Below are 922746 nucleotides of genomic sequence, written 5' to 3'. Positions count from 1 at the left end.
GATTTTGCCTGTCGGTAATCCACGCAGGCGGATACAAGCGCATAGATTCGTTCAAAACGGCATTGGTGTATGTCATTTTTTGAAGCTGCTCTATAATGTTTTCCGTCTGCGATTCGATCTCGATGATTTCGTCAAATACTTTTTGCTGTACTTCCGGGTTACTGCCTAAAAGATGAAGCGTAAACGTTAAAGCATTTGCAGTTGTTTCATGTCCTGCAATAAACAAAACTTTAATTTCATCAATTAACTGTTCCATCGACATGCTTTCACCAGTATCTTCATATCTGGTTTCCAAAAGCATATTCAATAAATCATTTAATTCTTCCTTTGAGGCTTTTCTTTCTTCAATGATCTCCCGAATAATTCTATTATTCTCTTCAGCCAGACTAAGATGTTTTTTAACCTGACCGCTTAATGAAAACCACCAAGCTTTGTGCGGCAATCTAATTTCTTTAATTAAAAAATGCTGAACTTCTTCAATGATAAACTTTATGCGATGAAATTTATTTTCTGCTGTTGAAAGCTGAAATAATGATTTGGCCACTACATTAAATGCAAGCTGGCTCATAACAGGAAAAATGTCAATAGATTTATCCTCTGTTAAATTATCTATTTCTGAACTAATTGTTTTATTCATATTTTCTACCAGCTGATTCATCTTTTGTTTATGAAAAGCCGGTTGAATAAGACGTCTTTGTTTCAGCCAAAAATCACCATCACTGGTTAAAAGTCCTTTTCCTAAATATTTAGAAAGGTATACGGATTGAAATTTAGACTTATGATAATTCTTTTGGTTTTTAACTAAAATATACTGTGCAACTTCATTATCCCTTGACAAGATTATATACTTTGAGAAACCGATTCTAATAGAAAAAGAGTCCCCAAACTTTTCAAAATATCTTTTATGAAACGGAATAGGATTTCTACGAACACCTTCGGCATCCTTAAAAAATCTGATTATTGATAATTTTTCAGGGTAAGTATATTTTACATGATTGGACATAACAATTAGAATAAACCTCCTTGAATATTAGTGTTTATCTTTCCTAAATGTTTATAAGCTTTATCTGTAACTTCACGTCCGCGCGGTGTACGCATAATAAATCCTTCCTGAATTAAAAAAGGCTCATAAACTTCCTCAATAGTTTCACTGCTTTCAGATACGGCTGTAGCCAAAGTCGAAAGACCTACCGGACCTCCCTTGAATTTATTGATAATAGTTAATAATATCTTATTGTCCATTTCATCAAGTCCATGGGCATCTACATTAAGAGCTTTTAATGCATATCTGGCAATTTCCAAATCTATAGTTCCGTTACCTTTTATCTGCGCAAAATCACGAACTCTTCGAAGCAAGGCATTTGCAATACGAGGAGTTCCACGGCTGCGGCCCGCTATTTCAATTGCTGCTTCAAGATCAATTGGCATTTTTAATATCCCTGCACTTCTCTCCACAATAGTGGTTAAAAGTTCTGTAGAATAATATTGTAAACGAGATGAAATTCCAAAACGCGCTCGCATTGGAGCTGTTAACAACCCCGAACGTGTAGTTGCACCAATTAAAGTAAAAGGATTTAAATTAATTTGTACTGTTCTTGCATTAGGCCCGGATTCAATCATGATATCAATCTTGAAATCTTCCATTGCCGAATAAAGATACTCTTCAACTATAGGGCTTAAACGATGAATTTCATCTATAAATAAAACATCTCTTTCGTCAAGATTTGTCAGTAAGCCTGCTAAATCTCCCGGTTTATCCAAAACAGGTCCCGAAGTAATTTTGATTCCCACCTCCAGCTCATTTGCCAGAATATTAGCCAGAGTAGTTTTCCCAAGTCCGGGAGGTCCATGAAACAAAGCATGATCAAGTGCCTCACCACGCTGATTCGCAGCAGCAACAAAAACTTTTAAGTTTTCTAAAACCTGGTCCTGACCGGCAAAATCATCAAATGACAGCGGACGCAATCTTTTTTCAAGATCTAATTCTTCTGGGTTATATCCTTTTGTAGTAGGATCTAGATTTTCATTCATCCTACAAAGATATAGAAACTAATTAGTTTTGTAAAATAGTAAAATGATCTTTGAAACTTTAACTAAACAAAAAAGACTGTCATTGCTGACAGTCTTTTGATATTTTTAGTGGTGTAAAACTTCTTCACCTTCTTTCATTGGTACATTTTGAGGAACAAAATCTACATCATGATTTGGGTTACTGTAGTCATACGGCCAACGATATACATGAGGAATTTCACCTGGCCAGTTTCCGTGAATGTGTTCAACTGGAGTAGTCCATTCTAATGTTGTAGATTTCCATGGGTTCTGAACTGCTTTTTTACCGTAGAAAATACTGCTAAAGAAGTTGTATAAGAATACCAATTGGAAAACTCCACCAACAAGAGCAAATGTTGTAATTAAAACATTCACATTTTGTAAATCATCAAATAATGGGAAGTTAGTGTTTGTATAATAACGTCTTGGTAAACCAGCTAATCCGATAAAGTGCATTGGGAAGAAAACTCCATAAGCACAAACTGCTGTTACCCAAAAGTGAATATAACCTAAGTTTTTGTTTAACATTCTTCCGTACATTTTTGGGAACCAGTGGTAAATACCAGCAAACATTCCGTAAAGTGCAGAGATACCCATTACTAAGTGAAAGTGAGCAATTACGAAGTAAGTATCGTGAACGTTAATATCTAAAGTACTATCTCCTAAAATAATTCCAGTTAAACCTCCAGTAATGAAAGTTGAAACCATTCCGATAGAGAATAACATTGCAGGGTTGAATTGCAGGTTACCTTTCCATAAAGTTGTAATCCAGTTAAATGCTTTTACAGCCGATGGAATTGCAATCAATAAAGTTGTAAAGGTAAATACAGATCCTAAGAAAGGATTCATACCAGAGATAAACATGTGGTGACCCCATACAATAGTAGATAAGAATGCAATTGCAAGAACTGACATAATCATCGCTCTATATCCAAAGATTGGTTTACGAGAGTTCGTAGCCATAATTTCAGATACAAGACCCATCGCTGGTAAAATTACGATATAAACCTCAGGGTGACCTAAGAACCAGAATAAGTGTTCAAATAATACTGGAGAACCGCCTTGGTAATGTAAAACCTCTCCTGCAATATAAATATCAGATAAGAAGAATGAAGTACCAAAACTTCTATCAAAAATCAATAATAAAGCAGCAGATAATAATACCGGGAAAGAAATAACCCCGATAATAGCTGTTACGAAAAATGTCCAGATTGTAAGTGGAAGTCTAGTCATAGACATCCCTTTAGTTCTCAAGTTAATAACAGTTACAATGTAGTTTAATGATCCCATTAAAGAAGATGCAATAAAGATAGCCATTGAAACTAACCATAAAGTCATACCAGTTCCAGATCCAGGGATCGCTTGAGGTAAAGCACTTAATGGAGGATAAATTGTCCAACCTGCAGAAGCTGGTCCAGCTTCAACAAATAAAGAAGATAACATTACTACAGCAGATAAGAAGAACAACCAGTATGAAATCATGTTCATAAATCCAGAAGCCATATCACGCGCTCCAATTTGAAGTGGAATAAGTAAGTTACTAAAAGTTCCACTCAAACCAGCTGTCAGTACAAAGAATACCATGATGGTCCCGTGAATTGTAACCAAAGCCAGATAAATATCATTGGCCATTACACCATCAGGTGCAAATTTATCTCCTAATAAAACATTGAATATTTTAAAAGACTCTTCTGGCCACGCTAATTGCATTCTGAAAAGCAAGGACATTGCAATACCAATTACTCCCATAACAATACCAGTAATCAAGTATTGTTTAGCAATCATTTTGTGATCAATACTAAAAATATATTTAGTAATGAACGTTTCTTTATGATGATGTTCGTGCTCGTGATCGTGTCCGTGATCGTGACCGTGCGCTTCTGCTGACATATATGTGTACTTTAAATTTTCTTAATAATATTATTTCATAGCTACTTTAGCTACAGCTGCTTTTACAGTATCTACAACCGCTTTTACTGTATCTTTAATTTTAGCAGTAGTATCTGCAGCACCTTCAACTCCTTCAGCTGGTTTTTCAGCAGCAGCTGCCGCTTTAATATCCTGAGCCAAAGTTGTTTTTTCGCTTAACCATTTTTTATATTCTTCCGGAGTATCAACCACAACTTTCATTTGCATGTTATAGTGCGAAGCTCCACAGATTTTATTACATAATAATAAATAATCAAATGTATAAGGATCCAAAGCTGTTCCACCTTTAGCAACTAACTCAACGCTTTTTTCAGCTCTAAGTTTGTTGATGTGTGCCACTTTTTCAACCATAAATGGTAACTCTCTGTATTCAGCAGTAGTATAAGTTGGAACGAATGCAAATTCAGTAACCATTCCAGGAACACAGTTCATCTGCGCTCTAAAGTGAGGCATGTAAGCTGAGTGCAAAACGTCTTGAGAACGCATTTTGAAATGTACTTTTTTACCTTTAGGGATATGCAATTCAGAAACTACAATATCATCTTGAGAGTTAGGATCTGACATATCAACTCCTAATGTATTTACTCCTTCGATTAAACGTACGTTAGCTTTTCCTAAAACATTATCATTTCCTGCATATCTTGCAGTCCATTTAAATTGTTGTGCGTATAATTCAATTTCAACTACATCTTCATCTTTGTCAACAAACATAATATTATTCCAGGCATACAATCCATAAAGGATTAAACATGCTAAAACAACAGATGGAATAATACTCCAAATTGCTTCTAATTTATTACTATCAGCAAAGAATAATGCCTTTCTGTCTTTATGTCCTCTGTTTTTAAAAGAAAACCAATATAATAAACCTTGTGTAATAACCTGAACAGTAAAAATTAAAACCCAAGTAATATTCATTAAATTATCTACTAAAAGTCCATGCTCAGAAGCAGGAGTATGAAGTGCCAAATTACCCCATTTTAGTAAACCATAAATAGTAAATATATAAATGAAAGCTAAAAAGCCAAACATAATATATCCCTGAATGTTATTGTCATTATCTGATGCAACTTGAGAATCGTCCGAAGAAGATCCTACTTGAGTAAGATCAAATATCTTGGTCAATTGCCACAATGCAACTGCTAATAAAACTAAAACTATAATTACCAACAAACTTGTCATCTGTTTACTTCTTTAAATATTAATAATGAAAATGTTTACTTTCTTCAATGAAAGGATTTCTTTTTGCAAGCAAAGGAGATTTAGTTAATGCAGTAAATACAACAAATATAAATAAACCTAAGAAGAAAAGAATAGAGGCAATTTCAGGAACTCCGATAAACCATTTGTCTCCAACTGTACCAGGCATAATCATATTAAAGAAATCAACATAATGACCTAATAATATTACAACACCAGCCATAACAACAACCCAGTTAAGACGTTTAAAGTCAGTATTGATTAATATTAATAATGGGAAAACAAAGTTCATAACTACTGCACCAAAGAAAGGCAGGTTATATAATTGAATTCTTGTTACAAAATATGTTACCTCTTCCGGGATGTTAGCATACCAGATTAACATGAATTGAGAGAACCATAAATAAGTCCAGAAAACACTAATACCAAACATGAATTTAGCTAAATCATGAATGTGGCTTGTATTTACATATTCTAAATATCCTTTAGATTTTAAGTAAATCGTTACTAATGCGATAGCAGTAATACCACTTACAAAGAAAGAAGCAAATACATACCATCCAAACAATGTACTGAACCAGTGAGGATCAAATGACATAATCCAGTCCCAAGACATAATTGACTCAGAAACAATAAAGAAAACTAAGAATCCAGCTGACAATTTAAAGTTCTTTTTGTAATATAGATCATCGTTAGCTTCGTCTTGAGCTAAACAATTTTTTCTTGAATAATGACGATATAAATTCCATCCTAGTAAAAAGATACCAGCTCTAACGATCCAAAAAGGAAAGTTCAAGTAACCAGCTTTACCAGCAATAATTGCATCGTAATTAGCGCTTTTAGGATCAGTTACTCCTTCACCTAACCATACAAAAATATGATTAAAATGTAATCCGCATAAAACTAAGATTATGAAGAAGATGATAGAACCTGCAGGCAAATAAGCCGTAATACCTTGCATAACTCTAAATAAAACCGGAGACCAACCTGCCTGAGCAACTTGTTGAATAGCGTAAAACGCTAATGTTCCCATAGAAAGCAGTAAAAAGAAAATACAAGCAACATATAATGCTGACCAAGGCTTATTTTGTAATTGGTGCAATACGTGAGTTAAATGTTCTTCATGTTCATCGGCAGCGCCTACTTTTGCGTGCTCCCCGCCTTTATGTTCTTCATGTGAAGCCTCTGCAGCTTCGTGATGTCCTGCATCTTTATGAGAAGCCTCTGCAGATTCCCCATGTGCAGAACCATGAGAACCATGAGCATCTGCAGCTAGTATTTTTTCAACTTCTTGAATATCTTTAGGTGCACTTAAAAAACCATACCCAATTCCTAATAGGCCAAGAACCATTAGGATGATAGAAAAAGTTTTTAATTTACTTGAAAATGTATACATATCTATTACGATCAGTTTGTTCAACAATTATAATTGGCTTTTTAGTTTTAGAACATAGTCAGCAACTAACCAACGTTCGTGGGCACTTAATTGATTTGCATGTGAACCCATTGCATTTAAACCATAAGTTTCTACGTGAAAAATACTTCCTTCAGTGATTTCTCTGTCTTTATAGCTAGGTACTCCAAGAAATTTTTCTCTTTCAACCAATTTACCTTTACCGTTACCAGTTGCACCATGGCAGCTGATACAGTAAATTTCGAAAAGCTCTTTCCCTTTTCCAGAATTTCTGTCTTCTTCAGTTAAAGGAGATTTTAAATTAGCTTTTGCCAATTCATAACCTGCAGTAGAGTTTTCATATTCGTAAGGTTCAAAACCTCTATTAATAGTTCCTTCAACAGGAAGCTGTCCTTCTTTTCCTCCCTTAAATACTTTTGCTTCTGCATAAGGCTCATACCCTACAGACTCATACATATTTGGGAAATACTGATAGTTTGGTGCCGAATTATTGTGGCAAGATGAAACTAAAATAGTTATACCAACTAAAAGTGTTATTTTATATATCCTTTTCATAGCTACAATTAATTCTTTTCAATTACTTTAACTTCAACAGCTCCTGTACCTTCGAAAAAAGAAACAAGTTCTGCTTCGTTATCGTTTACAGCAACTTCCATTAAGAAATGGTCATCTGTTGTTCTTACATCAGGATTCTCAGCTTGCTTAAATGGCCATAATCTACTTCTCATATAAAAAGTGATTACCATTAAGTGCGCAGCGAAAAATACAGTCATTTCAAACATAATTGGCACAAAAGATGGCATATTTTGAATGAAACTAAAACTTGGTTTTCCACCAATATCCTGAGGCCAGTCATGAATCATAATATAACTCATCATTGTTGTTGCAACAGAAATACCAACACATCCGTATAGGAAAGCACAAATTGCTAATCTTGTTGGTGCTAAGCCCATAGCTTTATCCAATCCGTGAACTGGGAATGGAGTAAAAACTTCTTCAATATGATGATGAGCAGCTTTGGTTTTCTTTACTGCATCCATCAAAATATCATCGTCATTATAAATGGCGTATATTACTTTATTACTCATGATGTGAATCTTTATTTGCTCTTTCTCTAATGTAATTATCTCCTGTTCCTTTCAAAATCGTTTTTACCTCTGCCTGAGCAATTACAGGGAATGTTCTAGAGTATAATAAAAACAATACGAAGAAGAAACCAATTGTTCCAATGAAAATTCCAATATCCACAAATGTTGGTGAGAACATTGTCCAAGAAGATGGAAGGTAATCTCTATGTAAAGAAGTAACAATAATTACGAATCTTTCAAACCACATTCCGATGTTTACAACGATCGAAATAATAAATGAAAACATGATACTTGTTCTTAATTTTTTGAACCACATAAATTGTGGAGAGAAAACGTTACAAGTCATCATCGACCAATATGCCCACCAGTAAGGTCCGGTAGCTCTGTTTAAGAATGCATATTGCTCATATTCTACACCTGAATACCAAGCTACGAATAACTCAGTGATGTAAGCAACACCAACGATCGAACCTGTAATCATGATAATGATGTTCATTAATTCGATATGTTGTAATGTAATGTATGCTTCAAGGTTAGAAACTTTTCTCATAACGATCAACAATGTGTTTACCATTGCAAATCCTGAGAATACCGCTCCAGCAACGAAGTATGGAGGGAAAATTGTTGTATGCCATCCTGGGATTACAGAAGTAGCAAAGTCCATAGATACAATCGTGTGTACAGAAAGTACAAGTGGTGTAGCTAAACCAGCTAATACCAAAGATACTTCTTCAAAACGCTGCCAGTCTTTAGCTCTTCCGCTCCATCCGAAACTTAGGATAGAATAAACTCTTTTATTAAATGGAGTTATAGCTCTATCACGAAGCATTGCAAAGTCAGGTAATAATCCAGTCCACCAGAAAACTAATGATACCGAAAGATAAGTTGAGATTGCGAATACGTCCCAAAGCAATGGTGAGTTAAAGTTTACCCATAAAGATCCAAATTGATTTGGAATAGGTAAAACCCAGTATGCTAACCATGGACGTCCCATGTGAATAATTGGAAATAAACCTGCTTGAACTACTGAGAAGATAGTCATGGCTTCTGCAGAACGGTTAATAGCCATTCTCCAACGTTGACGGAAAAGTAATAGTACTGCAGAAATCAAAGTTCCAGCGTGACCAATACCAACCCACCAAACGAAGTTAGTAATATCCCAAGCCCAACCAACTGTTTTATTTAATCCCCATGTTCCGATACCGGTAGATACGGTGTAAATTATACAGCCTAACCCCCAAAGGAAGGCTATTAATGCGATTGAAAATACAATCCACCATTGTTTGTTTGCAGGCCCTTCAACAGGTGCAGCTACATCTACAGTTACATCATGATATGATTTATCACCTATAACTAAAGGTTTTCTAATGGGTGCTTCGTAGTGAGACGACATAATCCTTTATATTGTTTCTTAATTAATAATTTTACTAAGTGTTTCTAACTTTTACGTGATAGAAAACATTTGGTTTTGTACCAACATGCTCTAATAAATGATACATTCTTTCGCTTTCTGCTAATTTAGCAACTTCGCTTTCTTTATCATTTACATCTCCAAATACCATAGCACCAGAAGAACAAGCTGCAGAACAAGCACAAGCATTGTTGAACTCATCTTTTGCAACTACTCTACCTTGACGTTTAGCCTCAAGAATTACAGCTTGAGTACTTTGGATACAGAATGAACATTTTTCCATAACTCCACGAGAACGAACGTTTACGTCTGGGTTTAATACCATACGACCTAAATCATCATTCATGTGATAATCGAATTCACTGTTTTTGTTGTACAAGAACCAGTTGAAACGACGAACTTTATATGGACAGTTGTTAGCACAGTAACGAGTACCAACACATCTGTTGTATGCCATGTGGTTTTGACCTTGACGACCGTGAGAAGTAGCAGCAACCGGACAAACTGTTTCACAAGGTGCGTGGTTACAGTGCTGACACATTACAGGCTGGAATGCCACTTGTGGGTTATCTCCAGGTTTTTCCATTTCATTAAATGTAGATAATGAACTAGACAAACCAGCAATACTTTCTTTTCTTTCGTTATCACCTTCAAAAGTGCTTTCAGAAGAATAGTATCTGTCAATACGCAACCAGTGCATATCACGGCTTCTTCTAACCTCTGCTTTACCAACAACTGGTACGTTGTTTTCAGCATGACAAGCAATAACACATGCACCACATCCTGTACAAGCATTCAAATCAATCGAAAGATTGAAGTGGTGTCCTGTTGAACGATCAAATGATTCCCATAAATCTACAGTAGTAGCTTCTACTTCCTGGTGATCTAAAGATACCATTGGCTGCTCGTTCCAATGTTTAGCATCCTGAGTATTGAAAATCTCTAAAGTAGTTTCTTTAATGATATCTCCTCTACCCATTAATGTTTTCTGTCCTTGAACACAAGCAAACTCATGTTCTCCATTTGCCTTAGCAATAGAAACAGTTTGAACACTATTAAAATTTTTATATAAAGCGTAAGCATTTAAACCTACCTGCATTTCTTCTTTTAAAGCCGCTTTACGACCGTAACCAACAGCTAAACCAACTGTACCAACAGCTTGTCCTGGCTGAACAATTACCGGAACATTTTCCAGTTTAGTTCCGTCAGCAGTAGTAATAGTAGCATAACTACCATTTAAACCACCATTTGCAACAATTTCGTTTGATAAATTGAATTTCTTAGCATCTGCATTAGAAACTGTAACATAGTTATCCCAAGAAACTCTCGTAATTGGATCTGGAAATTCTTGCAGCCAAGGGTTATTTGCGTGCTGTCCATCACCCATACCTGTTTTAGTATATAAAACTAATTCAAGTTCTCCGGCAGCTTTTGATCTTGAAAGTACATTTGCAGCACCAGCGAAATCATAAGAACCACCAGCTAAAGCAGTAGAACCAACAACAAAAACACCATCGTGTAAAACTTTATTCCAAGAAGAACCAGCAATTATACCAGCTGAATTTGCTTTTAAATAATCATAAAAACTTCCAGCAGTACCGTTTAAAGATAATAAAACGTCTTGAAATTGTTTTGTATTAAAGATTGGACGAATAGTTGGCTGTGTTAAACTATAAGTACCTTTTGTAATTTCTACATCTCCCCAAGATTCTAAGAAATGAGGTGCCGGAGCAGCGATTGTAGCTATAGAAGCAGTTTCATCTTCTTTTAAAGAGAAAGCAACTGATGTTTTAACTTTTTTCAATCCAGATACAAAAGAAGCTGAGTCAGCTAAAGTATAAACCGGATTAATTCCACTCATTATTAAAGTATGAACACTTCCTGCATTCATATCTTTTACTAATTGTGACACAACAGCATTAGAACCTTTTCTGATTTGTCTAGTTCCAGCAGTAGTAAATGCTTCACTAGCCAATGCCTGATTAATAGCCAAAACTAATAATTGTGCATTTTTATCTTCGATTCCAGATACTAAAATTCCTTTAGCGCCTGCTGCTTTTAACTGCTGAGCTGCTTTAACAACTTCCGCTTTAAATTTAGCATCTAAAGTAACCGGAACTGAAGCACCTACAACAATATTATATATTTGAACTAAAGCTTGTTTTTGATCTGCAGTTGTCATTGGAACACGCTTATCAGCTGCTGCTCCTGACAATGTCATATTTGATTCAAACTGAAAATGACGAGACATTTTTCCGTTTTGAGGAATACGTCCTTTTGCATATCCAGCATCATATCCGCCACCTTGCCAGTCTCCTAAGAAATCAGCACCAACAGAAACGATTAAAGAAGCTTTTGAAAAATCGTAATCTACTAAACCTCTTTCACCATAAACAGCTTCAAAAGCATCTAAAGCTTCAGATGAAGAAACCGCATCATAAACAACATGTTTAGCGTTTGGATTTTTAGCAATAAACTCACCTATTAATTTCTCAGTAGATGGACTTGCTAATGTATTTGTCAACAATACTACTTGACCTCCTTTTGCTTTTGCATCAGCCAAGCTTGATTTAATTTTTAAATCAACTGCTGACCAGCTGCTATTTTTTCCATCCAATTTAGGTTCTTTCAAACGCATACTATCGTATAATCCTAAGATAGATGCATGAATTCTAGCATTGGCTGAAAACTTAGCTCCAGAAATAGTATTGTTCTCAATTTTAATTGGACGGCCCTCACGAGTTTTTACCAAAAGGTTAGCAAAATCAAAACCATCAAAAACAGTAGTTGCATAATAATCTGCAACACCAGGAATGATTTGCTCCGGTTGTAATACATAAGGGATAGACTTGTGCACAGGACCTTCACAAGCAGCAAGTGTAACTGCCGCAGTACTAAATCCTACGTACTTTAAAAAGTCACGACGTGAAGTTCCAGAAGAAGCCAAAGCATCTGCATTTCCTAAGAATTCATCAGTAGGAATCTCTTCAACAAATTCGTTATTTCTAAGCGCCTCAACAATAGAACTATTTTCTAGTTCCTCAACACTTTTCCAGTATTTTTTGTTTGATGACATTGTATATAAATATTAAAATCTTAATAATTCGATTAATAGTGGCATTTACCGCATTCTAAACCTCCCATTTGCGCTGCAGTTAATTTCTCTACACCGTATTTTTTAGAAAGTTCAGCATGAATTTTGTCATAGTAAGCATTTCCTTCCATCTTAACATCAGTTTTTCTATGGCAATCAACACACCATCCCATTGTTAATTTAGAGTATTGCTTCATGATTTCAAATTCCTGCACTGGACCGTGACAAGTTTGACATTCAACTCCTGCAACAGAAACGTGTTGTGAGTGATTGAAATAAACAAAATCAGGAAGATTATGAATACGAACCCATTTTACTGGCTGTGTTTTTCCAGTATAAGCCTGTTTAGTCTTATCCCATCCAACAGCATCGTATAATTTTTGAATCTGAGCATCGTAAAACGCTTTGCTGTATTCAGCAGTAGCAGTAGTTTCAGCAACTTCAGAGATGTTTTTATGACAGTTCATACAAACATTTAAAGAAGGAATACCAGCAGTTTTACTTACACGTGCAGCAGAGTGACAATATTTACAATTGATCTCGTTATCTCCAGCGTGAATTTTGTGCGAATAGTGAATTGGCTGAATTGGCTCATAATTTTGATCAACACCTACTTGCATTAAGTATCCGTAAACAAAATAACCACTAGCCAAAAGCAAGAATATAGAAGTAACTAATACTAAAAATTGGTTTTTAGCAAAAGCTTTCCAGATAGGAGTTCTACCTTCTTTTGGAGCAACTACAATACCATTATTACTAGCTACTTTAGTTAATACTTTGTTCACCATGAACAACATAACTACTAAAATAGCCATTACAAGAGCAAGAGCCCCTAAAATAACATTATTAGAAATTCCACCACCGTCAACTTGAGTTCCCGGAGGAGTAGCAGGACCGCCTGCAGCTGCAGCCGGCTCAGCTTTTACTTCAGAAGTATAAGCGATAATATTATCAATATCACCTGTAGATAATTGAGGGAACGAAGTCATTACTGCCTTGTTGTTTTCCTCGAAAAGTTTAACAGCAACAGGATCTCCTGATTTAATCATATCAGAACTGTTGTGTACCCATTTGTAAATCCAAGCCATATCGTGCTTAGAGGCAACACCTCTTAAAGCAGGACCGGTTGATTTAGCATCTAATTTGTGACATGCAGCGCAATTTGCATTAAAAAGTTCTTTCCCTTTTACCGGATCACCACCTGATGTTGCAGCGGGCGCAGCAGCAGCTTCAGTCGCCGCAGGAGCTGCAGCAGGATCTTGAGCAAATGAAGTTAGGGAGAAAATTAACGTTAGCGATAAACTAAGTAATAATTTTCTTGAGATCGAATTATGGTTACCCACCTTTTTCATATAGTATAATAATTATCTACTAATTTTTGGTATGATTTTTTCTGTAATAAATCAGACTAAAATTAATACCTTCTTTTAAAACTTGCACAAAAATACGACTTATGAACTATTCTCAAAACCTTAAAATAGTCTTAAATATCAATTTATATCAATTCTAAATAATATTAAAATTTTACATACAAACTTTAAATAGTATTTTTGCATAAAAACCATCACATTATGAGAATTTTAACCTCGACAAAAAACGTTTTCTTAACATTAACAATGTTCACATTAGCATATAATATTGATGCTCAAAGTCAAAATTTAACACTGAATCAAGACCCTAAATTTGAGCAGTTATTGAACGAAAAACGTAAATTTAACACATCAATCAGTACAAACGATTCTTATAGAATTCAAATTTTCAGCGGCAAGAGCGATGAGGCAAAAAAGATATTATCTGACTTTAAGAGAGAATACACAAACATTGACGGCACAATAATTTTTAATACCCCGAATTACAAGGTTATTGTTGGAAATTTCAAATCAAGAATAGAAGCCGAAAGAAATTTAGCCGACATCAGAAAAAAATATAAAAGTGTTTTTTTACTAAAACCTGGAAAATAAGCAAATAACATCAAAAAAATAAAAAAAGCGAGATTAGTGTCTCGCTTTTTTTATTGAAAACATCGAAAACAATCAAAAAATAAAACTATCTAAACTAATACAATTCAGATTTAATAAATTTTGATACAATAAAAAACACATAAATATTATCCAATTACTCCTCAACTCCCCAGCTAAAACCAATTCAAAAATTCAGCAACTCTTGAAAAGAGGAAAAATCACAATCATATTAACAAACCTACAATCATAAAAAAAAGCCTCAATTACCATTGAGACTTTTTTACATATTATTCAGGGAAATTGCAATTCTTAGATTGTCTTTCTAAATAGAAACGCAACCACAATTAATTCACCACTTTAATTCCGTTTGCCAAAAACCTTACTTCTTCTTTTGGCATATTAATAGCATCTATTTCAGCTTTTGTCTTTTTAGCATCTTTAGCATAATGTTTCAGCTCATCAACAGAGGTCACTTTTCTTTCAGCACTACCTTCTAAAACGACATTTTTACCCTTTAATGCAGTTGGAACAAAAAAAGCATAATCTTTCATTTTTACAAAGAAAGAAGACCCATCGTCTGTTTTTATAGTTAACCAGCATCCTCTTTTTTTACAAACATCAGTCACTTCTCCTCTAACAGCAATATTATCTCTCTTTTTTACATCCTGCAATACACTCTCTAGCTTCTCAACAGAAATTGCATTATTAACTGAAGCAACCGAAACATTTTCTCCGTAAAAATCCCCTTCTATCGCATTACCAACAGGCGGTGATGGTTTTTCAACAGCTTCCTGTGAAAAAGACAACGAAGAAAAACTTATAAAAAGAAGAGCTGTATATATCGATAATCGTTTCATATTTGTATAATTATCCCCAAAAATAACATTAAAATCCCAAATAAAACAAACCTATTCAGAAGGATTAAACCCAACTTGGAGTATTTCTTTTTTAACCTGTTCTATATCCATAAGAAAAGCCCGATTATTAAAAAGACAATCAACTGTTGCCTTTCCCATAATTCTCCCCATCTCTACATCACTATGCCAATGCGCATTGCAAATTACACGACTTTCTCCAAAGTCATGTCCTCGCTGCAATATTGCTTCTTTATTATGAGGAAAAATTTCAATTAAAATTAATGACCACGCACTGCCAACCGCAGCATGACCAGATGGAAAAGAACCAACCTTTTTTAAAACTTCTTCCTGATCAGGCGTGCAGGTCTTTTTGTTATTAACAACAAACGGACGTACACGATTATAATAATTCTTTGCCGCATAGGTTGACAGCCCTGCATCTGTCATTACTCTACGCATAAAAGTATAAAATTTAGGTGTTTTTTGCTCATTAATTTCAATTCCTAATACCGCTTCAAAACATTTGGCGGCAGTAGGAAATGACAAATCTGCATCGCTGGCCGCTTTTAGAAAGCGAATCTTGTCATTAGACTCGACAGCTCTTTTTGCATATTCCAAATCAATTTCATAAGCCTGAGACGCAATCTCCGGAGGCGGTGACAGCGACGCCAAACTATTAGGCATTTCTTCTTCAGACAAATATCCATACAACAAACCCGGCATGACCGCTCTAAGCTCTTCAACTGTTGTAAATTTAGAAACAACATTATTACGCTTAAATTTTTTATAAACAAACGTATTAATAATCTGAATTATTTTTAATCCCATACCCAACTATTACCATTTACCTGTTTACCCTTAAAACCACAGTCAATCCATTAGGATATTTTTTTTAATCGAATAAACTTTACGCCGATCAGCTAAAGCTTTTAAAACTATTCAATATCAAAAAAAACCAAAACAAAGAAATAAATAATTCAGCAATCAAAATACATCTGTTTTTTACTATTATGTTTCATATTATAAATTGCAACATATTTGTTTTCAATTCTAAAATATACTAAACAAAAAAAAATCCCGATTGCTCGGGATTTTATATATTAAAACAGAATACTTTTATTTCAACTTCTTTTTGATTGCCACTTCGTGGTAAGCCTCAATAACATCATTCATTTCGATATCATTAAATCCTTTAATTTGAATACCACAATCGTAACCTTTACTAACTTCTTTAACATCGTCTTTGAAACGCTTTAAAGCAACTAGCTCACCTGTATGTACTACAACTCCATCTCTAATAACTCTAATTTTAGAGCTTCTTAAAATTTTACCATCAGTTACCATACAACCAGCGATAGAACCTACTTTAGAAATTTTGAAAATCTCACGAATTTCAGCAGTTCCTAAAATTTCTTCTTTCATTTCAGGAGCTAACATTCCTTCCATTGCATCTTTCAAGTCGTCGATCGCAGCGTAAATGATAGAGTAGTAACGGATATCAATTTCTTCTTTATCAGCAAGCTGTCTTGCATTTCCTGCAGGACGAACGTTAAATCCAATAATGATCGCATCAGATGCAGAAGCCAGCATAACATCTGTTTCTGTAATTGCTCCAACACCTTTATGGATGATATTAATTTGAATTTCTTCTGTCGAAAGTTTAGAGAATGAATCTGATAATGCTTCAACAGATCCATCAACGTCTCCTTTAAGAATAACATTTAATTCTTTAAACTGACCAAGAGCGATACGACGTCCAATTTCATCAAGTGTAATATGTCTTTGTGTACGTACAGATTGTTCACGCATTAATTGAGAACGTTTAGATGCAATTTGTTTTGCTTCTTTTTCATCTTCAAACACATTAAACTTATCACCTGCTGTAGCAGCACCGTCTAAACCTAAAACTGATACTGGAGTCGAAGGACCTGCTTCTAAAACAGTATGCCCTCTTTCATCATGCATCGCCTTAACTTTACCATGGTGTTTACCAGCTAACATATAATCTCCAATTTTTAAAGTTCCATGTTGAACTAAAATTGTAGAAACATATCCTTTTCCTTTATCTAAGAAAGCTTCAACTACAGTTCCTTGTGCCGCTTTATTAGGATTAGATTTTAAATCTAAAATCTCTGCTTCTAATAAAACTTTTTCAAGTAATTCTTTCACGCCTAATCCTGTTTTTGCAGAAATATCATGCGATTGAATTTTACCACCCCAGTCTTCAACAAGTAAATTCATACCTGCTAATCTTTCTTTAATCTTATCAGGGTTCGCATTTGGCTTATCCACTTTATTGATTGCAAATATAATTGGCACATTTGCCGCTTGTGCGTGGCTGATTGCCTCTTTAGTTTGCGGCATGATATCATCATCCGCTGCAATTACAATAATAGCGATATCTGTAACCTGAGCTCCACGTGCACGCATTGCGGTAAACGCCTCGTGACCCGGAGTATCCAAGAATGCTATTTTCTGACCATTATCAAGAGTTACTCCATAAGCTCCAATGTGCTGTGTAATACCTCCAGACTCACCAGCGATAACATTTTCTTTACGGATATAATCCAGTAAAGATGTTTTACCGTGGTCAACGTGTCCCATTACAGTTACAATTGGCGCTCTTGTTACTAAATCTTCTTCTTTATCTTCAACAACTTCAATCGCTTCTTCGATATCAACTGTTATAAATTCAACTTCATAACCAAACTCATCAGCAACGATTGTTAATGTTTCAGCATCTAAACGCTGATTCATCGTTACCATGATACCAAGAGACATACACGTTCCAATTACTTTAGTAATCGGCACATCCATCATGATAGCAATTTCACCTACAGTAACAAATTCTGTAACTTTAATAGTTTTACTTCCTTCGTCAAGAGCTCTTTGTTCATCATCAGATTTCTGACGGTGCGTTTCTCTTTTATCTCTTCTATATTTAGCAGCTTTTGATTTACCACCTTTCCCTTGAAGTTTTTCAAGAGTTTCTCTAATTTGGTTTTTTACTTCTTCTTCAGTAGGCTCTACTTTTGCCACAATTGCAGGACGGTTTCCTTTTACAAAACCTGGTCTTGCACTTCTGTTAGCATTAAAACCACCACCAGTATTTGGTGTAATTTTATTTGGATTTGGTGTTCCCGGCGCATTTCCTGTTGCAGGTTTTGGCGCACCCGGCGCACCAGGCTTAGGAGCAATTCTTTTACGCTTGTTTTTATTAGCGTTATTATTATTTCCAGCTCCAGGCGCTCCTGGTTTATTAGGAGTAATTTTTGGATCTTCTTTTTTCTTTTTAGGCTTGTTAAATTGAGATAAATCAATTGTTTGTCCTGTAAGAGTAGTTCCAGATAATTTTTGATATTGAGTAGTGATGGTTTCCTCAGCAGTTGCAGGATCAGTTGAAACAATTGGTTCCTGCGCTGTTTTAGAATTCTCAGCTTTAACTTCTTTTTTCTCTGTAATAATAGGTTTTTCTACCTTTTTCTCTTCAGAAACTACCGGAGCAACTGGCTCTGATGGTGTAATTTCTTTTTGAACAGGCTTTTCTGGTTGAGATGGAGTAACAGATTTAGGCTCTTCAGCTTTAACCGGCTCTTCCTGAGGAACAGCTGCAGGTTTCTTTGGATTTAAATCAATTTTACCAACTTGAACAGGCCCGGTTACAACAGCTCTCGCTTTAATGATCTCTTGTTGTTTCTGACGCTCTTCGTCTTGTCTGCGTTTGTCCTCAATTTCTTTCTCGCGCTCAACACGCAATGCTTCTTTTTCTTTTCTTTTCTCTTCTCCTACTTCTTTAGAAGCTTCCTTATTCCCCTTATCGCCCGCAAATTGGCTTTGCAGGATATTAAATTCACTATCAGAAATTTTAGCATTTGGATTTGCATCAATAGCAATTCCCTTATCTTTTAGATAATCAACAGCTCTTTCTAACGAGATATTTAATTCCCTTAAAACCTTGTTTATTCTTATTACTCTCTCTTCAGACATATAACCTTTTTATTATTACCTTTTTCGTTGTGTTGTTAGAGTAGATAACTAGCTATCAAACTCTTCTTTTAGTATTTTCATAACATCAAGAATTGTTTCCTCTTCTAAGTCTGTTCTTCTTACTAAATCTTCTACCTCTTGTTTTAAAATACTTCTAGCCGTATCTAAACCAATTTTTGCAAATTCTTCGATAACCCAGCCTTCGATTTCATCTGAAAACTCTGTTAATTCAACATCGTCGTCGTCTTCACCATTTGCAGTGTCACCTTCTCTGATTACATCTAATTCATAACCCGTTAACTGACCAGCCAATTTAATATTATGACCGCCTCTACCAATTGCTTTAGAAACTTCTTCCAACTTCAAGAAAACTTCAGCTCTTTTGTTTTCTTCGTCAATCTTGATAGAAGAAACTTTAGCAGGACTCAACGCTCTTGTTATAAACAACTGGATGTTGTTTGTGTAATTAATTACGTCGATATTTTCGTTTCCTAATTCACGAACAATTCCATGAATACGAGATCCTTTCATACCAACACACGCTCCAACCGGATCAATTCTATCATCATAAGAATCTACAGCAACTTTTGCTTTTTCTCCCGGGATACGAACTACATTTTTAACTGTAATCAAACCGTCGAATACTTCAGGGATTTCCTGTTCAAATAATTTTTCTAAAAACTTCTCAGAAGTTCTAGACATAATAATCTGTGGTTTGTTCCCTTTTAATTCAACACTTTCAATAATTCCACGAACATTATCTCCTTTACGGAAAAAGTCAGATGGAATTTGTTTTTCTTTTGGAAGCACAATTTCGTTTCCTTCATCGTCTACTAAGATAACAACTCTAGGTCGAACGTGATGCACTTCGGCAGTATATATATCACCAATAATATCTTTAAATTGCTTGTAAAGATTTGTATTATCGTGTTCGTGAATTTTAGATATTAAGTTTTGACGCAAAGCCAAAATAGCTCTTCTTCCTAAATCAATCAATTTTACCTCTTCAGAAACTTCTTCACCAATTTCAAAATCCGCCTCAATCATTCTTGCTTCAGTCAAAGTAATTTCTTCGTTCTCAAAATCAAGATCTTCATCAGCAACGATAACCCTTCTTCTCCATATCTCCATATCTCCTTTATCGGGATTTATAATGATATCGAAATTATCATCAGAACCGTATTTTTTCTTCAATGCATTTCTAAACACGTCCTCTAAAATTGCCATAAGCGTTACACGATCAATAAGTTTATTATCTTTAAACTCTGAGAATGAATCGATTAATGCTAAATTTTCCATGCGAATTCTTTAATTAAAATGTTACTGTAACAACTGCCTCTTTAATTTCTGTATAAGGTATTTGTTGTTCTTTTTGAACTGTTTCTTTTCCTTTTCCTACTTTTTTCGGTTCTCTTGCCTCCCAAGACAAAATTATAAAAACATCGTTAGCTTCTACTAATTCTGCTTCAATTTTTTCATTATTTGTAGTAACAATCAACGTTCTACCAATATTTTTCTTGTATTGTCTGATCAATTTTAAAGGAGAACCTACTCCAACCGATGCTACTTCAAGCGAAAAATCCTGCTCTTCACGATCCAGATTATTCTCGATTGCACGACTGATATCAATACAATCCTGAAGCGCAACCCCATTATCTCCGTCTAAACCAACACTAATTTTGAAAGAATCCGAAACAGCAAGATCAATCAAAAAGATCGATGGCTTTTCCAGAAGAGCTTCTGTAATTAATTCGTTTACTTTTTCCTTAAATGTCATAATTTTATAAAAAGAGGGGACACTTAGTCCCCTCATTATTTAGATTTTAATAAATAACGGTGCAAATATAGTGATTTTTTTATAAATCAAATAAATAGATTGCTGCAAAAATATTTCCTACCTTTATTATAGCAAAGATTAACTATTTTTCAACCCCCTTAACTCTAAAGTCATGAAACGAATTTTAGTACCTACTGATTTTTCAGAACACGCCGAACATGCGTTAAAAGCAGCCGCACAAATCGCCAAAAAGAACGGTTCTGAAATCATTATTCTACACATGCTCGAATTACCGCACCAGACAAATGACGCAATATTTGGCGGTGTAAGCATTCCTGAAACAATGCTTTTTATGCAAAAAGCAAACGAAATGCTGGACAAAATATCACAAAGCTCATTCTTAGAAGGAATTTCAATTACAGAGGTTGTAAAAATGGACAAACCAATTCACGGAATCACCCAAATAGGCAAAGAACAGGACATAGACTTAATTGTAATGGGTTCTCACGGATCTTCGGGCATTGAAGAATTACTAATTGGATCAAACACAGAAAAAGTTGTTAGAAACTCCGAAATTCCAGTACTGGTCATCAAAAAAGACGTTCCCGATTTTAAAGTTGAGAACATTGTTTTTGCATCAGACTTTACCGAAGAAACCAAAAAACCTTTTCAAAAACTTTTAAACTTCACAAAATTCTTTGATGCAAAAATTCATTTGGTTTCAATCTGCACTCCAAACAGCTTTAAACCTACACATACAGCCGAAAAAGCAATAAAAGATTTCGCAAGTGAATTTAACCTCAGTAATTATTCAACAAACATTTACAACGACACTAATATCGAAAAGGGAATTATCAATTTTTCAAACAGCATAAATGCAGATATTATTGGAATGTGCACTCACGGAAGAACCGGTTTTGCGCATTTTTTTAACGGAAGCATCAGCGAAGGCTTAGTCAATCATGCAGTAAGACCTATTGTAACGCTTAAAATCTAAAACTGCACCATATAAAACACAAATACATTACCTAAATTTACTCCATAAAAAAAGCCTCTCGATTGAGAGGCTTTTTATGTTGGTCTACTAGGACTCGAACCTAGAAAGACTGCACCAAAAACAGTTGTGTTACCATTACACCATAGACCAGCAGTGCTGTTAAGCGGGTGCAAAATTAAACCTTTATTTAATTTATGCAAATTTTTATGCAAACTTTTTTACATAAAAAAAAAGCCTCTCATTTCTGAGAGGCTTTTTATGTTGGTCTACTAGGACTCGAACCTAGAAAGACTGCACCAAAAACAGTTGTGTTACCATTACACCATAGACCAGCAGTGCTGTTAAGCGAGTGCAAATTTAAGGTTTTATTTAGTTTGCACAAACTTTTTAATCAAAAAAAATCATTTTTTTTGATTTTTTTTACTTTCAAACCACAAACATTCTCAAAAGCACCTTATAACCAACACATTAATCTTTAGAGATACTTTTATAGATTTTTTTGTTAATGCTCGTTTCTTTACATAAAAAAACATTTTCTTTGTAGGATTGAAAACATACAAAATTTTAATACCTAAATATGGCACAATTCAATTTCAATAAATGGAATACAATTATTGGTTGGTTTGCATTTGCAATCGCTTTAATTACTTACACACTAACTGTTGAACCTACAATGAGCTTTTGGGATTGTGGCGAGTACATTGCCACAGCAGCTAAACTTGAAGTTGGCCACCCTCCCGGAGCACCTTTATTCCAAATGATGGGCGCATTCTTTGCCATGTTTGCAATAGATGCCCAGCATGTAGCCGTAATGGTTAATATGATGTCTGTTTTCTCTAGCGCATTTACAATCTTATTTATGTTTTGGTCTTCTTCTATGATTTTAAAGAAAATTGTAGCTCGTTTTGCCGAAATTGACCAAAACAATTCAATCGTTATTTTAGGAAGTTCTTTTGTTGGAGCATTAGCTTATACTTTTTCTGACAGCTTTTGGTTTAATGCTGTCGAGGCAGAAGTTTATGCAATGGCTTCTCTTTTAATCGCATTACTTTTCTGGCTTGGTTTACGCTGGGAACAAGATATGGACAAACCAAAAGGAAACAAATGGTTATTAATCATTTCTCTGGTTGTGGGTCTTTCATTTGGAGTTCACTTTATGGCTTTATTGACCATTCCTTCAATTGGTTTTCTTTACTATTTTAAACATTACGAAAAAGTTACCATCAAAAACTTTCTTATTGCAAATGTTGTTGTAATTGGAATTTTGTTGTTTATCTTCAAATTACTGCTGCCTTTAACAATGGCTTTCTTCGGTAAAACCGAAATTTTCATGGTTAACAGCTTAGGATTACCATTTAATTCAGGAACTATTTTCGTGACTTTATTGCTGATTGCTTTTTTCTATTTCGGATTAAAATTCACCAAACAAAAAGGATTGATTTTTTACAATACCATCATTCTTTGTACCTTATTTATATTAATTGGTTTCTCTACCTGGATGATGCTTCCTGTTCGCGCAAATGCCAATACAGTAATTAATGAAAACAAACCATCAGATGCTGCCGAGGTTTTAGCCTACTACAATCGTGAACAATATGGTGTCAATCCTTTATTCTACGGCCCTCAATATACGGAAGTTTTTGCTGGTCTTGATGCTAAAACTCCGTATTTAGACAAGAAACCTAACTACGAAAGAGACGATAAAACTGGTAAATATATTATTACCAATAATTATAAAAACGCAGAACAAAACAGCGACGACAATCAAAAAGCAATTCTGCCAAGAATGTGGAGCACCGAAACAGGACACATTCAAAACTACATCAGCTTTACAAATCCGCCAAAATTCAAAATCAATCCTAATTATAATTACGAAGATGATTTAGGAAAATACGGAATCGATGCCAGCCAGTTAAGCGAAGAAGAATACAACAAAGCAATAGCACAGCTGCGCAACGAGGTTGAAAAAACAGTTTCTGAATTCAGACACGCTTTTGCTCAAAAACAAATTGACAACGAAGGTTATGTAAAATTCTTAAAAAGCTACGGCGAATATTTAATTATCGAAAAACCTACCACTGTTGATAATTTCAGTTTTATGTTCGAATACCAATTTGGATATATGTATTGGAGATATTTAATGTGGAATTTCGTTGGCCGCCAAAGTGATGTTCAGGGAAAATACGACAACTTAGACGGAAACTGGATCAGCGGAATCAAAGCCTTAGATTCACTTCATTTAGGTTCACAAGACAATTTACCATCTGATGTTTTAAACAACAAAGGAAGAAATGTTTACTTTTTCCTTCCGTTCATCTTAGGTTTAATTGGATTAATGTACCATGCCAACAAAGACCTTAAAAGCTTTTATGTGCTTTTAGCCTTATTTTTATTTACAGGAATTGCACTGAAAATTTACCTTAACGAGAGACCTTTTGAGCCTCGTGAAAGAGATTATGCTCTTGTAGGGTCATTTTATGTCTTTGCCATCTGGATTGGTTTTGGAGTTTATTCCTTATACGAAAGTCTTCAAAAATATATTGCTCCAAAAATTGCAGGACCAGCTATTATTGCAGTAAGTTTATTAGCTGCTCCGGTTTTAATGGCATCTCAAAACTGGGATGATCATGACAGATCTAACAGATATACAGCTGTTGCAATGGCAAAAGCATACCTGAGTTCATGCGACAAAGATGCTATTTTGTATACCATTGGAGACAACGACACGTTCCCGCTCTGGTATGCGCAGGAAATCGAACATTTTAGAACCGATGTTAAAATTGTAAACACAAGTCTGTTCATGACGGACTGGTATATCGATCAGATGAAAGCAAAATCATACGAATCTGATCCTCTGCCAATATCATTTACACACGATCAATATGTTGGGGATAAACTAGACTATGTAGCCCATATTCCGAAAATAGAAACACGTTGGAACATTAAAGATTTTATCGATTTTATTAAAAATCCAAAATCGACTGTAGGTTTACAAAACGGACAAACCATCCATTTTTATCCAACAAATAAAATCAGAGTTAACGTTGATAAAAACACCATTATCAAGAATAAAGTGGTAAACGCCAGATATAATGACTCAATTGTTCCTTATATGGATATTGACATTAAAGGAAGTGCTCTTTACAAAAACAGATTAATGATGCTTGACATCTTAGCTAATAACAATTGGAAACGTCCAATTTACTTTAGCGGCGGTGCTTTTGATGATGAAGATTATTTATGGCTGAAAGACTATCTGCAATTAGATGGTATGGTCTATAAATTAGTTCCTATTAAAAACACGCCTTCTAAAAATGGCGGACCAATGGATATGGGACAAATTGATGCCGATAAAATGTATAATATTGTAATGAAATGGGATTGGGGTAACAGCGAAAGCGAAAAAATCTACCACGATCCAGAAACAAGAAGAAACAGCATTACTTACCGTACTAACCTATCTCGTTTAATGAACGAGCTTATCGCTGAAGGTAAAATTGACAAAGCCAAAAATGTTATCAATCTGGCGATGACAAAAATGCCTGTAGATAAATTTGGATACTATTCATTAGTTGAACCATTTGCCGGTGGTTATTACAAAGTTGGAGAAACAGCTAAAGCCCATGATTTACTGAATAAGCTGGTTAACAAATACAAAGAAAACCTAAACTACTACAGTACATTAAGCGGTTCAGATCAAACTGATTTAGCAATTGATATTATTACAGATATTGAGCGTTACAGAAGCTTACTGCACGTTATGAAAGAAAACAACGACAAAGCTTTCTATGAAAAACACAAGACAACATTTAATACTTATGTAAATGTTTTTGAGCGTTTTGGACGCGAAAAGGAATAACATAATATACGAAAATTATATTGATTAAAAAAATGCAGTGCTTCTTGATAAAAAGCGCTGCATTTTTTATTTTTACGTATCATTAAATCCATTAAAATGAGTTTCTATTGGGTAAAAACTAATTCATTCATCAAAAAGGTGTTTTCTAAATATTGCTGGGACATTCCAAACAATGAAAAGAAAATATACTTAACCTTTGATGACGGCCCTACTCCAGAGATTACAGACTGGGTTTTATCCGAATTAAAAAAGTTTGATGCCAAAGCCACTTTCTTCTGCATTGGAAAAAACATTAAGGCAAATTTATCTTTATTTGAAAAATTAATCAGAGACGGCCACTCTATTGGAAACCACACCATGAACCATGTTAATGGCTGGAAAATACATACTAATGAGTATATCGAAAATGTAAATAATTGCGCAAAAGTTCTGGAAGAAGAAATAAATACCAATCGTTTATTATTTCGTCCGCCTTATGGAAAAATCAAAAAAGCGCAATCGAAAATTTTACGAAAACTAGGCTATAAGATAATTATGTGGGATGTTTTAAGCGCCGATTTCGACCAAAGTATAACTCCCGAAAAATGCCTTGAAAATGTTACTAAAAATGTAAAATCAGGAAGCGTAATTGTATTTCATGACAGTATAAAAGCATCACCAAATTTAAAATTCGCCCTGCCAAAAACACTGCATTTTTTAAAAGAAAACGGATATAAGTTTGATATTATCCATTAAAGAATCAGAATAATATCTTATTTCAGAAGTTTTTATACGTCGAATTGATCCTGAACAATTCCTATAAGAGTATTTGCATCAAGCTCTCCGGATTGTCTCCAGATCATTTGTCCTTCCTTGTAAATCATTAAAGTAGGAAGCCCTTTAATTCGTAAAGCTTCGGCTAGTTCTTGATTTTTATCAACATCAATTTTAATTACCTTAGCTTTATCGCCAAGTGCCGCCGCAACATCTTTTATTACCGGATGCATCAATACCGATGATTCGTTCCAATCTGTGTAGAAGTCAATTAACACTGGAACCTGAGCATTTATAAGTTCTCCAAATTTTGACATAAAACCAAAAATTTAATTCTTTTAATCTATTAAAAAGAGATAATTAATACAAATGTAGCATTTTTAACGAATTAAGCCACATTCTCGCCTTTTTTTAGTTCAATCACTGTGATTTCAGGCATAATCCCTACTCGTCCGGGATAAGCATGAAAACCAAATCCTCGGTTAACATAAACGTATCTTCCGGCTTCTTCGTATAATCCCGCCCATTGTTTGTAAATATACTGGGCAAGACTCCATTTAAAATAACCCGGAATCTCAATTCCAAACTGCATACCATGTGTATGGCCTGCTAAAGTTAAATGGAAGTTTTTAGGATGTTTTTTTACTTCATATTCCCAATGGCTTGGATCATGGCTCATTAAAACCTTAAAATCATCTTTATGAAGATTTTCCGAAGCTTTATTTAAATCTCCGGCTTTTTTAAAATTAGCTCCCCAGTTTTCAACACCAACTAAAGCAATTTTATCAGCTCCTTTTTGAATGTATTTATTTTCATTCAACATTAAATCGAAACCAATTTTACCATACAGACTTTTGATTTCGGCAAAATTCTCATCTTTTTCTTTTTCAGATGGCCATGTTACATATTCTCCGTAATCATGATTCCCCAGAACAGCAAATTTTCCGTATTTGTAATCTTTTATTCTATTAAAAGTTTCCAGCCAAGGATGCATTTCTTTTGCATGGGTATTTACAATATCTCCTGTAAACAAAATCATATCTGACTCCTGCTCGTTAATCAAATCAATCGCATAATTAATTTTTTCAGGATTATCAAAACTACCGCTGTGAACATCTGAAATCTGCGTTATTTTAAAACCATCAAATTCATCCGGAAGGTCAGGAAAATATATAGTTTGCTTAAATACTTTAAAATTATACTTTCCTTCAAAAATTCCGTAAATCAAAGACAAAAAAGGAACCGCAGCTAAACCTAAAGCAATCTGGCTGACAAACTTTCGCCTCTCCGGCATCATTTCTTTTCTCGGTGTATTATAAATAAAATAATTCAAGATACTTGCACCTATTCTAATAATATCTTCTCCAAACATTACTAAAGTAAGAACAATTTTTGGCACATAAACCAGCAGCATCAAGCCTGTAGTAAACATAAACTGTTTAGTCTGCCCTACGGAACGATCAACCTGAGAAAACGAATAGATAATAAAGAGAAGAATAAGCAGACTTACCACCTGATAAGTCACTAATACCCATCTAATTTTAATTAAAGTGCGAAAAGCTTGGTATGAATAGAACTCAATAAATAAAAAAAGAGCACATAGAATTACAAAACGAAGAATCATTATTTACAGTTTTAAGCAAAGTAACAAAGAAAGGAAATTTTATCGCTTTTTATTATCAAAAATTTAACTCAAAATAGTAAAAGCCGATAGATTTCTCTATCAGCTTTTACAGCCAAATTATTTAAAACCTTTAATCTACAACTAAGCCTATTACTAAACTTATATCGTGTTATTTTTGAGCTTTTGCCACTTCTGGCTTAGCTTCTGCTTTTTTAGCTTTTTTATCAGCTTTTTTCTCTTTTTTAGCTGCTTTTGCTTCTTTTGCCGGAGTTTCTTTTACTGGAGTTGTTTGAGCGCTTACCATTGCAGTTGTCCCTAGAACTGCCACTGCTAATAAAATTATTTTTTTCATGATAGTAGATTTTGATTATTATTTCATTATTTATACCTCAAAGATATAACCAGTAAATGAAGACAAAATGAAGATTTAAGTAGTCTGAAAAAATTAACTTTTAATTGTGTTTTGATGTCTCTGGAACCAGCAAAGTAAAAGTTGTGCCCTCACCTAGAACAGAATTAACTTTAATTTCAATATGATGAAAACCAGCAATACTTTTTGCAATAGCAAGCCCCAGCCCCTGCCCTTCCTGATCTGAGCTTACTCTTGCAAATCGGTTAAAAATATTTTCGATTTGAGATTCATTTAGACCAATACCGGAATCTGTGATTGAAATAAAATACTGATTATGCAAAAACCCATCAGAAATACTAATACTTCCATCTGGTTTATTATACTTAATAGCATTCGTAACCAAATTATAAATGAGAATATGAATTAAGGTTTTGTTTCCTGTAAAAGCAAAATCATGTTCCATTTTATTAATAAACTGAATTCCTTTGTCATCTATACGATCCTGAAGATCTTCGTGGAGGTCATTAATTATTTCCTGAAAATTGATTTTTTCATTTGCTTCGTATTGATTGTTCTCAATTCGCGAAATCAGCAATAAATTATTGATGATTTTTTTCAGCATATCTAATGTCTTTAATGACCCGGCAATTTTATCGACAGCATTATCATCGAGAGAATCATTTTGTAATAAGTTCTCCAATTTGTTTTTGAGCAAGGCAATTGGAGTAAGGAGTTCATGAGAAACATTTGAGATAAATTGCTTTTCTTTCTTAAAAAGTTCTGCAATACGATCCATCATTTGATTTAAACCTAAATCTAATTCTCTAAAATCCCTTGACTTTGAATTTATGGGCGTATGATCAAAAACTTCGGGCTCATTAACTCGTCTTATTTTTGTATCAATAATTTTATAAAAGGGCTTGAGCAAGTATTCAATATAAAAAGTATCTGCCAAAAAGGTAACCAGCAGAATAACAACCAAAACCACAATAATGAAGAGCTTAATAATAAAAGTAAGATCTTTTACTTCGCTTAAGCTGCTTCCTATTTCGAGCTGGTAATTTTCGTTTTCATAACTAAAATAATGATGCAGAATCCGGTATTCATTTTCCTCTCCTTCAATAATTCGGTATTCATTACTGAATGTTGTTCTTTTTTGATGTTTTTTGGCTGGCACTCTGGACAGAACCAAAAATTCGCTGTGAAGTGTCGAAAACTGTGAATAAGTCTCGGTTGAATCGTCTTCATTTTCGATAAAATCATTAATTTCCTGCTGATTTAAATGATCAATGAATTTCTTCTTCTTTTCAATTAATCCGTTATTGATATGTCTGTACACCACATTTTCAACCAAAATAGGAAGCATAAGCCACAAAACCAAAATTACCAACAATCTTGTCAGTGCATTAAATATGGCCAATTGATGTTTTATCTTCACAACAATCTATTTATTCATTAATACGATAACCTACATTACGAACGGTTTCAAACCAATCGATAGCAGTATGTTTGTCTAATTTTTTTCGAAGGTTTCGAACGTGTACATCAATAAAATTAGAGTCTGAATTGATCTCGAGAATATCGCCCCAAATATGCTCTGTTAACTGCAGTCTGGTTATGACACGATTTTTATTTAAAACCAGGTACTGAAAAATATCAAATTCTTTTTTGGTCAAACTCAGAGGCACTTCATTAAAACTAACTTTATAATCCTGAAGCTGCAATAAAAAACCATGAATACTTAAATTATTTAAAGTAAAGCCATGAATCCTGCGTATTACAGCAAACAATCTTGCTGCAAGTTCTGTCAATGCAAAAGGCTTAGTTAAATAATCATCGGCACCTAAGTGAAGCCCATTAATTCTATCATCTAATTCTCCCCGCGCTGTCAGCACAATTACCGCGATTTTCGACTTGGTTTTTCTAATGGTCTGCAAGACTTCAAAACCATCTCCGTCCGGCAAACCCAAATCAAGCAACATTACATCGTAATCATTACTCCCAAATTCCTCGAGAGCATCGGCACAATTATTTGCAATTTTACAAATATACCCCGCATTGCACAGAAAGTCATAAACTTCTACCGCAAGCTCTTTATTATCTTCAACAATCAAAACGTTCATAAACCAGGCATTTAAACGCAACTAAAATTAATCAATTATCAAAAGTCCTGTCGCGCATTATTAAAAAATTAACGAATAAAAAAAGCTGACAAATTTCTTCATCAGCTTTCTTCAATCGCATTCTTCATAATCATTATTCCTGTTTTGCCTTCGTTACAATGCTTCGAAAACAAAACGAGAGCAATTCTTATTTTTTCACGGTTGCAGCTTCTTCTTTTGGAGTTTCAGCTTTTGCTTTTTTTCCGGATTTATGGTTGTGATGTTTTGTTGCTTTTACCTCTTTTGCAGGCGCTGCCTGAGCTGGAGTTGTTTGAGCACTTACCATTGCAGTTGTTCCTAGAACTGCCACTGCTAATAAAATTAATTTTTTCATGACTTTAATTTTTTAAATTGATTAATTTTTATTCTAAATTATTTTTTTGCTTATTTTTTTGCTTATTTTTTTACTTTTGCTGTTTCCGCTTTTGAAGCTTCGCTTTTCTCTGATTTTACTTTTTTATCAGATTTGCTTTTTGGGTGTTTTGTTGCTTTTACTTCTTTTGCAGGATCTGTTTTACCATCTTTTGCAGGAAACGCATGAACCATTGCACTTGTTCCTAAAACTGCCACTAATAACATCAATAAATTTCTCATGATTTCTAAGATTTAAATTAAATACCTTTTATTTTACAGATCAAAATTACCTTCAGCACATGAAGACAAAATGAAGAAATCCCTGAATAAAAAATTTTAACTTGATATTAACGCTTTGTGTTCTTTTCTACCCACATAACCTATGCAAGTCCATTTAATTTAGCGATATTCAAGCAGACGCGCTCTGAACATCTCTACATTACAGCATCTCTACTGCATCTGTACTGCCAAAATGAACTTATATAACTTATATGGTAAAAAATTTCTTTTTTGATTAATTTTTGAGACCTCAATTGTTTATTTTTACAGACTAATAATTTTTATATGTCGACTCAAAAACGCCTTTTTCTTCTAGATGCTTATGCATTAATTTTTCGTGGTTATTATGCTTTTATAAAAAACCCGCGAATTAACTCAAAAGGAATGGATACATCTGCAATTATGGGTTTTATGAACTCACTTTTAGATGTAATTAAAAGAGAAAAACCAGATCATTTGGCCGTTGCTTTTGATAAAGGCGGAAGCCATGTAAGAACTGAAATGTTCGTAGATTATAAAGCTAACCGTGATGCTACTCCGGAAGCAATTAAAATCGCCGTGCCGTATATTCAGGAATTATTAAAAGCCATGCATATTCCTATTATAGAAATAGAAGGATGTGAGGCCGATGACTTAATAGGAACTATTGCCAAACAAGCCGAGAAGCAAAACTATAAGGTATATATGGTAACTCCTGACAAGGATTTTGCACAATTGGTTTCTGAAAATATCTTTATGTATAAACCTGCCCGAATGGGTAACGGAATCGAAATTTGGGGAATTCCAGAGGTTTTGGCAAAATTTGAAGTTGAGAGACCGGAACAGGTAATTGATTTTCTTGGAATGATGGGCGACGCTGTAGATAATATTCCGGGATTACCCGGAGTTGGTGAAGTTACAGCCAAAAAGTTCCTGAAAGAATTTGGAACAATGGAAAACCTTTTAGACAACACACATTTGCTAAAAGGAAAAATGAAAGAAAATATCGAAGCCAACAAAGACAAAGGAATTTTATCTAAAAAACTGGCAACGATTATCTGCGACTGTGATGTAGTTTTTAATGAAGACGATTACGAACTTTCGCGTCCGGATATCGAAAAAACAGATGCTATTTTTCAGGAATTGGAATTTAGAAGAATGGCAGAGCAGTTTGACAACTTGTTTAAAGTGGGCGGTGGAAATGAATTAGCCAATAACACTCCGGCTCAGGATGCCAAATTATACAAAAAACCACAGCCAAAAAACGAAGACCAGTTTGATCTTTTTGGCGGAGGCGGTACTACTCTTGATGAAAGTGCAGAAGCAGCAAGAAATTCATTTTATAATACCTTAGAAAATACTGAGCATTCGTACCAGACTATTCAGGGTGACTTAGGAATTAAATTGCTTTTACAAAATTTACAAAAACAAACTTCTGTATGTTTTGATACCGAAACTACAGGAATCGATGCCTTGCACGCAGAACTTGTGGGAATGTCTTTCTCATACGAAAAAGGAAAAGCATTTTATGTTCCGTTTCCGGAAAGTCAGGAAGAAGCAAAAGTTTTAATAGACAAATTTGTTCCGTTTTTCGAAAATGAAAACATCGAAAAAATTGGACAGAATTTAAAATACGATTTAAAAATCCTTGCTAATTACGGCGTTACTGTAAAAGGAAAACTTTTTGATACCATGATTGCGCATTATCTAATCAACCCGGATATGCGTCACAATATGGATATTTTAGCCGAAACCTATTTAAAATATTCTCCAAAATCAATCGAAACCTTAATTGGTAAAAAAGGAAAAAATCAGCTTTCTATGCGCGATGTTCCTCTAGAAGACATTAAAGAATATGCCGCCGAAGATGCTGATATTACATTGCAGCTAAAAGAAATCTTTACAACAGAATTAGATAAAACAGAAACTAAAAAGTTATTTGATGAAATCGAGATTCCGTTAGTAAGCGTTTTAGCAGCAATGGAAACAGAAGGAATTCGTTTAGATGTTGATTTCTTAAAACAAATGTCTACAGAGATAGATGTTGAAATCAAATCTTTAGAAGAAAAAATATACGAAACTGCCGGCGAGAAATTCAATCTTGCTTCTCCAAAACAATTGGGAGATATTTTATTTGACAAACTTAAAATTGGCGGTGCAAAGCAAAAGAAAACCAAAACCGGCCAATATGCCACCGGGGAAGAAGTTTTGACTTATTTAGCAAACGACAATCCAATTGTAAAACAAATTCTGGACTGGCGTCAAATGGTGAAATTACAAAGCACCTATATCTTAGCCCTGCCGGAACAAGTAGATAAAAAAACCTTACGCGTTCATACAGATTACATGCAGACAGTTGCCGCAACGGGACGTTTGAGCTCTAACAATCCAAATCTTCAAAATATTCCGATTCGTACAGAAAGAGGCCGACAAATTCGTAAAGCTTTCGTTGCCCGCGATGAAAACCATACTTTAATTTCTGCCGATTACTCGCAAATTGAATTAAGAATTATCGCTGCTTTAAGTGGTGAAGAAAATATGATTGCAGCTTTCCAAAATGGAGAAGATATTCACAGAGCTACAGCAGCAAAAGTTTTTGATGTTGCCTTAGAAGAAGTTTCTCGTGAACAAAGAAGTAATGCCAAAACAGTAAACTTCGGGATTATATATGGTGTTTCAGCTTTTGGATTAAGTAATCAAACTTCATTATCCCGCGGTGAAAGTGCAGCTTTGATTGATGCTTATTATAAAACATATCCAAGATTAAAATCCTATATTCAGGAACAGGTTGAATTTGCACGCGAAAACGGCTATGTACAAACCATCTCCGGACGTCGTCGTTATTTAAAAGATATCAATTCTGCCAATGCGGTTGTAAGAAGCGCAGCTGAGCGAAATGCCGTAAACGCCCCAATTCAGGGAAGCGCCGCCGATGTAATTAAAATTGCAATGATCAACATTCATAAAAAATTACAAGCCGAAAACTGGAAATCTAAAATGCTGCTTCAGGTTCATGATGAGCTTGTGTTCGATGTTCATAACGATGAGCTCGAAAAAATCCAGCCTATGATTAAACACGAAATGGAAAATGCTTTTAAAATGGCAGTTCCTTTAGAGGTTGAAATTGGAATGGGGAAAGATTGGTTAGAAGCGCATTAATTATTTTAGATTTCAGATTGTTGATTTTAGATTTCTCGAAGTATTTAAACCGAATATTAATTGCAATTTGTAATGACAAAAAGAACAATATGCGCTAAAATACTTTTCACTTTAATTATAATGGCGCTTCCAAAATTAGGTACAGCTCAAATAAATGATGAAAATATTAGATTAGAAGTTCTTCACAAAAATGTTATTGGAAAAGAATTCGTTTTCGGAAAATGGAATGACAAAGGGGGAACAGAAACACATCTAATGTACCTTGGAAGTGTTAAAACTGAAAAAGGAAAAACATATAAAATTATGAATTCAGTTTGGGTTTGGGGTTTATCCTGCAGAGCTACCAGCAGGATTTTAATATTTAATGGCAAAAATCAGTATTTGGGAAATTATGGTTTAACTACAGATGCTCAATTGCCAACGGAATTAAACAATGGAATTTTAATCTTCAGAAACCTTGATCCTGAATGCGATAAAAAATTAGTTTCTAAAATTAATTTTAAGAAAGGTTTACCCCAGGAATTCTTTAGAGAATGTAACAATAAATTTGGCGACTCTTTTATTTTCGATGGGGAAAATTAGACAAACAAAAAACCATCAGTTTTAGCTGATGGTTTTTTATTATTTATACTTTTCTAGTCGATTCTCTTTCTTTCAATTTTGTTTTAATCACGATTGTTTCGTAATCTGAAGTTTCACCTTCCGGCTCTTCTAATCTTTCGATTAGTTTTTTGGCAGCAACTTCTCCAATTTCAATTCCGTGCTGGCTAACCGTTGTTAAACTTGGCGACAAACGTCTTGAAGCTAAAATTCCATCGGCAAAACCAATTATCGAAATATCTTCAGGAACTTTATATCCTTTTTTCAAACTCACTCTTAAAGCGGCAACTGAATCATTTTCATCTAAAGCAAAAATAGCATCAATTTTGTGATCGAAAATTGAATCAATTTTAGCTTTCATATCATCTTCAGAATCGGTACGAAGAATGATTTTTTCGTTTACCGGAATATTATTGTCTTTTAAAGCCTTTAAATATCCATCGGCTCTTAGTTTTCCAACACTTAAATTATCTACAGAAGAAATTAAAGCGATATTTTTACAGCCCAAATTAATTAAATGCTGTGTTGAGTTCAAAGCAGAATCAAAATCATCTACCACCACTTTATCACAATCTACTTCATCTGCGATTCGGTCAAACATTACAATTGGAGTTCCGTCATTAATAATAGCAGAAAAATGATTGTAATCCTGAAGCTTTTGTGCTTCTTCAGAAACCGAAAGAATAAATCCGTCGATGGCTCCGTTGCTTAACATTTCAAGCGTATGAACTTCTTTTTCTAAAGATTCATTGGAAATACACGTAATTACATTATATCCTTTTTTATCTGCTACCTTTTCGATGCCGCTAAAAACCTTAGCAAAAAAGGAGTTCAATATATTAGGTATAATTACTCCAATAGTTTTGGTTTTACGATTTTTTAAATTCAGACCAATAACATTCGGCTTATAATTTTTGAGTTTGGCATACTCCTTAATCTTCACCTTCGTCTGCTCACTTATTTCCGGACTGTCGTTTAGTGCTTTAGACACTGTAGACACAGAAACACCTAGTTCCTTCGCAATTTGTTTTAGAGTTGCTTTAGCTTTCATCTAATAAAAGTTTATGTAATTAATACAAATATAGTAGAATTACCGAAAATAAAACAAAAAACAACTACCAGTATTTGAAATTATACGACCTATTCGAAATAATTCTAAAAAAGAATGATTTTTCTGAAACCGCTTGTCTAAAAATTTCGTTAATAAGCTTAATACAATGTTATTAACCTTAATAAAAACCTAGATTATGAAAAACGAAGTTAAAATCCATGAAGTTGACCCTTCATTGGATAGCAGAAGGAGCTTTCTTAAGCTCAGTGGACTAACATTAGTGACCGCAGGTTTGGTTTTAGCTGGATGCAGCAACAATGATGATGACGATAAAATGGAGGACAATTCCTTACCGGGTGTCAAAAATGGTGTTTTTGACTTAGGCTCGGGAGATTTTGGTGTGCTTACTTATGCCTATGCCTTAGAGCAGTTAGAAGCAGACTTTTATACTAAAGTTGTAAATGCATCTAATTTCAATACTGTATTTAATGATACTGAACGTCAAGTTCTAACAGATTTATACCATCATGAAGTAATTCATAGAGATTTTTTTAAAGCAGCTTTGACCGGAGCACTGCCAGATCCCGGCTCGCAATTACTTCCTTCTTTGGCCTTTAGTTATGGTTCTTTAAATTTTAACAGCCGTACCGAAGTTTTGGCTACCGCAAAAGCACTTGAAGATACAGGTGTTGCCGCTTATAATGGAGCCGGAAGATTAATAAAAAGTGCTGATTATTTATTATTAGCCGGAAAAATTGTCTCTGTAGAAGCCAGACACGCTTCTGCAATTCGAAGTTTAATTAATCCTCATTCAAAAGATTTTGCAGGCGATGACATCGTAAGCACTTCCAGCGGACTGGATGCAGCGAAAGATCCTTCTAAAATTCTGCCTGTAGCAGCCGGATTTATCACAACAAAATTCACAGCCAACTATTTACCTTAATCTAACTAGCTAAAACTTAGAAATTATGAATATCTTAAAATTTATAGAAACCTTTACTGATGACAGCTTAATGAAAAGCACTGGTTCAAGAAGAGACAGTTTTACACAGTTTGGAAATATCGGAAAAAATCTGGCGCTGGCATCAATCCCTTTCGGATTATCGGCTCTTACAGGTAAAGCATTTGCAAAAGACATTACAGCAACTCCAGCTACACCTATAGGCGCTTTGCAGTTTGCACTTACCTTAGAATATCTCGAAAACGAATTTTACGCCATGGCATTAGACTCTGGAGTTATACCAGCTTCTGAAAACGGCGGACGCGATTTAAAAGTTTTTCAACAAATTGCAGCACACGAATCAGATCACGTTGCTTTTTTAATTGCCGGATTGGGCGGAACAGCAAGTGCCAACTTTGTTCCAAAACCAACTTTTGACTTTACTGTTGGCGGCGCTTTTGATCCTTTTAATGATTACCCAACCTTTTTAGCATTAGCACAAGCCTTTGAAGACACAGGTGTTAGAGCTTATAAAGGACAAGCGGCAAATTTAATCTCTACACCCGATTTATTAACAGCTGCATTACAAATTCATTCTGTCGAAGCACGACATGCTTCTGAAGTTCGACGACTTCGCGGCTTAAAAGGATGGATCTCAAATGCCGAAAGAGGCACAGGTATGCCCGCAGCAACGCAGGCAGTTTATGATGGCGAAGGTGTTACCATGCAGGCAGGATTCAACACAGCAGCTGCATTTGGCGCAGCGGCAGGCTCTGAAGCTTATGATGAACCACTTACCACACAACAAGTGGTCGATATAGCCAATATTTTTATTGTTTAGACAAAAAATTATTTCAAATATTAAACCAGCTTCGCGTTATTGTAAAGCTGGTTTTTTTATGGTTTTAAAAATAAAAACTGAGGGCCTGATTTTCAGGATATAAAATATTCTTTTCAGGTATTTGGTTTTAAAATAATTAATTGTACTTTTGCATCCCCTTTATTGGGGATGGAATGTTTAATTAAAATAATATTATGGACGCATTAAGCTACAAGACAATTTCAGCTAGCAAAGCCACTGTAACTAAAGAGTGGATTGTTGTTGATGCAGAAGGTCATAACTTAGGACGTCTTGCTTCAAAGGTTGCGATGATCTTAAGAGGTAAGTACAAGCCAAGTTACACACCGCACGTTGACTGTGGAGATAACGTAATTGTTATCAACTCAGAAAAAATTAACCTTACAGGTACAAAAATGAATGACAAAATTTACATGCGTCATACAGGTTACCCAGGAGGACAAAGAACTTTAACTGCTAAAGTATTGCAATCTAAAAACCCTGCATTATTAGTAGAAAAAGCTGTAAAAGGAATGTTACCTAAAAACAAATTAGGAGCTGAACTTTTTAGAAATCTAAATGTTGTTGTAGGTGCTGAGCATACTCACGGAGCTCAAAAACCTAGAACTGTTAACCTAAATGATCTTAAGTAATGGGAGTTATTCACAAAATCGGTAGAAGAAAAACCGCTGTTGCACGTGTATACGTTTCTGAAGGAACAGGAACAATCACTGTAAACAAAAAAGAATTCGCAACTTACTTTCCAACTGCAACTTTACAATACAAAGTTTTACAACCATTGTCTATGACAGAAAACGTAAACAACTTTGATGTTAAAGTAAACGTTTACGGAGGTGGTACAACTGGTCAGGCAGAAGCTGTTAGAATGGCATTAGCACGTGTAATGTGTGAAGTTAATGCTGAAAACAGAGGAATCCTTAAACCAGAAGGTTTATTAACAAGAGACCCAAGAATGGTTGAACGTAAGAAATTCGGTCAGAAGAAAGCTCGTAAGAGATTCCAATTCTCTAAACGTTAATATTACCTGTCTTGTTCAAATGGGACAAGACATTATCAATTATTTATTGAAATTAAAAAACACAGTTATTGTTGCTCTCCTATCGAGGTAGGATATAGTTTAGCATCTAAATGGGTTGAGTCTTAAAGTCGAAAGTCTTAAAGTCAAATGCTTGAAGCCTAAAGCTTACAGCTTAGCGCCTAGAGCCAAAACACATTGCTAATCAACAGAACGTAAACTAGTACAAAAATGGCAAACAAAATAGAAGTAAAAGAATTACTAGAAGCAGGTGTTCACTTCGGACACATGACTAGAAAATGGGATCCAAACATGGCTCCTTACATTTATATGGAGCGTAATGGTATTCACATTATCAATCTATATAAAACTGCAGCTAAAATTGAAGAGGCTAACGAAGCTTTGAAAAAAATCGCTGCATCAGGTAGAAAAATTTTATTCGTAGCTACCAAAAAACAAGCAAAAGACATCGTTGCTGATAAAGCAAAAGCTGCAAACATGCCTTACATCACTGAAAGATGGCCAGGTGGAATGCTTACTAACTTCGTAACTATCAGAAAGGCAGTTAAAAAAATGTCTTCTATTGATAAAATGAAGAAAGATGGTACTTTCATGACGTTATCTAAAAAAGAGCGTTTGCAAGTTGATCGTCTACGTGCTAAATTAGAGAAAAACTTAGGTTCAATTGCTGATATGTCTAGACTACCTGCAGCATTGTTCGTAGTAGATATCAAAGCTGAACACATCGCAATAAAAGAAGCACAAAAATTAAACATTCCAGTTTTCGCAATGGTTGATACGAATTCTGACCCAAGAGAGGTTGATTACGTAATTCCTGCAAATGATGATGCTTCTAAATCAATTGACAAAATTTTATCTTTAGTAACTACTGCAGTAATCGAAGGTCTTTCTGACAGAGGTTCTGAAAAAGAAACTGAGGCTGCTGCTGAAGAAGCTGCTCCTGCTGTTGAGGCTGAAGCTGCTCCTGCAACTGAAGAATAAATCAAATTTTAAATTCCAAATTTTAAATTCCAAAATCCAAATACAAAATTAAAAACGTTATGTTGATAATTTATTAAAATTGGAGTTTGGGATTTAAAAGCTGGAATTTTTTACTTTTAACATTAAAAATTCAAAATATTATGTCAACAATTACTGCTGCAGACGTAAATAAATTAAGACAATCTACAGGTGCCGGAATGATGGACTGTAAAAAAGCTTTAGTTGAAGCTGAAGGAGATTTCGATAAAGCTATACAAATCCTTAGAGAAAAAGGACAAAAAGTTGCTGCTAACCGTTCTGACCGTGATTCTTCTGAAGGAGCTGCTGTTTCATTTATCAATGCAGACAACACTAAAGGAGCTATCATCACTTTAAACTGTGAAACTGACTTCGTAGGTAAAAATGAAGCTTTCGTAACTTTAGCTAAAGATTTAGTTGAAAAAGCTATCAACTTCTCTTCTAAAGAAGAATTTTTAGCTTCTGATTTCAACGGAATCACTGTTGCTGAAAAACTAATTGAGCAAACTGGTGTTATCGGTGAAAAAATCGAAATTGGTGGTTTCGAAATTTTAGAAGGTGCTTTCGTTGGATCTTATGTTCACGTTAACAAAATTGCTGCTTTAACAGCTATTTCTTCTCCAATCGCTAATGCTGAGACTTTAACAAAAGATATCTCTATGCAAGTTGCTTCTATGGGAGCTGATACTTTATCTTACAAAGATTTTGACCCTGCTTTTGTTGAATCTGAACTTGCTGCTCGTATTGCTGTAATCGAAAAAGATAATGAAGAAGCAAAACGTTTAGGAAAAACTTTAAAAAATGTTCCTAAATACATCTCTTTCTCTCAATTAACTCCTGAAGTTATCAAACAAGCTGAAGAAGATGCTAAAGCTGAATTAAAAGCTGAAGGTAAACCAGAACAAATCTGGGATAAAATTCTTCCAGGAAAAGTACAACGTTTCATTTCTGACAACACTACTTTAGACCAGGAAAAAGCTTTATTAGATCAAAACTTCATCAAAGATGATAGTAAAAAAGTAAGCGATTACGTTAAAGGATTCAACGTTGAGATCACAGGTTTCAAAAGAGTTACTTTAGGTTAATATATTATTTCAATATTTAAAAAGCCCGAATATTTATTTATTCGGGCTTTTTTATGCTCTTTATTTTTCAACAGGAAAATTCCTCGCACGCATCAACGCATCTGACTGCGGAGCATGTCCTCTGAAATTCTCATACATTTCCTCGTTATCAATAGTATTTCCAACACTTAAAACAACGTCATATAAACGTTTTGAAACCTTTTTATCAAAAGGCCCGTCTCCTTCCAGAAATGCTTCATAAGCATCTGCATTTATTACATCTGCCCATAAATAACTGTAATATCCCGCTGCATAACCATCACTTGAAAAAATATGTGCAAACTGCGGAATTCTATGACGCATTACAATTTCTGACGGCATACTAATTTCTTCTAAAACTTCTTTTTCAAATTTATGCGGATCGATTGTTTCGTTTGTTAAATGCAGTTTCATATCGACAAACGAACTCGAAATTGTTTCTACCGTTGCAAAACCTTCATTAAAATTTGCAGCATTACCTATTCTTTCTACTAAGGATTGAGGCAGCGGTTCATTTGTTTTATAATGAAGCGCAAACCTGTTTAACACTTCCGGCGTCGCCAGCCAATGCTCTAATAACTGCGAAGGAAACTCAACATAATCTCTTGCTACAGAAGTTCCGGACAAACTCGGATAAGTAACATTGGAGCACAAACCATGTAAAGCGTGCCCAAATTCATGAAATAAGGTTGTGGCATCATCCCAGGAAATTAAAACAGGATCATCAGCATTTCCTTTTATAAAATTGCAATTGTTAGATACGATTGGAAGCACGTTTCCAACTATTTTCTGCTGGTCACGGTGCGAGTTCATCCAGGCACCAGAACGCTTTCCAACGCGGGCATAAGGATCAAAATACCACAAGCCTATTGGCTGGCCTGTATTTTTATTATTTACTTCCCAGACACGAACATCAGAATGATAAACAGGAACATCAAATAATTGTTTGAAACCTAAATCAAACAATTCGCCTGCTGTCCAAAACATTCCTTCGCGTAAATTTTCTAACTGCAGATATTGTTTTATTTCATTTTGATCTAAATCATATTTTGCTTTACGAACTTTTTCTGCATAATAACGATAATCCCAAGGTTGGATCTTAAAATTTCCACCCTCCTGATTTACCATTTCCTGCATAGCCGACACATCCTTTTTGACTTTTTCAACTGCCGGTCTCCAGACAGATTCCATTAAATCTAAAGTTTTCTGAGGATCTTTTGCCATTTTATTTGACAAACTCCATTCTGCAAAATTCTTAAATCCTAATAGTCGAGCCTTTTTTGCTCGTAATTGCAAAATCGAAACAAGTGTTGCGTTGGTATTATTTGCATTCTCATTATCACCGCGTTTCACAAAAATATCAAACGCTTTTTCTCTTAAATCCCTGCGGTTTGAGAAAGTCAAAAACGGTTCAATGGAAGATCTGGTATTGCCAATACTGGCCAAAACATTCAAATTTCTTTCTTTAGCTTCGGCAATAGCAGCTTCTTTAAATTCTTTTGGCAGACCATCCAAATCATTTTCAGATTGTAACTCTAAAAACTGATTGTTTTCTTCAGCCAATAATTTTTGGCTGAAAAGCGTAAAAAGTCCAGCCAGTTCCTGATTAATTTTAGCAACTTCTTTTTTATCCTTTTCATTTAACTCTGCCCCCTCCCTAACAAAATCAGTGTAATAAAGCCAAAGTAAACGTTGTTGTTCCGCATTTAATTTTTTACTGCTTTCAGATTTATACAATTTATCAATTCTTGAAAACAATTTTTCATTTTGATATAATTTATCACTGATCTCCGCCAGTTTTGGCGACATTTCTGTATCGACAATATTAAATTGCGGAGTACTTAAATTAGATCTGTAAATTCCGTAAACAGCATGAATTCGCTCTAATTTATCGCCAGAAAGTTCTAAAGCCAAAATCGTGTTCTCAAATGTTGGTGTTTCGCTATTATTTGCAATAGCTTCAATCTCATCTAACTTTTCCTGAATCGCAAATTCAATTGCAGGCTTAAAATCTGAAATTTTATATTTTGTAAAATCCGGTACACCACCATATAGTCCCTGCCATTGTTGCAGCAACGGATTTTCGAAATCAGTTTCTTTTTTCATAATAAATAATAATTAGTTTCTGCGCCGATTATTTTCAAAAGACAAATAACGACAGCATTCCCAAAATTAACCAATCAAAAGCAAACATCAAATGAAGTCGATTTTAAAAATGAATGAATTTCTATGATTTAAAGAAATAGCTTAAATTTGAAACTCATTAACCAAAAATAGAATGTTTAAAACCAGAAAAGAAATTGTTTTTGTAATCCTGGCAGGAATATTTATAACGAATGCCGTTGTGGCTGAGCTTATTGGAGGAAAATTAATTCAAATTGGCCCTTTTGTAATGAGTATTGGAATTTTGCCCTGGCCGATTGTTTTTTTAACCACCGATTTAATTAATGAATATTTTGGCGAAAAAGGCGTAAAAAAACTTTCATTTATAACGGCTTGTTTAATTGCTTATGCTTTTCTAATTTTATTTATGGCCATTGTAATTCCGGCGGCAAAAGGAATCAGTCCCGTTAATGACGAACAATTCGAAGCCGTATTTGGCCAGAGTATGTGGATTATTTTTGGAAGTATAATTGCCTTTATGGTTTCTCAATTAATAGATGTAAGCGTTTTTTGGTTTTTTAGAAAACGAACAGGGCATAAAAAAATCTGGCTGAGAACCACAGGATCAACTGTAATTTCTCAATTATTTGACTCTTTTATTGTACTTGGAATAGCATTCTGGCTCCCGGGGAAAATCGATTTTGATACTTTTATATCTTCAGGATTAATTGGATATACTTTTAAACTAGCAATCGCAATTCTATTAACTCCTGCAATATATCTAGGACATCATTTAATTAAAAAATATTTAGAAAATGATCCTGTTAAGGAATAACTTGTGACCATGAACAGAAACACTACCATACTCTTATTTACAATATTTCACTTCTTTTTCAGCTGCGGAAACGATCCAAAACAACAGCCGAAAAAAGAAGTGGTTTATCCTGTAAATAAGTTAAAACCAGTTTCTGAAAAAATCATAAAAAAAGCTTCATTAGATACAGTCGCTGTTTCCAAAGAAATAAAAAAGAAGGCATCGGCCGGAAAAAACAGCTTTGCAGTAAAAGAAGAGATAGATACAAAACCACAAATTGAGAATGAGCATACTCTAACAGAAAATATTCTAGACACAAAAAATGAGGCTAACAAATCGTTAATGACTTTTGTTAACTTAAGAAAAATTCTCTCTCAAAGTAAAATTGGCCAGACGGTAACACAAAAGCAGTTAACGCAAAACTTTCAAATTCCGGAAGAAGCGGTAAAACTGGTAAAAAGCATTACCAAAATCGCCGAAGACGAAATAGCCGTAAAATGGCATTCGACCTGGTTTGTAGAAAAAGTATCTGACGCAAAATTTAGAGACGGATTAATGAAAATTAGGTTTAAAGCCAATAAACTCTATACTTCCGGCAATGCGATCGGCATTAAATACGACAAAAAAATCTATACTGATTTAATCATAATTGGACGTTCAGCCTATATTCCAACCGTAAAAGGTTACAGCTGGCAAATTGGAAAATAATGGAAAAAGAAAACATTATACGATGCGGCTGGTGTTCAGCAAGTGATTTATATAAAAAATATCATGATGAAGAATGGGGCGTTCCGGTTTACGACGATTCTTCTTTATTTGAATTTTTAATTCTGGAAACTTTTCAGGCCGGGTTAAGCTGGATCACCATTTTAAATAAAAGAGAGAATTTCAGAAATGCATTCGATCATTTTGATTATAAAAAAATCGCAAATTATTCTGAAGAAAAAATTAAAGAATTATTACAGAATACAGGAATAATACGCAATAAACTCAAAGTTAAATCGGCTGTTTCAAACGCTCAGGCATTTATGGAAGTTCAGAAAGAATTTGGAAGTTTTTCAGCTTACATCTGGAAATTTACCGATGGAAAACCTATTGATAATAATCCAAAAACTTTAAAAGATGTTCCCGCTACAACGCCTCTTTCTGATGCTATTAGCAAGGATTTAAAAAAACGAGGTTTCAAATTTGTAGGCTCAACCGTTATTTACGCTCACATGCAGGCAACCGGAATGGTCAACGACCATATCCAAGACTGCTGGACGAGAACTCAGTAATCAGTCACAGTTTTCAGTCGCAGTTTTCAGTTTTTTTACCCTTAAACTTGAAACCTGAAACTTTTAAACAAAAAATTACATATATTTGCTTCACACTTTAGGGGTGTCTACAACTTGTAGGCTGAGATTTTACCCTCTGAACCTGATCTAGTTCATACTAGCGTAGGGAAAAGTAAGATGACTTCTGCGCGCATTTCTATGCGTTTCTGTAGCCATTCCTAAAGTATAACTATATACTAAATTCAAGAGGAATGGAACTAAAAATCAATCAACAAACCAAACATTTCAATGCTGAATCGCTAAGCGTTCAATCATTGCTCGATCTCGAAATTCCGCACAAACAAAACGGAATCGCCATTGCTATAAACAATACTGTTGTTCCAAAATCTAATTGGAGCGAATTCTTCGTATCCGAAACCGACGAAATTCTAATTATTTCTGCAACCCAGGGCGGATAAATTGCGTCCCTACGGAAAAACAAACACAATCCAGATCAACTTTAAAATTGAAACCTGAAACAAAAAAACTTATGACAACAGAAGAACAAATATCCAGAACCCCGTTTCCAAATTCTAAAAAAGTATATATTAATGGAGAAATTCATCCGATAAAAGTAGCGATGCGCGAGATTCATCTCAGCGACACAAAACTTTCTAATGGTGGTATTGAGAAAAATCCGCCTGTAACAGTTTATGATACTTCTGGGCCGTATACTGATCCAAACGTTGAAATTGATATTAGAAAAGGACTGCCACGCTTACGCGAAAGCTGGATTCTGGACCGAAATGATGTTGAAATTTTAAGCGAAATCACATCCGATTACGGACAAACCCGACTGCGTGATGAAAGTCTCAATCATTTGCGTTTCGAATACTTGCATCAGCCAAAACGTGCCAAAAAAGGCGCAAACGTAACACAATTATATTACGCAAAGCAAGGCATTATTACTCCTGAAATGGAATATATCGCCATTCGCGAAAACCAACGTATTGAACTTTTAAACGAGCAGACAAAAGCAATGCAATGTCAGCACGGCGGTCATAGTTTTGGGGCCAATACGCCAAAAAGCAAAATCACTCCCGAATTTGTTCGTTCTGAAGTTGCCTGCGGAAGAGCTATTATCCCAAACAACATCAACCATCCGGAAAGCGAACCTATGATTGTGGGACGTAATTTCTTGGTTAAAATAAATGCCAATATTGGGAACAGCGCTGTGACTTCGAGCATTGAGGAAGAAGTTGAAAAAGCCGTTTGGGCTTGTCGCTGGGGAGCTGATACAATCATGGATTTATCTACCGGAAAAAACATTCACGAAACCAGAGAATGGATTATTCGTAATTCTCCAGTTCCAATTGGCACCGTTCCTATTTATCAGGCTTTGGAAAAAGTAAAAGGAATTGCCGAAGATTTAACCTGGGAAATTTTCCGTGATACCTTAATCGAACAGGCAGAACAAGGCGTTTCGTATTTCACGATTCACGCCGGAGTTTTACTTCGCTACATTCATTTAACCGCCAATCGTGTTACGGGAATCGTTTCGCGCGGAGGCTCAATTATGGCAAAATGGTGTTTGTTACATCACAAAGAAAACTTCTTGTACACTCATTTTGAAGAAATCTGTGAAATCATGAAGCAATACGATGTCGCTTTTTCTCTGGGAGATGGTTTACGTCCGGGTTCGATTGCAGACGCTAACGACGCTGCTCAATTTGCCGAGTTAGAAACCTTAGGCGAATTAACCAAAATTGCCTGGAAACATGACGTTCAGGTTTTTATTGAAGGCCCAGGACACGTGCCAATGCACATGATTAAGGAAAACATGGACAAACAATTAGAACATTGCCATGAAGCTCCATTTTATACTCTTGGCCCTTTAACCACAGATATCGCACCGGGTTACGATCATATTACCTCTGCAATTGGGGCAGCAATGATTGGCTGGTACGGATGCGCCATGTTGTGTTATGTAACACCAAAAGAACATCTTGGTCTGCCAAACAAAAAAGACGTAAAAGACGGTGTGATTACCTATAAAATTTCGGCACATGCCGCAGATTTGGCAAAAGGTCATCCGGGTGCGCAATACCGTGATAATGCTTTGAGTAAAGCTCGTTTCGAGTTCCGTTGGGAAGATCAGTTTAATCTGGCTTTAGATCCTGATACAGCAAGAGAATTTCATGACGAAACGCTTCCGGCAGATGGAGCAAAAGTGGCCCATTTCTGTTCGATGTGCGGACCAAAATTCTGCTCAATGAAAATATCTCAGGAAATCAGAGATGTTGCAGCAGCTGAAAAAGGAATGCAGGAGAAATCAGAAGAGTTTATTGAACAAGGGAAAGAAATTTATATATAGTGTGAAATGTGAATTGTAAAAAGTGAGATTTAAATGCAAAGACCTATGTTTTTAACTTTTTCAACTCTCACTTTTTACAAACAACATTTCACTTCTAACATCTCACAAAAATGATGATAATTACAAATCCTTCAGCAATTGCACATGAAATCAGCATTATTGATTCTTTATTTGAAGAAGGCTTGCCTTTGCTTCATATTCGGAAACCTGATTTTTCTGAATTGGAAATGGCACGACTCATTCATCAAATAAAACCAGAATTTAGAGATCAACTTGTTTTACACAATCATCATGCAATGGCTGAGGATTTTGGAATTTACCGATTACATTTTTCTGAAAAAAGTAGAAAAGAAGCTTTTGAATTTCCTGCAAGGTCAAAACCTTGTAGGTTTCATTCAACTTCAACACATTCTATCCAAGATTTTAACTCTTTAGAAAATGATTTCGATTACGCCTTTCTAAGCCCGGTTTTTAAAAGTATCTCTAAAGAAAATTACCACCCGAAAAGAGATCTTTTTGAAGAAATAAAATCACGGACAAATTTTAAAACAAAAGTGATCGCTTTGGGCGGCGTTACTTCTGAAAACATACATAACCCACTAAAAAATGGTTTTGACGATGCTGCGCTTTTAGGAGCTATTTGGAACAATGAAAACCCATTAAAAGAATTTAAATTATGTCAGAAAATCGTCCTTTCGCACTTACAATCGCAGGTTTAGATCCGTCCGGAGGCGCAGGTATTTTAGCTGATGTAAAGACATTTGAACAACATAAAATTGTTGGTTTTGCTATTGCTACGGCCAATACGATTCAGACCGAACATAAATTTTATGAAATCGAGTGGATGGATTTAAGTTTTGTTCTTCGATCAATTGAAACCCTTTTTCAAAGCTATAAAATTGATGCGGTAAAAATTGGGATTGTTCCATCAATACAGTATTTAAGGGAAATTGTTTCAACAATAAAACGAATTTCTCCTGAATCCAAGATCGTTTGGGATCCGGTTTTAAAATCGACAACGAAGTTTGAGTTTATGAATATTGAAAATCACCTGGAATTGAATAAAATTTTATCGCAAATTGATTTGATTACACCCAATTATAATGAAATTGAAATTTTATTTCCCGGGTTTGTTCCGAAAAAACTCTGGTTAAATGCGATTCCAACTACTATTTTATTAAAGGGAGGACATAATGAAACCGCAATTGGAACTGATCGTTTATTTCTAAAAAATGAAATTTTGGATTTGCTTCCAACTCAAAAAAAATGCTTCGAAAAACACGGTTCCGGCTGTGTACTTTCATCGGCAATTGCTTCAAATTTAGCCTTAAATCAAACTATAAAAGAAGCCTGCAAAAATGCTAAAATATATATCGAAAAATACCTGAGCTCAACATCAACTTTAATCGGATATCATTATGTATAATAAACTGCAATATATTTCTCAAGGAAACACAATCGAAGAACAATTGTACAATATTCATCAGGCTTTAGATGCAGGATGTGACTGGATACAAATGCGGTTTAAAAACCAAACTGAAAAAAACAGTTTTAAACTGGCAGAAGCAGTAAAACTTCTCTGCGAAGAATATCTCGCCGCATTTATCGTAAACGACAATCTGCATCTCGCACAGCAAATCAATGCCGACGGCGTTCATCTTGGCTTAACTGACATGAAAATTGACGAAGCAAGAGCCATTTTAGGAACCACAAAGATCATTGGCGGAACAGCTAATACTTTTGAAGACATTCAAAATCACGTAAAAAACAGCTGTGATTATATTGGTTTAGGTCCTTTTCGATTTACCAATACAAAAGAAAAGCTAAGTCCAATTTTGGGTTTGTCCGGATATTTTGAAATTCTTCAAAAACTGAAAAAGAACAAAATTGAGGTTCCCGTTTATGCCATTGGCGGGATCACATTGAAAGATGTAAGTCCGTTAATGGAAACTGGAATTTTCGGAATTGCGGTTTCTGGAATCATCACCGAAAGCACTGAAAAGAAAATACTCATTCAACAACTAAATGAAAAATTATATGCAAACGTCATTGTTTAATATTGGAGATAAAAGCTTCAAATCGCGTTTGTTTCTAGGAACAGGGAAATTTGGATCAAACAAAGAAATGGAAGAAGCGATTTTAGCTTCAGAAAGCGAATTGGTTACGGTTGCACTCAAACGCGTTGATCTCGAAACTGACACAGACGCAATTCTATCACATCTGCAGCATCCTAATATCAATTTATTGCCTAATACATCTGGTGCAAGAAATGCTAAAGAAGCCGTTTTTGCTGCACAATTAGCCCGCGAAGCTTTAGAAACAAATTGGGTAAAACTGGAAATTCATCCGGACCCAAAATACTTAATGCCGGATCCAATTGAGACTTTAAAAGCAACAGAAGAGCTGGCTAAACTTGGCCTTTTAGTACTGCCTTATATTCACGCCGATCCTGTTTTATGCAAACATTTGGAAAATGCAGGAACAACTGCCGTGATGCCATTAGGATCTCCAATAGGAAGCAACAAAGGTCTAAAAACCATTGATTTTTTAGAAATTATTATTGAACAAAGTACTGTTCCGGTTATTATTGATGCTGGAATTGGCGCTCCATCTGACGCTGCAAAAGCAATGGAAATTGGTGCCGATGCCGTTTTGGTAAATACTGCAATCGCTGTTGCAGGAAATCCAAAATTAATGGCCGAGGCTTTTAAAGAAGCGGTAATCGCCGGAAGAAAAGCCTTTGAAGCGAGAATTGCAAACCAGCAAAATTATGCTGCAGCGTCTAGCCCTTTGACTTCATTTTTATATGACTAAATAATTTAACCGCAAAGTTCGCAAAGAAAAGCGCTAAGAACGCAAAGCTTTGCGAACCTTGCGTAAATCTCCGCGTGCTTTGCGGTTAAAAAACTATGAACACATTCAAATCTATTTTTGAGCAATATAATTGGGATTCCATTCAATCCAAAATATATAAAACCACAGCAAAAGATGTCGAAAGAACTTTGGCAAAAACCAAATACAATCTCGATGATTTTTTGGTTTTGATCTCTCCTATTGCCCAGAATTATTTAGAAGAAATGGCCCAGAAATGCCATGAAATCACCAAGAAACGTTTCGGGAAAACGATTCAGATGTATGCCCCTTTATATTTGAGCAATGAATGCCAAAACATTTGCACCTATTGCGGATTTAGTTTAGACAATAAAATCAAAAGAAAAACTCTTTCGGATGCTGAAATAAAATTAGAAGTTGAAGCTTTAAAGAAAACGGGGTTCGATCATGTTTTATTGGTTACAGGCGAGGCAAATTATACCGTAAATATTAATTATTTCCTGAATGCAATTGCATTAATACGCGAACAATTTTCGATTATTTCTGTTGAAGTACAGCCGCTTTCTACAGAAGATTATGAGATTTTGCACAATGCGGGCGTTTATTCGGTTTTGGTATATCAGGAAACATATCATAAGGAGGTTTACAAAAAGTATCATACCAAAGGCAAAAAATCAAATTTTGACTATAGATTAGAAACTCCAGACCGAATTGGCACTGCCGGAATTCATAAAATTGGCTTAGGTGTTTTATTAGGTTTAGAAGACTGGCGGACAGATAGTTTTTTCAACGCTTTGCATTTAGATTATCTTCAAAAGAAATACTGGCAGACTAAATATTCCGTTTCGTTTCCCCGCCTCCGCCCTGCCGAAGGAATTATCGAACCCAATTTTATTATGGATGATAAAGACCTGACGCAATTAATCTGTGCTTATCGTTTGTGGAATGAAGATCTGGAAATTTCAATTTCGACACGAGAAAACGAGAAATTCAGAAATAATATAATCCCAATTGGTGTTACGAGCATGAGCGCAGGATCAAAAACGAATCCGGGTGGTTATGTGGTTGACCCACAGTCTTTAGAACAATTCGAAATCAGCGACGAACGCTCTGCTGATGAAATTGAAAGAATTATAAAAAACAAAGGTTATGAACCTGTTTGGAAAGATTGGGACAGAAGTTATATTTCAGATTTTAGAGTTTAGATTTCAGATTCTTTTGTTTGCTTTTCATCAATCTAAAATTAATTAAAATGAGCGTAATACAAGAATTTCTTCGTTACAACAGACAGACCATTCTTCCGGAAATTGGAGATGAGGGTCAGGAAAAATTAAAAAAAGCACGAGTTTTAGTAATTGGCGCAGGCGGTTTAGGCTGTCCGATTTTACAATATATTGCTACAGCCGGAGTTGGATTTATAGGTATTATGGATTTTGATACGATTGAAATTCACAATCTGCACAGACAGATTTTGTATACTGAAAATGAAATTGGCCGGCAAAAAGCGATTGCAGCAAAAGAGGTAGTTTCAAAATTAAATCCACTTATTGAAGTTGCTGCGATTACAGAAAAACTAACTGCCGAAAATGCATCAGAAATTATCCGTCAATATGATTTTATTGTCGATGGCTCAGATAATTTTTCGACTCGTTATTTAGTCAATGATACTTGTGTTAAGCTTAAAAAACCTTTGGTCTACGGAAGCATTTTGAGATTTGAAGGCCAAATCGCTGTTTTTAATCATAAAGGAAGCAAAAACCTCCGTGACCTCTTTCCCGAAATGCCGGATCCTAAAGATGTTCCGAATTGTAGTTTAAACGGGGTTTTAGGAACTCTTCCGGGAATTATAGGAAATATGATGGCGCACGAAACTTTAAAACTAATTTTAGAATTGCCTTCTTTAAAAAATGAACTTATAATTTTTAATACGCTGAACTGGAATTTTACTAAACTGAATTTCTAAAATACAAGTGCATCTCCAACATTGATAATTCCAGAATTCAGGCTTACGATATTGGTTCCGAATAGAACAGAGTTATCTACATTTCTATATTTGCTTAAAGTTTTTAGAGGTTCTTTTTTTAAACGCCCATTTTCGGGATCATTATTAACCATAATGCATCTTCCGCAAGGTTTTATGTTTTTAAACTGAACTTCCCCAATAGAAAAAGTTTTAAAATCATCTTCCTCATGAGGAATTCCGCTGCTTACTACAATATTAGGACGAAATCTTAAAATGGTGATCTTATCGTCTAACTTCTCATTTAAAAAATCCAGACTTTGTGTGCCGATTAACAAATAAGGATATCCATCGGCCAAACTTACGTTGAAAGTTTCTTTTAATCTGGAACTTTCGTGTTTGCGATCTCCATTTTTTATAATTTTAACCAGTTTACATTCAAAACCCAAATGCTGGCTGAACCATTTTGAAGTTTCGCGATTTACTTCAACCACTTCGCTTTTATCATCCCAGACATTTACTTTCAGCACACTCTCTAAATGCTCATTAATAGAAAATTCATGTTTTTTATCCTTAAAAGTTATACTGATTTTTCCATCTGAAATTTGCGGGTAAAACTGACTCATAATTCGATGTTCCCTTTGTGTGATCATTTGGTTTTCAGCATCAACCAACATCCATCTTCTGTCATTTTCAAATCCCATTTCCTGAGCAAATGCAGAATTACAGCTTATACCAGCCAGACTTTTTATTGGATAAATATAGATTTCCTTTACAACATGCACTGCGCTCATTTTATTTACTTTTTAAAATAGACATAAATTCATCACGGTCAATTTCGCGGCATCCCAAACTCTCCAAATGCGAATTATAAACCTGACAATCTAATAATTTGTAATTTTCTTTTTTTAAATAATTCACTAAAGATATAAAAGCAGTTTTTGAGGCATTAGAGACTTTAGAAAACATACTTTCACCACAAAAAACATGTCCTAAATCTATTCCGTATAAACCTCCTACTAAAACCTCATCCTGCCAAACCTCAACAGATTTTGCAATTCCTTCTGCATTTAATACACAATAGGCTTCGATCATTTGGTCAGAAATCCAGGTACCATTCTGACCGTCTCGTTTTATCTGCTGACAATTTAAAATTACCTCTTTAAAAGCGGTATTAAAAGTAACCGTAAACTGGTTTCGATTCAAAATATTACGCATGCTTTTAGACACAATTAGCTCATCTAAAAACAAAACCATTCGAGGATCCGGCGCCCACCAAAGTATAGGTTCGCCTTCATTAAACCAGGGAAAAATACCGCTTTTGTAAGCCAGCTTTAATCTTTCCGGGTTTAAATCGCCTCCAATTGCCAGAATGCCTTCTTCATCAGCTTCTGAAACTGGCGGGAAATATAAATCTTCGAGTAAATAATACATGTTTAATAATCAATTTTAAATGCCAATATAATTTGAAATTTCAATGTTGAAATTTCAAATTCCACAACTAAAGTTCAATCATTGTTGAGCTTCTCGTTTAGATTTCTGCTTCGTCGAAATGACAAAATTAGGTGTTGTCATTCATGTAAATAACATAAACTGAGAGTAAAAACAAAATTCCAAATTCCAAATTCAGGTAAATGAATTGGAATTTGGAATTTATTAATTTGAATTTTAAACTCTTAGAACGGTAAATCGTCTGGTTCGTCTTCGCTTACATTTGTTGCTGGAGCAAAAGCTTCTGCTGCAGGAACTGAAGGAGTTTGCGCAGGACCTTCTGGTGCCATTCTTTCGATTCTCCAACCTTGAATACTATTGAAATATCTAGTTTCTCCTTGTGGATTAACCCATTCTCTTCCTCTTAAATTGATAGAAACTTTTACTGCCTCTCCTTGTTTATAGCTGCTTAATAAATCGCATTTATCTTGTGTAAATTCGATTAAAATGTGCTGTGGATACTGCTCATCTGTAGTAACTACTAACTCTCTTTTTTTGAATGAAGCACTAACTTGCTGCTCAGGATTAACCACTTTTACTTTTCCTATAACTTCCATCTTCGTCTATAATTAATTATTGTTTCTTTTCTTATTTTTTAGCTAAAAGCACTTTCCAGGCTGACGAAATATCCTCTTTATTGAGATATTTTTTTGCTTCTAAGTGGATTTTTTCCTGATCATCTGAGCTTAAAACTCCTTTCACAGAAAAATTTTCTTTCACAAATATACTAACTTCTTCCTTTGTAGGCAAGGCTTCAATGTTGCCTAATTTTCCGAGGTCATTACCGTTAAACACAGGACTTTCCCTGATATAATTAGGAATTACATCTACCCCAACTCCTAAAGTTGTCAATGGTTTTTGCACTTCAAAAAGTCCTTGATTCGATCTTGAATACCAATTTGCCCCCAGTCTTGAAATCAAATCTATTTTATGCTGATCTATCGCTCCGCTTTCATCTAAAATCGATTCGTGAATGTGAATTTTTACTACTTCACACAAAATCAGATTCCCCGCCCCTCCTTCTGTTCCTAACGGAATAATCTGCGTAATCTTGCATTCAAACTGAACTGGAGATTCTTTTACGCGATAAGGTTTTACCAAATCTGAGGGTATTTGCGTTAAACCGGCTTTTATAAATTCGTTTACACCATCTCCGTATTCTGTACTTGCTAATGACGTTTGTTGTACGATATCGTAATTTACAACATTTATTACAACTTCTCGTGTTGCTTCGGCATTAATTAAGGTATGTTTTACGGTATTGTCCCTTACACGTCGCGAAGGTGAAAAAACTAAAATTGGCGGATTGGCACTAAACACATTAAAGAAACTAAAAGGCGACAAATTAGGAATTCCTTTTTCGCTGATTGTACTTGCAAAAGCAATTGGTCTCGGTCCAACAGCACTTTGTAAATAACCCTGCAGCTGTGCCGTAGGTATTTCTTTTGGATTGATGCTAATCATAATTTTTCTGGTTTAACCGAAACTCATTTTCGATCATACAAAAGTATAGAAATCGTTCAATTCAAGGAAATAGTTTTCGAATATAAAAACAAAAATCTTTTAAGGCCCCGCAAAATATAAAATGTGTTTATTTCGTTATATTTATACCTCAAAATTTAGTTTATGCGCTTTTCTGAAAGTAGAAATACAACTCGTTGGGTTATAATTTTCATTTCCTTTTTAATCATTTCACTGATTCTCTGGAACACTTATACATTTTTCCAAATATTCAAGAATGAGGAACGTTTAAAAATGAAACTTTTTGTGAATGCACAAATTACAATAGTGAATGCCGATGAAAATACTGATGTAGAACTTCCTCTTCAAATTTTCAGTAACAATACTTCAATTCCGGTTGTATTACTGCTTTATGACAAAGTGGTTAGTGCCAAGAATGTTCCTGATGAAATTCTTAATGACAAGAAAAAACGAAAAAACTTTTTAAATAAGCTGAAGAATGAAAACGAACCCATAACTTTTGAATATGCTCCAGGCAAATATCAAACATTGTATTATGGCAATTCTGCTTTACTTAACAAGCTTAAATACTATCCCGTAGCCTTATTACTTATCATTTTTTTGTGTGTTGCTTTGATTTATAATTTTTACAAAAGCACAAAAATGGCGACACAAAATAAATTATGGGCCGGAATGGCAAAAGAAACAGCACATCAAATTGGCACGCCTTTGTCTTCACTAATTGGATGGGTGGAAATTTTAAAAACCGAAGAAATCGATCAGTCGATAACATCCGAAATTGAAAAAGACGTCGAGCGTTTACAGACCATTACAGATCGTTTTTCTAAAATTGGTTCTGTTCCTGTTTTAGAACCGCATAACATTGTTGAGGAGACTTTAAATACTTACGAGTACTTACAATCTCGTTTTTCTAAACAAGTTACCTTTGAATATCTCGCTCCGGATAAACCTATTTTTGCTATGATTAACCCAACTCTTCACAGCTGGACGATTGAAAATTTGGTCAAAAATGCCATAGACGCTATGAGAGGAAAGGGAAATTTAGAACTTCAAATTGAACAAGATCTTCATCATGTAAAAATAAATGTGAAGGACTCTGGAAGTGGTATTTCAAAAAAACAATACAAAACTATTTTTGAACCCGGATTTACCACTAAAAAACGCGGCTGGGGACTGGGACTTTCTTTGACCAAGAGGATCGTTGAAGAATATCACAATGGAAACATTAAGGTTTTACATTCTGAAATTGGAAAAGGGACAACTTTTCAAATTAGTTATAAAACAATTGATCCTGCTTAAATTATACAATATAAAAAAACACCAACTCATATCCTGAATTGGTGTTTTTTTTATGACTTTGACTTCGCTCAGTCTGAAAGTATGATTAAAGATTTGCGTTAATATCTTTTGCTAAAGTCTCAAATTCTTCTTTAGAAAGTGATACTTTATTATGAAAACGCATTTCGTCCATTTCATTTAACGGAATCAAATGCACATGCGCATGAGGCACTTCTAAACCTACAACTGCCATTCCTACTCTTTTACAAGGAACTGTTTTTTCTAACGCAGCTGCAACTTTTTTGGAGAACTTCATTAATCCTAAATACGATTCTTCGTCCATATCAAAAATCTTGTCGATTTCTTTTTTTGGAATACAAAGCGTGTGTCCTTTAGCATTTGGATTTACATCCAGAAAAGCCAAATAGTTATCGTCTTCGGCAACTTTATAGGCTGGAATTTCTCCGTTTACTATTTTAGTGAATATAGACATGGTTTATTTCTTTAATCGTTTATTCGCCTAACCGATTAAAGAAATAAACGGTTAAACTTTCAAAAATATTAGTCTCTTGAAATTTCGAGAATTTCGAATTTTAAAACGCCGTTTGGCACTGTAATTTCAGCTACTTCACCAACAGATTTTCCTAGTAAGCCTTTCCCGATAGGAGACGTTACAGAAATTTTCCCTGTTTTTAAATCTGCTTCGCTTTCAGCAACAAGCGTATATTTCATTTCCATTCCGTTGCTTTGGTTTTTAATTTTCACATTAGAAAGCACCAAAACTTTCGAAACATCTAGTTGAGATTCATCAATTAATCTTGCATTAGAGTATACTTCTTCTAATTTAGCAATTCTCATTTCTAATAAACCCTGTGCTTCTTTTGCAGCATCATATTCGGCATTTTCAGATAAATCGCCTTTGTCTCTTGCCTCTGCTATATCTTGAGATGCCTTAGGACGCATTACACTTTTTAAATGCTCCAATTCATCTTTTAACTTTTTTAACCCCTCTGCGGTATAATAAGATACTTTACTCATAACTTCATCGTTTATATAAATAGAAAAAATCCCATCGGGACGGGATTTTGTATTACAAATATACTATTATTTTTTGTAGTACATAATTATATGTTAATCATATAAAAATCAAATCTAAATAAATTATTTTTGTTTCACTAATTCTTATCAAAATAATGAAAAAAATCTGTCTTTTAATTCTTTTTGTTTCGGTGCTCTTATCTTGCAGTGACAGCGAACGCAGTAATAAAAACCCTTATTTGCCAAATTACTCTGTTAATTTATCCATAGATATGAATCTGCCTGCTTATTCAAATCTTAAATTTGTCAGTAATGGAGTTATTGTTCCAAATAACGGAGCCAAAGGAATTATTATTTTTAATGCAGGAAGCGGTTACAATGCTTTTGACGCTGCCTGTCCTAATCAGGATGTAAATTCCTGTGTGGCCATGACTATTGATGGCATAAACGCGGTTTGTTCGTGTGATAAAACTTCTTACAGCTTGTTTACCGGCCTTGGCGGAAAAGATTATCCTTTAAAACAATATAAAGTACAAGTAAGCGGAACTGTGATTCACGTTTACAATTAAAAATAAAAAAGCCTGAAATTTAAATTTTTCAGGCTTTTTTGTTTTTTAGAATTTTAATGTCAATCCGGCCAGGAAATTAATTCCTGCTTGTGGATAATAGTAAGGATAAATATCCCACATGGCTCCGTTTGAAACATATTTTTTATCTAAAATATTATTTACCAAACCGGTTATCATAATTGATTTGAAGATTGTTTTTGGCTTAATTTCATAAGAAACATTCAAATCGTTTACAAAATAATCTGCCAGTTTAGCCGATGGCAATTCAATGTTGTTCATATATTGTTCGCCAACATATTTCTGCAACAACGAAATGTGTAAACTTTCAATTGGGCTGTAAACAATAATATTTCCAGCAATAACATTTGGAGAATAAGCAATATCTGTTGTTCCGTAGTACTGTCCTTCAACCGCTAAATCAACATTTTTATTACTGCTTAAAGTAAAGTTTGGTCTAAGAAGAAATTTTTCTGAAAGCTTTATTGTGGCATCAACTTCAAATCCTAAACGGTAACTTTTTTCAGTATTAGCACGAATTGGCGCTCCAACATCATCAAGTCTTCCGGTCAAAATCAACTGATCTTTATAGCCCATATAATAGAAGTTAGAATTCAACTGGAATTTCTCCGAATTAAATCTCCATCCTAATTCAAAATCATTTAATTTTTCCGGTTTTACGTTTCCGCCTTCGTAATCTGTTCTGTTGGGTTCACGATCTGCACGAGCGTATGAAAAATAAAGAGTATTTTTCTCGTTGATTTCGTAGTTTAAACCTGCTTTTGGATTGAAAAAATTAAAAGTATCATTTACAAGACCTGTTTCTTTTGAATTTGCTTTGTATTGTACTCGTCGATATTGCAAATCTCCATAGAAACTTAATTTTTCAGTAAACTGATAATTAGCTTTTGCAAAGATATTTCCATCTGTTTTTGTCGAATAATCATCATAATAATGATCTCCTAATTCTGACAGTGCTGAATTTCTTGCCCAGATTACTTTTCCGTAATGATCGCCTTCATATTTATTCCATCCTCCACCAAGAATAACATCCAGCTTTTCTTCTTTATATTTTACAGAAAAAGTAGTTCCGTAAAAATCATTATCTAACCATTTCTGACGAATCAAATCAGTCCCGGGAACTAATTCTCCCAAATCATTTTCAACCATTTTTGTAGGCTGAATTGGTCCGTAGCCTGCAATTGGTTCATCGTATTTATAGTTTTCATAATACCCTAATCCTTTTGTATAATGCAAAGCGAAATTACTGCTCCATTTATCAGACCATGATTCACTCCAATGCAGCTGATAATGATTTTGTTTGTAATTATCCGTTTCATTATCATAGAAATGAACATTTCCTGCTTCATCTTTGTACTTTCCTGCAGAATTATAAGTACGATTTGAATTTAAAGTTTCAGCATCAATTCCGTTCCAGGATTGATATGTTTCTTCTGTTCCTCCAAAAACCAAAGCTTTAATTAATGTCGTTTTTCCAACGTAAGTTCCCTGAAGGAAATAGGATTTTAAATCCGAGCTGGCACGATCTATATAACCATCAGATTTGATGGTAGACAAACGTCCTGCCAATTCAAAATGATCATTTAGCAGCCCTGTGCTAAATTTTACAGTGTTTTTATTTGAATTGAAACTTCCGTAAGAACTAGAAATTTCTCCGGTTGGTTTTGAAACATAACTATCTGTAAGCATGTTTAAACTCGCACCAAAAGCGGAAGATCCGTTTGTTGAAGTTCCAACGCCTCGCTGCAATTGCAGACTTTCTACAGAAGAAGCAAAATCAGGCATATTAACCCAGAAAGTTCCCTGGCTTTCGGCATCGTTGTACGGAATTCCGTTTATCGTTACATTTACTCTTGTTGCATCGCTTCCTCGGACTCTGATACCGGTATAACCTATTCCGCCTCCTGCATCAGAAGTTGTTACTACAGACGGCAGATAATTCATTAAAACAGGAATATCCTGTCCCAGGTTTCGGTATTTAATTTCCTTTTTATCCATATTACTAAACGTAACCGGAGTTTTAGTCGTAACACGAACAGCCGAAACCAACACATCATCAAGCTGATTGACTTTTGTTGAATCTTGTACTTGTCCAAAAGAGAATACGGTAAAGAAAATAGAAGATAGAATAAAGAAAATAGATTGGTTCAACTTAGAACCTTTGCAACTCTGCGCCTTTGTACCTTTGAAAGTACCTTTAAAAATAGTTTTCATTCGTAAAGAATTACGAATAAAAGGGGGAATTATTCTTTGTTAAATTAATAAATTGTTTCCCGACAAAGCATAGTTTATACGCCGTGATTTGTCGTTTTTTCCCTTAGCAACATTACTCGCTCAGGTTCTTTGGGTATGATCTCAGCTCGTTATTTAGAGCACCCCTTTGAGACAGTGCAAATGTAATGTTAAAAAACTAAACTCCAAAGAAAGAAATTCTAAATTACAAAGCTTATAAAGTGAGTATTAATCTATATTTGGTTTTCTGCGAGATTGCTTAATTTCAGAGATATTCTTTTTATCCTTAATTCGTTTTTTGATAACCGATTTTGGAATTTTAGTTGCTTTTCGAACTTTCGGGACATACAATCCTTTTGTGATTATTTCTAAAAATCGTTTTGTAACAATTTCTTTATTCTTAAGCTGGCTTCGATCCTCGTCGCAATTTAAAATCAAAATACTTTCTGTGGTCAATCTTGGAGCAATGTTGGTCAGTAAAAGAGATTTTTCTTCTTCCGTTAAAGCATGCGAAGCATGCAAGTCAAAAGACAAGACAACTTTTGACGAAACTTTATTCACGTTTTGTCCTCCCGCGCCACTGCTTCTTACGGCTTTAAAACTTAATTCTGATATGATTTTTTCGGTATCCATTATTGTGGCTGATGCGCCGGTTTTAATAAATCGTTCACTGTTTTCACCGGGTTAAAAGTAATTAACGGAACAGCAACAAAAACAGTTAACCAATTCGCCATTGAACCATTCCATAAACCAGGAAGTTCATAGCTTTTAACTGGTTTTCCTTCTACACTTTTCTCTACAATAAATCCCGATTTTTGATCTACAAATTGTTTTAGGTCAAATTTTTCGCCTTTGTAATTTTTAATTCCGCAGACTAAGTCAACTGGGTTAAAATGCGTTGCTTCTTCAAGAATTTCAATCTGTTTCTTATTAGTCAGATCAACCTGAGATGTTTCTACAATCTGCAGCGAAACTTCACCTTTTTCATTCATTACCCAAAATGGTCCTCCGCCGGGTTCTCCTTCATTACGAACCATTCCACAAACTCTGATTGGCCTGTCTAACAATTCTCTAATTTTAATCAGCTTATTTTCAAAAGTAAATTTATTAAAATCTTTAGTCATTTTAATATTCAGCTTTTGCATTAAAACATCAACAATAGTTGTAAGATCATTTTCATTTATCTCACCCTTTTCAATAGCGTTTAAATAGCCAAATACTTTTTGTTGCACTGCAATTAAAATGCCTCCTAAAGCTTTCTTGTATAGTGTAATTTTATCAATATGATTTTGAATTACATTATCTATATTTTTAATAAAAATAATATCTGAATCCAGATTATTAAGATTTTCAATTAAGGCACCATGACCGCCGGGTCTAAAAACCAAGTTACCATTTAGACTTCTGATGATCTTGTTTTTTGAATCAACATTGATAGAATCTGTACTTTTATTTTGATACGAATATCCAATATTGATTTTTACTCCAGATGGTTTTTCTATTTTTTCTCTAACTTCGTTTACTGCCGTTTCAAACAAATCCTGATGTATCTCTGAAACTGTAAAATGCAAATTTGAAACACCTTCGGAAGTCGCATAATGCACACATTCGTTTAAATGCTCTTCAATTGGATTAGCGATGTGCGTATTATTATATAAATGAAAAGGTAAAACTGCTTTTGGTTTATTTGCCGAATTATAATAGTCCTGCGATAATAGCAATTTTATAAAATAATAGTTTTTATAATCTCTTTCTAAAGTTTCGAAATCAGGATAAATTTCTTTTAACTTTTGATGAAGAATGTCAAAGAAGGGAAACTTCTCCATACCAACAATAAAGATCGCTAGTTCTTTATCGTTTTTTCTGTTCATATAAGCATTTATAGTTTCTTTTGTGATATCAAAATCATTTAGAAAAGCAGTTAAAAACTTGAACATTCTCGTTGCTGCACCAGAAGCCGGAACAAATTTTTTGATTTTCAATTTTTCTTTCTGACTATCAAAAAAGGCTGCTTTTTCTTCAAAATCCGTTTCAGATAAACTTAGAATTCCGTTATTAATTGTTGCCGGGCTGATTAAGCTGCTTTTTGCTATTCCGTATTTAAATATTTCTAATTGCTTCAGGATATTCTCAAAAGGGATACCGTGATTATAAATTTCAACAAAATCTTCGGATGATAATCCTTTTTCTTTTAAAGCTCCCAAAGCATCAATAATTGCTTTTGCTTTTCCTAAACGGCTTTCCTTATCACCTGAAAGAGTTATAAATGGTTTCTTAGTATCAATTAAGGCTTGTTTGAAAACAGAAAAGACCGTTTCTCTTCCTTCAGGTGTATCTCTAATATCATCTTTTTCCCAAGGAACATCAATATCCGTCAGGAAAAACAAGTCATAATCATGTTCCAGTGCCGCTTCATTCAAAAGCGGATCACAAAATCCATAATACACTTCAGAAAAAACTTTGGTTACCATCAAATTGGTATCGCAGAACAAGTATTTTTTGGCTTCGGCAAGTTTTTGGTTTTCTAATGCTGTTTGTCCGTAGGCAATGGGCATCATATCCTCAGCCGTGCAAATATGCTGATTTTCTTCCCATTTTTTCTGTAAATAATCTCGTGCAAATTCAGGAACCCATTCGGTTTCATAATAATCTGCAAGTTGTTTTGCTAAAGTTGTTTTACCCGTACTTTCAGGACCAAACAAAGCAATTTTTATGATTGTTGTTTTTTGCTGTCTAAGATTTTTCTCCATTCTAAATAAGCTGAAATAGCCAAAATTGTAAAAATTAAATACTGAAGTGACAGCATCCCTAGCCCGCGATAAGCATAAAGAGGCACTACAATAATATCACCGATAATCCAAAGTGTCCAGTTCTCGATTTTTTTTCTGGCCATGTACCACATTCCTGCAAAAAATATCCCAGACGATATCATATCGACATAATTGTCATTGTGTATTTCGTAATCGAAATATTTATAAATCCCGAAAACTACAAAAACAGTAATCAAAAATAATAATACACCAATTATTTTTTCATTAAAATTTGTTCGAGTAATTGGCAGATTATCTTCAACTGTTCCGCCTTTTGCCCAAACGTACCAGCCATAAATACTCATAATCGAGAAATATCCATTGATAATCATATCGCCAATATAACCCGCAACATATAACAGATAAACAGAAATTACCGTTGCAATTAATCCTGTTGGATAAACCCAAATATTTTCTTTTTTTGCAAGCCAGACACTTAAAATACCAAAAACAAATACCAAAAACTCCAGAGCAATATGCCATAACGGAGCATTTTTATAACTATCTAGAAAAAAGTCAATCATTTTGTGGTATTTAAGGCGGTTAGATTTTAATTATGAATCAAAAAAATGACTGTCATTTTCAAAAGCAGTTCCAATAACTACTAAATCTGCACCGGCATTATATGCTTTTTTAATTCCGTGCAAATCTACAATTCCTCCACCAACAATTACAGGAATTTCTATGTTTTGAGCAATTAACGATATCATTTCTAACGGAACCGGCTTTTTTGCTCCGCTTCCTGCTTCTAAATAAATCAATTTATTTCCCAGCATTTCGCCTGCTTGTGCAGTAGCGAGAGCCAGATCAAAATTTTCACGATTAAGGGGTTCCGTTTTACTAACGCGGGCAACCGCGGTTTCATTGCCGCTTTCGATCAAAATATATCCTGTTGAAATAACTTCCAGATTTGTCTTCTTCAAAATTGGAGCTGCCTGAACCTGATATTCTATCAAGTAATCCGGATTTCGACCAGATAATAAAGATAGAAACAAAATAGCATCGGCCTGCGGTGAAATCTGCGACGGATCGCCCGGAAAAATCAAAACCGGAAGATTTGTTTTTTGTTTTAACTGTGCAATTAAATCTTCTAAAATAGTGCTTTGAACAATGCTTCCGCCAACAAAAACGTGTGTTGCCGGAGATTGGTTTATTTTAAGTAATAAATGATCTAAGTGTTCCCAAACAATTTTATCAGGATCCAGAAGAATAGCCAATAGCTTTTGTCCATTTTTCTTGGCTTCTAGAATTTGTTTGTGAATCGTGAGTAATTTTTGCTCCATAATGGGCGTAAAAGTAAAAAGTTTTTAACGTAGAAGAACTATTTTGAATGAATTATATTTGTAAACTCTCTGTTAACAATCAAACAAAAACTAATTATGATTGAAGGTGAATTATTAGAAAAATATGGTGCAGTAAAAAAGTCTTTCGGCAAAAGTGAAATTATTTTTGAAGAAGGAAATATGCCGGCACACTATTATCAGGTAATTTCGGGAGAAATCAAAATGAGCAATTACAACGATGAGGGCCGAGAATTTATTCAGGGTATTTTTTATAAAGGCCAGTCCTTTGGAGAACCTCCTTTATTTTTAAACCAAAAGTATCCTGCCAATTCTATTGCAGTCGAAGACAGTGAAATTTTTCTGCTTCCGAAATTAAATTTCATGAAACTCCTGGAAGAAAATCCGGCAATCAGTATTAAAATAATCGAAAATCTGGCGCAGCGTTTGTATTATAAATCCGTAATGGCTGCGGAGATTTCTACACACGAACCGGAACACAGAGTTTTGAAACTAATAGATCACGGAATTGCATATTTTAACTTTAAAAAAGACACAAACGGATACCTCATCAATTTTACCAGACAGCAAATTGGTGATCTAACTGGTCTGCGGGTAGAAACTGTTATTCGAACGATAAAAGCTCTGGAAAAAAAAGGTGAATTAAGGATAATAAACAGGAAAGTATACAGATAAAAAAGTTCTCGTTTTATGATTTTAATCATAAAATGCATTAGTAAAGCGGTTGTAAATTTGTAGTGTAAAAATCTCAATATCATGACACTATACCAAACAACATTCGAAAATTTCAATAAAAACTATATGGGTTCTGCAGCAATGGCTGTAATTGGTCAAAGCTGTTTAGGCGGTGCTGCTGCCATGTATGTTTTAGCTAACGGAACTTCTATTCCTCAAATGATTCAGCTTGCCATCATAGTATTAGCTTGTATCTTTGTAAACACTTCAATTTTGGCACAAATGAAACACAAAATAGTTTTCAATCTTTTAATTCTTAGTACCTTTTTAAGTGTAGCATTTATTCTTTTAAACACCTTTATTCTGTGAAAAAACAAATAGAAAATAGAGCTGATATCACGTTTTTGGTAAATCAATTCTATGACAAAATAAGAGCCGATGCTGAAATCGGCTTTTATTTTAATAAAATGATAACCGACTGGGATGCACATTTGGAAAAACTAACTGATTTTTGGGAAACCAATCTGTTTGCAGTAAAAAAATACAAAGGAAATCCTCATGCGGTGCACAATGAAGTAGACTCTCATTTTGATGAAAAAATCACAGCAAACGAATTTGGAATCTGGCTAAACCACTGGGCGCAGACATTAGATGAACATTTTGAAGGCGAAAATGTCGAAATCTTAAAAAGACGAGCCAGAAAAATGAGTACTTTTTTGTACATGAGCATGTTTCAACATAGAAATAAAGAAAGCGAAGTTTAATCATTGTTCTGTCATTGCTTCGTTCCTCGCAATGACCAGACTAAAAAACTACTTCTCAAAAGCATACACCAAAGTAAACTTTCCTTCAAAATGATTGGACTGGATTTCTTCGTAATGCACATCAAAATCTTTTACCAAATCATCAAAATGAAGGCTTGCCTGAGTTTGGGTTTCATCTAAAGAAAAATCACTAACTCTGATATGGTCTTTAAAACTAATTCCTTTCTCATTTCTGATTTTAAAGATGGCTTCTTTAGCTCCCCAGATTACGGTAAGTTTTTTCACGTATTTCTCTAAAACATCAGGGTTTAAATATTCAAATTCAGTGTCGACAAATTTGTCCGCAATGCGGAGGATTTTTTCACGCTGTAATTCCATATCAATCCCTACCGTTTCATGACTTACAATTATCGCTGCAAAATGATACGAATGTGTAATTGAAATGTAGTGATGGCAATCAAAATAGGGTTTTCCAAATTCGTCATAATGGAGATCTTTATCTGTAAAACCCATTTCCTGAATCAGCATACGAACGCTCAAAAAAGCACGCTGATGCATTTGAGACTTCATTCCTTCCAGTCTCTTCTGTGTTTTTTCTTTCAATACAACTTTACTCAATAACTCTTCGAGAGATTCTGTTATTTCCCAAATTAAAATTTTAGTCGTTTCGTTGAAATGTATAGTCTGAAATAAAGGCATTCGTATTGTTAGTTATGGGTTGTTAGTTTTTAAACCATATTAAGTTATTTAAGAAGATATAACTGCCGGCTGAAAAACGCATTAGTAAATATAAGCAATTAGCAGCAAAGGTAATAGTTTCAGAATCTTTTTTAAATGAACTTATATCCGTTATATGGTTTAAAACGATTTATAAACTAACATTCTAGAGATTAAGAAATTAAAGATTTCACAAATCTGACAGAAATTAGTAAAATTCAAAAGCTATTCCTTAAATTTGCAAAAATTTTACAATACAAATATACTATAAATGAGTACAACGACTACGCCATATGTGGCTTTCAAAGTAAAAGACATTTCTCTTGCGGCTTGGGGAAGAAAAGAAATTGAATTAGCTGAAGCTGAAATGCCAGGTTTAATGGCGCTTCGTGCTGAATATAAAGACGAACAACCTCTTAAAGGTGCTCGTATCGCTGGATGTTTGCACATGACGATTCAAACTGCAGTTTTAATCGAAACTTTAATTGCTCTTGGTGCTGAGGTTACCTGGTCTTCTTGTAACATTTTCTCTACTCAGGATCAGGCTGCTGCTGCTATTGCTGCTGCCGGAATCCAGGTTTATGCTTGGAAAGGTCTTGACGAAGAATCATTTGACTGGTGTATTGAGCAGACTTTATTCTTTGGTGAAGACAGAAAACCATTGAACATGATCCTTGATGACGGTGGAGATTTAACTAACATGGTTATCGATCGTTTCCCGGAATTGGTTCCTGGAATTAAAGGTCTTTCTGAAGAAACTACAACTGGAGTTCACAGACTTTACGAAAGAGTAAAAGCTGGAACATTGCCAATGCCTGCTATCAACATTAACGACTCTGTTACTAAATCTAAATTTGATAACAAATACGGTTGTAAAGAATCTGCTGTAGATGCTGTACGTCGTGCAACTGACTTAATGTTAGCTGGAAAAAGAGTAATCGTTTGTGGATACGGTGACGTTGGAAAAGGAACTGCTGCTTCTTTCAGAGGTGCAGGATCTATTGTAACAGTTACTGAAATCGATCCAATTTGTGCTTTACAAGCTGCAATGGACGGTTATGAAGTTAAAAAATTAAACACTGTAATTGCGAATGCTGATATCATCATTACAACTACAGGAAACAAAGATATCGTTCTTGGAGAGCACTTCGAGCAAATGAAAGACAAAACTGTTGTTTGTAACATTGGTCACTTTGATAACGAAATTGATATGGCTTGGTTAAACAAAAACCACGGTGCATCTAAAATCGAAATCAAACCTCAGGTTGACAAATACAACATCAACGGAAAAGATATCATCATCTTGGCTGAAGGGCGTTTAGTAAACCTTGGTTGTGCTACAGGTCATCCAAGTTTTGTAATGAGTAACTCATTTACAAACCAGACTCTGGCTCAAATCGAATTATGGAACAACAGCGCAGCTTACAAAAACGAAGTTTACATGTTACCAAAACATTTAGATGAAAAAGTGGCTGCTTTACACTTAGCTAAATTAGGCGTTGAGTTAGAAACTTTACGTGACGATCAAGCAGCTTATATTGGTGTTCCGGTTGAAGGTCCATTCAAACCAGAATACTACAGATACTAAATTGATTTTAGATTTCTGTCCTGATAATTATCGGGATTAGATTTCTTTGATTATCTATATCAAACCCGACAGGCTTTTTAAAACCTGTCGGGTTTTCTTTTTAAAAACGAGAGACTTATTTCTGAATTAAAAAAAAGTTTTCTATAAAAAACATACTTTTTAAGAATAACTGCTTAATTTTAAGATTTAAAATAAGTTACTATTTCTCAACTACATAAATACTGTAATCTTGAAAAAAACATCTTATTTACTAGTCCTATTGTTTGTATTGTGTCTTCCGCACATTATGTTTTCTCAGGAAAAGAAACCCAAAGTCGTTTTGGTATTAAGTGGCGGCGGTGCAAAAGGAATTGCACATATCCCTCTTTTACAAAAATTGGATTCCCTTCACATTGTTCCGGATCTTATTGTTGGAAACAGTATGGGAAGTATTATAGGCGGTTTGTACGCAATGGGATATTCTGGTGACAGCATAGAAAAAATAACTAAAAACATCTATTGGGATAAACTCCTTGGCGGAGGACAATCACTGAGATCTGTGAGTGCAGAAGAAAAAAGGGAATTTCAAAGATATTTAGTTGGCATAGGAGTCAAAGATGGAAAACTTAACAGCGTTGGCTCTCTATTAAATGATCAAAATCTAAGAGAATACCTTTCTGAATTAACCTTTCCTGTATATAATGTTAAAGATTTCGACAGTCTACCTATCCCTTTCAGGGCAATGGCTACAGACTTAGTACAAGGCAAGGAAGTTATTTTAAGCAAAGGAAGTTTAGCTTATGCCATGAGAGCCAGTATGTCTCTGCCTGCTATCTTTAAACCCATGCCTTACGAAAAAACAGTATTAGTAGACGGAGGAGTATTAAACAATTTTCCTACCGATGTTGCCAAGCAAATGGGTGCTGACATTATTATTGGCAGTGATGTGGGAGGCGGAATGGAACATATTGATAAACTAAATAATCTTATGACGATACTTATGCAGACCAGCATGTTTCCGAGTAATATTAAGAATCCTGCAAATCGTGAACTTTGTACAATATTAGTCGATCATCTACCCAATTTGCGTTTCTCTACAGCAGATTTTGCAGATAGTAACGAAATTTACAAAGACGGTAAAATCGCAGCAAATCAAAATCTTCCAGCTCTAATTGCATTATCCGATAAACTAAAAGGATTTAGGCAGCGAATTCACAGATTGCCCGATATCCCGGACGAATTTGTCTTAGACACCATAGTATACAAAAAAATAAGCCCTGAAAATATGCCTTTGGTAGTTGGAAGGGCAAACCTCAAAACACATGTAAAATATACCACCAAAGATTTAATAGCCGGAATTAACAGAGCCATGGGTACAAATCTTTTTGATCAAATTACCTACAGCTACTTCATCAAAGACGGAGACAAATTAGGAATTACATTGTTCGGGTTTGAACGCGCCAAAAATCAGCTGAATACCTCCGTACATTATGACACTTACAGAGGTGTGGGAATAATTTTTAACTACACAGGACGAAATGTCCTTGCCGATGCATCTCGTCTTCTTTTAACCGTAGATATTGCCGAACAGCCAAAAGCAAGAATCAATTATCAGAAAAATTTTGGACAGCATAGAGAATGGTGGTGGATATCTGAAGCTTATGGAGCTTTTCTTCGTCAGGAAATTTATATAAACGGCAGAGCATCAGACAATGTACTTTACAATTCTTTTGAACTCAATAATGAAGTTAACAGAAATATAAATTCCCTGAAAAGCTATTTAGGCTTCGGATTAAACTATAATTATACTAATCTAAAACCAAAATATGATCGCGAATACAATCCTAATTCCATTTCAATAAGCAACTACAGCTTTAACAATATTGAACTCAACCTCCATTATTCTTACAATGATATGGATAAAGTTTTCTTTGCTGGAAACGGCACAATTATAAAATCAAATATCGCACGATCATTCCTTACGGATCTCAATATCTCTTTTACCGACCCAGATTTTACCCGTCTTTCGGGCTCAACAAATGGTTACACAAAATTTGGTTTGAGTTTTGAAAGGAGATTGCCCATAAAAAAGAAAATTACAGGAATCATAGGATTTGATTCTTATTTTATTTTCCAGGATAAACTTAAGCAAGACGACATTCCGTTTTCAGGATTTGGTTATGGCACACAATATTTCCTTGGTGGTATTATACCAAGTTCCGGCAGTAATCGTTTTTCATTTCCCGGACTGCATGAAGATGAACTCAATGTTATGCAATTTATGGGGCTTACCCTAGCGTCTCAAGTAAATATAATCGGAAAAATTTACGTTACTCCCCACTTCAAGATTGCAACTATTGGTTTTGATAGTTTTAACGAATATATAGACCATGCATTTAATCCAAAAGGAAATTGGGATGAAAATTTAGATCCCAGTCTGGTAATATCAGGAGGTGCGGCAATTTCCTATCAATCCATTTTAGGACCTATACACTTTGATACTTCATGGATCAATAATATCGACAAAGTAAGATTATTTTTCAGCGTAGGATTATCATTCAATCCTTAGCAAAACTCAATTAGATATAATCAGATTTTTCAGGCATAAAATCTAAACGCAAGAATCTAAAATTTTATTAGGGCGTGCCACCATCCTGATAAGAGGGCAAAATTACGGCACGCCTATAAGCCCTCTTATCAGGATGCTATCGGGCTATACGCACTGCTTCGGCAGTCAGCTTCTATCCCTCACGCATACGTAGACCAAGAACTTTAAATAGCAGCATATTAATTATGACTCCAGAAATTTTAAGTTTAAATTTGGGACTTCAGAACACAAAAAAATATGATCGAAAAAGTTTTATGTGACATACACGGTTCAAAAGAAATGACTTTCAGCTGTATTCACATTGCCATGGCAATAGACTCAAAAGAAAAAACAGGTTTCTTCTACTCAGAAGCCGAAGAAGATCTCCCACAAATTGCGTGGTGCGGTGCATGCGAACAATGGCTTCTTGATAATGGTGAAGAATGGACTGACGTTTTTCAGGCCAGAGCCGATTTTAAAATGCTATGCATTGACTGCTTTGACGAGGCAAAAAATAAGGAAGAAGAAATTCATATTCGATAAATAATTCCTTTCTGTTTCAAACAAAGCTTAACTTTGCAGAAAACGTAAACCATGAAGAATTTTTTATTTTTATTCGTTGCCATTATTTTTGAAATTATTGCTACTTCAGCATTAAAAAAATCACAGGAATTCACCAAACTACTGCCAAGCATTATTACTGTTATTGGGTATTGCGGTGCATTTTACTTTTTGAGTTTTGCTATCAGAACAATTCCTGTTGGTTTTGCTTATGCCATTTGGTCTGGAGTTGGTATTGTTTTAATTACGGCTATTGGTGCCATTTTCTTTAAAGAAATACCAGATTTACCAGCAATAATTGGATTGAGTTTAATTGTAATTGGCGTTGTTGTAATTAATGTTTTTTCTAAAACTACAGCACATTAAAATATAATTTATTCAAAATGAATTTCAGGAAAGCCACAGCTTCAGATTTAAACGAAATGCAGCAATTGTATATCGGAACCATACAATCTGTCTGCATAAGCGATTACAATAACGATCAAATAGCAGCCTGGATTTCCGGCGTAAAAAACACAGAACGATGGGTTGAAGTTATCAGGACACAATTTGTATTATTGGCAATCATCAAAGATCAAATCGCTGGTTTTGGCACTTTAAAAGATGATAATTATATTGATTTTTTCTACATTCATAAAGATTTTCAACGACAGGGAATTGCCGACAAACTTTTGACCGAATTAGAACTGGAAGCTCAAAAACAGCATTCAAAAATTATAACTTCGGATATCAGCATCACTGCAAAACCATTCTTCGAAAAGAAAGGATATGTTGTAAAAGCTGAGCAAAAAAATATCCGATTGAATATTGAACTGATTAATTACAAAATGGAAAAAGAACTTAAATAGTTTGTTTCAGGTTTCAAGTTTCAAGTTATGTTGAAACCTGAAACTTGAAACAAAACAAACAAAAACCTATTTCCGCAAGTTTCGGATTTTATACCCGCAAAAACCAATCGATCTTTGCCTTATAAAATTGAATGAAAATGAACACACAGGAAAACATTAACTATAATCGTATTGCAGATGCGATCGATTATATCAAAGCCAATTTTAAAGAACAGCCCAATCTTGATGAGGTTGCCGAAAAAGTGCATTTGAGTCCGTTTCACTTTCAGAGACTTTTCAGCGATTGGGCAGGCACAAGTCCGAAAAAATTTTTGCAATACACCAGTCTGGAACACGCTAAAAAGTTACTCAAAGAAAATCAGGCAACAATTTCTGAAACAGCTTTCGAGACGGGTCTTTCGGGCACAAGCCGATTACATGATTTATTTGTAAATATCGAAGGAATGACTCCGGCTGAATATAAAAACGGTGGCAAGAATCTAGAAATAAACTACAGTTTTGCCGAAAGTCCGTTTGGGAATATCATTGTCGCATCAACCCAAAAAGGTGTTTGTTTTATGGCTTTCGCCGAGGAGGAAACAACAGGATTTAATGATTTAAAAAACAAATTCCCAAATGCTGCTTTCATCCGAAAACTGGATTTATCGCAGCAAAATGCCCTTTTCATTTTCCAAAATGACTGGAGTAAATTATCAGAAATAAAACTGCATTTAAAAGGAACTAATTTTCAGCTGAAAGTCTGGGAAACTTTGCTTAAAATTCCGATGGGACAGCTTTCTACGTATGGTTCTATTGCCCGGCAAATTCAAAAGCCAAACGCTTCAAGAGCTGTTGGAACAGCAATTGGCAGTAATCCTGTTGCGTTTTTAATTCCGTGTCACCGTGTAATTCAATCTACCGGAATTTTTGGCGGATATATGTGGGGAAATACGCGAAAAACGGCAATTATAGGCTGGGAAGGCGCGCAGGTAAACCCATAAATAAATCCCAATATCATTTTTTCGTCGCGAAAGAAATCTCAACCTAAAATTTTTTATGCAAAATATACAATCTAAAATTGCTTCTCAGAATTGGGAAAGCATCACCGAATCTATGCACGAAAATGGCTTTGCTATTATTTCAAATATATTGAACAATGAACAATGTGAAGACTTAAAATTCGATTATGATAATCCTAATTTATATCGAAAAACAGTTGTAATGGAACGCTATCGATTTGGTTTGGGCGAATACAAATATTTTAATTATCCTTTACCAGATTTGATTCAGGACATTCGATCTTCGATTTATCCAAAATTAGCTCCAATTGCTAATGCGTGGATGAAAGCCCTAAATATCAATACTGTTTTTCCTGAAAAACACGAAGAATTATTAAAACAATGTTACGACAATAATCAGTTAAAAGCCACGGTTTTGATTCTTAAATACGGAAAAAACGGTTTCAATACCTTGCATCAGGATTTGTATGGTGATGTTTATTTTCCACTCCAAATTGTGCTTTTTCTTTCTGAACCTGACCAAGATTTTAACGGAGGTGAATTTGTACTAACACAGCAAACACCAAGAGCACAATCGAAAGCAATTGTATTGAAACCAAAAAAGGGAGATATTTTAGTTTTCACAACTAATTTCCGACCTATAAAAGGTACAAAAGGTTATTATCGCGTGAATATGAAACATGGTGTAAGCGAAGTTCATTCTGGAGAAAGATATACGCTGGGGATTATTTTTCATGATGCGTTAAGTTAAGGTTCAAAGTTGCGTACAGCGTTTTGAACCCCAGTATATCTGTACAATAATGCCAATCAAATTATGATGATTAGACACACTAAAATTTCAGATTCAAATCTGCGAAATAAAATTAAAAATGGCGAAATTTGTTTTGGCGGCAACCAAAAATTAAAAATCTACGGAACTCTCAAATGTGCTTCGGGAAAAAGAATGAAACGCGAAAACCGGGTTTTCTTTTCTTCTGAAAATGAAGCCAGACAAAATGGTTTCAGGCCTTGCGGACATTGCATGAAAACCGAATATAAAAACTGGAAAAATGGACTTATTTAATCCCGAAACTAACGAAACGACTAATCTTCTTCCAAAAGACGGAACCGTAAATTATTATGGCAAATTGTTTTCGAGAGAAGAATCCAATCGTTATTTGGATGTGTTTTTAAATACCATTGAATGGAAAAATGACGAAGCTATTATTTTCGGAAAACTAATTATTACCAAACGAAAAGTTGCCTGGTATGGAGATTCCGGTTTTGAATATACCTATTCTAATACCACAAAAAAAGCACTCCCATGGACAAAGGAACTTCTGGAATTAAAAACTATTATTGAGCAGGAAACAGGAGAAACTTTCAATTCTTGTCTGCTCAATTTATATCACTCCGGTGACGAAGGAATGGCCTGGCACAGCGATGCCGAAAAAGATTTAAAGAAGAACGGCGCCATAGGCTCAGTGAGTTTTGGTGCCGAAAGGAAATTTTCTTTCAAGCATAAAGATTCTAAAGAAACCGTTTCTTTAATCTTAGAACATGGAAGTTTATTGGTTATGAAAGACGAAACACAAACGCATTGGCTCCATCGGCTGCCTCCAACTAAAACAACATCAAAACCTAGAGTAAATTTGACTTTTAGAACTATTGTACGATAAGTTATTTCTTCTTTTTTGGAGCTACATTTTGATACGAAAGCAACAAAGCATCTTCAAACATTTCCGGTCTTACTTTTGAAAGTTCAACAATGGTCCAGCCTTGTTTCCCCCATTTATTCGGAATTGGATAAAAAATCATTTCACTCGAAGCGCAAAAAACAGATTGATCGATTTCATTTAACTTTAAAACCGCCCGATTATTTTTTTCGTCAAAAGTGGCAAAAATCTTTTTGTTAACGCGAAAAGAAGTTTTCTCGAAATGCGGTTCTTCGATTGCATTTTCAAACGATAAGGCTGTTTTTCTAAAGTTTTCAATTGAAACCATAATCGCTGTTTTTAAGTTAAACCTTAATTTACCACCCCTGATTCAATCCATTTTTAAGGACTTCCTCGTATTTTTCTTTATCGAAAGAATATAAGTTTGGAGCTTTGTGAGCTACATTGTTTTTCTTTTCGTCCAGCTTTGTCAGGATTCCGATGTTCGTTATTTTTCGAAGAAAATTTCTTCTGTCGAGTTTTTTGTCTAAAATAGTTTCGTACAATTTTTGAAGTTCGGGAATTGTGAACTTTTCCGGGAGTAAATTATAGCCAATCGGCATTAAATTTAGTTCTATTCTTAGTGTATTTAAGGCTTTATCGAGAATCTCTTTGTGATCTAAAATTAGTTCCGGAACTTCTTTATGATCAATCCATTCTATAATTTGCCCCTCGTTTCTGCGGGTAGGCAGAATTTTTAAAAAATCTACTAATGCATAATATCCAATTGTTACGAAACGCTGTGTAAGCCATTTTCCTTTTTCAGGACTGATATTTAGATATTCCAAAACTTCATTTCCGAAGTGATTATCATTACGTTTAATTTTTCCAAAGGTGGCAAATTGCCTTAAAAAAACACCTTCTACACCTGTTCTTTCGTTTAAAATGGTCACGGCTGCTGTATCAATATCCTGGTCTATCGGAATAAATCCGCCGGGTAATGACCATCTTTCGTTGTGAGGTACTTTTATTAGTAAAACTTTTAATTGATTATCATGAAAACCAAAAATCACACAATCGATGGAAAGTCCAGGCTGGTATTTTTCGTTATTTTCTATAATAAATTTCAGCATTAGGCTTTTTAATTAATACAATTTTACGTTCTAAAAGGCATGCAATTTACTTTATTTTTTAAAAACACCAGCAATATTAAATAATGCATGTCTTTTTAATAGTAAAAACAAAAAGTGTATAAATCACAATTTTAGTTAAAATTACAAAATGGTTTGAAAAAAATAAGTACATTGCGTCATAATAACACATTTGACCATCAAATTGTTAAAATTAAAATTTTAAGAAAGAAAAAGATTACAAATATCTAATTTTGAGTTTTCTTTTAAAACATGACAAGAAATTAGACATTAATGCAAAAGAGTATGGTTACCAATCCGTTAAAAAACATCAACCAAAAAATTAGAACTAAAATCTGGACTTCTTTCGGATTTGTTTCTAAAACGTATCTTTTAGAAGCTTCGTTAAAATACAGCGAAGAACAAGAAAGGATTTTCAACGAAATGATTGTTGAAACTGAGGTAAAGGATAAAAAAGCAAAACGCGAAGCTTTTGACAAAGCTTTATATGCCTCTTACAAAGGAATTGGCGCTATGGACTTTGTTCATACAGTCTTAAAATAATAGTATCTTACTGATTTGAACATTTTTATGTTCACTTAATCAATTTTTAAATATTAAAGTCTCTAAACTTCACTTTTTGGTGGAGTTTTTTTTATTGCAAAAATTATGCTTACTTTTAAAAATCAACCCCATAAATTTTGATAAAATTCTCTACATTTGTTTGAAATAAAAGTACGATTATACTTCATTAAAAGCCACAAAAACAATAATTTATTACAATGGAAAATACAATTCAAGCTGAAAATTATAAAATTCAAAAACCAGAAGATTGGGCAAGCGTTATCACTGACGATCAAATCATTGAACACATAAAAGAATCTGATTTCTCAGCTAAACAAGTTGAAGAAGGGAGAGATTACTGCTATTTTCTAGATAAGATATATTACACAAGTGATATTAAAAACAGTGAATATGCCTGTGTTGCTTACACACTGAACGAGCCTTCTAATCTTGAAAGTGCTTCTGTAATGGATGTTGTGGTTGAAGAAAACGAAACCTACATTATACATAGAATCAGTGTTTTGAGAGAAGGAGTTTTAGTTGATAAAATTCCGGATATGAAAATCAAAGTTCTGGACAGCGAAAACCAAAGCGAAGGCGGTATTTTGAGCAGTAATAAAAAAGTAAATATTACAATAAAAGATTTACGCCTTTATGATGTTTTAGTTATAGAAGATTCAAGGGTAAAAGTATTTACTGAGCGTGATTTTATGCGCAAGGAATTCCTAAAATATGTTTGGATTAGTCCAAATAATTATTGGGCATATGGTTCTTATAAATTTACTTTTATTAATGACCGCGAAAAAACAATTGCTTACAAAAAAACTTTTTTCAGAGATGAACAAGGCAATGTAATCGAACCGGAAATTAATTACTTAAAACAAGGTGAACGTTTTATAATCGACAAAGAAAATTTTATCAATTTTGTTGACTCCAACAGAGAAGTTGCTCCGTTTATAGATTTTGCTACAGACAGCAATTGGACAGATTTATCAAATTATATTTCGCCGCTGTATGAAGAAATTTATAATAAATCTTCACTGAAGGATTTTGCACCTAAACTAGTCGAAAAACTGGATGCCATTACAGACAAGGATGAGCAATTGCAATTTGCAATTGATTATGTTCAAAATCATGTTTATTATGTTTTTAACGCCGATGAGATGAACGGCCACAAGCCTCAGGAACCGGCCGTAACTTATGAAAACAAACAGGGTGACTGTAAAGCAAAATCTGTTTTACTAAAGGTAATTCTAGATTATATCAATATTAATTCTTCTGTTGTTTTAGTGAACTTTAATACAGATCATTACATTAAATATTATTTACCTTCGCTCCTTACTTTTAACCATGTTATTGTAAAAATTGATTATAAGGATCAAACCTATTTTATCGATGCTACAACCAGAGATGAATTTGGATTGATTGAAAATCGAGGGTTTATTTATTTTATGCATTATTTAGAAGTTAAACCAAACCAGCAGCTGCAGATTAAAAAACCACATACATTTTCTTATTATGGTATTAATGAAAAAGTAGATTTTACTGCTCAAAAGAATGTTGGACAGTTAAAACTTACTACAACGTATAAAGGAAACCGTGCAAACTATATGCGTAAGTATTTCAAAAACACCAATAAAAGAGAGATTATTGACAGCTGGAATAATTTCTTATTCTATACTTTGAATTATTCTAATGACAGAAACGGAACTGACATTAGAACAATTTTTAAAGATGCATCAATTGATATTGTAAGCGATGATAAAAAACTAAATGAATTTACCATTAACTACAATGCTTCAATTGAAGGCCCTTATTTTATAGATGCTCAAAAAAATCGCTTTTTAATGTACTTTGATAGAAATATTGTAAAAAATGGAGCAAGAGATTTTATGCATACAGACATTCCGTTTTGGCATAATTTTGACAATGAAAAATATGAAATAAATCTGCAGACAGATGAGCGAATAGATACCGAAGAAAAGTTTACTATTCAGGAAAGCACCATCAATAATCCTTATTTTGATTTTACAAGCCGTAAAAAAGTTACCAAAAATGGAGCTTCAATTTTTATTGATTTTAAACCTTTGACTAACTTGGAAATCCCTGGACAGGATTTCGAAAAATTCAGAACCGATCATCATACTATTGCAGATAGTAATTTTGGAATTGGTATTGATATTATCGAACAAGGTTTACTTAACCTACTGAAATTCAATTTCAAGAAACGTCTTAAATAAAATTTCTATTATAAAAAAAATGGGGCTTAAAGCCCCATTTTTTATGATTTACTAGTTTGCCAGTAACTCAAAATCTGATCTTAGTTTAATATCTGCTGATGAAGCTCCAATCATTACTTCAAAATCTCCTTGTTCAGCAATCCATTCTATTTTATCATTGTAGAATGAAAGCTTTTCTTTGTCGATTGTAAATTCGATTGTTTTAGATTCTCCTGCATTTAATTTTACTTTTTGGAAATCTCTTAATTCCAAAATCGGACGCACTACAGATCCGAATTTATCTTTTAAATATAACTGCACTACTTCTTCTCCAGCCACTTTTCCAACATTTGATAATTGGAATGAAACTTTAATAGTTTCGCTGCTTTTAATTTTTGTACTGGAAAGTTTCAAACCAGAATAGTCGAATTTAGTATAACTTAAACCATATCCGAAAGGAAATTTAGGCGAGTTTTTCAAATCGATATAAGCGGAAACATAATTTTTTGAATCTTCATCTTTTGCCGGTCTTCCGGTGCTGAAATGATTGTAGTAAATAGGAATTTGCCCTATTTCTCTCGGGAAAGTCATAGGTAATTTCCCTGATGGATTGTAATCTCCAAATAAAACATTTGCGATAGCATTTCCGGCCTCAGTTCCTAACCACCAAGTATAAACAATTGCAGGAACATTGTCAGCTGTCCAGTTGAAAACAAGAGGTCTTCCGGCATTAATTAAAACCACAACTGGTTTTCCTGTAGCCTGGATTGCTTTTACTAAATCTTCCTGAACACCCGGCAGATGAATGTCGCTTCTGCTTTTTGCTTCACCGCTCATATCGCGTCTTTCACCAATACTCAGGATTACAACATCAGCTTGTTGGGCAGTTGCCACAGCCTCAGCAAAACCATCTTTGCTGGTCCCTTCTATTTCACAGCCTTTTGCATAAAGCAATTTGGTGTTTTTGCCTACTTTATTCTGTAAACCATCCCATTGCGAAACGATCCATTTATTGTAATCTACTTCTGGAAGCTCAACAGACCAAAAGCCCATGTTTTCTTTGTATTCTTTTACCATCGGACCGATGAATGCAATCGTTTTGGTACTTTTGGAAATAGGTAAAACCTGATTTTCATTTTTCAATAAAACAATACTCTTTTGTGCCACCTCAAGAGCCGCTTTTCTGTGTTCCGGATTGTTCAACGCTTTTTCGGCTCTCTTTTCGTCAGAATACTTATAAGGATTATCAAATAAACCTAATTCGTATTTTTTGCGAAGAATACGTTTTACTGCATCATCAATTAAATCAACCGAAACTCTTCCTTCTTTTACTAATTGTGCTAGATTGTATCGGTAAGCATTACTTTCCATATCCATGTCGCTTCCGGCAGTAATGGCTGAATAAGCCGCTTCTTTAAGATCTTTTGAATATCCATGTGCTACCATTTCACCAATCGAACCCCAGTCAGAAACTACGAATCCCTGAAAGTTCCATTTTCCTTTTAAGATATCTCTTTGTAAATGCGCATTTCCTGTAGCCGGTATTCCGTTTACATCATTAAATGAATTCATAAATGTTGCAGCTCCGGCATCTAAAGCCGCTTTAAAAGGAGGCAGATAAGTTTCAAACAACATTCTTTCACTCATGTCAACCGAGTTATAGTCTCTTCCGCCAACTGCTGCTCCATAAGCAGCAAAGTGTTTTACGCAGGCCATAACCGAGTTCAAATCACCCAGTTTATTTCCCTGAAAGCCTTTTACTCTTGCGTATGCAATTTTAGATCCTAAATAAGTATCTTCTCCTGCTCCTTCCATAACACGGCCCCATCGCGGATCACGGCTAATATCTACCATTGGTGCAAATGTCCAGTGAATACCGCTCGCTGCCGCTTCTGTTGCTGCAACTCTCGCAGCTAATTCAATTGCCTGTAAATCCCAACTTGCCGCTTCGGCTAAAGGAAGCGGGAAAGTCGTTTTGTATCCGTGAATAACATCCTGACCAAACAACAACGGAATTTTAAGACGGGACTGCATTGCCAGTTCCTGATATTGTCTGGTATATTTTGTTCCGATGATGTTTAGCATCGAACCAATTAAGCCTGCTTTTATTTCTGCTTGTTTATTTGGATTAATCGTAATTGGCCCAGTTGCCGAATTATCGCCTGTATATTGATTAAGCTGCCCTATTTTTTCTTCAAGGGTCATCTTCTTCAATAAAGCATTTACTTTTTGATCGATTGTTTCCTGTTGCGCGGCCGCAAAAAACGTGACCATCAACAAGGCAAATGTGGTTAATTTTTTCATAGTTTAATTTTGATTACCAAACGTAAGTGGCCACTGCACCTGCGTTTAAGGTAGTTGAAATTTGTTTTTGATTGTATTTTATATTGAATGTTTCTGCTGCAGTTCCATCATTCTCTACTATTAGGACAGTTTGTCCAGATGGTGTTTTAAAAGCAACATTGTATAAATTGCCGCTAATATTGCTTCCAATTCTAACAGAACCTTCCGGAACAAATTTAGACGCATGACCAATAATGTAGTACCCTACTTCTCTTTTGATATTTTGAGCATGGTCTATCATTAAAGCGCCTTTACAAGTTGAGCATCCGCCTGGGGTAAATGGTTTGTAATATTCGTCATTTGCTAATCCCCAAGAAAGTGCATTTTTACTCCAGTTACGCATTGAACCAATTACAACATTCTTTACACTCCATTTCAAATCAGATTCGAAACTGCTTTTTGAGCCTGTGTATTGCTCTGTAAAATATAAATCTTTGTTTGGAAATGCATCATGAACAGTAGACAATGCGCTGATATCTCCTTCATATAAATGAAATGCTGAACCCGCTACAAAAGGATTCGCTTTTGCATCTTTTAAAATAGTCAAAGGATATTCCGGTTTGTTACAATTGTGGTCGTAAACTATAATTTTGGTCTTGATTTTGGCTTTCGCGAAAGCGGGACCCAAATTATTACCAATAAAATCTGCCTGTTGTTCTGCCGTCATGTACATACTTGGATTATTTCCCGGATGCAATGGTTCATTTTGTGGTGTAATCGCGTCAATAACAATTCCGTGCGATTTCATTGCTTCAATATATTTTAGAAAATACTCAGCATAAACCTGATAGTATTTAGGTTGTAAACTTCCTCCTTTTGAGCTTCCGTTATCCTTCATCCAAACCGGAGGCGACCACGGTGAACCCATAATTTTTATTTGCGGATTTATGGCTAAAATCTCTTTTAATAAAGGCACAACATCATTTAAATCCGGACCTAAATCAAATTTTTCCAGTTTTAAATCGGTTTGACCTTCTGGTAAATCATCATACGAAAAAACTTTCTCATTCAAATCTGAAGCTCCAATACTAATACGCAGGTAACTCAAACTAATTGCATCCTTTTTTCTGGAAAACAATTCCTGAAGCAGGGCTTCTTTTTTTGCTTTGTCCAGTTTTAAAATTGCCTGAGCACTTCCTCCGGTTAGCGAAAATCCAAAACCCTCTATGGTTTGAAATTTTTCAGAAGGATTTACTTCAATAGTCTGGTTTGAATTTGTTTCTGAACTAAACACTAAATCCTCTTGTTTTTTAAGTTTTGAAGATTCATCAGTAGTTGTAATCCAGGACGACGCTTTACCAGAATTGGTTACTACATTTTGTGAAGATCCGCATTTTATCTGCACTGCAATAAGAGGCAGTAAAAGCAGGATTTGAAGTTTTTTGTTGATGTTTTTCATTTTTTAATCTATTTCTATTAAAACAGGTAAATGATCCGATGGATATTTTAAATCTTTAGAATCACTTAGAACTGCATGTTTTTGAATTTTTAATCCACTGTTCTTTGAAACAAAAATATAATCAAGTAATAACGTTACCGGTTCGTTGTGTTTGAAATCGTTAAACGTTCCCGATGGCCCAAAAGGTTTTTCTTTTGAAACCTCTTTTGTATCATCCATTACTTTTTTAATTTCTGCAATTTGCTTTGTATCAGGCTCTGAATTGAAATCTCCCATTAAAAAAGCCGGATATTTCTTTGTATTCAATTCGCTTATTTTTTTCAAAACAAGCTGTACTCCTTTTACTCTCGCTTCTTCGCCCATGTGATCCAAATGAAGATTAAAAACCCAAAACGTTTTTTTAGTTTTTAAATCTTTAAAAAGTCCATAGGTACAAACTCTGTTACAGGCTGCGTCCCAACCTCTCGAAACCACATTTGGAGTTTCTGACAGCCAAAATGTATTAGACTGCTCTACCTTAAAGCGGTCCTTTTTATAATAAATCGTACACGCCTCGCCCGTTCCTCCTTCTTCTCTCCCTACTCCAAATTTGTTATAATTTGGCAGAGCTGATGCAATATCTGTTACTTGATTCGGCGTTGCTTCCTGAACCCCAAAAACATCCGGACTGTAAAATTGTATTTGAGAAGCAAAATAATCTTTTCGTTTTGGCCATGCATTTTCTCCATCAGAAGCAACATCTAAACGAATGTTGTAGGTCATGATTTTTAAATTTTGACCATAAAATGATCCGCTTACAAAAAGTAGGAATACTACTAAAATAATTTTGTTTATCTTTTTCATGTTTAAAAAATTTTAATCCGTAAAGCTAGTGTTTCTAAAGCCTTAAAGAAAAAAACTTATTTAAAAGTTATGTTAATTATGTGTATTAGAATAATCAATATTAAATATATCATCGCTGTTTACTTACAAATTATCAATTCAAAATTCTTACATAATTAATTCCGCATGAATTTTTATGCTATTTTTTAGAGTTCCCTTTTTTATTATCTGAAAAATCCAGATAATTCAAATTGAAACCTCCTTTTTCAAACACTGCTTTAATCTTGTTTTCTCCTGCATTCAATTCAACATCAGATAAAGTAATGGTTTTCCATTTTTCATTTCCTCCGGTTACGGGCAGTATTATTGTTTTGGATTTTGTTCCGTCTGCTGTTTGTAAATACAGTTTTCCTTCTAAATTCTCGCTTGAATAACGAATCGCGACATTGTATTTACCTTGTTTTTTAACCTGAGCAGTAAATTGAAGCCATTCTCCATCGTCAATAAAGGAAACCTGATAACCATTTGACCCGGCGTCTTTGCAAGGCAGAATATCGACACCATCATTGCGCATTGTGTTACCTTTATTCCAATCTTCAAATTTGTTCGTTTCTGATCTGTAATTCACAAAATCCATATCAGAATAAGCATATCCGTTTGTTCCTAAATCATAATGCGTTGCCGCAATTTTGCCAGGAATTAAGTGTTTTTTATATGCTTTTGTATCGTTGGTCTGTACTTGTCTAAACATGGCGTCGATTACATCCGGTTTAACGGTTACGTTTTCCATTTTGTAATTATCGGCCATTTTCATCAATGCTTTTTTCGAAAAATCGGCTGATGGCTTCTCTCCGCCGTCTTTCCAGTATTTCAATAAAATATCGTATTCCGGAATTTTGGTTACAGAAGTTACGCCGGCAATATTTTCGATTTTTTTCATTGGCCAAAAAGCCCATCCAATATTGTTGCTTTCTACTAAAGTCAAAACATCTTTAAACCAAACATTTGAGTTTTCGCCACTTTCACCTAACCAAATTGGCACATTATATTGATGTCTGTAATCCAGCATTTTCTGGATGGATTCCTTAGTATTATAACTCCAGTATTTATGAAAACTTAATGCCATGTTATCATCCCATAAAGGAAAAATACCATTGTAATTATTTCCCCAGCAGTTTCCTTCAATAAATATTAAGTGATTGGTATCGACTTCGCGGATTGCTTTGGTAACGGCAACCATTAAATCTCTTAAAGGGCCGTTTGAGTTTTCATCACAGCCATTTTTATTCGATCCGGTAAAGTTCCAGTTTGGTTCGTTGATAATATCGTAAGCTCCAATCCATTGGCTGTCTCTGTATCGAGAAGCCAGTTTTTTCCATAAAGCAATCATTTTTTTCTGATTGGCTTCGCTTTGCCATAATGAAGGTTTTGTGGTATCGTAGTCCGAAATTGCAACATCATTTCCTTGTCCGCCCGGAGCAGCGTGTAAATCTAAAATCAAATAAATTTTATTCGCTTCACACCATTTCAATAAATTATCGGTCATGGTGAAACCTTCTTCAGTCCAGGTTATTTCACCATTCTTTTCCTGCTCAATTGGCGGTGTATAAAGATTATAGTGCATAGGAAGACGAATTGAATTGAATCCCCATTTTGCAAGAGAATCTACATCGCGTTTTGTAATTCCGTTTGCTTTATAGGCAGCATAAAACTCTTTTGTTCCCTGCTCTCCAATTACGTCCTGAATTTTTTGTTTGATGACATACTGCGGACTCGCGAAAGGCTGGGTCTGCAGCATATATCCTTCCTGCACCATCCATCCGCCAAGACCTAAACCTCTCAAAATAATGTTCTTTCCGTTTCCATCAACGATCTTTTGTCCGTCTCTATGTAAAAATCCCTGTCCGAAAGAAGCAATCGAAATTAAAAGCTGTACTATTATCAGTATTTTTTTCATGCGAAAAGTAATTAATTTGATATTCTATTTCCATGTAAAAGTTCCAACAGCTCCAGCATCCAGTGTCGCTGCAACCCATTTTCCGTTGAATTTAATATTGAAGGTTTCAGCTGCGTTTCCGTCATTTTCGACAATCAATACTTTTGATCCTGATGGGGTTAAAAAAGCAACATTTTGCAGATTTCCGCTAATATTACTTGCAATTCTAAGAGAACCTGCCGGAACAAATTTTGAAGCATGGGCAATAATATAATAAGCTACGTTTCGCTGAAAATTATCGTTTGAAGTTATAGTTATTGCACCTTTGCATGTTGTACAACCACCTTGTGTATGAGGCTGAAAAGAAGCATTATTAGCCAAATTCCACTCTAATGCATTTTTGCTGTAATTTCTCATTGAACCAATAACAACATTTTTAAGATGCCATTTTAAGTCGCCGCCAAAGTCGCCGGTTGATGCTGTATATTGTTCTGTGAAATAGATATTTTTAGTTGGATATGCATTATACACATCAGAAAGTGCATTGATATTTCCTGCATATAAATGAAAAGCAGATCCGTCTACAAAAGGAAATGCATCAGTATCAGCCAAAATTGCTTTTGGATAATTGGGATTATCGCAGTTGTGATCATAAGCAATAATTTTGGTTGTGATATTGGCTGTCTTGAAAGCAGGACCTAAATTATTTTTTATAAAATTGGCCTGTTCTGCTGCGGACATATACATACTCGGATTATTTCCGTCATGTAAAGGCTCGTTTTGAGGTGTTACGGCATCTATTGTAATGCCTTGGGCTTTCATCTGCTGAATATATTTTACAAAATACTGCGCATAAACATCATAATATTGAGTGCTTAGTTTTCCTCCCACAAAGCTGTTTTTGTCTTTCATCCAAAGCGGCGCTGTCCAGGGTGTTGCTAAAACTAAAATTTTAGGATTAATTGCCAGAATTTCTTTTAACATGGCAATCAGATTTTTGTCTTTTTCTAAACTAAATTTAGCCAGATTCAAATCTGTTTCACCTGCTGCAAGATCATTATAGGTAAAAGTATCCGCACTTAAATCAGAAGCTCCAATACTGATTCGGATATAACTTACGCCTATCGAATTCTGGTCAGAGCCGAATAATTCCTGCAAAAGCGCCGTTCTTTTTGATGCATTTAACTGATTAATTACATCAACACTTCCACCGGTCAGGGTGTATCCAAAACCATCAATTGTCTGATATTTTTGCGAATCATTTACTTCAATATTTGCAAAAGTATTGCTCGTTGTTCCAAATGCTAAAGCTGAATTTTGTTTTGCCAATAAAACACTTTGATCTCCCTTTGTAAGCCAGAAATCAATATCGCTTTTAATTTCCGGATAAATTGGAGGCGGTCCAGGATCGGCGGCATCGTTTGAAGAAGAGCATTTGACTTGAGCAAATACTGCAATTGTAAAGAACAATGCCTTGATAGTATTTTTAAAATTACATTTCATTTTAGTAGTTTTTTAGGTCAGTAATTAGTACACAATAGTCTGCATAGCATGTGCCGGGATAGTTATAGTATTTTGCAAATCGTGGTTTATTATGTTATAAACAATCTCTTTTTCTGATTGGTTCATGACAACAGTAATAACTTTGCCATCAGAGTTTTTAAAAGAGGTGCTTATTAAGTTCTTATCGCTTACAGTCTGGATTATCCTTTTTGCATTAGGGCGAATGAATTTTGAAAAATGTCCAATGTAATAGTACATCGGGGTATAGATTAATTCGTCTTTTGTTGTATCTGCGTGAATGGGTGCGAAACAAAAATTACCTACATGGTTTGGTCCTCCGTTTTGATCCAGAAGAATGTTCCAGTCTGTCCAGCCCACAGTTCCGTTATTGAAATCGTTAATCATGTTAAGTCCATATCTTTCTGCATTTCCCCAGAACTGATATTTAGAAGCATCAAATTTTTCAATGCAGCCTTCTGTAAAAAGTAAATTTTTGTTTGGAAAATCTCTGTGTACTTCTCCAACTGATTCAAATTTTGGAGTTCCTCCGTTCCAGGTTTCGTACCAGTGAAATCCAATTCCCCATGCATATTTAGAAACTTCAGGGTCTGAAAAAACAAGATTGGCTCTTTTATTCAGCATATCGCCGCGGTTATGATCCCAGATGATAACGTTTTTAGTTCCAAGTCCTTCTTTTTCTAAAGTTGGTCCTAAAAAGTTTTTCAGAAAATCTCTTTCCGCCTCCGGAGTATAGATACACGATTCCCAACGTTGTTTTGCCATTGGCTCGTTTTGAATCGTTAATCCCCAAACCGGAATTCCCTCTTTTTCATATGCTCTGATAAACTTAACATAATAATTTGCCCATGACTGCGCAAACTCAGGCAACAAAACGCCGCCGTGCAAAATATCATTATTGTCTTTCATAAAAGCTGGGGGACTCCATGGACTGACAAATAAAGTTAGTTTTCCGCCGGCTGTTTCAATTGCACTTTTTATTAATGGAATTCGGTATTTTTTATCGTGATCGATACTAAAGGTTTTTAAATCTTTATCGCCTTCAGTAACATAAGTATAACTTTCACTGCTAAAATCACAGCTATGAATATTGGTTCTGGCCAAAGAATAGCCAATCCCTTTATTTTTATCGTAATAAGCTGTTAGAAATTCTTTTTGCTTTTTTGGAGATAGTCTGGCGAAAACTTCGGCACTTGCATCTGTAATGGCGCCGCCGATTCCCAGAAAAGTCTGATCTGTTTTTTCAGTATCTAAAGTAATAGAAACTGTTGATTTTGTTTGTTGTGAAGATGGTTCTGAAATAAAATTATCTGAAGATGATAATCTTAAATCAGTATTTTCGGCTGTAGTAAAAACCGTGATTTTTTTATTTGATCTGGATGCAGAAACAATGCTTCCATTTGCAGTTTTTGATGGCAGACAACTAACCTGCAAGATTAATATTGATACTAATAAGATTCTATGGATGGTTTTCATTGTTACGTCAAAAAACTTTATTTTAAATTAAAAAATGAGGGTTGATATAGATGATTGATAATCAACCCTCGATTAACTCAAAAAATATTAATAAACAAGTGTTTGAATAGCATGTGCAGGAATTTTGACAATTGTTTTTTCTGCGGCTATAATCAAATTGTAAGTCATCTCTTTATCTGTTTTATTCATTACGATAGTTGCCATTGTACCATCTGTATTTAAAAACGAAGTACTTAAAAGTCCGCTTCTACTTACTGCAGAACTAACTCTTACTGCATTTAGACGAATGAATTTTGAAAAATGTCCAATGTAATAATACGATGGTGTGTAGATTAACTGACCTGTTGCAGTATCAGCATGAATTGGTGCGAAACAAAAATTACCAACATGGTTAGGACCTCCGTTTTGATCTAAAAGAATATTCCAGTCTGTCCAGCCGGCAGTTCCGTTATTGAAATCGTTAATCATCGAAATTCCGTATCTCTCACCGTTGCCCCAAAACTGATATTTTGCAGCATCAAATTTCTCCACACAACCTTCTGTAAACAAAAGTTTTTTATCTGGATATGCTTCGTTTACTTTGGCAACGTTATCAAACATTGAATCACCGCCAGACCAGTTTTCGTACCAATGAAATCCCATTCCCCAAACATATTTTGAAGCTTCAGGGTCAGAGTAAATTACATTTGCTCTGTAATTCATTAAATCACGATTGTGATCCCAGGCAATAATTTTTACATCTCCCAGTTTTTCTTTTTTTAATGTTGGGCCCAGGAAGTTTTTAATAAAATCTCTTTCGGCTTCGGCAGTATAAATACAAGATTCCCAAGTTTGAACAGCCATTGGCTCATTTTGAGTTGATGTTCCCCAAATTGGAATACCTTCTTTTTGATATTCTTTTATAAACTTGACATAAAAATTTGCCCATGTCTGATAATATTCCGGCAATAATGTTCCGCCTTTTAGTACATTCCCGTTGCTTTTCATAAAAGCATTTGGAGACCAGGGCGCAACATAAGTTAATAATTTTCCTCCCGCTGTCTGGATGGCCTGCTTAATTAATGGAATACGAAATTGTCTGTCGTGATCAATAGAAAAAGTCTTTAAATCTTTATCTCCTTCCTGGATATAAGAATAGCTTCCACTGCTAAAATCAGAACTTTGAATCGTGGTTCTTAGCAAAGAATAGCCAATCCCTTTTTGTTTATCGTAATAGGCATTCAAGAATTCGCTTTGTTTTTCTTTTGAAAGTTTGGCAAAAATTTCGGCACTCGCATCGGTTATGGCACCGCCAATTCCCATAAAAGTCTGGAATTTTTTAGATGGCTCAACAAAAACAGAAATCTCAGTTTCAAGTGGCTGTTTTGAGGCTGAAAAGGATAAATTATCAGTTGCTGTTAATCGTAGATTAGAGTTTTCAGCTGTGGTATAAACCGTAATTTTCTTTCCTGCAGTAGTAAATTCCTTTTTTGCTTTTGTTTGTTGTGCTGCTGCCGTTATAGAAAACAAAAGGCACAGAAACTTTAAAGTATTTTTTTTCATTCTTTCCTTAATATTTAGTTTTAAATCGAAGTTTTTTCAGGAACTCCTTCCCTGACGGCCTAAGGATTTAAAAATAGCCCATACTCATACTGATTATGGGCTACTTACAACCAAACTTAAACTTAACTTAAACTTTATTTTTTCTCAGTTTTGCTTTCTTTTTACAAAACGTACAAAGAAATTTCTCTGAGATTTTTAGCACAGATTCAAGGCTCAATCCTATTTATGATGAAGCGAAACAACTGTATTAAAAAAACTATCTTTTCTTAGTGTAGTGCCTAATGCTGCTATCTGCATTAGGCATACACTATATTAATCTTTGGTATTTATTATTGGTAATTTGGATTTTGTTTCAATTTAGTACCATTAAGCTCTGTGTAAGGAATTGGGAAAATTTCATCTGTACCAGCATCAAATCCTCTATCAGATAATGCAGTTGCAGCATCTCCCCATCTAACTAAGTCAAAGAATCTATGTCCTTCACCAGCTAATTCCATTCTTCTTTCGTGTTTAATAGCTGCTAATGTTACAGGAACAGAAGGCAATCCAACTCTTGCTCTTACAGCATCAAGTAAAGCTTGTGCTCTTGGTCCTGATCCTAAAGCTTCTGCTTCCATTAGGTAAGTATCAGCAAGTCTGATAACATAAGAATTTTGTTTGTAATTCAACTCTTGATTACCACCGCCAGTACGAACGTCTGATTGTCTTGGAAGGTATTTATTCAGGAAGTAACCTGTATCCTGATAAGCTGGAATATAGTTTGCTTTCCCTGCTGCTTTTAAAGCTTTTAAATCATAAATAGTAGCTTCAAATCTTGGGTCATTCTTCATTGCATCATATAAACCTTGTGTCACCGGATTAAAAGCCCATCCTGAAGGAAGGTCAGCAGCATCAGAACCAGTTGGTCTGGAATATCCTCTAGGCCCAACCATTTGGTTTAGAGAGTTTCCTTCATCTTTACCTTGTCCCCAGAAACTCCAATCTGTGTTACCAGCACTACTGTGAGATACTTCTATAATAGATTCTGCATTAAATTTATTTGAAGTTACCCATAGGTCACTGAATTTAGGCAGTAATTTATTTCCATATTGATTAGCCACATTTACACCCGGCGTACCATTTACTTCCGCTAAAATTGCTGCTGCCTGAGGATTTTTTCCTTCATACAAGTACACTTTTCCAAGTAATGCCTGAGCAGCTCCTTTGTTAAATCTACCTGCTTCAGTACTTGTAACAACAGTATTTGGTAAAACAGGAATTGCCTCTAATAAATCTTTTTCTATTAATGCATAAATTACCTCTGGTTTAACCTGCTCCGGATTATAAATAGTCTGTGTAGTAAACGGTTCTAAAACCAAAGCAATGTTTTTGAACATTCTTACTAAATTAAAGTAGTAAAATGCACGAAGTGTTTTAGCTTCTGCAGCAAATCTTGCTCTTACAGCATCATCCATAGAAGCTGCCGGAAGTTTATTCAATAAAAGATTTGCTCTCGAAATACCTTGATAATGATCGTTCCAGAAACTTCCTGGAATACTAATTGAAGTAAGCGAGTGTGTTGAGAAATTTTGAATTCCGTTTCCATCTGTAGAACTACCGCCTCCAGCATAAAAATCATCTGAACCTGCATTTAGCATTGCTACTAAATTTTCAAAACCACCAGTGTTTTTTCTTAATGGATCATAAGTTCCAATTAGAGCAGCGTAGCATTGTTGTTCGTTAGAAAAGTAAGTGCTTGTATCAAATTTCCCCTTTGGATTAATGGTCACGAAATCTTCAGAACAAGATCCCAGAGCAGCCATTGCTACAGCAATATATATGTATTTATAATTTTTAGTTTTCATAATTCTTTAATTTTTTTAAAATTGAACGTTAGCTCCAAACAGGATAGATCTTGCTTGCGGATAAACTCCTTTATCTACACCAAAAACCTGACCTCCAATTTCCGGATCATATCCAGTGTATTTTGTAAAAGTCACTAAGTTTTCTCCAGTTAAGTAAAAACGAATTTTATCTGAACCAACTTTTGATGATAAGCTAGATGGAAGTGTGTATCCAACCTGAACAATTTTTAAACGAACGTAATTTCCATTTTCAAGATAAAAATCAGACATATTAGTGAAATTCTTATTTGGGTCATTAGCAGTCATTCTTGGATAGTCATTTGAAGTTCCTTCTCCATTCCAACGATCTAGTGCTTTTGTTTGGTAGTTAGCATTTAATACATCAAGTCTTCTTAAACCCTGGAAAATTTTACTTCCTGCTGATCCTTGGGCAAATGCCATGAAATCGAAATTTTTGTAATCTAAATTTAAAGTAAGACCAAAAGTATATTTAGGGATGTTAGTTCCTAAAAATTGTTTGTCATCATCTGTGATAGAACCATCACCGTTTGAATCAACCCAACGGAAATCTCCAGGTTTAGCATTTGGCTGAATTAAACCTCCGGAAGCATTTTTGTATGCCGCAACTTCTGCTGCATTTTGAAAAATACCTGCAGTTTTAAATCCGTAAAATTCATTAAATGAGTGACCAACCTGCGTTCTTGTTACAGGTCCCATAGATTGAAAAGTGGCATCTCCAACAATAAAGTTCGTAGATGATCCTACATAAGTAATTTCATTTTTCAAGTAAGCAAAGTTTGCATTTACACCTAAATTAAAATCCCCAAGTCTTTTCTTGTATCCTAATTCTACCTCAAAACCACTATTATCCATATCTGCAATATTAGCAGAAGGAGGATCAACAGCTCCTACATATCCAGGAATAACAACATCTCTTAAAATTCCTTTTGTTCTCTTTTTGTAGTAGTCAAGAGCAAGGTTAAAGTCATTAAAAAGTTTTGCATCAAGACCAAAAGTTGTTTGAGATGTTTCTTCCCATCCTAAATCAGCATTTGGCAAAGTAGAGTTTCCGTAACCAGTAGTAATTGTTCCTGAATTTCCAACAGAATAATTATATCCTCCAACAACTAAACCTCTGTATTTAAAATCGGCGATATTATCATTACCTACAACTCCGTAACCTCCACGTAGTTTTAAAGTATTAACTACATTGTTCTCTTTCCAGAATCCTTCTTTTGAAATTACCCATCCTAAAGAGAATGATGGGAAAACTCCCCATTTTTTATTTTCACCAAAACGAGTTGATCCATCACGACGAACGATTCCTGTAAAAAGATATTTTTCCATGTAATCGTAGTTGGCACGTAAAAACAACGAAGCTAATTTGTGTTGATCAAAATCACTTGCTCTGTTTACTCTGTCTGTTTGAGGAATATCAAAGTTAAAAGAAGCATCTCTGTAATTTGTAATTGGTAAACCATACATAGTTACTCCAATAGTCCCTCCAATGTTTTCAACATAAGCTCCTTGTCCAGCTAAAATATTTACATTATGATCTCCAAATTTATTAGAGTAAGTCAAAATGTTTTCAAGTGTCCAGGAAAGAGATTTATTATTGTCCTGGCTGTAATTGTTTCTATCCTCTTTCATGTTTGGATTTAAGAAGAAAACAGGTGTAAATCCTTGTTTTCCCCAATAAGCCAATTTACCACCAAGTGTAGTTCTAAATTTTAAGTGGCTAGTTATGTTAGCCTCCAAATAAGCGTTTCCAACAAAATCATCAGACCAGTCAAAACCACCTAATCTTGTTTGGATATAACCTAGAGGGTTAGTCATCTCTTGTTGTACATAAGACGAAATTCCGTAAGGATTTCCGTTAGCATCTCTAACCACATTTGGGTTAGTGTAGAAACCTGTATTAGTTACATTAGGATCCGTTTCAACCAAAGGAGTAAGCGGATCTAAGTTAATTGCAGAACTTAAAGGACCACCAAACTCACTATTTACGTTTCCAATACCTTTAGTTTTTTGGTGAGTGTAACCAAAAGTTTGTCCAAAAGTAAAGTAATCAGAAATTTTGTGCGTAGAGTTTAAACGGAAATTTTTCTTTGAATAGTTAGAAATATCTGTTGCTACAATACCCTCTTGATCTTGTATTCCAAAAGAAGCATAAAACGTAGATTTTTCTCCACCACCGCTAATACTTAATTCGTGTGTATATCTAAAAGCTGAATCATTAAATATTGCATCCTGCCAGTTAGTACCAGCACCCATTTTAGCAATGTCAGCAGGAAGGAATTTAACTGCCCCACCATCATTAACAGATCTTTCATTCATTAACGTAGCATACTGTTGAGAATTTAACATGTCTAATCTTTTCGCAGGAGCTGATGTTCCTAAGAAACCGTTATAATTCACAGAAATTTTTCCTGATTTTCCTTTTTTAGTTGTAACCAGAATAACCCCAGTTGCAGCACGAGTACCATAAATCGCAGCAGAAGCAGCATCTTTAAGAACCTCGATAGATTCGATATCACCTTGATTTATAAAACCAATTGCATTCGCATCTACAGCCACACCATCAACAACCCATAAAGGATCATTACCGCCTTCTCTAAAAGTAGTTATACCTCTAATACGAACCTTTGATGCCGCACCAGGCTGTCCAGAAGTCGCAGCCACAGATACACCTGCTGCACGTCCTTGTAAAGACTGTTCAACACGTCCGTTTGGTACTTTTTCAAGATCTGCTGCTTTTACGCTAGAGATAGCTCCTGTAACAACTGCTTTCTTTTGAGTTCCGTATCCAACTACTACAACCTCATTTAAGGTTTGTGATTCTGGCTTTAATTGAATTGAAATTTTTGTTCTTCCGTTTACAGCTTCATTAACTGTAGTATATCCTATAAAAGTAACTGTCAAAACTCCGTTTGAAGGTACTTGTATTTGGAATTTCCCATCAAAATCTGATGCGGTCGACTTTGTTGTACCTTTTAATACAACTGTTGCGCCCGGAACCGGCATTCCACTTTCATCGTTTATTATTCCATTTACTGTGGTATCCTGAGCCACAGCTATAACCGAGAATAACAAAGACGAAACACAAAAAATAAGTAATTTTGTTAATTTCATTTTTCTAAAAATTTTGGTTAATTAATTAGTAATTTGATGCAATAATAAAGTTAATTTTTTACTATCGACAACTAATTTTCACTACAAAAACACATCAAAGTAAAATTTTATACATTACAAAAACACATCATATTTTTTTTAAAACATTAATTTACAACAAATTAAATTTAAAATATAGGATGTTAGCAAAATGTTAATTGTAAAAATAAACACTACACTAATCTAAGTTTGCTTATTTTTATAAAAAAAACAGGTCGCTACATCGTGATAGTACTGAACAAACAGACCTTAAAACACTAAAAACAAACACTTTAACAATTAAAATCTATTGAAAATTAAAAAAACTATGAAATTGATAAAATCATATTTTTATACGACTTTTTTTATATTATTCACAATTAGCTTTTTTGCACAAGTAAAAAACATAGGACTTCCGGATGTAAGAAATTACAAGCGAAATGAATATAAGGGAGGAACTCAAAACTGGAATATCGGACAGGATAAAAATGGAAATCTATACTTTGCTAATAATAACGGTCTTTTACAATTTGATGGTTCTTCCTGGAAAAAATATCCACTGCCAAATTTAACCTCAGTACGATGTTTAAAAATTGGCGATTCCGGAAAAATCTTCGTTGGAGGTTATAATGAATTTGGATATTTCCAGCCAGACAATAAAGGAAAACTCAAATACACGTCTCTTGCTAAAAAAGTAGATAAAAACAAAATCAAAATAATTGACTTTATCTGGAAAATTCACGCAGTAGACAACCAGATCATTTTTCAATCATTTGCGAGAGCTTATATTTTCAAAAACAATACGTTAACTATTTTAAAAGCCCCAAAGCGTTTTCAATTCTCTTTTGTTGTAAATAACAGGCTTTACTTTCAGGACATTGAGCAGGGAATTTTAGAATACAAAAATGGCAAACTGTATGCTTTACCCAACACCAAAAGCCTCAACAGCACCGAGGTTTGGGCAATGTATTCTATAGGAAAAGGCAAGACCTTAATTGTAACCCTCGAAAAAGGATTATTTATATATGAAAACAATACAGTAACTCCCTGGAATACTGAAGCTAATAATTTTGTAAAGAAGAACAACTCATTGGGAGCTTCTGTAATCAACAATAAATTTATTGTTTTAAATTCTGTGTTAGACGGAATTATTATTTGTGATTTTAACGGGAAAATCATTCAGCACATCAACAGAAAGAAAGGTTTACAGAATAATACTGTTCTAACTTCATTTATTGATAATAAAAACAACTTATGGCTGGGATTAGACAATGGTATCGCTTACGTGAATCAAAGTTCACCATTTACTTATTTTGGCTTTAGCTACGATATTAGTACCGTCTATGCTTCTGTTATTCATCAGGGAAATTTGTACGTAGCAACTAACCAGGGTGTTTTTTACCATGCATGGAATAATAATTTTAAAGAAGATGTTTTTAAACTAGTAGAAGGAACGACAGCGCAGTCATGGAATGTACAAATAATAGACAACGAGTTAATCTGCGCCAATAACAGAGGGGCATTAGTTATAAACGGAGGAAGAGTTACTCGTATAATTGATTCAAAGGGATATTTTGGGTTTAAGAAAATACCTAATCATCCTGGGTTCTTTATAGGTTCAAATTATGATGGTTTTGCTGTTTTTCAAAAAACAGGTGCCGGACTAACTTTTAAAAACCAACTTTTGGGCTTCGATAAGTCATCAAACAGCTTTGAACTTGATCAGTCATATTTGTGGCTTAAAAAAGATGAATCTATTTACCGTATGACTTTGAGCGATGATTTATCTCGATTCTCAAGCATCAAAAAAATAGATCGTTTAACATCCAAATACAGGAACATAGGAAGCCTTCAGCAAATTGACGGAAAAGTTTATTTTCAAACTAATAATCATTTTTTCAGATATTCTACAGAACAAGAGCTGTTTTACGAAGACAAACATTTAAGCGATTTGTTCAAAAATATTCCTGTCATAAACGCATTATCCGAAGATAGCCAGTCAAATTTATGGTATGCTTTTGATGAATCTATCGGAGTACTTATGAAAGAGAAGAATAAGTACAAAAATATTGTGGCGCCATTTTCTAATTTAACAGGAAATCTGGTAAGCAATTATTTATCTGTAAATACCATCGACTCTAAAAATATTTTTATTGGATTAACTGATGGTTTGGCGCATTATGACCCGGAACTTCTTAATAATTTCACCACTAAGCCAAAAGCTTTTATCCGAAGCTTTTCATTTCCCGGCGACACGATTGTATTAGGAAATAACCAAAATAAAACTGAAAATATACGAGTTCCTTATTCATCAAATCATGTTCGGTTTACCTTTTCATCTCCAACTTATGAAAACCTCGAAAATGTCCAGTTTTCCTATCAATTAGAGCCATTTGATGAGAAATGGAGCAACTGGTCTACCATCTCAATAAAAGAGTACACAAACTTACGCGAGGGTGATTATACAATGAAAGTAAAAGTGAGAAACAGCTATGGTATACAATCAGAACCATCCATAATTTCTTTTACCATTTCGCCTCCATGGTACAGACATTTTCTGGCTTTTATGCTGTATTTTATATTACTTATTATCACCATTTATTTTATTTCGAATAGAATCAAAATGAAAATCAGAAAAAACAAGTACTACGAAACTATCGAACAAAGACGTTTATATCTTGAAAAAGAATCTAAAATCAGGCAAGAGCAGTATGATCTTGAAAAAGAAATTGAGAAACTAAAAAATGACAAATTGCAGATTAAAATCCTGGCAAAAGATAAAGAACTGGTTAATAATTCCCTTCAGGTTGTAAAGAAAAATAAAATCCTGAATGGAATCATTCATAAATTAAAAGAAATAGACATTGATGCATTAGACGACTCAACCAAATTTCAAGTCAGCAAACTTAATAAAAGCATTGTAAAAGAAGTTAACACTGATAAAAGCTGGAAAGATCTCGAAAAACACATCAAGAATGTGCATTTTGAATTTTTAAAGCGTTTAAAGGAAAAATACCCAACGATTTCACCACGCGAACTCGATTTGTCGACTTATCTCTTAATGAATATGTCCACAAAAGAAATCGCAGAAATCATGAATATTTCTGGCGGAGGCGTTGAGCTTGCCCGCTACAGGCTTAGAAAAAAGCTGGGATTAAATAAAAAAGAAAACCTGATTGGTTTTTTAATGAGCATTTAAAAAAAGATCCGACAAATGTCGGATCTTTTTTTATGAGATATATTCTAAAGTACGTTCCAGCGCCATTCCCCTGGATCCTTTTATTAAAATAGTATTGTCTTTAAAATGAATGGTTTTTAGGTAATCGGCAAACGCATCAAAAGTTTCAAAAAAATGAATATTTACATCTGAAACTTTATTCTCGTAAAAATATTTACCAATTAAATAACAAACCGATCTATCTTGATTTAATAGCGAATCTATAATTAATTTATGTTCCTTTTCGCTTTCATTTCCTAATTCAAACATATCACCTAAAATCATGATTTTGTTTTGATTTTCTAATTGTAAAAAATTAGTGATCGCCACAGCCATACTACTTGGATTTGCATTGTAAGCATCCAGAATGATCTGATTAGAACCTTTTTTCAATAATTGAGATCGATTGTTTTCAGGAATATAGTTTTCTATCGCCTGTTTTATTCCAGAATCTTCAACTTCAAAGTATTTTCCAATAGCCGCTGCAGCATTAATATTATTAGCATTATAAAGTCCTATCAAATGAGATTCTACTTTAAAATCATTGTATTCTACTATCACAAATGGGTTTGCCTGAATATCTTTAATTTTTAAATCTGCAGACTCTTTATTTATTCCAAAAGCAAACGATTTAATGTCTTTGGATTTTTCGATTTGTATAGGATCTTCCAGATTTACAAAAACCAATTTATCATTTGCTGCAAGATATTTATACATTTCACTTTTCCCTTCAATGACACCTTCTACTCCGCCAAAGCCTTCTAAATGTGCTTTTCCAAAATTAGTTATGTATCCATAATCCGGCTGGGCAATTTCGCATAAAAATTCAATTTCTTTTTTATGGTTTGCCCCCATTTCTACAATTCCTATTTCTGTTTCTTTTGTAAAAGACAAAAGAGTCAACGGAACCCCAATATGATTATTTAGGTTTCCAACCGTTGCTTTGGTTTTGAACTTTTTCGATAAAACTACATTTATAAGTTCTTTTGTAGTGGTTTTGCCATTGCTTCCCGTAAGAGCAACTATAGGTAATTGCAAATATTTACGATGAAATTTTGCCAGTTCCTGAAGTGTCTGCAAACTATTATCGACCAAAATAGTCCTTTCGTCAATAAAGTAAGATTCATTGTCAATAACAACAAATAATGCACCCAGATCAAGTGCTTGTTTTGCAAAAGTATTTGCATCAAAATTTTCGCCTTTTATAGCAAAAAACATAGAATCTTTTTCAATTTTTCTAGTATCAATTGAAACAGATTTGCATTGTAAAAACAATTTATGAATTTCCTGAATATTCATTTATTTTTCTTTTTTTAAGACTATAAAAATAGGAAAAAAGCAATAAAAAAATTCCAAATTCCGAACTGAATATTCAGTCATTGGAATTTGGAATTTTATTTAAGAATTTTCTAAACCTTAGTTTCTTGGTGATTTTCTTCTTTCGGTTTTAGCACCTACTCTAGACATTGCACATCTGAAACCAATATAATCAGTTGCCATATCTTGAGGGAAATATCTTCTTTGAGCTGGATCTAACCAATATGCTCTGTCTCTCCAAGAACCTCCTTTATAAACTCTTACTTTATCATCAATTAAAGTAGTACGTTTACTTGAGTTATCGTATTTTCTGATCATCTTACCTAAACTGTCTGTTGTTACATTATGTTTAGGAGAGTTGTACATTGCCTGATCTGCTTTAGATCCTGACTCAGAATCTCCAAAGTCAAAATATCTAGAAGATTGTTTATCACCATCTCTGTAGTTGATATTGTCACTTGTACTGAAGTTTTGTCTTAAGTAAGTCTCTTGCTCATCAACTGGAACCTGAGCAATTTCTCCCGGAAGATTTCTTGCTACAACTTTACCATTGCTTAAAGTATCGTATTTAATATTTGCAGTTGAAACGATTTCAATTTTACCGTCTTTACCAATTTTGTTTTTAGCATATTGATTTCCTCTGTAGTAGTTAAAATCATTTGCTTCATTATCAATAATAGGTCTGTAAACATCGGCAACCCATTCTGCAACGTTTCCTGCCATATCATATAAACCAAAATCATTTGCAGCATAGCTTTTTACAGCATTTGTGATATCTGCACCGTCATCTGACCATCCGGCAATTCCACCGTAATCACCATTTCCTTGTTTAAAGTTAGCCAATTGATCACCTTTGTTTTTACGCTTAGATGAACGAGTATAATCTCCAGACCAAGGATATTTCTTTTGTCCTTTGTAAATGTTGTATTCTCTTTGTCCAACATCTGCAGCAGCTGCATATTCCCATTCTGCTTCAGTAGGAAGTCTGTATTCTGGCAAGATTACTCCAGAAGAGCGTTGTGCGTACACGTTTTTCTCTTCAGGCACTACACCATCTTTTCCAGCTCTTGGTTTTCTTCCTGTTGGGTTTTTCTTCAATACTAATTCTTCATTTCCACCATAAGTAGTAGATGGAGAAGCTAAATAAGCTTCAGTATTAAATAAGCTTTCTGCACTTACATCTGCAGTTTTCGCTCCTTTTTTAAGATATCCGGCTTTTTCTAAAACAGCTTCGTTTACACGGTCTGTTCTCCATTTACTAAATTCAACTGCCTGAATCCAGTTAACACCTACTACAGGGTAGTTAGCATAAGAAGGATGTCTTAAGTAATTATTAGTCATCGTTTCGTTATATCCTAAACGATTTCTCCATACTAAAGTATCAGGAGATGCTCCTTCGTAAATATTTTTGTAATTTTCTTCTGTTGGAGGGAAAACTTTCTTCAGCCACTCCAGGTACTCTAAGTACATACCGTTAGTAACTTCAGTTTCATCCATGTAAAATGACTGAACGTGTTGTTGAGTTGGTGTGTTATTCCAATCATGCATAACATCATCCTGTACTTTACCCATAGTAAACGTACCTCCTTCAACAAAAACTAAACCAGGTCCAGCCTGTTGTTTTTTCCCTGCATTTCTAGCAGCTGTTCCATTCTGACTATCTACATCCCAGCCAGTTGCTCTAGAAGCGTGAGAGGAACTAGATTTTTTGCTACAACTAGCCGTGCCCAACATCAATACTATTGACATCATTAATTGCAAGACTACAATTTTGTTTACTTTCATACTCATTCTTAGGTGATAAATTTAGGTGCTGCAATATAATAATTAACATTTAATTAGCAACATCTGTTCTAATAATTTTATTTAGCTGTTTTTTACCAGAAAATAACCTATAGTTACGAACGCAAAAATATACTTTTTATTATTTACTGTAACATGAAATACTATATTTTTACTTACTAATTTTTTTTTGATTAAATTTCGTTTTTGAAACCAATGAAACAAGCCCTAATCTTATACTTTATTCTAATTCCAATTCTTTCATTTTCTCAGTCAAATGGGAGCTTCACGCTTGATTGGCAAAACAAAAAAGAGATAAATTACGGCGAGAGTAAAATCACAATTCCATACTTTTCAGGAAGTGCTTTTCGCTTCGACATTACAAAAAAAAACATAACATTACTGCTTAATCTAAATCAGCCAAACATTTCAAACAGCAGTTTAGCCGAAATAACCAGCATCAATTATGAAACAGTTTCAAGAGCTGATTTAGGAGACTTATCTATAGAAAACATCCCTGATAAACTTAATGAAACGTTAAAAATTATTAATTCGAGAGATCAAAAACAAGCATTTCTATTTCTTAACCCTATAATTAAAGAAGGAAACAGCTTTAAAAGAATCCGATCTTTTTCTTACGCTATACATAATAATTCAACTGCCAAAAACAGCAGTTCTTCCAGTTTTCAAAAATCAGCCGCGATTTCAAATTCTGTTTTAGCTTCGGGCGATTGGTATCGATTTTACGTAGAAAAATCAGGTGTTTATAAAATTACTAAGTCTTTTTTACAAAGCCTGGGATTCGACCCTTCCAAAGTTGATCCCAGAACAATAAAAATATATGGAAATGGCGGACGAATGCTGCCTCTTGCAAATAATGTGTATTATCCCGAAGATTTAGAAGAAAACGCCATTCAGGTTATTGGCGAAGGCGACGGTATTTTTAATAACGAAGATTATATCCTTTTTTATGGCGAAGGAATAGAAAATTGGGATGCCGAAAACCAGACAAACCTCAATCTTTACGATACAAAATCGTATTATTATGTGACAATTTCAGGAAACGAAGGAAAAAGAATTTCCAACCTGAATCAGCCTGCAGGAAACAGCACCTTACAGCTAAACACGTTTGATGACTATCAATTTCATGAAATCGACCAGACAAACATTGCTCATTTAGGCCGTCAATGGCTTGGAGAAGCTTTTGACATCAATCAGGAACAAGAATTTAGCTTCAGCTTCCCAAATCTTGACACTGCCGCTCCTGTAAAAATAGACTTAACCGCGGCTTCTGCTGCTTTTACAGCGACTTCCTTTGCAGTTTCGGCAAACGGGCAAAACATCGGAACGATTACTTTTAGCAGTATTATCCCAAATTCAGACACTAAATACTTCAGCGAAAAGCTTCCAAACAACACAACATTTACAGGAGCCGAAACCATAAAAATCAAACTTACCTATAATAATAATGGTGTCCCGGGTTCAAAAGGATACCTGGACTACATTAATCTTACTGCAAAAAGAAAACTTCTGGGAACCGGAAAACAATTTAAATTTCAATACGATTCAGCGGGTTCAACTGCCGGAATCGTAAATTATACTATTGGAAACGCCGCAGGTATTTCGCAGATTTGGGATATTACAGACCTATATAATATATCAAAAATCGAAAATGCAAATCAAGCCTCTTTTTCTTTTAAAGCAAGTTTAGGAGAAATCAGAAAATATATTGCTATTGATCCAACGGATTATTACAGTCCATTAAAAGAAAGTCAGTCAAAAGTACCCAATCAAAACTTAAAAGGAACACTTTTTAGAAACAATCAAAACAGTTTTCAGGATATTGATTATGTAATTGTAACTCCAAAATTTCTAATTTCCCAGGCCGAAAAATTAGCGGGTTTTCATCGCACTTACTCTAATTTAAACGTAAAGGTTATTTCACTGGAAAACATCTACCAGGAATTCTCTTCGGGAAAACAAGATGTCGCTGCAATACGAAACTGCATCAGATACATTTACAACAACGCATCTTCTCCAGAAAAAAGAATAAAATATTTAAATCTGTTTGGAGATGCTTCATTTGATTATAAAAACCGTATTTTAAACAATAATAATATTGTACCTATATATCAATCCCTAAAAAGTAATACTATAGGCGAAGCCTCATTTGCTTCTGACGACTTCTTCGGGCTTATGGATTCTAATGAAGGTGTTGTTGGTTTTCCGTTTGGAGGAATTGACATTGCAGTAGGAAGAATGTTAGTTTCAGACAATGCACAGGCACAAGAAATGGTCAATAAAGTTTTAGAATATCACGATACTAAATCATACGGAAATTGGAGAAATAATGTTGTTTTAATAAGTGACGATTCAGACAGAGCTTCTGACGCCTCCTTGCAAGTACGCCAAAATAATTTAGCCGATGTTATCGCCTCTGAAAAACCATTTTTTAATATTGACAAAATTCTTCTGGACGCTTATACACAAGAAGCTTCGGCAGGCGGATCACGATACCCCAAAGCAAGAAGTGATTTTTTTAATGCGTTCGAAAAAGGCGCCTTAGTCTTTAATTATTTAGGCCATGGAGGCGAAGATGGACTCGCAAGCGAACGAATTTGGGAGAAATCTGACGGACAAAATCTAAACAATCAGTACAAATACCCTTTATTTATCACAATTACCTGCGAATTTTCAAGATTTGATGATCCGTCAAGACCAACCGCCGGAGAATATGTTTTCTGGAACCCAAAAGGAGGCGCCATTTCCATGTTGACCACAATTCGTGAAATTGGCCAGCCTAATGCCGAAAACTTCAATGACGTTTTAAACAAAAATCTTCTCTCTTACGGTTCCAATCAATATAACAGCATCGCAGAATCGCTTCGAATTGCAAAAAACGAAACTCCAAGTTCCGCCAGCAATGTAGTAGTCTGCATTGGAGACCCTGCTTTAATGCTAGCAATTCCAAAACCACGCATTAATTTAACGAAAGTAAATGATATTGTGATTTCACAGTCAATTTCTGACTTTAAATCTTTGGCAAAAATGAAAATTACAGGTGAAATTACAGATGAAAACAACATCCTTTTAAGCAATTATAATGGTGAACTTGCAACAGCAATTTTCGACAAAATGATTACCTCCACAACATTAAATAATGATGGATATAGCCCTGCAATGTCATTTAAAACTCTTGGAGAAACCATATTTAGAGGGAATGCAACGGTAACCAACGGACAATTTGAATTTAGCTTTGTTGTACCAAGAGACATTCGTATACCTGTCGACAATGGCCGAATTAGTTTTTATTCGAAGAAAAACCAGACTTTAGAAAACCAGTCAGGCTTTAATACCGCAATTAAAATCGGAGGTATAAATGAAAATGCACCTCAGGACAATATAAGTCCGAAAGTTAAGTTATATATGAACGATGAAACTTTTGTATCCGGCGGAATTACAAATGCATCACCTTTTCTTTTAGCCTTTTTGGAGGACGAAAATGGTATAAATACAGCGAGCGGAATTGGGCATGATATTGTAGCTGTATTGGATGGTGATGTTAGTAATCCTTATATTTTGAATGACTATTATCAAACAAAATTAGATGATTATACAAATGGAAATTTACGTTTTCCGCTTCGAAATCTTTCTGCAGGATTACACACAATTAGTTTCACGGCATGGGATGTTTACAACAATCCTGTAACAAGCGAAATACAATTTGTTGTGGTAGGCGACGATGCATTAACACTAACACACGTTCTTAATTATCCAAATCCGTTTTCAACCTATACGCAATTTTGGTTTTCGCACAACAGGCCTTACGAACCTTTAGATGTTCAGGTTCAGGTCATGACAATTACAGGAAAAGTGGTTTGGACTAAAAATCAAACCATAACAACAGAAGGCTTTTTATCAAGAGAGATTACGTGGGACGGAAGGGATGATTTTGGAGACAGAATTGGAAAAGGAGTTTATATCTATAAACTCACAGTTAAATCTAATTTAACAAATAAAAAAGCAGAAAAATACGAAAAACTTGTCATTCTATAATCATTGTATATATTTGTAACCTAAATATCATTAAGCCCACAAATGAAAAAAATATCGCTTCTATTAATTTGCTTATTAATTACCACATTCGCAAAAGCCCAAGATATTGAGCGCCCTATTACCACTGGAGTACCCTTTTTATTAGTCGCAGCAGATGCGAGAGCAGCAGGTCTTGCAGACCAGGGTGTTGCAACTTCTTCAGATGTTTTTTCTCAACAATGGAATCCCGCGAAGTATGCTTTTGCAGAAGATGCACAAGGACTTTCTATCAGTTACACTCCTTATTTAACAGATCTTGCCAATGATATTTCACTTGGCCAGGTAACATATTATAACAAAATTAATGAGCGAAGCGCCTTTGCAGGTAGTTTTCGTTACTTTGGTTTTGGAGGAATTGAACTAAGACAAACAGGCGATCCTAACGAACCAACAAGGGAAGTAAACCCAAATGAACTCGCAATTGACGGATCATATTCATTAAAACTAAGCGAGACATTCTCGATGGCCGTTGCAGCACGTTTCATTAATTCAAATTTAAAAGTAGCAACTGAAGAAATTGATGCATCAGCCGCAAGTTCTTTTGCTGTAGATGTTGCCGGATTTTATCAATCAGAAGAAATTGCTTATTCAGATTTTAACGGAAGATGGAGAGCAGGTTTCAATATTCAAAATCTTGGCCCAAAAATCAGTTATGATAATGACGATTTAAGCGCCAACTTTTTACCAGCAAACTTAAGAGTTGGTGGGTGGTTTGATTTTATTTTTGACGAATACAATAAACTTGCCGTAAGTCTTGAATTTACTAAACTTTTAGTGCCAACTCCTCCAGGGCCTGGAACACCTTATGACGCTAATGGAGACGGCGACTTTACAGATCCGGGAGATATTTCTCAGGCTCAGGCAGACGCAGCGAATTATAAAAACTACAAAGACATTGGATGGGTATCCGGAATTTTTAAATCATTTGGAGATGCTCCAGGCGGATTTAGCGAAGAGCTAAAAGAGATTACTTACAGTGCCGCTGCAGAATATATGTATCAGGATGCCTTTGCAATGCGATTAGGTTATTACCACGAAAGCCCAATGAAAGGAGCAAAACAGTTCTTCTCTCTAGGAGCAGGATTTAAATACAGCATGATAAAAGTGGATGTTTCATACTTATTCTCAGCATCAAAAATGAAAAATCCTTTAGAAAATACACTTCGCTTTTCTTTAACCTTTAACTTTGGCGACAAATACGAAGTTTATTAAACAAAAAACATAAAATACAATTACAATCCAAATTTCTATTTTTTAGGAATTTGGATTTTTTTTCCTCAATATAAAATGAAAGAAATAAGCATTACATCATCCTTTACAATTTACGACAACATCGCTGAGCTTTCTCAGGACATTCAGGATTTAATGAATCAGGCGGTCGAAATTCGTAAAAAAGCTTACGCTCCCTACTCACAATTTAGAGTTGGAGCCGCTTTACTTCTTGATAATGGCAAAATAATCTTAGGATCAAATCAGGAAAACGCCGCATATCCATCAGGATTGTGCGCAGAAAGAACTGCCATTTTTTATGCCGGAAGCGCTTATCCCGAAGCTAAAATTTTAAAAATAGCAATTACCGCGGCTTCAGACACGAACCAAACTCAGGCTCCAATTCCGCCTTGCGGTTCTTGTCGTCAGTCAATTGCAGAATATGAAATCAAACAAGACACCCCTATAGAAATTTATTTTATGGGCGAAATTGGTGAAGTTTACAAATCGGCATCCCTAAAAAATCTGCTCCCTTTTATGTTTGATAAAAAGTTCTTGTAAAAAAAAGCCAAAAAAGACCTTTTAAATTTTAGTTCTTAATAGGAATGTCTTATTTTTGCATCCCGACCTTTCGGGCGCAAATTTGTGGGAGGAAACTATTTTGCGTTACAGGCAACAATTGATAACACAAACAACTTTAGCAAAAGAAAGAATTCAGATGAAAGAAGTTACAAAAGAGGTATATTTAAAGTGGTACGAAGACATGCTGCTTTGGAGAAAGTTTGAAGACAAACTTGCAGCATTATACATTCAACAAAAAGTTAGAGGTTTTTTACACCTATATAATGGTCAGGAAGCTGTACTAGCGGGCGCTTTGCACGCTATGGACCTGACTAAAGACAAAATGATTACTGCATACAGAAATCACGTTCAGCCAATTGGTATGGGAGTAGATCCTAGAAACGTAATGGCAGAACTCTTAGGAAAAGTGACCGGAACTTCTAAAGGCATGGGAGGTTCAATGCACATTTTCTCTAAAGAGCACCGTTTTTACGGAGGTCACGGAATCGTTGGTGGACAAATTCCGGTAGGAGCTGGTTTAGCTTTTGCTGATAAATATTTCAACACAGGCGGTGTTACTATGACTTACTTTGGTGACGGAGCTGCGAGACAAGGTTCTTTGCACGAAGCTTTCAACATGGCTATGTTATGGAAATTACCAGTTGTATTTATCGTTGAAAACAATGGATACGCAATGGGAACCTCTGTAGAAAGAACTGCAAATCACACTGACATCTGGAAATTAGGTTTAGGATATGAAATGCCTTGCGGACCTGTTGACGGTATGAACCCTGTAAAAGTTGCCGAAGCAATGCACGAAGCTATCGAAAGAGCACGTCGCGGCGATGGACCAACTTTCCTTGAAATGAAAACATACCGATACAGAGGACACTCTATGTCTGATGCTCAATTATACCGTTCTAAAGAAGAGGTTGAAGAGTACAAAAAAATTGACCCAATTACTCAGGTTTTAGATGTAATTAAGGATCAAAAATATGCTACAGATGAAGAAATTGAAGTAATCGACCAAAGAGTTAAAGACCTGGTTGAAGAATGTGCGAAATTCGCTGAAGAATCTCCATATCCAGACTTGCAACAATTATACGATGTAGTATACGCACAAGAAGACTATCCATTTACACCTCATAAACTATAATTAATTATGGCTATTAAAGTAACAATGCCTCGTTTGAGCGATACTATGACGGAAGGAACGGTAGCGACTTGGTTAAAAAAAGTAGGCGATAAAATCAGTGAAGGAGATATCCTTGCTGAAATTGAAACAGATAAAGCAACAATGGAGTTCGAATCTTTTAACGAAGGAACTCTTTTACATATCGGAATTCAGGCTGGAGAAACTGCTCCAGTTGATTCATTACTAGCAATCATCGGTAAAGAAGGAGAAGATATTTCTGCTCTTTTAGCTGGTGGTGACGCTCCTGCTAGTTCCGAAGCTTCGGAACCAAAAGCAGAAGCTAAAGCTGATGCACCTGTTGCAGAAGCAAAAACTGAAACTGCTGCTCCTGCAAAAGCTGCAACTGAATTACCAAAAGGTGTTGTAGTTGTAACTATGCCGCGTTTGAGCGATACAATGACAGAAGGTACAGTAGCGACCTGGTTGAAAAAAGTAGGCGACACTGTAGCTGAAGGAGATATTTTAGCAGAAATTGAAACAGACAAAGCTACAATGGAGTTTGAGTCTTTCAATGCCGGAACTTTATTATACATCGGAATTCAGGAAGGAAGCACTGCACCTGTTGACAGCTTATTAGCTATCATTGGACCTGCAGGAACTGATATTTCTGGAATTGCTGACAACTATACTTCCGGAGGCGCTGCAAGTGCTCCTGCTGCTGCAGAAGAAACAAAAACTGCTCCTGCTGCTGAAAAAACTGCAGAAGCAACTGCTGATACTTCATCAAACGGAGGAAGAATTTTGGCTTCACCTTTAGCTAAGAAAATCGCTTCTGACAAAGGAATCCAATTAAACCAGGTTAAAGGATCTGGTGAAAACGGACGTATCGTAAAAAGCGATATCGAAAACTTTACTCCAGCTGCACAAGCACAACCTGCCGCAAAAACTGCTGATGCAAAACAAGAAGCTTCTGCTCCTGCCGCACCAAAAGTATTTGTTCCTGCGGGAGAAGTTTACACAGAAGAGATCAAAAACTCTCAAATGCGTAAAATTATCGCAAAACGTCTTGCAGAATCTTTATTTACAGCTCCTCACTACAACTTAGTGATCGAAGTAAGCATGGACGAAGCTATGGGCGCAAGAGCAACTATCAATACAGTGCCTGATACAAAAGTATCTTTCAACGATATGGTAATTAAAGCTTGTGCTTTAGCATTGAAAAAACACCCAAAAATTAACTCTCAGTGGAAAGAAGATGCTATTATCATCAACCACCACGTTAACATTGGTGTTGCTGTAGCTGTTGAAGACGGACTAGTAGTTCCTGTATTGAAATTTACAGATGCTATGAGTTTATCTCAAATTGGCGCTTCAGTAAGAGATCTTGCCGGAAGAGCTAAAAACAAAAAATTAGGACCACAAGAAATGGAAGGAAGTACTTTTACAGTATCTAACCTTGGAATGTTTGGTATTACTGAATTCAATTCAATTATCAACCAGCCAAACTCTGCCATCCTTTCTGTAGGTGCAATTGTTGAGAAACCAGTAGTTAAAAACGGTCAAATCGTAGTTGGAAACACAATGATGTTATCATTAGCTTGTGACCACAGAACAATTGACGGTGCAACTGGCGCTCAGTTCTTACAAACATTAAAACAATACATCGAAAGCCCAGTTACAATGTTGGCATAATTTATATGTCAGCCTGGCCAACCAAAGGCTTCGAATGAAGGTTATATTTAATAAAATCCCGTTTTGTTTATTCAAAACGGGATTTTTTGTTTAATTTCCCTTCTCAAATTCAATACTTCATAAAATGAAAAAACTAATCTTTCTAATCTTATTTCTTACAGTTATTGCCTGCCAGAAAAAAGACCAAGCAGAAAAACCAACCAGTACTGCAGACGAGCACAGCTACTCTAAACCAGAACTTGCAGTAGTTAAACACCTTGATCTCGACATTAAAGTCGATTTTGACACACAGACAATTTCAGGAAAAGCATCCTGGACCATTGACAACATCAGTAAAGGAAATGAAATTATTTTTGATGAAAACACATTAAATATTACAAAAGTAACTTTAGGTGATGACGAAAAACAAACCAAATTTGAACTTGGAAAAGATGTTGAGTTTCACGGAAAACCACTTCATATTACAATTGAACCAAATACTACCAAAGTAAATATTTACTACAGCACCACTAAAGAAGCCGTGGCGCTGCAATGGCTTTCTCCTGCTCAAACTGCCGACAAAAAGAAACCTTTTGTTTTCTCTCAGGGAGAAAGTGTTTGGTCAAGAACGTGGATTCCATGCCAGGATTCGCCGGGAATTCGTTTTACATATAATGCAAAAGTTACCGTTCCTAAAGATTTATTAGCCGTAATGAGCGCCGTAAATCCGCAAAAGAAAAACGATACAGGAGTTTATACTTTTAAACAAGACAAAGCAATTCCATCTTACTTAATGGCAATTGCCGTTGGAGATATTGAATTCCAAGCAATTGACAATAGAACCGGAGTGTACGCAGAACCGTCAATGCTCAAAAAATCTGCCTGGGAATTTGCAGAACTTGGAAAAATGGTTGTAGCGGCCGAAAAACTGTACGGACCTTACCGTTGGGGACGCTACGATGTATTGGTTTTACCGCCAAGTTTTCCTTATGGCGGAATGGAAAACCCAAACCTAACATTCTTAACTCCAGGCGTTATCGCCGGCGATCGTTCACTAACTAGTTTATTAGCACACGAATTAGGCCACAGCTGGAGCGGTAATTTAGTAACAAATGCCACTTGGGATGATATTTGGCTAAACGAAGGCTTTACTACTTATGTAGAACACCGTATTGGCGAAGCTATTTTTGGAAAGAAAGAATTTGAAATGCAAAATGTTATCATCCGCAAAGAATTAATTGACAATGTAGCCGAATATGGAGACACAAGTCCTGACACAAGACTCAAAGTTTCTCTAACAGGAAGAAATCCTGATGACGGAATCAGCATGATTCCTTACGTAAAAGGGTATGCCTTTTTAAGAGTTATCGAAAACGCTGTGGGACGTGAAAAATTTGATGTTTTCATCAAAAATTATTTTGACGCCCATGCTTTCAAATCCATAACAACAGAAGATTTTATCAAATATTACAATGAAAATCTTATAAAAGGAGACAAGACTCTTGCTGATAAAATAAAAGCAGAAGACTGGATTTACAAACCAGGAATTCCATCCAATATTACCCCGGTAAGTTCTGCAGATTTTGATGCAATTGACAGTATCCAAAAAAGCTGGAGAGAAACCGGCGTAAAAGGTTTAAGTCAAAAAATTACATCAACCGCAGAAAAACAGCACTTTATAGATCATCTTCCAGATGATATTACAACAAAGGAAATGGAAGCAATTGACAATGAATTCAACTTTACAAAAGGCGGTAATTTTATCATAAAACGCCAATGGTTTGTTCAGGCAGTCATTCATAATTATAAACCAGCCTATCCTGCAATTGAACAATTCTTGATTGGAATCAGCAGAACAGGATCAGTAATGATGCTCTACAAAGAAATGGCCAAAACACCGGAAGGAAAAATCTGGGCAAAACAAGTCTTTGAAAAAGCTAAACCTGGGTATCACGCTACTACAATTCAAGCCGTTGAAGATCTGTTGAAATAGTTTACGATATTCCGTTTTCAGTCTCAGTCTCAGTATTCAGATTACATCTAACTGTTTACTGCGACTGAAAACTGCGACTGAAATAAAATCTAAAAAAAATCCCGATTACGAATGTAATCGGGATTTTTTTTAGCTTTTATTTTTAGCTTCAATCCATTTCGACATATACATAGTACTTCGGTACGCGTGATGCTGCAATAAATTCCCCATAAAATTATGAAGGCGATGACTTTCTGAATCTAACAACAAAGAATCAACTATCGGCATTAGCCTATCTGAATAATCACTTTTTTGATAACACTCATTAATAATCGAAATGCCATTTTTTTGAGCTTGTTTCCACAGATTTTCATCTTGATAAAGTACAGCTGCTTTTTTAGCAAATTCAAATACATCATCTTCTATAAATCCATTCCAAGGCAAATTGGAATGCATGGCTTCAGAACCAATTGTCGTAGTTACACTTGGCGTTCCGCATTGCATCGCTTCTAGTAATTTACCCTTCAAACCCGCTCCAAAACGAATTGGCGCCAAAACAACTCTTGCTTTCTCTACCACTTCATTAGCATCTTCTGCCCTGCCCTTTATATAAAATCCGCTTTTGGGCTGATGCAATTGCAATACTTTCTGTGAAGGATAAGCTCCATAAACTTCTAAAACAGCTTCCGGAAATTCCTTCCTGATCGAAGGCCAAATCGCCTCTTTTAAATATTGAACGGTATTCCAGTTAGGTTCATGAAGAAAATTTCCAATGAAAACAAAATTTCTGCGGTCTTGAAAAGAAGGAAGTTTCAAAAGATTTTCTTTAGACATTTTATCAACTAAAAAAGGAAGATAAAAAAGCAAATCGGTATTAATTCTAAAATGATCCGTTAGAACATTCATTTCAAATTCAGAAATAATCAAAGATAGATCACATCTCAAAATACTGGCAATTTCTCGTTTTGCCACTTCTTCGGAAAATAAATCTGTTATTTCAAATTTTCTATTTTCTTTAAAAGCTTTCTGTCTCGCTGTTCTTAAACAATGTAAATCTTCAGTATCTAAAATCCGGATCGCTTTTGGGCATTTTTCGGTTACGCGCCAACCAAACTGCTCTTCGATCATAAAACGATCAAATAAAACAATATCCGGATTTAATTCGGTTACAAAATCATCAAAACTGACAGCATTAAGTTCAATGCTTTTTTTTGCAACTCCCAACTCAGACAAATCAACCATAAAATCACTATCTAAAGCTGCACTGGCAAACGTAATTTCGAATCCGTTTTCTTTGAAGATAGAAATCAACTGCATCATTCTCCCGCCTGCCGCAGAAGAATTTGGCTCAGGCCAGACAAACCCAATTATAAGAAGTTTTTTTATCTGATTCATTGTATTTTATTTCAACTTACAAAATAATGCTTTTTTCAGCGCAATCACACCACATTTCCTGATTTTTAGTAATAAAAAACACTAATTTTGCAAGAACTAAAATGCTGGGAAATTATGTTAGGATTAAAATTAGCTACAGATCCTCGATGGGTAAATATCGTCGAGTCAAACATTGAAGAAATTTTAACTGATCATGCATGGTGCGAACAAAAAGCAGCTTCAAATGCAATCAGTATTGTTACCTATAATTCTGAATTAGAGGAATTAGTAACCGAAATGCTTGTAATTGCAAGAGAAGAACTGGAACACTTACAAATGGTTCACGACGTAATAAAAAAGCGCGGCCTTACTTTAGGACGCGAGCGAAAAGACCATTATGTAAATGAGCTTTTTAAATTCATGAAAAAAGACGGAAGCCGACGAGATGCTCTTTGCGATCGTTTATTGTTTTCAGCTATGATCGAAGCCAGAAGCTGTGAGCGTTTTAAAATACTTTCTGAGAACATTAAGGACGAAGAATTAGCCAAATTCTATCGCGATTTAATGATTTCTGAAGCTGGACATTACACTACTTTTTTAGGATTTGCGAGAAAATACCAAGACAATATTGACATCGATAAACGATGGAAGGAATGGATTGAATATGAAGGCTCTATTATTACCAACTACGGTAAAAAAGAAACTATTCACGGGTAATTCTACTCTTTTTTTGACTCTATATTTTATATTTAAACACCACAATTCGTTATGCAAAAAAGTAAATCCAGATCAGTCGTATTTAAGATTGCGAAGTATTTAGGGATAACTTTCGCCGTTATTTTAGGATTATTATTTTTAACGCCTATCGTTTTTGAGGATCAGATTAAAGAACAGATCAAAAAAACAGCCAACGAAAGATTAAGTGCAGAACTCAATTATTCTGATGTTTCTGTTTCGTTTTTTCGTCATTTTCCATCCCTGACCCTAACCTTAGATAATTTAAGTCTTAATGGTTCAGCGCCATACAAAAACGAAAAATTCATTACCGCAAAAGAGGTTTCTTTTGGGATAAATGTTGCCAGTTTAATTTTTAGCAAATCAGTAAAGATTGATCAGATTTATTTATCAGATTCATTTATAAACGTAAAAGTGAATCCAAATGGAGAAGCCAATTACAACATTTATAAATCTCAGGCAAAAGCCGCAGAAACCAAAGACAGTACTGATACTGCTTTAAAATTAGAAAGAATTGAAATCCTGAACAGTAAAATTATTTACGACGATCAGTCGACCAAAGTTCATTTTGATGCTCTTGGTTTTAATTATTTAGGAAAAGGTGATTTAAACAAAGCCGTTTTTGATTTATACTCAAAAGCCAAAATTGAAAAACTAAATATTGTTTATGAAGACGAACCTTATTTAATGAATAAAAAAGTCGACGCCGACTTAATTACAAAAGTAAATATCAATTCCTTATCGTTTTTCTTCCAACAGAACAACTTAAAAATCAATCAGCTTTTAGTCGATTTTAAAGGAAAATTTGACATCCTGAAAGATGGCTACAATATGGATTTTGTGATTAAATCTGACAACAGCGACTTATATGATGTATTTACGGCCTTCCCTCCAAAATATATTACATGGCTTTCTAAAGCAGAATTAAAAGGAAACACAAACCTTCTTTTAACTTTAAAAGGAAACTACATCACTTCACAAAATATGGCTCCTGATTTAAATCTCGATGTAAAAATTGACAATGGTTTTGTGAATTATAATAAAAGCGCCTTTCCTGTTTCTAATTTAAATTTAGATATTAAAACAAAGGTTCCTTCTTTAAATCCGGACCTTGTAACGGTTGACGCTAAAAACCTGTCGCTAAACATTAATAAAGATTATTTAAAATCTAAATTCTTTGTAAAAGGCGTAAACACCCCTGAAATAAATGCTGATTTTAAAGCAAAAATTGATCTCGAAAAACTAACAAAAGCACTTGGAATTCCAGACATAGAATTAAAAGGATCTTTGGCCGGAGATGTTCAGGCAAATGGTAAATTTGACCAGAAAAACAAGCTTTTTCCTGTTACCAAAGGAGTGCTTGATTTAGAAAATGGGTACGTAAAAACAAAATATTACCCAAATCCGATTACCAATATTACTGTAAAAACTAATATCGACAACCAAAAAGGAACTTTTGGCGATTTAAAAGTCAAACTAAAACCTGCTCAATTTACTTTTGAAGGAAAACCTGTTTTTGTAGAAGCTGACTTAAGTGATTTTAATGACTTAACATACGATATTAAAGCCAAAGGAGAACTGGATGTAAACCGAATCTATAAAGTATTTTCTCAAAAAGGACTGGACTTAGACGGCTTCATAAAAGCTGATCTGGTTTTGAAAGGAAGACAAAGCGACGCCGAAAAAGGCAATTACAGCAAATTACACAACAAAGGAACTCTGGAGTTAAGAAACATTGGAGTAGCATCAGAATATCTGCCTAAAAAATTCATAATTAAAGAAGGCATTTTCAAAATCAATCAGGATAAAATGTCGTTCAACAACTTCCTGGCTGCATACGGACAATCTGATTTTAAAATGAACGGTTATCTGCAGAATGTTTTCAACTATGCTACAACAAATACAGGCATTTTAAGAGGCTCTTTTAAAGTTTCTGCACGTTATATAAATGTAGATGAATTTATGTCGAATACATCTGCAGAAACATCTGTAACCGAAACGACAACCCAAAAAACAGAAACAAAGACAGAAACAAAACAAACAGGTGTTATCATTATCCCAACAAATCTAAATTTACAATTATTAGCCAATGCCCAAAAAGTAAATTTTGACAAACTGAATCTTCAGAATGCAACGGGTCATTTAACTATGAATAAAGGCAAATTAACAATGCAGAATACCGGCTTTGATTTAATTGGCTGCAAAGTAGTCATGAATGCTAACTATCAAGCCGTAACACCTCAAAAAGCCAATTTTGATTATACTATAAAAGCTTCCGATTTTGACATCAAAAGAGCATATAACGAAATTGAAGTTTTCAGAAAAATGGCAAGTGCTGCTGAAAAGGCACAAGGAATTGTTTCTTTGGATTACCAATTAAAAGGCCGTTTAAACGGAAATATGGAGCCTGTTTACCCATCGCTGGCCGGAGGCGGAACTCTTTCTGTAAAAGATGTAAAAGTTAGAGGCTTGAAAATGTTTACTGCTGTAAGCAAACAAACCAACTCCGAATCAATGAAAAATCCTGACCTTTCAAAAGTAGATATTAAAACTACTGTCAAAAATAATATTATAACTGTAGAACGCTTTAAATTTAAATTTGCAGGCTTTAGGCCAAGAATTGAAGGCACAACAAGCTTAGACGGAAAACTGAACTTAAAAATGCGCTTAGGACTCCCTCCGTTTGGCATATTCGGAATTCCGCTGACTGTTACAGGAACTCAAAACAGTCCTAAAGTAAAAGTAGGCCGCAAGACTGAAGATCTAGAAGAAACCAAGGATACTGAATAACACTTAACAATTCAAATTCTTATCCACTTAGCATAATCAAATAACCTTTGGCAAAGTTCACTCCTTTACCAAAGGTTTTTGCTTTTTACTTATATTTGATAAAAAGTTATATTCTGCAAAATTATGGCTGTTCCTGCAAATAAAGATGAATTGCAAATTGCAATCAAGACCAATTATAATAAACTCAAAAAAGACCTTTCAGACATTCCGGTTGAGCTGACCACAATTTTAAATCTGGAAGGCCATGCAAAGGGCACCATGATGAGCATCAACAATCTTCTTTCTTATCTAACAGGATGGGGAGAGCTGGTGCTAAAGTAGAATATTAAGAAAAACAACAACGAAGCGGTTGATTTCCCCGAAACAGGCTACAAGTGGAATGAACTGGGAAAATTGGCACAAAAGTTCTACAAAGACTATGAAAATAATGATTTCCAAACTTTATGCACTAAACTAGACGGCACAGTAAACAAGATCCTTTCTTTAATAGAACAAAAATCAAATGCTGAATTATACGGTGCTGCGTGGTACGAAAAATGGACACTTGGCAGAATGATACAATTTAATACCGCTTCTCCCTACAACAATGCCAGAGGAAGAATCCGCAAATGGAAAAAAGAAAACAATATTTAATCTAACTAATAAAAAGGAATTTAGAAATATACAAAATCCCTTTCCCAAGCAGCCATAGTAAGCCAGCTAAACCTAATAATTTCCACGCCCATGCCTTTCCTCTTTTCCAATCGGAGAAAAACGAACTTACTTCTAAATATTTTAGCATGATGTATATACTGGTTCCTATCAGGGAAAACCATATAATTTCATTTAAACGAACATGATAACTATATAAAAAAGCTGCCGCAAGAAAAAGAATAGTTACAAACTGCAAATAATAATAATTTCGATAATTATATCTAAAATTTATTTTTGAAGACAATATCAAGAATGACAATAACAATAAACCTGTCAAAGCTGTTATTACATTATAAAAAACAGCATTCCACTGACACACAAGTACAACGGTAATAAAAAGAGCTATAACCGTACAAGCCCCAAGAGATTTTATACTTCTCGCGCTATAATCACTTTGCCAAGGAAACAAAACTGGGCATAAATACTTCTCTAAAGAACGCCAAAACGGCAAAGCATAAACTGCTGCAATTCCCGATACCACGATCTCGTAATTATAAAAAACATCTGAAGGAACTTTATATAATATATACACTAAAGCCAATGTAACAATAGCAGCAGGCAGACATATTGTTTTTACAGTTTCCCACGGATCTTTTCCCCAAAATTTATTTTCTATTTCTAAAACATACTTTTTAACCCAATATACTTTGGTAAATATTGCTGTCGACTGACTCCACAATAAAAATAACCCCAAATGAATAATCACCGTTCTCAGCACAAATTCATCAATAATACAACCATAAATTACGCAGACTACCCCAATTAAAAACAACTCATAGGTTAATAAAACAGGCGAAAACAAAAATCTAAACAAAGGAGTCAGATTCTTAATCAAAACTTCAATCAACAAGCTCCAATATTTTTTAAACAAGGCAATAAGAGCACAAATGGCAATAAATGCCGACAAATAAAACATCCAGTTTGTAAGCAGTTGTGTCTGCATCCAAAATTGAATTGCGGCATCTTTCGGCGCGGAATAAACTATATGAGAATTTACGAAGACCTGTTTCGCCAATTCATCTCTCAGGGCATCATCCAATTGCGGAAAATGGTTTTTATTTTTAAGCCAAAATTGATCTGTACTAAAACCATTGTTTTTTAGAATCTCAAATTCATATAAAATATTTTTCTGCTTTTCATTTAGCGAACTCAAGTGCGTAGCAACACTGTCCGTAACTGTTTTTCCATAAACACTAACACAAGACAATACTATAAATAGGATTATTTTTTTCAACTTCTAAAATTTAAAGACAATTAACAAATGTAAGTTTTTAAAGAGAATAAGCATCAATTAGGAAAGCGTTAAAAATAAAAAAACCCGCTCTTTTCAGAACGGGTTTCTTATAATAATTTATCTAATGATTATGCTTCGAATGGAAGGATAGATACATAAGATTTGTTATCTCTTTTCTTTTGGAACTTAACAACTCCATCAACTTTTGCATGTAAAGTATGATCTTTACTGATGTAAACGTTTTCACCTGGATTATGTTTTGAACCTCTTTGTCTAACGATGATGTTTCCAGCAATAGCAGCTTGACCACCATAAATCTTAACGCCTAAACGTTTTGATTCTGATTCTCTACCATTCTTCGAACTACCGACACCTTTCTTGTGAGCCATGACGTATGAGTTTAAATATTGTTATTATTCTTTAGTAGCTTCTTTTTTTGCTTTTGGAGCTGCTTTTTTCGCTTTTGGAGCTTCTACTTCTTCAGTAGCTGCATCTTCTGCTACAACTGCTTTTTTAGCTGCTGCTTTTTTAGTTCCTCCTGCTGCAGTAATACCTTCAATTACAATTTGAGTAAGATATTGTCTGTGACCATTTCTTTTTTTGTATCCTTTTCTTCTTTTCTTTTTGAAAACGATAACTTTATCTCCTTTTAAGTGTTGTAACACTTTAGCTTCTACTGAAGCACCTTCTATAGCTGGGGCGCCTAAAGTTACATTTCCATTGTCATCTAATAAAAGAACTTTGTCAAAAGAAACTTTTGAACCTTCTTCATTAGCTAAACGGTGAACATAAACCTTTAAGTCTTTGCTTACTTTAAATTGTTGCCCTGCTATCTCTACGATTGCATACATACCAAATTGATTTATTGATTTTTAAGGTTGCAAATATACAACTAATAATTTACTGTGCAATCTCTTGTTCCAAAAATATTTATTTCCTTTTAAAGTCTGTATTTCAAGTACTTTTACAACAAACCAGTCTGCTAATCATACGTAAATTACTGTTAAATTTAAACCTGCTTCTTTGAAATTTAAAAAACCTCCATAAAAAAGGTTACTTTTGATGTAACTATGAACAATTCTTTACTACCAATATATTTATTAGGTATAAAATTTATTAATCTTTATGAAAAATTCAATAATGATGTTAAGTGCTGCACTAATGCTTGGCGGAGTAGCTCATGCTCAAAAGGTAGCTTTTGAAGAATACAATTTAGACAATGGCATGCATGTTATTCTACATAACGACCCATCGGCTCCGGTAGTTATTACTTCTGTGATGTATCACGTTGGCTCAAAAGACGAACGTCCTGACCGTACCGGTTTTGCGCATTTCTTCGAGCATTTGTTATTTGAAGGAACACAAAACATCAAGCGCGGCGAATGGATGAAAATTGTTACCGCAAACGGAGGTGTTAATAACGCCAATACATCTGACGACAGAACATATTACTACGAAGTTTTTCCATCAAACAATTTAGAACTTGGTTTATGGATGGAATCTGAAAGATTAATGCACCCAATCATTAATAAAATCGGGGTTGAAACGCAAAATGAGGTAGTAAAAGAAGAGAAGAGAATGCGTTACGATAATCAGCCTTACGGAAATATTCTTCCTGAAGTTAAAAAGAATATGTTCAAAAATCACCCGTATCGCTGGACAACTATCGGCTCCATGAAAGATCTGGATGCTGCAACCCTTGAAGAATTTCAGGCATTCAACAAAAAATTCTACACTCCCAACAATGCCGTTTTGGTCGTTGCCGGAGATTTTGATAAAACAAAAGCAAAAGAATGGGTTCAGAAATATTTTGGGCCAATTCCGAAAGGCGAAGTTGTAAAAAAACAAACTTTTACAGAAGAACCGATCACGCAGACAATTAAAGCAACTTACGAAGATCCAAACATTCAGATTCCAATGATTGTAGCTTCGTACAGAACGCCGTCTATGAAAACGAGAGACGCAAGAGTTTTAGATTTAATTTCGTCTTATTTGAGTGACGGAAAAAGCTCTAAGCTGTACAAAAAAATTGTAGACGACAAAAAAATGGCGCTTCAAATTGGCGCAGTCGGGTTTAGCCAGGAAGATTACGGAACCTATATTTTATACGGCTTACCAATGGCACCGCATACTACTGCAGATATCTTAAAAGAAATTGATGAGGAAATCGTAAAAATTCAAACCGATTTGATCTCTGAAAAAGATTACGAAAAATTACAAAACAAATTCGATAATAATTTTGTGAACGCCAACGCAACCGTTGAAGGAATTGCAGAAAACCTGGCTTCTTATTACTTACTGTATGGAGATGTAAATTTAATCAACACCGAAATTGATATTTACCATTCTATTACAAGAGAAGAAATTAGAGAAGTAGCCAAGAAATATTTAAATCCTAACCAACGCTTAATTTTAGACTACGTTCCTACCCCAAAATCTCAGAACTAAGAATTATCGAATCATGAAAAATATACATACTTTTTTAATCCTTTTATTCCTAACTGGAATTATGCAAGCACAAGATCGTCCACAGCCAAAACCAGGAAATCCACCGGTAGTAAACATAAAAAAACCACAAACATTTGTTCTAACAAATGGCATGAAGGTATTAGTTGTCGAAAACCATAAATTACCCAAAGTAAGTTTTACCCTTACGCTGGACAACGCACCTTTTACCGAAGGAAACAAAAAAGGGGTTGACGAATTAACCAGCAGTTTAATTGGCAACGGAACCAAAAAAACTTCAAAAGAAGCTTTTAACGAAGAAATTGACTTTTATGGAGCCAGCATAAACTTTACATCACAAGGCGCTTATGCAAGTTCACTTTCAAAATATTCAGGACGAGTTTTAGAACTTTTAGCCGAAGGAGCTTTACAGCCTAATTTTACTCAAACCGAATTTGACAAAGAAAAAGCAAAATTACTTGAAGGCCTTAAAGCCGATGAAAAAAGCGTTCCGGCAATTGCAAATCGCGTAGTTGACGTTCTGGCTTTTGGAAAAAACCATCCTTCTGGAGAATACCTTTCTGAAGAAACCGTAAAAAATGTTACACTTGCAGATGTTCAAAAAAACTACGACACTTATTTTGTTCCCGAAAATGCGTATTTAGTTATTATTGGAGACGTAAAATTTAAAGAAACAAAAACTGCAGTAGAAAAACTTTTCAGCGGATGGAAAAAACAAGCCGCACCAAAAAATACCTATCCAAATCCGGAAAATGCATCTAAACTTCAAATTGATTTTGTTGATGTTCCAAATGCGGTTCAATCTGAGATTTCTTTAGTAAATACAGTAAATTTAAAAATGAGTGATCCTGATTTTTTCCCTGCTGTAATTGCAAATCAAATTTTAGGCGGTGATTTCAACAGTTATTTAAACATGAACTTACGCGAACAGCACGCCTGGACATACGGAGCAAATTCAAGCATTGGGAGTGGAAAATACACAACAAAATTCAAAGCTTCATCTGCCGTTAGAAACGCTGTTACAGACAGTGCCGTTGTTCAATTTATAAAAGAAATTAAAAGAGTCCGCACTGAAAGAGTAGATCCAGAAGTACTGAGAAATGTAAAAGCAGGATATATTGGGCGTTTTGTAATGCAGGTCGAAAAACCACAAGCCGTTGCCCGATACGCTTTGAATATTGAAACAGAAAAACTTCCGGCTGACTTCTACGAAAAATACATACAAACAATCAACAATGTTACTCCAGACGATATTTATCGCGTAGCAAACAAATATTTCTTACTTGATAATATGCGAATTGTAGTAGTAGGAAAAGGTTCTGATGTAATTGCAGGTCTGGAAAAACTTCAAATCCCAATTTATTATTTTGATAAATACGGAAATCCGGTTGAAAAACCTGCCGTTAAAAAAGAAGCCCCAACAAACATTACAGCAAAAACTGTTTTTGAAAATTACATAAAAGCAATTGGCGGAGAAAAAGCTGTTACAGCCGTAAAAACACTTTACATGAACGGAACAACAACAGTTCCGCAAGCTCCGGGACCTTTGACTTTTTCTTCCAAATTAGATTCAAAAGGAAAAATGATGGTATCGCTTTCTATGGGAACCATGGATTTAATGAAACAGGTTGTAAACGACAAAGGTGCTTATATCGAACAACAAGGAAAACGCAAAAATCTTGAAGGCGAAGACCTTAAAGAAATGAAAGCAAATGCCGCACCTTTTGAAGAATTACAATTAGTAAAAAGAACAGACTTAAAAGTGGAAGGTATTGAACCAATTAACGGAAGCGATGCTTATGCTATAAAAGACGGCAGTACAACGCATTATTATGATGTAAAATCAGGATTGAAAGTTGCAAAATCTAAAGTTCGAGAACAAGGCGGAAAATCGGTTACACAAATCACCAATTTTAACGATTACAGAGAAGTAAAGGGCGTAAAAGTTCCTTTTAACCTGGTTCAAAATATCGGTTTTGAATTGGATATTAAAATGTCTGATATTAAAATTAATGAAGGAGTTTCGGATAAAGATTTTCTTTAGAAGATACTAAGGTTCTGAGTTGCTAAGTTGCTAAGATTTTAAGAGCTTTGTCAAAGTTTTAAACTTTGACAAAGCTTTTTTATTATACAAAACTCCTAGTTTTTTTGTCAGGCTGAGCGAAGTCGAAGCCCCGCTCCCATTGGCACACCTCTCGACTTCGCTACGGGTGGCAAGCTAATATGTGAGAACTATTTTTTATTTCTTCGCCGATAAATAAACTCCAATCAAAATAATGAAAGCACCAAAAAACTGAATTGGCGTAAGCATTTCATTATCTAATAATCCCCAGAAAAAAGCAACTATTGGGATTAAATACGTTACTGAAGTTGCAAAAACAGGAGATGAAATCTGAATTAATTTAAAGAACAAAACATTGGCAATTCCGGTTCCTAAAATTCCCAAAATCATAACAAATAGCACCGAATGCTGCGCTGCTTCGACATGTATTCTCTGCGAAAAATCAGTTGTACTTAAAATAATCAAAGCCGGAATAAGCAAAACCGCAAAGTTCCCAGTTGTGATGCTTAACGAATTTAAATCAGATAAATATTTCTTAATCAGATTGACATTTACAGCATAACAAAGTGTAGCAATAACAACCAAAATAACATAATAGTAATTCTGTCCCGGATGTGACGATGCTCCGCTTAAAACCAACAACAAACAGCCTATCAATCCAACAAAAACCCCTAAAACCTGTCGTTTTTGAAATTGGATTCCGAAAATAAGAATTCCTAAAATCAACGTATTTAAAGGCGTAAGCGAATTTAAAATCGCAACAATAGAGCTGTCAACTTCCGTTTCGGCGATTGCAAAAAGAAAAGCCGGCGTAAAAGTTCCGAAGAAAGAAGTTATGGCTACAAATTTCCATTGTTTGCGTGAGATTTTCTTTAAACTTCTAAACCCAACAATCAACAAAAAAAGCGCTGCAAAAATGATTCGGAAAGAACCAACCTGAATTGCGGTTAAACCAACCAATCCTCTTTTGATTAAAATAAAAGAACTTCCCCAAATTAAGGACAAGACCAGTAAGTAAGCCCACTTTAATTGTTTTGCATCCATATAAACTATTTTACTGCAAATTTGTACTATTTTTATGAACTGACCTCTCGTTTTTTATTAATTTTGCAAAGAACACAATTACTCAATTTAAAAAATCATATATAATGAAATTTACAAAGATAATAGCTTCATTAGCCATTGCTGGTTTGGTATTCGTTAGCTGCAAAAAAGAAGAAGATAAAAACCTTGCCAACATAAAACCCTTAGAAACAACTTCTAAAGAACATAAAGCAATTGCTGCTGAAAATGTGCAAACTGCAAGTTTTGAAATCGAAGGAATGACTTGTGCAATGGGATGCGCCAAAACAATCGAAAAAGAATTATCTAATTTAGACGGAGTTGAAAAAGCCGCAGTAGATTTCGACAAAAAAACGGCAACGGTTACTTTTGACAAAACAGTTCAAAATCCGGAATCTTTAACTAAAGTGGTTCAGGAAACGGGAGACGGAAAAACATATAAAGTTTCAAACTTCAAATCGTAAGTTTCTGCCTTACCAAAACAAAAACGGCGCTCAAATTTGAACGCCGTTTTTGTTTATTTCATTTATTTCTTATTTCCACTTCAAAGTTTCCATTAGCCGCTGCATATCATTTTTGATATAACTTGCCGCCGGCATAATAGAATCAAAATTAGGTTTTGCATAAAAATAAACCGATCCTGTTATGAAATGTCTCGTACTGTCGGTAACGTAAAACTGAGAATTTGTAGCTGCATTTCCGTCTACCTGATAAAACATTCCGTACACTTTTTTTTCAGGGTTCAAATACGGTTGTTCCAAAATATCATCGGCTTTAATCACGTGTTCGTAAGTTAGTTTTTGAGCATCTTTTAAAAGCTTTTCAATATTGCCGTTTACAGGCTTATACGTCAAATAAATTGTCGCTTTCATCTTAGGATAAGTAATCGCAAATCCGCACTCTTTTTCGCCTTTAATAATTGCATTTTCATTCATTTGAAAAGCAAAGGGACAGTTGTTTTCAAAATTGACATATTTCGCTTCGGGATAATCTAATCTAAGGAAACTTGCCGGTTTTGGCAGCACATCATCTTTACAGCTCACAACCGTTAATGCCAGCAAAATTAAAGCCACCGAAATTATTCTTTTAAACATTTATTCTATTGTTACTTTTATTTGTTTTACTCGTTTTTTGTCAACGGTTTCTATTGTAAAAACACAGTTTGCAAAAGCTACTTTTTGATCTTTTTTAGGGAAATTGCCCAAAATCTCCAGAATAAATCCGGCTAATGTTTCGGCTTCGCCTTTATGAGATTCAAAAACATCTTCATCAACATCTACGATTCTATAAAAATCTTTGAGGTTAATTTTTCCCTCAAAAAGAAAATTCTTTTCATCGATTTGAGAAAAATTCAAATTCTCGTCATCAAATTCATCGCTTATATCGCCTACTATTTCTTCGATTACATCTTCTAAAGAAACTAATCCGGAAGTCCCGCCGTATTCATCAACTACAATTGCCAAATGACTTTTCAGACTTTGAAAATCCTTTAATAGGTTGTCAAGTTTTTTATTCTCAGGAACAAAAAACGGTTCTCTTATTAAAGAAGCCCAGTCAAAATCATCTTTATCAATATGAGGCAGTAAATCCTTAACAAACAAAACACCTTCTATCTGGTCAATATTATCACGATAAACTGGAATTCTTGAAAATCCTTTTTCGATTATTTTAGGACAAATTGCCGAAAATGATTCTGATATTTCCAATGCAAAGATATCAATCCTTGGACTCATAACCTGCTTGGTATCGGTATTTCCAAAAGAAACAATTCCCTCTAATATTTTTTGTTCCTCTGTTGATGTTCCTTCAGAATCTGTTAATTCTAAAGCTTGTGACAGCTGATTTATAGAAAAATTATTCTTTTGTCTGCCTAATTTATTATGCAAATATAAAGTAACACTTCGCATAGGCAAACTTATTGGCGACAGTAATTTATCTAAAATTGAAATCGAGTAAGCAAAACGTTTAGCAAATTTTACATTGTTTCGGCTTGCGTAAACTTTAGGCAGCACTTCTCCAAACAGTAAAATTAAAAAAGTAACGAGAGCTACTTCTAAAACAAATTTTAAAACAACCGAATTAACGTTTGCAAAAATATTTCTTCCTATAAAAGAGAATAAAATTACAACTCCAATATTTAAAAAGTTATTGGCGACTAATAACGTTGCCAGGAGTTTCTTGGGTTTATCTAAAAGATCAGAAATAATTTTTCCTTTTGAAACGTTTTCCTGAAGAGTATCATCAATGTCTTTTTGAGACAAAGAAAAAAGTGCAACTTCGGCACCTGAAACAATTGCCGATAAAAACAGCAAAATAAATATTCCGACAAAACCAATTATTAAATTGATGTCTAAAGTGGTATTTATAAATAGACTGGGCTCTGGGTCCAAATTACATAAGATTAGTTAAACAATCAGAAAGGCAGATCATTTATAGGTAAGCCTTCGCTCGGTGCCTCAAAGTTAGTATTTTTTGTTGATTCCTGATCCTGATTAGGCCTATGATTTGCAGTTTCTTTTTTAGTAGTCAGAAAAGTAAACTCGGTAACCTGAATTTCGGTTGTATATTTTGTCGTACCGTCTTCTGCCTGCCATTGTCTTGATTTAATACGTCCTTCAACATATATCTTATCTCCTTTAGAAAGGTATTTTTCGCAAATTTCGGCTGCTTTATTACGCACAACCAGGTTGTGCCACTCTGTAGAGGTTATTTTTTCGTTGGTCGTTTTATTAATATAAACTTCATTTGTAGCCAGCTGAAAGCGGCCAATGCAGTTTCCTCCATCAAAATAATGCATTTTTACATCATCACCCAAATGACCAATAAGCATGACTTTATTTAATGTTCCATTCATAATTAATAGTGGTATTTCTACCAAAGATACATTTTTTTAGCAAATTATTTCCTGCTTTTCTATAAAATTATAAATAACAATTGGAAAAGGAAAAGTTTTTAATTGCTGAGGATTAATCCCATTTTCGATTACTTCTTTAATTTTAATTTTCCAAAACTGAATATGAAGATGTTGATGCGAAAGCTTATGAATAACGGTCGCTTCACTGCATTCTTCTATACCTAATATAGTATAAGAAGAAAACATATTATCTGACACAGCTTTTGAAACATAATTAAAATCTACAATTTCGCTCGTTTCCAAAAGAGGAAATTCATATAAATTATGCCATATGCCTTTTGCTGTTCTTTTTTGTATGGAAGTATTTCCCAGCGCATCTTCTAAAATCAAATAATTAAAAAATCGATTCGTAACTTTTACTTTTTTTGACTTTACAGGCAGAGCATCAACTTTCTTTTTCTGCAATGCAAGACAACTATCATTAAAAACACAAATCATGCAATTTGGATTTTTCGGTACGCATTGCAGTGCTCCAAACTCCATTATGGCCTGATTAAAAATCGCCGGATTATCTTTGGGCATTAACTCATAAGCCAGTTTAGTAAACTCTTTTTTTGTTGCCGGAAGCGCAATATCCGATTCTAAATCAAAATATCGCGAAAGCACGCGAAACACATTTCCGTCAACAACAGGAACAGCTTCATTATACGAGAAAGAAGCAATTGCAGCAGCCGTATACTCGCCCACCCCTTTTAAATTTAGCAGTTCCTGGAAAGATTGAGGAAAAGCACCTTTTAGATCAGCGGCTATATATTTAGCTGTTTGATGCAGATTTCTCGCACGAGAGTAATATCCAAGTCCCTGCCAGAGCTTCAAAACTTGTTCTTCAGATGCATTTGCTAAATCAAAAACTGTAGGAAATTCCTTTGTAAAAGCAAAAAAGTAAGGCATTCCTTGCGCAACTCTCGTTTGCTGAAGCATAATTTCTGAGAGCCAAATTTCGTACGGATTGGTCGTTTTTCGCCACGGAAGATCACGTTTGTTTTGTAAATACCATTTTATCAGTTTGTTATGAAAATCCATCGGCAAATCATTAAAATGCAAAAGTAAATGTTTATGTAATTAAAATTTAACGAATTAGCTTGATTAATTATTTTTTTAATTCCTATATTTGCAAACTCAAAAAAATAGTACACCATTTATAAAATAAAATAGGAAAGAAAATGACGAAAGCAGATATCGTAGCGAAAATTTCGGAAAAACTAGGTCTTGAAAAAGGAGATGTTCAAGCAACAGTAGAAACGTTCATGGAAGAAGTTAAAACTTCTTTAGAAACTGGAGACAATGTTTACCTAAGAGGTTTTGGTAGTTTTATTGTAAAAACTAGAGCTGAAAAAACTGGTAGAAACATCTCTAAAAACACTACAATTAAAATTCCAGCACACAACATCCCTGCTTTTAAACCTGCAAAAGTTTTTGTGGAAGGAGTAAAAACGAATAACGAAGCAAAATAATACTATTAATTAACATAAAATCTGACACGATATGCCAAGTGGTAAAAAAAGAAAGAGACATAAGGTAGCTACTCACAAACGTAAAAAAAGAGCGAGAGCTAACCGTCACAAAAAGAAAAAGTAGTTTTAAACTACTTTTTTCTTTTTAAACGTTCATTGAAATTGAAAATTAGTATTCAGTCATCAGTTTTTAGTCTTCAGTCTGCTGATTACTTAGAACTGCAAACTGCGAGCTGATTTTCCCCGGGTTCAATACCTGTTAAAATATTGTTTAATCCATCCTTGTAGAAGTTGATGGTTTTTGGTTTTTGGTTTTTGGTTTTCTTTACCAACAACTATCAACAAACGACCGACAACCTATTCACGGATAAAAATTTACAGTGTGAATAAAGAATTAATCATTAGATCTAGTTCTGAAGCCGTAGATTTTGCCTTATTAAAAGATGGAAAACTAATTGAATTGCACAAAGAAGAAGAGAAAAGCAACTTTCAGGTTGGTGATATTTTTATTGCCAAAATCAGAAAACCAGTTGCCGGACTAAATGCCGCTTTTGTAAATGTAGGCTTCGAAAAAGATGCCTTTTTACATTATCACGATTTAGGTCCAAACTTAGCTTCTCAGTTGAAATTCATAAAACTTGTAAGCGCAGGTAAAATAAAAGATTTCTCCCTAAAAACCTTTCAGTTTGAAAAAGAGATTGACAAAGATGGCATCATTACTGATATTTTAAGTGCCAATCAATCTGTTTTAGTTCAAGTAGTTAAAGAACCTATATCTACCAAGGGCCCAAGAATAAGTGCTGAGCTTTCTCTTGCCGGAAGATTTATCGTTCTAGTTCCTTTTTCTGACCGTGTTTCTATTTCTCAAAAAATAGAAGACAAAAAAGAAAAGGATCGTCTAAAAAAACTTGTTCTATCGATCAAACCTAAAGGATTTGGTGTTATTGTTCGTACAGTAGCCGAAGGCAAAAACGTAGCCGAATTAGAAAAAGATTTGCAGAACCTGCTTGGCAGATGGTCTGCAATGTGTAAAAAATTACCAACTGCTCATCATCCATCAAAAGTATTAGGAGAGCTTAACAGAGCTTCTTCGATATTAAGAGATGTTTTCAACGATACCTTCAGCGGTATTCAAATAGATGATGAAGAGTTGTACCATCAAACGAAGGAATATCTGCAAGAAATTGCACCTTCAAAACAATCGATTGTTAAGTTTTATCAATCAAATGACACTCCAATTTTTGAGAAATACAATATAGAGAGACAAATCAAAACTTCTTTTGGCAGAACCGTTTCTATGAGTAAAGGAGCTTACCTTATCATCGAACACACTGAAGCTCTTCACGTTATAGACGTAAACAGCGGCAACCGTTCGAATAAAGCAACTAACCAAGAAGACACCGCAATGGAAGTAAATATGATTGCCGCTGCAGAGATCGCAAGACAACTTCGTCTGCGTGATATGGGCGGAATAATCGTAGTTGATTTTATCGATATGTCTAATCCTGAAAACAGGAAAGTTTTGTTCGACTTCTTGCGAGAAGAAATGAGCGACGATAAAGCAAAGCATAAAATATTACCGCCAAGTAAATTTGGTTTAGTCCAGATTACAAGACAGCGAGTAAGACCAGAAGTTAATATAAAAACAAGAGAAGAAGATCCAAATAAAGTAAATGGTGAAATTGAAGCGCCAATATTAATAATTGACAAGATCACTTCTGATTTAGAAAGACTTTTAAAAACCCACAATAAAGTTGTGTTAAATACACATCCGTTTGTGGCTGCATACCTCAGCAAAGGTTTTCCATCATTACGTTCAAAATGGTTTTTTGAACATAAGAAATGGGTGAAAATCATACCTCGTGACGCTTACACGTACTTAGAATACCATTTCTATGATAAAAAAGGAAATGTTATTTCAGAATAAATTAAAAACCGCCCCGATGCATCGGGGCGGTTTTTTTATGCATCATTGTGAAAAACGAAGCAATCTCATTTTGGAATTTATTTTTATTTAGAAGCAATTTCCAGCTATCCGCTTGTATCTTTTCCTGACTAAAGAAGCCAGAAAAAGGATACCGCTACTATCTGGGCTAGGCATTCGTTTTCATAAGAAGCTTTTTCGTTTTTTCATTTTGACCGAAGGGAGAAATGGTAAAACTGCTCAGTATCTTTGTCAAAGTTTAAAACTTTGACAAAGATTATCTCAAATATTACCAAAGGGCTTCGACTTCGCTCAGCCTGACAAAAAATAAGAAACTACCCCATTTTTTGAATTTGGAATTTGGAATTTCAATAAATTTATTCCCTCACAATCTCAATCCTACGTCTTATTTCATTCCCCGAAGCATCTACAACTGTAATATAATGTATCCCTGCACTTGGCGAAATTGGAAGCTCATGAAATGTTTTTGTTGTTGCTTTATAAACATCGTCAACATACCAGAACAGCTCTTTATCTCTTTCAGAATACGCGACTTTTAAAATTACCGGCTGTATTTTGCTGTTAAAATCTTTTGTCAAATATATTTTACTGTTTGCTTTTGGGTAAATAAAATCCATTGTTGTGGTTTGCGTTCCCTCACAGCCCTCTTTAAACTGAGGCAAAGGCAGATATTCTATGTGCTGGCTTTTGTAATACCAAGCCATTACCGGAGGCAGAATAAACCAATTTTTAGTCACAATATTTTCGACATTTTCGCAGCTGCTGTTTACCTGAAACTGTTCTGTTTTATCTAAATGAATCGTTTTGTGATACGGACAAACCTTTGTTGATTTCCCTTTTTTAGAAACCCATTGTTTAATTTTCGGACAATTGTCTTTTGCTAAGTAACCGCTTAAACGGCAAACTTCAACTTCTGCCAGATCTTTATAAGGTGCATCAAACCATCTTTGTCTCGGCAGTAAATTAAAAACGTCGAATAAAATTGGCGCTGCGCTGGTAACTCCGGTTAAAGTAGGTCTTCCTTCTCCGGTTGCATTTCCAACCCAAATTCCAACTACATATCTGGAATTTGTTCCAATTGCCCAGGCATCTCTATTTCCAAAACTGGTTCCTGTTTTCCATGCAATTTTTAAAGAACTATCATAAAACTTCCAGGCTTCGTCTCCTTCCGGTCTATTCACCTCTTCCATTGCATTATAAGTTAACCAAATTGATCCGGCACCCAGAATGTTCTTCTGAGTGGTTTCTGATCCAAAATCAGGCTTAAAATCGTTCTTATAATTTAATTCTGTAAACTCATTTGTTCGATATTTATCCTGATGTTTAGAGTAGTAATTTAATGTTGAAGATAAATTAGCGTAGGTTCTGCATAAATCCCATAAATTACTTTCGGCTCCTCCTAAAATAAGCGACAATCCATAATGATCGGGCGTTTTATTAATGTTCTTTAATTTGAATTTCTGAAGTTCTTCATAAAACTTATTTACAGTAAATTCCTGAAGCATTAAGACTGCCGGAATATTCAAAGAACGCGACAGGGCTCTATGGGCCGGAACAGCGCCGTCAAAAGTTAAATTGAAGTTTTGAGGTGTATATCCGGAAATTTGTGTTGGAATATCGGACACTAAAGTATTAGGTAATAATTCGCCATCATCTAACATTGCACCATATAAAAGCGGTTTTAAAATACTTCCGGTACTTCTTGGAGCGTCAATAATATCAACATCTTTTTGATGGTCTTTATCTGTTGGAGCGTTCCCAACATAACTCATTACATTTCGATTCTGGACATCAATTACCAAAATAGCCAGATTATGCACTTCATTCTGTTTGTATTGATTGTAATAATATCTCGCAATTTGATTTACTCTGTTTTGCAACGCATAATCAATTGTGGTTTTTACTCTGGTTCCTTCTTCATTTTTGGCTGTTCTCTGCAGTAAATGAGGCGCAATCTGCGGCAGATCGTACGGCTTTTGAGGCAAAGGCTCTTCTACCGAAAGTTCATAAGTCTGCTTGTCAATTACTCCTTCTTTATGCAGTTTTAGCAAAAGCTGATTGCGTTTGTTCAGCAGTTTTATCTGATTTTTTCCCGGATAGATTAAACTTGGTGCATTGGGTAAAACCGCCAAAACCGCATTTTCTGCCCACGATAATTGATTGGACTGCACGCCAAAATAACGCCACGAAGCCATTTCCAGTCCCACGACATTTCCTCCAAATGGAGCATGAGCAGCATACATTTCGAGAATTTCATTTTTGGAATACCCTAACTCTAGTCTGGTCGCGAGAATAATTTCGATTATTTTTTCAAAATAGGTTCTGTTTTTTCCTTTTCGGGACAATCGAATAACCTGTTGGGTTAAAGTACTTCCTCCTCTCATCACTTTTCCGGCTTTTCTGTTTTGTTTAAAAGCATTTAGCATTGCACCGGGGTTAAATCCCGGATGTTTGTAGAAATACTCGTCTTCAAAGTAAACAATACATTTTTTAAATTTATCCGGAACGCTGTCCTGCGCAGGAAAACGCCATTGTCCGTCGCGGGCAATTTTAGCCCCGAGCAGTTCCCCTTCTTTACTTTCTATAACTGTTGAATAGGGTTCTTTGAATAAAGTTCGGGGTATCGAAAAATAGTAAATCAGCAAGAGCACAAATGCAATTGCTGATTTTATTTTATTTCTTTTTATCCAGTTTATAATGCGTTGGAAAAACGCTATAAGTTTATTTTTCAAAGTATTTAAAGGTTTAGTCCACGGATTGTACAGATGAAACGGGTTTTCGCAGAGTAATTTAAAAAGTATCTGTGTTAATCCGTTTCATCCGTACAATCCGTGGGCTATAAATTTATTTCACAACCTCAACCCAGAATCCTTTTGTTCTGGCTAAGAATGTATTATCGTACATCGCTTCGCATTGCAATCCAGGCAAATAATAGTTTCCTAAATACGATGCGTTAAGCAGAATTCGGAAAACTTTGGTTTCTCTGGCTTTCATTCCAAAATAGAAATTTGTCCTGTCATCGCGAATATCAATATAGTCGGCAATATTATTTACTGCATCTCCATAATCTGTGAAACGTGTGTTTACAATTTCAAATCCGGAAGGCAGAATCTGCGATAATGCCACGTTTTGAACACTTTCGCCTCTTTGATTTTTAATGGTAACTTCGGCGATAAATTCTGTTCCCTGACTAATTTTAGAAACATTGATCACACTTCCTTTTCTGTTTTTGAAAACGATACTAGCCGAAACATCCGTTTGAACTGCATTTTCCTGTCCGATTGGTAATATTCCTGTATTCAGGACACGAACGTAAATAGTGTTATTTTTGTTGTTTTTCAACGTAATACTATTACTTCCTGCCGAAACTGATAAACTACGATCTGCAATTGTTTTTTGCGTATTTATAGTTTCACCTTTACCGTTTTTACTAAACTGTATATTGATTCCTTTCGGGCCGTTACTTATCGCAAACTTCGACATCGAGTACAAACAATAAGCTGTTGTCTGTGTGCTCATCCATTGATTGGCCGACATCTCTTTTGCTAATTTTGAGGCCATAGTAAATGCTTTTTGTTTTTGTCCTAAAAGCAGCATGGTTTCCAGTGCCATTGCCCTGTTTCTTTCGCTTGAGCCGTAATAGTAATAACTGTATCCGTCTGAATCGCCATCAATACTTGTTTTCAAAAATAAACTTTGTCCTGCCGATTTTTGCCCAGCCAAAACATAAGCAGCTGCCAAACGAAGCATACTCTCATTCGAAATGCCTTTTGTTTCACGAAGTCTGTTCATGGCAGACAAATCAGCATTTCCTGCTAAAGCCAACGTATACAATCTATAAGCCTGAGCCAGATCGTTACCGTATTTTGGTTCAAAACGCCATTGTTTTGCTTCTTTTTGCTGATAAGACAGCCATTTTGATTTGAAATTAATTGGCAGCACATATCCTTTTTTCTCTGCTTCAATCAAGAAATGTCCAGCGTAAGAAGTTCCCCAATCGTCTGCAATAGCATTCCCCTGCCAGTAAGGCAATCCGCCGTTTGACAACTGGAAATTACCCAATCTCGCAATTCCGGCTGTGATATTCTTTTGAATAATTTCTTTGCGTTTAGCATCTATATCGGCAACATCGCTCAAGAATAACTGCGGGAAAACCGATGATGTCGTCTGCTCTACGCAACCATGCGGGTACTGAATTAAAAATTGCAGTCTTCCATTCAAATTCATCGATGGCATAGACGAAACTTCTAATCTCGCTTTATTACTTCCGGCCACTCCAAATGTTTTCCACGAAAGTGTTTTTGAGCTATTTGGAGATAAAACAAAATCAGTAAAAGTACTTGTTACCGGATTTGGATTCGTCATGTCAATTTCAACTTCATAAACTGATTTTTCACTTCCTGAAGTCGCAATGACCTGAACTTTTGCAATTCCGGTTGCTGCACCTACAACTAAATTAAAGTACGCCATTTTTTCATCTGGCTGTGCAAAACTCAGTTTTTGAACGGCACTTCCCGCTACTTTTAGTCCGTTGCTTGTTTTTATCTGAATCGAAACATTTTTAATTTTATTTTCGGTTGCAAAAACAGTCACCGGAAGTGTCACTTTTTCTGATGGTGAAATTTTTCTTGGTAATGAAGCTAAAACCATTAACGGGCTCTTAACCTGGGTTGCTTTTTCTACACTTCCATAAGCGCTTGTTGCGGCATCTCCGGCTACCACCATGGTTCTAACAGAACCAATATATTTTGGCAGTTTTAACTGATGTGATTTTGTTTGTCCTTTTTCTAATTTAAAAGGTCCATAATACAATACAACCGGTTTAAAACGATTGGCTTTTTTAGCTTTTCCGCCGCCTAAATCCTGATCTCCTCCAATACTGAAAATTTGATTTATTTTTCCACCATAAGCTCCAATTACATCATCATAAATATCCCATGTTTTTACTCCCAAAGCTTCACGAACGTAAAAACTGTCCCATGCATTTGGTGTTTTAAAACGTGTTAAATCTAAAAGTCCTTCATCGACAACCGCAATGGTATACGTCATTTCTCTTCCTGATTTTTCTCCCACTTTAACCGTAAATGGCTGTTCTGGTTTCAAGACATCCGGCATATTGATAGTTGGTGCCAAGATGGTATTTTTATCTACTACTTCAATTGGAACGATTCCGTACATACGAATTGGCGAATCGTTTTTAGTCGAGGCGTGAGGCTGCAGTAATGTGATATTAAAATAGACATTTGGCGCCATTGCACCTGTAATTGGCACTTCAACTTTTGTTTCTCCATTTTTAGTTTCCGCCCAAAGTGTCTGCACTACTCGCGATCCGTTTTCTATAGAAATTAAAGCGCGCCCTCCTTCACTTGAAGGGAAAGAAATATGTGCTTTTTCTCCAACTGCATAATTCTTTTTATCTGTAGAAAAAACCAGCATATTGGCTGTCGAAGCATCTCTGTTTCGTGTTTTTCCAGACCAAATTGGCCAGTCAATGTTTACAGTTAAAGCTGCTGCATGACCATCTTCCTGATCTGAAACCCTAATTAAATACCGTCCCCATTCTTCATCTGTTAAAGTAAATTGAATACTTGCTTTTCCGTTTGAATCTGTATTAACGACAAAAGTTTTATACGAAGTTGTTGCGTTTGATGAATTATAATTTGATAAATTATCGCTCGAAGAATCCCACCACCAGCGCCAGTCTACTTTAAACACTTTTACTTCTAAATTTCTAACTGCTTTTGGTCTTCCATTTTCATCAACCGTAAGAATATCAAAACGATTTGCTGCCCTGGTTTCCAGCATACTGTATTTATTAAGTTCAGGTGCTTTTATTCCAACATAGGTTTTGTACGGAGAATATGTTGTCGAAATAACATCTGTACTAAAATCTCCTCCTTCTTCATATACTTTTGTGATAAACGAAGCGCGAAGCATTCCCGGCGCCTGACCTTGAAGTCTTGGCTGAATATTTACAGATGCTTTTCCGCTTTCATTTAATTTTCCGGAGAAAACATTGATTTCTTCTGTACTAAACTGACGCACTAAATCATCAAAAGTATATTTTTCATATCCTTTAAATGTTGTGGTTTGCTGCGAAAATTTAGCCTGCATTTCTACATTCAGATTTTTCGCAATTGCGCCATGAAGCCACGTTACTTCCAGATTATCTGTATTTGGATAAGAAGATGAAAGTGTCTTTCTGGTAAAAGTATTTTTAATTTTTAAACGATTCGGCTTAATCGTTTCGATTTTAATACTCTTATAAAATTTAGCACCTCCAACACTCACCATTGCTTCCCAATTTCCTGTTGGAGCATCCTGACTTGTAGAAACTATAAATGCATAATGATTTAGATCATTTGCTTTTTGAACCGTTTGATAAACTGTTTTTCCGTTTGGATCGTTTAATCTAAATTTGATTGGATGAGATTTTGGAAGTTTATTGGAAGCATCATTTAAAATAAATGATAAATACAAATTATCTCCCGGACGCCAAACACCTCTTTCGCCATAAATAAAACCTTTTAAGCCTTTTTGCAGTGTCTCTCCGGCAACATCAAAATTACTGACAGATAGTGAAAGACCATCATCAAGTTTCACATATGTAGATTGATCGCCTAAAGTAACAATGGCAAAATAGGCAAATTTATCCAGCTGGAAAGAAGCAATTCCTTCACTGCTTGTTGCCTGCGATGCAATCTTTTGCTGTTGAAAATTGTACAAATCAACCCTTGCGTTTGATACCGGTTCTGTGGTAACGATATTATTTACCGCAAACAAATACGATTTATTTTCGCCTCTTTTTGCAATAACACCTAAATCAGAAGCCAGAATATTGGTCGCTATTTTGGCATTGTAATAATAAGAACCCGTACATGGGTCCTGGCTTTCTCTCCAGTCGTAATCATCATAATAATAATCGTCGTACGAATTCCCGCTGTAGTTTACATCATTTTCATCGACTTCTTCTTCCTCTGTTTCTTCTTGATCTCCGTCTGATGTTTCGCATTTATAAAGTGAATATTTCTTTTTATATTCAAATTCTACTCTGTAAATCGCTCCTGGTTCCGGCTTAATAATTTTAGATAAATCTAAAGCGTAAGTATTCCATTTGGTAAGATTTACAAGTGTGCTTTCTTTTAAATTCAGCGTAGTTTTAGCAATTGGCTGTGCTACTTTTTTAAGATTCTGAGCTCCGTTTAATTCGTTGTATTGAAGAAACTGCAGAATATTGTTTTTATAGATTTTATATACTTTTACATCGACCGCACTTAAATTTACGGCTTCGAAATTCAGTTTTAAATTGTTTGAACTTGGCAGAATAGTTCCATTTTTAACAAAACGAACATTTGGTTTTATCTGATCAAAAGAAATTTTCTCCGTATAATTAGATTCCATTTTTTTGCCATACTGGCTTTCAATTCCCTGAAAAACTTCCAGAAGTAATTCTCCTGTAATAACTTGTTCCGGTTCTTCGTCAGGAACAACTTCAACTATATCTTCAACCTGGGCAGTATCCACTACAACAGATGCAGAATCTACTGCAACTGCCGCAGAATCGACAGTTACAACAGCCTCTTCAACAACGGGCGCAGGCTGTTCCTTTTTAGCAGCAGCTTCATTTGTAAAATATACTTTTAATAAATTTCCTTGTGTAGAAAATTTCAAGTTATTGGTATTTTGAATTGAAACCAATCCGGCGAAATCCTGACCTTTTTCTAAAGGCTCAGAAAAATTAATCAGAACAGATTGATTGTTCCCATCCGGAACTTCTACTTTTACAATTTTGAATTCGTTTATACTCGTAACAGGAAAATCTATCTGCCCTTTTTGGTCGATATCAAAATCATTTCCGTCATATATAATCTCCAGATTTGATGCTTCAGAAAAGCGCTGAATACTGTCTATTATAAAACGGAATTCCTTACCAGAACCAGTAGTTTTCTCAAACTTAATTTTGAGATTATTTCCTTTTTGTTTAGCCTCAACGAGTTTTTGAGCAGTTTCAAGATCAATATTATCTGCTGTTTTCAAAACACAGTTTAAATATTGATATTCTTTGCTGTATGATTGAATATCACCGGTATTTATAGTAAAATCCTGCTTAACGGTTTTAACTGTAAAGTTAAATTTAGAAAGAGTTTCTTCTTTCTCTTTCGGAATCGCGGTCAGTTTATCCAGATTTAAAGTAACCTGATATTCTGTTCCTGCTTTTAGTTTTTTTTCTGGTATAAATGCAATTGTGTTGGTCGAAAGTGCCACGACTTTACCACTAACATTTGGTGAAATATCAAACAAGTCATCGTCTAATTCCTGATTGGGTTTCCAATCGTTTTTATCGAAAGCCAAAACCACGCGAATGTCAGAATCTGAAGAAACAATTCCCCCCGTAAAACTGGTTATATACTCTTTAAATAATGAAAAATCTGAATTGAAATCTGCCGCCGATTTTCTGCCGCAGGACTGAAAAATAAAAAACACAAAAAATACGAGACTTAATCCTTTTACTTTCACTTTTATCTGGAGTTAATGGTTAGCAAATTAGAATCTAATACGATTTACTGTTATAAGCGATAACAGCAAATTACAAATTAAATCACGATAAATGTAAAATATTTTCTTTATGGTTTAAGAAGAAAATTCGCTAATAATGATTATTTAACTTTTGTTGAAGTACAAAAGCTATTCCAGAAGCCATTTCCATAAAATCACTTAGAGTTCCTCTCCAAGTTTAGACAAGACCTCATCCATCTCAGTAAAATGTTCTTTAGAATTTGCGGCGTAAAACATTTGGCTGCCTCCCGTAATTATAATGATCTCATCATGATGGTTCCCATAAAATTTTATTCCCTCAAGCCATTGTTGAAATGACACCGTTTTGTCTGAGTAATTTTTGACAATAAAATCCAGGTCTTGTCGCTCTATTTCATAAAATGTATTACTGGGAAATTCCAGTGCAAACCCAGCCTGAAGAAAAGCCATTGCGGTAAAAAATTCGGTTAAGGTTTTGGTTTCCAAGCTCCATTCTTCCTGATCATAACTCATATAAACGGGCGGATTCGGAATCGATAAATCGTTTTTATGAATTCCCCAAACACAAGCGTGCTGATTTTCTGTATAAAAAATCAAATAGTCATTATGCTTATAATACTGAAAACGTTCCGGAATTATTAGAGAATCCTGCGTATGATTTAGACTTTCAATTTTACCCAATTCAGCATAATAATCAATGAAAACTTCTGGAAGAGATCCAAAAATATCTTTTACTACCTGCATTTCATTTTCAGCAAAACCATTAGGTTCAGTTATGCCAAAAAGCTGTTTTATTATTGAAAAGTCCGTCATGATATTTAGTGTTATTTACGTCTTTCCAGAAAAAAACGTTTCATAAGATCTGCTGCTTCATTGGCCATAACGCCAGAAACAACGGTAGTTTTAGGATGAAGTTTTGTTCCCATAACCATAAAACCGCGTTGTTCATCTCTTGCACCAAAAACAATTTTAGAAATCTGGCTCCAATACAATGCTCCGGCACACATCTGGCAGGGTTCAAGCGTAACATACAAAGTACAATCCTTCAAATATTTTCCGCCCAGAAAGTTTGCGGCGGCGGTTATCGACTGCATTTCGGCATGAGCTGTAACATCATTAAGCAATTCGGTTAAATTGTGACTGCTTGCAATTACTTTATCAGCCACAACAATTACAGCACCAACAGGAATTTCGCCTTTTTCGTAGGCCATTTCTGCTTCCTGTAAAGCTTTTTTCATGAAATACTCGTCGGTGAAAGGATTTATCATAATTGCAAAAATACATTTTTGAAATAATTTTTCTCTTGTTTAAAGAGAAAGAACAGATGAATATAATTTTTTAAATATCGTTTTTTACCGTTAAGTTCAGATCATAGGCTCGATTTCTGCCTTGCCCTTTTGGAATCAAAATATTCTTATCGGCCAAATCCTGTAAATCTCTTGTAGCAGTTGCTCTTGACGTTTTAGTAATCGAAATGTATTTTATTGCCGTCATTCCGCCCACAAATCCAGAAATACCATATTCAAACATTTTCAATATGGCTTTTGTTTGTCGTTCATTCATTTTATGTTTGAACTGATCTAAAAATCTGCTTTTATTTAATGTAAAAAGAACTATTTGTTTTGCCTTTTTTTGAGATTCTAAAATCAAATTGGAAAAATAAAGAATCCAATCTGTAATTTCGAGAGTTTGTTGTGCCTCTTTTAAAGATTGATAGTACTTTTTTTTGCTCTGTTCAATAGTACTTGAAATACTCATTAAAACAGGTCTGTTTAAAGATTCTGAGAGACATTTTTCAGCAATAGCTCTGCCAATTCTTCCGTTTCCATCTTCAAATGGATGAATACTTTCAAAATACAAATGAGAAATCGAAGTTTTAATTAAAGCTTTTTTTATATCAGTTGGTTTTACTTTGAAATCATTATACCATTGAATGAACTTTTTCATCTCGACAGGAACCTGGATAGATGGCGGTGCTTCAAAGTGAACTATTTCTTTTCCATAACTTCCTGAAATAATCTGCATAGGTTCTGTTCCTTTTCTATATTCCCCAGGATTTACATGTCTTGAATATTCCATTAAGCTATAATGCCATTGTTTTATAGACAATTCTGTCAATTTATCTGAATAAGAATTTCTAACCATTACCATTAATTTTCCAACTCCCTGAGCATTTTTATCTCTTATTTTACCAAAAGCATCCTCTATACCCATGTTCTTCTTAATGGAAGACATTATATCTTGTCTGCTGAAAAATTCTCCTTCAATCTCAGAAGTTTTGATTGCTTCTGAAATCATAAACTGTAAAATCGTTTCCTGCTGAATTTCAGCAGACAAAGAATTAACAAGTCCTTTTAGTTCACCTGTTTCTAATGCCAAATCGATACATAACGAGTCTATTACAGCGTCGTCATATTTAAAATTTTGCCACTCTGGTAATTGCCAATTGTATTTCATGAGGCATTTAAAAAAATTAATCGCCTCAAATATAGCGATTTTTTGAGGCAATTAATCCAAATAATTGCCTCATTTGACAAAATATTACCTGATAATGCTTTGATGTTTATTTTTTATTACATTTAAATCGTGATATTATAATATGGAAAGAAATTATAAAATAACTGCTCAAACACATTATTACAGATTATTTTTACCCGTCTTAATTACAGTTATCGGAACAATTCTATTCGGCTGTCAAAATAAAGAAGATAAAAATCTGAAAGTTAAAAATGGTCAAGCTGTAAAAGATACCATTAAAAAAAAGCAAATACTTTCTAAGGAAATTTCAATAGATAATAAAAACACCGACCACACTATTGTTCAAACATCATCTAAAATTAATCACGTCGAACTTAAAAATTCAACACCAATAATTGAAAAAGAAGTTACGGGCGGCAAAAATTCAAAGCCCGATAATGAAAAAAAAGAAGGCCTCTCGCTGCCAGCAAAATCTCCTTCAAATTCTAACGCTGAATTCCCAGGCGGTATTGACCAATTTCATAGCTTTTTTATGAAAGAATATAAAAAGCCTGAAAACGTAAATTATTGGAAACTCAATTTCACACTTGCATTTGCAGTCGAAAAAAATGGCTCAGTATCTTTTATTGAATGCTCCCCAGGAGTTGAAGAACCTTTGGAGAAAGAAATTATTAGAGTTTTAAGTTTATGTCCTAAATGGATGCCTGGCGAATCGAATGGAAAAAAAATCAGGATGCAATATTCTGTTCCTATTTTATTGAAATAAGACTCCGCAAGAAAATTAAATTTAAAACCGTAAATTTGCTTTTTACCTTACAATGAAAAGCAATTTACTCTCCAACATACAAAATCCCGCCGATTTACGTCTTCTAAAAGAAGAACAGCTTACTCAGGTTGCGCAGGAACTCCGCCAGTTTATTATTGATATTGTTTCTGTAAAAGAAGGGCATTTGGGAGCGAGTTTAGGCGTAATTGAATTGACAATTGCACTGCATTATGTTTTTAATACGCCCGAAGATTTATTGGTTTGGGATGTAGGCCATCAGGCTTATGGGCATAAAATCCTGACCGAAAGAAGAGAAATTTTCCATACCAACAGACAAATAGACGGAATTTCCGGTTTCCCAAAAAGAAGTGAAAGTGTTTATGATACTTTTGGCGTTGGGCATTCTTCAACTTCTATTTCGGCAGCACTCGGAATGGCGATTGCTTCTAACCTAAAAGGCGAATTTGAAAAACAGCACATTGCCATAATCGGCGATGCTTCAATTGCAAGCGGAATGGCATTTGAAGGCCTGAATCATGCCGGAGTAACCGATGCTAATTTGCTGGTTATTCTGAATGATAACGCTATCGGAATTGACCCCAGCGTTGGTGCTTTAAAAAAATATCTTACCGCTGTTAAGGAAGGAAAAAATCCGAAGAAAAATAACATGATCAAGTCTCTGAATTTCGATTATTCGGGTCCTGTTGACGGTCATGATCTTCCTAATTTAATAAAAGAATTAAACAGGTTAAAAAATATAAAAGGCCCAAAATTTCTTCATATTGTAACTACAAAAGGAAAAGGATTGCAACAGGCCGAAGAAAATCAGGTAAAATACCATGCCCCTGGTAAATTTGATGCTTCAACCGGAGAAATTCATTTAAAATCTGAAGAAAACCTGCCTCCGAAATTTCAGGATGTTTTTGGATTAACGGTTTTAGATTTAGCCAAAAAGAACGAAAAAATAATCGGAATTACGCCTGCAATGCCATCCGGAAGTTCTTTAAAATTTATGATGGATGAACTTCCGGATCGTGCCTTTGATGTTGGAATTGCAGAACAGCATGCGGTAACCCTTTCGGCCGGAATGGCAACGCAAGGCATGATGGTATATTGCACTATTTATTCTACCTTTTTACAGCGCGCCTATGATCAGGTTATTCATGACGTGGCTTTGCAAAATTTGCCTGTGATTTTTTGCCTGGACAGAGCGGGCTTAGTTGGTGAAGATGGCGCAACACACCACGGCGTTTTTGATATTGCTTATCTGCGCTGTATTCCAAATCTGATTATTTATGCGCCCATTAATGAAATTGCACTTCAAAATATTTTATATACCGCCCAATTAGGCCTGAATAATCCTATTGCAATTCGATATCCGAGAGGGCGCGGCTTCCTGCCTAACTGGGAAGTAGAAAATTTCGGACATTATGAAAAAGTTAAAATTGGCGAAGGAAATTGTCTAAAAAGCGGTACAAAAACAGCTGTTTTATCTACAGGAACAATTGGAAATAACGTAATTCAGGCTTTAGCCGAATGCGACAATGCAGAATCTATTGCCCATTATGACTTTCCATTTATTAAGCCACTGGATATCAATTTGTTAAATTCTATTTTTTCAACTTTTGAAAACATAATTACAATAGAAGAGGGTGCAAAAAATGGCGGTTTTGGAAGTGCTGTTTTAGAATTTGCGGCCTTAAATAATTATAAAAATAATATTGAAATTTTGGGTATTCCAGATACGTTTATTGAGCACGGAACCGTACCACAGCTGCAACAATTGTGTAAAATTGACGTTAAAAGTTTAATAAATCTTTTTTCTAACGGCACAAAATAATTATTTTGCGGCACCTAAAAAAAACTAAAATCAATGAAATTATTACGTTCCACCTTCTTGCTTTTGTTGCTTTTGTGTACGTCAAAGAATTTTGCACAACTTATACAAACAACATTAGACCCAAATCAACAGCCAAAACCACCTTCTAACTGGACTAAAAAAAACCAACTGGGTTTTGATATTTCTGAAATCGCATTTGTAAACTGGAGTGCCGGGGGAACAAGTTCTATTTCTGGTTTATTTAAGGGTGAATTTGCAAGAACTTATGTAAAAGGAAATCATAAATGGTTCAATGAGATGATTGTGAAATATGGTTTAAATAAACAAGATGGTACAGAACTTAGAAAAACAGATGACGCCCTTTTAATAAACTCAACATACGGATTTAGAAAAGATACGGTTTCAAATTGGTACTATTCGGCTAAGTTTAATTTCAATACCCAATTTACAAACGGTTACAATTATCCAAATCGCGATATTGCCATCTCTAAACCTTTTGCACCAGCTTATATCTTTCTGGGAGCCGGAGCTGAGAATTCAAATAAAAAGAAAAACAGAACTTTTTACTTCTCTCCTATTACATTAAAAACAACTTTAGTATTAGATCAATATCTAGCAAACCAAGGTTCTTTTGGTGTTAAAAAAGCAGTTTACGCACCGGATCCATTAGATCCAAACAATCAAATTTTGGTTCAGGAAGGTCAGAAAGTAAAAGCGGAATTTGGTATTCTTTTTACAGGATACATGAAAAACGAAATCTATAAAAACGTTTTCTACGAAAACAGATTAAGCTTATATACAGATTATTTAAACCGTTTTGGAAACGTCGATGTTGATTATGATACTCGTTTAGACCTTGTTGTAAATGCTTATGTAAAAGCAAATATTGGAGTTCATTTAGTATATGATGATGATATTAAAACCAAAAAAGATGTTGTTGACCCTTCTACCGGATCAACGTCTCAGGTTAACGACGGTCCAAGAGCTCAGTTAAGACAAGTTTTAGGAGTTGGTTTAGTTTATGCCTTTCAATAAAAAAAGGATACTCGTTTATAAAGAAACAGCCCGTAAAGTATTTTACGGGCTGTTTCTTTATGGTTACTCAGATTCTAATTCTTTTTTCTTCCCTGAATCATTTCGTATAACTCTAAGGCATTCCCATCTGTTAAAAGAGAAACATAATGGCAAATATGAAGCAGACGCTCGTATAAATTGCCTTTTTCTAAATGATGTTTTTCCGGAAGCATCTTCAAAATCAATTTATCGTAATTTGATGCCGTTCCTTCGTATTTGTTATTAAAGGCCGTGATAAACTTATCCAGCAATGTTTGAATGATTTGATAGCCTACAATTTCTTTCTCGATAACTTCGCGGCTTTGATAGATTTTTTCAACGCTTAAGTTGATAATATCATTCATTTGTGCTTTGTACTTGCTTTTGTCCGTTAAAGCGAAAGGAAAGTTCCCTGCCAGAATTGCTTCTTCATTTTCTATAAAAACATCAACAGCATCGTTAATTAGAGCACCAATTGCCAAAGCACGCAAATAACTAATTCTATCTTCTTTTGTTTCCAGCAATTTATATTTAGCAACACCAATATTGTCTTTTACAAGCTTAATTAAATATTCTAAAGCATAATCTTCAGATACTAATCCTAAATTTATTCCATCTTCAAAATCGATAATGGTGTAGCATATATCATCTGCCGCCTCCACTAAATAAGCTAAAGGATGTCTTTCAAAACCAATATCTCCATCCTCTTTATTGGCGATTAATCCCATATCAGCAGCCACTTCTTCAAAAAAAGCTTTGTCTGTCTGGAAGAAACCGTATTTTTTATCTGCAATATTATTAGTTGGCTTTTTTGGGAGACTTTCTTTTGGATATTTCATAAAAGCGCCCAAAGTAGCATATGAAATTCGAAGTCCTCCTTCGATCCCGGGACGGCTTGCCGTTAATACTGAAAATCCATTGGCATTTCCTTCAAAATCAATCAAATCCTGCCATTGTTTTGCCGTTAATTTATCTTTGAATTTTAATCCTTTTCCGGTAGAAAAATATTCTCCAATTGCTTTTTCTCCTGAATGTCCAAAAGGAGGATTCCCTATATCATGTGCCAATGATGCAGCGGCAACAATAGCCCCAAAATCATTCATGTGATAACCGTGAACTTCTTTTAAATCAGGGTATTTTTCGATGATTTTTTTTCCAACCAAACGTCCCAAAGATCTTCCCACAACAGAAGCTTCTAAGCTGTGTGTTAATCGGGTATGTACGAAATCTGTTTTAGAAAGCGGAATTACCTGGGTTTTATCCTGTAAAGATCGAAACGCGGCCGAAAAAATAATTCGGTCATAATCGACCTCAAAACCTAATCGTGTATCGTCTTGTTCTACACGTAATCTTTTGTTTGTATCGCCTTGACGTTTTAATGATAAAAGTTGTTCCCAGTTCATTTTTGTATTTTAGATTTCAGATTAACGATTTTAGATTGATGATCTAAAAGGTCAAAAATACATTTTATTTTAGGATTTCATTCCATCAAAATAGACTATCCCTGTATAATTTAAAGATAAACCATTGCGCAGTCAGATTATTATTTTAAAACACAATGCTTTATTTAAGAATTACATTTTTGAAGTATTTGTTAAAAATAGCCAATGCCTCTGCTTTACTTTCGGTTGTTGGCGCAGCAGTATCTTTAAGCGAATAGTTCATTTTAAGCAATTCCCATTTTTGGGATCCGAGTTGATGAAATGGAATAATTTCAACTCGTTCAACCGTTTTGTAAGATCTAAAATGCTGTCCCCATTCTTCCAGATATTGAGGCTGATCTGTCCAGCCAGGAACCAGAACATATCGCAGCCACATAGGTTTACCGGTAGATTCTCTATAAGCAGCAACCTCTAATGTATTTTTATTGGTTAAACCCGTTAATTGATGATGTATTTTGTCGTTGATGTGTTTTACATCCAGCAATAAAAGATCTGTATTGTCAAAAAGTTCTTGTGCCTGATGGTTGTTAAGTCTTCCGTTTGTATCGAGACAAGTATTGATTCCTTCTTCATGCAGACGCTTAAAAAAATGAATTAATTTATTTCTTTGAAGTAAAGGTTCTCCGCCAGAAACGGTAACACCGCCTGTTTTTCCAAAATAACTTTTTTGACGAATGGCTCTTTTTACCAGTTCTTCTATTTCCACTAAAGAACCTCCTTTAACATCAAGCGTATCTGGATTTTGGCAGTACAAACACCTAAACTGGCATCCCTGAACAAATACAACCATCCTGATACCTGGTCCGTCATGAGTTCCAAAAGTTTCAAGCGAATGTATTCTTAAATGATCCGGATCGTCAATATTTAGTTTGGCAGCGTCAATATCTTGTAATGGAAAATACATAGTTTTTTAATAAAATTAAATAAAAAATAGGCTGACTAATTCCAGCCAGCCTATTTAAACTTTTCATGGCCTGCTTACATAGCTTCATGAAAAGTACGCGCTATAACTTCGAGCTGATGTGCTCTCGATAATCTCACAAAATTAACGGCATAACCCGAAACTCTTATGGTTAACTGCGGATGATTTTCGGGATGATTATAAGCATCCTGAAGTGTTTCGCGATTTAATACATTTACATTTAAATGATGTGCCATTTGTTCGAAATAGCCATCCAGAACGTTTACTAAATTACTTACTTGTTCTTCTCTGGTGTCTCCTAACGATTTTGGAATCATCGAAAAAGTATTCGAAATACCATCCTGCGCATCGTTATAATCTAATTTTGCAACAGAATTTAAAGAAGCAATCGCACCACTCGAATCACGTCCGTGCATTGGATTTGCTCCCGGGGCAAAAGACTCACCGTCTTTACGTCCGTCAGGAGTAGCGCCTGTATTCGTTCCGTACATCACATTCGAAGTAATGGTTAATAATGAAAGCGTTGGTGTTGCATTTTTATACGCTTCATGTCTTCTAAGTTCATTAATAAAGAAAGAAGTTATTTCCTTAGCAATCGAGTCTACTCTGTCATCATCATTACCAAACTTAGGATAATCTCCTTCAATATTAAAATCTACCGTAAGTCCGTTTTCATCTCTTACAGGTCTTACCGTCGCATATTTTATCGCTGATAATGAATCGGCTATAATAGAAATTCCTGCTGCCCCATAAGCAATATCCACATGAGGATCTGAATCTATCAAGGCCATTTGAGCTCTTTCGTAATAATACTTATCGTGCATGTAATGAATAATATACATTGATTTGGCATATACTCGAGCCAGCTCTTTAAGAGCATTTTTAAACGCAATATTTACTACTTTATAATCTAATACTTCGTCGTTTATAAACGGAATATCTTTCATGATTAATGTACCGCCACGTTCTTCTCTTCCTCCGTTTAAAGCAATTAACAAAGACTTAGGCAGATTGGCACGTGCTCCAAAATGCTGAATTGATTTTCCAATTTCCTGATGAGAAACGCAGCAAGCGATTCCATAATCATCGGAACCTCTATTGGTTCTCATTAAATCGTCGTTTTCATATTGGATAGACGACGTATCGATTGAAACCTGTGCACAGAAATCTTTAAATCCCTGCGGAAGATCTTCTGACCATAAAACGGTTAAATTGGGTTCTGGAGATGCGCCTAAATTGTATAAGGTTTGAAGAAATCTAAATGAGGTTTTGGTAACTTTAGTTCTGCCATCGTTAAACATTCCTCCAATACATTCTGTTACCCAGGTTGGATCTCCTCCAAATATTTCATCATAAGCTCCGGGTCTTAAATGACGAACCATTCGAAGTTTCATCACAAATTGATCTACTAATTCCTGTGCTTCATCTTCTGAAATTAATCCTTCTTTCAGATCTCTTTCTATAAAAATATCAAGGAAAGAAGATACATTTCCTAATGACATTGCAGCCCCATCTTGTTCTTTAACCGCAGCCAAATAAGCAAAATAAACCCATTGTACGGCCTCTTTTGCATTTTGTGCCGGAAGCGAAATATCAAATCCATAGTCAGCGGCCATTATAAGCATATCCTGCAAAGCACTAATTTGAGACGAAATTTCTTCACGCAAACGAACTTTATGTTCACTCATTTCTCCTGTAACTTTAGCGTGATCTTCTCTTTTAAAAGCAATAAGCTGATTAACTCCGTATAAAGCCATGCGACGGAAATCACCAATAATACGTCCGCGGGCATAATTATCAGGCAAACCTGTCAGAATGTGTTTAGAGCGGTAATCTCTAATTTCTTTATCATAAGCGTCAAAAACCTTTTCGTTATGATTTTTAGCATAATTAAAAATGTCTAAAACTCGGTCTGACACTTTTAATCCTCTTTCCTTTACGGCAGATTCTACTAATTTAATGCCGCCAAAAGGTTTCATTGCACGCTTTAACAGCTGGTCAGTCTGCAAGCCTACAATAACTTCATCTTCTCTATTAATATAACCGGGTTGAAATGAATTTATGGTTGAGATAGTTGCTGTATCTATTGCGAGACATCCATTATTGGCGCGTTCTTTTAACAGTTCCGCTTTACAGATATTCCACAAGTTTGTAGTTTTTAGCGATGGCCCGGTTAAAAAAGAGGCATCTCCTTTATAAGGAGTAACATTTTTTAATACAAAGTCCTGAACATTTACTGTTGTTTCCCATTTTCCGGGCGTAAATACATTTTTTTTGACACTTGTTTCCATAACTCAAATTGGTTTTTATATAGATTTATTGTACTCAAATTTCGTCAAATACAATGTCTAAAAACATGATATTAATCAATAATCAAATGTTATTTTAAAAAAAATGCAATTATTCAAGTAAAATTATCTCCAGTATTGCGAAATAACAAAAATACCTTTCTAAAAATCACCTTTGATTCGCAGTAAAGACGTTTTATTTTTTCAAAACTCTAATGCTGTGCTGTGTTTAATTTCTCCCATTACAAAAATACTGTTCGTATTTCCTATATTTTCAATAGTCGATAATTTATTCATTACAAAATCCTGGTAACTTTCCATATCCTGAACCAGAATTTTCAGCATAAAATCATAATCACCCGCAATATTGTAGCATTCTATAATTTCCGGAAGCGCTACAATATCTTTTACAAAATTGCTTCCTACATTTTTGGCATGCTCTTTTAAACGGACATTACAAAAAACGGTCATGCCCCGATTCATTTTTTTTCTGTCGAGCAACGCCACATATTTCGTTATAAATCCATCTCGTTCTAGTCTTTTTATTCGTTCGTAAACAGGCGTAACGGTCAGGAATAATTTGCTGGCAAGGTCTTTTGTGTTGATATTTGAGTTCTCCTGAAGGTGTTTCAGGATAAGCAGATCGGTTTTATCTAGATTTTCCATAGTTTTTTTTACGGTTAAAGGTTCATTTAAAAGAATTTTACAGTAATAAAATCTTTAAAAACAGCATTTAAAAATACATTTTACTGAAATAAACCTCAAATATAAGTTATAAAATCTAATACAATAAATTTGTTCAGTAAAAAATACTGAAATCAAAATGAAAACAAATAATTTAGGTTATCCAAGAATCGGGAGCAACAGAGAATTAAAAAAAGCCAGCGAACTGTATTGGGCAGGAAAAATTTCTGCAGATGAACTTTTGGACGCGGGAAAAGAAATTAGAATTAGAAACTGGCATTTACAATCAGAAGCCGGGGTTGATTTAATTCCGTCTAACGATTTTTCTTTCTATGATCAGGTTTTAGATCTAACTTTAACTGTTGGTGCAATTCCGCAGCGTTATCATGACCTTGCCAAAACAAATTCGTCTCTGGATTTATATTTTGCAATGGCAAGAGGTGCCCAAAAAAACGGGCAGGATGTTGTAGCAATGGAAATGACAAAATGGTTCGATACCAACTATCATTATATTGTTCCTGAGTTTACGAAGAACCAAAAATTTGAATTGTTTTCTGAAAAAGTAATCCATGAATTTAAAGAAGCAAATGATTTAGGAATTGCAACAAAACCAGTTTTAATTGGCCCCATTTCTTATTTGCTTTTAGGAAAAGAAAAAGAAGAAGGTTTTCACCGAATTGATCTTATCGACAAATTACTTCCGGTTTACTTCGAAATTTTCGAAAAACTACAAGCAGAAAATGTGGAGTATATTCAATTAGACGAACCTTTCTTAGCTTTAAATTTAACAGACAAAGAAAGAAATACATTTACAGAAGTTTATAACGAAATCAACATTCGTTTCCCAAAAATTAAAATCATCCTGGCAAACTATTTTGATTGCTTCGGAGAAAATCTTCAAACCGCTTTGGCTTTGCCGGTTGACACTTTCCATTTAGATTTAGTTCGTTGTCCGTTACAATTAGACGATATTTTAGAATCAGGAAAACTGGCTTCGAATGTAAATCTTTCATTGGGAGTTGTTGACGGAAGAAATATCTGGAAAAATGATTTTAAAAAATCATTGGAATTAATTAAAAAAGCGACCGATGCCTTAGGCGAAAACAGAATTTTGGTAGCGCCCTCTTGTTCTTTAATTCACAGTCCGTGCGATTTGGATTTAGAAACAAACGATCAGACTCTTACGCCGGAAATTAAACAATGGCTGGCTTTCGCGAAGCAGAAAATAAACGAAATTGTACTTTTAAAACAATTCGCTTCAAACGAAATTGATACTGAAAATTCTGTTGATTATCAACGAAATGTAATCGCAAATGACAACCGTAAAACTTCAAAATTAATTCATAATAACGAAGTTAAAGCACGTGTTGCCGGTATTACAGCTGCCGATGACAAACGTAAAAGTACTTTTGCCACAAGAAGAAAAAGCCAGATCGAAGCTTTAAATCTGCCTTTATTCCCAACTACTACAATCGGATCTTTTCCTCAAACAGCCGAAGTAAGAAGCTGGAGAGCAAAATTCAAAAAAGGCGAATTAACGACAGAACAGTACAATGATTTAATCGAAAAAGAAACTGAAGCTACGATTCGTTTTCAGGAAGAAACCGGAATCGATGTCTTGGTTCACGGAGAATTCGAACGTAATGATATGGTGGAATACTTCGGCGAGCAATTATCCGGATTTACTTTTACAAAAAATGGCTGGGTTCAGAGTTACGGAAGCCGCTGTGTAAAACCTCCGGTTATTTACGGTGACGTTTCAAGACCAACTCCTATGACCGTAAAATGGTCAAAATATGCACAATCTTTAACTCCAAAATGGGTAAAAGGAATGCTTACTGGACCTGTAACTATTTTGCAATGGTCGTTTGTTCGTAACGATCAGCCTCGTTCTGAAACTTGTACACAAATTGCTCTGGCTATTCGTGATGAAGTTGTCGATTTAGAAAAAGCAGGAATCAAAATCATTCAAATCGATGAACCGGCAATTCGCGAAGGTTTGCCTTTGAGAAAAGAAGAATGGGCAAACTATCTTGACTGGGCTGTAAAAGCGTTTAGAATTTCGGCAAGCGGTGTAAACGATGATACGCAAATCCATACACATATGTGCTACAGTGAATTCAACGATATCATTCAAAACATTGCCGATATGGATGCCGATGTGATTACAATCGAATGTTCTCGTTCGCAAATGGAACTTCTAGATGCTTTTGCCAACTTTAAATATCCAAACGAAATTGGTCCCGGAGTTTACGATATTCACTCGCCTCGTGTGCCGTCAAGTACAGAAATGGTTCGTTTACTGGAAAAAGCTTCGGCTGTAATTCCGGTAGATCAATTATGGGTTAATCCTGACTGTGGTTTAAAAACACGTCATTGGGATGAAACCAAAAAAGCATTAATCGAAATGGTTGCAGCCGCTCAGGAAATGAGAACTGCAGTTGAAAACCCTGTAAGTTAACAGTTTTATTTAGATATATTTTTGTTTTTAATGCCTGCGGGTGAAGTCGGAAATTAGTTATGATTTAGTTTCGGTTTCACTTCGCAGGCATTCTTTTTTTGAAACAGCGAGTTTCTGTTTTCAAAACAAGATCGGGGCTAAACAACTATTTTAGTTTTCATAAAACCTTTATCAAAAAAAAAGCATCCGCCGGAGCGAATGCTTTTCTGAAATTGAATATAATCTAAGATTAGAAGTTTTTAGAAATTCCAATGTTAAATGTTTGACCGAAGTTAAAGTAGAATTTGTTAACATCTGGACCATTGTTGTCATAGCTTAATGTTTCGTATCCTAAACCACCAATACTAAAGTTCAAACCAAAACCTTTTTTCATGTTAATGAAAAGAGCAGGAGTTACACCAACATACATTCCATCTGCTTTAGATTTAGAAAAAGCGTTAGCAGGCCCGTATACTTTAGATTTAGCATTTTGGAAACCAGCGCCCATATCTGCAAAAACAGAAAAAGTCTCACTCAATGGCACTGAGTAACGAACAAAAGCTCCTAATTTGAAACCATTGTCTTTAATTTCTCTTGCACCGTTGTCATCTGTAGAAGAAGATACTGTAAATTCACCCCCAACAGTCCAGTTATCGTTAAATTGGTAACCAACTTTTGGAGAAAAGCTAAACTCATTTGTTTTTGTTTCGCTGAATTGGTATTCTTTCTTTTCAGACGTGTAACCGATGTTTCCACCAACTAAAATTGTTCCTTTTTGAGCGTTTGCGAAACTGCAGATAGCCAATGCAGCCATCACTAGAATTTTTTTCATAATTTGGGTATATTTTATTTTAGCATTCCTTTAACAATAACGATGCCGTGAATACTGGGGCTTTCATTTTTTTTATAATTATTTTAAGAGATGAATTTTTAGTAATAGACACTATTTCTGTTTACTTTTGTAACAAATAAAAAGTCATGTCGATAGAAGTAAACAGTATATCAAAAAGTTACGGAGAGCAAAAAGCTTTAAATGAAATTTCTTTTAAAATTGAGAAAGGAGAAATCGTAGGATTTCTTGGTCCAAACGGAGCCGGAAAATCTACCTTAATGAAAATTTTGACCACTTATTTACTTGCCGATAGTGGCTCAGCCCTTGTAAATGGTCACGATGTCATGACAAACCCAAAATTGGTTCAGCAATCGATAGGATATTTACCAGAGCATAATCCGCTGTATTTGGATTTGTATGTTCGTGAGTATTTGGCTTTTAATGCCGATGTTTATAAGGTGCCAAAATCAAGAATTGAAGAGGTAATTCAACTGACAGGACTGACACCGGAAAGCCATAAAAAGATCAGTCAGCTCTCGAAAGGATACCGCCAGCGTGTTGGACTTGCCAACGCCTTATTGCATAATCCGGATGTCTTGATTTTGGATGAGCCTACTACAGGACTGGACCCTAATCAGTTAATGGAAATTCGAAATGTAATTAAAAATGTGGGTAAAGATAAAACGGTTTTTTTATCAACTCACATCATGCAGGAAGTCGAAGCCATTTGCGATCGTGTCATAATTATTGACAAAGGACAAATCGTTGCCGATAATAAATTAGACCATTTGGTGGCCGCCAATAAAGAACAAGTAATCGAGGTAGAATTTGATTATCAGATAGAAGAGCAGCTTTTAGCAAAACTGGAAAACATCTCTTCATACAAAAATACGCATGACATGACATGGGAACTGACTTTTGTTACCGAAAAAGATATGCGCCCGGCAATTTTTGATTTTGCCAACGAAAATGGATTAAGAACTTTACAATTGAATCAAAAAAATAAAAACCTGGAAGCTGTTTTTAGAGAAATTACTAAGTAGCTTTTTTTAGTCTCAGTTTACAGTCTCAGTTTACAGTCTCAGTTTATAGTCTCAGTTTATAGTCTCAGTTTATAGTAAAACCAATTTATTCTAAGAATAAATTGGTTTTTGTTTTTATAAGAATTTCTTGTTTCTCATAATTCCACTTTTTTGCCCCAAGTCTTAATTACTCTCTATCAAACGATTGGCATCTTTTATGCAATTTTTAACTATTTTTATTTAGACTTGTTATAAATAGTGTTATATTTGCGAACACAAATCCCATAATACCACCAAAATGTCATCCTTATTTTATCATACAAAAATATTTTTCTTTTCAATTTTAAATCAAACTGAAAGCTTTCAAAAAAAACTTTCGGATAAAATTGAACAAATCGTTTTACAATAAAAAAATAAAGCCCATTTAAAAAATTAAAAGCCCAAAACGACATGAAAAATATTCTAACTTCAATTATGCTGGCATTTTCCGTATACTCCTATTCTCAAACCGAACAGGAAAATGACAGTATAGTTGAAACATCAATTAATGTTTTAGATGAAATTGTAATTACAAAAAAGAAAGTTTTATATACTCAAAAATCAGATCGTTTGGTTTTTAATGTCGAAAACAGCATTGTTTCTGAAGGCGGAACAGCATTAGACGTTTTATCACGTGCTCCTGGTGTAGTGGTTTCCCAGGATGGAGATTTATCTATTCGCGGACAGCAGGGAGTTGCCGTAATGATAAATGGTAAATTAACGCAGCTTTCGCAGAAAGAATTGGCCAATTATTTAAAATCGACTACCTCATCCAATATTAAACAAATTGAGGTTATTACCAATCCGTCGTCAAAATACGATGCAGCCGGAAAAGCCGGAATTATCAATATTATTCTAAAAAAACCTAGTACCTCAGGATTAAAAGGCACTGCTTTTACAAGTTATGGAAGAGGTCGAAAAAACAGAACCAATTCTGGAGTAAACCTAAGTTACAACAAAGACAAATTAGGCGTTTATGGTAATTACAGCTATACTTTTAGAGGAGAAGAAGAACGCAAAGAGTTCAATCAAACACAATATACAGATCAAACCCGTCAACAGATTTCGACAACAAACCATCAGACTTCCATTACGGACGAGCCTTTAACTTCAAATAATTTTAAAATTGGAACGCAATACGAAATTTCTCCAAAAACAAATATTGAAGTCTATGTCGATGCAAAAATCGGGCGATATGAAAACATAGCCGATGGTACAAATACATTATTAAACGCTATCAATCAGCCACAATTTGATGCCGTAACTTATAATGACAGTAAAGAAAAATGGTTTGATTACACGTATGCTCTCTCAGGAGTTCACAAGTTTAATACCGAAGGAAAAAATATGTCTTTTGATTTTGAATACGAAACTTCAAAATTCAGATCAAATCAATTTCAAAGTGCAAACGATATTACAAACGCAGCTGAAATTAATGACCGAAGAGGTTATATTCCGTCTCAATTAAGAGTTTTTACAGGAAAGGTTGATTTTACTAATCCGCTTAAAGAAAAACAATCTATTGAATGGGGATTTAAAGCAAGTTTAAAAAACAACGATAATCCATCTGTTTATGAGTATTACGCCAATAACCAATGGCAGATTGATCCTAATTCAACAAATCATTTTGAGTATAAAGAGCAAATTTATGCTGCGTATGCCAATTATAAATACCAGCTTGGCAATTTAAACATTCAGGGAGGCTTACGATCAGAATATACGGCGATTGATATTTTGCAAAAAACCTTAAATGAAGAACATCAGGATGATTATTTAAAATGGTTTCCTAGTCTTTCATTAAAATATGAATTTACGAGCAGTCATTCCGTTCATGCTTCTTACAGCAAACGAATCAACAGACCTAGCCAGTTCGATTTGAATCCGTTTCGTTTTTATGATGATTCGTTCAATTACTCGCAGGGAAATCCAAATTTAGTTCCTGAAATTACACATGCAGCAGAAATTGGATATGCATGGAAAAGCAATTTTATGGCTTCTTTATATTTCAATACAACTAAAGATGTTTTTACAGAAGTTTATGTTTACAATCCCGATAATAATACCACAATAACATCACAGATAAATGTATCGAAATCATACAACTATGGTGCAAACGTTACCAACACAGCCGAACTTACTAAATATTGGTCAGTAAATACCCTTTTGAATGTTTTCGAAAATAGATTTATGGGTAATGTACTTAATTCGACTACAATTGAACCTATTGTGACTTTAAATTTAAGCGTACAAAACTCGTTTACGATAACTGAAACCTTAAAAGCCGAAGCAAATGCACAATATCAGTCAAAATCAAATCTTGGTGTGTATCAAAGAGATGGATTCTTTGATTTGAGTATTGGAATTTCTAAACAGGTTTTGGCAAAAAAAGGAAATATCAAATTGAATGTTACTGATGTTTTTAATACGAATAACTTTTACATCAACTCTGTTGTTGCACAAACTGCTATAAACAAACGATATGACCTAGATAATCGTATCGCAACATTAGCCTTTACATATAGAATTTAAATCCCCTTGAACTTGTTTTTTTGTTTTTTATTTTTTTTTGAAAGAGAAGAGCCTGCTAATTAGACAGGCTCTTTTTATTTTGGGTTTAATAATCTAAATCGTCAAGCACTGCCTTCATCTCTTCAATAACAATTTTAATATCTTCTTCGGTTGTTCTCCAATTTACAAATGAAGCCCTAATTCCTTTGCGGTTTTGGTAAACGGTCGGTGTCATAAACACTTTTCCGGTATCATTTAATTTTGTCAAGAATTGCAATGTTTTATCCTGATTCTCCTCACCTTTTAAGGTAAAACAAACATTGTTTAAGCGAATTGGAGCCATAAGTTCAAAATCACCATTTTCGATTAGGGCATTCCCAAAATGAAGTGCCAGTAAAGTACTTTTCTCTATAATATCACAAAATCCTTCTTTGCCATAGGCTATCAAAGAAAACCAAACTGGCAAAGCTCGCAAACGGCGTGAGTTTTCCGGAAGCACATTTAAATAATTAAAGTTCTCCAGCGCATTTCCTAAATAAGGGGCGTTTGAGTTCTGAAATGTTTCAATCTGCAAGTTTAAGTGCTCTTTCTTTATCAAATAAAAAGCACTTTCATAAGGTACATTCAGCCATTTATGACAATCAATTGTGACACTGTCGGCATTTTCCCATCCTTTAACATAGTGTTTATACTTCTCCGAAACCGCGGCAAAACCTCCAAAAGCAGCATCAATGTGCCACCAGAAATTGTATTTTGCTTTTAGATTTAAAATCGCTTCAAAATCGTCAAAATCGGCTGTATTTACAGTTCCGGCGCTGGAAATTAAGATAAAAGGTTTCCCGTTTAATGCTTTGATTTTTTCTTCTAAATCATCAAGATCCAATGCTTCACGATTTCCTGCAATTGTATTGACAACAGTATAATTCTGACTTCCAATTCCTAACATCGATAATGATTTTATAGAAGAAGAATGCGGTGTCGCAGTTAAAATATTGATTGATTCAGAAATTCCGTTTTTAGCAAAATCTTTTCCAAACTGCTTTCCAAACCATTGTCTCGCTACTCCCAGACAAGTAAAGTTTGACATTGCTGCCCCAGTTACAAATCCACCCAAAAAAGAATCAGGAAGTTCCAGCAATTGCAATAACAAATTAATGGTTTCAAATTCGATTAATGCCGAATTTCCGCCTTGAGAGGTAACTGATTGCGTATTCTGATCATAAACCGATGCCAGCCAATCGCCAACAATAGAAGCTGGAGTTGAACCTCCGGTTACAAATCCCCAGTAACGCGGCCCTGGAGATGAAACCAACAAAGGCGCTAATCTTTCCTTAAACTCCTTTAATGCTTGTTCTGAACCTAAGCCTAATTCATTTAAATCCCGCTTCGGATCAATTTTATTTTTATTGGATGTTGGAATATTTTCCAAATTATTCAGAAAATTAATTCCCTGCTGTTTGGCTTTTTCTAAGATATTTTCGAAATCGTTTAGATCGTGCTGTAATATTGAATTCATATAATTTTTATTTGAATGAACTGCTAATTTTGCTTCACGCAGATAAAGCAGATTTAAATTTGGGAATTTGGGATTTGGTTTTAAAAACTTGGTTTTAAGCTACCACTTGGTTTTCTCAGAGAATCTCGAAACCATCATAGAACAAATTACGTCGCCGTTTGCGTTTAATAAAGTAGCAATTGGATCAACCAGAGTTCCTAAAATCATGGCAACCGGCAAAGCTTGTTCCATCGGGAAACCGTAAACCGTTATGGCAAGAATTTCGCCAATATAACCTCCATTCGGGATTCCGCCTTCAACAATAGAAACAATTACAGTAATGCCTAAAGCCAAAAGAATTGTCATAGGATCTGTAAAATCTTTCCCAAACATGGCAAATAAAAAAGTTATTTTTAAGATGGATGACATACTCGACCCGTCTTTGTGCAAAGGTGCTCCAAGCGGAATTACCAAATTACGAACATGTGCCGGGATTCCCATTTTTTCTGCAGCTTCAAGATTGGCAGGAATTGTCGCAATACTGCTGCAAGTTCCCACTGCGGTTAAAGAAGGGGTAATATTATTGCTCCAAAAAACTTTAAAAGCTCTCTTTCCACCCGCTGCAAGCGCATACAAACTAAAAAACACAAAGAAATAAAAGACACAGGCCGCATAATAAACTGCCATAGGTTTTGCATAAACTCCAAACAACTGCGGTCCGAAAATACCAACCTGATACGCAAAATACGCTCCCAAACCAATTGGGGCAAATTTCATTATGATGTTTAATAATTGTTTCATGACTTCGTTCCCGGAATCGAGAAAACCCTTAAAAGCGTTTCCTTTTTCGCCAGACTGCAATGTTGCAAATCCAATTAAAAAAGAAAAAATAATCAACGCAAGCATACTTTTTCTAGACAACAATTCGAAGAAATCATTTGCCGTCAAGAGTTTCGCAATTTGATCTCCAGCCGATCCTGATTCAATTTCTTCAAACGGAACTTTAGTTATCGCAATATCCTGATGAATAGGAAAAAGATATACAGCGCAAATCATTACAATGGCCGAAATAAGAAGCGTAGCCAGAAAAACCAATACCATAATAACAAACAGTTTTCCTAATTTTTCTGTCCTCTCCAAATTAGCAATTGAAGAACCTATTGTAAAAAAGATAAGCGGAATAATAGCTGTAAAAAGTAAGTTTAGAAAAATATCACCAATTGGTTTTATTACCAAAACTTTTTCACCAAATACCAATCCGAAAATACTTCCTATTATAATACCACCCAGAAGCAGAAGTATGCTGCTGTAATTCTGTAAAAAATTGATTTTTTTAACTTCCATAGTGATGTAAGGATTTAGAATTCGGCAATATAAACAAATATCTTAACACATAGAGACATAGAAAAGCTTTGTGTATAAAGGCATTTCATTTGCTTAAACAAACATAGCAAGGTGTGAAAAATGTATTTTTCGTTTTGTTCTTTTCAATTAAACTAAAAACCTATGTTTGTATGTGTTTAAGTTTTATTTCTCCAGAACAATAGTTGTAAAAGCCCTGTCAACTAATTCTCCTGTTTTGCTTTTTACTTTTTCTGTCTGCGTTTCTGTATAAACAATCGTAAAAGGTGTTTTCTCAATTAATTTCTGTGCTTTTTCGGTACTGTAAAGTTCAAATTCAAATTGAGTAAACGGAAGTTTCTTCATGAAATCTTCTTCGGCAAATGTTAGGCAGAAATTCCCATCTGGTTTTAGAACCCGGTAAATTTCTAAAAGTAATTTTTCCGGTTCCTGCCAAAAGTAAATTGTATTAACGGTAAATATTTTATCGAAATATTCGTCTTCAAACGGAATTTTATTTCCGTCATAAAGAGAAAAGAAAGCTTGTTTTTGAGAGACAAAATTTCTGTTAATCTGGCGCGCTTCCTGAAACATTAGTTCCGACATTTCCAGTCCGTAATATTTCAGATTTTCTGATTGTTCAAATAGAAATTCAAGATGTCCTGCGTTTCCATGTCCCAATTCCAGAATTTTATTTTCTTTGGAAATATTTAGATTTTGAATTGAATGACGAGTCATATTGATGTTCGTTTCGTTCATCATATTCCCCATCTCGATTCCTTTTTCTCCTGTTGGATTTTTTAGTTGAGAGGCTATGGCTTGTAGTTCTTCTTGTTTCATGATCTTTAAAGTTAAATTCCAATTTAAAAAAAATCCAAATTCTAAGACTGCCTTCTTAGTTCTCAACAACTTTGTCAAAGTGTAAAACTTTGACAAAGTTTGATTATGTATTATTAAAAAACCTGACTCGCGATCTGGCGGATATTCTCAGATTTTCCCATTGAATAATAATGTAAAAACGGAACTCCTGCTGCTTTTAATTCTAATGACTGTTGAATCGCCCATTCGATTCCAACTTGTTTAATTTCAGCATTGTTTTTGCATTTATCAACGGCATCAATTAAATCTTCCGGCAGATCAATTCTGAAAATCTGCGGCAAAATTTGTAAATGTCTCTGGACAGCGATTGGTTTTATCCCTGGAATAATCGGAATTGTAATTCCCATTTCTCTGGCTTTTGCTACAAAATTAAAATATTTAGCATTGTCAAAAAACATTTGTGTTACCACATAATCTGCTCCCGCATCTACTTTTTCTTTTAATCTCTTTAAATCCGACTGTAAAGATGGCGACTCTAAATGCTTTTCAGGATAACCTGCAACACCAATACAAAAATCGGCTTTATTGTCGATATCCATCACTTCATGCAGATATTTTCCGCAGTTTAAATCATTGATTTGTCTTACTAAATCAATCGCAAATTTATTTCCTCCTGCTTTAGGCACGAAAGATTGTTCATCTTTCATGGCGTCGCCTCGAAGTGCCATTACATTGTTGATCCCCAAATACTGACAATCAACGAGCATATATTCGGTTTCTTCCTGCGTGAAACCGCCACAAAGCAAATGTGGCACGGTATCTACATTGTATTTGTGCTTTATAGAAGCACAAATCCCCAGCGTTCCCGGACGCATACGAGTTAATTTTTTATCCAAAAGTCCGTTACCGCGATCAATGTAAATATATTCTTCACGAGAAGTTGTTACATCAATAAAAGGAGGTTTAAACTCCATCAGCGGATCGATATTATCGTATAATTCCTGAATGCTTTTCCCCTTTTGAGGCGGAATAATTTCAAATGAGAATAATGTTTTTCCTTTGGCGTTTTCTATATGCTCTGTTACTTTCATTTTTTTAATTATGGGTTATGATTCTGTTTTTGAATAGTTTGTGTAAAAAATCCGAAATCAAAAACTTAAATCAATCTTTTTATTTGTTTCACGTTTCAAGTTGCTGCAGCGAACTTGAAACATGAATCCTGAAACTAAAATAACTTTTCGTTAATCTGCTATATTAGGGTTCAACCATTTCATTGCATAATCAGTCGAAACACTGCGTCGTTTGGCATAATCTACGACCTGATCTTCTTTTATTTTTCCGAGTCCGAAATACCTGCTTTTTGGGTTTCCAAAATAGTACCCTGAAACAGATGAGGCCGGCCACATCGCCATGCTTTCCGTAAGTGTCACTCCAATTTGTTCAGCTACATTTAAAAGCTTCCAAATCGTTGGTTTTTCCAAGTGATCCGGACAAGCTGGATACCCCGGCGCAGGACGAATTCCTTTATAATTTTCTTTAATCAATTCTTCATTTGTTAGAGATTCATCCTGATCATAACCCCAAATTTCTTTACGCACTTTCTCGTGAAGATATTCGGCGAAAGCCTCAGCAAAACGATCGGCAAGCGCTTTTACCATGATCGAGTTATAATCGTCTAAAGCTGCTTCGTATTCTGCTGCCCATTCATCTACACCAAAACCTGTGGTTACGCAAAAAGCTCCCATGTAATCCGTTATACCGTTGTCTTTTGGCAGAATAAAATCGGCTAAAGCAATATTTGGAGCCCCTTTTGTTTTTTGCGACTGCTGGCGAAGCGTTAAGAATTTCTCCAACACTTTTCCGTTTTCATCACGCAATTCAATATCGTCGTCATCAACCTGATTGGCTGGGAAGATTCCGTAAATACCTTTTGCTTTTAATTTTTTCTCAGCCAAAATCACTTTTAGCATAGCCTGAGCATCATTAAACACAGATGTTGCTTGTTCGCCCACAACCTCATCAGTTAAAATTGCAGGATATTTTCCGTACAATTCCCAAGTTTGAAAAAATGGTGTCCAGTCGATATACGGAACTAAAACATCTAGTTCAATCTCGATGGTTTGTGCTCCAATTACTTTTGGTTTAGTCGGTGTATACTCAGACCAGTCCAATTGCAATTTATTTTTACGGGCATCTTCAATACTTAAAAAGTTCTTATCTCTGGAACGATTTAAGAATGTTTCTCTAAAAGAATCATATTCGGCACGAATATCGGCTGCATATATTTTTCGGTTATGATCTAACAGATTTCCTGCCACGGTAACAGCACGCGAAGCATCGTTTACGTGAATTACAGTTTCTCTGTACTGCGGCGCAATTTTCACGGCAGTATGCGCACGAGAAGTTGTTGCACCCCCAATCATAATCGGGATTTTAATATCTTGTTTATCTAATTCTTTGGCCAAATACACCATTTCGTCAAGCGAAGGTGTGATCAGTCCACTTAACCCGATGATATCAACATTATGTTCAATCGCCGCTGCAATAATTTTTTCGGGAGGCACCATAACACCAAGATCTACAATCTCGTAATTGTTACAAGCCAAAACTACCGAAACGATGTTTTTACCAATATCGTGAACGTCACCTTTTACAGTTGCCATCAGGATTTTTCCGTTTCCTTGTTTATCTCCGGCTTGCTTACTTGCTTCGATAAAAGGCAGTAAATAAGCTACTGCTTTTTTCATTACACGAGCCGATTTTACAACCTGCGGCAAGAACATTTTTCCGCTTCCGAATAAATCTCCAACCACGTTCATTCCCGTCATCAAATTAATTTCGATAACTTCGATTGGTTTTGTTGCTGCCAAACGAGCTTCTTCAACATCTTCTTCAATAAAAGCATCAATTCCTTTTACTAAAGAATGCGTAATACGTTCCTGGACCGTTCCGAAACGCCATTCCTGAACCACTTTTTCATCGCTTTTTGCTTCGCCTTTTACATTTTCTGCAAAATCCAAAAGTCGTTCTGTAGCATCGTCGCGTCTATCTAAAATTACGTCTTCAACGTGTTCTAATAAGTCTTTCGGAATATCATCATAAATCGTCAACATTTCGGGATTTACGATTCCCATCGTCATTCCGTTTTTAATCGCGTGGTACAAAAATACCGAGTGCATTGCTTCACGAACAGTATCGTTTCCTCTAAAAGAGAACGAAACGTTACTTACTCCACCGCTGATGTGCGCATGGGGCAGATTCTCGCGAACCCATTTTGTTCCTCTAAAAAAGTCCAAAGCGTTTAAGCGATGTTCTTCCATCCCGGTTGCAACCGGGAAAATATTCAAATCGAAAATAATATCCTGCGGAGGAAAATCTACTTTATTAACCAAAATATCATACGAACGCTGACAGATTTCAACCCTGCGGTCAAAATTATCGGCCTGACCAACTTCGTCAAAAGCCATGATAATCGCCGCGGCTCCGTAACGTTTGATTAATTTGGCGTGGTGAATAAAAGCTTCTTCACCTTCTTTTAACGAAATCGAGTTTACAACGCTTTTTCCTTGTACTACTTTAAGACCTGCTTCAATGATTTCCCACTTCGAACTGTCAATCATAATCGGCACTCTCGAAATATCCGGTTCTGCAGCAATTAAGTTTAGAAATTTAGTCATGGCATTTACGCCATCCAGCATTCCCTCATCCATATTAATATCGATGATCTGTGCTCCTCCTTCTACCTGTTGTCTTGCAATATCAAGTGCCTCGTCATATTTCTCTTCCTTGATTAACCTTAGGAATTTTCTTGAACCTGTTACATTCGTACGTTCTCCAATGTTTACAAAAACACTTTCCGGCGTAATAATCAACGGTTCTAATCCTGATAATACAAGGTCTCTTCTTTTTTCTGTCATTTTCTTTTTAAGTTACTAAGATTCTAAGATGCTTAGATTCTGAGTTTTTTTATTCTCTTTTGTTTCCTGCAAGGTTTTGAAAACTTTGTAGGTATTTATGTTTATTAATTTGGGCGTGTCCCTCCGGGTCGGGCTATCCGTTACAAGTCCTCGCACTTCCTTCGTCAGGCTGTGGGCTTTTCACTCCTATCCCTCACGCAAACTCTATTTCATCAGCCTTTTACCTATAATTTGTTCTTTTTGGAACATTTATTTCCATTTTGAATTTTCTATGTATTTGCATGTTACTCCAGCATCATATTTATAATATTTCACCTTTGTAAAACCTGCATTGACAAGTGAAATAGAATCTGGTTTTAATTCTTCTTTCAAAATGATATAGTGTCCTTTTTCGGGATTATCTAAATCATATTTTACTTTATAAAACTTATTTACAAGATTATAATCAACAATAGAAGCGCCTCCTAAAATCTTTTTTCCGCCAGAATAAAAACAATATCTTAAAAAATGAGATTTACCTGCTTGCTTAATTCTTAATGTAAGCCCTATTGTTTCTCCTTTAAATGTCTTTCTATATTTCTTATTTTCATTTCCTCTGTAATGTGAAAAAAGCATAAATGAAATAAGTACAACTAAAAAAACACTTGCCATGACATATCCAAGCTTATTATTGTGTTCCTCTGTCATTTTCTACTCAAGCATTGGCGCCACTCTTGGTTTATAATCTTTCGCAACCTCAGCCATTAATCGAATATGATCTGGCGTTGTTCCGCAACAGCCACCGATAATATTGATTAAATTATCATCTAAATATTCTTTGATGAAAGCCTGAGTTTGTTCCGGCGTTTCATCGTATTGTCCGAATGCATTTGGCAATCCCGCATTTGGGTGCGCCGACACATTAAAACTTGTATTATGCGCTAATGTTTTTAAATATGGTTTCAGCAAATCGGCTCCAAGAGCGCAATTGAATCCTACACTTAATAACGGAATATGTGAAACTGAAATCAAAAACGCTTCAACAGTCTGCCCAGAAAGTGTTCTTCCTGAAGCATCGGTAATCGTTCCTGAAACCATGATTGGAATATCTAGATTACGTTCTTCTTTTACTTCTTCAATTGCAAAAAGTGCTGCTTTAGCATTTAAGGTATCAAAAATCGTTTCTACTAAAAGTAAATCGCATCCCCCATCCATTAAGGCTTCTGCCTGTTGTTTGTAGGCAATTCTTAAATCGTCAAAGGTTACAGCTCTGTATCCTGGATCGTTTACATCCGGTGACATACTTGCTGTACGGTTTGTCGGGCCAATCGAACCAGCTACAAAACGTGGTTTATCCGGATTTTTTGCGGTAAATTCATCGGCTACTTGTCTTGCTATTTTTGCCGATTCGTAGTTTAACTCGTAAACCAAATCTTCCATGTGATAATCGGCCATACCAATTGTTGTTCCTGAAAAGGTATTGGTTTCTACGATGTCAGCACCTGCGTCAAAATAAGCTGCATGAACATCGCGGATAGCTTGTGGTTGTGTTAAGGATAATAAATCGTTGTTTCCCTTTAATGGATGCGGAAAATCTTTGAAACGTTCACCACGAAAATCTTCTTCCGAGAAATTATAGCGCTGCAACATCGTTCCCATTGCTCCGTCAAGGATTAGGATATTTTTTTTTATTGCTTCCTGAATTGTTATTGCCATCTTGTATTTGCCGCAAAGACGCTAAGGCGCCAAGCTTTTTTAATTATAATTTTGAAGGCTCTATTTAAACCCGACAGTCCCGAAGTCCCGGGATTGAAAACCTGTTGGGTTTAACCTTCTGTTTTTTTTCACATTAATTCCAAAAGTGCACTATTGGCTCATTAGCCCCGATTACTTTACTTAATTTCTATTTTCATAGGAGTTCAATGAACTCCGTTTGAAGTGGAAATTATTTTGCTTTTTTCTTTAAAAAGCAAAATGATTGCAACGAAAAGCGGGAACTATTGAAAGCAAAAATGCGCCAATGATTCGCTCCTGATACAGAATCTGTTTCAGTAAATATTGTATGTTGTCTGGAAAAGTTTTGAGAAATACGAGTAATGTATTTGTGTTATCTATCTTTAATACTGGAAAATGTCGTATAAAGTAGAATTTAGCACCTTCTTTATGGTAAAGGGTTGCTAAGGTTTCATTGGGTCTATCCCTCCGCCTTTCGTGATAACTGACAATAATTTTAAGAACAGTGCAAAGGTATGAAATAGCCTTTCGATTTGCAAATGTTTTTTTTCTAAGGTTCTGAGGTTCTAAGTCGCTAAGTTTTATATTTTTTATTGATTTGCTCCAGGAGAGTATAATGTTTATAGAAAAACAACAAGCACAACACAAAAGCTCCAGAGCTCCAGCGGAGCGAAATATATGTCGCTCCGCTGGAGCTCTTTTGCAAACGAATAATTTCTTTTCTATAAATATTTCATCCCTCCGGGATTCTTCATGTTAATAAAAAAAGCCCAAACAATAAGTTTGAGCTTTCTATATAAAACCTTAGAGCCTTAGCATCTTAGTTCCTCAGAATCTTAGTGACTTAGACGATTGCCTTCACAACCGCTTTTGGAGCTTCTTTACGAGTTCCGTCGAAACCGTCTACTCCAGAAACTGTTGTATATTTCAATACATATTTTTTACCTGGATTAATAATTCCGTATGCTGCCTGACACATTAAAGTTGCTTCATGGAAACCGCAAAGGATTAACTTTAATTTCCCCGGGTAAGTGTTGATATCTCCAATAGCGAAGATTCCCGGAATATTTGTTTGGTAATCTAATGCATTGTTTACTTTAATAGCATTTTTCTCGATTTCTAATCCCCAATCACCTATCGGACCTAATTTTGGTGTTAATCCGAAAAGTGGAATGAAATAGTCACAATCGATTTTACGGTGTGCTCCGTTTTCTTCGATATCTAATGACTCAACATGCTCAGCACCATTGATTCCGATTACTTCTGCAGGCGTAATTAATTTAATTTTTCCAGCTGATTTTAATTCCTGTACTTTTTCTACAGAATCTAAAGCGCCTCTAAATTCATTTCTTCTATGAATTAAAGTTACTTCTGAAGCTACATTTGCTAAGAAAATACTCCAGTCTAGTGCTGAATCTCCTCCTCCTGCAATAACAACTCTTTTATCTCTGAATTTTTCTGGATTTTTGATGAAGTATTTTACTCCTTTATCTTCATAAAACTCGATATCTTCAATAAGTGGTTTACGAGGCTCAAAACTTCCTAATCCTCCAGCTATCGCAATAACCGGTGAATGGAATTTAGTTCCTTTGTTTGAAGTTACAATAAATGTTCCGTCTTCTTGTTTTTCGATCGTTTCTGCACGCTCCCCTAAAGTAAAACCTGGCTCAAATTGTTTGATTTGCTCCATTAATCCATCAACTAAATCTCCGGCTAAAACTTCTGGGAATCCAGGAATATCATAAATTGGTTTTTTTGGATATAACTCTGATAGTTGTCCTCCTGCTTGTGGAAGAGCATCTAAAATGTGGCATTTTAATTTTAACAATCCTGCCTCGAAAACGGCAAATAAACCTGTTGGTCCTGCTCCAATTATAAGTATATCTGTTTTAATCATTATGTTGTTGTTTATAATCATTCTTAATAACGCAAAGAAACGAATAAATCCTTGTACTATCAATGATTTTTATCATTAATTTCTTTCCGAAACTTTTTTACTCTTTATTTTTTAATGAAGAGGTAATCTCATTCATTCTTTTAACCTTTTCTTCGAAATTACCTTTGAGCGTTTTTCGGTATTCATTCAGATTCTCAACCATTTGATTGATATCCTCTGGAATTACTTCTTCAAAAAACTCCCGAAGTCTTTTGGCTGTTGTCGGCGATTTTCCGTTAGTCGAAATGGCAATTTTCACATTTCCTTTTGTTACGATTCCGCCCAAATAATAATCACATAAATCTGGCGTATCGGCTATATTACAAATCAGGTAACGTTTTCTCGCTAAATCGTAAACCTTTTTATTCACTTTTAAATCGTTTGTACAGGCAATTACCATGTGACGCTTTTTAAGCATTTTCTTTTTAAACTTCGATTCCGTCAATTTAATTGAAGGATGCTTTTCGGCTAAAACTTTTATTTCTAAGTGAAAATCCTTTGCCACTACCTCAACATTTGCATTCGGACTCGACTTTAGCAAGAAAGAAAGCTTTTCCAGTCCTACATTTCCTCCGCCCACAATCAGGACATTTAAATTGTGGAGTTTTAGAAATATTGGATATAATTCGTTTTGTTCCATTTTAATTTATTTTCATCCAATCAAAATTAGATGATTTTTATTTTATCAAATTAAATTCAGCCTTTTTTAACCTAATAAATATAATTGCATGCCCCTATCGGGTTAATCCCGAAGCCTCGGGACGACGCTACAATATGGATCGTTCCTACGGAACATTTATTATCGGACGATTTCTTTTGATAGAAATTCTTCGTAAAACCCTTTTAATTTATTGCTTTCACGGACAACTTCTCCTAAAACAATAATGGCTGGCGAACCTAACTCTTTTTGTTTTACAACTTCTAAAATCGAATCGACTGTTCCTACACCAACTTTTTCTTCAGCAGTTGTTCCATTTTGGATGATGGCAACTGGTAAGTTTCCTTTATTCTCTTTTTGAAACAAATCAATTATTTGAGGCAATTTGTGCATTCCCATCAAGATCACAACGGTTGCAGAAGACTGCGCTGCCAAAGCTACATCTGCAGATAATTTTCTATCAGAAGTTGTTCCGGTAATCGCCCAAAAGCTTTCTGAAACGCCGCGTTTTGTAATTGAAATTCCCTGACTAGCTGGAACGGCAACGACAGATGAAATTCCGGGAACAACTATGGTTTCGATTCCGAAGCTTTCTGCAAAATCTACCTCTTCGCTTCCTCTTCCAAAAATAAACGGATCTCCGCCTTTTAATCGAACTACATTTCCGTAAGTCAATGCATTATCAACAATCAATTGATTAATTTGATCCTGCGTATAAGCATGATTTCCGATTCTTTTCCCAACAAAAATCCTGATTGCATTTTTTGGTGCATAATCCAGAATTTCTTCACTGGCCAAAGCATCATATAAAACTACATTTGCTTCAGCCAATGCTTTTACAGCTTTGAGCGTAAGTAAATCCGGATCACCAGGACCTGCACCAACTAAAGTTATTTTGGGTTTTATATTAAGCATTTGCTAATTCTTGTGCTCTGAATGTTTCGATTTTATCAAAGAAAACTACTGCCTGAGCAATGTAATCTTTAGCGAAAGCTTCAGATGGTTCGTTTTTATTGATTTGGTAAACCAAGTCTTTAAAAGTTGAGTTTAATTCGATTTTGTTGTTTTCGATAAAAACAGTGTCAAACAAATCAACGATTCCTGCGTGGTGATTTGTTTTTTGATTTTCTGCCAATAACAAAGCTTTTGCTCCGTTTACAAATCCTGCATAAGCATGATAGATTGCATCTGACCATTTTTTCTCGTCGAAAGATTCCTGAGCAAGGATCAATTTCTCTTTAGCTTCAAACAATAATGTCGCTACTAAATCGATCACAACACCGGCACATTCTCCAACTCCTACTGCTTTTACATAATTGTCTGCGTTACCCCAATCTACAAAATCAGCTTCAGTTAGATTGGTTACATCTGCGAAAGGTTTTAAGATTTCATAGAAATATTTCTCTCCTTTTGCATCGTAATAATTCAAGAATTTTTCTCCGTTTGCATTGGCATCAAAATCATTTAAGATTGTACGTAATGCGTCCGGTCCTCTACGGCTTGGAATTTTAATTACTTTATCGGCAAAACGTCCAACTCCATTTCCTAATCTTCCTCCGCCTAACAAAACCTGTAAAGCAGGCGCAACTAATTTCCCTGAATTGATTGACATTCCCTGAAATCCAATTGCAGACATATTGTGCTGTCCGCAGGCATTCATACAACCCGAAATTTTAATTTCAATTTCACGGTTATTTAAATACTGAGGATATTCGGCGGTTAAAACTCTTTCTAACTCTTCTGCAATACCGGTACTACTTGCAATCCCCAAATTACAAGTATCAGTACCCGGACATGCCGTAATATCTCCTGTAGAATTATATCCTAACTGAACGAAATCCAATTTGGCTAATTCCTGATAAAAGAAAGGTAAATTCTCTTCTTTTACGTGTCGTATTACAATATTTTGGCGCAATGAAAAGCGTAATTCATTTGCTGCGTAATTTTTAATTAAAGCGGCTAATAATCGTGCTTTATCGGTATAAAAATCTCCTAATAAAACTTTGATTCCAATGGCATAATAACCTTCTTGTTTCTGTTTGATTACATTCGATTTCTTCCAGGCTTCATAAGCCGCAGTATCTTCAATTGTAACTTGTGGAGCTTGCAATAATGGCTCAGTAATCGAGCCTTCAAAAGCTGTTGTATCTATTTCGTATGTTTCAAAAGCGATGGCTTTTTTCTCTTTTTCTACCAAATCAAGAAAAACATCTTTTCCGATTTCTTTGATTAAGAATTTCATACGCGCTTTCATTCTTTTGGCACGCTCGCCATATCTGTCGAAAATACGGATGATTCCTTCTGCTGTTGGAATGATTTCGTTTACAGGAACAAATTCCGAAAGTAATTCAGCATGTGCCGGCTGAGATCCTAAACCTCCTCCAAAAAGAATTTTAAAACCTTTTTGTCCGTCTTTGATTTTTGGAATAAATCCTAAATCGTGCAAATAACTCAAAGCGGTATCTTCGTCTGAAGAAGAAAACGAAATTTTGAATTTACGTCCCATTTCCTGACAAATTGGGTTTCTCAATAGATATTGAAACATCCCGTGCGCATAAGGCGAAACATCAAATGGTTCGTTTACGTCTACACCCGCTAATTCACTTCCTGTAATATTTCTAACGGTGTTTCCACAAGCTTCACGAAGTGTAATATCATCTTTAGCCAGATCTGCCCAAAGCTCAGGTGTTCTGTCTAGACTTACGTAGTGAATCTGGATATCCTGACGTGTTGTAATATGCAAACGTCCTGTAGAATATTCATCAGAAACCTGCGTGATACGCACTAATTGCTCACTGGTAACTTTACCATAAGGCAGTTTAATACGAATCATTTGTACGCCTTCCTGACGCTGTCCGTAGATTCCGCGCGCTAAACGAAGACTGCGAAAACGCTCATCATCAATTTTTCCTCCACGGAATAAATGAATCTTTTTTTCTAATTCGATAATCTCTCTTTGAACTACCGGATTTTCTATTTCTGTTCTAAAACTTTCCATTTCTTTTACGCTTTAGGCTTTAGGCTATACGCTTTAAGCTTTATTAACTTTGTGTTTTTTTTGCTTTAGGCATTAAGCAATAAGCTTTAAGCTCTTGCATACCTTTTTATACATCTTTTGCTAAAAGCTTATTGCCTATAGCTTAAAGCTTACAGCAGGTTTACCTAATAAATCCTACTCCTGCTGTTGTGTTTGTAGCTGTATCAATTAAGATAAAAGCTCCGTTTGATTTGTTTTCGTTGTATGAATCAAAGTATAACGGTTTACTTAATTTGATCGTTACTTCTCCAATTTCGTTGATTGCTAATTGTGAAGCTTCTGTTGTTCCTGAGTAATCTGTAGCAATCGTATTTTTAATGCTTTCTACTTTTGCTAAAACTCTGTTCGTATTGTGTTGTACTAAATATTTTGTTCCCGGAACCAGTTTTTTACTGTCCATCCAGCAAACTGTCGTAGTAATATCTTTTTCAATTTTTGGAAGTTCATCTGATTTTACAATCATGTCACCTCTCGTTACATTGATATCATTTTCTAATTCGATTGTAATTGAAGATCCTGCAACGGCCTCATCGAATGTTTTATCGAAAAAGTGAATTTTAGATACTTTTGATTCTGTTAAAGAAGGAAGAACCGTTACAGCATCTCCAACTTTAATTGAATTTCCGTATAATTTTCCTGCGTAACCTCTAAAATCGTGGTATTCTTCTGTTTTTGGACGAATAACGGTCTGAACCGGGAAACGCGCTTTTCCTGCTTCAAAAACATCTGAAGCATGCAACCCTTCTAAATGTTCTAAAACGGTTTGTCCATCGTACCAAGGCATATTTTCTGATTTATCCACTACGTTTCCACCGTTGATTGCGCTTAACGGAATATAACTTACGTTTTGTTCCTTAAAAGTGCTTTTTGCATTTAATGCCTGGAAATCAGCTTTTATTTTATTGAAAACTTCTTCAGAATAATCCACTAAGTCCATTTTATTAATGGCAACAATTACCTCTTTTACCCTCAATAAATTATTGATGAAGAAGTGACGGTATGTCTGCTCGATTACGCCTTTTCTGGCATCGATTAAAATGATTGAAACCTGAGAAGTCGAAGCTCCAGTAACCATGTTTCTTGTATATTCTACGTGCCCCGGAGTATCGGCAATAATGTAACTTTTCTTTGCAGTCGAAAAATAAATATGTGCAACGTCAATTGTAATTCCTTGTTCTCTTTCTGCTACCAAACCGTCTGTTGCCAAAGAAAAATCAAGATAATCGTATCCTTTTTGTCTGCTGCTTTTTTCGATTGCTTCTATTTTATCAGTTGTCAATGATTTTGTATCATACAATAATCTCCCGATCAAAGTACTTTTTCCGTCATCTACACTTCCTGCTGTTGCTATTTTTAAAACGTCCATTCTAATATTTTTGTTTCAGGTTTAAAGTTTCAGGTTTTGTTTGAAACTTATAATCCGTATGTTTTTTTGATTCTACTTTTTAATTATCAATTGTCAATTATTAATTATCCAATTAAAAATATCCCTGTTGTTTTCTCTTTTCCATTGCAGCTTCAGAACGTTTGTCATCTATTCTGGCTCCTCTTTCAGAAATGGTTGACGATCTGATTTCGCCTACCACTTCTTCGATTGTTGCGGCATAAGATTCAACTGCAGCTGTACAACTCATATCTCCAACGGTTCTGAAACGAACAATTCGTTCTTCGATTTGTTCGTCTTCTTCCTGATACACAAAAGGAGAATGCGACCAGATTAAACCGTCTCTCAAAAAAACTTTTCTTTTATGTGAAAAATAGATTGATGGAATTTCGATTTGTTCTTTTTCGATGTAACTCCAAACATCTAATTCTGTCCAATTTGAAATTGGAAAAACACGAACGTTTTGTCCGTTTTCGATTTTTCCATTTAAAATATCAAACAATTCAGGTCTTTGATTTTTTTCGTCCCATTGACCGAAATCATCACGAACAGAAAAAATACGTTCTTTAGCTCTTGCTTTTTCTTCATCACGACGAGCGCCACCAATACAAGCGTCAAACTTAAATTCTTCAATTGCATCTAAAAGTGTTGTAGTCTGTAAGCTGTTACGGCTTGAATATTTACCAGTTTCTTCAACCACTTTTCCTTCATCAATAGCATCCTGAACATTACGAACGATCAGCTCTAAACCTAATTCTTCTACCAATTTATCTCTGAAAGCAATTGTTTCAGGGAAATTGTGTCCCGTATCAACATGTAAAAGAGGAAACGGAATTTTAGCAGGGAAAAATGCTTTTTGTGCTAAACGTACTAACGTAATAGAATCTTTTCCTCCTGAGAAAAGTAAAACCGGTTTGTCAAACTGTGAAATTACTTCTCTGAAAATGTATATCGCTTCACTCTCTAAAGCGTTTGTTTTTAATACTGAACTCATTGTTTTTTTGTTTGATATTTTTGTTGTGAAAAATTTTGTTTCAGGTTTAAAGTTTCAAGTTTTTCGCCTGATCTAAAATCTCCACTCTTATTCTATTCTTTATGCTCTCTTCAACGGATAAAAAATCTATTATTTTCATCCACATATTCCCCGGATTAAAATCCGGCGCAACAAAATGAATCGTTCCTCCGGAACTTTAAATCTATTTTGTTGTCTCTAGCTTCTTTCTTCTATTACTCTTTCTTAGCGCTGTGCAGACCACACTCTTTATGGCTGGATTCCCACCACCATCTTCCGGCTCTGATATCCTCGCCCGGAAAAATAGCTCTCGTACAAGGTGCACATCCAATACTTACAAAACCTTGTTTGTGTAATGCATTTTGAGGTACATTATTCTCCTGCAGATGATTCTCGACTTCTTCTAAAGTCCATTTTAATAACGGATTGAATTTGATGATTTCGAAATTTCCGTCGTATTCAAACAAATTTAAATCTTGTCTGTTTTCTGACTGCTCGGCTCTTAAACCTGTAATCCACACTGAATTTCCTGCCAAAGCTTTTCGCAATGGAACTACTTTTCGAATAAAGCAGCATTCTTTTCTGTTTTCTACAGAATCGTAAAAGCTGTTTGGTCCTTTTGCTTTTAGTAAATTTTCTACAGCCGCTGCTTCCGGAAAAAAAACTTCAATAGGTCTTTTGTACTTTTTTAATGTTTTATGAAAAACGTCATAAGTTTCCTGAAATAATCTACCGGTGTCTAAAGTAAAAATGGTAATATCAGTATTACTTTTTGCAATAAAATCTGTAATTACCTGATCTTCCTGACCGAAAGACGTGGAAAAAATTACTTTTCCCGGAAATTTTTCTGCTAAAAAAACTAAGGTTTCGTTTAACGAAAAGTCTTTAGTTTTATCTAATAATTCTTGTACAATAATCGCACTCATAATCTCTTTCTCCCTATCTAAAGAATTATAATAATTTAGATAATGTTTTTAAACTCAATAATATAATTAGAACTCCCACTGCAACCATCATTGGTTTTCTTTTAAATTTATTTACCAGATAAGCTGCTAATGGAGCTGCTATTACTCCTCCTAAAATTAATCCTATGATCACCTGCCAGCCGTGAATACCGCCAAAAAGCATAAATGTTATACCACTTGCAAATGAAATCGCAAACTCAGCTGCATTTACAGAACCAATTGTATATCTCGGATTTCTTCCTCTTCCTAATAGTGTTGAAGTCACAATTGGACCCCAGCCACCGCCGCCAACAGAATCCATAAAACCTCCAAAAAGAGCTAAAACACCCAATTTTTTGGTTTTCTTTTTCACAATGCTTTTTTTCAGCGCTTTTTTGATAATAATAACCGCTAAAATAATCATGTAAACTGCAATAAATGGCTTAATTACATCTCCGTTAATAACATCAGACAATAAATAAGCTCCAATAATAGACCCCAAAACTCCTGGAATCAGTAAATGTTTTACCAGTTTTTTATTAATATTTCCAAAACGGTGATGAGAAAGTGCCGATGCTCCGGTTGTAAACATTTCAGAAACGTGAACCGCAGTACTGCTTACAACAGGCGGAACTCCGTAGGCCAATAAAAATGACGTTGAAGTGGCTCCATACCCCATTCCTAAAGTTCCGTCTACCAATTGAGCAAAAACTCCAATGGCAAAAAAGACTAAAAATTCCTGATTAAATCCTGCAATAAAGTTTTCTACAGAAAACTCCGCATAATGATTATAAATCAAAGTTGACAATAAACCTACTAATAAAACAACAGGAATTACAACCCAAAGTTTTTCTTTTATTGACGTATCCGACTTAAAGCCAGCACTATTTATTTTCAGTTCTTTTTCCATACCAGCGATTGAATTTGTTTTCAAAACCTATTACCCTATCGGGTTAATAGATTACTTTGCAAAAATACTACTTATTTATAATAATCAAAACAATATTTTAATTTTTTTAAAGTGCTAATTAGATATCCATTACATTCTAAAAGAGATATTTAAAACTTTAATAGGTTAATTTCACAAATAATAAGATTTTACAATGTATTTAAACAATATAAATGCAAAAAATATTTGCGTATTAAATAGATGTTTTAATCTCTACAAAATCTATAGGATAATTATAAAAATGTCGTATTTTAGCGCCAAATATTTTTTATGGATTTTCAGATTGGTCTTGTAATTGCGGGGTTAGCCGTTGGTTTTATTGTTGGATTAACAGGTGTTGGAGGTGGTTCTTTAATGACTCCTATTTTGTTATACTTTAATATTCCGCCAACAACCGCAGTAGGAACAGATCTGCTTTATGCCGCTTTTACTAAAGCCGGAGGCGTATTTGTACATAATAAAAAAGGAAACATCAACTGGAAAATTACGGGCTGGCTGACATTAGGAAGTGTTCCTGCCGCTTTACTGACTTTATGGATATTAAACAGTATTAAAACAGATATTGAAACCATTAATCACGTAATTAAATACAGTTTAGGATGGGCTTTATTATTTACATCAATTGCCATTATATTTAAAAAGAAACTCCTTGTCTTTTCTCAAAAACATGCAGGAGATAAATTTCACAGCGAAAGCACTACTCAAAATATGCTTACAATTGCAATTGGAGTTTTACTGGGCGCTACTGTAACCTTAACTTCTATTGGTGCCGGCGCTTTAGGAACCGTAACTTTGTTTTTCCTTTATCCACTTTTACCAACGCCTCGTTTGGTGGGAACTGAAATTGCACATGCTGTTCCTTTAACATTAGTTGCCGGAATTGGCCATGCATCTATGGGGAATTTAGATTTAGCGCTATTAGGACAATTATTACTAGGTTCACTTCCAGGAATTTATATCGGAAGCAGTTTAAGCGGAAAAGTACCCGATTTATTTCTAAGAAACGCCATAGCGGTAATGCTCTTTCTAGCCGGATATAAGCTGATTTTTTAAGACCATAAAAACAATGAAACAAAAAATGCCCATTTCAGGAATGTTGAAATGGGCATTTTTTGTTTTAAGTAATCTTTAAAAAGCAATATCTGCCAAAGAATTACTTTCTAATATTTTCAGTGTGTTATCTCTAACTTCGGTCATTAAGCGCCGTGCAGCACAGGTAGATTCGTCATCGCAGTCATCACATTTTTCATAGAAATTATGACTCGCACATGGCAGCAATGCAATTGGACCTTCGAGGATACGATAGACCTTAGCCATGCTGATATCTTTTGGATCTTTTATCAAATAATACCCGCCGCCTTTTCCTTTCTTGGCACCAAGAAATCCGGAATTACGAAGTAATAATAAAATACTTTCCAGAAATTTAATCGAAATATGTTCACTTTTGGCAATTTCGGCAATTTGTACAGGTTCGTTATTTTCTCTCCTGGCTAAATATGTAAGAGCTTTAATTCCGTATTTTGTTTTCTTTGAAAGCACTATCTATAGTTTTAGATTTTAGTCCCGATCCCGAAACCTCGGGACGGGAGCAGATTTTAGATTTTTCTAAAATATACAAACCGCATATTTTTCTGGAACAAAAATAAGCTTTTTAAACGAGAAAAATATCAGATTCAAATTTAAATTCTACCAAATTAGTATAGTTTAACTAATTTACTTCTTTAACGCCTATTAAGCTGAATTCCTCAAATGTTTTTTTCTCTTCTTCTAATCCTTTTTTACTAACAACATAGGTACCTGAAATTGAATCGTGCCAGCCTCTGGAACCTCCTAAAAAAGTAAAAGCATCAAAAGGAATTAAACGACATAAACTTCTTTTAAACGCAGTAGCAATTGTTGGTTTTTCTCCATTTTCATCGACCACAATAGTTCCGGTAATAAACTTTCCTATTGACCTTCCGAAGAATCCTTCCAGCAACGTATAATAAATTACAGATATAACTACAACAATAATATTCCAGCCTAAATCGCCTAAATTATCAACCCATACTCCAAGCTCAGTCATTCCAAACAAAGCAGTAAGAACACCAATTAAAATCCCGATTGCAATTAGGATAATTACAAAAAATATAAGATCAATAATATAATTTAAAAAACGTGCGCCGCTGGACGCTAATATTTTATCATCTAAAACGTAAGTAGAATTGCTCATGGTTAGGTTGTTATAATTATGAATAATTTTGATTCACTGCTCACAAAAATATATTTTTTACCGAAACAATTACCAAAAAGAATGACGATTTTTAACAGTAATAAATTTACAGTGAAAAATCGTCATTTAATATATCTAGAAAATAGATCCCGAAGCCATCAGGACTTAAGTCTAAAATTAAGCAAGTGCTTGTTTCAAGTCAGCGATTACATCTTCTACAGTTTCTAAACCTACAGAAACACGAACTAAACCTTGCGTGATTCCAACAGCCAATTGATCTGCCTCGGATAATTTACTGTGTGTTGTAGAAGCCGGATGCGTAACAATTGATCGTGTATCACCAATATTTGCTGATAATGAACAAAGTTTTATTGAATTCAGGAATTTTCTTCCTGCTTCGATTCCTCCTTTAATTTCAAAAGCAATAATATTTCCGCCCAATTTCATTTGTTTTTTGGCAATTTCATATTGTGGATGCGATTTCAGGAACGGATATTTCACACTGTTTACATTTGGATGGCTTTCTAAAAACTCAGCGACTTTTAAGGCATTTTCGCAGTGTCTCTCAACACGAATTGCCAAAGTCTCCAAACTTTTTGATAAAACCCAGGCATTAAATGGTGATAAAGCCGGACCTGTATTTCTTGAGAACAAATAAATTTGTCTGATTAAATCTTCACTTCCAACAGTCACTCCTCCTAGAACACGACCTTGTCCATCGATTAATTTTGTTGCTGAATGCACAACTAAATGCGCCCCAAATTTAATTGGCTGCTGTAAATACGGCGTTGCAAAACAGTTATCGATAATTAAAATCAGATTGTGCTTTTTAGCGATATCTCCCAACAATTGCAAATCAATAACGTCTACCCCGGGATTTGTAGGTGATTCTGCGTATAATATTTTGGTATTTGGCTTAATGAAACTCTCGATCGTTTCCGGTTTATTAATTTCAAAATAAGATGTTTCGATGTTCCATTTTGGAAAATAAGTCATGAACAAAGCATGCGTAGAACCAAAAACGCTGCTTGCAGAAACGATATGATCTCCTGCATTTAATAAAGCAGCAAATGTTGAATAAACCGCTGCCATTCCGGTTGCGAATGCATAACCTGCTTCAGCTCCTTCCATTTTGCAGATTTTCTCCACAAATTCAGTTGTATTTGGATTGCTGAAACGGCTGTAAATGTTTCTTTCTTTTTCTTCTGTAAAAGAAGCTCTCATATCTTCGGCATCTTCAAAAACAAAACTTGACGATAGGTACAAAGGCACCGAATGTTCTAAATACTGAGATCTTTCTAATTGTGTTCTTATGGCTTGTGTTTCAAAACCAAATTCTTCGTTATTCATTGTGTGTTTTTTGTTTTTTTGTTCAAAGTTCAGGTTTAAAGTTTTTTACATTCAGTAAAAACTTAAATCTTAACTAAAAACGAGTCAATTATTATAGTTAGTTTGAGCATTTTCTAATTCTCAAATTACCCAATTCTCAAATTGACTAATTAACTTTTTCTAATTCTGTGTTGTTTAAAACAACTTTGTAATTGATTGTAGCTGTTGGTTCAATTGTTTTAGAAACGGAGCAGTATTTCTCGAAAGAAAGCTGTGCAGCACGTTGTGCTTTTTCAGGATTAATATCACCTTCTAAGTAAAAAACTACATTGATTTCTTTAAAAGGTGTTGCTTCACCCACTTTTACACGTTCTCCCTCTACCTCAGCATTAAATGAAGTGATTTCCTGGCGTTGTTTCTTTAATATCGAAATCATATCAATAGCACTGCATCCTGCAACGCCCATTAATACAAGTTCCATTGGGCTTGCACCTAAATCGCTTCCGCCAAATTCAGCTCTGCTGTCAACGTCAACTACATGTCCGCGTTCATTTTTTAGTTTAAAATGAAATGCGTCATTTACTCTGTTCAAAGTTACTTTCATTGTGTTGTTATTTTTTTTGTTTTTTATTCTCAATCCAGTCATTTCTATCCCTAGACTTCGGGATCGAAATGACAAGCTAAGCTTAGTAAATCTAAAATCTGCTCCCGTCCCGAGGTTTCGGGATCGGGACTAAAATTCTAAAAATCTAAACTATCCTTTATCCGACAATCTCAAAATATCTCCAAAAACTCCTCTTGCCGTTACCGCAGAACCTGCACCGGCTCCCTGAATAACAATTGGACGATCTCCGTAAGATTCTGTGTAAATTTCAAAGAAAGAATCAGAACCTTTTAAGCCGCCTAGAGCCGTATCTGAAGGAACTGAAACTAATTTTACTTCCAAATTTCCTTTGTCATTTTGTAAATCACCAGACAATTCACCAATGTATCTTAATACATGATTTGGTTTTTGATCGGCTTTTATTTTATCGTAAATTGGGTCGAATTCTTGTAATTTCGTTAAGAAATCAGCAACATTCCCTTCACGTAAATGTTCCGGAATCAGGTTTTGAATTGAGATTTCTTCAAACTCATTCTGCAAATCTAATTCTCTTGCCAAAATCAATAATTTTCTTCCTACGTCGTTACCGCATAAATCCTCACGCGGATCTGGTTCTGTGTATCCATTATCAATTGCTTCTTTCAGAATTTCGCTGAATGGAACATCTTTTGCCGAGAAATTATTGAATAAATAACTCAGCGTTCCAGAGAAAACTCCTTTTATTTTGGTGATGTTTTCACCGGAAAGATGCAGTAATTTGATCGTGTCAATTAGTGGTAAACCTGCTCCAACATTGGTTTCGTATAAATAATTCTTTTGATTTTCTGTCAAAGCCTTTCTTAATTCCTTATAAAAACCATACGTTAAAGTATTCGCAACTTTATTTGAAGAAATCAAATCGAAACTGCTTTCTACAAGCGGAATATAATTTTCTACAAATGATGCACTTGCTGTATTATCAATCGCTATTAAGTTTTCTAAATGATACTCGTTTGCATAAGCGATAATGTCTTTTATTGTGTAAGGCTCACCTTTGCTTTCAATATCATTTTTCCAGCTTGAAGTTACGCCGTTTTTGTTTAAAAGCAATTTTTTAGAATTGGCAATCGCAAAAACATTCAGCTTAACATCTTTGCGCTTCTCAATTGCTGAAGCCGACTCTAAAATTTGATTAATCAAGGTTCCTCCTACTAATCCATGTCCAAAAATAGCAATGTTGATTTTTTTAGAAACTCCAAAAATCTCTCCGTGAATTACGTTTAAAGCTTTGTTTAATTCTTCTTTCTTCACAACTAAACTCACGTTTTTACCCGTAACCGTATTGTTGAATAAAATTGGAACTATTTTGTTTTTAATTAAAGCCGTATATGGTTTATGGAACGTACTTAAATCCTGTCCGATAATTGAAATTACAGACACATTATCTGTTACTGTAATCTGGTTTACATCTTTAGAATAAAAGTCATTTTCGAACTCTTTTTCTAATTCAACCATTGCCAGTGTTGCTTTGTCTTTTGCCACAACAAGACCAATTCCTCTTTCTGAAGAACCTTGCGAAATAATGCTTACGCTGATGTTGTGATCGCCCATTACTTTAAAAATTCGGGCATCGACTCCTGATTTTCCAAGTAATCCGCGTCCTTCAAGGTTTACCAATGAAACATTTTCTAAAACAGAAAGTGTTTTGATTCCTTCTTTAGCAGAATTTGAAGTAATTAATGTTCCGTGGTTTTCGTGATTGAATGTATTTAAAATTCGAAGCGGGATGTTTTTTTCTAACAACGGAATAATCGTTTTAGCGTGCAGAATTGTTGCTCCAAAATTGGCTAATTCATTTGCTTCGTTAAAAGACAAATACTCGATTTTTTTAGCATCGGCAACCAAATCAGGATTTGCCGTGTAGATTCCGTCAACGTGTGTAAAGTTTTGAAGTTCCTCAGCATCCAAATAATTAGCAATTAACGAAGCGGTGTAATTGCTTCCGTTTCTTCCTAAAGTTGTGGTGTCGTTGTTATTGTTTGAACCAATAAAACCAGTAACGATATTTACCGTTTCTCCGTTATGTAATTTGAAATAATTGATTACGTTTTTCTTAGATAATTGTTCTAATGGCTGAGCATCACCAAATTTCGAATCGGTTTTTAGTAATTCTCTTGTATCAACAAAATTGGCAGGAATTCCTTTTTCTACTAAAATTGAAGTCAATAATTTAGCCGAAAGCAATTCGCCTTTAGACAAAATCTGGTCTTTAATTTTATTGCTGTAATCACCAATTAAGCTTACTCCTTCAAAAAGTTTATCTAAAATATTAAATTCTTCAGATAAGTCAACTTGCGGAAAATCTGAAATCTGATAGGCTTTAAAACTTTCTAATAAAGGTTTATAATTACCGTTTTTAGCAGCAATTCTTAAAATATCTTCTAATTCATCTGTCGCATTTCCACGGGCAGAAACGACTACGGCAATTTTCTCGCCTTGATTTACTTTATCAGAAATGATTGAAACTACTTTGTTAAGTCCTTCTCCGTTTGATAATGATTTACCTCCAAATTTTAATATTTTCATTTTATTTTGCTATTGTTTCTGCCTTAAAAATATCGGCAAGTAAATGATCTAATTGTTTGTACTCGATTAAAAAAGCGTCATGTCCGTGAACCGAATCAATTTCGCTGTAAAAAACATTGTTTTTAAATTTCTTTAATTCATTGTAAGTTTCCAGATTTTCTTTTGGTGTAAAAAACAAATCTGAATTGATCGCCACGATATGAATCGCAGCATTTGTTTTGGAAATTAATGCTTCGAAATTCTCACTGTTTCTGGTAATGTCTATGGTTTTAAGCAACTGGTTCATCAATTTATACGATAATAACTGATAACGTTTCTGCAATTTTTTTCCGTGATGCGCGAGCCAGCTTTCGATATTAAAAATCAAAAGGTCCTGATTGATGGTGCGCTGAAATTTTTCTTTGAATGATTCCGGTGAACGGTAACACAACATGGCATGAATTCGTGCATCTTCAATTGGTTTTGAAGAATTGTTTAAAATCTGTTCCTGCAGATAGCAATTTGCAATCATCCAGTCAGTCGATTTCCAGTCGGTTGCAATCGGAATTAGGTTTTCGGTAATGTTTGGTTCTAATGCCAAAATTTCCCAGGCAATGCCTCCTCCAACAGAACCGCCAATTATGGCAAATACTTGTTGTATGTTTAAAGCTTTTAATCCTTTTATAAAAATTCTCGCAATATCTCTGGTTGTAAAATCCTGATAGTTTTCGATTATAAAAGAATCTGTTCCGTTTCCCGGAACATTAAATGCCAAAACCGTATACTTGCCGGTATCGATTGTTTTATCATCACCAATTAAATCACTCCACCAGCCGTTTTCGCCGGTAACCTCGGCATTTCCTGTTAAGGCATGATTAACCAAAACAATGGGTGCGGTATGCAAAGGCAGACCAGAAAGTGTAAAACTTAATGGTAACGATGGATATAGTGCACCACTTTCGGTGATGAAATCTTGAATTATGATGGGACTTGGTATATTTTCCAATTTCAAATCTTTTTAATTTTGATTTGTGTGGAAATATTAGAAAGAAAGTCTAGAGTTGAAACTAGAAAAATTCTTGTTGTTATCTTTCCACGTTGGGCGTGGTAGAATGCAGCACCTTCTTCGATTTAACGAAGGGTTGCTAAGGATTCATCGGGTCTAATCCCTCGTCCTTTCTTTATAACATTTCAATACATTTTTGAACTTAACGGTGCAAATTAACTACTAATTTCTTAAACTAACAAATTTTATCGAAACTGATTATTCAATTTCTTAAACATACTTCAATCAGAAACTATTGTACGCAAAAAATTACCGAACAAATTGCCCAGTAAAATTAAGCAGGTTTTAACCTAATTTATGAGTGCTTTTCAAGTTAGATGAAAAGGGTTTCATTTTCTTTTGAATACATCAAAAACAATAATGAATTTGGTGCTTTTTTCTCCGCTTTTTTATCTGTTTCGGTTATTCCGAAACTTGGATGAATCAACTCGTTAGTCGGCGGCGGGTTATTTCTTTCAATTTTGCTTCTGAAAAGTTTTTTTCTTAAGTAGTTAATTGTGCTCATGATGTTTAAGTTTATGTTAGTTATTTTTTAATCTTTATCTTTTCTTTAATTCTTTGTTATGCTAACCAAAAGGAATAAAAAAACCCTTTTGGATTTTAATACCAAAAGGGTCTAAGTTTTATAGAACTTATATATACTTTTAGTATCAACAGACGCGTACACAAATACGTGCGACATTAAACATCTTGTTCATCTGTAGGGACTTATTCATTTGCGATTTGACTGTTATTTTTAAAAAATCTTGCATTTAAATTTTCTTTATAAAGCTTTTTCGATTCTGATTAAAATCTAAAAGCATTCATTTATTTTAACAATTAGTTGTCTGTTTTTAACAGATCTTACTTGCCTTACAAATTTGCGACATTTTTTTTATTTCTGCAAACAATTTTTACACAAATAATCCTAAAAAACGTTAAAAAACAGTGTTTTATCGTTAAAAAACATCTTACAAAATTAAGATTTAGAACAAATAAAGTATAATCCTACAAAAAATAACTAACTTTCTGTTTCAATCTATCAAAGAACTTACTAATATTAGAAACACTTTTAGAGCCAGACAGCTTCTTTATTTTTTATTTTTTCTGCTACTTTCAAAATATCGGTTATTAAACCTCTTGAGATTGCCTGCTTACATGGTGAAGCACTCTGAATGACAATTGGAGTATTAGCATAAGATTGTGTATAGATTTCAAAAATGGAGTCAGAACCTTTTAACTGACCTATTGCCGAGGTTATGGGTTCTGAAACTAATTTTACTTCTAAAGTATTTTTCTCCACATCAAATTCTCCTATATATCGCAGGACATGATTGTCCTTCTGTGTTATTTTGGCAATCTTAAAAGACTTGTCTATGGCATCTCTATTCAGGATTCCGTTTTTCTCTAAATGTTCTTCTCCTATAAGCGGCTTGATTTTAATATCTGAGAATTCAAATTCTTTACCAATTTCACGAGTTAAAATCAACAATTTTCTTGCGGTATCATTTCCAGATAAATCTTCTTTAAAAGTAGAGCGCATTAAACCCAGCAGACTGGCATCTTTTAAAATGGATGAAAAAGAATTATCTTCTGACGAAAATCGATTAAAAACATAACTCAGGTTATCTGAAAATACGCCTCTTATTTTTGTTATTTTTTCACCGGAATAATATAAATCTCTTAAAGTCTGTAAAACCGGAAATCCTGTATCTACGGATGTCTCATACAAAAACTCTTTGTCGTATTTCTTAAGATTCTCTCGTAACTGTTTATACAGGTCTATTGGGAGTGTATTGGCTTTTTTATTTACAGCAACAATATTAAAGCCGTTTTCGATCAGGGTATTGTAATGTCCTATCAGTTCGTCACTTGCCGTTGCATCAACCGCAATAAGATTTTCGAATTCGTTTTCTTTTGCAAATTCAATAATATCTTCAACTCTAAAAGGAACCGCCAATTCTCTAAAATTGGTTTCCCAGGCATATCCCACGCCTTCTTTCTCGAAAAAGGCTACTGTAGAATTGGTAATGATAGGAAAATGAAAATCGACATTTTTACTTTGCAGAAAAAACTCCTGGCTTTCTATAATCTGATTGATTAAGGTGCTTCCTATATTTCCTATTCCAAATAGGATAATATTTATTTTAAGCTTTGACATAATTTTAATTTTTTAAAACACATCTAATTTTATTGAACCATATAAGTGATATAAGCTCATTTAAATCAGCGTTTATAATTTAGACTCTCCGTGTTTTGAGTTAAATACACTTATGGTGCGTCTCTACTAAATGAACTTATTTACTTGATATGGTAAAACTTTTATAGTCATTTTTATTTATAAAAAATCACCTCTAGCAGAACTCACGCTGCTAAAGGCAATTTTTCAAACAAAAAACAAAAAAACCTAATTTTTATTGATGCTGTACTGCGATTGTGTAACGCTTTCAAAAACTGCTTTTAAATCGGCAATTAAATCTTCAACATCTTCTATTCCAACAGAAAGTCGGACTAAATCTTTTGATACTCCAGTCGCTAATTGATCTTGTTCAGACAATTGCTGGTGTGTAGTACTTGCAGGGTGAATAATAAGCGATTTTGTATCGCCAATATTAGCCAGGAGTGAGAACAATTTTGTTTCGTCTACTACTTTTTTAGCTGCGTTAAAGCCTCCTTTTAGTCCAAAAGTGATAATTCCGCTTTGTCCTTGCGGAAGATATTCTTTGGCTAAGTCATAATATTTATTTGATTTTAGACCTGGGTAGTTTACCCAGACCACCTCATCTTGTTTCTCTAACCATTCAGCCAGAACCAAAGCATTTTCGCTGTGTTTTTTAATTCTGATTGGCAGCGTTTCTAATCCCTGGATAATCTGAAAAGCATTAAACGGACTCAAAGCTGCTCCAAAATCGCGCAATCCTTCGATTCTTGCTTTTGCAATAAAAGCGGCATTTCCTAAAGCTTCATGATATACTAATCCATGATATCCGGCAGAAGGTTCTGTAAATTCAGGGAATTTTCCGTTAGCCCAGTCAAAAGTTCCGGCATCGATAATAGCACCTCCTAACGAAGTTCCGTTTCCGGCAATATATTTTGTCAGTGAATGAATTACAATATCGGCACCATATTTAATTGGGTTTAATAAATAAGGTGTCGCAACTGTATTATCTACTATAAAGGGCACTTTAAATGCTTTGGCTTCTGCCGAAATTCTTTTTAGATCCAACACATCTAATTTTGGATTTCCCAAAGATTCTACAAAAAATGCTCTTGTATTTTCTTTTGCTGCTTTAGTAAAATTTTCAGGATTTGAAGGATCTACAAATGTGGTTGTAATTCCTAAACGCGGTAACGTTACACTTAATAAGTTATAAGTTCCGCCGTATAAACTATTTGATGCTACGATATGATCTCCGGCTCTTAGCAATGTCAATAAAGTTGTTGAAATTGCCGATGCTCCGGATGCTGTAACTACAGCTCCAATACCACCTTCGAGGGCTGCAAGCCGTTGTTCTAAAACATCATTTGTTGGGTTATTTAGTCTCGTGTAAATAAATCCTGCTTCGGCAAGACCAAATAAATTGGCCGCATGATCTGCATTATTAAATACGTATGATGATGTTTGATAAATTGGCACTGCTCTTGTTCCAGAGTTTTTGGTTACGTCGTGGCCTGCGTGTAATGCGTTTGTTGCAAATTTGTGTGTAGTACTCATGATGTTGATTTTTTAAATATTGTTAATACGATATATATTGATATGGATTTTTGAAATTGTAATTAAGTTTGAATTGATTTAAGCAAAAAAATCTTCTCCTTCTTCTTCAAGATCATACATTTGAAACAGTAATGATTTTTGACTTTTTATACGCTGTTCAGTGTTAATTCTTATAACTTCTCTTGCTATTTCTTCTGATTTAGTATTGCTTGCCTGAGAATCGTTTCTTAATAAATATTCGACTGCTATTGAATTTAATGTTTTCATGATTTTTAATTTAAGTGTTGAAATGAAAAAAGCCCTTTCGGATGGCTACCAAAAGGGCTTATAGTGTAACTATAACAAAGATTGTATCTTTTACTTTTGGCAACAGCAAGATTGGATGCACATTTGCATCATACTACAACACATCATATTTTTTCTTGCTATTGTTTTCATTTTACTTAAAATTTTATTCTTTTTTTAAACTCGACTAATTCGATAGAGTAAATGTAATATTTATTTATTTAACTGCCAAATAAAATTTTGATATTTAACATTAAAAATTTTACTAACCGCTAAAGCCGGTTAATTTAGCCACAGATTAAAGGATTACAATGATCTAAAAATCAATGCTAATTCGTTTAATCCTAATAATCTGTGGCAGCTCTTTTTAAAATTTAAAACTTAATCGGGCAAAACCAAATCTTCCGTTTAATCCAAACTGCGATACCGCTCTTGAATAAGCAAACTGATTTGCATTTGTTAAATCTGTACTTGGCGCCGGAGATAAAGTTGGAGTTGTATTGGTAAAAGCCGGAGTTGCCGGGTTATTTCTGTCCGGATAAACATCTCCTATATTATTAAATCCGATTGTTGCTCTGAAATGTTCGTTTATTTGATATCCTAAAGATAAATCGGTTACTAATTTTGCGCTGTATTCCGGATGTTCGTAAACTGAAGAGAATCCGTCTAAGTTTACATCTGTTGCTCCCGGATCTGTCACTTTTCCAAAATAGCTGTTTCTTAAATAAATATCTAATTTCTTGATACTGAAAGTGGTCATCAAATTCGCTTTTAATTTCGGAATTGCCTCTTCTAAATAAATGCGGCTTGATTCAGGGAAAAAAGAATATTTGAAAGGTTCTCCACCCGCATCAATAATAGACTGAGGTACATTTAAGTCTCCTACTCTTTTTGTTTCATTATAACTCAAAGCCAAATCGTTTCTTATAACGAAATCCTGAATCACATCATATTTTTGCGAGATTACCAAATCAATTCCTTTTGTTTCAGAGTCGATTCCGTTTGTCCAGAACGAGGCTCTCTCTACACCTTTTAAATCAAATGCTTGCTGAAACAATGTCAATGCATCTTTTTGTGTCTGCGATGTAGCTGCGTTTATCTGCGCATCTGTTGGTCTTGCATATTGTCCAGATAAAACAATTCTGTCGTTAATTCTTGTAAAATAAGCATCTGTTGCAATTGTAATATTCGCTTCCGGAATTTTAAATGTAAATCCGGTACTGATGCTTTTTGACTTTTCTGGTTTTAAGTTTTCTACTCCAATACTTTTCGCTGCCTGCGAATCATTTGTAAAGTAACCTACTTGGTATGGTGATCCGTTTATAAATTGAGTTGAACTTGATTCAAAATATTTCTGTTGTAATGATGGTGCTCTAAAACCTGTTTGTCCGGAGATTCTCCAATTAATATTATCTGTCAGTTTTAAAAGGGAAGCTAACTTAAATGTAACTGTACTTCCAAAATCTGAATAATTTTCATAGCGGGCTGCTCCATTTACCAGCCAGTTTTCGGTTGCATTCAATTCTAGGTCAATATATGCTGCACCGCTTTTTCTGTCTTTTTCTTTAGCGTCTGATGGCTGAAATCCAGAAAATCCCTGTGCTCCTGCTCCACGTTTATTTCCAAAGAAATCAGTAACAATTAAAGGTGAATTACTTGGCAGGATTCCGGAAACTAAAGCTCCGTTTACATCATACAATCCGTATGAAGCTTCCTCTCCTGCTTTTATCTGATAATTTTCGTATCTAAATTCTCCTCCAAAAGCAACGTTTAAACCAGATAAAACATCTAGCTTTTTACTAAAATCTAAATTGGTTGTACTTTGCAAAAATGAAACTTTTCCGGCATCAAAACTAGATGGAGAATTTGTTCCAAGAGTGGCATTACTAGTATTGTTTACATCATATTGAAAAGAGTTTGAGCCCAGATTTGTACTTAAATCGGTATCAAAGCCCAATACATTTGTTGTAACTCCAAGTGCTGCTGAGGCATCTAATATTGATGATTCTATTTCCGGTAAAAATCCGTTTTCATATACCTGAGTAAAAGTTCCTGAACCATTTGGGAGCCTGTTAAAAGCATACGATTTACCATTTCTATACGATAATCCTCCAAATGAATACAATGAAGTACTTTCTGTTAAAGGATATTTTGCATTATAATAAGCCTGCCCAGAAGCTAGTTCTGACTGGCCGACACTCATATTATAGTCGCTTCTCTGCTGTCCTCTATATGATAATTCGTTATTCGTTACATCAAAATTAAGCGCCGTCTGCATTTGTGCAATTGTAGTTGCAGATGCAATTGCGGTTTGCTGTGCCGTTGTAAAATAATTTACCTGCGGTGCATATTGCTGTAATGAACTGATGATTTGTGCTGAATTTGAAGTCGTATTAATATTACTGAAAAGTGAATTGATCGCAACTCCATTTTGAGCTGCTCTGTTTTCTACAGCATTATAGGCATTAAAAATTCCGTTATTTCTAATTCCTGCTCTGCTTGTTGCTTGTCTTGTAACGGCTGTACCGGTAATATTTAAGAAACTTCCAGGTTTTCCTAGCGAAGTTCCGTAATTTAAATCGACCTGTACAGTTTGTCCATCGGCTCCGCCTTCAAAATTATTAGATCCGGATGATAAATTAGTTCCGTACTGAATTCCTCCTGAAAGATATTTTGCATCCTTTTTCAGTACAATATTAATTACTCCGGCAATGGCATCAGAACCATATTGAGCTGCTGCACCATCTCTCAAAACTTCAATTCTTTCGATTGCAAAAGACGGAATCGCATTTAAATCAGTTCCTACAGATCCTCTTCCAGGCGATCCGTTTATATTTACTAAGGCACTTGTATGTCTTCTTTTTCCGTTTACTAAAATTAGAACCTGATCTGGCCCTAAACCTCTTAATTGTGCAGGATCTACGTGATCTGTAGCATCTGCGGTTGATGTTGCATTACTTGTAAATGAAGGCGCAACATAATTTAAAATTTGAGTCACACTCGTTTGCGGTGCTCCTTTTGTAATATCGGCAATATTAAAAACATCAACCGGAACCGGAACATCTGTTTTTACTCTATTCTTACTTCTAGACCCAATAATTGTAACTTCTGATAATTCATTATTTTTCAGGCTGTCCTGCTCTGTTTTATTTTCCTGAGCATAAATGCCTGAAAATGTAAGCAGGCCTAAAACAATTAGTACATTTTTTTTCATTGCTTTTAAGTGATTAATTAGTGGTTTTTGGCTTAAAAAAGATTTATAGTTTATTTCATTTTTGAACAAAAAAAAACCTCTGCGGTCTGCAGAGGTTCTATTTCTATTTTTATAAAAAATTACAATAGCGTCTCTGCGGATAACTCCGGCATCTTACAAGACATCATATTGTAAACTGTAAATTTCATTTTTCTTTAATTTTCTTGAGGCAAATGTGCGAACTATTTTTTAATCAGCCAAACAAAAACAAAAATATTTTCTATTACCCTATCAAATTAGTATGTTACTGTTAAATTTCTGCTATAAAAAATAAAAAAAGTTGAACTTTGATTTGCAAATCAAAATGGTTTTATACCTTTGCACGCGAATACAGAGGAAAAATTTGAACTGATTGCAACCTCTTCATAATGAAACGGTTCGTTATGAATGCTGAAAGATAGATTTCAGTAGTAAAAAATGCTAAAGCAGGAACTCTCCTTTAGCACTTTCAGCAATTACTTTTCCTCGCTTAATGTTAATTTAATAAATTATTATGGCTTATTTATTTACGTCAGAATCTGTTAGTGAAGGGCATCCAGACAAAGTTGCAGATCAAATTTCGGATGCTTTAATCGATAACTTTCTGGCATTTGATGCTGACTCAAAAGTAGCTTGCGAAACATTAGTTACTACAGGTCAGGTTATTTTAGCAGGTGAGGTAAAATCAAATACTTATCTTGATGTACAACAAATTGCGCGTGAGGTAATCCGTAAAATTGGATATACTAAAAGTGAATATATGTTTGAAGCGAATTCTTGTGGAATTCTTTCAGCAATTCATGAGCAGTCTGCAGACATTAATCAAGGTGTTGACAGAGCTAAGCCAGAAGAGCAAGGTGCCGGAGATCAAGGAATGATGTTTGGTTACGCTACAAACGAAACTGAAAACTTCATGCCATTGGCGCTTGATTTATCTCATAAATTATTACAAGAGTTAGCTATATTAAGACGTGAAAATAAGGAAATCACTTATCTGCGTCCTGATGCTAAATCGCAGGTAACTTTAGAGTACAGCGACGATAACAAACCAACTCGTATTGATGCTATTGTTATCTCTACACAACATGATGATTTTGATGAAGAAGCTTCAATGCTGGCTAAAATCAAAAAAGATATTATCGAAATTTTGATTCCAAGAATTATCGCTAAAAATCCAGAGCACGCTCATTTATTTAATGATAAAATCAATTACCATATTAACCCAACAGGAAAATTCGTTATTGGAGGACCTCACGGAGATACTGGTTTAACAGGAAGAAAAATCATCGTTGATACTTACGGTGGAAAAGGTGCTCACGGTGGTGGTGCATTCTCTGGAAAAGATCCAAGTAAAGTAGACAGAAGTGCGGCTTATGCTACACGTCATATCGCTAAAAACTTAGTGGCTGCAGGTGTTGCTGACGAAATCTTAGTTCAGGTTTCTTACGCTATTGGAGTTGCTGAGCCAATGGGAATTTTCATTGAAACTTACGGAACTTCTAAAGTAAACTTAACTAACGGTGAAATCGCTAAAAAAGTAGAAGCTATTTTTGATATGCGTCCTTACTTTATCGAGCAGCGTTTAAAATTAAGAAATCCTATTTACAGCGAAACTGCGGCTTACGGACACATGGGACGTAAACCGGAAACAGTAACTAAAACTTTTTCTGCTCCTGGAGGAAACGAAAAAACTGTTACGGTTGAGTTATTTACATGGGAAAAACTTGATTTTGTTGACCAGGTAAAAGCTGCATTTGGATTGTAATTTTTAAATCTAAATTCAACATATAAAATCGAGGCTGTCTAAAATTAGACAGCCTTTTTTATTTTTAGTAATTACCATTTTTTACGTTTTTATTTTATTTGGTTATCCCTTGCAATTTACCTTACTTTATACAAAATAACTGATTAAAAAAATGAGCAGACTTCCTTCGTTACAGAACGTGCTAAAGGCAACGCAGAAAACCATTCTGAGATTTCCTTTAGAAACTATTACAGCAATTTGCGGTACTATTTTCGCTATTTTAAATATTAGGCAAGATTATACCAATTACGATGACTTCTATTTAAAAGCTGTCATGAGCTGTTCCTTATGTCTGGTTTGGTTTGTTTCTGCCAGTTTATTTTTTGCAGCAAAACAGAAAAACAATATCATACGATTTGCAGTCAGCTTGATATTTAGTGTACCATTAATTGCTTTTGTATTTAATTTTGGAGAAAGAATATCAGATGCCGAAACGCAGCAGTTTTTTGTTCTCAACCTAGCTTTGCATTTACTGGTTTCTTTCGCTGGTTTTATTCCAAGAAACTACAATCAGGAAGAGTTTTGGGAATTCAATAAACAGCTTTTTTTACGAATTCTTACTTCAGGGCTGTACAGTATTGTGCTTTATACCGGTTTAGCTTTGGCAATTTTAGCAGTCGATCAATTGTTTAAAGTTGAATTTGACAGCAAAATCTACGGATATCTGTTCTTCATTATTGCAGGAATTTTTAATACTGTTTTCTTTTTAAGCGGTGTTCCTGAAACCAATAATAAAGAATTTCCACTTCAGTTAAATTATCCGAAAGGACTTAAAAATTTCACGCAGTTTATACTATTACCTCTTATCAGTATTTATTTGGTAATCTTAATATGTTACGAAGCTAAAATCCTTATTACGCTTTCGCTGCCAGTAGGCTGGGTTTCTTATCTGGTTTTGGCTTTTGCTATTATCGGAATCCTTTCTTTTTTACTGGTCCATCCTATTGCAAATGAAAGTGGTAATTTATGGATGCGAACATTCAACCGCTGGTTTTATTTTCTTTTGATTCCGCTTTTAGTACTGTTATTTTGGGCCATTTTATACCGAATTAATCTTTATGGATTTACGCATGAACGCTATTATGTTCTCTTATTATCAATATGGCTGGCAGTTGTTGTAGGTTATTTTCTAATTTCAAAACATCCAAAAATAAAATTCATTCCTATAAGTATGTGTTTGGCCGGATTGTTTTCGATTGTGGGGCCTCAAAGTGCTGATTCTGTTTCAAAATACAGTCAGTTATCCCGATTTGAAAACTTTATGCAAAAAACAGAAGGTAAAAAAGTAACTTTTGAACAAGAAAAGGAATTAAGCAGTATTGTGTTTTTTCTAGATAGAAATTACACTTTTGAAGTTTTGATTCCGTATGCACCTAAAAAATTAGGAGAGCTGTACAAAAAAGATAAAAATCCCGGACCTAGTGAGATTGTGAGAAGCCTAGGTTTTGAGTATCGATCTGAATATGAACAAAAGGAGAAAGAAAATGATTCTTTCAATTATTATTTTTATGAAAATGATAATAATGCTGTAGTTAACATTCATGGTTATGATTTCACATTTATTCTAAACCAGAACAATTCATTTGAATGCAGCAAATGCATTACTTTAGATAATGTAACGTATTCGATTAAATCAAAAACAACAGATTATGGTCAGGAATTAAAAATTAATGAAGATATAATTCCGCTTAAAATAAATGAATTTATCAATACAAATTCCAATTTTAGAAACGGTTATAATTCAGATACAAAAATTCAGCAAAGAATAGAAAATTCCAAATACATCATTTTAATTAATTATCTAAGTGCGAATGGCAAGATTGAAAACAACAAAAAAATTCCAAGAAATTACCAGATAAAAGTAATGGCAGCCATTAAAAAATAGAAAAATAAAACCCGACAAGATTTAAAATTTTGTCGGGTTTTGTTTTATTCTAATCTTTTAACTTTAGTAAGTTCCGTTTTGCATTTTTGCCAGCGTTTCTTTTATTTCACTTGCAGTTCCTTCTTCCACCTCCGGCGTTAAATATTTTACCGCTAAAGCCTGTGTTGCAACTGCTCTTTCTTTTTGGCCGTCTTTGTAATACAACTGAGCCAAAGTATCCAGATAATACGGATTGTTTTTAGTTATAATCAAACTATATTCAGACCAGCTTATGGCTGCTTTTATAAAGCTTGAATTTGCCGGTTTTAAAACTACTGTCCATGCTGCCGTATTACAAAGATTTGAATGATACTCTTTAAATGCATTCCATCCGTCATAAGAATAGCTGGAAGACGAATCTAAAGTAGAATATATTGCGTCTAATTTTTCAATTGGGCTTGTCGATGCTAAATTAGAATCAAAGTAGGTGCTGAATTCTCTTAAGAAAGTGGTATTTGAACCATCTTTATCTTCGTTTTGTTCCAAATACGCGAAATAATTTCGGTACGATTCAAAATTGCCTTTTCCTGATGCAATAATCTTTTTATACGTTGCATTGATTTTATCTTTGTTAATTTCTCCCGAAACACCTTCTTGAGATGCGTATGTATTGAGTTGAAATGCATTTGCAATTTCAGCTACTACATTCCCTACATTATGAATTTCTCCTTCTTTGCTATTAAAAGCTGCACGATTATTTTCTATTTCTTCAGAATGTTTTAATAAATAATCGATTGATAAGAAATCGGTATCGTTTAAAATTTTGTCCTCATTAAAAAGCTGTTTCGTAAAACCTTGGTTTTTGATTTCTTTTACTATTGTTTCAACCAAATACAGATCAGGTTTTGCGTCTTTTTGATGTGCTTCAATTAGTTTTTTCCAGGATTGAGCTACTGCTTTTCTGTCTAATGCTGTTTTGGCAAACACAAATTCAGTAGGATTGGTATCATCCACCACAAAATCCGAATCATAATCGTATGATGTTTCTAAAGCTGCCGCTTTATTAAAAGTTTTGATTAAGTCAGTATCTGATGCTTTTTTGTTTTTTAAGGTTTTATCAATAGAGACAAAAGCATCTGCGCGCAAAAGTTTTCGATAAAAATCTCCGTAGTAACTAAACTGATATTGTTTATCTGATAAATTGGATTTTGCTGCCGCTAATAAATCACCGTTTCCGTTTACTACAAATACACTTGGATCATTTGTTATTTTATTGTTTTTCAGCCATTTTTTATCATCGGCTCCAGCCAGATAATAATTAAAAACATCATATTGCGCATTGTACTTATCATACATATTATAGCCAATTTGTGTTTCCTGATCTTTAATAAAAGTATTAAAATCTGCTTGCGCCGAAGTATTTTTACTATCAACCAGCGTTACCAAAAATTTAGTACCTGCTTCTTTGGTTGCTGCAATTGCACTTTTTAGATTATTTTCGATTTTTAACTTGAAATCGTATTTTGTATAATTTGCATCTACCACATAATCTACAGTAGCAACGGCACTATCAACAGCAACGCCTGTTCCAAAATTGTCATCTAATAAAGTATTTTCTTTGCCCGGATAAGTCCACTTCGCAACAACCTTATTTTCTATAGGAGTTACTTTTGAAACCGTAACAACGGGAGCATTTTTTTCGTTTACAAATACAATTGGGCTTTTTCCTGATTTTTCAGAAACTATTAATTCATTTTTTTTACGATCCAAAAAACCTTCGATTTGTAAATTCCCTACAACATCAAAATCGTATTTTATTGTAATTTCTGAAACATCTTTTGGCAAAGCAAATTTTGAAATTTGACTATCTGCTTCATAACCTTCGTAAACTAGATACAAATAATCTGTACGATCAATTTCATAATCAAGATCTAAACTTTTCCATTCAGGATCTACTTTGTTTTTTATATCTGAAACTCGTTGATATTGAACTTCCTCAGTTCCTTTTTGAGTTCCGATATAAAAAGAATTATAAGAAGGATCTAAAAACTTAATTTTAACTTTTTTTGCTTTCTTATCATTTTTATACTCCAGGTCAAAAGAACTTTCTGCTTTTGAAGTTTGAGAAAACAATAGCGAATCTCCTTTAACCTTATATTCTCCTGTATAAAAAACTAATTCGTACTTATTATCGTCTAACAAGTTTAGTTTTATTTTCTGCCCTTTTGTATTAGAAATATAAGTTCCTTTTTCGATCGTTTTTGTTTGAGAAAAAGAAACAAAAACTACACAAAAACACAAAATGAAACTCCAGATGAAATTACGCATAATATAAAAATTTGGCTGTTAATATTAAGCGTAAAGATATTCGATTATTACCTAATAAACAGCCAAAATTTAAAATTTCACCATTTCTTACAGATTGTACTTCATTGAAAAGATAATATAGCGAGGCTGAACGGTATACTGGGAAACTCTTGTGGAGAATTGCGAGAAACTGTCGTCGTTAAGATAAGTTGTGTTTAACAAATTGGTTGCCGATACTTTATATTCCCATTTGCTGTTTTTCTTTTGGTAGATTAGGCTCGCACTCAAAAAATCATATTCATTATCAACTGTTTTGTCTCCATTATAATAATGGTAAAATTCATATTCTGAAACAAAAGAGAAACTATCTAAGAAATAATAATCTAATCTTGCAAATGGTTTATCCGTATAAAAAGTTGAACCGCTGTATTTATTCACTAAAAGATTATAGCCAAACTCAATATTCGGCAGGTTTTTATAATTTGTTGATGCTTTTACGGTATAGCTCTGCACAAAACTTTCTGTCGTTGCTGATTTTTCATTTTGAATATTATTGAATTTTGACCAATTGAAACTCGCATTTACAGAAGCTTTATAATTCTTTAAAAAAGAACGTCCATAATTTCCCATTCCTGAAAAAGTTTCATCAGCTAAATTTGAATTATAAGGCGATGAGGATTGGTTAATTCCATCAAAATTTGCTTCTGTTTTAATAGCATCTACTTTTTTAGTGTAGGTTGCATTGGCAAAAATATTCTCAAAATTAAACATATTGTATTTGAAATAACGAAGTGTATGAACTTGCGAAGTGGCATTTTCTAAAGTCCTGTTGCCACGGAATAAACTGCTGTAATCTGATAAAACAGAACCAGTAGCTAACTGATTAATATCGGTAAAATCGTTTGTCAGGGAGAAATTATAAGTTAAAGTTTCTGATTTTTTAATTTGATACAAGGCGAAAAAATCCGGCAGTATTTTGGTGAAATTTTGAGAAAAATTAGTTCCCTTCTGCATGTTTGTCATTTTATACGAATGGACACTTACACCCGGTGTCAGAGTAAATTTTCCAGTTAGAATTTTATAATGAAAAGCCGCAAAAGCATCATTAAAACTATAATTTACATCGTTATTATTTTGCGGATCATTCAGGTCATTTCTAGATCCGCTATCTAACATTTGAAAGATATGTGAATTAAAATTTTGGTACGAATATGTATTCCCTAATGTAATATTGATGTTGCTTTTTGGCGTTACCATATAATAGTAATCCAGTTTCGCATCGAGTTTATTGGTTTTTACAAAACGGTTCTGATTGTAATCATTTCGATCCTGCCCTAAAATATATCCTGGTAAATCCTTATCATCAAATGGAAGTGTATGCAGATTGGCATTATAAAACGGATTTTCATCCTGGTACAAATGCTGCATTTCAAAAGCAAAAATATTTTTATCACTTTGGGTATAATACAAGCTCAAATTTTGATTAACAGAAGTTGGATCTTGCTTTTTGTTTGTAAAAATGGTTTCTGTAGAAGTTTGATTACCCTCAATTGCTTCACGCAATAAATCAGTATCTTCTTCCTGTTTTGACAACTTGGTTAAAATGTCATAATCAAATTGAAATTTATCATTTGGCTTATAACTAGAACTTAGTTTAAAAAGTCCTAAGTTATTTTTTTGATGCGTTTCCTCATCTCTTTTCTGCTGATCTCCCGATTCTAAAATTGTAGTCTGTGATTTGTTTTCTAAATCGGTTTTTGAAGTCGAAAGAATTCCAAAGCCACTTATATTCCACGATTTTATTGGAGAATAAGAAAAATTAGTCGCGCCAAATTTGGTTTCAATTTCTTTCGCGCGATTGTTTCGAAGAACCGAAATTCCCAAATCATTTGATGAAACATTAAAATTACTGCCTCCTTTTTTCATCATGTTTTTAAATCCGCCTGTGAATTTAAAATAATCCTGTGCCGTTAACGGAAGTTCCCCAATATTATTAAAATTGGTAATTAAATTAATACTGTATTTAGGGCTGTAGTAAAACAATTTCGGATTAATGATATAACGGCTGTCGAGTTCTGCCACACCAATTCCGGCGGTTACATCTCCAAACCAAAAGTTCTTTTTACCTTCTTTCAGTTTAATGTTCATCGCGACATTATCCTGATCGTTTTCTAAACCTTTTAGAGCACTTACTTCGTTGTAATTTCTTAAAACCTGAACTTTGTCAATCGCATCGGCAGGAATATTTTTAACGCCGAGTTTGGTGTCGCCGTCAAAAAAATCTTTTCCTTCAACCATTAATTTGGTTACTTTTTTTCCTTCCACTTCAATTTCGCCATCGGCATTTACCTCAACTCCGGGCAGTTTTTTAAGAACATCCTCGAGTTTTTTTTCAGTTCCTGATTTAAAAGAATCGGCATTGTAAACAATGGTATCCCCTTTTATTGAAACCGGCATTTCCCGAACGATTTCAACACCTTCAAGTTCAATTCCGGTGCCATCTAAAACAATATTCTGAACCATATTTTCAGTTTTGGTCGCAACGGCAATTTCTTTAGATTTCATTCCTAAATAACTCACTTTCACTGTATACGAAGTATTTGGTTTTAAAGTAAGTTGAAATTTTCCTTTATCATTGGTAATTCCGTATGAATCCATTGCTTTTGTCGCATTATTGACCGCCATTATATTGGCCATTTCTAACGGATTTTTCTGCTCGTCCTGAATAAAACCATCAAAACGAACACTTTGCGAAAAGGAAATACAAGTAAAAAGTAAGGCGAATATAAAAAGTATCTTATGCATTATCAGAATATTGGAATTTAGACCCGAATGTTATTTAACAAACGAATCAATTTGAAATTTAGAATGTAATCCATTTTATCTTCCCATCATTGGAGGCGGTCCGCCGGCACGTCCTCGGTTCATTTCTCTAAATTCTTCCATTTTTTTAATCACCGTTTCGTCATATTCTTTTTGAGAAACTACTTTTCCTTTTTTAGAAGGTTTTATTTCGACCTTGTCTTTGGCATTCAAAATAATTTTAGAACATAAAATTGTCGTCTTTCCGTCGTTTACTTCCAAAATCAAACCAGGAAGCCCCCAATAATTCTCAGGCCCCTGATTAACCGGAATTTCCGGTGTATACCATGCTGTTACGATAATTTCTTTCGGAATTTCAAAATTGTCTTCAAAATTGGTTTTGGTATCTCCCGAAGTCTTTTTTGCTTCCTCTTTTTTATCGTCGTTATTTTTGGGTCTAAAATTTCTAAAATCAGTTTTACTGGCTTCTTTTACAGCCGTTGCTTTAAAACAATTGTACCCGCCAATTTGCTTGGTTTCCTGTTCCATCTTCCAATTTAATTTTGGCAGAGAATCTACAACCAGAAATTCTTTTCCCATAAATTCCTTATCCACCGTGTACGATTTACTTTTTACATCTTTATAAAAAGTGCCTCCGCCTCCCATAAAAGAATTCATCATAATACGCATACCGCCGCCCTGTTGTCCGGGAGTTTCGAGTTTTTCTTCTTCTTTATAAATAGAAGCCGTTTTATCAAAATTCAATACGAATGTTTTCTCGAGCATCTTTTTCATGCGCTCTTCCATTGTTTTTTGCATTTCCGGGGTTATGTCGCGGTTTCCGGCTCGCATTCCTTCAAATTTAGGAGCCTGAGTTTTAGATTCGTAAACCGCCATTCCCTGAAAATCTTTTTGTGCCTGTACCTGACTGAAAGCAAGTACTAGAAGTAAATATGATAGTTTTTTCATGTGTTTCTTATTTATATTGTAAAGTCTGGTAAAACTTACATTCAAATGTATTATTAATTTTAAAATACTGAAAATTAAATATATCAATCCTAAAATGAAATCGACAAAATAGGTTGTTTGTAAGACTATTAGAATTTAAAGAAGGCTAAAATAAACCAAATATATAGTTTTAAGTTTTTCTTTGATACAGTTTTTGTACTTTGGCCTATTGAAATTAGTAATTATGAGCAAACCAATGCGACAATTTTTATTACTGCTTTTTGTGGCGTGTTCGTCTTCTTATATTTTTGGGCAAAGCCAAAAAATAAATGCCGCTGTTGTTTCTAAATTTAAAGTCGATATTGATAATTTTATTGGTTTTGATGCTTTTGGATATGGTTATGACGTAAAAAACAATGTTTTTAGAAAGATTAAAGGAAACGAAATATTCGAATACAAAAATGTTTCTTTGGGAAATATCACCAAAATTGACATCCAGAATCCGCTTAAAATTGTTTTATTCTATGAAGATTTTAACAGCGTTGTTTTGTTAGACAATCAACTGAATAAAATGACCGAAATTAATTTTTCTCAAAATGCAATTCCGATAGTTGTAAGCGCTGTTGGAATGTCGACTCAAAATCAACTATGGATTTTTAATACTTTAAATCAGCAGATCGGATTGTTTGATTATTTAAAAAATGAATACAAAACCGTTTCCAATCCTTTTACAGAAAGCATAAAATATTACCAAACAGACTTTAATACTTTCTTTTGGATTGATAAAAAAAACAACTGGTTTTCGTGCGATATTTTTGGAAAAATATCCAATTTAGGAAATGTGCCTGATTTTGATAAAATTGAAATAATAAGTTCTCAAAAATACATTTTCGGCAAAGCTAATTCCTTGTTTTTTAGAGATATTAGCAAAGCCGATGCTACGCTGGATTCTGAAATTGAAATTTTAGAAAAAACGTTTGACAAATTCTATTACAAAGACCAAATTTTATCTATTTTTACAGGCAAAGAAATTGTAAATTATAAAATCGTAACACCGTAATGCACATAGCAATAGCAGGAAATATAGGCGCAGGAAAAACTACATTAACTAAATTATTAGCCAAACATTTTAAATGGGAACCCCATTATGAAGATGTGGTTGATAATCCTTACTTGGACGATTTTTACCATCAAATGGAACGCTGGTCGTTTAATTTACAAATATATTTCCTTAACAGCCGTTTTCGTCAGGTTTTACAAATTCGCGAAAGCGGTAAAAAAATTATTCAGGACAGAACGATTTATGAAGATGCGCATATTTTTGCTCCCAATTTATATTCGATGGGATTGATGACAAGCCGTGATTTCGAAAATTATACTTCTTTATTCGAATTAATGGAATCGCTGGTAAAAGCACCGGATTTATTGATTTATTTAAGAAGTTCAATTCCTAATTTGGTGGGGCAGATTCACAAACGCGGACGTGAATACGAAAATTCAATTTCTATTGATTATTTGAGCCGTTTGAACGAAAGATACGAAGCCTGGATCCAGACTTACACTAAAGGAAAATTATTAATAATTGACGTAGACAATATTAATTTTGTTGATAATCCGGAAGATTTAGGAGACATCATTAATAGAATTGATGCTGAGTTAAACGGATTGTTTTAAAACACAAATTGCACGAAATAAAAAATGCCTCTAAATAATTTTTAGAGGCATTTTCATTTCTAAGAAACTCTGTCAAAGTTTAAAACTTTGACAGAGTTGTTTTATTTAGCAGTCGCTGTACTGATTTTCGCTTCAACTTCTTCTTCTGTTCCTTCGTAAACTTCGGTGGTTGTTTTACCATTTTCAGTTTTTGTTACGGTTCCAATGGCTTTGCCGTTTTCATTTCTTAAATCAACACGAACTGATGTTTTATCATATTTAGTTACATCAAAACAATCCGTTTTTTGGTATTTTCCACTTGTATCAAAATGAGCTAAACATTTAGCTGTTTCTTCTGGAGAACAGCCTTTTTCTTTACACATTTTAATACATTCTTCTTTTGTCATTCCAGACATATCACCGCATTTAGAGATACCGCCGGCATGCATTTCTGTTTTAGTACAGCAAGATCCGTTTGCTGCAATATCTGACGAAGCATGTCCTTCACCTAAAATTGGTGCAATTACCAATCCAATCAAACAGGTCAGCTTAATTAATATGTTCATAGAAGGCCCGGATGTATCTTTAAACGGATCTCCAACTGTATCTCCGGTTACCGCCGCTTTATGGGCATCAGAACCTTTATACGTCATTTCGCCATTAATGACAACTCCGGCTTCAAAAGATTTTTTAGCGTTGTCCCAGGCTCCTCCTGCATTGTTTTGGAAAACTGCCCAAAGAACTCCTGAAACGGTAACTCCAGCCATATACCCTCCTAACATTTCAGCAATTAACTGATTGTTATCTGAGTAAACTAATTTGCCTAAAAGTACAATTGCAATTGGAAAACCAATCGTTAAAATTCCAGGAAGCATCATTTCTCGTAAAGCCGCTTTTGTAGAAATCTCAACACATTTTCCGTATTCTGGTTTTCCGGTTCCCTCCATAATTCCCGGAATTTCTTTAAACTGACGACGTACTTCGTAAACCATATCCATAGCAGCTTTTCCAACAGAATTCATTGCCAAAGCAGAGAAAACCACCGGAATCATACCGCCCACAAATAACATGGCTAAAACGGGTGCTTTAAAAATATTAATTCCGTCAATTCCTGTAAAGGTTACATAGGCTGCAAATAATGCTAATGAAGTTAAGGCTGCAGAAGCAATAGCAAAACCTTTTCCGGTTGCTGCAGTTGTGTTTCCAACAGAATCTAAAATATCTGTTCTTGTTCGAACTTCTTTTGGTAATTCACTCATTTCTGCGATTCCTCCCGCATTATCAGAGATTGGTCCAAAAGCATCAATTGCTAATTGCATAGCAGTAGTGGCCATCATGGCTGAAGCCGCCAAAGCAACTCCGTAAAATCCTGCTAATGCATAGGAAATCCAGATCGCGCCGGCAAATAATAAAACCGTTGGAAAAGTCGAAATCATTCCGGTTGCCAAACCTGCAATTACGTTTGTTCCGGCTCCTGTAGATGATTTTTGAACGATTGCCATAACTGGTTTTGTTCCTAATCCGGTATAATATTCTGTTACTGAAGAAATTGCACCACCCACAACTAAACCAACTAAAGTAGCATAGAAAACACGCATTGATGAAATTGCTTTCGATCCTTCGCCAAAAAAGCTCATCTGCATTGTTTCCGGCAGCATATATTGTACCAAAAAGAAACACGCAACGGCTGTTAGAACAATAGAAACCCAGTTTCCAATATTTAACGCTTTCTGTACTTGTGCTTCTTTTGCATTATCATCTGAGATTTTTACTAAAAGCGTTCCGATAATAGAAAATATAATTCCAAAACCGGCAATTGCCATTGGAAGTAAAATTGGACCAATTCCGCCGAAAGCATCATTGATAAAACCTCCCATATCTTTTATTACGTAGTTACCGAGAACCATAGCAGCTAAAACGGTTGCTACATAAGATCCGAATAAATCAGCTCCCATACCTGCAACATCTCCTACGTTATCTCCTACGTTATCTGCAATTGTTGCAGGATTACGCGGATCATCTTCCGGAATTCCGGCTTCTACTTTCCCTACTAAATCGGCTCCAACATCGGCTGCTTTTGTATAAATTCCGCCTCCAACTCTGGCAAACAAAGCAATAGATTCTGCACCAAGCGAAAATCCTGCTAACGTTTCTAAAACAACAGTCATTGTTTCTGTGTCTTTCCAGACACCCCCGGAAAATAAATTAAAGAAAATTATAAAAAAAGCTGTTAAACCCAATACAGCTAAACCTGCCACACCTAAACCCATTACGGTTCCGCCTCCAAAAGAGACTTTTAATGCCTGCGGTAAACTTGTACGAGCTGCCTGAGTAGTTCTTACGTTTGTTTTAGTTGCTATTTTCATACCAATATTTCCTGCATAAGCTGAAAATAATGCTCCATAAATGAATGCAATTACGATTAATAAATGTGTTTTTACGCCTGGAATAAAAGTAATTCCTGCCAAAGCTAAACTGGCAATAATTACAAAAATCGTTAATAGTTTATATTCGGCTTTTAAGAAAGCTAAGGCTCCTTCATAAATGTAATCTGAAATCTCTTTCATCTTACCATCTCCGGCATCTTGTTTTAAAACCCAACTCCTTTTTATTCCCATGAAAAGTAATCCTAAAACTGCCATGACAATGGGCAGGTAAATCATAATTGAATTCATAATATAGTAATGGTTTTGGTTAATAGTGAATAAACTAACTAAACGAATTTAAACAAAAAAGCAATACTCCTGACGGCAGTATTGCTTTTTTTATAATAGAATAAGGTTAAAATTATTTAATACTAAATAATCCAGCCGGTTTATTTTCAATATCATCAAAACGTTTTGTACACTCTACAATAATTGCATAAGCTTCGTTTACGTCTCCCCATCCTTCTACATCTACTTTTTTGTTTTCAAGGTCTTTGTAAACCTGGAAGAAATGTTCGATTTCTTTTACTAAGTGAGGATTAATATCTGAAAGATCTCCTAATGAATTCCAGATTGGATCTGAAACTGGTACACAAATGATTTTTTCGTCTGGTCCTTTGTCATCTGCCATGTGAAAAACACCAATTGGTTTTACTTCCATAACACATCCAGGAAAAGTTGGTTCGTTTACTAAAACCAATACATCAAGAGGGTCGCCGTCAAGAGCTAAAGTTTCCGGAATAAATCCGTAATCTGCAGGGTACATCATTGAAGAGAATAACATTCTGTCGAAACGCATTCTTTTAATTTCAAAATCGTACTCATATTTATTTCTGCTTCCTCTTGGTATTTCGATTAATACATCGAAAGTTGTTAGTTTGTCTGCGGTCATTTTTGTTTTTTATTATATCTATAATTTCGATTGCAAAAGTAACCAAACTATCCTTTTTTACAATAAAAAACTACATTAATCTACACACTTTTCTTTTAAATAACAGACAGTTAATATGTAATTTTCCTGTTTCGCTTATTTAGGTAATAATGCCAAAGCAAATATGTGGCATAAGATCGGTACGGACTCCATTGCCGGGCATGAATTTCCATTTCCTGTTTGTCATGAATATCAAGCAGTTCTTTGATTGTATTGACCACTGCAATATCACCTAACGGAATCAAATCTGGTTCCTGAAGGCAAAACATTAAATAAATATCAATAGTCCAGTTTCCAATACCTTTCAGCTTAATAAGATCTTCTCGAACCTCTTTTGCAGATTTTGATGCCAGACTTTCAATATCTAATTCTTTATTTAAAATTGCTTCGGCTAAAATCTTAATGTATTTTGTTTTCTGACGGCTTACTCCCAGATTTCGATATTCTTCGTCTGGCAAAACGGCCATCGTTTCAGGATTACAGGTTGTGAATGTTTTTATTTTTAAGAATGTAGCTTTCGCCGAGTCTATAGAAACCTGCTGTTCGAGAATCAACAATACCAAAGTTTCAAAACCCTGCGGACGCCTCGGAATTGGCGGTAATCCATACTTTTCAATTATCTCGCGAAATATTGGATTTTTATTGGTTAAAAAATCAATGGCTTCCTGCATGGTTTATCTTTTATAAGCAATCCAAAATTATAAAAAACGGAACCAATTCCTGCAAAGTTTTTTTAACGCACATTTAAACAGAAATTAAAAATCCGTTCTTATCTGCTTAAATCTGCGTGAAACAAAATATCTCGCATAAAAAAAGCCGCAAAGATTTAAAACTTTGCGACTCTGTAACTTTGAACCTTTGCAACTAAAACTATTAAAAGTAGAATCCGAAAGATCCTTTTATAGCAAATTTAGTAGCATCAGGCATATTTAAATAGCTTCCTCTCCAAGAAAAATCAAGACGGAAAACTTTGAAGATATTTCCAATTCCGGCGTTGTATTCCCAATACACATTTTCCGGTGCATTATATGGTAATCCCGATGCATTTATTTCGCGATTTGCTTTAGAAATGGTTCCATGAACCGCTCTAATACCAACAAATTCTCTCCAATTCAGCTTTCGCATAAACGGAACTCTGGCAAATAATCTTCCGCCAAAATCATGATTCCATTGCAGGGTTGTATATTGATCAGTAACAAACTCGTAGAAGTTTAAGTTACTAAACGTATTTTCAATTGTAAAATAAGTCTGGTTACCCGGAATTACACTCATTAATCCTAACGGAATTGTCCCGAATGTTTTTCCTGTTTCCAAAATAATATTTGATCTTCCTAAAGGACCAATGATAATTGGCTGTTTGTAGAAAACCTGAATTTTTTCATAAGCAAAATCGCTGTCTAAAACTCCTTTAAGACCATAACTAAAGTTTACAAAGAAATGACTGAAAGGACTGTCAACCAAATCTCTCTCTACTCCGTAACCAATAGTTTTTCGGTTTGGCATATACTCAAACTGAATATTGGCTTCAGATTGTTTTACATCGCTTTTAACCACACCCATAGGATTTGCTGCAGTTGGTAAAGTGGTGTAATAATCTAAACTAAACGTCTGAGATGCTGATTCTAATGTTCTGTATGAAAATCCTGCCTGAACAATAAAATTCTTTTTAGGCTCCATTTCGATAGAAACGTTACTCAAATTAATATTCGTTAGTTTTCCGTTACTTCCCGTTGTAAACAAAGCAGAAGAAGCAAAACTACGTCCTAAAATATCATTTGTTGTGGTTAAACTGGCTCCAATTTGTTCAATATCACGCCTGTTTCCTCCGGAAATAATAAGTCGGTTTTTCTTGTCGACCATCCACTTTCCAGAAACACCATATTTAAATTTACTATCGTCAAAGCCATAAGCTGTGTAAGCTTGTATACGCCAAGGATCATTTGGACCAAAATAGGTTCTTCCTCCTACCCTGAGCCTCAGCCCTTCGACTTCATTATATCCAAACGTTGAAAATATCGGCCCGAAATCGAAATTTTTAAATTCGACATAACCACTTCCTAAAATCGAGACGAGACTATATAACTGCTTGAATCGCTTGACGGTTTGCAGCGTATCGAGCATTTTATAAATACCTGCTTCATCCTTATTTAATTTCTCAAAACGATTTTCTTCCCAAAATTCAGGCGGTCGTTCATAAACAGCATTGTCTATAAAATTAACCTCTTCCTTATAGAATTTCTCCGGTTTCTGAATATTGAATTTATGATTACGATACAATGTCGTTCGTTTTCCATAAACTCCTTTTGATTTCTCTTTTTTATTTAAAGCAAAATCAGACATCATATAATCACGGGTCAGCAGAAATACCGAATCGTTTTCTACCTCAAATTCCTGTTCGATATAAATATCTTTTACCCAGTTAATATTGGCGCTTTTGGTAACACCCATATTAATTTTCTTAATAGCAAAAGTGGTATCGTTTACCCAAAAATCTCCCTTAAAGGTTAATTCGTTTTTACGTCTTGGGTAAAAAACAATATTATAACACCATTTTTTATCGACATAAGCACTGTCTTTCAACACATAGTTATAAACATCAATTCCGGTTTTGGAAAGCGGACTTGTAAAGCTTTTATCAAAAAACTTAAGGTGATTATCGTAAATATTATAATCCGAATAAAGATCTTTTACGAAAGCTAAAATCTGCTGATTTCCGTTGAAACCAGACATTTTGTTTCCGGTAAGATTTTCTTTTACTTTCTTTAATTTATTATCACCGTAAACATCATAAACAGATTCGTTAATAAAAATCGGCAGATACGTTTTTCCGGTAACATCTGAAGTATCAACATGATTAAAAACAAACTCCATTCCTTTAAAGAGTTTATTTTTCATAAAAGCACTATCAATTGTGTTCATGTCGAACTCAACTTTTTCGTACTTCTGCATTTGATATTGATTGAATTGGTAAAGTCCGTTTTTACGTTTTCTTTCCCATATTTTCCTCAAAATATCCAAAGCCGGATTGTTCTTTTTTGATGTTTTTCCGGTAAAAATTACAACTTCGTTTAACGCCTCTGGTTCGCTTAAAATGATTTTAAAATCATAATTTACCGCTTTTTCCAAAGGAACTTCTTTATCTGAAAATCCTGCTGACGAAACCAATAAAGCGGTATAAGTATTAGGAGATTCCAGATAAAAACGACCATCTTCGTTAGAAACAATTCCGGTGTTTGAACCTTTAAAAACAACATTTGCAAAAGGTATAGGCTGGTTAGACTTGTCCAAAACAATTCCACTCACTTTCGTTTGTGCAGTAACAATAGCCGCAAATGCGAATACAAAAAATAGGCTGAGTAAAATTATTCTTTTCATTGTCTGGGCAAAAAAAAACTTCATCAATTAACTATGAATGATGAAGTTTTGTGAGTATTTTAAATACGTATTATTTGTATAATACTTTTTTAACTGCTTTTACTACATCACCTGCATTTGGCAGCCAGTCTTTTAATAATACTGGAGAATAAGGTGCAGGAGTATCTGCAGTTGTAATACGTTGAATTGGCGCATCAAGGAAGTCGAAAGCTTGTTCTTGAACGATATAGGTAATTTCAGAAGAAATACTTGCAAATGGCCAGGCTTCTTCAAGAATTACTAAACGATTTGTTTTTTTAACAGATTTAAGAATCGCATCTTTATCCATAGGACGAACCGTTCTTAAGTCGATAATTTCACAAGAAATTCCTTCTTTAGCTAATTCATCTGCAGCGATAAAAGCTTCTTTAATGATTTTTCCAAAAGAAACGATCGTTACATCTGTTCCTTCACGTTTAATATCAGCAACTCCTAATGGAATCGTGTATTCTCCATCCGGCACTTCACCTTTATCGCCATACATTTGCTCAGATTCCATGAAAATTACAGGATCATTATCGCGAATTGCAGATTTTAAAAGTCCTTTAGCATCATAAGGAGTTGAAGGTACCACAACTTTAAGACCCGGAGTGTTTGCAAACCAGTTTTCTAAAGCCTGAGAGTGAGTTGCTCCTAATTGACCTGCAGAAGCAGTTGGCCCGCGAAAAACGATTGGCACATTAAATTGCCCTCCAGTCATTTGACGCATCTTAGCAGCATTATTTATAATTTGATCAATACCAACCAGACAGAAGTTAAATGTCATATATTCTACAATAGGACGATTTCCGTTCATAGCTGAACCTACTGCAATCCCTGTAAAACCAAGTTCAGCAATTGGAGTATCGATTACTCTTTTTTCACCAAACTCAGCAAGCATTCCTTTTGAAGCTTTGTATGCTCCATTGTATTCTGCAACTTCTTCGCCCATTAAATATATGGATTCATCGTGACGCATTTCTTCGCTCATCGCTTCACAAATGGCCTCTCTAAATTGTATTGTTCTCATATTTTATATTGTATGTTGAATTTTCTGAAGAGCAAAAATAAATATTTTAAATAACTTAAAAGCATAAATTGAATTTAAAATCGCATGAAGTTCGTTCTCTCTTTAGCTTTTAACTTTTTAAACTTAATTGTGACATTTACGAAATCGATATAATAGCCGTATAAATCACACTTAAATCTTGTAAAGCATTTTTTAGACAAACTTTTGCCTATTTGTTAATATTATCTCTTCGAAATTCTTTCATCAAAACGCAGAAAATCAAAAATTAGTATTTATCGATCCAAAAATAAAGTCTCTGGAGATTCTCAAATATTGCAAAATTCCTAACAATCAGCACAAATGATTCTTTTTTTATTTTTAGAAACCGATTAAAATCATGTAAAACCATACAATCTTCGAAATCGTAATAGTTTTAAAAAATATTATGCATGCATAGTATAATTATTCCAAATTAAATTCTAAATTTGTAAAAGCATATTATAAATTCAAAATATATACTTATGAAAATACTAGTTTGCATCAGCCATGTGCCTGATACTACTTCAAAAATTAACTTCTCCAATGGTGACTCAGAATTTGACACTAATGGTGTACAATATGTAATTAACCCTAATGACGAATTTGGATTGACTCGTGCAATCTGGTTTCAAGAGCAGCAAGGTGCAAATGTAACAGTTGTAAACGTTGGAGGTCCTGATACTGAACCAACATTGCGTAAAGCTTTGGCAATTGGTGCAAACGAAGCAATTCGTGTAAACGCAAACCCAACGGACGGATTTTTTGTTGCAAAACAATTGGCAGAAGTAATTAAAAACGGAGGTTACGATCTTGTAATTGCAGGAAAAGAATCTTTAGATTATAATGGAGGAATGGTTCCTGGAATGATCGCCGGTATTTTAGGCTCTAACTTCTTAAACTCTTGTACAGCAATAACTGTTGACGGGAATAATGTAAAAGCTGTTCGTGAAATTGACGGTGGAAAAGAAACTGTAAGCACGACTTTACCATTAATTATTGGCGGACAAAAAGGTCTTGTTGAAGAAAAAGATCTTCGTATCCCAAATATGAGAGGAATTATGACTGCAAGAACCAAAGCCTTAACTATTCTTGAGCCGGTTGACGCTCCTGTAAATACAAAAGCGGTAAAATTTGAAAAACCAGCTCCAAAATCAGCAGTAAAATTAGTTTCTCCTGATAATTTAGATGAATTAATCAATTTATTACACAACGAGGCTAAGGTGATTTAAGATATTTATTGATGAATTAAGATTAACGATTTTTGATTGCAGATTTAAAATCAAAAAATTAGTTAATCTAAAATCGTTAATCACAAATCTAAAATCGTTAATCACAAATCTAAAATCTAAAATTGTTATGTCAATATTAATATATGCAGAATCTGCAGAAGGAAAATTTAAAAAAGTAGCTTTCGAATTAGCTTCTTATGCAAAAAAAGTAGCCGAAAGTTTAGGAACAACCGTTACAGCTTTAACTATAAACATCAGCGACGTAAGCGAATTAGGCAAATACGGAGTTGATAAAGTTCTAAAAGTAAACAACGATAAATTAGCAGGTTTTACTGCTAAGGCTTACGGTGATGTGATCAAACAGGCAGCTGAAAAAGAAGGAACAAAAGTAGTTTTACTTTCTTCTACAACAGACAGTATTTATCTTTCATCATTGGTTGCAGTAGCTTTAAATGCCGGTTTCGCATCAAATGTTGTTGGATTACCAGTGAACACTTCGCCTTTCCAGGTAAAAAGAAATGCTTTCTCAAACAAAGCTTTCAACATTACTCAAATCGATACAGATGTAAAAGTTCTTGGATTAGCTAAAAACTCTTACGGAATTTTCGAAAGTGCAGGATCTGCGACTGAAGAAGATTTTAACCCAACAATTGGAGATAATGACTTTGGTGTAAAAGTAGATTCTGTTGAAAAAGTAAGCGGAAAAGTTTCTATCGCTGACGCAGATATCGTAGTTTCTGGCGGACGCGGCTTAAAAGGTCCTGAAAACTGGGGATTAATTGAAGATCTTGCTGCTGTTTTAGGCGCTGCAACTGCATGCTCTAAACCAGTTTCAGATTTAGGATGGAGACCTCACAGCGAGCACGTTGGACAAACAGGAAAACCAGTTGCAACAAACTTATACATTGCAGTAGGTATTTCCGGAGCTATCCAGCACATTGCCGGTATTAACTCATCTAAAGTAAAAGTAGTAATCAATAACGATCCTGAAGCGCCTTTCTTTAAAGTAGCTGACTACGGAATTGTGGGTGATGCTTTTGAAATTGTACCTAAATTAACAGAGAAATTAAAAGCTTTTAAAGCACAACATTCTTAATTCAAGAATTCTCTTTAAAAATATTGCTGCCTAAAAACAAGATATTGTATCTTTGTTTATAGGCAGCTTTTTTGTTCCATATTTTTTGATTAAAATTGCACTTTTATTTTCCAATCAGAAAAAGTATTAAAATGAGGCGCTAAGTGCCTTTTTTACAAACATATATGAGTCTAGTAAAACTATCTATAAAAGGAATTTCATACAGTCAAACTCAAAATGGTGCTTATGCCTTAATTTTGAACGAAGTTGACGGTGAAAGAAAATTACCTATCGTTATTGGTGCTTTTGAAGCCCAGTCGATCGCTATTGCCTTAGAAAAAGAAATAAAACCTCCTCGCCCTTTAACACACGATTTATTTAAAAATTTCGCCGAAAGATTTGATATAGTGGTAAAACAAGTTATCATTCATAAACTTGTTGATGGTGTTTTTTATTCTAGTTTAATCTGCGAAAGAGATAAAATCGAAGAAATTATCGATGCCAGAACTTCTGATGCCATTGCTTTGGCTCTGCGTTTTAATGCTCCGATTTTTACTTATAAAAATATTCTGGACAAAGCCGGAATTTATTTAAAATCGAATACTGCAGATTCTGATCAGGGTTCTCAGGAAATCGATGATGTACTTTCTAATCCGGAAACTTTTGGACACGAAGAAGAAAGCAATCAATCTGGCGACGTATATGCAAAACATAGCCTTCAGGAACTAAACGAGCTTTTAGATCAGGCCGTTTCTCAGGAAGATTACGAAAAAGCAGCAAAAATTAGAGACGAAATCTCGAAAAGATAATTTTAAGGCTGTATGCCATAAGTTTTAGGCTGTAAGCTTAAAGCGAAAAATATATAAAAACAAGTTTAAGCATTAGGAAAAAAAGCCTAAAGCTTAAAGCCTAAAGCTTAAAGCAATAATGAAGCAATACTTAGATTTAGTAAAACACGTTTTAGAAAACGGCTGTCAAAAAGGAGACCGAACTGGAACCGGAACCAAAAGTGTTTTTGGTTATCAAATGCGTTTTGATTTAAGTGAAGGTTTTCCAATGGTTACAACCAAAAAACTACATTTAAAATCCATTATTTACGAATTGCTTTGGTTTTTAAAAGGTGACACAAACGTAAAATATCTTCAGGAAAACGGAGTTAAAATCTGGGATGAATGGGCAGATTCTAATGGCGATTTAGGGCCGGTTTACGGGCATCAGTGGAGAAACTGGAACAGCGAAGAAATCGATCAGATTTCTGAATTAATCACAGAATTAAAAACGAATCCAAACAGCCGAAGAATGCTGGTTTCGGCATGGAATCCTTCGGTTTTGCCAGACACTAAAAAATCTTTTGAAGAAAATGTAGCCAATAATAAAGCGGCATTGCCTCCGTGCCATGCGTTTTTTCAATTTTATGTAGCAAGTCCAGATTTAGAAAAAGGAGAAACAAAAGGAAAATTATCCTGTCAATTGTACCAAAGAAGCGCCGATATATTTTTAGGAGTTCCTTTCAACATTGCATCTTATGCATTGCTCACCATGATGATTGCGCAAGTCTGTGATTTAGAACCAGGCGAATTCATTCACACTTTTGGTGATGCTCACATTTACAATAATCATTTTGAGCAATTGGAACTGCAATTAACACGCGAACCAAAACCATTACCAAAAATGATTTTAAATCCGGAGATTAAAAACATTTTTGATTTTGATTTTAATGACTTTACACTTTTAGACTACGATCCGCATCCTGCAATAAAAGGAAGTGTTGCAGTATAATTATAAAAAAATCCGCTTGAAATTATTTAAGCGGATTTTTTTATACAACTAATACACCATTTTCACTTCCGGCATAATCGTTCCATTTGTAAAAATCGGCTTCAGGGTCGTTAACATAAATACCGTCGATTACGTATTTAAATTCGTAAATCGCGTCTTTAACCAAATCATAAGTAGCTTTAAATGTTCCGTTTTTCAACTTGCTTAAAGCTCCTTCAGCTGCATCCCAGTTATTAAAATCTCCAACAACCGCTGCCGAATCAGCATCTTTGGCATCAATAGAAAATGTAACCTTAACCACTGGTTTCGTTTTAATAAATTGTTTCTTTAAAGACATAACTATTTAGTTTTTAGATTTATACCTCCTAAATTAAGTAAATTCCGTTAAACATTAGCTGCAGTCATAATCGATTTGCGATTATAGAAAAAACAGTTTGTTTTTTTAATAGAATCCATAATTTAAGGCCTCTAAAATTTTGTATTTCAAATTGAAAAGCCTTTTTGTAACAAATATTCTATACCCAAAATATTGTCTTTCAAAAATAAATTTTAACTTTATAATCTCATTTTTATCTTATGGAAAAAGAAGTGCACGAACAATATGAGTATGCCAGAAGACGATTAAGACAAAAAAAGGTTTTATATCTTCATTTTGTTCTTTTCCTGCTTGGAAGTTTATTTTTATTTATTGCCAATAGATTTTTTGGTTTTGGAGAAGGAACAACTCAAAACTGGTGTGTCTGGGGTATTACTATCTGGCTCTTTATTTTTATTTTACATTTCATAAAAGTGTACATAACAGACCGTTTTATGAATAAAAAATGGGAAAGAGAACAAATTGACAGACTTGTTGCGTTACAGCAAAAAAGAATAAGCCAATTAGAATCGAAAATAAACGAAGATACTGAGAATAAAATTTAGTTACAGCATACCATGATTATAATGATAGCGGCTGTTGCCGAAAACAATGCCCTGGGAAAAAACAATGAATTAGTATGGCACCTGCCAAATGATTTCAAAAGATTTAAATCCCTTACCACCAATCATCATATTATAATGGGGAGAAAAACTTTTGAAAGTTTTCCAAAGCCCTTACCAAACCGAACACATATTGTAATAACACGCCAAAAAGATTACAATCCGGAAGGATGTATTGTTGTAGACAGTATTGAAAAAGCTATTGCAGCCTGTCCAGAAAATGAAGATTCTTACATTATTGGCGGCGGCGAGATCTATAGTTTAGGTCTGCCGTATGCAGATATAATTGAACTTACTAAGGTACATCATACTTTTGATGCAGATGCTTTTTTTCCAAAATTCAGCAAAAGCGAATGGCAATTAGTCGAGTCCGAAGAAAATTTTAAAGATGAAAAGCATCTTTATGATTATACTTATGAAACTTACATTCGAAAATAAACAAAAAAAAACATCCTCTTTTGAAGGATGTTTTTTAAAATCGATTGATTTATCTTGACTCGCTCAAGAAATAGTTTTTGTAAAAATCACAAATGCCAAAGAAGCATTTGAAATAACTGAATAACATTAATGTTAAATTGAGACGAATCTCAAAAGACGCCTTTAATAACAAATACCACTAAGATATTAAAGGCAAGAAAATTAAAATTTCCAAAAACAAATTTAATCCTAAGAACGTACTTCGCACTTTTTAAAATAGTATTCCCCCAAGAACAACACTTTAAAAACTACTTACTTGAACAAATAATTGCCAGTGCAAAAAAAGCAACATTTGATTAAGTCAATTTGAATCTATCAACCTTTTAAAGTTTTTATCATTTTTTACTTCAACAAAGTTGTGCATAAAATCCCCATCACACAATACCCACTTTTAGTGATTTTTTTAAAATACCCACTTTTGGTGATGCCGAAAAAAAGCATCAACAGCTGATTTTGCTTGCTGCTTCAAAACATTTAATGACAATTTAAAAAACTCAATTACAGTTAATCTATATTGTTTATATTTGCGTAAATTATAATAATGTCTGAAAAAATAACCCCATATAAAGACTCTTCTTTAGGTAAAAAAGAGCAGGTTGCCCAAATGTTTGATAACATTTCTGGCAACTATGATAACTTGAATCGCGTGATTTCATTTGGTATTGATACTAAATGGAGAAAAAAAGTATTGAAAATAGTTTCTGATTCTAAACCTAAAATTATCCTTGATATTGCTACCGGTACAGGTGACCTTGCTATTCTAATGGCTCAAACAAAAGCTGAAAAAATAATTGGGCTTGATATTTCGGCTGGAATGCTTGAAGTTGGAAAAAAGAAAGTAGACGAAAAGAAACTATCGAATGTTATTGATTTAGTTTTGGGTGATTCTGAAAATATTCCTTTTGAAGACAATTACTTTGATGCCATTACGGTTGGTTTTGGAGTTCGAAACTTTGAAAATTTAGAAAAAGGTTTCGCTGAAATTTTACGCGTTTTAAAACCAAACGGAGTTTTCGTAATTCTGGAAACTTCTGTTCCGGATAAAACACCATATAAACAAGGATATAAATTTTACAGCAAAAATATACTTCCGGTTATTGGAAAATTGTTTTCAAAAGACAATTCAGCATACGGATATTTATCTGAATCTGCAGCTGCATTTCCTTATGGAGAAGCCTTAAACAATATTTTAAGAAAAACTGGGTTTATAGATGTTGTAGCAATGCCGCAAACTTTTGGTGTAGCAACCATTTATTCAGCATCTAAAAAATAGTATGAGAAAAATTGTAATCGTCATTTTATTATTAGTCTTAACGACAAAGGGATATTCTCAATTTGCTAAAAGCATGTTTAGCAAAGATCCTATTATAAACCTTGAAAACTGGCAGAAACAGCGCCTTTATTTTGGTTATTATTTAGGTTTTAACAGCTTCGACTTTAAATTCGATTACAAAACTCCTGTACAGGAAGATATTCAGGTAAAAAAAACAACCGGATTTAATGTTGGTGTTGTGGCTGATTTAAGACTGCAAGAGTACATTAATTTACGTTTTGAACCTGGTTTGTATTACACAAAACGTGATTTATATTTTCCGGGAGTTGGGAGCTTAGAAAAAGATTATTTAAGAGAAGTAAACAGTACTTATATTCACTTCCCTTTACTATTGAAATTTTCAGCACTGCGCACCGGAAACATTCGTCCGTATTTAGTTGGCGGTATGTCGACGACTTTAAATTTATCAAGTAATTCAAAATCTTCAGATGATAACTTCGAAGGAAAATTCAGGGTAAAACAATGGACAGCAGCCTATGAATTAGGTTTTGGAATTGATTTCTTTACAGAGTATTTTATTTTCTCACCTTCTGTAAGAGGAATGTTCGGTATTACTGATGAATTAATTCGCGATAAACCTATAAACGGCCCAAGTCCATGGACAGACAATATTGATTCTATGAAATCCAGAGCGATTTTAATAAATTTCACATTTCATTAAAACAAAATCTTAACTATTTCGTTTAAATTCACTAAGAATAATTGCTGTTGCTGTAGCTACATTTAAACTTTCGGTTTTTTGCAGCTCTCCAAATCTTGGAATTGTGAGTCGGCTGGTAACTGTTTTTTCAATTTCTGCCGAAATACCATTGGCTTCATTACCCATAATAATGATTCCGTTTTGAGGCAGATTAGATTGATAGATATTATCTCCGTCCATAAATGTTCCAAAAACAGGAAGTTTTGTCTGACTTATAAAAGCTTTAAGATCAGCATAATTTACGTTTACTCTGGCAATCGATCCCATTGTAGCCTGAACTACTTTTGGATTATAAATATCGACTGTTTCTTTAGAACACACTATTTGTCTGATGCCAAACCAGTCGCAAAGACGCATTATTGTTCCTAAATTTCCGGGATCGCGAATATCGTCTAAAGCCAGAATTAAGCCAGAATTAATAATTTGATTTTCAACAGGCATTTTAAAAACCGCCAGACAAGAATTTGGAGTTGTTAAAGCACTTATTTTTTTAAGTTCTTGTTCATTAATAAGAGTTCGTTTTGAAGATTGAACTTCTTCAAAATCATTTAACGTGGTGTATAAATGTTCTAATTCAAAATTGGATTGCAGCAATTCCTGAATTACTTTTACCCCCTCGGCAAAGAATAATTGATTTGCAAAACGCTGCTTTTTTTGATGTAAACCTGATATAAGCTTTATTTGGTTTTTACTAACCATAAAATAATGTACTTTTGAATTAAATATTAAAAAACACTTGAAAAATAATTCCACAAAAATAATAGCATTTATCCTAATAGCAATACTTATTTGCGCCTGTAATGCTGTAAAAAGAGTTCCGGATGGAAAAAACCTTCTTGTAAAAAATAATATTCTTGTAAATGGAAAGCCTACAAACGACGAAAACGCCTCCAACCAAATGTATCAAAAACCAAATGGTACACTTTTGGGCTACAAGCTTCGATTGAATTTATACAATCTGGCTAACTTAAATCCTGACTCAACTTATCAGGCAAAGTTTAAAAACCACCCTGGTTTATATGAGCGTCAGGCTAAATTTTTATCTGCAAAACAAGTAGACAGACTTGGACAGTCATTTTTATACAAAGGAATTCATGAATTCTTAAAAAGCACCGGAGAACCACCGGTAATAATCGACACATCAAAAACCAAAAAATCATTACTGCGTTTAAAATTCTACTATTTTAATAATGGATATTTTAATGTATCAACTGATTATACAATTGACAGCATCGCAAGAAAAAAAGCTCAGATAAATTACAATATTACAACCGGACCAGCTTATACGCTTGATACTATTAAAACCAAAATATCAACTCCTGCCCTTGATTCATTATATACAACAAACAATGAGCCGTCTTTTTTAAAATCAGGAAATCAATATAAAACTTCTGATTTTGAGGAAGAAAAAAACCGTTTGACTACTTATTTTAGAAACCACGGAGCCTATTTCTTCCAGCCGACTTATGTAACTTTTGACATTGATACCATTGGCAAAAAAAACAAGGCTGACGTAACTTTAATCATCAACAACAACAATATACAAGAAAGAGATTCCAGCAGAACAGAACCTTTTAAACTATACACTATCAGCGATGTAAACATTTACACTGATTATTCTCCAGCAAATGCAAAAAACAAAATCAGCGATAGTACAACATACAACAATTTCAATTTATACAGTTATAAAAAATTAAAATACAAGCCTCGCGCTATTACAGATGCGATTTTCATCAACAAGGGAAGTACTTTTTCGGATACGAGAACTACGCTTTCGTCTCGTTATTTAAACAATCTTAAAATCTTCAATTATCCTTCTATACAATACGAAGTAGACAAACGCGACTCGACTGCACAGTCTTTAATTGCTAATGTCTATTTAACACCACGAAAAAAATATAGTTTTGGAGCAACTTTGGATGTAACTCACTCTAATATTCAGGATTTTGGAATCGGGGCCAGTATTTCAGAAACCATTCGTAATGTTTTTAACAGAGCTGAAACATTAGAAATTTCAGCACGTGCTAATATTGGTTCGTCTAAGGACATGGCAAACCCTAACGACAACTTTTTTAACGTTTCGGAATATGGACTTGATTTAAAATTAAACTTCCCGAGAATTTTAATGCCATTTGGAACAGAGAAAATTATCCCTAAAAGAATGATTCCTTCCACAGCAATAGCGGCCGGTTTTTCAAAACAGCAAAATATTGGTTTGGATAAAGAAAACTTCACAGGAGGAATCTCTTATAACTGGTCTCCAAAAAGACACAATACTGTAAAATTTGATTTATTTAATGCTCAATATGTTCGAAATTTAAATCCGAATAATTATTTTAATGTTTATACATCTTCGTATAACGAATTAAACAATATTGCCAATACGTATAATGTTGATCCTTCAAATCTTGACAGCGACAATAATTTAACAATTCCTGACGGAGCTAACAATTTTACAAAAGAAGTATTAACAGGACAAACCGCTTTAACTCCGGGAACAGCAGAATACAAAGACGTAGAAAGTATTGAAGAAAGAAGGGTACGTTTAACTGAAAACGATTTTATATTAGCCTCAAGCTATACATTTACCAAAACCACTAAAAAAGATTTGGCCGATAATACCTTTTATCAGTTTAAAACAAAAATAGAATCAGCAGGAACTTTATTATCCGCTATTTCAAGCCTTTCAAATTTGCAAAAAAATGCAAACGGCAGTTATGAGATTTTTAATTTAGCTTATGCAGAATACATAAAAGGCGAATTTGATTATATCAAACATTGGGACTTTGGAAAAGAAAAAGTATTAGCCGTAAGAAGCTTTTTTGGAATCGCAATTCCATTTGGAAACTCAAATTACATTCCGTTTTCGCGAAGTTATTATTCTGGAGGATCGAATGACAACAGAGCGTGGCAGCCCTATTCACTTGGTCCAGGAAGCACAAATGCTTTAAACGATTTTAACGAGGCAAATATGAAAATTGCCCTTAGTGCCGAATTTCGTTTTAAAATCTTTGGGGATGTTAAAGGAGCTTTCTTTGCAGATGCCGGAAATATCTGGAATGTGCTCGATAATGTGATTGACGATAAGGCAAAATTCAACAACTTAAACGATTTAGATGAAATTGCTTTGGGTTCAGGATTTGGATTACGATACGATTTAAGCTTTTTTGTTATTCGTTTAGATTTAGGCTTCAAGACCTATAATCCGGCGCATCCAGAGGGAGACCGATGGTTTAAAGAATACAATTTTGGTCACTCGGTTTTAAATTTTGGGATAAATTATCCATTCTAATGCTAATTAATTCTTATTTTTGCAACCTAAAAACTAAAAACAACTATAAAAAAAATTACAATGGCACACAACATTAAACCGGGAGTAGCTACAGGAGATCAGGTTCAGGAGATTTTTAATTATGCGAAAGAAAAAGGATTTGCATTACCAGCAGTAAACGTTACTGGTTCTAGCACAATCAATGGAGTACTTGAAACTGCAGCAAAACTAAACGCGCCAGTTATTATTCAATTTTCAAACGGAGGAGCACAATTTAACGCTGGAAAAGGTTTATCTAACGCAGGCGAAAAAGCAGCAATCGCTGGTGGTATCGCTGGAGCAAAACACATCCACACATTAGCAGAAGCTTACGGTGCAACCGTAATTTTACATACTGACCACTGCGCAAAAAAATTATTGCCTTGGATTGATGGTTTATTAGATGCTTCTGAAAAACATTTTGCAGAAACAGGAAAACCATTATTTAGTTCTCACATGATCGATTTGTCTGAGGAGCCAATCGAAGAGAACATTGAAATCTGTAAAGAATATTTGGCTAGAATGAGTAAAATGGGAATGACATTAGAAATCGAACTTGGTATTACAGGTGGAGAAGAAGATGGCGTTGACAACTCAGACGTAGACAGCTCAAAATTATATACGCAGCCAGAAGAAGTAGCTTATGCTTACGAAGAATTATCTAAAGTAAGTCCTAAATTTACAATTGCTGCTGCTTTTGGAAACGTTCACGGTGTTTACAAACCAGGAAACGTAAAATTAACTCCAAAAATCTTAAAAAATTCTCAGGATTTCGTTCAAAACAAATTCAACACGGGCCACAACCCAGTAGATTTCGTTTTCCACGGAGGTTCAGGTTCTACACTTGAAGAAATCAGAGAAGGAATCAGCTACGGAGTTATCAAAATGAATATCGATACTGATTTACAGTTTGCATACACTGAAGGAATTCGTGATTATATGGTTAAAAACCTTGACTATTTGAAATCACAAATTGGTAACCCTGAAGGTGCTGATGCTCCAAACAAAAAATATTATGACCCAAGAAGATGGGTTCGTGAAAGCGAAGTAACATTCAACGCAAGACTTGAACAAGCTTTTGCAGATTTAAACAACGTTAACACGTTATAAAAAAGTATTCAGTTTACAGTTTTGAGTATTCAGTCTCTGAGTACTTAAAACTGAATACCACTGGACACTGAAATTTTTTATTACTGAACACTGAATACTAAAAAAATGGCTTGGTTTAAAAGACAAGAAAAAGGGATTACGACCGCGACAGAAGACAAGATGGACGTTCCGAAAGGATTGTGGTACAAATCTCCTACTGGAAAAATTATTGATGCAGACGAATTAGCGAGAAACTTATTTGTTAGCCCTGAAGATGATTTTCACGTTCGAATTGGAAGCGCAACCTATTTTGAAATTTTATTCGACAACAACGAATTTGTTGAGTTAGATAAAAACATGACATCAAAAGATCCTCTGCATTTTGTGGATACAAAAAAATATGCAGAACGATTAAAAGATGTAATGGAAAAAACTCATCTTAAAGACGCTGTACGTACGGGAGTAGGAAAATCTAAAGGAAAAGAACTTGTAATCTGCTGCATGGATTTCGCCTTTATTGGTGGTTCTATGGGAGCGGTTGTAGGCGAAAAAATCGCAAGAGGTATTGATCACGCGATCAAAAACAAACTTCCTTTTGTAATGATTTCTAAGTCTGGTGGAGCTCGTATGATGGAAGCTGCTTATTCTTTAATGCAATTAGCAAAAACGTCTGTAAAACTAGCTCAATTAGCTGAAGCTAAATTACCTTATATTTCTCTTTGTACAGACCCAACAACGGGTGGAACAACTGCATCTTACGCAATGTTAGGAGATATCAACATCTCTGAGCCGGGTGCTTTGATTGGTTTTGCTGGTCCGCGTGTTGTTCGTGACACTACAGGAAAAGATTTACCAGAAGGTTTCCAAACTGCTGAGTTTCTTTTAGAACACGGTTTCTTAGACTTTATCACGCCAAGAAAAGAATTAAAAGATAAGATCAACTTATATATCGATTTGATTCAGAATAATACAATTAGATAGTTTTTGAACTTCTAAAACATATAAAATCCCATTTGCTTCGGCTTATGGGATTTTTTTTTATTTCTCATTAGAATAAACTAAATCAGCCAGCTTTTTTCAAATCCTTTTTCAATTCTTTTTCAGCAATTTTAAAAGCCAACTTCTCACGCCAAACAGCATAACGTTCTCTAAAAACTATTTTTATAGCACTATCTACTGCTCCATGCATAAATAAACTCCAAACACTGGCCATTTTTCGGGTAATGGATGAATCCCAGGCGCGAAGACTTAGAGAAAAAGAACCATCAATATAACGCATCCAGTGCCACATTCCAGTGGGCATAAATAAAGTATCTCCGTGTTCCAGAAAAACTTCATAACCTTCTACACCTTTTAAAGCAGGAAATTTTTCGAAATCAGGATTAGCAACATCGTAATCTTCTAAGGCATAAGTTGTATTTGGAACACAGTAAAGTCTTTTTTTCCATTTATTATCAAATAGTATAATATGTTTTCGCCCTCCAAAATGAGTATGAAAAAGATGAGGCAAATCAATATCATAATGCAAAAATGTAACAGCCTGCGAGCCTCCAAAAAACATAGCAGGCATGCTTTCTATAAAACCACCCATTAATTCTTTGGGGATTTTTACATCGTTAATTAACTCAGGTCTGTGTTTAAAAAGATTAAAGAAGAAAATACGTAATTGTGTGGGTTCTCTTTTTATCAAATCAAGGTAGTCGCCAAACTTCATACTGGCAATAGAAGCATTAATTATTTTTGCAGGATCTGCTTTAGAATTATCAACTAACTTTACTTCAATATCTCCCGCAATCTGCTTAAAATAATCAGTAGACCATTTTTCTCTTGCAGGCCAGTCTTTTGTTAATCCTTTTATAATTAGAGGTTTTCTTTTATCTAAATAATTCTTTTTAAAATCATCTCTAGAAATAGATTCAACAGTATCAACGGTTTTTAGGATAAAGCTCATTTCTTTATTGATTTAAGTTAAATTGCATACTTGCCAAAATACTTAACTATTTCTAGTCATTGAACCATCACATAAAATAACTGCCTTTTACATTCCGGTACGGATTGCTTCAACAGGATCTAGATTTGCGGCCGAAATTGCAGGCAGAATTCCTGAAATTAATCCGATAAGTGCCGCTAAACCAGTTCCTAAGAGTATATTTCCCATACTCAAAACAAACTCAAAGTCAAGCACTTTCGTTAAAACTAAAGCAATTCCCCAAACCATTAACAATCCAATTATCCCTCCAATTACAGACAGAATTATGGCTTCAAACAAAAACTGAAACAAAATAAATCGGTTTTTAGCCCCTAATGATTTTTGAATCCCAATTAAGTTGGTTCTTTCTTTAACCGAAACGAACATAATATTCGCAATTCCGAAACCTCCGACTAAAAGAGAAAATCCGCTGATAATCCATCCTACAACATTCATTTGACCTAAAATACCATCTATAAAATCAGTAAAACCTGAAAGTACATTTATAAAGAAATTATCCATTTCTCCCGCTTTCATTCCACGAATCGCCCTTAGTTTTTGCGCGACTTCCGCTTTGTAGGCGTCCATATCTACACCTTTTGTCGGTTTTAAAACAATAACCGGAGTCATAGCATCGCTGTCGCCATACATTCGACGTAAAAAATTTGCCGGCAGATAAACAGATGTATCGTTGCTGTCTCCAAAAAAACCAGCCCCTTGTTTTACAATTACACCAATTACAGTAAAGCGCTGGCCGTAAAGACGTATGTTTTTTCCTATTGGATCGCTCGACCCAAAAAGCCCTTCGGCAATATCATATCCTAAAACAATAACGGCGGTTCCTGAATTCGACTCAGATTCATTGTAGAATCTTCCTTTATCAAAACTCAATCCGTCAATATCGACCATTTCGAACGAAGACGGAACAATATTTACATCGGCAACAGTTTTCGAATCGTATTTTAAAGTTTCATGATTTACAAAAAGCTGGTAACCCACCTGATTGGTATTATTCATAGAGTTTTTTAAACCTATGTATTCATCATATTTTACATTTGGAAATTGTTCTCTTTTCCATTGCGGAATTTCAGACGGTCCAAAGCAGTATTTCATTAAATAAATCGTATTTTTATCTAAGCTGCTCAAATCTTTAGAAATCTTTTTATCTAAAGAATCAACAGCGGCGAGGACGGCAATGATTGAAAAAATACCAATTGTAACACCAAGCAGCGACAATAAAGTACGTAATTTATTATTTCGTAAAGCGTTTATGGCAAAGCTCAGACTTTCTTTTAATAATCTTAGATAAAGAAGCATATAATAGTATTTTTCAATAAAGTAAAATTCAATATTTTAAAAACAAAAACCTAATAAAAGTTAACTTACTCATCAGTAGATTTTTTTAAGAGATTGTTACACTAAATCTTTTAAAATAATATATAAAAAAACTACTTTTGCAGTCTGAAAATCATAACTACACAATGAGCACAACTAAAAAAATACAATCAGCGTTAATATCTGTTTTTTCGAAAGATGGATTAGAGCCAATCGTTAGAAAATTACACGAGCAAAACGTAACACTTTACTCAACCGGAGGAACAGAAGAATTCATTAAAAACCTTGGAATTCCGGTAGTTCCGGTTGAAGATATTACTTCTTTCCCTGAAATTCTTGGCGGAAGAGTAAAAACATTACATCCGAAAATTTTTGGTGGAATCCTAAACCGTCAGGACAACGAAAGTGATGTACAACAAATGAAAGAATTTGATATTCCTCAAATTGATTTGGTAATTGTTGATTTGTATCCTTTTGAAAAAACTGTTGCTTCTGGTGCAAGCGAACAAGATATTATTGAAAAAATTGATATTGGCGGTATTTCACTAATTCGCGCTGGTGCAAAAAACTTCAAAGACACTGTAATTGTGGCTTCGGTTAACGAATACAGCTTACTTTTGGATTTGATTACAGAACAAAATGGTTCTACAACTCTTGAAAACAGAAGATTATTAGCAACGAAAGCGTTCCATGTTTCATCTCATTATGATGGTGCAATTTTCAATTACTTCAATACAGATGAAACTATCTACAAAGAAAGTATTGCTGATGGTCAAGTTTTAAGATATGGAGAAAACCCGCATCAAAAAGGTTTTTTCTTTGGAGATTTTGATGCTATGTTCAAAAAAGTTCACGGAAAAGAGCTATCGTACAATAACTTATTAGATGTAGATGCGGCTGTAAACTTAATAAATGAATTTAAGACAGACGGTCCAACATTTGCTATTTTGAAACATAATAACGCTTGTGGGTTAGCTTCAAGAAAAACAATCAGCGAAGCCTATTTAGCAGCTTTGGCTTGTGACCCAACATCTGCTTTTGGTGGAGTTTTAATTGCAAATACCAAAATTGACTTAGCAACAGCGCAGGAAATTAACAAATTATTCTGCGAAGTCGTAATCGCTCCAAGTTATGATGATGAAGCAATTACAGTTTTACAAGAAAAGAAAAACAGAATTATTTTAGTTCAAAATGAAGTTGAATTACCTTCAAGACAAGTTAGAACATGTCTTAATGGTTTGTTAATTCAGGACAGAAATAATATTACAGATAATAAAGAGCATTTAAAAACCGTTACAATTACAGAACCTACTGCTCAGGAGATCGAAGATTTGATCTTTGCTTCAAAAATTTGCAAGAATACAAAATCAAACACAATTGTATTTGCGAAAAACGGAACATTGATTTCTTCAGGTACAGGTCAGACTTCAAGAGTTGACGCTTTAGTACAAGCTGTTGACAAAGCAAAAGCTTTTGGATTTGATTTAACCGGTGCTTCGATGGCAAGTGATGCATTTTTCCCATTTCCGGATTGTGTAGAATTAGCTAAAAAAGCAGGAATAACAGCTGTAATTCAGCCTGGAGGTTCAATAAAAGACGAATTAAGTATAAATTATTGCAATGAAAATAATCTTGCAATGGTATTTACAGGAACTCGTCATTTTAAACATTAATTTGTTTAACTTTGTTCGATAAATAATTTATAACATTTTAAACCCCTAAAAAACTTATGGGATTTTTTGATTTCATGACCGAGGATATTGCGATAGACCTTGGAACCGCAAACACTTTAATCATACATAATGATAAAGTTGTTATTGATAGTCCGTCTATCGTTGCACGTGATAGAGTATCAGGCAAAATCATTGCTGTTGGCAAAGAAGCCAACATGATGCAAGGTAAAACGCATGAAAACATCAAGACCATAAGGCCTTTGAAAGATGGTGTAATTGCTGATTTTGATGCTTCGGAAAAAATGATCAATATGTTCATTAAAAGCATTCCTGCATTGAAAAAAAGAATGTTTACTCCAGCTTTACGCATGGTAGTTTGTATTCCTTCCGGTATTACTGAAGTGGAGATGAGAGCGGTAAAAGAATCTTGTGAAAGAGTAAACGGAAAAGAAGTTTATTTGATTCATGAGCCAATGGCAGCCGCAATTGGTATTGGTATCGATATCATGCAGCCAAAAGGAAACATGATTGTTGATATTGGAGGTGGTACAACAGAAATTGCAGTTATCGCATTAGGCGGAATCGTATGCGACAAATCTGTAAAAATTGCAGGTGACGTTTTCACAAATGATATCGTTTACTACATGCGTACACAACACAACCTTTTTGTGGGAGAAAGTACTGCTGAAAAAATAAAAATTCAAATTGGAGCGGCTATCGAAGATTTAGACGGACCGCCGGAAGATATGTCAGTTCAAGGTAGAGATTTACTTACTGGTAAACCAAAACAAGTAGATGTTTCTTACCGCGAGATCGCAAAAGCGTTAGACAAATCTATTCAGCGTATCGAGGATGCAGTAATGGAAACATTATCTCAAACCCCTCCCGAATTAGCTGCTGATATTTACAATACGGGTATCTATTTAGCAGGCGGAGGATCTATGTTAAGAGGTCTTGACAAACGTATTTCTCAAAAAACAGATTTACCTGTTTACATTGCCGAAGATCCATTAAGAGCAGTTGTTCGCGGTACAGGAATGGCTCTTAAAAACATTGCAAAATTTAAAAGTATCTTAATCAAATAAGATTCAAAAATAACAATCAATATACTTTTATAAGGGTCAATTTTTTAATATTTGACCCTTGTAAAGTTTGAAACCTTAAAGCATATCCTGAAACAAAATAACCAGACACGAAATGCAGCAAATTTTTAATTTCATTATAAGAAACAGTAATCGATTGCTGTTTTTGCTGCTTTTAGGTATTTCGTTGACTCTCACAATTCAATCGCATTCCTACCACAGAAGCAGAGTAATCAGTTCAGCTAACTTTTTAAGCGGAGGTGTTTATGAAAGAATTAATCGTGTAAACGAATATTTGAATTTAAGAACTGAAAATGATGAGCTTGTACTCGAAAACGCAAGGTTAAAAAGTCTTTTATTCAATAAAGAAGACACAACAAAAGCACCATTGCCAGATAGTATTAAAGGAGTAAAACCTGCTGATATTATTGTTTCGAAAGTCATCCATAATTCATACAATACACACGAAAACTTTATCACACTGAACTCCGGAAAAAACGAAGGGGTTAAGCCAGATATGGGCGTTATTAACAGTTTGGGGATCATTGGAGTTGTAGACAATACTTCGCCAAGATATTCTACTGTTGTGAGTATTTTGAATATGAAATCGCAGATTAATGCCAAATTAAAGAAAACAAATCACTTTGGATCTTTAACCTGGGACGGAAAAAGCACTGGATTTGTACAACTGGAAGATGTTCCTAGATTAGCATCTGTAAGAAAAGGAGATACTATTGTTACCGGAGGACAGTCTGTTATTTTCCCTGAAGGAATTAACATTGGTACAGTAGAAAACATATACAAAAAAGAAAATTCAAGTTTTTACGTAATAAGGGTAAAATTGTTTAACGACATGACAAACCTGGGTCACGTATATATTATCAAAAGTAAAGACAGGGAAGAACTTATTAATTTAGAAAAGAAAAGTAAGGAAAAAGATGAATAGCGCTTTATTAGTAAATATTTTTCGATTTATTATGTTGCTGTTAATTCAGGTTGTTATTTTTAACAACATGAATTTTTTAGGATACATAAGTCCTTTTCCGTACATCTTATATATTATTTTGTACCCTGTAAACAGTAACAGAGCGGGACTAATTATCTCCAGTTTTCTATTAGGATTAGTAATGGATATGTTTTGTAATTCTGGCGGAATCCATGCAACAGCCTGCGTAATTTTAGCTTACTACCGACCGTATATCTTTAAATTTTCATTTGGATTAAGTTATGAATATCAAACTATTAAACTGAATGAATCTTTAACTCCTGAGCGATTTTCGTTTATATTAGTTTCTGTTTTATTACATCATATTGTACTATTTACATTAGAAGCTTTTCAGTTTAAGTTTATAATAGATATTTTACTGCGAACACTGTTCAGCACCATTTTTACCATAATCACTTCCATTATAATAATTTATCTTATTAAGCCCAATAAACGATGAGAAAAGTTCTGCTGCCCTCTTTAATTATCATTGCAGCATCTTTGCTAGTGATGCGGATATTTTATCTGCAGATTATTGATGATTCGTTTAAATTGAAATCAGAAAACAATGCGATAAAAAAAGTCTACGACTATCCGGAACGTGGTTATATTTATGATCGAAATGGCAAACTATTAGTTGCTAATCAGGCATCATACGATATCATGGTTATCCCGAGAGAAATTGGAAAAGACCTTAATATCGAAGAATTTTGTGCGCTTCTAAACATTACCCGTGAGGATTATGAAAAAAGAATTGCAAAGGCAAAAGTATACAGCCCTAGATTACCATCTGTTTTCTTATCGCAGTTAAATAAAAATGAATTCGCTGCTTTTCAGGAAAAAATTAGAAAATACGAAGGTTTTTATTTTCAAAAACGTTCACTTCGTGATTATGAAGTAGATTATGGCGCTAATATTTTTGGTTTTATCACACAGGTTAACGAAAAATTAATAGAAAAAAATCCATATTACAATAGCGGGGATTTAATTGGACAACAAGGTGTAGAACAAAGTTATGAAGAAATTTTACGAGGAATAAAAGGTGTAAAATACATTCAGAAAGATAAATACAACCGAGAAATTGGTCCTTATAAAGAAGGAAAATACGACACGATCGCCGTAGCTGGAGAAGACATCAATATAACTATTGATGCCGAACTTCAAAAGTACGGTGAGGAACTGATGATCAACAAAAGAGGTGGTATCGTAGCTCTTGAGCCTAAAACAGGAGAAATCCTAGCATTAGTTACTGCACCTTCTTACGATCCCGGTATTATGGTTGGACGTCAAAAATCTAAAAATTACACGTTATTATATCGCGATTCTATAGCAAAACCATTATACGATAGAGGCCTTTTAGCGGAGTACCCTCCAGGTTCACCTTTTAAAATCCTGACCGGCTTAGTTGCGCTTCAAGAAGGAGTCGTAAATGAGCAAACAACTTTTATGTGCCATCACGGTTTTAGTTATGGAGGTGGTCGCTTTATGAAATGTCACGGTTTTGGGCCTCACCAACTGCACAACGGGATTTACAACTCTTGCAACACTTATTTCGGACAAGCTTACATGCTTACCATTAACAAGTATAAAGATCCGGGACAGGCTGTTGATGTTTGGAGCGGTCACGTAAAAAGTTTTGGATTAGGCCAATTTATGGGTTACGATTTACCTACTGGAAAAAGAGGTAACATTCCAACTTCTAAAACCTATAAGAGAATTTACCCTAATGGCGGATGGAGAAGCTCAACCATTGTATCAAATGCAATTGGTCAGGGAGAGGTTTTAATGACACCTATTCAGTTAGCTAATATGATGGCTACTGTCGCAAATCAGGGTTATTATTATACTCCTCACATCATTAAAAAAATTGAAGGAGAAAAAATAGACGAAAAGTTCACCACAAAGCACGTGACTACGATTGATCAAAAATATTTCCCGCCAGTTATCAGCGGACTGTTTGACGTTTACAACAAAGGTACAGCTTACAGTCTTAGAGTAGAAGGAATTGATATTTGTGGAAAGACAGGTACGGCAGAAAACTTTGCAAAAATCAATGGAAAGAGAACACAGCTAAAAGACCACTCGATATTTGTAGCCTTTGCACCAAAAGACAATCCAAAAATTGCCATTGCAGTAATGATTGAAAATGGTGGTTTTGGAGCAACAGTTGCAGGACCTATTGCAAGTTTGATGATCGAAAAATATTTAAGAAAGAAAATAACAAGAACTGATTTAGAAATTCGTGTTTTAAATAAAAGCTTAGCCAGCGAATATGCTAAATTAGGCGGAATGAATGAGGCAAGAGCGATCGAAACCACACCAAAAGATTCAGTATTAAAAGCTAAAATTGTTACTCCAAAAGCACCAATTACAGCTCCAAAAACAGAAGTTAAGAAAACAACAATAGACACTACTAAAAAGAACTAACAAGATTATTTCAAATGAAAAATCAAAGTGTAAAAAATAACATCGACTGGATAAGTGTCTTTATCTACATTGCGTTGGTAACATTAGGGTGGCTGAACATTTACTCTTCTTCGTTATTATCCACTGATGGAACATATCAAAAACAATTAATTTTTATTGGATGTACCATTCCACTAATTTTTGTTGTGCTTTTTGTTGATGGAAAGTTTTACGAAAAATACGCCAGTATAATCTTTGTCGTTTCGCTAGTATCTTTAGCCGGATTATTTTTATTCGGAAAAACTATTGCCGGTCAACGATGCTGGTATGCTATTGGAAGCTTTACCCTACAGCCTTCTGAGTTTGCAAAAGCCGCTACATCATTGGCATTAGCCAAATATTTAAGCGATACACAAATTAACCTTAAAGAAACCAATAGACAGTTACAAGCTTTGGCAATTGTATTTCTGCCGGTAATGCTTATTTTACCTCAGCCAGATCCGGGGAGTGCATTAATTTACAGCGTTTTTATTCTGGTTTTATTTAGAGAAGGACTTCCATCCTGGTATGTTTGGACAGGATTTATAACAATTTTATTGTTTGTACTAACTCTTATTTTAGAGCCATACGTAGTTATTTTAATTGCGCTGGGCGTTCTAATAATCATACACTTTAAAGGCCGTGCAGTTGACAGAAATGTTCTTTTAAGCGCAATTTTACTGGCATTAATTTCTGGTTTTGTCCTCTCTGTAGATTATGTTTTTGATAACGTTTTTAAGCAGCACCATAGAGATCGTTTCAATATTCTTTTAGGAAAAACAGTAGATATGAAAGGTATTGGTTATAATACCAATCAATCAGAAATTGCTATTGGATCTGGAGGATGGATTGGAAAAGGTTTTCTTGAAGGAACTCAAACTAAAGGAGGATTTGTTCCTGAACAACATACTGATTACATTTTTACAACCGTTGGTGAAGAATGGGGTTTCGCAGGTTCTTTGGTCGTTATTCTACTTTTTACCGGTTTGTTTTTAAGGGTAATTTATTTAGCCGAGAGGCAAAAAACTAAATTCAGCCGGGTTTACGGCTACTGCGTCGCCGGAATTTTATTCATACACTTCTTTGTAAACATTGCCATGGTTATTGGTATTTTCCCAACAATTGGGGTGCCTCTGCCCTTCTTTTCTTATGGAGGTTCAGGACTTTGGGGATTCACCATTTTATTGTTTATCTTCCTTAAAATGGATGCCAATAAAGTGAATGAATGGTAGATTAAATTCCAAATTTCGATCCAAATAATGCTCTGCATTGCATAGCAAATAATTAATACAAAGGCTTTAACTCAGATTTTTCACTAACTGAATTAAAGCTTTTTTTCTTTTTATATTTCCTTTTCATTCATCATTCATTACATTGACCGCATTTTCAACTGTTAAGTTCTGGTACATATCCAAGATATACCAATCTAAACCTCACAGTTAAAACCCTGCTTCCTACTATAAAAAATAGACAGATTTCATATTTGGAAAACAAGCATAAAAAAAGTCCGAAGTATAAACTTCGGACTTTTTTATTTTTTATCTTAATTATATTTTTTCGACTGGTTTCTTCTTCAAAAGTTTAACCAGAACAGGGAATGTAGATATTATAACAATTATAATAATGATATATTCAATGTGGTGCTTTAAATCAATCCCTTGTTTTAGGAACACTCCGTACAAATAATGTCCGGCAAATATTAAAATAAACGACCACAAGAAAGAACTCAAGATATTATAAAACATAAACTTCTTTTTATCCATAGAAACTATCCCCGCAATAATTGGCGCAAAAGTTCTAAAGATTGGCAGGAAACGAGCATAGATAATGGCTTTACCTCCGTATTTTTCAAAGAAATCTTTTGATTGTAAAAGGTATTTCTTTTTAAACCAAAATGTATCTTCTTTTTTAAACAAATAGTAACCACTTTTTGCTCCAAACCAGTAACCAGTCATATTACCCAAAACTCCCATAACTGCAACAGCTATAGAAAGTAAAAACACATTTAAAAAGTCACTTGGAATATAAACCACATTTTGAATTAGATCGCGGCTATAAATACCAGCTAAAAAAAGCAAACTATCTCCTGGTAGAAAAAAACCTGCAAAAAGTCCTGTTTCTGCAAAAACAATAAACAGAACAATAAACAGCCCAATTTGAAACCCTCCGATACTTAAAGTTATATAAAATTCAGGGTTTATTAACTGGGTCCAATCAAAATTACTCATAAATGAATTTGGTTATATTTATAAGTTCGTGAAATTAACAATAATTTGCCTTAACCACAATTAAATGCCATATTTTAAAGATAAATTAACTATTAAAAAAGCCCGAGTATAAACTCGGGCTTTAAAAATTATTTTTCTCTTTCGTACTTACAGCAAGAATGCAGGTTTTCATAATCAACATCAGTGGCTTTAACCTCCTTAGTATCATGTCCTGCTTTTGCAACCGCAGCATTCAAATCAGCTGTAGAAGACTTCTCTTCATTTAAAATTACAGCCAGTTGATGCGAGCTGATATCCCAGGTTGCAGTCTTTACACCCGGAACGCCGTACGCTGCTTTTTCAATACGTTTTTTACATTGTTCGCAATTACCGTTTACCTCGGTTGTATATTTTAAATTCTTGTTCTTTTTAGTTTGAGCCTGAGCTGAAAATCCTAAAAAAGTGATCATAGCGATTAAAATCAAATTTCTCATTTCGTCTATTATTTAGTTGTTATAAATTGTTATTGAATACTTATTTTATCTTAAATCGTAATCCTGCGTAATACATTTGTCCAAAAATCGGCGCATAAGCTACAGAAGCATCAAAATTTGGTCCGAAAGGATCATTTGCACCTAAAATTGCTTTTTGCTGTTTGTAGTTCCCAATGTTCTCTCCTCCCAGATATACTTCAAAAACAGATGAAAATACTCTTGTAACCTGAGCATTCATTACTGCATAGGAAGGTGAAAAATCAGGAAACTGATCTTCTGCCGGATTTGTGGCTGTATAAGGAAGCTGCTGTTTGCCTGACCAGTTAAAAGTAAAATCAAACTTCCATTGTTTGTCATTGTTCATCGTTGTTTCGTATTCTAAATTCCCAAGAAAACGATGTTTTGCTTGAAGCGGACGTTGGAATGTTCCTCTTAAATAATCCGTTTGAATGTCATAATATTTATAAGCTGTTCTTAAATTCAAATTATGAATTAACTCATAATTAAACTCAACCTGAAGGCTGTTTGCAAAAGAGTTTCCTTTTAAATTATAAAACAAAACATCCTGCGGACTCTGCATTATATCAACAACGGCCTGATTTTGAAAATCGGTTCTGTAGAAATCAAATCCCGCTTCGGCATTTTTATTGAAAATTCTAAACTTCTGCGAAAAGCTAATCCCATAATTCCAGGCAATTTCTGGATTTAAACCATAAATTTTTCCGTTATTATCTAAAATTGAAAATGTTCGTGAACTCGCAAAAAGCTGCTGGTTCTCTGCAAAAATATTAGCCGAACGTTTTCCTCTTCCGGCAGAAAAACGAATTACTCCATTTTTCCAGGGATTGTATCGCACATGAAGTCGAGGTGTAGCAAAAAAACCTAACCGATTGTGATTATCTACCCTTCCGCCTAAAATTATGCTGAAGTTATCTGTATTATCATAAGTATACTCAAAGAATGCTCCAACCGAATTATCGATTCGGCTGTAATCAGTAATATTCACAAATTCCTGATATTGATCGTAAGAAAAATTCAATCCAGTAGTAAACTTATGCATCGTATTGTTGATAATCGAATTGAAAATTAAATTCGAATAAAAACTATTCTGCTTAATATCATATTGATTTAAACCAAAATAAGAATCTTGTTTATGACTATTGAAAGCGTTCTGAAAACCAATACTCTGATAGGGCATATCTTTAAAAACATATCCTATTTTAGTCGAAACATCAAAACGTTCTGTATTGATTTCAGATCCCCAATGATTGGTTGTCCCGCGGTCACGGTCTTTATCAAAATCAACTTCACCGGTTTGTTTTTTATCATTCATATACCTGAAATTGATAAAACTTACCAAACCACTTTCCGGATCATAATATTGATAACGATTTAAAACATTGATTTGTTTCCCTAACGGATTGTCCAGAAAGCCATCATTGTTCATGTCATTTTTTGCCACACGTGCATTTCCGTGCACAAACAAACTTGTTGCCCACTTATCTGATATTCTTTTATTGAAATGGGTATTCAACTCAAATCTAGAGTCTGTAGAACCATACGCATTCAAAAAAAACGGAACGTCATTTAACGGCTTTAAAAGTTCAGTATTAATTTGTCCCGAAATACTTTCGTAACCGTTTATAACACTTCCGGCACCTTTAGTAATCTGAACACTTTCGATCCAGGTTCCCGGTGTAAAAGACAAACCATAAGCCTGAGAAGCTCCACGTACAGAAGGAATATTTTCTTCGGTAATCATTAAATACGGACTTGTTAAGCCCAGCATTTTAATTTGTTTGGTTCCCGTTAATGCATCTGAAAAATTCACATCTATTGATGGATTTGTTTCGAAGCTTTCGGCCAGATTACAACAAGCAGCTTTTAATAATTCTTTGCTTGTAATTAAAGATGTATTTGAAGTAAGCGTATACGATTTTTTAATTCCTTTTTGCTTTTTTGTAATTTTTACTTCCTCTAGATTTTCCTGTGAAAATGCAGAAACAGAGAGCAAAAACACCACAAAAAGCATGATATTTTTTTGCATAAAAAAAGATTTTAATGTTTTTAGAAATTTTTTGTTTAAAGTTTCTCAACTAAGAAACATTTAAACAACAAGGTACAAGCCATACAAAGAAGGCTTGATTCTAAAAAATTAAAATCAGGAGTAAAAAATATATTGATTATATAGTTTGAATAAAGGGGGCGCATTCGCATCAGAATAATACGAAATGATTTGATTGTTTTTGAAATTTGGAATTGACAAAAACGTAATTGGTTTGTATTCCTGAATTACTGCCGGAAATGCAAGCTGGAAAAAGAAAATTTTAAAAGTAGCATCATCTGATTTTTTTTCAAGATGAACTACCTTATCCTTACAGCAGGAAGATTTTTCCTCTTTAGTATCGCAGCATTTTTTTTCGGGTGATGCAGAAACAGAAGTATTTAAAGAAACAGAAGCTATTTCTCCGCCGCAATAATGCACATCAAAAGCAAACCCAATGTTGGAAACCAACAATAGGAACGCTAGAAATAATACTGTGCACTTTTTAGTCATACGGCAAAAATACCTAAATTGTCTCGAATAAAAATCTAATAAAATGTTATTTTTTTAAATTTTGAAACTGATAGTAAAATGCCGGAATAAATAAAAGCACAAATATGGGCTGAATTATAAATCTGCGTATATAGAAAAGAAGCCAGCTATTTTCAGGGAAATAACCAACGATTATAAAAAACACTGCAAATAGTATTAACGCAAAAAAAACATATAAGAAAATACTAAATTTTAAAACTCCCTTATCCCTAAACAGAACATAAATTAATGCGATTGATAAAACTGTATTTAAAACAAAACGAAAAACCAAATTATAAAAAAGCTTAAATAATTCAACTTTTGGCAATGGTAAATTATTAGCACTAGATTCGAAATATTCCAAAAACGGATCGTAGAAAAGTGTTTTTTCAAAAGCTCTTATTAGACCAAAACAGAAAACAATCAGCACTGAAATGAAAATTTTTCCTTTTTGCTCTTTTAATTTACTTAGCATACTTTGAGAATTTATTAACCCAAATAACCCATAAAAGAAAAACCGAACCATAAATAGCTAACGGAAACAAAACACCATGCAAAAAGTGTGATTTTTCAGGAAAATGAAATAGCAGAACCGTTAACAATGCAATTCGAATTACGTTTAGAATATAAATAAAGACGATCCCAAACAGAATATAAAGCAGTGTAACTTTCGGCTTTCCGGAAAAAGCAAGTACAAAAGAGACGAACAAAATCATAACGCTTACTGCATTACATCCTTCAACTATCCGAATAATATATTTATTATTAAACCAAACCTCTAGCCACGGTGAAGAAAAACTTTTCTGAACTTTAATATCATAATCAAACAACAAAAGTAATTGTTCAACATTACGACCCACCCAATTTGTAACTGCATCCACTTCATCAGCTCTCAAGCTATTTAGATAAAACTTATACGCAACGGTAAGTGCAATATAAGCAGTAAAAAAAGTACCTATAAAAAGTAAAAACGGCTTGAATTGGATTAGATATTTTCTCAACAGATTTTTTTTTCAAATTTATGTATTTTTTGAGTTTAGCTTTAAATACTTTTGTATAAAATTTTCAAATCATGACATTTCAAGAATTACAACCAAAAATAAGCGCTATAGTAGCTGAAAATAACAAAGTTAGAGACGAAAAACTATTAGCCATCTGCCAGCTTTTAAACGAAAATGTAGAATATTATAATTGGGTAGGATTTTATTTTGCAAACCACGAAAACAAAACACTTCATTTAGGACCTTATGTTGGTGCCGAAACAGATCATACTGTTATTCCTTTCGGAAAAGGGATCTGCGGTCAGGTTGCCGAAAGTAATGCTAATTTTGTAGTGCCGGATGTTAAAGCACAAGACAATTATATTGCCTGCAGCTTAACGGTAAAATCTGAAATCGTAGTACCATTATTTGTAAACGGAGTAAATATTGGTCAAATTGATATTGACAGCCATGTTATCGATCCTTTTACAGAAGCTGACGAAAGATTTTTGGAGTTTGTAAACCAAGAAGTTGCTAAACTATTCTAAAAGAACTATTTTTAATATAAAAAATAGGTCTAAATGTATAGAACCGTAATCCTCTTATTTCACCTTATCTTTTCAGTAAGCCTATTTGCGCAAATTAATGTAGTTTCAAAGAAAATTTTTCTGGACTCATTAAATCACGAGACTGTGCCCGAAAATTACAGTTACACCAGAGTAATTACAAATTATTCTCAAAAAAGCGTTCGTTATGTGGTAACTGATTTTTACAAAAACGGAAGAAAGAAAATGACAGGAACAACTTTAGACCGAGATGTTTTAAAAAAAGACGGAGAGTTTATTTACTATTATAAAAACGGAGCAAAAGAAGCTGTTGTAAATTATTCTGATGATCATAAATCGGGTAAGGAACTGAATTGGTACGAAAACCAAAGTAAAAAATCTGAAAAACAAAATTCGTGGGATCCCAAAACCAAAAAGGCCCAAACCTTGATTCTTAATTTTTGGGATGAAAATAAAAATCAAACTGTAATTGACGGTGAAGGAGAATATGAAGAAACCGATACGTTCATAACACAAAAAGGAACTATTAAATCCGGGCTGAAACAAGGTATCTGGCAAGGAACTGACCTTGCGCGTAAAATTACATTTACAGACAATTATGACAAAGGCATTTTAGTTTCAGGCACAAGCATAGACCAAAACAATGTAAAACTGTCTTATTCGTCTCTAAATGAAAAAGTAACAGGCAAAAAAGTCTCCAAATCACTAAAATAGAATTTCTTATCGTCTTATTTTTAGATTCTTTTATTTTTTTTTGATTTTTCTGTTTTTTTAATCTAATTTTGCACCCGTCTTACAAAAGTTGTATGACATACATAAAAATCATTAAATAATATTGGAATGTATTTAAGTAAAGAAAAGAAAGAAGAGATTTTCGCACAACACGGTGGTGCAACAAACACTGGAAGCGCAGAAGGTCAGATTGCATTGTTCACTTACAGAATCACTCACTTAACTGAACACTTGAAAAAAAATCGTCATGATTACAACACTGAGCGTTCTCTTGTACTATTAGTAGGTAAAAGAAGAGCTTTGTTGGATTACTTGAAAAAGAAAGAGATCAACAGATATCGTGAGATTATCAAAGTATTGAATATCAGAAAATAATCAATATAGAAAAGAGGTGCGAGAGTGCCTCTTTTTGTTTTTACATTACAAGCATTTTACAAGAAAAAAAGTTTGGTTTTTCATTGGGTTTTAGAAACAACAACTACACACACAACAACTACAACACAACTAAAACCCATTGTATAACCAATAAGGAAAAATTATGATTCCACAATTATTTGTAGAAAAAATCGATTTAGGTGATGGCAGAAGCATCACAATCGAGACAGGGCGTTTAGCAAAACAAGCAGATGGTTCTGTAGTAGTAAGAATGGGCGACACAATGATACTTGCAACAGCAGTTTCAGCTCGCACTTCTAACCCAGGCGTTGATTTTTTACCATTAACGGTAGATTACCGCGAAAAATTTGCAGCCGCTGGTCGTTTCCCTGGAGGTTTCTTTAAAAGAGAAGCACGTCCAAGCGACAGCGAAGTATTAACAATGAGATTAGTTGACCGTGTTTTACGTCCGCTTTTCCCAGACGATTACCACGCTGAAACACAAGTTATGATTCAATTAATGTCTCATGACGAAACTGTTATGCCAGACGCTCTAGCAGGTTTAGCAGCATCTGCAGCATTAGCTGTTTCTGATATACCTTTTTATAACTTAATTTCTGAAGTACGTGTTGCACGTATTGACGGAAAATTTGTTATCAACCCAAGTAGAGAAGAATTAGAAAAATCTGATATCGATATGATGATTGGAGCTTCTATGGATTCTGTTGCAATGGTTGAAGGTGAGATGAAAGAAATCTCAGAAGCAGAAATGGTAGAAGCTATCAAATTTGCTCACGAAGCTATTAAAGTTCAAATTGTTGCTCAACAAAAATTAAGAGCAGCGGTTGGTTCTCCAGAATACAGAACTTACGAAGGAGAAATCGAAGACGAAGCTGTTTACGCAAAAGTAAAAGCTGCTGCTTACGATAAATGTTATACAATTGCACAAGAAGCATCTGGAAAAAGCGAAAGAGGCGAGAAATTTGCTGCTGTAAAAGAAGAAGCAAAAGCTTTATTTACTGAAGAAGAATATGCTGAAAATGCAGATTTAGCTGGTTTAGTAGGGAAATATTTCTACAAAACAAATAAAGAAGCCGTTCGTAATGTGATCCTTGAAAAAGGAATTCGTTTAGACGGAAGAAAAACTACAGAAATCAGACCAATCTGGTGCGAAACAGATTACTTACCAAGAGTTCACGGTTCTTCTTTATTTACACGTGGAGAAACTCAGGCTTTGGCAACTGTAACTTTAGGAACCTCTAGAGAAGCTAACCAAATTGATTCTCCATCTGAACAAGGTGAAGAGAAATTCTACTTACACTATAACTTCCCTCCTTTCTCTACTGGTGAAGCAAAACCACTAAGAGGAACTTCAAGAAGAGAAGTTGGTCACGGTAACTTAGCTCAAAGAGCATTAAAAAATATGATTCCTGCAGATTGTCCTTATACAATTCGTGTTGTTTCTGAAGTTTTAGAATCTAACGGTTCTTCTTCTATGGCAACAGTTTGTGCCGGAACAATGGCGTTAATGGATGCTGGAGTTCAAATGGTAAAACCAGTTTCTGGAATTGCTATGGGATTAATTACTGACGGAGAAAAATTTGCTGTATTGTCAGACATTTTAGGTGATGAGGATCACTTAGGAGATATGGACTTTAAAGTAACTGGAACTGCTGACGGAATCACAGCTTGTCAAATGGATATCAAAATTGACGGATTACGTTATGATATCATGGAACAAGCTCTTAACCAAGCTCGTGACGGACGTATGCACATTTTAGGTAAATTAACTGAGACTATTGCAACTCCAAGAGCCGATGTAAAAGCACACGCACCAAAAATCATTACCAGAACTATTCCTGGAAACTTTATTGGAGCTTTAATTGGACCAGGTGGAAAAGTAATTCAGGAATTACAAAAAGCTACAGGAACAACTATTGTAATTAACGAAGTTGATGAGCAAGGTGTTATCGAAATTTTAGGTACAGATCCTGCTGGAATTGAAGCAGTATTAGCAAAAATTGCTTCTATTACTTTCAAACCACAGTTAGGAGAATCTTACGAAGTTAAAGTAATCAAAATGCTTGACTTTGGTGCTGTGGTAGAATATACTGCTGCTCCAGGAAATGAAGTATTGCTTCACGTATCTGAACTAGCGTGGGAACGTACTGAAAACGTTGCTGATGTAGTTAAAATGGGAGATGTATTCCAAGTAAAATACTTAGGAGTTGACCCTAAAACTAAAAAAGAAAAAGTGTCTAAAAAAGCACTTGTACCAAGACCTCCGCGCGAGGACAAAAAAGAGTAATCAGATCTTAGTTTACTAAAGGTTTATTCATAGAAAACCCCAGCTCATTTATTTGAATTGGGGTTTTTCGTTTTAAAAGCTTAATTATCCTAATTTAGGATTTCCCATTTTATGTAAATGTATAAAGTGAGAAAACATCATTTCAAACAATGTTTTATGATGGTATGGTTGCTTATACTCTTTTGTTGTTTCTTCAATTATTGCATTTATCTCGCTATAATTAGTGTGACAGATATTCGGGAAAAGATGATGAGCCGCGTGACAATTTGAGCCACCACTTAAAAATCTCGCCCAGCCCTTATTTGCATCCCAGTCACAACTTGTATGAAGTTGGTGAACAGCCCAGGTATGTTCCAGAAATTCCCCTTCGGGTTGAGGATAATCTGCTCCATCAAAAAAATGAGTTCCAACAAGCATAATTATAAATACCATAGATGTAAAACCACTTGCCGTTAGATAACTCAGTACAATGAAACTCCATGTAAAATCAGCATACAATAGAGGCACAAACAATACTAATGAAAAGTAAAATATCTTATATAAGATAAATCTAAAATACAGCTCCATTTTAGAAACACCTCTTTTCATCCAATCGTATTCATCTGAAAAAAGATATACCCAATCGCTCATAAAAACAGAATGCAATAAGGTGAACATGTATACAAAAGGCGCATAATAAGCCTGATACTTATGCTTGGGCTTCCATGGATGTGTTGGGCTTAACCTTAAAAAAGGATTTTTATCTATATCAATATCACTTCCTTCTACATTTGCATACAAATGATGTGAGCGAATATGTCTTAATCCCCAAAGCAAAGGATCAATTCCCACAGTAAGAAAACTAAAAAAATGCAATACCGAATTCGCCTTTTTATTCCTAAAAGCAGTGTTATGCGAAGCATCATGCCCAAAACTAAAACCTATTAACAATCCTGATAATTGAAAAATCACGTATAGTATCCAAAAACCAATTTTAGTAATAGAATCTGAGAAAAGGAGGTAATACGATAAGTAACAAGTTAGAGTCAAAAACAAACCTTTGTACCAAAATCTGGCATCTCCGTAAGAAACGTTTTTGCTATTCAGTTTTTCATGTACTCTTTGTTTTAAAGAAGAAAAAAATAGTTTTTCATCCTCTGATTTGCTAAAATATTTCGCCTTCATAAAAATATTATTTTAAAATTACAGGACAAACCTATTGCAATTATCACATATTAATTTGTGTAAATCAATAATAACAATTTGTATATTTGTGATTATCGCAAATTATGAAACATCAGGAATCCTTCTTAAAAGCAATTCGGAACAAAATTTCAAAATCAGTTTCCTTAATAGATGAAATCGCAGGGGTTTTAGAAATCAGTTATGATGCCTCTCATCGCCGCATATCCGGAAAAAGTAAATTCTCATTAGATGAAACTATTAAACTGGCCAGTCATTTCAGTATTTCATTGGATAATCTATATGTAAATAAAGAAAATGTAATTGTTGAAAAAACAATTGAAATCGAAACACTGAAAGATATGCTTCAGTATTTTAAAAGATCAGCAGAACATATTGAAATCTTAACAAAAAATCCTAAAACAACTTTATTTTATTCCGCTAAGGACATTCCTTTGTTTTATTTCATGGACGGAACTATTTTATCAAAATTTAAAGCTTTTGTCTGGCTGAATCTTTTAAATACAAATCAAAAAAAAATATCTTTTGAAAATTTTGTTATAAATGAATCTTTTACTGAGCATATGCACACATTAAAAAAAGCATACGAAAATACAACAGTGAATGAAATCTGGAACGACACCACTATAAACAGCAGCTTACAACAAATTCTATACTTTTACGAAGCTGGTCTGTTAAATCTAAAAAATGCTAACTTGCTTTGCAAAGATTTAAAGAGGATTGTAAATTTAATACAAGAAAGATCTAACAATCCAGAAAATAATTTTTCTCTCTTTTACAATGAATTGATATTATTAAATAATAATATGCTTATAGAAACCGAAGAAAAGTTAACAATGTTTGTTCCCTACACTCTTCTTGGTTATTTTATTACTGATAATGAAGACAGCTGCAAAAATGTTTATCGATTTTTTAAACAACAAATTATAAACTCAATACCCTTAGGCCAATCAGGAATTAAAGAGCAAAATCTTTTCTTTAATCGAGCCATTAGAAAAATAGATTATTATCTAGAGAAAATAAATTCGCAAGTTGATTTACTTTTTTAAGATAAAATTTTCAATCTGTACAGCTAATTTAAAACACAAGTTTGGTTTTTCACTTTTCACTATATGTCTTAATCTTAAGAGAATACATTATTTCATGAAGAAAATGTAAAAATTATAAAAAAAGAGGGCGAAACTTACATTTCTTTAAAGAAATGAAATATCTTTAACGTGCCAAAAATAAATTTATTAACCCTAAAAACCTTATTATGGAATCAACCGTTGATTTAACGCGTTATAAAGTTATTCAAAACACCAAAATTAACGCACAGGAATTCAAGTTTGTAGACTCAAAACACCTTCAGCATCCCTTACCTCCTCTTGTTTCAGTAGAAAGCTACATTAGTGCAGGCGGGCTTCCTACATTAAAAATCAGAGCTACTTTATACATAAATTCCGAATTTACTCAAAATCCTATCGTTTCAGTTCCTACACTAAAAGATACAACGCTTGAGATTTTTTTTGATTATGATTACACAGAAGAAACCCCTGAAACTTGCGATGTTTGGTATGTAGAAATAGATTATTACTCTACTGATGCAACTAAAGTAACTGAGGTTCTCTCTTACTTAAGAAATGTTGATCCTGAAACTTCTAGAGGTACTAAAACTGGGGTTGGAGACTAGTATATTATAAAATAGAAAATTATAAAAACATCATTTACTTTAATTAGAAAATGATGTTTTTAATTACATCATTAATACTTTAAAAAGTTATGGTTAAAATTAACTTTTCTATTTTACTATTACTTCTTTTAACACCTGCTCTCTTTTTTTCACAAAACCAAACTGTTAATAAGATTTTTAACATTGAAAGCAAAAAGAAAGCAATCCTCTTTAAAGAAGAAATACATTTTAATAAGGCGCAATATTATTTTCAGGAAAAGAATTGGGATTCGACTTTAGTATATTCCATGAAACACTTAAGTGTTAGTCGCAATAACGAATTAAATAACTATTGTCATTACTTTAGAGGTTTTAGTCTAAATGAGAAAAAATTATTTACAGAAGCAAAATCAGAATTAAAATTAATCTCAAAAAATTTTGTTTTTTACCCGTTAGTAAATAAAGTGCTGGGTGAAATTTCTTTACAATTAAAAGAATTTGAAAAAGCAATCGAATATTTTAATGCTGTAGAAAAGTTTCCTTCTTCAAATAAACAAGGTTTTAAAGTAAGCACCATTTATCAAAACATAGGAGTTTGTTATTTACATCTTAGTAAATTTACAAAAGCAGAAGAGTATCTTCTAAAAAGTAAAAAATTAGGAGAACAAGAAAAAGACAATGAAGCGCTTATTTATATTTATATGAATATTGCCAATTTGTACTATTTACAATATAAAGATGATAAAGCTATTCCTTATTTTAAAAAAGCTTATTTGTATTCTAAAAAAACGAAAAATTTTGATAAAAAAGAATCCACTGCATTTAATATGGCAATGGTAGAAGAAAACAAAGGAGATTTTAAAAAAGCTTTAGAATATAGAAAAGAAGCAGAGCAATGGAAAGACTCATTAAATAATCAAAATAAAATTTGGGCAGTTGCTGATTTTGAGAAAAAATTTGCTGTCGCTCAAAAACAAAAAGAAATCAAGGTATTACAAGTAGAAAACAAATTAAAAAACACACAGCGTAATATTTTCTTTTTCTCGGCAACGGGACTCTTATTAGTATTGACAGGAGGAATATATCTTTATGCTCAAAAAGTAAAAAATGGTAAAACGATCTTACGTCAAAAAAATAAACTTGACGAATTAAACGCTACAAAAGACCAATTATTTTCAATTGTAAGCCACGATTTACGTTCATCTGTAAATGCTCTAAAAACCAGTAACGCTAAATTATCTGCCACGCTTGAAACTAAAAACTACGACGAATTAAATCAGTTAATTATCCAGAACAGCGGTATCGCAAATGGCGCCTACAGCTTATTAGACAATTTATTGCACTGGGCATTGTTGCAGACAAAACAATTATATTTTCATAAAGAATCGATTCATTTATATTCTGTTATACAACAAATTGAATATAACTATAAGCCATTATTGCTAGACAAAGCTATTACGTTCGAAAATTTAGTTTCAAAAAGCATCTTTTTATTTGTGGACCTTGATTCACTAAAAATTGTATTTAGAAATTTATTAGATAATGCTATCAAATTTTCGAAAGAAAGTGGACAAATCACCTTTTCTGCAAATGAAATTGATTCTGATTTTTGTCAGGTTATAATTCAGGATAGTGGAATTGGAATGAGTCAAAACACGATTAAAGAACTGCTTCAAGAAGGAGAATTATTGGCAAAGAAAGGCAATTCAGAAATTATTGGAACCGGTTTGGGTTTACAATTGTGTAAACAGATGATTAAGAAAAACGGAGGGACATTTGAAATAGAAAGCGAACTTGATAAAGGAACAAAAATGATATTAACTTTCCCTAAAGCTAAATAAAATGGACAATATTAATGTTTTAATTATAGAAGACACTCCTGAACAAAGTGATGCTCTTGTAAAAGTATTGCTTCAAAATAATTATAACGTAGCGGGAGTTGCAAAAAATTTTACAGACGCATTGAAGTTATTTTATGAAACTCCTGTTGATGTAATAATTATAGACGTTTTTCTAGACGGAAAGCCAGACGGAATAACCTTTGCTGAATCGATAAATATAATACCGCAGGCATCAAAACCGTTTGTGTTTTTAACCAGCTCTCAGGATCGCCAGATTTTTGAAAGAGCAAAACTTACCAAGCCATTTAGTTTTTTAATGAAACCATTTAATGAACTGGAGATTTTGTACGCAATAGAAATGGCTGTCGAGAAATTTTACGAACAAACGAATGTTTTTCTCAGTGAAGAACAAAATACAGTTATCAGCAATGATTCATTATTCATTAAAAAGAAAAATTCTCTAAAAAAAGTGGCTTTAGAAGATATTCTTTACATTGAAGTCGAGGAGCGTTACTGCAACATTATTACCGAAAAAGAAAAATTTGTAATCTTAATTTCGCTTACCAAGATCAGCGAACTTCTGGATAAAAGCAAATTCATAAAAACACACCGCAACACCATTGTAAACACAAATAAAATAGAAGAAATATTTCTTACTGATAACCTTATCATATTAAAAGGAAATCATCGAATAAACCTAAGCGATACTTACAAGGACTTCATAAAAAATATTAATATTCTTTCCTAATAATAGAAATATTCATTTCAAAACAAAACATCCTCTTTAAAGCAAAGAGGATGTTTTGTTTTTTGAAAGAAAAATTTTAAAACGATAAACAATTCGCATATTTCATGACATAAAATAGAGCTTTCGTGACATTTTCACATTAGAAGCCCTAAATCGAATTTACTTTTACTTCACCTAAATCAAAATAGTATAGATGAAAACAGCCATAACAAAACAACCAGAAATGAAAATTTTGCCTTTTATCAAAAAAATAAAAAATAATCCCTGGATTGGTGTTGCGGTTTCTCTAGCTATTATTATTCCCAGTTTATATAAAATACTGGACGATGTTACCGTTTTAAGAATAGAATATTTTTTACTTGCTGTTTCTTTTCCGATATATATAAAATCGTTAAAAAAAATATTTGATCAAATTTTAGATAGTTCAGATGATCTTTACGATTAAACATTACCAAAGATAATTTTTGCCCGAAATTCTTTTTATGTGAAAGCCCTAATTCAAATTAATGAGTTAGGGTTTTATTTTTTTAGACCAATTCTTAAAATATTAAGCATATTCTGTAACAAATCTTTGAAAAGTATACTTATTACTACAATTTAACACAAATACATAAACTTTGTTATATTTTTTTTTAATACATTTGAGATCGACCAAAACAAATCATTTAAACCAGTTAATCCTTTGAAAAATCCTCAAAAAAAGGCTCTATATCTACTGATATTTAGCATGTTATTGAACGTTTCCTATTTATATTGCCAATCTAATGACAAACCCTCGTTGTATGATTATTTTGACAATGCTGTCGGAAAAGACAATTTAAGCATTAATAATGGAGTTCTTCACAGCGAACCATTTAGGCCAATTCCAAACAAAAACAGATACTATTTAAATGAATTTACCATAGGAGATATAGGCTTCGATGGTGAAATTTATTCAAATGTTAATCTCAAATATGACATTCTGGAAGATCAGGTCGTTTTTAAGCAAAAAGAACAAACAGACAATCTTGCCATTAATCTTGTAAAAGACAAAATTGATTTTTTCTTTATTAAGGGTAAAAAATTCGTTTACCTAAAATCTGAAACCATTAAGTATCCCAATATAGTAAATGGTATTTACGAAGAGAATTATATTGGACCTGATGTTTCGCTCTACATCAAACACAAGAAAACAAAAATAAAAGTATTACAATCTGACATTGTACACTATAACTTTATTTATAAAAATGATTATATCATTAAATACAACAATTTTTTCTATAAGGTCGATTCAAAAAAAGATGTAAAGGCAGTATTTCCGGCCTTTAAAAAAGAAATCAACAATTACTACCAAAATGAAAAAGAGTTAGAACGCACAGATAAAAATCAGTTTATGGAAAATCTAACAAAGCAAATTAATAGTTTTTTTAAAAAAAGTTCTAACTAAATGAAAAAAATTACTCTACTACTATTTTTATTAACCTTTCAGAACATTATTTATTCGCAGATTATTAGTGATAAAGTTTCTGTAGAATTTAAAAATGCTAATCTTAAAACTGCCATTCAAAACATAGAGCAAGCCTCCTATTTTAAGTTTTATTTTGACGAAAAATGGATGGAGTCTGACAGTACATCTATTACGAAACAATTTAAAGAAGTTCGAATAGCCGATATTCTTGAAGATATCTTTCAAAATACCAGCATTAATTATTTCGTCTCCGACAATAAAATTATATTAACTAACAATAGTATTATATATAATGAACTTCCGGATGATTACTTTGGTATTCCTTTGGAAAAGGATGAAAATGGCGCTCCAATAGTGCCTATATTTTATCAGCAGTATGACTCTTTAAAAAAGACAAATACACGAAATCCTAATAAAAATATAAGGGATATTATACTTATTGGGAAAGAATCTAAAAATCAAAAAAAGAAGATCTACACCCTTTCCGGATATATAAAAGGAGGAAAAAGCAGAGCGGGAATCGCCAATATAATGGTCAAAATTCCTAATACTGAATTTTCAACCGTAACTGATAAAGACGGGTTTTACAAACTACAGGTTCCGCCGGGAATCAGCACAGTAGAAACAGAAACATTTGCTTACGACAAAGTAACTAAAAAGATTATGGTGTTTAATGACGGAACATTAAACTTTAATCTAATTGACAATGTAAACCAGCTGGACGAAGTTTTAATTAAAACTGCCAAAAGTAAAAATGCAAAAGCGGCAATTACAGGCGTAACAACTATCGATGCCGAAGGAATTAAAAATGTACCTCTTGTTTTAGGAGAACGCGATATTCTAAAAGTTGCCTTAACACTTCCGGGGATAAAAACTGCAGGTGAAGGTTCTTCAGGATATAATGTTAGAGGTGGTAAAGAAGATCAAAATTTATTTTTACTGGATCATGCTGTTTTATATAATCCGTCGCACTTTTTTGGTTTTTTTACAGCATTAAATCCTTATACAACTAAAAAAGTCGATATTTATAAAGGAAGTATTCCTGCTGAATTTGGCGGAAGATTATCTTCTGTTTTCGATATTACATCAAAAACCGGTAATTTCAATAAATTTGAGGGTGAAGGCGGTATCGGGCCAGCAACAAGTAACATCATGATTTCTACTCCTATCGTTAAAGGAAAATCAAGTCTTGTTGCAGGAGGAAGAGCCAGCTACTCTGATTGGATTTTAAAAACTCTGGATGACGAAGATTTAAAAAATAGCCAGGCTTCTTTTTATGATATAATCTTAAAGTACAATCATAAATTTAATGCCAATAACGATATTGAAGCTACGGCTTATTACAGTCACGATAAATTCAGTGTATCATCAGACTCGTTATATAAATATAGTAACAGACTGGCAACATTAAAATGGAATCATACTTTTAATGAAAAGAACAAGGGTTCCTTAATTTTAACGAATAGTGAGTATCGATTTAATATTGATTATCAATCACCAAGTGTAAACTCATTCGATTTTGGATATAAAATTAATGATACGCAAGCGGCTCTTAAAATGAGTTACTTATACAGCGAAAAGCATAAAATTTCATACGGTATATCAAGTAAATTATATGGCATTAATCCAGGATATTTAAGACCCGAAAACCCGGAATCTACATTAATTCCTATAGAAATTGATAAAGAAAGAGGATTAGAATCTGCAGTTTATGTAGGAGATAATTTTAAAATTTCGGATAAACTTTTAATTGACTTTGGATTACGTTATTCCAGATTTTCCGCATTAGGGAAAGCTTCACAGCGCGTTTATGAACAAAACCTGCCAATTAGCGATGCAACTGTTGTAGAAACTAAAGAATACAAAAACAACGAAGTAATTAAAAGTTATGGAGGATTTGAACCAAGAATTGCAGCACGTTATTTCTTAACAGATGATTTTTCTGTGAGAGCAAGTTATGATAAAACATATCAGTACATCCACTTATTATCAAATAACACAACACAATCTCCAACGGATATCTGGAAACTTTCAGATTTAAATGTTAAGCCAGAAAGTGCACAGCAAGTTTCATTAGGCTTTTACAAAAATTTAAAAAACAATGAGTACGAATTAAGTCTGGAAGGTTATTACAAAAAATCTAATAACATTTTAGATTATAAAGTTGGTGCCGAATTATTATTAAACAAAAATATAGAAACGGAACTTTTACAAGGAGAAGGCAAAGCGTACGGAGTTGAGTTATTATTAAAAAAGACCGAGGGACGTCTTAACGGCTGGTTAGGCTATACCTATTCAAGATCGTTAATTAAACTTAACAGCCAGTTTAATGAAGAAAAAGTAAATGATGGAAAATTCTTTGCTTCTAACTTTGATAAACCTCACGATTTTAGTGCCGTATTAAATTACAGAATCACAAAACGATACAGCTTTTCAAGTAATTTTGTATACCAAACTGGTCGTCCTATCACATATCCTATTGGTACTTATGATTATGGAAATGCACAATATACAGTTTACAGTGATCGTAATAAATTTAGAATCCCGGATTATTACAGATTAGACATTGGTCTTAATATCGAAGGAAATCATAAAATAAAAAAATTAGCACATAGCTTTTGGAATATATCGGTTTATAATGTTTTAGGAAGAAACAACCCTTATTCTGTATTTTTTGTAACAGACAAAGGACAGATTAAAGCCTATAAAACATCTATATTCTCTATTCCGATTCCTAGTATAACTTATAATTTCAAGTTTTAATATCATGAAATATTTTCACAAAATATCACTTTTTCTAGTTCTTGCATTGGCATTAACCAGTTGTACAGAACAATATGTTTTTCAAAATACAGATTTTGAAAGCGCACTTGTTGTAGAAGGAACCATTACAAACGAATTAAAAAATCAAACTATTAGAGTTTCTCAGGTTTATCAGCTGGAAGAAACCGGTCCGAGATTTGAAAAAGGCGCTAATGTTTTTATAACTGACGATCAGGGTAATGAATATCAGTTTGAAGAAAAGGATACTGTGTATGCTTCTATAACTGCTTTTAGAGCGGAGCCAGGAAGAAAATACCAATTAAAGATTAAGACAAGAGAAGGAAAAAATTATACTTCTGACGAACAGGTTTTAACTACTGAAACTAAAATTGATAATGTCACCGCTACTGTTGAAAGTGTTAACGGCCAAAGAGGCGTACAAATAAATATAAATAGTTTTGATCCTGCCAATACTTCAAAGTATTACAGATATGAATATACTGAAACGTATAAGATCATAGCGCCGCTATGGTATTCTCAAGATGCTTTTGTGGTTTTTTCCCCTGCAGTCCCAGCAGATCCTGACAATGACTTTCCTGGATTACCTGCTAAGGAATCTATTGTTATCAAACCTAGAATTGGTGAAACTAAAACCTGCTTTTCGACCAAAAAATCGGACGATATATTATTAAATAACACAAATAGTCTTAGCGAAGACCGTGTACATTTCCCTATTCGCTTTATAAGTGATCAGAATTATATAATATCGCATCGTTACAGCATTTTTGTAAAACAATATGTTCAAAATTTAGCAGCATATACTTTCTACAAAACCATGAAAGATTTATCATCACAAGGAAGTGTTCTTTCACCAAAACAACCTGGCTTCTTCTACGGAAACATAAAATCTGTAGAAAACCCAACAGAAAAAGTTATCGGCTTTTTTGAAGTGTCTGCCGTTTCATCAGAAAGGATTTTCTTCAACTATGCAGATTTATTCCCTAACGAACCTCTTCCTCCTTATTATGAAAAAAACTGTAACATTAAAGATTTTATAGATTGTCAAGGACTTCCTCCATGCAGCGGGATACAATTGCGTTCAGCAATAAAAAGCAGAGAATTAGTACTACTATCTTTTGACGGAATAGATTCATACGGTATGGTAAAACCACCATGCGGTGACTGCACCTCTTTTTCATCTAACATTGTTCCTCCTTTTTGGGTAGATTAATCCTTTTTTAAATTATGAAACAATTTTCAATATATAATCCAGCCTTAATTTTGGACCGAACGAAACAACTTTTAATTTTAGTATTGCTGCTTGCTTTTTCTATGTCTTTTGCGCAAGGAAACAGCAATGCTGCAGTAACAACAGCATCACAGGAAACCATTTTCCTGCATTCTAATACAACAACTTTTCTAACCGGAGAAACTTTGTTCTATAAAGTATATTGTTTAAATCCACTTAATAATAAACCCAGCTTAATAAGCAAAATAGCTTACATTGAATTGGTTGACAATGAAAAAAAATCATTTCAAAAAAATAAAGTCTTTCTGGAAAAAGGAATTGGATCTGGTGATTATTTTATACCAACAACTTTAAAAACGGGTAATTATAAATTAATTGCTTATACAAAATGGATGTTGAATAACCCTGAATTACAAGCTTTTGAAATTGATATTTTTATTATAAATCCTTTTCAGACTCAGGAGCCAAACGATAATGTCACTTTTGATATTTCTCAAAAGCATAGCACCATCACTGCTCAAAATTCATCAAGTGCAATTCTTAACAATGAAAAAAGAATAGATTTTGAATTGGATAAAGAAAGCTATTATACGAGAGAAAAAGCCAGCTTAAAGATAAAATCGCTTACTGAATCGATCGAAAAGGGAAATTACTCTGTTTCTATTCGAAAAATCGATCAAATCCCTGCTTTAAGACAAACAACACCACAGGAATTTGCATATAAAACAGCAAACAATTATTCTAGTGATATCAAAAATTCATTTACTTATGTTCCTGAATTAAGATCTGAACTGATAACAGGTGCCATTATATCTAAAACTAATTCTGATGTAAACAATAAATCACTTTCACTTTCTTTACCTGGAAAAGAATATGTTTTAAAAATTGTAAAGACAAATGCTCAGGGAAAATTTGCATTTTTATTAGATCAATATCCTAATTTTTCTAGTGCAATAATACAAGTTCTGGATAAAAACCCTGATGAATATACCATTATATTAGATCCTCTTCCGCAATTTGACACATCAAAACTGCAGTTTTCATCTAAATTGAATTTAACACCAGATCTTAAAAAAGAAATTGAAGACCGTTCAACTGCGAGCCAGATACAAAATGCGTATTATCAAATAAAAAAAGACAGCTTAATGCAGGAAGCCGTTGTAAGTCCGTTTTTTAATAGTGTTGAAAAAACCTATGTACTTGATGACTATACTCGTTTCCCAACATTAAAAGAAAATGTAGTTGAAGTTATTGTAGAACTCTATTACAGACGAAATAATGGCAAATATGAGTTACGAGTTAGAAATGACCATAAAGATTTAGAATCTTATGGCCCTCCATTGATTATTGTGGATGGTCTTCAAATTCAAAATGCAAACGATCTTTTTGACTATAACATGGCCAATGTAAACAAAGTAAGTCTTATTTCAGAACCTTACGTATATGGTTCTGATTTATACGGCGGCCTTATAAGTTTTGAAACCAAAAACTATGATTTTGCCACAAATTATGTAAAAAAATATCTAAAAAGTACCGAAATCCAAAGGCCAAACCCAGAAAAAGTTTATTATACTCCAGAATATAATGCCGGAAATAATTTAAAAAGAATTCCTGATTACAGATATCAGTTATTATGGAAACCCAATTTATCTTTAGATAAAAAAGAAGATACCTTAACTTTCTTTACTTCAGATTTAAAAGGAGATTTTGAAGTTGTTCTTGAAGGTTTTACAGAAGATGGAAAACCAGTTTATGTTTCAAAAAACATCACCGTAAAATAGACATAGAACTCTATAAATCAAATATTTAATATTATTTTTTGATTATCCAACAAACACAAAAAGCCTTAACAAAATAAAATAGTTAAGGCTTTTTTCAAATAATTTAAAATATTTTTAAAATAGTTGTAACTTTTTTGATACATCGTACGTATAATAACTTGTACACTTAAAAATTGAGGAGACAAATAACATGAGACAACTTAAAATCACCAAGCAGGTAACCAATCGTGAAACTGCATCGTTAGATAAATATCTACAAGAAATCGGAAAAGTTGACCTAATTACCGCTGATGAAGAGGTAGAATTAGCACAAAGAATAAAGGCTGGTGATCAAAGAGCTTTAGAGAAATTAACAAAAGCCAACCTACGTTTCGTTGTATCGGTTGCTAAACAATATCAAAATCAAGGATTAACTCTTCCTGATTTAATTAATGAAGGAAACTTAGGTCTTATCAAAGCCGCACAGCGTTTTGATGAAACTCGTGGTTTCAAATTCATTTCTTATGCTGTATGGTGGATTCGTCAATCGATCCTTCAGGCTCTTGCAGAACAATCACGTATTGTTCGTTTACCATTAAACAAAATTGGTTCTATCAATAAAATCAACAAAATGTACGCTTTATTAGAGCAATCTAACGAGCGTCCGCCTTCTGCTGAAGAAATTGCAAAAGAACTTGACATGACTGTAAATGACGTAAAAGAGTCTATGAAAAACTCTGGTCGTCACTTATCAATGGATGCACCTCTTGTTGAAGGTGAAGATTCTAACCTATACGACGTTTTACGTTCTGGAGAATCTCCAAACCCGGACAGAGAGCTAATTCATGAATCATTACGTACTGAAATCGAGCGTTCATTAGAAACATTAACTCCAAGAGAGGCAGATGTAGTTCGTTTGTATTTTGGTCTTGGCGATCAACACCCAATGACTTTAGAAGAAATTGGAGAAACTTTCGACTTAACTCGTGAGCGTGTTCGTCAGATTAAAGAAAAAGCAATCCGTAGATTAAAACACACTTCCAGAAGTAAAATCCTTAAAACCTATTTAGGTTAATAAACCGTATAAATTGCAATATTTAATCCCGAAACATCGGGACTAAATTTCAACGTAAAATTGGGATTTGGAAATTTAAATTTGTAATTTTAAAGTAAACAACAGTTTGATTGACTGTTCGTTTTTTGATTGATGATTGAAACTCCGGCTGATTACCGGAGTTTTTTATTTTACTTGTTTTTTTAAGTGCAACGTTCGCAAGGTTTTTAGCCACCAATTTCACAGATTAAAATGATTAAAAATTTTCACGCAGATTTAGCAGATTCATTTTGCTGAATTTATTGCGAATACTTTAATCAGATCTGCACAATCTGCTTAATCTGAGTGAAAAAAACTTAGCGTACCTTGCGTAATTCTTTGCGCTCTTTGCGGTTAAAAAAATTATCTTTGTAAAAAAACAACACACTACAATGAAAAATACACTTATTGCTCCTTCAGTTCTTGCTGCAGATTTTGCAAATCTACAACGCGATGTCGAAATGATAAACAACAGTCAGGCTGACTGGTTTCATATTGATATTATGGATGGAGTTTTTGTTCCGAATATTTCTTTCGGAATGCCTGTTCTGGAAGCCATTTCAAAACATGCGAAAAAATATATTGATGTACATTTAATGATTATTGATCCGGATCGTTACGTTAAAACCTTTGCCGATTTAGGCGCTAATGGCTTAACTGTACATTATGAAGCTTGCACACATCTACACAGAACCCTTCAGGCTATTAAAGCAGAAGGAATGAAAGCCGGAGTGGCAATTAATCCTCATACTAATATTGATTTACTAGAAGATGTTATAAACGATATTGATCTAGTTTGTATTATGAGCGTGAACCCAGGTTTTGGCGGGCAATCTTTTATTGAAAACACTTACGATAAAATCAAAAGATTAAAAGCTTTAATTACGCGTAAAAACGCATCAACCCTTATTGAAATTGACGGTGGTGTGACCAACAAAAATGCAAAACAATTAGTAGAGGCCGGAGCCGATGTTTTAGTTGCAGGAAGCTTTGTTTTTAAAGCTGAAAATCCTACTCAAACCATAGCGGATTTAAAAGTCCTTACTGCTTTTTAAATTTTTTAAATTGGGAAAAAAGTCGATTCCTGTCATTTTTTCCAAAGTTTCGACAGGAACTACAAAATCATAAATAGACTTGTCACTGTCTTCATTTGGAACTAAAAAAGCAATGGCCTTATGTTCCTTTCCTGATTTGGCTAAAACAATTTTATAAAAATATTTAGGAACAGAAACTTTTTCTGTTCCTATTTTTTTATCAGAATCTTTTAAAACACCTCCTGTTACAACATAAATATCATTATACTTATCTGCCCAATAACGTGTTTTTTGTTCTATTCTATTCCAAATCCCGCTATTAAAATCATGTTTTTGAGGTGAAATATTAGAGGTATAAAAAGTATCATTATAAGCTTCCTCACTAAACTCCATATCGCCTGCTGGGCAAAGATGACCTTTGTCGTAACCCGATTTTTTATAGTTTCTCCAATCTGCAGAACCTGTAGTTACTTTTGGATCTTCAATAAAATAAGGGCGCTTATAGTTACTGTTTTTTAGATATTCTTTCTTTAATTCATAAGCAACCCACTCTGCCTGCTCAAATTTCTCATTATAGGAAAGTGTATAATATTTATGTTCTACAATTTGATTAGTAGTCGAAGTTGGCTGATAAGCAACCGAATACAATGACCCACCAGTAGTATTTTGATTTGAAACAAAAGAGTTTTGATCTTCTACTATTTCTTCTGTAACAGCTGTATTTTCTTTTTTACAAGAAAACAACACTAAACTAAGCAAACTGCAGACTAAAATGTTTTTCATAAATATTATTTTTATTTTTTAAACTAAAAAAAACGCTTCATAAGTAACTTAAGAAGCGTTTTAATAACAAATTAAATTTTGAAAATCTTTAAGATTTTACCAATTTATCCTTTTTCATTTTAGGAGAAACGCCAGCTTTTACATACGATTTAGATTGTAAATCATCTAAAACATTTAACGCTTCTTCTACATAAACATCTTTAGATAAAGCTTGATGCCAAGCATCTCTTTTTTCTTTTAATGTTGGATCGCTATTCATTTCAACTTCTTCATAAGGAAGTGATTTAAAGATCAAATTGTTTTTATAATCAGAAATTGGTTTATATTTTTTCCCTTCATTTTCAACTTGTTCCTGAGTTTGTTTAAAACTGTTAATGTTCAAGCTGTATGTGTTTTCTTTATTCTTAACGTCGATCCATTTTGCGTTATCTTCAATTAATTTAAATTGAGGACTTTGTGCAATTCTGTTTCTACTTTTCTCTATTGCTTTAGAAAAGTTTTCATTAGAAGTCCATGTGCTGTAATCAGCTGGGTCAATTTTATCCCATGGCATTGCATTGTCAATATCACGCTCACCCATTTTTAGGTAAGCATAACGATCCGGCATTACAACGTCACTGTGAACTCCTTCTAATTGTGTAGAACCACCATTGATTCTATAGAATTTTTGGCCCGTAATTTTCAAAGCACCTAAATCGCCATAATTTGCGTTACGAACAAATTGATTCAAATCAAGAACGTTTTGTACCGTTCCTTTACCATAGGTTTGTTTACTTCCAATGATAACACCGCGTTTGTAATCCTGAATTGCGGCAGCCAAAATTTCAGAAGCCGAAGCAGAGAAACTATTCACCATAATTACTAATGGTCCGTCCCACTCGATTTTTTTATCCTTGTCATATAAAACTTCTTTCTTTTTTCCGGCAGATTTTACCTGAACAATTGGTCCTTCTTCAATAAACAAACCGGCAATATCCACAACTGTAGAAAGAGATCCTCCGCCGTCATCACGAACATCAAGAACGATACCGTTAATGTTTTCTTTTTTCAGTCTCTCTACTTCAAGAGCGATATCTTTTCCGGCATCGCGGCCATCTTTATTTTCAAAATCGATGTAAAATTTAGGAAGATAAATAACTCCGTATTTCAATCCGTCTTTTTCAACGATACTAGATTTTGCGTAGGTTTCTTCAATTTCAACAACATCCCTAATGATAGAAATCACTTTGATGCTTCCGTCAACTTTTTTAACGGTAAGTTTAACTTCAGTTCCTTTATGGCCTTTAATTTTCTTTACAACATCATCCAGACGCATTCCAACCACATCAACCGGTTCTTCGTTTCCTTGAGCCACTTTTAGGATTAAATCTCCTGCCTCAAGCTGTTTTCCTTTCCAGGCTGGTCCGCCGGAAATTAATTCATCAATTTGAGTAAAGTCATTTTTCTTAGTTAATCTAGCCCCAATTCCTTCTAATTTTCCGCTGATATTTACATCAAAACGATCTTTTTCTTCTGGGGCGAAATAACTTGTATGCGGATCAAAACGAGCCATAATTGAATTCAAATAAACTGAGAACCAGTAATCTTTATTCAAATCTTTAATCACACTAAAGTTATCGTCTAAAGATTTCAAAGAACTCTCACGAGTTTCTTTCTCTAGAGTCTCAAAAGATTTTTCTTTATAAGCAGGATCTTTTTTCTTTTTTTCTTCTTCAATTTTTTGTTTTGTTACAAGCGAGGAAAGCGTAGACAGCTTAATTTGTTTTCTCCATCTTTCATTAATTTCAGTCAAATTTTTTGCATACGGAAGCTTCTCATAATCCGCATTAAAAGTTTCATCTGTAGTATAATTGAAAGGCTGTGCTAAAATAGTTTTATAACGTTTTTTGCTCTCTTCCATTCTTTTCATCAGCCTTGTATAAGTCAGGTTAAAGAATGTCAAATCTTTATTTAAAAACTGATCATCCAGCATCAGCTCATATTGCTTAAATTCATCAATATCAGACTGCAGGAAAAATCTCTTCGAAGGATCTAATGCTTCGATATAATCTTTAAAAATACCTTTTGAAAAATCGTCATTTATTTCAGCCGGACTGTAATGTCCTTTTTCAATAACAAAAGCCAGTAATTCTAAAAGTGTCTTGTCTTTATTTGGGTCCGGATCATCATTCTTGTCTGCATTTATCTTAAAAGCAAACAGGGTCAAAGACAAGCATAATACGGCTATAAGTATTTTATAATTTCTTTTCATAAACTTAATAATAGCATTCATCAAATTTTTTAATCTAAGTTACGGTAAAAACTATGCCAACATGCCAAGATCAGTATAATTTTTTGTTAAAGATATAAAAATGTTTGATGCCCAAAAATCTTCTCGAATTTAGTTTACAATTTTTATTTATTTGTTAGTATTCTACCAAAATCTGTTACTACATTTGCTCTAACAAGCTTTAATTTTGATAAATCAAAAATAAGAAACGCAACATGAAAGACGAAAAACCACTAATATTAGTAACCAATGACGATGGAATTCTTGCGCCGGGAATTAGGGCTTTAATAAGCGTTATGGAAACCATTGGCGATGTAGTTGTAGTGGCTCCAGACAAACCACAAAGTGCTATGGGCCATGCCATAACTATAAACAACACATTGTTTTTAGATAAAATTTCTAAAGACGATGACGCAATTACAGAATACAGCTGTTCCGGAACCCCGGTTGACTGTGTAAAACTGGCCGTGAATGAAATTTTAAAAAGAAAGCCAGACTTATGCGTTTCAGGAATTAATCATGGTACAAATTCCTCGATAAATGTAATCTACTCAGGAACAATGAGCGCAGCTGTCGAAGCCGGAATTGAAGGAATTCAGGCAATTGGATTTTCTCTTTTAGACTTTAACTGGAATGCTGATTTTGAACCTATTAAATCATTTGTCAAGAAAATAGCACTGGAGACGTTACAAAACAAGCTTCCACCAGGAGTTGTTTTAAATGTGAACTTTCCTAAATTGAAAGAAAAAGACATTAAAGGCATCAAAATCTGCCGTCAGGCAAAAGCGTATTATGCGCAGAAATTTGACAAGAGACAAACCCCTTTTGGAAAAGATTATTACTGGCTGACAGGTAAATTTACAAACGAAGATAATGGCGAAGACACCGATGAATGGGCACTTGAAAATGGATATATTTCAGTCGTTCCTGTTCAATTCGATTTAACTGCTCACCACACCATGCAGCAACTTAACACTTGGAAATTAAATGGATAAAAAAGATCTCATTATCGGATTTATTGTGGGTATTTTTACCTCACTTCTTGGAAGTTATCTGTTTATAACTTTTTTTACAAAGTTTGATATTTCTACCGGAATTCAAGCGCTTAGAAAAATGGGATATTTAGGAAAAGTAATTACCATTGGTACTATTTTAGATCTTGCCGTTTTTCTGCTTCTTCTAAAAAGGAATAAGGAAATGATGGCCCGAGGCGTGATTTTGGCCGTGATTGTTCTGGCAATTTCAACCATAATTATTTAAATCCTATCTTTGTGCTGCAATAAAAATTCGTTGACATGAAATATTACATAATAGCTGGCGAAGCTTCTGGCGATTTACACGGTTCAAATTTAATGAAAGCATTATATGAGGAAGACCCTCAGGCCGAGATTAGATTTTGGGGCGGCGATTTAATGCAGAAAGCCGGCGGAACATTGGTAAAGCATTATCGCGAATTGGCTTTTATGGGATTTGTTGAAGTGGTTTTTAATTTAAAAACGATTTTAAACAACATCAAATTCTGTAAAAAAGACATCTCAGAATTTAAACCCGATGTTTTAATTTTTATTGATTATCCAGGCTTTAATATGCGCATTGCAAAATGGGCCAAAGCACTCAATTACAGAACACATTATTATATTTCACCACAAATTTGGGCCTGGAAAGAAAATCGTATCAATGCTATCAAACAAGACGTTGACAGGATGTTTGTGATTTTGCCTTTTGAAAAAAGTTTTTATGAAGACAAACATCATTTTCCGGTAGATTTTGTTGGCCATCCGTTGATTGATGCCATTCAAAATCAGCCTGCATTTAACGAATCGGCTTTTAGAGCAGAACATAATTTGGGAGAAAAACCAATTATTGCCGTTTTGCCTGGAAGCCGTAAACAGGAAATTACAAAAATGTTAAGCGTAATGCTGAGTGTTGTAGATGATTTCCAGGATTATGAATTTGTTATTGCCGGGGCACCAAGCCAGGATTATGAATTTTATCAGCAGTTTATAAAAAACAAAAACATCGCATTTGTTTCGAATAAAACCTACGATTTATTGCGTTCCTCAACTGCCGCATTGGTTACTTCAGGAACAGCAACTTTAGAAACGGCACTTTTTAAAGTTCCAGAAGTAGTTTGCTACAAAGGAAGCGCGATCTCCTATCAAATTGCCAAAAGAATTATTACTTTAAAATATATTTCGCTTGTTAACTTAATCATGGATCAAGAAGTTGTTACTGAATTGATTCAAAGTGAATGCAATACAAAACGCATAAAAGAAGAATTAAACAAACTTCTTGAACCTTCTCATCGTGAAAAACTGCTGAAAAATTATGATATTTTAGAGCAAAAACTTGGTGGAGTTGGTGCAAGCAAAAAAACTGCAAAACTAATTGTTGCCGATTTAAAATCTTAAATAGCTTTTATTTTGAAAAAAATAGCCGTCTTCTTTCTTTTATCAATCGTGTTGGTTTCTTGTAAATCGACTTCGACTGCTGTGACCAAAAGCGAATCAAAAAAAGAAAACAGATCTCTGGTTAAAAATTTAATTGAAACCGCAACAGACAATATTGGTGTAAAATACAAAGCCGGAGGAACAACAAGAAGCGGTTTTGACTGTTCTGGCTTAGTTTATACAACTTTCGAATCTGAGAACATAAAACTCCCAAGAAGTTCTTACGAACAAGCCAAAATTGGAAAAGTAATTCCACTTAACGATGCAAAGAAAGGAGATTTGATTTTCTTTAAAACCAATAAAAGCAGGCAGATCAATCATGTTGGACTTATTACCGAAGTAAATTCAGATGAGATAAGATTTGTGCATTCTTCTACTTCAAAAGGTGTTATAATATCTTCTACAAAAGAAGCGTATTATAAAAACGCATTCGAACAGGTAAACAGAGTAATCGAATAAATAAAATATATTTATTTTCTTACAAATTTTTAATACTTTTAGGCCATGAAAGTATTAGATTTTCCTTTAATTAAAATTACGATTGGCTTTCTGTTCGGAATTTTAGTGTCTTATTATTATCAGCCTTCTTTAAAAATCTCACTCCTCCTTCTTGGGGTTTGCAGCTTTTTATTTTTTGCGTCTTATTTTCTTTCAAAGAGAAATAAAAACACCGCTGCTTTATTTGGAATCAGCAGTTATTTTATTTCAGTTACAATAGGAATATGCGTTTTGCTTTTTCATACTGATCGTTTTGATAAATCCAATTACACGCATTCAAAAACAGCTTTTGAAGAACCTCATTTCATCACATTCACCTTACGCGAGAAACTCAAAAGTAACAACTATAATGATCGCTATATTGCATTAGTAAATGCAATAGACAAAAAAAGACATTCAGGCAAAATTATTGTAAATATCCAAAAAGACAGCCTGAAAAATCCATTACTAATTGGAAATATAATTCGGGTTAACACCACTTTACAGCGAACCTCTTCGAGTAAAAATCCTAATCAGTTTGATTATGCCAAATACTTAGCAGACAAACAGATTTACGCACAATTGTATTGCAAAAAATCTGAAATCTAGATTAACAAAACAATCAAAAAAGACATTTGGTATTATTCTGGCCAGCTGCATTCGACTATTCTTAAAAATCTAGAAAAAGCAAATTTCAGCCAAGACGAAATGAATGTTGCCCTGGCTTTAATTTTAGGACAGCAGCAAGAAATAGCAGCCGATATTATAAAAGATTATCAATATTCCGGAGCTACACATGTTCTTTCGGTTTCAGGACTGCACGTGGGTTTTATTATGCTTTTTATAATGTTTGTTTTAAAACCAATTCCAAACCACCGAAAAGGTTCTGCCATAAAACTGGCTTCTATTTTAATTTCGCTGGCAGGTTTTGCCGTTATCTCAGGATTGTCGCCATCGGTTTTGCGTTCTGTTGTTATGTTTTCTTTTGTAGCAATTGGAAATCATTTACGCCGAAGCGGCAATATATACCATACTTTGTTGGTTTCTATTTTATTAATTCTTCTTTTTGAACCTTATTTCTTATTTGACGTTGGTTTTCAGCTGAGTTATTTAGCATTATTTTTTATTGTTTGGCTTCAGCCGATATTAAAAAAAATCTGGTCTCCAAGAAACAAAACCGCAATTAACATTTGGGACGCACTAACCGTTTCTTTTGCGGCGCAAATTGGCACTTTACCTTTATGTCTTTACTATTTCCATCAGTTTCCTGGATTATTTTTTGTCACCAATATTATAATCCTGCCCGTTTTATCCTTTATCATGATCGCCGGAATTATCGTGATGATTGTTGCGATCTTTACTAGTCCGCCTGTATTTTTGATTTTTCTTTTTGAAAAAAGCATTTTCATTTTAAATAAAATGATTCATTATGTCGCTTCATTTGAATCATTTGTTATCCAGGATATCAGCTTCAATTTCTATTACTTAATTACTCTTTATTTCGTAATTATAAGCATCGTTATATGGTTAAAAAAACCAACTTATAAAAAACTGATTATCGTTTTTACCTCTATAATTTTCTACCAGATTTCTTTAATTTATACTAAAAGAGAAATAGCAGAACAAAAAGAATTAATTGTTTATAACGTCAGAAAAAATAGTTTAATTTCTAAAAGAAACGGGCAAAGTATTACACTTTTTGCCCGGGATACTGCTAACAAAAACACTGCTTTCAATTCTTATTTAGTAGGTAATTTTGCGGTTCTAGATTATTCTTACCAAATTAAAAATGTGCTTTTTTTTAATGGAAATAAAATCTCTATTATTGACAGCACAGGCGTGTATCAAACCAAAATCCAGCCCGATGTTTTGGTCCTGACTCAATCTCCCAAAATAAATTTAGACAGACTTCTGTTTGAACTCCGGCCGAAAATTATTATTGCAGATGGTTCAAATTCTTATGCTCTTCAAAAAATATGGAAAATAACCTGCGAGAAAAAAAATATCCCTTTTCATGCCACTGCCGAAAAGGGATTTTATAGGTTAAATTAATCTTCTTCTATTCTGGATTTATGATCAAATTAGAATCTGCAATCCAGGCTTTTACACCATTAGAGTTATAAGACAATTTGCCTAATGTATTAAAACTCGTTTTTCCCTTTCGAATAGAACCGCTGGCAAAACAAACCTCTGGAATATTCTCAACTCCAAAAGCATTTTTTAACCTTATATTCTGTTCTCGCACTTCACTTTCTATGTTCGAGTCAGATAAATCAAGTTTTACCAGAATTACATTCTTACGAGACCATTTTTCAAAATCCGGCGTTTTAAATACCTCATTTTGTAAAGCTTCAGAGGCACCAGTCGCCGTAAATAAAATCAGTAAAGGTTTTCGCTGCTCATTACTAGCCGTAATTGCATCGGTCATATTCGTTTTCCATTCTAAATTTTGAGAACTCGCCAAAATTGTAACTAAAAAAAATAGTAAAATAAGTAGTTTTCGGGTCATAATTATTGGTTTTTGGTTGTGTTAATAAAACTAAATTAACACAAAAGCAATACCCAACAATCTACTTTAAAACAAATAGTTACAAAAAATAAGCATTAAAATGAAATTAATTATTTAAGGTTCAATATTTGAAAAAAACGAAAAATTAACCACACTAAAATATTAAATGTACAATACACATTTGATATTGTTTAAAAAAAATATCCCTTTCCTGCATAGCCGAAAAGGGATTCTACAAATTAAACTAAGAAACTTAATTTAAATTTATTACTCACTTGGATGCAGGATATTATTTGATTCTGCAATCCATGATTTTGCTCCTCCTGGTTTATAAGCAATTTTACCAAGAGCACTAAAAGTTGTTTTATTTTTTCTTACCGAAGCAACTGCGTAGCAAACTTCCGGAAGATCCTGAACTCCAAAGGCATTTTTTAATCTGATATTTTGTTCTTTATCACCATCAGAAGCTGTTGAGTCTGATAAATCCAGTTTTACCAGTATCACGTTATCACGCGACCAAACGGCAAAATCCGGGGTTTTAAAGATTTCATTTTGAAGATTTTCTGGTACACCTGAGGCAGTGAATAAAATTAACATTGGTTTTTTTTGTTCATTACTGATGGCTATTGCATCAGTCATACTTGTTCGCCATGCCAGAGTCTGAGCCTGCGCGAAAAATGAACCTAAAAAAAACAGTAGGACAAGTAATTTTTTAGTCATATTATATTGGTTTTGGTTAGTATAGCGCAACTAAATTAACACAATATTTTAATTATCCAAATTATATCAACTTAAAAAATACATTATATGTTTTTTTACTTATAATTTAATACATAAATAATAATTTCAATGATATTAAATGAAAATCTTTTCTTACTAAACAAAAAAACTCCTTACATTACTGTAAGGAGTTTAACATATAAAATATATTTTTAAATCTCTTTCTTTATGATTTTTTAGGATGAACAATTCCCTCAGCTACTGTCAGCCAAGCCGATGGTCCTCCGGCAACATAGCCTGTTTTTCCAAGTCCTTTAAAATTAATTTTTCCGTCTTTGGCTTCAGCACTTGTAAAGAACACTGTTGGAAATCCCTGAATTCCAAAAGCTTGCTGCAATTCATTATTTTGACTTTTAAGTTCCGGAGTCTGTGCAACACTTCTTGGATAATCTAATTCTACCAAAACAACATTATCAGCTGCCCATTTTTTGAATTCAGCTGTTTTTAAAACTTCATTTTGCAAACGAATACACCAGCCGCACCAATCGCTTCCTGTAAAAAACATTAACATTGGTTTTTGTTCTTTATTACTTATTGTAATTGCTTCTTTAACATCAGTATACCATTTTAGTTCTTGTGCCTGAACGACAAACGAACTAACCAGTAAGAAAGCCATCAAAAAAAATCTTTTCATAATGTATTATTTTCCACAAATTTAAACAAAAAATAAATTCATAAGCAGTTGTTATTTTACTTCCTGCATTAATTTTTTAATTAACGGAGTTGCAACAATCAAAACGACACCAGCAATCAAGGAATACAATGCTAATTGATAATATCCATCTGTATAAGCAATCAGTTTAGACATTAAAGTTGTTCCTGTATTAGCGTTAGACATTTCAGCTCCTAATTTTCCGGCGGCAAACTGTCCGAACGCACTCGATAAGAACCATAATCCCATCATCATCCCGAATAATCGTTTAGGAGATAATTTTGTAATTACAGACATTCCGATTGGCCCAATACACAATTCTCCAAGAGTATACAAAAGATATCCTAAAGCAAAGACATCTAGAGAACTTAATCCGTTTGCATCTACAAAAAATCTGGCACTGTAAAAAATAAAGAAACCTGCAGCCAGCAATATAAAAGACAAACCAAACTTGATAACTGTATTTGGCTCAATTTTTCGCTTGAACATAAATATCCACAGCAACCCAACTAGCGGACTAAAAATAATAACATAAAGTGAATTTATACTATTATTTACCACGTTTGGATCAATATTAAAAAACAACAATTTGTTAGTCAAATTATCTTTGGCAAACAAAGACAACGAACCTCCGGATTGCTCTGAAATAGCCATAAACATAAAGTATCCAAAAATAAATACAAATGCTGCCAAAAGTTTGCGCTGCTGCTTAGAATCTTTTATTTGTATCAACTCATATAAAAAATACCCTACTGCAGCAATTCCAATTGTGTACATGAAATATTCTGTAAAATCAGAGTTGATAACCATAATATACACTAATGGTATTACAACAAAAGAACCTACATAAACAGCTGTCTCGTAAAGATTACGTTTTTTAGGTGTATGATTTTCTAATGGAGAATTTCCAATTGGCGCTAAATGTTTTTTTGTTAAAAGGAAAGTCACAACTCCAATTATCATAACAATTGCCGCAGAAAGAAAACACAGACTCCACGAATAGTTCTTTCCTAAATAAATTGGTATCGCTCCACCAAGCATTCCTCCAATATTAATTCCCGCGTAAAACAGTCCGTAACCTGCATCTCGGCGTCCATCATTTTCATGATACAACTCCCCTACCATTGAAGATACATTCGGCTTAAAAAAACCTGTTCCAATAATAGAAAGTGTTATTCCGTAATAAAAGAAATCATGTGGTGAAGCCGCAATCAGCAAGTTCCCCAAAATCATTACAATTCCTCCAAAGAGAAGTGATTTCTTAAATCCTAAAATTTTATCTGCAAAAATTCCCCCAATAAATGTAAAAGCATAAACAAAAGCTTGAATTGCTCCATATTGAAGATTTGCTTTTCCTTCCAGCAGCCCTAACTGGTCTACCATAAAAAAAGCTAAAACACCACGCATTCCGTAGAAACAAAAACGCTCCCACATTTCAACCAAAAACAAGTACCACAATTGTTTTGGGTACTTGCCTTTAAAATTTTGAATTTCTTCTAAAGTTATTTTACTTTCCATATTATCTAACGCCATGCATCATTTTTTTCAAGAATGGAGTCAAAGCAAATAAGATAATTGCTGCAATACCTGTAAGAACTACAAATACCATAAAAAACTCATATAAATTGTGTATTTCGAATCCGGCAAAAAAGTGGTTGTGTGCACTAATTTGATGTTTTTCTAATAAAGACAACTGTTCTGCAGTTGGCACTATTTTGTTATCTAAAACTGCCTGAAGATCAATTCCCAGTTCTTTTGCTTTTTTAAATTTATCACCCGTTGCAGGCAAGATCGAACCTAAAGTTCCTCCTAAAGCATAACCAGAAGCATTAGACAAGAAAAATACTCCGTATAATAATGATGCGAAACGTTTTGGAGATAATTTACCTACCAACGACAAACCAATTGGAGATAAACACAACTCAGCACATGTATTTAAGAAATATAACAAGATAAGCCATTTTACTAATAACTGCCCTGAAGTTCCTATATAAGAAACCTGTGTAGCAATCATAAAGAAACTTATCGAAATAACTACTAATCCTACCGCTAATTTTACCGGAGAAATCGGCTCTTTGTCTTTCGCTCTTAAAGTATCCCAAAGTATACTGAAAGGCACTGCTAATATTACCACAAATAGACCGTTAAAGATCTGAACCATCGACGGAGGCATCTGCCATCCAAAGAAATTTCTATCTGTCTGGTTATCGGCAATAAATGTTAATGACGAACCTGCCTGCTCAAAAGCGGCCCAGAAGAAAATAATAAAGAACGAAACGATATAAATTACAATAATTCTGTCTCTTTCTATTTTAGTTAAAGAAGTATCTGAAATGATTAATCCGGCCAATGATAAACCACTTGAATAAATTAAAGTATAAATCAAATTCTGACCTACAACATAATGGAAAAATAATCCTAACCCAATAAATGCGATTCCTGCAATGGTTAAAGCTTTATTAGAAAAATTAGCTTTTTGTGCCTCTCCTTCTTCAAAATCAGAAGCATCGTTTTTAGATGGCAAACCTCCTAATGGTTTTCCTTCCGGAGATACCACGTATTTGTTTTTCAAAAAGTAAAAAAGAATTGTTCCTAATAACATTGCTACAGAAGCAGCCATGAATCCCCATCTAAAAGCGTGAATATCTCTAATACCGCCAGCATCTTTCACATCTCCTAACAATGGACAAATAGACTGGCCTAAGAAAGCCCCAATATTAATTCCCATATAGAAAATAGTAAAAGCACTATCTAATTTTGTTTTTTCTTGTTTAGGATATAAACTTCCAACCATACTGGAAATATTTGGTTTGAAGAATCCGTTACCAAAAACAATTACTCCCAATGCAGAGTACATGATGATTTTAGCTAAACTCAAATTAGACTCAAAAATACTTCCACTTGTAAACAACAGCATTTGTCCAATTGCCATTAATAAACCACCTAATAAGATACAATTTCTGTTTCCTAAAAAACGATCGGCGATGAACCCTCCCAACATTGGCGTCAGATAACAAAGTCCAAGGAAACCTCCATAAATTAAAGACGCTTCTTCTTCCTTCATCAATAATGAATTCACAAGAAATAAAGTTAATAAAGCTCGCATTCCATAAAAATTGAATCGCTCCCACATTTCTGTTCCAAACAATACCCAAAGCCCTTTTGGATGCGCAGTTTTTACTTGAGTTTCTTTCATATTATTCACTATTTATTTGATTTTGATAAAGTTATATTATAAATTTTCTTTGATAAAGTTAGTCATTTTATTATAAAGCTGAATTCTCGTTTTACCACCAAAAATACCGTGGTTTTTATCTGGATATATTTGAGAATCGAATTGCTTATTAGCCTGAATTAAGGCTTCCATCATTTGCATTGAGTTTTGAACGTGAACGTTGTCATCGCCAGAACCGTGAATCAATAAAAACTTACCTTTTAATTTATCAACGTGATTTATTGGAGAGTTTTGGTCGTAGCCGCTTGCATTTTCCTGAGGAGTCTGCATGTATCTTTCGGTGTAAACACTGTCATAAAATCTCCAGTTTGTAACCGGCGCAACAGCGATTGCCATTTTAAATACGTCATTTCCTTGAAAAATACAGTTAGAAGCCATAAAACCTCCATAACTCCATCCGAAAATTCCAATTCTTGAAGCATCAACATACGGATATGCGCCAATTACTTTTGCAGCATCGATTTGATCTTGTACTTCGTATTTTCCTAATTCTTTTTGAGTTACTTTTTTGAAATCAGCACCCTTAAAACCAGTTCCTCTTCCGTCAACACAAGCCACGATGTAACCTTGCTGCGTAAGAGAGGCAAACCAATAATCATCAGAATTATTCCAATCGTTATTTACCTGCTGCGATCCCGGACCAGAATATTGATACATGAAAACAGGATATTTTTTAGACGGATCAAAATCTTTCGGTTTTAAAATCCATGCATTCAGTTCGTTTCCTTTAGCTGTTTTTAGAACGAAAAATTCTTTAGCAGGAAGATTGTATATTTTTAATTTATCGGCAAGCTCCTGATTGTTTTCGATAACCTGAATTTCTTTTCCGGTTTTAGCCTCATTCAAAGTATAAGTAGTTGGCACTAAATTGCTAGAGAAAGTCGTAATAAAATATTGAAAGTTAGGACTGAAAGTCGCTGCACTTGTTCCAACTTTTGTTGTTAAACGGGTTTTGTTTTTTCCGTCTAAACCAATTCTGTAAATATCTCTGTTGATAGAACCATTTTCTGTAGACTGGTAGAAAATAGTTTTTGTTTTTTCATCTAAACCGTAGTACGAAACCACTTCCCAGTTTCCTTTTGTAACCTGATTTTTAAGTTTTCCGGTTTTATCATATAAATAAATATGATTGAAACCGTCTTTTTCACTTGTCCAGATAAAGCTGTTATCTTTTAAGAAAGTCAAATTATCTGTAACATCAACATAAGCTTTGTCTTTTTCATTTAAAACCACTTTTGCAGCCGCCGTAGTTCCGTCAACAAAAAGTAAATCAAGATTATCCTGATGGCGGTTTAAAACCTGAGCTGACAAGGTATTATTATCATTTGTCCACTGCATTCTTGCAATATAGAAGTCATTATAATTTCCTAAATCAACTTTTTTAGAAGCATTTCCTGTGACATCATAAATATGTAATGAAACTACCGAATTTTTCTCTCCTGCTTTAGGATATTTGAAAGTTTCGATTGTTGGATATAAATCCTTGTGAAACATTGACATAGAAAACTCAGGAACCTGACTTTCGTCAAAACGAATAAAAGCTAATTTTTTGCTGTCTTTACTCCAGTCAAATGCCCGTACAAAAGCAAATTCTTCTTCATAAACCCAGTCTGTAATACCATTTATAACCGCATTTTTCTTTCCATCTGTGGTAACTGCTGTAGATTTTTTTGAAGCTACATCGTAAACATATAAATTGTTCTCTTGTGCATAAGCGATTTTTGTTCCATCAGGAGAAAAAGTTGGCTCCTGAATTTGAAAATCGACCAGTTTTGTTAATGATTTTGAAGCAATATCGTATAAAAAATAATCTGCTGTAAAAGAGTGACGGAAGATTTGTTTAGAATTACAAGCAATTAAGATCTTTTTTTCTGCAGCATCAAAAGTATAGCTTTTAATTCCAACTGAAAGTTCTTTATGGTTTTTAGTATCAATAAGGTTCGACACTTTTTTTAGGGTTGCAAAATCGTATAAATCAATCTGCATACTTCTGCTTGCCTGGTCAACATTTAAAACTGTATATTGATTTGTATTTTTTAAGGATTGCAGCTCATCCATTCCTTTTGCGCGAAATGCCCCGCCATAAATATTTTCAACCGTTATTTTTTGCTGCCCAAAAACTGCCGCAACTATAAATAAAAGTACTACAGTAATTTTACTTGTATTCATTAGAATTATTTTAAATATAAAAAGAGCCCAATTTTAGTAAAAAAAATAAACATAATACACATTTTAAGTGTTAAATGTTAAAAAAAATAACGATTGCGTATTTTCATGTTCGAAATACATTGCAAACAAAACTCTTAAAATAGTATCTTTGCCGCAACATTATTATTTAATATATTGAGAATGAACAACGCTGTTGCCGGATTTTCTAAATTATCCAAAAAAGAAAAAATAAACTGGATCGCCAATGAATATTTTTCGACTCCCGAAGAGGCTTTAAATATTATAAGAAATTACTGGAATTCAGACGAAAAGCTTCAACAGCTGCATGATGAATTTATCGAAAATACGATTACCAATTTATATATTCCACTTGGAGTTGCCCCTAATTTTTTAATCAACGGAAAGTACAAAACGATTCCAATGGCAATTGAAGAAAGTTCAGTTGTGGCAGCAGCATCAAAAGCGGCAAAATTTTGGGCTGCGCGCGGCGGCTTTAAAGCAACCATAATTGATACCGAAAAAATTGGACAGGTTCATTTTACTTTTAATGGTGATGCCGAAAAATTACAATCCTTCTTTCAAGAGATAAAACCAAAATTTTTCTCTGACACACAAAGCATTACAAAAAACATGCAGGAACGTGGCGGCGGAATATTGGATATTCACTTAAAAGACAAACGAAATTTACTCGAAAATTACTATCAGCTTCATGCCACTTTTGAAACCAAAGACAGCATGGGCGCTAATTTTATCAATTCATGTCTGGAACAGTTTGCCACGACTTTAAAAGAAGAATTTCAGCATTCTGATTTATTTTCTGATGAAGACACTTTGACTGTAATAATGAGTATCTTATCAAATTATGTCCCCAACTGTCTTGTAAGAGCCGAGGTTTCATGTCCAATTGAAGATTTAGCTGAAAAACACATACAAAATCCGCAAGATTTTGCGGAGCGTTTTGTTCAGGCCGTTCAAATTGCCGAAATTGAACCTTTTAGAGCCGTAACACACAACAAAGGTATCATGAATGGTGTAGATGCCGTAGTCCTGGCAACAGGAAATGACTTTAGAGCTGTAGAGGCAGGAGTTCATGCTTACGCTTCAAAAAACGGTCAATATGCAAGTTTATCCCATGCAAAAATAGAAAACGGAATCTTTACATTCTGGCTGGAAATTCCACTGGCTTTAGGAACCGTGGGCGGATTGACTTCTTTGCACCCATTGGTAAAATTATGTCTGGAAATGCTGGAAAAACCGTCTGCAAAAGAATTAATGGAAATTACGGCAGTTGCAGGTTTGGCACAAAATTTTGCTGCCTTACGCTCTTTAACTACAACCGGAATTCAGGAAGGCCACATGAAAATGCACCTAAACAATATCATCAATCAATTTGAAGCCACAGATGAAGAGCGTCAGTTAATCAAAAGTCATTTCAAAAAAACGGCAGTAACCCACAGCGCTGTAGTAGAATTTATTGAAAGTTTAAGAAAATAATTAGAAGCTAATCCCGCTATTCGTTGCAATCTTTAGCTTTTTAAAGAAAAAAGCTAAAGGATTTCCACTTCTATCGGGGCTAAAAAATACGTATGGCAGCAAGTTTTTACAGTAACGGAAAATTATTAATTTCTGGAGAATATTTAGTTTTAGACGGTGCAGATGCATTTGCACTGCCAACAAAGTTTGGTCAGGATTTAATTGTTGAAAAGGGAGAAAACAATACAATCGATTGGAAAAGCTACGACTATGACAAACATCTTTGGTTTGAAGACAGCATTTCATTTGATGACGTTAAAACAAATCCGGCTTTTGAGGTCGAAACTGTAAAAACAACCCTGATTACCATTCTGCATGAAGCTTATATTTTAAATCCTGATTTTATTCAAAAATCAAAAGGATATAAAATTACAACAAACCTAACCTTTCCAAGAAAATGGGGATTAGGCACATCATCGACGTTGATTAACAATATTGCACAATGGACAAAAATTAATGCCTTCACGCTTCTTAAAAACAGCTTTGGTGGCAGCGGTTATGACATTGCCTGCGCTCAAAATAACACTCCCATTATATATAAGGTAGAAAACAACAGCGTTCAAGCAGTAGAATTCAACCCGGATTTTACTCAAAACATCTACTTTGTTTATCTAAATAAAAAACAAAATAGTAAAGCTGCAATACATGCTTACAATAGACACAAAGATCAAAACTTAAGCAAAAGTGTTATTGATAATAATAAAATCACAAATGAAATTTTGAATGCTAAAACGTTAAAACAGTTTGCTTATGCAGTCGAAAAACACGAAATTCATTTGAGTAATATTCTTGAAATCGAAACCATTAAAGAAATTGCTTTTCCTGATTTTAGCGGCACCATTAAAAGTCTAGGAGCCTGGGGAGGAGATTTTGTAATGGTAATTTCAAAAGAAAATCCAAGGGATTATTTTGTTTCAAAAGGATATGAAACAATTCTTTCTTATGATGAAATGATTTTGCAAGAATAATATTTTATCCCAAAGTAGAATCAGTAATTTACCTTTTGATCAGCCATGTGTTTTGCTTCTAAATGACGCACTTTTTCATTCTCCTGCTCATTAGATTCAATCAGTGTATTGTGTAAACGTTCGGCCATTTTTTCTATACTATTAGTAATAGAATCGTACACCAGTTCCATTCTGCGGTGTTTTTCTTCTTTTACAGCCCTTAAAACATCTTCAACAAAAACCTTATCGTACTTTTCAGCCACTGAGTCACGGGTATTAGTAAGCCTGATCACATAATCGTTACTCAAAATAGTAACTTTAAAATGCTGTTCTTCATTGCTTAAATAATATTTACCGCCTAATTCATCAACATTGATGTCAGTACTGCTAACTTTTAAAAGTTCCGTAATTATTCCAAAAATGTGATTTTCAATTTTAGAATACACTTTAGGTTTTCTTCTTAAAAAACTAAACATATAAAACATTAAATGCTTGAATATTAAAGTATTTTTTCATCATTTGCCCACAATCTTTATTTAACATTAATAGTTAAAATTTTACATTTGTTAAAATAAAAATTTCGACAAATTAACTGTAATAATTTGAAAATCACAAATTTTTGAGATTATATTTCCATAATTCCCATATAGTTAAGGAAATGACATACAATATTTACTACAAAACATTTAGTTAGTATTTAAACAAAGAAAACCCGAAACATTCAACTGAACGTTTCGGGTTTTTTATAATTTTATTTTACTAAAAACTAGTAGTTAAATTGCAATCTATTGTCTTCAATTTTAGCATTGTTTTTCAACGCTGGTAAAATTCTGTTTGCATCAGATGCACTTTGAGATTTTACTTTAGCAACATACTCAGCATGATTTGCAAGAGCAGGAGCTTTTACAGTACTGATATTTTTTACTACATAAACTCCAGTGTTTCCTTCAATTGGAGCAGAAAGTTTATTCGCAGCTAAAGCAAATGCATTACCTACCACTTTTGGCTCTTGTCCAACTCCTCCAGGTAAAACAGGATTTTCTAAAGTTACGTTTGCTGCTTGTTGTACAGCGACACCAGCACTTTTAGCAATAGCTTCAATACTTGAACCTGTCATTTTAGCTTTTAAAATTTCAGCTTTTTTCTTGTTTTTCAAGATTGGCTCAACATAAGGTCTTGCCATAGTAACAGAAACTAAACCAGATTTGTTTTCGCTTTTGTATTGAGCAATTACGTGACCAATATTAGCTAATTCAAAACGTTTTACATCTCCTGTATTTGTTTCTTTATCAAATGCCCATCTGATGATGTTTCTTTGGTTTCCTAATGGTCCGAATTGTTCGTCCATAGCTTTTGCAGATATAGGACCCGCAACTTTTAAACCTAATTCTTTTGCTGTAGCAGCAAAGTCTTTATCAGCAGCTTCCATTTCAAATTTAGTTGCCAATGTAAATACTTTATCAGAAGTAGCTTCAGATGGCTCAATTTTTTGAGCAATTGTAGCTAAACGAATTCCGTCTTGTTTATCTGTAACTTTGATAATGTGGAAACCGAAAGGAGTTTCTACTAAACCAATTTTTCCAATTGCATTACTGAATACAAAATCATTGAATGGTTTTACCATTTGGCCTTGACCAAAATATCCTAAATCACCACCTTGTTGTGCAGATGAATCATCAGAGCTTGTAAAAGCCAGCATCATGAAACTATCAGGATTTGCCTGAACCTGAGCCAGAATTTCTTCTGCTTTAGCTTTAGCTTCTTCTTTAGTTCTCTTTTCTTTTTGGTTTGGAGTTTGAGAACCTTCGTAACCAATTAAGATATGACTTGCTTTTGCATTCACACCAGCTTTAAATCCTAAAGATTTAGAGATAGCATAATATCTTCCATAAACATAAGGCCCGTAAATTGATCCTGCCGGTAAGCTGAATAATTTATCAGCATCTACTGCCGGAAGACTGTTTTTAGCCACATAAGTAGAATCGTAAGGAACATCAGAATTTGCATTTACAAATTCAGCAATGTTAGTTGCGTTTCTAAAACCTGGCAATGTATCGTTTTTCCCTGTTTTTGCATTGTAAACAACACTTCCAGATAGAAGAGCTGTCATTTTAGCTTTAATTTCAGCCTCATCTTCTTTTGAAGCTTTGTCTTCAACTAAAACGTATTGAATTTCACGAGTTGCATCCGCTTTGAATTTTTTCTCGTTTTTCTTCATATAATCTACGATATCTGAATCAGAAATTTTTACTTCACTATCTTTAATAGAAGAGTATAATGCTCCAGCGTAAGCAAAGTTTACTTTGTTAGCTTCCATTTCATATTTCAGCTTTCCTTCACTAGCAGTTGTGTAAAGTCCAGATTTTACTAAAGTATTGTAAATTTGAAATTTCGCATTTAATTCAGCATCTTTTTCTTTTTCAGAAATATATTGAGCTGCTTCAGGGTTTGCTTTGAAGTAGTCTTTAAATTTAACTACATCAAACATTCCTGCTGCGTTTAAAAACATAGGGTTTTTACCAATATTTGGATCTGATTTTAAAACTTCAAGTAAGTGTTTTTCACCAACTCTCAATCCTAATTTATCAAACTGAGTTGATAATAAAGCGATTGAAACTTCTTGATCCCAAACTCTGTTTGCAGCTTCAGTGGAAGTAATTCCTTGACCACTTTTTTCAAGATTACTAACTTTAACTCTAAAGTCTTCAAATGAAATATCTTTTCCATCGATGCTTCCTACATCTTTTGAACTTTGACCAAATGTTCCTCTAGTAAATAGATCTTGTATTATAAATGCAAATAATGCAAGTGCAATAACTCCTATCAATAAAGCGGAACGCTGTCTAATTTTTGCTAAAACTGCCATTTCTAATTATCGTTAATTTTATATTCAGTTTGCGAAAATACAATTATCTAGTTAATAACAATACAACTAGTGTTTTATTTTACACAATTTTTTTTAATTATTAAAAAATTTACTCTTTTATCGTCATTTTGACCAATTCAATTTTCTTATTTGACGCTTGTTCTATCTTGAAATGAAACCTGTCAATGACAATCTTATCGCCTTTTTGCGGAATTTCTTTGGTCGAATTTACAATAAAACCTCCTAACGTTCCGTACGAATCTTCTTCCGGAATCATAAGTTTATAGGTTTCGTTTAAATACTCAACATCTAATCGAGTAGAAAACAAATACTTACCATCTCCTAAATCCTGTTCTATCAATTCTTCGTCCAGATCGTGCTCGTCTTCAATTTCTCCAAAAAGCTCTTCAACAATGTCTTCGATAGTAATAATTCCCGAAGTACCTCCATATTCATCTAAAACCACGGCTACATTTTTTCGCTTTTTTATCAAAATATTCAAAGCATCTTTTATCAGGATAGTTTCCGGCACAAACTCAACGGTCATTAAAACCGATTTGATTGTTTTGGGCTTTTTAAACAAATCAAATGAATGCACATAACCCACAATGTCATCAAGCGAATTCTGGCTTACTACAATTTTAGAATATCCGGTTTCAACAAAAAGATCTTTTAAGTCTGAAACACTTTCAAACAAATCTATTGCAACAAGTTCTGTTCTCGGTGTCATGATATCGCGTGCCTTTACACCTGAAAATTCTAATGCATTTTGAAAAATCTGAATTTCAGAGTCGACTTCATCATCATCTTCAACAGAATTCATTTGTTCCGTAATATAGTTCCCAAGCTCGATTTTGCTAAAGTATAATTGTACCTGATCCCCTTCTGTTTTGAAAAATTTTCTTAAGATAAAATCAGATATCCAGATAAAAAATGTCGAGATATAATAAAAAAGCCTGTAAAACAGGTAAGCAGGAACTGCAAAAATCTTAATTAAGGAATTGGCGTAAATTTGAAAAAACACTTTTGGAAAAAATTCGGCTGTAATTAAAACTATAAAAGTTGAAATTAGAGTTTGAACCAAAATTGTCGTTAAATCTGAAAACTGAAATCCAAAACCAATTATCCATTTAAGGACAACATCTCCCATATAAAAGCCATAAATAACAAGCGCTACATTGTTTCCAATAAGCATTGATGCAATAAACTTTGAAGGGTTTTCGGTAAGTTTGGTTAAAATTTGAGACAGAAAATTATCTTGTTTTTTCTCAATTCCAAGATAAATTTTGTTTGAGGAAATAAAGGCAATTTCCATTCCTGAAAAAAAGGCTGATAGTATTAAACATAGTATTATAATACTAATTTCCATTTTTATTATTTTTTATTTCGGTCGTTATACTTATTAAGAAATCTTCTCCTGAAGAAAAACATAAAAATTGCCATTCCGGCAATAACAAAACTTAAAGGATAACCCTCGTTATTTTCATTTAACTTTACTACTCCATCGTAAATAAAGTAAACTGCAAATAAGATATAAACGTATTGTGTGTATTTTAAATAACCCATAATTATAATTCTTCGTCTGATTCAAACTCACCGCTTATTCGCTGCGAATTGATCACTTTAAAATCTTTACTAAAATCAATTCCCTGACCAAAAGAAACCCCCTTAGCATCTGTAAGTTTAAATTTCCTTTCGGTGTAGAACCACTCATTTTTTTGATCAAAAAACATTTGTTCGGTTTCTAAAACCTGTCCAGCTTCAGATGTTATCTTTACTTTTCCCTGCAAATCGATTATCTGCGTAGGTTTATATGAAACAGCATAGTTTGCTTTTATAAAAGTACGCTTTTGTTTTTTATCATATAAAGTAACATCAATTCCTTTTGGGAATTCTGTAAAAGGAAAATCGAGATTGGAATAATCCAGCATTTTTGGACTAATCAAAATTCCGGTTATTTTTCCTGAATCTGTATATTTAATATTTACAGTATCAGCATCACTTCCCGGAACAAACTCAGAGAAGTTAATTTTCTGAACTTCTTTAAAATTACTTTCGCATCCAAAAAACAGTGTCACAGCAATAACTGTGACAACGTTTATAATATATTTCTTTGGTAAATTCATTTGCCAAATGTAATAAATTGTAATGAGCTTATAAAAACATAAATTTTTATGTTTAGTTGAATTTACTCTTCACAAACCATTTGTCATTGAAAGAGAATCCTACACTAAAGTTTACATAGTTTTCCTGAACTAAGTTTGAAGATACCGTTCCTCTTTTACCAAATTCAACTCCAATATTCAAGTTTGAGAAATAGCCCGGAATTGGGATTCCCGCTCCTAAACTCATTCCTACATCATTTATCGATTCGTTGTTAACGATTAAACCAATTTTCTCATATTTTAAACCGGCACGATATGTCACTCTGCTTAAGTAGCTGGTAAACGAAGTGTAATTTGGAATATAATAACCTCCAACAGCATATTTAGCATATTTCTCGTATCGTACGTTTTGAGTTGAGTTGTAATAATTCGTCAGCTGACCTTCTCCCTGAAAAGCCAATGTAGTACCTACAAGCCATTTTCTTGCTTCACCAATACCTACGCCAATAGTTAATTTGCTTGGAAGTTTTAATTTTTGTGATTCAGGCGCATACGTGTAAGGATCCGGATCACCGCTCACTGTGATTTCTCTTGTGCTGTCTGAATTTAAATCACTTTTAAAAGCATAACTCAAACTGGTAAATAAATTTACTTTTTTGTAAAGTTTTGCCTCGTACATAGTACCAATATCAAAATTAACACCTGATAAAGTAGAAATATTTACTTCCTGAGTAGTATTTTGAACACCTGTAACAGCCTCTAAACTTGTTGTTGTAATTTTTCCGAAATTGTATTGTATATCCGCTCCAATATTCCAGTTTGGTTTAATTTTATAGGCTAAACCAAAATATACTTTATTTATACCTCCTTGTCCGCTTAACTGAGAGCTTACTGCTCCCTCAGTTGCAGTATTATCACTAAGAATTTTATATCCTACAGATGATAACGGAACTAATCCAAACGATGCTCCAAATTTACCAATTGGAATTCCAACTGCTAAATAATCGAAAGTTGTTCTTTGTGCTTTTGCAGATTCTACATCTGTTTTTAATGTGGAAGTTCCAAAAGTTGCTCCAACAGTAAAAGTAGTCTGAATCAAACTGGCATAACTTGATGGATTATCAATATTCAAGTGAATACTATCCTGCTCAACTGCAACGCCTGCCATAGATCTAAACTCTTGTGTACCTTTAAATTTTATATCACCAATTCCATAAAAAGAATAAGGAGATGCAGTACCTTGCTGAGCAAAAGAAACGAACGATATAAGCAAACAAGCGCCTATTATAATTTTTTTAATCATTTTCGATTTTATATTGAAATGTTTGGTTCAAACTCTCCAGAAGGAAATTTGAATTGGCAAATATGGTATTTTTTAATCGTTTAGCCAAAAAATCTGCATCACCTCCCGTTAAAATTATTATAAAATTTGAAAAGTTTGCGCGATATTCATCGATAAAACCGTCAATCTCATAGACGAAGCCATTTACAACACCAGAGTGAATCGCCTGTGCAGTTGAGTTCCCAATATAAGAGTCAGGTGTTTCAAAAGTCAGCAAAGGCAGTCTGGCCGTGTAATGATGCAGTGATTCGTAACGCAGCCTAAGTCCGGGAGAAATCGCTCCGCCCAGATAATTATCATTTTCGTCGATAAAATCGTAGGTTATGCAAGTTCCGGCATCTATTACTAATCTATTTTGCTTAGGAAACTGCAAAGTGGCTCCTGCCGCCAAAATCATACGGTCAATTCCTAATGTTTTTGGCGTTGCATATTTATTATGAAAAGGAAAAACATCTTCATGCGTAAAAAAATGAACGCTTAACTGCTTTTCGAAAGTCAAAAAAGATTGTTTTTCGATGTTTCCAACCGAAGCGACAACCAAATCTGAGCAATTTTGAAATTTTTCTAAAATTTTTTTAATTTTTTCTTCGAGCTGATTCTTTTCAAAAATGAAATTCTCCAGAACAGTACTTCCCTCAAAGACAGCTGCTTTAATTCTCGTGTTTCCAACATCAACAGTTAAAATCATTTTTACTTTTTTGTTTCTGCGAAGATACGAATAGATTTTTTTTAAAAAATGTTTTGGATAAACGGAAAATGATTCTATCTTTGCACCCGCATTGAGCACAAGACGGTACCTTAGCTCAGATGGTAGAGCAATGGACTGAAAATCCATGTGTCCCTGGTTCGATCCCTGGAGGTACCACCAAAACCCGAATAGCAATATTCGGGTTTTTTTTTAATATATTTTTTACAAATGCATTATTTATACATTCTGCAGTCTAAGTCTTCGCAAAAATTCTATATTGGAGAAACAAACAATATAGATGAGCGAATTTTAAAACATCAAAATCATTTCTATTCCAATTCTTTTACCAAAATTGCGGAAGATTGGGAAGTAGTTTTAACTTTCAACTGTAAGGATAAAAACGAAGCTAAATATCTTGAGAGTTTCATTAAAAGAATGAAAAGCAAAGTTTTTAATCATAAAATCATATCAGATCCGTCTATTTTAAAAGATATTTTATCTAAAAGAAAATTATAATGTGTCCCGGGTTCTCCCGAAGCCTCGGGACTGGAGGTACCACCAAAACCCGAATAGCAATATTCGGGTTTTTTGTTTTTAATACTTTCCTATAAAAAATCTAATCTCCGTTTTTTTTTACCGCAAAGAACACAAAGATTTACGCAAAGGCACACAAAGAAAAAAAAATAGCCCACAGATTAAACAGATTTTAAAAATCATTTTAATCTGTGTAATCTGTGGCTAAAAAAAGTTCGCAAGGCTTTATATTGATAAAGCTTTGCGAACTTTGCGTTTTGTGAAAGCACTGTTTTTATAAAAATCTTAGCGCTCTTTGCGGTTAAAAAACAAAAAACTATTGATGAAATACTGAAACCGCTGGGAAGTAATATCCTGAGAAACTTATCGTTCCTGTTTTAACACCGGATTCAGCATTAAATAAATATAGATTATTGATTGCGAAATTTTCACCAAATCCTTCATTTACTGTATTCACAACCAAAGTATTTTTCTTGCGATCGTATCCAATTCCTGCACCATATAAAATATTTGAGTTTGTCAATGTAATGAAAGGTGCTGTTAACGATCCTGCGGTACCATTATACTTATAAACTTCCTTACCTCCGCTCCAACTTCCATTTTTAGCTATAAAAACATCATTTCTAGCCGCTGTAATAGACCCCGGATGCCAAGCTCCCCAGCTTCCATTAGCTTGAAAACCTAACGGAATTTCTTTTACCTCAAGCGTATTTGAATCTATACTAATAAGATTTTTTCCTCCCGCTGCCCATACTTTTTTATCATCGGTAACTGCAAAGCCCAGAACCATACCAGAGATCGTTTTTTCTACCGCTAATGTTGAAGCATTAATGACAATAACTCCTTTTGAAGCTGACAATGCGAAAATGTAGCCTCCGGCTTTAACAATATCTCCTACCTGACCTGTAACGCCTTCGATTTGACCATTTAATGCCATTGTACTCAAATTAAGCTTAAATATTCCTTTACCAGAAGTTAATAATGCCTGATTTTCATCAACACCTACTACTGCACGCCAATCATTTCCTCCTTGAGCCGGGATTCTTTTTTCTTCTTTAAGCGAATATGCATCTGCCACGACAACAGGTCCGCCAACTTTAGAAACTAAAAACAGCTTTTTGTTAATGATCGTTCCGAACTCTAATGTTGACGATTCTGGTTTTAAATCTTTATCCGGATTTACTTTTACAAAAACACTGTCTTCTATTGCTTTTGTATCATATCTATAAAATCCTACTGTTCCTGTTCCGTGTCCAAACCAGCCTTCGTTGATCATGAAAAAACCGTTTTCATAAGCTCCATATGTATGAATATCGTATGTTAAAGAAACATTTCCACCACCATTTTTAGCCGTCATTGTAACTTTAAAATCTCCTCTTGTTTCTGGTTTAAATACATAAGTAGAATCAGATCCTACTACTTTTCCGTCTACTGCCCATTCAAAGGAAACATTATTTCTGTCTGCTAATTTTGAACTTAATTGCAGTGTTTTTCCAATGGTTAAAGTATCTTTTAACTGTTGTTCGCCTTTTATCACCGGAGGCGCTGTAAAATCATCATCATTATTACATGAAACTGTTAACATCATTAGAGAAGCAACTGCGAGTAACTGCTTGGAAAAAAATTGGTTTTTCATTATTAAATATTTAAAATTATATTACTTAAACCTTTAGCCGATATACAGTTTGCATTTAACAAAAGTTCTATAAAATAAACTTCTGTCTGCTTTTGTTTAAAAAAGCAAACATCTTGTACAACGATACGTTTTAATGATTTTTTTTAATGAAAAAACGGTATGAATCGAAAAGAAAAACTTCCAGCAGAAAATTGTTTTTACGATATCATATTTGCAGAAAAAAAATCTCATAAACTCTTTTTTGGCTTACGAGAATAGAATAACCAAACAATACTATTGTCACACAGAGTGAAAAAGTATTGGTTTTAATTCAAGCTTCAATCCCCGAAAGCTATTTATTACTATAAAAATGGCAGGTCTTCTGACTTGCTCCCTACACCCAGCCTTCCCTTTCAAAAAATGAAAAGTGACGTATTAAAGGGTTTCAGTTAATGAGCTTACAGCTGCGGGACAGTTTTGGAGTTACACCAAATTCCCTTTTAATGTCAATATTTATTCAATAATGACAACCATTTTCTGTTTTAAATTTTGAGCTGCAAAACTACTGCTTTCTTTCTTAAGAATGCAATACTTCTTTATTTTAAAGACTTTCTTCTCATTTTTAATCTCTACTTTTTTGAAATTATAAAGTACTGGGCAATCAAAGAAATGTAAAGTCAACAATTAAATTGTTTTTGTTAAAAAAGTATCAACTAAATAAAAAAATATCTTATATATTCGTAAAATCGTATTTTACATTTTTATTTATTATCAAAAACACAGAGCGTTTTATGAGCAAAACTTCTACTAAAGGCATTTGGAAAGTAATATCAGCCTCTTCTATGGGCACCATGATTGAATGGTATGACTTCTACATATTTGGGAGTTTAGCAGTCGTAATTTCAACCAAATTTTTCCCTAGCGACAATCCAACCGCAGCATTCTTATCGACTCTGGCCACTTTTGCTGCAGGGTTTGTAGTTCGCCCTTTTGGCGCTTTGTTCTTTGGAAGGCTTGGAGATATTATTGGCCGAAAATATACTTTCATGGCTACTTTATTATTAATGGGAGGTTCTACTTTTTTGATAGGATGTATTCCCAGTTATGAAACGATTGGTTTTATGGCACCCTTATTAGTTTTGATTTTGCGCTTACTGCAAGGACTCGCTCTTGGCGGTGAATATGGAGGCGCGGCTACATACGTGGCAGAACACGCTCCCGTTGGCCAAAAAGGATACTGGACATCCTGGATTCAGACCACGGCAACCGTGGGTTTGTTTATTTCTTTAATGGTAATTCTGGCTACTAAAAATGTGCTTTCGGCCGAAGCTTTTGATTCCTGGGGATGGCGCGTCCCTTTTTGGGTTTCTATTGTAATGGTTGGGGTTTCGTATTTAATTAGAAAAAATATGGACGAATCGCCTGTATTTGCAAAAGCAAAAAAAGAAGGAACGACAAGTACAAACCCGTTAAAAGAAAGTTTTGGAAATCGCTATAATTTAAAATTTGTGTTGCTGGCTCTGTTTGGGGCCACAATGGGGCAGGGAGTAGTTTGGTATACAGGACAATTCTATGCGATGAGTTTTATGAAAACGGTTATGAATATTGATTCTTCGCAAGTAGACAGTTTGCTCGGAATTGCATTATTAATAGGAACTCCTTTTTTTATTGTTTTTGGATGGCTGAGCGATAAAGTTGGCCGAAAATACATTATGATGTCCGGAATGCTGCTGGCTATTTTATTCTACAGACCTATATATAAGATGATGTATAACACAACTGATGTGAGCTATAAGACAGAAATTGTAGAGCAAACCTCTCAAAATGTTGAAAGAACCCAAAATAATGACATAATTACTACCATTTCAAAAACCTATACGGATGGAACTTCGTATATCGAAAAGAAAACAGATTTTGCTGATAAGAAAAAATCTCAAAGCAGTATTACTATAAATATCAATTCCGGAGACGAATGGACTTTAATTTTTTTAGTTTTCATTCAGGTTTTGTTTGTTACGATGGTGTATGGCCCAATTGCAGCATTTTTAGTTGAAATGTTTCCAACTAAAATCAGATACACCTCGATGTCACTTCCTTATCATGTTGGAAATGGTATTTTTGGAGGTTTACTGCCGGCGATTTCAACGTACTTTGTAACGCATTCAAAGGCCGCCGGAAAAACCGATTTTTATCTCGACGGACTTTGGTATCCTATTATTATCGCTTCGATCTGTTTTGTAATTGGAATGATTTATATAGACAATAAGAATAAAATTAATCATCTTTAATATTTAACAACATGAATACAATCAAACAGGCTTTAGGCATTTTATGGGTTATTTTAGCAGTTGCCGCTGCTTACTTTTGCGTGTTTGAATTTGGCTTACCTAAATTATTATCAGATCAGCAAGATGATTTAGTCTTTGGCATTATTATTCTTTTTATTCTAACACCGCTTATTGTTTTGGGTTTAGGAACATTTGGTTATTTTGCTCTAATTGGAGAGTACAACGATAAAAAGAAATAAACAAAAACAATAAACAACTAAACCAGAAAAGGGCTGTCTATTTTTCAATAGAACAGCCCTTTCACATTACTAACCAAACCAAATTTTTAATCTGTCAGCGATATATTTTCAGCCTTTATTTTTTGATGAACTTCATTACTTGGGTTTTGTCATTTTCATCTGAAGCTTTTACAATATATAACCCTGTTTGTAATTCGCTCACGCCAAATTGAAAATCAACATTTCCATTTGAAGCAAAACTTTTAACCAACTGCCCGGAAACTGAAAAAATCTGAACTTTTACAGCAGCCGTATTTAAAGTAAAATAGTTTGAAACGGGATTCGGATACAAATTCACTGTACTTCCTTTTTCAAAATCTTCAATCGCCAGATTTGCCGTTTTATTTCCATAAATTCTATATTCTCCCGGAGTTAAATTTATTGGAGCGTTTATATCCGTAACATTTATGGTCGTGTTATCCATTAAATTATACCAGGTTCCTGCGTAAGGAAAACCGGTTGCCACATTTTGAGCCGTAACATCAAAATTGGCCAGAATCAAAACATCTTTTAATTGTGCCGAAGTCAAACTTGCATTTGTTATTTTAATGTTTACTGTTAATGAATTAGCATTTGGAATTGTAGAAGTACCGGAAAAAACAGGTTCTGTTTTTTTAAGTGTAATCATTTTAGCCCAATCGTTATAAATTTTATTACGATTTGAATTTCCTAACCAATTATTTACCCATTGCGGCTGTGGTTTTGTGTCTAATTTACAATCTCCGCCAGCAGCATCTGAATCTGTATTTACTGAATTATCGTTACAAGTAAAAATAGAACTCTCCCATCCTAATTCTCCAAAATGCCAAATCATTTTTGGTCCCGGAATCAATAGCGAAACTGCTCCAATTGCAGACATTCTTGACAAAGCCGTATTTAATGTCTTTACATTATAAGTTCCATTTACAGCTCCGTATTGTACATTTTTATACATCAAACGTTCTTCGTCATGACTTTCGGCATAACCTATTAAACGATTTGCTGCAAAACCACGATTAGCGCTTGACATTTTCGAAATATTACTCTCTGTGGCATATCCCATTGAAAGCTGATTGTATTCTTTTGTCATTTTTCCCCACATCATGATTCCTTTGCTTGGTGTTTCAGAAATTTTATAATCTGCCCATTGTTTCTCTTCATTTTCAGTTCCTAAATGTTCAAAAATAGTATAATGTGAAGGATCTAAACTCCAGGAATAATCAGCATATTTCTTTAAAATATCCACTCTATCCTGCTGATATGCATTGGTACAAGCTTCATCAGAAGCCGTACAAGACTGTGTAAAACCTTTTGTTAAATCCCAGCGGAAACCATCAATTTTATATTCCTGAATCCATTGTTTAATTACACGTTCTACATAATATTGTGTTCTCGCCGATTGATGATTAAAATCTTCTCCTACGCTGTAAGTATGTTTTGCAACGGTATTAAAATATGGATTCTCTGCTGTTGGCGAACCAAAACCATCTCCGTCAGGATCATTCATCCACATTCTTACCATAGGATTTCTTCCAAAAGCGTGATTTAATGCCACATCCAAAATAACGGCAATTCCATTTTGATGACATATATCGATTAATTCTTTTAATTTATCTGATGTGCCATAAAATTTATCCAAAGCCATATGAAATGAGGTATTGTAACCCCAGCTTTCATTGCCTTCAAATTCCATTACCGGCATCAATTCGATCGCATTTATTTTAAGATTTTTAAAATAATCGATCTTATCAATTAAGCTTTGGTAATTTCTAGCCGCATCAAAATCACGGACTAAAACTTCATAAACCACTAATTTTTCTTTTTCTGGTTTTGTAAAATTTGTTACCTGCCAGTTGTATGGAGCCTGTCCTGTTTTAAGAACTGTTACTTCAAATTGCTGTCCTGCCGGATAAGCTGGCAGATTTGGATAAGAAGCTGAAGGAATTGACGGATCATCATAAGGAGATAAAACCAAAGTCGAATAAGGATCGGCAGTTTTTACCAAAGATGGAGAATTAGCAAGGGGTGTTGCATCTACAACCCAATATTGATACGTATTATTGAGTCCCGAAACTAATCCGTTTAATTCTAACCAAAATTTTCCCGAAGCCGGGTCTTTTTTCATGGCATACGCCGAAGTTGGCTGCCAATTGTTGAAACTTCCCGCAACGTACACAAAATCTTTTAAAGGTGCATCCAAAACCAAAGTTGCTTTTGAGAAATCAGCCGGGTTATAATTGATTCCATCAACTAAACCTGCAGGCATCGCTTCAGAAATTGTATTTGGATTTACTATAACCGAAAACTTTTTTACAATTGTCGTTGCGCCCTGAGTAACACTCAATTCGTAACTCTGATTATTTGTAATCCCTACATGAGAATAAGAATAGCTTGCGGTACTTGTGTTTGTATTAATAACGGTTCCGTTTGCTTTTAAAGAATAACTTGCTGTTCCGTTTGTATTAGTGGCCGTAATATTAAAATTAGACCCAGATGCTATAATTGAAGCACTGTTTTCTATTGGTGAGGTTAAAGAGACTTGAAATGAGCCTACTTCTACCAAAATATCTTGTGATTTTTTATCGCCATTTCCGTTTTTGGCTTTTACCAAAAAACCAATTTTTCCAATTCCTGTTGTATTGTAATAGATTGTTGGTGTAATTGTTTTGGTATAAGTATCGGTACCTGGGTTATAGGTAAACTTGCTCGCTTCACTTGAAGCATCCCAAGAACCATTATTTGGAGTTCCTTTTTGAGTAGTATCATTGGTATCAAAAGCCCAAGCCCACAGATACAAGGAATGATCTGTAATTCCCCACTTCCCCTCATCAATACTACCATTAATAGTAATTGTAATTGGTGTATTTTCTTCAAAAGTTGATGGATTTATTGAATAAGTAACGGTTTGAGTTTGAGCAAAAGACGTTACTGCCATCAATAAAAATATTGATAGTAAAGTTTTTTTCATAATGTTGTGGTTATTCGGTTAGTCAGCCTGATTAAAAAAGGGCTATCCTAGCAGATAGCCCTTTAATTATTTATGAAAATTTTTATTCCTGATTAGGAATCATTAAATAACTTCCATCTAAATCATTGAAATAAATTACATATTTAGATTTTGCTACTGGTATGTTTTCACCGTTTCCTCCACCTGAGAATGGAGTTGTTCCTCCCCATGACACATCCCAGGAATTATTTGCTCTAAATTTAGCATCTCCATCATTCAATTCTGCATTTTTTCCTGATAATGACCAGGCATGTTTGTCAAAATCTGATTTATCTAATGCAGTAGAAACATCCCAGCTGCCAGTGGCACTTCCTACAATACCCACTGTCTCATATGTTTTTGCTATAGCATCATCCTCATAAGCTTTTAAAGTATATTTCAGAGAAGTAGTATTGAACTCAAAAGCGTAATATCCATCTGCTGGAATTGTAAATTCTCCTGCATTATCTTTAATTTCAATAGAACTATCGCTAGCTCTGCCAAGTTGAGATGCCCAGCTTCCTTTTTCAGAAATCAATTTAAAATTACCTGCTTTAAAATATCCTACAAACTTGTACTTATTGGCTTCTTTTCCATCTCTGAACATTGGCTGGTGTTTGGTATCAACATTGTTATCCCATCCGCCAGCTACAGCTGCTCCAATTAAGTACCAATCTGTAAACTCATAAACAACTCTCCCCAAATAAGGAGTTACACTAATAGTGATCAATCCTTTAGAAAACTGCTGAACTGCTCCAGAAATATTAGATGAGATTTTCACATCATAGAAAGCTGCTTCTTCTGGTTTTCCACCAAGTTCTATTGCTGCCTGATTTAACTCCTTAACCAAGACCGATACCTCAGTTACACTCCCTGTAGTTACTTTAAGCGTTTTTGCTGCACTAAAGTCACCTCCTTTTTTATCAATTAACAACGTATAGTTTACTGCTACCGGACTAGTATATTTTGCCGCAGACCAAGTAAACTTAGCCGCTTCTTTAGCTGCATCATCTGCCTTTAATACAAATTCTTTTCCTGTTGCAGGTGCGGTAATTTCTGGTATAGAAACACCTTCAACAATTGGTCTTTCGTCAACAGCATCAGCATTACATGATACCGCCAATACACCAATAAATGCGATTAAAATTTTATATATATTTTTCATTTCACTGTTTTATATAAGGTGTTAATATCCTGGATTTTGCTTCAATGTTGGGTTTGCCTGAATGGTTTTAGCCGGAATTGGCATTAAATCTCTGAATGAAGATGTAGCAGTTCCGCTTTGAACACCACCTTTCCATTGCCAGATTTTATCTCCTCCTGTAAATTTCCCAAAACGAATTAAATCAGTTCTTCTGTGGCATTCCCAGTACAATTCTCTTCCTCTTTCTGCCAAGATAAAATCAAGTGTTAAATCCGCTGCAGTAATTGCAGGAGCATTAGCTCTCGTTCTAATTTGGTTAATATAACCTACAGCTGTACCTATGTTTCCTGATGCCGCCCCGCGCAAAGTTGCTTCTGCATACATTAAATAAGCATCTGTAAGTCTAAACATTGGGAAATCAGTATCTGGTATATCTGTTCTTTGAGCTGCTGAGCCATCTGAGTTTACGTTTGTAAACTTAGTCAATGCGTAACCATCCGTAAATGTTGATGTATTAGTAATATCTAATGCTTGCCCAGGAGTATAAGCGTATAATCTCTTATCTCCCCACACTTGTTGTTTACCTAAAGAAACCGGTGCATTAGTAAAACTAGTTGGAGCGGCAACTTCAACACCGTTTAAGGTAATTTTACCCGTTACAAGATTAAATAAATAAGTATTATTAGCATTGAACCCTGCGTCCTTTTCATTTTTATCGCTTGAATCAAAAGCCTGACCATCTTTATTAACTAAGATTCCTGTATTGTTTGCCAAGTTTTTGCTTTTTGTTTGATAAAAATCAAATGAACTTATTGGTGCACCAAAACTAGCTATAAATTCTTTGCGCGTTCTGATTCCCTGCCATCCGCCATCCATACCTTGTGCAGCAGCATCAATACTGCCTCCAATAGATGCATGTAAAATAAAACTCATTCCACCACCAGTTGCTCTAATAGCATTTCCATCACTGATAATTGGAAAAATAAATTCAGACTCAGCACCATTTCTGTCATTGTTAGCAGAAAATAAGTGACGATAAGGAACATTGGCAAATGTGTATCCTGAATTAATAATTTCAGTACATAACGTTGCTGCTTCATTATTTCTTTCTGTTCCTGTATATACTTTTGAGTTTAAATAAATCTGAGCCAATAAAAATTTAGCTGCAACTTTATCTATTCTTCCATATTCGTTTGATTTAGCAGCTTTAAGGCTGCTATCTAAATCTTTCAACTCAGACTCTACATACGCAAAAACTTCTGCTCTTGATTTTTGTTCCGGATAAAAGAATCCAACTGGGTCATTTTCTGTAGTAATTGGCACATTTCCAAATAAATCCATCAAGTTCACGTAAGAGAAAGCTCTTAAAAAACGTGCTTCAGCTCTAAAAGTAGCGATTTCAGCTTTTAGGTTTGCATCAACACCTCTGGCATTAAGTTTTTCCTCTGTAGTTTGTCTTAAAAATTCATTTGCAAGACTGATATGGTAAGAAGCTCTAGAATAAGTTCCGTATAAAAACTCATTAACAGGAGACCAAGTTTGTGTATTTAATGTTGGTAAAGTTCCATCTGCCCACGCAATAATTGCTTCATCAGTAGAAAATTCCTGAGTAACAAAAAGCAATCGTAAGTAACTGCTAAAATCGCCGCCCAAACCAGAAATATCTGGAGCTCCATCTCCATCATTACCCCCTACATATAAGCCGGCATATAATTTTGCTAATACTTGCTTATAAGATGTTGGGTCCTGAAAAAAGGTTTCAGATAAAAATTCATCATCATCCTTTGGTGTCACGTTCAAATCGTCAGTACACGAAGTCAACGTCATACTTAATCCTAGAATGAATAGGAAAAAATAAGATATATATTTAAATGATATTTTCATTTTGTATGTTTTAAAATTTTGTTTTTCAATGTACTATTTAGAAACTTGCATTTACTCCAAACAAGAAAGTTCTTGCTCTTGGGTAAACATTACCGTCAATTCCGTTAAATTTCTCCGGATCTAACCCATCATATTTTGTAAGTACAAAAACGTTCTGAACACCAGCTGAGAATCTTAAAGAAACATCTTTTAATACTGATTTATCTAAAGTATATCCAACTGTTACGTTATCCAGCTTAATAAAAGAAGCATCTTTTACATAGTAATTGGATAAATAACGTTGTGTTCCGTTATCTTCAAACTTAAAGCCTGTATTTAAATAATCTGAACTAACATTAGACAAATCATCATTTCTTCTTAAGGCAGCATCAGAATAACCTAAGTTAGAGTTCACATTATCAAAAATGTAATTACCTAAACTAGCTCTCCAGTTCATTGTAAAATCAAACTTTTTGTAGTTTAAAGTTGAAAATAAACCAAAAGTATAATCTGCTGTTGGTTTTTTATATCTATAACGATCTGAAGCATCTATTTTACCATCTCCATTTCTGTCTACATAAGCTCCTGCGATTGGTTTTTTATTAGCATCGTACAATTGCTCGTATACAAAGAATGAATTTGGAGCGTATCCTACTGTATTAATAAGAACTTTGTTTCCGTTTCCACCTTTAATGTTATCTCCTACTTCATATCCTTCAAAACCAGGAACTGTCTGACCTAAGTTTTCAATTTTTTGATCTAAGTAAGTAGCATTAACAGCTACATTCCAAGTTAAATTGTCATTTTTAACAATATCAGACTGAAGACTGAACTCAAGTCCTTTTGTTCTTAAATTACCAATATTATTAAAACCTTGGTTTCTTAAGTTAGCTCCGTCAGGAACCAAGACATCTGCTAATAAATCTGTTGATTTTTTATCAAAATAGTTAAGCGAACCTGTAATTCTGTCTTTTAAGAATCCAAAATCAAAACCTAAGTTCATCTCTGCTAACTCTTCCCATTTGATATTTGAATTATATCCTTCTGGTCTTGCTGTTCTGTAAACAACACCATTAAATACATATTGAGTATTAACTGTACCCAATGTTACTCTTCGTAAATAATCGTATTGAGCAGAAATATCCTGCTGCCCTGTTGTACCGTAACCAACTCTTAGTTTTAAACTAGAAAGTGTTTCGTTATCTTTTAAGAAAGACTCTTCAGCAACATTCCATGCAAAAGCACCTCCCATAAAGTTACCCCATCTGTTTTCTTCAGAAAAACGTGAAGTACCATCTCTTCTGTAATTTAAAGTCAGTAAGTATCTGCTGTCGTAACCTAAGTTTAAACGACCAAAGTAAGACTGTAAATTGATATCCGGATCAGTTATAACATCTTCATTTCTAGTAGCCTCAGGCTGTGTAAGTGCTCCTGATTGGTATTTTTCTTTTTGAAACAATTGATAGTTATAACCAGCTGTTGCATCAATCTTAAATTTACCTAAAGTTTTAGTATAATTCAAGTAAGTATTTAAGTTTTTATTCTGAAGATCATCAGTATAAGTATCGTAGTTTCCTAAATTCACATAATTTGGCGAAGTAAAAGCATTTGGCTGAAAACCTAAAATACTTTCTGTACTTTGTCTATTATAGCCACTGCTGTCAAATCTATCGATACCGGCTTCGGCTACGATTCTTAAATCTTCAAAGAAATGGAATCTATAGTCTACACTAATGTTACCCCATTTTCTTGTAGATTTAGATCTTTTATCTTCTTGATTTAATCTTGCAACAGGGTTTTTTGCAGGTAATAATGCAATGTTTCCATTAGCCTCTAACCATTCAAAATAACCTCCATAACGAGAACCTGCCTGATAAGGCGACTGAGTTGGGTCAAAACTAATAGCAGCACCAATAACTGCATCTTCATCTTGAAATTGATTTTTACTAAAAGATAAGTTTCCGCTAATATCAATTTTTAAGTGATTATCAAATAATACAGGGTTTAACGATATCGATGTCGTAGTTCTTTCAAAAGAAGTGTTTCTTAAGATTCCAGGATTATCAACATTACCTACAGATAAACGTACTGGCAATTTATTGAATAATGAACCGCTTACAGAGATATTATTGTTAGTAGTTAATGCTGTATGGAAAATTTCATCCTGCCAGTTAGTACTTGCAGTACCCATTGTTGCTTTTTGAGCAGCATTTCCTTTTGTATTTACCAATTCACGGAACTGATCAGCATTTAACACATCAACTGTATTTGCAACTGTGTTTATACCCACCTGAGAACTAAAGTTAACTTTTACGCCGCCTTTTGTTCCTTTTTTAGTAGTAATAACAATCACACCATTTGCCGCTCTAGATCCGTAAATCGCTGCCGCAGATGCATCTTTAAGAACCGTAAATGATTCGATATCATTAGGATCAATAGTAGACAAAATACTTGTCGCTCCACTTGGTACAGCATTACTTAACGGAAGTCCGTCTAAAATAATTAAAGGATCATTTGAAGCACTTAATGAAGATCCACCACGAATTCTAATATCTGCTTTAGCGCCAGGAGCTCCTCCTCCAACAACATTAACACCTGCAATACGGCCGCTAATTAAAGTTTCTGGAGTTACGTTGATCCCTTTGTTAAATTCTTTAGCAGAAATTTGAGATACAGATCCTGTTGCGTCTTTTTTCTTAACAGTTCCGTAACCTACTTGTACCACAACTTCTTTCAGCTGATTAGTATCTTCTTCTAAAGTTACGTTTAATGTTTTCTGACCAGTATAGTCAATTGTTTCGGTTTTGTATCCAATGAAAGAAACAACGATTTTACTGCCGTTTTTAACATTTGACAGCTGGTAACTTCCATCAAATCCTGTTGATGCACCGTTTGGAGCACCTTGTACATTTACGTTTACTCCCGGTATTGGCTGACCTGTTGCTTTATCGACAACAGTCCCATTTAGAGTGTTTTGAGCTAACACTGTAAACGGCAACAATAGGAATAAAAATAACAACTTTTTGTAAATTGTTTTCATACTTTTTGTTTAAATTAGTTTGAGTTTGTGATTGTTAGTTAAGTTTTTAATTTTACTTCGAATTTCAAAATTATGAATTTATTAACGTGCTCGACCTGAGACTATTTTTATTGAGTTACGAAAACGTGGTAGTGTTGAAAACTTTCTATATTTTGTAATCTTTTCAGTCAAAAAATGTCAAATCACAAAATAAAAGATACCTTTATTAATAATTAGATTTTTTTTAATAAAACCCATGAAACGCAAAATAACCCTAAAACAGATTGCAAAAGAACTTGACGTTTCTATTTCAACTGTCTCAAAATCACTTAGAAACAGTCTTGAAATTGGAGAAGAAACACGATTAAAAGTGCAGGCTTTTGCAAAGTTTTACAACTACAAACCCAACAATATTGCCCTTAGTTTAAAAAACCGAAAAACCAAAAGTATTGGCATTATCATTCCGGAAATTGTACATTATTTTTTCTCTACTGTAATCAACGGAATCGAGCAGGTTGCCAACGAAAACGGCTACAGTGTTGTCATTTGTTTATCTGATGATTCTTTTGATAAAGAAGTACTGAATATGGAAATGTTAGCCAACGGAAGTATCGATGGTTTTATCATGTCTCTTTCTAAAGAAACGCAGTTTAAAGGTGACTTTCACCACATCACCGAAGTTATCAATCAAGGGATGCCGGTGGTAATGTTCGACCGTGTAACCAATGATATTTTATGTGACAAAGTGATTATTGATGATAAAGCCGCTGCCTATGAAGCCGTTCAGAGTTTGATAGATAATGGAAGAAAAAAAATTGCTCTGGTTACAACTGTCGATTATGTAAGTGTTGGGAAATTAAGAACCGACGGCTACGAAAAAGCACTTTTAGACAACGGAATTCCATTCAACGAAGATTTAATCATCAAAATTGAAGATGTCGATACCTGCGAAATTACTATTTCACAGCTTTTACACGACAGAGCTTTTGATGCCGTTTTTGCAGTAAATGAGCTTTTTGCAGTAACAATTATTAAAACTGCATCAAAAATGGGATTAAAAGTTCCGGAAGATTTAGCCGTAATTGCTTTTACAGACGGAATCATCTCAAAATACTCGACTCCAAGTATTACAACCGTAAGCCAGAGCGGTGAAAAAATGGGAAATAAAGCCGCCAAAATGCTAATTGAAAGACTCGAAGCCGAACACGATGATGACGAAGAAGAAAACGAAAACTACACTACAGAAGTTATAGAAACACATTTAATAAAAAGAGAATCTACTGACTAATTTTCTTAAAATCAACACTTTCTAAAGCCATAAAAAATATTTATGGCTTTTTTGTTAGCATATATCTAAAAATAATTTATACTTTTACGGCCGTCAAGGCTTTTACTTTTACTTCGAAAAAAACAGTAAGTTTTGATAAGCAAAGCGCTTATCGTATAATTTTTCACAAATTACGATAATGGAAAAGCGTAAATTAAGTTTCTGGGAAATTTGGAACATGAGTTTCGGTTTCTTGGGAATACAAATGGGGTTTGCTCTACAAAACGCAAATGCCAGCAGAATTCTTCAAATTTTTGGTGCCGACGTACATGAACTTTCATGGTTCTGGATTATTGCTCCTCTTATGGGGTTAATAGTACAGCCAATCATTGGTCATTACAGCGATAAAACCTGGGGAAGATTCGGCAGACGAAAACCTTTTTTTCTTGTAGGTGCTATTTTAGCTTCGGTTGGATTAATCTTAATGCCGCAAGCTAATATTTTCATTTCCGTTTTACCTGCTTTATGGGTGGGAGCCGGAATGTTAATGATTATGGATGCATCTTTCAACATTGCCATGGAGCCGTTTCGCGCGCTTGTTGGTGATAATTTAAGAACAGACCAGCGTACTGCAGGATTTAGTATTCAAACTTCATTAATTGGTTTTGGAGCTGTTATTGGTTCAGCATTGCCTTATGTTTTAACAAAGTACTTTAACATTTCAAACAGTACCGTTCCCGGAAGTGTGCCTTTAAACCTTACTTTATCATTTATAATTGGTGCAGCGGTTTTAATTGGTTCCATCCTGGTAACCTTATTCACAACCAAAGAATACTCGCCAGAAGAGTTAGCAAAATTTGAAGATCCGCAAAATGAGGTGTTTTCTGATTCTGAGGAAAAATCAAAAATCACAGACATTTTTACTGATTTTGCAAAAATGCCAACTACAATGCGTCAGCTGAGCTGGGTACAGTTTTTCTCTTGGTTTGGATTATTTGGAATGTGGGTTTTTACCACTCCGGCAATCGCGCATCATATTTACGGACTGCCATTAGAAGACACGTCAAGCCAGCAATATCAAGACGCTGGTGATTGGGTTGGAATTTTATTTGGTGTTTACAATTTAGTTTCTGCCATTGTCGCTTTGTTTTTCTTACCGTACATCGCAAAAAAAATTGGCCGAAAATCAACTCACGCCGTTTCATTAATTATTGGCGGAGTTGGTTTAATATCCATTTATTTTATGCCAAATGAAGACTGGGTCGTGCTGCCAATGATTTTAATTGGAGTTGCATGGGCTAGTATTCTGGCAATGCCTTATGCGATTCTTGCAGGATCAATTGCCCCAAAAAAGATGGGAGTTTACATGGGAATCTTCAACTTCTTTGTTGTTATTCCTCAAATTGTAAACGCATTAATTGGCGGTCCAATTGTAAAATATCTTTACAATGGCGATGCAATTTATGCCTTAATTACCAGCGGAGTAAGTTTTTTAATTGCCGCTCTTTTAGTCTATAAAGTAAAAGATGTAGACGACACTATTCTAAAATCATAAAGAAGAATTCCTTTTAAAATGAACAAAAAAGCATTCATATTCGATCTCGATGGAGTAATCGTTGATACTGCTAAATACCACTTTTTGGCATGGCAGAAAATTGCACAATCTCTAAACATAAATTTTACGCATGAAGACAACGAACTTTTAAAAGGCGTAAGCCGTGTTCGTTCGTTAGACATTATACTTGGATTAGGCAATGTTGAGGCGTCTCAGGAAGACAAAGACAAATGGTTAATTCAAAAAAATGAAGATTATTTATCTTATTTAGTTGACATGGACGAAAGTGAGATTCTTCCTGGTGTTTTTAAAACACTGCAATTATTAAAAGATAAAAAACAAGGAATTGCATTGGGCTCTGCCAGTAAAAATGCAAGACCAATTTTAGAGAAAACCGGAATCATTTCGTATTTCGATGTTATTGTTGACGGAAACGATGTGACCAATGCAAAACCAGATCCGGAAGTTTTCTTAAAAGCAGCTCAATTATTACATATTGATCCAAAAGATTCAATCGTATTTGAAGATTCTGTTGCCGGAATTCAGGCAGCAAACATAGGCGGAATGGTAAGTGTAGGAATTGGTGAGGAAACAATTTTACATGAAGCTGACTATATTTTTAAAGATTTTACTTCAATAGAAGAATCCTTTATACAATCATTAATCACAAAATAAATCAATCAATCACTTAGAAGAAAAAAGGAATAGCAGCCTTTTTGATTCCTCAAAAAATCACTAAAAAAGAAGATGAACCAAGATTATATAAAACCAGATAATTGGTCAATTATAGAAGAAGGATTTGATGCCGAGAGAGTAAAATCGTCTGAAAGTCTCTTTAGTATCGGGAACGGTGCTATGGGGCAGCGCGCCAATTTTGAAGAAACATATTCGGCAGAAACTTTTCAGGGAAGTTACATTGCCGGAATTTATTATCCGGATAAAACAAAAGTGGGATGGTGGAAAAACGGTTACCCGAAGTATTTTGCCAAAGTATTAAACGCTCCAAACTGGATTGGAATTGACATCGAAATCAACGAAGAAAATCTGGATTTAAACACTTGTACCGAAGTTAGAAACTTCCGCAGAGAACTGAATATGAAAGAAGGATGGTACAATCGTTCTTTTGAAGCTGTTCTAAAAAACGGAACCGAAATTGCCGTAAACGTTCGTCGTTTTCTTTCATTAGATTTAGACGAAGCCGGAATCATTAAATATGATATTACGCCTTTAAATAAAGACGCAAAAATTGTTTACAAACCTTATGTTGATGCCGGTGTAACCAATGAAGATGCCAACTGGGAAGAAAAATTCTGGGAACCGCTTGAAGTTAAAAAAGGTACAAATGAAGCTTTTGTAACAGCGCAGACTTTTAAAACGCATTTTAAAGTTACGACTTTCATGCACAATACGATTTTGGCAAATGATGAAGATATTCATGTTTCGCCTTCTACAATCGATTCAACTGCAGACAAAGTTCAGTATACTTATGGAACCATTATCGCAAAAGGCCAAACCTCATCTATTCAGAAAATTGGAGGATATACGGTTTCTTTAAATCACGAAAACACTTTGGCAGCAGCCGAAAAAGTAATAAAAGCTGCGGTAAATTCAGGATATGATGCTTTGCTTCAAAATCAAGTTGAGGCTTGGGCAAAAATCTGGGAAATGTCAGATATTACAATCGAAGGCGATGTAAAAGCACAGCAGGGAATTCGTTTCAATATTTTCCAATTAAACCAAACCTATTCAGGAAAAGATTCTCGTTTGAATATCGGTCCAAAAGGTTTCACCGGAGAAAAATACGGCGGATCTACTTATTGGGACACTGAGGCGTATTGTATTCCGTTTTACATGGCTACAAAAGATCAGCAGGTTGCCAGAAACTTATTGACCTATCGTTTTAACCAATTAGATAAAGCAATTGAAAATGCTAAAGATAATCTAGGTTTCAAAAACGGTGCAGCCTTGTACCCAATGGTAACCATGAATGGTGAAGAATGCCACAACGAATGGGAAATCACACACGAAGAAATCCATAGAAACGGTGCAATTGCTTTTGCGATTTACAACTATTACCGTTATACCGGAGATTACTCTTATATTCCTGAAAAAGGTTTAGAAGTTTTAATCGGGATTGCGCGTTTCTGGCACCAGAGAGCTTCTTTCTCAAAAGAGAAAAATCAATATGTGATTTTGGGAGTTACAGGACCAAACGAATACGAAAACAACATCAACAATAATTTCTACACCAATTATATCGCAAAATGGTGTATTGATTTTGCTGCAGAACAAATTGCTAAAGTGGGTACAGAATATCCGGCAGATCACAAACGAATTCTTGAAAAAGTTAGCCTTTCGGCGAATGAAATTCAGGAATGGAAAAAAGTGGCCGATGATATGTATTTCCCAACATCCGAAGAACTTGGAATTTATTTGCAGCAAGACGGTTTCTTAGACAAAGATTTAGTTCCGGTAAAAGATTTAGATAAATCACAGCGTCCTATTAACCAAAAATGGTCTTGGGATCGCGTTTTACGTTCGCCATACATCAAACAAGCTGACGTTTTACAATGTTTCTATTTCTTCGAAGATCATTTTTCAAGAGAAGAATTAAAAAGAAACTTCGAATTTTATGAATCATTTACCGTTCATGAAAGTTCTCTTTCTCCTTGTGTACACTCGATTCAGGCTGCCGTTTTAGACAAAATGGATATGGCATATACTTTCTATTTAAGAACTTCTCGTCTGGATTTGGATGATTATAATAAAGAAGTGGAAGAAGGTTGTCACATCACGTCAATGGCTGGAACATGGATGAGTATTGTAGAAGGTTTTGGAGGAATGAGAGTGAAAAACGATCAATTGCATTTCTCTCCAAAAATCCCAAAAGAATGGAAAGGGTATTCTTTTAAAATTAATTTCAGAAACCAAATTTTAAAAGTAACTGTAAATCATAACGAAACAACATTTACTGTAGACGGCGATCAAGATTTAACAATTGTGGTTAACGGAAATCCTATAATTGCAAGTAAATTTGTACAAATAAATTAATTACATAAAACTTAAAAACATGAAAAACTTATTTTTCGCAAGTTTAATTTTGTTCGCGTTTAGCACAGTTGCAAAAGCGCAGCAGTTAAAATCACCCGAAGGAAAGTTCGTAATGGAATTTTCTCTTCAAAACGACGGAACTCCAACTTACAATTTAAAATACAAAAATAAAGAAGTTGTAAAAACCAGTAAATTAGGTCTTGAACTTAAAGATGATAAAAAATCTTTGTTAAACGATTTTACGGTTGTTGATACTAAAACTGCAACTTTTGATGAGACTTGGAAACCAGTTTGGGGAGAAGTAGATCATATCAGAAATCATTACAATGAATTGGCTGTAACTTTAAATCAAAAAGGAACAGACAGACAAATCGTAATTCGTTTCCGTTTATTCGATGATGGTTTAGGATTTAGATATGAATTCCCGGCACAAAAGAATCTTACTTACTTTACTATTAAAGAAGAAAGATCTCAATTTGCCATGACTGGAGATCATACTGCTTTCTGGATTCCGGGAGATTACGATACTCAGGAATACGATTATACAAAATCGAAATTATCTGAAATTAGAGGTTTGTCTCAAAAAGCATATACGGCAAACGTTTCTCAAAAATCATTTTCACCAACAGGAGTTCAGACTTCTTTGATGTTAAAAACAAAAGACGGAATCTACATCAATTTGCACGAAGCGGCTTTGATCAACTATTCTTGCATGCACTTGAATCTTGATGATAAAAACATGACTTTTACTTCTTGGTTAACGCCAGATGCAAAAGGAGACAAAGGCTATATGCAGGCACCAAGCCACTCTCCTTGGAGAACCATTATAGTAAGTGATAATGCTACAGAAATCTTAGCTTCAAAAATGACTTATAATTTAAATGATCCTTCAAAAATTGAGAATACATCTTGGATCAAACCTGTAAAATATATTGGGGTTTGGTGGGAAATGATTACAGGAAAAAGCTCTTGGTCATACACTAACGATTACCCGACAGTACAATTGGGAGTTACTGATTTCGCAAAAGCAAAACCAAACGGAACACACGGAGCAAACAATGCTAACGTAAAAAAATACATTGATTTTGCTGCGGCAAATGGTTTCGACGCTGTTTTAGTTGAAGGATGGAACGAAGGCTGGGAAGACTGGTTTGGACACTCTAAAGATTATGTTTTTGATTTCGTAACGCCTTATCCTGATTTTGACGTAAAAGCACTGCACGCGTATGCAAAATCTAAAGGTGTAGAAATTATCATGCACCACGAAACTTCTGGTTCTGTTCGTAACTACGAGCGCCACATTGATAAAGCCTACAAATTCATGAATGACAACGGATACACAGCTGTAAAAAGCGGATACGTAGGTGATATTTTACCTCGCGGTGAAAATCACTACAACCAATGGATTGTAAACCATTACCAATACGCAATCGAAAAAGCGGCTGATTACAAAATTATGGTGAACGCTCACGAAGCAGTTCGTCCAACAGGAATTGCAAGAACGTATCCAAACTTAATTGGAAACGAAGCTGCAAGAGGAACAGAATACCAAGCTTTTGGAGGTTCTAAACCAAATCACGTTACGGTTTTACCATTTACACGTTTAATTGGAGGTCCAATGGATTATACGCCTGGAATCTTCGAAATGGATATCAGCAAAATGAATCCTGAAAACACTTCTCATGTAAATAGTACCATTGCAAACCAATTGGCATTATATGTTACCATGTACAGTCCATTACAAATGGCAGCTGATACTCCGGAAAATTACAACCGTTTCCCGGATGCATTCCAATTCATTAAAGATGTAGCTGTAGACTGGTCAGAAAGTAAATATATCGAGGCTGAGCCTGGAGATTTTATCACCGTTGCACGTAAAGCAAAAGGAACAAATAACTGGTTCGTTGGAAACGTAAATGGAGAAACTTCTCGTACCTCAAACATCGATTTCAGCTTCCTTGAAAAAGGTAAAAAATACACCGCAACAATTTATGCTGATGCAAAAGATGCGCATTACAAAACAAATCCGCAGGCTTATACGATCAAGAAAATTGCTGTAACCAACAAATCAAAATTATCACAGCTTTCTGCTCCTGGAGGAGGATATGCGATAAGTATTATTGAAAACAAATAATTTAATTAATGATATAAGAAATGTAAGTCCATTTAAATAGAAACCTCCCCAGTTTTTGCCTTAAATGTTCTTACATTTCTTATATGGTTTAAATTCTACTCACTATGAACAGCCTAAAAATAAACCATCATATCTTTAGATTTATACTATTGGTTTTGTTGTTTTCCGCTTCCGCGAAAGCGCAAATCCAAAAAGTAGAACCGCCTTTCTGGTACGCAGGAATGAAAAATCCGGAACTGCAGATTATGTTCTACGGAAAAAACATTGCACAATACGAAGCTTCGGTTTCAAACAATGTGGCGATTAAAAACGTAGAAAAAACAGAGAACCCGAATTACCTTTTCGTAACCATTGATACGCAGAACTTAAAAGCTTCTGAATTGGTTTTCTCTTTCAAAAACAAAAATAAAGTCGCTTTTACTCAAAAATATGCTCTTAAAGAAAGAAGAGCCAATTCTGCCGACAGAAAAAGTTACGACGCATCAGACATGATTTACCTGATCATGCCGGATCGTTTTGCTAACGGAAATCCTAAAAACGACAGCGACGCTTCTTTAACTGAAAAAGGAAACCGTCAGGATCCAAGCGGGCGTCACGGTGGTGATATCGAAGGAATCATTAAAAACTTAGATTATATTTCGTCTCTTGGTGCAACTACAATATGGAGCACACCTTTATGCGAAGACAATGACAAACAGCATTCGTATCATACTTACGGTCAGTCTGATGTTTACAAAATCGATCCTCGTTACGGAACGAATGATGATTACGCTCGTCTTTCTGCAGAAATGCACAAAAAGAACATGAAACTGGTGATGGATTATGTTACGAATCACTGGGGAATCACACATTGGATGATGAAAGATATCCCAACTAAAACATGGTTCAATCAATTCGAGACTTTCACACAAACACACCACAGACGTGAAGTAATTACAGATATTCACGCTTCAAAAATAGATCAGGAAGTTTGTGTGGACGGCTGGTTTGTACCTTCTATGCCAGACTTGAATTTAAGAAATCCTTTAGTTGCAAAATACTTAACTCAAAACGCTATCTGGTGGATAGAATTTGCTAATCTTGACGGATTCAGAGTAGATACTTATAACTACTCTGACCAGACAGCAATGGCCAATTGGGCAAAATCGATTACCAATGAATATCCAAACTTTAATATTGTTGGAGAAATCTGGATGCACAATCAGGCAAATTTAGCGTATTGGCAAAAAGACAGTAAAATTGGAGCAATCGAAAATTACAATTCGAATCTGCCAAGTGTAATGGATTTTACGCTTCAAAGTCAGGTTACTTCTGCTTTTAATGAAGACGAACCAAGCTGGGACAACGGGTTGATTAAATTCTATAACAATTTTGCAATGGATTATTTATATCCAAATACGAATAACATTTTAGTTTTTGCCGAAAATCATGATACCGATCGTATGAATGATAAGTTCAAATACGATCTTCCAAAATACAAACTGGCGATGACTTTATTGGCTACAGTTCGTGGAATTCCGCAATTGTATTACGGTTCAGAAATTGGAATGGGCGGCGATAAAAGCAAAGGAGATGCCGATATTCGTCAGGATTTTCCAGGTGGCTGGGCTGGCGATAAAAACAACGCTCTGACTGCAGCAGAAAGAACGGCTGAACAGGCAAAATACTTTGATTTTACTTCGAAATTATTCAATTGGAGAAAATCAAATGAAGCGGTTCATTTCGGAAAAATGACACATTATATTCCAGAAAATAATACCTACGTTTATTTCAGATATACTGATGCTAAAACAGTAATGGTAGTTTTCAATAACAATGCAAAAGAGCAGGTTGTAAAAACAAATCGTTTCAAAGAAAACATCAAAAACTTTAAATCTGGAAAAGATGTTATTACAGGAAAAACATTTGATTTAAGTTCAGAAATTAAATTAGAACCAAAATCAGCAGTAGTTCTAGAATTAGAATAAATATTTTATTTAAACACATAGGGACATAGATTTTCTGTCTCGTGAAAAGGCGTTTCACTTTGTTTAAACAAACATAGCCTTCACAAACACACTACTATGTGTTAAAATGACTAATCATATATTTAAATCTTTTAAAGACAAAGAAAAGCTATGTTTCTATGTGTTTAAAATTTTATTGCCACAGATTACCAGATTATCACAGATTTAAAAAATCATTTTAATCTTGTAATCTGTGGCTGTTTTTTTTCAACACAATCCATCCTAAAATATTCTAAAATAATGAAAAAATACACTTTCCTTTTTTTATCTTTAGTATACTTAACAATGAGTTGTTCTGGCTCAAAATCAGTTTCAATGAATAAAGAAAATACTTCGAAGACACCTTTCGTTTGGGAGGGAGCAAATGTTTATTTTTTACTTACCGATCGTTTTTACAATGGAGACACTTCCAACGATGTTAATTTTAACCGAACCAAAACGCCGGGAAAATTACGCGGCTTTGAAGGAGGCGATATCATAGGAATTACCAAAAAAATTGAATCCGGATATTTTGATAAATTAGGAATAAACGCTATTTGGCTTACGCCGATTGTCGAACAGATTCACGATGGTGTTGACGAAGGAACTGGGCTTAGCTATGGCTTTCATGGTTATTGGGCAAAAGACTGGACAGCATTAGACCCTAACTTTGGAACCAAAGAAGATTTGGCTAATTTGGTAAAAAAAGCTCACGGACACGGAATCAGAATTGTTTTAGACGGCGTTATTAATCATACAGGGCCGGTAACTCCGGAAGATCCTGTGTGGCCTTCTGACTGGGTAAGAACAGGAGTTGTCTGCGACTACAAATCTTTTGAAAACACTACGATGTGTACTTTGGTGGAGAATCTTCCAGACGTAAAAACCGAAAGCAATCAGGAAGTTGAACTGCCTCCTTTTTTAATCGAAAAATGGAAGAAAGAAGGACGTTACGAAAAAGAAATTGCTTCGCTTGACGAATTTTTCAAAAGAACCGGTTATCCAAGAACTCCGAAATATTACATCATAAAATGGCTCACAGATTATATTCTCGAATTTGGAATTGATGGCTACAGAGGTGATACTGTAAAACATACCGATGAAAATGTCTGGGCCGACTTTAAAAAAGAATGTGATTATGCATTTGAAACCTGGAAAAAGCATCATCCGCTGGAAATTTTAGATCAAAATCCGTTTTACACCATTGCAGAGGTTTACGGTTATGGAATCAGCGGTGGACAGGATTATGATTTTGGAGACCGAAAAGTAAATTATTTTCAAAATGGATTTAACAGCATGATCAATTTTGAATTTAAATGGAATGCCGCTCAAAACGATTATGAGGGTTTATTTTCTAAATATTCAAATGCGTTGAACAATGACTTAAAAGGATATTCTGTCCTCAATTATATGTCTTCTCACGACGACGGAGATCCTTTTGATCGTAACAGAACTAAAACTATAGAATCAGGAACTAAATTATTACTTTCACCAGGAATGTCTCAGGTTTATTATGGAGACGAATCGGCAAGATCTTTAGTTGTTGAAGGAACTCAGGGCGATGCCACTCTTCGTTCGAATATGAATTGGGATGATATTCAAAATAATCCTGAAACTCAAAAGACGCTTTTACATTGGCAGAAACTTGGGCAGTTTAGAAGAAATCATCCGGCTGTTGGAGCTGGTGTTCATAAATTAATTAATCCGTATCCATATACTTTCTCAAGAACTTTTACCAAAGGCGCTTTTACAGATAAGGTAATCATGGGAGTAGATTTGCCAAAAGGCAGAAAAGAACTTCCTGTTGGCGACGTTTTCCCAAACGGAACAAAACTAAAAGACACTTATTCAAATCAAGAAGTTGATGTAATTGACGGAAAAGTAATTATAGAAAATGATTTTGATATTGTTTTACTAGAGATGATTTAACCGCAAAGGGCGCAAAGTTTTTTTAGCCACAGATTATTAGGATTGAAAGGTTTTTTAAAGATCTGCATTAATCCTAATAGTCTGTGGCTAACTTTTTTTACAAACCTTGTGGCCTTTGCGTAAAACTTTGCGACCTTTGCGGTTAAGAAAAAAACTGTAGAATGCTAAAAATAGCTCACAGAGGCGCCAAAGCCTACGAACCTGAAAATACTTTAAAAGCTTTTCAGAAAGCCTTAGAATTAAATTCAGACGGAATTGAACTTGATGTTCACTTAAGCGCTGACGAACAAATCATCGTAATCCATGACGAAACAATAGACAGAACCACTAATGGAAAAGGGATCGTGAATACTTTTTCTCTGTCTGACTTAAAATCATTTTTAATTGATGGAAAATGTCAAATTCCAACACTAAATGAAGTCTTTGATTTAGTTGATAAAAAATGCTTCATTAATATTGAATTAAAAGGTTTAGGAACTGCTGCGAAAGTTGTTGAGTTAATTGAACAATACATTTCAGAAAAAAACTGGAGTTATAATCATTTTATAATTTCAAGTTTTGATTGGAATATGCTGGAAGAAACATCAAACCTAAATCCGAATATTCCAATTGGTGTTTTAACAGAAGAAGATCTTGATACCGCTCTGGCTTTCGCCGAAAAAACAAAAGCAAAAGCCATCCATCCTGATTATCAGTTATTGAATAAAGAGAATGTTCAACAAATTCAAGAAAAAGGATTCTTAGTTTTATCTTGGACAGTAAACTCTGAAGAAGATATTCAAAAAGTAAAAAGTTATAAAGTAAACGGAATTATCTCTGATAATCCAGACAAAATATAAAGTTTAAGTTTTAGCCATAGATTACACAGATTAAAAGGATTTTTTCGCCACGAATTACACTAATTTTCACGAATTAATCTTTATTCAAATTTGTTCAATTAGCAAGAAATCTGTTTAAATCATTTTAATCTGTGGCAAGAGAAAAAATTAGTGCCAATTCGTGAAATTGCTTCGCCTGTTCGCTATCGCTCGAGTTGTGGCAAAAAAATAAAATATGATTAAAAATTTCGACATAATAATTGTTGGCGGAGGAGCTGCAGGTTTTTTTACTGCGATTAATATTGCAGAGAAAAATCCGAAACTAAAAATTGCCATTTTAGAAAGAGGAAAAGAAGTACTTTCTAAAGTGCGCGTTTCTGGAGGCGGACGATGCAATGTTACGCACGCCTGTTTTGAGCCTAACGAATTAGTAAAGTTTTATCCGCGAGGCGAAAAAGAACTTCGAGGTCCGTTTCATCAATTTTGTTCGGGAGATACCATCGAATGGTTCGAAAAACATGGCGTAGAATTAAAAATTGAAGAAGACGGCAGAATGTTTCCGGTTTCTAATTCATCTCAAACCATAATTGATTGTTTCTTAAAAGCAACCGAAAAATTAGGTATAAAAGTACTGACTGGACAAAGTGTGCAGTCGATCTTTAAAAAAGAGAATCACTGGAAAATTGATACACAAAGCGATAATTTCGCTGCCGAAAAATTAGTAATGGCAACAGGAAGCAATCCAAAAATTTGGGAGATGCTTCAGGAACACGGACACGCAATTGTAAGCCCCGTCCCTTCCCTATTTACTTTTAACATTAAAGATTCCAGAATTAAAGAATTACCGGGCGTTGCAGCCCAAGTTACCGTAAACGTAAAAGATACCAAACTAGAATCGACAGGACCTTTGTTAATTACGCATTGGGGAATGAGCGGCCCGGCAATCTTAAAACTTTCGGCTTGGGGCGCTCGCATTTTACACGATAAAAATTATCAGTTTACGATTTTCGTCAATTGGTTAAATGATGTTGATTTTGAAGATGCCGAAAAAACCTTAAAAGATCTAAAACAAGAACATGCTAAAAAAGCAGTTTCAAAAAAATCTCCCTTTGATTTTCCAAATCGTTTATGGGAAAGTCTGGTTTTGGCTTCTGGAATTGATGCAGAAACAAAATGGGCTGATTTATCTAAAAATCAATTGCAGAATTTAACGCTTCAACTTACAAAAGCCGAATTTAAGGTAAACGGAAAAAGCACTTTTAAAGAAGAATTTGTAACCGCGGGCGGTATCGATTTAAAAGAAATCAATTTTAAAACCATGGAAAGCAAAATTCACCAAAACCTTTATTTTGCCGGCGAAATTGTAAATATCGACGCTATTACAGGAGGTTTTAATTTTCAAAATGCATGGACAAGCGGCTTTATTTTGGCCAATAATATATAAATAGAATGAAATTTAAAGGAATTATTTTTGATTTAGACGGAACCTTAGTAAACTCATTGGAAGACATTTCAGACGCAATGAATACGGTACTTCAAGGTCTAAACTATCCAACTCATACTTACGAAACGTATCAATATTTTATAGGAAGCGGTTTGCGAAATTTGGTCAGCAAAGCTTTACCTGCTGCTAATAATAATGAAGAGCAAATTCAAATTTGTTTTGACTGCATGGTTAATGAATATCGCAAAGCTTGTACGCTCAAAACAAAACCCTATGACGGCATTTTAGAATTATTGAACAATCCGGCTTTAGGAAATATTAAAATGGCTGTTTTTTCGAATAAAGCAGACGAATTGACCAAAAAAATTGTTTCAGAAATATTTCCAGGGCATTTTGATGATGCAATTGGTTTAAGCACCGAAGCGCTAAAAAAACCAAATCCGTTTGAAGCTGTAGAAATTAGTAAAAAATGGAATTTAAAACCCGAAGAAATTCTTTTTGTAGGCGATTCTGATATTGATATGCAAACCGCAATAAACGCTAATATGTTTCCGGTTGGGGTTACATGGGGTTACAGAACTGAAGAAGAATTAAAAAACAGTGGCGCGAAATTGGTTGTCAATAGAGCTTCAGAATTAATTGAAATATTGTAATCGTGAATGCTGAATTACAAAAACAAATATTGTCGATTGCTTCGTTTTCTGAAAAAGAAATCGAAAAGATCGATTCTTGTTTTGAATATGAAAAATGTACGGCTAAAGAATTTCTTTTTTCCATGGGGAAAATCAGCAGCAAAATCTTTTTTATTGTCGAAGGTTTAGCTCGTGTTTACTACTTAAAAGACGGAAAAGAAATCACCACTTATTTAAGCTGCGACGAAGGTTTTATTGCTTCATATTCCAGTTTCATCAATCAATCTGTTTCTTTTGAGAACATACAATGCATCGAAGATTGTGAAGTCCTTTCGATCACTTTCGAAAAAATGCAATTTCTATATAACGAAGTCCCTAATTGGGAACGTGTTGGAAGAATTTTAGCGGAACAGAATTACCTTTGTATGGCAGACAGAGTTTTAAAACTTCAAATGATTCCTGCCAAAGAAAAATATCAAACTTTTTTAGCTTCGGCTCCAGCCAAAATAATTAAGCGGACACCTTTAATTTATATCGCTTCTTTTCTAGGAATTACTCCAGAATCACTGAGCAGAATCCGTCAGGATATTTCTTAACATTTATCAAGTGGATTGAAGAATCTAATTCGAATCTTTGTCAAAATAAAATTTGAAAAGATGAAGAATATTGCCAAAGACGTTTATCAAATCCCATTATTCCCAAGAAATGCCATCAACTGTTATTTAATTGAAGATGTTTTAATTGATGCAGGAATTAGAACATCTGCCAGTAAAATATTAAAATCAATTAAAGACAAACTCGTTACCCAACACGTATTAACGCACGCACACGCCGATCATCAGGGAAGCAGTAAAATAATCTGTGAAACTTTGAACATTCCTCTTTTATGCAGTCAAGCTGAAAAAGAATTTGCCGAAAACGGAAATGTAATTACAGAATACCCAAATCCAAATCATATTATTTCAAAATTTCAGAAGAATTTCTGGGCAGGAAAAGGTCATCCTGTTTCTAAAACCCTAAAAGAAGGAGATAAAATTGGCGAATTTATTGTTATAGAAACACCAGGACACTCAAGAGGTCATTTATCTTTTTTCAGAGAAAAAGACGGAATTTTGATTGTTGGAGATGTTATGACTAATATGAATCTGCTCACAACAAAAACCGGGTTACACGAGCCTCCTCATTTGTTCACAGCTGATAAAGAAACTAATAGAAAATCCATTCTGAAATTAGCTTCATTAAAACCAAAAATACTTTGTTTTGGCCACGGTCCAGTTTTATTTAATAATGGACAATTGGAGAAATTCACAAACTCTATCTTGTTTAATTAACAAGAATTTACAGATTCTGTAAGTTTTCATTAAGACAATTCTAATAATTTTACTTTCAACTAAATACCACCAGATGAAAGTAAAATTACTCACCACAATTTCTTTTTTCACTTATCAGTTAAGTATTTCTCAAACGGAAAAACTACTAAACGGAAAAGTCCTTTCGCAAAACGTTCCGCTTAATAAAGTAGAAGTGATTAATAAAACGGCCAAAACCAGCACGAGAACAAATGAACTTGGTGAGTTTTCTATTTTAGTAAAAGAGAGAGACAGTTTACTTTTCTTTTCAAAGGATTATTTTTTCAAAAGATTAAAAATTTCCCAAGAAAATATAGATCAAAATAATATTTCTGTAAATATGATTTTGAAACCGGAAGAACTGGATGAAATAGTGATTACCAATATTAAACTTCCTCATGTTGGTGCTGCAGACGAAAACTCTACCGTGATTTCAAAGCCGGCACTATCTAATCCTGGCGTTTACACCGGCGGCATTACCAATGGTGCTGATTTGCTGGCTATTTTTAGCTTATTTATGAAAAAAGATAAAAAAGCTAAGAAGATTAAATCCAAAGAATTAGATTTTAAAAAATTAGCGGAAGCGACTGTCCCGATGGATTTTTTTACAAATGATTTAAAATTAAAACCTGAAGAAAAAGATTTATTCCTTCAATTTTGCGATGCCGATCCTAAGGCCGAAATTTTAGTGCAGCAGAAAAATTTACTTTATACAATGGACTTTTTATATGCTAAAAATCGAGAATTTAAAAAACTAAATTCTGAAACCAAAAACTAAAATTTCCTCTATGAAAGTAAAATTACTTACTACTATTTCATTTCTGACTTATCAGCTAAGTACTTCACAAACAGAAAAAGTAATTCAGGGCAACGTCGTTTCTAACAAAGCTCCTCTTAATAAAGTCGAGGTTATCAATAAAACTGCCAAAATCAGTACAACTACCAATGAATTGGGAGAATTTTCGATTTTAGTAAAAGAGAAAGACAGTTTATTGTTTTTTGCAAAGAATTATTTATTTACTAGATTAAAAATCACCACCAAAGATATTGAGAACAACAATCTCTTCGTTAACATGATTCTAAAACCTGAAGAATTGAATGAAGTTATAATAAATAAGGTTGAATTTGATAAAGTTAAGATTAGTGCTGATGATGTTGCAAATGTATTAATCACTAAAAATGCCAAAGATTTATTCTGGAATACAGGAGTTAGTGATAATTCAATTAGAGAAGCGCTTCGAGTTTCATTCCCTTTAAAAGGTAAGAAGAAGAAAACAATTGAAGTTGCCGACGACCGTTTTAAGAAACTGGTTATTGCTGCTTGTCCTCCAGATTTCTTTCTAAAAAATTTAAAAATAAAACCTGAAGAAAAAGAGCTTTTTATTAATTTCTGCGACGCAGACCCCAAATCAAAAACACTTTTAGAAGATCCGAATGTTTTGGCTACAATGGATTTTTTATATGCTAAAAATAAAGAGTTTAAGAAGCTGAAATAGACTTTTTTAATTTCTTCCATTTTAAGAAAAATACAATTAAAGCGATCAGCAATACGATACTTACTATAGACAAAACTAGTACGCTTGTTTCGATCTGGTATAAGTAATCCGGATGAACAATATTTTTACTTTCTCGTAAATCTCTTAATTGAGCACCGTAAGTTCCTGCTTTTATGCGATAATAATCAAATCCGCTTTGCGCACTATTAATCATTCTCGCTACGATTAAATCTCCATCGTAGCCATAAACTCGGGCAGTTCTGTAAATCTGAAGTGCATTTTCGTTTTCTCCTTTTAATTCAGTAAGATTTGCCAGTTCAAAAAGCAGTATCGAAATAACTTTATCTTTTGGTTCTATAAATGACATTCGCTCATTTACCTGATAATAAATAGATTGAAGCAATTCGTCTATTTGAGTTTTAGACAATTTGGTTTGAGGTTCGCCTTTATTTCCAAAATTCGTATTAATTAAAAACTGACCAGAAATATCTTTTAAATTCTTGATTTTAGCTTCTAATATTTTTAAATGCAGCCATTCGGATCCATTGTGAGATTCAGGATTAATTTCAATAGATTTTTTAATTCAGGTATAGGCTTTTTGATTTTCGCCCATCAATTCATAAAGCGTTCCCATATTGGATGCTGTAGAATATCGATTAGGTTCCCTTTTTTCGATATTCAAATATAAATTTAAAGCTTCCTGATATTTCCCCAAGACTATTAAAAGATATCCTTTGTCTGATAAATAATCGAGATCATTTGTTTTTTTGTATAAACTATCAAGTTCAACTATTAATTTAGGGAAATCCCCAGAAAAAAAATGATGTCCAACAGGAACAAAGCCGTCATAATCTTGATACGCATAAGCTCCATTTTTAAGAATTTTCGATTCTCCATTCAAACAAGCAAACGTTTTAAAAGAAATTAAAACTAAAGCAATAACAAAAACCTTGAATTTATTCATAAAGTAATAAAATATTGATTAAACCTGGAACAAAGAAAAACCTGAAACCTGAAACTAAAAATCTATTTATTCAACCACCAAATACTGGCATTCAAAATCGTCGCAAACCCAACCCAGGCAAAATACGGAATCAATAAATATCCGGATATTTTATTGATTTTGATGAATTTTAAATACGTTTCATAAATCATCAGCCATAGAAGAATTATTTCTATTAAAGCCAAAAGCGGATTTTTTAATCCGAAAAATAAATAGGACCAAATGGCATTGAGCGTTAATTGAATCAAAAAGAAAAGAAGTGCTGTTTTTACCTTTTCGGTTTGTTCTTTTATTTTATCCCAAACTAAACCTGCTGCAATCGCCATAAAAATATAAAGCACTGTCCAAACCGGCATGAAAATCCAATTTGGCGGATTAAAAACAGGTTTTACAATCGTTGGATACCATGATTCTACACTTGGTCTTGTAACGGTGCTGGCAGAATATCCTACTGTTAAACAAATTACTAAAGCTATAGCGATTTTTATAAACTTATTCATGATATCAAATTTTGAATTCAAAAATATTCAAAAGAAAATTTAAACCATATACGTTCTATAAGTTCATTTGAGCAAAGCCCGCTTATAATATCTTACATAACTTATATGGTGAAAAAATTATCTATTATGGTGAAAAAACTATCTTTGCCAAAATTTATAATTCATGTTTACAACAGCTGATTTTATTCCAAATCCATATACTTCAACAATCGAAAACGGAAATTTTGAATGGAGCGCTCCCAGCAATATCGCATTAGTTAAATATTGGGGGAAAAAAGACAATCAGATTCCCGCAAATCCTTCGGTAAGTTTTACTTTAAACAATTGTAAAACGATTACAAAATTGGCTTTCTCAAAAAAAGGCAATAATGAAAATTTTTCTTTTGATTTACTTTTTGAAGGAAAACCAAAAGAAGATTTCAAACCAAAAATCCAGAAGTTTTTAGAAAGAGTTGAAGTTTATCTGCCTTTTTTAAAAGAATATCATTTTACGATTGATACACAAAATACATTTCCGCATAGTTCCGGAATTGCATCTTCGGCTTCAGGAATGGCGGCTTTGGCAATAAATTTTATGAGTTTGGAGAAATTGCTAAATCCTGAGATGACGGATGAATATTTTTATCAAAAAGCTTCATTTCTTGCCCGTTTAGGTTCAGGAAGTGCCTGCCGAAGTGTAAAAGGAAAAGTAGTTGTTTGGGGAAATCAAGCGAATATTCAAGAAAGTTCGGATTTATTTGGAGTTGAATTTCCTTATACCATTCATGAAAACTTCAAGAATTACCAGGACACTATTTTATTGGTTGACAAAGGCGAAAAACAAGTTTCGAGTACAGTTGGACATGATTTAATGCACAATCATCCGTACGCTGAAAGACGTTTTGCTCAGGCACACGAAAATTTAGATCAGTTAATCAAGATTTTTGAAAGCGGTAATTTAGAAGAATTTATCAAAGTTGTAGAAAGTGAAGCTTTAACTTTGCACGCCATGATGATGACATCCATGCCGTATTTTATTTTGATGAAACCAAATACGCTGCAAATTATAAATGCAATCTGGAAATTTAGACAAGAAACACAGATTCCAGTTTGTTTTACACTGGATGCCGGTGCAAATGTGCATGTACTTTATCCCGAAAACGTTAGCAATAAAGTATTGCAATTTATTCAGGAAGAATTAGTTGTATTTTGTCAGAATGGTCAGTACATTTGCGACAAAATTGGAGAAGGCGCTTTATTAGTTGATAATTAACAATTGTTAATTAATAATTGATTAATTTTATGGAGAGAAAGAACATTATTAAAGAAAAATCTTTTGCTTTTGCAATTGATGTTGTTAACCTTTATAAAGTTTTAGCTGAGAAAAGAGAATTTGTATTATCACGACAGATGTTACGTTCAGGCACATCCATTGGAGCGAATATCAGAGAAGCTGAACATGCGCAAAGCAAAGCAGATTTCATTCATAAATTATCTATTTCTTTAAAAGAGGCAAACGAGACTGAATATTGGTTAGATTTGCTGTATGAAACGAAATATCTATCTGATATAGATTTTTTAAATATTAAACCAAAAATAACAGAGCTTTTGCGATTACTAACAAGTATTGTAAAAACTTCAAAAAACACATAATTATCAATTGTTAATTATTCATTTTCAATTATGAAAGGACCCTTATTTTACTCAAAAATATTACTCTTTGGAGAATACGGAATTATCCGCGACTCTAAAGGACTTTCTATTCCTTATAATTTTTACAACGGTGCTTTAAAGAAGTCTGAAGAACCTTCTGCCGAAGCCGTTGCATCAAATAAAAGCTTAACAAGTTTTGCCTCTTACCTTGAAGTCTTACAGTCACAACAGCCGGAATTGGTTACTTTTGATTTAGAAACTTTAAAAAATGACGTAGCAACCGGAATGTATTTCGATTCCAGTATTCCTCAAGGATATGGTGTAGGAAGCAGCGGTGCTCTTGTAGCTGCGATCTATGATAAATATGCAACAAACAAAATCACGGTTTTAGAGAATTTAACACGCGAAAAACTACTACAATTAAAAAATATATTTGCTCAAATGGAAAGCTTTTTCCACGGAAAAAGTTCTGGTTTAGATCCGTTAAACAGCTATTTGAGTATCCCGATTTTAATTAATTCTAAAGATAATATTGAAGCAACCGGAATTCCGACTCAAAGTTTTGACGGAAAAGGCGCTGTGTTTTTATTAGATTCTGGAATTGTAGGCGAAACAGCACCAATGGTTAACATTTTTATGGAAAACCTAAAAGACAAAGGTTTTCGTACTATGCTTAAAAACCAATTCGTGAAATATACTGATGCTTGTGTAGAAAACTTTTTACATGGCGACATGAAATCTTTGTTTACCAATACTAAAAAGCTTTCTAAAGTTGTTTTAAATAACTTTAAACCAATGATCCCGGAGCAATTTCACGGAATCTGGCAGAACGGAATTGACACAAACGATTATTACCTAAAACTTTGTGGTTCTGGAGGCGGCGGTTATATCCTTGGTTTTACGGAAGATTTAAAAAAAGCAAAAGCTTCTCTAAAAGACTATAAACTAGAAGTTGTTTATCAATTCTAAGAACTCTTAAAAGCCGAAGTTATTTGAGTAGATTTTCATAAGTTTTCACCCTAAAAAGTTATTTATTATTATGAAAAGCATTTTAAAAATAATTAAAGCAACTTTTTTAGGAGGAATTTTATTTTTGGCACCTTTAGTCGTCTTACTGATTATTCTTGAAAAAGGCTACGGAATAATTCAAAAAGTAACTCTTCCGCTTGTCAATCACCTGCCCAGAGTGCATGTTTTAGGAATTGCAATTCAGGAACTTGTTGGAACCCTAATTTTAATTCTCATTTGTTTTACCGCAGGCATACTTGCCAGAACAGCCGGAGCAAAAAAAATGATTCAGAAATTAGAAAATGGCGTATTAAGCTTTGTTCCCGGATATTCTTTCATGAAGAACATGAATGAAAATATGATGGGATTTGAATCTAATGAAAATTTAAAAGTGATTCTTGTTCCTACAGATGCCGGCTGGCAATTTGCTTTTTTAATAGAACAAATCGACGAAAACAATTTTACTGTTTTTATTCCCGATGCCCCAAACCCATGGAGCGGTTCTGTTTGTTTTGTAGAAAAGAAAGACATTAGAGAAGTTGGAATTTCTCAAAAACAAGCTTTAGCCTGCATTCGTAAATTAGGTTATGGCTCTAAAGAATTGTTAAAAAACAAGCTCTAAATTTCAGGTTTAAAAAATATCCTTTAACTTCAAAATCTAATTTAATCCTAATCCACAATTTATAATCTATGTTAAGCAGACAACACAAACTTTTAGTAATGAAAATTGTTAGTTTGTTTTCTGTGGTACGCGGTTATAACATCCCGATTATTGTTTTGGCTCAGTATTTATCGGCGATTTTTATTCTGGCTCCGGAAAAAAGAGCTCTGGATATTCTGCTCGATTTTTATTTGTTTTTGATTGTATTTGCTTCAGCGGTTACAATTGCTTCGGGTTATATTATCAATAATTTTTACGACAGCCAGAAAGATTTAATTAACCGCCCTAATAAATCCATGCTGGACAGATTAGTGAGCCAGAAAACAAAACTGACTGTTTATTTCAGCCTTAATTTCCTGGCGGTTTTAATGGCGTCAATCGTTTCGTGGCGTGCTTTTTTATTTTTTTCGGCTTATATTTTCCTGATTTGGTTTTACTCTCATAAAATAAAGAAATACCCAATTGTAGGGAATTTAACTGCCGCATTTATGGCTGTAATTCCGTTTTTTGCCATTTTATTGTATTTCTACAATTCGATTTCATTTGAAGAAATTGAAAATCACAGAAGCCATTTTGCTGTAATTTCAGCGCATGCCATGTTTTTGTTTTTATTGCTTTTAATTCGGGAAATGATAAAGGATCTGGAGAATTTAAAAGGTGATCTGGCCAACGATTATCATACCATTCCAATTAAGTTTAATGAAAAAGTTTCGAAACAAATTATAACAGTTTTGACTTTTTTAACCATAATTCCGGTTTATATTTTGGTCAACATTTATGATGTTGGCTATATGGATATTTACTTTTATGTATGTTTCATTGTTTTACTTTTTTTCCTGCTTTATTTGTGGAGATCAAATTCTAAAGAACAGTTTTTATTACTGCATAATGTTTTAAAATTCCTGATCGTTTCAGGCGTTTTCTGCATCGTTTTGATTAACCCGAGTGTTTTGTGGCACGGACGTCAATTGATTTCTACGTTTTAGATTGTTTCATCGTTGCAGGCTTTTCTTTTTTGCAAATGTTTTCTTTGAGCAACTTTGTGAATAGCTAAATGCTAAAAAAGAAACCTATTGTTTGATTTTCTAGCCCCGATTAAAGTGAAAATCCTTTTATGGCGGGGTTCGCCATAAAAGATTGAAACGAAAAGCGGGAAACCATGCCTGAAAAAAAGCCAATTGTGATGCTTCAAATTATCTTAAATTTAAAAGCTATCAATCTAAGAACATTGAACTTAAGATTTATTAGCAGGAAAAAACTATCTTTGCACAAATTACAGAATTTATGAACAATAAGGAAGGCAATAATAAAAGAGGCGGATCGAGACCAAATAGTTCAAGATCAAACTCTAGCAAGCCAAAACCTCCTATGGCTAAACGCGCTCAAGGGCCAAAGAAAGTGAAACCTGCTGTTAAGGCTGCAGAAGAAGAAGCTGCGCAAAAACTTAAGAAACAGAATCAGGCACCAAAGAGACAAAAGGCTTCAGACGAAATTCGTTTGAACAAATACATCTCTAATTCTGGTGTTTGTTCTCGTCGTGATGCCGATATATATATTCAGTCTGGAAACGTGAAAGTAAATGGTGTTCCGGTAACTGAAATGGGTTATTTAGTAAAACTAAATGATGTTGTAAATTTTGACGGTGTTGTTTTGACTCCTGAAAAGAAAGAATACATCTTATTAAACAAACCAAAAAACTTTACTACTGCATTTGACGAAGGTCAGGAATATCGTAACGTTCTGGAGCTAGTTCGCGGTTCTACTAATGCAAAAATTGCTGCAGTTGGAAGAATGGACAAAAACACAACTGGATTGCTGCTCTTTACCAACGATACAGATATGATTCGTAAATTTACTTTACCAAATCAAAAATCGTCTAAAATTTACCAGGTTTCTTTAGATAAAAACCTGAAGTTTGAAGATTTAGAAAAAATAAGCAAAGGCTTAGTTCTTGACGGCCACCGTGTATTTGTTGAGGAAATAAGTTATATTGAGAAAGAAGCAAAAAGTGAAGTAGGCCTAAAACTTCGTTCATCTAATGTAAAAGTGGTTCGTGCTATTTTTGAACACTTTGACTATGATGTACTTCGTATTGACCGTGTTGCTTTTGCTGGTTTAACTAAGAAGAATCTTCCTAGAGGAAACTGGCGCTTTTTGACAGATCAAGAAGTTATCAATTTAAAAAACGCATAAAACGTTTCTTAATTGACTTAAATACTAATCCTGTTTTACTTTGTAAGGCGGGATTTTTTTTATTTTAGAAACTGAAAAAGTTGTGTCCGAAAAGAGTAAAGATTGATCTTCCGATGTTTTGATTTTTGTCTTCAACAGATTCGTAACATGAAAATCCGAGGATGATTTTAATTCCGGGCTGAATGCTGTTTAAAATGTCTCTTTTTTGTTCTTCTAAAAGTAGTTTTAGACTATCGAGTAATTGGATATTATTTTTAAGATAAGAGACTACAAGAAGTGCAGAGAAGTTAAGTATTTCGCGGGCTGTTTCGCTTTTGATGCCGACTTCGTTTGAAATCATTTCAGAAATTCGGCCTTTTTTATTGGTGAAGATTTCCTTAAGTATTGGATTTCCTTCTATGCGGTAACAGTCGTCGACTGATAAAATTCTGCCGGAAGTAAAATCGACTTCCTGGTAAAAACTTGAATTATCTTCAATTTGAGAAACAATTCCTTTGTAAAAACCAGATTCTTCTGCTTTGTTATAGAGACCCATTAAAACTGTACCTATCGAAACATCAATTCCCTTTATTAAGAGTGCATCATTTTCAAAATAAAACTTGTTTAGCTTTGAAACAACATTAGAAGAAATAAAACGTCTAAGCTCAATTTGTAGGTTTGGGGTCATACTCATAACTTATTAAATAATTATTTATACTCATTCAAAATAATCGACAAAGTGGGGCTTTTTATCGTTTATCAGGATAAAAATATAAAATATTTTAACATATCCAAAAAATAAGTTAAGAATTTAGTGAATAGATTATGAGGACTTTAACACAAAAAACGCTCAATACCAGTAAATATAACGCCTACGTAGGCAAAACGCAGTGATTTTTTTTTCTTAAAAAGTTCGAATTTTTCTTAAAAAAAATAAAAAATAAGAAAAAAGCTAAATATTTGTTACATAATTAAAACAATAAGTTTCGATATTCCCATGTTGTGTGGATAAAAATTCCCAAATAAATTATGCAGAACATAAAGTTTATAAAGCTCGAAGCAAGGAACCCTAGAAGAGATCCTGTCGCCGCTTTGAAAGCACGTTTATGATTAGTTGAATCGTAAATCATCTCCCCAATTAATGCTCCAACGAAAGGGCCAATGATAACTCCAAAAGGGATTGGAACCAAAATTCCCACGATCAAACCAATGTTCGTTCCCCAGACACCATAAGAACTTCCTCCAAATTTTTTAGTGCCTTTTGCCGGAATAACATAATCTAAAACAGTAATAATGATAGTAAGCAAAAGTGTTACTCCTAAAAGCCAGTAATTGTTTTCGACTGCTTTGGTTAAATATAAAAGCAATAAGCCAACCCAGCAAGAAGAAAGCCCCGGTAAAACAGGCAGAAAACTCCCAAATATCCCTACAACCATGCATATAAAACCTAATGTCACTAATAGTAAATCCATATATTTTTGTAATTTTGCACTTACATTTTTTATTTAAAATAAAAACAGAAATGCGTTGTTTTTCATCTTTAATTTTGTTCTTGATCTTGATTTCAACTGGAACTTCTGCATTTGCTCAAAGCAAAAAGATTTCAATTGACGATCAGCTTATACAAGACAGTATTTATAAAAGTACTAAGAAAAAGGTATTAAATTTCTCTTTGAAAGAATTTGACGCACTTTTCTTTGAGTTTTTTAATCGTAAAAATGACCCTAATATTGTTTTAACCAAAGCTGAATTTTATAATTATACTGTTCAAATTGCAGCATTTTCCAACAGGCTTGAAAAATTATATCCTGATCAAAAAGAAGTTGCGGCAGAGAATAAAGAAAAATGGCTTTCTGAAAGCTATGAAGATTATTTAGTTTATAAAGCTTCTCAAAAAAAATAATCGTATTTTTATATCATTAATTCATTTTCCAATTCAAAATCAAAATCTTGAGGTCTAATTTTTTCTATTTTTTAGTTTTTATATTTTTCAATTCTTGTCAATATTTTGAGAAGCAGGTTCCGTCTGAAAAAGAATTACTTCAAAAAGAACTAAAATCGATTAATTGGAAAGAAGTAGACGAATATCCTACTGTTGCCGACTGCGAAACCATAAGCGATAAAAAACAACGCCAAAAATGCTTTTTTGATGTGATGTCGCAGCTTATTCAGGAAAAACTGGATGTTGACAGTTTGTCTATTCTTTATCCGGATCTGGATACGATTCAGGTAAAAGTGACTGTTTTTCCTAATTCGAAAATGAAATTTGAACCCGAATTTCAAAAAGATTCAGTTGCTTATGACACGATTAGAATTGACAGCATTCTTCATGCTCGTTTAATCGATTTTCCTAAAGTAAACCCGGCTATAAAACGCGGCGTTCCCGTAAAAACGCAGTTTATTTTGCCTGTTATTATTAAAGCAAAAGACAAAAAATAGTTTTACTATTTCTTATTATCATATAATTTCTTAAAACTTGGAGTTTGGAATTTGAAAATTACATTTTAAATTTCCGGTCTTTCCATTCATAAGAACCAAACAAACTGTATAAAGCTACAGTTGAACTGAAAAACAGATATAGTAAACTGCTCAATAAAAGACTTTTAATTTTGGTATTAGTCAAAAAATGATTTGTTTTATAAAGCAAAACAAAATCTATTGCAAATTTCAAAAAAGCAAATACAACTAAAAAAGGATAACCAAAAATTCCGAAAAGAAATAAGAAAAAGGCAATAACAAAACTCAAATTCCCAAAGAAAACAATTAAGCCCAGATACTTTCCAAACTTACTCTTATACGAACTTGTTTTGGCCGCCCAGCGTACTCTTTGATAGAATAATGATTTCCAGTCTTCGGTTGGTTTTGTGAGAACAATTGCTTCCTTGGCTTTTAAATAATGAACTTCATTTGGAAATTTTTCGATTGCTTTTTGAAGCAAAAAAACATCATCGCCACTGGCAATTTTATCATTTCCATCAAAACCGTTTAGACTTTTAAACAATGATTTTGTGTACGCAAAATTAGCACCGTTGCACATAAATCCTTTGTTTAAACCAAAACTTCCAATTGTTGCACCTTGCAGACTTGTCAGATCTAATTGCTGAAAGTGATGCAGAAATGAGTTTTCGCACGCATAAGTAACTGCGCCGGCGAGCATAGAAACTTTGTTTTCCTGAATATAATTATCAAAAGTCAAAAGCCAGTTTTTGGACACTATACAATCTGCATCTGTGGTAATTACCCAATTGGTTTTTACGTGATGCATTGCGGTTGTTATGGCGTCTTTTTTGGGAGAATTTGAAACCCGAATATTATTTATTTGTGAAATGTGAAATGTGAAGTGTGAGACTTGAAACTTCTTTTTCGAATTATCATCGACTAAAATCACTTCAAATAAATCTGTTGGATAATTTAGATTTGAAAAGCTATGTAAAAGCTTCGGAAGATTTTCTTCTTCATTTCTAAACGGAACTATAATAGTAAAGCTGGTCTGCGGATTTAAATCTGTTTTTTGATATTGCTTCACTTTAAAAAAACCATAAATAAGCAAACCAATGTTTACAATATAAATGGTTAATATGATGAAGAAAGCAAAAATCATTCGGCAGTTTTTGTTTTAAAATTGAGTACAAAATAACTTCCTAAAACAACTGGCAGAACCACGTTTAGAAACCACATAAGTGTACTTATAAAAACTACAATCCATTCATTTACGCCCAGAATTCCGAAGAAGTAAATGGCGACACTGCCTTTTACCGCAAAATCTAAAAACTGAAAAGTAGGCAGTGATGAAGCCAGAAAATAAACCGATGTAACGGCAGACATTAAAACTAAATAAGGCAGATCAACATCAAAAGCGAGAAACAAAAAGTAATATTGATGCGAAAAAACCAAATATCTTAAAATACCCAAAAGAATATTTTTCTGATGAATTGCTTTTGGAATTTCGTTGATTTTATGAATCAGTTTTTCAATTGAATATCCTTTGATTTTGATCTTTTTAAGAGAAAATAAAACAATCAAAACGACAACAAATCCTCCAAACAAAATCGCAACCGCTTTAGATGTGATAACATTGTATTGTGCATTGAAATACAGCAAACCAAATATTCCAAAAATAACAGTCAAAATCATCTGGATTCCGTTGCAGATTAAGTTTAGGAAAACCACTTTTTTGGCATCAGATTTTGGATAATATAATGCTTTTCCAGCGTACTCTCCTACTCCGTTTGGCGTAAAAATTCCGGCAGTTAAAGCGGCTAAAACCTGTTTTGTGGCTTCGTAAACTGAAATTTCATGAATTAATTTGGCCAGATTCTGCCATTTTAAAATCTCAAAATAGCGATTCAAAACACTCAAAAGCAATATAAACGCAATACCCAAAACCGACTGATTTTTTCGGAACAAAACAATGAATTTATTCCAGTCGAGCTTATCGTTGTTAGCCAGCTGATTGTAGATAAAATAAAATGCGCCGCCAACAATCAAAAGTTTGACTAGAAGAACCAGGAATTGCTTAGCTTTGTGAGGAATTGAAATCATGCCGCAAAAGTAAAGCTATTTCACAAAGATTCGCTAAGCCCCACAGAGTTTCGCAAAGATTTTTTATAAATAGTAAGGTATTAAACTTTGTGAATCTTCGAGTTTCTTCGTGAATCTCTGTGTAATTACAAAAAATGACAAAAGAACGCATCATATTAGGTATTGACCCCGGAACCACAATTATGGGTTTTGGATTGATAAAAGTTATCAATAAAAAAATGGAATTTTTGCAGTTAAACGAATTGCAATTGTCCAAATACGACAATCATTATCAAAAACTAAAAATCATTTTTGAAAGAACCATCGAATTAATTGAAACGCATCATCCTGATGAAATTGCGATTGAAGCGCCTTTCTTTGGTAAAAACGTACAATCGATGCTGAAACTTGGGCGTGCACAAGGCGTTGCTATGGCTGCCGGACTTTCAAGAGATATTCCCATTACAGAATACGAACCAAAAAAGATAAAAATGGCCATAACCGGAAACGGAAATGCCAGTAAAGAACAGGTTGCTAAAATGCTCCAACAGCTTTTAGGCTTAAAAGAATTACCCAAAAACCTCGATTCAACCGATGGTTTGGCGGCTGCAGTTTGTCATTTCTTTAATTCAGGAAAAGTCGTAGCAGGAAAAAGTTATTCGGGATGGGATGCTTTTGTGAAACAAAATGAGGATAAAATTAGAAAATAGTTTACAGTCACAGTCACAGTTTACAGCTGAGACTGTGACCGAAAACTGAGACTGAAAACTAAAAATGAGCGGCATCTACATTCACATACCATTCTGCAAGCAGGCTTGCCATTATTGTGATTTTCATTTTTCAACTTCGATGAAAAAGAAAGACGAGATGGTTTTGGCTTTGGCCAAAGAAATTGCGATGCGTAAAATTGAAAGTGACAACGAAATCGAAACCATCTATTTTGGTGGCGGAACTCCTTCTGTTTTATCAAATGAAGAAATCAATTTTTTAATTTCAGAAGTTTATAAAAACTATAAAGTTGTAGAAAATCCGGAGATTACATTGGAAGCTAATCCAGATGATTTGTCTGCCGAGCGAATTTGGGAATTATCCAAAAGTCCGATTAACCGCTTAAGTATCGGGATTCAGTCTTTTTATGAAGAAGATTTGAAAATGATGAATCGCGCTCATAATTCGGCGGAAGCCATAAAATGTTTACAAGAAGCGACGAAGTATTTTGACAATATTTCGTTGGATTTGATTTACGGAATCCCGGGAATGAGTGATGAAATGTGGAAACAGAATATCGAAACAGCTTTGAGTTTTGGCATTCCGCATATTTCAAGTTATGCTTTGACGGTTGAACCGAGAACGGCTTTGAGCAAATTAATTCAAACAGGAAAAATTGCTGAACCACAAGACGAAGCAGCGTCAAGCCATTTCATGATTTTAGTCGACACGCTTCAAAAAAACGGCTTTATCCATTACGAACTATCCAATTTTGGAAAAGAAAACTATTTCTCCAAAAACAATTCGGCTTACTGGTTAGGTAAAAAATATATCGGAATTGGTCCTTCGGCGCATAGTTACGACGGCGAAAAACGAGGCTGGAATATTGCGAATAATTCGTTGTACTTAAAATCGATTCAGAACAACGAACTTCCTATAGAAACTGAAATCCTGACTATTTCTGACCGTTATAATGAATATATTATGACTGGATTGCGAACGATTTGGGGCGTTTCTTTAGACAGAATTGAAAATGAATTTGGTTTGGAATATTTGAATTATCTGAAAAAACAATCTCAAAAATTTTTAAACGACGATTTGCTTTCGATTGAAAACAACATTCTAAAACCAACTCCAAAAGGAAAATTTTTAACAGATGGAATTGCAAGTGATCTGTTTTATCTAAATTTGGAAGAATAAATTTGAACGATGATAAAACGGATGCAATCAACGCTGATAAATCCGTGAAATCTGCGTTAGAATATCCGTAAAATCCGTGTTCCATTATGCTAGCAATTCTCAACTACAAATATCAAATTGACTTATCAAAACCCATCGATATCTCGATTCCTTTAACCAATACAGACGAAAATCCAATTGCATGGTACATCGAAAAACCTGTTATTGAACCAGTAGTTTTTGGTGATTGGATAGGAAAAGTTTCGGAAGGAAAATCATCTACGAATTTTAATAATATTTTCTTCAATCCGCATGGACATGGAACGCACACAGAATGTCTGGGGCATATTACTAATGATTTTTACAGCATAAATCAATCACTTAAACAGTTTTTCTTTTTTGCAAAATTGATAACGGTTCAGCCTGAAAAAATGGGAGATGATTTTGTGATTACAAAAGAACTGCTTGAAAAAGCGTTGAGTGCTTCGACTTCGCTCAGCATGACAGGTGGTGAAAGCGCTTCTCCCGAAGCCTCGGGATCGCTCAGCGTGACAAAAGAAGCTTTAGTAATTCGAACACTTCCAAATCAAAAAGATAAAAAATCTCGAAAATATTCGAATACCAATCCGCCATATTTATCTGAAGATGCTGCGATTTTCATCCGCGAAAGCGAAATCCAGCATTTACTGATCGATTTACCAAGCGTTGATAAAGAACATGATGAAGGCAAATTACTGGCGCACAAAGCGTTTTGGAATGTAAAAGACACTGTTAATCTAAATTCCGAAGCAAGATTAAACGCAACAATTACCGAAATGATTTATGTCTCAAACGAAATTGAAGATGGAAATTATATACTAAATCTTCAAATTGCTTCGTTTGAAAATGATGCAAGTCCCTCAAAACCGATTTTATATAAGATTTAAAGATGTCGCCACTAATTTCACGAATTAAACTTGTTTTTTGCCACAGATTAAAGGATTAAAAATGATTCAATCTGTGTAAATCTTTTTAATCTGTGGCAAAAAATAAAAAAAGAAATTAGCGAAAATTCGTGTAATTAGTGGCAAAAAAAAATTTCAATGATAACAGTATCAACTGATAAAACCAAACTCGACGTTCCGTTTATACAAAACTTTTTAAAAGACATTTATTGGGCAGCCGGAAGAACAATTGAAGAAGTGCAGACCACAATTGATGCTTCGGTTTGTTTTGGAATCTATTTAGATGACAAACAAATTGGCTTTGCACGCGTGATAACTGATTACGCTGTTTTTGCTTATTTAATGGACGTTTTTATAATCGAAGAACATCGCGGTAAAGGCTATTCATCAATTTTAATTGAAACGATGATGAAGGAACCGCAGCTTCAAAATGTGAAAATTTGGAGATTAGCCACAACCGACGCTCATTTTTTATATGAGAAATTCGGATTTACAAAGCTCAATCATCCTGAAAAAATGATGGAAAAAATAGTCTAATAAACATTAATTTCACTAATTGCCCCGAAACAGTTCAATTAGTGAAATTCGTGCAATTCGTGTTGAATCATAACTTTTTTATAATATGAATTTAGAAACGTTTTACGAATATTGTCTTTCGAAAAAAGGCGCGAGTGAACATTTTCCTTTTGATGAAGACACTTTGGTTATTAAAGTAGGAGGTAAAATGTTTGCTTTATCTTCTTTATCACAATGGGAAAAAAATGAGCAGTCTGTTAATCTAAAATGCGATCCGGACCGCGCACAGGAACTCAGAGCAGAATATGACGAAATACAACCAGGATTTCATATGAGTAAAGTACATTGGAATACGGTGGCTTTAAACGGAAATCTTCCGGACAAATTCGTTAAAGAACTCATCGATCATTCGTATGATTTGGTTTTCAAAAGTTTGACAAAGAAAATTCAGAGTGAAATTATCGAATTAGAAAATTAGGCATTACATTTGCATCGTAAGAAAAAAAAACTTAGCAACTTTTACAACCATGAAAGAACAATTTAAAAAATTTCTGAACGAAGAACAAGATCCAAAGGCGATTGAAAAAATCACTTCGAAACTTACAGATTTATTAATGAAAGGCGAAGAAGTTGGATATATCGCAGTGCAAAAAAAGCCTGCAATTACTGTTTTTCCAGACAGCATTGTATTAACAAACAAGCGTATTATTATCTGTAAACCTAAAAATTTAGGTCTTTCTATGGATTTTACAGATTACACTTGGGATGACATTGCAAGTACTTTTGTAAAAGAAAATATTTTAGGTTCTGAATTTTCTTTTGGCACTAAAACAGATTTAGCTGTTTCTATAGATTATATCCCAAAAATTCAGGCTAGAAAAATTTATACTTATGCTAAAGAACAATTAGATTTATTGAAAAATCCAGTTGTTACAGCAACTCCAATTCAGGAAACAGCTGAACCTGTTTTTGAAGAAGAAACAGAGGAAGCGGAAGAAATTGAAGAAGTTGAAACAGAGGAAGTAACGAGTTTTGCAGAAATTTTACCTGCAGCACCAGTATATACTGAAACGTTTGAACCAATTCAGCCAGCACAGCCTTCAACCGGAGAACGCAAATTAAGCGATTTATCTAAAGAAGAACTTTTTGACAAATTACAGAATTACAAAAAATTGCTTGACAACGGTTTGATCATGCAGGGAGAATATGATGCTTATAAGAAAGAGATTTTGAGTTATATGTAAAATGTAATTTGTGAGAAGTGAAATGACTTCTTACTGGAAATAAAAAAAGTCTTAAGTTCATTAGAGCTTAAGACTTTTTACATTTTACATTTTACATTTTACATTTTACAGATTACCTTTTACAAGGTCGCTTTCTGTTTTTCTACAAATTTATGTGACTGCAATTCCAGCAGCTCTTTTGCATTTTTCCTTTGCAGATCGTACAATCCATTATCGCCGGCAATATCCGCATATACTTTATCGTGCATTTCGGCGCTCGTTTTAACCAATAATTCCCGCTGGTATTTGTTCTGCTCTAAAGTAGCTTTCATCGCCGTTTCGGCTTCTTCCTGCTTAAAATCAAATTCGCCTTTTGGTGCTAATAATTTAGCAATAATTGGAGACGTTTCGATCGCCAGAAACAACAGCATGATAAAAAATGACGGAAGCCAAGACAGTTTATTCAGCGCATTAATACGTGCCATCAATCCGTCGAAACCTTCGATAATAGGCTGTGTCTGCGAAACTTTTTTATCTAAATCGGTCTGAAGCTTTACACCTGCTTTTTCTTTTTCGGCAATTTTAGCTTCGTTTGCTGTTTTTAGTGCTGCAAATTCTTTTAAAGCAGCATCGTGTTTTTCGCGTTTTTCTTTATAAACCGGGCCTTTTCCTAATTTCTTAGTTCCCGCAGTCCCCTCTGCTTCTGTTATATAAGTCGAATACAAAGCATTTACTTCTTTCTCTTTCTTTACAATATCCGCTTTCAAAGCTGCAATTTCTGCTTTATTCTTATCTAAATCTGTTTTGAAATAAGTTCCAATTTGTTTTTTATTGGCCAGCTCCATTTCGTTTTTTTCTTTCAATAAAACGGTATTAATTTCTTTTTCGAAAATTTTAATTTCAAGAGGTTTAGAAATTACAATTGCGATAATAACGGCCAGTATAATTCGCGGCGTCGCCTGCAGGAATTCATCCATAAAACGATCCCTCTTTTTAATTGTGGAAACGATAAATCGGTCCAGATTAAAAATTAGTAAACTCCATACAAATCCAAAAATTAAAGCCGGGTAAATAGAATCGAAAACAGTAAAAAGTGCATAAGCACTGGCCAGAAAAGCCATAACTGCAGTAAAAAACACGGTGGCACCAATACCAACATATTTGGTTTGTTCGCCTTCTGAACATCCTTCTAATAAGTCTCGGTCAGCACCGGAACAAAGGATAAAAAATTGTTTTAACATGATTGATGATTTTTGATTATGATGATACGGCAAATTTAGCGCCAAAATTTTAATTCTCAGGCAAATAGTTGATTTGTTTTTACTTGTCTCTTATAAAATTCCTTTTTTATTAAATGTTATTTTAACATTAATCTATTTCTAATGTTGAACGGGAATCATAACACTATATTAATTTTTTTTAAGGGTTTTAGTAATACTAAGAGTCTAGTTTCGCAAGCAAATCAAACTAAACAACACAATGAAAAAAATCTATTTATTATTAACGTTTCTATTTTTAGCCTTTTCAGGTTATGCCCAAAAGGCTATAATTTCCGGAAAAGTCTTAGATGTTGACGACAAACTTCCTCTGCCTGGAGCCATGGTTCAGATTGTTGGAGAAAACAAATACACCGTTTCTGACTACAACGGGCGTTTTGAATTATTAAATATTAATGCCGGAACTTATAAAGTTGAAGTAAAATATATTGGTTACACTTCAACTATTCATGAGATCACGGTAGAACAAGGCAAAAACAATGTTGTAGATTTTGCACTTAAAACTTCTGGAACAGAGTTGAATGAAGTTGTGGTTGGAGACATTTTAAAAGGTCAGGCCAAAGCACTGAATCAGCAAAAAAACAATAAAAATATCGGAAACGTAATTTCATCTGATCAAATGGGTCGTTTTCCAGATGCCAACGTTGGAGACGCTTTAAAACGTGTTCCGGGTATCACGATGCAAAATGATCAGGGTGAAGCTCGTAATATTATTATTAGAGGTCTTGCTCCATCTTTAAACTCGGTAACTTTAAATGGCGACCGTATTCCATCTGCCGAAGGAGACAATAGAAACGTACAAATGGACTTGATTCCTTCTGATATGATTTCGACCATCGAAGTAAACAAAACCCTGACTTCAGACATGGATGCAGATGCTATTGGAGGTTCTGTAAATTTGGTTACAAGAGCAACACCAAATGGAGAAAGAATCTCTGCAACTCTTGCTGGAGGCTATCTTCCAATACGTGAACACGCAAGTTATACTGCAGGTTTAGTTTATGGTAATCGTTTTTTCGACAATAAATTAGGCGCAGTTTTCAGCGGTTCTTATAACAATGTTGATTACGGATCTGACAACATCGAAAACGAATGGGTTAAAGATGAGTTTGGAAATGAATATTTGCAGGCATCAGAAATTAGAGAATATGATGTACAGCGTATTCGTCGCAGCGGATCTGTCGCATTAGATTATAAATTTGACGAAAATAATACCATTTTTGCTAACGCAATCTACAACTGGAGAGATGATAGAGAAAACCGTTTTAGAACCACTTACGATGATATCGAACCTATTTATAACGGGGAAGAAATCACCGGTTTTGAAGGTCGTGTAAAACGTCAGACAAAAGGTGGTCTCGACAACAATCGCAACAAAAACAGAAGACTTGAAGATCAGCGTGTACAAAATTATTCTCTTCGTGGAGAGCATTTAATTAATTCTTCTTTAGATTTAGACTGGTCTGCCAACTATGCAAAAGCCAGAGAATATCGTCCGGGAGAACGCTATATCGAATACCGTCAAAAAGGTCTAGAAATGTTCGAAGATTTATCTAATCCTAGATTTCCTTTAATGACAACTGTTGGAGAATCTGTTGATGAATTCAAATTTGACTCGGTTACTGAAAATACAGATGAAACCAGCGAAAGCGAATTTGGAGCAAAAGTAAACATCCGTTTTCCATTTTCTGTAATCGCAGGAGAAAAAGGAAGATTGAGAACAGGTCTTAGACTTCGTTTAAAAGAAAAAGAAAGAAATAATGTTTTCTATTCTTACTCTCCAATCAATGATGATATGGAATTATTATCGGATGTTCCAACAAGTTACTATGATGGGAAAAATTTTAATCCGGGAAGTAAATATGTACCCGGAACATTTGCTTCAGCTTCTTTCTTAGGAAGTTTAGATTTAAACAACGCCGCATTATTTGATAAAGAAGCTGATGTTGCAGAATATTTGGCTGTAAATTACAATGCCAAAGAAAATATTTATGCAGCTTATGTAAGATGGGATCAGGATTTTAACGACAAACTTTCTATGGTGCTAGGTTTCCGTATGGAGAATACTCATATTGATTATACCGGAAACCGTGTCTTAGACGAAGAAGAATTAGAGAATAAAATCAATACGAAAAATTCTTATACTAACTTATTGCCAAGCATCTCTATTCAATACAATGCTACTAAAGATTTAGTTTTAAGAGCCGCAGCTACAACGGCACTGGCAAGACCCAACTATTATGCATTGGCTCCTTATGTAAACAATATTGCTGCAGATAAAGAGATTACGGCCGGAAATCCAGATCTTAAAGCAACCTATTCATACAATTATGATTTCATGGCCGAGAATTATTTCAAATCTGTCGGATTAATTTCTGGAGGTGTTTTCTACAAAAAATTAAATGATTTCATTTACAACTACAGCGATAATCAATACGACAGTGCAAAATTCGCTGCGGATTTCCCAAATCAGGCAAACCCAATTCCGGTTGGCGAAAACTGGTCATTTTTACAGTCAAGAAACGGAGATACAGTTGATGTTTACGGATTTGAAGTTGCTTTTCAGCGTCAGTTAGATTTTCTTCCTGGTAAATTCTTAAAAGGTTTTGCGGTTTATTTAAACTACACTTACACAAAATCTAAAGCAAAAGGAATTTCCGATGAAGACGGAAACGAAAGAAACGATATCAGCCTTCCCGGAACAACACCACATATGTTTAATGGATCTTTGTCTTGGGAAAACAAACGTTTCTCTGCCAGAATCTCAACCAACTTTACATCTGATTATTTAGATGAATTAGGTTCAGAGTCATACAAAGACAGTTATTATGACAAACAATTTTTCTTAGATGCCAATGCTTCTTTCAAAATTACGCCAAAACTTCGTCTTTTTGCTGAAGCTAACAACTTAACCAATCAGCCATTACGTTACTACCAAGGCATTGAAGCACATACAAAACAAGCAGAATACTATCAGGCTCGTTATAATTTCGGATTGAAATTAGACTTGTAAAATCAATACTAAAAACTACTAAATTAGACAGGACTTAGCGGTTCTGTCTAATTCATTTAAAATAAAACACCCTAATGAAAAATAAATCGATACTTGCTTTTTTACTTTTAAGCCTTTCTTTTACAGCTTGTAAAGACGATAAATTAGCGCCCGTTTCGCCAAATGCCGTAAAACCAACAACTGTTACCGAGGCTTTACCTCACGATACAGATGGTCCTTCAATTTGGATTAATCCAGCAGATGCTTCAAAAAGTATTATTGTGGGAACAGATAAAGATACAGACGGCGGCTTATATGCTTTTGATTTGAATGGAAAAATTCTTAAAAAATCAATTCCGCTAAAACGACCAAATAATGTGGATATCGCTTACGGATTAATTATTAACGGAAAAAAAGTAGATATTGCCGTTACGACAGAGCGCGAAAGCAACAAAATAAGAATCTTCAGCCTGCCGGATTTAGAACCGATTGACAATGGCGGTATTCCTGTTTTTGAAGGGGATGCAGAACGTGACCCAATGGGAGTTGCTTTGTATACCCGTCCAAGCGATCAGAAGATTTTTGCCATTGTGGGAAGAAAAACAGGGCCTTCCGGAAGCTATCTATGGCAGTATGAACTTTCCGGAAACGGAAAATTCGCTGCTGCAAAAGTGGTTCGAAAATTCGGGACTTACAGCGGAAAGAAAGAAATTGAAGCAATTGCGGTTGATAATGAACTAGGAAGCATCTATTATTGTGACGAGCAGGTTGGAATCAGAAAATATAAAGCAGATCCGGCTTTAAATGACAATAAAGAACTGGCTTTCTTTGGTCAAAAAGATTTCAAAGCAGACCACGAAGGAATTGCAATCTACAAAAAAACAGATTCTACCGGATATATTCTAGTTTCAAACCAACAGGCAAATTCTTTTATGGTTTATCCGAGAGAAGGTGCAAACGGAAATCCAAACAATTATCCTTTATTAGCAGAAGTTCCAACCTCAACAATAGAATGTGATGGTGCAGATGTTACAAGTGTAAACTTAGGCCCAAAATATAAAAACGGACTTTTCGTAGCCATGAGTAACGGAATGACATTTCATTATTACGCATGGGATTTGATCCAAAAACGTATTGATGAAGGGAAGAAATAGTTTATTTTGTTTCAAGTTTCAGGTTTCAAGTTTCAGGTTTCAGGTTTTATCGAGACTTAAATCCGCTGTCACACTGAGCGAAGTCGAAGTGCTTTGCGCGGGCTTCGACTTCGCATAGCTTGACAAGCATTTCGTTCAACGTGAAACTTGAAACCTGAAACCTGAAACCTGAAACAAAAAAAAGCTGTTCATCACTGAACAGCTTTTTTCTTTGAATTAGTAATAGCCCTTTATTCTGTAATCGGTGCGCCGGCCAAAATTTCGGCATTGGCAAACTCTTCAAATTTGGCAAAATTAGCTTTGAATTTCTGAGCTAATTCTAACGCTTTTTTATCGTATAAATCTTTGTCTTCCCAAGTATTTCTAGGATTTAAAATTTCCTCAGGAACGTTAGGACAAGATTGTGGTTTTGCAATTCCAAATACTGCGTGATTTTTGTACTCTACATTATCCAGTTCTCCGTTTAACGCAGCTGTAATCATAGCACGAGTATATTTTAGTTTCATACGGCTTCCTGTACCGTATGCACCGCCTGTCCAGCCTGTGTTGATTAACCAAACTTTTACATCCGCATCTTTCATTTTTTTGCTTAACATTTCAGCATATTTTGTTGGATGCAAAGGCATGAAAGGCGCTCCAAAACAAGCAGAGAAATTAGGCTGTGGTTCTGTAACTCCAGCTTCTGTACCGGCTACTTTTGCTGTATATCCTGAAATAAAGTGATATGCCGCCTGGCCGGGAGTCAGTTTTGAAATTGGAGGCAGGATTCCGAATGAATCTGCTGTAAGGAAAAATATATTTTTTGGATTATGACCGATAGAGTCCGGCTGAATATTATCAATATGCGTTATTGGGTAACTTACACGTGTATTTTGAGTGATTGAAACATCATCAAAATCAACTTCGTTAGTCCCTGGTTTGAAAACCACATTTTCTAAAAGCGCTCCTTTTTTGATCGCTCTAAAAATGTCCGGTTCATTTTCTTCTGTTAAGTTGATTACTTTAGCGTAGCATCCGCCTTCAAAGTTGAAAACAGTATTTTCAGCAGTCCATCCGTGTTCATCATCTCCAATTAATTTACGTTCCGGATCTGCAGATAAAGTTGTTTTTCCTGTTCCTGATAAACCAAAGAAAATTGCTGTATCTCCGTTTTTACCAACATTGGCACTGCAATGCATTGGAAGTGTATTTTTAAAAACTGGTAAAATGAAGTTTAAAGCAGAAAAAATTCCTTTTTTCATTTCACCTGTATAACCAGTTCCGCCAATTAAAGCTATTTTTTTAGTAAAATCTAAAATAGCAAAATTAGACTGACGTGTTCCGTCTACGGCAGGATCTGCCATAAAACTTGGAGCACAAACTACAGTCCATTCTGGTGTAAAGTTTGCAAGTTCAGACTCTTCCGGTCTTAGGAACATATTGTAGCAAAACAAATTTGACCAAGCCGTTTCTGTAACCACGCGAACGTTTAGTCTATAATTTGGATCTGAACATACATAAGAATCGCGAACAAAAACTTCTTTGTTTGATAAAAATGCTGTTACCTTATTGTATAATTTCTCAAAAGCTTCTGGTGCAAACGGGATATTTACATTTCCCCACCATACTTTATCTTCTGTAATACTGTCTTTTACAATAAAACGATCTTGTGGAGAACGTCCTGTAAACTCGCCCGTATTAATTGCCAAAGCACCTGTAGAGGCCTCAACACCTTGTCCTGACTGCACAGTTATCGCATGCAATTCATCTGCTGATAACTGGTAACGAACCGTTGCATTTTCTATTCCTAATTCTTTTAACGAAATCGATTGCGCGAAAAGTGTGTTATTGTCCATAAATTTAATGTTGTGTGTGTTATTTTTTTGGTGCAACAAAATATAATTTTACTAATTCCTGAGCGTAAAGCACAAGTTTGCAAATTGTTATATTTTTTATCAAAGGAGATAAAAAGCAATAAAAATTCACATAAGTAACTTTATATGTTAATTATGAGACAAAATTAAAGATTAATTTTTACACAGAATTTTTTTTTCGGGATTTTATGATTTTTTCCTCAAAATAGTAAGAAATAATACCGCCCAGGCAATAATTAATAAGAATCCGCCCAAAGGTGTTGCGAATACGATAATTTTGAAATCAAAAAGTGTAAGACTTTTTGTAGCTAATAAATAAATCGATCCGCTAAACAGAACAACACCGGCAACAACTAGATTATAGATGGTTTTTATGGTTTTCTCAGCAATATCTTTTCGGGTTGAAAGAAAAAGAAGAAATAAGGCATGATACATTTGGTAACGCACCCCGACTTCAAAAGTGTTTAACTCTTCTATAGACAAATATTTTTTTAGTAAATGCGCTCCAAAAGCACCAAAAATAATGGCTAACATTCCAATAAAGGCTCCAGTTAAAACTATTCTTCTTTTCATATTTTCTAAACTTTTAATTTTAAACAAAAATACTTCATCCTGTTCAATATTCATTTTAGTTTTCTAATTATTTCAGCCCAAAATCAATATTTTTTGACTTGTTTACTCTCGAAAAAATTATCATTTTTAGAATTAAATTTGTTATATTTATAACATTTTAATATGTTTGTGTTAAATATTAGAATTATGAGAAGCGTTTTAATAATTGGAGCGGGCAGATCAGCATCTTCGTTGATTCGCTATTTACTGGCAAAATCAGAAGCCGAAAACCTGCATGTTGTTGTAGCCGATTTATCTTTGGCTTTAGCCGAGAAAAAAACTCAGAAACATCCTAACGCAACTCCAATTGCTCTAAATAATTTTGATACAGAAGAAAGACAAGCTGCAATCGAAAAAGCTTCAATTGTTATTTCGATGCTTCCGGCACATCTGCATATAGAAATTGCTAAAGATTGTCTTTTGTTTAAAAAACATCTTGTAACCGCTTCTTATATAAGTGATGCGATGCAGGCTCTTAATGAAGACGCTAAGAAAAACAACCTGATTTTCATGAATGAAATTGGCCTCGATCCAGGAATCGACCATATGAGTGCCATGAAAGTTATTGATGAAATTCGGGAAAAAGGCGGTAATATGCTGTTGTTTGAATCATTCTGCGGTGGTTTAGTCGCCCCGGAATGTGATAATAATTTATGGAATTATAAATTTACATGGGCGCCAAGAAACGTAGTTTTGGCCGGACAAGGCGGTGCAGCAAAATTTATTCAGGAAGGAACTTATAAATATATCCCATACGGAACTGTTTTTCGCAGAACCGAATTTCTCGAAGTGGAAGGTTATGGAAAGTTTGAAGCCTATTCAAACCGCGACTCTCTTAAATACCGCTCTATTTATGGTTTAGATGACGTCCTGACTTTGTACAGAGGAACTATCAGAAGAGTTGGTTTTTCGAAGGCTTGGAATATGTTTGTGCAGCTTGGAATGACAGATGACAGCTATATCATGGAAGATTCTGAAAACATGAGCTATCGTCAGTTTGTAAACTCATTTTTGCCCTATCATCCTACAGATTCCGTCGAAATTAAAACGCGCCTGATTCTGAAAATTGATCAGGATGATATTATGTGGGACAAACTTTTAGAGCTGGATTTATTCAATCCAAACAAAAAAGTAAACCTGCCAAATGCAACTCCTGCTCAAATTTTAGAAAAAATCTTAACAGACAGCTGGACTTTAGAGCCTGAAGACAAAGATATGATTGTAATGTATCATAAATTTGGTTACGAACTAAACGGCGAAAAGAAACAAATTGACTCTAAAATGGTTTGTATTGGCGATGATCAAACTTATACTGCCATGGCAAAAACTGTCGGACTTCCTGTTGCAATAGCGACTTTGTTGATTTTAAATAAAAAAATCACAACTCCGGGAGTTCAGCTTCCGATAAAAAAAGAAGTTTATGAACCTATTTTAAAAGAATTAGAAGAGTATGGCGTAGTTTTTAACGAACAAACCATGCCTTATTTTGGATACAATCCGGATTTATTTTAACTCGGATTCAACTTTGATTTTTTAGAATTTTTTTTTAGTTTATTTTTCCGCTTCCAGTCTTCTGAAAGCGGATTTTTTTTTAATCAAAGGTACAAAGAGGCAAAGGTTGATAGGGACATAGGTTTTTCTTCTTTAACAAGAACATTCGGCGAAAGCCAATAGCAAGCAAAAAACTTTGCCCCTTTGTACCTCTGAACCTTTGTACCTCTGAACCTCAAAAAAACCTATTTATTCGCCATAATAGTAATAGGCAGCGTATAACTTACGCGAACAGGTTGGCCGTTTTCAGAAGCAGGAATCCATTTTGGAGAAAGTTTTAAAACCCTGATTGCTTCATCAGCTAAACCATATCCCAGATCTTTTACCGCTTTAATTTCAGATAAACTTCCGTCTTTTTCAACCATAAATTCCATTGTTAATTTACCATCAAGCTGCTTCTTAGATAATTCGGCAGGTATTTTAAAGTTTTTACCCACGAACATATAAAACTGATTTATTCCGCCGGGAAATTGCGGTTCTTTTACACTCGTTGTATCCAGAGTAATTTTATAATCTTCTTGATTCTTAAAATTACCACTCGATTGCGCAATGCTATCGTTACTAAAAACAAATAACAATAAAATATAAACAGCACAAACTGTACAAACTTTCAATCCAATTTTAACTGGAGATTCTTTTTTGGTCATCATAAGCAAACGTTTTTTAGTTATTAAATAGTTGATATTACTGGCAAGGGCAATTGTTGATTTGTGCGATGCAAAATCAAGCAACAGATTTTGATAACTTTTAACCTCTCCAAATTGCTTATTTACAGCTTCATCGGCTAAAAATTCGTGGTTAAGTTTAATAGCTTTTTCATAGAAAACAAATAATGGATTAAACCAAAACAAAATTTTCAAAATTTCTATAAACAAAATATCTAAGGTGTGTTTTTGCTGTAAATGTGCTTTTTCATGCGCTATTAATTCTGATGGGATTTTACTGTTCTCAAAATCTTCCTGATTGATAAAAATGGTATTCCAAAAAGAATGCGGCAAAACGCTCTCTTTTGTTAAAACAACTTTTTGACCGTTTACAAGCTGTATTTTACTTTTTTTCATTTTACGATAAAACGAAAATACATTTACTAAAAAACGAACAATTAAAATCATTGCAATAACAACATACGCAATACTTAAAACATACATTAAAATTTCATTGAAATTGAGCTTGTTTAAAACCTCTTTATTGCTCACAATCATAATTTCGTCTAATTGAATAGTCTTTATTTGAGTTGAAAAAAGTGCTCCAATTGAGAACAACTGTAACGGAATTATCAAACTAAAAACCAAACTTCCTAATAAATAAGCGCGATTAAAACGAAACATTTTTTCGTTTTCTAACCAAAGTTTATACACTGCATAAAAAATCATAAGCAGCAGTCCCGATTTTAAAAGATAGGTTATCATTTTTTCTTTTTTTGAATTTCTGAATCGATTATTTTTTTAAGATCTTCTAGTTCCGAAGTCGACAAATTAGTCTCGGTTGTAAAAAACGAAGCAAATTGAGAAGCAGAGTTATTAAAGAAATTACTAATCAGCCCTTTTACATGTTTCGCAAAATAGTCTGTTTTCTTTACCAGCGGATAATATTCACGTGAATTCCCAAATTCGTTGTAGGCCACAAATTTCTTGTCGATCATTCGTTTTAAAAGCGTCGCCACGGTTGTGGTTGCCGGTTTTGGCTCCGGATACGCTTCGAGCAAATCTTTCATAAAAGCTTTTTCAAGCTTCCATAAATGTTCCATTAATTGCTCTTCTGAGTTTGATAGTTGTATCATGGTTTACTATTTTCAAGTTTTTCTGTTTCTGCCAATTCTTTTTTATATTCCTCTAAATTCCATTCAATATTCATTTTTACTGCATATTCGGCCATTGTGCCAAGTCCTGCCTCTGCGCGTCTTTTATCTACATTATCCGGATCTATCATTGGCGCTATACAAATTTTATTAGTCTTTTTATTCTTTGAACTCTGACTGCCATAAATTTGTTTTTTTCCTTCTCTCAAAGCTACTCTGTCTTCTAAATATGCGAGATTCCCTGGACTTGCATTGCCATTTTTAACCGCCTCTCTCATCATGGGCAGATACTTTTGCTGGTATTCTAAATCAGAATGCTGAATAACCAGAAACAACGTCTGATTTCCCTGTGTTCCCACTACATTTTTTCCTAGCCAGCCCCTTTCGTCCAGTATTTTCATAACCTTAATAAGATTAATGCTGTCTTTTCTCTCCATAATTTTACCAATACTGTCCATTTTCTTTTTATCAGGGTTAGAAGCTCTGTAAACGTTCATAAATTCTCCGCGAATTTGCTGATCATCGGTATAAATCTCTGCAAGTTGCTTTTCCAGCACCTTATCATAATTTGCTCCAATGATATCTAATTTCTTTTGCAGTTTTTCAATTGTTTTATTCCAATTTTTTTCTGAGTGCAAGGGTTTTAAATCATTGTCGATTTTAATATGGGCAATATTCTCATATCCGTTATCTATAGAAAGATTCAGCCACTTAAAGGCTTTTTTATTTTCTTTCGCCATAGAAGCAGAACAGCCTGCATTGTATAAATCACGATTGTTTTTTTGTTCTATTTTAAAAGCTTTATCATAATATGAAACCGACGTTTTGTAGTTTTTTGCCACATAAAAAGAATCGGCTTTGCGAACCCACTCTTTGTAAGTTTGAGCTTGCATTAAACCAATATTCATTGTAATAAAAAAGAAAGCAATTAGTTTTTTCATAGGTTAAAAGTTTTCGGTTTAGTTAGTATTTTGTTCTGATATTAATTCTCCTTTGTCGTAATTTTTAATGCTTTTTAATTTTCCTTTGTCCGAATAAAACTTCCATTCTCCAAAATAAAACCAATGCGTTTCAACCGAATTCGATTCTAATTTTGTTTTTCCTTTCGATTCTAATTTCCCATTTTCATAATAGGTTTTTGCAATACAGATTCCGTTTTTGTATTTCTCTGTTTTGTAGATTTTTCCATTAATGTACATTTTCCATTTTTTTACAGGAAGATCATTCTTATAATATTCGTACGATTTGTAATTTGTACCATCTTGCGTATAATCATCAATCCAAACGCCTTCTTTTTTCCTGTCAATCTTCTGATTAATCGGTTTGCTTTTACAACTCAAAAGCACTAACCCGCAAAACAATACTAAAAAAAGCTTCTTCAAATTCATTTGCTCTACAATTATAGATTCGTTTCTACAAATGTAGAATTAAATTTTAAATATGCAAGAAAAAAGTTTCTTTTTTTAGGCACACAGGGTCAGAGAGACAAAGGGGCAAAGGTCTTCTCTCCTTAAACCACAATAAAAAAGAGTACAAATAAAAAAATCCGTTCATTTCTGAACGGATTTTTTTATTTAAAAGAAACTTAATGCCTTCGTGGCAAAACTTTATTTACTCAATTCCACAAAATACTTGTAAAACAACGGAATAGTTTCAATTCCTTTCAGATAATTAAAAATCCCGAAATGCTCGTTTGGCGAGTGAATAGCATCAGAATCTAAACCAAAGCCCATTAAAATTGTTTTGCTTTTTAATTCTTTTTCAAACAAAGCCACAATTGGAATACTTCCTCCAGAACGAACCGGAATCGCAGGAACTCCAAATGTTTCTGTATACGCTTTATTTGCCGCCTGATATCCGATACTGTCAATTGGCGTAACATAACCTTGACCACCGTGATGCGGCGTAACTTTTACCGTAACTCCAGCCGGAGCAATGCTTGTAAAGTGTTTTGTAAACAATTCTGTAATTTCTTCCCATTCCTGATTTGGAACCAAACGCATTGAGATTTTGGCAAAAGCTTTACTCGCAATAACCGTTTTGGCACCTTCGCCAGTATAACCGCCCCAAATTCCGTTTACGTCTAACGTCGGACGAATTGAGTTGCGTTCGTTGGTTACATATCCTTTTTCACCATAAACATCAGCGATGTTCAAAGCATTTTTATATTTTTCTAAACTAAAAGGCGCTTTTGCCATTTCGGCTCTTTCTTCTGCAGATAATTCCTGAACTTTATCGTAGAATCCCGGAATGGTAATATGATTGTTTTCGTCGTGAAGAGAAGCAATCATTTTTGCCAAAATATTAATTGGGTTTGCTACTGCACCACCGTATAAACCAGAATGCAAATCGCGGTTTGGTCCTGTAACTTCAACCTCAACATAACTCAAACCTCTTAAACCTGTCGTAATCGAAGGCTGTTGATTAGAAATCATTCCAGTATCTGAAATCAGGATCACGTCATTTTTCAGTTTTTCCTGATTGCGTTCTACGAACCAGGCCAAACTTGCTGAACCTACTTCTTCTTCTCCTTCGATCATGAATTTTACGTTACAAGGCAGGTTATTAGTTTGCACCATATATTCAAGTGCTTTTACATGCATGTACATCTGACCTTTGTCATCACATGCTCCACGCGCGAAGATTGCACCATCTGGGTGAATATCTGTAGTTTTTATAACCGGTTCAAATGGCGGTGAAGTCCATAATTCTAAAGGATCTGGTGGCTGCACATCATAGTGCCCGTAAACCAAAACCGTTGGAAGATTTGGGTCGATTATTTTTTCTCCATAAATAATTGGATAACCCGGAGTATCGCAAGTTTCGACAAAATCGCAGCCTGCTTTAGATAAACTTTCTTTTACAGCCTCTGCTGTATCAATAACATCTTGAGAATATGCAGTGTCGGCACTAACCGACGGAATCTTTAATAATTCGATCAATTCATTGATAAACCGATCTTTATGTTGTTGAACGTAGGACTTAATATTTTCCATTTAAATTATTTTTATAGAAAACCAAAAGTACAAAAAAGAGAATTAATAATTTTTTTGAAATTTTTCTTTGAATATTCGAAAGTATGCTTATCTTTGCACCCACAATTGAGCGGATATGGTGAAATTGGTAGACATGCCAGACTTAGGATCTGGTGCCGCAAGGCGTGTAGGTTCGAGTCCTATTATCCGCACTTAAAAAAAGCTTCTGAAGATTTTCAGAAGCTTTTTTGTTTTTACTTCCTTTTGTTTTTTGTTGTTAAAGTTGTTGATAAAGAATTTACTACAATTTCATTTTATCGTTTTCTATTTTTATTTTTGAATTTTAACAATTCAAATTAAGAATGATAGACGACCTAAAAAAATCATTTGATCAAATTATATATGAAAGAACTACTAGTCCATTCTATGGTTCTTTTATAATTTCGTGGTGTTTATGGAACTGGAAAATTTTATACCTTACTTTTTTCGTTTCTCAAGATAAAATCGATTCCAATAAAATTGATTACATAATCAATAATTTTTCATCTACTGGAAACGTGTTCATTTTTCCTTTACTTTCATCAATCATTATTATAACTCTAGTTCCATTTATGACAAATGGCGCATATTGGCTTTCATTAAAGTTTAATAAATGGAGAGTTGATCAAAAAAAAATTGTAGATAGAAAACAACTATTAACTATAGAACAATCAATAGAATTACGAGAACAAATATCTAAACAAGAAGAAAGATTTGCAAAGCTAGTAGATGATAAAAACCTAGAAATAAAACAGCTAAATTTAGAAATAGAAGAATATCGAAAAAAAGAACCCACTACAATTCTAAATAATTTTATTAATAGCGAAAGTGAAAACAATAATTCTCAAGATGAATTATTAATTTTTGCAGATAGAGTAAAAAACAATCCCAAAGAACTTAAAGAATATGAAAACATCCTTTTCTTTATTCAAAGAAGTCTTTCTCCTGTAGACGAAACTGATAGCAAGTTTTTAACATTGTTAGAATCTTATGATATAATTAGCCCAAAACAAAATGGTCACTATGTGGTAACCGAAACTGGTAAAAAGTTCTATCGTTTGGTAAATAGCTAAAATGATTTGCAAACATCTTAAAATAAATAATTTAAAAGAGCATTAAATGAAAAAAATATATTCATGGATTATTGACAAATGGCTAGCTGGGTTTATAACAGCAAGTGTCTTTTTTATTCTGAAACTATATATCGAATTACCCGAAAATTTAAAATCTAATTTTTTAAATTTCAAATGGTTAAAGGAAATTTTTAATATGCAAATTCCCTTATATTTTGCAATTTTAATCGTGTTTTTTCTAATCATCATTACTCGTTTTGAAAAATCAAGATTAAAAATTAAATATACTTCGCCAAAAACAAACAAAAATGATACTCCATATAATCATTATAAAAATTATAAAAGTGATATTTTTGGAATAAAGAAATCAAAATGGAGCTGGGATTATAAATGGTTATCTCATAGGCAATCATTTGAAATTACTGATTTAAAACCAAACTGTCCGGTTTGCGATACTACAATGGACTTAGATGACTATAATTATCAATTAGCAGATTGTCATAAATGCAGATTAGATGGAAAAAAATATACTTTCCGAATCAGCGAAAACATTAGTGATATATCTAAAGAAATTATTCGAAAAATAAAAAAAGACGAAGTTTTAGCATAAATACATTTAACTTTTTCTACTTCCATCTACTTCATTGTCACCTTGACAAAAGAAGATTCCCAACATCACCAACAGGTTGTCAAACTATGAAAAAATCGCGGAAATCACTCTGGAATTTTTGTCGGTTTGCTGTTTTCGTTTTCTCCTTTCGTCAAAATGAAATGATTCTTCTACTTAAACAATATCCAAATAAGGATCCAGAACTTCTGCCAATCTATTGAGCCAATAAAAATTATCTTCGACTTTCGATAATTCAGATTCTACTGTTTCACATCCTCGCATGGAGCATAACGAAAGAATATAATTTACCTCTCGTATTGTTTTCGCCATATCTTTTGGATCGATAACATCAACAAAAAAAACTTTTAATCTATTTTCAATTTCATTCGAAAGGATCCCTGTAGTCATTATCTTATTTTTTGATCAAATATAATGATAATTGACACAAATATGTGTCAAAACAAAAAATAATTGTTATGACTTTTGAAATATGAATATTTCAGAAGAAACTTTTATCTCAAATCTTGGCATTCACATAAGGCAGCTACGTGAAAAGAAAGGCTTATCACAACAAGCTTTAGCTGATGATTGCGAAATTACAAGAAATCAAATTGGGAGAATTGAGAGAGCTGAAATAAATACTGGCATAAAAACTTTAATAAGAATATCAAATGCTTTAGATATTGACCTTAAAGAGTTGCTTGATTTTCCTTTGAAATAATAATCCGAGTAAAGCAAATTTCACCAATCTTCAATGATTACAACCAAAAAATTTCAACTTACAAAAAAAGAATATTTCATGTTCCTTGTTAGACTTGAATTAAAAAGACGAGGATGGTTATTTGCTTTTATGTGGGTGTTTTCTGCTTTCGTTCTTTTTATTGGAAAGAAAGATTCTTTTAGCGTTTTTATTATAGTTGTGGGGTTTATGTATCTTCTTCTTAAGATTTATAAATATTGGCTTTTTGCCAATTCAAAAGACAATAAGGTTATTTTCTACGAAAGACAACATGAAATATTCTCAGATAGAATCAATTCTGGAATGGGAAAAATATCTAAGAGTACAATTCCAGTGCAAAATTTCATAAAAGTTTTTGAACTAAAAGATCTTTATCTTTTATACATTTCAAAAGGTCAAACTATATTCCTTCCAAAACGAATTTTTGAAACTCCAGAAGATGAAAATTGGTTTAGAAATGAAATTTTTTTGAAGATAAAGAACAGATAAATTTTGGCTAAAGCCTTTTTCCCTTTCAAACATAAAAAAACCTCCAGCTAAAGCAGGAGGCAATTCATATTACTTATTTCTTAAAAGTCTAGTTTGTCATTTCGATCCCGAAGTCTCGGGATCGAAATGACAAAAAATGCGGAAAAACTTTACGCATCTGCTCCGATACCTATCGGAATTGCGGGAGTAAAATCCTCCAAAGCTTAGCAATTCATAAATTTTTCAAATTATTTTATGTTTTAATCTTTAAATATTCTTATTTTTAAAACACCAAAAACCTAATTCTCAATATTTTGCTTGTTTTTAAATTTTAAAAAACATTTAGAACACATGAGGAAATACAAATTACTAGTCATTCTTTTAGGAATTATTGGCGTTTTTTACATTGCAAGAACAATCCGGACTTTTACCGTTAAACACAAAGCTCAAACTTTAGAATCGGAACATTTTATTATCTCCTATGATGGAATTTACAAAAGTGAGGCTGAAAAATTAAGCGAACATCTGGAGAACAATTATGCTCCAATAAGAGAAAATCTAAAAGATGTAAAACACAAGTTGATAAAGGTTTTTGTTTACGATTCACAATACAAATTCAATACTGCTACCGGCCTAAAAGAAAACACTAAAGGCACTAGCCGCGGTCCAAATGAATTTCATTTTATCTGGACAAATTGGTTTAATTCTATTTTCCCAGACGATCCGCTCAAAACGGCACTTCACGAATTTACGCATTGCATTCAACTCAATATATTAATTAACAAAGCAAAAGAAACGATTATCACACAAGACCGACTTACTTTTGAAAAAGAGTTTGATAAAAAATTTGGAACCGAATATCCACGCTGGCTTTGGGAATCGATTAGTATTTTTGAAGCAAAAGAAGTAAATACCTTAAGCGTAAAATATGCCAAAAGCAAAAATCTTACTTTAGAAGAGCTAAATAACAGCAATCAGATTTATAATATTGGTTATACCATTATTGAATATGTTACTTCAAAATGGGGAAAAGACATTGTCCCTCAATTGATTTCGTCGTTTGGCGATATTGAAAAAACATTAAAAATAACTCCCGAAGAATTTGAAAAAGGCTGGATTGCTTTTTTGGAGAAGAAGTATTAAAAAACTTTGCGCCTTCTCGACTTTGCGAGAGATTCATAAGTTTAATACTTTAAAATTAATCTCGCAAAGACGCAGAGGCGCAAAGTTTACTTTTTACAAATTACTTTTTATCTAAAAGCTCAAGGATCTTATCTACATTCACTTCACTATAATCATTAATATAAAAATCACATATCGGAAGTTGTTCTTTTGTATGGGTGCTTAAAACGCCAACGACTTTCATTCCGGCATTTAATCCTGCTGTAACGCCCGAAAATGAATCTTCGAAAACCACACAATCAGACGGAGAAACGCCAACACGCTCTGCCGATTTTAAATAAACTTCCGGATTTGGTTTATGAAAAGTTACGTCTTCGCTGGACATCATCGAATCCATTTTTTGGTCGAGTTTCAGGAAATTGGCAATTAAATCTAAATTGGCGCGCGGTGCTGATGTTGCAACAGCCGTTTTGAATCCGTGAGATTTTAATTCGCTCAAAAAATCCATATAATGCGGAATCGTTTCTACTTTGTCTTTATAAATTTCACGGAACATTCCTTCTTTTTCGTCTTCTAGTTTCAGCAGTTCTTCTCCCTCAATGGGGCGCTTGAAGAAATGCGTCATGATATAACTATTGTGTTTTCCGTACATATGTTCTTCGAATTCTTCATTCGTATACGGAATTTTATATTTATTGAAAAACTCTTCGAATGCTACGACATGATGCGGATTGGTGTGGCAGATTACGCCGTCCATATCGAAAATTACACATTTTTGGTTCATAATTGTTTTGTTGTTTTTTTAAAGGTTGCAAGATAGGGCAATAAAGGGTTATTTCACAGAGATTCGCGGAGGTTTTTCGCAGAGATTCGCTAAGAGTTTTTTTGAATGTCGCGAAGGCGCAGAGACGCGAAGTTTTAATTTTAAGTAATGATTACAAGTACTGTTTGTCATTTCGAGGAACGAGACTCGAGCGACAGCGAACTGGCGTAGCAAATCTCCGCAAGTAGCTCTACAAAGATTAGACTTTCGTTGCGGAGTTACTTGCGGAGATTTCTCTCCCGAAGTCTCGGGATCGAAATGACATAAAATGCGGAAGAAACCTGAAACCTGAAACTTGAAACTTGAAACAAAAAAACTTCAGCCAATCCAAATCTTACTTTTAACCAAAGTCATTGTTTGTCTTAAATGCTGATTACAAGCAATCAAAATAATCAAAACCACTAAACCATAACCTACAATCGTATAAATCTCCATATCGGCCAATAAAGTGGCTTGTTTAGCAACTGTTCCGAAGACTTTTTTCAGCGCTAAAGTATTCGCATTATCTGCAGAATATCCTTTTGCCATAAAACTTTGCGCAGTTGCAGTTATGGTTTGCTGTGCTTCAGGATTTTCGCCTGTTACGAATTGGCTTAATTTTAAAAAGTGTTTTTTGTTTAAAAATACAACAGCATTCTGCATCACGCAAAAACCAATTGTACTCCCCCAAAAACGCCCCGAAACTCCAACAATCCCCGAAGAGACCGCCATATTTGCAGGAACCGATGATGTGGTAAATAAGATGAGCGGAACAAATAAAAACCCAACACCGATTCCTTGCAAAATATACGGAACGATAATATCTGACAAAGCTACATCGGGCACAAAAAGAAACGTAAACCAAAAATGAAACAACGCAATAAGCGAAAATCCAATCATAAAAATGATTTTAGTAGAAACCGATTTCATCAGGAAATAAGCCGCTAAAATAAGCCCGATTACATTTCCTAGTCCGTTAATATATTGCACGCCCGCCACACGTGACGGATCCCAATTCCAGATTGAAAACATCGCCGAATGGCAAAGACTCAGCGTTGCCCTGCTGATATAGAAAAGAAAAAACAATAAAAATCCAATTCGGAGATTGGCGTATTTAAAGACTTCAAAATCAAAAGTCGGTCTTTTTACTAAAAGTTCTTTAAAAATAAACAATCCTCCCGTGATGAGCGCAATCATAAGCATTACAACCATGTGCGAAGACTCAAACCAGTACTTTTTCTCGGCATAAACAAAAAAGTAAGCACCGCAAAGAATTGCAGTTAAAACCAAAAAATAACTCATCCAGTCGATTTGATACAACGGAATTTTCTTTGTGATTCGGTGCCCACGAAAAGTAACTAAGATTAAAAAGACATTCAAAACCTGCAAGCCGCCCGAAACATACAGCATGTATTTCCAATCGTAATGATCCAGAAACCAAACCGCAATATTCATAATAAATGGCGTCGACAATAACAGCGAACCGTAGTAAAACGAAAAACCAATTATAATGGCATTTTTAGAATTAAACTGCTCAATTAACAATTGTCTGATTGTAATTACCGGAAGCGCCATTAAGATTCCCTCGGCAATTCTCAGCATTAAAAAAAGGTAAAAATTGGTAATATAGGCCGATGAAACAATCGTAATCCCGATTAAGGAATACACCGCCATCAGGTAATTTTTTGCAGGGAAAAAACTCGAAAACCGGCTTTCAATTAAAATTGTGGCAAGCAGAGTTCCGTACGTAACGCACATCGCAAACTGCAGATCTTCTGGCTCGATGTCCAGAAAACTTGCTGCGTAGGTTACGTTTGAAGTATAAACTCCCAATAAAATCATGGAATGCAAAAGACAGACAAACAAAATAATAATGATTGCCCATTTTGGAACCCAGGATTTAAAAATACTTTTATCTTCCATTTTAGTGTGCCGCGATCACGGTGATATTCATTCCCGCTCTTAAAAAATCGGTTAGTTTGTCGGTATCTTTTAACTGAATTCGAACCGGAATTCTTTGTTCGATTTTCACGAAGTTTCCTGTTGCATTATCCGGAGGAAGCAGCGAAAATCTTGCCCCGCTCGCTGGTGATAAAGAAGCAATTGTACCAACGAAAGTTTTGTCGCTCAAAGCATCGGCTTTTATTTCAACTTCCTGCCCAACGGTTAAATACTGCAATTGCGTTTCTTTAAAATTGGCGGTAATCCATTTTTCTTTACTTACGATTGAAAGCAGTGACTGCCCTTCTTTTACCAATTGCCCCGGCTGTAAAGTTCGTTTTCCAACCCAGCCGTCGTAAGGTGCTGTAATGATCGTGTACGAAAGAAATAATGCCGCATTATCTGCAACAGCTTGTTTGGATGCAATATTAGTCTGCGTTGTCGGAACATTCGCCTCAGCTACAGAAGTACTCAAAGTTGCGGAATGAATTCTATTTTTCATTTCCTGAAAATGCGCCTGCGCCGATTCATAATCTGCCTTAACTTTTTCTAATTGCTGAGACGTTGTAGCTTCATCTTTTACCAAAGCCTGATATCTTTCGTATTCTAATTTTGTTTTCCAAAGATTCGATTTGGCAGCGTCTAATTGCGATTCGTTAATTGCTGTCGCGCTTGCTGTATTTATCGCATTTTTCTCTGCAACAACACTGTTTTGCTTTGCATTTTGAACATCGGCAAGAGCCACATTCAATTTTGATTGGTATTCTCTGTTGTCAATCACCACCAAAGTATCGCCTTTATGTACAAATTGATTTTCGTTAAAACGAACTTCCTGCACATAACCTGTAATTCTGGACATAATTGGCGTTACATATTGCTCTACCTGAGCATCGTTGGTTTCTTCGTGATTTCTGTTAAATACATAAAACCAAATTCCCAAAATAACCCCGCTTACTACAAGGGCACATGCAATAACTGTTATAAGTATATGAAACGTCTTGTTTCTTCTAGTTTCATTTTTTATCTTAACCATAAACTCTATATCTTTTCTAGTCTATTTTCTATTATCTACTTTTAAATCTGACCTCTTGCTTCAAAAAATTAAATCTCGTTAGGCAGGATCCCTGCGGTATGAAGCAGTTCGTAATGTTTTAGAACCGCATCCAATCTGGTAGAAATTTTGTTGTATTTCGCCTGAAGCAAAGCATTATCGGCATCGACCATTTCGGTTATTAAAACTAACTGATTTAAGTATTTCAGCTTTACAATTCGGTAGTTTTCATTGGCTAAATCCAAGGCTTTGTCGACCACCACAAATTTTTCAAGGATTTCCTGATATTGAGTATGCTCTTTATACAGTTTGTCCTGAATTTCATCTTTAATGATTTCAGACTGCATTTGCTGCCATTCGATTTTTTTATTCGCCTGCTCTACTTTGGTTTTGTTTTTATACAAAGCCGAAATATCAAAACGCGCTTCAATACCCACTTGTCCTAAAGTGTACAAATACGGATTTGGCGGAAAAAATTTGTAGTTAGGATAATAAAAACCATAATTCCCGAAGAAGTTTACCGTTGGCAGATAATTTCCTTTCACCAACTGCAATTCTGTTTTTTTGATGTTTAATTCCTGGCTTGCAATACGCATTTCTTCGTTTTGCAAAGCTTTATTCATATAAAAATCATACGGATCCAATCCATTCAATTCATCAAGAGTAGCCGTTGTGTCGATCGAGATTTCTTCGTTTTCCGGAAACTGAATTAAAGTTTTCAGATCGTGAAGTGCGATTTTTATGTTTTTGGAATTTGTAAGCGCACTTAATTCACGATCCGAAAGCTGCAATTCGGCACGAATGACTTCATTTTTAGTCACCGTCCCATGTTTTTGGAGTGACTGTACTTCTTTTAATCGGCTTTTTTCTTCTTTGATGTTTTCTTCAAAAATCTTTTGAAGTTCCATCATTTTATAAATCGACAGATAATTGGCCACCACTTCGAGCTCAATATCATTTTCGGTTTTTTCGGTTTTTATTTTAGCAATTTCACTTTCCTGGCTGGCAATTTTGATGGCATTATTAATCTTATTTCCAGCATAAATTGGCATTTTAAAAGTCGAATTCACCTCATAAATTTCAGGAATTGCCTTAGTAACTTCTTTGTCTTTAAGAAAACCGCTTCCTTTGAATTCCGTTATATTGGTAATTCGTGAATACATACCGTTTAACTCAATGTCTGGTAGTCGGAGTTCTTTCGTTTCTTTGATGTTTTGCTCCGAGAGCGTAATCTCTAATTGAGATCTAAGGATTTTTCTGTTGTTTTCTTTAGCCAGTTTCACGGCTTCTTTTAATGAAACCGAATGAATTTCCTGTGCTTGCAAGCTGTCAAATGCTATTACAATTAGAAATAACAGCAGGATTTTGAGAAAACAATCGTCTGTAGAATTTGTTGTTTTAAGGAACATGAATACATAAATATTTTATGCTGCAAAGTTCCTTCATTTTTACGATGACTGATAATTCTAAAAAGTCAATAACGTATTCATTTCGGACAAACGTTAAAATCTTGTTTTTCGAAAACGTTATATTAAAATACTGACAAACAATTTATTACAAAATTAATTTGGTTTGTGGTATTTCATGCAGATTTGAAAAGATTTTGGCAGATTTGCACGGTTTTTAGTTTTGAATCTGTAGATTAGGCAATACTTAATACATAGAAACATAGATTTTTTTATTTGTTTAAGAATAAAATAAATGACATATCATTTACACACAGCACTATGTGTGTTAATGCAAGTGAAACGCCTTTTAACTGCAAACTAAACTATGATTCTATGTGTTAAAAACTCATCTGCAAAATCTGCGTGAAATAAAAAACTACAGAATATCTTCACCATTTAAGTAATCGGAAGGTCTTTGTCCTAAAATCTTGAAAAACGTATTGCTAAAAGTCGGGACACTGCTATAACCCACTTCTAGCGCCACCTCTTTTACAGAAAGTTTTCTTTCTAATAAAAGTTCAATTGCTTTTAAGATTCTGCGAATGGTATAATATTGAATAAAAGACATTTTAAGATCTTTTTGAAACAAGCGGTATAAAGAGCGTTCGCTGTAACCAAATTCATGGGCAACATCAGCAAACAGAATCGTTTCTCCGAGATTATTCTCAATATAACGAAGGATTTTACTAAGTCGTTTGTCTTTTGGCTGCGGTAATTCTAACGGAAGATTGTTAGTGCAAATTTGTGGCAGAATTGCTTTTATTGCTTTGGCGATGGCAAAGTTTGGCGTTCCTTTTTTAAGATCGCCATTCCATCGATTGGTAAAAAGCATCATTTGCAGCAATAAATTATTGACAGGATAAATACCTTCAACCTGATAAAATTCATCTTCATTTTTTTCAACCGGAAAATACAAATTTCGCATTGTAACACTTTCAGATTTTGGTTCAATGCTATGCTCAACCCCACTCGGAATCCAGATAAAATGTCTTGCCGGCAAAAAATAGGTTTTCGTTTCCGTCGTTACAAAAACTACATCACCTTCGGCATAGAGCATTTGCGCTTTATTGTGTCTATGTGGAGGCACAAACAATTCACCCATCAAATCGTGGTGGCAGTAAATGCTTTTTTTATCAGCATCTACTTTCTTGATGTAATACTTATCTAGTTTCTGACCGGAGTGTTCCATTCGTTTTAATACAGCGCATTTGTGATATTAAAGATAAGAAGAAATTAAATTGCAAAATCTGAAATTCCAAATTCCAATTCCATAACGTTTGTCATTAAATCAGAGTGAATAATACAAAAATTTGCGGTTAAAAATATAAACAAAAAAAATGCCTTTCCGTTAAGAAAAGGCATTTTTAAATTTAAGCGGTCTGGACGGGACTCGAACCCGCGACCCCATGCGTGACAGGCATGTATTCTAACCAACTGAACTACCAAACCTCTGCGTTATTGCGGTTGCAAAGATAGTACAGAATTTCATTTCTGCAAGTGTTTTTGTAAAAAAAATGAAATAAATTTTTAAATATTTATGCAAAGTTTTGTTTTTCAACCAAATATGTAGTCAATATTTTTTCAAAATTGTCGCCTACATTTACCGGAACGTACTTAATTTGGTTCTTCGCACACGTTAAAGCCAAATTTTTAAAATAGGCTTCTGCCCTTTTTTCATATTCTACTTTTACATTATCGGCAAAAATCGAAACTTCTTCGCCCGATTCTAAGTCGATAAACTTTCTGGGGGTATTATCAAAATCAAATTTAAGCTCTGTTTCGTGATCTACGACATGAAACAAAACCACTTTGTGTTTGTTGTGTTTTAAATGCTGCAAGGCGCTAAAAAGTTTTTCATCGTCTTCGGACTGAAACATATCTGTAAACAGAATAATCATCGAACGGCGATGCATTTTTTCTGCTATTTGATGTAAATACGTAATCGTATCGGTTGTTTTTTTAACTTTTGGCTGAACCAATAATTCTTCCAGTTTATTCAACAACATTCTATGATGACGGTCGCTTCCTTTTTCGGGAGCGTAATATTCGTATTTATCTGAGAAAACGCTTAAACCAACGGCATCACGCTGTTTCTTTAAAATATTCATTAAAACTGCCGAAGCCAAAACTGCAAAACCAATCTTTTTTTCATAAAAAGGCTGATTCGATTTGAGTTCAGGATAATGCATGGATGATGAATTATCGACAATAAGATGACAGCGTAAATTGGTTTCTTCCTCAAAACGTTTCGTGTACAAACGATCGGTTTTGGCAAATAATTTCCAGTCGATGTGTTTGGTGCTTTCGCCGGCGTTATACACTTTATGCTCTGCAAATTCAGCCGAAAATCCATGAAACGGACTCTTGTGCATTCCGGATATAAAACCTTCTACAACCTGATTTGCCAGCATTTCGAGATGCTGAAAACTGGAGACTTTCTCTATTTCCGATTCAATTTTCATTCGGTTTCTTTTTTAATATTTTGTGCTTTATAAAGCAAATCTGTCGATTGAAACAATTTACGCTTCAAGATCGGACTAAAATTAGGGTTTTCTTTTAAGAATCGCTGTACCTCATCAAAAGCAAATTTCGAAGAATACTTTCCAACCGTATTATCCAGCCAGTCTTTCGGAAAGAAAATATCTCCGGTACGCTGAATTTCATCAACCAAATCTAATGAAAATCTAATATACTTTTGCGCACTTTCCTGACGAAGCGGATGATGAATATTACTCAATCCAACCGAAACCCACGATTCTTTTTCGCGGTTTTTATCATCTTTTAAAGATTCCATAAACGCATTTCGAACCAATTCGTCTTTTGAAAGTGAAGGAAGCAGGAACTCAAAACGTTTTTGTTTATCTGGATTTGTGATCGTTGTTCTGGTTTTCTCTAAAATTTCATCGGCTTTTTCATGTTTAAAAATCGCCAGATTCATCGCCATATTGGTGTAATCATCTTCGTTCAATTTCAAATTCGGAATTACGATTTCTTTATTCCAAATCTGATATAATCTGGCTTTCGCCGAATCAGAATACGCAACAGAACTGAATAAGCCGAATAAAGTCTTTTTTATATTGGCAGATAAATTAGCCTGCAAACGCTGGTACAGAACATCTTCGAGCTGTTCCTGAACTTTATTTTGCTGTTTTGAGGTAAAAAATCTCCAGTAAATCGTATTTAAACTATTTGAGGCAACTCTCAAAACCAATTCATTTTCTTCCGTCTGAATTCCTTTAAAAAAACAATTAAAAGCTGCATCTGGCGGAACATTTCCAAGCAACGTATTTTCATAAAGATTGCTGTAACCCGAAGCTCTTGCAACCTCATCTTTTAATGTAAAGATATAATCTAAATTATTCCCGTCAAGCGGAAAAACGCCGTATCCAAAACCGTTATAATTGTAAACAACGGCAAGCGGTTTTTCAAGTCCGACAGCTTCTTTTAAAACCAGAGTTTTATCTGTAATATTTACGGTTAAAACTTTTATCTCATCAGCATAAACTAAACCAATCTGAAAAACCTGAGACCAAATATTGCTTGACTGGTCTTCTGCTTTTTGCTGAATTTCGAATTTCTTGATTTTGTTTTTAGAATTGTATTCAATCTTATCCGTAAAAATGGCCCTTCCGGATTTATTGACCCAGACTTCGCTCCATTTTTTCATGTCGAGCGGTGTTTCGTCGTCCAGAATTTCTACCAGATTATTCCAGTCAGCATTGTCATTGGCGTATTTTTGAATATATTTTTCGATTCCTTTCTGGAAAGCTTCTTTTCCCATCGAAGCTTCTAACTGACGCATCATAATTGGGGCTTTGTTGTAAATAATGGCCCCGTAAAGCGATCCGGCATCTTTTAAATTGGCCAGATGCTGTTTAATCGGATGCGTACCCAAAGATCGGTCTTCCGCGAAAGCGCTGGAATAATGTGCCGTAAAAAACTGCAGGTTATGATTAACTTTCGGGAAAATTGGGTTCATGATTTTATCGGCCATGAAATTGGCAAAAACCTCTTTCATCCAAACATCGTCGAACCATTTCATCGTAACCAAATCGCCAAACCACATGTGTGACGTTTCGTGCGCGATGAGTTTGGCGCGGTTTAATTTTTCACTGTCCGTTGCGCTGTTGTCCAGAAACAAACTTGATTCTCTATACTGAATCGCTCCTACATGTTCCATCCCGCCGTATTGAAAAACAGGAATCGAAGCAAAATCCAGTTTTTGAAATGGAAATCTGCAATTAGTATATTTTTCCAGAAAATCTAAGGATTGCTGATGGAGCTTAAAAATTGTATCGGTACTTACTTGTATTTTTTCGGGATTATTTTCGCGATACAACATCGTCATTTCTAACTTGCCCGTTTCTTTCTTCACGCTTTTGAATTCTCCTGTTACAAAAGAAAATAAATAGGTGCTCATTTTATCTGATTTGCCAAATCCCCAAACCATAAAATCAACACCATCAATCACCATTTCATGTACTCCTGTAACCGGAGCAGCAGCTAAAACCTTCCATCCTTTGGGAACTTGTAAAGCCATAGTATAAGCTGCCTTAATATCTGGCTGATCCAGGCAGGGAAACAAGGTACTTGCGCGATCCGGAACTAATAATGTGTACAAAAAGTCATCGTTTCTATTTAAAGATAAATTCCCTGCAATGAAGGAAATCTCTACCTGGTTTTTTCCTAAAATTAAATCTTCAGGAGAGATAATAATATGCCCCTTTTCATGAACAATTACTGTGCTTTTTGAATTTACTTTTATAGATTTTATATTTGATGTTTTCTCCTTAAAATCTAAATATAACGGCTGACTTAAATCTGATATAATTAATTTCAGATTCATTCTGGTATTAATATCTTCTGTCTTTTTATAGGGAATTTCAAAATACAAATCATATTGAACTTCTGAAATCTGTTTTTTACGAAAGTGGGCCAATTGCTCTGATACTCCCTCTTCTAAAATCACATTTTCTTTTTCTTTTGATTGAGAAAAACCAATTGTCATCAATAAAACAGAACAAAGAAAGGTGTATAGAATTTTCATTTTTAAAGGAATATAAGATTCGTTAAAAATAGAAAAAAACTTGGGCTTTAAAAAGCTTGCTAGGAATTCATGAATTATTTCAATCCTTAACTGTAGAATAAATTCGTGAATTGCGTCTAAAAAAATTACACAAAAAAGGTTTGATGATCAATCAAACCTTTTTCACTACTAATTCAAACTATCCAAAAATAAAATTATTCTGTTTGTTGAAATTTAAACGTAATATCTCCTGCATAATAGGTATTACGGGCATTGGTTGGAAAAAGAGTTTCTGCCGCAGTACTTGAGATATAGGCGTACCCCGTAATTACGATATTTCCTGCTGTAATAGGATACGTTGCTGCAGATCCGTCAGTCTTTGTTCTGTTAATCCAGTCGTCGCTGTTTACAGTAAAAAAGTATTCTTTGTCTTTTGTTAAGGCAATTGGCGAAATGGCTTTTTCAACAGTTACGTTTGCTGTGGCTACATTTATAGTTTCAGATTTAATCACTGTTTTTGTTGCAGCGTCCCATAACGTAATGCGCAGTGTTGGGTTTGTATCTGGGATTTTAACAATTAAAGAGTTGATTTTTCCGGTAACTTTTGGTTTAAAACTAAAACCGTATTCATAAATTCCTGAATTTTTTACATCAACCGCTTTTTGACTAAATCCTGTTCCTGCCATATAAGCATCCAGCGGATTTTCTTCTGCATATTTTATTCCGTTGTCATTATTATCGTCGTCGCTGCTGCAAGAAACAGTAAAAATGGCTGCTGCAAAAAGGGTAAAAAGTGTCTTTAAAGATTTCATAATTATTTGATTTTAAAATTTAATTAAATGGTTAGTTTTTAATTCAATAACATTATTTTTGTAAAACTCAGAAGACCGTAAATGCTATTTATTTTTAATCTTCTGATTGAATTACAAGACAAATTTGCAGCAATAAAACCGCGGTAAAAACAACCAATAGACAAACAACATTTTAAATAGACAGACGACATAAAATAAGTTTGAATGATGAAAAAATACTCTTGTATTATTGTGGACGATGACGAAATTGACAGACTAACGGTATTGTCTTTTGCTAAAAAATTCCCGGTTTTAGATATTTTAGGCGTTTTTGAGTCGGCTGAAGATGCGCTTCCGTTTATCGAAAAACAAAAAGTAGATGTTTTATTTCTGGATATCGATATGCCGGACTTAAACGGAATTGAATTCAGAAAAAAGGCAATGGAGATTCCTGTTTGCGTTTTTATTACGGCACATCCGGAACATGCGGTAGAAAGTTTTCAGATCGAAACATTGGATTTTATCGTGAAGCCTTTAAAACTCGACCGCTTTGCCCAAACCGTAAGCCGAATCGAAGAGTTTATGGAGGTCAGGCTTAAAGCTTCTCTTTTTGAAGCCAGTATTGGCGGCGATACGATTTATATTAAAGAAGGCCACGATCAGACCAAAGTAAAACTTCACGAAATTTTATACCTCGAAGCTTTAAAAGATTATACGCTGATTATTACCGACAAAAAAAGACATTGCGTTTTATCAAGCATTGGCAATTTGCTGAAAGAAGATCATTTTCAGTCGTTTATTCGTATTCACAGAAGTTATGCCGTGCAAAAACAGTTTATTCAAAAAATGAATTCGACCGAAATCATTTTAAATAATAATGTCACAATTCCAGTTGGCAGAAGTTACAAAGAAAACCTAAACCTGATCTAAATGAAAAGGGCTGGTTTTTTGTTTCTGTTTTTCATTACATTCTCCGCTTTTGCGCAGGAGGAGCCAAATCTGGCCGCATACAAAACTACAAATGAAAAACTAAAAGTCTGGCTCAACTATTCGACAGCACTTTTAAATTCAGAAAATTACCCTAAACTCATAAAAGTCGCAGAAAAAGGAATTGCACTTTCTAAAAATCACAATGCCTACTTAAGCCGGTTTTATTTTCAAAAAGGGAAAGGTTTTGAATTTAGCAACAATCAATATCAAAAGGCATTGGAAAATTATGAAGAAGCCTGGAAATATGCTCGAAAAGCCCATCATCTTAAAAATGAAACCTCGATTTTAATGCGGCTGAATTATGTTTATTATTCTGTTCAGGATACCGTAAAAGGAAAATCTCTGGCAAAATACATTAAGCAGGTTGTCGACACCACAAAAAGCAATTATACAAAAGCGGTTTTAAACGGAAGCCTGGCTGAATACTACATGAATAACTATGAATATGAGACTTTTATTGGCTACCAATTAAAAGCCATTGCGTACAAAAAACTACTCAAAAAAGACAAAACAAACGAAGAGAACATCGGGATCTCGTACCTTCAAATTGGAAGCACTTATACCCGAATGAAGCAATATAATAAGGCTATTGAATATTTTAACGAGGCAAAACCTTACATAAAAAACTCCCCGTATGTCAGTGCTTTTTTATGCAATTATTACCTGCACAGCTACGTGGCGCTAAAGAAAAAAGACAGCATTTATAAATATTACAATTTAGTATATACATACCCCACAAAAAAAGATTCTCTCTTTATCAATTTAAGTTTTGCAAATCGAAGTATGTCTGAGTATTTTACGAACGAAGGCAGCATAAACAAAGCTTATGATTGTGCACAAAAAGCCGTTTTATATGCACAAAAATCAAATGATCCGGATATAATGATGGAGGCTAATACGGTTTTGGGAAAGGTTTTAAATGAAAAAGGAGAACATAAAAAAGCAATCGAAGTATTGACAAAAGCATCCGAAAAAGCTTTAAAATATGACAAGGAATCGTTTGTTGTTATTAATAAAAAACTATCTCAGAGTTATGCTGCGCTCGGAAAATGGAAAGAAGCTTTTTATTATAACGAAATCTACAGTAAATACAATGACGAAATGATGCACGAATCGGCTAAACAAAGCATTGCAAATGCCGAAGCGCGCTTTCAAAACAAAGCCAAACAGGAAAAAATCAAAAATCTTTCGACTCAAAATACGATTAAAAACATTCAGATTGAAGAGGCTAAAAAACAGCGGTTGTATTTAATATCCGGACTGGCCCTGGTTGCAATTATTGGATTACTGTTATTCAGCCAAAATCAAAACCGAAAGAAAACCAACCAAAAATTACAGCTTTTGAATCAGGAACTCGATGAAGCCAATAAAATAAAAGCAAGATTCTTTAGTATTTTAAATCATGATTTAAGAAGTCCGGTTTCGAACCTGATTCACTTTTTACATCTTCAAAAAGAAAATCCCGAATTGATTGATGAAGAAACGGCCTTGCGAATGCAGACCAAAATAATATCCGGAGCAGAAAATTTACTTTCGTCAATGGAAGATATTCTGCTTTGGAGTAAAGGACAAATGGAAAACTTCAAACCTCATTTTAAGGAAATTGCCGTTGCAGTACTATTTGAAGAAACACAAAAACATTTTTCTGCTCTTGAAAATATTGAGATTTCATTTAAAAATCCCGAAAATATCATTTTAAGCACTGATGAAAATTACCTAAAAACCATCATCAGAAACTTAACTGGAAACGCCATAAAAGCACTTGAAAAAAGAGAAAACCCGCGAATAATCTGGAAAGCTTTTCAGCACAACAATCAAACTTTTCTTTCTATAACAGATAATGGCGCAGGAGAAAATCAGGAAAAATTCAAAGCCCTTTATGACGATTCTGAAGTTATCGGAATCAAAACCGGATTGGGACTGCATTTAATCCGGGATTTGGCAAACGCCATAAATTGTAAGATAGAAGTGAATTCACAACCGGATTTGGGAACAACTTTTACGATTATTTTTTCTCAACACATAGGGACATAGTTTTTCTTTGCGCATAAAGGCGTTTTACTTATTAGAGTACACATAGAATAAATTATATCCAAAAATCTAACAAATTCTTTCCCGAAAACACCGCTATGTTTGTTTAAATAAATGAAATGCCTTTTTATTAAGAAAACAGAATCTATGTCTCTATGTGTTAAAAAAACCAATAAAAAACCAATAAAAAAGGCCTGAAAAATCAGGCCTTTTTTATATAAATCATAATCTTACGATTACAACAAAGCGTCTAAGCTGTCAGCATAGGCTTGTTTCGGAGCTACTCCTACTTGTTTTCCTACTACTTCACCATTTTGAAACACCAAAACGGTTGGTATGTTACGCACACCATATTTAGCAGCAAATTCCTGGTTAGCATCTACATCTACTTTACCAACCACAACTTTACCTGCATATTCTTCGCTTAATTGGTCAATGATTGGACCAACCATTCTACAAGGACCGCACCATGCTGCCCAAAAATCTACCATTACTGGTTTATCTGATTTTAAAACTACTTCATCAAAAGTAGCATCTGTTATTGCTAATGCCATAATTATTTTTCTTTAAGTTATCTTCAGCTTTTGTCTCGGGAGACTTTTTTATAATAGTTTCAAAACTGAGATACAAAGTTAAAAATTAAAAACAAATCATACACCATTACCAAATTAGTTTTGATTATAAATGCATCGTCAATAATTATAACATTTCCATGTACCTTATTTACAAGCCATAAACTGTCCTTTAACATATTCGTTTTTTATTCTTATCTTTAATGATCCCGAAAATCCACACCCAATGAAGGAAACTTTACACCAAATAAAAAACTTTTTCCAATCGGCTCATTTTAAAAAATATGCCAAACGTTTCGGTATTTTTATTTTGGTGTTAATAGGGCTTCTTTTATTGGCCTGCGGAGGATTATCGATTTACTTCAATCAGCATAAAACCGAAATTATTGCCAAGATCAATACCAAAATCAATGAAAACATTAACGGAAAATTTCATATTGGCGATTTTCATTATAAATTTTTAACTGGTTTTCCCAATTTCACTTTGGCATTAAAAGATGTCGAACTCAAGGATAATAAATGGAACACGCATCATCATACCTTATTAAAAGCCAAAGAAATCGAAGCCCGTTTAAACGTCTGGAGTTTACTGCAAAAGGAAGTCAACATTCATAAAATCCTCATTAACGACGCTGCTGTTTACATTTACAAAACCAAAGACGGTTACACAAACTCTGATATTTTTAAACCGAAAAAGAAAAAAACGCCCAGTAAAAAATCTGAAACCGAAACCACAATTGATGAAATTGACCTCAGCGATGTTCATATTACAATCGACAATCAGCTTGGAAATAAATTGTTTGATTTTGATGTTCACAACTTAAAATCGAAAGTTGATTATGACGGAGACGACTGGAATACCAATTTGTTTATTGAAACCAAAATAAACAGCCTGGCGTTTAATACCGTACACGGAAGTTTTGCCAAACAAAAAGAACTCAAAGGAACTCTGGCTGTTACTTATCATGCCGACAAGCAAAAGATTGATGTCTCGACCAAAAACTTAAAAATTGGTTCTGATTCCTTTGATATTGTGGCCTATTTTAACATTGGCAAAACCAATTCTCTTTTCGGAATCAACATTAATACCCGCATTTTATGGAGTAACGCTTCTAATTTGCTATCCGGAAATATCAGTTCAAAATTGAACAGGTTTGATTTGAAGAAACCAATTGACGTAAATTGCGATCTGAAAGGGGATTTGAATGTTCACGACGATCCTAAAATTGTGGTTCAGGCTGTAGCCAAAAACAACGAACTCACGATTCCCGACGGTCAAATTGACAAATGTAATTTCAGGGGGATTTTTACCAACAATTTCAAACCAAAGGATGGATTTAATGATCCGAACTCTGCTGTTATTTTAACGCGCTTTTCGGGAGAATATGAAAATATTCCGCTTACGATTCCGCAAGTCGTGATCAGCAATCTCGAAAAACCCATTGCAACCGGAAATGTTAGTTCTGATTTTGATATCGAAAGACTCAACGAAGTCAGCAACGAAAAATGGATTCATTTTACAGATGGCCATGCCAAAGCCAATCTGAAATTTCAATTTGATATTGTCGATTTGTATATTACCAAACCTAGATTTATAGGAAATATTGATGTTGATGATGCTTCGTTTCATTATATCCCAAAAAATATTCAGGCGGTAAAAACCAATATTCATCTCGATTTTACCGAAAAAGCACTGCTTATCAAACAAATTGCCTACAAACACAAAAAGAATACTATTTTCATAGAAGGAAAAATCGACAATTTCCTCAACTTATATTACGACGCACCCGAAAAAATGCTCGTAAACTGGAAAATTTACTGCCCAAATATTGACCTGAAACAGTTTTTAGGCGTTTTGGCTTCTTCACAAAAAAAGAAAACAGCAGTTAAAAACACCAAACGGCCAACGATTTCCAATCATCTCCGAACGGTAATCGAAAAATGTGTTGTAGTAATCGACATTAAAGCTGATAAAATCAATTACAATAAATTGACCGCGACAAATACAACGGCAAGTATACAAATGCTCGACTCGAAACTGGTCATTAAAAATGGTTCTCTGCAGACTTCCGGCGGAAATATTACTTTTAACAGTGAAATTTTACCAAGCGGAAAAAATTATGCTTTCAGCTCAAACGCGCAGGTAAACAGAGTGGATATTGCGAGTTTTTTAAGATCGTTTAACAATTTCGGGATCAAATCTTTTAATCCAAATAATATAAAGGGAAGATTAACGAGTACTGCAAACGTAAGCGGGTTTATCAACGGCCAAGGTGAATTAATCACCAATTCGATGCACGGAAAACTGGATTTTAAAGTTAACCAAGGCGCATTACTCAATTTTGAGCCTATTGTAAAAGTGGGGAAATTTGCTTTTCCGTTTCGCGATGTCGAAAATATTACTTTCAGTGATTTATCCGGTCATCTCAATATGCGGGGAGAGCAAGTCGACGTTACCAATTTAACCATTAGTTCGAGTGTCCTGAACATCGATGTCAACGGAATTTATTCTTTCGGCCGAGGCACCAATCTCGCCCTGACAATCCCTCTCCGAAATTCTAAAAACGACGCCAAACTCGCCAGTAAAGCCGAACGCGATGCTGTGCGCGAACGTGGTATTGTACTGCATTTACTTGCCGTTGACGATGAAGGGAAAATGAAAATTAAGTGGGGGAAGAAAGATAAGTAAAAATAACTTATCGGATAGTTTTGTCATTCGGGGGAACGAGGAATCGTACTCGAGACTCGACAAAGATTGGCGGATTTCTGTTTGAAAATACTTGTACAATTCCTCCTTTTGTCGAAATGACAAACTGAGAGTAAAATCTCCAATAAAATATCATAATGTTTTATTAACTCCCTTGGCTTTTCCTTTTAAAATGGATAGATTTGAGAAACAATCATTAAATATAAACCGTTATGAAGATTCAAATCAACACCGACAAAAACATCGAAGGACACCAAAGATTAGAAAAATATTTCTCTGAAGAATTAGAAAAAGGCTTAGCGCGTTTTGAAGATAAAATCACGCGAATCGAAGTACATTTTGGAGATGAAAATGGCGAGAAATTCAGCCTGAATGATAAAAAATGTGTTCTTGAAGTACGCACTGCAAAATTACAGCCAATCACTGTAACAGAGCATGCAGAAACTCTTGAAAAAGCTTTTAACGGTGCTTTGAGTAAAGCAAAAAAATCTCTAACCACAACTTTCGAAAAATTAAAAGCACATTAATTTATATATCGACAATTTAAAAAATGGCATTATCTCAAATCAGGATAATGCCATTTTTTATTTTAATACAGTTCTCATTTTCTGCAAATAATGAATTTGTTTACAATTAAGATAATTAAACACAATTAACTTTAACACATAGAAACATAAATTTAGCACTCTCAAAAAAAGGCGTTTCACTTGTTTAAAATAAACATAGACAGCTATGTGTTAGAAATCAGTTTCTTTTTACGCTCTTTTGCCCACATAAAACCTATGTTTCTATGTGTTAAATGTTTTTTATGATTCAGGTAAAGCGAGCTCACGAAGTAATTTCGAGTACAATTAAGATAATTAAACGCAATTAATTTTAACACATAGAAACATAGATTTAGCAGTCTCGAAAAAGGCATTTCACTTGTTTAAAATAAACATAGACAGCTATGTGTTAGAAACCAGTTTCTTTTTACGCTCTTTTGCCCACATAAAACCTATGTTTCTATGTGTTAAATGATTTTTATGATTCAGGCAAAAGCGAAACTGACGAAGTAATTTCGAGCACAATTAAGATAATTATAACGCTTTTCGGTATTGTAAGAAGTAAATTTGCAGTCCCAAAAACAAACTTGCAATTCTTCGAAAACAAGTATATGGATTGGGCTTATTACAATAAATTATTAAAAACAGATTCATGAAAAAGCAATTACTCGTATTATTAATCACAGTCTTTTTAGGTTTTGGCGTAAAAGCGCAGGTAAAATCATCCGACACAAATGTCTTGGTTTTGATTTATTCTCAAAACGGAGGCACATACAAAATGGCAAAAGCAATTGCTGACGGAATTCAGGAATATCCAAATACAAAAGCGACTCTAAAAAGAGTTCCTTCCATAAATCCGAAAGAAAAATTAAATGCCGATGTTGAAAAATTACCAATTGCGACAATCGAAGAATTAGCTAATTATGACGGAATCGCCTTTGGAAGTCCGGTTCATTTTGCTAATATCAGCGCCGATATGAATTCCTTTTTTAGTCAAAGTATTCCGCTTTGGACATCGAGAGTTTTAGAAGGAAAACCAGCAACAGTTTTTATGTCTGCAGGATCTGGAGCAGGAAAAGAAGCGGCAATTTTATCTTTTTGGAATATTCTCGCTTCACACGGAATGATCATTGTGCCAACCGGAATTATGGGAACAGCGACTTTAGAGAAATCAGTTCCGCAGGGAAATACACCATTTGGAGCAACTTCATTAGCAGGATCAACCGGAACGAGACCTTCTCAAAGCGAATTAAATCTGGCTAAAGAACAAGGAAAAGCTTTGGCAAGAGCAGCTGCAGGATTGAAAAACACAGAAAATATAAAAAGTTTAAAAGCAACTTCGGCAGAAACTAAAATCGACATCAATAAAACATTAAAAGACAACAATATTGTTCTTCCCGTAGCGCCTAAACCGGTTGGAAATTATGTTCCGTACACGATTTCAGATCATAAGGTTTATATTAATCAGGTGGCCTTAAAAGACGGAAAGATTTTAAATCCGGGAAAAATTGGCGCAGCAGTTACTGACGATCAGGCCAAAGATGCAACTTATCAAACCATGCTTAATGTGATAGCCGTTTTAAAAGAAGCTTGCGGAGGCGATTTGAATAAAGTAAAACAATGTGTGCAATTAACGGGATTTTTTAATACAACTCCGGAATACACACAGCATGCGGCAATTATGAATTCGGCTTCGAACTTAACAGCATTGGTTTTTGGAGAAAAAGGAAAACACGCCAGAGCAACAATTGGGGCTGTTTCGTTACCAATAAATTCGGCTGTAGAAATTCAGGCGATTTTTGAAATCGAATAACTCCTATTCTATTTAAAACAAAAAACCGAATACAAGTTGTATTCGGTTTTTTTGTGTCTTATGATTTTGGCAGAGGCGCTCCTACGGCAACATCACATCGATGTCCTGGTTGTCCGTGTGCAGGATTTATTCCGTCTGCAACTGTTTTATTGGTTTCTGTGCTTAATAAAGCCGGAACGGGATTTGAAGCTGGCGGAGGCGTAACCGTAAAGTTTTCTGTTACTGTTCCGCTTTGCGGTGTCGAAGCCGTCGCTGTTGTTTTTGCCACTGGAGAATTTAAAGGCGCTCCAACCGGAATATCGCATCTATGACCTGGCTGACCATGCGGCGGGTTCATTCCTTTTGCTGTTTTTACAGGCGATGTCGTTGTCGTAACCACATTTTTCTGATTTGGGTTTACCTGTACAGTTTGTCCCGTTTGTGTTGTCGTTGCTTGTACTTGCTGCTGTGCTGGTGCCGAGTTTAAAGGGGCTCCAACAGCAATATCACAGCGGTGTCCTGGCTGTCCGTGAGCAGGATTTAATCCTTTTGTTTCACTTAAAACAGTATTTGGATTTGAAGGTGAAGCTTGTGTTTGCTGCACGACTGAAGACGTCTTCGTTGTATCTTTTGCAAGTCCAAGTCTAACCAATTCAGATGTTGAGGTACTTTCTTGCGGTTCTAATTCCTTTTTACAGGAAATAAAAACCAATGAAGAAATAACCAGTGAGCTTATAAAGATTTTAGAATTCATAGTAATTTATTTTTGAAGCACTCAAATATACTTGTTTTTTGAGATTAAATCATAGAAGAAATGTAAGATAATTTAAGTTTAACTATGATTTTTTTATTGATCCGCCAATCAATTTTTACTCACAGATTTCACCGATTGGGCAGATAATTAAATGATTTTATCTGTAAGTAACTTGTTCAAATCAGTAAAATCCATGCACCATTCTCGTGGCAGTTTAAAAAATTCTTACCTTTAAAACTCAAAATAATCTCTCATGAAAAAAACACTTTTACTATTATTATTCGTCGCTTCTTTTGCCAATGCACAAACTGATAAAGACAAAATCAATCAAACTCTTGATGCCTGGCACAAAGCGGCCGGCGAAGTAAAATTTGATGCTTATTTTAATACTTTGGCAGATGACGCTATTTATATTGGAACTGATGCCACCGAAAACTGGACCAAAAAAGAATTCAGCATTTGGGCTAAACCTTATTTCGACAAAGGAACAACGTGGAATTTTAAAGCGCTCAAACGTCATATCTTTTTTGATAAATCAGGAAAAGTGGCTTGGTTTGACGAATTGCTGGATACGCAAATGAAAATCTGCCGTGGTTCTGGTGTTTTGGTAAAAGTGGGCAAGGAATGGAAAATCCAGCATTACGTTTTATCCATGACAATTCCGAATGATGAAGTGGATGCCGTAACTAAAATAAAAGCCCCTATTGAAGACGCTTTGATTGCAAAGCTTCAAAAAAAATAAACATTTTCAGGCTTTATTCTTATAAACATAACTTTTATAGCGCTTTACGATTAGCGCTGCCTAATTAATTATAACAGATATTGCAAAAAGACCATCTTTTGGAAAGCCAAAAATAAGATAGTCTCAAAAAAACAGAACTAATTTTAAAAAATACATCAAAATAAAACCTACACCTCTAATTTAACAGGCTCTAAAACAAGAATCTTTATTTTTTTTTAACTTTGACCCCAAAAAAAATAGGGTTAAACAAAGTATTTTAAAAATGAAAATAGAAAAACGCTGGATTATTTCCTTTATTATGATCAGTGTCGTTTGTACTATAGGTGCATTTTGGCCAACGGTAACAGAAAATAGTTATGTTTTATCAGAATTTGGAACTACAGATCAAATTGTTCCTGCAGATGTTGCCTGGATGCTTACTTCAAGCTGTCTGGTTTTAATCATGACGCCTGGATTGTCTTTCTTTTATGGCGGAATGGTAGGCAAAAAAAATGTAATATCTACCATGCTGCAGAGTTTCATCTGTTTGGGTGTTGTCACTCTTTTATGGGTTGTTGTAGCATTTAGTCTTGCATTTGGAGAACCGGTTGGTTTTGGTTCGGGAGATCATTTCTACAGCTTTTTTGGAAACCCAACTACTTTTGCTTTTATGGATTATGTTGGCGTTTTGCCTCATAAACAATTAGCAAACACGATTCCGTTTATGCTTTTTGCTTTGTTTCAAATGAAATTTGCCATTATCTGCCCGGCAATTATTACGGGTTCGTTTGCAGAGCGCGTTCGTTTTATTTCTTATTTAGTTTTCATCAGCTTATTTACCATTTTTATATATGCTCCTTTGTGTCACGCTGTCTGGTACCCAACGGGTGTTTTAGGAAGTTATTTTGGAGTAAAAGATTTCGCCGGAGGAACCGTAGTTCACATGAGCTCTGGTTTTGCCGCTTTGGCTGGCGTTTTGGTTTTAGGAAAAAGAAAAAACAGCCAGCATATTCCAACCAATATTCCGTTTGTATTATTAGGAACAGGAATGTTATGGTTTGGCTGGTTCGGATTCAACGCCGGATCTGCTCTTGCCGCCAACGGAACTGCCGCTATGGCTTTTGCAACCACTACAACATCATCGGCAGCAGCCATGTTAACCTGGGTTTTCTTCGATAGAATGAACGGTAGAAAAGTTTCGGCTCTTGGAGCTTGTATTGGAGCTGTTGTTGGCTTAGTTGCCATAACGCCAGCTGCAGGATTTATTTCTGTTCCTGAAAGTATGTTTTTCGGATTCATTACAGCTTTGGTTTCAAATTCTGTTGTAAACTGCAGTTTCTCAAAAAGATTTGATGATACTCTGGATGTTTTTGCCTGCCACGGAGTTGGAGGAATTATGGGAATGATTTTAACTGCAATTTTTGCTCATGGCGAAAATGCAAGTTTATTACACGGAGGATGGAACGTGTTTGGACATCACATGATGGCTTTAGTTCTGGTTTCTATATTTACTTTCTTCGGAGCTTATTTCTTATTTAAAGTAACGAATTTCATTATTCCGCTTCGTGTTTCAGAAGAATCAGAACACATCGGGTTAGATTTATCACAACACGATGAAACCCTTGATCCAAAATCTAAACCAATTACAGAACCGCATTACGGCTGAAAAAATATTTTTGTCTGCCACGAATTACGCTAATTTTTACTAATTTTTTTTTGATCATGCTTCTTAAAATTAATTTGTAAAAATTCGTGTAATTCGCGGTAGAAAATTTAAACACAATTCCCCGACAAACATTCCGTTTATATTCCTTAATTTTGCTGAAAATTTTTGTAAAAAGTGGGAAGTAAAAATAAACTCAAAAGATTCAGAGAAAACGAAACATTTCAAAACGTTTTTCAACCAACAAGAGAAGAAGTTGTAGGCAATTTAATGCCTTTGAAAGGAAAATGGAATTCGGATTTCTTTAAAAATGATAATCCTCTGGTTTTAGAATTAGGATGCGGGAAAGGTGAATACTCAGTTGGATTAGCAGAAAAATATCCTAACAAAAATTTTATCGGAATAGACATTAAAGGCGCACGTTTCTGGCGTGGTGCTAAAACTGCTGTTGAAACCGGTCTTCATAATGTTGCTTTTGTAAGAACTCAAATCGAATTGATCGATCATATTTTTGCCGAAAATGAAGTGGATGAAATCTGGATTACTTTTCCGGATCCGCAGATCAAATACAAAAGAACAAAACACAGAATGACAAACTCTGAGTTTTTGAAATTATACAAAAAAATCCTTAAAAAAGACGGTGTCGTAAATCTTAAAACCGACAGCGAATTTATGCACGGTTATACACTTGGACTGCTTCATGGTGAAGGCCACGAAGTTTTATATGCCAATCATAATGTGTACAAAAATGAAGGAAGCCCGGAAGAAGTTACTGCATTTCAAACTTTTTACGAGAAACAATATTTAGAAATTAACAAGGCAATTACGTATATTCGTTTCAAAATTAAAGACTAATTTAATTTTAAAACATTTTTAACCGCTTAAACAACTGAATTGGTATATCTTACTCCATTACTTTCAGGCTTTATTGCCGCTGCAATTGGGATTATTCCGCCAGGATTAATCAACATGACGGCAGCCAAAATAAACCTCAAAGAAGGAAAAAAGAATGCCATGTGGTTTGTGATTGGTGCTCTTTTAGTCATCTTTTTTCAGGTTTACGTAGCCGTTTTATTCGCACGCGTGATTGACAACAGACCGGATGTTGTAACACTCCTTCGTGAAGTTGGTTTTGTTATTTTTTCGATTTTAACGATATACTTTTTGTTTATTGCCAAAGACCCAAAAACCAAAAAGAAATCGAAGATTAAAAAGAGCAGTAAAAAAAGTCGTTTCTTTTTAGGAATGCTGCTTTCGGGATTAAACTTTTTTCCAATTCCGTATTATGTTGTAGTAAGCGTTACTTTGGCTTCTTACAGCCTTTTTGTGTTTGAAAACAGTATTATTTTTACTTTTGTTCTGGGTTCTGTCTTAGGCTCTTTTGTGGTTTTGTACAGCTACATTGCCTTCTTTGGAAGAATTGAAAAGAAAACCGATTACCTGATGCGAAATATGAACACAATCATTGGGAGCATTACCGGTTTGGTTGCCATTGCAACGCTTTTTAATATTTTGAACTATTATTTTGGGTAAATATAGGCAGCAAAAAAACATTTTATGGCTGAGGAAAATTTTTTCGAAAGAGTTTATGCAGTTGCAAGACAAATTCCATACGGGAAAGTAACTTCTTATGGCGCAATTGCCAAGGCTTTGGGTACAGCCCGTTCTGCCAGAATGGTGGGCTGGGCAATGAATGCCTGCCATAATATGGATGATGTTCCCGCGCACAGGGTTGTAAACCGAAAAGGACTTTTGACAGGAAAACATCATTTTGACGGGACTAATTTAATGCAGCAGCTTTTAGAAAACGAAGGCATTAAAGTCGTTGACAATCAAATTGTAGATTTTGACAAACATTTTTGGCAGCCTGAGATTTTGAACATATAAGTGATATAAGTTCATTTAAAAAAAGTGCTTTTTTGTAGTCGATCAACTTTGTAAAAGTTCATGCAGTTTTACACTCACCTAAACTGAACTTATATTACTTATATGGTTTATTTTAAATCAAACAAATCACAAAGCTCGTTTTATCTTCATCCGTTTGGTAACTTAAATAACCGCCGTGTGCTTCAATGATATTTTTAGAAAGTGTTAATCCAATTCCGGCGCCGTCTTTTCTGGTGGTGAAAAAAGGAAGAAATACCTTGTCCTGAATTTCAGGATCAATTCCTCTTCCGTTGTCTGAAATGGTGATAAAAAAGCGGTTATTTTCGGTGTAACTCGATATATACATCTTTTTCTCGCTTTTCTCTTTTAAGGCATACACACTATTGGTAATCAAATTAATAATTACCTGTTCCATTTGGTTTTTATCAATTAAAATAGAACGCGAACTGTGAATATCATTTATCAATTCGATATTTTCTTGTTTCAAAATCGGATTCATGATTCTAATACAATCTTCAAATAAGGAATTGATCGGTGTCATTTGTTTGGTTGGCGTTGGCAGCATCGCCAGTTTTCGGTAATTTTCAACAAAAACCTGCAAATGATCACTTCGATTTATAATTGTCGAAATACTGCTTTTGATATCCTCAAAATCATCTTCTTCTAACTTATCCTGATCTACAATGTGAAGTAAATTTTGCGAAAGTGCCCGAATTGGCGTTAAGGAATTCATTAATTCGTGCGAAATAATCTTCATCAGGTTAATCCACGCTTCTTTTTCTTTTTTCTCAATAACGCGCTGAATACTGTCTAATAGAATAATAAAATACTCTTTCTTGTAACTTTGCGTTCTGGAGGTCTGCAGCATAAAAGTCTGTAAATCCTGCTCTTCAATTTTAATAGAAATAGCCGCTTTTAATTCGCTGAAATCTGTCTTTTCAATTTCCAGGCAAAGCGAAGGCAGATAATTTTTAAGATATTTCCAGTGACTTACTTTGGGAACTTTAAACAAGTCTGAAAAACAGTCGTTCATTAAAAAAATATTCCAATCTTCATTTTCTTTTTCCAGAATTAAAGCTGCGGTATCGATATTATTTAAAAGCGAACGATAAATCAATTCTTTAGAAGTTTGTTCCTGCTGTTGTTCTTTCAGGGTTTCGTATAAAAGATACAGGCTCTTAAAATTATCTCTTTTATTTTCTTCAGGGAAATTGGTTGAGAAATCATTTTTTAAAATAGAAAGCAATGTTCTATCGTAGAACTGCAATTGGTTTTTTACATAAAAATACATTTCGGCAAGCATCAAAAAAGCAAAAAAGCCAACCAAAAGCGCATTGTAATAAAACATTTTATAAATGAGGAAAAAGCAGCAGAAAAAGAGTATCATGACAAACAAAACCCTTACGAAGAATGCGTTATAAAATTTCCAGTTTTTCATTCCTTTATTTTTTTGTTTCACACAGATTTTGCAGATTTAAGTCGATAAAAAATCTCTTTAATTCTTTTAATAAAAATCTTGATTCTTACCTCTTGCTTCTTTCTTTTTAATTCTTCAAATCGTATTTTTCAATTCTTCTATACAAAGCAGCTCTTGATAAACCTAACTCTTCGGCGGTTTTAGAAATGTTTCCGTGATGTTTAAAAAGTGCTTTTTCGATGGCTGTTTTTTCCATTTCAGATAACGGATTATCATCGTTTTCCTGAATTTCCTCAAAATCCAAAATATCCAAATCGGTTACAGAAATAGTGTTATTATCAGCCAAAATCAAAGCACGTTCAATTTTATTTTCCATTTCACGAACATTGCCTTTCCATGGATATCGTTCTAAATACGGCGCCGCGTTTTCGTCAAAACGCCATCTCGAAACTTCGGGACCATGACTGTATTTTTCGGCAATATTGTCTAAAATAAAATTGGCCATGGGAACAATGTCTTCTTTTCGTTCCCGAAGCGATGGCAGGTTTATTTCCATCGTATTAATTCTATAGAGCAGGTCCTCTCTAAAAGTTTTACTTTTCACCTCGGCCTTAATATCATTATTGGTTGCCGAAATTATTCTCACATTCAACGGTCTTGCTTTGCTCTCGCCTAAACGGGTAACCGTTTTAGTTTGCAGAACGTGCAATAATTTTGATTGTAAATGAAGCGGAATATTCCCAATTTCATCCAGAAATATGGTTCCGTTTTGTGCCATTTCAAATCTTCCGGCTGTATCGGTTTTGGCATCGGTAAAAGCACCTTTGGCATAACCAAATAATTCACTTTCGAATAAATTATCACTTAAAGATCCTAAGTCGACATGCACAAAAGATTCGTTTTTTCGCTCTGAATTTTGATGAATAAATTCAGCAAAAACATACTTTCCCGTACCATTTTCACCCAAAATCAATACATTGGCATCTGTTCGGGCTACTTTTTCAGCAATAGAATAGGCTTGTTTTATTTTTGGAGAAGTCCCAACGAAATATCGTTTTTCTTTTTTTTCTTCAATTGTTTTTTTGCTGTTTTTTCTGCTTTCGGCGACAGCCTTATCAATTGTTTCCAATAGTTTTTCGTTGTGCCAGGGTTTTAAAACATAATCAAAAGCGCCAATTTTTATGCCTTCAACCGCTGTGTCAATTTTTCCAAAAGCGGTCATTAAAATTACAACAGTATGCGGTGAGAGTGTTTTAATTTCTTTCAGCCAGTGAATTCCTTCTCGCCCGTCTTCAAAACCAATTCGGTAATTCATGTCTAACAAAACCACATTTATTTCATTTTCATTCAAAATTGAAATGATTTTTTTGGGGCTATTTGTCGTAAAAATCGTTTCAAAATGTTTTTTGAGAATCATTTTGGCCGAAAAAAGAATTTCTTCCTGGTCATCAACAACTAATATTTGGGCTTGTTTTTTTCTCATGCTGTGTTTTTTTGTCCGATTTTGAACGATCAACTGTTCATTATCGAACACCTGTTTTTTTAATGGTTTTTAGAGCCTCTTTAAAATCAATACTTTATAAAAAATAAATTTTGTGGCACAGTATTTACCTATTGGTTATCAGTAAATTATTTAAAAAATGGACAAGGTAATTCCTCGTAAAAATAGAAAATTTAGATATCTCACAATAGCAATTGGAGTTTTTTTAGTTTTGGCTGTAATCATCTTTTTTTCTTTTAGTTCTAAAAGAAGTTTAAATGTAAAAGCAGACGAACTCTCGGTTCAAAAAGTTGAAAAAGCTTTTTTTGAAGATTTTGTTGTTTTTCAGGCAAAAGTAGAACCACTCAACGTAATGCTTGTAAATGTTACGGAAGGAGGATCTGTAAAAGAGATTTTTGTTGAAAACGGCGCAACGGTTACAAAAGGCCAATCGCTGGCTCGTTTGTACAACCCAAATACCGAACTGAATTACTTAACGCAGGAAACAGCGATTATTGAGCAGATTAATAATTTGAATACCGGAAAATTAAACATTAGAAATCAGGAGTTGAACCTAACCAAAGATTTTGTTTTAATCGACCATGATTATAATGACGCTAAAAGGTTATACGATGTTAACGCAAAATTGTTTGCGAAAGATGTGATTTCTAAAAACGACTGGAATACTTTTAAAGAAAGTTTACGTTTTCAGGAAGAACGAAGAAAAACAATTCAGCAAAGCATTCAAAAAGAAAAACAAACCAATCAAATTCAGATTGCTCAAATTAACCGTTCGATTCAAACCATGGAAAAAAGTCTGGATATTTTAAGAAATAACAAAAAGAATTTTTTGATTACAGCCCCGGAAACCGGACGACTAACTTCTTTTGAACCTGTTTTAGGAAAAACGTTTCAGGCCGGAGAAAGCATCGGGAAAATCGATTCAAAACAAGGTTATAAATTATCCGCGAATGTTGACGAGTTTTATTTGGAGAAAATTCGTGAAGGTTTAAAAGGTCAGGTAGAATTTAAAGGAAAAACACTTGAAGTTATTGTAACAAAGGTAATTCCGGAAGTAAAAAATGGGCATTTTATTGTAGAACTGGCTTTTGTATCTAAAGAAAATATCGCTTTACAAGACGGTTTAAGTTTTGGTGTTAAGCTTATTTTATCTGAAAAAAATAAAATCCTGGTACTGCAAAAAGGAAGCTTTAATCAGGAAACTGCAGGAAAATGGATCTTTGTTGTAAAAGGAAATAAAGCCGAAAAGAGAAACATAAAATTAGGAAGAGAAAACCCTTCGTATTATGAAGTTCTGGAAGGATTAAAAGAAGGCGAATCTGTAATTATTTCCTCTTACTCAGATTATAAGGATATCGAAGAGCTTAATATTCAGTAATCAGTCACAGTTTACATTTCACAGTTTACATTTCACAGTTTACAGTTTACAGTTTACACAAAATATAAAAACATCAATCATCAATCAAAAAACGTAATTAATTAACTAATCTTTAAAAGTATGATAACGATACAAAATTTAACCAAAGTATTTAGAACCGAAGAAGTAGAAACTGCGGCTTTGAGCGGTATTAATCTGGAAATTAAAAAAGGGGATTTCCTGACCATCATGGGACCTTCGGGCTGCGGGAAATCGACTTTGTTAAATATTATTGGTCTTTTGGACAGCGCAGACAGCGGAAGCTACAAATTGCTGGATCAGGAAATGATTGGGCTAAAGGAGAAAGGAAGAGCGCAGGTTCGTAAGGAAAATATCGGATTCATTTTTCAGAATTTTAACCTTATAGATGAGCTTTCAGTTTATGATAATATAGAACTGCCATTGCTTTACAACAACGTAAAAGCATCTGAAAGAAAACAAAAAATAGAAGCCATTGCCGAGAAACTAAATATTTCGCACCGATTGAGACATTTTCCGCAGCAGCTTTCGGGAGGACAGCAGCAAAGGGTGGCCGTTGCAAGAGCCTTGGTAAATGACCCAAAAATCATTTTAGCCGATGAGCCGACAGGAAATCTGGACAGTAAAAATGGTAATGAAGTAATGGAACTTTTAACTGATTTACACGCGAAAGGCGCTACAATTTTGATGGTTACCCACTCTGACTATGATGCTTCTTTTTCGCAAAGAACCATTCATATGAAAGACGGAGTTATATTTTCTGAAAAATTAAATCAACGAAATGTTGATGTTTTTATGGACGCTAAATAATTCTAAAAATGATAAATTTTATTATTACCGCAATCTTAGCTCTGGTGGGGTTTGTTTGCACAATTTTTACACTTCTTTAAGGAGTTTTCTAACGCCAAAAACAATAACGCAACTATAAAATTATTCACCATGATTTTTAACTGGTTTAAAATATTTATTTATCATTTAAGGCAAAACAAACTGTTTTCGCTTTTAAATGTTTTAGGATTAAGCATCGGGATTGCCGGTGTGATTTTTGCCATCTTATACTGGAATAACGAACACGCTTACGATCAATGGAACCCGGAGAAAGAAAATGTGTATCAGGTTATGAACGGAATAGGATCAACCGGAGATGTATGGTCTACAAGTTCAATTCCGTTTGGACAGACTTGTAAGGCTACCATTCCTGAAATTGAGCAGATTTGCTTTATGAACGATTGGTATGCAGAGGGGGTAATAAAATATCAGAATAAAAAAATAATTGATAAAAAGATCACAAAAACAGACAGCAACTTTTTTGATTTTTACCCTTTCCCAATAATAAAGGGCGCCAAAAAAGATATCTTAAAAGAAAAAAACAGTGTGGCTATTTCTGAAGATCAGGCTAAACTGCTTTTTAACGACGAAGACCCTATTGGCAAAACGATTACTTATGACGACGACGCTTATATCGTAAAATCTGTTTATCGTATCATAAAACCTTCTTCTGTTGAACCTAATTATGTATTTGGCAATATCATACGCGAAAACGACCTTAATCAATGGGGAAATTTCAGTTACGGCTTAATGATTAAAACCAAAAGAGGCGTTGACGTTAATACTGTTTTAAAGAAAATGCATCATGTTAATTATGTAAACAGAACTTTAAAAGATGCCAAAGAGAGTGGTAAAAGTGTTGCGGACTACATCAAAGAAAACGGTGAAATCAAAATTATACTGGATCAGTTAAAAACACTTCATCTGCACGGTACAAAAACTTCTGGATCAGCTTCTCCGGAAGGAAGCGGGAATTTACAGCTTCTTTACATCATGGGTGGTTTATCCATTTTGATTTTAGTTTTGTCATTGGTAAACTACATTAATCTGGCTACTGCTTCTGCCATAAAACGCGCTAAAGAAGTAGGTGTTCGTAAAGTAGTTGGCGCTTCAAAAAAACAAATTATTACACAATTTATATTTGAAACGGCTATAATTGTTACGCTTTCAATTTTGTTTGCACTGGCAATTGTTGAGCTTTCATTACCATATTACAACACTTTTTTAAGAAAGACTTTGACTATGAATGGCGGCGAATTTTACCTGCAGCTTCTTTTGATTTTTGGATTAGTTATCATTCTTGCTGGTATTTTTCCTGCTATTTATATCTCAAATTTTGAAACCCTAAAAGTTCTAAAAGGTAATTTTTCAAGAAGTAAAAGCGGTATCTGGATTCGAAATTCGATGCTTATTTTTCAATTTGGTATTGCTGCCTTTTTCATTATTGGCGCTTTAATTGTAAATTCTCAGGTTGATTTCATGATGAATAAAGATCTTGGTTTTAAAGGGGATCAGGTAATTAGAATTCCTTTTATCTATAAAGATTATGACAAAAAAGGCCAGAAATACGAAACTACAAAACAGGAAATCCTTAAAATAGCTGGAGTTCAGGAAGTTTCTACTTTTGCCGGTACGTTTGGATACAGCACTAATTCGAGTTCCGGTTTTACCCATAACGGTGTTTTTGTACAGCCTCGTAATGTTGAAATGGATTTTGGCTTTTTAGAAATGATGAAAATTAAAATCGTTCAGGGTCGAAATCTATCTCCAAAATTTGCTTCGGACACAATCGATAACTGGCTTGTTAATGAAACCTTAGTTAAAGACTTAGGGCTCAAAAACCCTATAAACACTGTAATAAACTCAGGCTGGGGAAATGAAAAAGGGAACTTAAAGTTTAAGATCGTTGGGGTTGTAAAGGATTTTCATATTACAGGATTACAAAATAAAGTACCTCCAATGGTTTTTATAAACACTAAAACTTTAAAATGGAATAACTTCCAGAATGTTTATGCAAAAGTTTCTCCGAATAATTTAAGCGAAACTCTGGCGAAGTTAAAAACCTATTGGGAGACCAATGTAAATCCCGACTATCCTTTTGACTATGAATTTGTTAATAAAGGATTTGCTAAAACTTATGAAGAGCAGGTAAAACAAAAAAACTTGTTTTTCATCCTAAATTTAGTCGTAATCATCATTGCAGTTTTTGGATTGTTTGCTTTGGCATCATTTTCGATGGAGAGAAGGCTGAAAGAAATTGCAATTAGAAAAACACTTGGTGCAGAAACGGATGTTTTGCTGAAAGAATTATCAAAACAATATGTACTGTTTTGTTTAATGGGATTTATAATCGGGATTATTCCTGCGTATATTCTATTAAGAAAATGGCTGGAGAATTTTGCTTTCAGGATCGATGTTTCTCCTTTTCCATTCAGCATTGCACTTGTTTTGCTTTTAGTTCTTACTTTACTGATTGTTTTAGCAAAAGCATATCAGGTAACTAAAATAGATATTTTAAAATATTTAAAATACGAATAAACTTGTAGGCCATTTTTAAAAATCCCCGCCAGATTCATTTCTCCAGCGGGGATTTTTATGTTTTTATTTTTGCGCAACAGAATCAGAATAAAGCAGTTTATCCAAACTCTTATCTCGATCGTAAACATCCGGATAAAAACCAATTTCGCCATCATCGTTTACCCAGGCAGTAAAGTACCCTATGTAAATTGGAATTTTATTTTTCAACATGCAAGTTGTTTCTTTTTCACCGCTCATGGCATCATTAATTTTATCTACCGGCCAGTCTGGATTGTCTTTTAATATTTCCAATGCCAGCTGCTTAGCTTCTTTTACGTTAATACAACCGTGGCTGAAGATGCGTTTTTCAAAATCAAACAAACTTTTTGCCGGCGTATCGTGCAGATAAATATCATTAGGATTTGGAAACATAAATTTAACCAGGCCTAAAGAGTTTTGCGGACCCGGTTTTTGCCGCACATTTCCTCCGTTCCATTCCATATTATGATCTGCGAGATAGTTTTTATCTTCGGCCATTTTTAATTTTAATTCATTTTTAATGATACTCGCCGGAACATACCAATACGGGCTAAAAACGATTCGATCAATATTACCGCTGAAAATTACCGTCTCGGTCATTCTTGTGCCCACAAAAACATCCGAAACCAAATCATATTTTCCATTTTTTACATACACCAATCTAAAAGACGGAATGTTAACCATAACATACTCATTTGCTTTCTCAAGTTTTGCAGGAATCCATCGACAGCGTTCCATATTTAGCATAATAGTTCGAATTCTGCTGCTAATTGGCTCATTCATCTGATCTATTTGTTCTTTCGTAAAAGCATAATTCAATTTAAGTCCGTATCTTTTTTTATATTTTAGAACAGCATCCATCATCTCCTGATCATAATATTGACTCTTAGAATCTTCTTTTAAATCGCCCACAACAAACAAACGTTCTCTAATTTGCTGGATAACTTTTCCGCTGTCTAAAGGTTTTAATTCTTTAAAATTTGCTTCATCAATCTGGATTTTTTTCCAAAGGCCCTTTTTCTCAATATTTCGATATCTTTTTAAAACATCCTGAAGTTTATAATATTGGCTGAATAACAGATCTTCATCTTTATTTAATCGGTTTGGATCTCCCATTAATGAATCTAAAATCCTATCATACGAAATTGTTTTGGTTGGAAGAAACCATCCAATCTTTTTCAATGTCTGCGGATCAACACCCGAATATACATTACTCGCATAAAAAACATACATATTAGATAACAAAAGCTCGGTATCTATCTGCGGTAATTTATTAGAAACGTTTTCATTAAAAACATCATCAACCAAATCCATATAGGGCATTTCGGCTTTGATTCCCTGCTCACTTAAAAGATTGACTTTATGATACAATAATGAGCCAAATTCGCTCACACTTTTATCATCATACCAGAGCATGCTGTAATCTTTCTTTTTATAAAGCTCTTCCACATCTTTTTGATATTTACTTAGTTTGGGATATTTTTTAAAAAAGCTGTTTATTGATGTCGCATCGATTTTTCCTAATACAAATTTATCTTTGAGTTTAAAAACGTTTTCAAGCTCTAAAGTCTTATTCAATTTTGTGTTATTGCCTGTCGAATTAAAAGAAAACATTAAAAAACTACAAGCAATCGTTAAAGCAAGGGAAGTAAAATTTCGCATATTTTCAAGGTTTAAATTTTTAAACAAAAAATCATTTTAAAAAATAACGAAAACTCATAAAGAAGCTCCAAAAATAAGTTTTCATGCTTTTTTGTATTATTTGGAATTCTTCGATTTAGGGTAACCAAATTTAGTTAAGATAATTGACATTTTTGTAATTATTGACGTAAATTTCATACGAATTTTTACAGATTAGAAATGAAAGTAAACTTTTGAAAAATAAGGTTTCCAAACATGCGGCTCTGATTTTAATGCTGCCAAAAAATCAATTTTCATCATTTTGACCAATCTCAATATCAATAAATACAATTCAAAAGGGTTTGAATCCGAACTTAATCTGTTATCTTTGCAGTCTGAAATCAGTTTAAATTAACATAGATATTTTAAATCGATTTCTTTCCCATATATAATAGCGCAATAAAATGAAATTAGATAGAAAAGAAATTCTTAAAGCATTAGAAACAATCACTATTGCCGGAGAAGGAAAAAATATGGTTGAAAGCGGTGCGGTTGCTAACGTACTTACTTTTGGCGATGAAGTTGTAGTTGATTTAGTATTACACACGCCAGCCATGCATATCAAAAAAAGAGCTGAAGATGATATTAAAAAAACAATTCACGAATTAATATCTGCCGATGCTAAAATTAAAGTAAATATTAAAGTAGAAACTCCTGAAAAAGCCGAAATTAAAGGCCGTGCTATTCCGGGAATTAAAAATATCATTGCCGTTGCTTCTGGAAAAGGAGGAGTTGGAAAATCAACTGTTACTGCCAACATTGCCGTAACACTTGCAAAAATGGGCTTCAAAGTTGGAGTTTTAGATGCTGATATCTACGGTCCTTCGATGCCGATTATGTTTGATGTTGAAAACGAAAAACCGGTTTCTATTACCGTTGACGGAAAATCAAAAATGAAACCAATTGAAAGTTACGAAATCAAAATGCTTTCTATTGGATTTTTTACAGCACCAAGTCAGGCTGTAATCTGGAGAGGACCAATGGCGGCAAAAGCATTAAACCAAATGATTTTTGATGCAGATTGGGGAGAATTAGATTTCATGCTTCTGGATTTACCTCCAGGAACCGGAGACATTCACCTTTCTATCATGCAGTCGCTTCCAATTACCGGAGCTGTTGTAGTGAGTACGCCACAGGCTGTTGCTCTTGCAGATGCCAAAAAAGGGGTTTCGATGTTTATGCAGGATAATATCAATGTTCCTGTTTTAGGAATTATCGAAAACATGGCTTACTTTACACCAGAAGAATTACCTGATAACAAATATTATATTTTTGGCCAGGAAGGAGCAAAAAATCTTGCAGAAGATTTAAATGTTCCGTTTTTAGGAGAAGTTCCAATTGTACAGTCGATTCGTGAAGCAGGAGATTACGGACGCCCGGCCGCTTTACAGACTGCATCGCCAATCGAAAAAGTTTTTGAAGAAATTACACGAAATGTAGTTCAGGAAGTTGTAAACAGAAACGAAAGTCTTCCGGCTACTGAAGCTATCAAAATTACTACTATGGCAGGCTGCTCTGCAGTAAAGAAAAATTAACTTAATGAGATAATAAGATAATTGGAAAATTAAATAATTGTTTATAACAAACAGGCAATTATAACATTTTCTAATTGACTAATTTTCTAATTGACAAATATTATGACAACAGAAGAATTAACAAATAATGTTTTATTGGCTTTAGATGAGATTAGGCCATTTTTAAAATCCGATGGCGGAGACATTACGCTAATATCTATAGACGAAGACAAGCATGTTAAAGTTCGTCTTGAAGGAGCATGTATCAGCTGTAGTGTAAATCAAATGACACTTAAAGCAGGAGTTGAAACAACTATAAAAAAATATGCGCCGCAAATTGAAACTGTGGTTAATATTATGTAACAAAATGCGTTACATTTAGGCTGATTTCCATCTCGTCAAATTAACAAGAATAATAAACCTTTAAGTGATTGTTTTGCTAAAAACTCAACCGAAAAGCCTTTTTTAAGCGTCTTATTGAGGATTTAGTAAAAAACAATGCAAAGATTTAAGAGTTTCAGTTAAGTAATTGTTACATTTTTAACTTAAATTTGTAACATAACCCTAAATCTGAAATCTATGAAAAAGCTTTACACTCTATTTTTATTATTGTTTTTTGTGACTGTAAATTATGCTCAAAGTAAAACGGTTATTGCTGACAGGGCTTGGGTAAACGAATCAGAAGAATGGACTGATTTTTCATATGCAGGACGAATTGTATTTTCAATCAATCCAAACGAGCAGCCAGGCAGCCTGAGAATTGGAAATTATGACTTTCTGTATGATTTTGTCGAAGGAAAAGGCAAATTTTCAAACAAAGCCACATACAGTTCAGCAGCATTTTCAAATCCAAGAAAAGTATCTGCAACAACAGATAAACAAGGCGTTTTGAATACAACTTATGAAGGAACATTGATTTTTCAGTCTGATAAAGATTATTACTCTGTAATTGCAATCGTTACAATTCTTGAAAAAGATGATAATGTTCTAGGTGTAAAAATGCGTCTTAAAGAAGGAAACAGAAGAGAGTACGCGTTTAGCACAAAACCAACAAGCTAATATTAATAAAGGATTTTTTCACGTTATAAAATCCTGAGCAATAAAATTCCAATAATTAAAAATGGATGTATTAATAAAGATTAAAGATCGAGAAGGAGTTATACACGAATTGCAGGCTCCAACTGATATGGCAATGAATATAATGGAGTTATGCAAAGCATACGAACTTCCTGTGGAAGGAACCTGCGGAGGAATGGCAATGTGCGCTTCCTGCCAGTGTTATGTTCTTAACGATGTTGCATTACCTGAAATGGGAGATGAAGAAGAAGCCATGCTTTCGGAAGCATTTTACGTTAAATCTAACAGCCGTTTAGGTTGTCAGATACCAATTACTACAGAATTAGAAGGACTGGAATTAGAACTGGCCCCTGAATACTAAAATAAAAATTTCAATCCCGAAGCTTCGGGGATAAAATTCCAAATTACAATAGGACACAAAATACTATTGTAATTTGGATTTTTTATTTAGAATTACAACGACAGACCTGTTGGGTCAAAAGGCTCAAATTCTCTTTCTGAAAAGGCTTCTGTCAAAATTCCGGACGAACATAACCAGGTAATGGTTTCTTCAAGTGTATTTCCGGCTTTATAAATCATTTCGCTGTATCTCGGCAGAATGTAATATTGATTGTTTAGCAGAATGATTTCATCTCCGTCAAAAGTATCTCCAATTCTAATGGATTTAAGCACTTCTTCTTTTGTTAAAACATCTTTTCCTTCATCCCAAAACCAATATTCTGTAATGCGTTTTCTCCATTCTTCGAGAGTTAATATTATAGTTTCAGGAAGGAACATCCTTACATAAGTACCGCCCAAAATTCCGCTTCCGTATTGTAAAACGTACTCTTTATAATCTTCATCAAAAAGAACATTTAATGTTTTTTCGCAGGCTAGAATCTCTGCTTCATCGGCTGTAAATAAATCCGTTTTATTAGTCTGGTAATTTGGGATTATTTTGTAGTTATCGAAATTCATAAAATCTAATTTTAACTGCTAAGTTACCAATTAATAAAAATATTTTTTCACAAAAAAACCGTAATTACATTGCTGCAATTACGGTTTTCTCTTTATAACAATTTTCTTTAATCTTTCAGATTTATACCAAACCTGCCTGAATTAAGTATTCAGCGATTTGAATCGTGTTTGTTGCAGCTCCTTTTCTCAAGTTATCAGCAACAATCCACATATTTAATGTATTTGGCTGGCTTTCGTCACGACGAATTCTTCCAACAAAAACATCATTTTTACCTTCTGCATATAATGGCATTGGGTAGGTAAAGGTATCTAAATTATCCTGCACCACTACTCCATCAGTGTTATGCAGAATTTCACGAACTTCGCTTACATCAAAATCATTTGTAAACTCAACGTTTACCGCTTCACTGTGTCCGCCTACGACTGGTACACGAACTGCAGTAGCAGTAACTCTAATAGTATTATCACCAAGGATTTTTTGAGTTTCGCGAACTAATTTCATTTCTTCTTTAGTGTATCCGTTTTCTTCAAAACTATCACAGTGTGGAATTGCATTTCTGTGAATTGGATATTTGTAAGCCATATCACCTTGAATTCCTGCGTATTCGTTCTCTAATTGTTTTACCGCTTTTACGCCCGTACCTGTGATCGATTGGTAAGTAGAAACAATAATTCTTTTGATATTGTATTTTCTATGCAAAGGAGCCAAAGCCAATACCATTTGAATAGTTGAGCAGTTTGGGTTTGCAATAATTTTATCTTCTTTTGTTAATACAGAAGCATTGATTTCCGGAACCACTAATTTTTTACTCGGGTCCATTCTCCATGCCGACGAGTTATCAATAACGGTTGTTCCGGCAGCAGCAAATTTTGGAGCCCATTCTAATGAAGTATCTCCTCCCGCAGAGAAAACAGCAATATCTGCTTTCATATCTACTGCAGTCTGTAAACCAACAACTTTATATTTTGTTCCTTTATATTCAATTTCTTTTCCTACTGATCTTTCAGATGCAACAGGAATTAATTCTGTAACAGAAAAATTTCTTTCCGCTAAAACTTTAAGCATTACTTCGCCCACCATTCCGGTAGCGCCTACAACCGCTATTCTCATTTTTATATTTTTATAATATCAATTAATCTAATTTGAGTTACAAAAGTAGCTATAATAAAAAACAAAACAATGTGCTTCACAAAAAATAACAAAATGTTATAATTCAAACAAAACACAAAAAAACCGCTCCAATCAAGAAGCGGTTAAGTTAGACTTAGTGCAGCGGTATATTGTATTATTGTTTATTTTTCAATAAATCTCTAATTTGAGTAAGCAATTCTTCCTGAGTTGGTGCTGCAGGTTGATTTGGAGCTGGTTCTTCTTTCTTTTTAAGACTGTTTATTCCTTTAATTATCAAAAACAAAACAAAAGCCACAATAATAAAGTTAATTACTGCCGAAAGAAACATACCATACTTAACGCCGCCAAAAGCTGTTAAATCTTCTATTTTTGACAAATTAGCTGCATCTAAAGCAGGTTTTAATACCAAGGGCGTAATTACATCTTCGATAAATGAGCTCACAATTTTACCAAAAGCAGCTCCAATAATTACTGCAACAGCAAGATCAACTACGTTGCCTTTCATTGCAAATGCCTTAAATTCTGAAAAAAATCCCATATCTGATTTGTTTATATTTATAATAATTGAATATCGAAAATACGGAATTTTCCTGAAAGTTTCCTAAAACTATCTAAAAAATACCCTTTTTACTCGCTGCGAAATGCTTGTCATTATTTCATACGGAATGGTTTTCAATGCTTCAGCCATTTCAATAACAGTTGGGCTTTCGCCGAAAATAATTACCGAATCGCCTTCTTTGCAGTCTATATGACTTACATCTACCATTAACATATCCATACACACGCTTCCTAGGATATAGGCTTTTTGATTTTTAATGGTCACAAAACCAACCTGATTCCCCCAAAGTCTCGAAATTCCATCGGCATAACCTATTGGGATTGTCGCAATTTTGGTTTCCTTTTCAGCCATAAAACGTCGTCCGTAACCTACACTGTCTCCAGCCGGAATAGTACGAACCTGAGAAATAATCGATTTTAAAGTTCCCACATTCTCCAGGTACTTTTGTTCTGATGAATCGTTAGAAACGCCATATAATCCGATTCCTAAACGGACCATATTAAATTGCGCATCCGGAAAATTACTGATTCCGGAAGTATTTAAAATGTGACGAATTGGGTTTATGTTTAATTCTGCGATTAATTTTGAAGATAATCTGTCAAATAAACTGATTTGTTTTTCTACAAATTCAAAATGTTTTGGCTCGTCGCTTGTTGCCAAATGCGATAAAACACTTTGAACACGAACAGTTGAATTTCCTTTTAAAGTTGCAATCAATTCATCAATCGTATTGTCTTCAAAACCCAAACGATGCATTCCTGTATCTATTTTTATATGAATTGGGAAATCTTTCAAATTCTTTTCCCTTGCAATTTTCAAAAAAGCATTTAATCCTTTTATACTGTAAATTTCCGGTTCTAATTTATATTGAATTATCGAAGGAAAACTCGTCGATTCCGGATTCAAAACCATAATTGGCAGTTTAATGCCTCCGTTTTTAAGTAAAATTCCTTCATCGGCGAAAGCCACACCTAAATAATTTACTTTGTTGTGTTCGAGTAATTTTGCAATTTCGAGTCCGCCGTTTCCGTAACCAAAAGCTTTCACCATCACCATGATTTTTACATCTTCGGCAAGTTTTGATTTGAAATAATTTAAATTGTGACTGATTGCATCCAGATTGATTTCGAGAACTGTTTCGTGTGTTTTTTCTTCAAGCATCGAAACAATTTCTTCAAACTGAAATGATCTTGCGCCTTTTATCAAAATCGTTTCATTATGGAAATTCAAATCTTCGATTGCCGCTATAAATTCAGCAGTATTTTGAAACATGGTACTGTTTGGGAATTTAGCAGCAAAAGACGAAATCGTAGTTCCTATTCCAATTACACGGTTTATTTTATTATCGGAAATTAACTGGGCTACCTTTGAATATAATTCTTCGTTTGAAAAGCCGCTTTGAAAAATATCTGAAAGGATGACGGCTTTGGAAGCATTCTTTTTCTGGCTTTCCAGAAAGTCCAAAGCAATTTTCAGCGATTGAAAATCGGAGCTGTAACTATCGTCGATCAAACTGCAATTATGGATTCCGTTTTTAACTTCCAGACGCATTTCAACCGGATAAAGCATTTTCATACGGTTTTGAATAACTGCAAAATCATATTTAAAATGCAGCAAGACCAATAAACAGGAAATGGCATTTTCAATAGAAGCCGAATCGCTGAACGGAATTTCTAAATCGAAAACTTCGTTTTTATATTGATATTTAATTTGAGTTGAATCGTTTTTAGTTTCTTTTTTCAGAATAAAAACATCGGCGCTGTCATCTGTAAAACTCCATGAAAAAAGTTTTCTCGGATGCATCATATATTCGGCTGCAAACTGAGTTAAACACGAATCTACAACTTCATTTTTTTGATAGATAATGATTGGGCAGTCCTTAAACAGAAGTAATTTTTCGTCAATCTTCTGCACTAAATTCAAAAATCCTTCGTCGTGCGCACTTCCAATATTAGTAAGTACTCCAATCGTAGGTTTTATGATTTTCTCCAGATTAACCATTTCATTAACCGTTGAAATTCCGGCTTCGAAAATCCCTAGATTGTGTTTTTCGTTTATAGCGATTACAGAAAGCGGTACGCCAACCTGCGAGTTATAGCTTTTCGGACTTCGGATAATGTTATAATCCGGGCTTAACAGAAAATTAAGCCATTCTTTTACGATAGTTTTTCCGTTGCTTCCAGTTAACCCAATTATAGGAAAATCGAATAATTGACGATAATAACCGGCCAATTCCTGAAGTGCTTTCAGCGTATTTTTTACGACGAAAAAATTGGCTTTATCTTTTACATTTTCGGGAATATACTGCACAACGAAATTTTGAACGCCTTTTTCTATCAGTTCCGGGATGTACAAATGAGCGTCGTTATTGACTCCTGAAAGGGCAATAAACAATGTTTTGGATCCGTTTTGTAAAGAACGGCTGTCGATCGAAATGTGATCAACAAAAATATCAGTATCTGAGCCTATCCATTGGGCGTTAAAAACGGGGATAAGGCTTTTTAAATTTATGCTCATTTAGAAATTTCTTTTTGTCAAATTTAAAAAAAGGTTTGCCATGAATTTGCCAAATTTTCAATAATTATTTATTTGTTGCATGCTTAATTTATAGCCACAGATTAAGAGATTTTAATGATTTTTTTAAAAGGGCTTGCCACGAATTGCACGAATTAATTTATTTACTGCATGTTAAATTTATCGCCACAGATCAAAAGATTTCCAATAATTATAAAATCACTAAATCTTGAAATAATAATTCGTACAATTCGTGGCAAATAAAAACCTAAATCTTTTAATCCTTTAATCTGTGGTAAAAAAACTAAACCACATAAATCTTTAAATCCTGAAATCTGCCGCAAAAAATTAAACAATAATTTGTGAAAATTGGTGCGATTCATGGCAGAAAACATTATTATATTTGTTCAATACCACAAAAATAAAGCATTTTGAAAAAGATACTTCCACTATTCTCCTATATACTCCATCCGATTTTTATATCGATGTATGCTACATTATTTTACTTGTATTGTAAAGATGATATTTTTACAACGCAGGAAAAATACTTTGTTTTATTTCAAATATTGGTTATTACGATTATCGTTCCGGTATTGTTTTTTATGCTGCTCCGTTCTACAGGACACGTAAAATCGATGATGCTTCCAGAAACTTCACAACGCCTTATTCCTCTTGTGCTCCAATGTTTCTTATATATTTTATTAGTTAAAAGAAGTATTGTGATAATGCGATATCCAGAACTTCACTTCTTTTTTCTGGGTGCCTTATTTACCACCATTTTAGCTTTGGTTTTGTCTCTTTTTAAAATCAAAGCGAGCCTGCATGTAGCAGCAATAAGCGGGTTTACAATATTTGCAATTGGGTTAAATATTCATTTACAGCTGCACAATCCGTATTGGGGTGCGCTTTTAATTTTATTGTCGGGAATTGTCACTTCATCAAGATTAGAAATGGACGCCCACACACCAAAAGAATTACTGATTGGTTTAGTTATTGGTGTTTTACCACAGTTATTGTTCTTGTATTTGTGGTTATAAAATATAAAAAATCAAGCCGGCATTAAGTGTTTTCATGGTAACTTTTTCTCCGGTTAAAGTTGTAGTACCGTCTTTAAACAAAGGGCTTAAGCCATAATACAAATAGAGATTCCAGGTATTATAACCAGTAGAAAGATAAGGTCCGTATTGAAATTTATTAATAGCATCGTTGTTATTGATCCTGTATGTATTTTCGCCGTCGTCTAAAATTGATGTATTCGAGAATACATAACTTAGTTTGACTCCGGCATAAATTCTCCAGAACTTCGTACTTTCATAAGTAGAATTTCGCCATCTAAATTCTATCGGAAGATCAACAGAATATTGTCTGTAGCGATTAGAAACAAACTCGCCATAACTGTTTACATTGTAAATTACAGCACCTGCTCCGTCTTTTGAAATGGTAAGGTTCTGATAATAATTCTGATAACTTAATCCTAAACCTGCAGCTATTGAAACCGTTCTTGATTTATTGACCGGCATATCGCGCAAAAAACCACCCGACAAACCAAGAGAAAATTTATTCTGCTTAAATTGCTGCGGTATATCTGTAAACATATTATAGGTTACAGAAAAATAAAACTGATCTTCTCTATACAACGAATCTATTTTAACTATAGGTTTCACTTCTGCCTTTACATCTTCTTGCGAAAAAGCATTAAAAAACGAAACTAGAAACAAACAGCTAAAAAGTAATCGCATATATTTTTTGAATTTAAAACGGGTTTATAAAACAAACGGTTGACTGGATCAATTTATTTTACTTACAAATATAATATAATGCTAGTTCAGGACGTGATTAGAAAGTAATTATTCTTTTTTTGATTACAAATAATAGCATTCGCTGAAGTTTTTTCAAAGAATATGCAGCAGAAATCAAAAAATGAATTTGTATTTGGGTGATCTTTTATACCTTTGTCGTGCATGAAGAAAAAGCAGCTCATATTAAGTTTCTCATTTGCTGTAACAGTATTGTTCTCAATATTGTTTCAGTCGATACACAGTTATGAGCATATTGTAAAACAGCTTTCAGAAAAACAATGTCATCACGATTATAATGATCCAAATGGCGAAATAACACATCAGCATCACAATTATGATCTTTGTTATGTTTGTAATTCTGCTTTTGAAAGTTTTATTGTTCCTGATAGTTTTTCTTTTCAATTTCATTCTTTCAGCAGCGAAATTCCTTATTTCTTTCCACTGTCTGAAAAGATCTTTTCCATTTCAACCACTTCGTATTTATTACGCGGTCCTCCTGCTTCTATAGTTTCTTAAATTTCGAACCATCGAAATATTTTTACCTTTTTTTAATTTAAATTCAAAGTAACATTGAGTTTCCTCGTCTTATTTATTAAATAAGATCAGAATGCTTTGTTGTTGGTTTTGGATTTCATTTAAAAGAAAAAAAATCAATTTAACTATAGCACATTTTTCAAATGAAAAAAATAATAATTGCCCTTCTTTTAGGGTTTTCGGGCTTGCTTTCTGCCCAAAATTCGGTATCAGGAACCGTAACCGACAATCAAAACCAGCCATTACCAGGCGTTTCTGTATATGCGCCCGAACTGCATAAAGGAACAACAACAGATGCAAACGGAAAATACGAATTAAACAATCTTCCAAGCGGAAGTCTGCGTCTTTCCTTTTCATATGTTGGATACGCTACCCAAAACAATACTATTGCTAAATTAGTCAAGCAGAATACTTTAGACATAACGCTTTTGGAGTCTATTTTAGAAATGGACGAAGTGGTGGTTTCTACCCCCTTCAACAAATTGCAATCGCAAAACGTAATGAAAATCGAGCATGAAAGCATTAAAACTTTACAGCAAAAAGGAACCTCAACGTTAATTGAAGGTTTGGCTACAATTCCGGGAGTTTCACAGATTTCAACTGGAACTTCTATCGGAAAGCCCGTTATTAGAGGTTTAAGCGGTAATCGTGTTTTGGTTTATTCTCAAGGTGTACGTATCGAAAACCAGCAGTTTGGGGACGAACACGGTTTGGGTTTAAATGATGCCGGAATCGAAAGTGTTGAAGTTATCAAAGGCCCTGCATCATTACTATATGGTTCTGATGCCTTGGGAGGCGTTTTATATTTTAATCCCGAAAAATTTGCTGACGCAGGTACTTTTAGAGCCAATTTCAGTCAAAAATATTTCACCAATACACAAGGAAGCAATTCTTCAATTGGATTAAAAACTTCTACCGACAATTGGAAATTCCTGGCGCGAGGAAGTTACAACACGCATTCTGATTATAAAATTGCCGACGGCGACCGTGTAACAAATTCACGTTACAATGAAACCGATTTTAAAACGGGAATTGGTTACAGCAACTCAAGTTTTTCAAGTGTTTTGAGATACAATTATAACAAACTGGATATTGGAATTCCAGAAGATGGAATTGCAGAACAATCTTCAAGCAAAGACACTCAATTTCCAAGACAGGGAATTTTTAATCATTTGTTGAGTTTGAATAATGTTATCTTTTTTGAAAACTCAAAATTAGACGTTGATTTAGGTTACATTTCGAACGACCGAAGCGAATTTGAAGACAGCAACGAAGCTTCTCTTCACATGAAACTGAATACTTTCAATTACAACGCAAAATACCATTTCCCTAAATTCGGAAAAATCGAAACTATTATAGGGGTTCAGGGAATGCATCAAACCAATAAAAATTCGGGAGAAGAATACTTAATTCCGGATGCAGTGACAAATGATTTTGGTGTTTTTGGAACTGCAAATTACGAATGGGATAACAGCGTTTTACAAGCCGGACTGCGTTTTGACAACAGAAACATTACGTCTGATGCACACGGAACTGAAGGCGAAGAAGGTTATTTCCTTCCTCTTGACAGATCTTTTGACAGCTTTAATGCCTCATTGGGATATAAAGCAAAATTAGCCGAGCCGCTAACGCTTCGTCTAAATGTTGCAACTGGTTTTAGAGCACCAAACTTAGCCGAATTAACTTCAAACGGTGTACATGAAGGAACAAACCGTTATGAAATTGGAAATGCTGACTTAAAAACAGAACAAAACGTTCAGACTGATTTAAACTTAGAATACAAAAACACACATTTTGAGTTTTTCGTAAACGGATTCTACAATCACGTAAACAATTATATTTATACTTCTCCAACTGGGGAAACTCGTGAAGATAATGATGTTTTTGCTTACGTTCAGGATAATGCAAAATTATACGGTGGTGAGGTTGGACTGCATTTTCACCCTCATCCGTTAGACTGGTTACATTTTGAAACCAGCTTTGAAACCGTAACGGGCAAAAAAGACAACGACGATTATCTGCCTTTAATTCCTGCTAATAACTGGAATAATACCATTAGAACCGAATTTAATATCAAAAACTGGTTAAGCGAAGGTTTTGCTTCTTTGAATGTTTCTTCGACTTTTAACCAAGATAATGTAAGCGGTTTCGAAACGGCTTCTAAGGGTTATACTTTGGTGAATTTAGGTTTTGGAGGAACAGTAAAGCTAGGAAAAACAGCTTTTGATGTCAACCTGAACGGAAACAACTTATTTGATAAAAAATACATTGCGCACCTTTCAAGATTAAAAACAGACGGTATTCCAAACATTGGAAGAAACATCGTTTTGGGGGTTAATTTCAACTTATAAGATTTTTATTTAACCGCAAAGACGCTAAGGTGAGCGCAAAGTTCGCAAAAGCAAATAAAACTTTGCGCTCTTTGCGCTTTTTCCTTGCGTACTTTGCGGTTAAACATTTACCAATCTCACAAAAAGTTCTATTTTTGTTACAACAGATAAAAACTAACTATGAAAAAAACATTTTTATTAATGGCACTTACAACTGCAGGGGTTTCGTTTGCACAAACTAAATATCCCGAAACAAAAAAAGGGGAAACTGTCGATGTATATTTTGACACAAAAGTAAGCGATCCTTACCGCTGGCTGGAAGATGATAAATCTGCCGAAACGGGTGCTTGGGTAAAAGCTGAAAATGAAGTAACGTATTCTTATTTAGATAAAATTCCGTTTCGTGAAGAACTAAAAAAACGAATGGAAAAACTTTGGAACTATGAAAAAATAGGTGCTCCATCTAAAGAAGGAAAATTCACGTATTATTCTAAAAATAACGGACTTCAAAATCAATCTGTTGTATACAGAAAAGATCAAAACGGGAAAGAAGAAGTTTTTCTAGACCCAAATACTTTCTCTAAAGACGGAACCACCTCGCTTGGCGGACTAGATTTTTCTAAAGATGGAAATAAAGCAGCGTACTCAATTTCTGAAGGAGGAAGCGACTGGAGAAAAGTTATTATTATTGATGCGGTTTCTAAAAAAGTTTTAGAAGATACTCTGGTTGATGTGAAATTCAGCGGTATTTCTTGGCTTGGAAATGAAGGATTCTATTATTCTAGTTACGACAAACCAAAAGGAAGCGAATTATCAGCTAAAACAGATCAGCATAAATTGTATTTCCATAAGTTAGGAACTTCTCAAAAAGAGGATAAGGTTATTTTTGGTGCCGATCAAAAAAGAAGATATGTTGGAGGTTATGTTACCGAAGACAATCATTATTTAGTAATTACGGCTGCCAATTCGACATACGGCAATGAACTTTATATTAAAGATTTAAAAACCCCAAACAGTCCGATTATTACGATTGTAGATAATTTTAATAATTCGCATTCTATTATCGAAAACGAAGGATCAAAATTATTTATAGAAACAGATTTAAATGCACCTAACGGCCGTGTGGTTTCTGTTGATGTTAGCAATCCAAAACCAGAAAACTGGAAAGATTTTATCAAAGAAACTGAAAATGTTTTATCTCCATCTACAGGAGGAGGATTTTTCTTTGCCAATTATACAAAAGATGCCGTATCATTGGTTTTACAATACGATTACAGCGGTAAATTAGTTCGTGAAATCAAACTTCCCGCAGTAGGAACAGCAAACGGATTTGGCGCAAAAAAGGACGAAAAAACGTTGTATTACAGCTTTACAAATTATACGACTCCGGGCAGCATTTATTCTTTTGAACCAAAATCGGGTAAATCAGAAGTATATCAAAAACCAAAAGTGGATTTCAAAAGTGAAGATTATGAGTCTAAGCAGGTTTTCTACACTTCAAAAGACGGAACAAAAATTCCGATGATTATTACCTATAAAAAAGGAACTAAACTAGACGGAAAAAACCCAACAATCCTTTATGGTTATGGCGGATTCAATATTAGTTTAACTCCAAGTTTCAGTATTGCAAATGCAGTTTGGATGGAAAATGGAGGTGTTTATGCGGTAGCTAATTTAAGAGGCGGCGGTGAATATGGTAAAAAATGGCACGATGCCGGAACAAAATTGCAAAAGCAAAATGTATTCGATGACTTTATCGCTGCTGCAGAATATTTAATTGCTCAAAAATATACTTCATCTGATTATTTAGCTATCCGCGGAGGATCTAACGGCGGTTTATTGGTTGGTGCAACTATGACGCAGCGTCCTGATTTAATGAAAGTGGCACTGCCTGCTGTTGGTGTTATGGACATGCTTCGTTATCACACTTTTACAGCTGGTGCGGGTTGGGCTTACGATTACGGAACAGCTCAGGACAGCAGAGAAATGTTTGAATACTTAAAAGGATATTCTCCTGTTCAAAACGTTAAAAAAGGGACAAAATATCCGGCAACAATGGTAACAACCGGGGATCATGATGACCGTGTTGTTCCGGCTCACAGTTTTAAATTTGCTGCAGAATTACAAGACAAACAAGCGGGAGAAAATCCGGTTTTAATTCGTATTGATGTAAAAGCAGGTCACGGTGCCGGAAAATCTGTTGCTGCTACAATCCAGGAGAATGTAGATATTCAGGCTTTCACACTTTATAATATGGGATTTAAGGCTTTACCTAAAAAATAAAACTTTAATCTTTTAATCTTTATCAGCCACGAATTCACGAATTTTTCGTGATTTCGCGGCTGTTTTTTTTGTTATTATTTACTGTCGCAGATTTGACAGATTCAGCAGATTCTGTGTGCAAAAAATCTGCTGAATCTGCAAAATCTGCGTGAAAAATTAATTCGCGAATTTGCAGCTGACTTTTTTCCTTTAAATTTGAGAAACTAAAAAACCAAACAATGAAAATTATAAAATGGGGAATTATAGGCTGCGGTAATGTAACTGAAGTTAAAAGTGGCCCGGCTTTTCAAAAAGCGCCAAACTCCGCTTTAGTGGCTGTTATGCGAAGAGATGCTGCCCTTGCAGAAGATTATGCCAAACGTCATAATGTTCCAAAATGGTACTCAAATGCAGCCGACTTAATAAACGATCCTGAAGTTGATGCTGTCTACATCGCCACTCCTCCATCTTCTCATAAAGAATATACTATTTTATGTGCCAAAGCTGGAAAACCAGTCTATGTCGAAAAACCAATGGCATTGACTTTTGAAGAATGCAGCGAAATGATAAGCGTTTGCAAAGAACACAACGTACCTTTGTTTGTTGCTTATTACAGAAGAGCTTTACCGCGTTTTCTAAAAATAAAAGAAATAATCGACCAAGGAAAACTGGGAACTATCAGACACGTAAACTGTGTTTTATATCATCCCTTTGAGGAACGTTATGATGACGAAATCAATCTTCCCTGGACCGTTTTACCTCATATTTCTGGTGGAGGAATCTTCGTTGATTTAGCCTGCCATACTTTAGACTTTTTGGATTTTGTCTTGGGCCCGATAAAATCAGTTCGCGGTCATGCAACATCGCAGCTTAAAGCTTACCCTGCAGAAGACGCTGTGTCAATGTCATTTTTGTTCGAAAACGGAATTCACGGAACCGGTTTATGGAACTTTGGCAGTTTTGAACGTTATGACAATGCCGAAATTGTGGGCGATAAAGGTAAAATCTCCTTTTCGACTTTTGGAAACGATCCGATTCATATTCAATATCCAAACGGCGAAAAAGAAAGTATCGCTATAGAAAATCCATTACATATTCAGCAGCCATTTATAGAAACTGTAATTGCCGAACTTTTAGGCAAAGAAGGCGCGTCGCCATCAAAAGGAACCTCAGGCGCAAGGACAACCTGGGTTATTGATGAAGTTTTGAAGGAATTTAGAAATTCTAAATCTTAATATTGTCATTTCGATCCCCAGACTTCGGGAGAGAAATGACAAAAACCAAAAAAAGAGGATATTCTTTCGAATATCCTCTTTTAAAAAAACTATAAAAAACTTCTATAAAATTATAGGCTGTATTTAAGTCCTAGAGTTAAACCTAAACCAGAGATACCAACGTAAGAGCTTAATTCATCCATTGGCTTATCTTTATCAACTCCATTTGGGTTTGTTAAAACATTGTTTGAATTAACATTTAAACCATCTCTATAATTTGTGTGGATTTGCGCTGTAGTTCTAGTAGCTAAAGCATCTTGACCATTTACTGTGAATTCAGTAGTTTCTTTTGTTTTACCATGTACAGTAAAGTTTCTGTATTCTAACTCAGCAAAGGCAGAAATATGTTTTCCTAATTTATAAGACGTTCCTAAAGCCGCTGTAAATCCTAAAGTAGGATTAGGCTTCACTTTATCAACACTATGAACATCTCCAAAAGCTATCGGAGCTCCTGTAGTTTGGTTAAAAGCAATTGGAGCATAGGCATCAGAAGTGATTTCTAAATCTCCATGAATAGGAACTAAAACTCCAACTTTAGTATATGGTTCAAAACCATGAGCTTCACCTAAAAACATTACAAGTGCAGGAGCTACATCAAAAGCACTAATTTGACCTACTGATTTAAAGCTATACACACCACTTGGTGTAATAGGCAAATCTGATCTGGTTTGCGCCATTTTTTTATCATTACTAGTATAATAATTCACTCCTAACTCAACTCCTAAACGTACTGAAAAACGGTAACCAGCAGTTATACCAGTTCTAAAACCTTGTCCGAAAGAACCTGTAACACTTTCTTCAGATACTAATTTTCCTCCAACATAAGTTCTATCCATTGCATCATGTCCTCCAACGGTTGGAAACTCAGTAGAAGCCGTTTGATTAAAATAAGATCCTCCTAATTTAAAATACCAGCTTTCTGGCTTTTCTGTTGTTTGCGCCATTCCCGCCATAGAGCAAACTAATAATCCTAATAAAAATAGGTTCTTTTTCATAATTCTGATTTTAATTGTTTTTTTACAAACTTAGATTTTTTTAACATATTCTTATAGTTTGCATTGTTAGACTTGGTACGAAATCGTTGTAATTTTGGACAATATTACTAAAAAACTATTATGCATGCATAATTTTAACACTAAAAAAATGTTTTATGCTAAATTTTAACTGTTAAAATTTAGTTCAGCTTAAAATTTATCTGCATTTTTTCTAATTCCTGAAGAAGTTCGGCCGAAATCCGAACTTTTAACCTTCTGCTTGGCATTGTCAGCTTCGTAACCACTTTCACTTCTTCAACTTCTTTAACTTCCTGCATCTTGGCTTCTGCCGCAGCCGCTTCGTTATCATCACTTTCATCTTCAAAAACAGCATCACTGCTGTCTTCGAACTCACTTGTAGTTTCGACCTCAACCAAACGTTTTACATTTTCGATTTCCATTATCTCAAAACTCACCGAATTATCGCCTTTATTTTCATTAAACAAATGGCTTAATCTATGAATAAAATCAGCATGTAAATCTTTGATATCCAATAAAAGAATCAGTTTTTTAGCAAATGCTTCCAAAATATCCTGCAGCTGGCGAATCTCAACAAACTGCATTCTTGGATCTGATTTTTTACCTGTATCATGATTCACCCATCCGTCTTTTATCAATATTTTTAAATACGCAAAATTGTTCTGAATCAGGAAATGGCGAAACTTTAAGTATTCTTCACCAAAAATCTTAAACTCAAAACTTTCGTCATACCCTTCTAAATTAAATACCGCCCAGCCTTTTCCGTTTTTCGCTACACGATGCTGCACGTTATTGATGATTCCGGCAAAGTTCAGGTTTTTACCCACATATTCGTTCATACTCTTTAAGGCCTCTAATCGGGCGTTGCAGAAGTATTTCATCTCAAACCTAAAATCATCAAGCGGATGCCCGGAAATATAAATCCCTACAACCTCTTTTTCTTTGGCCAGTTTTTCCATCGTACTCCAGTCTTCGCAAGGCGGTACAACTGGCTCAGCAATCTGTACTTCGCTGGTTTCTCCAAATAAACTTACCTGAGATGAATTTTCATTTTCCTGAAATTTCGATCCATAACGCATCGCTTTTTCATAAAACGTAATTCCGTCACCATCATCATGAAAATACTGCGCTCTGGTTGTTCCTTCAAATGAATCAAAACCACCGGCAAGGGCTAAGTTTTCAATTGCTTTTTTATTGGCTGCGCGCAAATCGATTCGTTTCGCCAAATCAAAAATAGATTTATATCTGCCGTCTTTTCTGTTTTCGACAATGGTTTCAACAGCTCCGGAACCAACACCTTTTATAGCCCCCATTCCAAAACGAACGGCATAATTATCGTTTACCGTAAATTTATAGTATGATTCGTTTACATCTGGCCCTAAAACTTCTAAGCCCATGCGTTTACATTCTTCCATAAAAAACGAAACCTGTTTGATATCGTTCATGTTATTCGAAAGTACCGCTGCCATATATTCGGCAGGATAATGCGCTTTTAAGTAAGCTGTCTGGTACGCAATCCAGGCATAACAAGTTGAGTGTGATTTGTTGAAGGCGTAACTCGCAAAGGCTTCCCAGTCTTTCCAGATTTTCTCTAAAATTTTGGCATCGTGACCTTTTGCTGCAGCTTGTTCCACAAACTTAGGCTTCATTTTATCTAGTACGTCTTTTTGTTTCTTACCCATCGCTTTACGAAGTACGTCGGCCTCACCCTTTGTAAATCCTGCCAAAGACTGAGACAAAAGCATTACCTGCTCTTGGTAAACCGTAATTCCATAGGTTTCAGACAAATATTCGGCACAGGCATCTAAATCGTATTTGATTTCCTCATCACCATTTTTTCTTCGAACGAAAGACGGAATATACTCTAAAGGTCCTGGACGATAAAGTGCATTCATCGCAATTAAATCCCCAAAAACCGTCGGCTTCAGATCTTTCATGTATTTCTGCATTCCGGGTGACTCGTATTGGAAAATACCAACCGTTTCACCTCTTTGGAAAAGCGCATACGTTTCCTCATCATCAATAGGAAAAGTATCAGGATCTAAATCAATTCCTGTTCTGTATTTTACCAGTTTAACGGTGTCTTTTATCAGTGTAAGGGTCTTCAGACCCAAGAAGTCCATTTTAAGCAGTCCGGCACTTTCTGCAACCGAGTTATCAAACTGCGTTACATATAAATCAGAATCTTTTGCTGTAGTAACGGGAACATAATTTGTAATATCCGACGGTGTAATGATTACCCCGCAGGCGTGAATTCCGGTATTACGCATTGATCCTTCGAGGATTTTTGCCTGCTGAATGGTTTCTCCTGCCAAATCATCTTCGTTGGCAATCGCAATTAATTCTTTTACATTGTCAAATTCGTCAGATCGAAGGGCTTTTTTCACCTCTTCTTCGCTTTCAGAAATAAAACGCGCCAAATTCCATTTTGACGGCATCATTCCTGGAATCAGTTTTGCAATTCTATCGGCTTCAAACAACGGCAAATCCAGTACACGAGCGGTATCACGAATTGCCGATTTGGTCGCCATTTTACCATAAGTGATAATCTGCGCTACCTGTTTTTGACCATATTTATTGATTACGTAATCCATTACACGTCCACGACCCTCGTCATCAAAGTCGATATCAATATCGGGCATCGATACACGGTCAGGATTTAGGAAACGCTCAAAAAGCAAATCGTATTTAATAGGGTCAATATTGGTAATTCCGAGGCAGTAAGCAACGGCAGAACCCGCTGCAGATCCACGTCCCGGCCCAACAGATACATCCATCTTTCTGGCTTCAGCAATGAAATCCTGTACAATCAAGAAATAACCCGGATAACCTGAATTCGAAATCGTTAGCAACTCAAAATCCAAACGCTCCTGAATTGATTCTGTAATTTCGCCATATCTTCTTTTTGCCCCTTCCATGGTAAGATGGCGCAAATACGCATTTTCACCACGAACACCATTGTCTTTTTCATCCTCAGGATCAACAAATTCTTCCGGAATATCAAATTTCGGAAGCAATACATCACGATAGAGCGAGTATCCTTCTACTTTATCGATAATTTCCTGAATGTTAATAATTGCTTCTGGCAAATCGGCAAAGAGTTTTTTCATCTCTTCTTCCGACTTGAAATAGTATTCCTGATTTGGAAGTCCATAACGATAGCCGCGTCCACGACCAATTGGCGTTGCCTGCTTTTCACCATCTTTTACACAAAGTAAAATGTCGTGTGCATTGGCATCTTCCTTATTTAAATAATAAGTATTGTTTGTCGCAATTAATTTGACATTATGTTTTTGAGCAAAATCAATCAGGGTTTTGTTGACACGATTTTCATCTTCCTGATTGTGGCGCATTACCTCTAAATAGAAATCCTCGCCAAATTGTTCTTTCCACCAAATCAAAGCTTCTTCGGCTTGATTTTCACCTATGTTCAGGATTTTACTCGGAATCTCACCATATAAATTCCCGGACAAAACCATAATATCTCCTTTGTATTGTTCCACAATTTTGCGGTCAATTCTCGGGACATAATAAAATCCTTCCGTGTAAGCAATCGACGCCATTTTGGCCAGATTATGATAACCTGCTTTATTTTTGGCCAATAGCACAACCTGATAACCATTGTCTTTTTTGCTTTTGTCTAAATGGTTTTCACAAATATTAAATTCACAACCTACAATTGGTTTTACCTCAGTTTCGGTTGGTTCTTCTCCTGCTTCAACCAAAGCTTTATTTTTTCCGGATGCGGCTTTGTTGTGATTCATAACGGCGCTCACAAAGTGAAAAGCTCCCATCATGTTCCCGGTATCGGTCATGGCAACGGCAGGCATTCCGTTTTTGGCTGCAGCCACAACAATATTCCCAATTCCGATAGTAGATTGTAAAACCGAAAACTGCGTATGGTTGTGTAAGTGTGCAAATTTTGCAGCTTTAAAATCGGCTTTGTCCGCTTCTGAAACGGTAGTCTGCTTATCGTCTGATTGTAAAGCTTTAAGCTGTTCTCTGATTTTATCAGAAGCTGCTTTTAAGTTGATATGCTTTAAACCAATTAACTTAAATGGTTCAGCATTTCTTTCCTGAAATTCTTTGAAATATTCCTTCGGAACGTCTAATTCTTCTTTTGTAAAAACTTCTCTTCTTACCAATTCCAGGAAACAACGCGTAGTTGCCTCAACATCGGCAGTTGCGTTGTGCGCTTCCGCGAAAGGCTGATCGAAAAGATAGCTGTGCAACTCGGTAAGGGTTGGAAGTTTGAACTTTCCTCCACGACCTCCGGGAAGCTGTAATAACGAAGCCGTAACTTCGGTACAAGTATCCAAAACCGGCATTGAGCTCATTTGAGACTCCACTCCCATTCTATGGAATTCGGCCCCCATAATGTTAACGTCAAAACCTAAATTCTGACCAACAATAAATTTGGTTTTGCTTAAAGCGATATTGAATTTCTCTAAAACTTCGGCCAAAGAGATTCCATCGGCTTCAGCCAATTCAGTGGAGATTCCGTGGATACGCTCAGCATCATACGGAATATTAAATCCTTCTGGTTTTACCAAATAATCCTGATGCTCTATAAGCTGTCCCATTTCGTCATGAAGCTGCCAAGCAATCTGAATACAGCGAGGCCAGTTATCAGAATCGGTTATTGGGGCATCCCAGCGTTTTGGTAATCCGGTTGTTTCGGTATCGAATATTAAATACATAGAGTTAAAATACAAAAATTAAAGTTCCAAACCACAAGTTTTTCCAATATAAATCCTTGATTATATGGACTCTGAAAAAACGAGAAATTAAAAATGGAGGAAGTTCAAATTTACGTTTTTTTTTGGCTTCAGGAAATAAAGAATTAAACAAAAAGCATTAATCAAAATCATTATTAGAAACTGTTAAAAACCAATAAAAATGATAAAATTTGGATTCTTTAATCCTAAAAAATTCGATTATTCATTTTGGATACTCATTGCACCAAAATGAGCACTTTTTAACTGCACGCTATCCTGAACTTTGCCTTATCAATTTAAAACAATTATTATGAAAACTATTTTTATTACAGGTGCTTCTTCAGGATTAGGAAAAGCTACAGCAAAATTATTTCAGCAAAAAGGATGGAATGTTATCGCAACAATGAGAAATCCTGAAAAGGAAACGGAACTTTCTGATTTGAAAAATGTAACGCTATTACCATTAGATGTTACCAATTATGAGCAAATACAAAACACGGTTCAAAAAGCCATTCAATTAAGCGACATTGATATTGTTTTCAATAATGCCGGGTACGGTTTAATTGGGCCTCTGGAAAGCCTTTCTGATGATCAGATTACCAAACAGCTTAATACTAATTTGCTTGGAGTTATTCGTGTTACCAACGCTTTTATTCCGTATTTCAGAGAAAGAAAAAGCGGGTTATTTATCTCTACAACTTCTATTGGCGGTTTGATTTCGTTTCCTTTAGGATCTGTATATCACGCAACAAAATGGGGACTTGAAGGCTGGAGCGAAAGCATGGCGTATGAATTAAACCCATTTGGAATAAACATTAAAACCGTTTCTCCGGGTGGTATTAAAACAGAATTCCTTCATGGTTCACTTGATACCGGAGTTAAACCGGAATACCAGGCAATGGCAGACAAAATGTTTGAAAATGTAGATGTAATGTTTGAAATGGCATCAACGGCGGAACAAATTGCAGATGTTGTTTATGAAGCCGCTACAGACGGAAAAACCCAACTGAGATATGTTGCTGGTGAAGATGCTAAAGCGCTTTACAAACAAAGACAGGAACAAGGAGACGAAGTTTTTCGTGCTGCATTTGGCAAACAGTTTTTAGGCGCATAATAATTTTTAATTAAGAATGCCCGAAAAGTATTAAGCTCCAGCGGAGCAGAATATTTATAGAAATTCAATAATCCAGATACAAAAGAGCTCCAATGGAGCGAAATATACTTGTATTACAATAAATATTTCGCTCCGCGGGAGCTTCTCTCTCCATAATAAATACGATTTCAATAAATATTTAGCTTCTCCGAAGCCGGTCTTTCAAAATCAGGAAGGCCGTTCAATATTTTTCGAAAAATCTAATTAATCCTTTATTTTTTATACATTTATATCATGGAAAAGAAAAGTAACAATCCTGCAAAAATTTCCTCTATATCGCAATTTCATTCTTTATTGAAGCTGCCTAAACCTCTTCATCCCATGATAAGTCTGGTTGATAATACACAGCTTATTATAAATGGAGATTTAACAAACACTTCTTTTTTGCTCGATTTTTATAAAATATCCTATAAATTTTCTACCCACGGAAAAATGGGTTACGGTCAGGGTTATTATGATTTTAATGAAGGAGGATTAATGTTTGCTTCTCCCAATCAATTGATTTTTACTGATAATGAAGAAGGAGCCGAATATGGCGGTTATACTTTGCTTTTTCATCCGGACTTTATTCGAAATTATCCTTTAGGGAAAAACATCAAAAAATACGGTTTCTTTTCCTACGATACCAATGAAGCACTGCATCTTTCTGACAGCGAAAAAACAATTATTATAGGACTATTGACCAGCATTGATAACGAACTTCACACTGCAATTGACGAAATGAGCCAGGATGTAGTTGTTTCTTATATTGACGTTTTGCTTAATTACAGTAATCGTTTTTACAAACGCCAATTTATTACGCGCAAAACGATAAGCCATGATTTATTACTCAGAGTAGAAGAAACGCTGGACAATTATCTTAATAATGCAGAAACTTTGAAACGAGGCTTGCCCACAGTTGATTTTCTTGCTTCACAAATTAACGTTTCTACTCACTATTTAAGCGACATGCTTCGAAATTTAACGGGACAAAATGCGCAGCAGCATATTCATTCAAAACTAATAGAAAAATCAAAAGATTTCCTGATTACCACCAATCTTTCGGTAGCAGAAATTGCATACCAATTGGGTTTTGAATATCCTCAATCGTTCAGCAAACTCTTCAAAAAGAAAACTAACCTGACTCCTTTAGAGTTTAAAAATTCATTGAATTAGACTTCAGGACTATTCTTAGACCATCTTACTCCTCAACTCTGTTTTCTCTTAAAAGAGATAAATTTCATAAAAATATACTTCTTGGATGTCGTAGTATTTAGACCATTTATTGAATCTAAATAATGACCAAAAAATAGCTTTAAAAGCTTTTAAAAACCTAAAAAGCACCTTTCCGAGAACGAAATCAAAACTAACAATTATTACTATTTTTATTCATTTTGTTACATTTTTTTAAATTAAACCTTATATTTTATAGTGATTTTGAGATAAATTTGCAAACTATTAAAACAAAAAACAATTAAAGAAAACTTGAGCTGAAAAAGAAAAACAAAATCAGTTTCTAAATCATTTTTCTTTCAAAATTGAAGCTGCAAAAGCCGTTTGGCAATTTGTATTTTAGTTTGGGTATCGTATATAATGAAATATTGAAATTGACGCCTTTGTATCTTTTTTTACTTTTGTTTTGCTATTATAATGAACAGGAAATTGCTGTGGTTATAGAAATTACAATTAAAAAAAATAAAAAATGAGTAAGACATTATTTGACAAAGTATGGGATTCACATGTAGTGCGTAAAATTGAAGATGGACCAGATGTGTTTTTTATTGACCGCCATTTCATTCATGAAGTTACGAGTCCTGTTGCTTTTTTAGGATTAAAATCAAGAGGTGTTTCAGTATTATATCCTGAACGTACTTTTGCAACTGCAGACCACAATACACCAACCATAAACCAACATTTACCAGTTCAGGACGCTTTATCAGCCAATCAGCTTAAAGCTCTTGAAGATAACGCGACAGAATACGGAATTTCTCACTGGGGATTAGGACACCAAAAAAATGGTATTGTACACGTAGTTGGTCCTGAAAACGGAATTACTTTGCCAGGTTCTACTATTGTATGCGGGGATTCGCATACCTCTACTCACGGTGCTTTTGGAGCCATTGCTTTTGGTATCGGAACTTCTGAGGTTGAGATGGTGCTTTCTACTCAATGTATTATGCAGCCTAAACCAAAGAAAATGCGTATTAACGTAAACGGTCAATTAAGCAAAGGTGTTGGTCCAAAAGACGTTGCCCTTTATATTATTGCACAATTGACTACTTCCGGAGGAACTGGATATTTTGTTGAATATGCCGGTGATGTTTTTGAAAACATGACTATGGAAGGCCGTATGACGGTTTGTAACCTAAGTATCGAAATGGGTGCGCGAGGCGGTATGATTGCTCCTGACCAGACTACTTTCGATTTCCTTGAAGGAAGATTATACGCTCCAAAAGGAGAAGCCTGGACAAAAGCCGTTGAATATTGGAAAACACTTAAAACGGATGCTGATGCTGTGTTTGATGCTGAATTAAACATTAAAGCAGAAGATATTGAACCTATGATTACTTATGGTACTAATCCTGGAATGGGAATTGGTATTACAAAACATATTCCGAATGCCAACCAAGTTGAAGGCGGTGAGGAAACTTACAAAAAATCTTTGGCTTACATGGGCTTCCATGAAGATGATGTGATGATTGGAAAACCAATTGATTATGTTTTCTTAGGAAGTTGTACAAACGGACGTATTGAAGATTTTAGAGCTTTCGCTGAAATTGTAAAAGGAAGAAAAAAAGCAGATAATGTTACCGCTTGGTTAGTTCCAGGTTCTCACGTTGTTGAAGCGCAGATTAAAGAAGAAGGCATTTTAGATATTTTGACAGAAGCTGGTTTCGTATTACGTCAACCTGGATGTTCTGCTTGTTTAGCAATGAATGATGATAAAGTTCCTGCCGGAAAATACGCAGTAAGTACTTCAAACAGAAACTTTGAAGGCCGTCAGGGCCCTGGTTCAAGAACGCTTCTTGCAAGTCCAATTATGGCTGCTGCTGCTGCTGTTACAGGAAAACTAACAGACCCGAGAGAATTATTTTAATTCTGCCGTAAGCTTTAAGCACTAGGCTTTAAGCTTCCAACAGAATTTAAAAAAGGCCTACAGCTTAAAGCTTATAGCCTAAAGCAAATAAAAAATAAACGCTGTGCAAAAAGCTTAAAGCATACAGCTTATAGCCTAAAGCAGAAAACAGCCTAAAGCAAAAATTAAAATGGCATACGATAAATTTAATATACTTACCAGCAGTGCAGTGCCGCTGCCAATCGAGAACGTAGATACAGATCAAATTATTCCAGCTCGTTTCTTAAAAGCTACAAAACGTGAAGGTTTTGGAGATAACCTTTTCAGAGACTGGAGATACAACGGAGACGATACTCCAAAAGCAGATTTCGTTTTAAATGATTCAACTTACAGCGGAAAAATCTTGGTTGGAGGAAAAAACTTCGGTTCAGGATCTTCAAGAGAGCATGCAGCATGGGCCGTTTACGATTACGGTTTTAGAGCTGTAGTTTCAAGTTTCTTTGCTGACATCTTTAAAGGGAACTGTTTAAATATTGGCGTTTTACCAGTTCAGGTAAGCCCTGAATTTGCTGACACTATTTTCAAAGCAATCGAAGCTGATCCTAATACCCAATTAGAAATAAACTTGCCAAACCAAACCATTACTTTATTGGCAACAGGTCAATCAGAATCTTTTGCGATTAATGGCTACAAAAAAAACAATATGATCAATGGTTTTGACGACATTGATTATTTACAAAACATTAAAGAAGACATTAAGGCTTTCGCCGATAAACTTCCTTACTAATAGAAATATTATTCAGTCTATTAGACCCGACAGGCTTCAAAACCTATCGGGTCTTTCTAAATTAAATTAGAAAACAAAGAACGCAGATAAAACAGATTTTATTTTTAACCGAAGTTAAAATCCAGTAAAATCAGCGTCACAATTAAAATTTGGATATCAATAATATCCAGCCTATTAGAAATTAGATTATCAATATGGAAAAAAGAAAAATTGAAATAATGGATACGACACTCCGTGATGGTGAACAAACCTCTGGAGTATCTTTTTCTGCTGCAGAAAAACTAACCATTGCACAATTGTTGTTGGAGGAATTAAATATTGATCGAATCGAAATTGCCTCGGCACGCGTAAGCGAAGGAGAATTTCAAGCCGTAAAAGGCATTACTTCCTGGGCCGAAGAAAGAGGATATATCGACAGAATTGAAGTTCTTTCGTTTGTAGACGGAGGAGTTTCAATCGAATGGATGAAAAAAGCCGGTGCTAAAGTGCAGAATTTATTGACCAAAGGATCAATGAATCATTTAACGCATCAGTTAAAAAAAACTCCCGAGCAGCATTTTTCTGAAATTGCTCAAATCATCGCTTTAGCAAAAGAAAACAATATTGAAACGAATGTTTATCTGGAAGACTGGAGCAACGGAATGCGAAATTCTCCGGAATATGTTTTTCAATTTCTGGATTTTCTATCAACGCAGCCCGTAAAAAGAATTTTACTTCCGGATACTTTAGGCGTTTTAATTCCATCTTTAACTTTTGAATTCATTTCAAAAATAAGAGCAAAATACCCACAGATTCACTTTGATTTTCATGCACATAACGATTACGATTTAAGCATCGCGAATGTTATGGAAGCAATAAAAGCAGGCATCAACGGACTTCATGTAACCGTAAACGGAATGGGAGAACGCGCCGGAAATGCACCGCTAGAAAGCACTGTCGCCGTTATAAACGATTATCTGCCAGAAGTAAGCATCAATATAAAGGAGACTTCTTTGTATACGGTAAGTAAGCTGGTTGAAACTTTTACAGGATATAGAATTCCCGCCAACAAACCAATTGTGGGTGACAATGTTTTTACACAAACTGCCGGAATTCATGCGGACGGAGACAATAAAAATAATTTATATTTTAATGATCTACTTCCGGAACGTTTCGGAAGAAAAAGAAAATACGCTTTAGGAAAAACTTCCGGAAAAGCCAATATCGAAAAAAATCTTCAGGAATTAGGTTTAAAACTGAATAATGAAGATTTGAAATTGGTTACCCAAAGGATCATCGAATTAGGCGATAAAAAAGAAACCGTTACTAAGGAAGACCTTCCTTACATCATTTCAGATGTTTTGGACAGTCATACTTACGAAGAAAAAATAAAAATTGAGTCCTATATATTAGTACACTCAAAAGGAATGCGGCCTTCTACAACCTTGTGTTTAAAATTTGGCGAAGAAATCATCGAAGAAAATGCACAGGGAGATGGTCAGTTTGATGCTTTTATGAATGCATTGACTAAAATTTACAAAAGCAAAAAACTAACGCTTCCGAAATTGATTGACTATGCGGTAAGAATTCCACCAGGAAGTAGTTCTGATGCTTTGTGCGAAACGATTATTACCTGGGTAAACAACGGAAAAGAATTCAAAACCCGCGGCTTAGATTCAGATCAAACTGTTGCTGCGATTATTGCGACTCAAAAGATGTTGAATGTAATAGCCTAAGGTGCTAAGGCACAAAGATCCTGAGTTACAAAGATTTTTTCTTTGAACTTAGCATCTTAACAGCTCAGTACCTCTAAAAAATAAAACTAAGCCAATAAGAATAAAAAACTTAGAACCTTAGGAACTCAGAATCTTAGAACCTTAAAAATTATAAAAACTTAAAAAATGAAATTTAACATAGCCCTTTTAGCAGGAGACGGAATTGGTCCTGAGGTAATAAATGAAGCTGTAAAAGTATCTGATGCTATTGCAAAAAAATTCAATCACGAAATAACCTGGACACCAGCTTTGACCGGAGCTTGCGCAATCGACGCAGTTGGAGTTCCTTATCCAGATGAAACTCATGAAGTTTGTATGAAAGCAGATGCGGTTTTATTTGGAGCAATTGGACACCCGAAATATGATAATGACCCAAGTGCGCCAGTTCGTCCGGAACAAGGATTATTATTAATGCGTAAAAAATTAGGGTTGTTTGCAAACGTACGTCCAACATTTACTTTTCCTTCTTTGATTGATAATTCTCCTTTAAAAAGAGAAAGAATTGAAGGAACTGATTTGGTTTTCTTAAGAGAATTAACAGGCGGAATTTACTTTGGAGAAAAAGGAAGAAAAGATAACGGAGATACTGCTTTTGACAATTGCGTTTACACAAGAGCCGAAGTACAGCGTTTAGCTAAAAAAGGTTTTGAATTAGCTATGACACGTAACAAAAAATTATGCTGCGTTGATAAAGCAAACGTTCTGGAAACTTCACGTTTATGGAGAGAAACAGTTCAGGCTATGGAAAAAGATTATCCGGAAGTTACGGTTTCTTACGAATTTGTTGATGCTGTTGCCATGCGTTTAGTTCAATGGCCAAATTCTTATGACGTATTAATTACTGAGAACTTATTTGGAGATATCTTAACAGATGAAGCTTCTGTAATTTCAGGTTCAATGGGATTAATGCCTTCTGCTTCTGTTGGAGAACACACTTCATTATACGAACCAATCCACGGATCTTATCCTCAGGCAACCGGATTAAATATTGCAAATCCGTTAGCGACCATTTTGTCGGCTGCGATGATGTTCGAAGATGCTTTCGGATTAAAAGCAGAAGCTGATGCAATTCGCGCTGTTGTAAATAAATCGCTGGAACAAGGAGTTGTTACTGAAGATTTAGCTCCAAAAGGATCAAAAGCATACAAAACAAGCGAAGTTGGAGACTGGCTTGTAGCTAATTTATAGTTTTATTTGTTTCAGGTTTCAGGTTTCAGGTTTATTTTGTTTCAAGTTTCCAACCTGAAACTTGAAACCAGAAACAAACCGAAACCAAAAAACAACACAACAAAAAAGGGATCAACTTTCGTTGATCCCTTTTGTATATTTAGAAAAAAATATTAATATCCTCCTCTGTTACCACCACGGTCGTTTCCGCCACGGCTGTTTCCGTAACCTCCGCGAGAATCACCTCCACGGTTGTTATTGAAGCTTCTTCTTTCACCTTCAGGTTTTGGTTCAGATTTATTTACTACAATTGAACGACCTTGAACAGTAGCTCCGTTCAATTCATCAATTGCTTTTTGAGCTTCAGCATCGTTTGGCATCTCAACAAAACCAAATCCTTTGCTTCTTCCAGTAAATTTATCAGTGATAATTTTAACTGAATCAACTGCTCCATAAGCCTCGAAAGACTCTCTTAAATCTGCTTCCTCAATACTGAATGGAAGGCTTCCAACAAAAATGTTCATATGTACTTATTTATAATAATGTAGCAAATGTAGTCTTATTTTTCTGTAATCTACTATATATTAGTTTATTTATGTTTTTATTTTGATTTTAAAAATCAGCGCATAAAATCAAGGATCCCAAAAAATTAAATATGATGAACGATATCGCTTACTTTAATTGGAACTTTATAGAAAACACCCTCCGTAAAATTAATCTTAGGATTTTCAGTATCAGTTTCATCTTCATTTACTGCGGTAAATTTAAATGTTCCGGAAATAGTTTTATTTTCAGAATCATATTCTGTGATCACTATCTGACCGCTCCCGGCATTTGTTCCAGTTGAAAAAAAAGACAGGTCAGCAGGAAGTGCATTCTCATAAGACGCTGTAGAAGAAGCATCAAGACCTAAAACATAAGTTTGTTTTTCAGAAGATTGAGTATGCAGAGTAATTTTTTCATACCCTAAATTCCCTTCAATTACCACACTCCCATTTGTATTAAAAAAAGCACTGTAACTTTGTGCCCTCCAAAAAACATTATTCTTCAAAGTCTGAAATGCTGGATTATTAAACTTAACATCTTCTGTACAAGATGTCAACAAGAATAAAAAAGACAAAAAGAAAAAGTATTTTTTCATAGAAAATAAATTTAACACAAAAGTATTGCATTACGCGATAAAATGTGAGGAAATAAAAGTCAAAAAAATGCTAAAAAACAATCCTAAAGATAATTAATGCCTTTAAAACGAATAATTCATAAAAAAATTATATCTTTGCGCCCTTAATTAACGGAGGTCGAGTACCTCAAAATTTAATCATAAGATTATGTCAGTAAAAATTAGATTACAAAGACACGGTAAAAAAGGAAAACCTTTTTACTGGGTTGTAGCTGCAGATGCACGCTCAAAAAGAGATGGTAAATACTTAGAGAAAATCGGTACTTACAATCCAAACACAAACCCAGCAACTGTTGAGTTAAACCTTGACAGCGCAGTTAAATGGTTACACAATGGTGCACAACCAACTGATACTGCTAGAGCTATCCTTTCTTACAAAGGTGCTTTATTGAAACACCACCTTGATGGAGGTATCCGTAAAGGAGCTTTAACTCAAGAGCAAGCTGACGCAAAATTAGCTGCTTGGTTAGAGGCTAAAGCTGGAAAAGTTGATGCTAAAAAAGATGGTTTATCAAAAGCGCAAGCTGATGCTAGAGCTAAAGCTTTAAAAGCAGAAAAAGAAGTTAATGCTAAACGTTTAGCTGCTGCAGCTCAGGCTGAAGCTGATGCTATCGCTGCTGCAACTCCTGCAGTTGAAGAAGAAGTTGCTGAAGTAGAAGCATCTACTGAAGAAGCTCCTGCTGCTGAAGAGAATAACGAAACAACTGAAGCATAATTTTACTTAGCGAGAATGCGTAAAGAAGAATGTTTTTATTTAGGTAAAATCGCTAAAAAATTTAGTTTCAAAGGTGAAGTTCTGGCTTATTTAGACACAGACGAACCTGAGTTATACGAAAATCTGGAATCAGTGTTTGTTGAATGCAACAAACACTTGGTTCCTTTTTTTATTGAAACAAGTTCATTACACAAAAACGATTTCCTTAGAATTCGTTTTGAAGATGTAAATACCGAGGAAGATGCAGATGCTCTTATTGGCAATGGAATTTACCTGCCGCTAAGCATGCTTCCAAAACTTTCGGGCAATAAATTTTATTTCCACGAAGTTATCGGATTTGAAATCGAAGACCAACGCTTAGGTGTCTTCGGAAAAATTGCTGCCGTAAACGACAGTACGGCCCAGCCTCTTTTTGAGGTTTTAAATGGCGAAGTCGAAATGCTGATTCCGATGATCGATCATTTCCTTGTAAAAATCGACCGAGAAAACAAAAAGGTTATCATGAATCTTCCGGAAGGTCTTATTGAGATGTACCTTTAAAAGAGTATTCAGTTTGTAGTTTTAAGTATTCAGTTTTTCTTCTGAAACTAAACCTTTAATCTAAATTATAAACTAGACATGTTCCAATTCAAACAGTTTTCAATTCATCAAGATCGCTGTGCTATGAAAGTGGGTACTGATGGTGTTTTACTAGGCTCTTGGGTTCCGGTAAATCACAATCCGTTTAGCGTTTTAGACATTGGCGCAGGAACTGGAATTATTGCTTTAATGCTTGCGCAAAGAACAAATGCAGAACAAATTGACGCTCTTGAAATTGACGAAGATGCTTATGAACAAGCAGTAGAAAATTTCGAAAATTCGCCTTGGGGAGATCGTTTGTTTTGTTTTCATGCTGGTTTAGATGAATTTATAGAAGAACCGGAAGACGAATACGATTTAATTGTTTCGAATCCACCTTTTTATGCCGAAGATTATAAAACCGAAAATGAACAGCGGGATTTAGCTCGTTTTCAAGATGCAATGCCTTTTGAAGAATTAGTCGAGGCTGCCGATTTACTTTTGTCTGAAAATGGAATATTTGCTATAATTCTGCCTTATAAAGAAGAAGCAAAATTTATCGCCTTAGCAAAAGAAGCCGAATTATATCCAACAAAAATTACCCGCGTAAAAGGAACTCCAACAGCCGCAATTAAAAGAAGCTTATTGGCTTTCAGCCGAAATGAAACTACCCAAATCGAAATCGACGAATTGACAATCGAAATCGACAGACATGTTTATACTCCGGAATATATTGAGTTGACGAAAGATTTTTATTTAAAGTTTTAATACAATAGAGAGAAAGCAAGCTTTCCCTCTATTAAATAAAATTTATTTCTGACAGCACCAGCTTCCTGGATATTGCACAGGATATGCGCCTCCACAAGTCGGGCTTGGATTAACACAATAACCTGTTGCTTCTGAATACCTCGAATCTCCACCCGAAATGGTTTGTTTCTGTTTCTTTGTCAGTTCTTCAACTCCTGTCAGTTTTAAAATTGTTTTTAACATAATTTAAAGTTTTTTTGTTTAGTTTATTACTCAATAAATTAAAGACACTTGAGCTTTATGTCTAATCTTGCGCAAGAATATTTTTAACATTTTTATTTAATTTCAATAGTAATTTACTTTACAAATCTTCCATTTTAAAACACCTCAATAAGAGTTTAAACCTGCTCAAAAATACTTTTGAACTGATATAAAATTCTTTCGATTAATCGTAAATCTTCGGTTACAATTTCGGCACCTCCTTTCATTTCCTGTTGAAAAACAATTTGTTTGTTGTAAGAAGTCAGCAGTCCATTTGGCAGTGCAACATCTATCAATAGATTTCCGTCTTTATCCGGAACCAGCGAAATGTTTTGAATTTTGCCTTTTAAAACACCAAATTCCCTGTCGGGAAAGTTTGCCAGACGAATGTTTACCCGTTGTCCGGTTTTTATTTTTCCGGAATTTAACGCCGGTGCTTTTACTTTGCCGATAAAACCATTTTTTGCGTCCGGAATGATAGAAAAAACGTTATCTCCTATATTTATGGTTTGGTTTTCTGTCCAAACCTGCAAAAAAGTAACTTTTCCGCTTATAGACGATTTTAACGCATAAGCCAGCTCCCAGTCTTTTATCACTTTTTTCAGCTGATAAAATGACTGCGCCATGTTTCTTCCCAGGTTAACTTCTTCTTTAGTGCTGTTTATCTGCGAATTCTGACTCGATTTTGTATTATCTATCAAAGAGGATCTTAACTGAGAAATAGACGACAAAAGGCTCTTGTAATTCTTTTGCGCCTGAAGAAATCCTAATTTCTTTGCTTCCATTTCCTGAGCCGAAATAATTCCCTTGTTGAATAATGCTTCAAAGCGGGCAATTTCATTTTTTTGAAGCTGTAATTCGCTTTCATTAATTACTTTTTGCTGCTGCAAAATCTCTAATCTTTCTTTTATTTGAATTTTCTCCGAAACCTGCGCTCTGTTTTCGATTGCAAAAGGCTGCAGGTCATGATTTAATTCCTGAGCCTGATAATCTTTCTGAAAAACCGCATACGCACTTTCGATTTCCCCTAATTGTGTATTTTTTAGTTTTGAAAATGGAAACGTTGTTTTTGGATCATTTATATTATAATGATCAACAATACTTTTTAATAAAAATACATCTTGATACCTTGCTGTATTTTCAATTATAGCCAGTATACTGTTTTTAGGAACTATTGCTTTGTTTTTTACTAAAATAGCTTCAATTCTTCCGGATGATTTTGAGACAATTTTCTCTGGCGGAATATTGGTTGTAATTACAATTTCAGTATTGACCACATCCGGATATTTGATAAACCAGGAAACAAAAAACAGCATTAATATAATAGCAAAAATAAGGAGAGTTCCCCAGCGGATCATCCAGTTTGGTACTTTGGTGAGAATGTCCTGAACTTCCTCACTTCTTAATTCGAATGTTTCTTTATCTTCTGCCATAATTAACTTCCTAACTGCAATTGATTTTTAACCAGTTCAAAATAATTCCCTTTTCGTTCTACTAAAGCGGCATGATTTCCAATTTCGATAATTTTCCCTTTATCCAAAACAACAATCTGGTCAGCATTCATCACGGTACTCAATCGGTGGGCAATTACAATTACTGTTTTATTTTTAAAGAAAATGCCCAGTTTCTGCATAATCTCTTTTTCGTTGTTGGCATCTAAGGCAGAAGTTGCTTCATCAAAAAATAATATCTCGGGGTTTTTATAAACAGCTCTTGCAATCAACAATCGCTGTTTTTGTCCGGTACTCATTCCGAGTCCTTCAGCACCAATTTTGGTATTATATCCTAAAGGGAGCTCACTTATATACTGCTTAATATTAGCTACATCTGCTGCATAGAGCAATCTTTCTTTATCAATTTTATCAACTCCAAAGGCAATGTTATTGGCAATAGTATCGCTAAAAATAAAACCTTCCTGCATGACAGCACCAATATTAGACCGCCAGGCTCGTTGAGAAATATTTTTAAGCTGCGAACTGCCAATGTTGATTTCCCCTTTCTCGGGTTCGTAAAATTTAAGAAGCAGTTTCATCAGTGTCGTTTTACCGCTGCCGCTCACGCCTACTATCGCTGTTACTTTATTGGCCGGAATAGTTAAACTCAAATTATCTAATACCGGAATATCTGATCCTAAATAGCGATACGAAATATTTTTTATTTCAATATCTGAATCATACGGAACATCATTGCTCTGATGTACTTCCTGCTGGGTTTCATCTTCTTTTTCATGAATTTCAGATAGTCGTGCCAATGAGATTTTGGCATCCTGAAGTTCGCGGACAAATTCTATAAGCTGCACTACGGGTCCGTTTAAACTCCCCACAATCGAGCTGATCGCCAGCATCATACCAAGTGTAATAGAACCGTCGATTACTAATTTTGCCGATAAAAATATAATAAAGATATTCTTCAATTCATTAATTACCGAAGAACCAATGGTTTGCGACTGTTCTAAAACCAAACCTTTTATCGAAACCCTAAAAAGCCTCGCTTGTACATATTCCCATCCCCAGCGCTTTTGTTTTTCGGCATTATGGAGCTTGATTTCCTGCATTCCGTTAATAAGTTCCATGACTTTTCCCTGTTCATTTGAAACCTCAGCAAAACGTTTATAATCCAGAACTTCTCTTCGTTTCAAGAATAGAGTAATCCATCCAAAATAAAGAAGACTTCCTGCGAAAAAAACTAAAAATATCTTGAGATTAAAATATGCCAGAACCGCTCCCATTACAAACATGTTAATTACGGAGAACAAAACATTGAGCGATGATGTTGTTAAAATTTTCTCGATCCTGCGGTGGTCGTTTATTCGCTGCATAATATCACCTGTCATTCTCACATCAAAAAATGAAATAGGAAGATTCATTAACTTAATGAAGAAATCTGAAATTAGTGAAATGTTGATTCTAGTAGAAAGATGGAGTAATATCCAGCTTCGTATAAGTTCAAGACCAGTTCTTCCGGCAAATAAAAACAACTGCGCAAAAAGAATCAGGTATATGAAATGAATATTTTGGTTCTGGATTCCAACATCGACGATACTCTGCGTTAAAAACGGAAATATAAGCTGTAATAAACTGCTGGCCAGCAGCCCGATGCTTAGCTGAATAAGAAATGACTTGTAACGAAGCACATATTGCGACAATAAACCAAAACCAATTCCTTTCTGATCTTCTTTATCAAAATCCGACTGAAAAAATTTTGGCGTAGCTTCTATCAATAATGCAACTCCCTCCTGAGTAAACTCATCAGCATTATTACCAATCCAGAATTTAAGAAATTCCTGTTTGTTATATTCTAGCAAACCAAAAGCAGGGTCTGAAATATAATACTTCCCTTTTTTTATTTTGTAAAGTACAACGTAATGATTTTTATTCCAATGCAGAATACATGGCAATGGCGCTTCTTCTAATCTTTCTTCACTTAGTTTTACGCCCAGCGTTCTAAAACCAATTTTCTCGGCGGCATCACTCAAAAAAAGCAGATTGCTTCCTTCGCGAGTAGTCTCACTGCTGTCGCGTAATTCCTGAATAGTGATCGTTTTGCCGTAATGCTTAGCAATTATTTTTAAACACGTAGGGCCGCAATCTTTAAAATCTGCCTGTTTGTAATGCGTGAATTTTTTCAATTCTAGTATTTGGGTTTGTTTCTAGCAATATTATACAAAAATTCTTAAAAAAAGTAAAAAATCATTTAAATAACTTAATACAAATTGGATTTTTACCAGCATTTAATTCTTTTATAAATCCAATATTTAATTTTAATAGTAAATCAATTTAATCTTACAAAAAGAAAGAGCCTTGCTAAACAAATAGCAAAGCTCTTTTAATACTTATTTGATAAAACCTTTTAAGAATCTAAAGGACAGTTTTCCTGAATTACTGAGGCACAAGTTTCGCCTTCACCAGGATGTATAATGCCGGCAAAAATACCTGTTCCCGGGCAATAACAAGCTTCTATGCCCGGACCTCCGCCATTAATATTTTTCTTTTCATTAGCACTTAAAACTTCAACTCCAATTAAGCTTTTTAATTTTTTCATAATTTGATTTTTTGTTTGATGTTAAATAAATTAATAAAACGAATTGCTGCTTACACAAACCAGCAAATTAATTGCTTTTGCAATATCCTTCGCCTTCATCCGGAATAACACAGTGAAAACCACTTCTGCACGCAGGTAGTCCGGGACCACAAGCAACTCCACCTCTGATTAATTGTTGTTGTTTTCTGCTTAACTCTTGAGTTCCTTTTAATTCTAAAATTTTCTTTAACATAATTTTGGTGTTTTTTGATTTGTTTATACTTCAATCATTTTAAGACAGTTGAAGCTTCCGTCTTTTATTAAAAAAGCATAAGAGTAGTATTTTTATTACTATTTTATTTTTGAATAAAAAAAAGAGAGAATAAATCCTCTCTTATATTCAATATATTTCAGTAATACCAATTTCTCTAGGAGATGGCACTTGATCAGCCCTAACCAAATAAAACCGACCCAGTGACCAATTTTCCTGAGAATCCCGACACCAATCATCAATGTTGGGATAATTTGCTCAATGTTCCACGATCGAGCGCCTACAAATTAAAAAAAACATGACTAAATTTTAAAAAGGCTTTATCGTATATTACTTTCAAATAATTTTTCTACTTAATTAGCAGCAAAGTCGATTTGTATCGCAAATTCCTGCTTCTGTATTAACCGGACAAACTTCTCCACTCGGGATCAGCACACATCCTGCCTCTATTGCATAAACCCAGCACTCAGGAATTCCACCCTTTATTGTTTTTTGTTCGCTCTTGCTAATATGCTGAGCATGTTCGAGACTCAAAATTTTCTTTAACATAACCGGGTATTATTTTGATTCAATCATACTAATACAATTCTGCATCAATCTGACTAAATTTATTCATTCAATTATTATGCAGTTTTTTAATTTGCATTAGCATAAGTCAGCTCCGGATAATACTCAGCACAATCTTCGTATATCATAGAGTTCCACGAATCACATTTAGCCGTAATCTCTTTAATATTGGCACCAACTATCGTTTTTTGTTCGCTGGCACTTATTTCTTGTGATCCTTCCAGATTTAAAATATTTTTTAACATAGCTCTTAATTTTTCGTTTTGGGGTATTCTTTCAATATTAAATCATTCATTAATCTAATATTAGGCCGTCTTTTCAAGGATTGTTTCTTTTTCTTCAACAAAATCATTCAAGAAATATTTCAATTCACTTAATTCATATTCATTAGGAAACAATTTTTCATTTACAATTTTTACCGGTGTATAATTAAAATCATTTTTAGCACACCATTCATATTGTTTGTTTATTTCCTGGTTAATCATCATGCTCACTGAATCTACATGCCATTTCTTTAACCATTTCTTTAAACTCATCTTTTTTATATGCCAGTCAGAAATTGCTTCTACAGTTTTTCCTGGTGTTAGTCTATTTATTATTAAAAGACGCTCAACGACTGCTTTATAAGGATTGTCTACATTCTCTGGATTGATATTAAATAAAACGCTTAAAAATATTTTTTCCGGAAATTTTAAAACCAAATCAAAGGCATCCTGAAATGTTTTATGACAATGCTCACAGCTTGGACTAATAATTATTGATAATTTCACTACTGCATTTCTGTTACCAAAATTGATTCCTCTTAAATCTTCAAATCCATTTGTAAGAGGCACTTTTTTAGATAAGAAATTAAGCAGTGAATAATTTCTTTTAAATTTTTTCAGCTCTTTTAACGAGTTTTCATTGTCTAATACATTTTTAGCCACAGATTTTATTACAAACCAAATTGGAACAAGAAGAACCAATGAGAATAAAAATGGGAAAACTTCATTGAAACTAAAACTTAACGTAAACAAGTCTGATGAAAACCATATTAAGCTTTGAGTAAAAATCAAGAATGAAACCATTAAACACATAACACACCATTTTTGCAGCTCAAATTTTTGAATCCACATTGAAGATACTATTATAGGTATAGCCAATAAACTCAAAAAACCAATAAAAACAGACGAGCTTAAAGGCTGAACCAAAACGGCTATAAAACTTGCTCCAAAAAACAATAATGGCAGATCTGAAAAACTTATCCATTTATTATCGTAGTTCTCATTAAAATTAATTACCGAATTACAAGATGAGTTAGTGCTTAAACTGCAAAATTTAGAAATGATACCATTTTTAAATCCGAGTTTCTCCTGAACAATCAAAATGCTGACAATTAATCCTAAAGAAGATATAAGTAAGAACGTAAAGCTAAAAAGGTCATACGAATTATAAAAAAAGGACAAACCTCCTAAAAGCACAAAAGGCACCAAATATTTTAACCAGCTCAATTCAACTTTTAAATTTTCTCTTGCCACAACATTATTTGGCTCAATCGCCACAATAACACCATTCCAGTCTAAAAGAAACTTCTCGTATGATATTTTTTGAATTCCTTTTTTTATCGTACTGATTCTAACAAAATTTTTAGCCTTTTCAACCAATGTCAATTCATCTTTAAAATAAGCCAGAAAGTTTGACGGCAAATCCACGATCTGTTCCTTAGGAACTCTTATAGCCGCATTTTCTACAGACAATAAATCGAATGAATCTGTAATCGCAAATAAGCTTGGATAATTTGGATGAGATAAAAACAAATCCTTAAACTCATTTTTAACTTCCGAGTATCTGTTTATTTGAAGAAATTTTTGAATAAGTTTTAACATTTTTGGGACGCTTTTAAATCATAATTACAATGCAAATATTGGGGTTTTTATTGAAAAAAAAACGTCAATAGCATACATTTTATTAATTATACTACATACAATTTATAAATTATAGCAGGCATAGTCTTAGATTTATACCGCTGAATATCAATTAATTATGCTAATTTTTTTTTCAACAGAAAGCTCAAAACCCGATTCTCGATCAAACGCTTTTCATTTTCTGTAGTTTTGACATATCAGTAACCCTAACACATAAAGAGATGGCAAATATGAAACTAAAATTCGAAGATTTCCAAGATGAAAAAATATCTAAAAATCAACAAAAAATGGTAAGAGGAGGAGAGGAAACAACTCCCGAAGTAGACCCAATTAAAGGTGGAACCGGATCAGTTGGATAAAAATCAAAAAAACACTTTGTAAGTATACAGCTATAAATTTAAAATGTCTAATTACAAAAGATGGAAAATTTATATGGAAAACTTCAAGGCAGAAAAATTAGCAAAAATCAATTTGCGATAATAATTATATTACTATTCTCAAAGATGAAAAATCCGATTTAAAAAGGTGTAGTTAGACTTTGGATGGAATATAGCTTTTACCGCACAAATATACTTTTAAATATTAAAAAATCATGAAAAACATCAAATTAAATATAGAAAATTTCAAAGCAGAAAAAATAGATAGAAATCAACAAAAATCAATTCGTGGAGGCGATGATACTACAATTGCACCTCCTCCTCCGGCTGTCAATGCCAATGCCGCTGCTAATGATGTAGATCCTATTAAAGGAGGAACGGGATCAGTTGGATAAATCCATACTGATTTTAATAAAATCAAATTATTTTAATTAAATGTTATTCGCAAATTGAGCTGGAGAAACTCCAGTTCTTTTGCGAAATGATTTAGCAAACGATACGGCATTTTTAAAACCTACACTTTCCGCTATCGCTTGTGTTGAATATTTACGATACATATGGTTGGTAATCATTTCATTGATTACATAATTAATTTTAAGCTCGTTCGAATATTCACCAAATGATTTCCCGAATCGTTTATTTACAACATAAGACAAATAAGTCGTGTTGGTTTTGATTTTTTTAGCCACATGCTGCAATGTAAAATCAGAATTTAAATATTCTAATTTACTTTCAAGTGCCAGTAATTTTTCAACTATTTTATTCTCCTTAGCTTCGTCAATACTAAGGGTTATACTCTCTTTTTTAACACTTACTTCTTCTAATTCAACAGCTGTCGATGTCTGTGCAATTTCAGCTTCGGCATTGTTTTTCTTTTCAAGATTTGCTTTAAATTCTTCAATTAAAGCATTCATTTTTTTATGTGCTTTATTCTTGTCTATTATATTTTTGATCAATAAAAAGACAATTCCCACTACCAGTAATACGTAAAATACTTTTAATGCTTTATTTAGCAAAACATCTTTTTCATATTTTTCCTGGATCACGACCATTTCGTCGCTTAGATTTCCTGTACCCAGCTTATAATTTACTTCTAAAGCTTCATTATTGAGTTTAGCCTCAGATTTCTCATAATTATCCAGGTATATTTTAGAATGTTTAAATGCTTCCTGCGGCTCATTATATATATTGTATATTTTAGCCTGATAATAATTTGATTTTAAAAAGCTTTCATCTTTTTGATTATCGATCTCTGAAACGGAATCAACCTTTTTAAAAAACACCAATGCCTTATCATACTTTTTTGTTTCATAATATAAGTTGCCTAAATTATAATTGGCAATTTTATATTCTCTGTTCAAATTATTCTGTTTTGCATAAAAAACAATGTTATAATAGGTTTTCTCAGCGTTCTGATAATCTTTTTTTATAGAATAAACGTTTCCAAGACTAATTTTTGCCTTAACATTATTAATGGGTAAATTTTGAGAATATGAAACCGTTTTTTTATAAAAGTAGGCAGCAGAATCTAATAAATACATTGAAGATTGGTTTTTCATATACCAACCTTCGTATGATGCAGCCAAAGTGAGATTATTACTGCTCTTTATGGTATTAAATTGCTCCTTTGTGTAATAGTTTTCATTATTATCAAGAAAAACATTTAACTGCTTTAAATTTTTTATGGCCAATTGATAATTCCCAATCGCTTCATTTATAATTGCAATATTACTTTTAAATTTTGCTATCTGAATTATATCTCCAATCTTAGTAGAGATTTTCATTCCTGTTTGATAGTTTTCAAGAGCTTTACTGTAGTTCTCTCTTGCTCCCTCAATCATCCCGCCATAATTATACAAGTAAGCGGTAAGCTGCGTTTTGTCTTTAGACTCAGGCATTTTATCCAGGTATTTAAATGCCAGATTATACTTTTCCTTAGATTTTGCCGTATCGTCTTTTAATTGAAGTAAATAAGCAATTGCTACATTTGCAAAAGCCAAATGTTTATAGTTCCCGGACTTTGCCATTTCATTTGCATATATTGCAGCGCTATCTCTATCAGCATTCAAATTCAGTCGAATCTTATCCTGCAATAGTAAATACTCTTGTTCTGTTAATTCTCTGTTTTGTTGAGAAAAACCCATGTTTACAACAAAAAAAAGTAAAAAAGAGATGATCAGCCTCATTCAATGTATGTTTTTTGGAATCTCAAAATTAGTTTATATATTATCAATAAACTAAAATTAATTTACCTTATTTGTGATTATTTTTTAACTAATGTATGAAATTATAACAATTTAGCTTTGTTTTGTTATATTTTTATTACGTAAATTTGTTTTGCAAAAAACTATCAAAAATGAAACCAGACTTATTTCAAGCCCCAGATTACTACAACCTTGACGATTTATTAACAGATGAACATAAATTAGTTCGCGAATCTGCACGTGCATGGGTTAAAAGAGAAGTTTCTCCTATTATAGAAGAGTATGCTCAAAAAGCAGAATTTCCAAAACAAATCATAAAAGGGCTTGGAGAAATTGGAGGATTTGGGCCGTATATTCCGGTAGAATATGGCGGTGCAGGTTTAGACCAGATCTCTTACGGGTTAATTATGCAGGAAATTGAACGCGGTGACTCTGGTGTAAGATCAACATCATCTGTACAATCTTCTTTAGTAATGTATCCTATCTGGAAATACGGAAATGAAGAACAACGCATGAAGTATCTGCCAAAACTGGCAACCGGAGAATATATGGGATGTTTTGGTTTAACAGAGCCAGATCACGGTTCTGATCCCGGAAGCATGATTACCAATTTTAAAGATATGGGAGACCATTATCTTTTAAATGGTGCCAAGATGTGGATTTCAAACGCTCCTTTTGCTGACATTGCTGTAGTTTGGGCAAAAAATGAAGAAGGCCGAATTCATGGTTTAATCGTAGAACGTGGTATGGAAGGTTTTACAACTCCGGAAACACACAATAAATGGTCTCTTCGTGCCTCTGCAACCGGAGAATTGATCTTTGATAATGTAAAAGTTCCAAAAGAAAATCTTTTACCAAACAAATCCGGCTTAGGTGCGCCACTTGGCTGTTTAGATTCTGCCCGATACGGAATTGCCTGGGGAGCAATAGGCGCTGCAATGGACTGTTACGATACTGCTTTGCGCTATGCAAAAGAAAGAATCCAGTTTGGAAAACCAATTGGAGGCACACAATTGCAGCAAAAAAAACTTGCTGAAATGATTACAGAAATCACAAAAGCACAATTATTAACCTGGCGTTTAGGTGTTTTAAGAAACGAAGGAAAAGCAACAACAGCTCAAATTTCGATGGCAAAACGCAACAATGTCGATATGGCAATTCATATCGCCCGCGAAGCCAGACAAATGTTAGGCGGAATGGGAATTACAGGCGAATACTCTATTATGCGTCACATGATGAACCTCGAAAGTGTGATCACTTACGAAGGAACACACGACATACATTTATTGATTACCGGAATGGATGTAACTGGAATTCCAGCATTTAAATCATAAACAACTATTAAATTATATACAAAATCAATATAAAAAAGCTTCTTCTAATCGGGAAGCTTTTTATCTTTGCATCAAAATTTATTTAAATGAATATTGAAACTATACACAATAGCATTCAACCACAAAAAGAACAGCTTTTAAAACACTCTCTTTACAATAAAATCCAAACGATTGACGATTTACATTGTTTTCTTCAAAATCACGTTTTTGCCGTTTGGGATTTCATGTCACTATTAAAAGCCCTTCAAGCTAAATTAACCTGTACAACAACTCCTTGGTTTGCCACTAAAAACCCGGAAACAAGATATTTAATTAACGAAATTGTTCTTGCCGAAGAAACAGATTTGAGTATTGACGGAAGAAGACAAAGTCATTACGAAATGTATCTTGAAGCAATGGAAGACTGCGGTGCAGATACAACAGAAATCAACAAGTTTTTAGACTCTGTAAATTCTCTTCATAATATTTTTGTTGCCATTAAACAAAGTTCGCTTCATCCGGAGATTAAAGCTTTTCTGGACTTTACTTTTAGAGTTATCGAAGAAGGAAAACCACATCAAATTGCAGCTGCTTTTACCTTTGGAAGAGAAGATTTGATTCCGAGTATGTTTACCGAAATCCTGAAAAACTTTCAAAAAAACCTTCCGGATACAGATTTAAGCAAACTGCTTTATTATTTCGAAAGACATATCGAATTAGATGCAGATGAACACGGACCAATGGCGATGCAGATGATTACAGATTTATGCGAAGATGACGCTCAAAAATGGAAAGAAGTAGAAGAAGTTTCAATACTGGCTTTAGAAAAAAGAATTGGGCTTTGGAACGCGATTGAAGAAGAAATTATAATGAAAACAGAAATGGTTTAAGGCCAAAATGTTATCATTTAACGTAACTATTTGTTTGAACAGCCTTACCAAATTTAAACAAATTAAAAAAAGCTTTTAGGCAGATAGTTACCTTCATACTCTCTAAATTCTGATTTTTCTAAAAGCTGGTACTTTACAATAACTTCAAAAGCAGATTAAAATATACATGAAATTAGCTAAAGAAGAATTACTGGTGATTATTGATCCTCAGAAAGATTTTACAGATTCTGAGGGATATTATGCAAAAAGGCATCCTATTAAACATATACAGCAAGTTAAAGCCAAAATAAATCATTTAACAAAAAGCCTGGATGAAAATAAATTCGTAATTATTTTCTCCAATTATCAGAAAGAACAGTTCGGAATTGGCACTTCCATGTGTATCAAAGGCACAAAAGGTCATGAAATTGATATTGACTTTGATCACTCTTCTATATTAATTTCAAAAACACAGCATAGCAGTTTTTCTTCAGAAGATTTTAAAAATTTTCTCAAAAAAAATCAAATCCGCAGAATTCTTTTATGTGGTTTTCTGGCAGAATATTGCATACGGCAAACTGCGATCGATGCCCTTCGGGAGGATTACGAAGTAGTTCTTCTAAAAGAATTAATTCAAACCGGAGATGATGTTCAAGACCGAAAACAAGAAGTTTTATTAGATTTAGAAAATCGAGGTGCTGTAATCAATAACAATCTCAATTTCGACTAAAATTGATTATGTCATGCAAGTTTCACCTTCAAAAGAATTATCGCCCTATATTAAGCATTATTTATTTTTAGATAATACCGAAACTGCTTTACAAAAATTCCGTTTATTTTCTGATGGCAATACAGGACTTGTGTTTTCTCTAAAAAACAGGCTGATTTCTGTAATTAACCAATATGACAAAAAAGAATATCTGCCCCATTCTTTTTTATACGGACAACTTAACGGGTTTAAAGACCTGTATTCTGAACATGAAATAACCCTGATAATTGTCGTTTTTCAACCCAGCGGCATAAATCAGTTATTAGGAATTCCTGCCAATGAATTTCTCGATTCAATTATTCCTGTTGAAGAGGTATTTGACCAAAAAATTACGGCTCTTGAGGAGAAATTATTCCAGCAAAACAATCAAACACGAGTTCAATTGTTAAATCTTTTTTTTACATCATTAATCAATTCAAAACCGGTCGCAAATCAAATAATAGAGCATTCTATAAACTTCATTATCTCTGGTAAAGGTCACTTCTCTATAAAGCAATTAGTAGAATTTACAGGTTATACAGAAAGGCATCTGGAAAGAAAATTTAAAGAATGTATTGGATTAAACCCAAAGAAATTCAGCAACGTTGTAAGGCTACATCATTTTTTAAAATTGCTGAAAGACAAATCTCAGGACTCCAATTTAACTCCAATTTGTTACGATGCCGGATTCGCTGATCAGTCGCATCTTATAAAAGAATTTAAAAAGCATACCGGAATTACCCCACGGGAATACTTATACAATACAGGAAAACTAACTAATAATTTGATAAAAACGTCATCCATCATAATTTAAAAATGTCGGTTTTATACAATTTATAAAATATTGCCATCGCTATTTTTGACTCAAAATTAATAGCGTACAATATGAAAAATCTAAAAATAGCCACGGCTCAGTTCGAAAATAAAAGCGGTAATAAAAACTATAATCTTTCTGTAATTGAAAAACTGTCGCAAAAAGCATCTGCTGAAGGCTGCGACGTAATTTCGTTTCACGAATGTTCCATAACCGGATATACATTTGCAAGGCATTTGACAAAAGAACAAATGCTGGAATTAGCAGAATTAATTCCGAGCGGAGAAAGCATTTTAAAATTGACCGAAATTGCTAAAAACCATAACATTGTAATATTAGCCGGACTTTTTGAAAAAGACGAAAATGATAATCTATTTAAAGCGTATGTCTGCGTTGATAAAAATGGTTTAATAGCCAAATACAGAAAATTACATCCTTTTATAAACCCTTATTTAACGCCTGGAGATAGTTATTGTACTTTTGAAATTGAAGGCTGGAAATGCGGTATTTTAATTTGTTACGATAACAATATTATCGAAAACGTACGTGCCACTAAACTTTTAGGAGCCGATATTATATTTATGCCTCACGTAACTATGTGCACGCCTTCTACCCGTCCGGGAGCTGGTTTTGTGGCTCCTCAGCTTTGGGAGAACCGCGAAACCGATCCTACCTCTTTAAGATTGGAGTTTGACGGAATGAAAGGCCGTGACTGGCTTATGAAATGGCTGCCGGCAAGAGCGTATGACAATGCCGTTTATGCAATATTTTCAAACCCAATTGGCATGGACGACGATCAATTAAAAAACGGCTGTTCTATGATTGTGGATCCTTTTGGAGATATTTTAGCCGAATGCCGCACTTTTGATGATTCTTTTGTAATGGCCGTACTTACTCCGCAAAAATGTATGCAGGCTGGAGGAAACCGCTATATAAAAGCACGAAGACCTGATTTATACCGAAATATTATTGGACAAAATCACGAACCGGAACAAAATGTAGTCTGGCTCAACTCTGATAAAAAAAACATAAATTAAGCATTTCGTCTGCTTAAAGCTGTTGAAAGATTTATCTTTGAAGATTCATTAATTTACAGAATAAAGCCCTAGTAATGGAATTTTTTAAAACTACAACTCAAGATATCGATGCTGTTTTCGATATTTACAATGAAGCAACATCTTATCAAAAAACAGTAAACAACAAAAGCTGGAGAGGTTTTGAAAGAGCATTAATAGAAAAAGAAATTACCGAAAATCGTCATTTTATCATCAAAGAGGGAAATGAAGCCGCTTGCACATTTGTACTGACTTTTAATGATTTAATTATCTGGAAAGAAGCCAGTAAAGATCCGGCGGTCTATTTACATCGCATTGCAACGAATCCAAAATTCAGAGGCCAGTCTTATGTCAAAAAAATCATAGAATGGGTTAAACAATATGCCAAAGAAAATGGCAAAGAGTACATTCGGCTTGATACGCACAGCGGTAACGAAAGGATAAACAAATATTACACCAGCTGCGGTTTCGAATATAAAGGAATAAGCACTATCGAATGGACAAACGAATTACCGGAACATTATAAAGAAGGTTCTTTTAGTCTGTTCGAGATTAAGCTTTAATATTACATTCAAACCAAAAAATCTTGAAATAATTTTTAAGTTTTTTTGGTTTGAATAAAATTGACTCTTTTAAAATCATTTTGCCTCCCAAAAACAGCGTTTAGGAGAAACAATTAAGCCTTCATCTTTAAGCATTTTCATTGCTTTATCTACTTCTTTACGATCTAGCTTCGTTAATTCCACTACTTTACCCGCATTTACAGGTTGTGCCGCTTTTTTTATAGCATCTAATACTTCATTTTTAAATTCCATAATTTTTTCTTTTTTATAAAATGCAAAAATAGTAAATATTTTCCTATAAAAATAAGTTGATTTTTAGAGATTGATATGCCTTATGCTCTTCCAAATTAATTTCAACAAAGTGTTTTTATTTCATTCTCACAATTTAAAAAAATAGGAAAAAACCTAGAATAACAAACTGCCTGTTTTCAGTAATGACGCTGTTTATTTATTATTACTGTACTTATTACTTCTAAAACAAATGCATTAAATCTAGTTGGGTTATATTTGAGTAAATGTGCAAGAAAACATGAATGAAAAAAAAATTATGCCCCCCGATGCAGCTGGTTTTCCGGAAAAAAACAAAGTAAACCATAATGACGAATTACTGCTGGTTAATAAAAAGCTTTCGCAGCAAATAGAGGAGCGAAAAAAGCGCGCAGCAGAACTCATTATTGCCAATATCGAATTAGATTACCAGAATAAAGAAAAGGAAAAACGGGCAGCAGAATTAGTTATTGCAAATACGGAACTTGCCTTTCAAAATCAGGAAAAAGAAAAACGCGCTGCAGAATTAGTTATTGCAAATGCAGAACTTGCCTTTCAAAACCAGGAAAAAGAAAAACGCGCGGCAGAACTTGCTATTGCCAACGCAGAACTTGTTTTTCAGAATCAGGAGAAAGAAAAACGTGCAGCAGAACTTGTTATTGCTAATACTGAACTTGCTTTTCAAAATGAAGAAAAAGAAAAACGTGCAGCAGAACTTGCTATTGCAAATGCCGAACTTACTTTTCAAAATCAGGAAAAAGAAAAACGGGCAACTGAATTAATACTCACCAACAATGAACTCGAAGCGTTTACTTATATTTCAAGCCATCATTTACAAGAACCTTTAAGAAAAATACAAGTTTTTACAGACCGGATAAACACAGAAGAGCATCAAAATTTAACCGATAAAGGAAAATACTATTTTGAACGCATTGAAGTTGCATCCTCTCATATGCAGGGACTTATAAACGATTTACTAACTTACTCCCGCACCCGTGTAACCGAAAAGAAATTTGAAAACTTTAGCATTAATGAAGTTGTCAATAAAGCAGTAGAAGATTTAAAAGAAGAAATAAAACAAAAAAAGGCAATTGTAAAGGTGTCTGGAAATTGCAGTGCCTATATCATTCCATCGCAGTTTCAACAGCTTATTGGCAATCTGATAAGTAATGCTCTCAAATTTTCAAAACAAGGAGAAATACCCTGTATTACGATAGAAAGTCTTTATACCAAACAAAAAACAAAGAATCTCCCGTCGTCATCTGATTACTGTCATATAATAGTCAGTGATAATGGCATTGGGTTTGAGCAGCAATTCGAAAGTCGGGTTTTCGAAATGTTTCAGCAGCTCCATAGCAGAACAGACTATAAAGGAACCGGAATTGGTCTGGCGATAGCAAAAAAGATTGTGGAAAACCATAAAGGAATAATTACGGCAACAGGCAAATTAAATCAAGGCGCTAAGTTTGATATTTATATTCCGGTAATATAAAAAAACCTCTTGCGAAATTCACAAGAGGTTTTGCAGAGAGGAAGGGATTCGAACCCTCGATATAGTTACCCATATACTAGCTTTCCAGACTAGCTCCTTCAACCACTCGGACACCTCTCTATTTTGGTCTGCAAAGAACACAAAAAAAATCGAGTTTCAAAAGTAAATTCTAAGATTAGTTTAAATGCTTTTTCTAAATTCTTCCATAAACAGCTTTACAGCCTTTTTTTGATAACCTCCAATCGTCAACATATACGAATCTCGTTTGGTAACAACTCCCGTAATTTGAATAGCTTTGAGATCATCCCAGCCTTTTAGAGCTTTCTCAGCAACGATGGTGGCCCAGTCACTGTTTTCTACCATCTGTAATAAAGCGTGAATTGAATTTAATTCGATCGAAATTTTCGGCTTCATATTGTATTTCGTAAAAAGTATTTCTACATATTCTCTTGAATTAGATCCTTTTCCCGGCAGGATAAGCGCAATATCTTCTATTTTCTTAAAAGGTATCTTATCTAAAGCAGCCAAAGAATGTGATTTAGAAACTGCCATTACCATATTTGAAGTAAACAAAGGTTCTTTCTGAATTGGAAGCTCAATTTCATGCGACGAAATAACCAAAACCAGATCCAATTCATTATTCAATAGTTTTTGTTCTAAAGCTTCTGTTGTGCCATATTCTACAACAATTTTTAGATTTTGGTAGGTTTTTGCAAAAGCATTAATCACCGGTAAAATTAAAAGTCCAAAAATATAAGTAACCCCTAATCGAAGTTCACCGCCAATCATTTCATTTAAATCTTCAATTGCCTGTTTGCCGTTTTCTACATTTTCTACGACTTTTTTAGCGTGAATTAAAAAAACCGATCCCGCTTCTGTAAGCTGTACTTTCTTTCCAATCCTTTTAAACAAAGGCATTCCGAGTTCTTCTTCCAGTTTTTTTATTTGCTGTGAAAGTCCGGATTGGGTTACAAAACACAATTCGGCTGCTTTGGTAAAATGCAGCACCTCAGCTGTTTTAATAAAATATTCGAGTTGATAAATTTCCATATTGATAAGTTTTACTACTTATAATCAGTAAAATTATTAATTTTTCTAATGAAATCATAATCCCGAACTTTGTAAAAAAATATTTCAGGTTATGTTTAAAGCGCTCCAATCAAAAAATTTCAAGTTATTCTTTTACGGTCAGTCTGTTTCTGTTATTGGAACCTGGCTTCAAAAAACAGCCGTGAGCTGGATGGTTTACAGCGTAACCGGTTCTGTTTTTCTTTTGGGACTGGCCACTTTTTTAAGCATGATTCCTTCTCTGTTTCTCGCTCCGCTGGCCGGAAGTATTATTGGCCGCTACGACAAGCACAAAACCATGATTTTATTACAGTCTCTGGCAATGCTTCAGGCTGGGGCTTTGGCTTTAATGATTTATTTAAAAATTTACAATATCAATTTTATCCTGGCTTTAAGTCTCTTTCAGGGAATTATTAACGCTTTTGATATGACCTGCCGACAAACAATGATGATTGATATTGTAGATAACAAAGAAGATCTGCCAAATGCTGTCGCATTAAATTCAACATTAAATAATTTTGCCCGAATTGCGGGACCAGCGCTTGCCGGAATCATACTGCACCACTATGGCGAAGACATTTGTTTTATTGGAAACTTCTTAAGTTACATTCCTGTTTTGATTTCATTATTAATGATGAAAATCACGCCTCATATTAAAGCGGTTGATAAATTTAAAATGCTCGAAGATTTTATTGAAGGTTTTGATTACGTTAAAAAAGAAGCCGAAATGGCCAAAATGCTTTTAATGCTGATGTGCAGCAGTTTATTTGTTATTTCATTTAATACATTAATGCCGGTATTTGCCAAAGATATTTTTAGCGGTAACGCACAAACTTTCAGCTGGTTTGAAAGTGCCGCCGGAATTGGTTCTATTTTATCTGCTATTTACTTGGCTAATCTTAAAAAAACCGATAATATGAGTAAAATAATGATCGCTGCGAGTTTATTGTTAGGATTTAGCATCATTATACTCGCTTATTCAAACAACTTAACCATAGCTCTTATCTGCATGGCTTTGAGTGGTGTGGGAATGATGGCACAAACCTCATCTATAAACATTTACATTCAAACCCAAAGTGCTGTTAATATGCGATCCAGAAGTATTAGTTATTACTTAATGGCCTATCAGGGAATGATTCCTGTGGGAAGTTTGATTATTGGTTATGTTTCTCACATCATCGGAACCAGAAATACGGTTGCAATTCAGGGAATTATCTGTATTATTTCGGTAATTGTATATGTTTATTATAAAAAATACAAATCTACAGATGAGCTCGAAACTTGTGCAGTTCCTTATAGAAATTCAAATAGTTAAATTTAAATTCCAAGTGCACACAATCTTGTCATTCAGCTGGAAAAAAGACATCTCTGTTAGAAGCTCTACAAAGATTGGCTCTTCCGGGAACGGAGTTACTCGCGAAGATTTCTAGTTCCTCGAAATGACAAACTACACGATGAAGCGAAATTTTCAATAAAAAATTCCAAATTCCAACTTTTGAGCTTACTCAGATTGGGAATTTGGAATTTTATAAATATTAGAATTTTTATTTAAAGAGAGATTTCCCCTCGAAGTGCCGTTTCAAAAACGTCTTTAAATTCGTTTTGCGGAATATTATGCCCAAGCAAATACATCAGTTTAGTGATGGCCGCTTCTGTAGTAATATCTTTTCCGGAAATAACACCCAGAGACTTTAAAGCTGTGCTTGTTTCATATTGTCCCATGTTGACACTTCCGCCGGAACATTGTGTAACGTTAACGATATGCATTCCGGAATTAATGGCTTTTTCAATTAAGTTTAAAAACCAATCTTCGGTTGGAGCGTTTCCTGACCCGTAAGTCTCTAAAACAATTCCTTTTAAACCTTTTGTCGAAAGAATCGAAGCTAAAACCACTTCGCTCATTCCCGGAAACATCTTTATAATCGCTACGTGATTGTCTAAATTTTTGTGAACAATCAAAGCCGCGCCTTCTTTTACAGGAAGAAATAAATGCGAATTTAATTTTAGATGAACACCGGATTCTACCAATTCAGGATAATTTGGTGCCGTAAATGCTCTAAAATGTTCCGCATTTACTTTTGAGGTTCTGTTTCCTCGGTATAATTTGTATTCAAAGTACAAACAAACCTCATTAATAACAGGTTTTCCGTTTTCCTGAAGTGAAGCAATTTGAATAGCTGTAATCAAGTTTTCTTTTGCATCAGTACGCAAATCTCCAATAGGCAATTGCGATCCTGTAAACACAACTGGTTTAGCTAAATTCTCAAGCATAAAGCTCAATGCCGAAGCAGAATATGACATGGTATCTGAGCCGTGCAGTACTACAAATCCGTCATAAGAAACGTAATTCTCTTCAATAATTTCTGCAATTTTCGTCCATTCTGCAGGATTCATGTTCGATGAATCTATCGGATTTTCGAATGAAACCGTTTCGATCTCACAATCTAATTGTTTGATTTCAGGAATCTTTTGAAGTAATTTTCCAAAATTGAACGCTTTAAGCGCTCCGGTTTCAAAGTCTTTGCTCATACCGATAGTTCCTCCGGTATAAATCAAAAGTATTTTAGCTTTAGATGACATCTTGGTATTTTAATTTATTGACAACCGGATTAGCATACATGGCCAGAAATCCTTGTCTTGTAACAGGATTATCGCTTCCTATACGCATTTCTAAACGACGCTCAAAAAGCGATTTTTCACTTTCTTTATACAAATGAGAGAATCGGGTTGTTTCGTTTAAAATATCGTAAGCAATAAAGTTGGTAGGCCATAATTGATAATTAGTCAAAATGGAATCATCAATAACTTGTGCCAAAGCCTGAACCTGCTTGTTTACATTATCATTTTCGGCAACAATTTTGTCAATTTCTGTATCTAAAACATCGCCAACAGAAATATGTATTCTTTTTTTAGTTCCCATGATACCGCTTAAAATGGTCATGAAATCTTCATTTTTATCTTTAACGTAAACTTCGTTGTTTGCTTCTGCCATTAATTGCGGCATTTTTAAAACATCTGTTGGGTCGTATTCGTAAGAAATAGAAACCGGAACGATCTTTAGTTTCTTAAAATAATCCATTAAGTTTTCTTCGTCAGAACCCATTCCAATCATTTTTAAAACACCTGGATTGGTTTCATCATTTCCGTCTTTTGTTCTTCCTTCTCTTTGTGCAATCCAAACCGAACGATTTTCGCGAAGCAGTAATTGTCCCATATATTCTGCCAGCAGTTTAGAGCTTTGGAGCATTTCACGAGGCGTTAATCCTCTTAAAACCAAAAAGTTTCTGTTTAATTTAGCCAATGTAGACAAGAAAGCTTTTTTAACCAGACTGTCTCCAATTGCAGATGCTGTCATGACCAAACCATGTTCGAACAGGCAAACGTTCAGCAAAGTAGTATCTAAAAGAATATCTCTGTGATTGGAGATAAACAGATAAGAAGTATTGGGTTCCAGTTTCTCGAAACCTGAAGTGGTAAGTCCTTCAGAGCTTTTTTCAAGAACCCTTTGTATTGTATTATAAATAAAATTACATTGAAAATCGCGAATCGAATGCGTTTTCTTAAGCTGTTCCTTCCAAACCTCATCTTCTACATCCGGAAATGTAAAGTTCATCATGGTTTTCATCATTGGGTGATTTACAACATCATGAAGTGCTTCATTTATTTCTGAATCATAAAACGGTCGAATGGCATCAAATCTCTGCATTATTTATATTGGTTTTAAGTGGGCAAAAGAACAAAAAAAAAATTAAAGTTTTGTAAGGCATAGGTTAAATCCCAAAAACGTCTTTTGAATTTTGCGTTGTTATTGCTGCGATCTCTTCTTCAGAGACGTCATATATATCTGCCAGTTTCGAAATTACATTGACCAGATAACTGCTTTCATTTCGTTTTCCTCTGTACGGAATAGGCGCTAAATATGGTGAATCTGTCTCCAAAACAATATGTTTTAAATCAATTTGATTTAAAAACTGATCAATTTTTCCGTTCTTGAATGTTACTACGCCGCCAATTCCTAATTTCATTTTATAAGAAATTGCCTGCTGTGCTTGTACTAAAGTTCCGGAAAAACAATGAAAAATCCCAAATAAATCTTCAGATTTTTCTTCTTCCAAGATTTCGAAGATTTCATCAAACGCTTCTCTGCAGTGAATTACGATTGGCAGTTTGTATTGTTTTGCCAGCTGAATCTGCTTTCTAAAAGCAATTTGCTGTTCTTTTAAATGTGTTTTATCCCAATACAAATCGATCCCAATTTCGCCAACGGCATAGAATTTTCGCTTAGCCAATTCGGTTTCTACATGTGCTAATTCTTCTAAGTAATTATCTTTCACGTAAGTGGGATGCAGCCCCATCATGAGGAAAATGTTATCCGGGTAATTTTTCTCTAAATCATACATAGACTGCGTAGCAGCGGCATCGATTGCAGGAATAAAAAAACGGGTAATTCCGGCATCAAGGGCTCTTTGAATCATTTCGTCACGATCCTGATCAAATTCTTCAGAATATAAGTGCGTGTGCGTATCGGTAATTATAGGTGTTGAATTCAATGGTATAATTTTAAAGTTGTCAAAATTACGACAATATTAAAAGAATACCAATTAAGTAGAGATTGGCATACGGATTTAAAGAATTCACTTTCGTGAAGGACATTTTTTTGTCATTCCTCAGAACAACATATTAAACTAAAAAACCTTTGTTAAAGTTTAAAACTTTGACAAAGGTTTACAAATATTAAGCAATCCTGAAGCTTCGGGAAAAGTGCCGCAAAAAAAGACCCCCAATTCTTTTCTAACTGCTGCTGTACCTTTCTCCCGAAGCTTCGGGATCGCTCAAAATATACTTTACTTTATTTTCCAGTTTCAATAAAAACTAAAGCTCTATCTAAAACTTCATCTTTTCCTTCCTGAATTCCTTTTATGGTTGGTTTTATTTCGATATCCGGAACAATACCTATTCTTTGCGTTTCTCTTCTATCTGGGTAATAAACTCCAATTCCGGTATATCTGGTGTGAAACGAAGCAAAATCAAGCTCGATTACATTTCCATCTGCTCCTGCAGTCTGGCTTCCAATAATCGTGGTATTACCAGCTGTTTGAAAACACATTGCCGTCCATTCTGCCTGACTTAAAGATTCTTCGTTAAGCAGCACAATGACTTTTCCCTTATAATTGTCTTTGTTTTCAGATCCACACTTTGATCCTTCTGTCCATTTGAATTTACCGGGATAACTAAAATCCGGATGTGTATAAATGGCAAATTTTTCTTCATGCGCGTTTAAAAAATTAGCGATATCATTATATGTCCCTTGGGGATAATTCCTCATGTCAAAAACAATCGCTTTAGTTGGTCTTAATTTTTCAATCATATCTGGAACATTAGCACTTTTAATGCGCCCCATATCTACGTATCCAATATTATGGTCTAAAACTTTAAATTTTTCCTTTCTCTTTTTAGCTCCTTTTTTAAATTCATTTCTGTGAGAATCATGATAATTGTACCATGTCATTGCTTTTGTTGTATACTTACCGTCTTTTAAAAATTCTACATCAACTTTTTCTGAGTTGCTGTTTAAAATTTTTCTAACCAATTTTCTTAAAAGGATCGGTTCGTTTGAAGCTCCAAACAAATCTCTGTATTCTGAAATGTAAGCTGCAATTGTTTTATTATTTACTTTTGTAATTACATCGCCTACTTTTATATCATCGGCCTGCGCCAAACTATCTGCAAGAATTTCAGTAACCACCATTTTGTTATCAATTATTCTGCAGTCAGCAGGGAAAAACCTCCTGCTTTCTTCAAATTTAGAATTCTTATATAGGGCAAATTCAACATGACTATCATCAAGTTTAGAGGCTGTTTTGCGTACTGCTGTAAAAAATTCATCTTCATTTTTCGCTTCAAGAACCAAAGGAAACATTTGCTTAAAAGTTTCATCCCATTTCTGATCCATTTTATATTTATACGGAAAGAAATATTCAACTAAATTCCAATACATAAAATACCATAAGATTCTGGAGTTCTTATCATCAAACTTCAGATTAAAATAATTTCCGTTTTTAAGAGGGTTGTATCCTGGTCCTATTTCTTCATCAGTTTGAAACCTATTATCCTCAATAAATTTTAATTTCTTAGAGAGTTTCTTAGAAAACAGCTTATTACTGAACCAGCTTAAATCGAAGTTTTTATCAAAATACTCAACATCTTTTGGTGCCGGAATTGGTGCAATTTCTTTTATTGGTCCAAGTTCGTCGATCCAGTTTTCCAGAATTAATGAAAATTCCTCTTTGGTTTGGGCTTTTTCTATTTTAGGTAATTTTTCTAAAAGCTGTACATCCCAATTTACTTCTCCGCCTGCCACTTTTGGATGGTAATATTTTAAGAAACCCCAGACTTTGCAGGTCGCAGTAAACTTTTCGGTTTCGGTTATTTTAACCGCACTAAAAATGGTTTGAGAAAATACAATAAAAAGAAATAAAGTAATTTTTTTCATTAATTGGGTTAATTAGATCTGGATTGTTTTTAAGTAAGTTCCTATAAAACAAAATCGAATTTAGAACTAAAATTCCAAATTCGATTGAGGTTTCCCGTAAAGGGAGTAAATATTTTAAGTAAATTTAATCCAGTTGATTTAAAAGTTCCTGAACCTGATCGTAGTCTTCATAATCTTCAGAAATCGTTTCCAGGATTTTTTTACAGGCTTCGTAATCTTTTTGTTTTAATTTCGATAACGCTAAATACCAAACTGCTTTCTCTTTATAAACAGAAGTTCCGGCTTTCAGCTCATTAAAAATTGCTTCGGCTTTTAAATAATGGCTTTCTTCTAATAAAGAAACACCATAAAAAAACTGAATTTCGGCTGTTTTTTGTTTCTGCAAAACGGTTTCAAAAAGCGGAATTGCAGTATTGTATCTTTTCTTGTTGTAAGCCGTTTCGGCCTCTTTCAAAGTCTCGTTGATCGTTCCTCTAACTGCAAAAGATGCTTGCTCCGGATTATTATAATCTCCAAAAACCGGATTTTGATTGTAATTAAAAAAGAACAAGCCAAACAGAACCGCAACCGAAGCTGCAACTGCCAGGTACCAAGGTTTTAAGCCTATTACTTTTGGTTTGTTGTTGAAATGTTTGTTTGAAATAGCGGCCACGTTTTGCTTGAATGCTTCTCTTTCCTGTTCAAATCCAAACTTGTTTGCTAACTGAAACTGCACGTTTTTGAATGTCTCAAATTCCGATGCGAATTCAGAATCCTCCAACAATTGTTTTTCAAAATCATTTTTAGCATCAATCGTTAATTCGCCTTGAAGATATTGATCAAATAATATATAGCGTTCTTCATTCATGACTAATTGTTTTTTAAAGATTTAAAGTTTTTTGCTTCCTGAATCCATTGTGTTAACTGGCCCACGCATAACGATTTTTTCTTGCGGACATAACCGTACGTTACATTTAGTTTTTCGGCCACTTCTTCCATCGATTTAATTTCAAAACTCAACTTTAAAAGCTCTTTACATTTCTCTCCTAATTTTTGAAACATGGTATCAAAAAGCTGTTGTTTTTCATCAAACTCTTCGGTTTGGCCTATTAACTCGTGCGCAGATTCATTCATAGATACTGCATCTTCAATAATTGTTACCCCTTTATTGGATGTTTTTTTGAGCTCGTTAAGCCACTTTCTTTTGCACAATAAAAAAAAGTAAGCATCGAACGGACAAGTTAATGTGAGCGAATTGCCTTTGGCCTGATTAAAAAGCAAAATCAAAATTTCCTGAACCACATCCTGCGCCTGGTCTCTATCTCCAGAATTGTTCATTACAAACATGACGACTTTAGGAACAAACTTTTTATATATAGACTGAATTACTGCCGAATCGTTTGAGGCAAGGCCGTCAATATAAATTTGGTCAGGATGTACTTTGTTTTTATCCATAAAAAAACTTTTAATCAGATAAAGTTAAAAAAGAATCTTAAATAAATTTCAAATAAAAGGGTAACAATTAATAATTGCAGTTGATATAAGGGAACAAATATCTTTTAAAAGAGTTAAAACTTAAGAGAAAATGGAAACGTATCAATTTACAAACGAAAAGACTTTAGCACAATTTCACGAAATGATTTCTGCCAAAACCCGAAATGGTTTTGTAGTCGTAGAACATAACGAAAAACTGCCGTATGTTGTTTTATCCAAAGAAAAAAAAGCCATTAAACATTCTTTCCACTTATTGCTTACCTGCCTTACTCTCGGACTTTGGGCTCTTGTCTGGATCTATTTAATTGTTACGCTTTCGCAGAAGAAAAGCATTCTCGTAGCTGTTGACGAAGACGGAAATCTGTTTGAAGACAAATGTCTTTCGGCATAAATAAAAAAAATTAAAAAACAGGGGTAACAAAATACTAACCTCCAACATCTATCAATATAATAATCATTAAAAACCAGAAATTATGAACACAAATTTTAAAACAATCGGACTTTTATTCCTTTTACTAATTTCTTTTGTAAGCTGCGATAACAGCGATGTTGATGACAGCGGCAGTATCGTGCTTCCTCCAACTTCGGAAGCATTTAAAAGCATAAGTACAAAAGGAGTAAAAAGAAATACGCAGAACTTTACTATCACGGCCGGAAATGGTGTCGTAACCCTAACTTCTGCAAAAGGTGTAAAATTAAGCATCAACGGAGACTGTCTTACCAAAAACGGAAATCCTGTAACCGGTCAGGTTGATATTGAATATATCGAACTTTTTGACAAAGGAAATATGCTGGTAACCAACAAACCAACAATGGGAATTACTGCTGACGGAAAGAAAAATCTTTTAATTTCCGGTGGAGAATTTTTCATCAAAGCAACACAAGGCGGTGTTGAACTTCAAACTTCATGTTACATGAATATGATTGTGCCAACTGCTTTAACTGATGGTTTGGATAATGCTATGACTTTGTGGACTGGTGTAATTGATGATAAAGGAGAATTGGCCTGGAGAGATGCAAAAGCAAATGCTGATGGAACCGGTGGTAAAGGCGGTGTACAAGGCGAAGGAGCCAATTACTATGTAACTTTTGGGAATTTTGGATGGACAAATGTTGACCGTTTTTACAGCGATCCGAGACCAAAAACAACTCTTTTGGTAAAAGCACCAGACGGATACGATAACAATAACAGTGCTGTTTACCTTTCTTATGACGGCGAAGGAACAAATGCACTGGCAAAATTAGATACTTATACGCCTGCAGGATTATTTAGCGAACACTATGGCCAAATTCCAGTTGGATTAAAATGTCACGTGATTTTTGCGACAGAATCTAATGGACAATGGAGATATGCGATTAAAGCCGTAACCGTTGCTGCCAACGACGTTTATACTTTTACCCTTGCCGAAACAACAGTCGGTACCGAAGCTCAGCTTGTTGCTGCAATTAATGCCATTCAGTAACTTTCAAATGCTTTTTTAAGAAAAAGTGATGATTTGCTCATCACTTTTTTTTACATTTAATCCTGTTTTAAGATTGATTCTGATGATTTTAAGACTAAAAACTATCTAGTTATGAAACCACAACTGTCTGTTTTCTTTATTCTATTCTCTATTTTATGTATTGGACAAACCAAAGTAAAAGACACCATAACCCGAAGAGCCACTATTGGTTTTATCCAGAACGGAAATGCCGTTACTTTTAAACCCGAAACACCGCCGCTGATTCCTATTGCAGGTGCTCCTAAACCCAGTTATTCTTATTTATGGGAACTGGGAGACGGTCATTACAGCAAAGAAGCCGAGCCTAAACACGTTTATAAAAAGAAAGGAACGTACACCACGAGGTTGGCTGTAACGAACAATTACGACAACGGAAAACCACCGGCAACACGACCGAAAAAAGTAGCTGTAAACGACATTACGGATAATAATTATAAAGACATCGCTTCTATCGCAGATCAAAATGGTTTTGCAATTTTAAAAAACTGCGATCCCATTCCGGAGCAGGAAATGGTAGTCGTAGTGAGTTATCAAAATATGGAGAATTATGTGGCAAACGGAAAGCTTTATCTTTTTTATAATGAAAAGCAATTTAAAAACAACAACTTTGAATTAAGCGATTTTAGAACTTACGCAGGCGAACGCGAAGTAAAAGAAAACTTAGTCGCTGCCGTTGATGACCTGGACGACTCTAATAATTTTGTGGCTTCTGCCGAAAATAATTTTAAACTAAAAAAATACCGAAATACAACTACCGAAGAAGACCTCGATGCTTCGCTTTTAGACGCTCATAAAACGTATCATAATGTTTCTGTTTTAGAATTTGATGATGCCAATCCGGGAGAAACACGCAATGTTTTTTATACATTTAAAACAACTCCTGAAATGATAAAAGATACCAGCGCAACGGTTACCATGCGCGGGATTTTTGTTCCTAACAGAAGCTATAAAAACCATAAGATTAAAAACCTTGAAATGGAAATCGTAACATCTCACGATCCAAATAAAATGGGCTCTAACGGACGTTTTATGAATTACAGACTGGTGCGTTTTAAAAGGGTAAATTTTAAAACCCGCTTTCAGAACAATGGCGAAGGTCCGGCGAGAAAAATTCGCTTAGAAACGGATATTCCGGATATGTTCGATAAAAAAACTTTTCAGATTGAAAGCATGTATCCAGAATGCCCAATCTGCCCAAAAGGCGAAGAACCAACCGTAAGTTGCCTTGATACTATCATCAAGCAGAAGCAAATTATATTTACGTTTAAAAATATTTATCTGCCGGGAACAGAGCAGAAAAATGTAAAGGAAAAAGACAGTACAAAAGGTTTTGTAAAATATTCGATGAAATTTGGCGAGGATTTTCACAAGGTAAAAACCAAAAGCCGTACTTCGATTATTTTCGATAAAAACGAACCTATTATAACAAACTATGCCACTACCCGATTCCTGCCCGGAATTTCGGTTGGCGTAAAGGCCGGGTATAATTTTTATCCGGATTTGGACAAATCGACAAGTTATTTTGTGGGCGCAACAATTTCGCCTTTTAAATCGTATCGTTTTTACTGGCAGGTTGAATGGGTCAATGCCTTAAATCAATATGATAGTGCCATAAATGTGGTGGATCAATTCAATACCAATGCAAACGGAACCAGACAGCTGGTACGCACCACTACTGCAACTGAAAACAAGAATATCAATTGGGAAGTTCCGGTTTTGATTCGCTACAACATTAACAATTATATTGGAATTGGTGCAGGAATTCAGGCGAATATCAATGTCTCGCAAGAACAAAACCAGCATATAAAAATTGATACTTATGAGGGCGATAAAGGAAACTTTTTAATCGATACAAGTACAACAAATAATACTATAAAAACTTCTTTTGCTGATTTTAAAACAGGCCTTTTGTTTGATTTAACGGCAGGTTTCGCCAGAATTGGGCCAAGTTTAGGCGCGCGTTATGTAATTAATTTTGAACAAAACTTTAATTATTTTCAAGTGTATGGAATCTGGAAATTTTAGTTTTTTGATAAACCACATAAGTGATATAAGTTCATATTAAAAGCCTTGTCTTAATGTATTTATAAATAAATTTCAACTTATATTACTTTAAAATTAGCTTTAAACTATACGCAGCAAATTAATTTAAACTTATATCATTTATATGGTGAAAAAAAATAAAACATGAACTTATATCTCTTATATGGTTTAATCTTTCTTTTTCTGAATCTGAATGTTTTTGGACAGCATCAGGAAGATAAAATATATAATGTCATTGATAAGTTCGCTGCTCATCCTTCTGCGGAAGCGTTACAAAATTTAAGCGCTGCAGAAGCTGATTTTTGGAGAAATTCAAAACCAAAAACCAAAGATGAATTGCTGGCCATTGTGGTTTTAAACTGCAATAAAGCGTATTATGAAAACCAGTTTGGACAGACTCAAAATGCGATTTCGAGTTACGAAAAAGCCTGGCAGATTTATCAAAAACAAAAACTCGGTGATTACGATATAATTGAATTCTGCCTAAAACCTTTAGGGAATTTATATACCGTTCTTTGCGATTATGACAGCGCCGAAAACACCATAAAACAATACTATTTTATTGTAAATACTTCTAAAAATTATCCTGATGCGCAAAAACAAAAGTTTGCTGCGATTTTAAATTTATCTAATGTTTATCAGAGTTCCGGCAAAATTTCTTTGGCAATTGAAGTTTTAGAAAATACGCTGAAAACAGAGAAATTATCTAATTCTCAGAAAGGAATTTTGCTGAATAATCTTGGAAATAATTATTGGTTAAATTCTAAACAATTCATTAAAGACGCGCTTCAAAATGCCGAAAAAGCATTTCAATCTTCAATAGAATATCTGAAAAACGAAAAAGGCCAAACCGAAACTTTATCCAATTCTTATCGCAATTTAGCTTCAATGAACCGACAATGGCAACGATTTGATGTGGCCGATCGTTATATGAAGATGGCCGAAAAGTTATTTTTAGAAAAGAAAAATCCCGAGCCGAGAAAATTGGCTAAACTCTATTATGAAAAAGCTTTATTGTTTTTTGATGAACAAAAATACGATGAAAGCGAAAAACAGATTTCGGCAGTTTTTAAAATTCTGATTCCGAATTACAATTCAAAAAATAGTCTTCCAAACCAAAATCAATTATATGCTGAAACGGTTTTAGTCGATGCATTCGATTTACAGGCGGAAATTTTAAAACTGAAAGATCCTAAAAAAGCGTTGAAGGCTTTTGAACTTTCCTTTTATATAGAAGATTTATTGATGAATAACCTGGTTTACGAAAACTCGAAAATCCTGATGCAGCTGCGATCCCGAAACCGTACCGAAAAATGCATTACAATTTATGATGAATTGTTTAAAAAGGAAGGCAAAACAAAATATCTGGAAGAAGCTTTTCAGTTATCCGAAAAAACAAAATCGGGCATTTTAAAAGATTATCGTTCGAATATTAAAAACGCTTCCGCGGAAGAAAAACAGCTTTTGCAAGAGCTTCAAAACTCAAATAATGCTATTTTAAAAGAACAGCAAAAAGGAGATTTGGCAGCTATTTCGAAGATAAACCAACTTATAAAAACGCAAAATAATTTAATGCTTTCGCTGAAAAAAATTCAGTCTGAAAATCAAAATTATGTTCCAGAAAACTGCGATTTAAAAGCATTATTTTCAAAATTAGAAAATGATAAAGCCATGATGGTTTATTATTTTATGGGTTCTGAAAAATTATATTTTTTCATTTTACAAAACAATCGAATTTCCTTAAATAATATCAACATAACTCATCTTGGAATTCCCAGAATTGCCCAATTTATTGATTATTTTAATACTGCTGATGCTATTACAAACGATATTTCCGGCTATAACCATTACGGAAAAGACGTTTATGATTTATTAAAACTGCCAGGAAATGCTATTTATCAAAACCTCATCATTGTTCCTGACGGAATTTTAAATTTTCTTCCCTTTGAAGCATTAATTACAGAAGAATCAAACACAACGAATTTTGCCAAAATGCATTATTTGCTTAATGAGTTCCAGATTGCTTATAATACTTCGGCGAATATTTATCTGAATTCTAAACCTGTTTCAAAATCTAAAAAAACAGTTTTGGGCGTTTTTCCGGTTTTCGAAAACACCCCTTTTGAATTGAGTTACTCGAAGAGAGAATTAGAATCGATCAGGAGTAATTTTAAAGGAAAATATTTAGAGAATTCAAATGCGACGTTTAGTAATTTTAAAAATAATGCCGTTAACTATTCTATATTACATTTGAGTACACACGCTTCATCTGGCGATATCGAAATGCCGGCGAGTATTAAATTTTACGATCAGGAAGTCCTGTATTCAGAATTGTACAATCTGCATATAAATCCGGATTTAGTCGTTTTAAGTGCCTGCGAAACCGGAATTGGAAAATTATACAAAGCCGAAGGTGCAATGAGTGTTGCGAGAGGCTTTCAGTTTGCGGGCGCTCAGAATCTGCTGTTTTCTTTATGGAAAGTAAACGATTTTACAACTTCGGTTTTCATGTCGGATTTTTATCAAAATGTCAAAAATGATGTTTCTTATTTTGAAGCGAATACGAATGCAAAGCTTGAATATTTAAAAGATAAATCTATTCCGAATGCGAAGAAATCACCTTATTATTGGAGTTCATTTGTGTATTACGGCTCTATTTCGTCCGAAGAAAAATCAGGAAATTATATCTATTATGTAATTAGTTTTTTGGTTGTAATTGGCTTATTTTTGGTTTTCAATCCTTATCGAAAATGGAAAATCTTCACGAAGTTCTCAAAAAAGAGAATTACAAAAAAATAAAATTTAAAGTTACCAAAACGCAGCATCTTTCTATAAAAGCCAAGATTAATGGTATTTCAGGAAACTTCATTTTAGATACGGGAGCTTCAAACACCTGCATTGGGTTTGAAAGTATCGAACGTTTTGAATTATCTGCAAAAAAATCAAAAACAAAAGCATCTGGCGCCGGCGGAAGCGGTATGGCAACACAGATTTCTTCTCAAAATAAATTACAGCTTGGAAGCTGGAAAAACAAAGATTTCAGCATTGTAATTTTTGATCTTTCGCATGTAAATGAGGCTTTGGAATCCTTTAAAACTAAACCTGTTCACGGAATAATTGGTGCCGATGTTTTATTGCAGGGAAAGGCAATTATTGACTATTTTAACCATTATTTGTATTTGAAATAATACTGAAAATTTCAATAAAAAAACTCCAATTCAATACAGTTTAAGCTTCAATTATTTAACAATAAATCTTTTATATTTAAGTAAGAATCTATTTTTCGTATATATTTGTTACTCCAATTAACAAACCTATACGTATGAAAAAAACTCTACTTTGTTTTCTTTTTCTCTTTGCGACAAATCTATTTTATGCCCAGGTTGGCACAATAGAGCATTGTTTTGGAGATAATTTCTTTGATTTAACGGTTAATAATTCTCTTTTGCTTGGCAATTTAAATCCGGCAGAAACCACTATTAGTTTTCATTTAAGTCAGGATGATGCTAATAATAATGCTAACTTAATTTTACAGCCAACGCAATATAATAGTTCAGCGCCATCTAAAACAATTTATGCCAGAATTGACAATAAGGGAACGGTTACTACCAATTATTTTGATCTAAAAATATATGAACCGTTAACCATAACGCTGCCTCTTAAAACCGATGTTAGCTGTTATGGGATGAACAATGGCCGTATATTCGTTCCTGTCTCCGGAGGTAAACTCCCTTATGCATATAGCGTAAACAATGGCCCTTATACCGTTTATAATTCCGGCAGCAACCTGCAATTAGAAAACTTATCTGCAGGAGTTTACACTATTCAAGCAAAAGATGCATTAGGTTGTCCAAGTCAGCCTTATGTAGTACAAATAGAACAGCCAAATGTTTTGATGGCAAATACAACTGTTGAGAATCAAAATACAATTATGGTTAATGCCACAGGAGGAAGACCAGAATATAGGTACTCTTTGAATGATGGAAATTATCAATTGAGCCCCTATTTCCCTAACCTGCAGCCCGGTACATATCATATACTTGTGAAAGATGTTAACAACTGTATATGTCAAGCCCCTACTGCAAAAATTTCTCCCCCGCTTGTTGCTGCGGTAAACGTTTCACCTGCTACCTGTAATCGCTTAGGTATGATTACCGTTACACCCGTTGGAGGAAATCCTTCTTATGTTTATTCTATCAATGGAAGCAATTTTTCTGCTTCAAATGTGTTTTTTGATTTACCGGCAGGAAATTATGTTGTAAAAGTTCGTGATGTACAAAATACTGAAATTAGTATTCCAGTAGTAGTTTCAACTGTAAATCCACCAATGTTAGTTCTTTCTGAATTGCAGGATGTAAATTGTGCGGGAGCAAAAAATGGATCGGTAAAATTATCCGCAACAGGTGGAGAAGGTCAATATTTTTATTCTCTGGATTCAGTAAATTTTCAGACTGGTAATACTTTTAACAACTTAGCAGCCGGCACCTATACGGCTACTGTTAAGGATGGCTTTAGCTGTATATCAAACCCATTAAGTTTTACAATAACTGAACCTGAACAATTAAAAGTTGAAGCATCAGTCGCTAAATTTGTTGACTGTGTGAGCAATGCCACTATAACAGCCACGGCTTCTGGAGGCTTAGTGCCTTACAAATATTCTATTGATGGCATTACTTATTCAGACAATACTACTTTTCCTGGTATCATTCCTGGTACTCATTCCATATACGTTAAAGATCAAAATGGCTGTGTTTCTTTTAAATCCATAACTGTTAATCAATATGTGCAAAGTCCATCTATTGTTACGGTAACTCAAATTTCTTGTATAAATGAAAAAGGGTCTGTTACCGTTCAGGGAACCAGCGGAAAACTCCCTTATCAATATTCATTAAATGGTCAGGCTTTTGGGACAAACAATGTATTTACTAATTTAGTCCCTGGTAATCACACCATTACCACAAAAGATAATAATGGTTGTTTAACAACAGATGTAGTTACAATTATCTCTTTTAATCCTTTAGCAATAAGTGCAATTTCAAAACAGGCAACCTGCTATGGATCAGCTGACGGTTCTATTGAGATAAATACCCATGGAGGAAAATTCCCATTTACTTATTCTTTGAGAAATGCTTCAGGCATACCAATAGCTGCTCCACAAAATTCAAATATATTTAATAATTTACCTGCGGGAGTTTATAATGCAGAAGTTCAAGATGCAAATGCATGTTTAGTATCTTTACAGATGTTTGTTGCAGAACCTGCAATTTTGCATTCAACAGTCAATGTAGACAATCAAACAGTTACTATTAATGCAACGGGTGGAAGTGGTAAATATTTATATTCAATAGAGTACTTTGGAAATCGACAATCCAGTAATATTTTTACAAATGTAAGTTTTGGAGATCACGAAGCTTATGTAATAGATGAGAATGGATGCTTTAATTTAGTTTATTTCACTGTAAATCCACCATCTCCCTTAATTAATGGAAAAAGCATTTTAAATATAGAATTCACACCAGGACAGACTTTAGGTGATCTTGTTCTTGAAGGTCAAAATATAAAATGGTACAGTTCTCCAAACTCCACATCTGGAAAATCACGTAAAACTGCCGAAACTACCTTACCTTTAACAACCGTTTTAGTTGACGGAACTACGTATTATGCCTCACAAACCATAAACGGAATTGAAAGCAAAGAACGTCTTGCGGTTACGGCCAAAGTAAACGTCTCTCTTTCTACGGAAGATTTTGTGCTGCCTAATTTTAGATATTATCCCAATCCGATTCAGCATGTATTGAATATCAGCAATTCTTCAACTATTGAGGATATTGAAATAATTTCTGTTTCGGGGAAATCTATTTTAAGTAAAAAAATAAACAATACACAATCTGAAATTGATTTATCGAATATTGCTTCAGGCTTTTATTTCTTAAAAGTAAAATCAGAAGGAAAAACCAAAACAATTAAGATTGTGAAAAAATAACGGAATTAAATTTCAATACAGAAATCCAAATTCCAAAACATAAAAAATCCCAAACTCCAATTAAGGAATTTGGGATTTTTACTTTTACCAATTTCTCCTGAAGTTCAGGATTGGAATTTGGACCCGAGCGATAGCGAACAGGCGAAGCAATTTCAATATTAAGATTTAAATCTTAATGAGTATGTTTCGGATTAAAACCGTCTTCGCTTAATTCTGTATGCTCATAATCAGCAACCATTTCAGCCTCGTAATCGATTTTTTCTCCTTTCGAGAATTTATGAATAATTTTCTCCATGATATTATAAATTACAGGAACCACAATTAAGGTTAGGAATAAAGAAGAAATTAATCCTCCGATAATTACCCATGCCAAACCGTTTTTCCATTCAGCTCCAGCTCCAGATGCTAACGCAATAGGGAACATACCAAATACCATCGCAATTGTAGTCATCAGGATCGGACGTAAACGAGCGTGGTTTGCCTGAATTAATGCCGTTCTAATCGATTCTCCTGCTGCTCTTCTTTGGTTCGTATAATCGACAAGCATGATCGCATTCTTACACACCAGACCAATCAACATAATAATACCTAAGATTGTAAAGATATTTAATGAGTTGTTTGTTAAGGCCAGAGCCAGCATCGCTCCAATAAACGAAAGCGGGATAGCAAATAATACAACAAACGGGTGAACGAAACTGTCATACAAACTCACCATTACAAGGTAAACCAAAATAATAGCGGCAAGTAAAGCGATTCCCAGAGTACCAAATCCTTCTGATTGGTTTTCCTGGTCACCACCCCAAATATAATTTACTCCAGCAGGTTTCTCTAACTTATCTAGTTTAACCTGCCATTGCTGAACGATTGTTCCTGATGGAACCCCAACGTTTTGTCCCTTTACAGTTACCGATGCAGATTTGTCTCTACGCTCTAACTGGCTAGGTCCGGAACCTTCTGTAATGTCTGCAAACTGAGATAATTTAATTTGCTGTCCGGCTGTGTTTACAAAAATAAGGTTACTTACGTCAGTAATACTTTTTCTGTCGAATGCATTGTATCGAATGTTGATATCGTATTCGTATTCTCCAGCTCTGTATTTACCGTCTGTATTTCCACTAAATGCAGTTTGCATCGTTAAACCAACTGTTTGAAGTGTTAATCCTAGAGCAGCCATTTTATCACGGTCAACTTTTACATTAATTTCAGGATTTCCGTCTTCAACTGTTAATTTAATCTCTGTTGTTCCTGGAATTGTACGTAATTCTGCTTCCGCTTTTTTAGCAAAAGCCATCGCTGCCTCTGTTGAAGGACCTGTTACGATTAATCCTAATGTAGCATCTTCTGCTGTACCTAAGATACCAACCGGAACTGTTTTTACTTTTGCTCCAACTAATACTTTTTCAAGTTTACGTTTAATTTTTGCTGCGTAAACATTTGCATCATCTGTACGATCTTTTTGCTCGATCATTTTTACGTCGATCTCAGCTTTATATGCTGTAGCTTGCGACGCTCCAAATCCTTCACTCGTTTGTCCTACAGTAGTAATTTGACTATGAACGTATTCTTGATTTTTAAGGAATGCCTCAGCTTTTTGAGTCATAAAGTTCGTTTGTTCTAACGAAGCGTCTTTAGGCATTTCAATCTGAACCAGGAACTCCCCACTATCAGATGAAGCAAAGAACTCCCCTCCAATGAAACCACCTCCCATTAATCCTACTGTCGAAACTAAGAATAATACAATTACTACAATGAAAGTTTTGATATAATGATCTAAACACCAAGTTAATAAATTAGAAACCCAGTTTGTGAAACGTGTTAAATAATCTTCAAAACCAAGAATAATTCTTCCAAATAAATTTTTCCCTTCAATATGTTCTAATTTTCCGAAACGAGATGATAACCAAGGAATAATAGTAAATGAAGCTAAAAGCGAAAGCATTGTTGAAATAATTACCGTAACACAGAATTGTGTAATGATATTAGATACTAAACCAGAACTCATCGCGATTGGAAGGAATACCACCACAATTACCAATGTAATCGAAGTAACGGTTCCACCAATTTCAGCCGTTCCGTCATAAGACGCTCGGATTCTGCTCTTACCCATCTCCATGTGCCTGTAGATGTTTTCCAATACCACAATCGCGTCATCGACCAGAATACCAACAACAAGAGATAAACCAAGTAAACTCATTAAGTTTAATGTGTACCCCATTAAATAGATACCAATAAATGTTGCAATTAACGATGCCGGAATCGAAACCATTACAATCAATGAGTTTCTAATACTATGCAGGAAGAACAACATTACAAATGCTACCAGAACTACCGCAATTAATAAATCGTGAACCACAGAGTCTGCTGCTTCAAGAGTAAATACGGTACTGTCTTTTGCAACTTCAAGTTTTAACTGATTTGCTTTATAATCTTTTTCAAGCGTTGCAATTGTTTTTAATAACTGCTCACTTACCGCAACGGCATTTGCATCAGATTGTTTTACGATTTGTAAAACAATAGCGCTTTTTTGATCTACACGAGATATTTTCTCGGCAACTTTTTGAGTATCCTGAACATCTGCGATTTCACCTAAACGAATTTGAATTCCGTTTTGAGAAGAAACCACTAAGTTTCTTAATTCGTCAACACTTCTATATTTACCTGCTAAACGAATTAATATTTTTTGGTTACGCGTCTGGATGTTTCCTGTTGGGAAATCTAAATTCGAACTTAAGATAGTCTGCTGAACCTGAGGAACAGAAAGTCCGTAACCCTGCATTTTTACAGCGTCAAGGTTTACCTGAATTTCACGCTCCGAACCACCAATAATATTTACCTGAGCGACCCCTTGTACACGAGATAAAATAGGCGCAATTTTTTTATCAATTAAGTCATAAAATGCGGCTTCGTCCATTTTACCGTTGGCTCCAAGTGTCATAATTGGTAAATCACTCAGAGAGAATTTGGTTAGCGAAGGCGTTTCAGCATCGTCTGGTAAATCACTAATGATGGCGTTTATTTTTCGCTGCGCATCATTTAAAGAAAAATCGACTTTTGCATTTGATGTTAAAGTAATCGAAACGATAGATAAACTTTCGTATGACTTTGAGTCAATTTTCTTAACATTTTCTAAGGAAGCAATCGCATCCTCGATTTTTTTTGTCACGGTATTTTCTACCTCACTTGGAGAAGCTCCCGGATAAATAGTAGAAATTGTAATAACGTTTTGTTCAAATTTCGGGATCAGCTCATAGCCTAGCTGGCTGTAACTGAACAATCCACCAAGAGTCAGAATTGTAAACAATACAATTACTAACGACGGACGTTTTATGGATATTTCGGCTAATTTCATATTTTTTTAATGCTATAGGCTTTAGGCTGTAGGCTTTAAGCTTTAAGGTTTAATTTCATATTTTTTAAGTGCTATATGCTTTAGGCTGTATGCTTTAAGTTTTTGAATTGCTTATTGCCTATAGCTTATCGCTTAAAGCTTACTTAATAATTTCTATTGTATTTCCGTCTTGTAAGTTAATCTGACCTGTAACAATTACTTTTTCTCCATCAGATAATCCTTTGATAACTTCAACTTTATCACCCAAAATTCTTCCTGCAGTTACTTTTCTTAATTTTGCAACTCCATTTTCAGCAACAAAGATTTCGTTACTGCTTACACTTCCTACGAATGCATTTCTAGGTACAACCATTAAGTGTTGTTTTTGTTGGTTTGATGCAAAGTTTGCAGTTCCGTACATACCTGCTTTTAGGTCGTTGTTAGCATTATTTGTGATTTCAATTTCAACCGGAAAATTTAAAGATGCATCAGCTTTTGAAGCAATGAAAGTGATTTTTCCTGAAAAAGATTTATCAGGATAAACACTAGCCGTTACATTAATAGTATTACCCACTTTTAAACTGGCAACCTGATTTTCATTTACTGTAACTACTAATTTTAACTTAGAAACGTTTACGATATCAAATAATGCAGTTGCCGGCATTCCTGCTAAAATTGATCCTGGCTCAATATATTTTTTATTGATAAAACCATTGATTGGCGCTTTTACTTTAGTGTCGCCAACATTAATGTTAGCTTGTTTCAGGTTAGATTCAGCATTTGTTAAAGCTAGTTTTGCCTGATCCAATTGTTGTTTTGTAACACCGCCTGTTTTAAAAGCATTCTCGTATCTGCTGTAATCTGATTTTGCATTTTGATAAGCAGCCTGAGCTTGTTGAGCACTTACATTAATGGCATCGCCTCTCATTGTTAGCAACGTCTGACCTACTCTTACATAGTCACCTTCTTTAGCTAAAACACTGATTACTTTTCCAGATTTTTCTGCAGAGAAAGTCAATTCCTGAATAGGCTGAAAGTTTCCGTTTGCAACGAAATCTAATGAAACTTCTTCTGTTTTTACATCAGAAACTTTTACTGAAACTGCTGCATTTTTTTCGGCAACGATATCTGTTTTTGCCTTGTTTTCTTTCTTATTATTATTTAAGACATATCCAATCACACCCAGCGCTGCGATTATGACTACGATTGTTATAATAGTTTTCTTCATTGTAATTAGTTATTTAGTAAGAGATTTAAGTTCGCCTTTTGATTTGATTAGAGATATTTCGGCAATTTTATAATTTAAAACTGCTCTTGTATAATTATTTTGTGCTTCAAGTGATGCATTTTCAGCATCCAATAAATCGGTTAAAGATGCTAATCCCTGAAGATAATTGTTTTTGGTATTGCTAAGGATTTCTGTTGCCAAACGCATATTTTCTTTTTGATTTTCAATCGTTACAAGATTATTTTCGATTTGCGTCATGGCATTTCTGTAATCTAAATCAAGTGAAAGTTTGGTATCTTTAATATCCTCTTGAAGAGATCTGATTTCTACATCTGCCTGTCTTACTTTTGCACGGGTTCCAAAACCTGTAAAGATTGGCACATGTAAGTTTAATCCAATTGCAGAGAAGTCTGACCAATACACTCCCTTAGAAGGTTTTGCAAACCAAGGCATTTCAGGTCCCTGACCAATATAATTGTAACCTGCAGTTAATGAAAGTGTAGGGTAATAACCCGCTTCTACAGCTTTTTTGTTGTATACCAAAAGCTCTTCTTGTTTTTTCAAAAGCAGGTATTCTGTTCTGTTTTCAATATTTGGCTCTTGTGTTAAGGCTGCAGGAACAACTTCAAATTCTTCTTTTGGCATATCGATTTGAGTTTCGATAGGCATACCCATATAGAACTTCAGGGCATTTTCCTGTAAAGCGATTTGGTTTTTAATCTGCTGACGTTCTGTATCAATGTTTGACATTTTAACAATGATACGGTCTAAATCAATTTTTTTAGCCAGACCATTATCAAACTGCCCTTTAACGATATCACGAACTTTTGTTGTGTTTACGTAATTGCTGTCTAATAAAACCAATCTTTCTTTTTGTACATAAACTGAATAGTAGTTATTTGCAACTCTTTCAATAACTTGTTCTTCTGTTAACTGATCGTTTATTTGATAAAACTCACGAGTAGATTTTGCAGCTCTCAATCCTGTAAAAACAGATTGATCAAAGATTGCCTGAGTTAAAGAAACCCCAGCCGTAGAAGTCCATTTTTGACCAAACGCTGCCTGAATTGTAGTTCCCGGCTGACCAAATCCTGCTCCATCAATTACGGTTGTCTGAATTACCGGATTGTATGTTAAATTTCCGTTGGCAGAAATTTGAGGCAAAGCTCTTGAACGTACTTCCTGAATTTTGTATTCACTATTTTCAACCTGAAGTTTTGCTTTTTTAGCATCGGCTTTATTTTGAAGCGCGTAGTTAACTGCCTCTTTTAAGGTTAAAGTTGTTACTTGTGCGTTGGCCGATAAGCCAATTGTACACAAAAATATAAGAACTATTCGTTTCATATGTAGTTAATATTTGTTTATTGATGATTTAAAAAAATCACTTATTTATAGATTGATGATTATACTTTAACTTTTTGAAGCTGCTTTTCCAGTTCAACTATACCTTTTTCTGTTGCCATTGCTCTGGTATGATATTCCAGTGCTTCTAACTCAATTTTTTGTGCTTCTCTCTCTGAAATCGTTGTTTCATTAATGTGAAAAATTAAAGTGTAATAAAATTTCACATACAGATCTATATTTAAATCAGGTCTGTACAAACCTTCACTTATCCCCTTTAAAATATTATCTCTGAAATAGTGATTGCACTGATCTATTTCATGCGTCATTACATTTTGATAGATTTCAGGATAATGCTTTTTTAACTGATATAAAGGAGATGTATCAGTATTGTTTTTAAACATATCGCGAAACATTTCCCTAATTTCAAAATTCTCATGAATTGCATTATAATTTTTTGCTACAATCGTATCAATAACCTCATGCACTTGTCTGTGAACTGTTGAAGTGCTCTCTTCGATCAGGACTTCTTTATTACAGAAATATTTATAAATCGTTTTTTTTGAAATACACATTTCTCCAGCAATGTCATCCATTGTAACGCTTTTAAAACCAAGTCTTAAAAACAATTCACTTGCTTTTGATATAATTTTCTCTTTCATTTTAAATTTCCCGATTGCATTACAAATATAGACAGGAAACTAAAATCTAAAAAATAGTTTCCATGATATTTGTAATAATTTTACATTAACTTATCCCGTTCTGTAAGATTTATATGCTAAATTCTAAATTAGCAATCAGCTTAATATCTTTTCCAAGAGCCAAGCCTCCATTATGGTGATAAGAATTATAATCTAAACCAAAATCCTGACGCTTAATATCTCCTTTAATTTCAAAAGCTACTTTTTTCTCGCCATTGTAATTATTTACCCCTATAAATTCAGCATCAAGCTCTACCACTCTCGTTACATCTTTGATGGTCAAGTCTCCTTTGAAGAAATTGATGTTGTTGTTTATTTTTTGAAATGAAGTCGATTTAAAACTGATTATCGGATGTTCATCTACATCAAAAAAATCCTGAAGCTGCAAATTGGTATCGATTTGCTGAAAACTCTCCGTTTTATTATTAATATCCAGTGAAAACTCAACCGACGCATCTTCAATTTCATTATCTTCAATATTCACATAACCGCCAAATTTGTTTGTTGTTCCTCCCAAATAAGCAATTATCGAATGTCTCATTTTAATTAAAACATCTGATTGAGTAGAATCTAAAGTCCATGTTGTTTTCATAATTATTTGATTTAATTGAGTTTATAAATCACTCAAACTCTTTTTGGAAACTTTTACAGTGTTCTCAGTTTCCAAATAATGCTGCAAATATATACAGGAAACTCTAAACACCAAAAAAGTTTCCAAGTTTTTTTAAAAATAATTTTAACTTCTTAAGAATTAATGCATTTGCCGGCGATTTTAGATGGAAACTCGGATTTAAAATTTTAAGAAAGAAATAATTCATAATGAATCGTATCTTTGAGGCTCGTAAATCAGAATTTCATTTTATGCACGATATCAGTCAGTACCAGGATTTTTTTATTGATTACTTAAAAAAACAAAACATACATAAAGAACCCACAAATCTTTACGAACCTATTGAATACATTTTAGGACTTGGCGGAAAACGTATGCGTCCGGTGCTTACTTTAATGGCTGCAGAAGTTTTTGATACTGATTATAAAGTGGCTCTTCCGGCTGCAATGGCCGTTGAAGTTTTTCATAATTTCTCGCTTGTTCATGATGATATTATGGATGATGCCCCTTTACGAAGAGGACAAGTTACGGTACATGAAAAATGGAATTTAAATACCGGAATTCTTTCCGGCGATGCCATGCTTATTTTGGCTTATCAATATTTTGAGCAGTATGAACCTGCCGTTTTTAGGGATTTAGCTAAACTTTTCAGCAAAACTGCCCTTGAAGTATGTGAAGGCCAGCAATGGGATGTTGATTTTGAACAAAGAAACAACGTTACCATTCCGGAATATCTAAAAATGATTGAATATAAAACGGCTGTTTTAGTAGCTGCAGCCATGAAAATGGGCGCCATTGTTGCTAAAACTTCTGAAAAAGATGCAGATTTAATTTATGATTTCGGATTGAATTTAGGTCTTGCTTTCCAATTACAAGATGATTATTTGGATGCTTTTGGAGATCCTGAAACTTTTGGAAAACAAGTAGGCGGCGATATTATCGTGAACAAAAAAACATATTTGTACCTTAAAGCTTTGGAGTTTTCGGCTTCTGAAAAAGCATTAGAGCTGGAAAAATTATTCAGTTTACAACTAGAAGATAATGCAGAAAAAATAGAAACCGCAAAAGCAATTTTTAACGAATCAGGAGCTTCAAAATCAACTCAGGAAGCGATCGAAATGTATACTTTTAAAGCATTTGAAACATTAGAAAAAATGGACATTCATGCTGAAAAGAAGGATATTTTGCGAACATTTGGTGAAAATTTAATGGGAAGAAAAGTATAATTTCTTGCCACAGATTAAAGAATTTAAATGATTTTTTTGCTGCGAATTTTCGCGAATTTCTATACGAATTAAATTAGTGTAATTCGTGGCGAGAAAAACTTAACTTTTATACACATACTAAACCCGACAGGTTTTATCCCGAGGCTTCGGGACTGTCGGGTTTGTCATTTCAAGCACTAAAGGAGCTTCGACTCCGCTCAGCCTGACAAAATGATGATAAAACCTAATGTCATCGTGAGCAAAGTTATCATGAAAATGAATGTCACCCTGAGCGAAATCGAACGTTCGTTTAACTAAAAAGTTCATCAGGATCTACTAAATCTGATAGTTTTTGTTTTAAATCATCTTTTAAAATCGTTAGGCCGTATTGATACGACGCGTTCATCCATCCAAAACCTTCTTCGGTAATGTAATTAAATTCGGTACCTACGTTTCCGTATTCGGCGAAAATTTTGTGTGAACTTATGGATAAATCAAATTTCTCCGGAATGGTTCCATTATAATCCACCGCGTTTCTGGTAATCAGCCAAAGCCATCGGTATACCATTTCCTGCGCCTCTTCATTAAAATTGTAATTCAGCAAACCTTCCCATAAAAGCATTTGATGCGGCGCCCAGCCAAATGGATAATCCCATTGACGTATTGGTGAATTTTCATCAACTCCGGCAATCGATTCTTTGGTACTTCCGGCAATTCCGCCCTTCAATTTAAATTTCGGAAGTGTCTTTTTTACCAAAATTTCAGCTTGTTCCGTCGTACTTATTTTGGCCCAAAGCGGATAAAATGTCGTTGCTGCCTCAAAATAATGTTGTTCTTCATTTACAAAATTATAATCGAAATAGATTCCGTTTTCCGGATTCCATGACAATTTGTTTATTTTTTCTTTTCTTGAAGATGCTTTTGAAAGCCAATAATCACTTGAAAAAGATTTATCTTCAAAATATTGAAATTCATTTTTAAAATATTTCTGAATCAAAAAAGCAATATCAGTTTCGTATTTATACAACAAACTATTTATGGCAACTGTATTTAAATTGGCGCAGATTCCAACTAATCTGTTGGTGGTATCGTGCCCGCTTTCGCGCATGCTTCGATCGTGAATAAAATATTTATCCAGTTCTTCATCAACAACTTCTCTGTCGAGATATTTCTTTTCAAATTCACGTGTAGACAAATTATATTTTGGCGCAAACTGTTCCAGAATATCATCAAAATGTCCTTCTTCTACCTCAAACGGAAGTCCGATTCCTTCTGCTTTATAACGATTTAAGCCATTTGCTGTAAGCCGTTTTCCTTCTTCCATCCAAACGGTTTGATATTCTTTTATGGCCGTTTTTAAATGCCTTTCAATCCAAAAAACATCCGGATTTGACTTTTCTAAAACATCTATAATAAGCGATGTATACAATGGTGGCTGCGTGCGGGTTAAATAGTAACTTCGGTTAGCATTTAGAATTTTCCCGTAATGATCAATTTGATATTTAAAATTTTCAGCAATACCTAAAGCCAGTTCCATTTTATCATCAATTAAAAGTCCTTTGGCAATAAAATAACTGTCCCAGCCGTACATTTCATTGAATCTTCCACCAGGAACCACAAACGGAACGCCCGAAATTTCATTGTTTTTTATTTGAAGTGCCAATGCCAGAATTCCAGGTTTTTTGTTCAGCGATAAAACATATTCAGGTGAAATATTCTTGGGCATCTGCACCACTTTTAACTTTGGTATTGAAACTTCTAATTTTTTGAAATAATCAAAAACAATTTCGTCTCCAAAAGGCACGTACAAGTAAGCAAATTCATTTTCGATTTTATCATCTTCCAGAATTTTCTTTACACCAATAGCATCAATTGTTCGGGTAAGACCTTTCCAATACAAATCTTTTATTTTTCTTGAAATTCTTTTTACCGGATCTTCTGTAATTTCGTTCCAATCTATTTCTGCAAATTCTGTGTTGTTTTTTTTTGCTAAAGCCAATTCCTGCAATAAGTTAGAAAGCTGATAAGTTCCTTCAATCACTGCTGAATTTCCGTTTTCATCCTGCAGCAAAAAACTTTTAGGACCGTTGTCATCAATTGTAATTTTTTTATCGCCGTCAGTATCTTCCTGAGCCAATAATTTTTCGATGGTTTGGGTTATATGGAGTTTAAATTTCATCTTTTGCAGTTATTTTTTTAAGAATAAAAAAGGAGATCAATAATAAGGTCATTGGAATTAAGGTAAAATAAAAAGCTTTTTCAGGGCCTTCATTTTTAAACAGCCAGCCTGTTATTCTGGAACCCAAAGTCCCGCCAAGAGCAGAAAAAATAACAATTAATCCGGTCATGGAACTTTGCAGATTTTTGGGCAGGGCACTTAATACAATCGAATTTAATAAGGGATAAATAGGTGCTATAAATAATCCTATTAAAGGAAATGCGAAACCAATTAACGGAATATCTGAAAGTGTATCGATGTTTTTCACCTCTAATCCAACTGTTTTTGGCAGTACAAAAGTGACCAAAAGCATGGCAGAAACGATGCAGAAACTCAGCACCCAAATCCAGTTTACTTTTTTGGTTACAATACCGGCAATCATTCTTCCAATGGCTAATGAAATAGCCAAAATACTGGCCATCATAATGCTGATATTTTCCGGAAGATGAAGCACTTTTGTATTAAATGTAGGCAACCAGGAAAGAATTCCCTGTTCGATCATGACAAATAAAAAAACGCTGATCACAAAAATAACCGTAAGCAGTTTTGCCATTAATTTGAACATCTGGAGAAAATCATCTTTGAGATTTGCTCCTGCGGCGACTTCGGCTTCTTCAAATTTTATAAAGAGTAAAAACAAAAATGACACAAACGATAATCCCGCTAATAACCAATATACATTGAGCCATGAATTGGGATCATTTTCGTTATTAAAAGCCGGAAATAAGAAATAAGCCAGTGCAATTCCTACCATAAAAAAACCTTCAATACTGCTCATTAAAGCGTTGTGTTCTTTTTTTGTTTCGGTCACGGTTCCTATTAACGAATAAACGGAAACTTTTATCAGGGCAAAAGAGACTCCAACAGTGGCAAAAAGAATTTTAGCATTATCAAAAGAGTTTCCAAAATACATAGAAATACAGGCTAAAGTAACCAATCCCAAACCTATCAGCATCGCTTTTCTATAGCCGATTCTTGGTAAAAAAGAAGCTATAAAAAAAGAGACAATAGCAATGGGCATGTCTTTAAAAGCCTCTAAAATGCTTGCCTGAACTTCATCGACTCCATAATTTTTCTGCGATTTTAAAATCACAATGCCTACGCTGTTTAATAAAATAGCGAAGACAAAATAATTAAGGTAGAGTGAAATTTTGATTCCTAGGTTTTTCATTTTTTATTTGTTTGTCTGTGCTTTACGATTATGGTTACTGTACGGGTATTCAACACATAGAAACATAGTTTACTATACGCTAAAAAGGCGTTTTGCTTACATTAAATTCATCCCGAAGCTTCGGGACTATGTCTGGAAACTAGTTTATTTTTTACTCTTTTTGTAAATAATAAAATCTATGTTTCTATGTGTTTACTATTTTATACAAACTACATTTATGCTTTGTGGTTACAGTTTAGAGACGCACAGCAGTACGTCTCTAAACCGTATGTATAAATTTAGAAATTAATCGCTACCGAAAATCTAAAAGCACGTCCCAAAATAGGTCTTGCCATAAACACATCGCTTGCTGCAGATGTTGTTTGTCTTGGATCTCCTTCGGTCAAACCAATTTCGTTGAATAAATTCGAAGCATCAACTGCAAAACGAAGATTGTTGTAGGTATAATTTAAACCTGCTCCAACTTCTTTATAAGCCGGTAAAACTTGTCTGTTATCCTGATTGGTGAATTTTTTATCGAAATAAGAAAACTGAACGTAAGCTGTAAAATCTTTTGTAATATCAACTTCTGGTCTTAGGTTACAGAAAAATTTAGGGATTCTTCTGGCTGTATTTCCGTTAAAATCAAAAGTAGAACCATCTGCATTTGTTCCTGTAAAGTTGTCGTACTCCGGTTTTTGAACAGTGAATGTAAAATTCAGTTTCACCATTTCATATCTCGCATTGGTCTCTACTTCAAGACCAATATTATTTACGTCGGCAAATTTATTTTCTGAAGATCCATCAGATAAAATATCCGTGAAAGCAACATTTTTTAAATTCATGTGAAACAAATTCGCATTTACAGAGAAAAAAGAACCAGCATATTTATAACCCAGCTCAAACTGATTTACTTCTGTGTTTTCTAATTTACTTAAATCGGCCGCATTATCATAAAAAGATTCTTCAATTGGTGATCTAAATCCGTGGCTGTAACGAATGTATGAAGCCATATTGTCGTTGAATTTGTAGTTTCCTGCAGCAGTATACGACCATTCGCTTACATCATATCTCCAATACGTATAAGGATTTCCTTTTACAGTTGTTACTGCGTCATCAGCGGTATTGTTATCCAGAATTCCTAAATCTTCAGCAAAAAATCTGGCGTTGTCTCTGTATCCAGAATATTTGTCTTTATTATATCGTAAACCAGCGTTAAAGGTTAATTTATCTGTAGCTTTAATTTCGGCATCAGCATAAATATCATTCAAAAGTCCTTTTGTCTGTGCATCTCTTTCCAGCCACGTAATTCTTTCAACTCCATTCCATGTATGGTCTACTCCGGTTGTATTGTCTTTTACATTTAACAATCTAGGATTGTCTGAAACACCAACCAAATACGAATTCCAGTTCCAATATTGATTGGATTTCCAGTTCGAATAATAGTAACCTGCTGTTAATTGCACCGGATCTAAATCAAAAGAAAAAGAGAAATTATTAGCAAAGTTGTTCATTTTCTTCTCGATGTGCCAAAGATCTGCCCTCATGATTAAAGCATTTGGATCAAGCGCCGCACCATTGTCTACATACGTATAAGCCAAATTTCCTGCCGTTGTGTTTTGAACGCTTGTTGCATACGCATCTTGTGTCCAAGGTCCGCCATTTGGAAAAATAGCGTTGTAATTTAAATCGATATTGGTATTTTTAAACGAATTTTTAAAAGTTACTTTATCTGATATTTTCTTTTTGAATTCAGCTCCAATTGAGTTAATAATTGGGTGAGAACCATCTTCTAAATCTGCGCTAAAAGTGCCTCCTCCATATTGAGGTACATTTAAGTGACTTAAGTTTACCGAAGTCAATGTTCCATAATTTGGGTTAAATCCTGGAATTCCTTCAATTTTTCCGTTATTACTTTTTAGCGGAATTGGTAAATAGAATGTGTTTCTGTCGTCAAGATGTTTAAAGTTGATTCTCAAATAATCATTGTCATCAAACTTATAGGTAATATTTCCTTTTATTTGCCCGCCTTTATTCGCTGTAAAACCTGTATTTCTTACTCCATTATCAGCTCTGTAAAATCCGCCGATATTAAAGAACAGCTTATCCTGAATTAAAGCACCAGATAAATTAAGATCAGTTCTGAACATTCCATAATCTGAAGTCGTGAATTTTGCTCTTCCCTGAAAATCATTCTGACCTGTTTTTGAAATAAAGTTGATAATTCCACCCGGAGCATTGTTGGCAAAAATTGAGGCAGAACCTCCACGAACGGCTTCCATTTTGCTCACCGTTTCATCCAGTCTGTAAAAAGTATCAGCATTGGCAAATTGCAGGGCACCGTCTTCAAAAACCGGCAGTCCATCTTCCTGAATTTGTACATATTCATAAGCTCCTGCAGATGGAATACCTCTTGCAAAAAGGTTGTTTCCAATTTCTCCTCCGGATGCTTCGACTACAAATCCCGGAATTGTCTGCAATAATGCAGCCGTGCTCGATGGTGCTCTGTCTTCGATTGCTTTTGCACCCAATGTTGTAATGGCAACGCTCGATTCTAATTTAGATCTTGGAGCAGACGAACCTGTTACGACCACTTCTTTTAAACTCTGTGATTCGCCTTCAAGAAGTAAATTTACATCTAGTGATTCGCCTTCTTTTATGGCAATTTTTTTCTCGAAAGTTTTATAACCTACACTTGTTGCAATAATAGTGTATGTTCCTGATTCGATATTAGAGAAAGAATATCCTCCGTTTTCATCTGTAACGGTACTTTTTCCTGTTTCCTTGATCGTTACATTTGCTCCGGGAACAGTTACGCCGCTGTCGTCGAGTACTTTTCCGGAAACTTTAGCTGTATTTTGGGCAAACAGGTTATTTGGTAAAAAAAATAGGCAAAACATTAAAAATAATGTACCTAAATAATGGTGCAGCTTTTTCATTTTTTTGTTCGGTTAGTTAGTAATTATGGTTATCACTGTCAAACTTAAAAACAAATTATAAGGAATATAAGAATTAAAAATCGAAAACGTTTTCGAAATCGCCTAAAACGTTTTCGGAAAGTATTTTTTTATCAACGAAGTTTATTTTTTAGTACATTTATTTCATGAATGACACAAAATTAATAGATATAGCCTCTGCATTAGGAATATCGGTTACAACGGTTTCAAAAGCGTTAAAAGGATATACTGACATTAGCAAATCGACCCGCGCCAGAGTTATCGAAATGGCCGAAACGATGAACTATATGCCTAATTCTGTTGCGGTAAATTTAAGAACCAACGAAACCAAAACCATTGGTGTCATTATACCTGCAACCGTTCATCACTTTTTTTCGAGCGTATTAAACGGAATTTTAGAAGAAGCCGAAAAAAGAGGATATTTAGTTATCATATTACAATCAAACGAAAAATATGAGATGGAGAAAAAACAGCTTGCTTTATTGATTCAAAAGCGGGTTGACGGCGTTTTAATGTCACTTTCAAACGAGACCGATGATTTCTCTCATATTAATGAAGCCATTCGCAAAAACACGCCGGTTGTTTTATTCGATAAAATTGCCAAAAGAGTTGATTGTTCTAAAGTAGTTATTAATGATGCAAAAGCGGCTTTTGATGCTGTTTCGTATCTTATTAATAAAGGCTACAAAAAAATTGCGCATTTTAGAGGTTCTTATGTGCCGCAAAATTCAATTGATCGTTTTCTGGGTTATAAAAGAGCGCTTGAAGCGCACGGAATTGAATACGATTCGAAATTGGTTTACGTTTGCGATAACAATACCGATTTTGAAGACGGTTACGAAAATGCCCAAAAAATCATGACCGAGAATCCGGATATTGATGCCATTTTTGCCATCACTGATTTGGTCGCTATCGGAATTATTAAATATTTTAATGAAGCCGGAATAAAAACCCCAGATCAGGTGGCCGTTTTTGGTTTCAGCAATTGGTTTATGAGCACCGTTATTTCGCCTAAATTAACAACAATCGATCAGCCTGGATTTGAAATGGGACACACTGCAGTTTCTATTTTGATTGATGAAATTGCCGACATCAAAGAGCATCGCCCAATAACACATCAAATTATAGAACTTCCAACGAGAATCATAGAACGGGAATCGACTGTAAAATGATTTTTTAGTTTTAACTTTGCCTCAATTCTTAAAAAGCATCAATGTTTCCGATTCCTGAAAATACCGATTTTTTATTGGCTGATGCCGAAAAAGAAAATTTATATTTAAGTCTGATTGAACAAATCAATAAAGATTTTAACCTGGCCAATGAAGGAATTGATTTTCCGCTAAGCATTTCTCCCGAAGAATTAAAAATTCAGCTTCATGAAAAAATATATCGCATGATTCAGTACAAATTTGCTGAATATTTGAATCTCCTTTATATCATTGATGTTCCCGAAAATGAAATAAAAAGTCTGGATGGATCTGATTTAGTTGTTCTTGCCGAACAAGTGGCTTTTTTAGTTTTGAAAAGAGAATGGCAGAAGGTTTGGTTTCGGAATTTTTATAAGTAAGAAGGTTCAAAGGCTCAGAGCTACTTAGTTTTTTTAAGATTAAATTTCATCCCAAACAAAAAAAAAATTATTTTCATCTACAACCTGCTCTTCATTTTCATCAAATGGAATATATTTATCATTTTCTAAAATGAAAACTTGTTCATTATTTAAGATTTTGTTCAACTCTTGAGTTAATTCTTCTAATTCTTGATTTTGATTATTTCCTGCTGATGCACCCATGTGAAAATGCCAATCACATTCTTTTCTATGATTTTCAAAACCTATTGTTATTTCTAAATTATAGGTTGCTATCCACAAAAATCTGTTTCCGCTTCTACTTTTTATAAAGCTATCAAAAGATTGATCTTCTTTAAAATGAATATTTTTTAAAAATTCAGGATGATTTTTAGTTAAATATTTTAAAGTTATAGTAGAATATAAAGCTTGATTCATTGAAAGATTTTTTCACTTTTTAAAACTTAGAACCTCAGTATCTCAGAACCTTAGTAACTTAGAAATACACCCTCACAAAAGGCATAAATCCAGATCCGTAAAGACTTGTTTCCTCGTTAAACAAAACGTCGTAACGGGCACCAATTGTTACATTTCCGGTTCTGTAACCGGCTCCTAGATAAAGTGCGGTGTTCCAGAAATTATCAGAATAAGCAGGCCTGTAATTCGTTCCGTCATAGTCTGTATTAACACGAACTTGTTCTAATTCTGCAGACAATTGAATCTCCGGAATTGGATTTACCAGAGCAATTAAACTACCGCCATAAACAAACGAATCGTAGTAATCCTTAGAAGACAAATAACCAAACTGCAATCCAACTCCAACGGCAACAATCTCATTAACGTTGTAAATTGCACTTGGCATAACCGAGATATCGGTATATCCGGAACCAATTCCTACGCCCAGTCCGCCTCCAAACTGAACCTTATCCCAAAAATTATTTTTTTGAATAACATAGGTTTGTTGTGCAATTGTATAACTTGAAAATAAGAATGTCAAAATCACAAAAAAAGATTTGCAATCGATTGAAAATTGAATTTTATTCATAGTTAACGTTTATTTTAACAAATTTTTACGTAAAAGTACGTAAAAAAAAGATTTAAATAAAGGCGATTGTTGTACTTTTGCCTTTCTATTTAACAAAAAGTATATTCACTAATATTATGGATAGGTTTTCATTTTTAAATGCAGCGCATACAGAGTTTTTTGCACAATTATACGATCAATATTTAGTAAACCCAGACAGCGTTGAGCCTAGCTGGAGAAGTTTCTTTCAAGGTTTCGACTTTGGACAGACTGTTTATAATGACGAAAATCCGGTGCAGACCATCGTTGAGTATGTGACTAGCCCAAACACAGATTACAGTCAGGTTTCGGAAAAACTACAAAAAGAATTTAACGTTCTAAAATTAATTGATGGATACCGTACGCGCGGGCATTTGTTTACCAAAACAAATCCAGTTCGTGACCGTAGAACTTCATCTCCTACTTTAGATATTGAAAACTTCGGATTATCAGCAGCTGACCTTTCAACTGTTTTTGATGCTGCGCAGACAATCGGAATGGTGCCTTCTTCATTGCAGGATATTGTAAATCGTCTTAAAGCTATTTACTGTCAGCATATTGGTATCGAATATATGTACATCAGGAATCCTGGCGTTGTAAAATGGATTCAGGACAAATTGGCGGTAGATAACAATCAGCCTAATTTCTCTACAGAAGAAAAGAAAACCATCTTAAATAAATTAAATGAAGCCGTTTCTTTCGAGAACTTTTTGCACACTAAATATGTGGGACAAAAACGTTTTTCACTAGAAGGAGGAGAATCTATTATCCCGGCTCTTGACGCTTTAATTGAACAAGCTGCAGAAAAAGGTGTAGAACAATTCGTAATGGGAATGGCCCACCGAGGTCGTTTGAACGTTTTGGCAAACATCTTCGGAAAATCGACTCAGGATATTTTTGGTGAGTTTGACGGTAAAGATTACGATCAGGAATATTTTGACGGTGACGTAAAATACCACTTAGGTCTTACAGCTGACAAAAAAACAAGATCAGGAAAAAACATCAACATCAATTTAGCACCAAACCCTTCTCACTTAGAAACAGTTGGAGCTGTAATTGAAGGAATTACAAGAGCAAAACAAGACAAATATTACGCTGATGATTTCTCTAAAGTATTACCTATCGCCGTACACGGAGATGCTGCAATCGCAGGTCAGGGAATCTTGTATGAAATCATTCAAATGTCATTACTTGACGGTTACAAAACCGGAGGAACAATTCACATTGTAATTAACAACCAGGTTGGTTTTACAACTAACTACTTAGATGCTCGTTCTTCTACTTATTGTACAGATGTTGCCAAAGTAACTTTATCTCCAGTATTACACGTAAATGCTGATGATGCCGAAGCTGTTGTACATGCTGTATCTTTTGCATTAGACTACAGAATGCAGTTTGGACGTGACGTATTTATCGACTTATTAGGATACAGAAAATACGGTCATAACGAAGGTGACGAACCTCGTTTCACTCAGCCTGTTTTATATAAAATCATCGCAAAACATAAAAATCCAAGAGATATTTATGCTGAAAAACTATTGTCTGACGGCGTAATCGATGCATCTTATGTAAATGCTTTAGAAAAAGAATACAAATCTGCTTTAGAGGAAAATTTAGAAGCTTCCCGTAAAAAAGATTTGACTATCATAACTCCATTCATGAAAAACGAATGGGACGGATTTGTTCAGGTAACAGATACGCAGATGTTAGAAAAAGTAGACACTACTTTTGACAAAAAAGGATTGGATTCTATCGTAAACACAATTTCAACCTTACCATCGGACAAAAAGTTTATCAATAAAATAACTAAAATTGTTACAGATAGAAAAGCAGGATACGACAACAACACTATTGATTGGGGAACTGCAGAAGCATTAGCTTATGGTTCACTTTTAACAGAAGGATTTGATGTTCGTATTTCTGGTCAGGACGTAGAGCGTGGTACATTCTCTCACCGTCATGCCGTAGTTAAAGTTGAAGATTCTGAAGAAGAAGTAATTCTTTTAGATGCTATTGAAAACAAAAAAGGAAAATTTGGAGTTTTTAACTCTCTTTTATCTGAATATGGAGTTCTTGGTTTTGATTATGGATATGCATTAGCAAATCCGAAAGCCTTGACAATTTGGGAAGCACAATTTGGAGATTTCTCTAATGGAGCTCAAATTATGATTGACCAGTATATTTCTTGTGGTGAAGACAAATGGAACAACCAAAACGGTATCGTTTTATTATTACCTCACGGATACGAAGGACAAGGTGCTGAACACTCTTCTGCAAGAATGGAACGTTATTTACAACTTTGTGCTAGACACAATATGTATGTTGCCGATTGTACAACACCGGCCAACTTCTTCCACTTGTTAAGAAGACAAATGAAAACAAATTTCCGTAAACCTTTGGTAGTTTTCTCTCCAAAAAGTTTATTGCGTGACCCAAGATGTGTATCTACAGTTGAAGAATTGGCAAGCGGAAGCTTCCAGGAAACAATTGATGACAATACAGTAGACAAAAAAGCAGTGAAAACTTTAGTTTTTGTTACTGGTAAATTCTACTATGACATTACTGCAGAAAGAGAAAATAACGGAAGAAATGATGTTGCAGTTGTTCGTATCGAACAATTATTCCCTTTCCCAGTTGAGCAGATTAAAGAAATCATTGCAAAATATCCAAATGCAGATGATTATGTTTGGGCTCAGGAAGAACCTAAAAACATGGGAGCTTACAGCTTTATGTTAATGAACTTTGATCTTGTAAAATGGAGATTAGCCTCATTAAAAGCTTATGCTGCACCGGCATCAGGAAGTTATACACGTGCAAAACGTCGTCATGCAGATGCAATTAGAATGGTATTCGATAAAAATTTATTTAGATAAAAAAAATGTTTCAAGTTTAAAGTTTCAGGTTTAATGCTGACATGAAACTTTAAACAATTAAAACTTTAAACAAAAACAAAGATGATTTTAGAAATGAAAGTCCCATCACCAGGGGAGTCAATAAAAGAAGTTGAAATTGCAACTTGGTTAGTAAAAGACGGAGATTATGTAGAAAAAGATCAAGCGATTGCTGAAGTTGATTCAGATAAAGCTACTCTTGAATTGCCTGCTGAAATGAGCGGTGTTATCACGCTAAAAGCTGAAGAAGGTGATACAGTTGCAGTAGGTGCTGTAGTTTGTTTAATTGATACAGATGCTGCAAAACCAGCAGGAAGTGCACCAGCAGCAGAGGCAAAAGCTGAAGCTCCTAAAGAGGCGCCAAAAGCAGAAGCTCCAAAGGCAGAAGCACCGAAAGCGGAGGCTCCAAAAGCAGCTCCGGCAGCAGCAAGTTACGCGGCAGGAACTCCTTCTCCAGCAGCAAGAAAAATATTAGACGAGAAAAATATTGCTCCGGCAACAGTTTCAGGAACTGGTAAAGGCGGTAGAATTACTAAAGACGATGCTGTAAATGCAGTACCTTCTATGGGAACTCCAACTGGTGGAAGCCGTGGAACTGAGCGTACAAAATTATCTATGTTACGTCGTAAAGTAGCAGAAAGATTGGTTTCGGCTAAAAACGAAACAGCTATGCTTACTACTTTTAACGAAGTAAACATGACACCGATCAACCAAATTCGTAATGAATACAAAGATGCTTTTAAAGCAAAACATGGCGGTTTAGGTTTAGGATTTATGTCATTCTTTACAAAAGCAGTTACAAGAGCTTTACAATTATATCCAGATGTTAACTCTATGATGGATGGTGATTACAAAATCGCTTACGATTTTGCTGACATCTCAATCGCAGTTTCTGGACCAAAAGGTTTAATGGTTCCTGTTGTTCGTAATGCTGAATTATTAACTTTCCGTGGTATCGAAGCTGAAATCAAAAGATTAGCTTTAAGAGCTCGTGATGGTCAAATTACAGTTGACGATATGACTGGAGGAACTTTTACAATCACTAATGGTGGTGTTTTCGGAAGTATGTTAAGTACTCCAATTATCAACCCTCCTCAATCAGGAATTTTAGGAATGCACAACATTATTGAGCGTCCGATTGCTGTAAACGGAAAAGTTGAAATTCACCCAATGATGTACGTTGCCCTTTCTTACGATCACAGAATTATCGACGGACGTGAGTCTGTTGGTTTCTTGGTTGCTGTAAAAGAAGCATTAGAAAATCCGGTAGAATTATTGATGAACGGCGATGCTAAACGTGCTTTAGAATTGTAATTGTAAGTAATTTTCACAATAATAAAAAACCTGTTCACTAGTCTGAACAGGTTTTTTTATGCAAAACTTGCTTAAGATTTGCTTAAGATGTTAATTTTTTAAATAAACGTAAATTTTACCCTTTAAAAAATATTTTATTTAGAATAAATAAGGATAGCTTGTGTAGTTGACAATCAACAACTAAATTTGCGCTATTAAAATCAATTCTAAATAAAATGAAATATAAGTTTACAATTTCTTTTTTGAGCTTTTGCTTTTTTCTATTAGCCGCTGCAAGTATATCAGCACAAGAAAGAGCATCTATTAAAGGTCAAATTAGTTTAAATAGTGATGAATCTCCAGAAAATATCTCTGTTGTTTTAAAAGGAACAAAATCAGGAACTACAACAGATGATTCTGGTAATTATATTTTAAAAAACATCAAGCCCGGAACTTATACTATAAAAGTTTCTTCAATAGGATACATTACTCAGGAAAAAACAATTGTAGTAAAAGAAGGCGATCACTTAATTCACAACTTTTCAATCTCTGCCAATTTAGAAGATTTGACAGAAGTAGTTGTGAATAGTAAGAAAAATCACTTTGCACGTAAGGACAACAGACAAATTTCGAGATTACCTCTTAAAAATCTTGAAAACCCACAGGTATATACTACTATTACAGGAGAATTATTAAAAGAACAGGTTGTTACTAATTTTGATGATGCTTTGAAAAATGCATCTGGTATAACACCACTTTGGGCAGCAACAGGACGTGCCGGAGACGGAGCCGCTTACTACTCTTTAAGAGGATTTCCGGTTCAGCCAACAATGGTTAATGGTTTGCCAGGTTTAACAAACGGAAGTTTAGATCCTGCAAATATTGATAGAATTGAAATTATCAGAGGACCATCAGGAACGTTGTTTGGAAGCAGTTTAATCTCTTACGGAGGTTTGATTAATACCACTACAAAAAGACCTTATAAAACATTTGGAGGAGAAGTAAATTATACTACAGGAAGCTATGGTTTACAACGTGCAGTTGTAGACTTAAACACTCCTCTTAATGATAAAAAAACTTTAAATTTCAGAGTAAATTCAGCTTACAGTAAACAAGAAAGTTTTCAGGACGCTGGTTTCAAAGAATCTTTTTTTATAGCACCTTCATTATCTTATGAAGTAAATGATAAATTATCATTCTTAGTAAATACTGAATTTATGAGCAGCGAAGCTACAAATCCAACGATGCTGTTTTTAGATAGAGGGACGCCATTAAGAGTTCACAATATTAATGAGTTAAATTACGATAACAAACGTTCTTACACAAGTAACGAACTAACGATGAAAACTCCTTCATACAATATCCAGGCTCAGATGAATTATAAATTTTCTGATCAATGGAGCTCTCAAACCGTTTTCTCTACCAGTTCAGCAAAATCACAAGGAAACTATACTTACTTATACGAAGGTACAAGTAACAAACTTTTCGCATCACTTAAAGACGGAATTGTATTAGGCAGACAATTTACCGATCAGGACAATCAAAATATAACAACAGATATTCAGCAAAACTTTAATGGTGATTTCAAAATTGGAAATTTCAGAAACAGAATTGTTGTAGGTTTTGATTATTTCAAAAGAACCTCTTCTGATCGTAGTTCCGGATATGTTGCAAATGGCCTTGTATATATTGGTAATGACTTACAAACGTTTAATAACATTATTGGAAAACAAACAAACGGAGATTCTGGAGATTTAACAAAAGCAGGTTCAGACGCTCTTATTGCAAATAGTCCAAGAAACAACAATAATACGAAACAAGAAGTTTACAGCGCTTATGTTTCTGATGTAATCAACTTTACACCTGCATTCTCTGCTATGTTAAGTTTACGTGCTGACCGTTTTATGAATGCAAAAAATGACGGATACAATCAAACAGCTTTTTCTCCAAAATTCGGATTAGTGTATCAGCCAATTTTAGACAAAGTTTCCATTTTTGCTAATTATATGAATGGATTCGTAAATGTTGCTCCGGGACAAAACCGTACTTCAAATGTAACTACACCAGTTGTATTTAATCCTGAGCGCGCAAATCAGTTTGAAATTGGAACTAAATTAAACCTGTTTAAAGATAAACTTTATGCTACTTTTAGTTATTACGACATTCAGGTTTCAGATCAGGTTTATGTAGTAGAAACTCCTTACATAGATCCGACAGATCCAACAGCTGAACTACCAAACGATCAGACTTCATTTCAAGATGGTGCTCAGAGAAATAAAGGTTTTGAAGCAGAATTTGTTGCAAACCCAATTAATGGTTTAAATATTGTTTTGGGATACAGCTATAATGATGCCGTTTTAACAAAAGGAGATCCTGATTTTGTAGGTCACAGATCTGAAAATGCAGGACCAAGAAACCTGGCAAACCTTTGGGCTAGTTACAAATTTACAAACGGGTTACTTAGAGGTTTTGGCTTAGGTTTTGGAGGAAATTACGTTGGCGATAATATGATCATGAATAGAAATGTTGCAGGAACATTTACAATACCTGCTTACACAGCTTTAAATTCATCTCTATTTTACAATGTTGAAAAATTTACAATCACACTTAAATTAAACAACATTACAAATAAAGAAATATATGATGGATGGTCAACCGTACATCCAAAAGATGCCAGAGCATTAATCGCAAGTTTCTCTTACCGATTCTAAAAACAAATAACAAAAACACCTTTCGCTTAGCAGAAAGGTGTTTTTTAAATTTTATGAAATTATGATAACAATAGCCAGCCTTATCGTTTTTTTAGCTTTTTATACGCTTTATTATACCTCAAAAAGAGCCGTTTTATCTTATGATTTAGGTTTTGAAAAATGGATGAAAAAAAATCCAAAACAAACCAAAATCACCGGATTAGCTCTTTTGGTTACTGCTTATGTCATCTGGCTTTTTACACAATCTTTTGGCTGTGGTACTTTAATGTTTTTTATTCAGCTTATGACAATTGGAAGTTTAATTATCATTCTGGCACCTCTAAAAAAAGTAAACAGCAAAGCAATTTTGGCAATTGTAATTATTATTGCGCTTTTAGAACTTTATTACAACTAACCCACTAACCAATGCCAGCAAATCCAAAATATTTAACCCCTGCTTTTTGGCCTCGTTTTGCCAAAATTACAGCCGCTATTTTAGGCGGTTACTTTGTTTCTGTTACCTTTCATCTAGCTTTAGCTTCGTGGTTTAACCGTCCTGAAGTTTTAATGACAATGGCTTTCAGCGGATTTATTCTTTGGGTTGTTCTTATGGTTGTAGCCTTCCTGGCAAAAAGCGGATGGAAAATATGGGGTATTTACATTCTCCTTTCTTTAGTTTTTTCTCTTCTTATATATCTTGGTCAAACTTATAATCCTACCGCGTAAATATGAATAACCGTCATTACAATATCTATTTTCATACGCATACCGTTAGCGGTATTGTCATCAGCGTTGTGCTGTTTGTAATTTTCTTTGCAGGATCTTTTTCTTTTTTTAGAGATGAAATCATCAATTGGGAAAGAAGTGAATCTACTGCCATAACAAGAGAAATTCAGCTAGATTACGACAAAGCGTTAAAAAATCTGGATAAAGAATACGTTTTACACGGAAGAAACATTACCATATCTAAACCATCTCTTGAAAACAGAGTTGCGGTTTATATGGAAGGAACCAAAGATACTTTGGCTCCGGCCAAACAAAAAGAAGGAACATTCTTTTACTTAGACAATAAAAATTTTAAATCATTCACTTACGAAGAATCTTATTCTTTAGGAGAATTTTTATACCGTCTGCACTTTCTGGCACAGATCCCTTATCCTGTTGGGTATTATCTTTCAGGATTTGTTGCCTTGTTTTTCTTATTTGCTATTGTAACTGGTGTTTTATTACACTGGAACAAAATTATTTCCAACTTTTATATTTTCCGTCCAAAGGAAAAATTAAAAACATTATGGACAGATGCTCACACAGCACTAGGAATGATCGGACTTCCGTTTCAGTTTGTTTATGCTGTTACAGGAGCTTTTTTCATGATTAAACTTTTAATCGTAGCCCCAGCCGTAATGGCCTTATATAAAGGTGATCAGGACAAGCTTTACAAAGAATTAGAATACAACGATCCTGACTATAAGTTTGAAAACAAAAAATTAGCCGCAACTTTTGACGTCAATCAGCTTGTTTCTAAAGCAAAAAGCAATTGGTCTGATTTTGAAATTACCCGTGTTTTCATTCAAAATTACGGCGATGCCAACATGCATGTTTTGGTTGAAGGCGAATTATTGAGCGAAAAGAAATTTACCGGAATTGGAAAAGTAGTATACCGCATTTCTGACGGAAAAGAAATCGCACGCAAAAATCCTGTAACGCAAAATGGTTATATTGATGTTGTAAAAAATGTTCTGTACAGAATTCACTTTGGAGATTATGGCGGTTATGCCTTAAAAATAGTAAGTTTCATTTTAGGAATTATTACCTGTTTTGTGATCATTTCAGGAGTTATGATTTGGCTGGTTGCAAGACAAAAAAACAATCTGCCGGAAAAGAAAAGACGTTTTAATGCTGCAGTGGTTCGTATCTATCTGGCTATTTGTTTAAGCATGTATCCTATTACTGCTTTGGCCTTTATTGGAACTAAAATATTCTATCCTTTAAGCCAATCTAACTTGTTTAGTTTATATTTTGGCGGATGGCTGTTATTAACAATATTCTTCATCATTAAAAAGAATGATGCTTTTACGAACAAATTCTGTTTAATCTCAGGAAGTATTTTAGGCTTTTTAATTCCAGTAACAAACGGAATTGTTTCTGGTGATTGGTTTTGGACTTCATTTATGGAAAACAAAATTCAGATTTTCTTTATAGATGTTTTCTGGATCGTTTTGGAATCGATAACACTGTATACTGCCTATCATTTAAAACCTAAAAAAACAAATTAACATACAAAGCGTTATTTTTATTTTGTGCTTTTTTTCTTATAATTTACACTTTCCATTGGTCAGATAAACTTTTAGTATTACTTTTGCTCAATTGATATTTATTCTAAATAAAATGAGAGGGAAATTTACTATAGGATTAATTAGCTTTTGCTTTTTATTATTTGCATCAACATCGGCTTTTGCACAACAAAAAACAGTCATAAAAGGAACTGTTACAGCTATAAATGGTGAACCTTTAGAAAATGTGTCAGTTCAATTAAGAGGAACTAAAATTGGTGCTCTTACAGATAGTCAGGGTGTATATGAAATAAAAAATATAAGCTCAGGAAACTATACAATTCGTATATCGGCACTTGGTCATACCTCAAAAGAAAAGAAAATTATTGTTAGCGGCGAACCCGAGATCGTAGAAAATTTTATACTTACTACTAATACTGAAGAACTAGAAGAAGTTTTTATTAAAGGCGGCATCAATAAATACAACAAATCTGAGAGTCCTTATGTCTCGAAAATGCAGATTAAAAATCTTGAAAATTCACAAGTTTACAGCGTTGTAACAAAAAGTTTGATGAGAGATCAATTGGTTATCAACCAAGATGAAGCTTTAAAAAATGTACCAGGATTGTATCAGCTTTGGGCGGCAACGGGCAAAGTAGGCGATGGAGGTTCATATTTCGCTTCTCGCGGATTTGTAACGCAAAGTTTATTAAGAGACGGAATCGCCGGAAAAATCACCAATAGTGTTGATGCGGCAAACCTGGAAAGAATTGAAAGTATAAAAGGGCCTTCGGCAACACTTTTTGGAAGTATCTTAACTTCTTATGGGGGATTGATTAACCGAGTTACCAAAAAACCAACCGAAACTTTCAGGGGAGATATTAGTTATCAATCCGGAAGTTATGGATTAAACCGATTATCAGCAGATCTTAATACTCCTTTAAATGATGATAAAACTGCTTTATTACGAATAAATGCGGCTTACAACGATGCAAATACTTTTCAGGACTACGGAAAAAACAGAAGTTACTTTGCAGCTCCTTCCTTTTCATATAAAATAAACGACAAAGTAACGATTTCTATTGATGCCGAATTATCAACAGTTAATTCATCATCGCCGGCATTTACTTATATTCCATACGGACAAACTCCAAACAGTATTAATTTATATAGCGCGAAAGAAATTGCCAGAGACTGGAAAAGATCTTTTACAGGCGGCGAATTTATGATGAATACTAAGACTACTAATATTTTTGCACAGGCTCATTATCAAATCAATGAAAACTGGAAATCGCAGACTATTTTTAGTTCAAGTGCTAATCAATCTGATGGTCCGCAGGCCTGGTTTTATTTATTAGGAAACAACAAAATGTCGCGAAATGCCTGGAATATGGTAGGAAAAGACAATATCATTGAATTCCAGCAAAACTTTAATGGCCAGACACAACTTTTTGGCATGAAACATCAATTGCTTTTTGGCGGAGATATTTTAAGATCTGAAACCAATAGCAGTCTTGGCTATCTTAGTGGAGATCCCAATAATCCGTTTAAAACAGATTATGATATTGTAGATTATACCGCTGCTAATGCCAATTATTACAATTTCAACCCAAACAATATCGAGCCGTTATTTGTAAACGGTTATCAATATAGAACTATTACCTCTTTGACGACTTACAGTGTATATGCTGCAGATGTGATCAATATTACAGATCAGTTAATTCTTTCGGCAGCTTTACGTTTTGATCATTATAAAAATAACGGGACTTACGATCCTTCAACAAATATCAATTCGGGAGCTTTTTCGCAGAATGCCTTTTCTCCAAAATTTGGGCTTGTTTACCAAATTATAAAAGACAAGGTTTCTGTTTTTGGAAATTATCAAAATAGTTTTAAAAACATGGGATACTTATTTGCCAATGTAAACGGAAATCCAGAATTAAAACAATTTGATCCCGAAAAAGCAAATCAATTTGAAGCAGGTTTTAAACTAAATGTGTTAGACAATAAATTAAGCGCGAATTTAAGTTACTATAATATTGAGGTAAAAGATATTGTTCGTGCAGGCCAGGTAGTTAACACTAACGTTCAGGATGGAAATCAAACTAGCAAAGGTTTCGAACTTGAAGTTACTACAAACCCAATTTCAGGATTGAACCTTATTTTTGGATATGCCTACAACAATAGCAAATTAAACAATGCAAATGCCGACGTAAACGGTCTAAGACCTGAAACTGCCGGACCTGAAAACTTAATTAATTACTGGATTAGTTACAGCCTCCCAACTTCTAAACTAAGAGGTTTAGGTTTTGGTATTGGAGGAAATTACGGCAGTGAAACTTTTGTTTACAACCGAAATCCAACAGGTTCAGGAAATCCTGCAGATGTTGAAGCCTTTGTTTTACCATCATACTCTATTGTAAACGCTACCTTATATTACGACCAGCCAAAATACAGACTTACTTTAAAGGCAGATAACCTGACAGACGAACTTTATTTCAATGGTTATACAACAGTAAATGTACAGGCACCAAGAACTTTTATGGGAAGTATTACTTATAAATTTTAAGTTCAATTATAAATGAACTTTATTAGACAGTCTTTCATTTAATGTTATTTTTGCCTCCAAAAAGATTCTTTTTTTAAAATGGGATTTAAAACAAAAATACGTTTTCTGCATAAATGGCTCGGATTAATTTCCGGGCTAATTGTTTTTATAGTTTGCATTACCGGATGCATTTTTTGTTTTCATGATGAAATAAAAGACATTACGCGAAAAGAATGGCGTTTCGTTGAGCCTCAAAATAAATCTTTTGTACTGCCTTCGGTTTTGCAGGATAAAGCAAAAGAAATCCTCCCGAATAATAAAGCGAGCATGGTTTCTTATTATGGCAGAAATCGCTCGGCAATTGTTTTTACTTATTCGGATACCGAAAATTTATATCTCTATTTTAATCCGTACACAGGAAAATATTTAAAAACCGAAAATCCGGAAACCGACTTTTTTATCATTGTCGAATACATTCACCTTTATCTTCTCCTTCCTGATTATATAGGGAAACATATTATTGGCGGTGCAACGATCATATTTATTCTTTTGCTGATATCGGGAATAATTCAATGGTGGCCAAAACGTAAAAGCGATATTAAAAGAAGTTTTACTATAAAATGGTCTGCAAAATGGCGTCGTGTAAATTATGACTGGCACAATACTTCTGGTTTTTACATTGCTTCAATCGCACTTATTCTGGCCATAACCGGTTTGACTTTTACATACGATTGGGTTGGCAACGGAATTTACAAAGCTTTTAATTTGGGCGGAGACAAGTCGGTTGAGACAAAAGCACCAGTAATTGACACCACAAAGTTTGAATCAAATTCGATTAAAGCTGTTGATCGTGCTTTTATGGAAACAGTAAAGTTACAGCCAAAAGCCGAAATGGTTTTTGTTTTATTTCCACAGCAAAAAGGAGACGTGATTAATACCGGAGCTTATCCGCATACATTACGATACGATCATCAAAGCAATTATTATTTTCATCCGCAAGATGGAAAATTAATTCAAAGCGATCCTTACCACACAAAAAGTTTAGGCTTGCAGGTTGTCGAAATGAATTATGGTATTCACACAGGACAGATTTTAGATTTGCCCGGAAAAATCATTGCCTTTACAGTTAGTTTAATTGCTTCGGCTTTACCCGTAACAGGTTTTGTAATTTGGTTTGGAAGAAAGAAAAAATCTAAAAAACAGAAATAAAAAAAAACGTCCCGTTAAAAACGAGACGATTATTTATAAATTTTCGAAACTCAATTAGTTTCTGTTTGCTAAAGCATTTTTTTGTAAGTTTCTAACTGAGGTCACTTTGTTGTCTACATAAGCAACTTCGCTTAAATTGTTTTCATTAAAGAAAATCCAATTTCCAGTTTTCACTCCATCTGTGTATTCTCCAACGGCTTTTTTATGTCCTTTTTCGTCATAAGATACCCAGACACCGTCTAATTTACCATCCTTATAAAAGCCTTCTTGCTGTACCCTGCCATTATCATAATAGTATGTAGCTTTTACCTTGTTTCCAACAGCTTCTAATTCCGGATTTGCTTCTTGTGCAGTTACTATTCCAGAGAACAACACTGCAGCTAAAATTATACTCTTTTTCATATCTTTAGGTATTAATGTTTTTAGAAATCTTTATCAAATATACTTATTAGTTTACATTAAAAAAACTTTTACTTAACAATTTGGTAACATTGAATAAAAACTTAACATTGGAAAATTTCCAAAAACAAAAAAACCAACGCTGAAGTATTGGTTTTACTGGTATTCTAGTAAAATACTAAAATTACGATAACGTTATATATTTGGTAAATAAATTAGTTCAATATTGAATCTAACTGCTTTTGAAGGTCTGGAGACGAAGGTCTTTCGGCATCAGCACTCACAACATTACCTTTTGGATCAATTAAAATAAATCTCGGAATTCCGTCTACTCCATAATTTACAACAAACTCAGACTCCCAGTCCTTATCAGCAAATAACTGTACGCCGCCAAGCTTTTTATCAGTTACAAACTTTTTCCATTTTTCATTATCTTTCGCTTTATCAATAGAAATACTCACAAACTCGATGTTTTTCCCATGGTATTTTTCTTCAATCTTTTGCAGGTAAGGAATTTCAGCTCTGCAAGGTGCGCACCAGGTTGCCCAAAGATCAATGTAAATGTATTTACCTTTTAAATCAGAAAGTTTTGTTTTTCCTCCTTTAAAGTTTTCATAATCAAATTCAGGAGACGGCTTTCCTTTTAGCTTATTCATTTTAACGGCACTTGCATAACGCTCAATTGAGAATTGAGTAAAATTCGCAAAATTGCTTTTCATTGACGTTATAAATTCTTTGTCAAAAGTTCCTTTCTCCAAACTTTCATTATCAGCCTTTTTCTTAGCCTCTAATAATACTTCAAATTCAGCCTGTTCTTTAGAAAAAGCTTCGTTGTCAAATTTTTCATTTCTCAATGCCTGCTGCGCTAAAAAGTTGCTCTCATCAACACCTTTACCACTGTAAACAATAGTTTCATCAAACATTTTAGCATCCATCGTCAGATTAACTTGTGAATTTGGTTTTAAATAGAAGCGCGAAGATTCTGTTCCGTCAGAAAAAATATAAAATCCCTGAGGAGCTTCAAAATCTGCAGAAAAAACACCTTTTTTGTCTATCGGAATGACCTGTTTAAAATTGTTGTTTCCTTTAATAACTAAAGTATCGCTGTTTCTATTGGCAATCTTAGCTGTAAATTTTATTTGATTTTTAGCCTGACCTATAACATTCAAAGCACTAAAGATCAACAGACCCGTAACAAAAAGTTTTTTCATAGTATTAAAGTTCGTTTTTAGAGAATCAAATCTAAAGAAATAACAGCTTCCAAATTTCAGAATTAACAAAATTTTTAAAATTATAAGCATCAAGTTTATCACTTTACTATATTATCTTGAATTTTGTATTTACTTTTGCAGTCTAAAATTGAGATTATGTATAGAAGTCATAATTGCGGCGAATTAAACGCTTCAAATATTAATACCGAAGTTACACTTGCGGGCTGGGTTCAAAAATCACGTGATAAAGGATTTATGAATTGGGTCGATTTACGCGACCGTTATGGAATTACACAACTTATTTTCGACGAAAGTCGTACCGATAAAACCGTTTTTGAATTAGCCAAAACTCTTGGTCGTGAGTTTGTAATTCAGGTAAAAGGAACTGTTATTGAGCGTGAAGCCAAAAACAAAAATATCCCAACTGGTGAAATCGAAATTTTAGTTTCAGAATTGAATATTTTGAATACCGCTTTAACGCCTCCATTTACAATTGAAGATGAAACTGATGGCGGTGAAGATATCAGAATGAAATATCGTTATCTTGATATTCGTAGAAACCCGGTAAAAAACAGTTTATTATTTCGTCATAAAGTAGCGATGGAAGTTCGTAAATATCTATCTGATTTAGATTTCTGCGAAGTTGAAACGCCTTACTTAATCAAATCGACTCCTGAAGGAGCAAGAGATTTTGTTGTGCCAAGCCGTATGAACGAAGGGCAGTTTTATGCGTTACCGCAATCACCTCAGACTTTCAAACAGCTTTTGATGGTTGGAGGCATGGATAAGTATTTCCAAATCGTGAAATGTTTCCGTGATGAAGATTTGCGTGCGGACCGTCAGCCGGAGTTTACACAAATTGACTGCGAAATGGCATTTGTAGAGCAAGAAGACATTTTGAATGTTTTTGAAGGCCTGACAAGACATTTATTAAAAGAAATTAAAGGTATTGAAGTAGACAAGTTCCCAAGAATTACCTACGACTATGCTATGAAGACATACGGAAATGACAAACCAGACATTCGTTTTGGGATGAAATTTGGTGAGTTAAATGAATTTGCACAACACAAAGAATTCCCGGTTTTTAATTCGGCTGAATTAGTTGTGGGAATCGCAGTTCCGGGAGCCGGAAATTACACGCGTAAAGAAATCGACGGATTGATTGACTGGGTAAAACGTCCGCAGGTTGGAGCATCTGGAATGGTGTATGTAAAATGCAACGAAGATGGAACTTATAAATCATCTGTAGATAAATTTTACGATCAGGACGATTTAACAAACTGGGCAAAAGCGACAGAAGCAAATCCTGGCGACATGATTTTTGTGCTTTCTGGACCGGCAAATAAAACACGTGCGCAGCTTTCTGCTCTTCGTATGGAATTAGCGACTCGTTTAGGATTGCGTAATCCTGAAGAATTTGCTCCTTTATGGGTTGTAGACTTCCCATTATTAGAGTTAGACGAAGAAAGTGGCCGATACCATGCAATGCACCATCCATTTACATCTCCAAAACCAGAAGATATGGCTTTACTGGAAACAGAACCAGGAAAAGTTCGTGCAAATGCTTATGATATGGTTTTAAACGGAAATGAAATTGGCGGCGGGTCTATTCGTATTCACGATAAAGCTACACAGCAATTAATGTTTAAATATTTAGGATTTACCGAAGAAGAGGCAAAAGCACAATTTGGTTTCTTAATGGACGCATTTCAATTTGGAGCACCACCCCACGGCGGGTTAGCTTTTGGTCTTGACAGATTAGTTGCTATTTTAGGAGGACAGGAAACTATTAGAGATTTTATTGCTTTCCCTAAAAACAATTCTGGACGTGATGTTATGATCGATGCTCCAGCTGCAATTGACGATGCTCAATTAAAAGAATTACACATTAAAATTGATGCTGTATAAAAATTATAAAATTTAAATACCAAAAAAGCGGCTGAAAAAAAATCAGCCGCTTTTTTTTGTCAAAATTTATAAAAATAATCCTAAAATATCCTTTTTTCAATTTATCAAATTCCTACAATTTGCCTGTTTTTATATTCCTACAATTAATGATTCTCAAATTATGGTATTTCATATAAAATTTGATGCAATAAACCACGTAAAAACACTGGAAATCAATAATTTTTACAAAAAATTAACAGGTATATGTCTTTTGTATGAATTTATATATTACATTTGCTTTATTATAAATTATTATTACAATTACAATGCGTACAGGTACAGTAAAATTTTTCAATGAATCTAAAGGTTATGGATTCATTACAGACGAAGAAACAGGAAAGGACATCTTCGTTCACGCTTCAGGAATTAACGCGGAAGAATTACGCGAAGGTGACCGTGTAAGCTACGAAGAAGAAGAAGGAAGAAAAGGGAAAGTTGCTGCTAAAGTAGCAGTAATCTAAGAAAAATATAGCAATTTATTTTTTTTGCCTCTGAATGGTTTAAAACGTTTCGATTAATTTCGAGACGTTTTTTTTTGCTCATTTCTTAAAAAAATATTAAAAAACGAGAATGTTATTTATAATCAATAAAAATTACAGGTAAACGCGGTTTCATACAGTACTTATCTCCCCCTTTAGTTTGTGATTTACGTAGTTGAAAGTTATCTTTGTGGCTTATTCTTTAAGTAAAAAAGTTAAGCTTATGCAATCTGATCAATACAGTTACATTCCTATCTTAATGCAGTTCATTCTGGCAGTTGGTTTTGTAGTAGGAACAATCATTATTTCTGGAAAATTAGGCCCAAAAAGAACCTCTGAAGTTAAAGATAAAAACTTCGAGTGTGGTATCGAATCTGTTGGTAATGCCCGTATTCCTTTTTCTGTTAAATATTTCCTGGTTGCGATTTTGTTTGTATTGTTTGACGTAGAGGTAATTTTCCTTTACCCTTGGGCAGTAAACTTTAAAGATCTTGGCGTAGAAGGAATGCTTAAAATGATCGTTTTCATGTCATTGCTTTTAGTGGGATTTTTCTACATCATCAAAAAGAAAGCTTTAGAGTGGGAATAAGAAATTTTTGATTTCCAGATTTAGATTTTAGATTATTTTGATCTCGAATTTAGATTTGAAAACTTAATTTCTCGAAATACAATAACGATTTTAAAAATATAGATCACAGACCAAGATTTGAAAGAATCTGAAATCTAAAATCTAAAATCTAAAATAAAATGAGCGATTCAAATGTAAATATGGTTGCGCCACCGGAAGGAGTTGTAGGAGAAGGTTTCTTCGCTACAAAACTAAATGATGTTGTGGGTTTGGCACGCGCGAATTCTCTTTGGCCTCTGCCGTTTGCTACATCTTGCTGCGGAATTGAGTTTATGGCCACAATGGCATCACATTACGATTTAGCAAGATTTGGATCTGAGCGTGTGAGTTTCTCTCCTCGTCAGGCAGATATGCTATTAGTAATGGGAACTATTTCAAAAAAAATGGCTCCAATTTTAAGACAAGTTTACGAACAAATGTCTGAGCCGCGCTGGGTAATTGCTGTTGGAGCGTGTGCTTCATCAGGCGGAGTTTTCGATACTTACTCGGTTTTACAAGGAATTGATAAAGTAATCCCTGTTGACGTTTATGTTCCAGGATGTCCTCCTAGACCAGAACAAATAGTTGATGGAGTAATGAGATTACAAGAATTGGTAAAAAGCGAATCTGTTAGACGCAGAAGCTCTCCAGAATACCAAGAATTATTAGCTTCCTATAACATTTCATAAGATGGCTTTAGAAAATACCCTGATCCAAGATAAACTTACAGAAACATTTGATTCAAGTGTTTTTAACTTTCAAGAAGAAAGAGATGTTTTTTCATTAGAAACAACAGCTGAAAAAATTACAGCTTTAATTCTTTTTTTAAAAAATGATTCTGAGCTGCGTTTTCACTTTTTAACAGATTTATGCGGGATTCATTATCCAGACAACGATCTTGATCGTCAGTTTGCAGTAGTGTACCACTTACACAACTGGTACGAAAACAAACGTATTAGAATTAAAGTTTATTTAAATGGTGAAAAACCAGAGATCAAAACTGTTTCAAATATTTTCCTGAGTTCGAACTGGATGGAAAGAGAAACATATGATTTCTTTGGAATCAATTTTATCGGCCACCCGCAGTTGAAACGTATTTTGAATATGGATGAAATGGTATCTTTCCCGATGAGAAAAGAATTCCCAATGGAAGACAGCGGAAGAACTGATAAAGACGACAGATTCTTTGGAAGAACAACAACAAATTGCTAAAAAATAAATAATTCAACATTATAAAATGTCAGAACTATTATTACCACCAGAGCATCGTTATGCTAAAATAATTAAGGAGAAACTTAACGAAGACGGAAGCGAGCTTTCGGTTCTGAACTTAGGTCCAACTCACCCTGCGACTCACGGTATTTTTCAAAATATCCTATTAATGGATGGTGAAAGAATTCTGGAGGCAGAGCCAACTATTGGCTACATCCACAGAGCTTTCGAGAAAATTGCCGAAAATCGTCCGTTTTATCAAATTACTCCTCTTACAGACCGTATGAACTATTGCTCCTCTCCTATTAACAATATGGGATGGTGGATGACATTAGAAAAGCTATTAGGTGTCGAAGTTCCAAAAAGAGCACAATACTTAAGAGTTATCGTAATGGAGCTGGCTCGTATTACAGATCACTTAATCTGTAACTCGATTCTTGGAGTTGATACTGGTGCGTATACTGGTTTCTTATACGTTTTTCAATTTAGAGAAAAAATCTACGAAATCTACGAAGAAATTTGCGGAGCTCGTTTAACTACAAATATGGGAAGAATTGGTGGTTTTGAAAGAGACTGGTCTCCAGAAGCTTTCAAAAAACTAGATACTTTCCTTGAAGAATTTCCAATTGCCTGGAAAGAATTCGAAAACTTATTCGAAAGAAACAGAATTTTCCTTGACAGAACTGTAAACGTAGGTGCAATTTCTGCAGAGCAGGCTATGGCTTACGGATTTACAGGTCCAAACTTGCGTGCTGCCGGAGTTGATTACGACGTACGTGTTGCACAGCCTTACTCATCTTACGAAGATTTTGATTTTATTGTTCCTGTTGGAAAATCAGGTGACACATACGATCGTTTCTGTGTCCGTAATGCTGAAGTTTGGGAAAGTTTAAGCATTATTCGCCAAGCTCTGGACAAAATGCCGGCTGGAAATGAATATCATGCAGAAGTTCCTGATTATTACCTTCCTCCAAAAGAAGATGTATATAACTCGATGGAATCTTTAATCTATCACTTTAAAATCGTAATGGGAGAAGTTCCTGTTCCGGTAGCCGAAATTTACCACCCTGTTGAAGGCGGAAACGGAGAGATAGGTTTTTATCTAGTGACAGACGGAAGCAGAACTCCATATAGATTACATTTCAGAAGACCTTGTTTTATTTACTATCAGGCATATCCTGAAATGATTAAAGGCTCGCTGCTTTCTGATGCGATTGTTATTCTTTCTAGTTTAAATGTAATCGCAGGAGAGTTAGACGCCTAAAATATTGTAAATTTTAGATTGTAGATTTTAGATTACTGATTGAAAATGCAGATTTTAGAATTTAGATTTAAAAATTATAATTAGGAATTGAAAAATTCAGATTGAAGAATCTAAAACTTAAACAATGATTGAAGAATCATAGATTATAGACAAAGATTGAAAAAATCTAAAATCTAAAATCCGAAATCTAAAATTAAAAATGGAACGTAAACATTACAAACAAGAAATAAATATGACTGAGGCATTGATGAACCGCATCAATGAATTGATCAGCCATTATCCGGAAGGCAAACAAAAATCGGCTTTACTGCCTGTTTTGCATGAAGTGCAGGATGCGCATAACAACTGGCTTAGCATTGAATTGCAAGACAAAGTTGCCGAAATTCTTCAGATAAAACCAATTGAGGTTTATGAAGTGGTTACATTTTACACCATGTTCAACCAAAAACCAATTGGAAAATACATGTTTGAGTTTTGCCAGACATCTTGTTGTTGTTTAAATGGTGCCGAAAATTTAATGGATTACACTTCTGAAAAATTAGGCATTAAAATGGGCGAAACAACTCCAGACGGAATGTTTACCATTGCCGGTGTAGAATGTTTAGGTGCCTGCGGATACGCTCCGATGATGCAGTTAGGCGATTTCTACAAAGAAAAACTGACAGAAGATAAAATCGATCAGTTAATCGCTGATTGCAAAGAAGATAAAATAATATTACACGATAAATAAGATGTCACAAAAAATATTATTAGATAAAATCAATATTCCGGGAATTAAAACCTACGAAGTATATCGCCAAAATGGTGGTTATGCCTCTGTAGAAAAAGCATTAAAGACACTTACACCGGATGAAGTTACTGAAGAAGTAAAAAAATCAGGTCTTCGTGGTCGTGGAGGCGCGGGTTTCCCGGCCGGAATGAAATGGAGCTTTATTGATAAAAAATCAGGAAAACCAAGACACTTAGTTTGCAACGCCGACGAATCAGAACCAGGAACATTCAAAGATCGTTATTTGATGGAATTTATTCCTCACTTATTGATTGAAGGAATGATTACTTCTAGTTTCGCTTTAGGTGCCAACCTTTCATACATCTACATTCGTGGAGAATATATGTGGGTTTTCAAAATTTTAGAAAGAGCAATCGCCGAAGCAAAAGCTGCCGGATGGTTAGGAAAAAATATATTAGGTACAGGTTACGATCTTGAACTACATGTTCATTGTGGAGCCGGAGCATATATCTGCGGAGAAGAAACCGCACTTATTGAGTCTCTTGAAGGTAAAAGAGGAAACCCTCGTATTAAACCACCTTTCCCAGCGGTTTCAGGACTTTGGGCAAACCCAACTGTGGTAAACAATGTTGAAACAATCGCAACCGTGCCTTGGATCATCAATAATTCTGGTGATGATTATGCTAAAATTGGTATTGGCCGTTCAACCGGAACTAAATTAATTTCTGCTTCCGGACACATTAAAAATCCTGGAGTTTACGAAATTGAATTAGGTTTAAGTGTTGACGAATTCATGAATTCTGATGAATATTTAGGAGGAATGTCTTCGAGCCGACCATTGAAAGCTTTTGTACCGGGAGGTTCTTCTGTGCCAATTTTACCCGCTGAATTAATCTTTAAAACAGCAAATGGCGAAGACAGATTAATGACTTACGAATCTTTAAGTGATGGTGGTTTTGCTACCGGATCTATGTTAGGTTCAGGCGGATTCATTGTTTACAATGACACTGCTTGTATCGTAAGAAACACTTGGAATTTTGCACGTTTTTACCACCACGAATCTTGCGGACAATGTACACCTTGTCGTGAAGGAACAGGATGGTTAGAAAAAATATTATGGAGAATCGAAAACGGTCAAGGCCGTGAAGAAGATATCGAATTATTGTGGAGCATTCAAAGTAAAATTGAAGGTAATACAATTTGCCCGCTAGGCGACGCCGCTTCTTGGCCGGTAGCAGCAGCTATTCGTCATTTTAGAGACGAGTTTGAATATCACGTTCGTTTCCCTGAAAAGATTAAAAATAGAGAGCACTTTGTTGCTGAACCTTTCTCACAAGTAAAGCATTTAGTAGGCAAACAAACAGTTTAAAATAGTTTCAAGTTTCAAGTTTTTTTAGTTTCAAGTTCAACCTGAAACTTTAAACGTGAAACTAAAAAAACAAATTATAGAGATGAAAGTAACCATAGACGGTCAAAGTATAGACGTAGAGCCAGGAACAACGATCCTGCAGGCTGCACGTATGATTGGTGGAGATTTGGTACCGCCAGCCATGTGCTATTACTCAAAATTAAAAGGGAGCGGCGGAAAATGTCGTTGTTGTTTAGTTGAAGTTTCTAAAGGTAGTGAAGCTGACCCAAGACCAATGCCAAAATTAATGGCATCTTGCGTAACAGGATGTATGGACGGAATGGAAGTAAACAGTAAATCTTCTGCAAGGGTTACCGAAGCACGTAAATCTGTTACAGAATTCTTGCTGATTAACCACCCATTAGACTGTCCTATTTGTGATCAGGCTGGTGAATGTGATCTTCAAAACTTAAGTTTTGAGCACGGAAACCCAAAATCACGTTTTATTGAAGAAAAAAGAACATTTGAACCAGAAGATATTGGTCCAAATATTCAACTGCATATGAACCGTTGTATTTTATGCCAAAGATGTGTACAAGTTGCAGATCAATTGACAGACAACAGAGTTCACGGAGTATTAGATCGTGGTGACCATGCTAATATTTCAACCGGAATCTCTAAAGCAATCGACAATGAATTCTCTGGAAACATGATTGACGTTTGTCCGGTTGGTGCTTTAACAGACAAAACTTTCCGCTTTAAATCAAGAGTTTGGTTTAATAAACCTTATAACGCACACAGAGAATGTACAACTCCAGGATGCTGTGGTAAAACTACAGTTTGGATGTTTGGTGGTGAAATTCAACGTGTAACGGGTCGTAAAGACGAGTATCATGAAGTTGAAGAATTTATTTGCAACAGCTGTCGTTTTGATCATAAAAATGTTTCGGACTGGGTTATTGAAGGACCAAGAGAATTTGAAAAAGATTCTGTTATCAACCAAAATAACTACATTCAAAAACTAGAAAAAGTTGAAATTGATACTGAAAAGAATATTCTTTTAGGCCGCGATATCGACCGTAAAAAAATTAGTATGGCAGCAATTCCATTAACTACTAATGATAAAAATTCTTAAGAAATGGAAAGTGCATTTATTATAGAAAAAAGTGTTGTTATTGTTGTCGTTTTTGCGGTAACAATGATTATGGCCATGTATTCTACCTGGGCTGAACGTAAAGTTGCAGCTTTCCTTCAGGATCGTGTTGGACCAAACCGTGCAGGCTGGGGAGGTTTATTACAGCCACTTGCAGATGGTATGAAACTATTCTCTAAAGAAGAATTTTTTCCAAACACACCAAACAGATTTTTATTTATTGTAGGTCCGGCAATTGCAATGAGCACTGCTTTAATGACAAGTGCCGTAATTCCATGGGGAGACAAACTTCACCTTTTCGGAAAAGACATTTACCTGCAGGCTACCGATGTTAATATTGCTTTATTATACATATTTGGAGTTCTTTCTGTTGGCGTTTACGGAATTATGATTGGTGGATGGGCTTCTAATAATAAATTCTCATTAATGGGTGCTGTTCGTGCAGCTTCTCAAATGGTCTCTTATGAAATTGCAATGGGATTATCGATGATTGCTCTATTGATGATGACCGGAACAATGAGTTTAAAAGAAATTTCATTACAGCAGTCAGGCATGAACTGGAATGTTTTTTATCAGCCTTTATCCTTTTTAATTTTCTTAATTTGCTCATTTGCAGAAACTAACAGAACCCCGTTTGACTTAGCAGAATGTGAAAACGAATTAATTGGAGGTTACCATACAGAATATTCTTCCATGAAAATGGGATTCTATTTGTTTGCTGAATATGCAAGTATGTTTATCTCTGCTACTATTATTTCTGTATTATTTTTTGGAGGTTACAACTATCCGGGCATGCAATGGATGGTAGATAATGTTGGAGTAAACACAGCTAATCTTTTAGGAATTGCAGTATTATTTGTGAAAATATGTTTCTTCATATTCTTTTATATGTGGGTACGCTGGACTATTCCAAGATTCAGATATGACCAATTAATGAACTTAGGCTGGAGAATTTTAATTCCACTTTCGATTATTAATATTATGATTACGGGTGTTGTTATTTTAAGACACGATATCGCAGCAGCTTTAGGATTTTAAGAACTGTAATCGGAACAGTCCCGATAGGTATCGGGATTCAAATAAAAAATAAAATAGATTTTGAATTTGACTAACCTCAAATTGTAAATCATAAATCATAGATTAAAAAATGTCAATAGAAACTATATCATTATCGGGTAGAAAAAAAGTGGTCTCTAATAAAGAGATGACTTTTTTGGAACGATTGTATCTTGTGGCGATTGTAAAAGGTCTTGCTATTACGCTTAAACACCTTTTTAGAAAAAAAATTACGATTCATTATCCGGAACAGGTTCGTGAAATGAGTCCGGTTTATCGTGGCCAGCACATGCTTAAACGTGATGAGCAAGGTCGTGAAAACTGTACTGCCTGCGGATTATGTGCTTTATCATGTCCGGCAGAAGCAATCACAATGAAAGCTGCCGAGCGCAAACCAGATGAGAAACATTTATACAGAGAAGAAAAATATGCTTCGATTTATGAAATCAATATGCTTCGTTGTATTTTCTGTGGTTTATGTGAAGAGGCCTGCCCTAAAGATGCTATTTACTTGACAACATCTAAAGTATTAGTTCCTGCTAACTATGAGAGAGAAGATTTCATCTTTGGAAAAGACAAATTAGTGATGCCTTTAGAAATGGCTATTAAAAATTCACAACTTAATAACGCTAACTAATGATACATATTCCTGATTTCGCAAACGCAACTCCTGTAGGTGTTATATTTTGTATTTTAGCGTTTATTACGGTAATAACTGCTTTTTTAACCATTTTTAGCCGAAACCCAATTCATTCAGCAATTTACTTAGTGATTTGTTTCTTCTCTATTGCCGGTCATTATTTATTACTAAACTCTCAATTTTTAGCAATTGTACATATAATAGTATATTCCGGAGCAATTATGATTTTGTTCCTGTTTACGATTATGTTAATGAATCTTAACGAGCAAAAAGATGTTCACCGCCCTCGAATTACACGTTTAGGAGCAATCGTTTCTTTTTGTTTGATTTGTATCGTTTTAATCGCAATTTTCATCAACTCTAAACCAATTGTTGGCGATTATGATTCGACCGGTGAAGATTTCCAATCTATTAAAGTATTGGGTAAAATATTATTGAACGAGTATATGGTGCCTTTTGAATTTGCTTCGATTTTACTTTTGGTTGCGATGATTGGAACTGTATTATTGTCTAAAAAAGAAAAATTAAAAAAATAATGGGTAATATATTAAATCAAATAGGTATTGAAAATTACATCTTTTTAAGTGTTGTACTTTTTTGTATTGGTGTTTTTGGTGTATTGTACAGACGAAATTCAATTATCGTTTTCATGTCTATCGAAATCATGCTGAATGCAGTAAACCTTTTATTTGTAGCTTTTTCAACTTATCATCAAGATGCACAAGGACAAGTTTTTGTATTCTTTTCGATGGCAGTTGCTGCTGCCGAAGTTGCGGTAGGATTAGCGATTTTGGTTTCTATTTTTAGAAACATTGGCTCAATTAGTATCGATAATTTAAAAAACTTAAAAGGATAAAATAGAAATGGATACCAATTTAGCTTTAGTTTTAGTTTTAGCTCCTTTTTTAGGATTTTTAATCAATGTTTTCTTTGGGAAAAGCTTAGGAAAAACAGTTTCCGGAATTATCGGAACTGCGGCCGTAGCTGTCTCTTTTATAGTTACGCTTGTACTTTTTAATCAAATAACTTCAACTGGAAAAGGAATTGAAGTTACTTTATTTGACTGGATTCAAATTAGCAATCTAAAAATCAATCTTGGATTTTTATTAGATCAATTATCTGTTCTTTGGTTACTTTTCGTAACCGGAATTGGATCGTTGATTCACTTATACTCTATCAATTACATGCACGATGATGAGAATATGCATAAATTCTTTGCCTATTTAAATCTGTTTGTGTTCTTTATGATCACACTTGTAATTGGAAGCAACTTATTAGTTTTATTTATCGGTTGGGAAGGTGTCGGACTTTGCTCTTATTTACTTATCGGATTTTGGCATAAAAACCAGGATTACAATGATGCAGCAAAAAAAGCTTTTATTATGAACAGAATTGGAGATTTAGGTCTTTTAATTGGTATGTTCATCATTGGGTCAATGTTCTCAACTTTAGATTATACAACTTTAAAAACTGCAATTGCCGGAACGGCAGATTTGAATTTACCATTACTTTCCTTAGCTGCTTTATGTTTATTCATTGGGGCTTGTGGTAAGTCAGCTCAAATTCCGTTGTACACGTGGTTACCAGATGCAATGGCAGGACCAACTCCTGTTTCTGCTTTAATTCACGCTGCTACGATGGTAACAGCCGGTATTTTTATGGTAACGAGATTGAACTTTGTTTTTGATCTTGCAACAGATGTACAAACTGTAATTGCCATTATTGGAGCAATAACTTCATTAGTTGCAGCTACAATTGGATTAGTACAAACTGATATTAAAAAAGTATTAGCTTATTCTACCGTTTCTCAATTAGGATTAATGTTCCTGGCATTAGGATTTGGAGCTTACGAAGTAGCTGTATTCCACGTTATCACACACGCTTTCTTTAAAGCTTGTTTATTCTTAGGATCTGGTTCTGTAATTCACGGTTTACACGGTGAGCAGGATATGCGCAAAATGGGTGGATTGCGTAAAGCAATGCCAATTACTTTCTGGACCATGTTGATTTCTTCATTGGCTATTTCAGGGGTACCGTTTTTCTCAGGTTTCTTCTCAAAAGATGAAATTTTACTGACTGCTTTCCACCACAGTATTCCATTATATGCTGTTGGATCTATTGCTTCAATCATGACGGCTTTCTATATGTTTAGATTGATGTTCTTAACTTTCTTTAAAGATTTTAGAGGAACTGAAGAACAAAAACACCATTTACATGAAAGCGGTGCTTTAATTACTTTCCCTTTAATCATTTTAGCAATTCTTGCCACTTTTGGAGGATTAATCAGTTTACCTGGAAACAGCTGGTTAAATGAATATTTAGCTCCTCTTTTCACAAAAGTTGCTGGCGAAGAGCATCATTTAGGTGCAACAGAATATACTTTGATGGGAGTTGCCGTTTTAGGCGGATTATTAGGAATTTTAATTGCTTACATCAAATACTTTAAACAAGATAATGTTCCTGAAGCAGATGAAAATATTACAGGCTTAACAAAAGTATTGTACAACAAATATTATGTAGATGAAATTTACGATGCAATATTTGTGCGTACTGTAAATGCATTATCAAGATTCTTTAGAGACAATATTGAAACCGGCTTATCTGCACTTGTTTTCGCATTAGGAAAAATAACAAATGAATTAGCTTTTCAAGGTAAAAAACTGCAGACTGGAAGTATCGGATTATATCTATTTGCTTTCGTTTTAGGTCTTTGCGCGATTGTTTCTTATATATTTTTAGCTCAATAATTTTATAACTATGAACGTTTCTCTTATATTAATTATTCTTTTAGTTGGTGCATTTATCACCTATTTTGCTGGTGACAAACTCGCTTCAAAAGTAGCTTTGTTCTTTAGTTTGGCAGCTTTAGGCTGTTCGGTTGTATTGTTAAACCATTTTAATGCTGGAGAAAACATCAGCCTTATTAATGCGTGGATCACACAGCCTAAAATTTCGTTTGCGCTAAATGCTGACGGGTTAGCTCTTGCAATGCTTTTATTGACAACGGCATTAACTCCAATTATTATATTCTCTTCTTTTGGAAATGAATATAAAAACGCTAAAGGTTTCTATGCACTAATTTTATTTATGGCTTTTGCAATGACGGGAACTTTTCTTGCTGCAGATGGTCTTTTATATTATATTTTCTGGGAGCTAGCTCTTATTCCTATTTACTTTATTGCTCTTATTTGGGGTAACGGAGATGCTGAAGAACGCAGAAAAGCAGTGGTTAAATTTTTCATTTATACACTTGCAGGTTCTTTATTTATGTTAGTTGCTTTCATTTATTTATATCAAAAAGCAGGCAGTTTCTTAATTGAGGATTTATACAAATTAGATTTATCAGCTAATGAGCAGTTTTGGATTTTCCTTGCTTTCTTTTTGGCTTATGCTATTAAAATTCCAATTATTCCTTTCCACACATGGCAGGCAAATGTATACCAAAAAGCACCAACTGTTGGAACTATGCTTTTATCTGGTATCATGCTTAAAATGGGATTATACAGTGTTATTCGCTGGCAGCTGCCAATTGCACCACTTGCTGCAAAAGAATACATGAACATTTTTATTGCTTTAGGAATTGCAGGAGTTATCTACGGTTCTATCGTAGCTTTAAGACAAAAAGATTTAAAGAAATTACTAGCCTATTCATCTCTTGCTCACGTTGGATTAATTGCTGCCGGAACTTATACACTTACAATTGATGGTTTCCGCGGGGCGGTATTACAAATGATTGCTCACGGTTTTGTGGTAGTTGGATTATTTTACGCTGCAGAAATTATCTACAGAAGATTTGAAACGAGAAATATTGAAGAGTTAGGCGGTATTCGTACACAATCTCCAAAATTTACTTCTATGTTTTTAATTTTGGTACTGGCTTCTGTCGCTTTACCAACTACGTTTAACTTCATTGGAGAATTCACAGTATTATATAGTCTTTCTCAAATCAATATCTGGTTTGCTGTATTAGGCGGCACAACGATTATTCTGGGAGCTTACTATATGCTTAAAATGTTTCAAAGCGTGATGCTTGGTGAAACAAATTCAAAAACTTTTGCAGATGTTTCTGTTAACGAAGGAATTTCTATGGTTGCAATTATTGCTGTATTAATATTCTTTGGATTTTATCCAAAACCAATTACAGATTTGATTACTCCAAGTTTAGAAACGATTTTAAACGTTATCAATAAAAATTAAGATTTTAGAATGATGATTAACGATTTTTGATTTCAGATTTTCGAAAATTGAAAAGTTAAACATTAAAAAAATAAAAATATATTTTAAATAAAATAAATTAGGGCGTTTTAGATTTCCTAAATCAAAAAAACAAAAATGAATACATTAATAGCTATAACAGGATTGGGTATTTTCTGCCTATTGTTTGAAATTCTAAATTTTAGAAAAGGCATTGTTCCGTTTACCATTTTAGGTTTATTGGGTGTCTTGGCGCTTAATTATTATGAATTTGGAACAACAGCAAGTTATTACAATAACATGATTACGGTAAGTAAATTTTCGACTGCCTTTTCTTCATTGTTCATTATTCTAACCATTTTCCTTGTAGCATTAAGTCATAATTTTTACGAAAATCACCAGACTAAAATTTCTGATTATATTGCCATAAAAGTATTTTTATTAGCTGGAGCCGTTGCAATGGTTTCTTTTGGAAACCTAGCTATGTTTTTCCTTGGAATCGAAATTTTATCAATCGCACTATATGTTCTTGCGGCGAGCGATCGTTTGAATATTAAAAGTAATGAAGCAGGTATGAAATATTTCCTAATGGGATCTTTCGCATCAGGAATTATATTATTTGGAATTTGCTTGATTTACGGTGCAATGGGAACTTTTGATATTGCGGAAATTCACGAAAGTTCTTTATCTGCTGAGCTGCCAATCTGGTTTCCTATCGGAATGATTTTGATGACTATTGGAATGTTCTTTAAAGTTGCTGCTGTACCATTTCACTTTTGGGCACCAGACGTTTACGAAGGTTCTCCGGCCTTAACAACTGCTTTAATGAGTACACTGGCAAAAGTTGTGGCAATTGCAACTCTTTATAAATTAGTTTCCGGATTAAATTTAATTCCTTCATTAGAAAACCAGGATCTTTTAGGCACCTTTGAAAATATCATTCTTATCATTTCAATTGCTTCTATGACGGTTGGAAATATAATGGCTCTTCGTCAGGTAAATGTAAAACGTATGCTGGCATTCTCCGGAATCTCACACGCAGGTTTCATGTTAATGACATTCTTAACTATCGCTACTTCTGCAGGAGTTCTATTATATTATACTGCTGCCTATGCCTTGGCTGGTATAGCTGCATTTAGTGTGATTTTATATGTTTGCAAAAATCAGGATAATGAAGATATTACGAATTTTCATGGTTTAGGAAAAACAAATCCGTTATTGGCTGCAATATTGACTGGCTCATTGTTATCAATGGCTGGTATTCCAATTTTCTCAGGATTCTTTGCAAAATTATTCTTGTTTGATCAGGCACTTCATGCTGGTTATGTAGCTATTGTAATTGTTGCTGTAATTAACTCTATCATAAGTGTAGGTTATTATTTCAAATTAATTTTGGCAATGTATTCTAAAGAGCCGAATGAAGAACGCACAGGAAAACCATTTCTTATTTATGCTGTTGCAATTATTTCTATTGCTTTAAACATAGCTTTAGGTTTATTCCCTTCTTTAGTTTTAGATTTATTGAATTAAAAATTTCATAATAAAATATACAAATCCATCAAGAGTTTCTTTTGATGGATTTTTTGTTTTTTACAGCTGTTTTTCAAAAGAAAATTTCATATTAAAAATTTAGGCTAAGCCTGCAGACTTCGAAAAAACTCCATATATTTGAGGTCAATCAAAATGTATTTAAAACTATGGCCTTCAATTCAAAAAATCCATTTTTAAGCGACAAGCGTTTTTCTTCAAATGCTGTTTCGAGAGCTGGAGAAACGCATCAAGCACAGATCATTGACTATAATCAGGAAATGACTTTGTCTGGTACGATCAACAAGACAGCTATTTTATTTTTATTATTATGCGCCGGGGCAATCATAACCTGGTGGATGTTTTTTCAGGAAATGAACATAATGGTTCCTGCTATCGGTGGCGCTATTGTTGGTTTTATCTTGGTTATTGTATCTGCTTTTAAACCGCAATACTCTCAGTATTTAGCTCCCGGTTATGCTTTCTTTGAGGGATTATTCATAGGAGGAATTTCTGCAATTTTTGAAGCGATGTATCCTGGAATAGTCATTAACGCTGTAGGAGCAACATTAGTTACTTTCTTGGTTTGCCTTGGTTTATATAAATTTAAAATTGTAAAAGTTACAGAGCAATTTAAATCAGTAGTTATTGCGGCTACTTTAGCAATTGCTACTTACTATTTGATTTCATGGATCGCTTCACTGATTTTTAATTTTAGCCCTGTTCACCACGGAAATTCTATGATGAGTATTGGTATCAGCGTTTTTGTAATCATCATTGCTGCTTTGAATTTATTCTTAGATTTCGATCAAATTGAAAAAGGAGTACAACAAAGAATGCCAAAATTTATGGAATGGTATGGAGCTATGGGATTAATGGTAACATTGGTTTGGCTGTATATTGAATTTCTAAGATTGCTATCTAAATTCGCAAGTAGAGATTAAATTTCTTCTATATAAATAAGAAAGCCTTTTTGAATTTCAAGAAGGCTTTTTTTTTGCTCAAAACTTTGATAGAACCGAAAATTTTGTTTTATAAAACAGATAATTGATGAATATTTTAAAATTTCACAAAAACAGCAAAAAAGAACATAAAAACAACAATTAAGAAATGTTTACTTTTTTGTAAGTAAAAAAGTCAGCAAAATCGATGCTTTTGAGCAAAACCACAATTATGTAATAAATTACAATTTGTGCAATTTATTACATTTTAACTAAATTAAGTAAATTATTTTTTTCATATATATTTTTTTAAGCACTAAAAACTGAGAATATAGAAATTTTGTATAATTATGTGTAATCGATTACAATTAACTTGTATTGAGAATCACAAAAAACCACAAAAACTATTATTAATGTCTAACTTAAACAATTATGAAAAAAAACCTACTTTTTCTGACTATGTTTTTACTCACACTTCAAACATGGTCGCAGCAAATTAACGAAGCAAGCGGATGGCTTGAATCTGTTTTTGTAAAATGGCAGCCGGTAAGTAATGCCCAAACTTATAATGTATATTTTACCGGAGGAGGAATTGTTGATCAAAAAATTGACAACGAACTTATTAGAAGTTATGGCTCGTATTTTCGTGCTGATATTCCGGGATTAAAAGCCGGATCTTACACCGTAAAAATCAAACCTGTTATTTCGGGAGTTGAAGGAACTGGAACCACAACCAGTTCATTAACCGTTAAAGCTCACGACCGATCTGGATTTGCTTTTGCCAACTCCCGTGTTCCCGGAGCTTATAATGCAGATGGAACCCCTAAAAGCAACGCTTCAATTATTTACATTACACAGCAAACAAAAAATACCGTTTCGCTTACTGTAACAGGAGCATCGGTAAATCCTTGTGTTGGTTTGCAGACGATTCTTGATGCTTACAAAAAAGGGAAAGAAACCAAACCTTTGATTATTCGAATGGTGGGACAAATCACCGATTTGAGCTATATGATGGGTGGTGATCTTGTAATTGAAAATAACAACAATGCGCAAAGTTATATCACATTAGAAGGAATCGGAAACGACGCAACAGCCGATGGATGGGGAATTAGAGTTAAAAATGCATCCAACATCGAAATTCGAAATATCGGAGTTATGAATGTAGACAGTTCCGAAGGTGATAATATTGGACTGCAGCAGGATAATGATTACGTTTGGGTTCACAACTGTGATTTCTTTTATGGAAAACCTGGCAGCGATGCTGATCAAATAAAAGGAGATGGAGCCTTGGATTGCAAAAAATCAACCTATGTAACCTTTTCGTACAATCACTTTTGGGATTCAGGAAAAAGTAATCTTTTAGGTTTAAGTGAAGGAACAACTGCAGGTTTATATATTACATATCACCACAATTGGTACGACCATTCCGATTCCCGCCATCCAAGAATACGTTATTATTCAGCTCACGTCTACAACAATTATTATGACGGAAATTCCAAATATGGCGTAGGATCTACATTGGGCTCCTCTGTATTTGTAGAAGCAAATTTTTTCAGAAATTGTAAATATCCAATGCTTACTTCAATGCAGGGAACAGATGTTTATAATGGTGCTGCCGGAACATTTTCTAGTGAAGATGGAGGTACGATTAAAGCGTTCAACAATACTATGAGCGGTCAAAATCGTTTTGTTGGGTATAATGCTTCAACCAATCCTGTTGAATTCGATGCTTATATCGCATCAACCAGAAACGAAACTATCAGCAGCAGTATCACATCAAAAAAAGGGGCCAAAACATACAATAATTTTGACACGAATTCCAGTGTAATGTATGCCTATACGCCTGAAACTCCGGAAAACGCAAAAACAACTGTAATGCAATATGCGGGACGTATTTCTGGCGGAGATTTTCAATGGACATTCAACAACGCCGTTGATGATACTGCCGATGGTGTAAATACTGGTTTAAGAGATGCACTAAATGCTTACCAGACAAGTTTAGTTTCTGTACAAGGCGGTACAAATCCTCCTGCCGGAAATCAAACTTTAACTTCAACTTCTAATAACAATCAAACCGTAACAAGCGGTACTGCTATTGCAACTATTGTTTTTACCTGGGGAGGAGATGCAACAGATGCAACAGTGACAGGCTTACCAGCTTCTGGATTAACGTTTGTTAAAAACAGTTCGGCAAAAACAATTACGATTACCGGAACTCCAACTGCAACAGTAAACTATTCTATTGCCACAACGGGTTCTTCAGGAACCCCTGCAACAGGCTCCGGAACAATTACCGTTAATGCTGCAGGAACTCAAACTTTAACTTCAACTAATAATAACAGCCAAACTGTAGCCAGTGGAACGGCCATAAATGCAATTGTATTTACCTGGGGAGGAACAGCCACAGATGCCACTGTAACAGGATTACCGGCTTCTGGAATCAGTTTTGTGAAAAACACTTCGGCCAAAACAATTACGATTACCGGAACACCAACTGCAACAGTTTCTTATTCAATCGCCACAACGGGAACAGGAACTGCAGCTACAAGTTCAGGGACAATTACAGTAACAACCGGAAATCCTGCAGGAAACGAAATACACAACTTTACAACATCAGGAAAAGATAGTGATTTCTATACCATAACGGGGAATCTTTCTACCACAAAAGGAACGGTTACTTATAATGGTTTCACCCTGACACAATGTTTAAAAATAGAATCATCAACAAATATTTCATTTACAACTTCGCAATCAAGTACTTTAACTCTGGTTTTTGTTGAAGCAGCAGCAACTATTAAAGTTGATAATGTAGATAGAGTTGCCACTAACGGAATTGTAACGGTAACACTATCTTCAGGAAATCATACCATTACCAAAAAAGATACTGCTAATTTATTTTATATGAGTACGGCGTATAATAGCGGCACGCTTAGAGTTGCTCAAACAGAAACCTTAATCGAAACAGACAGTTCTAAACCATTTTTATATCCACATCCGGCATCTGGCACCTTGTATTTATCAGATATAAACCAGAAAGTAGAAAAGGTAATGATTTATAATGTTTTGGGGATTTTGGTAAAAACATCTCAAAAAGGAAATGAAGCAATCGATTTAAGCAATCTAACTACAGGAACTTATTTAGCCAAGATTTTTACATCCAATGGCTCCTTCAACCAGACAATTGTAAAACAATAAGCATTTAGAATGTTTTGTAAAAAGAAGGCTTCCAAAATTTGGAAGCCTTCTTTGTTCTATAAAATTATCTTTTTCTATTTCTAAATTCTTCCTGCTCAGTCATCTTACCAAACTCTTTAAAAAAACTTTTAATCATTTCAAGATTAAACATTACAAATAAAAGCATCCCAAGAAAAATAGTAATCCAGCTGTACACAATTTTAACAGATGATACATTTGAAGCCACTACATAAAAGACAATCGTGGGCAATATAGCAGTAAGCAATGTTAATCCCAAAGCCAGCATTAATGGATTAATAACAAAACTATTGACAGCATTAAAGCCAATTTTTCTCAACAGCACTGCAATAAATATCAAACCCAATAAAGTAAAAATGATACCCGCAAAACCATAAATAAGTACCTGATCTTTTAAGCTGTTAATTTCGTTTTCGTAACCAAAAAAGGTATTAAAATTGAATTCCATCATATTTCTTGTCTTGCGGTGTTACATCAAATAAAGCTTGAGTTTTATATCCTATCAGTTTTGCTAAAATAAAATTAGGAAACTCCTGTATACCAACATTGTAAAAATTTACACTATCATTAAAAAATTCTCTTCTGTCAGCAATTTTATCTTCCATCTGCGAAACTCTTTTTTGTAATTCCAGGAAATTACTGTTGGATAAAAGCGTTGGATAATTCTCCGAAACTGAAAATAAACTTTTCATCGCGTTTGAAAACTCATTGGCATTATCAATCTTTTCTTCGACCGTTTTAGCGTTCAAAAAATCAGTTCTCAATTTCGTAAGATTGGTAAGCATAGCCGTTTCGTGTTCCATAAACTTAGAAGCCACTTTCACCAATTCAGGAACTTCATCGGCTCGCTGCATCAAAATAACATCAATATTTTTAAATGCTTTTTCGTTGTTATTTTTCAGCATAACCAGCTTGTTATAAATCCTGATAAAAAAATTGAAAAATATAATAATCAGAATTATCCCGGCAATTAATGCAATGTTTTGAACAGTCATATTTCTTTAATTTAAAATGATATAAATGAGAATAAGCGAAATGAAAAATAAAGCCGCTAAAAAAGAATCTAATAAAGGTTTGTATTTATTTCTAAATGAAATACTTCTAGGAATCGCAACACCAAAAACAGTATCTGAATCTCCTTTCTTAATTAGCACATTTCCGTTATCTGATGAAGCATAACCAATAAGCAGCATATAATCATTTTTTTGCAAGTAGGTTTCACTATATCTCATCTTACCTCCCTGCTGATTATCGATTCTGTCAAAATAATACTCCAACCCCTCTCCATCAACGGTTACAGATCCTGTTTCATCCTTTATCTTAAACTTCCCTGTTTTAAGTTCTGTAAATACAGTACTATAGGTTGTTTTTCCATCATCATCACGTTGGCTTTCTTTTTCAATTCTATAAAACTAACCAATACATGATTTATTAAAATAAGGAGAAATAATGGGTTCTATTTCTTCTAAATCACCCTCTACTTCAACCTGTCCCATCGCAATAGCACTTATCTTTGAAGTAGGTAAAATAGACTGGAGTCTCAAAAATTTACTTTTACTGCTTGGAAAAAATATACTTTTAAGAAGTATCAAACCTGGTATAATTAAAAAAAGAAGCTTTAAATTTTCGGTTTGAGCCAGAAAAAAAACAGCCCCAATCATACAACCTAAAACAGCTATACCAATAAATTTTTTAAACAATGGCGTTTTTTGAATATTGTGTTTTCTGTTAAAGCTTTCTATTTCTCTTCTATCTTCTTTACTGCTTTTAATTCCCGAATAAATCATTCCAATAAAAGCAAATACAAAAACAGAAAGAAATAAAAACAACAGAAGAGCCAGTGGATATCGCGCATCAATTAAAAAACTCACACCAATTAGTGCCGGAAGTAAAACAAAAAACAGCCAGCTTGGAAATTTTAAATTGAATAATCCTGAAAAAATTATGGTATGAAATAAAGCAATACCAAGACTAAAAAGCATAAAAAAGACAACTTGTGCACTGTCTGCTTTATTTTGATTAAAAAATTCTAAAACTTCATTCATACATTTAGATTGAAAAAGAGACAGGTTTTAAAAAATAATTTCAACTTCTTTTGAAAGCAGTTTTCGGATTCTATTTTTTTCCTGATCAGAAATTGTATTTTTACTTAAATCAATTCCAATGAGAAACCGCAATTTATTTATTTCATTCGGAATTTCACTAATTTCGTTTTCACTTAAAATGAGAAATTTCAGATTTTTGAATTTCAAAATCTCCTCGGGAAACACCTCTAGTTTCGTTTTGGACAAGTCAAGCTCAACAACTAATTCAGGTTTGCGTTTTGCTTCTTCTAAATTATAAAATGTTGATTTTTCTTTTTTCTTTTCTTCTTTATTTCGGTTCAAAAGGCCAAAACCTGCTAAAATAAGAGACGCCACAAAAAAGATACATAAAAAAGAAACCCAAACCGGATCTTCATTTTTTTCTGAGGTAAAAAGCCTCAGGTAAACATAATAAGCCATGCCAAAAAACAAAACCAAAAACAACCCCAGAAATATCAGATAAAGAAGGTATTTAAAAAATGAGAAAATGACTTTTTTAACTTTGGCCGTATCTTTTGCCGTTATAAAATAGACAATTAAGGCTAGAACTAAAATCCAAAAAACGGTCACTCCTATTTTGGCAATTTCATTTCCGTTTTCAATAATGGTAAAGGTTATAAACGTTGGAAACATGAGAACAAACCAAATAAGCATTGCCGCAAAACCAATAGAGATACACCCCGGCTTATTATCTTTATTGGTAGATTTAAGCCAAAAATAAGCCAGTAAAAAGGATAAAAGAAGTACTCCTATAAATCCGTATCCAAAAGGGGTAAGTCCTGCTAAAAAAATCAGCTTCATTTTAATTGTTTATAAATTATGATTATTCGATTTTACCAGTCAGCGTGCGGTAAATCATTTAGAACTCTGTCCGGATTATCATCAACAAAAAGCTGGGTTCTTTTAAGTTTAAAATTTTTCTTCTCGGTAGTACTTGGCATGCTGTCTACCATTGTATTAATAAGTTCCATCTGTGCAACTCCCGAAATCAAGTCATAATCTACTGATATTTGAGATCCCGCTCCCATATTAAAAGTATGAATTTTGGATAGAACCAGTTCATTATTTATATATTTATATTCGGTCTCTCTTGCTCCTGAAGGTCCAATTCCTTGTAATGTAACACGAAGTATTCTATCTTTATCAATACTAATATTCTCATACTCATAGGTTTTGTATCCTTCATACGAATATTCAGCATTCAATGCATGCCATGAAGTTTCCTGCAAAATATAATCTCCTGTTTTTTGTTTGATAAGCACTAAAGTGGCGCGTATATCTTTATCATCGTCTTTGTTTTTTAAAACAATGACAACATCTTTTAATTGATCATCATTTAAAAAACCTTCGGCTTCAAGCTGAATTTCATAAGGTTCTATAACAAAATCCTGAGCTTTTTTTCCCGTTTTGGGAAAAACTGCCAAAACACCACTGTCAAAAATTTCTCCCTCTTCATCTACTGATGACGAATCAGGAACATTATTTATTACGGGTTTAGGATTTTCTGAAACTTTTGCAGTTTCTTTTTTACAGCTCCCAGCTAAAATTATAATTAGGAAGAGAAGTAGAGTTTGTTTCATTTATTGGCGTTTATATTACAAATCTAGATAAATTGCTGTAAATTTTGCATAAAAAAAACCACTTCTTCCAAACAGAAAAAGTGGTTTTTAGGATAAATTATATTTTTACAAATCAAATTTAATTCCTTGTGCCAAAGGAAGATTTGTGGTATAATTAATTGTATTTGTCTGACGTCGCATATAGATTTTCCAGGCATCAGAACCAGATTCTCGTCCGCCTCCGGTTTCTTTTTCACCACCAAAAGCACCTCCGATTTCAGCTCCAGAAGTTCCAATGTTCACATTCGCAATTCCACAGTCAGAACCTACAACAGACAAGAATCTTTCGGCTTCACGTAAATTATTTGTCATAATTGCAGAAGATAATCCTTGCCCCACTCCGTTTTGAAGCTCGATAGCATTATCAACATCTCCAGAATATTTAATTAGGTATAAAACCGGAGCAAAAGTTTCGTGCTGTACAATAGCAAAAGAGTTTTCTGCCTCAGCAATTGCAGGTTTTACATAACAGCCGCTTTCATAACCTTCTCCTGAAAGCACACCGCCTTCAACCAAAATTTTACCTCCTTCGGCAACGACTCTGTTCAAAGCAACAGCATATTGCTCAACCGCATTAGTGTCAATCAGCGGGCCTACGTGATTGTTTTCGTCAAGCGGATTTCCGATTCGCAGTTGTTTGTAAGCGGCAACTATCGCTTCTTTTACTTTATCATAAATACTTTCATGAATAATCAATCTTCGGGTTGAAGTACAACGCTGTCCGGCTGTTCCAACTGCTCCAAAAACTGCTCCAATGACCGTCATTTTAATATCAGCGTCTGGGGTTACAATAATTGCGTTGTTTCCTCCCAGCTCCAGTAGCGATTTTCCTAATCTTCCGGCAACCGTCTGAGCCACAATTTTTCCCATTCGGGTTGAACCTGTTGCAGAAATTAACGGAATACGAGTATCTTTTGTCAGCAGTTCACCTATTTGATAATCTCCATTTATTAAACAAGAAATTCCTTCCGGAAGATTATTTTCTTTAATAACCTGAGCAATTATATTTTGACAGGCAATACCGCAAAGTGGTGTTTTTTCAGAAGGCTTCCAGACACATACATCTCCGGAAATCCAGGCCAAAGCTGTATTCCATGACCAAACTGCAACCGGGAAATTAAAAGCAGAAATAATTCCAACGATTCCTAATGAATGATATTGTTCGTACATTCTATGTCCTGGTCTTTCAGAATGCATTGTTAAACCGTGTAACTGGCGTGATAATCCCACAGCAAAATCACAGATATCGATCATTTCCTGAACTTCTCCGTAACCTTCCTGCAATGATTTTCCCATTTCATAAGAAACCAATTTACCAAGAGCTTCTTTATTCTGGCGTAACTTTTCTCCAAACTGACGTACAATTTCTCCACGTTGCGGTGCAGGAATTAATTTAAAAGTTTTAAAAGCTTCAGTTGCCGAACGCATTACTTTTTCGTAATCTTCAAGAGTTGAAGTCTTTACAGATGCAATTAATTTTCCGTCTACAGGAGAAAAACTATCTAAAATTTCGCCCGATGAAAAATTTTCTATTCCAGTTGAAGTTCCTTCATTTACCAGTTTTATTCCCAGTTTTTCCAAAGCTTCATTCATGCCAAATTGTGATGCTATTGTTGTCATTGTAACTTTTTTAGTTAAAATTGTTATATTTTTATGTAAAGATATTGTTTTAGAATTAATTTCAAATTGAATTGAATTATTAAAAACAAAGTAAATTTAGCGTTATTATATAAGTATTAACGCAAACTCATCATGATTTATTCGCAAAATTTGATGAAATTTGCACTTCTAATAATTAATAATATGACCATTTTAAGTCGGCTTTTCCTTTGTTTTATTTTAGTTTCATTTAATGCATTTTCTCAAAAAGAACAAAAATCATCTTTTCAGGTTGTTCCTTTAGGGATTAAAGGCGGTATTGACGAAAAAAATCTTTCGGCTTATTTAGTTGCACCTTCTAATACAAAGGATTTCATTTGTTTAGATGCCGGAACCTTAAATGCCGGAATAGAAAAGGCAATTGAAAATAAAGTTTTTAAAGTTTCAACAAGTGAAGTTTTAAGAAAATATATAAAAGGATACTTGATTTCGCATGCGCATTTAGATCACGTTTCGGGGCTGATTATTAATTCTCCTGCCGATTCTTCTAAAACGGTTTACGCAACTGAAAAATGTATGGAAATGATGGAAAACCATTATTTTAATGATCAAACCTGGGCTAATTTTGGAGATAAAGGCGTAGGATTTCCGTTGAAAAAATATCATTTTCAAACTTTAAATTTAGGCGAAGAAACACAGCTTACTAATACAAAAATGACAGTTAAAGCTTTTCCTTTAAGCCATGTTAATCCGTTTGAAAGCACTGCTTTTTTAATTAAAAATGAAGATAATTACGTTTTATATTTAGGAGATACCGGTCCGGATTCTGTAGAAAAAAGCGATAAATTAAAAGCTTTATGGATAGCAGCTGCACCTTTGGTTCAAAGCAAACAATTGAAAGGAATATTTATCGAAGTTTCGTTTCCAAATGAGCAGCCGGATAAATTTTTATTTGGGCATTTAACTCCAAATCACTTAATGGCTGAACTTCACATTTTAGAAGAATTAGCCGGAAAAGGTTCTTTAAATAATTTCAAAATAATTATTACTCATTTAAAACCTCCTGCTAAAAGTATTACCAAAATTAAAGAGCAGTTGAAAAATCAAAATGATCTGGGACTGAAGATTATTTACCCGCAGCAGGGGAAAAGATTTGAGTTGTAATTTATTTAGACCGCAGATTACGCGGATTAAACGGATTTTTTAGCTTACAAAATTTATTCAGGTTTTGAGGTGTAAAACAATTTATTTGTAAGCTAATTTTTATATTTTAGCAAATAAATTTTGTTTTATGAAAATTGTTTGGTCTGAAAAAGCGAAATACACCTTTTACAATATTCGAAATTACTTAGAACAATTTTGGTCGCAATCAATAGCCCAAAAATTCATCAAAGATGTTTTACACATCCTCGACTTATTAGGAAAAAACACTCTGCTTGGAAAATACAATTCAAGCTTGGAATGTAGAGAAATAATAATTTCACGACACGTAACTTTATATTATCAAATAGGAAAAGATTACATAGAATTAATCACTTTCCACAACAGTCGTCAAAAACCTTTAAATACAATTGATTTGTAATTTATATTAGGTTTTTACTTTTAAATTCGGCTAACATTTCCTCATGTGTTATAAAATCCCCGTTCTTCAGATCACGTTTTCCCTGCTCAATATTAGCTTTCAATTCCAGAATAAAATTTTCTTCCGGTGAAAGTATTTTTGCAATAGACAATACTTCATCTGGTGTAAATGATTGATTTTTTAATTTTCTATAAAACGTTGGACTTGGAATACCAATTTTTTCAATAATATAGTTTTTTTTATACGGTGATTTTTCCATTAAAATCTCAATATTATCTACTATATTCTTATATGCAATTATCTCTTGTATCATAATTGATGTTTTTATATCTCATTTATGATACAAAAATACATCAAAAACGATTATTTACATTTCATTTTATTCATAAAATATTAAAAAAATAACCCTACAAGTTTTATCCCGAGGCTTCGGGACTGTCGGGTTTTTATACTCAATCAATTATTTCTTAGCTGTAAATCTAGGATCTGTTTCCATTACGGTACCGCATTTATCGCAGGTTCTTAATTCTTCTGAATTATAAAAATGTTCGAAATGCGGAAGAAAGTCTTTCTCTATATTATGCAATTCAAAAAACACTTCATATAATTTGTGATTGCAGTTATCGCAATGCCAAAGAAGTCCGTCGGTATATCCTTTTCCGGCACGTTTTCGCTCAATTACCAATCCAATTGAACCTTCGGAACGTACGGGAGAATGCGGCACTTTAGCAGGATGTAAATACATATCTCCGGCATTTAATTCCATTTCTTTGCGCTCGCCATCTTCCTGGATCACTACTTTTATGCTTCCTTCTAATTGATAGAAAAGTTCTTCGGTTTCATTATAATGATAATCTTTTCGGGCATTGGGTCCGGCAACAATCATTACGATATAGTCGCCTGAATCAACATATAGATTTTTATTTCCAACGGGTGGTTTTAATAGTTGTCGGTTATCTTCAATCCATTTTGTTAGATTGAATGGTTTTGCTATAGCCATTTTTTCAAATTTTATGAAAAGCTAAGGTAGTGAAAAGTATTTTAGTGTACAGTCGCGGTCGCAGTTTTCAGTCTTTGATTTGGTAATTTAAATCTGCGACCGAGACTGAATGCTGAGACTATTTCATTTCGCGTATCAAATAAATATAGACCGGAAAATGATCGCTGAATCCGGCATCTGTCAAAGTATTTCGCAACGGATATCCTTTGTATTTTCCAGAAGTCTGAATAAGATATGGCTTAGTAAAAATCCCGGCTTTCCAGAATTTAAAGCTCGAAAAGTCAGGTTCTATAAAAGACTTAGTCATAATTATTTGATCAAAAATATCCCAGGAATCCCGAAAAGCCAGAGTTCCCATTCCTTTTCCTGCCATTTCTTCAAACGGATTATAAACTCCAAATTCAGGAACTTCCGCTTTTTTAGCTTTTGCTTCTAAAGCAATTTTTACACTTTTATTAAACGGTCCGTCGTTTAAATCTCCCATCGTTAAAACTTTCGCCATTGGATTTATTTGCTGTAACGAATCAATTATTTTTCTGTTTAATCGACCGGCAGCTTCACGAAAAGGACTGCTGGCTTTTTCTCCGCCAGATCTAGACGGCCAGTGATTTACAATAATATGTATTTCTTCGTCTTCGAGAAAACCGGTTATCAAAAGCTGATCTCTGGTAAAAACTCTATTTTTAAGATCCTTTTTTACTTCAACATCTCCTAAGTCTTCATTATTATTTTCCTGAATAAGGGTTTTATTTTTATAGATTAACAGCGGAATATTAGTATAAGAAGTCGGCCTGAAATACTTTTTTTGATATAAAAGCGCCACATCAATTCCACGTTGATCCGGCGAATCAAAATGTATAATTCCGTAATCATAATCAGCAATTTTTTCTTGTTTAACTAAATCTTCGAGAACACCCCGATTCTCAACCTCGGAACAAGCAAGCAATGTTGGAGCGTTTGAATTTTCAGGTTTTCCAATTTCTGAAATTACCCTTGCAAGATTTTTTAGTTTTTGTTCGTACTTTTCTTTTGTCCAATGCTGCGCTCCGGCCGGTGTCCACTCATTGTCATTTGTGCTTTCATCATCATAAATATCAAATAGATTTTCGAAATTGTAAAATGCGGCAGTGTGTATAATGTATTTTTTTGATTGGGCGTTTGAAAGAGAAATTATAAAAAAGGCGAGTAAACAAAAGTGAAATTTAATAATTTGCATAACTTTAAAAATTAAAGCGCCTAATTTAAATAAATTGTAAGAATTTTCAATATTTTTGTTTAGGTGATTATTTATTGCAACTCTTTTATTTTAAAATCAAGCACAACAAAACATGAAAAGCTTTTGTATCACAAATTATTTTAATTACGCTAAACTGGCATTTCTTATTTTTGCTTTACATTCATTTACCTGTCAATCCCAACAAATCATGATAACACCACCTTATTTACAAAAAGGAGATACTGTAGCTCTTGTGGCAACAGCCAGAAAAAACATCGACGATAATTTAAAACCAACAATAGATTTGCTAAAAAGCTGGGGGATAGAAGCCGTAATTGGAAGTTCTATTGGGCTGGATTACCACCAATTAGCCGGAACAGATGAGCAACGTGCCGCCGATTTTCAAAAACAGTTAGACAATCCAAATATAAAAGCCATTTGGTGCGTGCGTGGTGGTTATGGAACAGTTAGAATGCTGGATTTACTTGATTTCACAAAATTTAAGCAACATCCAAAATGGGTTATTGGTTTTAGTGATGTTACTGTTTTGCACAATCATTTAAACACGATGGGCTATAAATCCATTCACGGTGTAATGCCCGTTACAATTCCGCGTGCAACTCCGGCTGCCATTAGTTCAATGAAATCGAGTTTGTTTGGCGAACCTCTTTCCTACTCCATTGGTCCGGATAAAATGAACCGTTTTGGTCAGGCGAAAGGTGAATTAGTGGGCGGGAATCTTTCGATCTTATATAGTTTGTTAGGCTCTCCTTCTGCAATTGACTGTAAAGATAAAATCCTGTTTATTGAAGATTTAGATGAATATCTATACCATATCGATCGTATGATGATGAATTTAAGACGTAACGGCTGCATCGAAAACTTAAAAGGAATTATCATTGGCGGCATGACTAAAATGAAAGATAATGAAGTGCCTTGGGGTAAAAATGCATTAGAAATTATTGATGGTGTTACCAAGAAATACAATATTCCGGTGATTTTCAATTTCCCTGCCGGCCATGTACAGGATAATCGCGCCTTAATTATGGGAAGCACCATTTCTATTGATGTAAATGCATCCGGAAGTACTGTTATTTTCCAGAAATAACGCTCTAATTCCCTTTTAGGGAAGATTCAAAAATACCACATAAAATGTCGCAGAGACGCAAAGACGAAAAGTTTAAAATTACTTTCCGACTTTGCGTTTCTCTTTATGGAACAAATTTTTGTATAATAAAACACAGCTCCAGACTGAAAACTGAGACTGAGACTGAAAACTAAAAAATGGCAGAACATAACGAACTTGGAAAAAAAGGAGAAGAACTTGCTGTAGAATATCTTCAACAAAACGGATATGAAATTCTCGACCGAAATTGGAGTTTCCAAAAAGCAGAAATAGATATTATTGCCCAAAAAGAAAATACTTTGGCTGTAGTGGAAGTTAAAACAAGATCGAGTTTAGATTTTGGTTCTCCACAGGATTTTGTGAAACCAAAAAAAATTCAGCTGCTCATAAAAGCAGTAAATGCCTACATAAACTATAGGGAAAAGGATTTACAGGATGATTTAAATGTTCGTTTTGATATCATTGCGATCCATAAAAACGGGGAAACATTTGCAATTGAACATTTTACCGATGCTTTTTATCACTTTTAACATAATTTTTTATTGTTATAATTGTAACAAATTGTTTTTTTATTTATCTTTGCTAAGATTTATAACATCAAATTAACTAAACCAACCCAATTAAGTTACAAAAAAAAAGAAAAAAAACTATGAAAACCGTTTCTTCAATCGTCGAAAATTACATCAAAACGAAACCATTTCTCTTAAACGCTTTATCTCTAGGGATTATTAACCTGACTTCTCTTTCTCGGAACATTATGACTGAGCTTGAAAGTGAGTTTGGTAAGGAGGTAAAACAAGGTGCGGTAGTAATGTCTCTAAAACGTTTGACTGAGGAATTAGATTTTAAACTAAACCACAAAATCAACAAAGTAATTAAAAACATTGGTGAGATTACCGTAAGATCTGAATTAACAGATTACACTTTTGCTGCATCTGAAACTGTTTTAAACAAACAAGCAGACTTAATCTCTGATATTAATGCTTTATCTGATATTTTCTACACCTCTTCTCGTGGGGTAAACGAAACTAATATTGTGGTAAGCAGCAGTGTAAATCATTTAGTTGAAAAGCACTTTATGAGAGAAAAACTAATTCAAAAATTAGATAATTTAGCATCAATTACTGTAAAATTACCGAAAGAAAACATCGTAGTCCCGGGAATTTACTACTTTATTTTCCAGCGTTTAGCTTGGGAAGGAATCATTATAAACGAGGTAATTTCTACTTCAAATGAATTTACAATTTTGGTTGGTGAAGATCAGGTTGATGTTGCTTTTAAAGTAATCAAAGATTTGAAAAACTAATCTGAAATTATAGAAATTAAGAATCATTAAACGATTCGGAATTATAAATCCTTTTGTCTTAATCAGGAAAAGACAAAAGGATTTTTTTTACAATTTTCTGTTTTAAAGTTTTTATGTATTTGGAACTACAATAAGAATATTCTCAAAAACACAACTTACTTATAGTTAATTTTTAAAATTTTAGCCAAAAAGATATCAACTTGACAAAAAGCATTTTAACACCGTGTTTACTGAGATTTCAGCCGAAATAAACTTAAAAAAACAGAAATAAGTTTTTTTTGGCATTTTTTGCTGCGAATAATATTTTTATATATTTGCTAACCACTCAATGCATTAGAGTATCGATTTTTAATAGTATCGTAATATAATTAGATTTAAATACAAACTAATTAATTTAATGTTAGAAGCCAAAGATTATAACGACAAATTATTGGTAAGCGAACTCAAAAATGGCAGCGAAAAAGCATTTCGTTCCCTTTTTGATTTGTATTATCAGGTTATCTATGGTTACAGCATTAGTTTATTAAAATCGAAAGAAGCTGCCGAAGAAAATGTTCAGGATGTTTTTATGAAAGTATGGCAGCATCGGGAAAACCTAAACTTAGAACAGTCCTTTAAAGCCTATATTTTTACAATTGCCAGAAATCAGGCCTTTAATTTATTGAATAGAGCAGCAAATGATCTGGCACTGAAAGAAGCTGTTTTTTATGAAAGCCAAAAATCGCATGAATACGGAGATTACTCTATTCGCGAAGAAGATTGTAAAAAACTTCAAAAACAGGCGATGAAACAATTACCGCCAAAGCGGAAACAAATTTTTAAAATGTCACGAAAGAAAGGCATGAGTTACGAAGAAATTAGTCAGGAACTCGGCATCTCTATAAATACTGTCAGGAACCAAATGAGCAAGGCATTAGAATCGATGCGAGTCTTTTTTCAAGTTCATGATGAGATTATCTAACCAAAACCATTTTTAACCAATTAAATCACTCTTTTAGGGTGATTTTTTTTTTGTGGCTACCATTTCATTTAGACTATGATTAACATTTTTGCAGTTCATCTTTGTCAAAGTTTTAAACTTTGACAAAGATTTCTACTTACCTCAAAAAAAATATTTTTTAATAATTACTTAAAATCAATGCTTTACAATTTAAAAACAACATCCAAATGTTAAAATTTAAAAATTTACAACGTTTGAGTAGTACTCAAATCCTTTTCAACTGTATTATATAAAAACCCCACCAAAAACAATTCGTAATGAATTCAAACTCTGAAATAAAAAGCCTTTTGCAAAAGTTTGTTTTAAACCAATGTACGCCCGAAGAAACAAACGAGGTAATTGCCTATTACAAAAAAAACCAGCTTACAGATGATTTCCCAACCGTTGAAGACATTCAAAATCTTCTTAGCGAAATGCCTCAAATGGATAAAAAAACTGCAGATGACATTTTTATGAATATCTTATCTGCTTCAAAAGAACAAGAATCTGTAATTGAACTTCCGGAAAGGAAATCGAATTTGAGAAAATACATTTCTATTGCCGCCTCGATTGTGGTTTTATTGGGAATTGGCTTTTTCTACAAACAAAACATTTCAGACAAACCTCTTGAAAAAGAGTTTAACTTCAAAAGCTCTGACATTGTACTGCAGTTAGAAAATGGCGAAACTCAAATTTTGTCTGAACAGACCTCAGCACAGGTAAAAGATGCAAATGGCAATATCGTTGGGAACCAAAATGGCGACAAAATAGTGTATGAAAATAGTTTAGACAACGAAAAATTAGTTTACAACACGATTAAAATTCCCTATGGAAAAAAATTCCGCCTTCAATTGTCAGACGGGACATTTGTTCACTTAAACTCAGGAACGACTTTAAAATATCCGGTAAAATTTATTGCCGGCGAGAACAGACAGGTTTTTCTTAATGGAGAAGCTTTTTTTGATGTAGCAAAAGACAAAAAACACCCTTTTATCGTAAATGCTGATGAATTGAATGTTAGAGTTTTAGGAACTCATTTCAATGTGTCAAATTATCCTGAAGATGCCTCGACAGATGTTGTTTTGGTTGAAGGATCTGTGGGAATGTATGAATCAAAAACAGAATTTGACGCTGCAAAAAACACAATCTTAAAACCCGGATTTAAAGGAAGTTTTAATAAAGAAAATGCCAAAATTTCGACCAAAGCTGTCATTACAGACATCTATACTTCATGGGTAAATGGCGGACTGACTTTTAGAAACATGACTTTCAAAAACATTATTACCAAACTGGAAAGACGCTATAATGTTACAATTGTAAACAAAAATGAGAAGCTGGCCAACGAAAAATTCAATGCAAGTTTTGGCGATGAATCTATTGATAAGGTGATGAGTTACTTCAACGACATTCACGGTATTAATTACACTATAAAAAACGATCAGATACTAATTAAATAACCACTAAAACCAATAAAAAAATATGATGGAATAAAATTACGGGAATAAAAAAATCGGAAAGAGCTGCGAACAATTTCCGATTAACTAAGTGATTGAATATAACGAATTAACTACAATCAATTAACAAAATTATGAAAAAAAAATCTAAGAACACTGGGTTTCTATACCGAGTGTTCCAAAATGACCTAAAATTGAAACTAACTACACTACTCATATTGGTCGCCATGTTTAATATTAGAGGGAATACTTATGCCCAAAAAACAAAAGTTACCCTTGAGTTAAATAATTCAACAATCGAAAAGGTTATTGAGACCATTGAACAAAAAACAGATTTCAGGTTTATTTACAAACTAAATGATATTGACTTAGACAGAACTGTTTCTATTTCTGTAAAAGACCAATCGATATATGTTGTTTTAGATAAACTTTTTAAAGGAACTCCAACTGAATTTAAAATCAGGGACACCCAGATTATCCTTAAAAAACCCGAGCTGAAAACACAGGTGATCCAATTTCAAAAACAAACCGTTTCTGGTATTATTACAGATGAAAACGGACTGCCTTTGCCCGGCGCTTCTGTTACTGAAGAAGGAACGAAAAACGGAATGGTAACGGATTTTGACGGAAAATACAAACTTACTGTCGAAAGTGCTCAGGCTGTAATTATTGTTTCTTTTGTGGGATATAAAGAGAAAAAAGTAACCGCAAATCAAACGGTAATAAACATTCAGCTTTTTCCGGATGCGACAGATCTTCAGGAAATTGTAGTGGTTGGTTATGGAAGTACAGTCAAAAAAGATGTAACAGGAGCTGTTTCTTCAATTGCAGCAAAAGATATGAATCAGGGTGCGATTGTAAATCCTTTACAATTGATTTCCGGAAAAGCTGCCGGAGTTAATATCACTCAAATAGGAAGCGAGCCTGGTTCCGGACCAAGTGTTCGTATTCGTGGTGTTTCTTCTTTAATTGGAGGAAATGATCCTTTGGTAGTTGTAGACGGAATTCAGGGAAATATGGATTTACTAAATCAGGTTCCGCCAAGTGAGATTGAAAGTATCGATATTTTAAAAGATGCTTCTGCAACTGCTGTTTATGGTTCGAGAGGTGCACCTGGTATAATCATTGTAACGACAAAGAAAAACAAAGCAGGAAAAACTACGATCGAATATACAGGATCAACTTCTGTTGATTTTATTCCAAAAAAACTGGATATGCTAAGTGCAGACCAATGGTGGGAAACTGGTCAAAAATATGGTGTTCCGGCTTCTGCAAATCATGGTTCAAATACAAACTGGTACGGTCTTTTAACAGAAACCGGAATCACACAGACTCATACATTATCATTTGGCGGTGGAACAGATAAATTTAACTACAGAGCATCTATAACGGCTATTATGCAGGATGGTGTTGTAATTAATTCAAACAACCAAAAATACATCGGACGTATTCAGGCGACACAAATGGCTCTTAATGATAAATTAAAATTGACTTTTAATTTAAACTCCGGAGTAAATAATATTACCAGCAGTATTGGAAGTATTGGTACCGTTGCTTATACATCAAACTTAATTACAAATGCATTATTAGCAAGACCAACAGATCCTGTTTATAATCCTGATGGAACTTATTTTACAGATCCTGCGGTATTTCATTACTTAAATCCTTATGCAGCTGCGCAAGAAGTTACAAATGAAAGACAAGAAGATAATTTATTTGGAAGCTTAAAAGCCGATCTTGATTTAGGTAAAGGTTTTAGCGCAAACTGGTTTGGAAGCTGGAGAAAAACAAACTATACAGCAGGTTATTATATGCCGGCAGAGTCAACAGATTTTAATGCCGTTGAACAGCATGGTTTTGCTAACATCGACAATAAAAAACAAAACGAAAAATTAACCAATTTAAGCCTTACTTATAAAAAAACTTTCGGAATCCACAGTTTTAATGCATTGGCTTTATACGAATGGCAAAGTCAGACTTATCAGGGCAATTATACTCAGGCAAGAGGTTTTATAAGTGATGAAGCGACTTATAATGCACTTCAGTTTGGAGACTTATCAAAGGTACGAACCGGAGACATTAGATCTTATAAAAATGACAGATCATTGGTTTCTTATTTAGGAAGATTAAACTACTCTTTATTAGATCGTTATTTACTAACGGCAAGTATCAGACGTGACGGTTCATCTGTATTTGGCACCAACAACAAATGGGGGAATTTCCCTTCAGCATCTGTTGCGTGGCAGATTAACAAAGAGCCTTTTATGATGAACCAGACTTTGTTCAGCGAATTAAAACTGCGTGCCGGTTATGGTGAAACAGGAAACCAGCAGGGACTTTATCCGCAGACTTCCCTTCCATTAGTTGACAGCGCAGGAAATATTTATTTTGGAGGATCTATCATTACCAATTTTGGTATTTCTCAAAATGCAAATGCTGATTTAAAATGGGAAACTAAAAAACAAACCAATCTTGGACTTGATTTTGCTCTTTTAGACAACAGATTAAGAGGAAGCATTGATGTTTACGATTCCAGAACTGATAATCTTTTATTTGATTATACCGTACCTCAGCCTCCTTATCCGTATAATAAAATTAAAGCCAATGTGGGAAGCATTTCTAACAAAGGTTTAGAAGCTGCTCTTGCTTATGATGTTATTAGAACAGATAACAGCACGCTGACAATAGCAGGAAATGTGTCTTTTATGAAAAACGAAGTTCTTAATTTAAGCGGAAGCATTAACGGTATTCCTTTAAATACAAACTTTGTAAACTGGGGTGCGCCAAACTCATTATTAGTTCAGGGAAAACCAATTGGTTCATTTTATATTTTAGAAAGTACAGGTACAAATAGTAATGGTGTAGAAACCGTAAAGGACCGCGATGGAGACGGTAAAATAGATCAGGGAGCTACAAGCGCAGATCGTTATTATGCAGGTTCTGCACTGCCAACTTACACTTTTGCCTTTAATCCGTCTTACAGATACAAAAACTTTGATGCTTCTATGTTAGTAAGAGGTTCAGGAGGAAATAAAATTTACAACAATCTTAATCAACGATTAAGCATGCTTGAAAACACAGGTAGTTCGAATGTTTTACAAAGTGCTGTTGAAAGAGGAATTTTTTCTTCTCCATACGGATCTGATGCATGGTTAGAAGATGGTTCATTTGTTCGTTTAGAAAATGTTACTGCCGGATATACTTTCCGCTTTACAGATAAATATGTAGACTCTGTACGCCTTTCTCTTACTGGAAATAATTTACTGTTAATTACAGATTACACAGGTGTTGATCCGGAATTGAACATAAGCGGAAGTGGTGACCCTAATGATAACTTTGGCGGCGATAAAGGAATTTATCCTCGTACCAGAAGTGTTGCATTTGGTTTGACTGTAAAATTTAAATAGTAGAAGAAATGAAAATTAAAAATATAGTAATAGCAGGAAGCGCATGTTTCCTGACACTTTTCAGCTGTACAGATATAAACGAAAATATTTACGACAAATATCAGCCGGACAGCTTTTATGGAACTCCGGAAGGAGCCAATATAGCTCTTGCCAGTGTTTATGCAGAAATTCCGGGTGATTTTGAACGTAAAGGTGTACTAGGCGTAGGTTATGCAGGAGCAGATAACGGCTGGTACGACATGAATTGTATGTCATCAGATGAGCAGGTAATTCCGCATAGAAATGACGGTAACTGGCAGCAGGATTTTGCCCGTTTACACAAACACGAATGGCTTCCTTCAGAATTTATCATCAACAATACATGGAACTGGTTGTATAAAGGTATTTTCAATGCCAATTTAGCAGTTGAATTATTAGAAAAAGGAAATGCAGAACCTTCAAAAATCGCCGAAGCAAAAGTACTGAGAGCTTTCTTTTATTACTTATTGATTGATGATTTTGGCGATGTTCCTTTTTATACAGACAACAATATTACTGTTGATAAAATCCCGCAGTCAAGCCGTAAAGAAGTTTTTGATTTTATAGTAAAAGAACTGACCGAAAATGTAGAATTACTTTCAGTTACAAAAGGTGGTAATTACTACGGAAGATTCAATAAATGGGCTGGTTATACTTTATTAGCAAAAGTATATTTAAATGCCGAAGTATATACAGGACAAGCAAAATGGACTGAGTGTTTAGCCGCTTGTAACAAAGTAAGCGAAGGCGGTTTTTCACTGCATTCTGGCGAGGCAAACGATGCAAGTCCGTTAAAAAATAAATATTATGAATTATTTGGTGACGTCCTTCCAGACGATGAAACGATCCTGCCTATTTACGCAACTCTCGATCTTGTTTCTCGAAATGTTTATGCAGTTCGCAGTGTATACGGTCCGCAGGGTACAAATATGTTTGGATTAAGCGGCTGGAATGGAACTATAGTTCCAAAAGATTTCTTTCTGAAATATGACGTAAACGATATTCGAAGAAAACAATTTTTGTTTGGAGAACAGCCGGGAGGATTTAATTATACGCTCGATGTTGCTTCGTTAGACAATCCGGGAGCTGCACCGCAGGCAGGAGTTCGTAATGTGAAGTTTTATCCGGCAGGTGTAAAAAGCGGCGGCGGCGCTTCGAACGACTTCCCTATTTACAGATATGCTGATGTAATTTTAATGATGGCAGAATGTAATGCGCGTTTAGGAAATTCTGCGGCTGCAAAGCCTTTTATAGATCAAATCAGACAACGTGCAGGATTAGCTGCTTTAGACCACAATCCTACTCTTGATGATATTTACAATGAAAGAGGATTTGAATTAAACTGGGAAGGCCACAGGAGACAGGATATGATTCGTTTTGACAAATTTTTACTGGCAAACGAATTCCGACCAGCATCTCCATCTTTCAGAAAATTGTTCCCAATTCCAACATCAGCGTTAGATGCAAATCGTGGACTTAAACAAAACCCGGGTTATTAAAAACAAAAACTATTATGAAAAAATATATTAATAAATTATTCGTATTAGGCAGTTTGCTTTTTTTAGCTGCTTCCTGCGAAACCGAAGGACAATTAACAACCTTAGCAACAGTCACTTTTCCTTCTGCGATAGAAGCCTCATCAAGTACAATTGTACTTAAAGAAGACGTTTCAGATCAGCCGGCCTTACTTATTTCATGGCCAAAAGTAACATATCCTATTAGTGCACCTGTGAGTTATGCAATACAATTTGATTTAACTACAGACATTAAAGGAAGCGAAGCCTGGCAGAAAGCCAAACGAATTGATGCAGGTCAAGATGTTTTAAGCAAATCATTTACCGGAGCAGAATTAAATAAAATTGCCACAGATTTAGGTCTAAAACCTGACACTGCAGGAGAATTAGTAATTCGTATAGAATCGACTATGGATCATAGAATTTATTCAGATCCTATTACAATAACAGTTACGCCTTACCTTAAAACTGTTGTTATGGGCGAAATCTATATGCCGGGAAGTTATCAGGGCGAATGGAATGTAGAAACGGCGGCATCATTAAATGAAATTCAAGTAGGCGTTTATCAGGGCTACATGACACTTGCTGCTGATAGAGATCCAATTTTTAAATTTAACAAAGCCAGAAATTGGACTCAATTCTACGGTGCAGGAGCAACAAACAGTGATCTAAAAAATATGAGCGATACCAACTTCGTTCTTCCGGGTGCCGGTTCTTATCAAATAAAAGCAAATTTAAATACTTTAAAATGGAGCTCAACACCGTATTCATGGGGAATTGTTGGAACTTCTCAAGCCGGCGGCTGGGATAACAGTACACCTATGAACTACGATCATCAAACAAAAACATGGAAAATTACAGCCAATTTAGTAACAGGAGCATTAAAATTTAGACTAAACAATAGCTGGACTATCAATTATGGACCAGCAGACCCTTCTACAAATACTATTAATTTAGATAATGGAGGTGCTTACGACATTCCGGAAGCGGGAGTCTACGAAGTAACTTTCAAAATTGATGAAGTTGATCCTGTAAGCAATGGTTATCCGGCAACAGCAACTTGTACGATAGTTAAAAAATAATCTAACATTGTAATATAGCTAGATTAGTTTGAGTGATACCTGCCTTTTTTGAGCGAAAGGCAGGCTATCTTAAACTCTAAATTTATTACAGCCAAATTCAAATAATTATGAAATTTAATATAAAATTCGTTTACGGATTAGTACTTGCATTAGCATTTATGTCATGTAGTTCTTCTGATGACGATAACAAAACACCAGAATCTCCGTATACACAATACGGCGCTCCTTTTGATAAAATGCCCAAAAGGGAAGATGCCATTATTTATCAGGTAAATATTCGTGCTTTTAGTCAGGCCGGAACATTAAAAGGTGTTCAGGACAGACTTTCTCAAATTCAGGAATTAGGCGTAAATGTTATTTACTTAATGCCTGTTTTTACTGTTGGAAAAGAAAAAGCATCTGGCGAATTAGGTTCTCCATACGCTGTAAAAGATTATAAAGCCGTAAACCCGGATTTTGGAACTCTGCAGGATCTACAGACTTTAGTCGAAGAAGCACACAAAAAAAATATGGCAGTTATTCTGGACTGGGTTGCTAATCACACAGCTTGGGACAATGCCTGGATTACACAGCATAAAGACTGGTATCAGCAAGATGGAAACGGCAACATTATAATCCCGCCGGGAACAAATTACAACGATGTGGCCCAGTTAAACTTCGAAAATAATGAAATGAAAGATGCCATGATCGATGCCATGTCATATTGGGTTCACAATGCTAATATTGATGGTTTCAGATGCGATTATGCTGATTTTGTGCCAAATAATTTCTGGACAGACGCTATTGCTAAATTGAGAAAAATTAAAAAGAATCAGGAAATTTTAATGCTTGCAGAAGGTTCAAAATACAACCACTTTGCATCAGGTTTTGACTATACTTTTGGCTTTAATTTCTTCAGTACTTTAGAAAAACTTTTCAAAGAAAACAAAGCTGCGACTACTATCCAAGAGTCAAATGCAACAGAATATGCAAACAATTACAACTCAGCAAACAGAATAGTTCGATATACAAGCAACCACGACGTAAACTTTACCGAAGGAACTCCGTTAGAACTTTTTGGAGGCAAGAAAGGATCTGTCGCAGCGTTTGTTGTTGCTGCTTACTTAAAATCAGTACCTATGATTTACAACGGACAGGAAATTGGTTATAACAAAAGATTGAATTATTTCGCAAAAACTCCAATTGACTGGTCAACAGCAGATACTGAAATGCTGGCAGAGTACAAAAAAATCATCGCTTTTAGAAACACAAGCAATGCTCTTAAAACCGGAGAATTTACAGGTTACAGCAGCGATGCCGTAAGTGCTTTTACCATGATTAAAGATTCTGAAAAAGTATTTGTACTTTCAAATTTAACTGATTCAACTGTAAAACAACTTATTCCATCTACCTTAAAAGGAAACTGGAAAGATGCTTTTACAGGTGCTTCTGTAACAGTTGGAGCAGATTTAACCTTACAGCCTTTTCAATATCTAGTATTGAAAAATTAATTACAAGCAGCTTCTAATAAATTAGATTTGCAAAAAACTAAATAAACATGAATTTTCAATCCCAAAAATCATTGCTTCAAATTTGTTTGAGCAAAAAAACAGCGTTTTTATTTTTTATATGCCTTAGTACATTCTGGCTTCGGGCACAAGAAATAACTTCGCCGGACAAAAATCTTTCTTTAAAATTTGAATTAAAAGAAGGCGGAATCCCTTCTTACCAATTATTATATAAACAAAAAGCAGTTATAAAACCAAGTTCTTTGGGTTTAGAGCTGCAAAATCTGCCTTCGTTTTTGGATGGTTTTACCATTACAAATACAGCACAATCCTCTGTTGATGAAAATTGGAATCCGGTTTTAGGCGAAGAAAAAACGATTCGTAACCATTATAACGAATTGGTTGTCACTTTAGCGCAAGCGAAAAACAACAATAGATTTATCCGTCTTCGTTTCCGTTTATTCAACGACGGATTGGGATTTAGATATGAATTTCCAAAACAAAATGACCTGAATTATTTTGTAATTAAAGAAGAACGTACACAATTTAATTTGGCCGGAAATCACAAAATTTTCTGGATTCCGGGAGATTATGATACCAACGAATATGCGTATACAACTTCAAAGATTTCAGAAATTCCTTCGCTGATAAAAAAAGCAACGATCGAAATCAATGCACAACAGCCAATCAAAGAATTATCTGTTCAGACTCCGTCTATGATGAAATCTGATGATGGTTTGTACATCAATATTCACGAAGCAGGGTTAATCAATTATCCGGCAATGTATTTAGAAGTTGATGCTAAAACAAACAAAATGGTAAGTCATCTGGCGCCAGATGCCGTTGGAAACAAAGGTTATATGCAGACTGATACGCAGACTCCTTGGAGAACTATTGTTGTAAGTGATAAAGCAACCGATATTTTGGCCTCTAAACTTATTTTGAATTTAAATGACCCAACTTCATACAAAGATGTTTCCTGGATTAAACCAGTGAAATACATCGGAATTTGGTGGGAATATTTTGTAGCCGGAAGAAGTACGTGGGCTTTTGGAAAAGAAAACAACGTTAAAATGACGGATGATTTTACAAAACTTACTCCAAATGGAAAACACGGAGCAACGACAGAACGCGCTAAAGAATACATTGACTTTGCTTCTAAAAATGGTTTTGATGCGATTTTGATCGAAGGCTGGAACATTGGCTGGGAAGACTGGATCGGCAACTGGAAAGAAGATGTTTTTGATTACGTAACCTCATATCCTGATTTTGATGTAAAAGCAGTTCACGCTTATGCTGCTTCAAAAGGTGTAAAAATTATCATGCACCACGAAACCTCAGGATCGGCTACCAATTACGAACGTCGTCTGGATCGTGCTTTTCAATTTATGAATGATAACGGTTATGATGCCGTAAAAACAGGTTACGTAGGACAGATTATTCCGCGCGGCGAACATCACGACGGACAATGGATGGTGAATCATTACATTAATGTTGCCAAACGTGCTGCCGATTATAAAATTATGGTTAACAGCCATGAAGCCGTTCGCCCAACGGGATTACACCGAACTTTTCCAAACTGGATTGCTCAGGAATCAGCGCGCGGTACCGAGTTCGAATCTATGGGAGGATTAGCTCCGGATCATACAACCATTTTACCTTTTACCCGTTTAATGGGAGGTCCGATGGATTATACACCGGGAATTTTCCAAACTGACCTTTCGTATTACGGAACAGGAAGTTCACAACGAGTAAACACGACTTTGGTAAAACAATTGGCTTACTATGTAACTATGTACAGTCCGTTGCAAATGGCAGCAGATATCCCAGGGAATTATGAACGTTTTCCAGATGCTTTTCAGTTCATTAAAGATGTGGCGGTTGATTGGGATAACAGTTATATTCTGGAGGCTGAACCTGGCGATTATATTACAATTGCAAGAAAAGCAAAAGGTAAAAACGAATGGTTTATTGGAGGAATTACAGATGAAAATGCAAGAACTGCAAACATTTCATTTGATTATTTACCTGCCGGAAAAAACTTTATCGCCACAATTTATGCCGATGCTAAAGACGCTGATTGGAAGCAAAATCCACAGCGCTATACGGTTACTAAAGTTGTTGTAAACTCCAAAAGCAAATTGAAGCAATACTTAGCTCCAGACGGTGGTACTGCCATCAGCATCAAAGAAGGAACTGCTTCAGATTTAAAAGGATTGAAAAAGTTATAATTTAAGACACTAAGGTTCTAAGTTTTTTGCCACGAATTTCACGAATTGACACGAGAATTAAAGCTGCAGATTAAATTTGTGCTAATTCGTGCAATTCGTGGCAGAAACTTATGCTCATTAATGAGCAAAAAATTAAAAATTTTACTACTTGAAAACTATTAACCACAAAATGTTTGTCGAATTTAAAAAACAATGCGAGTGAAAATGAATTTTAGTTAGAAATGCCGACAAGCATGCAAAAACTATTATTATGAAAATCAACATTACCTCTACGTTATTTCATTTTAAGAAAACACTATTTTGTTTTCTATTATTTGCAAGTTCTCTTTATGCCCAAGATCCTGCTCAGTATGGGACTCCATTTACAGGCGTTCCCGATACACGAGACGTCAATATGTATCAGGTGCACATACGACCGTTTAGTGCCAACGGAAATCTAGCCGGAGTAACCGCCCGTTTAGACAACATAAAAGCACTCGGCACCAATGTGATTTATTTAATGCCGATTTTCCCCCACGGAACAGATTCCCGAAGTTCGGCTTCGCCCTATTGCATCAAAGATTTTAAAGCCGTTGGATCAGAATATGGTTCACTTGCCGATTTAAGAACCTTGGTTGATGGTGCTCACAGCCGCGGTATGGCTGTTATTTTGGATATTGCCATCAACGGAACTTCTTGGGATCACGGATGGACCGTTTCACATCCAGAATATTACAAACGAAGCGGCACAACGATTCAGCAATTAGGAAACTTCTCTGATATTGCAGCATTGGATCTCAATAATTCGGCTACTCGAAATGCCATAAAAGATGCGATGCGTTATTGGATTTTTGCCGCCAATATTGACGGATACCGCTGCGATTATGCCAATAATCCTCCTTTAGATTTTTGGTCCGAAGTCAATTCAAATCTTAGAAGTATATCTTCACATAATTTATTAATGTTAGCCGAAGGTGACAGACAGGAGAATTTTCAGGTTGGTTTTGATATGAATTACGGAGACAGATGGTTTCACAGCGGTTTGTATGATATTGCAAATGGCGGTCCCGTTTCTCAAAGACTCCAAGATCAGACTACTTATGAATATGCTAAAGCGACGGGTAATCAGCAAATCGTTAGATATACGGGTAATCATGACACCTATACCAATGATGACGGTGTAAGAAGACCATTCGTACCCTTTAAAAATCATAACGGAGTCGTTGCTAATTTCTTAGTTTCGGCTTATATGAGAGGAGTTCCTTTCTTAATGAGCGGACAGGAAATCGACTACGAACCCAAAACCGACTGGCCTTGGACAGGTTTCAAATTCAACTGGTCGCAAAACCCGACAGCTGCTGCCGATTTTGCTAAAATTTTAAATTTCAGAACTGCAAGCGCAGCAATACGACGCGGGGATTTGACCACCTATGCGAATGACGACATCAGTATTTTCACTAAAACAATGGGTTCAGAAAAAGTTATTGTAATGTCTAATTTGAGAAATGCTTCAAAATCGTATGTTATTCCGGCAGCATTAGCTGGAACTTATGTCAATCCGTATAACAATAATGCTTCTGTTATCTTAACGACGGGCTCGACAAGAACATTTGCAGCGTACGAATATTTGGTTTTAACCAATACAAATGCTCCCGTTACAGCAGTTACAGGAGTTTCGGTTAGCCCAACAACTGCAACCGTTGGTTTAGGAACTACTCAGCAATTAAATGCAACAATTACTCCGGCAAATGCAACCAATCAAAACGTAACCTGGACATCGAGTAATACGGCTGCAGCCACTGTAAATGCATCTGGATTAGTTACAGCCGTTGCGACTGGAACAACAACTATTACAGTAAAAACGGCTGACGGAAACAAAACCGCAACCTCAACCATAACGGTTGCTGCAATTCCGGTTTCTTCGGTAGCAGTTTCACCAACTACGGCAAGTTTATATGCAGGAAATACGCAGCAGCTTTCGGTTACAATTGCTCCTGCAAATGCAACAAACAAAAACGTAACATGGAGTTCTAGCAATACAGCAGCTGCAACCGTAAATTCATCTGGATTGGTTACCGCAGTTTCGGCAGGAACAGCTACCATTACAGCAACAACACAAGACGGAAACAAAACCGCTTCGGCCAACATTACCGTAAATCCAAATACCAATTTTACAGTCTATTTCTACAAACCATCCAATTGGGGAACCGGAATTAAAATTTATTATTGGAGTACCTTACCAGCTGGAGTTTTAGCAGATGCAGCCTGGCCGGGCGTAAATATGACCAATGCAGGAAACGGCTGGTACAGTTATACATTTACGAACATTACTTCTACTAATTTAATTTTTAACGACGGAACCAGCCAAACTGCAGATTTAAGCCGAAACAAAACAGGCTGGTATATGAATAGCGCTTGGTACGATTCTAATCCGGGAACAGGAGTTGCAGTTACAAGCGTAAGTTTGAGTCCATCTACGGCATCTTTAAATGTTGGCGGAACACAGCAATTAACGCCAACGGTTTTGCCATCTACAGCGACAAACAAAGCTGTAACTTTTAGTTCAAATAATACAGCCGTGGCAACGGTAAACAGTTCTGGATTAATTACTGCCATCTCAAACGGAACAGCTGTAATTACAGTCACAACTGTTGATGGAAACAAAACAAGTACTTGTGCTGTTACCGTTTCTACATCTTCAACCGGAGGAACATATTTCACTATAAAAAACAGATGGACAGGCGCATATTTATCTGACGCCGGAACTAATGTTGGTTACGGAACAACCGTTTCTGGCAACAATTACAAATGGCAGAAAATTGCTATTGACGCCACTTATTTTGTACTTAAAAATGTAGCAACCGGTGAACTGATGAATATCGAAAGTCAAACCGGAAGTGTTCAATCAAATATAACAGATACTACTTTCTGGAGTGCACAATGGTCAAGCGATTATATTGATGGAACCTGGGTTCGTTTAAGAAACAGATGGCAGTCTGGAAATATTATTCATGTTGAAAACCAAACAGGTTCTGCTCAATACGGAAATTCGCAAGACGGCTGGTTCAGTGCTCAATGGCAGTTGGAACCTACAACAGTTGGAACTGGTAAATCGGCTCTAAATATTCAAGAAACTTCACAAACTGAAAAAGTAATTGGTATTTATCCAAATCCTTCAACAAATAATGAATTTAATATTTTACTGCCAGAATTAGAAAATGGAGAAATTGCTTCGATTTCAGTTTCTGATATGAACGGAAGAACTGTTTTAACCGAAAGACTTTCATCTTCAGGAAAAATCGATCACCGTTTAGCTGCGGGAATTTATATTGTAAATATTAACTCTGCCTCTTTTAACGTGAGCCAAAAACTGATCGTTAAATAATTCAAGTTTCGTTTAAAAAATTAAAAGGCGCATGGAATTATCATGCGCTTTTTTTATTAAGAAAAGAACCAATAATTATTCTTTTCATTTTGATTTCATTATATAAATTCCTTCATTTACATCAGAAAATTAATCCAAAAAAAATGACTAGAAAACTACTTTTAATTATGTTCCTCTTAACCGGAGGAATGTTTATTTCATGTTCAAGCGACGAAACCGGCGAAGATAAAACCGAAACTCCTGTGATCGTTAGCCCTTCACCTATTACAATTACAGGCACTTCTTCTGAATTTCTTATTACAGGTGAGAATTTAGAAATTACCGGAACTAACTTTATCAATAAAGATTTTCCAACTAAAATTTTTCTTAATGGTGTAGAGATATCTCCAAAAGAAATTACAAACACTAAAATTACATTATCTAGTCCAAATGCAACTCCTGGTATTAATACCTTAAAAGTTCAAATTCAAAATGTGGAAAGCAATTCTGTTAATTTTTTTGCGATGTCAAAAGGATGGAATGTACTAAATGTATTAGGAACTATTGACATTACTTCATCCTCTGTGTTTGACAATAGTAAAACTATCTTTTCACTTGTTGAGTCCGGTTCTCCAAGAAAATTAGAAGCTAAAGCTGCCGGTTATACACAAACTTCATTAAACTTAGGTAATTTCTTTGGGGATTTTAAAATGTTTGATGAAAAAACAGGTGTGATAACAGCTACTTATCGAGCGGTTTTTACAGATAATGCTTTTGTAAGTAATAATGAAACTATTGTACAAAACCCTTTTGCAAAAGAAATAAACGGATTAAATATCGGATATCTGGATGGCCAGAATTCCATTATATACACTATAGTAGGAAGTCAAATTTATACGTCTGATAATGGTAAAACAGTTATAAAAAATTCTCCGCCTGTATGGATCGTTGGTGCTAATGGAAATCAAATTAGAGCAAATATTGGAGCTTTTGGGAAATCAACATCTGACAATAAATTTTATCAACTGGGTATCTTAACTGATACTAAAAAATATGGAAATAAATATAAAAATGTTGTTATGGAATCTCCAACCGGATATAGCGATTGGACAGTAAAAGACAGCATATCAGAAACGGATTTAAAACAATCATTTTACTATAAATTCCAAAACATAAACCGCATTTTTTCAATTAATGCAACTGATAAAACTCTGGTTGAATCTACAGATTTGTTAAAAACCTGGAATGTGGTAAAAACAGATGTAACTTCTATATTTCTTAGAACAGAAACACAATGGTACGTTCAATCTGGAGATAAATTATTAGTAACAAAAGATTCTGGTAAAAACTGGGAACTAGAATTAGAACTACCTGTGGGTTCCATAATAAATGATATTGCTTTCTCTAAAAACAAAATAATTATATCAGGCAAAAAAGGTCTGCATTATTTAAAATTAGAATAGTGTAAACAAAAGGGTGTATGAAGATTTCATACACCCTTTTGTTTTATTTCTAAAAAGAATATTTAGGACATCCCTAAAGTCATTTCTCAATGTGATATCGTTCTTAATTCACTTCTGGCACTTGGATTTTCTGCCAATCGGTTTTTGTATTCATCCCGATAAATTTTATTAGTTTTTCAAAAACTTCCTAAATCCCTTGTTGCTTTCAGATTATAATTATGCTTCAAATAGTTGTAAGCCATTTTATAGATTGCAATCTTAAAGTTTACCTCTCTTTTGCAAGCCTGCCAATAGATCCTTTGCAAAATCAGCAGGATGAAGCGCATAGCCTAAATGTCCTCCAGGAACTGATAAAACTTCGGTTCCAAATTGTTTGGCCAGATTGGTAACCGGCCAGGCAGGCATGGTATTAACCGAATCTCGGCCTACGCAAAAAAGAATTTTATCTTTATTCTCTTCCAATTTATCGGTATCAAAATCAGTCGACGGATATTGTCTCATTTCATGTTTAAACCAATACGTTGTGTTGGGTGTTTCCGGTCCTTTTCCGCCTCTCATCAATTCACCATCCTGAGTACCCGGAATCAATTCATTTACAAATTTATCTTTTGCAGGACCTTCTCCTTCTTTTGTATAAATATCATAGATTTCCTGAACCGTTGCTTTCCATTTTTCTACATCCGGAAGATATTTTAAAGCAGTTGGCTCATGCGGAACGAGTGCCTTAATAATTTCTGGATGAAGTGTCATCAACTGAAGCGAAACCAAAGCTCCTGAACTGCTTGCAAATACAAAAGCCGGTTCATTGGTTAGATGTTTGATTAAACTTGCCGCATCATTGGCATCGGTATTTATTCTGTGGCTGTAATCTTGTTCTCCCACCAGTTTTGAACCTGAAAATCCTCGGCGGTCGTAAGTCACAACGGTAAATGTTTTAGACAATATTTCGCGAATGGGCGTAAAGATAAAATGATCTCCATTTGCTCCCGGAATCATTAATAAAATCGGTCCGTTTCCTTTAGTTTCATAATACAATTCGGCTCCTGAAACTTTTAATATTCCTGTTGTAACCTCTATGATTGATTGTGTGTTATTTTCCATTTTTTTTAAAATTTTAAGTTTATAAATTCAATAATTTTTCCACATTTAAGTGTCCTATCTTCGCTTTATCTTCTTCAGAAATTGAAGCGTTTTTAAGAAAATCACCAGTTTCCTTCTTCATTAAATAAGGATAATCTCCTGAGTATATAATGTGATCAGCGCCCACTTGCGCAATGGCAAATTGTAGTTGAGTTTCAGAGAAAATTCCGCTTGGTGTGATATAGACATTTTCTTTATAATATTCTGAAATTTTGCGTTTTAAATGGCTCGCCGCCGCACCTAATTCTTCATCCATTCTTTCCAGAAAAAAAGGTACGAATTCGCCCCAATGTCCTGAGATCAGTTTAAGATTAGGCAGTTTGTCAAAAATGCCCGAAAGAATCATTCTTAAAACATGAATACCACTATCCATATGCCATCCAAAACCCGATGTTGGAAAAATTCCGTTGACCAAATTGGGCCAGTTTTCGTTTTTAAAATAATAATCCGCAACTTTCTTATCAATAATTCCGGGATGCAAATAAATGGGCACATTCAAGTGAGCTGCTTTTTCAAAAATTGGAAAAAACACAGAATCATCAAAAAATTTATCCTGAAAAGTTCCGGCTAATAAAGCACCTTTAAAACCCAGATCTTTTACAGCACGTTCTAATTCAGCCGCAGCTGCAACAGGATCAGCCACGGGCAAAGTGGCAAAACCGGCAAAACGAGTTGGATTTTGTTTGATTAAACAGGCTAATTCATCATTGGCTTCTGCACAAAGTTCAATTGCCATTTTAGGATCAGCAATTCCCTGCGGACTCCCGCTGCCGTATGAAATGACTTGCATGTCGATACCGCTTTCATCCATAAATTTAAGTCTGCGCGCGCCAACATCTTCAATGTCTTCATTTGTCGGCAAATAATGTTTTATTAATGCTTTTACGTCTTTATCTTTTTCAGCATCACTATTTTTTGGCTGAAATTGTTTCATTTTCTCACTTATTTTTGGTGAGCTAAAATGTTCTTCTATCGTGATAATTTTCATTTTTTTCTAATTTTAAGAATTTAACCAATCTTCAGATTCCTGATACAATTTTGACACGGTTTCTGGTTTGTCAATTCCCGGTAAATTAACATCTATAGGATAACCGCTTTTGCTTAAAGCATAAGACATATTCGCATAACTTGGTCTGAATTTTGCAATTTCTTCTTTCGGAATTTTGATGCCATCTGCTGGTGAAACCGGTAACAGGGAATCTTTCTCGTAAATTCCTTCCATTGAAATAATTGCCCAGACGTTGTTTATTTTTTGAGTTTTATATAAAAGCTTTACGTCTGATTGTAGTTCTAATAAATGTCCTTCGATTTCCATTCTGATCTGAATCGTTGCCATTGTAATCGCAACAGCTTTATCTTTATTTAACCAGACCAAAGTGTCGAATAATTTATGGGGCGCATAGGTTGCCATTTTACTTGAAGCGGTAACAAATTCATGTCCGGAGCCTTTAAACCAGGAAATTGCTACAGTTGAATTTTCTGCAAAACATTTCTTCATTTCTTCCCATTGTGCATTGTCTCTGCAAAAACGTTCGAACTCAATTAATTCTTTGATATTGAATTTATCGATTACGTTTTCAGCAGTATTAGCAGATGGTTTTCTTAATAGTGTATTCATAATCAAACCTTTTAATTTTAGTTCTAAATAATATCAGTCTATTTTCTGATGATTTATAGGACAAAATTAGGCTGATAGAAAAACCTGTGCATTGACAAAAGTCAAAAAGGGTTATTTGGATTTGAGTCTGCTTAAGGTTTCCTGAGAAATTCCCAAATAGGTAGCCACAACTCTATTAGAAAGGCGCTGGATATAATGAGGCTGTTCTTTTAAAAGTTTTTCGTAGCGTTCTTTGGCTGATAAGGTAACCAAATCCTCAATTCTACGATTTTGAAAGGCAAAAGCCAATTCTAGCATTTTTCTGTAGAATAATGCCCAACTTGGAATTTCATTTAAAAGAATAAAAAAGTCATCATACGAAATAGAAAGTAATTCTGAATCTTCTAAGGCATCGATATATTCAACAGAAGGTTTTTGAGTAATAAAACTGGTGAGTGCTGTAACGGGAGAATTGTCAAATGAAACTAATCTGGTTTTTTCCTGACCCTCTTTAGTAATATAATAAGTGCGCATACAGCCTTTTTCTAAAAAATAAAATCGGGTACAAACTTCGCCCTGCGATAAAATAATGGTATTTCGTTTTACTTTATGAGTAGTAATGCAGGACATTATTCTATTCATATCCTGCTTATTAACTTCTGCCAGCTGCGTAATAAAATCTTTAAATATATCTGTCATAATCCAAGTTTAGGATGCTTTTCTTGGAGATCAATTTAAGCAATTTGTGACCTATAAATATAAAATAAATTTATTATCAATACAATAAAAAATAAGATAATACCTATAATTTTAGAACTGTAAAAAGGTGTTTGTTTTCTTCTTTACAGTATTGGTAAAAAACCGCAAAATTCCTTTTTGACATTTGTCAAAGCACAGGAGTTTTATCTTACATAATTTTGCTCAAAATAAGTAATCAAACATTTAAATAAATATATTATGACATTAGATGAAAAAAAAGAGCTTTTGTTGCAACAATGCACAAAAAACCAAACTATAATAGAAATTTCACCTGAAACCCACCCAATTCATATCACTGAATGGGGAAATTCAGGGCCTGTAGTCCTGCTAATCCACGGAGGTGTGCAGGGAGGTTTAGGAGGAGGGCCAATTAATTTTATCAACCAGCGTGAACTTGTAGATAAAGGGTATCAATTGAGAGTCCCAAACAGGCCTGGATTTGGAGAAAGTCCTTCTCGTGGTGCAGATAGTCAAACAGCTGATGCTATCTGGATCGCAGAAGAATTAGGAAAAGGTTCTCATCTTGTGGGACATTCATTTGGCGGCGCCGAAGCATTATTAGCTGCAGCAATCAGACCTGAAGCAGTTCAATCATTAGTTTTAATTGAACCAGCGTTACAACCTATATTAGCAACTGATTTAGAAGGTTTGAAATTACCTGAAATTCAGGAAGCTTTGCAGGTTGTATCGGCTCCTTTAATGGCTGCAGAAAGCCCGGGAGATTTTGCCAAAATCTTTTCTGAATGTATGGGAGAAGGGATTGATGGAGGTTTAAATCCTTCTGCGGCAGCTCTTCAAGCTCACCCGGAAAGTGCAGAATCTTTGGGATGCGCTCTTCTTAATGCTGTTTTAGGAACACCACAAGAGATGCGTACAGCTGCCGATATTGTAAAAGCCAAAGGCATACCTGTATTTGTTATTTCTGGCGGTTACAGTCCTTCTCAAGATGCCTGCTGCAAAGCAATTGCGAGATTAACCGGGGGTAAACATATTATCATTCCTTGTCCAAATCATTTTATTCAGCAAGATTCTTCTAAGTTGTTTAATGAATTTTTGGATCAAGAAATTAGAAACCTAAATCATTAAATACAATTTACATAGAAGCAGATTGAACTGATTCGATATCGCAAAAACACAAAAAGACACAGATTTTTTTAATAAATCTGTGTCTTTTTGATAGTAAATGTGTGTAATAATTACAGTTTTAACTGTGATGTAATCTCTTAAATACTATTCCTCAAACAATTCCATTAACTCTAACGCTCGTTTTATCGACTTTACGTTTTCAAAAGTCAATAACAAACGTAATCCGTTTACGGTTTGTTTTTCTTTCATTTTACAGAGATTGCTGTGCTTCTGAACAAAGTTTAAAACATTTCTAAACTTCACAGACTGGTAATAATCGGATTGCTGGTCTGAAACGAAATAACCGATCATTTTGCCTTGTTTTAAGACCAATTTCTCGATTCCCACTTTCGTAGCAATCCATTTGATTCTGATGCTGTTTAATAACGAAACAGCTTGTTTTGGCAGTGGTCCGAAACGGTCGATTAGTTTTCTTTCGAATTCCTGTAGACCGGCTTCGTCTTTTATGGCTCCTAATTCGTTGTATAAAACCAAACGTTCCGAAACGTTATTGATATATTCATCCGGGAATAAAAGCTCAAAATCGGCATCGATCTGAATGTCTTTTACATATTCTTTGGTATCGATATTGTTCTCTTCCGGATATAAATCTTTGAATTCGTTTTCTTTTAATTCTTCAATGGCTTCGTTCATGATTTTTTGGTAGGTATCAAAACCAATTTCATTAATGAAACCACTTTGTTCTCCTCCTAATAAATCTCCGGCACCACGAATTTCAAGATCTTTCATGGCAATATTGAAACCGCTTCCCAGTTCGCTAAATTGTTCTAATGCCTGAATACGTTTTCTCGCATCTTCGGTCATAGAAGAATATGGCGGACAGATGAAATAACAGAATGCTTTTTTATTGCTTCGTCCAACACGGCCACGCATTTGATGCAAGTCTGATAATCCAAAATTATTGGCATTGTTGATGAAAATCGTGTTGGCATTCGGAACGTCCAATCCGCTTTCAATGATTGTGGTGGCTACCAAAACATCAAAATCTCCGTTCATGAAACCTAACATCAATTCTTCGAGTTTTGCTCCGTCCATTTGTCCGTGGCCGATTCCTACTCTGGCATTTGGAACCAAACGCTGAATCATTCCTGCCACTTCTTTTATATTTTCGATTCGGTTATTGATAAAGAAAACTTGCCCGTTTCTTTGAATTTCATACGAAATCGCATCACGGATAACCTCTTCATTAAAGCCAACCACATTCGTTTCTATCGGATACCTGTTTGGCGGAGGCGTTGTAATTACCGATAAATCGCGCGCAGCCATTAGCGAAAACTGAAGCGTTCTCGGAATTGGCGTTGCGGTTAAGGTCAGCGTATCCACATTTGCTGCAATGGTTTTGAGTTTATCTTTTACGTTAACTCCAAATTTTTGTTCCTCATCGACAATTAATAAACCTAAGTCTTTAAAAACTACATTTTTGTTGACCAATTGGTGTGTTCCAATTACAATATCGAGTTTTCCTTCGGCTAAATCTTTTAAGGTTTGTGTTTTTTGTTTAGCCGTTCTAAATCGGTTTAAATACCCAATTGTAACCGGCATATCTTTTAAACGTTCCGAGAAAGTTCTATAATGCTGATACGCCAAAATAGTAGTCGGCACTAAAACGGCAACTTGTTTGCTATTGTCAACCGCTTTAAAAGCAGCACGAATGGCCACCTCTGTTTTCCCGAAACCAACGTCACCACAAACCAAACGATCCATCGAGCGGTCGCTTTCCATATCGGCTTTTACTTCTTGTGTCGATTTGGTCTGATCCGGCGTATCTTCATAAATAAACGAACTTTCTAATTCGTTTTGAAGGTAACTATCCGGTGCAAATTGAAATCCTTTTTCTAAACGGCGTTTTGCATACAACTGAATCAAATTGAACGCAATATGTTTGACACGCGCTTTGGTTTTTTGTTTTAAAACTTTCCAGGCGTTTGATCCTAATTTGTAGATTTTCGGCGGAGTTCCGTCTTTTCCATTGTATTTCGAAATTTTATGAAGCGAGTGAATGCTTACATACACGATATCATTATCTGCATAAACCAGTTTTATGGCTTCCTGCGTTTTGCCTTCAACCTGAATTTTCTGCAAACCGCCAAATTTTCCTATTCCGTGATCAATGTGCGTGACATAATCACCAACCGAAAGCGCCGTTAATTCCTTAAGGGTAATATTTTGCTTTTTCGAATAACCGTTTTTAATATTGAATTTATGATAACGCTCAAAAATCTGATGATCGGTATATGCCGTTATCTGATTTTCTTCGTCAATAAAACCTTGGTACAAAGGCAGTACAATGGTATGATATTGTTTTCGGATATTCTCTGAATTGACTTCGTCCAAACTTTCAAAAATATCATGAAAACGTTTGGCCTGCGTTTCATTCGAACAGAACAAATAGTTTTTGTATCCGTTAAAATGATTGTCGCTCAAATTATTCAGCAATAAATCAAATTGTTTATTGAAAGACGGCTGGGGCTGAATATGAAATTCAAATTTTTTAGTGGTTTTGAAAATGGGTTTTGATGCTAATTCAACAACCGAAAAATCTAAAGCGCGTTTAATAAATGAGCTTTGATTTAAAAATAACTGCTCTGGAGCAGCATGTTTTATTTCTCCGGAAAGTTTTGAAAAAGCTTCTTCTGCCCTTGCGAATTGTTTGTCTAACTGACTAAAAAGTCCGTCTGTATTTTGAATAAAAATTACGGTTTTCTCCGCAATATAATCTAAGAAACTTTCTCGGTTTTCCTGAAATATCTTGTTTTCGACATTGGGGATAATCGTGATTTTTTTATGCGTTTCTACCGATAACTGCGTTTCTACATCAAAACTTCTGATGCTGTCTACTTCATTTCCGAAGAATTCAATTCGGTACGGATGATCGTTTGAAAAAGAAAACACATCGACAATACCTCCACGAACCGAAAACTCACCCGGCTCTGTAATAAAATCGACTCTTTTAAATTCATATTCAAATAAAACCTCGTTGATAAAATCAATCGAAATTTTATCGTTTAGGGCAACTTTTAAAGTGTTTTTGTCTAATTGCTGACGTGTCACCACTTTCTCAAAAAGAGCTTCCGGGTACGTAACAATTATAGCTGGTTTTTTTCGGGAATTAATTCGGTTTAAAACCTCCGCTCTAAGCAGCACATTGGCATTGTCTGTTTCGTCAACCTGATACGGACGACGGAAAGAAGCGGGATAAAACAATACATCCTGCTCGCCAATCATCTGCTCAAGATCATTAAGGTAATAGGCCGCTTCTTCTTTATTGTCTAAAACAATTAAAAAAGGCAGTTCTGTTTTCTTAAAAACAGAGCGGATTACAAATGAAACTGCAGAACCCAGCAGTCCGCTGAGATGCATTTTTATCTGATTTCCTTCCAGTAAATTTGCGGCAATCTGCCCTGCTTTTGGCAGATTGTCGTATATTGTATATAAGGCGTTTTTACTCAACTCTAGGTAAATTTGGATCTATTGGTGATGCGTTTGGAATCGCGCGCGTTGTATCTAACATTTTAAGGAAATCTTCTTCGCCCTGCTCTTTCGGAACTTTGCTTCTCTCTACGATTTTATCCATTTGTCTTTCGAGAGCAACTAATTCTTTGTTGATTTCTCCAATTAAAAAAGCAACTTTATCATCTGGAATTTGACTTAAATGAATAAATAAATCCATCATTTTGATTTTGGTAATCAAAACTGAAATTCGGCTTTTAATGGCAGGTGTATTAAAATCGGCTGGAATATTATTATTTAAAGCCAGGGCTTTTTTTGAAATTGCAGTCGATTTTTTTTGAAAAGCCCCGATTGTTTTTCTTGGCTTATCTCCAATTTCTTTCATGAAATCACGCCATTCTGTCCAGACCTTTATATTTTGCTCAGAAACCTCATTAATCGGTTCATCAATAAAAGTCCATGCTTTATTTATATTATTAAAAATCTTTTCGTTCTTTTTAGCCTCTTTTGCATTTTCAGCTTTACGTTTTTCATCCTCATTTTGACAAGATTGAAGCACTAAAAGAAAAAGAAAAAACAGCGCTATTTTATATTTCATTTGATAAAATGTTAGACCGCAAAGTTACAAAGTAAATTTACAATTACGAATTCTGTTTTTTGCTAAAGATTCTATAAATCAGTTGTGTTTTTTTGCTCACAGATTTAATGGATTAAACAAATTGACACCGGTTATTTTTAATCACTACACTTTTTTAAATCTAGTTTTTGCCGCATATTAAACTTATTTTTTTCTGTATTTCTATTAGGAATTAACCCGTGAAATCTGCTGCCAGATTCATTTTTAAACTAAAGCTTGTCTTAATGCTCTCACAAAGAATAATCCAAAAAACAAACTTTATCCTTGTTGAATTTATAATTTATGATTCAAAAAATCGTACGTAATTGCGAAAACGTTATATTTGTGTCTCTAAAAATCATTAAAAAATGAATCCTAAAATATTGATCATTGGTGCCTGCGGTCAGATTGGAACAGAGCTGACGCAAAAACTGCGCAAATTATACGGAACCGAAAATGTAATCGCTTCTGATATTCGAAAATTAAATACTGATGTTGTTAATTCAGGACCTTTTGAAGTGGTCAATGCTTTAGATTTTAATCAAATTGAACATCTTGTTGAAGTTCATAAAATTACCGATGTCTATCTAATGGCAGCTCTTTTATCTGCAACAGCAGAAAAAAATCCGGCTTTTGCATGGGATTTAAATATGAATTCGCTTTTTCATGTTTTAAATCTGGCTAAGGCAAAAAAAATTCAAAAGATTTTCTGGCCTTCCAGTATTGCAGTTTTCGGACCAACAACTCCAAAAGAAAATACACCTCAATATACCGTTATGGAGCCTTCTACTGTTTACGGAATTAGTAAACAAGCTGGTGAAAGATGGTGCGAATACTACCATAACATTTATGGTGTTGATGTCCGCAGTATTCGTTATCCGGGTTTAATAAGCTGGTCTACTCCTCCGGGCGGCGGTACAACTGATTATGCTGTTGATATTTTTTACAAAGCTATTGCTGATAAAAAATACGAATGCTTTTTATCATCTGAAACCAAAATGCCAATGATGTATATGGATGATGCTATTGATGCAACAATCAACATTATGAAAGCTCCGGCTGAACAAATTAAGATTCATTCCTCTTATAATTTGGCTGCAATGAGTTTTACTCCAACTGAAATTGCTGCCGAAATCAAAAAACATATTCCTGATTTTGAAATCACTTATAATCCTGATTTCCGTCAGAAAATTGCTGACAGCTGGCCGGCAAGTATTGACGATAGTTCTGCTCGAGAAGACTGGAACTGGAACCATAGATTTGATTTGGAATCGATGACAAAAGATATGATCGAACATTTGAGTTAAATCTCGACCGATATAAAATAAAAAGTCCCGTTTAGAATTCTAAACGGGACTTTTTTTGATTGTATTTGAAGATTACTTCACTTCATAAACATTATTCGCTGCTTTAACATCTGCCATTAATCCGCTTGGATCTATGGTGATTTTTTTGACTGCAGTTTTGTTTTTATCGATTGTAAAACTGTAGTTCTGCTGTGCCCAGGCCCAGTCATTTAAAACAGTTCTTTTTTCGTTAGGATTTGGATTCGGCTTAATGAAATTCATCATTCTTAAAGGAATGTAGAAAGTTTCAGAAGTTCCGTCTGTATAATCTACTTTTAAATCGATTGGCATTGGCATTCTTCCAATTCTCTCTAGAGTTACCGTTGTTTTACCTGCATTATCTGCAACATCTTTGATGCCGTAATCAATTGTGTTGGTTGTTTGCGCCCAGTCTGTCAAATACCAGTCAAGCTCAGCTCCAGAAACTCTTTCTGCTGTTCTTTTAATATCATTTGGCGTTGGATGCTTGAACTTAAAGTCATTGAAATATCTTTTTAAAGTAGCATCAACATTGTCTTTTCCAATTACATATTCTAATTGAGATAAAAAGATGCTTCCTTTTACATAAGATGAAATGCTGTACGGACGGTTTTCATCGTAACGATCTCCGTGAGTGGTTTGCGTTTGCTCTTTCCCGGAATTTACTAAACTATAATAAGCGGCATAATTTCCTTTAAACGGGTTTACTTCTTTTTTATCTCCTTTTAATTCGTTCAAAGCACTGTCTTCAATGTAAGTGGTAAAACCTTCGTCCATCCAAGGATGCTTTGACTCGTTTGAAGCTAAAATATGCTGAAACCAAGAGTGTCCTAATTCGTGTGTTGCTGTTCCCAGAATTCCTTCAAGAGTTCCGTTTCCTAACATTAAAGTACACATTGCATATTCCATTCCGCCGTCGCCGCCCTGAATAAATGAATATTGTTTATATGGATAAGCTCCAACTCTATGATTGTAATAATCCATAACTTTTACCATCAAAGGTTCTAATTGTTTCCAGTTTGCTGTAGTTTTTGGATTGTTTTTGTAGAAGAAATGCAAATCGACGTCGTTTGGTCCTTTTACAATATCATGCGTATATTCTTTATCTGCTGCCCATGTAAAATCGTGAACATTTGGCGCAATAAAATGCCATGTCAGTGTTTTTGTTTTTTTAGGATAAGTAACCGTTACTCCAGCATCTTCATAACCGTGGCCAATTTGATTTTTATCCTGCAAATATCCAGAACCACCAATTGTGTAATCTTTATCGATTGTAATTTTTACATCAAAATTTCCCCAAACACCATGAAATTCTCTTGCGATGTACGGATCTGCGTGCCATCCTTCAAAATCAAATTCGGCTAATTTTGGATACCATTGCGACATTGAAAGCTCTACTCCTTCAGAATTGTTTCTTCCTGAACGACGAATCTGAACAGGAACCTGTCCGTCAAAATCTAAAGTAAAAGTAGTTTTTGAATTTGGTAAAATCGGCTTCGCTAAAGTTACCTCAAGAATAGTTCCTGAAACTCTTGTCTGCGCTGCGACTCCGTCTTGTTTAAAATCGGTTATTTTTAAATAGCCAATTTCATTTGGTTTCAACGTTTCAATTCGGCTTTGCTTAATATCTTTTCCGTCAGCGCCTTTTGTTTTATTGACCATTCTTCCGTCTGGATCTTTAATAAAATGAAGACGTGCATCCATTTCACTTCCCGGCTGAAATGCATTTGGGAATAAATGATAAAAAACTTTTCTTAATGTGTCAGGAGAATTATTGGTATAAACCAATTCTTGTTTTCCTTTGTACTGATAGTTTTTTACATCCATCGAAACCTCCATTTTATAATCGGCGTGTTGCTGCCAATATGGGGCGCTTTGTGCAAATGTCGAGTTTATACCCAAACTCAAAAATGACAGTAGAATAATTTTTCGCATGTTTATAATAATAAAAATGGAAGAGCTGCCACTCTTCCATTGGATTAGTAATATATAGTTATTTATTTTTTAGACATTTTTTCAGCCAAAATTAAAGCATTGTAAGCGTTTACCATTTTAGCTGTTTTAGATGATTCAACAGAAGAAACAGCAACTGGTTGTTGATCTGGGTTTGGATTTTCACCCAAAATTACTTTTGAAGGAAGTGCAACTCCAGAATCCATTAAAATATTTTTTACCTGAGATGCTTTTAATTTTGGATAGTAAGAACGAATTAACGCCGCTACTCCTGCTGCATTTGGAGATGCCATAGAAGTTCCTTGTAAATACTTGTATTTATTATTAGGAACTGTTGCATAAATTTCTTCACCCGGAGCAAAAACGTCAACATTTATTTTCCCGAAGTTTGAAAATGGTGCAACAACAGTTTCTCCGTATTGTTTATTAATAGCTCCAATTGTGATTACGTTATCTGTAAATTCTTTTACATTGTCTTCAGAATCATTTGGATAATTAATATTTTTTGTTTCGTCGATATTGTAACCGTCGTTACCTGCTGCGTGAACAATTAATACATCTTTTTTAGCTGCATATTTAATCGCTTCGTAAACCCACTTCTTTTGAGGAGAAAAACTTTTTCCGAAACTTCCGTTGATTACTTTTGCACCATTATCTACTGCATAGCGAATTGCCAAAGCAATATCTTTATCGTACTCATCTCCGTCCGGAACTGCTCTCACCGTTAAAATTTCAACGTTGTTTGCCACACCGTCTCCGCCTAAATTATTACCACGAACCTGAGCAATAATTCCCGCAACGTGAGTTCCGTGGAGTGCTTTTTCTTTGTCTGGTCCAAAAACAACATTATTTCCGTAACGGTTGTTTTTAATATCGTCCGGATTATCGCCTACGATTTTTCTACCGTCAAATTCTTTATTTAAGTTGTACTCTAACTGATCATAAACCTGTTCTTTATATTCTCCAAGTTCAGCTTCTGGATCAAAAGTTGGACCTGCGTTGCCAAATATCTGGGTCATGATATTTTTACTTTGCAACACTTTTGGATCCGTTGAAGTAATTGTACTTAAATCTTCTACTTTATAAGTCGTTTTATTCAACTCTTTTTTAATCGTAGCGTGTACTTCTAATAAAAAATCTACCTGTTGCTTGTCTTTTAAAGCTTTTTCATACTTTTCAGTATATTGGGCTAAAGCTTCTTTATATTGAGCAGAACCGTCGTCTCCTTTTTTAACAATACGGGTCATTTCAAGATTTTCATGAACGGCGTCACCAAGGAAATTCCATCCGTGTACGTCATCAATAAATCCGTTCTTATCATCGTCGATTCCGTTACCCGGAATTTCTTTAGTATTTGTCCAGATCATTCCTTGCAGATCTTCGTGCTCGATATCAACACCAGAATCAACAATTCCTACAATTACTTTCTGTCCTTTTTTACCTTGTAATAATTCGGCATAAGCCCTATCAACGCTCATTCCCGGGATTGAATCTTTTATTAAATCCAAATGACTCCATCTTTTCAATTCATTCTCGCTTACCGGCGCTTTTTTAACCACAGCCAGCGGAGCTTTAATAAATTCTTTAGACGTTGAACTTTGCGCTTGCAAAGTAGCACTGCAGCCTGCTAAAACAAGTAATGCAAAAGCAGATAATTTGAGAGGTTTTATATGACTCATGTATCTATATTATAAATGTAAAGTTAAAAGATGGGTCTAAATTATGCTTTTTTGTTACAAAAAACTAACTGTTAACACTGTGTTATGAAAGTTTGATCAAAAATTCATTTTAAAATGGTTTTTATACTCCAAGCAACTGACAGCTTATAACTTACAGATTACCAAAGTTTAAAAAGACAAAAATCCTAAAAATATTCCTTCTCATTACGTCTTTCCGTAATAAATTTCCGATTGATTTTTGTATAATTGTCCGATCCAAAAACAAACCAGCCTATGAAAACAAAACTACTCTTACTTTTATTTTTAGCGAATTTTTCTATTTATGCGCAAACCAATTTAGTCCTAAACGGTGGATTCGAAAACTGGACAAGCACCACTTCACTTCCTTATTGGACGACTCAAAACAATGTTACTCAAAATGCGGCAGAGTATTGGGAAGGGTTTAACAGCATAAAGTTATCTTTTGCAAGCAGTGCTTCAATTCCAAAAATCACAACGCAAGTTCCTTTAAATGCTGGAGTTACTTATGTCGTTAAGTTTAAATACAAATATTTGAGCAGTAATTTTAACAGCTCTCACCCAATTGTATTAAACATTAATAAAAACGGAAGTGCGACAACACTTTCTAATAGTTTTTTTGCTACAGATAATAACTGGGCAACAGCTGAAACTACTTTTACACCAGATCAAAATTTATCCTATGATTTAAGTATTTCTTTAAATACTCTTGATAACATCGGATTTAACGCAAATATTGATTACGTGCAGATTTATGCTAAAGGAAGTGAGCAATATACTCTTATTCCGGATTTGAATTTTGAAAAAAAATTGATTGGTATTGGTATTGATTCCGGCGCACCAGACGGAAAAGTGCTAACCTCGAGTATTTCTACATTAACTTCTTTAAATGTAACTACGAATGTTCATGGATCAGGTTTATACATTACAGACCTAACAGGAATTCAAGATTTCACGGCGCTGACCTCCTTAAATTGTTCAGGTCACGAATTAACAACTTTAAGTCTAACTAAAAATACAGCTCTAACAACTTTAAATTGTCAGGGCAACTTGCTGACAAGTTTAGATATTTCTAAAAACTCAGCTTTAACTTCTATTAATTGCAGTAATAATAAACTAACCAATCTTGATGTTTCTACAAAATTAGGCTTGACCACTTTACAATGTGTAGTAAATAAATTAACCAGTTTGGATGTTTCTCAAAACATTGCTTTAAAGTCTTTAAGCTGTTCAACCAACTCCTTAACAAGTCTTGATGTTTCAAAAAATACTGCACTGACTTCCTTGTATTGCAATAATAACCCACTGACAAGTTTAAATATAAAAAACGGAAACAATACTGCCTTTTATTGGGATTTTTCATATCATATTGATTTTCGAACTACTACTCAGCTTTATTGTATCTCTGTAGATGATGTAATCTATTCCAATAAAAATTGGTCAGGCTTTAGAGATTATAGAGCAAGTTATACCTTGGCTTGTGATGGAAAATATACCCTTATTCCAGATCCAAAATTCGAACAAAAATTAAGAAATCTTTATATAGATTCTGGAGAGCTGCTTGATGGAAAAGTACTGACGGCAAGTATTTCTTCATTAAAGACTTTAGATGTTTCCAGTGCTACAATTACCGATCTAACCGGAATCGAAGATTTTACACAGATAACTACTTTAAACTGTTCAGGAAACAGCATCAATAGCTTGGATATTTCCAAAAATCTGGCATTAAAGACTTTCAACTGCTACAACAATAAACTGACGTCATTAAATGTTTCAAAAAACCTAAAATTAGCTGATTTAAATTGCGGCAGAAATCAATTAACTTCTCTTGATGTTTCGAATAATGCTGCCTTAACAAATTTAAATTGTTCTTATACGAATCAATTTGCGCTTTTAGATTTTTCTAAAAATCCTGCTTTAGCTATTTTAGAATGCAGGAATACTAACTTGAGAGCTATAAATTTGACGAAAAATTTGAACTTGGCAAATTTAAATTGCAGCAATAATGCTTTGACAATTTTAGATCTTCCAGACAGCTGGGACTTTACTACTCTAGATTGTTCCAGCAATAGATTACCATTACTTGATGTTTCAAAAAACACCAATCTGTCTTATTTTAATTGTTCTAATAATAAATTGACAAATCTTGATGTTTCAAAAAACAATTCTCTAACTACTTTTTATTGCAATACCAATAAATTAGTTAACCTGAATGTAAAAAATGGCACGAACACAATATTAAAAACCCGCAGCTTTAAGGATAATTGGGATTTAAGATGTATCACTGTAGATAATGCAAATAGTGCAAATGCAAATTGGTCTACTTCTAAAGAAAATATCGCTACTTACAATGGAAACTGTGGCACAGCTACTGCCTACACCTTAATTCCTGATACAAATTTTGAACAAAAATTAATAGATATCGGAATTGACACTGATGGTAAAAACGGAAAAGTACTAACGGCAAACGTTGCTTCTTTAACCACTTTAGATGTATCTTCAAGCAATATTGTAAGTTTATCCGGATTAGAAGACTTTGTGTCGCTTACTTATTTAGATTGCGGAAGAAATAAAATTTCCTATCTAGATTTCTCAGAAAATGTTGTTCTAACAACTGTATATTGCTCTAATAATAATGTGGGCGTTTTAAATGTCAGTAAAAATATATTCTTAAATTATTTAGACATTAATACAAACCGATTAAAATGGATTGATGTTTCTAAGAATACCGCCCTGACTTATCTAGATTTAAGTAATAATTCTATTTTTGACACTTTTCCGGAACTTGACGTTACCAGCAACACTGCTTTAACAACTTTAAAATGTTCTGATCTTGATTTAACCGATTTAAATATATCAAAAAATCTATCCTTAACTACTCTATTTTGTGATCATAATAAAATAGAATATATAGATGTTTCTAAACATACTGCCCTTAATAAACTGGATTGCAGCTCTAATCTTTTATGGTATTTGAATTTGAAAAATGGTAATAACAAAAATTTAGATTTGTCAAGCTCTGATTTCCGATACAACTATAATCTAGCCTGCATTCAAGTAGATGATGCTGCTTATTCGACAACAAATTGGTCAAGTAAAAAAGAAACAAGTGCTAATTTTAATGAGGTTTGTAATGAAAATTATACTTTAATTCCTGACATCAATTTTGAGAAAAAGTTAATTGCCCTAAAAATTGATGCCGGAGAACCAGATGGCAGAATTCCGACATCAAGAATTTCTTTTATAACTTTTATAAATTTAAGTAATGCATCTATTACGGACTTAACTGGAATTCAAGATTTTACATCATTGACAAGTTTAAGTTGTGAAAGTAATGAATTGACTGCGATCAACCTTTCTAAAAATGTTGCTTTAGTAGATTTAATGCTTAACAATAATAAATTAACAAGCATAGATCTTTCAAATAATAAAGCATTAAAAACTCTTCGTATTTCTGAAAATGAATTAATAAGTCTTGATATTTCTAACAATACCAATTTAAAAAGTCTTTTTTGCATGTACAATAAATTAACTATTCTCGATGTTGCAAAAAATAAAAGTTTAAGCGATTTGAGATGTAGTTCAAATCAATTAACAAACCTAGACCTTTCCGCAAATCCTCTTTGGACAATCAATTGTTCTAAAAACAACCTGTCGACATTAAATTTAAAAAATGGTTCAAACAGATTTATCACAAATGATATAATTAGTCTTAACTTAACAGAAAACCCACTCTTAAAATGCATTCAGGTAGATGATCCCGATTATTCAACTAAAAATTGGGCAGAAAGAAAAGATGCGGCGGCGGTTTTTTCTACGAATTGTTCATCATTAGGTCTTGAAGAAACTGTTTTTGATAAAGCAGCAATCTATCCAAACCCAACTAAAGGCGAATTAAATATTCAAAATGTAAATTTAGAAAAGGCTAATGTCTATAACACTTTGGGACAACTGGTAAAATCTTTTACACTAAACGCTGACAACACCAATAACACAATCAATTTGTCAGATTTACCAAAAGGAGTCTACTTTATATACTTAATCAATCAGGACGCTGCTTCGGCTAAGAAAATAATAATTGAGTAATCTTCTCAACCAATTTAGTTCAACTAAAAAATCCCATCTTCATTAAGTTGAAAATGGGATTTTTTTAATTGTATTTTTTTAAAGAATATCTTCACAACTAAAGACCTCTTTCAATCGAACACCTTTTTCTGTATGTTCCACAGTTATAATTTGATTGTGAGCGTCATGTTCTAAAAACAAATAATAATTTTTATCAGCTGCTTCATTCAAAAATCTAGATTTCTCCGGCATTGTTAATAAAGGTCTTGTGTCGTAACCCATAACATATGGCAGCGGAATATGTCCGGCTGTGGCTAACAAATCGGCACAAAAAACAATGGTTTTATCCTGGTATTGAATATGCGGAATCATTTGCTTTTCAGTATGACCATCAACATAATAAATTCCGAAATTCATTTCTTCTGAAAAACCAAAATCAGCTTCAGGGCGTTTTATAAAGTTTAACTGTCCGCTTTCCTGCATGGGAATAATGTTTTCTGTAAGGAAAGAAGCTTTTTCGCGGGCATTAGGTTTTGTTGCCCATTCCCAATGGTTTTCGTTTGTCCAGAATTTTGCATTTTTAAAAGCCGGCTCATAAAAAGTTTTATCAGAATTCCATTGAATACTTCCGCCGCAATGGTCAAAATGCAAATGCGTCATAAATACATCAGTAATATCATCTCTGCTAAAACCATATTTAGCCAGCGATTTATCGATAGAATGTGATCCCCAAAGCGAATAATAGCCAAAGAACTTTTCAGACTGTTTATCTCCCATTCCGGTATCAATTAAAATAAGGCGATTTCCATCTTCAATAAGCAAACATCTTGCTGCAATATCAATTAAATTGTTTTCATCTGCCGGGTTCGTTTTATTCCAAATTGTTTTGGGAACAACACCAAACATTGCACCGCCATCTAATTTAAAATTTCCTGATTCTATTGGGTAAAGTTTCATTAGTATAAGTTTCAAATAAGAAAACAAAGCTAGGAAATCCAATTTCGTTTTGCTACGCATTCTCAAAATATGTTTCTTACACAGATGTTAAATTGGCCACCGAGATTACGAGTTTAGCAGATTTACACAGATTTTTTTAGTCTTACCTCATAATACTTTCATCGCTTTGGTATAAACAAAAACATAGCATAAACTGTTAAACCAGTAAAATTTGCAGGCTGAAAAATTCTTATTCTAAAGTAATAGAAGAACTTCCCATTATTTCTTGTTTGTCGAAGAAGTTGACAAAATAAGTTCCTTTTTTAAATTCGTTTCCATCAGAATTCAAAACCCCATAAACATTTGCTGGTTTGCCCTGAAAATCTACTGCAACAATAAAACTGTAAACTAAAGCTTTGTCGTTATCGAATTCAACTAATTTATTTTCGCCTAAAACAGTATTTTTTTGATCAAGAACCTGAACATAAAAAACTCTTTTTCCGGTTTTAGCAATTGCATTTCCATTAACCGAAAAACTTATTTTTAGTTTTTTTGTACTTTTAGCTTTCTCTGTTTCCTGTTCTTTTCCTGATTTTTTTTCATGGAGTGCAATAACCTTAAAATTATTCAGCGATAATTTTGAAGCATCTTTTATGGCGGATTCTAACTTCTTTTGATTTAAAATCAAGGTATCATTCTCTTTTTTTTGCTGGTACATTACCACATTCTGACTTTCAATTTCTGTAAGCAGGCTTTTGTTCTGAGATTTTAAATTTTTAATCTCAGTAATTTTGGCCGCCAGTGCCGTTTTTAAATCAGAGAGCTGTCTTCTGAAAATTTGCATTTGGGTAATTGACGGATTCTTTGATACCTGAATAATGTCCATTAAATTTTGAACATTCTTCTTTTCCAATTCTAACTGCTGCGATAATGAAGTTTTTTCGAGAAGAGCCACATCATATTCTAATCTTAAAATATTTAAAGAATCGAGTATGCTTTTTTGAGCCGAATTTTCTCTGCTAAATCCTATATATGCTGGTTTATTGCTGACTACTTTTGCTTTTTCAGCGCTTTCTTTAAGCTCATTGCTAAACAAAAAGAAGGTTGCTCCTATTCCAAAAATAAAAAATATGGCAAAAAGTACTCGTATCCATTCACTAGTGTAATGCTTTTTCATAATTACTCACAATTTTTTGCAAAAATACCAATAATTTGTCCGGCATAACAAGTAGAAATACGGTATTTTAACAAAATCGAAACAAAGTTAACCCGCACAGCAAGAACACTTTACAAAACCATATGACTTTTCTCTCAAAATAAAAATGGAGCCGAAATAAAAGAGGCTTTTTTTTCATTTTTTGAGCCAAAATAACTTCTATCTATTTTAACATTTGTTATAATAATGTGAACCGTTATGGAAAAAGGTTTTTAAGTCGTATCTTTGCAGACAATTTCATTTGAACGTAGAAATTGGTATTTAAATTTTATGTAATAATTTGATTACTATTTAAATGCAGATTAAAATGATCTATTAAAAACAAATACCATAAACAATGATAAAGGTTTCTGATACAGCCAAAAAGAAAATCATCGATTTGATGACTGATGATGGTTTTGACGCCGCTAACGACTACGTAAGAGTAGGCGTAAAAAGTGGTGGATGCTCTGGTTTGTCATATGATTTGAAATTTGACAAAACCAAAGGAGATGATGATAAAATATTCGTGGATAATGATATACAAATCGCAGTTGAAAAAAAATCATTCCTATATTTAGCCGGAACAATTTTAGAGTTTTCTGGCGGATTAAACGGAAAAGGATTCGTTTTCAATAATCCAAACGCAAGCAGAACTTGCGGATGCGGTGAATCATTTTCACTATAATAAAAGATAATACCAAGACTAATAAAGGTTAATTCTTTGAAATCTCTGAATTAAATCTTTAAATCTTTAAATCAACAATGAGCAAATACACCGAAGACGATTTAAAAATCGAACTGGAAACCAAAGAATATGAATACGGATTTTATACCAATATAGAATCTGAGACTTTCCCTATTGGCTTAAACGAAGAAATTGTAAGAGCTATTTCGCTGAAAAAAGAAGAACCTGAGTGGATGACCGAATGGCGCATTGAGGCTTTCCGTGCATGGAAAGAAATGATTGAACCAGAATGGGCAAACGTAAATTACGAAAAGCCGGATTTTCAGGCAATTTCTTATTATTCAGCTCCAAAACAAGTAGATCCTAACAAAACACTGGATGATGTAGATCCGGAACTTTTAGAGATGTACAAAAAGCTGGGAATTTCTGTTGACGAACAAAAAATGATGAACAATGTCGCTATGGATATTGTGGTCGATTCTGTTTCTGTAGCAACAACTTTCAAGAAAACTTTGGCTGAAAAAGGCATTATTTTTTGTCCAATTTCAGAAGCTATTAAAGAACATCCTGAATTAGTAAAAAAATATTTAGGAACTGTTGTACCTCAAAAAGACAACTTCTATGCAGCATTAAACTCAGCAGTTTTCTCTGACGGAAGTTTCTGTTATATTCCAAAAGGCGTTCGCTGCCCAATGGAACTTTCAACTTATTTCAGAATCAATCAGGCAGGAACCGGACAATTCGAAAGAACTTTGGTTATTGCTGATGAAGGAAGTTACGTTTCTTACCTTGAGGGCTGTACAGCTCCAAGTCGTGACGAAAACCAATTGCACGCTGCGGTAGTGGAACTAATCGCTTTGGATGATGCTGAAATTAAATATTCTACCGTTCAAAACTGGTTCCCTGGAAACAAAGAAGGAAAAGGCGGGGTTTACAACTTCGTAACCAAAAGAGGTTTGTGCGAAACAAACGCTAAAATTTCATGGACACAAGTAGAAACAGGTTCTGCTGTAACCTGGAAATATCCTTCTTGTGTACTTAAAGGAGACAATTCGGTTGGAGAATTTTATTCAATTGCCGTTACCAATAATTACCAACAAGCAGATACTGGAACTAAAATGATCCATTTAGGAAAAAATACCAAATCGACTATTATTTCTAAAGGTATTTCGGCCGGTAAATCACAAAACAGTTACCGTGGATTAGTGCAGATCAGCCCTAGAGCTGAAAATGCAAGAAACTTTTCGCAATGTGATTCTCTTTTAATGGGGAACAATTGCGGGGCGCATACTTTCCCTTATATAGAAAGTAAAAATCCATCGGCAAAAATAGAGCACGAAGCAACTACAAGTAAAATTGGAGAAGATCAGGTTTTTTATTGCAACCAAAGAGGTATCCCGACAGAAAAAGCGATTGCCTTAATTGTAAATGGTTTTAGTAAAGATGTATTGAACAAACTTCCAATGGAATTTGCCGTTGAAGCTCAAAAATTATTAGAGATTTCTTTAGAAGGTTCTGTAGGGTAAAAAAAAACAAAGCGATATGGACATCATCTTAAAAAATGTAAAGAAAAAAGATTTCCCAGTCTTTCAATCACTGGCAAAATCTCTTGGTTTTGAAATTATTGAAGAAAATGAAAAACCATATAATCCAGAGTTTGTAAAAGAGATTCTTGATGCTGAAAAAAGTATTGAAGAAGGAAAAGGAATTAAAATGAAAATTGAAGATTTGTGGAAATAATTTATTCTGAAAAGGCACAAAAAGACATTCTTTTTTGGAAGAAGTCCGGAAACAAATCAATAATGAAAAAGATCACAAGTTTAATCGAAGACATTTTACTTCATCCTTATGAAGGACTTGGAAAACCAGAACAATTAAAATATGAATTATCTGGAAGATGGTCAAGACGAATTGACAAAGAACACAGAATTATTTACAGAATAACAGAAGAAAACAATATAGAAATACTAAATATCCTTTCATTAAAAGGGCATTACGAATAAGTATTAATGGAAAACAAAAAAGTCATCATTTTAGGTTCATCCAGAAAAAACGGAAACACAACCAGAATTGTGGATGAAATTGCTAAAGAAACCGGAATTGATGTAGTGAATTTAAGTGATTATAATATTTCCCATTATGATTACGAAAGTAAAAATATAGAAGACGATTTTTTGCCTTTGATAAAGGGAATACTCGAAAAGTACGACACTTTAATTTTTGCAACGCCAATATATTGGTACAATATGAGTGGAATAATGAAAGTTTTCTTTGATCGTTTTTCAGATTTAATCCGAATTGAAAAAGAAACCGGACGAAAACTAAGAGGGAAGAAAATTGGTGTGATATCAAATTCACATGACAATGAAATTGAAGACAGTTTTTACATTCCGTTCAAAAAAACAGCCGATTATTTAGGCATGGAATATTTAGGGCACGCGCATTTTAATGCCAATATCCTAAACCAACAAACAAAAATAGAATTGACATTTATATAAAATAAAAAAACAATGTTATCAATAAAAAACCTTCACGCCTCAATTGGTGATAAAGAAATCCTAAAAGGAATTAATATAGAAGTTAAAGCTGGCGAAGTACACGCTATCATGGGGCCAAACGGTTCCGGAAAAAGTACACTTTCGGCTGTAATTGCCGGAAACGAAAACTATGAAGTGACAGACGGAGAAGTTATTCTTGACGGAGAAGATCTTGCTGATTTAGCTCCTGAAGAAAGAGCACATAAAGGTGTTTTTCTTTCGTTTCAATATCCTGTAGAAATTCCTGGAGTTAGTGTAACTAACTTTATGAAAACGGCAATCAACGAAACTCGTAAAGCAAACGGTCAGGAAGAAATGCCGGCTAACGAAATGCTAAAAGTAATTCGTGAGAAATCTGAATTATTAGAAATCGACCGCAAATTTTTATCTCGTTCTTTAAACGAAGGTTTTTCGGGAGGAGAGAAAAAAAGAAACGAGATTTTTCAAATGGCAATGTTAGAGCCAAAATTAGCTATCCTTGACGAAACCGATTCTGGTCTTGATATCGATGCTTTAAGAATTGTGGCCAACGGAGTTAACAAATTGAAAAGCGACAAAAACGCAATTATCGTTATTACGCACTACCAACGTTTGCTAGATTATATCGTTCCGGATTTCGTTCACGTTCTTTACAACGGAAGAATCGTAAAATCAGGCGGAAAAGAATTGGCTTACGAACTGGAAGAAAAAGGATACGACTGGATTAAGGCGGAGAACTAGATTTTGTTTCATGTTTCATGTTTTTTTAGTTTCAAGTTACAAACTATATTTGTAAGTTTTAACTTAAAAAAAATATGGCGACAATTAATAGATTTGAGGATTTAGAAATTTGGAAAGAGGCTCGACGATTAGCAAAAGAAGTTCATCTTATTGCAGTTCATACCGATTTAAGATTCGATATCAGGTTTAAAAATCAAATTAAAGATTCTTCGGGTTCAGTATTGGATAACATTGCAGAAGGATTTGAAAGAGATGGAAATTTAGAATTTCGACAATTCTTATCAATTGCAAAAGGCTCAGCCGGAGAAACAAGATCTCAATTATATCGGGTTTTTGATTTTGAATATATTTCAGAAGAAAAATTCGAAGTTTTAAAAAAGGACTATGAAAATTTAAGTGGTAAAATAAAAAACTTTATCACTTACCTAAATAAAAAAGATTTCAAAGGAAATAAGTTTCAGTAAAAAAACATGAAACATTAAACCTGAAACATGGATTCAAAGGAATTAAGTTTCAACAGGCAACCTGAAACTTGAAACCTGAAACACCGAAGGAAACAAAAGAACAATGGATTTAAAAGAAAAATTAGTATCGTCTTTTATGGCTTTTGAAGAGCGTGTAGATGTGCATTCAGATTTACATGACATACGTACAAATGCTATAAAAAACTTCGAAAATAAAGGTTTCCCAACCAAAAAAGAAGAAGCTTGGAAATACACATCGCTAAACGCCATCTTAAAAAATGACTTTACGGTTTTTCCTAAGCAGGAAAATGCAATCGAATTTAATCAGGTAAAAAAATACTTTTTACACGAAATTGACACTTATAAATTAGTTTTTATAGATGGTGTTTTCAGTTCGCATTTATCTTCTACAACACACGACGGAATCGATGTTTGCTTGATGTCATCGGCATTGACCAAACCAAAATATAAAATGATTATTGATACTTACTTCAATCAAATTGCAAGTAAAGATGACAGCTTAACTTCATTGAACACTGCTTTTGCAAGTGAAGGTGCTTTTATCAATATCCCAAAGAAAAAAGTCGCTGATAAACCAATTGAGATTATGTTTTTCTCAACAGGGAACGAATCGGCTTTAATGGTTCAGCCAAGAAATTTGGTTATTGTGGGTGAAAATTCACATGTTCAAATTATCGAGCGCCACCAAAGTTTGAATGAAAATCCAGTTTTAACAAACTCTGTTACTGAGATTTTTGCTCAAAAACGTGCGATTGTTGATTATTACAAAATTCAAAACGATAATAGCGAAGCTAACTTAGTTGATAACACTTATGTATCACAACAACAAGAAAGCCACGCTTCAGTTCATACTTTTTCATTTGGAGGAAATCTGACACGTAACAACTTAAACTTTTACCATTTTGGAGAAAGATTGACAAGTACGCTTAACGGAATTTCTATCTTAAATGATAAGCAGCACGTTGACCACTATACTTTGGTAAATCACGCAACGCCTAACTGCGAAAGTTTCCAGGATTATAAAGGAATTTTCTCTGATCGCTCAACAGGAGTTTTCAATGGAAAAGTTTTGGTAGAAAAAGAAGCTCAAAAAACAAATGCTTTCCAAAAAAGCAACAACATTTTATTGAGTGACAAAGCAACCATCAACGCAAAACCACAATTAGAGATTTTTGCTGATGATGTAAAATGTTCTCACGGTTGTACAGTTGGACAATTGGATGAAACAGCTATGTTCTACATGCAGTCTCGTGGTATTCCTCAAAAAGAAGCTAAAGCTTTATTGATGTACGCATTCTCAAATGCCGTTATCGAAAGCATCAAAATACCAGAATTAAAACAAAGAATTACTAAAATCATTGCCATGAAATTGGGCGTGAATTTAGGATTTGATTTGTAATAGCTTAACCGCAAGGTTCGCTAAGATTTACGCAAAGTTCGCAAAGTTTATTATAAGCTTTGCGAACTTTGCGGTTTTATACCTTGCGGTCTTTGCGGTTACATTTTATTTCCCAACAGCTGCAATTACCTCCTTCAAAAACCCATTAAAGTCAAAACTTTTATCACCTTCTCTCACTCCCATTCTCACAATTACCATATCCAGAGATGGAATAATCGCTACCATCTGCCCCTGATAACCGCTGCAATAAAACATATCTCGAGGAACGTCTGGGAATTTCCCTCCCGCGTTTAACCAAAACTGTGCTCCGTATTTACCCTCAGAAGTATTAGTTGGTTTTGCAGTATATTTTACCCAGCTTTCGTCAAGGATTTGTTCGCCGTTCCAGTTTCCTTTTCTTAGATATAATAATCCAAATTTTGACCAGTCACGCGGTGTTGCCCATCCGTACGAAGAGCCAACAAAAGTTCCTGACATATCTTGTTCAACAATCATCGAATTCATCCCAATTTTGTCGATTACGGCGCTATACCAAAAATCAAGATATTCTTGCTGCGTTTTAAATTGTCTTCTTAAAATCAGGGACAATAAATTAGTTGTTCCAGATGAATAATTCCAATGTGTATTGGGTTTAAATTGAGCCGGTTTATCCATTTGCACTTTTCCCATATCTTCCGCCTGAAAAAGCATTTTAGTAGCATCGCAGATTGTACTGTAATTCTCTTCCCATTCTAAACCAGAATTCATGTGAAGCAAATCGTTAAGCGTAATATTTTTGCGTTCATCATTTTTCCATTCGGCAACTGGAGCAGGTTTATTAATATCGATTTTACCTTGTTTTGCCAAAACACCAAAAGCCGAACTTGTAATGCTTTTCGTCATTGACCAACCTAAAATTTTACTGTCTTTATTAAACCCTGTATCATATTTCTCAGCAATTAATTTGTCTTTATATAAAACTACAACAGCACGGGTTCTTTTTGTTCCTCCACTAGGTTTATCAAATGCATTATCAACGGCTTTTTTCAATTTCGAGTAATCAACATCTGCAAACAAAGTATCTTTTGGCTCATTATTTCCGTAAGGAAAGGGAAGATTATTTGCCAATTTTGTTCTCTTTGGAAGTAAATAAGGTTTTGAAACATCAAAATCATCATTAATCAAAGTTGCGCCTAAACCTTCACGGTAGATTGCTTTTCGTTCTTTCAATCCGTAAACAGTGGCTGTTGCAAATTTTCCTGCATCATCAATTGAATTTTTAGCCAAATCTATCATTTTGATATCATTGTCTGTTTTTTCGATTAAATCCAATGTACGATTATCTATAAAATGGCCGGATGCTACACTTTTTGCCGAAAAGCCAGAAATCAAATCAAGCTTTGGATATGTTGTAAATCCGAAATATAAAAAAGCAAGAACCAAAACGAGTAAAAGTACTTTAAGGAATTTTTTCATGACGATTAAAGTTATTTTTATTGCAATATAAATAATTTATGTTCACGTTTTTAGAACTCAAATTATAAATATGATTCGGATTATTCAGAAAACTCAACCGATTTTTACAAAATCAGCATTTGCGCCTTGTAACAATGATGCCATAAAAGGAAATTATAGAATTGCTGTATAAACAAATTTAGTTTTAGTACTTTTGTAAATAGATTTTTTCTAAATAAGACATGCTAGATATTCAAAAAATAAGAGCTGATTTTCCAATACTTTCACAAACTGTAAACGGAAAACCTTTAGTATATTTCGACAATGGTGCTACTTCTCAAAAACCACAAGTTGTGATTGATGCCGAAGTAAAATATTATCAGGAAATTAACGCCAACATTCACCGCGGCGTTCACACTTTAAGCCAATTAGCCACTGATGCTTACGAGGTTTCTCGCGGCAAAGTCAAAGAACATATAAATGCAAAATTCGCGCACGAAGTACTTTTTACTTCGGGAACTACGCATGGAATCAATTTAGTAACAAACGGCTTTGCTTCTATCTTAAAACCGGACGATGAAGTAATTGTTTCGTCTCTGGAACATCACAGTAACATTGTGCCTTGGCAGATGTTATGCGAAAAAACAGGAGCAGTTTTAAAAGTAATTCCGATCAATGAAAATGGTGAATTAATCATCGAAGCTTTTGATGCACTGCTTTCAGAAAAAACAAAAGTGGTTACGGTTAATCATATTTCAAATGCACTCGGAATTATTAATCCGATAAAATATATTATTGATAAAGCGCACAGTTTTGGCGCTGCAGTTTTGATAGACGGTGCTCAGGCAGTTCCGCATTTAAAACCAGATGTTCAGGAATTAGACTGTGATTTTTATGCTTTTTCAGGTCATAAAATGTGCGGCCCAACCGGAACCGGAATTTTATATGGAAAAGAAGAATGGCTGAATAAACTTCCTCCATATCAGGGTGGCGGTGAAATGATCAAAGAAGTTACTTTCGAAAAAACAACTTACGCAGATCTTCCTCATAAGTTTGAAGCCGGAACACCAAATATTGCGGGCGGCATCGTTCTTGGAACTGCAATTGACTATTTAAATAATATTGGTTTTGATAACATTCAGGAATATGAACATGAACTTTTAGAATACGCAACAAAGCGTTTATCTGAAATTGAAGGTTTAAGAATCTATGGAACCGGAAAAAATAAAGCATCGGTAATTTCGTTTAATATTGATGGAATTCATCCTTATGATGTTGGTTCTATTATAGATAAATTAGGAATTGCAGTTAGAACCGGACATCATTGCGCACAGCCTATTATGAATTTCTTCTGTATTCCGGGAACGATTCGAGCTTCTTTTTCTTTTTATAATACAAAAGAAGAAATTGACCAAATGGTTGATTCTGTTAAAAAAGCACAAATAATGCTAAGCTAAAAAAAATCTTATGAGAATATTGTCTTTATTAATTTTGACCATCGTAATTGGAACTGGCTGTTCAAGCCAAAAAAAAGCAGATATGACTACCGCTCAAATTGAATATTCTGCGATGTCAAGAGGATATTTCAAGAAGATTGTGGTTCAAAATCAAACCGTTTCCGTTACCAATGGAAGAGATCAACAGCCGGTTGAAAGCAAAATTGATAATGCAAAATGGAATAAGATTACTGCCGAATTTTCTAAACTAAATTTAGACAGTCTTTCGGCCTTAAAAGCACCAACAGAAAAACGTTTTCACGATGGTGCCGCTATAGGTAATTTAAAAATAACCCAAAATCAAAAAACATACGAAACTGCAGGTTTCGACAATGGTTTCCCTCCAAAGGAAATAGAAAAGCTGGTAAATTTACTGGTTGATTTTGCTAAAGAATAATTATGACAATAAAAGAAATACAAAACGAAATAATAGACGAATTTTCGATGTTCGACGACTGGATGCAGCGTTATGAATACATTATCGAACTGGGAAAAAGTCTTCCGTTAATTAAAGAAGAATACAAAACCGACGAAAATTTAATTAAAGGATGCCAGTCAAAAGTTTGGCTGCAAGGCGAACAAAAGGACGATAAAATTGTTTTTACAGCTGATAGTGACGCTATTTTGACTAAAGGTATAATTGCTATTTTAATTCGTGCTTTCTCTAATCAAAAAGCTTCAGACATTATCAATGCTGACACCGAATTTATTGATGAAATCGGCCTAAAAGAACATTTATCAGCAACACGTGCTAATGGTTTGGTTTCGATGATTAAAAACATCAAAATGTACGCTTTGGCTTTTGATGCTAAAAACAAAAATTAGATTTTTTTACCATATAAGTTACATAAGAAAATTGAAGTTTTACGCTTAAATTAATTATCTCGATAAGCAGAAGAAGTGTAAGTCTTCTGTTTAAATGAACTTATAAAATTTATATGATAAAAAAACACATAAAGTAGGTTTTATCCTTCATTTTATATTTCTTATTATTGTAAAAAAAACTAATGATAACAAAGAAATATTTAACTGATTTAATTTATCAAGTTAACGGAGCGGCAATTGAAGTTCATAAAAGTATTGGAGCAGGACTTATAGAAAGTATTTATCATCAGTGTATGATTAAAGAATTATCTTTAAGAGGAATTCATTTTCAATCAGAACTCAAAATACCTGTTGAATATAAAGGTTTGGAATTACGGTCAGATTTAAGATGTGATTTGTTTATTGAGAACTGTTTGGTTTTGGAATTGAAAGCAGTGGATCAAATTATACCAATTCATATTGCAAAACTTATGTCTTATATGAAACTGTTAAAATCTCCAATAGGATTAATGATAAATTTCAATGTTACCAACATTTATCATGAAGGTCAAAAAACATACGTCAACGAGTTATATCGCTGGCTAGATGATTAAAAAAAAATAAAAATATCATCTGTACTTATATACGTCCAGTTTTAAATGAACTTATATAACTTATATGGTGAAAAAATAAAAAAAATGGAACAAGAAATAGACACAAACGAATTAGGAGAATCAATCGTAAAAGTTTTAAAAGGGATTTACGATCCTGAGATTCCTGTAGATATTTACGAATTAGGATTAATTTATGACGTAATGGTAAACACAGATTACGAAGTAAAAATCCTGATGACACTTACCTCTCCAAACTGCCCTGTTGCAGAAAGTTTACCAAGAGAAGTAGAAGAAAAAGTAAAAACAATCGAAAACATTAAAGATGTAGAAGTTGAAATTACTTTTGATCCGCCTTGGAGCAAAGATTTAATGAGCGAAGAAGCAAAATTAGAATTAGGAATGCTTTAAAAAAGTATACAGTTTACAGTCTCAGTCACAGTGCTCAACTGCGACTGAAAGCTGTGACTGAAAACTAGTAAAAATGGAAGAAATTATCAATAAAGTTGCCAATAGTGCTTTAGAAGTTTTTGATCTTGAGGATTATTATCCAAAAGGAATGCGTGTGCAAATTGACATTTCGCAATGGCTTTTGGAAGGATTTTTATTGAAAGAAAAAGACTTTAGAGAACATCTTAAAAATCATGACTGGTCGCAATATCAAGATCAGTATGTTGCTGTACACTGTAGTACAGATGCGATAGTTCCGGCGTGGGCACTAATTTTAGTGAGTGTTCATTTAGCTCCTTATGCAAAAAAAGTAGTCAACGGAAATATCGAAGATCTTGACTCCAGCTTATACGAAGAAATACTGAGCAGAATAGACTATTCTGTTTACAAAAACAAACCTGTTATTGTAAAAGGCTGTTCAAGAAAACCAGTTCCCATGCGTGCTTATATTTTAGCAGCTAATTATTTACAACCTTTTGCACGAAGCATAATGTATGGTGAAGCATGTTCTGCAGTACCTTTATACAAAGAATCTAAGAAATAACCTGCAATTACATTAATTATCATTTAGTTTTCAATTGGTTTTTAGTATATTTGATAATACACTTAAACTAAATAATCATGAGAAAGCTGGCGTTTTTACTATGCATTGTGGCGAACTTCACTTTTGTTCAGGCACAAAATTCAGAAAAAGAACTAGTTCAAAACACAGAGAAAGCCGTAAAAAAAATCAATGACACTATTGAGAAAGAAGGCTGGAAAGCAAAAGGTACAGTATCACTTTTATTAAATCAATCAAGTTTTAATAACTGGATTGCAGGGGGAGAAGATAGTTTTTCCGGAACTTTAGGAATAAACTACGACTTCAATTATAAAAAAGATGATCTAACCTGGGATAATAAAATCCTTGCTTCTTATGGTCTTCTGCAAACTAAAAATACAGATTTTGGCAAGAAGACAGATGACCGTCTAGAGTTTAACTCAATAGTTGGAAAAAGAGCTTTTGGCGAATGGTACTACTCCTTCTTTTTAAACTTTAGAACTCAGTTTACAACGGGTTATATTTATGGTCAGGATGCTAATGGTAAAGAAATTAGAACTGAGCAAACTAAATTTATGTCACCTGGATATCTTACTACTGGACCTGGTATTTACTGGTCTAAAGATGAAAACTTGAAAATAAACTTTGCCCCTCTAACTTCAAAATTCACTTTTGTAGATAATGCCTATACAAGCGGAATTGATAGATTTACAGGCCTTCCTTATGTAGATGGCGATTATTTTGGAGTTGACGAAGGCAAAACCATGCGATATGAGCTGGGTTTTTATGCTTCTGTTTACTATAAATTGGCCATCATGACCAATGTAACGGCAGAGAACACACTGAATTTATATTCTAATTATCTGGAAGATCCTCAAAATGTAGATATCAATTATTCTTTGAATATCATTATGAAAGTAAACAAATTCCTATCGGCGAATTTAGCCTTCCAGGCCATTTATGACGATAATGCTTTTAGAGGCCTTCAAACCAGAGAAGTATTTGGTTTAGGAGTTAATTTTGGGTTTTAATTTCAAATTGAAAACTGTTTAATTTTACCGCAAAGAGCACTAAGATTGTATTAAATACATCTTAAAACACAAAGTTCGCAGAGCTATAAAGATTTAGCTTTGCGAACTTTGTGTTTAATAAAAACCTGTTATATAAAAATCTCCGTTTTCTTTGCGGTAAATTTTAAATTAGTCCTGCTCCTCTTCCTTTTCAATGGCGTCCTTATAATCCGGATACAAAAACTTATTATATGGGAATCTGGTTATATGAATCTGGCGTACTGCCTCATAAACCATTTCTCTAAATTCTTCAAAATTTTCTTTTTGCGTAGCCGAAATAAACAAAGCATTATCCTGCCCCACATTACTCATCCAGGTTTGTTTCCATTCTTCCAGAGTATAATGTTTTCTTGTTTTCTCGGTGATCAAATCATCCTCATCAATTGTTAGGTGTTTGTAAGCATCGATTTTGTTAAAAACCATGATTGTTGGTTTATCATTGCTTTTTATTTCTAACAAAGTCTGATTTACAGATTCAATATGATCTTCAAAATCAGGATGAGAAATATCTACAACATGCAAAAGCAGATCGGCTTCACGAACCTCATCAAGTGTACTTTTAAAAGAATCAACTAATTGTGTAGGCAGTTTTCGGATAAATCCAACCGTATCTGAAAGTAAAAACGGAAGGTTTTTGATCACGACTTTTCGAACCGTTGTGTCCAAAGTAGCGAACAATTTATTTTCAACAAAAACATCACTTTTACCAATTGCATTCATCAAAGTCGATTTTCCAACGTTGGTATAACCAACCAGCGCAACACGAACCATTGCGCCTCGATTACTTCGCTGAATACTCATTTGTTTATCGATCGTTTTGATTTTTTCTTTCAATAACGAAATTCGGTCACGTACAATACGTCTATCTGTTTCTATCTCTGTTTCACCAGGACCACGCATACCAATTCCTCCTTTTTGACGCTCAAGGTGTGTCCATAAACCGGAAAGTCTTGGTAATAAATATTGACATTGTGCCAGTTCTACCTGTGTTCTTGCATAAGAAGTTTCGGCTCTTTGCGCAAAAATATCCAGAATCAAATTGGTTCTGTCCAGAATTTTGCAGTCTATAATTCTTGAAATATTTTTTTGTTGTGACGGTGTTAGTTCATCATCAAAAATAACAGTCGATATTCCGTTTTCTTTTACAAAAAGATTGATTTCGTCTATTTTTCCCGTACCTACAAAGGTCTTAGGATTTGGACGTTCCATTTTTTGCGAAAAGCGTTTAATAACTTCACCTCCAGCGGTAAAAGTCAAAAACTCTAATTCGTCTAAATATTCGTTAAGTTTTTCCTCACTTTGATTTTGAGTTACAATACCAACAATGGCTGTCTTTTCAAAATTTATAACTTCTTTCTCTAACATATCTTAAAATAAGCTACAAATTTAATCATTTGTAAACTACTACAATTATAGAATTACGATTTTAAATTCTATTTAAAAAAATAAGCCATTTACAATCTTAATGACAAGATTAATAAATGGCTTACAGTTTTATCTAAAAAAGATTATTCGTAAATAAACGTTTTTTCTGTTTTAACGATTCCGTTTTCTTCAATCTGCGAGCAAGAAATCGGGAAGTTTAATTTGTTATACTTGAATTTTCTGCTTACTGCAACCAAAGCTGAAGATGAAGGACTGAAATTCATTTCATTATTATACGAAATCGACTCAAAGCTAAATTCTTCTTCATGGTACGAAATCATAGGAACAATTACTTTATAATTATCACCAAAAAGACTCTGAACAATTAACTGGTCTACAGATTTTTTATCGTCATAAGTAAATGATTTTGAAATTTTATCTCCCACTAATCCTTTATGTCTAGAGACATTATCGTTTACATAAACATATTCTAGTTTTCCTATAATTGCTTTGTTTCTGTCGCGCGAAGTACGTCTTACAATGATTCCGTTTTCAACAAGATATTCAATATCATCAACTAAATTCTGGTGATTCGTACTCTTTTTCGTTGTTACTTTTATCCTCGCTCCTTCATAAACAAATGACACCACTTTGGTAATGTAATTTGGACCTTCCTGATATTTTTTTACAAATTTGGTAATATTGTTATCAGCGTCATACGTGTAATTTACTACCTCTTTCCAGTCGCTTCCTACTTTATCTTTTACGGTCATATCCAATAATCCGTTTTTGTTGTAGAAAAAGTGCTGCACAACATCAGATGTTGTAATAGTTTGAAGTTTACCATCTTTAAAAACCATTGTTTTATTAACAATTTCTCCGTCTTTAGAATTTTGGTAATTTGTTTTTACAATGTTGATCTGCTTTAATCTAACGTTGTCCTGACTGTGTATCAAGAATGGAAACACCATCATTAAGATGGCAATAAAGTAGGTTTTCATGTTGTTTTTGTATTGATTTGGGATGACCAAAATACAAAATTCTGTCAAATTTTAACAGTTTTAACATGAAAAAAGAAACTTCATTACAATATTCATTTAAAGATCAACAGTTTATCTTAATTAAAAGATTTTACCCTTTTACTTCTCTCCAAAAATCTTAATATCGTCAACCATAAAAGCACCATTTAGCGTTTTATCTTTTCCTGAACCAACATAGCGAAAGGCAATATTTATATTTCCGGAATAGGCCGATAAATCAATTCCTCCAGAGCTCATAAACTCTCGCGAAGGTGAAGATAACGTTGGAACTTTAGCTTCAAGTCTTATCCATTTTGCTTTTGTTACACTAGAGCCGTCAAAGTTGGCAGAAACATAAACTTCAAGCGTATTAAGAGGCGAATCGACTTTTAAATCATGCTGTGCACTTCTAAATGAAAGCACTGCATTTTTATAACCCGTCAAATTAATTTTAGGCGAAACCAGCCATGCAATATTTTCGGCAGCTGTAGTGCTTGTGGTATTAAACTCGGCGTAACCGTTTCCTGCATAAACCATACTTTTCCATATTTTGGAAGCTTTTTCAACAATATTACTCCAGCCCGGAAGTGCAAAATTGACATTGTTTTTAACCGACTGAAAATCCTCGGCAAAAAACGGAACATTTCTTTTTCCGTTCATTAAAACATCCCTTTCAGATCGCACCATCAGTTGATAATCTGTACCAAATTTGGTTAAAATCCCTCTTACTTTTCCACTTCCTTCCGGTACAACATGATCTGCAAATTTTGCATAACTACTTGTTCTAAAAATAATTTGATTTCCGGTTTTATCGCGTAAATTCCAGTTTGTAGAACCTCCCACATTATTTGATTCTTCAAAATAATGACGCCCAATTGCTGCTTCTGTAAATTCAACATCGTTCAATTCGATCAGCGTATTGAGCCTGCTGTCTGTAAGTGCTTCTTCTATTGAAAGAGATTTGACCAATTGATCTTCATCAATAATAGTGCAGGAAGCGTTTAAAACACTTTTATATTCATTTGGAGAAATTCTGCCAATAGTCGGATCACCGGCGTTACTAACATATAAACTTCCAATTCTTAATCCGCCATAATATAAATCTGTGAATTGATTTTTAAGTTTTACATACACCTTATTTCCCAAACGATAATCAATATAGGTATTTGATGCATCAACAGGAACACTAAAACCAATTGCCGGTGTGTTTGGAGCCGTCTTAGTCTGAAATGAAATGGTCTTAAAAAAATTTCCGTCTTCATCGCTGGAAACCACATACGCTTCAATTATATCATCGTACAAATATTGTTTAGCCGTAGTACCAGAAAGTTCATGAATTTTTTCTACACTTTTATTTACAATAAAATCAGGTTGATTACAAGCTAATTTTGGTGTTTCGATTTCGTTGCTGCAACTGCAAATCAATAATAATGATGAAACTAAAAGAGAGTTTAAAACTATATTTTTCATGAGAAATAAATTTTCGATTTATAAACCGATTGTAAGATTTAAGAAATAAGTTCTTCCGTAACCGTAATAATATTTAGGCCCAAATGATGGTGTTCCGCTTGAAACATCTTGATTTAGGGCTCTAAAATTTGCATTTCTGGCTTGTTCAAAACCGCCGGTTTTATATACTAAGCCCAGAACATTATTTACGCTGGCAAAGAGACCAACATATTTTTTATAAATGCGCCACGACTTTCCACCGTTAATATTTAATAAGGTTACAGGATCAAATTTTTCTTGTTTCAATAATTCAATTCCTTTCCCGGCATCTGCTTCAGGATAAGGAAATCCATTTACCGGATTAATATAAAATTGAGATGTTCTGGAAATTGGCGAAACATCGATATAATTATCAGTCAGATAATTAATATTGGCTCCAAGCCACAAATATTTCGGATCACGATATTCCAGTCCAAACGAAAAAGCATTTTGCGGCGTTCCCGGCTGTTTGTAATTTTTGAGGTAAGCCTTACCAAAATCAAAAGTAGTATGCGCATCATCCTTTGCTGCATTGGCGTCATTTGTAATCGAAACATTTGGATTGCTGCTATAAATATGATTTCCATAAGCCGCACTTAAAGTTGTTTTCAATGTAGACGAAATTTGATATTCAAAACTCAATTCTGCACCTGTGTTTTTCTTATCCAATTTTGTTAAAGTCTGGCTTACAAAAGCATTTGTTGCACTGTAACCTCCCGTTTTATCAAAAATTCCCTCGGCATAGAAAAAAGAGGTTTTCGATGTGTTTTTAATTAAAGCATAATAAGCTGTTAACCGCAATTTAATTTTTGGCGAACGATAGGCATAATTGGCTTCGGCACTGCTGCTGTTTTCATTTTCAATTCCGTTTACGATATTGTTATTTAAACGCGAATTCGAAAATGTATTTCGAAGTGAAGGCGCTCTCGTTAAATGTGCTCCATTAAAAAAGAGCCATTGTTTTCCTGAGATTTTATAAGTAAATCCGCCTTTGAAACCAAAATTTTCAAAGTTCACTTTCTCGCTTTTTCCTAAAGAAGTTGTGGGATAAATTCCATTTTGATACAATCCTTCTCTTTGATAATTTGATATTGAATAAGACTGAGCCAAATAAAATTCCGTTTTATTATACGAGAATTTAAACTGCGTAAAAGCATCGATCGTACTGGCTAAAAAATTATAATTATAGCCATAAATATCTCCTTTTACCACCAATCTGTCTGGATTTTGTAAATCTGACTGTGAGAGATCGCCTTTATAAAACGGATCGATATCTTCAAAATATTTTCCGCCCAAAAGATCTAATAAGTACTGAAAATTATGTGATTTTAAATTGCGGTAAGTAATTCCTCCATCAAAAGAAATGTTTGGCGTTATCTGCGTATTGAGGTTAGAATTTACGGCAAAAGTCTTATCGTCTGTTCTGTCTTCGTATAAAACATAATGACTTTGCGCCGGTTCATAACCATTTTGACCGGGTTTTTGATTTGCCAAATACATAGCATCCCAATCAAGTTGAGAATTAGCCAGAAATGCAACCCTGCTTTTCTGTGCATTTTCATAATCCGGAGTAAATTCTCCTGAAAACTCACCTTGGTCTTTTTCATAAAGTGAACTAAAATAACTCGGCATTTTTTTATAATAAACAGGATCCGGACTGTCAGCATTTTGATAATCGATAGAACTATTACCTACTTTTCCAAATTGATACATCACACTCGAATTGAGATTTGTCTTTTCATCAATTTTAAAATAATGATTGAGCATGAACAAAGGTTCTTCTACCGTTTTTACTCTGGCATTTCGTTTTTGACCGTTTTGAAAACCACAGTACGAATTGTATTTCTCGTCCATTAAATCAGTGACTTCATTAGTGTTTGGAGAATTTTTACCCCGGGAATTTGGTGTATAAAATCCGGTAAAATTTAAGGAATGCCTGCTGTTTAATTTCTTTTCGACACTTAAAAAGAAAGAATCGGCGTTGAAATTTGTCCCTTCAAAATAACCTTCATCAGCCCATCTTTTTCCGGCAGAAACTACGTAAGCCCAGCCGTCAGCATTCATCCCTGATGCATACGTTCCTATTGTGCGCCATGTGTAGGTTGTATTACTTCCTGAAAATGTGAGAGAACCTCCTTTTCTGTACAAAGAGGCACGGGTAAAGATTTGCTGTGTTCCTAAAATGCCTCCAAAAGTATAATTTGATGCTGCGGTTCCAACTGAAAAATCCTGATTACGAAGTACATTATTTAAGCCGCCCCAATTGCTCCATTGCGGTCTGCCATCGTATATTTTATTCATTGACATTCCGTTCAGCATCATGGTTCCGTTTTCGCTGTCTAAACCCCGAATCCTAAATCGGGCCTGACCCCAATTAAATGCCGAAGCCTGCATGAAAGCATCTTTTGAGGATTGCAACAGCCCGGAAGTCATTTCAGAAGAGCTGTTATCATCAGATAAATCACTATCTAACAATGTGATCAATGCTGCCGGAACTTCATCTGAAAAAGTGTTTTCTAATTGCAGCACACCAAGATTTACCTGCTGCCCAAAATTTGAATGAACTTTCAATAGTAAATCTTTGTATCCCTGACTACGAATTAAAAGCAATTGTTCGCCATCGATGGCAGAATGTAATTCGAATTTTCCTTTGTTGGAAGTAAGTTCTGTATGAGAAGAATTTTGAATATTGACTACAACATTCTCAAGCGGATTTTGTGTTTTGGATTCTATTACAGTTCCTGTAAAAACTGTTTCCTGAGCAAATGCAAAACTAAAAGACCATAAAATAAAAAAGACTGTGTATTTGTTAACCATTAAAATTCCAATTTACTTTGAAAATTGTTTTCGGATATTAATCCTATTCAAAAGATAAAATTGGTTTTTGGAAAAGAGTCTTATTAACGAGACAAACATCTCAACGTTCAAATGTATATAAAAAACATTTTAAAAAGAAATAAATTCTTACAAAAAAAATACAATGTTAAAATATAAAAATCAATGCAAATCTGTTTGATTCATTTAAATTGCGGTCAAAAATTTAGTCTGTAGTTCTAATTTTAGATACCATAAAAGCGATTAAAACCCCAAAGATTCCGATAAAAGCAAAAGAAAACTGAAGTCCAAAGTTTTGAGCGATATGTCCAATTACAGGCGGCCCCATTAAGAATCCTAAGAAACTTACACTTGAAACTATCGTTAAGGCCTCTCCCGGTGGTACAGTTGGATTTTTTCCCGCCATACTGTAGACCGTTGGAACAATAGTGGCAACTCCTAAACCAACAGCCATAAAAGCAATTGTACACGGAATAATATAAGGAAGAAAAACGGCCGTAAATAGTCCGGCAGAAATCATAACACCGCTGATTTGCATAACGCGTTCGCGGCCAAATTTATTAATCATTCCGTCTCCTAAAAATCTTCCTCCGGCCATCATGATCATAAACGATGTATAACCTAAAATCACCAAAGGCCCTGGTGCCTGTACGATATCTTTAAAGTAAACACCGCTCCAGTCAAACATTACTCCTTCGCTGGCCATACTGCAAAATCCAATTACACCAAGCCAGATCAAGGCACTGTCTGGTTTTGTAAATATTTTTTTCTTTTCGGTTTTATGTTTAATTTTTTCTTTGGCTCTCACCAAAAATTTAAAATTAAAAGCAACCATTAACAATACCACAACTCCCACGATTAAAAAATGATGCAAGGGTGATAAATTTAAAGCCAGCATTCCCAGACCTACCAATGCGCCTGTAAATCCTGCGAAACTCCACATTCCGTGAAAAGAAGACATTATCGTTTTTTTGAAAAGCACTTCTGTATAAACTCCCTGGGTGTTTACCGCAATATTGGCCAGATTTCCAAATATTCCAAACAAAAACAAACCTAATGATAACTGCAGTGCTGTTGTTGCCAAACCTAAATTTGCCAGACTCAAAACATACATTATTAAAGAGAATATTAAAACACGATGACTTCCAAATTTGGTCACCATTTTTCCTGAAAACGGCATGATAATTAATTGTCCCATTGGCAGGGCAAAAAGTATAGAACCCAAGTCGCCTTCGGTTAAATGTAAAGCTGTTTTGATATCCGGAATACGGCTTGCCCAGGTTGCAAAACTCAAACCCATTCCAAAATAAAACATTCCGACAGCAAAACGAATTCGGTTCAAATACGAAGCTTTTGCTTCTCTAAAAACTTTCTTGATTTTTCCTTTTGTCTGAAAAAGTTGTAATGGATTGAAATTTATCAAAATCTATGCTTTTTGGGATTATAATATAAAAGTACAAAAAACCTTCGTATTTACTTAAAGGTACAAATTGTTCATTTATTTACAACGTTATTTGTTTATAAATTGTGTTGTTTGAGCCCTGTTTTTTATGGATTTGCCCACAAATTTTACAGTTTATATTGTTTTGCCTTGATTCTTTTCTTCCTAATAATACATAAAAAAGACGCACTATTGTGCGTCTCTACAAGTATATTTTGACTAATTTTTTTTCACAGTATTAAAACTGGTTTAATCCGTTCAATTTGCAGACAATACTATAAATTAATTACAGTACGCTGCGCATTACTTGCAATTGCAGCATCGATAATCTGCATTACTTTAACGCCATCCTGAGCGGTAACCGGTTCTGTAATGTTATTTGTAATTGAATTGTAAACACCGTCAAAAAAAGAAAAGTAATTTCCTTGAAGTGTCGGCACTTTTTCTCGGATTACTTTTCCATCGATTTCTGTATGAAGTATTCCTTTCAGCTCTTCAGATTCTGTTCCCCAGGATTCTAAATTTGGTTTTTTGCCAATCTTTAATTCATCTTCCTGAACATCTCCGCGGGGTTTTAAGAAAGAACCTTTTTTTCCGTGAATGGTATAGGCAGGATTAGCTTCTCTTACAAAAAAACCTGCTTTTAAACGAACTCTGAAATCTTTATAAATCAGCAATAAATCGATCCAGTCATCAACTAATGAATTTTCTCTTGTAATTCTGATATCTGCAAAAACAGAATTTGGAGAACCAAATAAACAAACCGCCTGATCGATAATATGCGGCCCTAAATCCTTTAAGACTCCTGCACCATCATTTGCTGTTTCTTTATGTGCTTTTGGACTCAATAATGGGTTATATCTGTCGAAATGAAATTCGGCTTCTACTAAATCTCCCAAAACTCCATCGTTAATTATTTTTTGAATGGTTTTGAAATCACTGTCCCATCTTCTGTTTTGAAAAACGGCTAATTTTAATCCTTTTTCTTCTGCTATTTTCGCCAGTTCTTGTGCCTCTGCCGTTGTGGTTGTAAACGCTTTTTCCACCACAGCGTGTTTCCCTGCCAGCAATACTTTTTTGGCATATTCATAATGCGTTCCAACAGGTGTATTTACGATAACTAAATCTACATCATCTGCCAATAATTCGTCAATTGAAGGGTAACTTTTTACATATGGATAGTCTTCCTGAATGAGTTTTTTGCTTCTTTCCCAAGAACCTAATAATTCAAACCCCGGATGAATATCTAAAAATGGAGCATGAAAAACTTTTCCCGACATTCCGTATGATAATAGTGCTGTTTTTATTTTTTGCATTTGAGTTTGGTATTTAGTTTTTTGCCACAGATCTCACAGATTAAAATGATTTTTCTTTCGCCATTAATCATTTCTGGAAATTAGTGTAATTCTTAATGGTATTTTTTTAATATGTGAAACTGTGGCTAATATATTATTTAATTTTAGCGCGTTCGTATTGTTTTGGCCATTGAATATCGTCATTTAATTCTTTGGCGAAATCTAAAGGCAAGTTAGGATTTCTAAGCGATTCTCTTGCAAATAAAATTAAATCAGCCTGATTGTTATTCAAAATTTCTTCGGCTTGTCTGGCTTCAGTAATTAAACCAACAGCTCCCGTTAAAATATTCGCTTCTTTTTTTATTTTTTCTGCAAAAGGAACCTGATACCCCGGACCAATTGCAATTTTTTGATGGGAAACTAATCCTCCAGAAGAAACATCGATTAAATCTACTCCTTTCTCTTTTAATATTTTGGAAAGCTTTACAGATTCTTCCGGGTTCCATCCGCCGTCTGCCCAGTCTGTTGCCGAAATTCTAACAAATAAGGGCAAATCAGAAGGCCATTCTGACTGAACTGCATCAAGAATTTCTAATGTAAAACGAATTCGGTTTTCAAAACTTCCTCCATATTCATCGGTTCTTGTATTGGTTAATGGCGATAAAAACTGATGCAGCAAATAGCCATGTGCACCATGAATTTCGACAACTTTATATCCTGCTTCTATGGCTCTTTTTGTTGCTGCCTTAAAATCGGCAATCACCTTTTGGATTCCGTTTTTGTCTAAAGCTTCCGGCAGAAAAGGTTCTCCATCATGATATGGAATCGCACTTGGAGCAACAGTCTGCCATCCGCCTTGAGCGAAATCTAATTTTTTATTTCCCTCCCAAGGAGCCGAAACACTTGCTTTTCTTCCGGCATGTGCCAGCTGGATTCCGGGAACAGAATTTTGAGAGACAATAAACTGGTTAATTTGTTTGAGCTTTTCGATGTGTTCATCTTTCCATATCCCTAAATCTACGGGAGAAATCCTTGCTTCCGGAGAAACTGCTGTCGCTTCCTGAATAATTAAGGCGGCGCCTCCTGTGGCACGACTTCCTAAATGAACCAAATGCCAGTCGTTTGCAAATCCGTCAACGGCCGAATACTGGCACATGGGCGAGATTGAAATTCTATTTTTTAAGGTAAGTTTTTTTAAAGTTAGGGGAGAAAATAATATTGAAGCCATATTTGTAACTTTTAATGATTTTGTGCTACCAATTGAATTGACAGCCCTTTTAATAAAGTAAAGTTACACCATCTAGCTAAAACGAGAAATTTAAATGTTTATTAATTAACAAACATTTAAAACCTTATATATTATATTGCACTGTCAAATTAAAATAGAAACGCTACTTTTGTGCGTTAAATACGAACTAAAAATACAAAATGGATATAGTTATCAAACTCTCTCAATTTCTATTGAGTTTATCTTTACTTATTATTCTTCACGAATTAGGACACTTTATTCCTGCAAAATTATTTAAAACAAGAGTTGAAAAATTTTACTTATTTTTTGATGTTAAATATTCGCTGTTAAAAAAGAAAATTGGCGAAACAGAATACGGAATTGGATGGCTGCCGCTTGGAGGTTATGTAAAAATTTCCGGAATGATCGACGAAAGTATGGACAAAGAACAAATGGCTCTGCCGCCACAGCCGTGGGAATTTCGTTCTAAACCAGCTTGGCAGCGTTTAATTATTATGCTGGGCGGTGTTACCGTAAACTTTATTCTCGCTTTTATTATTTATATCGGAATGGCATTTGCTTATGGTGATACTTATGTAGCCAATGCTGATCTAAAAGATGGTGTTTTTATTGAAAATCCTGCCATGATCAACGCTGGTTTTAAGACCGGAGACAAAATAATTTCTATTGATGGAAAAAAAGTAGAGAATTTTGATAATGATATGAACATGAATATCATTATGTCGAAACAAGTTTTGGTAGAAAGAAACGGACAGCAGCAGACGATTACAATTCCTAAAGATTTTGTTGATCAATTATCGAAACATGAAAAAGGATTACTTGTTGGCATCAGAATGCCTTTTGTTGTGGGTAAAGTTTTAGATGACTCAAAAAATACTGCTTTAAAGCCAAAAGATTTATTTGTAAGCCTGAACGGTCAAAAAATAAAATATTATGATGAAGGAAAGGTCATTTTAGAAGCTAATAAAGGAAAAACAATTCCCGCTGTAGTTTTGCGTGATTTAAAAGAGACTCCGGTTAATTTAAATATTTCTAAAGATGGAAAACTAGGCGTTGGTGTTGGAGGTTTAGATATTAAATCTTTAGAAAAATTAGGCTACTATAAAGTAAGCACAAAAGAATATGGTTTCTTCGAATCTATTCCGGTTGGACTTGAAAAAGGAAAAGATCAATTAGTAGGTTACGGAAAACAATTAAAAATGATTTTTAATCCAGAAACTAAAGCCTATAAACAAGTGGGTGGTTTTGCTGCGATTTACAACATTTTCCCAAGTTTTTGGAGCTGGGAAACATTTTGGTCAATCACCGCTTTATTGTCGATTATGCTTGGAGTTATGAATTTATTGCCAATTCCGGCACTTGACGGAGGTCATGTGATGTTTTTATTGTATGAAATGATCAGCGGTAAAAAACCGAGCGACAAATTCTTAGAAAACGCCCAAATGGTTGGTTTCGTATTACTTATCACACTGCTTTTGTTTGCTAACGGAAACGATATTTACAAAGCAATTGTAGGCAAGTAAAAATATTTGATAAAAAGTGCAAAAATGTTTTTGAGAAACTAAAAATTCAATTATATTTGCACTCGCTAAAAAGAGCAACAACTTCCTCCTTAGCTCAGTTGGTTAGAGCATCTGACTGTTAATCAGAGGGTCCTTGGTTCGAGCCCAAGAGGGGGAGCAACTTTTTTTAGCAAACATATTTACCTTTAAGGTGATTCCTCCTTAGCTCAGTTGGTTAGAGCATCTGACTGTTAATCAGAGGGTCCTTGGTTCGAGCCCAAGAGGGGGAGCTAAAAAAAAGACGATCAAATGATCGTCTTTTTTTATTTGTACCAGTTCCTGTTTAATATGTCAGCTGAAAGGAGAAATCGCATTAGTTAATCGATAAAGACTGAAGACATACTTTAAAGGTAATTTCTCCTTTCAGTCGGAAGTGACAAAGCTGAGTCTTTTTTAATCAATTTCTCGCTACTTTATTATGCTTCGCTATATTGTTGCCTATATTTTTACTTTCATACAAAAGCATTGCTTCATTTGCTTTATCCATTTGATTAATCGCTTTTAATGATTCAACATACCTAAAATAATAGACTTCTTCTAAATCTGGTTCCAAACTTATTAAATCTGAATAGTATTTTGCTGAAGCTTCGTAATCACTTTCAAAATAATGCTTGTCAGCTACTTTTTTTAGCATATCTATAGATTTGTAGCCTTTATCTAAAACATTAGTATAGGTTTCTATAATATCTACTTTTACGAATTTTTCTGAGTATGCCGGAGCTGCCACCTCAACTTCTACCGGCTGAATAGACTGAGTATTTGTCTCAATTTCTTTTGGCGAAACTGCTCCTGCACGCCGTACTTTTTTCTTTTTGTATATTGGAGTAACGGTTCTGGTATTATTTGGCCCCAAATCGTTTGTATATACCATATCCAGCTTAGAAACTTCGTATTTGGTTGTTCTTTTTCCAAAAGGCATATTGATTACTTCTACAACGAGATAAGAATCAATGACAAGATCTTCGTCTGATTTGTCATCAAACTTTAAAGTTTTTTCTTTGGTGTCACCATCAATAATAGTATAGTTGGTCTGTGCAAAACAACTGAAAGAAAAAATACCGGAAATAATAGTAAAATATGCTGCATACCTTTTCATGATTTTATTATAAAGTTCATACTGCATTAAAAACACCTATAAAGATACTGATTTTGTGTTATTTAACTTTCACTTTAACTGTAAAGTGCCTGGAAAAACGTTTAACTGCAAATTTTATTATTGAAAACAAAAAAAGCGCCGCAATTCAAAAATTGCAGCGCTTTCTTATTTTCTTAAAAACTAACCTAAACTTATACTCCTAATTTCTTAGCAATTTCAGAAGGGATTCCTCCTTTGTTTACCATTAAGGCAGTCGTTTTATATTTTACGAAATTTTTGGTTACGAATAAGAAACCTTTGTAGTCGTTTGTTTCGCCCCAAGAATTTTTTACGATATAATATTCTTTTCCGGTTTGATCTTTTGCAAGACCAATAATGTGCATTCCGTGGTCGTCTGTAGTAGTGTAATTATCAAACGCAGCCTGACGCATTTCCGGAGTAATTTCTGGTTCTGCTTTTGGTCCGTTGAACATATCTGCTTTTTCTTCGGCAGTCATGTCGTCAAATTTCTTTGTTGGAACATAAGCTACACCATTCTTCCAGCTAAAGCTTTTCTCACTTACGTCAGTTGCCCAAGCTACAGTATATCCCTTTTTCAATGCATTGTCAATAACATCAGTCATGTCATTAACTTTTACATTGTAAACCTGATCAAATGACCAGTTGTCCGGTACCATCATTGTTGTTTTTTGGTAGTATGGAGACGTTGTAAATGATGACATTTCGATATACTCATCAGGGTTGATCCCTACTACTTCTTTAGCAAAAGATTGAGGAGTATAATTTTTTCCTTTGTATGTAAAGTTTTCAGGCACTTTTCCTAAATAAGAATCAATAACTGCAGCATACGCTTTCTGCCAGTTTGGTGTTAATTCTCCGTTTGGATTTTTTACAACAGCTGCTAAAACTCCTTCGATAAGAGCTGCCATTTCACCAAATTTATTTTTATCAGTTCCGTAGTTTAATCCTGTGTAAACTTCTCTCGGCACTGTTCCGTATTTTTTATACATATTAATTACATCGTGCAATGCACCACCATCACCTAAAGTAACAGCACCATGCATACGTACGTAATTAATTCCTTTTTCAACATACACGTTTCTTGCTGAATAAATTTGAGACAACTCAACAGGCTGTTTTCCTAAACGAATCATTTCTGATTCTAAGAAAGAGTTTGTCGAATAACTCCAGCAAGTTCCAGATGAACCCTGAGCTTTTACAGATGTTGTTCCTAAGTTTACAACTTCAGTGAATTTGAAGTTCTCTTTACTTTTATCACTCGCGTTTAACTTTAGTGAATTTACTAAAACGTCTTGTGCAAAACAGCTGCTCACACCAACTAAAAAAGCTGAAGCGGCGAAAACTGATTTCATCGTATTTTTATACATAATCAATGATTTAAATAGTTGACTAGTTAGTAGTCTTTATTTTATTTTTGTTACAAAACAATTAAATATTAAAGTATTTGTGCGAAGTATAACTGTTAATTTTTTCTTAATATTACTTATTATCAAAGCATTTATTACAAAAAGCCCCTATAGACATGTCTTTAGAGGCTTTTTGTAATATTATTTTAAAAGCTAACTTCTTACAGAAATTTATTATCTGAGCCAGTTACTGCCGAAAACCACATAATACGCCCAATCTTCTGGTCCTTTGGCAACATCGACCCCCATTCTAAGTTTAAATTTACGCGCTATTAAATATCTAAATCCGGTTCCGTAATTATAAACTACGGGTTTACTAAAAGCTTTATCCCAATCATTAAAAGCACTTGCTAAACCGGCATACCCCATAAGGCTCCACCTTCTGTACAAATCCCATCGTAATTCTCCTTCGCTAACAACACTGGCTTTTCCCTGGTATCTTGCGGCAGGAACACCCCTTAAATTAATTCCAGGTCTGAGATAAAAAGGAGGATTGCCTATTGCCTGCTCTCCTTCTAATCTAAGTCCGCCAATTAATTTTTTGGTTAAAGGATAATAGCCTATTGCCGAAAAATTAATCCTCCAGGCATCATAATCGCTGCCTAATATATTATCTGACCAAAAAAAGTCAAACTGAATGCGTGTTCCTTTATCCGGCGTAAAGATATTATCGCGTCCATCAAACTGAATAGCTCCTCCTAATTGACTGACGACACTATTTATATCTTTTATTTTGGCAAAGGAGGGAAGGTTGTTTAAATCCGGAAAATTAATTTTAGAATCTAATAAAAAATACTGAGGCCCTGCGCTCCATTTTCCATTTCGAAACTGCTTCATAACACGGGTGTAAAATACAAATGACTTAAAATTCAGGTCAATTTCTTTATCATTGCCACTGGGCAGATTTTCATAAAAAGACATATTTACATCTCCATAACCAGCCCCCACCCGATACATTATTCTTGATTTTATAAAACTTCCTGCTCGAAATGCACCGGCAACCCAGCTTTTATTACCGGTATACATTCCCATTGCTCCTGTAATATCCGGATCTACAAATCTTTTCTTTCCGTTTTCATCAATAACCGGAGCATGTTTTTTTAGAAAAATAGGTACAATAGCGCCTCCAATTCCGCCCAGAGCCGGCTCAGTAATAAGTGTGGGAACCACTATAAAACCATGCGCATAAATGATATAATCGCTTAAATCAAAAGCTCCGTCAAGTGAATCCTTTACACTAATATGAGGTTTCTGAGCCATTATGTTTTGAAAAGAAAAAAGGCAAAAAACAAAAATGAAAACCATTTTCCGAAAAAGCTTTCTGTTTTTTATTGAAAAATCTGAATGTATATCTCTCATTTAAATCAATTTAAAATTTATTGTATTCCTTTAAAAAACATCAACTTAAACTATCGGAGTTATTTTTTTTCAAAGCTGAAAACATGAGCCAGCGTAAGGAAAAAAGTGTTTCCCTGAAAACGATTTACAGCACCAATTTCCGAAAGCCATCTTAATCCTGCCGAAGTTTTACATCCAATATGAAAATAATTTACCTCAGCACCTAAAGCGCCTACTCGGTCTTTATCTGGTTCGAGTACTATACTGCCTATTACAGGTATTTTATCATTAGACACTTTATATTGCATATAATAAATTAGTCCTGCGTTAAGTATTGATTTTGGAGCTGTTTTTTCGGCATTCATCATATAAAAAGTTTTTCCTAAACCACCTTCAATACTTAAGATATCTCCGGTTTTTATATCGGTATCTTTCTTTTTACCATTTATTTCGTAAGATGCCAAAGCTGAAAAATGAACCGTTTTTTTATCATTAAAAAATAAAGTTGTTCCTGCTGAAAACTCATTCATAAACATTCCTAAACCGGCATTGTCCGAAGCTCCGGCAGTAAATCTTCCCGTAGGCAGATATAAGGAATAACTAAAAACAAAATCGGCTTTTTTATTATGCCAGCCTAATTGCACCGGCTGTATATACATATCTGTAAAGGCAAGCGAATTTTTAGAATCGACTGTATTTCCCTGGATAGTATTTGAGGCAAAAGCCAGCAAAATTGTAGCACCATAATTGGCTCCTAAAATTTTAAAATCACTTACATAGTTGGCTCCAACTCCTGTAATAAACATGGTAATATCAGGATTTGCAATGGCTTTATCTCCATCTTCATTTCGCAATGAAGAGGCGTCATACAAATAACCCGGTACATAAAGACTCAAAGTATTAGCCGGAGACTGGGTTCCGGACTGCAGCCCCATTGCCCCTAAAATATGCCCTCCTTTGAGTTGTGAATGTCCCAGAAAGAAAGTAAACAGAAATAATAATGTAAGTACTGATTTTATCGTTTGCTTTGATTTTAATTTTGTTTTCATGATTTCTTCTTTTAATTATATGAGAGCTCATAATTTATCTTTACAAACTATTTATTTCAGCTTGTAGATTGTTTTAAAAAATAAGAATTGTTTTTTTCAGGATTTATCCTGATTACTCTAAAGTATTCTGAAGGAGATTTTCCGGTGTGTTTAATAAATGCTCTAAAACATGTAGTTCTGGACTTAAACCCAGAGGCCCACGCCATTCCTTCGAGAGATAAATCTTTCCAATCTATATCGTTTATTTTTTCTTTAAAATATTCAATGCGTTTTAGATTTATATAGTCCTGAAAATGCAGGTTAAATTCGGAGTTAATTTAATTAGAAATATTGTTTACCGTGATTCCGGTTTCTTCTGAAATATCACGAATTACCAAATCTTTCTTCAAAAAAAGTTTTTTGGACGCAAAAATGTTTTCTAATTTAGAAAGGTATAATTGTTTTTTTTCCGGAGTTAATTCTTTAACTACCGGCAGTGAATTTTTAGTTTCTTTTGATGTAAAAATTTCTAAGTTTTCTTCCACAAAATCAATCTCATTAATCTCGTTTTCATCATAAAAAATATGAGGTTTAAAATACAGCCAGCCTCCGGTAAAAATAAGCACAGAAGAAATGAGGACATAACAAGAGTAATCTATATTTGCAACTGCACTAATTAAAAAGAAGTGTACAAAAAGAGCTGAAAATAAAAATAGGATCATAAGGTTATAAACCCTTATCCAACTTAAAATTTTTAGTTTCTGAAGGCTAGTATCTTTAAACTTTTTTAGATCATAATTTAAAATCATAAGGGTCTGGCAAAAAGCATAAAACAACCAAACACTCAGGCTTAATATAGAAAACGGACTTTTTACTTTTAGAGCCAAATAGTCTATAAAATAAATATCTGTATAATTTCCAATCCAAACTAAAATTGTCAGCGAGAAATAAATTAAAAATGGCAAAAAGTGCAGCCATTCGTAATTTTTAAAAGCCGAATCAGGAAACAACATGCTGCGTACGTATAAGAAGGCACATGGCGCAACCAGAAAAATAAATGATTTCGTAATCATAAAAAGATCCGGAAAACTCTTAAAAATATTGGCAGATAAATAAAAATTATAAATACTTACAACAGTAAGACTAAACAAAAACAGCCCTAAAAAAAAGGATTTTGAATAGTTTTTCTTCGAAAAAAGAACCATAAATGAAGTTGCAAAACCAACAATTACAGCAATAAAAAAGAAAAGAGAAAGTACTATATCAATCATAATTTTAGTCTTAATTATAAATAGGTGCTCGTTTTCTTTTGAATAGTTATAATTCAAAAGAAAATTTAAAAGGCAGTATATAGAGACTGTGCTTTTCTAAATAAAAAGCACAGCTTTTACTCCTGTAAAAAATAAATTCTGAGTTATTTTTTTTGTACTGCTCCGGGAGGAAAACCGGCTAGGATTTTTTTGATAGAACTATTAACAAATTCCTCAGGGTTATCTGGTTTGCTGTCAATTTCAGCATTTCCTATTCCCTGCCAAACCAATTTTTGCGTTTTTGTAGAAACTATATCAATTACCAGTGAACCATCAACATAATCGTATGTATTAAAAGTTGTATTGGCTCCACCCATCATGGCTCCGCCTCCCCAATATCCATACGGTCTGTACATACCGCCATAACCATAGAAATCGGTATTGGCAGATACTGATGTTTTATTTTTTAAAATAGAAACTGCATTTACTCTTAAATCCGGATTTGCACTTTCTGTAAATCCTTTTGCAATCATTTCGGCACGAATTGCATTTGTAACACGGTCAACATTCAACTGGTTTACCTGCCCCTGCTGGGCTTTTAAATCATAAACTGCAAAAGTTTTATATTCGTTGAAATTTGCAGCATGATCATAATCAGTTGTAACTTTTACAGTTGGGGAACAGCTGTAAATTAATCCCAATAACAGAATTGGAATAATGCGAAGATTTGTTCTTTTAATATTCATCTTGTAGAATTTAAATTAATGATTAATTAGCTTAACTTGAAATTATTAATTCTGAAAATCTTGAATGAACGATTAAGGGCTTATAAAATGTGCAGACTAAACACAACAGGCTATACAACAACCTCTTAGCAGACACTCAAAGATAAATCATTTATTTTAATTAACGATATATAATTCGTAAATTTCTTACTTATTTTATTTTAAGATATTTTCTAAAAAAATGTATTGAAATATTGTACCTCTTTCAACTTTAATTAAATTTCTGCAGCTATTGGCAGTCTGCCTTCTTTTATTGCTTCGACCATTTTATTATAATCTGATTCGTTTTGGTCTGCGTATAAAATAGAAAACTTAGAGATTGCATGGGCAAATTCATCACTTTTCCCTATGTAGCCTGACAGCATTGAAGGATCTCCTGAACGTGCATGAGCTCTTGCAAGCGCCCATCCACAGGCTTTGGCATAGTCTATCATGTTTTGCTCTTTCATGATTTCCAGCACAGGCTTTACTTTTGCATCACGAAGCTGACGTATATAAAAGAACCTGTCTTTGTCGTCATTTGTCCATCCTAAAAACATATCCGAGGCAGACTGCATCAGTTTTTGCCCCATTACAATTCGCTCGCCTTGATGTTTATACTTTGTTTTGGTTTTTACATGTTGTTGTAATACACTTTGTCTTGCTTCTTTAAACTGTAAAAAAATAGGCTCGCCTGTTGCCGACATTAACAATGTAATCCCACAGAGTGTTCCAACGCTTCCTACTCCTACGACTTTTATCGCAAAATCATGCATAGAATAACGGCTTAGCAAAACTTGTTTATCTTCCGGAAGAGATTCTATATATCGCTTATGAACCAGCTCTGCCTCTTTTAAAATTTGATCCTCTTCGTTTTCTGACGGGTGATATATCAAGGGCGGCTCATCTTTTATTCTGGCCCTAACTCCGTCCAGATAACTCATTTTGGCGAATTCTTTTTCATGTGCTGTATATTCAGCTGCTTTTTTTATTCGCTTATGATGAAATTCTTTTAGTTCTTCATCCTGCCCTAATTCAATAAGTTCTGCCAGATCAATATCAGCATACCAAATCTGCAGTGCCGATAATTTGCTGTAATCCAGCATGTGCCTCTTATAACTATCAGCAACATTCCAGGCAAACTCTTTACAGCTTTTGTTAGAAAATTTGCGCCATCTTCCCGCAATTGCAAAACTTACTGCAAGTCTTTTCAAATCCCACTCCCATGGCCCGGGGAAAGTTTCGTCGAAATCATTAATATCAAAAACCAATTTACGTTCCGGAGTTGCAAATCCGCCAAAATTCATTAAATGACAGTCACCGCATAATTGTAAATTGATCCCTGTGTTTGGTGTTTGTGCCAAATCGGCGGCCATAATTGCAGCGGCTCCGCGAAAGAATGCAAAGGGCGATTCTATCATCCTTCTGTATCGAATTGGAAGTAAACTTTCTATTCTTCCAGTACTCGTTTTAATTAAAATTTCTACCGGATCTTCACGGTTTTCTCGAGGAATCCAATCCTGATGAGCTGAACGAGGCGTAATTTTTCTGATCGCGACACCTTTATCAAAACGTTCTGCCTTTGATACTGCCGGATCAAATCTATTTTCGCTCGTATCTTTAAAGTCATCAGCCATAGTGCTTTATTTTTATTTCTTTTTAAAGGGCAGATCTGTCGTTAAGGTAATTCGGATGGTGTGATTCATTCGGCTGAGACCACTTTCGGTATCGGGTGATTTCCAGAAAATCTGATTCATATATCCCAATTCCATTCGAATTTCCCTGTGTTTATCCAAACTATAAGCCGTTCCTACATACAGTCTGTTTTGATCCAGATAATTTTCATTACTGCTGGCGGCATTGGTTCGTATATGAACTTCGTCATACACCACCGCGGCCCACCGTTGTTTAAACCATAATTGATATCTTAGCTGGTATCGAAATGTATTTTCGAATTTGTAATAATCAAAATGATCGCTTGTACTGTTAGGATCGTCTTTTCTGCCTAACCAGCGCTGCTCCATTCTAAAACGCTGCGACCAAACTTCGTTTCCTTCTTTTTTAACAATACGCCAAATAAATTGCTCGTATATTCGGTAATCGGGATTGTTGTATGGCAGTGAAACCTCATCATAAGGTATATCCCATTGATAGGCCACACCGGCACCTAATCGGTTTCCATTTTTAAGATAATAGTTAGCTCCTGCCCTGTAAAAAGAGCCCTGAAGTTCTGATACAAAATCATTTCCTTTTGAATATCCTTCTAACAACAAACCCCATCTTCCGTCTTCTTTAAAAGGCAGATACATTTCATAACCTATCCAGGCAGCAAAATTTTGCGCCATTTTTTGGGCGTTTATTTTTGTGCCGGAAAATAGAGTCAATACAATTAAAATAAATAGATTTTTAGGGTTGATGCTCTTCATTTTACATTAGATCAGTTTTTAATTACTTCACCTCTAATATCATCCATTTTCCAGCTCTTATCAAAATAAGCCGCTGTTGGTCCGTAGAAACGCATATAGGTAAACCAATGTTTTCCCGGTAAAGTCTGAACCCAGTTTTTCTCTTTTCCAGCCGGAGCTTTTGGTCCAAAATACAAATCAACAGATCCGTCGGCATTTTTTATTAAATCCTTACGGGAAGATAAATCAGCATTTTTCTGCGGATTATCGATCAGACAACGTGTTGCTGTATCATAAATCGTAATCGACCAGAAGTTTACTGCCGGAGGATTTGCGGGAATATTCAAAGTATAATTTTTACCACCGTCCAACCAGTTTCCTTCGCTGTCATAGTAAGCTCCTAAATACGCCTGACCTAAGTTTGGTATTTTGGTAATCATAGCTTTTGAGTACGTAACAGCTTCGTAGAAATAAGAAGTTCTTTCGAAGAATTCATCGTAATTATCAGCATGCTGCGACGGATCTTTAATAATCATTACATAATCCCATTTTTTATCCGGCCAGTGTTTTACATCTGCAAACCGTTTGTTGAAAGAATTTGCCATGGCCATTTGTTGTCCTTTCGCAGCAGCGGCAATTAAAATTTTCTTCTGGCGTTCGTCCGGAGCAAAAGGTTTTCCTTTTTCGATTCCGAGATTTCTAAGCCAGGCCATGAAAAAACGATCGCGCTCTTCTACCGGCTCATTTTGCAAAATAGAATGAAGACGTTCCCAATAGGCAATTCCTGTTGGCTGAATTCCGTACCATTTTTTTCCTGCCGGCGGACTAATGACTTTTGTTGGTGTTGGGTTCGATCGTTTATCGTACGGATAAATTTTTACTTGTTTTACTAAAGTTTCCGTTGCTTTTGGATCTGGGTCTAAAGCCCTGAATCCGAAAAATACATTTACAGTATTACACGGAACTATGAAATATCCTGCCGGTTTAAAGTCTTTCATTGTTGGCGGAACCAAAATATATTTCCCACCTTTTCCTTTATCAGGTCCCATTTCTCCAATAGTTGCCTGCTCTCGCTGCCAAAAATCGCCCAATCCCCCGGCAGTATGTCCGGCAGGCATTTCGATAACCGTTGGCCCATTTGCAGCAAGATCAATGAACGACATGATGTAAGGTGTTGTAGCGTTTCCTGTCAGGATTCCTAAACGATCATTATACGTATTGTAAAAAACAAGATCATTGCTTGATGCATTAAATGTTTTGTAATGAATTTGCTGCCATTCTGCGAAAGCCACAATAGGCAATCCCCATAAGTAACATTGGGTTGCCTGTTGAAAATCCATTTCGTCAAACAAAGCCGGAATCGATTCTTTTGAAGGCAATTCACCATCCATTTTTATTTGAGTTCCAAATTCAGAAACTACAACAGATGTAGAGTCTAATGATGGTGGTTCATTTATTATGGTCTTTTTTTCACATCCGACACTTAAAAACAACGAAGAAACTGCTAAAATTACAAGGCATCTATTTTTCATGAGATTTGTTTTTGAAGGTTGATATGGCAATTATTTCTTTTCTTCAATGGGAGCGGGAAACCATTTGCCGTCCTGAACTTCTTTTTTAGGAACATACGTTCTAAAGTTGATAGAGAAACCTTTTCCTGCAGGAGTTGGCAGCCAGTTGCTTTCGATTGCACCTTTAGGTAATGAAGAAGCCAGCCAAATGCTTAATGAACCATCCGGATTTTTCTTTAGGCCGGAAACATTATTCAAATTATAACGTTTTAATTTATTTTCGACTACTCTGTAATCGGGTACGCTGTACACTGTTGCAGACCAAAAGGCATCAACCACGGTGTCTGGCAGACCGTCTTTTGGAAATCTGATTTCATACACTTTATCGCCGCTTAATGGCTGTTTGTTACTATCAATTAATCCAATAAAATAAATGGCTTCATCTATTTTGTTCGCCCATAAGCCTCCGTAATTAATAATATCTCTTGCCAAAATATCATCACCAAAATTACCTGTTGCGTAGGATACTGACCAGCCTCCTTTTTGAGTTCCAAAGCCTTTTGCTCCGGCTAAAAATCCGGGAATTGCTTTGGTTTCAACAATCTCATCAATACGGGCTTTTGCTTTGTCGTCTTTTTTACGATATTCTCCTATTGCAATTGCTTTGGCCTGATATTCTTTTCCTTTTGGCATTACATCAGGATATGAATTAAGAACTTCCTCGACTTTGTCAAATATTTCACCGCCAATTGGCTTTTTGGGCGTAAAATCAGGAATCGACACCGGAGGCGCTATTTTTATTCCTTCAGGAACTGTCAGCGTAAATTGTTTTTGCAATTTTTGTGCGACATCCGGAGTTCCTTTTAACTCGACACGCGCCAGTATTTTAGCTTTTTCTGATGGTAACTCTATTTTTACAGCATCTGCAGGAATCGTCGGATTTGATCCTTTTAGCACCAAAGCAAATTTCCCATAAGGTGTTTTAGGAAAATTACGGTTGTTAATGTTCACAATTACATTTGCCCAGCCGTCTAATAATTGTGCGGTATAGTAACGTCCATCGATTTTAGGAACATTTAAAATAACGGCATGGTCCTTATCAACAGCAATCCAGGCTTCAAGATAAGCGACATCCAGATTTGGATTTACGAATTGAGCAGAACCCAGCGGATTGTATTTGATTTTATTATATCCTATTTTTTCGACATTGATATCGTAGTTTTCTTGCTGCAGAACTAAATATCTTGCATACAAATAGGTATAAGCATCTACAATATCCTGATCTGTAGGAACTGCATTTGTTTCTGCAGCTGTTGTTGATGTATCTGAAGTCGATGCTTCTTTTTTGCAGCTAATAAATAGAAATGCTGCAACTAAAATAAGAAGTGCTTTTTTCATATTAATAAATTTTAAAAGTGAGAAAATGTTTTTTTAAGAACCCGGAAATACAAATGCTACAACCGCTCTTAATCCCCAATCAGGTTTAATTTCGTGAGGCCCTAAAACCGGAATTAACGGCATAACGGCAAACTGCACCACCTGATCTCCTAATTTGGTTACGGCTCCAATTGATGGATTTAAGGAAATTAAGGTTGTATTTCCTTCCCAGTTTTGAGTAATTTCAGCATTTACACCTAAACTTGCTCCGCTTTTATAACTGTGCGAAAGAAATATTTGTGTGTAAAAACTATTGAAATCAGCACGGTCTTCATTTCCTGCAACAGACCAGATTTGATTGGCTATAAAACCTACCGAAAGTCCTTTGCCCTGATGCATCAATAAAACACTTGGACCTACACCAAATTTTTCCGTTCCTAAAAGTTTTTCAGTTGCAGTGGGCACCAAAAAAGCAGGCCCGAATCCAAAAATAAGCCCTTTTGTTTTGGGTGCAAAAAAGGCAGTAACTGTTGCATCACTTAATCCAAACTGATGTGTATTTTCTCCTGTAATATCTCTTTGATCTACAACTGGCAAAATATAACGGGTAATTAGATTTAGATTTTCTGTTAATTTAAAAGGAATTACCGGTTGTATGTTGATTGTATATTTTGATCCATTAAAGGGGCCAATACCATAGCTTAAATTATTTTGCAACGGTACACTAATAAGACTGGCAACGGGATTAGCCAATTTATCTGCCAGTTCTTGTGCGCTTGATCCTGGTTTAGTTTCTGCTTCCTGAGCAAAAACTGAAAAACTAAAGAACAAAAATACTGCACTAAAAAATAATTGGTTTGCGGCACAACGCTTAATTGATTTCATAAACATTCCTTTAAAAAGATTAAAAATCACTTTTTAAAATCAAAATGAAACAACCCCGGCAAGCAAGAGCTGTCCCATTTTTGATCTTAACTAAATTTAAAATTATTTATCTGGAAAAACTTTTTTCCAATCATTTTTGATACTGATTACATGATACTTATACTTCGATGCAGTATTGAGTGATAAGTTATCTTTTTCCTGATAACTATATTCTCTGGCAGCATCGTCATGATTAACAATCATTTGGAATGAAGGATATTTACTTCCCGAAGAATATCTCAGCATGGCAAGATCACCTGCCCCGCCTTCGTTTCCGCAGGCAAAAACAGGACGCTGCCCAATATGCAATTGTATCCCTACCGGTTTTCCTGCTTTATCGTCTAAAAGATCTAAGGCCGGAAGTCGTTTTACACTATTTGATGCGTCATCAAAAACATATTTAAAAGAGGTTCCCACTACCTGTTCTTTCGGAATTCCATAAAAATCAGCAGATATCGCCCGAACTAGTTCAATGGTTCCTCCGGTTACAATAAACGTTTTGAATCCATTTGCACGTAAATAATTCAATAACTCCAATTGAGGCTGGTATCTAATTTGTTTTAAGGAAACATTTCTACCCGGATATTGCGCTCCCGAAAAAAATTCTTTAGTCGAAGCCTCAAACTCATCTTCGGTCATGCCGGTATGAGTTGCGGCAACTAACTCGATAAGTGCTTTATCTCCTCCTTTTTCAAAAAAAGATTTGTCTTTTTCTACTACGGCTTTAAAAGGCTGTTTTTGTGCTAAAGAAGGATTTGCTTCCACCATTTTTTTTACACGATAAAAAGCAAATAATTCCTGAACATATGGTTTTTCAGCCCAAAGTGTTCCGTCATTATCAAAAGTGGCAATTCTGTTTTCAACCGGAATAAAATCGGCGCTTCCTTTTTTGGTTACCTTCGTAACATAATCAATAATTTCTTTCTTTAATGGGGTATCATTCCAGCTTGGCAGCGGATCAGAACTTGTTGCAACATTTGTAGTATCAGATGTTGCGGGCGTAGTTGTTGAAACATTGTCGGCTTTTTTGCAAGAAACCAACAACAATAAAAATAAGGGCAATATATATATTTTCTTATACATGATCTTGATTTTTTAAGTTATTGAAAAGCTTGAGTTATGGGGTAACTCAAGCTTTATTTTTCCTAAATGATATCTTTACTTTTTCTTTGAAGATTTCACTTCTTCGCCTTTACCGTCTTGAGGCATCATATTTTTTTCAATAAATGCTTTGGCTTTTATACCGCTTAGTACTTCATCCATTATAGTATAAGGAGAGAAACTTGGAGGAATAGAACGAGGAGGATATTGTTTGAATGTCTCAGCAAATGTTACTACCTCTGCAATGTTTCCATATGCTAACTGTACGTGATTTAAAATCCAATCCCAATATGTATTAGAGGTAATATCTGCTCTTTCATAAGGATCTTGATATAAATTGAATATTTTTTGCAATCTCAATTTAGTAAATGGTTCAGCCCATACTCCTAAAGTTCCTCCCAAACGTTGTTCTGCATAAACAAATTTATAATCGCCTTGTCGCATACCTACAAGCAATCCATCATCATCAGAATAAAAGAATTTATCTCTGGAACTTTTAGCTGTCCCCTTAAGCATAGCTGCCTGATCAAATCCATCAAGATGTACTTTATAGCTTTTACCATTTGCATTGTATCCTGTTAAAAGCTTTTTCACCAAATCAGGTTCTCCAGCAATAGAAGCTAAGGTTGGTATCCAGTCATTATGTGACATTAATTCGTTGCTAATTTGTCCAGGTTTAATTATGCCAGGCCAGCGGACAAGACATGGTACACGAAATGCTCCCTCCCAGTTTGTATTTTTTTCGGAACGGAAAGGTGTCATCGCTCCATCTGGCCAGCTGTTCATGTGAGGACCATTATCTGTAGAATATACCACGATTGTATTATTAGCAATTCCTAAATCGTCTAATGCTTTTAATAGTTCTCCAACCGTCATATCATGCTCAATCATACCGTCAATATACTCGCTGTCGCCATGAGTATATTTACCTCTATGCTCTGCTCTAACGTGTGTACGCAAGTGCATACGCGTTCCATTCCACCACACAAAAAATGGCTTTCCTGCTGCATGTTGTCTTTTGATAAAATCAATGGCAGCTGCTGAAGTTTCGTCATCTACAGTTTCCATTCTTTTCTTTGTAAGAGGTCCAGTATCTTCAATTCTTTGTTTTCCAATTTTTCCAAAACGAGGATCAACAGTCCCATCATCTGTACTTGTGGCAGTACATTTTAAAACACCTCTTGGACCAAATTTTGCCAAATAAGCTGGATCTTTAGGATAATCTGGTAATTCTGGTTCTTCTTCTGCATTTAAATGATAAAGATTTCCAAAAAATTCATCAAAACCATTTACTGTCGGAAGGTTTTCATTTCTATCACCTACGTGGTTTTTACCAAACTGCCCCGTAGCATAGCCCAGATTTTTCATGATACCGCCAATAGAAGGATCTAATTGGCTCATACCCATTGGTGCGCCAGGATATCCTACTTTAGTTAAGCCGGTACGAATACCATGTTGGCCTGTCAAAAAAGCCGCTCTTCCAGCTGTACAGCTTTGTTCTCCATAATATTGCAAAAATCTCGTTCCTTCGTTTGCTATACGATCAATATTTGGTGTGGTATACCCCATTAATCCATCACTATAGGCACTGATATTACTTATACCGATATCATCTCCCCAGATAATAAGAATATTTGGTTTTTTATTGTCCTGAGCTTTCACCTGAACAACTGTGAAGCATACTAATGCAAAGAGCATTACGGCATTTCTAAATTTACTTTGTTTCATGGTAACTAAGATTTATTAATAATTCATTTTATCGTGGTTTATGTAAAAATCAAATTGTATTTCTACCTAATCAAGGAGAAAAATAACCGTATTAAAAAACAATTTCTTAGAACATTTTAACTGCGGAGTGCGGCGATAATTTCCAGCAGTTATTTTTTAACGTTTTGTTAAGTATTTCAAAATTAAGTAATAAAAAGCCGAATTATCTTATTTTTAAGGCGATACGTTGTTGCAAATTATAACTTGCAACATCAAAAAGGCTTAATTTTACTCTACGATGCTGCATTTTCTAGTCTAAACCTTAAAAATTTATAAAAATTAGAAAGCAACGCTTTTTGAATTTATTTGAAAATTAAAACCAGAAGTCTTTTTTGGATGACTTTTATAAAACAAAAAAGCCACCCGATTATCGGATGGCTTTTAAAAAATATGGTTGTCTTTTTACAGAAACTATTCTATCTCAGAAACTCTCATGGTGTTAACCATTCCTTTTTCTTTAATTGGCATTGCTGCAAGATTAATTAAATAATCTCCTTTTGAAGCATAACCTTTTTCAACAGCAATTTGGTTTACATCTGTCACAGTATCATCTGTACTTTCCTCATTATCATAGAAGAATGATTTAACTCCCCATAATAGATTTAATTGAGTTAAGATTCTTCTGTTTGAAGTAAATACTAAAATATGTGCTGTTGATGGTCTCCATGCTGAAATTTGAAAAGCTGTATAACCGCTGTTTGTTAAAGTACAAATTGCTTTAGCTTCAATTTCATTTGCTAATAAAGCCGCTTGGTGACAAACTGTTTTAGTAACAAAACGTTTTGTTTTAATCTGCGGTGTATTTTGCGGCACCTGAATTAGCGGAGAATCCTCAACTGCTTCACAGATTTGCGTCATTCTTTGAATAACTTGTACAGGATAGTTTCCTGTTGCAGTTTCTCCAGACAACATTACAGCATCTGCACCGTCCATTACTGAGTTAGCAACGTCATTTACTTCTGCTCTAGTTGGAGTCAAACTTGTAATCATTGTCTCCATCATTTGTGTAGCAACGATAACTGGAATTCTAGCCGTTTTAGCTCTACGGATCAAATCTTTTTGTACCAATGGAACTTCGTGAGCAGGAAGCTCAACACCTAGATCTCCACGAGCAACCATTAATCCATCACAATATGCTACAATTTTGTCCATATTCTCAAGAGCTTCCGGCATTTCAATTTTCGCAATAATTGGAATTTTAACTTCTGAATGCTTAGCGATAAGTTCTTGTAAATCTTGTAAATCGCGAGGAGTTTTCACAAATGAAAGTGCGATCCAGTCTACTTTTTGCTCAATAGCAAAAATCGCATCTGCAATATCTTTTTCTGTTAAAGCTGGCAAAGAGATTTTTGTGTTTGGAAGATTAACTCCTTTTTTAGATTTTAATTCTCCACCCTGAATAACTTTAGCAACAACTTCTGTCTTTTTATCTGTAGAAACGATTTCAAAAATAAGTTTACCATCGTCAAGCAAAATACGCTCTCCAACATTCACATCATTTGGGAAATTTTGATATTTCATAAATGCTTTTTTCGCATTTCCGATAATATCTTCTGCTGTTGTGAAAGTAATTTCATCACCATCATGTACAACAGTTCCTTCTTCCATCACACCCACTCTAAGTTTTGGTCCTTGCAAATCTCCAAGAATTGCTGTCGTGTAACCAAACTCTTCGTTTAATCCTCTAATGATATCGATTTTTTCCTTTACTCCTTCGTAATCAGCATGCGAAAAATTGATTCTAAACACATTAACCCCTGCTTCGATCATGTCTTTAATGATCTCTCTTGTACTACAGGCAGGCCCAAGTGTAGCAACAATTTTGGTTTTCTTGTTTGTTAACATTTTTTTTAAAAAATTAGATTGTTTTTTGATTTTATTTTATTGGTATCTACAGCATAAATTGCTGCAATACTTTCTATTGAATTTAATTTTTGCTGAATTTCTGAAAAATCAACAGCCTCTTCGCTATTATCAATTTTCAGGAAAAAATCTACCTTTTTGAATTCAGGAAGTAAATGAATTGTTGTAGAAACCTCACTTGTTTCATTAGAAAACAAATTCTGGAAATCATTTGTACTCACAGAAATGATCTCATTTTTATTCTGAATCAAATTCCATGAAACAGCTTTCTCAGAATCATAATAATAAAATCTCGAAAAATTTGCCTCACCTTCTTTAGTTTGAGCATGGATCTCGTTTTTGCTCTTACTTAAGTTAATCGGAAGGTTCTTATTGATAAAATAGGCTAGTCTATAATCTTCTAATGAAGTATGAATTGCCATTAAATAATAATCAATTTCGTCAAATTCGTCTAAATCCAATCTATGAATAGCCATGTCATGAAAAATCAAGTTGTAAATATACTATTTCTTACGGAGCATAAATAGTTATAAGCAGCTTGTTTTTATTAATTTATAAACGAAAACGATTTAGCATTAAGAAAATTACTTATATTTTGTAATTATTTCTTGTCAATTTTTTCCTGAAATGCAAAATAAGCTCTTTGTGAAGCTTTTTCTTCTGCTTTCTTTTTTGAAGTTGCACGCGCTCTTGCGACAACTTTATCGTCTATACTTAATTTGACACCAAACAAGCGTTGTCCGTCAATACCATTATCTTCAAAAATGTCGTAATGAAAGATTCTCTTTTCTTTCTGACACCATTCGATAACTAAACTTTTGTAACTAATTACTTTTCCTTCAAGTCGTGCAATATCGACATATGGAGTAACTACTCTTTTTTGAATAAAGCGTTCGCAATACGAATATCCTTTATCTAAATAAATAGCTCCAATCAGCGATTCGAAAATATTACCGTGGATATTTTCTCCAAAATGCTGCACTGGTACTTTACTTTCTACAAAACGTACTAAATTCAAATCTTTACCAAGTTCATTTAAATGCTCACGGCTTACGATTTTTGAACGCATTTTTGTTAAATAACCTTCATCTCCATTTGGCGCCTTATTAAATAAATGCGCTGCAATTACAGCACTTAACATAGCATCTCCTAAAAATTCTAAACGCTCATAATTGATAGGATGACCTGCTTCATCTAATTTATTTGAGGACCTATGGGTAAAGGCTTTCCTGTAAAATTCTATATTTACAGGCTGAAAACCAAGAATTTTCTGAATAGTGTCAAAAAAAATCCCGTCTTCTAGAGAACGGGATTTAGAAAATATTTTTTTGATAATATTCATATCCGAAAATTACTCAGCAATTTTTTTAAACAATACACATGCATTGTGTCCGCCAAAACCAAAAGTATTGCTCATAGCAACATTTACCTCTCTTTTTTGAGGTTTGTTTAAGGTAAGATTCAATGAAGGATCGATATTCTCATCTACAACTGTATGGTTAATCGTTGGAGGAACAATACCATGTTTCATTGCCAAAATAGAAGCAATTGCTTCGATAGCTCCGGCAGCTCCAAGTAAATGTCCTGTCATAGATTTTGTAGAGTTGATGTTGATTGTTTTTGCATGATCTCCAAAAACAGCACTGATCGCTTTTAACTCAGCAACGTCTCCTAACGGAGTAGATGTTCCATGAGTATTGATATGATCTACATCTTCAGGATTCATTCCAGCGTCTCTTAACGTATTTTTCATTACCGCAATAACTCCAATTCCTTCCGGATGTGGTGCTGTTAAGTGGTAAGCATCAGAAGACATTCCGCCTCCGCCAATTTCGCAGTAAATTTTTGCGCCTCTGGCTTTTGCGTGTTCGTAATCTTCAAGAACTAAAGCTCCTGCTCCTTCTCCTAAAACAAAACCATCTCTGGTTGCATCAAAAGGTCTTGAAGCTGTTTCTGGGCTCTCGTTTCTTGTAGACAAAGCATGCATAGAGTTAAAACCTCCCATACCAGCGATGGTAATTGCAGCTTCTGAACCACCAGAAACAATAACATCACACATTCCTAAACGAATGTAATTGAAAGCGTCTATTAATGCATTTGCAGAAGATGCACATGCAGAAACCGTAGTATAATTTGGTCCCATATAACCATTACGCATAGAAATATGCGCAGGAGCGATATCGGCAATCATTTTTGGAATAAAAAACGGATTGAACTTTGGAGTTCCGTCACCTTTAGCGTAATAAATTACTTCTTCCTGAAAAGTTTCTAAACCTCCAATTCCTGCTCCCCAGATAACACCAACTCTTGTTTTATCGATATTATCATTTGTAAGTCCAGCATCTTTAATAGCTTCGTCACTGGCAGCAATTGCATATTGAGCAAATTTATCTAATCTACGAGATTCCTTACGATCCATGTAATCTTCAATATTGAAGTTTTTCACTTCGCAGGCAAATTTCGTTTTATGCTTCTCTGTATCATAATATGTGATAGGAGCGGCTCCGCTTACCCCATTCACAAGTGCATCCCAATACTCCTGGATATTATTCCCGATAGGAGTAAGTGCACCTAATCCTGTTACAACAACTCGCCTTAATGCCATAAATATGTATTTTGTGTCTTTAAACAAATAAAACCCATTGCTATCTTAATTGTATTGCTACTTAAGAGCCATGGGTATTACAATATAAATATATCTTTTTGATTGAAAATCAATCTAAATTTAAATTTTAAAAAATAATAACACCCGACTTTTAACAAATTTCAAGTTTCAAAAAAACAAATTCCAATTTGGAATTTGGTCCCGAAGCTTCGGGATTAAAAATTGGGATTTTTAAAAATCGGGTGTGGTATTATTATTTTTTAGCTTCCTCGATATAAGAAATAGCTTGACCTACAGTAGCAATGTTTTCTGCTTGATCGTCTGGAATTTGAATATCAAATTCTTTTTCGAATTCCATAATAAGCTCAACAGTGTCTAATGAGTCAGCTCCCAAATCATTAGTGAAGCTTGCTTCTGTTACAACTTCGTTTTCGTCAACACCTAATTTGTCTACGATAATCGCTTTTACTCTTGATGCAATGTCTGACATAATCTTTAATTTTAGAATTTAATTTGTTGGCAAAAATAAAAAACTTTATTTTAAAACAACTATTTAGTTTATAAATGTGACACTAATTTATAAAATTAATTTCAAGAAAGGTCTTTTAAAGCTATTTATTTTCGATTTTTATTCCGTTTTTTGCATTCTCAAAATAAATTCTATTATGAAAAAAATTATCGTTTTTGCCTCAGGATCAGGAACTAACGCAGAAAACATTATAAAATATTTTTCGGAGATCGAAATCGCCAAGGTCGTTTCGGTTTTTACAAATAATGCTTCGGCAAAAGTTATTGAAAGAGCAAAAAATCATCAAATTCCAGTCGAAATCTTCTCAAAAAATGAACTTTTAGAGAGAAACGTACTACAAAAAATACAAAAAATCGACCCGGATTTGATCGTTCTTGCAGGTTTCTTATTGAAATTTCCGGAAAACATAATCGAACAATATCCAAACAAAATAATCAACATACATCCGGCACTTTTACCTAAATATGGAGGTAAAGGAATGTACGGCATGCACATACACAGAGCAATCGTTAATAATAAAGAAAAAGAAACCGGAATCTCTATTCATTATGTAAATGAAAATTACGACGAAGGAGGGATTATTTTTCAAACAAACGTATCATTAACAGACGAAGACACGCCAGAAACAGTCGCAGAAAAGATTCATGAATTAGAACAAAAACATTTTCCACAAATAATTCAGACTATCTTAGAACAATAAATTGTTTAGATTATCAGACTTCTTAGATTTTATGTCTTTATTTTAAATAATTAAAAGTCTAAAAAATCCAGGAAGTCTTTTGTCTAAGAAGTCTAGAAGCTAATAATCTAAGAAGCCTTAAATGAATCACGAAGTACATATATATACAGACGGCGCTGCAAAAGGAAATCCGGGAAATGGCGGCTATGGCGTGGTGATGGAATTAGTTGGAACACCACACAAAAAAGAATTCTACGAAGGATTTCGCCTTACTACCAATAATAGAATGGAGCTTCTGGCAGTAATAGTAGGCTTAGAGAAATTAAAAAAAACAAATATGAAAGTCCTTGTAATTTCTGATTCTAAATATGTTGTTGATTCTGTCGAGAAGAAATGGGTCTTGGGCTGGGAGAAAAAGAAATTTGCAGGCAGAAAGAATCCGGATTTATGGAAACGTTTTTTAATTGCTTACAGAAAACATCAGGTCGATTTTAAATGGATAAAAGGCCACAACAATCATCCGCAAAACGAACGCTGTGATGAACTTGCCGTTATGGCATCCATGCAGCCCAAACTTTCTATAGATGTTTATTATGAAACTATAGGGTCTAAAGAATAACCAAAACGCGTTTAAAGCAATTGCCTTAAACGCGTTTTTAATTACTAATTTAAAACTACTTATTCTTTATCTAAATCTTTTGCTCTCTGAAATCCCACAAGCAAACCAACACCAGACATTGTAATAATTGTTGCCGGATAAATAACATCCGAATTCATTTGGGTATAAGTTGAAAGAAGCAAAGCGATAAAAAATCCAGCTCCAATTCCGATTAAAAGAAAAGCGGTATTTAAAATAAAGATTTTCCATGCCGGAACCCCGTTCGTTTTTCCTTTTAAAAAAATACTGGCATCAACCCCTTTTTCTATAAGAGCTAGACGTTCTCTGTGACGTGTTGAATAAATAAGATAAACGATTCCGAAGATCATTAGAAAAAAACTGATTGGGATTAAAATTTTAGCATCCATAATATTTTACTTTTTAATTGATTGATACTCCATATGACGAGGCTTTTTAAATTCAGGTTACAAGTTTTGGTGAAAAATTTCATTTTTTAAATTCCTATTATCAAAAACTACTGATAATCAGTTAATTTTGAATGTGTTTCATGACACAAACTTTGTCAAAGCTTTAAACTTTGACAAAGTTCAAAAAGCCAATTGGAATTTGGAATTTAAAAATTTGAATTTTTTGCTAAAACTTGTAACCTAAAATAATAAACTGTCGTCCTATATAATATGAGTACAATAAATGATCAGCATTATATCGATAAAGTTTTGCAAGGCGACACAAATGCGTTTGCAACACTTGTTGATCGTTATAAAGACATGATCTTTAGTTTAGCGCTCAAAATGGTTAAGAACCGGGAAGAGGCAGAAGAAGTCGCGCAAGATACTTTCATCAAGATCTATAGTTCGCTTTCTAAATTTAAAGGCGATTCTAAATTTTCGACCTGGATTTATAAAATCGCTTATAATACTTGTCTGGACAGATTAAAGAAAAGCAAAAAAGAAGATTCTAATATTTCTATAGATGAGTTTTCGGCACATTTAATCAAAACAATGGACAATGCTTTGAATGCTTTGGAAGAAAAAGAACGAAAGCAAACCATTCAGAAATCTTTAAATTTATTACCAAGTGACGAAAATTTTCTTTTAACCTTATTTTATTTTGATGATCAGAATTTAGAAGAAATTGGAAAAATAATGAATATATCGGCCAACAATGCGAAAGTAAAATTATTTAGAAGCCGACAAAAATTAGCCGTAATTTTGAGACAGCAGTTAGAACCCGAAATAATAGAATGTTATGAAAGAGAGCGATAAAAACATAGAACAACTTATTAGTAAAATGATGAAGGAAGACCAACTGCAGTCGCCTTCAATAGATTTTACTTCAAAAATAATGTCTGAAGTTTTACTATTAGAAGAGAAAAAACTTAAAAACTACAAACCTTTAATCTCTAAACCTGTCTGGTTTTTTATCGGGACGGCTTTAATCGCCTTAATCATTTATATATCTCTTTTTTCAGGAGCACAAAACAACCTGGAAACTGGAAAATTATATACAGACAAAATCGCAGATGCATTTTCAGGAATTCATTTTTCTAAAAATATAATGTATGCTCTTTTAATTGTTCCTTTTATGATCCTGATTCAGATTGGGGTTTTGAAGAATTATTTTGATAAGAAATATGAATTGTAAAATTGTTAAAAAAAATTAGTTTACCAATGATCTGTTTATTTGTCTCATTTTTGCAGAGTTCATTAAATCTAAAAAAATGATACAGAAAACCATCACTCCCAAAGATAAAATTGCGAATCTTTCTTTTGAGATTCCAAAGAATTATGTTGGAAAAGCATTAGAAGAAATTGTTGATTATATTGCTTTCGAAAAAAAACAACCTTTAAACGCTGTTAAAATTGGTAACGGAATAAACAAAGCATGAATAAAATAATTCAAAATCCTTTGATTTATTCTCAATGTGAAAACTTGCCAACTAAAATATATAGGGAAACCACTTATAAAACCTGGCTGATCATTTTTAAAGTTAAAAATAAGCATATTACAATTCTTGGTGTTTTAAGTGGAAAAAGAAAAACTTCTTCATTCAGAAAGCTTATATAAAAATACTGATTTTTTACAAAATAATCCTTGCAATTTAAATCCGGAAAACATATTTTAAGCACTCAATACATTCAAATTTAACCCATTCATTTACAATAGTTTTAGCCCCGAAAACGATATTCTTTTTTTATGAAAATTTTGAGAACCTAAACCGTTGCAATATTGTAACTTATGGAGTATCTTTGCACCCTAATTCGAAATTCATAAAATGAATAAATTATTGATTGTTGGAACAGTTGCTTTCGACGCGATTGAAACTCCTTTCGGAAAAACAGATAAAATATTAGGCGGTGCTGCAACGTATATTGGTTTATCAGCATCCTTTTTTAACTTGCAATCGGCCATTGTTTCTGTAGTTGGCGACGATTTTCCTCAAGAACATTTAGATCTATTAACTTCAAGAAATATTGATATCTCCGGTATCGAAATTGTAAAAGGCGGTAAAACGTTTTTTTGGAGTGGTTTATACCACAACGATTTAAATTCTAGAGACACTCTTGTAACTGAATTAAACGTTTTAGCTGATTTTCAGCCAAAAGTTCCTCAAAATTACAAAGATGCTGATGTTGTGATGCTAGGAAACCTGCATCCGTTAGTACAAAGCAGTGTTTTAGATCAATTAGAGAAAAAACCAAAATTAGTTGTTTTAGACACAATGAATTTTTGGATGGACTGCGCTCTTCCGGAATTACTAGACGTTATTAAACGTGTAGATGTTATCACAATCAATGACGAAGAAGCAAGACAACTTTCTGGTGAATATTCATTAGTAAAAGCTGCTGCCAAAATCCAGGACATGGGACCAAAATATGTGGTGATCAAAAAAGGAGAACACGGAGCACTTTTATTCCACAACAGAGAAGTATTCTTTGCACCAGCTTTACCATTAGAAGATGTTTTTGATCCAACCGGAGCCGGAGACACATTCGCAGGTGGTTTCTCTGGATTTATAGCACAAAGCGAAAACATTTCGTTTGGCAACATGAAAAATGCAATAATTTACGGTTCTAATTTAGCTTCGTTCTGCGTAGAGAAATTTGGAACTGAAAGGATGGAAACATTAAGCAAAGCCGAAGTAGCGATTCGATTACAGCAATTTAAGTCGTTAACTCAGTTTGACATAGAAATATAATGCCCAAGAGCCTCGATAAAACGGGGCTTTTTTATTACGTTAATACACACAACTTACAACACAACAAAAAAAAATAAAAAAACAATGAGCGACGCTTTAAAACACGAATGTGGTATAGCCTTAGTAAGACTTCTTAAACCGCTTGAATATTATAAAGAAAAATACGGAACTGCTTTCTACGGAATTCAGAAAATGTATTTAATGATGGAAAAACAGCATAACCGTGGACAAGACGGTGCTGGTTTTGCAAGCATTAAACTGGATGTTGAACCTGGACAACGCTACATAAGCAGGGTTCGTTCAAATCACTCACAGCCTATACAAGATGTTTTTAAACAAATCAATGAGAGAATCAGTGAAGAATTAAAAGCACAGCCTGAAATTGGTGACGACATCAACAAAATAAAATCAGAAATCCCGTATGTAGGCGAATTGTTTTTAGGACACGTTCGTTACGGAACTTTCGGAAAAAACAGCATCGAAAGCGTTCACCCATTTTTGCGTCAAAGCAACTGGATGCATCGCAATTTGATTTTGGCCGGAAACTTTAATATGACTAATGTTAAAGAACTTTTTGAAAATCTGGTTGAACTTGGACAGCATCCAAAAGAAATGGCCGACACTGTTACCGTAATGGAAAAAATTGGCCACTTCCTTGACAAGGAAGTAATGCAGTTATACCAAGACTGTAAAGCAGAAGGTTACTCAAAAAGAGAAGCTTCGCCGGTAATTGCAGAGCGCCTGGATATTGCAAAAATATTAACCCGTTCAGCTAAAAATTTAGATGGTGGATATGCAATGGCCGGTTTATTAGGTCATGGTGACGCATTTGTATTTAGAGATCCAGCCGGAATTCGTCCAGCGTATTTTTATCAAGATGATGAAGTAGTGGTAGTAGCTTCTGAAAGACCTGTTATTCAAACTGTATTTAATGTTCCGTTTGAAAGTGTTCAGGAAATTGAACCAGGAAACGCTTTGATCATCAAAAAAAGCGGAAAAGTTTCTATGAATCAAATCTTAGAACCGACCGTAAAAAAAGCTTGTTCATTTGAAAGAATTTATTTCTCAAGAGGAAGTGATGCTGAAATTTATCAGGAACGTAAAAACTTAGGTAAATTAATTTTACCAGCAGTTCTTAAAGCAATTGACAGCGATACAGACAATACTGTTTTCTCATATATTCCTAATACAGCTGAAACTTCATTTTATGGTTTAGTAGAAGCTGCTCAGGATTTCTTAAACCAAAGAAAGAACAATTATATTTTAGAAAACAGAAACACGCTTACTGCCGAAACACTTCAGGAACTTTTAGCTGTAAAAATACGTACAGAGAAAGTTGCCATTAAAGATGCTAAACTTAGAACTTTTATAACCGAAGACAGCAGTCGCGATGATTTAGTTGCCCACGTATATGATGTTACATACGGTGTAATTAAACCAGAAGACAATTTGGTTATTATTGACGATAGTATCGTACGTGGTACTACCTTAAAAATGAGCATCATTAAAATGATGGATCGTTTAAAACCAAAACGTATTGTAATCGTTTCATCGGCACCGCAAATTCGTTATCCGGATTGCTATGGTATTGATATGGCAAAACTAGAAGGCCTTGTAGCTTTTAGAGCCGCACTGACATTATTAAAAGAAAGAAACTTATATCACATAGTTGACGAAGTTTATGCTAAATGTAAAGCACAAGAAAACTTTGAAGACAAGGATGTTGTAAATTATGTAACGGCGATTTACGATCAATTTACTCCAGAAGAAATTTCAGATAAAATTGCCGAGATGTTGAGCTCTCCGGAAATTAACGCCGAAGTAAAAATTATTTTCCAAAAAGTTGAAGATTTACACATTGCCTGTCCTAAAAATCTTGGCGACTGGTATTTTACAGGTGACTATCCTACCCCGGGAGGAAATCGTGTTGTAAACCGTGCTTTTATGAATTTCTACGAAGGAAAAGATGCAAGAGCTTATTAAAAAAGTATTAACAAAAGGTTAAATAGTGCATTTCATCGGTTTTTTTTGCCGTTCATCCTGTTTGTTTGGTGAAATTGAAAAGCTACAATACTTTTGAGAAACCATAACATTAGTAGGTTAAGTTTATGGTAGATTTGGGGCAAAAAGGGTGGAAGCAATTCCACCTTTTTTATTGGAATAAACTCAAGTATTTCAATTTTAACACTTTACTTCTCACTTTGTCGGATATTTTTACCTTTCGTCTAAAAAGTTTTTTTCATAAAATTAGCTGCCATACATTTACTAGACCATAACATTAGTAGGTTAAGTTTATGGTAGATTTGGGGCAAAAAAGGCGGAAGAGATTCCGCCTTTTTTATTTTCTTTTTTTAAGAAAAAAGAAGAAAGACTATAGACAAAATATAAGACACAAAAAAAGACGAGCACTAGGCACTCGTCTTTTTTCTATATTCTATTCTCTTTTTTAGACTATTTGTCTAAAGCAAATCTTCTAGCCACTTCTGTCCAGTTAATTACACTGAAGAAAGCTTCAATATAATCTGGTCTTCTGTTTTGGTAGTTTAAGTAGTAAGCGTGCTCCCAAACATCCATTCCTAAGATTGGAGTTCCACCATTGCCAGCAACTTCCGGCATTAATGGATTGTCTTGATTTGGAGTACCTACAACTTCTAATTTTCCTCCTTTTTGTACTGTTAACCAAGCCCATCCTGAACCAAATTGAGTTGCTCCAGCTTTAGCAAATTTTGCTTTAAACTCTTCGAAAGTTCCAAAAGAAGCTTCGATAGCAGCTAATAAATCTCCAGTTGGCAATCCGCCTCCGTTTGGAGACATTACAGTCCAGAATAAATTGTGGTTGTAAAAACCTCCACCATTGTTACGAACTGCAGCGTTAGATTTATCTAAGTTGATTAAGATATTTTCGATTGTTTTTCCCTCTAAATCTGTTCCAGCAATAGCAGCGTTAAGATTTGTTGTGTATGCATTGTGGTGCTTTGTATGATGGATTTCCATTGTACGTGCATCAATATGTGGTTCTAATGCATCATATGCATAAGGTAATTGTGGTAATTCAAAAGCCATGATATAATAATTTTTATGGTTTATAATAATTTATCCCAAATTTAGACATTTAACTTTGGAATTGAAAATACTATTTCGTTATAATTCAATTTAATTAATCGATAAATCGATTTTTTTTAAGTTAAATACTTGAAATTCTTTATTTTCCATTAAAAGTAGTCATCGTATTTTCTAATCCGGCAGTGCCAAAAGATTTTATAATTTCTGCTGAAGTTTCTAAACGTTCCGGCAATTTTGAGTTTTCGTCGTCATTCCATTCTCCTAAAACATAATCTATCTGCTGTCCTTTTTTGAACTGATCGCTGATTCCAAATCTAAATCGGGTATATTGTTGTGTATTCAGAACAAGATTGATGTTTTTTAATCCGTTATGACCGCCGTCGCTTCCTTTGGGCTTAATTCTGATCGTTCCGAATGACAGGTTTAAATCGTCTGTAATGACCAGAATATTTTCTAACGGAATATTTTCTTTGTCCATCCAGTATTTTACTGCTTTTCCGCTCAGGTTCATGTATGTATTCGGTTTAAGCAGAAGAAAAGTCCTTCCTTTAAATTTATATTCTGCCAGTGAGCCCAGCTTTACGGTTTCGAATGAAAGGCTTTCTTTTTTAGCTAAAAAATCTAATACTTTAAATCCGATATTGTGTCTGGTATTTACGTATTCAGCACCAATATTTCCTAAACCAACGATTAAATATTTCTTCATATTATCTATGTTCTCTTCTTTTTGTGTTGATGAAAACAGTTTTGTTATCCATTTTATCATGCTTGCAAAAGTAAGATTAATTAGAGAATGTGGCAATTTGATAATTAGATAATTTGAATTGTTATTTAACCACAAAGAACACAAAAGATTTTTCGCATGGTAAAAAACTTATTACCTCATCACCTTAGAAACTTAAAAGCTAAAAAAAAGCACCAACCTTTCGATTGATGCTTTTTGTATTGAGTTGAAAAAAATTATTTTTTCTTTCCTTTTGCAGGAGCTTTTGCAGCTTTTGCAGCTTCTTGAGCAGCTTTCATAGCAGCACGAGAAATTCTTACCTGAGCAACAACTGTGTTGTCTGGGTGCATAATTTTGTATTCTGGAGCACCAACTTTAGTAACGTATAATTTGTTACCCATTTCAAGTGGTGTGATGTCAGCTTCAACGAAATCAGGAAGATTTGCTGGTAAAGCTTTAACTTTTAATTTACGTTGGTTTAAACGTAAAACACCTCCCGCAAGAACACCTTTAGATGTACCAACGATTTTTACAGGAACTTCCATAGTGATTTCTTTATCATCAAATAATTGAAAGAAGTCAATGTGTAAGATTCTGTCAGATACAGGGTGAACCTGGATATCTTGTAAAATTGCATTGAATGATTTTCCTTTTCCAAGTTCGATCACAACTGTGTGAGCGTTTGGAGTGTAAATCAAGTTTTTGAATGCCGCAGCGTCCGCTGAGAAATGTACTGCCTGATTTCCTCCGTATAATACGCAAGGAACCTGTCCAGCATTACGTAAGGCTTTAGTTGACACTTTGCCCACGCTTTCTCTTTCTGATCCTTTAATTGTAATCGATTTCATTGTAAAAAAATATAGTTATTAATAAATATTCTAATTTGCTTTAAGCTTTAAGCACCAGGCTTTAGGCTTTTTGTAATCGTGAAACAGCTTACGGCTTAAAGCCTAAAGCGTATCGCTTCTTACATTATAAATTTTCCACTAATGGAATTGTTGTGGTGCACCATGTGCATAACTTCAGCAAATAGAGGTGCACAACTCACTACTCTAATTTTATCCGATTGTTTCTTTAACGGAATTGAATCGGTTACGATTAATTCGCTCAATTTCGAATTTTCAATTTTCTCATACGCACCGCCAGATAATATAGCATGTGTACAAATTGCTCTAACACTTAGTGCTCCTTTTTCGATCATTAAGTCGGCCGCTTTTGCTAAAGTACCGCCTGTATCGATCATGTCGTCTACTAATATTACGTTACGACCTTTTACCTCACCAATCAATTCCATAGTGTCGATAACGTTGGCTGCTTTTCTTTGTTTGTAACAGATTACTACATCTGATTCTAAAAACTTAGAGTAAGCATAAGCTCTTTTTGAACCTCCCATGTCCGGAGATGCAATAGTTAAATTTTCTAAATTTAAACTTTGCACGTAAGGCAAAAAGATGGTAGATGCAAATAAATGATCTACTGGTTTTTCAAAGAATCCCTGAATTTGATCTGCATGCAGATCCATTGTCATAATTCTTGTTGCTCCTGCAGCGGTCAATAGGTTTGCTACTAACTTTGCTCCAATTGGAACTCTTGGTTTGTCTTTTCTATCCTGTCTTGCCCAACCAAAATAAGGCATAACAGCTGTAATATGTCTTGCAGATGCGCGTTTTGCAGCATCAATCATCAGCAGCAGTTCCATCAAATTATCTGCCGATGGGAAAGTCGAACACACGATAAAAACGCGTAATCCTCTAATTGATTCTTCGTATGATGGCTGAAATTCTCCATCGCTATACGTTGACATCGTTACTTTTCCTAACGGAATTCCGTACTGTTCTGCAATTTTTTCTGCAAGATAAACACTTTGTGAACAAGCAAAAATTTTAGCTTCTGGTTCTAGGTGCGACATTATAATTTGTTGTTTTGTAGTTAGTTGTGTGTGCGTCGTTTTAACGAGCTGCAAATTTAGAAAATTTATTGGAGACTGAAAGGAAAAATTTAAGTATTTTTAGTAGAACATTTAATTTAATTTTTTACATTTGCACCGTGTTAAAGGAATGAGCACATTATTGAACTCATTCTATTGCGTTAGAATAATTGATTTATCGGTTATTTTTTCGTCTGCTAAGCCCGGATGGCGGAATTGGTAGACGCGCTGGTCTCAAACACCTGTGGGAAACCGTGCCGGTTCGACTCCGGCTCCGGGTACAAAAACCTCTTCTTAACGGAAGAGGTTTTTTTGATTTTATACCATTCCAATTACAGCTCTGAAAAAAAACAACAACTATTAATTACAACAATAATTATCTGTTTTGCAGCATTCTAAAACTTACTACCTTTGTATTTAAAAAAAATACATCCCCTTGTAAATGGAAAAAATCGAACACATCAACTACATCAAAGCACCTATCGAAGATGTTTATAAAGCATTAACAACACAAGCAGGTCTTGGCGCTGTTTGGACAGAAGAATTAGCAGTTAAACCTGAATTAGGTTGTGTCAATGAGTTTAGTTTTGGAGACGATGATCTCACAAAAATGAAAATAGTCGAATTATCCCAAAACAAAAGGATATTATGGGAATGTACCGATTCTGACCCGGAATGGATTGGAACAAAAATTTCATTCGATCTGACAGAAAAAAACGGAACCACAGCTGTCGTCCTTAAACATTTTGACTGGCGCGAACTAACAGAATTCTACCAATGGTGCAACTACAATTGGGCAATGTTTCTATTAAGTCTTAAAAGCTATTGTGAGGATAACGAAGGGACGCCTTATCAAAAAAGAAAATTCTAGTATACTTTTTAAATAGAGATTTCTTACGCAGTTTACATGGTTCAAACCTCACAACTTGCCTCATGCAAAACAGGAAAATTGCATGAATTAGCAATAAAACACAATTGATTGGCCTTAAAATGTAAATCTAAAGCCAAGTCGATTTGGTCAGGGTTTGAGATTTTTACTTTTGGCTTTAATCGTACTTCTGTAAAACGGCCGCTTCCGTCTGCAGAAACTTCTAGTGTTGCTTCGGCGTTGTCGGAATACTCCAAAACTTCTATTCCATTTTGAGAACAGACATATAAGTATGACATCATATGACAGGAAACTAAACTGCTCAATAATAAATCTTCAGGATTGTATAATGAGGGATCGCCCTTGAAAGCTTTTGCTGCCGAAACTTCTAAAAGTGGTTTTCCTTCAATTTTAATTTGATGGTTTTTAGTCGATCTTGAACCTGTTTCTTTTGGATTTTGTTTTGAATTCCAGTTTAATTCTGCTTGGAAAAGGTGTTTCATTTTTTTTACTTTTTTTATCGCTAAGTTAAAGTTTTATAAGCTGTAATTTTTTAATCCTGAAAAACCACAGAGTTTTGACAAAAAACCGAATAAATTAGTGCAATTCCCAAGCAAAATTTTCAATCATAAAAAAACCTCGAAAGGATTGCTTTCGAGGTTTTCTAGAGAACTGAACTAATAAACAAATTCTAAAACTATTTCTTTACCGAGAATTTAAAAGTAGTTTTAGTTTTATAATTTTCTCCCGGGTTTAAAACCGTTGTTGGAAAATTTTTTTGGTTTGGAGAATCCGGATAATGTTCTGTTTCTAAACAAAGTCCGGTTCTGTGTCCGTATGTTTTTCCATCACGTGTTGGCAAAGTTCCGTCAAGGAAATTTCCTGAGTAAAACTGAATTCCAGGTTCGTCTGTTGTTACTTCCAGAACCCTTCCGCTTGGCGCATGATATACTTTTGCAATTACTGTTTTTCCTTTTTCAGGATTGTTTAACACCCAGCAATGGTCGTATCCTTTTCCTCTTTCTATTTGTTCGTTTTTAGCTTCGATGTCTTTTCCAATTAACTTTGGTTTTCTAAAATCGAAAGGCGTATTGGCAACATCTTCTAATTTTCCTGTTGGAATTAAAGTTGCATCAACCGGAACAATTTTATCAGCATTTAAGGTCAATTCATGATCTAAGATTGTTTTTGTGAAATCTCCTGATAAATTGAAATAAGAATGCTGCGTTAAGTTTACAACCGTTGTTTTATCCGTTGTTGCTTCATACAAAACTTCTAACTGATTATCATTAGTCAATGTATAGGTTACAAAAACCTTTAGATTTCCTGGATATCCTTCTTCCATATCTTTACTTAAATAAGATAATTTTAAAGAAGCTGCTTCGCCAGATTTAACCTCATCTGCTTTCCAAACCACATTAAAATATCCTTGCGGTCCACCGTGTAAAGCATTTGGTTCATTGTTTATGGCTAACTGATAGTCTTTTCCGTCTAAAGTAAATTTCCCTTTTGCAATTCGGTTTCCGTATCTTCCTATTAAAGCTCCAAAAAATGGGTTCTCTTTTTCATATTGTGCCAAAGAAGTAAATCCAATTACTACATTTTCAGAAATACCCTCTTTATTTGGCACTTTCAAATCTGTAATTCTTCCGCCAAAAGTGATGATATCGACTTCCATCCCACTTTGGTTTTTCAATTTGTAACTATCGACTTTTTCTCCTTTTGCAGTTGTTCCATAAGAAGATTTTTCAATCGTTACTACTGCTTTTTGATCCGAAACTGTTTTGGTATCCATTTTTTTATCGCTTTTGCATTGAACTGAAATTAAAGCCAGACTAAACAGGCTAATTCCAAAAATACAACGTTTTACTACATTCATAAATGATATTTTTTGGTTTGTAAAAAGTTAAATGTTACATGTAAAATGTTAGATGTGAAATTTAATCATTTTAAAAATGTAAAGATTACCTTTTTAAGTTTTTTCACATTTTACATCTTACAAATTACATTTTACTGCCTTACAGGCCGTGTTGAAACAAATGAAAATAAGCTTCATTTGCATTGATCTTATCTTTAAACTCTCTTACCGTAGTTTTTTCGTCAATAACCAATAATTCGATTCCGGCGATATCAGCAAAATCTTCCATGTACTCTGTTGTAAGCGACTGGCTGTAAACCGTATGGTGTGCTCCACCTGCAAGAATCCAGGCCGTTGCTGCAATGTCAAGGTTTGGTTTACAATCCCATAAAACTCTTGCAACCGGTAATTTTGGTAATTCAGCCATTGGTTTAATAGCTTCCACTTCGTTTACAATTAAGCGGAAACGAGTTCCCATATCTACTAAAGAAACATTGATTGCATCTCCTGCAGGCGAATTAAACACCAAACGTGCAGGATCTTCTTTACCTCCAATTCCTAAAGGATGCACTTCGCAAGAAGGTTTTCCGTCGGCAATAGATGGACAAATTTCTAACATGTGAGAACCTAAAACATACGATTTTTGTGGTGTAAAGTGATACGTATAATCTTCCATAAAAGAAGTTCCGCCTTCCAAACCAATGTTCATTACTTTTAAAGCTCTAACCATTGCAGCTGTTTTCCAGTCGCCTTCTCCTCCAAAACCATAACCGTCGGCCATTAATCTTTGTGTTGCGATTCCTGGTAATTGTTTCCAAACTCCAAGGTTTTCAAATGTATCTGTAAAGGCTCCGAAACCACCTTCTTCAAGGAAAGCTCTTAAACCTAATTCGATTTTTGCTGCTTCAACCAAAGAACTTCTTTGAGCACCGCCTTCTTTTAAAGAATCGGTTAAAGTATAGGATTGTTCGTAAACAGCTAATAAATCGTTTAATTCTTTTTCTGTTACTTTCTCGATATGTTTGGTTACATCTGAAGAATCGTATCCATTTACCGAAACTCCAAAACGAATCTGCGCTTCTACTTTATCGCCTTCGGTAACGGCAACTTCACGCATATTGTCTCCAATACGAGCTACTTTCAGGTTTTGAAGTTCGTCCCATCCAAGAACCACTCTTGACCAGATTCCTAATTTTTTCTGAACTCTTTCGTCTTCCCAGTGCCCTACAACAACTTTACGTTTTTTACGCATTCTTGACATGATAAAACCAAATTCACGATCTCCGTGAGCAGATTGGTTTAAGTTCATGAAATCCATATCGATAGATCCCCACGGAATTTCAGCATTGTATTGTGTATGCAAATGACATAATGGTTTCTTTAAAATACTCAACCCGCCAATCCACATTTTTGCCGGTGAAAAAGTATGCATCCAGGCAATAATTCCGATACAGTTTTTAGCCGAATTGGCAGCCAAACAAACATCTAAAATCTGCGAAGGCGATTTTACCACATCTTTGTAAACCACTTTTACAGGAATACTAGACGAAGCGTCTAATCCTTTTGCAATTATCTGCGAATGCTCTGCTACTTTTCTTAATGTTTCTTCACCGTATAATTCCTGGCTTCCTACTACAAACCATACTTCTTTTTGAGAAATGTCTATCATTTTGTTATTTTGTTTCAAGTTTTCTTTGTTTCAGGTTTCAAGTTCTGAAATGTGGAAAATCTTATTGTTATGTTATTATTTTTATTTTGTTTTGTTTGTTTCGCGTTCCAAGTTTCACGTTCCAACAACTTGAAACTTGAAAGAAAGAAAACCTGAAACAAAACTATCACTGTCCGTAGTACGAATCTTTTCCGTGTTTACGGTTGTAATGTTTCTTTATTAGTGAATCTTTTAATCTTGGTGCGTTTGGATTTATTTGCAAAGTCAGGTACGCCATTTCGGCAACAACTTCTAAAACTTTACTGTTGTAAACCGCTTTTGCAGCATTTTTCCCCCAGGCAAACGGACCGTGATTTCCAATTAAAACCATTTCTACTTCTTCGTACGAAAGATTTTTTTCTTTGAAGCAATCCAAAATCTGGATTCCGGTATTGTGTTCGTAATTTCCTTCAATTAAGTGATCAGCCATTGGCGGTGCACACGGAATATCGGCCGTTAAATGATCAGCATGTGTAGTTCCGAAAATCGGAATATCCTGCTGTGCCTGCGCCCAAGCCACAGAATAGGTTGCGTGCGTATGTGCCACTCCTCCAATATTTGGCCAGTTTTTATACAAATAAGCATGCGTTTTAGTGTCTGATGACGGACGCATAGTTCCTTCAATAATGTTATTATCAAAATCTACAATTACAATATCTTCAGGTTTTAAATCTTCGTAAGGAACGCCGCTTGGTTTAATGGCAAAAACACCAGTTTTTCTATCCACGGCACTTACATTTCCAAAAGTATATACGACCAAATTCAATGCATTTAACTGCATGTTGGCTTCGTAACATTCTTGTTTTAAATCTTTATAAAGAGAGCTCATGCTGTGCTATTTTAATGTTTGGATCTGCGAAAGCGCTTAATTTTTCATATCCCAAAAGCAGTTTATGATATGCTTCGACTTTATCTGTTTGAGGGAAATATTCTCCGTCAAAATCGCTTCCTATTTTTTGGCTTGCTTCGATTACATTTGGATAAATTCCGGCTGCTACGGCTGCATAAATTGCCGCTCCTAAAGCTGGAGTCTGGTCTGAAGCTGCGATTTTAATTGGCTTGTTTAATACATTAGCCAAAGTCTGCATGATAAAAGGAGATTTTCGGGCAACGCCGCCAATTCCGATCACGCTGTCAATTTTTACTCCTTCTTCTTCAAAACGGTCCACGATTTTCTTCGCTCCAAAACAAATTGCGTTTACTAAAGCTTTAAAAATATGAGGCGCTTTTGTTCCTAAAGAAAGATTTGAAATCGCGCTTTTTAATTCCTGATTCGCATCTGGAGTTCTTCTTCCGTTGATCCAGTCCAAAGCAATTGGAAGACTTTCTGAAACTGGGATTTTCTCGGCTTCTTTTGTCAATTCAACAATCAATTTATCACTGAATTCTTCTCTCAATTGTTCTTTTTGTTCTTCATTTAAAAGAGATGAAGAACCTAATAAATGTTCTGTAGGCCACATTAATAATTCTTTGTACCAGGCCAGTAAATCTCCAAAAGCAGATTGTCCGGCTTCAAGACCAATAAAACCTGGAATTACAGAACCATCAACTTGTCCGCAGATACCGCGAACGGTTTTTGTTCCTACTTCATCATAAGAACCAACCAGAATATCGCAGGTTGAAGTTCCCATAACACGAACTAAAGTATTTTCTCCAATTTTAGCTCCAACAGCTCCAGAATGTGCGTCGAAAGTTCCAACAGCCACAACTGTTTCTGTAGAAAGTCCTAAACGATCTGCCCATTCTTTGCTTAAATTTCCGGCAGCTAAATCTGATGTATAGGTTTCATCATATAAATTACCACGAAGTTGTGCTAAATAAGGATGTAATTTTTCTAAAAATTCTACTGGAGGAAGTCCGTTCCAGTCTGCGTGCCACATGGCTTTGTGTCCCGCTGCGCAACGGCTTCTTTTGAAAGTTTTTAAATCTTTATCTTCAATTAACAAATACGTCATCAAATCGCAGTGCTCCATCCAGGTGTGCGCTGCATTTCGAACTGCTTCATCTTCTCTGGCGATGTGCAGGATTTTTGCCCAAAACCATTCTGATGAATAAATTCCTCCTACATATTTGGTAACATCTTCTCCTCCCCAGCTTACTGCCAGTTCGTTGATTTCGTTTGCTTCATTTATAGCAGTATGATCTTTCCATAACACCATCATGGCATTTGGATTTTCTTCAAAACCTTTTGTCAAAGCCAATGGTGTTCCGTCTTTGGTAACCGGAACAGGAGAAGATCCTGTTGTATCAATACAAATTCCCTTCACCAATTTTGGATCGACTTTGCTTTCTTTAATAACCGTTTGAATCGTAATTTCCAGTCCTTCGATATGATCCAAAGGATGCTGGCGAAATTGATTTATGGATGCGTCGCAATACTGCTTATTTTTCCATCTTTTGTAATGAGAAACATTGGATGCCAATTCCTGCCCATTTTCAGTATCTATAAGAACCGCACGAACAGAATCTGTTCCGTAGTCTAATCCTATGACATAATTTTTCATTCGAAATTTATTTTTAATGGTGACAAATATACTTATAAATATTTATAAGTGTACAAAAAACACTTAATAAAAAAGCGTCAGTTATTTTTTGCAGATATTGCACTAAAACAGCATTTTATGATTAAAAGAAAAAATAAACATGTGAATAACATTTATTCTGCTGCGATTATTTCATCTTACGATCCAAAATGGCAAAATACAAACTGCTTTCTTCCCTGTATTTTATCAGATTTTTTCTTTTCTAAAGTTATTTTCCTTCCAAAACCAAAACCGAAAAAGGCGGTAAATTGATTTCTAATTTTCCTTTTTTATTTTCAAAATCCTTAAATGCTGCCGGACTAATTTTATTTGGATTCTCGAAAGAATTAAAATCCTGCAATTTTGATGAAGTAATAATTCTTGCTGTAAAATTTTTAACATTTAAATCTTTTGTATCAATTTCTATTTTATGTTTGCTTTTTGCATCCACATTTACCAATGAAATATGTACGGCACCATTTTTATCTTTTGACGCCGAAGCCGAAACTGCCGGAAGCGTCTGGTCTTTAAAAGTATACGATGGAGAATTAAAACTTAGAGGCAGCAGTTTTGCATCCTGATGCACATTGTACATTTGCATAACGTGATAGGTTGGCGTTAAAATCATTTTGGTTTTATCGGTCAGGATTACGGCTTGCAAAACATTTACACATTGAGCTAAATTTGCCATTCGAACACGATCTGCGTGATTGTTGAAAATATTTAAAGTTGCTCCTGCCAAAACAGCGTCTCTAATGGTATTTTGCTGATATAAAAATCCCGGATTTGTTCCTTTTTCTACATCATACCAGCCTCCCCATTCGTCAACCACCATGGCCACTTTTTTCTCAGGATCGTATTTGTCCATGACCGCAGCGTGCTTTGTTACCAGTTCTTCCATTTTTAAAGCCTGATTCATGGTTTTAAAATATTCCTCTTCAGAAAAATTAACAGCGTCGCCTTTTTTATTCCAGTCAATTACAGAATAATGATGCACGCCAACGCCGCCCAGCATGTTCAGCGGAATATTTTTCATTAAAACTTCAGTCCAATTGTAATCGCTGCTGTTGGCTCCGGATGCAATACGGTTTATACCTCCGCTATTATTCCAATCTGCCATAAAAGTGGCAAACTTGCGGTATTCGCCTGCGTAATATTCTGCAGTCATGTTACCGCCGCAACCCCAGGCTTCATTACCAATTCCCCAGAATTTTACTTTCCATGGTTCTGTTCTACCGTTTTTTTTACGCAGATCACTCATTGGGCTTTTGCCTCCAAAATTGGCATACTGGATCCAATCAGCAAATTCCTGAACCGTTCCGCTTCCTACGTTTCCAGACAAATAAGGCTCTGCTCCTAATACCTCACAAAGATTTAAAAAGTCGTGAGTTCCAAAACTATTGTCTTCTGTTACGCCTCCCCACCATTGATTTACAATTGTTGGTCTTTGTTCTTTTGGGCCAATTCCGTCTTTCCAGTGATACGTATCGGCAAAACAACCTCCGGGCCATCTCAAATTCGGAATTTTTAAATCTTTTAAGGCTTTAATCACATCATTCCTTACTCCATTTGTATTGGGAATTTTGGAAGTATCGCCAACGAAAAATCCTCCATAGATGCATCGGCCCAAATGTTCGGCAAAATGACCGTAGATGTTTTTGTTAATAGTAGGCGACGCAGGATCATTTTTTATAGTAATGAGCACCGTCTCTTTCTGAGCCCATGTAGATTGGGCACAAAATGTAATAAATAGTAATAGCAGCGTTTTTTTCATAGTCTATTGTGGTTTTTGACATGCAGAAAAACAAGTTGGTTAGATAATAGTTGTAATTTTTGGCTTTTCTTTTTCCCAAACAGCTTAAAATAAGTGTTTGTTTAACATTTGTAAATTTAAACAAAAAAAAATCTTAAAAACAAATTAAAAAGCTAAAACAACTGGTTGCAAAAAACAGAATTCGCAATACTTTTTCAAAAACATGAACAATAAAGCGACTTTAAGGTCTCAAAAAACATTTAACAAAAAGTTTTAAAGCTGAAAAAATTACAAAAAACACAGAAAAACACGTTTTTTATAACAATACTTGGTTGTTTAAAATTTTGAAATAAAAATAATAATCCCTACAGCAATGCTCTTTTAAAAATGTTTTTACCTTTGATCCTGATTTTAACATTAGAATAATTAAGAAAATAGAATAAATATATTCAAGATTATATGCCGAAATCAATTGTTAAAACTTCCTGTTTTTATCAATATATTTGCATAAGTGTAATTATTACATTAATGAATTATGAAACAAAATAAGAAGTTTATATCTTTACCAATAAAATATTGAATATGCTAAACAGTTATAGCTCTGCCGATAAAGTTTTACTAGCAGTAGATTGTATTATTTTTGGATTTGACAGTGAAGGTTTGAAAATACTTTTAATTAAAAGAGATTTTGAACCTGAAAAAGGAAAATGGTCTTTGATTGGAGGGTTTCTAAAACGCGATGAAGTTTTAGATGATGCAGCTATTAGGATATTAAATACCTATACAGGTCTTAACGATATATATATGGAGCAGCTGTATGCGTACAGTGAAATTGATCGTGACCCGGTTGAAAGAACAATTTCGGTTTCGTATTTTGCTTTGATTAATATCGAAAATCATAATGCAGAACTAATTAAAAATTACCATGCCGAATGGTTCCCTATTAATGAGGCGCCCAACTTAATTTTTGACCACAACGAAATGGTTCAAAATGCAATTAAAAGACTTCGTTACAAAACTTCTATAAAACCAATTGGTTTTGAATTATTACCGGAAAAATTTACCATGCGCCAGCTTTTAGAATTATACGAAGCTATTTTGAATAAGGAATTAGATAAGAGAAATTTTATCAGTAAAATTAATTCTCTCGAAATCCTGAATAAATTAGAAGAAAAAGACATGCAGTCGTCTAGAAAAGGATCGTATTTGTATACTTTTAATAAAGAAAAATACGAAGAAAAATTACTTAATAATTTTGTTCTGAATCTATAAAAAGGTCAGATACAGCAGATTTTTCAAATCATTTTAATCTTAGCGATTTAGCAAAAAAACAAAACCCTGAAATCCACAACTTTCAGGGTTTTTTCTTCAATAAAACTACTATTAAAAAAAATAAACAAAATTCATTTATTCTATTTTTAACCTATGTTTTAAGCGATCATTATGAACACTAATCGCTAAAACAATAATAAGTGTAAAATTTACATTTGCAAATGTAAGTAAAATTAATCTTGAAAAACAAGTAATTGCATTTTTATTTTTTTTATTAATAAAGCGTAGATTTTTTAAACAAAATATCATTTCCTTGTGATGTAAGCAAATTACATCACAAATCATCACTCAAAGTATTACAAAGAATTTCGCATTATCAAAGACGATTTGTTTTCTATTTGATCCTTGCTTCCTTTTAAAACCATTTCTGCTAAAATTTTTCCCATAGCTTCAAAATGGGTTGAAATGGTTGTAATTCCATTAGCTGCGATTTTTTTCAACGGTGTTTCATTATACGATATAATGCCAAAATCAGCTCCAAGTTTTAAGTTTTGATCTCTTGCTTTTTCAATTACCCGAACCAAATCTCGGTCATTTGGTATTATATACAAATCTCCAATCGTAATTTCTCTATTCGTAAATTCTGTTATGATTTCAGATTCAAAATGATATTCGGCACAAAAATCCTCAAAACCCATTTTCATTCCGAGCGGTTCCCGAAATCCCGGAAAAATTAAAATCAGCTTTTTGTATTTGCTCAATCTTTCCTTTCCTTTTTGCAGTCCTTCAAAAATATCCTTTTGATGGTTTTGATAAATTGCCGGATACGATTTCAAATCCGGATTGGTCTGATCTAGTATAATAACATCCCCTACTGGTAGGGTTTTTATAGATGCGGCAATATCTTTCAAATTCGTTGGCATCAAAATATATTTGGTGTACATGCCATTGCTGTCGTTAATTAGTTTTTGAAAAACACCTCCATTAAAATGATGAAAGAAAATATCGACCTGAACATTTTTGCCAATATTATTTAAAAAAGAATTATAGATATCTTCTTTAAAAATATTTAACTCATCAAAAAGTAAAAAAATCTTTTGTTTTATGGTGGTTTCAACGCTCTTAACGTAGTATCCTTTTCCGGGAATGGCATAAATTATCCCTCTTTTTTTGAGCTCATCATAAGCCAGTAAAACCGTGTCGCGAGATAACGAAAACGCCAGACAAACTTTATTTACAGACGGAAGACGATCGCCTTTTATCAGCTTTTCATCTTCAATTGCTTTTTCTATTGAAAGAATAATCTGTTTATATTTCGGCTGCCCGATGTTATTTTGAATCGAAATAATATTCATAAAAAAAGAAGAATTTTGCGCAATATACAAAAACTGGTAGGTACTGGTATGTAAAAATAAAGAATGTTTTTATTTTTGAAATTTACATTTGGCAGATTTGATATGGAAATAAAACATAAATCTCATTTTCAGGAAACTTGTAATTCTAAATCTTTCGGTTTTATGGCAGATAACAACGAAATTCTTTCTTTCGAATTATCAAATAAAAACGGAATGAAAGTTCAGATTATAAATTATGGCGCAACAGTAACTTCTTTAGAAATTCCAACTTCTAAAGGAAATATTGTTGATGTGGTTTTAGGTTTCGATTCGCTTTCTTCTTATTTAGAATCCTATTTCTTGCCAAGTGCGCCTTATTTTGGTACAACTGTCGGCCGTTATGCAGGAAGAATCAATAAGGGGATTTTTAGCTTAAACGGAAAAACATATCAATTAGCCAAAAACAATAACGGAAATGCTTTGCACGGCGGTAATAAAGGTTTTGGAAAGAAAATCTGGAATGTTACCAAGCGAACTTCCGGCGAAAATCCGTCTGTGACTTTTAGTCTTTTAAGCAAAGATTTAGATGAAAATTATCCGGGAGAATTACAAGTCGATTTGACTTATACTTTAACCGAAGAAAATGAATTGAAATTAGATTATAAAGCCGTTTCTACAGCAGATACTATTGTAAATTTAACACATCATAGTTATTTTAATCTTGACGGTCACGACAACAGCGTTCTGGATCAAAAGATTTTTATTAATGCTGACAAAATACTGGAGACCAATCACGAAAATATTCCAACAGGAAATTTTGCAGATCTTACCAGCCATAAATTTGATTTCAGATTAGAGAAAAACTGTCCTTCTGTAATTGATAATTCTTTTGTTATTAACGAAAAAGGAAACGTCGCGGCATATTTGTTAAGTTCCAAAAATAATTTAAAAATGAGCGTTTACACCAATCAGCCCAGCGTACATATATATGTAGGCGGTAATTGTTTTGACGTCTTAAAAGGAAAAAATAATGCGGTGTATCATAAAACAAGCGGTGTTTGTTTTGAAACCCAAAATTTTCCAGATGCTCCCAATCAGGCTCATTTTCCAAATTCGGTTTTAAAGAAAGACGAAGAATATATCCAGAAAACAGTTTATAAATTTGAAAATATAAACTAAAAACCACCAACCATTTTTACAATAATGAATGACATTTTAATACAAAATACTACTGCTTTTTTTGAGAATTCTTTTGGGTCAAAACCTGAAAAAGTAGTGCTTTCTCCAGGAAGAATAAACATTATCGGCGAACACATTGATTACAACGATGGTTACGTACTGCCGGCTGCAATTGATAAAGTAATTTGCTTTGCTTTTGAAAAAAATAATTCAAAAAAATCAAAAATATTTGCAATCGATTTAAATGAAGAATTTGAAATTGATTTAACCGAAGAAGTGAAATTGAGTGATGTTGTCTGGACCAATTACATTCGAGGCGTTATTAAACAGCTGCAGGACAACGGATTTTCTTTTGAAGGTTTTAACTGCGTTTTCAGCAGTAATATTCCGGTCGGCTCCGGACTGTCTTCTTCTGCAGCCTTAGAATGCGGGATGATTTTCGGAATTCAACAGCTTTTTGGTTTAAAAATTGGGAAAGTTGATATAGCATTATTAGGACAAAAAGCAGAACACTGGGTTGGAATTAACTGCGGTATTATGGATCAGTTTTCGAGCGTTCACGGCCTTGAAAATAAAGTAATAAAATTAGATTGCAACACACTGGATTTTGAATATCATAATGCTGATTTTAAAGATTACTCGCTTGTTTTATTCGACAGTAATGTTAAACATTCTCTTTTTACATCTGAATACAATACCCGCAGAATGGAATGCGAAGAAGGCTTGTCGATTATAAAAAACAACTTTCCGGAAATAAAAAGTTTTAGGGATTGTACTGAAGAACAGCTTTTAAGCATTCAGGATAAAATGAATGAAACCGTATTTAAAAGAGTTCATTTTGTAATAAAAGAAATCAATCGGGTTGTACAAGCTTGTGTGGCTCTGGATAAAGGAAATATAGAACATTTAGGACAATTACTTTTTGAAACTCATTATGGTTTATCTCAGGAATATGAGGTGAGCTGTGCTGAGTTAGACATGCTTGTAGACACTGCAAAAGCAGATGATGCGATAATTGGTTCTCGTTTAATGGGAGGCGGTTTTGGAGGATGCACCATAAATTTAATCAAAAAAGGACATGAAAATGAGGTAAAAAGTAAGTTTTCAAATCAATATTTAGATACATTTGGGATTGAATTAAAATTTTATGATGTAAAAATCTCAAACGGAACAACATTACTTTAATACCACACACAACACAATGAAAAATTTTGACATTAACGAAGATCCTCACAGACGTTTTAATCCCTTAATTAATGAATGGGTTTTGGTTTCACCGCATCGTGCAAAACGTCCCTGGCAGGGACAAAATGAGACGGTTTCAACCGAAGCACTTCCAAAACATGATCCCAGCTGTTATTTATGTCCCGGAAATGTTAGGGCAAACGGAGAAATTAATCCTGCCTATAAAAACAGTTTTGTATTCGACAATGATTTTGCAGCCCTTAAACAAGACGAAATTATTTTTGAAGAAGATATCAAGCATACATTTTTTAAGGCCGAACCTGAACAGGGAATTTCAAGAGTCGTTTGTTTTTCGCCAAGACACGACTTAACCCTTCCGGAAATGGAAGTTTCTGATATTGAAAACATCGTTAAAACCTGGCAGAAAGAATATACAGAATTAGGAAGTATTAAATATATTAATCACGTTCAGATTTTTGAAAACAAAGGAAGTGTTATGGGATGCAGCAATCCTCATCCTCATGGGCAGATCTGGGCTCAGTCATCACTGCCGACTCAAGTTGAAAAAACACACAACAGCTTAAAAGCATATTACGATAAAAACAAAAGAACACTTCTGGAAGATTACGTTCAGGCCGAATTGAGAGTAGAAAGCAGAATTGTTATAGAAAATGAACATTTTGTTGCATTAGTTCCGTTTTGGGCAATCTGGCCTTATGAAACTATGATTGTAAGCAAAAGAGCTATTTCTAAAATCACCGATTTTAATGCCGAAGAAGTTACAGCTTACGCCAAAATTTTAAAGCAGTTAACAATTAAATATGATAATTTATTCAACACTTCTTTTCCGTATTCATCAGGTATTCACCAAGCGCCAACAGATGGCTTAGATCATCCTGAATGGCATTTTCACATGCATTTTTATCCGCCATTGCTTCGTTCAGCAACTGTAAAAAAGTTTATGGTTGGTTACGAAATGCTGGGAGAATCTCAAAGGGATATAACCCCGGAAAAAAGCGCAGAAATTTTAAGACAACAAGAAGTTATACATTATAAAAGTGCTGTAAAAATTGACTAAATTTTACTCTAAATGATCCATTTTTAAAATTTAACACATAATAAATCCATTATAAATGTAAATAACACATTTACAATGGTAGTTTTTTAAGTTTTTATTTTAAATTTGGCTTCCATTCTTGTTTTGATAAAAAAATAACAGAATAAAAACACATATTTCATTTTTAACGAGATTATCTCAAACTATAAGTACTTTATCAACCTTAAAACAAACAATCACCCATACTAATTATCTAAAATACTATTAACAATGAACCAAAACCTTTCCCTCGCAGATTATGCGGTTTTTATTATTTATTTCATCGTAGTTTCTGTCTACGGTTACACCGTTTACCGCAAACGTAAACAAGACGAACAAGATGCTAAAGCTTATTTTCTTGCTGAAGGAAATTTAACCTGGTGGGCCATTGGTGCATCGTTAATTGCTTCTAATATTTCTGCAGAACAATTCATCGGAATGAGTGGTGAAGGTTTCTTTTTAGGAATTGCAGTAGCTGCGTATGAGTGGATTGCCGCTATCGCTTTAATTATTGTAGCAGTTTGGTTCATACCTGTTTATCTTAAAAACAAGATCTACACGATGCCTCAGTTTTTAAAAACACGTTACAACGAATCGACGGCTTTGATTATGGCGGTTTTCTGGTTGTTCTTGTATGTTTTTGTAAACTTAACTTCTATTCTATATTTAGGTGCCGTTGCTATTAACGGTCTTGCGGGAGGTGAATATCTGCATGTAATCATGGTAGGTCTTGCCGTTTTTGCCTTATTTATTTCGTTAGGAGGAATGAAAGTTGTGGCTTATACAGACGTTATTCAGGTTGCGGTATTAATTATTGGAGGGCTTGTAACTTCTTATATTGCCTTAACAACAGTAGGACAATATTTTGGCGTTGGCGAAAATGCAATCGCTGGTTTTAAAGTTTTAATGAGAGAAGCTCCGGAACATTTTAAAATGATTATACCAAAACCAACTGCAAATTCTTCGCAATTGGAAATCGACAAATATTTAACTTTCCCTGGTTTGATGTCGTATCTTGCCGGTATCTGGATTATCAACTTAAACTACTGGGGATGTAACCAATACATTACACAAAGAGCTCTTGGTGCCGATTTACAAACGGCTCGTACCGGAATTTTGTTTGCAGGTATGCTGAAATTATTAATGCCATTAATCGTAATGCTTCCCGGAATTGCTGCTTACGTTTTATACAAAGACGGACATGTACCGCAGTTAGTGGGCGGAAAAGACGGTGCTTATTCTGCTGTATTGACTTTCCTTCCAACAGGATTAAAAGGACTTTCTGTAGCGGCTTTAACGGCTGCAATTGTAGCTTCTTTGGCTGGAAAAGTAAACAGTATTTCTACAATTTATACCTTAGATATTCATAAAAAATACATCCAGAAAGAAGCCGGAGAAAAACAACAGGTAAATATTGGAAGACTTGCAGTTTTTGCAGCAATGCTTTTAGCAGTTTTATTTACATGGAATGATATCTTAGGAATTGGCGGTGTTGGTGGTTTCACTTACATTCAAAAATATACAGGATTCATCAGCCCAGGGGTTTTCGCTATGTTCGTTTTGGGTATGTTCTGGAAAAGAACAACCGGAGCAGCTGCTATCGTGGGTGTAATTTTAGGATTTGTATTGTCTGTATTATTCAACGAATATGCTCCAATGTTATTTGGAAACGAGACTTTATTATACACAGCATATCCTAATGGAAAAGGTGCTTATGAAATTCCTTTCCACATTTGTATGGGATTGTCATTCTTGTTTACGACTTTAGTTATGGTGGCTATGAGTTTTGCAGGACCAAAAATCAATCCTAAAGCTTTTGAATCTGAGCCGGGAATGTTTACTGTAAAACCACAAACTACTGTTTTAATCGTAATTACATTATTGATTATTGTAGCATTATACGTTAAATTCTGGTAATAGAATTTTTAAATATCTTCAAAAAGAAAGACCGTCATTCAGGCGGTCTTTTTTGTTTTATAAAAATATGATAAATATTTTAACAAGAAAAAGATTGTTTTAAATGTGGTTTTTTTAATTACTTTTGAGCAAATAAATTTAACTAACCAAAACATGAAAAAATTAATTCTTGCCTTAATGCTTATTTCCGGAGCTGCTTTTGCTCAAGATATGGCAGTTGTAAAAGGAAATTTCGATTTCTTAAAAGATCAAAAAGAAATCAACACCGAATTTGATTATAGTAATTTTACTATGATGAAAGAAAACAAGCCCGAATCCCAATATGTTGAAGAACATAAAGCTGATTTAGACAAAAAAGCAAAAGGAAACGGAAACATTTGGCAGAAGAAATGGATTGCCGCAAAAGAACAAATCTGGACGCCTAAATTTTTAGAAATCGCAAACATTGTATTGACTAAAGAAAAAAAAGATTTAAACTTTCAGGAAGGATTAAATACACCTTATACTTTAATTGTACAAACCGTATGGATTTATCCGGGCTGGGATGCGGGAATTATGAAGCAGCCTGCAAAAGTAACTACCAATTTGAAATTTGTGGAAACAGCTAATAAATCAAATGTTTTATTGGAAATTACCAGCGAAGAAGCTCCGGGTGATCAATGGGGAAGTAATTTCAGCAACGAATCAAGAATTGGTGAAGGTTTCGCCAAAACAGCAAAATCGATGTCTAAGCTTATAGCAAAAAAAGCTTATAAATAAAAAAAAGCCCTGATTATTCAGGGCTTTTTTCTTTTTGCATATTTAATAAATACGCCATATTTGCGATCACGTGATCGTGTTTCTTAACAAAAGGGTTTTCTTCATTCCAAACATATCCTGCTAATACCGAACATATTTTTTCTTTTACTTCAGGATTTTCCGGCTGATGGAAGAATAAAGTCTGTAGATTTCCTGTGTACCACTCTTGTACGTATGTTGTGAAAACAGCAATACCTCGTTTCATATATTGTGTAAATTCAACCTCCCAGTCAACAGGAATTCTCTGCGATTCTTTAAGGTATAATTTTGCTGCCAGCATTCCGGACTCGGTTGCAAAAGCTACTCCAGATGAGAAAACAGGATCTAAGAATTCTGAACTATTTCCTGTTAAAGCAAAACCATCGCCGTACATTCTTTTTACCGCTCGCGAATAATTCTCCAGTTTTACAGGCTCAAACAAAAATTCTGTACCCTCAAATCTCTTAATGTAATAATCTGATAGCTGAATAGCGTTTTTTAAAGCCTCGGCATTATCTTTATTTTCTGAAAGCGAATTAATAAAATCTGTAGGACCAACAACTCCCAAACTCGTATTTCCATTAGAAAAAGGAATTACCCAAAGCCACACTTCGGTTTCCAGAATATCAAAAGAAATTTGAGTTCCCTCTTCACCTTCTTCTCTGTTAATATCTTTTACATGCGTAAAAATAGAAGAATGCGGATCTAATTTCGAAGGCGTATCCAAATCTAAAAGTCTTGGAAGAACACGACCATAACCGCTTGAATCGATAATGAATTTAGCGTGAATCTCTTTTAAATTCCCGTCTTTATCTTTTACAATTGTTTTAGAGTTTTTTCCTTCGAAAGAAACTTCCAGAACCTCTGTTTCAAATTCCAGATCAACACCTTTGCGAACTACTTCCTGAGCCATTGTATTGTCAAAATCAGCGCGAGGCACCTGCCAGGTCCAATCCCAGCCTTTGCCAAATTTCTTGCTGAAATCAAAAACACAAATTTCTTCTCCTCTTATAAATCGTGCGCCCAGTTTTTTTTCAAAATTCATTGCATCAAGAGCATCAAACAATTCTGCCTCTGCAAAATGGTCCATTACCCTTGGAATTAAGCTTTCCCCCACAACCAATCTTGGGAATTTTTGTTTTTCTACAACTTTTACCTTTACATTATTTTTATGAAGATACGATGCAGACACGCATCCTGATGGTCCTGCACCTATCACTAAAACATCTACAAACTCCTTGGTCATAATAAAAATATTATCAATTATTAAACTACATTTGCCATCATCAAAATAACTACAATTATTTTGATAAATAAAATTAAATTAGCACAATCAAAACCGATTTAATGAATACAATTAATGAATATTTAAGTTTAGCAGAATTCGAAGACATAATCTTTGGAAATCAAAAAGTTACAATTAGCGATGTTGTTTTAAACCGAGTAAACGAAAGCTTTAATTTCCTAAAAGAATTTTCTGGAAACAAAGTAATTTATGGCGTAAACACTGGCTTTGGCCCAATGGCGCAATATAGAATTAAAGAGTCTGACCAAATTCAGCTTCAGTATAATTTAATCCGCAGCCACTCATCAGGAACCGGAAAACCATTAAGCCCAGTTTGTGCAAAAGCAGCAATTCTGGCTCGCTTAAATACACTTTCATTAGGAAATTCAGGCGTTCATCCGTCAGTAATTAACTTAATGTCTGAACTTATTAATAGAGATATCACTCCTTTAATCTTTGAACACGGCGGTGTTGGTGCCAGCGGTGACTTAGTACAGCTTTCGCATTTAGCTTTAGTTTTAATTGGCGAAGGCGAAGTTTTTTATAAAGGCGAAAGAAGACCAACTCCCGAAGTTTTTGAAATTGAAGGTTTAAAACCAATTCAGGTTGAAATTAGAGAAGGTTTGGCATTAATCAACGGAACATCAGTAATGACCGGAATTGGTGTTGTAAATGTGTATCACGCTAAAAAACTTTTAGATTGGTCCTTAAAATCGTCTTGTGCCATAAACGAACTGGTTCAGGCTTATGATGATCATTTTTCTGAAGAATTAAACCAAACAAAACGTCATAAAGGACAGCAGGAAATAGCTGCAAAAATGCGTCAAAATCTTTCTGACAGTACTTTAATCCGTAAAAGAGAAGACCATTTATATTCTGGTGAAAATACCGAAGAAATCTTTAAAGAAAAAGTTCAGGAATATTATTCATTAAGATGCGTTCCTCAAATTTTAGGACCGGTTTTAGAAACAATCAACAACGTTGCTTCTATCCTGGAAGACGAATTTAACTCGGCAAACGATAACCCAATTATCGACGTAAAAAATAAACACGTTTACCATGGAGGAAATTTCCACGGAGATTATATCTCACTTGAAATGGATAAACTGAAAATCGTAATTACCAAATTAACGATGCTGGCAGAACGTCAATTGAATTATTTATTAAATTCAAAAATCAACGAAATTCTTCCTCCATTCGTAAACTTAGGAACATTAGGATTTAATTTCGGAATGCAGGGCGTTCAGTTTACTGCAACCTCAACAACTGACGAAAGCCAGATGTTATCAAACCCAATGTATGTACACAGTATCCCAAACAACAATGACAATCAGGATATTGTAAGCATGGGAACAAATGCAGCAGTTATTACCTCAAAAGTAATCGAAAACTCTTTTGAAGTTTTAGCTATCGAAATGATTACAATCGTTCAGGCAATTGATTATTTGGGTCAAAAAGATAAAATTTCATCAGTAACCAAAAAATGGTACGATGACGTTCGCAATATAATTCCGGAATTTAAGGAAGATCAGGTAATGTATCCTTTTGTTCAAAAAGTAAAAGATCATTTGATCAACAATTAAAAATCAATATAAAAATATGCCCCAAATAGTTTTAGCTTTTTAATCATTAAACATTGAATTTTAAAATCATGAAAAAGACACTTATTTTTTTGCTGCTAGTAAGTATTCAATTTGTTAATAGTCAAGAACTGGCATTAGTTAAAAAGAATTCAAAAATTGGATATATTTCCAAAGACGGATCTTTTAAAATCGAACCTCAATACAAATCTGCCAAAAGTTTTTCTGAAGGTTTAGCTGCTGTTGAAAATGGCGGCAAATGGGGATTTATCGATACAAAAGGAAACTGGACCATTCAGGCTTCTTTTGATGATGCCAAAGATTTTAACAGCGGTATTGCAATTGTAAAAAAAGATAAGGAGTGGGTTTATATTGATAAAAAAGGTGAAATTCAAAAAGCTCCGACAACCGAAAAATTATTCGATTTTAATAATGGAGTTGCTTTTATCAGACAAAACAATAAAGTTGGTTTGATTAACAACAAAATGGCGGTGGTTTTAGAACCAAAATACGATCAGATAAAACCTTTTGAAAATGGTTATGCCAGAGTAGAACTAAATAAAAACTGGGGAATTATAAATACTGATGGAAAAGAATTAGTTGAGCCTGCTTATGCCGAGATTGGAAACTATTTCAAAAACACAACCTGGGCCAGAAAAGATAAAACTTTTGGATTAGTAAGCGGCGGGAAATTTATTCCGGTTGACGGAGCCGAAAAAATCTGGGATTTTGAAACACAAGATTTGACTTTTGCCAAAAAGAACGGAAAAATTGGATACATCGATTTAAAAGGAAACTGGGCGATTCTTCCTATTTATGATAAAGGTAAAGCTTTCTCAAAAAATTTAGCACCTGTTTTAGTTGGAAAAAAATGGGGATTTATTAATCCAAAAGGAGAATTTGCTATTGAACCAACTTACAGCGATGCAGAAGTTTTTAGTTCAAACGGCCTGGCTCCGGTAAAAGAAAGCAATTGGGGATTTATCAACGAATCTGGAAAACTAGTAATTCCAACTCAATACGGTATCACTACAAATGCCATTATTGCGATGTTTACACAACAGGACAAAGGATTTATTGATGGTGTTGCCAGAGTAAAAAACGAAGGAAAATGGGGATTTCTTAAACCAGACGGAACTGTACTAAGCAACCAATGGTTTGAAAACGCTGAATTATTCTCAAAATCGGCAGAAAAAAATCAGCCCGTAGAAATAGCGGCAGAAAAACCCAAACAAGAAGTAAAAGCAACAGCTAAACCAGCAGCAAAATCAACTGCAAAACCAGCGGCTAAAAAGAAGAAATAATTTTTATCGCCGGCAAAAAATCAAATTTACATAAATGAAAACGTCTATAAATAAAGACGGAAACATTTACGACCAATAAAAATAAAATTTACATAGATGAAATGTGTATTAGTAACAGGCGGTTCGAGAGGAATTGGAAGTGCTGTTTGTAAAAAATTAGCCGTTGAATCTAATTATCATATTCTGATTAATTATCATTCAAACAAAACTGCTGCTGAAGAAACACTTCAGGAAATACAAAAATTAGGAGCAACAGGAGAAATTTTAGGTTTTGATGTTGCCAATTTTGAGCAGGTTCAAAACGTTTTAACACAATGGCAGGAAGCAAATCCTGACGCAATTGTGGAAGCAATTGTAAACAATGCCGGAATTACAAAAGACGGTCTTTTTATGTGGATGACTCCCGAAGACTGGAACGGTGTTGTAAACACAAGCTTAAACGGATTTTTTAATGTAACGCAGTTTTTTATTCAAAAAATGCTTCGCAATAAATATGGCCGAATCGTTAATATGGTTTCGGTTTCCGGAGTAAAAGGAACGGCAGGGCAAACCAATTATTCAGCAGCAAAAGGCGCAATCGTTGCCGCTACAAAAGCATTGGCACAAGAGGTTGCAAAACGTAATATAACCGTAAATGCTGTTGCGCCCGGTTTTATTAGAACTGATATGACAAGTGAGCTTGACGAAAAGGAATTATTAAAGCTGATTCCGGTAAATCGTTTTGGCGAAGCCGAAGAAGTAGCAGATTTGGTAAGCTTTTTGATTTCTAAAAAATCGAGCTATATTACCGGAGAAATTATCAATATAAACGGAGGAATATATTCGTAAAATCTAACACATAGAAACATAGGTTTTATTTGCAAAAAGAATAGTTAAAAAAGAAATACATTTCTTTCACATAGAGAACTATGTTTATTAAAATGAGTGAAACCTCTTTTTTGAGTTTACAAAAACTATGTTTCTATGTGTTTAAAAAATTACAATTTAAGGACAAAAATTACTTTGAAAGACGATGAATAGAAGAGTGGTAATTACTGGAATGGGAATTTATTCTTGCATCGGAACTTCTTTAGATGAAGTAAAAGAATCTTTATACCACGGAAAATCGGGTATTAAATTTGATTCTGAACGAAAAGAATTTGGATTTCAATCAGCCCTGACCGGAATGGTTCCTAAAGCTGATTTAAAAAATTTATTGACACGCAGACAGCGTATGAGCATTGGTGAAGAAACCGAGTATGCGTATATGGCAACTATCGAAGCATTGAAAAATGCCAATATCGACGACGCTTTTTTTGAAAATCGCGAAGTAGGAATTATGTACGGAAACGACAGTGTTTCTAAAGCTATTATTGATGCTACAGATATTGTTCGCGAGAAAAAAGACACCGCTTTAATTGGTTCAGGAGCTATTTTTAAGTCGATGAATTCTACGGTTACAATGAATCTTTCAACGATTTTTAAGCTTCGAGGTATTAATTTAACCGTAAGTGCGGCTTGTGCGAGCGGTTCACATTCTATCGGATTGGCTTATTTTTTAATAAAAAGCGGTTTTCAGGATATTATCATTACCGGCGGAGCACAGGAAATTAATAAATATGCCATGAGCAGTTTTGACGGATTGGGCGTTTTTTCTAACAGAGAAAATGATCCTGAAAAAGCGTCAAGACCTTTTGATGCTGACCGCGACGGATTAATTCCGAGTGGCGGAGGTGCTACTTTAATTCTGGAAAGTTACGAATCTGCCATTGCAAGAGGTGCCACAATTATTGCCGAAGTTTCCGGCTACGGATTTTCGTCAAATGGAGGACATATTTCGACTCCAAATGTCGAAGGACCAGCCACAGCAATGAAAAGAGCACTCGACGATGCTAAACTAAATGCATCGGATATCGAATATATAAATGCACACGCAACCTCAACTCCGGTTGGCGATGCAAACGAAGCCAAAGCGATTTTCGAAGTTTTTGGTGAGAAAAATCCTTATGTAAGTTCTACAAAATCAATGACGGGCCACGAATGCTGGATGGCCGGAGCAAGCGAAATTATCTACTCTATCATTATGATGCAGCACGATTTTATTGCGCCTAACATCAATTTAGAAAATCCAGACGAAGATGCTTCAAAATTAAATTTAGTTAAAACTACGTTAAACAAAAAATTTGACATATTTTTGTCCAATTCTTTCGGTTTCGGAGGAACCAACTCTGCGTTGGTGGTTAAAAAGTTTAAATTGAACGATGAATAAAGAAGAGATTATAGCAAAAATTAATGGTTTTTTAGTTGATGAATTTGAAGTAGACAATGACGACATTGAACCAAATGCTAATTTAAAAGATACACTTGGATTAGATAGTTTAGATTATGTTGATTTGGTAGTTTCGATAGAATCTAACTTTGGTGTAAAACTTGTAGAGGCAGACTTTGTTGGAATTTCTGATTTTCAAAGTTTCTACGACCTTATTGAAACCAAATTAAAAGCCAAAACAGCTTAATGAGTCAATGGGATGGCAAATCAAAAGGAACTGTTTTAGGTTATAGAATATTCGTTTTTTTGATTAAAAAAGCGGGTGTAAAATCTGCTTATGCTTTACTTTATTTTGTTGCCTCTTATTACTTTTTATTTTTAAAGAAAAGCAATCGTGCTATTTTTTATTATTTTAAGGAAAGGCTGCAATACTCCAATTTCAAATCCAAAAAAATGGTTTTCAAAAGTTACTACACTTTTGGACAAACTATTATTGATAAAATTTCCATTTCGGCTGGTCTTCGAAACAAATTCACTTATGAGTTTGACGGAATCGAAATTCTGAAAAACCTCTTGGCCGAAAAAAAAGGCGGGGTTTTAATCAGCGCGCACATGGGTAATTTTGAAATTGCAGAACATTTCCTGGGCGACATCGATCTTAATTTCCAAATCAATTTGGTTACAACAGATCTAGAACATTCGGCCATTAAAAATTATCTGGAAAGCGTTACGCAAAAACCAACGGTAAAATTTATCATTATCAAAGAAGATTTGTCTCATATTTTTGAGATCAATGCTGCTTTGGCTAATAACGAATTAGTTTGTTTTACAGGCGATCGCTATTTTGAAGGCACTAAATCTCTTTCTGAAAACCTTTTGGGCAAAGAAGCCAATTTCCCTGCAGGTCCTTTTTTAATTGCATCACGGTTAAAAGTTCCGGTTGTGTTTGTTTATGTTATGAAAGAGCCAAATTTACATTATCATTTATATGCCAGAGAAGCCGCTGTAAAGCACCGCGACGAAAAAGCACTGCTGAAAGAATATGTAAAAAGTGTAGAAAGCATCATAAAAAAATATCCGCTGCAATGGTTTAATTATTTCGATTTCTGGAATGATTTAAAAGGTGCATAGATACAAAGGTGCGAAGGCTCAAAAGTGCAAGTTTTTTTTGAAGAAATAGTCTGCGTTAATCATTTTATCTGTGGCAAAAAAATCTTGTAATTCGCGGCAAACCCTTCATCCCGTAAACAAGAAAATCCGTTTAAATAAATTTACTTATTTTTGTCCGCAACCAAAGCAGACAAACCTAATGAAAAATGTTCTCGTTATTTATTATTCTCAATCAGGGCAGTTAGAAACCATTGCGCAAAACATCGCAAAACCGTTTCTAAATTCAGAGAATATAAATGTAACTTTTCACGAAATTCAACTAGAAAAACCATTCCCTTTTCCTTGGGATAAAAATTCTTTTTTTGATGCCTTTCCAGAATCTTTTTTACAGATCCCGACAGCATTAAAACCAGTTCCTGAAGAGATTTTAAACACAAAATTCGATTTAGTCCTTTTCCACTATCAAGTTTGGTATTTATCGCCCTCTATCCCTGTCAACTCTTTTTTAAAAAGTGACGACGCCAAAAAAATCCTCAACAATACGCCGGTAGTAACCATCAGCGGTTCGAGAAATATGTGGATTATGGCACAGGAAAAAATCAAAACTTTGCTAAAAGAAGCCAATGCACAATTAGTTGGCAATGTAGCTTTAGTAGATCGTGTAGGAAATTTAATCAGTGTTATTACAATTGTAGAGTGGATGTTTTCCGGAGTTAAGAAAAAATATTTAGGTATTTTTCCTCTACCGGGAGTTTCAGAAAAGGATATTCAGGAATCTCCAAAATTTGGAGAAGTAATTTTAGAAGCATTTAATGAAAACAATTTACAGCATTTACAGCCCAAATTAGTGGCCATTGACGCTGTAAAGATTAGTCCCTATTTAGTGACTGTTGACAAAACTGCCAATAAAATTTTCAATAAATGGTCAAACCTTATTTATAAAAATCAAAAAAACCGAAAACAGCTTCTAAAAGTATTTAATGTTTATTTATTCCTTGCGATTTGGTTAATCTCACCAATAGTGTATATATTGCACCTTATTTCCTACCCCTTTAAATTAAACACCATAAAAAGAGAAACTCAGTATTATCAAGGAGTTTAGAAAGAGAATTTTAGATTATGTTTGAAGTATATATCACAAAAGCTGCAAAATATTTGCCAAACGAAGCTGTTTCAAATGAAGAAATGGAAGCTTACTTGGGCCTTATCAACGATACTGCCTCTAAGGCAAGACGTATTATTTTGCGCAACAACAAAATTACAAGCCGTTATTATGCTGTTGACAAAACAGGAAAAAGCACACACAGTAATGCCGAATTAACACGAAATGCTATTTTGCCGTTGTTCGACGAAAATTTTACGCCTCAGGATTTAGAAGTACTTTCATGCGGAACCTCAACTCCGGATATTTTTCTGCCTTCGCATGCCGCGATGGTTCATGGTCTGCTAAAAAATAAATCGGTAGAATTAAACTCTTCAACAGGAGTTTGCTGTGCCGGAATGAACTCTCTTAAATTTGGTTTTCTTTCGGTAAAATCTGGAAATTCAAAAAATGCAATCTGCACAGGATCAGAAAAAGTTTCTACCTGGCTGAATGCTCAAAAATACAATCACGAAGCCGACAATTTAAAAACACTTGAAGAACAGCCTATCATAGCTTTCAAAAAAGATTTTTTACGCTGGATGTTATCTGACGGTGCCGGTGCTTTTTTATTAGAAAATGAACCAAAAGGAGCAATTTCTCTAAAAATAGAATGGATGGAAGCTTTTTCGTATGCTTACGAATTAGAAACCTGCATGTATGCCGGAGGTGATAAATTAGAAAACGGAGAAATCAAATCATGGAGCGATTATGCACCGGAACAATGGTTAAACGAATCTGTTTTTTCTATCAAACAAGATGTAAAATTGTTAGATGAGTTTATCCTGTCAAAAGGTGCCGAAAGCATGAAAGATGCCATGGATAAAAACAATATCAAATCTGAAGATGTCGATTATTTTATTCCTCACGTTTCTTCTAACTTTTTTGTTGAAGGATTGAAAAAAGGATTAAATGAAAAAGGCATCGGAATGACTGATGATAAATGGTTTATGAATCTTTCAAGAGTAGGGAATGTTGGTTCTGCCTCTATTTACCTTGCTCTAGAAGAATTAATGAATTCAGGAAACCTGAAAAAAGGAGATCATATTCTTTTATCAGTTCCGGAAAGTGGAAGATTTTCTTTCGCCTATGCGTATTTAACTGTATGCTAATGGACGTTTTACTTTTAGAAAAAGAAGCTGTCGAGAATTTATTACCGCAAAAGTTTCCTTTTGTAATGGTAGACAGCATGCTTTCTTATAGTGAAACCTCATTAGTTTCTGGTTATACAATTAAAAGTGACAATATTTTTTTTGACAGTAATGCCTTTTTAGAAGCGGGTTTAATTGAGCACATGGCTCAATCTGTGGCGCTGCATACGGGTTATCAGTTCTTTTTAAGAAACGAAACAGCCCCAACGGGTTACATTGGTTCTATTAAAGAAATTGAAATTAAAAAGCTGCCAAAAATTAACGATACAATCCAGTCAACGGTAACTATTCTGCAGGAATTTGCCGGAATTACTTTGGTGGATATTGTTACGACATTAAACAATGAAGAAATTGCAAACGGACAAATGAAAACCGTTTTAGCCAAATAATATAGATTTTGAATACCGGAGTTGACATACAAAATTATTTACCGCACCGAGCACCAATGCTTATGGTAGATTTAATTCTGGAAATTGATGCCAGCTTTGTAGAAACCATTTTCCTGATAAAAGAAGACAATATTTTTGTTCAAAATAATGTTTTTATCGAAGCGGGTTTAATCGAAAATACGGCGCAGACCTGTTCGTCTATTGTTGGAAAAAAATACTTTTTTGACGAAAACGGAACAGAAAATGAAAACGTAAATGTAATTGGATTTATCAGTGCCTTAAAAAATGTAAAAATTCATTCGCTGCCAAAAGTCGGCGATACTATAATTACCAAAGCAAATTTAGTTTCAAAATTCGCTGGCGACGATTACACTTTATGCACGATGAGCTGTCAAAGCTCAGTCGAAGACCAGATACTCTTAGAATGCGAAATTAACTTGTTCATTCAAAAAACAGTTTCGGTTGAATAGTTCAAAAAAAATCATTTTACATCTTGTAATCCGAATCGGAATTTTGATTCTTTTACTTGGTTTGGTTTTCTTATTTTGGCATTTTACCTATGACCCTCATAAATATTGTGACGAAAGCGGACACAAACATGTCGATGGCGGTTTAGGATTTTTTATCCTGCTATTTTTGATAACACAAATGTTTTATTTGGCATTACTAATAGAAATGATTTATTTATTTGTAAAGAAAAACAGAATTTTAGCTTTCGCAAATCTGGGATTTTTAATAATTAGTTTATGTATAGTTTCAGTCTGTATGTTTCTAATAAATTAAATTAGCAATATGGAAAAAGACAAAGTACCTCAGGATAAAAGCAACTTAACGAAAAATAATGTCAAAGAGCTTTTATATGCAACAGATGAAAATGGCAATTATACCACAACCTTAAGTACAGGCTGGGAACCCAAAACAATTGCTCTTTCTAATTCTATTGATGAAATAAACGAACGTATTGCCGAGGCAAAAGCACAAGTAGAAAATGGAGAAGTAAGCCCAATCTGCTATTATATGGAAGTAAACAAAATGGATCTTACCATTTTATCCAGTTATGTCGGCATGTGGAAATGGCGCGTAAAAAGACATTTTAAACCTGCTGTTTTTGCTAAATTAAGCGATTCTATTTTGAATAAATACGCCGCTGCTTTTGAAATTTCTATAACCGAATTAAAAAACTTTAAAACAGATTAATGCAAGTTACTTTTACACATCACCAATCTGCTCACTGTGAAAATGGAGTAGCATCGAATCTGTTAAAAAACAACAGACTCAACATTAGCGAACCAATGGTTTTTGGTATCGGTTCCGGGCTTTTCTTCGTGTATTTACCTTTTATAAAAGTTAATTATGCACCAGCGATAAGTTACAGGACTTTGCCTGGGCAGATTTTTAATAAAGTCGCAACCCGTTTAAACCTAAAAATAAAAAGACAAAAATTTTCTTCTGCAGCAAATGCAAACAAAGCTTTGGATGAAAATTTAAAAAATAATATCCCAACCGGATTACAAGTTGGTGTTTACAATTTAAGTTATTTTCCAGACGAATATCGTTTTCATTTCAACGCACACAATTTAGTTGTTTACGGAAAAACGGAAACCGATTATTTAATCAGCGATCCTGTTATGGAAACCGTAACGACATTAACACATGAAGAATTAGATAAAGTACGTTTTGCAAAAGGAGCTTTTGCGCCACGCGGCCAAATGTATTATCCAATTCAAATTCCAAATGAAGTCGATTTAAAAAGTGCTATCATAAAAGGAATAAAAAATACCTGCCGTGATATGCTGGCACCAATGCCAATTGTAGGTGTTCGAGGGATCAAATTTGTATCAAAACAAATTAGGAAATGGCCCGTAAAACACGGCACCAAAAAAGCCAATCATTATCTGGCACAAATGGTTCGTATGCAGGAAGAAATTGGAACTGGAGGCGGTGGTTTCCGTTTTATTTATGCCGCATTTTTACAGGAAGCTTCGGTTATTTTAAATAATGAAGAATTAAAAGATCTTTCTAAGGAAATGACCAAAATTGGCGATTCATGGCGTGACTTTGCGGTTGAAGCTTCTCGAATTTATAAAAACAGAAGTGCCAAAGAAGACGCCTACAACACCATTGCCGATGAACTTTTGGACATTGCCAATAGAGAAGAAATCTTTTTTAAGAAACTAAAAAAAGCCATCAGCTAGATATTTTGCAATCCATAATTAAAATAGAATCCCTTTCGAAAAAGTACAAAGATGCCGACCAGTATTCTTTGAACGATGTTTCGCTAACTATAAATGAAGGAGAAGTTTTTGGTCTTCTGGGTCCAAATGGTGCCGGAAAAACAACCTTAATTTCAATGCTCTGCGGTTTGGTAAAACCAACATCCGGTCATTTTACAATTGACGGTTTAGACTATCAGCATCATTCTTCAAAAATTAAAAAAATCATAGGCGTTGTTCCTCAGGAATATGCCTTATACCCTACTCTTACAGCAAGAGAAAACCTGCATTATTTTGGAAGTATGTATGGCTTAAAAGGTTCCGATTTAAAAGATAAAGTAATTGAAACTTTAGATCTTTTGGGTTTACTGAAATTTGCTGATAAACGGGTAGAAACCTTTTCGGGAGGTATGAAACGCCGTGTAAATCTGATTGCCGGAATTCTGCATAAACCAAAAGTTTTATTTTTAGATGAGCCAACCGTTGGTGTTGATGTTCAGTCTAAAAATGCCATTATAGATTACCTGAAAGTGTTGAACCAAAACGGAACCACTATTATTTATACTTCACATCATTTGGCTGAAGCCGAAGATTTCTGTACCAATCTTGCTATTTTGGACCGGGGCAGAATTTACGCTAAAGGAACACCTTCAACTTTAATTAATTCTGTTGAAGATGCCCGAAATCTCGAAGACGTTTTTATTTCATTAACCGGTAAAGACTTGAGAGATGCTATATAAAATTTGGATGTCCGTCGTAAAAGAATTTTTACTGCTTAAACGCGATTTAGGCGGCTTGATTATTCTTTTTATAATGCCATTGGTTTTGGTCATTACCGTTACGTTAATTCAGGACAGCACTTTTAAAAAAGTCAGTGATTCTAAAATTCCAATTTTATTGGTAGATAACGACAAAGGTTCTGTTTCAAAAACTGTTTTTGATAATTTAGAAAAAAGCGATTTATTCAGCGTTGTAACTCAGATCGACAATAAAACCATTACCGAAGATGCTGCACGTGAAAACGTTTACAAAGGAAAATTTCAATTAGCCATTGTAATCCCTAAAAATTTAAGTTCTGATTTACAGGCCAAAGTTGATCAAAATGTCGAAAAAATTGTCAGCAGTTTAGGCATGACAGATAGTACTGCAGCCAGCGAACCTCAACGAATTATAAAAGAAAAAGAAGTCAAACTTTATTTTGATCCGGCAGTTCAAATGAGTTTCAAAAATGCGGTCATGAGTTCTATCGACAAAATGATTTCACAGATTGAAACCAAATCGATTTACACGACTTTTCAAAATCAATTAGGAGAAGGAACTACTGATTTTGAACAAAAAAGTTTCATTTCATTTAAAGAGATAATTCCGAAAATAAACAATAAAGAAGTTCGTCCAAATTCGGTGCAGCATAACGTTCCGGCCTGGACACTTTTTGCGATATTTTTTATCGTTATTCCGTTATCAATCAATATTGTAAAAGAAAAATCACAGGGAACCTTTGTTCGCTTAAGAACCAATCCGGTTTCTAATTTAATTGTGATTATTGGAAAAACCATTACTTACTCGATCATCTGCATGATTCAGTTTTATATGATGGTTGCTGTTGCGGTATTTTTATTTCCATCCATCGGACTTCCTTCTTTAAATATCGAAGGACATTTAGCCTTGATGAGCGTTGTAGCTTTATTTTCAGGTTTTGCTGCAATTGGATTCGGAATTTTATTAGGAACCGTTGCCAGTACACAAGAACAATCAGCTCCGTTTGGTGCCACAAGTGTGATTATTTTAGCCGCAATTGGAGGTGTTTGGGTTCCGGTTTTTGCAATGCCGAAAATCATGCAGATAATTGCCAAATCATCTCCTATGAATTGGGGATTAGATGCTTTTTATGACGTTTTACTTCGTAACGTTTCTTTCCTTGAAATCATCCCAAAAATAAGTTTGTTATTTTTGTTTTTCATTATCACAACAGCCATTGCATTATTTTATGACAAAAAGAAAAGAACAGTATAACGAAGCCACAGATTTAACCGTTTCTCACGAAATCAGAATTCGTTTTAACGAAACTGATCCGCTTGGAATCGTTTGGCACGGCAATTATATTACCTATTTTGAAGATGGACGAGAAGCTTTTGGCCGTAAACACGGACTTACTTATTTAGACATAGGAAATACCGGCTACACAACGCCGATTGTAAAATCAAAATGCGAACATAAATTGTCTTTGCGCTACGGCGATGTTGTTACCATCGAAACAACTGTGGTAGACACGCCCGCAGCCAAAATGATTTACCGTTTTAAAATTATTGATGATAAAGGCGAAGTCGCTTGTACTGGAGAAACTGTTCAGGTTTTTTTAGATAAAGAAGGAAATCTAATGCTTACGAATCCTCCTTTTTATGAGGAATGGAAAAGAAAAGTAGGATTGTTGAAATAGAACACAAATTTCACGAATTAGCACGAATTAAAAAAGAAAATATTCTATTTAAATCCGCTTAAATCTACAAAATATGTGTTCAAAAAAATTAAACACATAGAATCATAGAATTTAAAAGGGAATAAAAGAATTAAATAAAATCAAGATTTTACACATAGCTATGTTTGTTTAAACAAATGAAATGTCTTTTTCAAGCAAACTGAACTATGCATCTATGTTAAAAAAATACTGCAAGGTTTTGTCCCAAAGCATCGGGATTGCAGAAGAGAAATTAAGAATAACAAAATGATAAGAGAAATATACATCACAGAAACAAATTGTATCACGCCCTTAGGTTTTGATGTTGAGTCCAATATCGAAGCGATTCTTCGTGGTGATTCTGGTATCCAGCTGCACAATGATATTTCTTTGATGCCGAATTCATTTTATGCTTCAATCATTTCTGATGAAAAAATAAACACTGCTTTTTCAAAAATCAGTACCGAAACCCAATATTCCCGTTTAGAGAAAATGATGATTTTGGCTTTAGAGCCGATTATCAAAAATGCTGGAGTTGAATTCAATTCAAAAACAGCTTTTATTCTTTCTACCACAAAAGGAAATGTTACGGCTTTAAAAGACAATTCTGAGGAAAGTTTTAATAACGCACATTTAGATGTTTTAGCAAAAAATGTTGCCGATTTCTTCCAATTTAAAACACAGCCAATCGTTGTTTCAAATGCCTGCGTTTCTGGAATTTTGGCCGTTTCAATTGCTAAAAGAATGATTCAGTCTGAGTTGTATGACCATGTTTTTGTTGTGGCCGGCGACGAAGTTTCAGAATTTGTTTTGTCTGGATTTAATGCCTTCCAGGCGATGAGTGATCTGCCTTGTAAACCGTATTCTAAAAATAGAACTGGTGTAAGTTTGGGCGAAGCTGTGGCAGCTGTTTTAATTTCGGCGGAAGCCAAAAATGCCAAAATAAAAGTAATTGGAGACAGTTCGATAAACGATGCGAATCATATTTCGGGGCCTTCAAGAACGGGCGAAGGCTTGTTCAGAAGTATTCAAAATGCTTTGAAAGAAGCACAAATCGAACCCAATAAATTAGATTATATTTCAGCACACGGAACCGCAACACCATTCAACGACGAAATGGAAGCCATTGCTTTCAGCCGTTTGGGTTTACAAAATGTTCCAGTAAATAGTTTGAAAGGATTTTACGGTCATACATTAGGCGCTTCGGGATTGTTAGAAACGGTAATCGCTATTGAATCTACGAATCAAAATACACTTTTTGAATCAAAAGGTTTTGATGAAATTGGCGTGAGTGAGATGATAAATGTTATTGAGAAAAATGAAGAGGCGGCTATTGAGTATTTTTTGAAGACGGCTTCTGGATTTGGAGGTTGTAATACGGCGGTTGTTTTTGAAAAAGTATAATGAGAAATTTGAAAAATTTAGATATCAAGAAAAGTATTGCCAAAAATAAACTTGTTTATTCTGAAAGCTGGTTTGATATATTTGACACCATACTTCTTTTTGTGTTTTTTAGCTTTGGATTTATTTGTCCTTTTTTAGTTTATTACGATCCATATCGAGATCATTCAAAAACCGGAAGCGAATATTATATTCTGTTTTTTGGAAGCCTCTTTTTTGTCTATGCAATTTATCGAAAGGCAACTGAAAAACATCTTACAAAAATTATAAGCAAATATGACGCTGAAAAAAACAGAACAATTATTACTGAATATTGTAAGAAATTAGGGTTTGAGAGAGCTGCAAATTCAAAAGATATAATAATTTATAACAAATCAGACTCTTTCGGAAGTAGTTCTTTATATCAATCCAGCAGGATATTTATTCTAGACAAAAATAACATTTATATAACAATGCTTAAAAAAGGTTATAAAACAAATTTTCCTGTTCTTTTTTAACATTTACTTTTAAAAGCCGACATTAAAAAATTATGTTCTTAAAATAACAATGACTCAAAATAAAACAAACATACAATCCTATATCACCATACAAAACAACGAAATTGTTTTGAACGGAACTTCTGTATTCAAAATTGAACCAACAGATTTTGCCGATTTCTCTAAACAAGTATACCGTAATTTTGAAATGCAATATCCAAAGTTTTTCAAAATGGATGCTTTGAGCAAACTGGCTTTCTTAGGATCAGAATTGCTTTTGAGTCCGATAACTTCAAATGAAGAGGAAAATAATATTGCTTTGGTTTTGGCTAATAAATCCTCAAGTTTAGATACCGATGTAAAATATCAGGAATCGATTTTAGACAAAGAAAACTATTTTCCGAGTCCTGCTGTTTTTGTGTATACACTGCCAAATATTTGTCTGGGCGAAATAAGTATTCGTCATCAGCTGAAAAGTGAAAATTCTTTCTTTATATTTGATGCCTTTAACACTGAATTCATGTCGAATTATTCGAATATTCTTTTGAATACAAATAAGGCAGATACGGTTTTGTGCGGCTGGGTAGAATTTTTTAATGACAGTTATAAAGCGTTTCTTTGCACGATAAGCAAAGAAGAAAATACAAATTATAAAAACGAGACTATCAATACATTATACAATAAATAATCATGGAAGCATTAAAAGAAGAATTGAAAAACAAAATTATTACTACTCTAAATCTTGAAGATATCGCAGTTGAAGACATTGCTGATAACGATCCTTTGTTTGGAGATGGTTTAGGTTTAGACTCGATTGATGCACTTGAATTGATCGTGATTTTAGATAAAGATTACGGAATTAAATTAGTAGATCCGAAAGAAGGAAAAACAATTTTCCAGTCTATCGAAACTATGGCGGCGTACATCAGCGCTAACAGAACAAAGTAAGACTTACTTAGACTTGCTTAGATTTTTAGACTTCATAGACAGGAATAAAAAGTCCAATAATCTAAGAAGTCTGATATCTAAAAATCTAAGCAAGTCTAAAAATAAAATTCTAACAATCTAAGCAAGTCTAAATGAAAGGTGTTGCAATAACGGGAATGGGAATTATCTCTTCGATTGGAAATTCGGTTGAAGAAAATTATCATTCGTTAATCGAAAATAAAATTGGGATTTCCCGTATCTCCAATATTTCTACAGTTCATGCAGATGTTATTAAAGTGGGTGAAATCAAAAAAACCAACGATGATCTCATCGCCGAATTGAACTTAAACAGCGATAATAATTTTTCGAGAACCGCTATGATTGGTACTTTGGCAGCAAAACAAGCTGTTGAAAATGCCGGCATAACCTCAATTAACGAATTTAGAACGGGACTTATTTCGGCTACAAGCGTGGGCGGAATGGACATGACGGAGAAACATTATTACGATTATTTCGAAAAACCGGAACTTGTAAAATATATTACGTGTCATGATGGAGGCGATGTTGCAGAAAAAATTGCCGAAGAACTGGGTTTAAAAGGAATGGTTTCAACCATCAGTACGGCTTGTTCTTCTGCGGCAAATTCGATTATGCTGGGCGCCAGATTAATTAAAACCGGAAAACTGGACCGCGTTATTGTGGGCGGAGCTGATGCTTTATCTAAATTTACCATCAACGGATTTAAGACTTTGATGATTTTATCTGACGATTACAACAAACCTTTCGACAATAACCGAAAAGGATTAAACCTTGGAGAAGCAGCTGCTTTTTTGGTCTTAGAATCGGATGAGATTGTAGAAAAACAAAATAAAAAAGTGCTGGCAAGAGTTTCGGGTTACGGAAATGCAAATGATGCTTTTCACCAAACTGCTTCTTCAGAAAATGGAGACGGCGCTTATCTGGCGATGAAAAAAGCCTTTGAAGTTTCGGGTTTAAAACCTTCTGAAATTGATTACATCAACGTTCACGGAACGGCAACGCCAAATAACGATTTGTCTGAAGGAAGAGCTATACGCCGCATTTATGAAGACGAAAAAGTTCCGGATTTTAGCTCGACAAAACCTTTTACAGGACATACTTTAGCGGCTGCGGCGGCAATTGAAGCCGTTTACAGTGTTTTGGCAATCCAAAATAATGTTGTTTATCCGAATTTGAATTTTGAAACTCAAATGGAAGAATTTGATTTGACACCGCAGACTTCTCTAAAAAATAAAAATATCGAACACGTTTTGTCTAATTCTTTTGGATTTGGAGGAAATTGTTCAACCCTTATATTTTCAAAAAGCTAATGACAAAAAAAACATATATAAATGGAGTAGGCTGTATTTCGACTCAAAAAACATTTGATACTGTTTTTTTGGAAGAAGCCACTGTGAATCACGATGAAAATGTACTGGCAATCGTTTCGCCGGCATATAAAGAATATATTTCTCCGGCTGCCAGCCGCAGAATGGCAAAAGGAGTAAAAAATGGAATCGTAGCTTCGGCTTTGGCCATGAAAGATGCAAATGTCGAAAAAGTTGATGCCATTATTACAGGAACCGGTTTAGGATGCATCGAAGATTCTGAAAAATTCCTGAAAAGCATTTTAGATAATAAAGAAGAGTTTTTAACGCCAACTTCTTTTATCCAATCTACACATAATACCGTTGGTGCTCAGATTGCACTTTTACAGCAATGTAAAGGTTATAATTTTACGTATGTAAATGGGGCGGTTTCTTTTGAATCGGCACTTTTGGATGCTAAAATGCAGATTGAAGAAGATGAAGCCAATTCAATTTTAGTAGGTGGTGTAGATGAAAATGGTGATTATACAACTGCTCTTTTCAAATTAAACGGACGCATCAAAGCTGATAATGCATCGCCTTACGATGTTTTAACTTCAACTACAAGTGGAGCCGTTTATGGTGAAGGTGCTAGTTTTTTTGTTTTAGAAAACGAAAAAAAAGAAAACACATACGCTGAACTTTTGGATATTGCTATTGTAAATACGCTGGAAGAAAATGAAATTGAAACTGAAATTTCATCTTTTCTAAAATCTAATAATTTAGAAATTTCAGATGTTGATGTATTGGTTTTAGGTTTTGACGGAAACGCTGATTTCGAAAATTATTATAAAAATCTGGCTGAAAATACTTTCGCACAAACGCCTGTTTTGTATTACAAACATTTAAGCGGCGAGTATGATACGGCTTCAGCTTTTGCTTTTTGGATGGCTTCTAAAATTTTAAAAACACAGGAAATTCCTGAAATCATAAAAGTAAATTCGGTTACAAAACCAGCTTACAAAACCATTTTATTGTACAATCAATTAAACGGAAAAAATCATAGTTTTACGTTACTTTCAAAATGATAACGCATAAAAACATCTCGATATTTTTTATCTTTTTATTGCTTTTACTGCTTCTTTTGAATCTCTATATTGCAATAAATATATGGTGTTTTTTGGCTGTAATTTTTCTTTGGATTGGAATAAACGCTTTTGGTTCTTCCAGAATTTCTTCCAATTATCATGTAAAAGCTTTTTGTAATAATCCATTAGAAACAGAAAAAAAGATTGCGCTTACTTTTGATGATGGCCCAACTGAATTTACTTTAGAAGTTTTGGAACTTCTGAAAAAATACAATGCCAAAGCGGCTTTTTTCTGCATCGGGAAAAATATTGAAAAACATCCTAAAATTATCAAACAAATTATTGAAGAAGGGCATTTAGTTGGAAACCATTCCTACAGCCATTCAAAGTTTTTTGATTTTTATAATGCTGAACAAATAAAAACTGAAATCAAGAAAACAGATGAACTTCTGGAAAAATTCACCTCAAAAAAAATAAACTTTTTTCGTCCGCCCTACGGCGTTACAACACCATCGATCAGGAGGGCCTTAAAAATCACCGGACATAAAGTGATTGGCTGGAATATCCGTTCGCTTGACGGAGGGACAAAAAATCAGGAATTAATTTTCAGCCGAATTATAAAACGGGTTTCTCCCGGCGGAATCGTACTTTTGCACGACACGGCTCCACACTCTGTTTTGGTATTGGAACAGTTTTTGCAATTTTTAAAACAAAATCATTATGAAGTGATTTCGATTGAAGAACTTTTGAGTCTTAAAGCTTATGGAATTGGACGCTGATTAAACGGATTTTATTCAACCTATTGGTTTAATGATGATAGAATTAATTAAACACATAGAAACATAGATTTTATGTGTTGAAAAAGTAAATCAAAAAAAATAGTTTTTCAAACATAGTCCCGAAGCCTCGGGATATGTTAACGCAAGTGAAACGTCTTTTTTGAGTTCTATAATTCTATGCTTCTATGTGTTAAAATAATAATCTATGGCAATCATTTTAATCTGTGGCAAAAAATTTTAAAAAATATGAAAACTAAAATAGCACTACTAATTCTATTTATTTCAGGCAATTTGTTCGCACAGGAACAAAAAATGACCGATGCGGAGATTGCATCTTTTAAACAAGATGTAAATGTTGTGGCCAAAAAAATCAAAACTTTAAGTACCGATTTCGTTCAGTATAAACATTTGGATTTTTTATCAAAAGATATTGAAACTTCCGGAAAAATGGTTTTTAAAGAACCGGCACTTTTGCAATGGCAATATAAAAAACCATACAATTACAGCATTGTTTTCAAAAACGGCAAAATCCTGATTAACGACGAAGGAAAGAAAAGTGCAGTTGATATTGGTAACAGCAAAATCTTTGCCCGAATTAATAAATTAATCGTAGGAAGCGTAAGCGGGAATATGTTTGACGACAAAGAATTTACAATTTCGTATTTCAAATTGAAAGGTCAGAACCTAGCGAAATTTATCCCAAAAGATGCTACGCTGAAAAAATACATCAAACAAATTGAACTGACTTTTGACAAAGAAGAAGCAACTGTGGTTCAGGTAAAATTGTTAGAATCATCTGAAGATTATACCAGAATTGTACTTAAAAATAAAGTGATCAATGCAAAAATCGACGATTCAGTTTTTACTAATTAATTGCTTTCTGGCTCTTGTAGTGGTTTCTTGCGGCTCGGTGACAAAAAATTACACGCCCAAGAAATTAGACAAAACGGCTGTAGAAGTTCCGTATTTTTCAGACTCAAAAACGGATTATGTTTATAAAACCAACATAAGCGTTTACGGAAATGAATTGTCGGGAATTTTCATTGCAAAAAAAATAAACGACACCACACACCGAATCGTTTTTACAACAGAATTCGGCAACAAATTAATGGATTTTGAAATCTCCGAAAATGATTTTAAAGTCAACTCGATTGTATCAGAATTAGATCGAAAAATTTTGATTAATACTTTAAAAGAAGATTTTCGACTGCTTTTAAAAAAGCAATATTTGATTCAGGAACAATTTGAAAACGAATCGGCAGACATTTATAAATCGGCAGACGGCAAACGTGATAATTATATTTTCATTTCCAAAAAAGATAAAAAATTAGAAAAGATCGTTCACGCTTCTAAAACAAAAGAAAAATTTACACTGTTTTTCAATTCAGAAAACAATATTTTTGCCGAGAAGATTCAGATTAATCACCAAAATATCAAGCTGAAAATTGAGCTTAATTATTTTAAATCGGAATAAAAAATTAAACTAACAATAAAATTAAACTAATCTAAAGATGAAAAAAATAACCTTAATTGCATTCGTTTTATTTATCGGTCTTGTAAAGTCGCAAGCACAGGTAAAAGTTAGTCCAGGTCTAAGAGGCGGATTAAATTTATCTACCTTAACCAATATTGATGATAACAGATCTAAAACAGATTTTTATGTTGGTGGATTAGTCAATATTAAATTTAATAAATATTTTTCGTTACAGCCTGAGATAACGTATTCAAGACAAGGTGATGAAGGAAGGTATTTTGAAAACGGCCGTTATTATTCTGAAAAATATGAATTAAATTACTTAACACTTGGCGCAGTTGCAAAATTTAATATTGGAGGTAAGGGTTTTCACATTTTAGGAGGCCCATCTCTTGATTTTAAAATTTCTGATAATTATATCAATAGCAATCCTGAAAATTTTGATCTTGCCATTGTTGGAGGCGTTGGATATACATTGCCAAACGGATTAACTTTTGAAGCCAGAATTAAACAAGGTTTGGTAGATATTTATGGTTATGACGGAATTAATAATGATAATGATTATTACTATGATGAAGTAATTTTAAATCAGGTTTTTCAAATTGGTATCAGCTACACTTTTAAAGTAAAATAATGTATAAAAAGAAATTAGCTATTGCTGCATTCCTTTTTTTTGCAGTCGTAAACATACAAGCCCAAGTAACTTTTAAACCTGGCTTAAGAGCAGGTTTAAGTCTTTCGACCATTTCTGAAATGCATGCAGATTACCGCCCTGATTTTTATGTTGGTGGTTTTGGAGAAATAAATCTGTCCAAAAGATATGCCTTACAGCCGGAGATTAATTACATCCGACAAGGATCTAATAACGTTGCCCGAAATTATCTTGAACTAGATACGCCACAGACAGAAAGAGTCATCTACCAAGATTTACAAGTGAGTTATTTGTCGATTGCTGTCATTAATAAATTTACATTTGGGCAGGGATTTCAGGTACAGTTTGGACCGGCTTTAGATGTACTGCTAAACGACAATTTAGCTTTCAGAAAAACATATAATGACCTGGCTTTTGTAATGGGGCTTGGATATCGAATGCCTTCGGGACTTGCTTTTGAATTTCGATTTAAAAAGGGTCTGCTAGATGTTTTAGACAGTGATTACTATTATAACAATTCTAATAGTCATTATCTTTTTGGTGACTATAATACTAATGTCAATTTTCAAATAGGTGTTTCTTACTCTTTTGACGTGAAATAAAAAATACAATTATGGTTTTAAAAGACTTTTACAAAGTACTTTCAGAAGAAAAAACAGGAGATGCTAAATATAATTTTCGTATATTAGTTAATGCCAATCATGAGGTTTTTAAAGGTCATTTTCCTGGAAACCCAATTATGCCGGGTGTTTGCATGATTCAGATAATTAAAGAACTTACAGAATCAATTACCAAAAGTTCACTGATTATCCAAACACTTTCGAATGTAAAATTCATGGCATTGATTAATCCGGAAATTAATCCAGAACTACGTTTAGAACTTGACATTACAACCTCAGAAGATGATTTGGTAAAGGTGAAAAACACCACATATTTTAACGACACCGTTGCTTTAAAATTAAGCAATGTGTATAAAAAATTATAATTATGAAATTACTAGTATCATTACTTCTATGGATAAATTTTGCCGGAACTCCAGATTTGGCTTCTATCCGAAAAATGTATTCTGATGTTGCAAAATCAGAAACAAATGCTAAAGAATTTACCGAAAAACTTTCGGCAGTTTCAAACAACGATGATAAAATTTTAGTGGCTTACAAAGCTGCTTCTATTTTACTGGATTCAAAGTTTGAGAAGAAATTAGGCGAAAAAATTGAGCGCTTTAAAGAAGGTGCAAAACTTTTGGAAGCTACTATAAAAAGCGATCCGAGCAATATCGAAATGCGAATGATCAGACTGAGTATTCAGGAAGATGTTCCGGGTATTACAGGATATAAAAAAAATATTAAAGAAGATAAAAAATTCATCACTACTTATTATGCATCGCAAAGTGGTGCTTTGAAAGAATATCTAAAAGACTTTGTTTTACAATCAAAAAGTTTCTCTGAAAAAGAGAAGCAGTTTGTAAAATAAGCTCATGAAAAATTCTCAATGAAACCTATTTTATCAAAGCAGGAATTGCTCGATTCAACTTCTTTTTGTGTTATTGTTCCCACTTACAATAACCAGAAAACATTGAAAAAAGTGTTGGATTCTATTTTAGATTTCACTTCAAATGTCATTATTGTAAATGATGGTTCAACTGATACAACCAGCGAAATTTTAAAACAATATTCGCAGCTTACTCAAATTCACCATCCTAAAAATTTAGGAAAAGGAAGAGCGCTTCGAAATGGTTTTAGAAAAGCCCTGGAACTCAATTTTGAATACGCGATTACAATTGATTCTGACGGCCAGCATTTCGCAGCTGATATTCCGGGTTTCATTGAGGAAATTCAAAAACAACCCAATTCTCTTTTAATTGGGAGCCGAAACATGACGCAGGAGAATGTTCCTAAGAAAAGTAGTTTTGGCAACAAATTTTCGAATTTCTGGTTCAAGTTCGAAACTGGAATTGCGCTTGAAGATACACAGTCCGGCTTTAGATTATATCCTTTAAAATTACTTCCAAAACGATTTTATACCAATAAATTTGAATTTGAAATTGAAGTAATTGTACGCGCAGCATGGAAAGGAATTGTAGTAAAAAATATTCCCATTCAGGTTTTGTACGATCCTGCAGAACGCGTTTCTCATTTTCGCCCTTTCAGGGATTTTACCCGAATCAGTATTTTAAATACGGTTTTGGTAACCAATGCTTTGTTGTACATCAAGCCGAGAGATTTCTTTAGAAGAGCAAAAAAAAAAGGACTTAAAAAATTCTTCCTCGAAGACATTTTAGAAAGCAAAGATTCTAATTTTAAAAAATCGGCAGCGATTGCTTTGGGAATTTTTATCGGAATTTCGCCTTTTTGGGGATTCCAAACCATCCTTCTTTTTTCCTTTGCTGCCTTATTCAGGCTCAATAAAGTCATTGCTTTTTTGTCCTCAAATGTGAGTTTTCCTCCCTTTATTCCACTTATCATTTACGGTTCTTTAAAAACCGGAAGCTTTTTTGTGCCCAGCGATGCGCCGTTAATTTTAGATAGTTCGGCCACACTCGACGATATTCAAAAAAACGCTGCGCAATATATCGTCGGAAGTCTTATTTTAGCATCCGTTTTAGCGCTGTCAGCCGGCCTTATAAGTTATATGCTTTTAACAGCTTTTAGCAAAAAACGCATCGAATAAAATTTATTTATTTTTGCCGCGAAAACACACAGATAAAATCAATCCATTCTGTTTAATCTGTGGCAAAAAAACAACAATAATATATCATGCATCAATACTTCTACGCCATTCATTTATTTGTAAACCGACGAAAATCGCTATCGGTTTTTTTGGCTGTTTTGATGCTTTTGATTTTCGGATTTTTTGCTTCTCAAATTAAGTTCGAAGAAGACATCACCAAACTTATCCCCACAAACGATAAAGCAGATGCCACAGCAAAAGTTTTAAAACAATTAAACTTTGCCGACAAAACAACCGTAATTTTCAACCTCGAAAAAAATGGTTCTGAAGATAATTTAAAAGAAATGGCAGCTGTATTTTCAGACAGCGTTTCTAAATCCTGTAAACCTTATATAACCGGAATCCAGGGAAAAATAGACGAAGAAAACATTCAGGAAACTATTGATTTTGTTTACCATAATCTGCCTCTTTTTCTGGATACTCAAGATTATAATACTATTCAAAAAAAGCTGCAAAAAGACAGCATTACCGCAACCGTTCAGGGAAATTACAAATCGATTATTTCGCCATCAGGTTTTATTACCAAAGATTTTATTCTGCAGGATCCGCTTGGGATTTCATTTATCGCCTTAAAAAAATTGCAGCAATTAAATATTGGCGATGACTTTACGCTCGATAACGGTTTTGTAATGACAAAAGACAAAAAGAAATTACTATTATTTTTAACTTCTGATATTTCGTCAAGTGAAACTGAAAAAAACACACTTTTTGCCGAAAAACTAAAATCAATCCAGGAAAATTTAAATACTCAGTTTAAAGGCAAAACTTCTGTAAGTTATTTTGGTTCGGCATTAATTGCGGCCGCAAATGCAAAACAAATTAAAAGCGATATAGTTTTAACAACATCAATTGCGATGTTTACGTTAATGCTGATCCTGATTTTGTTTTACAGAAAAATATTGATTCCGTTAATTATTTTCCTGCCAACCGTTTTTGGAGCTTTGTTTGCCGTTGCGTTTTTATATTTTGTAAAAGAACAGATTTCTGCAATTTCCCTCGGAATCGGTTCTATTTTATTAGGAATCACAATCGATTATTCGCTTCACATTCTTACGCATTACAAGCACAACAGCGATATCAAAACGTTGTATAAAGATATTACGATGCCGGTAATTATGAGCAGTTCCACAACAGCTGTTGCTTTTTTATGTCTGCTTTTTGTAAAGTCTGATGCGTTAAATGATCTCGGAATTTTTGCTGCCGTAATTGTTATGGCAACCGGAATTTTTTCTCTTTTGATTGTACCGCATTTGTATAGACCAAAAGAAAACAATTTCGAACACAAAAAAAATGTGATCGATAAACTCGCGCATTTTTCATTTCACAACAATAAGTTCCTAATTGGTTTTTGCGTTATCATAACCATTATTTGCTGTTTTACTTATAATAATGTTGGTTTTAATAACGATTTGTCGCAGCTAAATTTTGTTCCGAAAGACATTAAGGCGGCTGAAAAACAATTGGAAGAAAGCACAAGCCTGACTTCAAAAACCATTTATGTTGCGTCGTACGGAAAAAGCATGCAAGAAGTTTTGCAAAACAACTCTAAACTATTTTACGATTTATCCAGAGAAAAACAACAAAACAAAATATTGAATTTCAGCTCGGTTGGAGGTATTGTTCTTTCACAAAAACAACAAGAAGAAAAAATTCAAAAATGGAATTTATTCTGGACTTCAGAAACCAAACAATATTTAAAATCACAACTAATTGCCGAAGGTTCCAAACTCGGCTTTAAGCCAACCACTTATTCACTGTTTTTTGATCATTTAGATTTTGATTTCAAACCTATTTCTACTGAAGATTATTTAAAAATTCAGGCACTGCAATTAAAAGAATTTATAACCGAAAAAAACGGTTTTTATACGATTTCAACCTTAGTAAAAGTAACTCCTGAACAGCGCGATAATTTTGTAAAATCGGCTTCCGCCAAAGAAAATCTAATTGCGATCGACCGCCAGCAGATGAACGAAACGTTTTTCAGCACTTTAAAAACCGATTTTAATTCGCTTGTAAATTATTCTTTCGTAGCCGTAATCCTGATTTTATTTTTCTTTTTCAGAAGAATAGAATTGGTAATCATCAGTTGTATTCCCATTGCTTTAACGGGAATTGTAACGGCAGGAATTATGGGAATATTTGGTATTCAAATGAATATTTTCAGCATGATTGTCTGCACTTTGATTTTTGGGCACGGCGTCGATTTTAGTATTTTCATGACCAGCGCTTTACAAAAAGAATATTCAACCGGAAAAAACGAAATTGCCATTTACAGGACATCCATTATTTTGGCAGTTATTACAACCATTTTAGGAATTGGAGCGATGATTTTTGCCAAGCATCCGGCTTTAAGATCGATTTCGTCCGTTTCGTTAATTGGAGTTTTTGCCGCTTTAATTATTACGTTTATTTTTTATCCAATTCTGTTTAAATTATTTCTTTCAAACAGACCAAAGAAAGGAAACCCTCCTTTCCAGCTTCGTACATTTATTCATGGTGTAATTTCATTTTTCTATTACGGTATGGGCGGTATTATAATGTCTATTTTCAGTTTTACCATTATGCCGATTATACCGCTTAGTGAAAAAACAAAAATGAAAGCTTTTAGATATGTGATTTCAAAATTCATGAAATCGGTTTTATATTCAAATCCGTTTATACATAAAAAAGTCGTTAATAATTTTAATGAAACGTTCGAAAAACCAGCCATTATTATTGCCAACCATTCTTCTTTTTTAGACATTCTGGCAATTGGAATGCTGAGTCCAAAAATCATTTTTCTGGTAAGTGACTGGGTTTACAACTCTCCTATTTTTGGAGGTGTTGTTCGAAAAGCGGGCTTTTATCCGGTTTCTGAAGGTCTGGAAGGCGGTGTTGAACATTTGCGTAAAAAAGTAAGCGAAGGCTATTCGCTGATGGTTTTTCCGGAAGGAACACGTTCAGAAAACAATGTGATCAAACGATTCCATAAAGGCGCTTTTTTTCTTGCAGAAGAATTTAATCTGGATATAATTCCGGTGGTTATTCATGGCGCTTCAGAGTTAATTCCAAAAGGTGATTTTGTCATTCATCGGGGTAATTTAACCCTTACTATTTTAGAAAGAATTGCTCCTGATAATCCTTTATTCGGAAATAATTACGCTGACAGAACCAAACAAATAAGTTCCTTTTTTAAAGCCGAATATCATAAAATACGCAAGCAGCTGGAAGGTCCGGATTATTTCAAAAATATGCTGATTGCCAGTTACGATTACAAAGAAATTGAAATTGGAAACAGCGTAAAAAAAGATTTAAAACAAAACCTGGAAACCTATTTCAATTTAAATAAATACATTAATTCAAAAGCTAAAATTTTACATCTTGCCAATGATTACGGTCAGCTGGATGTTTTATTGACGCTGCAGGAACCACAACGAAAAATAGTTTCTTTTATAAACGATGAAGAAAAATTATCTGTTGCCAAAACAAATTATTTTTTAAAGAAAAGAAAAATAAATTATGTCGATCAATTAGAATCGGCGATTGAAAACCAATTTGAAATTTTGATTATTTCTGACGAAAGTTATAAGGCTGATCTGGATAAAATTGTTTCTAATTCTATTTCTGTAATCTTGGTTAATTGCGCGGATTTAAAAACCAAAGTAATTGATTTTGGTTTCGAAATAATTTCAGAAGAAAATGCAATACTTGTTTTAAACAAAAATAAATGAAAGAGCATTACGACGTAGTGATTGTGGGCAGCGGTTTGGGCGGATTGGTTTCGTCTATAATTTTGGCTAAAGAAGGCTACAGCGTTTGTGTGCTCGAAAAAAACAATCAATACGGAGGGAATCTGCAGACATTCGTTCGTGATAAAACTATTTTTGACACTGGTATTCATTATATAGGCGGTTTAGACAAAGACGAAAATCTCTATAAATATTTCAAATATATCGGGATTATGGATCATCTAAATTTGAAAAAATTAGATGAAAACTGCTACGATATGATTTCTTTTGAAGACGACAGAAACGAATATCCTCATGCGCAGGGATATGAAAATTTTGCCCGACAACTGACTGTTTTTTTTCCTGATGAAAAAGCAAATATTGAAAAATACTGCGAAAAACTAAAAACAATCTGCGATGCTTTTCCGCTTTATAATTTAAACTGGGAAGGGAAATATGATAACGAAATTCTGGCGCTCAACGCAAAAGAAACCATCGACGAATTTACTCAAAATGAAAAACTGAAAGCAGTACTTGCAGGTTCAAATTTTCTATACGCCGGTATTCCTGATAAATCACCCTTTTATGTACACGCCCTTTCGGTAAACTCCTATATTCAAAGCTCATGGCGCTGCATTAACGGCGGCAGCCAGATTACCAAACAGCTTTTGAAACAACTCAAAAAATATGGCGGCGAATTTTATAAATATAAAGAAGTAACCCGTTTTAATGTTGTAGATAATAAAGTTGATTCTGTTGAATTAAAAGACGGAACCAACGTTTTTGGCTCCATGTTTATTTCGAATATTGAACCCAAAACAACCCTGAAAATGGCTGGTGAGGAGAACTTTAGAAAAGCATTTGTCAATAGAGTTCAAAGCCTTGAAGGCGTCATTTCGGCTTTTAGTTTGTATATCGTTTTTAAACCGGAGACTTTTAAATACATTAACCATAATTTCTATCATTTCAAGAAAAGCACCGAAGTCTGGACTGCACATGAATATGACGAAGATTCATGGCCAAAAGGTTTTATGGCTTCGATGAACGCCTCAAAAAAAGAAGAAATCTGGGCAGAAGGAATGACGTTTATTACCTACATGAAATATGAAGATGTTACTCCCTGGATTGATACTTTTAATACAACTGCCCAAGAAAGCGATCGAGGCGAAAGCTATGATGAATTTAAATCAAGAAAAGCAGCAAAGTTTTTAGACGAAATAGAAATTAAATTTCCCGGAATTAAAAACTGTATAAAATCGATTCATACTTCTACACCGCTTTCATATCGGGATTATATTGGCGGTTACAACGGAAATATGTACGGATATGTTAAAGATTCTAATAATCCGATGAAAACTTTAATTCCGGCAAAAACAAAATTAGATAATTTGTATCTTACGGGCCAAAGTATAAACATGCATGGTGTACTAGGCGTAACAATTGGCGCCGTTTCTACCTGCTCTGAAATTATTGGTAAAGAATATCTGGTTACCAAAATTAATAAGGAATGTGAATAAAAAATCATGAAAAACCGAGTCTTTCTTTTTTTATTTATCGGTTTTATCCTCTTGTTTGTTTCTTGCGGAACATCAAAATCAATGCATCATAAGCCTGATATTTCAAGCTATAATTCTTCAAAACCTGTCGTTACAAAAAAATCTGATTCAGTTTTTATATCAGGAAATAATTCTCTTTTAAAAAACAAACAAGGGCTTTGGGAATTGTATGCCGAAGGCGATCCGCTTGAAATTGGTTTAAACACCGGCGCTTTGACCGATTCGCTTTTAAAAAGACAGCAAAAGATTTTCTTCTCCAAAATCAAAGATTTAATTCCGTCCAATTTTGAGCAAAAAATGCTCCGTCACTTTCTAAAATGGTACAACCGAAAATTGTATCTGAATGTTCCCGAAGAATATCAAACCGAAATTTTTGGCGTTTCAGAATACACTTCGCACGAATTTGACAATATTGCTCCAAAATACCAGCGCGGTTTGTATTTGCACGCGGCACACGATATTGGTCATGCTTTGCAGGATTTAGCTCTGGTGGGTTGTTCGTCTTTTGCAGCATGGAATGAAAAATCTGAAGATGGAAATTTAATCCTCGGTCGAAATTTTGATTTTTACGTAAATGACGCTTTCGCGGAAAATAAAATCGTTGCGTTTATTAATCCGAAGGAAGGTTACAAATTTATGATGGTTACCTGGCCCGGAATGATTGGCGCTGTTTCCGGAATGAATCAGCAAGGTTTAACGGTAACCATTAATGCTTCAAAATCTAAAATTCCGCTGATTGCCAAAACACCGATTTCGATTTTGACACGTGAAATTTTACAGCATGCCGCAACTATAGACGAAGCTATTTCGATTGCAAAAAAAAGAAAAGTATTTGTTTCTGAATCCATTATGGTGGGAAGTGCAAACGATAATAAAGCCATTTTGATTGAGGTTTCTCCAAAAAAAATGGATGTTTATGAGGTTCCAAACAGTGATCAGTTAATTTGTTCCAATCATTTTCAGGGCGACGCTTTTGCAGCTGATAAACGGAATCAGGAACAAATTGCAAACAGTCATTCTGCATATCGATTTGAAAGAATGCAGGAACTTTTAAAAGAAAATCCAAAAATAAATCCAGAAATTGCCTCTGAAATTCTGCGAAACAAAAATGGATTAAACGATATCCCGCTGGGTTACGGTTCAGAAAAAGCATTGAACCAGTTGATGGCGCATCACGGAATTATTTTTCAGCCTAAAGAAAAACTGGTTTGGGTTTCGGCAAATCCTTATCAGTTGGGCGAATTTGTCTGCTATGATTTAAATTCTGTTTTTAATGAAAGAAAAACCGACAGCCTGGTTTCTTTTCAAAAACAAAATTTAAATATTGCACAAGATCCTTTTTTAAAAACTACTGCTTTTCAACAATATAAAAAATTCAGGATTGAAGATCACAAAATAGATTCGATGCTTGATAAAAAAGAAAATATTTCTACGGAATTCATTCAAAATTACCAATCATTAAACCCTGATTATTGGGTTGTGTATTATAAAGCAGGATTGTACTTTTACCAAATAAAAGAATTTCAAAAGGCGCAGCTTAATTTTGAAAAAGCTTTGGAAAGAGAAATCACTACAGCGCCTGAAAAAGAAAAAATTGAAAAATATTTAAAAAAAATCAAAAGAAAATTACAATGATTCCAGCAATAGAAAAAGGTTCTTTAGAAGAAATTAAAATTTTTCAAGAAAAAAAACTGACTGAGCTTTTAGAATACATAAGTCAAAATTCTCCTTTTTATAAAAGATTATTTGCCGGACAAAATATTGATCTTTCAAAAATTAAAACTCTAGAAGATTTACAACATTTACCTGTAACGACAAAAGAAGATTTACAACAATATAATGATGATTTTGTATGCGTTCCGCAAAATAAAATTATCGACTATGCTTCAACATCCGGAACTTTGGGTGATCCGGTAACTTTTGGTTTAACCGATTCTGACTTAGACCGATTGGCTTATAATGAAGCGATTTCATTTGCCTGCGCCGGAATTTCCGAAGGCGATGTTGTTCAGTTGATGACCACAATTGACCGAAAATTTATGGCTGGACTGGCTTATTTTCTTGGACTTCGAAAATTGAAAGTGGGTGTCATTCGTGTTGGCGCCGGAATTCCGGAAATGCAATGGGATTCCATTTTAAAATACAATCCGAGTTACTTAATTACCGTTCCTTCTTTCTTATTGAAATTAATTGAATACGCTGAAATTCACGGAATCGATTATAATAATTCGAGTATAAAGGGTGCGATTTGCATTGGAGAATCATTAAGAGACCAGGATTTTTCGATGAATACTTTATCAAAAAAAATCACGGATAAATGGAATATTAAGTTATTTTCGACTTATGCTTCTACCGAAATGAGTACGGCTTTTACAGAATGTGAACATGGAAATGGCGGACATCATCATCCGGAATTGATTATCATTGAGGTTTTGGATGAAAATAATCAGCCTGTAAAAAATGGAGAAACCGGCGAACTTACTTTTACCACTTTAGGAATTGAAGCCATGCCGTTGCTGCGTTTTAAAACCGGAGATATTGTGCAGCTTCATAACGAACCTTGTGCGTGTGGAAGAAATACTTTGCGCGTTGGTCCGGTTCTTGGCCGCAAAAAACAAATGATTAAATACAAAGGTACAACGCTTTATCCGCCGGCAATGAACGATGTTTTAAGCGGATTTGATAATATCGAAAATCATATTATTGAAATTTCTACCAACGATTTAGGCACAGATGAAATCGTGATAAAAATCGCCGCAAAAAATCAAACCCCGGAATTTCTTCAGGAAATTAAAGATCACTTTAGAGCTAAATTAAGGGTAACTCCAAAAATAGAATTCGCCTCAAAAGAAGCTTTAAATCCTTTGGTTTTTAACCCAATGAGCCGAAAACCAATTCGCTTTTTTGATTACCGCTAATTTTTTTGAAACCATATAAGTTATGTAAGTTCATTTAAACTTTGAGCATAAAAAATGTGTGGACTTAAATAATCTTTCCAAACTTCTAAGTTTTGAAAAATAACTGCATTGCAATTAAATGAACTTAGATAGCTTATATGGTTTAATTTTAGCTATTTATGCTGATTTAGAATGTTTTGCTATGAATTAAACTAAATGTTGTAATTTTGCAAAAAATTATGAAGATGGTTAAGATTGGCAATATAGAACTACCCGAATTTCCTTTATTACTCGCACCAATGGAAGATGTGAGCGATCCGCCGTTTCGCAGATTATGCAAAGCGCACGGTGCTGACATGATGTATTCTGAATTTATTTCATCAGAAGGATTGATTCGTGATGCTATAAAAAGCCGCATGAAGCTGGATATTTTTGATTATGAACGTCCGGTAGGAATTCAGATTTTTGGAGGCGATGAAGAAGCAATGGAAATGTCGTCTAAAATTGTTTCTACAGTAAAACCAGATTTAGTGGATATTAATTTTGGATGTCCGGTTAAAAAAGTAGTTTGCAAAGGTGCCGGAGCGGGAGTTTTGAAAGATGTCGATTTGATGGTACGTTTGACACAAGCTGTTATTAAAGGAACTGATTTGCCTGTTACGGTAAAAACCCGTTTAGGCTGGGATGAAAACTCAATTAATATTGATGAAGTTGCCGAAAGACTTCAGGATATTGGCGTTCAAGCCTTAACGATTCATGCCAGAACCCGTGCGCAGATGTACAAAGGCCACTCTGACTGGTCGCATATTGCCCGTGTCAAAAACAACCCTAGAATTACAATGCCTATTTTTGGAAACGGCGATATCGACAGTCCTGAAAAAGCATTAAAATATAAAAATGAATACGGAATTGACGGTATCATGATTGGCCGTGCTGCGATTGGTTATCCGTGGATTTTCAATGAAATTAAGCACTATTTTAAAACCGGCGAACACTTACCTGCTCCAACGGTTATTGATCGTGTTGAAGCTGCAAGAAACCATCTAAAATGGTCAATGGAATGGAAAGGCGAGCGCTTGGGAATTGTAGAAATGCGCCGTCATTATACGAACTATTTTAAAGGAATACACTCCTTCAAAGAATTCAAACAAAAATTAGTCACAACTGATGCACCTGAAGATTTATTCGCAATTATGAAAGAAATTGAACAGGTTTATGCAGGATATGAATTTGTTTAAAATTATTATTTTGAATTTTAATAAAGAACTCAACATAAAAAATGCCTTCAATATTGAAGGCATTTTTGTTATGAATTACACTTGAACTCGTTTCCATTTTCCTCTTTTATAGAAAAAGATTCCCGTTAAAGTAATGGCAGTTTCTGCAACTGGTATTGCAATAAAAACTCCGGTTGGTCCCATATTAAAATGCTTAGCCAATACATAAGCCAGCGGAATTTGAAACAACCAAAATCCGAAGAAATTAATTCCGGTTGGTGTCCAGGTATCACCTGCTCCGTTAAAGGTATTGATTAAAACCATCCCAATTCCGTAGAATATAAACCCGATGCTCATAATCTGTAATGCTTCGACTGCAATGCTTTTTACCATTTCATCATTTGTGAAAAATGAAATTATATATTGCCCGAAACATAATGTAATAATCATGATCGAAGCCATAAAAATCACGTTGTACCTTGCTGTGGTATAAACTGATTTTTCGGCGCGTTCAATTTGTTTTGCGCCTAAATTCTGTCCAACCAAAGTCGCAGCGGCATTACTCAATCCCCAAGCCGGAAGAATGAAAAACATCATGATTCGCAAAGCAGTTTGATAACCTGCAGAGCCATGATCACCGCCAGTTGTCGCAACTAATTGTGCCAAGAAAATCCAGCTGCAAGAGGCAATTACAAATTGCAGAATTCCAGGTGCGGCAATTTTAACTAAAGCTTTTATTTGTTTGAAATCCGGTGCGAAATAAGCAATTTTAATTTTTAAAACTCCATTGCCAAAGAACAAATGGTAAACCTGATATAAAACTCCAATGCTTCTTCCTAAAGTAGTTGCCAAAGCTGCACCCACTAATCCAAAAGCAGGAATTGGTCCGAGACCATTAATTAAAATTGGACATAAAATAATATTGCAGATATTGGCAATCCAAAGACTTTTCATGGCGATTGCAGCGTTTCCGGCACCACGAAAAATTCCGTTGATCAGGAATAAAAGCATAATGCATAAACTAGAGCCAATCATAATTTGGGTAAATCGATAACCGTGCTCAGCTGCATCAACAGATGCTCCCATTAGTAAGAGTATATCTTTGGCATAAATAACTCCCAAAATGCTCATTACGCTATTTACGGCAAAGGCAATAATGATCGCCTGCATTCCGGCTTTTGCAGCAGCAACAGGATCTTTTTCTCCAATGCGACGCGCTACAACAGCCGTTGCTGCCATACTCATACCGATAGCCAGGGAATAGATAATGGTTAAAACTGATTCGGTTAAACCAACTGTTTGAATGGCAAAACTGCTATGCTCCAAATGCCCCACAAAATATAAGTCGACTAAAGCAAAAACCGATTCCATCATCATTTCTAAAACCATGGGTATGGCTAATAGGATTACGGCTTTTTTGATGCTTCCGGCAGTATAATCAAATGATTCGTCGCCTTTTAAGGCTTGTTTTAATGTGGTAAAAATTTTAGAAAATAGACTTTTCTTTATATTTGTTTCTGTCATGATATGTTAGGATAAATAATATAATGGTCCAGAAGTATTATCTGGACTAAAAAAATAAAAACGTAAGTATCCTAATTATTGTAGAAATAAAATAGGATTAGGCAGAAACAATCATATGCTGTAGATTTTCAAGGCGGTAAATATAGGTAATATTTTTAAAGAAGAAATATTAATCTAATAACTTTTTACTTACACGACTGCTGGCTATTAATGAAGCCACAAATCCGAGAGATACAATTGTTGCCATTACAATCATCACGTTTTCTAATGTAAAAACTACGGGGTAAGCCAAAGTTGGCGTGATCATAATAAGCTCATATCGCTGTTGCAGAATTACCAAAATAATCCCCAAAGACAGTCCTATCAAACCTCCAAAAATACTCAGTAAAGTTCCCTGAAGTAAAAATATTTTTCGCAGACTATTAATTTCTGTCCCTAGATTAAAAAGGGTTTTCAGATTTCCTTTTTTATCCAAAATCATCATAATTAATGCGCCGACTAAGTTAAAAAGCGCCACAATGATTACGAGTGTAAAGATCAAGTAAACTGCTATATTTTCGGTATTAAGCATTTTATACAAAGACTCATTTAACTGCGCCCTGTTTTTTAAAGTAATTTTATTATGGAATATTTTTTTTAACTGTGTATCTATGAGATTTTCATCTGCATTTTGATGCAGCTTAAATTCAATTCCAGAAATTTGATTGGGTTTGTACATCAACAATTCCTGAGTCAAACCTAAATCGGCAAAGACATATTTTGAATCTAAATCTTCACTTATAGAATAAATTCCGACCGGAAGAACATCGGTTTTGTTAAAGGCTTCTTCCGGATTTTCGATGGCGCCTTTTCCGGGTTTTGGAGCGAATATTTGCAATGGGTTTTCAAAATCAAGAATACCCAGCGAAAAGTCCTGCGCCATTCCGTACCCAATAACAACCTGATAGGAATCCGGTTTTAGCCATTGGCCGTTAAAAAGTTTGACTTTGATATCATTAACAACAGGATAAACGCTGTCAACTCCTTTTAAATAAGTAACGTGCTGCTTGTCTTTAAATAAAAACAAAACACGCTCTTCGATAATTTTGGTATACGACGCAACGCCGTTTATTTTTTTGATCTGGTTTTCCTGTTCCGGTGAAATTAAAAATGATTTTCCGAGTGTACTGGTCATCTTTAAATCAGGGTCAATTTCGTTTGTAAACGAAAGACTAAAAACTTTTAATCCGCTAAAAACAGATAAAACCACAAACAAAGCCATTGTACCAACAATGATTCCCATGCTGGCAATGCGATTGATGATATTGATAGCGTTATTTTTACTTCGGCTAAAAATATAACGTTTGGCTATGTAAAGGGGGAAATTCAATTTACGATTTTCTTCTTTTTTCTAAAAGATCACGATTTTCTATAGGGTTTTCTCTGTTTGCAAGCGCATTGTCTATTTTTTCGATATAATCTAATGAGTCATCGATAAAGAAAACCAAATTAGGTACACGACGTAATTGCAAACGAACACGCTGCGATAAATCATGCTTAATTAAAGTAGTATTTGATTTAATTCCTTTTAAAGTTTCCTGTGCTTTCTCTTGAGGGAAAATGCTTAAATATACGGTTGCTACAGATAAATCTGAAGTCACGCTAACTTTGGATACCGAAATTACTAAATTGTTAATTCCGTTTTTTCTCACTTCACCCTGTAAAATATCAACCAGATCTTTTTGGATGACACTTCCTATTTTTTTCTGTCTATTTGTTTCCATAGTGCAAAAATAGTATTTTTAAATTCAATCGCTGCAATTTCACATTCAACAATTGCAATCGCAATAAAAAAGGGAGCTAAATAGCTCCCTTTTTTATTATCTGTTTTGCAACCATCCCTCCGGATTCATCGTTGTTATATTTTGTTGAATTAAAAATTTAATGACTGTTTTTCCGGTATCTCCATTCGTTCTAACTTTCCCGATATTCTGTTTAAAGCTTACCTTATCTCCTTCACTTACAGAAACTGAACTAAGGTTTTGATAAACTGTAAAGTAATTTCCATGTCTAATCATTACCACTTTGTTTACACCAATAACCATTACCGTAGAAACTACACCTTCAAATACGGCACGTGCACTTGCTCCTTGCTCTGTAGTAATTTCAATTCCAGAATTATGAATTGTAAGGTCCGGATAAAGCGGATGTGACTGATTTCCATATTTTAAGGAAATAAATCCTTTTTCTACCGGCCAAGGCAGTTTTCCTTGGTTTGATTTAAAATCAGCCGCTAAAATTTTACCTTCTGGGGTTAATGCAATTCTATCTGATGAATAACTTTTAGGTGCTGCTGCCTCCGCTTTTTCTGCTTCGGTAGCTTTTCCTTCAGCAATTCTTTTTTTTCTTTCTTCTGCTGCTTTTCTATTTGCTTCGGCAATTGCCTCACGAATTAAACGATCAATTTGTCTGTCAATTCTTTTCGATTCTGCCTTTTTGTTTTTTATATCTGCAGCAATCTTGTTTTTATCTTTTTTGATAGCGTTAACAAGCTTTTGCTGTTCCTTTTTCTCTACTTCTAAGCTTTGTTTTTCTTTTTGATTCTCAGCAATAATTTTCTTCTTAACCTGTCTTTGTCCGTCTAATTTTGCATTATAATCTACTAATTCTGCTGTTTTAGACTGAATTTCCAAACCTTGGTTTTTTCTAAAATTAGTATACTGTTTTAGATATTGCGCTCTTTTATAGGCTTGTAAAAAGCTCTCTGAAGAAAGAATAAACATTGCCCTGCTTTGCTCTGAACGGCTTTTATACGATTTCAAGATCATTTTTGCATAATCTTCCTTTAAAACCGCCAATTCCTTTTTTAGTTTATTAACCTTAACTTGATTAATATACATATCGTTGCTCAGGATTTTTTCCTGTTTTGCAGTTGTATTGATCAGTTTCTCTTTAAGTTTAATTTTATTGGCCTGAATTAAATATTCATTTACAGCTGATTTTTCTTTTTTTCTTACAGACTGAAGCATTCTTTCATTGTCTTTAATTTCCTGAAGAATCTGCGCTTTACGCTGTTCAAGTTTTTCTTGCTGTGAATCCTGCGCCCACATAAAAGTAGTGGCACAAACAAAAATTAGGCTTAGGAGAAATTTTGGCATCTTTCTATGTTTCTTTATTGCAAATTTACTTAATTAAAACTTTCTTATAACCGCTTGGTACGCTATACGGAAAAGAAAGTTCCTCATTAAACGAAATATTATTGTAGTTCAAATTAATATTAGTTGTTCCTTTTGGCTGGGCAGCATTAATTTCAATCGACGTTGGAATGGTTCCATGATTGAAAGTTTTTGAATCAGAATATTTGATTTCTAATTTTCTGTTTTCAGATGGCTGCGTAATCTCTTCTTTTTGTACCAGATATTTTTCAGGATCTAAATAAAAAGCTTTCTTAATATTTTCATCTTTTTCATCCTCTAAACGGAAAAGATTTTCAACGATTGTTTGTGTGTAATCGCCTTTTCTTAAATCGTCAAAAGCTTCTCCAACCAATAGATTTTGAACTTTACTATAATCCAGTTCCGTTCCCAGCCATTTGCTTAAACTGCTGAAATCGCCTTCATAATAAGTACTGCTTATTTTTTCGTAATAACTTACAGCTGTTGGTGTTATTAAAGCTTTTGCCATTGTGATTCCCAAAAATCTAACACTTATTAAAATCTGTTTGTCTTTTTCGATCCTTATTTCAGCGGTAACATTTTGACTTTGTTTATCATCAACATACTTTGCGCTTGCTTTAATATATAAAGTCGAAAAATCTAATTTATTTTCGTAGTGTTTCTCTATGGCTTTCTTGTCTTTTTTAGCGACAACTTCGGTAGTATTGTTGTTCTTAACAGCAACTGCTTTTGATTTACATGAAATCACAAAAACCGACAGCACTAGTATTGCAATATATTTTTTCATCTTTACTCCTTATTTCTTTTGTTTTAATACCTCATTTGCTTTCAAAAAGTATTCCTCTTTTTTCTTAGCATCTCCTAATCCATTATATGCCTCTCCTAGCTGAATATTAAAATTTGCTTCTAATTTTTTATCATCAACAACATAATCAAGCCCCATTTCTAAAACGGTTTTTGCATTCTTAAATTGCTGCAGCTGGTTACTTCCCAAACCTGCATAATAATAAAATTGAGGCTGACTTGGATAAATCTCAATCATACTCATGGCTCTTTTCGTCATTGGGGCAAATTGTTTTGCCTGCGTATAAGCTTCAAGCAAAAGCAAATTAGTTTCACGATCTGTATCTGAATTGGCCGCTAAATCTTTTTCATAATATTTAATAGCATTTTCAAACTGGCCTTTGCTATGGTAAAATTTTCCTATTTCCCTGGCAACGTCAACATCTTTATCATTGTCAAAATAAGAAATCGCTTTTTCTAAATCTGGCGCGTACTGCGGATTTTTATTTACATAAATCAAAAACTCATTTAAGGTGCGGTGTTTTATTTTCGAATCAATTTTTGAACTTGATAAAATAACATTCATCGCCTTAATGGCTTTATCAGCCTGATTTGCATCTAAATAACTTTTGAACAAACTTACTTGTCCCCATTCAGAATTTGGAATTTCTTTTGCCAGTTGTTTGGCAACATCCAAAGCTTTATCTGTTTCCTCTGATTTTGAATATAAAAAAATCAGATTGACATAATTTGATTCTTCTTTCGGATTCTTTTTTATCTGTTCTATCAGATTTGAAATTTCGGCATTTTGATATTTTCCCTGAGATAAAATCTGCATTTTGTAACGATCACGATCTTCCGATTTTCCGAACTTATCGTTCATTTCATTAATCGTTATAAGTGCTTTATCGTATTGATTTGTAATCATGTATAACGATATTAAATCGTCTTTATATTCTTCATCAAAAACAATAATTTTCTGAATTGTTTCTATCGCCAGCGGATAATTCTTGGTTTCGTAACTTACATCGTAAATTCCTAACCAATACCATTTATTTTTTGGATTTAATTGTGTGGCTTTTTCAAATGCATTTTGGGCATTTTGATATTCTTTTAGAGCCAGGTAGTTTTTTCCAACTTCAAAATAAGCAACTGCATCCGAAGGTTTTAGTTTAATACACTTTTCTAAAGATGCAATCGCTTTATCGTAATTTTCGATTCCTTTTTGTTTCAAAGATTCATAGAAAGCATCTTGATATTCATCTGGAGCCAAGGCAATATCTTCCGGTTCGGTTTGTGCAAAAACCGAAGCTGAGCCGCCAAGCAAAGCAAAAAATAAAATTATCAAAATACCTTTTTTCATCTTTCTTCTATGATTTCGTTTATAAGAAACCGAATCTGTCCTTTATTCTAAAACTGAATAATCTCCTATACTAATACTTGAGAACTTTCCATCATAACTAACATGATTTCCGATCATTGCATTATCTAAGTTAGCATTTTTTATTTGAGAATAAGTCTGTATTAAGCTATTTTTAATAGAACTGTCTGTTACATGACATCCTTTTCCTATCGAAACATTTGGACCAACGGTTGTATTTTTCAATACTACATTTTCACCTATATAACATGGCGGAATAATGGTTGAATTTTCTAAGACAACATCATAATCAACTAAATGTTCGCCGTCGTTGTGCAGGAATCCCAGCATTCTACTGTTGGTTTCAACCGTAACATCTTTGTTTCCGCAGTCCATCCATTCGTCAACGCTTCCGGTTTTAAAAACTTTACCGTTTGCCATCATGGCTTTGATTCCGTCGTTGATTTGGTATTCGCCGCCGTTTTGAATATTGTTATCTAAAACACCTTGAAGTTCTTTTTTTAAATCGCCCACTTCCTTGAAATAGTAAATTCCGATAACGGCTAAATCACTTACAAACTCTTTTGGTTTTTCAACCAATTCTATAATTTCGTTATTCTGGTTTAATTTTACAACACCAAAAGCTTCCGGCTGATCAACTTGTTTTACCCAGATTACAGCGTCTGCAGATGGATCAAGTTCAAAGTCGGCTCTGATTAAAGTATCCGCGTAAGCGATAACCGCTGGTCCTGACAAAGATTCTTTTGCACACATAATAGCGTGACCTGTTCCTAAAGGTAAATCCTGACGATAAATTGATGCTTTTGCTCCTAATCCTTTTGCTAATTCTTCTAAACTGGCAACAAGATCAGCTCCAAAAAAAGCTTCATCTCCAAGAATAAAAGCAACTTCTTCAATTGGTTCTTTTAATATTTTAGCAATATCTTCTACTAAACGATGCACGATTGATTTTCCTGCCACCGGAATTAATGGTTTTGGAACTGTTAAAGTATGAGGACGAAGTCTTGATCCGCGACCCGCCATTGGAACGATTATTTTCATCTAATATCTATTTTTATGGGAAGATTTTAAATCTTCAGTTTGGTTAGTTCAACTTTTAATTTTTAAAATACACGAAGAGATTATATTACTGCAACTGAAAAACTACTTAACACCTGTACTTCCAAATCCGCCTTCTCCTCTTGATGTTTCAGTAAGTTCCGCAACTTCTATCCACTCTGCTCTTTCGTGTTTAGCAATAATTAACTGCGCAATTCTTTCTCCGTTTTCGATTACAAATTCTTCATTTGATAAATTGACCAAAATCACTCCTATTTCACCTCTATAATCAGCATCGACAGTTCCCGGAGAATTTAAAACTGTTACTCCTTTTTTTGCCGCTAAACCGCTTCTTGGTCTTACCTGTGCTTCGTAACCAATTGGTAATTCTATAAAAAGTCCCGTTTTTACAATTGTTCTTTCCAAAGGTTTTAACGTAATTGGTTCTGTAATATTGGCACGCAAGTCCATTCCTGCAGAAGCTATAGTTTCGTAATTTGGTAAATCGTGTTGTGATTTATTGATAATTTGTATTTTCATTTTTATTATAAAAAGATTAAAAAAGCACTTTTACTTTCTATTCATTATTCCTTTGATTGTGTCTTTTTCATTGTGATAAACAAAGTACATGAAGCCTAATAATAACGGAATTCCAACAAAATAATTTTCTCTAAATCCATAAAATGAGATAGCCGAAAATAAAATTGAAATTCCTAAATAAGCCGAAATTTTATTCATGTCGTAAGGAATTGGGTAATATCTATTTCCTAAAACATACGATATTAACATCATACTTCCGTAAGCAGAAATGGTTGCGATTGCAGAACCGTAATAACTGTATTTTGGAATTAAAAGGTAGTTTAAAACCAAGGTAACAATTGCGCCGACAATTGAAATGTACGCCCCAATTTTTGTTTTGTCTGTAAGTTTATACCAAACCGATAAGTTGTTATAAATCCCTAAAAAGAAATTTGCCAAAATAATTAGCGGTACTACTTTCATGGCTTCCCAATATGATTTATTGTCTAGCAAAAGATATTTTAAAAGGTCTGCAAAAACGATAACTCCTAATAAAATAAGAGAACCTAAAATCACGAAATATTTTGTAATCACAGCATACGTCTGTGGTGCATTTTCATTTTTTGCATGACTGAAAAAGAAGGGTTCTATTCCTAGTCTGAAAGCTGTTGCAAATAAAACCATAAATAATCCAAGTTTGTAACAGGCTGAATAGGCACCAACTTCGGATTTTGCCAGATTTTCAGGCAGTAAATATCCTAATAAGATTTTATCGAAATGCTCGTTAACTGCAAATGCGAGTCCGGCCACTAAAATTGGAAGACCATATTTCATCATTTTTTTCCAAAGTACAGGATCGAATTTTCGCCCAAGCGAAAGATAATTTGGAGAAAGTACAATGAATGTTGCTAAACTTGCCAGTAAATTGGCAATGAAAATATAAGCAATCTGGAAATTTTCTACATATAAATTATCCCAAACAGAGTTTGGATTTGAAGCGGCCAGTTTTGGCAGATAGATTAAAAAGAAAATGTTGAGCAGCAAGTTAATAATCACATTTCCAATTTTAATTGCCGCATAAACCATCGGGCGCTGGTTTGCTCTTAATTTTGAGAATGGCACTAAAACCAAGGCATCCAAAACTAATATCCAAACGGAATAGGTAATATACTGCGCATCAACTTCGGCCCAGCTGGCTAAAGTATTTCTAAAAATCAAGGCTGCAAATAAGAAACCTATTGAAGACCAAAATATTGATATTGTAGAAGTTGCGATAACATTTTTCTTGTCTTCTTCAGCACTGTAAAATCTAAAAAATGCCGTCTCCATTCCATAAGAAAGCACTACATTAAAGAAAACCATCCAAGACAAAACGATCGAAACTTCGCCGTATTCGGCTGTAGGCAAAATACCTGTATATAATCTGACCAATAAAAAACTAAGCATTCGTGGTAAAACGGTTGCCAGTCCATAAATTGCAGTTTGTTTGAATAGATTTTTATATAATCCCAAAATAATTAGTAATAAAGTTCGGAAAACAAAAATAACCAATTCTTTGGTTTTATTAGTGCTTTTAAAGATTCAATAAAAAAACTTACTAAGAAATTTATTGGGTTAATTTATTTTCGTCCAAAACTTTCACAAAATGAAAACCTTTGGGACCATAACCCTGGTTATAATAAAAACGATGTGCTCCAAAATTTCCTGTAAAAGCATCCAGAACAATACTGCTGCAGCCCAAATCAAGTGCTTTTTGTTCGATATAATCTGTTAGTATTTTTCCAATTCCTTTTGAACGATGTTCCGGATGAACCACAAAATTGTCTATTTCGAGATATTTACCAGTCCATAATTTTGTCGCAGACCAACAGCCGGTAATGCCTAAACAAACTTCGTTTTCAAAAACGGCAATTTGTATATAGTTATGAGGAATCATTTCAGCTAAAAATGATTGGTATTTTTCGATAGTAATATTGGGATAAAGAAATCTCATTGTACTAATTTGTGACAACATTTCTTCAATCGTAGTAAGTTCGCGTGTTTGTAAAGTCATTGTAAAAGAAATAGATACCAAAAATAATTAAAATTTTCATGGCTCTTATATAATTAACAGGAGACTGACATGTGAAATATATAAATTTAAGTTAAAAATTATATAACTTTTTTTAGACAGTGTTTTCTTAAATTTGTTTCACAGGGATTGAGAAAGCTAGATACAACCCTTATAAAAAAGGAAGCACTGGGACTGATAAAGCTTGTTTGTTCCCATAAAAGACAAAGCATAAGGGATTGATTCTGCTGTATTGTAACCCTAAAAAAACAGAGCACTGGGACTAATAAAGCTAGTTTGTTCCCATAAAAGACAAAGCACAGGGATTGATTCTGCTGAAATGTAACCCTTAAAAAAACAGAGCATTGGGATTAATAAAGCTAGTTTGTTCCCATGAAAGACAAAGCAACAGAGTGATAAAATCTGTGTCAATAATTTTATAAAATGGTATTGATTCTCAATTTTTGGGTAAATTGAGAATCACCATTTTATAAACTTTCTTGTTTATAGATATTCTTAAAAAAGAAAAAACTTCCAAAAAAAAATAGCCGGTAAAATTTTACCGGCTATTTTTTTATATATCAATGAATTAATTATCCATTCAAAGCTTCTGCTCCACCTACGATTTCTAAGATCTCGTTTGTAATAGCCGCCTGACGTGCTTTGTTGTAAGTTAATTTCAATTGGTTTCTTAATTCTGTTGCATTGTCAGTTGCTTTATGCATAGCTGTCATACGTGCACCATGCTCAGAAGCAAATGAATCACGAATACCTTTGTATAATTGTGTTTTTAAAGACTTAGGAATTAAAGTCAAAACAATTTCTTCTTTTGAAGGTTCGAAAATATAATCTCCCGCAGAAACTGCAACATCAGATTTAATAGGTGCTAAAGGCAAAAACTGCTCTGTCTGAACAATTTGAGTTGCAGCATTTTTAAACTGATTGTAGATTAATTCAATTCTGTCATATTCTCCAGACAAGAATTTCTCAGTTAAATTATCTGCAATTCCAGCAACATTTTCGAAAGTTAAATGATCAAAAATTGCATTATGATGTCCATGAACTTTATGCGTTTTGCTTAAAACGTCATTTCCTTTTTTACCAATAGCAAAAACATCAACTTGTTTTCCCGCATAAAAATCAGTACGATTTTTAATCTCTTTAATAACATTTGAATTGAATGCACCACATAAACCTCTGTTTGAAGTTATAGCTACAAGCAATACTTTTTTTACTTCACGCTGAGTCGTGTAATCTCCTCCAACTTCACCTTCAAGTGTAGCAGAAAGATTTTGCAATAACTCCGTTAATTTCTCGGCATAAGGGCGCATCGCAGTGATTGCATCTTGTGCTTTCTTAAGCTTTGCAGCAGAAACCATTTTCATAGCCGATGTAATCTGCATCGTCGATGAAACGGAAGTAATTCTATTACGGATTTCCTTTAAATTTGCCATCTATTAATTAGAAAATGTGACAATTTGAAAATTAGATAATTAGAACAATGTTTTAAGCATTCTCTAATTATCTAATTTACCAATTATCTAATTAGTTATATTTTGCTGAGATTTCTTTTGCCGCTTTTTCGATAACATCAGTAATAGTGTCATCTAATTTACCAGCTTTCAACGCGTTAAGCGTATCTTTATGTTTACTGTTTAAGTAAGCTAAGAAATCAGCTTCGAATTCTTTTACTTTATTTACAGGAACGTTTCTTAATAAGTTTTTAGAACCAGCGTAAATAATAGCAACTTGATTTTCAACTGGATAAGGATCATTCAAACCTTGTTTCAAGATTTCAACGTTTCTTTTTCCTTTTTCGATTACGTTTAATGTAACAGAATCTAAGTCAGAACCAAATTTAGCGAAAGCTTCTAATTCACGGAATTGAGCCTGGTCTAATTTTAAAGTTCCAGAAACTTTTTTCATTGATTTAATCTGAGCATTACCTCCAACACGAGATACAGAGATACCTACGTTAATAGCAGGACGAACTCCAGAGTTGAACAAATCTCCATCAAGGAAAATCTGACCATCTGTAATCGAAATTACGTTTGTTGGGATATATGCAGAAACGTCACCAGCCTGAGTTTCGATAATTGGTAAAGCAGTTAATGAACCACCACCTTTTACGATAGACTTGATAGAATCTGGTAAATCGTTCATGTTTTTAGCGATACCATCATCAGCAATAACTTTACAAGCACGCTCTAATAAACGAGAGTGTAAGTAGAAAACGTCTCCAGGGTAAGCCTCACGTCCCGGTGGTCTTCTTAATAAAAGAGAAACCTCACGGTAAGCAACAGCTTGTTTAGATAAATCATCATACACGATAAGTGCCGGACGACCTGAATCTCTAAAGTACTCTCCAATTGCAGCACCCGCGAAAGGAGCATAAACTTGCATTGGAGCTGGATCAGAAGCATTAGCTGCAACGATAACTGTATAAGCCATTGCACCTTTTTCTTCTAACATTTTAGCGATTCCTGCTACAGTTGAAGCTTTTTGCCCAATTGCAACATATATACAGAATACAGGTTTTCCTGCATCGTAAAATTCTTTTTGATTTAAGATTGTATCGATACAAACAGTTGATTTACCTGTTTGACGGTCACCAATTACAAGCTCACGTTGTCCACGACCAACAGGGATCATAGCATCTACTGCTTTTACTCCAGTTTGTAATGGCTCTGTTACCGGCTGACGGAAGATAACACCAGGTGCTTTTCTTTCTAAAGGCATTTCGTATAAGTCTCCACCAATTGGTCCTTTTCCATCAATTGGAAAACCAAGAGTGTTAACTACACGTCCTACCATTTGCTCACCTACTTTAAGAGAAGCAATACGTTGTGTTCTTTTTGCTGTTGAACCTTCTTTGATTCCTGTTGATGGTCCTAAAAGTACCACACCAACATTGTCTTCTTCAAGGTTCAATACAATAGCTTCAAGTCCGTTATCAAATTCAACTAACTCACCATATTGTACATTAGATAGCCCGTAAATACGAGCAATACCGTCTCCAACTTGAAGTACTGTTCCTACTTCTTCTAGCGTAGCACCAGATTCAAAACCTTCTACTTGCTTTCTTAATATTGCTGAAATTTCAGCAGGTTTGATTTCCGCCATCTTAATTTATAATTTAGACACTTTTTATGTGTAATAAAACTAATTACTTAACTCTCTTTTTAATACTTGTAATCTGTTTGCAACAGAAGCGTTGTATTGATTATCTCCTATTCTCAAAATAAATCCACCAATAATTGAAGGATCTACTATATTTTCAATTGTAATTTTTTTATCTGATAAAGTTGCAACTTTTGCCAGAACTTTAGCTTCTAAAGCAGCATCCATCGGAATTGCCGTAGTAACAGTTACTACTTCAACACCATTACTCTCATCAAATAATTTGTTGTATTCTACTGCAATTGCATTTAGAATTTCAAATCTTTTGTTTTCAAACAATAAGTGGAATAAACCTTTGGTTACGCCATTTACATCTGCGAAAACTTCTAAAAGAGCACTTTCTTTAACTTCAACTTTTGTAGTTGGGTTTTGTATAAATGTACTCAATTCTGTATTAGTCTCAATTGCAGATGCAATTGATTTCATATCGTTATTGACAGCTTCGGCAACACCTTTAGAGTTTGCTAAGTCTAGAATTGCTTTTGCATAACGAATTGCTGCTCTTGTACTTGCCATAATCTTAGTTTAACTTTACGTCACCTAACATTTTCTCAACTAATTTAGTTTGAGATTCTTTGTTAGATAATTCTTCTTTCAATAATTTTTCAGCGATGCTTAATGATAAAGTTGAAACCTGAGATTTCAATTCGGCCATTGCAGCATTTTTTTCACTTTCGATAGCCGCTTTTGCCTGCTCAATCATTTTTTGACCAGCTTCTTGTGCTTCGTTTTTAGAATCAGCTATCATTTTCTCTTTCATTTCACGAGCTTCTTTTAGCATCGCGTCACGTTCTGCACGAGCTTCATTCAAAATTCTTTGATTGTCAGCTTGTAAATTTTCCATTTCTCTCTTTGCGTTTTCAGCAGAAAGCAATGCATTTTTAATACCTTCTTCTCTTGCAGTAATAGACTCCATAATTGGTTTCCATGCAAATTTCACCAAAAGTAAAATTAATACTAACAAGATTAAAGCTTGCCAAAAGAATAAACCGAATGAAAAATCGTTAATTAACTTATCCATTTTATAACTATATTAAATATTTAATTTCTTTTTTAAAAGTAACAACACCTTTAACCAACCGTTAAAGATGTCGTTATTTTTCTCTTTATTATTTTCCTAAGATTAAAGCAGCAAATGCTAAACCTTCTAATAAAGCCGCGATAATAATCATCGCAGTTTGAATTTTACCAGCAGCTTCTGGTTGACGAGCAATAGCGTCCATAGCAGATCCACCGATTTTACCTAAACCTAAACCTGCACCGATTACTACTAAACCTGCACCTACTAAAGTTGGAATTGTTCCCATAAGTATTTATATATATAAAATTAAACTTCTAAATTAAATAATTGCTGTTTCGTCTTCGTGGTGGTGAGCATGATCATGATCCTGAACAGCCATACCAATAAATAGTGATGATAACATCGTGAAGATAAACGCTTGTAAAAATGCAACTAAAACTTCGATAACTGAGATAAACAATGTTAAACCTAATGAGATTGGCAAATCTGCAGCTAAATTTTTACCCACAAAGATCATAGCGATCAAACTCATAATTACTACGTGACCTGCAGTAATGTTTGCATACAAACGAATTAATAATGCAAATGGTTTTGTTAATGTTCCTAAAACTTCAATTGGAGCTAAGATGATTTTCATTGGAACTGGTACTCCCGGCATCCAGAAAATGTGTCCCCAATAATCTTTGTTTGCACTAAATTGTGTAATTAAGAAAGTAAATGCAGCTAAACAAACTGTAATAGCAATATTACCTGTAACGTTAATTCCAAGAGGAGTCATTCCTAATAAGTTCAATAACCATACAAAGAAAAATACAGTTAATAGGTAACCCATATATTTACGGTATTTTTTCTCACCAATATTAGGAACGGCAATTTCGTCTCTAATAAAAATAATAAGCGGTTCTAAAACTCTTCCAAATCCAGTTGGGATTGGTCCTTTTTTGTATGATCTTGCTAAACCAGTAAACATTAAGAATAATAATACTGATACAAAAAGCATTGAAACAACATTTTTTGTAATTGAAAAATCTAAAGGTTTTTCGTTTGATGGATGACCGTGTTCGTCAAAATTAATTGTACCGGCTGCATCTGTTTTATAAATTTTACCGTGAACTAGTTTGTAAAAGTTTCCGTCAACTTCTGCAACTTCTTCTCCGTGGTGTAATTTTGAAGATGAGAAAATTTTCAATCCACCATCTATAAGTATAACTGGTAATGAAAATCCGTAGTGTTTATTTTCTTTTTCATCTGAAAAGAAAACAAAGTCATGAGAATCCTGTAAGTGGTGATCAATAAAAGCATCCACTTTTGCTTTTGGATCAAGAGCTGCGTGCTCTCCTTCCACAGGGGCATTATGTGAAATTACTTTCTCTTCATGAACTGCTTCAGTTTGTACATGCGTTGAGTCAGTCTCTGGGTTTGCGAAACCCATAATTGGTAGAGAAGCTACAAAAGCGGCAAGAATAAATCTGAGTGGTTTGTTTGGAATCACCATATCTTTTGAAAATCTTATTTTTTTACGTTTCTAAAATTTGGTGCAAAGGTACATTTTTTATTAATATTCAAAAGGATATGAAAAATTATTTTTGAACCTTGTTTTACATATTCGTGATTTTAACGCTTTTCATTTAATAATCGGACAGTTAAAAGCGTCTGAAATAACAAAAACAAAATAAATGTTATAAAAAAACTGACTTTTTCAAGATTGACTGTTTCTGATTTGGTTTCTAAAATTGGCTGCAAAATTAAATATCCTAACAGCATTTGTGTAAAAGTTCCAAATAAGAAAACCATTCCCACGATTTGAAAATTCTTCTTTTTTACTATTAATAATATAAGGTATAATAAAGCGGATAGTCCGAAAAAAATTAAATACAGAAATTCTATACTGTAATGAAATTTCTGAACATCAATTTTTAAAAAATAAAAAATCGCTTTATGCAGCACGCACGCCGCTAAAGCGAAATAAAATAAATGAAAAACAGGTTTGTAATTTTTTAAAAGCATTTGAAATAATTTTATGCAAAGATGCAACTTTTATCTAAAGCTGCTTTTCATTGCTAAAATTACTTTGTTTTATTAATGTCATTAACCTGGCGAATGACATTATATAGGGCAAGACCAACTCCCAGCATTACAAAAATTGTATTGTAATATACTTTGGGACTTGGATGATTTTCGTCCAGCCAGGTTCCGAAATAAGAAAAAATAAAAATAATAACCCCCATTTGAAAGGGGATATTAATAAGCGCGAGCCATTTATTTCTTCTGTTATTATTCGGCTCCTTTTCCATCTTTTATAGTTACTTCTTTATTAGGTGTAAGCATAGTACATGTTGCTGTAAACTCTGCTCCTGGTTCTATCGAAAGTTTTCCAACGGCAACTTCTCCATGAATTTGGGCTGTTGCTTTAATATTAAGGATTTCCAGAACTTTGATTTTTCCGTGAAACTGTCCTTCAATATCGGCATTATTGCATATAATTTCGCCTTTTACAATCCCGGATGCGCCTATTACTAATTTTCCCTGCGAGGTAAAATTTCCAATTAATTCTCCATCCAATCTAAAATCTGCTTTTGAGACTATGTCTCCTACAATAGAGGTTCCTTCAACAATTCGGTTTGTTTTTCCTAAAAGTTCTGTTCCGTTTTTTTTTACTTTATCAAACATTATATTATGGGGTTTTTGGGGCAAGGTAAGCATCGAGGTTCTTTTTAATTTGAACCACTTTGTAATTATCTGTTGACATAATTACTGCTGGATGTGCAATTTTATATTTTTTGTCATCTCTTAAAACTCCCGCAACATCTTTAGCATAGGCCTCAGATTTCAAACCATGAATAGCCACAAAACTGTCTGTTCTATTGTATTTATCAAAGGAAGTTGTTAATCTTTCGTAATTTTCGACTAACAAAAATACTCTAATAGCTTCTTCTATTTGTTTACGCGTTTTAGAATCATTATTAGGAATTAAATATAAAATTTTCCAGCTTTTATTGTCTTCTGTTGTAAAATTTAATCTTTCTAAAACAGGAACTTGTTTCTCAAGAATTTCTCTGGCATTTTTACCCTCTTCACTATTTGGGTAGTTATCTGCCACTGCTTCTAAACCTTTTTTATACGCTTCGAGTCCATTTACTTTTCCTAAAGTATTGGCTTTTAGCAATTCAAATTTAGAAACAATCTCATCTCCTGAATATTGATTGATTAAATTGTCGATATTATCCAAGACAACATCAAATTGTTCATCCTGAAAAAGCTTGTACCATTTTTGGTATTCTTTTTCCGGTGAAGGCATATCATCTGTATTTGTGTTGTTTAAAATCTGCGCATATCTGGAATTTGGATAATTCGCTGTTATATCCGATTTTATTCTTTCGGCCTTAGCCGGATTTGTAATTTGATAAATTTTATACAAATTATACATTGATGGCAAAATCAGTTTTTCTTCCGGATTATTTTTTAATAATTGTTCCAGCTTGTCACTTGCCAAAGTATATTCTTTGAATTTTTCTTTATAGATAAGTCCTAATTGATAGTAGGCAAAATTGCGTTCTGTTCCTATGCTGTCGATAGCCGCTTTTGTTTTTGGAAGCTGTTTTTCGTAAAAATCAGTTGTATATTTTTCTATAACAACTGTATCTTTTAATTTATTTGCTGTTTCTTCGTTTATACTATCATTACGCATTGCTGCATCGTTGGCAGATTTTATGGCAGATAATCTCCAGTTGCCGCCAAGATTTCGATTACCCCACATTTTCCTGAATTGCAATTTTCCGTAAGCAACCGTTGTTGGATTGTAAAAATAGAATGTACTCACAGGGTCATTACCTGATGGAGGTTTAATTCCATCAGTCGGAACATCCACAGGTTTTCCTAACGAATTTGGATTAACAGCCGTTGGCGCGCTCGAAGCACTGTTGTTTCGTTCAATATTGACTAATTTTTCTTTCTCTTTTTCTTCTAGAATTCGTTTCGCTTCGTCTTTCTTTTTAAGTTCTGCGATGTAACTTTCAAAATAAATTTTTCTTTCAGAATCCGGCAGTCCGTAAACTTTAATGATACTGTCATTTCGTTTTGCAATTGCTTCGTACTTAATTACGTTATCGAGGTTTTTTCTGTTTTTTTCGATGAAAGCAAATTCTCTTGTCTTAGGATTTAGTTTTGTCAGTGTGCTGTCGTAGTATTTCGCAGCCATTGTATAATCTGTATTTTTAAAATACATATTTCCAATATTTCGATATGCCGATGCTGATAAATATGGATCTGTAGATTTTCTGCCCAAAGATTTATTATAGAATTTCAATGCGTTTTCATTGTCTTTCTTTTTATCATAGAAAACTCCCATTTCATAAAAAAGCACATCATAATAAGGGCGGTTTTCACGATCTTCGACTAACTTATTATAGGTTTTCAGGAAAATAGTGTCGTTTCCTTTTTCATAATCATACATCTGCGCTTTTTTGGCATACGCGTGCATCATATATTTTCTGTCGGCTTTACGGTTCATGTCGATTACGCCGTCGTAATAATATGCGGCACTGTCTTTCATGCCGGCTTCCTGATACATTTGTCCTAATATAAAACGATATCTGGCACGATCCTCATTTACACGCGAAAATTCTTCGGCAATCTTTAGTTTAGTAACAGCACTGTCTCTTTCTTCTAAGTTTAAAAAAGCTTCGGCCAATAACGCATTTGCATCAGAAAAAGTCTGTTTGTTTAAATCTGTTTTCTTTAGTAAAAGATTAATATTTTTTACCACAATCGCATCATTTCCTAAACGCATATTGGTTTTTTCGCGCCAGATTTTTGCTGTGTAAATATTACTGCTGTTTGGATATTTGTAAAGAATGTAATTAAAAGCTTCTAATGCCGGAATAAAACGCTGATCATAATATCTGGCCTTTCCAAGCATTAAGTAGGCTTCATCTATTTGATAGTTTTTTTCTCTTCCTCCAATATTCATGGAGTGTTTTTGAATTGCTTTTGTAGCCTTTGTTTCTGCTTTTTCAAAATCGGGGTTTTTAGTTTTTTCCCCTTCAGAAAAATTTTCATCAAACTGCATTTTTTCAATTGGCAGAATACTCCAGAAATTATCCTGATTATTTGCCTGAATAGATTTTAAACCTTTTTCAAGACCTAATCCACCATTATACAAAATGTTGTATTTTGTACTTAATGCATGCGAATTCCTGTTCACAAAAGTATTATTCTTGGTAGAACACGCTATCAAAAGAAATAAAAAAATGAGAAAAAAACTATATTTAAGAGTATTCTTTTTCAATAGAACTGATTTTAAAGCATTAACTTCTAAAAAGCATTTTTAGTATAATGACTTGTAAAAATACGCTTCTTTTTGAAATATAGAAACTTAAACCGCAAAAAACGATTCGAGTTCTTGTAAGGTTTCTTTTGAGGTTTGGATATCCTTTACAATTTCACCTTTATTAAGTGCCACAATTCGGTCGCAAACCTCTACAGTGTGCTGTAAATCATGGCTCGAAACCAAAACGGTAACATTTGGATTTTCGGCCAATTCTTTTATAATTTTCTTTAAACGGCTTACAGTTGTGGGATCTAAATTTGCAAAAGGTTCGTCTAAAATTACTACTTCAGGATTACCAATTAATGTGGCAATAATTCCCACCTTTTTTTGATTTCCTTTTGATAAATCCCTAAGGTATTTTTTGTTGTTTAAAATTTCTCCGTTAAAAAATTCTTCATGCTTTGCCAGCAGTGCATCAATATCGGCTTTGTTTTGGTTACGCAGATCTCCGATAAAATAAAAATATTCCTCGGGAGTTAAATATCCTATCAGGAAACTTTCATCTAAAAAAGATCCAGTAAACGATTTCCAGTTTTCGCTTGTATTTACCTGAATATCATTATTTTTTATATATCCTGTAGAAGGCTGGATTAAATCTAAAAGCAAACTGAAAAAAGTTGTTTTTCCTGCTCCGTTATTTCCTACCAGTCCAAAACTCTGTCCTTTTGGGATTTCAAGATTATGAATGTTTAAAACTGTAGTTCCGTTATATTTTTTTGAAAGTTCATTTACTTGTATCATGGTGTTATTTTAGATTGTTGATTTTAGATTAAAAAATCAGTTTATTAATATTCAATGTCAATCCGATAAAGTTTTTCTTATTATCAAATTGACACATTCTTAAATTATTCTAACTCTTTTGTTTATAAGCGCTTATTGTGCTGTACTTTTCGATTTTATATCTTTTTTCGATTAAAGAAAAAACTCTGTCTTTAAAAATAAAACCTAAAACTCCTGCTCCAGCAACCAGCGACAGTGCAATAGCTTTATTTCCAAAATGCATTCCTAACCAGTAAATTAAAAGCGGTAAAAATATCTTGGGAAGAGATAACAGCATAGCATTTACATTAAATGCTTTTTTATCTCCAAAAGCTCCTCCTGCACTACTTAAATCGATTGGTGTTTTAGTAAAAGCTCCTCCCAAAAGAACTAGATGAGAGTTTACTCCAATATTGTAAATAGCTCCTACAACGATTGTTAAGTAAACCTCCCATCCATAGAATAAATAAAAAGAGGCAATTATTGTAGAGAAGAAAGTAACAATAACAATCAGCCACCATTTTGAGGTAATATAACCACGATACGGAATATTTTGTGTCATCATTAATTGATAATACGAACTATCCCAGCTTGGTACAAACTGGCCAAATACAAATAAAAATCCGCCGGAAACAAATATACCTGCAAAAATGTGCGCATTACTTCAGGCTGATAGGAGTTTCTAAAAAAGAGCAATACGTAAAACAAAAATAGAAAACTCATAAAAATAGTAGTTTTGGATCTTTTGTTTCTTTTTATCAGTTTGATATCATTTTTTAAAAATGTTCCTAAAGTTCCAAATTGATTCAGCCAAGAAAGATTTTCTGTTGCTGCAATATCATGTTTTAAAGATAGGCCGGCATCGAGATATAAATTGTTTTTGAAATATTTGAATGTAAAGGCATATAATGCTATCAATAACAAAACCGGAATTAAAAATACGCCCTCTATTTCATAAAAATTCTGAAAGAAAGGAGTTGTAAATACAGTTATATCAAATAATTTATAGTATTGTGCACCAGCCAAGGCTAAAATTAATACCACAAATACAACAAACAATTTGTCGATATTACTTAAAATAATATTCAGAAAATTATTAATGTAGATAAAAGACATCGCTCCTAAATACCAAAAAAGAATTCCAACAACATCGTATCCTTCTAAAATTAATACAACTGAAAACGGAATAAAAAATAAGGTATGAACCCAGTTAAAGAATGACAAAACTGTTTTTCCTAATGAAAAATGAACAATAACGGGCTTTTTAAAAGGCAAAACCAATAATGGTTTGATATTTAAAACCGGGATTGACTGCAGTAACAATCGAATTACTAAATCGAATAAAAAATAATAGACTAAAAATCTATTAACTGTAACTAATGGTTCGAGATTCATTTTTTTAAGAATGTAAAATGCACCTACTCCCATCCCGATAAAAATTAATGAAAAATAAATCATTAATAAACCCAGTATAATTTTCATTGCCAGGTTTTTGCCAAATGATGCCGATCTTATAAAGGCTTTCCATTCGAGATAAATAAACTTTTTAATCATGGTTAATTGGTTTTGATTTTTGTAGTAAGAGATCAAATGTAGGAAAACGTTACAAAAAAAGTTAAAAAAAATATTTTAGTAAGTGTCAATTACTTATGGTTTGCTACTTTTGCAAAAAATTAAAATCATGCCTTCATTTTTAAAACTTATAATTAAAGAGGTTAAACGCGAAACTGCCGATGCTGTTTCGGTACTTTTTAATGTTCCAGAAGAACTTAAACAAGACTATAAATTTATAGCCGGACAATACATAAACTTAAAACTAACTCTTGATAATCAAGAAATCCGTCGTGCTTATTCTATTTGTTCTGCACCAGAAAGCGGTGAACTGCGAATTGCAGTAAAAGCAGTAAAAAACGGTCTTTTTTCTCAGTTTGCCAATACAAAATTAAAAGCCGGAGATGTTCTTGAAGTGGGTCAGCCAGAAGGAAAATTTACTTTTGAACCTGATGCTGAAAGACAAAAAAATTATGCGGCGTTTGTTGCCGGAAGCGGTATTACGCCTGTACTTTCTATCATAAAATCAGTTTTAAAAAATGAGCCAAAAAGTTCATTTGTATTGGTTTATGGAAACAGAACTCCAGAGCAGACTATTTTTCACCAGGAATTACATGACTTACAGTTACAATATGTAGGTCGTTTTTTCGTGCATTATATTTACAGCCAGGCAAAAGTTGAAAATGCATTGTTTGGAAGAATCGAAAAATCAACAGTGAATTTTGTATTGAATAACAAACACAAAGAACTTGAATTTGACAAATTCTATTTATGTGGTCCTGAAGAAATGATCAATACAGTTTCTAATGTTTTAAAAGAAAAAAATGTAAAAGAATCTGCTATTAAATTTGAACTTTTTACATCTTCGTCTGAAGAACACGTAATTCAAGGTTCTCAGGAAGGACATACTAAAATTACTGTTTTAGTTGATGATGAAGAAGTTACTTTCGAAATGTCTAAAAAGCAAACTATTCTTGATGCGGCTTTAAAACATGGTGTAGATGCTCCCTATTCTTGTCAGGGCGGTATTTGCAGCAGCTGTTTAGGACGTGTTACGGCAGGTTCTGCTGAAATGACAAAAAATTCGATTTTAACGGATGGTGAAATCGCAGAAGGTTTAATTTTAACTTGTCAGGCTCATCCAACATCAGATACTATCTATGTTGATTATGATGATGTTTAGTCGATTCATATTTCAATAAAAAATCGCAATATTTAAAATCCAAATTCCAAGTTAAATTGGGATTTGGATTTTTTTGTTTAAAAGTTCAGAATCTCAGATTTAAAAACATTTTAAACAATACACAAAAAAGCATTCAAATATTTAGACATTTTTAAAAAAGCAGGCTTAAAATTTAGTATATTAGTATTGTGCTTAAGTCTGATACATCTCTTTTTAAAAAACAGAAAGACATGTATTTAATTGTCAACACTTTTTTAAAACATTAAATATTATGGCAATGCATCACTACCTCCGTCTAACTTTTATATTACTTTTTGTAATAACTTCTCTTTTTTGTGTCTATTTTATAATTAAAAAAAGGAAAGAGAAAAAAGGGCCAAAACTACTTTCAAAAGAAAAATATAATTGCTCAATGAATGAGGGCATGGAAGAAATATCAATCTCTAATGAGAGTTTTTTTAATATTTGGCCTTATGTGAGTGAATTAAAAGCGGCTAAAATTTTATCGAAAAAAATTAAAGAATCTGATTTAGTACATAAAGTCTACAGAAATTCAACCAATGATTGTGAACACATTTTATTAGCTACTGAAAAAGAAAATCATTTCGTTAAAGTTGTAGTTGATAAAAGCAAAAAGAAAGCATTGGGGTATCTTTTACTAGATTTATCATAGTTATAATTCTCAAAATAAAAAATTCCAAATACCAATTGTAAAGTTGGTATTTGGAATTTTTTTTGGCTTTAATTATTTACATCTTCATCTGAAGAAATTTAAGAATTATATATTCAAAGTGCTCAGAATGACAATACCATTATAATTGACTCTTAATTGTTGAAACAACCTTATCCGGAGAAATCGTTCTCATCGCATCTTCGTAACCTTCAACAATTTTATTTCCATAAACAGATGTTGGCAGTTTTGGATATTGATTTCTATCTGAAGTTAAAGCATTTTCTAAACTTTGATTGAAAGGTAAAAATCCAGCATAAGGATGTGTGGCACCCCAAAGCGTAATTACTTTTACACCCAGCATTGCTGCAATATGCGCATTTCCTGAATCCATAGAAAGCATTATATCTAGATTGCTGATTAATTGTAATTCCTGTTGAAACTTGATTTTTCCAGCCATATTAATTACATTTTCATACGACTTTGAAAGCGAGTCCAAAATTTCTATTTCTTTTTTCCCTCCGCCAAAAAGCAAAATTTTATAAGATGGCTGCTCGGCTAATTTTGCAATAACCTCCTTCATTAAATCTAAAGGATAAACCTTAGAATCGTACTGCGCAAAAGGTGCAATTCCGATGAGTTTCTCATTTTTGCCGCCTATTATTTCCAAAATTTCGGCACTTAGATCTGCTTTTTCAGGAAATACAGTCCCGAGGATTTGTGATGATAAATCTAAAGGAAAGCCCAATTGATCAAACACTTTTGCATGTCTTTCGAACATGGTTGGCAGCTGCTTGAAAACTTTATTCCCGGCTCTTGTCAATTCTTTTTTTCCTTCTCGTCCTTTATCGACAGTTGCTCTTTTTTTTCCGCTTAAAGCGAAGAGCAAACTCACAATTTTAGATCGCAAAACATTATGAAGGTCTGCAAAAGCATCAATTTTGAGTTTTTTTACGTCTTTATACAAACGTATCAATCCTAAAAATCCTTTATGTTTTTCTTTTTCATCAAAAGCAAAAAAATCCAGATTAGGAATTCCCTCAAAAAATGGCTTAAAAAAAGGACGTGAAATAACCGTCAGTTTTACTGTTGGATATTGTTTTACAAATGCACGTAAAACAGGAACCGTCATGGCGACATCTCCCATTGCGGATAGTCTCATGACGGCTATATGTTTGATCTTATTGTTCGACAAGTCTGCCAAATTATTTCTTGTTTTGGTATAAAACAGGATTCAAATCATCATCATTGTACATTTTCATTTGTTTGTACACTTTCATGAATTTATCACCGTTTTCGATATCTGTCAATAAATCATCAATTGCTGTAGACAAATCTGTTCTTTGTTCTAAAAGTACATTTAATTTTTCCTGACATTTATCTCTATGTTCCTGAGAAGCCTCTGCACGAGTCGCTTCTTCCTGCATATGATAAATTTTTAAGGCTAAAATAGACAATCTGTCAAATGCCCAGGCTGGACTTTCAGAATTGATTTTTGCTCCATCTTTTGCTTGTACACCACTGTATTTTTGCAAAAAGTAACTGTCGATATATTCAACCATATCAGTACGTTCCTGATTTGATGCATCGATTCTTCTTTTTAAAGTCAAAGCCGCTACAGGGTCAATTTGTGGATCACGTATGATATCTTCAAAATGCCATTGAACAGTATCAATCCAGTTTTTTAAATACAATAAATGCTCAAATTTATCTTTTGGATAAGGATTATTTATAGGCTGATCAACATTATCAAACTGATGATAATCTTTAATGCTTTGTTCGAAAACCGAATATGCTAATTTTGAAAACATGTCTTTATTTTTTAGAGTTACAAAGATACTTTTTATACTTTTATGCTGCGAATAAAACAAAATATTTTTCGTTATTATATTTTTATCGGTTAATAAATTAAAAAATCATCATGAAAATTCATTATATATCTGAAGAGAACAGTGTTTTAAATCATTTTCTAGGTCAAATAAGGAATGTAAACGTTCAGAATGACAGCATGCGGTTTAGAAGAAATATTGAACGCATAGGAGAAATAATGGCTTATGAACTGAGCAAAATTCTGCCTTATAAAAATGTTGAAATTCAAACACCTCTTGGTATCAAAAAAACAACAGAAATTGAAACCGACTTGGTTTTATGTCCTATTTTAAGAGCCGGATTACCGCTTCATAACGGTTTTTTAAATTATTTTGATCATGCTGAAAACAGCTTCGTTTCGGCCTGCAGACATCATCCAAACAATGATGATGAGTTTGAAATTTTAGTTGAATATCAAGCAATTTCTAATTTAAACAATAAAACGGTTTTACTTCTTGACCCTATGCTGGCAACCGGACAATCTATTGTAGCAGTACACAAAAAATTACTAGAAAACGCCACACCAGCAGAATTTCATATTGTAGTAGTTATTGCGGCTCCTGAAGGAATTGCTCATCTTGAAAAAAATCTTCCTGAAAATTGTCATTTGTGGGTTGCTTCTTTAGATGAAAAGCTAAATGAAAAAAATTATATCATTCCTGGTCTTGGCGATGCAGGTGATCTTGCCTACGGAAGTAAATTATAATTGAGAGAAAAAAGTAAATAAACTGCACAAAATCAATACATAAAATACGATCTCATTATTTAGTTTTTGCTGCATATATTCGACGTGGCTCGCTGCCATAATCGATAATGGAGCTATGCTGAATAATAATAAATCATTGCTTTTATCTGGCGAAAGAATATATACAAGCACTGCGATAAAAAAACAAGCTACTACTTTTTTATACGAAGTATGTACTATTTGCGGTCTGTTTGACAATGTAGTTAACATTGAAAAGAGAAAAAATATAACCACTGCTGCGTAAATTGAAAGTGCGCCGTTTTCGTAATTGTTCTTAAAATAATCTATTCTAAAATCAATTACGGCACGTTTTTGAAAAAAGGCAGCAACATCAATATGAAACATTAATGAGATCATATAAAAAACAATTGCAACCGCCAAAAGTGCCACAAAAGGCAAAACCCAGTTTCTATAATCTCTCGAAACGTGAAAAACAATTGATATAAAAACTAGAATTAAAAACAAAACACTCCAAAATTGAAATAAAGAAGCTACAAATATCCAAAAAGAAGCATCAAATATTTTTTCTTTTGAAGCTTTTAACGATTGTAGTGAGATCAATCTTCGGAGAGCCAATAAAATAAAGAAATTGGCATATACTACATTTGGATTATCGAATATCGTGGGGAAAAACAGTAGAAATAATAAATAGAAAAATATCGCGTAACCATTGTCTTTGCTGAGTCCGTTTTTCTTGACGATGAAATTTACCATGAAAAAAGAAGCAAAAACAAAACACAACAGACTTACTTTTTGAAATATCGTAAAATAAGAATTTATCCAAGACGTTTCTCGAATTTGAAACATGAAAAAGAAAACCAGTATCAAAATTACAACCAACGAATAATTTAATGGCGTAGATTTTTTAAAAACACTTGTTATCATAAGGATATTTTATACTTTTGTGACTGTAAATATAATACTTGTTTAAAAAGGAAAACCAACAAGTTGAAAAAAGATTCTCTGTTTGAATTTTACTTCAATGCGTTAAAAACAATAATAACATATAATTTTATAAATTATGAAAGCTTTTTTTGAAGGAATACAATACTTATTCGTTAACATTTTGTTTGCTCCTCTTGACTTTTTACGTCATTTGGAATTAGTTACATGGTTTGGTGCAAACACTATCAACTGGATTTTTATGATTATCTGTTCTGCAGCAATCGTATATTGGATTAAACAATTACGTATTTTTGATGCTGCAGGAACTGAAAACCAAGATACAACGGCTCACTCTTTCTTAAAGTAAGTCGAAGCCGATATCCTTTCTAAAATACATCTTATCAAAATTTAGTTTATCTATGTTTTGGTAAGATTTTTTTATGGCCTGTTGAAAATCATCTCCGTATGATGTTACAGTCAAAACACGTCCTCCATTAGTAACGACATTTTCGTTATCTAATTTTGTTCCTGCATGAAAAACTATCGAATCAGTAATATTTTCTAAACCACTAATTACTTTTCCTTTTTCGAAATCTTCAGGATATCCGCCGGAAACCACCATAATGGTAGTCGCACTTCTTGGATCAACTTTTAATTCGAATTCATCTAATTTTTGATTTGAAACTGCCAAAAACAATTCAAACAAATCAGATTCTAATCTCGGAACCACAACTTCAGTTTCAGGATCTCCCATTCTTACGTTGTATTCAATAACAATTGGTTCGTTTTTTACATTGATCAAACCAATAAAAACAAATCCTTTGTATTCGATTCCGTCTTTTTGGAAACCTTCTATTGTTGGTTTTACGATACGTGTTTCGATTTTCTCCATCAAAACAGCATCAACATAAGGAACTGGAGAAACTGCTCCCATTCCGCCTGTATTTAATCCTGTATCGCCTTCGCCAATACGTTTGTAATCTTTTGCTGTTGGAAGAATTTTATAGCTTTTCCCGTCAGTTAAAACGAAACAGCTTAATTCGATTCCGTCCAGAAATTCTTCAATAACTACTTTAGAACTTGCTGCTCCAAATTTCTCGTGAACCAGCATGTTTCTAAGTTCAGTTTTAGCTTCTTCAAGATCCTGAATAATCAAAACTCCTTTTCCTGCTGCTAATCCGTCTGCTTTTAAAACAAATGGAGGCTGCAAAGTTTCAAGAAATTTGCAGCCTTCTTCAACCGTTTCGGCAGTAAAACTATCGTAAGCCGCAGTTGGAATATTATGCTTCATCAAGAATTCTTTTGCAAATTCTTTACTTCCTTCTAATTGTGCTCCTAATTTTGATGGGCCAATAACCGGAATATGATTTAAACTTTCATCATTTTTGAAATAATCATAAATCCCTTTTACTAATGGATCTTCGGGACCAACCACAACCATATTTACTTTTTCTTGTAATACAAATGCTTTTACAGCATCAAAATCGGTTGGAGACATTGCAACGTTTGTGGCAATTGCAGCGGTTCCTGCATTTCCTGGTGCAACAAAAAGTTTTTCGCAAAGCGGACTCTGAATCATTTTCCACGCAAAAGCATGCTCTCTTCCGCCTGATCCCAATAATAAAATTGTCATGGTATAGTTGTATTTAGTTGTGGTGCAAAAATAATTGCTTTTGAACGTAAAAAATAATTAAATCTTAAAAACTTGTTCATTCTTCGCTGTTAGTAATTGGTAAATATTATTTTTGACGAAAATTATACCGAAAAATGATTCGTCTTTTTGATCTTTCCCTTCAATTAAATGGTTTTCCTATTAAGAAAGCCAAAGCCGAATTGGATAAAATTGTTCATTTTTCTGAAGAAGAATATGTCTTGTTTCTCGAAAATAAAAAAAAGGAAATTGTCGATTTTCATCTAAAAAATAATTCTTTCTACAAGGAATTAGCCGGAAATAAAACGGCTTTAAATTGGGAAGATCTGCCAATTTTAAACAAACAAAATTTACAAAAACCACTCGAAAATAGGCTTTCAAAAGGTTATTTAAAAAACAATATTTACCTCAACAAAACCTCAGGATCCAGCGGAACGCCTTTTGTTTTTGCCAAAGATAAATATTCGCACGCCTTAACCTGGGCTTCAAATATGATGCGTTTTGGATGGTTTGAAATTGATTTTAATCATTCGTACCAAGCACGTTTTTATGGCATTCCCATGGATTTTATTGGATATCATAAAGAACGTTTGAAAGACTTTTTAACGCATCGTTTTCGTTTTCCGGTTTTTGATTTATCTGATGACGTTCTGAATAAATTTCTGCAGAAATTCAGAACCAAAAAATTCGATTATATCAATGGTTATACGAGTTCGATCGTTTTATTTGCTAAATTTTTAGAACAGAAAAATATCGTATTAAAAGAAACTTGTCCCACTTTAAAAGCTTGTTTTGTTACTTCGGAAATGCTTTTTGAAACAGATAAAAAATTGCTGGAAAAACAATTCGGAATTCCAATTATAAGTGAATACGGCGCATCAGAATTGGATTTAATTGCTTTTGAAAACCCTCAGGGAGAATGGCAGGTAAATGCAGAAACCCTTTTTGTCGAGATTTTAGACGAAAACAATAACGTTCTCCCTTACGGGGAAGAAGGTAAAATTGTAATTACTTCGCTCTTCAACAAAGCAAATCCGTTTATTAGATATGAAATTGGCGACATTGGAATTTTGGATAAAAAAAGTACACCCAAAAAACCAATTCTAAAAAAACTAATTGGCAGAACTAATGACGTTGCCATTTTGCCAAGCGGAAAAAAATCCCCTGGTCTGACCTTTTATTATGTAACCAAAAGTATTATTGAAGATGATGGAAATGTAAAAGAATTTATCATCAAACAAACCCAATTAGATACTTTTGAAATTGAATATGTTGCTGAAAATGAATTAGATTCGGAACAAATTCAAAAAATTAAAGAGGCAATAGATTTGTATCTTGAACCCAATTTAAACTTTACTTTTACCCGAAAAACGGTTTTAGAAAGAACCAATCGCGGGAAATTAAAACAGTTTAAATCTTATTTATAAATATAAATAAAATCCTACATTTGTTTTTTATTAAATACTTATGGACGATAAATCTTTACTCTCTGAAGAAACAATTTCTAATAAAATATATTTTATCCGTGGTCAAAAAGTGATGCTTGCATTTGATTTAGCAATACTGTATGATGTTGAAACCAAAAGATTAAATGAACAGGTTAAAAGGAATTCATCTCGATTTCCTGAAGATTTTATGTTCCAGCTTACTGAAAACGAATTTGAAAACTTGAAGTCGCAAATTGCGACTTCAAGTTGGGGTGGTAGCAGAACATTACCTTTTGCTTTTACTGAACATGGTATTCTGATGCTTTCAAGCGTTCTAAAAAGCAACAAAGCCATTCAAACCAATATTCAAATCATGCGTATTTTCACGAAAGTGAGACAAATGCTTTTGGATACAACAGAAATTAAAGTTGATATTCTTCATCCCGAAGCCTCGGGACAAAAGAAGTTAGAGAATCATGATAAAAATATCGAATTGGTTTTTTCTTATTTAGATGAATTGACTGAGAAAAAAGAAGACCAAAGTGAAAGAGTGAAAATTGGTTATAAAAAATAACTTTAAATCTTCAAGGCGCAAATTGCGACTTCAAGTTTTAAAAACTTAACTTTCAACTTACTGAAAATGAACAGCAATCTTTACGGTCATAAATTGTGATTTTAAAGAGTCTAAAAATTAAATAATTGGAGGTCACAAATCGTGACCTCCAATTGAAGATTAATTACGAGATTCTTCAAAAAATCACATTTACACTTAGAAGAAAATCTTTCAAACTATCCAGAATCCAATTTAAACTTTACTTTTGCCAAAGAAAGTTTTTAGAAAGAATCTATGAAAATTACCATAATTGCAGGTGCACGGCCAAACTTCATAAAAATAGCACCGATTATTAATGCTGTAAAAAGTAAGCAGAATGAGGGTTTTGATGTTTCATTTCGTTTAGTTCACACTGGTCAGCATTATGATAAGAACTTAAGTGATACTTTTTTTGAGGAACTAAATATTCCGCATCCAGATGTTAATTTAGAAGTAAAAAGCGGTTCTCAGGCCCAACAGACTGCAGCGATTATGATTGCTTTCGAAAAAGAATTACTTCAAAATCCGTGTGATTTAGTTTTGGTTGTAGGAGATGTAAACTCAACAATGGCCTGCTCTATAGTGGCAAAAAAATGCAATACAAAAGTAGCACATGTCGAAGCCGGAATTCGTTCCGGAGACTTAACAATGCCCGAAGAGATCAATAGAATGCTGACGGACAGTATTACTGATTACTTTTTTACAACCTCAACATCAGCTTCAGAAAATTTATTAAAGTCAGGTTCCAATCCAGAAAATGTGCATTTTGTGGGGAATGTGATGATCGATACTTTATATCAAAATATCAACAGAATTACAGCGCCTGATTTTTGGAACGAACATCAATTACAAGAGAAAAACTATATCATCTTAACGTTGCATCGTCCTGCAAATGTTGACGAAGTTTCATCGCTTATTGATTTACTACATGGAATTGATTTGTTAGTAAACTACAAAAAAATAATTTTTCCGATTCACCCAAGAACGCAGGCAATTTTAAGTGAAAGCAAAATCGAGTTTAAGAACATCATTTTTGTTTCTCCTCAAGGTTATCTAAATTTCATGTATTTAATCAAAAACAGTTTTGCCGTTATTACAGACAGCGGAGGAATTTCTGAAGAAACAACTGTTCTTGGAATTCCATGTTTTACTATGCGAGATAATACTGAAAGACCTGAAACAGAAACCATTGGTTCTAATACAATTGTGGGAACATCTTTAAAAAATCTCCAAAAAGTTTTTGGTTCATTTTTACAAAATGGTGCCAGAAAAAGCGGTATTCCAGAATTATGGGACGGAAAAGCTTCTGAAAGAATTATTTCAATTTTATTGGAAAAGAAATAATGAACGACATTTTAATTATATCCAATTATTATCCTCCTGAAAAAGGTGCCGCAGCCAACAGAATTGAACAATTGGCTTTGAAATTAAACCAAAACGGATATGAAGTTTCGGTGATTTCTCCGCTTCCGAATTATCCAAAAGGCGAACTTTTTCCAGAATATAAAGGCAGATTTTTTGTTACAGAAAAAATTCAGAATATTACTCTAAAACGTCTTTGGATTTATCCAAGCAACAGTTCTAATATTTTTAAAAGAATTGTTTCGACATTTTCGTTTTCTAGTGTTTTGTTTTTTTATTTGCTATTTGCTAAAACACCAAAAAAAGTAATTGTACAATCGCCGCCGTTACTATTGTCTTTTGTTTCTGTTTTTGCCCTTTGGATCAAAAGGAAAAAAATAATTTTGAATGTTTCAGATCTTTGGCCAACTGCTGCTATTGAGCTTAAGGTTTTGAAGAAAAACAGTATTTCACATAAAATACTTCTTTTTATAGAACGTTTTATTTACAAAAAAGCAACGCATATTTTTGGACAATCAAATGAAATTATTGATCATATACATTCCGTTTTTCCAGAAAAGAAATGCTTTTTATATCGCAATTATCCTGATCATTTTGTGGAAAATGTTATCCAAGAAAATGATAATTCTACTGAACCAATAAAATTGTTTTATGCCGGATTATTAGGCGTTGCTCAGGGTGTTTTTGAGCTTATTCAGCAATTGAATTTAGAAAACCTGAATGTCGAATTGCATATTTTTGGAGATGGAGCTGAGAAAGCTCAAATCGTAAATTATATGAATCAGAATCCGATGCAGAAAATTATCTTTCACGGAATGTTAGATCGAAATGTCCTGCATGAAAAGTTAATGAGTTTAGACATTGCGCTTGTTCCTCTAAAAACAAGAATTTACGGTTCTGTTCCTTCAAAAATATTTGAATACAGTGCTTTAGGGTTTCCTATTCTTTATTTTGGCGGTGGCGAAGGGGAATCAATTGTTGCCGAAAATAATTTAGGCTGGGTGGTTCCTGTTGAGGATTTTGAAGGTTTAAACGTCGCTTTACAAAAGATTTCAGAAACTGGAAAGGATAAAATTCAAAGCATGAAAAAGACAATTTTTCTGCATGCAAAAAGCAATTTTAATCTTGATTTGCAAATGAAAAATCTAATTGAGAATGATGCTTTTTAAGTAAATTGTTATAAATGAAAAGGGGAAATATTCTAATAATATTTCCCCTTATTTTATTTTATGTAACTAGAAAAATCTTTATGTTCTTCTTTAGAAAGTTCTTCCGGAGATAATGATCTGAAATAATCGTATGTAATTTTCATTCCTTCAGAACGGCTTACTTTTGCCTCCCAGCCCAGCAATTCTTTAGCTTTTGTCGTGTCTGGCTGACGCTGTAAAGGATCATTTACTGGCAATGGATGATAAACTACTTTCTGATTAGTTCCTGTCAATTTAATGATTTCCTCTGCAAAATCTTTAATGGTGATTTCGTCCGGATTTCCAATATTTACCGGATATACATAATCGGAATGCAATAATCTGAAAATACCTTCAACTTGGTCGTCTACATAACAGAAAGAACGTGTTTGTGAACCATCTCCAAAAATCGTTAAATCCTCACCACGTAAAGCCTGACCGATGAAGGCTGGAATTACACGACCATCGTTTAATCGCATTCTTGGTCCATAAGTATTAAAAATACGTACAATTCTGGTTTCTACGCCATGAAAAGTATGGTACGCCATTGTGATAGATTCCTGAAAACGTTTTGCCTCATCATAAACACCACGTGGTCCAATTGTATTTACGTTTCCGTAATATTCTTCTGTTTGCGGATGCACTAGTGGATCTCCGTAAACTTCAGATGTTGATGCAATTAAAATTCGTGCTTTTTTAACTCTTGCCAATCCTAATAAATTATGCGTTCCAAGAGATCCTACTTTTAAAGTCTGAATTGGAATTTTTAAATAATCTATCGGACTTGCAGGCGAAGCAAAATGTAAAATATAATCTAAATCACCCGGAATATGTACAAACTTGGTAATATCATGATGATAAAATTCGAAGTTTTCTAATTTGAATAAATGTTCAATATTTTTAAGATCGCCGGTAATCAGGTTATCCATCCCAATAACAAAATATCCTTCTTTGATAAATCTGTCACATAAATGTGATCCTAAAAATCCTGCCGCTCCGGTTATAAGTATTCTTTTCATGATAGTTGTTTATACACCGCAAATGTAACTGATTTGAAAATTATTTTTCAGTTATCTTTTCAATTTATCTTGTTTTTAAAGACTCTTGATGTTCTTTAAATTTAGTTTCTACAAATTCTTTCATTTCTTTTTCAAATCTTTGCTTTGAAAATGAAAGAGCGTGTTCACGTATTAATTTGGGATCAAAAACTTTTGTTTCGAAGTTAAGTACTGCTTCTTTGATTTTTTGTGCAAATTGCCCTTCAAAGAAAATTCCGGTTTTATTTGCAATAACTGTTTCTAGGGTTCCGCCTTTAGCTAGCGCAATTACTGGAGTTCCGCAAGCTTGTGCCTCTACAGGAATAATTCCAAAATCTTCTTCGGCTGCAAAAACAAATGCTTTTGCTTTTTGCATTAATACTTTTAATTTTCCGTTTTCAATAAAACCAACAAATTCAATATTACTTTTAGCTATTTTTTGAAGTTTTTCTAATTCTGGTCCGTCACCGGCAACAATTAATTTCAAATGGGGTAGTTCATTAAAAGCTTCGACAATTAATTGCGTTTTTTTATAGGAAACCAATCGCGAAGCTGTAAAATAGTAATCTTCCTTTTTTTCTTCTAAACTAAAGAAATCAACATCGACAGGCGGGTAAATTACAATTGATTCTCTTCCATAAGTATTCTTTATTCTTTGAGCAATATGATTAGAATTTGCAATAAAAAAATCTACGTCTTCTGAATTTGAAAGATCCCATTTCTTGATTTTATTTAAAACAGATTTCGCATAAATGCCTTTTAAGCCTTTATCTAATCCTGCATCTTTTAAATACTGGTCTTTTAAATCCCAGGCATAACGCATTGGAGAGTGACAGTAACAAATATGCAGTTGATTTTTATGAGTTTTAATTCCTTTTGCAACAGCTGAGGAAGAACTGATAATGAGATCATAATCGCTTAAATCAAATTGTTCGATTGCAATTGGAAATAATTGTAAAAATTTGCGATGGTTTTTTTTTGCTGTTGGCAGTTTTTGAATAAAGCTTGTTTTAACTTTTTTACCGTTCAGAATAAAATTGCGGTCTTCATCACTCAGAAAATCTATTAATGCAAAATGATCAAAATCATCCCAAATTGAATTTATCGAATGAATCACTTTTTCGGCACCACCATTCACATAATACCAATCGCTAATTAGGGCTTTTTTCATTTCTACTGCATTAGTTTTCGAGTCAAATAATAAAAATAAAATGCATTTTTACCAAAAGTCATATTTAAAAAATATAATGTTTTAGGAATCCAATGACCAAATAAATTGAGTTTCTGAAGCTCTTCTTTTAACTCTTTCAAAGTACATTTTGAGATACCAACATTCATTTCAAAAATATGAAATGATTGTCTAATCATTAATTCTTTTCTTAATTCTTCAACGATTTCAACTTTATAAAAGTCTTGTGTGTCTTTAGCAATGTCCAAAACACCTTTCCACATTTTCGCTCTTCCTTTTACTGAATAAATACCACGAATATGTATTTCACCTGCTTTCTGAAAATCTCCAAATAATGGAGGATTACCTGTACGGCCTCCAACAGAAGGTTTTCCTAAATATCCTATTCCTTTAGTACAAAAAGCATTTGCTGCTAAATAAATCTGATAATATAAAGTGCCATCATATTTATCTGTTTTCAAAGGCTGTGCCCATTCTTTATTAATAACCAATCCTCCTACAAAACCGCACATTCTGAAAATCAACCTGGGTGAATCCTGTTTTTTTACAATCGTTTCATTGGGTAAAATTCTAGAAACGCCAATTGGTTTGCTAATATCTTTTTCAAATCGTAAAAATGGTCTTGAAACCATTGCAACATTTGGATTTTTTTTGCAAAACTTGTCTATTTCCTCCAGTCCATTTTTTAAAAATAAGTCATCATTTCCTATCAAAACTACCCATTTGTATAAGGCGAGATCAATTAACTTTCTAATGTTGGCATCATAGCCCAAATTTGTTTCATTTTCAATATAAGTCATTATTACTTGCTTTTCGGCAAATTGACTTTGATACTTTTCTGTTATTTTTCTAATTTCATTTCTTTGTTTTGAAAAATCTTCACAAATAATAATTTCATTTGGTAAAAAAGTCATATCAAAAATAGACCTAAGTAATTCATCATACTCCTCAGGCCGATCATACGCAGGAATGGCGATACTATATCCGTCAATAATTTTATCCATTAAAAAGCCGCTGTTTTCTGATTTTTTCAAAAATATGATTTTAATTTGTAAAAGCTTAAAATAAAAAATCATCTTTGTTTTAATAAAAACTTTTAGAAACGCAATTCTATAACCTAGTGCTTAAAAATATCTCTTTGAGTTTTGGAATAAATTTTATTAATCTATTATTCCCTTTATTATTGATACCTTTTTATATTCAAATATTTGGTATTAATACATATGGATTAATTGCTATTTCGATGTCATTAATAAATATTATTTCTGTTCTTTACGACTATTCCTGGTATGCATTTGCACCTATAGAAATTAATAAAATTAGACTCGAATCAGTATTAGTGAATCAATATATTTCTAGAGTTATTAATACTAAAATTATTCTCTTTATACCTTCTGTTGTATTTTTAGTTTTTTTTATATCCTTTTTTAATAATCTCAAAAATGAAGTAATATTTTCATTTTCATTATTGGTGTTTTTATTCTCCAGGTCGCAAAATAATCTTTGTTTTTTTATCGGTTTAGATAATGTATCTCCTTATTTTGTAATCAATACTATTGTTAAAATAACTTGCATTATTCTTATAATTTTTACCTTAAATCAAAAAACAGATTATCAATATGTTTTTTATTATTTAGGAATAACAGATATTTTGATATTTATATTTTCGACTTATTATTTGATAAAAAAATATAGTTATAATTACTCTATTACCTCCTGGATTGAAATTCTCGAAGAACTAAAAAAAGGATTCAGATTATTTTTGACAAATTTAACTATTGCAGCAATGCTTAATTCCAATACCTTAATTTTAGGTCTGTTTTTGGATACTAAGACAGTTGGTATTTATAATGTTGCTGAAAAAATAATTATGCTTTGTAAACAATCCCTGAGTGTATTATTTCAAGGTGTTTATCAAAAAGCGTGTTCTATCGGGATTTCAAAAACTGCTCAGCTTAATACTTTTTTTAAATCTGTATTTATCTATTATCTCCTTATTTATGGTTTAGGAATGATTGCATTATTTATGTTTCCGAATCTCATTATTCATATTTTAAGCAGCGAGGCAACAGTAGAATCTAGCCATTACCTTATTTTACTGGCTCCAATTCCTTTGATTGCATCATTAAGTCAATCTGCTTATATGACACTTATTTTACATAGTAAAAAAAGCAGTTATTTTTATGCGCACCTTTTCGGATTAATACTCAATTTATCTTTAGGAATTATTCTTTGTTATTATTTTAAAGTATACGGAATTATAATTTCGCTGATTTTAACTGAACTTTTCATTACACTTTATCTAAATTTCTCAATAACTCTTGACAAAAAACTTAATTTTTTCAAATCTCAAATTGAATAATGAAAATTAAAGCTAATATAAAACTGCTTCTCATTCCGACACTTTATCTGCTCGTTATTTCTTCTTTTGTTTACTATTTAGAAGCAATTCAGAGTTTACTAATGATTTTGACTGGTTTGCTTTTGCTTTTTATAACTAAGTTTAGTGACTTTAAAATTAATTTTAAAAATGCTCCGTTTATAGCTTCTTTTATAATCCTTACTTTCTACTATTTACTTTATTTTAGCAAATCTAGTTTTAAAACTATTGGTGAAAGTTTTTTACTTTTTATAGTACCCTTATTTAGTTATTATCTTTACCAAATCGATTCTTTTATAAAAATCAGAAAGAAAATTCAATTTGCATATATTAGCTCAATTAGTTTGTTGTGTTTGTATTTTCTGCTGTTTTATATTAACGATATTCCAAATCACCATTTTGATTGGTACTTAGCTCGTTACAATCTTGAATTTTATTGTAAGATCCACGGAACGTATATTTGTTTGTGGATTGGAATTGCAATTTTATTTTTAGCAGATTACATTTCAGACTATAAAAAATGTTCTAAGAAATTAAAAATCTGCAGTATTTTAATGTTTATTAGTTTACTGGGAGGTTTAATCATTTATAATTCGAGAAATATACTTCTAGGGCTTTTTATAGTTGTTTTATTACGCTTAACAATATTAAAAAGAGAAAAAATAGTAATAACGACTAACCAAAAACTAAGTATAGCATTTATCATTTTACTAATAATTTTATTATCACAAAGATATCTTGATACAATTCATTTTTTATCCAACAAGTCTTTTACAAATTCAACACGATATGCAAGCTGGACCTGCAGTTTAAAACTAATCTACGATTCGCATTTTTTAGGAATGGACTATAATTTAATCCAGCAAAAATTAAATGAGTGTTATCTTCCCTTTAATAATTTTGAATTAAAAAAATTTAAGATTAACTCTCATAATCAATATTTAGATTTTTTACTAAAAGGCGGATTCTTATTATTTTTCACTTTTATTTGGTCTTTATTTATCAAACTAAAAGAGACTTTAAAGCAAAAAGAATATCTATATTTTTCTATAACTGTTTTATTTGCAATAGCATTTATCACAGAAAATATTTTAGTTCGCCAATATGGAATTTATATTTATTTTCTCTGCGAAATTTTACTTTTAGGCAGTATTTTTAGGAATAAAAATCATAGTATTTATGAAGTAGAAAAATGCTAAAGTTGGAATGTAAAGCATACAGCCATCACTTAAGCAGACAAATAAATAGGTTAGGCTTCCTAAAAGATAAGGATAATTATTATTTTTAGTACTTACCGCAATGTATATTTGGGAAAAAAATGAAATGCAAAATAATAATAAACCAATAATTCCTAATTGCTTAAAGATTGATAAATAAACTATTTCTTCAATAAAATCGAAGGTTTGACTACCAAAAAAACTTACTCCGGTAAATTGTCTTATTTGATTAATTCTTCCGCCTAAATTAGAATCTAAAATAAACCCTGATAATGAACCATATTGAAAATATCGATTCATTAAAAAAGTGGCAAAAACAAATAAAATTAATGCCAAAAAAGCGTAGATTTTGATTAACTTGAAAACTCTATCCTTATAAATAATGACAAAATAAAAAAGTAATCCTAGCCAAACGGTTCGGGAAAGGGTTAAAAGCAAAGCTAAAATTACAATCCCTAATTTAATTTTGGAAACATTTTGTTTATGAAATATTGGAAACAACATCAATATACAAACTCCAAAAATATTACCGTTATTATATGTTGAAATGAGCTTATACAAAGACCCTCTCATGTTATATTTTCCTTCTAAGGTACCTAAATCATCTGCATTTACGGTTATATAGGGAATTTCAATATAATTACCTGTTAGCTGTTTAAAAGTAAATAAAATAATACCGTAAAGCGAAATCCAAAATACAGCATTACTTAAGAGCGTTTCTACAAATATTGAATCTATTTTCTTTAAAAAAGGACTAAGGAAAATATAAAATAGTAAGGGGAGAAATCCAAAACTTACATAAAAAGCTATAAGATTTCCAAATGAACCGTCATAGCCTCTAAATGCTAAATTAAAAGAAAAGTATAAAACAAATGGTAAAGTCGCTGCATAGCACAAAAAATGTTTAGTAGAAACTAAAAACTTCTTTTTATTAATTACAATTAAAATTGAAAGTAAAAAAAGAAATCCTAAGTACAGGTAACCCCAAGTAATTGGAATTCCTGCAATTTTAAACCCTCCTTTTGGCAGAAAAATTAAAAATAGAACACCTATAAAAAAAAGATACTCTCTAATTTTTTCATTATTTAAGATAATTTTAAAATTAAAACGCATCTCTATTTTTTTTACGCTGCTCGGACAGAATATTACTCTTTTGTTGGATTTTTTATTTGCTCTAATTTATCAATCAATAAATCGTTACCCATAAAATATGGATCATAAGAGTTATTAATTTTACTAAGTTTATAACCGTAATATACAGGATCCCAAGTAATAAACTCATTAGGATAAAAATATATTTTAAAGTTATCATTATCTCCGCTTATTGTATCGTTTTTATATAATACTGAAATATTTTTTAGCGTAATATTTGACTGATATTCGTTTTCACCAACATCAACTCTAATATTCTTTGGAATCATTTTTTCTGGAAAATCAATTTTTAGTTTTTGCATTTCGGATGAAGCATAAACAGGGCTAATTACCGAATTCTCATCATTCCAATCTTTACCTTCGGTTAAATAAAAAACCTGAACTTTATCATTTTTTACAAAAACACCTTCAATAATTACTGAGAAACTATTATTTAAAACTTTATCTTCTTCAGTTTTTTTATTACAAGAAACTATGAAAAATAGAATTATATAAAGATAAAATGACTTTGAATTCATTATTTTAAGAATTAGATTATTTAGAGAGAATAGACTGTTTTTTATAAAAATTAAGGAAACGAATAGAAAATATATAAATTAACACAAACAAAATAGGTAGTATAAACTTCATCTTTCCTTTCAAAGATTTTGTACTCTCAATACTAGTCACATATGAAACTTCTTTTATGATTTTATTACATCTAATTAACTCTATCTTTAAGCTTCCATTTTCTCTAATAAGACCTTCTTTTGTTTTTAGTATATCATTTAGCTGTACATTTTCATTATAATAAACCAGTTTATCGTTTTTTACTGCACCCAAAGATTCAGAATTTGAGAACTTATTTAAAATATTATCAATCTGCAAAAGAATCTGATCATTTGCTTTAATCTTTTGTTTGATATTATCTATAGAAATCTTTTGAACCTCAGCATAATAATCGCTTTTATTGAAAAAATTCAATAATGCTTTTACCGTATTATCATTCTTTGCTATCTCTTTTGTTGTAAATGTTATAATATAAAAAGGATAATTTTTACTAGTTGTTGTTTCTTTTATTATCGATTTAAAATCTCCATTTGAGGTCATCAATTTTAAAACTTCCAGATTTTGCTCATTGTTATTAACGAATTTAAAAACGTCAATAATAGGTTCTATTTTAATCGTAGAAATTTTAGCATCTGTCCCTATTCCAATTGTTTTTAGAAAAACCTGATCATCTGTCGAAAGTTTTGACTGAAATAAATCAACCTTAGCATACAAATAATCTACACTGCCAAAATTTGGCGTTACAATTATTTGATTATCATATGTTTTTTGAGTCTTATCTAAAAACATTCCAAGTCCAAATCCAGCAATAACTAAAATCAAGACAATCAGCCAATTTCGTATAAAGAACTGAATGCTTCTAAAGATAGAAGCATTAATTCTTTCAAAAAAGTTACCTATTTTTTTCGAAATCAAAACCAAATCAACTTCCTGATCTGTATTATTCTGTGGTACTTTTGTACTCATTTATACTTTTTCTTTTATGTTAAAAATCTGCTCTAGAATTTTAATTGTAATTAAATAAGTTGGTTTTACACCTGTAGTTCCCAATCCTCCTGAAGCTAATGTGCTTCCTGTTTCTAATGGATTATCTGAAGCATAATAAGCATAACGAACTTTGATATCGTGCGGCACGCTTTTTCTAATTTTTGATGCAGACTGAATTGCTTTTTGGTAATAAGATCCTTCCATTTCAAGACCAATAACTCCCCAGGTCGATTCGTGGAAGAATTTCAACAAATCTCTGTTTTGTAATGATGTTCCTAAAACGGTAACCATTGCTCCTTCATAAATATCAATGTCGTTTCCTTCGAACATCGCGCCTGTTAATTCATTTTCAAAGAAATAATTATCGGCAGTTCCTTCGTTTATGTGTGCTGTTGGAATCATGATATCGCCTTTTCCACCTTCCAGAATTCCGGCTTTACCCATAATCGAAACCGATTTTACGTTTAGTAAAGTCTCTTTTTTAAATGGTTTTAAAAGCTCATCGATTGTTTCATAAGCCTGCTCACCAAAAGCATAATCCATTACGATAATCACAGGTTTATCTTCGTCTATATTAGCGTATGAAAATGCTGTTTTCGACCAATCTATTTTAGCGGTATCAAAAATCTGAACATCGATATTCGTTCCCGAAGAATCCGGCAGTGAAATCATTCCGTTTTTTAAAGCCAGTTCTTCAACCTGGCTTCTAATTTCTTTTGAACCGGAATTGCTTAATTCTTCATAAATAAAGAAATCTGTTTTACCTTTAAATTTTGAGGTTAATAACGGCGTTGCAAAAAGCGAATTCATCACACTGTGCATATTAGCACTTATAACGTGAATTGGTCTTTTTAAAAGATTATTTGCTTTTAGGACTTCTTTGATATTGGTTGCCCAGATTTCTCCGTGAATATGATGTCCTAAACGCTCGCGCAAAACGGGACTAAATGTTATAGTACGTTTGTTATTTTCGACAATTTCTTCGATCGCTAATTTCCCTAACCAGTAAATAACATGAAGGAAACGATCTGGTGCATTTTCAGAACCAAAAGCATCATAGATATCCAAAACCTCTTCAAAAGTTCGGGCTAAAATATTTGCCGCGTGCGAAATTGCTTTTTCTTTTTCTATCTGCGAAAGCTTTTTGGTCTGCGTAACGGCTTGTTCTAATTTTAACCAATCGCGTGAAACTTCTCCGCCATCATCAATTAAAACCCTATTTTTAATTTTGTGAGATTCGATGAAAATGAAAGTCAAATGCGTCAAAATATCGTAAATATCAGAACGGCCGCGTGTTATTTCAACATTCATTTGCTCTTCGTCAATTCGATAACAGTTTCTTCTTCTTTTTGGAGGAACAATTGCCTGGAAATGTGATCTGGAATATCCTTCATCCGAAGTTAAATTAATGAAACGGCATTGTTCGATTCCTATCGGAAGACGCTCTATAACGTATAAAAGCCCGTTTAGTTCTACTTTTTCTTCGGCAATATTTCCATAGATTTCCGGACGTAATGCTAATAATGATTCTCTTAAACTATCGCCAGAAACTCCCATTGGTTTGTAAAAACCACGGTTGAATAAATGGCGCATTGTAATGTACATTTTTTCTATCGCTGCAGATGATTCCTGAGCTCTTGATCTTGATATATGTTTGGTTTCTTTCATGCTGTTTATTTTAAAAATCTTCTGTTTGAGAAGATGGTAATATGTATTTCGATTAAACGAAATTAGGGATTATATATGTAATTTCCCTAAAACGGTATTTAACAAATTGTTAGAATAATAAGTAAAAATCACTTTTTCTACTTCAAATTATCCGCAATCTTTCTATCATTCGACAATCTCGGAATTTTATTCTGTCCGCCTAGTTTTCCCTGAGATTTCATGTATTCCTGAAAACCATTTTTTGAAACTTTGCTGATTACTACTTTTCGTAAAACATTTCCGGTAATTAAATCGTCGTAATAAATATTTTGTCTTCGCATCGAATCGTCGATCGCTTCTGCAAAAGTTTCGATGTTCTCCGGTTCTTTTTCAAATTCTATTAACCATTCGTGATATGGTAATCCGCTGGCTGGTGTAATTTGCGGTGCAACGGTAAATTCGTTTATTACAATATTGGTTCCTGTTGTGGCTTCTTTCATTGCGTTTTCGACTTCATTGGCAATAACATGTTCGCCAAAAGCAGAAATATAATGTTTAATACGTCCTGAAACTATGACCCTATATGGCGCCAAAGAAGTAAATTGAACTGTATCACCTATATTATAACCCCAAAGCCCGGCATTCGTAGAAACAATTAAAGCATAGTTTATACCAACCTCAACTTCACCAATTGTATATCGTTTTGGTCCCGAACCATTGGGGTCGGTAAAGAATTCATCGGCTTTAATAAATTCGTAGAAAATTCCGGAATTCAATAACAAAAGCATTCCTTCTTCATTTTTTATCCCGAAATTTCGGGACTGATACGCAAAAAAACCTTCTGAAGCCGGAAACAACTCAATACTGTCCACTTTTTTACCAATCATTTGTTCAAATTTGGCCCGATAAGGTTCGTAATTCACGCCTCCGTAAATAAACAAATTAAAGTTCTTGAAAATCTCGCTGATCTTTTTTCCGCCGCTTTTTTGCTGTAAACGCTCAAAATACATTTGTACCCAAGACGGAATTCCTGAAATAACCGACATGTCTTCCTTAATTGTTTCGTCGACAATGGCATTTACTTTGGTTTCCCAGTCTTCAATGCAATTCGTTTCCCAGGACGGCATTCGGTTTTTCTGTAAATATTTCGGAACAAAATGCGCTACAATTCCAGAAAGTCTTCCAAATTTAACTCCATTTTTTTCAGTTAAAATGGGACTTCCCTGCAAAAAGATCATTTTTCCATCAACAAAATCAGCATTTCCAGTTGCGTTAATATAATGCAGAATAGCATTGCGTGCTGCATTGACATGCGTAGGCATTGATTCTTTGGTAAGCGGAATATATTTTGCTCCCGAAGTTGTTCCGGAAGTTTTGGCAAAATACAGCGGTTTTCCTTTCCAGAGAATATTTTCCTTACCCTCTTTAACCTTTTCTATGTAGCTTTTTAAATCTTCGTAATCACGAATAGGAACATTTTTCTGAAAATCTTCAAATGTTTTTATTTCACCAAAATGATGATCTTTTCCAAACTCGGTTTCTTTTGCACTTTCGATCAAACTTTTAAAAACTTTCAGCTGTGTTTCAACAGGTTTATTGGCCCACGAAAGTGTTTGATTGTATATTTTACGGGCAAATATTTTCGCCGCTATAGATTTAATTGACATTTTTTATAGTATTATTTTTTGTCGCTTTTACTTTTCCTGCCTTTATTTTCTCCTGATTCTTTTTCTATTTTAGCAACTTCTTCCCTAAGTTTAATTTCTTCTTCGGTTGCTTTCATATTCAAATCAGAAGGGACATCGGCATCCGCCAAAATAGAATCTTTATTAAACTTAGCATATTCCAGCTCCCCTTTTAAAACTTTTTGTATTCCTTTTATATAGGCTTCATTTTTCCTGAGCGCCGTTTCCAGCGAATCTGATTTTATTGCCAGTTGAGTTGCATTTCTTTTTAATTGTGAAGAAGAATAACCCGGAATAAATTCGCGCAAAGGAGTAAAAGCAATAATGAAAGTAGTAACCAAAATAAGAAATATACCGCCCAAAGTAAAGGTCACAAATACGTTCATTAAAGTAAGCCGGAAAGAAAAAATCTCTTCAAAAGTATCTTCGTTCAAAATTACCAATCGGTTCTTGATGAATAGTTTTTTCCTCAGATTTCTTTTCTTTTTCTTAGTCATTTTGGTATTTTATACGAGCAAATATAGTAATTAATCGCATTGTTGATGCCCGTGAAAAATGTGTAAAAACATTAATTTAATGATTTTATAAAATATTTAACGCACTTAAAAAGAAATTTTTTAATCCAAAAACCATTCTTGTTCGTATATTCTATATACCTTTGCGGTGAAAATAAAAATCAATTTGCTTCGGCATTAAATATAATAGTCATGGGAAGATTAGGTCTTACAGAAATCCTTGTTATCGTAGGTATTGTGATATTACTTTTTGGAGGTAAAAAAATTCCAGAATTAATGAAAGGTTTAGGAAGTGGAATTAAGGAATTTAAAAACGCTGCTAAAGACGATCAACCTGCCGCTAAAAAACAAGAAGAAGAAACGAAATAGTAAACTTCAACTTATTAACAAATCCCAAACTACAATTTGTAATTTGGGATTTTTTTATATCTAAAATATTCCAAAGGATTTGGAATTTATTTTTTGGAATTTTATAAAACCATCGTTAACTGAATTCTCTTTCTGTCTTCATCAACCTCAGTCACCTTCACATCAACATGCTGATGTAATTTAACCACTTCGTTTACATCGCTTACAAAACCAGCTTTTAGTTGTGAAATGTGAACCAATCCACTTTCTTTGATTCCAATATCAACAAAACAACCAAAGTTGGTAATGTTATTCACAATTCCCGGAAGAATCATTCCGGTTTTCAAATCTTTAATCGATTTTACATTTGCATCAAATTCAAAAACCTTAGCCGATTTTCTTGGGTCTAATCCAGGCTTTTCAAGCTCTTTTATGATGTCTTTCAGTGTTAGTAAACCTATTTCAGGTGTAATATAGTTTTCGGCCTTGATAAGCGCTGTTTTCTCTTTGTTTGCAATTAAGTCGTTTACCGAAAGTTTTAAATCTTTTGCCATTTTCTCCACAACCGGATAAGCCTCCGGATGTACTGCTGAATTATCCAGCGGATTTTTAGCATTTGTAATTCTGATAAACGCGGCTCCCTGCTGATAGGCTTTATCCCCCAAACGAGGTACTTTTTTCAATTGTTTTCTATCTTCAAACGGGCCATTTTCAGAACGATACTGTACAATATTTTCGGCCAGCTTCTCACCTATTCCACTCACATAACTCAGTAAATGTTTACTTGCGGTGTTAATATTAATTCCAACCGAGTTTACGCAGCGAATTACGGTATTATCTAACTCTTCTTTTAATTTAGTCTGATCAACATCGTGCTGATATTGGCCTACTCCAATCGCTTTCGGATCAATTTTTACCAATTCGGCCAAAGGATCAGAAAGTCGTCGCCCAATTGAAACCGAACCACGAACCGTTACATCGTAATTAGGAAATTCTTCTCTTGCAATTTTTGACGCCGAATATACCGAAGCTCCTGCCTCAGATACGATAAAAACCTGCACTGGTTTGTCGAACGCGATTTTTTTGATGAAAAATTCGGTTTCACGCGAAGCCGTTCCGTTTCCTATAGAAATTGCATCAATTTGATACGCATTTACCATAGAACGGATTTTCTTGATTGCCATTGCCTCTTCGTTTTGAGGCGCATGCGGATAAATCGTTTCGTTGTATAACAAATCACCTTTTTCATCCAGGCAAACCACTTTACAACCGCTTCTAAATCCCGGATCGATTGCCAGAATTCTTTTTTCTCCCAAAGGCGGTGCTAATAATAACTGACCTAAATTGTTAGCAAAAACCTGAATAGAATTGGCATCGGCTTTTGCTTTTGCTTCTTGCAGCGTTTCGTTTCCAATTGCCGGATTCAATAATCGTTTGTAACTATCTTCTATCGCTAATTGCAAATGTGCCGTTGTGCTGTTTTGTTTTTTGATGATAATTTCGTCGATAACATCGTAAGCATCGTCAATATCAACATCAATTTTTAGTTTTACATATCCTTCATTTTCAGCACGAAGCATAGCTAATAATCGGTGTGATGGTGTTTTTGTAAGCGGTTCTTCCCAATCAAAATACTGACTGAATTTTTGTGCTCCTTCTTCTTCGGCTTTCTTTTTTACAACTTTGGTTCCTATAGTTGCTTTTCGCTGATACAATCTACGCAGCTGTTTACGAACATAAATATTTTCGTTAATCCATTCGGCCACAATATCTCGCGCACCCTGCATTGCCGCTTCTTCATTAATAACATTTTCATTGATGTACTGCGTCGAAATAAAATCAACATCCACATCACTTTCTGACATAATAATTTTTGCCAATGGCTCTAAACCAAACCTCGCGGGCAACATCAGCTTTTGTTTTTTTCTTCTTTTTGTACGGAAGGTAAAAATCTTCAATTTCCTGCAAGTCAAAACTCTGCTCAATTTTTTGTTTCAATTCTGGCGTAAGTGCTTTTTGTTCTTCGATTGATTTTAGAACTGCCTCCTTACGTTTTACAATTGTTTCATAATCTTTTTGCAATTTTGCAATCTGCTCAATTACAGTTTCGTCAAGATTTCCTGTACTGTCTTTTCGATAACGAGAAATAAACGGAATCGTACAATCTTCTTCCAGTAATTTGACAGTGTTTTGAATGTTTATTGCTGCAGTTTGAACAGACTTGGCAATGAATTGAATATTAGTCATACTTTTAATGAAATAAATTCTTAATTATAAATTGATATAATTTACTTGTTAAAATATCAAAGTAAATTTGTCAATCATTTGGCTAAAATAATATCTTTGTTTTTAATATTACGCCAATGGAAATTTTTTTACTGTATTTTTTATTTATAAATATCATCCTTTTTATTCTTGCCGGATACGACAAATATCTTGCTCGAAAAGGCAAACGAAGAATTCCCGAAAATACGTTGTTTTTTCTTGAAGCAATTGGCGGAACAATAGGTTTATTAACAGCAATGCTTTTGTTTAGACATAAAACGAGTAAAACTTCATTTATTGTCAAATTCACGCTGTTATTTTTGATTCAGCTAGCTTTGATTTACTTGTATTCAACTAGTAAAACCTAGATATTAACAATGTTAATAACCTAAAAATACTATTTTAATAAACTGATTTTAAATACATTAAATAAAAAACCGGATGAATTATAAAATCCGCCCGGTGTGATTATACTTTATAGGTGCTTCGCACCCGATTTTTTTTGAAGTTTTACGAACAAGCTATTTTATTTACTCTATTCTGGTGTCTTCCGCCTTCAAATGCTGTTGTTAAAAAAGTTTCAACAATTTCAACAGCTTGTGGAATAGAGGTAAAGCGTGCCGGTATACTCACGATATTAGCATCATTATGCAAACGTGTTAAATAAGCAATTTCTTTAGTCCAGCATAAGCCAGCTCTTACTTTAGGATGTTTATTAACAGTCATGGCAATTCCGTTACCGCTTCCGCAGATTACGATTCCAAAATCAGCTTTTCCTTCAGATACATCATTCGCAACCGGATGTCCAAAATCTGGATAATCTACAGAAGCATCCGTATCAGTTCCGTAATTTGTTACTTCATATCCTTTTGCTTTAAGCATTTCAACAATTGCTTTTTTATATTCTGGTCCTGCGTGGTCGTTTCCTATCGAAATTTTCATCTTTTCTATACTATTAAGTTGTGTCATGCAAATTTACTCAATAAATAAATGTTTGCCACGAATTGCATCAATTTTCACAAATTATTTTCTTTATAGATCAATCCCAACATGACAACATTAATTAGAATACATTTGTTTAATTAGACTTAAAAAAATATCATTTTACAACTATCTTACTTTCAAAAGCTTAACAGTTATCAATATTTTTGATAAGTCTATAAGTATCTCATAATCAATAAAGAATAAATAGAATATTTGTTAAATTTTTGAGGTGTTGATATCGAATCGTAATTACTTGATATTCAGTTAACTTTAAGTTAACATAATTTGTTAATAAGTTCGAAAAGAAAATTAGAAGTTTTTTTTGGTTGTGTCGAAAAAAAACCTAATCCAAAATTGGAATTAAAAATCCTAATAAAGTTTCGGGAATTTTTAGAAAAGTTATTAATATCAAAAATGTCATTTTCAACAAATATCAACATATGAACTTATCTACAAAATCAATTCATTTTTGGTTGTCAACCGTTGTTAATTAAAATACAAAAAGTCTTATAAATTAATCTTTTAGCTAAAAATAACTATGTTGATAACTCCCAATAACTAAGAGAAACTTCATTTCAATACTTTTAAAAATAAATTTATTCGACATATTAACAAGCTATAATAACCATCAAAAATTAATTAAATTTAAAATTTCTTTTTTGTTGTATTTAATATATGTTGACAACTTTGAAATTTGAAAAGAGAAAAAAAAATTTGAGAATGGAAAAATGAAATTGATTAAACGATTTTGAGAGGATTGTTTAAGTTGTCAAGGATTTCCTGAACTTGTTCGAAGTCGTTTGGATGAACTTTGAGTTTAATACCGCCAAGCGCTGTTGTGTATAACGGAACGACAGAAAGTGTCATTTCGTTCTCGAAAAAATAGGGGATTTCTTCCTGTTCAAGTAAGTGTTTGAGAACCACGGTTTCGTATTGAAAATTGAATACAGCAATGGTTTGAAAGCTTTCCATATTAGGTCTTTTTGTAAATGTACGAAAAGTTATATTTTTAATAATTCTATTTGTTAAAAAGTATTATCTGATATCTTATTTGTAATTTTAAGCCTTATAAGAAAAGATATATGAGTAAGAAAATTAGAAAGCCGATAAAAAGTGAGAAAGATTTCTCAGGAAAAATACTAAAGATTTTATCGCAAAATGCTAATAAACCATTCAATTATAAACAAATAGGAGCAAAGCTTGAACTTGATGATACAAAAAGCAGAAATCAAATTATAAAAGATTTAAAAATTCTTGCTGCTCAAAAGAAGATTGTAGAAACAGAACCTGGAAAATATTTAGTCAAAGCTATTAGTCAGGATTATTACGAAGGAACAATAGATATGACGAGCAGAAAAACGGCATATTTTATTTGTGACGAGTTTGAAGAAGATGTTTTTATTCCGACAAATAATTTGAATCGTGCATTAGATAAAGACAAAGTAAAAGTTTACGTTTATAACAGAAGAAAAGGTAAAAGACCTGAAGGTGAAGTAATTGAAGTTATAGAAAGAGATAAAACAGAATTTGTTGGAGTTATTGATATTCAGGCAAATTTCGCTTTTGTTTCTACTGCAAATCCAAAAATGTATACGGATATTTTTATCCCGAAAGATAAATTTGGAGAAGCTGAAAATGGTGATGTTGTTTTGGTGACCATTGAAGATTGGCCTAAGAGAGCGGACAGTCCTTTTGGATCTGTTATTCGTGTTTTAGGAAAACCAGGAGAACACAATACCGAAATTCATGCTATTCTGGCTGAATACGGTCTGCCATCAGATTTTCCGGTAGAAGTAGAGGTTTTTGCACAAAAATTGGATACTTCAATCCAGGAATCTGAAATTGCAAAACGTCGTGATATGCGTGATACGCTTACGTTTACGATTGATCCAAAAGATGCAAAAGATTTTGATGATGCCTTGTCTTTCAAAAAGTTAGAAAATGGAAATTACGAAATTGGAATTCACATTGCCGATGTTTCGTATTATCTTGAAGAAGGAACAATCCTGGATGATGAAGCGTATCAAAGAGCAACTTCGGTTTATTTAGTCGATAGAGTAGTACCAATGCTTCCCGAAGTTTTATCTAATTTTGCCTGTTCACTTCGTCCGAATGAAGAGAAATACACATTCTCTGCGATATTCGAAGTTTCAGAAAACGCACAAGTTATTAACCAATGGTTTGGAAGAACAGTAATTTATTCAGATCAGCGTTTTGCTTATGAAGAAGCGCAGTATATTATTGAAACAAAAGACAATACAATTCCGGTTGATGTTTCTATTACAGGTGAGTCTTATGTTGTTTCAGATGAAATTACTGAAGCTACTTTAAAACTAGATGAACTGGCTAAGATTTTGAGAAAGAAAAGAATGCAGAATGGTGCTATTTCTTTTGATAAAGTCGAAGTGAAATTTAATCTTGATGCTGAAGGTGAACCAGAAGGAGTTTACTTTAAAGTTTCAAAAGATGCCAATCATTTGATTGAAGAATTCATGCTTTTGGCCAATAGAAAAGTGGCTGAATACATTGGTAAACAAAAGAAAACATTTGTTTACAGGATTCACGATGAACCAAACGAAGACAAATTAATTGCGATGCAAACCGTAATTGCTAAATTTGGTTATAAAATAGATTTCCGTAACAAAGGCGATATTTCGAAGTCTTTGAATGCATTGATGGAAGAAGTAAATGGTAAGAAAGAGCAAAACTTAATTGATACTCTTGCTATTAGAAGTATGAGTAAAGCCAAATATTCAACAGAAAATATTGGTCATTATGGTTTAGCTTTTGATTATTACAGCCATTTTACATCGCCAATTCGTCGTTATCCGGACGTTATGGTACACAGATTGCTGCAATATTATTTAGATAATGGAGCTTCTGTAGATGAAGAAGTTTATGAAACAAAATGTCTGCATTGTTCCAATATGGAAAGTTTAGCAACTAATGCTGAGCGTGATAGTATTAAATACATGCAGGTTAAATATATGCAGGATCATCAGGATGAAGAATTCCTGGGAGTTATTTCTGGTGTTACAGAATGGGGAATTTATGTTGAAATCGTTTCTAACAAATGCGAAGGAATGGTAAGAATCAGAGAAATAAAAGATGATTATTATACTTTCGATGAAAAACAATATGCATTAGTTGGAGCAACTTCAAACAGCATTTTGCAATTAGGAGACGAAATTTATGTTAAAGTAAAAAATGCCGATTTAGTTAAAAAACAGCTGGATTTTCATTTTTTAAGAAGAGCAGAATAATATTAATTTAAAAAAATAAAAGTATGAAAAAGCTAATTATTGGAGCAGCAATTTTATTTGTACAAATGTCTTTTGGTCAGGTTACTAAAGAGTTAGGTGATTTTGATTCTGTAAAAGTATTTGATAAGTTAAGTGTAAAGTTAGTTCAGTCATCTGAAAATAAAATTGTTATAAAAGGAACCAGAGAAGCAGAAGTAGAAGCTGTAAATAAAAATGGTATATTAAAATTAAGAATGCCTTTTCCTAAACTTTTGTCAGGAAATGATCTAAATATTACTTTGTATTACAAGCACATAGAACTTATTGATGTTAACGAAGGTGCTATTGTTACCAGCAGTGAAGCTGTTAAAGCAACTTCATTTAAAGTAAGTGCACAGGAAGGTGGTAAAATTAACGTAGATTTGGATGTTGATAAGCTAAAAGTAAGTTCAGTTTCAGGCGGAGAAATCACTGCAACCGGAAAAGCAGATAACCTTGATGCAAGTTTAGGAGCCGGAGGATATTTCCTTGGAAGTAAATTAGCCACGTCTCAGACGAAAGTAAGCGTTTCTGCGGGCGGAAAAGCAGATGTTAATGCTTCTACCCTTGTCGATGCAAAAGTAAGCGCAGGAGGCTCTATTTACATTTATGGTAAACCAAAGCAAATTAATCAAAAAACAGTTTTTGGAGGTAAAATAGAAGAAGTAAAATAACAAGTTGTATTTTGATGATAAATGATATTCTGGCTGGACTGCCATGGGGACTTTTTCTAAGTTTTATGGTAGGTCCGGTATTTTTTATACTACTAGAAACCAGTATTACAAAAGGATTTAGAGCAGCAATTGTTTTTGATTTTGGTGTAGTTCTAGGTGATATTTTTTTCATAGCAATTGCGTATCTAGGAAGTTACAGACTTATTCAGAGTTTAAAAGATAAACCTGCGTTGTTTATTTTTGGCGGTATTATAATGCTGGCTTATGGTATAATCTCTTTCGTAAGATTAAAAAATGAAGAAAAAATTGATGATGAAGAAATAGACCGAGATATTATTAAAAGAAATTACGGCAGTTTATTCATAAAAGGTTTTTTACTCAACGTTATCAACATTGGTGTTCTTGGTTTTTGGTTAGCGGTAATTATTTCGGTAGGACCAAAGTTAGAAATGCAAAACTCAAGAATGATTACTTTTTTTACTTCAGTAATCATAACATATTTAGCAGTTGATTGCCTTAAAATATTATTAGCCAAACAATTAAAATCTAAAATGACACCAACTAATATCTTAAAAATTAAAAAAGGAATTAGTATTGTTCTAATGGTTTTTGGATTTGTGTTAATAACACAAGGCTGGTTTCCAAAAGAAAAAGAAATGGTTAAAAATGCTTTTGAAAAGATTGAAAAGTAGTTGTTAATAACTCAAAAATATAAAATTAAGCCTCTGAATTTCAGAGGTTTTTTTGTGTTTATAACTGTTCTTTAGAACTTTGTCAAAGTTTTAAACTTTGACAAAGTTGATCATTATTCACGTCGAAATGACAAGATTGCGGAAAAATTAGGCATAAAAAAAAGAGACACATTCTGTATCTCTTCTTGAGGCATCATCCGGATTCGAACATAAATCTTGATCTAATTTTTTCTAAAAATTAATCATAAAAAAACCTCCAAGTTTCCTTGAAGGTTTTAGAGGCATCGTCCGGATTCGAACCGGAGTAGGAGCTTTTGCAGAGCCCAGCCTAGCCGCTCGGCCACGACGCCATTGCTTGAACGGATGGCAAAAGTAACTAAAATCTTTAAATTTCAAAAGTTTCGAATCAACTATTTTAAAATTTTAGACTTTTAATTCAAATAATTACTTTCTAGTTTCCGTCATTTTTATAGTAACTGACTCAACATCACCACCAATAGGAGGATTAATTTTAGAAACCCAAACTGTTGTTTTTTCTACTGTTTCTATCTCTGCCAGTACACGAATATTGATTCTTTTGGCTACATGTTCTAATAAATGCGAACGAATTGCCATTTCTTCGGTAACAATTTTATTCAAATGAACATAATCAACCGTGTCTAAAAGATGATCTGTTTGAGCTGATTTCTGCAAATTTGTTTTAATTTTTAGATCTACAGTGTAATCAGATCCTATTTTTCCTTCTTCAATTAAACATCCGTGGTAAGAAAAAGTACGGATATTCTTTAGTTTAATAATTCCCATTTTTTAATTTAGTTTCAAGTTTTAAGTTTCAAGTTTAGAGTAAGTTTCCAAAGAAAACCATAAACCATAAACTATAAACTATAAACTTTTTTATCTTTGCTAAAATTACTATAAAATAATGGCATCAGAAGAGAAATCACTCAATTTTATTGAACAAATCATAGAGGAGGATCTAAAATCAGGTCTTTCGCAAACTAAACTTCATTTTCGTTTTCCACCAGAACCAAACGGTTATTTACACATTGGACATGCGAGTTCTATTGCTTTAAATTTTGGTTTAGGTATTGATTATCAGTCACCTGTAAATTTACGTTTTGACGATACAAATCCAGAAAAAGAAGAGCAGGAATTTGTTGACGCCATTAAAAAAGACGTTGAATGGCTGGGTTATACCTGGGCAGAAGAACGTTATGCATCAGATTATTTTCAACAATTGTACGATTGGGCAGTTTTATTAATTAAAAAAGACAAAGCCTATGTTGACAGCCAATCTTCTGAAGATATGGCAATTCAAAAAGGAACTCCGTCAACTGTAGGAACAGATAGTCCGTACAGAAATCGTTCTGTTGAAGAAAATTTAGATTTATTCGAAAGAATGAAAAACGGTGAATTTGAGGCTGGTACACATATTCTTCGTGCAAAAATAGACATGAAATCAACCAATATGCTGATGCGTGATCCTATCATGTACAGGATTTTACACAAACATCACCATAGAACAGGAGATGCCTGGAAAATCTATCCAATGTACGATTGGGCACACGGGCAAAGTGATTATTTAGAAGAAATCTCACATTCATTTTGTACACTTGAATTCTTGCCTCACCGTGAATTATACGATTGGTTTTTAGATCAGATTTTAGACGAAAATAAACTGCGTCCAAAGCAGAGAGAATTTGCAAGACGTAACCTATCGCATACCGTTGTTAGTAAAAGAAAATTACAGCAACTAGTTAAAGAAAAGCACGTTAACGGTTGGGATGATCCTAGAATGTCAACAATTTCTGGGTTAAGAAGACGTGGTTATACTGCAGCTTCTTTGCGTAATTTTGCCAATACAATTGGTATTGCAAAACGTGATAATTTAATCAATGTATCGGTTTTAGAATTCTGTATCCGTGAAGATTTAAATAAAATTGCACCTCGTGTAATGGCGGTTTTAGATCCTGTAAAATTGGTAATTACAAATTATCCTGAAGGTAAAGAAGAGTGGCTGGAAGCCGAAAATAATCAGGAAGATGAGAATGCTGGTTTCAGAAAAGTTCCTTTTTCTCGTGAATTATACATAGAAAGAGAAGACTTTTTAGAAGAAGCTCCGGCTAAATTTTTCCGTTTAACTTTAGGAAAAGAAGTACGTCTTAAAAATGCTTATATCATTAAAGGTGAATCTGTTATAAAAGATGCTGATGGAAATATTACAGAAATTCATGTTACTTATGATACCGATTCTTTAAGTGGAAGCGGTACTGAAGCAAGCCAGAGAAAAGTATCTGGAACCTTGCATTGGGTTTCAATTCAACATGCATTAGAAGCAGAAGTTCGTTTGTATGATCGTTTGTTTACAGATGAAGCTCCGGATAGTTATAAAGAGAAAAACTTCTTAGATTTTGTTAATCCAAATTCGTTAGAAATTGTAACCGGATTTGTTGAACCAAGTTTAGCAACAGCTCAAAACGAAGACAAATTTCAATTTCAACGTTTAGGTTATTTTACTGTTGATAAAGACTCAACTACTTCAAAATTAGTATTTAACAAAACTGTTGGACTAAAAGATGCCTGGGAAGAAAAGGGGAAAAAAGAAGAAAATAGTATTAATAATTCTTTAAAAGAAATCAACAAATATTTTAAAGTTGAGACAAAACCTGAGCGAATTGCAATTGAAAGTGCAATAGGGGAGAACATTAAAAATGTTTCTACTTTTTCGCTTTTACAAAATTCCTTAAAGAAGAATATCAACAATAATAAGGCTTCTTTGCTGTTTTCTCAATTTATTTTGAAATATTCAAGCTGGAAATCTTCTGATTTTGAAGAAGATGATGTTAAGAAATTATATTCAATGTCTTTAAAAAGTGAATCTACTTATGTTCGATCAAAAGCACTTTTAAATTTAAGAGATATTGAAAATGAAAGTTTCAAAAATCAGTTTGATGACGAAATTTTGAAATTATATTCTAATCCTCCAAAAAATGCATCAGAGAGAGAAATTGAAATTCTTGCCGAGATGGTAAAGAAGTAAAATAAATATAATCTATGAAAAAGCGCTTTATTAAAGCGCTTTTTTTATTATATATATAATCTATTTTATTTTAAAAGTTATAAATTTTGTAAATCAAAAATGACCTTCATAAATTAATTTTAAGCTATTTTTTTAATTCTTTCAACTCTTTGATCGTATTTTAAAAGATCGTTTAAAAATGCTTTTTATTTTAAGTTTTTGTTTTTATTTTCTCGTTTTTAGAGGTTTTTCACATCTTTTTTTATTGTAATAGTTCTTAATGATTTAATTTTATTTATTTATAGTTTTAGATAATTATTTATAAAATCGATCATATATTTAAAATTATAAATTTATTATATTATAAATAGCTTTCATAAATCAATTTTAAGGCAAGTTTTACTTTTTTACATCTCTTGAATTATAGTTTTTAAAATACTTTTTTAAAACTCTTTATTTTAAGATTTTGTCTTTTTTTGTAATTTTTGACTTTTTAATATCAAATTTCATTTTTAGAGATATTACTTTAAATTATTTAAAAAATGATTTTTATTATTTTTAATTATGATTTATATAATCTATTAAATAATAAAATTTGATAGTTATATTATATTGATTTCAACCCTCATAAACTAAATTTAAGACCATTTTTTACTCCTGCCGATACGTAACTCATTTTTTGAATTATTGTTTATTTATGATCTTTATTTTAAGTTTAGACCTTATTTTTGTCAGTTTAACGCGTTATTAACACACAATTGTTTATAAAGTTGCTATTTTTATCACTATACCAAAAGTCAGAGATGATTTTATAAAAATTAATATTTCCGTACAGATTCTAAATTGAATTTCTTGAAACCAAAAAGACAATTTTTAGTTTTATGATTATTTCTAAATTGAATTCTGGAAAAGACAAATTTTATGTTCTAATTTCTATTGTGATTTTGTTTGATAATATTTCGCGTAAAAGGTATTTTTCAAATTAGGTGGCAATAAAGAAATTTCCATAGCATTAGTTTTAGGCCATTATTGTTTTTGTAGTTCATTTTGACAAATTTTAATTATTAAACTTAAAATTCAATTATCATGAAAATTTTATATTTTACGCTGGCAATGTTATTTGCAAATATTGCAATTTCCCAAACACATCAAATTACAAAACACAATGGAGAACAACTTGATGTTAATTTCATTAAAAATGAAAATGGTTTAATTTATTATTCTTTGAACGGAAGTTCTGAAGAAGTAAAAATTAGCAAATATGCTGTTTCTCAAATTACTAATAAACAATCAAAACAAACTCAGAAAATTTCTGATAAAATAATAGTAGATTCAAAAGACGATTACAAAATGGTAACTGTTTTACCTCAGGAAAAGACAATAGGGCTGAAGCAGGCAGCAAGTTTTACCGGCGTCTCGACAAGGACAAAAGGTGAACCGCCAATTGCAAATCAAAACCAGACTGCAATGAGAATAAAATCACAATCAGCCTCAAACGGTTATCCTTTTGTAAGTATTGTTGAAAAAGCTAATGGAAAATATGAAGCAGTTGCTTATGCATATTAAGTTTAGGTAAATTAGTTTTTGTCAGTAATTTATTATTCAAAAAAGAGTATCTTTATTAATCACTTAAACAAGAATATTATGTCAAATAATTCAAAGACAATTGCAGCAATTTTAGCTGGTGCTGCAGTAGGAGCGGCAATCGGAATTTTATTTGCTCCAGATAAAGGGTCTAAAACTCGCGCTAAAATTAAAGAAGGGATTGATGATGCAAAACATAATTTGCAGGATTCTTTTGAAGCAAGTTCAGAAGTTCTTCGTGAAAAATTTACCAGTGCAACACAAAACCTGGACGGAACACTGACTGATTTACTTTCAAATGTAAGTCATAAAACAGAAGAAGTGATCACTTTTTTAGAAACTAAATTGGCTGATTTAAAAGCACAGAACGCTAAACTTCAAAAATAATATTTATACAAAAGCACATAACCTGCTTATTTTTATAAGACGGTTTTGTGCTTTTTTTATTTAAAAAATTAATTATGGCTTTTGAAGAGTTAAAAGAAAATACCGAAAAAATTCAGGATAAAACTAAAGTTTACATAGACAGTCATTTAGCTTATTATAAACTCTGGGGTTTTAAAGTTGCAATGAAATCAACAACTTTAATTTTTAAGTTTACTTTGATATTGTTGTGTTTTAGTATGGTTTTACTTTTTGGATCTTTTGCGGCAGCATATGCTTTTGGAGATTTATTTGGAAGTAATGCTCTTGGCTTTTTAGCAGTAGGAGGGATTTATCTTTTATTTACAATTTTACTTTTTCTGATAAAAGATAAGATTGTTGAAGGGCCGATTTTAGAAAAGTTTTCAGAAATATTTTTTAATGATTAGGAAATTATGGAAAAGAAAAAATACTCATCTTATGCTGAAATTGACCGGGATTTGGAAATTTTAAAATTAGAGAAAGATATTAATTATCAAAAATTAGTTTTGAGTTTTCAGAAAACTAAGGAAAGTATAACAGCGCAAAATATCGTAAACGGATTTGTTTCATCTTATAAAGATTACTTTTCAAATTCATATGTAAAAATAATTCAATCTATTTTACCTTATCTAATAGGTTGGTTTATAAATAAAAAAAGAGGCAGTTAAGCCTCTTTTTTATTTTAAATTATATTTGAACATCTGGTTGAATATCATCTTCATAACCAGATTGGGGCTGAATTGGTTTTGGTTTTTCTACTTTTTTATTGTGTTTTTTCATCATTTCGCCAACTTGATTTGATGCTGAAAAGGATGCAACCATATTATTCAACATATCACTTCCTGCCTGAGGAGAATTTGGTAATAAAATTAAATTAGAATTTGCATCGGCACCAATTGCTTGTAACGTATCATAATGCTGTGTTACGACGATTAAGGCAGAAGCTTCCTGAGAATTAATACCTACATTATTTAAAACTTCAACACTTTCTACTAGACCTCTTGCAATTTCACGACGCTGATCTGCAATACCTTGACCTTGTAAACGTTTACTTTCAGCTTCGGCTTTTGCTTTTGCTACGATTCTGATTCTTGAACTTTCGGCTTCAAATTCTGCCGCTGTTTTTTCTCTATCGGCAGCGTTAATTCTGTTCATGGCGTTTTTTACCTGAATGTCCGGGTCAATATCAGTAACCAAAGTGTTGATAATATCATAACCGTAAGTTGTCATGGCTTCATTTAATTCTCTTTTTACTGCAATTGCGATATCATCTTTTCTTTCAAAAACATCGTCCAATTTTAGTTTAGGAACTTCGGCACGAACTACGTCAAATACATAAGCTGTAATCTGATCATGTGGATATTCTAGTTTGTAAAAAGCATCGTAAACTTTGTCCTGGATAACTTTAAACTGAACCGAAACTTTCATTTTAATGAAAACATTGTCTCTTGTTTTGGTTTCGATGATAACATCTAACTGTTGAATTTTAAGATTTACTCGTCCGGCCAGTCTGTCAACCAAAGGAATTTTTAATTGTAATCCTGAATTTCTAACACTATGAAATTTTCCAAATCTTTCTATAATTACAGAACTTTGTTGTTTTACTGTAAAGAAAGAAGACATGAAAATGAAGAATGCTAGTACTAATAAGATAATAAATGCTGTACTCATGGTTATATAGTTTATATTTTTGATTTTGGTAAATTACGAAAATTCTTCTAAATGAAAATTTTTAGAGATTAAAAAAACGCTAAGAACATTTGTTAGATGTTTCTTAGCGTTTCTATTTTGAACTGAATTTTAATTATAAAGTTTCAATTGCTTTTTGAATTCTTGAAATAGTTTCTTCTTTCCCAATGATTTCAACAATATCAAATAGGTGAGGACCTTTCAAAGCTCCAACTAAACTTAAACGGAAAGGCTGCATTACTTTACCCATTCCAATTTCATTTTTAGTTAACCAATCTTTTACGATAGTTTCAATATTTGCAGAAGTAAAATCTTCAATATTTTCTAAAACAGAAATCAATTCCTGCATTAAAGCCGGTGTTTCTTCCTTCCAGTTTTTGCTTGCTTTTTCATCGTAAGATGTTGGCGCGTGGAAAAAGAAATCAGTCAAATCCCAAAATTCAGAAACAAAATTTGCTCTTTCCTTAATCAAAGAAACGATTCTTGTAACATCAAAATTAGAAATATCAACACCTTTTTCTACCAAAATAGGAGAGAAGCTTTTCGCTAAATCAGCATCATTTTGTTTGATTAAGTATTGGTGATTGAACCATTTGTTTTTCTCCGGATCAAATTTTGCTCCGGATTTATGAACTCTGTTTAGGTCAAAAGACTCTACTAATTCTTCTAATGAAAATAATTCTTTATCAGTTCCGTCATTCCATCCTAACAAAGCAAGGAAATTTACAACCGCTTCCGGGAAAAATCCTTTCTCTCTGTAACCAGATGAAACACCTTCTTCCGTTTTCCATTCCAATGGAAATACAGGAAATCCTAGTTTATCACCATCTCTTTTTGATAATTTTCCATTTCCAACCGGTTTTAAAATCAGAGGTAAATGTGCAAATTCCGGAGCATCCCAGCCAAAAGCTCTGTATAATAAAACGTGAAGGGGCATAGATGGCAGCCATTCTTCACCACGAATTACGTGTGAAGTTTCCATCAAGTGATCATCCACAATATTCGCTAAATGGTATGTTGGCATTCCGTCACTTTTAAACAATACTTTATCATCAAGTAAACCGGTTTCGAATTTAACATCACCACGAATGATATCTTTTAAATGTAAAGTTTCATCAACCGGAGTTTTAAAACGAATTACATAATGTTCGCCATTTGCAATTCTTTTAGCTGCCTCATCAGTAGAAATTACTAAAGACGTATCTAATTTTTCACGGTTTGTGTGATTATAAATAAATGTTTTCCCTTCGGCTTCTTGTTCTTTTCTTAAAGCATCAAGAGCTTCCGGAGTATCAAAAGCATAGTATGCCCAACCTGAATTGATCAGTTGATCTGCATATTTTAGGTATAAATCTTTACGATCACTTTGTCTGTACGGACCAAATTTTTCATTTTTTCCAACGGTTTCTTCAGGAGAAATCCCTAACCATTCCAGCGCTTCCATAATGTAAACTTCGGCACCTGGAACAAAACGGGTCTGATCTGTATCTTCAATTCTCAGATAAAAAACACCATTATGTTTTTTTGCAAATAAATAATTAAATAGGGCAGTACGAACTCCGCCAATATGTAATGGTCCAGTCGGACTTGGTGCAAAACGCACTCGAACTTGCTTTGACATTTTGTTTAAATTTTGATGCAAAGATACGATATTAGTCAAAAGCCAAAAGTCGAAAGTTAGAAAGGTTTTTAGCTGTGTACTAAACTTTTGACTTTCGACTTTTGACTTTCAGACTTATCGTTATAATTACTACTTTTATGGGTTATAATCATAAGAGATTTTATTTTGAAAACATCATCTGCTATATATCAAAAGTTAGAGGCTTTTATTAAAAAATATTATATGAATGAATTGATAAAAGGAGGACTTCTTTTTATTGGTTTCGGATTGTTATATTTTCTGTTTACGCTTTTTATAGAGTATTTTCTTTGGCTTAAACCAGTAGGAAGAACACTTTTATTTTGGATTTTTATTGCGGTAGAAGGTTTTCTGTTGTTTCGATTTATCTTATTTCCAATTTTTAAGTTGTTCAAACTTCAAAAAGGAATCGATTATAAACAGGCTTCGGAAATTATTGGAAATCATTTTACAGAGGTAAGTGATAAGCTGACGAACTTTTTACAGCTTTCTTCAAATGAAAATACAGCCGAAAGTTCAGAATTAATGCTGGCTTCTATAGAACAAAAAGCAAATTCATTACAGCCAATTCCTTTTGGGAATGCTATTAATTTTAATTCAAACAAAAAGTATTTACCGTTAGCTTTAATTCCGGTTTTGCTATTTGCAGTGTTTTTTGTTTCCGGAAACAGCAATATAATTTCACAAAGTTTTAATAGAGTGGTGCATTTTAATGCTTCGTTTTTACCTCCGGCTCCTTTCAAATTTGTAGTTCTAAATAACAATCTTCAGACAGAACAAAACAAAGATTTTATTGTAAAAGTAGAAACCGAAGGAAACGTTGTTCCGGAAAATGTCATGATCCATATCGGTAATGAAAGCTATTTTATGGAATCTTCCCAAACCGGAAAGTTTGAATTTAAGATTGAAAAACCAACAGCAGATGTTCATTTTTCTTTTGAAGGAAATTCAGTTTCATCAAATGAATATGAACTAAAAGTGATAACAGTTCCATCCATTGCCAACTTCGAAATGGTTTTGAATTTTCCTTCTTATTTAAAAAAGAAATCAGAAACTATTCAGGGAACCGGAAATGCAATTGTACCGGAAGGAACAACTGTGACCTGGAAAATGAAAACCCAATCGACTCAGGAAGTAGTATGGAAAGATGAAAGCTCAATTTTGAAGTTTAATAAAGCCGAAAACGAGTTTAAATTGGCTAAAAATATCAGCCAAAATACAGAATATCAAATTCTTACTTCTAATAATAAGGTTAAAAACTATGAAAAACTGGATTATCAGCTGTCTGTTATCAAAGATCAGCATCCAACGATTACAGTTTCGCCGGCTCCGGATAGTTTAAAGCTGGATAAGAATTATGTTTTAGGAAGACTAGGTGATGACTATGGCTTATCAAAATTGCAAATTGTTTATTACGAACATGGCAAACCACAAACTGCAAAGCGTGGAACTATTCCTGTAAAGCAGGCAGTATTTGATCAGTTCGTTTTTAACTTTCCAAGTAACCTTGCAGTAGAAGAAGGAGTATTTTATGAATACTATTTTGAGGTTTTTGATAATGATGCTTTGCATGGATTTAAGAGTACAAAGTCATCGACTTTTTCAGATCGTGTTTCTACTACAGATGAAATTCAGGATGCAGAATTGCAACAGCAAAATGCTAATATTAATAGTTTATCAAAATCATTAAAGAATCAGGAAAAGCAATTTTCTGAAATGGATAAACTAAAAAACACCGGAAAAGAAAAAGATAATTTAGAGTTTAAGGATCAGCAAAAAATCAATGATTTTATCAAACGTCAGAAACAACAAGACGAAATGATGAAACAGTTTGCTGAAAAAATGAATAAGAATTTAGATAAATTCCAATCTGAAAAGAAAGACAAAACTGCTGATGATTTACAAAAACGTTTAGACAATGCAGAGAAAGATTTAGAAAAGAATCAAAAGCTTCTGGATGAATTAAAGAACTTAAACGATAAATTAAATAGTGAAGAGCTGTTTGATAAGATGGAAAAATTCAAACAAATCAGCAAAAATCAATCTCGTAATTTAGAACAATTAGTTGAGTTGACAAAGCGTTTTTATGTAGAAAAGAAAGCAAATCAGGTTGCGGAAAAACTAAATAAGCTAGCAGAAAAACAAGAGCAGCTTTCTAATAAAGATAACGAAAATACAAAAGAGAAGCAGGACGATATCAATAAGTCATTTGATAAAATTAAGGAAGATCTCAAAGATTTAAAGGATGAAAATAATAGTTTAAAATCTCCGTTGGATATTCCTAAAGATGCATCTAAAGAAAAAGAGGTAGAGAATGATTTGAATAAAGCTTCGGAAGAACTGAATAAAAAGAATACTTCTTCGGCCAAGCCAAAACAAAAAAGTGCTTCAAAGAAAATGAAGTCAATGGCTGAGCAAATGGAGTCAAGTATGGAAGGTGGTGAACAAGAACAACTGGAAGAAGATGTTGCCATGCTTCGTCAGATTTTGGATAACCTTTTAGCTTTTTCATTATCTCAGGAAGATGTAATGAAACAATTTAAATCGATGAAACTAGGTTCTTCTGCCTATACGAAGAACATCAAAATTCAGCAGAATTTAAAACAACAGTTCCGTCATGTTGATGATAGTTTGTTTGCAATGTCGTTAAGAAACCCAAAAATTGCAGAAGATGTAACTAAAGAAATTGGCAACGTACAATATAATATGGATAAAGCGATTGAAGTTTTAACTGATGTACAAATACCAAAAGGAGTTTCTCATCAACAGTATGCAGTATCATCAGCAAATAAACTGGCAGATTTTTTAAGTGATCTTTTAAATAATATGCAGATGCAGATGTCTAAACCAGGAACGGGAAAACCAAAACCAGGTGATGGACAAGGAATGCAGCTTCCGGATATTATTCAAAAACAAAAAGGTTTGGCAGATAAAATGAAAGAAGGAATGAAGCCGGGAGATAAACCAGGAAGTGGTCAGCAAGGAAAAGGAGGAGAAGGAAAACAAGGTCAGGGTAAAGAAAACGGACAAGGTAAAGAAGGAAATGGAAAAGACGGGAAAAATGGACAGGGTAAAAATGGACAAGGATCCAAAGAAGGAGGTAAAGGTAAAGATGGAAATGAAGGTGAAGATGGAGAAGGAGATGCTGAAAAGATAATGGAGATTTATAAAGAGCAAGTGAAACTTCGTGAAGCTTTGCAAAAGGAGTTAGCTAAAAAAGGATTAGACTCACAAGGTAAATCTGTTATCGATCAGATGAAAAATTCAGAAAAGCAGATTTTGAATAAAGGATTTAAGAATGAAAACTTGCAAAGGATTTTAAATATTCAGCAAGAATTATTAAAATTAAACAATGCAGTTCAGGAACAAGGTCAAGATACGAAGCGTCAATCTGAAACAAACAAGACTGAATTTTCTAATCGTTCCAATGCTTTGCCAAGTTCATTAACTGATTATTTAAACAGTGTAGAGATTTTAAATAGACAATCGCTACCTTTGCGCTCGAATTTTAATCAAAAGGTTCAAGAATATTTTAATACAAAATGATAAACTTTAATTACGAAACCGAATTTTCTTTAGACAACGAACAAGCTTTTACGGATTGGTTGAGCGCTGTTATTGTTTCCGAAAAGAAAAGTGAAGGAGAAATAAATTATATTTTTTGTGATGATGAATACCTGCATAAAATAAATGTAGAATATTTAAACCACGATACACTAACAGATATTATCAGTTTTGATTATACGGTTGGTAACGAATTAAACGGAGATATATTTGTTTCTGTTGAAAGAGTAGAAGACAATGCAAAAGATTTTAATGTTTCTTTTGAAGAAGAATTAAAACGTGTTCTTGCTCACGGTATATTACATTACTGTGGATACAAAGATAAAAGTGATGCTGATGCAGAACTTATGCGTTCGAAAGAGGATGAAAAGATTGCGATGTTTCACGTGGAACAGTAATCTGAATTATAATCTTGAAATTTATAAAACCACAATCATCAATGTTCCACGTGAAACATGTTAAATTTTTTTAAAGTAATATGTTATTGTTTCACGTGGAACGTTGTTATAAAATTTTTTAAGATGATTTATTTAAGCTTTGATTTAAGTGATGTTTCACGTGGAACATAAAAGCTCTTGAATAATTTGGTTTTTAGTTTTAGTTTTTAAATCTGTTCCACGTGGAACAGATTGATAATTTGGAAACGTTGCTTGTGTATAAATGTTCCACGTGAAACAGTATAATGTTTGAAGTTAAAATTTTCAGTTTCATGATTGGAATTTGGAAATTTGAAAATTGCATGTTAGTGTAGTTCCACGTGGAACAAAAAGAAAAGAAAATTTAATTCTGAGAACTGCCCTAAACGGTTTGCAGAGAATAATAAAACAAAATGTTTTTAGAAGAGTATGATGTTATTGTAGTTGGTGCCGGTCATGCTGGATCTGAAGCCGCGGCAGCGGCCGCAAATTTAGGATCTAAAACTTTATTGGTTACAATGAGTTTGCAGAACATAGCCCAGATGTCTTGCAACCCTGCAATGGGAGGAATTGCAAAAGGACAAATTGTTCGTGAGATCGATGCGCTTGGAGGATACTCCGGGATTGTTTCGGATCGAACCGCAATTCAATTTAAGATGTTGAACAAATCAAAAGGACCTGCAATGTGGTCGCCGAGAGTTCAAAGTGATCGAATGCGTTTTGCGGAAGAATGGAGAATGATGCTGGAGGGAACTCCAAATTTAGATTTTTACCAGGAAATGGTAAAAGGGCTGATTATCGAGAACGGAAAAATTAAAGGGATTAGAACTTCGCTTGGTGTTGAAATTCGGTCAAAGTCGGTTGTGTTGACAAACGGAACTTTTTTGAATGGTTTGATTCATATTGGAGAAAAACAATTTGGAGGAGGAAGAGCAGGAGAAAGTGCTGCAACCGGAATTACCGAAGATTTGATTAAAGCAGGATTTGAAGCGGGAAGAATGAAAACAGGAACGCCACCAAGAGTTGATGGTCGTTCTTTGGATTATTCTAAAATGAACGAAGAAAAAGGAGATGCAGTTCCGGATAAGTTTTCTTATTCGGATTTAACGGTTCCTTTAACGCATCAAAGGTCTTGTCACATGACATACACTTCGCTCGAGGTTCATGATATTTTGAGAGAAGGTTTTGATCGTTCGCCAATGTTTAATGGAAGAATTAAAAGTTTAGGTCCGAGATATTGCCCTTCGATCGAAGATAAAATTAATCGTTTTGCTGATAAAGAACGTCACCAGCTTTTTGTTGAACCGGAAGGGTGGAATACTTGCGAAGTTTATGTAAACGGATTTTCAACTTCGCTTCCGGAGGATATTCAGTTTAAAGCTTTGAGTTCTGTTGCCGGTTTTGAGAAAGTGAAATTCTTCCGTCCGGGTTACGCGATCGAATATGATTATTTCCCGCCGACGCAATTAAAACATACTTTGGAAACAAAGCTTGTTGAAGGTTTATATTTTGCCGGACAAATTAATGGAACAACGGGATATGAAGAAGCAGCTTCGCAAGGTTTGATGGCTGGAATAAATGCACATTTAAAAGTGCACGAAAAAGCGCCGTTAATCTTAAAACGTGATGAAGCTTATATTGGAGTTTTGATCGACGACTTAATTACGAAAGGAACAGAAGAGCCTTATCGAATGTTTACATCAAGAGCAGAATATAGAACATTGTTGCGACAAGATAATGCTGATTTCAGATTGACTCCAATGTCATACGAAATTGGTCTTGCTTCTGAAAAACGTTTACGCCGAATGGAGCAAAAATTAAACGAGTCTGAAAAGATGGTTGCATTTTTTAAAGAAACAAGTGTTTCGGTTGCAGAAACGAATCCAATTTTAGAAGCGAAAGAAACCGCTCCAATTACACAAGGCGATAAAATGTTTAAAGTTTTCTCTCGTCCACAAATTGATTTAGAGGATATGCTGAAATTTGAAAAAGTGAAAGCGTATGTTGAAGAAAATAGTTTAGATAAAGAAATTTTAGAGCAGGCCGAAATTCAGGTAAAATATTCTGGTTATATCGAAAAGGAAAGAAACAACGCTGATAAGCTAACTCGTTTGGAAGAAGTGAAAATTCCGGAGAATTTCGATTATAATAAAATTAAATCCATGTCGATTGAAGCCAAACAAAAACTGAGTAAAATTCGACCAGTTACAATTTCGCAGGCATCAAGAATCAGCGGTGTGTCTCCAAGTGATATTTCCGTGCTTTTGATTTATATGGGAAGGTAAATAAGTTTTCAGTCTCAGTTTTTAGTTTTCAGTTTTTTGTAACTGAGACTGAAAACTGAGACTGAAAACTACAAATGTTCCACGTGAAACTTAAAACTTGAAACAAAATAATTATGTTCCACGTGAAACTATTTTGAAAATAGAAAAGTATTATAGATATTTTTGACATAGTTTGTCATTCCGAGGAACGACGATCTCCATTGCTAATCATGATTATTGAAAAAGAGATTTTATCGATAGAAGAAAAAGAAGTTTTACGTGAGCTTTGGAATAATGAATATCCAGAGCGATTACATTTGAATACTATTGAAGATTTTGATTTATATTTAAATGGACTATTGAATACAAAACATTATTTGCTGTTTGATGATTTGAATAAAATCATTGGATTGACATTTACTTTTTTAAGAGAAAAAGAAAATTGGTTTGCTATAATTTTAGATCATCAAATTCAGGGAAAAGGAAATGGCTCACTTTTGATCAATGAACTTAAAAAGAAAAATAAAAGTTTGAATGGCTGGGTTATTGATCAGGAAAACGAATTAAAACAAAACAACGAATTTTATAAATCTCCAATGCCATTTTATATTAAAAATGGATTTTCAATTTTGACAGAAACAAGAATTGAAAATGAAAAAATGTCGGCTGTAAAAATAAATTGGAAAAGCTAAAAAAAATATAAGTACTAAAAAACTAACCCAAAAACTGAATTTTCAGTTTTTGGGTTTGCTATAAAAATTAAACCAAAATACCTATAATTAAAAAATGGACGTTTTAAATAAAAAACATTTTCTTACTGTAAAAGACCATTCTGTTTCAAAAGAAATTTTCGATTTGTATTATGATGAAAATCTGGATATGCTGATCACTTCTCCGCAGCCAGATTTAGAAAATTTAGGAAGATATTACGAAAGTGAAGATTATATTTCGCACACAGATAACAAACGTTCTGTTTTTGAAAAAGCTTATCATTTTGTCAAAAGTATTGCCTTAAAAAATAAGCTGAATTTAATTAATTCAGAACAATCACAAAAAGGAAAAATTTTAGACATCGGTGCAGGAACCGGTGATTTTTTATTGACGGCAAAAAATGATGGTTGGGAAACAATTGGAGTAGAACCAAGCGACCGCGCAAAAAATATTGCAAAGCAAAAAGGAATTCCGTTTGTAGAAGAAATCAGCCAGCTTGAAAATAATTCTTTTGACGTAATTACGATGTGGCACGTTTTAGAACACGTTCCAAATTTAGAACTGCAAATTCAGGAATTGAAACGATTATTAAAACCAACTGGAACTTTAATTGTTGCGGTTCCAAATTTTAAATCATACGATGCAAAATACTATAAAGAATTTTGGGCAGCTTTTGATGTGCCAATTCATTTTTGGCATTTCTCAAAAAAAGCCATTCAATCGCTTTTTGAAAAAGTCGATATGAAACTTGAAAAAGTTTTGCCAATGAAATTTGATTCATTTTATGTGAGTCTTTTGTCTGAAAAATATAAAACTGGAAAAATGAATTTTATTCGTGCTTTTTTCATTGGTTTACGTTCCAATTTAAAAGCATCGAGTACAAAAGAGTATTCGTCGCACATTTACGTCTTAAAAAACAGCTAAAACGTAAAATAAGCCCGTTTAAAGCGTTTTCTGATATAAAATGAGGGTTTGTGTTGTCTTTTTTTAGAAAAGGCTTTAAATAAAGGCTGTGAAAGCCACTTTTGATAGCGATATTTTATTATAAAATCTTGCTTCATAAATAAAAACAATACCATAAAAACAGCCTGATTTTTCGAAATTTTGTGCTGTTTTTTTGTGCTTTCAATTTTTTCTATACGCGAAAAAAATGGAGGAAATTTTATTTTATCTTATTGAATTTATTTTTGCCATTTTTTGAAAATGATGCCGACTGGATTTTTATTTCAATTTGAGTTTTTAAGTCCATTTTTATCGTTTCGATTACAAAGATGTATTTGCTGTATATTTAAGCTTTAAAAAACAGCTAAAACCTAAAATAAGCGCATTTAAAGTATTTTCTGAGGTAAATCGGGGGTTAGTGTCGTCTTTTTATAGAAGAGGTCTTAAATAAAAGCTATTAAAGCCGTTTTTAATAGCGATATTTTATGATAAAAATTTGATCAATAAATAAAACTAATATCATAAAATTAGGGCATTTTTTAAACTTTATGTCGATGCTATTTATTTTTTTATATTTTTGTCTTTCATACAATAAAAAAAATAGAAATTTAGAAAATGAAAAAAGCATTAGTAATTATCGCACTTTCAATTTTGGTTGTTTCGTGTAATAAAGCAACAGAAGTTAAGGAAGTAAAAACAGCTTACGTAGATACTTCAGTTTTAATGAAAGAGTACACTGAAGCAAAAGACCTTGAAGCTAAATACAAAGCTCAAGCGGAAGAAAAAGGAAGACAACTGCAAGCTGAAATTACTCGTTTTAAACAAGACGCTGCTAATTTTCAAAGTCAGGCACAAGCAAATGGTCAAGCTTGGGCGCAACAAAGAGGAGCTGAATTACAAAAAAGAGAGCAGCAATTAGGTTATGCTCAACAAGCATTATCACAACAATTACAGCAAGAAAGCGGTGTTGAAATGGATTCTCTTGTAAGCGGAGTTAAAAAATTCATTAAAGATTACGGGAAGAAAAATGGTTATTCTTATATCTACGGAACTGGTGATGCTGCAACAGTATTGTATGCTGAAGATAAGTATGATATTACAAAAGAAATAGTTAAAGCTTTGAATGATAAATACAAAGCAACTCCAAAAGCAGAAGATAAACCAGCCGCAAAAGAAGAGGCTAAAAAATAATAAACTGCCAAACTAACTAAACTAAATGAAAAACCTAAATCTCTTACAGATTTAGGTTTTTTTCTTTTATAAAAGTCCGATATTTGGGCCTTTAATACCTGCCGAATGCAAAACGTTACAGAAGCTGCAGCTTATACATTACAATTCATAAATCAAACGCAAAAATCAATCTTCCTGACAGGTAAAGCCGGTACAGGAAAAACAACTTTATTGCGTAAAATCATTGAAACTACGCATAAAAATACTGTTGTTGTAGCTCCAACCGGAATTGCGGCACTAAATGCAGGTGGTGTAACGATTCATTCGATGTTTCAGCTGCCCTTTTCGGCTTTTTTGCCCACTTATGAAGAGAGTTCGCAGTTTACAGAAACAGTAAAATTCGAAAATAAAGAATCACTTCGAAGGCATTTTAAAATGAATAATGTGAAGCGTAATGTAATCCGCAATATGGAATTGCTGATTATAGACGAGGTCAGTATGCTTCGAGCTGATCTGCTGGATGCTATAGATTTTATGATGCAGACAGTACGCAGAAACACAAAAGCCTTTGGAGGTGTTCAGGTGCTTTTTATCGGCGATTTACTGCAATTACCTCCTGTTATTCGGGATGAAGAATGGCGGACATTGCGAAATTATTACAAAGGAAAATTCTTTTTCCATTCGCATGTAATGCAGCACAATCCGCCTTTATATATCGAATTATCTAAGATTTATCGCCAAAGCGATGACGTTTTTATTTCTGTTTTGAACAATCTTCGAAACAACCAAATCACTAAAGAAGATATTGAGGTTTTAAACCAATATGTACAACCCGATTTTGACTTAAAAAACAACCCGGGTTTTATTACATTGACCACTCATAATGCAAAAGCAGATGCTATAAACGAACAGGCAATAGGTGATCTTCCTGGTAATGAGCATTCTTTTCAGCCTTTTGTTGTGGGAGATTTTCCGGAGAAAATTTTTCCGGTTGAAGAAAATCTAAAGCTCAAAGTGGGCGCTCAGGTTATGTTTGTAAAGAACGATTTGTCTTTTGAAAAGAGATATTTCAACGGAAAAATGGGCGTGATAAAATCCCTTTCTCCCGAGGAAATTTTTGTTCATTTTCCTGAAGAAAACAAAACGATCGAAGTTGAAAAATACGAATGGAAAAACATTCGTTACAAAGTAAACGAACTGACAAAAGAGATTGAAGAAGAGGTTCTGGGCACTTTTGCGCATTATCCGCTAAAACTGGCCTGGGCCATTACGGTTCATAAAAGTCAGGGATTAACTTTTGAGAAAGCAGCGCTTGATGTATCGCAGGTTTTTCTGCCCGGGCAGGCCTATGTAGCATTATCGCGTTTAACTTCCTTAAAAGGCCTTATTTTGCTTTCTCAGATACAAATGAATGGTCTTTCGAACGATCAGGATGTAATGGACTACGCTTTGAACAAAGCAACCGAAGAAGTCTTAAAAAATTCGCTTCATTTCGAAACCAAGATTTTTATTCATAACTATTTGATTAATAGCTTTAACTGGACTGATTTGGTACAAGAATGGCGCAATCATCGATTTAGTTACAATGAAAATGCAGCCAGTTCTGAAAAATCAAAGCATGCGGTATGGGCACATAAACGATTAGAAATTATTGATGGTCTTGCAGATCCGGCACAGAAATTCGTTCAGCAGCTGAATAAAATTTTTAACAAAGAAACCGTTGACATGTATTTTGTTCAGGAAAGGGTAGTGGCTGCCTATGATTATTTCTTTAAACCAATGGACAAACTGGTTACGGATCTTTTGAATAAAATGGCTGAAATTCAGAAATTTAAAAAAGTAAAGGAATTCTACGAAGAACTGGCTTTTCTGGATGATCTTCAAACGAAAGCAGTTTTGCGTTTAATGAAAGCCAAACTGCTGATTGAGATTGTCGTTTCCCGTGAAACAATTTCAAAGGAAAAATTAACTTCTCCGGCTATTAAAAATTACAAAACGGATAAGATTTCCAAAATCAGAGATGAGCATAAAATGACTAATACAGACATGTTTCAGGTTGATGAGCCTGTTACACGTTATACGGCCAAAAAAGTTGATAAAACAGAACAAAAAGGCGAAAAAAAGACCACTATAGAAGAAACGCACGAATTGTGGCTTGCTAAAAATTCTATTGAAGATATCGCACGACTCAGGAAACTTACCGTTCAAACTGTGGAAACGCATTTAATAAAACTAATTCAGGCTAAGAAAGTTGATATTTCAGATGTCCTTCCATACGACAAAATACTTGCGCTTCGGGATGCTTTCCAGTTTTATCAGGAAGAATCTCTAAATCCTCTTAAGGAAAAATACGGTGATGAATTTACATGGGACGAACTTAAAATGTTCAAAGCAAGTATTAATTGATTTTAGATTTTGTAACTTAGGTTTAGAATTTGATGACGAAAGCTCAGGTGGAATTTTCGGATTATTATAATAAAACATTATGTAAAATAGAAATTATGAAAAAGCTCATATACATTACATTAGTTATTTTTTCAGTCACAAATGTCTCAGGGCAGGAACTAAAAAAAGAACACCAAAAATTCATTCAAACCTTTATCGATAACGTAAAAGACGATAAGAAAGAAGAAATTGCAAAGATCATTTCTTATCCGTTGAACAGAGAAAATCCTATTCCTTCAATCAAGAACAAAGCGGAATTTATAAAGCGATATTCTGAAATTTTTGATGCTGCTTTGAAGAAAGAAATAATATCGTCAAAACCCGCTAAAGACTGGTCAGAAGTTGGCTGGCGCGGTATTATGCTGAATAACGGAACGATTTGGTTTGATACTGACGGAAAATTGAAAACGATAAACTATCAGTCTGGATATGAAAGGGAATTGAAAGACAGACTAATCTCGGGTCAAAAGAAAAACCTGCATTCCAGTATAGCCAGTTTTAAAAAACCGTTGTATGTTTTGGAAACATCTAAGTTTCGAATTCGAATTGACGATTTAGGAAATGAGAATTACCGCTATGCTTCCTGGGCTATTAAAAAGCCAATGAGTGAAAAACCGGATTTGATTATTTCTAACGGAAAATGGAGTGCGGAGGGAAGCGGAGGAAACAGTAAATTTGATTTTAAAAAAGGCGCTTATCTTTACGAATGTTACATCATGGTTTTGGGTCCATCAAATTCTCCGCCTGCCACTTTAACAATATACCAGAACGAGAAAGAGATTCTTTCTCAAAATGCGAAAATTGTTCCACGATAAACAAAAAGCCAATTCAATACGAATTGGCTTTGCTATTAATAGGCAGACATAGCGTTTTCAAGTTCTTTTTGCTGCGTTATTTGCTTTAATTTTAATTTTTGAATCTGGAGTTCGTTTTCTTTAGTTTTAATCCTCTGCTTTTGTATTTTTTCATCAGAAAGAGAAGATGACTTAATTTTGCTTTCGATTTTTTGGTTTTCAAGCTCCAGCTTGCTTATTTTCTCTTTTGTAGACTTCAGATTATTTTCAGACTTGATGAGATTTTTCTTTTTTGTATTCTCTTCTTTCTGCTGTTTTTTTAATTCTGAAATTTTATCATCAAGCTTTTTATGATTCTGATCCGAAACCTTTTGGGCTTCTTTTTCGGCTTTTTTTAATTCTAATTCCTGTGCTTTTTGATCTGTTATAATTTGTTGTGCAAAAAAGAATTGCGAGTTCATTATGCATAACAGAACAGCAAATGTTTTTAAAATTTTATTCATCATTTTTATAATTTATTTTAATGACGAAATTATAAGATGAAGAAAATAAAAGTTACCCGAAGAATTTTTAAAAATAACAGAATAAGACAAAAAAAATCCTATTCGTTAGGAATAGGATTTTCAGTTTTTATAAATTTTCGACAAGAATCCAGGCATCTGGATTTTCACCTTTCTGAATTTCTTTTTGCGCTTTTTCAGCTTCTGACATAGTTGCATAGCTTCCATACAAAACAGGGAATAAGCCGTGTTTATTTTCGCCCAGCATTCTGGCATTATAACCATCTTTAATTAATTGGTTATATGCTTTTCTGGCATTTGCTTCGCTTCTAAAAGCTCCAGCCATAATATGATAAGGCATTAATTTTTCGGCAGTTTCTACTTTTGCAGAATCAACAGCCAGTGTTACAGCAGGCATTGGATTTTGAATAACAAATGTTGCCTCCTGAATTTTGTTCTGAACTTTTTTCTGAACATTTCCTTCAACAACAAGTGTTTGTGCTGCGATTTGATTTTGATATAATGGATATCCAATACTTCCCGTAATTCCAAGACCAAGAACAAAAATAGCGGCGTATCTTAAGAAAGAACCAGATGATTTTGGTTCGTCATTTTCATATAATGCAACAGGCTCTCTTTCTGAAATCTGCTCGATTTTTTTATCAAAAATTTCTTTTTTCACCAACGGAGAAACAAAAGGCGCCAATCCAAAAGAAGTGGACAAATAGTTAATCTGTTCGTTTGGTGTAAAAACGATATTATTTTCAGAATTTAAACGCAGATCGCCAATATTTTTTAGACTGATAACACCATTTTCTTCCAGTGTTTGTCTCCAGCTTTGCACTTCAAATGCGATAGCGCTTACAGCAAAACCATATGATGTATTTTCTGCCTGGGCAACATGATTTGCCAGCAGTCCGTCATTGTTTTTCAAACGACTGTTAAAAGAAATCATTTTTTTGGGTGGAAAAAACGAATTAGTGCTTTCATTCAGCTGTGCTGACTGAATTTCGGTTAAAAATGCTCCAAACCCAGGAACCGTTACACACTGATAACGATACAATAACTGCGAGATATATACTTCGATTTTCATAGTAACAAAGTTATGTAATGAATATAGTTATCAAAATTTTATTCACAATTTTTATTAACAATTCTCATTTTTTTATAGACAATTAATTCTCAGTATTTTAATAATTGCCTTATTAGTTTTTATAAAACAAGACAAGTTTAAAATGTAATATTTATTAAGAAATTACTTTATTTTAACCATATTTGCACTAATAATTTAATAGAGTTTCTAATTCTATTTTACATAATATTTTTGCAAAATGTCAGATCAGGAATTATTTTATTTATTAGCCTTAATGAAAGTGGATGGAGTAGGAGATATTATGGCCAAAAAGTTATTGAATTACTGTGGAAATGCAGAAAATGTTTTGAATTCAAAATTGAATCAATTAGCTGGAATAGATGGAGTTGGTTCAGTTTTATTAAAGAATTTAAAAGATAAAATAATTTTTGAGAAGGCAGATCAAGAGCTCGCTTTTATTAGAAAAAACAATATAGATGTTTCTTTTTTTCAGGATGAAAATTACCCGGATCGCTTAAAACATTGTATAGATTCGCCGGTTTTACTTTTTTCGGGTGGAAATATCGATTTGAAAAACCGAAAAATAATTAGTATTGTAGGCACGAGGCAGATTACTTCGTACGGAACAGAATTCTGCAGGAAACTGATTGAGGATCTGGCTCTTCTTGATCCAGTAATTGTAAGCGGTTTTGCATACGGAGTTGATATAGTGGCGCATCAGTTTGCAATGGAATACAATTTACAGACTATTGGAGTTTTGGCACACGGATTAAACCAGATTTATCCGCGAGTGCACAAAAAATATATGGCGAAAATGGAAGAAAACGGCGGTTTTATTACAGAATTTTGGAGTTCTGCAAGTCCTGACAAAGAAAACTTTGTTCGCCGTAACCGAATTGTTGCCGGAATCAGTGAAGCTACAATTGTAATTGAATCGGCTGATAAAGGCGGATCACTCATCACGGCCAATTTAGCTAACGATTATAATCGTGATGTTTTTGCTGTTCCTGGAAGGGTAACAGATAGGTATAGTCAGGGTTGTAATGATCTGATTAAAACCCAAAAAGCAAATGTGCTTACCTGTGCAGCAGATTTGATTTATGTGTTGAATTGGGATATTGAAAAGAAACCTCAAGCCATTCAAAAACAACTGTTTATTGATCTTGATCCTTATGAACAGAAAATTTATGATTTTCTTTTAAAGAATGGTAAAGAATTACTTGATATTATTGCTTTAGAATGTAATTTACCCATTTTTAGAATTTCCGGCACGTTGGTAAATATGGAGCTGAAAGGCATTATAAGGCCTTTGCCCGGCAAAATGTTTGAAGCTGTTTAAGAGAATAAAAGCTTATTTTAAACTTTAGTTTTTCTTTCTAAAGTGCTTAAATAATCGATATAAAATGTAGATGGCCAAAAGTCCAAAAAGTATATTTAGAACTTGAAACAGATAAGGCGGAATGTCGTAATCTTCAATATATTTGTTCATTATTTTTTAATTTAAAATTTATAAACATTTCATTATTATGAATTTACAAATTTAAAATGAGTTGAGATCTTTTTTTGAATAAAAAAAACCTCCTGTAAAAACAAGAGGTTTATGATAATGAAGAAATTGTAATTTTTTTAATTCTCAAATCCGAGAACATTACGAACCTTGGCCAAAACACCATCAGCAACAACTGAAGCCTTTGCAGCGCCTTTCTTTAATAAAGCATTTACCTCGTCAAGATTGTTCATGTAGTAATTGTATTTTTCTCTTTCTGTTTTAAATTTCTCTGTAATTAATTCAAAAAGAGCTTGTTTTGCGTGGCCATAACCATAATTTCCGCCCAGATAATTCGCTCTCATTTCTGCAATTTGAGCCTCGTTTGCTAATAAAGAATAAATTGCAAAAGCATTACAAGTATCTGGGTTTTTTGGTTCTTCAAGTGGCGTGCTGTCTGTTTCAATACTCATAACCTGTTTGCGAAGCACTTTATCATCAAGGAAAATATTGATAATATTATTGGCTGATTTACTCATTTTTCCACCATTTGTGCCTGGAATCAGCATGCTGTCTTCCTGAATTTTAGCTTCTGGAATTACAAATGTTTCTCCCATTTGATGATTAAAACGTGAAGCTACATCACGCGTAATTTCTAAATGCTGCAATTGGTCTTTTCCAACCGGAACAAACTCTGCATCGTAAAGTAAAATATCGGCAGCCATTAACATCGGATAGGTAAAAAGTCCGGCATTAACATCGTCTAAGCGATCAGCTTTGTCTTTGAAAGAATGGGCCAGAGTTAAACGCTGGAATGGAAAAAAACAGCTTAAATACCAGGTTAATTCTGCAGTTTGAATCACATCAGATTGTCTGTAGAAAGTTACTTTATCAGGATTTAAACCACAGGCAAGCCAAGCAGCGGCAGTGCTGTAAGTGTTTTCTCTTAATGTTTTACCATCTTTAATTTGTGTAATCGAATGTAAATCAGCAATAAACAAAAAAGATTCATTTGCAGGATCATTCGATAATTCAATTGCAGGGATAATTGCTCCCAATAAATTGCCTAAATGCGGTGTTCCAGTACTCTGAACACCAGTAAGTATTTTTGCCATTCTAGTTTTTTTCTTAACTGCGAAGTTCGTGAAGTTTTTTTATAACTGCAAAGTTCGCAAAGTTTTCGTAAAGTCTGCAAAGTTTATTGAACATCTGTGCTATTTCAAAGTTTTATTTATTAGAAAAGGCTAATATTCTAAAAAATCTATGAGTCTGAAATTAAATTCACTTCTGTTTTCTTACATTTGAAACCATGAAAGGATTAAAGATTATTTTTTGGATTATTTGGCGCATTTGGTTCTATATTTTAATGGCGGTTCCAATACTGATTATGCTGCCGTTTTTGCTTATTTCTATCATCTCAGAAAGAGGATATCCCTATTTCTTTAAAATGGCCCGCATTTGGGCTAAATTCATCCTTTTTGGCATGGGTTTCTATTACAAAGTGAAACGAGAACAAAAGCTTATTAAAAATACGAGCTATATGATCGTGGCAAACCATACCTCAATGACAGATATTATGCTGATGCTTGCCATTATTAGAAATCCATTTGTTTTTGTGGGAAAGAAAGAACTGGTGAAAATTCCGTTATTTGGGTTTTTCTACAAGAGAACCTGTATTTTGGTAGACCGAAATTCTTCGAAAAGTAAAAATGAAGTTTTTAAAAGAGCTCAAGACCGGTTAAGTCAAGGTTTAAGCATTTGTATTTTTCCTGAGGGAGGTGTTCCTGATGATGAATCTATTTTACTGGATGAGTTTAAAGACGGTGCTTTTAGACTTGCTATAGAACATCAAATTCCAATTGTACCCATTGTTTTTCCCGATAATAAAGAACGATTTTCTTATACTTTTTTAAGTGGAAGTCCGGGAAAAATGCGTGGAAAAGTTTTGCCTTTTATTGAAACAAGCGGTCTGACATCTGATAACAGAAAAGAGCTTCGGGATACTGTGAGACAATTGATTTATAAAACGTTACTCGAATTTAAAAAGAAAGATTTAAAAGCTTAATTTAAATAATAAACCCGACAATCCCGAAGCCTCGGAATTATCGGGTTTTCTTTTGAACTAAAACCCCTTTTATATTCAAAAAGCTTATCTATGTATTATTTTTTCTGAGATAAATCGTAATACTTTTTTAAATTTTAATTTGGTTTTTTTTCGGTTTTTAATCAACAACACTTCTATTTTCTCTTTCATGGTTAAAATATTATAAGGTTGGTAATAAAGAGTTTAAAAAAAATATAAACTCAAGTTAATATCATACTTTATGAAGAGAGAAGAAAATGTAAAAGGTTGCGTCGAATGATAAAAAAAAACAAAAAAAAGAGATAAAAAAATCCGTTAGTTCAGGAAACTAACGGACTTTTGTCGAATCAACCAACCAAATTTATTCTAAAAACGCCGAAATGGATATTATGGCAATACCAGCAAATCGGGGTGTCTTATAACTAGATGGATTTATTTGAAAAAGGTTGCGTCGTTTTTAATTTTTTTTTGAAAATAAAAAACCCAACAACTTTTAAGCTATTGGGTTTGTATATAAAGTATTGATTTTAAATACTATTATGAGATATTATGCATCTGCTAATTCTTTGATGTGAGCTTTAATTTTCACCTCTAATTCATCAGCTAATTCAGGATTATCTTTAATTAAAGCTTTTACGGCATCACGGCCTTGTCCTAATTTTGTATCTCCGTAGCTAAACCATGATCCGGCTTTTTTAACGATTTCGAATTCAACCGCTAAGTCTAGAATTTCACCTGTTTTAGAAACTCCTTCTCCGTACATAATATCAAATTCGGCAGTTTTAAATGGTGGCGCTACTTTGTTTTTAACGATTTTAACTTTGGTTCTGTTTCCAATTACGTTTTCACCATCTTTAATTTGAGACGAACGACGAATATCTAAACGAACAGATGCATAGAATTTTAATGCGTTACCACCTGTTGTTGTTTCAGGGTTTCCAAACATCACTCCAATTTTTTCACGTAATTGGTTGATGAAGAAAACAGTACAATTTGTTTTACTGATAGTTCCTGTTAGTTTTCTCAAAGCCTGAGACATCAAACGTGCATGAAGACCCATTTTAGAATCTCCCATTTCACCTTCGATCTCACTTTTTGGAGTTAAAGCTGCTACAGAGTCAATTACAACGATGTCTATAGCTCCGGAACGAATTAAGTTTTCGGCAATTTCTAAAGCCTGCTCTCCATTGTCTGGCTGAGAAATAATTAAGTTTTCGATATCAACGCCTAATTTTTCGGCATAATTTCTATCAAAGGCATGTTCTGCATCAATAAACGCTGCAATTCCGCCTGCTTTTTGAGCTTCGGCAATAGCATGTAATGTTAATGTAGTTTTACCAGACGATTCTGGCCCGTATATTTCTATAATTCTTCCTTTTGGATAACCATTTACTCCAAGAGCTAAATCAACACCAAGTGAGCCAGAAGAAATCGTTTCTACCTCTACAATGGCTCTGTCGCCCATTTTCATTACGGTTCCTTTTCCGTAGGTTTTGTCAAGTTTATCAAGCGTTAATTGTAACGCTTTTAATTTGGCTTCTTTGTCTGAACTCATCTTTTCTTTTTGTCTAAAATTGTTATTTTTTCTCTCAAAAAAAATCAAAAAGGCAAACAACTTCCTGATTTTTATTTGTTAGGCTTGTAATTTTGTAAAAATACTTCTTTTTTTTGAAGTTTGACCCTTCCCAATTGTTACAAATTGCTACAATTTTTACTATAAAAATAAAGCCTTTAATTCTGTCGCGTCCGAAGGTTTAATTTTGCCTGCAAGCAGTAAACTCAATTGTTTACGGCGCAATGCAGCTTCAAAGCGCTGTATTTCAAGTTCTGTTTCGGGTACAATTGCCGGAACTTCAACAGGTCTTCCGGTATCATCAACAGCTACAAAAGTGTAAATTGCTTCATTTGCTTTTGTTCTGTTTCCAGATTCGCGGTCTTCAACCCAAACGTCTATAAAAACTTCCATAGAACTTTTGAATGATCTTGAGACTTTTGCTTCAACAGTAACCACACTGCCAAGAGAAATTGCTCTGTTGAAAGCCACATGATTGACAGAGGCCGTAACCACAATTCGGCGCGAATGTCTGCGGGCAGCAATACTTGCCGCGCGATCCATTCTGGCTAATAATTCGCCGCCAAAAAGATTGTTTAAAGGATTAGTTTCGCTTGGTAAAACTAAATCAGTTAATATTGTTAGGGATTCTGAAGGGTGTTTTGGATTCATTTTTTTGATAATAAAATTTTTTTGATGTCAGCTAAACAGACGGTTTTTTTGCCACAGCTTTCACAGCTTAAAATGATTAAAAAATCTGTGTGAATCTGTGAAATTAGTGGCATATTTTTTAATTCAACCAGTAAACTGCCATAACAGCAGGGATAAAATATATAACAATGGTTCTTGCACCATCGTAATCTTTGGCTAATCGTTGTCCGAAAAGCATCATTAACAAACATATACATGAAAATACAGCGCCATAAAAACCATATTCACGACCGCTGTTTGTGAGTAGTTGAATGGCACCCACTACGCACAAAATTCCGGAAATTAGTTCGACAACCAGCAAATGAAAAAGAGCAAGAGGCACTTGATTTTTTAGCGGTGTTTTGGCAAAATGTTCTTTAAGCCAGGCCACATTATCTTTCCAGTAAAAAATCTTCTCATAGCCTGATTGTAAAAAAGTTAAGGCTAAAAAAGCTAGTAATAAAATAGAGGCAGCATTATTCATTTGAGGACTATTTTTTATGAATTAAACGAGTCAGTTTTATAGATAAATCGGTTAAGATTATTTTTGCGTTTCCGTTTCTTTCAATGTGATACATCGCATCTGAAAGTTCTTTGAAAATTTCATGAATGTTATTGCCATTTACAAAAGGGGCAAAATTTTCGAGTTTAAATTTGTCAACTTTTGGCTCTATGTAAACCAAACTTGGTGTTTGATAATTAAGTAAAAGTGCCTGTCTGAACATTTCGATGCAGAATTGAATGAATTTTTTCTGGCTTTCGCGTCCTAGTGCGGCAATTTCTTCACTCCATGAAATTAAATCCTGAATGGCGGCCGCATTTCCTTTTGCTCTGAAAGCCGCACGAACCCAGTTTACAAACCATTGTTCGAAAGGATATTCAGAATCATCTTCTTTTAACAAATGCAGTGCTTTATTAAAATTTCCCTGTGCCTGATGGGCAATTTTTTTAGCGACATTAGCATCAATATTTTCCTGAGAAACCAAAGCATCGGCAATAACTTTTTCCGGCAGTCCGTTAAAGTGAATTACCTGACAGCGAGAACGTATGGTTTGTATGATGTCTTCTTCATTTTCAGAAATCAGAATAAAAATGGTTTTATCTGAAGGTTCTTCGAGTAGTTTTAAAAGTTTGTTTGAAGCGGCGATATTCATTTTATCGGCCATCCAGATAATCATGATTTTATAACCGCCTTCGTATGATTTCAGCGCAAGCGATTTTAGAACTTCCTGTGCATCTTCGACCCTGATTTCGCCCTGTTTGTTTTGAACGCCCAGAATTTTATACCAGTCAAATAATCCGCCGTAAGGCATTTCCTGAATGAAGGTTCTCCAATCCTGAATAAAGTCTAAACTTTTGGGTTTGGTTTTAACATCTTCGGTTGTAACGGTTGGGTAAATAAAATGAAGATCCGGATGCGAAATGTTTTGAAATTTCAAATTGCAGGAATCGTTTCCGTTTTCATTTTCGTTCCCTGTGTTATTGCATAAAATGTACTGGGCATAGGCAATTGCAGTAGATAACGTACCACTTCCTTCGGGTCCGATAAATAATTGCGCATGCGGAATTCGCCCGGAAGAGGCACTTTTTATCAAGTGACTTTTGATGTAATCCTGACCTAAAATTTGTGAAAATTGCATGAAGCAAAGATAGAAGAAAATGATGTAGTCAAAAATTTTCGATTAAAAGATTATCAGCTGCATTTCATTTATGAGATTATGATTGATTTTTGCTAAAAACTTTGCGGGATGTTAACTAACTTTTGTTAATAAATTAGTTGACGCGAGCAGATATCAAGACTTTTTTGTTAATATTTTTTTACTGAAAACGATAAACGTACGGTTTTTTTGGCTATTTATTAATTAAAATGAGTGTCTTTTTATGCGGAATATCTTACGGTTTCTATTTTAACAATTTTAACAAAAACCACGTTAAAACGCACATTTTCTCGACATAACGCTGGTTTTTAAGGTTTTTTTAAGCTTTTTTTTTGAAAAAAAAAATCAATAAAGTTGAATTTAAGTTAATTTCTATATTTTTGTTTTCATCAACAACCAATTATATAATAAGAATTTATGAAAGGGAAAATTATTTTATTTAGTGCATTTTTTATCATGACAACTGCGGCTGTTTCTGCCCAGGCAAAAAACGCTCCAAGAAGTATTATCAGTACAACTGCTCTTATTCGTAAATATCACGATCAAAAAGAATTGAGTGGTATGCAAAAAGGAGAACTTTTGGAATTATACATTGAGCGAATTAAAGTATTAGTAAAAACTCTCCCTTACATTGCGTTGGTTACAAAACCTGGTGTTACGATGGCAGACTTAGGTATTCCAGACGATAACGAGCACAAAAAAGTTTTAGATGCTCAGGCAGTTGGTACATCTACTTTCTTAGATACTACAGTTGAGTTTCAAAGAAAAATGATGCCTTACTCTGATAAAGGAAACCTTATTGCAGCTATTTTATTTTACGAAAACACATTGAAATCATTACACGAGTTCAACGAATTGAACGAAATGTAATATTTTAAAAATATATTTTAAAACCTTTTTTAGAATGTTTGCGTAGATGGATTAAATTTCATTCGAAGACAATTTTACAAAAGAATAAAAAAAACAACTCGTTCTCGCTGTATTCTGAATTTTACTTAGAAAACACGGGAGGAGTTTTTTCATTTACGCATACCCAAATTTATTATTAACCTAATACACACCTTTATCATGAAAAAAATTACTCAAATGATCTGCGTACTTTTGACAGTTACAAGTATGAGTGCTCAACAAGAGAAAGGAATTATGGGCTACACGAACTGGTTAAACAACTGGACTGAATTTAAGCCTAACAAAGTAGAGTATGGAGAAGCAAATCAAATTTTAGCAGGAAACATTTCTGTTAATACTAAATTGCTTAAGAGGAATATTTATGTTTTGCAGGGTAACGTTTATGTTACTAACAATGCAGTTTTAACAATCGAACCGGGAACTTTAATTATTGGTGATTTCGAAACAAAAGGAACATTGGTAGTTACAAAAGGTGCACAGCTAGTTGCAGATGGTTTAGAAACTGACCCAATTGTATTTACTTCAAACCGCAGCCAGAAAAAAGCTGGAGACTGGGGTGGAGTTGTTATTCTTGGAGATGCTCCAATTAACAAATTCGGAAACGTAGGTTCTTACAATATGGATCTTGACCCAACTTTAACTACTTATGGTGGTGATAATGTTGCTTCAAACTCTGGAATTTTAAGATTCGTGAGAATCGAATTTGCCGGTAAAAAAGTAAAAGGTGTTGATACTTTCAACGGTTTAACTTTGGCTGGTGTTGGAAACAAAACAATTCTTGAAAACATTATGGTAAGCTACGCTGGAGGAGATTCTTTTGGTTTCTTAGGCGGAGATGTAAATGCTACAAAATTTGTTTCTTATAAATCAATCAACGACGATTACAAATTTACACAAGGTGTACAATGTCGTTTCTATAATTCATTAGCAGTTAGATCTTCTTACTTCTCAAGTACAAAAGACGGATCTCGATGCATGGAAGTAAAATCGTATGAGAAGAAAAGCGAAACAGATTTTACTAAAAAACAAACTTTAGTTGTTGCAACTAATATTACAATGCTTAATGACAGTGAAAATATCAATGCTGATATTCAGGCAGGTTTAGTAAAAGAGGCTGTTTACGTGGCTGAAAATGCTTCTCTTGAAATGAAAAGAAGTGTGATCTCTGGATTTAACCCTGCAGTATTATTAGACAGCAAAACAGAAATCAATGATGCTAACCTTAAAAAAATCAAATTTGAGGAAATGTATTTCAACTTATGTAAAGGAAATATCTTTACTGAATACAATTCTAACAACGAAGATTTAGAGAGCTGGTATGGTAACAGTGTGTTCTTTAATGTTTACTCTCAAAGCAGCAATAAAGAAACATTCATTGATATGTTCAACCCTAAAAAACCAGATTACAGATTACAATTAGGAAAAATTACAGCTTCTAGCGGCAATAGATAAATAGATTTCGATTTTTATTTCGCGTAAATTTTATTAATAAAGTCCCCAGACACAATTTATGTATCGTCTTATAAGGACCAAATAAAGATCAAAACATAATGGCTCTATCTACAAAAAAGTATTTATATATATTCTTTTTGCTTTCTCCTATTTCGTTAAGTCTGTATGCGCAAAGCTCAGCAACAGAAAAGCCTACAGTTTCTGTTGGTTCTGACTGCAAATCAGCGACGGTAATCGAAGAAAATCAAAATAACGATTCAGCTGTTACGACTAACAGCAAAATAGATAATTCAAATCAGTTTATAGTAGGGTTGTCCACCCCCAAGGACAACCTTACTATGGCAACTGAAATGAAAGATCAGTCTACAGATTGTAATGAAAATTCATTTATAAGTTCTACCTCAATTCTTGCAAAAGATATCATTGAGAACTATAAATATGATTTTTCAGAAACATTCATTGATATCTTGTTTTTTGAGCGTATAGACTTAGCAAGAACTCGCACTATATGATTCAAAAAACTACTTTATCTTTTACCAAAATATTGCTTTTATTTAGTATAATTATTTTTACTAAATCAAACTGTTATGCCCAAACAAAAACTATCAGTCCGCAGGTACTGCCTTTTGATAGGATTTGTGCGGGTATTGACGGTAATGAATATACGGCAACATTTACCTATACAGGATTTCCTGCCGAAACGGTTTTTGTGGTTGAGCTTTCAACTAACAATTTTACAACCATTGTAACGGCAGCTACTACTCCTGTTAGCGATACTGGTACTCAAAGAACTGTAAAGTTTTCGGTTCCTACTAATCTTGTTGGTTCAGATACTTATAGTCTGAGAGTTTCTACTACAGGTTTTTCCAGCGGTAAATTTGTTTCTTTTGGTTTAAAGAATGCTTTCCCGGTTTATTATAAAGCACATGACAGGCAGTATACCATAAATAATTTTAATGGTACGGCTGCATTTTGTGCAGGAGGAAGTTATTTATTAAAAATTGACCCGGATTCAGCAGATCCTGTTAATGATTCTCCTTTGAAATTTTCTTCTCTAACATACAACTGGTACAAAGACAATGGCGTTTCTGCACTTCCAACTCTTATGGCGGGTGCATCAGGGCCAACTTACAGCGTTACTGCACCAGGTGTTTATTATGTTGAAACAAATTACGGTACTTGTACATCGGGATCTTATTCGAATCGTGTAACAGTTTCATCTTCAGGAGGAGGCTCTGCAGTTACAATCGATTCAAGTTTAGGAAACCCTTTTTGTTCAAACGGTGATGGAACAGTTTTAACTGCAACAAGCGGTAACAGTTATGTTTGGACAAAAGATGGAAAACAAATAGGAACAACCCGCAGTATTAACGCAAAAGAAAGCGGTGTTTATAACGTAGAAGTTGATTTTGGAGGTTGTAAAGCTTCAGGGTCTATTAACTTACAAAGTAATGGTTTTACAGCTAGTATAGATGTGGCAGAAACAACTTCTATAAACGAAGGAGAAACTTTAAATGTATCAGTTACTACAGATGCCGCAAATCCGACTTTTGAATGGTTTTTAAACGGAAATGCTATAAGCGGTGCAGCATCAAATTCGTACTTGGTAGCCGTACCAGGTAATTATAGAGTAAAAATTTCTCAGGCAACCGGATGTATCTCTTCTCAGGAGTTTAATTTTAGAGTAACGGGGCCTTCTCAGCCGTCATCTGTAATTCAAAATATTATTAAACTAAGTGGTTTAAATCCATATTGGAACATACCAGATGAATATAAAAACGCAAATACCAAAGTAATAATTCTTAGTTCAAACGGAGAAAAGGTTCTGGATGTAGTCAACTATCAGGGCGATTGGCCTCAGACCGCAATAGATTTTAAAAATGTAAATCCAGTATATTATTATGTCATTCAATCAGACACAGGTGAAAAAAAAGGATCAATAACTGTGATTAAATAATATGAAGAAAATTTTACTATTCATAACTTTATTTTACGGTTTTTCAAATGCACTCTATTCTCAGGATCAAAATGAGAATGGAGTTGTTTCGTTTTCATTACCTATAAGAAATTCTTTAAAGTTTAATAGATATTTAATTAACCCAACTTTTAGTTTCGTTCGCGAATCTAATCCGTATGCCAGTTTTTATAATAAAAGGCAATGGGTTCAGTTTGACAACGCACCACAAACTTATTTAGCAAATTATTCAGGTCGTTTTAGAGAGAATGAAGCTTTTGCGGTTGGCTTATTTCAACAAAATTATGGATTAATGACCGTTTTTGGCGGTATTGCCAATTTCGCTCATAATATCGTTTTAGAACAAGACAGTAATTTAACTTTTGGTTTAAACGTTGGTGTTTACCAAAGTGGTTTAGATAAAGGAAAAATTATAACAGACGATACAGATATTTTAAACGGAGATTATCCGTCAAATACTTTACTTACTGTTAATCCAGGTATTAATTACGGAACCGCTTTTCTTGATTTTGGAGTATCGGTTAACAATTTAGTGCTTTACAATTTTGGTTCAGGAATGGTAAAAGACGATCCTGAAAGAGCAATCGAACTGCATGCTATGTACACAGGCTATCTGGACAGCTATGGTTTTTTTGACAGAAGTAAATTCTCCGGAATTGTAAAAACAGAACTTAAAAAGGATAAAACAGTGATTTCCGGACTTGCTATGCTGGCATTACAGCAAGGAGTTTGGGCACAGGCAGGTTACAATACATTATACGGAGTTTCTGCAGGTTTGGGTATTAATATTTCACCAAGCATTGCAATCGAATACAACTACGAAAGAGGAATGGGCAATTTTACAAACATGGGAGGTTCTCATGAATTTGCAATTGCATACAAATTCAAAAGTAGAAATTACTATTACGGAGATGACGAAGAAGGTTCATTAATCGATCCTTCAAAACCAAAGCCAGTTAAGGCTAAACCAAAATCTGAAGCAACTCAAGTTAACAGAACTGAGATTGCTGAAAAGAACAGACTTGCCGCAGAAGCAAAAGCAAAAGCAGATGCAGAAGCAAAACAAGCAAGATTAGCGGCGGCTGAAAAAGTTAGGGCAGATGCCGAAGCTGCAGCCAAAGCAAAATTAGAAGCAGACAATAAAGCTAAAGCAGATGCCGAAGCTATTAAAATAAAATTAGCAGCCGATGCTAAGGCAAAAGCTGATGCCGCAGCTGCAGCAAGAGCGCAGACTGCAACAGCAAACAGAGCAGTTGCGACAACACAAAAAACAGCCGTTCAATTGGCAGCTGATAAAGCAAGAGCCGATGCGGAAGCACGCAGAATCAAATTAGCGGCAGATAATAAAGCAAGAGTTGATGCAGCCGCAGCAACAAGAGCGCAAGCGATTGCAAATAAACCGGCAGCAGCTGGCGCGGCTCCACAAAAGACACAGGCGCAATTAGTGGCAGATAAGGCAAAAGCAGATGCTGAAGCATTGAAAATAAAATTAGCAGCAGATGCTAAGGCAAAAGCTGATGCAGAAGCCAAAGCAAAACAAACTGCGGCTAACCCAGCTCCTGCAGCACCACAAAAAACAGCAGCGCAATTAGCAGCAGATAAGGCAAAAGCTGACGCTGAAGCCGCAGCTAAAGCAAGATTAGCAGCTGCAGAAAAGGTTAAGGCTGATGCAGAAACAGCAAGACTGGCAAGACTTGCCGCAGCTGAAAAAGCAAAAGTTGACGCTGAAGCATTAAGAGTAAAATTAGCAGCCGATGCACAAGCCAAAGCTGATGCAGCTGAAGCTAAACGTAAAGCTGATGCAAAAGCAAAAGCAGAAGCAGCAGACATGCAGTCTATATTAGCAGCTGATGCCAAAGCAAAAGCCGACTCAGATGCATTACAAGCAAGGTTAGCGGCAGAAGCAAAAGCAAAAGCAGCTTCTGAAGCAAAAACTAAAGCGTCTATTGATGCTGCAAACAAAGCAAAATTAGCAGCAGATGCTAAAGCAAAAGCAGCAGAAGAGGCAGCTCTAAAAGAAAAATTAGCAGCTGATGCCAAAGCAAAAGCTGATGCCGAAGCAAGACAAGCTATAATTGCAGCGGAGGCTAAAGCAAAAGCGGACGCAGAAGCATTAAAAATAAAACAAGCAGAAGAAGCAAAAGCAAAAGCAGCAGCAGAGGCACAGGCTAAGTTAGATGCCGAAGCAAAAGCAAAAGCAGATGCTGAAGCATTACAAGCAAAATTGGTTGCCGATGCAAGAGCTAAAGCCGACGCAGAAGCATTAAAAATAAAACAAGCAGAAGAAGCAAAAATTAAAGCAGAAGAAGAGGCGCGCCAGGCCAAATTAGCAGCCGATGCAAAAGCAAAAGCCGATGCAGAAGCACTACAAGCAAAATTAGCTGCTGATGCCAAAGCCAAAGCTGATGCTGAAGCCCTTCAGGCTAAACAAGCAGCAGAAGCAAAAGCCAAAGCTGATGAAGAAGCACGCCAGGCTAAATTAGCAGCAGATGCTAAAGCCAAAGCGGATGCAGAGGCAGAACAAGCTAGACTTGCTGCTGATGCGAAAGCCAAAGCTGATATGGAAGCGCTTCAAGCTAAATTAATTGCTGATGCAAGAGTAAAAGCAGATGCCGAAGCTACAGCGAAAGCAAAAGCGGATGCTGAAGCGAAACAATTAAGAGAAGCAGAAGAAGCACGTCAGGCTAAGCTGGCAGCTGATGCCAAAGCAAAAGCCGATGCGGAAGCACTTCAAGCAAAACTGGCTGCTGATGCAAAAGCGAAAGCAGATGCAGAGGCTCTTCAGGCAAGACAAGCAGAAGAAGCACGTCAGGCTAAGCTGGCAGCTGACGCAAAAGCTAAGGCAGATGCAGAAGCACTTCAAGCTAAACTGGCTGCTGATGCGAAAGCAAAAGCCGATGCAGAAGCTCTTCAGGCAAGACAAGCAGAAGAAGCCCGTCAGGCTAAATTGGCAGCTGATGCTAAAGCCAAAGCAGACGCTGAAGCTCTTCAGGCAAAACTTGCAGCTGACGCAAAAGCAAAAGCCGATGCAGAAGCACTTCAGGCAAGACAAGCAGAAGAAGCACGTCAGGCTAAGCTGGCAGCTGATGCCAAAGCAAAAGCCGACTCAGATGCATTACAAGCAAGGTTAGCGGCAGAAGCAAAAGCAAAAGCAGCTTCTGAAGCAAAAACTAAAGCGTCTATTGATGCTGCAAACAAAGCAAAATTAGCAGCAGATGCTAAAGCAAAAGCAGCAGAAGAGGCAGCTCTAAAAGAAAAATTAGCAGCTGATGCCAAAGCAAAAGCCGACTCAGATGCATTACAAGCAAGGTTAGCGGCAGAAGCAAAAGCAAAAGCAGCTTCTGAAGCAAAAACTAAAGCGTCTATTGATGCTGCAAACAAAGCAAAATTAGCAGCAGATGCTAAGGCAAAAGCTGATGCAGAAGCCAAAGCAAAACAAACTGCGGCTAACCCAGCTCCTGCAGCACCACAAAAAACAGCAGCGCAATTAGCAGCAGATAAGGCAAAAGCTGACGCTGAAGCCGCAGCTAAAGCAAGATTAGCAGCTGCAGAAAAGGTTAAGGCTGATGCAGAAACAGCAAGACTGGCAAGACTTGCCGCAGCTGAAAAAGCAAAAGTTGACGCTGAAGCATTAAGAGTAAAATTAGCAGCCGATGCACAAGCCAAAGCTGATGCAGCTGAAGCTAAACGTAAAGCTGATGCAAAAGCAAAAGCAGAAGCAGCAGACATGCAGTCTATATTAGCAGCTGATGCCAAAGCAAAAGCCGACTCAGATGCATTACAAGCAAGGTTAGCGGCAGAAGCAAAAGCAAAAGCAGCTTCTGAAGCAAAAACTAAAGCGTCTATTGATGCTGCAAACAAAGCAAAATTAGCAGCAGATGCTAAAGCAAAAGCAGCAGAAGAGGCAGCTCTAAAAGAAAAATTAGCAGCTGATGCCAAAGCAAAAGCCGACTCAGATGCATTACAAGCAAGGTTAGCGGCAGAAGCAAAAGCAAAAGCAGCAGCAGAGGCACAGGCTAAGTTAGATGCCGAAGCAAAAGCAAAAGCAGATGCTGAAGCATTACAAGCAAAATTGGTTGCCGATGCAAGAGCTAAAGCCGACGCAGAAGCATTAAAAATAAAACAAGCAGAAGAAGCAAAAATTAAAGCAGAAGAAGAGGCGCGCCAGGCCAAATTAGCAGCCGATGCAAAAGCAAAAGCCGATGCAGAAGCACTACAAGCAAAATTAGCTGCTGATGCCAAAGCCAAAGCTGATGCTGAAGCCCTTCAGGCTAAACAAGCAGCAGAAGCAAAAGCCAAAGCTGATGAAGAAGCACGCCAGGCTAAATTAGCAGCAGATGCTAAAGCCAAAGCGGATGCAGAGGCAGAACAAGCTAGACTTGCTGCTGATGCGAAAGCCAAAGCTGATATGGAAGCGCTTCAAGCTAAATTAATTGCTGATGCAAGAGTAAAAGCAGATGCCGAAGCTACAGCGAAAGCAAAAGCGGATGCTGAAGCGAAACAATTAAGAGAAGCAGAAGAAGCACGTCAGGCTAAGCTGGCAGCTGACGCAAAAGCTAAGGCAGATGCAGAAGCACTTCAAGCAAAACTAGCAGCTGATGCTAAAGCTAAAGCCGATGCAGAAGCTCTTGAAGCTAAGCTGGCAGCAGATGCTAAAGCAAAAGCAGATATGGTGGCTTTACAAGCTAAGTTATTGGCCGATGCAAAAGCAAAAGCGGATGCCGAAGCAACAGAAAAACTAAAAGCTGAAGAAGAAACAAGATTATTAAGAGAGGAAGAAGAACGTCAGGCAAGATTAGCTGCAGAAAAAGCTAAGGCAGATGCCGAAGCAGCAGCAAGAGCAGCAGCCGCAAAAGACGATACAGCAAAAGCAATTGAAAGTTTAACGCAGTCTATTGAAGGTACAAGTAAAGCACAAAATGATTTATTAGATCAGTTTAAATCTACTGTAGCAAATAAACAAAAAGACTTGAACGACTTAAAAGAAGAGAATGATTTAAGTGAAAAAGGAATTTATAGAGAGCCAAAACCATTTAAAAGTGTTGCTGCAGAAAACAGCCAGTTAGAGGCTTTAAAAGGACAACTTGCTGATGCAAGCAGAATCCAGAAAGATGAAATTGCCAAGCTGACAAATTTATATAACGAAAGGCTTAAAAAAGTTCCAAATAAAAACGATGCTTTAAACAAAGCTTATCTTGAAAAGATAAATCAATTAAAAGCAGCGCAGTTAAAAATGGAACAGGAGGGTGCAGCTTTATTAGCCGATTTAGAGCGTATCAAAACGGAAACGGAAATTGAGAAAAAACGTAGAATTAAACGTGCAGCTTATGAAAATGATCAGGGAAGATATGCGCAGGACGTTGCCGCTCTTAAACGAATAAAAGAGACAACCAAATTAAGCAGTACGCCGCTAACAGCAAGTGATTTTGATTTTGGTGAAGATCAGTCAAACATGCAGATTATTAAGAATATTAAAAACTCTGAAAGTGGTTATTACATGATTCTTGCGGTACATAATAGTGTTGAAAAAAGAGATCAATTCTTAACGAAAGCTGTTGCAGCCGGACTTACAAACATTAATTTCTTCTACAACATTACAACAAGTAAGTATTACATCTATTACGAGAAATTCGATGGTTTACAAGAGGCTACAAAGGCACTTGAAGCAAAAGGATCTAAGTCATATAACGGGAAAATGGCGATCGTAAAAGTGGAGAATTAATATAATTATTGAGAATAAAACTCGTCCTTCTCTATTTCTGAGAAGGACATTTATAATAAATGTTTCAGAATGCTGTACTTTATTTTTTAACGCCCCTTAGAGAATAAAGGAAAAGCCCAAAAACAAAATGAAGACTATGAAAAAACCTACTATTTTTAAAGCATTAATTGCAGTTGTATTCATGTTGCTCAGTATTACTTCTTTCGCTCAGTTAAGAAAGGGTTTTACTACGCGGCATACAACCAGTTTAAATGGTGATATTTTAGTTATTGGAAACAATATCTTAAATAGGGATGATGGAAATAATAAGCGTCCAAAAGATCCTTATAATGATGTCGGCAGCAAGAGTGAAGTCAATGATAATTTCAACATGAAATACATTGATATTGATAACGACAATACCACAACATTAAATTCAAGCTCTGCAACATTAACAATTCCTCAGGCAAGTAAAACTTGTTATGAAATTGTATATGCTGCTTTGTATTGGGGAGGAACTTATCAGGGTTCTGATAGAAGCAAGATTAATCAGGTGAAATTAAAGACTCCTACTGCAGCTTATAAAACAGTTACAGGAACGGTACTATGGGATGAAGGAGCAGCAGGTGTTAATAATGCATACGTATCAAAACCATATGCCTGTTTTAAAGAAATTACAGACGAAGTTAAAGCAGCCAAAGAAGGTGTTTATACTGTTGGTGATTTAGTATGTTCAGAAGGAAAACTAGATAACGGAAGAGGAGGTAACTCAGCCGGATGGTCTATTTATGTAATCTATAAAGATCCATTACTTCCAAATAAATATATTACAAGTTTTGACGGTTTTAGTATTATTAGAAATAGTGATGCACCATTAGATATTCCAATTTCTGGTTTTAGAACAAATCCTTTTGGAGATGTAAATGTAAAACTAGCTTTTAGTGCACTTGAAGGTGATAATAAATTAACAGGAGACGGCCTTGAAATTAAAGGTGCTAAATCTGGTGCGTGGGGAGCTATATCTTCATTAGCTCGACCAATTGATGTAAGTTGGTGGGGAGCTAGTACTCCAAACTTTTTTAATAGTTCTATAACAGATGGTGATGTTGTTATGGGAGGCCGTACTCCATCCAGTAGAAATACGCTGGGGTATGATGCAGGGGTTGTAAAAATTGATAACGTTAATAATAGTATCATACAAAATGATGAAACCGATGCTACACTTAGAATCAGTACTTCATCGGATTCCTACTATATGTTTTTTAATGCATTATCAGTAGAAATTATTGCTCCAAAAATTGTAATCAGGAAGAATGTACTTGACAAAGACGATAAAATTATTGGCGGTCAGCCTGTAAGTCTGGATCAGGAACTTAGATATGAACTGAAGTTTAGAAATGAGGGTAATGATAATGCTAAAAACTTTACTATTACAGACGTTCTTCCAAACAATGTAATCTTTAATGGTCTTAGTGATATAATATTTATGGAGCCCGGTATTACTGCGGCTTATACTGCTGCTACCAGAACACTTGTGTTTACAGTACCAGATCATATGGTTGTTTCTAAACAAACGGGCAGTGGAGATTACTACAATATTAAATTTAAGGTTCGTGTTGTAAAAGATTGTAATGAATTAGTTGATGCTTGTTCTAACGAAATTAAAAACACAGCGGTTTCTAAATACTTTGGAGATAAAAACACAACTCCAGGAGGATTTGGAGAGGGTAGTTATTCTACAATATCAGAATGTAATGTGGGCGAACCAACATCAACCAATTTCTTAGTAGGTATTGATAAATGTTTATTCAGCCGCGATGTGTCGTTGTGTGGTACTGCCGTTTTAACTGCTGCTAATGGTTATACAACTTATGTATGGAAAGACCCTAACGGCGTTATTTTTGGAGGTAACAACAGACAAGTTACTATTGATAAACCGGGAACTTATACTGTTGAAAACAGCGGTGCGGCAAATTGTAAACCTATTAAGCAGACATTTGTTGTTACAGATTATTTGGCTGGAACAAATAAAAGTCCAATAAAAGGAGACAATATTGATCCTGCTACAGGTGAAGCTTATGGTTGTGTACGTGACCAAAAGCCATTTCCAAAAATATTTTTATGTGGTCTAAATGATAAAAGAATCATAGACACTAAAATTACTAATGCTGCAAGTATCGTTTGGCAGGAAACAAAAGATGTGCCTCCTGCAGAAACACCTAATCCGGACAGCTGTCCTTATGAAGGTGCAACTAACTGGACTACTGTTGCAAATGGTCCAGTTTTTACAGCAGATAGAGCGGGTGTTTTCAGACTTGTAATTAATTATGGTAATACATGTGTGGTTACACATTATTTTAATGTTTACCAAAATTTACTTGATCCAAAAGCAGAAAAGCAAGACATCATTTGTAATACTCCAGGTAGAATTACCGTTACAAATCCACCTGAAAATTCAGGTTACAGCTATAGTTTAGATGGTACCAATTACCAAACGTCCAGTACATTTAATAATGTTGCAAAAGGAGATTATAAAGTACAAATCAGACAGACGGTATTAATTGATGGTGTACTTTCAACATGTCCGTTTTTTGTTGATGTTACTGTTCAGGAACTAGAATTTAAAACAAATCTTGAAGCTACGCACCCAATTTGTACTGCAGATAAGGGAACAATTAAAGCTTCTATTAGTAATGTTCCTGGCGAATACAAGTTTATCCTTAGAAAAAAAGGAAGTACTGTTGAAATTCAAAATACAGGATTAATAACAAACAACTACATTACATTTACAGGAGTTGATCCGGGGGTATATGAAGTTGATTTTTCTACAAATCATAATGGTTGTTTCGCAACTAAAGAAATTGAAGTACTAGATTATCGTTTAACTGCTGAAGCCAAAATTACAAAAACGCTTTCTGCCTGCAGCGATGGTGAAATTACAGTTACAGTTACAGGAGGTACTCCAAGACCGGGGCCGCCACCTTATTACTTATATTACATAAACGGTAATACAAATTATATTACAAACCCTATTATTCCGGTAACTACTGCTACTTTACCAACAGACGGAATTTACAACATTGTGGTTGTAGACGATAAAGGATGTAAAGTAACATTAGCGCCAATTAAAATTACGCAGATTCCAAAACCAACAGTTACGGCTACGCCGAACTCCGTTGATTGTTATGGAACTAACAGCGGACAAATAAATATCACTGTTACACCTGCAAATTCAGGTTATGCAGTTTCATACAGCGTTGATAATGGAGCATTCAGTTCTGTTACACCAATTACCAATTTAGCTGCTGGATCACATTCTTTAGTAGTTAAGTATACTTATGATGGTGTTGAATGTACAGATCCGGCCAGAACAATTATAATTGCAGGTCCAACAGATGCTTTAACAGCTTCTGCGGGTGTATCTGAATTAGCAGGATGCGGACCAGCAGGATTTGAACACCAGGGTAAAATTAGAATTACAAACGTTCAGGGTGGAACACCAGGATATACTTATAGTTTTGATAACCAAGTAAATTGGATAAATTCAAATGAAGCTTATGTTAATCCAGGAAAGTACACGGTTTACGTTAAAGACAGCAAAGGTTGTATCTTTCCAATGTCAGATATTGTTTTAGATCCTAAACCAGCAGATCCAACTATTGAGCCAAACCCTCAGGTTGTTTATAATTGTGATGGAACAGGAAAAGCTACTATTGTTGTAAACAATACAGGAGGAGGAAATTATACATATGAGTATTATATCGATACCAAGCCTAATGTTCCTATTACCAGTAATGTATTTAATAATGTTCCTACAGGAACTCATCAAATTTCAGTAAAATACAAAGCTGTTGCAGCTGCAACATATAGTAATTTATTACAAGAAGATTTTGGAACAGGAGGTTATACTACAACTCCAGGAATCAGCTCGAAATATTGCTTTGAAGATGAAACGACTCCACACCCGGTAACTTTTCCATCAATATGCGGTAACATCAATGATTACCAGATAAACGATGGTAAATATGCTGTTGCAAGCAGTATCAAAACAACTTTTGGAGGTACTTGGGTAGTTGCTAAAGATCACACTTTACCTACGAATAAATTAGGAAGATTTTTATGTGTTAATATTGGAAGTTCAGCGGGAATTGGAGGTATTATTTACAGTAAACCTATTAAAGACGTTATTGTAGATCAACCCGTAATTATTTCATTATGGGCAGAAAATTTAATGAAGAGTACTACAGGAGCCAATTATTATGATCCGGAATTAACGATACAATTAGTTAATGACTTAGGCGGACCAGGAGAAATTATCGTTGCAACAACCGATACTGCAAATCCTTGGAAAGTGCCAAGAAATGAAATATGGAATTATAAAGAATTGTCTTTAAATCCTGGGGCCTATAATAATCTTAGTTTTGTAATTCGTTCTTATAATGATAAATTCAGTGGAAATGATTTACTTGTAGATGATATTTGGGTTCGTCAATTACCTAAATCATGTATCACAGAGAAGAAATTTGATGTTGTTATTCAAAGCAATAAAGCGTTTAAAGTTTCGGAGCCAATCATTGATGATACAACCTGCAGTGATAAAAGCGACGGGCGTATTACTATAGCTGTAGAGAATTTTGATACTGTAAATGGTTTTAAATATTCTATCGATAACGGAGCAAACTGGAGTTCTTCAACAACATCTCCGGTAATTATCAACGGATTAGCGAAAGGAATTTATAAAGTTATTGTTAAAAATGACGACGCAGGTTTATGTTCGTCAACTTTTACAAAAGAAATCAAATCACCGCTTGCAATTGTATTATCAGCAAGTGTTGTTACACCGCCAACATGTACGGTAGGGGCTCTTATTAAAGCAGAAGTGACCAGTGGAGGAACACCAAGTTTTAAATATGAACTGCGTTTAACTGATGGTACTATTGTAAAACCATTTCAAGATTCAGATACTTTCCAGCTTAATGTTGGACAAATAGGAGATTTTGAAGTTTTTGTAAAAGATGCCAGCAATTGTGCCTCTCCGGCTTCAAACAAAGTAACGGTTACAGGAGCAGTTGCGCCTACTGCATCATTAGATGTTACGGCCTCAGATTTATGTTATGATTTAACTAACAAAGCTACTTTGGTAGTTACTGTAAATAACGGAAAATCACCATTCTCTTATAGTTTAGATGGTCAGACAGGACAAACAAGCAATATTTTTAAAAATGTTGGACCTGGGGCACATACTATTGTAGTTACAGATGCTAACGGATGTACTGCCAATGTTTCTGGAATTCCAACAATAGCAAATGAATTAAAAGCAGAAGCGAAATTAACCAAACCATTAGATTGTACGAATTCGCCTAATGCTCAAATTACGGTAATGAATGTTCAGGGTGGTACACCTGGATATACTTATGAAGTATCTACTAACGGAGGAACTTCATTTGATCCAATGCTGACGGCTGTTTATGAAACAAGTACAGCAGGTAGTTTTATTTTTAGAGTAACAGATTCTAAAGGTTGTCAGTTTACAACATCAGCTGTTGCAGTAAATGCAAAAGTAGATCCAACAGCTTCTTTGGTTAGCAAAACAGATCCTAAATGTAATAATGGCACAGATGGTCAATTTACAGTTGTAGGAGCAGGTGGTTTTGGACCAACTTATACATATAGTTTTAACGGAGGCCTTTTTGGTAACTCTGCAACATTCTCAGGTCTTGATGCTTTTGTTGGAGCAGTTAACAGTAAAGAATATACATATCAGGTAAAAGACAGTAAAGGCTGTGTTTCTCCAGTTTATAAAGTAACCTTAAACAACCCTACAAAAGTTGTAGCTTCGGCAAATTTTGCAGCAAACACAACTTGCAGCACTACGACAACTATTACGACTTCAGCTGTAGGAGGTACAGGAGACTATAAATATAATTTTGGTGTAGGTAATACAAATTATAACGATACGAATACATTAGTAGTAACAAATACAAATGCAGCACAAACAATCACTTACTCTGTAAGAGATACTAATGGTTGTATTGATACTAAAACTATTGTAGTTCCGGCATTTAACCCGCCAACAGCAATTAGTTTCTCAGCACCAGCTGCGATTACATGTAATAATACTTCAACAAGTATTACTTTAACCGTTACCGGAGGTATTGCACCGTTAACTTATACCATTACATCTGGGCCTGTAACAGGGACTAATACAACTGGTACGTTTAGTAATTTAACGGCTGGTACCTATACATTTAAAGTAACCGATGCCAGAGGATGTTCTGTTACAGACTCAACAGTTATTAATCCGGCAGCTGCAATTACAGCTTCAGGAGAAAAAACAAATGAAGTATGTTTTGGAGCTAACAATGGTACAGCAACTTTTACGGTAAGTTCAACTAATTTTAGTTATACTTTAACTCCTAACTCCGGAACAGCAACAAAAGTAAGCAATGAAGTAAAAGTTACGGGTCTAGGTGCCGGTACTTATTCTTTCGTTGCAACTGATCTTACTACAGGCTGTGTATCAAATACAGCACAAGTTACGATTGATGCAGCTACTGAGATCAACTATACTGTAACTGCTTCAAAAATTAACTGTTCTACTACAGTTTCAACATTAACAATTACAGGTCTTTCTGGCGGAAGCGGTGGTTATTCTTATGCTTACGCAAAAAGCCTATCTACAGCGCCAACTACTGCTTATGGAACAACTTTAAAAGTTGATACAGCGGTGTTAACAACTACTATAGATGTTTATGTTAAAGATACTAATGGCTGTGTCGTTAAGAAAACAGTTTCAGTTTTAACTGAAGATCCGCCGCATATTGATACTCCTGCTATGCAGTGTTATACAGGTTCACCAGTTGATATATTAATTACGGGAACTTACGTAGGAACACCAAGTTACAGTATTAATGGTACTAATTTCGTACCTACAAATAATTTCAGCCTTACTCCAGGTACATACACTTTATATTTAAAAGATGGATTTGGATGTCCTGCTACTACAACTTATGTAGTTCCGGAACAGCTGACTATAAAAACAGAAGTTGAAGCAGATGCTGCTTGTACTCCAAATACAACAATTAAATTAAGTTCAACGGGAGGTACAGGTACTGTAAGTTATCAGGTTTCTTATAATGGTGGAGGTTTTGTAACTGCTGCGAATCCATACTTAGCAACAGGAACAGGTACATATCAATTTAAAGTAACCGATTCTAAAACACCAGCTCCGGCTTGTTCAGCTTTATCTACGATTATTAATGTTACATTAAAATCTACTGTTCTAACAGTAAACACAAGCAAAGTAGATGTAAAATGTCATGGAGAAAGCACAGGAAGTCTTTTGGTTACGCCAACCTCTGGAAAAGCTCCATATACTTATGCTATAACTAAAGGCGGAGCAGCTGTTCCTGCAACAGTTTCTGCTTCAACTACATCAGCCTCAGCTACAGGTTTGGCTGCTGGTATTTATGATATCGTAGTTACAGATGCTATAGGTTGTCAAGGTACAGCACAGGTTACAATTACTGAGCTTCCGGTATTAGCGGCTACTGCAAGTGTTGATCCGTTTACATGTAATACTTCTAATACTAAAGAATCTAAAGACGTTACAGTTACAGCAACTGGAGGAAAAGCTCCTTATACTTATAGTTTCAATGGAGGTTCTTATGAGACTTCAAATATATTTATCGTTTCTGATAACGGTAATACACAAACAGTAAAATATTCTGTAAAAGATGATAATGGCTGTATAACAGCAGAAAAAACGATTACAATAGCACCGCTTGTTTTACCTAAGATTTCAAAAGTTGATGCTACTGTAATTTACTGTGATCCAGTTGAAAGCACAACCAGTACAGCTACAATTACATTAAGTGCGGGATCTGGAACTTATACAATTGTTTCAGGACCAGTAAGTAATACATCTGGAGCTACAAATGGAATTTTCACAGATCTTACTGCGGGTAATTATGTTTTCAGAGTAACAAATGCAAATGGTTGTTATGATGATTTTGCTAAAAACATTCCTGCTTTAGTTTCAATCGATGTTACGGCAACTAAATTAAATGATGTTTATTGCCATGGAGATGCAACTGGAACAATGAGATTTAATGTTTCAAACTTTACTTCGACTTATAGCTACAAAGTAAACAGCGAACCTACTGTAACGGGTAGAACTGAAAAGGTATTTACATTAAATCGTGGTGTAGGTATCTATGATGTTGTATTTACTGACGAGACTACTAATTGTACATTAACAAGAACAATTCAAATTTTAGAACCTGCAAATGCTTTAGGTTTAACAATTGATTCTAATGTAAATGCTAATTGCGGAAAAATAACTTCTACTGTAACTGTACAGGCTACAGGAGGAACACCAACTTATCAATATGCAATATTAGATGCTGATGATACAACTGGTGCTCCGGTTTATGGTCCAGGAGCTGTATTTAATATTAATTCTAATTCTGGTGCAGACTTAAATTGGGTTATTTATGCCAAAGACAGTAAAGGATGTACAACATCAATACCAGTTACAATTGCAACAGATACTAAACCAACAGTAACTGCTGTTGTGGACAATCAATGTACTGCTTCGGGTAGTTCATTTAAAATTATAGCCACAGGAGCTGATGGAGTTGCGCCATATACTTATACTATTAATACAGGAGTTGCACCAAGCCCGGCAGATACGTTTACTGTAGCTGCAGGAACTTATACAATTACAGTTAAGGATGCAAACGGATGTACTAATACAACAACTGTTACTGTAAACGGAACAATGATTCCTACTGCAGTAAGAACAAAAGATCTTACATGTGCTGCTGTTTCGCCTACAGATGCAACTATTGCAGTATCAGTAACAGGAGGAAAACCAGCATTTGGATATAGAGTGAAAGTGCTTCCTGCTGCTTACACAGGAACACCAATTCCTTTTGCAGGAATGTCAACATCTTTTGTATATACTACATCAGCGGCAGGAACTTATCAGTTTGAAATTACTGATGCCAATGGTTGTACTAAAGAAACTAGTACAGTTGTTATTAATCCTACTCCAACTGTAACAGCTTCTCATACTCCTACTAATCCTACTTGTAACGCAGGTACAGATGGTGTAGTTCGTTTAAATGCACTTACCGGAGAAGCTCCGTTTAAATATAGCTTTAACGGATTACCTTTTGATGATGCTTATATATTTGGAGGATTAACAGCAGGAACTTACAATTATATTGTAAGAGACGTAAAAGGCTGTGAGTATGCAGATACAGTAGTTTTAACTAATCCTGCTCCAATTGATGGAGTTGTAACTCAAACTCCAATTATTTGTAATTTAAATACTCTTGGAACCTTTAGCGTAAGTGTAAATTCTGGTGGTACTGCTCCATATGTATATACATTATATGACACAAACCGTGCTGTATTAGCAACATATACTGAAAATTCAGGAACAGTTCCAACGACTCCTTATACTTTTTCAGGACTTAATTTCGGTTATTACTATATTACAATAGTAGATGTTAATGGATGTAAATTTGAAACACCAAGACTTAGAATTGAAACACCACCTGATTTACAAATAGACGATGTAGTTGACTCTAATAGTTGTGCTACAGGAGTAGATATTAAGGTTATTACAAGTGGAGGACAAGGTCCTTATAGATATTCTATTTTTGGTCAGCCAGAGACAGCTCCAATAGCAAGTAATACTTATGTTTTTACAGGTTTGTTACACAATACAACTTACTTTTTACAAGTAAGAGATAAAAATAATTGTATTTCTATTAAAGAGGTTCAAACGCCTGCGGCTCCTTCGACAATTAAAATTACCGGTACAGCAAGTACAGATGCTACTTGTTCTGGTACTTCTAATGGAACATTAACGTTTACAGTTCAGGATTATAATCCTCTTGTAACACAAATAAATTTTAAAATACTTGATGCATTAACTTTACTGCCTGTTGCTATACCATTGGGTCCACCATTAACTGGACCAGCAGGTGGTCCTGTAACCCATACTATTAATAATTTACCAGCGGGTAATTATGTATTGCAGGTTACAGAAGATGATCAGACACAGTGTTCAACAGCTTTCACATTTGAAATTGCGCAGCCAGCTCAGCCTCTGAATGCAAGTATTACTTCAGTAATTCCTGCTAATTGCCATAATGGTGCATTCGTAACTATTAAAACAACAGGCGGAACAGGACCATATTATTATGGCGCGGCAGTTGCACCTGCTATTCCTACTCTTTTCACAAGTACTAATAATGTTTTAGAATTAGATCCTAATTCAGGTACAAATTGGAATATAGTTGTTAGAGATGCACAAGGTTGTGAGGTTCCTTTAGGACAAGTAATTCCGGTAGATTCAAGTCCGGTAATTACTTTAGATTTACTTAATGACTGTGCAGCAGAAGGTGACTTTAATGTAAGTGTTATAGAAACTACTGCAGGAACAGGAACTTATTCAATTAGTGTAGACAGTGATAATTCTTATACAAGTATTCCATCAGGTCTGCCTCATACTGTTTCAGGACTTTCTTCTGGATCGCATACAATTTATATTAAAGATGCCAACGGATGTGTTGATTTTAAAACTATAAATATTAATGCTCCTCTTGACTTGTCGCCTGCTGTTGTTAATTTAGAACCAACATGTACGGCAGTAAACGGAGGAAAAATAACACTAACAACTACGGGTGGTACAGGAACTTATACCTATACTATAGATGCTCCGGGTGCGGTGGTAACAAATAATGTTATTACTAATCTTGCGGCAGGAAGTTATACTGTTACTGTTACAGATGGTGTATGCAGCGCAACCGTTCCGGTTAAGCTTGAACTTCCAATTCCTGTAACTTTTGATGCAGTGGTAAAAGATGCGACTTGTTTTAATTCTAGTACAGGAACGATTACGGTAAACTTACTTCCGGGTAATACAGAACCAGTGTATACTTATACTATTGCTTCAGCAACGGCAACACCTCTTCCTGGGGGAATTGTATTAGTAGGTAATGTATTTACTAATGTTCCTCAAGGCAGCTATAATATTACTGTAACTTCAGGAAAAGGGTGCTCGCTTACAAAACAATATAATGTTGGTCAGCCAACAGCAGCTGTAGGCGCTATTGTTAATGTAGATCCTTTTAGCTGTAATACAAGTAATTCGGTTAAAGAAGCTGTGGTTACAATTATCGGAACAGGCGGAACAGCACCATATCAGTATAATTTTGATGGAGGTACCGTGTACTATGATGATAACATTAAGTTAGTTGATAATATTGCTGGAGAAACAGTGCATTATTATGTGAAAGATGCTAATGGATGTTTGTATGATGATACTGTAATTGTAGCTCCATATCAAAAATTATTAACTATTAACTTCGCAGTAGTGACAGCTCCTGTTTGTCCAACAAACGTTGCCGATGTAAAAGTTACAGTTACTGGAGGTTATACTCCTTATGCGAAGTATGAAATAATTTCACCAGCATATTTTAATAATGGTACAGTAGATACATTTACAAATTTAGATACAAATGTAAATTACCTGTTTAGAGTTACAGATGCTAATGGATGTTATATCGAGGATTACTATAAAATTGCTCCGGTTGTACCAATTGATATTACACGTACATCATCAACAAATGTAAGTTGTAATACGGCAAACGGAATTGATAATAACGGAACAGCAACTTTCACAGTTTCTGACTATAGTGCGGCTGGTTATACAGTTGCAGTAACAAGTACTCCTGCTGCATTAGCATACAACACACCAACTATAGCAGCTAATATTGTTACAGTTACAGGTTTGGTTGAAGGTACTTATACAATAACAGTAACAGACAATACAACAAATTGTTCAAAATCTGCTAATGTTGTAATTACAATGCCGGCTCCAATGGTGATTGCGGCAAATGCTACAAAAGTATTTTGTAACAGTCCTGATTCACAAATTACAGTTACGAGTGTAACAGGAGGAACATCTCCTTATACTTACGCTGTAGTTAAGGCAGTAGATCCTGCTCCAACAACTTTTACAGATAATATCGATACACCATTTACAGCTCATACTGGTTTAGTTGATCTATCTTGGAACGTTTATGTGAAGGATGCAAACGGTTGTATTGCAGGACCACAAAACGTTCTGGTTACTTACAACTTGCCTCCGGTTCTTAATATGCCAGCACAACAATGCTTTGTTGGTGCAGAATTAACAGTAGATCTTGATGCACTTTCTACAACTTACAATGGTGTGAAATCATTTAAAGTAGACGGTTTATCTGTAGGCTCTTTAGCAAAATTCACTGCAGATGGCAGTTATGTATTAACTGTTATTGATGATAATGGTTGCGAGGACAGCAAAACTTTTGTTATCCAAAAACAATTAACAGCAAGTGCAACTTTAAAGAAAGATCTTTATTGTACAGGTGCTATAGCTGCTACAATCGATGTTGAAATTCAAGGTGGAGTAGCTCCATACTTTTATGAAATATATCATAATGGAGCAGGTTCTGGTATACAAGTACCGGTAACTACTGGAAACAAATTTACAGTTTCACCAACAGCTGTTGGAGATTACTATTTTGTAATTACAGATAGTAATACACCTGCTTGTCCTGTAAAAACAAATACAGAAAAAGTAACCACTCCAGAGCAGCCAGAAGGTACAGAAACTCATGTAGATTTAAAATGTATGGCTGATACAGATGGAAGTTTAACTATCACGCCTTCAAAAGGAGTGGGTCCTTATACTTTTGCGTTAACTCCTGCAGGTAATACAACAGGAGATAATTCTGGAACTTACACAGGTTTATCAGCAGGTAATTATTCTGTTATTGTAACAGATAGTAAAGGTTGTTCTTCTGCTGCAATTCCGGTTGTAATTAGTCAGCCAACATTGCTTACAGCTACATATGAAATCTTAAAAAACAATTCATGTAGTGTTGAAACTATTATAGAAGTTACAGCTGCTGGCGGTACACCAAGAGCAGATGGTAAGTATTATTATAACTTTAATAATCAAGGTTATGATACTAAAAATACTTTCACGGTAGTCAATAATAATTCAATTCAAAATGTAACGTATACAGTTAGAGATGAAAACGGATGTGAAACAGGAATAGTTACAATACCAGTTGCTCCATTAGATCCTCCAATTGATTTAACATTCAATGCAAGCCCAATTACTTGTATCAGCGGAAACAGCAGCAATGTATCTATTACGGCTGCAAAAGGTGTTGGAGAGTTAACATTTGAAATTGTTGAGTTTAATGGTGCAGCTCCTGCAGTGCCTTATGCTCCTGTAAAAGTTGCAGATAATACAATTCCAGCAGTATTTAACGGATTACCATTTGGAGATTACTTATTTAAAGTAACAGATAACAACGGATGTTCATACAGCAAATTACTTCCAATTAAGGATGTTGTTAGAATAGAAGTAGGTCATTCATTACTTGCTGATATATCTTGTAATGCTTTAAATGATGGAAAAATAACATTTACAGTTTCTAAATTTGCCGGAACGTATACCTATTCAGTTACAGATGGAGGAGCCTATTCAGTAGGACCAATAACAACTTCTGATACCGAAATTCCATTAACAGGTTTATCTAACGGAACGTATGTAATTAGTGTAACTGATGTTATTACAGGCTGTCCGGCAACTTATTCAGTTGAAGTGAAACGACCAAGTCTTGTTACAGTTGCCGAAATCGATAATATACCTGCAAATTGTACAAAAGGAGCTTTAGTAACAGTTAAAGGAGATGGTGGAAGCCCAGACTATACTTATTCATTCGTAAAAGCTGGAGATCCTGCGGGTACATTTGAGCCAGAAGCTACCAGAGAATTAAATCCTGCAACTCCTTCTTGGTTTGTATATGCAAAAGATTTGAACGGATGTATTTCTGCTCCTATTACTGTAAACATTACTACAGACCCATTACCAGCTGGATTTACTGCTTCGGCTTTATCTCAATGTCCTGATAATGACGGAAACTATGTAATAGTTGTAAATGATGCTTTAGCTACAGGTATGGCACCTTATACATACAGTATTGGTGGAGACTTCCAAACAGATAAAACATTTACAGTAAAAGTTCCTGGAAAATATGATTTAACTGTAAAAGATAAATTTGGATGTCCTTTTGTATTTACTGAAATTGTAGAAATTTTAGAGCCATTAGATTTAAAATATAATAATGTTGTACTGCCAACTTGTGCAGATAGTGACGGAAGTCTTAGCGCAACAGCAACAGGTGGTTCAGGTAATTACAGTTATACGATTGGAGCCACAACTATTACAACAACACCGGCCGATTTCAAATTTTTAACTGCGGGTAAACATATAATTGTTGTAACAGATACATCTACAGGATGTACTGCAGAAGTTGAGGTAACATTAGGCGCTGCAACTCCTATTATAGGATTTGATGCATCTTCTACACCAGTAACATGTTTTGGAAGTACAGATGGTACAATTACAGCTGTTATAGATCAAACAGGTGCAAATGACAACCCTCCTTACAAATACAGTTTAGATGGAGGTCCATTACAAGACAATCCTTATTTTACAGGATTGGCAGCAGGAACTTATACTGTTGCGGTGATTTCAGCCAGAGGTTGTCCGGCTTCAAAACCGGTAACTGTAGGAACTCCGGCTATAATCGTAGTTCCAACGCCAACAGTTCTAGAGTATGGCTGTACTACAGATAACATTAGTAACCATGCAACAATTACGGTTAATGGTGTAAATGGTGGTTCAGGAAAATATACTTACGACTTCATTAAAGGAGGGGTAGTAAAATACAGCGGCCCAATAAATGTATATACAGAAATGGATTATACAGGAGGTACTTATACAATAATTGTTAAAGATGACAAAGGTTGTATTGGTAATACACAAACTGCTTCAGTTCTACCATTTATTGCTATGGATGATGTAGTGGTTACTGTAGACAAAAAGATAACTTGTATTTCAAAAGAAGACATTACGGTAACAGTGAAAGATAAGAATGGTGTGAATGTTCCTGGAACATTCGATTACACTCTTACTGGAACTAACGGAACAGTTTATGGACCAATTACTAATAATGACGGAAAATTTGGAGGACTAGATGTAGGTAACTATTTAATTACAGTTCTTAACACAGCTACACACTGTATCATTCAAGATGTTCATTTCATCTTTGAACCAAATGTGTACGAACTGAAAGCAGTTCCTGCAAGCGATAAAATTTGTTATGGTACTTCAGACGGAGTAGTTAATTTAACGTTATTGGATAATCTGGGTAATCCTGCAGGTCCATTCACGTATACAATTACCGGTCCGTTCCCAAGTACAGCAGTTATAACAGGACCAGGTCCAAATACAGTAAGTAATCTTCTCGCTGGACAATACAGTGTTGTTGCAAAATTAGATAACACTCCAGAGTGTACAACGGCTGCAATAATCTTTACAATAGAGCAGCCAACAGCAGCATTAATTGTTACTGCTACTAAGTCTGAAATTACTTGTGTTGCAGGTAATAATGACGGTGTAATCATTGCAAATGCAACTGGTGGATGGCCAGGAGAATACTTATACGAATTAAGATCTGGTGGTGCTGTAGTTAAGGCTTATAATGATTCTCCAATATTCGAGAATCTTACTGCCGGAAATTATACAGTGTATGCTAAAGACAGTTTTGGTTGTGAGACTTTTGTTAATGCTTCATTAGTGAACCCAACACCAATCAATGTACAAATCAGTGCTACGCCATTGCTTACTTGTTTCGATAACGAAGATGGAGTAGTAACTATTAATACTGTAACAGGTGGTTCAGGTAACTATACTTATACATTACACGGAGTATTAGTTGATGGTACTATTACGGTTGAGCAGTCACAAGGACCAGCTCAGTTTACAGGTCTTAAAGCGGGAAGTTACTATGTAACGGTTAACGATACTTGGGGTTGTACTAATAATTCTAATACAGTAATTATTAATCAGCCAACAAAAGCGTCAGGAACTTTAACTATCGTAGATAACGAAACTTGTCAAAAAGCGCCGGTAATTAAGCTTACTTTCCAGGGAGGAACACCGCCATATTACTATAGTGCAGACGGTACTACTTATTTTGGACCATACAACTCATTTGTTGACATCACATTACCACAAACAGTGGCAAAAGTGGAATACAAATATTTTGTAAAAGATGCAAATGGATGTATTAATGCTGAGACGAATCATATTCCATTCTCACCAGTTCCAAAATTAGATATCGAGCGTTTAAGCGAAGTTGATATTAGATGTCAGGGAAGCTCAACAGGTTCTATTATAGTGGTAGCAAAAGGAGGTTTAGGAAACTATATCTATACGCTGCAAAATGAGGCAGGAGTAAACATTACTCCAGCTCCGGTGCAGACAACACCAGGTACTTTCACAAATTTACCTATTGGTAAGTATATTGTTAAAATTGAAAGTTCTGATTGTTTGATCTTTACACCTGTTATCGAATTAACAGAACCAAATGCACCATTAAGTGCAAGTCCTGTTGTTACAGGAGTTACATGTAACGGATATAACAACGGTAAAATAACTGTAAATGTAACAGGAGGAACAGGAGCATACAAATATGCTATTGAGCCTGAATTTAAACAGTTCTTTGACAAAAATGTATTCGAAAACTTGAAACCTGGATTCTATGATATCTTAGTTCAGGATGAAAACGAATGTTATGTTTTCCTTAAAGATGTTGAGGTAACAGAACCAGATCCGCTTACAGCAGCTTTAGTTCCTAACTCTATGATTCCAGAGGTTTGTGTTGGAGATAAAAACGGAGAGTTTGCTATTGAAATTCAAGGCGGAACAGCTCCTTACACAGCAAGTCTTGATAACGAGAAGGGTCCATTCCTTCCTGTAACTGGTAATACTGTTGAGTACAAAGGTTTAACCGGAGGTAAGCACATAGTATACATTGCAGATAACGGAGGATGTCCTACCGAAATTGAAGTAGATATGGGATTACCGGTTCTTCTGGATCCTAAGTATACTATCTCTTACGATTGTGTTAACAATGCGCAGTCAAACATGGTAGTAGTTACAGTTGATGAAAGTAACAACCCTGCTGATATTGATTACTCTCTTGATGGAGGTGCAATCCAGCCAGATAATGTCTTTATCAATGTTCCTGCTGGTGATCATATTATTACAGTAAGACATACAAACGGATGTCCTGCCGAAGTTAAGTTTAACATCGTTGGTTATACTAAACTAGAATTAACGCTGGCAGAAGAAAAAGGTGTTTGGAACATAATCACAGCAACTGCTACTGGCGGTGGAGGTGAATATGAATACAGTATTGATGGAGTAAACTTTAGTACAGAAAATAAATTCAAGATTTACAAAACAGGTACTTATACAATCACGGTTAGAGATAAAAACGGTTGTACAGATTCAAAAGACTACTACATCAAATACGTAGATGTTTGTCTTGATAATTACTTTACTCCGGCTGGTTCGACTAACACAATGTGGGGTCCTGGTTGTACAAATATTTACAACAACCTTACATTCTCAATCTTTGACAGATATGGTCGTGTAATTGCTAAATATCACTATGGTCAAAAATGGGATGGTAAATACAATGGCGAAGATTTACCTTCAGGTGATTACTGGTATGTTCTTAAACTAAATGACGAGAATGATGGAAGAGAGTTTGTTGGACATTTCACTTTATACAGATAACAAAATAATAGCCCCTATGATGTTATCTAAAAAAATTATTACAATGAAAAAGTTTATTTTATCCTTAGTACTCATGGCTGTAACAACAAGTTACAGCCAAGAGTTAAACCTACCGGTATTTACTCAGTATTTAGCTGATAACCCTTTTGTACTTTCTCCTGCGTATGCAGGTATCGGAGATAATCTTCGAATAAGAGCAAATGGATTAACGCAGTGGGTCGGAATTAAAGACGCACCGCAAAACCAATCTCTTTATGCCGATTTTAGAGTCTTAGATCGTTCAGGAGTTGGTATCTCTATGTACAATGATAAAAACGGATATACTAAACAAACTGGTGCCAAAGTTTCTTTTGCACATCACCTGATTTTAGATTATTATTCAAAACAGTATTTGTCTTTCGGTATTTCGTATAATTTTAATACGTTTAGAATTGATATTGATGAGTTTAATAACACCATCGAACATCCTATTCTGGATCCGTCCGTAACAGATAACCGTTATACAACAAATAACAACTTTGATATTAGTGCTTTGTACCGAAACAAAAACTTCTATTTGAGTTTTAATGCCAATAACGTTTTAAAGAAGAACACTAATAAATACCGCGGAGTAGAACCGGATTTATTGTCAAACTATCAGGTTTACACGGGTATGATTTTCAAAGACGGAGAAAACAGCCGTATAGAATACGAACCATCTGTTTATTACCAGTATTTTGCCAGTGACAAACGTTCTACAACCGATTTTAACTTCAAGTACAGAAGATACAATCGTTACGAAGATTATTATTGGATTGGGGTTTCATACCGTTTCCTAAACGACCAGTTTCCAAAACCATTATCAGTCGGGCCAATGGCTGGTTTCATGAAATCTAAATTTTATTTTGGATATTCATATCAAATTATGTTCAACGATTTAGGGTCTTATAACACAGGAACACACGTTGTCACGATCGGATTTGATTTCTTACAATCTATTAGTAACTGTCCTTGTACGCAAAGTCCGGTTCACGATTAAAAACTATAACTTAAAACTTACTGTAAATCAAATACAGTAAGTTTTAATGTTTTACAGCAGATCGATTTTTTTCTTTATTTCTTAAATTTTTGTTTTTTTTCAGTGTTTACATCGTTTTCGTTGTAATGACGCATTATTTTTCGTTTTTTTCGAATTTAACACAAGCTTAAATGTTCTATATTTGTTTTTCTTTCAAAAAAACTAAAAAATTATCAAATGAAAACTTTAAACGATTTCGACTTTAAAAATAAAAAGGCAATTATCCGTGTTGATTTTAATGTGCCGTTGGACGAGAATTTTAATGTAACAGATACAACACGTATCGAAGCTGCAAAACCAACAATTGACACTATTTTAGCTCAAGGCGGGAGTGTTATTTTAATGTCGCATTTGGGAAGACCAAAAGGTGCTGAAGAAAAATATTCATTAAAACATATTTTAAAAACAGCTTCTGATATTTTAGGAGTTCAAGTTCAGTTCGCTGAAAACTGTGTTGGAGAGCCAGCTCAAACAGCTGCTAAAAACCTAAAACCAGGAGAAGTTTTATTACTTGAAAATTTACGTTTTCATGCAGAAGAAGAAGCTGGAGATGTAGCTTTCGCAAAAGAATTGGCTTCACTTGGTGATATCTATGTGAATGACGCTTTCGGAACAGCACACAGAGCTCATGCTTCAACAACAATTATTGCTCAGTTTTTTCCAAATGATAAATGTTTCGGAACATTATTAGCAAAAGAAATAGAAAGTTTAAATAAAGTTCTTAAAAACAGTGAAAAACCTGTTACGGCAGTTTTAGGAGGATCTAAAGTTTCTTCAAAAATCACCGTTATTGAAAACATTTTAGACAAAGTAGATCACATGATTATTGGAGGCGGTATGACCTTTACGTTCATTAAAGCACAAGGCGGTAAAATTGGTGATTCGATTTGTGAAGATGACAAACAGGAATTAGCACTTGAAATTTTAAGATTAGCTAAAGAAAAAGGAGTTCAGATTCACATTCCGGTTGATGTTGTTGCTGCAGATGATTTTTCAAATACAGCCAATACTCAGGTTGTAGATGTAACAGCAATACCTGACGGATGGCAAGGTCTTGATGCAGGTCCAAAATCTTTAGAAAACTTCAAAAAAGTAATTTTAGAGTCAAAAACTATCCTTTGGAATGGTCCATTAGGAGTTTTTGAAATGGAAACTTTCTCAAAAGGAACGATCGCTTTAGGTGATTATATTGCTGAAGCAACTAAAAATGGCGCATTTTCTCTTGTTGGAGGAGGTGATTCAGTTGCAGCAGTAAAACAGTTCGGTTTTGAAGATAAAATGAGCTACGTTTCTACAGGAGGCGGGGCAATGCTGGAAATGTTAGAAGGAAGAATTTTACCTGGAATTGCAGCAATTTTAGACTAAAATATCACAATTAACATTTTTTTGCGTATTTTTTATAGTTAAACTTTTTAAGTTTGCAAATATACAAGTCCTGTAATTGATTGAATTATAGAATTTTAAAAAAATGTTATATGATTGTAAAGAAAATCTCCTTAGTGGTTACAGCTTTATTTTCGATGTCGATGTTTGCGCAGGAAACTGCAGAACTTTCAAAAGAAATAAAGCCCGAAGTAAAGTTGTCCTATCTAGATTCTATTAAAAGCACATTCAAAAAAGACGATATGGCTGCGCGAGTTGACAGTCTTTGGATGAATGAGTTAGTAAGTTTAGACATCTACGATGATTTGACAAAAGATATTCAAACCATAAATAAGGATGTAACTGTAGATGAAGAACTGCCAACCGAATTGCTAAAACAACGTCTGGCAGCAATGAACGCTAAATCTCCTTTTGAGATAGAATACAATCAGGGATTAGAAAATGTAATAAAGTCATTTCTTAAGAACCGTAAAAAATCGTTCTCTAGATTAATGGCATTATCAGAATACTACTTTCCAATATTCGAGGAAACTTTCGCAAAAGAAAAAATTCCATTGGAAATAAAATATTTAGCCGTTGTAGAATCTGCTTTAAATCCTAAAGCAGTTTCTAGAATGGGCGCTACGGGACTTTGGCAGTTTATGTACGGAACCGGAAAACAATACGCTTTAAAAATCGATTCTTATATCGACGAAAGAAGTGACCCTCTTAAAGCTACAATTGCATGCTCAGATTATATGACCAGAATGTTCAACGTCTTTAATGACTGGGAATTGGTTTTGGCATCTTATAACTCCGGACCAGGAAATGTAACCAAAGCAATTCGTCGTTCTGGCGGAAAAACAGGTTACTGGGATATTCGTAACCACCTTCCAAAAGAAACACAAGGTTATGTTCCGGCTTTTTACGCTACAATGTATCTATTCGAATACCATAAAGAGCATGGAATCAATCCGGAAAGAGCTGTAGTTAAAAATTTTGAAACAGATACCGTTGCTGTCAAAAATCAAATGACATTTAAGCAGCTGGCAGATTTGTTAGATATGCCTCAATCGCAGATTCAGCTTTTAAATCCATCTTATAAATTAAATGTAGTCCCCGCATATCATGGAGAACAGCATTTTCTTCGTTTGCCAAAAGATAAAATTGCAGCCTTTGTTTCAAACGAAGATAAAATTTATGCTTATGCACAATATGAATCATTAAATAAAACAATTCCAACTCGTTTGGCAGCTAAAATAGCTCCAAAAGCAAAACCAGTTAGAGAAGCAGTTGAATCATCAAAAGAAATTCAGTTTTATAAAGTTAAAAAAGGTGATAACTTAGGCGCCATTGCAGATAGATATAATGTGAATATTTCGGATTTAAAAAAATGGAATAATCTTAAATCAAATGCTATTGCTTTAGGAAGATCCTTAAAAATTAAATCAGATGTAGACACTGCTGCAAAAGCCGTTAAAGAACCAAAATCAATTCCTTCAATCGACAAAAATACTGATGTTGCAATTGCTTCTGCAGAGGATAATGATAAGGTTTCAGTACAAACTGTAGAGTACGTTGTGGCATCTGGAGATAATTTAGGAAGCATCGCTAAAAAATTCGGTACGACTATTGCGGACTTAAAAGAACTAAATAATCTGGCATCTAATAATATTGGTTTAGGGAAGACTTTGGTAGTTTCTAAAATAGTTACAGAGATCGAAGAGCCTGTATCTACAGCTATCGCTTCAAACTCAGTAGATTCTTTCAAGAAAAAAGCCCCTTCAGCAAAAAGTATGGGTGAGGATTATTATGTAAAAAAAGGTGATTCTTTGTACAGTATTTCTAAAAAATATCCTGGAGTAACAATTTCAGATATTAAAAAATGGAATGGTATTAAAGATGAAGATATTAAACCCGGAATGAAACTTAAAATAAACGGATAATAAAAAATCTTATTTAAATTTGGGTTTTATTTCATAAATTAATAAAATGAATAAAACCCATTTTTTATTTATAATACTTCCGTTTCTACTGATTTCTTGTTTAAAAACAGATAAACAGTCGCAGCCTGTTTCTGGAAAAGCCAATACTATTTCTATAATTATAGACGATCAATTATGGTATGGCGAAGTAGGTGATACTATTCGAAATAAATTTGCCTCACCGGTTCTGGGTTTAACTCAGGAAGAACCGTTATTTACCATCAATCAATATCCTGCAAAACTTCTTGAAGGATTTGTAACCGACAGCCGAAGCATTATTGTAGTTAAGAAAACCGCAAACGAAAAGTTTGAAGTAATTCATAGTAAATCTTTACCGCACAATACTTTTCGTATTTACGGAAAATCGATAGATGATATCATTTGCAGTATCGAATTAAATTCGGCGCAAATCATCAAAATGATTCGCGATGCCGAGATTGAAAAAATCCAGGAAGACAACAGCAAATCTCTTTTAAACCCTGCTGTTATTAAAAACAAATTTCATATCGACATTCAAATTCCAACAGGATATGAATATGTTTTGCATAAAAAGAATTTCATCTGGCTCAAAAAGGATATTATAAGCGGTAATACCAGTTTATTAATTTACCAGATTCCGCTTCACAATTTCAAAACCAAGGGAAATGTAGTAGGCAATATTATTAAAATGAGAGATTCTATAGGCCGTTATATCAAAGGCCGTGAACCCAATACTCCAATGATTACCGGTGAAGCTTATGCACCATATTTTTCTAACACTACGCTCGATGGCAAAGAAGCGTTTGAAACCAAGGGAAACTGGGAACTTAAAAATGACTTTATGGCCGGCCCTTTTATAAACTACGCAATCGTCGACCCAGTTTACAATAGAGTTTTGGTGATTGAAGGATTTTGTTACTCTCCCTCAAATCAAGAACGTGACCTGATGCTGGATTTAGAAGCCATCATAAAATCAGTCAAAATAGACAAGCGATAAGATTTATTTTGGTTTTCAGGTTTCAGGTTTCAAGTTTCAGATTTTTTGACACCTAGTTCACCAAGGGTTACGCAAGTCTTTTTAATGTTTTCTTAAATTTCTTATATGGTAGATCGCATGTATGCGATTTAAAAACTTGAAACCTTAAACTTTAAACAACGTTAATTAATTTCATACTTTTGTTTGTAACAAACATAAAAACAAATACTTATGAAAAATTTAACCGCAACACTAGTAATAATAGCACTGTGTTTTGCTTCTTGCAAAAAGGAAGTAAAAACGGAAACCTCAAATGCAGACAGTCTAAAATTGGATGGTACTAAAACCGAAACACCCGTTGCAGAAGCACCTGTAGATTCTGCAGCACAAGCCAAAGCATGGCAGGATTATGCAACTCCGGGAGAACCTCACAAGTTAATGAGCGATGAAGTGGGAACATGGAACTGTGATATGACTTTTTGGTACGAGAAAGACAGCAAACCCGAGAAAGCATCTTCTGTTGCAACTGTAAAAATGATTTTGGGCGGACGTTACCAGGAAGCCAACTATGTGGGCAAAATTATGGGAGCGCCGTTTGAAGGAAAAAGTACACTTGCTTATAATAATGCAAGCAAAGAATACACTACAACCTTTATTGATAATATGGGAACCGGAATGATGGTTGCTACAGGGAAATTTGATGAAAAAACAAAAAGCATGGAATTAAAAGGCGATGTAGTAAATCCGATAAACGGAATTAAATCTCCTTATAGAGAAGTGTATACTATTGTAGACGCCACAACCCGTAAAATGGAAATGTTCGACACCAAAAATGGGGAAGAATATAAAAGCATGGAAATCATCATGAAGAAAAAATAATAACAGATCTCTCAATCCCGAGACTTCGGGACAAAAGCTTGTGTTATAAAATAGAAATCCCGATTGCATTTTGCAGTCGGGATTTTCATTTAGCAATATTGATGTAATTTTGTTCTCATAAAGTTAAAATTAGTTTTGAGCACTAAAGAACAAACAGAAACAACAAACAATATAAGAAATGGAGCTGAAATGGAAAATAAAGCCCTTTGAGGCATTAAATGTAAATGAGCTATATGATTTACTCAAACTTAGAAGTGAAATCTTTGTAGTCGAGCAAAACTGCGTTTATTTGGATCATGACGGTAAGGATAAGAAAGCGCTTCACTTAATTGGAGAATATGATGGTAAAATTGTGGCCTATTCGCGTCTGTTTGATGCCGGAATTAGTTTTGATAACGCTTCAATAGGAAGAGTAGTGGTCGATGTCAATTATCGCGACAGAAAATGGGGTCATGATTTAATGCGCGAAGCAATTGCTGGCATAAAATCGAATTTCAATAAAGATAAAATTACAATTGGTGCGCAATTGTATTTGAAGAGATTTTATGAAAGTCACGGTTTTGTGCAATCTAGCGAAATGTATTTAGAGGATAATATTCCGCATATAGAAATGATAAAGAGTTGATGAAATTAAATTAGCAGCTACTTCTCAAAAGAGCTAGATTCTTTTAACGATCAGTTGCTTTATTTGTTAAAGCAACTTTGTTGCGATATTTATTTTGTGGTTTTATTATTAATTATAATTATCTTTAAAAGAATAAATTAGTAGTGTAGTTTAGAGTAAAACTTTAAATATAAAATTTGGAATACTTTAAATTTTCCTGTCGATAAAATTTAAATCTTTGTAATTAAAAATTCGACACGACGATCGTAATTATCGCCTCTTTTCAACGGAAATCTATTACCGCAACCTTGATATGTCATTCTGTTTTTAGAAACTTTCTTTGAACTCAAATAATTAAAAACGCTTTTGGCGCGATTCCAGGAAAGCTTTCTTTCTTTAGTATCCTTGTCAATTCCGTCATTATAAATTTCCGGAGTACAGCATACATGACCTCTAATTTCAAACTGAATGTTTTTTTGCTTTAGGAGTGTCGTTGCGATATTATCTAGTTCTTTTTTTGAATTTTGGGTTAATCTGGAACTTCCAAGGTCAAATAAAATGCTTTCGAGGTAAATTTTATCGCCCACTTTTAGTTTGTCCTTGAAGGAAGTATAAATGCCTTTGCCGAAACTATTGCGTTTAACGACAATCAAGTCAACTCGCCGATTTCGCAGACGGGTTTCGTAAAGATTCTCAACCGTATCAGGCCTTACGACCACACGCCCTTTTCCTTCGAGAATAACAATTTTACTTTCCTTAAATCCCGAAGAAAGTAATAAGTTTTGTATCGTATTAACCCGATCGTGAGACAATCGGAAATTATAATCATCAGTACCGCGGTCATCGCAGTAGCCGTAAATCTGTATAGATTCAACTCTTGCCGTGTCTATAGATTTTATAAAGTTATTTACAACTTTTACCTGCGGTTCAGTAAGATCATATTTATCGAAATCAAAATACACGGTTTCGATTGGTTTTTGCTGCGCCGATAAATTGTAAATAATAAACAAAAAAAGGACCCGGTAAAGTTTCATTTTCTACATTTTTAAAATCGTTTTATATTCAGTCTGATTATTTAATACGCTTACTGCTCTCTTAATTTCTGAATTGTTTTTAATATAAAATTGATACAAACCTTCCTGGTATTGGTATCTCTTAATAAGCTCTTCCTGAATCAAACCTCTAATTTCTTTTTGGTTTTTATCTAATAATGTGGTTTCGCTTTTCTCTAATGCGGCTAATAATTGTTGATATTCCGGAGCAATTGTTTCGTCTATTTTTTCGTTTTTGGCTGCAGCCAAAGTGTTTTTCAGGGCAACTTCAGTTTCAGTATCAAAACTGATTTTGTTTGCTTTCAGGTATTGTTTAAAACTCACATAATCAGCATCTGTAACCACAGGAATTTTATCACCTAAATTTGGATTTTTATAATAGTACGTAGTAGCATAATCAAAGATTCCGTCATTTTTCAAAAGAGCAGTCGTAATTGGGCTCATTTTGGCATCTTCTAATTCAATATCAGGTAAAACACCACCTCCATCATAAACCGTTCTTCCTTTTCGGGTTTTAAAGGCATTGAAGTTTTTAGAATCTGTTTTTTGAGCAACGCCGTTTTTGTCCTTATGTGCATAATCAAGGGCCTGAATGCAGCGCCCGGATGGAGTGTAGTAACGCGAAATCGTAACTTTCAACTGAGTCCCGTAAGTCAAATCTACAGAACGCTGTACCAAACCTTTTCCAAAACTGCGGCTTCCTAAAATTACAGCACGATCTAAATCCTGCAAAGCTCCGGAAACAATTTCAGATGCCGATGCACTTCTTCCATTCACTAAAATAGCAAGCGGAATCTGAGTATCAATAGGTTCTTTAGTCGTTTTATAGGTATTGTTATGTTTTTCGATTCTTGATTTTGTAGTTACAATCACTTCGTTTTTCGGCACAAATAAATTACAGATGTCAATCGCTTCGTTTAAAAGTCCGCCTGGATTTCCTCTTAAATCCAAAACAATCTGAGTTGCACCATCCGCTTTTAGTTTTTCCAAAGCCTCTTTAACTTCTGCCGAAGCTTTTCTGCTAAAATGTGCCAGAACGATATAACCGGTTTTCTCATCAATTTTTCCATAAAACGGAACCGATTTAATATCAACTTCATCTAAAACCAATTCGGTTGTAAAGGTTTTTCCCTGACGAAGGTATTTTATAGCAATTTTAGTGTTTTTGGTTCCCTTTAATAATTGTGACGCATCATCTTTAAAATCAGCAATTAAAACATCGCCAATCTGAATAATTTCATCACCTGCTTTTAAACCGGCTTTGTCTGCAGGGTAATTTTTATAAGGTTCGCGAACAATTAATCGATCTTTTTTGCGCGCGATCATAGCGCCAATTCCGGTATATTCTCCCGTATTGTTGATTTTGAAATTAACAACATCCTGTTCGTTAAAGTAAACTGTGTACGGATCTAAACTTCCGAGCATGCTTTTAATGGCTTTGTCCATTAAATCACCCGGATTCGTTTCGTCTACATAATTGGTGTTTACTGCTTTAAACAATGTGGTGAAGATTTCGATTTGTTTGGCAATCTCAAAAAAGTCTTCTTTGAAACTGGTTCCAACAAATAAAAATCCTGCTGCAACAGCTGGTATGATGAATTTCTTCTTGAAATAAGGATACATGACTATGGTTTTTTTCTTTTAAATCTTTTTCTAATAAAATAGGCTAATACACAAAATATAATAATAAACGGCCAAATGCTGATAATTGATATAAAGAAGCTGGACAAACAAAAAAATCCAGACTTAATGGCCGTCCAGATTTTAGATCCGTATGATGATTGTACAGCTTCCTGCTGTGGCAGCGTTTTATAAAACTCAATTGTAAAAGTGCTTTCAGAAACGCGGCTTTCTAAATATTTCAGCTGGCCTTCTTTGGCTTCAATTTCTTCACGAATAATAGAGATTTGTTTTTCGATTTCCAGAATCTCACTTATTTTGGTGGCTTTTTGCAGAATTTGAAGATAACGTTCTTCCAGTTTTCGTTTGTTTTTTAATCTTGTTGTGAGATCAATATATTGCTCTGTAACATCTTCTGCCGAAATTTCTTTTCTTTCAAAATACGATACACCTTTAGAAACTGAATTCAAAAAGCTGTCAAAGTTCTCACTTGGAACTTTTACGGTTAGGCTTCTATAAATTGTTTGATAATCTTTTCCTTCAGAATCGTTTATGATTTTTCCTTTATTTGCAATTACGGCGTTTTTGATTTGGTTGAATGAAGTTTCTAAATCATTCGATTCAAATCGAAGCGATGCTTGTTTGATTATTTTCTGCGGAATTTCCGGAGGAGCGTCATTTTTATCTTCATCTTTATAGCTTGCTCCTGCAGCAGGCGGAGGTGGAGGAGTAACTTTTATGGCACTTATAGCCATATCTTCATAATTTGCATCAGCTTTATTGCAGCCCGAAAGAATCAAAAAAACGACATATAAAAAGAAAATGTATCGCATAAAATTTCAATTTAGTGCTAAAACTACAATTTTTTTATAATTTTTTATCTGATTTAGAGTACAAAGTTGACTTTTAAGCTTTACAAATCTTTTTTGATTTCAGAATCGGGAGTTTTGTTTAGCTGCTGCAAAAATTTCTCAAACAACTGAATCGTTTTGGTATTGATTTCTTCGTATGTTAATCTGTCTTTTGTCTGATAAAAAAGCATGAAAGAATAGGGCTGATCTAGATTATCCAGAAGCAGGTGTTTGTTTAACCGATAGGTTTCTCTTAAAACCCTTTTGAAATAATTTCTGTCAACGGCTTTTTTAAAGTATTTCTTAGAAACCGAAACCCCAACTTTTGTATTACCCTGATACTCTTGTTCCGCTTGACGGTAAACCAGACGAAGCGGATATTTTGAAACAGATTTCCCTTCAGAAAAAAGTAATCCAATCGTCGTTTTGCTCTTTAAGCGTTCATTTTTAGGGTAAGTGAAGTTCATTTAATTCAGAAAAAATTTGCAATTTTATGGACAAAGGTACAATTAAACCATAAAAACGGTTATTGTTTTCAAATTTTATACCGCTAAAAATATATTTACTACTTTTGACCTCAAATTTTTTCAAGCATGCAAAAGATAATTTCATATCCAATCTCTGTAATTTATTATTTATGTTTTGGTTTGTGTTTGGCGGTATTTCATCCAATACAATGGATCTGCCTTAATCTTTTTGGTTATCAGGCGCACAAAAAAAGCGTTGATTATTTAAATTTCTCGCTTTTAAAATGCACAAACCTAGTTGGAACAACTTATAAAGTTACCGGTGTAGATACAATTCCAACCGGAGTTCCTATTATTTTTGTCTCTAATCATCAAAGTATGTACGATATCGTGGCAATGATTTGGTACTTTAGACGTTTTCATTGTAAATTTGTAAGTAAGAAAGAGTTAGGAAGCGGAATTCCGAGTGTATCTTTTAATTTACGCCACGGAGGATCTGTTTTAATAGACCGTAAAGACCCTAAACAAGCGATTCCAGTAATCAAAGGCTTGTCTGAATATATAGAAAAAAACACTAGATCTGCTGTAATCTTCCCGGAAGGAACCCGCAGCAAAACAGGGAAACCTAAAGAATTTGCCCAAAGCGGTTTAAAAATTCTATGCAAATACGCACCATCAGCGTATGTTGTTCCGGTAAGTATTAACAATTCATGGAAAATGGTTCGCTATGGTATGTTTCCTGTTGGATTAGGAAACCGTCTGTCTTTTACAGTTCATAAAGCTATGGCAGTAAAAGATTATGATTTTGCCGAGTTAATGAAATTAACAGAGAAAGCAGTAGTGGAAGGAGTAAACGAGTATAAACAGGTTTAAGTTTTAGTCCGAGCTAAAACGTAAATCCCAAATTTAAAATAAGTAATGTCTATAAAAAACATTAGATTAGAAGTGATGCAGTTTTTGGAAAAAAACGTTGACAGCTTCGTTGAACAGTATTTAATTCCGGTGGAAAAAATTTGGCAGCCGTCAGATTTCCTGCCTAATTCTGAAGGAGAAAATTTCTTCGAGGAGGTAAAGGAACTACGCGAAATTGCTAAAGAATTGCCATACGATTTCTGGGTAACGCTTGTGGGTGACACAATTACCGAAGAAGCGCTTCCAACATACGAATCATGGTTAATGGATGTAGAAGGAGTAAACCAGGTGGAGAATGGTGGTAATGGCTGGTCGAAATGGATCAGACAATGGACCGGAGAAGAAAACCGCCACGGAGATCTTTTAAATAAATACTTGTATTTGTCTGGTCGTGTTAACATGCGTGAAATCGAAATGACAACACAGCATTTAATCAACGACGGTTTTGATATTGGAACTGGAACTGACCCGTACAAAAACTTTGTATACACTAGTTTTCAGGAATTAGCAACTTACGTTTCTCACAATAGAGTAGCACAGATCGCAAAGAAATTTGGCGATAACAAGTTGTCTAAAATGTGTAAAATGATCGCAGGTGACGAAATGCGTCATCACCATGCTTACAGCGAGTTTGTAACCAGAATTTTTCAGGTTGACCCTAGCGAAATGATGTTGGCTTTTCAATACATGATGAAACAAAAAATCGTTATGCCGGCACATTTCTTAAGAGAATCCGGTCAAAAAATCAGTTCTGCTTTTGAGCAGTTTTCTGATTCTGCACAACGTATAGGTGTTTATACCGCAAACGATTATGTTGATATTATGCAGAAATTAATCAACAAATGGGAAATTGATAAAATCACAAACTTAACTGATGAAGCAGAAAAAGCACGTGATTACTTGATGAAATTACCGGCACGTATGGCTAGAATTTCTGAAAGAATTGTTATTCCTGCTGAAAGCCACATCTTTAAATGGGTTGAACCAGCCAGACTTTAAGATTTTAGACTGCAGATTCTGGTTTTAGATTTAAAATTGATTTTTACAGTTTACATTGATATTGAAAATATTGTTGATTGTTGAAGTTTCAAAGCTTCAACAATCAACATTTTTTATTTAAAATATAAGAAACTCCAGTTCAATCCGTTTAATCTGCGTTATCTGTGAGCCATTTTTATTACAAACTGAATACACTTATGAATAATCCTGAACTTATAATTAAAACAATCGCTTTTGTAAAAGAGAAACTAAACGATGCCGAAGGCGGGCATGATTGGTTTCATATCGAACGTGTATATAAAAACGCACTTTTAATTGCAAAAGATACAGATTGCGACCTTACTGTTGTACAATTAGGAGCTTTGCTTCATGATATTGCCGATAGTAAATTTCATAACGGAGATGAAACTATTGGTCCAAGGACAGCACGTTTGTTTTTAGAGTCAGAAAATGTTTCAGAAGATATTATAGAGCATGTAGTTAAAATAATTGAAAACATCTCATATAAAGGCGGAAATTTCGAAAAGAAGTTCTCTTCTGTAGAATTGGATATTGTTCAGGATGCAGATCGTTTAGACGCAATTGGGGCAATTGGAATTGCAAGAGCTTTTAATTATGGCGGATTTAAAAATAGAGCCCTGCACAATCCCGAAATTGCACCTATTACAAATATGACGAAAGAGGAGTATAAGAAAAACAATGCCCCGACAATTAATCATTTTTATGAAAAGCTTTTGCTTTTAAAAGATAAAATGAATACTGAAAAAGGAAAACAAATCGCTGCCGAAAGACATCAGTTTATGGAACTATTCCTGGCTCAGTTTTATGCTGAATGGGAAGGGGTTAAATAGTTTTCAGTCTCAGTTTTTAGGTTACTCTTTGTATCTCCGTGAAATGATACTTTTCTAAATTCAGAATTTAAGTATATGCTGGTTTTTAGTTTATGCGATAAACCCAATCTATTTGAGTTATTGTTGTAATTATAAAAAGAGTATAAATTAGAAAACCTTTTTTTACAAAAAGATATATTCCTTTATTGAAATAATTTAGAGCGTTTTTTTTAGATTCCATTTGTTTTAAAAAAAGTCCGTTAAGATAAAACCAAAATATTAGAACGACACTAAAAAAGCATATTTTTCTAAAATCGGATGAATTTATTTGATATACAAAGAGATTCAATTGATGTATTAAATAAACAATTATAAAAAAAGCTGCAATGCTTAAATTAATGTATCGATTTAAAAGAACTTTTTTAGAAAGTATTAAGAATATTGAAAGATTTAAGCATATGAAGAATATATAGTAAATGAAATTTGCCATTTTTTAAAGTTTAATTTTTCAAAACATCAGTAATTTGTCGAGCTGAGTAAGCTAAATTCCTTTTAATCTTTGCCATTCATAAGACTTAATAACTTCAATTAAGAACAGCCGCAATTTCCGTCACCGCAGTCTTTTTTCTTTTTAGATTTCCAAAAGAATTTTCTAATCAAAAAAGCAACGGCGATAAATAATATGGCAAAAGCGATAATTTCTTGTATCATGACTTTTTACTTTAAAAATTGATACGCTATAAGCGCTGAGATATAGGCCAGACCTGTCATAAAGACAAGCTGCATTACAGGCCATTTCCATGAATTGGTTTCTTTTTTCGTAATGGCCAATGTACTGGCACACTGCATGGCAAAAGCATAGAATAGTAATAATGAAATTCCGGAAGCAAAGTTAAAGATCTTTTCTCCAGTCTCCGGATTTACTTCTTTTTGCATTTTACTCTTAATTGTCGATTCGTTATCGCTGTCTCCAACGCTATAAATAGTAGCTAATGTTCCCACTAAAACCTCACGTGCTGCAAACGAACTGATAATAGCAATTCCTATTTTCCAGTCATAACCCAAAGGAGAAATCACCGGTTCGATAGTTTTACCCATAATTCCGATGTACGAGTTCTCTATTTTTTGAGATGCTACTTCGTTTTCAAATTGAGTTTCATCTAAAGGCGTATTTGCAAATCTTTCTTTTACGATAGTTTCCGCATCGTTAAATTCTTTTCCTGGCCCAAAAGAGGCTAAAAACCATAAAATAACAGATATTGCCAAGATGATTTTACCTGCGCCCAAAACAAAAGCTTTGGTTTTTTCTACAACGTTAATTCCAACATTCTTTAAAAGAGGTAATTTGTAACTTGGCATTTCAACTACGAAATACGATTTTGAATTTAGTTTTAAAACTTTATTTAAAATATAAGCAGAGATTATAGCTGCCACAAATCCTAGCAGATATAAAAGCATAAGAGATAACCCCTGAAGATTTAAAAATCCAAGAACTCTTTTATTCGGGATTACGAGTGAAATCATAATAGCGTAAACAGGAAGTCTGGCAGAACAGGTTGTAAACGGCGTTACTAAAATGGTAATCAAACGTTCTTTCCAGTTTTCGATATTTCTAGTCGCCATAATAGCCGGAATTGCACAGGCAGTTCCTGAGATTAAAGGAACAACACTTTTTCCCGAAAGACCAAATTTGCGCATTATTTTATCCATTAGAAATACTACACGGCTCATATAACCGCTTTCTTCTAAAATAGAAATGAATAAAAACAAAAAGGCAATCTGCGGAATAAATATAATAACACCGCCAATTCCCGGAATGATTCCCTGAGAAAGCAAATCGGTTAAAATACCACTTGGCAATTCATCAGCAACCCAGCTGCTTAATGAAGCAAAAGTGCCATCGATAAAATCCATTGGAATAGTTGACCAGCTGAAAATCGATTGGAAAATAAGGAATAAAATTCCGAGGAAAATTACATATCCCCAAACTTTATGAGTTAAAACGCGGTCTAATCTTGCTCTAAAATCTTTTGCTGTTGAGGCATCTACTTTTAAACCTTCTTTTAAAACATCATTTATAAACTGATATCTTTTGATAGTTTCTTTTTGTTGTAAACGCTTTAACTCTGAATGCGATTTCGTAAAAGTACTGCGGATTTCATTTCGGTCTAAATTCGAAAAATTGACGTCTTGTGTAATTACCAGCCACAGCTTATACATTAATTGATTTGGAAAAGCATGTTTTAACTTTTCAAAATATTCAGGATCAATTACCGAAGCATTTAAACATGGTTCATGTGTAATTGTTTTATAGGAAACAATCAGCTCTTTTAATTCTTCGATTCCTAAACCTTTACGCGAACTTACTAAAGCAATTTTGGTTTTTAGTTTTTCTTCTAAATACGGGATATCCAAAGTAATTCCTTTACTTTCCATACGATCAGACATATTTATGACTAATATTGTTGGAATTTCAAGGTCTTTTATCTGCGTGTAGATCAGTAAATTTCTTTTCAGATTTTCGACATCAGTTACGACAACGGCAACGTCTGGATATAATTTGTCGTTTTTGTTTAACAAAAGTTCAATTACCACGCTTTCATCCATTGAACTCGCATTCAGGCTATACGTTCCCGGTAAATCCAGAATGTTAGCTTTTATGTTCTGAGGTAATTTGCAAAAACCAATTTTTTTCTCAACCGTAATTCCGGGATAATTCCCCACTTGTTGATTTAAACCTGTTAACTGATTAAAAACAGAAGTCTTTCCTGTATTTGGATTCCCAATAAGGGCAACATTGATATTCTGTATGCTCATTATAAATTGTTTTTGATAAGTTCAACTTCAATTTCACGAGCAGTTTCTACACGAATAGCAACATGCGAACCGTTAATGTCTAGATATAGAGGGTCTCCAAAAGGAGCAATTTGAAGTAGTTCGACTAAGCTGCCCGGCAAACAACCCATCTCTAATAATTTTAAAGGAATCAAATCGATATCAAAATCTTTGATAATGGCTTTATCGCCTTTTTTCAGGGTATGGATTGTATTCTGCAAAGCTTATTTAGATTGAATTTAGATTGCAAAAATAGGCAATAATTATTTATTCCAAGGCAATAATAGCCTTTGAATATGCTAAATCTTTCTAAAAATAAGGGATTTTACTCTTTTGATAAGAAATCGATGTCTTCTAGCAGACGTTGAATTTCTTCTTTTTTGGTTCCGTCATAAAAACCGCGAACACGTCTTTTTTGATCTACCAAAACAAAATTCTCTGTATGCACCATATCATACAACTGATCTGGCCGACCTAATTTTACAGCCAGGTAAGATTTTCTGGCCATGGTATAAATCTCTTTTTTATCTCCGGTAACCAAATTCCATTTGCTGTCTACAACTCCGTATTTTACAGCATATGCTTTTAAAACCGAAACACTGTCTACTTCAGGAAAAACCGTATGTGAAAGCAGCATCACTTTTGGATTATTCAAAACTGCCTTTTGAACATCGGCCAGATTAGTGGACATTTTTGGGCAGATAGAACCGCAGGTTGTAAAGAAGAAATCAGCAACATAAATCTTGCCTTCATAATTTTTTTGCGTAATTGTATCTCCGTTTTGGTTTACGAATGAAAAATCTGCGATTGTATGATATTTACTTTTGTACTGAATCGTACTGTCTACCAATTCCGGATTTACATCGGCTGGATTGTAAATTGGAAGTGTTTTTTGTGGTTTTAAGGCTGAGTAAAATAAAGATATTGTGACTACAGAAAATACAATTAAGACAATGAAGAATTTGCGGTATTTATAAAGAAACGATTTCATAAAAATAATTTGGCGCAAAAATACGAAAAGAGCATTTCAAAAGCCGCAGTTATAACACTTTTTAACAGAGAAGCTACAATGTAAAAGAGCTTTTCTGCAGTAGGATTGTGAAATGGCACACAGATGAGGCGGATTCGCTTTGCGAAAATTACGGAATGACACAGATTTTATAGATTATGTATGTACGTTGTGAGTTTTCGACTTCGCTCAGACTGACAACAGGACTTAGAAAACTTTGCGTCTCTGCGGCTTTGCGAGATTAAAAAAATTAGAAAGATTAAAATCTGTATAAATCAGCGTTTTCGCAAAGCGAATCCGCCTCATCCGCGTGCTATCTTCTTAGGCTTCCGGATCGATTTGTTTACCATATATAAGCCCGTTAAAGTAACTGCAGAACCAATTGCAATAGCGTGTGTGAGCACTTCACTAAAAATGATAGAACCCAAAATCATAGCTACAATTGGATTAATGTAAACATAAATACTGCTTATTTCTGTGGGAAGATGCTGCAGCGAATAAATAAAAGCAATAAAAGTCAGAACAGAACCCACAATAACCAAATAGATAATTGACCACCAGGATTCTGATGGAATTTCACTCAGCGGAATATTTATGTCAGCAGCTTCTGTAATTCCAAAAAGAAATATACTTGAAATCAGCATCTGCAGTCCCAAACTAAAATAGGGATTAAAACTGGCCGCTTTTTTCTTGGTTTCTAAAATTCCGAAAGCCCATGTTATGGTAGAAGCCGTCATCAAAATAATTCCGAACTGAAAATCAGGTCGCAAAAAGTCAGCTATATAATCAACGAAAATAACGCAGATGCCGGCAAAACTAATTAGAATTCCAAATAAAGCCATTCTGGCAATTCTTTCGCCATTGAAGAAATTAATTATAATAATCCAGATTGGAAAAAGTGCACTAATGATGGCGCCCAATCCGCTGGTAATATATTTTACGCCCCAAGTGCTCAAACCATTGCTGAGGGCAAAATTTAAAACGCTTAAAACCAAAATGGTGCGCCATTGTTTTCCTTTTGGCCAAGGCTGTTTTTTCAGAATAAAATAAGCAACATAAATCAATCCGCCCAAAAACTGCCTGATTGTTGCGAGCTGTAGTGCCGGCATGTGTCTCACGCCTTCTTTTGAAGCCAGCCAGGTAGTTCCCCAAAAAAAACTCACCCAGCATAAAGCCATAATTGGCAGACCAATGGCATCGATTTTTCCTGAAACAGCATTCTGAATTTTTGCTCTCATTTTTACTTTAATACGTTGAACAAATATTCCAAAAACAATTTCAATATTCTGCGAAAAACGTCAGAAATATTCATGAAAAGAATCAATGGTTTCTATTAAAATCTTAGTATGAAGGGTCAAATTGAGATTATTGCAAAAAAATTAACATGAAATTCCAAATATTAACAATATGTTTGCATATGCACTAAAAACTTAAATATAAATGAAAAAACAACTTAGTAAACCTTTGTTTTGCGCTTTTTCTGTAATGTTATCAGTTACAGCGATGCAGGCTCAAAGCACAGCTTCAAAAGAACCAGGCATTAATGTATCATACATGAATACCAAAATTAGTCCGAGCCAGGATTTTTTTCAGTACGTAAACGGAACATGGTTAAGCCAGACAGAAATTCCGAGTGACAGAACTTCTTGGGGAAGTTTTAATGAATTGATCAAAAAAACGGATAAAGATGTAATGGCGGTTTTGAAGGAAGCTTCAAGCAATCCAAAATACAAATCAAATACAGATCAGGGTAAAGCAGTAAACTTGTTTGCAACAGTTTTAGATACTGTAGGCAGAAACAAAAGAGGAGCGGAGCCTTTAAAACCTTATTTGAAAAAAATTGACGCCATTAAAAATGTGGCAGATCTTCAAAAGTTTTTGGTTGAAATGGAACCAGAAGGAGGATCAGGATTTTTTGGAATTTATGTTGGAGCAGATGAAAAAAACAGCTCTAAAAATTCCGTAAGTCTTGGTGTAAGCTCATTAGGATTACCTGATAAAGATTATTATACTTCAGACGATAAGGATTCTAAAGAAAAACGTGCGAAGTATGAACTTCACGTTGCGAGAATGATGCAGTTTATAGGTGAGTCTCCGGTAAAAGCCAAGCAAAGTGCCACAGAAATTTTGGCTTTAGAAACACAATTGTCAACAGCAAGATTAAATCGTGTAGAAAGCAGAGACAGCCGTTTGCAATATAACCCAATGACCGTTGCTGAACTTCAAAAATTAACTCCGGCTATTAAATGGGATGCTTATTTTGCAGGTATTGGTTTAGCAAAATTAGATACGGTTGTAGTAATGGAGCCTAAATACATGAAGGCTTTACAAACTATTTTTACTGAAAATAAAGTAGCCGCATGGAAAGAATATTTAAAATGGGATTTACTGAATGCTGCAGGTTCTAAATTGTCTACAGATATTGAAACTGCAAGTTTTGATTTTTACAGTAAAACATTAAGAGGCGCTATAAAACAATTACCTCGCGAAGAAAAAGCATTACAAGTTGTAAATAGAGGAATTGGTGAAGCACTTGGAAAACTATATGTAGATAAAGTATTTCCTGCTGAAGCAAAAACCAAAGCGCTTGATATGATACATAATGTTATTACGGCGTACCAAAACCGTATTAATAACCTAACTTGGATGTCGGCTGCGACTAAAGTAAAAGCGATCGAGAAATTAAATAAAATTACCATAAAAGTAGGTTACCCTGATAAATGGAAAGATTATTCAGCACTTGAAATTAAAAGTGTTGCCGAAGGCGGAAGCTATTTTGAAAATTCAAAAAACATTTCAAAATGGAATTTCAAAAAAGGAATTGAAAAGTTAAATAAACCTGTTGATAAAACAGAGTGGGGAATGTCGCCTCAAACCGTAAATGCTTATTACAACCCATCTTACAACGAAATTGTATTTCCAGCTGCAATTTTACAACCGCCTTTCTACAATTACCAAGCTGACGAAGCTGTAAATTATGGTGGAATTGGTGCTGTAATTGGTCACGAAATCTCTCATGGTTTTGACGATTCTGGAGCACGTTACAATGCTGATGGAAATCTTGTTGACTGGTGGACTCCGGAAGACTTAAAACAATTTACACAATTAGGAAAAGAATTAGCTGATCAATACAGCGCTTTAGAGCCATTACCTGGAATTCATGTTGATGGAAATTTCACTCTTGGTGAAAATATTGGTGACTTAGGAGGTATCAATGCTGCCTTTGATGGATTGCAATTGTACTTAAAGGCTCATGGAAATCCTGGTTTAATTGACGGATTTACTCCAGAACAGCGTTTCTTTATTTCTTGGGCAACAGTTTGGAGAACAAAATCAAGAGACGAAGCTATTAAAAACCAGGTAAAAACAGATCCGCATTCGCCAGGAATGTACAGAGCGTATGTTCCAATTCAGAATGTTGATGCTTTTTATCAAGCTTTTGGTATTAAAAGTGGAGACAAAATGTATGTAAGTCCAGAAAAACGAGTAAAAATCTGGTAATCGTATTTTTAGAATATAAAAAACGGCGCTGATTTCAGCGCCGTTTTTTGTTTGAATACAAATCAATTATTTTAATTGACTGTACATATACGTTTCAATTGCTTTTAATTCTTCGTCAGACATTGCCTTTGTTATAGGTAAATTTGTCTGCATTACTGAAAACTGGCTTGGATCTACAATTGGTTCTGAATTTCCTTTTAAGAACGCCACAAGATCAGCATTTTTGTCTTTGTAGATTTTGGCAATTTCTTTAATGCTTGGTCCAATAACTTTTTGATCCGGCTGATGGCAGCTGGCACAATTTCCCGGTCCTTCAAAAAGTTCTTTTCCTAAAGCTTCTGGAGTTTTGACTTCCGCCGAATGGCCTTCTGAATAATTTTCTGTCGGATCCTGAACAGGATCTTCGGCTTTTTCTTTTTTACAGGATGCAAATGCTAATACAGCAGATAAGAATAATACTTTTTTCATGTTATTTATTTAATAAAAGTGAAGCTTCTTTTGCGAAATAAGTCGAGATAATACTGGCACCCGCACGCTTAATGCAATAAAGTTGCTCTATCATAATTTTGTCATGATCCAGCCATCCTCTTTCGGCTGCGGCCTTTACCATAGCGTACTCACCAGATACTTGGTAAACGGCAACCGGTACATGAACAGCATTTTTTACCTCGCGAACGATGTCTAAATAAGCAATTCCTGGTTTTACCATTACAATATCTGCTCCTTCTTCAACATCCAGTAATGCTTCTCGAATTCCTTCGATTCGGTTGGCATAATCCATCTGGTAGGTTTTTTTATCTTTCGGGATATTTTGAGAATCTACAGGAGCAGAATCTAAAGCATCACGAAACGGTCCGTAAAATGCCGAAGCATATTTCGCACTGTAACTCATAATTCCAACATTATGATGCCCGTTTTCTTCTAATGCTTTTCTGATTGCCAAAACTCTTCCGTCCATCATGTCACTTGGAGCTACAAAATCGGCTCCGGCTTCAGCATGGCTTAAACTCATTCGGGTTAAAGCATCAACTGTTGCATCGTTTAATAATTGGCCGTTTTCTATAATTCCGTCATGGCCGTAAATTGAATAGGGGTCTAATGCTACATCCGGCATTACAATCATTTCCGGAACGGCATCTTTAATGGCACGAATTGTTTGCTGCATTAAACCATCTTTATTCCAGGCCTCAGTTCCTTTGTTGTCCTTTAAATTGTCGCTTACTTTTACATAAATGTTCACCGCTTTGATTCCTAAATCCCAGGCTTCTTTCACTTCTTTAATAGTATTATCCAGCGAATGACGGTAAATTCCCGGCATAGAAGGAATAGCAGATTTTATATCTTTTCCTTCTGCGACAAACATTGGAAGCATAAAATCCTGCGGACTTAAACTGGTTTCACGAACTAAAGAACGAATAGATTCATTGGTTCTCAAACGACGATTTCTTTGTAATGGGAACATATAGTTTTAGATTTTTAGATTTTAGATTTCAGATTTTAATCTTAATTTGTTTGAAAGCAGATAGATTAATCCTTAGTTCTAAAAACTGGAGTTGTTTTTTATTTTTTTGAAGATTTTTTTACTTTTTAAGAAGCAGGGCAAAGTTAAAGAAAAATCAACAGAATAAGGCATTTAGCAACCTTGGAATCCGTTAATATTATCTAAAAATTTAGAGTTTTCGACTATTTAATTTTAAGAAATTTATCAGGATATGGTTTTTAAATATTTTCGGTCTAAATTTGCCTGATGAAGAAAATTCTCGCTTTATGCTGTTGTCTGTTTTTAACGAGTTGTTTTGAAATAACAGAAAGAATCAAACACCACGACGACCAAAGTGGTGAATATACCTTAATGGTCGATTTTTCCAAATCCTGGTTTAAGACTAAATCGGCTATATTTTTGGAAGAAGTCGATGGAGTTAAAATCCCAAACGAACAGGAAATCTCCCAAAAACTGGAAGATTTTAAAGTAAAAGCTTTAAAAATTGACGGAATTTCAAATGTAACGACAAAAACCGATTTTGATAGTTACATTTTCATCATTAAACTCAATTATGCCAATTTAAAAGCGCTAAATGCTGTTGTCAATACGATAAACAATCAGCGCGATCAGATTCACTTTAGCGGAAGCGGAAAAAATTTCGAGAGAATTGCGTCGTATCCGGTTCCCGAAAAAGTGGTAAAAGACCCAAAGAAAAAGAAAGATCTGGAAGAAGCTAATATAATTGCTATTTATACTTTCGATAAAGACATTCAGTCGGTTGAAAACCAAAACAGTAAAATTTCTAAAAACAAAAAAACCGTTTTTTTAAAACAAAGTATGTACAGTGTTCTTAAAAAATCGACTTTAATGAATAATACCATCCAATTAACGCCTTAATCCATGAAGCACTTTTATTCTTTATTTTTATTATTCGCCTCGTATTTAACTTTTGGCCAAGTCAGTAAAAACGAATACGATTATTTTGTTCAATTTAACGGAAACCAGCTTTCAAAAAAAGTAAGTGTTGCCGAAATCCTTAATCATCCTATTGTAACCAAGTACAGCAATAAAAAGCCTGATTTAGATTTTACCAAATACACCTCACTTATTCAGTTAGATCAAAAAATAACCATTCACGGAAAGTTCTCAGACAGTATTCCGTATTATCAAGTTACAATTCCTGTAAAAAGCAGAGAAGCCGTGAAACAATTTGTAATACAAGAATTTGGCGGCGGAGAAAAAAATGGTTCTGTTCAAAACGAAAAGATTCAGGATTTAGGTAAATATGCTGTTTTTAGTCCAAAAGGTAAAAACAAAATAGTAGCATGGAACGATAATTATTTGGTTATTCTGGAATTAACTCAAAGACTTCCTTCGAATTTTTATACAACCCAAAGTCAAACAGTTTTGCAGGATTCTGTTGCTGTTGATGAGGTTTACGAAGAAACGAAATCAGATGAAAATTCTATTATGATTGAAGCTCCCCTAAATGATACACCAATTGCGGTTGAAGAAGCTCCGGTTCCTTACAATGGGGAACAAGGGTATACCCCAAACGCACCGTACACGATTCAGGAAGCTGGTTTTAATCTGGAACAAGCAGAAAAGCTCACGAATATTATAAAATCATTATTCGAAAATGGATTTACTCCGCCAATTTCAGAAAAGATAAATGCCAATGCCGATATTTCGTCCTGGATAAATTACAGTGCTGTCATGACCAGTTTATATTCTGTATACAATTATCCAATGGCCATATTTGGGGGTTATGATAAGTTTTTGCCAATGCAGAAAAACTTCGGGAATTTTATAAAAGGCATAAATCTTGATTTTTATTTTGATAACAACAATGCGCGTGTAGAAGAAGTTGTAGAATATTCCCCTCAGCTTGCTGAGGTTGTGAGTAAAATCACGAATAGAAAAATAAATAAGAATGTTTTTAATTATTTCCCTGCGCAAAAGCCTTTGGGGTATATGTCTTATCATGTTAATACGAAAGCGGCACTGGAAAATTTCCCAACTTTAATGACAGATATATTTCAAAGTCCAAAACTGGTAAAAGAGGATATTGCTGTTGTTACTGATTTAATTTCGACAATTGTTGATGAAGAAGCTGCGGCAACACTTTTTGATGGCGATTTGAGCGCATTTTTATACGGTTTCAAGGAAGTTGAGGTTATGACTAAATCTTATGACTATGATGAAAACTATGAAGAAAAAATAACAGAGAAAAAGAGTAAAAAATCCGTTCCGCTGTTTTCTGTGATTTTTACTTCGACGCATCCTACGTTTGCTGATAAATTGATCCAGTTAGGCATTCGCAAAAAAGTACTGGTGCAAAAAGACAATTATTATGTTATTACCGGAACGAAAGAATATGGAGATATCTTCTTCAAAAAAGATAAAGATGTTATTATTTTGGCAAATACACTGGATTATTTTAATGCAGGAAACGGCACATTTTCTGGCGAAGCAAAAAAGGATTTGAAGAAAAATTATATGTTCGGAAAGCTGAATATCGCTGAACTAATAAATGCATTTGGTAAGTCAGGGGAAGCTAAATCTCCGGATTTAGGGAAATTCAGCAAAGTTTCAGAACAATTTTCAGACATTACATTTGAATCTCCTAAAAAGATAATTAACAATAAAGTGGTTTTCGCATTTAAGTTAAATTCATTGAAATCTGATAAAAATATTATTCTGCAAACTTTAGATTTAACTCAGGAATTAACTTCTAAATAGTTTTAAATCTATAAAACACAAATCCCCGAATTGAAACGTTCGGGGATTTTTTTTGCATTAAACATCAATTTGATTATGTGATTGACGCTTCATAAATGGCCGTGATTGTAGGGCCAAGTACAGCGTTAAACTCATCATCAGACTGGCCGGCAGTAAGTCCTTCAGATAATGCACGGGAGAAACTTGCAATCAATCCGTGGTTTTCTGACAGTTTTTGATTGGCTTCTTCTCGGGAATACCCGCCAGACAAGGCAACGACACGCACTACATGTGAATCAGCCATTAATTCCTTGTAAAAATTATTGACTGTTGGAATAGATAATTTCAGCATCACCTTTACATCTTTATCTAACGCGTTAAGCTGTTTTAAGATTTCTTCTTTTAGAATTTGTTCTGATTTTTCCTTGTCAGCACTGTAAATATCAACTTCAGGCTCAATAATCGGTACAAGCCCTTTTTTAAAAATTTGTTTTCCCACGGCAAATTGCTGTTCAACTATTTCACGAATTCCTGTTGCGTTGGCTTCTTTTATTACAGAACGCATTTTGGTTCCAAAAATATTTCGATCTACGGCTCTCGTCAATAACTGATCCAGATCGGGGATAGGTTTCATCAATTGTACACCATTTGCAGGATCAGCAAGACCTTTATCTACCTTTAAAAAAGGAACAATATTTTTCTTTTCCCATAAAAAATCGGCAGTCCATTGGCCGTCAATTTTGCGATCCATTGTGTTTTCAAACAAAATAGCGCCAAGAATATATTTGCTGTCAAATGAATGACTTTTAATAATTCGGGTTCTCATTTCATGTACAAGGGTGTACATTTCTTCATCATTTGAGAAACTGCTTTCCTGCACACCGTATTGTGCCAATGCTTTTGGAGTACTGCCTCCGCTTTGATCTAAAGCAGCGATAAATCCTTTACCGGATTGCATTCTATCTAATTGTTTCAAGTTTACATTTCCCATAATAATGCTTTTTTAGGTTGTATAAATCCCTGTAATTTAAGCATTTTTTAGAACTTATTCATTGTGAGATTTTAGATTTCTTACAATCCTATTTTCTCATTGACCTTATCATAAACTTGTTTTACCTTTTTTGGAGGATCAAATCGATAACCTGCAGAAAATTTTAAAGTAACAATATTATCATTCAATCGCGGATCAACTTTCTCATCTTGAGCAAAACTTATAGTATTAAGACTTGCAAAAGCAAAAAAACGATCTTTGTTATAGGCTAATTTTAAATTGAAATCTGCCTCAAGCAAAGCTGATGTGTCACCGTCAATATCGTTTATTCCGGCACCCAAGGCAATTCCGGCACCAATTAAAACCCGATCACTGATTACAAAGTTGTAAAAATAGGAAGGCGCCAAGGTAAAAACATACAAATCTCCAGGCGAAGAATCGGGAGTATTTAAGTCTAAATTGGTATAGTAAAAGGAGAATGTTGGAATAAAACTTCCGGAGCTCTTAGTCTGCCATTCGTTTTGGCTTACTAATGTTTTAAAAGAGAATTTATCATTAAAAACATACGATGTCGATCCGCCTATTTTAGTCGTACGCATATTAGGCAGCTGCGCTGTTATATTATCATCACTGATGTAAAATCCTTTTTGATTGATAAAAGTAAAGGACTGCATCCATTTTTTGTAATAAAAACGGGTGTTGAAATTAAAATGCTTCGAATTAGAATCGCCTTTGTTCCCGCCAAGAAATTTTGGTGCAAAACCAAGCGTAATATCAATGATTTTATAATTCAAATTAAAACCAATCTGTTCCTTTCGATTTGGAATAAGATTTAGATATACTTTGGGATCCTGATCATCTGAAGCAATCTGGAAACTATTTGAAGTATTTAAATAATAGGCACTGACGGTAATTTTATCATTGTATGATTTAAAATAAGGATTTTGCAAAGAATCGTTTTGGGCGAAAGACCCAACAAAACTAAACAAGAATAATATATTGATTAATTTTAAATTCATCTGCAATCAGTTTTATACTGGTCCGTGAGAGCGATATTTAATTAAACTTCTTCAAAAAGATATTCATTTCTAAAATCAATATTGAATAATTTTAAAAATGCAGTATATTCTTCGCTGAATGTTTTCTTTTTATGATGTTCTTATTGGTTTTCAATGTATTTTATAACATTGTTCAATTGTGAATGTCCGTATGAAAACGCACCAAAACCTGTCTGCCATTCAAATTTTCCATTCACCCATTTTTGTTCGTTTATGAATTTGGATGAACTTGATTTAATATCCCTTACTAAATCAGATAATGAAATATTGGGTTTTATACCAACTAAGATATGAATATGATCTGGCATTCCGTTAATTGCGATCAATTTTTGTTTTTGATTGGTAATAATTCCTGTGATATATTTATAAATTTCGTCCTTACTTAGTGTTGGAAATTAAGTTTTGTCTTCCCTTTACCGCAAAAACAATTTGGATATACACTTGAGAATAAGTATTTGCCACGATTTAGTTAAATTATTAATGAGATAAAGCTAAGTAATAATTTTTAAAAATGTAAGATAAATACCTGTTTTTTTATACGTGATAATTATGTCGCCCCTCTGGGGCTTTGTGTAGGAAGCAAACAAATTAGGCTATAAATATTTTGCTCCTTCGGAGCATTTTTATCGTTAGTTTATTCAATGCTAAAATGCTCCGAAGGAGCAAAATATCTATAGCAATGAATTACCACAAAGAATCTAAAGCTCCATCGGAGCGATATAAATTAAAATGAAAGCGATTAAATCCATTCACGCTGGTTTTCCAGCACATGTACTAATTTTTCTTCTTCGCTTCCAGCTTCAGGATGATGATCATAAACCCATTGTACGTGTGGCGGCAGACTCATCAAAATACTTTCAATTCTTCCGTTTGTTTTTAAACCAAATAATGTTCCTTTGTCATGAACCAGATTAAATTCAACGTAACGGCCGCGACGGATTTCCTGCCAGGTTCTGTTTTCTGGAGTATATTCAAGGTTTTTTCTTCTTTCTACAATCGGAACATAAGCTTCAAGGAAACTATTACCGACTTCGGTTACGAAATTGTACCAGTCTTCCATAGACATTTGCTCATTTGCTTTGCAATAATCGAAGAATAAACCGCCAATACCTCTGGCTTCGTTTCTATGTGCGTTCCAAAAGTACGAATCGCATTGTTTTTTATATTTCGGGTAAAACTCCGGATTGTGTTTGTCGCAGGCGGTTTTGCAGGTTTGATGAAAGTGTTTCGCATCTTCTTCAAACAAATAATAAGGCGTTAAATCCTGTCCGCCTCCGAACCATTGCTGAATGACATTTCCTGAATCATCATACATTTCGAAGTATCGCCAATTGGCGTGCACAGTAGGAACCATCGGGCTTTTCGGGTGAATAACCAAACTTAATCCGCAGGCAAAGAAATCGGCTTCTCCCACACCAAACATCTTTTGCATCGTTTCTGGAAGTTTTCCATGAACGGCAGAAATGTTGACACCGCCTTTTTCGAAAACAGCACCGTTTTCAATAACGCGTGTTCTTCCCCCGCCGCCTTCTAGACGTTTCCATAAGTCTTCACGGAATTTTGCAGTTCCGTCAACAGCTTCTAATCCAGCGCAGATTTGGTCTTGTAATTTTTGTATGTATGCGTAAAATTTATCTTTCATGATTTTGTGTATTCTGATTTAAGAAGTCCAAAATAAACGGTGTTTTGCAATTGCCCATCGCCGTTTCTAAATTCGTCTCTTAAAATTCCTTCTTGTTTAAAATTATGTTTCAACGCGATTTTTTGACTTGCCAGATTAATTTCGGAAGTGCAGATAAAAACCTTGTTCATCATTAATTCGTTAAAACAAAAATCAAGCGCATGCGAAACCATTTTTGAGGTAATTCCTTTTCCCTGAAAATCTTCGTCAATAAAATAACCAAGTTCACATTTAGAAATGCGATAATCAATTGTTTTTACACACAAATAACCAATTAAATCATTTGTGTCAATTTCTCGGGCATAGAAATAATATCCTTCACTATTTTTTTCTTTGTCTCTACTTACTGATATAAAGTTTTCGGCTTTTTTTGGTGAATCAGAGTTAGCCAGCGTGACAGGGAAAGTGTGTCCGATATGATTTCTATTCTTATCAATTAATTTATAAAATTCTTCAGGAAGAATATTTTCAATTCGGTCTATTTTCCAATTTGTAAAACTCATTTTTTATTTGTCTTTTAGAGAAGTAATTTTCGAATTTATCCCAAAAGAAAAATCCTTGCTTTCCTGCTGAATGTATTGGTAAATAGCTAAAGCTTTTCCTAAGAAATCAAATTGTTTTTCCTTAGATAAACTCACCAGAATATCTGCAAATTGTTCTTGTTGGTTCCAGTCTAAATGACATCGCTGTAACAAAATAATCAATTCTTCTTCAGGAATTTCAATTGTTCTTTCTAAACTTAATCCAAAACTCTTTAATTGCTCATCGATTAAACTTGTGTCTTCAGCATTCCAAAACTTTGGCACAAAAACCAAAGCGTGCAAAGTTTTTAGAGTATTCTCTATTCTAATGCTTTCTTCGTCTCGTAAACCTTTGTTTAGCATTTTATTGCGTAATTAAATTATTCAAAATACACCCGATTATCGACCGTTGCTATACTATAAGAGTAAAAAATAAAAAGAATTAAGAATGGAAGCCACGATAATCCAATAAGTTTAAAATAGAGTGACTGCTTTTTAATTTTATTATAGTCGATATGAGCTAAAATATAAAACGTGTATAGTAAGGGTAAAGTAAATGAACCAGCGATATAAACAAAGATTTCAAACATTTGCTTTTCGCCAGATAGATAAAAATGGTTAAAAAGAAAAGCACTCAAAACGTTATACCACCAAATAATAAAAATAAATAGCAGAAAAATATTAAATCCAATGAAATTACTATTCACTTGTTCAATTTCAGAAATAATATTTTTTTGTTCCATATTGTGAAAATGGTTTTATTCAAATTTTTCAGTCGCAGTTATCGTGAAAACTGGAAACTGCGACTGAAAGCTAATACTTATTGTCCGTATTCCTTCACCGCGTCAATAAACGCTTTTGCGTGATCTACCGGAATATTTGGTAAAATTCCGTGACCTAAATTTACAATATATTTATCTTTTCCGAATTCGTCGATCATTTCGTGTACCATTTTCTTGATAGTTGGAATTGGAGAAAGCAATCTTGACGGATCAAAATTTCCTTGTAATGTAATGTTTCCACCAGACAAATAACGAGCATTTCTGGCAGAACAAGTCCAATCTACTCCCAGTGCAGAAGCGCGGCTTTTTCCCATTTCACCAAGAGCGAACCAGCATCCTTTTCCAAAAACAATAACTGGAGCAACATCTGCCAAAGCTTCAACAATCTGAGTGATGTATTTCCAAGAAAACTCTTGATAATCAACAGGAGAAAGCATTCCTCCCCATGAATCAAAAATCTGAACGGCATTAACTCCTGCTTTTACTTTTTCTTTTAAGTATAAAATGGTAGTGTCTGTAATTTTTTGTAATAAAGTATGAGCTGCAGCGGGGTTTGAAAAGCAGAAACCTTTTGCCATATCAAAACTTTTAGAACCTCTTCCTTCAACAGCATAGCATAAAATAGTCCAAGGTGAACCTGCGAAACCAATTAATGGCACTTCGTCATCCAGCATTTCTTTAGTCAATTTAATGGCATCCATTACATAACCAAGGCTTTCCTGAATATCCGGAACATAAACTCTATGAACATCTGCCATAGAACGAATCGGATTTGGAACAAACGGACCGATATTTTCTTTCATCAAAACTTCGATTCCCATTGCTTGCGGGACAACTAAAATATCTGAGAATAAAATAGCAGCATCCGGAGCAATTCTGCGAATTGGCTGAACCGTGATTTCGGCAGCTAATTCCGGAGTTTGACAACGCGTGAAGAAATCGTATTTATCACGCAAAGCGATAAATTCCGGTAAGTATCTTCCGGCTTGACGCATCATCCATACTGGTGGGCGTTGAACTGTTTCTCCTTTTAATGCTTTTAAAAATAGGTCGTTTTTTAACATTGTTTTTATTGCTTTAGGCTTTAAGCTTTAGGCTTTAAGCGGTGTTTGTCTTTGTTTTTCTTTCTTGAATTTGCTTAAAGCTTAAGGCCTAAAGCGTATTGCTATATTTAGTAATTACATCTTCAATCACATCTTCAACCGTTGGCTGATCTGCGATAATGATGTTTTTTGTGATTTTTTGCAAAGCTTCGGCAGTGGTTTCTCCAATGCAGAAACAGGTTTCTTTTTTGATTGTATTCTCTTTTAAATAACTCTCAACCCCAGACGGACTAAAAAACAATATTGCATCAACAGTTGTCTTTATTTTTTGAGGCTGTAAAGAAGTGTCATAAACCTGAATTTCGTTGAGTTGTATTCCGGCTTCATTTAAAGCGTTTGGCAAAGTATCTCTTCTAAGGTTCCCGCTAAAAAAAGTATAGCTTTCATTGCGGTAAATTAAAGTGATAATTTCGGCTAAATCAGATGCGTAACCAGTATAAGCGACAACATTAAATCCGTTTTCAGATAAAAGAATTTTTGTCTTTAATCCAACGCAATACACGTTTTTACTTTTAAGTTCTTCCGATTTTGGATTCGCTAAAACACTGTGAACGGCATTTTGACTGGTAAAAATTAAACTTTCGTTGAGGTTTTTAAGTTCAAAAGGCTTGTTTTCGGTTTTAATAAAATCGGCTTCAATTAAATCAAAGCCGGCTTTTTTCAACTCTTCTTTTTGAAGAGGAGATAATATTTTAGTAGATAATATCTGAATTTGTTTCGCCATTATTTTTTCAGGGATTCTTTAATCTTCTGCATTAATTCTGTTCCGCCGTCATTTAAAATTTCCTGAGCCGAATGGAAACCTAGTTTTTTCCATTCTGAAATATCAACAGTTTTGTTGATTTCAATTTTCTGTTTTCCATCAATAGAAAGTAAAACACCCTGAAAATGCAAAGTATCCTCGTCTTCATTATATTTTACCAGGGCACCAATTGGGGCCGTACAGCCGCCTTCAAGTGTTCTTAAAAATTGACGTTCGATATGGGTACAAATTTCGGTTTCGATATCATTTAACTGCGAAAGCGCATCGAGCGTGTAATTGTCATTTTCCATTGCCACGACAAGCATTGCTCCTTGTGCGGGCGCAGGAATCATCCAGTCTAAATTGATGTAATTTTCCGGTTTTAGGTTAATTCGTTCCAAACCTGCAGCGGCAAAAACAGCTCCGTCCCAATCATTGTCTTTTAGCTTTTGCATACGCGTATTTACATTGCCGCGTAAATCAACTACAGTATGATTCGGGTATTTATTAAACCATTGTGCCTGGCGGCGTAAGCTTCCAGTTGCAATTGTACTTGGATTATTGTCAAAATTGGTATTCCCTTTATGAACCAAAATGTCCAGAACATTTGCTCTTGGTAAAACTGCGGCCTGAACAATTCCTTTAGGCAAAGCCGTTGGAACATCTTTCATAGAATGTACTGCGATATCAATATCGCCATTGATCATGGCAATGTCCAGCGTTTTGGTAAAAATCCCGGTAATCCCGAGTTCGTAAAGAGGTTTGTCCAGAATAATATCACCTTGAGATTTAACCGCAACAATTGAGGTTTTATAACCTAAGTCGTTTAGTTTTTGCTCGACAGTATGAGCCTGCCAAAGTGCTAATTCGCTGTCACGAGTTCCAATTCTGATTGTTTTTTCAGCCATTTTGTCGAATTTCACCATATAAGTCATTTAAGGAAATTTAAGCACTTTGCGTTTAAAGACAATTATTAAATGAACTTAAATGACTTATATGGTTTAAAATTTAATTTAAGATGCTTTTATTTTGAAGACTTTTTCGATCCATTCGATGCTTTCATCGACCATGGTCTCGTCGTCTTTTAAATGATTTGCGAAATGAGTAGTGATTTTTTGAATTATCCTATTGCTGATGATTTCTGCCTGCTCTTCATTAAAATCAGCAATTTTTTTACTTTGAAAATCCAATTCAGAGTTTTTAATAGCGTTTAACTTGTCTTTTAACGCGTTGATGGTTGGCGCAAATTTTCGGCCTTTCATCCAAATCACAAATTCTTCTTTGATTTCTTCGATTATAGCCTCGGCTGCCGGAATGTGCAATTTTCTGTTTTCCAATGTTTCATCTGTCAATTGAGACAAATAATCCATATGAATCAAAGTTACGCCTTCTAATTCCTCTACATTTTCGTTTACATTTTTAGGAATAGACAAATCCAGAATCAACAAAGGTTTTTTAAGATTTAAAATGGCTTTGTCTACTGTTGGGTTTTGTGCGCCTGTTGCCACAACCACAACATCGGCTTTTTGAAGTTCTAAGTGTAATTCAGAATAATCTTTAACAATCAGATTAAGTTTTCCGGCTAATTTTTCGGCCTTGTCTTTTGTTCTGTTGATTAAAGTAATGTGTTCGTTTTTAGTATGTTTTACTAAATTCTCACAAGTATTTCTTCCAATTTTTCCGGTTCCAAAAAGTAAAATGTTTTTGTTACCGATATCTTCCACATTTTTAAGGATGTATTGTACTGATGCAAAAGAAACAGAAGTAGCGCCAGAGCTGATTTCAGTTTCATTTTTAATTCTTTTGCTTGCCTGAATTACCGCATTTACCAATCTTTCCATAAAAGTATTGGTTAATCCCATTGATTTTGAGTGGGTAAAACTGGTTTTAATTTGAGATATAATTTCGAAATCGCCCAGAATCTGACTGTCTAAACCAGTTCCTACACGAAACATATGATTAATCGCTTCTTGATTTTTGTATACAAAACCAACTTTTTGAAAAGCATCAACAGAACCATTGCTGTTGTCGCAAATAAGTTTGATTAATTGAAAAGGATGTTCTGCAAAACCATAGATTTCGGTTCTGTTGCAGGTTGAAGTAACAATTAAGCTTTCTATTCCATCGTTTTTAGCTTGTTCCAGCAAACGTGTTTTTGCCGCTGCATCTAAACTAAATTGACCTCTGACCTCAGCATCAGCTTTTTTATAACTCAGACCAACTGAGTAAAAATAAAGATGTTTCGGTACGTTAGTGTTTTCCATAATTCACTTTCATAATAAAGTGCAACAAAATTATCACTATAGTGTTTATAAAAGTAACGCTGAAAGTACTTTTTGTATCGCTTCGTGTTTTTTTGATCCTAATCGTCTGTTTTTATGCAAAAAGAAGTACTTTTGTAGCAAAATCAAGTCATTAGAAACGATTTGTTTAGAGTGATTCTAAATAAGATTTTGCATAACGTTTGATTTTAGTTCAAAAAAAATATCGCTATGAGTTCTCAAGAAGTTATAAAAATTGAAGACGACTTTACGCTGATCCGTTTTCAAAACGATGGTTCTGAGCCTTTTTATGCTCAGCACGAAATAGGTACTGGACTGATACAGTTTCACTTCGGGATAAAAGGCAATGCTAAATTTTTGTTCAATCAGGGCAATTATGCTTTAGAATTGAAAGAAGAAAAATCGCTTCTTTTGTACAATCCACAGAAAGAATTGCCTCTTAATTTAGAATTGGCACCAAATTCCTGGGTGATTTCGGTAATTGTTTCCATTAAAAAATTTCACGCGTTGTTTTCTGCCGAGGCAGATTATATTACTTTTTTAAGTCCTGATAATAAGGATAAAAAGTATTATAACGAAGGAAATATAAGTCCGTCAATGGCAATTGTTCTGAGTCAGTTATTTCATTACAATCTTCATCCATCGATAAAAAATCTTTACTATAAAGGAAAAGGATACGAATTATTAAGTTTGTATTTCAATAGAACCGAAGATCCAAATGCAGAACAATGTCCGTTTTTGATTGATGAAGATAATGTTTTGAAAATTCGAAGAGCCAAAGAAATCATCATTGCTAATATGGCCGAACCTCCTGGATTGCAAGAACTGGCAGATGAAATTGGTTTAAATCTGAAAAAACTCAAAATGGGTTTCAAACAAATTTATGGCGACACGGTTTATGGTTTTCTTTTCGACTACAAAATGGATTTCGCCCGAAAACTTTTGGACAGCGGATCTTATAATGTAAACGAAGTTGGATTGAAAATTGGTTACAGCACCGGAAGTCATTTTATAGCAGCATTCAAGAAAAAGTTTGCCACAACTCCAAAAAAATATTTGATGTCGATTAATGCGAATGTTTAAACACGAATTAAAAAATCTGTGTGAAAAATTTAACAAGATTGATTTTCGATATTCAGCAATAAATAAAAAGTAATAATTATCATATTTCTAAAAAGCGGCAAGTCCTACTTTTGACGAAATTTTTAAAAATAAATACAATGCTTAAAGCCTAAAGCTTAAAGCCTAAAGCAAAAAAACATAATGAAAGGCGTATTATTAGTAAATCTGGGATCTCCGGACAGTCCAACAACAAAAGACGTAAAACCTTATTTAGATGAATTTTTAATGGATAAATACGTGATCGATGTTCCGTATTTATTGAGAGCATTATTGGTTCGTGGTATTATTTTAAGAAAAAGACCAGAAGAATCAGCGCACGCTTACGCTAAAATTTGGTGGGAAGAGGGTTCTCCATTAGTTGTTCTTTCAGAAAGAATGCAAAAAAAGGTTCAGCCTCTTGTAAATGTTCCTGTTTCTTTAGCAATGCGTTACGGAAGCATGACGATTGAAAAAGGACTTCAGGAATTACATGATAAAGGAGTTACAGATGTAATGCTTTTTCCTTTATATCCGCAATATGCCATGGCTTCTACTTTGACAATCTTGGTAAAAGCCGAAGAAATCCGCAAAAAGAAATTCCCACACATGAAGTTTACAGATGTTCCGGCATTTTACAACAAACCGGATTATATCAAGAATTTAGCCGATTCAATTCAGAAACATTTAGTGGGGTTTGATTACGATCATTTATTGTTCTCTTACCACGGAATCCCGGAACGTCATATCCGCAAAACGGATGTAACTAAATCACATTGTAAAATTGATGGTTCTTGCTGTAATACACCATCTCCGGCGCATGATTTCTGCTACCGTCATCAATGTTATGAAACCACAAGACAAGTCGTTAAATTATTAGGACTCCCGGAAGATAAATACAGCCTGACTTTTCAATCGCGTTTAGCGGGAGACAAATGGCTGGAACCTTATACTGATGTTGAAATTGACAATATGCCGGCAAAAGGAATCAAGAAATTAGCAGTTGTAACACCAGCTTTCGTTTCAGATTGTTTAGAAACTTTAGAGGAAATTGCCATGCGTGCCAAAGAAGATTTTGAAAAGAATGGAGGAGAAGAATTCTTGGCCATTCCGTGTTTGAATGATGACGACGAATGGTGCCAGACGGTTGGAAACTGGATTAATGATTGGGCAAAATAGTATTAAATTATTATAAATGAATAAAGTAACTAAAATTTCGGTTTTATTTCTTGCTCTGGCAATTTTAGTTGGATGCAAAAAAAGAGACACTTTTGAAAACAACAGTTTTTCAGACAAAACATTCAACTGGACTATTTCAATTCCAGAGGATTATGAAAAAATGGAAATAAAAGACGGGAAAATTAATGAAGACCCGGATTTAGCTAAAAGGAAACATTCTATCGTTGCTTTTAAGAAAGACAAGGCCAATTATTTTGAAGCAAACTACGAAGATTATTCTGCAGATGCTCGGTCAGCCGGTTTAAGTATGAGATTAAAAGATTTTCTTTTTTTGAAAGATATAGGCCAGATTTATCCAAAAGCACAAATGGGAGATTATTCAGTTACTAATGAAGGTGTTTCTGGTTTAGAATTTAGAAAATCTAAAACGGTACTAACTGAAGATGGAAAAACAGTTGTAACCATGGTAATTTTTTCGAGAACATTTAAGGAAAAACTCTTTATTGCTAAAATAGTTTATGATAATGAAGAGCATGGAAACGCAATGATCGATCTGTTTAAAAAATCTACATTTAAAGAATAATGATAAATGGAATATTATAACTATTTAAAATCACTGCACCTTATTTTTGTAATTACTTGGTTTGCAGGTTTGTTTTATATTGTGCGTTTGTTTGTTTATCAAATTGAAGCCAATGAAAAACCATCTCCCGAAAAAGAAATTTTACAGGCACAATACAAAATTATGGCCTACCGTTTGTGGTACATCATTACGTGGCCGTCAGCAGTTTTAGCAAGTATTTTTGCTTTCTGGATGCTGTTTTTTACCGATGCAGGAAGTGTATGGATGAAAATGCCCTGGATGCACGTTAAGTTAGGTTTTGTTTTCTTATTGTATTTGTATCATTTAAAATGCCACCAAATATTCAAACAACTGCAAAATGATGAGGTGAAATATTCTAATAATTTCATGCGTTTGTGGAATGAAGGAGCAACCATTATTTTGTTTGCTGTTGTTTTTTTAGTAGTTTTAAAAAGTGCAATCAACTGGATTTACGGCGTCATCGGAATTATTTTATTCTCGGTTTTAATCATGCTGGGATTCCGTTTTTACAAACGTATTCGAGAGAAAAAATAGTTTTTTAGTTTCAGGTTTCAAGTTTCAAGCTGCCAAACGCAGCCTAACCTGGAACTTGAAACCTGAAACAAATAAAACAAAAAAAAACAGATGCAGAACTTCAAAATGTCAATGCTTTCCCTTCGTACCAGGATTTTCCTGTCGATGATTGTATTGATTGTTGTGGCATCTTTTTTATTAGCATCGATTTCAATTATTCAATTTAAAACTGAAGCCAAAGAATATCATCAGGAACGTTTAGAGCGAAAAGAAAATGCGGTAAAAGAACATATTAATTACGTTCTTTCTACTACAACTTATCCGTTAAAAACAGGAAATTTAGATTTAATTTTTAAAGATAAAATTCACGAATTAGCGCAGATTCACAAAATTGAAATCAATATTTACAGCCTCGACGGAAAACTGCTGAAGTCCTCAAAAGAATCTTTTGCAGTTGATAAAATTGCACCTCCAATTCCCGAATATATTCTGAAACTCGTTCGGTCTTCAATCGAGAAACGTTTTGTAGATATTAAAACGATCGACGGAGTTAAAAACAGATCTTCATACAGCTTAATAAAAGACGAAAAATTTAAACCACTTGGAATTTTAAATCTTCCGTATTTAGAAGACGATGGTTATTACGATAATGAGCTGAATACTTTCCTGATTCGCTTAAGCCAAGTATATTCTTTCATGCTTATTGTGGCTTTTGCCTTGGCTTATTTCCTTTCTACTTACATCACAAAATCACTAAAAACAATTTCCGACAGATTAGAAGAGACCAATCTGGATCAGAAAAACGAGAAAATTGTTTTAGAAGCCAATAGTAAAGAGGTCAATTTCCTTATAAAAGCCTATAACGGAATGGTTGACAAACTCGAAACCAGTGCGATTAAACTTGCTCAGAGCGAACGTGAAGAAGCCTGGCGCGAAATGGCCAAACAAGTTGCGCACGAGATTAAAAATCCGCTCACGCCGATGCGATTGACGGTGCAGAGTTTTCAAAGAAAATTTGATCCGAACGATCCAGAGGTAAAGCAGAAGATGAACGATTACTCTGAAACCTTAATTCAGCAAATTGATACTATGACGGCAGTGGCTTCGGCATTTTCGAACTTTGCCTCAATGCCGGCACAGCAAAACGAAACTTTAAATGTGGTTGAGGTTGTCGAACTGGCTTTGGATATTTTCAATGAAGATTATATCGTTTTTGAAAGTCAGGAGAAAGAAATCATTTCTAAGATGGATCGTACGCAGCTCATCCGCGTTATCACCAATCTGGTTAAAAACGCTACGCAGGCTATTCCCGAAAGTCAATTTCAAAAATCAATTGTGGTTACGGTAAAAAGACGAAATAACAACGTGGAAATTGCGGTAAAAGACAACGGAATTGGAATTCAGAAACAAGATATAGGAAGAATATTTGAACCAAAATTCACTACTAAGACCAGTGGTATGGGACTTGGACTCGGAATTATCAAAAACATTATAGAAAATTACAAAGGAACAATTACCTTTGAATCAACATACGGAAAAGGGACCACATTTAGAGTTTCCCTGCCTATTACAAACTCTTAAAATTCAGCGTCATGAACTACGAAAATATCTTGATTTCTATCGAGGACAAAGTTGCTACCATAACAATAAACAGACCTACGAAATTAAATGCCTTAAATAAAGCGACAATAAGCGATTTGAGTAATGCAATTAAATTAGTAAGCAAAAGTGATGATGTCCGCGTTATTATTTTAACTGGAAGCGGAGAAAAAGCTTTTGTAGCCGGAGCCGATATTTCGGAATTTGCAAATTACACTGTGATTGAAGGTGCGCAATTAGCAGCTGAAGGCCAGGAATCGTTATTTGATTTTATAGAAAACCTTAAAAAACCGGTTATTGCAGCTGTTAATGGCTTTGCATTAGGCGGCGGATTAGAATTAGCGATGGCATGTCATTTTAGAGTAGCTTCAGATAATGCAAAAATGGGATTGCCAGAAGTAACTTTGGGATTGATTCCGGGTTATGGAGGTACACAGCGTTTACCACAGCTTGTTGGAAAAGGCCGTGCAATGGAAATGATTATGACTGCGGCCATGATTTCTGCAGAAGAAGCAAAACAATACGGTTTGGTAAATCATGTGGTGCCTCAAACAGAGCTTTTGTCTTTTACAAATGTAATTGCTCAAAAAATCATAAAAAATGCCCCTTTTGCAATTAGCAAGGCCATAAAAGCTATCAACGCCAACTTTAAAGACGGTAAAAACGGATTTGATACTGAAATAAAATCATTCGGAAAATGTTTCGGAACTCAGGATTTTAAAGAAGGAACAACGGCTTTTTTAGAAAAACGTAAAGCAGAATTTACAGGGAAATAATTTTTCTTAAGCACAAAGTTCGCTAAGATTTACGCAAGGCTCGCAAAGTTTTTAATTTTACTTATGTCCTTTGTATAAAACTTTGCGAACTTTGCGCTTAAATAATAACATAAAGAGGATAAAAAACTTAGAAACTCAGCCTCTCAGTCCCGAAGCTTCGGGATAGCAACTAATAAATAAAAAGTATGTCCTACGAACCAATATTTGCCCTTTTTTGTGAACGAGTTAAAGAAAGTATCAAAGCGGGTACCTTCGCAAAATTAACTTTGGCCAAAACTATGGGCGACACCGAGATTAAGAATATCTATTTTCGTTTAGTTTTAAATGAAGATAATACGTTCTCAATTTCATTAACTTCCCGTTATAAAACAGAAGAAATAGAAAGTATTCATACTTTGGATGAAGCTTTATTGGTTTTGGGTTCCTATATCAAAAAACCATTTTTAACCGCGCTTTTGTTTACAACAGATAACGATGTTACTTTTAAGGTGAATAAAAAGAACGCCGGCAGTATTATAGAACAGCCTCCAACATTTAAAAATGCTTCTCCTGTAATGCTGGAGATGATTGAGAAGGGAATTGTTTAATATTAAACGATGGAGGAATAGTTTTTCTGAATCAAAAAATCTTAAAAAAGTTAATTTATAAAAGTTTGTTTGCTTTGTAGGAAAAAGACTTTAATTTTGCCCAAAATTAGCTTAAGATAATTTCAGATGAATATTTATAGAGTTTCAGATCGGTTGAAAGTTTTTATCTTTCTTTTTGCATTACTCCAAATCTTAACCGTTGGCAGTTTATTATTGATTCCTTTCATTTCTCTGCCAGCACATTCTCTTGCCTGGAAATTGTATACTTTATGTTGTTCCTCCATTTATTTATACTATTTGGCACCGCTTCTAATATTTGCATTAATGCTTATGGGCACGCTTCTAATTCTGCATGTTTTTAAAAGAAAAGTAATATTTACGAATGATTCTATTATTTCGAAAGATATATTTAAAAGCAGCCGTTTAAAATTTAGCGAGATAAAAGGATTTGTGATAAAACGTTCAATATTGTACGTCATTACAAATTCTAATAAACGAATCGTAGTTAATCTGATGAGCTTTGAAAAAGCTGATAATTTAGTTCGGAATTTAGAGATGAGATTTTCTAATTTAGATTTATAGAACCAGCAAATCTATTTTTTTGCGTTTTATTCTTTGTGTATCTCTGCCAAATAACCTTTTAAACCAGCTTTACAAACAAATTGGAGGCAATTTTATTCGAAATGGATAATTCCCTTCCATCAACCTTAATTTTTAACGATAAATCAAAAGATTCTTTAGAAAGGAATTCAATTTTAGAACCCAAAGCGATTCCCTGTTTGTCCAGATATTTTAGAAATTCAGATGAAGTGTCTTTCACGCCCACACAAACTCCGGACTGATTATCTAATAATTCAGAAAGAAGCTGTTTTTCGATTTTAATAATTCGGCCATTGGCATCCGGAATTGGATCGCCATGAGGGTCTTCAGTAGGATTTCCGAGAAAATCATCCAAGCGATTAATTAACTGTTCAGATTTAATATGTTCTAACTGCTCGGCAATATCATGAACTTCATCCCAGCTGAAATTTAGCTTCTCTACCAGAAAAACTTCCCATAAACGATGTTTTCTCACAATCATTTTAGCGGCCAGTTTTCCGTTTTCGGTTAAAGATACGCCTTGGTATTTTTTATAATTCACTAAATCTTTATCAGCCAGTTTTTTAAGCATGTCTGTAACCGAAGAAGCTTTTGTCTCCATGATTTCAGCAATGGCATTTGTGCTCACTTCAGTTTCTAAAGCCGCAGTTAAATGATATATAGATTTTAGATAATTTTCTTCTGAGAAAGTCATTTTTTTGAGGTTCTAAGGTTCTAAGATGCTGAGGTTCTAAGTTTGTTTTAAGCTTACTAAGAAAAATCTTAGAACCTCAGCAACTCAGAACATCAGCATCTATTTTTTAACAATCAACAAAGGTATTGAAATTTTATGTCTCAATTTATCTACCGTTGTGCCAAAAAGAAGATCTTTTAATCCAGTGTGGCCGTGGGTTCCCATAACCAGGATATCAAAATTTCCTTCGTTTATAATTTTAGAAATTACTTTGTTTGGTTTTCCGAAACCAAGTTCAGTTTCGATTTTGAATCCTTTCTGCGAAAGCATTTCTTTATATTCAAGCAATAATTTTTCATCTATTGTGGTTTCATGATCGTGTACATGAACACCGTACATATGTGCCCCAACGGTTTCGACAATATGGATCAAAGTATATTGCGTATCGATTCCGCCCAATTCAAATGCTCTGTTGAGCGCCGCTTCATCGGCATTTGAAAAATCTACCGAAATGGCGATGTTTTTAAGGCTTTGACTTTCTTTTGGTGAAAACTGTAATTTTAAATTATGCGGCGAATGATTGGCGATATTTGATTTGGCTTTTGTAATAAAAGGTTTGAAAACAATGTAAAGAAGCAGTGCCGAAAAAGCGATAGCAAGCGGTACCACGGTCAGCCATAAAATTATGGGATGATTGGAATTCGCAAGCCAGGTCGAGATTTCGTCATAAACGAGCTTCGCATTTAGTGAAACTATAATCAAAGCAATAATCCAGGAAACCACCTGTGTAGTTTTAGAAATATGAAAACCATTCATTTTTGATTTGTCGCTCACAAAGTGAATCAGCGGAATAATCGCAAATCCCAATTGTAAACTCAAAATAACCTGGCTTAGAATTAAAAGTTTTCCGGTAACGCTTTCACCGTAAATCCAAATAACGATTAAAGCCGGTACAATAGCAATTAGGCGGGTTATGATTCGGCGTACCCAAGGCTGAATGCGCAAGTGCAAATAACCTTCCATAACAATTTGACCTGCAAGCGTTCCCGTTACCGTTGAACTTTGTCCTGCGGCGATTAAGGCAACAGCAAAAAGAATAGGTGCCCATTTTGTGCCCAATAAAGGTTCCAGAAATTGATGTGCGTCCTGAATTTCGGCAACTTCAAACATTCCGTTTTTATGGAAAGTTGCGGCTGCGAGTATTAAAATGGCCGCATTTACGAAGAAAGCCAAATTTAAAGCGATGGTTGAATCGATTAAATTATATTTTAAAGCTTGTTTGATTCCGGCCGGGCTTCTGTCGAATTTCCTGGTTTGCACCAAAGATGAGTGTAGGTAGAGGTTGTGAGGCATTACCGTTGCTCCAATAATACCAATTGCAATATATAAAGCAGCTGAATTTGGAATAGAAGGAACAAGTCCTGCAATGATTTTAGAAACTTCAGGTTCTGCAAAAATCATTTCAAAAATGAAAGAAAAACCAATAATAGCAACCAAGGCGATAATAAAAGCTTCCATTTTTCGGATTCCTTTATTAATTAAGAACAATAAAATAAAAGTATCTAAAACCGTAATCAAAACACCTTCAAAAAGAGGGATTCCAAAAAGAAGATTAATACCAATCGCCATTCCGAGAACCTCGGCTAAATCACAGGCAGCAATGGCAATCTCGGCCAAAAAGTATAAAATGTAATTGATGTATTTTGAATACGTTTCTCGGGATGCCTGGGCAAGATCTCGCTGCGTTACAATTCCGAGTCGGGCACTTAAACTCTGCAAAAGCAGCGCCATTAAGTTGCTCATAAGCAAAACCCAGACTAAGGTATAGCCAAACTGACTTCCGCCGGCTATATCGGTAGCCCAGTTTCCGGGATCCATATATCCAACGCTTACTAAATATGCCGGGCCTAAAAAGGCTAATATTTTTCTAAAACCTGTTTTTTTATGTTCAGTAGCAACCGATTGGTTTACTTCTTCTAAAGATTTGGTCATTTTAAAAGTATTGTTTTAACAAATATATAGAAAAATTATATTCGCTGAACAATATTTTTAGGCGAGTCTAAAACTTAGTTGTTAGAATTCAAACATTTTGGGCATAATCCTGATAACGTAAAATTTATTTCGTTTACTTTATAATTGTGAGGCATAATATAACTTGGTTTCACATTTTCCAGACACGTTATTTCATGACAGTTCTCACAGCTAAAATGAGCATGGTTATGTATGTGCACACGTTGGTGCGAATGATTGCATTTTGCATATTTTACAGTACCATCAAGATTAGAGATTTTATGTATGATATCATCATTAACCAACCGATCTAAAATTCTATAAATGGTAACGCGATCGCAGACATCGTTTAATTGTTTCTGAATTTCGGTGTGAGAAAGTGCAGTCTTCGATTTCTCAAAAACCTCTAAAACGGCTGTCTTTGCTGTGGTGTTACGTGTGGTTTTCATTTTATTTGAATATAAAAAATTTTAACGCAACAATGTTGCATTTGATTTTAATGTGTATATTTGCAACAAAATTGCATTAAGCAAATGTACAAGAAATGAAGAAAACGACCTCATCCTTTTACGATATTTTAGGAATTTCAAGCGCGACAATATGCCTGGTTCATTGTTTGATTTTTCCACTTTTAACGATCCTCCCTTTGGGCTTAAGTCACAATCCTGTTATCGATTTATTATTTGCTTCGATAGGCTCATTTGCCATTTTCAAAATTACGAAAAAATCAACGCTTTTGGTTTCGTCTATTTTGATTGTTTCAATGAGTTTAATTTGGATCAGTATTTTGGCAGATTTATTCTTAGAGATTCATTTGGAGCTGATTTATTTTGGAGGAATCGGAATGATTATCGGGCATTTGATTAATTACAAATTACACAAAAAACAAAACCATTAAAAAGTATTGTTATGGAACAAAAGAATTTTGACGTGATTATTATTGGCGGCAGCTACAGCGGATTATCTGCATCTATGAGTTTAGGACGTTCCCTGCGTCAGGTTTTGATTATCGACAGTGGTTTGCCTTGTAACAGACAAACGCCATATTCTCATAATTTTATTACACAAGACGGTGAAAAGCCTGCTGTGATTTCGGCGAAAGCTAAATTACAAGTAGCTCTTTACAAAACAGTTCATTTTTATAACGGACTCGCTATTGAAGCTGTTAAAAAGGAAAATGGATTTGAAATCAAAACAGAGTCTGGCGAAGTATTTAGCTCGAGAAAAATTCTTTTCGCGACCGGCGTTAAAGATTTGCTTTCTGATATTAAAGGTTTTGCAGATTGCTGGGGAATCTCTGTTTTACATTGTCCGTATTGTCATGGATATGAAGTTAAAAATGAAAAAACAGCTATTATCGCCAATGGTGAAATGGGTTTTGACTTTGCTAAACTGATTTCAAATTGGACAAAAGATTTGAGATTATGCACCAACGGAAAATCAACTTTGACTTTGGAACAAACAAAAATACTTAAACAGCACGGTGTTATCATTTTTGAAGAAGAAATAGACTCTTTTGAGCACCGAGAGGGGAATATCAAAAACATTATCTTCAAAAATCAGGAAAAAGCTGGGGTAAAAGCTGTCTATGTCAGACCGCCTTTTGAACAACATTGCAATTTGCCAGCAGATTTAGGTTGTGATCTTAACGAACAAGGTTTATTAAAAGTCGATAGTATGCAAAAAACAAATGTTGCCGGTGTTTATGCGAGCGGCGATTGTACAACCCAAATGAGGTCTGTGGCCATTGCAGTATCTACTGGTTCTTTTGCCGGAGCTGTAATCAATAAAGAACTTATTGACGAAGATTTCTGACTTTAAAATTGGTTGAATTTTGTTAGGTTTTTTGAATAGCCCAGCTTCAGCAAAGGAGAATTAGATTTGAATCGAGAGGGCTTTAGCCAAATTATAACGGTTTGGCTAAAGCTTTTTTTCGTTTATTTTTTATCCAACTAAAATTAGACGCTATTCGTTTTTTGATTGCAATATTAGAAATATAACATATTGACATAATAAAAGTTATAAAATTCTAAATTTAAAACCATTATTTATCGAATTTAATTTTTAGTTTTGTCTAAATTTAATTTTACCACGATGAAAAATTCAATTTGGATATTGATACTATTCAATTTACACTTTTCCTTTGCTCAGGAAACAAGCAAAATCTCCGGTTTTATATCTGGAAATGGAAGGAAATTACAAGCCGCGAATGTTCAATTGTTAGGAACCGACCTAAAAACAGTTTCAGATAGTTTAGGCTATTATACTTTTGAAAATGTTAGTATTGAAAACGGAAGAATTCAGGTTACCTCAACAGGATTCAAACCAGTAACCCAAAGATTTCTGGTTACAAAAGGACAAAATCTAAATCTTGATTTTGATTTAGAAGACAACGAAAACCAACTTAATGAAGTGGTGGTTTCAGGAACTTTAAAAGCTGTGAAACGTTTAGAAAGTGCTGTTCCGGTTGAGGTTTACTCGCCAACTTTCTTCAAAAAGAATCCAACGGCCAGTATTTATGATGCGCTTCAAAATATAAATGGTGTTCGGCCTCAGCTTAATTGCGGCGTTTGCAATACGGGCGACATTCATATAAACGGTCTGGAAGGCCCGTATACTTTGGTTTTAATTGACGGAATGCCAATTGTAAGCAGTCTTTCGACAGTTTATGGTTTATCCGGAATTCCGAATTCTTTGGTTGAACGAATCGAAATTGTAAAAGGTCCTGCTTCGTCGCTTTACGGAAGTGAAGCTGTTGGAGGTTTGATTAACATTATTACTAAAAACCCAACGAATGCTCCGGTTTTTTCAGCAGATTATTTTACAACAACCTATTTTGAAAGTAATCTCGATCTGGGAATGAAATTTAATGCAGGAAAAAAAGCAACTTCCCTTATAGGTATTAATTACTTCAACTACGATCAGGTTATTGATAAGGATAAAGACAATTTTACCGATGTGACGCTTTCTGAAAGAATTTCGCTATTTAATAAATGGAGTTTTAATCGAAATAATAATCGTCTTTTTACGATTGCAGCGCGGGGTATGTATGAAGATCGCTGGGGCGGAGACGTTCGCTGGGAGAAAAAGTATAGGGGAGGCGATGAAATTTATGGCGAAAGCATTTATACCAAAAGAGGAGAATTAATTGGAAGTTACCAATTGCCATTTGAAGAAAAACTAATGCTTTCTTTTTCTGGAAATGTGCATTACCAGGACAGCCGTTACGGAACTACATCGTATATCGCGAATCAAAAAATAGGTTTTCTGCAATTGACCTGGGATAAAAAAATTGGTCGAAATGATTTCCTTGCCGGAATTGCGAATCGATATTCGTATTATGATGATAACACTCCAGCAACCAAAGATGCCGAAAGCACGTGGCTGCCGGGAGTTTTTGTTCAGGACGAAATTACTTTTTCGCCAAAAAGCCAGGTTTTGCTGGGAGCGCGCTACGATTATAACTCGATTCATGGTTCTATTTTTACGCCAAGATTTGCGTATCGCTTTAAAGCAAATGACAATACGATTTTCAGATTAAACGCTGGAACCGGATTTAGGGTTGTGAATTTATTTACCGAAGATCACGCAGCGCTTACCGGTTCTAGGGATGTTGTAATTCAAAATGATTTAAAACCGGAGAAATCAGTGAATGTAAATTTGAATTATATTCAGAAAATTAATCTTGACAACGGTACTTTTATCGGAATTGAAACTACCGCTTTTTATACCCGTTTCAGCAATAAAATTATTTCAGATTATGAAACAGATCCTAATAAAATCATTTATGATAATATTGACGGTTATGCTATCAGTCAGGGAATCAGCACAAATGTTGATGTTAATTTCACAAACGGTTTAAAGTTTATTCTGGGCGCGACGGTTTTAGATAATAAAAATGTTCAGGACGGAATTTCACAAAGGCCTTTTTTAACCGAGAACTTCACCGGAACCTGGAGCATTTCCTATAAAATAGAACCTTGGAATTTACTTTTGGACTATACTGGAAATGTTTACAGCCCGATGAAACTGCCTTTGTTGAATGAATACGATCCAAGAGATCCAAATTCGCCTTGGTACAGTATTCAGAATATTCAATTTACTTATACGGGATGGAAGAATTTCGAGGTTTACGGGGGTATTAAGAATTTGTTGAACTTTACTCCAAAACGAAATAATCCGTTTTTGATTTCGAGAACGAATGATCCTTTTGATAAAAATGTACAATACGATGCAGCTGGAAAAGTAATGGTAACTCCGGATAACCCATACGGATTGACTTTTGACACAACTTATGTGTACGGTCAAAACCAGACGATTCGTGGTTTTTTCGGACTTCGATATAATTTTAGGTAAATTTATGGCACGCAGATTACACGGATTGAACGGGTTTTACTTAGTTCTTTTTAGATTTTAAACTGATTGTCAGGCTGAGCGATCCCGAGGCTTCAGGAGAAGCCTCTTCCGGTTAAAAGGCCCTTCTCCTGAAGCCTCGGGATCGCTCAGGATGACAAACGTTACAGTAAACAGATAAATCCGTTCAATCTGTAAAATCGATGGGCAAAAAAACAACATTATGAAAAAGCTATTTCTAATATTCTTCTTTTTCGGAATAACTTCAACGGGATTCTGCCAGCTCAAAAGCAGCACTTTTGAAGAAGTAGACAGCTTACAGCAAATTCAAAAACGAAAAATCATCGTTTTTATCCATACAGATTGGTGTCAGTTTTGCCAACGAATGAAAAGTACAACTTTTAATAATAAAGAAATTATTGAAAAACTAAACTCTAATTTCTATTTCATTGATTTTAATGCCGAAGAAAAAGGAGATATTACATTTAATAATCAGGTATTCAAATACAAACCTTCAGGAAATAATGTAGGGGTTAACGAACTGGCCTTGCAGCTTGGAACCATAAACAATCAAATTGTATATCCGGTTTTGTGTGTTTTAAATGAGAATAATGAAATTATAGCCCAGTACAATAACTATTTGAGTCCAAAGGATTTTAATACTTTTTTAAGGAAAGTTGAAGAATAAAATTTCTTATTTTTGAAAATGAACTCTTCGCAAATTAAACACTTCGATTACATTTTTACAGGAACAGGCCTTGCGTCTTTAATGACCATTTATAAAATGGTTATTTCGGGGAAATTCACCAAAAAATCTATTCTATTATTAGATCAGGATGTGAAGAAAACAAATGACAGAACCTGGTGTTTTTGGAAAAAAGAAGATTCAATTTGGAATCCGATTATTTCCAAAAAATGGGACGTGGCTTTGTTTGCCAATGAAAACTTTAAACGCGATCTTGAATTAGCGCCTTATACATACAATAAAATCAATGGATTAGATTTTTATAATTTCGTTTTTGAAACAATTTCAAGTCAGCCAAATATCACTTTTTTAAACGAAAAAGTAACCGATATCAATGAACTTGAAACCCATGTTTTTGTTGGTACAGAAGCAAATAGATATACCTGCCAGTATTTATTCAACAGTATTTATACAAAGGCTTTCGCCGAAGGACAAACGAAATATCCTGTTTTACAGCAGCATTTTCTCGGTTGGTTTATAAAATCAGAATCCGAAGTTTTCAATCCGGATGAAGTTACTTTTATGGATTTTTCGGTTAAACAAAAAGCAAATACAAGGTTCATGTATGTTTTGCCAACTTCAAAAATCGAAGCATTGGTAGAATATACGCTGTTTTCAGAAAAACTTCTTTCTAAAGAAGAATATGAAAATGAGATTCAAGTCTATTTGAAGAAACTCGGAATAAATAAGTTTGAAATCATCGAAAAAGAGCAGGGAAGTATTCCAATGACGTCTTATCCTTTTTGGAAGAAAAATACCAAACGGGTTTTAAATATGGGCACTGCCGGAGGCTGGACAAAAGCGAGTACAGGTTATACATTTAAAAATTCAGATAAAAAATCTTCGGAATTAGTTGAGTTCATTATAGATAAAAGTGTTTTTCCCGAAGTCTCGGGATCGCTCAGCAACGCATCAGAAACTCTCAATATGACGGACTTTTATAAAAAAAACCGATTTTGGTTTTATGATTTATTGCTTTTGGATATTCTCTATCGTCATAATGAATTAGGAAGCTCGATTTTTTCTTCTTTATTCAGAAAAGGAAACCCTGATTTGATTTTTAAGTTTTTAGATGAGGAAACTATTTTTTTAGAAGATGTTAAAGTTATTTTAAAGTGTCCAAAACTTCCATTTATTAAAGCGTTATTTAGAGTGATTTTTCTCTCAAATAAATCATAACTCTAAATTCTAAACTATTGAAAAAAATTACGCTGGGTTTCTGTTTATTTATCTCTATTTTTTCTTTCGGACAAGTGTCAGTTAATAAAGCTCATGATGCCATTGTGGAAGAATTTTTAACCAATTGCGCTGAAAAACATAATTATGTTATTGAAATGAGCGAATGGCAGACTTGTTTAGATCAAGGTTTAAAAAAAGACAGTACAGTCGCTTATTTATGGCAGCAGAAAGCAATGCCGTATTTCAAATGTAAAAAGTATGAGATTGGAATGCCATATTTAAATAAAGCTGTTTTTTATGATAAAGTGAGATGGCTTTCCTATAGAGCTTTCATGAAATGTATTTTTTCACGTGACTACAAAGAAGCTATTATTGATTTTGATGAAGCTATTAAATCCTATGGAAATAGTTATGTTATGGATCATTCTTTCAACTTTTATAAAGGATTATGTTATTTACAGTTAAATGAATATGAGAAGGCAGAAAAACTTTTTGATGATTATGTAAATGATATTTATAAAAACAGACAACAATTAGAACATCCCACTGCTTATTTTTATCAAGGAATTGCCAAATACGAACTAAAAAAGTGGGATGAAGCCATTGCCATTTTTGATAAAGCTTTAAAAATCTATCCAGAGTTTTCGGATGCAAAATTCTATAAAGCAATCTGCTGGTTCAAACAAGGAAAATCAAAAGAAGAAATTACAACTTTAATTGATTCAGCTAGAGAAGATGCAAAAAAAGGTTTTTCAATTAATGAAGATAATACGATTTATGAAACGTATCCGTATCAAATAAAACTTAGTAAATAATGAGTCTTTACGGCCTATTCTAAATTCTGCATTGACCAATTTTTTTAATAAAAATACCTTATTTTCTTATTTTAATATTTTATTTGGGGTGCTTTAAAAAACACCTTTTAATTAGTTTTGCCGATTTAGAAATAATAACCTTTTAAACAACGCAAGTCTATTATAATCGATTATTTGCGATGATGAATTAACTGGCACTTATGGGAATTGGGCATTTAAAATTTGATATAGAAACAGAAGCAATCGGAAAAATTTGTAAAGCACTGGGACATTCTGCCCGAATTCAGATTATGACACTGTTATGGAAAAGAAATAATAGAACTTGTGGTGAAATTGTTGAATTGATTCCGCTTGCGCAATCTACAATATCCAAACATTTACTGGAACTGAAAAAAGCAGATTTGGTGAATGTAAAACATGAAGGAAAAAAAACAATCTACTCTATTGAAGTTGATAATATAGAAATACTTAAAAAGTTTTTTGCCAATTATCTTTCAACGATTGAAATTTCTGAAGAAGATAAATCCACCGTTTTAACAACGAAGCATAAATTAAGAGGCAGAAACAGGCATTTGAAAAAATACAATTATGAGTTTGCTCACAAAAAAATGCAGCACGAGGCAGTTTGATTTCAAGTTGGATTTAAAATTTAATATCGAACTATAACAAAACTTTATACTTCGAATTAAGTAGTTGCGAGTAAACTTCGTAACTTTGCAGATCAAAAGTAAAATTTAAAAAATAAAAATATGTATCCAGAAGAAATGGTAAAACCAATGCAGGCTGAACTTACAGCTGCTGGGTTTCAAGATTTACATAGTGCCGAAGCTGTAGAGAATGCTATCAAAGCAGAAGGTACCACTTTAGTTGTTGTGAACTCTGTTTGCGGATGTGCTGCAAGAAATGCACGCCCAGGAGCAAAAATGAGTTTAGAAGGAGCTAAAAAACCAGATCACCTTATTACAGTTTTTGCTGGTGTTGACAAAGAAGCGGTTGATGCTGCAAGACAACACATGTTTCCTTTTCCTCCATCATCGCCTTCTATGGCTTTGTTCAAAAACGGAGAATTGGTTCACATGTTAGAGCGTCACCACATCGAAGGCCGTCCAGCTGAATTAATCGCTGAAAACCTGCAAGATGCATTCAACGAGTTTTGCTAATTTAAGGGACTAAGTTTCTGAGATGATAAGATTTTCTTAGACCTCACAGTAACGAAGACACGAAAAATTAAAACAAAAGCACTATGAAAATAGTGCTTTTGTTGTTTTATAGAGCTGCTTAAAAATCTTAGTATCTCAGTATCTGAGTAACTTAGTCGCTTAAAAAAACTAATTCCACCCTCCGCCAAGTGCTTTATACAATTGCACCATTGAAGTTAATTGTTTTTGGGTTAATTGAGAAAGACTCAATTGCGCTTCGAACAATGAACGCTGCGCATCTAGAACTTCTAAATATGAAACGTAACCGTTGTAATATCTGGCGTTTGAGAGTTCGTAGTTTTTTTGAGCAGCTATAACTTGCCTATTTCTGGCGGCCCATTCTTCTTTGTACATTGCTACATTTTGTAATGAATTCTCGACTTCAGAAATAGCGGTTAAATATGTTTTCTGGAAATTCAATTTGCGTTCCTGTGCAATTTGTCTGTTTACATCAACTCGACGTTTGTTTTTTCCGAAGTTAAAGATTGGTCCGGCTATTCCAGCGCCAACATTTTGCGTATAAGAGGCATCATTAAACAAATCTCCCACCATCACACTGGTAAAACCTGCGATTGCTGCAATATTGAATGACGGATATCGCAAGGCTTGAGCTACACCAATTCTTTCATTTGCTGCCCGGTACAAAAGTTCTGTGCTTTTAACATCAGGTCTGTTTTCAAGTAAGGCAGATGGAACAGAAGTTGGAAAAGTCGTCAAAATCAATAATTCACTATTCGTTTTTCCTCTCTCAATAGGCTGGGGGACTTGTCCTATTAGGATCGAAATAGAATTTTCCAGTGCGGTAATTTGTCTTTTTAGAGCCGGAATATTGGCTTCGGCAATAGCAACTTGCTGTTCAATTTGTACTTTGTCTAATTCAGCGACATAGCCGCTTATAAAACGTTCATTGATGATGTCGTAGGCTTTTTGTCTGGTTTCTAAAGTATGAATGGTAATTTCTAGTTGATTATCGAAATCGCGCAATTCAAAATACGAAATCGCAATGTTGCTCACTATGTCGGATAAAACTACTTTTCGGGCTTCATCAGATGCCAAAAGATCGTTTAGGAACGCTTTGTTTTGATGACGGTATTTTCCCCAAAAATCCAATTCCCACGACATATTGGCAAGTAAGGATGAAGGCTGCATAATGGTTTCGGCACTATTCACTTGTCCGGAATATTGAAGAGACGGATATAAATCAGCTTTTGCAATTCCTAAATTGGCACGAGCTTGTTCTAAACGTGAAATGGCAATTTTTAAATCAAAGTTATTCTGAAGTCCTTTTTCTATTAATCCAATCAAAACCGGATCATTAAAAATTGTAGACCACTTTATCATTCTTACTGATTTTGTGGTGTCTTGACTTTGATCACCGTAACGAAAAGTATCTGCTTGAGGCTGTTCCGGTTTGACATATTTTGGCCCTACCATACATCCATAAGGAAAAACAGCCATCAAAAATAACGCTGAAAGTATTTTTAGATTTTTCATTTTTCTTCCTCTTTAGGTTTATCGATTTCCTCAGTAGGTTTTTTCCCGAATGTTTCAATAAATACAAACAACACCGGTATTAAACAAACACCCAAAATGGTAGCGACAAGCATACCGCTAAAAACAGTCATTCCCATCACTTTTCTGGCTTGTGCACCAGCTCCGCTTGCAGTTAACAGCGGAACAACTCCTAAAATAAAAGCAAAAGCAGTCATTAAAATTGGTCGGAAGCGTAATTTGGCAGCATACAATGCGGCATCTTTAACCGGCATTCCTTTTTCATATTCTTCTTTGGCAAATTCTACAATTAGAATGGCATTTTTTGCCGCAAGGCCAATAAGCATTACCAGACCAATTTGCGCAAAAACGTTATTTACATAATCAGGACTCAGTAATCGGCAGATATATAATCCGAGGAATGCGCCAAAAACGGCAAAAGGCGTACCAAGCAAAACACTAAAAGGCAGTTTCCAGCTTTCGTACTGTGCGGCGAGAATTAAAAACACAAAAAACAGCGCCATGATAAAAACGGTGTTTCCTTTTCCTTCAGCTTGTTTTTCCTGAAAACTCATGTTGGCCCATTCGTACCCCATTCCGGCGGGCAGTACTTTTGCGGCAGTTTCCTGTAGTGCTGTCATGGCTTGCACCGAAGTAAATCCGGGCGCAGGCGTTCCGCCAATTTCGGCAGCGCGGTACAAATTAAAACGCGTGGTAAATTCAGGTCCGCTTTCTTTCCTGATCGTCGCAATACTCGAAATCGGAATCATTTTATTATCACGACTTCGAACAAAAATCTTATTAATGTCTTCGGGATTTACGGTAAAACTCGGATCTGCCTGAAGCAAAACAATATATTGCCGCCCAAATTTATTGAATTCGTTAATGTATTGTCCTCCCAAACTTGCTCCAATGGCTAGATTAACATCGGATAAAGAAAGATTAAGTTCTGATACTTTTTCCCTGTCAATATCCAGACTGATTTGTGGCACATTGGGATTGAAGGTCGTTCGGATGGTTCCAATTTCCGGTCTTTTTTTTGCAGCAGCCATAAATTGCTGCGCATTTTCAAAAAGATACTGCGGTGTATTTCCTTCTTTATCCTGAAGCATCATTGAGAATCCCGCAGCATTTCCAATTCCGGTAATAGGCGGTGGTCCAAAAGCAAAAACTGTGGCTTCGGGAATTCCAAATACCACTTTTCCATTTACTTCTTTTAAGATCTGAAAAACATCCTGCTCGCGTTCTTTCCATTCTTTTAAAGCCACAAAGAAAAAACCATTATTGGTTGCCACTGAGTTTTTAATCAAACTAAAACCGGCAACAGAAGTATAATATTCAACACCTTGATTTTTAGATAAAATGTGTTCTACTTTTTCGATGACTTTGCTGGTTCTTTCTAAAGATGAAGCACCTGGAAGTTCGATATTAACAAACATATAACCTTGATCTTCTTCGGGAACAAAGCCGCCGGGAATTCTTCCTCCCAAAAGAATAATAGCTCCCACTATAATTCCGATAAATAGTAAGCTTCTTGCCGTTTTTTTAATTAAGAATCCTGAAAAGCCTGTGTATTTATTGGTAAAAGCACCAAACTTTACATTAAACCATTTAAAGAATTTACCGAGCCAGCCTTTTGCCTCCTGATTGGGTTTTAATAAAAGAGAACATAAAGCCGGACTTAAAGTTAAAGCGCTTAAAGCTGAGAATATCACCGAAATAGCAATAGTAATGGCAAACTGCTGGTACAATCTTCCGGTAATGCCGGGAGTTAAAGCAACCGGAATAAATACGGCTGTTAAAACAATTGCAATGGCGATTACAGGACCCGAAACTTCGCGCATAGCCTGATTTGTTGCTTCTCTGGGAGACATTCCCTGTTCAATATGATGCATTACAGCTTCGACAACTACAATGGCATCATCGACCACAATTCCGATGGCGAGTACTAATCCTAAAAGAGAAAGTACATTTATGGAAAATCCAAGCAGCGGAAAAAGCATAAAAACACCAACTAATGAAACAGGAACCGTTAAAAGCGGAATTAATGTCGCACGCCAGTTTTGAAGAAAGATAAAAACTACTATGATTACTAGTATAATAGCTTCGACTAAAGTGTGTATGATTTCGTTGATACCTTCTGAAATAGCTAAAGTGGTGTCTAACGAAACGCTGTATTTTAAATCCTGTGGAAATCTTTTGCTGAGCTGTGCAATGGTATTTTTAACATTTTCGGCAACTTCAAGGGCATTAGAACCCGGCATTTGTTTAATTCCTATAGTTCCTGCAGTATTTCCGTTTAGTTTTGCTACAGATGCATAACTTTCAGTTCCGAGCGTTACTTTTCCAACATCTTTTAAGCGAACCTGCTGGTTGCTGATGTTTGATTTTAAAATGATGTTTTCAAAATCTTCCGGATTTACCAGACGATCCTTTAGCATTACATTATAGGTGAATTCGTTGTTTTCGGTTGCTGGCGGCGCTCCAAATTTTCCTCCCGGTGCAATTGCGTTTTGTTCCTGAATAGATCGGATGATATCCGGAACAGTCAGGTTGTATTTGGCCATAATATCAGGTTTGACCCAAATTCGCATTGCATAATTACTACCGCCATATAAGGTAACTTCTCCAACTCCTTTAATACGTGCCAAAGCATCTACTATGTTGATATTAGCATAATTGGTCAGGAAGTTATTGTCGAAAGTTTTGTTAGGAGAATACAATGACGAAATAAGCAACGGCATCGAAAGTGACTTTTTGGTCGTAACTCCCGTTGTTTTAACATCGTTGGGGAGTTTATTGGTTGCTTCGTTAACACGGTTTTGGGTTAACATGGTGGCATTGTCCAGATCTGTTCCCATGTCAAAAGTGATAGAAAGCGTCATACTTCCGTCTCCCGTATTGGTTGACTGCATATAGAGCATGTTTTCAACTCCGTTTACTTTTTGCTCAATTGGCGTTGCAACAGCCTGTTCAACATTTAAGGCATTGGCGCCACGATAACTGGTAGAAACCTGAACCAAAGGCGGTGCAATTTCAGGATATTGTGCAATGGGTGTTGACAGGATCGAAAGTCCTCCGATAAGAACAATAAAAATGGAGAGTACGATGGCAACAATTGGTCGTCTTACAAAGAAATTATCCATAGTTTAGTCATTTAGAGATACAGCGTTCTGTTTTTGTTCGGCTACATAAGGAACTGGAACGACTGTTGATCCAGGCTGAATAAACTGATTGCCTATAATGGCTACTTTTTCATTGGCTTTTAAACCCTTGGTGATGATCCAATCGACTCCAATTTTTTGTCCTACTTCGACCATTCGGGTTTGAATAGTGTTTTTTGTATCAATTATTGAGACTTGAAATAACCCCTGAATTTCGGTTACGGCTTTTTGAGGAACGATTATGGCATCTTTTTGAGTTCGAAGTAAAACACGGACTTTGGCAAATTGTCCGGATCGCAGTGTGCCGTCAGGATTTGGAAACTGTGCTTCAATGGTCACAGTTCCGGTTGTTGGATCTATTTTAGTGTCAGAGAAATTGAGACTTCCTTTATACGGATGCGTACTTCCGTCAGAAAGTATTAATTGAAGATCTGTAATACGTTCTCCGGCTTTGACCTGTTTTTGATATTGCAGATAATTAGACTCGCTGACTGTAAACTGAACTCTGACTTTTTCTAGTTTGGAGACTGTGTTTAATTTTGAAGCATTTCCAATCTTTGTGATGTAATCACCCAATCGGGCATTCGAAAGCCCGATTACACCATCTATTGGTGATCTTACATCGCAGTAGCTTCTTTCAATCTGCTGGTTTCTTAAGCTGGCCTGAACGCTGGTTAAGTTTGATTTGGCCGCTTTGTCTTTGGCAACAGCCGCGTCTAACTCTCTTTTACTTACTGCATTCATGTCAGCAAGAGGCCGAATTCGTTTCAATTCTTCTTCAGCATTTACCAAATTACTTTGTGCAGCAGCGACTTGTCCTCGAACCTGATCTACTTTTGTGTCATATTCCAGAGGATCAATGGTATAAAGTAATTGACCTTTTTTAACTCGCTGACCTTCTTTAAAATGAACTCCAGTTAGAATTCCGTCAACTCTGGCGATTAATTCAATGTCTAAATCTCCAAAAGTCTGTCCTGCAAAGTCTTTATAGATAGGAACATCTTCGCTCTTGACCGTTACAAAAGGAGCCTGCATGGGAGGAGGTGCTTTCGGTTGCTCTTTTTTACAAGAACTAAAGATTGTTAAAAATAAAAAAATTAGGAAGAGCAGCTTGGGTAGTTTTAAATCATTCATAATCATAAATGTTAAAATTTTACCATATAAATTTAGTGAAATAAATGTAACATGTTGGAAAACAGTTGTCTTTTTTATTAATGCAACAAAGTTGTTCGTAAAATCAATAAAGTTTATGTCCTAATTTTAACAAAAATGAAATGAAGTTTTAACTGATATAGGGCTCAAACAGATGTTTTTAATTGTTTTTAAAATTGAAAAGAAAAACCTACCTTTGCGCCCGAATTCACTCAGAAAAATAGAATTCGATTATATTCTTAACTTAAAACTGTTTATAGCATGCAACTGTACAACACTTTGAGCGCAGAAGAAAGAGCCATCATGATCGATGATGCAGGTAAACAACGACTAACGTTGTCTTTCTATGCGTATGCCAAAATTCAAGATCCCAAAAAATTTCGCGACGATTTATTTTTAGCCTGGAATAAGCTTGATGCTTTAGGCCGAATTTATGTTGCCAATGAAGGAATAAATGCTCAAATGAGTATTCCTGAAGAAAATTTGGAAGCTTTTAGAGCAACTCTTGAAGTTTATGATTTCATGAAAGGCATTCGTTTGAATGAAGCTGTAGAACATGATGACCATTCATTTTTAAAATTAACTATTAAAGTACGTCACAAAATCGTAGCCGATGGTTTGAACGACGAAACTTTTGATGTTACCAATATAGGCGTTCACTTGAAAGCCAAAGAATTCAACGAAATTTTAGATGATCCAAATACAATTGTTGTTGATTTTAGAAATCACTACGAAAGTGAAGTAGGGCATTTTAAAAACGCAATTACTCCAGATGTTGAAACTTTTAGAGAGAGTTTACCAATTATAAACGAGCAGCTTCAAAACCATAAAGAAGATAAAAATCTGGTAATGTATTGTACCGGAGGAATTCGCTGCGAAAAAGCAAGCGCTTATTTCAAGCACCAGGGATTCAAAAATGTATTTCAATTAGAAGGCGGTATTATTAATTATGCCAAACAATTGAAAGAAGAAGGTTTAGAAAGTAAATTCATTGGTAAAAACTTCGTATTTGATAATCGTCTTGGCGAAAGAATCACAGATGATATTATCTCACAATGTCATCAATGCGGAAAACCTTGCGACAATCACACGAATTGTGAAAACGACGGATGTCATTTGTTGTTTATTCAATGTGATGAATGTAAAGCTGCAATGGAAAACTGCTGTTCTACAGAATGTTTAGAAATTATTCACATGCCATTAGTAGACCAAGTTCGATTAAGAACCGGAAAACAAGTGGGCAACAAAGTGTTTAGAAAAGGGAAATCTGAAAATCTAAAATTCAAACATTCGGGAGATCTGCCAAATTCAGCTTTAGGTGCGGCAGAAAAACCAGCCGATATTCGTCAGAAAATAAAAGTAAAAAAAGTACTTCTTGGAAAAGCAGAGCATTATTATGTAAAAGCACAAGTGGGACAATTTACTATTGAAAATCAAGAATTAAGCGCTGGCGATAAAATCTTAATTTCTGGACCAACTACTGGAAATCAGGAAATGACTTTAGAGAAACTAATTGTTAACGGAGCAGAAACTCAAACTGCTAAAATTGGTGATAAAGTTACTTTTGAGGTTCCTTTCAGAATCAGGCTGTCAGATAAAATATATAAGATTTTAGAATAGGTTATCATGACAACAAATAATAAAATTGAACTCATGTCTCCTGCCGGAGATTTTGAGTCGCTTCAGGCTGCGCTCGATAATGGCGCGGATTCTATCTATTTTGGTGTTGAACAGCTTAACATGCGTGCCCGCTCGACAGTAAATTTCACAATTGAGGATTTAAAAGAAATTGCCAGCCGATGTGAAGCCAAAAACGTTCGAAGCTATCTTACTTTAAACACGATCATTTACGATCACGATTTATCTGTTGTAAAAACCTTATTGACTAAAGCCAAAGAAGCCAATATTACAGCAGTAATTGCATCTGATCAGGCAGTAATTGCCATGGCGAGATCAATTGAAATGGAAGTTCACATCTCAACTCAATTGAATGTAACTAATATCGAAACCATAAAATTCTACAGTTTATTTGCTGATACAATGGTGTTAAGCCGTGAACTGAGCCTGCGCCAGGTTAAGAATATTACGGATCAAATTGAGAAAGAACAGATAAAAGGTCCAAACGGAAATTTAGTAGAAATCGAAATTTTCGGTCACGGTGCTTTGTGTATGGCGGTTTCGGGAAAATGTTATTTGAGTTTACATTCGCATAATTCATCTGCAAATAGAGGTGCGTGCAAACAAAACTGTCGAAAAAAATATACTGTTATCGATCAGGAAACCGGTTTTGAAATAGAATTAGATAACGAGTACATGATGTCTCCAAAAGACTTATGTACACTTGATTTCTTAGATCAGGTTATTGATTCCGGAATTAAAGTTTTAAAAATTGAAGGACGCGGCCGTGCACCAGAGTATGTAGCAACAGTAACCAAAACCTATCGGGAAGCGATTGATGCTTATTATGACGATACTTTTTCTAAAGAAAAAACGGCAGTTTGGATGAAGGCTTTAGAAACGGTTTACAATCGCGGTTTCTGGTCAGGGTATTATCTGGGTCAGGAATTGGGAGAGTGGAGTGATATTCCGGGATCTGCGGCAACGCAGAAAAAGGTTTATGTTGGAAAAGGAACGCACTATTTCCCTAAAGCTGAGGTTGGACAATTTAAAATTGAAGCTTACGACATCAAAATTGGAGACAAAATTCTGGTAACGGGGCCAAGTACAGGTGCTCAGGAAATGATTATTGATGAAATGTTTGTAAATGATGCTGCAGGTCAAAAAGCGACTAAAGGAGATGACTGCAGTTTCAAATTACCATTCAGAATCAGAATGTCGGATAAACTATATAAAATTGTTGAGGCATAATGGTTATTGTTACCTTACAAAGAGAAAAATGCATTGGCTGTAATTATTGTGTCGAAATGGATCCGGTTCATTTTCAGATGTCAAAAAAAGACGGAAAATCGGTTTTATTGCATTCACAGAACGCAAAAGGATTTTTTACTTTAAAATCACCAAATCATGTGCTTGCAGAGAGTTTTGAATTGGCTGCAAAAGCTTGTCCGGTGAAGATTATTACAGTTAAAGAAACTTAGATTCAACGATAAAAAAAATCCTATTTTGCAGTATTACAAAATAGGATTTTTTTTATCAAGCATATGAAATTTAAATTCCGATTTTTGCATTGATATTATGTTTTTCTACATAGGCTTTAGCTGCAGTCATCAATTTTGTAAACTTGGCATCAATTTCATTTTGAGTTGAGGCGTCAAAATCTGCAATTGCTTTTTCTAGTTGTTCTGGTGAAACTTTTTCATCTTTCATTTTAGCAATTGGCAAATAACCTTCTTTTTGTTTTGCAATCGCATAAGCAAACAGGTCTTTTGATGCCTGAAGAAGTTCTTTATTATCATCATCTTCCGGAATTTCCTTAATTCTGTTAAATTGAATTTCTAAATTGCTAATATCGTATTTGAAATTATCCTGGTAAGAAGACGGAATCATCTTTTTTTGGCTCTCGTCATAAACCTGAGGTTCAGATTGCAGCTTTTCATTAATTTCTTTGCTTCCAAAACGAGATAACAAATTTGAATTTAAAGCAGCAATTTCAAACGTCTTTTCTGGTGAAAGGTTTGTACAAGAAGTGGTAATTATACTTACAGCGATTAATACGAATGCTATGGATTTATTTAAAGTGTTTTTCATTTTTAATTTTGTTTATTATTTATCCTTTTAAAATTTTACTTTTCTCAGTTTCGAATTCTTCCGAAGTTAAAATTCCGGCATCCAAAAGTTCTTTTAAATCTAAAAGTGCCTTTTTCTTTCCTTCCATAGAATTTGTTGAATCTGATTTTTGCGGTTCTTCTTTCTGAATTGGAGTTACAACAGTTCCTGATGGGGCATATTTTAGAATCAATTCTGTAATTTCATTAAAACCTTTTACATTGGAGTAATCAATAGCTTTTTGCTCTTTTACGTTGACGATTGAAGCATCGGCCTTATTATCCAATAAATATTTTACAACATCCTTTTTTCCGTTTGCGGCACTGTAATGCAATGGCGTATTTCCGGATTCGTCCTGAATATTGATATTGGCTCCGGCTTCAATAAGCAGTTTTACCATGCTCAAATTGCCTTTTTTTGTTGCTACGTGCAAAAGACTTTCTCCGCCATACGTATAAGAACTGTTGAGCGTAAAACTAGATTCGTTCGAAATATTGGTTGCACTCACAATCCAATCCAGATAATCGTTCATTGAAGATGTATCGCTGGCCAAGGGTTTACTGTAATTTACATCAACGCCATTTTCTAAAAACAAAGAGACAATTTCCTTTTGATTATTTGCGCAAGCGTACCAAATAGGAGAATAGCCATTATTGTTTGAGGTGAAAACATCGGCACCTTTTTCTACTAATAATTTAGCGAGCATTCTGTTGGTTTCATAACACGCAATTAAAAGTGCATTTTCACCGGAATGATTTACGTGATTTATGTCTGCGCCATTATCGAGAAGTAAAGTTACCATTGGGATCGATTTGGTGTAGCAAGCATAAATCAAAGGTGTATTTCCTTGTTTATCGGTTACATTAATATCGGCTCCATTGTCTAAAAACAATTGTATAATTTCTCTGTTTAGTTTTGCAGAAGCTAATAATAACGGAGTTTCTCCATTGTTATTCAGTAAATTAACGTCAATCCCAGCTTCAAGCAACTTTGTTGCAATTTCAATTTGAGCGGTCTGAGCAGTCAAATGTAAAAGGCTGTTTCCGTATTTATCATTTTTGGTAATTTCTGCACCATTTTCCAGCAGATACAAAGCCGTTTGTTTTTGTTTTTGAAGACAGGCAAAAAACAAAGGTGTTTCGCCCTGATGATCTTCATAATTAATATCGGCGCCGTCTTCGGTTAGTATTTTTACAATATCCAGATAACCTCTGTGCGCAGCATAATGAAGCGCAGTTCTTCCTTTTTCATCAGTATATTTTACATCGACTTCTTTATTTTGAAGCAGTAGTTCGGCTATTTTTCTGTTGCCGTTTTCGCAGGCAATTATAAATGACATTGACATGTATTAATTTTTTAAATAATAATCGTTTTATTGTTTCATTAGAAGTTCGACCGTTTTAATCTTCAAATTATCTCCGGATGCGAGCATTAATGCTGTTTCATCTTTATCATTGGTAATCGAAGTATCGGCTCCCTGATCTAAGAGCAGTTTTACTTTTCGATAGGTTTCTTTGGCCATCTCTGAATCATAATTGACATTGTGGGCACAAACTTTATGCAAAATGGTATTTCCCTGATTGTCTTGTTCATTGACATCTAATGAAACATTTTCTAAAACCGATTTTAGGATATCGGATTTTTTTTCTACAATAAAGTCAATTCCTGATTTAGGCTGGCCGTAATATTGCGCACAGAAATTGACATCGGCGCCATCAGATAATAATCTTTCTAAAAAAGTGATGTCGCTTGCAGATCCGGAAACAGAACTTATAAAATTAGTTAATAAAGTTCGCCCGTCTTTATTCACAATATTAAAATCAGGTGAAGAAACTGTTGCTAATGCATCGTACATATCATACGAAAACTGTTCAGCGGCGGCATAATAAAATGCAGTATTATTAAGATTGTCGGTTTCATTTGCATCTGCGCCATTTTCAAGTAAAAACGGTAAAAGTTCCTTTCGGGTTCTTTTTACGGCGCATATTAACGGAGTTGTCCCCACAATATTCTTTTCGTTGATATCAACGCCATTATCTATAAGAATGGTGATGTATTCTTTTACCTTTTCTGTTTCCAGGCCATAAGTATTTAAAACGCTATACATGAAATTTTCTCCTGCATTATTTTTGTACTGTGTGTTGGCTCCGAAATCATCAATAAGCACTTTTATAATTTTTGGCGAAACTCCTTTTTCAAGAAAATAACCAAGTAAAGTTTTGTCGCTTACTTCATCATTAATGTTGTCCATTTTCGACATTAGGTCTTTAAAAAAAGCAGCCGATTCATCATCATCTTTTAAATATCGGGTCAATGGATTAAAAATTGATTTGTCAAAACTGTCTAATTCGTAAATATCGGTTTCAATAAAACCGGCTTTAACTAATTTTTCGATAAAATCAGTTTCTTTGGCTTCAATGATTTTTGCTGCTATTTGAGAAAAATTGTTTTCAAGGTATTGCTTGCTAAAAGTTTCTCCGTTGTTGAGGCATTCTCTTGCCTCGTCAAATTTTCCCTGAAAAAGGAGATTTTCAATTTGGTTTTGTATTTGCATTGGAAATTTATTTTAAAATATAAGGTAAAGCCGCAGTGAAGTTTTCTTTAGATTTATTGACTTCACAAGCGATGCTGTAAGATAAAACATAAAATTGAGAAATATATTTTAGAATAAAAATTTAAAACAGCATTTTATGCGATAAAATGCGCAGAATACAGCTTCTTGTGAAAAAAAAGTTTTAAAAAGAGGAAAGAAAAGAAAAAAATGTAGAACTTTTTCGACTGCAAAAGGGAGCATTTTTTATTTAACAAGCCTTTAGTTTTTATCGATAAAAAGCAAAATAAAAAAAATACTATCTTTACCGATCAAACGTTTATGAACTTAAGCTGCGTTTTAGCAGCACTACATATATAATTATGGCATGTACAAGTTGTTCAACCTCAGATGGCGGTGCGCCAAAAGGTTGCAAAAATAATGGGAGTTGCGGCACCGATAGCTGCAATAAATTGACGGTTTTTGATTGGCTTTCTAACATGAGTCCGTCTAATGGAGAGGCGATTTTTGATTGTGTTGAGGTTCGTTTTAAAAACGGACGCAAGGAATTTTTTAGAAATTCAGAAAAATTAACTTTAAGTATTGGCGATATTGTAGCAACTGTTGCTTCGCCAGGACATGATATTGGAATTGTTACTTTGACAGGAGAATTGGTTAAAATTCAAATGAAGAAAAAAGGAGTAAATCCGGATAGTAACGAAGTTCCAAAAATTTACAGAAAAGCATCTCAAAAAGATATCGATATCTGGTCTGCTGCTCGTGATCGCGAAGAACCTATGAAAGTTCGTGCCCGTGAATTGGCAATTCAGCATAAGCTTGAAATGAAAATTTCAGATATTGAGTTTCAGGGAGACGGATCAAAAGCAACATTTTATTACACAGCAAATGATAGAGTCGATTTTAGACTTTTGATTAAAGATTTTGCCAAAGAATTCAGTACAAGAGTCGAAATGAAACAAGTGGGTTTCCGTCAGGAGGCTGCCCGTTTAGGCGGAATTGGTTCTTGCGGACGTGAACTTTGCTGCTCGACCTGGCTTACAGATTTTAGAAGTGTCAATACATCAGCAGCACGTTATCAGCAGTTATCATTGAATCCGCAGAAATTAGCCGGGCAATGTGGTAAATTAAAATGCTGTTTGAACTATGAGTTAGATACTTACATGGACGCATTGAAGGATTTTCCGGATTACGACACTAAATTAGTAACCGAAAAAGGAGATGCAGTCTGCCAGAAACAAGATATTTTTAAAGGATTAATGTGGTTTGCGTATACTAATAATTTTGCAAACTGGCATGTTCTAAAAATAGATCAGGTAAAAGAAATTATTGCCGAAAACAAACAAAAGAATAAAGTTTCCTCTTTAGAAGATTTTGCTATAGAAGTTACTTCAGAGCCTGAAAAAGACTTTAATAACGCAATGGGTCAGGAAAGTTTAACCCGTTTCGATCAGCCAAAAAGAAAGAAAAAACCAAATCGCAAACGTAAAAATACAGAAAATGCGGTTGTTGCAGCGCCTGAAAAACCAAAACAGGCAGGTAACAACAATAATAACAAACCTGCTGGAGGAAATCCAAATCAGCAGAATAAACAAAACAACCCAAATAAACAAAATCAGAAGAACAAGCAGAACCCGAATAAAAACAATTCGAACAAGCAAAATTCAAATGAAAATAAACCAGCTGAACCTAGAAAACCTATAATTATCACAAAAAATGAGAATAAAAAATAGCGGGATTCTTCTTTTGGCAGCGATACTTCTTTTTTCGTGCGATAAAAAAAGAGTATTCGATGAATACAAATCTGTTGGCAGTGCCTGGCACAAAGACAGTATTGTAACCTTTGACCTGCCAGTCTTAGATTCTACCAAAAAGTACAATTTGTTTGTAAATTTGAGAGATAACAATAATTATCCTTTCAATAATTTATTTTTAATTGTGGCTATTGAAACACCAAGCGGTTTTACGAAAGTAGATACTTTAGAATACCAAATGGCAAACCCAGACGGGACATTGATGGGTAATGGTTTTACTGATATTAAAGAAAGTAAACTATATTACAAAGAAGATGTGAAGTTTAAAGGGAAATACAAAGTTCATATTAAACAAGCTGTTAGAGAATCAGGAAAAATTCCGGGAGTTGAAGCTTTAGACGGAATTACCGACGTAGGTTTTAGAATAGAACAAAAAGATTAGAAAAATAGTTATATGGCTGCTAAGAAAAACAATCAATCAAATACCACAAAGGATATTAATTACTACAAAAAGAAATTCTGGAGAATTTTTGCCTATTCTTTATTGGGCGTTCTGGCCTTCTTTTTATTTGCTTCATGGGGATTTTTCGGTTCAATGCCTTCTTTTGAAGATTTAGAAAACCCGGATTCTAATTTGGCTACTGAGATTATTTCTTCGGATGGAGTTGTAATTGGTAAGTATTTTAAAACCAATAGATCTCAACTTAAATACTCAGATTTGCCAAAAAGCTTAGTCGAAGCGTTGGTTGCTACCGAAGATGCTCGTTTTTACGAACATTCGGGAATTGACGGACGCGGAACTTTAAGAGCGGTTTTTAGTTTAGGAACAAATGGTGGAGCGAGTACCTTAACACAACAGCTTGCCAAACAATTGTTTCACGGTGAAGGTTCCAAATTTCTTCCTTTTAGAATTGTACAAAAAATAAAAGAATGGATTATTGCCATTCGTCTGGAAAGACAATATACCAAAAATGAAATTCTTGCAATGTACTGCAACGTTTACGACTTCGGGAATTATTCTGTTGGGGTAAGTTCGGCGGCGCAAACTTATTTCTCTAAAGATCCCAAAGATTTAACAATGGACGAATCGGCTATTTTAGTTGGAATGTTCAAAAACTCAGGATTATACAATCCGGTTAGAAATCCTGAGGGAGTAAAAAACCGTCGTAATGTGGTTCTTGGGCAGATGGTAAAAGCAAAAATGATTTCTGAGGCAGAAAAAGAAAGATTGCAGGCTTTGCCAATTGCATTGAAATTCAAATTAGAAAGCCACCGCGAAGGAACAGCAACTTATTTTAGAGAATATCTTCGCGATTATATGAAAAAATGGGTAGCCGAAAACAAAAAACCAGACGGATCTGATTATGATATCTACAAAGATGGTTTAAGAATCTATACTACTATTGATTCCAGAATGCAGCAATACGCGGAAGAAGCTGTTTCTGAGCACATGAAAAATTTGCAGCAGCAATTTTTTATTGAAATGAAAAACAATAAAAACGCACCTTTCGTAAATATTACTCAGGCTGAGACAGAACGAATCATGATGCAGGCCATGAAAAATTCGGTTCGCTGGGCTCAAATGAAAGAAATGGATAAAAGCGAAGACGATATTATTGCTTCTTTCAAAGTAAAAACCAGAATGCGTGTATTTACCTGGAAAGGCGAACGTGATACAATCATGACACCGCTTGATTCTATTCGTTACTACAAACACTTCTTGCAATCCGGATTAATGGCAATGGAACCTCAAACTGGTAACATTAAAGCCTGGGTTGGAGGAATCAATTACAAATATTTCCAATACGATCACGTAGGTCAGGGGGCAAGGCAGGTAGGTTCTACCTTCAAACCTTTTGTTTACGCAACTGCGATTGAAGAATTAAATATGTCTCCTTGTGATTCTATTCTTGATGGGCCATTTATGATTCATAAAGGACGTCATCATGTAACAGAGGACTGGGAACCAAGAAACTCTGACAACAGATACCGTGGAATGGTAACTTTAAAACAAGGTTTGGCGAATTCGATAAACACCGTTTCTGCCAAATTAATTGACAGAACCGGTCCTGAAGCCGTTGTAGAGCTGACAAAAAAGCTAGGTGTAAAAACTGAAATTCCGGTACAGCCTTCTATTGCATTGGGAGCAGTTGATATTACAGTTGAAGATATGGTTGCGGCTTACAGCACATTTGCAAACCAGGGAGTTTACGTAAAACCTCAGTTTTTAAGCCGAATTGAAAACAAAAGCGGAGAGGTTATTTACGAACCAATTCCAGAATCTCACGACGTTTTAAATAAGGATATTGCCTTCGCAGTAATTAAATTATTAGAAGGTGTAACCGAAACCGGTTCTGGAGCACGTTTACGTACGCAGGGCGGAGGAAGCGGAGATAATCGCTGGACAGGATATCCGTATATGTTTAAGAACCCAATTGCAGGTAAAACCGGAACAACACAAAATCAGTCAGATGGCTGGTTTATGGGAATGGTTCCAAACTTAGTAACGGGAGTTTGGGTAGGGTGTGAAGATCGTTCAGCACGTTTCAAAAGTTTAACTTACGGACAAGGTGCAACGGCAGCTTTACCGGTTTGGGCTTATTTCATGAAACTTTGTTATAAAGATGAAAACCTCCAAATCTCAAAATCAGAATTTGAGCGTCCGGCAAATCTTTCTATTAAAGTAGACTGTTACCAAAGACCTGCAGTGGTTAAAGACACAACACAGACAGAACAAAATACAGACGAATTCGAATTATAGACTTAATTCGGCTTTAAAATAAAAAACAATCCTTTTGCGATGTTCTATTAGTTTAGAAGAAAGCAAAAGGATTTTTTTTTGGTTAATCGCTAAGTATAATTTTTAAAATTCTGTTTAACACATAGAAGCATAGACTTTCAGATTTTAAAATCAATCATAAAACGCATTCTTGCGAATAGCAATGTTTATTTATGCAAAGAGAAACACCTTTTTACAGATTCAAGATCTGTTATACTGAACAGTTAATTTTAAATTTTATTTTTTACGAAATCGTTATAATTTAATCTAAAAATCTTATTTTTATCAAAATTATACGGTAATAAAGACAGTTTGTTATGATAACAAAAAAAGTTAATAATGTTCAGGAAGCTATTGCAGGAATCGAAACCGGAATGACAATTATGTTTGGAGGTTTTGGATTATGCGGTATTCCCGAAAATACGATTGCAGCATTGGTAAACACTCCAATTTCAGATTTAACTTGTATTTCAAATAATGCAGGTGTCGATGATTTTGGGTTAGGTTTGCTTTTACAAAAGAAACAAATCAAAAAGATGATTTCATCTTATGTAGGTGAAAATGCCGAGTTTGAACGACAAATGCTTTCAGGCGAACTTGAAGTTGAATTGACGCCGCAAGGAACTTTGGCAGAACGATGCCGCGCCGCTCAGGCTGGAATTCCTGCATTTTTTACACCTGCCGGATACGGAACCGAAGTTGCTGAGAGAAAAGAAGTTCGCGAATTCAACGGAAAAATGCACATTATGGAAGAAGCTTTCAAAGCTGATTTTTCTATTGTAAAAGCTTGGAAAGGTGATGAAGCGGGAAATCTTATCTTTAAAGGAACAGCCAGAAACTTTAATGCCTGTATGGCCGGTGCCGGAAAAATCACGATTGCAGAAGTTGAAGAATTGGTTCCTGTTGGAACTTTAGATCCAAATCAGATTCATATTCCGGGAATTATGGTACAGCGTATCTTTCAGGGAGAAAAATTTGAAAAAAGAATTGAACAGCGCACAGTACGCCAAAAAAAATAGATAATTGAGATAGTTTGTCAATTAGATAATTTTTGCAGTGTTTTAAAAATTATCTAATTATCAAATTGACTAATTGACACATTAAGAGATATGTTGACAAAAGAAGATATAGCAAAACGAATTGCAAAAGAAGTAAAAGACAGGTATTTTGTTAATCTCGGTATCGGGATTCCGACTTTGGTTGCCAATTATGTCAGAGAAGACATAGCTGTGGAGTTTCAGAGCGAAAATGGAGTTTTGGGAATGGGACCTTTTCCTTTTGCCGGAGAAGAAGATGCCGATATTATTAATGCAGGAAAACAAACCATTACAACATTACCGGGAGCAAGTTTTTTTGATTCGGCTTTTAGTTTTGGAATGATTCGAAGCCAAAAAGTAGACCTGACTATTTTGGGCGCGATGGAAGTTTCTGAAAACGGCGATATTGCCAATTGGAAAATTCCGGGCAAAATGGTAAAGGGAATGGGAGGCGCTATGGACTTAGTGGCTTCCGCCGAAAATATCATTGTAGCGATGATGCACGTTAATAAGGCGGGTGAATCTAAAATTCTAAAAAAATGTACTTTGCCATTAACTGGTGTAGGATGCGTAAAAAAGGTAGTAACTGAGCTTGCTGTTCTCGAAGTAACCGAGAGGGGTTTTAAGCTCTTAGAAAGAGCGCCAGGCGTGTCTGTTGAGCATATTATCGCTTCGACCGAAGCTGATTTGATAATTGAAGGAGAAATTCCGGAAATGGATATCTAAAAAATTTAAAAAATATAAAAAAATTAAAGCCAGCTCAACCGCTGGCTTTTTTTATGGAAAATATTAAAAAAAGTATTTGTTAGAATATCTTTCTATATCTTTTCGTGCTGTTTATCAGTTGGTTAATATTTAAACTATACAAATTTTCGCACTTTTATTTGAGAATTTATCACACATTGTTAAATAAAAGTGAATTTAAAGTAAAAATTGTTGCATTTTATCGATTAAAGGCAAATTTAATCGATTATATAACATAATTGAAATACTTTTATCTGTAAATAGAAGTATTTACTTACTTTAATTAATCTGTTTGTAATTATTTAACCAAACTTAAAACCCCAATTATTATGAAAAGAAAATTACCAAAAATTATGGCGGCAGCTATTGTACTTACTTTTTCATTTTCTGCAGCAGCGCAGACCACAGACAAACGGGTAAGCCAGAAAAACGTATCTGAAAATGGACAGCCAAGTTTAATAACGTTTAGCGATGTCTCGACTTATAAAGGAACAGATTCTCAAAAGGTTTTTAAAGAACAGCTTGGACTAAAAGATAACCAGACTTTTAGAAAAGTAAAAACAGAAACTGATAAGCAGGGCTATACGCACGAAAAGTTTCAATTGTATGAGCAGGGAATCAAAGTAGAATTTGCGAATTATACGTTACACTCAGAAAATGGGAAACTAGTTTCGATGAATGGCGAATACTATAACATCGAAAATGTAAAACTTACTCCGGCTCTTTCTGCTCAGGAAGCTTTTAGCAGAGCTCTTAATCATACGCATGCCTCAGAATATCTTTGGGAAAAACCACAAGACGCAAAAGAGATAGGTTATGAAAAACCTGTTGGAGAACTTGTTTTATTGCCAGATATGGAAGAGCAGGGAGAAAAAAGAACGGCTGACAAAGTCCGCCTTGCTTACAAATTTGATATTTATGCTACAAAACCGCTGAGCCGCGGAGATTTGTACATTGACGCCCAAACAGGAAAAGCATTGTTTTACAATGCTGCAATAAAACATTTGAATGATAATGTTCATGCAAGAAAATTTTCTTCCTCAGAAAATACAAGTAAAGCAATTGCCTCTTCCAAAAAGACAATTGTTGAGGCAAATGCAGCGACTCGTTACAGCGGGACACAAACCATACAAACTACATTGAGTGGTTCATCTTATATTTTGTTAGACGGAACACGTGGTACGGGAATTCAAACCTATAATTCTGCCAGAACGGCCAGTTATCCAACGACAAATTTTACAGATACTGATAATAACTGGACGGCAGCAGAATATAATAATACAAACAAAGACAACGGAGCACTCGATGCACATTGGGGAGCCGAAATGACTTACGACTATTGGTCAGCTGTACACGGAAGAAACAGCTATGATAATGCCGGAGCAAAAATTAAAAGTTATGTGCATTATAATTTAATTGCCGCTGGATATTCCAGCAATAATAATGCTTTTTGGAACGGAAGTGTGATGACATACGGCGACGGAAGCGGTACGGGCGGATTTGATATTTTAACTTCACTTGACGTTGCCGGCCATGAAATTGGCCATGCCGTTTGTACCTATACAGCAAATTTGGCTTATCAAAAAGAATCTGGTGCAATGAACGAAGCTTTCTCAGATATCTGGGCTGCTTGTATTGAATATCGTGCGGCACCAACAAAATCAACTTGGCTGGTGGGCGAAGATATTGAAAGAAGAACCGGGCACGTGGCTCTTCGTTCTATGAGTAATCCAAAAGCCGAAGGCCAGCCGGATACTTATGGAGGGATAAACTGGATAAATGTAAGTTGTACGCCAACAAGCAGCAATGATTATTGCGGTGTGCATACTAACTCTGGAGTTTTTAATCATTGGTTTTACGTTTTATCCGTTGGAAAATCAGGAACTAATGATATTGGCAGTGTTTACAATGTAGCCGGAATTGGTATTGATAAAGCAGCCAAAATTGCATTTCGTTTAGAAGATGTTTATTTAACTTCAAATTCAACTTTTGCTAATGCGAGAACATCCGGAATTCAGTCTGCTATTGATTTGTACGGAGCTGGTTCTGCAGAAGTTATTGCCACTACAAATGCGTTTTATGCGATAGGAGTTGGCGCAGCCTATTCAGGAACTACGGATACAACACCGCCATCTGCACCTGCAGGTTTAGCGGCTTCTGGAACAACGGGGACTACAACAAACTTAACTTGGACAGCATCGACAGATAACGTTGCCGTTACGGGTTATGATATCTATCAGGGAACTACTCTTAAAGGATCATCGACTACAACTTCATACAATGTAACCGGATTAACGGCTTTAACCACTTATAGCTTTACTGTAAAAGCGAAAGACGCAGCCGGAAATGTTTCTGCGGCGAGTAATGCTGTTAGCGTAACAACTACAGCAGCAACGGTGTCCTATTGTGCTTCTCAGGGCAATAGTACTGCCGATGAAAGAATTAGCAAAGTTGTTTTCGGAACAATAAATAATACGTCAACCGGAACAACGGGTTATGAAAATTACACTGCTGTTTCTACAAACGCAGCAAGAGGAAGTGCTTATGCGATAACGATAACACCAACTTGGGCATCAACAACTTATAATGAAGGTTATGCCGTATTTATCGATTATAATCAAGATGGTGATTTCTCAGATTCAGGAGAAACGGTTTGGACAAAAGCAGCATCGAAAACAACTCCGGTAACAGGAACAATCACCATTCCGGCAACGGCATCTTTAGGGGCAACAAGATTGAGAGTTTCTATGAAATACAATGCAATTCCAACAGCTTGTGAAGGATTTTCTTATGGACAAGTAGAAGATTATACTGTAAACATTACAGCTTCGGGAACAGTCGAGGCTGAGCAGATTGTATTAGGGCTTGACACTATAGAAACAGCAAGTTTTGCTTTATACCCAAATCCGGTTGAAAGTGAATTAAATGTTTTATTTTCAGAAGATAACGGATACTCTTATAAAATTATAAATACACTAGGACAACAGCTTGGTTCTGGTCAAGTTGCAGGATCGATTGATGTAAGTAAATTAAGCACTGGAATCTATTTGATTGAATTGACTAATGGCGAAAAGAAAATCGTAAAGAAGTTTGCTAAAAAATAAATGGATTGAATTAGTAAAAATGAATAGCCTCACAATTTTGTGAGGCTTTTTTCCTTGATGCTGTTATATAAAGCAAAAACCGCTCTACGAGCGGTTTTTTATACATATTGCAATTTTGTTGCAATTGAAAATCTTAGTTCAAATTGAAAGAGGCGCCTAAACTAAAAGTAACCTGATTGTTTAAGTGATCAAACACATCTTTCTCATCGCTGTATTTAGCAATCGGGAAACCAATTTCTGTAAAAACACCAAATCCGTCAGTAAAGAAGTAACGACCTCCAACATGTCCTCCAAAATTGCGTAAACCTAAACTTAAGCCTGGGTAAACATCAAGTTCTTTAACTCCAATAACACTGCTTAAATTAGCATTAATTCTGGCTTTTGCATCAAAACGGTCTTGAAATTCTGGTTTGTAATCATTGTAGTAAGTAGTTCCCTGGTAAAATCCATTAAAATTATCTACACCAAGTAAATAATTAGCAACAAAACCAAAAGAGAAATTTTCTCCTAAACCAAAATCTACAGATCCCTGAATTCCTGAACCGCCATCTTGAAGATTAGCACCTACGTTTACTTTGATGTCTCCTTTTCCATTAAAAGCCTGCTGCGCCTGAATAAACCCAAATGATACTAAAAACAAAAATGTGATAACTTTTTTCATAACTTAAATATTAATTATTTTGCAGTGCAAATTTAGTTTTTTATGTATTAATTCCTACCTTTTTCGTTAGAATACAATTCATTTAACGGTTCGCTTTGCCAGAATTCCTTGGTATCCACGTTCATAATCGTTAGCGGCCCCTTAAAAGCGGCCCCGGTATCAACATTCCAAACGCATGCTTTATTTACCGGAACAGTTTCTCCAATTCTCGTAACGGGAGTATGACCAATATAAATTTCTTTATAAACCGTAAAACGTTTCGGGTAATACAAATCGTCAGGTTTTAAATTAGGATCTAACGCTAATGCCGACTCCCAAAGAGTTCTGTCCCAATAAAATAGTTTTGGAAAATATTCCCATACTACTCCATTTAAATTGGTAAATCCGGCATGAACAAAAAGACGGTTTTCGTCATCCAGATAATAATCTTTTAGTGATTCGAAAAAAGCAATGTGTTCTTTTTTTCTTTCAGGAGTAATTTTAGAATATCCTTCAACAGTAGCTTTTCCGCCATGTTTGTACCACATTTCTTCATCAAAATCCTCATGTCTGTTTTCAAGCCAGTCCAGGGCCAGCTGATCATGATTTCCTCTAATGCAAATGCAGTTTTGTTTGGTTTTAAGGTCGATTAAAAAATCAATAACTTCTGCCGACTGGCTCCAGCCGTCAACATAATCGCCTAAAAATATAAGAGTATCTTGTGTATTAACTTCGGCTCTTTTCAACACTTGTTCAAGTGCGAGTAATCCACCGTGTATGTCGCCTATAACAAATGTTCGCATTTTAAAATATTTCGGGTAGTAACTACAAAAATAAATAAAATGATTTGTTTAGTATCATTTAGTTGTTAATCTTTAAAAAATGATACTATTTATAACTATTGACAGCGTTCTTTATATCGCTTTACTGTTTAAATTTGCATAATGTCAGATGCGCCAACATATCGAAAAATTATCCATATAGATATGGATGCTTTTTATGCTTCTGTAGAGCAGATGGATAATCCTGCTTTGCGCGGAAAACCTGTTGCTGTGGGCGGATCTGAGAATAGAGGAGTAGTTTCGGCTGCTAGTTATGAAGCCAGAAAATTTGGTGTTAGAAGTGCCATAAGTGGTGTTTTGGCCAAAAAATACTGCCCGGAAATTATTTTTGTCCGGCCGAGATTTGATCGGTACAAAGAAATTTCATCTAAAATTCATCAAATCTTTCATGAATATACAGATTTGGTAGAACCGCTTTCGCTCGATGAAGCCTATCTGGATGTAACGCAGAATAAAAAAGGAAATCCAAGCGCCAGTTTATTAGCGCAGGAAATCAGAGCCCGAATTTTAAATGAAGTTGGATTAACAGCTTCAGCAGGAATTTCGGTTAATAAATTTGTTGCCAAAATTGCCAGCGATGTCAATAAACCAAATGGACAAAAAACCGTAAATCCAGATGAAATTATACCTTTTCTGGAAGAATTGCCCATTCGAAAGTTCTATGGAGTGGGAAAAGTAACGACCGAAAAAATGTACCAGCTCGGCATCTTTACAGGCTTAGATCTTAAAAGTAAATCGTTGGAATTTTTGGAAAAACACTTCGGAAAGTCTGGTGCTTTTTATTATAAAGTCGTTCGAGGCATTCATAACAGTGAAGTAAAATCACATCGGATTACAAAATCAGTTGCGGCAGAACATACTTTTGATGTCAATCTTTCTTCGGAGATTTTTATGCTGGAACAATTGGAGAGAATTGCCGTTTCATTAGAAAAACGATTAAAAAGGCATACCATTTCCGGAAAAACGGTTACTCTAAAAATTAAATACAGCGATTTCACACAGCAAACACGAAGCAAGACCCTGCCATATTTTATTTCAGACAAAAGCTTGATTATGGAGATTGTAGAAGAGCTGTTGTATCAGGAAAAAATGAAAGATTCCGTTCGGTTGCTCGGAATTTCGCTCAGTAATTTAAATACTGAAGAAAAAAAGGCGGTGGTTGTGCAGTTAAAATTTGCTTTTTAATTTGTCTAAATAAGGTTTTTCATCATTTTATTCACAATTTTAATGCTACCTTTGAGGGAAAAGTACTTCTAAAATTCATTTAAAATGAAAAAGAATAGCTCTGAAGAAACTGCAAACCGCACTTGGGTGCCCATTTTGGCCCTAGATCTTCATTATGAGTATTTAAATGAATTAAAGGCAGTTTTTGCCGATATGAAAAAGGTCAATAAAATCTCTGCTCAATTTACCTGGAACGAAAAAGATCTCAAAATTGAAGAAAGAATCAAAGATGAAGTCGTTCTTATTACCGACTTAGACCTAAAAATCGTTTTTGCTTCCAATGGAATTAAAAGAATGACGGGGTATCAGGAAGAAGAAGTTTTAGGAAAAACACCTAAAATGTTTCAGGGGCCTGCAACTTCTCAATCTGTTTTAGAAGAAATAAAAGAAGCTATAAAACTCAAAGTTCCGTTTAAAAAAACAATCGAAAACTATAAAAAAGACGGGAGAACCTATAAATGCAGCGTAGATGCAACACCGGTGTATAATTTAAAAGGCAAGATTTCGCATTTTATAGCATTTGAAAAAGAAGATAAAAGTGCTTGAAGTTTATCTGCAAAGTGTGCTATTTTAAACTAGAAAAATCGGAAATAACAAAGAGATATATAAGAAAAACAAAAAACCGCCCAAAAAGGCGGTTTTTTGTTTATGTAAACTTTTCGAACATTGCGTAAATCTTTGTGCTCTTTTTGGTTAAGACAGAACGTTACAAGTTTTCAAAGAAATCATTTCCTTTATCATCAGTGATAATGAAAGCAGGGAAATCTTTCACGGTAATTTTACGAACCGCTTCCATTCCTAATTCTTCAAAATCAACCACTTCAACTTTCAAAATGTTGTCTTGAGCTAAAATAGCCGCAGGTCCTCCAATAGAACCTAAGTAGAATCCGCCATATTTATTACAAGCGTCAGTTACCTGTTTGGTACGATTTCCTTTAGCCAGCATAACCATACTTCCGCCGTGTTTTTGGAATTCATCTACATAAACGTCCATGCGTCCAGCCGTTGTTGGTCCAAAACTTCCAGAGGCCATTCCTTCCGGTGTTTTAGCAGGTCCTGCGTAATAAACAGGGTGATTTTTAGAATATTCCGGCATTGGTTTTCCGGCATCCAATAATTCTTTGATTTTGGCATGCGCAATATCTCTTGCTACAATTACGGTTCCGTTTAGTTTTAAACGCGTTTTGATAGGGTATTGAGACAATTTAGCAAGGATGTCTGCCATTGGCTGATCAAGATCAATTTCAACAGGAGCTTCTAAATGTGGAGCTGTTTCTGGTAAAAATTGTTTTGGGTTTACTTCTAACTGCTCAACGAAGATTCCGTCTTTTGTAATTTTACCTTTGATATTTCTGTCCGCAGAACAAGAAACACCTAATCCAACCGGACAAGAAGCGGCGTGTCGCGGTAAACGAATTACACGAACATCATGTGTAAAATATTTTCCTCCAAACTGAGCTCCAATTTCACTTTCCTGACAGATTTTCTGAACACGCTCTTCCCATTCTAAATCACGAAATGCCTGACCGGCCATGTTTCCTGAAGTTGGCAAGTTATCGTAATATCCGGCAGAGGCTTTTTTAACAGCGCTTAAATTCGCTTCCGCAGAAGTTCCCCCAATTACCAAAGCTAAGTGGTAAGGCGGACAAGCAGAAGTTCCTAAATCTTTAATTTTGGCACGGATAAAAGCATCCATAGATTTATCATTCAATAACGATTTAGTCTGCTGATACAAATACGTTTTATTAGCAGATCCACCGCCTTTTGCCATAAATAAGAATTCGTATGAAGTTCCTTTTTTAGCATAAATATCAATTTGCGCCGGAAGATTTGATCCTGAGTTTTTCTCCTCAAACATCGAAATAGGCACAATTTGCGAATAACGTAGATTACGTTTTTGGTAAGTATTAAAAATTCCTCTGCTCAGCCATTCCGCATCATCAGCACCCGTAAAGATGCTTTCGCCTTTTTTTGCCATTACAATTGCCGTTCCGGTATCCTGACAGCTTGGTAATTGGCCTTCGGCGGCAACCGAAGCATTTTGAAGTAAATTATATGCCACAAAACGATCGTTATCGGTCGCTTCAGGATCGTCAAGAATTTTTCGCAGCTTTTGTAAATGCGTTGTTCTCAACATGAATGAAACATCGGTTAAGGCTTCTTCAGCTAATAATTCTAAACCTTTTGGATCAACAGTTAAAACTTCACGGTCTCCAAATTGTTCCACTTTTACAAAATCAGAGGTGATTTTGCGGTACTGCGTATCATCCTTTAAAATTGGATAAGGATCTTGGTATATAAAATCAATCATTTCTTTGTTTTTTTACAAAGTTAGAAATTATTTACCTAAGAAAGAATTTGAATAAGGGGTGTTTTAAAGTGTTTATTTTTGTTTGTGAAAGTCATCAAAACTCATTTTCTTCTCAAAATAAATCTTCTCTTTTGCGGAAAGTAGTTGCTTTTGCCATTGATTTCCGCTTAAGCGAAAAACAATCGAATCCGAATGTTTGGCAATGCCCATATTTTCATCGTTATCCTCAGGTTCAAAAGAAACTGTTTTACAGTAGAATGATTCAGGATTGGCTTTCGCCGAAGGATTTTCGAATTCAACCCAGCTTCCCCAGCCACTATCAGACATCGTGTACCAATCGTATACCAATTGGATATCATTGTTTTTTAAATAATACAGATAATGACTCTGATTGTAACCACAGGCAGGATATCCAAAACTAATTTGAATAAAAGGAGAACTTTTGGCACTTTCTGTACCTAATCCGAACATTGCTGACCATTCTGAACCTTTATCAACACCCTTGATATTAATTTCTGAAGAAGTAGTTTTGGTTTTATTCTGATAAAAATCAAGTTGATATTTGGCTGTTACAATACTGTCTTTATCTGCTTTTTGATCTAAAAGATGCGCCAGAATATAATTGTCTTTTGATGTTTCTCCATAATCAGCAATAGAGATAGTATCTGTTTTTAAGAAATTTTCTTTAACTGCAATTGTTTCTGTTTTAGGTTGCGGAGTTGTAGCAATTGCCTGATCGGCTGGTTTTGGTTTTTGGCAGCCAATTAAAAGGGATAGGATAAAAAGGTATTGTGGTTTCATTAATTTGTGGTATTTATTAATTCATTTTATGTTAAACCGGATTAAAATCCGGTCCTACAAAATAATCCGTTCCTCCGGAACTTTCAAAAAACTATGGGTTCAATTTCTATTTAAAACCGGATTAAAATCCGGCCCTACAATATAAATCGTTCCTCCTGAACTCTAATAAGAGCCATCGGCTCACCCTGTATTGTAGGGCTGGACTTCAGTCCAGTTTAGATACTGATTTAAAAAAACCAAGTTGCGACAAAAATCGCCGTAATTACACAAATAAGATCCACCAAAAGCATTGTGCCCAAGGCGTAACGAGTATTTTTGATATTAACCGAACCAAAATAAACTGCAATTACATAAAAAGTACTTTCGGCGCTGCATTGAAAAATACTGCTCAATCTTGCCGTTAAAGAATCGGCTCCAAAAGTATTCATTGAATCAATTAAGAAACCTCGTGATCCCGCAGAACTAAAAGGACGAAGCATAGCAACAGGTAAAGCGTTTGTGATTTCTTTGCTTACTCCCATATTCGAAAAGATAAATCCAATGGCATCGCTGATAATTTCAAATAATCCACTGTTTCTGAATAGGGAAATTGCAACTAACATTCCCAGTACATAAGGAAAGATAGTGACTCCGGTTTTAACTCCGTTATTTGCTCCAACTACAAAAGTGTCAAAAACGGTAGTTTCTGCATCTTTGAATTTTTTCTCATGAAAGAAAGAAAAAACCAGTGTAAAAGCAATAATGGCAAGTAATATTAAGCCGGAAAGATTAGAAGTGAAGTAATTTTTTCCGATTAAATCCAAATGATTTACATACATCAAAAGACCAATAATTGCGGCAATTAAAACCATTAAGCCAATTACAAGTGACGCACTTTTAAAATTGATTTTCTGTTTAATTCCAACAATTAAAAATGCAGCAATCGTACCAATGAAAGAAGTAATGATACAAGGCAGCATAACATCGGCCGGATTACTGGCGTTTGCAGCAGCACGATATCCAATAATCGAAGTGGCAATTAAGGTTAAACCCGAGGCATGAAGGCACATGAACATAATTTGCGCATCACTGGCTTTGTCTTTATCGGGATTTATTTCCTGTAAACTTTCCATCGCTTTAAGTCCAAATGGGGTTGCGGCCGAATCTAATCCGAGGAAATTAGCAGCAAAATTTAAGGTCATGTAGGATATTGACGGATGGTTTTTAGGAATACTTGGAAACACTTTTACAAATACCGGACTCAATAACTTAGCTAAATTACCAGAAGCTCCGGATACGATTAAAAGTTCCATCAATCCGCAGAAAAAAGCCAGATAAGCAATAAGCGGCAGAATTAAATCAACTAAAGTGCTTTTACAAGTTGGTAATAAACCATCGGATTTCTGAAGACCGCTGTAAATTTTTACAGTTTTGTTTTTATAAACGTAAGTCGTGTCGGCATTAAGCGTGTCACGATTGATAATCATGGTTTGATCAGGTGCTTTTTTAATGCTGTCTTTGATAAAAACAGGAAGCTGGTCAATGTATTTTTCAGATACTAAAACAGGATCGTCTTTTTTTCCATTCAATACAGAATCAATAGTGTACGTGTTGGCCGTAAATAAACTGACAACAATAAAGAAAATTGAAGAAATAAAAATAACTAACCAGAATCTGCTTAATACCATAATACTAATTTTTTGTAAATGTAATTATTTAGAGATAAAATGCATAAGATTTTATTTTGCGAAGCATTATTCGATCACGATTTTGGTTTCGAGATAATTTTCAAAAGCTTTAAGACCATCAAATAGAATTTCTTTTTTCGAACTTTCGGTTTCATTAAAAAACTCCGTTTCTATTTTGGCGTGATCTTTTTTTATAGTTCTTTTCCAGGTGCCGATGACCTTTCCATTTTCGAGAATTATAGGTTTAAAAATACCATTATTGGTAAAAGCCTTATTCTGATGTTCTAATAAAATAGAAGCTTCTCTGGTTTTATAAGCAATTAGAATTTCATCAAATGCTGGAAGAAAATGCACGCTCTCGCGGAATAATTTTTCATCAGACAGTTGATTTACAAAGTAATAAGCTTGATTCTCAATCTCAATTATATTCAGTTGCAACTCAATTGCATTAATGGTGTTTTTACAGATAGTAGGCGAAAAACCAGACCACCACGAAAAATCAAGCAACGTTGCCGGACCATGACTTTCAAAATAACGAAGGGCGAGTTTCGCTAATCCATCTTCTTTAGTTAATTTGGTTTTTGGTTTTTGAACTCGTTCTTCAAGCAATGCATAGGTAATTTGTTTCCCTTTCATTTTTCCGTTACAAACCAAACCTTCCAATTCTGCATGCATCATAATTGCAGTGGCCAGAAAATCTTCTTTAGAACTCTTTTTGATGTCGAGTTCCTTCATGATGTCATCTCGGGTTAAATGATTATTTCCTGCTAATAATTTTTCGATTTTTGAATTGGTTTGTTCTAGTTTTTTGAGATCATAGCCATATTTTTTAGCAGCAGAAAGGGTCATTTTTTGTACTTGCGGACCAGAAACATCCAGCATCCAATAAATATCTTCGGCCGAAACAAAATGCCAGGTTGGCCGTAAAATATGCGTTCTGATTATTTGTGCTGAGTTTACAGCTTCTTCAATTTCTTTTTCAGATGCATCGCAACGAGAACCAATTGCCCATTTTGCCATGGCATAATCCTGCGCCTGCATGGCACCCAAATGATGTACAATTTCCTGTGGCGAACATTTTTCTGTATTAAACAGTTTCTGAGAAACCATACGATGATGTGAAATTTCAGAATGCGTCATATTTTAAACCGTATAAATTATATAAGTAATTTAAGTTGACCTTCTAATAAAAAACCTTAGTGCCTCAAAATCTTAGCAGCTCCGCAACTCAAAAAATTATACATGAATAATTTCATCTTCAATAAGTAAATCTTCACGACGTAAACGAAGGAAAATTTGCGCTACGGCAATAGTATCTTTTTCACAATATGTTATAATTCGGTCAATATCTTTTTCGACATAATAGACATGCGCAACCTGACTGCCATCGATATCTCCTTTTGGAGAAGGAACTCCGAGAATTTTAGTTAATAATTTGAGTGAGGTAAAATGTTTGTAATCACCAAACTTCCAAAGTTCTAAAGTGTCCAGATGTGGAATTTCCCAAGGTTTTTTACCAAATAAATTCAGTTTGTCTGGAATTGCAATTTGATTGATAATCATTCTTCTGGCAATAAACGGAATATCAAATTCTTTGGCATTATGACCGCATAATAAATGTTGCGGCTGATTGAAATGATTGTTCAGCAGATTATTAAAGTCTTTCAGGATCTTTTTTTCTTCTCCAAAGAAAGAAGTCACTCTAAAATTGCGAACATCACCTTTAATAGTAAAATATCCAACCGAAATACAGATAATCTTTCCGAACTCTGCCCAAATTCCGGCTCGATCGTAGAATTCTTCTGGAGTAAAATCATCTTTTCGCTGATATTGTGTTTTTAGATCCCAAAGCGACTGCATTTCTACATCAAGCGAATTGAAGTTTTCTTCTTCCGGAACCGTTTCTATATCAAGAAATAGGATATTATTGAGGTTTATTTTTTCAATCATTATTTTATGTAAAAGATTACACAGATTTTAATGTTTTGTAAATATAAGACTATAAATTTTTTATTTATGTAAATCTGCGAAATTCCTGTTGAATTTTAAAATAAGCTTTGTTGTGCAGAAGGATTTTCGTGTTCAAGAAGCCATTTTTTGCGAGACAATCCGCCGGCGTAACCGGTTAAGGAGCCGTTTGTGCCAATAACACGATGACAGGGAACTACAATCCAAAGCGGATTTTTGCCATTTGCTGAAGCCACTGCACGAATTGCTTTTACATCGCCCAGTTTCTTTGTTTGATCCATATAGCTTACTGTTTTTCCGTATGGAATTTCTAATAAAGCTTTCCAGACTTTCTGCTGGAACTCGGTGCCTTTTGGATTTAGTTTTAAATCAAAATCGGTTCTTTTACCTTCAAAATATTCTTGTAACTGCGAAACAGCTTCTTGCAAAACTTCCGGAATTGTTTCCGAAATTTCGTTTGTATCAACATCTGAAACTGAAATTACAGCAATACCGTTTTCATCTCCAATTATTTTGGTGATTCCTAAGGGTGAATTGATATATACTGTTTCCATAGTTTAACTGCAACTTTTTAACCGCAAAGATGCAAATGTTTCCCGCAAAGTTCGCAAAGTTTTTTTTAAACCCTATAAAGTTATGTTACAAAATTTGCACAATTGTCTGACATCTAAAACTCTAGTAATCTTCTAAATTAAACTTATAATTTAAAACGTTTTGGATTTTATCGCTTGAAATGGTCTTTTTAATATTCGATTTTTCAGAACTGAATTTTGGTACAACCAGGTTTTGCTCTTTTGCTTTTTGAGTATAATACTCTTCTCGGGTTGGGTGAAAGGGCGCAACGGCGTTAAAAACAATATTCCATTTTGATTGAGTTATGATTTCTTCAATGATGGAGATACAATCGTTTTGATGAATTAAATTTACAGGTGCATCCGGGTTTTCGAGGTTTTCTTTTCCTGCTAAAAACTTAACCGGATGTCGGTCTTCGCCAATTAAGCCGCCAAAACGCAGAATTGTAGTTTCGAAGTTCTTGTTTTTTTGAAGAATCGCTTCCGCTAAAAGTAATTGTTTGCCGCTTTCTGTTTCCGGATTTGGATTAGTCTCTTCTGTAATAATTTCGTTTTCATCACCGTAAACAGAAGTTGAACTCACAAAGAGAACTTTCTTAACGTTTGATTTCTCTATAAACGGAATTAAATTCTGAATTTTCTCAACAAAAACTTTTCTCGAAGAACCAGATGAATCAGCATTATTTCCTCGCAATTTTGGTGGAATGTCAATGATTAAGATTTCGCTGTTATTTAGAAAGTCATTTATACTTTCTAATACATTTTCGCTTTCAATTGATTCTTCGACTTCACTCAGGATGACAAGAAACGGATTTATTCCCGCATTTTCTAAAATGGAAAGTTTATTTTCAGAAGTTGTAGATCCTTTTACGGTATAGCCTTTTTCGATTAATCTTTTCGCTAAGGGAAATCCAAGCCACCCGCAGCCTAATATGCTTATTTTTTTCATTTTTTTTAAGGTTGTTTTGAAGAATAATCTCGCAAAGTCGCTAAGACGCAAAGTTTTGAATAGCCTCCAGCTTTAGCTGGAGAAATACGATTTAAATATAAAAGGGCTTTAGCCAAATATAGACCTTTACCTTAACTATATTTTCCATCCAGCTAAAGCTGGAGGCTATTCAAAACTTTGCGTCTTAGCGACTTTGCGAGATTAAATTTGCATATTACAAATCTAATGTAAATCGGACTTTATCTTTTCCTTTTGCGCCAATTCTGTTATAGAATTTTATGGCTCTTTCATTAAACTGAGGCGTTTGCCATTGAATGTTGACGCAGTTATTTTCAATTCCAATTTCTTTTAACCTTTCAATTAAAATTTCTCCAATTCCAAAACCTCTGGCTTCTTCTTCCAAAAACAAACAATCCATGTAAACAAAAGTCTGGGCATCCCAGGTTGAAAAATCAAAAGTATACGAAACATACCCAACGATCGTTTCTTTTGTGGCTGCTACTAAACAAAACAGTTTTGGCTTTTCGGCGAAAAGAGCTTCTTTTAAACTTTCTTCTTTTCCCTCCGGAGAATAAGCTGCTTTCTCAAATGCTGCATGTTTTTGGCATAAAATAACCAGTTTTGGTAAGTCGGCGATTTCGCAGTTTCTTATTGAATATTCCATTGCAGGTTAATTTCGTTTTGTAGAAAATTAATAAAGTGCTGAAAATAATCCGGATAAGTTTCATTTGCTCTTGTAGCGATAAAGTGTTTTCGTTTCAAACCGTTTTTGCCCACTTTTACAGCTTTAATCGGATTGTTTTTTAAATGCGGAAGCAAAGCCCATTTTGCCATCGACATAACGCCCATATCGGCTTTTACCATTTCCAGAGAAGCTTCTGTTAAAGGAAGCGGCGTTACTTTTCTTGGTGTTACTTTGGCTGGAGCCAAAATAAACTGATGAATGGTAACCGTTTCCATTGGAAGAGAATGAATTAATAAATGCTGATCAATAAAATCTTCGGCTACGACATATTTTTTATTTGCCCACGGATGATTTTCAGAAACAGCCATTACCACTTCGTCCTGAAAAAGCTCCGTATATTTTATATGATTGTCTTTAATAGTATCGCTTACAATGGCAATGTCAATGGAGTTTTCTAAAAGCTTTTGAAGCGGAATATGGGTTGCTTCGGTTATTATTTTCAATTCTACATTTGGATACAAAAGATGAAATTGTTTTAATACCGGCGGAAGCCAATGATAACTCGAAAAACATTCGGTACTTATCCTGATTTCGCCATATTCGCCATAAACCATTTGTTTGATCTGTGTTTGTGCTTCGCTGAGTTTGTTTAGAATGTCATTGGCAAGTTCATAGATTTTTTCTCCGGCTTTTGTGAGTACCAGTTTTTTATTGGTTCTCAAAAAAATGGGTGTGCCTAATTGATATTCTGCTTCTTTGAGCTGATGACTCAAAGCCGATTGTGTCAAATGAAGTTTGTCAATCGCTTTTGTAATGCTTCCTTCTTCGACAATTGCTTTTATCAATTTTAAATGACGTATTTCCATTTTTTGAGATTTACATACAAAGGAACAAAATTTTAGAATCGCTTTTGTATGAAAAAAACTAATGCGCTTCATGAATTCTTTTCGTTTTTTCGGCATCGATTCTTCGGTTACTTTTGAAAAAACAAAATCGATAAAACGATATTACAATGGAAGATCAAATTAAATTTTATGAGCAAAAATTAGCATTCGAAATGGATCCGTCAGATTTATTCGATGCTTTAAATAATGGTGAAAAGATAGTTGCAATAGATGCAAGGAAAGTTTTTGGATATGAAGCAGAACATATTCCGGGTGCGATTAACATTCCGCATCGCGAAATGTCTGTAGAAACAACGAAACATTTAGATAAGGATGTTTTGTATGTAACATATTGTGACGGAATAGGATGCAATGCCTCAACAAAGGGCGCTTTAAATATGGCCAGATTAGGGTTTAAAGTAAAAGAACTAATTGGCGGCATCGAGTGGTGGAAGTTCGACGGCTATGCAACCGAGGGGACAAAAGGAGTAAAAGAAGGTTTAAAAATTGAATGCGCCTGCTAAAAAATAAAAGCAGACTTTGATTAGAAAGTCTGCTTTTTGTTTTTTTGAAAGATATATTTATTATGGTTTAAGCACAGGCTGTAAACTGTCTTTTACAATTACGGCGCTGTCTTTAACTGGTGCCGCTTGTATTGGCGGACTTACCGGAGCGGTATATCTTTTTATTTTCTGCTGAATCAGTACGGCATCATTTAAAACAAAAGGAGTTGGCATCATCCAGTCACTTCTTGGGTTCACTTTTAATAAAGGATTTGTCATTAGATCAAATGAACTTTCGATTAAATCCATATCAAAAACAGACGATTTATTAATATAGAAATCCATAATTAGGGGTTCATTGCCTACAACATAATAACACAAAAGTCGCATTCCGTCTCTTTCCAATCGATTTCCTTTTTCTCCGGAAGAAGAAACTCCGTTTGCCTTAAAGTTATAAAATGTCATTTTTGGATTGGCATAAATATCGTAGCGATTTACTTTTCGGTTTGGAGTGATTTTAATTTTTAAATATCTGTTATTGCCCACAACGCTGTCTTTCAGGAAAGAAATGGTTGGTTTTGGCACGTCAACAACTGGTGCAATTGCACTGTATGTAAAACCAGAATTGTATTTGCTTGAAATAGGCAGATTGTTTAATCCAACCGCTTTTTGATTCTTCTCGCCTAAATAGGTTTTTGTCCAATCATCAAGGTTTACATCGTAAGTTGCCCAAACTGCTGAATTGGTATTAGCATTGTAAACGTATAGTAAACTGTTAGATTTTGCTTTTCCGTGTTCATAATTTGAATGATAGCCGGCGTAGATAAAGAAACCAATAGACACAGCAAAGAAAACCATAATCCAGGCTCCTTTTTTGAAGAAAATATTAAATATTGGAAGTAATAATCCAAAAAGCAGCACGGTTAAAATAGCGCTTCCAAAAAGGATTTTTAATCCTAAACCAATAGGAAACATAACAATAAAAGGGGCAACAATGGCTAAGGCCGGAATACTGAAAAGTAAATTAAGACCTAAGCTGTAATGCTGTGTCAAAACAAAGATTCCGAATAAAAGTATGCCGAAATAAACCGGAATGATTAAGAATCCTGCTCCGGCTAAACTGTTGGCCAAATAAGCATTAATGATGATCCAAAGCAGTAAAGGTGCCACAAAATGGTTCATCGTTATTTTAGCGTCAGAAAAATGATGGTAGAACGCAAAACAAATGGCAATGCTTAAGGTTACAAATGCACCAATGTAAGCATGACCGTTATAAGTAAATCCGTTTAGTAAATCAGAATACTGCGGATAAATCTCTAAGATTATTTTCCATCCCAAAAAGGTTACTAAACCTGCTGTAATTACAGATCCTAAAAGCGGTACAAATCCTTTGAAAATTTCTCTGAAAGAGATCATTCGCTTTGCTTTTCCTATAAATATAAAAATGATAAGTAATCCTAAAGCAATAATGGTCATTGGCATTACCCAGCTAAATGGATAACTGATGAAAGAGAATGGAGCGCTGAAATAAACATAATCTTCAGATGAAGCAGTCTGGTTTAAGTCGGTATTGGCGAAGTATTTTAATAAAGGCATCAGATATGAGCCCTGATGTGCCAGTGTAGTTTTGTTTAAATGCTGAACGTCGTCCTGTTGTGTGTGATAATTGTAGTGGCCGTCTATAAAAGCAAAGTTAAACCCCTGAATTTTTCCCTGCTCTCTAAATACGGTTAAGTCGGTATCATTTGGTAGCATTTTATAAATGCTGTACATCAGTGAGTTGGACACCGGATAGGCTGCTTTTGCTTTAGAGAATTCCTGAACAAGTGCCTGGTTTCCTTTGTTGGTTTCCATCAGCATATAGCTTGGTCCGGAAGTACCGCGGGCTTCAAAATTTAAAACCAAACCCACATCTTTTGCCCAGGGATGTTTGTTTACAAAAAGAGCGGCACCGTTTAAGCCTAGTTCTTCAGCATCAGAAAAAAGAATTATAATATCGTTTTTTTGCGGATGTTTTGAGTATAAAAATGCTCGGATTCCTTCAAGGATGGTTGCAACCCCTGATGCATCATCACTTGCTCCTTTTGAAAAAGAATGCGGTGCGCTATCATAATGAGAAAGAAGTAAAAGAGCCTTGGTGTTATTTGTTCCCTTAATTCGGGCCAGAATATTTTTAGATTTTACCAGCAGTCCTTTATCGTTAAGTGTAAAACCTTCCTGAATACTAGTTTCTAAACCAATTCTGTTAAGTTCAAGTTTGAGATAATTAGCGACCAACTCGTGATTAGTAGAGCCAACATAATGTGGTTTTTGAGCTATGATTTCAACTTGATTTAAAGCCCTTTCAGTAGAGAATTCGGCAAGGGCTTCATCTGTTTTTGAAATCCATTGCGGCATCATTGTCGCATATATAATAGCAAGAATGGCCAGAATACAGATTATTGCCAGAATTGAGGTGGGGTTTTTTCTCATGATGAATAAATCTAAATTTCTTTTTTAACAAGCATATAATAATCATTGTCCAAAGACCTGTATCCTTGGTCATACAGGAAATAGTAGGTATTGCCTGTTTTGGTGTGCAAGATATTAGTAAAGAAATCAAAATCAAAGCCTTTATTAATCATTTTCTCTCTGGTTGCTTTTGATTTTCCATCCACATTCAGCTCAGACAAAATACGGTAATTTTTTCGTAATTTGTTGTTTACATTTCGCATGAAATTGTTGCTGTCTTTGTTTATTTTATTGTTGTAGGCATTTCGGCAGTTGTCTGAACAAAACTTTTTATCTTCACGGCCCACAAGCTTTTCCGAGCATTCAAGACATGTTCTCATTATTACAATTTATTAATTTGATATAAATCGGTTCTTCTGTCTTTAAGAATTCGCACACTTCCATGTTCATGAAGATGTTTTAATAAATTTAAATCAACGTCAACAATCAGTGTCATTTCAGTATTAGGAGTAGCTTCTGCTTTAATTCCGTTACTCGGAAAAGCAAAATCAGAAGGCGTAAAAACCGAAGCCTGAGCATATTGAATATCCATATTGTTTACTTTCGGAAGATTTCCAACGCAGCCGGCAATGGCAACATAACATTCGTTTTCAATTGCGCGAGCCTGCGAGCAGTGTTTTACACGTGTGTAAGCATTTTGAGTATCAGTTAAGAATGGAACAAATAAAATGTTCATTCCTTCATCTGCCAATAGTCTTGAAAGTTCCGGGAATTCAACATCATAACAAATTAAAATTCCAATTTTACCGCAGTCTGTATCATAGGTTTTAAACTCAGATCCGCCTTTCATTCCCCAGTGATGCACCTCGTTTGGTGTTATGTGAATTTTAGAATACATTTCTGAAGTTCCATCTCTTTTGCATAAAAAGCCAACATTATATAAAATACCATTTTCAAGATGCGGCATACTTCCTGTAATAATGTTGATGTTGTATGAAATGGCAAACTCCTGAAAACGTTGTCTGATTGGTCCCGAATGTCGTGCCAGTTCCCGGATGGCTTCTGCTTCAGATAAGTGATTGTAATCTGCCATTAAAGGCGCAATAAAAAGTTCTGGAAATAAGGCAAAATCGCTTCCATAACCGGAGACAACATCGATGAAAAATTCAGCCTGTTCAAAAAGTGCTTCAACATTGTTCAGCTGACGCATCTGCCATTGAATTAATCCTAACCTGATGACGCTCTTTTCGAGGTTGATCAGCTTCGGACTTTCATCATAATAGACATTGTTCCATTCTAAAAGAACAGCAAACTCTTTTGATTCTTCATCTCCTTCAAGATAATTTTTAATTATTCGAAGTACATGAAAATCATTGCTCAGCTGAAAAGAAAGTACCGGATCATGGAGTTCTTTGTCCTTCACTTTTTCAATATAAACTTTTGGAGAAAGTTTTTTTGCGTATTGATTATAGTTTGGAATTCTGCCGGCAAAAACAATCGCTTTTAGATTTAGCTGTTCGCAGAGTTCTTTTCTCGCATCGTATAAACGTCGTCCCAAACGCAGGCCTCGGTAATTTGGATGGATGAAAACATCGATTCCGTATAAAATCTCACCATCGGGATTATGAGTAGAAAAAGTATAATCGCCAATAATTTGTCTGTAATTATGCCTTTTATCAACTAATTTTTCATCGACAATAAGCGATAAAGCCGAGCCGACTACGACTCCGTCAACTAAAATAACCAATTGGCCTTCCGGAAATATTGAAAGTAATTTTTTTATATCGTTTGATCTCCAATATGAATTGGCCATTTCAGGATACGATTCAACCATTGAGTTTTTCAATTGTTTGTAATCTTCCAGTTCTAAATTTCGCAATTCAACTTTTTTGATTTGTGTCTGCATATCGTAGGATTTATCTCAAATATAGCAAAAATAAATTCCATTTACAAACGCTTACAATTATTTACAACCGAAAGTAAATAGTTTACAGCCGAATAATTTTTGACAGTCAGCGCATCTTTGCAATGTTGAATTTGATCAACGATTTTTTTATACGAACATTTAAATATTATACGCCATGAATGCAATGAAAAACAGAGTACAATTAATTGGTAACGTAGGAAACGATCCTGAAATTAAAACATTAGACAGCGGAAAAAAGCTGGCGCATTTAACTATTGCCACAAAAGACATTTATAAAAATGATAAAGGTGAAAGGGTAGAGCAAACCGAATGGCACCGCGTAACAGCATGGGGAAAAACCGCTGAAATTATCGAAAAGTTTGTTGCAAAAGGAAAAGAAGTTGCGATTGACGGAAAATTAACCCACCGAAGTTACGATACCCAAAATGGAGAAAAGAGATATATCACCGAGGTTGTTGTAAACGAAATTTTATTGCTTAGTAAGTAATCTTGATTAAATAAAGCAAACCCGACAGTCCTGATCCCGAAACTTCGGGACGGGATAACCTGTCGGGTTTATTATTTGTATTAAGAATGTATTTATAAAACCGAAGCTCCATTTACATCTGTCGAAAGTACTTCGCTCATATAATCAAAAAAAGGCCTCATGTTTTTGAATGCTTCTAAAGCCTTTTCCAGAAACAAAGGACTTAAAACTTCATCATCAGTAAACCGTTTGATAACTAAAAATTGTTTGTAGCGCAGTAAATCAATGGCCTCATGATCTGCGTCGAAACCTTTGGGTGATGTTTTGAGCTGTTCGCCCTGAAGCGTTCCAAAATTATTGACAAAAGATTTTGAATTTAGTATCTCTCTAAAAGATTCAGGGTCGTGTGCAAATTCGCTTCTTATGCGTTTTAGATCCGCAGCATTTGGCCCCCAAAAGCCGCCGGCGAAAAAACTGTTTCCTTTTTCCAGATGAAAATAATAGCCGCCGCGTCTTGCACTTGTTGCTCGTGTATAACTTCCGCCCCAATAGGTTTTAAAAGGAGTTTTGTCTTTAGAAAAACGAATGTCACGATAAATTCTGTACACACTTTTTTTGCCCGATTGTGTTTCCAGAACATCACTTTTGGAAAGTTCTTTTAGTAAAGCGTCTGCAAAGTTTTGGATATGATTTAATTCGATTAAATATTCTGATTTATGTTCATCAAACCAGGGTTTGTTATTGTTCTCTTTTAGCTGAGTCAAAAAATCAAGGCTGGATTGGGGTATAATGATGTCGTTTTTCATAATAAGGTGGAGACTTTTTTAAATCAGAATACGAATTTAAGTAAAATTAAAAACCCACCAGATTTCTTGGTGGGTTTTGTATATATCGTTAAGCCGTTTTTTTGAATAAATCAAACATAGGACAACGTGAGCAGCGTTTCTTTTCACTCTTTTTATATTTCTCACAACAAGAAGATTTGCAATTTTCAATCTTCTTAATTTTATCAAGGATATCTTTATTCTTTTTTTTCTTTTTATCCTTTTTTTTGTCCTTGTCTTTTTCTTTCTTGCCCAATTTTCCTCTGTATTATAAAAACAGAGACAAATATAAACGAAAAAAGTTATTTTTAAATATTCTAAATAAACTTTAACTTTTTTATTTAGGATTGATAGCAATCGAGCTTGTAACTGTTAATTGCTGAATATCACGATCGAATAAGTAAAGTCCGCCTTTGTCATCACCAATTAAGTTGATTTTGTCCAAAATTGATTTAGCTGTAGCTTCTTCCTCGATTTGTTCCGAAACGTACCATTGTAAGAAATTGTGCGTTGCATAATCTTTTTCTTCAAAAGTGATATGAACCAATTCGTTAATAGACTGCGAAACAAAAATTTCGTGGTTATAAAGTTCCTCAAACATTTCTTTAAAAGTATTGTAAGATGTTCTTGGCGCTTTTAGATCTGTAACCTGAGCATGTCCTCCGCGTTCGTTTACATACTTAACTAGTTTAAGCATATGTGCACGCTCTTCATCTGATTGTGTGTACATAAATTGAGCAATTCCCTCAAGTCCGTGTACTTCAGCCCAACAAGCCATAGAAAGATAAGTTTGCGAAGATTCTGCTTCTATGCGGATTTGCTTATTTAAAGCTGTTTCAATATTTTTTGATAGCATAATATGTGTCTTTTTGGTAAAGTTAGAAAAAATAATTCATTCCCTTTTTTTGAAACCGCGAAAACATTATACATTTGGATTAATTCTCAATAAATTTAACGTGTTTTAATAGGTTCAAAAGAGAACGGTTTAGAGAATTGAGCCTTGTTCATAACTGGGTTTCCGTCTCCTTCTCTAATAAATCCATCCGTAAATCTGCGAAGTATAAATTGCTTTAGAGCTGTGTCATAATAACTCAAAATATAATAGTCTTTTAGTTTTAAAATATTTTGAAGCGCCGCATTTCTGTTAGTGCTTAAATAATAATAAGCGTTGTCAATGGCCAATGGTTCTGATTGTTTGTTACTTACAAAGTCAAGGTTAGAATCGAACATCGAATCAAAAAACACCATTTTATTTTGAACGTAATAAGATTGCCCGCCATTATAATCGTTGAAAAAATCACCTTGTCCATATTGAAAGTTGGAAACTATATATTCTACAAAGCCTCCAAATGTCACAAAGCTGTTTTTTTTGTTTTTAAAAACTGAAATTCCTGTACTTAAATCTGAAAGTTGCTTAAGGAACTTTGCAGTGTTTTTCAGCTCTATAGGTTTGTCATTGTTTGTTTGAAGAAACAAGGGAGAATTTTTAAATCGTATCGTATCATTTTTTGAAACAGAAACACTTTTTAGCGTCTGTCCGGAATCAAAATCTTTTATAGTATATAAAAACTCATCACTATTTGCCTTTACCTGAAATAATCTGCCATCGCTGTAAAAAGAATTCGAGCTTCTGGATACTTTCTTTGTTGCCGGTTGTGAAAAGATTTTTTCTTTAATTTCAAGAGTTTTTAAATTAAGATCAAAAACCTGTGTTTTTTGTGTGTTATAGTCAAATGTCAAAAAGATATGATCTTCAAGGATATACATTTTGTTTATAGCAGATGCTTTTTCTAAAGGATTAAAATCAGAAGCTTCCATTTTTTGAACAGGATAATTTCGAATAAGTGCATTGAATGTAAAATTCTGGCCTTTTTCTGTTTGAAAGTTAAAAGCCGAAAAATCAAACATTTTTATTTCGCATTTTCCATTCTGAAATTCATAAAGCAGCAGATGTTTTTGGCCTTTTTCTTTTCCCAGGACGTAAAAAATATTGTTTTTTTGAAAAGTGGTTATGATATATTCATTTTCTTCGGGAAAATCGAAATTTAATACTCTTGAAGTTTTAAGGCCTAAAAAGTATTTAATGATTTTAATATTTCGTGTGTTTTGGGAAGTCCAGTACAATAAAGGATTGCCGTCTTCACTAATGCTGTATCCCGTTAAGGATCTGTTTTCAGGATTTCGAATAGTATCTGTAAACTGATTGGTAAGAAACAGAGATTTATTATATTTTAAAATATTAATATTCCTGTTGTCTGCTGCAAAAACATAAATATCGTGAGTTTTTACATCTTCAGCATTCAGGGTTTGGGCATTTTCTGCTGCGGCATCTAAATTTAATGGGAGCGAGTTCAATACTGTTTGACCTATCAGTGCTGATTTACAGAGTAAAAGAGAGAAAAGAAATAGTTTTTTCATGAATTTTCAATCGTCAAATATCATTCCAAATTTAAGGAAATAAACCATATTTAAGTGTAATAGAATTCAATCATGCCAATATGTATTGGTTTTGATTTAAGACAACAAAAAAAGTCCTTACGAATTTCGTAAGGACTCTTGAATTTTTATTCTTAGAAAAGAATTATTTTACTTTAAAAGTAACTCTTCTTGCTAATCTTCTAGCTTCTTCAGAATCTTTTTGGATTGATGTATCAGCACCAGCTGCAACAACATTTAATCTTGAAGATGCGATTCCTGCTTTTTCAAATATAGTTTTAACGTTAGTTGCTCTTGTATTTGACAATTTTTCATTGTACTCAGATTTCCCAACTTGGTCAGCATATCCAATAATATCTAAAGATGCTGATGGGTTTTTTCTTAAGTAAGTTAAAACTACATCTATTGCAGCAGTAGAGTTTTCAATTGGAGTCGATTTGTTGAAATCAAAATAAACGCTGTAATATTTATCGTTTATCATTTCTTTCATCACATCTTTATTTTCAACTACATTGTTTGTAACTGGTTTTTCTACGATAACTTGTTTTGAAGGCATGTTTTTTATTTGATTCTCAAGTTCAGCAATCTTGCTGTCGTAAGCAGAAAGATCAACATTTTGAGAAGTTACAGCCCAGTCAGCATGTTTAGTGTTTTTTCCTAAATAAACATTTAAACCAACAGTACCGTTAAATAGCAATCCTGAAAATCCTCTGTTTTCACCAATATAAGTACCATCAAAATTCAGATTTTGATCAGCATTTAAAATTGTAGAAAAATCTCCAGTTAAAGCCACTCTGTTTGATAATCTGATTTGTCCGGTTATACCAGCAATAAAATTACCCATTCTGTCTTTTACATGTAAATCTTTGTTTTCTAATTGAGCTACACCAAAACCAGCATGTGCCAATAAACCAAATGTATTGGTCCATGTTTCAAAATCCATGATGCGTCCTAAGTTAGCAACAGCCTGTAAATCTATTCTATAATATTTTGAATCAAAATCGATAGAGTTGTTTTTGGCTGTAAAACTATTGTATCCAAAATCAGCTTTCAAACCAAATTTGTTGTTAAACATATAACGAACCCCAAGATCACCTACCCAAGGACTTGGTGTGCTTGTAAAATAACCTGAAGTCATTGGACGTTGAGGTTTGTTTACCCCTCCGGCTAACTCAACAGACCACTTGTTGTAGTTGTTTGCAGTACTTTCTGTTTGTGCATTTACATGAATTAACCCTAATGCAAATGCCAGAGTCATAACAATTTTTTTCATTGTAATTTGAGTTTTAAAATTTTCCTCAAACAAACAAATTTATTGCCGCTCACATTAGCCACTAAAAGACATTAGAGTATCAAAATAAGGTAAATTTGTAAGACAAAAGCTATTTTGTATTCATCTCATTTTGAAAGTAATCGACAAATTGCCCCACATGAAGACCATCTGCTAAGCCGTGGTGTACATGAACAGACATGGCAATGGTTCGTTTTCCGGTTTCTGAAGTCATCATTTTTCCGAAAGAAATTTTAGGGCAGCTGTCTGGAAACGTATAGCTTCTGGCATGCGAAAGTGAAGTGAAATTCAACCAAGGAATAGCCGAAAAATGAATTAAATTATCATCATCAAAAGATCTTGTAAAAAGTCCGGTTGTGTTTTGAATACGCTTGATTTCTGCCAAAGCATTTTCTTTGAAGAGGGTAAGATCCGGATTGTATTCGATTAAAGAAAATCCGAAAGTTCCGTCTTCGCGGCCAATAGTCGCTGATGCATCGATACGATCGTTGATGTATATTTTATCTTCGGCAATTCTGTACTTAAAATTTTCAATTGCATTAACCGCAGTTAATGTTTTATGCAGATAGAAAATGAAAAAAGAAACATTTAGTTGTTTAGCTGTTTGATAGGCCTGAGTGCAGTCAATTTCGACAGTGGCACCAAAAAAAGGCTCGTCCATTTGTCTGAAATGTGCAAAATGTTCTTTTCTATTCCAGTTTTCTAAGTCTAAAAGTGTTTTCATTATAATAAATTATGAACAACTTCAGTGATTTTTTCAAATGAACTAAAGTGTTTGTGTTCAACTTTGTGATTGATTTTTTCGTGCTCCCAAGTGGTGTGAAACGGAATATGAACGGCATATCCTCCAATTTCTAAAACAGGCAGAACATCAGATTTTAATGAGTTGCCAATCATTAAAAACTCATTTGCCTGAATGTCTAAACGGCCCAAAAGTTTTTGATAATCGATTTGCTGTTTGTCTGACATTACTTCGATATGGTGAAAATAATGACCTAAACCAGAACGATGCAATTTACTGTGCTGGTCTTTTAAATCGCCCTTTGTTGCAACTACCAATTTGTATTTTCCGTGTAAGGCTTGTAACGTTTCTTCGATTCCGTCCAGAAGTTCGATTGGTTTTTCAAGAAGTTCTTTCCCGTATTGAATTATTTTTTCAATTACTTCTACCGGAATGGTATTGTTAGAAATATTCATTGCCGCTTCGATCATAGAAAGAATATAACCTTTTATTCCGTAACCGTACAAAGGCAGATTGGCGATTTCAATTTTGAATAATTCCTGCGAAATGCCTTGATGCGAAAGATAATCTTCCATCAAAGCGCAGAATTTATGTTCAGTCTCCTGAAAATAAGGCTCGTTTACAAATAAAGTATCATCTGCATCAAATGCGATTACTTTTAAGTTTGGTATTTTGCTTTTATGTAACATAAGTTTTTTGTTTCAAGTTTGAGGTTCTTTTTGTTTCAAGTTTTTGCCGCGAATTCCACTAATTTTCTTGAATTTTTTCACAGATTATTGAAAGTAAAATGATTTTTCAAATCTGCCAAATCTGCGTGATACCTTTGAATTTAATTCTTGGAAAACAGCCTTTTTAAAGAAATAGTTTTATCGTAAAAAGTAATTCGGATTCCGAAAAGCAGAATGATTCCGCCGAAAACCATTTGTAAAGTTATTTTTTCTTCTAAAAACAACCAAGCTAAAATAGAGGTAATCACCGCCTGACTCAATAAACTCAATGAAACCCTGGTTGCGCGCATGTGCTGTGTGGCATAACTAATAGAAAGCCAGGCGCACAATTGGCATATTACTGCCTGAAGCACCAATACGAACCAGCCTGTATTTGAAAATCCGGTGAAAGGTTCGTCTAAACTGTAGCACAAAATTCCCAAATATATACTGGAAGCCGTTAAACTGATAGTCATAAACGATAAAACATCGACTTCTGAAAGTACATTTTTGCTGACCAAAAGATAAATTGAATATAAAATTCCGGATAAAACGGCGAAAAGGAAAGCCTGATCGAAGTTTAAGTCAATAAAGAACTCAAAACCAACCAGAGTTATCATTCCAAATAAAGATACAATGGTTCCAATCCAGAAGTTTGTCGCGGGTTTTGATTTCAAAAAGAGAAAAGAACCAATTCCTACCCAAACCGGCGATAAATTGGTAAGCAGAGAAGCCTGCGTAGCGCTTGAATCCTGAATAGCAATATTCCAAACGGCAACATCTGAAGAAAATAATACACCGCAAAGAACTGCCAGAAGAGTAAATTTTAAATTAGGAATTTTAAAATTGCCGCTAAAAAGCACATAAGGCAGCAGCAAAATTACAGCAAAAAACATTCGGTAAAAAGCCGAAATTAATCCTGGAGTTAGACGTAATTTTACCAATATTGGAAATATCGAGATGCAGAGTATACCGCAGATTAATGCTAATCTTGGTTTGGTGAGTTTCATTTTTATTTATTTTTTCAAATTATTTTTTGGCTTATAGTTAAAAAAGAAAATTGCGTGAATCAGTTAATTTTTAACCGATTCACGCAATTTTATATCGTTTATAAAACTTTAGTTTACGGTTGATCCGTTTGGAGCATCAGCATCCGGGTTTACGAAAACTAATTTTCCTTCTGAGTTTGTTGTCATTAAAATCATTCCCTGGCTTTCAACACCGCGTAAAGCTCTTGGAGCTAAATTGGCCAAAACAGAAACACGTTTTCCAATGATTTCTTCTGGAGAAAAACTCTCTGCAATTCCCGAAACGATAGTACGAACGTCAATTCCAGTATCTACTTTTAATACCAAAAGTTTGTTTGCTTTTGGCATTTTTTCAGCTTCCAAAATAGTTCCGATACGAATATCCATTTTCGCAAAATCATCAAACTGAATTAAATCTTTTTGTGGTTCAGGCTGTTTGCTTTCAGCAATATTTGCGGTTTTTGTAGCTTCCAATTTATCTATTTGTTTTTGTATTTCTTCGTCTTCAATTTTAGCAAAAAGCAATTCTGCCTCGCCAATTTTATGTCCTGCCGGAATTAAATCTGAATTTTCAGAAATATCATTCCAGCCTAATTTTTTATCAATTATGATATCTTTTGCATCGCGATTTTTCTCTTTCAAAAATTTACTGAATCCTTCAAAATGCTCTTTAAGATCACCTAAATTTAATATTTTAGAAAGTTTAGCAGCAGTAAAAGGTAAAAAGGGTTCTGCCAAAACGCTCAACGCAGCAGCAATTTGCAAAGCGACATACATCTGCGTTTTTACACGCTCAGGATTGTCTTTCATTACTTTCCAAGGCTCTTCGTCAGCAAGATATTTGTTTCCTAAACGGGCAACATTCATCAATTCGCCTAAAGCTTCACGGAATCTATAACGCTCAACTGAACTAGAAATTACAGCAGGATATGCTTTTAATTCGTTTAATGTTGCTTCGTCAATTTCTGTAAATTCATTTGGCGTTGGAATAACACCATCGTAATATTTGTTGGTTAAAACCACAACACGATTCACGAAGTTTCCAAAAATGGCAACCAATTCGTTGTTATTTCTCGCCTGGAAATCTTTCCAGGTAAAATCATTATCTTTTGTTTCCGGCGCGTTAGATGTTAAGGCATAACGCAATACATCCTGCTTATCCGGGAACTCTTCTAAATATTCGTGTAACCAAACTGCCCAGTTTTTTGAAGTAGAAAGCTTGTTTCCTTCTAAATTCAAAAATTCATTTGCCGGAACATTGTCTGGTAAAATATAGCTTCCTTCGGCTTTTAGCATCGCCGGGAAAATAATACAGTGAAAAACAATATTGTCTTTCCCGATAAAGTGAACCAGTTTCGTTTCTTCATCTTTCCAATATGGTTCCCAGTCTTTTCCTTCGCGTGCAGCCCATTCTTTAGTAGAAGAAATGTACCCAATAGGCGCGTCAAACCAAACGTATAATTTTTTTCCTTCGGCACCTTCAACCGGAACGTCAATTCCCCAATCAAGGTCACGTGTAACAGCACGAGGCTCTAGTCCGCCGTCGATCCATGATTTTACCTGTCCATAAACATTCGGTTTCCAGTCGTTTTTATGACCTTCTAAAATCCATTTTGTTAAGAAATCAGAATAACGGTCTAAAGGTAAAAACCAGTGTTTTGTTTCTTTTAAAATTGGAGTTTCACCCGTAATGGTAGATTTTGGATTAATTAAATCCGTCGCATTCAAAGTCGACCCGCAATTTTCGCACTGATCGCCATAAGCTCCATCATTACCACATCGTGGACAAGTTCCAACCACAAAACGATCAGCTAAAAACTGATCTGCCTTTGCATCGTACAATTGTTCGGTTACTTCTTCAATAAAATCACCATTATCATACAGTTTTCTAAAAAAATCCTGAGCCGTATCATGATGAATTTTAGCCGAAGTTCTTGAATAATTGTTGAATGAAATTCCGAAATCAGCAAATGATTTTCTGATAATTCCGTCATATTTGTCAATAACTTCTTGTGGTGTAATTCCTTCTTTTTTGGCTTTCATCGAAATTGCAACTCCGTGTTCATCGCTTCCGCAGATAAATGCTACATCTTTTCCTTGCAATCTTAAATATCTCGAATATATATCTGCAGGCACGTAAACCCCCGCCAAATGCCCAATATGAATTGGTCCATTAGTATAAGGTAATGCCGCCGTGATCGTATATCTCTTTGGATTCTGTATCATATTTCAATTTTATTGAGTGCAAAAATAAGCAATAGAATTGAGATTTTGTTATTACGCAGAGATTCGCACGCAATTTCGCAGAGCCGCACGAAGAAAAACACAGAGATTCGCTAAGTTTTTTTAAGTAAATCGAATTAATCTCGCAAAGGAGCAATTCAAAAAACTTTGTGTGACTTCTCCCAGAGTCTCGGGATCGCTCAGTCTGACAAAAGAATAAACCTTTGCGACTCTGCGCCTTTGCGAGATTATTTCGCCCAAACAATAAAAAGCTCTTTGAATCTCCCTGAAAAGCTCTTTGAATCTCCGCGTTAAAACCTAAAATAGAACCAGTTTAAACTAGCATTCGCCCTAAAATCTTCGGAATATATTTTGCAATCTTTGTAACCGAAAAAACAAATTTTATGAGCAAGACAAAACTAATTATCAATAAAAACGGATCTATCAAAATTGAAGGTGATTTTGAAATCATGGATCCGGAAGGAACTCTATACGGTTTACAAGGAAGAGCTGCACTTGGACTTTGCCGCTGCGGATTATCTGCAAACAAACCATTTTGCGATGGCGGACACAGAAATAACTTCGAACACGATTCTGTTGCGTTTGATTTACCTCCAATGAAAACAAACTAAGATTTTGTTTTGATTAAAATATAAAAGCTGCATTTTCTCGATGCAGCTTTTTTCATATGTAAAGTTCTCCTTTCATCGTAATAATTGAAGAACCGCCAACTAAAATATCTTCTTCACGGTTCATAACTTCAATCAGCGAAGCTTGTTTTAATTTTACGCCTTGGAGAATTTTGTATTCCTTTTCGGATTTAGTGAATTTCTTTTGCGTTAAAAAACCAATTAAAGGACCTGCCGCTGTTCCTGTTGCCGGATCTTCGTTAATGCCGATTATTGGATTGAAAAATCTGGTTTCGACTATATGTTCCTGACCTTCATCAACAATAGTGAAACAATAAAAACCTTCAAAATTATATTCTTTTGAGATTTCAATTAAGAGTTGATTGTCTGGAACAAAACTGTTTAATAATTGACTATTTTTTATAGGAACCATCGTGTGTGCAACTTCTGTTTTAACTACCGTTGGTACAAAAGCATTTACATCCAGATCTTCAATTTTTAAGCCCAGAGCTACCGCAATTTTATATGTTGGAATTTCTTGTTTAATAACTGCCGATTTTTGATGCATTTGAACCACAGGATAAAAAGTAACAGGGTCAAAGCTTACTGTTACAGGTATCGCCGAATGTTTCATGATTACAAAGGGCTCGCTTTCGTTTTGTTCCTCAAAAATCGGCATTCCTTTTAGCAAAGCACCGCAGACTGCGCCTAATAAATTATGTCCTGCACCGTCGATTTCGATTCCCGTTGGGGTAAACGAACGTACGTTTAAAGCTTTTTGTGCTGTTGAATAATAAACAAAAGAAGTTTCAGAATAACCAAACTCTTTAGAGATATTATGATAAGTTTCTAAATCTAAGTTGCCATCAGTAAAAACCACAGAAAGCGGATTTCCTTTATAACTTTCGTTTGAAAATACATCTAAAACGTAATATTCTAATGTTTTTCTTTGTCTCATTCCTTTTTTTTTAGCTTTTAAACGGAATAAAGTTACAGTTTATAAAATATCAAAGCAACAACCTTTACAACATTCGTTTTCCCTCAGCGCTAAATTTTATTGCTTTTTCCAATCTTGCAAGTCTGGTTTTTTCTTGTTTGGCGCTCATAATCACATGTATTATTACTTTTCTGTATGATGGTGCCTGATTGCTAAAATATTCCCAAGCTGTTTTATGGGCTTTAAATTGTTTTTCAAGTTCGGAATCAAGAATATACGTTTCGTTTTCATGGCAGTAAATTTTAGATCTTTCTTCAGATCTTAGTTCGAAAGCTTTTATGCCTGCTTCTTTCATCAATCCGGCTTTTGTAAGCTCTTCGACTTTTTTAATGTTGATGGCACTCCAAATGCTTGATTTTTTTCTCGGCGTAAAGCGTATTGTATAACTTTCTTCGTCAATAGATTTTCGAACGCCGTCTATCCAGCCAAAACAAAGTGCCTGATCTACAGATTCTGACCAGGACATAGAGGGCTTTTTGCTATTCACTTTATAAAAACCTACTAAAAGCTCGGTTTCTTTTGTGTGATGCTTTTCTAACCATTCTCTAAAATTTTCTTGTGTTGCGAAAAAGGTTGGGTTCATTATTGCAAAGTTGTTTTATTCGTTTAATTCTTTCCAGCAAACCTGTATTTCTCGTTCTACTTCTTTTTGCAATTTTGGAAGTTCATTTATAATCCAATGCTGGCTTTCTTTGGTTAAATAATATTGGTTTTGGCTGAGTTTATAGTTCATGGCGCTAATAATTATCTCAATCATTTCATTAGTTTCCGATGTTCCGTTTGCAAAATTAGGTCCTACTAAATATTTTAAAAGTTCTTTTTCATATTGTGGTTTATAATACAAAATATGACTCACTATTGGTAAATAGAAATAAAAAACATTGTTTGTATTAGATCCGTATTGTATTTTATGGAATTCATCAATTAAAACATCGGCCTCTGAATTTGTTGTTTCAGAGTTTAATTTGGCCAGTAACTCAAGAGTTCTTTTCGCACTTGGAACTATGTTTTCCATTCTTTTTAAACTGGAAAAAGCTTCTTCAAATTCTATGTTAGATTCTCTTCTATTCCCTTTAAAAAGTTCCATTTGTCTGCTTGCTTAATTTTGATTTTCTATAAAAATAACAGCCAAAATATACTATTAAGAGATAAGGAGAATAAAAAATATAAAACAGAATTGCTTTTAACGGCCATCCAATTCCCATTCTGCTGGAATCTAATGTTTTTACGCGGTCTAAATTTTCGGCAGTAACATTTTTCAGCCTTTCAGCTTCGGTCAAAAGATTGGAATCATAGCCATAATGAGAAAGCAAAAGCTCAATTGAAAAATGAGACCACCATGCCATAATCAATACTAAAGAGAATGTTATGGCGATGGAGGTTATGAGATAGGAAATGAAAAGCATTTTTAAATCGCGCTTATACAATTTGTTTAATAGTAGTATAGGCGAAATAACTAAAATAATCAAAAAAGCAAACTTTATGGCTGTATTTAAATCTTCCATTTTTTAATATAGATTACAAAGGCATTTTATATTGCTAATAATTTATAAAAGTAGAATAAAAACAGAAAGATAAATCGTACTTAGTTTAATTTTTGGTTAGTAAATTTGTTATTTATTCAAAGACTACTTTTTTATTGCTTTTAGGTATTTTAACAATGTGGTATGGCTGTGTTATCACAGTAGCAATGCCTCCTGGTTTTAACTGTTCTACCTTAATGATTATGCGATTACGGGTTTCGGTAATTTTGGTAATGTCAATAGAATAACCTCCATAATTGCGTATCTGATCAAAAACAGCAATTACCTGATATTTTGTAAAATCGATGTTAGTATCAGGAAAAATCGTATTTGCAGGCAAAAGAAGATTCATTTTAGAAAGTACATTGTTCCATGTAGCTTGGTCTTGTATAACTAAATTAGCTTTTGGATTGCTGTTTTCTCCATTGTAAAAATCGCCCTTAATAATTTCGGTGTACGTTACATTTGATGAATCTTGGTCTGAGTCGTCGCGATTGCAGCTCACGAAAGCAAGCAAAATGATGAAAATAAAAAAAATCTGTTTCATGGTTTTAGTTAATTAGGATTTGTTGTAAAATGCTATTTATTAAACAGATGCTATTTTTTTAAATGGTTGCGTGACCGATAAACTTATTTCTGACTGCAATTAATCTTCACCACCACTTAAATCTTCGATGATAGTTTTTTGCGCCTCTAAAATTTCCTGATATTTTAAAAAATGATAATCTTTATTCTTCTCATATATCCATTTCCCTTTTGTAAAATCATAACACATTCTATCTCTAAGTCTTCGCAATTCAAACAACAAAAGGTCATTACTTTTTCCTTTGTCTTTGAAACTGAACAATCCTTCTATGGCGGCTAAAACAGTAATGGAAGCACTGATAACTAAAACATAGTTCCCAGGATCAAATTTTTCATCTTCGTTTAATATTTTCCAGCCTGTAAGTACCGTAACAGTTGCACCTGCAATAAAAACTATAATTTTTGTTGCTCGGTAAAGCAGTAAGTAAATATTCTTTTTTCTTTTAATACTATTAATTCTTTCTTCAATATCACTATATAAAAGATCTTTTTTCAGTTCCTTGATTTTCATAGTTTTTTGTTTTTTGTAATTATTTGGTATACAAGTGTATAAATAAAATAAAACTAATTACTAAGTATTTACACTGGTTTTTTGAAAACAGAATTCGATTTTATTCTGCTTTGGGAGAGAAACATAAAAACATTTCTATTTGTATCATTATTTCCCCGAAATTTGCCTCATAAAGTAATGAAGAATAGGAATCATGGCAAAAGGACCTCAAAAAAATACAAAAAACAAGGCTTTGCATACCAAGCTGCTCAATAAGAAAAAAGCCAAAGTTCAAGAAGAGAAAAAAGCGCATGCCTTACGCTTGAAAGCTTTGGTGGCAAAAATGAATGAAAAAAAGAATAACAACGAGTCTGATGTTATTTAAATCAAAATGAATTTCTTTTCTGTTTTTATTTAACTGAAATTTGCAAAGCAAATCTCAAAACAAAACAAAATGGAGGAATTCGGTAGAATAATAGTTTCGGAAACGGCAATGAAAAGTGAAAATCCGCAGGATGTCATTCACTCTAATATTTCGGTAATCAACTTAATGCGAGAAGAAGGTGTAGACGATGAGTTTATTCACGAAGATGCACTTACGAGTTACTATCTTGATTATTACTATTCGCAATATGCCGAAGGAAACTTTTCGCAGTTTGTTTACAACTCAGGCTGGAACAAAGAACTAAATGAACTTATCGAAGAAGGTCTGGCTTTAATTGGTGCCGAAAAACATTTAGAATTGTTTCAGGAACAAAGCAAAAAAGTAAGATTAATGAGTAATATAAAACTGGGTAAATTCCTGAAAGGGAAATTAGAAGGCGTAAATCCGGTTCGCGATTCGTTGAATAATGATACTTTTTTTGAATTAGAAGAAAACTTAGCGAAACTAAATGCTGAGTTTTTAAAAAACCATCCCGATTTTGAAGTGCTTTCTGTAGACGATATGTTTGCGGTTTTGGAGGAATTTGTTGGACATGAGATAAAACGTGCTTAAGGTTTTTTAACCGCAAAGTTTGCTAAGAGGGACGCAAGGCACGCAAAGAGTTTTGTTTTAATCTCGCGAAGTTTTTAACTCCAGTATTGTTAGGCTGAGCGAAGTCGAAGCCACGCAAAGTGATTCAGCGAACGTGGGCTTCGACTTCGCTCAGCCTGACAATGTGAAGAAAATATCCTGCGATAAATTTAATTCCATAAATATTTGTTTTTGAATTAATTACCTTAATTTTAGTTCTGTATAAATATTGATTATTTATGGAAGAACTAACGCATGTCAAATCAATAATAGGAATTATTCTGGGATTGAGTTTAACGCATCTTATCAAGGGATCAGTAATTTTTATTCAGCATCCGGGTCGTAAGAAAATCTACTTTGTGCATTCCCTCTGGGTATTTTATGTTTTCTTAATGCTCATTCATTTTTGGTGGTGGGAGTTTAATCTTAAATTAATCCACGAGTGGTATTTTGCTGATTATTTTTTCATCATCTGTTATATTTTGGTTTATTATTTACTCTGTGCTATTCTTTACCCCGATGATTTAGCAGATTATACCGGATATGAAGATTATTTTTATTCTCGCAAGAAATGGTTTTTTTCTATACTGGCTATAAGTTTTATCGCTGATATAATCGATACGGCAATTAAAGGCGGCGATTACTTTTTATACAATCAAACCGAATATTTTATTCGGGTTATAAGCCATGTTGTATTATGTTTGGCCGCAATAAAAATCAATAATAAAGTGTTTCACAGTATTCTGGTATTGCTTTTTATTGTTTATGAACTTTCTTATATATTGAGATTGTTTAATGTGGAATAAAATAAAATGCAGCATTAACTAATGCCTTCAGCTGCCCTTTTTTCAGATATAAATTGGTTCAGGAAAGAGATATTTTGCTTTTGGCAGAAAGATTTTCCGTGTTTTTAAAAACAAGCGAATTGCGGGAATTGTTAGTGGAATATAAATAAATTAAGAACTTTTTTAAAATTTTGATTTTATTTAAAAAGCTTACTAAGAATATTTTATATTTGAGAGCCCCTAATTTTAAAATCAAAACCAATGAAAATTAATTCCTACTTAATTCTCAGTGGCATTTTTCTATTTTTATCCTCTTGCGGAAAAAGTGAAAAACAGATCATTGACGAGAACGCTCCATCGCTGGCCGTTCAAACAGAAACTCCTAAAGCAGTTGAAAGACTGATTTTTAAAAAAAGTGAATATATAGTTCCTTCAGACGAATTAAATTTGGGTCTGCTGAAGAAAACAGCTGAAAACCTACAAATCAAGTATGAGGCAATTAAAACAGAAGATGTAAGTTCGATTCGGTATAACGATTCGGTCACTTTTTTTGTTATTTCGGTTATTAATAAAAAAGCCAAAGTAAAATCAGCCGAGGAAAATCTTGGAAATTATTACGAACGAAAATACGTTTTTGTCAATAATGAAGATGGAAAAGTTCTGGCTCAGGAAACAGATAATAATCTTGGTTATTATGAAAATGAAGGTTTAAGGGTTGCCAAAACGTACATTCTAAAAGATTTACTTCATTTAAATGAAAAAACACCTGCAATTGCTTTTAGTACAGAAGTATATTCGAGCAGCAGGGTGGTAATGTATTCTGAAGAAAAATTTACAATCGTAACTTTTGACGGAAATAGAATAAAGAAAATTTTATACGAATATCCAATTCGTTCTGCAAATGGAGATTCTAACGGAGGAGGAACTTATCAAATAGAAACCCTGGAAACCGGAATTAGTATTTCGGATATGAGTACAAATGGTTTTAGTGATTTATTGGTTTCTAAAATCTACTCTTATGAAGAATCAGCCGAAGAAGATTTGGAAAATGATATTCAGCAAAAAAGCGATTTAAAAGTCAAAAAAGAATTTCAAAGATTAAAATTTGACGGAAAAAACTACTCATTTAAAAAAGACGATCGCAACCGATTTTTGTAATTTCGCATCAAAAACTTAAAAAATGTGTAAAAAACTACTTTTTGTTCTCTTGATTCTGCCTGTTTTCTTGTTGGCTCAGGAAAAACAAAAAGAAACAGCTGATAATGTAACCCGCTATTTTTATGACGACAAGATTGTTTCGGTTGCCATTTGGTATGGTGAAGACAAAAAAGCGGACAGTTCTAAAACCTATTATCCGAACGGAAAATTAAACGAAGTTTTTTATTTTGACAAAGACGGGAAAAAAGACGGCGATTGTTTTCAGCTGAACAAACAAGGCGAAAAACTCGTAACATGGAATTTTGCACATGGAAAAATGACCGGAAGAACAGACCATAAACTTCCGTTTAATAAAGACCAGGAGGAAACCGTTAAAAAAGCATTAAAAATGCTGACAGACATTAATGCGAAAACCAACTTCAATCCCACAAGTATTAATGATTTGTATAATCGTGGCGTTTTGAGTGTAAGGCTTGGCAATAATACTTTGGCAATTGAAGATTTAAAAAAGGTAGAATTTGCTATTGACAAAGATCCCAAAAACAAGAACCTGACTCTTTCTGATACTGCTCAAAAGAAAATGGCAGTTTTTAGAAGTAAACTTTATGACCGATTAGCAAGCATTTATGCTTCGCTGGAAATGGAAGCTTTTGCGTTTCACTATTATCATAAAGCAATTAAGAACGCGCCCAATGATTATCGCATTTTATACAATTTTGCAACATTGTTGCAACATCGAAAAGCGTATGATTTGGCGCGTTATTATTTAGAGAAAATTATAATTGAAAAACCCAATCATGCCCACGCATACTGGGGACTCGCCAGGTTATTCAGTGATACGGGCGAATATGAAAAAGCATTTGAGAATGTCGAAAAGGCGTTTCAATCTGAAAGTGTTATTATTGAAAGAACAACGGGTTACGGAGGCCGAGACTTAAAAACTACCCGAGGTTTAATTTATCATAAACTGGGAGAATCTGATAAAGGAATTGCTGATCTAAAAGCGGCATTAGAGATGGATAAAAACAATTCGTTTGCCATGAAAAATCTCGGTATTATTTACCTCGATCAGCAAAAATATGACGAAGCCTGCAAGTTATTTCAAAAAGCAAAGGAACTCAATTATACGCTGGTGTATGATGAATCCGATTTGGATATGCTTTTAGAAAATGCCTGCAGTAATATTCAACCAGACCGTATAGTTAAAAATAAGCCTTTCGTTTTTCCAAATCCGGCAAAAACAACCATTTCTGTAGAAAACTATAAGTCTAAAAACTTTGATTTTGAATTGTTTAATTTCGAATCAAAATCGGTTTTAAAGGGAAAAACCAGCGACGGAAGTATAAACATCATCTCGTTAGATTCCGGATTTTATGTTTTAAAAACTACAATTGGCGATGTTGTAGAAACTTTTAAAATTATAAAAGAATAGGTGATATAAAGTAAATGCTCTGCCAGGAGTAAAATGTTGATCACAATTTGTAGGTAATCTTAGCAAACATTTCCTTAAATTTGCTTCCGTTATAAAAAAATACAATAGTTATAAAAATCAAGCTATGTTACAAATCGCATTTATTAGAGAAAATCAGGAGAAAGTAATCAAGGCTTTAGCAAAACGAAATATCGATGCTAAAAGCGTTGTTGAAGAGGTGGTGCAATTAGACGAAAATCGTCGCGCAGCCCAAGTGGAATTAGATAATACTTTAGCTGAATCTAATAAATTGTCCAAAGATATAGGCGAATTAATGAAGGCTGGAGAGAAAGCTAAAGCAGCAATCTTAAAAGAAAAAACTGTTACGTTAAAAGAAAAAAGCAAAGAACTTGGAGAAAAAGCAGAGGCTTTGGCTGTTGAGTTAACAAATAAATTATACACGCTGCCAAATCTTCCGGCTGATATTGTTCCTGAAGGAAAAACTCCAGATGACAATTTGAATGTTTTTGAAGAAGGTGATATTCCGGTTTTACACGAAGGCGCACAGCCTCACTGGGAATTGGTTAAAAAATACGATATCATCGATTTTGAATTGGGAGTGAAAATTACAGGTGCCGGTTTTCCTGTTTACAAAGGAAAAGGGGCTCGTTTACAGCGTGCCTTAATCAATTATTTTTTAGATAAAAATACGGCTGCCGGATATAATGAAGTTCAGGTTCCGCATTTGGTAAACGAAGCTTCAGGTTACGGAACGGGACAATTGCCGGATAAAGAAGGGCAGATGTACCACGCCGGAGTTGATGATTTATATTTGATTCCAACGGCTGAGGTTCCGGTTACAAATTTGTTCCGTGATGTTATTTTAAACGAAAGTGAGCTTCCGATTTTACATACGGCTTATACGCCTTGTTTCCGTCGTGAAGCAGGTTCTTACGGAGCACACGTTCGCGGATTAAACCGTTTACATCAGTTTGACAAGGTCGAAATTGTACGTGTTGAGCATCCGGATAGTTCATATGCAGCACTTGACGGAATGGTAGAACATGTAAAAAACATTCTGCAGGAATTAAAATTGCCATATAGAATTTTACGCCTTTGCGGAGGTGATATGGGGTTCACATCGGCTTTGACTTATGATTTTGAAGTGTTTTCAACAGCTCAGGATCGCTGGTTAGAAATTAGTTCTGTTTCTAATTTTGAAACTTTCCAGGCAAATCGTTTGAAATTGCGTTTCAAAGACAAAGACGGAAAAAACCAATTGGCACATACATTAAACGGAAGTTCGTTAGCATTGCCAAGAGTTTTGGCCGGAATTTTAGAAAATTACCAAACACCGGAAGGAATCGTAATTCCAGAAGTTTTACGTCCATACTGCGGATTTGATATAATTGACTAACTTTAGTATATAGTTTACAGTCGCAGTTTACAGTCTCACGTTAATTTCACTAATTACTGAAACTGTAAACTGCGACTAACACTAAAAACTGTGACTGAACACTGAGACTGAGAACCGCGGCTAAAAAGAACTGAAATATGAAAAACATCTTTATCTATATCGTTTTGTTGTGGTCTGGTCTTGCGTTCTCTCAAAACGAACAGTTAGCAAATAATTACTACGATAAAGGCGATTTCGAAAAAGCTAAAATTATTTACGAAGATCTTTTAAAAAGCTCGCCGTCTAATACTCAATATTTTTTGCGAACCATAGATTGTTATCAGCAATTACAGCAATTTGATATTGCCGAGAAAACAATTCTGGAACGTTACAATCGTTACAAACAAGGTGTTTTTCTGGTTGAATTGGGATACAATTATCAATTACAGAAAAACGAATCTAAAGCCAAAAGTTACTACGAACAGGCAATCGAAAAAATAAAAACCAATCCGAATGATGTATACGGAGTTGGAAATGCTTTCGAAAAAAAGGTTTTGCTGGAATATGCTTTAAAATCATATCAGACAGCAATGCAGGTGCAGCCGAATTACAATTTCAATTTCCAGATAGGAATGTTGTACGGTCAGTTGGGAAAAACAGATTTGATGATCGACCTTTTACTGACAGAATCTTATAATAACCAGCAAAATGCCAATTTAATCCAAATGCAGCTTGCTCGTTTTATGAACGGGGAAACGGACAATACGGCTTTTAAAGATGCGATGCGAAAAGCATTGATCTTAAGAACACAGAAAGATCAGGACGTTTTTTGGAACCATTATCTGAGCTGGTTTTATGTACAGCAAAAAGAGTTTGGAAAAGCATTCATTCAGGAAAAAGCTATTTATAAACGCGAACCGGAATCTTTAATCAGTATTGTAAATTTGAGTCAGTTTGCATTGAATGAAGATGATACTGAAACGGCCGAAGAAATTCTGAATTTTATTCTGTTAAACACAAAAGACCGTGATTTACTTATTCAGAGTAATGCCAGCTTAATGGAGATTAAAATTGATAAGGCACAGGAAAAAGATTATCCGGCTATTACAAATGAATTGCAGCAATTACTGGTTACTTATGAAATAAATCCTTTTACCTTATCTTTGCAATTAATTCAGGCGCATTTTCTGGCTTTTAATTTAAAAAAGACAGAAGAGGGCAAGGCAGTTGTAAAAAAGGCACTGGAATTAAATTTAAACCCGTATCAACAGGCAGATGCCAAAATGGAACTGGCAGATATTTTGCTTTTAGAAGAAAAATTCAATCAGGCATTGATTTATTATTCGCAGATTCAACTGGATTTAAAGAATGACGTCATGTCGCACGAAGCCAGTTTAAAAGCCGCAAAAACAAGTTATTTTAAAACTGATTTTGAATGGGCCTTAAAACAATTTAAAGAATTAAAATCGGCAAATACACAATTAATTGCCAACGACGCTCTTGAATATTTTTTACTGATAAATGACAATACCGCAGCCGATTCGACACAAACGGCATTAAAGCAGTTTGCAAAAGGTGATTTTTTACTTTATCAAAATAAGAAACAAGAAGCAGTTACGCAGTTTCAGAATATTCTAAAAACCTTTAAAGGACAGGAAATTGAAGCTGTAACATTGTTGCGTTTAGGCCAAATATATGAAAGTCAGAAAGATTATGCTTCTGCTTTAAGTCAATACCAGCAGATCATAGACAATCACAGCGATGGGATTTATGTGGATGAAGCGCTGTTTTTTTCGGCAGAAATTTACAACGACGAATTAAAAGATACAGAAAAGGCAAAACCTTTGTATGAAAAGGTAATTTTTAATCATCAGGATAGTATTTACTTTGTTGATGCCAGAAAAAAATACCGGGAATTGAGAGGGGATAAGAATTTATAGTTTGGTTTAACCGGTTATTCGTTTAACCGTTTAACCGAATTAATGATTAAACAATAGAATTAGTAATAGGATGATTTGTGTTCAAGAATCTAAAACCTTAGAATCTTAGAGCCTCAGAATCTCAGAACCTTTAAAAAAAATGATTATTTACAATATTACAACCAATATACACGAGAGCGTTCACGACCAATGGTTAAAATGGATGCAGGAAAAACATATTCCGGAAATCCTGGCAACGGAGAAATTCTCTTCGGCACGAATTGTTAAGGTTTTGGTGGAAGAAGAAATGGGCGGGATTACTTATTCAGTTCAATACACAACCGACAGCAAAGAAACTTTAGAAAAATATTACATCGAAGACCAGCCGCATTTTGACAGAGAAGCATTAGAGTTATTTGCAGATAAAATGCTTTCTTTTAGAACAGAGCTTGAGGTTATTTCTGAACATTAATTTTAGTTTTCAGTCTCGGTTTTCGGCCTCAGTTTTTACTTAAAAGTCTATTGTGGAAATTCGATTTCAAACTAAAGAGGAAAGCAATAAACAGCAGCAAGAAGATTTTTTGAAGTTAACTAAAGTAGAAAGATTTTTTATAGTTTTTTACGTTTAAGCGAACGTATTAGCAGATTTCCAGTAAAGAACAAAGTAGATAAAAACAAGGATAATTTTCAGATTGTCATCGAGCCAAGAAAAAAATAAATATTGTGTCTTTGTGTCTTTGTGGCAAAAAAAGCATAAAAAGCAAAAATAAATCCTTGAGTCTTTGACCCTTCACAGCAAAAAGAATACTTTTGCGCCCTCGCGGCAAAACAAGAAAGATAAAATGGAAAAAGTAAAAGCCAAAAAACATTTAGGACAACATTTTCTTAAAGACGAAAGTATCGCCAAAGCAATTGCAGATACTTTAAGCTTAAAGGGATATGATGAGGTTTTAGAAATAGGACCAGGGATGGGTGTGTTGACTAAGTATTTGCTTGAGAAGCCAATAAATACACACGTTATTGAAATTGACACAGAATCTGTGGTGTATTTAGGCGAAAATTATCCAAAATTAAAAGATCAGATTATCTCTCAGGATTTTCTGAAATACAATATTAATGAAGTGTACAAGGATAAGCAATTTGCTATAATTGGAAACTTTCCCTATAATATTTCAACTCAAATTGTTTTTAGAACATTAGAGTTTAGAGATCAGATTCCGGAGTTTTCCGGAATGTTTCAAAAAGAAGTTGCAGAGCGAATCTGCGAGAAAAAAGGATCAAAAGCTTACGGAATCTTATCCGTTTTAGCCCAGGCCTTCTATGATACTGAGTATTTGTTTACTGTAGACGAAAATGTTTTTATTCCTCCGCCCAAGGTCAAGTCGGGTGTGATGAAAATGACCCGAAAGGAAGACTATAGCCTTCCATGTGGTGAGAAGTTATTTTTTACCGTTGTAAAAACGGCTTTTCAGCAAAGACGAAAAACATTACGTAACAGTTTGAAAACATTAAATTTATCAGATAAACTGCGAGAAGACACTATCTTTGATAAACGTCCCGAACAGCTAAGTGTTGACGAATTTATTGTTTTGACTCAAAAAATAGAAGCCGATGGAGTTCAAAGTTAGCAAAGAATTTATCCACCAATTAGAGGAACATATCGTTAAGAGAAATGACAATGAACTTGAAATTTTACTTAACGACCTTCACCATGCTGATATCGCCGAAATCCTGGATGAGCTGGATTTTGATGAGGCAACTTATATCTTCAAGGTTTTAGATAGTGATAAAACAGCCGAAATTCTTCTTGAACTAGAAGAAGATCTGCGTGAAAATATCTTAAGCCGACTTTCGCCTAAAGAGATTGCAGAGGAGCTTGATGAGCTGGAAACAAATGATGCTGCCGACATTATCGCAGAACTTTCGCAGGAAATCAAAGCAGAAGTTATCTCGGAATTAGTCGATGTTGAGCACGCAAAAGATATTGTCGAGTTACTTCGTTATGACGAAAACACGGCGGGTGGTTTGATGGGAAAAGAGCTTGTAAAGGTCAATGAAAACTGGAACGTTCTTACCTGCGTGAAAGAAATGCGAATTCAGGCAGAAAATGTATCCAGAGTGCATTCTATTTATGTGGTTGATGATGAAAACCGCTTAAAAGGCAGGTTATCGCTAAAGGATTTATTGACTTCTTCAACCAAAACTCAAATTGGTGATGTTTATATCCGAAAACTAAATTTTGTAAACGTAGATACCGAAGATGTTGAGGTAGCGCGTATCATGCAGAAATACGACTTAGAGGCAATTCCGGTGGTAGATGAGCTTGGACGATTGGTTGGAAGAATTACAATTGATGATATCGTAGATGTAATTAAAGACGAAGCCGATAAAGATTACCAGTTAGCGGCGGGTATTACACAAGACATCGAAACGAATGACAGTGTTTTAGAATTAACAAAAGCACGTCTGCCTTGGCTTTTAATAGGGATGGTAATCGAGATTGTGGCTTCTTTTGTTTTAAAAGACAATGAAACTGCTTTTCAGAAATATTCAACCTTAATTATTTTTGTGCCTTTACTTTCGGCTACAGCGGGAAATATTGGAGTTCAGGCATCGGCAATCGTTGTTCAGGGTTTAGCAAACGGAACTCTGAAAGAATTCAGCCGAAGCTATTTCAGCAAAGAGATTACCGTTTCTATGATTTCCGGAAGTATCATTTCCCTGCTTTTGCTGGGTTATCATTCACTTATGTACCAGCAGTATTTAGTTGGAATAGCCATTTCTATTTCTATGATCGTGGTTATTATGTTTGCTGCAACTTTAGGAACTTTAGTACCGCTTTTTCTGCATAAAAATAAAATAGATCCCGCAATTGCTACAGGTCCCTTTATTACTACAACTAATGACGTATTTGGAATTATGCTCTATTTTGGAGTTGCCAAATTGATTCTTGGGTTTTAATTTTTGCCACAAATTAATAGATTACAGTGATTTAAAATCCTTAAAATCTGCGTAATTTACAGCCGAAAAACAGGCTGTTAACAAGTCCAGAAATAAATTAAAACCAAGCAGGATGAAAGTACACATTATAGGAGGAGGAAACCTCGGGGTTTCTATTGCCTTGGGAATTGCAAAATTTTCAAAAAACAATCAAGTTACCGTAACAAGAAGAAACATAGCCAGTATTCAATATTTAAACGAATATGGAATTACAGTTTCTAATGACAATAAACACAATATTCAGGAAGCGGATGTAGTGATCTTGACTATAAAGCCGTATCAGGTAGATACTGTTTTGGCAGAGATTCTTCCGGTTATTCAAAATAAAACCATTGCTTCGGCAGTAAGCGGCTTGTCTTTGGATATTCTTCAGTCGAAAACCAATAACGAATATCCGGTTGTGCGTATTATGCCAAACATCGCGGCGCAGTTTGGAGAATCGGCAACATGTATTTCTTTTCCGGAAAAAGACCGTGAAAAAGCTTTGCCAATTGTAGATCTGTTCCAGGATTTAGGAACAGCTCCTGTAATCGATGAAAAATTAATGGATGCAGCGACAGTTTTAGGTGCTTGTGGTACTGCGTATGCTTTACGATATATTCGTGCCTCTATGCAGGCCGGAATTGAGATTGGGTTTGATTCAAATACTGCTTTGGCAATTGCCGCACAAACAGTAAAAGGAGCTGCAAAAATGTTATTAGAAGAAAAAGTGCATCCGGAACAATTAATCGACCGCGTAACAACTCCTCAGGGATGTACAATCGTTGGTTTGAATGAAATGGAACATAACGGTTTTAGTTCTTCTTTGATTAAAGGAATTAAGACCTCTTTGAAACAAATAAAAGGCTAAGATTTTAAAATTTCAAATATTAAAATTCCAAATTCCAATTCCTGAGTTGGGATTTGGGATTTTTTGTTTTTGGAATTTAATAACGTGTTCTTGAGCAATAATCGATTAGGAAAGAAATATTATCTTCATTTATTAAATCTTTGAACTTCATTCTGTGATAATCTAACCCCAATTTTTCAATTTTAGTGCTGTCAATTTTATGATTTTTATCGATCACCCATTTTACAAAGACTAATGAATCTATGTTGCGAAGAGCAGGACCAGTACTTTTTGCATCTAGTTTGTGGCAAGCGGCACAATTAGCATTGAATATTTCTTTTCCTTTATATTCGTTTTCTTCTAATTCAGGACTTGATGTTCCACAAAAATAAACAGGAATTTTATAATTCGGATCAGGAGGGGCTTTAAATATTATTCGATATAATATAATACCAATAATCAGTATTATAATTGATATTGATAAAGTAAGTATTTGTCTTATTGTTTTCATCTAAAGAAAGGCAGTAATGTTGGAATTTGCTAATTGATATTTTACTTCCACAGCTTTAACCATGAAGCAAAAAATTCAAAGTGCGCCGCGTTTTCTTCAAAGTCTGGGCATTTTGTTTTTACGTGCCATATTCTTGCGATCATAATTGGAGTTTTAAATTTTAAAAATTAAATCTGTTTTAATCTGTAAAATCCGTGCGTTAAAATCTAAGCACTTTTTTCCTTCGTCAAAATAAACTTTAAGTAAGCAAAACCAAGTGCACCTGCAAGTAGAGAAGCTATTAGAATTGATATTTTGGAATACAGAATGGTTTCGGGATCATTAAAAGCTAAAAGCGTAATGAAGATTGACATTGTAAAACCAATTCCGCCCAGCATTCCGGCTCCTAAGATATGAGCCCATTTTAGATTTTTTGGCAAAGCACATAAACCCGCACTTACTCCAATTGAAGAAAAAAGAACAATTCCTAAAGGTTTGCCTATTACCAATCCTAAAATAATTCCAAACGCATTAGGATGATTTAAACCAGCATGCCAATTGGATTCGATCGCAATACAAGTATTGGCAATGGCGAATAAAGGCAGAATTATAAAAGCAACAGGCTTATGAAGAAAATGCTGTAACCTGTATGAAGATGATTTCTCTCCGCCGTCACCAAACGGAATTACAAATGCCAAAATAACACCTGTAATTGTAGCATGAACACCAGAATTGAGCATAAAATACCACATTATGACACCTCCAATTAAATAAGGAATAAGGTTATGAATTTTCATTCGGTTTAAAACAAATAATAAAGCCCAGATTCCTAAAGCGACTGCCAAATTTACAAATGCAATTGAAGTAGTATAAAATACAGCAATAACGATAATAGCGCCAAGATCATCAATAACAGCCAGCGCGGTTAAAAAAACTTTTAATGAAGCGGGAACTTTACTGCCTAAAAGAGATAAAATTCCGATGGCAAAAGCAATATCAGTAGCCATTGGGATTCCGGCTCCTTTTTGAGCAGCGGTTCCAAAATTTAAAGCTAGGAAAATAGCGGCAGGAACCAGCATGCCTCCAAAAGCCGCCATAATAGGAAGTGAAGCATTTTTTATATTAGACAGTTCGCCATGATAAATTTCACGTTCTAATTCTAAACCAATCAGCAAAAAGAAAATGGCCATTAATCCGTCGTTAATCCAATGTGTGATAGAATGCCCGCCGAAATCTTTTTCCCAAAAAGCAATATACTCCGCCGAATATGCCGAGTTGGCCGCGTATAAAGAAATTATAGTGACAAATAATAAGAGTAATCCGCCTGATTTTTCGTTCTCAAAAAAGGCTGTAAAAATCTTGGTTAATTTCATTTTGGAAAGTTTGTAATGATTGATCTAAGAAATAGAATTTCCTGAAGCTTGTATTTTCAAAGTTAAAAAAAATCTGACCAATAAAAAATTTTGACTGTTATTGAACGCTGGCCGGCCGTAAATGTACCCAGATTTTAAAGGTTTTTGTTACAGATTTAAAAAGTAAAATGAGATGAGAAAATCTTGCTTAATTTCTTTAATCTGCGAGAGAAAAATAAATTAACCGTATTTTTGTTTTTTATAAAAAGCAATAAAATGAGCATAAAAATTTTACATATCGACAGCAACCATCCGGTTCTGTGGAATCAATTGGAAGAAGCGGGTTTTGAAAATCATGCCGATTTTAAATCTTCTAAAGAAGAAATCGAAGCCAAAATTCAGGATTATAACGGAATCGTAATTCGAAGCCGGTTTAAAATTGATAAGACTTTTTTAGACAAAGCGGTGAATCTTCAGTTTATTGCCAGAGTTGGCGCAGGTTTAGAAAGTATCGATTGTGATTATGCCGAAACAAAAGGAATTCATTTAATCGCGGCACCGGAAGGAAATCGAAATGCAGTGGCCGAACATTCTTTGGGTGTAATTTTATCTCTTTTTAATAATCTAAATAAGGCCGACGCCGAAGTGAAAGCCGGACAATGGAATCGTGAAAGCAATCGAGGCCATGAACTTGATGGGAAAACGGTTGGAATTATTGGTTATGGAAACATGGGAAAAGCTTTCGCCAAAAAACTTCGTGGTTTTGAAGTGGACGTTATTTTTCACGATATTTTAGAAAATATCGGAGACGAAAATGCCAGACAAGTTTCATTGTCAGAATTGCAAAAAAAGGCAGATGTATTAAGTCTTCATCTTCCATGGACACCACAGACAGATAAAATGGTTAATGCCGCTTTTATAAATGCGTTTGAGAAACCTTTTTGGATTGTAAATACGTCAAGAGGAAAAAATATAGTAACTGCAGACTTAGTTGAAGCAATGAAAACTAAAAAAGTTTTAGGGGCCGGACTGGATGTGCTGGAATATGAAAAATTATCTTTTGAAACGCTTTTTCAGGATAAAAATACTCCCGAAGCATTTCAGTATTTGCTGGAAGCTAAAAATGCGCTGCTGACGCCTCATATTGCGGGTTGGACGTTTGAAAGTCATGAACGCTTGGCGCAGGTTATAGTAGATAAAATTAAGGCGGTGTATGCTTAATGTTTGATTTACCTCTTTAATTTTAAATAACGAGTCTTTTCTTGTAAATTTATTGCTGCCGATTAGTTTTATTTGTTAATTTTTAATAATATTGTTTCCATATTTAAAGAATCAGTCTAAATAACTTTTTCTTTGTTTTATTTGGAGTAGCCGAAAATCCTAAAAAGAGTAGGCGTTATTATTAAACTAATTTTATTAATTATGATTGAATGGTACAAAAAAGTGGTTTTTGAAAACTATGCAAATTTTGAAGGAAGAGCAAGAAGAAAAGAATATTGGATGTTTTTCTTAGCAAATATTATTATAAGTTTTGCTTTAGGCCTTATTTTCGGATTAATTTCTCCAACCCTAGGATTAATTGGAAATGTTTACAGTCTTGCAGTTTTAGTTCCTTCGATTGCTGTTGGAGTTAGAAGAATGCATGATGTTGGAAAAAGCGGCTGGTTTATCCTTATTCCAATCTACAACTTGATTTTAGCTTGTACAGAAGGAGACAGAGGAGCAAACGCTTACGGACCGGATCCTAAAAATGAGTTTGATGAAGTTAATGAAATTGGTAAAGCAGAATTGTAATTGTCATTAAAGAAATATGGAAACTACAAAACCAGAATCTTGGAACACTCCATCAGCTCCAAGACAAGAAAATAAAAAAGTATTAGCCGGAATTATGGCAATAATTTTTGGATACTTAGGAATCCATAAATTTATATTAGGTTATACTCAGGAAGGTATAATTCAATTAGTAATTAGTATTGTTACTTGTGGACTTGGAGGTATAATCGGATTTGTTGAAGGAATTATCTACCTGACAAAAACAGACGAAGAATTCTACCAAACTTATCAAGTAGGTAAAAAAGGCTGGTTCTAAAACATATTAAATCCCATTTGTAATTTACAAATGGGATTTTTTTTATAGATTTTAATTTAAAAAAAAAAATAACAATATGGAAAATACGCAATCAGAATTTGGAGGTTCCAAACCAGAAAACAAAAAAGTAGTTGCCGGAATTTTGGCCATTGTAATAGGTGTATTTGGAATTCATAAGTTTTATCTAGGATATACTAAAGAAGGTATTATTCAGCTTGTTTTAGGTCTTTTATGCGGAATTGGCGGTGTAATTGGTTTAATAGAAGGGATTCTTTATCTGACAAAAACCGATGAAGAGTTTTACCAGACCTATCAGGTTGGAAGAAAACCTTGGTTTTAAAACATAAAAAATCCCATTCGTCGCAACGAATGGGATTTTTTTATTTTGAGAGATTAGACTAATCTTCTTTTTCAGATAATTTACGCTCCAATTCTATTTGAAACTCTTCAATAACGGGTTTCATAGTGCTTTCGGGAATATCTGCGATTCTAATGTACATTAGGCCGTCTACGGCATTATTAAACAAAGGATCAACATTAAAAGCAACTACTCTCGCATTTTGTTTGATATACTTTTTGATTAAAACCGGCAGGCGTAAATTCCCTGGTTCCAGTTCATCAATGATTTTATCAAACTTATTCAAATCAGATTCGGCTTCATCGAAGATAAAATCTTTATCGGCATCTTTCAGTTTTACTTTGTATGCTTTTTTCGGATGAATATATTGTGCTATATAAGGATCATAATAGTTCGATTTCATAAACTCAATCATTAACGATTTTGAGAAATCTGAGAACTGATTACTGATACTTACGCCACCCAATAAATACTTGTGTTCCGGATGACGAAGCGTGGTGTGAATAATACCTTTCCAAAGCAGGAATAATGGCATTGGTTTTTGCTGATATTCGCGAATGATAAAAGCACGTCCCATTTCGATCGATTTATGCATCATATCGTGCAGTTCCGGCTCGAATCTAAACAAGTCAGTTAGATAGAAACCTTCAATGCCATATTTAGGATAAATCTCAGAACCTAATCCCATACGGTAAGCTCCTGCTATTTTTTTGGTTTCATCGTCCCACAAAAACATATGGTGATAATATTGATCGTATTGATCAATATCTATAGATTCATTAGTTCCTTCGCCTACTTCACGAAAAGTGATTTCGCGAAGACGTCCAATTTCATGCAGAATATTCGGAATTGATTTTGCTCTGGCAAAAAACACTTCATAATTTTTACTTTGCAATAATCGGCAGTCACTGTTTCGTAAGGCCTGAACTTCATCAATCATTTTTGATTCATTTGCCGGCGTTACGATTTTTTTAGGCGCTTTTGGAATTTTAAGACTTGCTGTGTCTATCAATTTGGTGTCTTTTTCAAACGGATTGGCAAGCATATACGTTTTCTTTCTTAAAAACTCTGAATATTCCTCAAATGATTCAATTTCGTTTTGTTCGTTAACAGAAATTGGTTTACCAATACGAACTTTAATTACACGATCTTTTTGCGTAAGCAGTTCAGAAGGTAATTTTGCAGTACGCAAAGTATCATCAATTTTAGAAAGCCAATAAAACAATTTACTGTTTTTGGCGTGAAAATAAATAGGTACAACCGGAACTTTTGCTTTTCTGATTAATTTCAGGGCGCCTTCTTCCCAAGGTTTGTCTACTACTAATTTTCCGTCTTTGTAAGTCGAAACTTCCCCGGCAGGAAAAATCCCCAGCGGTTTACCATCACTTAAATGACGTAAAGTTTCTTTGATTCCTACCACGCTCGATTTAGCATCCTTATGATTTTCGAAAGGATTAACCGGCATGATGTATTTTTTTAGCGGAACAATTCTGTGTAATAAGAAATTGGCAATGATTTTGAAATTTGGCTCTCTTTCAAGCATTAATTTCAATAGCAAAATGCCATCAATTCCTCCAAGCGGATGATTTGAAATGGTAATATACGGCCCTTCTTTAGGCAAACGTTTTAAATCTTCTTCGGGAATTTCAAATTTGATTTCCATCTCATCCAAAATTCCGTTTAAAAATGCAACATCCTCTAAATGTTTATTATGATCGTAAATTTTATTAAGGGTAGAGATCTTAAGAACCTTCATAAGAATCCAGCCTGAAAAAGTACCAAGAACCCCGTACTTCTCAACATTTATTGCCTTTGCAACTTCTTTCGCGGTAACTAAACCCATGTACTATTTTTAATTTATTAGAGCAGCGAACAAAGATAACAAAAAACTCTACTTTTCGTTGTTCCAATCACAAACTTTCCACTTTTTTATTACATTTGGAATCCTAAAAAAATTACCTCAATGAAAATTATTTCTTATAATGTAAACGGAATTCGTGCTGCAATTACTAAAGGTTTTATAGAGTGGCTGCAAGCTGCGAGCCCGGATGTTATCTGCCTTCAGGAAATTAAAGCGACTCAGGATCAAATTCCTGTAGAGGCTATAACGGCCGCAGGCTATCCATATCAATATTATTATCCTGCAACAAAAAAAGGATACAGCGGTGTTGCAATATTATCTAAAATTGAACCTAAAACAGTGGTATACGGCACCGGAATTCATCATATGGATTTTGAAGGGCGTAATCTTCGTGCTGATTTTGAGGATTGTTCTGTAATGAGTTTATATCTTCCATCCGGAACAAATATTGATCGTTTAGACCATAAATTTATGTTCATGGATGATTTTCAAACGTACATTAATGAGTTGAAACTTACGATTCCAAATCTTATTATTTGTGGTGATTATAACATTTGCCACGAAGCAATTGATATTCACGATCCAGTTCGCAATAAAACTGTTTCCGGGTTCTTGCCTGCAGAACGTGCCTGGCTTGACGGGTTTATGAAATCTGGCTTTATTGATAGTTTCCGTCATTTTAATAAAGAGCCGCATCATTATTCATGGTGGAGTTACCGCGCCGGAGCGAGGGGTAATAACAAAGGCTGGCGTATCGATTACAATCTGGTAAGCGATTCGCTGCAACACAGGTTAAAACGCGCTGTAATTCTTCCAGATGCTGTTCACTCAGACCATTGTCCGGTTTTAGTCGAAATCGAGTAAAGTTTGGTATTGTTCTTGTTGAGAGAATAGCGATTCGAAAATTTAAATACACATTCCGATAAAACTATGAAACGATTTGGGATTTGGAATTTGAGTTTTGGAATTTGAATACTTAGAATTATTAATCGCCCCAAATAAAAACCAAAAAATAAAATGATTAAAAAAGCCTCTATCGGATTAGTAGTTTTGGCATTGTCTGCAACTTCATGTGTATCCAAAAAGATTTACAACGATCTTGAAACAAAATATTCAGATCTTAAAAAAGAAAACCGTTCAATTGCTGATGAAAATGCTGATTTGAAAAAGACAAAAAATCAGTTAGAATTAGATCGTGATAAGTTAACTAAAGATTTATCAGCAACAAAAGATGAACTTGCAAAACAAAAAGCGGATTTAGCTGCGGAACAAAAAAAATACAAAGTATTGCAGGATTCGTATAATGCGTTGGAGAAAAACAGCAACGATGCATTAGAAAGCAACATGGCTAAAAACCGTGATTTACTGGCACAATTAGAAGCAAAATCTAAAAAATTAGCCGATGAACAGGCACGTTTAGACAAAACAGCAAACCGTTTGAAAGAACTTGAAGATATGATTGCAGCTAAAGAAGCCGCGATGCATAAACTAAAAGAAACTTTATCGAAAGCTTTAAATGGTTTTGAAGGTAAAGGTTTAACAGTGGAACAGAAAAACGGAAAAGTATATGTTTCTATGGAAAACAAACTGCTTTTCAATTCAGGAAGCTGGGCAGTTGGAACAGAAGGTAGGAGAGCAGTTGTAGAACTTGGAAAAGTTTTGGGCGACAATCCGGATCTTTCGGTTCTAATTGAAGGGCATACAGATGACGATCCGTATGCAGGTTCAGGACCAATTGCAAACAACTGGGATTTATCGACTAAAAGAGCAACAGCAATTGTGGCTATTTTAAGTGAAAACGCAAAGATCAATAAACAAAAATTAACAGCAGCAGGACGCAGTGAATTCTCTCCTCTGGCAAGTAATGCCACTCCGGAAGGAAAAGCTAAAAACCGAAGAATCGAAATCATCTTAACACCAAGATTAGATGAAATTGCTGAAATGCTTAATAGTATTAATTAAGGTTCTGAGGAACTGAGGTTCTAAGTTACAAAGGCTCAAAGTTTTTACTTTGAGCCTTTTTTATACCTGCAAGTTTTGAGAACCTTGCAGGTATAAAAAAGAAAGAGAAAATCTTGTGGTTTTTTTAACCTTTAACAAATTTCAATTTGAAAAATCCCTTTGTACCTTTGTTCCTCTGCAACTTTGAACCTATTATAAAAAAATGAAATACACTACAATTCCAAACACAGATATAAAAGTTAGTAAAATCAATCTTGGAACCATGACTTTTGGCCAGCAGAATACCGAGGCTGAAGGTCACGAACAAATGGATTATGCACTCGATCAAGGTGTGAACTTTTTCGATACAGCCGAAATGTATTCAGTTCCGGCAAGTAAAGAAACTTACGGAAGTACAGAAAAAATTATAGGAACCTGGTTTAAAAAATCAGGCAACCGTGACAAAATTGTTCTGGCATCTAAAATTGCGGGTCCTAATGCTAATTTTGGTTATATGCGCGAAAAATTAGATTTCTCTCCTGCCAGTATAAAATATGCTTTAGAAAACAGTTTAAAACGTCTTCAGACAGATTATATCGATTTGTATCAAATGCATTGGCCGGAACGTAAAACAAATAATTTTGGAAGCCGTGCTTTTACAGGTTATGAAGATGCCTGGGAAGATAATTTTAGAGAAATCCTGGAGACTTTTGACGGATTAATTAAAGAAGGAAAAATTAAACATGTTGGGGTTTCAAACGAAAATTCATGGGGAATGATGCGTCTTTTGGAAGAAAGTAAATATCAAAATCTGCCGAGAATCAAAACCGTTCAAAATCCGTATAATTTATTAAACCGGCTTTTTGAAGTGAATTCTGCCGAAGTTTCTAAACATGAAAATGTGGGATTATTGGCCTATTCTCCTTTAGCATTTGGAACTTTAACTGGGAAATTTTTAACTGGAGAAGCGCATCCAAACGCGAGAATTAAGCTTTTCCCGCAATATACACGTTACAACAGCGAGCAATGTACACAGGCGACTAAACTTTATCAGCAGATTGCTCAAAAACACGGATTAACCCTGACAGAACTGGCAATGGGCTTTGTATTGCAGCAGCCTTTTTTAACAAGTGCCATTATTGGAGCTACAACAATAGAGCAGTTAAAAGAAAATATTGCTACTATTAATGTGGAGCTTTCAAAAGAAATTCTTGCTGAGATTAATGCGGTTCAGGCCGTAATTCCAGATCCGGCGCCGTAATTAAGAAACTAAAATAAACACAAATTCCACAAATTTTCACGGATTAATCTGTGTGAGTTTGTGGAATTTTAGCTTTTATTCTGTAAAGTAATTTTTATAAAAGTGATATTTATTGAATAGATCTTTTCTATAAACTGTAAATTTTCGAGTATTAGGTTTTTTAAATATGGAATCTCCGATTTTTAGATCAAAGTTGTCTTGATAAGTTGAGTCTATTCTTAAACCATTTTTTAAATAAAACTCTGTAGTTCTTAATTGCCAATTATTTCTTTTTACAATTACACTTTCAACTTCTTGATTAGTAAATTTTTGATTTAATCGGTGATTGTAGATCAAAAAGGTTATAAGTGCAAGAGTTACAAATAAGAACGGTATTAAACGAAATAGTTTTTTCATTTATTGAAATAGTTTTCTAAAGATCAAATTCTTCTTCTATAGACAGCGAATCATTTTTAACCGCTGTAGAATCCGGTGCTTTTATCCTGATTAGAGAACGTGCGTTTCCTGAAATATAAACAGGCAATTGTCCAATTGTGTCTTCCGGAATTAATAAACCTCGACGGAACATTAAATTCTTTAGGAACTTTTGATTTTTAATGGCAAAATCTTTCAGGTTTCCTTCGTCATTAAACTGGTACATGAATTTTCTCGGTTTCGGAATTATGGTTGCCAGAAACAAACATTCGTCAACATTTAAGGCCGAAGGACTTTTCTGGAAATAGAAATGACTTGCTTCGCCAATTCCGTATACATTCGGTCCCCATTCGATGATGTTGAAATAAACCTCCAGCATTCTTTCTTTACTTACAATTCGGTTGTTTTCTAAAATGTAAACCAACAGGATTTCTTCCAGCTTTCGCGAAAGCGTTTTTTCCCGGGTTAAAAACACATTTTTAATCAACTGCATGCTGATTGTACTGGCGCCGCGGGAGAATTTTTTAGTTCGAATATTTTTAAGAATCGATTGTTTGAAAGCCTCATTGATAAAACCGCGGTGCGAAAAGAAAGAAGGATCTTCGGTCGTTAAAACAGATTTTCTTAAATACGGCGAAATCTGGTCTAAAGGCGTATAATTTGGATTTGCATTTCCAACTAAAACAGGACGCTGCAAAACATTCTGAATTATGGCGCGATAAACAAATTCGCCATTTAGTTTATTCAGGTCGGCTTCGCCATACTTTGTAATTCGTAAATCTTCTTTGTTTAATTTGCTGTCAAAAACAAGCGTATTGGGTTTGTTTTTGTTGAATTTGAAATCGAGTTTATAATCAAAATTTCCAGTCGCCTGCATACCCTGGAAATGTGTAAATAATCCGTCAGGAAGCGAAACAATAAAATCCTGTGCTTTCATCTTCGGAATATCAACTTTTAAAATATAAACCGTATCCTTTTCGGTATCGTATGAAACATATGGACGCAGTTTTATTTTATTCAGCGTCATTGATGAGGTGCTGTCAATCGAAATAAAATTGTCGCCTAATAAAAAACGATAATCAAAACGGGCATTTTTAATAATAACATCTTTGCTGGCAATTTTAGGGTGGTTAATTTTTAAGTTTACGATAGAAGTAAAGCCGTCAAGATGGAATTCACTGCCGCTTTTGTCAATATTTTGAACATTTAAGCGAATAGAATCGAAGCTTGCTTTTAAGTTGTAGCGTTCATCAAGATATGGAACACGTATGGCGCCGGTATCTAAATTAAAAAAACGAATATCGGCTTTTTGATTTCTTGGGTCGGCAAATCCTTTTAAGTTCCAGCGCTGATCAAAATTTTTGCTCTGCACATGAATGCTGGTTTCGAGCTGTTTGTTGTTTAAAACCAATTTATTAATTGCGATATCGGTTTTTTTGCCATTATCGTCTATTTTAAATTTGAAGTTCTCCAGATTCATATCGGTCGGAACCAAATTAAGCAGTTTCGAAATAATGCGATAGGCAAAAGCACCGTATTTCCTTTTTTCGCTTTTTTCAGAATCGTCACGATCTCTTTTTAGAAAAGCATCAAAATTGCGGATTTTTCCTTTTTTAACTAATTGAATATAACCCCTGTTAACTTTTAAAGTTCCTACCTGAACATCGCCTATCAATAAATTACTTAGGCTGACACTGGTTTCAATATTTTTGATTTTTAAAAGTGTATCTGCATTTTTTGGAACCAAAACCACATCTGTTAGTTTGATGCTGGACAAGCCGTCAAATGAAGCTTCTTTAATAGAGAAATCGCTATTATAATCAACGGCCATTTTGTGGGTTACCTTTGCAATTGCTTGTTTTAAAAGTGAATTACGAAAAAAGTAAAGTCCGATACAAATCAATATTAATACTACGGCAAGTATTTTTAAAGCTTTGAATATTTTTTGTTTTGGAAAATTCATAGAGTTTAGTTTTTGCCACGAATTACACTAATTTCTCGAATTAAGTTCGGGGCGAATAAATTTCAATAAAAATTTGTGCAAATTCGTGTAATTAGTGGCTAAAAAAAAATATTAGCCAAAAAGAATGCTGGCAACATCTTCAATTTTTGCTACAAGCTCAATTTTGATTCCTGTATTTTTTAAAGCAATTTTGTTGTATTTAGAAACAAAAATCGTATCGAACCCTAATTTTTCGGCTTCCTGAATACGTTGGTCTACGCGGTTTACAGGACGTATTTCTCCCGAAAGCCCAACTTCGCCGGCAAAACAAAAACCTTTTCCAACCGGAATGTCTTCGTTTGATGATAAAATTGCCGCAACAACCGCAAGATCGATTGCTGGATCATCTACAGAAATTCCGCCGGTTACATTCAGGAAAACGTCTTTTGCTCCAAGACGAAATCCGGCTCTTTTCTCTAAAACAGCCAGGATCATATTTAGCCTTTTTGCATTATAGCCGGTTGTGCTTCGCTGTGGTGTTCCGTAAACAGCAGTGCTTACCAGTGACTGAATTTCGATCATCAGCGGACGCATGCCCTCGAGTGTAGTCGCAATTGCAGTTCCGGATAATTCTTCGTCTTTATGTGAAATCAATATTTCAGAAGGATTGCTTACTTCGCGCAAACCGCTTCCTAGCATTTCATAAATTCCTAATTCGGATGTTGAACCAAAACGGTTTTTAAGCGAACGTAAAATTCGGTAAATATGGTTTCTGTCGCCTTCAAACTGTAAAACGGTATCGACCATGTGTTCCAGGATTTTTGGTCCGGCGATATTTCCGTCTTTAGTAATATGTCCAATTAAAATAACCGGAATATTGGTTTCTTTAGCAAATTTGATCAATTCGGCAGTTGTTTCTCTAATTTGAGAAATACTCCCTGCTGTAGATTCGATATAATCTGTATGCAGCGTCTGAATGGAATCGATAATTACAATTTCAGGTTGAATCGCTTCTATTTGTTTGAAGATATTCTGCGTTTTAGTTTCCGTTAGAATATAGCAGTTCTCGCTGCTTGGCGTTATTCTTTCGGCGCGCATTTTTATTTGTTTCTGGCTTTCTTCTCCTGAAACATATAAAGTTTTATAAGGTAATTTTAATGAGATTTGAAGTAAAAGTGTGCTTTTTCCAATTCCCGGTTCTCCACCCAAAAGCGTTAAAGATCCCGGAACGATTCCGCCGCCCAAGACACGATTCAGTTCACCATCGGTAGTGTCCATTCTGATTTCCTGAGCCGAATCAATTTCGTTAATTTTTAAAGGGCGAGGAGCTTTACCTGATGAAGCAGGTTCGCTTTTCCAAGCCACTTTTTCCTGCTTCTGAATTATTTCTTCAGCAATTGTGTTCCATTCCTTGCATGCGTTGCACTGACCCTGCCATTTAGAATACTGGGTGCCGCAATTTTGGCAGAAGAATGAAGTTTTAACTTTAGACATTATTTACTTTTTTTAGTAAGCGTATTCATTTCGTCAATTTTCTCATACATCAAATCTTTGTTCAAATCTCCAATTGGCTCCATTTGCGAAGCATTTTGGTATTTTTTTGAAGCATGTTTGGGATCGCCCATTTTTTCGTACATCAATCCTAATTCATATTCTCCTAACATGGCTTTTGGGTAATTTACATTTCCAATTTCAGCCATTTTCCCTAACTCATCGTATGCATTCTTTTTTAGAATAAGGTTTTCAATAACTTTAAAGTCGCTCATTCTAACCGGAATCTGAACTCCTAAAACTTCAGACATTGCATTGTATTTTTTTTCTAAATAATCGGCATAACCCGTTTCAAGAACCGCAATTTTATTGCTGTATTCGGCAGAGTTTATTGGTCTGTAAACTTCAAAAATTTGATACAATGCACTCGGAATCGAATGTAAAACTTCGGTATAATGTGTTGCATTTTTAAATAACTCGTACTTATAGTTTACTAACGGATTATTTGCAATTTTAATATTGCTGTCTAACTTTTCTATCGGTTCTTTAATTTTTTTGATATCACCTTCGCCTGCAGAAAGATAGTAGAATATCGGTTTCTGTATTTTGGCAAATTTCTCGGCTATACGAACTTCCATTTTTGGTGCAAGTTCCGGGCTCAAACAAATGTATGCATTGAAAAGCGGATTTTCTTTGTACAGGAAAAAGTTAGCAAAGCTGGCAGTTACGTCATGACCTGCAATAATTCTGAATGGTGTTGTGCGGTATTTTTTTTCAACGTAAGGAATTAATTCTGCACCAATAAACTCAAAGAATTTTGCTCCTTTTTCAAAAGGCAGTCCTTCATTCTGATCAATTGTAGTGTCGTCATAACGTTCCTCATCCTTATTTTGATGAATCCCGATGATGATCATTTCCGGAATATCATCCCAATAAGCGCCGTAACTTGCAGCTCCGGAAAACGGATCGAATAAATAATCGCCGTCTAATAAATATAAAACCGGATATTTTTTGTCTGATTTTGCATCGTAAGAAGCAGGAAGTCCAATTGTTATTCTTCTTTCTTCTCCCAGTTTTTCTGATTGAATGTTGTCAAATTTTTTCTGCGAAAAAACAGAAATGGAAATTAAGGTAATCAGCAGGTAAACTTTCTTCATGATTTGGGGTATTTCAGTGAATTAAAAAGTATTGAAAATAGGGAGCAATATAATACTTTATTTGCTTTTTTGTTATTTGAGATTTTAAAAAAGCAATGATTTCTTACGCAAACCAGTTTGGTGTTGGCAAATGAAAATTTGTTTGTGCAAAAAAGAGTTTTTTGACAAATTAAGAATACAAGTAAGATGTAGAATAACTTAAGTTAACGAATTGTCATTTTCATTAGGGAAAATGATCCATGGTTTGAAGGTTTTAGCCTCTTCAAAATCCAGGGTTGCATAAGAAATGATAATGATAATGTCGTCTTTTTGAACCTTTCTGGCTGCAGGACCATTCAGTGTAATTTCGCCTGAATTTTTTTCTCCTTTAATAGCGTAAGTTTCAAAACGTTCTCCATTATTGATGTTAACAATAGATACTTTTTCGCCTTCAATAATATTTGAGGCTTCCAGCAGGGTTTCATCAATAGTAATACTGCCAATGTAATTTAAATCGGCACCAGTAACTTTTACTCGATGAATTTTTGATTTTATAACTTGAATTTGCATGCTGCAAAGGTAATTTAATTTAATGAAATGGTATCAATCAACCTTATAGAATTAACAAATACCGCTATAAACGCACGATATTTTTTGTCTTTAATTTTATGATCGATAGATAATAATGTAGATTCGTCAGCAATTACGAAATATTCGAGATCAAATCTTTCGTTGTCTTTAAAAGCGTCTTCGACAAATTTAATTGTTTCTTCAGGTGTACTGTTTTGAAATATTTCCTTGGCTTCGGTTAAAACTTTGTAGATTATTGAAGCTTCTTTTCTTTCTTCGGGAGTTAAGCGTTCGTTACGGGAACTCATCGCCAGAAGATTGTCTTCTCTAAAAATAGGACAGCCTACAATGTTTACTGGTAAATTGTTTTTCTCAACCAGTTTTTTAACAATTTGAAGCTGTTGAAAGTCTTTTTCGCCAAAATAAGCGTTTGTTGGAGTAACGATTTCGAACAGACGTTTTACTATGGTTCCAACGCCATTAAAATGCCCTGGACGGAATTTTCCTTCCATCTGATTTTCTAGACCATCAAAGTCAAATGACTGAGAGATAGTTTGTCCCTCATAAATATCATCTACTGAAGGAGCATATAAAATTATTTTGTCACTTAAACCTCGCATTTTTTTTACATCTTCTTCAAGAGTGCGCGGGTATTTTTCAAGATCTTCAGGATTGTTAAATTGGGTTGGGTTTACGAAAATACTCACAACAGTGTCGTCATTTTCTTTAAGTGATCGCTGCATTAAAGCCAGATGCCCTTGGTGTAAAGCTCCCATGGTTGGTACAAATCCGATGGTTGAATTTGCGGTTTTGATAGTTTTTAAATAAGCTATCAGAGCTACTTTACCGTAGAAAATATGCATGGCAGTATTATTAAAATTTAGTGCAAACATAATATATTAGTTATAAACTGCATAAATTTTTGTAATTTTGCGACGTTTTTATTACCAAAAATTAAGTAAAATACTATTATGAAAGATAAGAGGATATTATACGTATCATCTGAAGTCGTGCCTTATCTGGCTGAAAATGAGGTTTCTTTAATGTCTTATGACGTTCCTAAAATGATTAATGATCAGGGAGGTCAGATAAGAATTTTCATGCCAAGATATGGGAATATCAATGAAAGAAGACATCAATTACATGAAGTGATCAGGCTTTCAGGGATGAATTTGGTAGTGAATGATTTAGATATGCCATTGATTATCAAGGTAGCTTCAATTCCAAAAGAAAGAATTCAGGTTTACTTCATTGACAATGATGAATATTTTAAACGTAAAGCCACTTTTGCAGATGAAGAGGGTGTTTTATATCCGGATAATGATGAGCGTGCTATATTTTTCGCAAAAGGAGTTGTCGAAACAGTAAAAAAATTAAACTGGGTTCCGGATATTATTCATGTTCATGGCTGGCTGGCATCAATGCTTCCAATTTATATGAAGCATTATTATAAGAATGAGGCTTTGTTTAATGATACAAAAATTGTTACCTCGGTTTATGGGCAGTCTTTTGATGAGAACTTAGATTTAGAGATGATTAATAAGGTTAAATTTGACGGCGTTCCGCACGAGTCAATCTCTGATCTTGAGACGCCAAACTACGAAAATATCTTAAAAGCTAGTATATTACATTCTGATGCTGTTATCATCGCATCTGAGAATGTTTCCCCAAGTTTAACAAAATTTATAGAATCGTCAGGAAAACCTTTTTTACCTTTCGCCACGAAAGATGCATTCGCAGAGGCGTATACAAATTTCTATAAAACAATGGGACTTTAAATTTAACTTTATTATTAAACATGTATAATACTTCTTTTATTAAGAAAATTCTATTAGCCGCTACGGTTGTTCTTTTATATTCTTGTGACAAAGATTTTAATGCGATTGGCGAAGATTTAATTGGTGATGATCATTTCGGTCTTGAGTCTGAAAAATATGATGTAGTTGCTTTTAATCAAGAAGTTACTTCGGTACAGTCGAATATTTTATCTACAACTGCTTTAGGAATTTATAATAATCCGGTTTTTGGAGAAACTACAGGAAATTATGTAACTCAGGTTGCCCTTGCCACGTATGCACCAACAATAGGAGAAACTCCTGTTATCGAAAGTGCTGTTTTAAGTGTTCCTTATTTCAGCCATATAACAGCAAATAATACAGATGGAAGTCATACTTATGCATAGATTCTATTTATGGGCCACCTGATGGGAAATTGAAGCTAAGTGTTTATGAGTCAGGTTACCAAATGCGCAGCTCGTATGTGGATAACGGATCTGAATTGCCGCAGTTTTATTATACTGCTCAAAATTCTATTTTTGAACAGGCAGTAGGAGGAAAACCTCGTTTAAATAATGATGTGAGTAAACCTGCCCAAAATGATCAATTCTTTTTTAGCGCAGAAGAATATAAGTTAGTTACAAAGGATGATGCAGGAAAAGAAACTACGACTTATACGGCTCCGGAAATGCGTTTGAATTTAGATACTGCATTTTTTCAGGATAAAATTTTAAAAGCACCAGCTTCTAAACTAGCAGCAGCTGATGTTTTTCAGGAATATTTCAGAGGATTGTATTTTAAAGTTGAAAAAGCGGACGGAAGCCCGGCAACTAACATGGCTTTAATGGATTTCTCTAAAGGTAAAATTACCATTACCTATAAAGCTAAAACAGCGATTACAACTGATGATGAGAACACGACAGAAGAGAAAACTTTAGTAATTAATTTTGTAACCCCAACTAGTTCAGGTGGTACGGCAAATTTATTGCAAGATGCTAAATCTACTGCTTATGCAGATGCTATAAATTCATCAAATGTAAATAAAATAGAAGGAGACGAAAGACTTTATATAAAAGGAGGCCAGGGATCTGCAGCTGTAATCAGACTTACTGATTTCGCATCAAAATTAGACGATATTAGAGCTAAAAACTGGAAAGTGAATGAAGCTAATTTAGTATTCAATATTGATTCGGATAAAATGACCGGAGCTGATGAGCCAAGAAGAATTTATTTATATGATCTAACCAACAATGTTCCAGTTGTGGATTATTTTTCAGATCAAACTTCAAGTTTAACTACTGGTGATACAAAAGGAGCTAAATATATTTTTGGAGGTTTAATTAATCTTGGTGATAACAAGAGAGGTAAAACCTATAAAATTAGGATTACAAACCACATTAGAAATCTAATTAAAGACAAAACAGCCAAAAATGTTGATTTAGGGCTTGTTGTTACAGAAAGTATTGGTATTAGTACCTCTAATTTTCTGGAAAAAAGAATTGTACTTTTCAATGATCCAATTGAGTACTTTTCACAGGTGCCAAAAGCATCAGTCATGAATCCGCTGGGTACAATTTTGTATGGTGGAAAATCTTCTGTTCCAGATGATAAACGATTGAGACTTGAGGTTTACTACACGAAACCAAATTAATAAATATATATGTGTGGAATTGTTGGATATATCGGTCATAGAGAGGCTTATCCTATTGTTATAAAAGGATTAAAGCGGCTTGAGTACAGAGGATATGATAGTGCCGGCGTTATGTTGTACGATGACGAGTCGGGTATAAAAGTCTGTAAGACAAAAGGTAAGGTTTCAGATCTAGAAGCTAAATCGCAGGAAGGTTTTTCTATTAGTGGAAATATTGGAATTGGACATACCCGCTGGGCAACCCACGGTGTTCCAAATGATGTGAATTCACATCCTCATGTTTCTAATTCCGGAGATTTAGTAATTATTCATAACGGAATTATTGAGAATTATGCACCGCTTAAAGAAGAATTAATTAAGCGTGGTTATGCTTTCAAATCTGATACTGATACAGAAGTTTTGGTAAACTTAATTGAGGAAGTTCAGAAAAATGAAAATATAAAATTGGGTAAAGCTGTTCAGATTGCTTTAAACCAGGTAGTAGGTGCTTATGCAATTGCGGTTTTTGATAAAAAAAATCCAAACGAAATTGTAGCAGCAAGATTAGGAAGTCCATTGGCAATTGGAGTTGGTGAAGGAGAATACTTCATTGCTTCAGATGCTTCTCCGTTTATCGAATATACTTCGAATGCCGTATATTTAGAAGACGGTGAAATGGCGAATATCAGACTGCACAAGCCTCTTAAAATTAGAAAAATTAAAGATGATTCTTTAGTAGATCCTTATATTCAGGAACTTCAAATGAATTTGGAGCAGATTGAAAAAGGTGGTTACGACCATTTCATGCTAAAAGAAATCTACGAACAGCCAAGTGTAATTAAAGACACTTACAGAGGAAGACTTCATGCCAATGAAGGAATTGTTCAAATGGCTGGTGTTGAAGATAATTTGGAGAAATTCTTAAATGCTAAGCGAATTTTAATTGTTGCGTGCGGAACTTCATGGCATGCCGGTTTAGTTGCCGAGTATATCTTTGAAGAGTTTACCCGTATTCCGGTTGAAGTAGAATATGCTTCTGAATTTAGATACAGAAACCCAATTATCAATAAAGACGATGTTGTAATTGCTATTTCTCAATCTGGAGAAACAGCAGATACTATGGCTGCTATTAAATTAGCTAAAGAAAACGGCGCTTTTGTATTTGGAGTTTGTAACGTTGTAGGTTCGTCTATTTCAAGAGAAAGTCATGCAGGTGCTTATACACACGCAGGGCCAGAAATTGGAGTAGCTTCTACAAAAGCATTTACTACTCAAATCACGGTTTTAACGATGATTGCGTTGAGATTAGGAAAAGCAAAAGGAACATTATCAAATCCTGATTTCCATGCTTATCTGCAGGAATTAGAATTAATTCCGGAGAAAGTATCTGAAGCTTTAGAAACTAACGACAGAGCAAAAGAAATTGCGGCGGCTTTTAAAGATGCGCCAAACTGTCTTTATTTAGGAAGAGGATATAATTTTCCGGTTGCGTTAGAAGGTGCCTTGAAGCTAAAAGAGATTTCATACATCCATGCTGAAGGATATCCTGCTGCCGAAATGAAACACGGTCCTATTGCTTTAATCGACGAACATATGCCGGTTATTGTAATTGCACCAAAACAAGGTCATTATGACAAAATTGTAAGTAACATTCAGGAAATTAAATCCAGAAGCGGTAAAATCATTGCAGTTGTAACAAAAGGAGATACGCAAGTTCGTGAATTAGCCGATTATGTAATCGAAATTCCGGAAACTTCAGACGCATTATCACCGCTTATTACGACTATACCTTTACAATTACTTTCGTACTATATTGCAGTTATGAGAGGTTGTAATGTAGATCAGCCTCGTAACTTAGCAAAATCAGTTACAGTAGAATAAATATTTTTAAAATATAATAATGTTAAAAAAGCGAGATTTAGGTCTCGCTTTTTTTTATTGTCAAATTTTTTTTCTGATATATGTATTTTTATTAAATCCTCAAAAATGTTATGAAATTTTATATGTATGCATAGTATTGTTGTGGATATTGTAATTAAATATTGATTTTAATCTAATAAAAGCAATTACGAAATAGTTAAAATTGTTGTAAAAATTGTGCTTAATATTGGTTTTTTTTAACGTTTTATTATTAATATTAAAATTATTTGTATTTTGGCTATACAAACTAGTAATAAAACTAACCAAAAACCTAACCCTAATGAGAGTCTATTTGCTAATTATGTTGTTTTTCAGCGGAATATCCTTTGCGCAGAATACAATTACAGGTTCTGTTACCGATAGTAACAAACAATCTATTCCTGGTGCCAATGTTGTTGTGTCCGGCAGCAACACAGGAGCATCAACTGATTTTGATGGAACATTTAAATTGACCACAAATGCTAAACTGCCATTTTCAATAAAGGTTTCGGCAGTAGGGTTTGAAACAGTGACAGTTAATGTGACATCGGCAAATCAAAAAGTAAATGTGGTTTTAAAAGGTGAAGAAAATAAGCTGGATGAAATAGTGGTTTCGGCTTCAAGAACACCTGAACGTATTTTAGAATCTCCTGTTACAATTGAAAGAATGGGTATACAGGATATCAAGAAAACAGCATCGCCGTCTTTTTATGATGGTTTGGAGAATTTAAAAGAGGTTCAGATGAATACCAGCAGTATGTCATTTAAATCGATTAATACAAGAGGATTCGCTACAGTTGCAAATACTCGTTTCATGCAGCTGGTGGATGGTATGGATAACTCATCTCCGCTGTTAAATTTCGTTTTAGGAAATATGATTGGAGTGTCTGAAATTGATGTTCAAAGTGTGGAACTTCTTCCTGGGGCTTCATCTGCTTTATATGGGGCAAATGCATTCAACGGAATTTTGTTCATGACAAGCAAAAGTCCGTTTACTTATCAAGGCGTTTCAACTTATTTTAAATATGGAGTAACTTCGCAAGAAGCTGCGGGTACAAATGGTTATTATGATTTTGGTATTCGATTCGCGCATGCTTTCAATAAATATTTTGCTGCAAAAGCGAATTTTACCTATATGCAGGCTACGGATTGGTACGCAACAAACTACAACGACAAAACAAGATCAGGGATTGATAGAACAGATCCTAGTTATGATGGTATCAATGTGTATGGCGACGAGGCTTCAACAAATATTAAAGGTGTTGGTTTAAAACTGGAAGCTATGGGATTAATTCCTGCAGGAGCTTCTAATTTGCTTCCAAATTCAAATGTAAGCAGAACCGGATACAATGAGATTGATCTGACTGATAATAAAGCGGCAAATAAAAAAATTGATTTCTCTTTTCACGGAAGACCTTTTGGAGATGAAAGACTGGAAATTATCTGGCAGAGTAAATTTGGTACTGGTAATGCAGTTTATCAAGGAGCAAACAGATATTATTTGAATGACTTTTTTATGCAGCAGCATAAATTAGAATTCAAGGGGAAAAACTTTTTCTTGAGAGGGTATATGACTTCAGAAGATGGAGGGCATTCTTATGATATGATTTTTACGGGTATCAATGTGAATAGAAAATGGAAAGATGATAATACTTGGTTTGGTCAATATGCAGGAGCTTTTATTCAGGGTACTTTGGCTGGCATGACGCCTCAGCAGGCTCATGCGGCAGCAAGATCTACAGCTGACACAGGCCGTTTTTTACCAGGTTCCGCTCAGTTTAAAAGTGCTTTTAATGAAGTTGTAAATGAAGCAGACGTTCTTTCTGGTTCAAAATTGGTTGATAATTCTAAAATTTATCATTCGGATGCTAATTATAATTTCAGAGATATTATAAAATTTGCAGAGATTCAGGTTGGGGGATCATTTAGAGCTTATGAGTTAAATTCTCACGGAAGAATCTACACTGATGCAAATGGGCCGATTGATTATAACGAATATGGTGCTTATGCTCAATTGATGAAAAAGTTTTTGGATGATAGATTGAAGTTTACAGGTTCTATCCGTTATGATAAATCTAAAAACTTTGATGGAAATTATTCACCGCGTTTATCTTTGGTGTATTCAGCAGGAGAGAAGAAAAATCATATCTTAAGAGGATCGTTCCAGACAGGTTTTAGAAATCCGTCAACTCAGGATCAGTATATCGGATTTAATATTGGAAACGCAGTATTGCTTGGATCTGCTCCGGATAACTTAACGAGATTTAATGAAACTTTCAATCTTAGTGCCGAAGGTCAGGCTTATAACGGCGGTCCAACTAAAGTTATGAACGGTAACGATGCTTATTATAATTCGTATTTGGCAAGTTCTGTTACTGCTTTCTCTGCAATGGCAGGAAGTAATCCGGTTGCAGCGGCGGCATTGTTAACGAAATCAAGAGCCAATCTTGTGAAGCCTGAAGAAGTGAAAGCTTTTGAATTAGGATATCGTTCTGTTTTTGAAGGTATGTCAATAGATATTAATGGTTACTATAATATATACAATAACTTTATTGGTAACTTAAATGTGGTTGCTCCTTACTATGGAACGGCTCAGGATAGTCCAAATTTGCCGGTGCCTAATAATCCTGTTACTGATGCAGGCGCACAATCTATACGTGCTCTTCAGAATGGAGAATATAGAACGTATCAATTGTATACAAATTCAGATGTAGAAATACATTCACTAGGATTTGGAGTTGGTCTTTCTAAAAAAATAGTTTCTGACTTCGAATTAGGGGCTAACTATAATTATGCTCAGTTTGATTTTGATCAGGCAAAAGACCCAAGTTTTGAGGCTGGTTTTAATACTCCAAAACATAGAGTAAAAGTGTCTATTGGAAATGAGAAATTATTCAAAAATTTCGGATTTAATGTAAGTGGACGATGGAATAGTGAATATCTGTGGCAGGCAGGATTTGCTGATGGTATAATCAAATCTGCAACTGTAATAGATGCTCAGATTAATTATGGAATTCCACAATTAAAATCGGTTATAAAATTAGGAGCAGCTAACATTGGCGGTAAAGAATACTACCAGGTAATTGGAGCTGGTTTAATCGGACAGCAATATTTTGCTTCGTGGACAATTAATCCGTAATTGAAAAACTTTAAAGTACTATAATCATATTATTTCCTTCATGAAAATAACTTTTGAGGAAGAAATAATTTAAAAATATATAATCATGATAAAAAATTTCAAATGGCTCTTATTGGTTTCGTTGACCTTTGCGGCCTGTAACAGCGACGATGACGCGGTTACTGTTGTAGATTCTTCAGATGGGCAGCCCTTAACTTCCGGTTCTGCCAACTTTTCTAAATATGTTGCATTAGGTGATTCTTTTGCGGCAGGATTTAGTGATAATGCTTTATTTATTAAAGGGCAGGAAGGTGCTTATCCTAATATTTTGGCACAGCAATTTTCATTAGTTGGAGGAGGGGAATTTAAAACGCCTTTTACAAATGATAATATAGGTGGTTTATTGTTAGGAGGGAATGTTGTTGCTGGACCTCGTTTGTATTTTAATGTTACTCCGATTCCGGTTGAGGGAGTGCCAACAACAGAAGTTACAGCTCATTTGGCGGGCAGTTTTAATAATTTAGGAGTGCCTGGTGCTAAATCTTTTCATTTGCTTGCGCCTGGTTATGGTAATCCTGCCGGGGTAGCTGCAGGAACAGCAAATCCTTATTTTGCTCGTTTTGCTTCAAGTGCGACAACTACAGTTTTGGCAGATGCTTTAAGTCAAAATCCTACTTTCTTCTCTTTGTGGATTGGAGGAAATGATGAATTAGGATATGCAACTGCCGGAGGAGATCCAGCGGTAAATCCTTTAACGCCGCCTGCAACTTTCGATGCAGCTTATAAAGGATTAGTTACGCAGCTTGTTGCTGGCGGAAGAAAAGGTGTTGTGGCTAATTTGCCTGTTATTACTACTCTTCCTCATTTCCGTGTGATTGCTTATAATCAACTTACTCAGGCTAATTTAAGTGCGGGAGGCGTTAGTTTGGTAAATACTTTAAACGCTCAATTGTACGGGCCATTGCGCAATGCTTTAGTCTTTTTAGGGCAGGGAAGCAGGATTAATCTTTTGTCAACAACTGGAAATAACCCGTTGTTAATTGTAGACGAGACTTTGCCTGATTTGTCGGCAAGCTTAAAAACTGTATTAATGGGCGGCGGATTAGATGTGACTACTGCCACGGTAATGGGGCAGATTTTTGGACGAGCCAGACAAGCACTGCCTACTGATTTAATTGTTTTGGGCGCTTCTTCCAGAATTGGAAAAGTTCCAAGTGTAGCTCTTGATGGAGTTGCTTCTCCTTCACCTTCTTTATCGCAATTAGGAGTTACTTTTCCTTTGCCGGACAGATATGTTTTATTACCTTCTGAAGTGGCAGAAATTGGAGTTGCTACTGCGGCTTATAATTCGACTATAAAAACAGTTGCCGAAGCAAACGGTTTAGCAATTGTTGATGCAGAATCAATTATGGCAGATTTAAACAAGCCAAACGGAATCACGATGAATAACTTTACATTAAAAGCGACATTTGTTACAGGAGGTATGTTTTCTTTAGATGGAGTTCACCCTTCTCCGAGAGGATATGCTTTTATTGCTAATAAATTTATAGAAGCAATTAATGGTAAATATGGTTCAAACTTAAAAGGTGTAAATATTGGTGACTACCAGGTTTTATTCCCGGCGAAATTATAATTAAAACTTTTTTTAACTTCAAAAAACCGCTCATTTTTAGGATGAAGCGGTTTTTTTTCTTTTATTAAAAAAATGCTGTTTTGGTTATTTTTTGGGTAAGTTTTATGAATCAAACAAAATCGTGGTATTTTTTATGAAAAAAAAATTGATTTTATATTTTAAAAAATTATCTTTGCGCTCTGAAAAAAGAGGTATTTTCGATAAACCTAAATAGCTATTTAATAAATACATAAGTAATGTCAAAAGTAATAGGAAAAGTTGCTCAAATCATTGGACCAGTAGTAGACGTAGTTTTCAACGGTAAAGATGTTGAACTTCCAAAAATTTATGATTCACTAGAAGTCACTAAAAAAGATGGAACGTTATTAGTTCTAGAAGTACAATCTCATATTGGTGAAAACACTGTTCGTACCATTTCTATGGATTCAACAGATGGTTTAAGCAGAGGATATGAAGTAGTTGGAACTGGAAATCCAATCCAAATGCCAATCGGTCCAGACGTATATGGAAGATTATTTAATGTTGTTGGAGATGCCATTGATGGTTTAGGTAATTTACCTAAAACAGGAGAAAATGGTTTGCCTATTCACAGACAAGCACCAAAATTTGAAGATTTATCAACTTCTTCTGAAGTTTTATTCACAGGTATTAAAGTAATCGATTTGATCGAGCCTTACGCAAAAGGAGGTAAAATTGGATTGTTTGGTGGTGCAGGTGTTGGTAAAACAGTATTGATTCAGGAGTTGATCAACAATATTGCAAAAGGTCACGGTGGACTTTCAGTATTCGCTGGAGTAGGTGAAAGAACACGTGAAGGAAATGACTTACTTCGTGAGATGTTAGAGTCAGGAATTATTAAATACGGTGATGATTTCATGCACTCTATGGAAAATGGAGGATGGGATTTATCTAAAGTAGATATGCCAGGAATGAGAGAGTCTAAAGCTACTTTCGTTTTCGGACAAATGAATGAGCCTCCTGGAGCTCGTGCACGTGTGGCACTTTCAGGATTATCTATCGCTGAGTATTTCCGTGATGGAGCTGGATCTGACCAAGGTAAAGATGTATTGTTCTTCGTTGACAATATCTTCCGTTTTACTCAAGCAGGTTCTGAGGTATCGGCACTTTTAGGTCGTATGCCATCTGCAGTAGGATACCAACCAACTTTGGCAACAGAGATGGGGGCTATGCAAGAGCGTATTACATCTACAAACAAAGGATCTATCACATCTGTACAAGCGGTTTACGTTCCTGCGGATGACTTAACTGACCCGGCGCCGGCTACAACTTTCGCCCACTTAGATGCTACAACAGTATTGTCTCGTAAAATTGCTGAGCTAGGTATTTATCCAGCGGTTGACCCGTTAGATTCTACTTCAAGAATTTTAACTCCACATATCTTAGGAGATGAGCACTACAACTGTGCACAAAGAGTAAAAGAGATTCTTCAAAAATACAAACAACTTCAAGATATTATCGCGATCTTAGGTATGGAAGAGTTATCTGAAGAAGATAAACTTTCTGTATCAAGAGCACGTCGTGTACAACGTTTCTTGTCTCAGCCATTCCACGTAGCAGAGCAATTTACAGGTATTCCTGGAGTTTTAGTAGATATTAAAGATACTATCAAAGGATTTAATATGATTATCGACGGTGAGTTAGATCATCTTCCAGAAGCAGCTTTCAACTTGAAAGGTTCTATTCAGGATGCAATCGAAGCTGGAGAGAAAATGTTAGCTGAAGCATAATAATTTGGTTGTTAGTTGTTAGTTGTCAGTTGTTAGAAAGCAACCATCAACCATCAACCATCAACTATTAACTAAAAAAGACATGATTTTAGAAATAGTATCACCAGAAGCAAAATTATTTTCAGGAGAAGTAACATCGGTTACACTTCCTGGAGTTAATGGAAGCTTTCAAATATTGAATAATCACGCTCCTATTGTTTCTATTCTAGAAAAAGGAACTGTAAAAATTGCAGCGCCAAGTTTTAACTTTTCTAAAGAGGTAGCGGGTAAATTTACGAGAGTTAATGACCAAACTTATACATTGGAGATTACGTCAGGTACAATCGAAATGAAAGACAATAAAGTAATTGTTTTAGTAGACTAAGACAATTTTAGAATAAATAAAAAGCCAAACGATATGTTTGGCTTTTTTTGTTTACTGCTTTTAAAATATTTTTTTATTTTTGAAGTATTAAAATCTCTTTATAAAATATTGATTCTTATAAAAGCTCAGTAAGCTTTTATGTTTTCGCTTTATTGATTTCATAAAGCGTAATTATTTATGTCAAATTTTATAAAGAATACATATGAAAAATATATCAAAAACGGCTGTTTTAGGCGGCGGCGGAAGAACTGGAAACTTTCTTGTAAACCAGTTATTAGAACAAGGATTTAGTTTAAAACTTTTACTTAGAAATCCCGAAAACTTTCAAATTCAAAATACCAATATTGAAATTATTCAAGGCGATGCACTCGATTTTGAATCTATAAAATCATTGCTTAAAGATTGTCAGGCTGTTGTAAGTACTATTGGACAGAGAAAAGACGAACCTTTGGTTGCAGGACAAGTAACAAAGAATGTTTTAAAGGCAATGAAAGCGTACAATATAGACCGTTATGTTCTTCTAGCAGGGCTTAATATTGATACTCCGTTTGATAAAAAGAGCCCAAAAACAGTTATGGCAACAGATTGGATGAAAACTAATTTTCCAATTATTCAGGAAGACCGTCAAAAAGCGTACGATCTTTTGGAAGAAAGTGATGTAAACTGGACTCAGGTCCGGGTGCCTTTTATTGAATTTTCAGATGAAAGTTCTGAAATAGCAGTGAGCCTGGAGGATTGTTTGGGAGATAAAATAACTGCATTTGACATTTCGAGGTTTATGATTAAGGAAATGACCGAATCAAATTACAGCAGACAATCGCCTTTTATAAGTGCCATTTAAAATAAATTCCAAAAACAGCGGGAACATCAAAACCCGCTGTTTCTTAATATCAAGTTTCAATTTCATAACTTTGTTTTTATGAAATTACCTGAAAACCTTAATCAAAAGCTCGAGAACAGAAAACAGCATAATTCGCTTAGAAAACTTCCTGTGTTTAATAATCTGATTGATTTTTCTTCTAATGATTATATTGGTTTTTCAAGATCAGAATCGATTTTCAAACTTACTCATGCTTATCTGCTCGAAAATGAAATTTTTCAAAATGGCGCAACAGGCTCGAGATTGATTTCTGGAAATCATTCGTTATATCAAATTACAGAAAATTTTATTGCTCAATTTCATGACGCAGAATCAGCCTTAATTTTTAATTCGGGATATGATGCCAATTTGGGTTTTTTTAGCGCTGTACCGCAAAGAAATGATGTTATTTTGTACGATGAGTTAAGTCACGCCTCTATCCGGGACGGTATTCTAATGTCAAATGCCAAATCCTATAAATTCAATCATAATGATTTTGAAGATTTAGAACGTTTAATTCTCAAATTTCCAGATGCAAATATTTATATAGTGACGGAGACTGTCTTTTCTATGGACGGCGACAGCCCGAATCTGGAAGAATTGGTACAGCTTTCTGAAAAGTACAATTGTTATATTGTTGTTGACGAAGCACATACTTTAGGTGTGTTTGGCGAAAAAGGAGAAGGACTGAGTCAGTATTTAGAACTCCACAACAGAATTTTTGCCCGAATCATGACTTTTGGGAAAGGGCTGGGATGCCACGGCGCAGTGGTACTCGGAAGTCCGGAACTTAAAGAATATCTAATAAATTTTGCCCGAAGCTTTATTTATACCACCGGATTGTCACCGCATTCTGTCGCTTCTATTTTAACAGCGTACCAGCAATTGGAAATTGAAAAAGAAGCTATTCAAAAACTACGTCAAAATATTGTTTTCTTTAATCAGCAGAAGAATTTGTTGGGGTTAAAGCCCATGTTTGTACGTAGTAAATCGGCCATACAATCAGCAATTGTTCAGGGAAATGAAAATGTAAAAAAGTTGGCGCAGCAACTACAAGATAAAGGTTTTGATGTAAAACCAATTCTTTCCCCAACAGTTCCGGAAGGTCAGGAGCGTCTTCGCTTTTGCATCCACAGTTATAATTCAGAGGAAGAAATTATTTCGATATTAGAATTATTAAGAAATTACGTATATTAGGCCCGCCGATTGGAACGAATTAAACGGGTTTACACTGCGTAAAATGTCTGACTTATTACATAAAGAGAAATCAAAAACTATTCTTAAAGTATTTTATGATGTTTATAACCAATTAGGTTATGGCTTTTTGGAAAAAGTTTATCAGAACGCGATGTATTTTGAACTAAAAGCGCAAGGTTATAAAGTTGAAGCGCAGAAACAAATTAAAGTATACTTTAAAAACCAATTAGTGGGTGAGTATTATGCTGATTTAGTTATTGATGATGTAATTATAATAGAACTAAAAGCTTGTGAATATTTGTTAAGTTCACATATTGCCCAACTGATGAACTATCTTAAATCGACAAAAATAGAAGTAGGTTTACTTCTCAATTTTGGAGAAAGCCCTGATTTCAAACGGTTAATTTACACAAACAATAGAAAACAAAATTTAATTCCGCGTCAATCCGTTTAATCAGTAAAACCAGTGGGCTAAAAATAAATGTTAGGTTTTTTTGTAACGTTTCGACAATTCCTATACTTACGAGTTGTAATTACAAAATGAGTTTCATTTATCAACCTAATTCATCTCAAAAATGAAAAATTTATTCAAGTTATTTATAGTTACAATACTTCTTTTTGGAGCAAAAACTCAAGCTCAAACATCCCCAAAATTAGAAAACTCACTATTATGGGAAGTTTCCGGAAACGGACTTTCAAAGCCTTCTTATTTATACGGAACCATACACATGATTTGTTCTCCGGATTATTTCTTGACTGATAAAACAAAAAAAGCTTTTGAGTCTTCAGAAAAGGTGATGCTGGAAATTAATTTCTCGGACCCAAAAGAAATGTCAGAAATGCAGCAATTGGCAATGGGAAAAGAACCTTTAAGCAAAAAACTAAGTCCTGAACAATTAACTAAGTTGGATGCTGTTTTGAAAAAAAGTACCGGAATGACAGTACAGCAAGTAGACAGTTTTAGTTTGCTTACTGTAATGAGTTTGATTTCGATGAAAACTTTTGGCTGTACCGATTTAAAATTCTATGAAATGGAATTTATTGAACAGGCCAAGAAAAGAAATATCGAAATTGGCGGACTTGAAACGGTAAAGGAGCAGTTTGGGATACTTGAAAATGCCTATTCAAATGATGAAATGATTGCTATGCTTGATGAATCGACTCCAGATGAAACAGCAAAATTAGTTGCTGCCTATAAAACTGAAAATATCGATTTGTTGTATGATTCTACAACCGATAAAAAGTTCACAAGTGAGAAAACAAAAAAGATTATTCTGGACAGCAGAAATTTAAACTGGGTAAAAAATATGCCTGAATTAATGAAGAAACAAAGTATTTTTTTTGCAGTAGGATCAGGTCATTTGGCTGGAGAATTAGGAGTTATTAATTTATTAAGAAAAGCAGGTTATACAGTAAAACCAATTCTGAAGTAAAAGATTTTGAAAGAAAGGGAACAAGAATTTTTAAATCGCATAGAAAGTCACAAGGGAATTTTGTACAAAGTTTCGAAAATGTATATGGATACTTATGACGATCAGCAGGATTTATTTCAGGAAATTATTTGTCAGCTCTGGAAATCGTATGATTCTTTTAGAAACGAAAGTCAATTTTCTACCTGGATGTATCGCGTTGCGGTAAATACGGCGATTGTTTTTCTAAAGAAAGAAAAGCGGAAAGTGGATAAATATGACATCGCTTCAGATAACATAAAAGAGGAGGAAGGGGATTCTCAAATTAAAGAAAGCCAGATCGAGCACTTTTACAAAGCAGTTCAAAAACTGGAAAAAATTGACAAGGCTATTATTTTTTATCAGTTAGAGGGATTTTCACATAAAGAAATTGGCGATAACCTTGGGATCTCTGAAGGAAATGCAAGAGTAAAACTCAATAGGGCAAAAGAAAAACTAAAAGAAATAATTAAAAACCAAGGATATGGATTTTAACGACATACAAAATGCCTGGAATAACGAGAAGACGGATAATGTTGTTGTTCCTAATAATTTAGAAAAAATACAATTGGCAAACACGCCTTTAGATAAAATTAAAAAAAATATCAAGAATGAATTTATATATCAAATCATATCGATTTTGATAGTAGCGTTTGTTCCTTTAATCTATGATTTTGCACCCAAAATGGTTTTCTTCTATTACTTAATTTATAGTTTGTATGTCGCGGTTTGTACTTATTATTTAGTAAAACTTTATTTTTTCTATAAAAGACTAAGTGTAATTACATTAAAAACTAAAGATAGTTTGTATGAAACCTATTTTGATATTAGACTGAATATGGAATTGTATAAAACCTTTGGATTTGCCCTCGTGCCTTTTTTAATTTTGTATTTGGTAGGATTTTACCTTTATGCATTTTTAAAAATTCCAGGTTTTTTTGACCATGAATTTACCAGCGGACAATTGATTACATTCTTTTTTATTATTGTTTTCTGTGTTCTTTTTATGGGAATTTCTTTAGAATGGTGGGTTCATAAATTTTATGGAAAGTATGCCAGAGAAATTAAAAAAGTAATAGACGAATTAAAAGAAGAATAATAAACAGAACCCATCGTAATGATGGGTTTCTTTTTTTATTGGTATTTTTGCTGAAGGCCCGAAGATAAAACAGATGAAGCAGTTTTGCGCTGATTCTTGGTTTTGGACCGATGTAAAATGTAAAAAATCCGTGTTTATCAGTGGCATCCGCGGTGTAAAACTTATGAAAATATTTGTAACAGGAATTTCAACAGATGTTGGAAAAACAATTGCTTCTTCGATTATTGTCGAAGCTTTAGAAGCTGATTATTGGAAACCTATTCAGGCTGGTGATCTGGATAATTCAGATAGTCATAAGGTTCACTCCAGAATCTCAAATAAAAAAACTCGGATTTTGGAGAACAGTTATAAATTAAACACACCGGCAAGTCCGCATTTGGCCGCAGAGATTGATGGGGTTATGATTGAGTTAAATCAAATTCGGGAACCCCAAACAGCGAATCATTTAGTTATAGAAGGTGCGGGCGGTATTTTTGTTCCGTTAAACGAAAAAGAAACAATCATCGATTTAATAAAAGCAGATTATAAAATTGTTGTCGTTTCAAGACATTATTTAGGAAGCATCAATCATACTTTGTTGACCATTGAAGCAATTCAGAATCGGGGTTTTGAAGTGGCTGGAATTATCTTCAGCGGAAGCGAAAACAAATCAACGGAAAGTTTAATCTTGAATAAAACCAAAATAAAATGTATTGGAAGAATTGATGAAGAACCATATTTTGATCAAAACGTAATAAAAGAATACGCCGATTTATTTAGAGACAATATATTGGCTTTGGGAAAATCTAAAATCTAACCCCGAAGCTTCGGGTCTACAATCTGAAATCAAATGACATTAACAGAAAAAGACAGTCAATATTTATGGCATCCTTATACACAGCACAAAACTGCACAAGCCCCAATTGCTATTACAAAAGCAGAAGGAGCATTGCTTTGGGATGAAAATAACAAAGAGTACCTTGATGCAATTGCTTCCTGGTGGGTAAATCCGTTTGGGCATAGCAACAAATTTATTGCCGATGCAATTTATAAGCAGCTAACAACTCTGGAGCATGTTTTGTTTGGAGGTTTTACGCACGAACCGGCTGTAAAAGTGGCTGAAAAACTAATAGATGTTCTGCCTAAAAATCAGCAGAAGATTTTCTTTTCAGATAATGGCTCAACGGCTGTTGAAGTCGCTATAAAAGTGGCTCTGCAGTATTTTTTCAATAAAAATGAAAAACGGACTACTATTATCGCTTTTGAAAATGCTTTTCACGGCGATACTTTTGCGGCAATGGCGGCAAGTGGTATTTCGTTTTACACACAGGCATTTCAGGGTATGTTTATAGATGTGGTTCGAATTCCGGTTCCGGTAAAAGGACAAGAACAGATCAGTTTTGAGGCGCTGGAAAATACAATCAAAAACCACAATTGCGCCGGATTTATTTTTGAACCTTTGGTGCAGGGTGCGGCCGGAATGGTGATGTATGAACCAGAATCTTTAGCAAAGTTAATTCAGATTTGCAAAGAAAATAAAGTCCTGACAATTGCCGATGAAGTAATGACAGGTTTTGGAAAAACCGGAAAAACTTTTGCAATGGATTATGTTTCAGAAGAACCGGATATGATCTGCCTTTCAAAAGCATTAACCGGCGGAACAATTCCAATGGCGATAACGACTTTTACCCAGGATATTTTTGATGCTTTTTATGACGATGATATTAATAAAGCACTGTTTCACGGACATACTTTTACGGCAAATCCAACAGGTTGTGCAGCAGCTTTAGCAAGTATCGAATTATTGCAGACCGATGAAATGCAGCGTAATATTGAAAGAATAAATAAAAAGCATTTAGATTTTCAAAAGAAAATGGAAAGCCACCCAAAAGTTTTAACGGCCAGAACTTTGGGGGTTATTTTTGCGGTTGAAATAAAATCAGATTCAAACGAAAGTTATTACGGATCAATGCGAACCAAATTGTATAATTTCTTTATTGATAAAGGCGTTGTTTTAAGACCGGTTGGAAATATCGTTTACATTTTACCACCATATATAATGACGGACGATCAGCTTCAAAAGGTATATAATACAATTGAAGAAGCTATTGAAATGGTGTAATTTGCCCATTGATTTAACGGTTTAAAAGAATAAACACAAAGAAAATAATCTATCAGTGTAAATCTGTTGAACCGGTGTCATCCGCGTGCCATTTTTTTACAGACCTTTGCGCTAAATAAACTATTGTGAATACACCAAAAATTGCCATAACTGCTTTTTCATCTATTTCTCCGTTGGGGAATAATAGTGATGAAGTTTGGGAGAAATATCTCGATAAAAAGCATTGTTTTACAAAGCTGTTTTTAGATCAGCAGGAAACTTCTGTTGCGGCTTTAAATGCTGAATCGAAACGCATTGTAACCGAATTAAGAGATTCTGATATTAAATACAAGTTTCTGGATGATTCTGTGTTATTTGCTATTGCGGCTTCGCGAAAAGCAGTTCACAATGCAGGTTGGAAAACAAATGATGTTTTCGGAATTAATATTGGTTCTTCAAGAGGTGCCACAGATTTATTCGAAAAACATTACAAAGAATATCTTGAAACCGGAAAAGCACAAACTTTAGCTTCTCCAACAACTACCTTAGGAAATATTTCATCTTGGATTGCCCACGATTTGCAAAGCACCGGTCCGGAAATTTCGCATTCAATTACTTGTTCCACGGCACTTCATGCACTTTTAAATGGTGTGGCATGGTTAAGATCAGGAATGGCCGATAAATTTTTAGTGGGAGGAAGCGAAGCCCCTTTAACTGATTTTACAATTGGTCAGATGCGGGCTTTAAAAATTTATTCTCGTCTCGATCAAGATGTAGATTCGTGGCCGAATTTAGCTTTTGATTTTGAAAAAACGCAAAACACCATGATTTTGGGCGAAGGTGCCGCCGTTTGCTGTTTAGAATCGGGTGAAAAAGAAAATGCAATTGCTTATATAACCGGGGTTGGGTACGCCACAGAAATTTTAGAACATAATATTTCTATTTCTGCAGAGGCAGATTGTTTCCAAAAGTCGATGAAAATGGCTTTAAGAGATATTGATTTAAAAAGTGTCGATGCGATTGTAATGCATGCTCCGGGAACTATTAAAGGAGATTTGACAGAATTGCGTGCGATTGAAAAAGTATTTGGTTCAGAGTTACCTTTATTGACCACAAATAAGTGGAAAATAGGGCATACTTTTGGCACATCGGGATTGTTGAGTTTGGAACTGGGACTGCTCATGATACAGCATAATAACTTTATAGAAACACCATTTTCGAAAAAGACAAATCAAGAGAAGGAAATTAAAAGAGTTTTAATAAATGCCGTTGGTTTTGGTGGAAATGCGGTGAGTATTTTAATTGAAAAAGCATAGATTATTTAAATAAAAAAATCCATCTGATTTGACAGATGGATTTTTTATAATTGGGAAAGTGATTTTTATTTAAAGATCACTTTTCGGGTTACTTCAGCATTGTTTTCAAGCGTAACTTTTACAAGCAGCACCTGATCTGCTGACTGCAGGTTTGAAATTGAAAGTTCCGTAATGCCGACTTTCTTTTTATTGTAAATCAGTTTTCCTGTAATGTCGAAAACAGAAACTTCTTTAATGTTTTCTTTTGCAGAAGTTACTTTGATTACTTTATCTTTTACAGAAACCAGAAGTCCGTCCTTTACATTTTCAAAATCACCTGTTCCTAACGTTTTATTGGTATAACGAAGCGTGAAACGATCTTTAAAAGTTCCTATTTCCGTTTTAAAAGTATAATCCCCGGCTTTTAAATCTGAAATAATTCCGGTTTTTTTATCTTCCAGATATACTTCCTGACTGTTAAAAAGTCCGTCAGCATGGTCAATAGAGATCGTAAAATCTCCGGCAATTGTTGTTTTGTATCCTAATGGAATTACGTCACTGTTCTCAAACGGAAG

General features: G+C 34.3%; 786 protein-coding genes, 10 tRNA genes, 4 pseudogenes and 4 riboswitches (1 of these 804 only partly in view). Of the genes and pseudogenes, 418 read left to right on the top strand and 382 right to left on the bottom strand.

All coding sequences use genetic code 11. The features are described from left to right. The 10 genes from BKM63_RS09230 to BKM63_RS09185 form a co-directional block, all read right to left on the bottom strand. Nucleotides 1–1003 carry the 5' portion of a cytochrome P450 gene (locus BKM63_RS09230; RefSeq protein WP_071636297.1) on the bottom strand. It extends 344 nt beyond the left edge of the window, so 1003 of the gene's 1347 nt are visible here — the first part of the coding sequence; it begins with the start codon at nucleotides 1001–1003; its stop codon lies beyond the left edge, outside the window. Between the two features lie 5 nt (nucleotides 1004–1008). Next, nucleotides 1009–2031, bottom strand: a complete 1023-nt coding sequence (gene ruvB / locus BKM63_RS09225; RefSeq protein ID WP_071636296.1) for a Holliday junction branch migration DNA helicase RuvB — start codon at nucleotides 2029–2031, stop codon at nucleotides 1009–1011. A gap of 105 nt (nucleotides 2032–2136) precedes the next feature. After that, nucleotides 2137–3939 carry a cytochrome c oxidase subunit I gene (locus BKM63_RS09220; protein ID WP_071636295.1) on the bottom strand — a complete coding sequence of 601 codons (1803 nt, stop codon included), beginning with the start codon at nucleotides 3937–3939 and terminating at the stop codon, nucleotides 2137–2139. A 30-nt stretch (nucleotides 3940–3969) separates the two neighbouring features. Beyond that, nucleotides 3970–5160 (bottom strand): cytochrome c oxidase subunit II, encoded by a 1191-nt coding sequence (locus tag BKM63_RS09215; protein ID WP_071636294.1) that lies wholly within the window; start codon nucleotides 5158–5160, stop codon nucleotides 3970–3972. 19 nt (nucleotides 5161–5179) lie between these two features. Beyond that, nucleotides 5180–6574 carry a DUF4779 domain-containing protein gene (locus tag BKM63_RS09210; RefSeq protein ID WP_071636293.1) on the bottom strand — a complete coding sequence of 465 codons (1395 nt, stop codon included), beginning with the start codon at nucleotides 6572–6574 and terminating at the stop codon, nucleotides 5180–5182. Nucleotides 6575–6601: 27 nt separating this feature from the next. Beyond that, nucleotides 6602–7147, bottom strand: a complete 546-nt coding sequence (locus BKM63_RS09205) for a c-type cytochrome (RefSeq protein ID WP_071636292.1) — start codon at nucleotides 7145–7147, stop codon at nucleotides 6602–6604. Nucleotides 7148–7155: 8 nt separating this feature from the next. Continuing rightward, nucleotides 7156–7680, bottom strand: coding sequence for a DUF3341 domain-containing protein (locus BKM63_RS09200; protein WP_071636291.1), 525 nt, complete (start codon nucleotides 7678–7680; stop codon nucleotides 7156–7158). Continuing rightward, entirely contained in the window at nucleotides 7673–9073 is a 1401-nt protein-coding gene (nrfD, locus tag BKM63_RS09195) for an NrfD/PsrC family molybdoenzyme membrane anchor subunit (protein WP_042566279.1), read from the bottom strand. Before nrfD ends, BKM63_RS09200 begins: the two co-directional genes overlap by 8 nt. Nucleotides 9074–9107: 34 nt before the next feature. After that, entirely contained in the window at nucleotides 9108–12167 is a 3060-nt protein-coding gene (locus BKM63_RS09190) for a TAT-variant-translocated molybdopterin oxidoreductase (protein WP_071636290.1), read from the bottom strand. Between the two features lie 32 nt (nucleotides 12168–12199). Next, on the bottom strand, nucleotides 12200–13537 hold the full coding sequence (locus tag BKM63_RS09185; protein WP_071636289.1) for a c-type cytochrome: 1338 nt from the start codon (nucleotides 13535–13537) through the stop codon (nucleotides 12200–12202). 219 nt (nucleotides 13538–13756) lie between these two features. On the opposite strand from BKM63_RS09185, the gene BKM63_RS09180 reads away from it, so the two are divergent. Beyond that, nucleotides 13757–14146: an SPOR domain-containing protein gene (locus BKM63_RS09180; RefSeq protein WP_071636288.1), complete on the top strand. Its 390-nt coding sequence runs from the start codon at nucleotides 13757–13759 to the stop codon at nucleotides 14144–14146. A gap of 344 nt (nucleotides 14147–14490) precedes the next feature. On the opposite strand, the gene BKM63_RS09175 is transcribed toward BKM63_RS09180, so the two are convergent. From BKM63_RS09175 to rimP, 5 genes are all read right to left on the bottom strand, one after another. Further along, the gene (locus tag BKM63_RS09175) at nucleotides 14491–15003 is read right to left on the bottom strand and encodes a DUF4920 domain-containing protein (protein ID WP_071636287.1); all 513 of its coding nucleotides are present in this window, start codon (nucleotides 15001–15003) and stop codon (nucleotides 14491–14493) included. Nucleotides 15004–15054: 51 nt separating this feature from the next. After that, a complete protein-coding gene (locus tag BKM63_RS09170; protein ID WP_071636286.1) occupies nucleotides 15055–15831 on the bottom strand; it encodes an acid phosphatase in 777 nt (258 codons plus the stop codon). 288 nt (nucleotides 15832–16119) lie between these two features. Further along, nucleotides 16120–18990, bottom strand: a complete 2871-nt coding sequence (infB, locus tag BKM63_RS09165) for a translation initiation factor IF-2 (protein ID WP_071636285.1) — start codon at nucleotides 18988–18990, stop codon at nucleotides 16120–16122. Between the two features lie 48 nt (nucleotides 18991–19038). Beyond that, nucleotides 19039–20289 (bottom strand): transcription termination factor NusA, encoded by a 1251-nt coding sequence (nusA, locus tag BKM63_RS09160; RefSeq protein WP_071636284.1) that lies wholly within the window; start codon nucleotides 20287–20289, stop codon nucleotides 19039–19041. A 13-nt stretch (nucleotides 20290–20302) separates the two neighbouring features. Continuing rightward, nucleotides 20303–20767 (bottom strand): ribosome assembly cofactor RimP, encoded by a 465-nt coding sequence (gene rimP, locus BKM63_RS09155; RefSeq protein ID WP_053474404.1) that lies wholly within the window; start codon nucleotides 20765–20767, stop codon nucleotides 20303–20305. A gap of 172 nt (nucleotides 20768–20939) precedes the next feature. Between rimP and BKM63_RS09150 the strand changes: the two genes are divergently transcribed. After that, nucleotides 20940–21764: a universal stress protein gene (locus BKM63_RS09150; protein ID WP_071636283.1), complete on the top strand. Its 825-nt coding sequence runs from the start codon at nucleotides 20940–20942 to the stop codon at nucleotides 21762–21764. Between the two features lie 79 nt (nucleotides 21765–21843). Here BKM63_RS09150 and BKM63_RS09145 read toward each other — a convergent pair. After that, nucleotides 21844–21914 (bottom strand) — tRNA-Gln (locus tag BKM63_RS09145). A gap of 111 nt (nucleotides 21915–22025) precedes the next feature. Beyond that, nucleotides 22026–22096, bottom strand: a tRNA-Gln gene (locus BKM63_RS09140). 245 nt (nucleotides 22097–22341) lie between these two features. On the opposite strand from BKM63_RS09140, the gene BKM63_RS09135 reads away from it, so the two are divergent. Then, on the top strand, nucleotides 22342–25623 hold the full coding sequence (locus tag BKM63_RS09135) for a glycosyltransferase family 117 protein (RefSeq protein WP_071636282.1): 3282 nt from the start codon (nucleotides 22342–22344) through the stop codon (nucleotides 25621–25623). Nucleotides 25624–25719: 96 nt separating this feature from the next. Further along, nucleotides 25720–26358 (top strand): polysaccharide deacetylase family protein, encoded by a 639-nt coding sequence (locus BKM63_RS09130; protein ID WP_071636281.1) that lies wholly within the window; start codon nucleotides 25720–25722, stop codon nucleotides 26356–26358. Between the two features lie 32 nt (nucleotides 26359–26390). Here BKM63_RS09130 and BKM63_RS09125 read toward each other — a convergent pair whose 3' ends face one another. The 7 genes from BKM63_RS09125 to BKM63_RS09095 all read right to left on the bottom strand — a co-directional run bounded on the left by BKM63_RS09125 (nucleotide 26391) and on the right by BKM63_RS09095 (nucleotide 31108). Beyond that, nucleotides 26391–26693, bottom strand: a complete 303-nt coding sequence (locus BKM63_RS09125; protein WP_053474396.1) for a thioredoxin family protein — start codon at nucleotides 26691–26693, stop codon at nucleotides 26391–26393. Nucleotides 26694–26764: 71 nt separating this feature from the next. Further along, a complete protein-coding gene (locus tag BKM63_RS09120) occupies nucleotides 26765–28000 on the bottom strand; it encodes a metallophosphoesterase (RefSeq protein ID WP_071636280.1) in 1236 nt (411 codons plus the stop codon). A gap of 169 nt (nucleotides 28001–28169) precedes the next feature. Beyond that, the gene (locus tag BKM63_RS09115) at nucleotides 28170–28352 is read right to left on the bottom strand and encodes a hypothetical protein (RefSeq protein ID WP_071636279.1); all 183 of its coding nucleotides are present in this window, start codon (nucleotides 28350–28352) and stop codon (nucleotides 28170–28172) included. Between the two features lie 100 nt (nucleotides 28353–28452). Next, nucleotides 28453–29790 (bottom strand): sensor histidine kinase, encoded by a 1338-nt coding sequence (locus BKM63_RS09110; RefSeq protein ID WP_242661122.1) that lies wholly within the window; start codon nucleotides 29788–29790, stop codon nucleotides 28453–28455. Between the two features lie 10 nt (nucleotides 29791–29800). Next, nucleotides 29801–30475 (bottom strand): response regulator transcription factor, encoded by a 675-nt coding sequence (locus tag BKM63_RS09105; RefSeq protein WP_071636277.1) that lies wholly within the window; start codon nucleotides 30473–30475, stop codon nucleotides 29801–29803. A 187-nt stretch (nucleotides 30476–30662) separates the two neighbouring features. Further along, nucleotides 30663–30848 (bottom strand): hypothetical protein, encoded by a 186-nt coding sequence (locus BKM63_RS09100; RefSeq protein WP_071636276.1) that lies wholly within the window; start codon nucleotides 30846–30848, stop codon nucleotides 30663–30665. Between the two features lie 62 nt (nucleotides 30849–30910). Then, nucleotides 30911–31108 (bottom strand): hypothetical protein, encoded by a 198-nt coding sequence (locus BKM63_RS09095; RefSeq protein ID WP_071636275.1) that lies wholly within the window; start codon nucleotides 31106–31108, stop codon nucleotides 30911–30913. A gap of 324 nt (nucleotides 31109–31432) precedes the next feature. Between BKM63_RS09095 and polA the strand changes: the two genes are divergently transcribed. Beyond that, nucleotides 31433–34285 (top strand): DNA polymerase I, encoded by a 2853-nt coding sequence (gene polA, locus BKM63_RS09090; RefSeq protein WP_071636274.1) that lies wholly within the window; start codon nucleotides 31433–31435, stop codon nucleotides 34283–34285. Nucleotides 34286–34357: 72 nt separating this feature from the next. Further along, a complete protein-coding gene (locus BKM63_RS09085; RefSeq protein ID WP_123907058.1) occupies nucleotides 34358–34867 on the top strand; it encodes a hypothetical protein in 510 nt (169 codons plus the stop codon). 43 nt (nucleotides 34868–34910) lie between these two features. Here the strand turns inward: BKM63_RS09085 and BKM63_RS09080 are convergent, their stop codons facing one another. Then, nucleotides 34911–35936 (bottom strand): LacI family DNA-binding transcriptional regulator, encoded by a 1026-nt coding sequence (locus BKM63_RS09080; RefSeq protein ID WP_071636272.1) that lies wholly within the window; start codon nucleotides 35934–35936, stop codon nucleotides 34911–34913. Nucleotides 35937–36132: 196 nt separating this feature from the next. Here BKM63_RS09080 and BKM63_RS09075 point away from each other — a divergent pair, with 196 nt between their 5' ends. From BKM63_RS09075 to tsf, 6 genes are all read left to right on the top strand, one after another. Continuing rightward, a complete protein-coding gene (locus BKM63_RS09075) occupies nucleotides 36133–36879 on the top strand; it encodes a ferritin-like domain-containing protein (protein WP_071636271.1) in 747 nt (248 codons plus the stop codon). Nucleotides 36880–36904: 25 nt separating this feature from the next. Then, entirely contained in the window at nucleotides 36905–37717 is an 813-nt protein-coding gene (locus BKM63_RS09070; protein ID WP_071636270.1) for a ferritin-like domain-containing protein, read from the top strand. Nucleotides 37718–37911: 194 nt separating this feature from the next. After that, on the top strand, nucleotides 37912–38367 hold the full coding sequence (gene rplM / locus BKM63_RS09065) for a 50S ribosomal protein L13 (protein WP_026983738.1): 456 nt from the start codon (nucleotides 37912–37914) through the stop codon (nucleotides 38365–38367). Then, nucleotides 38367–38753 (top strand): 30S ribosomal protein S9, encoded by a 387-nt coding sequence (gene rpsI / locus BKM63_RS09060; protein WP_071636269.1) that lies wholly within the window; start codon nucleotides 38367–38369, stop codon nucleotides 38751–38753. Before rplM ends, rpsI begins: the two co-directional genes overlap by 1 nt. Nucleotides 38754–38981: 228 nt before the next feature. Then, nucleotides 38982–39752: a 30S ribosomal protein S2 gene (gene rpsB / locus BKM63_RS09055; protein ID WP_071636268.1), complete on the top strand. Its 771-nt coding sequence runs from the start codon at nucleotides 38982–38984 to the stop codon at nucleotides 39750–39752. A 140-nt stretch (nucleotides 39753–39892) separates the two neighbouring features. Next, a complete protein-coding gene (gene tsf / locus BKM63_RS09050; RefSeq protein WP_071636332.1) occupies nucleotides 39893–40855 on the top strand; it encodes a translation elongation factor Ts in 963 nt (320 codons plus the stop codon). 60 nt (nucleotides 40856–40915) lie between these two features. Here the strand turns inward: tsf and BKM63_RS09045 are convergent, their stop codons facing one another. Beyond that, nucleotides 40916–42979 carry a M3 family metallopeptidase gene (locus tag BKM63_RS09045; protein ID WP_071636267.1) on the bottom strand — a complete coding sequence of 688 codons (2064 nt, stop codon included), beginning with the start codon at nucleotides 42977–42979 and terminating at the stop codon, nucleotides 40916–40918. Between the two features lie 172 nt (nucleotides 42980–43151). Here BKM63_RS09045 and BKM63_RS09040 point away from each other — a divergent pair, with 172 nt between their 5' ends. The 11 genes from BKM63_RS09040 to BKM63_RS08990 all read left to right on the top strand — a co-directional run bounded on the left by BKM63_RS09040 (nucleotide 43152) and on the right by BKM63_RS08990 (nucleotide 52215). Beyond that, complete coding sequence (locus BKM63_RS09040; RefSeq protein WP_071636266.1) at nucleotides 43152–43811, top strand: queuosine precursor transporter; 660 nt, start codon at nucleotides 43152–43154, stop codon at nucleotides 43809–43811. A 9-nt stretch (nucleotides 43812–43820) separates the two neighbouring features. Next, entirely contained in the window at nucleotides 43821–44498 is a 678-nt protein-coding gene (locus BKM63_RS09035) for a hypothetical protein (protein WP_071636265.1), read from the top strand. Then, nucleotides 44498–45067, top strand: coding sequence for a DNA-3-methyladenine glycosylase I (locus BKM63_RS09030; protein WP_071636264.1), 570 nt, complete (start codon nucleotides 44498–44500; stop codon nucleotides 45065–45067). The genes BKM63_RS09035 and BKM63_RS09030 overlap by 1 nt, the downstream gene beginning before the upstream one ends. Nucleotides 45068–45156: 89 nt before the next feature. Further along, nucleotides 45157–45253, top strand: a riboswitch (TPP riboswitch). 65 nt (nucleotides 45254–45318) lie between these two features. Then, nucleotides 45319–45525 (top strand): sulfur carrier protein ThiS, encoded by a 207-nt coding sequence (thiS, locus tag BKM63_RS09025; protein ID WP_071636263.1) that lies wholly within the window; start codon nucleotides 45319–45321, stop codon nucleotides 45523–45525. Between the two features lie 71 nt (nucleotides 45526–45596). Beyond that, the gene (gene thiC, locus BKM63_RS09020; protein ID WP_083572201.1) at nucleotides 45597–47420 is read left to right on the top strand and encodes a phosphomethylpyrimidine synthase ThiC; all 1824 of its coding nucleotides are present in this window, start codon (nucleotides 45597–45599) and stop codon (nucleotides 47418–47420) included. 110 nt (nucleotides 47421–47530) lie between these two features. Continuing rightward, nucleotides 47531–48139 (top strand): thiamine phosphate synthase, encoded by a 609-nt coding sequence (locus BKM63_RS09015; protein ID WP_071636261.1) that lies wholly within the window; start codon nucleotides 47531–47533, stop codon nucleotides 48137–48139. Beyond that, nucleotides 48097–48846 (top strand): hydroxymethylpyrimidine/phosphomethylpyrimidine kinase, encoded by a 750-nt coding sequence (locus BKM63_RS09010; protein ID WP_071636260.1) that lies wholly within the window; start codon nucleotides 48097–48099, stop codon nucleotides 48844–48846. The genes BKM63_RS09015 and BKM63_RS09010 overlap by 43 nt, the downstream gene beginning before the upstream one ends. After that, nucleotides 48839–49477 (top strand): thiamine phosphate synthase, encoded by a 639-nt coding sequence (locus BKM63_RS09005; protein WP_071636259.1) that lies wholly within the window; start codon nucleotides 48839–48841, stop codon nucleotides 49475–49477. The genes BKM63_RS09010 and BKM63_RS09005 overlap by 8 nt, the downstream gene beginning before the upstream one ends. Beyond that, nucleotides 49458–50234 carry a thiazole synthase gene (locus BKM63_RS09000; RefSeq protein WP_071636331.1) on the top strand — a complete coding sequence of 259 codons (777 nt, stop codon included), beginning with the start codon at nucleotides 49458–49460 and terminating at the stop codon, nucleotides 50232–50234. The genes BKM63_RS09005 and BKM63_RS09000 overlap by 20 nt, the downstream gene beginning before the upstream one ends. A 95-nt stretch (nucleotides 50235–50329) precedes the next feature. Continuing rightward, a complete protein-coding gene (gene thiH, locus BKM63_RS08995; RefSeq protein ID WP_071636258.1) occupies nucleotides 50330–51457 on the top strand; it encodes a 2-iminoacetate synthase ThiH in 1128 nt (375 codons plus the stop codon). Nucleotides 51458–51504: 47 nt separating this feature from the next. Next, on the top strand, nucleotides 51505–52215 hold the full coding sequence (locus BKM63_RS08990; RefSeq protein ID WP_071636257.1) for a HesA/MoeB/ThiF family protein: 711 nt from the start codon (nucleotides 51505–51507) through the stop codon (nucleotides 52213–52215). On the opposite strand, the gene BKM63_RS08985 is transcribed toward BKM63_RS08990, so the two are convergent. The 4 genes from BKM63_RS08985 to BKM63_RS08970 all read right to left on the bottom strand — a co-directional run bounded on the left by BKM63_RS08985 (nucleotide 52212) and on the right by BKM63_RS08970 (nucleotide 55167). Further along, on the bottom strand, nucleotides 52212–53006 hold the full coding sequence (locus BKM63_RS08985; protein ID WP_071636256.1) for an MOSC domain-containing protein: 795 nt from the start codon (nucleotides 53004–53006) through the stop codon (nucleotides 52212–52214). The genes BKM63_RS08990 and BKM63_RS08985 overlap by 4 nt on opposite strands. A gap of 1 nt (nucleotide 53007) precedes the next feature. Beyond that, nucleotides 53008–53646, bottom strand: a complete 639-nt coding sequence (aat, locus tag BKM63_RS08980) for a leucyl/phenylalanyl-tRNA--protein transferase (RefSeq protein ID WP_071636255.1) — start codon at nucleotides 53644–53646, stop codon at nucleotides 53008–53010. A 242-nt stretch (nucleotides 53647–53888) separates the two neighbouring features. Then, nucleotides 53889–54260, bottom strand: coding sequence for a DUF3127 domain-containing protein (locus BKM63_RS08975; RefSeq protein ID WP_071636254.1), 372 nt, complete (start codon nucleotides 54258–54260; stop codon nucleotides 53889–53891). 31 nt (nucleotides 54261–54291) lie between these two features. Then, entirely contained in the window at nucleotides 54292–55167 is an 876-nt protein-coding gene (locus tag BKM63_RS08970) for a flavin reductase family protein (protein WP_071636253.1), read from the bottom strand. A 162-nt stretch (nucleotides 55168–55329) separates the two neighbouring features. Here BKM63_RS08970 and BKM63_RS08965 point away from each other — a divergent pair, with 162 nt between their 5' ends. Beyond that, nucleotides 55330–56484: a sensor histidine kinase gene (locus BKM63_RS08965; RefSeq protein ID WP_071636252.1), complete on the top strand. Its 1155-nt coding sequence runs from the start codon at nucleotides 55330–55332 to the stop codon at nucleotides 56482–56484. 85 nt (nucleotides 56485–56569) lie between these two features. Here the strand turns inward: BKM63_RS08965 and BKM63_RS08960 are convergent, their stop codons facing one another. Together BKM63_RS08960 and greA are read right to left on the bottom strand one after the other, a co-directional pair. Then, nucleotides 56570–56956 carry an HIT family protein gene (locus tag BKM63_RS08960; RefSeq protein WP_071636251.1) on the bottom strand — a complete coding sequence of 129 codons (387 nt, stop codon included), beginning with the start codon at nucleotides 56954–56956 and terminating at the stop codon, nucleotides 56570–56572. 68 nt (nucleotides 56957–57024) lie between these two features. Beyond that, the gene (gene greA / locus BKM63_RS08955; RefSeq protein ID WP_053472608.1) at nucleotides 57025–57501 is read right to left on the bottom strand and encodes a transcription elongation factor GreA; all 477 of its coding nucleotides are present in this window, start codon (nucleotides 57499–57501) and stop codon (nucleotides 57025–57027) included. A gap of 155 nt (nucleotides 57502–57656) precedes the next feature. On the opposite strand from greA, the gene BKM63_RS08950 reads away from it, so the two are divergent. After that, the gene (locus BKM63_RS08950; RefSeq protein ID WP_071636250.1) at nucleotides 57657–58070 is read left to right on the top strand and encodes a Rieske (2Fe-2S) protein; all 414 of its coding nucleotides are present in this window, start codon (nucleotides 57657–57659) and stop codon (nucleotides 58068–58070) included. Between the two features lie 45 nt (nucleotides 58071–58115). On the opposite strand, the gene BKM63_RS08945 is transcribed toward BKM63_RS08950, so the two are convergent. From BKM63_RS08945 to BKM63_RS08925, 5 genes are all read right to left on the bottom strand, one after another. After that, the gene (locus BKM63_RS08945) at nucleotides 58116–60302 is read right to left on the bottom strand and encodes a TonB-dependent receptor (RefSeq protein WP_071636249.1); all 2187 of its coding nucleotides are present in this window, start codon (nucleotides 60300–60302) and stop codon (nucleotides 58116–58118) included. A gap of 246 nt (nucleotides 60303–60548) precedes the next feature. Further along, complete coding sequence (gene arfB / locus BKM63_RS08940; RefSeq protein ID WP_071636248.1) at nucleotides 60549–60953, bottom strand: alternative ribosome rescue aminoacyl-tRNA hydrolase ArfB; 405 nt, start codon at nucleotides 60951–60953, stop codon at nucleotides 60549–60551. Beyond that, the gene (locus BKM63_RS08935; protein ID WP_071636247.1) at nucleotides 60953–63070 is read right to left on the bottom strand and encodes a DUF4301 family protein; all 2118 of its coding nucleotides are present in this window, start codon (nucleotides 63068–63070) and stop codon (nucleotides 60953–60955) included. The genes arfB and BKM63_RS08935 overlap by 1 nt, the downstream gene beginning before the upstream one ends. Then, the gene (gene pnuC / locus BKM63_RS08930) at nucleotides 63031–63654 is read right to left on the bottom strand and encodes a nicotinamide riboside transporter PnuC (RefSeq protein WP_071636246.1); all 624 of its coding nucleotides are present in this window, start codon (nucleotides 63652–63654) and stop codon (nucleotides 63031–63033) included. Before pnuC ends, BKM63_RS08935 begins: the two co-directional genes overlap by 40 nt. Nucleotides 63655–63684: 30 nt before the next feature. Beyond that, nucleotides 63685–64413 carry a geranylgeranylglyceryl/heptaprenylglyceryl phosphate synthase gene (locus tag BKM63_RS08925; protein WP_071636245.1) on the bottom strand — a complete coding sequence of 243 codons (729 nt, stop codon included), beginning with the start codon at nucleotides 64411–64413 and terminating at the stop codon, nucleotides 63685–63687. Nucleotides 64414–64509: 96 nt separating this feature from the next. On the opposite strand from BKM63_RS08925, the gene BKM63_RS08920 reads away from it, so the two are divergent. From BKM63_RS08920 to BKM63_RS08910, 3 genes are all read left to right on the top strand, one after another. Further along, on the top strand, nucleotides 64510–65106 hold the full coding sequence (locus BKM63_RS08920; protein ID WP_071636244.1) for a Crp/Fnr family transcriptional regulator: 597 nt from the start codon (nucleotides 64510–64512) through the stop codon (nucleotides 65104–65106). An 81-nt stretch (nucleotides 65107–65187) separates the two neighbouring features. Beyond that, the gene (locus tag BKM63_RS08915; protein WP_071636243.1) at nucleotides 65188–65475 is read left to right on the top strand and encodes a hypothetical protein; all 288 of its coding nucleotides are present in this window, start codon (nucleotides 65188–65190) and stop codon (nucleotides 65473–65475) included. Next, nucleotides 65472–65870, top strand: a complete 399-nt coding sequence (locus BKM63_RS08910; protein WP_071636242.1) for a group III truncated hemoglobin — start codon at nucleotides 65472–65474, stop codon at nucleotides 65868–65870. Before BKM63_RS08915 ends, BKM63_RS08910 begins: the two co-directional genes overlap by 4 nt. A gap of 48 nt (nucleotides 65871–65918) precedes the next feature. Here BKM63_RS08910 and BKM63_RS08905 read toward each other — a convergent pair whose 3' ends face one another. Next, complete coding sequence (locus BKM63_RS08905; RefSeq protein WP_071636241.1) at nucleotides 65919–66569, bottom strand: 4'-phosphopantetheinyl transferase family protein; 651 nt, start codon at nucleotides 66567–66569, stop codon at nucleotides 65919–65921. A gap of 289 nt (nucleotides 66570–66858) precedes the next feature. On the opposite strand from BKM63_RS08905, the gene ahcY reads away from it, so the two are divergent. The 9 genes from ahcY (at nucleotide 66859) to BKM63_RS08860 (ending at nucleotide 74806) form a co-directional block, all read left to right on the top strand. After that, a complete protein-coding gene (ahcY, locus tag BKM63_RS08900) occupies nucleotides 66859–68175 on the top strand; it encodes an adenosylhomocysteinase (protein WP_071636240.1) in 1317 nt (438 codons plus the stop codon). A gap of 229 nt (nucleotides 68176–68404) precedes the next feature. Continuing rightward, complete coding sequence (locus tag BKM63_RS08895) at nucleotides 68405–70723, top strand: patatin-like phospholipase family protein (protein ID WP_083572200.1); 2319 nt, start codon at nucleotides 68405–68407, stop codon at nucleotides 70721–70723. A gap of 276 nt (nucleotides 70724–70999) precedes the next feature. Then, nucleotides 71000–71284, top strand: a complete 285-nt coding sequence (locus tag BKM63_RS08890; RefSeq protein WP_071636238.1) for a hypothetical protein — start codon at nucleotides 71000–71002, stop codon at nucleotides 71282–71284. Nucleotides 71285–71335: 51 nt separating this feature from the next. Further along, nucleotides 71336–71668 carry a DMT family transporter gene (locus tag BKM63_RS08885; protein WP_071636237.1) on the top strand — a complete coding sequence of 111 codons (333 nt, stop codon included), beginning with the start codon at nucleotides 71336–71338 and terminating at the stop codon, nucleotides 71666–71668. A 17-nt stretch (nucleotides 71669–71685) separates the two neighbouring features. Next, complete coding sequence (locus BKM63_RS08880; RefSeq protein ID WP_071636236.1) at nucleotides 71686–72150, top strand: GNAT family N-acetyltransferase; 465 nt, start codon at nucleotides 71686–71688, stop codon at nucleotides 72148–72150. A gap of 137 nt (nucleotides 72151–72287) precedes the next feature. Continuing rightward, nucleotides 72288–73130 carry a bifunctional helix-turn-helix domain-containing protein/methylated-DNA--[protein]-cysteine S-methyltransferase gene (locus BKM63_RS08875; RefSeq protein WP_071636330.1) on the top strand — a complete coding sequence of 281 codons (843 nt, stop codon included), beginning with the start codon at nucleotides 72288–72290 and terminating at the stop codon, nucleotides 73128–73130. Nucleotides 73131–73185: 55 nt separating this feature from the next. Beyond that, nucleotides 73186–73899: a 2OG-Fe(II) oxygenase gene (locus BKM63_RS08870; RefSeq protein WP_071636235.1), complete on the top strand. Its 714-nt coding sequence runs from the start codon at nucleotides 73186–73188 to the stop codon at nucleotides 73897–73899. 66 nt (nucleotides 73900–73965) lie between these two features. Beyond that, the gene (locus BKM63_RS08865; protein WP_071636234.1) at nucleotides 73966–74211 is read left to right on the top strand and encodes an Ada metal-binding domain-containing protein; all 246 of its coding nucleotides are present in this window, start codon (nucleotides 73966–73968) and stop codon (nucleotides 74209–74211) included. Beyond that, on the top strand, nucleotides 74198–74806 hold the full coding sequence (locus tag BKM63_RS08860) for an alpha-ketoglutarate-dependent dioxygenase AlkB family protein (RefSeq protein WP_071636233.1): 609 nt from the start codon (nucleotides 74198–74200) through the stop codon (nucleotides 74804–74806). The genes BKM63_RS08865 and BKM63_RS08860 overlap by 14 nt, the downstream gene beginning before the upstream one ends. 1 nt (nucleotide 74807) lies before the next feature. On the opposite strand, the gene BKM63_RS08855 is transcribed toward BKM63_RS08860, so the two are convergent. Both BKM63_RS08855 and BKM63_RS08850 read right to left on the bottom strand, forming a co-directional pair. Further along, the gene (locus BKM63_RS08855; RefSeq protein ID WP_071636232.1) at nucleotides 74808–75131 is read right to left on the bottom strand and encodes an MmcQ/YjbR family DNA-binding protein; all 324 of its coding nucleotides are present in this window, start codon (nucleotides 75129–75131) and stop codon (nucleotides 74808–74810) included. Between the two features lie 28 nt (nucleotides 75132–75159). Beyond that, a complete protein-coding gene (locus tag BKM63_RS08850) occupies nucleotides 75160–75915 on the bottom strand; it encodes an NUDIX hydrolase (RefSeq protein ID WP_071636231.1) in 756 nt (251 codons plus the stop codon). A gap of 291 nt (nucleotides 75916–76206) precedes the next feature. Between BKM63_RS08850 and BKM63_RS08845 the strand changes: the two genes are divergently transcribed. Continuing rightward, nucleotides 76207–76476, top strand: coding sequence for a hypothetical protein (locus BKM63_RS08845; RefSeq protein WP_242661121.1), 270 nt, complete (start codon nucleotides 76207–76209; stop codon nucleotides 76474–76476). Between the two features lie 218 nt (nucleotides 76477–76694). Beyond that, a complete protein-coding gene (locus tag BKM63_RS08840) occupies nucleotides 76695–78716 on the top strand; it encodes a DUF3857 domain-containing protein (RefSeq protein ID WP_071636230.1) in 2022 nt (673 codons plus the stop codon). Between the two features lie 51 nt (nucleotides 78717–78767). On the opposite strand, the gene BKM63_RS08835 is transcribed toward BKM63_RS08840, so the two are convergent. The 9 genes from BKM63_RS08835 to BKM63_RS08795 all read right to left on the bottom strand — a co-directional run bounded on the left by BKM63_RS08835 (nucleotide 78768) and on the right by BKM63_RS08795 (nucleotide 94710). Further along, entirely contained in the window at nucleotides 78768–80999 is a 2232-nt protein-coding gene (locus BKM63_RS08835) for a glycoside hydrolase family 3 N-terminal domain-containing protein (protein WP_071636229.1), read from the bottom strand. Between the two features lie 13 nt (nucleotides 81000–81012). Beyond that, complete coding sequence (locus BKM63_RS08830) at nucleotides 81013–82437, bottom strand: glycoside hydrolase family 30 protein (RefSeq protein ID WP_071636228.1); 1425 nt, start codon at nucleotides 82435–82437, stop codon at nucleotides 81013–81015. A gap of 3 nt (nucleotides 82438–82440) precedes the next feature. Continuing rightward, the gene (locus BKM63_RS08825; protein ID WP_071636227.1) at nucleotides 82441–83280 is read right to left on the bottom strand and encodes an endonuclease/exonuclease/phosphatase family protein; all 840 of its coding nucleotides are present in this window, start codon (nucleotides 83278–83280) and stop codon (nucleotides 82441–82443) included. Nucleotides 83281–83458: 178 nt separating this feature from the next. Continuing rightward, nucleotides 83459–85216 (bottom strand): cellulase family glycosylhydrolase, encoded by a 1758-nt coding sequence (locus BKM63_RS08820; RefSeq protein ID WP_071636226.1) that lies wholly within the window; start codon nucleotides 85214–85216, stop codon nucleotides 83459–83461. A 24-nt stretch (nucleotides 85217–85240) separates the two neighbouring features. Continuing rightward, nucleotides 85241–86698, bottom strand: a complete 1458-nt coding sequence (locus BKM63_RS08815) for a glycoside hydrolase family 30 protein (protein ID WP_071636225.1) — start codon at nucleotides 86696–86698, stop codon at nucleotides 85241–85243. A 24-nt stretch (nucleotides 86699–86722) separates the two neighbouring features. Next, a complete protein-coding gene (locus BKM63_RS08810; RefSeq protein ID WP_071636224.1) occupies nucleotides 86723–88192 on the bottom strand; it encodes a glycoside hydrolase family 30 protein in 1470 nt (489 codons plus the stop codon). 87 nt (nucleotides 88193–88279) lie between these two features. Next, on the bottom strand, nucleotides 88280–89734 hold the full coding sequence (locus BKM63_RS08805; protein ID WP_071636223.1) for a glycoside hydrolase family 30 protein: 1455 nt from the start codon (nucleotides 89732–89734) through the stop codon (nucleotides 88280–88282). 329 nt (nucleotides 89735–90063) lie between these two features. Further along, complete coding sequence (locus BKM63_RS08800; protein WP_071636222.1) at nucleotides 90064–91578, bottom strand: RagB/SusD family nutrient uptake outer membrane protein; 1515 nt, start codon at nucleotides 91576–91578, stop codon at nucleotides 90064–90066. A gap of 15 nt (nucleotides 91579–91593) precedes the next feature. Further along, nucleotides 91594–94710, bottom strand: a complete 3117-nt coding sequence (locus BKM63_RS08795; RefSeq protein WP_071636221.1) for a SusC/RagA family TonB-linked outer membrane protein — start codon at nucleotides 94708–94710, stop codon at nucleotides 91594–91596. Nucleotides 94711–95056: 346 nt separating this feature from the next. Here BKM63_RS08795 and BKM63_RS08790 point away from each other — a divergent pair, with 346 nt between their 5' ends. Then, entirely contained in the window at nucleotides 95057–97927 is a 2871-nt protein-coding gene (locus tag BKM63_RS08790) for a triple tyrosine motif-containing protein (RefSeq protein ID WP_071636220.1), read from the top strand. 30 nt (nucleotides 97928–97957) lie between these two features. On the opposite strand, the gene BKM63_RS08785 is transcribed toward BKM63_RS08790, so the two are convergent. Together BKM63_RS08785 and gldJ are read right to left on the bottom strand one after the other, a co-directional pair. Then, nucleotides 97958–99244, bottom strand: coding sequence for a UDP-N-acetylmuramoyl-tripeptide--D-alanyl-D-alanine ligase (locus tag BKM63_RS08785; RefSeq protein ID WP_071636219.1), 1287 nt, complete (start codon nucleotides 99242–99244; stop codon nucleotides 97958–97960). Nucleotides 99245–99361: 117 nt separating this feature from the next. Next, on the bottom strand, nucleotides 99362–101047 hold the full coding sequence (gldJ, locus tag BKM63_RS08780) for a gliding motility lipoprotein GldJ (protein WP_071636218.1): 1686 nt from the start codon (nucleotides 101045–101047) through the stop codon (nucleotides 99362–99364). A 213-nt stretch (nucleotides 101048–101260) separates the two neighbouring features. Between gldJ and porU the strand changes: the two genes are divergently transcribed. The 6 genes from porU to BKM63_RS08750 all read left to right on the top strand — a co-directional run bounded on the left by porU (nucleotide 101261) and on the right by BKM63_RS08750 (nucleotide 111708). Next, nucleotides 101261–105100: a type IX secretion system sortase PorU gene (porU, locus tag BKM63_RS08775; protein WP_071636217.1), complete on the top strand. Its 3840-nt coding sequence runs from the start codon at nucleotides 101261–101263 to the stop codon at nucleotides 105098–105100. A 42-nt stretch (nucleotides 105101–105142) separates the two neighbouring features. Continuing rightward, complete coding sequence (gene porV, locus BKM63_RS08770) at nucleotides 105143–106351, top strand: type IX secretion system outer membrane channel protein PorV (protein WP_071636216.1); 1209 nt, start codon at nucleotides 105143–105145, stop codon at nucleotides 106349–106351. A gap of 75 nt (nucleotides 106352–106426) precedes the next feature. Then, nucleotides 106427–106909 (top strand): cytidine deaminase, encoded by a 483-nt coding sequence (gene cdd, locus BKM63_RS08765; RefSeq protein WP_071636215.1) that lies wholly within the window; start codon nucleotides 106427–106429, stop codon nucleotides 106907–106909. A gap of 157 nt (nucleotides 106910–107066) precedes the next feature. Then, entirely contained in the window at nucleotides 107067–108065 is a 999-nt protein-coding gene (pdhA, locus tag BKM63_RS08760; RefSeq protein ID WP_057117535.1) for a pyruvate dehydrogenase (acetyl-transferring) E1 component subunit alpha, read from the top strand. A 6-nt stretch (nucleotides 108066–108071) separates the two neighbouring features. Continuing rightward, on the top strand, nucleotides 108072–109736 hold the full coding sequence (locus tag BKM63_RS08755; protein WP_071636214.1) for a pyruvate dehydrogenase complex dihydrolipoamide acetyltransferase: 1665 nt from the start codon (nucleotides 108072–108074) through the stop codon (nucleotides 109734–109736). A gap of 124 nt (nucleotides 109737–109860) precedes the next feature. After that, nucleotides 109861–111708, top strand: a complete 1848-nt coding sequence (locus BKM63_RS08750; RefSeq protein ID WP_071636213.1) for a hydrolase/aminopeptidase — start codon at nucleotides 109861–109863, stop codon at nucleotides 111706–111708. Between the two features lie 129 nt (nucleotides 111709–111837). Here the strand turns inward: BKM63_RS08750 and BKM63_RS08745 are convergent, their stop codons facing one another. Then, nucleotides 111838–113082, bottom strand: a complete 1245-nt coding sequence (locus BKM63_RS08745; protein ID WP_071636212.1) for a glycosyltransferase — start codon at nucleotides 113080–113082, stop codon at nucleotides 111838–111840. Between the two features lie 114 nt (nucleotides 113083–113196). Between BKM63_RS08745 and BKM63_RS08740 the strand changes: the two genes are divergently transcribed. The 3 genes and pseudogenes from BKM63_RS08740 to BKM63_RS08730 all read left to right on the top strand — a co-directional run bounded on the left by BKM63_RS08740 (nucleotide 113197) and on the right by BKM63_RS08730 (nucleotide 117219). Beyond that, complete coding sequence (locus BKM63_RS08740; protein ID WP_071636211.1) at nucleotides 113197–113778, top strand: tRNA-(ms[2]io[6]A)-hydroxylase; 582 nt, start codon at nucleotides 113197–113199, stop codon at nucleotides 113776–113778. A 51-nt stretch (nucleotides 113779–113829) separates the two neighbouring features. Further along, nucleotides 113830–116586, top strand: a complete 2757-nt coding sequence (locus BKM63_RS08735) for an AsmA-like C-terminal region-containing protein (RefSeq protein WP_071636210.1) — start codon at nucleotides 113830–113832, stop codon at nucleotides 116584–116586. A 123-nt stretch (nucleotides 116587–116709) separates the two neighbouring features. Continuing rightward, nucleotides 116710–117219: pseudogene (locus BKM63_RS08730) on the top strand (ClbS/DfsB family four-helix bundle protein). A 1-nt stretch (nucleotide 117220) separates the two neighbouring features. Here BKM63_RS08730 and BKM63_RS08725 read toward each other — a convergent pair. The 3 genes from BKM63_RS08725 to rplU all read right to left on the bottom strand — a co-directional run bounded on the left by BKM63_RS08725 (nucleotide 117221) and on the right by rplU (nucleotide 119364). After that, nucleotides 117221–118513, bottom strand: a complete 1293-nt coding sequence (locus BKM63_RS08725; protein WP_242661120.1) for a hypothetical protein — start codon at nucleotides 118511–118513, stop codon at nucleotides 117221–117223. A 128-nt stretch (nucleotides 118514–118641) separates the two neighbouring features. Beyond that, nucleotides 118642–118902, bottom strand: a complete 261-nt coding sequence (rpmA, locus tag BKM63_RS08720) for a 50S ribosomal protein L27 (RefSeq protein ID WP_071636208.1) — start codon at nucleotides 118900–118902, stop codon at nucleotides 118642–118644. A 24-nt stretch (nucleotides 118903–118926) separates the two neighbouring features. Next, nucleotides 118927–119364 carry a 50S ribosomal protein L21 gene (gene rplU / locus BKM63_RS08715; protein WP_068844917.1) on the bottom strand — a complete coding sequence of 146 codons (438 nt, stop codon included), beginning with the start codon at nucleotides 119362–119364 and terminating at the stop codon, nucleotides 118927–118929. A gap of 274 nt (nucleotides 119365–119638) precedes the next feature. Between rplU and BKM63_RS08710 the strand changes: the two genes are divergently transcribed. Together BKM63_RS08710 and BKM63_RS08705 are read left to right on the top strand one after the other, a co-directional pair. Then, nucleotides 119639–120961 (top strand): M16 family metallopeptidase, encoded by a 1323-nt coding sequence (locus BKM63_RS08710; protein WP_071636207.1) that lies wholly within the window; start codon nucleotides 119639–119641, stop codon nucleotides 120959–120961. Nucleotides 120962–120974: 13 nt separating this feature from the next. Further along, on the top strand, nucleotides 120975–123023 hold the full coding sequence (locus BKM63_RS08705; RefSeq protein WP_071636206.1) for a M16 family metallopeptidase: 2049 nt from the start codon (nucleotides 120975–120977) through the stop codon (nucleotides 123021–123023). A 195-nt stretch (nucleotides 123024–123218) separates the two neighbouring features. On the opposite strand, the gene BKM63_RS08700 is transcribed toward BKM63_RS08705, so the two are convergent. After that, the gene (locus BKM63_RS08700; protein WP_071636205.1) at nucleotides 123219–124085 is read right to left on the bottom strand and encodes a DMT family transporter; all 867 of its coding nucleotides are present in this window, start codon (nucleotides 124083–124085) and stop codon (nucleotides 123219–123221) included. A 104-nt stretch (nucleotides 124086–124189) separates the two neighbouring features. Here BKM63_RS08700 and BKM63_RS08695 point away from each other — a divergent pair, with 104 nt between their 5' ends. Next, entirely contained in the window at nucleotides 124190–124567 is a 378-nt protein-coding gene (locus tag BKM63_RS08695; RefSeq protein ID WP_071636204.1) for a heavy-metal-associated domain-containing protein, read from the top strand. A gap of 69 nt (nucleotides 124568–124636) precedes the next feature. Here the strand turns inward: BKM63_RS08695 and gldD are convergent, their stop codons facing one another. The 4 genes from gldD to mutY are packed head-to-tail and all read right to left on the bottom strand — an operon-like array spanning nucleotide 124637 to nucleotide 128040. Further along, nucleotides 124637–125197, bottom strand: coding sequence for a gliding motility lipoprotein GldD (gene gldD / locus BKM63_RS08690; protein WP_071636203.1), 561 nt, complete (start codon nucleotides 125195–125197; stop codon nucleotides 124637–124639). Further along, nucleotides 125198–126493, bottom strand: a complete 1296-nt coding sequence (locus BKM63_RS08685; RefSeq protein WP_071636202.1) for a gliding motility-associated protein GldE — start codon at nucleotides 126491–126493, stop codon at nucleotides 125198–125200. A gap of 23 nt (nucleotides 126494–126516) precedes the next feature. Continuing rightward, nucleotides 126517–126957, bottom strand: coding sequence for a single-stranded DNA-binding protein (locus BKM63_RS08680; protein WP_071636201.1), 441 nt, complete (start codon nucleotides 126955–126957; stop codon nucleotides 126517–126519). Nucleotides 126958–126993: 36 nt separating this feature from the next. Then, a complete protein-coding gene (mutY, locus tag BKM63_RS08675; protein ID WP_071636200.1) occupies nucleotides 126994–128040 on the bottom strand; it encodes an A/G-specific adenine glycosylase in 1047 nt (348 codons plus the stop codon). Between the two features lie 140 nt (nucleotides 128041–128180). Between mutY and BKM63_RS08670 the strand changes: the two genes are divergently transcribed. Both BKM63_RS08670 and BKM63_RS08665 read left to right on the top strand, forming a co-directional pair. Next, entirely contained in the window at nucleotides 128181–128471 is a 291-nt protein-coding gene (locus BKM63_RS08670) for an HU family DNA-binding protein (protein WP_007805026.1), read from the top strand. Between the two features lie 382 nt (nucleotides 128472–128853). Continuing rightward, entirely contained in the window at nucleotides 128854–130398 is a 1545-nt protein-coding gene (locus tag BKM63_RS08665; RefSeq protein ID WP_035645529.1) for an Rne/Rng family ribonuclease, read from the top strand. 374 nt (nucleotides 130399–130772) lie between these two features. Here the strand turns inward: BKM63_RS08665 and pbpC are convergent, their stop codons facing one another. The 5 genes from pbpC to BKM63_RS08640 all read right to left on the bottom strand — a co-directional run bounded on the left by pbpC (nucleotide 130773) and on the right by BKM63_RS08640 (nucleotide 141408). Next, on the bottom strand, nucleotides 130773–133148 hold the full coding sequence (gene pbpC, locus BKM63_RS08660; RefSeq protein ID WP_071636199.1) for a penicillin-binding protein 1C: 2376 nt from the start codon (nucleotides 133146–133148) through the stop codon (nucleotides 130773–130775). 112 nt (nucleotides 133149–133260) lie between these two features. Then, entirely contained in the window at nucleotides 133261–138933 is a 5673-nt protein-coding gene (locus BKM63_RS08655; RefSeq protein ID WP_071636198.1) for an alpha-2-macroglobulin family protein, read from the bottom strand. Nucleotides 138934–139131: 198 nt separating this feature from the next. After that, the gene (locus BKM63_RS08650; RefSeq protein WP_071636197.1) at nucleotides 139132–139764 is read right to left on the bottom strand and encodes a hypothetical protein; all 633 of its coding nucleotides are present in this window, start codon (nucleotides 139762–139764) and stop codon (nucleotides 139132–139134) included. Nucleotides 139765–139775: 11 nt separating this feature from the next. Further along, the gene (locus BKM63_RS08645; protein WP_071636196.1) at nucleotides 139776–140219 is read right to left on the bottom strand and encodes a nucleoside deaminase; all 444 of its coding nucleotides are present in this window, start codon (nucleotides 140217–140219) and stop codon (nucleotides 139776–139778) included. 70 nt (nucleotides 140220–140289) lie between these two features. Continuing rightward, nucleotides 140290–141408: a Fic family protein gene (locus BKM63_RS08640; protein WP_071636195.1), complete on the bottom strand. Its 1119-nt coding sequence runs from the start codon at nucleotides 141406–141408 to the stop codon at nucleotides 140290–140292. Nucleotides 141409–141550: 142 nt separating this feature from the next. Here BKM63_RS08640 and BKM63_RS08635 point away from each other — a divergent pair, with 142 nt between their 5' ends. From BKM63_RS08635 to BKM63_RS08625, 3 genes are read left to right on the top strand one after another with little or no spacing between them, the layout of a single operon-like run. Next, on the top strand, nucleotides 141551–142195 hold the full coding sequence (locus BKM63_RS08635; protein WP_071636194.1) for a hypothetical protein: 645 nt from the start codon (nucleotides 141551–141553) through the stop codon (nucleotides 142193–142195). 52 nt (nucleotides 142196–142247) lie between these two features. Next, nucleotides 142248–144035 carry a 1-deoxy-D-xylulose-5-phosphate synthase gene (locus tag BKM63_RS08630; protein ID WP_071636193.1) on the top strand — a complete coding sequence of 596 codons (1788 nt, stop codon included), beginning with the start codon at nucleotides 142248–142250 and terminating at the stop codon, nucleotides 144033–144035. Between the two features lie 33 nt (nucleotides 144036–144068). Further along, nucleotides 144069–145070 (top strand): DUF3078 domain-containing protein, encoded by a 1002-nt coding sequence (locus tag BKM63_RS08625; RefSeq protein WP_071636192.1) that lies wholly within the window; start codon nucleotides 144069–144071, stop codon nucleotides 145068–145070. Nucleotides 145071–145144: 74 nt separating this feature from the next. Here BKM63_RS08625 and BKM63_RS08620 read toward each other — a convergent pair whose 3' ends face one another. The 4 genes from BKM63_RS08620 to BKM63_RS08605 form a co-directional block, all read right to left on the bottom strand. Continuing rightward, complete coding sequence (locus BKM63_RS08620; RefSeq protein ID WP_071636191.1) at nucleotides 145145–146491, bottom strand: deoxyguanosinetriphosphate triphosphohydrolase; 1347 nt, start codon at nucleotides 146489–146491, stop codon at nucleotides 145145–145147. Between the two features lie 160 nt (nucleotides 146492–146651). Beyond that, complete coding sequence (pflA, locus tag BKM63_RS08615; protein ID WP_071636190.1) at nucleotides 146652–147434, bottom strand: pyruvate formate-lyase-activating protein; 783 nt, start codon at nucleotides 147432–147434, stop codon at nucleotides 146652–146654. Nucleotides 147435–147508: 74 nt separating this feature from the next. After that, nucleotides 147509–149743: a formate C-acetyltransferase gene (gene pflB, locus BKM63_RS08610; RefSeq protein ID WP_071636189.1), complete on the bottom strand. Its 2235-nt coding sequence runs from the start codon at nucleotides 149741–149743 to the stop codon at nucleotides 147509–147511. 201 nt (nucleotides 149744–149944) lie between these two features. Further along, nucleotides 149945–150406: an Lrp/AsnC family transcriptional regulator gene (locus tag BKM63_RS08605; RefSeq protein ID WP_071636188.1), complete on the bottom strand. Its 462-nt coding sequence runs from the start codon at nucleotides 150404–150406 to the stop codon at nucleotides 149945–149947. 157 nt (nucleotides 150407–150563) lie between these two features. Between BKM63_RS08605 and metE the strand changes: the two genes are divergently transcribed. After that, the gene (gene metE / locus BKM63_RS08600; RefSeq protein WP_071636187.1) at nucleotides 150564–152885 is read left to right on the top strand and encodes a 5-methyltetrahydropteroyltriglutamate--homocysteine S-methyltransferase; all 2322 of its coding nucleotides are present in this window, start codon (nucleotides 150564–150566) and stop codon (nucleotides 152883–152885) included. A 229-nt stretch (nucleotides 152886–153114) separates the two neighbouring features. On the opposite strand, the gene BKM63_RS08595 is transcribed toward metE, so the two are convergent. Next, the gene (locus BKM63_RS08595) at nucleotides 153115–153696 is read right to left on the bottom strand and encodes an outer membrane beta-barrel protein (RefSeq protein WP_071636186.1); all 582 of its coding nucleotides are present in this window, start codon (nucleotides 153694–153696) and stop codon (nucleotides 153115–153117) included. A 146-nt stretch (nucleotides 153697–153842) separates the two neighbouring features. Between BKM63_RS08595 and gldA the strand changes: the two genes are divergently transcribed. Together gldA and BKM63_RS08580 are read left to right on the top strand one after the other, a co-directional pair. Then, nucleotides 153843–154739 (top strand): gliding motility-associated ABC transporter ATP-binding subunit GldA, encoded by an 897-nt coding sequence (gene gldA / locus BKM63_RS08590; protein ID WP_071636185.1) that lies wholly within the window; start codon nucleotides 153843–153845, stop codon nucleotides 154737–154739. A 429-nt stretch (nucleotides 154740–155168) separates the two neighbouring features. Next, complete coding sequence (locus BKM63_RS08580; protein ID WP_071636183.1) at nucleotides 155169–157286, top strand: TonB-dependent receptor domain-containing protein; 2118 nt, start codon at nucleotides 155169–155171, stop codon at nucleotides 157284–157286. Nucleotides 157287–157371: 85 nt separating this feature from the next. Here BKM63_RS08580 and BKM63_RS08575 read toward each other — a convergent pair whose 3' ends face one another. From BKM63_RS08575 to BKM63_RS08505, 15 genes are all read right to left on the bottom strand, one after another. Then, nucleotides 157372–158781, bottom strand: coding sequence for a pyridoxal phosphate-dependent decarboxylase family protein (locus tag BKM63_RS08575; RefSeq protein WP_071636182.1), 1410 nt, complete (start codon nucleotides 158779–158781; stop codon nucleotides 157372–157374). Between the two features lie 99 nt (nucleotides 158782–158880). Beyond that, a complete protein-coding gene (locus BKM63_RS08570; protein ID WP_071636181.1) occupies nucleotides 158881–160104 on the bottom strand; it encodes a dicarboxylate/amino acid:cation symporter in 1224 nt (407 codons plus the stop codon). 183 nt (nucleotides 160105–160287) lie between these two features. Further along, a complete protein-coding gene (locus tag BKM63_RS08565; RefSeq protein WP_071636180.1) occupies nucleotides 160288–160941 on the bottom strand; it encodes a class I SAM-dependent methyltransferase in 654 nt (217 codons plus the stop codon). Between the two features lie 113 nt (nucleotides 160942–161054). Further along, the gene (gene metF / locus BKM63_RS08560; protein ID WP_071636179.1) at nucleotides 161055–162011 is read right to left on the bottom strand and encodes a methylenetetrahydrofolate reductase [NAD(P)H]; all 957 of its coding nucleotides are present in this window, start codon (nucleotides 162009–162011) and stop codon (nucleotides 161055–161057) included. Nucleotides 162012–162161: 150 nt separating this feature from the next. Continuing rightward, nucleotides 162162–164837: a methionine synthase gene (metH, locus tag BKM63_RS08555; protein WP_083572198.1), complete on the bottom strand. Its 2676-nt coding sequence runs from the start codon at nucleotides 164835–164837 to the stop codon at nucleotides 162162–162164. 249 nt (nucleotides 164838–165086) lie between these two features. Further along, on the bottom strand, nucleotides 165087–165524 hold the full coding sequence (locus tag BKM63_RS08550; RefSeq protein WP_071636178.1) for a hypothetical protein: 438 nt from the start codon (nucleotides 165522–165524) through the stop codon (nucleotides 165087–165089). A 3-nt stretch (nucleotides 165525–165527) separates the two neighbouring features. Then, entirely contained in the window at nucleotides 165528–166532 is a 1005-nt protein-coding gene (locus tag BKM63_RS08545) for a homocysteine S-methyltransferase family protein (protein ID WP_071636177.1), read from the bottom strand. 388 nt (nucleotides 166533–166920) lie between these two features. Further along, nucleotides 166921–167037, bottom strand: a riboswitch (SAM riboswitch). A 357-nt stretch (nucleotides 167038–167394) separates the two neighbouring features. Continuing rightward, nucleotides 167395–168447: an NAD(P)/FAD-dependent oxidoreductase gene (locus tag BKM63_RS08540; RefSeq protein WP_071636176.1), complete on the bottom strand. Its 1053-nt coding sequence runs from the start codon at nucleotides 168445–168447 to the stop codon at nucleotides 167395–167397. Between the two features lie 97 nt (nucleotides 168448–168544). Next, a complete protein-coding gene (locus BKM63_RS08535; protein WP_071636175.1) occupies nucleotides 168545–169126 on the bottom strand; it encodes a precorrin-2 dehydrogenase/sirohydrochlorin ferrochelatase family protein in 582 nt (193 codons plus the stop codon). A gap of 159 nt (nucleotides 169127–169285) precedes the next feature. Beyond that, on the bottom strand, nucleotides 169286–170059 hold the full coding sequence (cobA, locus tag BKM63_RS08530) for a uroporphyrinogen-III C-methyltransferase (protein ID WP_071636174.1): 774 nt from the start codon (nucleotides 170057–170059) through the stop codon (nucleotides 169286–169288). Further along, entirely contained in the window at nucleotides 170052–172142 is a 2091-nt protein-coding gene (locus tag BKM63_RS08525; protein WP_071636173.1) for a HEPN domain-containing protein, read from the bottom strand. The genes cobA and BKM63_RS08525 overlap by 8 nt, the downstream gene beginning before the upstream one ends. A 160-nt stretch (nucleotides 172143–172302) precedes the next feature. Continuing rightward, the gene (locus BKM63_RS08520) at nucleotides 172303–173547 is read right to left on the bottom strand and encodes a sulfate adenylyltransferase subunit 1 (protein WP_071636172.1); all 1245 of its coding nucleotides are present in this window, start codon (nucleotides 173545–173547) and stop codon (nucleotides 172303–172305) included. Nucleotides 173548–173659: 112 nt separating this feature from the next. Then, a complete protein-coding gene (gene cysD / locus BKM63_RS08515) occupies nucleotides 173660–174559 on the bottom strand; it encodes a sulfate adenylyltransferase subunit CysD (RefSeq protein WP_057117574.1) in 900 nt (299 codons plus the stop codon). A gap of 233 nt (nucleotides 174560–174792) precedes the next feature. After that, a complete protein-coding gene (locus BKM63_RS08510; RefSeq protein WP_071636171.1) occupies nucleotides 174793–175503 on the bottom strand; it encodes a phosphoadenylyl-sulfate reductase in 711 nt (236 codons plus the stop codon). Nucleotides 175504–175528: 25 nt separating this feature from the next. Continuing rightward, nucleotides 175529–176431: a sulfite exporter TauE/SafE family protein gene (locus BKM63_RS08505; RefSeq protein ID WP_071636328.1), complete on the bottom strand. Its 903-nt coding sequence runs from the start codon at nucleotides 176429–176431 to the stop codon at nucleotides 175529–175531. Nucleotides 176432–176740: 309 nt separating this feature from the next. Here BKM63_RS08505 and BKM63_RS08500 point away from each other — a divergent pair, with 309 nt between their 5' ends. Then, nucleotides 176741–177523 (top strand): sulfite exporter TauE/SafE family protein, encoded by a 783-nt coding sequence (locus BKM63_RS08500; protein WP_071636170.1) that lies wholly within the window; start codon nucleotides 176741–176743, stop codon nucleotides 177521–177523. 75 nt (nucleotides 177524–177598) lie between these two features. Here the strand turns inward: BKM63_RS08500 and BKM63_RS08495 are convergent, their stop codons facing one another. The 11 genes from BKM63_RS08495 to BKM63_RS08445 all read right to left on the bottom strand — a co-directional run bounded on the left by BKM63_RS08495 (nucleotide 177599) and on the right by BKM63_RS08445 (nucleotide 191418). Then, the gene (locus tag BKM63_RS08495) at nucleotides 177599–178009 is read right to left on the bottom strand and encodes an RrF2 family transcriptional regulator (protein ID WP_012023576.1); all 411 of its coding nucleotides are present in this window, start codon (nucleotides 178007–178009) and stop codon (nucleotides 177599–177601) included. Between the two features lie 169 nt (nucleotides 178010–178178). After that, entirely contained in the window at nucleotides 178179–178682 is a 504-nt protein-coding gene (locus tag BKM63_RS08490) for an RDD family protein (RefSeq protein ID WP_071636169.1), read from the bottom strand. 177 nt (nucleotides 178683–178859) lie between these two features. Then, on the bottom strand, nucleotides 178860–180032 hold the full coding sequence (locus BKM63_RS08485; protein WP_071636168.1) for a trans-sulfuration enzyme family protein: 1173 nt from the start codon (nucleotides 180030–180032) through the stop codon (nucleotides 178860–178862). A 145-nt stretch (nucleotides 180033–180177) separates the two neighbouring features. Then, nucleotides 180178–180615, bottom strand: a complete 438-nt coding sequence (locus tag BKM63_RS08480; protein ID WP_071636327.1) for an OsmC family protein — start codon at nucleotides 180613–180615, stop codon at nucleotides 180178–180180. Nucleotides 180616–180765: 150 nt separating this feature from the next. Beyond that, nucleotides 180766–183180, bottom strand: coding sequence for a bifunctional aspartate kinase/homoserine dehydrogenase I (gene thrA / locus BKM63_RS08475; protein WP_071636167.1), 2415 nt, complete (start codon nucleotides 183178–183180; stop codon nucleotides 180766–180768). Nucleotide 183181: 1 nt separating this feature from the next. After that, nucleotides 183182–184165: an alpha/beta fold hydrolase gene (locus BKM63_RS08470; protein ID WP_242661119.1), complete on the bottom strand. Its 984-nt coding sequence runs from the start codon at nucleotides 184163–184165 to the stop codon at nucleotides 183182–183184. A 76-nt stretch (nucleotides 184166–184241) separates the two neighbouring features. Beyond that, nucleotides 184242–184349: riboswitch (SAM riboswitch) on the bottom strand. 189 nt (nucleotides 184350–184538) lie between these two features. Beyond that, nucleotides 184539–184730 carry a hypothetical protein gene (locus BKM63_RS08465; protein ID WP_071636165.1) on the bottom strand — a complete coding sequence of 64 codons (192 nt, stop codon included), beginning with the start codon at nucleotides 184728–184730 and terminating at the stop codon, nucleotides 184539–184541. A gap of 546 nt (nucleotides 184731–185276) precedes the next feature. After that, on the bottom strand, nucleotides 185277–186365 hold the full coding sequence (locus BKM63_RS08460) for an aspartate kinase (protein WP_071636164.1): 1089 nt from the start codon (nucleotides 186363–186365) through the stop codon (nucleotides 185277–185279). Nucleotides 186366–186611: 246 nt separating this feature from the next. Then, nucleotides 186612–187919: an O-acetylhomoserine aminocarboxypropyltransferase/cysteine synthase family protein gene (locus tag BKM63_RS08455; protein WP_071636163.1), complete on the bottom strand. Its 1308-nt coding sequence runs from the start codon at nucleotides 187917–187919 to the stop codon at nucleotides 186612–186614. 78 nt (nucleotides 187920–187997) lie between these two features. Further along, the gene (locus tag BKM63_RS08450; protein ID WP_071636162.1) at nucleotides 187998–188186 is read right to left on the bottom strand and encodes a hypothetical protein; all 189 of its coding nucleotides are present in this window, start codon (nucleotides 188184–188186) and stop codon (nucleotides 187998–188000) included. Between the two features lie 385 nt (nucleotides 188187–188571). After that, nucleotides 188572–191418: a TonB-dependent receptor plug domain-containing protein gene (locus BKM63_RS08445; RefSeq protein WP_071636326.1), complete on the bottom strand. Its 2847-nt coding sequence runs from the start codon at nucleotides 191416–191418 to the stop codon at nucleotides 188572–188574. A gap of 532 nt (nucleotides 191419–191950) precedes the next feature. Here BKM63_RS08445 and metK point away from each other — a divergent pair. Then, the gene (gene metK / locus BKM63_RS08440) at nucleotides 191951–193201 is read left to right on the top strand and encodes a methionine adenosyltransferase (protein WP_071636161.1); all 1251 of its coding nucleotides are present in this window, start codon (nucleotides 191951–191953) and stop codon (nucleotides 193199–193201) included. A 151-nt stretch (nucleotides 193202–193352) separates the two neighbouring features. Next, nucleotides 193353–195125: a DUF4153 domain-containing protein gene (locus BKM63_RS08435; RefSeq protein WP_071636160.1), complete on the top strand. Its 1773-nt coding sequence runs from the start codon at nucleotides 193353–193355 to the stop codon at nucleotides 195123–195125. Between the two features lie 63 nt (nucleotides 195126–195188). On the opposite strand, the gene BKM63_RS08430 is transcribed toward BKM63_RS08435, so the two are convergent. From BKM63_RS08430 to BKM63_RS08420, 3 genes are all read right to left on the bottom strand, one after another. Continuing rightward, the gene (locus BKM63_RS08430) at nucleotides 195189–197432 is read right to left on the bottom strand and encodes a hypothetical protein (RefSeq protein WP_071636159.1); all 2244 of its coding nucleotides are present in this window, start codon (nucleotides 197430–197432) and stop codon (nucleotides 195189–195191) included. 87 nt (nucleotides 197433–197519) lie between these two features. Beyond that, nucleotides 197520–200216, bottom strand: coding sequence for a carboxypeptidase-like regulatory domain-containing protein (locus tag BKM63_RS08425; protein ID WP_071636158.1), 2697 nt, complete (start codon nucleotides 200214–200216; stop codon nucleotides 197520–197522). Between the two features lie 75 nt (nucleotides 200217–200291). Continuing rightward, the gene (locus BKM63_RS08420; RefSeq protein ID WP_071636157.1) at nucleotides 200292–201182 is read right to left on the bottom strand and encodes a GLPGLI family protein; all 891 of its coding nucleotides are present in this window, start codon (nucleotides 201180–201182) and stop codon (nucleotides 200292–200294) included. A 223-nt stretch (nucleotides 201183–201405) separates the two neighbouring features. Here BKM63_RS08420 and BKM63_RS08415 point away from each other — a divergent pair, with 223 nt between their 5' ends. Next, the gene (locus BKM63_RS08415; protein ID WP_071636156.1) at nucleotides 201406–202221 is read left to right on the top strand and encodes a hypothetical protein; all 816 of its coding nucleotides are present in this window, start codon (nucleotides 201406–201408) and stop codon (nucleotides 202219–202221) included. Further along, complete coding sequence (locus BKM63_RS08410; RefSeq protein WP_071636155.1) at nucleotides 202221–202835, top strand: deoxynucleoside kinase; 615 nt, start codon at nucleotides 202221–202223, stop codon at nucleotides 202833–202835. Before BKM63_RS08415 ends, BKM63_RS08410 begins: the two co-directional genes overlap by 1 nt. A 101-nt stretch (nucleotides 202836–202936) precedes the next feature. On the opposite strand, the gene BKM63_RS08405 is transcribed toward BKM63_RS08410, so the two are convergent. The 5 genes from BKM63_RS08405 to BKM63_RS08385 form a co-directional block, all read right to left on the bottom strand. Beyond that, nucleotides 202937–205489, bottom strand: a complete 2553-nt coding sequence (locus BKM63_RS08405) for a sodium-translocating pyrophosphatase (protein ID WP_071636154.1) — start codon at nucleotides 205487–205489, stop codon at nucleotides 202937–202939. Nucleotides 205490–205601: 112 nt separating this feature from the next. Then, the gene (locus tag BKM63_RS08400; protein WP_071636153.1) at nucleotides 205602–206132 is read right to left on the bottom strand and encodes an inorganic diphosphatase; all 531 of its coding nucleotides are present in this window, start codon (nucleotides 206130–206132) and stop codon (nucleotides 205602–205604) included. A gap of 110 nt (nucleotides 206133–206242) precedes the next feature. Beyond that, nucleotides 206243–206842, bottom strand: a complete 600-nt coding sequence (locus BKM63_RS08395) for a DNA-3-methyladenine glycosylase family protein (protein ID WP_071636152.1) — start codon at nucleotides 206840–206842, stop codon at nucleotides 206243–206245. 202 nt (nucleotides 206843–207044) lie between these two features. Next, on the bottom strand, nucleotides 207045–209546 hold the full coding sequence (locus tag BKM63_RS08390; protein ID WP_071636325.1) for a DUF5686 and carboxypeptidase-like regulatory domain-containing protein: 2502 nt from the start codon (nucleotides 209544–209546) through the stop codon (nucleotides 207045–207047). 70 nt (nucleotides 209547–209616) lie between these two features. Further along, complete coding sequence (locus BKM63_RS08385; RefSeq protein ID WP_071636151.1) at nucleotides 209617–210594, bottom strand: pyruvate dehydrogenase complex E1 component subunit beta; 978 nt, start codon at nucleotides 210592–210594, stop codon at nucleotides 209617–209619. 500 nt (nucleotides 210595–211094) lie between these two features. On the opposite strand from BKM63_RS08385, the gene BKM63_RS08380 reads away from it, so the two are divergent. The 4 genes from BKM63_RS08380 (at nucleotide 211095) to BKM63_RS08365 (ending at nucleotide 214695) form a co-directional block, all read left to right on the top strand. Then, nucleotides 211095–211841, top strand: coding sequence for an electron transfer flavoprotein subunit beta/FixA family protein (locus tag BKM63_RS08380; protein ID WP_071636150.1), 747 nt, complete (start codon nucleotides 211095–211097; stop codon nucleotides 211839–211841). Between the two features lie 127 nt (nucleotides 211842–211968). Next, nucleotides 211969–212937 carry an electron transfer flavoprotein subunit alpha/FixB family protein gene (locus BKM63_RS08375; protein ID WP_071636149.1) on the top strand — a complete coding sequence of 323 codons (969 nt, stop codon included), beginning with the start codon at nucleotides 211969–211971 and terminating at the stop codon, nucleotides 212935–212937. Nucleotides 212938–213101: 164 nt separating this feature from the next. Continuing rightward, nucleotides 213102–213725 (top strand): bifunctional nuclease family protein, encoded by a 624-nt coding sequence (locus tag BKM63_RS08370; protein ID WP_071636148.1) that lies wholly within the window; start codon nucleotides 213102–213104, stop codon nucleotides 213723–213725. 118 nt (nucleotides 213726–213843) lie between these two features. Next, nucleotides 213844–214695 (top strand): thymidylate synthase, encoded by an 852-nt coding sequence (locus BKM63_RS08365; RefSeq protein WP_071636147.1) that lies wholly within the window; start codon nucleotides 213844–213846, stop codon nucleotides 214693–214695. Between the two features lie 40 nt (nucleotides 214696–214735). Here BKM63_RS08365 and BKM63_RS08360 read toward each other — a convergent pair whose 3' ends face one another. Next, complete coding sequence (locus BKM63_RS08360) at nucleotides 214736–215032, bottom strand: isoamylase early set domain-containing protein (protein ID WP_071636146.1); 297 nt, start codon at nucleotides 215030–215032, stop codon at nucleotides 214736–214738. A gap of 239 nt (nucleotides 215033–215271) precedes the next feature. Here BKM63_RS08360 and BKM63_RS08355 point away from each other — a divergent pair, with 239 nt between their 5' ends. From BKM63_RS08355 to BKM63_RS08340, 4 genes are all read left to right on the top strand, one after another. Then, entirely contained in the window at nucleotides 215272–215616 is a 345-nt protein-coding gene (locus BKM63_RS08355; RefSeq protein WP_071636145.1) for a 2TM domain-containing protein, read from the top strand. Between the two features lie 12 nt (nucleotides 215617–215628). After that, nucleotides 215629–216111 carry a dihydrofolate reductase gene (locus tag BKM63_RS08350; protein ID WP_071636144.1) on the top strand — a complete coding sequence of 161 codons (483 nt, stop codon included), beginning with the start codon at nucleotides 215629–215631 and terminating at the stop codon, nucleotides 216109–216111. A gap of 580 nt (nucleotides 216112–216691) precedes the next feature. Next, nucleotides 216692–217423, top strand: a complete 732-nt coding sequence (gene ubiE / locus BKM63_RS08345; protein WP_071636143.1) for a bifunctional demethylmenaquinone methyltransferase/2-methoxy-6-polyprenyl-1,4-benzoquinol methylase UbiE — start codon at nucleotides 216692–216694, stop codon at nucleotides 217421–217423. A gap of 1 nt (nucleotide 217424) precedes the next feature. Beyond that, nucleotides 217425–218144 carry a porin family protein gene (locus BKM63_RS08340; protein ID WP_071636142.1) on the top strand — a complete coding sequence of 240 codons (720 nt, stop codon included), beginning with the start codon at nucleotides 217425–217427 and terminating at the stop codon, nucleotides 218142–218144. A 9-nt stretch (nucleotides 218145–218153) separates the two neighbouring features. Here the strand turns inward: BKM63_RS08340 and BKM63_RS08335 are convergent, their stop codons facing one another. Next, nucleotides 218154–218882: a TrmH family RNA methyltransferase gene (locus tag BKM63_RS08335; protein ID WP_071636141.1), complete on the bottom strand. Its 729-nt coding sequence runs from the start codon at nucleotides 218880–218882 to the stop codon at nucleotides 218154–218156. 37 nt (nucleotides 218883–218919) lie between these two features. Here BKM63_RS08335 and BKM63_RS08330 point away from each other — a divergent pair, with 37 nt between their 5' ends. The 3 genes from BKM63_RS08330 to accD all read left to right on the top strand — a co-directional run bounded on the left by BKM63_RS08330 (nucleotide 218920) and on the right by accD (nucleotide 223563). Next, nucleotides 218920–221475 (top strand): BamA/TamA family outer membrane protein, encoded by a 2556-nt coding sequence (locus BKM63_RS08330; RefSeq protein ID WP_071636140.1) that lies wholly within the window; start codon nucleotides 218920–218922, stop codon nucleotides 221473–221475. A 60-nt stretch (nucleotides 221476–221535) separates the two neighbouring features. Then, nucleotides 221536–222603 (top strand): class II fructose-bisphosphate aldolase, encoded by a 1068-nt coding sequence (fbaA, locus tag BKM63_RS08325; RefSeq protein ID WP_035645669.1) that lies wholly within the window; start codon nucleotides 221536–221538, stop codon nucleotides 222601–222603. 105 nt (nucleotides 222604–222708) lie between these two features. After that, on the top strand, nucleotides 222709–223563 hold the full coding sequence (gene accD, locus BKM63_RS08320) for an acetyl-CoA carboxylase, carboxyltransferase subunit beta (protein ID WP_056190173.1): 855 nt from the start codon (nucleotides 222709–222711) through the stop codon (nucleotides 223561–223563). A gap of 82 nt (nucleotides 223564–223645) precedes the next feature. Here accD and BKM63_RS08315 read toward each other — a convergent pair whose 3' ends face one another. Further along, entirely contained in the window at nucleotides 223646–224533 is an 888-nt protein-coding gene (locus tag BKM63_RS08315; RefSeq protein ID WP_071636139.1) for a cupin-like domain-containing protein, read from the bottom strand. An 87-nt stretch (nucleotides 224534–224620) separates the two neighbouring features. Continuing rightward, on the bottom strand, nucleotides 224621–225868 hold the full coding sequence (locus BKM63_RS08310; RefSeq protein ID WP_071636138.1) for an ABC transporter permease: 1248 nt from the start codon (nucleotides 225866–225868) through the stop codon (nucleotides 224621–224623). A 164-nt stretch (nucleotides 225869–226032) separates the two neighbouring features. Between BKM63_RS08310 and purH the strand changes: the two genes are divergently transcribed. The 6 genes from purH (at nucleotide 226033) to rodA (ending at nucleotide 233303) form a co-directional block, all read left to right on the top strand. After that, a complete protein-coding gene (purH, locus tag BKM63_RS08305) occupies nucleotides 226033–227559 on the top strand; it encodes a bifunctional phosphoribosylaminoimidazolecarboxamide formyltransferase/IMP cyclohydrolase (protein WP_071636137.1) in 1527 nt (508 codons plus the stop codon). 56 nt (nucleotides 227560–227615) lie between these two features. Continuing rightward, nucleotides 227616–228644 carry a rod shape-determining protein gene (locus tag BKM63_RS08300; protein ID WP_008466528.1) on the top strand — a complete coding sequence of 343 codons (1029 nt, stop codon included), beginning with the start codon at nucleotides 227616–227618 and terminating at the stop codon, nucleotides 228642–228644. Nucleotides 228645–228756: 112 nt separating this feature from the next. Continuing rightward, nucleotides 228757–229587: a rod shape-determining protein MreC gene (gene mreC / locus BKM63_RS08295; RefSeq protein WP_071636136.1), complete on the top strand. Its 831-nt coding sequence runs from the start codon at nucleotides 228757–228759 to the stop codon at nucleotides 229585–229587. Further along, entirely contained in the window at nucleotides 229580–230086 is a 507-nt protein-coding gene (locus BKM63_RS08290) for a rod shape-determining protein MreD (RefSeq protein WP_071636135.1), read from the top strand. Before mreC ends, BKM63_RS08290 begins: the two co-directional genes overlap by 8 nt. Next, complete coding sequence (mrdA, locus tag BKM63_RS08285) at nucleotides 230083–232053, top strand: penicillin-binding protein 2 (protein WP_071636134.1); 1971 nt, start codon at nucleotides 230083–230085, stop codon at nucleotides 232051–232053. Before BKM63_RS08290 ends, mrdA begins: the two co-directional genes overlap by 4 nt. Nucleotides 232054–232067: 14 nt before the next feature. Then, nucleotides 232068–233303, top strand: a complete 1236-nt coding sequence (gene rodA / locus BKM63_RS08280) for a rod shape-determining protein RodA (protein ID WP_071636133.1) — start codon at nucleotides 232068–232070, stop codon at nucleotides 233301–233303. A gap of 315 nt (nucleotides 233304–233618) precedes the next feature. On the opposite strand, the gene BKM63_RS08275 is transcribed toward rodA, so the two are convergent. The 6 genes from BKM63_RS08275 to xrtF form a co-directional block, all read right to left on the bottom strand. Beyond that, entirely contained in the window at nucleotides 233619–234299 is a 681-nt protein-coding gene (locus tag BKM63_RS08275; RefSeq protein WP_071636132.1) for a DedA family protein, read from the bottom strand. A gap of 128 nt (nucleotides 234300–234427) precedes the next feature. Further along, nucleotides 234428–234772 carry a heavy-metal-associated domain-containing protein gene (locus BKM63_RS08270; RefSeq protein WP_071636131.1) on the bottom strand — a complete coding sequence of 115 codons (345 nt, stop codon included), beginning with the start codon at nucleotides 234770–234772 and terminating at the stop codon, nucleotides 234428–234430. Nucleotides 234773–234812: 40 nt separating this feature from the next. Next, nucleotides 234813–236819 carry a TonB-dependent receptor plug domain-containing protein gene (locus tag BKM63_RS08265; protein ID WP_071636130.1) on the bottom strand — a complete coding sequence of 669 codons (2007 nt, stop codon included), beginning with the start codon at nucleotides 236817–236819 and terminating at the stop codon, nucleotides 234813–234815. Between the two features lie 114 nt (nucleotides 236820–236933). After that, entirely contained in the window at nucleotides 236934–237329 is a 396-nt protein-coding gene (locus BKM63_RS08260) for an HYC_CC_PP family protein (protein WP_071636129.1), read from the bottom strand. A gap of 46 nt (nucleotides 237330–237375) precedes the next feature. After that, entirely contained in the window at nucleotides 237376–237822 is a 447-nt protein-coding gene (locus BKM63_RS08255; RefSeq protein WP_071636128.1) for an exosortase F system-associated membrane protein, read from the bottom strand. After that, on the bottom strand, nucleotides 237812–238348 hold the full coding sequence (gene xrtF / locus BKM63_RS08250) for an exosortase family protein XrtF (protein WP_071636127.1): 537 nt from the start codon (nucleotides 238346–238348) through the stop codon (nucleotides 237812–237814). Before xrtF ends, BKM63_RS08255 begins: the two co-directional genes overlap by 11 nt. Nucleotides 238349–238419: 71 nt before the next feature. Here xrtF and BKM63_RS08245 point away from each other — a divergent pair, with 71 nt between their 5' ends. The 4 genes from BKM63_RS08245 (at nucleotide 238420) to BKM63_RS08230 (ending at nucleotide 242308) form a co-directional block, all read left to right on the top strand. Next, a complete protein-coding gene (locus BKM63_RS08245) occupies nucleotides 238420–238875 on the top strand; it encodes a GAF domain-containing protein (RefSeq protein ID WP_071636126.1) in 456 nt (151 codons plus the stop codon). Between the two features lie 33 nt (nucleotides 238876–238908). Next, nucleotides 238909–239607, top strand: a complete 699-nt coding sequence (locus BKM63_RS08240; protein WP_071636125.1) for a hypothetical protein — start codon at nucleotides 238909–238911, stop codon at nucleotides 239605–239607. A 126-nt stretch (nucleotides 239608–239733) separates the two neighbouring features. After that, nucleotides 239734–240000, top strand: coding sequence for a 30S ribosomal protein S15 (gene rpsO / locus BKM63_RS08235; RefSeq protein WP_071636124.1), 267 nt, complete (start codon nucleotides 239734–239736; stop codon nucleotides 239998–240000). A 163-nt stretch (nucleotides 240001–240163) separates the two neighbouring features. After that, complete coding sequence (locus BKM63_RS08230) at nucleotides 240164–242308, top strand: polyribonucleotide nucleotidyltransferase (RefSeq protein ID WP_071636123.1); 2145 nt, start codon at nucleotides 240164–240166, stop codon at nucleotides 242306–242308. An 84-nt stretch (nucleotides 242309–242392) separates the two neighbouring features. Here BKM63_RS08230 and BKM63_RS08225 read toward each other — a convergent pair whose 3' ends face one another. After that, complete coding sequence (locus BKM63_RS08225; protein WP_071636122.1) at nucleotides 242393–243472, bottom strand: fatty acid desaturase family protein; 1080 nt, start codon at nucleotides 243470–243472, stop codon at nucleotides 242393–242395. A gap of 104 nt (nucleotides 243473–243576) precedes the next feature. On the opposite strand from BKM63_RS08225, the gene BKM63_RS08220 reads away from it, so the two are divergent. The 11 genes from BKM63_RS08220 (at nucleotide 243577) to rpe (ending at nucleotide 257097) form a co-directional block, all read left to right on the top strand. Next, complete coding sequence (locus BKM63_RS08220) at nucleotides 243577–244539, top strand: hypothetical protein (protein ID WP_071636121.1); 963 nt, start codon at nucleotides 243577–243579, stop codon at nucleotides 244537–244539. Nucleotides 244540–244745: 206 nt separating this feature from the next. Beyond that, a complete protein-coding gene (locus tag BKM63_RS08215) occupies nucleotides 244746–245162 on the top strand; it encodes a hypothetical protein (protein WP_071636120.1) in 417 nt (138 codons plus the stop codon). A gap of 89 nt (nucleotides 245163–245251) precedes the next feature. Next, nucleotides 245252–246982, top strand: coding sequence for a tetratricopeptide repeat-containing sensor histidine kinase (locus BKM63_RS08210; RefSeq protein WP_071636119.1), 1731 nt, complete (start codon nucleotides 245252–245254; stop codon nucleotides 246980–246982). A gap of 1 nt (nucleotide 246983) precedes the next feature. Next, on the top strand, nucleotides 246984–247730 hold the full coding sequence (locus tag BKM63_RS08205; RefSeq protein ID WP_071636118.1) for a LytR/AlgR family response regulator transcription factor: 747 nt from the start codon (nucleotides 246984–246986) through the stop codon (nucleotides 247728–247730). Nucleotides 247731–247923: 193 nt separating this feature from the next. Then, nucleotides 247924–248175: a hypothetical protein gene (locus BKM63_RS08200; RefSeq protein WP_071636117.1), complete on the top strand. Its 252-nt coding sequence runs from the start codon at nucleotides 247924–247926 to the stop codon at nucleotides 248173–248175. Nucleotides 248176–248457: 282 nt separating this feature from the next. Then, nucleotides 248458–249156 (top strand): hypothetical protein, encoded by a 699-nt coding sequence (locus tag BKM63_RS08195; protein WP_123907057.1) that lies wholly within the window; start codon nucleotides 248458–248460, stop codon nucleotides 249154–249156. Continuing rightward, on the top strand, nucleotides 249157–251940 hold the full coding sequence (locus BKM63_RS08190; protein ID WP_071636115.1) for a TonB-dependent receptor: 2784 nt from the start codon (nucleotides 249157–249159) through the stop codon (nucleotides 251938–251940). Nucleotides 251941–251944: 4 nt separating this feature from the next. Continuing rightward, complete coding sequence (locus tag BKM63_RS08185; RefSeq protein ID WP_071636114.1) at nucleotides 251945–253171, top strand: DUF4249 domain-containing protein; 1227 nt, start codon at nucleotides 251945–251947, stop codon at nucleotides 253169–253171. Nucleotides 253172–253185: 14 nt separating this feature from the next. Continuing rightward, entirely contained in the window at nucleotides 253186–254970 is a 1785-nt protein-coding gene (locus tag BKM63_RS08180; protein WP_083572197.1) for a hypothetical protein, read from the top strand. 190 nt (nucleotides 254971–255160) lie between these two features. Beyond that, entirely contained in the window at nucleotides 255161–256024 is an 864-nt protein-coding gene (locus BKM63_RS08175) for a sigma-70 family RNA polymerase sigma factor (protein WP_007804760.1), read from the top strand. A gap of 410 nt (nucleotides 256025–256434) precedes the next feature. Then, nucleotides 256435–257097: a ribulose-phosphate 3-epimerase gene (gene rpe, locus BKM63_RS08170; protein WP_071636113.1), complete on the top strand. Its 663-nt coding sequence runs from the start codon at nucleotides 256435–256437 to the stop codon at nucleotides 257095–257097. Here rpe and BKM63_RS08165 read toward each other — a convergent pair. Together BKM63_RS08165 and BKM63_RS08160 are read right to left on the bottom strand one after the other, a co-directional pair. Further along, the gene (locus BKM63_RS08165; RefSeq protein ID WP_071636112.1) at nucleotides 257074–257859 is read right to left on the bottom strand and encodes a DNA/RNA non-specific endonuclease; all 786 of its coding nucleotides are present in this window, start codon (nucleotides 257857–257859) and stop codon (nucleotides 257074–257076) included. The two genes, rpe and BKM63_RS08165, sit on opposite strands and share 24 nt — an antisense overlap. Before the next feature lie 88 nt (nucleotides 257860–257947). Beyond that, nucleotides 257948–260131: a carboxy terminal-processing peptidase gene (locus tag BKM63_RS08160; protein WP_071636111.1), complete on the bottom strand. Its 2184-nt coding sequence runs from the start codon at nucleotides 260129–260131 to the stop codon at nucleotides 257948–257950. Nucleotides 260132–260343: 212 nt separating this feature from the next. On the opposite strand from BKM63_RS08160, the gene surE reads away from it, so the two are divergent. The 6 genes from surE to BKM63_RS08135 all read left to right on the top strand — a co-directional run bounded on the left by surE (nucleotide 260344) and on the right by BKM63_RS08135 (nucleotide 265107). Then, nucleotides 260344–261123: a 5'/3'-nucleotidase SurE gene (gene surE, locus BKM63_RS08155; protein ID WP_071636110.1), complete on the top strand. Its 780-nt coding sequence runs from the start codon at nucleotides 260344–260346 to the stop codon at nucleotides 261121–261123. After that, nucleotides 261116–261388: a hypothetical protein gene (locus tag BKM63_RS08150; RefSeq protein ID WP_071636109.1), complete on the top strand. Its 273-nt coding sequence runs from the start codon at nucleotides 261116–261118 to the stop codon at nucleotides 261386–261388. Before surE ends, BKM63_RS08150 begins: the two co-directional genes overlap by 8 nt. Before the next feature lie 35 nt (nucleotides 261389–261423). Continuing rightward, nucleotides 261424–262539, top strand: a complete 1116-nt coding sequence (gene lpxB, locus BKM63_RS08145) for a lipid-A-disaccharide synthase (protein WP_071636108.1) — start codon at nucleotides 261424–261426, stop codon at nucleotides 262537–262539. A 12-nt stretch (nucleotides 262540–262551) separates the two neighbouring features. Beyond that, complete coding sequence (locus BKM63_RS08140; protein ID WP_071636107.1) at nucleotides 262552–263037, top strand: C40 family peptidase; 486 nt, start codon at nucleotides 262552–262554, stop codon at nucleotides 263035–263037. A gap of 45 nt (nucleotides 263038–263082) precedes the next feature. Beyond that, nucleotides 263083–263664 (top strand): ComEC/Rec2 family competence protein, encoded by a 582-nt coding sequence (locus BKM63_RS23865; protein ID WP_242661118.1) that lies wholly within the window; start codon nucleotides 263083–263085, stop codon nucleotides 263662–263664. A gap of 99 nt (nucleotides 263665–263763) precedes the next feature. Next, the gene (locus tag BKM63_RS08135) at nucleotides 263764–265107 is read left to right on the top strand and encodes a ComEC/Rec2 family competence protein (RefSeq protein ID WP_242661117.1); all 1344 of its coding nucleotides are present in this window, start codon (nucleotides 263764–263766) and stop codon (nucleotides 265105–265107) included. Between the two features lie 7 nt (nucleotides 265108–265114). On the opposite strand, the gene BKM63_RS08130 is transcribed toward BKM63_RS08135, so the two are convergent. From BKM63_RS08130 to BKM63_RS08105, 6 genes are all read right to left on the bottom strand, one after another. Next, nucleotides 265115–265564: a hypothetical protein gene (locus BKM63_RS08130; RefSeq protein WP_071636106.1), complete on the bottom strand. Its 450-nt coding sequence runs from the start codon at nucleotides 265562–265564 to the stop codon at nucleotides 265115–265117. A gap of 267 nt (nucleotides 265565–265831) precedes the next feature. Then, nucleotides 265832–266284 (bottom strand): hypothetical protein, encoded by a 453-nt coding sequence (locus BKM63_RS08125; protein ID WP_071636105.1) that lies wholly within the window; start codon nucleotides 266282–266284, stop codon nucleotides 265832–265834. 226 nt (nucleotides 266285–266510) lie between these two features. Then, a complete protein-coding gene (locus BKM63_RS08120) occupies nucleotides 266511–266978 on the bottom strand; it encodes a thioredoxin family protein (protein ID WP_071636104.1) in 468 nt (155 codons plus the stop codon). A gap of 51 nt (nucleotides 266979–267029) precedes the next feature. Further along, nucleotides 267030–268514, bottom strand: coding sequence for a peptide MFS transporter (locus BKM63_RS08115; RefSeq protein ID WP_071636323.1), 1485 nt, complete (start codon nucleotides 268512–268514; stop codon nucleotides 267030–267032). Nucleotide 268515: 1 nt separating this feature from the next. Beyond that, nucleotides 268516–270192 carry a peptide MFS transporter gene (locus tag BKM63_RS08110; protein ID WP_071636103.1) on the bottom strand — a complete coding sequence of 559 codons (1677 nt, stop codon included), beginning with the start codon at nucleotides 270190–270192 and terminating at the stop codon, nucleotides 268516–268518. Nucleotides 270193–270228: 36 nt separating this feature from the next. Further along, nucleotides 270229–272400, bottom strand: coding sequence for a S9 family peptidase (locus BKM63_RS08105; RefSeq protein WP_071636102.1), 2172 nt, complete (start codon nucleotides 272398–272400; stop codon nucleotides 270229–270231). A gap of 180 nt (nucleotides 272401–272580) precedes the next feature. Here BKM63_RS08105 and BKM63_RS08100 point away from each other — a divergent pair, with 180 nt between their 5' ends. Next, complete coding sequence (locus tag BKM63_RS08100; protein ID WP_071636101.1) at nucleotides 272581–273894, top strand: hydroxymethylglutaryl-CoA reductase, degradative; 1314 nt, start codon at nucleotides 272581–272583, stop codon at nucleotides 273892–273894. Between the two features lie 92 nt (nucleotides 273895–273986). Continuing rightward, complete coding sequence (locus tag BKM63_RS08095; protein WP_071636100.1) at nucleotides 273987–274901, top strand: GYDIA family GHMP kinase; 915 nt, start codon at nucleotides 273987–273989, stop codon at nucleotides 274899–274901. A 20-nt stretch (nucleotides 274902–274921) separates the two neighbouring features. On the opposite strand, the gene BKM63_RS08090 is transcribed toward BKM63_RS08095, so the two are convergent. The 7 genes from BKM63_RS08090 to BKM63_RS08060 form a co-directional block, all read right to left on the bottom strand. Then, entirely contained in the window at nucleotides 274922–275356 is a 435-nt protein-coding gene (locus BKM63_RS08090) for a hypothetical protein (protein ID WP_242661116.1), read from the bottom strand. Between the two features lie 290 nt (nucleotides 275357–275646). Then, complete coding sequence (locus tag BKM63_RS08085) at nucleotides 275647–277746, bottom strand: peptidylprolyl isomerase (RefSeq protein WP_071636098.1); 2100 nt, start codon at nucleotides 277744–277746, stop codon at nucleotides 275647–275649. Between the two features lie 109 nt (nucleotides 277747–277855). Then, on the bottom strand, nucleotides 277856–279115 hold the full coding sequence (locus BKM63_RS08080; protein WP_071636097.1) for a hemolysin family protein: 1260 nt from the start codon (nucleotides 279113–279115) through the stop codon (nucleotides 277856–277858). Between the two features lie 5 nt (nucleotides 279116–279120). Further along, nucleotides 279121–279312: a hypothetical protein gene (locus BKM63_RS08075; RefSeq protein ID WP_071636096.1), complete on the bottom strand. Its 192-nt coding sequence runs from the start codon at nucleotides 279310–279312 to the stop codon at nucleotides 279121–279123. A 2-nt stretch (nucleotides 279313–279314) separates the two neighbouring features. Then, nucleotides 279315–279872, bottom strand: a complete 558-nt coding sequence (gene lptC / locus BKM63_RS08070) for an LPS export ABC transporter periplasmic protein LptC (RefSeq protein WP_071636095.1) — start codon at nucleotides 279870–279872, stop codon at nucleotides 279315–279317. Between the two features lie 52 nt (nucleotides 279873–279924). Then, entirely contained in the window at nucleotides 279925–281154 is a 1230-nt protein-coding gene (locus BKM63_RS08065) for a hypothetical protein (protein ID WP_071636094.1), read from the bottom strand. Continuing rightward, nucleotides 281147–281881 carry a type III pantothenate kinase gene (locus BKM63_RS08060; protein WP_071636322.1) on the bottom strand — a complete coding sequence of 245 codons (735 nt, stop codon included), beginning with the start codon at nucleotides 281879–281881 and terminating at the stop codon, nucleotides 281147–281149. The genes BKM63_RS08065 and BKM63_RS08060 overlap by 8 nt, the downstream gene beginning before the upstream one ends. Before the next feature lie 104 nt (nucleotides 281882–281985). Here BKM63_RS08060 and BKM63_RS08055 point away from each other — a divergent pair. Both BKM63_RS08055 and BKM63_RS08050 read left to right on the top strand, forming a co-directional pair. Next, nucleotides 281986–282061, top strand: a tRNA-Phe gene (locus tag BKM63_RS08055). Nucleotides 282062–282109: 48 nt separating this feature from the next. Then, nucleotides 282110–282397 carry a GIY-YIG nuclease family protein gene (locus tag BKM63_RS08050; RefSeq protein WP_071636093.1) on the top strand — a complete coding sequence of 96 codons (288 nt, stop codon included), beginning with the start codon at nucleotides 282110–282112 and terminating at the stop codon, nucleotides 282395–282397. Nucleotides 282398–282731: 334 nt separating this feature from the next. Here the strand turns inward: BKM63_RS08050 and BKM63_RS08045 are convergent, their stop codons facing one another. Further along, nucleotides 282732–284051 (bottom strand): DUF5074 domain-containing protein, encoded by a 1320-nt coding sequence (locus BKM63_RS08045; protein ID WP_071636092.1) that lies wholly within the window; start codon nucleotides 284049–284051, stop codon nucleotides 282732–282734. Between the two features lie 334 nt (nucleotides 284052–284385). Continuing rightward, nucleotides 284386–284580: riboswitch (cobalamin riboswitch) on the bottom strand. A 241-nt stretch (nucleotides 284581–284821) separates the two neighbouring features. Between BKM63_RS08045 and BKM63_RS08040 the strand changes: the two genes are divergently transcribed. Both BKM63_RS08040 and BKM63_RS08035 read left to right on the top strand, forming a co-directional pair. Next, the gene (locus tag BKM63_RS08040) at nucleotides 284822–286318 is read left to right on the top strand and encodes an MFS transporter (RefSeq protein WP_071636091.1); all 1497 of its coding nucleotides are present in this window, start codon (nucleotides 284822–284824) and stop codon (nucleotides 286316–286318) included. 11 nt (nucleotides 286319–286329) lie between these two features. Further along, complete coding sequence (locus BKM63_RS08035; protein WP_071636090.1) at nucleotides 286330–286557, top strand: DUF6814 family protein; 228 nt, start codon at nucleotides 286330–286332, stop codon at nucleotides 286555–286557. Nucleotides 286558–286672: 115 nt separating this feature from the next. Here BKM63_RS08035 and BKM63_RS08030 read toward each other — a convergent pair whose 3' ends face one another. The 4 genes from BKM63_RS08030 to BKM63_RS08015 form a co-directional block, all read right to left on the bottom strand. Continuing rightward, nucleotides 286673–289543 (bottom strand): alpha-amylase family glycosyl hydrolase, encoded by a 2871-nt coding sequence (locus BKM63_RS08030; protein ID WP_071636089.1) that lies wholly within the window; start codon nucleotides 289541–289543, stop codon nucleotides 286673–286675. Between the two features lie 82 nt (nucleotides 289544–289625). Next, the gene (locus BKM63_RS08025) at nucleotides 289626–290726 is read right to left on the bottom strand and encodes a SusE domain-containing protein (RefSeq protein WP_071636088.1); all 1101 of its coding nucleotides are present in this window, start codon (nucleotides 290724–290726) and stop codon (nucleotides 289626–289628) included. 21 nt (nucleotides 290727–290747) lie between these two features. Beyond that, nucleotides 290748–292589: a RagB/SusD family nutrient uptake outer membrane protein gene (locus BKM63_RS23860; protein WP_071636087.1), complete on the bottom strand. Its 1842-nt coding sequence runs from the start codon at nucleotides 292587–292589 to the stop codon at nucleotides 290748–290750. A 37-nt stretch (nucleotides 292590–292626) separates the two neighbouring features. Beyond that, nucleotides 292627–295608 carry a SusC/RagA family TonB-linked outer membrane protein gene (locus tag BKM63_RS08015; protein WP_071636086.1) on the bottom strand — a complete coding sequence of 994 codons (2982 nt, stop codon included), beginning with the start codon at nucleotides 295606–295608 and terminating at the stop codon, nucleotides 292627–292629. A gap of 235 nt (nucleotides 295609–295843) precedes the next feature. Here BKM63_RS08015 and BKM63_RS08010 point away from each other — a divergent pair, with 235 nt between their 5' ends. From BKM63_RS08010 to BKM63_RS07945, 14 genes are all read left to right on the top strand, one after another. Further along, nucleotides 295844–296875, top strand: a complete 1032-nt coding sequence (locus BKM63_RS08010) for a LacI family DNA-binding transcriptional regulator (RefSeq protein WP_053469995.1) — start codon at nucleotides 295844–295846, stop codon at nucleotides 296873–296875. Between the two features lie 178 nt (nucleotides 296876–297053). Continuing rightward, nucleotides 297054–298409 carry an MFS transporter gene (locus BKM63_RS08005; protein WP_071636085.1) on the top strand — a complete coding sequence of 452 codons (1356 nt, stop codon included), beginning with the start codon at nucleotides 297054–297056 and terminating at the stop codon, nucleotides 298407–298409. Between the two features lie 18 nt (nucleotides 298410–298427). Then, entirely contained in the window at nucleotides 298428–299084 is a 657-nt protein-coding gene (gene pgmB, locus BKM63_RS08000; RefSeq protein WP_071636084.1) for a beta-phosphoglucomutase, read from the top strand. A gap of 72 nt (nucleotides 299085–299156) precedes the next feature. Next, nucleotides 299157–301460 carry a glycoside hydrolase family 65 protein gene (locus tag BKM63_RS07995; protein WP_071636083.1) on the top strand — a complete coding sequence of 768 codons (2304 nt, stop codon included), beginning with the start codon at nucleotides 299157–299159 and terminating at the stop codon, nucleotides 301458–301460. 19 nt (nucleotides 301461–301479) lie between these two features. Then, nucleotides 301480–303594, top strand: a complete 2115-nt coding sequence (locus BKM63_RS07990; protein ID WP_071636082.1) for a glycoside hydrolase family 97 protein — start codon at nucleotides 301480–301482, stop codon at nucleotides 303592–303594. A 104-nt stretch (nucleotides 303595–303698) separates the two neighbouring features. Beyond that, on the top strand, nucleotides 303699–305561 hold the full coding sequence (locus BKM63_RS07985; RefSeq protein WP_071636081.1) for a glycoside hydrolase family 13 protein: 1863 nt from the start codon (nucleotides 303699–303701) through the stop codon (nucleotides 305559–305561). Between the two features lie 279 nt (nucleotides 305562–305840). After that, nucleotides 305841–307508 (top strand): alpha-amylase family glycosyl hydrolase, encoded by a 1668-nt coding sequence (locus BKM63_RS07980; protein ID WP_071636080.1) that lies wholly within the window; start codon nucleotides 305841–305843, stop codon nucleotides 307506–307508. 161 nt (nucleotides 307509–307669) lie between these two features. Then, entirely contained in the window at nucleotides 307670–308347 is a 678-nt protein-coding gene (locus tag BKM63_RS07975; RefSeq protein WP_071636079.1) for a glycerophosphodiester phosphodiesterase, read from the top strand. Between the two features lie 214 nt (nucleotides 308348–308561). Continuing rightward, on the top strand, nucleotides 308562–309770 hold the full coding sequence (locus BKM63_RS07970; protein WP_071636078.1) for an NAD(P)/FAD-dependent oxidoreductase: 1209 nt from the start codon (nucleotides 308562–308564) through the stop codon (nucleotides 309768–309770). A gap of 5 nt (nucleotides 309771–309775) precedes the next feature. Then, nucleotides 309776–310423, top strand: a complete 648-nt coding sequence (locus BKM63_RS07965) for an HAD family hydrolase (RefSeq protein WP_071636077.1) — start codon at nucleotides 309776–309778, stop codon at nucleotides 310421–310423. 2 nt (nucleotides 310424–310425) lie between these two features. Continuing rightward, entirely contained in the window at nucleotides 310426–310998 is a 573-nt protein-coding gene (locus tag BKM63_RS07960) for a Crp/Fnr family transcriptional regulator (protein WP_071636076.1), read from the top strand. Between the two features lie 60 nt (nucleotides 310999–311058). Continuing rightward, entirely contained in the window at nucleotides 311059–311733 is a 675-nt protein-coding gene (locus BKM63_RS07955) for an MBL fold metallo-hydrolase (protein WP_071636075.1), read from the top strand. 73 nt (nucleotides 311734–311806) lie between these two features. Continuing rightward, nucleotides 311807–312529 (top strand): hypothetical protein, encoded by a 723-nt coding sequence (locus tag BKM63_RS07950; protein WP_071636074.1) that lies wholly within the window; start codon nucleotides 311807–311809, stop codon nucleotides 312527–312529. 10 nt (nucleotides 312530–312539) lie between these two features. Continuing rightward, nucleotides 312540–313247 (top strand): hypothetical protein, encoded by a 708-nt coding sequence (locus tag BKM63_RS07945; RefSeq protein WP_071636073.1) that lies wholly within the window; start codon nucleotides 312540–312542, stop codon nucleotides 313245–313247. Here BKM63_RS07945 and BKM63_RS07940 read toward each other — a convergent pair. From BKM63_RS07940 to BKM63_RS07930, 3 genes are all read right to left on the bottom strand, one after another. Next, nucleotides 313231–313674, bottom strand: a complete 444-nt coding sequence (locus BKM63_RS07940; protein ID WP_071636072.1) for a hypothetical protein — start codon at nucleotides 313672–313674, stop codon at nucleotides 313231–313233. The genes BKM63_RS07945 and BKM63_RS07940 overlap by 17 nt on opposite strands. A 156-nt stretch (nucleotides 313675–313830) precedes the next feature. Beyond that, on the bottom strand, nucleotides 313831–314211 hold the full coding sequence (locus tag BKM63_RS07935) for a tetratricopeptide repeat protein (protein ID WP_071636071.1): 381 nt from the start codon (nucleotides 314209–314211) through the stop codon (nucleotides 313831–313833). A gap of 62 nt (nucleotides 314212–314273) precedes the next feature. After that, the gene (locus BKM63_RS07930) at nucleotides 314274–314750 is read right to left on the bottom strand and encodes a TspO/MBR family protein (protein WP_071636070.1); all 477 of its coding nucleotides are present in this window, start codon (nucleotides 314748–314750) and stop codon (nucleotides 314274–314276) included. Between the two features lie 163 nt (nucleotides 314751–314913). On the opposite strand from BKM63_RS07930, the gene BKM63_RS07925 reads away from it, so the two are divergent. The 6 genes from BKM63_RS07925 (at nucleotide 314914) to BKM63_RS07900 (ending at nucleotide 320244) form a co-directional block, all read left to right on the top strand. Then, a complete protein-coding gene (locus BKM63_RS07925) occupies nucleotides 314914–316002 on the top strand; it encodes a diphosphomevalonate/mevalonate 3,5-bisphosphate decarboxylase family protein (RefSeq protein WP_071636069.1) in 1089 nt (362 codons plus the stop codon). Nucleotides 316003–316031: 29 nt separating this feature from the next. Continuing rightward, nucleotides 316032–316382, top strand: a complete 351-nt coding sequence (locus BKM63_RS07920) for a four helix bundle protein (protein WP_071636068.1) — start codon at nucleotides 316032–316034, stop codon at nucleotides 316380–316382. Between the two features lie 30 nt (nucleotides 316383–316412). Then, nucleotides 316413–317351: a mevalonate kinase family protein gene (locus tag BKM63_RS07915; protein ID WP_071636067.1), complete on the top strand. Its 939-nt coding sequence runs from the start codon at nucleotides 316413–316415 to the stop codon at nucleotides 317349–317351. 70 nt (nucleotides 317352–317421) lie between these two features. Then, complete coding sequence (locus BKM63_RS07910; protein WP_071636066.1) at nucleotides 317422–318012, top strand: DUF502 domain-containing protein; 591 nt, start codon at nucleotides 317422–317424, stop codon at nucleotides 318010–318012. 68 nt (nucleotides 318013–318080) lie between these two features. After that, on the top strand, nucleotides 318081–319037 hold the full coding sequence (locus BKM63_RS07905) for a geranylgeranylglycerol-phosphate geranylgeranyltransferase (protein ID WP_071636065.1): 957 nt from the start codon (nucleotides 318081–318083) through the stop codon (nucleotides 319035–319037). A gap of 298 nt (nucleotides 319038–319335) precedes the next feature. Continuing rightward, nucleotides 319336–320244, top strand: a complete 909-nt coding sequence (locus tag BKM63_RS07900) for a pseudouridine synthase (RefSeq protein ID WP_071636064.1) — start codon at nucleotides 319336–319338, stop codon at nucleotides 320242–320244. A 64-nt stretch (nucleotides 320245–320308) separates the two neighbouring features. Here the strand turns inward: BKM63_RS07900 and BKM63_RS07895 are convergent, their stop codons facing one another. Together BKM63_RS07895 and BKM63_RS07890 are read right to left on the bottom strand one after the other, a co-directional pair. Next, on the bottom strand, nucleotides 320309–320911 hold the full coding sequence (locus tag BKM63_RS07895; protein WP_071636063.1) for a DUF937 domain-containing protein: 603 nt from the start codon (nucleotides 320909–320911) through the stop codon (nucleotides 320309–320311). A 283-nt stretch (nucleotides 320912–321194) separates the two neighbouring features. Continuing rightward, a complete protein-coding gene (locus tag BKM63_RS07890) occupies nucleotides 321195–321695 on the bottom strand; it encodes a DUF456 domain-containing protein (protein WP_071636062.1) in 501 nt (166 codons plus the stop codon). A 50-nt stretch (nucleotides 321696–321745) separates the two neighbouring features. Between BKM63_RS07890 and BKM63_RS07885 the strand changes: the two genes are divergently transcribed. Together BKM63_RS07885 and BKM63_RS07880 are read left to right on the top strand one after the other, a co-directional pair. Then, a complete protein-coding gene (locus tag BKM63_RS07885) occupies nucleotides 321746–322126 on the top strand; it encodes a hypothetical protein (RefSeq protein ID WP_071636061.1) in 381 nt (126 codons plus the stop codon). 47 nt (nucleotides 322127–322173) lie between these two features. Beyond that, nucleotides 322174–322662, top strand: coding sequence for a hypothetical protein (locus tag BKM63_RS07880; RefSeq protein ID WP_071636060.1), 489 nt, complete (start codon nucleotides 322174–322176; stop codon nucleotides 322660–322662). A 58-nt stretch (nucleotides 322663–322720) separates the two neighbouring features. On the opposite strand, the gene BKM63_RS07875 is transcribed toward BKM63_RS07880, so the two are convergent. Together BKM63_RS07875 and BKM63_RS07870 are read right to left on the bottom strand one after the other, a co-directional pair. Beyond that, entirely contained in the window at nucleotides 322721–323824 is a 1104-nt protein-coding gene (locus tag BKM63_RS07875) for a glycosyltransferase family 2 protein (RefSeq protein WP_071636059.1), read from the bottom strand. Continuing rightward, complete coding sequence (locus BKM63_RS07870; protein ID WP_071636058.1) at nucleotides 323821–324765, bottom strand: lysylphosphatidylglycerol synthase domain-containing protein; 945 nt, start codon at nucleotides 324763–324765, stop codon at nucleotides 323821–323823. The genes BKM63_RS07875 and BKM63_RS07870 overlap by 4 nt, the downstream gene beginning before the upstream one ends. A gap of 134 nt (nucleotides 324766–324899) precedes the next feature. Here BKM63_RS07870 and ruvC point away from each other — a divergent pair, with 134 nt between their 5' ends. From ruvC to BKM63_RS07840, 6 genes are all read left to right on the top strand, one after another. Beyond that, complete coding sequence (gene ruvC, locus BKM63_RS07865) at nucleotides 324900–325454, top strand: crossover junction endodeoxyribonuclease RuvC (RefSeq protein ID WP_071636057.1); 555 nt, start codon at nucleotides 324900–324902, stop codon at nucleotides 325452–325454. A gap of 64 nt (nucleotides 325455–325518) precedes the next feature. Continuing rightward, nucleotides 325519–326652, top strand: a complete 1134-nt coding sequence (gene hemW, locus BKM63_RS07860; RefSeq protein WP_071636056.1) for a radical SAM family heme chaperone HemW — start codon at nucleotides 325519–325521, stop codon at nucleotides 326650–326652. Nucleotides 326653–326738: 86 nt separating this feature from the next. Continuing rightward, nucleotides 326739–327557: a cyclase family protein gene (locus tag BKM63_RS07855; RefSeq protein ID WP_071636055.1), complete on the top strand. Its 819-nt coding sequence runs from the start codon at nucleotides 326739–326741 to the stop codon at nucleotides 327555–327557. A gap of 156 nt (nucleotides 327558–327713) precedes the next feature. Continuing rightward, the gene (locus BKM63_RS07850; RefSeq protein WP_071636054.1) at nucleotides 327714–328112 is read left to right on the top strand and encodes a GNAT family N-acetyltransferase; all 399 of its coding nucleotides are present in this window, start codon (nucleotides 327714–327716) and stop codon (nucleotides 328110–328112) included. Nucleotides 328113–328197: 85 nt separating this feature from the next. Further along, nucleotides 328198–328569, top strand: a complete 372-nt coding sequence (locus BKM63_RS07845; RefSeq protein WP_071636053.1) for an MmcQ/YjbR family DNA-binding protein — start codon at nucleotides 328198–328200, stop codon at nucleotides 328567–328569. Between the two features lie 49 nt (nucleotides 328570–328618). Beyond that, nucleotides 328619–329335, top strand: coding sequence for a PH domain-containing protein (locus tag BKM63_RS07840; protein ID WP_071636052.1), 717 nt, complete (start codon nucleotides 328619–328621; stop codon nucleotides 329333–329335). Between the two features lie 119 nt (nucleotides 329336–329454). Here BKM63_RS07840 and BKM63_RS07835 read toward each other — a convergent pair whose 3' ends face one another. Further along, nucleotides 329455–330555 (bottom strand): DUF4407 domain-containing protein, encoded by a 1101-nt coding sequence (locus BKM63_RS07835; protein ID WP_071636051.1) that lies wholly within the window; start codon nucleotides 330553–330555, stop codon nucleotides 329455–329457. Between the two features lie 238 nt (nucleotides 330556–330793). Between BKM63_RS07835 and BKM63_RS07830 the strand changes: the two genes are divergently transcribed. Both BKM63_RS07830 and BKM63_RS07825 read left to right on the top strand, forming a co-directional pair. Beyond that, a complete protein-coding gene (locus BKM63_RS07830) occupies nucleotides 330794–333604 on the top strand; it encodes a TonB-dependent receptor (protein WP_071636050.1) in 2811 nt (936 codons plus the stop codon). Between the two features lie 74 nt (nucleotides 333605–333678). Further along, nucleotides 333679–334737 (top strand): phytase, encoded by a 1059-nt coding sequence (locus BKM63_RS07825; RefSeq protein ID WP_071636049.1) that lies wholly within the window; start codon nucleotides 333679–333681, stop codon nucleotides 334735–334737. Nucleotides 334738–334967: 230 nt separating this feature from the next. On the opposite strand, the gene pckA is transcribed toward BKM63_RS07825, so the two are convergent. Together pckA and BKM63_RS07815 are read right to left on the bottom strand one after the other, a co-directional pair. Then, nucleotides 334968–336572, bottom strand: coding sequence for a phosphoenolpyruvate carboxykinase (ATP) (gene pckA / locus BKM63_RS07820; protein ID WP_071636048.1), 1605 nt, complete (start codon nucleotides 336570–336572; stop codon nucleotides 334968–334970). 204 nt (nucleotides 336573–336776) lie between these two features. After that, complete coding sequence (locus tag BKM63_RS07815; RefSeq protein ID WP_071636321.1) at nucleotides 336777–337163, bottom strand: DUF423 domain-containing protein; 387 nt, start codon at nucleotides 337161–337163, stop codon at nucleotides 336777–336779. Nucleotides 337164–337349: 186 nt separating this feature from the next. Here BKM63_RS07815 and BKM63_RS07810 point away from each other — a divergent pair, with 186 nt between their 5' ends. Further along, a complete protein-coding gene (locus BKM63_RS07810) occupies nucleotides 337350–338714 on the top strand; it encodes a saccharopine dehydrogenase family protein (RefSeq protein WP_071636320.1) in 1365 nt (454 codons plus the stop codon). 224 nt (nucleotides 338715–338938) lie between these two features. Here BKM63_RS07810 and BKM63_RS07805 read toward each other — a convergent pair whose 3' ends face one another. The 5 genes from BKM63_RS07805 to BKM63_RS07785 all read right to left on the bottom strand — a co-directional run bounded on the left by BKM63_RS07805 (nucleotide 338939) and on the right by BKM63_RS07785 (nucleotide 343547). Continuing rightward, a complete protein-coding gene (locus BKM63_RS07805) occupies nucleotides 338939–340162 on the bottom strand; it encodes a M56 family metallopeptidase (protein WP_242661115.1) in 1224 nt (407 codons plus the stop codon). After that, nucleotides 340159–340533, bottom strand: a complete 375-nt coding sequence (locus BKM63_RS07800) for a BlaI/MecI/CopY family transcriptional regulator (RefSeq protein WP_071636047.1) — start codon at nucleotides 340531–340533, stop codon at nucleotides 340159–340161. Before BKM63_RS07800 ends, BKM63_RS07805 begins: the two co-directional genes overlap by 4 nt. Next, complete coding sequence (locus BKM63_RS07795) at nucleotides 340530–341492, bottom strand: DUF6624 domain-containing protein (RefSeq protein WP_071636046.1); 963 nt, start codon at nucleotides 341490–341492, stop codon at nucleotides 340530–340532. Before BKM63_RS07795 ends, BKM63_RS07800 begins: the two co-directional genes overlap by 4 nt. A gap of 18 nt (nucleotides 341493–341510) precedes the next feature. Then, nucleotides 341511–341939, bottom strand: coding sequence for a hypothetical protein (locus BKM63_RS07790; protein WP_071636045.1), 429 nt, complete (start codon nucleotides 341937–341939; stop codon nucleotides 341511–341513). Nucleotides 341940–342158: 219 nt separating this feature from the next. After that, the gene (locus tag BKM63_RS07785; protein ID WP_071636044.1) at nucleotides 342159–343547 is read right to left on the bottom strand and encodes a dipeptidase; all 1389 of its coding nucleotides are present in this window, start codon (nucleotides 343545–343547) and stop codon (nucleotides 342159–342161) included. A 109-nt stretch (nucleotides 343548–343656) separates the two neighbouring features. On the opposite strand from BKM63_RS07785, the gene BKM63_RS07780 reads away from it, so the two are divergent. The 3 genes from BKM63_RS07780 to BKM63_RS07770 all read left to right on the top strand — a co-directional run bounded on the left by BKM63_RS07780 (nucleotide 343657) and on the right by BKM63_RS07770 (nucleotide 345248). Beyond that, nucleotides 343657–343738, top strand: a tRNA-Leu gene (locus BKM63_RS07780). Between the two features lie 150 nt (nucleotides 343739–343888). Next, the gene (locus tag BKM63_RS07775; RefSeq protein ID WP_071636043.1) at nucleotides 343889–344638 is read left to right on the top strand and encodes a hypothetical protein; all 750 of its coding nucleotides are present in this window, start codon (nucleotides 343889–343891) and stop codon (nucleotides 344636–344638) included. Nucleotides 344639–344684: 46 nt separating this feature from the next. Beyond that, on the top strand, nucleotides 344685–345248 hold the full coding sequence (locus BKM63_RS07770; RefSeq protein ID WP_071636042.1) for a hypothetical protein: 564 nt from the start codon (nucleotides 344685–344687) through the stop codon (nucleotides 345246–345248). Between the two features lie 174 nt (nucleotides 345249–345422). On the opposite strand, the gene BKM63_RS07765 is transcribed toward BKM63_RS07770, so the two are convergent. After that, nucleotides 345423–345656 carry a hypothetical protein gene (locus tag BKM63_RS07765; protein ID WP_071636041.1) on the bottom strand — a complete coding sequence of 78 codons (234 nt, stop codon included), beginning with the start codon at nucleotides 345654–345656 and terminating at the stop codon, nucleotides 345423–345425. 82 nt (nucleotides 345657–345738) lie between these two features. On the opposite strand from BKM63_RS07765, the gene BKM63_RS07760 reads away from it, so the two are divergent. The 3 genes from BKM63_RS07760 to BKM63_RS07750 all read left to right on the top strand — a co-directional run bounded on the left by BKM63_RS07760 (nucleotide 345739) and on the right by BKM63_RS07750 (nucleotide 347598). After that, nucleotides 345739–345969: a helix-turn-helix domain-containing protein gene (locus tag BKM63_RS07760; protein ID WP_071636040.1), complete on the top strand. Its 231-nt coding sequence runs from the start codon at nucleotides 345739–345741 to the stop codon at nucleotides 345967–345969. Between the two features lie 78 nt (nucleotides 345970–346047). After that, nucleotides 346048–346476 (top strand): YcxB family protein, encoded by a 429-nt coding sequence (locus tag BKM63_RS07755; RefSeq protein ID WP_165608762.1) that lies wholly within the window; start codon nucleotides 346048–346050, stop codon nucleotides 346474–346476. 330 nt (nucleotides 346477–346806) lie between these two features. Then, nucleotides 346807–347598: a DUF6055 domain-containing protein gene (locus BKM63_RS07750; protein ID WP_071636038.1), complete on the top strand. Its 792-nt coding sequence runs from the start codon at nucleotides 346807–346809 to the stop codon at nucleotides 347596–347598. A 100-nt stretch (nucleotides 347599–347698) separates the two neighbouring features. Here the strand turns inward: BKM63_RS07750 and BKM63_RS07745 are convergent, their stop codons facing one another. The 9 genes from BKM63_RS07745 to BKM63_RS07705 all read right to left on the bottom strand — a co-directional run bounded on the left by BKM63_RS07745 (nucleotide 347699) and on the right by BKM63_RS07705 (nucleotide 358657). Continuing rightward, entirely contained in the window at nucleotides 347699–348361 is a 663-nt protein-coding gene (locus tag BKM63_RS07745) for an HAD family hydrolase (RefSeq protein ID WP_071636037.1), read from the bottom strand. A gap of 357 nt (nucleotides 348362–348718) precedes the next feature. Further along, nucleotides 348719–350302, bottom strand: a complete 1584-nt coding sequence (locus BKM63_RS07740; protein WP_071636036.1) for an MFS transporter — start codon at nucleotides 350300–350302, stop codon at nucleotides 348719–348721. 1 nt (nucleotide 350303) lies between these two features. Continuing rightward, a complete protein-coding gene (locus tag BKM63_RS07735; RefSeq protein WP_071636035.1) occupies nucleotides 350304–351353 on the bottom strand; it encodes an HlyD family secretion protein in 1050 nt (349 codons plus the stop codon). Between the two features lie 68 nt (nucleotides 351354–351421). Beyond that, nucleotides 351422–352780 carry a TolC family protein gene (locus BKM63_RS07730; RefSeq protein ID WP_071636034.1) on the bottom strand — a complete coding sequence of 453 codons (1359 nt, stop codon included), beginning with the start codon at nucleotides 352778–352780 and terminating at the stop codon, nucleotides 351422–351424. Between the two features lie 415 nt (nucleotides 352781–353195). Next, the gene (locus BKM63_RS07725) at nucleotides 353196–354008 is read right to left on the bottom strand and encodes a helix-turn-helix transcriptional regulator (protein WP_071636033.1); all 813 of its coding nucleotides are present in this window, start codon (nucleotides 354006–354008) and stop codon (nucleotides 353196–353198) included. A gap of 186 nt (nucleotides 354009–354194) precedes the next feature. Further along, nucleotides 354195–354268, bottom strand: a tRNA-Asp gene (locus tag BKM63_RS07720). A gap of 86 nt (nucleotides 354269–354354) precedes the next feature. Further along, complete coding sequence (locus BKM63_RS07715; protein WP_071636032.1) at nucleotides 354355–355281, bottom strand: DUF58 domain-containing protein; 927 nt, start codon at nucleotides 355279–355281, stop codon at nucleotides 354355–354357. Next, nucleotides 355278–357866: a M1 family aminopeptidase gene (locus BKM63_RS07710; RefSeq protein ID WP_071636031.1), complete on the bottom strand. Its 2589-nt coding sequence runs from the start codon at nucleotides 357864–357866 to the stop codon at nucleotides 355278–355280. The genes BKM63_RS07715 and BKM63_RS07710 overlap by 4 nt, the downstream gene beginning before the upstream one ends. 194 nt (nucleotides 357867–358060) lie before the next feature. After that, nucleotides 358061–358657, bottom strand: a complete 597-nt coding sequence (locus tag BKM63_RS07705) for a DUF4082 domain-containing protein (RefSeq protein WP_071636030.1) — start codon at nucleotides 358655–358657, stop codon at nucleotides 358061–358063. 204 nt (nucleotides 358658–358861) lie between these two features. Between BKM63_RS07705 and BKM63_RS07700 the strand changes: the two genes are divergently transcribed. After that, on the top strand, nucleotides 358862–359566 hold the full coding sequence (locus BKM63_RS07700) for a LytR/AlgR family response regulator transcription factor (protein WP_071636029.1): 705 nt from the start codon (nucleotides 358862–358864) through the stop codon (nucleotides 359564–359566). Next, the gene (locus BKM63_RS07695; RefSeq protein WP_071636028.1) at nucleotides 359567–361660 is read left to right on the top strand and encodes an ATP-binding protein; all 2094 of its coding nucleotides are present in this window, start codon (nucleotides 359567–359569) and stop codon (nucleotides 361658–361660) included. It abuts the gene before it with no gap. 233 nt (nucleotides 361661–361893) lie between these two features. Here BKM63_RS07695 and trxA read toward each other — a convergent pair whose 3' ends face one another. Then, on the bottom strand, nucleotides 361894–362211 hold the full coding sequence (gene trxA, locus BKM63_RS07690; protein ID WP_008466289.1) for a thioredoxin: 318 nt from the start codon (nucleotides 362209–362211) through the stop codon (nucleotides 361894–361896). 244 nt (nucleotides 362212–362455) lie between these two features. Between trxA and BKM63_RS07685 the strand changes: the two genes are divergently transcribed. The 3 genes from BKM63_RS07685 to wrbA all read left to right on the top strand — a co-directional run bounded on the left by BKM63_RS07685 (nucleotide 362456) and on the right by wrbA (nucleotide 367294). Then, a complete protein-coding gene (locus tag BKM63_RS07685) occupies nucleotides 362456–364918 on the top strand; it encodes an AsmA family protein (RefSeq protein ID WP_071636027.1) in 2463 nt (820 codons plus the stop codon). Between the two features lie 230 nt (nucleotides 364919–365148). Continuing rightward, entirely contained in the window at nucleotides 365149–365463 is a 315-nt protein-coding gene (locus BKM63_RS07680) for an HPF/RaiA family ribosome-associated protein (protein WP_071636026.1), read from the top strand. Nucleotides 365464–366133: 670 nt separating this feature from the next. After that, nucleotides 366134–367294, top strand: a complete 1161-nt coding sequence (gene wrbA / locus BKM63_RS07670; protein WP_071636024.1) for an NAD(P)H:quinone oxidoreductase — start codon at nucleotides 366134–366136, stop codon at nucleotides 367292–367294. A gap of 58 nt (nucleotides 367295–367352) precedes the next feature. Here wrbA and BKM63_RS07665 read toward each other — a convergent pair whose 3' ends face one another. Continuing rightward, nucleotides 367353–368027: a hypothetical protein gene (locus BKM63_RS07665; RefSeq protein WP_071636023.1), complete on the bottom strand. Its 675-nt coding sequence runs from the start codon at nucleotides 368025–368027 to the stop codon at nucleotides 367353–367355. A gap of 253 nt (nucleotides 368028–368280) precedes the next feature. On the opposite strand from BKM63_RS07665, the gene BKM63_RS07660 reads away from it, so the two are divergent. The 5 genes from BKM63_RS07660 to BKM63_RS07640 all read left to right on the top strand — a co-directional run bounded on the left by BKM63_RS07660 (nucleotide 368281) and on the right by BKM63_RS07640 (nucleotide 372298). Beyond that, nucleotides 368281–368769 (top strand): nuclear transport factor 2 family protein, encoded by a 489-nt coding sequence (locus tag BKM63_RS07660; protein ID WP_071636022.1) that lies wholly within the window; start codon nucleotides 368281–368283, stop codon nucleotides 368767–368769. 262 nt (nucleotides 368770–369031) lie between these two features. Next, on the top strand, nucleotides 369032–370414 hold the full coding sequence (locus BKM63_RS07655) for an ammonium transporter (protein WP_071636021.1): 1383 nt from the start codon (nucleotides 369032–369034) through the stop codon (nucleotides 370412–370414). Nucleotides 370415–370588: 174 nt separating this feature from the next. Further along, nucleotides 370589–371266, top strand: a complete 678-nt coding sequence (trmB, locus tag BKM63_RS07650) for a tRNA (guanosine(46)-N7)-methyltransferase TrmB (RefSeq protein ID WP_071636020.1) — start codon at nucleotides 370589–370591, stop codon at nucleotides 371264–371266. A gap of 39 nt (nucleotides 371267–371305) precedes the next feature. Beyond that, nucleotides 371306–371944: a LysE family transporter gene (locus BKM63_RS07645; RefSeq protein ID WP_071636019.1), complete on the top strand. Its 639-nt coding sequence runs from the start codon at nucleotides 371306–371308 to the stop codon at nucleotides 371942–371944. Between the two features lie 24 nt (nucleotides 371945–371968). Further along, a complete protein-coding gene (locus tag BKM63_RS07640) occupies nucleotides 371969–372298 on the top strand; it encodes an MGMT family protein (RefSeq protein ID WP_071636018.1) in 330 nt (109 codons plus the stop codon). A gap of 112 nt (nucleotides 372299–372410) precedes the next feature. Here the strand turns inward: BKM63_RS07640 and BKM63_RS07635 are convergent, their stop codons facing one another. Together BKM63_RS07635 and BKM63_RS07630 are read right to left on the bottom strand one after the other, a co-directional pair. Then, on the bottom strand, nucleotides 372411–373736 hold the full coding sequence (locus BKM63_RS07635) for a sensor histidine kinase (protein WP_071636318.1): 1326 nt from the start codon (nucleotides 373734–373736) through the stop codon (nucleotides 372411–372413). Between the two features lie 106 nt (nucleotides 373737–373842). Beyond that, on the bottom strand, nucleotides 373843–375198 hold the full coding sequence (locus BKM63_RS07630) for a sigma-54-dependent transcriptional regulator (RefSeq protein WP_071636017.1): 1356 nt from the start codon (nucleotides 375196–375198) through the stop codon (nucleotides 373843–373845). 157 nt (nucleotides 375199–375355) lie between these two features. Between BKM63_RS07630 and BKM63_RS07625 the strand changes: the two genes are divergently transcribed. The 3 genes from BKM63_RS07625 to BKM63_RS07615 all read left to right on the top strand — a co-directional run bounded on the left by BKM63_RS07625 (nucleotide 375356) and on the right by BKM63_RS07615 (nucleotide 379978). Continuing rightward, nucleotides 375356–376594 carry an efflux RND transporter periplasmic adaptor subunit gene (locus BKM63_RS07625; protein WP_071636016.1) on the top strand — a complete coding sequence of 413 codons (1239 nt, stop codon included), beginning with the start codon at nucleotides 375356–375358 and terminating at the stop codon, nucleotides 376592–376594. Between the two features lie 120 nt (nucleotides 376595–376714). Further along, complete coding sequence (locus BKM63_RS07620; RefSeq protein WP_071636015.1) at nucleotides 376715–377422, top strand: ABC transporter ATP-binding protein; 708 nt, start codon at nucleotides 376715–376717, stop codon at nucleotides 377420–377422. A gap of 129 nt (nucleotides 377423–377551) precedes the next feature. After that, the gene (locus BKM63_RS07615) at nucleotides 377552–379978 is read left to right on the top strand and encodes an ABC transporter permease (RefSeq protein WP_071636317.1); all 2427 of its coding nucleotides are present in this window, start codon (nucleotides 377552–377554) and stop codon (nucleotides 379976–379978) included. 63 nt (nucleotides 379979–380041) lie between these two features. Here BKM63_RS07615 and BKM63_RS07610 read toward each other — a convergent pair whose 3' ends face one another. Then, entirely contained in the window at nucleotides 380042–381658 is a 1617-nt protein-coding gene (locus BKM63_RS07610) for a L,D-transpeptidase family protein (protein WP_071636316.1), read from the bottom strand. 422 nt (nucleotides 381659–382080) lie between these two features. Between BKM63_RS07610 and BKM63_RS07605 the strand changes: the two genes are divergently transcribed. The 4 genes from BKM63_RS07605 (at nucleotide 382081) to BKM63_RS07590 (ending at nucleotide 384628) form a co-directional block, all read left to right on the top strand. After that, nucleotides 382081–383211 (top strand): Mrp/NBP35 family ATP-binding protein, encoded by a 1131-nt coding sequence (locus BKM63_RS07605; protein ID WP_071636014.1) that lies wholly within the window; start codon nucleotides 382081–382083, stop codon nucleotides 383209–383211. A gap of 102 nt (nucleotides 383212–383313) precedes the next feature. Beyond that, entirely contained in the window at nucleotides 383314–383553 is a 240-nt protein-coding gene (locus BKM63_RS07600) for a NifU family protein (protein ID WP_026727037.1), read from the top strand. Nucleotides 383554–383769: 216 nt separating this feature from the next. Continuing rightward, on the top strand, nucleotides 383770–384249 hold the full coding sequence (locus tag BKM63_RS07595; RefSeq protein WP_071636013.1) for a hypothetical protein: 480 nt from the start codon (nucleotides 383770–383772) through the stop codon (nucleotides 384247–384249). Between the two features lie 61 nt (nucleotides 384250–384310). After that, nucleotides 384311–384628 (top strand): 2Fe-2S iron-sulfur cluster-binding protein, encoded by a 318-nt coding sequence (locus tag BKM63_RS07590; RefSeq protein ID WP_026982672.1) that lies wholly within the window; start codon nucleotides 384311–384313, stop codon nucleotides 384626–384628. 92 nt (nucleotides 384629–384720) lie between these two features. On the opposite strand, the gene BKM63_RS07585 is transcribed toward BKM63_RS07590, so the two are convergent. The 4 genes from BKM63_RS07585 to BKM63_RS07570 form a co-directional block, all read right to left on the bottom strand. Further along, nucleotides 384721–385224, bottom strand: a complete 504-nt coding sequence (locus BKM63_RS07585; RefSeq protein WP_071636012.1) for an SMI1/KNR4 family protein — start codon at nucleotides 385222–385224, stop codon at nucleotides 384721–384723. 121 nt (nucleotides 385225–385345) lie between these two features. Further along, a complete protein-coding gene (locus BKM63_RS07580; RefSeq protein WP_071636011.1) occupies nucleotides 385346–386335 on the bottom strand; it encodes an aspartate-semialdehyde dehydrogenase in 990 nt (329 codons plus the stop codon). A gap of 175 nt (nucleotides 386336–386510) precedes the next feature. Then, nucleotides 386511–386894 carry a large conductance mechanosensitive channel protein MscL gene (gene mscL, locus BKM63_RS07575; protein WP_071636010.1) on the bottom strand — a complete coding sequence of 128 codons (384 nt, stop codon included), beginning with the start codon at nucleotides 386892–386894 and terminating at the stop codon, nucleotides 386511–386513. Between the two features lie 69 nt (nucleotides 386895–386963). Beyond that, nucleotides 386964–389432: a bifunctional UDP-N-acetylmuramoyl-tripeptide:D-alanyl-D-alanine ligase/alanine racemase gene (locus tag BKM63_RS07570; protein WP_071636009.1), complete on the bottom strand. Its 2469-nt coding sequence runs from the start codon at nucleotides 389430–389432 to the stop codon at nucleotides 386964–386966. A 428-nt stretch (nucleotides 389433–389860) separates the two neighbouring features. Between BKM63_RS07570 and BKM63_RS07560 the strand changes: the two genes are divergently transcribed. Continuing rightward, nucleotides 389861–390466, top strand: coding sequence for a hypothetical protein (locus tag BKM63_RS07560; protein ID WP_071636007.1), 606 nt, complete (start codon nucleotides 389861–389863; stop codon nucleotides 390464–390466). Here the strand turns inward: BKM63_RS07560 and BKM63_RS07555 are convergent. Further along, nucleotides 390461–391168, bottom strand: coding sequence for a porin family protein (locus BKM63_RS07555; RefSeq protein ID WP_071636006.1), 708 nt, complete (start codon nucleotides 391166–391168; stop codon nucleotides 390461–390463). The two genes, BKM63_RS07560 and BKM63_RS07555, sit on opposite strands and share 6 nt — an antisense overlap. Before the next feature lie 222 nt (nucleotides 391169–391390). Here BKM63_RS07555 and BKM63_RS07550 point away from each other — a divergent pair, with 222 nt between their 5' ends. The 4 genes from BKM63_RS07550 to BKM63_RS07535 all read left to right on the top strand — a co-directional run bounded on the left by BKM63_RS07550 (nucleotide 391391) and on the right by BKM63_RS07535 (nucleotide 397589). Beyond that, nucleotides 391391–391744 (top strand): hypothetical protein, encoded by a 354-nt coding sequence (locus tag BKM63_RS07550; RefSeq protein ID WP_071636005.1) that lies wholly within the window; start codon nucleotides 391391–391393, stop codon nucleotides 391742–391744. A 161-nt stretch (nucleotides 391745–391905) separates the two neighbouring features. Then, on the top strand, nucleotides 391906–394113 hold the full coding sequence (locus BKM63_RS07545) for a TonB-dependent receptor (protein ID WP_071636004.1): 2208 nt from the start codon (nucleotides 391906–391908) through the stop codon (nucleotides 394111–394113). Nucleotides 394114–394272: 159 nt separating this feature from the next. Next, entirely contained in the window at nucleotides 394273–396375 is a 2103-nt protein-coding gene (locus BKM63_RS07540; RefSeq protein ID WP_071636003.1) for a prolyl oligopeptidase family serine peptidase, read from the top strand. Between the two features lie 218 nt (nucleotides 396376–396593). Next, nucleotides 396594–397589 (top strand): Gfo/Idh/MocA family protein, encoded by a 996-nt coding sequence (locus BKM63_RS07535; RefSeq protein ID WP_071636002.1) that lies wholly within the window; start codon nucleotides 396594–396596, stop codon nucleotides 397587–397589. A 110-nt stretch (nucleotides 397590–397699) separates the two neighbouring features. On the opposite strand, the gene BKM63_RS07530 is transcribed toward BKM63_RS07535, so the two are convergent. Together BKM63_RS07530 and dnaE are read right to left on the bottom strand one after the other, a co-directional pair. Continuing rightward, nucleotides 397700–398623: an outer membrane beta-barrel protein gene (locus BKM63_RS07530; protein WP_071636001.1), complete on the bottom strand. Its 924-nt coding sequence runs from the start codon at nucleotides 398621–398623 to the stop codon at nucleotides 397700–397702. Nucleotides 398624–398802: 179 nt separating this feature from the next. Next, nucleotides 398803–403341: a DNA polymerase III subunit alpha gene (gene dnaE / locus BKM63_RS07525; RefSeq protein WP_071636000.1), complete on the bottom strand. Its 4539-nt coding sequence runs from the start codon at nucleotides 403339–403341 to the stop codon at nucleotides 398803–398805. Between the two features lie 328 nt (nucleotides 403342–403669). Between dnaE and BKM63_RS07520 the strand changes: the two genes are divergently transcribed. From BKM63_RS07520 to leuB, 6 genes are all read left to right on the top strand, one after another. Further along, nucleotides 403670–404473, top strand: a complete 804-nt coding sequence (locus tag BKM63_RS07520) for an SDR family oxidoreductase (RefSeq protein ID WP_071635999.1) — start codon at nucleotides 403670–403672, stop codon at nucleotides 404471–404473. A 273-nt stretch (nucleotides 404474–404746) separates the two neighbouring features. Continuing rightward, nucleotides 404747–405667 carry a helix-turn-helix domain-containing protein gene (locus BKM63_RS07515; protein ID WP_071635998.1) on the top strand — a complete coding sequence of 307 codons (921 nt, stop codon included), beginning with the start codon at nucleotides 404747–404749 and terminating at the stop codon, nucleotides 405665–405667. A 526-nt stretch (nucleotides 405668–406193) separates the two neighbouring features. After that, a complete protein-coding gene (gene leuC / locus BKM63_RS07510) occupies nucleotides 406194–407588 on the top strand; it encodes a 3-isopropylmalate dehydratase large subunit (protein WP_071635997.1) in 1395 nt (464 codons plus the stop codon). Nucleotides 407589–407757: 169 nt separating this feature from the next. After that, on the top strand, nucleotides 407758–408354 hold the full coding sequence (gene leuD, locus BKM63_RS07505; protein ID WP_071635996.1) for a 3-isopropylmalate dehydratase small subunit: 597 nt from the start codon (nucleotides 407758–407760) through the stop codon (nucleotides 408352–408354). Nucleotides 408355–408548: 194 nt separating this feature from the next. Next, nucleotides 408549–410069: an alpha-isopropylmalate synthase regulatory domain-containing protein gene (locus BKM63_RS07500; protein ID WP_071635995.1), complete on the top strand. Its 1521-nt coding sequence runs from the start codon at nucleotides 408549–408551 to the stop codon at nucleotides 410067–410069. Nucleotides 410070–410234: 165 nt separating this feature from the next. Beyond that, nucleotides 410235–411296, top strand: coding sequence for a 3-isopropylmalate dehydrogenase (leuB, locus tag BKM63_RS07495; protein WP_071635994.1), 1062 nt, complete (start codon nucleotides 410235–410237; stop codon nucleotides 411294–411296). A 152-nt stretch (nucleotides 411297–411448) separates the two neighbouring features. Here leuB and BKM63_RS07490 read toward each other — a convergent pair whose 3' ends face one another. Both BKM63_RS07490 and BKM63_RS07485 read right to left on the bottom strand, forming a co-directional pair. Next, nucleotides 411449–411799, bottom strand: a complete 351-nt coding sequence (locus BKM63_RS07490; RefSeq protein WP_071635993.1) for an RNA recognition motif domain-containing protein — start codon at nucleotides 411797–411799, stop codon at nucleotides 411449–411451. Nucleotides 411800–411924: 125 nt separating this feature from the next. Continuing rightward, nucleotides 411925–412416: a DUF6252 family protein gene (locus tag BKM63_RS07485; protein ID WP_071635992.1), complete on the bottom strand. Its 492-nt coding sequence runs from the start codon at nucleotides 412414–412416 to the stop codon at nucleotides 411925–411927. 187 nt (nucleotides 412417–412603) lie between these two features. Between BKM63_RS07485 and BKM63_RS07480 the strand changes: the two genes are divergently transcribed. From BKM63_RS07480 to BKM63_RS07470, 3 genes are all read left to right on the top strand, one after another. Further along, entirely contained in the window at nucleotides 412604–413170 is a 567-nt protein-coding gene (locus BKM63_RS07480; RefSeq protein ID WP_071635991.1) for a 30S ribosomal protein S16, read from the top strand. Nucleotides 413171–413185: 15 nt separating this feature from the next. After that, nucleotides 413186–413710 carry a ribosome maturation factor RimM gene (rimM, locus tag BKM63_RS07475; protein WP_071635990.1) on the top strand — a complete coding sequence of 175 codons (525 nt, stop codon included), beginning with the start codon at nucleotides 413186–413188 and terminating at the stop codon, nucleotides 413708–413710. 78 nt (nucleotides 413711–413788) lie between these two features. After that, nucleotides 413789–414496, top strand: coding sequence for a tRNA1(Val) (adenine(37)-N6)-methyltransferase (locus tag BKM63_RS07470; protein ID WP_071635989.1), 708 nt, complete (start codon nucleotides 413789–413791; stop codon nucleotides 414494–414496). A gap of 42 nt (nucleotides 414497–414538) precedes the next feature. On the opposite strand, the gene BKM63_RS07465 is transcribed toward BKM63_RS07470, so the two are convergent. From BKM63_RS07465 to BKM63_RS07440, 7 genes are all read right to left on the bottom strand, one after another. After that, on the bottom strand, nucleotides 414539–414718 hold the full coding sequence (locus tag BKM63_RS07465) for a hypothetical protein (RefSeq protein WP_071635988.1): 180 nt from the start codon (nucleotides 414716–414718) through the stop codon (nucleotides 414539–414541). Between the two features lie 155 nt (nucleotides 414719–414873). Further along, a complete protein-coding gene (locus tag BKM63_RS07460) occupies nucleotides 414874–416169 on the bottom strand; it encodes an HlyD family secretion protein (RefSeq protein ID WP_071635987.1) in 1296 nt (431 codons plus the stop codon). Between the two features lie 2 nt (nucleotides 416170–416171). Next, entirely contained in the window at nucleotides 416172–418364 is a 2193-nt protein-coding gene (locus BKM63_RS07455; protein WP_071635986.1) for a peptidase domain-containing ABC transporter, read from the bottom strand. A 221-nt stretch (nucleotides 418365–418585) separates the two neighbouring features. Continuing rightward, on the bottom strand, nucleotides 418586–418777 hold the full coding sequence (locus BKM63_RS07450; protein ID WP_071635985.1) for a hypothetical protein: 192 nt from the start codon (nucleotides 418775–418777) through the stop codon (nucleotides 418586–418588). A 67-nt stretch (nucleotides 418778–418844) separates the two neighbouring features. Beyond that, on the bottom strand, nucleotides 418845–419009 hold the full coding sequence (locus tag BKM63_RS23625; protein WP_165608761.1) for a hypothetical protein: 165 nt from the start codon (nucleotides 419007–419009) through the stop codon (nucleotides 418845–418847). A 653-nt stretch (nucleotides 419010–419662) separates the two neighbouring features. Then, entirely contained in the window at nucleotides 419663–419839 is a 177-nt protein-coding gene (locus BKM63_RS23620) for a hypothetical protein (RefSeq protein ID WP_165608760.1), read from the bottom strand. A gap of 60 nt (nucleotides 419840–419899) precedes the next feature. Then, nucleotides 419900–421459, bottom strand: a complete 1560-nt coding sequence (locus tag BKM63_RS07440) for a vitamin K epoxide reductase family protein (protein ID WP_071635983.1) — start codon at nucleotides 421457–421459, stop codon at nucleotides 419900–419902. A gap of 269 nt (nucleotides 421460–421728) precedes the next feature. Between BKM63_RS07440 and BKM63_RS23500 the strand changes: the two genes are divergently transcribed. Together BKM63_RS23500 and BKM63_RS23760 are read left to right on the top strand one after the other, a co-directional pair. Then, complete coding sequence (locus tag BKM63_RS23500) at nucleotides 421729–421857, top strand: rSAM-modified peptide (RefSeq protein WP_242661114.1); 129 nt, start codon at nucleotides 421729–421731, stop codon at nucleotides 421855–421857. Between the two features lie 233 nt (nucleotides 421858–422090). Next, nucleotides 422091–422270: a hypothetical protein gene (locus BKM63_RS23760; RefSeq protein WP_071635982.1), complete on the top strand. Its 180-nt coding sequence runs from the start codon at nucleotides 422091–422093 to the stop codon at nucleotides 422268–422270. Between the two features lie 36 nt (nucleotides 422271–422306). Here the strand turns inward: BKM63_RS23760 and BKM63_RS07430 are convergent, their stop codons facing one another. Further along, nucleotides 422307–424019, bottom strand: coding sequence for a helix-turn-helix domain-containing protein (locus tag BKM63_RS07430; protein ID WP_242661113.1), 1713 nt, complete (start codon nucleotides 424017–424019; stop codon nucleotides 422307–422309). Between the two features lie 212 nt (nucleotides 424020–424231). Between BKM63_RS07430 and BKM63_RS07425 the strand changes: the two genes are divergently transcribed. From BKM63_RS07425 to BKM63_RS07400, 6 genes are all read left to right on the top strand, one after another. Continuing rightward, entirely contained in the window at nucleotides 424232–425413 is a 1182-nt protein-coding gene (locus BKM63_RS07425) for an acyl-CoA dehydrogenase family protein (protein ID WP_071635980.1), read from the top strand. An 86-nt stretch (nucleotides 425414–425499) separates the two neighbouring features. Then, on the top strand, nucleotides 425500–426282 hold the full coding sequence (locus BKM63_RS07420) for a DUF3050 domain-containing protein (RefSeq protein ID WP_071635979.1): 783 nt from the start codon (nucleotides 425500–425502) through the stop codon (nucleotides 426280–426282). 166 nt (nucleotides 426283–426448) lie between these two features. After that, nucleotides 426449–426991 carry a cysteine hydrolase family protein gene (locus BKM63_RS07415; protein ID WP_071635978.1) on the top strand — a complete coding sequence of 181 codons (543 nt, stop codon included), beginning with the start codon at nucleotides 426449–426451 and terminating at the stop codon, nucleotides 426989–426991. Between the two features lie 13 nt (nucleotides 426992–427004). Next, a complete protein-coding gene (locus BKM63_RS07410) occupies nucleotides 427005–427823 on the top strand; it encodes an AraC family transcriptional regulator (RefSeq protein ID WP_071635977.1) in 819 nt (272 codons plus the stop codon). A gap of 71 nt (nucleotides 427824–427894) precedes the next feature. Further along, nucleotides 427895–428860, top strand: coding sequence for a nitrilase family protein (locus BKM63_RS07405; RefSeq protein ID WP_071635976.1), 966 nt, complete (start codon nucleotides 427895–427897; stop codon nucleotides 428858–428860). Between the two features lie 74 nt (nucleotides 428861–428934). Then, entirely contained in the window at nucleotides 428935–429441 is a 507-nt protein-coding gene (locus tag BKM63_RS07400; RefSeq protein ID WP_071635975.1) for a GNAT family N-acetyltransferase, read from the top strand. A gap of 75 nt (nucleotides 429442–429516) precedes the next feature. Here BKM63_RS07400 and BKM63_RS07395 read toward each other — a convergent pair whose 3' ends face one another. Next, complete coding sequence (locus BKM63_RS07395; RefSeq protein ID WP_071635974.1) at nucleotides 429517–429693, bottom strand: MarR family transcriptional regulator; 177 nt, start codon at nucleotides 429691–429693, stop codon at nucleotides 429517–429519. Between the two features lie 277 nt (nucleotides 429694–429970). Between BKM63_RS07395 and BKM63_RS07390 the strand changes: the two genes are divergently transcribed. Beyond that, nucleotides 429971–431200 (top strand): sensor histidine kinase, encoded by a 1230-nt coding sequence (locus tag BKM63_RS07390; RefSeq protein WP_083572195.1) that lies wholly within the window; start codon nucleotides 429971–429973, stop codon nucleotides 431198–431200. Between the two features lie 33 nt (nucleotides 431201–431233). On the opposite strand, the gene BKM63_RS07385 is transcribed toward BKM63_RS07390, so the two are convergent. Further along, nucleotides 431234–431320: transfer RNA gene (locus BKM63_RS07385), tRNA-Ser, on the bottom strand. A 60-nt stretch (nucleotides 431321–431380) separates the two neighbouring features. Then, nucleotides 431381–432250 (bottom strand): LysR substrate-binding domain-containing protein, encoded by an 870-nt coding sequence (locus BKM63_RS07380; protein WP_071635973.1) that lies wholly within the window; start codon nucleotides 432248–432250, stop codon nucleotides 431381–431383. 91 nt (nucleotides 432251–432341) lie between these two features. On the opposite strand from BKM63_RS07380, the gene BKM63_RS07375 reads away from it, so the two are divergent. Then, a complete protein-coding gene (locus tag BKM63_RS07375; protein ID WP_071635972.1) occupies nucleotides 432342–433583 on the top strand; it encodes an MFS transporter in 1242 nt (413 codons plus the stop codon). Between the two features lie 233 nt (nucleotides 433584–433816). Here BKM63_RS07375 and BKM63_RS07370 read toward each other — a convergent pair whose 3' ends face one another. The 6 genes from BKM63_RS07370 to BKM63_RS07345 form a co-directional block, all read right to left on the bottom strand. Next, nucleotides 433817–434848: an asparaginase gene (locus BKM63_RS07370; protein ID WP_071635971.1), complete on the bottom strand. Its 1032-nt coding sequence runs from the start codon at nucleotides 434846–434848 to the stop codon at nucleotides 433817–433819. Beyond that, nucleotides 434838–435974: a 1-acyl-sn-glycerol-3-phosphate acyltransferase gene (locus tag BKM63_RS07365; protein WP_071635970.1), complete on the bottom strand. Its 1137-nt coding sequence runs from the start codon at nucleotides 435972–435974 to the stop codon at nucleotides 434838–434840. Before BKM63_RS07365 ends, BKM63_RS07370 begins: the two co-directional genes overlap by 11 nt. A 64-nt stretch (nucleotides 435975–436038) precedes the next feature. Then, on the bottom strand, nucleotides 436039–436818 hold the full coding sequence (locus BKM63_RS07360; RefSeq protein ID WP_071635969.1) for a TatD family hydrolase: 780 nt from the start codon (nucleotides 436816–436818) through the stop codon (nucleotides 436039–436041). Nucleotides 436819–437117: 299 nt separating this feature from the next. Next, nucleotides 437118–438761 (bottom strand): S41 family peptidase, encoded by a 1644-nt coding sequence (locus tag BKM63_RS07355; RefSeq protein WP_071635968.1) that lies wholly within the window; start codon nucleotides 438759–438761, stop codon nucleotides 437118–437120. Nucleotides 438762–438885: 124 nt separating this feature from the next. After that, on the bottom strand, nucleotides 438886–439608 hold the full coding sequence (locus BKM63_RS07350) for a tetratricopeptide repeat protein (protein ID WP_071635967.1): 723 nt from the start codon (nucleotides 439606–439608) through the stop codon (nucleotides 438886–438888). A 2-nt stretch (nucleotides 439609–439610) separates the two neighbouring features. Continuing rightward, nucleotides 439611–440195, bottom strand: a complete 585-nt coding sequence (locus tag BKM63_RS07345) for an RNA polymerase sigma factor (RefSeq protein ID WP_071635966.1) — start codon at nucleotides 440193–440195, stop codon at nucleotides 439611–439613. Nucleotides 440196–440325: 130 nt separating this feature from the next. Between BKM63_RS07345 and BKM63_RS07340 the strand changes: the two genes are divergently transcribed. The 6 genes from BKM63_RS07340 (at nucleotide 440326) to BKM63_RS07315 (ending at nucleotide 449762) form a co-directional block, all read left to right on the top strand. After that, complete coding sequence (locus BKM63_RS07340; RefSeq protein ID WP_071635965.1) at nucleotides 440326–440625, top strand: hypothetical protein; 300 nt, start codon at nucleotides 440326–440328, stop codon at nucleotides 440623–440625. An 82-nt stretch (nucleotides 440626–440707) separates the two neighbouring features. Further along, nucleotides 440708–441697 carry a hypothetical protein gene (locus tag BKM63_RS07335; protein ID WP_071635964.1) on the top strand — a complete coding sequence of 330 codons (990 nt, stop codon included), beginning with the start codon at nucleotides 440708–440710 and terminating at the stop codon, nucleotides 441695–441697. A gap of 111 nt (nucleotides 441698–441808) precedes the next feature. After that, entirely contained in the window at nucleotides 441809–443761 is a 1953-nt protein-coding gene (locus BKM63_RS07330; RefSeq protein WP_071635963.1) for a PKD domain-containing protein, read from the top strand. A 162-nt stretch (nucleotides 443762–443923) separates the two neighbouring features. Continuing rightward, entirely contained in the window at nucleotides 443924–446578 is a 2655-nt protein-coding gene (locus BKM63_RS07325) for a CHAT domain-containing protein (RefSeq protein WP_071635962.1), read from the top strand. Next, nucleotides 446530–446967: a retropepsin-like aspartic protease gene (locus BKM63_RS07320; protein WP_071635961.1), complete on the top strand. Its 438-nt coding sequence runs from the start codon at nucleotides 446530–446532 to the stop codon at nucleotides 446965–446967. The genes BKM63_RS07325 and BKM63_RS07320 overlap by 49 nt, the downstream gene beginning before the upstream one ends. 134 nt (nucleotides 446968–447101) lie before the next feature. Further along, nucleotides 447102–449762 (top strand): T9SS type A sorting domain-containing protein, encoded by a 2661-nt coding sequence (locus tag BKM63_RS07315; protein ID WP_071635960.1) that lies wholly within the window; start codon nucleotides 447102–447104, stop codon nucleotides 449760–449762. Between the two features lie 172 nt (nucleotides 449763–449934). Here the strand turns inward: BKM63_RS07315 and BKM63_RS07310 are convergent, their stop codons facing one another. From BKM63_RS07310 to BKM63_RS07290, 5 genes are all read right to left on the bottom strand, one after another. Continuing rightward, a complete protein-coding gene (locus BKM63_RS07310; RefSeq protein WP_071635959.1) occupies nucleotides 449935–453111 on the bottom strand; it encodes an efflux RND transporter permease subunit in 3177 nt (1058 codons plus the stop codon). 139 nt (nucleotides 453112–453250) lie between these two features. Further along, entirely contained in the window at nucleotides 453251–454318 is a 1068-nt protein-coding gene (locus BKM63_RS07305; RefSeq protein ID WP_071635958.1) for an efflux RND transporter periplasmic adaptor subunit, read from the bottom strand. Nucleotides 454319–454327: 9 nt separating this feature from the next. After that, nucleotides 454328–455662: a TolC family protein gene (locus BKM63_RS07300; protein WP_071635957.1), complete on the bottom strand. Its 1335-nt coding sequence runs from the start codon at nucleotides 455660–455662 to the stop codon at nucleotides 454328–454330. Nucleotides 455663–455721: 59 nt separating this feature from the next. Continuing rightward, nucleotides 455722–456321, bottom strand: coding sequence for a TetR/AcrR family transcriptional regulator (locus tag BKM63_RS07295; protein ID WP_071635956.1), 600 nt, complete (start codon nucleotides 456319–456321; stop codon nucleotides 455722–455724). A gap of 109 nt (nucleotides 456322–456430) precedes the next feature. Next, complete coding sequence (locus tag BKM63_RS07290; protein WP_071635955.1) at nucleotides 456431–456952, bottom strand: YceI family protein; 522 nt, start codon at nucleotides 456950–456952, stop codon at nucleotides 456431–456433. A gap of 269 nt (nucleotides 456953–457221) precedes the next feature. On the opposite strand from BKM63_RS07290, the gene BKM63_RS07285 reads away from it, so the two are divergent. Further along, nucleotides 457222–458196 (top strand): polyprenyl synthetase family protein, encoded by a 975-nt coding sequence (locus BKM63_RS07285; protein WP_071636314.1) that lies wholly within the window; start codon nucleotides 457222–457224, stop codon nucleotides 458194–458196. 289 nt (nucleotides 458197–458485) lie between these two features. Here BKM63_RS07285 and BKM63_RS07275 read toward each other — a convergent pair whose 3' ends face one another. The 3 genes from BKM63_RS07275 to BKM63_RS07265 all read right to left on the bottom strand — a co-directional run bounded on the left by BKM63_RS07275 (nucleotide 458486) and on the right by BKM63_RS07265 (nucleotide 464482). After that, a complete protein-coding gene (locus BKM63_RS07275) occupies nucleotides 458486–460354 on the bottom strand; it encodes an alpha,alpha-trehalase (protein ID WP_071635953.1) in 1869 nt (622 codons plus the stop codon). Then, on the bottom strand, nucleotides 460344–461564 hold the full coding sequence (locus tag BKM63_RS07270; protein ID WP_071635952.1) for an MFS transporter: 1221 nt from the start codon (nucleotides 461562–461564) through the stop codon (nucleotides 460344–460346). Before BKM63_RS07270 ends, BKM63_RS07275 begins: the two co-directional genes overlap by 11 nt. 278 nt (nucleotides 461565–461842) lie before the next feature. After that, nucleotides 461843–464482, bottom strand: a complete 2640-nt coding sequence (locus tag BKM63_RS07265; RefSeq protein ID WP_071635951.1) for a TonB-dependent receptor — start codon at nucleotides 464480–464482, stop codon at nucleotides 461843–461845. Nucleotides 464483–464646: 164 nt separating this feature from the next. Here BKM63_RS07265 and BKM63_RS07260 point away from each other — a divergent pair, with 164 nt between their 5' ends. Together BKM63_RS07260 and BKM63_RS07255 are read left to right on the top strand one after the other, a co-directional pair. Next, a complete protein-coding gene (locus tag BKM63_RS07260; RefSeq protein WP_071635950.1) occupies nucleotides 464647–465672 on the top strand; it encodes a LacI family DNA-binding transcriptional regulator in 1026 nt (341 codons plus the stop codon). A 41-nt stretch (nucleotides 465673–465713) separates the two neighbouring features. Beyond that, the gene (locus BKM63_RS07255) at nucleotides 465714–466067 is read left to right on the top strand and encodes a hypothetical protein (protein ID WP_071635949.1); all 354 of its coding nucleotides are present in this window, start codon (nucleotides 465714–465716) and stop codon (nucleotides 466065–466067) included. A gap of 39 nt (nucleotides 466068–466106) precedes the next feature. On the opposite strand, the gene BKM63_RS07250 is transcribed toward BKM63_RS07255, so the two are convergent. Further along, a complete protein-coding gene (locus tag BKM63_RS07250) occupies nucleotides 466107–466502 on the bottom strand; it encodes a hypothetical protein (protein ID WP_071635948.1) in 396 nt (131 codons plus the stop codon). Between the two features lie 58 nt (nucleotides 466503–466560). After that, nucleotides 466561–467109: a hypothetical protein gene (locus BKM63_RS07245; RefSeq protein WP_071635947.1), complete on the bottom strand. Its 549-nt coding sequence runs from the start codon at nucleotides 467107–467109 to the stop codon at nucleotides 466561–466563. A 116-nt stretch (nucleotides 467110–467225) separates the two neighbouring features. Here BKM63_RS07245 and BKM63_RS07240 point away from each other — a divergent pair, with 116 nt between their 5' ends. From BKM63_RS07240 to BKM63_RS07205, 8 genes are all read left to right on the top strand, one after another. Beyond that, complete coding sequence (locus BKM63_RS07240) at nucleotides 467226–470000, top strand: 2-oxoglutarate dehydrogenase E1 component (protein WP_071635946.1); 2775 nt, start codon at nucleotides 467226–467228, stop codon at nucleotides 469998–470000. Nucleotides 470001–470081: 81 nt separating this feature from the next. Beyond that, entirely contained in the window at nucleotides 470082–471332 is a 1251-nt protein-coding gene (odhB, locus tag BKM63_RS07235) for a 2-oxoglutarate dehydrogenase complex dihydrolipoyllysine-residue succinyltransferase (protein WP_071635945.1), read from the top strand. A 215-nt stretch (nucleotides 471333–471547) separates the two neighbouring features. Then, complete coding sequence (locus BKM63_RS07230; protein WP_071635944.1) at nucleotides 471548–474022, top strand: TonB-dependent receptor; 2475 nt, start codon at nucleotides 471548–471550, stop codon at nucleotides 474020–474022. A 61-nt stretch (nucleotides 474023–474083) separates the two neighbouring features. Then, nucleotides 474084–474416, top strand: coding sequence for a hypothetical protein (locus BKM63_RS07225; RefSeq protein ID WP_071635943.1), 333 nt, complete (start codon nucleotides 474084–474086; stop codon nucleotides 474414–474416). A gap of 11 nt (nucleotides 474417–474427) precedes the next feature. After that, the gene (locus BKM63_RS07220; protein WP_071635942.1) at nucleotides 474428–474727 is read left to right on the top strand and encodes a hypothetical protein; all 300 of its coding nucleotides are present in this window, start codon (nucleotides 474428–474430) and stop codon (nucleotides 474725–474727) included. 2 nt (nucleotides 474728–474729) lie between these two features. Continuing rightward, nucleotides 474730–476277 carry a PepSY-associated TM helix domain-containing protein gene (locus BKM63_RS07215; RefSeq protein ID WP_071635941.1) on the top strand — a complete coding sequence of 516 codons (1548 nt, stop codon included), beginning with the start codon at nucleotides 474730–474732 and terminating at the stop codon, nucleotides 476275–476277. 112 nt (nucleotides 476278–476389) lie between these two features. After that, complete coding sequence (locus BKM63_RS07210; protein ID WP_071635940.1) at nucleotides 476390–478843, top strand: TonB-dependent receptor; 2454 nt, start codon at nucleotides 476390–476392, stop codon at nucleotides 478841–478843. Nucleotides 478844–478921: 78 nt separating this feature from the next. Then, nucleotides 478922–480031 carry a PepSY-associated TM helix domain-containing protein gene (locus BKM63_RS07205; RefSeq protein ID WP_071635939.1) on the top strand — a complete coding sequence of 370 codons (1110 nt, stop codon included), beginning with the start codon at nucleotides 478922–478924 and terminating at the stop codon, nucleotides 480029–480031. A 54-nt stretch (nucleotides 480032–480085) separates the two neighbouring features. On the opposite strand, the gene BKM63_RS07200 is transcribed toward BKM63_RS07205, so the two are convergent. Next, on the bottom strand, nucleotides 480086–480433 hold the full coding sequence (locus tag BKM63_RS07200) for a toxin-antitoxin system YwqK family antitoxin (RefSeq protein ID WP_071635938.1): 348 nt from the start codon (nucleotides 480431–480433) through the stop codon (nucleotides 480086–480088). Between the two features lie 212 nt (nucleotides 480434–480645). Continuing rightward, complete coding sequence (locus tag BKM63_RS07195; RefSeq protein ID WP_071635937.1) at nucleotides 480646–481641, bottom strand: TlpA family protein disulfide reductase; 996 nt, start codon at nucleotides 481639–481641, stop codon at nucleotides 480646–480648. Between the two features lie 156 nt (nucleotides 481642–481797). Between BKM63_RS07195 and aspS the strand changes: the two genes are divergently transcribed. From aspS to BKM63_RS07105, 18 genes are all read left to right on the top strand, one after another. Continuing rightward, on the top strand, nucleotides 481798–483549 hold the full coding sequence (gene aspS, locus BKM63_RS07190) for an aspartate--tRNA ligase (protein ID WP_071635936.1): 1752 nt from the start codon (nucleotides 481798–481800) through the stop codon (nucleotides 483547–483549). Nucleotides 483550–483854: 305 nt separating this feature from the next. Continuing rightward, on the top strand, nucleotides 483855–484049 hold the full coding sequence (locus tag BKM63_RS07185; RefSeq protein WP_007137066.1) for a cold-shock protein: 195 nt from the start codon (nucleotides 483855–483857) through the stop codon (nucleotides 484047–484049). Between the two features lie 241 nt (nucleotides 484050–484290). Beyond that, nucleotides 484291–484656, top strand: coding sequence for an NADH-quinone oxidoreductase subunit A (locus tag BKM63_RS07180; RefSeq protein ID WP_071636313.1), 366 nt, complete (start codon nucleotides 484291–484293; stop codon nucleotides 484654–484656). A 158-nt stretch (nucleotides 484657–484814) separates the two neighbouring features. Continuing rightward, complete coding sequence (locus BKM63_RS07175; protein ID WP_057121621.1) at nucleotides 484815–485363, top strand: NADH-quinone oxidoreductase subunit B; 549 nt, start codon at nucleotides 484815–484817, stop codon at nucleotides 485361–485363. A gap of 1 nt (nucleotide 485364) precedes the next feature. Beyond that, nucleotides 485365–485886 carry an NADH-quinone oxidoreductase subunit C gene (locus tag BKM63_RS07170; RefSeq protein ID WP_071635935.1) on the top strand — a complete coding sequence of 174 codons (522 nt, stop codon included), beginning with the start codon at nucleotides 485365–485367 and terminating at the stop codon, nucleotides 485884–485886. Between the two features lie 25 nt (nucleotides 485887–485911). Continuing rightward, nucleotides 485912–487150: an NADH-quinone oxidoreductase subunit D gene (locus BKM63_RS07165; RefSeq protein WP_071635934.1), complete on the top strand. Its 1239-nt coding sequence runs from the start codon at nucleotides 485912–485914 to the stop codon at nucleotides 487148–487150. A gap of 199 nt (nucleotides 487151–487349) precedes the next feature. Further along, nucleotides 487350–487880: a complex I 24 kDa subunit family protein gene (locus BKM63_RS07160; protein WP_071635933.1), complete on the top strand. Its 531-nt coding sequence runs from the start codon at nucleotides 487350–487352 to the stop codon at nucleotides 487878–487880. Nucleotide 487881: 1 nt separating this feature from the next. Then, on the top strand, nucleotides 487882–489249 hold the full coding sequence (nuoF, locus tag BKM63_RS07155; RefSeq protein ID WP_071635932.1) for an NADH-quinone oxidoreductase subunit NuoF: 1368 nt from the start codon (nucleotides 487882–487884) through the stop codon (nucleotides 489247–489249). Nucleotides 489250–489331: 82 nt separating this feature from the next. Beyond that, complete coding sequence (locus tag BKM63_RS07150) at nucleotides 489332–490363, top strand: 2Fe-2S iron-sulfur cluster-binding protein (RefSeq protein WP_071635931.1); 1032 nt, start codon at nucleotides 489332–489334, stop codon at nucleotides 490361–490363. A gap of 3 nt (nucleotides 490364–490366) precedes the next feature. Beyond that, on the top strand, nucleotides 490367–491419 hold the full coding sequence (gene nuoH / locus BKM63_RS07145; protein WP_071635930.1) for an NADH-quinone oxidoreductase subunit NuoH: 1053 nt from the start codon (nucleotides 490367–490369) through the stop codon (nucleotides 491417–491419). Between the two features lie 109 nt (nucleotides 491420–491528). Continuing rightward, complete coding sequence (locus tag BKM63_RS07140; RefSeq protein WP_071635929.1) at nucleotides 491529–492074, top strand: NuoI/complex I 23 kDa subunit family protein; 546 nt, start codon at nucleotides 491529–491531, stop codon at nucleotides 492072–492074. Then, nucleotides 492074–492613: an NADH-quinone oxidoreductase subunit J family protein gene (locus BKM63_RS07135; RefSeq protein ID WP_071635928.1), complete on the top strand. Its 540-nt coding sequence runs from the start codon at nucleotides 492074–492076 to the stop codon at nucleotides 492611–492613. Before BKM63_RS07140 ends, BKM63_RS07135 begins: the two co-directional genes overlap by 1 nt. Then, nucleotides 492613–492933, top strand: coding sequence for an NADH-quinone oxidoreductase subunit NuoK (gene nuoK, locus BKM63_RS07130; protein ID WP_012023318.1), 321 nt, complete (start codon nucleotides 492613–492615; stop codon nucleotides 492931–492933). Before BKM63_RS07135 ends, nuoK begins: the two co-directional genes overlap by 1 nt. A 7-nt stretch (nucleotides 492934–492940) precedes the next feature. Next, nucleotides 492941–494824 carry an NADH-quinone oxidoreductase subunit L gene (gene nuoL, locus BKM63_RS07125; protein ID WP_071635927.1) on the top strand — a complete coding sequence of 628 codons (1884 nt, stop codon included), beginning with the start codon at nucleotides 492941–492943 and terminating at the stop codon, nucleotides 494822–494824. A gap of 10 nt (nucleotides 494825–494834) precedes the next feature. After that, nucleotides 494835–496274: a complex I subunit 4 family protein gene (locus tag BKM63_RS07120; RefSeq protein ID WP_071635926.1), complete on the top strand. Its 1440-nt coding sequence runs from the start codon at nucleotides 494835–494837 to the stop codon at nucleotides 496272–496274. Nucleotides 496275–496409: 135 nt separating this feature from the next. Then, nucleotides 496410–497801, top strand: a complete 1392-nt coding sequence (locus tag BKM63_RS07115; protein ID WP_071635925.1) for an NADH-quinone oxidoreductase subunit N — start codon at nucleotides 496410–496412, stop codon at nucleotides 497799–497801. 167 nt (nucleotides 497802–497968) lie between these two features. Further along, nucleotides 497969–498742, top strand: coding sequence for a Bax inhibitor-1/YccA family protein (locus BKM63_RS07110; protein WP_071635924.1), 774 nt, complete (start codon nucleotides 497969–497971; stop codon nucleotides 498740–498742). A 429-nt stretch (nucleotides 498743–499171) separates the two neighbouring features. After that, the gene (locus tag BKM63_RS07105) at nucleotides 499172–501934 is read left to right on the top strand and encodes a T9SS type A sorting domain-containing protein (RefSeq protein ID WP_071635923.1); all 2763 of its coding nucleotides are present in this window, start codon (nucleotides 499172–499174) and stop codon (nucleotides 501932–501934) included. A 64-nt stretch (nucleotides 501935–501998) separates the two neighbouring features. On the opposite strand, the gene BKM63_RS07100 is transcribed toward BKM63_RS07105, so the two are convergent. From BKM63_RS07100 to amaB, 7 genes are all read right to left on the bottom strand, one after another. Beyond that, nucleotides 501999–502403: a hypothetical protein gene (locus BKM63_RS07100; protein ID WP_123907054.1), complete on the bottom strand. Its 405-nt coding sequence runs from the start codon at nucleotides 502401–502403 to the stop codon at nucleotides 501999–502001. After that, entirely contained in the window at nucleotides 502384–502857 is a 474-nt protein-coding gene (locus BKM63_RS07095) for a LemA family protein (protein WP_242661112.1), read from the bottom strand. Before BKM63_RS07095 ends, BKM63_RS07100 begins: the two co-directional genes overlap by 20 nt. 96 nt (nucleotides 502858–502953) lie before the next feature. Next, nucleotides 502954–503184 (bottom strand): hypothetical protein, encoded by a 231-nt coding sequence (locus tag BKM63_RS07090; RefSeq protein WP_123907053.1) that lies wholly within the window; start codon nucleotides 503182–503184, stop codon nucleotides 502954–502956. Between the two features lie 180 nt (nucleotides 503185–503364). Next, complete coding sequence (locus tag BKM63_RS07085; RefSeq protein WP_071635919.1) at nucleotides 503365–503997, bottom strand: hypothetical protein; 633 nt, start codon at nucleotides 503995–503997, stop codon at nucleotides 503365–503367. A gap of 27 nt (nucleotides 503998–504024) precedes the next feature. Next, on the bottom strand, nucleotides 504025–504837 hold the full coding sequence (locus tag BKM63_RS07080; RefSeq protein WP_071635918.1) for a leucine-rich repeat domain-containing protein: 813 nt from the start codon (nucleotides 504835–504837) through the stop codon (nucleotides 504025–504027). 32 nt (nucleotides 504838–504869) lie between these two features. After that, complete coding sequence (locus BKM63_RS07075) at nucleotides 504870–505616, bottom strand: hypothetical protein (RefSeq protein ID WP_071635917.1); 747 nt, start codon at nucleotides 505614–505616, stop codon at nucleotides 504870–504872. Between the two features lie 105 nt (nucleotides 505617–505721). Beyond that, entirely contained in the window at nucleotides 505722–507275 is a 1554-nt protein-coding gene (gene amaB / locus BKM63_RS07070) for an L-piperidine-6-carboxylate dehydrogenase (protein ID WP_071635916.1), read from the bottom strand. A 183-nt stretch (nucleotides 507276–507458) separates the two neighbouring features. Between amaB and BKM63_RS07065 the strand changes: the two genes are divergently transcribed. Together BKM63_RS07065 and BKM63_RS07060 are read left to right on the top strand one after the other, a co-directional pair. Then, a complete protein-coding gene (locus tag BKM63_RS07065) occupies nucleotides 507459–508418 on the top strand; it encodes an MBL fold metallo-hydrolase (RefSeq protein WP_071635915.1) in 960 nt (319 codons plus the stop codon). 127 nt (nucleotides 508419–508545) lie between these two features. Then, nucleotides 508546–508836: a type II toxin-antitoxin system RelE/ParE family toxin gene (locus BKM63_RS07060; RefSeq protein ID WP_071635914.1), complete on the top strand. Its 291-nt coding sequence runs from the start codon at nucleotides 508546–508548 to the stop codon at nucleotides 508834–508836. Nucleotide 508837: 1 nt separating this feature from the next. Here BKM63_RS07060 and BKM63_RS07055 read toward each other — a convergent pair whose 3' ends face one another. From BKM63_RS07055 to BKM63_RS07045, 3 genes are all read right to left on the bottom strand, one after another. Beyond that, nucleotides 508838–509149, bottom strand: coding sequence for a hypothetical protein (locus BKM63_RS07055; RefSeq protein ID WP_071635913.1), 312 nt, complete (start codon nucleotides 509147–509149; stop codon nucleotides 508838–508840). Nucleotides 509150–509296: 147 nt separating this feature from the next. Further along, the gene (locus BKM63_RS07050; RefSeq protein WP_071635912.1) at nucleotides 509297–509836 is read right to left on the bottom strand and encodes a 3-hydroxyanthranilate 3,4-dioxygenase; all 540 of its coding nucleotides are present in this window, start codon (nucleotides 509834–509836) and stop codon (nucleotides 509297–509299) included. Between the two features lie 118 nt (nucleotides 509837–509954). Further along, nucleotides 509955–511052 carry an endonuclease gene (locus BKM63_RS07045; RefSeq protein ID WP_071635911.1) on the bottom strand — a complete coding sequence of 366 codons (1098 nt, stop codon included), beginning with the start codon at nucleotides 511050–511052 and terminating at the stop codon, nucleotides 509955–509957. Nucleotides 511053–511260: 208 nt separating this feature from the next. Here BKM63_RS07045 and BKM63_RS07040 point away from each other — a divergent pair, with 208 nt between their 5' ends. The 12 genes from BKM63_RS07040 to BKM63_RS06985 all read left to right on the top strand — a co-directional run bounded on the left by BKM63_RS07040 (nucleotide 511261) and on the right by BKM63_RS06985 (nucleotide 530462). Next, on the top strand, nucleotides 511261–512160 hold the full coding sequence (locus BKM63_RS07040; RefSeq protein ID WP_071635910.1) for a S66 peptidase family protein: 900 nt from the start codon (nucleotides 511261–511263) through the stop codon (nucleotides 512158–512160). Between the two features lie 176 nt (nucleotides 512161–512336). Next, complete coding sequence (locus BKM63_RS07035; RefSeq protein WP_071635909.1) at nucleotides 512337–512708, top strand: YraN family protein; 372 nt, start codon at nucleotides 512337–512339, stop codon at nucleotides 512706–512708. Nucleotides 512709–512827: 119 nt separating this feature from the next. After that, on the top strand, nucleotides 512828–513484 hold the full coding sequence (locus BKM63_RS07030; RefSeq protein ID WP_008466087.1) for a hypothetical protein: 657 nt from the start codon (nucleotides 512828–512830) through the stop codon (nucleotides 513482–513484). Between the two features lie 397 nt (nucleotides 513485–513881). Continuing rightward, nucleotides 513882–514445: an RNA polymerase sigma-70 factor gene (locus BKM63_RS07025; RefSeq protein ID WP_071635908.1), complete on the top strand. Its 564-nt coding sequence runs from the start codon at nucleotides 513882–513884 to the stop codon at nucleotides 514443–514445. A 296-nt stretch (nucleotides 514446–514741) separates the two neighbouring features. After that, a complete protein-coding gene (locus BKM63_RS07020) occupies nucleotides 514742–515920 on the top strand; it encodes a FecR family protein (RefSeq protein WP_071635907.1) in 1179 nt (392 codons plus the stop codon). A 191-nt stretch (nucleotides 515921–516111) separates the two neighbouring features. Beyond that, nucleotides 516112–519324: a TonB-dependent receptor gene (locus BKM63_RS07015; RefSeq protein WP_242661111.1), complete on the top strand. Its 3213-nt coding sequence runs from the start codon at nucleotides 516112–516114 to the stop codon at nucleotides 519322–519324. 8 nt (nucleotides 519325–519332) lie between these two features. Beyond that, nucleotides 519333–520841, top strand: coding sequence for a RagB/SusD family nutrient uptake outer membrane protein (locus tag BKM63_RS07010; RefSeq protein WP_071635905.1), 1509 nt, complete (start codon nucleotides 519333–519335; stop codon nucleotides 520839–520841). A 14-nt stretch (nucleotides 520842–520855) separates the two neighbouring features. Then, nucleotides 520856–521938: a SusE domain-containing protein gene (locus BKM63_RS07005; protein WP_071635904.1), complete on the top strand. Its 1083-nt coding sequence runs from the start codon at nucleotides 520856–520858 to the stop codon at nucleotides 521936–521938. Between the two features lie 107 nt (nucleotides 521939–522045). Then, a complete protein-coding gene (locus tag BKM63_RS07000; RefSeq protein WP_071635903.1) occupies nucleotides 522046–523428 on the top strand; it encodes an alpha-amylase family glycosyl hydrolase in 1383 nt (460 codons plus the stop codon). Between the two features lie 47 nt (nucleotides 523429–523475). After that, nucleotides 523476–525656: a glycoside hydrolase family 97 protein gene (locus tag BKM63_RS06995; RefSeq protein ID WP_071635902.1), complete on the top strand. Its 2181-nt coding sequence runs from the start codon at nucleotides 523476–523478 to the stop codon at nucleotides 525654–525656. A gap of 250 nt (nucleotides 525657–525906) precedes the next feature. Next, on the top strand, nucleotides 525907–529020 hold the full coding sequence (locus BKM63_RS06990; RefSeq protein ID WP_083572193.1) for an Ig-like domain-containing protein: 3114 nt from the start codon (nucleotides 525907–525909) through the stop codon (nucleotides 529018–529020). 143 nt (nucleotides 529021–529163) lie between these two features. Beyond that, nucleotides 529164–530462 carry a hypothetical protein gene (locus BKM63_RS06985; RefSeq protein WP_123907052.1) on the top strand — a complete coding sequence of 433 codons (1299 nt, stop codon included), beginning with the start codon at nucleotides 529164–529166 and terminating at the stop codon, nucleotides 530460–530462. Nucleotides 530463–530720: 258 nt separating this feature from the next. Here the strand turns inward: BKM63_RS06985 and BKM63_RS06980 are convergent, their stop codons facing one another. From BKM63_RS06980 to BKM63_RS06965, 4 genes are all read right to left on the bottom strand, one after another. After that, on the bottom strand, nucleotides 530721–531563 hold the full coding sequence (locus BKM63_RS06980) for an alpha/beta fold hydrolase (RefSeq protein WP_071635899.1): 843 nt from the start codon (nucleotides 531561–531563) through the stop codon (nucleotides 530721–530723). Nucleotides 531564–531582: 19 nt separating this feature from the next. Beyond that, the gene (locus BKM63_RS06975; RefSeq protein WP_071635898.1) at nucleotides 531583–532590 is read right to left on the bottom strand and encodes an amidohydrolase family protein; all 1008 of its coding nucleotides are present in this window, start codon (nucleotides 532588–532590) and stop codon (nucleotides 531583–531585) included. 12 nt (nucleotides 532591–532602) lie between these two features. After that, on the bottom strand, nucleotides 532603–533220 hold the full coding sequence (locus tag BKM63_RS06970) for a nuclear transport factor 2 family protein (RefSeq protein WP_071635897.1): 618 nt from the start codon (nucleotides 533218–533220) through the stop codon (nucleotides 532603–532605). A gap of 111 nt (nucleotides 533221–533331) precedes the next feature. Beyond that, the gene (locus BKM63_RS06965) at nucleotides 533332–533898 is read right to left on the bottom strand and encodes a Crp/Fnr family transcriptional regulator (protein ID WP_071635896.1); all 567 of its coding nucleotides are present in this window, start codon (nucleotides 533896–533898) and stop codon (nucleotides 533332–533334) included. Between the two features lie 258 nt (nucleotides 533899–534156). Between BKM63_RS06965 and BKM63_RS06960 the strand changes: the two genes are divergently transcribed. Beyond that, entirely contained in the window at nucleotides 534157–535044 is an 888-nt protein-coding gene (locus BKM63_RS06960) for an alpha/beta fold hydrolase (RefSeq protein WP_071635895.1), read from the top strand. Between the two features lie 144 nt (nucleotides 535045–535188). Here the strand turns inward: BKM63_RS06960 and mfd are convergent, their stop codons facing one another. Together mfd and BKM63_RS06950 are read right to left on the bottom strand one after the other, a co-directional pair. Beyond that, nucleotides 535189–538554 carry a transcription-repair coupling factor gene (gene mfd, locus BKM63_RS06955; RefSeq protein ID WP_071635894.1) on the bottom strand — a complete coding sequence of 1122 codons (3366 nt, stop codon included), beginning with the start codon at nucleotides 538552–538554 and terminating at the stop codon, nucleotides 535189–535191. Then, nucleotides 538547–539152, bottom strand: coding sequence for a hypothetical protein (locus tag BKM63_RS06950; protein WP_071635893.1), 606 nt, complete (start codon nucleotides 539150–539152; stop codon nucleotides 538547–538549). The genes mfd and BKM63_RS06950 overlap by 8 nt, the downstream gene beginning before the upstream one ends. Nucleotides 539153–539538: 386 nt before the next feature. Between BKM63_RS06950 and BKM63_RS06945 the strand changes: the two genes are divergently transcribed. Next, on the top strand, nucleotides 539539–540477 hold the full coding sequence (locus BKM63_RS06945) for an L-threonine 3-dehydrogenase (RefSeq protein WP_071635892.1): 939 nt from the start codon (nucleotides 539539–539541) through the stop codon (nucleotides 540475–540477). A 72-nt stretch (nucleotides 540478–540549) separates the two neighbouring features. Here BKM63_RS06945 and BKM63_RS06940 read toward each other — a convergent pair whose 3' ends face one another. Then, complete coding sequence (locus tag BKM63_RS06940) at nucleotides 540550–542430, bottom strand: M1 family metallopeptidase (RefSeq protein WP_071635891.1); 1881 nt, start codon at nucleotides 542428–542430, stop codon at nucleotides 540550–540552. A gap of 62 nt (nucleotides 542431–542492) precedes the next feature. Continuing rightward, nucleotides 542493–544127: a S8 family peptidase gene (locus tag BKM63_RS06935; RefSeq protein WP_071635890.1), complete on the bottom strand. Its 1635-nt coding sequence runs from the start codon at nucleotides 544125–544127 to the stop codon at nucleotides 542493–542495. Nucleotides 544128–544400: 273 nt separating this feature from the next. On the opposite strand from BKM63_RS06935, the gene BKM63_RS06930 reads away from it, so the two are divergent. After that, complete coding sequence (locus tag BKM63_RS06930) at nucleotides 544401–548231, top strand: T9SS type A sorting domain-containing protein (RefSeq protein ID WP_071635889.1); 3831 nt, start codon at nucleotides 544401–544403, stop codon at nucleotides 548229–548231. A 78-nt stretch (nucleotides 548232–548309) separates the two neighbouring features. On the opposite strand, the gene BKM63_RS06925 is transcribed toward BKM63_RS06930, so the two are convergent. Continuing rightward, a complete protein-coding gene (locus tag BKM63_RS06925; RefSeq protein ID WP_071635888.1) occupies nucleotides 548310–549167 on the bottom strand; it encodes an MBL fold metallo-hydrolase in 858 nt (285 codons plus the stop codon). Nucleotides 549168–549396: 229 nt separating this feature from the next. After that, entirely contained in the window at nucleotides 549397–550323 is a 927-nt protein-coding gene (locus BKM63_RS06920; RefSeq protein WP_071635887.1) for a hypothetical protein, read from the bottom strand. A 376-nt stretch (nucleotides 550324–550699) separates the two neighbouring features. On the opposite strand from BKM63_RS06920, the gene BKM63_RS06915 reads away from it, so the two are divergent. The 8 genes from BKM63_RS06915 to sufD all read left to right on the top strand — a co-directional run bounded on the left by BKM63_RS06915 (nucleotide 550700) and on the right by sufD (nucleotide 556170). After that, nucleotides 550700–551029, top strand: coding sequence for a HesB/IscA family protein (locus BKM63_RS06915; protein WP_071635886.1), 330 nt, complete (start codon nucleotides 550700–550702; stop codon nucleotides 551027–551029). A gap of 77 nt (nucleotides 551030–551106) precedes the next feature. Next, on the top strand, nucleotides 551107–552555 hold the full coding sequence (sufB, locus tag BKM63_RS06910; RefSeq protein ID WP_071635885.1) for a Fe-S cluster assembly protein SufB: 1449 nt from the start codon (nucleotides 551107–551109) through the stop codon (nucleotides 552553–552555). A gap of 16 nt (nucleotides 552556–552571) precedes the next feature. Next, nucleotides 552572–552769 carry a DUF2683 family protein gene (locus BKM63_RS06905; protein WP_071635884.1) on the top strand — a complete coding sequence of 66 codons (198 nt, stop codon included), beginning with the start codon at nucleotides 552572–552574 and terminating at the stop codon, nucleotides 552767–552769. Further along, nucleotides 552760–553032 (top strand): Txe/YoeB family addiction module toxin, encoded by a 273-nt coding sequence (locus tag BKM63_RS06900; RefSeq protein WP_071635883.1) that lies wholly within the window; start codon nucleotides 552760–552762, stop codon nucleotides 553030–553032. Before BKM63_RS06905 ends, BKM63_RS06900 begins: the two co-directional genes overlap by 10 nt. Nucleotides 553033–553038: 6 nt before the next feature. Next, entirely contained in the window at nucleotides 553039–553527 is a 489-nt protein-coding gene (locus BKM63_RS06895; RefSeq protein ID WP_071635882.1) for a flavodoxin family protein, read from the top strand. 12 nt (nucleotides 553528–553539) lie between these two features. Beyond that, nucleotides 553540–554286, top strand: a complete 747-nt coding sequence (gene sufC, locus BKM63_RS06890) for a Fe-S cluster assembly ATPase SufC (RefSeq protein ID WP_029271512.1) — start codon at nucleotides 553540–553542, stop codon at nucleotides 554284–554286. 74 nt (nucleotides 554287–554360) lie between these two features. Further along, a complete protein-coding gene (locus BKM63_RS06885; protein WP_071635881.1) occupies nucleotides 554361–554750 on the top strand; it encodes a four helix bundle protein in 390 nt (129 codons plus the stop codon). A gap of 103 nt (nucleotides 554751–554853) precedes the next feature. Further along, nucleotides 554854–556170 (top strand): Fe-S cluster assembly protein SufD, encoded by a 1317-nt coding sequence (gene sufD / locus BKM63_RS06880; protein ID WP_071635880.1) that lies wholly within the window; start codon nucleotides 554854–554856, stop codon nucleotides 556168–556170. 105 nt (nucleotides 556171–556275) lie between these two features. On the opposite strand, the gene BKM63_RS06875 is transcribed toward sufD, so the two are convergent. Beyond that, nucleotides 556276–557625 (bottom strand): serine hydrolase domain-containing protein, encoded by a 1350-nt coding sequence (locus tag BKM63_RS06875; RefSeq protein ID WP_071635879.1) that lies wholly within the window; start codon nucleotides 557623–557625, stop codon nucleotides 556276–556278. Between the two features lie 221 nt (nucleotides 557626–557846). Between BKM63_RS06875 and BKM63_RS06870 the strand changes: the two genes are divergently transcribed. From BKM63_RS06870 to BKM63_RS06840, 7 genes are all read left to right on the top strand, one after another. Further along, on the top strand, nucleotides 557847–559061 hold the full coding sequence (locus BKM63_RS06870) for an aminotransferase class V-fold PLP-dependent enzyme (RefSeq protein WP_071635878.1): 1215 nt from the start codon (nucleotides 557847–557849) through the stop codon (nucleotides 559059–559061). Nucleotides 559062–559071: 10 nt separating this feature from the next. After that, entirely contained in the window at nucleotides 559072–559497 is a 426-nt protein-coding gene (locus BKM63_RS06865) for a hypothetical protein (protein WP_071635877.1), read from the top strand. 2 nt (nucleotides 559498–559499) lie between these two features. After that, entirely contained in the window at nucleotides 559500–559925 is a 426-nt protein-coding gene (locus BKM63_RS06860; RefSeq protein ID WP_071635876.1) for a SufE family protein, read from the top strand. Between the two features lie 182 nt (nucleotides 559926–560107). Continuing rightward, nucleotides 560108–560518 (top strand): GxxExxY protein, encoded by a 411-nt coding sequence (locus BKM63_RS06855; protein WP_071635875.1) that lies wholly within the window; start codon nucleotides 560108–560110, stop codon nucleotides 560516–560518. 84 nt (nucleotides 560519–560602) lie between these two features. After that, nucleotides 560603–560926 carry an SUF system Fe-S cluster assembly protein gene (locus BKM63_RS06850; protein ID WP_071636312.1) on the top strand — a complete coding sequence of 108 codons (324 nt, stop codon included), beginning with the start codon at nucleotides 560603–560605 and terminating at the stop codon, nucleotides 560924–560926. Nucleotides 560927–560999: 73 nt separating this feature from the next. Next, the gene (locus BKM63_RS06845) at nucleotides 561000–561509 is read left to right on the top strand and encodes a DUF2480 family protein (protein ID WP_071635874.1); all 510 of its coding nucleotides are present in this window, start codon (nucleotides 561000–561002) and stop codon (nucleotides 561507–561509) included. Between the two features lie 77 nt (nucleotides 561510–561586). After that, complete coding sequence (locus tag BKM63_RS06840) at nucleotides 561587–562537, top strand: DUF3078 domain-containing protein (protein WP_071635873.1); 951 nt, start codon at nucleotides 561587–561589, stop codon at nucleotides 562535–562537. 168 nt (nucleotides 562538–562705) lie between these two features. Here the strand turns inward: BKM63_RS06840 and hflX are convergent, their stop codons facing one another. The 7 genes from hflX to BKM63_RS06805 form a co-directional block, all read right to left on the bottom strand. Then, entirely contained in the window at nucleotides 562706–563941 is a 1236-nt protein-coding gene (hflX, locus tag BKM63_RS06835) for a GTPase HflX (protein WP_071635872.1), read from the bottom strand. Nucleotides 563942–564084: 143 nt separating this feature from the next. After that, nucleotides 564085–564942, bottom strand: coding sequence for a hypothetical protein (locus BKM63_RS06830; RefSeq protein ID WP_071635871.1), 858 nt, complete (start codon nucleotides 564940–564942; stop codon nucleotides 564085–564087). Nucleotides 564943–565080: 138 nt separating this feature from the next. Beyond that, on the bottom strand, nucleotides 565081–566430 hold the full coding sequence (locus BKM63_RS06825; protein ID WP_071635870.1) for a DUF5689 domain-containing protein: 1350 nt from the start codon (nucleotides 566428–566430) through the stop codon (nucleotides 565081–565083). Nucleotides 566431–566448: 18 nt separating this feature from the next. Then, nucleotides 566449–569265: a carboxypeptidase-like regulatory domain-containing protein gene (locus tag BKM63_RS06820; RefSeq protein ID WP_071635869.1), complete on the bottom strand. Its 2817-nt coding sequence runs from the start codon at nucleotides 569263–569265 to the stop codon at nucleotides 566449–566451. Between the two features lie 223 nt (nucleotides 569266–569488). Beyond that, a complete protein-coding gene (locus tag BKM63_RS06815) occupies nucleotides 569489–570706 on the bottom strand; it encodes an MFS transporter (RefSeq protein ID WP_083572192.1) in 1218 nt (405 codons plus the stop codon). Nucleotides 570707–570999: 293 nt separating this feature from the next. Next, entirely contained in the window at nucleotides 571000–572040 is a 1041-nt protein-coding gene (locus BKM63_RS06810; protein WP_071635868.1) for a Gfo/Idh/MocA family oxidoreductase, read from the bottom strand. A gap of 133 nt (nucleotides 572041–572173) precedes the next feature. Further along, on the bottom strand, nucleotides 572174–573247 hold the full coding sequence (locus tag BKM63_RS06805) for an NADH:flavin oxidoreductase/NADH oxidase (RefSeq protein ID WP_071635867.1): 1074 nt from the start codon (nucleotides 573245–573247) through the stop codon (nucleotides 572174–572176). Nucleotides 573248–573447: 200 nt separating this feature from the next. On the opposite strand from BKM63_RS06805, the gene rseP reads away from it, so the two are divergent. The 3 genes from rseP (at nucleotide 573448) to BKM63_RS06790 (ending at nucleotide 575060) form a co-directional block, all read left to right on the top strand. Continuing rightward, a complete protein-coding gene (rseP, locus tag BKM63_RS06800; RefSeq protein ID WP_071635866.1) occupies nucleotides 573448–574791 on the top strand; it encodes an RIP metalloprotease RseP in 1344 nt (447 codons plus the stop codon). Nucleotides 574792–574874: 83 nt separating this feature from the next. Continuing rightward, nucleotides 574875–574948, top strand: a tRNA-Asn gene (locus tag BKM63_RS06795). A 38-nt stretch (nucleotides 574949–574986) separates the two neighbouring features. Then, nucleotides 574987–575060, top strand: a tRNA-Asn gene (locus BKM63_RS06790). Between the two features lie 167 nt (nucleotides 575061–575227). Here the strand turns inward: BKM63_RS06790 and BKM63_RS06785 are convergent. The 19 genes from BKM63_RS06785 to BKM63_RS06700 all read right to left on the bottom strand — a co-directional run bounded on the left by BKM63_RS06785 (nucleotide 575228) and on the right by BKM63_RS06700 (nucleotide 595776). Then, nucleotides 575228–575926 carry a hypothetical protein gene (locus BKM63_RS06785; protein ID WP_123907051.1) on the bottom strand — a complete coding sequence of 233 codons (699 nt, stop codon included), beginning with the start codon at nucleotides 575924–575926 and terminating at the stop codon, nucleotides 575228–575230. Between the two features lie 191 nt (nucleotides 575927–576117). Then, nucleotides 576118–577314, bottom strand: coding sequence for an aminopeptidase C (locus tag BKM63_RS06780; protein ID WP_071635864.1), 1197 nt, complete (start codon nucleotides 577312–577314; stop codon nucleotides 576118–576120). Between the two features lie 213 nt (nucleotides 577315–577527). After that, complete coding sequence (locus tag BKM63_RS06775) at nucleotides 577528–578613, bottom strand: BamA/TamA family outer membrane protein (protein WP_242661110.1); 1086 nt, start codon at nucleotides 578611–578613, stop codon at nucleotides 577528–577530. A gap of 158 nt (nucleotides 578614–578771) precedes the next feature. Beyond that, nucleotides 578772–579740, bottom strand: a complete 969-nt coding sequence (locus BKM63_RS06770) for a SphA family protein (RefSeq protein WP_071635862.1) — start codon at nucleotides 579738–579740, stop codon at nucleotides 578772–578774. Nucleotides 579741–579796: 56 nt separating this feature from the next. Next, entirely contained in the window at nucleotides 579797–580039 is a 243-nt protein-coding gene (locus tag BKM63_RS23855; RefSeq protein WP_278248016.1) for a helix-turn-helix domain-containing protein, read from the bottom strand. 18 nt (nucleotides 580040–580057) lie between these two features. Then, on the bottom strand, nucleotides 580058–580990 hold the full coding sequence (locus BKM63_RS06765) for an AraC family transcriptional regulator (RefSeq protein ID WP_242661109.1): 933 nt from the start codon (nucleotides 580988–580990) through the stop codon (nucleotides 580058–580060). Between the two features lie 143 nt (nucleotides 580991–581133). Further along, a complete protein-coding gene (locus BKM63_RS06760; RefSeq protein ID WP_071635861.1) occupies nucleotides 581134–581715 on the bottom strand; it encodes a DUF4136 domain-containing protein in 582 nt (193 codons plus the stop codon). Between the two features lie 254 nt (nucleotides 581716–581969). Then, nucleotides 581970–583370 carry a DUF2252 domain-containing protein gene (locus BKM63_RS06755; protein ID WP_071635860.1) on the bottom strand — a complete coding sequence of 467 codons (1401 nt, stop codon included), beginning with the start codon at nucleotides 583368–583370 and terminating at the stop codon, nucleotides 581970–581972. Between the two features lie 12 nt (nucleotides 583371–583382). Then, entirely contained in the window at nucleotides 583383–584078 is a 696-nt protein-coding gene (locus BKM63_RS06750) for a DUF2490 domain-containing protein (RefSeq protein WP_071635859.1), read from the bottom strand. Between the two features lie 92 nt (nucleotides 584079–584170). Beyond that, nucleotides 584171–585670: a DUF1254 domain-containing protein gene (locus tag BKM63_RS06745; RefSeq protein ID WP_083572190.1), complete on the bottom strand. Its 1500-nt coding sequence runs from the start codon at nucleotides 585668–585670 to the stop codon at nucleotides 584171–584173. Nucleotides 585671–585700: 30 nt separating this feature from the next. Further along, nucleotides 585701–587047 carry a DUF1214 domain-containing protein gene (locus tag BKM63_RS06740; protein WP_083572189.1) on the bottom strand — a complete coding sequence of 449 codons (1347 nt, stop codon included), beginning with the start codon at nucleotides 587045–587047 and terminating at the stop codon, nucleotides 585701–585703. A 33-nt stretch (nucleotides 587048–587080) separates the two neighbouring features. Next, complete coding sequence (locus tag BKM63_RS06735) at nucleotides 587081–587911, bottom strand: hypothetical protein (protein ID WP_242661108.1); 831 nt, start codon at nucleotides 587909–587911, stop codon at nucleotides 587081–587083. 102 nt (nucleotides 587912–588013) lie between these two features. Then, on the bottom strand, nucleotides 588014–589033 hold the full coding sequence (locus tag BKM63_RS06730) for an HAD family hydrolase (protein ID WP_071635858.1): 1020 nt from the start codon (nucleotides 589031–589033) through the stop codon (nucleotides 588014–588016). 75 nt (nucleotides 589034–589108) lie between these two features. Further along, entirely contained in the window at nucleotides 589109–590779 is a 1671-nt protein-coding gene (locus BKM63_RS06725; protein WP_071635857.1) for an arylsulfatase, read from the bottom strand. 450 nt (nucleotides 590780–591229) lie between these two features. Next, the gene (gene pyk, locus BKM63_RS06720) at nucleotides 591230–592663 is read right to left on the bottom strand and encodes a pyruvate kinase (RefSeq protein ID WP_071635856.1); all 1434 of its coding nucleotides are present in this window, start codon (nucleotides 592661–592663) and stop codon (nucleotides 591230–591232) included. 5 nt (nucleotides 592664–592668) lie between these two features. Continuing rightward, nucleotides 592669–593157, bottom strand: a complete 489-nt coding sequence (locus tag BKM63_RS06715; RefSeq protein WP_012023224.1) for an IPExxxVDY family protein — start codon at nucleotides 593155–593157, stop codon at nucleotides 592669–592671. A 125-nt stretch (nucleotides 593158–593282) separates the two neighbouring features. Then, nucleotides 593283–594023, bottom strand: coding sequence for a ribonuclease III (gene rnc, locus BKM63_RS06710; protein WP_071635855.1), 741 nt, complete (start codon nucleotides 594021–594023; stop codon nucleotides 593283–593285). Between the two features lie 9 nt (nucleotides 594024–594032). Continuing rightward, nucleotides 594033–595286 carry a beta-ketoacyl-ACP synthase II gene (gene fabF / locus BKM63_RS06705; protein ID WP_071635854.1) on the bottom strand — a complete coding sequence of 418 codons (1254 nt, stop codon included), beginning with the start codon at nucleotides 595284–595286 and terminating at the stop codon, nucleotides 594033–594035. A gap of 253 nt (nucleotides 595287–595539) precedes the next feature. Then, a complete protein-coding gene (locus tag BKM63_RS06700; RefSeq protein WP_007137004.1) occupies nucleotides 595540–595776 on the bottom strand; it encodes an acyl carrier protein in 237 nt (78 codons plus the stop codon). Between the two features lie 175 nt (nucleotides 595777–595951). Here BKM63_RS06700 and purN point away from each other — a divergent pair, with 175 nt between their 5' ends. Further along, complete coding sequence (purN, locus tag BKM63_RS06695; RefSeq protein WP_071635853.1) at nucleotides 595952–596515, top strand: phosphoribosylglycinamide formyltransferase; 564 nt, start codon at nucleotides 595952–595954, stop codon at nucleotides 596513–596515. A 121-nt stretch (nucleotides 596516–596636) separates the two neighbouring features. Next, nucleotides 596637–597113, top strand: a complete 477-nt coding sequence (gene rnhA / locus BKM63_RS06690) for a ribonuclease HI (protein ID WP_071635852.1) — start codon at nucleotides 596637–596639, stop codon at nucleotides 597111–597113. Nucleotides 597114–597172: 59 nt separating this feature from the next. Here rnhA and BKM63_RS06685 read toward each other — a convergent pair whose 3' ends face one another. Then, nucleotides 597173–597520: a DUF6249 domain-containing protein gene (locus BKM63_RS06685; protein ID WP_071635851.1), complete on the bottom strand. Its 348-nt coding sequence runs from the start codon at nucleotides 597518–597520 to the stop codon at nucleotides 597173–597175. Between the two features lie 270 nt (nucleotides 597521–597790). Here BKM63_RS06685 and BKM63_RS06680 point away from each other — a divergent pair, with 270 nt between their 5' ends. The 5 genes from BKM63_RS06680 to BKM63_RS06660 all read left to right on the top strand — a co-directional run bounded on the left by BKM63_RS06680 (nucleotide 597791) and on the right by BKM63_RS06660 (nucleotide 602295). Then, nucleotides 597791–598378, top strand: a complete 588-nt coding sequence (locus tag BKM63_RS06680) for an RNA polymerase sigma factor (RefSeq protein ID WP_071635850.1) — start codon at nucleotides 597791–597793, stop codon at nucleotides 598376–598378. Further along, nucleotides 598362–598757 (top strand): hypothetical protein, encoded by a 396-nt coding sequence (locus BKM63_RS06675; RefSeq protein WP_071635849.1) that lies wholly within the window; start codon nucleotides 598362–598364, stop codon nucleotides 598755–598757. Before BKM63_RS06680 ends, BKM63_RS06675 begins: the two co-directional genes overlap by 17 nt. A 76-nt stretch (nucleotides 598758–598833) precedes the next feature. After that, the gene (locus BKM63_RS23615) at nucleotides 598834–599001 is read left to right on the top strand and encodes a hypothetical protein (protein WP_165608759.1); all 168 of its coding nucleotides are present in this window, start codon (nucleotides 598834–598836) and stop codon (nucleotides 598999–599001) included. A 387-nt stretch (nucleotides 599002–599388) separates the two neighbouring features. Then, nucleotides 599389–600312, top strand: coding sequence for a PfkB family carbohydrate kinase (locus tag BKM63_RS06665; protein ID WP_071635847.1), 924 nt, complete (start codon nucleotides 599389–599391; stop codon nucleotides 600310–600312). Nucleotides 600313–600396: 84 nt separating this feature from the next. Further along, nucleotides 600397–602295, top strand: coding sequence for an amidophosphoribosyltransferase (locus BKM63_RS06660; protein ID WP_071635846.1), 1899 nt, complete (start codon nucleotides 600397–600399; stop codon nucleotides 602293–602295). 468 nt (nucleotides 602296–602763) lie between these two features. Here BKM63_RS06660 and BKM63_RS06655 read toward each other — a convergent pair whose 3' ends face one another. The 4 genes from BKM63_RS06655 to BKM63_RS06640 all read right to left on the bottom strand — a co-directional run bounded on the left by BKM63_RS06655 (nucleotide 602764) and on the right by BKM63_RS06640 (nucleotide 606008). Next, nucleotides 602764–603375, bottom strand: a complete 612-nt coding sequence (locus BKM63_RS06655; protein WP_035646435.1) for a superoxide dismutase — start codon at nucleotides 603373–603375, stop codon at nucleotides 602764–602766. A 139-nt stretch (nucleotides 603376–603514) separates the two neighbouring features. Continuing rightward, entirely contained in the window at nucleotides 603515–604141 is a 627-nt protein-coding gene (gene pth / locus BKM63_RS06650) for an aminoacyl-tRNA hydrolase (protein WP_071635845.1), read from the bottom strand. Between the two features lie 194 nt (nucleotides 604142–604335). Beyond that, complete coding sequence (locus BKM63_RS06645) at nucleotides 604336–604947, bottom strand: 50S ribosomal protein L25/general stress protein Ctc (protein ID WP_071635844.1); 612 nt, start codon at nucleotides 604945–604947, stop codon at nucleotides 604336–604338. A 119-nt stretch (nucleotides 604948–605066) separates the two neighbouring features. After that, nucleotides 605067–606008: a ribose-phosphate pyrophosphokinase gene (locus tag BKM63_RS06640; RefSeq protein ID WP_071635843.1), complete on the bottom strand. Its 942-nt coding sequence runs from the start codon at nucleotides 606006–606008 to the stop codon at nucleotides 605067–605069. Nucleotides 606009–606227: 219 nt separating this feature from the next. Between BKM63_RS06640 and BKM63_RS06635 the strand changes: the two genes are divergently transcribed. Next, nucleotides 606228–606307, top strand: a tRNA-Leu gene (locus BKM63_RS06635). Between the two features lie 161 nt (nucleotides 606308–606468). Beyond that, on the top strand, nucleotides 606469–606897 hold the full coding sequence (locus tag BKM63_RS06630; protein ID WP_071635842.1) for an SRPBCC family protein: 429 nt from the start codon (nucleotides 606469–606471) through the stop codon (nucleotides 606895–606897). 41 nt (nucleotides 606898–606938) lie between these two features. On the opposite strand, the gene BKM63_RS06625 is transcribed toward BKM63_RS06630, so the two are convergent. The 6 genes from BKM63_RS06625 to BKM63_RS06595 all read right to left on the bottom strand — a co-directional run bounded on the left by BKM63_RS06625 (nucleotide 606939) and on the right by BKM63_RS06595 (nucleotide 614756). Beyond that, complete coding sequence (locus BKM63_RS06625) at nucleotides 606939–607397, bottom strand: OsmC family protein (RefSeq protein ID WP_071635841.1); 459 nt, start codon at nucleotides 607395–607397, stop codon at nucleotides 606939–606941. A gap of 194 nt (nucleotides 607398–607591) precedes the next feature. Further along, entirely contained in the window at nucleotides 607592–608773 is a 1182-nt protein-coding gene (locus BKM63_RS06620; RefSeq protein WP_071635840.1) for an aldose epimerase family protein, read from the bottom strand. A 139-nt stretch (nucleotides 608774–608912) separates the two neighbouring features. Beyond that, entirely contained in the window at nucleotides 608913–610421 is a 1509-nt protein-coding gene (gene araA / locus BKM63_RS06615) for an L-arabinose isomerase (RefSeq protein ID WP_071635839.1), read from the bottom strand. A gap of 166 nt (nucleotides 610422–610587) precedes the next feature. Next, nucleotides 610588–611289, bottom strand: a complete 702-nt coding sequence (locus tag BKM63_RS06610) for an L-ribulose-5-phosphate 4-epimerase (protein ID WP_071635838.1) — start codon at nucleotides 611287–611289, stop codon at nucleotides 610588–610590. Next, complete coding sequence (locus BKM63_RS06605; protein ID WP_071635837.1) at nucleotides 611273–612964, bottom strand: ribulokinase; 1692 nt, start codon at nucleotides 612962–612964, stop codon at nucleotides 611273–611275. The genes BKM63_RS06610 and BKM63_RS06605 overlap by 17 nt, the downstream gene beginning before the upstream one ends. A 247-nt stretch (nucleotides 612965–613211) precedes the next feature. After that, complete coding sequence (locus BKM63_RS06595; protein WP_071635835.1) at nucleotides 613212–614756, bottom strand: alpha-N-arabinofuranosidase; 1545 nt, start codon at nucleotides 614754–614756, stop codon at nucleotides 613212–613214. Nucleotides 614757–615317: 561 nt separating this feature from the next. Between BKM63_RS06595 and BKM63_RS06590 the strand changes: the two genes are divergently transcribed. Further along, nucleotides 615318–616007 (top strand): NUDIX hydrolase, encoded by a 690-nt coding sequence (locus tag BKM63_RS06590; protein ID WP_071635834.1) that lies wholly within the window; start codon nucleotides 615318–615320, stop codon nucleotides 616005–616007. 356 nt (nucleotides 616008–616363) lie between these two features. Here the strand turns inward: BKM63_RS06590 and BKM63_RS06585 are convergent, their stop codons facing one another. Beyond that, on the bottom strand, nucleotides 616364–617362 hold the full coding sequence (locus tag BKM63_RS06585) for a GntR family transcriptional regulator (protein ID WP_071635833.1): 999 nt from the start codon (nucleotides 617360–617362) through the stop codon (nucleotides 616364–616366). 162 nt (nucleotides 617363–617524) lie between these two features. On the opposite strand from BKM63_RS06585, the gene BKM63_RS06580 reads away from it, so the two are divergent. The 5 genes from BKM63_RS06580 (at nucleotide 617525) to BKM63_RS06560 (ending at nucleotide 623477) form a co-directional block, all read left to right on the top strand. Further along, nucleotides 617525–618520 carry an aldose epimerase family protein gene (locus BKM63_RS06580; RefSeq protein ID WP_347511955.1) on the top strand — a complete coding sequence of 332 codons (996 nt, stop codon included), beginning with the start codon at nucleotides 617525–617527 and terminating at the stop codon, nucleotides 618518–618520. 24 nt (nucleotides 618521–618544) lie between these two features. Further along, complete coding sequence (galK, locus tag BKM63_RS06575; RefSeq protein ID WP_071635831.1) at nucleotides 618545–619705, top strand: galactokinase; 1161 nt, start codon at nucleotides 618545–618547, stop codon at nucleotides 619703–619705. 16 nt (nucleotides 619706–619721) lie between these two features. After that, nucleotides 619722–620783: a UDP-glucose--hexose-1-phosphate uridylyltransferase gene (locus tag BKM63_RS06570; RefSeq protein WP_071635830.1), complete on the top strand. Its 1062-nt coding sequence runs from the start codon at nucleotides 619722–619724 to the stop codon at nucleotides 620781–620783. A gap of 249 nt (nucleotides 620784–621032) precedes the next feature. Further along, nucleotides 621033–622718: a sodium/sugar symporter gene (locus BKM63_RS06565; RefSeq protein WP_071635829.1), complete on the top strand. Its 1686-nt coding sequence runs from the start codon at nucleotides 621033–621035 to the stop codon at nucleotides 622716–622718. Nucleotides 622719–622871: 153 nt separating this feature from the next. After that, complete coding sequence (locus BKM63_RS06560; RefSeq protein ID WP_071635828.1) at nucleotides 622872–623477, top strand: hypothetical protein; 606 nt, start codon at nucleotides 622872–622874, stop codon at nucleotides 623475–623477. A gap of 13 nt (nucleotides 623478–623490) precedes the next feature. Here BKM63_RS06560 and BKM63_RS06555 read toward each other — a convergent pair whose 3' ends face one another. Next, a complete protein-coding gene (locus BKM63_RS06555) occupies nucleotides 623491–624741 on the bottom strand; it encodes an NAD(P)/FAD-dependent oxidoreductase (RefSeq protein ID WP_071635827.1) in 1251 nt (416 codons plus the stop codon). A 101-nt stretch (nucleotides 624742–624842) separates the two neighbouring features. On the opposite strand from BKM63_RS06555, the gene BKM63_RS06550 reads away from it, so the two are divergent. The 34 genes from BKM63_RS06550 to dusB all read left to right on the top strand — a co-directional run bounded on the left by BKM63_RS06550 (nucleotide 624843) and on the right by dusB (nucleotide 658621). Continuing rightward, nucleotides 624843–626363, top strand: a complete 1521-nt coding sequence (locus tag BKM63_RS06550; RefSeq protein WP_071635826.1) for an HAL/PAL/TAL family ammonia-lyase — start codon at nucleotides 624843–624845, stop codon at nucleotides 626361–626363. 68 nt (nucleotides 626364–626431) lie between these two features. Then, a complete protein-coding gene (locus tag BKM63_RS06545; RefSeq protein WP_071635825.1) occupies nucleotides 626432–627664 on the top strand; it encodes a WG repeat-containing protein in 1233 nt (410 codons plus the stop codon). Nucleotides 627665–627760: 96 nt separating this feature from the next. After that, on the top strand, nucleotides 627761–628492 hold the full coding sequence (gene fabG / locus BKM63_RS06540) for a 3-oxoacyl-ACP reductase FabG (RefSeq protein ID WP_071635824.1): 732 nt from the start codon (nucleotides 627761–627763) through the stop codon (nucleotides 628490–628492). A gap of 184 nt (nucleotides 628493–628676) precedes the next feature. Beyond that, a complete protein-coding gene (locus BKM63_RS06535; protein WP_071635823.1) occupies nucleotides 628677–629912 on the top strand; it encodes a beta-ketoacyl-[acyl-carrier-protein] synthase family protein in 1236 nt (411 codons plus the stop codon). Further along, nucleotides 629905–630159: an acyl carrier protein gene (locus BKM63_RS06530; protein WP_012023190.1), complete on the top strand. Its 255-nt coding sequence runs from the start codon at nucleotides 629905–629907 to the stop codon at nucleotides 630157–630159. Before BKM63_RS06535 ends, BKM63_RS06530 begins: the two co-directional genes overlap by 8 nt. Then, on the top strand, nucleotides 630159–631043 hold the full coding sequence (locus BKM63_RS06525) for a lipid A biosynthesis acyltransferase (protein ID WP_071635822.1): 885 nt from the start codon (nucleotides 630159–630161) through the stop codon (nucleotides 631041–631043). Before BKM63_RS06530 ends, BKM63_RS06525 begins: the two co-directional genes overlap by 1 nt. A 178-nt stretch (nucleotides 631044–631221) precedes the next feature. Beyond that, nucleotides 631222–632124 (top strand): hypothetical protein, encoded by a 903-nt coding sequence (locus tag BKM63_RS06520; protein WP_071635821.1) that lies wholly within the window; start codon nucleotides 631222–631224, stop codon nucleotides 632122–632124. A 17-nt stretch (nucleotides 632125–632141) separates the two neighbouring features. Then, nucleotides 632142–633275: a beta-ketoacyl-ACP synthase III gene (locus BKM63_RS06515; RefSeq protein WP_071635820.1), complete on the top strand. Its 1134-nt coding sequence runs from the start codon at nucleotides 632142–632144 to the stop codon at nucleotides 633273–633275. Further along, nucleotides 633275–633703: a hypothetical protein gene (locus BKM63_RS06510; RefSeq protein WP_071635819.1), complete on the top strand. Its 429-nt coding sequence runs from the start codon at nucleotides 633275–633277 to the stop codon at nucleotides 633701–633703. The genes BKM63_RS06515 and BKM63_RS06510 overlap by 1 nt, the downstream gene beginning before the upstream one ends. 62 nt (nucleotides 633704–633765) lie before the next feature. After that, on the top strand, nucleotides 633766–634173 hold the full coding sequence (locus BKM63_RS06505) for an ABC transporter permease (protein WP_123907059.1): 408 nt from the start codon (nucleotides 633766–633768) through the stop codon (nucleotides 634171–634173). A 322-nt stretch (nucleotides 634174–634495) separates the two neighbouring features. Further along, nucleotides 634496–634900 carry a hypothetical protein gene (locus BKM63_RS06495; RefSeq protein ID WP_071635816.1) on the top strand — a complete coding sequence of 135 codons (405 nt, stop codon included), beginning with the start codon at nucleotides 634496–634498 and terminating at the stop codon, nucleotides 634898–634900. Further along, nucleotides 634900–635898 carry a BtrH N-terminal domain-containing protein gene (locus BKM63_RS06490; protein ID WP_071635815.1) on the top strand — a complete coding sequence of 333 codons (999 nt, stop codon included), beginning with the start codon at nucleotides 634900–634902 and terminating at the stop codon, nucleotides 635896–635898. Before BKM63_RS06495 ends, BKM63_RS06490 begins: the two co-directional genes overlap by 1 nt. Before the next feature lie 5 nt (nucleotides 635899–635903). Beyond that, nucleotides 635904–636656, top strand: coding sequence for an ABC transporter ATP-binding protein (locus BKM63_RS06485; RefSeq protein WP_071635814.1), 753 nt, complete (start codon nucleotides 635904–635906; stop codon nucleotides 636654–636656). Beyond that, the gene (locus tag BKM63_RS06480; protein ID WP_071635813.1) at nucleotides 636646–637929 is read left to right on the top strand and encodes an ABC transporter permease; all 1284 of its coding nucleotides are present in this window, start codon (nucleotides 636646–636648) and stop codon (nucleotides 637927–637929) included. Before BKM63_RS06485 ends, BKM63_RS06480 begins: the two co-directional genes overlap by 11 nt. After that, nucleotides 637904–638353 carry an acyl-CoA thioesterase gene (locus tag BKM63_RS06475; RefSeq protein WP_071635812.1) on the top strand — a complete coding sequence of 150 codons (450 nt, stop codon included), beginning with the start codon at nucleotides 637904–637906 and terminating at the stop codon, nucleotides 638351–638353. The genes BKM63_RS06480 and BKM63_RS06475 overlap by 26 nt, the downstream gene beginning before the upstream one ends. Before the next feature lie 285 nt (nucleotides 638354–638638). Further along, nucleotides 638639–639775 carry a beta-ketoacyl synthase N-terminal-like domain-containing protein gene (locus tag BKM63_RS06470; protein ID WP_071635811.1) on the top strand — a complete coding sequence of 379 codons (1137 nt, stop codon included), beginning with the start codon at nucleotides 638639–638641 and terminating at the stop codon, nucleotides 639773–639775. Then, nucleotides 639775–640269, top strand: coding sequence for a hypothetical protein (locus BKM63_RS06465; protein WP_071635810.1), 495 nt, complete (start codon nucleotides 639775–639777; stop codon nucleotides 640267–640269). Before BKM63_RS06470 ends, BKM63_RS06465 begins: the two co-directional genes overlap by 1 nt. A 49-nt stretch (nucleotides 640270–640318) precedes the next feature. After that, entirely contained in the window at nucleotides 640319–640936 is a 618-nt protein-coding gene (locus BKM63_RS06460; protein WP_071635809.1) for a 3-oxoacyl-ACP synthase, read from the top strand. 2 nt (nucleotides 640937–640938) lie between these two features. Beyond that, on the top strand, nucleotides 640939–641196 hold the full coding sequence (locus BKM63_RS06455) for a phosphopantetheine-binding protein (protein ID WP_068841663.1): 258 nt from the start codon (nucleotides 640939–640941) through the stop codon (nucleotides 641194–641196). Between the two features lie 131 nt (nucleotides 641197–641327). Further along, a complete protein-coding gene (locus tag BKM63_RS06450; RefSeq protein ID WP_071635808.1) occupies nucleotides 641328–642524 on the top strand; it encodes a beta-ketoacyl-[acyl-carrier-protein] synthase family protein in 1197 nt (398 codons plus the stop codon). Continuing rightward, nucleotides 642524–643588, top strand: coding sequence for a beta-ketoacyl synthase N-terminal-like domain-containing protein (locus BKM63_RS06445; protein ID WP_071635807.1), 1065 nt, complete (start codon nucleotides 642524–642526; stop codon nucleotides 643586–643588). The genes BKM63_RS06450 and BKM63_RS06445 overlap by 1 nt, the downstream gene beginning before the upstream one ends. Nucleotides 643589–643680: 92 nt before the next feature. Beyond that, a complete protein-coding gene (locus BKM63_RS06440) occupies nucleotides 643681–644367 on the top strand; it encodes a polysaccharide deacetylase family protein (protein WP_242661107.1) in 687 nt (228 codons plus the stop codon). A 246-nt stretch (nucleotides 644368–644613) separates the two neighbouring features. Then, entirely contained in the window at nucleotides 644614–645240 is a 627-nt protein-coding gene (locus tag BKM63_RS06435) for an outer membrane lipoprotein carrier protein LolA (RefSeq protein WP_053472953.1), read from the top strand. After that, a complete protein-coding gene (locus BKM63_RS06430; RefSeq protein WP_071635805.1) occupies nucleotides 645206–645841 on the top strand; it encodes a hypothetical protein in 636 nt (211 codons plus the stop codon). Before BKM63_RS06435 ends, BKM63_RS06430 begins: the two co-directional genes overlap by 35 nt. Before the next feature lie 37 nt (nucleotides 645842–645878). Beyond that, nucleotides 645879–646475, top strand: a complete 597-nt coding sequence (locus BKM63_RS06425) for a porin family protein (protein WP_071635804.1) — start codon at nucleotides 645879–645881, stop codon at nucleotides 646473–646475. Continuing rightward, a complete protein-coding gene (locus BKM63_RS06420) occupies nucleotides 646475–647095 on the top strand; it encodes an outer membrane beta-barrel protein (protein ID WP_071635803.1) in 621 nt (206 codons plus the stop codon). The genes BKM63_RS06425 and BKM63_RS06420 overlap by 1 nt, the downstream gene beginning before the upstream one ends. Nucleotides 647096–647106: 11 nt before the next feature. Further along, nucleotides 647107–647478 carry a 3-hydroxyacyl-ACP dehydratase gene (locus tag BKM63_RS06415; protein WP_071635802.1) on the top strand — a complete coding sequence of 124 codons (372 nt, stop codon included), beginning with the start codon at nucleotides 647107–647109 and terminating at the stop codon, nucleotides 647476–647478. A gap of 2 nt (nucleotides 647479–647480) precedes the next feature. After that, on the top strand, nucleotides 647481–647966 hold the full coding sequence (locus tag BKM63_RS06410) for a hypothetical protein (protein ID WP_071635801.1): 486 nt from the start codon (nucleotides 647481–647483) through the stop codon (nucleotides 647964–647966). Between the two features lie 18 nt (nucleotides 647967–647984). After that, the gene (locus BKM63_RS06405; protein ID WP_071635800.1) at nucleotides 647985–649163 is read left to right on the top strand and encodes a DUF2062 domain-containing protein; all 1179 of its coding nucleotides are present in this window, start codon (nucleotides 647985–647987) and stop codon (nucleotides 649161–649163) included. A gap of 86 nt (nucleotides 649164–649249) precedes the next feature. Further along, on the top strand, nucleotides 649250–652933 hold the full coding sequence (locus tag BKM63_RS06400; RefSeq protein WP_071635799.1) for a 1-acyl-sn-glycerol-3-phosphate acyltransferase: 3684 nt from the start codon (nucleotides 649250–649252) through the stop codon (nucleotides 652931–652933). Beyond that, nucleotides 652930–654447, top strand: a complete 1518-nt coding sequence (locus BKM63_RS06395) for a phytoene desaturase family protein (protein WP_071635798.1) — start codon at nucleotides 652930–652932, stop codon at nucleotides 654445–654447. The genes BKM63_RS06400 and BKM63_RS06395 overlap by 4 nt, the downstream gene beginning before the upstream one ends. Before the next feature lie 6 nt (nucleotides 654448–654453). Next, entirely contained in the window at nucleotides 654454–656121 is a 1668-nt protein-coding gene (locus BKM63_RS06390; protein ID WP_071635797.1) for a C45 family autoproteolytic acyltransferase/hydolase, read from the top strand. Next, on the top strand, nucleotides 656118–657404 hold the full coding sequence (locus BKM63_RS06385) for a phenylacetate--CoA ligase family protein (RefSeq protein WP_071635796.1): 1287 nt from the start codon (nucleotides 656118–656120) through the stop codon (nucleotides 657402–657404). The genes BKM63_RS06390 and BKM63_RS06385 overlap by 4 nt, the downstream gene beginning before the upstream one ends. A gap of 224 nt (nucleotides 657405–657628) precedes the next feature. Beyond that, nucleotides 657629–658621: a tRNA dihydrouridine synthase DusB gene (dusB, locus tag BKM63_RS06380; protein WP_071635795.1), complete on the top strand. Its 993-nt coding sequence runs from the start codon at nucleotides 657629–657631 to the stop codon at nucleotides 658619–658621. Between the two features lie 75 nt (nucleotides 658622–658696). On the opposite strand, the gene BKM63_RS06375 is transcribed toward dusB, so the two are convergent. From BKM63_RS06375 to BKM63_RS06270, 21 genes and pseudogenes are all read right to left on the bottom strand, one after another. Next, nucleotides 658697–660124, bottom strand: coding sequence for an MATE family efflux transporter (locus tag BKM63_RS06375; protein ID WP_071635794.1), 1428 nt, complete (start codon nucleotides 660122–660124; stop codon nucleotides 658697–658699). A 169-nt stretch (nucleotides 660125–660293) separates the two neighbouring features. Continuing rightward, nucleotides 660294–661493 (bottom strand): ABC transporter permease, encoded by a 1200-nt coding sequence (locus BKM63_RS06370; protein WP_071635793.1) that lies wholly within the window; start codon nucleotides 661491–661493, stop codon nucleotides 660294–660296. 1 nt (nucleotide 661494) lies between these two features. Beyond that, entirely contained in the window at nucleotides 661495–661887 is a 393-nt protein-coding gene (gene rbfA / locus BKM63_RS06365; protein ID WP_071635792.1) for a 30S ribosome-binding factor RbfA, read from the bottom strand. Between the two features lie 96 nt (nucleotides 661888–661983). Continuing rightward, nucleotides 661984–663261 carry a murein hydrolase activator EnvC family protein gene (locus BKM63_RS06360; RefSeq protein WP_071635791.1) on the bottom strand — a complete coding sequence of 426 codons (1278 nt, stop codon included), beginning with the start codon at nucleotides 663259–663261 and terminating at the stop codon, nucleotides 661984–661986. A 25-nt stretch (nucleotides 663262–663286) separates the two neighbouring features. Beyond that, the gene (locus BKM63_RS06355) at nucleotides 663287–664066 is read right to left on the bottom strand and encodes a DUF4292 domain-containing protein (protein ID WP_071635790.1); all 780 of its coding nucleotides are present in this window, start codon (nucleotides 664064–664066) and stop codon (nucleotides 663287–663289) included. Nucleotides 664067–664075: 9 nt separating this feature from the next. Next, complete coding sequence (locus tag BKM63_RS06350) at nucleotides 664076–665425, bottom strand: tetratricopeptide repeat protein (protein WP_071635789.1); 1350 nt, start codon at nucleotides 665423–665425, stop codon at nucleotides 664076–664078. A 42-nt stretch (nucleotides 665426–665467) separates the two neighbouring features. Next, nucleotides 665468–666484, bottom strand: a complete 1017-nt coding sequence (locus BKM63_RS06345; RefSeq protein ID WP_071635788.1) for a sugar phosphate nucleotidyltransferase — start codon at nucleotides 666482–666484, stop codon at nucleotides 665468–665470. Nucleotides 666485–666586: 102 nt separating this feature from the next. Beyond that, the gene (gene dut / locus BKM63_RS06340; protein WP_071635787.1) at nucleotides 666587–667021 is read right to left on the bottom strand and encodes a dUTP diphosphatase; all 435 of its coding nucleotides are present in this window, start codon (nucleotides 667019–667021) and stop codon (nucleotides 666587–666589) included. A 30-nt stretch (nucleotides 667022–667051) separates the two neighbouring features. Then, nucleotides 667052–668512, bottom strand: a complete 1461-nt coding sequence (locus BKM63_RS06335; protein WP_071636307.1) for a lipopolysaccharide biosynthesis protein — start codon at nucleotides 668510–668512, stop codon at nucleotides 667052–667054. A 94-nt stretch (nucleotides 668513–668606) separates the two neighbouring features. Then, nucleotides 668607–669053: a GNAT family N-acetyltransferase gene (locus BKM63_RS06330; protein ID WP_071635786.1), complete on the bottom strand. Its 447-nt coding sequence runs from the start codon at nucleotides 669051–669053 to the stop codon at nucleotides 668607–668609. Nucleotides 669054–669643: 590 nt separating this feature from the next. Further along, nucleotides 669644–670504, bottom strand: a complete 861-nt coding sequence (gene atpG, locus BKM63_RS06325; protein ID WP_071635785.1) for an ATP synthase F1 subunit gamma — start codon at nucleotides 670502–670504, stop codon at nucleotides 669644–669646. 91 nt (nucleotides 670505–670595) lie between these two features. After that, on the bottom strand, nucleotides 670596–672173 hold the full coding sequence (gene atpA, locus BKM63_RS06320) for a F0F1 ATP synthase subunit alpha (protein ID WP_071635784.1): 1578 nt from the start codon (nucleotides 672171–672173) through the stop codon (nucleotides 670596–670598). A gap of 39 nt (nucleotides 672174–672212) precedes the next feature. Next, a complete protein-coding gene (gene atpH / locus BKM63_RS06315) occupies nucleotides 672213–672746 on the bottom strand; it encodes an ATP synthase F1 subunit delta (RefSeq protein WP_071635783.1) in 534 nt (177 codons plus the stop codon). Between the two features lie 4 nt (nucleotides 672747–672750). After that, nucleotides 672751–673251, bottom strand: a complete 501-nt coding sequence (locus tag BKM63_RS06310) for a F0F1 ATP synthase subunit B (RefSeq protein ID WP_026727280.1) — start codon at nucleotides 673249–673251, stop codon at nucleotides 672751–672753. An 88-nt stretch (nucleotides 673252–673339) separates the two neighbouring features. After that, nucleotides 673340–673537 carry an ATP synthase F0 subunit C gene (gene atpE, locus BKM63_RS06305; protein ID WP_008465835.1) on the bottom strand — a complete coding sequence of 66 codons (198 nt, stop codon included), beginning with the start codon at nucleotides 673535–673537 and terminating at the stop codon, nucleotides 673340–673342. A 33-nt stretch (nucleotides 673538–673570) separates the two neighbouring features. Further along, nucleotides 673571–674746: a F0F1 ATP synthase subunit A gene (gene atpB, locus BKM63_RS06300; RefSeq protein WP_071635782.1), complete on the bottom strand. Its 1176-nt coding sequence runs from the start codon at nucleotides 674744–674746 to the stop codon at nucleotides 673571–673573. 571 nt (nucleotides 674747–675317) lie between these two features. Further along, complete coding sequence (locus BKM63_RS06290; RefSeq protein WP_071635780.1) at nucleotides 675318–675545, bottom strand: AtpZ/AtpI family protein; 228 nt, start codon at nucleotides 675543–675545, stop codon at nucleotides 675318–675320. Continuing rightward, the gene (locus BKM63_RS06285) at nucleotides 675526–675921 is read right to left on the bottom strand and encodes a bactofilin family protein (protein WP_071635779.1); all 396 of its coding nucleotides are present in this window, start codon (nucleotides 675919–675921) and stop codon (nucleotides 675526–675528) included. Before BKM63_RS06285 ends, BKM63_RS06290 begins: the two co-directional genes overlap by 20 nt. 4 nt (nucleotides 675922–675925) lie before the next feature. Continuing rightward, entirely contained in the window at nucleotides 675926–678538 is a 2613-nt protein-coding gene (locus BKM63_RS06280) for a tetratricopeptide repeat protein (protein ID WP_071635778.1), read from the bottom strand. Nucleotides 678539–678625: 87 nt separating this feature from the next. Then, nucleotides 678626–679321 carry an ABC transporter ATP-binding protein gene (locus BKM63_RS06275; RefSeq protein WP_071635777.1) on the bottom strand — a complete coding sequence of 232 codons (696 nt, stop codon included), beginning with the start codon at nucleotides 679319–679321 and terminating at the stop codon, nucleotides 678626–678628. A gap of 109 nt (nucleotides 679322–679430) precedes the next feature. Continuing rightward, a pseudogene (locus tag BKM63_RS06270) lies at nucleotides 679431–680893 on the bottom strand (DUF5687 family protein). Nucleotides 680894–681020: 127 nt separating this feature from the next. Between BKM63_RS06270 and BKM63_RS06265 the strand changes: the two are divergent. After that, a complete protein-coding gene (locus BKM63_RS06265) occupies nucleotides 681021–682073 on the top strand; it encodes a ferredoxin--NADP reductase (RefSeq protein WP_071635776.1) in 1053 nt (350 codons plus the stop codon). Nucleotides 682074–682344: 271 nt separating this feature from the next. Next, a complete protein-coding gene (locus tag BKM63_RS06260; RefSeq protein ID WP_071635775.1) occupies nucleotides 682345–682746 on the top strand; it encodes a hypothetical protein in 402 nt (133 codons plus the stop codon). A gap of 139 nt (nucleotides 682747–682885) precedes the next feature. Here the strand turns inward: BKM63_RS06260 and BKM63_RS06255 are convergent, their stop codons facing one another. Beyond that, nucleotides 682886–683905 carry a glycosyltransferase family 9 protein gene (locus BKM63_RS06255; RefSeq protein ID WP_071635774.1) on the bottom strand — a complete coding sequence of 340 codons (1020 nt, stop codon included), beginning with the start codon at nucleotides 683903–683905 and terminating at the stop codon, nucleotides 682886–682888. 43 nt (nucleotides 683906–683948) lie between these two features. Then, a complete protein-coding gene (locus BKM63_RS06250) occupies nucleotides 683949–684554 on the bottom strand; it encodes a DUF4254 domain-containing protein (protein WP_071635773.1) in 606 nt (201 codons plus the stop codon). Between the two features lie 110 nt (nucleotides 684555–684664). Between BKM63_RS06250 and upp the strand changes: the two genes are divergently transcribed. Continuing rightward, complete coding sequence (gene upp, locus BKM63_RS06245; protein ID WP_071635772.1) at nucleotides 684665–685318, top strand: uracil phosphoribosyltransferase; 654 nt, start codon at nucleotides 684665–684667, stop codon at nucleotides 685316–685318. Here upp and BKM63_RS06240 read toward each other — a convergent pair. Then, on the bottom strand, nucleotides 685313–686242 hold the full coding sequence (locus tag BKM63_RS06240) for a DUF6427 family protein (RefSeq protein ID WP_071635771.1): 930 nt from the start codon (nucleotides 686240–686242) through the stop codon (nucleotides 685313–685315). The genes upp and BKM63_RS06240 overlap by 6 nt on opposite strands. 136 nt (nucleotides 686243–686378) lie before the next feature. Here BKM63_RS06240 and BKM63_RS06235 point away from each other — a divergent pair, with 136 nt between their 5' ends. Next, entirely contained in the window at nucleotides 686379–686609 is a 231-nt protein-coding gene (locus tag BKM63_RS06235; protein ID WP_071635770.1) for a DUF6341 family protein, read from the top strand. Here the strand turns inward: BKM63_RS06235 and purD are convergent. After that, nucleotides 686601–687875, bottom strand: coding sequence for a phosphoribosylamine--glycine ligase (gene purD, locus BKM63_RS06230; protein ID WP_071635769.1), 1275 nt, complete (start codon nucleotides 687873–687875; stop codon nucleotides 686601–686603). The genes BKM63_RS06235 and purD overlap by 9 nt on opposite strands. A gap of 134 nt (nucleotides 687876–688009) precedes the next feature. Between purD and BKM63_RS06225 the strand changes: the two genes are divergently transcribed. The 4 genes from BKM63_RS06225 (at nucleotide 688010) to BKM63_RS06210 (ending at nucleotide 692443) form a co-directional block, all read left to right on the top strand. Continuing rightward, nucleotides 688010–689320, top strand: a complete 1311-nt coding sequence (locus BKM63_RS06225) for a phenylacetate--CoA ligase family protein (protein WP_071635768.1) — start codon at nucleotides 688010–688012, stop codon at nucleotides 689318–689320. A 40-nt stretch (nucleotides 689321–689360) separates the two neighbouring features. Further along, nucleotides 689361–689894 carry an ORF6N domain-containing protein gene (locus BKM63_RS06220; RefSeq protein WP_071635767.1) on the top strand — a complete coding sequence of 178 codons (534 nt, stop codon included), beginning with the start codon at nucleotides 689361–689363 and terminating at the stop codon, nucleotides 689892–689894. A 273-nt stretch (nucleotides 689895–690167) separates the two neighbouring features. Continuing rightward, nucleotides 690168–691256: a non-hydrolyzing UDP-N-acetylglucosamine 2-epimerase gene (gene wecB / locus BKM63_RS06215; RefSeq protein ID WP_071635766.1), complete on the top strand. Its 1089-nt coding sequence runs from the start codon at nucleotides 690168–690170 to the stop codon at nucleotides 691254–691256. Beyond that, a complete protein-coding gene (locus BKM63_RS06210; protein WP_071635765.1) occupies nucleotides 691256–692443 on the top strand; it encodes a glycosyltransferase family 4 protein in 1188 nt (395 codons plus the stop codon). Before wecB ends, BKM63_RS06210 begins: the two co-directional genes overlap by 1 nt. A 53-nt stretch (nucleotides 692444–692496) precedes the next feature. Here the strand turns inward: BKM63_RS06210 and BKM63_RS06205 are convergent, their stop codons facing one another. From BKM63_RS06205 to BKM63_RS06195, 3 genes are all read right to left on the bottom strand, one after another. Beyond that, nucleotides 692497–693480: a UDP-glucuronic acid decarboxylase family protein gene (locus BKM63_RS06205; protein ID WP_071635764.1), complete on the bottom strand. Its 984-nt coding sequence runs from the start codon at nucleotides 693478–693480 to the stop codon at nucleotides 692497–692499. Nucleotides 693481–693544: 64 nt separating this feature from the next. Then, nucleotides 693545–694669 (bottom strand): glycosyltransferase, encoded by a 1125-nt coding sequence (locus tag BKM63_RS06200; protein WP_071635763.1) that lies wholly within the window; start codon nucleotides 694667–694669, stop codon nucleotides 693545–693547. Nucleotides 694670–694671: 2 nt separating this feature from the next. Further along, the gene (locus tag BKM63_RS06195) at nucleotides 694672–695721 is read right to left on the bottom strand and encodes a glycosyltransferase family 2 protein (protein ID WP_165608758.1); all 1050 of its coding nucleotides are present in this window, start codon (nucleotides 695719–695721) and stop codon (nucleotides 694672–694674) included. An 86-nt stretch (nucleotides 695722–695807) separates the two neighbouring features. Here BKM63_RS06195 and BKM63_RS06190 point away from each other — a divergent pair, with 86 nt between their 5' ends. Next, entirely contained in the window at nucleotides 695808–697049 is a 1242-nt protein-coding gene (locus BKM63_RS06190) for an oligosaccharide flippase family protein (protein WP_071635762.1), read from the top strand. 482 nt (nucleotides 697050–697531) lie between these two features. Beyond that, nucleotides 697532–698266 (top strand): O-antigen ligase family protein, encoded by a 735-nt coding sequence (locus tag BKM63_RS23610; protein ID WP_165608756.1) that lies wholly within the window; start codon nucleotides 697532–697534, stop codon nucleotides 698264–698266. Here the strand turns inward: BKM63_RS23610 and BKM63_RS06180 are convergent. From BKM63_RS06180 to BKM63_RS06155, 6 genes are all read right to left on the bottom strand, one after another. Further along, nucleotides 698210–699397 (bottom strand): hypothetical protein, encoded by a 1188-nt coding sequence (locus BKM63_RS06180; protein WP_071635760.1) that lies wholly within the window; start codon nucleotides 699395–699397, stop codon nucleotides 698210–698212. The two genes, BKM63_RS23610 and BKM63_RS06180, sit on opposite strands and share 57 nt — an antisense overlap. Before the next feature lie 32 nt (nucleotides 699398–699429). Continuing rightward, a complete protein-coding gene (locus BKM63_RS06175) occupies nucleotides 699430–699954 on the bottom strand; it encodes a hypothetical protein (protein WP_071635759.1) in 525 nt (174 codons plus the stop codon). 16 nt (nucleotides 699955–699970) lie between these two features. Continuing rightward, complete coding sequence (locus BKM63_RS06170; protein ID WP_071635758.1) at nucleotides 699971–700951, bottom strand: hypothetical protein; 981 nt, start codon at nucleotides 700949–700951, stop codon at nucleotides 699971–699973. Beyond that, nucleotides 700952–702640 carry a DUF6909 family protein gene (locus BKM63_RS06165; RefSeq protein WP_071635757.1) on the bottom strand — a complete coding sequence of 563 codons (1689 nt, stop codon included), beginning with the start codon at nucleotides 702638–702640 and terminating at the stop codon, nucleotides 700952–700954. Nucleotides 702641–702777: 137 nt separating this feature from the next. After that, on the bottom strand, nucleotides 702778–704286 hold the full coding sequence (locus BKM63_RS06160; protein ID WP_071635756.1) for a GH3 auxin-responsive promoter family protein: 1509 nt from the start codon (nucleotides 704284–704286) through the stop codon (nucleotides 702778–702780). Nucleotides 704287–704297: 11 nt separating this feature from the next. After that, nucleotides 704298–704801, bottom strand: coding sequence for a peptidase (locus tag BKM63_RS06155; RefSeq protein WP_071635755.1), 504 nt, complete (start codon nucleotides 704799–704801; stop codon nucleotides 704298–704300). A 210-nt stretch (nucleotides 704802–705011) separates the two neighbouring features. On the opposite strand from BKM63_RS06155, the gene BKM63_RS06150 reads away from it, so the two are divergent. Continuing rightward, a complete protein-coding gene (locus BKM63_RS06150) occupies nucleotides 705012–705188 on the top strand; it encodes a Sec-independent protein translocase subunit TatA/TatB (RefSeq protein WP_057115473.1) in 177 nt (58 codons plus the stop codon). A 101-nt stretch (nucleotides 705189–705289) separates the two neighbouring features. Here the strand turns inward: BKM63_RS06150 and BKM63_RS06145 are convergent. Next, nucleotides 705290–707414: pseudogene (locus tag BKM63_RS06145) on the bottom strand (Tex family protein). A 116-nt stretch (nucleotides 707415–707530) separates the two neighbouring features. Between BKM63_RS06145 and BKM63_RS06140 the strand changes: the two are divergent. After that, entirely contained in the window at nucleotides 707531–707800 is a 270-nt protein-coding gene (locus tag BKM63_RS06140) for a DUF1294 domain-containing protein (RefSeq protein WP_071635754.1), read from the top strand. A gap of 142 nt (nucleotides 707801–707942) precedes the next feature. On the opposite strand, the gene rpiB is transcribed toward BKM63_RS06140, so the two are convergent. Together rpiB and BKM63_RS06130 are read right to left on the bottom strand one after the other, a co-directional pair. Further along, nucleotides 707943–708374 carry a ribose 5-phosphate isomerase B gene (gene rpiB, locus BKM63_RS06135; protein WP_071635753.1) on the bottom strand — a complete coding sequence of 144 codons (432 nt, stop codon included), beginning with the start codon at nucleotides 708372–708374 and terminating at the stop codon, nucleotides 707943–707945. 780 nt (nucleotides 708375–709154) lie between these two features. Beyond that, nucleotides 709155–709388 (bottom strand): DUF2007 domain-containing protein, encoded by a 234-nt coding sequence (locus BKM63_RS06130; protein WP_071635752.1) that lies wholly within the window; start codon nucleotides 709386–709388, stop codon nucleotides 709155–709157. Between the two features lie 110 nt (nucleotides 709389–709498). Between BKM63_RS06130 and rnr the strand changes: the two genes are divergently transcribed. The 3 genes from rnr to BKM63_RS06115 are packed head-to-tail and all read left to right on the top strand — an operon-like array spanning nucleotide 709499 to nucleotide 713063. After that, complete coding sequence (gene rnr / locus BKM63_RS06125; RefSeq protein ID WP_071635751.1) at nucleotides 709499–711679, top strand: ribonuclease R; 2181 nt, start codon at nucleotides 709499–709501, stop codon at nucleotides 711677–711679. A 23-nt stretch (nucleotides 711680–711702) separates the two neighbouring features. Further along, on the top strand, nucleotides 711703–712371 hold the full coding sequence (locus BKM63_RS06120; RefSeq protein WP_071635750.1) for a head GIN domain-containing protein: 669 nt from the start codon (nucleotides 711703–711705) through the stop codon (nucleotides 712369–712371). 14 nt (nucleotides 712372–712385) lie between these two features. Beyond that, entirely contained in the window at nucleotides 712386–713063 is a 678-nt protein-coding gene (locus tag BKM63_RS06115; protein WP_071635749.1) for a LysE family translocator, read from the top strand. A 279-nt stretch (nucleotides 713064–713342) separates the two neighbouring features. On the opposite strand, the gene BKM63_RS23605 is transcribed toward BKM63_RS06115, so the two are convergent. Beyond that, nucleotides 713343–713413, bottom strand: a tRNA-Cys gene (locus tag BKM63_RS23605). A 94-nt stretch (nucleotides 713414–713507) separates the two neighbouring features. Further along, on the bottom strand, nucleotides 713508–713867 hold the full coding sequence (folB, locus tag BKM63_RS06110) for a dihydroneopterin aldolase (protein WP_071635748.1): 360 nt from the start codon (nucleotides 713865–713867) through the stop codon (nucleotides 713508–713510). A 118-nt stretch (nucleotides 713868–713985) separates the two neighbouring features. On the opposite strand from folB, the gene BKM63_RS06105 reads away from it, so the two are divergent. From BKM63_RS06105 to BKM63_RS06085, 5 genes are all read left to right on the top strand, one after another. Further along, entirely contained in the window at nucleotides 713986–716103 is a 2118-nt protein-coding gene (locus tag BKM63_RS06105; protein WP_071635747.1) for a glutamine--tRNA ligase/YqeY domain fusion protein, read from the top strand. 1065 nt (nucleotides 716104–717168) lie between these two features. After that, a complete protein-coding gene (locus BKM63_RS06100) occupies nucleotides 717169–717648 on the top strand; it encodes a hypothetical protein (RefSeq protein ID WP_071635746.1) in 480 nt (159 codons plus the stop codon). A gap of 78 nt (nucleotides 717649–717726) precedes the next feature. Then, nucleotides 717727–718053, top strand: a complete 327-nt coding sequence (locus BKM63_RS06095; protein ID WP_071635745.1) for a YtxH domain-containing protein — start codon at nucleotides 717727–717729, stop codon at nucleotides 718051–718053. Between the two features lie 74 nt (nucleotides 718054–718127). Next, nucleotides 718128–718478, top strand: coding sequence for a competence protein (locus tag BKM63_RS06090; protein ID WP_071635744.1), 351 nt, complete (start codon nucleotides 718128–718130; stop codon nucleotides 718476–718478). 6 nt (nucleotides 718479–718484) lie between these two features. Continuing rightward, the gene (locus BKM63_RS06085; RefSeq protein WP_071635743.1) at nucleotides 718485–718739 is read left to right on the top strand and encodes a DUF6327 family protein; all 255 of its coding nucleotides are present in this window, start codon (nucleotides 718485–718487) and stop codon (nucleotides 718737–718739) included. A 19-nt stretch (nucleotides 718740–718758) separates the two neighbouring features. On the opposite strand, the gene BKM63_RS06080 is transcribed toward BKM63_RS06085, so the two are convergent. Both BKM63_RS06080 and gltX read right to left on the bottom strand, forming a co-directional pair. Continuing rightward, nucleotides 718759–719742, bottom strand: a complete 984-nt coding sequence (locus tag BKM63_RS06080) for an SPFH domain-containing protein (protein ID WP_071635742.1) — start codon at nucleotides 719740–719742, stop codon at nucleotides 718759–718761. Between the two features lie 133 nt (nucleotides 719743–719875). Then, a complete protein-coding gene (gene gltX, locus BKM63_RS06075) occupies nucleotides 719876–721381 on the bottom strand; it encodes a glutamate--tRNA ligase (RefSeq protein ID WP_071635741.1) in 1506 nt (501 codons plus the stop codon). A gap of 222 nt (nucleotides 721382–721603) precedes the next feature. On the opposite strand from gltX, the gene BKM63_RS06070 reads away from it, so the two are divergent. From BKM63_RS06070 to BKM63_RS06035, 8 genes are all read left to right on the top strand, one after another. Next, nucleotides 721604–724945, top strand: a complete 3342-nt coding sequence (locus BKM63_RS06070) for a coiled-coil domain-containing protein (protein ID WP_242661106.1) — start codon at nucleotides 721604–721606, stop codon at nucleotides 724943–724945. Further along, a complete protein-coding gene (gene ybeY, locus BKM63_RS06065; protein ID WP_071635739.1) occupies nucleotides 724942–725361 on the top strand; it encodes an rRNA maturation RNase YbeY in 420 nt (139 codons plus the stop codon). Before BKM63_RS06070 ends, ybeY begins: the two co-directional genes overlap by 4 nt. A gap of 431 nt (nucleotides 725362–725792) precedes the next feature. After that, the gene (mnmG, locus tag BKM63_RS06060; protein ID WP_071635738.1) at nucleotides 725793–727664 is read left to right on the top strand and encodes a tRNA uridine-5-carboxymethylaminomethyl(34) synthesis enzyme MnmG; all 1872 of its coding nucleotides are present in this window, start codon (nucleotides 725793–725795) and stop codon (nucleotides 727662–727664) included. Nucleotides 727665–727873: 209 nt separating this feature from the next. Continuing rightward, nucleotides 727874–728335 carry an N-acetyltransferase gene (locus BKM63_RS06055; protein WP_071635737.1) on the top strand — a complete coding sequence of 154 codons (462 nt, stop codon included), beginning with the start codon at nucleotides 727874–727876 and terminating at the stop codon, nucleotides 728333–728335. Nucleotides 728336–728429: 94 nt separating this feature from the next. Beyond that, nucleotides 728430–729278 (top strand): class I SAM-dependent methyltransferase, encoded by an 849-nt coding sequence (locus BKM63_RS06050; RefSeq protein WP_071635736.1) that lies wholly within the window; start codon nucleotides 728430–728432, stop codon nucleotides 729276–729278. Nucleotides 729279–729911: 633 nt separating this feature from the next. After that, nucleotides 729912–730487: an OmpH family outer membrane protein gene (locus tag BKM63_RS06045; protein ID WP_071635735.1), complete on the top strand. Its 576-nt coding sequence runs from the start codon at nucleotides 729912–729914 to the stop codon at nucleotides 730485–730487. A gap of 105 nt (nucleotides 730488–730592) precedes the next feature. Continuing rightward, nucleotides 730593–732872, top strand: a complete 2280-nt coding sequence (locus BKM63_RS06040) for a helix-turn-helix domain-containing protein (protein ID WP_071635734.1) — start codon at nucleotides 730593–730595, stop codon at nucleotides 732870–732872. A gap of 95 nt (nucleotides 732873–732967) precedes the next feature. Beyond that, nucleotides 732968–733726, top strand: coding sequence for a hypothetical protein (locus BKM63_RS06035; RefSeq protein ID WP_083572203.1), 759 nt, complete (start codon nucleotides 732968–732970; stop codon nucleotides 733724–733726). A 35-nt stretch (nucleotides 733727–733761) separates the two neighbouring features. Here the strand turns inward: BKM63_RS06035 and BKM63_RS06030 are convergent, their stop codons facing one another. Together BKM63_RS06030 and BKM63_RS06025 are read right to left on the bottom strand one after the other, a co-directional pair. Beyond that, a complete protein-coding gene (locus BKM63_RS06030) occupies nucleotides 733762–734211 on the bottom strand; it encodes a hypothetical protein (RefSeq protein ID WP_071635732.1) in 450 nt (149 codons plus the stop codon). Nucleotides 734212–734335: 124 nt separating this feature from the next. After that, nucleotides 734336–735298, bottom strand: a complete 963-nt coding sequence (locus tag BKM63_RS06025) for an SPOR domain-containing protein (protein WP_071635731.1) — start codon at nucleotides 735296–735298, stop codon at nucleotides 734336–734338. Nucleotides 735299–735536: 238 nt separating this feature from the next. Here BKM63_RS06025 and dprA point away from each other — a divergent pair, with 238 nt between their 5' ends. Beyond that, entirely contained in the window at nucleotides 735537–736637 is a 1101-nt protein-coding gene (gene dprA / locus BKM63_RS06020) for a DNA-processing protein DprA (protein WP_071635730.1), read from the top strand. Nucleotides 736638–736661: 24 nt separating this feature from the next. Here the strand turns inward: dprA and BKM63_RS24035 are convergent, their stop codons facing one another. Together BKM63_RS24035 and trpS are read right to left on the bottom strand one after the other, a co-directional pair. Beyond that, nucleotides 736662–736787 carry a hypothetical protein gene (locus BKM63_RS24035; protein WP_278248012.1) on the bottom strand — a complete coding sequence of 42 codons (126 nt, stop codon included), beginning with the start codon at nucleotides 736785–736787 and terminating at the stop codon, nucleotides 736662–736664. 137 nt (nucleotides 736788–736924) lie between these two features. Continuing rightward, nucleotides 736925–737899 (bottom strand): tryptophan--tRNA ligase, encoded by a 975-nt coding sequence (trpS, locus tag BKM63_RS06015; RefSeq protein WP_071635729.1) that lies wholly within the window; start codon nucleotides 737897–737899, stop codon nucleotides 736925–736927. A 194-nt stretch (nucleotides 737900–738093) separates the two neighbouring features. Between trpS and BKM63_RS06010 the strand changes: the two genes are divergently transcribed. Then, complete coding sequence (locus tag BKM63_RS06010) at nucleotides 738094–738849, top strand: lysophospholipid acyltransferase family protein (protein ID WP_071635728.1); 756 nt, start codon at nucleotides 738094–738096, stop codon at nucleotides 738847–738849. A gap of 565 nt (nucleotides 738850–739414) precedes the next feature. Here BKM63_RS06010 and recA read toward each other — a convergent pair. From recA to BKM63_RS05990, 4 genes are all read right to left on the bottom strand, one after another. After that, entirely contained in the window at nucleotides 739415–740422 is a 1008-nt protein-coding gene (gene recA, locus BKM63_RS06005; RefSeq protein WP_053474356.1) for a recombinase RecA, read from the bottom strand. A 159-nt stretch (nucleotides 740423–740581) separates the two neighbouring features. Continuing rightward, entirely contained in the window at nucleotides 740582–741091 is a 510-nt protein-coding gene (locus BKM63_RS06000; RefSeq protein WP_071635727.1) for an acyl-CoA thioesterase, read from the bottom strand. A 118-nt stretch (nucleotides 741092–741209) separates the two neighbouring features. After that, entirely contained in the window at nucleotides 741210–741593 is a 384-nt protein-coding gene (locus BKM63_RS05995; protein ID WP_071635726.1) for a DoxX family membrane protein, read from the bottom strand. A 7-nt stretch (nucleotides 741594–741600) separates the two neighbouring features. After that, a complete protein-coding gene (locus tag BKM63_RS05990) occupies nucleotides 741601–742749 on the bottom strand; it encodes an ATP-binding protein (RefSeq protein WP_071635725.1) in 1149 nt (382 codons plus the stop codon). Nucleotides 742750–743184: 435 nt separating this feature from the next. On the opposite strand from BKM63_RS05990, the gene BKM63_RS05985 reads away from it, so the two are divergent. From BKM63_RS05985 to BKM63_RS05930, 12 genes are all read left to right on the top strand, one after another. Beyond that, a complete protein-coding gene (locus tag BKM63_RS05985; RefSeq protein WP_071635724.1) occupies nucleotides 743185–743637 on the top strand; it encodes a hypothetical protein in 453 nt (150 codons plus the stop codon). 198 nt (nucleotides 743638–743835) lie between these two features. Further along, on the top strand, nucleotides 743836–745128 hold the full coding sequence (locus BKM63_RS05980) for a hypothetical protein (protein ID WP_071635723.1): 1293 nt from the start codon (nucleotides 743836–743838) through the stop codon (nucleotides 745126–745128). A 98-nt stretch (nucleotides 745129–745226) separates the two neighbouring features. Further along, on the top strand, nucleotides 745227–745640 hold the full coding sequence (locus tag BKM63_RS05975; RefSeq protein ID WP_071635722.1) for a hypothetical protein: 414 nt from the start codon (nucleotides 745227–745229) through the stop codon (nucleotides 745638–745640). Then, a complete protein-coding gene (gene sprC, locus BKM63_RS05970; RefSeq protein WP_071635721.1) occupies nucleotides 745637–747085 on the top strand; it encodes a gliding motility protein SprC in 1449 nt (482 codons plus the stop codon). Before BKM63_RS05975 ends, sprC begins: the two co-directional genes overlap by 4 nt. Nucleotide 747086: 1 nt before the next feature. Next, entirely contained in the window at nucleotides 747087–752825 is a 5739-nt protein-coding gene (locus BKM63_RS05965; RefSeq protein ID WP_242661105.1) for a PorP/SprF family type IX secretion system membrane protein, read from the top strand. A gap of 136 nt (nucleotides 752826–752961) precedes the next feature. Further along, nucleotides 752962–770532 carry a T9SS type B sorting domain-containing protein gene (locus BKM63_RS05960; RefSeq protein WP_071635720.1) on the top strand — a complete coding sequence of 5857 codons (17571 nt, stop codon included), beginning with the start codon at nucleotides 752962–752964 and terminating at the stop codon, nucleotides 770530–770532. Nucleotides 770533–770575: 43 nt separating this feature from the next. Next, nucleotides 770576–771550: a PorP/SprF family type IX secretion system membrane protein gene (locus BKM63_RS05955; protein WP_071636305.1), complete on the top strand. Its 975-nt coding sequence runs from the start codon at nucleotides 770576–770578 to the stop codon at nucleotides 771548–771550. Between the two features lie 216 nt (nucleotides 771551–771766). Then, nucleotides 771767–772954, top strand: coding sequence for a phosphoglycerate kinase (locus tag BKM63_RS05950; protein WP_071635719.1), 1188 nt, complete (start codon nucleotides 771767–771769; stop codon nucleotides 772952–772954). Nucleotides 772955–773064: 110 nt separating this feature from the next. Further along, on the top strand, nucleotides 773065–774897 hold the full coding sequence (locus BKM63_RS05945) for a lytic transglycosylase (protein ID WP_071636304.1): 1833 nt from the start codon (nucleotides 773065–773067) through the stop codon (nucleotides 774895–774897). A gap of 46 nt (nucleotides 774898–774943) precedes the next feature. Then, on the top strand, nucleotides 774944–775912 hold the full coding sequence (locus BKM63_RS05940; protein WP_071635718.1) for a DUF4837 family protein: 969 nt from the start codon (nucleotides 774944–774946) through the stop codon (nucleotides 775910–775912). A 210-nt stretch (nucleotides 775913–776122) separates the two neighbouring features. Further along, on the top strand, nucleotides 776123–776770 hold the full coding sequence (locus BKM63_RS05935; protein ID WP_071635717.1) for a DUF1579 domain-containing protein: 648 nt from the start codon (nucleotides 776123–776125) through the stop codon (nucleotides 776768–776770). Between the two features lie 178 nt (nucleotides 776771–776948). Further along, a complete protein-coding gene (locus BKM63_RS05930; protein WP_071635716.1) occupies nucleotides 776949–777395 on the top strand; it encodes a GNAT family N-acetyltransferase in 447 nt (148 codons plus the stop codon). Between the two features lie 209 nt (nucleotides 777396–777604). Here the strand turns inward: BKM63_RS05930 and BKM63_RS05925 are convergent, their stop codons facing one another. The 4 genes from BKM63_RS05925 to rnpA all read right to left on the bottom strand — a co-directional run bounded on the left by BKM63_RS05925 (nucleotide 777605) and on the right by rnpA (nucleotide 781364). Beyond that, nucleotides 777605–778408 (bottom strand): OmpA family protein, encoded by an 804-nt coding sequence (locus tag BKM63_RS05925; protein ID WP_071635715.1) that lies wholly within the window; start codon nucleotides 778406–778408, stop codon nucleotides 777605–777607. Nucleotides 778409–778411: 3 nt separating this feature from the next. Then, nucleotides 778412–780049 carry a S41 family peptidase gene (locus tag BKM63_RS05920; protein ID WP_071635714.1) on the bottom strand — a complete coding sequence of 546 codons (1638 nt, stop codon included), beginning with the start codon at nucleotides 780047–780049 and terminating at the stop codon, nucleotides 778412–778414. 2 nt (nucleotides 780050–780051) lie between these two features. Further along, nucleotides 780052–780879, bottom strand: a complete 828-nt coding sequence (locus tag BKM63_RS05915) for a DUF4349 domain-containing protein (protein ID WP_071635713.1) — start codon at nucleotides 780877–780879, stop codon at nucleotides 780052–780054. An 80-nt stretch (nucleotides 780880–780959) separates the two neighbouring features. Continuing rightward, complete coding sequence (gene rnpA, locus BKM63_RS05910; protein WP_071635712.1) at nucleotides 780960–781364, bottom strand: ribonuclease P protein component; 405 nt, start codon at nucleotides 781362–781364, stop codon at nucleotides 780960–780962. Between the two features lie 126 nt (nucleotides 781365–781490). Between rnpA and BKM63_RS05905 the strand changes: the two genes are divergently transcribed. The 3 genes from BKM63_RS05905 (at nucleotide 781491) to BKM63_RS05895 (ending at nucleotide 784126) form a co-directional block, all read left to right on the top strand. After that, on the top strand, nucleotides 781491–782237 hold the full coding sequence (locus BKM63_RS05905) for a lysophospholipid acyltransferase family protein (RefSeq protein ID WP_071635711.1): 747 nt from the start codon (nucleotides 781491–781493) through the stop codon (nucleotides 782235–782237). 45 nt (nucleotides 782238–782282) lie between these two features. Continuing rightward, nucleotides 782283–783275, top strand: a complete 993-nt coding sequence (locus BKM63_RS05900; protein WP_071635710.1) for an acyl-ACP desaturase — start codon at nucleotides 782283–782285, stop codon at nucleotides 783273–783275. A 197-nt stretch (nucleotides 783276–783472) separates the two neighbouring features. Beyond that, nucleotides 783473–784126, top strand: coding sequence for an HD domain-containing protein (locus BKM63_RS05895; RefSeq protein ID WP_071635709.1), 654 nt, complete (start codon nucleotides 783473–783475; stop codon nucleotides 784124–784126). Nucleotides 784127–784693: 567 nt separating this feature from the next. On the opposite strand, the gene BKM63_RS05885 is transcribed toward BKM63_RS05895, so the two are convergent. The 5 genes from BKM63_RS05885 to BKM63_RS05865 form a co-directional block, all read right to left on the bottom strand. Further along, nucleotides 784694–784816, bottom strand: coding sequence for a FeoB-associated Cys-rich membrane protein (locus tag BKM63_RS05885; protein WP_071635707.1), 123 nt, complete (start codon nucleotides 784814–784816; stop codon nucleotides 784694–784696). Between the two features lie 6 nt (nucleotides 784817–784822). Beyond that, nucleotides 784823–786922, bottom strand: a complete 2100-nt coding sequence (feoB, locus tag BKM63_RS05880; protein ID WP_071635706.1) for a ferrous iron transport protein B — start codon at nucleotides 786920–786922, stop codon at nucleotides 784823–784825. Then, nucleotides 786922–787161, bottom strand: a complete 240-nt coding sequence (locus BKM63_RS05875) for a FeoA family protein (RefSeq protein ID WP_071635705.1) — start codon at nucleotides 787159–787161, stop codon at nucleotides 786922–786924. Before BKM63_RS05875 ends, feoB begins: the two co-directional genes overlap by 1 nt. 104 nt (nucleotides 787162–787265) lie before the next feature. Then, nucleotides 787266–787931, bottom strand: coding sequence for an SCO family protein (locus tag BKM63_RS05870; protein ID WP_071635704.1), 666 nt, complete (start codon nucleotides 787929–787931; stop codon nucleotides 787266–787268). Nucleotides 787932–788251: 320 nt separating this feature from the next. Then, on the bottom strand, nucleotides 788252–789187 hold the full coding sequence (locus BKM63_RS05865) for a DMT family transporter (protein ID WP_071635703.1): 936 nt from the start codon (nucleotides 789185–789187) through the stop codon (nucleotides 788252–788254). A gap of 202 nt (nucleotides 789188–789389) precedes the next feature. Between BKM63_RS05865 and BKM63_RS05860 the strand changes: the two genes are divergently transcribed. Continuing rightward, entirely contained in the window at nucleotides 789390–791450 is a 2061-nt protein-coding gene (locus BKM63_RS05860) for a M13 family metallopeptidase (protein ID WP_071635702.1), read from the top strand. 66 nt (nucleotides 791451–791516) lie between these two features. Here the strand turns inward: BKM63_RS05860 and BKM63_RS05855 are convergent, their stop codons facing one another. Further along, a complete protein-coding gene (locus BKM63_RS05855) occupies nucleotides 791517–791918 on the bottom strand; it encodes a c-type cytochrome (protein ID WP_083572186.1) in 402 nt (133 codons plus the stop codon). Between the two features lies 1 nt (nucleotide 791919). Then, the gene (hemB, locus tag BKM63_RS05850) at nucleotides 791920–792912 is read right to left on the bottom strand and encodes a porphobilinogen synthase (protein ID WP_071635700.1); all 993 of its coding nucleotides are present in this window, start codon (nucleotides 792910–792912) and stop codon (nucleotides 791920–791922) included. Between the two features lie 285 nt (nucleotides 792913–793197). Between hemB and BKM63_RS05845 the strand changes: the two genes are divergently transcribed. Together BKM63_RS05845 and BKM63_RS05840 are read left to right on the top strand one after the other, a co-directional pair. Then, entirely contained in the window at nucleotides 793198–793830 is a 633-nt protein-coding gene (locus tag BKM63_RS05845) for a hypothetical protein (protein WP_071635699.1), read from the top strand. 3 nt (nucleotides 793831–793833) lie between these two features. Then, a complete protein-coding gene (locus BKM63_RS05840) occupies nucleotides 793834–795675 on the top strand; it encodes a hypothetical protein (RefSeq protein WP_071635698.1) in 1842 nt (613 codons plus the stop codon). A 73-nt stretch (nucleotides 795676–795748) separates the two neighbouring features. On the opposite strand, the gene BKM63_RS05835 is transcribed toward BKM63_RS05840, so the two are convergent. The 11 genes and pseudogenes from BKM63_RS05835 to hemA form a co-directional block, all read right to left on the bottom strand. Continuing rightward, on the bottom strand, nucleotides 795749–796645 hold the full coding sequence (locus BKM63_RS05835; protein ID WP_071635697.1) for a fructose bisphosphate aldolase: 897 nt from the start codon (nucleotides 796643–796645) through the stop codon (nucleotides 795749–795751). A gap of 80 nt (nucleotides 796646–796725) precedes the next feature. Continuing rightward, the gene (locus BKM63_RS05830; RefSeq protein WP_071635696.1) at nucleotides 796726–797664 is read right to left on the bottom strand and encodes a DUF4421 family protein; all 939 of its coding nucleotides are present in this window, start codon (nucleotides 797662–797664) and stop codon (nucleotides 796726–796728) included. A 41-nt stretch (nucleotides 797665–797705) separates the two neighbouring features. Continuing rightward, a pseudogene (gene tnpA, locus BKM63_RS05825) lies at nucleotides 797706–798165 on the bottom strand (IS200/IS605 family transposase). A 277-nt stretch (nucleotides 798166–798442) separates the two neighbouring features. Beyond that, nucleotides 798443–799345, bottom strand: coding sequence for an oxygen-dependent coproporphyrinogen oxidase (gene hemF / locus BKM63_RS05820; RefSeq protein ID WP_071635695.1), 903 nt, complete (start codon nucleotides 799343–799345; stop codon nucleotides 798443–798445). Next, entirely contained in the window at nucleotides 799342–799887 is a 546-nt protein-coding gene (locus BKM63_RS05815; RefSeq protein WP_071635694.1) for a GNAT family N-acetyltransferase, read from the bottom strand. The genes hemF and BKM63_RS05815 overlap by 4 nt, the downstream gene beginning before the upstream one ends. Nucleotides 799888–799890: 3 nt before the next feature. Further along, the gene (locus BKM63_RS05810) at nucleotides 799891–800268 is read right to left on the bottom strand and encodes a hypothetical protein (protein WP_071635693.1); all 378 of its coding nucleotides are present in this window, start codon (nucleotides 800266–800268) and stop codon (nucleotides 799891–799893) included. 17 nt (nucleotides 800269–800285) lie between these two features. After that, nucleotides 800286–800648, bottom strand: coding sequence for a hypothetical protein (locus tag BKM63_RS23600; RefSeq protein WP_071635692.1), 363 nt, complete (start codon nucleotides 800646–800648; stop codon nucleotides 800286–800288). A gap of 77 nt (nucleotides 800649–800725) precedes the next feature. Then, complete coding sequence (gene hemE / locus BKM63_RS05800) at nucleotides 800726–801751, bottom strand: uroporphyrinogen decarboxylase (RefSeq protein ID WP_071635691.1); 1026 nt, start codon at nucleotides 801749–801751, stop codon at nucleotides 800726–800728. A gap of 88 nt (nucleotides 801752–801839) precedes the next feature. Beyond that, nucleotides 801840–802514 (bottom strand): uroporphyrinogen-III synthase, encoded by a 675-nt coding sequence (locus tag BKM63_RS05795; RefSeq protein ID WP_071635690.1) that lies wholly within the window; start codon nucleotides 802512–802514, stop codon nucleotides 801840–801842. Further along, nucleotides 802514–803440: a hydroxymethylbilane synthase gene (gene hemC, locus BKM63_RS05790; protein ID WP_071636303.1), complete on the bottom strand. Its 927-nt coding sequence runs from the start codon at nucleotides 803438–803440 to the stop codon at nucleotides 802514–802516. The genes BKM63_RS05795 and hemC overlap by 1 nt, the downstream gene beginning before the upstream one ends. A 105-nt stretch (nucleotides 803441–803545) precedes the next feature. Further along, nucleotides 803546–804796, bottom strand: a complete 1251-nt coding sequence (gene hemA, locus BKM63_RS05785; RefSeq protein ID WP_071635689.1) for a glutamyl-tRNA reductase — start codon at nucleotides 804794–804796, stop codon at nucleotides 803546–803548. 228 nt (nucleotides 804797–805024) lie between these two features. Between hemA and BKM63_RS05780 the strand changes: the two genes are divergently transcribed. The 7 genes from BKM63_RS05780 (at nucleotide 805025) to BKM63_RS05750 (ending at nucleotide 811170) form a co-directional block, all read left to right on the top strand. Then, the gene (locus BKM63_RS05780; RefSeq protein WP_057115402.1) at nucleotides 805025–805897 is read left to right on the top strand and encodes a helix-turn-helix domain-containing protein; all 873 of its coding nucleotides are present in this window, start codon (nucleotides 805025–805027) and stop codon (nucleotides 805895–805897) included. Nucleotides 805898–806077: 180 nt separating this feature from the next. Beyond that, on the top strand, nucleotides 806078–807091 hold the full coding sequence (gene hemH / locus BKM63_RS05775; protein ID WP_071635688.1) for a ferrochelatase: 1014 nt from the start codon (nucleotides 806078–806080) through the stop codon (nucleotides 807089–807091). Between the two features lie 16 nt (nucleotides 807092–807107). Further along, complete coding sequence (locus BKM63_RS05770) at nucleotides 807108–807674, top strand: hypothetical protein (protein ID WP_071635687.1); 567 nt, start codon at nucleotides 807108–807110, stop codon at nucleotides 807672–807674. A gap of 6 nt (nucleotides 807675–807680) precedes the next feature. Beyond that, nucleotides 807681–808229 (top strand): CopD family protein, encoded by a 549-nt coding sequence (locus BKM63_RS05765; RefSeq protein ID WP_071635686.1) that lies wholly within the window; start codon nucleotides 807681–807683, stop codon nucleotides 808227–808229. A gap of 144 nt (nucleotides 808230–808373) precedes the next feature. Then, complete coding sequence (locus BKM63_RS05760; RefSeq protein WP_071635685.1) at nucleotides 808374–809789, top strand: sensor histidine kinase; 1416 nt, start codon at nucleotides 808374–808376, stop codon at nucleotides 809787–809789. An 11-nt stretch (nucleotides 809790–809800) separates the two neighbouring features. Then, nucleotides 809801–810583: an enoyl-CoA hydratase/isomerase family protein gene (locus tag BKM63_RS05755; RefSeq protein WP_071635684.1), complete on the top strand. Its 783-nt coding sequence runs from the start codon at nucleotides 809801–809803 to the stop codon at nucleotides 810581–810583. Nucleotides 810584–810768: 185 nt separating this feature from the next. After that, entirely contained in the window at nucleotides 810769–811170 is a 402-nt protein-coding gene (locus BKM63_RS05750) for a hypothetical protein (protein ID WP_071635683.1), read from the top strand. A gap of 134 nt (nucleotides 811171–811304) precedes the next feature. Here BKM63_RS05750 and BKM63_RS23595 read toward each other — a convergent pair whose 3' ends face one another. From BKM63_RS23595 to BKM63_RS05730, 4 genes are all read right to left on the bottom strand, one after another. Beyond that, on the bottom strand, nucleotides 811305–811454 hold the full coding sequence (locus tag BKM63_RS23595) for a hypothetical protein (protein WP_165608755.1): 150 nt from the start codon (nucleotides 811452–811454) through the stop codon (nucleotides 811305–811307). Nucleotides 811455–811810: 356 nt separating this feature from the next. Beyond that, nucleotides 811811–812464 carry a metal-dependent transcriptional regulator gene (locus BKM63_RS05740; protein ID WP_071635681.1) on the bottom strand — a complete coding sequence of 218 codons (654 nt, stop codon included), beginning with the start codon at nucleotides 812462–812464 and terminating at the stop codon, nucleotides 811811–811813. Nucleotides 812465–812563: 99 nt separating this feature from the next. Continuing rightward, a complete protein-coding gene (locus BKM63_RS05735) occupies nucleotides 812564–814435 on the bottom strand; it encodes an Nramp family divalent metal transporter (RefSeq protein WP_071635680.1) in 1872 nt (623 codons plus the stop codon). 74 nt (nucleotides 814436–814509) lie between these two features. Next, the gene (locus BKM63_RS05730) at nucleotides 814510–814902 is read right to left on the bottom strand and encodes a Fur family transcriptional regulator (protein WP_071635679.1); all 393 of its coding nucleotides are present in this window, start codon (nucleotides 814900–814902) and stop codon (nucleotides 814510–814512) included. A gap of 95 nt (nucleotides 814903–814997) precedes the next feature. Here BKM63_RS05730 and BKM63_RS05725 point away from each other — a divergent pair, with 95 nt between their 5' ends. From BKM63_RS05725 to BKM63_RS05690, 8 genes are all read left to right on the top strand, one after another. Beyond that, the gene (locus BKM63_RS05725; RefSeq protein WP_071635678.1) at nucleotides 814998–815351 is read left to right on the top strand and encodes a MerC domain-containing protein; all 354 of its coding nucleotides are present in this window, start codon (nucleotides 814998–815000) and stop codon (nucleotides 815349–815351) included. Nucleotides 815352–815362: 11 nt separating this feature from the next. After that, the gene (locus BKM63_RS05720; RefSeq protein WP_071635677.1) at nucleotides 815363–816268 is read left to right on the top strand and encodes an NAD(P)/FAD-dependent oxidoreductase; all 906 of its coding nucleotides are present in this window, start codon (nucleotides 815363–815365) and stop codon (nucleotides 816266–816268) included. 279 nt (nucleotides 816269–816547) lie between these two features. Beyond that, a complete protein-coding gene (locus BKM63_RS05715) occupies nucleotides 816548–818809 on the top strand; it encodes a TonB-dependent receptor (RefSeq protein ID WP_071635676.1) in 2262 nt (753 codons plus the stop codon). A 220-nt stretch (nucleotides 818810–819029) separates the two neighbouring features. Beyond that, nucleotides 819030–819494 (top strand): thioredoxin family protein, encoded by a 465-nt coding sequence (locus BKM63_RS05710; protein WP_071635675.1) that lies wholly within the window; start codon nucleotides 819030–819032, stop codon nucleotides 819492–819494. 18 nt (nucleotides 819495–819512) lie between these two features. Then, nucleotides 819513–820730, top strand: coding sequence for a lycopene cyclase family protein (locus tag BKM63_RS05705; protein WP_071635674.1), 1218 nt, complete (start codon nucleotides 819513–819515; stop codon nucleotides 820728–820730). A 17-nt stretch (nucleotides 820731–820747) separates the two neighbouring features. Continuing rightward, nucleotides 820748–821545 (top strand): tetratricopeptide repeat protein, encoded by a 798-nt coding sequence (locus tag BKM63_RS05700; RefSeq protein WP_071635673.1) that lies wholly within the window; start codon nucleotides 820748–820750, stop codon nucleotides 821543–821545. A gap of 200 nt (nucleotides 821546–821745) precedes the next feature. Next, entirely contained in the window at nucleotides 821746–822174 is a 429-nt protein-coding gene (locus tag BKM63_RS05695) for an ArsR/SmtB family transcription factor (protein WP_071635672.1), read from the top strand. A gap of 120 nt (nucleotides 822175–822294) precedes the next feature. Further along, complete coding sequence (locus tag BKM63_RS05690; protein ID WP_056207398.1) at nucleotides 822295–822705, top strand: BrxA/BrxB family bacilliredoxin; 411 nt, start codon at nucleotides 822295–822297, stop codon at nucleotides 822703–822705. Nucleotides 822706–822873: 168 nt separating this feature from the next. Here the strand turns inward: BKM63_RS05690 and BKM63_RS05685 are convergent, their stop codons facing one another. The 3 genes from BKM63_RS05685 to BKM63_RS05675 are packed head-to-tail and all read right to left on the bottom strand — an operon-like array spanning nucleotide 822874 to nucleotide 828434. Further along, on the bottom strand, nucleotides 822874–824238 hold the full coding sequence (locus BKM63_RS05685) for an efflux transporter outer membrane subunit (RefSeq protein ID WP_071635671.1): 1365 nt from the start codon (nucleotides 824236–824238) through the stop codon (nucleotides 822874–822876). Further along, nucleotides 824235–827381, bottom strand: coding sequence for an efflux RND transporter permease subunit (locus BKM63_RS05680; RefSeq protein WP_071635670.1), 3147 nt, complete (start codon nucleotides 827379–827381; stop codon nucleotides 824235–824237). The genes BKM63_RS05685 and BKM63_RS05680 overlap by 4 nt, the downstream gene beginning before the upstream one ends. 3 nt (nucleotides 827382–827384) lie before the next feature. Continuing rightward, nucleotides 827385–828434 (bottom strand): efflux RND transporter periplasmic adaptor subunit, encoded by a 1050-nt coding sequence (locus tag BKM63_RS05675; protein WP_165608754.1) that lies wholly within the window; start codon nucleotides 828432–828434, stop codon nucleotides 827385–827387. 378 nt (nucleotides 828435–828812) lie between these two features. Here BKM63_RS05675 and BKM63_RS05670 point away from each other — a divergent pair, with 378 nt between their 5' ends. From BKM63_RS05670 to BKM63_RS05660, 3 genes are read left to right on the top strand one after another with little or no spacing between them, the layout of a single operon-like run. After that, a complete protein-coding gene (locus BKM63_RS05670; RefSeq protein WP_071635669.1) occupies nucleotides 828813–830171 on the top strand; it encodes a rhodanese-related sulfurtransferase in 1359 nt (452 codons plus the stop codon). Nucleotides 830172–830177: 6 nt separating this feature from the next. Beyond that, a complete protein-coding gene (locus BKM63_RS05665; RefSeq protein WP_071635668.1) occupies nucleotides 830178–831419 on the top strand; it encodes a peptidase U32 family protein in 1242 nt (413 codons plus the stop codon). After that, entirely contained in the window at nucleotides 831419–831649 is a 231-nt protein-coding gene (locus BKM63_RS05660; RefSeq protein WP_071635667.1) for a ferredoxin, read from the top strand. Before BKM63_RS05665 ends, BKM63_RS05660 begins: the two co-directional genes overlap by 1 nt. A 70-nt stretch (nucleotides 831650–831719) precedes the next feature. On the opposite strand, the gene BKM63_RS05655 is transcribed toward BKM63_RS05660, so the two are convergent. From BKM63_RS05655 to BKM63_RS05645, 3 genes are read right to left on the bottom strand one after another with little or no spacing between them, the layout of a single operon-like run. After that, the gene (locus BKM63_RS05655; protein ID WP_071635666.1) at nucleotides 831720–832259 is read right to left on the bottom strand and encodes a hypothetical protein; all 540 of its coding nucleotides are present in this window, start codon (nucleotides 832257–832259) and stop codon (nucleotides 831720–831722) included. A 19-nt stretch (nucleotides 832260–832278) separates the two neighbouring features. Beyond that, the gene (locus BKM63_RS05650; RefSeq protein ID WP_242661104.1) at nucleotides 832279–833616 is read right to left on the bottom strand and encodes an ankyrin repeat domain-containing protein; all 1338 of its coding nucleotides are present in this window, start codon (nucleotides 833614–833616) and stop codon (nucleotides 832279–832281) included. Nucleotides 833617–833649: 33 nt separating this feature from the next. Continuing rightward, nucleotides 833650–834831, bottom strand: coding sequence for an ankyrin repeat domain-containing protein (locus BKM63_RS05645; protein WP_071635664.1), 1182 nt, complete (start codon nucleotides 834829–834831; stop codon nucleotides 833650–833652). Nucleotides 834832–835190: 359 nt separating this feature from the next. On the opposite strand from BKM63_RS05645, the gene BKM63_RS05640 reads away from it, so the two are divergent. The 6 genes from BKM63_RS05640 (at nucleotide 835191) to BKM63_RS05615 (ending at nucleotide 844243) form a co-directional block, all read left to right on the top strand. Then, nucleotides 835191–836558 (top strand): PSP1 domain-containing protein, encoded by a 1368-nt coding sequence (locus BKM63_RS05640; RefSeq protein ID WP_071635663.1) that lies wholly within the window; start codon nucleotides 835191–835193, stop codon nucleotides 836556–836558. After that, complete coding sequence (locus BKM63_RS05635; protein ID WP_071635662.1) at nucleotides 836542–837021, top strand: gliding motility lipoprotein GldH; 480 nt, start codon at nucleotides 836542–836544, stop codon at nucleotides 837019–837021. Before BKM63_RS05640 ends, BKM63_RS05635 begins: the two co-directional genes overlap by 17 nt. A gap of 12 nt (nucleotides 837022–837033) precedes the next feature. Beyond that, a complete protein-coding gene (locus tag BKM63_RS05630; protein ID WP_071635661.1) occupies nucleotides 837034–839340 on the top strand; it encodes a penicillin-binding protein 1A in 2307 nt (768 codons plus the stop codon). Between the two features lie 335 nt (nucleotides 839341–839675). After that, the gene (locus BKM63_RS05625; RefSeq protein WP_071635660.1) at nucleotides 839676–840377 is read left to right on the top strand and encodes a CoA transferase subunit A; all 702 of its coding nucleotides are present in this window, start codon (nucleotides 839676–839678) and stop codon (nucleotides 840375–840377) included. A gap of 90 nt (nucleotides 840378–840467) precedes the next feature. Next, entirely contained in the window at nucleotides 840468–841121 is a 654-nt protein-coding gene (locus tag BKM63_RS05620; RefSeq protein WP_071635659.1) for a 3-oxoacid CoA-transferase subunit B, read from the top strand. 347 nt (nucleotides 841122–841468) lie between these two features. After that, nucleotides 841469–844243 (top strand): M4 family metallopeptidase, encoded by a 2775-nt coding sequence (locus BKM63_RS05615; RefSeq protein WP_071635658.1) that lies wholly within the window; start codon nucleotides 841469–841471, stop codon nucleotides 844241–844243. A gap of 133 nt (nucleotides 844244–844376) precedes the next feature. Here the strand turns inward: BKM63_RS05615 and BKM63_RS05610 are convergent, their stop codons facing one another. Both BKM63_RS05610 and BKM63_RS05605 read right to left on the bottom strand, forming a co-directional pair. Next, entirely contained in the window at nucleotides 844377–844904 is a 528-nt protein-coding gene (locus tag BKM63_RS05610; RefSeq protein ID WP_071635657.1) for a DUF6646 family protein, read from the bottom strand. 47 nt (nucleotides 844905–844951) lie between these two features. Beyond that, nucleotides 844952–845686: a metallophosphoesterase family protein gene (locus tag BKM63_RS05605; protein WP_071635656.1), complete on the bottom strand. Its 735-nt coding sequence runs from the start codon at nucleotides 845684–845686 to the stop codon at nucleotides 844952–844954. 141 nt (nucleotides 845687–845827) lie between these two features. On the opposite strand from BKM63_RS05605, the gene dinB reads away from it, so the two are divergent. Then, nucleotides 845828–846910 carry a DNA polymerase IV gene (dinB, locus tag BKM63_RS05600; protein WP_071635655.1) on the top strand — a complete coding sequence of 361 codons (1083 nt, stop codon included), beginning with the start codon at nucleotides 845828–845830 and terminating at the stop codon, nucleotides 846908–846910. An 84-nt stretch (nucleotides 846911–846994) separates the two neighbouring features. Beyond that, nucleotides 846995–847495: a PAS domain-containing protein gene (locus BKM63_RS05595; RefSeq protein WP_071635654.1), complete on the top strand. Its 501-nt coding sequence runs from the start codon at nucleotides 846995–846997 to the stop codon at nucleotides 847493–847495. A 160-nt stretch (nucleotides 847496–847655) separates the two neighbouring features. On the opposite strand, the gene BKM63_RS05590 is transcribed toward BKM63_RS05595, so the two are convergent. From BKM63_RS05590 to BKM63_RS05550, 9 genes are all read right to left on the bottom strand, one after another. Next, on the bottom strand, nucleotides 847656–849260 hold the full coding sequence (locus tag BKM63_RS05590) for a fumarate hydratase (RefSeq protein ID WP_071635653.1): 1605 nt from the start codon (nucleotides 849258–849260) through the stop codon (nucleotides 847656–847658). Between the two features lie 72 nt (nucleotides 849261–849332). After that, entirely contained in the window at nucleotides 849333–850061 is a 729-nt protein-coding gene (locus BKM63_RS05585; RefSeq protein ID WP_071635652.1) for a hypothetical protein, read from the bottom strand. A gap of 227 nt (nucleotides 850062–850288) precedes the next feature. Continuing rightward, on the bottom strand, nucleotides 850289–851728 hold the full coding sequence (locus tag BKM63_RS05580; protein ID WP_071635651.1) for a nucleoside recognition domain-containing protein: 1440 nt from the start codon (nucleotides 851726–851728) through the stop codon (nucleotides 850289–850291). A 66-nt stretch (nucleotides 851729–851794) separates the two neighbouring features. Further along, the gene (locus tag BKM63_RS05575; RefSeq protein ID WP_071635650.1) at nucleotides 851795–852868 is read right to left on the bottom strand and encodes a winged helix DNA-binding domain-containing protein; all 1074 of its coding nucleotides are present in this window, start codon (nucleotides 852866–852868) and stop codon (nucleotides 851795–851797) included. Between the two features lie 96 nt (nucleotides 852869–852964). Further along, entirely contained in the window at nucleotides 852965–853678 is a 714-nt protein-coding gene (locus BKM63_RS05570) for a 3'-5' exonuclease (RefSeq protein ID WP_071635649.1), read from the bottom strand. 95 nt (nucleotides 853679–853773) lie between these two features. Next, a complete protein-coding gene (locus tag BKM63_RS05565) occupies nucleotides 853774–854250 on the bottom strand; it encodes a methylated-DNA--[protein]-cysteine S-methyltransferase (RefSeq protein ID WP_071635648.1) in 477 nt (158 codons plus the stop codon). Nucleotides 854251–854371: 121 nt separating this feature from the next. Further along, a complete protein-coding gene (locus BKM63_RS05560; RefSeq protein WP_071635647.1) occupies nucleotides 854372–855217 on the bottom strand; it encodes an SDR family oxidoreductase in 846 nt (281 codons plus the stop codon). A gap of 214 nt (nucleotides 855218–855431) precedes the next feature. Next, a complete protein-coding gene (locus tag BKM63_RS05555; protein WP_071635646.1) occupies nucleotides 855432–855881 on the bottom strand; it encodes a GNAT family N-acetyltransferase in 450 nt (149 codons plus the stop codon). Further along, entirely contained in the window at nucleotides 855866–856768 is a 903-nt protein-coding gene (locus BKM63_RS05550; RefSeq protein WP_071635645.1) for a LysR family transcriptional regulator, read from the bottom strand. The genes BKM63_RS05555 and BKM63_RS05550 overlap by 16 nt, the downstream gene beginning before the upstream one ends. Before the next feature lie 146 nt (nucleotides 856769–856914). Here BKM63_RS05550 and BKM63_RS05545 point away from each other — a divergent pair, with 146 nt between their 5' ends. Continuing rightward, nucleotides 856915–857310 carry a rhodanese-like domain-containing protein gene (locus tag BKM63_RS05545; RefSeq protein WP_071635644.1) on the top strand — a complete coding sequence of 132 codons (396 nt, stop codon included), beginning with the start codon at nucleotides 856915–856917 and terminating at the stop codon, nucleotides 857308–857310. A gap of 60 nt (nucleotides 857311–857370) precedes the next feature. Here BKM63_RS05545 and BKM63_RS05540 read toward each other — a convergent pair whose 3' ends face one another. From BKM63_RS05540 to BKM63_RS05530, 3 genes are read right to left on the bottom strand one after another with little or no spacing between them, the layout of a single operon-like run. Beyond that, nucleotides 857371–859761, bottom strand: coding sequence for a M28 family peptidase (locus BKM63_RS05540; protein ID WP_083572184.1), 2391 nt, complete (start codon nucleotides 859759–859761; stop codon nucleotides 857371–857373). An 11-nt stretch (nucleotides 859762–859772) separates the two neighbouring features. Next, on the bottom strand, nucleotides 859773–860120 hold the full coding sequence (locus BKM63_RS05535) for a hypothetical protein (RefSeq protein WP_071635643.1): 348 nt from the start codon (nucleotides 860118–860120) through the stop codon (nucleotides 859773–859775). Nucleotides 860121–860122: 2 nt separating this feature from the next. Further along, nucleotides 860123–861646 carry a bifunctional GNAT family N-acetyltransferase/carbon-nitrogen hydrolase family protein gene (locus tag BKM63_RS05530; RefSeq protein WP_071635642.1) on the bottom strand — a complete coding sequence of 508 codons (1524 nt, stop codon included), beginning with the start codon at nucleotides 861644–861646 and terminating at the stop codon, nucleotides 860123–860125. A 175-nt stretch (nucleotides 861647–861821) separates the two neighbouring features. Between BKM63_RS05530 and BKM63_RS05525 the strand changes: the two genes are divergently transcribed. Next, complete coding sequence (locus BKM63_RS05525) at nucleotides 861822–862154, top strand: single-stranded DNA-binding protein (protein ID WP_071635641.1); 333 nt, start codon at nucleotides 861822–861824, stop codon at nucleotides 862152–862154. 92 nt (nucleotides 862155–862246) lie between these two features. Here the strand turns inward: BKM63_RS05525 and BKM63_RS05520 are convergent, their stop codons facing one another. The 9 genes from BKM63_RS05520 to metG all read right to left on the bottom strand — a co-directional run bounded on the left by BKM63_RS05520 (nucleotide 862247) and on the right by metG (nucleotide 871387). After that, a complete protein-coding gene (locus BKM63_RS05520) occupies nucleotides 862247–862939 on the bottom strand; it encodes a DUF2461 domain-containing protein (protein ID WP_071635640.1) in 693 nt (230 codons plus the stop codon). An 88-nt stretch (nucleotides 862940–863027) separates the two neighbouring features. Beyond that, entirely contained in the window at nucleotides 863028–863213 is a 186-nt protein-coding gene (locus BKM63_RS05515) for a hypothetical protein (RefSeq protein ID WP_071635639.1), read from the bottom strand. 81 nt (nucleotides 863214–863294) lie between these two features. Beyond that, nucleotides 863295–863813 (bottom strand): ferritin, encoded by a 519-nt coding sequence (locus BKM63_RS05510; protein WP_071635638.1) that lies wholly within the window; start codon nucleotides 863811–863813, stop codon nucleotides 863295–863297. A gap of 95 nt (nucleotides 863814–863908) precedes the next feature. Next, nucleotides 863909–865375, bottom strand: a complete 1467-nt coding sequence (locus BKM63_RS05505) for a hypothetical protein (RefSeq protein ID WP_071635637.1) — start codon at nucleotides 865373–865375, stop codon at nucleotides 863909–863911. A gap of 163 nt (nucleotides 865376–865538) precedes the next feature. Further along, nucleotides 865539–866666, bottom strand: coding sequence for an OmpA family protein (locus tag BKM63_RS05500; protein WP_071635636.1), 1128 nt, complete (start codon nucleotides 866664–866666; stop codon nucleotides 865539–865541). Between the two features lie 109 nt (nucleotides 866667–866775). Further along, a complete protein-coding gene (locus BKM63_RS05495) occupies nucleotides 866776–867408 on the bottom strand; it encodes a chloramphenicol acetyltransferase (protein ID WP_071635635.1) in 633 nt (210 codons plus the stop codon). Beyond that, nucleotides 867408–868115, bottom strand: coding sequence for an HAD family hydrolase (locus tag BKM63_RS05490; RefSeq protein WP_071635634.1), 708 nt, complete (start codon nucleotides 868113–868115; stop codon nucleotides 867408–867410). The genes BKM63_RS05495 and BKM63_RS05490 overlap by 1 nt, the downstream gene beginning before the upstream one ends. A 140-nt stretch (nucleotides 868116–868255) precedes the next feature. Continuing rightward, entirely contained in the window at nucleotides 868256–869143 is an 888-nt protein-coding gene (locus BKM63_RS05485) for a DMT family transporter (RefSeq protein WP_071635633.1), read from the bottom strand. Between the two features lie 108 nt (nucleotides 869144–869251). Then, complete coding sequence (gene metG, locus BKM63_RS05480; protein WP_071635632.1) at nucleotides 869252–871387, bottom strand: methionine--tRNA ligase; 2136 nt, start codon at nucleotides 871385–871387, stop codon at nucleotides 869252–869254. Between the two features lie 401 nt (nucleotides 871388–871788). Between metG and BKM63_RS05475 the strand changes: the two genes are divergently transcribed. Next, a complete protein-coding gene (locus BKM63_RS05475) occupies nucleotides 871789–872016 on the top strand; it encodes a CDGSH iron-sulfur domain-containing protein (RefSeq protein ID WP_071635631.1) in 228 nt (75 codons plus the stop codon). A gap of 52 nt (nucleotides 872017–872068) precedes the next feature. On the opposite strand, the gene BKM63_RS05470 is transcribed toward BKM63_RS05475, so the two are convergent. The 6 genes from BKM63_RS05470 to BKM63_RS05445 all read right to left on the bottom strand — a co-directional run bounded on the left by BKM63_RS05470 (nucleotide 872069) and on the right by BKM63_RS05445 (nucleotide 875629). Next, nucleotides 872069–872971, bottom strand: coding sequence for a PhzF family phenazine biosynthesis protein (locus BKM63_RS05470; RefSeq protein WP_071635630.1), 903 nt, complete (start codon nucleotides 872969–872971; stop codon nucleotides 872069–872071). Between the two features lie 64 nt (nucleotides 872972–873035). Beyond that, entirely contained in the window at nucleotides 873036–873593 is a 558-nt protein-coding gene (locus tag BKM63_RS05465; RefSeq protein WP_071635629.1) for a YdeI/OmpD-associated family protein, read from the bottom strand. 15 nt (nucleotides 873594–873608) lie between these two features. After that, on the bottom strand, nucleotides 873609–874097 hold the full coding sequence (locus BKM63_RS05460; protein WP_071635628.1) for a hypothetical protein: 489 nt from the start codon (nucleotides 874095–874097) through the stop codon (nucleotides 873609–873611). Beyond that, nucleotides 874084–874515: a hypothetical protein gene (locus BKM63_RS05455; protein WP_071635627.1), complete on the bottom strand. Its 432-nt coding sequence runs from the start codon at nucleotides 874513–874515 to the stop codon at nucleotides 874084–874086. The genes BKM63_RS05460 and BKM63_RS05455 overlap by 14 nt, the downstream gene beginning before the upstream one ends. Before the next feature lie 112 nt (nucleotides 874516–874627). Beyond that, a complete protein-coding gene (locus BKM63_RS05450) occupies nucleotides 874628–875080 on the bottom strand; it encodes a protease complex subunit PrcB family protein (RefSeq protein ID WP_071635626.1) in 453 nt (150 codons plus the stop codon). Nucleotides 875081–875179: 99 nt separating this feature from the next. Further along, nucleotides 875180–875629, bottom strand: a complete 450-nt coding sequence (locus tag BKM63_RS05445) for an SLATT domain-containing protein (protein WP_071635625.1) — start codon at nucleotides 875627–875629, stop codon at nucleotides 875180–875182. A gap of 193 nt (nucleotides 875630–875822) precedes the next feature. On the opposite strand from BKM63_RS05445, the gene BKM63_RS23590 reads away from it, so the two are divergent. The 11 genes from BKM63_RS23590 (at nucleotide 875823) to proC (ending at nucleotide 887142) form a co-directional block, all read left to right on the top strand. Then, entirely contained in the window at nucleotides 875823–875993 is a 171-nt protein-coding gene (locus BKM63_RS23590) for a hypothetical protein (protein ID WP_165608753.1), read from the top strand. 69 nt (nucleotides 875994–876062) lie between these two features. Then, the gene (locus tag BKM63_RS05440; protein WP_071635624.1) at nucleotides 876063–876605 is read left to right on the top strand and encodes a DMP19 family protein; all 543 of its coding nucleotides are present in this window, start codon (nucleotides 876063–876065) and stop codon (nucleotides 876603–876605) included. A 257-nt stretch (nucleotides 876606–876862) separates the two neighbouring features. After that, a complete protein-coding gene (locus BKM63_RS05435) occupies nucleotides 876863–877429 on the top strand; it encodes a hypothetical protein (protein ID WP_071635623.1) in 567 nt (188 codons plus the stop codon). A gap of 240 nt (nucleotides 877430–877669) precedes the next feature. After that, a complete protein-coding gene (locus BKM63_RS05425; RefSeq protein ID WP_071635621.1) occupies nucleotides 877670–878566 on the top strand; it encodes a hypothetical protein in 897 nt (298 codons plus the stop codon). 22 nt (nucleotides 878567–878588) lie between these two features. Next, entirely contained in the window at nucleotides 878589–879998 is a 1410-nt protein-coding gene (locus BKM63_RS05420; protein ID WP_071635620.1) for a tetratricopeptide repeat protein, read from the top strand. 124 nt (nucleotides 879999–880122) lie between these two features. Beyond that, on the top strand, nucleotides 880123–881394 hold the full coding sequence (gene serS / locus BKM63_RS05415) for a serine--tRNA ligase (protein WP_071635619.1): 1272 nt from the start codon (nucleotides 880123–880125) through the stop codon (nucleotides 881392–881394). Between the two features lie 137 nt (nucleotides 881395–881531). Beyond that, complete coding sequence (locus BKM63_RS05410; RefSeq protein ID WP_071635618.1) at nucleotides 881532–883313, top strand: tetratricopeptide repeat protein; 1782 nt, start codon at nucleotides 881532–881534, stop codon at nucleotides 883311–883313. Nucleotides 883314–883452: 139 nt separating this feature from the next. Continuing rightward, the gene (locus tag BKM63_RS05405; RefSeq protein WP_071635617.1) at nucleotides 883453–883764 is read left to right on the top strand and encodes a DUF4286 family protein; all 312 of its coding nucleotides are present in this window, start codon (nucleotides 883453–883455) and stop codon (nucleotides 883762–883764) included. A gap of 370 nt (nucleotides 883765–884134) precedes the next feature. Continuing rightward, on the top strand, nucleotides 884135–884920 hold the full coding sequence (rsmA, locus tag BKM63_RS05395) for a 16S rRNA (adenine(1518)-N(6)/adenine(1519)-N(6))-dimethyltransferase RsmA (protein WP_071635616.1): 786 nt from the start codon (nucleotides 884135–884137) through the stop codon (nucleotides 884918–884920). Continuing rightward, a complete protein-coding gene (mgtE, locus tag BKM63_RS05390) occupies nucleotides 884904–886253 on the top strand; it encodes a magnesium transporter (protein WP_071635615.1) in 1350 nt (449 codons plus the stop codon). Before rsmA ends, mgtE begins: the two co-directional genes overlap by 17 nt. A 112-nt stretch (nucleotides 886254–886365) precedes the next feature. Further along, nucleotides 886366–887142 (top strand): pyrroline-5-carboxylate reductase, encoded by a 777-nt coding sequence (gene proC / locus BKM63_RS05385; protein ID WP_071635614.1) that lies wholly within the window; start codon nucleotides 886366–886368, stop codon nucleotides 887140–887142. A gap of 76 nt (nucleotides 887143–887218) precedes the next feature. On the opposite strand, the gene BKM63_RS05380 is transcribed toward proC, so the two are convergent. After that, nucleotides 887219–887632, bottom strand: a complete 414-nt coding sequence (locus tag BKM63_RS05380) for a c-type cytochrome (RefSeq protein WP_071635613.1) — start codon at nucleotides 887630–887632, stop codon at nucleotides 887219–887221. Between the two features lie 206 nt (nucleotides 887633–887838). Beyond that, nucleotides 887839–888984: a Na+/H+ antiporter NhaA gene (nhaA, locus tag BKM63_RS05375; RefSeq protein ID WP_071635612.1), complete on the bottom strand. Its 1146-nt coding sequence runs from the start codon at nucleotides 888982–888984 to the stop codon at nucleotides 887839–887841. A 255-nt stretch (nucleotides 888985–889239) separates the two neighbouring features. Here nhaA and BKM63_RS05370 point away from each other — a divergent pair, with 255 nt between their 5' ends. From BKM63_RS05370 to BKM63_RS05355, 4 genes are all read left to right on the top strand, one after another. After that, nucleotides 889240–890184 carry a 2-hydroxyacid dehydrogenase gene (locus BKM63_RS05370; protein ID WP_071635611.1) on the top strand — a complete coding sequence of 315 codons (945 nt, stop codon included), beginning with the start codon at nucleotides 889240–889242 and terminating at the stop codon, nucleotides 890182–890184. Nucleotides 890185–890385: 201 nt separating this feature from the next. Beyond that, nucleotides 890386–890757: a DUF805 domain-containing protein gene (locus tag BKM63_RS05365; RefSeq protein ID WP_207539239.1), complete on the top strand. Its 372-nt coding sequence runs from the start codon at nucleotides 890386–890388 to the stop codon at nucleotides 890755–890757. Between the two features lie 16 nt (nucleotides 890758–890773). Continuing rightward, the gene (locus tag BKM63_RS05360; RefSeq protein WP_071635610.1) at nucleotides 890774–891052 is read left to right on the top strand and encodes a TM2 domain-containing protein; all 279 of its coding nucleotides are present in this window, start codon (nucleotides 890774–890776) and stop codon (nucleotides 891050–891052) included. 76 nt (nucleotides 891053–891128) lie between these two features. Continuing rightward, nucleotides 891129–891392, top strand: a complete 264-nt coding sequence (locus tag BKM63_RS05355) for a TM2 domain-containing protein (RefSeq protein ID WP_071635609.1) — start codon at nucleotides 891129–891131, stop codon at nucleotides 891390–891392. A 58-nt stretch (nucleotides 891393–891450) separates the two neighbouring features. On the opposite strand, the gene BKM63_RS05350 is transcribed toward BKM63_RS05355, so the two are convergent. Beyond that, nucleotides 891451–893253 carry a GNAT family N-acyltransferase gene (locus BKM63_RS05350; RefSeq protein WP_071635608.1) on the bottom strand — a complete coding sequence of 601 codons (1803 nt, stop codon included), beginning with the start codon at nucleotides 893251–893253 and terminating at the stop codon, nucleotides 891451–891453. A gap of 120 nt (nucleotides 893254–893373) precedes the next feature. Between BKM63_RS05350 and BKM63_RS05345 the strand changes: the two genes are divergently transcribed. The 3 genes from BKM63_RS05345 to BKM63_RS05335 all read left to right on the top strand — a co-directional run bounded on the left by BKM63_RS05345 (nucleotide 893374) and on the right by BKM63_RS05335 (nucleotide 896473). Beyond that, a complete protein-coding gene (locus tag BKM63_RS05345; RefSeq protein WP_071635607.1) occupies nucleotides 893374–894135 on the top strand; it encodes an exodeoxyribonuclease III in 762 nt (253 codons plus the stop codon). A gap of 153 nt (nucleotides 894136–894288) precedes the next feature. Continuing rightward, nucleotides 894289–895233: an OmpA family protein gene (locus tag BKM63_RS05340; protein WP_071635606.1), complete on the top strand. Its 945-nt coding sequence runs from the start codon at nucleotides 894289–894291 to the stop codon at nucleotides 895231–895233. A 202-nt stretch (nucleotides 895234–895435) separates the two neighbouring features. Continuing rightward, a complete protein-coding gene (locus BKM63_RS05335; RefSeq protein ID WP_071635605.1) occupies nucleotides 895436–896473 on the top strand; it encodes an aldo/keto reductase in 1038 nt (345 codons plus the stop codon). A gap of 412 nt (nucleotides 896474–896885) precedes the next feature. Here BKM63_RS05335 and BKM63_RS05325 read toward each other — a convergent pair whose 3' ends face one another. The 5 genes from BKM63_RS05325 to panC all read right to left on the bottom strand — a co-directional run bounded on the left by BKM63_RS05325 (nucleotide 896886) and on the right by panC (nucleotide 902919). Beyond that, nucleotides 896886–898850, bottom strand: a complete 1965-nt coding sequence (locus tag BKM63_RS05325; RefSeq protein WP_071635603.1) for a transglycosylase domain-containing protein — start codon at nucleotides 898848–898850, stop codon at nucleotides 896886–896888. Nucleotides 898851–898961: 111 nt separating this feature from the next. Then, nucleotides 898962–900323, bottom strand: a complete 1362-nt coding sequence (radA, locus tag BKM63_RS05320) for a DNA repair protein RadA (protein WP_071635602.1) — start codon at nucleotides 900321–900323, stop codon at nucleotides 898962–898964. Continuing rightward, on the bottom strand, nucleotides 900323–901477 hold the full coding sequence (locus tag BKM63_RS05315; protein ID WP_071635601.1) for an alpha/beta hydrolase: 1155 nt from the start codon (nucleotides 901475–901477) through the stop codon (nucleotides 900323–900325). Before BKM63_RS05315 ends, radA begins: the two co-directional genes overlap by 1 nt. Before the next feature lie 198 nt (nucleotides 901478–901675). After that, nucleotides 901676–902026: an aspartate 1-decarboxylase gene (gene panD, locus BKM63_RS05310; protein ID WP_008465481.1), complete on the bottom strand. Its 351-nt coding sequence runs from the start codon at nucleotides 902024–902026 to the stop codon at nucleotides 901676–901678. Nucleotides 902027–902040: 14 nt separating this feature from the next. Next, nucleotides 902041–902919, bottom strand: a complete 879-nt coding sequence (gene panC / locus BKM63_RS05305) for a pantoate--beta-alanine ligase (protein WP_071635600.1) — start codon at nucleotides 902917–902919, stop codon at nucleotides 902041–902043. 78 nt (nucleotides 902920–902997) lie between these two features. On the opposite strand from panC, the gene BKM63_RS05300 reads away from it, so the two are divergent. The 17 genes from BKM63_RS05300 (at nucleotide 902998) to BKM63_RS05225 (ending at nucleotide 922192) form a co-directional block, all read left to right on the top strand. Then, nucleotides 902998–903804 (top strand): glycogen/starch synthase, encoded by an 807-nt coding sequence (locus BKM63_RS05300; protein ID WP_071635599.1) that lies wholly within the window; start codon nucleotides 902998–903000, stop codon nucleotides 903802–903804. Nucleotides 903805–903824: 20 nt separating this feature from the next. Further along, nucleotides 903825–904208 (top strand): DUF4270 family protein, encoded by a 384-nt coding sequence (locus BKM63_RS23845; RefSeq protein ID WP_242661103.1) that lies wholly within the window; start codon nucleotides 903825–903827, stop codon nucleotides 904206–904208. A 29-nt stretch (nucleotides 904209–904237) separates the two neighbouring features. Then, nucleotides 904238–905452 (top strand): DUF4270 domain-containing protein, encoded by a 1215-nt coding sequence (locus BKM63_RS05295; RefSeq protein ID WP_242661102.1) that lies wholly within the window; start codon nucleotides 904238–904240, stop codon nucleotides 905450–905452. A gap of 9 nt (nucleotides 905453–905461) precedes the next feature. After that, a complete protein-coding gene (gene glmS, locus BKM63_RS05290) occupies nucleotides 905462–907312 on the top strand; it encodes a glutamine--fructose-6-phosphate transaminase (isomerizing) (protein ID WP_071635598.1) in 1851 nt (616 codons plus the stop codon). A gap of 319 nt (nucleotides 907313–907631) precedes the next feature. After that, a complete protein-coding gene (locus BKM63_RS05285) occupies nucleotides 907632–910469 on the top strand; it encodes a TonB-dependent receptor domain-containing protein (protein WP_071635597.1) in 2838 nt (945 codons plus the stop codon). Between the two features lie 85 nt (nucleotides 910470–910554). Next, nucleotides 910555–912081 carry an SGNH/GDSL hydrolase family protein gene (locus tag BKM63_RS05280; protein WP_071635596.1) on the top strand — a complete coding sequence of 509 codons (1527 nt, stop codon included), beginning with the start codon at nucleotides 910555–910557 and terminating at the stop codon, nucleotides 912079–912081. Nucleotides 912082–912317: 236 nt separating this feature from the next. Beyond that, entirely contained in the window at nucleotides 912318–913829 is a 1512-nt protein-coding gene (atpD, locus tag BKM63_RS05275) for a F0F1 ATP synthase subunit beta (RefSeq protein WP_012022907.1), read from the top strand. Nucleotides 913830–913911: 82 nt separating this feature from the next. After that, nucleotides 913912–914193, top strand: a complete 282-nt coding sequence (locus BKM63_RS05270) for a F0F1 ATP synthase subunit epsilon (protein ID WP_071635595.1) — start codon at nucleotides 913912–913914, stop codon at nucleotides 914191–914193. 202 nt (nucleotides 914194–914395) lie between these two features. Next, on the top strand, nucleotides 914396–915034 hold the full coding sequence (locus tag BKM63_RS05265) for an NAD(P)-dependent oxidoreductase (protein ID WP_071635594.1): 639 nt from the start codon (nucleotides 914396–914398) through the stop codon (nucleotides 915032–915034). Between the two features lie 78 nt (nucleotides 915035–915112). Next, nucleotides 915113–916249, top strand: a complete 1137-nt coding sequence (locus tag BKM63_RS05260) for an aminotransferase class I/II-fold pyridoxal phosphate-dependent enzyme (RefSeq protein WP_071635593.1) — start codon at nucleotides 915113–915115, stop codon at nucleotides 916247–916249. A gap of 43 nt (nucleotides 916250–916292) precedes the next feature. Beyond that, complete coding sequence (locus BKM63_RS05255) at nucleotides 916293–916703, top strand: GxxExxY protein (protein WP_071635592.1); 411 nt, start codon at nucleotides 916293–916295, stop codon at nucleotides 916701–916703. 121 nt (nucleotides 916704–916824) lie between these two features. Next, on the top strand, nucleotides 916825–917682 hold the full coding sequence (locus BKM63_RS05250) for a TraB/GumN family protein (protein WP_071635591.1): 858 nt from the start codon (nucleotides 916825–916827) through the stop codon (nucleotides 917680–917682). A 78-nt stretch (nucleotides 917683–917760) separates the two neighbouring features. Further along, complete coding sequence (locus tag BKM63_RS05245; RefSeq protein WP_431733021.1) at nucleotides 917761–918192, top strand: RNA polymerase sigma factor; 432 nt, start codon at nucleotides 917761–917763, stop codon at nucleotides 918190–918192. Further along, nucleotides 918182–918796: a hypothetical protein gene (locus BKM63_RS05240; protein ID WP_071635589.1), complete on the top strand. Its 615-nt coding sequence runs from the start codon at nucleotides 918182–918184 to the stop codon at nucleotides 918794–918796. The genes BKM63_RS05245 and BKM63_RS05240 overlap by 11 nt, the downstream gene beginning before the upstream one ends. Nucleotides 918797–918959: 163 nt before the next feature. After that, a complete protein-coding gene (bioD, locus tag BKM63_RS05235; protein ID WP_071636299.1) occupies nucleotides 918960–919592 on the top strand; it encodes a dethiobiotin synthase in 633 nt (210 codons plus the stop codon). 33 nt (nucleotides 919593–919625) lie between these two features. Beyond that, on the top strand, nucleotides 919626–920897 hold the full coding sequence (gene bioA, locus BKM63_RS05230) for an adenosylmethionine--8-amino-7-oxononanoate transaminase (protein ID WP_071635588.1): 1272 nt from the start codon (nucleotides 919626–919628) through the stop codon (nucleotides 920895–920897). A 125-nt stretch (nucleotides 920898–921022) separates the two neighbouring features. Next, nucleotides 921023–922192: a beta-ketoacyl synthase N-terminal-like domain-containing protein gene (locus BKM63_RS05225; RefSeq protein ID WP_071635587.1), complete on the top strand. Its 1170-nt coding sequence runs from the start codon at nucleotides 921023–921025 to the stop codon at nucleotides 922190–922192. Between the two features lie 65 nt (nucleotides 922193–922257). On the opposite strand, the gene BKM63_RS05220 is transcribed toward BKM63_RS05225, so the two are convergent. Continuing rightward, nucleotides 922258–922746, bottom strand: a 489-nt coding sequence (locus tag BKM63_RS05220) for a T9SS sorting signal type C domain-containing protein (protein WP_131801192.1), incomplete at its 5' end; no start/stop codon positions are given.

It is taken from the genome of Flavobacterium johnsoniae, from assembly GCF_001879205.1.
GTDB classification, from domain to species: domain Bacteria; phylum Bacteroidota; class Bacteroidia; order Flavobacteriales; family Flavobacteriaceae; genus Flavobacterium; species Flavobacterium johnsoniae_A.
This window is presented reverse-complemented; position numbering and strand designations above follow the sequence as displayed.

Coding starts and splice junctions, on each gene's coding strand:
- ruvB (WP_071636296.1), bottom strand. CDS start 2,031: ATGAATGAAAATCTAGATCCTACTACAAAAGGATATAACCCAGAAGAA.
- BKM63_RS09220 (WP_071636295.1), bottom strand. CDS start 3,939: ATGTCAGCAGAAGCGCACGGTCACGATCACGGACACGATCACGAGCAC.
- BKM63_RS09215 (WP_071636294.1), bottom strand. CDS start 5,160: ATGACAAGTTTGTTGGTAATTATAGTTTTAGTTTTATTAGCAGTTGCA.
- BKM63_RS09210 (WP_071636293.1), bottom strand. CDS start 6,574: ATGTATACATTTTCAAGTAAATTAAAAACTTTTTCTATCATCCTAATG.
- BKM63_RS09205 (WP_071636292.1), bottom strand. CDS start 7,147: ATGAAAAGGATATATAAAATAACACTTTTAGTTGGTATAACTATTTTA.
- BKM63_RS09200 (WP_071636291.1), bottom strand. CDS start 7,680: ATGAGTAATAAAGTAATATACGCCATTTATAATGACGATGATATTTTG.
- nrfD (WP_042566279.1), bottom strand. CDS start 9,073: ATGTCGTCTCACTACGAAGCACCCATTAGAAAACCTTTAGTTATAGGT.
- BKM63_RS09190 (WP_071636290.1), bottom strand. CDS start 12,167: ATGTCATCAAACAAAAAATACTGGAAAAGTGTTGAGGAACTAGAAAAT.
- BKM63_RS09185 (WP_071636289.1), bottom strand. CDS start 13,537: ATGAAAAAGGTGGGTAACCATAATTCGATCTCAAGAAAATTATTACTT.
- BKM63_RS09180 (WP_071636288.1), top strand. CDS start 13,757: ATGAGAATTTTAACCTCGACAAAAAACGTTTTCTTAACATTAACAATG.
- BKM63_RS09175 (WP_071636287.1), bottom strand. CDS start 15,003: ATGAAACGATTATCGATATATACAGCTCTTCTTTTTATAAGTTTTTCT.
- BKM63_RS09170 (WP_071636286.1), bottom strand. CDS start 15,831: ATGGGATTAAAAATAATTCAGATTATTAATACGTTTGTTTATAAAAAA.
- infB (WP_071636285.1), bottom strand. CDS start 18,990: ATGTCTGAAGAGAGAGTAATAAGAATAAACAAGGTTTTAAGGGAATTA.
- nusA (WP_071636284.1), bottom strand. CDS start 20,289: ATGGAAAATTTAGCATTAATCGATTCATTCTCAGAGTTTAAAGATAAT.
- rimP (WP_053474404.1), bottom strand. CDS start 20,767: ATGACATTTAAGGAAAAAGTAAACGAATTAATTACAGAAGCTCTTCTG.
- BKM63_RS09150 (WP_071636283.1), top strand. CDS start 20,940: ATGAAACGAATTTTAGTACCTACTGATTTTTCAGAACACGCCGAACAT.
- BKM63_RS09135 (WP_071636282.1), top strand. CDS start 22,342: ATGGCACAATTCAATTTCAATAAATGGAATACAATTATTGGTTGGTTT.
- BKM63_RS09130 (WP_071636281.1), top strand. CDS start 25,720: ATGAGTTTCTATTGGGTAAAAACTAATTCATTCATCAAAAAGGTGTTT.
- BKM63_RS09125 (WP_053474396.1), bottom strand. CDS start 26,693: ATGTCAAAATTTGGAGAACTTATAAATGCTCAGGTTCCAGTGTTAATT.
- BKM63_RS09120 (WP_071636280.1), bottom strand. CDS start 28,000: ATGATTCTTCGTTTTGTAATTCTATGTGCTCTTTTTTTATTTATTGAG.
- BKM63_RS09115 (WP_071636279.1), bottom strand. CDS start 28,352: ATGAAAAAAATAATTTTATTAGCAGTGGCAGTTCTAGGGACAACTGCA.
- BKM63_RS09105 (WP_071636277.1), bottom strand. CDS start 30,475: ATGAACGTTTTGATTGTTGAAGATAATAAAGAGCTTGCGGTAGAAGTT.
- BKM63_RS09100 (WP_071636276.1), bottom strand. CDS start 30,848: ATGAAAAAATTAATTTTATTAGCAGTGGCAGTTCTAGGAACAACTGCA.
- BKM63_RS09095 (WP_071636275.1), bottom strand. CDS start 31,108: ATGAGAAATTTATTGATGTTATTAGTGGCAGTTTTAGGAACAAGTGCA.
- polA (WP_071636274.1), top strand. CDS start 31,433: ATGTCGACTCAAAAACGCCTTTTTCTTCTAGATGCTTATGCATTAATT.
- BKM63_RS09085 (WP_123907058.1), top strand. CDS start 34,358: ATGACAAAAAGAACAATATGCGCTAAAATACTTTTCACTTTAATTATA.
- BKM63_RS09080 (WP_071636272.1), bottom strand. CDS start 35,936: ATGAAAGCTAAAGCAACTCTAAAACAAATTGCGAAGGAACTAGGTGTT.
- BKM63_RS09075 (WP_071636271.1), top strand. CDS start 36,133: ATGAAAAACGAAGTTAAAATCCATGAAGTTGACCCTTCATTGGATAGC.
- BKM63_RS09070 (WP_071636270.1), top strand. CDS start 36,905: ATGAATATCTTAAAATTTATAGAAACCTTTACTGATGACAGCTTAATG.
- rplM (WP_026983738.1), top strand. CDS start 37,912: ATGGACGCATTAAGCTACAAGACAATTTCAGCTAGCAAAGCCACTGTA.
- rpsI (WP_071636269.1), top strand. CDS start 38,367: ATGGGAGTTATTCACAAAATCGGTAGAAGAAAAACCGCTGTTGCACGT.
- rpsB (WP_071636268.1), top strand. CDS start 38,982: ATGGCAAACAAAATAGAAGTAAAAGAATTACTAGAAGCAGGTGTTCAC.
- tsf (WP_071636332.1), top strand. CDS start 39,893: ATGTCAACAATTACTGCTGCAGACGTAAATAAATTAAGACAATCTACA.
- BKM63_RS09045 (WP_071636267.1), bottom strand. CDS start 42,979: ATGAAAAAAGAAACTGATTTCGAAAATCCGTTGCTGCAACAATGGCAG.
- BKM63_RS09040 (WP_071636266.1), top strand. CDS start 43,152: ATGTTTAAAACCAGAAAAGAAATTGTTTTTGTAATCCTGGCAGGAATA.
- BKM63_RS09035 (WP_071636265.1), top strand. CDS start 43,821: ATGAACAGAAACACTACCATACTCTTATTTACAATATTTCACTTCTTT.
- BKM63_RS09030 (WP_071636264.1), top strand. CDS start 44,498: ATGGAAAAAGAAAACATTATACGATGCGGCTGGTGTTCAGCAAGTGAT.
- thiS (WP_071636263.1), top strand. CDS start 45,319: ATGGAACTAAAAATCAATCAACAAACCAAACATTTCAATGCTGAATCG.
- thiC (WP_083572201.1), top strand. CDS start 45,597: ATGACAACAGAAGAACAAATATCCAGAACCCCGTTTCCAAATTCTAAA.
- BKM63_RS09015 (WP_071636261.1), top strand. CDS start 47,531: ATGATGATAATTACAAATCCTTCAGCAATTGCACATGAAATCAGCATT.
- BKM63_RS09010 (WP_071636260.1), top strand. CDS start 48,097: ATGTCAGAAAATCGTCCTTTCGCACTTACAATCGCAGGTTTAGATCCG.
- BKM63_RS09005 (WP_071636259.1), top strand. CDS start 48,839: ATGTATAATAAACTGCAATATATTTCTCAAGGAAACACAATCGAAGAA.
- BKM63_RS09000 (WP_071636331.1), top strand. CDS start 49,458: ATGCAAACGTCATTGTTTAATATTGGAGATAAAAGCTTCAAATCGCGT.
- thiH (WP_071636258.1), top strand. CDS start 50,330: ATGAACACATTCAAATCTATTTTTGAGCAATATAATTGGGATTCCATT.
- BKM63_RS08990 (WP_071636257.1), top strand. CDS start 51,505: ATGAGCGTAATACAAGAATTTCTTCGTTACAACAGACAGACCATTCTT.
- BKM63_RS08985 (WP_071636256.1), bottom strand. CDS start 53,006: ATGAGCGCAGTGCATGTTGTAAAGGAAATCTATATTTATCCAATAAAA.
- aat (WP_071636255.1), bottom strand. CDS start 53,646: ATGTATTATTTACTCGAAGATTTATATTTCCCGCCAGTTTCAGAAGCT.
- BKM63_RS08975 (WP_071636254.1), bottom strand. CDS start 54,260: ATGGAAGTTATAGGAAAAGTAAAAGTGGTTAATCCTGAGCAGCAAGTT.
- BKM63_RS08970 (WP_071636253.1), bottom strand. CDS start 55,167: ATGATTAGCATCAATCCAAAAGAAATACCTACGGCACAGCTGCAGGGT.
- BKM63_RS08965 (WP_071636252.1), top strand. CDS start 55,330: ATGCGCTTTTCTGAAAGTAGAAATACAACTCGTTGGGTTATAATTTTC.
- BKM63_RS08960 (WP_071636251.1), bottom strand. CDS start 56,956: ATGTCTATATTCACTAAAATAGTAAACGGAGAAATTCCAGCCTATAAA.
- greA (WP_053472608.1), bottom strand. CDS start 57,501: ATGAGTAAAGTATCTTATTATACCGCAGAGGGGTTAAAAAAGTTAAAA.
- BKM63_RS08950 (WP_071636250.1), top strand. CDS start 57,657: ATGAAAAAAATCTGTCTTTTAATTCTTTTTGTTTCGGTGCTCTTATCT.
- BKM63_RS08945 (WP_071636249.1), bottom strand. CDS start 60,302: ATGAAAACTATTTTTAAAGGTACTTTCAAAGGTACAAAGGCGCAGAGT.
- arfB (WP_071636248.1), bottom strand. CDS start 60,953: ATGGATACCGAAAAAATCATATCAGAATTAAGTTTTAAAGCCGTAAGA.
- BKM63_RS08935 (WP_071636247.1), bottom strand. CDS start 63,070: ATGGAGAAAAATCTTAGACAGCAAAAAACAACAATCATAAAAATTGCT.
- pnuC (WP_071636246.1), bottom strand. CDS start 63,654: ATGATTGACTTTTTTCTAGATAGTTATAAAAATGCTCCGTTATGGCAT.
- BKM63_RS08925 (WP_071636245.1), bottom strand. CDS start 64,413: ATGGAGCAAAAATTACTCACGATTCACAAACAAATTCTAGAAGCCAAG.
- BKM63_RS08920 (WP_071636244.1), top strand. CDS start 64,510: ATGATTGAAGGTGAATTATTAGAAAAATATGGTGCAGTAAAAAAGTCT.
- BKM63_RS08915 (WP_071636243.1), top strand. CDS start 65,188: ATGACACTATACCAAACAACATTCGAAAATTTCAATAAAAACTATATG.
- BKM63_RS08905 (WP_071636241.1), bottom strand. CDS start 66,569: ATGCCTTTATTTCAGACTATACATTTCAACGAAACGACTAAAATTTTA.
- ahcY (WP_071636240.1), top strand. CDS start 66,859: ATGAGTACAACGACTACGCCATATGTGGCTTTCAAAGTAAAAGACATT.
- BKM63_RS08890 (WP_071636238.1), top strand. CDS start 71,000: ATGATCGAAAAAGTTTTATGTGACATACACGGTTCAAAAGAAATGACT.
- BKM63_RS08885 (WP_071636237.1), top strand. CDS start 71,336: ATGAAGAATTTTTTATTTTTATTCGTTGCCATTATTTTTGAAATTATT.
- BKM63_RS08880 (WP_071636236.1), top strand. CDS start 71,686: ATGAATTTCAGGAAAGCCACAGCTTCAGATTTAAACGAAATGCAGCAA.
- BKM63_RS08875 (WP_071636330.1), top strand. CDS start 72,288: ATGAACACACAGGAAAACATTAACTATAATCGTATTGCAGATGCGATC.
- BKM63_RS08870 (WP_071636235.1), top strand. CDS start 73,186: ATGCAAAATATACAATCTAAAATTGCTTCTCAGAATTGGGAAAGCATC.
- BKM63_RS08865 (WP_071636234.1), top strand. CDS start 73,966: ATGATTAGACACACTAAAATTTCAGATTCAAATCTGCGAAATAAAATT.
- BKM63_RS08860 (WP_071636233.1), top strand. CDS start 74,198: ATGGACTTATTTAATCCCGAAACTAACGAAACGACTAATCTTCTTCCA.
- BKM63_RS08855 (WP_071636232.1), bottom strand. CDS start 75,131: ATGGTTTCAATTGAAAACTTTAGAAAAACAGCCTTATCGTTTGAAAAT.
- BKM63_RS08850 (WP_071636231.1), bottom strand. CDS start 75,915: ATGCTGAAATTTATTATAGAAAATAACGAAAAATACCAGCCTGGACTT.
- BKM63_RS08845 (WP_242661121.1), top strand. CDS start 76,207: ATGCAAAAGAGTATGGTTACCAATCCGTTAAAAAACATCAACCAAAAA.
- BKM63_RS08840 (WP_071636230.1), top strand. CDS start 76,695: ATGGAAAATACAATTCAAGCTGAAAATTATAAAATTCAAAAACCAGAA.
- BKM63_RS08835 (WP_071636229.1), bottom strand. CDS start 80,999: ATGAAAAAATTAACCACATTTGCCTTGTTGATGGTCACGTTTTTTGCG.
- BKM63_RS08830 (WP_071636228.1), bottom strand. CDS start 82,437: ATGAAAAACATCAACAAAAAACTTCAAATCCTGCTTTTACTGCCTCTT.
- BKM63_RS08825 (WP_071636227.1), bottom strand. CDS start 83,280: ATGAAAAAGATAAACAAAATTATTTTAGTAGTATTCCTACTTTTTGTA.
- BKM63_RS08820 (WP_071636226.1), bottom strand. CDS start 85,216: ATGAAAAAAATACTGATAATAGTACAGCTTTTAATTTCGATTGCTTCT.
- BKM63_RS08815 (WP_071636225.1), bottom strand. CDS start 86,698: ATGAAATGTAATTTTAAAAATACTATCAAGGCATTGTTCTTTACAATT.
- BKM63_RS08810 (WP_071636224.1), bottom strand. CDS start 88,192: ATGAAAACCATCCATAGAATCTTATTAGTATCAATATTAATCTTGCAG.
- BKM63_RS08805 (WP_071636223.1), bottom strand. CDS start 89,734: ATGAAAAAAAATACTTTAAAGTTTCTGTGCCTTTTGTTTTCTATAACG.
- BKM63_RS08800 (WP_071636222.1), bottom strand. CDS start 91,578: ATGAAAACTAAAAATTATAAATACATATATATTGCTGTAGCAATGGCT.
- BKM63_RS08795 (WP_071636221.1), bottom strand. CDS start 94,710: ATGAAATTAACAAAATTACTTATTTTTTGTGTTTCGTCTTTGTTATTC.
- BKM63_RS08790 (WP_071636220.1), top strand. CDS start 95,057: ATGAAATTGATAAAATCATATTTTTATACGACTTTTTTTATATTATTC.
- BKM63_RS08785 (WP_071636219.1), bottom strand. CDS start 99,244: ATGAATATTCAGGAAATTCATAAATTGTTTTTACAATGCAAATCTGTT.
- gldJ (WP_071636218.1), bottom strand. CDS start 101,047: ATGAAAGTAAACAAAATTGTAGTCTTGCAATTAATGATGTCAATAGTA.
- porU (WP_071636217.1), top strand. CDS start 101,261: ATGAAACAAGCCCTAATCTTATACTTTATTCTAATTCCAATTCTTTCA.
- porV (WP_071636216.1), top strand. CDS start 105,143: ATGAAAAAAATATCGCTTCTATTAATTTGCTTATTAATTACCACATTC.
- cdd (WP_071636215.1), top strand. CDS start 106,427: ATGAAAGAAATAAGCATTACATCATCCTTTACAATTTACGACAACATC.
- pdhA (WP_057117535.1), top strand. CDS start 107,067: ATGAAAGAAGTTACAAAAGAGGTATATTTAAAGTGGTACGAAGACATG.
- BKM63_RS08755 (WP_071636214.1), top strand. CDS start 108,072: ATGGCTATTAAAGTAACAATGCCTCGTTTGAGCGATACTATGACGGAA.
- BKM63_RS08750 (WP_071636213.1), top strand. CDS start 109,861: ATGAAAAAACTAATCTTTCTAATCTTATTTCTTACAGTTATTGCCTGC.
- BKM63_RS08745 (WP_071636212.1), bottom strand. CDS start 113,082: ATGAATCAGATAAAAAAACTTCTTATAATTGGGTTTGTCTGGCCTGAG.
- BKM63_RS08740 (WP_071636211.1), top strand. CDS start 113,197: ATGTTAGGATTAAAATTAGCTACAGATCCTCGATGGGTAAATATCGTC.
- BKM63_RS08735 (WP_071636210.1), top strand. CDS start 113,830: ATGCAAAAAAGTAAATCCAGATCAGTCGTATTTAAGATTGCGAAGTAT.
- rpmA (WP_071636208.1), bottom strand. CDS start 118,902: ATGGCTCACAAGAAAGGTGTCGGTAGTTCGAAGAATGGTAGAGAATCA.
- rplU (WP_068844917.1), bottom strand. CDS start 119,364: ATGTATGCAATCGTAGAGATAGCAGGGCAACAATTTAAAGTAAGCAAA.
- BKM63_RS08710 (WP_071636207.1), top strand. CDS start 119,639: ATGAAAAATTCAATAATGATGTTAAGTGCTGCACTAATGCTTGGCGGA.
- BKM63_RS08705 (WP_071636206.1), top strand. CDS start 120,975: ATGAAAAATATACATACTTTTTTAATCCTTTTATTCCTAACTGGAATT.
- BKM63_RS08700 (WP_071636205.1), bottom strand. CDS start 124,085: ATGGATGCAAAACAATTAAAGTGGGCTTACTTACTGGTCTTGTCCTTA.
- BKM63_RS08695 (WP_071636204.1), top strand. CDS start 124,190: ATGAAATTTACAAAGATAATAGCTTCATTAGCCATTGCTGGTTTGGTA.
- gldD (WP_071636203.1), bottom strand. CDS start 125,197: ATGTTTAAAAGAATAATTTCGGTGGCTTTAATTTTGCTGGCATTAACG.
- BKM63_RS08680 (WP_071636201.1), bottom strand. CDS start 126,957: ATGAATGGAACATTAAATAAAGTCATGCTTATTGGTCATTTGGGTGAT.
- mutY (WP_071636200.1), bottom strand. CDS start 128,040: ATGGATTTTCATAACAAACTGATAAAATGGTATTTACAAAACAAACGT.
- BKM63_RS08670 (WP_007805026.1), top strand. CDS start 128,181: ATGACGAAAGCAGATATCGTAGCGAAAATTTCGGAAAAACTAGGTCTT.
- BKM63_RS08650 (WP_071636197.1), bottom strand. CDS start 139,764: ATGACGGACTTTTCAATAATAAAACAGCTTTTTGGCATAACTGAACCT.
- BKM63_RS08645 (WP_071636196.1), bottom strand. CDS start 140,219: ATGATAAATCCTTTCACCGACGAGTATTTCATGAAAAAAGCTTTACAG.
- BKM63_RS08640 (WP_071636195.1), bottom strand. CDS start 141,408: ATGAAATACAATTGGCAATTACCAGAGTGGCAAAATTTTAAATATGAC.
- BKM63_RS08635 (WP_071636194.1), top strand. CDS start 141,551: ATGGAAAGAAATTATAAAATAACTGCTCAAACACATTATTACAGATTA.
- BKM63_RS08630 (WP_071636193.1), top strand. CDS start 142,248: ATGAAAAGCAATTTACTCTCCAACATACAAAATCCCGCCGATTTACGT.
- BKM63_RS08625 (WP_071636192.1), top strand. CDS start 144,069: ATGAAATTATTACGTTCCACCTTCTTGCTTTTGTTGCTTTTGTGTACG.
- BKM63_RS08620 (WP_071636191.1), bottom strand. CDS start 146,491: ATGAACTGGGAACAACTTTTATCATTAAAACGTCAAGGCGATACAAAC.
- pflA (WP_071636190.1), bottom strand. CDS start 147,434: ATGTATTTTCCATTACAAGATATTGACGCTGCCAAACTAAATATTGAC.
- pflB (WP_071636189.1), bottom strand. CDS start 149,743: ATGGAAACAAGTGTCAAAAAAAATGTATTTACGCCCGGAAAATGGGAA.
- BKM63_RS08605 (WP_071636188.1), bottom strand. CDS start 150,406: ATGGAAAATCTAGATAAAACCGATCTGCTTATCCTGAAACACCTTCAG.
- metE (WP_071636187.1), top strand. CDS start 150,564: ATGAAAACAAATAATTTAGGTTATCCAAGAATCGGGAGCAACAGAGAA.
- BKM63_RS08595 (WP_071636186.1), bottom strand. CDS start 153,696: ATGAAAAAAATTCTAGTGATGGCTGCATTGGCTATCTGCAGTTTCGCA.
- gldA (WP_071636185.1), top strand. CDS start 153,843: ATGTCGATAGAAGTAAACAGTATATCAAAAAGTTACGGAGAGCAAAAA.
- BKM63_RS08580 (WP_071636183.1), top strand. CDS start 155,169: ATGAAAAATATTCTAACTTCAATTATGCTGGCATTTTCCGTATACTCC.
- BKM63_RS08575 (WP_071636182.1), bottom strand. CDS start 158,781: ATGAATTCAATATTACAGCACGATCTAAACGATTTCGAAAATATCTTA.
- BKM63_RS08570 (WP_071636181.1), bottom strand. CDS start 160,104: ATGGAAGTTAAAAAAATCAATTTTTTACAGAATTACAGCAGCATACTT.
- BKM63_RS08565 (WP_071636180.1), bottom strand. CDS start 160,941: ATGAAACAAGAAGAACTACAAGCCATAGCCTCTCAACTAAAAAATCCA.
- metF (WP_071636179.1), bottom strand. CDS start 162,011: ATGAAAGTAACAGAGCATATAGAAAACGCCAAAGGAAAAACATTATTC.
- metH (WP_083572198.1), bottom strand. CDS start 164,837: ATGACAGAAAAAAGAAGAGACCTTGTATTATCAGGATTAGAACCGTTG.
- BKM63_RS08550 (WP_071636178.1), bottom strand. CDS start 165,524: ATGACAGAGGAACACAATAATAAGCTTGGATATGTCATGGCAAGTGTT.
- BKM63_RS08545 (WP_071636177.1), bottom strand. CDS start 166,532: ATGGCAATAACAATTCAGGAAGCAATAAAAAAAAATATCCTAATCCTT.
- BKM63_RS08540 (WP_071636176.1), bottom strand. CDS start 168,447: ATGATTAAAACAGATATACTTATAATTGGAGCAGGACCAACAGGTTTA.
- BKM63_RS08535 (WP_071636175.1), bottom strand. CDS start 169,126: ATGGAACAAAACGAATTATATCCAATATTTCTAAAACTCCACAATTTA.
- cobA (WP_071636174.1), bottom strand. CDS start 170,059: ATGCTTAATATAAAACCCAAAATAACTTTAGTTGGTGCAGGTCCTGGT.
- BKM63_RS08525 (WP_071636173.1), bottom strand. CDS start 172,142: ATGGAAAGTTTTAGAACAGAAATAGAAAATCCGGTAGTTCAAAGAGAG.
- BKM63_RS08520 (WP_071636172.1), bottom strand. CDS start 173,547: ATGGACGTTTTAAAAATAGCAACAGCAGGAAGTGTAGATGACGGAAAA.
- cysD (WP_057117574.1), bottom strand. CDS start 174,559: ATGAGTTCAGTATTAAAAACAAACGCTTTAGAGAGTGAAGCGATATAC.
- BKM63_RS08510 (WP_071636171.1), bottom strand. CDS start 175,503: ATGAGTGCGATTATTGTACAAGAATTATTAGATAAAACTAAAGACTTT.
- BKM63_RS08505 (WP_071636328.1), bottom strand. CDS start 176,431: ATGGAAAAAGAACTGAAAATAAATAGTGCTGGCTTTAAGTCGGATACG.
- BKM63_RS08500 (WP_071636170.1), top strand. CDS start 176,741: ATGGATTTTCAGATTGGTCTTGTAATTGCGGGGTTAGCCGTTGGTTTT.
- BKM63_RS08490 (WP_071636169.1), bottom strand. CDS start 178,682: ATGAGCAATTCTACTTACGTTTTAGATGATAAAATATTAGCGTCCAGC.
- BKM63_RS08485 (WP_071636168.1), bottom strand. CDS start 180,032: ATGAATAACGAAGAATTTGGTTTTGAAACACAAGCCATAAGAACACAA.
- BKM63_RS08480 (WP_071636327.1), bottom strand. CDS start 180,615: ATGAAAGTAACTTTGAACAGAGTAAATGACGCATTTCATTTTAAACTA.
- thrA (WP_071636167.1), bottom strand. CDS start 183,180: ATGAAAATATTAAAATTTGGAGGTAAATCATTATCAAACGGAGAAGGA.
- BKM63_RS08465 (WP_071636165.1), bottom strand. CDS start 184,730: ATGAGCACAATTAACTACTTAAGAAAAAAACTTTTCAGAAGCAAAATT.
- BKM63_RS08460 (WP_071636164.1), bottom strand. CDS start 186,365: ATGTCAAAGCTTAAAATAAATATTATCCTATTTGGAATAGGAAATATA.
- BKM63_RS08455 (WP_071636163.1), bottom strand. CDS start 187,919: ATGAGTACTACACACAAATTTGCAACAAACGCATTACACGCAGGCCAC.
- BKM63_RS08450 (WP_071636162.1), bottom strand. CDS start 188,186: ATGAAAACATTAAATTCAATAGCAGTCGAATATTTATTAAGAAACGAT.
- BKM63_RS08445 (WP_071636326.1), bottom strand. CDS start 191,418: ATGAAAAAAAATGTACTAATTGTTTTAGGCCTGCTTACATTTTCAGGC.
- metK (WP_071636161.1), top strand. CDS start 191,951: ATGGCTTATTTATTTACGTCAGAATCTGTTAGTGAAGGGCATCCAGAC.
- BKM63_RS08435 (WP_071636160.1), top strand. CDS start 193,353: ATGAGCAGACTTCCTTCGTTACAGAACGTGCTAAAGGCAACGCAGAAA.
- BKM63_RS08430 (WP_071636159.1), bottom strand. CDS start 197,432: ATGCGTAATTTCATCTGGAGTTTCATTTTGTGTTTTTGTGTAGTTTTT.
- BKM63_RS08425 (WP_071636158.1), bottom strand. CDS start 200,216: ATGCATAAGATACTTTTTATATTCGCCTTACTTTTTACTTGTATTTCC.
- BKM63_RS08420 (WP_071636157.1), bottom strand. CDS start 201,182: ATGAAAAAACTATCATATTTACTTCTAGTACTTGCTTTCAGTCAGGTA.
- BKM63_RS08415 (WP_071636156.1), top strand. CDS start 201,406: ATGAGCAAACCAATGCGACAATTTTTATTACTGCTTTTTGTGGCGTGT.
- BKM63_RS08410 (WP_071636155.1), top strand. CDS start 202,221: ATGCACATAGCAATAGCAGGAAATATAGGCGCAGGAAAAACTACATTA.
- BKM63_RS08405 (WP_071636154.1), bottom strand. CDS start 205,489: ATGAATTCAATTATGATTTACCTGCCCATTGTCATGGCAGTTTTAGGA.
- BKM63_RS08400 (WP_071636153.1), bottom strand. CDS start 206,132: ATGACCGCAGACAAACTAACAACTTTCGATGTATTAATCGAAATACCA.
- BKM63_RS08395 (WP_071636152.1), bottom strand. CDS start 206,842: ATGCAGGAAGCCATTGATTTTTTAACCAATAAAAATCCAATATTTCGC.
- BKM63_RS08390 (WP_071636325.1), bottom strand. CDS start 209,546: ATGAAAAGAATAATTTTACTCAGCCTATTTTTTGTATTCGCATTTGCG.
- BKM63_RS08385 (WP_071636151.1), bottom strand. CDS start 210,594: ATGAGAACAATACAATTTAGAGAGGCCATTTGTGAAGCGATGAGCGAA.
- BKM63_RS08380 (WP_071636150.1), top strand. CDS start 211,095: ATGAAAATACTAGTTTGCATCAGCCATGTGCCTGATACTACTTCAAAA.
- BKM63_RS08375 (WP_071636149.1), top strand. CDS start 211,969: ATGTCAATATTAATATATGCAGAATCTGCAGAAGGAAAATTTAAAAAA.
- BKM63_RS08370 (WP_071636148.1), top strand. CDS start 213,102: ATGAGTCTAGTAAAACTATCTATAAAAGGAATTTCATACAGTCAAACT.
- BKM63_RS08365 (WP_071636147.1), top strand. CDS start 213,844: ATGAAGCAATACTTAGATTTAGTAAAACACGTTTTAGAAAACGGCTGT.
- BKM63_RS08360 (WP_071636146.1), bottom strand. CDS start 215,032: ATGTCTTTAAAGAAACAATTTATTAAAACGAAACCAGTGGTTAAGGTT.
- BKM63_RS08355 (WP_071636145.1), top strand. CDS start 215,272: ATGGAAAAAGAAGTGCACGAACAATATGAGTATGCCAGAAGACGATTA.
- BKM63_RS08350 (WP_071636144.1), top strand. CDS start 215,629: ATGATTATAATGATAGCGGCTGTTGCCGAAAACAATGCCCTGGGAAAA.
- ubiE (WP_071636143.1), top strand. CDS start 216,692: ATGTCTGAAAAAATAACCCCATATAAAGACTCTTCTTTAGGTAAAAAA.
- BKM63_RS08340 (WP_071636142.1), top strand. CDS start 217,425: ATGAGAAAAATTGTAATCGTCATTTTATTATTAGTCTTAACGACAAAG.
- BKM63_RS08335 (WP_071636141.1), bottom strand. CDS start 218,882: ATGGTTAGTAAAAACCAAATAAAGCTTATATCAGGTTTACATCAAAAA.
- fbaA (WP_035645669.1), top strand. CDS start 221,536: ATGGCACACAACATTAAACCGGGAGTAGCTACAGGAGATCAGGTTCAG.
- accD (WP_056190173.1), top strand. CDS start 222,709: ATGGCTTGGTTTAAAAGACAAGAAAAAGGGATTACGACCGCGACAGAA.
- BKM63_RS08315 (WP_071636139.1), bottom strand. CDS start 224,533: ATGAGCTTTATCCTAAAAACCGTTGATACTGTTGAATCTATTTCTAGA.
- BKM63_RS08310 (WP_071636138.1), bottom strand. CDS start 225,868: ATGCTTCTTTATCTAAGATTATTAAAAGAAAGTCTGAGCTTTGCCATA.
- purH (WP_071636137.1), top strand. CDS start 226,033: ATGAGCACAACTAAAAAAATACAATCAGCGTTAATATCTGTTTTTTCG.
- BKM63_RS08300 (WP_008466528.1), top strand. CDS start 227,616: ATGGGATTTTTTGATTTCATGACCGAGGATATTGCGATAGACCTTGGA.
- mreC (WP_071636136.1), top strand. CDS start 228,757: ATGCAGCAAATTTTTAATTTCATTATAAGAAACAGTAATCGATTGCTG.
- BKM63_RS08290 (WP_071636135.1), top strand. CDS start 229,580: ATGAATAGCGCTTTATTAGTAAATATTTTTCGATTTATTATGTTGCTG.
- mrdA (WP_071636134.1), top strand. CDS start 230,083: ATGAGAAAAGTTCTGCTGCCCTCTTTAATTATCATTGCAGCATCTTTG.
- rodA (WP_071636133.1), top strand. CDS start 232,068: ATGAAAAATCAAAGTGTAAAAAATAACATCGACTGGATAAGTGTCTTT.
- BKM63_RS08275 (WP_071636132.1), bottom strand. CDS start 234,299: ATGAGTAATTTTGATTGGACCCAGTTAATAAACCCTGAATTTTATATA.
- BKM63_RS08270 (WP_071636131.1), bottom strand. CDS start 234,772: ATGAGAAATTTGATTTTAATCGCTATGATCACTTTTTTAGGATTTTCA.
- BKM63_RS08265 (WP_071636130.1), bottom strand. CDS start 236,819: ATGCAAAAAAATATCATGCTTTTTGTGGTGTTTTTGCTCTCTGTTTCT.
- BKM63_RS08260 (WP_071636129.1), bottom strand. CDS start 237,329: ATGACTAAAAAGTGCACAGTATTATTTCTAGCGTTCCTATTGTTGGTT.
- BKM63_RS08255 (WP_071636128.1), bottom strand. CDS start 237,822: ATGCTAAGTAAATTAAAAGAGCAAAAAGGAAAAATTTTCATTTCAGTG.
- BKM63_RS08245 (WP_071636126.1), top strand. CDS start 238,420: ATGACATTTCAAGAATTACAACCAAAAATAAGCGCTATAGTAGCTGAA.
- BKM63_RS08240 (WP_071636125.1), top strand. CDS start 238,909: ATGTATAGAACCGTAATCCTCTTATTTCACCTTATCTTTTCAGTAAGC.
- rpsO (WP_071636124.1), top strand. CDS start 239,734: ATGTATTTAAGTAAAGAAAAGAAAGAAGAGATTTTCGCACAACACGGT.
- BKM63_RS08230 (WP_071636123.1), top strand. CDS start 240,164: ATGATTCCACAATTATTTGTAGAAAAAATCGATTTAGGTGATGGCAGA.
- BKM63_RS08225 (WP_071636122.1), bottom strand. CDS start 243,472: ATGAAGGCGAAATATTTTAGCAAATCAGAGGATGAAAAACTATTTTTT.
- BKM63_RS08220 (WP_071636121.1), top strand. CDS start 243,577: ATGAAACATCAGGAATCCTTCTTAAAAGCAATTCGGAACAAAATTTCA.
- BKM63_RS08215 (WP_071636120.1), top strand. CDS start 244,746: ATGGAATCAACCGTTGATTTAACGCGTTATAAAGTTATTCAAAACACC.
- BKM63_RS08210 (WP_071636119.1), top strand. CDS start 245,252: ATGGTTAAAATTAACTTTTCTATTTTACTATTACTTCTTTTAACACCT.
- BKM63_RS08205 (WP_071636118.1), top strand. CDS start 246,984: ATGGACAATATTAATGTTTTAATTATAGAAGACACTCCTGAACAAAGT.
- BKM63_RS08200 (WP_071636117.1), top strand. CDS start 247,924: ATGAAAACAGCCATAACAAAACAACCAGAAATGAAAATTTTGCCTTTT.
- BKM63_RS08195 (WP_123907057.1), top strand. CDS start 248,458: ATGTTATTGAACGTTTCCTATTTATATTGCCAATCTAATGACAAACCC.
- BKM63_RS08190 (WP_071636115.1), top strand. CDS start 249,157: ATGAAAAAAATTACTCTACTACTATTTTTATTAACCTTTCAGAACATT.
- BKM63_RS08185 (WP_071636114.1), top strand. CDS start 251,945: ATGAAATATTTTCACAAAATATCACTTTTTCTAGTTCTTGCATTGGCA.
- BKM63_RS08180 (WP_083572197.1), top strand. CDS start 253,186: ATGAAACAATTTTCAATATATAATCCAGCCTTAATTTTGGACCGAACG.
- BKM63_RS08175 (WP_007804760.1), top strand. CDS start 255,161: ATGAGACAACTTAAAATCACCAAGCAGGTAACCAATCGTGAAACTGCA.
- rpe (WP_071636113.1), top strand. CDS start 256,435: ATGAAAAATACACTTATTGCTCCTTCAGTTCTTGCTGCAGATTTTGCA.
- BKM63_RS08165 (WP_071636112.1), bottom strand. CDS start 257,859: ATGAAAAACATTTTAGTCTGCAGTTTGCTTAGTTTAGTGTTGTTTTCT.
- BKM63_RS08160 (WP_071636111.1), bottom strand. CDS start 260,131: ATGAATGCTATTATTAAGTTTATGAAAAGAAATTATAAAATACTTATA.
- surE (WP_071636110.1), top strand. CDS start 260,344: ATGAAAGACGAAAAACCACTAATATTAGTAACCAATGACGATGGAATT.
- BKM63_RS08150 (WP_071636109.1), top strand. CDS start 261,116: ATGGATAAAAAAGATCTCATTATCGGATTTATTGTGGGTATTTTTACC.
- lpxB (WP_071636108.1), top strand. CDS start 261,424: ATGAAATATTACATAATAGCTGGCGAAGCTTCTGGCGATTTACACGGT.
- BKM63_RS23865 (WP_242661118.1), top strand. CDS start 263,083: ATGAAAGTATTAGATTTTCCTTTAATTAAAATTACGATTGGCTTTCTG.
- BKM63_RS08135 (WP_242661117.1), top strand. CDS start 263,764: ATGAATGTTGCCCTGGCTTTAATTTTAGGACAGCAGCAAGAAATAGCA.
- BKM63_RS08130 (WP_071636106.1), bottom strand. CDS start 265,564: ATGACCCGAAAACTACTTATTTTACTATTTTTTTTAGTTACAATTTTG.
- BKM63_RS08125 (WP_071636105.1), bottom strand. CDS start 266,284: ATGACTAAAAAATTACTTGTCCTACTGTTTTTTTTAGGTTCATTTTTC.
- BKM63_RS08120 (WP_071636104.1), bottom strand. CDS start 266,978: ATGAAAAGATTTTTTTTGATGGCTTTCTTACTGGTTAGTTCGTTTGTC.
- BKM63_RS08115 (WP_071636323.1), bottom strand. CDS start 268,514: ATGGAAAGTAAAATAACTTTAGAAGAAATTCAAAATTTTAAAGGCAAG.
- BKM63_RS08110 (WP_071636103.1), bottom strand. CDS start 270,192: ATGAAAGAAACTCAAGTAAAAACTGCGCATCCAAAAGGGCTTTGGGTA.
- BKM63_RS08105 (WP_071636102.1), bottom strand. CDS start 272,400: ATGAATACAAGTAAAATTACTGTAGTACTTTTATTTATAGTTGCGGCA.
- BKM63_RS08100 (WP_071636101.1), top strand. CDS start 272,581: ATGAACAACGCTGTTGCCGGATTTTCTAAATTATCCAAAAAAGAAAAA.
- BKM63_RS08095 (WP_071636100.1), top strand. CDS start 273,987: ATGGCAGCAAGTTTTTACAGTAACGGAAAATTATTAATTTCTGGAGAA.
- BKM63_RS08090 (WP_242661116.1), bottom strand. CDS start 275,356: ATGTTTAGTTTTTTAAGAAGAAAACCTAAAGTGTATTCTAAAATTGAA.
- BKM63_RS08085 (WP_071636098.1), bottom strand. CDS start 277,746: ATGGCAGTTTTAGCAAAAATTAGACAGCGTTCCGCTTTATTGATAGGA.
- BKM63_RS08080 (WP_071636097.1), bottom strand. CDS start 279,115: ATGGAAATTAGTATTATAATACTATGTTTAATACTATCAGCCTTTTTT.
- BKM63_RS08075 (WP_071636096.1), bottom strand. CDS start 279,312: ATGGGTTATTTAAAATACACACAATACGTTTATATCTTATTTGCAGTT.
- lptC (WP_071636095.1), bottom strand. CDS start 279,872: ATGAATTTACCAAAGAAATATATTATAAACGTTGTCACAGTTATTGCT.
- BKM63_RS08065 (WP_071636094.1), bottom strand. CDS start 281,154: ATGATTAAAAAAATTATAATAGGCGCTTGTTTGCTTATATCGTTCGTT.
- BKM63_RS08060 (WP_071636322.1), bottom strand. CDS start 281,881: ATGATTTTAACTGTTGATGTTGGAAACACGAGAATTAAAGCAGCTGTC.
- BKM63_RS08050 (WP_071636093.1), top strand. CDS start 282,110: ATGCATTATTTATACATTCTGCAGTCTAAGTCTTCGCAAAAATTCTAT.
- BKM63_RS08045 (WP_071636092.1), bottom strand. CDS start 284,051: ATGAAAAACCAATTTTTTTCCAAGCAGTTACTCGCAGTTGCTTCTCTA.
- BKM63_RS08040 (WP_071636091.1), top strand. CDS start 284,822: ATGAGCAAAACTTCTACTAAAGGCATTTGGAAAGTAATATCAGCCTCT.
- BKM63_RS08035 (WP_071636090.1), top strand. CDS start 286,330: ATGAATACAATCAAACAGGCTTTAGGCATTTTATGGGTTATTTTAGCA.
- BKM63_RS08030 (WP_071636089.1), bottom strand. CDS start 289,543: ATGAAAAAAACTTTACTATCAATATTTTTATTGATGGCAGTAACGTCT.
- BKM63_RS08025 (WP_071636088.1), bottom strand. CDS start 290,726: ATGAAAAATATATATAAAATTTTAATCGCATTTATTGGTGTATTGGCG.
- BKM63_RS23860 (WP_071636087.1), bottom strand. CDS start 292,589: ATGAAAATATCATTTAAATATATATCTTATTTTTTCCTATTCATTCTA.
- BKM63_RS08015 (WP_071636086.1), bottom strand. CDS start 295,608: ATGAAAACAATTTACAAAAAGTTGTTATTTTTATTCCTATTGTTGCCG.
- BKM63_RS08010 (WP_053469995.1), top strand. CDS start 295,844: ATGAAACGCAAAATAACCCTAAAACAGATTGCAAAAGAACTTGACGTT.
- BKM63_RS08005 (WP_071636085.1), top strand. CDS start 297,054: ATGGAAAAGCGTAAATTAAGTTTCTGGGAAATTTGGAACATGAGTTTC.
- pgmB (WP_071636084.1), top strand. CDS start 298,428: ATGAACAAAAAAGCATTCATATTCGATCTCGATGGAGTAATCGTTGAT.
- BKM63_RS07995 (WP_071636083.1), top strand. CDS start 299,157: ATGAACCAAGATTATATAAAACCAGATAATTGGTCAATTATAGAAGAA.
- BKM63_RS07990 (WP_071636082.1), top strand. CDS start 301,480: ATGAAAAACTTATTTTTCGCAAGTTTAATTTTGTTCGCGTTTAGCACA.
- BKM63_RS07985 (WP_071636081.1), top strand. CDS start 303,699: ATGAACAGCCTAAAAATAAACCATCATATCTTTAGATTTATACTATTG.
- BKM63_RS07980 (WP_071636080.1), top strand. CDS start 305,841: ATGAAAAAATACACTTTCCTTTTTTTATCTTTAGTATACTTAACAATG.
- BKM63_RS07975 (WP_071636079.1), top strand. CDS start 307,670: ATGCTAAAAATAGCTCACAGAGGCGCCAAAGCCTACGAACCTGAAAAT.
- BKM63_RS07970 (WP_071636078.1), top strand. CDS start 308,562: ATGATTAAAAATTTCGACATAATAATTGTTGGCGGAGGAGCTGCAGGT.
- BKM63_RS07965 (WP_071636077.1), top strand. CDS start 309,776: ATGAAATTTAAAGGAATTATTTTTGATTTAGACGGAACCTTAGTAAAC.
- BKM63_RS07955 (WP_071636075.1), top strand. CDS start 311,059: ATGAAGAATATTGCCAAAGACGTTTATCAAATCCCATTATTCCCAAGA.
- BKM63_RS07950 (WP_071636074.1), top strand. CDS start 311,807: ATGAAAGTAAAATTACTCACCACAATTTCTTTTTTCACTTATCAGTTA.
- BKM63_RS07945 (WP_071636073.1), top strand. CDS start 312,540: ATGAAAGTAAAATTACTTACTACTATTTCATTTCTGACTTATCAGCTA.
- BKM63_RS07935 (WP_071636071.1), bottom strand. CDS start 314,211: ATGAATAAATTCAAGGTTTTTGTTATTGCTTTAGTTTTAATTTCTTTT.
- BKM63_RS07930 (WP_071636070.1), bottom strand. CDS start 314,750: ATGAATAAGTTTATAAAAATCGCTATAGCTTTAGTAATTTGTTTAACA.
- BKM63_RS07925 (WP_071636069.1), top strand. CDS start 314,914: ATGTTTACAACAGCTGATTTTATTCCAAATCCATATACTTCAACAATC.
- BKM63_RS07920 (WP_071636068.1), top strand. CDS start 316,032: ATGGAGAGAAAGAACATTATTAAAGAAAAATCTTTTGCTTTTGCAATT.
- BKM63_RS07915 (WP_071636067.1), top strand. CDS start 316,413: ATGAAAGGACCCTTATTTTACTCAAAAATATTACTCTTTGGAGAATAC.
- BKM63_RS07910 (WP_071636066.1), top strand. CDS start 317,422: ATGAAAAGCATTTTAAAAATAATTAAAGCAACTTTTTTAGGAGGAATT.
- BKM63_RS07905 (WP_071636065.1), top strand. CDS start 318,081: ATGTTAAGCAGACAACACAAACTTTTAGTAATGAAAATTGTTAGTTTG.
- BKM63_RS07900 (WP_071636064.1), top strand. CDS start 319,336: ATGAACAATAAGGAAGGCAATAATAAAAGAGGCGGATCGAGACCAAAT.
- BKM63_RS07895 (WP_071636063.1), bottom strand. CDS start 320,911: ATGACCCCAAACCTACAAATTGAGCTTAGACGTTTTATTTCTTCTAAT.
- BKM63_RS07890 (WP_071636062.1), bottom strand. CDS start 321,695: ATGGATTTACTATTAGTGACATTAGGTTTTATATGCATGGTTGTAGGG.
- BKM63_RS07885 (WP_071636061.1), top strand. CDS start 321,746: ATGCGTTGTTTTTCATCTTTAATTTTGTTCTTGATCTTGATTTCAACT.
- BKM63_RS07875 (WP_071636059.1), bottom strand. CDS start 323,824: ATGATTTTTGCTTTCTTCATCATATTAACCATTTATATTGTAAACATT.
- BKM63_RS07870 (WP_071636058.1), bottom strand. CDS start 324,765: ATGATTTCAATTCCTCACAAAGCTAAGCAATTCCTGGTTCTTCTAGTC.
- ruvC (WP_071636057.1), top strand. CDS start 324,900: ATGACAAAAGAACGCATCATATTAGGTATTGACCCCGGAACCACAATT.
- hemW (WP_071636056.1), top strand. CDS start 325,519: ATGAGCGGCATCTACATTCACATACCATTCTGCAAGCAGGCTTGCCAT.
- BKM63_RS07855 (WP_071636055.1), top strand. CDS start 326,739: ATGCTAGCAATTCTCAACTACAAATATCAAATTGACTTATCAAAACCC.
- BKM63_RS07850 (WP_071636054.1), top strand. CDS start 327,714: ATGATAACAGTATCAACTGATAAAACCAAACTCGACGTTCCGTTTATA.
- BKM63_RS07845 (WP_071636053.1), top strand. CDS start 328,198: ATGAATTTAGAAACGTTTTACGAATATTGTCTTTCGAAAAAAGGCGCG.
- BKM63_RS07840 (WP_071636052.1), top strand. CDS start 328,619: ATGAAAGAACAATTTAAAAAATTTCTGAACGAAGAACAAGATCCAAAG.
- BKM63_RS07835 (WP_071636051.1), bottom strand. CDS start 330,555: ATGTTAAAACAATTTTTTATCCTTTGTTCCGGTGCTGACCGAGACTTA.
- BKM63_RS07830 (WP_071636050.1), top strand. CDS start 330,794: ATGAAAAAAATCTATTTATTATTAACGTTTCTATTTTTAGCCTTTTCA.
- BKM63_RS07825 (WP_071636049.1), top strand. CDS start 333,679: ATGAAAAATAAATCGATACTTGCTTTTTTACTTTTAAGCCTTTCTTTT.
- pckA (WP_071636048.1), bottom strand. CDS start 336,572: ATGGACAATAACACACTTTTCGCGCAATCGATTTCGTTAAAAGAATTA.
- BKM63_RS07815 (WP_071636321.1), bottom strand. CDS start 337,163: ATGAAAAGAAGAATAGTTTTAACTGGAGCCTTTATTGGAATGTTAGCC.
- BKM63_RS07810 (WP_071636320.1), top strand. CDS start 337,350: ATGAGAAGCGTTTTAATAATTGGAGCGGGCAGATCAGCATCTTCGTTG.
- BKM63_RS07805 (WP_242661115.1), bottom strand. CDS start 340,162: ATGATAACCTATCTTTTAAAATCGGGACTGCTGCTTATGATTTTTTAT.
- BKM63_RS07800 (WP_071636047.1), bottom strand. CDS start 340,533: ATGATACAACTATCAAACTCAGAAGAGCAATTAATGGAACATTTATGG.
- BKM63_RS07795 (WP_071636046.1), bottom strand. CDS start 341,492: ATGAAAAAACTAATTGCTTTCTTTTTTATTACAATGAATATTGGTTTA.
- BKM63_RS07790 (WP_071636045.1), bottom strand. CDS start 341,939: ATGAATTTGAAGAAGCTTTTTTTAGTATTGTTTTGCGGGTTAGTGCTT.
- BKM63_RS07785 (WP_071636044.1), bottom strand. CDS start 343,547: ATGGAAAATATTAAGTCCTACGTTCAACAACATAAAGATCGGTTTATC.
- BKM63_RS07775 (WP_071636043.1), top strand. CDS start 343,889: ATGATAGACGACCTAAAAAAATCATTTGATCAAATTATATATGAAAGA.
- BKM63_RS07770 (WP_071636042.1), top strand. CDS start 344,685: ATGAAAAAAATATATTCATGGATTATTGACAAATGGCTAGCTGGGTTT.
- BKM63_RS07765 (WP_071636041.1), bottom strand. CDS start 345,656: ATGACTACAGGGATCCTTTCGAATGAAATTGAAAATAGATTAAAAGTT.
- BKM63_RS07760 (WP_071636040.1), top strand. CDS start 345,739: ATGAATATTTCAGAAGAAACTTTTATCTCAAATCTTGGCATTCACATA.
- BKM63_RS07755 (WP_165608762.1), top strand. CDS start 346,048: ATGTTCCTTGTTAGACTTGAATTAAAAAGACGAGGATGGTTATTTGCT.
- BKM63_RS07750 (WP_071636038.1), top strand. CDS start 346,807: ATGAGGAAATACAAATTACTAGTCATTCTTTTAGGAATTATTGGCGTT.
- BKM63_RS07745 (WP_071636037.1), bottom strand. CDS start 348,361: ATGAACCAAAAATGTGTAATTTTCGATATGGACGGCGTAATCTGCCAC.
- BKM63_RS07740 (WP_071636036.1), bottom strand. CDS start 350,302: ATGGAAGATAAAAGTATTTTTAAATCCTGGGTTCCAAAATGGGCAATC.
- BKM63_RS07735 (WP_071636035.1), bottom strand. CDS start 351,353: ATGGTTAAGATAAAAAATGAAACTAGAAGAAACAAGACGTTTCATATA.
- BKM63_RS07730 (WP_071636034.1), bottom strand. CDS start 352,780: ATGTTCCTTAAAACAACAAATTCTACAGACGATTGTTTTCTCAAAATC.
- BKM63_RS07725 (WP_071636033.1), bottom strand. CDS start 354,008: ATGGAACACTCCGGTCAGAAACTAGATAAGTATTACATCAAGAAAGTA.
- BKM63_RS07715 (WP_071636032.1), bottom strand. CDS start 355,281: ATGAAAATTGAATCGGAAATAGAGAAAGTCTCCAGTTTTCAGCATCTC.
- BKM63_RS07710 (WP_071636031.1), bottom strand. CDS start 357,866: ATGAAAATTCTATACACCTTTCTTTGTTCTGTTTTATTGATGACAATT.
- BKM63_RS07705 (WP_071636030.1), bottom strand. CDS start 358,657: ATGAAATCTTTAAAGACACTTTTTACCCTTTTTGCAGCAGCCATTTTT.
- BKM63_RS07700 (WP_071636029.1), top strand. CDS start 358,862: ATGATGAAAAAATACTCTTGTATTATTGTGGACGATGACGAAATTGAC.
- BKM63_RS07695 (WP_071636028.1), top strand. CDS start 359,567: ATGAAAAGGGCTGGTTTTTTGTTTCTGTTTTTCATTACATTCTCCGCT.
- trxA (WP_008466289.1), bottom strand. CDS start 362,211: ATGGCATTAGCAATAACAGATGCTACTTTTGATGAAGTAGTTTTAAAA.
- BKM63_RS07685 (WP_071636027.1), top strand. CDS start 362,456: ATGAAGGAAACTTTACACCAAATAAAAAACTTTTTCCAATCGGCTCAT.
- BKM63_RS07680 (WP_071636026.1), top strand. CDS start 365,149: ATGAAGATTCAAATCAACACCGACAAAAACATCGAAGGACACCAAAGA.
- wrbA (WP_071636024.1), top strand. CDS start 366,134: ATGAAAAAGCAATTACTCGTATTATTAATCACAGTCTTTTTAGGTTTT.
- BKM63_RS07665 (WP_071636023.1), bottom strand. CDS start 368,027: ATGAATTCTAAAATCTTTATAAGCTCACTGGTTATTTCTTCATTGGTT.
- BKM63_RS07660 (WP_071636022.1), top strand. CDS start 368,281: ATGAAAAAAACACTTTTACTATTATTATTCGTCGCTTCTTTTGCCAAT.
- BKM63_RS07655 (WP_071636021.1), top strand. CDS start 369,032: ATGAAAATAGAAAAACGCTGGATTATTTCCTTTATTATGATCAGTGTC.
- BKM63_RS07640 (WP_071636018.1), top strand. CDS start 371,969: ATGGCTGAGGAAAATTTTTTCGAAAGAGTTTATGCAGTTGCAAGACAA.
- BKM63_RS07635 (WP_071636318.1), bottom strand. CDS start 373,736: ATGAAAAACTGGAAATTTTATAACGCATTCTTCGTAAGGGTTTTGTTT.
- BKM63_RS07630 (WP_071636017.1), bottom strand. CDS start 375,198: ATGAGAAAAAAACAAGCCCAAATATTAGTTGTTGATGACCAGGAAGAA.
- BKM63_RS07625 (WP_071636016.1), top strand. CDS start 375,356: ATGGACAAGGTAATTCCTCGTAAAAATAGAAAATTTAGATATCTCACA.
- BKM63_RS07620 (WP_071636015.1), top strand. CDS start 376,715: ATGATAACGATACAAAATTTAACCAAAGTATTTAGAACCGAAGAAGTA.
- BKM63_RS07615 (WP_071636317.1), top strand. CDS start 377,552: ATGATTTTTAACTGGTTTAAAATATTTATTTATCATTTAAGGCAAAAC.
- BKM63_RS07610 (WP_071636316.1), bottom strand. CDS start 381,658: ATGCGAAATTTTACTTCCCTTGCTTTAACGATTGCTTGTAGTTTTTTA.
- BKM63_RS07605 (WP_071636014.1), top strand. CDS start 382,081: ATGAAATTAGATAGAAAAGAAATTCTTAAAGCATTAGAAACAATCACT.
- BKM63_RS07600 (WP_026727037.1), top strand. CDS start 383,314: ATGACAACAGAAGAATTAACAAATAATGTTTTATTGGCTTTAGATGAG.
- BKM63_RS07595 (WP_071636013.1), top strand. CDS start 383,770: ATGAAAAAGCTTTACACTCTATTTTTATTATTGTTTTTTGTGACTGTA.
- BKM63_RS07590 (WP_026982672.1), top strand. CDS start 384,311: ATGGATGTATTAATAAAGATTAAAGATCGAGAAGGAGTTATACACGAA.
- BKM63_RS07585 (WP_071636012.1), bottom strand. CDS start 385,224: ATGAATTTCGATAACTACAAAATAATCCCAAATTACCAGACTAATAAA.
- BKM63_RS07580 (WP_071636011.1), bottom strand. CDS start 386,335: ATGAGAATAGCGGTTGTAGGCGCTACCGGAATGGTGGGCGAAGTAATG.
- mscL (WP_071636010.1), bottom strand. CDS start 386,894: ATGGGATTTTTTTCAGAATTTAAGGCATTTGCAATGAAAGGCAACGTA.
- BKM63_RS07570 (WP_071636009.1), bottom strand. CDS start 389,432: ATGAGCATAAATTTAAAAAGCCTTATCCCCGTTTTTAACGCCCAATGG.
- BKM63_RS07555 (WP_071636006.1), bottom strand. CDS start 391,168: ATGCGATTACTTTTTAGCTGTTTGTTTCTAGTTTCGTTTTTTAATGCT.
- BKM63_RS07550 (WP_071636005.1), top strand. CDS start 391,391: ATGAAGAAAAAGCAGCTCATATTAAGTTTCTCATTTGCTGTAACAGTA.
- BKM63_RS07545 (WP_071636004.1), top strand. CDS start 391,906: ATGAAAAAAATAATAATTGCCCTTCTTTTAGGGTTTTCGGGCTTGCTT.
- BKM63_RS07540 (WP_071636003.1), top strand. CDS start 394,273: ATGAAAAAAACATTTTTATTAATGGCACTTACAACTGCAGGGGTTTCG.
- BKM63_RS07535 (WP_071636002.1), top strand. CDS start 396,594: ATGAAAATTATAAAATGGGGAATTATAGGCTGCGGTAATGTAACTGAA.
- BKM63_RS07530 (WP_071636001.1), bottom strand. CDS start 398,623: ATGAAAAAGAACCTATTTTTATTAGGATTATTAGTTTGCTCTATGGCG.
- dnaE (WP_071636000.1), bottom strand. CDS start 403,341: ATGTATTTAATATTCGATACCGAAACAACCGGATTACCAAAACGCTGG.
- BKM63_RS07520 (WP_071635999.1), top strand. CDS start 403,670: ATGAAAACTATTTTTATTACAGGTGCTTCTTCAGGATTAGGAAAAGCT.
- BKM63_RS07515 (WP_071635998.1), top strand. CDS start 404,747: ATGGAAAAGAAAAGTAACAATCCTGCAAAAATTTCCTCTATATCGCAA.
- leuC (WP_071635997.1), top strand. CDS start 406,194: ATGAGTAAGACATTATTTGACAAAGTATGGGATTCACATGTAGTGCGT.
- leuD (WP_071635996.1), top strand. CDS start 407,758: ATGGCATACGATAAATTTAATATACTTACCAGCAGTGCAGTGCCGCTG.
- BKM63_RS07500 (WP_071635995.1), top strand. CDS start 408,549: ATGGAAAAAAGAAAAATTGAAATAATGGATACGACACTCCGTGATGGT.
- leuB (WP_071635994.1), top strand. CDS start 410,235: ATGAAATTTAACATAGCCCTTTTAGCAGGAGACGGAATTGGTCCTGAG.
- BKM63_RS07490 (WP_071635993.1), bottom strand. CDS start 411,799: ATGAACATTTTTGTTGGAAGCCTTCCATTCAGTATTGAGGAAGCAGAT.
- BKM63_RS07485 (WP_071635992.1), bottom strand. CDS start 412,416: ATGAAAAAATACTTTTTCTTTTTGTCTTTTTTATTCTTGTTGACATCT.
- BKM63_RS07480 (WP_071635991.1), top strand. CDS start 412,604: ATGTCAGTAAAAATTAGATTACAAAGACACGGTAAAAAAGGAAAACCT.
- rimM (WP_071635990.1), top strand. CDS start 413,186: ATGCGTAAAGAAGAATGTTTTTATTTAGGTAAAATCGCTAAAAAATTT.
- BKM63_RS07470 (WP_071635989.1), top strand. CDS start 413,789: ATGTTCCAATTCAAACAGTTTTCAATTCATCAAGATCGCTGTGCTATG.
- BKM63_RS07465 (WP_071635988.1), bottom strand. CDS start 414,718: ATGTTAAAAACAATTTTAAAACTGACAGGAGTTGAAGAACTGACAAAG.
- BKM63_RS07460 (WP_071635987.1), bottom strand. CDS start 416,169: ATGGCAGAAGATAAAGAAACATTCGAATTAAGAAGTGAGGAAGTTCAG.
- BKM63_RS07450 (WP_071635985.1), bottom strand. CDS start 418,777: ATGAAAAAATTAAAAAGCTTAATTGGAGTTGAAGTTTTAAGTGCTAAT.
- BKM63_RS23625 (WP_165608761.1), bottom strand. CDS start 419,009: ATGTTAAAGAAAATTTTAGAATTAAAAGGAACTCAAGAGTTAAGCAGA.
- BKM63_RS23620 (WP_165608760.1), bottom strand. CDS start 419,839: ATGTTAAAAAATATTTTAAATCTGGAAGGATCACAAGAAATAAGTGCC.
- BKM63_RS07440 (WP_071635983.1), bottom strand. CDS start 421,459: ATGTTAAAACTTATTCAAAAATTTCTTCAAATAAACAGATACTCGGAA.
- BKM63_RS23500 (WP_242661114.1), top strand. CDS start 421,729: ATGAAACTAAAATTCGAAGATTTCCAAGATGAAAAAATATCTAAAAAT.
- BKM63_RS23760 (WP_071635982.1), top strand. CDS start 422,091: ATGAAAAACATCAAATTAAATATAGAAAATTTCAAAGCAGAAAAAATA.
- BKM63_RS07430 (WP_242661113.1), bottom strand. CDS start 424,019: ATGGGTTTTTCTCAACAAAACAGAGAATTAACAGAACAAGAGTATTTA.
- BKM63_RS07425 (WP_071635980.1), top strand. CDS start 424,232: ATGAAACCAGACTTATTTCAAGCCCCAGATTACTACAACCTTGACGAT.
- BKM63_RS07420 (WP_071635979.1), top strand. CDS start 425,500: ATGAATATTGAAACTATACACAATAGCATTCAACCACAAAAAGAACAG.
- BKM63_RS07415 (WP_071635978.1), top strand. CDS start 426,449: ATGAAATTAGCTAAAGAAGAATTACTGGTGATTATTGATCCTCAGAAA.
- BKM63_RS07410 (WP_071635977.1), top strand. CDS start 427,005: ATGCAAGTTTCACCTTCAAAAGAATTATCGCCCTATATTAAGCATTAT.
- BKM63_RS07405 (WP_071635976.1), top strand. CDS start 427,895: ATGAAAAATCTAAAAATAGCCACGGCTCAGTTCGAAAATAAAAGCGGT.
- BKM63_RS07400 (WP_071635975.1), top strand. CDS start 428,935: ATGGAATTTTTTAAAACTACAACTCAAGATATCGATGCTGTTTTCGAT.
- BKM63_RS07395 (WP_071635974.1), bottom strand. CDS start 429,693: ATGGAATTTAAAAATGAAGTATTAGATGCTATAAAAAAAGCGGCACAA.
- BKM63_RS07390 (WP_083572195.1), top strand. CDS start 429,971: ATGAATGAAAAAAAAATTATGCCCCCCGATGCAGCTGGTTTTCCGGAA.
- BKM63_RS07380 (WP_071635973.1), bottom strand. CDS start 432,250: ATGGAAATTTATCAACTCGAATATTTTATTAAAACAGCTGAGGTGCTG.
- BKM63_RS07375 (WP_071635972.1), top strand. CDS start 432,342: ATGTTTAAAGCGCTCCAATCAAAAAATTTCAAGTTATTCTTTTACGGT.
- BKM63_RS07370 (WP_071635971.1), bottom strand. CDS start 434,848: ATGTCATCTAAAGCTAAAATACTTTTGATTTATACCGGAGGAACTATC.
- BKM63_RS07365 (WP_071635970.1), bottom strand. CDS start 435,974: ATGCAGAGATTTGATGCCATTCGACCGTTTTATGATTCAGAAATAAAT.
- BKM63_RS07355 (WP_071635968.1), bottom strand. CDS start 438,761: ATGAAAAAAATTACTTTATTTCTTTTTATTGTATTTTCTCAAACCATT.
- BKM63_RS07350 (WP_071635967.1), bottom strand. CDS start 439,608: ATGAATGAAGAACGCTATATATTATTTGATCAATATCTTCAAGGCGAA.
- BKM63_RS07345 (WP_071635966.1), bottom strand. CDS start 440,195: ATGGATAAAAACAAAGTACATCCTGACCAAATTTATATTGACGGCCTT.
- BKM63_RS07340 (WP_071635965.1), top strand. CDS start 440,326: ATGGAAACGTATCAATTTACAAACGAAAAGACTTTAGCACAATTTCAC.
- BKM63_RS07335 (WP_071635964.1), top strand. CDS start 440,708: ATGAACACAAATTTTAAAACAATCGGACTTTTATTCCTTTTACTAATT.
- BKM63_RS07330 (WP_071635963.1), top strand. CDS start 441,809: ATGAAACCACAACTGTCTGTTTTCTTTATTCTATTCTCTATTTTATGT.
- BKM63_RS07325 (WP_071635962.1), top strand. CDS start 443,924: ATGAACTTATATCTCTTATATGGTTTAATCTTTCTTTTTCTGAATCTG.
- BKM63_RS07320 (WP_071635961.1), top strand. CDS start 446,530: ATGGAAAATCTTCACGAAGTTCTCAAAAAAGAGAATTACAAAAAAATA.
- BKM63_RS07315 (WP_071635960.1), top strand. CDS start 447,102: ATGAAAAAAACTCTACTTTGTTTTCTTTTTCTCTTTGCGACAAATCTA.
- BKM63_RS07310 (WP_071635959.1), bottom strand. CDS start 453,111: ATGAAATTAGCCGAAATATCCATAAAACGTCCGTCGTTAGTAATTGTA.
- BKM63_RS07305 (WP_071635958.1), bottom strand. CDS start 454,318: ATGAAGAAAACTATTATAACAATCGTAGTCATAATCGCAGCGCTGGGT.
- BKM63_RS07300 (WP_071635957.1), bottom strand. CDS start 455,662: ATGAAACGAATAGTTCTTATATTTTTGTGTACAATTGGCTTATCGGCC.
- BKM63_RS07295 (WP_071635956.1), bottom strand. CDS start 456,321: ATGAAAGAGAAAATTATATCAAAAGCAAGTGAATTGTTTTTAAGACTT.
- BKM63_RS07290 (WP_071635955.1), bottom strand. CDS start 456,952: ATGAAAACAACATGGACTTTAGATTCTACTCAATCAGATGTTTTAATT.
- BKM63_RS07285 (WP_071636314.1), top strand. CDS start 457,222: ATGCACGATATCAGTCAGTACCAGGATTTTTTTATTGATTACTTAAAA.
- BKM63_RS07275 (WP_071635953.1), bottom strand. CDS start 460,354: ATGAAATTTAAACTCCATATAACCCAAACCATCGAAAAATTATTGGCT.
- BKM63_RS07270 (WP_071635952.1), bottom strand. CDS start 461,564: ATGAAAAACCTAGGAATCAAAATTTCACTCTACCTTAATTATTTTGTC.
- BKM63_RS07265 (WP_071635951.1), bottom strand. CDS start 464,482: ATGAAAAAGCTGCACCATTATTTAGGTACATTATTTTTAATGTTTTGC.
- BKM63_RS07260 (WP_071635950.1), top strand. CDS start 464,647: ATGAATGACACAAAATTAATAGATATAGCCTCTGCATTAGGAATATCG.
- BKM63_RS07255 (WP_071635949.1), top strand. CDS start 465,714: ATGTTTCCGATTCCTGAAAATACCGATTTTTTATTGGCTGATGCCGAA.
- BKM63_RS07250 (WP_071635948.1), bottom strand. CDS start 466,502: ATGAATCAAGCTTTATATTCTACTATAACTTTAAAATATTTAACTAAA.
- BKM63_RS07245 (WP_071635947.1), bottom strand. CDS start 467,109: ATGAATAAAATTCAATTTTCAATCGATTGCAAATCTTTTTTTGTGATT.
- BKM63_RS07240 (WP_071635946.1), top strand. CDS start 467,226: ATGGATAGGTTTTCATTTTTAAATGCAGCGCATACAGAGTTTTTTGCA.
- odhB (WP_071635945.1), top strand. CDS start 470,082: ATGATTTTAGAAATGAAAGTCCCATCACCAGGGGAGTCAATAAAAGAA.
- BKM63_RS07230 (WP_071635944.1), top strand. CDS start 471,548: ATGAAATATAAGTTTACAATTTCTTTTTTGAGCTTTTGCTTTTTTCTA.
- BKM63_RS07225 (WP_071635943.1), top strand. CDS start 474,084: ATGATAACAATAGCCAGCCTTATCGTTTTTTTAGCTTTTTATACGCTT.
- BKM63_RS07220 (WP_071635942.1), top strand. CDS start 474,428: ATGCCAGCAAATCCAAAATATTTAACCCCTGCTTTTTGGCCTCGTTTT.
- BKM63_RS07215 (WP_071635941.1), top strand. CDS start 474,730: ATGAATAACCGTCATTACAATATCTATTTTCATACGCATACCGTTAGC.
- BKM63_RS07210 (WP_071635940.1), top strand. CDS start 476,390: ATGAGAGGGAAATTTACTATAGGATTAATTAGCTTTTGCTTTTTATTA.
- BKM63_RS07205 (WP_071635939.1), top strand. CDS start 478,922: ATGGGATTTAAAACAAAAATACGTTTTCTGCATAAATGGCTCGGATTA.
- BKM63_RS07200 (WP_071635938.1), bottom strand. CDS start 480,433: ATGAAAAAGAGTATAATTTTAGCTGCAGTGTTGTTCTCTGGAATAGTA.
- BKM63_RS07195 (WP_071635937.1), bottom strand. CDS start 481,641: ATGAAAAAACTTTTTGTTACGGGTCTGTTGATCTTTAGTGCTTTGAAT.
- aspS (WP_071635936.1), top strand. CDS start 481,798: ATGTATAGAAGTCATAATTGCGGCGAATTAAACGCTTCAAATATTAAT.
- BKM63_RS07185 (WP_007137066.1), top strand. CDS start 483,855: ATGCGTACAGGTACAGTAAAATTTTTCAATGAATCTAAAGGTTATGGA.
- BKM63_RS07180 (WP_071636313.1), top strand. CDS start 484,291: ATGCAATCTGATCAATACAGTTACATTCCTATCTTAATGCAGTTCATT.
- BKM63_RS07175 (WP_057121621.1), top strand. CDS start 484,815: ATGAGCGATTCAAATGTAAATATGGTTGCGCCACCGGAAGGAGTTGTA.
- BKM63_RS07170 (WP_071635935.1), top strand. CDS start 485,365: ATGGCTTTAGAAAATACCCTGATCCAAGATAAACTTACAGAAACATTT.
- BKM63_RS07165 (WP_071635934.1), top strand. CDS start 485,912: ATGTCAGAACTATTATTACCACCAGAGCATCGTTATGCTAAAATAATT.
- BKM63_RS07160 (WP_071635933.1), top strand. CDS start 487,350: ATGGAACGTAAACATTACAAACAAGAAATAAATATGACTGAGGCATTG.
- nuoF (WP_071635932.1), top strand. CDS start 487,882: ATGTCACAAAAAATATTATTAGATAAAATCAATATTCCGGGAATTAAA.
- BKM63_RS07150 (WP_071635931.1), top strand. CDS start 489,332: ATGAAAGTAACCATAGACGGTCAAAGTATAGACGTAGAGCCAGGAACA.
- nuoH (WP_071635930.1), top strand. CDS start 490,367: ATGGAAAGTGCATTTATTATAGAAAAAAGTGTTGTTATTGTTGTCGTT.
- BKM63_RS07140 (WP_071635929.1), top strand. CDS start 491,529: ATGTCAATAGAAACTATATCATTATCGGGTAGAAAAAAAGTGGTCTCT.
- BKM63_RS07135 (WP_071635928.1), top strand. CDS start 492,074: ATGATACATATTCCTGATTTCGCAAACGCAACTCCTGTAGGTGTTATA.
- nuoK (WP_012023318.1), top strand. CDS start 492,613: ATGGGTAATATATTAAATCAAATAGGTATTGAAAATTACATCTTTTTA.
- nuoL (WP_071635927.1), top strand. CDS start 492,941: ATGGATACCAATTTAGCTTTAGTTTTAGTTTTAGCTCCTTTTTTAGGA.
- BKM63_RS07120 (WP_071635926.1), top strand. CDS start 494,835: ATGAACGTTTCTCTTATATTAATTATTCTTTTAGTTGGTGCATTTATC.
- BKM63_RS07115 (WP_071635925.1), top strand. CDS start 496,410: ATGAATACATTAATAGCTATAACAGGATTGGGTATTTTCTGCCTATTG.
- BKM63_RS07110 (WP_071635924.1), top strand. CDS start 497,969: ATGGCCTTCAATTCAAAAAATCCATTTTTAAGCGACAAGCGTTTTTCT.
- BKM63_RS07105 (WP_071635923.1), top strand. CDS start 499,172: ATGAAAAAAAACCTACTTTTTCTGACTATGTTTTTACTCACACTTCAA.
- BKM63_RS07100 (WP_123907054.1), bottom strand. CDS start 502,403: ATGATGGAATTCAATTTTAATACCTTTTTTGGTTACGAAAACGAAATT.
- BKM63_RS07095 (WP_242661112.1), bottom strand. CDS start 502,857: ATGCTGAAAAATAACAACGAAAAAGCATTTAAAAATATTGATGTTATT.
- BKM63_RS07090 (WP_123907053.1), bottom strand. CDS start 503,184: ATGAGATATAGTGAAACCTACTTGCAAAAAAATGATTATATGCTGCTT.
- BKM63_RS07085 (WP_071635919.1), bottom strand. CDS start 503,997: ATGAATGAAGTTTTAGAATTTTTTAATCAAAATAAAGCAGACAGTGCA.
- BKM63_RS07080 (WP_071635918.1), bottom strand. CDS start 504,837: ATGAAGCTGATTTTTTTAGCAGGACTTACCCCTTTTGGATACGGATTT.
- BKM63_RS07075 (WP_071635917.1), bottom strand. CDS start 505,616: ATGAAACAAACTCTACTTCTCTTCCTAATTATAATTTTAGCTGGGAGC.
- amaB (WP_071635916.1), bottom strand. CDS start 507,275: ATGACAACAATAGCATCACAATTTGGCATGAATGAAGCTTTGGAAAAA.
- BKM63_RS07065 (WP_071635915.1), top strand. CDS start 507,459: ATGACCATTTTAAGTCGGCTTTTCCTTTGTTTTATTTTAGTTTCATTT.
- BKM63_RS07060 (WP_071635914.1), top strand. CDS start 508,546: ATGAAAATTGTTTGGTCTGAAAAAGCGAAATACACCTTTTACAATATT.
- BKM63_RS07055 (WP_071635913.1), bottom strand. CDS start 509,149: ATGATACAAGAGATAATTGCATATAAGAATATAGTAGATAATATTGAG.
- BKM63_RS07050 (WP_071635912.1), bottom strand. CDS start 509,836: ATGGCTATAGCAAAACCATTCAATCTAACAAAATGGATTGAAGATAAC.
- BKM63_RS07045 (WP_071635911.1), bottom strand. CDS start 511,052: ATGCAAATTATTAAATTTCACTTTTGTTTACTCGCCTTTTTTATAATT.
- BKM63_RS07040 (WP_071635910.1), top strand. CDS start 511,261: ATGATAACACCACCTTATTTACAAAAAGGAGATACTGTAGCTCTTGTG.
- BKM63_RS07035 (WP_071635909.1), top strand. CDS start 512,337: ATGGCAGAACATAACGAACTTGGAAAAAAAGGAGAAGAACTTGCTGTA.
- BKM63_RS07030 (WP_008466087.1), top strand. CDS start 512,828: ATGAAAACCGTTTCTTCAATCGTCGAAAATTACATCAAAACGAAACCA.
- BKM63_RS07025 (WP_071635908.1), top strand. CDS start 513,882: ATGTTAGAAGCCAAAGATTATAACGACAAATTATTGGTAAGCGAACTC.
- BKM63_RS07020 (WP_071635907.1), top strand. CDS start 514,742: ATGAATTCAAACTCTGAAATAAAAAGCCTTTTGCAAAAGTTTGTTTTA.
- BKM63_RS07010 (WP_071635905.1), top strand. CDS start 519,333: ATGAAAATTAAAAATATAGTAATAGCAGGAAGCGCATGTTTCCTGACA.
- BKM63_RS07005 (WP_071635904.1), top strand. CDS start 520,856: ATGAAAAAATATATTAATAAATTATTCGTATTAGGCAGTTTGCTTTTT.
- BKM63_RS07000 (WP_071635903.1), top strand. CDS start 522,046: ATGAAATTTAATATAAAATTCGTTTACGGATTAGTACTTGCATTAGCA.
- BKM63_RS06995 (WP_071635902.1), top strand. CDS start 523,476: ATGAATTTTCAATCCCAAAAATCATTGCTTCAAATTTGTTTGAGCAAA.
- BKM63_RS06990 (WP_083572193.1), top strand. CDS start 525,907: ATGAAAATCAACATTACCTCTACGTTATTTCATTTTAAGAAAACACTA.
- BKM63_RS06985 (WP_123907052.1), top strand. CDS start 529,164: ATGACTAGAAAACTACTTTTAATTATGTTCCTCTTAACCGGAGGAATG.
- BKM63_RS06980 (WP_071635899.1), bottom strand. CDS start 531,563: ATGGAAAATAACACACAATCAATCATAGAGGTTACAACAGGAATATTA.
- BKM63_RS06975 (WP_071635898.1), bottom strand. CDS start 532,590: ATGAAAATTATCACGATAGAAGAACATTTTAGCTCACCAAAAATAAGT.
- BKM63_RS06970 (WP_071635897.1), bottom strand. CDS start 533,220: ATGAATACACTATTAAGAAAACCATCTGCTAATACTGCTGAAAACGTA.
- BKM63_RS06965 (WP_071635896.1), bottom strand. CDS start 533,898: ATGACAGATATATTTAAAGATTTTATTACGCAGCTGGCAGAAGTTAAT.
- BKM63_RS06960 (WP_071635895.1), top strand. CDS start 534,157: ATGACATTAGATGAAAAAAAAGAGCTTTTGTTGCAACAATGCACAAAA.
- BKM63_RS06950 (WP_071635893.1), bottom strand. CDS start 539,152: ATGAAATATAAAATAGCGCTGTTTTTTCTTTTTCTTTTAGTGCTTCAA.
- BKM63_RS06945 (WP_071635892.1), top strand. CDS start 539,539: ATGAATCCTAAAATATTGATCATTGGTGCCTGCGGTCAGATTGGAACA.
- BKM63_RS06940 (WP_071635891.1), bottom strand. CDS start 542,430: ATGCGAAAAATTATTCTACTGTCATTTTTGAGTTTGGGTATAAACTCG.
- BKM63_RS06935 (WP_071635890.1), bottom strand. CDS start 544,127: ATGAGTCATATAAAACCTCTCAAATTATCTGCTTTTGCATTACTTGTT.
- BKM63_RS06930 (WP_071635889.1), top strand. CDS start 544,401: ATGAAAACAAAACTACTCTTACTTTTATTTTTAGCGAATTTTTCTATT.
- BKM63_RS06925 (WP_071635888.1), bottom strand. CDS start 549,167: ATGAAACTTTACCCAATAGAATCAGGAAATTTTAAATTAGATGGCGGT.
- BKM63_RS06920 (WP_071635887.1), bottom strand. CDS start 550,323: ATGAAAAAGCATTACACTAGTGAATGGATACGAGTACTTTTTGCCATA.
- BKM63_RS06915 (WP_071635886.1), top strand. CDS start 550,700: ATGATAAAGGTTTCTGATACAGCCAAAAAGAAAATCATCGATTTGATG.
- sufB (WP_071635885.1), top strand. CDS start 551,107: ATGAGCAAATACACCGAAGACGATTTAAAAATCGAACTGGAAACCAAA.
- BKM63_RS06905 (WP_071635884.1), top strand. CDS start 552,572: ATGGACATCATCTTAAAAAATGTAAAGAAAAAAGATTTCCCAGTCTTT.
- BKM63_RS06895 (WP_071635882.1), top strand. CDS start 553,039: ATGGAAAACAAAAAAGTCATCATTTTAGGTTCATCCAGAAAAAACGGA.
- sufC (WP_029271512.1), top strand. CDS start 553,540: ATGTTATCAATAAAAAACCTTCACGCCTCAATTGGTGATAAAGAAATC.
- BKM63_RS06885 (WP_071635881.1), top strand. CDS start 554,361: ATGGCGACAATTAATAGATTTGAGGATTTAGAAATTTGGAAAGAGGCT.
- sufD (WP_071635880.1), top strand. CDS start 554,854: ATGGATTTAAAAGAAAAATTAGTATCGTCTTTTATGGCTTTTGAAGAG.
- BKM63_RS06875 (WP_071635879.1), bottom strand. CDS start 557,625: ATGAAAAAATTCCTTAAAGTACTTTTACTCGTTTTGGTTCTTGCTTTT.
- BKM63_RS06870 (WP_071635878.1), top strand. CDS start 557,847: ATGCTAGATATTCAAAAAATAAGAGCTGATTTTCCAATACTTTCACAA.
- BKM63_RS06865 (WP_071635877.1), top strand. CDS start 559,072: ATGAGAATATTGTCTTTATTAATTTTGACCATCGTAATTGGAACTGGC.
- BKM63_RS06860 (WP_071635876.1), top strand. CDS start 559,500: ATGACAATAAAAGAAATACAAAACGAAATAATAGACGAATTTTCGATG.
- BKM63_RS06855 (WP_071635875.1), top strand. CDS start 560,108: ATGATAACAAAGAAATATTTAACTGATTTAATTTATCAAGTTAACGGA.
- BKM63_RS06850 (WP_071636312.1), top strand. CDS start 560,603: ATGGAACAAGAAATAGACACAAACGAATTAGGAGAATCAATCGTAAAA.
- BKM63_RS06845 (WP_071635874.1), top strand. CDS start 561,000: ATGGAAGAAATTATCAATAAAGTTGCCAATAGTGCTTTAGAAGTTTTT.
- BKM63_RS06840 (WP_071635873.1), top strand. CDS start 561,587: ATGAGAAAGCTGGCGTTTTTACTATGCATTGTGGCGAACTTCACTTTT.
- hflX (WP_071635872.1), bottom strand. CDS start 563,941: ATGTTAGAGAAAGAAGTTATAAATTTTGAAAAGACAGCCATTGTTGGT.
- BKM63_RS06830 (WP_071635871.1), bottom strand. CDS start 564,942: ATGAAAACCTACTTTATTGCCATCTTAATGATGGTGTTTCCATTCTTG.
- BKM63_RS06825 (WP_071635870.1), bottom strand. CDS start 566,430: ATGAAAAATATAGTTTTAAACTCTCTTTTAGTTTCATCATTATTATTG.
- BKM63_RS06820 (WP_071635869.1), bottom strand. CDS start 569,265: ATGGTTAACAAATACACAGTCTTTTTTATTTTATGGTCTTTTAGTTTT.
- BKM63_RS06810 (WP_071635868.1), bottom strand. CDS start 572,040: ATGCAAAAAATAAAAACAGCACTATTATCATACGGAATGTCGGGAAAA.
- BKM63_RS06805 (WP_071635867.1), bottom strand. CDS start 573,247: ATGGCTTCAATATTATTTTCTCCCCTAACTTTAAAAAAACTTACCTTA.
- rseP (WP_071635866.1), top strand. CDS start 573,448: ATGGATATAGTTATCAAACTCTCTCAATTTCTATTGAGTTTATCTTTA.
- BKM63_RS06785 (WP_123907051.1), bottom strand. CDS start 575,926: ATGAAAAGGTATGCAGCATATTTTACTATTATTTCCGGTATTTTTTCT.
- BKM63_RS06780 (WP_071635864.1), bottom strand. CDS start 577,314: ATGTATAAAAATACGATGAAATCAGTTTTCGCCGCTTCAGCTTTTTTA.
- BKM63_RS06775 (WP_242661110.1), bottom strand. CDS start 578,613: ATGGCTCAGAAACCTCATATTAGTGTAAAGGATTCACTTGACGGAGCT.
- BKM63_RS06770 (WP_071635862.1), bottom strand. CDS start 579,740: ATGAAAACAAAATTAAAATCAAAGCAAACGATAAAATCAGTACTTACA.
- BKM63_RS06765 (WP_242661109.1), bottom strand. CDS start 580,990: ATGATTGATATAGTACTTTCTCTTTTCTTTTTTATTGCTGTAATTGTT.
- BKM63_RS06760 (WP_071635861.1), bottom strand. CDS start 581,715: ATGAATATTAAAAGAACAAATCTTCGCATTATTCCAATTCTGTTATTG.
- BKM63_RS06755 (WP_071635860.1), bottom strand. CDS start 583,370: ATGGCTGATGACTTTAAAGATACGAGCGAAAATAGATTTGATCCGGCA.
- BKM63_RS06750 (WP_071635859.1), bottom strand. CDS start 584,078: ATGGCGCAAAATTTTGCTGCCTGGATAGGTTATGAAATGTATCTGCCT.
- BKM63_RS06745 (WP_083572190.1), bottom strand. CDS start 585,670: ATGAAAAATAGATGCCTTGTAATTTTAGCAGTTTCTTCGTTGTTTTTA.
- BKM63_RS06740 (WP_083572189.1), bottom strand. CDS start 587,047: ATGAAAAAAGCACTTCTTATTTTAGTTGCAGCATTTCTATTTATTAGC.
- BKM63_RS06735 (WP_242661108.1), bottom strand. CDS start 587,911: ATGAAATCAATTAAGCGTTGTGCCGCAAACCAATTATTTTTTAGTGCA.
- BKM63_RS06730 (WP_071635858.1), bottom strand. CDS start 589,033: ATGTATAAGAAAATATATATATTGCCCTTATTTTTATTGTTGTTGGTT.
- BKM63_RS06725 (WP_071635857.1), bottom strand. CDS start 590,779: ATGAAACAAAGTAAATTTAGAAATGCCGTAATGCTCTTTGCATTAGTA.
- pyk (WP_071635856.1), bottom strand. CDS start 592,663: ATGTTAACAAACAAGAAAACCAAAATTGTTGCTACACTTGGGCCTGCC.
- BKM63_RS06715 (WP_012023224.1), bottom strand. CDS start 593,157: ATGGCTATTCATAGATTGGATTTAGACGAATTTGACGAAATTGATTAT.
- rnc (WP_071635855.1), bottom strand. CDS start 594,023: ATGAATATTATCAAAAAAATATTTTCTAAATCCCGTTCTCTAGAAGAC.
- fabF (WP_071635854.1), bottom strand. CDS start 595,286: ATGGCATTAAGGCGAGTTGTTGTAACAGGATTAGGTGCACTTACTCCT.
- BKM63_RS06700 (WP_007137004.1), bottom strand. CDS start 595,776: ATGTCAGACATTGCATCAAGAGTAAAAGCGATTATCGTAGACAAATTA.
- purN (WP_071635853.1), top strand. CDS start 595,952: ATGAAAAAAATTATCGTTTTTGCCTCAGGATCAGGAACTAACGCAGAA.
- rnhA (WP_071635852.1), top strand. CDS start 596,637: ATGAATCACGAAGTACATATATATACAGACGGCGCTGCAAAAGGAAAT.
- BKM63_RS06685 (WP_071635851.1), bottom strand. CDS start 597,520: ATGGATGCTAAAATTTTAATCCCAATCAGTTTTTTTCTAATGATCTTC.
- BKM63_RS06680 (WP_071635850.1), top strand. CDS start 597,791: ATGAGTACAATAAATGATCAGCATTATATCGATAAAGTTTTGCAAGGC.
- BKM63_RS06675 (WP_071635849.1), top strand. CDS start 598,362: ATGAAAGAGAGCGATAAAAACATAGAACAACTTATTAGTAAAATGATG.
- BKM63_RS23615 (WP_165608759.1), top strand. CDS start 598,834: ATGATACAGAAAACCATCACTCCCAAAGATAAAATTGCGAATCTTTCT.
- BKM63_RS06665 (WP_071635847.1), top strand. CDS start 599,389: ATGAATAAATTATTGATTGTTGGAACAGTTGCTTTCGACGCGATTGAA.
- BKM63_RS06660 (WP_071635846.1), top strand. CDS start 600,397: ATGAGCGACGCTTTAAAACACGAATGTGGTATAGCCTTAGTAAGACTT.
- BKM63_RS06655 (WP_035646435.1), bottom strand. CDS start 603,375: ATGGCTTTTGAATTACCACAATTACCTTATGCATATGATGCATTAGAA.
- pth (WP_071635845.1), bottom strand. CDS start 604,141: ATGATAAAATGGATAACAAAACTGTTTTCATCAACACAAAAAGAAGAG.
- BKM63_RS06645 (WP_071635844.1), bottom strand. CDS start 604,947: ATGAAATCGATTACAATTAAAGGATCAGAAAGAGAAAGCGTGGGCAAA.
- BKM63_RS06640 (WP_071635843.1), bottom strand. CDS start 606,008: ATGTCGCACCTAGAACCAGAAGCTAAAATTTTTGCTTGTTCACAAAGT.
- BKM63_RS06630 (WP_071635842.1), top strand. CDS start 606,469: ATGGAAAAAATCGAACACATCAACTACATCAAAGCACCTATCGAAGAT.
- BKM63_RS06625 (WP_071635841.1), bottom strand. CDS start 607,397: ATGAAACACCTTTTCCAAGCAGAATTAAACTGGAATTCAAAACAAAAT.
- BKM63_RS06620 (WP_071635840.1), bottom strand. CDS start 608,773: ATGAATGTAGTAAAACGTTGTATTTTTGGAATTAGCCTGTTTAGTCTG.
- araA (WP_071635839.1), bottom strand. CDS start 610,421: ATGATAGACATTTCTCAAAAAGAAGTATGGTTTGTAGTAGGAAGCCAG.
- BKM63_RS06610 (WP_071635838.1), bottom strand. CDS start 611,289: ATGAGCTCTCTTTATAAAGATTTAAAACAAGAATGTTACGAAGCCAAC.
- BKM63_RS06605 (WP_071635837.1), bottom strand. CDS start 612,964: ATGAAAAATTATGTCATAGGATTAGACTACGGAACAGATTCTGTTCGT.
- BKM63_RS06595 (WP_071635835.1), bottom strand. CDS start 614,756: ATGAAAAAAACGCTGCTATTACTATTTATTACATTTTGTGCCCAATCT.
- BKM63_RS06590 (WP_071635834.1), top strand. CDS start 615,318: ATGCTAAACAGTTATAGCTCTGCCGATAAAGTTTTACTAGCAGTAGAT.
- BKM63_RS06585 (WP_071635833.1), bottom strand. CDS start 617,362: ATGAATATTATTTCGATTCAAAATAACATCGGGCAGCCGAAATATAAA.
- BKM63_RS06580 (WP_347511955.1), top strand. CDS start 617,525: ATGGCAGATAACAACGAAATTCTTTCTTTCGAATTATCAAATAAAAAC.
- galK (WP_071635831.1), top strand. CDS start 618,545: ATGAATGACATTTTAATACAAAATACTACTGCTTTTTTTGAGAATTCT.
- BKM63_RS06570 (WP_071635830.1), top strand. CDS start 619,722: ATGAAAAATTTTGACATTAACGAAGATCCTCACAGACGTTTTAATCCC.
- BKM63_RS06565 (WP_071635829.1), top strand. CDS start 621,033: ATGAACCAAAACCTTTCCCTCGCAGATTATGCGGTTTTTATTATTTAT.
- BKM63_RS06560 (WP_071635828.1), top strand. CDS start 622,872: ATGAAAAAATTAATTCTTGCCTTAATGCTTATTTCCGGAGCTGCTTTT.
- BKM63_RS06555 (WP_071635827.1), bottom strand. CDS start 624,741: ATGACCAAGGAGTTTGTAGATGTTTTAGTGATAGGTGCAGGACCATCA.
- BKM63_RS06550 (WP_071635826.1), top strand. CDS start 624,843: ATGAATACAATTAATGAATATTTAAGTTTAGCAGAATTCGAAGACATA.
- BKM63_RS06545 (WP_071635825.1), top strand. CDS start 626,432: ATGAAAAAGACACTTATTTTTTTGCTGCTAGTAAGTATTCAATTTGTT.
- fabG (WP_071635824.1), top strand. CDS start 627,761: ATGAAATGTGTATTAGTAACAGGCGGTTCGAGAGGAATTGGAAGTGCT.
- BKM63_RS06535 (WP_071635823.1), top strand. CDS start 628,677: ATGAATAGAAGAGTGGTAATTACTGGAATGGGAATTTATTCTTGCATC.
- BKM63_RS06530 (WP_012023190.1), top strand. CDS start 629,905: ATGAATAAAGAAGAGATTATAGCAAAAATTAATGGTTTTTTAGTTGAT.
- BKM63_RS06525 (WP_071635822.1), top strand. CDS start 630,159: ATGAGTCAATGGGATGGCAAATCAAAAGGAACTGTTTTAGGTTATAGA.
- BKM63_RS06520 (WP_071635821.1), top strand. CDS start 631,222: ATGAAAAATGTTCTCGTTATTTATTATTCTCAATCAGGGCAGTTAGAA.
- BKM63_RS06515 (WP_071635820.1), top strand. CDS start 632,142: ATGTTTGAAGTATATATCACAAAAGCTGCAAAATATTTGCCAAACGAA.
- BKM63_RS06510 (WP_071635819.1), top strand. CDS start 633,275: ATGGACGTTTTACTTTTAGAAAAAGAAGCTGTCGAGAATTTATTACCG.
- BKM63_RS06505 (WP_123907059.1), top strand. CDS start 633,766: ATGGTAGATTTAATTCTGGAAATTGATGCCAGCTTTGTAGAAACCATT.
- BKM63_RS06495 (WP_071635816.1), top strand. CDS start 634,496: ATGGAAAAAGACAAAGTACCTCAGGATAAAAGCAACTTAACGAAAAAT.
- BKM63_RS06490 (WP_071635815.1), top strand. CDS start 634,900: ATGCAAGTTACTTTTACACATCACCAATCTGCTCACTGTGAAAATGGA.
- BKM63_RS06480 (WP_071635813.1), top strand. CDS start 636,646: ATGCTATATAAAATTTGGATGTCCGTCGTAAAAGAATTTTTACTGCTT.
- BKM63_RS06475 (WP_071635812.1), top strand. CDS start 637,904: ATGACAAAAAGAAAAGAACAGTATAACGAAGCCACAGATTTAACCGTT.
- BKM63_RS06470 (WP_071635811.1), top strand. CDS start 638,639: ATGATAAGAGAAATATACATCACAGAAACAAATTGTATCACGCCCTTA.
- BKM63_RS06465 (WP_071635810.1), top strand. CDS start 639,775: ATGAGAAATTTGAAAAATTTAGATATCAAGAAAAGTATTGCCAAAAAT.
- BKM63_RS06460 (WP_071635809.1), top strand. CDS start 640,319: ATGACTCAAAATAAAACAAACATACAATCCTATATCACCATACAAAAC.
- BKM63_RS06455 (WP_068841663.1), top strand. CDS start 640,939: ATGGAAGCATTAAAAGAAGAATTGAAAAACAAAATTATTACTACTCTA.
- BKM63_RS06450 (WP_071635808.1), top strand. CDS start 641,328: ATGAAAGGTGTTGCAATAACGGGAATGGGAATTATCTCTTCGATTGGA.
- BKM63_RS06445 (WP_071635807.1), top strand. CDS start 642,524: ATGACAAAAAAAACATATATAAATGGAGTAGGCTGTATTTCGACTCAA.
- BKM63_RS06435 (WP_053472953.1), top strand. CDS start 644,614: ATGAAAACTAAAATAGCACTACTAATTCTATTTATTTCAGGCAATTTG.
- BKM63_RS06430 (WP_071635805.1), top strand. CDS start 645,206: ATGCAAAAATCGACGATTCAGTTTTTACTAATTAATTGCTTTCTGGCT.
- BKM63_RS06425 (WP_071635804.1), top strand. CDS start 645,879: ATGAAAAAAATAACCTTAATTGCATTCGTTTTATTTATCGGTCTTGTA.
- BKM63_RS06420 (WP_071635803.1), top strand. CDS start 646,475: ATGTATAAAAAGAAATTAGCTATTGCTGCATTCCTTTTTTTTGCAGTC.
- BKM63_RS06415 (WP_071635802.1), top strand. CDS start 647,107: ATGGTTTTAAAAGACTTTTACAAAGTACTTTCAGAAGAAAAAACAGGA.
- BKM63_RS06410 (WP_071635801.1), top strand. CDS start 647,481: ATGAAATTACTAGTATCATTACTTCTATGGATAAATTTTGCCGGAACT.
- BKM63_RS06405 (WP_071635800.1), top strand. CDS start 647,985: ATGAAACCTATTTTATCAAAGCAGGAATTGCTCGATTCAACTTCTTTT.
- BKM63_RS06400 (WP_071635799.1), top strand. CDS start 649,250: ATGCATCAATACTTCTACGCCATTCATTTATTTGTAAACCGACGAAAA.
- BKM63_RS06395 (WP_071635798.1), top strand. CDS start 652,930: ATGAAAGAGCATTACGACGTAGTGATTGTGGGCAGCGGTTTGGGCGGA.
- BKM63_RS06390 (WP_071635797.1), top strand. CDS start 654,454: ATGAAAAACCGAGTCTTTCTTTTTTTATTTATCGGTTTTATCCTCTTG.
- BKM63_RS06385 (WP_071635796.1), top strand. CDS start 656,118: ATGATTCCAGCAATAGAAAAAGGTTCTTTAGAAGAAATTAAAATTTTT.
- dusB (WP_071635795.1), top strand. CDS start 657,629: ATGGTTAAGATTGGCAATATAGAACTACCCGAATTTCCTTTATTACTC.
- BKM63_RS06375 (WP_071635794.1), bottom strand. CDS start 660,124: ATGACAGAAACAAATATAAAGAAAAGTCTATTTTCTAAAATTTTTACC.
- rbfA (WP_071635792.1), bottom strand. CDS start 661,887: ATGGAAACAAATAGACAGAAAAAAATAGGAAGTGTCATCCAAAAAGAT.
- BKM63_RS06360 (WP_071635791.1), bottom strand. CDS start 663,261: ATGCCAAAATTTCTCCTAAGCCTAATTTTTGTTTGTGCCACTACTTTT.
- BKM63_RS06355 (WP_071635790.1), bottom strand. CDS start 664,066: ATGAAAAAATATATTGCAATACTAGTGCTGTCGGTTTTTGTGATTTCA.
- BKM63_RS06350 (WP_071635789.1), bottom strand. CDS start 665,425: ATGAAAAAAGGTATTTTGATAATTTTATTTTTTGCTTTGCTTGGCGGC.
- BKM63_RS06345 (WP_071635788.1), bottom strand. CDS start 666,484: ATGAAAATAATCGTTCCAATGGCGGGTCGCGGATCAAGACTTCGTCCT.
- dut (WP_071635787.1), bottom strand. CDS start 667,021: ATGAAAATACAAATTATCAATAAATCACAACACGATTTACCAAATTAC.
- BKM63_RS06330 (WP_071635786.1), bottom strand. CDS start 669,053: ATGACTTTACAAACACGCGAACTTACTACGATTGAAGAAATGTTGTCA.
- atpG (WP_071635785.1), bottom strand. CDS start 670,504: ATGGCAAATTTAAAGGAAATCCGTAATAGAATTACTTCCGTTTCATCG.
- atpA (WP_071635784.1), bottom strand. CDS start 672,173: ATGGCGGAAATCAAACCTGCTGAAATTTCAGCAATATTAAGAAAGCAA.
- atpH (WP_071635783.1), bottom strand. CDS start 672,746: ATGGCAAGTACAAGAGCAGCAATTCGTTATGCAAAAGCAATTCTAGAC.
- BKM63_RS06310 (WP_026727280.1), bottom strand. CDS start 673,251: ATGGATAAGTTAATTAACGATTTTTCATTCGGTTTATTCTTTTGGCAA.
- atpE (WP_008465835.1), bottom strand. CDS start 673,537: ATGGGAACAATTCCAACTTTAGTAGGTGCAGGTTTAGTAGTAATCGGT.
- atpB (WP_071635782.1), bottom strand. CDS start 674,746: ATGGTGATTCCAAACAAACCACTCAGATTTATTCTTGCCGCTTTTGTA.
- BKM63_RS06290 (WP_071635780.1), bottom strand. CDS start 675,545: ATGGAAAAGGAGCCGAATAATAACAGAAGAAATAAATGGCTCGCGCTT.
- BKM63_RS06285 (WP_071635779.1), bottom strand. CDS start 675,921: ATGTTTGATAAAGTAAAAAAAAACGGAACAGAACTTTTAGGAAAAACA.
- BKM63_RS06275 (WP_071635777.1), bottom strand. CDS start 679,321: ATGATACAAGTAAATGAACTTTCAAAAAAATATAACGGAACTACAGTT.
- BKM63_RS06265 (WP_071635776.1), top strand. CDS start 681,021: ATGCCTTCATTTTTAAAACTTATAATTAAAGAGGTTAAACGCGAAACT.
- BKM63_RS06260 (WP_071635775.1), top strand. CDS start 682,345: ATGGCAATGCATCACTACCTCCGTCTAACTTTTATATTACTTTTTGTA.
- BKM63_RS06255 (WP_071635774.1), bottom strand. CDS start 683,905: ATGAGACTATCCGCAATGGGAGATGTCGCCATGACGGTTCCTGTTTTA.
- BKM63_RS06250 (WP_071635773.1), bottom strand. CDS start 684,554: ATGTTTTCAAAATTAGCATATTCGGTTTTCGAACAAAGCATTAAAGAT.
- upp (WP_071635772.1), top strand. CDS start 684,665: ATGAAAATTCATTATATATCTGAAGAGAACAGTGTTTTAAATCATTTT.
- BKM63_RS06240 (WP_071635771.1), bottom strand. CDS start 686,242: ATGATAACAAGTGTTTTTAAAAAATCTACGCCATTAAATTATTCGTTG.
- BKM63_RS06235 (WP_071635770.1), top strand. CDS start 686,379: ATGAAAGCTTTTTTTGAAGGAATACAATACTTATTCGTTAACATTTTG.
- purD (WP_071635769.1), bottom strand. CDS start 687,875: ATGACAATTTTATTATTGGGATCAGGCGGAAGAGAGCATGCTTTTGCG.
- BKM63_RS06225 (WP_071635768.1), top strand. CDS start 688,010: ATGATTCGTCTTTTTGATCTTTCCCTTCAATTAAATGGTTTTCCTATT.
- BKM63_RS06220 (WP_071635767.1), top strand. CDS start 689,361: ATGGACGATAAATCTTTACTCTCTGAAGAAACAATTTCTAATAAAATA.
- wecB (WP_071635766.1), top strand. CDS start 690,168: ATGAAAATTACCATAATTGCAGGTGCACGGCCAAACTTCATAAAAATA.
- BKM63_RS06210 (WP_071635765.1), top strand. CDS start 691,256: ATGAACGACATTTTAATTATATCCAATTATTATCCTCCTGAAAAAGGT.
- BKM63_RS06205 (WP_071635764.1), bottom strand. CDS start 693,480: ATGAAAAGAATACTTATAACCGGAGCGGCAGGATTTTTAGGATCACAT.
- BKM63_RS06200 (WP_071635763.1), bottom strand. CDS start 694,669: ATGAAAAAAGCCCTAATTAGCGATTGGTATTATGTGAATGGTGGTGCC.
- BKM63_RS06180 (WP_071635760.1), bottom strand. CDS start 699,397: ATGCGTTTTAATTTTAAAATTATCTTAAATAATGAAAAAATTAGAGAG.
- BKM63_RS06175 (WP_071635759.1), bottom strand. CDS start 699,954: ATGAATTCAAAGTCATTTTATCTTTATATAATTCTATTTTTCATAGTT.
- BKM63_RS06170 (WP_071635758.1), bottom strand. CDS start 700,951: ATGAGTACAAAAGTACCACAGAATAATACAGATCAGGAAGTTGATTTG.
- BKM63_RS06165 (WP_071635757.1), bottom strand. CDS start 702,640: ATGAAAGAAACCAAACATATATCAAGATCAAGAGCTCAGGAATCATCT.
- BKM63_RS06160 (WP_071635756.1), bottom strand. CDS start 704,286: ATGTCAATTAAATCTATAGCGGCGAAAATATTTGCCCGTAAAATATAC.
- BKM63_RS06155 (WP_071635755.1), bottom strand. CDS start 704,801: ATGACTAAGAAAAAGAAAAGAAATCTGAGGAAAAAACTATTCATCAAG.
- BKM63_RS06150 (WP_057115473.1), top strand. CDS start 705,012: ATGGGAAGATTAGGTCTTACAGAAATCCTTGTTATCGTAGGTATTGTG.
- BKM63_RS06140 (WP_071635754.1), top strand. CDS start 707,531: ATGGAAATTTTTTTACTGTATTTTTTATTTATAAATATCATCCTTTTT.
- rpiB (WP_071635753.1), bottom strand. CDS start 708,374: ATGAAAATTTCGATAGGAAACGACCACGCAGGACCAGAATATAAAAAA.
- BKM63_RS06130 (WP_071635752.1), bottom strand. CDS start 709,388: ATGGAAAGCTTTCAAACCATTGCTGTATTCAATTTTCAATACGAAACC.
- rnr (WP_071635751.1), top strand. CDS start 709,499: ATGAGTAAGAAAATTAGAAAGCCGATAAAAAGTGAGAAAGATTTCTCA.
- BKM63_RS06120 (WP_071635750.1), top strand. CDS start 711,703: ATGAAAAAGCTAATTATTGGAGCAGCAATTTTATTTGTACAAATGTCT.
- BKM63_RS06115 (WP_071635749.1), top strand. CDS start 712,386: ATGATAAATGATATTCTGGCTGGACTGCCATGGGGACTTTTTCTAAGT.
- folB (WP_071635748.1), bottom strand. CDS start 713,867: ATGGGAATTATTAAACTAAAGAATATCCGTACTTTTTCTTACCACGGA.
- BKM63_RS06105 (WP_071635747.1), top strand. CDS start 713,986: ATGGCATCAGAAGAGAAATCACTCAATTTTATTGAACAAATCATAGAG.
- BKM63_RS06100 (WP_071635746.1), top strand. CDS start 717,169: ATGAAAATTTTATATTTTACGCTGGCAATGTTATTTGCAAATATTGCA.
- BKM63_RS06095 (WP_071635745.1), top strand. CDS start 717,727: ATGTCAAATAATTCAAAGACAATTGCAGCAATTTTAGCTGGTGCTGCA.
- BKM63_RS06090 (WP_071635744.1), top strand. CDS start 718,128: ATGGCTTTTGAAGAGTTAAAAGAAAATACCGAAAAAATTCAGGATAAA.
- BKM63_RS06085 (WP_071635743.1), top strand. CDS start 718,485: ATGGAAAAGAAAAAATACTCATCTTATGCTGAAATTGACCGGGATTTG.
- BKM63_RS06080 (WP_071635742.1), bottom strand. CDS start 719,742: ATGAGTACAGCATTTATTATCTTATTAGTACTAGCATTCTTCATTTTC.
- gltX (WP_071635741.1), bottom strand. CDS start 721,381: ATGTCAAAGCAAGTTCGAGTGCGTTTTGCACCAAGTCCGACTGGACCA.
- BKM63_RS06070 (WP_242661106.1), top strand. CDS start 721,604: ATGAATGAATTGATAAAAGGAGGACTTCTTTTTATTGGTTTCGGATTG.
- ybeY (WP_071635739.1), top strand. CDS start 724,942: ATGATAAACTTTAATTACGAAACCGAATTTTCTTTAGACAACGAACAA.
- mnmG (WP_071635738.1), top strand. CDS start 725,793: ATGTTTTTAGAAGAGTATGATGTTATTGTAGTTGGTGCCGGTCATGCT.
- BKM63_RS06055 (WP_071635737.1), top strand. CDS start 727,874: ATGATTATTGAAAAAGAGATTTTATCGATAGAAGAAAAAGAAGTTTTA.
- BKM63_RS06050 (WP_071635736.1), top strand. CDS start 728,430: ATGGACGTTTTAAATAAAAAACATTTTCTTACTGTAAAAGACCATTCT.
- BKM63_RS06045 (WP_071635735.1), top strand. CDS start 729,912: ATGAAAAAAGCATTAGTAATTATCGCACTTTCAATTTTGGTTGTTTCG.
- BKM63_RS06040 (WP_071635734.1), top strand. CDS start 730,593: ATGCAAAACGTTACAGAAGCTGCAGCTTATACATTACAATTCATAAAT.
- BKM63_RS06035 (WP_083572203.1), top strand. CDS start 732,968: ATGAAAAAGCTCATATACATTACATTAGTTATTTTTTCAGTCACAAAT.
- BKM63_RS06030 (WP_071635732.1), bottom strand. CDS start 734,211: ATGATGAATAAAATTTTAAAAACATTTGCTGTTCTGTTATGCATAATG.
- BKM63_RS06025 (WP_071635731.1), bottom strand. CDS start 735,298: ATGAAAATCGAAGTATATATCTCGCAGTTATTGTATCGTTATCAGTGT.
- dprA (WP_071635730.1), top strand. CDS start 735,537: ATGTCAGATCAGGAATTATTTTATTTATTAGCCTTAATGAAAGTGGAT.
- BKM63_RS24035 (WP_278248012.1), bottom strand. CDS start 736,787: ATGAACAAATATATTGAAGATTACGACATTCCGCCTTATCTGTTTCAA.
- trpS (WP_071635729.1), bottom strand. CDS start 737,899: ATGGCAAAAATACTTACTGGTGTTCAGAGTACTGGAACACCGCATTTA.
- BKM63_RS06010 (WP_071635728.1), top strand. CDS start 738,094: ATGAAAGGATTAAAGATTATTTTTTGGATTATTTGGCGCATTTGGTTC.
- recA (WP_053474356.1), bottom strand. CDS start 740,422: ATGAGTTCAGACAAAGAAGCCAAATTAAAAGCGTTACAATTAACGCTT.
- BKM63_RS06000 (WP_071635727.1), bottom strand. CDS start 741,091: ATGAATCCAAAACACCCTTCAGAATCCCTAACAATATTAACTGATTTA.
- BKM63_RS05995 (WP_071635726.1), bottom strand. CDS start 741,593: ATGAATAATGCTGCCTCTATTTTATTACTAGCTTTTTTAGCCTTAACT.
- BKM63_RS05990 (WP_071635725.1), bottom strand. CDS start 742,749: ATGCAATTTTCACAAATTTTAGGTCAGGATTACATCAAAAGTCACTTG.
- BKM63_RS05985 (WP_071635724.1), top strand. CDS start 743,185: ATGAAAGGGAAAATTATTTTATTTAGTGCATTTTTTATCATGACAACT.
- BKM63_RS05980 (WP_071635723.1), top strand. CDS start 743,836: ATGAAAAAAATTACTCAAATGATCTGCGTACTTTTGACAGTTACAAGT.
- BKM63_RS05975 (WP_071635722.1), top strand. CDS start 745,227: ATGGCTCTATCTACAAAAAAGTATTTATATATATTCTTTTTGCTTTCT.
- sprC (WP_071635721.1), top strand. CDS start 745,637: ATGATTCAAAAAACTACTTTATCTTTTACCAAAATATTGCTTTTATTT.
- BKM63_RS05965 (WP_242661105.1), top strand. CDS start 747,087: ATGAAGAAAATTTTACTATTCATAACTTTATTTTACGGTTTTTCAAAT.
- BKM63_RS05960 (WP_071635720.1), top strand. CDS start 752,962: ATGAAAAAACCTACTATTTTTAAAGCATTAATTGCAGTTGTATTCATG.
- BKM63_RS05955 (WP_071636305.1), top strand. CDS start 770,576: ATGAAAAAGTTTATTTTATCCTTAGTACTCATGGCTGTAACAACAAGT.
- BKM63_RS05950 (WP_071635719.1), top strand. CDS start 771,767: ATGAAAACTTTAAACGATTTCGACTTTAAAAATAAAAAGGCAATTATC.
- BKM63_RS05945 (WP_071636304.1), top strand. CDS start 773,065: ATGATTGTAAAGAAAATCTCCTTAGTGGTTACAGCTTTATTTTCGATG.
- BKM63_RS05940 (WP_071635718.1), top strand. CDS start 774,944: ATGAATAAAACCCATTTTTTATTTATAATACTTCCGTTTCTACTGATT.
- BKM63_RS05935 (WP_071635717.1), top strand. CDS start 776,123: ATGAAAAATTTAACCGCAACACTAGTAATAATAGCACTGTGTTTTGCT.
- BKM63_RS05930 (WP_071635716.1), top strand. CDS start 776,949: ATGGAGCTGAAATGGAAAATAAAGCCCTTTGAGGCATTAAATGTAAAT.
- BKM63_RS05925 (WP_071635715.1), bottom strand. CDS start 778,408: ATGAAACTTTACCGGGTCCTTTTTTTGTTTATTATTTACAATTTATCG.
- BKM63_RS05920 (WP_071635714.1), bottom strand. CDS start 780,049: ATGTATCCTTATTTCAAGAAGAAATTCATCATACCAGCTGTTGCAGCA.
- BKM63_RS05915 (WP_071635713.1), bottom strand. CDS start 780,879: ATGCGATACATTTTCTTTTTATATGTCGTTTTTTTGATTCTTTCGGGC.
- rnpA (WP_071635712.1), bottom strand. CDS start 781,364: ATGAACTTCACTTACCCTAAAAATGAACGCTTAAAGAGCAAAACGACG.
- BKM63_RS05905 (WP_071635711.1), top strand. CDS start 781,491: ATGCAAAAGATAATTTCATATCCAATCTCTGTAATTTATTATTTATGT.
- BKM63_RS05900 (WP_071635710.1), top strand. CDS start 782,283: ATGTCTATAAAAAACATTAGATTAGAAGTGATGCAGTTTTTGGAAAAA.
- BKM63_RS05895 (WP_071635709.1), top strand. CDS start 783,473: ATGAATAATCCTGAACTTATAATTAAAACAATCGCTTTTGTAAAAGAG.
- BKM63_RS05885 (WP_071635707.1), bottom strand. CDS start 784,816: ATGATACAAGAAATTATCGCTTTTGCCATATTATTTATCGCCGTTGCT.
- feoB (WP_071635706.1), bottom strand. CDS start 786,922: ATGAGCATACAGAATATCAATGTTGCCCTTATTGGGAATCCAAATACA.
- BKM63_RS05870 (WP_071635704.1), bottom strand. CDS start 787,931: ATGAAATCGTTTCTTTATAAATACCGCAAATTCTTCATTGTCTTAATT.
- BKM63_RS05865 (WP_071635703.1), bottom strand. CDS start 789,187: ATGAGAGCAAAAATTCAGAATGCTGTTTCAGGAAAAATCGATGCCATT.
- BKM63_RS05860 (WP_071635702.1), top strand. CDS start 789,390: ATGAAAAAACAACTTAGTAAACCTTTGTTTTGCGCTTTTTCTGTAATG.
- BKM63_RS05855 (WP_083572186.1), bottom strand. CDS start 791,918: ATGAAAAAAGTATTATTCTTATCTGCTGTATTAGCATTTGCATCCTGT.
- hemB (WP_071635700.1), bottom strand. CDS start 792,912: ATGTTCCCATTACAAAGAAATCGTCGTTTGAGAACCAATGAATCTATT.
- BKM63_RS05845 (WP_071635699.1), top strand. CDS start 793,198: ATGAAGAAAATTCTCGCTTTATGCTGTTGTCTGTTTTTAACGAGTTGT.
- BKM63_RS05840 (WP_071635698.1), top strand. CDS start 793,834: ATGAAGCACTTTTATTCTTTATTTTTATTATTCGCCTCGTATTTAACT.
- BKM63_RS05835 (WP_071635697.1), bottom strand. CDS start 796,645: ATGGGAAATGTAAACTTGAAACAATTAGATAGAATGCAATCCGGTAAA.
- BKM63_RS05830 (WP_071635696.1), bottom strand. CDS start 797,664: ATGAATTTAAAATTAATCAATATATTATTCTTGTTTAGTTTTGTTGGG.
- hemF (WP_071635695.1), bottom strand. CDS start 799,345: ATGAAAGATAAATTTTACGCATACATACAAAAATTACAAGACCAAATC.
- BKM63_RS05815 (WP_071635694.1), bottom strand. CDS start 799,887: ATGAGTTTTACAAATTGGAAAATAGACCGAATTGAAAATATTCTTCCT.
- BKM63_RS05810 (WP_071635693.1), bottom strand. CDS start 800,268: ATGCTAAACAAAGGTTTACGAGACGAAGAAAGCATTAGAATAGAGAAT.
- BKM63_RS23600 (WP_071635692.1), bottom strand. CDS start 800,648: ATGGAACAAAAAAATATTATTTCTGAAATTGAACAAGTGAATAGTAAT.
- hemE (WP_071635691.1), bottom strand. CDS start 801,751: ATGTTAAAAAACGACCTATTTTTAAAAGCATTAAAAGGAGAAACAGTT.
- BKM63_RS05795 (WP_071635690.1), bottom strand. CDS start 802,514: ATGGCGAAACAAATTCAGATATTATCTACTAAAATATTATCTCCTCTT.
- hemC (WP_071636303.1), bottom strand. CDS start 803,440: ATGGCTGAAAAAACAATCAGAATTGGAACTCGTGACAGCGAATTAGCA.
- hemA (WP_071635689.1), bottom strand. CDS start 804,796: ATGGAAAACACTAACGTACCGAAACATCTTTATTTTTACTCAGTTGGT.
- BKM63_RS05780 (WP_057115402.1), top strand. CDS start 805,025: ATGAGTTCTCAAGAAGTTATAAAAATTGAAGACGACTTTACGCTGATC.
- hemH (WP_071635688.1), top strand. CDS start 806,078: ATGAAAGGCGTATTATTAGTAAATCTGGGATCTCCGGACAGTCCAACA.
- BKM63_RS05770 (WP_071635687.1), top strand. CDS start 807,108: ATGAATAAAGTAACTAAAATTTCGGTTTTATTTCTTGCTCTGGCAATT.
- BKM63_RS05765 (WP_071635686.1), top strand. CDS start 807,681: ATGGAATATTATAACTATTTAAAATCACTGCACCTTATTTTTGTAATT.
- BKM63_RS05760 (WP_071635685.1), top strand. CDS start 808,374: ATGATTGTATTGATTGTTGTGGCATCTTTTTTATTAGCATCGATTTCA.
- BKM63_RS05755 (WP_071635684.1), top strand. CDS start 809,801: ATGAACTACGAAAATATCTTGATTTCTATCGAGGACAAAGTTGCTACC.
- BKM63_RS05750 (WP_071635683.1), top strand. CDS start 810,769: ATGTCCTACGAACCAATATTTGCCCTTTTTTGTGAACGAGTTAAAGAA.
- BKM63_RS23595 (WP_165608755.1), bottom strand. CDS start 811,454: ATGGAGGAACAACATAAAGTATACAATTTCCAGGCAAGAGAATGTGCT.
- BKM63_RS05740 (WP_071635681.1), bottom strand. CDS start 812,464: ATGACTTTCTCAGAAGAAAATTATCTAAAATCTATATATCATTTAACT.
- BKM63_RS05735 (WP_071635680.1), bottom strand. CDS start 814,435: ATGACCAAATCTTTAGAAGAAGTAAACCAATCGGTTGCTACTGAACAT.
- BKM63_RS05730 (WP_071635679.1), bottom strand. CDS start 814,902: ATGAAAACCACACGTAACACCACAGCAAAGACAGCCGTTTTAGAGGTT.
- BKM63_RS05725 (WP_071635678.1), top strand. CDS start 814,998: ATGAAGAAAACGACCTCATCCTTTTACGATATTTTAGGAATTTCAAGC.
- BKM63_RS05720 (WP_071635677.1), top strand. CDS start 815,363: ATGGAACAAAAGAATTTTGACGTGATTATTATTGGCGGCAGCTACAGC.
- BKM63_RS05715 (WP_071635676.1), top strand. CDS start 816,548: ATGAAAAATTCAATTTGGATATTGATACTATTCAATTTACACTTTTCC.
- BKM63_RS05710 (WP_071635675.1), top strand. CDS start 819,030: ATGAAAAAGCTATTTCTAATATTCTTCTTTTTCGGAATAACTTCAACG.
- BKM63_RS05705 (WP_071635674.1), top strand. CDS start 819,513: ATGAACTCTTCGCAAATTAAACACTTCGATTACATTTTTACAGGAACA.
- BKM63_RS05695 (WP_071635672.1), top strand. CDS start 821,746: ATGGGAATTGGGCATTTAAAATTTGATATAGAAACAGAAGCAATCGGA.
- BKM63_RS05690 (WP_056207398.1), top strand. CDS start 822,295: ATGTATCCAGAAGAAATGGTAAAACCAATGCAGGCTGAACTTACAGCT.
- BKM63_RS05685 (WP_071635671.1), bottom strand. CDS start 824,238: ATGAAAAATCTAAAAATACTTTCAGCGTTATTTTTGATGGCTGTTTTT.
- BKM63_RS05680 (WP_071635670.1), bottom strand. CDS start 827,381: ATGGATAATTTCTTTGTAAGACGACCAATTGTTGCCATCGTACTCTCC.
- BKM63_RS05675 (WP_165608754.1), bottom strand. CDS start 828,434: ATGCAGGCTCCTTTTGTAACGGTCAAGAGCGAAGATGTTCCTATCTAT.
- BKM63_RS05670 (WP_071635669.1), top strand. CDS start 828,813: ATGCAACTGTACAACACTTTGAGCGCAGAAGAAAGAGCCATCATGATC.
- BKM63_RS05665 (WP_071635668.1), top strand. CDS start 830,178: ATGACAACAAATAATAAAATTGAACTCATGTCTCCTGCCGGAGATTTT.
- BKM63_RS05660 (WP_071635667.1), top strand. CDS start 831,419: ATGGTTATTGTTACCTTACAAAGAGAAAAATGCATTGGCTGTAATTAT.
- BKM63_RS05655 (WP_071635666.1), bottom strand. CDS start 832,259: ATGAAAAACACTTTAAATAAATCCATAGCATTCGTATTAATCGCTGTA.
- BKM63_RS05650 (WP_242661104.1), bottom strand. CDS start 833,616: ATGTCATTTATAATTGCCTGCGAAAACGGCAACAGAAAAATAGCCGAA.
- BKM63_RS05645 (WP_071635664.1), bottom strand. CDS start 834,831: ATGCAAATACAAAACCAAATTGAAAATCTCCTTTTTCAGGGAAAATTT.
- BKM63_RS05640 (WP_071635663.1), top strand. CDS start 835,191: ATGGCATGTACAAGTTGTTCAACCTCAGATGGCGGTGCGCCAAAAGGT.
- BKM63_RS05635 (WP_071635662.1), top strand. CDS start 836,542: ATGAGAATAAAAAATAGCGGGATTCTTCTTTTGGCAGCGATACTTCTT.
- BKM63_RS05630 (WP_071635661.1), top strand. CDS start 837,034: ATGGCTGCTAAGAAAAACAATCAATCAAATACCACAAAGGATATTAAT.
- BKM63_RS05625 (WP_071635660.1), top strand. CDS start 839,676: ATGATAACAAAAAAAGTTAATAATGTTCAGGAAGCTATTGCAGGAATC.
- BKM63_RS05620 (WP_071635659.1), top strand. CDS start 840,468: ATGTTGACAAAAGAAGATATAGCAAAACGAATTGCAAAAGAAGTAAAA.
- BKM63_RS05615 (WP_071635658.1), top strand. CDS start 841,469: ATGAAAAGAAAATTACCAAAAATTATGGCGGCAGCTATTGTACTTACT.
- BKM63_RS05610 (WP_071635657.1), bottom strand. CDS start 844,904: ATGAAAAAAGTTATCACATTTTTGTTTTTAGTATCATTTGGGTTTATT.
- BKM63_RS05605 (WP_071635656.1), bottom strand. CDS start 845,686: ATGCGAACATTTGTTATAGGCGACATACACGGTGGATTACTCGCACTT.
- dinB (WP_071635655.1), top strand. CDS start 845,828: ATGTCAGATGCGCCAACATATCGAAAAATTATCCATATAGATATGGAT.
- BKM63_RS05595 (WP_071635654.1), top strand. CDS start 846,995: ATGAAAAAGAATAGCTCTGAAGAAACTGCAAACCGCACTTGGGTGCCC.
- BKM63_RS05590 (WP_071635653.1), bottom strand. CDS start 849,260: ATGATTGATTTTATATACCAAGATCCTTATCCAATTTTAAAGGATGAT.
- BKM63_RS05585 (WP_071635652.1), bottom strand. CDS start 850,061: ATGAAACCACAATACCTTTTTATCCTATCCCTTTTAATTGGCTGCCAA.
- BKM63_RS05580 (WP_071635651.1), bottom strand. CDS start 851,728: ATGGTATTAAGCAGATTCTGGTTAGTTATTTTTATTTCTTCAATTTTC.
- BKM63_RS05575 (WP_071635650.1), bottom strand. CDS start 852,868: ATGACGCATTCTGAAATTTCACATCATCGTATGGTTTCTCAGAAACTG.
- BKM63_RS05570 (WP_071635649.1), bottom strand. CDS start 853,678: ATGATTGAAAAAATAAACCTCAATAATATCCTATTTCTTGATATAGAA.
- BKM63_RS05565 (WP_071635648.1), bottom strand. CDS start 854,250: ATGGAAACAGTATATATCAATTCACCCTTAGGAATCACCAAAATAATT.
- BKM63_RS05560 (WP_071635647.1), bottom strand. CDS start 855,217: ATGAAAAAAATAAGCATATTAGGCTGCGGGTGGCTTGGATTTCCCTTA.
- BKM63_RS05555 (WP_071635646.1), bottom strand. CDS start 855,881: ATGGAATATTCAATAAGAAACTGCGAAATCGCCGACTTACCAAAACTG.
- BKM63_RS05550 (WP_071635645.1), bottom strand. CDS start 856,768: ATGGAAATACGTCATTTAAAATTGATAAAAGCAATTGTCGAAGAAGGA.
- BKM63_RS05545 (WP_071635644.1), top strand. CDS start 856,915: ATGGAAGATCAAATTAAATTTTATGAGCAAAAATTAGCATTCGAAATG.
- BKM63_RS05540 (WP_083572184.1), bottom strand. CDS start 859,761: ATGAGAAAAAACCCCACCTCAATTCTGGCAATAATCTGTATTCTGGCC.
- BKM63_RS05535 (WP_071635643.1), bottom strand. CDS start 860,120: ATGAGAACATGTCTTGAATGCTCGGAAAAGCTTGTGGGCCGTGAAGAT.
- BKM63_RS05530 (WP_071635642.1), bottom strand. CDS start 861,646: ATGCAGACACAAATCAAAAAAGTTGAATTGCGAAATTTAGAACTGGAA.
- BKM63_RS05525 (WP_071635641.1), top strand. CDS start 861,822: ATGAATGCAATGAAAAACAGAGTACAATTAATTGGTAACGTAGGAAAC.
- BKM63_RS05520 (WP_071635640.1), bottom strand. CDS start 862,939: ATGAAAAACGACATCATTATACCCCAATCCAGCCTTGATTTTTTGACT.
- BKM63_RS05510 (WP_071635638.1), bottom strand. CDS start 863,813: ATGCTATCAAAAAATATTGAAACAGCTTTAAATAAGCAAATCCGCATA.
- BKM63_RS05505 (WP_071635637.1), bottom strand. CDS start 865,375: ATGAAAAAACTATTTCTTTTCTCTCTTTTACTCTGTAAATCAGCACTG.
- BKM63_RS05500 (WP_071635636.1), bottom strand. CDS start 866,666: ATGAAAAAAATTGTTATGACTCTGGCATTTGCATTAGGGTTAATTCAT.
- BKM63_RS05495 (WP_071635635.1), bottom strand. CDS start 867,408: ATGAAAACACTTTTAGACTTAGAAAACTGGAATAGAAAAGAACATTTT.
- BKM63_RS05490 (WP_071635634.1), bottom strand. CDS start 868,115: ATGTTACATAAAAGCAAAATACCAAACTTAAAAGTAATCGCATTTGAT.
- BKM63_RS05485 (WP_071635633.1), bottom strand. CDS start 869,143: ATGAAACTCACCAAACCAAGATTAGCATTAATCTGCGGTATACTCTGC.
- metG (WP_071635632.1), bottom strand. CDS start 871,387: ATGATACAGAATCCAAAGAGATATACGATCACGGCGGCATTACCTTAT.
- BKM63_RS05475 (WP_071635631.1), top strand. CDS start 871,789: ATGAGCAAGACAAAACTAATTATCAATAAAAACGGATCTATCAAAATT.
- BKM63_RS05470 (WP_071635630.1), bottom strand. CDS start 872,971: ATGAGACAAAGAAAAACATTAGAATATTACGTTTTAGATGTATTTTCA.
- BKM63_RS05465 (WP_071635629.1), bottom strand. CDS start 873,593: ATGAACCCAACCTTTTTCGCAACACAAGAAAATTTTAGAGAATGGTTA.
- BKM63_RS05460 (WP_071635628.1), bottom strand. CDS start 874,097: ATGGAACTTTTTAAAGGGAATAGAAGAGAATCTAACATAGAATTTGAA.
- BKM63_RS05455 (WP_071635627.1), bottom strand. CDS start 874,515: ATGGAAGATTTAAATACAGCCATAAAGTTTGCTTTTTTGATTATTTTA.
- BKM63_RS05450 (WP_071635626.1), bottom strand. CDS start 875,080: ATGAAACAGATTTTTTTTATTTTCATCATTTTGCTTGCTTTCGTGAGC.
- BKM63_RS05445 (WP_071635625.1), bottom strand. CDS start 875,629: ATGAAAATCAAGGAACTGAAAAAAGATCTTTTATATAGTGATATTGAA.
- BKM63_RS23590 (WP_165608753.1), top strand. CDS start 875,823: ATGGCAAAAGGACCTCAAAAAAATACAAAAAACAAGGCTTTGCATACC.
- BKM63_RS05440 (WP_071635624.1), top strand. CDS start 876,063: ATGGAGGAATTCGGTAGAATAATAGTTTCGGAAACGGCAATGAAAAGT.
- BKM63_RS05435 (WP_071635623.1), top strand. CDS start 876,863: ATGGAAGAACTAACGCATGTCAAATCAATAATAGGAATTATTCTGGGA.
- BKM63_RS05425 (WP_071635621.1), top strand. CDS start 877,670: ATGAAAATTAATTCCTACTTAATTCTCAGTGGCATTTTTCTATTTTTA.
- BKM63_RS05420 (WP_071635620.1), top strand. CDS start 878,589: ATGTGTAAAAAACTACTTTTTGTTCTCTTGATTCTGCCTGTTTTCTTG.
- serS (WP_071635619.1), top strand. CDS start 880,123: ATGTTACAAATCGCATTTATTAGAGAAAATCAGGAGAAAGTAATCAAG.
- BKM63_RS05410 (WP_071635618.1), top strand. CDS start 881,532: ATGAAAAACATCTTTATCTATATCGTTTTGTTGTGGTCTGGTCTTGCG.
- BKM63_RS05405 (WP_071635617.1), top strand. CDS start 883,453: ATGATTATTTACAATATTACAACCAATATACACGAGAGCGTTCACGAC.
- rsmA (WP_071635616.1), top strand. CDS start 884,135: ATGGAAAAAGTAAAAGCCAAAAAACATTTAGGACAACATTTTCTTAAA.
- mgtE (WP_071635615.1), top strand. CDS start 884,904: ATGGAGTTCAAAGTTAGCAAAGAATTTATCCACCAATTAGAGGAACAT.
- proC (WP_071635614.1), top strand. CDS start 886,366: ATGAAAGTACACATTATAGGAGGAGGAAACCTCGGGGTTTCTATTGCC.
- BKM63_RS05380 (WP_071635613.1), bottom strand. CDS start 887,632: ATGAAAACAATAAGACAAATACTTACTTTATCAATATCAATTATAATA.
- nhaA (WP_071635612.1), bottom strand. CDS start 888,984: ATGAAATTAACCAAGATTTTTACAGCCTTTTTTGAGAACGAAAAATCA.
- BKM63_RS05370 (WP_071635611.1), top strand. CDS start 889,240: ATGAGCATAAAAATTTTACATATCGACAGCAACCATCCGGTTCTGTGG.
- BKM63_RS05365 (WP_207539239.1), top strand. CDS start 890,386: ATGATTGAATGGTACAAAAAAGTGGTTTTTGAAAACTATGCAAATTTT.
- BKM63_RS05360 (WP_071635610.1), top strand. CDS start 890,774: ATGGAAACTACAAAACCAGAATCTTGGAACACTCCATCAGCTCCAAGA.
- BKM63_RS05355 (WP_071635609.1), top strand. CDS start 891,129: ATGGAAAATACGCAATCAGAATTTGGAGGTTCCAAACCAGAAAACAAA.
- BKM63_RS05350 (WP_071635608.1), bottom strand. CDS start 893,253: ATGGGTTTAGTTACCGCGAAAGAAGTTGCAAAGGCAATAAATGTTGAG.
- BKM63_RS05345 (WP_071635607.1), top strand. CDS start 893,374: ATGAAAATTATTTCTTATAATGTAAACGGAATTCGTGCTGCAATTACT.
- BKM63_RS05340 (WP_071635606.1), top strand. CDS start 894,289: ATGATTAAAAAAGCCTCTATCGGATTAGTAGTTTTGGCATTGTCTGCA.
- BKM63_RS05335 (WP_071635605.1), top strand. CDS start 895,436: ATGAAATACACTACAATTCCAAACACAGATATAAAAGTTAGTAAAATC.
- BKM63_RS05325 (WP_071635603.1), bottom strand. CDS start 898,850: ATGAATTTTCCAAAACAAAAAATATTCAAAGCTTTAAAAATACTTGCC.
- radA (WP_071635602.1), bottom strand. CDS start 900,323: ATGTCTAAAGTTAAAACTTCATTCTTCTGCCAAAATTGCGGCACCCAG.
- BKM63_RS05315 (WP_071635601.1), bottom strand. CDS start 901,477: ATGAAGAAAGTTTACCTGCTGATTACCTTAATTTCCATTTCTGTTTTT.
- panD (WP_008465481.1), bottom strand. CDS start 902,026: ATGCAAATTCAAGTTATAAAATCAAAAATTCATCGAGTAAAAGTTACT.
- panC (WP_071635600.1), bottom strand. CDS start 902,919: ATGTTTGCACTAAATTTTAATAATACTGCCATGCATATTTTCTACGGT.
- BKM63_RS05300 (WP_071635599.1), top strand. CDS start 902,998: ATGAAAGATAAGAGGATATTATACGTATCATCTGAAGTCGTGCCTTAT.
- BKM63_RS23845 (WP_242661103.1), top strand. CDS start 903,825: ATGTATAATACTTCTTTTATTAAGAAAATTCTATTAGCCGCTACGGTT.
- glmS (WP_071635598.1), top strand. CDS start 905,462: ATGTGTGGAATTGTTGGATATATCGGTCATAGAGAGGCTTATCCTATT.
- BKM63_RS05285 (WP_071635597.1), top strand. CDS start 907,632: ATGAGAGTCTATTTGCTAATTATGTTGTTTTTCAGCGGAATATCCTTT.
- BKM63_RS05280 (WP_071635596.1), top strand. CDS start 910,555: ATGATAAAAAATTTCAAATGGCTCTTATTGGTTTCGTTGACCTTTGCG.
- atpD (WP_012022907.1), top strand. CDS start 912,318: ATGTCAAAAGTAATAGGAAAAGTTGCTCAAATCATTGGACCAGTAGTA.
- BKM63_RS05270 (WP_071635595.1), top strand. CDS start 913,912: ATGATTTTAGAAATAGTATCACCAGAAGCAAAATTATTTTCAGGAGAA.
- BKM63_RS05265 (WP_071635594.1), top strand. CDS start 914,396: ATGAAAAATATATCAAAAACGGCTGTTTTAGGCGGCGGCGGAAGAACT.
- BKM63_RS05260 (WP_071635593.1), top strand. CDS start 915,113: ATGAAATTACCTGAAAACCTTAATCAAAAGCTCGAGAACAGAAAACAG.
- BKM63_RS05255 (WP_071635592.1), top strand. CDS start 916,293: ATGTCTGACTTATTACATAAAGAGAAATCAAAAACTATTCTTAAAGTA.
- BKM63_RS05250 (WP_071635591.1), top strand. CDS start 916,825: ATGAAAAATTTATTCAAGTTATTTATAGTTACAATACTTCTTTTTGGA.
- BKM63_RS05245 (WP_431733021.1), top strand. CDS start 917,761: ATGTATATGGATACTTATGACGATCAGCAGGATTTATTTCAGGAAATT.
- BKM63_RS05240 (WP_071635589.1), top strand. CDS start 918,182: ATGGATTTTAACGACATACAAAATGCCTGGAATAACGAGAAGACGGAT.
- bioD (WP_071636299.1), top strand. CDS start 918,960: ATGAAAATATTTGTAACAGGAATTTCAACAGATGTTGGAAAAACAATT.
- bioA (WP_071635588.1), top strand. CDS start 919,626: ATGACATTAACAGAAAAAGACAGTCAATATTTATGGCATCCTTATACA.